General features: G+C 44.2%; 611 protein-coding genes, 18 tRNA genes, 2 other RNA genes, 3 pseudogenes and 1 riboswitch (1 of these 635 only partly in view). Of the genes and pseudogenes, 246 read left to right on the top strand and 388 right to left on the bottom strand.

Translation table 11 applies throughout. The features are described from left to right. Nucleotides 1-16: 16 nt before the first annotated feature. The 3 genes from E5672_RS04065 to gltX all read right to left on the bottom strand — a co-directional run bounded on the left by E5672_RS04065 (nucleotide 17) and on the right by gltX (nucleotide 1756). Nucleotides 17-92, bottom strand: a tRNA-Glu gene (locus E5672_RS04065). Nucleotides 93-185: 93 nt separating this feature from the next. Then, nucleotides 186-261, bottom strand: a tRNA-Ala gene (locus E5672_RS04060). An 85-nt stretch (nucleotides 262-346) separates the two neighbouring features. After that, nucleotides 347-1756: a glutamate--tRNA ligase gene (gene gltX / locus E5672_RS04055; protein WP_136781012.1), complete on the bottom strand. Its 1410-nt coding sequence runs from the start codon at nucleotides 1754-1756 to the stop codon at nucleotides 347-349. A gap of 806 nt (nucleotides 1757-2562) precedes the next feature. Between gltX and E5672_RS04050 the strand changes: the two genes are divergently transcribed. From E5672_RS04050 to E5672_RS04030, 5 genes are all read left to right on the top strand, one after another. Continuing rightward, a tRNA-Val gene (locus E5672_RS04050) sits at nucleotides 2563-2638 on the top strand. Nucleotides 2639-2675: 37 nt separating this feature from the next. Then, nucleotides 2676-2751 (top strand) — tRNA-Val (locus E5672_RS04045). 37 nt (nucleotides 2752-2788) lie between these two features. After that, nucleotides 2789-2864: transfer RNA gene (locus tag E5672_RS04040), tRNA-Val, on the top strand. 37 nt (nucleotides 2865-2901) lie between these two features. Continuing rightward, nucleotides 2902-2977: transfer RNA gene (locus E5672_RS04035), tRNA-Val, on the top strand. A gap of 244 nt (nucleotides 2978-3221) precedes the next feature. Next, nucleotides 3222-4844 carry a response regulator gene (locus E5672_RS04030; RefSeq protein WP_136781011.1) on the top strand — a complete coding sequence of 541 codons (1623 nt, stop codon included), beginning with the start codon at nucleotides 3222-3224 and terminating at the stop codon, nucleotides 4842-4844. Nucleotides 4845-4882: 38 nt separating this feature from the next. Here the strand turns inward: E5672_RS04030 and E5672_RS04025 are convergent, their stop codons facing one another. Together E5672_RS04025 and moaA are read right to left on the bottom strand one after the other, a co-directional pair. Continuing rightward, entirely contained in the window at nucleotides 4883-5410 is a 528-nt protein-coding gene (locus E5672_RS04025) for a GNAT family N-acetyltransferase (protein WP_136781010.1), read from the bottom strand. A 127-nt stretch (nucleotides 5411-5537) separates the two neighbouring features. Then, nucleotides 5538-6506 (bottom strand): GTP 3',8-cyclase MoaA, encoded by a 969-nt coding sequence (gene moaA / locus E5672_RS04020; protein ID WP_136781009.1) that lies wholly within the window; start codon nucleotides 6504-6506, stop codon nucleotides 5538-5540. Between the two features lie 323 nt (nucleotides 6507-6829). Here moaA and E5672_RS04015 point away from each other — a divergent pair, with 323 nt between their 5' ends. The 3 genes from E5672_RS04015 to E5672_RS04005 all read left to right on the top strand — a co-directional run bounded on the left by E5672_RS04015 (nucleotide 6830) and on the right by E5672_RS04005 (nucleotide 9364). Beyond that, nucleotides 6830-8626, top strand: coding sequence for an ABCB family ABC transporter ATP-binding protein/permease (locus E5672_RS04015; protein WP_136781008.1), 1797 nt, complete (start codon nucleotides 6830-6832; stop codon nucleotides 8624-8626). A 20-nt stretch (nucleotides 8627-8646) separates the two neighbouring features. Further along, nucleotides 8647-8862 carry a DUF3820 family protein gene (locus E5672_RS04010; RefSeq protein ID WP_136781007.1) on the top strand — a complete coding sequence of 72 codons (216 nt, stop codon included), beginning with the start codon at nucleotides 8647-8649 and terminating at the stop codon, nucleotides 8860-8862. A 184-nt stretch (nucleotides 8863-9046) separates the two neighbouring features. After that, nucleotides 9047-9364, top strand: a complete 318-nt coding sequence (locus tag E5672_RS04005; RefSeq protein WP_136781006.1) for a hypothetical protein — start codon at nucleotides 9047-9049, stop codon at nucleotides 9362-9364. A gap of 104 nt (nucleotides 9365-9468) precedes the next feature. Here E5672_RS04005 and E5672_RS04000 read toward each other — a convergent pair whose 3' ends face one another. The 4 genes from E5672_RS04000 to E5672_RS03985 all read right to left on the bottom strand — a co-directional run bounded on the left by E5672_RS04000 (nucleotide 9469) and on the right by E5672_RS03985 (nucleotide 13489). Further along, entirely contained in the window at nucleotides 9469-10812 is a 1344-nt protein-coding gene (locus E5672_RS04000; RefSeq protein WP_136781005.1) for a class II 3-deoxy-7-phosphoheptulonate synthase, read from the bottom strand. 179 nt (nucleotides 10813-10991) lie between these two features. Next, the gene (locus E5672_RS03995; protein ID WP_136781004.1) at nucleotides 10992-11963 is read right to left on the bottom strand and encodes an ABC transporter ATP-binding protein; all 972 of its coding nucleotides are present in this window, start codon (nucleotides 11961-11963) and stop codon (nucleotides 10992-10994) included. A 14-nt stretch (nucleotides 11964-11977) separates the two neighbouring features. Further along, the gene (locus E5672_RS03990; protein WP_136781003.1) at nucleotides 11978-12955 is read right to left on the bottom strand and encodes a FecCD family ABC transporter permease; all 978 of its coding nucleotides are present in this window, start codon (nucleotides 12953-12955) and stop codon (nucleotides 11978-11980) included. 57 nt (nucleotides 12956-13012) lie between these two features. Next, nucleotides 13013-13489 carry a low molecular weight protein-tyrosine-phosphatase gene (locus E5672_RS03985; RefSeq protein ID WP_014948910.1) on the bottom strand — a complete coding sequence of 159 codons (477 nt, stop codon included), beginning with the start codon at nucleotides 13487-13489 and terminating at the stop codon, nucleotides 13013-13015. 93 nt (nucleotides 13490-13582) lie between these two features. Here E5672_RS03985 and pepE point away from each other — a divergent pair, with 93 nt between their 5' ends. After that, nucleotides 13583-14305 carry a dipeptidase PepE gene (gene pepE, locus E5672_RS03980; protein ID WP_136781002.1) on the top strand — a complete coding sequence of 241 codons (723 nt, stop codon included), beginning with the start codon at nucleotides 13583-13585 and terminating at the stop codon, nucleotides 14303-14305. On the opposite strand, the gene bioD is transcribed toward pepE, so the two are convergent. Genes bioD through bioB form a run of 4 tightly spaced genes read right to left on the bottom strand, consistent with a single transcriptional unit; the run spans nucleotide 14276 to nucleotide 18547 of the window. Continuing rightward, complete coding sequence (gene bioD / locus E5672_RS03975) at nucleotides 14276-15046, bottom strand: dethiobiotin synthase (RefSeq protein ID WP_136781001.1); 771 nt, start codon at nucleotides 15044-15046, stop codon at nucleotides 14276-14278. The two genes, pepE and bioD, sit on opposite strands and share 30 nt — an antisense overlap. After that, nucleotides 15043-16059: a methyltransferase domain-containing protein gene (locus tag E5672_RS03970; RefSeq protein WP_136781000.1), complete on the bottom strand. Its 1017-nt coding sequence runs from the start codon at nucleotides 16057-16059 to the stop codon at nucleotides 15043-15045. The genes bioD and E5672_RS03970 overlap by 4 nt, the downstream gene beginning before the upstream one ends. 2 nt (nucleotides 16060-16061) lie before the next feature. Next, a complete protein-coding gene (locus E5672_RS03965; protein ID WP_136780999.1) occupies nucleotides 16062-17423 on the bottom strand; it encodes an aminotransferase class I/II-fold pyridoxal phosphate-dependent enzyme in 1362 nt (453 codons plus the stop codon). After that, nucleotides 17423-18547, bottom strand: a complete 1125-nt coding sequence (bioB, locus tag E5672_RS03960) for a biotin synthase BioB (protein ID WP_049585902.1) — start codon at nucleotides 18545-18547, stop codon at nucleotides 17423-17425. The genes E5672_RS03965 and bioB overlap by 1 nt, the downstream gene beginning before the upstream one ends. 98 nt (nucleotides 18548-18645) lie before the next feature. Between bioB and bioA the strand changes: the two genes are divergently transcribed. From bioA to E5672_RS19980, 4 genes are all read left to right on the top strand, one after another. Then, nucleotides 18646-19911, top strand: a complete 1266-nt coding sequence (gene bioA, locus E5672_RS03955; RefSeq protein WP_136780998.1) for an adenosylmethionine--8-amino-7-oxononanoate transaminase — start codon at nucleotides 18646-18648, stop codon at nucleotides 19909-19911. A gap of 171 nt (nucleotides 19912-20082) precedes the next feature. Beyond that, nucleotides 20083-20604 carry a DUF2937 family protein gene (locus tag E5672_RS03950; RefSeq protein WP_136780997.1) on the top strand — a complete coding sequence of 174 codons (522 nt, stop codon included), beginning with the start codon at nucleotides 20083-20085 and terminating at the stop codon, nucleotides 20602-20604. A 143-nt stretch (nucleotides 20605-20747) separates the two neighbouring features. Further along, on the top strand, nucleotides 20748-21977 hold the full coding sequence (locus E5672_RS03945) for an ABC transporter substrate-binding protein (RefSeq protein WP_136780996.1): 1230 nt from the start codon (nucleotides 20748-20750) through the stop codon (nucleotides 21975-21977). Nucleotides 21978-22123: 146 nt separating this feature from the next. Next, nucleotides 22124-22561 (top strand): hypothetical protein, encoded by a 438-nt coding sequence (locus tag E5672_RS19980; RefSeq protein ID WP_240692152.1) that lies wholly within the window; start codon nucleotides 22124-22126, stop codon nucleotides 22559-22561. Between the two features lie 122 nt (nucleotides 22562-22683). On the opposite strand, the gene E5672_RS03935 is transcribed toward E5672_RS19980, so the two are convergent. Both E5672_RS03935 and E5672_RS03930 read right to left on the bottom strand, forming a co-directional pair. Then, nucleotides 22684-23958: a GNAT family N-acetyltransferase/peptidase C39 family protein gene (locus tag E5672_RS03935; protein WP_136780995.1), complete on the bottom strand. Its 1275-nt coding sequence runs from the start codon at nucleotides 23956-23958 to the stop codon at nucleotides 22684-22686. Continuing rightward, nucleotides 23955-25442, bottom strand: coding sequence for a RimK family protein (locus E5672_RS03930; protein WP_136780994.1), 1488 nt, complete (start codon nucleotides 25440-25442; stop codon nucleotides 23955-23957). Before E5672_RS03930 ends, E5672_RS03935 begins: the two co-directional genes overlap by 4 nt. 252 nt (nucleotides 25443-25694) lie before the next feature. On the opposite strand from E5672_RS03930, the gene E5672_RS03925 reads away from it, so the two are divergent. After that, complete coding sequence (locus E5672_RS03925) at nucleotides 25695-26663, top strand: calcium/sodium antiporter (RefSeq protein WP_136780993.1); 969 nt, start codon at nucleotides 25695-25697, stop codon at nucleotides 26661-26663. A gap of 108 nt (nucleotides 26664-26771) precedes the next feature. On the opposite strand, the gene E5672_RS03920 is transcribed toward E5672_RS03925, so the two are convergent. Continuing rightward, entirely contained in the window at nucleotides 26772-27260 is a 489-nt protein-coding gene (locus E5672_RS03920) for a hypothetical protein (protein ID WP_136780992.1), read from the bottom strand. Between the two features lie 324 nt (nucleotides 27261-27584). On the opposite strand from E5672_RS03920, the gene asnS reads away from it, so the two are divergent. Next, complete coding sequence (gene asnS / locus E5672_RS03915) at nucleotides 27585-28982, top strand: asparagine--tRNA ligase (protein WP_014948897.1); 1398 nt, start codon at nucleotides 27585-27587, stop codon at nucleotides 28980-28982. A 108-nt stretch (nucleotides 28983-29090) separates the two neighbouring features. On the opposite strand, the gene E5672_RS03910 is transcribed toward asnS, so the two are convergent. Beyond that, the gene (locus E5672_RS03910) at nucleotides 29091-29990 is read right to left on the bottom strand and encodes an AraC family transcriptional regulator (RefSeq protein WP_136780991.1); all 900 of its coding nucleotides are present in this window, start codon (nucleotides 29988-29990) and stop codon (nucleotides 29091-29093) included. 201 nt (nucleotides 29991-30191) lie between these two features. Here E5672_RS03910 and E5672_RS03905 point away from each other — a divergent pair, with 201 nt between their 5' ends. Both E5672_RS03905 and E5672_RS03900 read left to right on the top strand, forming a co-directional pair. Further along, nucleotides 30192-31142: an SDR family oxidoreductase gene (locus E5672_RS03905; protein ID WP_136780990.1), complete on the top strand. Its 951-nt coding sequence runs from the start codon at nucleotides 30192-30194 to the stop codon at nucleotides 31140-31142. Between the two features lie 89 nt (nucleotides 31143-31231). Then, on the top strand, nucleotides 31232-31876 hold the full coding sequence (locus E5672_RS03900) for a fibrobacter succinogenes major paralogous domain-containing protein (RefSeq protein WP_240692157.1): 645 nt from the start codon (nucleotides 31232-31234) through the stop codon (nucleotides 31874-31876). A gap of 126 nt (nucleotides 31877-32002) precedes the next feature. Here the strand turns inward: E5672_RS03900 and E5672_RS03895 are convergent, their stop codons facing one another. Further along, on the bottom strand, nucleotides 32003-33016 hold the full coding sequence (locus E5672_RS03895; RefSeq protein WP_136780988.1) for a hypothetical protein: 1014 nt from the start codon (nucleotides 33014-33016) through the stop codon (nucleotides 32003-32005). A 164-nt stretch (nucleotides 33017-33180) separates the two neighbouring features. Here E5672_RS03895 and E5672_RS03890 point away from each other — a divergent pair, with 164 nt between their 5' ends. The 7 genes from E5672_RS03890 to E5672_RS03860 all read left to right on the top strand — a co-directional run bounded on the left by E5672_RS03890 (nucleotide 33181) and on the right by E5672_RS03860 (nucleotide 42993). Beyond that, nucleotides 33181-34323 carry a paraquat-inducible protein A gene (locus E5672_RS03890; protein WP_136780987.1) on the top strand — a complete coding sequence of 381 codons (1143 nt, stop codon included), beginning with the start codon at nucleotides 33181-33183 and terminating at the stop codon, nucleotides 34321-34323. Further along, nucleotides 34320-35972, top strand: coding sequence for an intermembrane transport protein PqiB (pqiB, locus tag E5672_RS03885; protein WP_136780986.1), 1653 nt, complete (start codon nucleotides 34320-34322; stop codon nucleotides 35970-35972). The genes E5672_RS03890 and pqiB overlap by 4 nt, the downstream gene beginning before the upstream one ends. A gap of 216 nt (nucleotides 35973-36188) precedes the next feature. Next, nucleotides 36189-36800, top strand: a complete 612-nt coding sequence (locus tag E5672_RS03880; protein ID WP_136780985.1) for a PqiC family protein — start codon at nucleotides 36189-36191, stop codon at nucleotides 36798-36800. Between the two features lie 2 nt (nucleotides 36801-36802). Then, complete coding sequence (locus tag E5672_RS03875; RefSeq protein ID WP_136780984.1) at nucleotides 36803-37933, top strand: sensor domain-containing diguanylate cyclase; 1131 nt, start codon at nucleotides 36803-36805, stop codon at nucleotides 37931-37933. Nucleotides 37934-38055: 122 nt separating this feature from the next. Then, nucleotides 38056-39204, top strand: a complete 1149-nt coding sequence (locus E5672_RS03870) for an efflux RND transporter periplasmic adaptor subunit (protein ID WP_136780983.1) — start codon at nucleotides 38056-38058, stop codon at nucleotides 39202-39204. 9 nt (nucleotides 39205-39213) lie between these two features. Continuing rightward, a complete protein-coding gene (locus E5672_RS03865; protein WP_240692151.1) occupies nucleotides 39214-42393 on the top strand; it encodes an efflux RND transporter permease subunit in 3180 nt (1059 codons plus the stop codon). A gap of 111 nt (nucleotides 42394-42504) precedes the next feature. Further along, on the top strand, nucleotides 42505-42993 hold the full coding sequence (locus E5672_RS03860) for a GNAT family N-acetyltransferase (RefSeq protein ID WP_136780982.1): 489 nt from the start codon (nucleotides 42505-42507) through the stop codon (nucleotides 42991-42993). A 239-nt stretch (nucleotides 42994-43232) separates the two neighbouring features. Here the strand turns inward: E5672_RS03860 and E5672_RS03855 are convergent, their stop codons facing one another. Together E5672_RS03855 and E5672_RS03850 are read right to left on the bottom strand one after the other, a co-directional pair. After that, the gene (locus tag E5672_RS03855) at nucleotides 43233-45308 is read right to left on the bottom strand and encodes a TonB-dependent receptor (RefSeq protein ID WP_136780981.1); all 2076 of its coding nucleotides are present in this window, start codon (nucleotides 45306-45308) and stop codon (nucleotides 43233-43235) included. Between the two features lie 847 nt (nucleotides 45309-46155). Next, entirely contained in the window at nucleotides 46156-47607 is a 1452-nt protein-coding gene (locus E5672_RS03850) for an undecaprenyl-phosphate glucose phosphotransferase (RefSeq protein ID WP_136780980.1), read from the bottom strand. 442 nt (nucleotides 47608-48049) lie between these two features. Between E5672_RS03850 and E5672_RS03845 the strand changes: the two genes are divergently transcribed. From E5672_RS03845 to E5672_RS03825, 5 genes are read left to right on the top strand one after another with little or no spacing between them, the layout of a single operon-like run. Next, complete coding sequence (locus tag E5672_RS03845) at nucleotides 48050-49246, top strand: outer membrane beta-barrel protein (RefSeq protein WP_136780979.1); 1197 nt, start codon at nucleotides 48050-48052, stop codon at nucleotides 49244-49246. Nucleotides 49247-49261: 15 nt separating this feature from the next. Further along, nucleotides 49262-49798, top strand: coding sequence for a polysaccharide biosynthesis/export family protein (locus tag E5672_RS03840; RefSeq protein ID WP_136780978.1), 537 nt, complete (start codon nucleotides 49262-49264; stop codon nucleotides 49796-49798). Nucleotides 49799-49819: 21 nt separating this feature from the next. Continuing rightward, nucleotides 49820-52060 carry a GumC family protein gene (locus tag E5672_RS03835; protein ID WP_136780977.1) on the top strand — a complete coding sequence of 747 codons (2241 nt, stop codon included), beginning with the start codon at nucleotides 49820-49822 and terminating at the stop codon, nucleotides 52058-52060. Then, complete coding sequence (locus E5672_RS03830; protein ID WP_136780976.1) at nucleotides 52057-52782, top strand: tyrosine-protein phosphatase; 726 nt, start codon at nucleotides 52057-52059, stop codon at nucleotides 52780-52782. Before E5672_RS03835 ends, E5672_RS03830 begins: the two co-directional genes overlap by 4 nt. Next, the gene (locus E5672_RS03825; protein WP_136780975.1) at nucleotides 52770-53477 is read left to right on the top strand and encodes a VpsP family polysaccharide biosynthesis protein; all 708 of its coding nucleotides are present in this window, start codon (nucleotides 52770-52772) and stop codon (nucleotides 53475-53477) included. Before E5672_RS03830 ends, E5672_RS03825 begins: the two co-directional genes overlap by 13 nt. Here E5672_RS03825 and E5672_RS03820 read toward each other — a convergent pair. From E5672_RS03820 to E5672_RS03800, 5 genes are all read right to left on the bottom strand, one after another. Then, a complete protein-coding gene (locus E5672_RS03820) occupies nucleotides 53467-53871 on the bottom strand; it encodes a 3-phosphoshikimate 1-carboxyvinyltransferase (protein ID WP_110287814.1) in 405 nt (134 codons plus the stop codon). The genes E5672_RS03825 and E5672_RS03820 overlap by 11 nt on opposite strands. After that, nucleotides 53862-55178, bottom strand: coding sequence for an O-antigen ligase family protein (locus tag E5672_RS03815; protein ID WP_136780974.1), 1317 nt, complete (start codon nucleotides 55176-55178; stop codon nucleotides 53862-53864). The genes E5672_RS03820 and E5672_RS03815 overlap by 10 nt, the downstream gene beginning before the upstream one ends. 226 nt (nucleotides 55179-55404) lie before the next feature. Then, complete coding sequence (locus E5672_RS03810) at nucleotides 55405-56028, bottom strand: hypothetical protein (protein ID WP_136780973.1); 624 nt, start codon at nucleotides 56026-56028, stop codon at nucleotides 55405-55407. Nucleotides 56029-56131: 103 nt separating this feature from the next. Continuing rightward, nucleotides 56132-58072 (bottom strand): bifunctional diguanylate cyclase/phosphodiesterase, encoded by a 1941-nt coding sequence (locus tag E5672_RS03805; RefSeq protein WP_136780972.1) that lies wholly within the window; start codon nucleotides 58070-58072, stop codon nucleotides 56132-56134. Between the two features lie 15 nt (nucleotides 58073-58087). Then, a complete protein-coding gene (locus tag E5672_RS03800; RefSeq protein WP_240692150.1) occupies nucleotides 58088-58660 on the bottom strand; it encodes a transglutaminase-like cysteine peptidase in 573 nt (190 codons plus the stop codon). Between the two features lie 416 nt (nucleotides 58661-59076). On the opposite strand from E5672_RS03800, the gene E5672_RS03795 reads away from it, so the two are divergent. The 4 genes from E5672_RS03795 to E5672_RS03780 all read left to right on the top strand — a co-directional run bounded on the left by E5672_RS03795 (nucleotide 59077) and on the right by E5672_RS03780 (nucleotide 64327). Then, nucleotides 59077-59853 (top strand): WecB/TagA/CpsF family glycosyltransferase, encoded by a 777-nt coding sequence (locus E5672_RS03795; protein WP_136780971.1) that lies wholly within the window; start codon nucleotides 59077-59079, stop codon nucleotides 59851-59853. A gap of 8 nt (nucleotides 59854-59861) precedes the next feature. Further along, nucleotides 59862-60950 carry a glycosyltransferase gene (locus E5672_RS03790; RefSeq protein ID WP_136780970.1) on the top strand — a complete coding sequence of 363 codons (1089 nt, stop codon included), beginning with the start codon at nucleotides 59862-59864 and terminating at the stop codon, nucleotides 60948-60950. A gap of 3 nt (nucleotides 60951-60953) precedes the next feature. Continuing rightward, nucleotides 60954-62060, top strand: a complete 1107-nt coding sequence (locus tag E5672_RS03785; RefSeq protein WP_136780969.1) for a glycosyltransferase — start codon at nucleotides 60954-60956, stop codon at nucleotides 62058-62060. Between the two features lie 374 nt (nucleotides 62061-62434). Then, entirely contained in the window at nucleotides 62435-64327 is a 1893-nt protein-coding gene (locus tag E5672_RS03780) for a hypothetical protein (RefSeq protein ID WP_136780968.1), read from the top strand. A 38-nt stretch (nucleotides 64328-64365) separates the two neighbouring features. Here the strand turns inward: E5672_RS03780 and E5672_RS03775 are convergent, their stop codons facing one another. Together E5672_RS03775 and E5672_RS03770 are read right to left on the bottom strand one after the other, a co-directional pair. Continuing rightward, nucleotides 64366-65787, bottom strand: a complete 1422-nt coding sequence (locus E5672_RS03775) for an oligosaccharide flippase family protein (protein ID WP_136780967.1) — start codon at nucleotides 65785-65787, stop codon at nucleotides 64366-64368. Nucleotides 65788-65794: 7 nt separating this feature from the next. After that, nucleotides 65795-66700 carry a glycosyltransferase family 2 protein gene (locus tag E5672_RS03770; RefSeq protein WP_136780966.1) on the bottom strand — a complete coding sequence of 302 codons (906 nt, stop codon included), beginning with the start codon at nucleotides 66698-66700 and terminating at the stop codon, nucleotides 65795-65797. Between the two features lie 288 nt (nucleotides 66701-66988). On the opposite strand from E5672_RS03770, the gene E5672_RS03765 reads away from it, so the two are divergent. Continuing rightward, nucleotides 66989-67978 (top strand): glycosyltransferase family 2 protein, encoded by a 990-nt coding sequence (locus E5672_RS03765; RefSeq protein ID WP_161569373.1) that lies wholly within the window; start codon nucleotides 66989-66991, stop codon nucleotides 67976-67978. A 42-nt stretch (nucleotides 67979-68020) separates the two neighbouring features. Here E5672_RS03765 and E5672_RS03760 read toward each other — a convergent pair whose 3' ends face one another. From E5672_RS03760 to E5672_RS03750, 3 genes are read right to left on the bottom strand one after another with little or no spacing between them, the layout of a single operon-like run. Beyond that, complete coding sequence (locus tag E5672_RS03760; protein WP_136780964.1) at nucleotides 68021-69268, bottom strand: O-antigen ligase family protein; 1248 nt, start codon at nucleotides 69266-69268, stop codon at nucleotides 68021-68023. Between the two features lie 56 nt (nucleotides 69269-69324). Beyond that, nucleotides 69325-70320 (bottom strand): UDP-N-acetylmuramate dehydrogenase, encoded by a 996-nt coding sequence (gene murB, locus E5672_RS03755; RefSeq protein ID WP_136780963.1) that lies wholly within the window; start codon nucleotides 70318-70320, stop codon nucleotides 69325-69327. Continuing rightward, a complete protein-coding gene (locus tag E5672_RS03750) occupies nucleotides 70320-71597 on the bottom strand; it encodes a UDP-N-acetylglucosamine 1-carboxyvinyltransferase (RefSeq protein ID WP_136780962.1) in 1278 nt (425 codons plus the stop codon). Before E5672_RS03750 ends, murB begins: the two co-directional genes overlap by 1 nt. A 701-nt stretch (nucleotides 71598-72298) precedes the next feature. Between E5672_RS03750 and E5672_RS03745 the strand changes: the two genes are divergently transcribed. Beyond that, nucleotides 72299-72925: a hypothetical protein gene (locus E5672_RS03745; RefSeq protein WP_136780961.1), complete on the top strand. Its 627-nt coding sequence runs from the start codon at nucleotides 72299-72301 to the stop codon at nucleotides 72923-72925. 123 nt (nucleotides 72926-73048) lie between these two features. Here E5672_RS03745 and E5672_RS03740 read toward each other — a convergent pair. The 4 genes and pseudogenes from E5672_RS03740 to E5672_RS03725 form a co-directional block, all read right to left on the bottom strand. Beyond that, a pseudogene (locus E5672_RS03740) lies at nucleotides 73049-73318 on the bottom strand (IS30 family transposase); the annotation flags it as partial. A gap of 328 nt (nucleotides 73319-73646) precedes the next feature. Beyond that, nucleotides 73647-73949: pseudogene (locus tag E5672_RS20115) on the bottom strand (IS30 family transposase); the annotation flags it as partial. A gap of 180 nt (nucleotides 73950-74129) precedes the next feature. Further along, nucleotides 74130-74804, bottom strand: a complete 675-nt coding sequence (locus E5672_RS03730) for a sulfotransferase family 2 domain-containing protein (protein WP_136780960.1) — start codon at nucleotides 74802-74804, stop codon at nucleotides 74130-74132. Between the two features lie 380 nt (nucleotides 74805-75184). Beyond that, entirely contained in the window at nucleotides 75185-76585 is a 1401-nt protein-coding gene (locus E5672_RS03725; RefSeq protein WP_136780959.1) for an undecaprenyl-phosphate glucose phosphotransferase, read from the bottom strand. 686 nt (nucleotides 76586-77271) lie between these two features. Between E5672_RS03725 and rfbF the strand changes: the two genes are divergently transcribed. The 5 genes from rfbF to E5672_RS03700 are packed head-to-tail and all read left to right on the top strand — an operon-like array spanning nucleotide 77272 to nucleotide 81231. Further along, nucleotides 77272-78051, top strand: a complete 780-nt coding sequence (rfbF, locus tag E5672_RS03720; RefSeq protein ID WP_136780958.1) for a glucose-1-phosphate cytidylyltransferase — start codon at nucleotides 77272-77274, stop codon at nucleotides 78049-78051. Beyond that, nucleotides 78052-79164, top strand: a complete 1113-nt coding sequence (gene rfbG, locus E5672_RS03715; RefSeq protein WP_136780957.1) for a CDP-glucose 4,6-dehydratase — start codon at nucleotides 78052-78054, stop codon at nucleotides 79162-79164. Then, nucleotides 79149-79613: a dTDP-4-dehydrorhamnose 3,5-epimerase gene (locus tag E5672_RS03710; protein ID WP_205676468.1), complete on the top strand. Its 465-nt coding sequence runs from the start codon at nucleotides 79149-79151 to the stop codon at nucleotides 79611-79613. The genes rfbG and E5672_RS03710 overlap by 16 nt, the downstream gene beginning before the upstream one ends. Then, on the top strand, nucleotides 79610-80485 hold the full coding sequence (locus E5672_RS03705; protein ID WP_136780956.1) for an SDR family oxidoreductase: 876 nt from the start codon (nucleotides 79610-79612) through the stop codon (nucleotides 80483-80485). The genes E5672_RS03710 and E5672_RS03705 overlap by 4 nt, the downstream gene beginning before the upstream one ends. After that, nucleotides 80470-81231: a WecB/TagA/CpsF family glycosyltransferase gene (locus E5672_RS03700; RefSeq protein WP_136780955.1), complete on the top strand. Its 762-nt coding sequence runs from the start codon at nucleotides 80470-80472 to the stop codon at nucleotides 81229-81231. The genes E5672_RS03705 and E5672_RS03700 overlap by 16 nt, the downstream gene beginning before the upstream one ends. A 394-nt stretch (nucleotides 81232-81625) precedes the next feature. Here E5672_RS03700 and E5672_RS03695 read toward each other — a convergent pair whose 3' ends face one another. Next, nucleotides 81626-82240, bottom strand: coding sequence for a TetR/AcrR family transcriptional regulator (locus tag E5672_RS03695; protein WP_136780954.1), 615 nt, complete (start codon nucleotides 82238-82240; stop codon nucleotides 81626-81628). 206 nt (nucleotides 82241-82446) lie between these two features. Between E5672_RS03695 and E5672_RS03690 the strand changes: the two genes are divergently transcribed. Together E5672_RS03690 and E5672_RS03685 are read left to right on the top strand one after the other, a co-directional pair. Then, nucleotides 82447-83529, top strand: a complete 1083-nt coding sequence (locus E5672_RS03690; RefSeq protein WP_136781052.1) for an efflux RND transporter periplasmic adaptor subunit — start codon at nucleotides 82447-82449, stop codon at nucleotides 83527-83529. Between the two features lie 3 nt (nucleotides 83530-83532). Then, complete coding sequence (locus E5672_RS03685; protein WP_136780953.1) at nucleotides 83533-86574, top strand: efflux RND transporter permease subunit; 3042 nt, start codon at nucleotides 83533-83535, stop codon at nucleotides 86572-86574. Between the two features lie 124 nt (nucleotides 86575-86698). Here E5672_RS03685 and E5672_RS03680 read toward each other — a convergent pair whose 3' ends face one another. From E5672_RS03680 to E5672_RS03670, 3 genes are all read right to left on the bottom strand, one after another. After that, complete coding sequence (locus E5672_RS03680; protein ID WP_136780952.1) at nucleotides 86699-87118, bottom strand: CBS domain-containing protein; 420 nt, start codon at nucleotides 87116-87118, stop codon at nucleotides 86699-86701. Between the two features lie 136 nt (nucleotides 87119-87254). Next, nucleotides 87255-87752 carry a M48 metallopeptidase family protein gene (locus tag E5672_RS03675; RefSeq protein ID WP_136780951.1) on the bottom strand — a complete coding sequence of 166 codons (498 nt, stop codon included), beginning with the start codon at nucleotides 87750-87752 and terminating at the stop codon, nucleotides 87255-87257. 190 nt (nucleotides 87753-87942) lie between these two features. Next, a complete protein-coding gene (locus E5672_RS03670) occupies nucleotides 87943-88140 on the bottom strand; it encodes a zinc-binding dehydrogenase (protein ID WP_136780950.1) in 198 nt (65 codons plus the stop codon). A gap of 70 nt (nucleotides 88141-88210) precedes the next feature. On the opposite strand from E5672_RS03670, the gene E5672_RS03665 reads away from it, so the two are divergent. The 4 genes from E5672_RS03665 to E5672_RS03650 all read left to right on the top strand — a co-directional run bounded on the left by E5672_RS03665 (nucleotide 88211) and on the right by E5672_RS03650 (nucleotide 92593). Next, nucleotides 88211-89125 (top strand): LysR family transcriptional regulator, encoded by a 915-nt coding sequence (locus tag E5672_RS03665; protein ID WP_136780949.1) that lies wholly within the window; start codon nucleotides 88211-88213, stop codon nucleotides 89123-89125. A 171-nt stretch (nucleotides 89126-89296) separates the two neighbouring features. Further along, nucleotides 89297-90541, top strand: a complete 1245-nt coding sequence (locus E5672_RS03660; protein ID WP_136780948.1) for a porin — start codon at nucleotides 89297-89299, stop codon at nucleotides 90539-90541. An 11-nt stretch (nucleotides 90542-90552) separates the two neighbouring features. After that, complete coding sequence (locus E5672_RS03655; protein ID WP_136780947.1) at nucleotides 90553-90996, top strand: hypothetical protein; 444 nt, start codon at nucleotides 90553-90555, stop codon at nucleotides 90994-90996. Next, the gene (locus tag E5672_RS03650; protein ID WP_136780946.1) at nucleotides 90989-92593 is read left to right on the top strand and encodes a GGDEF domain-containing protein; all 1605 of its coding nucleotides are present in this window, start codon (nucleotides 90989-90991) and stop codon (nucleotides 92591-92593) included. Before E5672_RS03655 ends, E5672_RS03650 begins: the two co-directional genes overlap by 8 nt. Nucleotides 92594-92609: 16 nt before the next feature. On the opposite strand, the gene E5672_RS03645 is transcribed toward E5672_RS03650, so the two are convergent. Next, on the bottom strand, nucleotides 92610-93380 hold the full coding sequence (locus E5672_RS03645; protein WP_136780945.1) for a CmcJ/NvfI family oxidoreductase: 771 nt from the start codon (nucleotides 93378-93380) through the stop codon (nucleotides 92610-92612). 299 nt (nucleotides 93381-93679) lie between these two features. On the opposite strand from E5672_RS03645, the gene E5672_RS03640 reads away from it, so the two are divergent. Continuing rightward, a complete protein-coding gene (locus tag E5672_RS03640) occupies nucleotides 93680-94636 on the top strand; it encodes a 2OG-Fe(II) oxygenase family protein (protein WP_136780944.1) in 957 nt (318 codons plus the stop codon). A 128-nt stretch (nucleotides 94637-94764) separates the two neighbouring features. On the opposite strand, the gene E5672_RS03635 is transcribed toward E5672_RS03640, so the two are convergent. Together E5672_RS03635 and E5672_RS03630 are read right to left on the bottom strand one after the other, a co-directional pair. After that, nucleotides 94765-95331, bottom strand: a complete 567-nt coding sequence (locus tag E5672_RS03635) for a cytochrome b (RefSeq protein WP_136780943.1) — start codon at nucleotides 95329-95331, stop codon at nucleotides 94765-94767. Nucleotides 95332-95552: 221 nt separating this feature from the next. Further along, nucleotides 95553-96356, bottom strand: a complete 804-nt coding sequence (locus E5672_RS03630) for an SDR family NAD(P)-dependent oxidoreductase (RefSeq protein ID WP_136780942.1) — start codon at nucleotides 96354-96356, stop codon at nucleotides 95553-95555. 415 nt (nucleotides 96357-96771) lie between these two features. Here E5672_RS03630 and asd point away from each other — a divergent pair, with 415 nt between their 5' ends. Further along, nucleotides 96772-97896 carry an aspartate-semialdehyde dehydrogenase gene (gene asd / locus E5672_RS03625; protein ID WP_136780941.1) on the top strand — a complete coding sequence of 375 codons (1125 nt, stop codon included), beginning with the start codon at nucleotides 96772-96774 and terminating at the stop codon, nucleotides 97894-97896. Nucleotides 97897-98020: 124 nt separating this feature from the next. Here the strand turns inward: asd and E5672_RS03620 are convergent, their stop codons facing one another. After that, the gene (locus E5672_RS03620; RefSeq protein ID WP_136780940.1) at nucleotides 98021-98380 is read right to left on the bottom strand and encodes a VOC family protein; all 360 of its coding nucleotides are present in this window, start codon (nucleotides 98378-98380) and stop codon (nucleotides 98021-98023) included. Between the two features lie 122 nt (nucleotides 98381-98502). On the opposite strand from E5672_RS03620, the gene E5672_RS03615 reads away from it, so the two are divergent. Further along, a complete protein-coding gene (locus E5672_RS03615) occupies nucleotides 98503-101028 on the top strand; it encodes a response regulator (RefSeq protein WP_240692146.1) in 2526 nt (841 codons plus the stop codon). Nucleotides 101029-101032: 4 nt separating this feature from the next. On the opposite strand, the gene E5672_RS03610 is transcribed toward E5672_RS03615, so the two are convergent. Next, nucleotides 101033-102193, bottom strand: coding sequence for a porin (locus E5672_RS03610; RefSeq protein ID WP_240692145.1), 1161 nt, complete (start codon nucleotides 102191-102193; stop codon nucleotides 101033-101035). 193 nt (nucleotides 102194-102386) lie between these two features. After that, entirely contained in the window at nucleotides 102387-103403 is a 1017-nt protein-coding gene (locus E5672_RS03605; protein WP_136780938.1) for a 2-dehydropantoate 2-reductase, read from the bottom strand. 219 nt (nucleotides 103404-103622) lie between these two features. Here E5672_RS03605 and E5672_RS03600 point away from each other — a divergent pair, with 219 nt between their 5' ends. Continuing rightward, nucleotides 103623-104798: a patatin-like phospholipase family protein gene (locus E5672_RS03600; RefSeq protein ID WP_136780937.1), complete on the top strand. Its 1176-nt coding sequence runs from the start codon at nucleotides 103623-103625 to the stop codon at nucleotides 104796-104798. Nucleotides 104799-104818: 20 nt separating this feature from the next. Here E5672_RS03600 and E5672_RS03595 read toward each other — a convergent pair whose 3' ends face one another. Continuing rightward, nucleotides 104819-105463, bottom strand: a complete 645-nt coding sequence (locus tag E5672_RS03595; RefSeq protein WP_161569372.1) for an HAD family hydrolase — start codon at nucleotides 105461-105463, stop codon at nucleotides 104819-104821. A 192-nt stretch (nucleotides 105464-105655) separates the two neighbouring features. Between E5672_RS03595 and E5672_RS03590 the strand changes: the two genes are divergently transcribed. Continuing rightward, entirely contained in the window at nucleotides 105656-106090 is a 435-nt protein-coding gene (locus tag E5672_RS03590; RefSeq protein WP_136780935.1) for a hypothetical protein, read from the top strand. Between the two features lie 122 nt (nucleotides 106091-106212). On the opposite strand, the gene E5672_RS03585 is transcribed toward E5672_RS03590, so the two are convergent. The 19 genes from E5672_RS03585 to aspS form a co-directional block, all read right to left on the bottom strand. Further along, the gene (locus tag E5672_RS03585; RefSeq protein ID WP_136780934.1) at nucleotides 106213-106950 is read right to left on the bottom strand and encodes an SDR family oxidoreductase; all 738 of its coding nucleotides are present in this window, start codon (nucleotides 106948-106950) and stop codon (nucleotides 106213-106215) included. Between the two features lie 181 nt (nucleotides 106951-107131). Further along, nucleotides 107132-108301, bottom strand: coding sequence for an aldo/keto reductase (locus E5672_RS03580; RefSeq protein ID WP_136780933.1), 1170 nt, complete (start codon nucleotides 108299-108301; stop codon nucleotides 107132-107134). A 188-nt stretch (nucleotides 108302-108489) separates the two neighbouring features. Further along, nucleotides 108490-108580, bottom strand: a tRNA-Ser gene (locus E5672_RS03575). A gap of 122 nt (nucleotides 108581-108702) precedes the next feature. Next, nucleotides 108703-109758 carry a quinolinate synthase NadA gene (nadA, locus tag E5672_RS03570; protein ID WP_136780932.1) on the bottom strand — a complete coding sequence of 352 codons (1056 nt, stop codon included), beginning with the start codon at nucleotides 109756-109758 and terminating at the stop codon, nucleotides 108703-108705. Between the two features lie 243 nt (nucleotides 109759-110001). Continuing rightward, a tRNA-Lys gene (locus tag E5672_RS03565) sits at nucleotides 110002-110077 on the bottom strand. 38 nt (nucleotides 110078-110115) lie between these two features. Further along, nucleotides 110116-110191, bottom strand: a tRNA-Lys gene (locus E5672_RS03560). 24 nt (nucleotides 110192-110215) lie between these two features. Next, nucleotides 110216-110291, bottom strand: a tRNA-Lys gene (locus E5672_RS03555). A 292-nt stretch (nucleotides 110292-110583) separates the two neighbouring features. Continuing rightward, on the bottom strand, nucleotides 110584-111378 hold the full coding sequence (gene ybgF / locus E5672_RS03550) for a tol-pal system protein YbgF (RefSeq protein WP_136780931.1): 795 nt from the start codon (nucleotides 111376-111378) through the stop codon (nucleotides 110584-110586). Continuing rightward, nucleotides 111378-111944, bottom strand: coding sequence for a peptidoglycan-associated lipoprotein Pal (gene pal / locus E5672_RS03545; protein ID WP_014948870.1), 567 nt, complete (start codon nucleotides 111942-111944; stop codon nucleotides 111378-111380). The genes ybgF and pal overlap by 1 nt, the downstream gene beginning before the upstream one ends. A 40-nt stretch (nucleotides 111945-111984) precedes the next feature. Further along, the gene (gene tolB, locus E5672_RS03540) at nucleotides 111985-113340 is read right to left on the bottom strand and encodes a Tol-Pal system beta propeller repeat protein TolB (protein WP_136780930.1); all 1356 of its coding nucleotides are present in this window, start codon (nucleotides 113338-113340) and stop codon (nucleotides 111985-111987) included. Nucleotides 113341-113344: 4 nt separating this feature from the next. Further along, entirely contained in the window at nucleotides 113345-114238 is an 894-nt protein-coding gene (tolA, locus tag E5672_RS03535; RefSeq protein WP_136780929.1) for a cell envelope integrity protein TolA, read from the bottom strand. 7 nt (nucleotides 114239-114245) lie between these two features. After that, entirely contained in the window at nucleotides 114246-114665 is a 420-nt protein-coding gene (tolR, locus tag E5672_RS03530; protein WP_061485248.1) for a protein TolR, read from the bottom strand. Nucleotides 114666-114694: 29 nt separating this feature from the next. Continuing rightward, a complete protein-coding gene (gene tolQ / locus E5672_RS03525; RefSeq protein ID WP_014948866.1) occupies nucleotides 114695-115384 on the bottom strand; it encodes a protein TolQ in 690 nt (229 codons plus the stop codon). Next, a complete protein-coding gene (gene ybgC, locus E5672_RS03520) occupies nucleotides 115374-115772 on the bottom strand; it encodes a tol-pal system-associated acyl-CoA thioesterase (RefSeq protein ID WP_014948865.1) in 399 nt (132 codons plus the stop codon). The genes tolQ and ybgC overlap by 11 nt, the downstream gene beginning before the upstream one ends. A 585-nt stretch (nucleotides 115773-116357) precedes the next feature. Continuing rightward, nucleotides 116358-117362, bottom strand: coding sequence for a Holliday junction branch migration DNA helicase RuvB (ruvB, locus tag E5672_RS03515; protein ID WP_136780928.1), 1005 nt, complete (start codon nucleotides 117360-117362; stop codon nucleotides 116358-116360). 68 nt (nucleotides 117363-117430) lie between these two features. After that, complete coding sequence (gene ruvA, locus E5672_RS03510) at nucleotides 117431-118051, bottom strand: Holliday junction branch migration protein RuvA (protein WP_014948863.1); 621 nt, start codon at nucleotides 118049-118051, stop codon at nucleotides 117431-117433. A 36-nt stretch (nucleotides 118052-118087) separates the two neighbouring features. Beyond that, nucleotides 118088-118606 (bottom strand): crossover junction endodeoxyribonuclease RuvC, encoded by a 519-nt coding sequence (gene ruvC, locus E5672_RS03505; RefSeq protein ID WP_061485246.1) that lies wholly within the window; start codon nucleotides 118604-118606, stop codon nucleotides 118088-118090. Further along, entirely contained in the window at nucleotides 118606-119046 is a 441-nt protein-coding gene (gene nudB, locus E5672_RS03500; protein WP_136780927.1) for a dihydroneopterin triphosphate diphosphatase, read from the bottom strand. The genes ruvC and nudB overlap by 1 nt, the downstream gene beginning before the upstream one ends. 3 nt (nucleotides 119047-119049) lie before the next feature. Continuing rightward, entirely contained in the window at nucleotides 119050-120810 is a 1761-nt protein-coding gene (gene aspS / locus E5672_RS03495; RefSeq protein WP_136780926.1) for an aspartate--tRNA ligase, read from the bottom strand. A 247-nt stretch (nucleotides 120811-121057) separates the two neighbouring features. Here aspS and E5672_RS03490 point away from each other — a divergent pair, with 247 nt between their 5' ends. Continuing rightward, nucleotides 121058-121909, top strand: coding sequence for a DUF72 domain-containing protein (locus E5672_RS03490; protein ID WP_136780925.1), 852 nt, complete (start codon nucleotides 121058-121060; stop codon nucleotides 121907-121909). A 128-nt stretch (nucleotides 121910-122037) separates the two neighbouring features. Then, nucleotides 122038-122514, top strand: a complete 477-nt coding sequence (locus tag E5672_RS03485) for a GAF domain-containing protein (protein ID WP_136780924.1) — start codon at nucleotides 122038-122040, stop codon at nucleotides 122512-122514. Between the two features lie 36 nt (nucleotides 122515-122550). On the opposite strand, the gene E5672_RS03480 is transcribed toward E5672_RS03485, so the two are convergent. The 9 genes from E5672_RS03480 to E5672_RS03440 form a co-directional block, all read right to left on the bottom strand. Continuing rightward, on the bottom strand, nucleotides 122551-123738 hold the full coding sequence (locus E5672_RS03480) for a flagellin N-terminal helical domain-containing protein (RefSeq protein ID WP_136780923.1): 1188 nt from the start codon (nucleotides 123736-123738) through the stop codon (nucleotides 122551-122553). A 151-nt stretch (nucleotides 123739-123889) separates the two neighbouring features. Beyond that, nucleotides 123890-125230: a sigma 54-interacting transcriptional regulator gene (locus E5672_RS03475; protein ID WP_136780922.1), complete on the bottom strand. Its 1341-nt coding sequence runs from the start codon at nucleotides 125228-125230 to the stop codon at nucleotides 123890-123892. Beyond that, entirely contained in the window at nucleotides 125227-125811 is a 585-nt protein-coding gene (locus tag E5672_RS03470) for a hypothetical protein (RefSeq protein ID WP_136780921.1), read from the bottom strand. The genes E5672_RS03475 and E5672_RS03470 overlap by 4 nt, the downstream gene beginning before the upstream one ends. A gap of 1 nt (nucleotide 125812) precedes the next feature. Then, nucleotides 125813-127210, bottom strand: coding sequence for a sensor histidine kinase (locus tag E5672_RS03465; protein WP_136780920.1), 1398 nt, complete (start codon nucleotides 127208-127210; stop codon nucleotides 125813-125815). A 62-nt stretch (nucleotides 127211-127272) separates the two neighbouring features. Next, on the bottom strand, nucleotides 127273-127554 hold the full coding sequence (locus E5672_RS03460) for an EF-hand domain-containing protein (RefSeq protein WP_240692144.1): 282 nt from the start codon (nucleotides 127552-127554) through the stop codon (nucleotides 127273-127275). 301 nt (nucleotides 127555-127855) lie between these two features. Then, a complete protein-coding gene (locus tag E5672_RS03455; protein WP_136780919.1) occupies nucleotides 127856-129925 on the bottom strand; it encodes a putative bifunctional diguanylate cyclase/phosphodiesterase in 2070 nt (689 codons plus the stop codon). A 176-nt stretch (nucleotides 129926-130101) separates the two neighbouring features. Next, complete coding sequence (locus tag E5672_RS03450) at nucleotides 130102-130545, bottom strand: tellurite resistance TerB family protein (protein WP_136780918.1); 444 nt, start codon at nucleotides 130543-130545, stop codon at nucleotides 130102-130104. Between the two features lie 162 nt (nucleotides 130546-130707). Further along, a complete protein-coding gene (locus E5672_RS03445; protein ID WP_136780917.1) occupies nucleotides 130708-132387 on the bottom strand; it encodes an ATP-binding SpoIIE family protein phosphatase in 1680 nt (559 codons plus the stop codon). A 20-nt stretch (nucleotides 132388-132407) separates the two neighbouring features. Continuing rightward, nucleotides 132408-132713 (bottom strand): STAS domain-containing protein, encoded by a 306-nt coding sequence (locus tag E5672_RS03440; RefSeq protein ID WP_136780916.1) that lies wholly within the window; start codon nucleotides 132711-132713, stop codon nucleotides 132408-132410. 170 nt (nucleotides 132714-132883) lie between these two features. On the opposite strand from E5672_RS03440, the gene yciH reads away from it, so the two are divergent. The 3 genes from yciH to pheA all read left to right on the top strand — a co-directional run bounded on the left by yciH (nucleotide 132884) and on the right by pheA (nucleotide 135568). Then, nucleotides 132884-133216, top strand: a complete 333-nt coding sequence (yciH, locus tag E5672_RS03435; RefSeq protein WP_136780915.1) for a stress response translation initiation inhibitor YciH — start codon at nucleotides 132884-132886, stop codon at nucleotides 133214-133216. A 61-nt stretch (nucleotides 133217-133277) separates the two neighbouring features. After that, complete coding sequence (locus E5672_RS03430) at nucleotides 133278-134078, top strand: response regulator (RefSeq protein ID WP_136780914.1); 801 nt, start codon at nucleotides 133278-133280, stop codon at nucleotides 134076-134078. A 308-nt stretch (nucleotides 134079-134386) separates the two neighbouring features. Further along, nucleotides 134387-135568 (top strand): prephenate dehydratase, encoded by a 1182-nt coding sequence (gene pheA, locus E5672_RS03425; protein ID WP_039216761.1) that lies wholly within the window; start codon nucleotides 134387-134389, stop codon nucleotides 135566-135568. 59 nt (nucleotides 135569-135627) lie between these two features. Here the strand turns inward: pheA and tyrA are convergent, their stop codons facing one another. The 3 genes from tyrA to E5672_RS03410 form a co-directional block, all read right to left on the bottom strand. Beyond that, nucleotides 135628-136782, bottom strand: a complete 1155-nt coding sequence (tyrA, locus tag E5672_RS03420; RefSeq protein WP_136780913.1) for a bifunctional chorismate mutase/prephenate dehydrogenase — start codon at nucleotides 136780-136782, stop codon at nucleotides 135628-135630. Nucleotides 136783-136858: 76 nt separating this feature from the next. Continuing rightward, nucleotides 136859-137947, bottom strand: coding sequence for a 3-deoxy-7-phosphoheptulonate synthase (locus E5672_RS03415; protein WP_136780912.1), 1089 nt, complete (start codon nucleotides 137945-137947; stop codon nucleotides 136859-136861). A 259-nt stretch (nucleotides 137948-138206) separates the two neighbouring features. After that, nucleotides 138207-138404, bottom strand: coding sequence for a hypothetical protein (locus tag E5672_RS03410; protein ID WP_136780911.1), 198 nt, complete (start codon nucleotides 138402-138404; stop codon nucleotides 138207-138209). Between the two features lie 179 nt (nucleotides 138405-138583). Between E5672_RS03410 and E5672_RS03405 the strand changes: the two genes are divergently transcribed. Next, the gene (locus E5672_RS03405; RefSeq protein ID WP_136780910.1) at nucleotides 138584-139300 is read left to right on the top strand and encodes an enoyl-CoA hydratase/isomerase family protein; all 717 of its coding nucleotides are present in this window, start codon (nucleotides 138584-138586) and stop codon (nucleotides 139298-139300) included. Nucleotides 139301-139369: 69 nt separating this feature from the next. Here the strand turns inward: E5672_RS03405 and E5672_RS03400 are convergent, their stop codons facing one another. From E5672_RS03400 to rpsP, 5 genes are all read right to left on the bottom strand, one after another. Continuing rightward, nucleotides 139370-140020 carry a trimeric intracellular cation channel family protein gene (locus E5672_RS03400; protein WP_136780909.1) on the bottom strand — a complete coding sequence of 217 codons (651 nt, stop codon included), beginning with the start codon at nucleotides 140018-140020 and terminating at the stop codon, nucleotides 139370-139372. 128 nt (nucleotides 140021-140148) lie between these two features. After that, nucleotides 140149-140508: a 50S ribosomal protein L19 gene (gene rplS / locus E5672_RS03395; protein ID WP_024015986.1), complete on the bottom strand. Its 360-nt coding sequence runs from the start codon at nucleotides 140506-140508 to the stop codon at nucleotides 140149-140151. Nucleotides 140509-140526: 18 nt separating this feature from the next. Continuing rightward, nucleotides 140527-141288, bottom strand: a complete 762-nt coding sequence (trmD, locus tag E5672_RS03390; RefSeq protein WP_014948834.1) for a tRNA (guanosine(37)-N1)-methyltransferase TrmD — start codon at nucleotides 141286-141288, stop codon at nucleotides 140527-140529. Beyond that, nucleotides 141289-141810: a ribosome maturation factor RimM gene (gene rimM / locus E5672_RS03385; RefSeq protein WP_014948833.1), complete on the bottom strand. Its 522-nt coding sequence runs from the start codon at nucleotides 141808-141810 to the stop codon at nucleotides 141289-141291. Between the two features lie 23 nt (nucleotides 141811-141833). Next, a complete protein-coding gene (gene rpsP / locus E5672_RS03380; RefSeq protein ID WP_105931878.1) occupies nucleotides 141834-142085 on the bottom strand; it encodes a 30S ribosomal protein S16 in 252 nt (83 codons plus the stop codon). A gap of 349 nt (nucleotides 142086-142434) precedes the next feature. On the opposite strand from rpsP, the gene E5672_RS03375 reads away from it, so the two are divergent. Continuing rightward, on the top strand, nucleotides 142435-142860 hold the full coding sequence (locus tag E5672_RS03375; protein ID WP_161569371.1) for a hypothetical protein: 426 nt from the start codon (nucleotides 142435-142437) through the stop codon (nucleotides 142858-142860). A gap of 25 nt (nucleotides 142861-142885) precedes the next feature. Here E5672_RS03375 and E5672_RS03370 read toward each other — a convergent pair whose 3' ends face one another. After that, nucleotides 142886-143560, bottom strand: a complete 675-nt coding sequence (locus tag E5672_RS03370) for a DsbA family protein (protein WP_136780907.1) — start codon at nucleotides 143558-143560, stop codon at nucleotides 142886-142888. 228 nt (nucleotides 143561-143788) lie between these two features. On the opposite strand from E5672_RS03370, the gene E5672_RS03365 reads away from it, so the two are divergent. The 3 genes from E5672_RS03365 (at nucleotide 143789) to E5672_RS03355 (ending at nucleotide 149933) form a co-directional block, all read left to right on the top strand. Continuing rightward, nucleotides 143789-145597: an ABC transporter transmembrane domain-containing protein gene (locus E5672_RS03365; protein ID WP_136780906.1), complete on the top strand. Its 1809-nt coding sequence runs from the start codon at nucleotides 143789-143791 to the stop codon at nucleotides 145595-145597. Nucleotides 145598-145765: 168 nt separating this feature from the next. Next, on the top strand, nucleotides 145766-146824 hold the full coding sequence (locus E5672_RS03360; protein ID WP_136780905.1) for an efflux RND transporter periplasmic adaptor subunit: 1059 nt from the start codon (nucleotides 145766-145768) through the stop codon (nucleotides 146822-146824). Then, nucleotides 146817-149933 carry an efflux RND transporter permease subunit gene (locus tag E5672_RS03355; RefSeq protein ID WP_136780904.1) on the top strand — a complete coding sequence of 1039 codons (3117 nt, stop codon included), beginning with the start codon at nucleotides 146817-146819 and terminating at the stop codon, nucleotides 149931-149933. The genes E5672_RS03360 and E5672_RS03355 overlap by 8 nt, the downstream gene beginning before the upstream one ends. Before the next feature lie 232 nt (nucleotides 149934-150165). Here the strand turns inward: E5672_RS03355 and E5672_RS03350 are convergent, their stop codons facing one another. The 5 genes from E5672_RS03350 to E5672_RS03330 all read right to left on the bottom strand — a co-directional run bounded on the left by E5672_RS03350 (nucleotide 150166) and on the right by E5672_RS03330 (nucleotide 157880). Further along, nucleotides 150166-151203 (bottom strand): alpha/beta hydrolase, encoded by a 1038-nt coding sequence (locus tag E5672_RS03350; RefSeq protein WP_240692143.1) that lies wholly within the window; start codon nucleotides 151201-151203, stop codon nucleotides 150166-150168. Between the two features lie 253 nt (nucleotides 151204-151456). Beyond that, nucleotides 151457-151849, bottom strand: coding sequence for a TerB family tellurite resistance protein (locus E5672_RS03345; RefSeq protein WP_014948825.1), 393 nt, complete (start codon nucleotides 151847-151849; stop codon nucleotides 151457-151459). Between the two features lie 462 nt (nucleotides 151850-152311). Beyond that, nucleotides 152312-153529, bottom strand: a complete 1218-nt coding sequence (locus E5672_RS03340; RefSeq protein WP_136780902.1) for a phosphoenolpyruvate carboxylase — start codon at nucleotides 153527-153529, stop codon at nucleotides 152312-152314. Beyond that, on the bottom strand, nucleotides 153526-154161 hold the full coding sequence (locus E5672_RS03335; protein WP_014978725.1) for a condensin complex protein MksE: 636 nt from the start codon (nucleotides 154159-154161) through the stop codon (nucleotides 153526-153528). Before E5672_RS03335 ends, E5672_RS03340 begins: the two co-directional genes overlap by 4 nt. Further along, nucleotides 154158-157880 carry an ATP-binding protein gene (locus tag E5672_RS03330; protein ID WP_136780901.1) on the bottom strand — a complete coding sequence of 1241 codons (3723 nt, stop codon included), beginning with the start codon at nucleotides 157878-157880 and terminating at the stop codon, nucleotides 154158-154160. The genes E5672_RS03335 and E5672_RS03330 overlap by 4 nt, the downstream gene beginning before the upstream one ends. A 350-nt stretch (nucleotides 157881-158230) precedes the next feature. Here E5672_RS03330 and E5672_RS03325 point away from each other — a divergent pair, with 350 nt between their 5' ends. After that, entirely contained in the window at nucleotides 158231-159256 is a 1026-nt protein-coding gene (locus tag E5672_RS03325) for a hypothetical protein (RefSeq protein WP_240692142.1), read from the top strand. A gap of 26 nt (nucleotides 159257-159282) precedes the next feature. Here E5672_RS03325 and E5672_RS03320 read toward each other — a convergent pair whose 3' ends face one another. Beyond that, entirely contained in the window at nucleotides 159283-161340 is a 2058-nt protein-coding gene (locus tag E5672_RS03320; protein WP_136780900.1) for a YncE family protein, read from the bottom strand. A gap of 187 nt (nucleotides 161341-161527) precedes the next feature. Next, the gene (gene ffh, locus E5672_RS03315) at nucleotides 161528-162967 is read right to left on the bottom strand and encodes a signal recognition particle protein (RefSeq protein WP_014948819.1); all 1440 of its coding nucleotides are present in this window, start codon (nucleotides 162965-162967) and stop codon (nucleotides 161528-161530) included. A gap of 298 nt (nucleotides 162968-163265) precedes the next feature. Between ffh and E5672_RS03310 the strand changes: the two genes are divergently transcribed. Together E5672_RS03310 and E5672_RS03305 are read left to right on the top strand one after the other, a co-directional pair. After that, nucleotides 163266-164057 (top strand): cytochrome C assembly family protein, encoded by a 792-nt coding sequence (locus E5672_RS03310; protein ID WP_136780899.1) that lies wholly within the window; start codon nucleotides 163266-163268, stop codon nucleotides 164055-164057. A 164-nt stretch (nucleotides 164058-164221) separates the two neighbouring features. Continuing rightward, nucleotides 164222-165517: an HlyC/CorC family transporter gene (locus E5672_RS03305; RefSeq protein WP_136780898.1), complete on the top strand. Its 1296-nt coding sequence runs from the start codon at nucleotides 164222-164224 to the stop codon at nucleotides 165515-165517. 37 nt (nucleotides 165518-165554) lie between these two features. Here E5672_RS03305 and E5672_RS03300 read toward each other — a convergent pair whose 3' ends face one another. Next, a complete protein-coding gene (locus E5672_RS03300; RefSeq protein ID WP_136780897.1) occupies nucleotides 165555-165749 on the bottom strand; it encodes a hypothetical protein in 195 nt (64 codons plus the stop codon). A 120-nt stretch (nucleotides 165750-165869) separates the two neighbouring features. Continuing rightward, entirely contained in the window at nucleotides 165870-166385 is a 516-nt protein-coding gene (gene sixA, locus E5672_RS03295) for a phosphohistidine phosphatase SixA (RefSeq protein ID WP_240692141.1), read from the bottom strand. A 170-nt stretch (nucleotides 166386-166555) separates the two neighbouring features. Here sixA and E5672_RS03290 point away from each other — a divergent pair, with 170 nt between their 5' ends. The 3 genes from E5672_RS03290 (at nucleotide 166556) to E5672_RS19850 (ending at nucleotide 174705) form a co-directional block, all read left to right on the top strand. Then, nucleotides 166556-169303 carry an insulinase family protein gene (locus tag E5672_RS03290; RefSeq protein WP_136780895.1) on the top strand — a complete coding sequence of 916 codons (2748 nt, stop codon included), beginning with the start codon at nucleotides 166556-166558 and terminating at the stop codon, nucleotides 169301-169303. A 375-nt stretch (nucleotides 169304-169678) separates the two neighbouring features. Beyond that, the gene (locus tag E5672_RS03285; protein ID WP_136780894.1) at nucleotides 169679-174235 is read left to right on the top strand and encodes an EAL domain-containing protein; all 4557 of its coding nucleotides are present in this window, start codon (nucleotides 169679-169681) and stop codon (nucleotides 174233-174235) included. Between the two features lie 302 nt (nucleotides 174236-174537). Further along, complete coding sequence (locus E5672_RS19850; protein WP_167483121.1) at nucleotides 174538-174705, top strand: hypothetical protein; 168 nt, start codon at nucleotides 174538-174540, stop codon at nucleotides 174703-174705. Between the two features lie 100 nt (nucleotides 174706-174805). Here the strand turns inward: E5672_RS19850 and E5672_RS03280 are convergent, their stop codons facing one another. The 3 genes from E5672_RS03280 to fadI form a co-directional block, all read right to left on the bottom strand. Beyond that, nucleotides 174806-175003: a hypothetical protein gene (locus tag E5672_RS03280; protein WP_136780893.1), complete on the bottom strand. Its 198-nt coding sequence runs from the start codon at nucleotides 175001-175003 to the stop codon at nucleotides 174806-174808. 208 nt (nucleotides 175004-175211) lie between these two features. Next, nucleotides 175212-177353, bottom strand: a complete 2142-nt coding sequence (gene fadJ / locus E5672_RS03275; RefSeq protein ID WP_136781048.1) for a fatty acid oxidation complex subunit alpha FadJ — start codon at nucleotides 177351-177353, stop codon at nucleotides 175212-175214. 19 nt (nucleotides 177354-177372) lie between these two features. Next, nucleotides 177373-178683: an acetyl-CoA C-acyltransferase FadI gene (gene fadI, locus E5672_RS03270; protein WP_014948809.1), complete on the bottom strand. Its 1311-nt coding sequence runs from the start codon at nucleotides 178681-178683 to the stop codon at nucleotides 177373-177375. A gap of 441 nt (nucleotides 178684-179124) precedes the next feature. On the opposite strand from fadI, the gene E5672_RS03265 reads away from it, so the two are divergent. From E5672_RS03265 to E5672_RS03185, 17 genes are all read left to right on the top strand, one after another. Further along, nucleotides 179125-180081, top strand: coding sequence for an AAA family ATPase (locus E5672_RS03265; RefSeq protein WP_014948808.1), 957 nt, complete (start codon nucleotides 179125-179127; stop codon nucleotides 180079-180081). Between the two features lie 3 nt (nucleotides 180082-180084). Beyond that, entirely contained in the window at nucleotides 180085-181059 is a 975-nt protein-coding gene (locus tag E5672_RS03260) for a DUF58 domain-containing protein (protein WP_136780892.1), read from the top strand. After that, a complete protein-coding gene (locus tag E5672_RS03255; protein WP_136780891.1) occupies nucleotides 181059-181694 on the top strand; it encodes a DUF4381 domain-containing protein in 636 nt (211 codons plus the stop codon). Before E5672_RS03260 ends, E5672_RS03255 begins: the two co-directional genes overlap by 1 nt. Further along, nucleotides 181687-182772, top strand: coding sequence for a vWA domain-containing protein (locus E5672_RS03250; protein WP_136780890.1), 1086 nt, complete (start codon nucleotides 181687-181689; stop codon nucleotides 182770-182772). The genes E5672_RS03255 and E5672_RS03250 overlap by 8 nt, the downstream gene beginning before the upstream one ends. Further along, a complete protein-coding gene (locus E5672_RS03245; RefSeq protein WP_136780889.1) occupies nucleotides 182772-184826 on the top strand; it encodes a vWA domain-containing protein in 2055 nt (684 codons plus the stop codon). The genes E5672_RS03250 and E5672_RS03245 overlap by 1 nt, the downstream gene beginning before the upstream one ends. Beyond that, on the top strand, nucleotides 184827-186653 hold the full coding sequence (locus E5672_RS03240) for a BatD family protein (RefSeq protein ID WP_136780888.1): 1827 nt from the start codon (nucleotides 184827-184829) through the stop codon (nucleotides 186651-186653). A gap of 203 nt (nucleotides 186654-186856) precedes the next feature. Beyond that, on the top strand, nucleotides 186857-188710 hold the full coding sequence (locus E5672_RS03235; protein WP_136780887.1) for a DUF885 domain-containing protein: 1854 nt from the start codon (nucleotides 186857-186859) through the stop codon (nucleotides 188708-188710). 115 nt (nucleotides 188711-188825) lie between these two features. Next, nucleotides 188826-189383 carry a sigma-70 family RNA polymerase sigma factor gene (locus tag E5672_RS03230; RefSeq protein WP_136780886.1) on the top strand — a complete coding sequence of 186 codons (558 nt, stop codon included), beginning with the start codon at nucleotides 188826-188828 and terminating at the stop codon, nucleotides 189381-189383. Continuing rightward, entirely contained in the window at nucleotides 189376-190080 is a 705-nt protein-coding gene (locus E5672_RS03225; RefSeq protein ID WP_136780885.1) for a DUF3379 family protein, read from the top strand. The genes E5672_RS03230 and E5672_RS03225 overlap by 8 nt, the downstream gene beginning before the upstream one ends. A 191-nt stretch (nucleotides 190081-190271) precedes the next feature. Continuing rightward, nucleotides 190272-192233 (top strand): GGDEF domain-containing protein, encoded by a 1962-nt coding sequence (locus E5672_RS03220; protein WP_136780884.1) that lies wholly within the window; start codon nucleotides 190272-190274, stop codon nucleotides 192231-192233. A 116-nt stretch (nucleotides 192234-192349) separates the two neighbouring features. Further along, nucleotides 192350-193855, top strand: coding sequence for a sodium/proline symporter PutP (gene putP, locus E5672_RS03215; protein ID WP_136780883.1), 1506 nt, complete (start codon nucleotides 192350-192352; stop codon nucleotides 193853-193855). A gap of 270 nt (nucleotides 193856-194125) precedes the next feature. Then, entirely contained in the window at nucleotides 194126-195040 is a 915-nt protein-coding gene (gene cysD, locus E5672_RS03210) for a sulfate adenylyltransferase subunit CysD (protein ID WP_014976001.1), read from the top strand. Beyond that, complete coding sequence (gene cysC / locus E5672_RS03205) at nucleotides 195040-195636, top strand: adenylyl-sulfate kinase (protein WP_136780882.1); 597 nt, start codon at nucleotides 195040-195042, stop codon at nucleotides 195634-195636. The genes cysD and cysC overlap by 1 nt, the downstream gene beginning before the upstream one ends. After that, nucleotides 195636-196427: a 3'(2'),5'-bisphosphate nucleotidase CysQ gene (cysQ, locus tag E5672_RS03200; RefSeq protein ID WP_136780881.1), complete on the top strand. Its 792-nt coding sequence runs from the start codon at nucleotides 195636-195638 to the stop codon at nucleotides 196425-196427. The genes cysC and cysQ overlap by 1 nt, the downstream gene beginning before the upstream one ends. 1 nt (nucleotide 196428) lies before the next feature. After that, nucleotides 196429-197844, top strand: coding sequence for a sulfate adenylyltransferase subunit CysN (gene cysN, locus E5672_RS03195; RefSeq protein ID WP_131137039.1), 1416 nt, complete (start codon nucleotides 196429-196431; stop codon nucleotides 197842-197844). A gap of 16 nt (nucleotides 197845-197860) precedes the next feature. Then, nucleotides 197861-199585 carry an SLC13 family permease gene (locus E5672_RS03190; protein ID WP_136780880.1) on the top strand — a complete coding sequence of 575 codons (1725 nt, stop codon included), beginning with the start codon at nucleotides 197861-197863 and terminating at the stop codon, nucleotides 199583-199585. Nucleotides 199586-199865: 280 nt separating this feature from the next. Next, nucleotides 199866-200570, top strand: coding sequence for a YIP1 family protein (locus E5672_RS03185; protein ID WP_136780879.1), 705 nt, complete (start codon nucleotides 199866-199868; stop codon nucleotides 200568-200570). A 149-nt stretch (nucleotides 200571-200719) separates the two neighbouring features. On the opposite strand, the gene E5672_RS03180 is transcribed toward E5672_RS03185, so the two are convergent. Continuing rightward, a complete protein-coding gene (locus E5672_RS03180; RefSeq protein WP_136780878.1) occupies nucleotides 200720-201664 on the bottom strand; it encodes a DUF3025 domain-containing protein in 945 nt (314 codons plus the stop codon). A gap of 70 nt (nucleotides 201665-201734) precedes the next feature. Between E5672_RS03180 and E5672_RS03175 the strand changes: the two genes are divergently transcribed. Both E5672_RS03175 and asnB read left to right on the top strand, forming a co-directional pair. Next, nucleotides 201735-203402: a M28 family metallopeptidase gene (locus E5672_RS03175; protein WP_136780877.1), complete on the top strand. Its 1668-nt coding sequence runs from the start codon at nucleotides 201735-201737 to the stop codon at nucleotides 203400-203402. Between the two features lie 390 nt (nucleotides 203403-203792). Beyond that, nucleotides 203793-205463 carry an asparagine synthase B gene (gene asnB / locus E5672_RS03170; protein ID WP_136780876.1) on the top strand — a complete coding sequence of 557 codons (1671 nt, stop codon included), beginning with the start codon at nucleotides 203793-203795 and terminating at the stop codon, nucleotides 205461-205463. Nucleotides 205464-205525: 62 nt separating this feature from the next. Here asnB and E5672_RS03165 read toward each other — a convergent pair whose 3' ends face one another. Both E5672_RS03165 and queE read right to left on the bottom strand, forming a co-directional pair. Beyond that, nucleotides 205526-206422 carry a type 2 periplasmic-binding domain-containing protein gene (locus tag E5672_RS03165; RefSeq protein WP_136781047.1) on the bottom strand — a complete coding sequence of 299 codons (897 nt, stop codon included), beginning with the start codon at nucleotides 206420-206422 and terminating at the stop codon, nucleotides 205526-205528. A gap of 90 nt (nucleotides 206423-206512) precedes the next feature. Further along, nucleotides 206513-207187 carry a 7-carboxy-7-deazaguanine synthase QueE gene (gene queE / locus E5672_RS03160; RefSeq protein WP_136781046.1) on the bottom strand — a complete coding sequence of 225 codons (675 nt, stop codon included), beginning with the start codon at nucleotides 207185-207187 and terminating at the stop codon, nucleotides 206513-206515. A gap of 95 nt (nucleotides 207188-207282) precedes the next feature. Between queE and queC the strand changes: the two genes are divergently transcribed. Continuing rightward, nucleotides 207283-207939 carry a 7-cyano-7-deazaguanine synthase QueC gene (gene queC / locus E5672_RS03155; protein WP_071814131.1) on the top strand — a complete coding sequence of 219 codons (657 nt, stop codon included), beginning with the start codon at nucleotides 207283-207285 and terminating at the stop codon, nucleotides 207937-207939. A gap of 111 nt (nucleotides 207940-208050) precedes the next feature. On the opposite strand, the gene E5672_RS03150 is transcribed toward queC, so the two are convergent. The 3 genes from E5672_RS03150 to E5672_RS03140 form a co-directional block, all read right to left on the bottom strand. Beyond that, on the bottom strand, nucleotides 208051-208977 hold the full coding sequence (locus tag E5672_RS03150) for a LysR family transcriptional regulator (RefSeq protein WP_136780875.1): 927 nt from the start codon (nucleotides 208975-208977) through the stop codon (nucleotides 208051-208053). A gap of 327 nt (nucleotides 208978-209304) precedes the next feature. Next, the gene (gene uvrB, locus E5672_RS03145) at nucleotides 209305-211320 is read right to left on the bottom strand and encodes an excinuclease ABC subunit UvrB (protein WP_136780874.1); all 2016 of its coding nucleotides are present in this window, start codon (nucleotides 211318-211320) and stop codon (nucleotides 209305-209307) included. A 97-nt stretch (nucleotides 211321-211417) separates the two neighbouring features. Further along, nucleotides 211418-212800, bottom strand: a complete 1383-nt coding sequence (locus tag E5672_RS03140; protein WP_167483120.1) for an MATE family efflux transporter — start codon at nucleotides 212798-212800, stop codon at nucleotides 211418-211420. A 999-nt stretch (nucleotides 212801-213799) separates the two neighbouring features. On the opposite strand from E5672_RS03140, the gene E5672_RS03135 reads away from it, so the two are divergent. From E5672_RS03135 to E5672_RS03090, 10 genes are all read left to right on the top strand, one after another. Beyond that, a tRNA-Asn gene (locus E5672_RS03135) sits at nucleotides 213800-213876 on the top strand. Between the two features lie 27 nt (nucleotides 213877-213903). Continuing rightward, a tRNA-Asn gene (locus E5672_RS03130) sits at nucleotides 213904-213980 on the top strand. A 193-nt stretch (nucleotides 213981-214173) separates the two neighbouring features. Beyond that, entirely contained in the window at nucleotides 214174-214755 is a 582-nt protein-coding gene (gene rsxA / locus E5672_RS03125) for an electron transport complex subunit RsxA (RefSeq protein ID WP_014975993.1), read from the top strand. Next, nucleotides 214755-215336, top strand: a complete 582-nt coding sequence (rsxB, locus tag E5672_RS03120) for an electron transport complex subunit RsxB (protein ID WP_136780873.1) — start codon at nucleotides 214755-214757, stop codon at nucleotides 215334-215336. The genes rsxA and rsxB overlap by 1 nt, the downstream gene beginning before the upstream one ends. 5 nt (nucleotides 215337-215341) lie before the next feature. Next, complete coding sequence (rsxC, locus tag E5672_RS03115; RefSeq protein WP_136781044.1) at nucleotides 215342-218239, top strand: electron transport complex subunit RsxC; 2898 nt, start codon at nucleotides 215342-215344, stop codon at nucleotides 218237-218239. Beyond that, nucleotides 218236-219324: an electron transport complex subunit RsxD gene (rsxD, locus tag E5672_RS03110; RefSeq protein ID WP_136780872.1), complete on the top strand. Its 1089-nt coding sequence runs from the start codon at nucleotides 218236-218238 to the stop codon at nucleotides 219322-219324. Before rsxC ends, rsxD begins: the two co-directional genes overlap by 4 nt. Beyond that, nucleotides 219321-220178 carry an RnfABCDGE type electron transport complex subunit G gene (locus E5672_RS03105; protein ID WP_136780871.1) on the top strand — a complete coding sequence of 286 codons (858 nt, stop codon included), beginning with the start codon at nucleotides 219321-219323 and terminating at the stop codon, nucleotides 220176-220178. Before rsxD ends, E5672_RS03105 begins: the two co-directional genes overlap by 4 nt. Nucleotide 220179: 1 nt before the next feature. Then, nucleotides 220180-220872: an electron transport complex subunit E gene (locus tag E5672_RS03100; RefSeq protein ID WP_136780870.1), complete on the top strand. Its 693-nt coding sequence runs from the start codon at nucleotides 220180-220182 to the stop codon at nucleotides 220870-220872. Nucleotides 220873-220908: 36 nt separating this feature from the next. Then, nucleotides 220909-221631 (top strand): endonuclease III domain-containing protein, encoded by a 723-nt coding sequence (locus E5672_RS03095; protein WP_071814123.1) that lies wholly within the window; start codon nucleotides 220909-220911, stop codon nucleotides 221629-221631. Between the two features lie 198 nt (nucleotides 221632-221829). Then, nucleotides 221830-223248: a M20/M25/M40 family metallo-hydrolase gene (locus E5672_RS03090; protein WP_136780869.1), complete on the top strand. Its 1419-nt coding sequence runs from the start codon at nucleotides 221830-221832 to the stop codon at nucleotides 223246-223248. A 209-nt stretch (nucleotides 223249-223457) separates the two neighbouring features. Here E5672_RS03090 and E5672_RS03085 read toward each other — a convergent pair whose 3' ends face one another. Next, a complete protein-coding gene (locus E5672_RS03085; protein ID WP_136780868.1) occupies nucleotides 223458-223637 on the bottom strand; it encodes a hypothetical protein in 180 nt (59 codons plus the stop codon). 169 nt (nucleotides 223638-223806) lie between these two features. Continuing rightward, nucleotides 223807-224019: a transcription antiterminator/RNA stability regulator CspE gene (cspE, locus tag E5672_RS03080; protein ID WP_014948776.1), complete on the bottom strand. Its 213-nt coding sequence runs from the start codon at nucleotides 224017-224019 to the stop codon at nucleotides 223807-223809. A 334-nt stretch (nucleotides 224020-224353) separates the two neighbouring features. Between cspE and E5672_RS19970 the strand changes: the two genes are divergently transcribed. From E5672_RS19970 to glpQ, 3 genes are all read left to right on the top strand, one after another. After that, entirely contained in the window at nucleotides 224354-224524 is a 171-nt protein-coding gene (locus E5672_RS19970; RefSeq protein WP_240692140.1) for an SDR family NAD(P)-dependent oxidoreductase, read from the top strand. 269 nt (nucleotides 224525-224793) lie between these two features. Beyond that, nucleotides 224794-225189, top strand: coding sequence for a lactoylglutathione lyase (gene gloA, locus E5672_RS03070; RefSeq protein WP_136780867.1), 396 nt, complete (start codon nucleotides 224794-224796; stop codon nucleotides 225187-225189). A 133-nt stretch (nucleotides 225190-225322) separates the two neighbouring features. Further along, nucleotides 225323-226519, top strand: coding sequence for a glycerophosphodiester phosphodiesterase (gene glpQ, locus E5672_RS03065; protein WP_136780866.1), 1197 nt, complete (start codon nucleotides 225323-225325; stop codon nucleotides 226517-226519). A 38-nt stretch (nucleotides 226520-226557) separates the two neighbouring features. On the opposite strand, the gene E5672_RS03060 is transcribed toward glpQ, so the two are convergent. Beyond that, nucleotides 226558-227430, bottom strand: a complete 873-nt coding sequence (locus tag E5672_RS03060; RefSeq protein ID WP_136780865.1) for a flagellar protein MotY — start codon at nucleotides 227428-227430, stop codon at nucleotides 226558-226560. Between the two features lie 337 nt (nucleotides 227431-227767). On the opposite strand from E5672_RS03060, the gene rnt reads away from it, so the two are divergent. After that, the gene (rnt, locus tag E5672_RS03055; RefSeq protein ID WP_136780864.1) at nucleotides 227768-228403 is read left to right on the top strand and encodes a ribonuclease T; all 636 of its coding nucleotides are present in this window, start codon (nucleotides 227768-227770) and stop codon (nucleotides 228401-228403) included. 73 nt (nucleotides 228404-228476) lie between these two features. Here the strand turns inward: rnt and E5672_RS03050 are convergent, their stop codons facing one another. After that, nucleotides 228477-229082 carry a peroxiredoxin gene (locus tag E5672_RS03050; RefSeq protein ID WP_136780863.1) on the bottom strand — a complete coding sequence of 202 codons (606 nt, stop codon included), beginning with the start codon at nucleotides 229080-229082 and terminating at the stop codon, nucleotides 228477-228479. Nucleotides 229083-229356: 274 nt separating this feature from the next. Between E5672_RS03050 and E5672_RS03045 the strand changes: the two genes are divergently transcribed. Beyond that, nucleotides 229357-229551 (top strand): bacterioferritin-associated ferredoxin, encoded by a 195-nt coding sequence (locus E5672_RS03045; protein WP_136780862.1) that lies wholly within the window; start codon nucleotides 229357-229359, stop codon nucleotides 229549-229551. 112 nt (nucleotides 229552-229663) lie between these two features. Here the strand turns inward: E5672_RS03045 and E5672_RS03040 are convergent, their stop codons facing one another. The 5 genes from E5672_RS03040 to E5672_RS03020 all read right to left on the bottom strand — a co-directional run bounded on the left by E5672_RS03040 (nucleotide 229664) and on the right by E5672_RS03020 (nucleotide 237853). Next, a complete protein-coding gene (locus tag E5672_RS03040) occupies nucleotides 229664-232483 on the bottom strand; it encodes a TonB-dependent receptor domain-containing protein (protein ID WP_420809567.1) in 2820 nt (939 codons plus the stop codon). A gap of 333 nt (nucleotides 232484-232816) precedes the next feature. Further along, nucleotides 232817-233872, bottom strand: a complete 1056-nt coding sequence (locus E5672_RS03035; RefSeq protein ID WP_136780860.1) for a FecR family protein — start codon at nucleotides 233870-233872, stop codon at nucleotides 232817-232819. A 1-nt stretch (nucleotide 233873) separates the two neighbouring features. Beyond that, nucleotides 233874-234434 (bottom strand): RNA polymerase sigma factor, encoded by a 561-nt coding sequence (locus E5672_RS03030; RefSeq protein WP_240692138.1) that lies wholly within the window; start codon nucleotides 234432-234434, stop codon nucleotides 233874-233876. A 165-nt stretch (nucleotides 234435-234599) separates the two neighbouring features. After that, a complete protein-coding gene (locus tag E5672_RS03025; RefSeq protein ID WP_136780858.1) occupies nucleotides 234600-237170 on the bottom strand; it encodes a TonB-dependent receptor plug domain-containing protein in 2571 nt (856 codons plus the stop codon). Nucleotides 237171-237502: 332 nt separating this feature from the next. Further along, nucleotides 237503-237853 (bottom strand): Grx4 family monothiol glutaredoxin, encoded by a 351-nt coding sequence (locus E5672_RS03020; RefSeq protein WP_136780857.1) that lies wholly within the window; start codon nucleotides 237851-237853, stop codon nucleotides 237503-237505. Between the two features lie 349 nt (nucleotides 237854-238202). Between E5672_RS03020 and sodB the strand changes: the two genes are divergently transcribed. The 4 genes from sodB to E5672_RS03000 all read left to right on the top strand — a co-directional run bounded on the left by sodB (nucleotide 238203) and on the right by E5672_RS03000 (nucleotide 243867). Continuing rightward, nucleotides 238203-238784, top strand: coding sequence for a superoxide dismutase [Fe] (gene sodB / locus E5672_RS03015; RefSeq protein WP_136780856.1), 582 nt, complete (start codon nucleotides 238203-238205; stop codon nucleotides 238782-238784). Nucleotides 238785-239027: 243 nt separating this feature from the next. Further along, nucleotides 239028-240950, top strand: coding sequence for a PrkA family serine protein kinase (locus tag E5672_RS03010; protein ID WP_136780855.1), 1923 nt, complete (start codon nucleotides 239028-239030; stop codon nucleotides 240948-240950). Between the two features lie 81 nt (nucleotides 240951-241031). Beyond that, nucleotides 241032-242318: a YeaH/YhbH family protein gene (locus tag E5672_RS03005; protein WP_136780854.1), complete on the top strand. Its 1287-nt coding sequence runs from the start codon at nucleotides 241032-241034 to the stop codon at nucleotides 242316-242318. Between the two features lies 1 nt (nucleotide 242319). Continuing rightward, the gene (locus E5672_RS03000; protein WP_136780853.1) at nucleotides 242320-243867 is read left to right on the top strand and encodes a SpoVR family protein; all 1548 of its coding nucleotides are present in this window, start codon (nucleotides 242320-242322) and stop codon (nucleotides 243865-243867) included. 27 nt (nucleotides 243868-243894) lie between these two features. On the opposite strand, the gene E5672_RS02995 is transcribed toward E5672_RS03000, so the two are convergent. The 3 genes from E5672_RS02995 to prmB all read right to left on the bottom strand — a co-directional run bounded on the left by E5672_RS02995 (nucleotide 243895) and on the right by prmB (nucleotide 247292). Then, nucleotides 243895-245112 (bottom strand): MFS transporter, encoded by a 1218-nt coding sequence (locus E5672_RS02995; protein ID WP_136780852.1) that lies wholly within the window; start codon nucleotides 245110-245112, stop codon nucleotides 243895-243897. 137 nt (nucleotides 245113-245249) lie between these two features. Next, on the bottom strand, nucleotides 245250-246347 hold the full coding sequence (aroC, locus tag E5672_RS02990) for a chorismate synthase (RefSeq protein WP_136780851.1): 1098 nt from the start codon (nucleotides 246345-246347) through the stop codon (nucleotides 245250-245252). 9 nt (nucleotides 246348-246356) lie between these two features. After that, nucleotides 246357-247292: a 50S ribosomal protein L3 N(5)-glutamine methyltransferase gene (gene prmB, locus E5672_RS02985; protein ID WP_136781043.1), complete on the bottom strand. Its 936-nt coding sequence runs from the start codon at nucleotides 247290-247292 to the stop codon at nucleotides 246357-246359. A 152-nt stretch (nucleotides 247293-247444) separates the two neighbouring features. Between prmB and smrB the strand changes: the two genes are divergently transcribed. Then, nucleotides 247445-248095, top strand: a complete 651-nt coding sequence (gene smrB / locus E5672_RS02980; protein WP_136780850.1) for an endonuclease SmrB — start codon at nucleotides 247445-247447, stop codon at nucleotides 248093-248095. 21 nt (nucleotides 248096-248116) lie between these two features. Here the strand turns inward: smrB and E5672_RS02975 are convergent, their stop codons facing one another. From E5672_RS02975 to E5672_RS02950, 6 genes are all read right to left on the bottom strand, one after another. Beyond that, the gene (locus E5672_RS02975; protein ID WP_136780849.1) at nucleotides 248117-248242 is read right to left on the bottom strand and encodes a DUF3149 domain-containing protein; all 126 of its coding nucleotides are present in this window, start codon (nucleotides 248240-248242) and stop codon (nucleotides 248117-248119) included. A 192-nt stretch (nucleotides 248243-248434) separates the two neighbouring features. Beyond that, nucleotides 248435-248848 (bottom strand): hypothetical protein, encoded by a 414-nt coding sequence (locus E5672_RS02970; RefSeq protein ID WP_136780848.1) that lies wholly within the window; start codon nucleotides 248846-248848, stop codon nucleotides 248435-248437. Between the two features lie 104 nt (nucleotides 248849-248952). Further along, entirely contained in the window at nucleotides 248953-249411 is a 459-nt protein-coding gene (locus E5672_RS02965; protein ID WP_136780847.1) for a hypothetical protein, read from the bottom strand. Between the two features lie 353 nt (nucleotides 249412-249764). After that, on the bottom strand, nucleotides 249765-250403 hold the full coding sequence (locus E5672_RS02960) for a transglycosylase SLT domain-containing protein (RefSeq protein WP_014948754.1): 639 nt from the start codon (nucleotides 250401-250403) through the stop codon (nucleotides 249765-249767). Between the two features lie 67 nt (nucleotides 250404-250470). Then, nucleotides 250471-252069 carry a glutamate--cysteine ligase gene (gene gshA / locus E5672_RS02955; RefSeq protein ID WP_136780846.1) on the bottom strand — a complete coding sequence of 533 codons (1599 nt, stop codon included), beginning with the start codon at nucleotides 252067-252069 and terminating at the stop codon, nucleotides 250471-250473. Between the two features lie 74 nt (nucleotides 252070-252143). Continuing rightward, the gene (locus tag E5672_RS02950; protein ID WP_136780845.1) at nucleotides 252144-255026 is read right to left on the bottom strand and encodes a M16 family metallopeptidase; all 2883 of its coding nucleotides are present in this window, start codon (nucleotides 255024-255026) and stop codon (nucleotides 252144-252146) included. Between the two features lie 337 nt (nucleotides 255027-255363). On the opposite strand from E5672_RS02950, the gene E5672_RS02945 reads away from it, so the two are divergent. The 3 genes from E5672_RS02945 to E5672_RS02935 all read left to right on the top strand — a co-directional run bounded on the left by E5672_RS02945 (nucleotide 255364) and on the right by E5672_RS02935 (nucleotide 257691). Continuing rightward, nucleotides 255364-255924 carry an Hpt domain-containing protein gene (locus E5672_RS02945; protein ID WP_136780844.1) on the top strand — a complete coding sequence of 187 codons (561 nt, stop codon included), beginning with the start codon at nucleotides 255364-255366 and terminating at the stop codon, nucleotides 255922-255924. Further along, the gene (locus E5672_RS02940) at nucleotides 255924-256676 is read left to right on the top strand and encodes a pseudouridine synthase (protein WP_136780843.1); all 753 of its coding nucleotides are present in this window, start codon (nucleotides 255924-255926) and stop codon (nucleotides 256674-256676) included. Before E5672_RS02945 ends, E5672_RS02940 begins: the two co-directional genes overlap by 1 nt. 76 nt (nucleotides 256677-256752) lie before the next feature. After that, nucleotides 256753-257691, top strand: a complete 939-nt coding sequence (locus E5672_RS02935) for a ketopantoate reductase family protein (protein ID WP_136780842.1) — start codon at nucleotides 256753-256755, stop codon at nucleotides 257689-257691. 40 nt (nucleotides 257692-257731) lie between these two features. Here the strand turns inward: E5672_RS02935 and lysS are convergent, their stop codons facing one another. After that, the gene (gene lysS / locus E5672_RS02930) at nucleotides 257732-259300 is read right to left on the bottom strand and encodes a lysine--tRNA ligase (protein ID WP_136780841.1); all 1569 of its coding nucleotides are present in this window, start codon (nucleotides 259298-259300) and stop codon (nucleotides 257732-257734) included. Between the two features lie 23 nt (nucleotides 259301-259323). Next, a protein-coding gene (prfB, locus tag E5672_RS02925) for a peptide chain release factor 2 (RefSeq protein ID WP_136780840.1) occupies nucleotides 259324-260422 on the bottom strand; the annotation gives its coding sequence in 2 pieces (ribosomal slippage) (nucleotides 259324-260346 and nucleotides 260348-260422; 1098 coding nt in all). 337 nt (nucleotides 260423-260759) lie between these two features. Between prfB and E5672_RS02920 the strand changes: the two genes are divergently transcribed. Next, nucleotides 260760-260978: a hypothetical protein gene (locus E5672_RS02920; RefSeq protein WP_110287736.1), complete on the top strand. Its 219-nt coding sequence runs from the start codon at nucleotides 260760-260762 to the stop codon at nucleotides 260976-260978. A 129-nt stretch (nucleotides 260979-261107) separates the two neighbouring features. On the opposite strand, the gene E5672_RS02915 is transcribed toward E5672_RS02920, so the two are convergent. Further along, a complete protein-coding gene (locus E5672_RS02915; RefSeq protein ID WP_136780839.1) occupies nucleotides 261108-262193 on the bottom strand; it encodes an alkene reductase in 1086 nt (361 codons plus the stop codon). 365 nt (nucleotides 262194-262558) lie between these two features. Here E5672_RS02915 and E5672_RS02910 point away from each other — a divergent pair, with 365 nt between their 5' ends. Together E5672_RS02910 and E5672_RS02905 are read left to right on the top strand one after the other, a co-directional pair. Continuing rightward, nucleotides 262559-263542 carry a flavin reductase family protein gene (locus tag E5672_RS02910; protein WP_136780838.1) on the top strand — a complete coding sequence of 328 codons (984 nt, stop codon included), beginning with the start codon at nucleotides 262559-262561 and terminating at the stop codon, nucleotides 263540-263542. Next, nucleotides 263539-264693, top strand: coding sequence for a fatty acid desaturase family protein (locus tag E5672_RS02905; protein ID WP_136780837.1), 1155 nt, complete (start codon nucleotides 263539-263541; stop codon nucleotides 264691-264693). Before E5672_RS02910 ends, E5672_RS02905 begins: the two co-directional genes overlap by 4 nt. Here the strand turns inward: E5672_RS02905 and E5672_RS02900 are convergent. Then, nucleotides 264671-265108 (bottom strand): DUF2177 family protein, encoded by a 438-nt coding sequence (locus tag E5672_RS02900; protein WP_071814097.1) that lies wholly within the window; start codon nucleotides 265106-265108, stop codon nucleotides 264671-264673. The genes E5672_RS02905 and E5672_RS02900 overlap by 23 nt on opposite strands. 202 nt (nucleotides 265109-265310) lie before the next feature. Here E5672_RS02900 and E5672_RS02895 point away from each other — a divergent pair, with 202 nt between their 5' ends. Then, on the top strand, nucleotides 265311-265769 hold the full coding sequence (locus E5672_RS02895; protein ID WP_240692137.1) for a hypothetical protein: 459 nt from the start codon (nucleotides 265311-265313) through the stop codon (nucleotides 265767-265769). A gap of 53 nt (nucleotides 265770-265822) precedes the next feature. Here E5672_RS02895 and E5672_RS02890 read toward each other — a convergent pair whose 3' ends face one another. Next, a complete protein-coding gene (locus E5672_RS02890; RefSeq protein WP_136780836.1) occupies nucleotides 265823-266281 on the bottom strand; it encodes a hypothetical protein in 459 nt (152 codons plus the stop codon). A 231-nt stretch (nucleotides 266282-266512) separates the two neighbouring features. Between E5672_RS02890 and E5672_RS02885 the strand changes: the two genes are divergently transcribed. Continuing rightward, nucleotides 266513-267379, top strand: coding sequence for a DUF417 family protein (locus E5672_RS02885; protein ID WP_136780835.1), 867 nt, complete (start codon nucleotides 266513-266515; stop codon nucleotides 267377-267379). An 89-nt stretch (nucleotides 267380-267468) separates the two neighbouring features. On the opposite strand, the gene E5672_RS02880 is transcribed toward E5672_RS02885, so the two are convergent. Then, nucleotides 267469-268680, bottom strand: a complete 1212-nt coding sequence (locus E5672_RS02880; protein ID WP_136780834.1) for an endonuclease/exonuclease/phosphatase family protein — start codon at nucleotides 268678-268680, stop codon at nucleotides 267469-267471. An 855-nt stretch (nucleotides 268681-269535) separates the two neighbouring features. Between E5672_RS02880 and E5672_RS02875 the strand changes: the two genes are divergently transcribed. Together E5672_RS02875 and E5672_RS02870 are read left to right on the top strand one after the other, a co-directional pair. Continuing rightward, nucleotides 269536-270585: a PLP-dependent cysteine synthase family protein gene (locus E5672_RS02875; protein ID WP_136780833.1), complete on the top strand. Its 1050-nt coding sequence runs from the start codon at nucleotides 269536-269538 to the stop codon at nucleotides 270583-270585. Nucleotides 270586-270710: 125 nt separating this feature from the next. Further along, nucleotides 270711-271886: a DUF2891 domain-containing protein gene (locus tag E5672_RS02870; RefSeq protein ID WP_205676467.1), complete on the top strand. Its 1176-nt coding sequence runs from the start codon at nucleotides 270711-270713 to the stop codon at nucleotides 271884-271886. A gap of 78 nt (nucleotides 271887-271964) precedes the next feature. On the opposite strand, the gene E5672_RS02865 is transcribed toward E5672_RS02870, so the two are convergent. The 3 genes from E5672_RS02865 to prfC all read right to left on the bottom strand — a co-directional run bounded on the left by E5672_RS02865 (nucleotide 271965) and on the right by prfC (nucleotide 276093). Then, nucleotides 271965-272534: an NADPH-dependent FMN reductase gene (locus tag E5672_RS02865; RefSeq protein WP_136780832.1), complete on the bottom strand. Its 570-nt coding sequence runs from the start codon at nucleotides 272532-272534 to the stop codon at nucleotides 271965-271967. Between the two features lie 205 nt (nucleotides 272535-272739). Then, nucleotides 272740-274470: an arginine--tRNA ligase gene (gene argS / locus E5672_RS02860; RefSeq protein ID WP_136780831.1), complete on the bottom strand. Its 1731-nt coding sequence runs from the start codon at nucleotides 274468-274470 to the stop codon at nucleotides 272740-272742. 33 nt (nucleotides 274471-274503) lie between these two features. Continuing rightward, the gene (prfC, locus tag E5672_RS02855; RefSeq protein ID WP_014948726.1) at nucleotides 274504-276093 is read right to left on the bottom strand and encodes a peptide chain release factor 3; all 1590 of its coding nucleotides are present in this window, start codon (nucleotides 276091-276093) and stop codon (nucleotides 274504-274506) included. A 346-nt stretch (nucleotides 276094-276439) separates the two neighbouring features. On the opposite strand from prfC, the gene E5672_RS02850 reads away from it, so the two are divergent. The 8 genes from E5672_RS02850 to E5672_RS02815 all read left to right on the top strand — a co-directional run bounded on the left by E5672_RS02850 (nucleotide 276440) and on the right by E5672_RS02815 (nucleotide 288850). After that, nucleotides 276440-277933 carry a carbon starvation CstA family protein gene (locus E5672_RS02850; protein ID WP_136780830.1) on the top strand — a complete coding sequence of 498 codons (1494 nt, stop codon included), beginning with the start codon at nucleotides 276440-276442 and terminating at the stop codon, nucleotides 277931-277933. Nucleotides 277934-278055: 122 nt separating this feature from the next. Next, the gene (locus E5672_RS02845) at nucleotides 278056-279741 is read left to right on the top strand and encodes a sensor histidine kinase (protein WP_136780829.1); all 1686 of its coding nucleotides are present in this window, start codon (nucleotides 278056-278058) and stop codon (nucleotides 279739-279741) included. Between the two features lie 2 nt (nucleotides 279742-279743). Beyond that, on the top strand, nucleotides 279744-280472 hold the full coding sequence (gene btsR, locus E5672_RS02840; RefSeq protein ID WP_136780828.1) for a two-component system response regulator BtsR: 729 nt from the start codon (nucleotides 279744-279746) through the stop codon (nucleotides 280470-280472). A gap of 600 nt (nucleotides 280473-281072) precedes the next feature. Further along, entirely contained in the window at nucleotides 281073-284057 is a 2985-nt protein-coding gene (locus E5672_RS02835) for a TonB-dependent receptor plug domain-containing protein (protein ID WP_136780827.1), read from the top strand. Nucleotides 284058-284342: 285 nt separating this feature from the next. After that, on the top strand, nucleotides 284343-284798 hold the full coding sequence (locus E5672_RS02830) for a MarR family transcriptional regulator (RefSeq protein ID WP_136780826.1): 456 nt from the start codon (nucleotides 284343-284345) through the stop codon (nucleotides 284796-284798). Then, nucleotides 284795-285868: an HlyD family secretion protein gene (locus E5672_RS02825; protein ID WP_136780825.1), complete on the top strand. Its 1074-nt coding sequence runs from the start codon at nucleotides 284795-284797 to the stop codon at nucleotides 285866-285868. Before E5672_RS02830 ends, E5672_RS02825 begins: the two co-directional genes overlap by 4 nt. Before the next feature lie 30 nt (nucleotides 285869-285898). Further along, nucleotides 285899-286930, top strand: coding sequence for a DUF2955 domain-containing protein (locus E5672_RS02820; protein ID WP_136780824.1), 1032 nt, complete (start codon nucleotides 285899-285901; stop codon nucleotides 286928-286930). Between the two features lie 162 nt (nucleotides 286931-287092). Continuing rightward, the gene (locus E5672_RS02815) at nucleotides 287093-288850 is read left to right on the top strand and encodes a diguanylate cyclase (protein ID WP_136780823.1); all 1758 of its coding nucleotides are present in this window, start codon (nucleotides 287093-287095) and stop codon (nucleotides 288848-288850) included. Here the strand turns inward: E5672_RS02815 and E5672_RS02810 are convergent. Genes E5672_RS02810 through E5672_RS02795 form a run of 4 tightly spaced genes read right to left on the bottom strand, consistent with a single transcriptional unit; the run spans nucleotide 288845 to nucleotide 292787 of the window. Beyond that, entirely contained in the window at nucleotides 288845-289780 is a 936-nt protein-coding gene (locus E5672_RS02810) for an alcohol dehydrogenase catalytic domain-containing protein (protein ID WP_136780822.1), read from the bottom strand. The two genes, E5672_RS02815 and E5672_RS02810, sit on opposite strands and share 6 nt — an antisense overlap. Nucleotides 289781-289810: 30 nt before the next feature. Next, the gene (gene dkgB, locus E5672_RS02805) at nucleotides 289811-290647 is read right to left on the bottom strand and encodes a 2,5-didehydrogluconate reductase DkgB (RefSeq protein ID WP_136780821.1); all 837 of its coding nucleotides are present in this window, start codon (nucleotides 290645-290647) and stop codon (nucleotides 289811-289813) included. A 21-nt stretch (nucleotides 290648-290668) separates the two neighbouring features. Further along, a complete protein-coding gene (locus tag E5672_RS02800; protein ID WP_136780820.1) occupies nucleotides 290669-291577 on the bottom strand; it encodes a TIGR03571 family LLM class oxidoreductase in 909 nt (302 codons plus the stop codon). A 10-nt stretch (nucleotides 291578-291587) separates the two neighbouring features. Further along, nucleotides 291588-292787, bottom strand: coding sequence for an MFS transporter (locus E5672_RS02795; protein WP_136780819.1), 1200 nt, complete (start codon nucleotides 292785-292787; stop codon nucleotides 291588-291590). 192 nt (nucleotides 292788-292979) lie between these two features. On the opposite strand from E5672_RS02795, the gene E5672_RS02790 reads away from it, so the two are divergent. Then, a complete protein-coding gene (locus E5672_RS02790) occupies nucleotides 292980-293876 on the top strand; it encodes a LysR family transcriptional regulator (protein ID WP_136780818.1) in 897 nt (298 codons plus the stop codon). A gap of 11 nt (nucleotides 293877-293887) precedes the next feature. Here the strand turns inward: E5672_RS02790 and E5672_RS02785 are convergent, their stop codons facing one another. From E5672_RS02785 to E5672_RS02740, 10 genes are all read right to left on the bottom strand, one after another. Continuing rightward, nucleotides 293888-294808 carry a DMT family transporter gene (locus tag E5672_RS02785; protein ID WP_136780817.1) on the bottom strand — a complete coding sequence of 307 codons (921 nt, stop codon included), beginning with the start codon at nucleotides 294806-294808 and terminating at the stop codon, nucleotides 293888-293890. 226 nt (nucleotides 294809-295034) lie between these two features. After that, complete coding sequence (locus tag E5672_RS19965) at nucleotides 295035-295331, bottom strand: 2OG-Fe(II) oxygenase (protein ID WP_136780816.1); 297 nt, start codon at nucleotides 295329-295331, stop codon at nucleotides 295035-295037. Nucleotides 295332-295460: 129 nt separating this feature from the next. Next, nucleotides 295461-295961 (bottom strand): ribosomal protein S18-alanine N-acetyltransferase, encoded by a 501-nt coding sequence (rimI, locus tag E5672_RS02775; protein WP_136780815.1) that lies wholly within the window; start codon nucleotides 295959-295961, stop codon nucleotides 295461-295463. 8 nt (nucleotides 295962-295969) lie between these two features. Further along, nucleotides 295970-296698 carry an alanine acetyltransferase gene (locus E5672_RS02770; protein ID WP_136780814.1) on the bottom strand — a complete coding sequence of 243 codons (729 nt, stop codon included), beginning with the start codon at nucleotides 296696-296698 and terminating at the stop codon, nucleotides 295970-295972. Between the two features lie 279 nt (nucleotides 296699-296977). Further along, nucleotides 296978-297054, bottom strand: a tRNA-Trp gene (locus tag E5672_RS02765). 211 nt (nucleotides 297055-297265) lie between these two features. Next, a complete protein-coding gene (locus tag E5672_RS02760) occupies nucleotides 297266-298117 on the bottom strand; it encodes a phosphotransferase (RefSeq protein WP_240692136.1) in 852 nt (283 codons plus the stop codon). Beyond that, nucleotides 298074-298718, bottom strand: a complete 645-nt coding sequence (pnuC, locus tag E5672_RS02755; protein WP_136780812.1) for a nicotinamide riboside transporter PnuC — start codon at nucleotides 298716-298718, stop codon at nucleotides 298074-298076. Before pnuC ends, E5672_RS02760 begins: the two co-directional genes overlap by 44 nt. Next, a complete protein-coding gene (locus E5672_RS02750) occupies nucleotides 298718-298981 on the bottom strand; it encodes a hypothetical protein (protein ID WP_014975943.1) in 264 nt (87 codons plus the stop codon). The genes pnuC and E5672_RS02750 overlap by 1 nt, the downstream gene beginning before the upstream one ends. Nucleotides 298982-298998: 17 nt before the next feature. Then, nucleotides 298999-301089 (bottom strand): TonB-dependent receptor, encoded by a 2091-nt coding sequence (locus E5672_RS02745; protein WP_136780811.1) that lies wholly within the window; start codon nucleotides 301087-301089, stop codon nucleotides 298999-299001. Between the two features lie 55 nt (nucleotides 301090-301144). After that, nucleotides 301145-301248, bottom strand: a riboswitch (TPP riboswitch). 130 nt (nucleotides 301249-301378) lie between these two features. Further along, on the bottom strand, nucleotides 301379-301804 hold the full coding sequence (locus E5672_RS02740; protein WP_039222944.1) for an acyl-CoA thioesterase: 426 nt from the start codon (nucleotides 301802-301804) through the stop codon (nucleotides 301379-301381). Between the two features lie 59 nt (nucleotides 301805-301863). Between E5672_RS02740 and E5672_RS02735 the strand changes: the two genes are divergently transcribed. Further along, on the top strand, nucleotides 301864-304158 hold the full coding sequence (locus E5672_RS02735) for a tRNA(Met) cytidine acetyltransferase TmcA domain-containing protein (protein WP_136780810.1): 2295 nt from the start codon (nucleotides 301864-301866) through the stop codon (nucleotides 304156-304158). Between the two features lie 142 nt (nucleotides 304159-304300). Here E5672_RS02735 and E5672_RS02730 read toward each other — a convergent pair whose 3' ends face one another. The 9 genes from E5672_RS02730 to E5672_RS02690 form a co-directional block, all read right to left on the bottom strand. Further along, on the bottom strand, nucleotides 304301-305566 hold the full coding sequence (locus E5672_RS02730; protein WP_136780809.1) for a tetratricopeptide repeat protein: 1266 nt from the start codon (nucleotides 305564-305566) through the stop codon (nucleotides 304301-304303). Nucleotides 305567-305568: 2 nt separating this feature from the next. Beyond that, on the bottom strand, nucleotides 305569-306180 hold the full coding sequence (locus E5672_RS02725) for an energy transducer TonB (protein WP_012517738.1): 612 nt from the start codon (nucleotides 306178-306180) through the stop codon (nucleotides 305569-305571). A gap of 1 nt (nucleotide 306181) precedes the next feature. Then, on the bottom strand, nucleotides 306182-306580 hold the full coding sequence (locus E5672_RS02720; protein ID WP_039222950.1) for an ExbD/TolR family protein: 399 nt from the start codon (nucleotides 306578-306580) through the stop codon (nucleotides 306182-306184). Between the two features lie 11 nt (nucleotides 306581-306591). After that, nucleotides 306592-307116, bottom strand: coding sequence for a MotA/TolQ/ExbB proton channel family protein (locus E5672_RS02715; protein ID WP_012517736.1), 525 nt, complete (start codon nucleotides 307114-307116; stop codon nucleotides 306592-306594). A gap of 1 nt (nucleotide 307117) precedes the next feature. Beyond that, nucleotides 307118-308476, bottom strand: a complete 1359-nt coding sequence (locus E5672_RS02710; protein WP_136780808.1) for a MotA/TolQ/ExbB proton channel family protein — start codon at nucleotides 308474-308476, stop codon at nucleotides 307118-307120. 6 nt (nucleotides 308477-308482) lie between these two features. Beyond that, nucleotides 308483-309244: a DUF3450 domain-containing protein gene (locus E5672_RS02705; RefSeq protein WP_136780807.1), complete on the bottom strand. Its 762-nt coding sequence runs from the start codon at nucleotides 309242-309244 to the stop codon at nucleotides 308483-308485. A gap of 322 nt (nucleotides 309245-309566) precedes the next feature. After that, nucleotides 309567-310481: a class I SAM-dependent methyltransferase gene (locus E5672_RS02700; protein ID WP_136780806.1), complete on the bottom strand. Its 915-nt coding sequence runs from the start codon at nucleotides 310479-310481 to the stop codon at nucleotides 309567-309569. Nucleotides 310482-310584: 103 nt separating this feature from the next. Then, nucleotides 310585-313227 (bottom strand): TonB-dependent receptor plug domain-containing protein, encoded by a 2643-nt coding sequence (locus E5672_RS02695; protein WP_136780805.1) that lies wholly within the window; start codon nucleotides 313225-313227, stop codon nucleotides 310585-310587. A gap of 502 nt (nucleotides 313228-313729) precedes the next feature. Next, entirely contained in the window at nucleotides 313730-314818 is a 1089-nt protein-coding gene (locus tag E5672_RS02690) for a tryptophan 2,3-dioxygenase family protein (protein WP_136780804.1), read from the bottom strand. A gap of 316 nt (nucleotides 314819-315134) precedes the next feature. On the opposite strand from E5672_RS02690, the gene E5672_RS02685 reads away from it, so the two are divergent. Further along, complete coding sequence (locus E5672_RS02685) at nucleotides 315135-315431, top strand: late competence development ComFB family protein (RefSeq protein ID WP_136780803.1); 297 nt, start codon at nucleotides 315135-315137, stop codon at nucleotides 315429-315431. A gap of 14 nt (nucleotides 315432-315445) precedes the next feature. Here the strand turns inward: E5672_RS02685 and ffs are convergent. Together ffs and E5672_RS02675 are read right to left on the bottom strand one after the other, a co-directional pair. Beyond that, an RNA gene (gene ffs, locus E5672_RS02680) (signal recognition particle sRNA small type) lies at nucleotides 315446-315542 on the bottom strand. Between the two features lie 86 nt (nucleotides 315543-315628). After that, nucleotides 315629-316687, bottom strand: a complete 1059-nt coding sequence (locus E5672_RS02675) for a Glu/Leu/Phe/Val dehydrogenase dimerization domain-containing protein (protein WP_136780802.1) — start codon at nucleotides 316685-316687, stop codon at nucleotides 315629-315631. Nucleotides 316688-317006: 319 nt separating this feature from the next. Here E5672_RS02675 and E5672_RS02670 point away from each other — a divergent pair, with 319 nt between their 5' ends. Continuing rightward, nucleotides 317007-317474, top strand: a complete 468-nt coding sequence (locus tag E5672_RS02670; RefSeq protein WP_014948689.1) for an Lrp/AsnC family transcriptional regulator — start codon at nucleotides 317007-317009, stop codon at nucleotides 317472-317474. Between the two features lie 45 nt (nucleotides 317475-317519). Here E5672_RS02670 and maiA read toward each other — a convergent pair whose 3' ends face one another. The 7 genes from maiA to pspA all read right to left on the bottom strand — a co-directional run bounded on the left by maiA (nucleotide 317520) and on the right by pspA (nucleotide 323952). Beyond that, entirely contained in the window at nucleotides 317520-318173 is a 654-nt protein-coding gene (gene maiA, locus E5672_RS02665) for a maleylacetoacetate isomerase (protein WP_136780801.1), read from the bottom strand. A gap of 167 nt (nucleotides 318174-318340) precedes the next feature. After that, complete coding sequence (locus E5672_RS02660) at nucleotides 318341-319351, bottom strand: fumarylacetoacetate hydrolase family protein (protein WP_136780800.1); 1011 nt, start codon at nucleotides 319349-319351, stop codon at nucleotides 318341-318343. A gap of 383 nt (nucleotides 319352-319734) precedes the next feature. Then, entirely contained in the window at nucleotides 319735-321291 is a 1557-nt protein-coding gene (tyrR, locus tag E5672_RS02655) for a transcriptional regulator TyrR (RefSeq protein WP_136780799.1), read from the bottom strand. Between the two features lie 215 nt (nucleotides 321292-321506). Further along, the gene (phhA, locus tag E5672_RS02650; RefSeq protein WP_136780798.1) at nucleotides 321507-322307 is read right to left on the bottom strand and encodes a phenylalanine 4-monooxygenase; all 801 of its coding nucleotides are present in this window, start codon (nucleotides 322305-322307) and stop codon (nucleotides 321507-321509) included. A 203-nt stretch (nucleotides 322308-322510) separates the two neighbouring features. Next, nucleotides 322511-322957, bottom strand: coding sequence for an envelope stress response membrane protein PspC (gene pspC, locus E5672_RS02645; protein WP_136780797.1), 447 nt, complete (start codon nucleotides 322955-322957; stop codon nucleotides 322511-322513). Next, complete coding sequence (gene pspB / locus E5672_RS02640; protein ID WP_136780796.1) at nucleotides 322954-323193, bottom strand: envelope stress response membrane protein PspB; 240 nt, start codon at nucleotides 323191-323193, stop codon at nucleotides 322954-322956. Before pspB ends, pspC begins: the two co-directional genes overlap by 4 nt. Nucleotides 323194-323268: 75 nt before the next feature. Further along, nucleotides 323269-323952 carry a phage shock protein PspA gene (pspA, locus tag E5672_RS02635; RefSeq protein ID WP_136780795.1) on the bottom strand — a complete coding sequence of 228 codons (684 nt, stop codon included), beginning with the start codon at nucleotides 323950-323952 and terminating at the stop codon, nucleotides 323269-323271. A gap of 221 nt (nucleotides 323953-324173) precedes the next feature. Between pspA and pspF the strand changes: the two genes are divergently transcribed. Genes pspF through E5672_RS02605 form a run of 6 tightly spaced genes read left to right on the top strand, consistent with a single transcriptional unit; the run spans nucleotide 324174 to nucleotide 330713 of the window. Beyond that, nucleotides 324174-325295: a phage shock protein operon transcriptional activator gene (pspF, locus tag E5672_RS02630; protein WP_136780794.1), complete on the top strand. Its 1122-nt coding sequence runs from the start codon at nucleotides 324174-324176 to the stop codon at nucleotides 325293-325295. Between the two features lie 3 nt (nucleotides 325296-325298). Next, the gene (locus E5672_RS02625; RefSeq protein ID WP_136780793.1) at nucleotides 325299-327002 is read left to right on the top strand and encodes an ABC transporter substrate-binding protein; all 1704 of its coding nucleotides are present in this window, start codon (nucleotides 325299-325301) and stop codon (nucleotides 327000-327002) included. Next, nucleotides 326999-328030: an ABC transporter permease gene (locus E5672_RS02620; protein ID WP_167483119.1), complete on the top strand. Its 1032-nt coding sequence runs from the start codon at nucleotides 326999-327001 to the stop codon at nucleotides 328028-328030. Before E5672_RS02625 ends, E5672_RS02620 begins: the two co-directional genes overlap by 4 nt. After that, nucleotides 328017-328910 (top strand): ABC transporter permease subunit, encoded by an 894-nt coding sequence (locus tag E5672_RS02615; RefSeq protein WP_136780792.1) that lies wholly within the window; start codon nucleotides 328017-328019, stop codon nucleotides 328908-328910. Before E5672_RS02620 ends, E5672_RS02615 begins: the two co-directional genes overlap by 14 nt. Before the next feature lies 1 nt (nucleotide 328911). Next, on the top strand, nucleotides 328912-329907 hold the full coding sequence (locus E5672_RS02610; RefSeq protein WP_136780791.1) for a peptide ABC transporter ATP-binding protein: 996 nt from the start codon (nucleotides 328912-328914) through the stop codon (nucleotides 329905-329907). Continuing rightward, nucleotides 329907-330713 carry an ATP-binding cassette domain-containing protein gene (locus E5672_RS02605; RefSeq protein WP_136780790.1) on the top strand — a complete coding sequence of 269 codons (807 nt, stop codon included), beginning with the start codon at nucleotides 329907-329909 and terminating at the stop codon, nucleotides 330711-330713. Before E5672_RS02610 ends, E5672_RS02605 begins: the two co-directional genes overlap by 1 nt. Nucleotides 330714-330877: 164 nt before the next feature. Here the strand turns inward: E5672_RS02605 and E5672_RS02600 are convergent, their stop codons facing one another. The 10 genes from E5672_RS02600 to E5672_RS02555 form a co-directional block, all read right to left on the bottom strand. Next, entirely contained in the window at nucleotides 330878-332008 is a 1131-nt protein-coding gene (locus tag E5672_RS02600; RefSeq protein WP_136780789.1) for a sodium ion-translocating decarboxylase subunit beta, read from the bottom strand. 3 nt (nucleotides 332009-332011) lie between these two features. Then, nucleotides 332012-333832: a sodium-extruding oxaloacetate decarboxylase subunit alpha gene (oadA, locus tag E5672_RS02595; RefSeq protein WP_136780788.1), complete on the bottom strand. Its 1821-nt coding sequence runs from the start codon at nucleotides 333830-333832 to the stop codon at nucleotides 332012-332014. Nucleotides 333833-333851: 19 nt separating this feature from the next. Then, a complete protein-coding gene (locus tag E5672_RS02590; protein ID WP_136780787.1) occupies nucleotides 333852-334139 on the bottom strand; it encodes an OadG family protein in 288 nt (95 codons plus the stop codon). Between the two features lie 219 nt (nucleotides 334140-334358). Continuing rightward, the gene (locus E5672_RS02585) at nucleotides 334359-334835 is read right to left on the bottom strand and encodes an acyl-CoA thioesterase (protein WP_136780786.1); all 477 of its coding nucleotides are present in this window, start codon (nucleotides 334833-334835) and stop codon (nucleotides 334359-334361) included. Between the two features lie 141 nt (nucleotides 334836-334976). Then, nucleotides 334977-335053 (bottom strand) — tRNA-Arg (locus E5672_RS02580). Between the two features lie 53 nt (nucleotides 335054-335106). Then, nucleotides 335107-335183: transfer RNA gene (locus E5672_RS02575), tRNA-Arg, on the bottom strand. Between the two features lie 37 nt (nucleotides 335184-335220). Next, nucleotides 335221-335312: transfer RNA gene (locus tag E5672_RS02570), tRNA-Ser, on the bottom strand. Nucleotides 335313-335866: 554 nt separating this feature from the next. Next, entirely contained in the window at nucleotides 335867-336058 is a 192-nt protein-coding gene (gene csrA, locus E5672_RS02565) for a carbon storage regulator CsrA (RefSeq protein ID WP_012517705.1), read from the bottom strand. Between the two features lie 134 nt (nucleotides 336059-336192). Then, nucleotides 336193-338790 (bottom strand): alanine--tRNA ligase, encoded by a 2598-nt coding sequence (gene alaS, locus E5672_RS02560; RefSeq protein ID WP_136780785.1) that lies wholly within the window; start codon nucleotides 338788-338790, stop codon nucleotides 336193-336195. Nucleotides 338791-339104: 314 nt separating this feature from the next. After that, nucleotides 339105-339563, bottom strand: a complete 459-nt coding sequence (locus E5672_RS02555; protein ID WP_136780784.1) for a regulatory protein RecX — start codon at nucleotides 339561-339563, stop codon at nucleotides 339105-339107. Nucleotides 339564-339681: 118 nt separating this feature from the next. On the opposite strand from E5672_RS02555, the gene E5672_RS02550 reads away from it, so the two are divergent. Both E5672_RS02550 and E5672_RS02545 read left to right on the top strand, forming a co-directional pair. Then, on the top strand, nucleotides 339682-341007 hold the full coding sequence (locus E5672_RS02550; protein WP_136780783.1) for a GNAT family N-acetyltransferase: 1326 nt from the start codon (nucleotides 339682-339684) through the stop codon (nucleotides 341005-341007). Then, nucleotides 340997-343072, top strand: coding sequence for a M13 family metallopeptidase (locus E5672_RS02545; protein ID WP_136780782.1), 2076 nt, complete (start codon nucleotides 340997-340999; stop codon nucleotides 343070-343072). Before E5672_RS02550 ends, E5672_RS02545 begins: the two co-directional genes overlap by 11 nt. Before the next feature lie 257 nt (nucleotides 343073-343329). Here the strand turns inward: E5672_RS02545 and betI are convergent, their stop codons facing one another. The 4 genes from betI to E5672_RS02525 all read right to left on the bottom strand — a co-directional run bounded on the left by betI (nucleotide 343330) and on the right by E5672_RS02525 (nucleotide 348966). Further along, nucleotides 343330-343905: a transcriptional regulator BetI gene (betI, locus tag E5672_RS02540; RefSeq protein WP_276606281.1), complete on the bottom strand. Its 576-nt coding sequence runs from the start codon at nucleotides 343903-343905 to the stop codon at nucleotides 343330-343332. A 74-nt stretch (nucleotides 343906-343979) separates the two neighbouring features. Next, nucleotides 343980-346412, bottom strand: coding sequence for a TonB-dependent receptor domain-containing protein (locus tag E5672_RS02535; protein ID WP_136780781.1), 2433 nt, complete (start codon nucleotides 346410-346412; stop codon nucleotides 343980-343982). Nucleotides 346413-346663: 251 nt separating this feature from the next. Beyond that, nucleotides 346664-348301, bottom strand: a complete 1638-nt coding sequence (locus tag E5672_RS02530; protein ID WP_136780780.1) for a SulP family inorganic anion transporter — start codon at nucleotides 348299-348301, stop codon at nucleotides 346664-346666. Between the two features lie 11 nt (nucleotides 348302-348312). After that, complete coding sequence (locus E5672_RS02525) at nucleotides 348313-348966, bottom strand: carbonic anhydrase (RefSeq protein WP_136780779.1); 654 nt, start codon at nucleotides 348964-348966, stop codon at nucleotides 348313-348315. A 158-nt stretch (nucleotides 348967-349124) separates the two neighbouring features. On the opposite strand from E5672_RS02525, the gene E5672_RS02520 reads away from it, so the two are divergent. Both E5672_RS02520 and E5672_RS02515 read left to right on the top strand, forming a co-directional pair. Continuing rightward, complete coding sequence (locus tag E5672_RS02520; RefSeq protein ID WP_136780778.1) at nucleotides 349125-350093, top strand: hydrogen peroxide-inducible genes activator; 969 nt, start codon at nucleotides 349125-349127, stop codon at nucleotides 350091-350093. 17 nt (nucleotides 350094-350110) lie between these two features. Beyond that, nucleotides 350111-350998, top strand: a complete 888-nt coding sequence (locus tag E5672_RS02515; protein ID WP_136780777.1) for a LysR family transcriptional regulator — start codon at nucleotides 350111-350113, stop codon at nucleotides 350996-350998. A gap of 135 nt (nucleotides 350999-351133) precedes the next feature. Here the strand turns inward: E5672_RS02515 and E5672_RS02510 are convergent, their stop codons facing one another. The 18 genes from E5672_RS02510 to flhA all read right to left on the bottom strand — a co-directional run bounded on the left by E5672_RS02510 (nucleotide 351134) and on the right by flhA (nucleotide 371745). Continuing rightward, nucleotides 351134-353155, bottom strand: a complete 2022-nt coding sequence (locus E5672_RS02510) for a methyl-accepting chemotaxis protein (RefSeq protein ID WP_136780776.1) — start codon at nucleotides 353153-353155, stop codon at nucleotides 351134-351136. Between the two features lie 487 nt (nucleotides 353156-353642). Further along, the gene (ppnP, locus tag E5672_RS02505) at nucleotides 353643-353927 is read right to left on the bottom strand and encodes a pyrimidine/purine nucleoside phosphorylase (RefSeq protein WP_014948660.1); all 285 of its coding nucleotides are present in this window, start codon (nucleotides 353925-353927) and stop codon (nucleotides 353643-353645) included. A 79-nt stretch (nucleotides 353928-354006) separates the two neighbouring features. After that, a complete protein-coding gene (locus E5672_RS02500) occupies nucleotides 354007-354597 on the bottom strand; it encodes a DUF938 domain-containing protein (RefSeq protein WP_136780775.1) in 591 nt (196 codons plus the stop codon). A 23-nt stretch (nucleotides 354598-354620) separates the two neighbouring features. Next, entirely contained in the window at nucleotides 354621-357245 is a 2625-nt protein-coding gene (metH, locus tag E5672_RS02495; RefSeq protein ID WP_136780774.1) for a methionine synthase, read from the bottom strand. Between the two features lie 9 nt (nucleotides 357246-357254). Beyond that, nucleotides 357255-358322, bottom strand: coding sequence for a homocysteine S-methyltransferase family protein (locus E5672_RS02490; RefSeq protein WP_136780773.1), 1068 nt, complete (start codon nucleotides 358320-358322; stop codon nucleotides 357255-357257). Between the two features lie 3 nt (nucleotides 358323-358325). Beyond that, nucleotides 358326-359264 (bottom strand): homoserine O-acetyltransferase MetA, encoded by a 939-nt coding sequence (metA, locus tag E5672_RS02485; protein ID WP_136780772.1) that lies wholly within the window; start codon nucleotides 359262-359264, stop codon nucleotides 358326-358328. A gap of 110 nt (nucleotides 359265-359374) precedes the next feature. Then, nucleotides 359375-359809 carry a DUF2802 domain-containing protein gene (locus E5672_RS02480; protein WP_136780771.1) on the bottom strand — a complete coding sequence of 145 codons (435 nt, stop codon included), beginning with the start codon at nucleotides 359807-359809 and terminating at the stop codon, nucleotides 359375-359377. A 59-nt stretch (nucleotides 359810-359868) separates the two neighbouring features. Then, a complete protein-coding gene (locus E5672_RS02475) occupies nucleotides 359869-360360 on the bottom strand; it encodes a chemotaxis protein CheW (protein WP_136780770.1) in 492 nt (163 codons plus the stop codon). A 17-nt stretch (nucleotides 360361-360377) separates the two neighbouring features. Further along, nucleotides 360378-361184, bottom strand: a complete 807-nt coding sequence (locus E5672_RS02470) for a chemotaxis protein CheW (RefSeq protein WP_136780769.1) — start codon at nucleotides 361182-361184, stop codon at nucleotides 360378-360380. 7 nt (nucleotides 361185-361191) lie between these two features. Continuing rightward, nucleotides 361192-361956 carry a ParA family protein gene (locus E5672_RS02465; protein ID WP_136780768.1) on the bottom strand — a complete coding sequence of 255 codons (765 nt, stop codon included), beginning with the start codon at nucleotides 361954-361956 and terminating at the stop codon, nucleotides 361192-361194. A gap of 28 nt (nucleotides 361957-361984) precedes the next feature. After that, a complete protein-coding gene (locus tag E5672_RS02460) occupies nucleotides 361985-363115 on the bottom strand; it encodes a protein-glutamate methylesterase/protein-glutamine glutaminase (protein ID WP_136780767.1) in 1131 nt (376 codons plus the stop codon). Between the two features lie 28 nt (nucleotides 363116-363143). Then, the gene (locus E5672_RS02455; RefSeq protein WP_136780766.1) at nucleotides 363144-365384 is read right to left on the bottom strand and encodes a chemotaxis protein CheA; all 2241 of its coding nucleotides are present in this window, start codon (nucleotides 365382-365384) and stop codon (nucleotides 363144-363146) included. Between the two features lie 12 nt (nucleotides 365385-365396). Further along, nucleotides 365397-366152 carry a protein phosphatase CheZ gene (locus E5672_RS02450; protein WP_136780765.1) on the bottom strand — a complete coding sequence of 252 codons (756 nt, stop codon included), beginning with the start codon at nucleotides 366150-366152 and terminating at the stop codon, nucleotides 365397-365399. 34 nt (nucleotides 366153-366186) lie between these two features. Then, nucleotides 366187-366570: a chemotaxis response regulator CheY gene (cheY, locus tag E5672_RS02445; protein ID WP_025254383.1), complete on the bottom strand. Its 384-nt coding sequence runs from the start codon at nucleotides 366568-366570 to the stop codon at nucleotides 366187-366189. A 36-nt stretch (nucleotides 366571-366606) separates the two neighbouring features. After that, nucleotides 366607-367338 (bottom strand): RNA polymerase sigma factor FliA, encoded by a 732-nt coding sequence (locus E5672_RS02440; RefSeq protein ID WP_039223050.1) that lies wholly within the window; start codon nucleotides 367336-367338, stop codon nucleotides 366607-366609. Then, a complete protein-coding gene (locus tag E5672_RS02435) occupies nucleotides 367335-368201 on the bottom strand; it encodes a MinD/ParA family protein (protein WP_039223052.1) in 867 nt (288 codons plus the stop codon). Before E5672_RS02435 ends, E5672_RS02440 begins: the two co-directional genes overlap by 4 nt. Before the next feature lie 5 nt (nucleotides 368202-368206). Beyond that, on the bottom strand, nucleotides 368207-369616 hold the full coding sequence (gene flhF / locus E5672_RS02430) for a flagellar biosynthesis GTPase FlhF (RefSeq protein ID WP_136780764.1): 1410 nt from the start codon (nucleotides 369614-369616) through the stop codon (nucleotides 368207-368209). Nucleotides 369617-369645: 29 nt separating this feature from the next. Beyond that, nucleotides 369646-371745, bottom strand: a complete 2100-nt coding sequence (gene flhA, locus E5672_RS02425; RefSeq protein ID WP_136780763.1) for a flagellar biosynthesis protein FlhA — start codon at nucleotides 371743-371745, stop codon at nucleotides 369646-369648. A gap of 268 nt (nucleotides 371746-372013) precedes the next feature. Between flhA and E5672_RS02420 the strand changes: the two genes are divergently transcribed. After that, nucleotides 372014-373621, top strand: coding sequence for a L,D-transpeptidase family protein (locus tag E5672_RS02420; protein WP_136780762.1), 1608 nt, complete (start codon nucleotides 372014-372016; stop codon nucleotides 373619-373621). After that, complete coding sequence (locus E5672_RS02415; protein ID WP_136780761.1) at nucleotides 373614-374588, top strand: D-Ala-D-Ala carboxypeptidase family metallohydrolase; 975 nt, start codon at nucleotides 373614-373616, stop codon at nucleotides 374586-374588. Before E5672_RS02420 ends, E5672_RS02415 begins: the two co-directional genes overlap by 8 nt. A gap of 86 nt (nucleotides 374589-374674) precedes the next feature. Here the strand turns inward: E5672_RS02415 and flhB are convergent, their stop codons facing one another. From flhB to E5672_RS02320, 19 genes are all read right to left on the bottom strand, one after another. Further along, nucleotides 374675-375799, bottom strand: coding sequence for a flagellar biosynthesis protein FlhB (gene flhB, locus E5672_RS02410; RefSeq protein ID WP_136780760.1), 1125 nt, complete (start codon nucleotides 375797-375799; stop codon nucleotides 374675-374677). 6 nt (nucleotides 375800-375805) lie between these two features. Then, on the bottom strand, nucleotides 375806-376585 hold the full coding sequence (fliR, locus tag E5672_RS02405; RefSeq protein WP_014978604.1) for a flagellar biosynthetic protein FliR: 780 nt from the start codon (nucleotides 376583-376585) through the stop codon (nucleotides 375806-375808). Nucleotides 376586-376597: 12 nt separating this feature from the next. Next, the gene (gene fliQ / locus E5672_RS02400) at nucleotides 376598-376867 is read right to left on the bottom strand and encodes a flagellar biosynthesis protein FliQ (RefSeq protein WP_012517675.1); all 270 of its coding nucleotides are present in this window, start codon (nucleotides 376865-376867) and stop codon (nucleotides 376598-376600) included. Nucleotides 376868-376875: 8 nt separating this feature from the next. Further along, nucleotides 376876-377631, bottom strand: a complete 756-nt coding sequence (gene fliP / locus E5672_RS02395; protein WP_136780759.1) for a flagellar type III secretion system pore protein FliP — start codon at nucleotides 377629-377631, stop codon at nucleotides 376876-376878. Beyond that, nucleotides 377624-378076, bottom strand: a complete 453-nt coding sequence (gene fliO, locus E5672_RS02390) for a flagellar biosynthetic protein FliO (RefSeq protein WP_136780758.1) — start codon at nucleotides 378074-378076, stop codon at nucleotides 377624-377626. Before fliO ends, fliP begins: the two co-directional genes overlap by 8 nt. Nucleotides 378077-378104: 28 nt before the next feature. Beyond that, nucleotides 378105-378512, bottom strand: coding sequence for a flagellar motor switch protein FliN (gene fliN / locus E5672_RS02385; protein ID WP_014948639.1), 408 nt, complete (start codon nucleotides 378510-378512; stop codon nucleotides 378105-378107). 17 nt (nucleotides 378513-378529) lie between these two features. Continuing rightward, nucleotides 378530-379588, bottom strand: coding sequence for a flagellar motor switch protein FliM (fliM, locus tag E5672_RS02380; protein ID WP_014948638.1), 1059 nt, complete (start codon nucleotides 379586-379588; stop codon nucleotides 378530-378532). A gap of 27 nt (nucleotides 379589-379615) precedes the next feature. After that, nucleotides 379616-380155: a flagellar basal body-associated protein FliL gene (gene fliL, locus E5672_RS02375; RefSeq protein ID WP_136780757.1), complete on the bottom strand. Its 540-nt coding sequence runs from the start codon at nucleotides 380153-380155 to the stop codon at nucleotides 379616-379618. Between the two features lie 231 nt (nucleotides 380156-380386). Then, entirely contained in the window at nucleotides 380387-382663 is a 2277-nt protein-coding gene (locus tag E5672_RS02370; protein WP_136780756.1) for a flagellar hook-length control protein FliK, read from the bottom strand. A 348-nt stretch (nucleotides 382664-383011) separates the two neighbouring features. Next, the gene (gene fliJ, locus E5672_RS02365) at nucleotides 383012-383458 is read right to left on the bottom strand and encodes a flagellar export protein FliJ (RefSeq protein ID WP_136780755.1); all 447 of its coding nucleotides are present in this window, start codon (nucleotides 383456-383458) and stop codon (nucleotides 383012-383014) included. 69 nt (nucleotides 383459-383527) lie between these two features. Continuing rightward, on the bottom strand, nucleotides 383528-384862 hold the full coding sequence (gene fliI, locus E5672_RS02360; RefSeq protein WP_136780754.1) for a flagellar protein export ATPase FliI: 1335 nt from the start codon (nucleotides 384860-384862) through the stop codon (nucleotides 383528-383530). After that, nucleotides 384855-385637: a flagellar assembly protein FliH gene (fliH, locus tag E5672_RS02355; RefSeq protein ID WP_136780753.1), complete on the bottom strand. Its 783-nt coding sequence runs from the start codon at nucleotides 385635-385637 to the stop codon at nucleotides 384855-384857. The genes fliI and fliH overlap by 8 nt, the downstream gene beginning before the upstream one ends. 39 nt (nucleotides 385638-385676) lie before the next feature. Beyond that, the gene (gene fliG, locus E5672_RS02350; protein ID WP_136780752.1) at nucleotides 385677-386717 is read right to left on the bottom strand and encodes a flagellar motor switch protein FliG; all 1041 of its coding nucleotides are present in this window, start codon (nucleotides 386715-386717) and stop codon (nucleotides 385677-385679) included. 12 nt (nucleotides 386718-386729) lie between these two features. Further along, nucleotides 386730-388424, bottom strand: coding sequence for a flagellar basal-body MS-ring/collar protein FliF (fliF, locus tag E5672_RS02345; RefSeq protein ID WP_136780751.1), 1695 nt, complete (start codon nucleotides 388422-388424; stop codon nucleotides 386730-386732). 12 nt (nucleotides 388425-388436) lie between these two features. Further along, nucleotides 388437-388772, bottom strand: coding sequence for a flagellar hook-basal body complex protein FliE (gene fliE, locus E5672_RS02340; RefSeq protein ID WP_014997639.1), 336 nt, complete (start codon nucleotides 388770-388772; stop codon nucleotides 388437-388439). 263 nt (nucleotides 388773-389035) lie between these two features. Further along, on the bottom strand, nucleotides 389036-390373 hold the full coding sequence (locus E5672_RS02335; RefSeq protein WP_136780750.1) for a sigma-54-dependent transcriptional regulator: 1338 nt from the start codon (nucleotides 390371-390373) through the stop codon (nucleotides 389036-389038). Between the two features lie 16 nt (nucleotides 390374-390389). Continuing rightward, complete coding sequence (locus E5672_RS02330) at nucleotides 390390-391532, bottom strand: sensor histidine kinase (RefSeq protein ID WP_136780749.1); 1143 nt, start codon at nucleotides 391530-391532, stop codon at nucleotides 390390-390392. Between the two features lie 136 nt (nucleotides 391533-391668). Then, a complete protein-coding gene (locus E5672_RS02325; RefSeq protein ID WP_136780748.1) occupies nucleotides 391669-393132 on the bottom strand; it encodes a sigma-54 dependent transcriptional regulator in 1464 nt (487 codons plus the stop codon). Between the two features lie 163 nt (nucleotides 393133-393295). Further along, complete coding sequence (locus E5672_RS02320; RefSeq protein WP_136780747.1) at nucleotides 393296-394093, bottom strand: flagellin; 798 nt, start codon at nucleotides 394091-394093, stop codon at nucleotides 393296-393298. 373 nt (nucleotides 394094-394466) lie between these two features. Here E5672_RS02320 and pseB point away from each other — a divergent pair, with 373 nt between their 5' ends. Beyond that, a complete protein-coding gene (gene pseB / locus E5672_RS02315; RefSeq protein WP_136780746.1) occupies nucleotides 394467-395468 on the top strand; it encodes a UDP-N-acetylglucosamine 4,6-dehydratase (inverting) in 1002 nt (333 codons plus the stop codon). Beyond that, nucleotides 395465-396634, top strand: coding sequence for a UDP-4-amino-4,6-dideoxy-N-acetyl-beta-L-altrosamine transaminase (pseC, locus tag E5672_RS02310; protein ID WP_136780745.1), 1170 nt, complete (start codon nucleotides 395465-395467; stop codon nucleotides 396632-396634). Before pseB ends, pseC begins: the two co-directional genes overlap by 4 nt. Here the strand turns inward: pseC and pseI are convergent. From pseI to E5672_RS02235, 15 genes are all read right to left on the bottom strand, one after another. Continuing rightward, on the bottom strand, nucleotides 396627-397640 hold the full coding sequence (pseI, locus tag E5672_RS02305) for a pseudaminic acid synthase (RefSeq protein ID WP_136780744.1): 1014 nt from the start codon (nucleotides 397638-397640) through the stop codon (nucleotides 396627-396629). The genes pseC and pseI overlap by 8 nt on opposite strands. 3 nt (nucleotides 397641-397643) lie before the next feature. Continuing rightward, nucleotides 397644-397871: an acyl carrier protein gene (locus E5672_RS02300; RefSeq protein WP_161569370.1), complete on the bottom strand. Its 228-nt coding sequence runs from the start codon at nucleotides 397869-397871 to the stop codon at nucleotides 397644-397646. Continuing rightward, the gene (locus E5672_RS02295; protein WP_136780742.1) at nucleotides 397861-398799 is read right to left on the bottom strand and encodes a ketoacyl-ACP synthase III; all 939 of its coding nucleotides are present in this window, start codon (nucleotides 398797-398799) and stop codon (nucleotides 397861-397863) included. The genes E5672_RS02300 and E5672_RS02295 overlap by 11 nt, the downstream gene beginning before the upstream one ends. Nucleotide 398800: 1 nt before the next feature. After that, a complete protein-coding gene (locus tag E5672_RS02290) occupies nucleotides 398801-399391 on the bottom strand; it encodes a hypothetical protein (RefSeq protein WP_136780741.1) in 591 nt (196 codons plus the stop codon). Continuing rightward, complete coding sequence (locus E5672_RS02285; RefSeq protein ID WP_136780740.1) at nucleotides 399391-400032, bottom strand: acetyltransferase; 642 nt, start codon at nucleotides 400030-400032, stop codon at nucleotides 399391-399393. Before E5672_RS02285 ends, E5672_RS02290 begins: the two co-directional genes overlap by 1 nt. Nucleotides 400033-400044: 12 nt before the next feature. After that, on the bottom strand, nucleotides 400045-401166 hold the full coding sequence (gene pseG, locus E5672_RS02280) for a UDP-2,4-diacetamido-2,4,6-trideoxy-beta-L-altropyranose hydrolase (RefSeq protein ID WP_136780739.1): 1122 nt from the start codon (nucleotides 401164-401166) through the stop codon (nucleotides 400045-400047). A gap of 2 nt (nucleotides 401167-401168) precedes the next feature. Beyond that, entirely contained in the window at nucleotides 401169-401864 is a 696-nt protein-coding gene (gene pseF / locus E5672_RS02275) for a pseudaminic acid cytidylyltransferase (protein WP_136780738.1), read from the bottom strand. 78 nt (nucleotides 401865-401942) lie between these two features. Beyond that, on the bottom strand, nucleotides 401943-405305 hold the full coding sequence (locus E5672_RS02270) for a motility associated factor glycosyltransferase family protein (protein WP_136780737.1): 3363 nt from the start codon (nucleotides 405303-405305) through the stop codon (nucleotides 401943-401945). After that, nucleotides 405305-405622 (bottom strand): hypothetical protein, encoded by a 318-nt coding sequence (locus E5672_RS02265; RefSeq protein WP_136780736.1) that lies wholly within the window; start codon nucleotides 405620-405622, stop codon nucleotides 405305-405307. Before E5672_RS02265 ends, E5672_RS02270 begins: the two co-directional genes overlap by 1 nt. Further along, the gene (fliS, locus tag E5672_RS02260) at nucleotides 405619-406047 is read right to left on the bottom strand and encodes a flagellar export chaperone FliS (RefSeq protein WP_136780735.1); all 429 of its coding nucleotides are present in this window, start codon (nucleotides 406045-406047) and stop codon (nucleotides 405619-405621) included. The genes E5672_RS02265 and fliS overlap by 4 nt, the downstream gene beginning before the upstream one ends. A 21-nt stretch (nucleotides 406048-406068) precedes the next feature. Then, nucleotides 406069-407499: a flagellar filament capping protein FliD gene (gene fliD / locus E5672_RS02255; protein WP_136780734.1), complete on the bottom strand. Its 1431-nt coding sequence runs from the start codon at nucleotides 407497-407499 to the stop codon at nucleotides 406069-406071. A gap of 11 nt (nucleotides 407500-407510) precedes the next feature. Then, complete coding sequence (locus tag E5672_RS02250; protein ID WP_136780733.1) at nucleotides 407511-408014, bottom strand: flagellar protein FlaG; 504 nt, start codon at nucleotides 408012-408014, stop codon at nucleotides 407511-407513. Nucleotides 408015-408102: 88 nt separating this feature from the next. Beyond that, nucleotides 408103-408942, bottom strand: coding sequence for a flagellin N-terminal helical domain-containing protein (locus E5672_RS02245; RefSeq protein ID WP_136780732.1), 840 nt, complete (start codon nucleotides 408940-408942; stop codon nucleotides 408103-408105). Nucleotides 408943-409692: 750 nt separating this feature from the next. Continuing rightward, complete coding sequence (locus E5672_RS02240) at nucleotides 409693-410541, bottom strand: flagellin N-terminal helical domain-containing protein (RefSeq protein ID WP_136780731.1); 849 nt, start codon at nucleotides 410539-410541, stop codon at nucleotides 409693-409695. 704 nt (nucleotides 410542-411245) lie between these two features. Further along, nucleotides 411246-412091 (bottom strand): flagellin N-terminal helical domain-containing protein, encoded by an 846-nt coding sequence (locus E5672_RS02235; protein WP_136780730.1) that lies wholly within the window; start codon nucleotides 412089-412091, stop codon nucleotides 411246-411248. 239 nt (nucleotides 412092-412330) lie between these two features. Between E5672_RS02235 and E5672_RS02230 the strand changes: the two genes are divergently transcribed. Beyond that, nucleotides 412331-413305, top strand: a complete 975-nt coding sequence (locus E5672_RS02230; protein WP_136780729.1) for a hypothetical protein — start codon at nucleotides 412331-412333, stop codon at nucleotides 413303-413305. 6 nt (nucleotides 413306-413311) lie between these two features. Here E5672_RS02230 and flgL read toward each other — a convergent pair whose 3' ends face one another. From flgL to E5672_RS02165, 13 genes are all read right to left on the bottom strand, one after another. Then, complete coding sequence (flgL, locus tag E5672_RS02225; RefSeq protein ID WP_136780728.1) at nucleotides 413312-414535, bottom strand: flagellar hook-associated protein FlgL; 1224 nt, start codon at nucleotides 414533-414535, stop codon at nucleotides 413312-413314. A 7-nt stretch (nucleotides 414536-414542) separates the two neighbouring features. After that, nucleotides 414543-416585, bottom strand: coding sequence for a flagellar hook-associated protein FlgK (gene flgK, locus E5672_RS02220; protein WP_136780727.1), 2043 nt, complete (start codon nucleotides 416583-416585; stop codon nucleotides 414543-414545). A 28-nt stretch (nucleotides 416586-416613) separates the two neighbouring features. Continuing rightward, entirely contained in the window at nucleotides 416614-417564 is a 951-nt protein-coding gene (gene flgJ / locus E5672_RS02215) for a flagellar assembly peptidoglycan hydrolase FlgJ (protein ID WP_136780726.1), read from the bottom strand. A gap of 60 nt (nucleotides 417565-417624) precedes the next feature. Further along, nucleotides 417625-418737 carry a flagellar basal body P-ring protein FlgI gene (locus E5672_RS02210; RefSeq protein ID WP_136780725.1) on the bottom strand — a complete coding sequence of 371 codons (1113 nt, stop codon included), beginning with the start codon at nucleotides 418735-418737 and terminating at the stop codon, nucleotides 417625-417627. A 21-nt stretch (nucleotides 418738-418758) separates the two neighbouring features. Beyond that, a complete protein-coding gene (gene flgH, locus E5672_RS02205) occupies nucleotides 418759-419439 on the bottom strand; it encodes a flagellar basal body L-ring protein FlgH (RefSeq protein ID WP_136780724.1) in 681 nt (226 codons plus the stop codon). Nucleotides 419440-419450: 11 nt separating this feature from the next. Then, nucleotides 419451-420239 (bottom strand): flagellar basal-body rod protein FlgG, encoded by a 789-nt coding sequence (gene flgG, locus E5672_RS02200; RefSeq protein WP_014997599.1) that lies wholly within the window; start codon nucleotides 420237-420239, stop codon nucleotides 419451-419453. 46 nt (nucleotides 420240-420285) lie between these two features. After that, nucleotides 420286-421029, bottom strand: coding sequence for a flagellar basal body rod protein FlgF (locus E5672_RS02195; RefSeq protein WP_014997598.1), 744 nt, complete (start codon nucleotides 421027-421029; stop codon nucleotides 420286-420288). Nucleotides 421030-421254: 225 nt separating this feature from the next. Beyond that, complete coding sequence (flgE, locus tag E5672_RS02190) at nucleotides 421255-422640, bottom strand: flagellar hook protein FlgE (RefSeq protein WP_136780723.1); 1386 nt, start codon at nucleotides 422638-422640, stop codon at nucleotides 421255-421257. A gap of 14 nt (nucleotides 422641-422654) precedes the next feature. Next, entirely contained in the window at nucleotides 422655-423341 is a 687-nt protein-coding gene (gene flgD / locus E5672_RS02185; RefSeq protein WP_136780722.1) for a flagellar hook assembly protein FlgD, read from the bottom strand. A 31-nt stretch (nucleotides 423342-423372) separates the two neighbouring features. Continuing rightward, the gene (gene flgC, locus E5672_RS02180) at nucleotides 423373-423795 is read right to left on the bottom strand and encodes a flagellar basal body rod protein FlgC (RefSeq protein ID WP_025254327.1); all 423 of its coding nucleotides are present in this window, start codon (nucleotides 423793-423795) and stop codon (nucleotides 423373-423375) included. A 2-nt stretch (nucleotides 423796-423797) separates the two neighbouring features. Beyond that, a complete protein-coding gene (flgB, locus tag E5672_RS02175; RefSeq protein WP_136780721.1) occupies nucleotides 423798-424229 on the bottom strand; it encodes a flagellar basal body rod protein FlgB in 432 nt (143 codons plus the stop codon). Between the two features lie 199 nt (nucleotides 424230-424428). Then, nucleotides 424429-425259, bottom strand: a complete 831-nt coding sequence (locus E5672_RS02170) for a CheR family methyltransferase (RefSeq protein ID WP_136780720.1) — start codon at nucleotides 425257-425259, stop codon at nucleotides 424429-424431. A 15-nt stretch (nucleotides 425260-425274) separates the two neighbouring features. Further along, nucleotides 425275-426204, bottom strand: coding sequence for a chemotaxis protein CheV (locus E5672_RS02165; RefSeq protein ID WP_136780719.1), 930 nt, complete (start codon nucleotides 426202-426204; stop codon nucleotides 425275-425277). A 269-nt stretch (nucleotides 426205-426473) separates the two neighbouring features. Between E5672_RS02165 and flgA the strand changes: the two genes are divergently transcribed. The 3 genes from flgA to flgN all read left to right on the top strand — a co-directional run bounded on the left by flgA (nucleotide 426474) and on the right by flgN (nucleotide 428099). Then, nucleotides 426474-427193 (top strand): flagellar basal body P-ring formation chaperone FlgA, encoded by a 720-nt coding sequence (gene flgA / locus E5672_RS02160; RefSeq protein WP_240692135.1) that lies wholly within the window; start codon nucleotides 426474-426476, stop codon nucleotides 427191-427193. A 103-nt stretch (nucleotides 427194-427296) separates the two neighbouring features. Beyond that, nucleotides 427297-427626 (top strand): flagellar biosynthesis anti-sigma factor FlgM, encoded by a 330-nt coding sequence (flgM, locus tag E5672_RS02155; RefSeq protein WP_136780718.1) that lies wholly within the window; start codon nucleotides 427297-427299, stop codon nucleotides 427624-427626. A gap of 41 nt (nucleotides 427627-427667) precedes the next feature. Next, the gene (flgN, locus tag E5672_RS02150) at nucleotides 427668-428099 is read left to right on the top strand and encodes a flagellar export chaperone FlgN (protein WP_136780717.1); all 432 of its coding nucleotides are present in this window, start codon (nucleotides 427668-427670) and stop codon (nucleotides 428097-428099) included. A gap of 31 nt (nucleotides 428100-428130) precedes the next feature. On the opposite strand, the gene E5672_RS02145 is transcribed toward flgN, so the two are convergent. Next, a complete protein-coding gene (locus E5672_RS02145; RefSeq protein WP_136780716.1) occupies nucleotides 428131-428616 on the bottom strand; it encodes an LPP20 family lipoprotein in 486 nt (161 codons plus the stop codon). A gap of 285 nt (nucleotides 428617-428901) precedes the next feature. Between E5672_RS02145 and E5672_RS02140 the strand changes: the two genes are divergently transcribed. The 3 genes from E5672_RS02140 (at nucleotide 428902) to E5672_RS02130 (ending at nucleotide 432858) form a co-directional block, all read left to right on the top strand. Then, nucleotides 428902-430083, top strand: a complete 1182-nt coding sequence (locus E5672_RS02140; RefSeq protein WP_136780715.1) for a flagellar assembly protein T N-terminal domain-containing protein — start codon at nucleotides 428902-428904, stop codon at nucleotides 430081-430083. 153 nt (nucleotides 430084-430236) lie between these two features. Then, entirely contained in the window at nucleotides 430237-430917 is a 681-nt protein-coding gene (locus tag E5672_RS02135) for a transglutaminase-like cysteine peptidase (RefSeq protein ID WP_136780714.1), read from the top strand. Between the two features lie 6 nt (nucleotides 430918-430923). Then, nucleotides 430924-432858, top strand: a complete 1935-nt coding sequence (locus tag E5672_RS02130) for a bifunctional diguanylate cyclase/phosphodiesterase (protein ID WP_136780713.1) — start codon at nucleotides 430924-430926, stop codon at nucleotides 432856-432858. Here the strand turns inward: E5672_RS02130 and E5672_RS02125 are convergent. From E5672_RS02125 to E5672_RS02110, 4 genes are all read right to left on the bottom strand, one after another. Beyond that, nucleotides 432833-433429 carry a response regulator transcription factor gene (locus E5672_RS02125; RefSeq protein WP_136780712.1) on the bottom strand — a complete coding sequence of 199 codons (597 nt, stop codon included), beginning with the start codon at nucleotides 433427-433429 and terminating at the stop codon, nucleotides 432833-432835. The genes E5672_RS02130 and E5672_RS02125 overlap by 26 nt on opposite strands. Then, entirely contained in the window at nucleotides 433429-434796 is a 1368-nt protein-coding gene (locus tag E5672_RS02120; protein ID WP_136780711.1) for an HlyD family type I secretion periplasmic adaptor subunit, read from the bottom strand. The genes E5672_RS02125 and E5672_RS02120 overlap by 1 nt, the downstream gene beginning before the upstream one ends. After that, complete coding sequence (locus E5672_RS02115) at nucleotides 434793-436892, bottom strand: type I secretion system permease/ATPase (protein WP_136780710.1); 2100 nt, start codon at nucleotides 436890-436892, stop codon at nucleotides 434793-434795. Before E5672_RS02115 ends, E5672_RS02120 begins: the two co-directional genes overlap by 4 nt. Before the next feature lie 76 nt (nucleotides 436893-436968). Beyond that, nucleotides 436969-438915, bottom strand: coding sequence for a TolC family outer membrane protein (locus tag E5672_RS02110; protein ID WP_136780709.1), 1947 nt, complete (start codon nucleotides 438913-438915; stop codon nucleotides 436969-436971). 247 nt (nucleotides 438916-439162) lie between these two features. Here E5672_RS02110 and E5672_RS02105 point away from each other — a divergent pair, with 247 nt between their 5' ends. Beyond that, nucleotides 439163-458035 (top strand): BapA/Bap/LapF family large adhesin, encoded by an 18873-nt coding sequence (locus E5672_RS02105; RefSeq protein WP_136780708.1) that lies wholly within the window; start codon nucleotides 439163-439165, stop codon nucleotides 458033-458035. Between the two features lie 407 nt (nucleotides 458036-458442). Then, nucleotides 458443-458519: transfer RNA gene (locus E5672_RS02100), tRNA-Arg, on the top strand. A gap of 33 nt (nucleotides 458520-458552) precedes the next feature. On the opposite strand, the gene E5672_RS02095 is transcribed toward E5672_RS02100, so the two are convergent. Genes E5672_RS02095 through E5672_RS02075 form a run of 5 tightly spaced genes read right to left on the bottom strand, consistent with a single transcriptional unit; the run spans nucleotide 458553 to nucleotide 466609 of the window. Then, nucleotides 458553-460589, bottom strand: a complete 2037-nt coding sequence (locus tag E5672_RS02095) for an ATP-dependent DNA helicase (protein ID WP_136780707.1) — start codon at nucleotides 460587-460589, stop codon at nucleotides 458553-458555. Then, nucleotides 460586-461095 carry a hypothetical protein gene (locus E5672_RS02090; RefSeq protein WP_136780706.1) on the bottom strand — a complete coding sequence of 170 codons (510 nt, stop codon included), beginning with the start codon at nucleotides 461093-461095 and terminating at the stop codon, nucleotides 460586-460588. Before E5672_RS02090 ends, E5672_RS02095 begins: the two co-directional genes overlap by 4 nt. Next, a complete protein-coding gene (locus tag E5672_RS02085; protein ID WP_136780705.1) occupies nucleotides 461082-461777 on the bottom strand; it encodes a hypothetical protein in 696 nt (231 codons plus the stop codon). The genes E5672_RS02090 and E5672_RS02085 overlap by 14 nt, the downstream gene beginning before the upstream one ends. After that, entirely contained in the window at nucleotides 461767-465138 is a 3372-nt protein-coding gene (locus E5672_RS02080; RefSeq protein WP_136780704.1) for a hypothetical protein, read from the bottom strand. Before E5672_RS02080 ends, E5672_RS02085 begins: the two co-directional genes overlap by 11 nt. 55 nt (nucleotides 465139-465193) lie before the next feature. Beyond that, entirely contained in the window at nucleotides 465194-466609 is a 1416-nt protein-coding gene (locus E5672_RS02075) for a tyrosine-type recombinase/integrase (RefSeq protein ID WP_136780703.1), read from the bottom strand. 190 nt (nucleotides 466610-466799) lie between these two features. Here E5672_RS02075 and E5672_RS02070 point away from each other — a divergent pair, with 190 nt between their 5' ends. The 7 genes from E5672_RS02070 to E5672_RS02040 are packed head-to-tail and all read left to right on the top strand — an operon-like array spanning nucleotide 466800 to nucleotide 477571. Continuing rightward, a complete protein-coding gene (locus E5672_RS02070) occupies nucleotides 466800-467408 on the top strand; it encodes a restriction endonuclease subunit S (protein ID WP_136780702.1) in 609 nt (202 codons plus the stop codon). Between the two features lie 8 nt (nucleotides 467409-467416). After that, complete coding sequence (locus E5672_RS02065) at nucleotides 467417-468970, top strand: type I restriction-modification system subunit M (protein WP_136780701.1); 1554 nt, start codon at nucleotides 467417-467419, stop codon at nucleotides 468968-468970. Then, complete coding sequence (locus tag E5672_RS02060) at nucleotides 468963-470192, top strand: restriction endonuclease subunit S (protein WP_205676465.1); 1230 nt, start codon at nucleotides 468963-468965, stop codon at nucleotides 470190-470192. The genes E5672_RS02065 and E5672_RS02060 overlap by 8 nt, the downstream gene beginning before the upstream one ends. A 14-nt stretch (nucleotides 470193-470206) precedes the next feature. Then, complete coding sequence (locus tag E5672_RS02055; RefSeq protein ID WP_136780699.1) at nucleotides 470207-471481, top strand: SIR2 family protein; 1275 nt, start codon at nucleotides 470207-470209, stop codon at nucleotides 471479-471481. Beyond that, nucleotides 471478-473484, top strand: a complete 2007-nt coding sequence (locus tag E5672_RS02050; RefSeq protein WP_136780698.1) for an ATP-binding protein — start codon at nucleotides 471478-471480, stop codon at nucleotides 473482-473484. The genes E5672_RS02055 and E5672_RS02050 overlap by 4 nt, the downstream gene beginning before the upstream one ends. Continuing rightward, the gene (locus E5672_RS02045) at nucleotides 473474-476767 is read left to right on the top strand and encodes a type I restriction endonuclease subunit R (protein WP_136780697.1); all 3294 of its coding nucleotides are present in this window, start codon (nucleotides 473474-473476) and stop codon (nucleotides 476765-476767) included. The genes E5672_RS02050 and E5672_RS02045 overlap by 11 nt, the downstream gene beginning before the upstream one ends. 12 nt (nucleotides 476768-476779) lie before the next feature. Beyond that, nucleotides 476780-477571 carry a M48 family metallopeptidase gene (locus E5672_RS02040; protein ID WP_136780696.1) on the top strand — a complete coding sequence of 264 codons (792 nt, stop codon included), beginning with the start codon at nucleotides 476780-476782 and terminating at the stop codon, nucleotides 477569-477571. A gap of 353 nt (nucleotides 477572-477924) precedes the next feature. Here E5672_RS02040 and E5672_RS02035 read toward each other — a convergent pair whose 3' ends face one another. From E5672_RS02035 to E5672_RS02015, 6 genes are all read right to left on the bottom strand, one after another. Continuing rightward, nucleotides 477925-478953, bottom strand: coding sequence for a CHAT domain-containing protein (locus tag E5672_RS02035; protein ID WP_136780695.1), 1029 nt, complete (start codon nucleotides 478951-478953; stop codon nucleotides 477925-477927). Nucleotides 478954-479089: 136 nt separating this feature from the next. Continuing rightward, nucleotides 479090-479251: a hypothetical protein gene (locus E5672_RS19775; protein WP_161569369.1), complete on the bottom strand. Its 162-nt coding sequence runs from the start codon at nucleotides 479249-479251 to the stop codon at nucleotides 479090-479092. Nucleotides 479252-479253: 2 nt separating this feature from the next. Then, the gene (locus tag E5672_RS02030; RefSeq protein WP_136780694.1) at nucleotides 479254-479838 is read right to left on the bottom strand and encodes a DUF6338 family protein; all 585 of its coding nucleotides are present in this window, start codon (nucleotides 479836-479838) and stop codon (nucleotides 479254-479256) included. Between the two features lie 507 nt (nucleotides 479839-480345). Further along, entirely contained in the window at nucleotides 480346-480549 is a 204-nt protein-coding gene (locus E5672_RS02025; protein ID WP_136780693.1) for a hypothetical protein, read from the bottom strand. Nucleotides 480550-480591: 42 nt separating this feature from the next. Further along, complete coding sequence (locus tag E5672_RS02020) at nucleotides 480592-481965, bottom strand: HipA domain-containing protein (protein WP_136780692.1); 1374 nt, start codon at nucleotides 481963-481965, stop codon at nucleotides 480592-480594. A 19-nt stretch (nucleotides 481966-481984) separates the two neighbouring features. Further along, on the bottom strand, nucleotides 481985-482410 hold the full coding sequence (locus E5672_RS02015; protein ID WP_136780691.1) for a hypothetical protein: 426 nt from the start codon (nucleotides 482408-482410) through the stop codon (nucleotides 481985-481987). An 87-nt stretch (nucleotides 482411-482497) separates the two neighbouring features. On the opposite strand from E5672_RS02015, the gene E5672_RS02010 reads away from it, so the two are divergent. The 3 genes from E5672_RS02010 (at nucleotide 482498) to smrA (ending at nucleotide 484083) form a co-directional block, all read left to right on the top strand. Beyond that, nucleotides 482498-482737 carry a helix-turn-helix domain-containing protein gene (locus E5672_RS02010; protein ID WP_136780690.1) on the top strand — a complete coding sequence of 80 codons (240 nt, stop codon included), beginning with the start codon at nucleotides 482498-482500 and terminating at the stop codon, nucleotides 482735-482737. A 481-nt stretch (nucleotides 482738-483218) separates the two neighbouring features. Then, a complete protein-coding gene (locus E5672_RS20070; RefSeq protein WP_258312595.1) occupies nucleotides 483219-483344 on the top strand; it encodes a hypothetical protein in 126 nt (41 codons plus the stop codon). A gap of 151 nt (nucleotides 483345-483495) precedes the next feature. After that, a complete protein-coding gene (gene smrA, locus E5672_RS02005; RefSeq protein WP_136780689.1) occupies nucleotides 483496-484083 on the top strand; it encodes a DNA endonuclease SmrA in 588 nt (195 codons plus the stop codon). 157 nt (nucleotides 484084-484240) lie between these two features. On the opposite strand, the gene E5672_RS19845 is transcribed toward smrA, so the two are convergent. Together E5672_RS19845 and purL are read right to left on the bottom strand one after the other, a co-directional pair. After that, nucleotides 484241-484381, bottom strand: a complete 141-nt coding sequence (locus E5672_RS19845) for a hypothetical protein (protein WP_012517588.1) — start codon at nucleotides 484379-484381, stop codon at nucleotides 484241-484243. A 260-nt stretch (nucleotides 484382-484641) separates the two neighbouring features. After that, complete coding sequence (gene purL / locus E5672_RS02000; RefSeq protein ID WP_136780688.1) at nucleotides 484642-488529, bottom strand: phosphoribosylformylglycinamidine synthase; 3888 nt, start codon at nucleotides 488527-488529, stop codon at nucleotides 484642-484644. A 176-nt stretch (nucleotides 488530-488705) separates the two neighbouring features. On the opposite strand from purL, the gene mltF reads away from it, so the two are divergent. Continuing rightward, the gene (gene mltF / locus E5672_RS01995; protein WP_136780687.1) at nucleotides 488706-490109 is read left to right on the top strand and encodes a membrane-bound lytic murein transglycosylase MltF; all 1404 of its coding nucleotides are present in this window, start codon (nucleotides 488706-488708) and stop codon (nucleotides 490107-490109) included. A 279-nt stretch (nucleotides 490110-490388) separates the two neighbouring features. Then, complete coding sequence (locus tag E5672_RS19840; protein ID WP_014997583.1) at nucleotides 490389-490544, top strand: hypothetical protein; 156 nt, start codon at nucleotides 490389-490391, stop codon at nucleotides 490542-490544. A gap of 100 nt (nucleotides 490545-490644) precedes the next feature. On the opposite strand, the gene tadA is transcribed toward E5672_RS19840, so the two are convergent. Further along, complete coding sequence (gene tadA, locus E5672_RS01990) at nucleotides 490645-491268, bottom strand: tRNA adenosine(34) deaminase TadA (protein ID WP_136780686.1); 624 nt, start codon at nucleotides 491266-491268, stop codon at nucleotides 490645-490647. A gap of 324 nt (nucleotides 491269-491592) precedes the next feature. Here tadA and E5672_RS01985 point away from each other — a divergent pair, with 324 nt between their 5' ends. After that, complete coding sequence (locus tag E5672_RS01985) at nucleotides 491593-491820, top strand: hypothetical protein (protein ID WP_136781038.1); 228 nt, start codon at nucleotides 491593-491595, stop codon at nucleotides 491818-491820. A 47-nt stretch (nucleotides 491821-491867) separates the two neighbouring features. Here the strand turns inward: E5672_RS01985 and E5672_RS01980 are convergent, their stop codons facing one another. Further along, entirely contained in the window at nucleotides 491868-493835 is a 1968-nt protein-coding gene (locus E5672_RS01980; protein ID WP_136780685.1) for a monovalent cation:proton antiporter family protein, read from the bottom strand. Between the two features lie 263 nt (nucleotides 493836-494098). Between E5672_RS01980 and E5672_RS01975 the strand changes: the two genes are divergently transcribed. Continuing rightward, entirely contained in the window at nucleotides 494099-494998 is a 900-nt protein-coding gene (locus E5672_RS01975; RefSeq protein ID WP_136780684.1) for a GGDEF domain-containing protein, read from the top strand. Between the two features lie 119 nt (nucleotides 494999-495117). Here E5672_RS01975 and tilS read toward each other — a convergent pair whose 3' ends face one another. The 17 genes from tilS to rpsB form a co-directional block, all read right to left on the bottom strand. Then, a complete protein-coding gene (gene tilS, locus E5672_RS01970) occupies nucleotides 495118-496443 on the bottom strand; it encodes a tRNA lysidine(34) synthetase TilS (protein WP_136780683.1) in 1326 nt (441 codons plus the stop codon). 262 nt (nucleotides 496444-496705) lie between these two features. Continuing rightward, complete coding sequence (accA, locus tag E5672_RS01965; RefSeq protein ID WP_014948567.1) at nucleotides 496706-497662, bottom strand: acetyl-CoA carboxylase carboxyl transferase subunit alpha; 957 nt, start codon at nucleotides 497660-497662, stop codon at nucleotides 496706-496708. A gap of 68 nt (nucleotides 497663-497730) precedes the next feature. Next, on the bottom strand, nucleotides 497731-501195 hold the full coding sequence (gene dnaE / locus E5672_RS01960) for a DNA polymerase III subunit alpha (RefSeq protein WP_136780682.1): 3465 nt from the start codon (nucleotides 501193-501195) through the stop codon (nucleotides 497731-497733). 4 nt (nucleotides 501196-501199) lie between these two features. Beyond that, the gene (gene rnhB, locus E5672_RS01955; RefSeq protein WP_014997575.1) at nucleotides 501200-501772 is read right to left on the bottom strand and encodes a ribonuclease HII; all 573 of its coding nucleotides are present in this window, start codon (nucleotides 501770-501772) and stop codon (nucleotides 501200-501202) included. Further along, a complete protein-coding gene (gene lpxB, locus E5672_RS01950) occupies nucleotides 501765-502913 on the bottom strand; it encodes a lipid-A-disaccharide synthase (protein WP_136780681.1) in 1149 nt (382 codons plus the stop codon). Before lpxB ends, rnhB begins: the two co-directional genes overlap by 8 nt. A 2-nt stretch (nucleotides 502914-502915) precedes the next feature. Beyond that, nucleotides 502916-503686 (bottom strand): acyl-ACP--UDP-N-acetylglucosamine O-acyltransferase, encoded by a 771-nt coding sequence (gene lpxA, locus E5672_RS01945; RefSeq protein ID WP_136780680.1) that lies wholly within the window; start codon nucleotides 503684-503686, stop codon nucleotides 502916-502918. A 1-nt stretch (nucleotide 503687) separates the two neighbouring features. Continuing rightward, the gene (gene fabZ, locus E5672_RS01940; RefSeq protein WP_118490056.1) at nucleotides 503688-504137 is read right to left on the bottom strand and encodes a 3-hydroxyacyl-ACP dehydratase FabZ; all 450 of its coding nucleotides are present in this window, start codon (nucleotides 504135-504137) and stop codon (nucleotides 503688-503690) included. Between the two features lie 235 nt (nucleotides 504138-504372). Further along, nucleotides 504373-504888 (bottom strand): OmpH family outer membrane protein, encoded by a 516-nt coding sequence (locus E5672_RS01935; protein WP_136780679.1) that lies wholly within the window; start codon nucleotides 504886-504888, stop codon nucleotides 504373-504375. Nucleotides 504889-504949: 61 nt separating this feature from the next. After that, entirely contained in the window at nucleotides 504950-507427 is a 2478-nt protein-coding gene (gene bamA, locus E5672_RS01930; RefSeq protein WP_136780678.1) for an outer membrane protein assembly factor BamA, read from the bottom strand. A 58-nt stretch (nucleotides 507428-507485) separates the two neighbouring features. Continuing rightward, nucleotides 507486-508838, bottom strand: a complete 1353-nt coding sequence (gene rseP, locus E5672_RS01925; protein ID WP_136780677.1) for a sigma E protease regulator RseP — start codon at nucleotides 508836-508838, stop codon at nucleotides 507486-507488. Next, complete coding sequence (gene ispC, locus E5672_RS01920) at nucleotides 508832-510019, bottom strand: 1-deoxy-D-xylulose-5-phosphate reductoisomerase (protein WP_136780676.1); 1188 nt, start codon at nucleotides 510017-510019, stop codon at nucleotides 508832-508834. The genes rseP and ispC overlap by 7 nt, the downstream gene beginning before the upstream one ends. Further along, nucleotides 510019-510882 (bottom strand): phosphatidate cytidylyltransferase, encoded by an 864-nt coding sequence (locus tag E5672_RS01915; RefSeq protein WP_136780675.1) that lies wholly within the window; start codon nucleotides 510880-510882, stop codon nucleotides 510019-510021. Before E5672_RS01915 ends, ispC begins: the two co-directional genes overlap by 1 nt. A gap of 54 nt (nucleotides 510883-510936) precedes the next feature. Then, entirely contained in the window at nucleotides 510937-511719 is a 783-nt protein-coding gene (uppS, locus tag E5672_RS01910; RefSeq protein ID WP_136780674.1) for a polyprenyl diphosphate synthase, read from the bottom strand. Between the two features lie 9 nt (nucleotides 511720-511728). Continuing rightward, nucleotides 511729-512286: a ribosome recycling factor gene (gene frr / locus E5672_RS01905; protein WP_136780673.1), complete on the bottom strand. Its 558-nt coding sequence runs from the start codon at nucleotides 512284-512286 to the stop codon at nucleotides 511729-511731. A 23-nt stretch (nucleotides 512287-512309) separates the two neighbouring features. Then, the gene (gene pyrH / locus E5672_RS01900) at nucleotides 512310-513047 is read right to left on the bottom strand and encodes a UMP kinase (protein WP_105932280.1); all 738 of its coding nucleotides are present in this window, start codon (nucleotides 513045-513047) and stop codon (nucleotides 512310-512312) included. 236 nt (nucleotides 513048-513283) lie between these two features. After that, nucleotides 513284-514156 (bottom strand): translation elongation factor Ts, encoded by an 873-nt coding sequence (gene tsf / locus E5672_RS01895; protein ID WP_014948553.1) that lies wholly within the window; start codon nucleotides 514154-514156, stop codon nucleotides 513284-513286. A 121-nt stretch (nucleotides 514157-514277) separates the two neighbouring features. Further along, entirely contained in the window at nucleotides 514278-515009 is a 732-nt protein-coding gene (rpsB, locus tag E5672_RS01890) for a 30S ribosomal protein S2 (RefSeq protein ID WP_039223249.1), read from the bottom strand. A 410-nt stretch (nucleotides 515010-515419) separates the two neighbouring features. On the opposite strand from rpsB, the gene map reads away from it, so the two are divergent. From map to dapD, 3 genes are all read left to right on the top strand, one after another. Further along, the gene (map, locus tag E5672_RS01885; protein WP_136780672.1) at nucleotides 515420-516214 is read left to right on the top strand and encodes a type I methionyl aminopeptidase; all 795 of its coding nucleotides are present in this window, start codon (nucleotides 515420-515422) and stop codon (nucleotides 516212-516214) included. A gap of 367 nt (nucleotides 516215-516581) precedes the next feature. After that, on the top strand, nucleotides 516582-519233 hold the full coding sequence (glnD, locus tag E5672_RS01880; protein ID WP_136780671.1) for a [protein-PII] uridylyltransferase: 2652 nt from the start codon (nucleotides 516582-516584) through the stop codon (nucleotides 519231-519233). Continuing rightward, nucleotides 519230-520054: a 2,3,4,5-tetrahydropyridine-2,6-dicarboxylate N-succinyltransferase gene (dapD, locus tag E5672_RS01875; protein ID WP_014948549.1), complete on the top strand. Its 825-nt coding sequence runs from the start codon at nucleotides 519230-519232 to the stop codon at nucleotides 520052-520054. Before glnD ends, dapD begins: the two co-directional genes overlap by 4 nt. 130 nt (nucleotides 520055-520184) lie before the next feature. On the opposite strand, the gene E5672_RS01870 is transcribed toward dapD, so the two are convergent. The 3 genes from E5672_RS01870 to E5672_RS01860 all read right to left on the bottom strand — a co-directional run bounded on the left by E5672_RS01870 (nucleotide 520185) and on the right by E5672_RS01860 (nucleotide 521877). Continuing rightward, nucleotides 520185-520634, bottom strand: coding sequence for a flavodoxin (locus E5672_RS01870; protein ID WP_061484989.1), 450 nt, complete (start codon nucleotides 520632-520634; stop codon nucleotides 520185-520187). A gap of 66 nt (nucleotides 520635-520700) precedes the next feature. Continuing rightward, entirely contained in the window at nucleotides 520701-521540 is an 840-nt protein-coding gene (truC, locus tag E5672_RS01865) for a tRNA pseudouridine(65) synthase TruC (RefSeq protein WP_136781036.1), read from the bottom strand. Continuing rightward, complete coding sequence (locus tag E5672_RS01860; protein WP_240692134.1) at nucleotides 521533-521877, bottom strand: YqcC family protein; 345 nt, start codon at nucleotides 521875-521877, stop codon at nucleotides 521533-521535. Before E5672_RS01860 ends, truC begins: the two co-directional genes overlap by 8 nt. 207 nt (nucleotides 521878-522084) lie before the next feature. On the opposite strand from E5672_RS01860, the gene E5672_RS01855 reads away from it, so the two are divergent. Beyond that, nucleotides 522085-523134: a DUF3549 family protein gene (locus E5672_RS01855; protein ID WP_136780670.1), complete on the top strand. Its 1050-nt coding sequence runs from the start codon at nucleotides 522085-522087 to the stop codon at nucleotides 523132-523134. Beyond that, nucleotides 523135-523437, top strand: coding sequence for a DUF3301 domain-containing protein (locus E5672_RS01850; protein WP_136780669.1), 303 nt, complete (start codon nucleotides 523135-523137; stop codon nucleotides 523435-523437). A 951-nt stretch (nucleotides 523438-524388) separates the two neighbouring features. On the opposite strand, the gene E5672_RS01845 is transcribed toward E5672_RS01850, so the two are convergent. Together E5672_RS01845 and E5672_RS01840 are read right to left on the bottom strand one after the other, a co-directional pair. Next, nucleotides 524389-525036 (bottom strand): GNAT family N-acetyltransferase, encoded by a 648-nt coding sequence (locus tag E5672_RS01845; protein WP_136780668.1) that lies wholly within the window; start codon nucleotides 525034-525036, stop codon nucleotides 524389-524391. A gap of 221 nt (nucleotides 525037-525257) precedes the next feature. Then, nucleotides 525258-525623, bottom strand: coding sequence for a DUF3192 domain-containing protein (locus tag E5672_RS01840; protein ID WP_136780667.1), 366 nt, complete (start codon nucleotides 525621-525623; stop codon nucleotides 525258-525260). A gap of 298 nt (nucleotides 525624-525921) precedes the next feature. On the opposite strand from E5672_RS01840, the gene E5672_RS01835 reads away from it, so the two are divergent. Beyond that, nucleotides 525922-526233 carry a hypothetical protein gene (locus tag E5672_RS01835; protein ID WP_136780666.1) on the top strand — a complete coding sequence of 104 codons (312 nt, stop codon included), beginning with the start codon at nucleotides 525922-525924 and terminating at the stop codon, nucleotides 526231-526233. A gap of 60 nt (nucleotides 526234-526293) precedes the next feature. Here E5672_RS01835 and syd read toward each other — a convergent pair whose 3' ends face one another. Then, complete coding sequence (gene syd, locus E5672_RS01830) at nucleotides 526294-526836, bottom strand: SecY-interacting protein (protein WP_136780665.1); 543 nt, start codon at nucleotides 526834-526836, stop codon at nucleotides 526294-526296. A gap of 144 nt (nucleotides 526837-526980) precedes the next feature. Between syd and queF the strand changes: the two genes are divergently transcribed. The 7 genes from queF (at nucleotide 526981) to E5672_RS01795 (ending at nucleotide 534940) form a co-directional block, all read left to right on the top strand. After that, a complete protein-coding gene (queF, locus tag E5672_RS01825) occupies nucleotides 526981-527841 on the top strand; it encodes an NADPH-dependent 7-cyano-7-deazaguanine reductase QueF (RefSeq protein WP_136780664.1) in 861 nt (286 codons plus the stop codon). Between the two features lie 74 nt (nucleotides 527842-527915). Further along, nucleotides 527916-529472, top strand: a complete 1557-nt coding sequence (locus E5672_RS01820; protein ID WP_136780663.1) for a diguanylate cyclase — start codon at nucleotides 527916-527918, stop codon at nucleotides 529470-529472. 11 nt (nucleotides 529473-529483) lie between these two features. Further along, on the top strand, nucleotides 529484-530845 hold the full coding sequence (ppnN, locus tag E5672_RS01815) for a nucleotide 5'-monophosphate nucleosidase PpnN (RefSeq protein ID WP_136780662.1): 1362 nt from the start codon (nucleotides 529484-529486) through the stop codon (nucleotides 530843-530845). Between the two features lie 196 nt (nucleotides 530846-531041). After that, on the top strand, nucleotides 531042-531416 hold the full coding sequence (locus E5672_RS01810; protein WP_118490079.1) for a DUF3192 domain-containing protein: 375 nt from the start codon (nucleotides 531042-531044) through the stop codon (nucleotides 531414-531416). Between the two features lie 11 nt (nucleotides 531417-531427). Further along, nucleotides 531428-533038: a histidine kinase gene (locus tag E5672_RS01805; RefSeq protein WP_136780661.1), complete on the top strand. Its 1611-nt coding sequence runs from the start codon at nucleotides 531428-531430 to the stop codon at nucleotides 533036-533038. A 252-nt stretch (nucleotides 533039-533290) separates the two neighbouring features. Continuing rightward, on the top strand, nucleotides 533291-534298 hold the full coding sequence (locus E5672_RS01800; protein WP_136780660.1) for an isocitrate dehydrogenase: 1008 nt from the start codon (nucleotides 533291-533293) through the stop codon (nucleotides 534296-534298). A 327-nt stretch (nucleotides 534299-534625) separates the two neighbouring features. Then, nucleotides 534626-534940, top strand: a complete 315-nt coding sequence (locus E5672_RS01795; RefSeq protein WP_136780659.1) for a ComEA family DNA-binding protein — start codon at nucleotides 534626-534628, stop codon at nucleotides 534938-534940. 140 nt (nucleotides 534941-535080) lie between these two features. Here the strand turns inward: E5672_RS01795 and galU are convergent, their stop codons facing one another. The 4 genes from galU to wecA all read right to left on the bottom strand — a co-directional run bounded on the left by galU (nucleotide 535081) and on the right by wecA (nucleotide 539211). Then, complete coding sequence (gene galU / locus E5672_RS01790) at nucleotides 535081-535974, bottom strand: UTP--glucose-1-phosphate uridylyltransferase GalU (protein ID WP_136780658.1); 894 nt, start codon at nucleotides 535972-535974, stop codon at nucleotides 535081-535083. A 292-nt stretch (nucleotides 535975-536266) separates the two neighbouring features. After that, entirely contained in the window at nucleotides 536267-537151 is an 885-nt protein-coding gene (locus E5672_RS01785) for a glycosyltransferase family 2 protein (protein ID WP_136780657.1), read from the bottom strand. Next, nucleotides 537148-538035, bottom strand: coding sequence for a glycosyltransferase (locus tag E5672_RS01780; protein WP_136780656.1), 888 nt, complete (start codon nucleotides 538033-538035; stop codon nucleotides 537148-537150). The genes E5672_RS01785 and E5672_RS01780 overlap by 4 nt, the downstream gene beginning before the upstream one ends. Nucleotides 538036-538149: 114 nt before the next feature. After that, nucleotides 538150-539211, bottom strand: coding sequence for a UDP-N-acetylglucosamine--undecaprenyl-phosphate N-acetylglucosaminephosphotransferase (gene wecA, locus E5672_RS01775; RefSeq protein ID WP_136780655.1), 1062 nt, complete (start codon nucleotides 539209-539211; stop codon nucleotides 538150-538152). 493 nt (nucleotides 539212-539704) lie between these two features. Between wecA and E5672_RS01770 the strand changes: the two genes are divergently transcribed. The 8 genes from E5672_RS01770 to galE all read left to right on the top strand — a co-directional run bounded on the left by E5672_RS01770 (nucleotide 539705) and on the right by galE (nucleotide 547679). Beyond that, nucleotides 539705-540103, top strand: coding sequence for a hypothetical protein (locus tag E5672_RS01770; protein ID WP_136780654.1), 399 nt, complete (start codon nucleotides 539705-539707; stop codon nucleotides 540101-540103). Between the two features lie 4 nt (nucleotides 540104-540107). Continuing rightward, on the top strand, nucleotides 540108-541937 hold the full coding sequence (locus E5672_RS01765) for a polysaccharide biosynthesis/export family protein (protein WP_136780653.1): 1830 nt from the start codon (nucleotides 540108-540110) through the stop codon (nucleotides 541935-541937). A 2-nt stretch (nucleotides 541938-541939) separates the two neighbouring features. After that, complete coding sequence (locus tag E5672_RS01760) at nucleotides 541940-542719, top strand: ABC transporter permease (protein WP_136780652.1); 780 nt, start codon at nucleotides 541940-541942, stop codon at nucleotides 542717-542719. Beyond that, nucleotides 542716-543390, top strand: a complete 675-nt coding sequence (locus E5672_RS01755; protein WP_131135918.1) for an ABC transporter ATP-binding protein — start codon at nucleotides 542716-542718, stop codon at nucleotides 543388-543390. The genes E5672_RS01760 and E5672_RS01755 overlap by 4 nt, the downstream gene beginning before the upstream one ends. Nucleotides 543391-543402: 12 nt before the next feature. Continuing rightward, the gene (locus tag E5672_RS01750; protein ID WP_014948524.1) at nucleotides 543403-544521 is read left to right on the top strand and encodes a KpsE/RkpR family capsule polysaccharide export protein; all 1119 of its coding nucleotides are present in this window, start codon (nucleotides 543403-543405) and stop codon (nucleotides 544519-544521) included. Nucleotides 544522-544737: 216 nt separating this feature from the next. Beyond that, nucleotides 544738-546258, top strand: coding sequence for a peptide MFS transporter (locus E5672_RS01745; protein WP_136780651.1), 1521 nt, complete (start codon nucleotides 544738-544740; stop codon nucleotides 546256-546258). A gap of 99 nt (nucleotides 546259-546357) precedes the next feature. Then, nucleotides 546358-546660, top strand: coding sequence for a DUF6170 family protein (locus E5672_RS01740; RefSeq protein WP_014978531.1), 303 nt, complete (start codon nucleotides 546358-546360; stop codon nucleotides 546658-546660). Next, nucleotides 546657-547679: a UDP-glucose 4-epimerase GalE gene (gene galE / locus E5672_RS01735; protein ID WP_136780650.1), complete on the top strand. Its 1023-nt coding sequence runs from the start codon at nucleotides 546657-546659 to the stop codon at nucleotides 547677-547679. Before E5672_RS01740 ends, galE begins: the two co-directional genes overlap by 4 nt. Before the next feature lie 184 nt (nucleotides 547680-547863). Here galE and E5672_RS01730 read toward each other — a convergent pair whose 3' ends face one another. The 10 genes from E5672_RS01730 to ccmA all read right to left on the bottom strand — a co-directional run bounded on the left by E5672_RS01730 (nucleotide 547864) and on the right by ccmA (nucleotide 556251). Beyond that, complete coding sequence (locus E5672_RS01730; RefSeq protein ID WP_136780649.1) at nucleotides 547864-548808, bottom strand: MlaA family lipoprotein; 945 nt, start codon at nucleotides 548806-548808, stop codon at nucleotides 547864-547866. A 2-nt stretch (nucleotides 548809-548810) separates the two neighbouring features. Then, complete coding sequence (gene ccmI / locus E5672_RS01725; RefSeq protein WP_136780648.1) at nucleotides 548811-550142, bottom strand: c-type cytochrome biogenesis protein CcmI; 1332 nt, start codon at nucleotides 550140-550142, stop codon at nucleotides 548811-548813. Then, nucleotides 550139-550630: a cytochrome c-type biogenesis protein gene (locus E5672_RS01720; RefSeq protein WP_136780647.1), complete on the bottom strand. Its 492-nt coding sequence runs from the start codon at nucleotides 550628-550630 to the stop codon at nucleotides 550139-550141. Before E5672_RS01720 ends, ccmI begins: the two co-directional genes overlap by 4 nt. Before the next feature lie 2 nt (nucleotides 550631-550632). Then, nucleotides 550633-551334 (bottom strand): redoxin family protein, encoded by a 702-nt coding sequence (locus tag E5672_RS01715; protein WP_136780646.1) that lies wholly within the window; start codon nucleotides 551332-551334, stop codon nucleotides 550633-550635. Next, the gene (locus tag E5672_RS01710; RefSeq protein WP_136780645.1) at nucleotides 551334-553391 is read right to left on the bottom strand and encodes a heme lyase CcmF/NrfE family subunit; all 2058 of its coding nucleotides are present in this window, start codon (nucleotides 553389-553391) and stop codon (nucleotides 551334-551336) included. Before E5672_RS01710 ends, E5672_RS01715 begins: the two co-directional genes overlap by 1 nt. A gap of 3 nt (nucleotides 553392-553394) precedes the next feature. Next, on the bottom strand, nucleotides 553395-553889 hold the full coding sequence (gene ccmE / locus E5672_RS01705) for a cytochrome c maturation protein CcmE (RefSeq protein ID WP_014975831.1): 495 nt from the start codon (nucleotides 553887-553889) through the stop codon (nucleotides 553395-553397). Nucleotides 553890-553963: 74 nt separating this feature from the next. Further along, nucleotides 553964-554173 carry a heme exporter protein CcmD gene (ccmD, locus tag E5672_RS01700; RefSeq protein ID WP_014975830.1) on the bottom strand — a complete coding sequence of 70 codons (210 nt, stop codon included), beginning with the start codon at nucleotides 554171-554173 and terminating at the stop codon, nucleotides 553964-553966. A gap of 1 nt (nucleotide 554174) precedes the next feature. Beyond that, nucleotides 554175-554963 carry a heme ABC transporter permease gene (locus tag E5672_RS01695; protein ID WP_136780644.1) on the bottom strand — a complete coding sequence of 263 codons (789 nt, stop codon included), beginning with the start codon at nucleotides 554961-554963 and terminating at the stop codon, nucleotides 554175-554177. Continuing rightward, complete coding sequence (gene ccmB, locus E5672_RS01690; RefSeq protein WP_136780643.1) at nucleotides 554963-555628, bottom strand: heme exporter protein CcmB; 666 nt, start codon at nucleotides 555626-555628, stop codon at nucleotides 554963-554965. Before ccmB ends, E5672_RS01695 begins: the two co-directional genes overlap by 1 nt. After that, nucleotides 555628-556251, bottom strand: a complete 624-nt coding sequence (ccmA, locus tag E5672_RS01685; protein ID WP_136781035.1) for a cytochrome c biogenesis heme-transporting ATPase CcmA — start codon at nucleotides 556249-556251, stop codon at nucleotides 555628-555630. The genes ccmB and ccmA overlap by 1 nt, the downstream gene beginning before the upstream one ends. Before the next feature lie 323 nt (nucleotides 556252-556574). Here ccmA and E5672_RS01680 point away from each other — a divergent pair, with 323 nt between their 5' ends. Then, nucleotides 556575-559160, top strand: a complete 2586-nt coding sequence (locus tag E5672_RS01680; protein ID WP_136780642.1) for a flagellar hook-length control protein FliK — start codon at nucleotides 556575-556577, stop codon at nucleotides 559158-559160. 11 nt (nucleotides 559161-559171) lie between these two features. Further along, complete coding sequence (locus tag E5672_RS01675; RefSeq protein WP_014948509.1) at nucleotides 559172-559489, top strand: EscU/YscU/HrcU family type III secretion system export apparatus switch protein; 318 nt, start codon at nucleotides 559172-559174, stop codon at nucleotides 559487-559489. Between the two features lie 153 nt (nucleotides 559490-559642). On the opposite strand, the gene E5672_RS01670 is transcribed toward E5672_RS01675, so the two are convergent. The 4 genes from E5672_RS01670 to E5672_RS01655 all read right to left on the bottom strand — a co-directional run bounded on the left by E5672_RS01670 (nucleotide 559643) and on the right by E5672_RS01655 (nucleotide 563668). Beyond that, a complete protein-coding gene (locus E5672_RS01670) occupies nucleotides 559643-560839 on the bottom strand; it encodes an ABC transporter permease (protein ID WP_136780641.1) in 1197 nt (398 codons plus the stop codon). Next, complete coding sequence (locus E5672_RS01665; protein WP_136780640.1) at nucleotides 560823-561644, bottom strand: ABC transporter ATP-binding protein; 822 nt, start codon at nucleotides 561642-561644, stop codon at nucleotides 560823-560825. The genes E5672_RS01670 and E5672_RS01665 overlap by 17 nt, the downstream gene beginning before the upstream one ends. 317 nt (nucleotides 561645-561961) lie before the next feature. Beyond that, nucleotides 561962-563008: a recombinase RecA gene (gene recA / locus E5672_RS01660; protein ID WP_039223325.1), complete on the bottom strand. Its 1047-nt coding sequence runs from the start codon at nucleotides 563006-563008 to the stop codon at nucleotides 561962-561964. A 120-nt stretch (nucleotides 563009-563128) separates the two neighbouring features. Continuing rightward, on the bottom strand, nucleotides 563129-563668 hold the full coding sequence (locus E5672_RS01655; protein WP_136780639.1) for a CinA family protein: 540 nt from the start codon (nucleotides 563666-563668) through the stop codon (nucleotides 563129-563131). Between the two features lie 143 nt (nucleotides 563669-563811). Between E5672_RS01655 and mutS the strand changes: the two genes are divergently transcribed. The 3 genes from mutS to eno all read left to right on the top strand — a co-directional run bounded on the left by mutS (nucleotide 563812) and on the right by eno (nucleotide 569572). After that, nucleotides 563812-566433, top strand: a complete 2622-nt coding sequence (mutS, locus tag E5672_RS01650; protein WP_136781034.1) for a DNA mismatch repair protein MutS — start codon at nucleotides 563812-563814, stop codon at nucleotides 566431-566433. Between the two features lie 156 nt (nucleotides 566434-566589). Further along, nucleotides 566590-568221, top strand: coding sequence for a CTP synthase (locus E5672_RS01645; RefSeq protein WP_136780638.1), 1632 nt, complete (start codon nucleotides 566590-566592; stop codon nucleotides 568219-568221). A 58-nt stretch (nucleotides 568222-568279) separates the two neighbouring features. Then, nucleotides 568280-569572, top strand: a complete 1293-nt coding sequence (eno, locus tag E5672_RS01640; RefSeq protein ID WP_136780637.1) for a phosphopyruvate hydratase — start codon at nucleotides 568280-568282, stop codon at nucleotides 569570-569572. Between the two features lie 499 nt (nucleotides 569573-570071). Here the strand turns inward: eno and E5672_RS01630 are convergent, their stop codons facing one another. Further along, a complete protein-coding gene (locus E5672_RS01630; protein ID WP_136780636.1) occupies nucleotides 570072-573029 on the bottom strand; it encodes a TonB-dependent receptor in 2958 nt (985 codons plus the stop codon). Between the two features lie 523 nt (nucleotides 573030-573552). Between E5672_RS01630 and E5672_RS01625 the strand changes: the two genes are divergently transcribed. The 6 genes from E5672_RS01625 (at nucleotide 573553) to E5672_RS01600 (ending at nucleotide 580935) form a co-directional block, all read left to right on the top strand. Then, entirely contained in the window at nucleotides 573553-574305 is a 753-nt protein-coding gene (locus tag E5672_RS01625; RefSeq protein ID WP_136780635.1) for a hypothetical protein, read from the top strand. Nucleotides 574306-574738: 433 nt separating this feature from the next. Continuing rightward, nucleotides 574739-576298, top strand: coding sequence for a 2-isopropylmalate synthase (leuA, locus tag E5672_RS01620; protein WP_136780634.1), 1560 nt, complete (start codon nucleotides 574739-574741; stop codon nucleotides 576296-576298). Then, on the top strand, nucleotides 576299-577396 hold the full coding sequence (gene leuB / locus E5672_RS01615) for a 3-isopropylmalate dehydrogenase (RefSeq protein ID WP_049585949.1): 1098 nt from the start codon (nucleotides 576299-576301) through the stop codon (nucleotides 577394-577396). 9 nt (nucleotides 577397-577405) lie between these two features. Further along, complete coding sequence (leuC, locus tag E5672_RS01610; RefSeq protein WP_014975820.1) at nucleotides 577406-578806, top strand: 3-isopropylmalate dehydratase large subunit; 1401 nt, start codon at nucleotides 577406-577408, stop codon at nucleotides 578804-578806. A gap of 3 nt (nucleotides 578807-578809) precedes the next feature. After that, nucleotides 578810-579415: a 3-isopropylmalate dehydratase small subunit gene (leuD, locus tag E5672_RS01605; protein WP_136780633.1), complete on the top strand. Its 606-nt coding sequence runs from the start codon at nucleotides 578810-578812 to the stop codon at nucleotides 579413-579415. A gap of 323 nt (nucleotides 579416-579738) precedes the next feature. Further along, nucleotides 579739-580935, top strand: coding sequence for a cyclic di-GMP phosphodiesterase (locus E5672_RS01600; protein WP_136780632.1), 1197 nt, complete (start codon nucleotides 579739-579741; stop codon nucleotides 580933-580935). A gap of 116 nt (nucleotides 580936-581051) precedes the next feature. Here the strand turns inward: E5672_RS01600 and E5672_RS01595 are convergent, their stop codons facing one another. After that, entirely contained in the window at nucleotides 581052-582347 is a 1296-nt protein-coding gene (locus E5672_RS01595; protein ID WP_136780631.1) for a general secretion pathway protein GspB, read from the bottom strand. After that, nucleotides 582340-583251, bottom strand: coding sequence for an ExeA family protein (locus E5672_RS01590; protein ID WP_014997508.1), 912 nt, complete (start codon nucleotides 583249-583251; stop codon nucleotides 582340-582342). The genes E5672_RS01595 and E5672_RS01590 overlap by 8 nt, the downstream gene beginning before the upstream one ends. Before the next feature lie 219 nt (nucleotides 583252-583470). Between E5672_RS01590 and E5672_RS01585 the strand changes: the two genes are divergently transcribed. The 4 genes from E5672_RS01585 (at nucleotide 583471) to hemW (ending at nucleotide 587971) form a co-directional block, all read left to right on the top strand. Then, complete coding sequence (locus E5672_RS01585; RefSeq protein WP_136780630.1) at nucleotides 583471-584649, top strand: tRNA nucleotidyltransferase/poly(A) polymerase-related protein; 1179 nt, start codon at nucleotides 583471-583473, stop codon at nucleotides 584647-584649. Between the two features lie 150 nt (nucleotides 584650-584799). Continuing rightward, nucleotides 584800-586026: an ATP-dependent RNA helicase SrmB gene (gene srmB, locus E5672_RS01580; RefSeq protein ID WP_136780629.1), complete on the top strand. Its 1227-nt coding sequence runs from the start codon at nucleotides 584800-584802 to the stop codon at nucleotides 586024-586026. 210 nt (nucleotides 586027-586236) lie between these two features. Beyond that, nucleotides 586237-586839: an XTP/dITP diphosphatase gene (locus E5672_RS01575; RefSeq protein ID WP_014948475.1), complete on the top strand. Its 603-nt coding sequence runs from the start codon at nucleotides 586237-586239 to the stop codon at nucleotides 586837-586839. Continuing rightward, nucleotides 586832-587971, top strand: a complete 1140-nt coding sequence (gene hemW / locus E5672_RS01570) for a radical SAM family heme chaperone HemW (RefSeq protein ID WP_136780628.1) — start codon at nucleotides 586832-586834, stop codon at nucleotides 587969-587971. Before E5672_RS01575 ends, hemW begins: the two co-directional genes overlap by 8 nt. Before the next feature lie 111 nt (nucleotides 587972-588082). Here hemW and E5672_RS01565 read toward each other — a convergent pair whose 3' ends face one another. The 9 genes from E5672_RS01565 to E5672_RS01525 form a co-directional block, all read right to left on the bottom strand. Beyond that, the gene (locus E5672_RS01565; protein ID WP_136780627.1) at nucleotides 588083-588877 is read right to left on the bottom strand and encodes a YggN family protein; all 795 of its coding nucleotides are present in this window, start codon (nucleotides 588875-588877) and stop codon (nucleotides 588083-588085) included. Nucleotides 588878-589209: 332 nt separating this feature from the next. After that, nucleotides 589210-589782, bottom strand: a complete 573-nt coding sequence (locus tag E5672_RS01560) for an Lcl C-terminal domain-containing protein (protein ID WP_136780626.1) — start codon at nucleotides 589780-589782, stop codon at nucleotides 589210-589212. Between the two features lie 2 nt (nucleotides 589783-589784). Beyond that, nucleotides 589785-591560: an Lcl C-terminal domain-containing protein gene (locus tag E5672_RS01555; protein ID WP_136780625.1), complete on the bottom strand. Its 1776-nt coding sequence runs from the start codon at nucleotides 591558-591560 to the stop codon at nucleotides 589785-589787. Between the two features lie 112 nt (nucleotides 591561-591672). Continuing rightward, complete coding sequence (locus E5672_RS01550) at nucleotides 591673-592182, bottom strand: PAS domain-containing protein (RefSeq protein WP_136780624.1); 510 nt, start codon at nucleotides 592180-592182, stop codon at nucleotides 591673-591675. Beyond that, nucleotides 592182-593177 (bottom strand): response regulator, encoded by a 996-nt coding sequence (locus E5672_RS01545; protein WP_136780623.1) that lies wholly within the window; start codon nucleotides 593175-593177, stop codon nucleotides 592182-592184. The genes E5672_RS01550 and E5672_RS01545 overlap by 1 nt, the downstream gene beginning before the upstream one ends. Before the next feature lie 279 nt (nucleotides 593178-593456). Further along, complete coding sequence (locus E5672_RS01540) at nucleotides 593457-594167, bottom strand: LrgB family protein (RefSeq protein ID WP_136780622.1); 711 nt, start codon at nucleotides 594165-594167, stop codon at nucleotides 593457-593459. Continuing rightward, a complete protein-coding gene (locus tag E5672_RS01535) occupies nucleotides 594164-594565 on the bottom strand; it encodes a CidA/LrgA family protein (protein WP_136780621.1) in 402 nt (133 codons plus the stop codon). Before E5672_RS01535 ends, E5672_RS01540 begins: the two co-directional genes overlap by 4 nt. A 115-nt stretch (nucleotides 594566-594680) precedes the next feature. Further along, complete coding sequence (locus E5672_RS01530; RefSeq protein WP_136780620.1) at nucleotides 594681-595448, bottom strand: LytR/AlgR family response regulator transcription factor; 768 nt, start codon at nucleotides 595446-595448, stop codon at nucleotides 594681-594683. Between the two features lie 137 nt (nucleotides 595449-595585). Further along, nucleotides 595586-595912 (bottom strand): DUF3718 domain-containing protein, encoded by a 327-nt coding sequence (locus E5672_RS01525; protein ID WP_136780619.1) that lies wholly within the window; start codon nucleotides 595910-595912, stop codon nucleotides 595586-595588. Nucleotides 595913-596228: 316 nt separating this feature from the next. Here E5672_RS01525 and E5672_RS01520 point away from each other — a divergent pair, with 316 nt between their 5' ends. Further along, nucleotides 596229-596888, top strand: coding sequence for a hypothetical protein (locus E5672_RS01520; protein WP_136780618.1), 660 nt, complete (start codon nucleotides 596229-596231; stop codon nucleotides 596886-596888). Nucleotides 596889-596929: 41 nt separating this feature from the next. On the opposite strand, the gene E5672_RS01515 is transcribed toward E5672_RS01520, so the two are convergent. The 3 genes from E5672_RS01515 to E5672_RS01505 all read right to left on the bottom strand — a co-directional run bounded on the left by E5672_RS01515 (nucleotide 596930) and on the right by E5672_RS01505 (nucleotide 599343). Next, nucleotides 596930-597259, bottom strand: coding sequence for a hypothetical protein (locus E5672_RS01515; protein ID WP_039223377.1), 330 nt, complete (start codon nucleotides 597257-597259; stop codon nucleotides 596930-596932). Between the two features lie 153 nt (nucleotides 597260-597412). Beyond that, on the bottom strand, nucleotides 597413-598468 hold the full coding sequence (locus tag E5672_RS01510) for an MbnH family di-heme enzyme (RefSeq protein WP_136781033.1): 1056 nt from the start codon (nucleotides 598466-598468) through the stop codon (nucleotides 597413-597415). A gap of 65 nt (nucleotides 598469-598533) precedes the next feature. Further along, nucleotides 598534-599343 carry an MbnP family copper-binding protein gene (locus E5672_RS01505; RefSeq protein WP_136780617.1) on the bottom strand — a complete coding sequence of 270 codons (810 nt, stop codon included), beginning with the start codon at nucleotides 599341-599343 and terminating at the stop codon, nucleotides 598534-598536. 78 nt (nucleotides 599344-599421) lie between these two features. Between E5672_RS01505 and E5672_RS01500 the strand changes: the two genes are divergently transcribed. The 4 genes from E5672_RS01500 (at nucleotide 599422) to E5672_RS01485 (ending at nucleotide 604471) form a co-directional block, all read left to right on the top strand. Continuing rightward, nucleotides 599422-602157, top strand: coding sequence for a choice-of-anchor B family protein (locus E5672_RS01500; RefSeq protein WP_136780616.1), 2736 nt, complete (start codon nucleotides 599422-599424; stop codon nucleotides 602155-602157). Nucleotides 602158-602299: 142 nt separating this feature from the next. Continuing rightward, a tRNA-Ile gene (locus tag E5672_RS01495) sits at nucleotides 602300-602376 on the top strand. A 155-nt stretch (nucleotides 602377-602531) separates the two neighbouring features. Beyond that, a complete protein-coding gene (locus E5672_RS01490) occupies nucleotides 602532-603719 on the top strand; it encodes an MFS transporter (protein ID WP_136780615.1) in 1188 nt (395 codons plus the stop codon). A 173-nt stretch (nucleotides 603720-603892) separates the two neighbouring features. Then, nucleotides 603893-604471 carry a porin family protein gene (locus E5672_RS01485; protein WP_136780614.1) on the top strand — a complete coding sequence of 193 codons (579 nt, stop codon included), beginning with the start codon at nucleotides 603893-603895 and terminating at the stop codon, nucleotides 604469-604471. A 155-nt stretch (nucleotides 604472-604626) separates the two neighbouring features. On the opposite strand, the gene E5672_RS01480 is transcribed toward E5672_RS01485, so the two are convergent. The 5 genes from E5672_RS01480 to E5672_RS01460 all read right to left on the bottom strand — a co-directional run bounded on the left by E5672_RS01480 (nucleotide 604627) and on the right by E5672_RS01460 (nucleotide 611418). Further along, a complete protein-coding gene (locus E5672_RS01480; protein ID WP_136780613.1) occupies nucleotides 604627-605727 on the bottom strand; it encodes a mechanosensitive ion channel family protein in 1101 nt (366 codons plus the stop codon). Between the two features lie 265 nt (nucleotides 605728-605992). After that, entirely contained in the window at nucleotides 605993-609421 is a 3429-nt protein-coding gene (locus tag E5672_RS01475) for a M36 family metallopeptidase (RefSeq protein WP_136780612.1), read from the bottom strand. 192 nt (nucleotides 609422-609613) lie between these two features. Next, complete coding sequence (locus E5672_RS01470) at nucleotides 609614-610024, bottom strand: hypothetical protein (RefSeq protein WP_136780611.1); 411 nt, start codon at nucleotides 610022-610024, stop codon at nucleotides 609614-609616. A gap of 79 nt (nucleotides 610025-610103) precedes the next feature. After that, a complete protein-coding gene (locus tag E5672_RS01465) occupies nucleotides 610104-611033 on the bottom strand; it encodes a PA2778 family cysteine peptidase (RefSeq protein WP_136780610.1) in 930 nt (309 codons plus the stop codon). 4 nt (nucleotides 611034-611037) lie between these two features. Then, nucleotides 611038-611418 carry a PA2779 family protein gene (locus E5672_RS01460; protein ID WP_136780609.1) on the bottom strand — a complete coding sequence of 127 codons (381 nt, stop codon included), beginning with the start codon at nucleotides 611416-611418 and terminating at the stop codon, nucleotides 611038-611040. A gap of 547 nt (nucleotides 611419-611965) precedes the next feature. Here E5672_RS01460 and E5672_RS01455 point away from each other — a divergent pair. Then, nucleotides 611966-613558, top strand: coding sequence for an ABC-F family ATPase (locus E5672_RS01455; RefSeq protein WP_136780608.1), 1593 nt, complete (start codon nucleotides 611966-611968; stop codon nucleotides 613556-613558). Between the two features lie 87 nt (nucleotides 613559-613645). Here the strand turns inward: E5672_RS01455 and E5672_RS01450 are convergent, their stop codons facing one another. Together E5672_RS01450 and E5672_RS01445 are read right to left on the bottom strand one after the other, a co-directional pair. After that, nucleotides 613646-614425, bottom strand: coding sequence for a hypothetical protein (locus tag E5672_RS01450; protein WP_136780607.1), 780 nt, complete (start codon nucleotides 614423-614425; stop codon nucleotides 613646-613648). Between the two features lie 396 nt (nucleotides 614426-614821). After that, nucleotides 614822-615754 carry a hypothetical protein gene (locus E5672_RS01445; protein ID WP_136780606.1) on the bottom strand — a complete coding sequence of 311 codons (933 nt, stop codon included), beginning with the start codon at nucleotides 615752-615754 and terminating at the stop codon, nucleotides 614822-614824. 406 nt (nucleotides 615755-616160) lie between these two features. Here E5672_RS01445 and E5672_RS01440 point away from each other — a divergent pair, with 406 nt between their 5' ends. Next, entirely contained in the window at nucleotides 616161-616928 is a 768-nt protein-coding gene (locus E5672_RS01440; protein ID WP_136780605.1) for a MipA/OmpV family protein, read from the top strand. A 158-nt stretch (nucleotides 616929-617086) separates the two neighbouring features. Here the strand turns inward: E5672_RS01440 and E5672_RS01435 are convergent, their stop codons facing one another. From E5672_RS01435 to E5672_RS01420, 4 genes are all read right to left on the bottom strand, one after another. Further along, entirely contained in the window at nucleotides 617087-617515 is a 429-nt protein-coding gene (locus E5672_RS01435) for a CreA family protein (protein ID WP_205676471.1), read from the bottom strand. Between the two features lie 180 nt (nucleotides 617516-617695). Beyond that, entirely contained in the window at nucleotides 617696-619279 is a 1584-nt protein-coding gene (gene hutH, locus E5672_RS01430) for a histidine ammonia-lyase (protein ID WP_136780604.1), read from the bottom strand. 2 nt (nucleotides 619280-619281) lie between these two features. Beyond that, nucleotides 619282-621021: a urocanate hydratase gene (gene hutU, locus E5672_RS01425; RefSeq protein WP_136780603.1), complete on the bottom strand. Its 1740-nt coding sequence runs from the start codon at nucleotides 621019-621021 to the stop codon at nucleotides 619282-619284. A gap of 100 nt (nucleotides 621022-621121) precedes the next feature. Continuing rightward, nucleotides 621122-621808, bottom strand: coding sequence for a UTRA domain-containing protein (locus E5672_RS01420; RefSeq protein WP_240692131.1), 687 nt, complete (start codon nucleotides 621806-621808; stop codon nucleotides 621122-621124). A 201-nt stretch (nucleotides 621809-622009) separates the two neighbouring features. On the opposite strand from E5672_RS01420, the gene hutI reads away from it, so the two are divergent. Together hutI and hutG are read left to right on the top strand one after the other, a co-directional pair. Then, nucleotides 622010-623275, top strand: a complete 1266-nt coding sequence (hutI, locus tag E5672_RS01415; protein ID WP_167483126.1) for an imidazolonepropionase — start codon at nucleotides 622010-622012, stop codon at nucleotides 623273-623275. Next, nucleotides 623268-624236 (top strand): formimidoylglutamase, encoded by a 969-nt coding sequence (hutG, locus tag E5672_RS01410; protein ID WP_136780600.1) that lies wholly within the window; start codon nucleotides 623268-623270, stop codon nucleotides 624234-624236. Before hutI ends, hutG begins: the two co-directional genes overlap by 8 nt. Nucleotides 624237-624256: 20 nt before the next feature. On the opposite strand, the gene sstT is transcribed toward hutG, so the two are convergent. After that, entirely contained in the window at nucleotides 624257-625477 is a 1221-nt protein-coding gene (gene sstT, locus E5672_RS01405) for a serine/threonine transporter SstT (RefSeq protein ID WP_136780599.1), read from the bottom strand. A 254-nt stretch (nucleotides 625478-625731) separates the two neighbouring features. On the opposite strand from sstT, the gene E5672_RS01400 reads away from it, so the two are divergent. Beyond that, complete coding sequence (locus E5672_RS01400; protein WP_136780598.1) at nucleotides 625732-626490, top strand: DNA/RNA non-specific endonuclease; 759 nt, start codon at nucleotides 625732-625734, stop codon at nucleotides 626488-626490. A gap of 99 nt (nucleotides 626491-626589) precedes the next feature. Here E5672_RS01400 and E5672_RS01395 read toward each other — a convergent pair whose 3' ends face one another. The 4 genes from E5672_RS01395 to E5672_RS01380 form a co-directional block, all read right to left on the bottom strand. Further along, nucleotides 626590-628011 (bottom strand): S41 family peptidase, encoded by a 1422-nt coding sequence (locus E5672_RS01395; protein ID WP_136780597.1) that lies wholly within the window; start codon nucleotides 628009-628011, stop codon nucleotides 626590-626592. A gap of 124 nt (nucleotides 628012-628135) precedes the next feature. After that, nucleotides 628136-631885 (bottom strand): AAA family ATPase, encoded by a 3750-nt coding sequence (locus E5672_RS01390; RefSeq protein ID WP_136780596.1) that lies wholly within the window; start codon nucleotides 631883-631885, stop codon nucleotides 628136-628138. 4 nt (nucleotides 631886-631889) lie between these two features. Continuing rightward, complete coding sequence (gene sbcD / locus E5672_RS01385) at nucleotides 631890-633467, bottom strand: exonuclease subunit SbcD (protein ID WP_136780595.1); 1578 nt, start codon at nucleotides 633465-633467, stop codon at nucleotides 631890-631892. A gap of 260 nt (nucleotides 633468-633727) precedes the next feature. Beyond that, nucleotides 633728-635023 carry a TMEM143 family protein gene (locus E5672_RS01380; protein WP_136780594.1) on the bottom strand — a complete coding sequence of 432 codons (1296 nt, stop codon included), beginning with the start codon at nucleotides 635021-635023 and terminating at the stop codon, nucleotides 633728-633730. Between the two features lie 208 nt (nucleotides 635024-635231). Here E5672_RS01380 and E5672_RS20110 point away from each other — a divergent pair. Both E5672_RS20110 and E5672_RS20105 read left to right on the top strand, forming a co-directional pair. After that, nucleotides 635232-635996 (top strand): annotated as a pseudogene (locus E5672_RS20110) (PAS domain-containing protein); the annotation flags it as partial. After that, nucleotides 635997-636530, top strand: coding sequence for a methyl-accepting chemotaxis protein (locus E5672_RS20105; protein WP_420809566.1), 534 nt, complete (start codon nucleotides 635997-635999; stop codon nucleotides 636528-636530). A 170-nt stretch (nucleotides 636531-636700) separates the two neighbouring features. Here E5672_RS20105 and E5672_RS01370 read toward each other — a convergent pair whose 3' ends face one another. Continuing rightward, nucleotides 636701-637018 (bottom strand): DUF3718 domain-containing protein, encoded by a 318-nt coding sequence (locus E5672_RS01370; protein WP_136780592.1) that lies wholly within the window; start codon nucleotides 637016-637018, stop codon nucleotides 636701-636703. Nucleotides 637019-637345: 327 nt separating this feature from the next. On the opposite strand from E5672_RS01370, the gene E5672_RS01365 reads away from it, so the two are divergent. Next, a complete protein-coding gene (locus E5672_RS01365) occupies nucleotides 637346-637948 on the top strand; it encodes a YigZ family protein (RefSeq protein ID WP_136781031.1) in 603 nt (200 codons plus the stop codon). Between the two features lie 131 nt (nucleotides 637949-638079). Here the strand turns inward: E5672_RS01365 and E5672_RS01360 are convergent, their stop codons facing one another. From E5672_RS01360 to E5672_RS01350, 3 genes are all read right to left on the bottom strand, one after another. Further along, nucleotides 638080-638616, bottom strand: coding sequence for a redoxin domain-containing protein (locus E5672_RS01360; protein WP_136780591.1), 537 nt, complete (start codon nucleotides 638614-638616; stop codon nucleotides 638080-638082). 226 nt (nucleotides 638617-638842) lie between these two features. Next, the gene (locus E5672_RS01355; protein WP_136780590.1) at nucleotides 638843-640789 is read right to left on the bottom strand and encodes a M1 family metallopeptidase; all 1947 of its coding nucleotides are present in this window, start codon (nucleotides 640787-640789) and stop codon (nucleotides 638843-638845) included. Between the two features lie 273 nt (nucleotides 640790-641062). Next, nucleotides 641063-641491, bottom strand: coding sequence for an organic hydroperoxide resistance protein (locus E5672_RS01350; protein ID WP_136780589.1), 429 nt, complete (start codon nucleotides 641489-641491; stop codon nucleotides 641063-641065). A 140-nt stretch (nucleotides 641492-641631) separates the two neighbouring features. On the opposite strand from E5672_RS01350, the gene E5672_RS01345 reads away from it, so the two are divergent. The 3 genes from E5672_RS01345 to E5672_RS01335 all read left to right on the top strand — a co-directional run bounded on the left by E5672_RS01345 (nucleotide 641632) and on the right by E5672_RS01335 (nucleotide 643611). Continuing rightward, entirely contained in the window at nucleotides 641632-642072 is a 441-nt protein-coding gene (locus tag E5672_RS01345; RefSeq protein ID WP_136780588.1) for a MarR family winged helix-turn-helix transcriptional regulator, read from the top strand. Between the two features lie 339 nt (nucleotides 642073-642411). Next, nucleotides 642412-643068: a PAQR family membrane homeostasis protein TrhA gene (gene trhA, locus E5672_RS01340; RefSeq protein WP_136780587.1), complete on the top strand. Its 657-nt coding sequence runs from the start codon at nucleotides 642412-642414 to the stop codon at nucleotides 643066-643068. 24 nt (nucleotides 643069-643092) lie between these two features. After that, nucleotides 643093-643611, top strand: coding sequence for a hypothetical protein (locus E5672_RS01335; protein WP_136780586.1), 519 nt, complete (start codon nucleotides 643093-643095; stop codon nucleotides 643609-643611). A gap of 119 nt (nucleotides 643612-643730) precedes the next feature. On the opposite strand, the gene E5672_RS01330 is transcribed toward E5672_RS01335, so the two are convergent. Together E5672_RS01330 and E5672_RS01325 are read right to left on the bottom strand one after the other, a co-directional pair. Next, nucleotides 643731-644048 (bottom strand): hypothetical protein, encoded by a 318-nt coding sequence (locus E5672_RS01330; RefSeq protein WP_240692130.1) that lies wholly within the window; start codon nucleotides 644046-644048, stop codon nucleotides 643731-643733. An 86-nt stretch (nucleotides 644049-644134) separates the two neighbouring features. Continuing rightward, nucleotides 644135-645043 (bottom strand): hydrogen peroxide-inducible genes activator, encoded by a 909-nt coding sequence (locus E5672_RS01325; protein ID WP_136780585.1) that lies wholly within the window; start codon nucleotides 645041-645043, stop codon nucleotides 644135-644137. A 332-nt stretch (nucleotides 645044-645375) separates the two neighbouring features. On the opposite strand from E5672_RS01325, the gene E5672_RS01320 reads away from it, so the two are divergent. After that, nucleotides 645376-646353, top strand: a complete 978-nt coding sequence (locus tag E5672_RS01320) for a universal stress protein (RefSeq protein WP_136780584.1) — start codon at nucleotides 645376-645378, stop codon at nucleotides 646351-646353. 96 nt (nucleotides 646354-646449) lie between these two features. On the opposite strand, the gene E5672_RS01315 is transcribed toward E5672_RS01320, so the two are convergent. From E5672_RS01315 to E5672_RS01295, 5 genes are all read right to left on the bottom strand, one after another. Continuing rightward, a complete protein-coding gene (locus E5672_RS01315; protein WP_136780583.1) occupies nucleotides 646450-647721 on the bottom strand; it encodes an inorganic phosphate transporter in 1272 nt (423 codons plus the stop codon). Nucleotides 647722-648061: 340 nt separating this feature from the next. Continuing rightward, a complete protein-coding gene (gene phoU, locus E5672_RS01310) occupies nucleotides 648062-648778 on the bottom strand; it encodes a phosphate signaling complex protein PhoU (protein WP_014948403.1) in 717 nt (238 codons plus the stop codon). A 54-nt stretch (nucleotides 648779-648832) separates the two neighbouring features. After that, complete coding sequence (pstB, locus tag E5672_RS01305; protein WP_131135997.1) at nucleotides 648833-649639, bottom strand: phosphate ABC transporter ATP-binding protein PstB; 807 nt, start codon at nucleotides 649637-649639, stop codon at nucleotides 648833-648835. Nucleotides 649640-649654: 15 nt separating this feature from the next. Further along, nucleotides 649655-651214 (bottom strand): phosphate ABC transporter permease PstA, encoded by a 1560-nt coding sequence (pstA, locus tag E5672_RS01300; protein ID WP_136780582.1) that lies wholly within the window; start codon nucleotides 651212-651214, stop codon nucleotides 649655-649657. Continuing rightward, a complete protein-coding gene (locus tag E5672_RS01295) occupies nucleotides 651207-653384 on the bottom strand; it encodes an ABC transporter permease subunit (RefSeq protein ID WP_136780581.1) in 2178 nt (725 codons plus the stop codon). Before E5672_RS01295 ends, pstA begins: the two co-directional genes overlap by 8 nt. Nucleotides 653385-653593: 209 nt before the next feature. Between E5672_RS01295 and E5672_RS01290 the strand changes: the two genes are divergently transcribed. From E5672_RS01290 to ppx, 3 genes are all read left to right on the top strand, one after another. Then, nucleotides 653594-654100 (top strand): glycine cleavage system transcriptional repressor, encoded by a 507-nt coding sequence (locus E5672_RS01290; protein WP_136780580.1) that lies wholly within the window; start codon nucleotides 653594-653596, stop codon nucleotides 654098-654100. A 188-nt stretch (nucleotides 654101-654288) separates the two neighbouring features. Further along, nucleotides 654289-656361 carry a polyphosphate kinase 1 gene (gene ppk1 / locus E5672_RS01285; RefSeq protein WP_136780579.1) on the top strand — a complete coding sequence of 691 codons (2073 nt, stop codon included), beginning with the start codon at nucleotides 654289-654291 and terminating at the stop codon, nucleotides 656359-656361. 16 nt (nucleotides 656362-656377) lie between these two features. Beyond that, the gene (gene ppx, locus E5672_RS01280; protein WP_136780578.1) at nucleotides 656378-657940 is read left to right on the top strand and encodes an exopolyphosphatase; all 1563 of its coding nucleotides are present in this window, start codon (nucleotides 656378-656380) and stop codon (nucleotides 657938-657940) included. 112 nt (nucleotides 657941-658052) lie between these two features. Here ppx and E5672_RS01275 read toward each other — a convergent pair whose 3' ends face one another. From E5672_RS01275 to tkt, 9 genes are all read right to left on the bottom strand, one after another. Further along, entirely contained in the window at nucleotides 658053-660179 is a 2127-nt protein-coding gene (locus E5672_RS01275) for a prolyl oligopeptidase family serine peptidase (RefSeq protein WP_420809565.1), read from the bottom strand. A 182-nt stretch (nucleotides 660180-660361) separates the two neighbouring features. Then, nucleotides 660362-661867 (bottom strand): TolC family protein, encoded by a 1506-nt coding sequence (locus E5672_RS01270; protein WP_136780577.1) that lies wholly within the window; start codon nucleotides 661865-661867, stop codon nucleotides 660362-660364. Continuing rightward, nucleotides 661857-665042 (bottom strand): efflux RND transporter permease subunit, encoded by a 3186-nt coding sequence (locus E5672_RS01265; protein WP_136780576.1) that lies wholly within the window; start codon nucleotides 665040-665042, stop codon nucleotides 661857-661859. Before E5672_RS01265 ends, E5672_RS01270 begins: the two co-directional genes overlap by 11 nt. A 10-nt stretch (nucleotides 665043-665052) precedes the next feature. Further along, complete coding sequence (locus E5672_RS01260) at nucleotides 665053-666141, bottom strand: efflux RND transporter periplasmic adaptor subunit (protein WP_136780575.1); 1089 nt, start codon at nucleotides 666139-666141, stop codon at nucleotides 665053-665055. A 233-nt stretch (nucleotides 666142-666374) separates the two neighbouring features. Continuing rightward, the gene (locus E5672_RS01255) at nucleotides 666375-666689 is read right to left on the bottom strand and encodes a hypothetical protein (protein ID WP_136780574.1); all 315 of its coding nucleotides are present in this window, start codon (nucleotides 666687-666689) and stop codon (nucleotides 666375-666377) included. A gap of 165 nt (nucleotides 666690-666854) precedes the next feature. Then, nucleotides 666855-667754, bottom strand: coding sequence for a fructose bisphosphate aldolase (locus E5672_RS01250; RefSeq protein ID WP_136780573.1), 900 nt, complete (start codon nucleotides 667752-667754; stop codon nucleotides 666855-666857). Between the two features lie 321 nt (nucleotides 667755-668075). Next, complete coding sequence (locus E5672_RS01245) at nucleotides 668076-669251, bottom strand: phosphoglycerate kinase (RefSeq protein WP_136780572.1); 1176 nt, start codon at nucleotides 669249-669251, stop codon at nucleotides 668076-668078. Nucleotides 669252-669365: 114 nt separating this feature from the next. After that, nucleotides 669366-670376 (bottom strand): erythrose-4-phosphate dehydrogenase, encoded by a 1011-nt coding sequence (gene epd / locus E5672_RS01240; RefSeq protein WP_136780571.1) that lies wholly within the window; start codon nucleotides 670374-670376, stop codon nucleotides 669366-669368. A gap of 18 nt (nucleotides 670377-670394) precedes the next feature. Then, nucleotides 670395-672386, bottom strand: coding sequence for a transketolase (gene tkt, locus E5672_RS01235; protein WP_136780570.1), 1992 nt, complete (start codon nucleotides 672384-672386; stop codon nucleotides 670395-670397). Nucleotides 672387-672813: 427 nt separating this feature from the next. On the opposite strand from tkt, the gene metK reads away from it, so the two are divergent. Both metK and E5672_RS01225 read left to right on the top strand, forming a co-directional pair. Further along, nucleotides 672814-673959 carry a methionine adenosyltransferase gene (gene metK, locus E5672_RS01230; RefSeq protein WP_049586187.1) on the top strand — a complete coding sequence of 382 codons (1146 nt, stop codon included), beginning with the start codon at nucleotides 672814-672816 and terminating at the stop codon, nucleotides 673957-673959. Nucleotides 673960-674209: 250 nt separating this feature from the next. Beyond that, a complete protein-coding gene (locus tag E5672_RS01225; protein WP_136780569.1) occupies nucleotides 674210-674680 on the top strand; it encodes a hypothetical protein in 471 nt (156 codons plus the stop codon). A 77-nt stretch (nucleotides 674681-674757) separates the two neighbouring features. On the opposite strand, the gene E5672_RS01220 is transcribed toward E5672_RS01225, so the two are convergent. Then, the gene (locus E5672_RS01220) at nucleotides 674758-675261 is read right to left on the bottom strand and encodes a 3'-5' exonuclease (RefSeq protein WP_136780568.1); all 504 of its coding nucleotides are present in this window, start codon (nucleotides 675259-675261) and stop codon (nucleotides 674758-674760) included. A 321-nt stretch (nucleotides 675262-675582) separates the two neighbouring features. Here E5672_RS01220 and E5672_RS01215 point away from each other — a divergent pair, with 321 nt between their 5' ends. The 3 genes from E5672_RS01215 (at nucleotide 675583) to E5672_RS01205 (ending at nucleotide 680428) form a co-directional block, all read left to right on the top strand. Further along, nucleotides 675583-676761 (top strand): ABC transporter substrate-binding protein, encoded by a 1179-nt coding sequence (locus E5672_RS01215; protein ID WP_136780567.1) that lies wholly within the window; start codon nucleotides 675583-675585, stop codon nucleotides 676759-676761. Then, nucleotides 676761-679640, top strand: coding sequence for an ATP-binding protein (locus E5672_RS01210; RefSeq protein WP_136780566.1), 2880 nt, complete (start codon nucleotides 676761-676763; stop codon nucleotides 679638-679640). The genes E5672_RS01215 and E5672_RS01210 overlap by 1 nt, the downstream gene beginning before the upstream one ends. Nucleotides 679641-679720: 80 nt before the next feature. Next, a complete protein-coding gene (locus E5672_RS01205; protein ID WP_240692129.1) occupies nucleotides 679721-680428 on the top strand; it encodes a substrate-binding periplasmic protein in 708 nt (235 codons plus the stop codon). A gap of 27 nt (nucleotides 680429-680455) precedes the next feature. Here the strand turns inward: E5672_RS01205 and E5672_RS01200 are convergent, their stop codons facing one another. The 6 genes from E5672_RS01200 to E5672_RS01175 all read right to left on the bottom strand — a co-directional run bounded on the left by E5672_RS01200 (nucleotide 680456) and on the right by E5672_RS01175 (nucleotide 687640). Continuing rightward, complete coding sequence (locus tag E5672_RS01200) at nucleotides 680456-681400, bottom strand: DMT family transporter (RefSeq protein WP_136780564.1); 945 nt, start codon at nucleotides 681398-681400, stop codon at nucleotides 680456-680458. Between the two features lie 333 nt (nucleotides 681401-681733). Further along, nucleotides 681734-682084, bottom strand: an RNA gene (rnpB, locus tag E5672_RS01195) — RNase P RNA component class A. Between the two features lie 37 nt (nucleotides 682085-682121). Next, nucleotides 682122-683585, bottom strand: coding sequence for a potassium/proton antiporter (locus tag E5672_RS01190; RefSeq protein ID WP_136780563.1), 1464 nt, complete (start codon nucleotides 683583-683585; stop codon nucleotides 682122-682124). A 176-nt stretch (nucleotides 683586-683761) separates the two neighbouring features. Then, nucleotides 683762-686338 (bottom strand): protein translocase subunit SecD, encoded by a 2577-nt coding sequence (gene secD / locus E5672_RS01185; protein WP_136780562.1) that lies wholly within the window; start codon nucleotides 686336-686338, stop codon nucleotides 683762-683764. 85 nt (nucleotides 686339-686423) lie between these two features. Beyond that, a complete protein-coding gene (locus E5672_RS01180) occupies nucleotides 686424-686801 on the bottom strand; it encodes a hypothetical protein (protein WP_240692128.1) in 378 nt (125 codons plus the stop codon). Between the two features lie 182 nt (nucleotides 686802-686983). Then, nucleotides 686984-687640 (bottom strand): NAD(P)H-dependent oxidoreductase, encoded by a 657-nt coding sequence (locus E5672_RS01175; RefSeq protein WP_136780561.1) that lies wholly within the window; start codon nucleotides 687638-687640, stop codon nucleotides 686984-686986. 418 nt (nucleotides 687641-688058) lie between these two features. Between E5672_RS01175 and E5672_RS01170 the strand changes: the two genes are divergently transcribed. Beyond that, on the top strand, nucleotides 688059-689948 hold the full coding sequence (locus E5672_RS01170; protein WP_136780560.1) for a putative bifunctional diguanylate cyclase/phosphodiesterase: 1890 nt from the start codon (nucleotides 688059-688061) through the stop codon (nucleotides 689946-689948). Nucleotides 689949-690035: 87 nt separating this feature from the next. On the opposite strand, the gene E5672_RS01165 is transcribed toward E5672_RS01170, so the two are convergent. Then, complete coding sequence (locus tag E5672_RS01165) at nucleotides 690036-690758, bottom strand: YebC/PmpR family DNA-binding transcriptional regulator (protein ID WP_069943781.1); 723 nt, start codon at nucleotides 690756-690758, stop codon at nucleotides 690036-690038. 330 nt (nucleotides 690759-691088) lie between these two features. Next, entirely contained in the window at nucleotides 691089-692186 is a 1098-nt protein-coding gene (zapE, locus tag E5672_RS01160) for a cell division protein ZapE (RefSeq protein WP_136780559.1), read from the bottom strand. Nucleotides 692187-692441: 255 nt separating this feature from the next. Here zapE and E5672_RS01155 point away from each other — a divergent pair, with 255 nt between their 5' ends. The 3 genes from E5672_RS01155 (at nucleotide 692442) to E5672_RS01145 (ending at nucleotide 695700) form a co-directional block, all read left to right on the top strand. After that, nucleotides 692442-692876, top strand: coding sequence for a ZapG family protein (locus E5672_RS01155; protein WP_136780558.1), 435 nt, complete (start codon nucleotides 692442-692444; stop codon nucleotides 692874-692876). Between the two features lie 88 nt (nucleotides 692877-692964). Then, nucleotides 692965-694326, top strand: coding sequence for a DegQ family serine endoprotease (locus E5672_RS01150; protein WP_136781028.1), 1362 nt, complete (start codon nucleotides 692965-692967; stop codon nucleotides 694324-694326). Between the two features lie 303 nt (nucleotides 694327-694629). Next, the gene (locus E5672_RS01145; RefSeq protein ID WP_136780557.1) at nucleotides 694630-695700 is read left to right on the top strand and encodes a trypsin-like peptidase domain-containing protein; all 1071 of its coding nucleotides are present in this window, start codon (nucleotides 694630-694632) and stop codon (nucleotides 695698-695700) included. A 146-nt stretch (nucleotides 695701-695846) separates the two neighbouring features. On the opposite strand, the gene murA is transcribed toward E5672_RS01145, so the two are convergent. The 7 genes from murA to mlaF form a co-directional block, all read right to left on the bottom strand. Continuing rightward, nucleotides 695847-697109 (bottom strand): UDP-N-acetylglucosamine 1-carboxyvinyltransferase, encoded by a 1263-nt coding sequence (murA, locus tag E5672_RS01140; RefSeq protein ID WP_136780556.1) that lies wholly within the window; start codon nucleotides 697107-697109, stop codon nucleotides 695847-695849. Nucleotides 697110-697121: 12 nt separating this feature from the next. Continuing rightward, the gene (locus E5672_RS01135) at nucleotides 697122-697379 is read right to left on the bottom strand and encodes a BolA family protein (RefSeq protein ID WP_012517351.1); all 258 of its coding nucleotides are present in this window, start codon (nucleotides 697377-697379) and stop codon (nucleotides 697122-697124) included. Nucleotides 697380-697408: 29 nt separating this feature from the next. Further along, nucleotides 697409-697717 (bottom strand): STAS domain-containing protein, encoded by a 309-nt coding sequence (locus tag E5672_RS01130; RefSeq protein ID WP_136780555.1) that lies wholly within the window; start codon nucleotides 697715-697717, stop codon nucleotides 697409-697411. Then, nucleotides 697714-698379 (bottom strand): MlaC/ttg2D family ABC transporter substrate-binding protein, encoded by a 666-nt coding sequence (locus tag E5672_RS01125; RefSeq protein WP_136780554.1) that lies wholly within the window; start codon nucleotides 698377-698379, stop codon nucleotides 697714-697716. Before E5672_RS01125 ends, E5672_RS01130 begins: the two co-directional genes overlap by 4 nt. Nucleotides 698380-698498: 119 nt before the next feature. Next, nucleotides 698499-698972 (bottom strand): outer membrane lipid asymmetry maintenance protein MlaD, encoded by a 474-nt coding sequence (gene mlaD / locus E5672_RS01120; RefSeq protein WP_136780553.1) that lies wholly within the window; start codon nucleotides 698970-698972, stop codon nucleotides 698499-698501. Nucleotides 698973-698981: 9 nt separating this feature from the next. Then, the gene (mlaE, locus tag E5672_RS01115; protein WP_136780552.1) at nucleotides 698982-699758 is read right to left on the bottom strand and encodes a lipid asymmetry maintenance ABC transporter permease subunit MlaE; all 777 of its coding nucleotides are present in this window, start codon (nucleotides 699756-699758) and stop codon (nucleotides 698982-698984) included. Then, nucleotides 699755-700555, bottom strand: a complete 801-nt coding sequence (gene mlaF, locus E5672_RS01110) for a phospholipid ABC transporter ATP-binding protein MlaF (RefSeq protein WP_136780551.1) — start codon at nucleotides 700553-700555, stop codon at nucleotides 699755-699757. The genes mlaE and mlaF overlap by 4 nt, the downstream gene beginning before the upstream one ends. A gap of 584 nt (nucleotides 700556-701139) precedes the next feature. Here mlaF and E5672_RS01105 point away from each other — a divergent pair. From E5672_RS01105 to mgtE, 12 genes are all read left to right on the top strand, one after another. After that, nucleotides 701140-702096, top strand: a complete 957-nt coding sequence (locus E5672_RS01105; RefSeq protein WP_136780550.1) for a calcium/sodium antiporter — start codon at nucleotides 701140-701142, stop codon at nucleotides 702094-702096. A 2-nt stretch (nucleotides 702097-702098) separates the two neighbouring features. Beyond that, on the top strand, nucleotides 702099-703079 hold the full coding sequence (locus E5672_RS01100; RefSeq protein WP_136780549.1) for a KpsF/GutQ family sugar-phosphate isomerase: 981 nt from the start codon (nucleotides 702099-702101) through the stop codon (nucleotides 703077-703079). Beyond that, nucleotides 703080-703628, top strand: a complete 549-nt coding sequence (gene kdsC / locus E5672_RS01095; protein WP_136780548.1) for a 3-deoxy-manno-octulosonate-8-phosphatase KdsC — start codon at nucleotides 703080-703082, stop codon at nucleotides 703626-703628. Next, nucleotides 703625-704203 (top strand): LPS export ABC transporter periplasmic protein LptC, encoded by a 579-nt coding sequence (gene lptC / locus E5672_RS01090; protein ID WP_136780547.1) that lies wholly within the window; start codon nucleotides 703625-703627, stop codon nucleotides 704201-704203. The genes kdsC and lptC overlap by 4 nt, the downstream gene beginning before the upstream one ends. Then, a complete protein-coding gene (gene lptA, locus E5672_RS01085) occupies nucleotides 704172-704717 on the top strand; it encodes a lipopolysaccharide transport periplasmic protein LptA (RefSeq protein WP_136780546.1) in 546 nt (181 codons plus the stop codon). Before lptC ends, lptA begins: the two co-directional genes overlap by 32 nt. A gap of 2 nt (nucleotides 704718-704719) precedes the next feature. Beyond that, on the top strand, nucleotides 704720-705445 hold the full coding sequence (gene lptB / locus E5672_RS01080) for an LPS export ABC transporter ATP-binding protein (protein ID WP_014948343.1): 726 nt from the start codon (nucleotides 704720-704722) through the stop codon (nucleotides 705443-705445). A 74-nt stretch (nucleotides 705446-705519) separates the two neighbouring features. Further along, nucleotides 705520-707001, top strand: a complete 1482-nt coding sequence (locus E5672_RS01075; RefSeq protein ID WP_136780545.1) for an RNA polymerase factor sigma-54 — start codon at nucleotides 705520-705522, stop codon at nucleotides 706999-707001. 30 nt (nucleotides 707002-707031) lie between these two features. Continuing rightward, nucleotides 707032-707319: a ribosome hibernation promoting factor gene (hpf, locus tag E5672_RS01070; protein WP_012517338.1), complete on the top strand. Its 288-nt coding sequence runs from the start codon at nucleotides 707032-707034 to the stop codon at nucleotides 707317-707319. Nucleotides 707320-707332: 13 nt separating this feature from the next. Then, complete coding sequence (gene ptsN, locus E5672_RS01065) at nucleotides 707333-707776, top strand: PTS IIA-like nitrogen regulatory protein PtsN (RefSeq protein WP_136780544.1); 444 nt, start codon at nucleotides 707333-707335, stop codon at nucleotides 707774-707776. 84 nt (nucleotides 707777-707860) lie between these two features. Continuing rightward, nucleotides 707861-708706 (top strand): RNase adapter RapZ, encoded by an 846-nt coding sequence (rapZ, locus tag E5672_RS01060; RefSeq protein WP_039219650.1) that lies wholly within the window; start codon nucleotides 707861-707863, stop codon nucleotides 708704-708706. Next, a complete protein-coding gene (locus E5672_RS01055) occupies nucleotides 708706-708978 on the top strand; it encodes an HPr family phosphocarrier protein (RefSeq protein ID WP_014948339.1) in 273 nt (90 codons plus the stop codon). Before rapZ ends, E5672_RS01055 begins: the two co-directional genes overlap by 1 nt. Nucleotides 708979-709152: 174 nt before the next feature. Then, entirely contained in the window at nucleotides 709153-710511 is a 1359-nt protein-coding gene (mgtE, locus tag E5672_RS01050) for a magnesium transporter (protein ID WP_136780543.1), read from the top strand. Between the two features lie 27 nt (nucleotides 710512-710538). Here mgtE and E5672_RS01045 read toward each other — a convergent pair whose 3' ends face one another. The 10 genes from E5672_RS01045 to rplM form a co-directional block, all read right to left on the bottom strand. Further along, on the bottom strand, nucleotides 710539-711252 hold the full coding sequence (locus E5672_RS01045) for a response regulator transcription factor (RefSeq protein WP_136780542.1): 714 nt from the start codon (nucleotides 711250-711252) through the stop codon (nucleotides 710539-710541). A 49-nt stretch (nucleotides 711253-711301) separates the two neighbouring features. Then, on the bottom strand, nucleotides 711302-712024 hold the full coding sequence (locus E5672_RS01040; RefSeq protein ID WP_136780541.1) for a spondin domain-containing protein: 723 nt from the start codon (nucleotides 712022-712024) through the stop codon (nucleotides 711302-711304). Between the two features lie 11 nt (nucleotides 712025-712035). Beyond that, complete coding sequence (locus E5672_RS01035; RefSeq protein WP_205676464.1) at nucleotides 712036-712755, bottom strand: spondin domain-containing protein; 720 nt, start codon at nucleotides 712753-712755, stop codon at nucleotides 712036-712038. 124 nt (nucleotides 712756-712879) lie between these two features. Then, a complete protein-coding gene (locus tag E5672_RS01030; RefSeq protein ID WP_136780540.1) occupies nucleotides 712880-713353 on the bottom strand; it encodes a ClpXP protease specificity-enhancing factor in 474 nt (157 codons plus the stop codon). Next, entirely contained in the window at nucleotides 713350-713982 is a 633-nt protein-coding gene (gene sspA / locus E5672_RS01025) for a stringent starvation protein SspA (protein WP_012517332.1), read from the bottom strand. The genes E5672_RS01030 and sspA overlap by 4 nt, the downstream gene beginning before the upstream one ends. Nucleotides 713983-714149: 167 nt before the next feature. Beyond that, nucleotides 714150-714884: a cytochrome c1 gene (locus E5672_RS01020; RefSeq protein WP_014948333.1), complete on the bottom strand. Its 735-nt coding sequence runs from the start codon at nucleotides 714882-714884 to the stop codon at nucleotides 714150-714152. After that, on the bottom strand, nucleotides 714881-716146 hold the full coding sequence (locus E5672_RS01015; protein ID WP_136780539.1) for a cytochrome b: 1266 nt from the start codon (nucleotides 716144-716146) through the stop codon (nucleotides 714881-714883). The genes E5672_RS01020 and E5672_RS01015 overlap by 4 nt, the downstream gene beginning before the upstream one ends. Before the next feature lies 1 nt (nucleotide 716147). Next, nucleotides 716148-716780 (bottom strand): ubiquinol-cytochrome c reductase iron-sulfur subunit, encoded by a 633-nt coding sequence (gene petA, locus E5672_RS01010; protein ID WP_049586157.1) that lies wholly within the window; start codon nucleotides 716778-716780, stop codon nucleotides 716148-716150. Nucleotides 716781-717216: 436 nt separating this feature from the next. Beyond that, on the bottom strand, nucleotides 717217-717609 hold the full coding sequence (rpsI, locus tag E5672_RS01005) for a 30S ribosomal protein S9 (protein ID WP_014948330.1): 393 nt from the start codon (nucleotides 717607-717609) through the stop codon (nucleotides 717217-717219). 12 nt (nucleotides 717610-717621) lie between these two features. After that, nucleotides 717622-718050 carry a 50S ribosomal protein L13 gene (gene rplM, locus E5672_RS01000; protein WP_014948329.1) on the bottom strand — a complete coding sequence of 143 codons (429 nt, stop codon included), beginning with the start codon at nucleotides 718048-718050 and terminating at the stop codon, nucleotides 717622-717624. Nucleotides 718051-718544: 494 nt separating this feature from the next. Here rplM and E5672_RS00995 point away from each other — a divergent pair, with 494 nt between their 5' ends. After that, complete coding sequence (locus tag E5672_RS00995) at nucleotides 718545-719195, top strand: tetratricopeptide repeat protein (protein ID WP_136780538.1); 651 nt, start codon at nucleotides 718545-718547, stop codon at nucleotides 719193-719195. Between the two features lie 164 nt (nucleotides 719196-719359). Here E5672_RS00995 and E5672_RS00990 read toward each other — a convergent pair whose 3' ends face one another. Together E5672_RS00990 and E5672_RS00985 are read right to left on the bottom strand one after the other, a co-directional pair. Further along, nucleotides 719360-721372, bottom strand: coding sequence for a TonB-dependent receptor plug domain-containing protein (locus E5672_RS00990; RefSeq protein WP_136780537.1), 2013 nt, complete (start codon nucleotides 721370-721372; stop codon nucleotides 719360-719362). Between the two features lie 355 nt (nucleotides 721373-721727). Continuing rightward, complete coding sequence (locus tag E5672_RS00985) at nucleotides 721728-722096, bottom strand: YbaN family protein (RefSeq protein ID WP_136780536.1); 369 nt, start codon at nucleotides 722094-722096, stop codon at nucleotides 721728-721730. A 385-nt stretch (nucleotides 722097-722481) separates the two neighbouring features. Here E5672_RS00985 and E5672_RS00980 point away from each other — a divergent pair, with 385 nt between their 5' ends. Together E5672_RS00980 and E5672_RS00975 are read left to right on the top strand one after the other, a co-directional pair. Continuing rightward, nucleotides 722482-724638, top strand: coding sequence for a TonB-dependent siderophore receptor (locus E5672_RS00980; protein ID WP_136780535.1), 2157 nt, complete (start codon nucleotides 722482-722484; stop codon nucleotides 724636-724638). A gap of 181 nt (nucleotides 724639-724819) precedes the next feature. Beyond that, complete coding sequence (locus E5672_RS00975) at nucleotides 724820-726028, top strand: PepSY-associated TM helix domain-containing protein (RefSeq protein ID WP_136780534.1); 1209 nt, start codon at nucleotides 724820-724822, stop codon at nucleotides 726026-726028. A 91-nt stretch (nucleotides 726029-726119) separates the two neighbouring features. On the opposite strand, the gene mazG is transcribed toward E5672_RS00975, so the two are convergent. The 10 genes from mazG to xerD all read right to left on the bottom strand — a co-directional run. Then, entirely contained in the window at nucleotides 726120-727070 is a 951-nt protein-coding gene (gene mazG / locus E5672_RS00970; protein WP_136780533.1) for a nucleoside triphosphate pyrophosphohydrolase, read from the bottom strand. Then, complete coding sequence (gene relA, locus E5672_RS00965; RefSeq protein ID WP_136780532.1) at nucleotides 727048-729231, bottom strand: GTP diphosphokinase; 2184 nt, start codon at nucleotides 729229-729231, stop codon at nucleotides 727048-727050. The genes mazG and relA overlap by 23 nt, the downstream gene beginning before the upstream one ends. Before the next feature lie 12 nt (nucleotides 729232-729243). Further along, the gene (gene rlmD / locus E5672_RS00960) at nucleotides 729244-730704 is read right to left on the bottom strand and encodes a 23S rRNA (uracil(1939)-C(5))-methyltransferase RlmD (RefSeq protein WP_136780531.1); all 1461 of its coding nucleotides are present in this window, start codon (nucleotides 730702-730704) and stop codon (nucleotides 729244-729246) included. Between the two features lie 102 nt (nucleotides 730705-730806). Then, nucleotides 730807-731187 (bottom strand): holo-ACP synthase, encoded by a 381-nt coding sequence (acpS, locus tag E5672_RS00955; RefSeq protein ID WP_136780530.1) that lies wholly within the window; start codon nucleotides 731185-731187, stop codon nucleotides 730807-730809. A gap of 27 nt (nucleotides 731188-731214) precedes the next feature. Next, the gene (pdxJ, locus tag E5672_RS00950) at nucleotides 731215-731952 is read right to left on the bottom strand and encodes a pyridoxine 5'-phosphate synthase (protein WP_061439574.1); all 738 of its coding nucleotides are present in this window, start codon (nucleotides 731950-731952) and stop codon (nucleotides 731215-731217) included. A 165-nt stretch (nucleotides 731953-732117) separates the two neighbouring features. Next, complete coding sequence (recO, locus tag E5672_RS00945) at nucleotides 732118-732831, bottom strand: DNA repair protein RecO (RefSeq protein WP_136780529.1); 714 nt, start codon at nucleotides 732829-732831, stop codon at nucleotides 732118-732120. A gap of 55 nt (nucleotides 732832-732886) precedes the next feature. Beyond that, nucleotides 732887-733168 (bottom strand): hypothetical protein, encoded by a 282-nt coding sequence (locus tag E5672_RS00940; RefSeq protein WP_014997360.1) that lies wholly within the window; start codon nucleotides 733166-733168, stop codon nucleotides 732887-732889. A 78-nt stretch (nucleotides 733169-733246) separates the two neighbouring features. Beyond that, nucleotides 733247-734968 (bottom strand): single-stranded-DNA-specific exonuclease RecJ, encoded by a 1722-nt coding sequence (gene recJ / locus E5672_RS00935; RefSeq protein ID WP_136780528.1) that lies wholly within the window; start codon nucleotides 734966-734968, stop codon nucleotides 733247-733249. Nucleotides 734969-735211: 243 nt separating this feature from the next. Next, nucleotides 735212-735934 (bottom strand): bifunctional protein-disulfide isomerase/oxidoreductase DsbC, encoded by a 723-nt coding sequence (dsbC, locus tag E5672_RS00930; protein WP_205676463.1) that lies wholly within the window; start codon nucleotides 735932-735934, stop codon nucleotides 735212-735214. Nucleotides 735935-736339: 405 nt separating this feature from the next. Beyond that, nucleotides 736340-736451, bottom strand: the final stretch of a protein-coding gene (xerD, locus tag E5672_RS00925) for a site-specific tyrosine recombinase XerD (protein WP_136780526.1). The gene runs 815 nt beyond the window's last position; only the last 112 of its 927 coding nucleotides appear in the window; its start codon lies off the right edge, out of view; the stop codon is at nucleotides 736340-736342.

The raw sequence follows: 736451 nt of genomic DNA, 5'->3' as shown, positions 1-736451 counted from the left end.
CTGTGACGCGATAAAATGGCGTCCCCTAGGGGATTCGAACCCCTGTTACCGCCGTGAAAGGGCGGTGTCCTAGGCCTCTAGACGAAGGGGACTGAATTCTTTCTTCGAAACTAAATTTTCGAATTTTTCAGTCCGAAGCTGCGTTAACAACTTCAGCCTATATCAAACCACATCTCAATGTGACTTGGTGGAGCCAGGCGGGATCGAACCGCCGACCTCCTGCATGCCATGCAGGCGCTCTCCCAGCTGAGCTATGGCCCCATCATGGTACCAGTCATTTTGTGTGACTGTTCCGTGACAGCGGGGCGCATTCTAGGCATCCCCCCCTGTCATGTCAACGCTTTTTTTATGAATTTTCTCTGTTTGCTATAAAAGTAAGCGCTTTGTCGATTCTCTCGCCAATTTTCTCTTTTGAGATAAGATTCAACGTGATATCTAATGACGGTGAATTACCACCACCTGTCACAGCTACACGCAGCGGCATACCTACTTTCCCCATGCCTACTTCCAATTCTTCGGCTGTACTGTTTATAGCAGCCTGAATATTTTCCGGGTTCCACTCTTCAATTGCCATTAATTTATCTTTAGCAAGCTCTAACGGGCCGCGAGCGACTGGGCGAAGGTGTTTTTTCGCTGCGTTCGCATCAAAATCTTCATAGTCTTGATAAAAGTACGTAGAAATCTCAGCTAGTTCTTTAAGCGTTTTTACTCTATCGGCCTGAATAGCGATAATAGATTCAAGCGCTGGGCCTGTCGTTAAATCAACATTCAACTCTTCAAAGTGCCATTTAGCGTGTGACGCAACTTCACTTGCTGGTAATGTCTTAATGTAGTGTTGATTCAACCAGATGAGCTTTTCTGTGTTAAATGCAGATGCAGATTGCCCAATGGCATCTAAACTGAATTTCTCAATCATTTCATCAATTGAGAAAATTTCTTGGTCACCGTGAGACCACCCCAACCTTACAAGGTAATTAAGCACAGCTTGCGGTAAGAAACCGTCATCGCGATATTGCATTACACTTACTGCACCGTGGCGCTTTGATAACTTCTTGCCGTCATCACCCAAAATCATAGAAACGTGAGCATACTCTGGAACAGGTGCGCCAAGCGCTTCAAGAATATTGATTTGACGTGGCGTGTTATTAATATGGTCTTCACCACGAACTACGTGAGTAATACCCATATCCCAATCATCAACAACTACACAGAAGTTATACGTAGGGGTACCGTCAGAGCGCTGAATAATAAGATCGTCTAGCTCAGTATTGCTAATCTCGATTTTTCCGCGAACGTGATCATTAATTACCACTTTGCCTTCTAGAGGGTTTTTGAAGCGGATAACAAAAGGCTGACCTTCTGGGTGATCCGTTCGGTCTCTCCACGTACCTGGGTAACGAGGCTTCTCACCACGTTCTTTTTGCGCTTCACGAATCGCATCCAACTCTTCAGAGCTCATAAAGCATTTATACGCTTTACCTTCATCCAAAAGCTGCTGGATAAGTTCTTTATATCTATCGAAACGCTCAGTCTGATAAATCGGACCCGTATCCCACGTTAAACCTAACCATTGCATTCCGTCTAGAATGGCCTGCTTAGCTTCTTCAGTTGAACGCTCGATATCTGTATCTTCAATGCGAAGAACAAACTCGCCGCCTTTGCTTTTAGCAAGAAGCCAAGAATAAAGCGCAGTTCGTGCGCCGCCGACGTGAAGGTAGCCTGTTGGGCTGGGTGCAAATCGTGTAACAACCGACATGGTCACTCTCTATTGTTAATGTATTTCTAAAGTTGGGCGCATTCTACCAGTGTAAGCGCTACTTCAAAAGTAGGATAAGAATAGAAGGAAAAAGAAAGTGGACAGACACATTTTGTTGAAACTCACTTTTTAGATATTTTTTTGCTGAAGTGGACACACACTCAGGCGGATTACATAACAGTCCCTCGTTCAAAGATTGCCGGAACGAGCTATTGCTGGAAAAGTAAGTGGGTGTCCAAAAAGAACCGGTGGTTTGAATAAGAAAGATTCTTCACGAACACTATCTGGCTGACATGAGCGCCAGTCCTTTCTTCTTCTCTATCCTTTGTTTTTTCATTGTGTTTTTTAATTGACAACCCACTTGGTAATAGAAGTATAAATATAAGAACCGCTTTTATTTGATTAGCTTTACTAGCGCTCAACTGGAAAAACTGAGCGGGTGTCCACTTTGCGCTTCCACCTAGCTTGCCACTTCTTCTTTAAAATGAATGAGTGTGTGTCCACTATGCACTTCCGCGTTCACTTATTTCGGTCGAGCTGAATAAGTGTCTGTCCACTAAAATATTAGGAAGAAGTAAGTGTCTGTCCAATTCCAACCGACTCGAAAAAAACACGTTGTAGTTTTTGGATATAAGAATTCAAAACGACATTAAAAAACGCTGTTCTTTTCATCAATTTAGTTAAGATGCAGTCAGAGTGTCTAAAATTCGGGCACACAGTCATTTTTCTTTAATTTTATTGTTGACACTAACGGAACCGACTCTATAATACCGCCCCACTTGCTTAGGCAAGCTTTAAAGAAATATGGACGCTTAGCTCAGTTGGGAGAGCATCGCCCTTACAAGGCGAGGGTCACTGGTTCAAGCCCAGTAGCGTCCACCACTTCTTCACAGTGGTTAAACAGTGAAATCAACAATGCGGACGCTTAGCTCAGTTGGGAGAGCATCGCCCTTACAAGGCGAGGGTCACTGGTTCAAGCCCAGTAGCGTCCACCACTTCCTCACAGTGGATAAACAGTGAAATCAATAATATGGACGCTTAGCTCAGTTGGGAGAGCATCGCCCTTACAAGGCGAGGGTCACTGGTTCAAGCCCAGTAGCGTCCACCACTTCCTCACAGTGGATAAACAGTGAAATCAACAATATGGACGCTTAGCTCAGTTGGGAGAGCATCGCCCTTACAAGGCGAGGGTCACTGGTTCAAGCCCAGTAGCGTCCACCACTCTTTCAAAAAATTAATTTCCAGAAAAACAATAAGCTAACGTTGCTTAGACTCTTATCGTGTAAGTTTAGTCCACTAGTCCCTCGATAAAACCTTCATTTTGTTCTTATAACCTGTACCAGTATTCAGCTACAAGCTGCCGCCATTATGCGATAGTCTTCAGAAAGGGCTATACTTAAGAAGTAAATACCGTGGTATGGTAAAGAAAAGGCGAAAACGTTAATGTCCTGAAGGCTAATATTTAATGAAACTACACTTAGCTAGAAATACTAAGTTGTTAATTGCTGAAGATCAGGTGCTGGCTAAAAGTCACATGCACTACGCGCTTGAGCAGTTAGGTTTCAAGAATATGGACTATGTCGATAGACCCTCTCATGCCCTTTCAGCTCTGCAAGAACACAATTATGATGCCGTTATTTGCTCTTATAATTTACGCTCTGAGCAAGGTGGTTATTTTTTACTTGAGCAACTAAACGATTCTCACTCGTTGCCCCTTACCAGCGCGTTTATCTTTACCAGCGCAGATACGTCAGCAGATGTCGTCCATGCCATTATCGAATTACAGCCCGACGAATTTATTGCCAAGCCCTTTTCGGTGAACGAATTAGACCGTCGACTTTCCAGAGTTTTAGCCAGAAAGAAAGCGCTTAAGAATATTTACGCGTTTATGGACAGACAGGACTACGAAAAAGCCCTGGCCGAAGTTGAGTTTTTTTTGTTACAGCCTGAGCATGCTGAGCACTTTCCGCTGGCAATGAAGATTAAAGGCGATTTATTTATCATCACCGAAAGGTATCAAGAAGCAGTAGCCTTCTTTGAATCGATAATTAACGTTCAAGATTTTAGCTGGGCAAAAATGGGGATCGCGAAAAGTTTGTTAGCCCTTAATGAGTTTGATGATGCAGAAAGGGAAATCATCCAATTAGCCATGAGACCCGACTCTGCGCTTGAAGCTTACGATTTACTCGCCAAATTGCAAATTAAGCAATCGGCTTTTGACGATGCGCTAGAGTGTACCTCGTTGGCATGTAGCATTTCTCCTCAGAACATCACTCGACATCAACTCGCTATAAATTTAGCACGTATCACACATGACTATGAGAGCCAGTTTAACAGTGCAAAAAAGGTGGTGCGCTACGCAAAGCATAGTATCCACGATAAACCTGATATTTATCTCACTGCAGCCCGCGCAGGTGTTGATTTTGCGATGACATCTGAGCCCGAGCACGTAAACAACATCGTTAAACAAACCAAAGAGTATTTACGACAGTTGAAAAAGGCTCACCCTAAAGCGGTGCTAAACGATGAACTGACCGTTATTGACGCTCGTCTTCACTATTTGAAAGACGATACAGCAAAAGCACAGATGCTGTTATCCGATTTTCACACCGACCATGCCCAACATCACTCAACAGAAGCACTGCTTGATAGAGCGAAAGCCCTTCACGAAGTGGGGATGAAGAAAGAGTCTGTTACAATTTTGGACGCCATATCATCCAGGCAGGATAAGGGGGGCGATGAATTGGACCTTATGACTACTTACTTAAAACAAGAGAAAGCAGAAAAAGAAGCGATTTCACTCAGCCCCAAAGTACTCAACAACACAGCTGTAGCTCAGTATAAACGAGGTAATTTAGAACAATCCTATACCACATTTTCTCAGGCTTTCCGCGTTATGCCTAAAAACCCCTCTATTGCGCTCAACTATCTTCAAGCTATTGTTAGAGCAAGAAAGGCGAACGCTCCTATGCTTCCCGATACCCTATCAGCCATCAAAAAGTGTAGAGAGACACTAGAGTCAGCAGCCTTGTCTGAAGAGCAATATTCTCGCTACGAGAACGTAAAAACCATTCTTAATAACGAGTGATAGCGCCAGTTATACCCCACGTAGCTTTGCTTGCTTGATTAGTTAGAATAAACCACAACGGTTTCGTGATAGAGTTTGTCTTTATATTCAAGCTCATGACTAAACGTCATGCCCAGCTTTTTCATAATATTGATAGACGCGCTGTTTTGCGGATTGGCAATAGCAGAAAACTTATCAACACCGATATCGTACAAAGCTTCTTTCACGGCTTGTGCGGCTTCTGTTGCATAGCCTTGGCCCCACGTATGGCGCTTAAAACGCCACCCTAGTTCCATATTGTCACTTTCGGGGTGTTGAGTAAAAAAACCAAAGGGACGAACTAAAATCCAACCAATGCTTTCTTTTTCAGCTAACGTTTCTACGCGCCAGAGCCCCCACCCTAGAGCTGGGTTAGAGTAGGCTTGAAAACGAGGAACAAAGATTTCCCGAATATCTTCTTTTGAAGATTTCTTGCCACCGTTAATAAACTTCATAACAAGCTCGTCTTGGTCGAGCTCCCATAAAAAGTCGGCGTCTTGTTCGGTGATATAGTGGTAGGAAAGACGCGCACTGTCCTTGATATGCATATACTTCCTTTATCATTATTATTTTTAATATACTTACACCGCTGAATATAGCTCATTTTTACAACAAACCAAACTTATTCGATGTATTTATTTTACCCTACATTTTCCTTTACGCAGAGCCAATTAACTAGCCTCCCAGCATGGCAAGGTGCTTGGTTGCCCCTGTTTTACCCTCATGTAAATAGTGCGTTTCGTGTTTTTGACCCAGCACCTCTTGTAAAAAAGCGACCACTTCATCCACATTTCCGGTAGCGAGAAGATGTCTCATGTCTATCCCGTTTTCGCTAAACAAGCATAGGTGCAGCCTTCCTGGGGCAGAAACACGAAGTCGATTACAGGTTTTACAAAAATCTTTGCTGTAAGGCATGATTAAGCCTATTTTGCCAGCGTAGTCGGGGTGGTAAAACTCTTGCGCTGGTCCGGCATCTTTTCTGCGCAACAGTGGCTGCCAGCCCATGTCTAACAGCGAACTTTTTAGGGGTGTACCGCTTTGATGCTGCTTATTAAAAAACTGATTTAAGTCGCCAGTTTCCATTAGCTCTATAAATCGGAGCGTTACCGGCATATCTTTTAGCCAAGCAAGGAATCTATGTAAACGGCTATCGGAGAAATCATTAAGTAAAACAGAGTTTACTTTTACGTCTAAGCCGGCATTAATTGCTGCGTCTAGTCCTCGTAGCACAGCCTTAAGCTTGTCTTGCCCTGTTATAGCAGCAAATTGACGAGGATCTAAGCTATCGATGCTTACATTAACTTGGTCTAGTCCTGCCTCTTTCCACTGGTGCGCAAATTTTTCCATTCGCGCTCCATGTGTCGTCATCGCTACACGCTCAATACCGGGCGTGTTACTGGTTAGCTGTAAAATTTCAAGAAAGTCTCGTCGCAGCGTTGGTTCGCCGCCTGTTAGGCGCACTTTCGACGTACCTAGCTTAGCGAACGCTTTCAGCAAGGTATCAATTTCGCTTAACGTCATAAACTGATCGCTCGTCGGGCCTTCATATCCGTCAGGCAAACAGTATTGACAGCGAAAGTTACACGCTTCGGTCACTGACAAACGCAAATAGTGAAACTGTCTACCGAAACTATCTTCTAACAAACTAACTCCTTAATTCTGTGCTGCTTTGTAACTCGATGCACGGCCTTCTCAGACTAACAAAAACCAGTGAATCATTCAGTAAATAACAAGGTAACTAAATTAAACTACCCCTAGTGTACGCGCGGTGAAACTAAAATTAAACACATTCGTCGCTATAAATAAGACCATTTTAATCTCTAACCTATTTCAAAACGTATTTTAAAAGGTGAGAATGAGCATTGGTAAGCCAACTTGCTTATTTCCTACTAAAGGGTTTTCGCCAAACTTTTTCCGAACCTTCGCGCTCTTGGTACTATAAATCAAACAATAAAGCACACAGTAAAATGAGAAAAAACCGTTTTCCTACCAATGTCGATGAACCTGTTAAATGGCACGTTCTTTCACAGCTTTGGCCTTATCTTCTAGAATTCAAACATCGTGTATTTCTCGCTTTACTGTGCCTGGTAGCAGCAAAGCTTGCCAGTATCGGTCTACCTTATGTATTAAAATACACCGTCGATAGTTTAAATGGCGATGTAACCACGCTTGCGTTAGCGGTTCCCATTAGCCTGATCGTCGCCTATGGAACACTGCGCTTACTGAATGTTTTACTTGGCGAAGTGCGCGATACGCTTTTTGGTCGGGTTACAGAACGAGCTATGCGCCGCCTTGGGCTAAAAGTCTTCAAACATTTGCACAACTTAGACTTAGGTTTTCATTTAAATCGACGTACAGGTGGATTGTCACGCGATATAGAGCGCGGGACCAACGGCGTTAGTTTTCTAATGCGGTTTATGGTGTTCAATATTGTCCCTACCCTACTAGAAATTGCCCTTGTTGTAGGCTTACTCCTATTTCAGTTCGGCGTATCTTTCGCGTTAATTATTGTGCTTAGCGTAGTGGGCTATATTGGCTTTTCGATGAAAGCAACAGATTGGCGTACCCGCTTTGTTACTCAGATGAATGAAGCAGACTCGACCACCAACTCTAGGGCGGTAGACAGCCTGCTAAATTTTGAAACAGTAAAATACTTTAACAACGAATCCTTTGAAGCCAATCGCTACGATAAAGATTTAGCCACATGGGAAAAAGCCCGAAGAAAAAACCGCTTGTCGCTATTTGCGCTAAATGGTGGCCAAGCGGCCATCATTGCCATCGCCATGACATCAATGATGGCAAATGCTGCTTTCGGTGTTATTAATGGCGAGATGACCATAGGCGATTTTGTATTGATAAACGCCTTCACCATGCAGATTTTTATGCCTTTAAATTTTTTGGGGTTTGTATACCGTGAAATTCGTGGCAGCCTTGCTAATATCGACAAGCTTTTTGATCTCCTCTCGCAAACTCCAGCCATTAAAGACGCCGAAGACGCTACAGAGTTAACCTGCGCTAACCCAACGCTACGCTTCAATAATGTGCACTTCGCTTATAACAAAAATAGGCAAATTTTAAACGGATTGAGCTTCGACGTACCGCCAGGCTCCAAGGTAGCCGTGGTAGGTGAGAGCGGCGCAGGTAAGTCGACGTTAATGAAGCTGCTCTTTCGGTTTTATGAGCCTCAACAGGGCAACATCACCGTTGATGGAAAAGATATCGCATCGCTTACCCAGCAAAGCCTGCGCTCACACATCGGTATTGTGCCTCAGGATACGGTGCTGTTTAACACTACCTTGCTAGAGAATATTCGCTACGGTAACCCTGATGCCAGCGATGAAGATATTAGACATGTCATTAAACTCGCGCATCTTGAAGCATTTGTTGAAAGTCTGCCTGAAAAGCTGGACACAACGGTGGGAGAGCGGGGGCTAAAGCTGTCTGGTGGCGAAAAACAGCGTGTTTCTATCGCAAGGGCCTTACTTAAGGGCGCGCCCATCATGATTTTTGATGAAGCCACTAGCTCGTTAGACAGTTCGTCAGAACGTGCGATTTTAGCGGCTCTTCGCGACGCGGCTAAGGGACATACCAGTTTAGTTATTGCACATAGACTGTCCACAATTGTTGATGCCGACAAGATCCTTGTTCTCAAAAGCGGTACTATAGTAGAAGAAGGGACACACACTTACTTGCTAGAGCAAGGCGGTGAGTACGCAACGCTATGGCAAGCGCAACAACGTGAAGATGAAGCTTCCCCCCTATAAATGTAAGAGGCAGTCTATATATGGACCCAACACTTATAAAAGCCGCTATTAACCAAGTGATGCCTTTTGGCAAGTACGCCGGCAGACGCCTATTTCATTTACCCGAACCCTATTTAGTCTGGTTTCACAAACAAGGCTTTCCAGAAAACAAGCTGGGTGAACAGCTTGCTTTAATGTATGAAATAAAACTAAATGGCTTGGAGTCTGTTGTAGAGCCCCTACTTAACGAAGATTGATTGTGTTGATTCAACTTTCACGAACAAACCCGTGATTTCGTTGGTTACACATTCATATACTACTCCCATCTAATAGTATTTGTGAGAAGTGTGAAATGGCTACTATAAAACGAAGGTTCGCCGACGCTCTTTTCCTATACAACTACGCACACCTTATTTGAATAGTTAAAACACACGAAGATTTATGTTTGCAAGACCCAGAAAACAACGTCGAAGTGACGTAAATGAACGCATTAAAAAAATCCACAGCGCCATAGCTGACAAATTACTATCTCACCCCGAGCTTTTTGAACAAGCCGAAAACACCCTAGAAAGCCGCTATCAAAACAAAATGATGCGTTATGGCAGCTACCTACTTTGGAAAGGAATAATTGAGGCTCGTGATCAGCCCGATGTATTTAAAGCGTTATTATTAGCTGACGATGAGCGCACCGCCAATTTGAGAAGGGAAACTATTTTCACCGGGATATTGAGTGAGGATGAGAGAGAAAAGCTGCTATAAAAAAACGGGCAGTGATTATGTCGCTGCCCGTTTTTTTATATTAACGCGATTTACGTAAGGCTGTACGCATTACGCATTACGCATTACGCATTACGCATTACGCATTACGCATTACGCAAATGATCAGCCACCAAGAATGCCATTTCAAGCACTTGGTCTGCATTCAAGCGCGGATCGCACTGGGTCTTGTAAGCCTGGGCTAAATCATCATCGCTAATTTGATAAGCACCGCCCGTACACTCAGTTACGTGCTGGCCAGTCATTTCAAGGTGAATACCACCAGCGTGAGTACCTTCTGCTTCGTGAGCTTGGAAGAACTGCTTAATTTCTTTCAAAATTGCATCGAAATTACGGGTTTTATAACCGCTAGATGCCGAGAATGTGTTGCCGTGCATCGGGTCAGAGCTCCACACTACATGTCTGCCTTCAGCTTTCACTTTACGCAATAAGCGTGGCAAGTTGTCAGCTAAATTATCGGCGCCCATACGCGTAATAAGCGTCAAGCGACCCGGGTCGTTTAGCGGGTTAAGTGCATCAATTAAACGAACAAGCTCGTCTTCCTGCATGCTTGGACCCACTTTCACACCAATTGGGTTATGAATGCCTCGGAAAAACTCAACGTGCGCATGGTCTAGTTGACGGGTACGCTCGCCAATCCACACCATGTGAGCCGAACAATCGTAAGGCTTACCGGTAAGGGTATCGATGCGTGTTAGCGCCTGCTCATAGTTCAATAGCAATGCTTCGTGCGATGTAAACAACGAGGTTTCATGCAGGGTAGAACTGGTTTGCGCGTTAATGCCAATAACATCCATAAACTCAAGGGTGTCTTGAATACGGTTGGCCATATCCGAATAACGCTCTTTAAGCGGGCTGTTTTCAACAAACGCCATATTCCAGCGGTTAACTTCATGAAGGTCGGCCAAACCGCCTTGCGCAAATGCGCGAAGAAGGTTCAACGTTGATGCACTGCGATGGTACGCTTCTAACAAGCGATCAGGGTCTGGTCGACGGGCCGCTTCAGTAAATTCAAAGTTATTGATGATATCGCCACGATAGCTTGGCAAAGTCACGCCATCGCGGGTTTCAAAATCTGATGAACGTGGCTTGGCGTACTGGCCTGCCATACGAGCAACCTTAGTTACCGGGCAACGACCAGCAAAGGTAAGCACAATGGCCATTTGAAGAATAACTTTAAAAGTATCGCGAATTTTAGGTGCGTTAAATTCATCAAACGACTCGGCGCAGTCACCACCCTGTAAAAGAAACCCCTTACCCAAGCTGACTTCGCCTAGTTGGCGTCTAAGCTCGCGGGCTTCAGCAGCAAATACAAGTGGAGGGTAAGAACTCAGTGTTTGCTCTACTTCTTTTAAACGTACTTTGTCATCGTACTCTGGTTGCTGAAGAATAGGTTTATTTCTCCAACTGTCTACTTGCCAATTACTCAACGGTGTTCTCCTGAATAAAAAACGTAGGGCAAACGTTTTACTGAAAATATCTATTTTGAAGCTTTACGCTTCGAATAAAAAGACTGTAGCGCGCTTTACGATGTGTCCGTAACGCTTTTTTCTAATCAGCCTAATGTGAAAATATGAATCTAAAAAATGCTGGGGGCACTTTACCACATTTATTCTAAGGAAATAGGTGCGCAAACTTGAATTTCTAGAAAGTTATCGTGCTTGCTTATAGCAAAATGGCATTCAAACACTTTCTCAAGGTTTGCCTGAGTTGCTACATCTCTCGGCTCACCCATTGCGACCATACGACCTTTTTGCAATAACCATAGACTATCGCAGTAGTTAGCGCTAAGTGCGATGTCATGAGAGGTCATAAGAATGGTATTCCCTTTTTCGCAAAGGAATTTTACCAAACTAGCCAGTGCATACTGATGTCTTATATCAAGTCCTTGCAACGGCTCATCTAATAGGGCTATACCCTCTCCGCGCTCTAATTGTGGCCAAATTTGTAAAAGCGAACGACAAATTTCTACTCGCTGACGTTCGCCGCCAGAAAGCTGAGTGAGAATTTTGTTCAAGAAACCCGACACCTCAAGGGCTTTTTCCAAAACCGCAGGAATAAGCACATCTCGCTCGGCTGCTGCATAAAAGCTTAAGTATTCTTTTACCGACAAGTGAAAACTACTTTCGCTTTGTTGCGCTAATAAGGTGCGCACGCTCGCAAGTGTTGCCAACGACCAATTGCTCATTGGTTTACCTAGCAGCATGACGGTGCCTTCATCAGTTTCAATAAGGCCCGCAAGGGTAAGCAATAGCGTGGATTTCCCTGCACCATTTGGCCCTATGATGTGAATGCACTCGCCTTTTTTTGCATGTAAATCTTCCACCCAAAGTCGCGATGCCACTTTTACATGCTGCAAGCTTAAAACGGTATGGCTATCTGCTAAGCTATTGCTATCTGCTGGGCCATTGCTATCCGCTTCGCTTGGGCCATCAGCTGCGCTCAGGCTTTCTGCTACACCATTTTTACTGCTGATGTTTTGCTTTGGGTTCACACCAAGAGCGGCATGGTCACTTGTATTTATTTTTACATCGCTGGTCGAAACCGGGCGTTGGTGGGTAGTACTATTTTTTGTCGTCATTTTATTACCCTCCACTACCCTTTTATTTGACCTTTTGCTAATGCCCAAATTAATAATGGACCGCCTAACGTAGCCGTTACCATAGACACCGGAAGCGTAATGACACGGGTCACTTCAGAGCTTAACGCAACCAGCATTAATAGACTTGCACCACTTAGCGCACTTAGCGGCAACAAATAGCGATTATTATGCCCTATGATCAAACGTAAGATATGCGGTACTAATAAACCCACAAAAGCAATTGAACCAGCCATAGACACCGCAGCGCCTACAGCAATTGCACAAACAATGAGTGAGCGTTCAGTGAGTTTATCCACATCCACACCGCTACTCTTCGCTGCAAGTTCGCCAGCATAAAGCTTGTTTAAATCGCCAGCGAAATAAAGCTGTAATGCGACAGCAACAGCGATTAACGGGCCGCCTACTGACAAAATTAACCAGTTAGTTTGGTACAAGCTACCCATTAACCAGAAAGTAAGATTGCGAAGGGCATTAGCGTCGCTGAACATGTAAAGCCAAGCGATAATAGCGCCGCTAAGGGTAGAGATGGCAATACCAGCAAGGATAACAGCCGTAGAGGAGCCCAGCAGTTTTCTGGCTAGGCGATAAATGATAAATGTAGATAACAACGCACCGATAAAACAACCCAAAGGCAGCAAATAGTGTAGGTATGCTGTAGCCCATTGTGGGGTTAGCAGCAGCAAAAGCGCAGCAACCAAGCTTGCGCCACTCGTAATGCCAATGATTCCCGGGTCTGCCAAGGGATTTCGCAGCACTACTTGCAAGGTAGCGCCACTTGTAGACAGTGCCGCCCCTACTAAAAACGCAGTAAGAAGAAGCGGAATTTGAAGCTGAACAATAATATGCTGTTTTAGTTCAGCCGCCGTATCGGACAGCCCTGTCACGCCAACAATACCTACCACACCTATAACGAGTGACAAAAGTACTGTAATTACAACCAAAGTGACGGCGGTGCGTTTAGTTCCTGTCATTGTCAATATGGATTCTCAACGTGGGCTCTCGAGATGATTTATGAATATGACTTGCGTTTATTGTTGTTGGGTTTGCTTAATATGCGCAATCAAACCGTCCGACGCTTCTTCAATAAGATCTAACACCAGCTCAAAGCCGCGCTTGCCGCCATAATATGGATCAGGTACTTCTTTATCGTCTGCATTTGCAAAATCAAGAAACAGCTTAATTTTATCGTGGTACTGGCTAGGCGACATACCGTGCAAATTAGCAAGGTTGCTGTTGTCCATGGCAAGAATGAAATCAAATCGTTCAAAGTCGCTTTCATCCACGCGTCGGCATTTTAGCCCTTTGAAACTGTAACCTCGCTCTACGCCTGCGGCTTGCGAACGCTTGTCGGGCGGGTTGCCAATGTGATAGCCGTGGGTTCCTGCTGAATCGATTTCTATATTTAATCCGGCTTGTGCAGCCTTGTGTTTGAACACGGCTTCTGCGGTTGGAGAGCGACAAATGTTACCCAAACACACGAACAATACCGATGTAGATTGTTTCATTCAAAATCCTATTTCAACGCAGTGACGGAGCGCGACTAAACTTTATGCCTAGTTTCGCGTATGATACGCCGTCAGAAAAATTGTGGAGTTAGTATGACCGCACATGTACTTATGCTGAGTAGCTCACGCCAAGGCGACGAAGCTTACTTAGAGCACGCTAGGGCGCTTATTTTTGCACACTTAGGCGAAATTCGCGACCTTCTATTTATCCCTTACGCCGCCGTCACTCAAACGTACGATAGCTATGTAGATGCCGTTGCAACCGCCCTGCCAGAGTGCAAGGTTACGGGCCTACATACCGTTGAAGATCCAGTAGCCGCAGTCAATAACGCAAAGAAAAATGGCCAAGCTATTGTTGTAGGCGGTGGAAACACCTTTCACCTACTTTCAACCCTTTATGCAAACGCGCTTATTGTGCCAATAAAGCACGCCATCGCCGATTGTACGCCTTATATTGGCTGGAGCGCGGGTTCGAATATTTGTGGTCAATCAATTAGAACCACTAACGACATGCCCATTATCGAGCCGCCGAGTTTTGATGCACTAGATATCGTGCCGTTTCAGTTGAATCCGCACTACACCGATTATCAGCCGCCGGGTCACAATGGTGAAACCCGTGATCAACGTTTGGCAGAGTTCACCACGCTAAACCCAACCACACCAGTAGTTGCTATTCGCGAGGGCACAGCGCTGCGCCTTACTAATAACCAACTTACCCTAGTGGGTGAAAAAGACGGCTTTATTTTTCTAGGTGAAGAAAAAACGCCAATTAATTCAGGTGATGATTTAACTTATTTGCTTGATAGCGGCGAATAGCATTTCATCGTTAGGCGCTACCTGGTAGGGAATTTCTGCCAGTAGCGGCTCGGGTAACATGGCTTTAAGAGAATGCAGATTCTCTTGGTATCGCGCCATGTTACCCGTGATGTCGTTCGCAACCCATCCTTTAATGGTAAGTCCATCGGCGCGAATTGCTTCTGCAGTTAATAACGCATGATTTAAGCAACCCAAACGCATGCCTACAACTAAAATCACATCCATTTTGAGTGTTTTCACGACATCAGAAAGATAGTAAGCGGGCGTATACTCATCACCTACCGTTAGCGGTAAACGCCACCCACCTGCACCTTCCATTAACAGAAGATCTGGTTGATAGGCTTGCAGTTCGTCAAGCCCTTTTGCAATCTCGTCAAACGTTAACGCAACACCTTCTTCAAGGGCAGCAATATGTGGTGCAATAGCCGGCTTTAGTGCAATTGGGTTTATTTGATGCAAAGGAAGTGTCTGTCCACTTTCTTCGTTGTTTTCATTTACGCTTTTTAGCTCGTTATTGTCTGTAATTTTAATGGCTATATTTGCGCGTATTTTGGAGCACGCTTTCTGAATATTTAGCGCATCTTCGTTAACCCACTCGCCGTTTATCTGTTCGCATCCGGCTGCAATAGGCTTGTAGCCGATGGCGCTTAACGAGGATTTTTGCGCAGCTTGTAGTAGTTGGCAGGTAACATAGGTTTTACCTACTTCGGTGTCGGTACCGGTAATGAAATACTGCTTCATCGTTTTTCCAATCTAAAATGACTCACGCGGTAGGTAAGCGGTAACTTACTTTCTACACCGCTCATATTGCTGTAAGCCATGGCTAATTTTTTAATATCTCGACGGGTGAGCGGCGGTTGTTTTCGGCCGGTCTCACCTGCCCCCACCCCTTTCACAGAGCGCAGTAGCGACATAATATCGCAGTGAGTATCGACATAGTCCTTAGTAATCACCCGTTGCAAAGAAAGGCCCGACTGCTTAAAGCCATTTACCCATTGTGCGGTTGTCGGCATATAAGTTTCGGCTTGCGGAAGCTGCGCTACTTTGCGCGCCGTTTTAAGCTCACTAAATGAACCCGCCACCATAATCGCCAGCTCGGCAATACCACTATTTTCAAGCACTCGCGCTATCTCATTAGCAACAAGCCCAGTATCGCTAACCCACTGAAGCGCCATAGATGAAAATACGGTTGAAAATTGGCTATCACAGAAAGGCAAATCAACAGCACTACCTTCTACGAAAATGGGGTCAGAGTACATTTTTCCGGCCTGCGCCAACATGCCCTCGGCAATGTCTACGCCAGTTGCAGCTGCACCTTTATTTGCAAGGGTTTGGGTATGAATGCCAGTACCACAGCCGATATCAAGAGCCGTACCCTGTAGGTCTATCGGTAAGTTCGCTAATGCCTGCTTAGCAATAATGCGCTGAACACCCGCAATACTGTTGTACTGCACAGCCGCTTTTGAAAAACGATGTGCCACGTCCTGCTCATTAATTGCTGAAGCAGTATCATCGCGTTCAGCTTTTGCAGAGCCTTCAACTGAAATATAGCCCTCAGCTTTAACATCGCCTTCAGCTGTAACATAGCTCTCAGTCTTAGCGTTGGTCGCCCTCTCAGGTTCAAAAGATGTCTCGGACGAAAAAGCCCCGTTTGCCTTAAAAGCACGCTGAGCTAAATCATGTGACAACTTATCTTCGAACGTACTTACCTGCTCTGGCGTTGGGAAAGCTTTTACAGCGGGACTTAGTGACATGGTTACATCTCTTGTTTACTTACAGAGTCAGAAGCACAGATAGCGCTTTCTGGTCCTCTTTTTTCTGAAGTCTCACTTAGCACCAAGTTATTAAGTGAAAGCTCTAGGGCATCAAGCAATACGTCAATGTCTTGTGATGAATGATTTGATGTAAGCGTTATGCGCAGCCTGTCTTGGTTTTTCGGTACAGTAGGCTGCCTGATAGCCGTTGCCCAGATACCGCGCTGCTTTAGCCCCTCACTTAGTGCAACTGCACGTTCTGGGCTACCAACAATAATGGGCTGAATTGCGCTTTGCGATTGCCCCAAAGTGATTTCAATTGGTGCTTTGTCTTTCTCGCTTGTATTAAGTGTCTGTCCAAAACGTTTTTGAAACGAGTCTCTGAAATAGGCAATATTGGTTTGTAGCGTTTCGCGGCGGGCAGTATCACTGGCGATATGAGTGAGGGAGTACAAAGTAGCCACCGCTTGTGCTGGTGGCATGGCAGTGGAATACACGTAGTGTTTAGAAAAATTCACCAGATAATCAATTAGGGTTTGGCTTCCCGCAATAAAGGCGCCGGCTGTGCCCACTGCTTTGCCAAATGTTCCCATAACAATAGGCGCTTGTTGCTGGCTTAAGTTTAGTGCTTCTGCTGTGCCAAAACCGTTTTCACCCAATACACCCATTCCGTGTGCATCGTCTAACATGAACCATGCATTATATTTAGCGGCCAGTTCAGCGATACCTTCGCAAGGCGCTACGTCACCGTCCATACTAAACACACCTTCACTGGCAATCAGAATGTCTTGCTGGTTTGCATCAGAATTACCAACCGCATCGGATAGCTGGCTGTGACAAACCTTTGATAGCATGCTCTCTAAATGACTTAGATCGTTATGCTTAAAACGGCGAAGCTTGGCGCTATCAAATACACACTGTGCCCCCTCTAAAAACGAAGCGTGCATGAGCTTATCAGCAATAATGTGCCCTGCTCTCGCGCTTTTATTGGGGTGAGACATGTGAGGAAAAAGTGCCATGCACAGTGCCTGATTGGCGGCAAAACCAGAGTTAAACAACAGCGCAGCTTCTCGGTTTAAACCATCGGCAATGTAGGCTTCTAGCGCCAAATGAGCCTGTGTGTGCCCAGTTACCAAAGGCGATGCTCCACTGCCACCACCAAATTGCGCTAGCCCCTCAACCCAACTTTGCAATACACCCTCATGTTGGCGCATGCCTAAGTAGTCATTGCTTGAAAAGTTAAGATAGTGCTCACCGTTAATACAAATAATGCTGTCTTTTTCGTATTGTTGGCAGTGGCGCTGGCGCAGCAAACCTTGCTCGGCACGCGCGCTCAGCGAATCGTCTAACCAGTGAAAGGCCATTACGCCTCCGTTAAATGCTGTTTCTTTGGCGCTACCTTAGGCTTGGTTGCATCAATAAACAAGTCGTTACTGTCGTCGCCTTGTTCTTGTTGCTGGGCAATTTCTTCTTCTAACACTTGTTGATGTGCTTCGTCTGAGTAATCCCTTGTGCGTTCGGTGTTAATACCAAGCTTTTTGAACAACATTACGTCTTCATGGGTATCTGGATTTGACGTGGTTAACAGCTTGCAGCCATAGAAAATGGAATTCGCGCCTGCCATAAAACAAAGGGCCTGCATTTGTTCGTTCATGGCTTCGCGACCTGCCGACAAGCGCACATGTGACTTAGGCATCATAATACGAGCAACGGCAATAGTGCGGATAAACTCAAAATAGTCCAGGTCTTCTACACTATCGAGTGGAGTACCTTTTACTTTAACCAACATGTTAATAGGCACACTTTGAGGCTGCTCAGGAAGGTTAGCTAATTGCACCAACATACTAGCCCGATCGCTCACCGTTTCTCCCATGCCAACGATTCCCCCAGAGCAAACGTTCATGCCTGCAGCACGCACGTTCTCTAACGTATTCAATCGGTCTTGGTAAGTACGGGTCGTGATAATATCGCCGTAGTATTCCGGTGAGGTATCTAGGTTGTGATTATAATAATCGAGGCCCGCTTGCTTTAAGGCCACAGCTTGATCGCGGGTTAACATCCCCAGCGTCATGCAGGTTTCTAAGCCTAAGCTTTTCACCTCTTCAACCATTTTCAAAATGTAAGGCATGTCTCTGTCGCGCGGGTTTCGCCAAGCGGCACCCATACAAAAACGGGTAGAACCCACTTGCTTTGCCTCTTTCGCACGCTGGATAACCTTTTCAATTTCTAGCAGGCGCTCTTTCTCAAGGCCCGTATCATAGCGGGCACTTTGTGGGCAGTACTTACAGTCTTCAGGGCATGCACCGGTTTTAATCGACAAAAGCGTGCTAACCTGCACTTCATTCGGATTAAAATGCTGTCTATGCACTACTTGGGCATTAAACAGTAAATCGTTAAATGGCATGGCAAACAAAGCTTCGACTTCGGCTTTGGTCCAATCGTTTCGAATAGTTGTCGTTTGCGCAGAAGGCGCACTAGCCAGCGTCATTGACTGTCCTTTACTAATTATTATTGCTGGCTTAGTCTATGCCCCAATATCGAGTTGTCAACTCTGACCAATTCAAAACATTTACTAACGGTTAATTTGTGAGCAATATAGAATTTGATAAACAACACATTTGGCACCCCTATACCTCGGCGGTTAATCCCCTTCCCTGCTATGAAGTAGTTGGTGCAAAAGGTGCCGAACTTACCTTGGCCACCGGTGAAGTGCTAGTAGACGGCATGTCTAGCTGGTGGGCAGCAATTCACGGCTACAACCACCCTGTACTCAACGATGCTGCGCACAAGCAAATTGACGCATTTTCTCACGTTATGTTTGGCGGTATTACCCACCAGCCGGCGGTGGATTTGTGTAAATCGTTACTTAACATGGTGCCGGCAGGTTTAGAGCGTGTATTTTTGGCAGACTCTGGCTCAGTATCTGTTGAAGTAGCGATAAAAATGGCGATTCAGTATTGGGCATGCCAAGGGCGCTCAGAGAAGTCGCGCATTGTCGCGCCGCGCAATGGCTACCACGGCGACACCTTTGCCGCAATGAGCGTGTGCGATCCCGTTAACGGTATGCATAGTTTATTTGAGGGTGTACTAAGCAAGCAGATTTTTGCGCCTGCCCCTCAAACTCGCTTTGGCCAAACGTTTAGCGAAGATGACATTCTTCCGCTTGAAGAGATTTTTGAAAAGCATCACCACACCATGGCCGCTCTCATCCTAGAACCCGTTGTTCAAGGCGCAGGCGGCATGCGTATTTATCACCCTGAGTACTTAAAGCGCTGCCGACAGCTTTGCGATACCTACGACGTACTTTTAATTTGCGATGAAATTGCTACTGGCTTCGGCCGCACAGGTAAGCTCTTCGCTTGCGAGCATGCAGGTGTTTCACCTGACATTATGTGTTTGGGTAAAGCGATCACCGGTGGTTACATGACCCTTGCCGCAACATTGTGTACCGAAGATGTGGCTTTAGGAGTTTGCCAAGGGGAGCCTGGCGTCTTTATGCATGGTCCGACCTACATGGGCAACCCGTTAGCCTGTGCAGTGGCCAATGCTAGTCTATCGCTAATTAATGAAAATCATTGGCAGCAACAAGTTCCGGCCATTGAGAAACAATTACAAACCGAATTGGCAAAATGTGCAGACTTGCCTCGTGTTAATGACGTAAGAGTGTTAGGTGCGATAGGTGTGGTTGAAACGGTAAATCCCGTCAATGTAGCCGAAATTCAGCGCCATTTTGTAGAACAAGGCGTGTGGATACGGCCATTTGGGAAACTGGTATACATTATGCCTCCGTACATTATATCTTCCGAACAGTTAAGTAAGCTAACCCACGCGATTTACACGGCCTTGAAATAGTGCGAGAGGCTGTTACGCTTAGCACTTTCTTTTAGGGGGAGCGGTGACTTTTGGAAAAAAATGACTGTTTAAAAAAACGGCCAGCAGATTGAAGCAAGTTTACCCCAAAGTGAATATTCAAGCGGGTCACCAATCGGGTTATTAGTACAGAGTGTTTATAGCGAGATTTGAATGATAGTACGTGTTTTAGATAAAGTTGTGTTTGCAGTTTTGTTTATCATTACACTACAAGTTCCTATTTTGGCAGACCACTATCGTCAATACCTCAACGGCTATTACGATGCACTAAGAGATGAGGTGTCTAGCTCATCAGCGCTTGCCAAGCAGCACGGCTTTTCATCAGTTGAAGCAATGCTAGAAAGTCTACAGAAAAACAGCGAGCCAGTTGTACGCGAGAACGCGTCAATGAAAGCTTCGCGTTTTGCGCAGATCACTACATTAGAACAAGGTATGAGAAAGCTAGAACACGGTCATTATTTCGAAAAGCTCGTGTTTATGGCCTCGCCTTCTCAATATGGTACGCTAAAGCGCGTGTTAGATAATTTCAGTCCCTCCGTCCCACTCACGCCCTCATCAATTGTGTTCAGCCTTGTTACCGCTATATTGCTGAACCTGTTAATTTGGACGCCGCACTTTTGCTATTGTCAGGTCAAGAAAATTAAACATAAACCCAAGCGCTACGCGTATAAATAATGTGCTGCTTTCAAACGGGCTTGCGATGTAGAGACCAAAGTTTAATAGGCACAAGAATAAACTACGTATAGGGTTTAAGCTTTATCTGCCGTTAAACCTCGTAAAAGGCGAATCGAGTTCGTTGATGTAGAGTAAGGACTGCTATGACTAACCGCCTATTGTATTTGCTGACTTGCTTAGGGTTAACTACAGTAAGTTTCGCTGAGCAACTCAATATTGGGGTCTCTGTATCCACAAGTGCACAGCGAGAAGCCTTCTATTCCTTAGCGCACGATTTTGAGTTGCGTTACCCAACTGCTGAAGTGAAATTTACTGCTTTAAGCAGCGAAGAGTATAAACGCGCTTTTCCTAGTATGCTGTTAGATGACAAGGGCTTTGATGTTTTATACTGGCATGCTGGTCAACGCCTGTTCAAGTTTATCAAAGATGACTTAGTATTACCCATTGATGATGTGTGGCTAGAAAGTAATTTAGACGCTGCATTTGACAAAAACATAAGGCAAAACCTCAGTTATAATGGCCGCCTCTTTGCAGTGCCTATTTCCTATTATCAAATTGGCTTTTATTATTCAAAAAGCGTGTTCGAACGCCTATCACTAGCTGAGCCGACTACGTGGCAGGAATTTATAAACACTTGCGAAATCATAAAGGCGAATGGCCTCCCTCCCATTTTCGTCGGCACTAAAAGCAATTGGCCCGCCACGGCGTGGTTTGACTATTTGAACCTGCGATTGCACGGTCTTGATTTTCAACAGAAGCTAACAAAAGGAGAGATAGCGTTTAGTGATGAACGCATTAGAACCACTCTTAGCTTTTTGGATGATTTAAGAAAAAATGGATATTTTATTGAAGACCACGAAAATCTAGAGTGGAGAGAAAGTTTACCCCTGTTATCAAGAGGCCTTGTGGGCATGTCGCTTGTTGGAAATTATGTCATTCAAGAAATAAGGTCTGATATGCTCTCGCGCATCGGCTTTTTTCCTTTCCCTGAAATAAATAAAAATATCGCCAATTACGAAGAAGCCCCAACAGACGTGCTGATTATTCCCAAGCGCGTGAAGAACGTTTCATTAGCCAGAAAGTTTCTAGCCTTTGTGGCAAACCACGAAGTTCAAACCAAGCTCAATGCAAAACTAGGTGTTATATCGCCACATAAATTAGCGCAAGAACAGACTACTCCACTCACCCAAGAGGCCCATGCAGCACTTTCTTCTGCTGACGGATTTTCACAGTTCTTCGATCGTGACGCTGACGAGGCGTTTGCCGCCGCGGTAATGCCTATTATTGATGAGTTCACAGTTAATGGCGATATGCACAACACTATTTTAGCGTTAGAGAAGGCTCGCAAAGAGACTACGCTCTCTGCTCAGTAAAAACATAAACCTCGTACCGTCTCTTTCGCTATGACATGTAGTTTCGTCAACGCGTGCCGTCGTTGCCTTTTCGACCTGCTCTTTAATTACTGTCACTCATTTATTTGAGCTTTTTACTTCCGCTCTTAGTAATCAATGTCCTAAACATGCTCTCAATTTTTATTGAACGTGGCATCAATAATGCAACTCCTATAGTGAAGTTAAGTGATAAAAATTCGTTTGTTGCACTTTTTAGAAAAAAGGAAATCAATAAACCAATTATATCAGCAACTTATAAAATAATGTTCAACGGAGATATTACAATGCCAACAGATGCACAATTATTAATCGGGAAAGTGTTGCAAATAAAAGACAAAATTATTGCAAAACGCCACTGTATTCCAAGCGACTTAAAAGCGGAATGGAACGCGTTAAATGAGCAAACCGCATGTTTCGAAAGTGAAGCGTTATATAGAAGTGCAGTAAAGGGCCAAGCCATGAATAAGCATATTGATTATTCAGGTTCGGTGAAAGAACTGTCTCAATTAGTAAAGCAGCTTAAAACGTTAAATAAAAAGGTAAATATTACGCAAGTACATCACTAATACCTAGGTAAGCACGCCACGGTTACGACTAACTTAAGTTTCGCTGAGTGGGTATTTATCTATGCGGATTGGTATAAGGCCTCAAGCATTCTCCGTGCCTCAGGCCTAAGCAAAAATTCGTGTTACTTTTTATTTTTAAGAAGCACCAATGTTCTTACTTTACGTGTGCCATAACTGGCAAGCCTTAGAAAGTCTTCGCGAGCAACTGGAATATGTTGATACTCGACAGGCTGACCCTCGCTTGCATCTGGGTCGTGCAGATAGTAGCAGTGAGGATCGCAGCTAGTCACCGCTACCCAATGGGGAACCTTTTTCTTATCGAACGCGTACGTGCTGATTAAGCACAATACTGCCCCGCCAGCTCTAAGGGTTTGGTCGATAACATCAATACGCCAGTCAGAGATTTCAACAGAAATGCCTTTTCTACGTGCTTCTGCTACAAACTGTGATTCAACATTTTCGACTATCATTTTCTTGTTAGTGTCTCTAACACCATCAACAAAAAGCGGCACATCCTGATTAATGACCACTTTCGCTGCATAACCTTCATTTACCGCAGCAAGGGCTAACCCTACAGGGTGACAACCACCATGGCCTGACATCATGAATATAGTGGTGGCAGTACGCCACAACGATAATTCTTTTTCTTGTGTCATTTCATAGCGATTGTTCAATGCACACATTGCCATCATCAATGCTGACGGACCGCAGGTAAAGTCTGTCGTTTGCTGGTACCACGGATAAACCTCTGGCTTAACTGACTTACTCGGCACCAACACTTTTTGCATACGCAGAGCGTCGGTGTGATCGTCGTAGTAATCGGTATACATACCGAACTGACTAAATCCTAACTTTTTATATAAAGCAATGGCGCCAGCATTACCTACTGCCACTTCCAGGCGCATAAATCGCTTTCCCCGCAAAAGCGCCCGCTCCCCCAAGCTGTTTATAAGCTTTTCAGCAACACCAAGCCCACGCGCTTCTGGCAATACCGCAATAGAATACAGCCTAGTAAGCTGCGTTCCACGACGCAGCAGCAACAGTCCGTAGCCTATTATGCTATTTACACTTTGCTTGTTCTTGTCGTGCTTCGAATGGGCACTCACAGGCTCACGCTCGGCCACAATAAGTTCTGCGTGCTGGGCATCAATGTAAAATTTAAAACGGCTTTTACTGAGCCTGTCAGTAGTAAAACAGGTTTGCTCGATGTGCTGAAGCGAAGCAAGGTCGTGTAATGTCGCCACACGCAGCATTACATTCGATTGCGTTGAAGCCCCACTGACATCTTTTGTCGGTTCAGTCATCAACGCATTCTCTGTATGTTCAGGTGCGCTATTAACGCTTTTCAATGGACTTTCACTATTTACTTCAGTTACTCGCTCAGCCGATGTGATCATCGCCCTCTTTGCTCCAACCTGTCAGCAAATTCCTGCATAATTAATTCGTACAGTTCTTTGCCTAAATATTTATCTTCGACACCCGAGTCGATACTTGGGTTGTCGTTCACTTCAATAACATAAACCGCATTGCCGGTTTGCTTAATATCTACACCATACAAGCCGTCACCCACTGCTTTAGCGGCCTTGATAGCGGCTTGTAGTACCGGTTTAGGTACTTCAAACGTTGGCATTGTGGCAAATCCACCCGAAGAGAATCGGTCTCCCTGATGGTTGTATATCTGCCAATGGTTGCGCACCATAAAGTATTGGCAAGCGTAAATAGGTTTGCCACCTAGTACACCAATTCGCCAGTCGAATTCAGTGAATATATATTCCTGCACCAAAACAAGTGCCGATTCAGCCAGCATTTGTTCTAAGCGCGTTTTTAACGCTTCTTTATTTTCAGCCTTGTGCACACCGCGAGAAAACGAGCTTTCTGGCAGCTTTAACACTAACGGCAAACCAAAGTCAGCAATGAGCTTTTCGCATACTTCATCGGTAGCACTCGATACAAAGGTCGCTTTTGGCGCTGGCACTTTCTGATAAGCAAACGCATCCTGCAGGTACACTTTGTTACAGCAGCGCAGAATTGACTGCGTGTCGTCCATAACCACAATGCCTTCTCGCTCTGCGGCACGGGCTAAGCGGTAAGTATGATGGTCAATCGCTGTCGTTTCACGAATGAACAATGCATCATAGTGGCCCAATTCTTCTTGCGACAGGCGACTCACCACATCTGCGCGAAAGCCCACTTTTTCAGCTGCTTTCACAAAGTTTTTAATGGCGCGTTCGTCACTAGGCGGCGTGCTCTCTTCTGGGTTAACCAAAATGGCCATATCCCAACGAGTACGTTTGTTCGTTTTACCGGCTTTCCACTGTATTTTGGTATGTGCTTCTAATTGCTCAATGAAACGCGCTTGTTGCTTGGCATTTAAATCCTTAAACGCTATTGCCTGCACGCTTGCAAAGCCTTCAATCTGCACTTTACCCGTGGCTTTAGGCGATACTTTTGTATCGGTAACCGTTGGGCTTAACACCAATACTGGGTATGGGTATTTTTCAAACGCCTGGCGGGCCAAACGCTTAAAGCGCTGATCTTTCACTTCGCCGAAAAGTACTAATATTGGTTCATCAGTAATTTCCGTATTGTCTTGAGATACCGACAAAGAGAAAACGATACGATCAATACTTTTCTCTTCAGCCATACGCAAATCGTTAATGGTATTTACTGAAGGCAATACAGAGTGATTACGTGCTTGAGCCAAAAGTGAACAATAGTATCCTTCACTTAAATAACGCGTGGTATCACATATATTGATAACGCGTGTTTTGGGCTCGTTCAACTTTGGGAACTCAGCAAGGTAATCTTGAAAAGTCAGCACGGTTAAAGCTGTGTTACAAAAAGGAGTAACATCATCAGTAACAATCAGTGTATTGTGCATGTAATTCGCTTCTAAATAGTGTGTTGTCAGGTACAATTAAGGTTGTGTTTGTTCAATTAACAAACACGATTAAAGTAGCGCTGAGTTTACGCTTTACTTGCCATTTGCATAGCATTATCAGCACGGCTTTTTTTCATCGTTAAGACAACAAAAACTTATGTGCATTTGAATAGGTTGAAGCTACTTTTATTTATTGGGTTTGCCTATACATTGAGGTAACCACGCAAGACACGAAGGGTTTAAGGAGTACGTATGCTATTGGCCAGCTTGGCTATTTTAATTGGGTTGCCGGTTCTATTATGGAGCGCAGGGAAGTTTGTTGGCGGAGCCGCATCGGTAGCTAATCATTTTGGTGTATCCCCACTGCTCATCGGTATGCTCATTATTGGGTTTGGTACCTCTGCCCCCGAAATTATTGTGTCTATATTTGCTGCATTCCAGGGCAACTCTGGCATTGCGCTGGGAAATGCCTATGGCTCTAACATTGCCAATATCCTATTAATTCTTGGTCTTACCGCAATAATTAGCCCTATTGCCGTTAAATCAGAAATTATCAAAAAAGAACTGCCTGTTCTGCTTGGTATTACGTTCTTTGCTGCATGGCAGGTATGGGACTTGAGCGTTTCTAAAGATGACGCATTTTCTTTACTAGGGCTTTTTGTTCTTCTGCTTTCCTGGAGCATTTATCACGGCATGAAGGGCGACAAAGACGCCCTCGCCGACGAATACGATGAAGAAATTAATAGCAATGAAGGCACAGTGAAAACCCACGTAATGTGGTTGATAGCGGGGCTTTTATTGCTAGTTGCAAGCTCGCGTATGCTGGTATGGGGCGCGGTAGAAGTCGCCACCTTCTTTGGTGTTAGCGATACGATTATTGGGTTGACGGTTATCGCAATTGGTACATCGTTACCAGAACTTGCATCATCGCTAATGGCGGTGAAGAAAGGCGAACACGATTTAGCTATCGGTAATGTAATAGGATCTAACATGTTCAACACCTTGGCGGTAGTGGGCATTGCAGGTACCATTCAGCCAATGACTGTGGGTTCGGAGTTCTTATACCGTGACGTTATGGTGATGTTCGCATCAACCATTGCGCTGTTCATTTTCTGTATTGGCATTAAGCGCCAGGGTCGCTTAAACCGTCTGGAAGGCGGAGCGTTTGTGCTTGCTTATGCGGCCTATACTTACTGGCTTATCCAGTCAGCTTTCATTTAACGCAGAATATAGCCTGTAACCCTTTATACTGGTAGCGTGTTGTTGCTCACTTGATAGACTCCCTTTGGCTGAACTATCAAGTGAGACGCGGGCTATACTTACCCCGACTTACAGGCCTAGCGTTGTGGCTAACGTGATTAAACTTACAGCCGCGATGGCGAACAGAATAATCAGATTAACACCAAAATTATCAGAACGACGGCGATTTCTCCGTGCCCGCATAATAATGCTTACCAAGGTTACAACTAGACATACCTGTAGCATGATGGTCATCGCCGATAAGTGACTTTCAGACCAACTGGTATCACCTTTTATTCCCCAGTACTGCTGCACGCCGCTGATAAAATCTGGGCGCGCATAGTGAAACAGTATGAGTACAACAATCATGCCTACCCAGCCAACAATGTTTAGTGCCAGCATGACCTTATAGAAGGGCGTTTGAGAACGAGGCGTTGAACGTCGCTCGGCAAGTTCTTCATATGTCATAGTACGTCTCTTATTTTCTGCTTCGCTAGACTGATCAGCATTGCTTTGCGTAGCGTGTGGTTCTTGTGCTTGCTGGGGCACTGATGTGCTTGAATCATTTTTATTTCCCATTTGTCACTCTGTTCTCTGGCATCCCGCTTTATGTTGGGTATACTAGCGTGCTATTGGATTGTATTTCATTGGTTATTTTTACAACACCAAGCCATGTTTCGATCTGTATTTTGCTTACATTTGGCGTCAAGCGAATTGCGAAAAGCCTTTTGAAAAGCGAAAAGCTATTACAGATGCTAGTTAGTTATCGGCATGACAATCCAAAAACATTGACCATAAAGCAAATTTTAGTGCATTTTTTCATTCACAGTTTAATGCACTGTGTTGTTGAAAATGACTCAATAGTAAGCAACAACATAAAATTAGTAAGACGGAGAAATTAACATGACGCATGCGCCCGTAGTTGACGTACTTAAAGGTAAGTACGCCGTTGGCGAATCGGTAACCGTAAAGGGTTGGGTAAGAACACGCCGCGACTCTAAAGCGGGGTTATCATTTATTGCACTACACGACGGTAGTTGCTTCGATCCTGTACAAGTTATTGCGCTAAATTCTCTGTCAAATTATGCCGATATCCAGCGCTTAACAGCAGGCTGCTCGTTATCGGTTACCGGTACAGTGAAAGAGTCTCAGGGCCAAGGCCAAGCCGTTGAAATTGACGCGACTGACGTTGAGGTTTTAGGTTGGGTAGAAAACCCTGATACCTACCCAATGGCCGCTAAACGCCACAGCATTGAGTACCTTCGCGAATATGCGCACCTTCGCCCACGCACGAACGTTATCGGCGCGGTAACACGCGTGCGCAACTGTTTGTCGCAGGCTATTCACCGCTTCTTCCACGAAAAAGGTTACTTCTGGATCTCTACGCCAATTCTAACGGCCAGCGATACAGAAGGTGCAGGTGAAATGTTCCGCGTATCAACCCTTGATATGATGAACCTTCCACGCGACGACAAAGGCAATGTTGACTACTCAGAAGATTTCTTCGGCAAAGAAACCTACCTTACGGTATCAGGACAGCTTAACGTTGAAACTTACTGTACAGCTATGTCTAAGGTGTACACGTTCGGCCCTACGTTCCGTGCAGAGAACTCAAACACATCTCGCCACCTTGCCGAATTTTGGATGATTGAGCCTGAAGTGGCGTTTGCTGAATTGAAAGACGTAGCACAGCTTGCTGAAGACATGCTGAAATATGTATGTAAGGCCGTGCTTGAAGAACTGCCTGACGACATGGCGTTCTTTGCTCAGCGTATTAAGAAAGACGCCATTGAGCGTTTAGAAAAGTTAGTAAGCTCTGACTTTGTTCGCATGGACTACACAGACGCTATCGAAATTCTGCAAAACTGCGGCAAAGAATTCGAATTCCCTGTTGAATGGGGTATCGATTTATCTTCTGAGCATGAGCGCTATCTTGCAGAAGAGCACGTTGGTGCGCCAATTATCATGCAGAACTACCCGAAAGATATTAAAGCCTTCTACATGCGCATTAACGACGACGGTAAGACAGTTGCAGCAATGGACGTACTTGCGCCAGGCATCGGTGAAATCATCGGTGGTTCACAACGTGAAGAACGACTAGACGTTTTCGATGCACGCCTTGACGAAATGGGCCTATCGAAAGAAGATTACGCATGGTATCGCGACCTTCGCCGCTACGGCACCGTACCTCACTCAGGTTTCGGTCTTGGTTTCGAGCGTCTTGTAGCATACGTAACCGGCATGCAAAACGTACGTGACGTGATCCCATTCCCACGTACACCGGGCAACGCTAGCTTCTAAGCAGTTGCTGTATTAATAAATAAAAAGCTCGCCACAGTTTGCTGTCGCGAGCTTTTTTAATATCTCTATCGCTAATATTTTTTAAGTCATAGCCTCATGTTGACCAAACTATTGCAGCATGCTCGCGGCTTTTGTTTTATTTTCTTTTTCCCATTGTTTCGGCGATAAGCCATACATTCGCTTAAAATCTCGGCTAAATTGCGACGAACTTATATAGCCAACATCCATTGCTGCAACACTTACGTTTGTGCCTTCAGCTATACGTTTGGCTGCGTTATTCAACCGCATCGATTTAACAAACTGAATAGGCGACATAGTAGTGGCTTGTTTAAATTTACGATGAAATACGGCCTTACTCATACCTATCTTACTGGCCATATCGTCAATAGTGACGTTTTCATTTACATGGGAGGCCAGGTATTCAATAGCCCGCCCTATGGCATTGCCTACGCCAAAACTGCCTCTTACTATGCTACCCGCTTCCCCTTTTAATACCGAGTAATACAGTTCGCGCAAACGCGTACTGGCTAACATAGCAATATCGGTAGCATTATCAGTGAGAAGAAGTAAGCGATATAGGGCATCGGTAAAATCAGCATCCCACCGGGCTGAAGCAATGCCCGAGGGTGCAGACGAAGCTGACGATTGACTGAAATTACCGCCTACACTTTCAAACTCAATAGCTAAATCGGTCATCAATCTGCTATTTAAAGAAATATAAACCCCCAGTAGTGGGCTTTCCTCAGAAGCATCGGGAATGCCCGCCTCTACAGGCATAGACATGGTGCAGCAAGTATATTTGCTGGTGTTAAAGGTATGCTTATCCCCATTCAAAATGGCTTCTTTACCACCGTGAACAATGGCAGTTAGTGACGGTTCGTATACTACAGGAGCACACTCGATGGGCTGTGTTATTTTAAAAAGTTGAACACCATCGATCCCGGTATCGTATAAGCCGCTGTTATCCACTTTCTCTTCAATTAACTGCTTTATTAGTGCTTTGCTCATAGCGCTTTAAACCACTACCTCATCTTTTATTTACATCGTGTTCTTTGATTTTTTGCGTTATGCAATCTAGCAGCAAACTTCACCCTAAACAACAAGGTGATACGATTAGGCAAGTTTTCAAGAGTTTTTCGCCTACTTTACCCAACCGTTAGTCATTATATTACAAGTATACAAAATTTAGTGACAAAAGGTTTGAAGCAGATGACAAAGAGTAATCTATTTGGAAAAGGCGGTTGGACGCCATCTCGTATTGAAAACGCAAACGGTAAGACGTTTTTAATAACAGGCGCAAATACGGGCGCTGGGTTTGAGGCTACACGTATTCTACTTTCCAAAGGTGCGAAAGTCGTTATGTTGAACCGAAGCCCGAGCAAATCCCATGACGCTATCGCTACGTTAAAGCAAGAGTTTGGTAACGATGCCAATGTCAGCTATATACGCCTTGACCTAAGCAGCCTTAATGCTGTGAGACAGTCAGCAAAAGAAATCTTAGCTCAAGTTCCTACTATCAACGCGCTAATTTGTAATGCTGCTATTGCACAAATATCAACGCAAGAATTAACCGAGGATGGTTTTGAGAGCCAATTAGGCGTTAACCATTACGGTCACTTTTTACTGTGTGGTTTGTTATTCGATCGTATCAATGAGTCGAAAGGACGCATTGTAGTCGTTGCTAGTGAAGGGCACAAAATGGGCCTAAGAACCATGCAGTTTAATGACATGAACTGGGACAAAAATTACAACCCCAACAAGGTATACAGCCAAAGTAAACTGGCGCAAATGATGTTTGCGTACGAATTACAAGACAAAGTAAAAGCACATAACAAACACGTGAAGGTGTTTGTGTGTCACCCCGGAGCGTCGAACACCACCCTTATACGAGAAAGTGCTAACTGGGTAACCCGTATTTCTTGGTCCTTTATGGTGAAAATAGGGCTGGCGCAGTCTGCCGAGAAAGGCGCCTACCCTGAAGTGATGTGTGCCACCGAAGATAACCTTAAACAGCGTGCCTATTATGGACCAACAGGGTTAATGAATTTTGGCGGCCCTGTTGGAGAGTGTAAATTAGAGGATTTTGCTGTAGACAAAAAAGTGCTGACAAAACTTTGGGCCGTATCAGAAAAAGCGACAGACTTTACCTGGTCGTTTTAATTGCTAAATTGAATGTTGATGAAATGAGAAAAGCCGTTTTTATTTTAGGATTTTTTATGATGACCTCTTCGCCCTCAGTTCCAGCTTCTATGAACACTTCAAATCTAGAGTTTGATGGCAGCCAGAATACTTTTCAAGACGTGGAAGGTAATCGCTATAAAACCGTAAAATTAGGGAAACTTGAGTGGTTTGCAGAAAACCTACGCGCTACTCAGTTTCAAGATGGAAGCCCTGTTGATTCTGGGTTTATTCCAAAAGACGACGAGAAGAACCTACTTAAATACGGACGGCTTTATCACTGGCAAGACGTAGATGACGAGCGAAAGCTGTGTCCTGCTGGATGGCGCATTGCGACCGACGCCGATTGGCAGGAAATGGAGCGCACTATTGGTATAGCACAAAGCGAGCTGGCACAAGAAGGCTGGCGCGGAAGCAACGACATTGCTATTACGCTAAAAGCGGAGCAGCCTAATACCCTGTTTAAAAAATTCGATCAGGCCAAAGTTAATCAATTTCAATTTGGCGCAACGGCAGCGGGCGTAAAAATAGGCAACTGGTATATAACGCAGGGAATGTACACTGAGTTTTGGACAAGTACGAGCGCCACTGATAAAGAGGCGTACGCTCGCACCCTCGCCTATTCCTGGTGGAACTCACATAAAGGCGAAATTAGAAGGGCTAAGCTAAACAAAGACTATATGTTTAGCGTTAGATGTGTGCGAGATGCCAAATAGCGACCTAAGCATGGCTGATACTCTCAGAACGCTCTCAACGAGTGGCCATGAGTACATTTAATTTGAAACTGTAATGGCCTTACTAACTAAGAGCAGAAAAAGCGGAGCGCTTTAATCTAATTCACTTTAATCGAGCCCAATGGCAGCTGAACGACATGGGACTACAGTGTAAGCATAGCCAATCTCATCTTCCTGTGTTGGCACTATTTGCAAAATTTCGTAGTCGTTAAGCTCAATAACACGCGTCCCCTCAGGATGCGCACAGCGAGAGCGAGAGTCTGCTTCAAACTCATAAATAAAACTAGCCAGTGCCTGGCGCTGTGTTTTTTTATAACGAATACTTTTTTGTTTTGCATCGGTTAAAAGCGCGGTTAAATCTGCTTCTAACTCTGAAACCTCTTCTGTTTGCCCCTCGATGGGTTTCTCTTCACTATCGTCAGGCTGGGCTTCAATCTCATTTTCTATTGTTATTAACGCATTGGCGCTTTCATTACTGAATTCAGAAAGTAGCCCCACCTGTCCTGCTAAAACCCCTAGCTGCAGGGCCACGCCAAGGGTCCACACAAACCTTGCTACAGCGGTGGATAATACATAACGGTAGCCGGGTTGATGCCAAAGCCTTTGTACACCAAAGGGCTTTAGTAATAATAAGAAGAACACATAAACAAAGATAACTAGCATTCCGCCTACGAGCGCCATTAGCGTGGTGACGAAGAACCAGCTTGGCACCATAAGTATAAGCGCGAAATTGTGACTGTAGGGCAGCGCGCCAGCAGAAACGCCGGTTATGCTATTCACGAGCCCACTAGCCGACGCTAATGCGAAATTCGCGATAATTGCGTATACAAATAAAATTATCGCTTTCCCTGGTAAGCTGTTCCACAGCGCCATGAACCTAGGCCATGTCTCGCTGACAATGCCAGCAAGTGCTAAACCAAACATGATTGCTTCAAACAAGCCACTTTCGATATCGAAAAATAGTTGCAACAAGAGCATGCTCGTTGCCAAGAAATAACAACGCTGAGCGAAGGTAATACTTACCCAAAAACGTAAAAAGCCAATACGCCTTTTTAGAAGTAAACGGTTTAATTGCTTCTTTACTTTTCCATACACGCTGCGAATTTCGTTTGCTGTTTCCATCACTTAGTCGTCAATTATTGTTGTTATACTTTTAAATAAGGCTAGCTATACTTCCCGACATGCTCGCAATAAGCTATGCTGTTGATGCTAAAAATCAACGGGTTATACCTCTAGGCTACTATTTATCTTACAACGAGCATACAAAAAGTGTCGTACAAAAGCATATGGCTGAATCAAATACGTTATCTATAGTTTGTGAGCAGTGCCATACTCAGGTACACATACCCGTTCTCGCGCATAGGCAACGGGCCGTATGTCCGGTATGCAATCACACGCTACTGTCTCATCGCAATGGAGCAAGCGAAAAGTTACTCGCTTACGCGTTCAGTGCTTTGATTTTTTTATTGCTCTCACTGCCTTTTAACTTCCTGACATTTAAAGCGAGCGGGCAAAAACACAGTATCGACTTGCCAACGGGAATAACCGTACTTATCGAACACGACTACTTGTCGCTGGCGATAATAACCAGTTTAGCCACACTATTACTACCCGGCATGGTATTAGCTGGCCTGTTGCTTTTATCTTTAGCCCAATTACAAAACCGTCGCCCTTTTTATTTGCCTCGGCTCTACAAACTTGTAAAAGCGCTTTTGCCCTGGAGCATGGCAGAAATTTTTCTGGTGGGTACGTTGGTCAGCCTTATAAAAATCACTGAGTTGGCCGATGTTTCTATCGGCCTGTCGTTTTACGCATTTGTTGGCTTTTCAGCGTTTACTGCGCTTTGCATATCCCAATTCGATACCACACGTTATGCAATGTGGATGTCATGCGGGCAACCTCCGCAACCTAAGCCACTCTGTGAGAACCAAGCGAAGGCTAGTATTCAGCGAACTTGGGCACTGTTATTAACTGCTTGTATTTTATATATTCCTGCTAATATATTGCCAATTATGTATACTGAATTTTTTGGCCAAGAAACACCAAATACGATTATTGGTGGCGTTATTTCGCTGTGGGAATCAGGTTCCTATCCTGTTGCATTGATCATTTTAGTTGCCAGTGTGGTGGTGCCGGTTGCGAAAATAATCATTCTTGCTTGGCTCAATTTTTCTGTACAACGAGAGAAAACCACATCAAAACAATTACGTATACGTTATTACCGCGTTACCGAAGCAATAGGACGCTGGTCGATGATAGACGTTTTTGTTGTAGCAGTGTTGGTGTCTCTTATTCAAATGGGCAACACCATGTCTATTTACCCGGGCCAAGCGGCACTTGCCTTTTGTGCCGTAGTATTTGTAACAATGATAGCCGCGATGACGTTTGACTCTAGGCTTATTTGGCAGCAGTGGAAGCAATTACCATGACCACAAACGATCCGAACATTAACGAGGCAAAGGTAAAACCCACCTCATCCATTTCTCGCATTTGGATTATTCCGATCCTCGTTATCGTTATTGGCGGATGGATGGTCTATTACCAATGGAAAAACCAAGGCCCACTGATAACGATAGAGATTCAGTCAGCTACAGGTATTGAAGTAAATAAAACCCCGATTAAAGTGCGCGACTTGGATATTGGTCAGGTCAAAAAAATAACCCTAAAACCTGATCTAAACGGTGTACTGGTTACGGCAAGAATTGACGCTAGCGCAGCTCATTTGCTTAACGAAAACGCCAAGTTTTGGGTGGTGGCCCCTCGAATAAGCTTCTCTGAGGTATCGGGCCTTAATACCCTTTTGTCTGGCAGTTACATTGCAATGTCGGCAAACGACAAAGGTAAAGAACAGCTTCACTTTACCGCGCTTGAACGTCCGCCTGTTACGCCGCATGGCACGCCTGGTCTACATGTCATGCTAAAAAGTGATGACGAATTTGCCTATAAACCTGGCGACCCTATCATTTACAAAGGTTTTAAAGTAGGCGAATTTGAAGACGCTACCTTTAATATTGACGAGCGCGTGGTGTATTACGATGCATTCATAGAAGCGCCTTACCATAAACTAATAACCAACACGACGCGGTTCTGGGATGTGAGTGGCGTTAAATTATTACTGGAATCGAACGGTGTTAGTGTTGAAACAGGAAGTCTAGAAACACTGCTGGCTAACGGCATTACCTTTGGCATTCCCGAAGGCGTACCAAAGGGTGAGCAAGTCCTCGATAATGCCTTCTTTACTATTTATGGCGACAGCACAGCCGCCTCAGACGCACGTTACAAAGTTGCAGCCGAATATTTGTTGCTTATAGATGAAAGTGTACGAGGGCTTACCGTTGGCGCTCCAGTTGAATACCGAGGGATTGAAATAGGTAACGTCACTGCAATTAACTCCTTCCCTGCCGTTGAAGGCAACATTTTAGAAAGGGATTACCCGATCCCAGTACTTATTAATATATACCCCGGCAAGGCTAGACAGCCAGATACCAAAGAAGGTTTAAATGCCATTAAGCAGACCATCAGAAACTGGCTACAGAGAGATCTTCGTGCGTCACTTCGTATGGGTAACGTGTTAACGGGGGGGCTGTATGTTGACCTACAGCACGTACCAGATGCCGATAGTGACAGCGAGATAGCAGTGATAAACGGCTACGAAGTGATCCCCACGGTTAGTAACGAATTCACGCAGCTAACGCAAAAAGCCGACGCTATCTTAGATAAGATAAATCAGCTGCCGCTTAAAGAAATGGTAGAAAATGTTCAGTTTGCGGTTGAAGACATGCGTTTAGCGGCCGAGTCGGTAGAAACAGCAAGCAGTGACTTTGATTTACTTATTGCGGATATTGATGCCAAGGCACTTAACAGTAACCTCAATCAAGTACTAGTGAGTCTTGATGGCCTGCTAAAAAATTACAGCGAAGGGGGTTTTAATCAATCTGAGATAAAAGAAACCGTTGATGCCCTTCAAGAAACAATGCGAAATATACAGCCTTTGTTATTGAAACTTAATCAGTCTCCGAACAGTTTGATATTTTCAAAAGATGACGAAGCAGATATTCAACCAAAGGCAAGAAATTAACGTTATTGATTAGCGAGTCGATACCTAGATTAACAATGGGCAAAAATTGTACAGCCTGGCGCGAATAATGAATGTTTTAACCAAAGTCACTGCGCAACGAGATGTTGCCAACCGCGACTCGCTTTGAAAATACGCTATATTTTTTTAGAAAAATAACAAACTCACCAAACGCTAAAGGTGGGCCATCCATAAACAGGGATGAAAGGATTAAATGATATGATAATGCAGGTAAAGACTTTTTCTTTTCTTAAAAGAAGCTCGGCGCTTCACATCAGTATGCTAGCTGTGTTTCTTTGCTTTCTATCTGCATGCAGTAGCGCCCCCAATTCGTTAACCTATTATTTGCTTCACACAACGAACGATGCGTCGTTTACGAACCACGATGTGAAGCAGACCGTCGTTTTAGACAAAGTCACATTACCAGAGTATTTAAAACACAGGGGGCTGGTGTATCAAACGAGTGACACTAACCTTCACATTTCTACCAGTCATTTATGGGCGGAGCCTGTAGATGAGGGGCTAACTAAAGCGCTCACTAGTGCATTGGTGTCAAAAGATATAGCGCTTATTCGCCCTGATCACTTTAAAAGCGAAGAGACGCATCACATGTCTTTGCATGTTAACGATCTGGTAAGCACGTACGAAGGTGAAGTAGTATTTTCTGGGCAATATCGCATTACTCAAGCCTCAGGAGAGGCCCGTGTTCACTCTTTCATATTTAAGTCGCCGCTTAACAATGATGGCTTTGCCTCTAGCATTAAAGCGATGAGGTCAGCTATCAAAAAACTAGCTGAAGACGTTGACTCCAGTCTAAACCAGCCAAATTAGTTATGCTCGGTAGACTAAAGCAATACGTATTTAGTGGCGTAAAGAGCCACTATAAAGACGAAACTAACAGGCGCATTATTGTGGTTAACCTGTTTGCAGCCGTCGGCACGTCCATTACGTTTTTGCTTGGAATTCGCGCTTTTATCGACGCAGAATATTCCCTGTCTACAACGCTGTTCATTGCAAGTATTGTCTTTGCCATATCACAGCGATTACAAGTCCGCTTCTCTTCAGCTACCGCTCGCACGTGGTCTATTACACTGCTAATTAGCTGTTTGATGGTACTAACGCTGCTATTAATCATTACTGGTGGCAAGGACAACACTGGCCCACTTTGGATGTACCTGGTACCACCGGTTACTATGTTTTTCGCTGGTTTTGTTCGTGGGTTACTGGCACTTATCGCTTTTACGGTGACGTGCGCAATCATCCTTTTTGGGTTTAACGATGCCTCATATGTGGCTGACTATACTTATGCTTTCAAAACTCGCCTACTCTACTCATTTTTGACCGTGTCTTTTTTATCTGCTTTTTACGAGTATAGCCGACAGAAAAGTTACGATACCGCACTCTATCTAAGTGAACAGTTTGAGAGGCAGGCAAAGCACGACCATCTAACGAATTTGCTAAATCGACGGGGTGCACAGCAGTGTTTAGATAGAGAATACGCGAGAATGCTTCGCAGCAAACGTCCTTTTTCGGTTGCCATCGCCGATGTAGATAGATTTAAAAGCATAAACGATACCCTCGGTCACGAACAAGGTGACGAAGTCCTTAGGCAGATCTCAGTGAAATTTAATGCTCGCCTTCGCGGACAGGATATCCTCGGGCGATGGGGAGGTGAAGAATTCATATTTATCTTTACCGATACCGATGAAGCCGGAGCGGTGCAAGCATTAGAGAGTATAAAAGAATTACTCAGTAAAGCCCCGTTATCTGTATATGGTAAAGAAATTCATGTAACTAGTAGCTTTGGCGTAAGTGAAGTCAGTGCTGAGACAGATATTTCGAGTGCCATACGTCGTGCAGACCAAGCGCTTTATTATGCAAAAGATAATGGTCGCAATCGTGTATGCGCCATTTCGTCAATAAACTCATCCCCTTTTTCCAGCTCAACCTCTCAACAAGTTTAGTCACTCGCACTTTTGTGCCCTTTACATAAAATTGACTCACGTTTAGTTACATTTGCACTGTATTCCTGAAACACTTTAGCGCTACACTATGTAAAGTATTCGCTATAAAAGTAGATTTAGCCATGAAATGGATGAAAGTTGCGTTACCTGTTGGTGTCTTACTAGTAGGCTATTTAGGTATGAAGGGAATCGAAGCTTCTGCTTCCGACAGCGCTATAACCGAAGAAGTTGATACGCGTCCAACCGTTACTATCGAGGCATTATCGCCAGAGGACGTGCGCGTGCAGCTAACTTCCTACGGCGAAGTCTTACCGCTTGAGACCACCAATCTCGCAGCGCAAGTCTCGGGGGAAGTTGAACGATGGAATCCTAAATTTGTAAGCGGTGGTCTAGTTAGGCGTGGTGAAACCCTTTTTGAAATAGAAGCTGATGCGTATGAAGCCGCACTTCTATTAGCAGAAGCAAACCTGGCAAGTGCACAAGCACAATTGATTCAAGAAGAAGCACAGGCAGAAGTAGCCGCTAAAGAAGCGAAAACGATGCCGAATGCACGGGTAACCGACCTGTACCTTCGCAAGCCTCAAGTAATGAGCGCTAAAGCCGGCGTAAAATCAGCCGAAGCTCAATTAAAAATTGCGAAACGCGATTTAGAAAACTGCAAAGTAAAAGCCCCGTATGATGCTCTTATTGTATCAAGAGACATCAGCACTGGTGACTATGTGACTCAGGGTTCGCCTGTTGCGGTTATTAACAATATCGAATTTGCAGAAGTCACTTTCCCTATTGCAGGTTTCGACCGTGTTTTTCTTTCAGATACCACAATAGGAAGCGAAATTGCTATTGAAATCGACGATATTCAGGGCGCTACCGTAAAGGGCACTATTCACAGAGATACAGGCGTTGTAGATAACACCACGCGCATGAGTTATTTCGTTGCACGCATTGAAGACCCCTATGCAATCAACTCGTCCAAACCTATTGTTAAATTTGGTTCGTACAGCACAATAGCATTCACTGGAAAAACGTTAAGTGACGTGTACCGCGTACCGCAAGAATTGGTGACCAATCGCCTGCTGTGGACCCTTGACGATGAAGACAGATTAAAATCGCAGAAAGTTAAGGTGGTACGGGAAGAAAATGGCGACTTCCTTATTCAAGGTGATTTCAATGCAGAAAAAGTGGTAATGAGTTTGCCTGAATACCCTCAGAACGGCATGGCGGTGAAGGTTATTGAGACGACCACTGAAATTGTAACGGCACAAGCGAACTAAGGAGCCGTTATGGAAAATCACAAGGATACACAAAGCGGCATTATTTCTTGGTTTGCAAGAAACTCTGTAGCGGCTAACCTGTTGATGTTTTTTATCATTGTTATGGGTATAGCCAGCTACTTTACTATTCAGCGTCAGATGTTTCCCAACATCGAGATAAACTACATTACCGTTGAAGCAAACTACCCCGGCGCATCTCCACAAGAGATAGAAGAGAGTATCTTCATTAAAGTAGAGGAAGCGGTAAAAGATATCACTGAAATTAAGCGCACTGTTTCTCGGGCATTTCGCGGCGGTGGTGCAGTCACCTTGGAAATTGATACTAAAGCTGAACTGACTGATGTTCTAGATAAGGTCAAACTTCGCGTAGACAGCATTGCAACCTTCCCCGCCGGAATGGAGCCAGTAAATGTTTCGCAAGTAGAGTTCCAGCAGCAAGTGATAGAAATGCCCATTGTTGGCGACTTACCACTGTCTGAGCTTAAAGTGCTGGCAAAAGAAGTTGAAGATGAACTACTTCAACTTGGCTCTATTTCTTTGGTGGAAGCCAATACGCCCGATGATGAAATTGCCATCGAAATAAAGCCCGATACGCTTAGAAAGTACGGTTTAACCATTTCCGATGTTACACAGGCAATTAATAGCTATTCAGCGAATATTTCGGCCGGCCAGTTAAGGACCAATTCTGGCATAGTATCAGTACGAGTTGAGAACCAGTATTACAGTGGCGACGAGTTCAAGCAGATTCCAATTAAAATTGGTGCAGGAGGCGCTAAAGTCACGCTAGGTGATGTGGCCTACATTAACGACGGTTTTGTTGAAGGTGAGCGTTACTTTAAGTACAACGGTATGAACGCCATCTACATTGCCGTTAAAGCCACTAAAACTCAAAACACTATTCCTGTGGCTGAAACCGTAAAAGCCTACATAGACCAGAAAAACGAGACTCTTCCTCAGGGCGTCAGTTTAGAAGTTCTGGTGGATATGACCTACTACCTTAACGCACGTTTAGACATGATGTTATCGAACCTTGTTCAAGGGTCTGTTCTTGTTGCGTTAATGCTTACCCTCTTCTTGCGCTTTCGATTGGCGCTGTGGGTTATGGTTGGTCTACCTGTGTGTTTCTTAGGTGCAATGATGCTTATGCCGGTTTTCGGAGTGAGCATTAATATTCTTTCGCTCTTTGCGTTCATCATGGTTCTGGGGATCGTGGTCGATGACGCCATAGTTATTGGGGAAAGCGCCTACACCGAAATTGAAGCCAAAGGCGGCGGCGTCGACAACGTGATCCGCGGAGCTAAACGCGTAGCGACACCGGCAACATTTGGTGTACTCACTACTATCGCCGTGTTTGCTCCGTTTACGCTAAGCAGTGGCCCTGAAGGCGCATTTTTCTATAACATCGCTGTGGTGGTTATTCTGTGTTTGGCTTTTAGTTTAATTGAGTCAAAACTAATTTTACCTGCGCATTTAGCTCATACGAAATTCTCACCCGTACGGCAAGATAGCTGGCGTGCACGCTTTAACCGAGGCTTCTTTGCGTTCGTAAATGGCCCATACAAGCGTACGGTTACAAAAGCGATTGAATGGCGCTGGGCAGTATTTATGATGTTCGTTGCTATGCTAATGCTTAGCATGGGACTGATTGGGGCAAACTATGTACGTATGGTGCCAAACCCTAAAGTGCCTCACGACTTCCCAAGCGTAAAAATAGAGATGAACGAAAACGTCTCTGATCTAGCCACTATCAATGCACTTAAAATTGTTGAGCAAACCATTCTGGATGTTGAAGAGCAAATTATTGATGAATTCGGTCAAGGCATGATTCGCGATCGACTTGCCTTTAACGAAGACAGTAATGAAGGGCGCATACTTACGCCACTGGTTAATGAAGAAGACCGCCCTATCGACACATTCGAACTTGCCCGACGTTGGCGCGAAGCCATTCCTGAAATTACCGGTATGAAGTCTTTTACCGTAATTGATGATGTGAACGGTGATGGTGATGACGGTGAATTTGGGTATCTACTATTTGGGCCAGACATCAACACGTTAAACGCTGCGGGTCTTAAGTTTATTGAAATGCTGCAGCAGCAAGAAGGCCTATTTGACGTAAGCTCAACTATCGATCCACCAAGCAAAGAAGTACAAATGACATTGCTTCCGGTTGCTTACGACTTGGGACTGACTCTCTCTAACATTGCCTCTCAAGTTGGCGCAGGTTTCTACGGTGGCGAAGCGCAGCGCGTCATTCGCAACGGCGAAGAAGTTAAAGTCATGGTTCGCTACCCTGAACTTACCCGCGAACGCTTTGCAGATCTAAAATACTCTTTGATCACCACCCCTAGTGGCCAGGAAGTCATGCTAGGTGACGTGGTTGCGTTAGAAGAAAAGCCAGGCATTAGCTACATTCGTCGTGAAGGTGGTTATCGCAGCGTTTATATATGGGGCAATATTGATGAGGAAAAAGTTGAACCTAATGAAGTCGTCACTGAAATTCAGGACAAACTGTTACCTCAGCTAAAAGAATCGTTCCCGTCGGTTATGACTGAACTTGGCGGTGACATTGAAGAGCAACAAGCGCAACAGAATGAGCAAATACTGTTCTTCCTTGCGGCCATGATCATGGTGTATATCCTTCTTGCTGTACCGCTTAAAAGCTATGGGCAACCGCTTATCATTATGTCGGTTATTCCATTTAGTTTTACAGGTGCAGTGTTCGGCCACTTCGTACTAGGCTTAGACCTATCTATGATGTCTAACTTTGGCCTTATTGCAGCCGCTGGGGTGGTAATCAATGACTCGCTAGTTATGACTGACTTTGTGAATCAGCGCCGTGCCCAGGGCTACAGTATCAAAGAAGCCGTTACTGATGCTGGTACCGCACGCTTTAGGGCAATTACGTTAACTTCAATCACCACATTTGTGGGCGTACTGCCCATTATGTTTGAAACTAGCCTGCAGGCAGCATTTGTAGTGCCTATGGCTGCAGCACTTGGCTTTGCAGTGCTTTATGCTACTTTGGTAACACTCATTTTAGTACCGTGTTTGTATTTAATCCTGCTTGATTTACATGGCCCTTTTTCGTACATGAAACGATTGATTTTACGTAGAAAATCGAGCGCTGGGGTTGTAATTAGTGGTGCAGGTGAAATATACACGACTGAGCCTTCGGGTTCAGCTGAATAGCGGCTAGTACTTACTATGTAGATGTTCACTAGTACGTGTTACAAACGCATTTAACTTTAAAAATGAGCCTTCAAGGCTCATTTTTTTCGTGCCTATTGAAGAGAAAACACTATGAATAACGCAATTTCAATAAGACCAGCAACACCTGACGATATTTCACAGATTCGCCAATTCATTCTAGAACTCGCCATTTATGAAAAGGCTGAGCATGAAGTAGAAGCTTCAGAGGAAGCACTTTTAAAAACACTATTTGGCGAAGGCTCCACCGCACATTGTGTTATTTGCGAAAATAACAGCGTTCCTATTGGCTTTGCTGTGTACTTCTTCAACTACTCAACTTGGCAAGGTCGCAACGGGCTTTATCTTGAAGACCTTTATGTTTCACCTAAATCCCGAGGCTTAGGGGCTGGTAAAGCTTTGCTTCAACATTTAGCGAGAACAGCTGTAGAGAACGACTGCGGCCGTTTTGAGTGGAGTGTTTTAGATTGGAATAAGCCAGCTATCGATTTCTATGAATCGTTAGGCGCAAAACCTAAGAGTGAATGGTTAGGCTATCGCATGGATGGACAGACACTTATCGACTTCGCAAAACAGGGTTAACGCTGACTTGCTGACTTGCTGACTTGCTGACTTGCTGACTTGCTGACTTGCTGACTTGCTGACTTGCTGACTTGCTGACTTGCTGACTTGCTGACTTAGTCAGTATGAAGGTAAAACAGTATGAGCTGCAAATACGTTTATAACACCAAGGGCGCTTGGAACGACTTTTCTGCAAAATAAAAAAGCCATTCGCTTTCACGAATGGCTTTTAAGTTCTATAGGTAATCTTTCAGTTTTACTTAGAAAGAACCAATCAGAGATAAACGCGCGTTGATTGGTGCGCCAACTGTAACCTGATGCGTAGAGTGTGCATTAGGGAAGTAAAGCGTATCAGTTAGGTTTTCAACGTTTAGCTGAAGACGTGTCTTGTCACTAAGTGTGTAGTACGCCGATGCATCAACACGGGTATAGCTTGGCAGTACAGGTGACGTAGCGCTTGTCGATACCTTGCTTTCGTCTTGGTATGTTGCGCCAATGCCGAAGCCAAATACTTCATTTACTTCATAAGTTGTCCATACCGACATGGTATTTTCAGGTAGCTCACGAAGCTCCACGCCACTTGCATTCTCGCCGTCTAGGTTGCTGTAGTTAGCAGTAACGTACCACTTATCAGTGATATAACCTTGAAGCTGAAGCTCAAAACCTGATACATCTGAATCTACTTCCACGAAGCTTTCTGCATCGTTAGGGTCGTTATCAAGAGACGTTTGCTCATTTTCAAAGATAGCAGCCGTAAAGCTCATGCTCTCACTGAAGTCCCACTTAATACCAATTTCTTGGTTAGTGAAAGTATCTGGGTCAAGTGCGTCTGCATCACCGTTGATATTCGCATACTGCTCGCCACTGCGTGGTAAGAATGACTCGCTGTAGCTTGCATAAATTGAAATATTTTCTTGTGGCTTGTAAACAAGGCCCGCACGTGGCGAAACTTCTTCGTCTTTTCTGCTGCGCGTTTCTGCTGCAACAACATTAAACACTTCAATGTCGAAGCTATCAAAGCGTGCGCCTAGCACTAGGTCGAAGTTTTCTGATAGTGCAATTTCGTCTTGCACGTAGAAAGAGTAAACATCAAGGTCTACGTGTGTATCGTCGTTAATATCAGAGAATGTCGCCGTTACTGTTTCGCCAACTGAGTTGGTACCAGTTAGGCCTCTGAAACTAAGTGGGCGAGATACATTAAACGCTTCTCTATCGCCATCTGTAGAATCAAAAACAGGGTTATAACGGTCTTGATTTGACTTGGTATTGATAACCTCACCACCAAAGATAACCGTATGCTCAATGCTGCCCGTAGCGAACTCGCCTACTAAGTTTGAAGACAAGATAAGGTTTTCACGCTGTGTAGTATCTATATAACCATCAAGGGTTACTACTTCAGTGTCAGCGTCATAAGCCGCTGCGTAAAAGTTTGAGTAAACTTTGTCGTAGTCACCGTAAAAGGCGTTGAAGTTACCTTTTAGGTTGTCAGAGAAACGGTGTTCAACGTTTGCACGAAATACGTCGGCACCAAGCGTCTGGTAGTTATTTTCCGAGTCGCCAAATACGATTTCTTCAAATGCTTCTACAGGTTCGCCGTTTGCCGTTGGCACACCACGGTCAATGAAGCGCTCATGATCGATATATTCGTATGACACATCAACAATGGTATCGTCGCTCACTTCAAAACGTGCAGTCGGGTTAAAGCCGTAGCGATCGCCATAGTAGAAGTCACGATGATTATCTAAGCTTTCGTACATAGCATTGATACGAAGCGCAGATTTCTCACCTGTATCAACGTTTGTGTCTAATTGAAGATTGTAAGCACCAAAGGTATTAGCAGAAACGTTATAGTTTACGAATTTTTCGCCTGTTTTCGCCTTTTTAGATACACGATTTAAAATACCGCCTGTACCGCCTCGGCCGAATAGCAATGCATTCGGTCCACGAAGAATTTCTACTTGTTCAACGTTGTAAAGCGCACGGTAGTATTGAACGTCATCGCGATTACCATCTAAGTAGAAGTCGGCTGTTGAACGTACGCCACGAAATACCACCGCATCACGGTGACCTTCACCTTGAGAAGTATTAACACCTGGCGTGTAATCAATAATTTGACCAACGCTAGTAATACCGCGAGCCGTAATTTCTTCAGCGGTAATAATTGACAAGCTTTGCGGCACGTCAAGGATAGGCGTTGGGCTCTTAATAGAGTTAGACTGGTTAACAGAAAGGTACTTACCTTCTACCGTCAGTCTTTCAATGTCTTCCATATCAGCAGCAAGTACAGCTGGGCTTAACATTATCGCAGTGGCAATACTCGTAAGTTTGAATTTCAAAATTACTCTCCAAGTGTTCTTCAAAGTGTTGTGTGTTTATTGGCAACCAAGAACCTTATTATTCGGCAATACTTTTTTAAGTCGCTGGCTCTTTCAAGCCGCTTAACTTTTCATTCGTTTTGCAATTGCAAATAATAATAGTTGCTATTTGTGGTCTGGATAATATAGAAAAAATGACAAAATGACGAGAGCAAATACACCAAAATTTAAAAACTCTTTATAAATTTTCTTAATCTTTAGTCTAAAAAAACGCTAAACAGTACGCTTTTTGAACGAAAAAGTTCGAAGGCTATCGATTTTGTCTCAGAAAGATTAAGAAAAGGTTAATTAAGAAACATGTTGAGAACCGCTTTATGGGTTCGACACTTTGACATTGTCAGCTGCAACTTGAGCTTCGCTAATTTGCAGCACTTAAATTGAAGAGCAACTGCTGTTTTGCGAAAACAGGTTGGTGTTTCAGTTCTGTTTGATTTGTCTACTAAATACAGACTCAATATCTGTCGAGCACAATGACTTTTAATGCCGTGGAAGTATAAAGCGATTAAGTGATGAGTTACTGCCTATTCGCACGCAAAGAAATGACGATATCAGCTTTTTTCATGCACAGCCTGATCGGCTATTACCCTGTAAGAGGGTTAGGTTGTGAAGGTATTAAATTGTAAGGATATTAGGTTGGAGGCAAACTACGGTGATGCATTAAGTACATATTCATAACCCCTGCTAGGCTTTAAAGCACTTAAATAAACTAGCCGCTACGCGGTAGCATAACGGCTTAAAATGAGCAAAGGGTTAAATTTAGAGTCGCTCTCTAATTATCTCACGCAGTTTCTAAATATTCTTATATGCACTAGTAAGCATTTTTATTTACAAATCCGTTGAATATGGTCATTACGATGATCTTAAAGTCCAGCCAAACAGACCATCGGTGAATATATTCAAGATCGTATTCAACACGTTGAGCCATCTTACTGACGGTCTCGGTTTCACCTCTCAAACCATTAACCTGAGCCCACCCTGTGATCCCCGGCCTTACCTTATGCCGCAGCATATAGCCCTTGATGAGCTTTCTGTATTCTTCATTATGAGCAACTGCATGAGGTCTAGGGCCAACGATCGACATTCGGCCTTGCAGTACGTTTATGAACTGCGGTAATTCATCTAGAGATGTTCGGCGCAAAAAACCTCCCACTTTCGTGATTCTGGGGTCGTTTTTTGTAGCTTGCTTCACTTTTGAGCCATTGTCTTGAGTTGTCATTGAGCGAAACTTGTAGACAGTAATTTGTTTTCCATCTAAACCATATCGCTTTTGTTTAAATATTACTGGCCCTTTAGAGGTCAGCTTTACAATACATGCAATAATACACATCGGTACTAAAAGCAAAGATAAGATTACCGCTCCCAGAACTAAATCTTCAATGCGCTTGAGAACATTACTTGCACCCTGAAATGGAGTGTCATACACACTTAATGCTTGAACTGAACCAACGCTCTGCCAGCGAGCATTCAGTAAGTTGTACATAAAGAAGTTTGGAATAATATAAACGTTTGCAGTTGTGTCACTGCACTTTTCTAAAATATGCCTTATTCGCTTTTCTGCATTCATGGGCAAAGCTATATAAATGTAATCAACTTCGTTTCGCTTAGCCAATTCTATAGCATCTTCAATTTTTCCTTTGATTTGACTTTGAAATTCATGTGCTAACCTGGACTCAGTGCGATCGTCGAACAATCCGCTAAATCGAATCCCAAGCTGGTCATTTTCAATAATTTGTTGGACTACATTATATCCCAGTGTAGTTGCTCCAATAACGATTGCGTTGCGTGAATTCATTCCGACTTTTCGCAGCCTGAACAAAAGTTTTCTCATCACGTATCGCCACAAAAGCAAGCTAAGAAAAGAACTAGCAAACCATAGTAAAATTGCAGGTGAGGGATTGTCTATATAGCCCGTAAAGAAAAAACCCACAGTCAACGTTACAGCAGCACTTATCACAAAAGTTATTGCAGCAGCTCTCAGCATTTCGATTGTTCTTTCACCCCGCCAAGAGCGATAAAGCTCTATAGCCTCCGCTGAAAGCTGAAAGAAAATTACGTACACCAATGGAAGTAAAACACTCAAATTTCCAAAGGGCACGTTATAATAAGAAGATGAAAGGTAATAAAAAAAGACAATAATAGTAAGATCGATCAATCGGTAAATAGTTGAAAAGCCACTTTGATTCCGGACTAAAAGCCCCCCTTTTACCACCTTGTTTGAATCCTTTGGCAAAGGCTTGTCAGAAGAATTTTTGTTTTCCATATACATCTCGGGTTTGATATACCGCTATAGCCACGATATAAACACAATCTAACGAATCAGTTTAGACCGATCTTTAATTTCTGCAGATCTTGCGGCATTTTATACTAAAAAGAAAGGTCAAGACCAAATATTACCTTTTGAGTGTTTCTCTATAAAGGCGATGGTATATATAGTACTATTTATATATACATATAGAAGCGACTTAGAAACTATTCTGTTCGTTGTTAATTTCTTTGACTTAGGTGTTGTCATAATGACATCATATTTATCTACTATTCTGGCATACTAATGGCATACATAGAACGCATGCCTCTTTTGCACTGTAGTGCTATTACAGTGATGAAGTTTATATCACTGAATTTACGACTTGTTTTTCGGTTTAAGCTAAAGAGTAACTTTTATCCGAACACTACAGCATTATTAACTCAGTAAGGAAAACTGAATGCGTAAAACGTATCTAGCTCTTATGCTGCCTACAATGTTGGCAGCGACCAACGCTGTAGCCCAAGAAGCCGCAAGTGTTGAGTTGGGGTCATTTGACTTAGTTCCCTCTCTCCAATATAAATTTGGACACGATGATAACGTAACACGTTCTAGCTCAAATGAGATTAACAGTTGGTTCCATACAATTTCACCAGAAGCTATTTTACTGAACAATTATGGTGCAAATCAGGTACAGATTGGATATAGATTAGAAAGTAAGGATTATTTTTCGAGTCAGATAGACAACTACACCGACCATTTTTTGAATGCCAGAATTGACCATGAATTCAATTCAAGAAATCGTTTACAGGCCGAAGCTAATTGGGAAGATGGTCACGATGACCGAGGAACACGTTTTTCTATCGGTAACGGGAGTACACTTGACGAACCTGACCAATATAAAAGTTCCGGGCTTGAGGCCATATATTCGTATGGGGCACTAACTTCCCAATTCGGCCTAGACTTTATTTTTGATTATCAAACACTAGATTATGATATCGAAAGCGATGTGTATCGTGCTAGGGATAGAGATACAACCACGTTCGGAGGAACGCTTAGATACGAAGTTGCCCCGTTAACGGAAGTAACTTTAGATTATACGCACAAAAATGTGGATTATGACTTTGCTTTAAACCCAGAAAACCCGCTAGATAGTACTGAAGATTTATTGTTACTAGGTGTGAATTGGGAGTCTACTGCTCAAACTTCAGGCTACGCTAAATTGGGTTATCGTGCTAAAGACTTTGATGCTCCGGGTAGAGATACTTTTAACGGTGTCGATTGGCAAGTCGGTGTTGTGTGGCAGCCTGTTTCGTATACTAAGCTAGATTTAACAACGTTTAGTAATACCAACGAAACCAACGGTGAAGGCAACTTCATTAAAAGTAGAACCTATCGTGCTACTTGGTCTCATGATTGGTTAGAAAGGCTTACCACCCGCTTAACGACCTCTTTTGATCAAGACCGCTATGAGGGTGAAGAAGGCGTAACTACAAGAAGTGACGATACAATTAGAATTGGCGCAGGCCTCTCCTATCAATTTCGTCGTTGGATGCAGTTAAATCTTGACTACGTGAAAGACACGCGTAGCAGTAACCGTGATATCATTGACTACGATAGAGACTTAGTAAGCTTTACCGTCAAAGTAACTCTTTAATTCGGACACAAAAAGATGCAACGATTTGTAGTATTGTGCGCTTTGTTTATAAGCTTTTTTGCGGCCTCTGTGTTAGCGCAATCAAATAGTTTAGATCAATATCGACTAGGTTCAGGTGATGTAGTGAAAATTACCGTTTATGGTCAGGATGATCTTTCGTTAGAAACTCGATTATCGGATGTGGGAATCATAAACTACCCATACCTTGGTGAGATAAAGCTAGTTGGCCTAACCCTACCTGAATTAGAGTCCTACATATACAATGGCCTTAAAGGCGACTATTTAGTAGAACCCTCTGTTTCGGTCTCAATTACGGATTATCGACCGTTTTTTATAAATGGCGAAGTCAAAAAGCCTGGCGGTTACCCTTACCAGCCTGGCTTGACTATAGATAAGGCAGCGGCGCTTGCAGGCGGTTACACTGAACGCGCGTCAAAAACTAAAATATTTATCGTTCGAGATACAGAAGGATCCTCAACCACTATTTCAGTAGACCGGTCTGGTATCGTATTACCAGGCGACATTGTAACTATTGAACAAAGCTTCTTTTAATTTACCACTTCGGAAGTACCCATGGCACCCAAAGGAACTGAACAACTAGAAGCTTCTCTGTTTGGGGAAGATACTATTGATTTTGGCCAATACTGGCAGACGATTAGACGTTATCAATGGCGGATAATCAGCTTAGCCTTTATCGTGACGATATTGGTAGCTATGGTCGTTATGTCTATGACCCCGGTTTACCGTGCTTCGTCTTCTTTGCTAATAGAAGCAGAAGAAGCAAAAGTCGTGTCGATAGAAGAAATCTACGGCTTAAACTCGAACCGTAAAGAGTATTTTGAAACACAGTACGAAATACTTAAGTCACGACAAATAGCTGAAAAGGTAGTCGACAAGTTAAACCTCGTCGAGCACCCTCTTTACAACCAGGAAGAGTCAAACGGCATCTCATCTTTTATTAAAGATATAAAATCTACTATCAAAGAAGCTCTACCCTTTTTGCCTCAGACACCTAAAGTTGATCGCACAGAAGAAGAACTTTTATTTGCAAAGCGCAAAGCAGTTACTGACAAAGTGGTTATGGCTTTAACTATTTCGCCAGTAAAAAACACGCAAGTAGTAAAAATTACTTTTGAAAGTGAATCTCCGAAACTGGCTGCAACGATTGCAAACGCTTTTGCGGAGACATATATAGAAAATTATCTTGAATCTAAGTTTGCAATGACATCGAAAGCTACGACGTGGCTAAACGATAGCTTACTGGGACTTCGCGAAAAGCTCGTTGCTTCAGAAAGTGCTTTGACTAACTTTTATGAAGAAAATCAAGTTGTAGATTTAGATGGCGTTGTAGGCTTGGCCAGTGAAGAGCTTCAAGACCTTAACAGCGAGCTTGTGGCAGCAGAAAGCAGATTAAAGCAAAGCGCTATTATCTACGAACAAGTTAGACGTTACCAAGGCGATGTAGAAGAGCTGGCAAAACTACCTGAAGTATTGAACCACCCTTCTATCCAATCCGTAAAACGCGCTGAGCTTGAAGCTGAAAGTAAAGTTTCAGAGTTGAGTAAAGTCTACGGACCAAAGCACCAGCGTATGATTTCTGCTACAGCTGAACTAAATTCTGTTCAAAAGAGCTTAAACAAACAAATTCAAGCTCTTATTTCGGGAATAACCAGCGAATACCAACAGCTACAGTCGCGAGTTGAGGGCCTTCGCCAAACAGTAAATTCGTCGAAGCAAGATTATAGAAGATTAACAACTCTTGAATCAGAGCGCCGAAAACTGCAACGTGAAGTTGATATTAATCAGCAACTATATAACTCATTCTTCACTCGTTTAAAGGAAACTAGCGAGGTAGGTGGTTTTGAAACTGCGAATGCTAGAATATTGGATGAAGCACTAGCCCCGACGATTCCAGCCAAACCTAAAAAAGGCTTAATCATAGCAGCTGCATTCGTTGTTAGTCTTGGAATGGGAGTTTTCTTGGCACTAGCTCTTGAAGCATTGAATCGCGGCATTCGCTCTGTAGAAGATGTAGAGAAAAAGCTAGGTCAACGCATGCTAGGCTTAATTCCTTGGCAGAAGCACAAACGTAAAGAAGATCTTCCTCTTCGACAGTTTTTTGACAACAAGCATCACTCGTTTAGTGAGGCAATAAGGACTTTAAGAACAAGTTTACAACTGCTTCATTTAGATAGCTCTCAAAAAGTGTTCATGGTTACGTCTAGTGAACCAAAAGAAGGTAAAACTACCGTTTCTATAAATCTAGCTTTTGCTATGGGGCAGTTAGGTAAAGTTCTTTTAATTGAAGCAGACCTTCGCCGTCCCACAATTGCGAAGCAATTTGGGTTCCCTGGTTTTCAACCAGGCCTAGCCAACCTTATTTCGGGTACACATACGCTAGACGAATGTTTGGTTAATGACGTTAACTCTGGAATAGATATTATTTGTTCGGGTACCATTCCCCCTACCCCTCAAGAGCTGCTTGCTTCGCACCGCTTCAGGGACCTTATATCTGAGTTTAGAGCTACCTACGATCATATTATTATTGATACTGCGCCTACACAGGCTGTAAGTGACGCAATGGTTGTCTCTAACTGTTGTGATACACTTCTTTATGTTGTGAAAGCCGATAGCACAAGCGATAAACTCATAAACAGTGGTTTAACGCGGTTCATGCAAGCTGGTAAAAGAGTTGATGGCGTCGTACTGAACCAAGTTGATATGAAAAAAGCGTCGAAGTCTTATGATTATGTAGGGTTTTACGACCGTTACGGCTATCAATCCGATACCCCTGAGGAGCAATCAAAAACTTGATCGATTTACACTGTCATTTACTTCCAGGTATTGATGATGGAGCCGCCGATATGGCGGCTTCAATCGCTCTAGCTGAAGATGCCGTAGACAAGGGTGTAACCCATATTGTGTGTACACCACATATACATAGTGGTTATTTCGACAACGACTTGAGCACCATCGCAAACGTGCACGCAGACTTCTCCGCCGCACTTATTGAGCATAACATTCCGCTTAAATCTCACTACGCTGCAGAATGTCGTATATCACCAGAACTTCTACCAATGTTTGCAAATAAAACCCTTCCTTATATAGGCGAATGGAACGGCAAAGACGTTGTTCTTTTAGAACTTCCGCACAGTCATATCCCAGCCGGGACTGATCGCCTTATCGGTTGGTTTCTACGCAACAACGTTCAACCTATGATTGCTCACCCTGAACGTAACAGAGACATCATTGCAGATTACAACAAAGCATTATGGCTAAAAGGTAAAGGGGTTCTTTTCCAATTAACTGCAGGTGTACTAACAGGAACCTTTTCAGATGCAGCAATGCAGACGGGGTTTAAAATGCTTGAGGACAACTTGGTAGATATCATAGCATCTGACGCTCACAGTTTAAAACGCCGCCCAGTGGAAATGGATAAAGCCTATAACGTGGTATCGCAGAGCTTTGGTGAGCAGCTATCTAAAACCTTATTTGTTACCACACCTTGGAGAATCGCTAGCAAATGGTTTCAATGAACCAAAAAGCTAAAGTAACTAAATACTTAGTTATTGCTATGGTAACTCTAGTCTTATTTTCATACATTAACGCGTCATTCAACCAATTGCGTGCAGCGTTGCACTACTACAAAGCAAACAATCTGTTAACGCAGTGGAGAGAAAGTGAGAAGATCAATAGTCAAGGTGACTATATTCTTGCAAAAGAAACTGCACAAAAAGCAGTTGAGCTTTCTAATAACAACCCGCTGTACCTAGACGTATTGGCCGATATTTACCAGTGGGGATTGTACCAAAAGCTAGAATCAGACCCCGTTAACGTTACTAAAAAGGCCATGCAGCTTTACAAGCTATCTATACAAAATCGACCAAGTTGGCCAGTTACGTGGGCCAATATGGCTGTTTTAAAGTGGAGAAATGGTGAGTTCGACGAAAACTTTAAGTTTTATTTATCACAAGCTGATAAGTTCGGAAAAAGCCAGCCAGAGGTGCATTTGCTGTTTACAGAATTAGGGCTTGCTGCATATCAAGCACGACACCCTTTATACACTCAATATAAGCAAACTATAAAACATCGAATTTACAATGCAATACTTTCACCGCAATCACGAGATAAAGCACTATCTCTCATTGAGAAATATGAACAGAGACGAATAATCTGTAGATGGCTTACTAAAGAAAACAATGGATATGTGCTTAGACTAGCTAAGTGTTGATCCAATCCCACAACCCCAGAGAGAAACCTTCAAACAAGTTGATGCCTAGCGCTGATTTAAGTACATATAAAACCAAAAGCCCTATCAGCACAGACAGCGTTAAAAATAACGATAAAATTCCTGCCTGCACCAACTGTGACATTCTTTCTTCTCTTCTACTAAGCTCTCGCTTGTTCTTTCCCGCCAAGAATACATAATAGTAACGGTGTTTTAAGCCCTTCACCGTTCCTCGTAAATCTACTGGGTGACTTCCCCATTGTCGTGAAGCAACGGCTGTTTTTAAGTAAGTCAGTTGCTTTTCTGTAAAAGATTTTTTTACGTCATCGGGCATTGCATTTAGCAAGTTCCTTATTACTGGATCGTCCTCTATTCGCCCTTTGAATTTTAAAGCCATAGATGTCCCTCGGCATTGTGACGTTTAGACCTTCGTCTTCGACTTTCTCTTTTTACCTTAGTACAAAGCAATGACAGTGCTAATATCGTAGTAAAGTAAGTCGCATTTGCTGGCGCCTGAAGTGGAAAATCCACGGTCATATGAATTGCTGCGCTCAAAATAGCCATAGTGCACCCAAAAGCGACGCCCCTCATTATCGAATCTGCGCGCACCCGCATGGCTCGTATTGCAAAATATAGGCACATAGCGACAAGGGCAAATAACAGTGCAGAAGCAGGTATCCCTGCCTCTATCGCAAATTGCAAATAGTCGTTGTGGGCATGGTCGTAAAAAAGCCGAATATTCTCGCTTTGGTAACTGGGAAATATGCCGTAAAAACTGCCCATACCTGAGCCCGTTACAGCAAAGTCACCGAGTAATGGCAATGCATCTCTCACTACTTCGTCACGGCTTTCCTGCTCTAAACTGGTAGCCACTAACCTTTCTTGAACTTTATCCAAACCAAACCAGGCGCTTAATATAAAAATATCGATAACAAACATACTGATAATTAAAAACGTTAGGCCTCTGGTCTTGTTTTTAATTAAATAAAGTCCAAGCAAACCAGTGATCGTCATAGCAATGAAAAAAGAGCTATTTCCCATACGAGAACGAGACATAACCAAAGCTATAACCATAATAGCAAGGCATACCCTCACTAATGCTTTACCATTTAAAAGTGTAGTCAAAATACTGCGAAGCCTGGCTCTGTTCGTTGGCAGGCTTCGCGTTTCCAAAGTACTAACTAGATAACCCACACTCATCGACAAGCAAAGCACTAAAAAATTTGCGTAATGATTGCGATAGACAAATGTCCCAGTGGCGATGTTCTTCACTGGCAAGTCAAATACCAAGCTTCTAGATAAACCTGACAATGCTTCAAAGCTGCCATAGGTAGCCTGCCAAACTCCAGCCAGTAAAAAACACAGCATGACTTGTTTCGCTCTACTGGGCGTTGTTATTAATAACAAACAGCTAATAAAAACGCATAGGTAACTGGCAGACTTCAGTAAACTGGTTTTAGTTTGTGTTGAATCCACTGATATGGTCATGCCATAACCAACTTCTGCAGACTTAAATAGTGCATAACTATTGGGTGACACTAGTTCTATTACTGATACGGGAAGTGCTAGTTGCTGTACCCATACCCATACTACGAAAATACTAAACAGTATTATTGGTATTCTAAAAGGCTTTAACCGCTCTAAAACAGTTTCTTTATGAATCCAAATCAAACTAACGAGCATAAAGAAACTATAAATTTCCATTAAAGACCACGCCCAAGGGCGATTGGACCCAAGTGGCAATGGAAGCCAAAACAGAAAAACTAAGAAACTATAGAAGATTATTCGCTCCGCTGCGACGAAGTGATGATGTGTACTCAAGTTAAGTTCCAATAGTGCGAGTATAGAGGAGAAATACTAATAAAATTGAGTAATAATGCCAGATGAACTCGATAAAAAACAAACCCCGCATGCGCGGGGTGTTTTACTATTAGTTAGTAGAGGCCGTAGTATCACCACCACCAGCGCCACCAGCGCCAACACCAGCGCCTAGTGGAGCAGGAACGGCTGTAATGTCTCCGCCTGCCGCAGTTTCAGTACTTACGTCTTCAGGGTTAGCTCCGGCAAGCAAGGCTAGCGCAATGGCATCTTCCTGCGTAATCTCACCTGTTAAAACAGCTGCAGCTAAAATTTCATTGGCTTGCTCTGGAAAGAAGGTAACCGCAACTGTAACAACATCACCAGCATTCGCTGGTAGTTCTTCGATTGAAGCGAAAGTAGCTTCGAATATTTCAGAACCGCCAATCAAAGCATTAAAAAAAGCATAACTGGCTTCCGTGTAAGTCGAAAGCATCTCTTTTTGCGAAGTAGTTAGCGTCTCACTTTCACTTGCAGCAAGTGCGGCTAACGAAGTCTTTGTGGCTTCGCTTCCCTCGACGCCCCCGTCCATTAACTTTTCGATTTCTTGAATAACTTTGTATCCCGGTGAGCTCGCGGCATCAATTAATACTACCGATGCTCTTAAATCTTGCTGTCCGGTTTCCTGAGATTGAGCCATGCTTGCGAACATCAATGAAGAACAAACAAGAGAACAAACCCAAATAATTCTGCGCATGGCAACTCCAAAATTTATGACATAATACTAATACAATCAGTTTACGCTGTTAACAGGTTAAAATATAGTGTCTTAAAGGCTAACTGTGCCTAAACCTCTCGATTCAAGACCACACTTCAGGCTTTCCAAAATAGTACCCTTGAACATAATCCACGAATAAACCATGCAAGCATCGCGCCTCATCTTTATCTTCCACTAACTCAGCTATCACTTCAATATTGAGACCATGAGCAATACTCACTAAGCTACTGACAAAGAACTGATTTTCTTCCACTGAATTGATATGACGAGTGAAACTTCCATCTAATTTTATATAATCTGGTCGAATCTGTCTTATGTGAGCAAAGGCTGATATCGAACTACCAAAGCGCTCTATCGTTATTTTACAATCTATCTCTCGCAGTTTATTTGCAAAAAATACACAATTTTTAAAGCATCGGTGAAGTGAGTGCTCGTGAATCTCTACTATCACATTTTTAGATTTGCCTCTTACCTGTTTCAAGATATCAACAAGCTCATCTACATTGTCCAGACTACTAAGTGAAGCCGTTGATATATTTATAGAAATACTCTTATACTCGCTACTCTCTGGTGATTTACTTAACAGAGAAACAATTTTTCTTAGTATTGCCTTATCGAGCTCTCCTGATACTAATAGCTTTTCAGATTCTGGTATTAACTGAGCCATTGGCAGGTAATTCTCACCAGTACTATCTATAAATCGGGCTAAACATTCGGACACAAGAGTATCATTGTCAAAATTCTTTACAGGTTGAAGAAGAATATCAATCGCGTCTTCGTTAATGATACGTTTAAGTTGCTCACGCCAGCTTTGGTGGCTTTGTTGAACTGTAATATTACTCGCTAACTGCCACCCATTGGGAAAAGTAGAAGCAGAGGTTAATGCAGAATCAGCTTGTTCCAGCAACAGGGCCTTTTGAGTATCAGCGCCAAAATGTGCTACTCCCATGTGGGCATATCCGTTTTTAAACATGTCTGAGTTATTTGCCTTAAATTGCTCCGATAAGCCTTCGAGTACACTCAGACAATCTTCATCACTCATATCTTCCAACAAAATTGCGAAGTCGGCACCGCGAGATCTAAACAACTCACCTTTCCGCTGAGTAGCAGTGAGCAAAATTTTGCTCACATTTTTAATGTACTCGTCAGCAATAGCTGCCCCTTCCAACTCGTTAACATGCGCTAAACTTGAAAGCCTAACAAGAACTAAAAAGCCCGCTGCTGGCTCGTCTTCTGTTTTAGTGAAAATGCGTGCCAACTTATTATCTAAGGCTTGTTTATTTCCTAATTGAGTCAGCGGGTCAAGATAGGCCTTCTTGTAATAGGCTTGCGCCTGGGCCGTCAACTCATTGTATTGCTTTGAAAGAACACCCGCCATTTTGTTAAATGCCTTAACCAGTAAGCCTAGTTCTTTCGTTTTCGGCTCATACTCAATAGGATTAAAGTCGCGATTAGCTATACGTTCGGCAGCTCTTATCACAACCTTTAATGGGTTTGTGATAAGTTTAAGTAAAATGGCGAGCAACAAAGTTCCTATTACGAAAAGCACCAGTGTTAGTACAAAAGTGCGTTTCGCATTGCTCCATAACTGTGCATAGCCAAGACCAGGATGGCTCTTAACTGTTAATTCGCCAGCCATTACCCAGCCCGAATTAATCTCTGTTTTAGTTATTGGTGGAGAAATAGGAAATAGTTGCATAAACCATTCAGGAACCACCTCAGGCTTCGGAGGATTAACCTTTTTAAGCAATGAATTGCCATCTAAATCTTGGAGTTCGATACTCTCATAATAACCACGGTCGAAAATAGCATTAACCATGGTATCAACTACCGGCAGCCCACCCTCCATACCAACGTACGGTGAGATAGACAAACCTAAAGATGTCGCCGTGTCTTGAGCATGAGATGACAATTGATCGCTTATATACGAGCGCGTGCTATTTACATTTATCCAAACTGTACCTAAAAACACCAATACTAGTACTGATAAAAAACCTAAACCAAATTGTCGACTTAAAGACATTCTCAATCCTAAATTTTAAAAGCCCGTTTCCATTCGAGTGGTCAGGTCTTCCCATAAACTATGGTTTGGGCTATTTTTTATTTGTTTTCCTCGTCCTTGAGCTTTAGCAAGCCAAAGACCATCACCGTTGAAGCTGTAAATGGGTACAAGATCGCGCCGTTGGGAGGCTGGTAATATACGCGGGTTAATGTTGTCTAATACAATAGGCACAGCATTGGGTTTAGGAAAGTAAGCCAAAACCATGTGCGCTTGATTTAACCTAAGCGCATTTACATACATAAACCGCATTTTTTCTTCGGGTACTCCTAGTGCCCTTAAGCTAAAATATTTAGCAATGGTGAAATCTTCACAATCGCCACCGTTAGACGCTAAAAATTCAACCGGTGTTGCCCAGTAATCAGATTTGTTCCAATGCTGACTATCGTCAACGAAGGGGAGTTCGTTAAAAAAGCGATTTATTTCATAAAGCTTTTCATCTTCATCCAGCTGTTTTGCGCTGTTTAATACTCTTTGCCAGCTTGCAACTCGTTCTTTCGCTTTGCTGCCGTAAACCTCATCAATTCGCTGATACAGCAACTCGGAAAACACAAGCTCACCGTCTGCTAAAATTCTAGAGCAAACTATGGCTAGCACAGAGACAACTATAATCCGTACCCAAACATTAATACTTCGCCGAAACTTATTCACTTACCAGCCATTAGATGAATTTGCCTAGCCATTATAAATAAAAACACACTGAAAGAGCAGGAAACTTCCTAACTTATAATTTAACAGCCTTTTCCAAAAGATACATCATTGCATCACTAGGCTTATACATTTATTGTTGGAGGAAGAAATATAATAAGACCTACCTCCCGTGCAAGGCAGTGTTTGTTAAAGCAAGTGTCTTTTGCATGGCACGATAAATGTATAAAACCAGAGTAATCTGATAAAATCACAAAATTGTCATTCTTAGCGAATAACATCCCAAAAACGGAAAATAAGTACAGCAGGTGCCGAAAGCAATGAAAATGGAAGAAGTTGTTTTTACGAACGTGGGCGGACTAAAAACGGCTTGCCTAAGCAGAAAACAGTTAGTTGATTTAATCGTAGAGCGTGTTAAAAGCGATACACTTGGCGACGAAAAGCCATCACCGTTAACAATATTTGACTCAAATGGCCAAGGTATTTCAATTGCTAATAGCGATCCTGTATTTATGCGGTTACTGGAAAGCGCCGACATTATTCATGCCGATGGACAAAGTGTTGTAGCGTTTTCAAAGTGGTTTACTGACAAACCAATTCCAGAACGCACGGCGACGACAGATACAATACACGATATTCCTCAACTCTCATCAGAAAATATAAGACATTACCTTTTAGGTGGCCAGCAAAGCATTGTTGAAAAGTGCGCAGGTATTCTAAAACAGCGTTATTCAAACTTTCACATTGCTGGCACCCACCATGGCTATTTCGACAAAAGTAACGAAGCAGATGTTATTGCAGCAATTAACGCTGCAAACGTAGATGTACTGTGGGTTGGTTTAGGCAAACCCAAAGAGCAGGAGTTTGTGGTAAGAAACAAGAATAAACTGAACGTTGCAGTTATTATTACTTGTGGCGGTTGCTACAACTATATTACCGGCGACTATAAACGAGCCCCTGAATTTATGCAGCGAATAGGGTTTGAGTGGTTACATCGTGCTTTAACCGAGCCTCGCAAGTTTTTGTGGCGCTATATCACAACCAATCCCCATTCTATTTATTGTGCTTGGAAGCACAGAATGAAACAACAGGCATAGCTGTAGCCATGGAAAAATACAAAGTACTGTTTATCCATAAGTTCTTTACCACTGGAGGTGGTGTAGAGCGAGTACATAAGAACCTATCTCAAGCATTGGGTGATGAGGGTGTTACCTCTATTTTTTACGTACACGATGTAACTGGAGAGAGCAAAGAAGGCTTTAGTCAACTACAAGATTCTTTTACAGCATTCGCGGCAGACAGCAATAACGGTTTTAAACAGAAACTGAGCTACCTTTACAGCTTAATAAAGCGAAAGGAAATCAACGTCATTATTGCTGCAACAGAAACGGCTAATATTTTAGCATTCTTATGTAAATTGCGTTTTCCAAAGTTAAAAGTTATCTATACCAGGCACTGTGCATTTGACGTTAGTGACCAAAAACTAGCTCCATGGGCCATTAAGGCGCTGTATTCTTTGTACGGCCTTTCTAATGGAAAAATTATCGCCGTATCAGAAAGTCTTAAACAGCAAATTAAAGACGCTGTTGTTTTTGGTAAGAATAAAGTGAGCTTTATTCCTAATGCCGTACTTCAACCGAGCATCGCGGAATTATCTAATGAAAGCCCACAAAGCCCCCTGCCCGAAAGGTATTTTTGTGGCGTAGGGCGGCTGGTAGAACAAAAAGGTTTTGACCTTCTTTTAGAAGCCTATTCTAAAGCACACTTGAAAGATGCCACGTTGCCGGAATTGGTAATAGTGGGAGCAGGTGAAGACCTTGACGCATTGAAGAAACAAGCTGCTAGTTTAGGTATTAACGAGGTAGTTCACTTTACGGGTTTTACAACCAACCCTTATTCCATAATAAAGCGCGCCGAAGCCTTTGTATTATCTTCAAGGCATGAAGGCATGCCCACCGTGTTAGTTGAGGCGATGTCTTTAAATACCCCAGTAATTGCTTTTGACTGCCCAACAGGCCCTAGCGAACTTATTACGTCTGACGAAACTGGCGTTTTAGTAAAAGCGTTAGACACAGATGCTCTAGCGCATGCGCTATGCAATTATAGTTCGCTTAAATCGAAACAAATTAGCGACAGAGTAAAACACTTTTCATATAAAAACGTTGCAAACGCTTACATTGCACAATTTGGATAAGTCATGGCAAAAATATGTATAGTTCTTCATGACCTTAGAGGCGGTGGTGCAGAAAAAATGATGGTTAGGTTAGCTAACCAAATGATAGAAGACGGTGACCATGTAGATATGATACTGATCACTGAGGGCGGAAGTAATAAGCCATACCTTAGCGAAGAGGTTAACTTAATTGAATTGCGTTGTGAAAGAACGCTAAATGCATTTGGCCCGCTTCGTTCTGCGTTAAAGCGCTGCCAGCCAGATGGTATATTAGCGGCGTTAACACACATAAATGTTATTACCGCTATAACATGTGCTTCATTAGGCTGGCTTAAAAAATTAAGCGTAAGCGAAAGAAATGCTTTTTCATTGGATAAAAAAGTAAACTCTGACAAGGTAATGAAGGCAACATATTTCCTAGCGCCCTATATTTATCGCCTGTTGCCTAACCCAGTGATTGCGGTTTCAAAAGGTGTAGCACAAGACTTAATAGATACCACTGTGGTTCGTGCAAAAGACGTTGTGACGGCCCCAAACCCTGTAATAACGAAAGAGACCGAATTGGCCGCACAGCAACCTCCAAAGCACCCGTGGTTAATCGATAAAAGCATACCCACGGTTATAGCGGTAGGAAGGCTAAGCTATCAGAAAGGTTTTGATATGCTGCTAAATGCGTTTTCCGACGTTCAAAATAATATACCTAGTCGACTGATAATATTTGGCGAAGGTGAGTTACGCGAAGAATTAGAACAACAAGTGAACGACTTGGGTTTAACCGATAACGTCTCTTTGCCTGGGTATTCAGACAATATTATAGCCGAAATGAAAGCTGCCGACCTGTATGTACTGTCTTCAAGATTTGAAGGTAGCCCCAATGCGATTGTAGAGGCGATGTCGGTGGGTACACAGGTTGTTGCTTTTGATTGCCCTCATGGAGCGCGTGAGATTTTGCAAGATGGTCAGGTTGCGCCTTTGATTGAGTATGAAAATGTCAAAGTACTTTCTACCGCTATAGAAAACGAATTAATCAAAAATGAAACTAAGGTAGGTAACATTGAATTGATAGAGAGCGTAAAGCGATTCACCGCTTCAGTATCAGCGGAAAAATATAAAAGTTTTATCGTTTCATAAACCGTAAAAAAAGTGACAGCGCAGCGACAAAAAGCAGATATAAAAACCTTTAAGTATCAATTCTAAATTATAGTAAGATTAGGTCTCGCATTAGATTGATTTTTTTGTAGATTTTTAAAACAAGGTAAGTCAATAGCTTAAGCACATGTGCGATTTTCCCAGTACAACCAAGTAGGCATGTAAGCTTTTTTTGAGCTAAAGTTAAATAACTATCTCATCACAAGAGAAAGGGTTTTCTCATGCGCATGTTCCCAAATAGCTTTTACCTATTTTCAGTTACTTTATTCTTAACAATGTCCTTAACCGCTTGCTCTATTAACGGAGCAAAAAGCCATTCAAACACTTACAGTAACAATCCAGAAGTTAATAAAATAATGCGAAACACTAACAACTTGGATGAGACTGTTAGCTCAATCGGTCTATTGGTGAAAAATGACGTCCTGTCAGCCCCTTTGTTCAAAGAAAATATTTTTGAAACAGCTCGTATACTATACGAAGCGAAAAAATCGACGGTTGTCGAAGCTGTATCCTCTTTAAGCGCAGAGCAACCACAGAAAGCAGCTGACTTTATAGAGTTAGCGCTACGACTTTTCCCCAAAAAAAGAATGCAAATAGTAGAGAATTTAAAGCTTGATGATTCAATTGACGAAGACGCTGTAACACTTGCAGCAATCCGCTCTGGCATATCACCTTCCGACATAGTGCCACCCACTGCATCGGGAGAAACACATAGAATCGTCCCGTTGATTCATTCTGCAAGCATTACACTGTTTGACCAAGATAAAGAAAATACAACTAAAGTGCGTTTCAAAAAAGTTGAAGATAACCAGTGGAAAGAAGGCCTGCACCTCTATTGGGAACCAGTCAGACAAGCGCTATCTGGAAGTTTGGTTCACCTAGAAGCTAACACACAATACGATGTTGAAATTACTGTGACGTCGTCAGGCTTGCCCTCAAAGATTTTAACTTTTGAATTTGCTACACGTGCAGAAACTCCACCCGTAGACCCAAATTTGGTTTACAGATTAAGTGATATTTATAATGGTGGAATGCTAGATATCACCTCCCTCGACATACAAGGTAAAGAGGGTGGATGGGCGAAAATTATTGGTGATGAAAATACGCCCATAGTCGCTGGTGAATACGACGATTATGCAATTAATATTGGGAATAATAGTTACATCATGTTCGAAAATATTGTTGTTAAAGGTGGGCGCCGACATGGAATATTTAGCAGAGATGCAAGCCATTTATGGTTTAAAGGGTGTAACGTATCGCAGTGGGGGCGAGGCGAAAGCTATTATAAAAACGGCATTGCTTATGAAGTCGGCACAAACACACCTATCAACTATGACGGCGGCATGACATTAGTCAGAACAGGTATTGTTGTTGTAGAGGAATGCACAATTCATTCGCCAGCCCCCAAAGCAAACCATTGGGGTTTCGGGCATCCTAAAGGTCCAGCTGCAATGCTTATATTAGCCAATAGTTACGATGAAAGTCTGCAAGGTCAATACATTATAAGAAACAATCGGTTTTACGGGACGGATGAACATAGGTTCAATGATGTTATTGAGAGTCGATTAAATGGCAGATCATGGGGAGGGTTTATAAGAGATTCAGCAATTTATAATAACTACCTAGCGTATGCGAATGACGACATAATTGAGTTAGATGGAGGTCAAAGCAATGTACTGTTTTACAACAACGAAATAGAACAAGCATACTGTGGTGTAAGCGCTACTCCTAATATGCTAGGACCAAGCTATATTTTTAACAACTACATACATAATCTGGGTGATCAGCGTCAGAAATCATGGGCTGCTTTCAAATTGGGCGGGCTTTTTAGTAGGCCAGCAGGAATAGTTAATATCTTTAACAACTTTGTACTGACTAACTCAAATGGTATCGCCCACGCGAGCTTCGCGGGTGATTCAAGCTTTTGGGTACATGCACAAAATAACGTTCTAATCCATAATAAACACTGGCACAACATGGGGTTTAGTATAAATGACCCCGGTAAATACGGAGAGTCAGTGTATCTATACAATTTAATGTATAATACGATTGTAGAAGACTCGGTATACAACGCGAACATAACCGACTTTTTTGCCCCCCAAGAAGAAAGTAAAATGCTTGAAGAAATTACAAGCAGCGTTACAACAGAGCCTTTTATATCAATAGCTGTTCCATATAATTACCATGTCTTAAACTTTTCAGAGTTTGACAATGATGGAAACCTTATTATAGGCAAATCACAAGATTAACTTCAAAAGGATCATATTGAGCAATATTTAATCTAGCTTTATGAATTAAGGAAAATTTTAAACTCTTTGACAACTTTTTTATTCATTAAAAAAACTGAAAGCAAGTAGGCCAACATACCTATGATAACTTCAATTGTAGTTTCTAAAAGAAGAGAGTGCACAACTAAAATTTCTCGAGAGATAGCTATTGACACGACTATTGAGATTGCACCGGTTATTGGAGTTGTAAAGCATTTAATAAATTCAAAGAAAGTGATATCTAAAACTTTCTTCAGAACATAAAAGTTTACGATATTACTAGAAATCGTCCGTACTATTAAGCCAAATATAATCGCAATTAACCCGTATTCATAAACGGTAAGAGCAGTAAAAAGCAATCCTATAGCACTTGAAAATATTTGTCCCTTTAAGCCTAGCTTAGTTTTCCCTAACGCCACTAATGTGCTAGGTAAAAAAAGAAAAAAAAGATTTAAAGAAGTAACAGCCGCTATGCCTTGCAACAGTAATGAAGAAGGAGCCCATTTATCTGAAAATAAAAGCTCAATTATTGACTCTGACATTACACTCATCCCAACAAAAAAGGGCATGATTAGTAATATACTGAAGCGTGTTGAGTCTATGAATAGAGTATTTATAGACTTTCCTTCATTTCTCCTTTTTGAGAAAACAGGGTTAGCGTATCCCATCAAAGCAGACGTCAGGGCAGTTCTCGGCAGTTCGACTAGTCGAGATGCAAAGTTATAAAACCCGACAGCAGCAGTTCCTAATGTCGTCTCAATTAATACGACTAAACCTTTCATAAATAACGTGACATTTATCGCTTTAATAGAAGAAGGGACCCCTACTAACAATTGCTCGTAAATAAACTTTTTATCAAAATCAAAAGGTAACCTTCTTGGCTCAAGTACAAAAATCATAAGCGCAGAACTTATTGCCATAACTAATGTTTGGACAACAATTGAAAAATCACCGTAACCACCAACAGCTAAATAAATTCCCGCTAACATCCCCAGAATTTTTCCAAAAATTGTACGCTGTGCTAGCTTTTTAAATTGTCGTTTAAGTCTCATATGAACAATATGCAATCGAACTGAAATTTGAAACGGCAGTGAACAAACTGCCAAGAAACCTACTAACAGAATTCGGTTATCATTGAAGTAAAGTAAATAACCTAAATAGATGAGAGAAGATATGATAAGGCTAACTAACAAAAGTCCCCAGAAGATACAACCGTCTTGTTGAGTAGTAATTTTATTTAGTCTAATTATAGAGTTATCTACTAGAGCTATTACAAACATTGCAAAGAATTCTACTGCAGCCAACAAAAGTATTCCGATTCCCATTTGTTCAGGTGAGAGAAACTTTGCGTAAATTAAAAATGAAAAAACCGAAAGAAGTACAAGCCCGAATTTTTCAAAAAAGACCCAAAATAAGTGAAGTATCCGATTATTAGCAGTCATTATATTTCTATTTATTAGTAAATACAGAAAGGACTAAAGAGGGAAGCCAAAATAAAAAGTACTTTGACATTATAAATTTACTCCCTGACTTTTTTAAAGTACTCGACGCTATCAGGTTGTATAAATTGAAGCACCCACTTTTAAGAGCCTTCTTCAAAAATTCTTCGAAGTTTAAGAGCCAAATAGTTTTAGTTTCTTTCTTAGAGAAAACTTTCAAGTTCAATAATTCTTCAACTAACATCTCCCTATATTTTAAGTTTCTCATACCATTAGAGGTTAAGTTAGCATCGTGGTTTTCTTTAAAAACGCACAACTTTTCGACGGTTCGAAATCTTCCTTGCAGAGCAAGTTTTGCCCAGAGTAACCTGTCTTCACCGAATTTTATTTCAGTGTTAAAGCCTCCAGCAAGCCTAACCGAATCAGCCCTTGACAAAACGGAAGAGGTCGCATTGATTATGTTCTTAGTAAGTAGTAACTCAAACGCATTATCATTTTTTACAGTGTCATTAATATTTGTTTTGGTGTCGTTCCAGTAAACTTCTGAAAATGTATCGACTAAAACCGTATCTGGATATTTCTCTACCAATCTGCTTTGAAGTAACAGTTTGTCACTATTATTCCAAATATCGTCAGCGTCTAAAAAAGCCAGCCAATTACCTTTGGCCCTTCCAATAGCAATATTTCTAGCTTTCGAGGGGCCTCCATTCTTAGTCTCAATTAAAATAATATTGAGTGCAGTAGACTTTATATAGTTTTGTATAACGGCAGAAGTATTGTCTGAAGATCCATCATTAACAATTATTACTTCACTAGGCTGAAGAGTCTGAGCCTTGACGGAGTCTAAAGCTCTAGTAATTGTGGCCGACGCGTTATAAGCAGGTATTATAACCGATACCATGAATTGATCGTTCAAAGCTATTCCCTCTTAATGAATCTTACAACACTAGTAACAACTAATATTACTTTTATGACAATTTAAATATTAACAACATTTCTAACTGACAGTTAACCGTATCACAATTTAATACTATTTATTGCTAATTATTTTATACAGCCCGATATTTTCACAAAATAAACACAAAGGCTTTACACATCGCAATGAATTATCCTCATTTACTTCTGTAACTATCTTGTTTACTTGAAATTGGTCAAAAACTAAAACAGAATAGTTATATTATTTTTTGGCTAAAGGAAAATAGTCTTGGGTAGTTCAATAAAAGTTTCAATATGTGTTGCACAATACAATCGAGCAGATAGGATTTCTGAATCAATTGGTTCTTTATTAGCTCAAGACTTTAGTGATTTTGAAGTCATTGTAGTAAATGATGGAAGCCCAGATAATAAAGTTAGAGAAGAGCTAGAGAAATTAAAGTGCGAAAAGCTAACAATTATTCACCAAGATAACACAGGGTTTGTCGGAGCTATGAGAAAAGCTATCGATAATGCTCGCGGAGATTACATAGCTATTCACGGTGCAGGTGATATATCTTTACCTAACCGAATTCGCACACAATCGGAATTTTTAGATAAAAACCAAGATTATAGTTTAGTCTCATGTCATTACACCGATGTCGAAATAGATAACAAAGGAGAAGGTAAGCGAAAGCTATTTGCACTTACTACCGGAGATGTACCAGAGTCGGATCTAACCTATAAACCTACGCCTATTGGGCACGGTGAGGTTATGTATAGAAAATCAGCCTATAGCAATGTTGGTGGATACAGACACTTTTTCAAATTTGCTCAAGACAAAGACCTCTGGTTAAGACTAATAAAAACAGGTAAATTTTTCGTCATTCCAGAAAATTTGTATGAAAGAGGTTTGTTTAAAAATGATGGTATAGCAACCAATCATGAAAAGCTCTATCTACAAAAGGTTTTAATGGCATTTGCAGTCCAGTGCTATGAAATGAGAGAAGCAGGCGGAAAAGATTTGTTAGACGTTTATGGAATACAAGCCGGCCTTTTAAGAAAGCCAAGTAGAAAGGTATCCGACTTTTGTTTCCTTACGTCACTTCGCCTATATATGAACGACAATCTAGAAGATGCGAATACGTTTATTAAGCGCTCACTGATGGAAAACAAAAACTTAAAGAATTTGCTTTTGAATATAATAATAAAGCTTTCTACTGTTCATGCGATCAAGACTCCTTTGATATATACCTTGAAAAAAATTAGACAACTGAAGTAAAGCAGTGACAATAAAAGTTCGTAGTCAATTTTATAGATAGTGTTATTTCTTGATAGTACTTCTCAGACCATGGTATTCATTTATTGCAATAAAATATGCTAGGGTGAATATAACCATATCCATACTGTTGTGATTAAAAATTACAAATCCCGCATAATTAGATATCGCCTGAATTATTACGACAGATAAAGTAAAGAGAGCAAATTTACCTCCTCTCACATAATTTGAAATTGATATAGCTATATAGTTCATTAGAAAAATAATCTTTAAACACAGTCCTGCTTGGCCTAGATTTAACAACGCTTCGAAATAACCACTGTGCGCATTTCCTATGAATCCCCACCTTTCAGAAAACGCGACAGCCTCTGAACTCGCCCAAAATGCGCCAAAGCCATAACCCAAGAGCGATCTCTTTTCACTAAAAGGCAGTAGTAATTCCCATATAATTGTTCTGTTGGTCAATCCTGGGTCTCTTCCCATTAGACTAAGCGCGTATTCGTAAGAAAAATAAAGAACAGTTGAAGCGATTGATGTTATAAATAAAAAAATAACAAACCGCGAAAGTGACTGACTAGGATTTCGACCTTTAAATAATTGGAGTCCTATCACCAAACTCGAACCAATAACTGTCATTGCAAAGGCAGAAGCAGACTGAGAAAGCAATATGGCTAACGTTAAAGTGCATAGTATGAAGATATCATTTTTTTTTCTATATCTAGAAAGAGCTAGTTGCAACACAATACCATAACCGTAAAATCGGGCCGCAGCATTTTTATCAAGAAAGATGCCAGACAATCCGTAACCTCTAGATGAGAAACCGAATGAAAAGCCCTTCCCATTAACTATGGTATAAACAATTCCAAGTAACGTGATCCAAAATATTGTATTTAATAGGAAGTTTAGTAATGATTCAGCTGTAAACGATTTCACCAACACGTAGCTTGCCAATATTAGTGTTACAAAGGCAATAAACCTTCTAAATGAAACGAACGGCGCAACAGACCAAAAAACAGACAAAATGCAAAAGGCTAAAAAGCATACTAGCAATTTGTTTCTATTATAAAATTCAAAAACATTAACCCGTGGTAGATACAAGAAGCAAATGCCACAAGTTCCCAAAACTATAACGCCAAGTAACTGTTTAACTAAATTTCCAGAAGCAGCTTGTTCTAAAGTATTTTTACCTCCCTGCCCCGTTAAAAAATCAATTATGCTGAAATAATACGAAAAATAGAGTAACAAAAAACAATATAACAGCTTAGCTACTGGTAGTTTCAAAAATTGGGACACTAAACAACCTACTTAAATTTGCTTTAAAAGCTTCCGAAGAAAAGAATTATGAATTGTCAACTGCAATACTTATCTGAAGAATAAGAACTATCAGCCTTAAGATGCGCCTGCACTAAGCCGCCATTTGGGTAGACGTATCTAACTTCACAATCCATTAAGAAATTCGTGCTTTGATAAACTTCTCGTCGCGCTAAGGCTATCAAATAAAGTACATCATCACTGCTAGCCCCCCCGTTATTCACAATAAAGTTTGCGTGTATAGGCGATATTTGTGCGTTTCCTCGCACTCTGCCCTTTAACCCTACTTTTTCTATCGCAAAGCCTGGTGGACCGATAATATCGTACATCGCTGGATCTGATAAAAACACAGAGCCGCAGTTTGGTAGTTTGCGAGGAAATTTTTTTCTTCGGGAAGAAAGAATTGTTTTTATTTGTTTTCGGACTAGCTTGCGCTCACTTTTCTTAAGTTTTAACTCTACTCGCGCAACTATGCGATCGTCATTGGCTTCTTGAAAAGGCGAGGTACGGTAAGCAAACTCTAGATCTTCTATGAACACTTTTTCAATTTCGCCACGCTTGTTAATAAGCTCAATTGAGACAGTGTTTTCTAAAATTGAGCGCCTATTGCTGCCTCCGTTCATGTATATCAATCCGCCAAGGCGTCCTGGAATGCCGCATATATGCTCTATTCCCGAAAGGCCATAGGATGATAACCTATAAGTAAGCTCTGGTACCCAAATGCCAGCTTCACAAACTACGCTAGTACCGTCAATTTTTAAACTAGAAAGGTTATTTCCAATTTTTATAACTACCCCATCGAAACCAGAAGAATCGAAAAGAAGATTCGAACCATCTCCGACTACCAAAAATGGAACATCAGACTGTGCATTGCACAGCTTTATAGCAAGCGCCAGCTCATGTATGTCATTCGGTTCAACAAATAATTTAACTGGCCCCCCTATTTTCCAGTAACTGAACTCGCTTGCAGGCAAATTTTGCCTGCAAGCAAGGGGAATAGTTTCAAGAAGCCTTTCTACTAACCCCTTCAGCATTATTCATCAACCACTTCAATGTTTATGCCTAAACCAGCTAACTTTTTATCAAGCTTGTTGTAACCTCGCAGCGCCATTTCCACGTCGTGAACTACTGTCTTGCCTTCAGCACATAGCGCAGCCATAACCAATGCCATACTGCCACGTAGGTCAGTTGAAGTAACCTCTCCCGCCTTAAATTTACCAGGGCCGCGAGTAGTTATTTTGCCTTCTTCAGCTTCGACTACGGGCGTACTTATTAACTTCTGCAACTCGTTAGCATAAGCAATGCGTTTGGGATACCTGTAATCAAAAATGCGCGAATCGCCTTTTGCAATAATCCCCAGTAGCGTATAAAAAGACTGCATATCCGAGATTATTCCCGGGTGTGCACCACAAGCGAGCTCAAATGGCTGCACTTGCCCGTTTATCAAGCAATCAGGTGAATAGTATATACTGCTACTGTTACTTAAAAAGTCGATTCCCGCTTCTTTTAAGTGCAACAGCGGAACTTGCATCGAATCGAATGGCACATTTTTTATATGTAAAGTACCGCCACTCATTACCGCATAAACTAACCAAGTCAATGCTTCAATTCGATCGTACATTACTGACTTGATAACACCTTTTAATCTTCCAGATGCCCCCACAACTGTAATGTGACTATTACCGGTCACCTCAATGTGAGCGCCCATTCGGGTGAGAAAGTCTATCAAATCTTCAATTTCAGGGGTTATATAGGCATTAACTATTTCAGTTTTCCCTTCTGCGATACATGCGCAAATCAATGCGTTCTCTGTACCACCCACGGTTGAAATAGGAAATTTAATAGTTCCACCTTTAAATTTACTCGCTTTAACTCGAATAAAATCTGGCTCCTCAGTAACTTCAGCACCTAAATCGCGCCACACCATCATGTGTAAGTCGTAACCTCGGCTACCTATTTTACAACCACCTGGATAAGGGATGAGTGCCTCACCACTATTTTTTATCTGACTTGCGACAAGCAAGTATGTGGTTCGAATGGGGTAGTCGTATGTATCTAATTCGGTACAACGGATACTTGAAGAATTGATAGTCAACGACTCTTTTACTTCGTCAACAACTATGTCGGCACCAACGTTTTCTAAAAATCGAATTTTATGTCTAGCATCAACAAGTTCAGTAGGGAAATTATTTAAAACAACTTCTCCATCCGAAATACAGGCTGCAGCTAATAAACGGGTTGCAGAGTTCTTCGCCCCACTTACCACCACTGTCCCAACAGGTGTTTTACCACCTTCAATAATTGCTTTCATCCTTAATCCTTAATGCTATTTTTTGACAACGCACGCTGTCGATTTAACGCACAAAACTCATTCGTATTCATGTGACTATGACTTTTAAAGTAGCTAATTTCTTTGTGTAATCATTCGCACAATCAGATAGAACAGTTTCAAGCAAAATCCGCGCCCGTTAGAGCGGCATCAACAATAAAAACTATTTAAAAACCTTATTGCAAACATGGTTATTAAAAGTTTTTTATCAATATCAATTAAAAACTTGCTTGCTCTGTAGACCTACAACCTTTATCAATTATAAATATAAATTTTGGAGTCATTTTACTCATTAGATGAGTATTATTCGCCCTAAGAAGATATCTAAACGTATTATTATTACAACCAAATGATACCTGTGCATTGAACAAATTGAAAAGTTTCAATGGCCAGACTGTGGTTGTGACATCATTTTTCAATTGCAACGTCTATTTGATTTAGAATAGCGTTTTTTAGCGCTAAGTTCTTCGCAGGTATGCAAAAAGTCGCGACAATTTGTAAAACAAAAAGGTAGCTTCAGACTAACATTGACGTTGTCGGTTTTTTTTACAATCAATATGCAACGAAAAAAATAACCACATAAAATCAACAGCATATCTATTGGCATGATTTGTGAATAAAAGATAGTAATCAATAACATTAATTTATAGCAACGCAAGTTTTAGGCTTAAGAGAGGATTTTAATGAAAACGATGTATAGGTCATTAGCTTTTTTGATGATGGTGTTACCATTTTCATCTTTTGCTTCGTTCATAAACTTTGATGATTACTCGCCCCAAGGGTTTAGTAATCAGATGGTAAGCGGTTCTTTTGTAACTAATGGTAATGAACTCGCATTAGCAGGGAACTTGTGGGTTTCCATTTCTGATTCATTTGAAATTGCTGCCGATACTATTCTTCACTTCTCAATAGAAGGTACTGGCTTAAATCCTGAATTTTTTGGTATTGGGCTTGATAACGACAATTTTGTTACAGCACAAACTTTGTTTCAATTGGGTGGAAGCGACACTACAGGCGCTAACCAGATCGGTGGTTACACTGCAGGTGATGGTGTAGTAGATTACGCAATTGCCGTTGGTGATTATTTCACCGGCACGTTTTCGAAGTTTGTCTTTATCCTTGATAACGACGCAATGCCATCGGGTTCTGAAGTAGTTTTTAGCAATGTAGAATTATGTGACTCTAATTCCGTTTGTTTATCAACTTCAAGCGGCAACTTGAACTCGGCAAACGCGGTAAATGCACCATCAGTCGCACTGCTGTCACTATTCGCTCTTTTCTTCACTATTAGAAAAAGAATAATGGCGTAAAACACCAGAAACGTTTTCGAAAAATATTACGAGGCTCTTGTTAAGAGCCTTTTTTCTGTTTTTCTGAAAGAAAGATTGATTTACTTTACACGAAATAAACTCCGAATTGCACTACTCCCTAAATCAAGCAACCTTACGTAATTCGTTGAACACTGCAATGGATTGCTTAAAACCGAGACACTTTCTCGGTCGTGCATTCAATGCCTTTTCAACCTCAGCAATCTGCTTATCTGTTATTGTCTGCAAATTGGTGCCTTTTCGTATGTATTGACGCAGCAGGCCATTGAAGTTTTCATTTAATCCACGTGCCCACGATGAATAAGGGGTTGCGGAGTAAATATCTATTTTCAACTTCTCGGCTACCATTTTAATGTCATAGAATTCGTTGCCGTTGAGGCGCATTGAGCGACCTAGTAGATAATGCTCTACGCCCTCGAATTTTAACAATGCTACGTTTAGTCCGTTAGTGCCTTCGATGAAGGACACCTGTATATCATGGTAAGCAATATTTTTATTTGAGCAAGGTAGCAAACATCAGTTAAAAAGTAGCAGCATTCACGCGCAGTTAGCAGAACTTTTTGTTTGAAAATGGTTGACTTCGATAAGTAGTCAGTTATCCGCTGTGATTGTAAAAAATGGCTTCGGTATTTCCACAACACACCAACTCTAGCCTTTGCGACGTTAGCTGCGCTTTTCGTATCAGATACAACCTACTTTTTCACTCAACAAGGCTGTCAATCGCGCCTGTTCCTTGCTTACCTAAAACGGTATCGTCTTCCCAATCGCCAAACCGATTCTTGTTGTTCACGATGGCGGTGCGGCACTCTATACCAACGCGATTTGGAATAATTGCACACTCGCCTTGATCTGCGCGACTTCAGGCAGGTAATGATTACCCATGACTCTGTTCCGGCTGGCTTCGCGACTGGTAGTCGCTATGACTCTTTTTTTAGCGTTTTCCAATTTCTCAGTAACTGAAACCCTCGCGTAAGTAGGCCTCTATCTGGTATCTTTGACCTTCGATCTACTGCTTGTATCTCATGGTAATACTTCTATTAGTTTGGCGACTTGAGAATACCATCAACAGACAGCCGATCGTCTCATCACCGTTTAACCTTGAGTGGTGTACTTATCATCTGAATTTGCGGCTTACCTTAACCTTGGTGTTGTAATTAGCAATTTAACCGATATTGACTATCATTATTTATCCAAAACGATAGCCAAAACGTTCAAAATCTTCTGCATAAAACCGGTTAATAAACTCTATTGTTTTGTCTTCAATTTTTTTCTCTTTCGAAGTCTGACCTTCAATTTTATGAGGTAAATGAAAATCTTTAATCCCCAATTCTCTACAGATAATTTCATAATCTTTGGAAAGATTTTCGAACTTTCCGATGAAGTCCATTGGAATTGCACCGCTATAATCTTTTAACCAATACGTTTGAGGTCTTAAAAACCCTTTTCCAGCAAATTTTCGCATAAATTGATCAAATGAGTCGTTAGGGTCGATTCCATAGTTCTTTTGATGAATAGGATCTCTCAATGCATTTTTATACCAAGAATAAGCTCTTTCAACCGGATTTCGTACAATTGTAAATTTGTAGTAAGAGTTATATTCGTCCTCGGAAGGCATAACACCATTTTCAGGATTTGCATGTTTCCTATACTGCTCTCTAATGCGGCGAATGAAATCTTTTAAATTCTCCTGCTGAAAAATTTCTGAGACTTTTGGCCCTGGTTGACAAACCATGCGAATACTTCTGTGGTCTTGACCTGCTCGACCTTTATGCCCCTCGAAGTGCCCAAGAGCGTGTTCTATGCTAGTTCCAGCACATTTTGGGATATGTATAAAAATACAACGATACTCATGGGAAATCACTGAATTACTCCTAGCCTACTTCTCTGGCTTTACTATTCGAAACATTAACTAAAACGTTAGTTCTATTTTTTAAATGGTGAATTTACTAAGATCTGAATTCAAGCTTTCCACGACGCGAAGCTAGCTTCCAAAAAACTTTCCAGACCACTAATGTTTTCATTAAGATAAATTCGTCACTGTAGATTGATAGATGCACGAAGGTATCAACGCCTAAGTGAAGGCGACATACTTAAAGTAAACTTCTTTGAGTATGTTCGACCAGCTTCAATTCCCCATCGCTTAATATCTTTCTCAAAATTATAAGGACTGCGCTCTCCCGCGACCTAAGTGTAACTTAGAACAGTGAAAAAGCTTACATGCCCTAATGTTTCCGAAAGACATCAATAAGCGTTTTTGCCTACGAACCCTTTAAATACCGTCATTAAAACAATCTTAAAATCAAGCCATAACGACCAATTTTTAATGTATTCGAGGTCGTACTGAACGCGCATTTTCATTTTGTCTACAGTATCTGTTTCCCCGCGCCAACCGTTGATTTGTGCCCACCCTGTAATACCAGGCTTAATGCGGTGGCGTAGCATATAATATTCTACTTTCTTCCGATACATCTCATTATGTGCGACGGCATGTGGTCTTGGCCCTACTACTGACATACTGCCCTGAAGCACGTTTATAAACTGTGGTAACTCATCCAACGATGTTCTGCGTAAAAACGCTCCTACAGGTGTTATACGAGCGTCGTTTTTGCTGGCCTGAGTCACTTTATCTCCGTCCTCTGTAACCGTCATGCTTCTAAACTTCCACACTTTTATTTTCTTGCCGTCCATACCATAGCGGTTTTGCTTAAATATAATAGGGCCTTTAGAAGTTAGTTTAACGGCCGCTGCTATAACAAGCATGGGCAGTGCAATGATGGTAAGAATAATACTTGCTAAGATGATGTCTTCTACGCGTTTGAGAAAGTTCATTGCGCCTTTCATTGGCGAGTCGAACACACTTACGGTTTGCAACTCACCTACGTTACAGATTCTTGAATGAAGAAGATTGTACACAAAGAAATTTGGTACAAGGTGAACTTGCGCTTGCGTATCGCCAAGAATCTGCAGAATCTTTTCAATGCGTTTGTTTGCTGTCATAGGAAGAGTTATAAAAATTGTATCGACTTTACCCGTTAGCACATCGTGATAAACCTGATCGATTGCTCCCAGTGACTGAAGACCTTCAGGTATTACTGTTCTATCGGCGTCTCTATCATCATACACTCCAACAACGTTATAGCCAGCTTCTGGCGTTCTTCTAATTTCATTTGTTAACTCTAAGCCCGTTTCATTTGCGCCTATAATGCCAACATACCTTGTATTCCTGCCATTTCGACGTACAGCGAATAAAAAGTATCGAAAGGCGACACGCCACGTACAAGACACTAACCAACTTGACACAAACCACAAAGCTATAACTAATCTGGAATAATCTTCTGATGATTTTGAAATAAACATCCAGCACATGACCGCTGCCATCATCAACAAGTGGCTTATACTGGCTACGAATAAAATTTCTTTCATAGAGCCCGCGCGCCATGAACGGTAAAGCCACAGCATCTCGGCACTAAATAAATATGCTAAGCATGCAATAAGACTAATAAAGTAGTATTGCTGCGATACAACAACACCGTACACTTCTGCGGAAATAAGTAAGCATAGTTGAACGGCTAACAGATCAAAAAACCTATAGAGAACTGCGAACTGATTCACATTATTTCGAACAAAGCCTTTCTTACCCATTAGAGAATCCTTGATAGCAAAACGAGACAAAAGTGAAATTAAAAACAAAGCTAAAGCAATGTATGCAAATTACGCGCCTTATACTAAAGGCCAAGTGACTTTATTACATCTAAATGACTAGAAGCCGCAGAAGTTGTTACAGCGCGGATACATTTAACTTACATTCATTTTGTCAATAATTTTGCGATGCAGTGAATTTGACGAGACCAGTTTGTAGAAGAAAATTATTACCGTTCGATTACGCAGCTCTTAAAGCTTCAAAATCATAGTTTTTGACTGAGACTGTTTTTTCAAAATCTAAAACTCTTTGTCAAAAAATATTGTCGGCAAGTAAAAATTACATAGAAATCGAATAAGTCGAATTGCAAAACAATATGCAGAAAAAACATTCAAAATAAACACCTGCGTTACAAAGAATTTACAATAACGATTGCACGTTGTTTTCTTCTGAAGTTTGTAAAAGCTTCTAAATATGACAATGCAAAATTTATTGACACTTTTACCCGAAACTTTCGAATTACAAAAGGGTTATTAAAGGGCAAAGGGGCTAACTTGGTGCAATCGATTTTTGTGGTGCACTGTTGCATAAGAAGTTTATTAAATGTTTTTGTTGACGATTAGCTTTAGTCTAGCGATTCTAAAAAAGATATATAAAAATGGCCTTATTGACAGAAAGAAGGAAGCGTATGAAAGCAATAATATTGGCAGGAGGTCGCGGCACAAGAATAAGTGAACAATCGGATATCAAGCCCAAGCCAATGATTGATATTGGTGGGATGCCCATTCTATGGCACATTCTAAAGATGTACTCAGCCCATGGAATAAATGAATTCATAATCTGCTGCGGATACAAGAGTTATGTTATTAAAGAATATTTTGCAAACTACTTTTTGCATATGTCTGATGTAACATTTGATATTGCTAGCAACTCGATGGAAGTACATCGAGGGTGCGCAGAGGACTGGAAAGTTACTCTTGTCGATACAGGTGAAAATTCAATGACAGGAGGTCGACTAAAGCGAGTTCAAAAATATATCAACAATGATGAAGCTTTTTGTTTTACTTATGGTGACGGGGTTTCTGACCTAAATATCACAGAGACGATAAATTTTCATAAAGCGCATGGTAAATTGGCAACGGTTACAGCAGTGCAACCCCCGGGACGTTTCGGTGCAATTGATGTAACTTGCTCAAACAACGTTACTCAATTTCAAGAAAAACCCGTTGGGGATGGCTCGTTCATCAATGGTGGATTTTTTGTGTTGCACCCTGACGTTATTGACCTGATCGATGGGGACGATTGTGTATGGGAGAAAAATCCCCTTCAGTCCTTAGCACAATCTAATCAATTAATGGCATTTCAGCACAATGGTTTTTGGCACCCAATGGATACAATGCGAGATAATATCAAGCTAAATGAACTTTGGGATTCCGGAGATGCACCGTGGAAGACTTGGAGAGACTAGATGGGTATCGAAGTATTTAGCGGTAAAAGAGTATTAATTACCGGCCACACTGGATTTAAAGGCACTTGGCTAACCGCTTGGTTGCATTCAGTCGGAGCGAAAATATGTGGAATTTCCAAAGACATCCCTACCTCACCTTCAATGTTTGAAATACTTAACTTAGAGAAAGACATTGAACATCACCTATTCGATATATGTGAGTCTAAACGCTTAAATGAGGTTGTTAGAACGTTCAATCCCGATTTTATATTTCACTTAGCTGCTCAAGCATTGGTCTCCGTATCATATGAAGATCCTATAGACACGATAAAAACTAACGTCGTAGGAACTGCAAGCATTTTACAATGCTTAACTGAATTTCAAGGCAATTGCACGGCTATTATCATTACATCAGACAAGTGCTATGAAAACGTAGAGTGGGAGTGGGGCTATAAAGAAACAGATAGGCTTGGTGGAAAAGACATTTATAGCGGCTCTAAAGGGGCCGCAGAGATTATATTACACGCCTACATTGAATCATTCTTGAAGAATAAGACAAATATAAAAATAGCCAGTGCCAGGGCAGGCAATGTTATAGGCGGTGGGGATTGGGCAAAAGACAGAATCGTACCTGATTGCATTAAAAGTTGGCTAAACAATGTGCCAGTTACAATCCGATGCCCAGATGCCACCCGACCGTGGCAACATGTGTTAGAACCTTTGAGCGGCTACTTGGCATTAGCAATTGCTTTATCAGAAGACACACAAAGCCCATCTAAGTTGAATCATCAAGCTTTTAATTTCGGTCCTAGAAATGAACAAAACAAAACTGTGCTTGAACTCATCAGCGAACTCGCAAATCGATGGGGTATTGAGGACCAAAGCGATGCCTTTTCAATAGTTGATAGAACTCCATTTCATGAGGCAGGGTTACTTAAACTGAACTGCGACAAAGCTATGTTTCACCTTAGCTGGCAACCCAATTTAGAGTATGAAGAATGTATAGACTTTGTAAGCGATTGGTACGTAGAGCATTATCAAAAAGAAAGTAACATGAGAGATTTTACATTGCTGCAAATTATGCGATATCAAGAGTATGCAAATAAAAGAGCTATAGCATGGGCGCAAAAATAAAAGAATTAGGTTACCAAGAACTTAATCACCCACTTAAAGAATGGGTTTTTATTTCCTCAGAAAAAATTATTGATAATGAAAAAGGAAATATTAGGCACATTGTAAAAGCCTCAAGTACCGCTTTTACAACATTTGGTGAAGCGTATTTTACAGAGATTAACTTCAACGAACGCAAAGGGTGGAAAAAACATCTTAAGATGACTCTTAATCTCATTACTTGTTACGGTGAAGTTTTATTTTACTTTGTTCATCCACAGAGTGGTGAAATATTCAAAATAATGATTTCATCAAAAAATAACATAAGGCTGACGGTAAGGCCGGGAATTTGGTTTTGTTTTGAGGGAGTCGGCATTAGCTCCAACTTAGTGCTTAACATCGCCTCAATTGCCCACGACCCATCTGAATCAGAAAACCGACCATTAGACTTCTATTTTGGAGAACAAGAATGAACGTGTATCTCTCAGGGGCAAACGGTCTTTTAGGCAGTTCGTTCTGCCAAAATGCTTATAAATACGGGCATGAAGTCTGTGCCTTGAAACAAGAAGAATACAACTATAACGCATCTTTAAGTGACCTAAAATCGAGGTTGAGCAACTACACTGATGCTGTATTCATACATTGCGCAGCGAATACTAACATGGATGAATGTGAGAGCTTTCCTGATATTTGCCATAGAGACAATGTTTTAAATACCACTCGTTTAGCTCATACATGTCGACTATTGAATATTCCCTTTATTTTCATAAGCAGTACAGGTGTATATGGCGAGCATGGTAATAGCCCCTACTACGAAAACGACTTAACGATGCCAACGAATGTGCATCATATGAGTAAATTGTCGGGAGAAAAAGAAGCTCTAGCCAACAATGACAACGCACTTATTTTAAGGACTGGTTGGCTTTTCGGCGGAAGTATATCTGCCAATAGAAACTTTGTAGCTAAAAGAATCCAAGAAGCTAACAATCTAAAAGATAAGGTAATGTATAGTGATCCCTTCCAAAAGGGTAATCCAACATATGTAGATGACTTGGTAGTAATGGCCTTTGAACTCATCAGAGAAAAGGCAAAAGGTATTTTCAACGCAGTTAACTCGGGAACTGCAACTAGATTCGAGTACGTAAAAGAAATCATGCGGATTTATGACGAAACGATAACTGTACTGCCTACCGAGAAGAAATTTGATAGAAAAGTAAAGGTTTCTCATAACGAAGCAGCAGTGAATGACAAAATTCAAATGTTTACTACCTCACCTATCCCCCACTGGAAAGTAAGCTTGTTTAATTACATTAATGACAATAGAGAAGCATGGACAGAGATATAAACACCACGATAGTTGCAGGGCTTCCTATTGTTACTGCATCAAGACAAGAGTTTGTCGAAATTATTGAAGAAGTATGTACGGGAACAAATAAACCTACCTCACCTTTTATCGTATTCGAAGCGAATGGTCATGGGATTAGTATGAGCATTCTAGATAAAAATTTTCTATTTTTGTTGAGCCAAGCATCCGCAATAGTTGCTGATGGACAAAGTGTTGTAATTGGTTCAAAACTTTTTTCTCCTTCGACAATATCAGAGCGTATAGCAATAACAGATTTAATTACCGACATCCCCACTCTAAGCGATAAACCATTGAAACACTTTTTGCTAGGAGGCGGCGACCGCATTGCAGCCGACTGTGGCGACATTTTACAGAAACGACATGCTAACTTTTTACTTAGTGGCTCACACAAGGGTCACTTCACAGCAGCGGATAGTAAGCGAATAATTTCTTATATAAACGACAATAACCCTGATATTTTATGGGTTGGATTGGGCAAACCAACTGAACAGCAGTGGGTAATTGAAAATAGACATGAGATACATGCCAAGGTAATCATAACATGTGGTGGTTGCTTCAATTACGTCACAGGAGCTTATGGTAGAGCTCCAAAATGGATGCAAAGTCTCGGTCTAGAATGGCTTTTCAGGCTAGCTGAGAATCCTAAAAAATTGTTTTGGCGGTACATGACAACAAACCCACTTGCACTATATGCTATGATCTTTTTCAGGCGATCTCGTTTTTAATGAAACAAGTCGCCTCCTGCTTAAATTGTTCAAATACAGAAGTTCTCGCAAAACTCGATAGTCTATAACTACAGCGCAATAATAAATTTATAATTTTTAGAGCATGGTGTTTCACAGCATGCTTATTCTCATCCAACCAGACTGCTTACCCCACTTTGAGCGATCACTAAAAACAATTGGCATAGCTTCAAATGCTCGGCAATGAGAAGAGGCATTGTCCACTTCCATTCAACAACCCAGTCATTCCGCATGAACCATTAATGCTAGGTAGTCAGGATTTCCAAAGGCTTTCCAGCTACAATCATAAGAATAACGTTTTCTTGCACAAAGGGCGGGCTTTTAATCGGTAATCTACATAGCCACCGCTTAGCATGTCGCCCTTACTCTAAAAAGACTAGACTTTCGTATAGCGGCTCAGGATGAGCGCGACGGTATTCTTCGCTACATTTTTTTTATCATTATCGCTCAGGGTATCTTCTATTTTAAAAAGCTGAGGCCAGAAGCACTTCCCTTTCACTAAGCTGTCAATTTCCTCAACAACCCTGTCTAAATCATCAAAAACGAGTCTGTTATCTGCTTTTGCATCTTTTAAGAAGCGATGCATCGCCGTTTCTTGGGCTTTTAGCTGCGCGACTTCATCTTTTAGTTTCTCGGGCTCGTAAAAGAAATGCCCAATAGCCACCCGCGCTAGGTCAAGATGCGACTCGCTCACCATAAACTCGATGTCTTGTAAAATAAGGTCTTCTAGCTGCTCGTCTATCGGAAGCGTGCTATCGTACTCTTTATTTATATTGAGAATTGCTGATTGCCACTGTTGCGTAACCAAATGCATTACCAACTCTTCCTTGGTAGAAAAATGGTTATATACTGTACGCTTTGACACATTCGCCAACTCAGCAAGCTTGTCCATACTGGTGCCATTAACACCGAACTCTTGGAACGCCTGTGTTGCAGCTTGAATAATGGCTTCGCGTTTAATATCGCTGCGCGTTCTTGTGTTGCCTACCATATCGAAATTCTCAAAATTACTTAAACCTTATCATACCCTAATCATTTTACACCGAACAGTTTACTTTTCAATGTAACCGCACTAAAATGCACTCAGCAGTTTACTTTAGATGGCAACCTCACAATGCTACTAAACGCATTCGCTACCTAAAGTTCACACATTCATACTTTATTTACCCTGACAATGGATTACACACACCTATGTCCGTGATGCGATTTTCTCACTTTCTATTTCTAAGCGTTTTTTTAGCTTCAACTTTGAGTGCTTGCTCTTCAGAAGAGCCTGTGGAACAACAGTCAAAATCTGCGCCTCGTTACGTTAAATTGGCTACCGTTAGCAACATTCCAGATTTTGATGAGTTTACCTTCCCTGCCGTTGTGTCAGCGGTAAAAACGGTAGATTTAAGCTTTGAAGTGTCAGGTCGCCTTATTCAAACCGACTTGGTCACGGGGAGCGACATCAACAAAGGAAAGTTGCTAGCCACTATCGATCGTACACCGTTTGAACGTCGCGTTGATGAATCCAAAACACGCTTAGATCAAGCAAAACGCGAACTCGACCGAATTGAGAAAATGTTCGACCAGAAATTAGTCGCACAAAGCTCGCTTGATACTGCAAAAACATCCTACGAGCTCGCCGTCATCGACCTAAAAAATGCAGAGCAAGATTTAAGCTACACAAGGCTATATGCCCCCTTTGACGCAAAAGTGTCTCAACGCCTGGTTGAAAACAATAGTTTTGTAGCTGCTGGTACTCCCATAGCCAGACTGCAGGACGTATCTAAAATTTACTTCAATATCAATGTACCCGAGCGTTTGCTCACCGCTAATATTGGCCGCGGCATAAAACAGGCGAGCGCCACATTAGCCACCAACCGCAGCCAGTGGTACCCGGTGAACTACGTAGAGCACTCTACTCAACCCGACCCTGTGTCGCAAACTTATGAAGTGGTGTTTGCCATGGAGCCTCGCGAAGAACTACCGTTAACGCCAGGCGCCCGCGCAGTGGTAAAAGTCAGCCTACAAGGTAGTCTGTATCCAGAGGGCTTTGTTGTGCCTGTAAGATCACTTGTGGGTAACAAGGACTCTGGCTTTGCGGTATGGGTATACAACGAAGAAACTAATGCAGTAACAAAGCAAGCTGTAAATGTTAAGCATATTGAAAATGAACTAGCAATTATCGAAGGTAAAAGCCAAGGTGAAATCACTCTTGGCCAGCAAGTGGTTGCTGCTGGAGCAACACAAATGCGTGCAGACATGAAAGTACTTCCTTACCAAGGAGAGAAGTAGTTTATGGATATTGCACGCTACTCAATTGATAAGCCCGTCAACATTTGGTTGATGGTAGTCATCCTGCTTTTAGGCGGCATTTTGGCTATGAGCAAAATTGGCCGATTAGAAGACCCTGCGTTCACTATTAAACAGGTAAAGGTATACACCAACTATCCTGGAGCCAGCGCTGAGAAAGTAGAGCGTGAAGTTACCGAACGCTTGGAAATAGCTATTCAGCAAATGCCACAATTAAAAGAAGTAACGTCGATTTCATCGCCGGGCCTTTCAGAAATTACGGTTGAAGTTAAGAGCACTTACGGCAGTAATCTCTTGCCACAAATTTGGGATGAGTTGAGAAAGCGACTTCGCGACACAGCAAGCTCGTTACCTACGGGTGCACAAGACCCAGTGGTATTTGATGATTTCGGTGATGTTTACGGGCTTTATTATGCGTTAAGTGCCCCCGACTTTGATACCCGAGAGCTTCGAGAGTTTGCGCGTATTATTCGACGCGACCTGCTTACTACAGAAGGCGTTGCCAAAGTAAATGTAACTGGCGTTCAAAAAGAACAGATAGTGGCCTACATCAACCCCTATCAACTTGCTGGTTTAGGCATCTCATTTCCAGACCTTGCCACGCTTTTTGAAGACAACCTTCGCCCGTTCAATGGCGGTCGGATTAAAGTAGACGAAAAGAACGTACGTTTAATTGTAGAGCGCGCGCCAGACAGGCTTGAAGAGATTTCTAACCTGACTGTGGTAGTGCCAGGCACTAACCGTTCCCTTAGGGTTGCCGATATTGCAACGTTAAAGCTAGAACCTGCCGACATACAGCCCGTTCGTGTTCGCTATAACGGTGAAGAAGCATTAACGCTTTCTGTATCAGCGCTGACCGATGTAAACATTGTTGATGTGGGCGAGCGTGTTAACGCAAAAGTGGAAAAGCTGCTTCAAGAGCTACCTGTAGGTATTACGCTAACGCCTATTTACGATCAAGCCTCGGTGGTAGACGAGTCGGTAACCGGCTTTATTAATAATCTCGTTATGTCGGTAGCGGTGGTTACCATAACGCTATGTTTATTTATGGGTTGGCGCTCAGGTGTAGTGGTAGGTTCTGTTCTGCTTGTCACCGTGCTAGGCACTATTTTAATCATGTGGCTTATGGATATTCAGCTTCAGAGAATATCACTAGGGGCAATGGTTATCGCTATGGGTATGCTAGTAGATAACGCTATTGTAGTTGCCGAGGGTATGATGCTGCGCATGGCCACCGGCTCTACAGCTAAAGAATCAGCCAGCTTTATTGTAAAGCGTACGCAGTGGCCTCTGCTTGGCGCAACCGTTATCGGTATTGCTGCATTTTCAGGCATAGGCCTTTCGAACGACGCTACGGGCGAGTTTCTTTACTCTTTGTTCGCTGTGGTGTTGGTTTCACTAATGATAAGTTGGGTGCTTGCCGTCACCTTGGTACCAGTGCTAGGCGCGTATTTCTACCGCAAAGGTATAGGGAAAACCGCAGGTAACGAACTCTCTGCATCACAGCGCTGGTTTAAGCGTGCACTTTTAGGCGCACTTAAGCTTCGTTGGGTTACCATTGGTGCACTGTTTGTTATTACTATCGTGGCTTATGGAAGTTTTGGCATGGTAAAACAAGGCTTCTTCCCTCCTTCAAATGCGCCGCTGTTCTTTGTGCACTACTGGGGCCCGCAAGATAGAGATATACGTGCCACTGAAGTGATAGCAAAAGAAGCAGAAGCACGTATTTTGGAAATGGATAACGTGACTGCAGTAACCACTTTTATTGGTCAAGGTGCAGATCGCTTTACCCTCACTTATGCGCCTAAAAGTGCAAACGAAAACTATGCCTTTTTCATGGTTCGCGCGAATGAACTTGACAATATTCCGGCTATTCAAAACGCGCTTGCCAGTAAGCTAACCGACTTGGACTTTGACGCTAGCTTTTATATGGAGCGCATGCAGTTTGGCCCCGGTTCTGGTGCAAAACTTGAAGCCCGTTTTTCTGGCCCAGACACAGAAGTGCTTCGCGAACTGGCGGATGAAGCCAAAGCACTGCTTTTTGCTGACGGACAAGTGAAAGACGTTCGACATAACTGGCGTGAAAAAGGCTTTGCCATTAATACGCAGTTTGACAACTACAACGCAGGTATTGCTGGCGTTTCGCATAGTGACTTTAGCCAAACCATACAGTATGCAAGTAGCGGCGTTCAGCTAGGTACGGTGCAAGACGGTGATTACGCCTACAACATTATTGCAAAGATGGGCAAGGCAGAAGATACCGAGCTTCAATCGATACGAGAGTCGCAAGTTTGGTCTACACAACAGCGCCAGTACGTGCCTTTCACACAGGTATCTCAGGGCTTAGAGTTAATGACCGAAGAAATGCGTATTCACCGTCGCGACCGCGTTCGTACCATTACGGTAGAAGCTGAGCCGGGTGACGATGAAACTGCGGCTAAAGCTTTGGCTAGAATTCGCCCTCTTATTGAAGACATTGAGCTTCCTGCCGGTTATTCATTAGAATGGGGCGGCGAATTTGAAAGCTCTAGCGATGCACAAAAAGCTTTGGGCGCAGGCTTACCTGCAGGCTTTTTAGTCATGTTCATTATTTCAGTATTGCTATTCGGTCATGCCCGCCAGCCATTAATTATCTGGCTTGTGGTACCTATGGCTATTGTTGGCGTAGTCACTGGTTTATTAAGTACCGATATGCCGTTTGGCTTTATGTCGCTTCTCGGCTTTTTAAGCTTATTCGGTATGCTTATTAAGAACGCTATTGTACTTATTGAAGAAATAGACCTTCAGATAGAAGAAGGGCTAGCCATTCGACAAGCCATAGTCGAGGCCACTATCAGTCGTGTACGCCCCGTTTCACTTGCGGCAGTCACGACTATTTTAGGCATGGCGCCGCTGCTGTTCGACGCCTTCTTTGCTGATATGGCAGTGACCATTATGGGTGGCCTGGCCTTTGCGACGGTACTTACACTTATCGCTGTGCCCGTACTCTACAGCTTGCTGTTTAAAGTAAGCTACCGCAAAAGCTAACGTTTAAATTAAAACGGTCTCTCTACCGCAATATGTATAAACGCAGGTAGAGAGGCCACCGCCTCTTTTTAGCGATATTCACTGCTATTAACTAGCATTCCGATATTAAGAAAAACGCGCTGGGCTAGCGCTTCGCCTCTACTCGACTTTGCATAAACTTCATCACATCGCGCCACGACACCATTCCTACTGGGTGCCTATTCGTGTCGATAATAGGAATGCAGGAAATTTTGTGAGTATTAAAAAGCTCAATGGCCGAATACACTGAGTCACTTGGGTTAAGTGTAATGACCTCACGGGTCATGATTTGGTGCGCTTTTCTATCCAATGTAGCGCGATCAAGCTTTCGTTCGCTTAGGGTATCAACAAAAGGGCTAATCGATTTCAATAAGTCTCTGTCAGATATAATGCCTTGCAGTTTGTTGTCGTGAACTACAACTAAGTGATGAAAGCCGGTGGCAGCAAAGAGCTCGCGTAATGACTGAAGGCTGTCATCCATGTGCACGCTAACCACCCGCGTAGACATAACTTTCGCAATACTCATCAATACTCCTTATTCACTCAATATTTATCGCTTTAGCCACTATGTGACAGTATTGGTTTAACTACTATAGAAGACGCCATGAACTTTAGACATTAGCTCAGTATTATTTAAACTCGTTAGCAGTCGTGCATTATTACTAAACGTATGGATTCTCTCCCATAGCAACGGCTACACAAAACAACCGTAAATCTAATTCAAGCTGATGGTAATCAGGCTCCATATAACAGCACAGTTTATAAAAGGCTTTGTTGTGCTCTTTTTCTTTAAAGTGTGCTAATTCATGTACTACCAGCGCTTTGAACAAAGGCTCCGGCGCATAGAGTAAATCGTTATTAATGGATAAATCGTGTTTACGGGTTTTACCCTGCATACGGTAAGTATGTGTACCTAACGCGTTGGTTATCATATCTCCTTGCTTTCTAAACGCAGCCCGCCCAAATGGTGGCGCATTTTTTAGATATTGCTTTTTTAACTCGGTCGCATACTGATACAACAATTTGTCGTTGGTAACTTCATGGGCGTCTGGGTATTTTTTTAACAAGTAGCTTTTTAGCCGGTTATTCGAGATGAGCTGAAGGGCTTGTTCTACAATGGTTGAGGGGTAGCCATTAAAATATCGAGCATATTCATTCACGTTTATTTCTCCTCTGCGCGAAGAATTATAAAGCATTTGAATGATGTAAACAGCGCTGGCTTTTCTAAATCATCATTTCCAGATAATGACTATCAAACAAAAAAGCCGCAATAACGAAAGTTACTACGGCAAAGATGTGCTAAGGGAAGCACTACGGGAGGTTTGTTTACCTAAACGTCAAAAGTTAAAACTATTCTACCGTTACAACGACCTTGCCTACAGCTTTACCACTTGCCAAACGGTCATGTGCCTGTGCGATTTGCTCAAATGTAAAGTCTTCCCTATCGATGATAGGTTTAAGCGCTCCAGCATCTACAATGCTAGCCAGCTGTTTAAGTATGTCACCATGGGCTTCTCGACCCACATTGTGGATTATAGGAAGTAACATAAACACTGGAAAATAAGATGATAATTAGGGTATAAAGGTATACAGTTTTTAGATTTCGTTGATAATCCAAATGAACATAGAACACCTTAAACTTTTTGTGCGTATTGCCAGCACAGCGAACATTAGTTTAGCTGGGCGTGAACTCAACATCTCGCCCGCTGTTGCCAGCGCACATATTGGTAAACTTGAAGAGACACTTGGTGTTCGGTTAATTCACAGAACCACCCGAAAAGTATCGCTTACCGATGATGGAAAGCTTTTTCTTCCCCATGCTCAAGAAGTATTGGACAGCATCGAAACGGCACAAGCTGCTGTTGGCAGCGGTGCTCAAACGCCGCAGGGTACACTGCGAGTGACCGCACCAGCTTCATTTGGTCGAATGCATTTAATCCCTGCGATCCCTGTATTTTTAGAGCAATACCCAAAGCTAAATATCGACTTCCGGTTCAGCGACAGTATTTTAGATATGGTAGAAGGTGGCTTTGATGTCGCCATTCGCGATGCAGAATTAAAAGACAGTAATTTACACGCGAAAAAACTCGCTGATGACAAACGCATTATCGTTGCTGCTAAAAGTTATATCGATAAATATGGCGCGCCAGAAACACCATCCGACTTAAAAAATCACAAAATAGTTAACCTAACCGGGTTAGAGGTATGGGACTTTAAGGGAGCCCATGGAGTTACATCGGTGAAAACGCCTAATTATTTGCGTATGGACAATGGTGAAGCGGTACGCGATGCCTGTATTCAAGGCTGCGGTATAACCCTTACTGCTACTTGGTGTAGCTACCCTCAGTTAGAAAGTGGCGAGCTAGTTCAAATACTGCAAGATTTTCCTTTAGCCACAGACTGTGCATTATGGGCGGTGTACCCCAGCAATCGTTTACTGGCCCCCAAGGTTCGCGCTTTCATCGATTTCTTAGCTGAACGCTTTAGCGGCACACCTTATTGGGATGAAAAGCTAAGCGGACTAGTCGTTTAAATCTACTGAAATTTTAAAGGACTGGCTTTCTCGCACTTTTTGACACTTAAAACAAAAATACCAAATTTTCAGTAGCTTCTTCGTTTCTCTACTATGCTTGTACTAAAGTAAAGTTGTCAAAACAATAGGCTTTGGGCAACATTTAACACAGACTTCAAATTAGGTATAAAAATGATGGAAAAGCCGTATTCTTTCTTCGCGGCCATCTTTAGTCTGCTGATAGCAAGCACCGCTTCAGCAGAGCAAAACGAACTAAACATTAGTGGCTTTGGTACGCTTGCCACCGCCACTGCAGATACGCGAAATTATCAGTTTCGCACCGACCGCTCACAAGCAGAATTTGCAAAAAAAGACGGCTTTGCATTTAAGCCCTTAAGCTTGATTGGCGTACAACTTGATTACACGTTATCAGACAACCTCGATTTCGTAGGACAGTTTGTTTATCGAGAGCAAGACGAACAAAATATTGGCTCCATCACTCAAATGGCCTTCTTGCGTTACGACATTTCGCCGAAGTGGCAAGTGAGAGCAGGTAGATTAGCCGCGGATATTTTCCACTTCAGTGATACCAGAGATGTCTCTATTGCGTATCCATGGGTAAAGGTACCTACCGAAGTTTACGGCATCGTACCCGCTAGAAGCTTCGATGGTGGCGACATAAGCTACACCACGCCCTTTAGCGACTTCAATTTATCCGTTAAAGGCTTTTGGGGCAGTGGCGAAAGCGACTTTTCAAGTAACGAAAACAGCCCAATTAGGTTTAACGACTTGCGCTCTATTGGCTTAGAGTTCACCGCATTTGACTGGAGCGTTGCCTTAAAGCACACCGAAACAAAAGCCGAGAACGACAACGCTGATGTTGCAGTAGTGGCTGCGGCAGTGGCACAGCTGCAGCCCTTTTGGATAGGCGCCACCAAATTTTCAGAAGAAGTAAGTTTGCGCAATGCGTCAATTCATTATACCTCTTTATATTTTAATCGCTTTATAGGTGACTGGGAGCTATCCGGCGAATTTTCTCACATAGACTCAAACTCTATAGCGCTAAGACCCTCTTTTAATGGCTTTTTAAATTTAAGCTATTTGTACGGCGCCCATACCTTCTATGCACTCTATTCATTCGCCAGAACGGATACTTATTTTCTAAATGAAGAACAGCCAGCTTTTCCTATCAACGAAAACACAGCGGAAATTGTTCTTTTTGTAGAAGAGGTGGCAAGCACGCTCGCTCACCGTCAGCAATCATATTCAGTTGGCTGGCGTTGGGATCTGAAAGAAAACCTTGCATTTAAAGCACAAGTTGAACGAACTGACGTAAAAGCGAGAGGTACTGGGCTTCGAGCTCGAGACGGTTTAGTCGTTGACGATGAAGACGGTGTAGCACATACCCTATTCCTCGCGTTAAGCTTTAGCTTTTAAGGGGAATGAACATGAATTTGTTTAAACGCTTCCCCTTAATTCTAGCCCTAGCGCTGTTCATGCATGGCATGGCTTCTGCTGCACAAGCACAAGAGAAAATTGTTGTAGTGACCAACCTTAACAATGATGTGCAGGTACTGGACAAAAAAGGCCTAATCGATCTTTTTATGGGGAAATACGCCGCCTTTCCTAACGGAAAAGTCGCCACCCCTATCGATATAGAGATGGATGCCGAACTGAAAAGCCAGTTCTACAAATCTTTAGTGGGCCTTCCTCTTGCAAGGGTCAATGCTTATTGGTCGCGGCTTAAATTCTCCGGCCGCGTTAAACCTCCTGCGGTAGAGCAAACTCTTGATGATATCAAGCTACGGCTTGAAGAAGACGAGTCGGCGCTAGCTTATGTATACGAGTCGACTGTGACTGACAATATGAAGGTAGTATATCGTTTTGATTAACGTTCAAGGTCTGGGGTTTCGTTTTTCACTGTTCTTAGTAGTTGCAGCAATGTTAGTGGTGCTTACCACCGCTGAGTTCTTTTATCGTGCAACTTATGAAAACGAAATAAACGAAGCCAATAATGATATTGAAGAGCTTTTTCAAACGGTGGGTGCAACCGCGTCTATTGCAGCATTTTTAGAAGATGAGGACTTAGCCAAAGAAGCGATAAATGGTTTAGTAAAAACCAACAAAATACTTGCTGCCTCTATAAAAAGCGAAACACTTTATTATCAAGCGAATGTTACTGAAGCTATTAATAAAAATACCGAACCTCGGGTATTCGTGGTTAGACATCCATTTATGCCAGAGGAGTCACTTGCTGAAGTTAATGTATATCCAAACTTTGAATACATTATCAGTCAGGCAGAAAAAATAAGTACCGACAATAGTTACTCCTTGTACGCTGAAGCGCTGGTTGTGGGCATAGTGGCTTTGTTCATCACCTACTACATTATTATCTCACCGATGCTACGTGTAGGCCGCTCCCTGCATAAAATTACACCAGGAACAAACGAAAGAATTGATATGCCCGATTATCACGCTAAAAGTGAAATCGGCGCTCTGGTAAAAGATACCAACCAACTGCTAAGCAAAGTTGAAGAGCAATTTACCCAAGAGCGCCAACTTAGGGAAGAAATCGAGTTTCTTGAAAAACGCTTCAGGATGCTGTTTGAAAATGCCAAAACAGCAACCGTGTTAATGGCTGAAAACGGCATTATAGAGCTTCGTAATAAAGCGTTTAATGACTTAGTGGAAAAGACCGGGCTTGGAATAAAGCAAGACTATGGTGAATTGTTAGATGAGCTATTCGACACCCCTGAGGCAATGAAGTCTGCACTTCAAGAAGCGTTTGCCAGAAACGAGTTTGCGACAGGTGAATACAAATTAAAAAGCAGTGCAGATGAAAGCGCCATTTGGGTTCAACTTATCGCTAGCCCCTTAATTACTGAGGAAGGCGAACGGTATTTCCAGCTAGCGTTAAATGATATATCGAGTCGTAGACAAGAGTTACAAAAGCTTGCGCTTCAAGCAGACTTTGACGCGTTAACGGGCATTTATAATCGTAATGGTGGTGAAAAGCTTATTGCCAAACTGATGAGAAAAGATCACCAGTTTGCTTTAGCGCTTATCGATCTCAACGGGTTTAAAGCGGTAAACGATATTTACGGACACGACGCTGGCGACGAAGTTCTGATTTTTGTTGCTGAGCAATTGAAAGAGAAAATACGCAAAAACGATGTCGCTATACGTTGGGGCGGCGACGAATTTATGTTGTTATTGCAAGCCGATGACGAAGACTCGGTTCAGAAAGTAGTAGATAAAGTAAATAGTGGTGTTAAACAGCCCTTCTATTTCAACAACGAGACAAAGCCGACGGTGGTATCCATGAGTGTCGGCGTGGCTTTTTACCCCGAAACAAGTCGCAATTTGCACGCACTGATCAAACTGGCCGATATTGCTATGTATAAAGCGAAACAAAATAAAGTATCGGCACCAGACGACTATCTTATCTTTGCTAACCAATACAGGTTAGATGATGAAGATATGAGTTAGCGAGTAGCAAGCCGCCCTAATATTTCACTAACACCCTGCTTTCAATACTCTTACGAATCGTTTTTTTAGCGCCAGCTTCACTCATGTCTAATGCACTGTGAGCTAAGTGGGGCACGCCACTGTTATCATAGATATTAAAGATGATACCTTCATCCACGCGCATTTTAGATTTATAAAACCAGCGGTGTTCAGCGTTAGGTATTACACCCAGAATCTCCCCTTTGCGATCTGGATACCAAAGCTCGATATTGATCCAATCCTCGACATTCATTGAATCAGGGCAGATAAAGCCCAAGGGAGAAGACATAATTGTGTTTTCAACGGGTCTCCACAGGTTTACAAACCCAAAATGCCCGTTGCGATATTCAGCGGCTTTGTCGTTTCCGACTAAATCAATAAGACGCTTATGGATACCTTTTTCACTGTAATCATTGTGCACGTTTCTCGCAGGTCGCCGCGACGCATTTTCATCATCTACTCGCACCGTATGGTCAAAAACTAAGACTTCTTTCGCGCCAATTTGTGTTTTAAGCACTTCCTCAATTTTACGATTATACAGGGCTACTTCATCTTCATTGAATGGATAGGGAACCGCATTGAGCCCCTCTAAAAAAATAATGCCGTGGGTTTTAAATCCAATATTCGCATCGCTATTTCGTATGTCGGTAACGTTCACATGAGTAGTGACAAGTTCAGGCGATACCAAATTGCCATCAATACCATCTACATCAAATTCAAATGCCTGTGTAAAAGGCTTTCTTACGTGATAATTAACCGAAGCATTCATATTATCTCCCCAACTTAACCAGAGTTGTACGCAATTCATTTTTATGACGAAGCATTAAATAGGTGACGGACTATACCTATAGAAATTTGGACGAAAAACCCTTTAAATACTGAAGCAGTATTTAGTTTATATTGATAATTACTTACACCAATCTATTTTCAACAAAATCTAAATTCTGACTCTATAAATTACGCATTTTTAAACTTTATAAAGTGCAATATTCTTTCTCCATCGACGCGCTGTCATCAATGCTACTCAATAACCTGCGCGGATACAGTGCATTTAAATGGAGAATATTTATGAGCCTTTCAAAAACACAAATAGCAACTTCCGATAAGGTTGTAGCGAACAATAGCGCACTGCAACAAGCACGTGCACTGGCGCTTCCAAGTCGCAATGAAATGTTGAAACGTGCACCAACTGTCCAGCGCTTTTGGGACAGTAACCGCGTATTACTTGAAAACGCTTGGCAAGAATGGGACGAGCTAAACAAGCAATTAGCTGAATGGGTAACAGAAAGCTTGATAAGTGAGCCACTTCGTAATGCTGTTGCGTTAGCATGGGAAGACCCAGCTAGAGAACAAGCAGTGGCAAACTTGTGGGAGGAAGTTTTGCCTGGCGTGTATCAAGCTCAGCTATTTGATGTTGAAAAACTTCACTTACTTCGGGCTTATTTAGACGGTGTGGCCGATGCCGGTATTCCGCTTCGGCCTCCATACGGCATTGCGTTAAATCGCAATGGCGGTATGTTGGATGCACGTTCTGAAGGCTATTTAGCGGCACCTGCATTCCAAGAGTTTTATAACCTGATCATGGATAAGTACATGCGCCCTATTTCACGTATGTTGTTTCCGGAAATAATGGGCTTTGATACCCAAACTTTCGGGTTTTCAATTCAATACCAAGAAGGCATGGACACTTCGCTACGCCCACATACTGATGCGTCTGCTGCAACGATGAACGTAAATTTAAACCTGCCTGGAGAAGCTTTTAAAGGATCGGAAGTAGATTTCTTTAATCAGGAAACGGGCAAGGTCACACGTACGGTATTCGCCCCCGGTGTTGCTATGCTTCACAGGGGCAGCGTGCCTCACGCCGCACAGCCTATTACTGGCGGCAGCAGAACCAATATGGTGCTATGGCTATATGGCGATCGTATGCAGATACCACGAGGCGTTTCACTAACGTCAATGGCTGATGCCAAATCGAGGTGGACGGTTCCAAGCAATCCAAAAGATAGTTTTGCGCCTTTCTAATAGAAAAAAGCCGAGTTATTAAACAACTCGGCTTTCTTTCATCGTCATGTTATTACCACTTTGGTGGCACGCAATATTATTACCACCTTAGCGGCACGCAAAAAAACATGAATTTGAGCGTAGAAGGTTTATTCGCCAATTGATTTGCCCAGCATACGCTTTAAGGTGCCGTCTTTATCAACAATATGGTGCTTAAGCGCGCCAGCTATATGTAGCAATAAAGCAACAATTACAGTGTAACCAAGGTAAAAGTGTATAGTGCCTCCCAACTTCGACAACTCGTAATTAATGGGTAAGGTTTTTTCTGGGTCTTCTACACTAAAGTTTTGGGCAAACACTTCTAACCCGAAAACCGATAAGCCATGACCACCAAGAACAGATGTCATTAGCCCAGAAATAGGCATTAATAGCGTTGCGATGATCAACACCCAATGAACAATTGATGCGAGCTTGTGCTCTATAGGTTTGTAGTTAGCCGCCGCGCTTGGCCAGCCATTCTTCATGCGCCAGATAACGCGTACTATCGCGACGATTAATACAAGAAAGCCAAATGCCTTATGCCAACTAAATAGCGCATAGACATTGTTCTCTGTCATGTAAATACCTGTGGCAAGTAACCCTATTATGGTCAAACCTACCAGCCAATGTAGAATTACCGTAGTGGTAGCAAATTTATTATGACTATCGTACTGCATGCTTTCCTCACTCTATTTGTTCATACCAAGAACTACGTTTTCCATAAAGCGTATCTCAGTATTTCAAAATCCCTCACACATTGTGAGGGATTATGCTAGAGAAACAAGCAAGTTTAAGACCGTTTATAAAAAAATGACAAATCTTTCGTAAATGACAAAAAGCGTTAAAGGTATGTAGGAAGCATTGCAACATTGAGCGCTAAACAACCACTAAGCCGCCATTAATGAGCAGAAATGATTTCTTCCATTTCTGCCACCAACGCTTTTTTATTAGTGGAATAGCCTGCAAATGGGTGAGGAGCAGCAAACGTGTTGTGGTCGTTGTCAAAATAGTCTCCCGCCACACTATTAAAACGGTCAGAGAACGCAGCTTCAGCTAAGATCTTAGCGCCTTCTTTTAAATCACCACCAGCAACGCCGTAGGCATCTTTAACCATTTTGCTACCTAAAAACGATTTGGGGTTAACCGACACCATCTTAGGTCCTTTTGTCTGGTACTTCTCTCCAAGATACGTTGTCCACATAGTAATGCCCAGTTTACTTTGCGCATAAGCAGCACCATCTGAAAGCTGAACTTCACCTCTGAGCGCAGCAAAATTTATCGGCGCTTGAGCAGCAGAAGACACATTTATTATGCGACTTGTCTCATCCATAACATCAATAAGCGATAGCGTTAACATGTAAGGCGCTATGGTGTTAACCATAAAACGTGCGTCTAGCCCAGAGAGCGTAATAGGGTTTTCCATGGCAAATACACCGGCATTATTGATAAGCACATCTAATCGCTCGGTTTTTGCTTTGATCTCTACTGGCAGCCTTTTAACATCTTCAAATAACGATAGATCAGCCTGTAAAATAGTAATGTTGCTTTTGGGGAATTGCGCTTCAAGTGCCCCTTTAATATTATCTAGCTTCCCTTGGCTTCTTCCATGCAAAAAAAGTGTATGGCCTTCTTTTGCCAACATTTTCGCCGTTTCCAGGCCAATGCCGTCAGTTGCTCCGGTTATCAATATCGTCTTCATCACACTCTCTCTGCAGTAAATAATACTAATGTTAAGGACACGTCGTATATTCGAACCAACGCATACTGAGACAGGTTACCAGTGATAAAGAAACTCGATAACACAGCCTTTAGTAAAAGCAGTTTCAAAGAAATCTATATAATAGGCTGCATATATATCTAGCGTTTTTAAAATGCTTATATCTGCGATAGATAATTTATAAAAACCATCTAGCCAGCGCGATAAATAACACTTAGACTGCGAGGACAAAAATAAAAACGACAGGTATTGCGCCGACATCTACATAAGCGGCGCTCGACATCACTTTTATGTTTTTTAATACACGCGCCAAATATCGAAAGGGACTGCGTATTGAATAATTTTGATAAACATAGGTGATAACGTACTTTTCATTTTAGTAACAAGGGTTCTCAGTTTAATGTCACAACAAAAAGTAGGTTTAGTGGGCTGGCGCGGTATGGTTGGCTCAGTATTAATGCAGCGCATGCAAGAAGAGCAAGATTTCGCGCACATTGAGCCCACCTTTTTCACTACCTCGCAAAAAGGTAGTGCAGCACCAGATTTTGCTGGTAAAGATGCTGGTGTTCTAGAAGATGCGCACGACATCGAAGCGCTATCTAAACAAGATATTATTATTACCTGTCAGGGCGGCGACTACACAAAAGCAGTGTACAATGACTTAAGAGCCACTGGCTGGAAAGGTTATTGGATTGATGCTGCGTCTGCGCTTCGTATGAAAGACGACGCTGTAATTATTCTAGATCCTGTAAACCGTAAAGAAATTGATAGTGGCATTGAGAAAGGCATTCGCACTTACGTGGGTGGAAACTGCACGGTTTCACTGATGTTGCTAGCGTTAGGTGGTCTGTTCGAGAAAGATCTTGTTGAATGGGCATCTCCGATGACTTATCAAGCCGCTTCAGGGTCAGGTGCGAAGCACATGCGTGAGCTTATTAGTCAAATGGGCGCTATTCACAGCAATGTGAAAGAAAAGGTTGAAGACCCAGCTACCGCAATTTTAGAAATTGATCAGCAAGTGTCAGAGTTTATTAGAAGCTCAGACTACCCTAGCGAACAGTTTGGTGTACCGCTTGCGGGCAGCCTAATTCCGTATATTGATTCACAACTACCTTCAGGTCAAAGCCGTGAAGAGTGGAAAGCACAAGCCGAAGCAAATAAAATTCTTGGCATAAAAGATAGCGAAGTACCTATTGACGGTATTTGTGTGCGCGTTGGCGCAATGCGCTGCCACAGCCAAGCCATTACGCTAAAACTTAAGAAAGATTTGCCGCTTACTGAAATTGAAGACATTCTTGCTAAGCACAACGATTGGGTAAAAGTTATTCCAAACGATCGCGACGCAACCATGCAAGAACTTACGCCTGCAAAAGTTACCGGTACGCTATCTATACCCGTTGGCCGTATTCGCAAGCTAAGCATGGGCCCAGAATATATTTCGGCTTTCACAGTTGGCGATCAACTCTTGTGGGGTGCCGCAGAGCCGCTTCGCAGAATGTTGCGTATTGTGTTAGAACAAAACTAACGGATAGTTTTTAGCTAATTAAATTAAACGTTAAAACGCCTTGCGGGGATACTTTCGCAAGGCGTTTTTGTTTGCTGAGCGACCAACAGCGACACTGCCGAGTGGTAAAATTCGTACTTAACCGTTATTTTACCGACTCAGACCAAACTGCAAGCTCATTTCCGCCAGGCTCAACAAAATGAAATCGACAACCACCAGGAAAATCAAATAGCGGCTTAGTAATTGTTCCACCAGCATTTTCTACACGACGTTGAGCTTCAGAAATATTAGAGGCATAAAGTACCAACAAAGGTGCGCCAGTTTCTGTCTTTAACACCCGTTCAGACGCAAATATACCACCGTCCAAGCCAGCATTGCTAAACGCACTGTATTCGCTGCCATAGTCGGTAAAACGCCAGCCAAACGCGCTTTCAAAAAAAACTTTTGAGAGACCAAGATCTAAAGATGCAAATTCGACATAGTTGAGTTTTATACTTTCTTGCATGCCTACCTCTTATTAAACGTTACACATTGCATACTATACTTAACTTTAGACTTATTGCTTAAATTACAAACGGGCTTAATCGTTTAATATAAGAGACATATGATTTATTCAGGTCACTTAGTTTGCAGTATTTTATTAGTTTGACACTCTTGCTAACCCTTATTTGGTGCGTTGGAACAGTTCATGCCAATGCGTCTATTGCAGAGGATGTCAGCAAAATAAAGATAGACGTAGAAACCTCTGTTCCTATGCCAATAGGTGCTGCAATAGAAAAGTTAGAAGCTTGGTTGTTATCTGAAGATTTAACGCTAGACGAAAAAAGAAAAGTGGGTGCACTTTATGTTCAGTACCAACTTGCCATCCATCAACGACCTTCCGACCAAATCATTAATACGCTGACAAAGTTGCAAGACAATACGAGCGACGGCCTTACCATTGCAACTGGTGTGGCTAGGATGCACGGTATTTCTGCTGAATATAAGAAAGCCTACGCGTACTTTGATAAAGTTATATCTACGCCAAATATACCACCGAGTATCAAAGCCTACGCCCTTATTTACCAGGTATTGACCTATAGCGAAGGACAGGTTTTCGCGCCTAACGCTGAACTTATCAATTCGGTTAACGATATACTCACCAAACACAAGCTTACTGAACTTAGACCCCTGTACTACGCCATAGTGGCAGACTATTATCAATCAGTGAGCGCTTATGATATTGCACTTACCTATTATGATAAGTCTTTAGAGGGTGCACAGGCCGAATACCAGCGAATATTGGTCAGTGACAACCTTTATGCCATCGGTATTTTGTATCGAAACTTAAAAGAATATAGTAAGGCTATCGATTATTTTGAACGTGCCATCGAGTATGATTCGCAAATAGATATTAATTATTCTGAATTCCTTGCTACTTACGGCATCGCCACTACCTATTATCGTTCAGGTAACCTTAAGAAAGCGCTGACACTGTCTGATAATGTTCTTGCTCATCCTCTTTCTTCTTCTTTTTACAATAGCGAAATTTACCGATTAAAAGCGGAAGCCCACCTTAGTTTAGGTGAATTAAATGAAGCGACGGATGCGCTCAATAATGCCCGCAAACTTTATGATCTTAATCGCGAAGATGAGCAAACAACGTGGCGTGCTCAACTCGACAAAACAGAAGCTTACATTACCGCTGCGAAAGGCGATCACGCACTGGCGTTCAAGCAATTTGAGGTTTTCCACCAAGCCTACTTAAATGCAAAAAAATACGAAGACCTAGAGCTCATAAAAAGCGCGAACTTGGTTGATCAAATAACCCAAGAAAAAGACAGAGCTAATCAACTAGAGAATGAAAACAAAGCCTTCGAAGAAGCGCTTTTGATAAAAACCGAGGCTCAGCGCACCCAGTCACTTTTTTCCACTCTCCTCATTGTACTTGTGACTCTTACACTTCTAACAATTATTATCATTTTGATATTACTGAGTAAATCACGACAGGCTAATGCGCTCTACTTAACAGCGAAAGAAAAAGCAGAATTAAATAATCGGTTAAAGTCTGAGTTTATTTCTAATATTAGCCATGAGATTCGTACACCTTTAAATGCCATTATTGGCTTTGGACAATCGTTAGCGAGCCGTGCAGAAGACGTGCAGGCAAAAGATCTTACCAAGAAAATCGTCAACGCTTCTGAAATGCTGCTTCAACTTATTAACGACCTACTCGACTTCTCGAAAATTGAAGCGGGCAAGCTAACATTGGCTATCAGACCCCACAATATCAATGAAAGCCTACTCACACTGGTCGACATTTTTTCAGACCAAGCAGAACGTAAAGGACTATTGCTCCAGCTTCGTATCGACAAGAGCCTCAACATCGATTTAATGTTTGATGAACTAAGGTTCAAGCAGATATTGGCCAATCTATTAAGTAATGCCATCAAATTTTCTGATAAAGGGGTTATCGAAATCGGGTTATCCGTGGCTGAAGTCAACGAACGTCAATGCACCCTACACTGCTGGGTAAAAGATAACGGAATTGGTATTTCGAAAGAGAACCAAGTGAAGCTGTTTACACCTTTCACACAGGCAGAAAGCTCCATAGCACGCAAGTATGGAGGTACAGGTCTTGGGCTTAACATCAGCAACAATTTGCTTAAGCTAATGGGTTCTTCACTGACGCTTGAAAGTGAATTGGCGCATGGTTCTACTTTTTCATTTGATGTGACATTTGCTATTGCAGAAGATATTGATGAACCATTACCAGAGAAAGATAAGCAACCGTGCTTACTTAAAGGCGCTCGTATTCTCCTTGCTGAAGACAATGACATTAACGTTGAAGTCATAAAGGCACTTCTTGATGAATACCACTTAGATTTTACGCACGTATCGAACGGACAAAAGGCTATTGATGCACTAAAAGCGAACACCTATGATTTAGTGCTTATGGATATTCAAATGCCAGAAGTAGACGGGCTGAGTGCCACGCGACATATTAGAGATGCGCTTAAGTTAAAGACCCCCATAGTTGCACTAACCGCCAATGCCATGCAGCAGGACATCGAAGACTGTCTAGCTGCAGGAATGGATGCTCACGTGGGCAAGCCCATTGACAAGACTCGTCTCGTCGCCATTTTAAATGACTTTCTTACTCGCAGGGCGTAAGCATTTAAAAACTCACATCCCACTGCAAAGCATAAATGGTTTCGTCCCCTACTTCAGTATCAAACTGGTCAAGTGAAACGCGACTTATTTCTGCGGTGAGTTTGTTTTCATGGCCATTAAAAAAATAATTGAATGCTAGGGTCTTTTCAAAAAAGTGGTCATCGTGTTCATTATTGTTTGACGAGTAAGTTCCGTAGCGCGCAGCTATTTCAAGGGGTTCAGGCCACCCTTCAATTGATTCACTTAAGAAATACCCCGCCTGCACATAATAACCGCGCAGTGTAGACTGGGTGTTGTCGTTTGCTAGGTCGACAATTTCTTTTTCGTGATATTCCGCTTGTGCATTTAAGCCCTTGTAAAAATATGCGCCGTCTATAACGAATTGCGCAATATCGTACTGGCCTTCCACCTCACCTTCATCGAAGTTGGTCAAGTTACCTGCACCCGAGGATGAAAAACGCGTGAACTGGCTTTTGAACTTCGCCCCAGCTACTGCCAAAGCAGCTTTAGGTTTAGCTGAACGTTCAATATCGCTGTTGTTAAAATCAACCTTTTCTCCTAACACATTCCACTGAAAACGCCCGGCATACATGGCTTCTCCGTCATGATTACTGTATTCACCTCGACCAGACCCATTAAATACGCCTATCCAATAATTAAAATTAGAAGCCCCACCCTTATCGACATGACCGTATAGCGATGCGCCCATTTGTCTGTCTAGGGTGAAAATTCTATTGATAATTGATCGGTCCATCATTTGTTGGCCGCCGCTGCTAACACTGCGCTCTCTGGAATATTCGACTTTCCACTGACCCAGTTTAAACCGAAGCGCGTCATATTTTTCAAAAGATAAAGTGGCGCTCAGCGTACGCTGGTCAACCGCATCATATTCCACATCATATGTAATCCAAGGTACACCAATGTGACCATCTAACTTCACTCGCGCCCTGTTAATACCAAATTGATTCCCGGCATTATGTGTAAAATCAGCAAGCTCGGTAGGTTGGCCTATACCAGGGTTGGCATAACGAAACTGAAGGCGACCGCGCACGCGTAGCGACAAGGTGTCGTTGTCGCTTTGAAATGTTAGGCCATTGCCATTGTATGTAGAAGACGTGGAGCTAGACTCACGCTCAGTATTAGTGTCTGAGGCTACAACAGACAAGGGTGAAAATGATACTGCTGAAGCGCTCAGCAAAAGACAAGCAGAAAAGACGTTTTGAAAAAGCAAAGCACACTAAATATAACGGAAATTTGCGCGCAGGATATATACTTTAGTATAAGAATCAAGGGCTGTGACACAAAAATGACATAAAACTGTAATAATTAGCGTCGAAATACGTCAGTAGGCTGGGTCACTATGTTATTAGCATTGCACTTGCAGGTAAGTGAGGACTTCCTTTTCGAGCAACTTCATGCAGCTTTACCAGACCAACAATATGCTTGTTCACTGGCGTTGGGATATCATTTTTCTCGCCTAGCCTGACTATTTCACCATTCAAGTAATCTATTTCAGTTTGTCGCCCCAGCATCAAATCTTCATACATTGATGAACGAGCTTCGGGATCTATTTTAAGCGTAGAAGAAGCGACCACATTAAATAAAAAATTGGGCAAATTCATAATGTGTGGCATCAGTTTGGGAATAACCTTACCGGTTCTAGCTGGTGTGATGCCTTCTGCTTTTAACACTGCCAAGGCTTCGGACAATACCTTAGCCGTCACCAACCTGTATTGACGGTCTTCCAACTGTGATTTTAACGGTATGCCTGATAATGCATTAACCGCGTTATTCAAGTTCATAATGAGTTTGCCATACTGTATAGCCTTCATATCGTCATAGACTGTTACCGGCAAGGACGCGTTTCTAAACGCCTTTATGATGTTAGAGCAATGGTTGTTGGGGTCTTCAAGGGCAATATTACCTTCAGTGCCGCAGTGAAAATGGCCTTTACCTTTATAAAAAACATTGAATGGCACCATACCTGCAATTACGCGCTGCTTTACATGTTGGCGAAGCAAGTGAGCATTTCCCACTCCGTTTTGAAGACTAATTATGACTGCAGATTGCTTTGCATAGCGGTTGAGGATAGCAGCAGCCTGCTCGGTATCTTGACTTTTAACACACAGCAAAATGACGTCAGCGTCAGGCAAACTTTCGTTTCTTATTGAGAAAGTGATTTTTGCAGGGTTAATTAGCTGCTCCCGGCCTTGCCAATCGGATACTTTTATACCGTTTACTGTGATGTCATCACACAAACGCTGCCGGCCAATGAGCGTAATTACATTAGAAGCAACTAATATGAAGTCAGACGCTAATAAGCAGCCCGCAACATAACACCCGATACTTCCCGCACCTAACACGGCAATTTTCATGAATGACTCCCGATGAATATTCAGCGTTTTACATCTTTAAGACTGCGATTAAACGATCAAAATGTAAACACAAAAATTACACACAGATAACAAAAAGTGTTGCAGTATCAGCTATTTCCTATCAATACGATTCATTCTTTCAATTTTCACCTGGTCTGTGATCTCTCTACAATTAGACCAAGTAGTCAATTTGTATACAAGGTCAAATAGAGGATCGTCATGTTGGGTCAAAAATCTGCACCTTCTTTAGCTTATTCTAAAGCTCGCAATGCTGATATGCCGAATAGAGGCAAAGTTGCCCTAGTTGCGGAAGGTGGTGGGCAACGTGGCATCTTTACAGCAGGCGTACTGGATACATGGCTAGACGCGGGTCACGACCCTTTCGATATTCTTATTGGTACATCAGCAGGTTCACAGAACCTAACGAGCTTTGTTGCGCGTCAAAAAGGCTATGCAAAACGTCTTATTCGCGGCTTAACCCGGCACAAACGTTTCTTTCAAATGGGAAGAGGCTTAATGGGTAAGCATATAGTCGATTTAGATTGGTATTTTGACAAAACCAAAGAAGCGAACCGACTACTTGATCTTGATACGGCTAAGGCAAACGTGGCGGACAGAGAAATTTTGTTTACCGCTACCAATTCAAGAGATAGACAAGCGTACTTTTTGGACCCTATGAAAAGCACTCACAACTGGGTAGACCTTATCAAGGCGTCAAGTGCACTTCCTTTGCTATACAAACAAGGCGTACCGCTTCACATTGATGTTGAAACTAAACCAGCAGCCAATACGGATTTTTATCTAGACGGTGGTTTAGCAGCGCCGTTACCCGTTACTGAGGCATACAAACGCGGAGCGACGAAGATTGTGGTTATTCGCACTGTAGATAAAGGCTTTCAAGCACAGTCGCCTTGGTTGCAGAAATTAAGTGCTGTGATGTGTGCAACAGGTACGTGTCCGAAGACTATCGACTATTTGCTACAGCACGAACAAGCGTATCAAAAAGAGTTGGCGTTTATTGAAAACCCGCCAGAGGGTGTAGAAGTTATACAAATTTTTGCATCTGATAAACTGCAAAGTAAGTTACTTGGTAGCTCAGATGCACAACTTCGTCATGATTATAAGCTTGGGAAACTTGCGGGCATCAGATTCTTAGACGAAGACGCGCAAGATGTAGGTGTAAGTGTAGGTGAAGATGTAGATGTAGGTGTCAAATTACTAGACAGAGTAGACATAGCCCAGCACAGCGATAAGATTAGTATTACGGCGGACACCAATCAATTAGCGGGTAATAAAAGCGATAACGTGCAACGTTCTTCATTTACAATGCCTTTCCCCGTTCGCTCAAAACAGCAGATAAATGGGCGTAAACAGGAAAAGCGAATGTCAGCGTAGTTCGTTTGCTATCTCTTTTCCTATTGGGGTAATGTCGCTACCCAGCTCTCAAGGTTTTCAAATACCCCAAGGGCCGCCGAAAAGTCGTGACTTGCCGATAAGGGTGTGGGGATTGCAGCCGTTTTAATTCCTGCACTAACGGCGGCTTGCAACCCAAACTCTGTGTCTTCAACAGCCACTACTTCATGTGCAGCCAACTTCATTTGAGATAGGGCAGCTAAATAACAATCGGGCGAAGGTTTACCTTCAACTACGTCATCAGATGAAACGATACACTCGACAATATCCTCAAAACCATAGAAAGAGAGTGTCTTTTCAACCGCCAACCGAGCGCCCCCCGTCACTATGGCTACGCGCAAGCCACGAGTTTTACAAAACATAAGGGCTTCTTTAGCCCCTCGCATTAAGGGAAACGCCTGTTGTTCTAAAAACTGAAGAGTAAGTGCCCTTCTCTGCTTAAAAAGCGCGTGTGGCGACAAGGAAAGTGAAAAATCCCGAATGATATCGCTAGCATTATTCATTACTGAGATACCAGCCATACGGGTGTGGTAATACTCAAATGTTAACTCTTTACCCATTCCAGCCAGCATGGTTTTCCATAACTCAAAATGCGTCATTTCTGAGTCGATAAGCGTACCGTCGTGGTCGAAGAAAATGGCTTTCACGGTAAGCACCGTAAAACTAAGTTAGATGGCATAGAAAATAACCTTGTGCATTACTGTTAACGGCTTTTACCGCACGGAAAAGTGTAAGAAATTGATATATAAAGAAAATAAATGAAGCTAAAAACCAGCTACCTTGACAGCAAATAGAAAAGTATTTATAAAACGCTTTTTCACTATTTCATCAAGTAAATCATGTCAGAATTATCAACACCTGTAAAACAAACCGAAGCACACAAACTTATTGAAGGCCTATTGAAATCTAGCGATCCAACTGCCGAGCTAGATAAAATTTCTGAAGAGTACAACATTGCAAACTGGGGGCAAACTAACGCTGTTTCTGCCGACCTTTACGATGCAGTACGCGACTTACTTGGCAAAGGTGTAGCTACAGGAAACGACCTAGTAGCGGGCAAAGACACCATGGACCCAATTGTACATAAAGTGCAAGAAGAAACAGAAAAGCTTATCGCTAACCCAAGCGAAGCAGACGCTGATCGCGTTCAAACTTTTGTACTTGGCTTCCTACGCACTTTCGTAAGCCAACTACTTCACCCAGGTACAAAGAAAGCAATTTACGCGAAAAAGCTACCTGATCTGATCAAGCTTCACCAGCAGGTGGCTAAGTAAGAAAAATTGAGCGAATACGTCTGCGCAGGCAGAAAACGTTAGTTTAGTATTGCTTCATATATTGATTGAAACCCGCTTAATCGCGGGTTTCTTTTTGATTAAACCAATATGCTTCATAGACCTTAAACAATGCCACCGTTTGCTCTGATAACTTGACCATTTATCCAGATACCGTCTTCGCTACATAAGAATGCAACAACATTAGCAATATCCTTTGGCGTACCTAAACGCTCCAATGGCGCCATATTTTTTAACTTCTCAACAAAGTCTTCCGACTTGCCTTTCATAAACAGTTCGGTGTCAGTGGGGCCGGGTGCAACAGCATTTACTGTAATGTCTTTTCCCCATAACTCTTTAGACGTAATGGCAGTTAACGTTTCAACGCCAGCTTTTGTTGCCGCGTAAATGCCATATTTTTCTAATTTAAGACCTACTATAGAGGTGGATATATTTACGATTCGGCCACCTTGGTTTAGCCGATTAACTGCTTGCTGCGTGGTGAACATGACGCCTTTAAGATTGATATCCACATGTTGATGAATGGTATCTTCACTCACATCTGCTAATGCATCCATAGAAAGAACGCCCGCATTGTTAACGAGTATATCGACCGGACCAAATTGCTTTTCAGTCTCATCAAAAAGATGTTTTACACTTGTAATATCAGACACGTCCGCTTGAATGGCACAAGCAACGCCCCCTTTCTTCTTTATATCATCAACCACGCTTTGCGCTTGCTCTTCACTTCCCGAGTAATTTACAACAACCTGGGTGTTTTCTTGGCTCAATCGTTTAGCGATTTCAGCACCAATACCTCGCGATGATCCTGTGACAATAGCTGTGCGCACGTTGTTTTTCATAACATTCTCCATTGAAGTGGTAAATTCCTTTCATAATTGTGTTTACGCGCTCACTGCGAGAACGTTTTCAAATAGCGATGATTGGCTGATGTAGTTAGGTAAAGTGCAATAACAATCGAGCGCTTTAAGATGAACAGCTAAATAATAAAAGGGCCATTATTTCATGACCCTAAGTGCTGCGTTAAGCATTGGGAACTGGCGCTGCTTGGACAATAAGCCCTTCGCTCTTAAGCTCACTCCAAAAGTCGTTGGGTACTTTAACCTTCATTGCAGCTACATTTTCGTGTATTTGCTCTGCCGTTCTAGCACCAGGAATTATTGCTGAGACAACTTCTGGCGCTTCAGCGAACTGTAATGCCGCTGTCTTCATATCGATACCATACTTGTAGGCAATATTGCTGATTGCAGCATATTTTTGCTTCATTTTTTCAGGAATTGTGCTGTCGTAATTAAATCTATCGCGTCCAGCCAAGTAGCCACCATTAAGCGGTGCGCCCACTACCACTGACATATCTCGCCTTTCGATCATAGGAAAGGTTTTCTGTAACGCAACTTCGTGGTCGAGCAATGAATACTGCAGTGCGAGTAAAAATATGTCAGGGTCTGAATCTTCTAGTGATTTATAAACAACCTCAGGCGTATTTATACCAAACCCCCAAGCTTTTATGATGCCTTCGTCACGCATTTTTGAAAGCTCTGGCATTGCGCCTTTAACAGCTTCATCGTAATACTTTACCCAGTCCTCGCCCATATCGCTGTTTTGCGGAGAGAGATCATGGATATAGACTATATCTAAAGACGACACGCCAATACGATGCAAGGTGTCTTCTACTGAGCGTCGCGTACCTGACGCTGTATAGTCATATTTATAATGAAAAGGTGAATGATTCGCCCAATGCCACTTTTTCTCAAGAGGCTCTGAAGAAGGTGTAAGTAGTCGACCAACCTTAGATGATAAGACATAGTCGTCGCGACTTTTGTTACGTAATAAGTCACCAAACCTGCGTTCACTTAGGCTTAAGCCATAAAACGGTGAGGTATCGAAGTAACGTATTCCTGAATCCCAAGCTGCGTGAAGCATACTCAGTATTTCCTCATCTGGCGATATGGTATTGAAACCATTGCCAGCGGCCAAGCCTCCCAGCCCCATACGCGATAGAGGGCGGTACCTTTTACTGTCCCCTGGCCTGTTTACGGGTAACATTTCGTGACTATTGTAGAGCCCTCTGGTCGGCATAACCTCACCAGATGACGCTTTGACTTTGAGTTTGTCCGCGAGTGCGGTAGAACTTACTGCTGATGTGAGGCCTAGCGCAGCCCCAGCTTTGATGAAACTCCTTCGAGATACCATGGAAATGTGCTCCGTAGAAAACAATAAAAAATTGCGAATACTACGTAGTAGAGATACCTAAACCTGTACGTGGAAGATCAAGAGTAGGTGGATATGGGTGACGACTTATTTTAAAAGCTTTATTTATAATTGCTTAAGTCCATTTCTTTAGGCACAAAAAAAACGGCATAAAGCCGGTTCTCAGTATTTGGCGGAGAGAGAGGGATTCGAACCCTCGATACGCTATAAACGTATACACACTTTCCAGGCGTGCGCCTTCAGCCACTCAGCCATCTCTCCAAATTTTGTATCAAGAAGTTTTTAACTACGAAAACCTTTGAGCGCGCGTATAGTAGGTAAAGCCGCGCGCTTAATCAAGAACTTGCTGGAAAATATTCAGCAAGTGCTTATAAAACGTGCGCTTATAGCCCGCCTTTCGCTTTTAGCTCGGCTGAGAAGTTAAGCATGCGATCAAGTGGAATAAGTGCACCTTTACGCAACTCATCATCAACAAAGATTTCATGACCATCAGTTTCGCCCGTTAAAGACGCCTTAATCGCTTCTAAGCCGTTCATTGCCATCCAAGGGCAGTGAGCACAACTTTTACAGGTAGCGCCGTTACCGCCCGTTGGAGCCTCTATAAACGTCTTCTCTGGAGTAAGTTGTTGCATCTTGTAAAAAATGCCTTTATCGGTAGCAACAATAAAGGTGTCGTTATCCATGGTTTGCGAAGCTTTTATTAGCTGACTGGTTGAGCCTACTGCATCTGCCATTTCAACCACGCTCGCGGGTGATTCAGGGTGAACCAGAACCGCTGCGTTTGGATATAGCGCCTTCATATCTGCAAGCTTCTGCGCAGAGAATTCATCGTGAACGATACACTCCCCCTGCCACATTAGCATGTCGGCACCGGTTTGCTTAGCAATGTAAGAGCCTAGGTGTCTGTCAGGGCCCCAAATGATTTTCTTGCCCTGGCTGTCTAGGTGCTCAACGATCTCAAGGGCAATGCTTGACGTTACTACCCAATCAGCCCGCGCTTTCACCGCTGCTGATGTATTCGCGTAAACCACCACGGTGTGGTCAGGATGTTGGTCACAAAACTCGCTGAACTCTTTTACCGGGCAACCGATATCAAGGGAACAGGTCGCTTCAAGGGTAGGCATTAGCACGGTTTTTTCCGGGCTAAGAATTTTCGCCGTTTCGCCCATAAAACGAACGCCAGCAACAATTAACGTTTGCTCTTCTACATCTCTACCAAATCGCGCCATTTCTAACGAGTCAGCTACACAACCGCCAGTTTCTTCAGCAAGCGCCTGAATTTCGTGGTCGGTGTAATAGTGTGCGACAAGCACAGCGTTACGAGCCTTAAGCAAGGCTTTAATCTCTGCCTTTAACTCAGCTTTACGTGCTTCTGATAATGGCTGTGGTTTTGCTGGGAACGGGTACTCTACCTGATCCACTCGAAATGCTACTGACATTAACCTACATCTCTGTTGCGACAAGGGTGCGGATTATACCCAACTGTCATAAAAATTACACACTACCTATTCAACATAAGCGTAATTAAATAGTCGTATTTGTGCTTACCTGTTCCACTACATGGGGTTAGGTAAACCAGATCAAAGTAAAAATGAGATGAGTAGCGTTTTAAACGCAATAAACATTAGCGTTTTGTACTGAGGAGATTATTTAAAAAAGGAATACTTAAGTTTGAGGCTTGATGGTGGGTCGTGCTGGATTCGAACCAGCGACCAATTGATTAAAAGTCAACTGCTCTACCAACTGAGCTAACGACCCATCAAGTGACACACAGATAAGTTTAGCAATTCAAATGATGGTGGGTCGTGCTGGATTCGAACCAGCGACCAATTGATTAAAAGTCAACTGCTCTACCAACTGAGCTAACGACCCATCATTTGATGCTAGGAGAGAAAGTGGTGGGTCGTGCTGGATTCGAACCAGCGACCAATTGATTAAAAGTCAACTGCTCTACCAACTGAGCTAACGACCCTTTCTTTCCTGTTGTTGCCTGTGTCTTGGCAACGGCGGCATATAATACTCAGATTTTTATTCGACGCAACCCATAACGTCCTTTTATTTTCATTTTTCTGTCAAATTACGACTAAACGGTCAAAATGAAAACAAATCGCTGGGTATTTATACCAGTGCTAAATGAGTTTAGTCGTTTTTCTACGAAACACAGTAAGATTTGGTGCAGAAGTTTTATGCAGTCTGAATGGAAATTTTCGAAAAAAAATTTTCTTTAACTCATAAAAAAGCCTCTTTATTAGAGGCTTTGTTCATTACAAGTTATTTAACCGAGATTCAGCAAGGCGTTTTGCCGATGAATCAGGGTAATCATTTACAACTTGCTGGAACAGCTGTCGCGCTGCTGAACTGTCTCCCGTTCGCTCAGCAATGACACCTAATTTTAATAAGGCGTCTGGACGCTTAGCAGAATCGGTAAAGCGATTAGCTACAATATTAAATTGCTCACTTGCTTCGCTCCACTGCTGCTTGTTAAACAACAGTTGCCCTAACCAGTAGTGCGCGTTTGGTGCGTAACCACTGTTAGGAAAGCGAGATATGAACGATTGAAACGCAGGAATGGCTTTATCGTACTCACGAGACTTAAGGATTAGATTCACCGCATTTTCATAGGCTTCGTCTTCACCTGCTTGCGGTGCTTGCGTAGGCGTAGATGCTGCTGGAGAGCTTACAGAGCCCGAATCAACACCTGCACTAGGCATAGCACTACCTTGAAGCGCGCCACTTTGCTTAAGTGCTTCTACGCGTTTATCTATTTCAAGGTAAAGCTCACGCTGACGCTCAAGTACTTTTTGAAGTTCATTGGTATTAACTTCAACCGCACCGCGCAGCTGGTCGACTTCCATTTGCATGTTATCTAACTGCGTTTGCAGCCTGTGCTGCATTTCAGTTCGACTTTTAACAATACGCTCAAGCACAACAATGCGCTGTTCTAATTCACTGCCGCCATTAGCGTCTACCACGGGCGCTTGCGCAAATGCGGTAGAAACAGCAAGGGCGCCACATAACGTGACGCCCATTTTTAATGTCTTATTCGTTAGAATAGTCATTAGCGGTAAACAACCACTCCGCGACGGTTTTGAGCAAACGCATACTCAGTAGAACCCATCACTGCTGGTTTTTCTTCACCGTATGAAACCACGGTTACTTGGCTGCTGCTTACGCCAGCATTAAGTAGGTAAGTTTCAACAGACTGTGCACGACGCTCGCCTAGTGCAATGTTGTACTCTGGCGTACCACGGCTGTCTGTATGACCTTCAATAGTCACTTTAGTGCTTGGGTTTTTCACCAAGAATGCCGCGTGCTTGTCTAGAATACGCTGGAACTCTGGCTTGATGCTTGAGCGGTCAAAGTCAAAGTAAACGGTTTGTTCGTTTTTCAGCGCTTCCATTTCTTGCTGAACCATTTCTTCTTGACGCTTCATACGCTGTGCAGCTTCTGCTTTAACACGTTGTGCTTCTGCTTCACGTGCCTCTGCTTCTGCAGCCGCTTGTTCTTGGGCAAGACGGTTACGTTCTGCTGCCAATTCTTCTTCGCTAGGGCCTGAAGAACATGCCATCATTGTCACTACTGGCAATGCGATAATGAAGCTCTTCATCACTTTATTCATTTGCATCCTACTAATCCTTAAATTTTATTGTTTAGTCGTTAAATTGTTAGAACAAAAATGGTGACCAACTTGGCGATTTAACTTGCCCATTGGCTGCTGGTAACCTAGCTTTAAAACGCCCATCTAGAGAAACCAGTGACAACACTTGGGTCCCCTCGTGAAGGGTGCTGTATATAATCATGCTTCCGTTCGGCGCTACACTTGGTGATTCATCTAAGTACGTCCGTGTCAGTACTTGAGGTGACCCACCATCCAAAGACTGTTTAGCAATGTGATAGTTCCCATTAGTTTGGTTAACCATGATCATTTGCTTACCGTCTGGGGAAATTGTACCGCCAAGGTTCTGTTCACCTACAAAGGTAACTCGCCTTACTTTCCCAGAATTTAAATTTACGCTATATATCTGGGGTTTACCACCCCGTTCCGAGCTAAATATTAAACCACTGCCATCTGGTAGCCATGAAGGCTCCGTATCAATCGCTCTATTGCGTGTAACTCGGCGAAGATTTTTTGTCGCCAAGTCCATTACATAGAGTTCAGGGTTTCCATCTTTCGATAAAACCATTGCAAGTTGCTTGCCATCTGGTGAGAACACAGGGCTACTATTTATTCCCGGGAAATCAGTAATGCGCGTACGCTCGCTGGTGTAGATATTTTGAATGAATATTTGCGGCCTACGGTTTTCAAAGCTTACGTAAGCAAGCTTCTCGCCATCAGGCGACCACACTGGCGACATTAGCGGTTCTGGTGAAGACAGCAGGCGTGTTTCGTTCTCGCCGTCGTAGTCTGCAATCACTAATTGATAAGGTTTTTCAACCGTATCGCGGTCGCGAACAATAACGTAAGCAATTTTAGTTAAAAATGCGCCGCGAACGCCGGTCAATTTTTCATAAACTATGTCGCTAATTCGATGCGCATACTGGCGAAAATCTCGACCGTTTATCACTGCCTGACGGGCAGCAAGTACATGATCGTTACTCGATACTAAATTACCGTCTTTAAGTACTTTAGCCTGGCCTTTGTCGACCTGCCCCTTAAGTACATCAATCAATTCATAGGATACAAGGTAGCGTTCGCCTCCTTGTGGCTCAATGCTTCCCACCAAAACAGTGTCTACACCTAAGGTCGCCCATGCAGTGAAAGACACTTGTTCTGCTGTTTCAGGGTACTGTGGCATTTTGTCGACAGATACCGGGTTAAACTTACCACTACGCATCAAATCGGCCATTACCACTTTAGAAATATCACCAGGCATGCTGCCCTGACCTTTCCATTTAAATGGCACAACCCCGATTGGACGTGCACTATCTACGCCTTCGGTTATCACAATTTCTAAGGATGCAAACACTTTGGCACTGAATGCCATCGTAATAAGCGCTATCCATAAACCTAGTTTTTTCATACCACTATAATTCCACTTTTAAAGTAATGTCTTTTAACTGCTCGTAAACGTCTGGCGCGTCAGATACCGGTAACTTTTCGGCTCTGCGAACCGCGCTTTCAGCTGCCCTACACAGCGCATCATTGCCACCAAGTACGCGAATACTCGTCACAAACCCTGTTGTTGCTAACCGAATATTCAATCGACAGGTTTTGCCTTGATAACTGTCGTCTGAATACAGGTTGCGCTTAATGGTTTGCTGAATAAGTGCGGTATAGCGCTCGACTTCAGTAAGTACCTGTTTTCGTCTACGTTCTTGCTGAGCGGCCTGTTCTTTCGCAAGCTGCTCTTGCATGATCCTTTCCATTTCAGCGCGTTCAGCCGCTTCTTTTTTCTTCCGTTCAGCCTCAGCTTTCGCTTTTGCTTCACGTTCTTTACGCTCTTGTTCCTTTTGCGCCGCTAAACGTTCCAAGTCTTTTTGGCGTTTCGCTTCAGCAGCTTCTGCTTCACGCTTTTCTTTCGCGCGCTTAGCTGCTAGCTGTTGCTGACGTTTTTTCTCTGCTGCCGCCTCTGCTTTTCTTTGCCTTTCTTGCTCTTCGGCTCTTGCTTGTGCTTCAGCTTGTGCCTGCTCCCTTTTTTGATCTGCAATTGCTTGCGCATCAATAAACGTCGCTTCTATCACAGGCGCATTTGACGGCATACTCGGCAGAGGTTCAGGAGAAAAACTGACGCTAATTAGCAACAGTGCAGCAATAAAAAGATGCAAACCTATAGATTTGTAAAGCCCGACTTGTTCTGGGCTTATCCCACTGGCTTGCTTGGCACTTTTGCCGTTCTTTTTATCACCACTTACACCGTTACTCGCGTTGTTTGAGTGGCTGGCGGTTGACGTGCTTTTCGACACTTCGGGTTTCGACATATCTTTATTACTCAACCGGATCCGTCATTAACCCTACTGAAGGCACACCCGCCTGCTGTAATAACACCATTAGCTGTATCACTTCGTTATACGCTACTTGTCCATCGCCTTTTACCACTACGGGCGTATTAGGCTCTTTGGTCAACTGTGCTTTTACAATAGCGCCAAGCTCATCTTCGCTAATTGGCGATTCCTGGTCTTCGCCTACATTAAGAAAATAGCGACCCTTAACATCCACTGACGCAATGATTGGTGGTGTATCTTCTTGCTCTATCGGGTTGGCACTTGCTTTAGGCAAATCCACCTTTACCCCCTGAGAAATAAGCGGCGCCGTTACCATAAAGATAATAAGCAACACCAACATCACGTCGATGTAAGGCACTACGTTTATCTCTGATACCGGCCTGCGGCGTTTTCTTACATACATAACAAGTCCTCCGTTTGGAATGTAAACGCTTAGGCTTGTTGTTGTGCTTGCGCAGCAACGGCTTGGCGGTGAAGGATTGCAGAGAATTCTTCCATAAAGTTACCGTAGCTATTTTCAAGCTTCTCAACCTGATGGCTGAAACGGTTGTAGGCAATAACCGCAGGAATAGCAGCAAACAGGCCGATAGCAGTTGCAATAAGTGCTTCTGCAATACCCGGCGCTACCATAGCAAGGGTAGCTTGCTGCACTTCACCTAGTGCGATGAAGGCATTCATGATCCCCCACACAGTTCCAAATAGACCGATGTAAGGACTAATTGAGCCCGCCGTGGCTAAAAAGGGTAAACGACTTTCTAGTTCTTCGACTTGACGAGACATAGAAACGCGCATGGCACGGTATGTACCATCAACTATGCCGTTGGTAGCGGTGTTAGACTTGCGCAGGCGAACAAACTCTTTAAAGCCTGAGCAAAAGATGCTGCCCATGCCTGTTAGGTTAGTTCTGGCAGAAAGCTCTTGATAAAGACGGTTAAGGTCAGCGCCTGACCAGAACTTATCTTCAAACTGACGCATTTCGTTGCGTGCCGCCGACAACGCTTTGCTGCGTTGGAAGATAAACGTCCACGACGCTATCGACACGCTTAGCAACAAAAGCATAACTAGTTGAACAATAAAACTCGCTTGTAAGAACAAGCCAATAAAAGTGAGATCAGATGACACGCGAAATTTCCCCTAACAAAGTACGTGGTAATCTTTTTGGCTTCATAACGGCCAAATCGACGCAGGCAACCTTGATATCTCCGGATACCAATGTAACGCCTTGTTCATTTTTAATAATTTGTTGAAACGTCATACTAGCGCCTTTCAATTCTACAACGCGAGTTTCAATACTCAACAGTTGATTAAACCGTGCAGGCGCATAGTTATGCATTTCAACGTGTTTGACGACGAAAGCGATGGATTGTTCCATCAGCGTGTCTTGTTCAAAACCTAGCTCGCGAAGCCACTCCGTACGGGCTCGCTCCATAAACTTAAGGTAATTCGCATAATAGACGATACCGCCTGCGTCGGTATCTTCGTAATACACTCTTACCTGATGTAAATGCATAACTATTCCTTCACCCAAAAATTTAATAATCCAAAACGGAGTTAAAATAACTAATTAGCGCGACAAAATGCAGAACAAAACCTCCCCACAGACCCTATCAAAGCTAACATTTAATTAAAAATAAACCAATATGAAACACCCAGTTAACACATTAGTTTTTCTAATTCAAAACAACAATTTTACTCAATTGTAGTTTTTTCTGCTCTCCCTATAATGCACAGCATCAGTCGTACAGAGCGTGATGGTGCTTAGCACGGTCATGCAAGAGTTATTCTCCTGTTAGACATGAGTTCCCTGGATTTATTTCCTTCAACACTTGTTGTTTTAGCCCGCTCAATGAGCGGGCTTTTTTTTGCCTGTAATTTAGCATCGGTACAACACAAAATATTAGCGGCCCATGCTTAACTTGCGCTATGCGATAATTCGCTATCCACTTTCAATGCTCTGAACTGACAGCTCCCCCATACGAGCATTTTCTTGTAGCGTTTGAAACGGCTTCTATATTTTCCGTGTTGCCAAAAAAAGCCCAGCAATCCTGCTAGGCTTTTAAAACGAATCTAAACCTTCTTACAAAGGGACGGTAAATTATTCTGACGGAGCGAAATCAAAATGAAGATAAGCACGCTGCGACACAATTCGGCCTCGAGGCGTGCGCTGTAAAAAGCCCTGTTGAATAAGAAACGGTTCAATCACGTCTTCTATGGTTTCTTTCTCTTCACCAATGGCTGCTGCCAAATTGTCTAAGCCTACTGGCCCACCATCAAACTTTTCGATAATAGCAGTAAGCAATTTACGGTCCATGTAGTCAAAGCCTTCTTTGTCTACATCAAGCATATCTAAAGCTTTGGCAGCAACGTCGGCGCCCACAGTACCGTCAGATTTGATTTCGGCATAATCCCGAACACGGCGTAACAAACGATTAGCAATACGCGGTGTGCCACGCGAGCGACGTGCCACTTCTTGCGCACCTTCCTCGTTCATGTCTAAATTCAGATAGCTCGCGCTTCTTGCCACAATACTGGTAAGGTCTTTTACGTTGTAAAACTCAAGGCGTTGAACAATACCGAAACGGTCGCGTAATGGCGACGTTAGCGAGCCTGCGCGGGTGGTAGCGCCTACCAGCGTAAAAGGAGGAAGGTCTAGCTTAATTGAACGGGCGGCCGGCCCCTCGCCTATCATAATATCAAGTTGATAGTCTTCCATGGCAGGATAAAGAATTTCTTCTACTACTGGGCTTAGGCGATGTATTTCGTCTATGAACAATACATCATTGCGCTCAAGGTTGGTAAGCAGTGCAGCCAAGTCGCCAGCTTTTTCTAGCACAGGGCCTGACGTGGTTTTAATGTTCACGCCCATTTCATTTGCCACAATATTCGCAAGCGTGGTTTTACCTAGCCCTGGCGGACCAAAAATAAGTAGATGGTCTAGCGCATCGTCGCGATTACGCGCAGCTTGAATAAAAATTTCCATTTGCTCACACACGTGAGGCTGCCCCGTATAGTCTTCCAACATTTTAGGGCGAATGGCGCGGTCGATGACCTCGTCTTCGGTGCTTGCTTCAGGCGTAATCAGTCTGTCGGCTTCAATCATGATAGTTCTACTTTAAACGGTAACGTGAAGACAGGCAGACTAAGAACTGCTGTCTTCGTTGAGTGCCATTATATGGCCGCTTTTAATGATTCGCGAATAAGGGCTTCGCTTTCCATGCCCTCTTTATATACGCTGTCGACTAGCTTGCTCGCTTGAGCAGGTTTATAGCCCAGTGCAATAAGCGCGCTTTGCGCTTCTTCCCGAGCGTCGTTTACAGCAACAATAGTGTTGGTGGATAACAAGTCGCCACTTGGGGGCGGTACAGCAATACTCTGCGCCTTGCCAAATTTTGCTAAGCGGTCTTTAAGCTCTACCACTAAACGCTCTGCGGTTTTCTTACCTATACCCGGTAAGCTGACGAGCGCAGAAACATCTTCATTTTGTACGCTTGCCAAAAACTGGCTTGCCGACATACCAGATAAAATAGCAAGGCCTAACTTCGGGCCTACACCATTGGCTTTGATCAATTCTCTAAAAAGCCCTCTTTCCATTTTATCAGCAAAACCAAACAGTAACTGGGCGTCTTCACGAACCACAAAGTGTGTGTACACCACTACTTCTTCACCCACCGCGGGAAGCTGGTAGAAACTGGTCATAGGCATGTGAATTTCGTAGCCAACGCCGGCTACATCTACAAGAATTTCTGGAGGCTGTTTCTCAGCCAACGTACCGCGAATTCGTCCAATCATGAATTATCTCTGTAAAAGCGTGAGCTTCGAGCAGTATTAGCGCAAACGACCACGAACGGTTTTTCGGGCTTGCCCTGCCATGTTTATCAGGCTCTGTTCAGTGTGTGCATGACACAAGGCAACGGCTAACGCATCGGCAGCATCGGCCTGTGGCGTGCCGCTTAAGCTAAGCAGGTGTTTTACCATGTGCTGAACTTGCGTTTTATCTGCGCCACCTTTTCCAACTACCGACTGCTTAATTTGCCTTGCGCTGTATTCAGCAACAGGAAGTTGCGCTTGGGTGGCTGCCACAATGGCGGCCCCTCTGGCCTGACCAAGCTTTAACGCTGAATCAGGGTTTTTCGCCATAAATACTTGCTCAATCGCAAACTGGTCGGGTTTATATTGACGAATAATATCGCCAACTCCGGTGAAGATATTAGCAAGACGAGAAGGCAAATCTGCCGTTCCAACGCGAATGCACCCGCTTGCTACATACACCAGTTTACCTTGCTTGCGTGCAATTAAACCGTAGCCTGTGATCCGAGAACCTGGATCTATACCCAGTATAACCATTAAGGCACACTCGGTACAAACAAAGATACCGCTTCTTTATTAGAGGGAGACCATAAACGCGCGAGCGCTTCGTCTTTCGACACCCATTCGTACTGCAAGTGCTCTGTTAAGGCAAGGGGTAAATCGCTGTTTATTTGAAGGGAAAATACGTGTTCTGTGTTGTGCACAGTACCAGGAGGATAACGATGTAGCCAGCGGCTACGAATTTCATATTGGTTTTGCTTATCGTGGTCGTTAACCACAAAGCCGTGTGCTTTGGCATCGATACCAATTTCTTCACACACTTCACGATATGCCGTTTCTAAGGGTAACTCTCCCTCTTCTAACGCGCCGGTTACCGACTGCCAAAAGGTGGGGTCGTCTTGTCGTTGCAAAAGCAGCACTCGGTAGTGTTGGTCGTACAACACTACCAGTGCAGATTCAGGCTTCTTATACGCCATAAATTACGATTGCTTTTTCACCGTTGCAATAGCGAGCTCTTCAAGCTGCTGTGGGTTTGCAGGGCTAGGCGCCGATGTTAACGGACATGCCGCTGTGGTCGTTTTAGGGAACGCCATCACATCACGAATAGACGTCGCGCCAGTCATAAGCATTACAAGACGGTCTAGACCAAACGCAAGACCTGCATGCGGCGGCGCACCAAAGCGCAGCGCGTCAAGCAAGAAGCCAAACTTGTTCTTCGCTTCTTCATCGTCAATGCCAAGAATGTTGAATACCGTAGACTGCATGTCTTCATTGTGAATACGTACAGAACCACCGCCTAATTCAACACCGTTCAATACCATATCGTAAGCATCAGATAAGGCTTCAGCTGGGTTAGCTTTAAGTTCTTCTGGCGTTAAACCACGTGGCGCGGTAAACGGGTGGTGAATAGCGTGAAGCTGACCGTCAAACTCTTCGAACATTGGGAAGTCAACAACCCAAAGTGGTTTCCACTCGCCTTCAAGAAGCTCAAAGTCTTCACCAAGCTTAAGACGAAGTGCGCCCATCGCTTCGGTAACCACAGTGTAGCTGTCTGCACCGAACAATAGAATATCGCCACTTTGTGCGCCAGTGCGCTCAATGATTGCGTTAGTAATGTCTTCCGTTAGGAATTTAAGGATTGGCGACTGTAGTCCTTCAAGACCTGCGCCAGCATCGTTAACTTTAATCCATGCTAGGCCTTTCGCGCCGTAAATACCTACGAACTTGGTGTATTCGTCAATTTGCTTGCGCGAAAGTGACGCACCGCCAGGTACGCGAATAGCCGCAACGCGACCTTTCGGGTCGTTGGCTGGGCCGCTGAATACTTTAAAGTCAACGTTAGCAAGCAAGTCTGCAACGTCTGTTAACTCTAGCGGGTTGCGCAAGTCGGGCTTGTCGCTACCAAAGCGCTTCATTGCTTCTGCATAAGTCATACGCGGGAAGTCACCAAGGTCAACGTTTAGCATTTTGTTGAACAAGTCGCGGATCATACGCTCGGTAATAGACATTACGCCATCGGCATCTAAGAACGTGGTCTCAATATCGATTTGGGTAAATTCTGGCTGACGGTCGGCACGTAAGTCTTCATCGCGGAAGCACTTAACGATTTGATAGTAACGGTCCATGCCCGACATCATCAGAAGCTGTTTGAAAAGCTGTGGCGACTGCGGAAGTGCAAAGAACTCACCTTTGTGGGTGCGGCTTGGCACTAGGTAGTCACGTGCACCTTCTGGCGTTGCCTTAGTAAGAATAGGGGTTTCAATATCAAGGAAACCTTCTTCTTCTAGGAAGCGACGTACAGCACCGGTTACTTTTGCACGGAATTGTAAACGTTGGCTCATTACAGGACGGCGAAGATCTAGATAACGATAACGAAGGCGCTGTTCTTCTGAGTTTTCTTGGTTCCAGTCTAGTGGAAGTACGTCAGACTTGTTGATCACTTCAAGGCCTGTGCCTAGGATCTCAATCTCACCTGTGCGCATGTCTTTGTTAACTTGACCTTCAGGGCGCGCACGCACTTTACCCGTTAGCTTTACGCAGAATTCGCTACGCAATGTGTTAGCTACCGATAGCACGTCTGGTAAATCTGGGTCGAACACCACTTGTACGATACCTTCGCGGTCGCGTAAGTCGATGAAAATTACACCGCCCAAATCGCGACGCTTATTAACCCACCCGCAAAGGGTAACTTCTTGTCCAATGTATGATGAATCGATATTCCCACAGTAATCTGTGCGCATGGTCCTTGACCCCTGATGTTTTTTCTTGCTTCGTATGCAGTGAATTGGCGTTCAAAACCGCTTACTTTTGGGCTTAAGACTTTGCCAAAAATCGCGTAAACTTGCTGGCCAATTAACTGGCCCACCCACAACATGCATAATGTAATGATTTAAAGGCCGCATAGTATAAACAAATGCTTGATAAAGCCCAATGACAAATATGCACAAATCAGCCATATCACAAGGAAATCTCTATATTGGATTGCCAATGTGGCAACACAGCCATTGGCCAAGCACGTGGTTTGCTAATTATCCCAAGTCTGATAATGGATTGTCGTTGTATGCCAAGGAGTGTAATACGGTTGAAGGGAATACCACATTTTACTCTCTTCCCCACCAAGACGCTGTAGCGAGATGGTGCGATTCAACACCCGACCACTTCAGATTTACTTTCAAGTTTCACCAAAACATTACGCATGTACATCAATTACAGCATTGTGAAGAAGAGGTTACCCAACAGCTTGCTTTATTAAGTCCGCTAAAAGAAAAGCTAGGAGTAATGATGCTGCAACTGCCCGCTTCTTTTGGGCCAGAAAAGCTATCCATTTTAGATACTTTTTTAGCGGCGTTACCCCAGGAATTAAACGTAGCGGTTGAAGTGCGCCACCTGGCATTTTTTGCAAAGGGGGATGAGGAAAAGGCGCTTAACCAACTTTTGATCCGCCACGGTGCGAATAGAATCATTATGGACACCCGAGCTTTATTTAGCGGGCCTTTAGATGCAGGCGGAGCAGATAAGCGTGCTATGCTAGAAGAAGTCCGGCAGAAAAAACCGCGGGTTCCCGTTAACGTTATCGCTACAGGCCATACTCCCATTGTCCGTTTTGTCGGTAACGATATAGACGATGATAACCAGCGCTGTTTATTGCCTTGGGTGAAAAAAGTGAAGATTTGGCAAAGTGAAGGAAAAGACGTGTACTTTTTTTGTCACCGCCCCGACAACAAAGACGCCCCTTGGTTAGCTCAGCAGTTTATCGATTTGTATAACAACGATAATCCATCACTTGTGCTAAATAACCTGTCTATTAAAAGCCAGCCCGAACAGAATGCCCTGTTTTAATGATAAGCCACTGACATTGCGCCGATTGATATTTCGTTTTTAATAGATAGCGTTTTTCTAATTCAACGGTAAACTATCCTCCTTATCTTTTTTGGTACTACACCATTATTTACTGTGAAATAACCTCAATGAACCATGAATATGAGAAAGCGCGTATTGCTGCGCTGGAGTCGTTAGATATTTTAGATACTTCGCCAAGCGAACAACTTGACGAACTTACCAAAACCGTACAGGAAGAATTTAATGCTAAAACCTGCTTGGTGAGCCTTGTTGCAGAAGATCGCCAATGGTTTAAGTCTCGCCAGTGTATGGATGCTACCGAAACACCGCGTAATATCTCGTTTTGCACCTACGCGATAGCCGAAGAAGAGTACTTGATTGTCCCCGACGCTAAAGCCGACAAGCTATTTGCTAATAACCCGCTAGTCACTGGAAACCCTTTTATTAGAGCGTATGCAGGTGCTATTTTGCGCAATAAAGACGGTTATGAGTTGGGAACGTTATGCCTTCTGTTTGATGAACCACGTAGCTTTACAGCGCCTGAAATAGAAAGTTTAAAACAGCATGCTCGTAGCGCCGAGGCCATTATTTTTTCTGATTTTTGAGCGCTTGAACCCTAGAGCTTCGATTAGTCAGTAACACTAATTCAATAGGAATAGGACATTTTGTGGCATTTGGTTAGCCATGGCCAAAACACTCACATTGGCTTTCTGTAAAATGGAAAAACGCGTCTCTTCGGCAGTAACACTAGTAAAGTCCGATTGAGTGATTTGAGCATTGGCGCGCTGAATATTTACGCTTGTGCTCGACAAACTCTTTAATGCCGAAGAAAAACGGTTCGATGTCGCTCCCATGTCTGTGCGCAAATTTCCTATAATTTCTAAAGCGTTATCGATAATACTAAGCGCGCTCTCACTTTGCTGTGCACTCTGGGCATTATATTGCCCTACTTTGCTGTTTAAACTCGACGATATTTGTAGTTCACCTGTAGGGGTAGCCACCCGAAGTTCGGCACTTGCTTGGTCTAGAGTTACGTCGCCGGTTAGAAGATTTGCACTTGTTGCATTAAGCCCGAGTATTTCATTCGCGGTATTACTAATAAGCGCAGCATTGACACCCTGATTTTCAATCAGTTGTACTGCCCGCTCAATAAACGTTAACCCGCTATCTGTTGAAATACTGATTCTTTTTTCTCCGGGGGAATCGTCAGCGTTAAGAATGACTTCACCAGCGCTAAATGCGCTTGCCCCAGACACGTCATCTCCACCTATGGCATTAGATTGCTGGCCTGATTCAGATACGGAAAAACCAGATAAACCTAATGCAGAAAGGCCTATTCCATCTCCTTCGAGTGATAAATCGACACGAATGCTTTGGCCACCATTAGCGCTTACCGTAAAATCGCGGACAAAACTTCCGTCAAAGAGCTTTTCTCCTGCAAAAGAAGTCGTTCCCGCAATACGCGATATTTCTTGAAGGTGACCTTGAACCTCTTGGTTAATAGATGCTAAATCGCTTTTACTGTAAATCCCGTTTTGCGAGGCTATTGATAAGGTGCGTATGCTGTTTAAGTGACGGGTAACTTCACCTAGGCTTCCGTCGACAACTTGAGTAAGTGCCTGTCCACTATTGGCATTAGCCACTGCTTGATTGAGGCCAAGCGCTTGACTGCTAAGACGATTGGAAATTTGAAGCCCTGCCGCATCATCACTCGATTTGTTGATACGAAGCCCTGAACTGAGTTGTTCAAACGACCGGCTAAGGCCTTTATTTACACCAAATAAGGTGTTTGTGGCTTCTTGTGCTGCCACATTGGTATGTAAAAACATAGTGTATCACCATATACATAACACCTTATATAACAGTAGTAGAATGTAGACGGATGACACGGCTATCGTTTAAAAAATAAACTAAAGAATAATATAGAAAAACTAACGGCGGTTTTAGCCCCCGTTAGTTCACATAATAGACAGTATTTACCTATCTAAAATCGGCTGCATCTAACTCATGCTTTTTCATAAGTTTATGCATGTCTGTACGGTTTCTTCCTGCAAGCTCTGCCGCGCGCGTTACATTACCGTCTGTCATCTTAAGTAGCTTGTGAAGGTATTGCTGCTCAAAGGCATCGCGCGCTTCTGTAAGCGTGGGCCAGCTTTGCTTGGTTGCTGAAAGAGCCTGCTCGACCAAATGAAGCGGTATAACCGGCGTTTGCGTTAGTGCCACACACTGTTCAACGACGTTCACGAGCTGGCGTACGTTGCCAGGCCAAGACGACGTCACTAACTGCTGCATTGCGTCATCTGAGAACTGACTTACATTTACGCCATGACGCTGCGCGCTTTGCTGTAGCAATGATCGCGCAAGTAACGGGATGTCCTCGCTACGCGATTTCAGCGAAGGAAGCTTTAGATTGACTACATTTAGTCGGTAATACAAGTCTTCGCGGAAGGTGCCTTCTTCCATTTCTTTGTGCAAATCTTTGTGCGTCGCAGAAATGATACGTACATCAATGTCTACGTGCTTGCTGCTTCCTACAGGGCGAATTTGTCTCTCTTGTAGGGCACGCAATAGCTTCACTTGAAGCGTCATTGGCATATCGCCAATTTCATCTAAAAATAGCGTACCACCGTCAGCTTCTCTAAATAAACCGGGGTGTGCCGCTACTGCGCCAGTGAAGGCACCTTTTGCATGGCCGAATAACTCTGACTCAAGCAAGTTTTCAGGCAATGCTCCACAGTTAATCGCCACAAATGGCTTGTCGCTGCGGTTGCTGGCTTTATGAATTGCATTAGCGAGCAACTCTTTACCGGTTCCACTTGCGCCGCTAATAAGTACAGATACTTCTCTCTGCGCAATACGAAACGCTTGGTCTAACACGTTTAGCATTTCCGGCGAACGAGTAATGATGTCTTTCGCCCAATCTCCCGGCTGTGCAGCCTGAGATTGACTTAACGCTTTTTGCAGGAGCGCACGTAGCTCATCGTGCTCCACTGGTTTAGGCAAAAACCCAAATACGCCGCGCTGGGTGGCAGCTACAGCATCGGCAATGGTCCCGTGAGCAGTCATCAAAATAACAGGAATATCTTTTCTAATTCCCATAATTTCTTCAAATAAGCTCAATCCGTCTAAGCCGGGCATGCGAAGATCACTAAGTACAACGTCATAGTTGTCATTTTGAAGCTTTCTTAACGCCGACTGACCGTCTTCCACTGCGGTCACGTGATATCCCTCACCTTCCAGACGGATGGTTAGCAAACGCAATAAGCTTTTATCATCATCAACCAACAATAAGTTAGGGTTACTACTCGCCTTTTCGCTCACTGTTGTGTACTCCTGTTTTTATCCATTAATGTTGCTTCAATTTGCAACAGTTCTTCTAATTTTTTGCGCAAGTTTACGGCTTCTTTTTCAAGGGCTTTTAGTTTCTCTCCACGCAAGGTGTTTTCTTGCTCTAATACCACCATGGCAGACTCTAGCTGCATTATTTGATTGTTATGCGATGCGGCAATGACATTAATCACTTCCTGAGCAGTCGGGGTAAAGGTGCCTGCAATATCATCCAGCGCGAGCTGAGCGCGCAGCCTATCTTGATAGGGGGTGTCAGTAGGTAGTGTTAATAAATAGGCATGAAGCGTATCGAAAGCTGAGTCTGAGAGCGCTTTCAAAACTTGCTTGCGCTCTAACCATGGTTGGTTAGCCGCTGCAATCCACGTATTAAGCCAATACGTCGTATCACAATTGTGCTCAAAGCCTTCTGGCGGTTCATCAAATAAACAAAAGCCACGTTCTATCTTTGCTACAGGTGTTACCTTTTCAGGCTCTCCTGCTTTGTCGTTGTTTCTGGTTAAACTCTGACATCCTGTCAGTACCAGTAAGGCGACAATTAAACCACTTTTTCTCATTTTATTTTTCCTGTCGCGGAATGGTCACTCTAAAGCAAACATCGGCATAGTCTACATCTACAACTTTTACATCACCATGCATTAGTCGAGCGCAATCGGCAACAATTGATAACCCTAACCCCGTTCCAATAACGTTGTCGTTTCTTGGCTCGGTTCCTCGAATAAAAGGTTCAAATAGGGTGTGTACCGACTCTGGCGCAATTCGTTTCCCACGGTTTGCTACGTCCAGTACAAGGTTATCATTTTCGTTATAAAGGCTAATATTAATCGGTCTTCCAATCGCACCGTGCGCAACGGCATTGGACACTAAATTATCGAGTATTCTTCTAAACAACTCTTCGTCTACATGTACTGTAGGTGCGGAAATATTTACATCCACCTCTCTTTCTTGAATGGCAAGGGCATAATCGTCTAAACAGGCGGTGACCAGCTTTCCAGCATCGCTTTCAACTATTTTGGGTTGCGCCTGTTGTAACAGCAAATTGTAGTCGAGCAATTTTTCAACCAAGGTATTAAGGCGCTGTGTGCTGCCAGTAAGCAATGACAGCACTTCTCGTTGACTGTTATTTAACTCGCCGACCACGTTTTCTGACAATAAACTACAGCCTTCTTTAATACTCGCTAGCGGTGTTTTAAGTTCGTGTGCAGCATGTCGTAGTAAAGCGGTCCTGATATGTTCTAATTGCTGAAGGCGGTCGTAGAGCCAATGCAAATCCTTTTCTACGTCAATAAGCTCTTTGGGAGCCTGTCTGGACAACGGAGGAAGTTGACCGTCACTGTGCGCCATTATCCGAATTATTTTTTTGAGGTTATTAACAGGGTTTACAATCAGTTGGCTGCCCATCAATATAAGCAGTAACGACACGCTTACCAACATGGCTGTGGACCACGCTTGCTTTGCCTGCATGGCGTTTAAGTCGTCTTGCTGAACTTTAACCCGCTCTGTTATCGCCGCTTCTACATCATCGCGTAATTGATCTACGCTACCTCCTACCGAAGCTAAATATGCGTTAAGCAATAGTTGGTCTTCTATAGCTCGGTATTCAGCGAGTTGGTTGAGTTGTTCGGACAGTCGCGAACATGTTGCTGGAACGGAAAGCGCCTGACATAGGTTATCAGCCGCTACGGCAAACTGGTCTATAGCATTATCAGAAAGCTGCGCAACACGCTCGTTACGTAGAACCGCAAACTGTCTAATACTGCGCTCTACATCAACCACAGCATTATCTAAACGCTGCATGTCGCTAACGACATCCACCACAAAACGCGTTTCCAGCGTAGTCATTTGACCGACTTTAGCTAAATCACTTTGACTTTGCCATAACAGTGCTATGAGCGGGATGAGGGCCAGTACAAAACTACCTAACGTTAACTGCCTTAGTGAACCAAGTTGTACCAAGCGTTCACCAAACGATACCTTGTTTATCAGAACCTTACCCTCATCGATGTTGATATTCTTATCTACTCACCTGCTGTGAGCTTTTCATTACCTGGTGTAAGCTTGCTCTTTGCCAATTCGGCTTCAGAAAGCTTACCGTCTTCGTTGTCGTCAATCAGACCAAAGTTACGCAGTAATCCTGTGTGTCTTACCGCTTCCTTAAGAGAAATTAAGCCGTCTTTGTCTGTATCTAACTGCTGCATAAGCGAACGCGCTGGTGTGGCATGCGCATCTGCTACCGAAATGGCTTGCACTGCCGCAACAGCACAAAGTGCTAAGAAAACTTTTTCGAGACGTTTCATCATGAATCCTCCGCTAAACGCTTGTTAAAATCCTTCTCAATTCGCCAATTTTTATCCTATGGCTTCTGCCACCAATGAATAATTAAGGCATATGGATATTACCATTAGTCTTCAATTAACCACATCATTAATGCATGTAAACTCGCTATGCGATTTTCAGACCATAATAAATATAGTCTTTAAAAACAGAAAGATAAGAAAATAACGATGTTTTAATATGGGTAAACCATGGACGGGTGTTGCAATAAAGAAACACTGGTAGTGAGTGCATGTCGGCAACAATACCGACATGCATATTTTGGTATCAGGTAAATTGTTCAGCTTTGTAATGGCAAGGAGAAGCAACGAGCTCGTTTATAGGCACTGGCTTGCTAAACATGAAACCCTGAACATTGTCACAACCGTGCGCTTTGAGATATTGCCACTGCTCAAGATTTTCTATTCCCTCTGCGCACACAGAAAGGGATAGTCGTTTTGCCAAATCAATTATAGCGCCTGTTACTAAGCGACTGCGTTCAGATGATTGAATTTCTGTCACAAACTGCCTATCAACTTTAAGCGTATCAATATTGATTTGAGTGAGGTAACTCAATGAGGAGTACCCGGTTCCAAAATCGTCAAGGGCAATAGCGCACCCCATATTACCAATGCGCCTGAAAAACTTATTTGAGAGTGCAAAGTTTTCAAGGTACGCGCTTTCAGTCACCTCGAATTCAATGTTTTCGGGGTTCACGTCATAAAGCGTAAACGTATTATAGATATGATCGAAAAGCTGATTACTTCTCAAGTCGTGGCCAGATAAATTGATTGAAGCCCTAAACGCGCCCGCGGCCCAGTGCTTGAGATCCGGCATATCAATGCACACTCGATTTATCACCCATCGAGTAATAGCAGTAATCTTACCGCCTTGTTCAGCGATAGGAATAAACTCGTTTGGCATAACCAGTCCAAACTCAGGGTGTTGCCAGCGTATTAATGCCTCAACGCCAATAACATCTCCGTCGTTATTGACTTTAACTTGGTAATAAACAACAAACTCGTCATTCGCTATTCCTTGCTCTATTCCGTTAGCCAAATGCAGCTTGCGCTTGTGAGATTCCACCATATCAGGTGTAAATAAAGTATAGCTTCCTCTTCCCCTCGCCTTCGAACGATACATGGCGAGGTCGGCATTACTCATGAGCTCACTTAAATCATAACCGGCATCAGACGCAGTCGCTACGCCCACACTCAAACCTACAGTGAGTGACAGCCCTCTAAGCTCAAAGGGTTCATCAAACGCTGTAATTAGTCTCATCGCTAGACTCTTTGCTTGATCAGTCGTTGCGTCTCGATCTGGAAGTACTAAGAATTCATCACCACCTAAACGAGCAAACAGATCACCGTCTCTCAGTAAGCACTGCACTCTATCTGCAACTTCGATCAAAATTAAATCGCCTGTTTCATGCCCTAATGAATCATTTATGCCTTTAAAACCGTCAAGGTCGAAAAATAGCAGCAGTAAATCTTCATCGTTTCTCTTTGCCCTTGCTAACTCCAACCTAAGGTTATCAAGAACAAATTGCCGATTGGGTAAGCCTGTTAGACTATCGAAATTAGCAAGGCGAGACATGGTTTCTTGCTGATCAACCAATGTTTGTTTCTGTTCAAAGTTAACCAGTAACTCAACTTCGATTGCATCTAGTAAACTATTAATATTGCTTGCTATTCTGCCTATTTCATTAGATGAATTGATTGAGCTTCTAAGCGCGTAATCTTTTGTTTCAAAGACCTCTTGAGTGAATCGGCCTAAAGAGGCTAAGGGTGATATCAATCGATATAAAATGAAAATACAAACCCCTGTACACAGCAACCAAAGTGCCAGCACGATGGGGACTTGTTCTAAAAATTGTCGAGCGCTATTCGCTGTCTGTATATTGTTGGTGTCGATATAAATAACGACGTGTCCCATGGGATAGAGACTACTTCCAACAATTTGGTGGGCGACAATGACACCCTCGTATTGAGATATACCAAATGGAACATTTTCTGGTGACTTAGGTACAGAGGAGTCGCTTATATCAACCACTCTTTCTGGCTGAACAGCGGTGATAACGTTAAAGTGATTGTCGTAAAGCGCCGCAGAAAGAAGATGCTTATGCTCTTTGATTGGCTGGAAAAGCGAAGAAAGCAAAGCTTCGTTACCAGGGTTTCTTTCCATCATTACTGACAACTGTAGAGCAAGAGAATTACTCAACGCAGCGGTGTCATCCCTCACTACTTCGATAACTGATTGGTGATGATCTAACTTGTTGACCAGTGCGATTGAGATGACCAAGACAGACATGGAAAGGGCAATAGCGAGCCCAATCGGAATTTTTAACGTTCTAAACACTTGTGTGTCCTTGATTTACTGCCGTTTTTAAAGCGGAGTATGCAAGGTATTGACTTCCTTAACACTGCCGCTTTTTTATTATTCTGGGAGTAATAGTAAGTCACGTGGTTAGAAATTAACAATGGAATTTTAGAGGAGTAGACTGCGCTGCTTGGGAAGTGCGTTACTTAGTACCTTCAATTAGTACCTTCAATGACCTCAAGCTTAGTTTTGATATATTGACTGTGGGGCACATACAACAAGTCTGCAATTTGCCTAATAGTGCTTTCTTCTAATGGCGCTAAGGACTCATCGGCATAGGCTATTGCCCAAAGGCTTTTAATAACGCTTACCTTTTCCTCTGCAGAATAATGTTTATTGAGTACCTGAGTAAAATGCACAAGGTCGACCGCTTCATCAGCCGTTTCCCGCCCTTTATCTAATAGCAACGCCATTGCTTCGTCATCAACATTCACTAGGCGCTTGAGCTGTTTTTGATATTCATCTTTCTCAGTTTCAGTTACTTGATTATCCGCATTTACCAGTTCGCTAAGTAAAGCCGCTGTGGCAAGTTCAAGCGTGTAGGCAGGTTTTGCTTTCTTGTGCGACTCTTCAAATAGTTTTAAAAAAGATTTCAGCATAAGGCCTCTTGTTAATAGGTGTAGTAGCGCAGCAGATATTTAAAGTTAAATGAGTATTGAGATATTTGTTACTGAGGGAAAGAAGATTTCGATTAGTTGTTTAAAACTGTGGATGATTTAGAAAGCATAACGCTTCGCGTTGTGCAGACCTGCCGCATTTTCTCAATGATGGCGAACATTGAGCAAGCAGATGACTTTACTACCGTTGTTTTCAAACCATACTCGATCACACAATGTGTTAATTAGAGAAAGGCCCCGACCATAGCATTCATTGTTAGATGGATGGGTTCCTGCTAAATGCGTTTTATTTTCCCATTCAAATCCATTCCCGCTATCTGCCACTGAAACCAATACCTGTCCTCTGTCTGGTAACGATTCGATTCTAATGATGATTCGACCACGGCGTAATGCATTTAGTGACACTTCTCGATTTTCGTAATACTGTTGAAACCCCGCGCTGTCTTGTTTAAGTTTCGAGTCCAGCTTTAAAATACCGTGTTCAAGTGCATTATTAAAAAGTTCTGACAACACGGTAAACATAATTGAACGAATGCTCTGTATACCCTCGCACTGTCCTGCTAATTGAAGCACTCGTGGCAGAGCATCGGGTTGCTTTAGGTGCTCGGCATCAAGCGTAACTTCATGTACTGATGGAAAACCACATTCGACTTGGTTGCTCAAAGGCATTTTTATTGGCCTTGAGGTAAATACTACTAACGTGACATCATCTTGAAATGTAGACGTTGCGCAGTGGGCCTTAGCGCGGCTAAATAGTGAATTAGCATCGACAATGCCTTCTTCTATCATTTGATCTTTTACTATCTCTGCTAACCCTTCTTCCAACAACATATCGCCATCATCGTTCGCAATTTCGATAAGTCCGTCACTGCAAATAATTAACTGCTCGTTGTGCCCTAAATTAACAATATCGATGTCAGTGTTAAGCTCATGCTCTTCCAATACGCCCAGAGCCATGTGACGAGAAGATATTTTACGCAACGTTCTGTTTGACTTGGCTGGGATAATCACCGCAGGCATCCCGCCCTGCCATAAATTTATTCGGTTTCCTGCTGCGTTAATCTCTCCGACTACAGCGGCCATGAACATATCACTGGGCAAAAACTTAGTGAGGATTTGGTTTAATTCACTAACAATTTCAGATACCGATACGCCTTGTTGACTTAGCTCTTGGAATGCACGGGTAACAGGTAGTGCGCCAATAGCTGAAGCAAGCCCGTGGCCAGTAAAATCACCTACAATGAAATAAATGCCCCCACTAGGACTTGCTTCGCACAGAAACAAATCGCCGTTAAAGGTTTCAGCAGGTTGGAGAAAGCAGTCGAAATGCGCCTGCACTTCTGGGCGATTAACAATTGCATGGCTGAAGATATGCTCTACGATGGCGTGTTCCCGTGCCACCCTTTGGTTGAAAAGCCGTAACGCTTTGTTCTGTTGTTCCACATGTTCGCTTAGCGCACGTATTTTTAAGTGTGCTCTAATTTTCGCGATTAAGATGTGTCGGTCAAAAGGTTTAGTGGCAAAGTCATTCCCTCCTACTTCCAAACAGCGGACTAAACTATCTTTGTCCTCTAAAGCAGTGATAAAAAGAATGGGAAGATAGGTTCCTTTTGCGAGCTTGCGAATTTTTGGTGCAACATCGAAACCAGATAAGCCAGGCATGACAACGTCAAGCAAAACCAAATCTGGCTGCTCTTCAGTAAACTTCTCAATCGCCTCTACACCATCCACTGCTTCAACGCAGTTTTTATAACCAGCGTTATAGAGCATGTTGGTTAACAGAGTACGGTTGATAGCCTCGTCATCAACAATGAGGATTTTCAACAGAAGGGGTCCTACACAGACTATTTAATATCGAACTTTTTATCGAACCGAGATATTTTGAGAATTTTTGCCACCTGAGGCCTGGCATTCTCTATGCTGTAAGAGAGTTCTTTATCTGCTAATGTTTTTTGCATATTCAGTAACATGCCCAATGCCGAGCTATCCATATATTCGGTGCGAGACAAGTCAACGGTAATATGATTTGCACCGTCATTCAATTCGCTGTAAGCATTCCTAAACTCTTCTACTTTACTGAAATCAAACTTTGCTCCTACATCGATAACCAGTACTTTCCCCTGATTCTGGTAGCTTGATGTTATTTCCATATGCTTTCCTTAAAATGTCAGTAGAAATGCTTCAATACATGCTTTTAACTTTGCTATCCTTATCTTAGTTGAACTTTTCTACATCGCCATCACGAACGGCTTAAACTTTCGTATGATTAAGTTTTAATTAGCTCATTAAAGATGGTTTTACGGATTTGATTGAGGTATCTATGCAAGACTGGCAAGACGCTCTTTTGGTTTACAGTACAGAGAGCGGTAAAATAAAGCCTGAGCAAAAAGCAGAGCAGCGTTCAGTTTCTTCAGACGGCGTAGTCCGTATTCATAGAGAAACAAAAGGTCGCAAAGGTAAAGGTGTGTCGTTAATTAAAGGACTAGATCTTCCTTCTGACGAGCTAAAGAAACTGGGCTCAGAATTAAAAAAGAAATGTGGGTGTGGTGGAGCAGTTAAAGATGGCGTCATTGAAGTACAAACAGATGACAGAGAAAAACTGCGATCGCTACTTACCGACAAAGGTTACAAAGTTAAGCTTGCTGGTGGTTAGCAATACATAGCCACCTGTACGCTCTCACTTTTTCATCAACATATAACAAAAAGAGTCTGAAATGGAAAAGCTGTCAATTTCTGATTTACACATAATTTTGGTTGAACCTTCTGACACGCAACGAAAAATTATTACCACGTTGCTGTTAAAAGAGAACGTTAAGGAAATTGACCCCGTCAGTACCCTTTCCGAAGCCCGTTCAGCGGTTAAAGCTCATGGCGCCGATTTAATAGTAAGTGCCATGTATTATGAAGATGGGACTGCACTGGAGCTTCTAAAATTTATCAAAGAGGATGACGCATTTAAGAGCATTCCATTTATGCTCGTATCCAGTGAAAATCGATTGAGCAAACTGGAAGAATTTAAACAAGCAGGCGTTGCAGCCATTCTTCCAAAGCCATTTGAACCACTTCACTTATCACGTGCGCTCAATGCGAGCCTAGACCTTATCAATCACGACGAGTTAGAGCTGGACTTATTTGACGTACACGACGTTCGCGTTCTGCTTGTCGATGACAGTAAACTTGCTCGAAATCATATTAGACGAGTACTTGAAGGTATGGGACTACAGCGTATTCAGGAGGCTGAAAATGGCGCGGCTGCGCTTACCTTGATAAAAGACCAATCTTTCGATTTAGTAGTTACTGACTACAACATGCCTGAAATGGATGGTCGAGAGTTATCTGAATTTATTCGTTTTAACCCAGAAACTACTCATATTCCCATTATTATGGTGACATCTGAATCTGCAGACAGTGCCCATATGGCCAATATTCAGCAAACCGGTGTAAATGCATTGTGCGACAAGCCCTTTGAGCCAAATGAAGTGCGTCAAATGCTGTCAGCGTTGTTAGGCAATTAGCCTTCTCCACCCATTTTTACATAAGTGCCGCATATCGCGTATCCATGCGACGTGTGGCAAACTTATTTTTAGTTCTTTTTCAAGCCTCTCATATCAAAAACAACTATACATTTTGTAAAAATGAGTTGACACACATAGGGGTTCAACATACATTCAACCTCATGAAACAGATAATAAAGCACGTAGCATTTTTCTTTTTTGCGTTTACATCCTTTTATTAGGGAGGCGCAGCTACATGCATGAAAACCTCCCACTTGGGAGGTTTTTTTTTTAGCAACATTTATTTATACGATACGCACGGGAATGATATGTCAGACAATGCATTAGATACTGTTAGAGAGCGCATTACCGCGTTAGACAGTGAATTACTTACACTACTCTCAGAACGCAGAAAGTTAACCAATGAAGTGGCTGAGACGAAAATAAAGCATCACATTCCTGTGAGAGATCAAAAACGTGAAGAACAACTTTTAGTTCGCCTTATAAAAGAGGGCCAAAGCATTGGATTAGACCCTCATTACGTAACACAAATTTTTCATGTAATTATTGAAGACTCCGTGTTGAACCAACAGGCGATGCTTGCTGAACGTGCAAACCCTGGCAGCACGCTACCGTTAAACCGAGTCGCGTTTCTGGGCGACAAAGGTTCTTACTCCTACCTTGCGACACAGAAGTATTTTTCACGTAGACCTGGAGAGTTGTTGGAAATTGGTTGCCAAAGCTTTGCTGAAATTATTCACAAAGTTGAGAGCACAGAAGCCGATTACGCAGTGTTGCCCATTGAGAATACGACCTCAGGCAGTATTAACGAAGTGTACGACCAGCTGCAACATACACAACTAAGTATTATTGGCGAGCTTACCCACCCTATACGCCATACTTTGTTAGTGGGAACCAACACCAGTATCGATAAAATTAAAACGCTTTATGCACACCCTCAGGTGTTCACTCAATGTAGCCATTTCCTAGCCGAGCTAGGAAATGTTGAAGTAAAGACAATGGACAGCACAAGCTCTGCCATGTTAACCGTTAGTGAGCTTCAGCGCGACGACGTAGCGGCTATTGGAAGTGAAGCAGGCGGCAACCTTTATGGACTGATGGCAATAAAGAGCAACTTGGCAAACCAAAAAGAAAACCATAGCCGCTTTATTGTTGTTGCTCGCAATCCTGTGGTTGTCCCTTTGCAAGTACCAGCTAAAACAACCCTCGTTATGTCTACTATTCAAAAGCCAGGTGCACTTGTAGAGGCCTTATTGGTGCTTCGAGAGAACAGCATCAATATGACCAAGCTTGAATCCCGCCCTATTCCAGGCAACCCTTGGGAAGAAATGTTCTATATTGATGTGGAAGGCAATGTAGAAGATGGCCCTGTGCAAAATGCCCTTGATGCATTGCGTGGAATTACACGCTATATCAAGGTACTAGGATGCTATCCGAGTGAAGAAATTAGCCCAACCAAAGTTGCGGCGGCGAGCGCGCTGGCCGATTAACACGAAAAAAGGTGAGCTTCGAAGCTCACCTTTTTACCAATTAACCGCTTTATTGAAAACTACTTGTCTCTTAAAAGCTGTCCGTCATCAGCCTTTAGCAACATCTGTTTACTATCGACTAAACACTTCTTCGCATAGTCTCCAAACCATGCCCCGACTCTCATAAACTGCTCGACAAAGCCTTTTTTATCCCCATTCTCAAGCAATGACAATGCAATTCCAAAACGTTCGTAAAAGCGACGTAAAAGTGCAAAGTTGTCGGGGTTATTGAAGATAATATCGGCATAAAGCTGTGGTGACTGAGCGAATAACCGGCCTACCATTGCGAGTTCTAACCGATAAATAGGTGAGCTAAACATGGTGAGTGACTCTAGATTTGGATCTTCACCTTTTAGGTGTTGGCCGTATACAAAGGTGTTGAAATGGCGCATAACCTGAATGTAAGCCATGGCTTGGTCGTGTTCTTGCGCACTAGAGTCGTGAATTGTGGCCCCCCAAATTCGCATTTGTTCAATAAGCCAACTGTACTTGTCACTATCACGCCCATCACAAACCACCACTACTTGCTTAATCATGCCTGGCGCATCAGGGCCAAACATAGGGTGTAATCCAACGACAGGGCCGCTGTGTACGGCAAGCATTGCTTCAAGTGGCTTAGCTTTAATACTGGTTATATCGGCAAGCACACAGCCTTTGGGTAGCATAGTAAGCTTACTAATCACGTCTTCCGTTAAATTAATGGGAACCGCAACAACCACTAAGGATGCACAACTCAAGAGCGATGATGCTCTGCCACTTTCCCAGTCGTCTTTTTCCACAACTGAAACGTTGTAATTACTTCGTTCGAACAAGCTCACAAACACACGGCCAAGCGCTCCTGCTCCACCAATGACAACCACGTTGTCGACATCTGGTTTTACACAGCGGTACTTGTTGTTTTGCGTATGGTAAGACTCTCGCATTACACGACGTAACAAGTCTTCGGTGAGTTCTGGAGAGACCCCAAGCGCTTCAGCCTGAGCACGGCGAGAAGCGATCAACGCTTTTTCGCGCTCTGGCACATATATGGGCATGCCAGCTTCGGCCTTAATTTGACCGACTTGGGTGGTAATTTGATTACGTTTTGCGAGTAACTCGACAAGCTGGGTATCCAGCTCGTCGATACCTTCACGCAGCGTATCTAATTTTTTTAAGTGCTGCGAAAAATCGGCCATTCTGTCTTATCCTTGAATCAAATGGCACGGGGCTTGTGGCCAACAGCTATCTGGCCACATTTGGCGTTACTTAGATTTAAGCCACCGTGCGCTTATTTTGGCGTAAGGGTAACACAGTTATTAACTTATCTCTGGTCTGAGAGATTAAGTTTTCTGTTGTTTCCCAGTCGATACATCCATCTGTAATTGAAACACCGTACTCAAGTTCTTCAGGTTTTTTGCCTTCAGCTTTTTGATTGCCGGGCTTCAAGTGGCTTTCCAACATAACACCAATGATAGACTGATTGCCTTCTAGAATTTGATTAACCACATTCTGTGCAACCAAAGGCTGGCGGCGATAGTCTTTCGATGAATTTGCATGGCTGCAGTCAACAACTAAGCCTGCCGTCAATCCCGCATCTTGCAATTCAATTTCGCATTCAGACACACATACTGAATCATAGTTAGGCTGCTTTCCACCGCGCAAAATAATGTGACCATCGGGGTTGCCACTCGTGCCTATAATGCTTACCTGACCTTGCTTGTTAATTCCCATAAAACGGTGGCCCGATGCCGCAGATTTAAGTGCGTTAATAGCAATATCTAAGCTGCCATCTGTACCATTTTTAAAACCTACTGGCATAGATAGACCGCTGGCCATTTCACGGTGAGTTTGAGATTCAGAGGTACGTGCACCGATAGCTGCCCAGCTAAATAGCTCTGCAAGGTATTGCGGGCTAATTGGATCTAACGCTTCTGTTGCAACAGGCAGCTCTAATTCAGCAAGCCAAATTAACAGTTCTCTTGCTTTACGAAGACCAGTTTCGATGTCAAATGTACCGTCGATATGGGGGTCGTTAATTAAACCTTTCCAACCTGTTGTAGTACGTGGCTTTTCGAAGTACACACGCATGACGATGAATAGCGTATCTTTGCACGACTCATGAAGCTCTTTAAGCTTAAGCGCGTATTCTTTCGCTGCATCAACATCGTGTATAGAACATGGTCCACACACAACAAGTAATCTATGGTCGCGGCGGTGAATGATATCTGAAACAATTTGTCTAGACTCTGAAATAGCCGCTAACGCTTTGTCTGACACAGGCAATTCAGCACTCAGCGCTTCTGGGGTAATAAGTACATCTTCAGTACTTACGTGAACATTATTTACGGTGTCCTTGATCATGGGAGCTCTCTTACTCTCTTAACTACAAATAAAAAAAGGAAAACTAAACGCCAAAAGAGTGTGCAATCTGCATGTAAACTTTATTGTACAACCAGCTTTTTCTATATTTCTTTAACGTCATTGACTTTTTAACAACTAAAGCGTAATAGCGCAAGTAATAACGAATAATACTTTAATCTAGGGTAGATTCGTAGCGAATGAGCATGACTAAATGGCAATGCCCCATATTTAAAGCTCAAATTTTAATCGGCAGTGAGGTTTAATCGTTTTTACTTAGCTTCCCCAATTTGTAAGCGTCTCCCATAAGTACATCGCCAGCCATCGCACTCGATAAGACTGCTATTACAAATAACATCTCTCTCGCATTGTCGATACCACTAACAAGGCTCCAAACAGCAAACATCACCACCGATAATCCCAATTGAGTGGCAATGAATTTAATATATATTTTCTTCACTTTTGATCTCCGAAGAAGCTAAGCAAGCTTGCGTTAATGATGCACATCTCCGTGCACCTTAAATTTATGTATCTTGAATCTATGTATCTCAAGTTATTAACGGGCATAAATAAGCTAAATTTCTCATTTATTGTCTAGGTTTTGTATGATTGCCACAAAGGAATAATAACGAGAACACAATGAAAAGTTTAACCATCTCCTATACTGGCGACGTAGCTACCTTAACTATGCAAAATGGTGAAAATCGTCACAATCCTGTTTTTGCAAAAGAGATGCTGTCAGCTTTAGATTCCATTAAAAGTAATGAAAGCTGTAAAGCGCTGGTGATCACCTCAAACGACGAGAAATGTTTTAGTTTGGGTATCGATACCGATTGGCTAATGCCAGCCATGAAAGCAGGACGTACTGAAGAAATTAAGCAGTTCATGCATGATATGGACGAGGTGTTTAAAACTCTTCTTCTTTATCCTCTCCCTGTTATTGCTGCTATTAACGGTCACGCTTTCGGCAATGGTGCAATTTTAGCTTGCGCTTGCGACTTCAGATTCATGCGCTCAGACAAGGGGTTCTTCTGTTTTCCTGAAGTGGATTTGTCCATTCCCTTTTTACCCGGAATGATAGAGTTTGTGAAAAAGGCAATGCCGTATTATAGGTTCAACGAAATGAAGCTTTCAGGTAGACGTGTATCAGGTAAAGAGTTAGAGCAAGATCACGTGGTAGAAAAGGCGTATGGCTCACAAGAAAGCTTAGTGGAGGGTGCACTCAATTACGCGAAAACATTTGATAAGAAGCGAGGTATTTTTGGCGAACACAAAAAACGACTGCACAAACATATTATCGATACTATCGATAACGAGAATAAACCGTTAATAGAAGCACTCTCACTTATGGCTTAGCCATTAAACTTGATTGGGTGAGGTGATTTATGCAGAACTTCACCCTGCCCTGAGTCTAGAACATGCGTATCACTGTTTCGCCTTTGAGGTGTTGTTGGGTTTGGGCGTTCTTTTTCTGAACAAGTCTATTTTCACGCCCCAGTGAAGTGATGCAATCCTTAGTAAAACCGTAACGAAAATCGAGCCTAAAATACACCATAGATATGAAACATCTAACGTAAACAAAGCGGCATAGGTAAGCCCTCCCGCAAAACATGCACTTGCATAAACATCACCTCGCATTACGTAAGGTACTTCTCTGCACACCACATCTCGCATCAGGCCGCCGAAAATCCCTGTTGTCATGCCCATGGTCAAGGCCACAATCATTCCGGTGCCGCTCATCAAAGCCTTTTCAATACCCATTACATTAAAGACAGCCAGCCCTATGGTATCAATAAGAATAAAGTAAAAATTGGAAGGCGAAGGCATATAGCGAACGAATAACACAGTTGCAAAAATGGCCGAATAAGTAGCCAAAAGATATTCAGATGTTTCCACCCAAAAAATAGGTTTTCCTAATAGTAAGTCTCGTAATGTGCCACCACCGAGCGCCGTCATTACGCCTACAACCACAATACCGAAACCATTGATGCTTTTATCGTGCCCAAGCAACGCGCCAGATACAGCGAAAAAGGCAACACCTATAATACCTAGCACAATAAAATAATCTGAACTCATCCTTCACTCTATTAAGAAACGTTAATATTTGTATGAATGAAGAAGAAAAAAGATCGAATTTCAGGCACAAAAAAGCCCGCATAAAGCGGGCTTTTTCGAAGTTAACAATAACGCAAGGATTAGTAATCTTAGTTAAGCTTCTCTTTGATACGTGCAGATTTACCTGAACGCTCACGTAGATAGTAAAGCTTAGCACGACGAACCGCACCGCGACGTTTCACTTCAATTGAAGAAACTGCCGGGCTGTGTGTTTGGAACACACGCTCAACGCCTTCGCCGCTAGAAATTTTACGCACGGTAAAAGACGAGTGCAGACCACGGTTACGTTTAGCGATAACAACACCTTCATAAGCCTGAAGACGCTCTTTGTCACCTTCGGTAACGCGAACTTTAACAACTACTGTGTCACCTGGACCAAACGCAGGAACATCAGTCTTTAGCTGTGCTTCTTCGATTTTTTTGATGATATCTTGACTGACTTTGCTCATCATATCCTCTCGTCCTAGTTAACTGTCATCTTGCTGCAGTTGCGCTTGGAATAATTCAAGCAAACGCTGCTGCTCCTCAGTCAGAGCTAGGTGATTTAACAATTCAGGGCGACGCTGCCAGGTTCTACCTAATGATTGCATCAATCGCCACTGCCTAATTTTTTCATGGTCCCCACTTAACAACACATCAGGTACCTTTTGACCATCGAGTATTTCGGGCCGCGTATAGTGCGGACAATCCAAAAGACCGTCAGTGAAAGAATCTTCAACTGCTGAAGCTTTATGCCCCAACACGCCAGGAACTAATCGAGCAACCGCGTCCATAAGGACCATTGCTGGCAGTTCACCGCCGCTTAGCACGTAATCACCAATAGAGACTTCTTCATCTACATGGCTTTCGATTACTCGCTCGTCGATGCCTTCATATCGGCCGCAAATTAAAATTGTGCGGTCAATGTTAGCAAGGCGCTGTACGCCTGCTTGGTCAAGGGGTTTCCCTTGTGGTGATAAGTAGATCACCTTACTTTTTTCGCCGCCAACTTTCTTGGCAGCTTGTATTGCGTCGGTTAGCGGTTTTACCATCATTAGCATACCGGGTCCGCCTCCGTAGGGGCGATCGTCTACTGTACGATGGCGATCATGTGTAAAGTCACGGGGGTTGAAGGTGTCAACCGATAACGTTCCAGATTTAACTGCTCGACCTATAACACCCTGTTGGGTAAAAGGGGCGAACATATCTGGAAACAGGCTAACAACGCCAAACCACTTTTCCGGTGTCACTTAAAACCCCGGGTCCCAGTCAACTTTAATGACCTTCGCTTCCTTATCCACCTCTTGTACGACTTCGTCGAACACAAAAGGCAATAGTCTTTCTTTTTGACCAAAAGCGTCGCCTACATTTGCTTTAACGTGGATCACGTCGTTAGCCCCTGTATTAAACACTTCTTTCACCACACCTAAGTCGTAACCTTGCGTTGTTACTACTTTCATGCCGGTGAGCTCACGCCAATAAACCCCTTCGTCACCTAAATCAGGCAGCTGTGAAGCATTTATGTTGATATCCAAGTTTTTGATGCGTTCGGCATCATCTCGACTATCAACGCCCACAATTTTTGCAACGAGGCTTTTACCGTGCGGTCGCCACTGGTCAATTTGGTATTCTTTTTCATCGCCAAGAAACCATGGCGCGTAATCAAAAATACCTTCTGGCGTTTCTGTATAGCTGTTGATTTTGACCCAACCTTTAACACCGTACGGTGCGCCAATTTTGCCAACAATCACTTTGTCAGACGCTAGACTCATCTATACCACCAGTTAATAACAGCTTACGCTGCAGATTTTTTCGCTTCTTTTACCAAGCTAGAAACGCGATCTGATAAGCTCGCGCCTACACCAACCCAGTAATCTACACGCTCTAGATCTACGCGAAGACGTTCCGCTTGACCTTGTGCAGTTGGGTTGAAGAAACCGATGTTTTCAATGAAACGACCGTTTCTTGCACGACGGCTATCAGCCACCACTAGTTGATAAAATGGACGCTTTTTCGCGCCACCACGCTGTAAACGAATAGTAACCATAAATGCCTCAAACTCGTTGTAGCGTTACCGTTAACTTAAGCCTTCAAACTACGACTAAAAATTAGACGCCAATTAGAAGGCCGCCGAATTATACGGATATCACCACTCAATGCAAGTAAAAGTCTTGCTTAACTTATAATTAGCGCCTACTCGGTGGTATTGCTTTAATCATCATCGAAAGCAGCACAACAACCAAACAAGCTCAACAAACGTACAATTATCAATAGCATTATCGCCGTATTGGTACTATGGTAAGACTTCATTCGGTAAAAAATGAAGGATCATGATTATGAAATGTAACGCGCTTCTACCTGCTCTTTTTTTTACACAGCTTGCTGGGTGTAGTGTTATGTCGGAACTACCTATACCTCAAGCGTCTATTTCGCCAGACGAAGCCCGCGTAGATTTTTACGTACAGCAATGGAAGAATGAGGAGGAGTTAGTTCGACTTATGTGTTGGAATCAACGTCCTTCTAAAGAATTTCGTGTACGTGACTTATCAGCTGGCGAGCACGCATTGTTCGTTGTCGCGGCCGTCAAGAATTCAGGAGTAAGACAAATTAATCGTAAAGAAGCCGTGGTTCGACTGGATGTAAATCTTGAAGGAGGCAAACGCTATTCTCTTGCCCAATCCAGAGATGGTGAGAACATGAAAATATGGCTTCAAGAATCTGAAACAGGGTATATTGCTTCTCAAATTGTAGATGTGGATGTTGGTGTGCCTCCTTTTGTTGGTAATTCGCGGTTAGAACAATGCCAAGAGGGCACAGTTTAAAAGCCCCCTAGCCCATCAATTACAACTATAGGCGACGCAGGGTTACACTTGCGTCGTTGTAGTCGTAAGGAACGTTTTGCCACTGTACATTTTTAAGCTTTTGTGACTGTGAATCTTCTGCCTCGTCAAGTCTGTTCGAGTTGAGTATTAAGCTGGGAAAGCCTTGTGCACCGATGCTGCGTGATAACTGAATTTCTTCATTTAATTTCTCAATCGTACTTTCACTATTAAGCTCTAACCCAAAACGCTTAGCATCAAGCCCTATTTCTTTAGCAAATGCTATCAAGGTATCAAAATCCGAAGGGTTTCTTGCATTCAAGTAATACCCTTCTTGAATTGCCTTTATCATTGCTTGCTCCAATACTTTTGCTTCATCACTATCTTTAGCCTGCGCTTTTGCTGCCAGAACAGCTCGACAAGAAGGATAAGTTGAACGACGAGGCTGACATTGCGTCCAAAAGTCGTAGTTGAATTGTGTTCCAGGCACGCGTTCTTGAATGGTTTGCCAGTACCCTGCAATGGTAAGCTTCATTTGTTCAGGCATGGGCAAGTCACTGTCTGGCGCAAGCCCGCCCAAAAGGTAAACAACGTTTATATCGTCCGGTAGTTCACGCTGTATTTGCTTCCACGTGGGTTCGAATGCCCAGCACCAACTGCACATTGGGTCGTGCACATAATATAGCGTCCGTATCTTATTCATCACTTCTCACTTTCCTTGGTACTTCACAAACAAATTTATTCAATACTGCGCATCTTTAAATAATATACTCAAATAGCGTACTCAAATCTCATCCTAGCGTAAATACTGACGCCGTAATCGCATTGGTTACGTCTAATGTACAAGCTTTGCCGTATAATCCATGAAACTATATTAGGTTGCGTTGTATTTTCAACGCCGCGAAGAAGTAATGTGCACAACGAGGTAATTTTGACAACACAGCTAACAACCGTATCAACGAAGCATGTCTTACAGTGGATTGGCTCACATTTACTTCATTATAAAACCCGGGTTGTTGGTGCAGTGATTGCTCTTTTTACCGCAGCCATCGCTTGGCTTTTACTTGGACAAGGCATTAAGTACGCTATCGACAGCGGTTTTATTGAGAATGCGGCAGAAACTTTAAACAAAGCTACTGTAATGGTTTTAGCTATTACCATTGTGGCCTGTTTGGCAACTTACGCGCGCTTTTACTTAATGACATGGCTTGGCGAGCGCGTTAGTGCTGATATTAGAAACCAAGTATATGCACACTTGCTGTCTCTCCCACCTTCCTTTTTTGCAGAATTGAGAACAGGCGAAGTCATTTCTCGATTTACCAGCGATACGACAATCATTCAGACGGTTGTAGGAATGAGCTTATCAATGACTCTTCGCTCGGTTGTGACTTTTGTCGGCGCATTAGCGCTTATGACCTTTTCTAGTCCTCTTCTTACATTTTGTGTGATTGTCGCCGTACCCGCGGTACTGGTGCCTATAAAGGTACTCGCGCCTCAGGTGCGCCGTTACGCTAAAGAAAGCCAAGATAAAGTGGCAGACTTGGGTGCACGAATTGATGAAAGTCTTCATGAAATTATGACGGTACAAGCCTATACCGCTGAAAATGCTGAAAGACTGCAATTTTCTAAAAAAGTAGAGCTTGCTATGGACGTTGCCAAAAAGCGTATTCACTATCGTTCTTTGTTGATTGGCAGCATCATGTGTATCAGTATGACCGCCATCATCTTTATCGCTTGGGTAGGTGCAAGGCAGGTATTAGACGGCACTATGACTGTGGGAGAGTTATCGGCTTTTCTTTTTTATGCCGTGATGGCTGGTGGCAGCGTGGCTACTATTAGCGAAGTTATTGGTGAAGTGCAGCGAGGTGTTGGCGCAAGTGAGCGTTTGTATGAGCTATTTACTACCGAGCCTACCATTCGAACTTTAAGTGCTGCAGCACCCGAAGCTTCTATTTCTTCAAATTACGCCGTCTTAAAAGAAGAAAATGACAAGCAGATAGTTTCCAAAGCGGCTCCGAAAATAGAATTGGAAAATGTTAGCTTTGCTTACCCCAATAGCAAACCTTTGTTTAATAATCTGAATATACATATTCGAGCGGGAGAACGCCTTGCTTTAGTAGGTGCAAGTGGCGCAGGCAAAACAACGCTATTTCAATTATTAATGCGCTTCTACGACCCTAGCGCGGGGCAAATACTCTTCAACGGTGCGCCAATCAACAAAATGCCCGTAGATGTTCTTCGTCAACATATCGCCATAGTAACTCAGGAGCCCGTGGTCTTTGCTGATACCGTGCTAGAAAATATTCGCTACGGCAGCCCGCATGCAAGCGACGACGCCGTGATGAATGCGGCGAAGCAGGCATTCGCGCACGAGTTTATTGATAACCTTGATGAGCGCTACCACACACAACTAGGTGAACGAGGCGTAAAACTCTCTGGCGGCCAAAAACAACGTATTGCTATTGCTCGCGCTATTTTGGCCGACCGCCCAATTTTACTGCTCGATGAAGCGACGAGCGCGCTTGACGCTATGAGTGAACGTATGGTTCAGCAAGCGATAGATAGACTTATGATAGGCAAAACCAGCATCGTCATAGCCCACCGACTTGCAACAGTGCAGCATGCTGACCGTATTTTGGTTATGGATAAAGGCCAGGTAGTTGGAAGTGGCAACCACGCCTCTTTGATGAAAAGCGATACCTTGTACAGGGAATACGCTGAACTGCAATTGCTTAGCTAAACCGCCTGTGGTGCTATACGGTACAAACAACAAGGTTAACCAATTGGCGATAAAACGCTCATTTTGGTAAAACAAAAAATAAAAAGCTTGCTGAACTTTGATGTGCTGGGCGCTGCTTAGCCGCACTGTGTTAGTTGTTGCAGGTTTAACTAATATTACGGGTTTAAAATGAAATATTCAGTCTATGGTGCATTGAAGACATGGACACGTCTTTGTGCTCTTTTTTTAGTAATGATGCCAGTTGCTAACGCGCAGTTCATGGGAGACAGGCAGGCGAAGCTTGTTGTTACCAAGCCCATTGAATTTATGAACGAAACGCGGAAAGTAGAGGCCGTTGGCAGTGCCGAAGCTGTGCGTTCCATAGTGCTGTATCCTGCTGTTTCCGACGAGGTAACAGAAATCAACTTTGTGCCTGGTCAATCGGTAGAAAAAGGCAAAGTGTTGGTTCGCCTTGACGACAGACGCCAGCAGACCGCATTAAAACGCGCCAAACTTACTTTGGAAGATGCACAGCGTACAGTAGAGCGATTAGCGTCAAGCTATAAGCAAGGTGCAGTACCTGTGAGCGAATTAGACTTAGCTCGCACTCAGCGCGACCTTGCAGAAGTTGCCTTGGAAGAGGCGCAAGCAGATTTAGAAGACAGACATATTGTCGCACCTTTTGACGGTGTTGTTGGCATTACTGATGTAGAAGTGGGCGACCGTATTAACGAACAAACGGTTATTACTACCTTAGATAACCGAAGCAAACTTTTTATCAATTTTAAAGCACCAGAAGCGGCCCTCCCAGTTTTACTAAATGCGCCTAACGTCACGCTAGAACCCTGGAGCGATAAAGAACAACGGGTAAAAGCTGAAATAGCCCAAGTTGATTCTCGCATAAATGAAGCGGACCGCACCCTTCGTGCGCGCGCAATATTGGATAACTCGTCTGATAAGTTTCGCCCAGGTATGAGCTTTAGGGTCAATCTCAGTATCGAAGGTGATCGCTACGCAGCCGTACCTGAAGCGGCATTGTTATGGGGAGCCACTGGTGCCTACATCTGGCTTGCACAAGACGGAAAAGCGAAACGTGTAGATGTAAGCGTTCACCAAAGGCTGAGAGGAACCATTTTAGTTTCAGGCGATATTAAAGAAGGCGACAAACTGATTTCCGAGGGTGTTCAGCGCTTACGTACCGGACAAGAAATTACTACCGAACTGGCCGGAGGGCCTAAAGGTGAGTGATCAAAATTTATCGTCTTCAGTGAGCGACCTACCTTCACTTTCCATACGACGCCCTGTTTTAATTGTCGTTTTAAACTTACTTATTGCTATAGCAGGTCTTGCGGCCCTAAGTGGCCTTGAAGTGCGTGAACTTCCCGATGTTGATACGCCCCGTGTAACGGTTACCGCCGAATTTCCTGGCGCGTCACCTGAAACTGTAGACGCTGAGGTAACCGGACGTCTCGAGGGCGCAGTAGCCCGAGTGAGTGGTGTAAAAAATATTTCAGCACAAAGTGAAGAAAACTCTTCGCGTGTTCGGGTGGAGTTTCGCCCTGGCGTCAATTTAGAAGACGCCGCTAACGAAGTCCGTGAGTCGGTAAGTCGAATTCAGAGACAACTTCCAGACGATGTAGAGCAAGTATCAATTATCCGTGCCGACAGCGACGCCCAGGCGGTGGTTAGCTTGGCTATATCTAGTGACACATTAGATATGGAAACGCTCACCGAACGCGTTGAGACTGATGTAGCTCCACTGTTTCTTAGTATTCCCGGCGTTGCTGATGTAACGTTAGATGGTGACAGAGAGCGAGTTTTACGCGTATCAGTTGACCCCTTGCGGTTGACCAGTTTTAGCCTATCTATGAGCGACGTAGCAGACGCTCTCGCATTGGCCCCTTTCGATGTGCCTGCAGGTAGTATTCAATCGGCTGACCAGGCGCTTATTGTGCGTGCTGATGCAACATCAATATCAGCAGAAGATGTAGGCAATATTGTGGTTAGCGGCGACATTCGTATTAATGATGTCGCAAGTGTTTATTTTGGTCCGGCCGATACCACCAGCGTAGTTCGCTTAGATGGAACTCCCGTAATCGGTGTAGGCGTCATCCGCCAGGCAAGCTCTAATACCATAGAGATTTCCGATGAAGTGCTTGCCATGGTTCAAGATCTCGACAAACGCTTTACCGATATGAACATCACGGTAACGGCAGATGACGCGGAATTTATCCGTGACTCTGTAAAAGAAGTCGTCGTCTCTTTAAGCCTTACTATAGCGCTGGTTGTAGTCACGCTGTTGGTATTCATTGGTTCGTGGCGGGCAACCATTGTTCCCGCACTTTCTATCCCGGTTTCACTAGCAGGTGCTTTAGCAATTATTTGGGGGATGGGGTTTTCAGTTAATATTTTAACCCTACTGGCCCTCGTTCTTGCCACAGGTATGATAGTTGATGACGCAATTGTTGTATCAGAAAACATTCAGCGCCGCAGAAGCATGGGCTTAGGTGCTCGTGCAGCCGCCGTTGTTGGCACCCGGGAAGTCTTTTTCGCCGTAGTCGCGACCACTGCAGTACTGGCATCTGTATTTATACCCATTGCATTTCTTCCATCCACCGCAGGTCGGTTGTTTAGAGAATTTGGCGGCGTGTTAGCTGGTGCTGTAGTTATCTCTTCTTTTGTTGCACTTTCGCTGGTCCCCGCGCTTACCGCACGCCTTAAGCTAAAAGAAACAAAAGAGAACGGTTTGTTTAGCAGGACCTTTGGCCGTTTTGGTAATGCCTGCTTGCGCCTGTATCAGGCCTCATTATTAAAGGCCCTTAAATATGGCTGGGTAGTAGGTGTGTTAAGCCTAGCTGCAGGTGGTGGGGCTTATATTTTGTCGCAGAACATCGATAATGAACTTTTGCCAAGCGAAGATAGAGGGACAATACGCATATTTGCCCGCGGCCCTGATGGTGCCGGCCTAAACTTTATGGACAGACAAGCGGAAAAAATGGAAGAGCTGCTGCTTCCCTATGTGGATAACGGCACCATAGATTCCATTTACACGATCGTCGGTTCTTGGGACCCCAATATTGTGTTTATTACTGCTCCCTTAAAACACTGGGATGACAGAGATAAATCTCTGCAAGAAGTCGTTAATGAAATACGCCCTAAACTTCAGCAAATACCTGGCGCACCTGGTAATGCTTTTGGCGGCAACAGTCTTAATTTACGCGGCCAAGGAGGCGGTTTAGAGATTGCCCTTACCGGTGATACCTATGAAAACATTTTTCTAGCAGCGCAAAACTTTTCCCGTCAGCTTGAAGAAAAATTACCCGAGCTTGGCAGACCTAGAATTAGCTACGACCCAACTCAACCACAAATGCGCGTGAATATAGACCGACGTCGCGCAGAAGAGTTAGGCGTACCGCTAACGGATATTGCCAGCACGCTGCGCGCTGCTGTTAACGGCGATGATATCGCTGACTTAAACGTAGGGGATCAGGCTATTCCAATTATGCTGCAAACTAATAATCGCAGTACTTTAGATCCTTCAGACCTTACCAGTCTTTATGTTAAGAGCGACGATGGAAACTTAGTGCCTCTTTCAAGCGTGGCCTTTATCAGTGAAGAAGGTGTTGCAGCAGAATTAGAGCGTCAAGCACAGCGACGAGCGATAAAAGTGGAAATGGAGTTACCAGAAGATGTGGCGCTTAGCGATGTGGTGGATGAAATTCGCACTTTAGCACTCGATACTCTGCCTGATGGCATTGGGTTAGTATTCTTAGGCGAAGCTCAGACTTTTGAAGAGACGTCAAAGCAAGTTGCTCTTACTTACATCTTAGCGTTTGTTATCGTCCTACTGGTATTAGCTGCGCAGTTTGAAAGTGTGAACAGTGCAGTTGTGGTAATGCTTACCGTTCCTTTTGGTATTGCAGCCGCGGTCTATGCTTTGTTTTTAACCGGCACCAGCATCAATATTTACTCGCAAATTGGCTTGGTAATGTTGATAGGCCTTCTAGCTAAAAACGCTATCCTACTCATTGAATTTGCCGACCAGCTTCGCGATAAGGGTTATGATATTTACGATGCTATTGTCGAGGCCGGTAAGGTGCGTTTACGCCCTATTATGATGACGCTGGTTTCAACAATTTTAGGCGGCCTGCCACTCATTCTATCTACAGGCGCGGGGGCAGAAGCTCGCAATGCTATTGGTTGGGTGGTTTTTGGTGGTTTAGGTATCGCAGTAGTATTTACTCTTTACCTCACGCCAGTGTTGTATCTTGCACTTGCACGCTTCACCAAGCCTCGTGCCGATGAAAGCGCTAAGCTTGAAAGAGAAATGGAAGAAGCCAATGCACAGCAATTGTAAAGCGGCCCTGCTTCGGTAGGTGCCATGCCTTTTTAAGCGTCATCTGATCGGTTTTTTATGGTGCGGCTTAATTTGGTTAGAGAAATCTTAGAGACGCCCAAGCTAGATGTAATGTAACAACAAAAGGTGTTACATCCCGCGTTAAAGCTTGGGCGTTTTTTATAAAAACACGGCTGACGTTCAAGCTTTCAAGTAGACAAAATTACAATACCAATCCGCATAGATAATTGCCCTAGTAGGTTTTACAGAACGCTTTGACTTTGGCTTTACCAGTAAAGGCCAGCAGTTGATCGACCATCCTATCAAAGTAAGGGTTGTAGGTTAGCCTTGCGTACACGCGGTCTTGCTCACTGTTTGCTAAATTTTCTTCAGCGTTACCAGGCTTAAATCCCCACGGTCCGTACCACACTTCCTCTCCCGCTTTGCAGCGCGCTTCAGCGTCACTACCTTGCCCGTTATCACATATGCGGAAGTCACTCGCAGTACCATATAGCGGGTTCTTATCTGAAAAAAGTGTACTCATGTGAGAGGCTGCGCTAATCCGCTGCTCTGGGATCGTCATGGTTTGCATAATGAGTGTATTTTCAGGTACATCGGGTTCATCCTGGCCCTGCCACAATAAACACTTGTGTGGATGAGTAAAATTGTCTCTAAATTGTTCAGCTATAATGGCAGTATCTACCACGCTGTCTTTTTCTGCCACCACCATAAGTACAGGTAGATTCAATGTTCGTTCTTCTTTATCAGAGCGCGTAAACAAATCTTGAAGCACATTTACGCTTTCTTGATAAGCTGCGAAGCCCGGCATTGCAGTGGAGTTATAGCGGCTTGGGTTATCTTCTTCTTCGACATTGGGCCAAGGAAATAATGAATCGATATAGGGCGCTAAACGGGACACAAAGAAGCGTGACTTAAAGGCTGGTGAAAAATGCATGAGCCCTTTAATATCGAGCTCTTCAGCCATTGAAAAGCTTGCTATTGTGGTCAAATTAGCGCCCGTAGAAAAGCCACCAATGTAGAGATTATCTACTTCCTTAGAAAATAGCCGTATGTGATGATTCGTTTCTGTCTGCCACTGCTGATAAGTAACGTTTAGCATGTCTCCGGGTTTTGAGCCATGGCCCGGCAACAAAATGGTTCTTACGTGAATACCTTCATTGCACATGGCGTTCGCAACATCACGGAAAAAGTAAGGTGAATCGCCTAATCCATGAACTAGCAAAACGCCAATATCACGGTATTGCGTGCCGCATTCAAACGGCATATTCATGAATATTTCTTGAGTTTTGTTGTTAGAAATAAACGCTCTATGTTCCTGCAGGTAACTTTCAACTTCATTTAAGTAATTATCGAAAGGCTGCACTCCCACCGGAAAAGCCTGTGCACTAGCACTGAACTGCGAGCTGTGCGACGAATGACAGCCGCTTAACAAGAACAGCGCGAGGGAAGCAGCACATGCATGCGCTGCTTTAAAGGTAAAATTTGGCATTGTTAACGTGTAGGCTTATGGAAATTAAAAGCAATTATTGAAGTGTATCTTTACCCGAAACTAATGCCTTGGCGAGTAGTTTATGGGTAAGTAATGATAGAAGCTCGGTTTCTTCCTCGCTACGCTCGCCATCAACGCCTGTGATCGCCATCGCCACTTCTAGTGTTTTCTCAGCATCAAACGACAAGTCATGTTTTAAGCTGCGTAAAAACGTAATAGCATCACCGGTGTCGATGGCCTTTCGGGTTTGGTAGATAGTATCGTTAAGAAATGCTTCGCGGCAGATTGGACTTTGCCAGTCTAAAGACTCGACCATTGCATTCAGGTAGTCTTGTTCAGACAGCGTGACCATTCCATCGACTTGATAAAGTAAAACTGAAAGCTTGATAAGGGCTTGGTTAAAACTTTGTTGTTCTGATAATTGCATAACACTCTTCCTCTTCGTACTGTACGCGGCAGTACCACAACATGCTCTGCATCCTAGCAGTAGCGATAATTTTCAGTGTCTACATTGCGCTATTAAACATCGAAAACACTTTAGCCGCTGATTAACTGCAATAGGACCTGTAAACCTTTACTTTGGTTCCAAGGCTTCACAGGACCAACAATGTAGACCACAGAATTGACGGTAACATTACGCAGCGATGAAGATTTTAGTTCACTATGTTAAATAAGTGTAAACACCTATTGTATTATAGGTGTTTTTTGACAGGTTCCAAGTGTCATACATCTCAAAATCTAGTGTGACTATGATGTAAACATGGATTAAAAAAGGCAGTAGCTTTTGTTTAGATTTGAACAACTAGCGATGTAAGAAAGTCTGGCACACCCTTAATAAACGTGGGCCAGACTTACCTTGATAAGCAATGGGTAAGATTAAGAAGTTACGTTAACGCAAGCCCAAGGTGATATCGTTAATATAGAAATTGCCCGTATAGACTTTATCGTTATTACCATGGGATTCTAATGCAAAAAACTGCTTATCTTCATCGTTTAGGGCTTGATATCCACCAATTACCTGATAAATCCACACTTCAGGGTCAAAGTCTAAAGCCTGTTCTTCAAAGTAATCCAGCGCCGTTTTAGGCTGGCCCGAATCGATGACTTCACAGAAATACGCTTCTACCGCTTGCTGCAAAGGATCTTTTTCAAGCGACAAGGTTGATTGCTCAGCCACATCAATATCGACTGGCTTCGTGTCTTCGTGCTTAGTCTGACGTTTGTGTACGTGGGTTAACGACGCCACAATATTTTGATAATCGGCTTCATGCTCAACGTTGTTCACGTCTGGTGCTGCGTTAGCAATAATCGTGTCCGATTGATTAAACAACACAGGTACGTTAGTCAGGTTGGCGTAGTTACCCGGCGCAAAATCCGGCTGCTGCTCCATGTGTAGCAAGAAGCCTTTAAGCAAGCGAGTTCGACCTTGGAACTCTCTAAACCGACCCAACAAGTCTAATAAGCGTGCTTGTACTACTGATAACTCCTGTGCGGCCTTGGCAAAGCGCTGTTGCAGGGACACTACCAGCAAGTGACGAAGTTCACGGTTAGAACCCGCCAGTTCACTTAACTCATCGAAGCGGAAACACTCAAGCTGGGCAAGTAAATCGGTTACCTGTCCTTGCGCTAGCTCATTTTCGCGAATTTTAGCGTCAACCGAAGACACGTAGCCAAACTCATTGTTAATACGGCCAAACATGACACGTACGCTATTACTCAATGATTCTGAAAGTTGATAGACATGCTCGGTTAAATCGCCCATGTGGGCTGCCGCTTCATTGTACTTGTTGTAATGAAGGGCTTCTTTATAGTGCTCGGTTAGGGTTTTAAGGCTTGCCAGCGACGCACCAATATTGGCGTTGATAGTTCGGTTGCGCTCGTCTTGTAAGCTCCCCTCTAAAAGGGTTCTCACCGCGCTTTTCAAACGCAGTTCGCTTTGCGCTTCCGGACGCCATAAGACGCCTAGTTGAACAAGCTGTTCCAACACCTTAGGGCTGTGATCCCGCTCTTTTACTGAACCATTAATGTACGCCTGCATAATCAGGTCGCTGTGACGACCCAATGCGTTTAATAGTTTAGTTCCTGCCTGAATTAACACCTGGCTCATATCAAGCTACCTTGCGAAATAGCGGCCTCCGCCTGCTCAGATAAACTCAGCGCTTCAGTTTCATCAATGAAACGTAGCATTTCGTAAAGGTGTTCAATTTTGCCAGTGCCCAAATAAATCTGTTTATCTGGGTTTGGCTTAATCAGATAACCCATTTCAGTTAAGCGTTTAAACACCTGCTTTAGCTGACCATCCAAATTCACACTGGTAGAACCAAACATGCGATAGCGCGATATTTTCTCTAACTGCTCAGCATAGGCGGGCGTATCTTCAATGGTAGTTTGCAGCTCGTTTAATCGAATAGCGCTGCCCATGGTAATGGGCATATCAGATTCATTAGCTTGCTGAACTAGCAACAACCACTCTACCAGAGGCACTAGGTTAGATGCTGTATCTTGGAACTGCTGTGTAAGCACTTTGCGCTCGTTCTCACCAATCGTGAGGAAGCTGGCAAAGAATACGTCACCCTCAGCGGTGGTCGATAATGTACGATTCAATAACGCTAAATGAGGTTCTAACTGCGCAGCGTTGTCTCTTGATTTAAGAAAACGCCACGCTTCTTCATCGGTCACCTGACAAATAAACGCGCCTTGTAAAAGTGCACTCAGTACACGGCCTTGTTCTGTCATCATGCTGATGTCTCCTTGCCTACTACTTCACCGTTCTTTTCTGCTTCTTTTTTCTGTTTAATGCGCGCCCCTATAGAACTTGCTTTGGGCTGAACCACCTGCAGTTGGCGGGTTACCTTATCTATCAAGTAGCGGTTTTCAAACAGCGTCAATACTTCTGACTCTGGGTTAGGGAATGCGCCGACTACACTAATGTTATTGTTTTGACACGCTTCAAAGATTTTCTTCACGTTGTTTTGGTGAAGTGTACCTAGTTCATCGATAGGCCAATGCACTGTGGCGTCAGCATCGCCGCGCAGCAGACGGGTGAAAGCGAGTAAGAATTTACACAAAATTAGGTAGGCCATACCGTGGCTTGATGACTCGTTAAGCTGACGGTCGGTACGAATAACAAGGTCACTTTTACCCTCACGAAGGTGTAGCTCGATATCAAGTAGCTTGCTAATGCCGCCCGTGAGCGCTGCACGGCCAAGAATATCAAGAACCCGGCGCATACTTTGACCGTACTCTTCCTCTGGTAACTCGTTAGCCCCCTCTTCCATCCAGTGCTCATAGAGCTTTCTGAATTGCTCAAGTTCGGGCCAGAATTCAAGTTCACTAATACGTGAGCGAATTTTAACAGCCGAGTCTGATACACCATCAAGAGAAAGGTCGCCGTCGACCTCTTGGGTAATACGGCGGCTTTGCGACACAATGCGTTTGTCGATATCGGCAAGTACAAAGTAGTATTGCGAAAGATCGGCACCAAAGATACGGCCTTGCTCACGCAAGCCCTGTAGCTTCTGCGGAACAATCACGTTTAGAAGCTGTGCTAAATGCGACACCATACGTCGATGATCAAAGCTCTTCACGCCGTGGGCGTTCAGCGTTGCACACTCTTCACGGGCGCGCTCCCACGTATCAGATAGCCCTGTACCCGCTTGCGCGGCAATAAGCTGGTCGAATCTTTCTACATAGGCGCGAATATCGCTTAATAAATTTTCGCGCTCTTGAAGCTGGCTTTGCACTTCTGAGATACGCTGACCAATACTTACATCGTCATGCTTAATTTCAGCCGTTTCATCACCCGCTTGAAGCGTAAGCTTGGCAAGAGATTTACTTAAGGTTTTAACCTGTTCTAGGTGCTCACTGGCAGTTTTAAGCGTAGTTTCAAGCTGCCCGTGCTGCTCTTGAAGCTGTTCGCGATTAGCTTTATAGGTTGCTTGTTTGCTGGCTAAGTTACGCTCAGATTCGCCCAATAACTTACGCGACTTAGACAAGCCTTCCTGCCATACCACTTTTTGCTTGGTGAACACGTTAGTGTACCAACGCTCGTAGTCGGCTACTTTATGACGGTGGGTTTCAGTGCGCGTAATGTCTTCTTTAAGCTTATTGATTTGCTTTTTAAGCTGACCTATTTCATCAACATCCACGCCGCGATTACTTAATTCGCTTTCCAGCCAACTCTGCATATCTTTGCGGTCTTGTGCAGCGTTGTCTTTCGCCTTACGCATGTCGCTATCAAGCTGAGATATACGTGCTTCACTGTCAGCGATAAGCTGCTGCCAATGGAACTTGTGTTCGGTTTCCGCTTCGCGCTGCTGATCTTTGATTTCGTCACGACTAAGTTCAAATTGTGCCTTCGCTTGCTTTTGCGACTGCTGATTCGCTTCAAGCTTAGTTTTGGCTTTTTGCTTACGTGCAGAAAGCGCCTGCTGATATTCGCTAAGTACCGTATCGCGGTCTTGCTGTGCACGTTTACGGCTGGCTTCGGCACTTTTAACGGCGTTGTCTTTTTGAGTAACCACAAGCTCGGCGTTGCGCACATCTTCGTTCGCTTTCGCTAGGCGCTGTTCGCATTCGTTCTGCGCAGCAAGGGCAGCGGCTTGACGAATTTCAGCTTCTTGCAGCTGCTGCTTAAGCGCTTGCTCGGTAAAAGCGTAATCTGGGGTATCAAGTTCAGTAAGCGCTAACTTAACGCCCATAAAGGTATCGCTGTCGCCTTGTGCTTCCTTTCCCATAGCAGGTGCTAAATCAGTGCGCTCTAGTAGCTCAGGGCGAACAACTTTACCTAAGGATAACTCCCAGTCATCGACGTTGGCGCGCAAGAACTCAAGTAGCGAGCCTTCGCCTGGGTAAAGAAGCGCATTAATTTTGTTAACCGCTTTTTCTTCTTGTTGAAAGGCGTTGCGTGCCTTATCTAAGGCATTTGAACATTCTTTGCGAAACTCAACTGATTTACTGTGCGCCTGCTGCGCTTGTCGCAGCTCACCCCGCGCTGTATCTTCATTGATAGATGCTTCCTTAATGGCCGCATCAAGAATATCTAGCTGAGATTGTTCAAACTCGTTGTAGCCTGCGTTACTTAGTGAAGCTTTTAGTTCAGCTTCAGCAACTTTTAGCTCATTCAAACTATTTTGATAATCGTTCTGAAGCGCGTTTAGCTGGCTATTGTAGTCGCTCTGAATGCGACTTAATGCTTCACGCTCGCTCTGCTGCTGCTCAGCTTTATTCTCTGCGGCTTCTTGGCGTGCGGCTGACATTTCTTCCAGGGTAATTGACAGCTTTTCACCTAGCTCAGCCAAGCGCTTATTGTAGGCCGACTCAATATCTTGGTGTTTTTCAGTAAGCAGTACATAGCGACTATCGGCCATGGCCTTTTCATTTTGCCACTGCGCTAGATTTGCCACATCTTCTTTAAGCTGCTCAATATTTTGGTCTTGCCACTTTTCGAATTCACGCTCTACCGTATCAAGTTCACTGGTGAACTTCTCAACATCAGCGCGAGCAGATGAAATTACCTGGTTTAGGTGATCTCGGGTATCACCCCACTCGCTGTCCGTTTGTTTGCGCTGGAAGCTATTCTCATCCAGTTCATTCTTTGTTGTTTCAACGCGCGCAGCCAAGTAGGTCTTATCAAGCTCGAAGCTATGCTTAAGGTTAGCAAGCACTTGCTCTGTTGTGGTTAGCGCCATGTCAGCTTGTTCGAGTTTAGAAAACTCAGGGCGAATTTTGTCGAATTGTTTAATTAAATGACATTCTTTAATCCAGTCATCGACGCGGTGGCGGCTTAGGCCTGAAGTAGGTGGCGTAACGCCATCCTCTTCTAAAATGGCGGCAATCATGGCCTTGATGGTTTCCATCTTGCCTTCTTTAGAGTGAACCGCTTTAGCCAGTTTCTCGATGTGGCGCATGTGTTTCGACGGTTCGCAGAGGCTAAAGATTTTGGCGTAGCCTAATAGCTCACGGGCATTGTTACTCTGGTTAAGCACACCGTGGTCGTTTTGGATGATTGCGCGGAAGTCTTTCGTATTAAGTAAGCTCGTAACCAATATGTTGTTACGCTTCATGGCACGTGCAAGCTCGGCGCTGCTTACACTGGCGTGTTTGCCGTTCTTTTGCTCTATCAAGTAGTCACTGATTTCAAATGGCTTGCCGATTAAACGGTAATTTACGCCCGTACCATTTGAGCTTAACACTGCTTGGCACAGGTCACCTTCAGCACGCGTGTATTCATAAATAATAAAGCTAGACAAACGAGGCAAATACCAGCGTTCAAAGCTGTCACGGGTTGCCGGTACCACGCGACTTGGGTACTCGCCGTAAAACACGGGAATAAGTCGTTGAAGCGTGGTTTTACCCGACGCATTGGTACCACAAATATTGGTGTGTCCATCAAGCTTTAGCTCGACTACGCCTGGTAAATGCGTGTCGATAAGAATAATACGTTTTAAGCCTGCCATAGTGTTCCTGTATCAATAACTCTGCCGCGTGAACGCTCACACAGCACAAAACTGTACCTGCTTTGATAGGTAAAAGTTGCCTACCTGAAAGAAAGCGAGCACATGCGCACGATGTAGCCCGTCAGTGTATTATGAATTCACGAATTTGCACAGATGCGCGGTGATTTGTTGGTTATAAAGCGTGCTGTTGAGGTCAAAATATCTATCGTTTATTCAAGATAGAATTTGATACGCATCACATCGATAAAACGATACGTCGAAATTATTTTGCAACAAGTCATATTTTACACTTGCTGGTTAACCAATTTTAAAACATCTTATTAACCAATTTAAAACAATTGGCATAAACCGTGTCTACAAAAAATAATAGCGAAAACATCCTACATGAAACCCTAAAAGTGCTTTTGTACTTCTTCTTAATTGCGTTGGTGATTACAGCCATATCTGCATGTGGAGGCAGCACTCAGAGCCCTACGCCGCCTGAAGCGGTTTCACTACCTGATTCGCAAGGTGATGGAGATACAAATGAAGACCCCGCTGAGCAAGAAGCATTTACCGTTACTTCTGAAGTAACGCTTATTGCTACAGGAACAGACAGCGCTAGCGAAACCTATGCGTCAATAGAACGTGTGTTCGGCGAAGGGAGTATAGAAGCCCCAGACTTATTTGAAGGGGATCACACTGACACAGCCCACATTTTAGAAGAAACAGATAGTACCGTGGGACCACATTTTGTGTTTTTGGCCCATCGCGATGAAGACTTCAATAAAGGCGTTAAATCCGACCGTCAGCGCAACGAAATTAAAACGTATGACAAGAGCGATAATGAAGTGCTTGGCTTTGAGGGTGAGACCATGCAATTTGAGTGGTATTTCCACATTTCAAGCGAGATGTCGTTAACCAGCAAATTTAGTCATTTCTTTCAACTTAAAGCGCGAAACGATACTGAAGACAATACTAACGGCAACGATGATCAGCCAGTCATTACACTTTCCGCTGTTGAAAAAGATAGTTCAGGTAAAGAACTTCAAGTAAGGCACAGTGTGGGCTTTAATGCTGACGGTTCTAGTACGAGCGACGTTTATTTGATACGAACAAACTTCAATGACATTGCCGATGAGTGGGTGAAAGTATTTGTACAAGCCACATTCGCCGAAGAAGGCAGCTTCGTGATGCAAATAACGCGTCTTCGCGACAGCGCAATTATCGTCGACATTAATGAGACAAACATAGACATGTGGCGTGGGGTGTCTAGCGATGATTTTGTGCGCCCTAAGTGGGGAATTTACCGCTCTACCGCTGAAATCGACAAGTTACGCCAACAAGAAGAACGGGTTAAATTTGCGGATTTCGCGATTAGGAAAGGGACGCTTTAAAAGCGTCCCAATTACAAATAGCTTTCTTAGTCTACAGTTAACACGTTTACCGACTCTGGAGCGGGATACATCATGCTGAAAGTGGGTGCGATATCGCCCGAGGTTACATTTAAGATATTATCAAAGCGTAGGATCATGCCATTTGATTTTTCAGCAACATATACATGACCATTGCTAAGCATCAAGTCAACCGGGTTACCCAACATCGAGTTCGGTCCTGCAATATTCACGGATACATCAGTTATGCCATTAGCATTGCCTGCGCCAGGGATTACATATAGTTTTCCGTCGGTAGCGTCTGCTGCGCTACCTACATCAGATATGACCAAGCTATCGCTTTGGCTATCATAGTCTATGCCGTGAATATTGGTTGGCGCGGCAAATGCTGTCCCACCACTTGCAGGAACAATCAGCCTGTCTTCACCCGTAATTACGGTTTCACCGCTTTCCATTTTGCGCATCACCTCTTCAAACACGGCAACCGAACCGTTAGTTAACGCCAGATACGCACTATCAGTTGATGGGTCGTAATCCACATCCCAAGGGCGCGCCCCGTTGGCCGCTTCAAGTGTTAATAGAGGCGCAACATTGCCTGACGCACAAGGCGAAAATACGCGAACGGCAGGTGTAGCTTCGTTAACATCAGCCACAAATACCACACCGGCTTCAGAGGCGATGTCTAGCCCTTTCGGTGCAATCAGTCCGGTATCGCTCCCCATAATCATGTGGTCGTAGCTATCGCTGTACGTCATTCCATCGCGCATAGTTTTCAAGCGGTTGATTACTAGTAAGCCACCTGTTGAGCTATCCACATCATCAAAGGTGATGACACCATCGCCACTTGCCGTGAAAGCGGCACTCTCAATACTAATACCTGCATCAAAAGTGCTTAGCTCACTGGAAAGTACAGCGCTATATTGCGCTACTTGCCCCGTGGTTGCACCTTCGCTTGCAGGATTACTTGATACCGAAAGGCCCATAATAGGCATGGTAGTTATGCCATCGTCCGATGCGTCTTTCATCTCGTTCAGCTGAGTTAACTCGGCCAACGACTCTGGTTTTACTGAAGGCGTTGATAGCGTTGGTGCAACGTCGCCACTAGCGCCGTTGAATATGTTTGAAAACACTAAAATAGCGTCATTGGACTTTTCCGCCACACGAAGATCAGAACCCGTTAGAACAATGTCTACCGGATTACCAAGCTGGGTCGATGCGCCGCCAATCACTCTGCTTGGTACCACAGCACCATCAGCTGATGAAATATTTTCCAAAACAAAAATTTGACCATCATCAGCAATAGCAGCGTCACCTACGTCAGATAACAACATACGATTAGACATAGGCTCATAGACAATACCGTGCAGATTAATCGATATTTGGTTTCCGTCTGCATCTGAAGGCACCACTGAACGCATAACTGTGGGCGCAAAATCAGAACCAGCGACATTATCGTAAAGCGCGAGTGTCCCATCGGTCAGTGCAACAAACAACCTATCGCTTTGTTCGTCATAGGCCACATCCCATGGTTTTGCTGAGGTCATTATTTCTGCAATGGGTGCAACATTGCCTGCTGCTTGACCACCGAATACACTAACTTTTTGACCATTAAAGTCAGCCACCATAACTAAGCCAGCATTTTCAGCAAATGCTATACCTTTCGGGTTAACAAGGCCCGTAGTTGCGCCCGTTATCTCGTGCCCTGCATTCATCATGTAGTCGGCTTGTGCTTCAAAATTACAAAGCGTTCTTAATAACGGTAAATCACTGTCGCCGGCTTGTACCAGACTTCCGCTTTGCGTGAATACAATTCCCTCATTGGCTCCTGTAGTTACCGTAGATAAAACATTTGCGTTTTGGTCAATCGAAGTAACCGTATTGCGGTTGTCATCGCCATTATTTGCGACCAAGAATGTCGCAGACGCAAAGCCTGGGGATCCATCTTGACCCGGTGCGCCATCTGTTCCATCAACACCATTTAGGCCGTCTGTCCCATCGTCACCATCGCAGGCACTTAGCGCGAGAACCATTGCCGTCGCCAACAGTGACAATTTTAATTTTTGCTGTGATGTTTTATTGAATTCCATCTTCATCTCCGTACTTGTTGATTCGCGAAGAGACGTTTCTTAAACGCACAATGCGATAAGTACTGCTCACGTCCTGTTCAACAAGCCAAACGACTGATGAGTGATACTGGATGCAAAAAAATAAAAAAACCTCAATGCATTGCTGCAATTGAGGTTTTTAAGCATTGTTAAGTAATGCGACAGTCTTTTAACGTGGTGGGAAGCCACCGCCTCCACCAAATCCGCCAGGGCCGCCGAATCCACCCGGGCCGCCTGGACCACCTGGGCCTCCAAAACCGCCACCCGGAGGCATCATGCCTTTCATCTGACGCATCATCTTCTTCATGCCGCCGCCAGACATCTTCTTCATCATTTTCTGCATTTGCGTAAACTGCTTAAGTAAACGGTTTACGTCTTGAATTTGCGTACCTGAGCCGGCTGCTATACGGCGCTTACGCGACCCTTTAATCATATCTGGGCGCGCACGTTCAGCTGGTGTCATCGAATTAATGATGGCTTCCATTTGGTTAAACTGCTTGTCGTTTGCCTGATCTTTGATTTTATCAGACATACCGCCCATGCCAGGAAGCTTATCAAGCATTCCCATCATGCCGCCCATGTTCTTCATTTGCTCAAGCTGATCTTTAAAGTCTTGCAGGTCGAAGCCTTTTCCTTTCTGTACCTTCTTGGCCAGCTTTTCCGCTTTCGACTTATCGACTTTACGCTCAACCTCTTCGATAAGGCTAAGTACGTCGCCCATGCCCAAGATACGAGACGCAATACGCTCAGGGTGGAAAGGCTCAAGTGCATCAACCTTTTCGCCCATACCGATAAACTTGATAGGTTTACCCGTGATGTGACGAACCGACAGTGCAGCACCACCTCGTGCATCACCATCTGCTTTGGTCAGTATTACACCGGTTAGCGGTAGCGCGTCGTTAAACGCCTTTGCCGTATTCGCAGCGTCCTGACCGGTCATGGCATCAACCACGAACAGGGTTTCAATTGGCTTAACTGCAGCGTGAAGCTCTTTAATTTCGTCCATCATGTCGTTATCGACATGCAAACGACCCGCGGTATCTACTAGTAGAACGTCGAAGAAATTTTTCTTCGCTTCAACAATAGCGTCGTTAACGATATCAATGGGCTTTTGTAAAATCGTTGACGGATGGAAAGCTACGTTCACTTCACCGGCGAGTGTTTCAAGCTGCTTGATAGCGGCCGGACGGTATACGTCGGCACTCACTACCATCACTTTCTTTTTCTCGCGCTCGGTTAAGTATTTGGCAAGTTTACCTACAGACGTGGTTTTACCCGCACCTTGTAAGCCCGCCATAAGCACAACAGCTGGAGGTTGAGTTGCAAGGTTCAGCTTTTCATTCGCCTCCCCCATCACAGACTCTAATTCAGACTGAACTATTTTAATAAATACTTGGCCAGGCTTTAGGCTCTTGGTAACTTCGGTACCAACTGCACGCTCTTTTACCTGCGCAACGAACGCTTTTACGACAGGCAGCGCTACGTCGGCTTCAAGCAGCGCCATGCGCACTTCGCGTAGCGTTTCTTTAATATTGTCTTCAGTAAGACGCCCTTTACCGCTGACATTTCGTAATGTCTGGCCTAAGCGTTCTGATAAATTCTCAAACATAGTATGAAACTTCTTTTTATTTCAGACGTAATGCCCGCATTGTAACGTAAAAGCGAACGGTAACGTACCCACAATTGCGGTTAAATTTTTAAACTTTTTCGCTAAGGGCTGTCGAACTTTGATGTATAAATTTCGAATTAAACATAAAGTAAAAATTAACTATCCATGACTCTATACCCCCACTAAAAGTGGGTGTGAAACAAACAAAATCAAGGAGATGGTTGAATTTACTTGCAAGTTGCAGTATCAATACCGACTCAGTCGGTGAAGACATCACCTACCTATTACAGGACGCATCATGAACACCCTTTTCGCCATATCTGCTGCTTTACTCTACGCTTTAGCTGCGGCAGTACTTATTGGCAAATTCGTACACCAAGATGGCCCGAATAAGCGATTAGGGCTATCTATCGCTAGTCTTGGGGCAATTGCACATATCGCTTTTCTCACCAAGGTTATTATTGTCGCGCCTGGGCAAGACATGAGTGTAACCAACGTGCTGTCATTAGTGTCGTGGATAATCACCGTTTCCATGCTTATTTTTGCCCGTGCCATCCCCAATCTTATTCTACTTCCTGTAGTGTTTGGTTTTGCAAGCCTTACGGTACTTGCATCACAGTTTATTCCTGTGTCGTACATTATGCATATTGAGCTACAGCCAGGCTTGGTTATCCATATCAGTTTATCATTATTTGCCTACTGTACTTTGGTCATCGCCTTCCTCTACGCGCTTCAAATGTCGTACATTACGTACCGATTAAAACAAAAAGGTGCAGCGTTACTGCATTCATCGTTACCGCCTTTAATGCTTGTAGAAAATATTTTGTTTAAGCTATTGCTTGCTGGCACTTGTCTACTAATTGTCTCACTTATTAGCGGGTTTGTTTTTCTAGAAGATATGTTTAACAAAACTTACGCGCATAAAACGGTGCTATCAGCGGCCGCACTCGTGGTTTTTCTTATTCTTTTAATAGGCCAGAAACTTCGAGGTTGGCGCGGACGTCAGGTTATTGTGATGACGGTACTGGGTGTTACGCTATTGTCTCTCGCCTATTTTGGTAGCAAGTTAGTTCGCGAATTTCTTCTTTAAAATGCAATTTATCCTCTGCTACGTTGGCCGCCGAGCATTGCTCTGCGGCGCTGATCACATGTTAGTATTTTCTAATTAATTAGAAGGACATTGGCAATTTTCCCTTGAAACTCGGACCTCAAATCAATACATTTGAAGCCTAAGTTAAGACAGGAACCCATTAATTGGACGACATATCAACGAGTACGCTGTTTATCGCGCTCGGCGTACTCATATTACTATCTGCGTATTTCTCTAGTTCAGAAACCGGCATGATGTCGATAAACCGTTATCGACTTAAGCACTTGCAAGGAGAAGGCAACCGCTCAGCTATACGTGTTGCTAAACTTTTAGAACGCCCCGATCGCCTTATCGGCCTTATCCTTATAGGAAACAACTTAGTTAATATTGCAGCGTCCTCGCTTGCAACCATACTTTGTATTCGTTTATTCGGCGACTATTGGGGGCTGTTTGCTGCTACGTTTGGCTTAACGCTGGTCTTACTTATTTTTGCAGAAGTAACGCCGAAAACACTGGCGGCTCTCTATCCAGAAAAAGTGGCATTCCCAAGCTCCATCATTCTGCTTCCACTACTTACCTTGTTGTACCCTTTTGTGGCAGCGATTAACGGTATTACAAACGGCATTCTCGCTTTGCTAAGAATTAGTCCTGCAAGTGGAAGTGACGACTCGTTAAGTCGAGAAGAGTTAAGAACCGTGGTTTTCGAAGCTGGGGCGATGATCCCTAAGCGACACCAAGATATGCTAGTTAGCATTTTGGACTTAGAAAGCGTAACGGCCGAAGATATCATGGTGCCGCGCGCCGAAATTTTTGCCATCGACATAAACGACGACTGGAAAAAAATTCAAAAAGCATTGACCCATGCTCAGCACACCCGCGTTTTATTGTACCGCGACAGTGTTGATGATGCGGTGGGCTTCGTGCACGTGCGCGACGCACTGCGCCTTTTATCAAAAGATCAGTTTACTAAGTCGAGCTTGCTTCGCGCAGTTCGAGAAATTTACTACACTCCCGAATCTACGCCGCTGCATACCTTGATGTACAAGTTCCAAGCGGAAAAAGAGCGCATTGCTTTGGTTGTTGATGAGTATGGCGACATCATGGGTCTAGTGACGTTAGAAGATATTCTTGAAGAGATTATCGGTGACTTTACAACCAGTATGGTTCCAGATCACAGTAAAGAAGCACACGTCCAGCAAGACGGTTCGGTATTGGTTGATGGTAGTGCCAACGTCCGTGAATTAAACCGAGAAATGGATTGGAACTTGCCCACAGAGGGCCCTAAAACCCTTAATGGTTTATTGCTTGAGTATCTCGAAGATATTCCTGAGAACAAAGTAAGCGTGCGCTTAGCGGGTTATCCGTTGGAAATTGTAGACATTTCTGAAAGCATGATAAAGACCGTCAGGATCATGCCTGAATACTATGTTGCACCTAGAGAGTCTAATAACGACCACTAAGCATTTTGTTGGTTGACTCACCTGTCGGCTAAATCAACTAACCTTTTGCGTCATCAGCTAGACGCTGCGCTCGATTTGCCAGCGCTCTAGCTTTCGCAGCAGCGACCTTATCCGACAATTCAGATAGTTTGGCAATAATATCCTGCGTCTCCTCATCTTCACGTAAATCAGCCTCCGCCATATGCGATTGCAATGAACGCTTAAGGAGCTCAGGAATAGATTTGCTATCCATTTCCCAACCCTTCAATAGAATAAACTTTGACACTCTCAAAGAGTCTATCGACTGAAAAGAAATATACTTAACTATTAATTGTTCAGTTTTTATTGAATAGCGTAAGAACAAGTTACAAGATTAAAGGCCTTGATAGTGCGTAACTAGCGTGCCTTTGTGTTCTTTTAATGAATACTTGATAACTGCAATTGATGCTGTAGAAAACAAACTTGTAGTGTATGACTGGCATAGTTCATCAACAAGATAGCTAACTAAGGGCATATGACTAACTACAAGAAGCTTCTTGATAGGCTTTTTAGAATTGATGGCAGCGTGGAGAAGTCCGTCGATATAGTCACTCACCAATCGTGGTGAGCCTTCTGGAACGATGTCTTCATTACTTTCCACTTTGTTTGCTACGATGTCTAGCGATACCATGTCGTGGGTTTGTTTAGCCCGACGGTAAGGGCTAACAAGTGCTAAATCGACAATACCCTGGGCGCAATACTGCTCTTTCAACCACAGTGCCGCTGACTTAGATTGCTCTCGCCCTAGTGACGTAAGCTGCCTACTTTTGTCATCGAGTCGAGGTGCTTCTGCTTCACCGTGACGCATAATGAAAAGATAAATGTCGTCGTTGCTACTTTGACCTGACATAACATTGCGCATAGTATTAATGAAAGTACGCTAACGATATCAGAGAGCTGATTCTACGCCTAGCGCTAAACCGTGAATAATTAGAATTTTCGACCATTATTTAATGTTTTGTGAAGATTATCTTAATAGATGCTCCAGCAGTAAGGTGCCTTTGACTAATATGAGACAATGTGAATAACACCATAAACTTAGAAAACGCACATCACGTTACTTTACCCAATGGGTTGCGTGCCATGTTATGTCACACGCCAGAAGCGAGTGAATCGTTTGTTTCAATGGCGGTAAGAGCCGGACATTTTTATGACCCGAACGATTGCCAAGGGTTAGCACATCTTCTAGAACATATGCTGTTTATGGGCAGCCGTCATTTACCTAAACCTAATGCTATCAACGGTTTTGTTGAGCAGCATGGGGGGACGATAAACGCTTGGACGGGCACCGAATATGCAAACTACCATTTTAACTGTAGTGGCGACGCCATTGCGCAAACCTTGCCCGCATTTGCAGATATGCTCAGGCAGCCTTTATTTGACGACGAAGCGCTGACTAACGAAATTAAAAATATTCACGCCGAATTTGAATTTAAAAAGAAAGACGACCTTCGTCGCCTTTATCAAATTCACAAAGAAACCTGCAATCCGCAGCATCCCTTCGCTAAATTTTCAGTAGGCAATAGCGATACCTTTTCTCAACATGATTGCACAGCGCTTAAACAGCGCCTTAAAACACTTCATCAAACTTATTATTGTGCCAAAAATATGTGTTTGTGCATTGCGAGCGCTATGCCTTTAGCTCAACTTGAAGCATTGGTGATGCAATGTTTCGGCAGCATGCCACAAGGAGTGTTGGCTGCTGATGACTGGCCAGCGCTTTACACTGACGATGAACTAGGAATACAAATAAACATTCACCCGTTACAGTCAGCTAAGCGGATGATAGTGACATTTGCCCTACCCGCTTTACAAAATGACTACAAAACAAAACCGCTAAATTACATCAGCCATTTAATTGGGGATGAGGGTGAAGGCAGTTTACTTGCTTATCTTAAAGAAAAAGACTGGGCTTTAAACCTGATTGCCGGTTCAGGTATAGAGGGAGACAAGTTCAAAGACTTCAATGTAAGCTTTCAGCTGACTCAAAACGGACTTGATAATAAAAATCGCGTATTAGAGGCGCTATTTAGCTATATTTCATTAATCAGAGATGCATCTCACGAAGATTGGCGTTTTCACGAAAAGTCGAAGTTAAATACGCTAGCCCTTGAATATGAAGAGAATATAAAACCATTAAGCTTGGTCGCTGAATATGCACAACACCAGTTTGTATTTGCTCAGGACGAATTAAGCAAACTACGCTCTACTATTGGAAGCTATAACAAAGAAGTCATTGAGCATGCCCTATCGTTTTTTACACCAGATAATATTCGTCTTAAAGTAATCTCCAAAGACGTAAAAACTACGCAAGTCTGTGCGTTCTACGAAGCGGAATATAGCGTAGAAAAAATTGATACTGCACTACTTAGTGAACTTGCATCACCTTCAGAAATTGCTGAACTAAGTCTTCCTCCGCCTAACCCCTATCTCGCAAGTGAATTCAGCCTTATATTGCCTGAAACTGGGTTTAATATTCCCAACAAATTAGTGGATACAGGCGGATATCGGTTCTGGTTTGCACAAGACCAGCAGTTCCATAGCCCTAAAGGCGATATCTATATCTCTTTTGACGTTGCGAAATTTTCTGACTCCTTACTGTCTGTTGCCGCCAAACGCATCTGGCTTGGTGCACTAAACGATTACCTGCAGGCGAAATATTATCGCGCTGAAATAGCTGGGCTACACTATCGCATTTACGGCCATCAAGCTGGTTTTACGCTTCATACCCGAGGCTTTACTAACCAGCAAACCTTGCTGGCAAACCAGCTACTCGATGCCGTACTTGAATTTGTGCCAGACGAAAGGGCGTTTGAACATCACAAAGCACTTCAGCTTCAAAGTCTTCAAAACTCTCTTTTAAACAAGCCAACTAACCGGTTATTTTCTCGATTAAGCGTGCTAATTCAACGTAATACCCAAGCGCCGGTAGAACTTTTAGATGTGATAGACAATATCTCTTACGAGCAAATGCTTAACTTTAGAACCCGTGCTTTTGAACACTATTTCATTGAAGCATTTATGCACGGAAACTGGGCTAGTGAAGATGCAAAAGCCTTCTCTTCTGCGCTACAAAAGCAGTGTGACAATGCAGGTGGTGGCCCGCTTTCACGTGCTGTATCTAAACTTCCGGTGGGCGGAACGCTTTATCACGAAGTACTATGTAATCACGACGATTCAGCGGTAGTGCTTTATCTTCAAGCTCCCTCCCCAGGCTTAACCGATACCGCGCTGTGCATGGTTTTAGAGCAAATGCTTGCCGCACCTTTTTTCAATTCATTGCGGACAGAGCAGCAACTGGGTTATATCGTCGGAACTGGCTACGTTCCCCATAACCAGCACCCTGGTATGGCTTTTTACATCCAAAGTCCGCAGTGCAGTCCCAAACATTTGCTAGATGCTATGACTGACTTTTTGTTCCAGCAATTAAATGAAATTGAATTCTATCGCTTCTACTGGCCAACTATTCAACAAAACCTCATAAAGCAATTAGAAGAGCGAGACCTAACGCTTTCTATGAAGTCTCAGCGACTATGGGTAAGTTTAGGTACTCAGGATTTAGGGTTTAACAGAAATGTAAAGCTAGCTGAGAGAGTAAAAGAGCTGAGTTTTGAAGAAATTCAAGATTTTGCGCATCAACTCGCTAAACGTGAACGTTGCGGCGAACTGGTTCTGTTTTCAAGAGGAAAGTTCGAACCAATCTCGACACATGGAAAACGAACAATAAACAGTATTTCTCACTTCAAACAGGAAATCCCTTATTACTAGCTACTTACTCTGGTAGTTCGCGGCGACTTACTTGCGGCAGCTTAATGTTCTGTTCACAGACAATAAATTATTCAGTTCACCTCGCGGGCTTCAATATTTTTCATATAACTTTCAACACCTTGCTAATACCCTATATAAAATAGCCTTTAAACAGCATCTTGGCTCTCACAAAAACGTCAAGTTTTTGACCAAGGTGTCGATAAATAGACGCTGAATAAAACTGAAGTTGCCTAATAAGTAACCCATCATCCCTACTATTTCTAAAAAGTCCTTGTAGAGGCTCGGTTAATTCGGCATATTTATTATTCTGGTTGTTAGGGATGCTGCCAGTAAAAAATAGAAAAATAATAAATGGCGTATGCCAAAGGTGTATAGGTGCGCTCAACCCTAATTTACTCAATGATGCTTCTTTCGTTGGCTTTGTCAGAAATTTTATTTTCTTCCGCAAAGGCGATAGAAGTTTCCGATCTTCATTTTAAAGAATTAAACCGTCGCCATGGTCTATCAGATAATTCTGTTCTTGATATCGTCGAGGATGATAAGGGTTACATTTGGTTAGCAACTACAGCAGGGCTAAATCGTTACTCTGGAGACACAATAAAAAAATACTATCCATCAGATTCAGACGACTCGTCAATCCCACCAGGCTTTATTCAAGATTTATTTTTAGATTCAAATGGGCAATTATGGATAGGAACACATGAAGGTTTAGCAAAATATATTCCGAAAACGGATAACTTCGTGGTTTTTAATAGTGAAAATTCTGCGATAAAAACCAATCATATAACTGCAATAGGTGAGTCAACCGAAGGCGATATATTATTTACTGACCGAAAATTTCTCTACAGAATTCCCAAGGGAACATCCTCAATACGAGTTGTTTCACAAATCTTTGAAAGTGAAACTCTTATAAAGGTTATTTTTGACGAGACAAACAGAACATGGATAGGGTCCAAGAATCTAGGTGCTAGATTCATTGACAAAGAAGATAACCAAGTTTTCGATATATCTAAAGTGAACCCTTTTGGAATTTCAATAGATCTGGTAGCGCTCCACGATTTGAAAGTTATAAATGGGAATTATTGGCTTGCCACCGAAAACGGAGTCAAAGTAATTGGTGCCAATGGAAAAGTCATTAAGGAAATTGATGGCTCATCACTAGATTCGAGTGGAGATATCAATACTCTATCGATAGAACTAATTGATGATAACCTTTGGATGAGTACCACTTCGGGTCTCTATATACTTGAAGACGTGACTCAAAGCTCATTCTTACATAATGACACACTCAACTACTTACATCTTAATTCTGACACCTATGATTCAACAGGTCTTCCATCCGCTATTATTTTAAAAACAGTAGAAGATCGGACAGGTTCTGTGTGGGCTGCAACTTTTAAACAGGGCGCGTTTAGATATCACCCTGAATATGCGAGTGTTTACTTTAAACCGACATATAATTCTGAGCGAATATCGATAGACAATCATACTGCTGTTTGGGCGCTCGCTGAATCTGAAAGCAAAGATATATTTCTAGTTTCCCAGACAAGAGGGTTGGGAAAAATTCAAGATGGACTCAGAGATGTAGAATTTTATGACCTGCATAAAGGTTTTGATTATCCCATAAGCTTTTGGGATTTAAAAATAGATTCAAATCAGTTGTTTTGGATCGCTTCATCAAACGGTCTTCTAGTATTTAAGTTTTATGACGGTGAGCCTCAACTCGTTACTCATTTGTTCGAGGGTAAATTTATTGATCGTGTTCATATTGATAGTGATACTGCTTGGGTTTGGGTTGACTCAGAGGGTACCCTGTCAATTGATATTAATTCTGTAGCCAGTGAGGATGGAATTAAAATAGCCTCACTTTCTGATGAACAATTAGGAGAAAGGTTAATACCTATATTTACTGACTCCGAACAGAGGCTCTGGTTGAGAAACAACCATAAGGTAGTCATTTACTCGAGAAAAAACGACAAAATTTTCAAAACAATAGAATTATCAGACGGTATATTTTCTACCGTATATGGAGTGTACGAAACCAGCGATTTTTATTGGTTAACGACGAGATCAAACGGCATTATTTCTCTAGATAAAATTAACTTTTCCATTAATAACAAACAGCCCAGAAATGATAACCAGAATGGAATAATAACTTCCACACTCGGAGATGGGAACAGCATTTGGTACTCTGATGAGATTGGTGTACACCAAATTCACTTACCATCTATGAGAGAAGAGACCACTATTCCTAACTTTGAACTTGAATATAATTCAATGGGAGAAGGCGCTGTTTTAGCAGCTTCCAATAATTCGATTTATTTTGGAGGAAATAAAGGCTTCAATAGAATAACCAAATCAAGTTCTGAGGGAGATGAAAGTCCATTAACCACACTCCCCCCTCAATTATCTGAGTTTAGTATTTTTGGCATTCGTAAGAATAAGGACCAAAAGAGAGATGTTGAGGATCTTAATAGTTTTCTGCTTACAGAAAATATCAACCATGCAACTGATAAAGTTCTTGCTTACGACGAGTCAAGATTTAGCCTCTCATTCGAGTTAGTAAATCCAATTTATCCAAATCAAGTTTTTTATCGCTATAGATTAAATGGATATGATGATGACTGGATTTACGTCGGTCAAGATTCATCAAAAACCGCTCAATTTAATAACGTAGGTTTTGGTAAATATTTATTTGAAGTTCAAGCTAAAGAGCCTAGAAAAGATTGGTCACAAAGCAGAGGACTCTCTATTGAAGTAACACGACCACCATGGCTTCACACAGTCGCCCTTGTTTTTTACTGTTTAATTGCCTTGGCTATTTTTGCCTTTATTTTACGCCAGTACCAAATAAGAAAAGCAAATCAACTTGCCATTAAAGAATCAGAAGAAAGGTTAAAACTTACGCTTTGGAGTTCAGGTGATGAACTGTGGGACTGGGATGTCTATCGAGGCCAGGTATACCGAGCGAACACTTGGGGTACGTTAGATTTCCCTCAAGACGATATACGCACTACAGGCGCTTATGATGCCAACATTCACCCTAACGACATTACTCGTGTTAAATCAGCACTAAGAGAGCATTTAGAAGGCAACAGTGATTTCTATGAGCTTGCTTACCGTGCTAAAACCTTTAAAAACCAGTGGATATGGATCCTTGACCGCGGAAAAGTAGTAGAGCGCGACCATAATGATCAGCCGGTGCGAATGACTGGTACGCTTAAAAATATTCATCATTTAAAAGAAGCTGAAGAACAGCTGAACCTGTTTAAGCGTTCAATAGAAAACATTTCAGAAGGGGTATTTATAACCAATACCCAATTCAAATTTATAAGCGTTAATAATGCATACTGCAGCTATACCGGCGAAACTCGTGACCAGGCCCTTGCCAGCTATATGCATTTTCACCTGTACCCAGATGCATTCACAGAAGAAATTAAGAAAACCCTTAAGTCTAAGGGAAACTGGTCAGGTGAAGTAGAGAGCGTACGTGTGAACGGTGAACGCTACGAAATGGAGCTTAATATTGATGCCGTGCATGATGAAGACGGTAAGATCAGTCATTTTGTTGGCGTTTTCAGCGATATTACATCTCGTAAGAGCACAGAAAAAGAGCTACTAAAGCTCGCGAACATAGATCCATTAACCGAACTCCCCAATCGTTCTTTCTTTCAGGCAAGCCACCAGAACTTAGTGCGTAAATCCAGCGCCCATTCTTTGCTGTGCTTGGATATGGATAACTTCAAGAAGATAAACGACTCACTTGGCCACCAAACCGGTGATATTTTAATTAAACAAATTGCCAAGCGGCTGCAGAGAATTACAGGTCGCAATGCAACCTGTTACCGCCTAGGTGGCGATGAGTTCAGTATTTTAATGGAAGATAACGCCGATATTCATACGGTTACCCATTATGCACAAAGCTTGTTAGACACCTTATCGCGCCCCTTTATCATCAACAAACAGGAGTTTGTGCTAGGCGCAAGTATTGGCATTGCTTTTTATCCTGACGATGGTGAATCCCCACAAGAAATGCTTAAAAATGCCGATACAGCCATGTATTTTGCTAAGAATAACGGCGGCAATAGCTATCAGTTTTTCAGTGGTGAAATGAATCAAAATGCGGTTAGGCAACTGCAAATTGAAAACCTGATCCGCCAAGGCATTAAAGATGATCTGTTTACTGTGTACTATCAACCCAAAGTGGACATTGCTTCTGGAAAATTAGTTAGCATGGAAGCATTGGTACGTTTCGAACACCCACAAAAAGGCATTGTAAGCCCGGGGCAATTTATTCCGTTGGCAGAGCAAACCGGTCAGATTATTGAAATTGGTGAGCAGGTACTTCGCAAAGCCTGTGCTGATACCAAACGCTGGGTAAATCAAGGCTTGTTTAGCGGCCGTGTTGCCGTGAATATATCGGCCAAGCAATTCGAATTGCCAGATTTAGATGACAGAATAAATAAAATATTAAGTGATGTAGGTCTTTCGCCGCTTCATCTTGAATGTGAAATTACCGAAGGCACGCTGATGGAGAGCCCAGAAAACGGCCTTCAAATGATGACGCGCTTGCGTGAGCGCGGCATTCATTTAGCCTTGGATGACTTTGGTACCGGCTATTCATCGCTGGCGTATTTAAAACGCTTCCCTCTAAACACGCTGAAAATTGATAAAGCATTCATTGATGACATTGCAAAAAGTAATGTAGACAGACACATGGCCGCGGCAATTATCAATATCGCCCACAATCTGGGTCTTAAAGTTGTAGCAGAGGGTGTAGAAGAAGAGTCTCAGTTAGACATACTACGCCGCTACGACTGTGAAATGCTGCAAGGCTTTCTATACAGCCGACCGTTAAATGCAGAACGCTTTGAAAAGCTGCTGGCTGAAAATCAAAAGCTACACACGCTTTTAGGCAATACACAGTTCTAAAAGTTACCGCCATGCTTTAAGAGGAGTTAATTGTCCCTTTAGTTCCTCTTAAACGGCAAGCTGAGGCAAAACCCTTCCCTTTCAACCTTCGTATATTAGACTTTAGTGCCATTATTATGACGCTAACAGTTTACCCCTATCTTTTTACAGCCAAAAAAAAACCATAAACCATTGATTTAATTGAAATAAAAAAACAATCGTTAAAGTTGGCACGCAACTCGCTTTAATTAAAGTGCCGGTAAACAATATTAAAAATATCGGCTTTGTTTGTTCGTTCAAAATAATAATCAGAGGAAATCAACATGTTAAAAGAGTACGCAGTTGCACTAGTACTTTCTACCGCTACCCCTGTTGCTGCCGACAATCAAGAGGGCGCTAAGCAAGCTCCTGAGTCGCAAAAAGAAACGATTACACAGCCAAAAGCTGTTAAGCCACAAACAGGCGGAAACGGTTGGGGCGTAGGCTTCTAATTTGAAGTTAAAACGATTTTCAAAAAAAGAGAGTGCTTACTCTCTTTTTTTATACCTGAAAGTCGGAGCACGCCGTTTGTAGGTAACGTAATCGGTAGGTCTACGCCGCAATATAAAGATTATTAAACCCCACCGCATTGCGCCAATGTATATGACGAGAGATAGAAAACATGGGTAGCAAAATTGGTCCTAATACAAAACCCGCTATCGCCCACTTTTTCGCGCTCATTCCCCATTTAAACGCTTCTACATAAAAATATAGAGAAAAGATAACGCTTAATACTACGAGTGAAATCACACTGCCTCCGCCTGTTTAACATAATTACGTGGAGTTACTTGTTCTCATCAATTATTCAATTTAACTTACTGATAATTGACGCCAACAATTTGACACGTTCATTTTTTGAACGCAGGAATTTTACCCAAAATAGAACAATAAACCAGAAGAAATACCCATTAGACATAAAAAAACCGGGCAAAGCCCGGCTTTTTAACATTTTGTAAACTTAGTTATAAAACTTTTGATCGTTTTCCGCCATTTTTACTAACACATCAGCAGGTGCGAATTTGTCACCTACAGCAGTAGCATAATGATTTAAACGAGCAACAAGGTGTTTGATACCCAGTGTATCCATATAGCGGAATGGGCCGCCTAAGAATGGAGGGAAGCCTATACCGAAGATAGCGCCAATATCACCGTCGCGAGCATTGCGGATAACGCCTTCGTCTAAACAGCGTGCCGCTTCGTTAAGCATCATTAATACGCAGCGTTCAGCAACTTCTTTTTCGCTTAGCTTGGCAGAAGGTGAAAGGCTCAGTAGTTCGTAGATTGACTCATCCACTTCTTTACCTGGCTTTTTGCCTTCGTAAGAATAAAACCCTTTCTGGTTCTTCTTACCTTTTCTGCCGTCTGCAAGTACCTTGTCAAAAGCGCTTGGCGCGGTGAAACGCTCGCCGAACGCCTCTACAAGAAATGGAATGATCTTAGTGCCAACATCAATGCCCACTTCATCAAGAAGCTTCACAGGGCCTACCGGGAAGCCAAATTTAACCAGTGACTTATCGATGTGGTCAATAGGCTCACCGTCAAGAATTAGGTTTGCCGCTTCGTTCATGTAAGGCGCTAAGATACGGTTTACGTAGAAACCCGCACCATCTTTAACAACTACCGGCGTTTTACCTTGCTTCTTAGCAAACTCTACCGTAGATGAAATGACTTGATCAGACGTTTTGTCGTGAGCAATAACTTCAGCCAATGGCATCTTGTCTACTGGCGAGAAGTAATGCAGACCAATCACGTTTTCAGGACGTGCTGCTTTAGCTGCAATTTGGGTAATAGGAATAGACGAGGTGTTAGACGCGAAAATCGTGCTTTCTTTGCAGTTTTCTTCAATATCCGCCACCATTTTTTGCTTAAGATCTAAATCTTCAAAAACCGCTTCAACAACGATATCAGCATCCTGGTAGCCGCTGTAATCAAGCGTACCGGTCAGAAGCGCTAACTGCTTCTGCATTTCGCTGTTACGCATGAAACGCTTCTTCACTTTTTTGTTTAAGATGTCATAGCTATATTTCATCGCGTTGGCGATGCCTTCAGCACGCACGTCTTTAATACGTACGGGTACACCTGCTTTGGTAGACGTTACATAGGCAATACCACCGCCCATTAAACCGCCACCAAGCACACCGACTTTCTTCATTTTTTCAGGTTTCACACCTTCAACGCCGTTTTCTTTCTTCATTTCTGTGGTAGCGAAGAAAATCTGACGTAACTGGAAGGATTCCGGCGTCATAACAAGCTTACCAAAGGCTTCAGCTTCGGCTTTAAGCCCCGCTTTCACCCCTTCGTTCATGCCGGTTTCTATGACATCAATAATGTACCCAGGCGCTGGATAATTACCCTTGGTTTTTGCAAACGTCGCTTCCCGCGCTTTTTTGAACATCATGTTTCGGCCTGGGCCGGTCTTCTCTAACATTTTGTCCATTACGCTCTTTTGCGGCGCTTCACGTTCTGGTTTGCGTTTAAGCGCAAACTGTTCAGCAACCTTCAAAAGCACGCTGTGTGGCACCACTTCATCAACAATGCCGTACTTTTTAGCTTGTTTCGCACGTGCTGGTGAGCCAGTAAGCATCATTTTCATTGCTTGCTGAATGCCAATTAAGCGTGGAAGGCGCTGTGTACCACCACTGCCTGGCAACAAGCCAAGCTGCACTTCCGGTAGACCTACCTGAGTACTAGGTGAATCGGTACATACGCGATAGTGACATGCAAGCGCAAGCTCTAAACCACCACCTAACGCTGGGCCATGGATAGCCGCAACGAAAGTAGCCTTCATGTTCTCGATTCTATCGAAAATAGCTTGGCCGCCAGCGGCGATAGTCGTAGCGTCTTCAGCGGTTTTGCAAGCTGCTAGCATGGTGATATCGGCACCCGCTACAAATGAGCTTGGCTTACCGCTCGTTAACACTACACCTTTAATGCTGCTGTCGCGCTCAATGTCGTCAAGCATGGCAGATATTTCATCGCCAAATTCAGCTTTAAGCGTATTCATGCTCTCGCCAGGTACGTCCATGCTAAGAATAGCAACGCCATTATCTTGCTTGGTTAACGTAAATGCACCTGATGTTGGCTGGACTTCATTTGTCATATCTTGTTCCTGACTCATATTATTCTGTCTCCACAATCATTGCGGCACCAAGACCACCCGCAGCACATGCAGTCAATAGACCTGTACCACCGCCACGACGATTTAGTTCGTTAAGCATTTGCGTGATCATACGTGTACCGGTTGCAGCAAACGGGTGACCATAAGCAATTGAACTACCCATTACGTTGAATTTGTCCATATCAATTTCGCCCGTCGCTTTGTCGCGGCCAAGTTTCTCTTTAGCGAACTTGTCACTTGCGAACATTTTAACGTTTGCCAAGGTTTGCGCTGCGAACGCTTCGTGCATTTCAATCAAGGTTAGGTCGTTTAGCGTCATACCCGCGCGGTCTAGCGCGATAGGTGTGGCGTACGACGGCCCCATTAGCATGTCTTCCCACACATCAATTGCCGAAAACGCGTAGCTCTTTATATAACCTAGCGGCGTGTAGCCTAGCTCTTTCGCTCGGCTCTCAGTCATCATAAGCACTGCAGAAGCACCGTCAGTAAGCGGTGTAGCGTTTGCCGCAGTTACCGAGCCGTACTTTTTATCGAATACCGGGCGAAGTTTCGCGTAGCCTTCAAGCTTAGAATCGAAACGTACGTTGTTATCGCGCTCAAGAGCACCTTTATAAGGTTCAGCATAAGCGGTCATCACTTCGCTAGAGAGCTTGCCTGCTTCCCAGCTTTCAGCGGCTAGGCTGTGCGAGCGATGTGCAAGCTTGTCTTGCTCTTCACGAGAAATTTGATGCGTTTTCGCCATTTGTTCTGCCGTTTGCCCCATCGACAAACCTGTAGAGTACTCAGCTACAGCAGGAGGTACTGGCGCTAAGTCTTTTAGGCTCAAACGCTTAAAGATGTTTAGCTTTTGACCAAGAGTCTTGGTTTTCTGTAAATCTACCAGCGCACGTGCAAGATTCTTAGATACACCGATAGGCGATACTGATGTTGAATCTGCACCACCTGCAATCCCCACCTGAACCGTACCGGCCATCATGCTTTCAGCGATGTTAACCGTAGATTGAAAACTCGTCGCACAAGCGCGAGATACGCTATAAGCATCGGTGTGAATATTCATGCCTGTACCAAGCACGATTTCGCGCGCAATGTTTGGCGCTTCAGGCATTTGCACTACTTGACCGTAGACAACTTGGTCAACCCACTCTTTTTGAACACCATGGCGAACGAGAAGTTCGTTTACGACCATTTTACCTAGATCAACAGCCGGAACACCGTGGAAATATGTAGCCATCTTCGCAAACGGAGTACGCAACCCCGCGACAATGGCGATGCGATCACCCTCTCGGGTAGTAACTGATTGTTTTGTTGCCATAATGCACCTAAATTTATGACCAGCTTCACCTTTTGCTCATTGCTAGCGAAGTGGTCTGACCTGTAATAAACCCGATTTTTACAAACAATGAACAAAATAGCAAATAATGCAGGGGTAAGCGCAATATAAATGAAACTAAAGTTTGCACCGTTCGTGGAGTTCGCCTGCAAATTTGCCTGCTGAAATTTTTTCAAATTAAAGAAAGCACGTTTTGCCTCACACCACATATCGCATTTTTATTACTGTTTGACGACTTGAAGAAAGATAGAATGAACCTTATATGGAAATGAAAGTCTGTTTTGTGTCATTGTGACGGGCTAAAGCTATCTAATTAATATGTAATTTACTTTTTAGCTAAGCGATCACTTTATAAGAGATTTATAAATCTATCGGTCCGGTGACACTTCCTGATAACGAGAACTCAAACGGAAATTTTGCATTATGGCAGCAGCGCAATTTCAACAGTTACACGCTTATTTAGACCAGCAGATTATTGGTCAGCACGCGTTAACCAAAAGCCTTCTTATCGCTCTTTTGGCCGACGGCCACCTTTTGGTAGAAGGTCCTCCTGGGCTTGCAAAAACACGCGCAATCAATGCACTTGCTAATGGTATTGACGGCGACTTTCATCGCGTACAATTTACCCCTGACCTTTTGCCTGCCGACTTAACCGGTACAGACATATACCGCCCCGAAACCGGCGAGTTTGTTTTTCAGAAAGGGCCGCTTTTTCACAATTTAGTGCTAGCCGACGAAATCAACCGTGCTCCCGCAAAAGTACAGTCGGCCCTGCTAGAAGCTATGGCCGAACGTCAGATTACTGTGGGCAGTAAAACCTATCCTCTTCCTCCGCTATTTTTAGTAATGGCAACGCAAAACCCGCTAGAGCAAGAAGGAACGTATCCACTACCTGAAGCACAGCTAGACCGATTCTTAATGCACGTGGACATCGACTATCCAGGTGCCGAGACAGAGCTGGAAATATTGCGTTTAACCCGAGGTGAAGCTCTTTCAGAACCGCCTGTTACGCCACCTACGCTTACACAAGACGATATTTTTACGTCGCGTAAAGAAGCGTTGTCTTTGTATATGGCGCCTGAGTTAGAACAGTATTTAGTTCAATTGATTATGGCCACACGTCAGCCTGCAAATTTCGACGCTGAATTAGGCCAGTGGATAGCGATGGGAACAAGCCCCCGAGCAACCATAAGCTTAGATCGCTGTGCGCGCGCTCACGCATGGCTTAGCGGCAGAGACTTTGTTGGTCCTGATGATATTCAAGCTGTGGTTCACAACGTCCTTCGCCACCGCATTATTCTGTCATATCAAGCCGAGGCTGAAGGCGTAACGATTAACGACGTACTTGATAAGATTGTTGCAACTGTCGCAGTTCCTTAAGTTATGGTGAATGTACAAGCGCAGCTAGACAAGCTGCAAAGTAACGGGGTGTCACTGTCTACCGCGGAGCTACTTCGCTATCAACAGTTGGCTAAGCTTTTTAGCTTAGCGCCTAAACGTATGCCACAAGCTAAACTTGCAGGGAGTTATCTCACCAAGCACAAAGGCCGAGGCATGGAGTTTGATGAGGCCCGTCATTATCAGCCTGGTGATGATATTCGCGCTATTGATTGGCGCGTTACTGCGCGCACGGGTAAAACTCACACTAAAGTGTATCGGGAAGAGCGAGAGCGCCCGGTTTTTCTATTCTGTGACTACCTACCGTCAATGGCATTTGGCACGCAACTGCTTACTAAAGCGGTGCAGGCAGCGCATGTATCTTCATTAATTAGCTGGTCAGCTGCCGCTCGCGGCGATAAAGTTGGCGCGCTAGTATTTAATCAGCAACAGCACAAAGAAATTAAACCACTAACACGCAAAAAAGCCGTGTTGCACGTGTGTCATGAACTTATGGCATTGCACGAACAGAGCGCGCAATCTGAGCCGGACAAAGACAAAGACGAACAAGCTTTTGCCGATGCGTGCGCTAGGGCAAGACGTTTAGCAAGACCTGGGAGCTTGGTTTATCTGGTATCAGACTTTCAGCATTTAAGTACCCAAGCTATTCAACACTTAAGTCACTTAACTCGACACTGTGAAGTGAGGGCTATCGTGATTAACGATCCAATAGAACACGCTTTGCCGCAAACCAGTTCATTACAAACCGTCAGCGTTTCTGATGGTCGAAATCAACAACGTTGGGTGTTAGGCGACAATACAGAGCAGCAGCACTATCAAAAATGGCGCAGCGAACACAATAGCGCGATTTATAGCACCTTGCGCAAAAACAATATCGCTCGATTCAGTGTTTCAGCGGGTCTTCCCCTAGACGAACAGCTTCAAAGTATGCAGCAAGAACAACGGTTGGAGCTTAATTAATGCAGAGCAACAATCTTTTATCAAGCCTTTTATCCAGTTCAGCTCAAACGACATCGGCTAATCAAATGTCAGTGCCACCTCAGCAGCAAGACCCACTTGCTCAGCTGCGCGATATACACGTACCTACAGAGGTCAACATTTGGCCATTAGACTGGGGTTGGTGGGTCGCTATCGCAGTGTTTTTACTTGCCCTATTTTGCCTATATAAAACTATCACTGCTCACATACGTCACAACAAGGCGCGCAAGCAAGCTTTAGCCTTACTTGAATCGATTTCAGCACAACAAAGCAATTGGCCCGTGGCGTTAAACTCAATTCTAAAACGCACGGCTATGAGCTATTACCCAACTCAGCAAGTAGCCGGGTTATACGGTAAACAGTGGCAAGCGTTCTTAACCTCTGCATTGAAAAGTAGTGATAGTAAACTTGAAAGTGATTTAGGTTTGTTAGTAAGTAATGTTTATCAAGCTACCCCCAACCCTAGTGATTTTGAAACCTGCAAAGGGGCAGTAAAAAACTGGCTTTTAAAAGCCAAACTGCCAAAAAACAAGGGGGCTTACGGCGGTGTGAATGATGGCGGTCTAAACGATGGTAGCGCTCATGATAAGCAAACCAAGGAGCCGCATCATGCTTAACTTTGCTTGGTGGTGGGTCTTTTTCGTACTCCCCTTGCCTATTATCGTACGCCTGCTTTCTAAAAAAGCACAAGACATGCCCATGGCTGCATTGCGGGTTCCTAGTTTGCGACCTGGCGATGTGTCAGAGCAAATTCAGTTGAAACAAACCAAAATACCGCTGTTGATAAGTAGCTTGATATGGCTGCTGCTAGTAACGGCTGCCGCGCGCCCTCAATGGTTAGGGGAGCCTGTTAGCATACCAAACGAAGGTCGAGAAATGATGTTAGCAGTAGACTTATCGGGCAGTATGAAGATAGATGATATGCAGCTAAATGGCCGACAAGTTAACCGTTTAACCATGACTAAGTCGGTGGTTTATGACTTTATTCAGCGTCGCGTGGGCGACAGAATTGGCCTTATCTTATTTGCCGATACCGCGTACGTTCAAGCGCCGCTTACCTATGACAGAGATACGGTTTCTACACTTCTGAGTGAAGCTGTCATTGGGTTGGTTGGCGAACAGACGGCCATTGGCGATGCGATAGGTTTAGCGGTGAAGCGCTTTGACGAACGGGAAGAGTCTAATAACGTGTTAATTCTTCTTACCGATGGGCAAAATACTGCAGGGAATATTACACCCGAACAGGCGAAAGAGTTGGCGATTAGTAAGGGTGTGAAGGTATACACTATAGGTGTGGGCGCAGATAAAATGCTGATCCAGAGCTTTTTCGGCAGCCGACAAATAAACCCGTCGCAAGAACTTGATGAAGGCATGTTAACCGACATTGCAACTAGCACTGGCGGCCAATATTTTAGGGCTCGAAATGCCCAGGAACTTCAAGCTATTTATCAACAACTTGATGCACTTGAGCCTATTGAAGGTGAAACACGTAAGATGCGTCCATTGAGCGCACTGTTTTACTATCCCCTTGGTGCAGCAATAATACTGTCAGCACTATGGGCTTTTGTGACGATACTTGTATCAACATTTCGTTGGTTTGCACAAAGACGCATTAATTTGTCCGCGCAACACTCGAACACCGCTGATGCAATACAAGCAACTCAAGCAGCGCAAACAAATAGGGAGACGAAGTAATGGAATTCGACTTCTTAAACCAATTTCATTTTTTACGTCCCGAATGGTTTATCGCGCTCGCCCCCTTGATGCTGCTTGTGTTTTTAATTAGAAAAACCACGGCTAAGCAATCTGGCTGGCAATCTGTGATCCCTTCTCACCTATATCAATACATGGTGATTGGAAAAAACGAAATGGGCGCAAAACCTCCAATGTGGATGCTTGCTCTTGTGTGGATTATAAGTGTGATAGCACTCGCTGGCCCAACATGGGAGCGCCTGCCGCAGCCGGTTTACCAGTTGAAAATGGGACACGTTATAGTCATAGATATGTCGCTTTCAATGCGCGCTACCGATATGACGCCAGACAGGCTAACTCGCGCTAAATATAAAGCGATAGACCTAGTCAACGCTATTGGTGAAGGTGAAATGGGCTTGGTTGCTTACGCTGGCGATGCGTTTGTCATTAGCCCCTTAACCGAAGACGCAGGAAATATCACAACCCTAATCCCAAGCCTGTCACCGGAAATTATGCCCGTGCCGGGCAGCGACCCACTCCTAGGTATAGAAAGTGCATCAGAGCTTCTCTCGAATGCCGGATATAACTCAGGCATGATCTACTGGATTACTGACGGTATAGAGTTAGAACAACAACAAGAGCTTCAAGAGTATGTGGCTTCTATTCCTTTTACAGTAAATGCACTTACCGTTGGGACATCTGAAGGCGCGCCTATTCGCCAGCAAAGCGGCGAGCTCTTGAAAGACTTCACCGGCAGCATCGTTATTCCCAAGTTAAATGAAGGCGCAGTGAAAGGTGTGGTTAAAACGAGCGGCGGACGCTTTGAATCCTTTACATCAAACGACACCGACATTGATGCCCTCGCCTCGGTATCTCTACTAGATAAAAGCGACAGCGAAGAGAACGAAGAAGAGAGTAATTTACAAGGAGACCAGTGGAAAGAAGTTGGCCCTTACTTGCTACTTATACTTCTTCCATTTGCCGCCTTTGCATTCAAACGCGGGTTAGTTTTCATCGTGTTGGTGGGTTTACTTAGCCCCTCTATGATTAAAAACGCCCATGCTTTGCAACGTGCCCAACCCTCAGAAATTGCTGGCACGTCACAAGGCATAGGCGCACCAGAAGATACTCTAGAGATGGCAAATAAACCTGATTCACTCTCATGGTGGCAAACGCCATTTATGAATGACAACCAAGAAGCATTAAACAGCTATCAAAGAGGCAAGTACAAAGACGCCGTTAATCAGTTTAATGACGACACTTGGAAAGCATCATCACTTTATAAATCAGGTGACTACGAAGGTGCATTAAATGCCTTCAAAAGCATTCCTGGCCCCGAGAGTCTTTACAATCAAGGCAATGCACTGGCAAAACTCGGTAAACTTGAAGACGCTATTAAGAAATATGAGCAGGCGTTGAGCGAAGCACCGGATTTCGACGATGCAAAAACCAACAAAAAGATTGTCGAGGATTTGCTGAAACAGCAGCAACAGCAGAATCAGGAGCAAAACCAGAACGAAAATGGCGATGACGGCGAACAGAGTGACTCGCAGGATAATGGCCAAGATAACTCCGATAATTCTGATAACTCTGATAGCCCTAATAGCAAACAGCAATCAGGGGACCAGAACAATCAGGAAGGTTCAAACGAGCAGAATGGTCAGCAAGATGATAATGAGGGTCAACAGTCTGATCAAAGCCAAGCTAATGATGAACAGCAAAATGGCGGAGATAACTCACAACAGCCTGATGATTCCGAGATGAACAGTCAGAACGAGTCATCAGACTCTCAGCAGCAAAATGCAGAACAGGAAGAGTCTGATCAAGGTGACAGCGCGCAAGCACAAGAAAACGAACAACAAGCAGAGCAGGAAGCACAGGCTATGCAAGGTCAAGAAACCGATCTTACCGACGCAGAAAAAGAAGAGTTGCAGCGAATGGAGAGTTTAATGCGCCGCGTGCCAGACGATCCTGCATTCTTACTAAAACGAAAAATGCAATTAGAAGCACAAAAACGTCAGCGTCAACGTATGCCTTCAAACCGGAGTGATTGGTAGATGAGAGCCTTATTACAATCTACACGTATAGTTTTTTTATTTACCCTACTTGTAAATGCGGTGGCTTATGCCGATGTAAACTCGCTGGAAGCCACCATTGATAGAAACCCTGTCATGTTGGATGAAGCGATTCGCTTAACGGTTACCGCAGACGGTAGCGCGGACAGAGATGCATTCGACAGCTCTCCCCTGCTTAAAGATTTTGTTGTCGGCAGAACATCGGTAAGTAGCCAAACCTCAATCGTCAATTTCGACACCAAGCGTACCACCGTTTGGACCACTACCTTATTTCCCCGAAAGGAAGGCACGTTCACCATTCCTCCATTAACCATTGAAGGAAAATCAACCAAGCCTATTCAAGTTAAAGTAATACCAGTTCAAGAACAAAGTAACGTGGCAAGAGACTATTTTGTTACCACTGACATCGACTTGAAAGAGGCCTATTTAAATCAGCAGCTGCTTTACACGGTTAAGCTGTTTCTTTCTAGCAATATTGAGCGCGGCAGCCTACAAGCGCCAGAAATGCAAAATGCGGAAATTACCCAGTTAGGTGAAGACAAACAGTATACCGATATAGTAAACGGTAAACGGTATCAAATTATTGAGCGTCAATTTGCCGTTGTACCTCAAGCATCCGGTGAATTCACACTAAGAGGCCCTATCTTCACTGGCGAAGTAATGGCAGCCAATACTAACCAACGTTTTGGCTTCTTTAACCGTACCCAGCAAATCAATCGGGTTGGGCCCGACATTACGGTAAACATTAAGCCCATTCCTCAGGGGATAGATTACCCTTGGTTGCCTTCTGAAATGGTGCGAGTGGATGAAGAATGGCCACAAGGTGATAGTTTTGTAGCAGGTGAACCAGTCACCCGTATTGTAACGCTGACCGCATTGGGCGTAGTAGAAGAGCAGCTTCCTGATATTCCTGAGTTTTATCAGCCAAACTTTAAGCTGTATCCAGATCAATCAAACACAACGACAGTTGAAAAAGACCAGAGCTTAATTTCACAGCGCCAAACGTCGCTGGCAATTATTCCTACGCAGCCGGGTAACTTTGTCTTACCTGAAATTACTATCCCTTGGTTTAATACGCTTACTCAGCAAACTGAGTATGCCACTATACCCGCTCGTTCAATTAAGGTAGCGCCAGCGTCTGGCGCAAATAATGCCAATACTCCGAATATGCTAAACACTCCATCAGCCAGTAGTGCAACCAATGAAGATATTAAAAATGATATACCGTCAGCTGCAACACAGCCTAACGCTAGTGCTAGTGCTAGCAACGGGGATAAACCATTGGACAGCGCTTCAGGTGAAGTCGATACTGACGAAAATGCGCAGTTTAATTGGATGGTAATTGGTGTACTACTTGCGCTGTTTGTTATTGCGCTTGCGGGATGGGTATTTACTTACAGAAAGCTTAAGCAGTTTCAGATGACGGGGCCTGGGACCACTAACAAAACCGGCTCTGCACAGCGCTTCCACTCTTATGCTCAGTGGGATGAAAAAGCACAATTCCAAAACCTAATGTCAGTAATAAAGGCAAAAGACACAAGCTCACTTACGCCCGTGCTTAAACAGTGGATAACCGCATTAACTTCGGGTAAAGCGCAACTTTCGCAGTTTGAAGGAATCAACGGCAGTGTTAATGAGCTCTATGCACTGCGGTTCTCAGCCAGAAAAACTGATGCGAACCACCAATCTAAGCAAATGACGGAGGCTTTAGAAAAACTTTCATCGGAAATAAAGCTTGCTCGCAACGAATGGAAGCAGAAAAGCACTGAAAGCAAACACACGTTATCTAACTTATATCCTGCTTCATAAAACTCATTTCATTTGCTAATACAACGAAATTTACGTAATGAAAGCCCTTGCACTTACTTAATAAAGGTGGCGAGGGTTTCTTTACAACAATGTTTGTATCCAATAAACAGTCGAGACTACGGGCCTTATCGTCCTCTTAAAGGTTTAGCAACCTTGAAGACTTTAGCTTATAAAAAAACCAACTAAACGCGACAGGGAATAATATGAAGAAAACACTTTTGAAGCTAACGCCGATAGCGTTGGCCATTACAACGTTAACCGCTTGCTCGCCAGCAAGTGAAACATCTAACACAGCGCCAGAACCTATTAAAACGGAACAGCCTGCTGGGCAGTCTGAATCTGAGCGCCTGAATGCGTTTTTTGAACGTACTTTTGAAGAGGATCTTAAGCGCTCTCCCCTGTTCCAAAGTTACCTCGGTAAAAAGTGGGACTATGATAAATGGGATGACATCAGTGATGAAGAAGCCGATGCCCGCGTTGCCATTGCTAAAAATCGTCTTGAAAAGCTTAATAGTTTCGACACCACAAAGTTAAGTGAACAAGAAAAGTTAAGCTTACGCCTTTATAAACTGGGCATTGAGCGCGATCTGGCTAACGATGAATTTAGGCACCACCGCTATATTGTGCATCAGTTCCGTGCCGCACATACGCAAGTGCCTAGTTTCCTTATCAACATTCACAGTGTAAAGAGTAAAGAAGATGCTCAGGCCTACATTGGACGACTAGACAATGTACGTACGTACTTTGATCAAGTTATCGAACAAATGAAAGTTCGCGAAAAAGCCGGCGTATTCCCACCCGCATGGGCTTATGATCAAATGATTGATGCGTCAAAAAATGTGATAACTGGCGCGCCGTTTGATTCTAGCGAAACACCGTCTACTATCTGGGAAGATTTTCAAAACAAAGTAAACAACCTTGATATTACAGAGGCTGAAAAAACCACGCTATTAGGTGAGGCAAAAGCCGCGTTAGTTACTTCAGTCATGCCATCTTACGAGAAGTTCATCGAAGAATTAGCTCATCAAAGAGAAGTAACGCCTGAGGGCGACGGCGTGTGGCGCTTGCCCAATGGAGATATGTGGTATCAAAATCGCCTGAACTGGTTTACCACCACTGACCTTTCCGCTGATGAAGTTCACCAGATTGGCGTAGAGAACGTAGAACGCATACACAACGCAATGCGCGATATTATGAAACAGGTGAAATTTGAAGGTACCCTTCAAGAGTTTTTTGTTTTTATGCGTGAAGATGATCAATTCTATCTGCCCTCAACTGATGAAGGTAGACAGCAATATCTTGATATGGCGAAAACAGCCATAGACGACATGCGAGACGCGATTCCTGAATACTTTGGTATTCTTCCAGAAGCGCCAATGATCGTTAAACGTGTTGAAGCGTTCCGCGAACAGTCCGCGGGCAAGGCGTTTTACCAAAGTCCTGCGCAAGACGGCAGCCGCCCAGGAATCTATTACGCCAACCTTTATGATATGAAAGCGATGCCGACTTATCAGCTGGAGGCGCTGGCGTATCACGAGGGCATTCCAGGTCACCACATGCAGCGCGCAATTGCACAAGAACTAGAGGGAGTGCCTCAGTTTCAGAAGTTCTTGAGCTTTACCGCATACACGGAAGGCTGGGGCCTTTATACCGAAGAACTCGCAAAGGACATGGGCTTTTATGAAGACCCGTATTCTGATTTCGGTCGCCTAGCTATGGAACTTTGGCGCGCTTGCAGACTTGTTGTTGATACGGGTATTCACGCGAAGAAATGGTCCCGTGAAGAAGCGGTAAACTATCTAATAGAGAACACTCCAAACCCTGAATATGACGCGCAAAAAGCCATTGAGCGCTATATTGCCATGCCCGGTCAGGCCACAGCCTATATGATTGGCAAACTTAAAATTATGGAGCTTAGAGAACATGCCCAAACTGAACTTGGCGACAAGTTTGATTGGAAAGGTTTCCATGATGAAGTGCTTAAATATGGTCCTTTACCACTTTCTATATTAGAAGAAAACATCAACACTTGGATTGCTGCTCAAAAAAGTGCCTAGTGTTTCAGACCTGGTGTTATGGTCATAGGAAAAAAGATAAAACGCGCCTTTCGGCTAACGAAATGGCGCGTTTTTTGTGCCATAGTGAAAAAAGTTTACGTTTTCGGATTTTTTTATGTTTGGGCGAAATAAATCTGACAGTGGTCAGGTCTTATCGAATATGAAAGCAAAACACCAAAGATATGAAGCACTGGTAAAGGCATTCCACGCCGACATTTACCGCTATGCATTCTGGCTTATAAAAGACCAGAGCATTGCTGAGGATGTCGTACAGGAAACGTTTCTTCGTGCTTGGCGCTCTTTAGACGCCCTAAATGATGAAAAGGCAGCAAAGTCTTGGTTAATAACCATTCTTCGTCGTGAGAATGCCCGTCGGTTTGAGCGTAAGCAATTCGACACGGTAGATATTGACGATTGCCATATACAAGACGACACTCAGCATGCAGACGGAGACTTGAAAGACAGAGAACTTCAGCGACTATTGGGTGGGTTGAGCGTGGAATACCGTGAACCATTAATCCTTCAATTGATTTTTGGGTTTAGCGGCGAAGAAATCGCCGACCAGTTGGGTCTTAATAAGAACACGGTAATGACGCGTTTGTTTAGGGCGAGAAATCAGCTAAAAGAGGCATTAGAGAAACAGAATGAACAGAGAGGTCGTGTAAATGGATGAGTTAGAATTTAGGCGTCGAATCTACGCCGATCCAGAAACGGCTGACAGTGATGTTGTAGAAGCAGCGAAGGCGGATGAAAGCAAACGCAGTTTCTGGAATGAACAAAAGCAGTTTGATAAACAGTTAAAGCAAGCCCTCAAAGTTGATGTGCCAGAAGACTTAGCTAGCAAGCTTATTTGGCAGCAATCAACGGACGAGTTTAACCGCTACAAACGAAGAAGTCGTTGGTATTTAGCGATGGCTGCATCGGTTGCTTTCACTGTAGGTATCGGACTTACCATGTGGTATCACCAACCGCTTAGTATCGGTGGTCAAGCACTTGCGCACATGCAGTATGCCGAAATGGAAACTGCTCACTCTCTACTTCCTGCAGACTTAGATATGGTTAACGCAAAGTTGGCGAGTTTTGGCGGTAGCTTTAGCGAAATGCTCGAAGGTGTTGAAGTGGTGAATTATTGTCACTTAAGTACGGTTAGAAGCCTACATCTTATTGTCGACACGCCACAAGGGAAAATGTCGGTATTCGTTGTACCTGAGCGCGGTGACGTTACCGTACCTAACGCATTTTCTGACGATCATTATCACGGCGAAAGCATCAAAATGAAACACGCCAATGTGATGATTGTGGGCGACAAAGACGCTGACTTGAGCGAAATGAAAAAAGCAGTCTCTGAAAGGATCCAATTTTCAGCCTAGCCGAAAAGCATATCCCCTGTCTGAAAGTGCTTGTTTTACGCACTTCCCTTCGTCGGCCCAAAGCGGCCGACTTTTTTTACCTAAATTTAAGGTGAAAACATGCGCAATAAAACTTATACTTTAGAATTAAACAGTTGTTTAATTATCAATAAATATTAAAGCTAATCCGCAGTATAGAGGTAGCAAATTCAATGACCGCTTGGTGTCGTTTTACAAGGGTGAAGTTTTGTCTACTTTTCATCATCTTCGTGAGTCATTCTCTTCATGCACAGTTAGACAAAAGCTCTGAGAAATTGAGGCTTAAAAAGTTAGATGCTTATAGTCACCTAGCAGCAACAACTATTTATAACTGGAACAACCAAACTGATATCGACAATGATCAGATAAAGACTAAAATTGAAAATTTACAAATTCAAACTGATGACACTAGTGAAGGTGTTATCTTTAGGCACTTACTAGCCACAGGAACAGCTAACGAAACGGAAAGCCCGCGAGTTCCCATTTACGTCAGGTCACCTTTGCTTGAAAGTCACTGGAATGAGCTGAAATCCTTGAATCCAGACTTATACGCTGCCGCTAGAGCCTACTACATTTATGCCAGAGCAGTTAATGACTTTAAGGGGTCATCTCAGCGAATAAATGAAACGGTGCCGGCGCTTAGACGGTTGAAACGGGAAGTTTTAGAAACAGAAAATAAAACGGCAACCGCAATAGCTAGCATATGGCTGGCGATGGAACTCACCTTAGCTAACCCCATTCAGGCCATTAATGAAATAGAATACGCACTTCCCCATTTGCCCGCCCGCTCTTCTAGACTTACTTTAGAAAATGCGTTAGATAACGATACGGCACACGAATGGCTTCGCATTGCTTTTACTGAGCTATCGGTACCAAGTAGAGCCTACTTTCATTCAATGAAGATCGTAGAAGGGAGTACTCAAAACGACGATGTCGTAACGTGGGCATACTACACTGCGATTGATTCATTGCTACTTCAGGCTAAATACGAGGAAGCTTTATTCATTTCGGAAAAAGCTATTGAGCTTGTAAAAAATAGAAATTCAAAAGCTAATGTATTTTTAATTTTTTATCAAAAATTAAGAGTGCTGATAATGGGGTTTCGGGTAACTCATGATAGTCAGATACGCTCTATTGTAAGTGAGATGGAGGCTATAGGCGCTTCTCAATTTGAAACCGTTCCAGAAGAACTTGTTTACCTCTACCAGTCTTATAAAGCCATTGTTGAAAATAATGAACAGCAACTCTCTTTGGCAGTGAAAAAGTACGAAAACTCCGTACTTAATAGCGCGTCATCAAGCGAATTTAAGAGCCAATATCTTCTACGTAAAGAGCTCGAACTTACAAGAATTTATGATATCGCTGGCGATTACGAAAAAGCCTATGCGCATTCTAAAGCATACAATCAGCTTCTTTTTAAAAAGAACACAGAGCAGTTTAAGTTTTCCGCATCTAATTTCAGTGATGGTATCGCAAAAGATGTCGAATTAGCCCATTACCGCCAAAAAGAATTGAACGTGTTGCGCGACGAAAAAGAAGGATTATCGACTGATAAAGAGGCGATGAAAACTATCATCTTTGCCTTGGTGGTTACCATTCTTGCTATTCTCGCTTTATGGCTGTGGATTTCAAAAAGACAAAGCGATTTACTTGCCGAGCGTGATTCACTTACCGGTGCACTAACTCGTCGAGCCATGTTAAATAGCCTTAAAAAATCCCTTAACGACAATAAGACTTCGTGTATTGCCCTTCTAGACGTTGATAATTTTAAAAAAATTAATGACAGGTACGGTCACACCGTGGGTGATGAAGTGTTAACTACATTTACCCAAATTATTCAAAATAGAATTCGCAAGTCAGACAAGCTTTGCCGATATGGCGGTGAAGAGTTTTTGATCTACTTTTCTGATTCTGACCAGCAGTCGGCAAAGCGTATACTTGATGAATTAAACATGACGCTTTCTCGTCAAAAACATTGGCGCCATACCAATGAAAAGTTCTCCGTCAGTTTCTCTTCCGGGCTTCTTAATGTAAACGGAGAAACCAATCTGGATACCATTATAAAGGCGTGTGATGAACTTCTTTATAAAGCCAAAAGAACCGGTCGTGCTCGCGTCGAAGCCTATGCATTTTAATTCGTCGCCAAACTTTATTTACGTATAGCCGTATAGAAAACAAGCAAGGTCGCCGACTGACATAGAGACTCTATGTCATAGGTGTTAGCATGAAGAAAAAAGCATAGGGAATTTATATGGCTACTGGCACGATAATCTCGTTAGGTTTGTATTTTATTGTAATGTTGGGAATAGGCCTTTTCGCTTATCGGCAAACAGACACCAACGTAGAGGGCTACATGCTTGGCGGCCGCCAATTAGGCCCGGCAGTAACCGCACTTTCAGCTGGGGCATCGGACATGAGTGGTTGGATGCTCATGGGTTTACCTGGCGCTATGTATGTATCTGGCTTATCTGCAGGGTGGATTGCTGTAGGGTTAGTTCTAGGTGCACTCGCAAATTATATGTTAGTTGCTCCACGACTTCGCGTTTACACTGAAGTTGCTAATAACTCTATCACCCTCCCTGACTATTTTGAAAATCGCTTTGCCGATAACTCTCGCCTATTAAGAGTAATCGCGTCTGTGGTCATCGTTGTTTTCTTTACGCTTTACACGTCGTCTGGCGTAGTTGCCGGCGGAAAGCTTTTTGAAACATCGTTTGGATTAACTTACGAGACAGGTTTGTATGTTACCGCTGGTGTCGTTGTAGCCTATACCCTTGTTGGCGGCTTCATGGCAGTGAGCATGACCGACTTTGTGCAAGGCTGCATTATGTTCGTATCATTGATTATGGTACCTGCAGTTGTCATCAGCGAACTCGGCGGAATTGGAGCCTCAATTGACGCTTTAGATACAATTAACCCTGCATTATTTGATGCGTTCATGGATGCTTCTACCAACGAAGCCCTGAGTGTGATCGGCATTGTTTCACTAATGTCTTGGGGGCTAGGCTACTTTGGACAGCCTCATATTATTGTGCGTTTTATGGCTATACGTTCTGTGAAAGATATTCCAACAGCGCGCAACATTGGTATGGGCTGGATGATTGTATCGATTATCGGTGCATTGATGACAGGCCTTTTCGGCCTGGCGTTTGTGACAGGTAATGGTAACGAGATTGACCCAGAAACCATCTTCATTTATTTGTCTCAAATTCTATTTCACCCACTTGTTGGTGGCTTCTTACTTGCGGCGATTTTAGCGGCGATCATGAGTACTATTTCGTCTCAGCTTTTGGTGACTTCAAGTTCACTGACCAGTGACTTTTATCAAGCATTCCTTCGTCGCGATGCGTCAGATGGCGAACTCGTTATTGCCGGTCGCGTGAGTGTAGTGGTTGTCGCACTTGTTGCCATTTATTTAGCTTATGACAGAGACAGCACTATATTGACGCTAGTAAGTAACGCATGGGCTGGCTTTGGTGCGGCATTCGGACCGCTTGTACTATTTAGTCTGTTTAAGCGTGAAATGACACGTCGCGCAGCGCTAGGTGGCATGGTTGTGGGAGCGGTGACAGTGTTACTGTGGATTTATCTTCCAGTTGAAATCGGCGGCCAAAAGCTTGGCGAATGGATGTACGAGATTGTACCTGGGTTTATTTTATCTAGCTTAACCATCATGATTTTAAGTAAATCAGGTTCACCAAGAGAAGGTGTGGTTGATACATTCGATGCTTTCCAAACCAAACTGAGCGAAAAATAAGCGCACAACAAAAAATTTAGTTTGCAACAATACTGAGCGATGAACAAATAGCCCTGTTTAGGTTACTTAACAGGGCTTTTTTCTTTTTATAGCCCTTGAAAAAAGTGGCTTATGCTTCAATTGCATGACAGTTTTATTTAATGGAATAAGATAGCTATTTTAAATAGCAAAATCGCATACTACTTTTGAATTTAAATATGTTATCGTTCTATGCAGAAAAATAACCCATATATAACTTTTTTGTATATAACATAAAATTCGGACTTCAAAATGACTGCTAGTATCCCGTCTGTAACGCATTTGAAACAACTCGAAGCCGAGAGTATCCAGATTTTCCGTGAGGTTGCTGCTGAGTTTGAAAACCCAGTTATGCTTTACTCTGTAGGAAAAGACTCTTCTGTACTGCTTCACCTTGCCCGTAAAGCGTTCGCGCCCGGCAAAATTCCTTTCCCACTATTACACGTAGATACCACGTGGAAGTTTGGTGAAATGATCAAGTTCCGTGATGAGCAAGCTAAGAAACACGGTTTCGATTTGCTTGTTCACATCAATGAAGAAGGTGTTGAAGCTGGCGTTGGCCCATTTAGCCACGGTTCAGCAAAACATACTGACATCATGAAAACCCAAGCACTTAAGCAAGCGCTGAACAAATATAAGTTCGATGCTGCATTTGGTGGCGCTCGACGCGACGAGGAAAAATCACGTGCCAAAGAACGTGTTTACTCATTCCGCGACAGCAACCACCGCTGGGACCCAAAAAACCAGCGTCCAGAGCTTTGGAATATTTATAACTCTCAGGTTAATAAAGGCGAAAGCATTCGTGTATTCCCAATGTCTAACTGGACTGAGCTAGATATCTGGCAATACATCTACCTAGAAAACATCGATATTCCACAACTTTACCTTTCTAAGCCTCGCCCTGTCGTTGAGCGCGACGGCATTCTTATTATGGTTGACGACGACCGTATGCCGCTAGAAGAAGGTGAAGTACCAGAGATGCGCTCTGTGCGTTTCCGTACCCTTGGCTGTTACCCACTGACCGGTGCGGTAGAGTCAGAAGCAGCAACCCTACCTGAAGTTATTCAAGAAATGCTGCTTACCAAGACGTCTGAACGTCAGGGCCGAGTAATCGACCATGACAGCGCAGGCTCTATGGAGAAGAAGAAAATGGAAGGGTACTTCTAATGGCCACCGACAACGTTGTTTGGCATAAACACGAAGTAAACAAGACCACCCGTTCTGAAAAGCTTTGTCAAACGCCTCGTGTATTCTGGCTAACGGGTTTAAGCGGCTCTGGTAAATCGACATTAGCCAACCTGCTTGAGAAAAAGCTTCACGAGCAGAACAAGCACACCTATCTACTTGACGGCGACAACGTGCGCCACGGTCTGTGTGGCGATTTAGGTTTCAGCGATAAAGATCGCGTTGAAAACATTCGCCGCATTAGCGAAGTCGCTAAACTGTTTGTCGATGCCGGTACCATTGTGCTTACCGCTTTTATCTCGCCTTTCAAAGCCGACCGCGATTACTGCCGTAGCTTGATGGAAGGCGGAGAGTTTGTAGAAGTGTTTGTCGATACACCTATTGAAGTGTGTGAAAAACGCGACCCGAAAGGGCTGTACAAAAAAGCGCGTAGCGGTGAAATTAAGGACTTCACAGGAATTGATTCAGCCTATGAAGCACCTGAAGCGCCAGAAGTACACTTAACCTATCAGGATGAACCCGCAGAGCAAACCGCTGAGCGATTGTATGCTTTGCTTCAAGAAAAGGGATTAGTGTAATGACACAGCCTTTAAATAGTCTTGCACAAAAAGTGCTAGCTATCGCCAAAGAAGCCGGCGATAAGATAATGGCCATTTACGAGAAAGACTTCGCCATTTATGAAAAGCAGGATACCAGCCCACTAACAGAAGCTGACCTTGCCGCACATAACGTAATCGTTAACGCCCTTGAAGCTGAATCTGATCTGCCGATTCTTTCTGAAGAGTCAGCAGATATTTCATGGGAAGAACGCAAAACGTGGTCGTCATACTGGCTGGTAGACCCGCTAGACGGCACTAAAGAGTTTATTAAGAAAAACGGTGAGTTTACGGTAAATATTGCACTTATCGAAAACGGTAAACCGACCATGGGTGTGGTTTACGCGCCAGCACTAAACAAAAGCTATGTAGGTATTGTTGGTGAAGGTGCATGGACTGAAGTGAATGACGAATTTACCGCTATTTCTGCGCGCAAGCACGATGGTGCCGAAGTGTGGAAAGTGGTAGGTAGTCGTTCTCACCAAAGCCCTGAAATTCAGAATTTATTGGCGCAGCTTAAAGGTGAAACTGAGCTTGTGGCGATGGGCAGCTCACTAAAGCTTTGCTTGGTGGCTGAGGGCGAAGCACATCTTTACCCTCGATTAGGCCCAACATCTGAATGGGATACAGGTGCAGCGCACGCCGTCGCATTAGCGGCAGGTGCAAACGTAACCGTACTTGACCCTGAAAATCCATTAGATGACAACGCTGATGCTCTTACGTACAACCAAAAAGAGTCTGTGTTAAACCCCTTTTTCCTTGTGAGCGCATAACATGAACAATGAAAACGAATTATTAAGACAGGACATTCTGTCTTACTTAGAACAACACGAAAAGAAAGATATGCTACGTTTCCTTACCTGCGGTAGCGTAGACGACGGTAAAAGTACCCTAATTGGTCGCCTGCTTCACGACTCTAAAATGATTTATGAAGACCAACTTGCTGCTATCACTAAAGACAGCAAAAAAGTGGGCACTACCGGCGAGAAAGTTGACCTTGCCCTTCTTGTAGACGGTCTTCAGTCTGAGCGTGAGCAAGGGATTACAATCGACGTAGCATACCGCTACTTCTCTACTGACAAGCGTAAGTTTATTATCGCTGATACTCCGGGGCACGAGCAGTACACTCGTAACATGGTAACCGGTGCGTCAACGTGCGACCTTGCTATTATTCTTGTTGATGCTCGCGGCGGCGTTAAGGTTCAAACGAAACGTCACTCGTTCCTGGTTTCTCTTCTAGGTATCAAACACGTTATTGTTGCTATCAACAAAATGGACTTGATGGACTATTCAGAAGAAGTGTACAAGCAAATTCAGGAAGACTACCTGAAGTTTGCTGAGCAGCTTGATATTCCTGACATTCAGTTCGTACCTATTTCAGCACTTGAAGGCGACAACGTAGTAGGCAAGAGCGAAAAGACCCCTTGGTTTGACGGCACGCCACTTATGGAAATGTTGGAAAACATTGAAATTGGTGAAGACGACAACCTAGAAGATTTTCGCTTCCCTGTACAATACGTTAACCGCCCTAACCTAGATTTCCGTGGCTTTGCGGGTACCGTGGTATCTGGCCAAGTTGCACCAGGTGATGAAGTAACGGCACTTCCTTCTGGTAAGAAATCAAAGGTGAAGCAAGTTGTTACGTTTGAAGGCGACCAAGAGCGCGCTTATGTACCTCAAGCGGTAACGCTTACGCTAGAAGATGAAATTGACATCTCTCGTGGCGATATGATTGTAAAATCAGATAACTTGCCGTTGCTAAGCACACAATTTAAAACTCACCTTGTGTGGATGTCTGAAGAGCCGCTAATGCCAAACAAGCAATACTTGTTTAAGTTCGCGACTAAATCAACGCCAGGGGTAGTTGCTCATATCGATAATCAAATTGATGTGAACACGCTAGAAGAAACAGATGCTATGCACTTAAATCTTAACGAGATTGGTGTTGTAGACGTTAAGTTTACTCAGCCTGTTGCTTGCGACCCGTATAAGCGCAATCGCCCTACCGGCTCATTTATCGTTATTGATCGCCTTACCAATGGTACGGTTGGTGCAGGTATGATTATTGATGAAATTGCAGGTGACGCACAGCATGCATCGCCTAACTTCTCTGAGTTCGAGCTTGAATTCAATGCACTAGTACGCAAGCACTTCCCGCATTGGAACTCTGTGGATATCAGTAAACTTTAAGCAGGACTGGAGCAATATGGATGTGACCCAGTTCATCGTACTGGCAGTATTTGCCGGTACGATATGTGCGCTGATCTTTACCAATCAGCGCCCTTCCACTGTGTTTTCTGGTGCAGTGTTAGCTTTACTGGTTACCCAGCAGTTATCTCTTGATGACATCTTGCTAAATTTAACAAACAAGGGTCTTATTACCCTTGTTTTGTTGCTTTTAGTAAGCAGTGCAATTGATAAAACAGCGCTAATAAAACGCCTAGGAAGGAAGTTGGTAAGTGCTAACTTTACTCAATCCTACTGGCGCTTGTTTTCACTGACCTTTTTATCGTCTGCGCTATTAAACAATACAGCTATTGTGGCGAGCCTTATTGGTCCAATTAAGCAAAACCAATATCACCCTGCCTCCCGATTGCTAATTCCCCTCTCGTATGCTGCTATTTTAGGTGGTACGGTCACCTTAATCGGTACGTCTACCAACCTGATCGTAGACAGCTTTTTGCAAGAGCATGGGCATCCGGGCTTTAACTTTTTCGACTTCACACTTTATGGCACCGTAGCGGGCCTGAGCTGTGGTCTACTCATGTTTTTGTTACTTCCTTTGCTACCTCATATTGGCAATAAGAGTAATAACTATCACGAGTATATGGTTGAAGCCGAAGTGGAGTCTGGTTCAGAACTCATAGGCAAAACCGTAGAACAAAACCATTTACGTAACTTACCAGAACTCTTTTTGGTAGAAGTGGTACGCAATGGGAATCTGATATCTCCTGTAGGGCCTGACCTAGTCATTTTGGAAAACGACAAGCTTATATTCTCTGGCAACGTTCAAAAACTTGATAATCTTAGCCATATAAAAGGGCTAAGCATGTTTGCCGAGACCGATGGAGTTTTACGTGAAAGCTTAACTGAGGTGGTGGTTGCTAATCGCGCTCAAGTTATCGGGCAAACCATTAAGAAACTAGGCTTTAGAGCCCTGTTCGATGCGGCAGTTGTTGCCATTCGTCGCGATGGAGAGCAATTATCAGGTAAGTTAGGCGAAATAAAGCTTCAGGCAGGTGACTTCTTGCTTTTGGCTACGGGCCCAGACTTTGCGACTCGTCAAAATCTAAATAAAAACTTTTTTATTTTGTCAGAGCAAAAAATCGCCCGCCCGTTAACCAACAAGCAAGAATGGATTACCCTTGGCGGCTTCCTTTCCACGGTGTTATTGGCTGCAACTAATGTCATTTCACTGGCTATCGGTTTGCTGTTCTTAGCCGCTGTACTCATTGGCGTTAAAGTGACGTCAAACGGGGAAATGAAGCGAAATTTACCGTTGAATTTGATTGTTGTTATTGTGGGCGCTTTAAGTTTGGCTACCGCACTAGAAAATTCAGGCGTGATAAGTACAACCACTGAAGCACTTATGCCGGTATTATCGGACACCGACTGGTTTATAGCTTTGTTAGTCATTTATTTGCTAACTTTGGTTTTGACCGAGTTCGTTACTAACAACGCAGCTGCGGCGTTAATGTTCCCATTTGCCTACGGTTTAGTTCAAATCATTGGGGCCCCTCTTATGCCATTTGCACTCGCAGTGGCATTTGCTGCAAGTGCCAGTTTTATTTCGCCATTTGGCTATCAAACTAACTTGCTTGTTTATAATGCAGCGAACTATAAGTTTTCTCACTTTATAAAAATAGGCCTGCCAATTTCGGTACTGTATAGCACCATCGTTTTAACATTGCTAAAAGTAACGTATTTGTAATCAGTGTTATGGCTTAGTCAGAATTAGAGAAGATTTAAAGGGAAGCATCGCTTCCCTTTTCTCTATCGCGTTAAAATTCATCATGCTTTCACACTCACTCTATACACCTTCGTTTACAAAAAATATTCCTTTATCAGGATCTTGTGCTGTACATCATCTTTAGCCACCAGTAATCTGTAGGTGCAGTAGTTATGACGTGTTTAACAACAATGACTTACGCTCAGTCATTGGTTTACACACAAACCAAACAGTAAATAAAAATGAAAAAAAGGAGCAAGGGATGCACAGTGTGACCAACCCTTTCCAAGCGTGTAATGATATCTTTTTTAAACCGAACGGCGTGTTTAAAGCAGTAGGTGAAAACAACAACTGGAGTTGGATGCCATTTATTCTAGTCATGGCTATCACACTAGTCTCGCAGTACCTCTATGTGAATTTCGTAGACATTGAGTGGTTTGCAGAAATGAACATTGCCACGCAAGGAGACATGAGCCCAGCGGAAGAGGAGCAAATGAAGGCCTTTTTCACTAGAGATGCCTTGCTCTGGTCATCAATGATCGGCGCTTTTTTTGTTCCTATTATTGTTAACGCAGTTTATGCCGTTTATGTGAATCTAATGACACGTTCAGACGACAGCCACGTTTACGGCTTTACTGACTGGTACGGCTTTGCATGGTGGCTTTCCATGCCTTATGTACTGACTGGTTTAGTAGGTGTTGGTCTACTGTTGGTCGCCGGTGATCATCAAGTGGCGCCATCAATCTTATCACCAACCTCATTAGGCTTTATTGCAGGTATCCCCATGGACTCGCCGTGGTACGCCTTTGGTCAGGCGCTAAGATTAGAGCTTTTCTGGGGTATTTATTTGGCTACGGTAGGCATCTCACAGTGGACGTCTTTTCCTCTTAAAAAGGCGGCTTTAATTGCAAGCGCACCTTATATCGTTATCTATGGTATTTGGTTGGTCGCCTTGACCTTATTTTAAAAGCGTCTGGTCGAATAAGCTCTCTTCTCTATTAAGTACTCATTAGCGCTGCTCCAAGATAAATAATGGATGCAGCGCTAATTTTTTAAAAGGTACTTTGTCCCCACCATCACTTGGTGTTCATGCCAAAACACTTGTCCCCAAAACGCTTAAGGCCACAGAGGGAGCTGTATGGTCGGCTTACTTCCCATGCGAAGCGGCCTAAAATACTCTGTATTTTGATAAAATATTGCACTCTGGTCACTGTGCCACAAAGGTACACCAAGTAAGGGCAAGGGCTTTAAAAGCGGGGTAGATTCGAAGTAATTTAATGCTTGGATACGCGCAATCAAGGCATCGTCAACTATCGAGCGCTGCTGCCACTTACCAAGGTTACTAAAGCCGTGGGGGACAGACACTGCTAACCACTTTCCGGTAAGTCCTATAAAAGGGTTTAGCATCATTTCTAAATTTGCGTGGCCAAAGATAAAGGGGCTTACTGTTGTGTGCCACAGCATTCGCTTTTCGACAAAGACCCTTTGCCATTCATGGGCAGCTAGTTCAGCTAAGAATGTTTCCAACTCATCCGCTTCATACACCCCGTTTCCACTATTGTTATTCTGTAAGCCAACATCAATGTGAGCATGTTCTTTTCTTGAGCTGTGGTTCATTACCGCAGGCGCTTCTACAGCGAGCACCACACCGCACTCATCGAAATGAGTGATGCGATTTCGGCGGGGCGTCCTGGGGTTTACACCATGGGTTTGAATATCATTGATATGTAGCTCGTTTAATAATGACTTTGTTTTTGGAAATTGAAGCCAAATTAGCGCATTAAATAAATCATGCCAGCTCTGTTCACGAGTAGGCACAACCCTATCCTCGCTAATAATGGTTTCGTAATAACGCTGCTCTTCTTCTGAAAACTGACTTTGCCCCTTAAATGACGGCCCTTGCCACGGCATGTGGTATTGCGCGGTGAGTTTGTTTAACACGTCAGGTGTAGGAAATTCATTCTTACTTAGTAAGCCAACCTCTTCTAACAGGTCCGTAACTGGTTTACTGGCGTTTTTTAGTAAGTAGTCGTTACAGAAGGGGATCAAGTGTGATTGCATATCAACTATTGGTTCGCTCTGGCGTTTTCTCTATACTGGTTGCGTATTGTAGAGCAAACAGAGACTAACAATGAAAAAAATGTTTTTGCCATTGCTTGTACCTACCCTTTTAGGCGTAAGTGCTTGCACTCCTAGTAACGACAGCACCTCAACAAACGAGTCTGCCCAGAAAGCAATGCCTGTGGCGTCTAACTTTGACAGTGTTTACAACAGTATTTCAGATGCAGATATTCGCGAGCCATTAAAGATATTGTCTTCAGATGAGTTTGAGGGTCGTTTACCGACCACTGAAGGTGAAAAGAAAACTATTGATTATCTGGTTAGTGAATTTACTAAAGCTGGGCTTAAACCGGGTAACGGCGATAGCTTTTTACAAAAAGTAGCCCTTATGGAAATTACAGCTGACCCAGATATGACCATGACTATCGGTGACAATAGCTTCGCATACAAAGAGCAAATGGTTGCCTCTTCCAAGCGTGAGCAAAGCTCGGTCTCCCTGGAAGATTCTGAACTGGTGTTCGTAGGGTATGGTGTAAATGCGCCGGAATACGACTGGAACGACTACGAAGGACTAGACGTTAAAGGCAAAACGGTAGTAATGCTAATTAACGACCCTGGTTTTGAAAACCCAGAAAGCGGCAAGTTTCAGGGCACGACGATGACATATTATGGTCGTTGGAGCTACAAGTATGAAGAAGCGAGTCGTCAAGGTGCAGCAGGCGCTATCATTGTTCATGAAACCGCACCTGCCTCTTACGGCTGGTCAGTTGTTGCCAACAGCTGGAGTGGTCCGCAATATGGTTTGGTAAGTGCCGACAAAGGTGCAAGCCGAGTTGCAGTTGAAGGCTGGCTCACACTTGATGCAGCTAAGAAAGTATTTGCAGATGCAGGTCTCGATTTTGATACTGAAAAAGCAAACGCCATGCAGGGACCATATAGCAAAGCGATGGATATCAAAGCGTCAGTTACGGTTAATAACACATTTAAAAAGTCTGAAAGCAACAACGTGATAGCCACATTGCCCGGTTCGGCGTTTCCAGACGAGCATATTATTTACACGGCGCACTGGGATCACTTGGGTAAAGATGAAACTAAAGAAGGCGATCAGATTTACAACGGTGCGCACGATAACGCCACAGGCACCGCAGCAATTCTAGCCATGGCAAAAGCCTACTCTGAACTTACACCTGCACCAAAACGCTCAGTCTCATTTTTAGTGGTAACCGCTGAAGAACAAGGGCTGTTAGGCAGTAAATTCTATGCAAGCAACCCGGTTATTCCTATCGAAAACACGGTTGCTAACATCAACATGGACGCAATGAACGTTTTAGGTAAAACCAAGAACGTGGCGGTTGTGGGCATGGGTAAATCGGAAATGGAAGACTATCTGGAAACCGCTGCGGCAAAACAAGGCCGGACGCTAACACAAGAAGACAGACCTGAAGCCGGTTACTATTATCGCTCAGATCACTTCAGCTTTGCCAAACAAGGTGTTCCAGCACTTTATGCAGAAGGGGGTAACGAGCCCGCTGATGAAGAGACGGCTAAGTACAGAAAACGTATGAACGTTATTGTTACTGGCTGCTACCACCAAGTGTGCGACCAGTATCGCGACGATTGGGATTTAAGCGGTATTGTGCAAGATACGCAAATGCTGTTTGATGTAGGTGTAGGCGTTGCAAATGCTGACGCTTGGCCCAAATGGAATGAAACAAGCGAATTCCAACGCCAAAACTAAAAAACGCAGACATAAACACGAATAACGCTGTTTTTATGCGCAACAAACGAATACAGGGTCTCTTGACGAGGCCCTTTTTGTTTCTTTTACAGACCTAGTCGCTAGAGAATTATTCATCAAAATCCCACCTCAATAAATACTTATACTACCGAGTAGACATAAGGATTATGCGCCTAGATTAGGATAAAAATGTTAATAAACGGCTATTTTGAGATAAATGGAATAAGAATTTCCATTTTCTCATCATAATATGCTTGCAATTTCCTGTCAGACTGGCACATTCAGGGGCACGCGAATAAGAATAACAACAAACCTTCGCTCACTCGTACGCGAGTACCGACAGAAAAAACTTCTATTTTTTTCAACAAGTGAACAGAGAGAATCCGTTATATGTGTGGTATTTTCGGTATCCTTGATATCAAAACCGATGTGTCTGAACTCAGAACCCAAGCCCTCGATTTATCAAAACTTTTGCGCCACCGTGGCCCTGACTGGTCGGGTATCTGGAATAATGACAATACCATTCTTTGTCACGAAAGATTGGCGATTGTCGACGTAGATACAGGGGCACAGCCTCTTATCAGCCAAAACGATAAGCAGATTCTTGCCGTAAACGGTGAGATTTATAACCATAAACAACTAGCTGCTGACTTAGCTGAACCATATCCGTTCAAAACCCGTTCTGATTGTGAAGTTATCCTTCCGCTTTTCCAGCAAAAAGGCATCGACTTTATTGATGAACTAGAGGGTATGTTTGCGTTTATTCTTTACGATGAAGAACAAGACGCTTACCTAATTGCCCGTGACCACATTGGCATCATTCCGCTTTACACAGGTTATGATGAACACGGTAACTTCTATGTTTCATCTGAAATGAAAGCGTTAGCAGGCGTATGTAAAACAATTAGTGAGTTTCCTCCTGGCCACTACCTGTGGAGCAAAGAAGGTAAAATCACTAAGTACTACAAACGCGACTGGATGGAATACGACAACGTAAAAGATAACTCAAGTGACCTAGACGAACTTCGCGTGGCTTTTGAAAAAGCGGTTAAGTCGCACATGATGTCTGATGTACCTTACGCTGTACTTCTATCAGGTGGCTTAGACTCATCGCTGGTTTCTGCTGTGGCTGCGCAATATGTCGCAAAGCGCGTTGAAGACGAAGACAAAACAGATGCGTGGTGGCCTCGTCTGCACAGCTTCGCTGTTGGCCTTGAAGGTGCTCCGGACCTTAAAGCTGCGAAGAAAGTAGCGGACATGATCGGTACCGTGCACCATGAGATTCACTTCACTATTCAAGAAGGTTTAGACGCCATCCGTGATGTTATCTATCACTTGGAAACCTACGACACGACCACAATTCGCGCCGCTACTCCAATGTACTTAATGACCCGCAAAATTAAAGCGATGGGTATTAAAATGGTACTATCGGGTGAAGGTTCTGATGAAATTTTTGGTGGTTACCTGTATTTCCACAAAGCACCAAACGCCAAGGAATTCCATGAAGAAACGGTTCGTAAGCTAGATCGCCTTCATATGTTTGACTGTGCGCGTGCTAACAAGGCCACGTCAGCATGGGGTGTAGAGGCCCGTGTTCCTTTCTTAGATAAGAACTTTATTGACGTAGCCATGCGCTTAAACCCTCAAGACAAAATGTGTCTAGATGGAAAAATGGAGAAGTGGATCCTTCGTAAAGCATTTGATAACGGCGAAACCCTTCCAGCAGAAGTATTATGGCGTCAGAAAGAGCAGTTTGGTGACGGCGTAGGTTATTCGTGGATCGACTCAATTCGCGATTTCGTTGAAAACGAAGTCTCGGACCAGCAACTTGCGACAGCTGAGTTCCGCTTCCCAGTTAACACGCCAGATACCAAAGAAGGCTACTACTACCGCACTATCTTTGAGAGCTATTTCCCTCAAGAAAGTGCAGCTCGCTGTGTGCCTGGCGGTAAGTCAATTGCATGTAGTACAGCTGAAGCCCTTGAATGGGACGAAAGCTTTAAAAATAACGCTGACCCATCAGGTCGTTCGATGAAAGGTGTTCACGCTGGTGAGTCTTAATAGACTTAAGCCCTAGCAAAAAACTTAAAAACGCGGCATAAGCCGCGTTTTTTATTGTCTATTTATTCCTTTGAAGCATCTGTAGTTGGCTTGAACCAAAGCGCGGAATTTGTGAGAGGGGTTTCAATAGGCAGTAAGGGGTTCTCTAATGTGAATATTTTTCTCTCATTGACCCCCAAGGATTCTAAGATAGGAGAGTAAGTAGATTCAAATAGGGCATCGAAAGAGCCATCATCTATAGCCCTGTTAAGGCCTGTTTCAATAAGGTTAGCTAAGGTTTTGTTGCTTGAACTGACAAAGTAATACATAGCGGTGGGATAATACAGCGCCATCGAAGGCTCAAGGTAAAGACTATTTCGTCTACCCTCTACCTCTAGTTCTGCATTAACTTCCATGACCGAGCGAGGAAAGAAGTCACCTTTACCCTGCTTAATCATGTTATAGGCTTCACGAAATTCAGGTACTGTAAATACATTAAACCCATTGGCTTGAAGAATTTTGGTGTCAGGCCACTCTTCCCCCTGAATCGGCACAAGTTTACGCATGTCCGTCAGCGATAGCACATCGTTAAACTTCGCTTTCTTATTTTGGTTTATAACAAAAACACGAAGCCCGATAAGGCCTTTTGCAATGGGAATGCGGATAGGGGTGAGCTCTTTTTCTCGCTGGCTGTCCGTCATACTCCACACCACGTTAACTTCTCTATTTTCTCGAAGCTGTCGCAACGCCTTACTGGTCAATAATATGCGGTCAGAGGGACGAAGTTCATAGTTTACCCCCGTTTTATCAAGAGCAAGCTTTAATAAGGCAATAGGATATTGCGCACGTGCATCTGTGTCGTCAATGGGACGTGGGTAATTAATAGTCCAGGTAGCGGCGTTGACGGTTGGCAAAATAATAAAAGAACATAAAGCTAAGGCTACTAATACGGCTTTTTTGAGCGGATTGACGCTATACATTTTCTTTATGTCCCAAATTAAGTAAAGTAAGTAAAGTGAAGTATTCATTCTCTTTACTGCTTTGCTGTGAGGCCTGTAAGTACTGAACACTTACTCTATGCCAATGTATTTATGTGTTTGTAAAGATAGTCGCCAGTTGCGCTCAATACAAGTACGCACAGCCAACTCTGTCGCCCTCTTTTGTTGGCTAATTGGTTGTAAACAAACCTGTTTTCCTTCTAGCGAGGAGACATTGGCTAGCAGCGTATCTAGCTCGTCTATATGCTTTTGCATGGCAATGGGATGCTTAATTTCATTTGCTCTTTCAAGCGCACTCACTAAGACATCATATCCGCCTTTCATATTTATTTTAGGAGATACTGTCACGTAAGTACGCACATCACAAAGCACTTCAAAAGTACCACTGGTCTCTATCTGAGTTGAGTATCCGTTGTCGTGAAGTAAGGTTGTCAACGGGCGTAAGTCATACATACATGGCTCACCACCAGTAATTACCACATGCTTTGCTACATAACCTTGTTGTTTGAACTCGCTCAGCAGCGCCTCTTCACTTGAAATGAAGTAAGTTTCAGATTCTTCACTTTTGGTTATCACAGCTTGGGGCGACACACTGAGGTCTGGTTTGATTTCCCACGTATGTTTGGTATCACACCACGGACAACCCACAGGACAGCCTTGCAGACGAACAAAGATAGAGGGAATACCTGTGTGAGCACCTTCCCCTTGAATAGTTTCAAACATCTCATTGATGTTTAATGTGGACATTACAGACAATTTGACACCCTTTAACGATTGTATGTTGGGATTTTACCAAGGATCACATAAAATTCGGGCATAATTTCTTAAATCTTCGAAAAACTATGTCAGAAAACGTTGTTGTTATCTATTCAGGAGGCATGGACTCCTTCACTGTTCTGCATAAAGCACTAAAAGCAGGCAAAAAGGTCCACGCTTTAAGCTTTAACTACGGTCAGCGCCACAAGAAAGAGCTCGATTATGCGGCGAACGTGTGTAAATCCCTTAATGTGCCCCACAAAATTGTTGATATTAGCGCTATAAATACCCTTATAGGCGGCTCTGCCCTTACGTCAGATATCGACGTACCAGAAGGCCACTACGAAGAGCCTAGCATGAAGCAAACCGTGGTCCCTAATCGCAACATGATTTTGTTATCGCTGGCTGTCGGCTACGCAGTTAGTTTAGACGCAAATGAAGTGTACTATGGCGCTCACTCTGGCGATCACGCCATTTATCCAGACTGCCGCCCCGAATTTGTACATAAAATGAATGATGTTTGCGGCATTGCGAATTACACACCTGTTACCATCATGACGCCTTATATTGATGACAGTAAAACGGCTATATTAACCGATGGCTTGTCTATGGGGTTGGATTATGGTCAAACATGGACCTGTTACAACGGTAGAGAAAAAGCATGCGGAAAATGCGGTGCATGCGAAGAGCGCTTAGAAGCGTTTAAAGAAAATGGTGCTACCGACCCGCTTGAGTACGAATAAGCGTTGCGCTAACCGGCATACGTTACTCTATAAAAAACACCCCTTGTTTCACGCTCCTCTATAAAGGCGTTAGAAATAAGGGGTGTTTATATATTGCTAGCCTTAATTAAATTACTTCTGGCTTTCAGAAATAAAGTAGCTCAGCTCTTTTATGCAGTGACGCAATACAGGATTCAAACGTGTATTTTTGCCATTCATGACAAACAACTCGTGACTAAAGTTAAATAAACTTCCCTGTGCGATTGGCACAAGTCCTAAAGCTGCCCCCTGCTCTTTTGCTATATAGTCTGGCAATAAGCCTATATATTCGCCCGTCATTATCGCCGACATTGCCGCATCAAACGAGTCAGAGAAGGTCTGGATAGATAGCCTGGTTTCATCTTCAATGTAGTTAGCTGAAGATAACCCTGAGATACCAATGGCAGGGTAGTCACCAATTTTAACGCCCTCAGGCAATTCAGTATCGCGATACTTCGCCAGTGGATGAGTTGGCGCACAGTACAACCGCCCCTCGGTTTTAATTCCTACGGGGTGGAAGGTTACAGATTCGGGCTTAACCATGTCGTAAGTTGAAACAACGAGGTGACATTCACCAGATAGCGCCACATGCTCAACTTCATTGTAAAGACGTGTTTGAATATTCACATGAATATCGTCAAATTTCTTCATCGTACTCTTAACCGCTTTACTCACGGCTAAGTGCATTGAAAGTGGAAGACCTGCCATTAGCACTAGCGTGATGTGGCCTGAATAATCATCGTGTAACGATTTCAGATTAAACACAAAGTTATCAAAGGCATTGAAGATGCGTTTGGTTTCTTGAAAAACCACCTCACCTTCTTTTGTCATTTGAAAGCCGCCACGGCCACGGTGACAAAGCACCAAATCTAAACGCTCTTCTAGCTTTTTGATTGCGGCACTGATGTTAGGTCGTTGCATACGCAACACGGGTTCTGCCGCAGTAAATCCGTTGCAGCTTGCTACCGCGTAAAACACTCGCAGTAGCTTGATATCTGACTCCTGAAGACGATTAAGCATATTAGCACCTGTTTATAGGTATAGTTATCGATACTCAAACTAGAACTATATGTAACTAATTGTGCTATTACAACGACATTTTACGGCTTTTCGTCTCATTTTGTGATGCAAATTGCAGTTTTGTGCTACCGAAGTAGACTTTTGATTAAAAATATCTACAAGAATATAAAGGAAATAAAAGAAAGTAGGCGTTATGACTTATGGAGAGTTATTTGGTTTTATACGAAAGCGCTACGCATTAAAACGAACCTTTAAGCCTTTGATAGAGCGCAAAAGAGAGAAGGGTAATTTTTACCCTTCAATAAGTTTTGACCATAACAGTGTTGATTACGACAGTGTAACTACCTGCTTTCTCAGTGCTTCTATGTCGTCACGTAACGACGCCGCTTTTTCAAATTCAAGCTCGCGAGCATATTCAAACATCTGTTTTTCAAGCTCGGTAATTTGATCCATCAACTCAGTTGCACTAGCAGTTTTCTGTTGTTTTTTCTTTTCTTCAACTTTGCGCAGTCTGACTTTACCTGACGCAGGGTGCGCGCTGTCGCCTAAGTCCATAATGTCGGTAATAGGCTTATTAAGTCGCATTGGCGTTATACCGTTTGCCTCGTTATGTGCCATTTGCTTCTCACGACGGCGTTCGGTCTCATCCATCGCCTTTCTCATCGACTTAGTAATACTGTCAGCGTACAAGATAGCTTTACCATTCACGTGACGCGCCGCTCTACCAATAGTTTGAATTAAAGAGCGCTCGGCTCGCAAGAAGCCTTCTTTGTCTGCATCTAAAATCGCTACCAGCGAGACTTCGGGCATATCTAAACCTTCACGCAACAGGTTAATACCAACTAACACGTCGAATTTACCTAATCGTAAATCACGGATAATTTCAATTCGCTCTACGGTATCGATATCCGAATGCAGATAACGCACCTTAACCCCGTGCTCATTTAAATACTCGCTTAAATCTTCTGCCATACGCTTAGTTAAGGTAGTGATAAGCACGCGTTCGTCTAGTTCTACCCGCTTTTGTATTTCAGACAGGACATCATCAACCTGAGTTGCAACCGGTCGCACTTCGATGACAGGGTCTAGCAAACCTGTTGGACGCACAACCTGCTCAACTATCTCACCGTCAGTTTTCTTTAACTCATAGTCACCGGGTGTTGCAGAAACATAGATGGTTTGCGGACAAATTTGTTCAAACTCTTCGAATTTAAGCGGTCGATTATCTAAAGCCGATGGCAGCCTAAAACCAAATTCCACCAAGGTTTCTTTTCTAGAGCGATCACCGCGATACATAGCGCCTACCTGAGAGACGGTAACGTGAGACTCATCAATAAACATCAACCCATCTGCAGGGAAATAATCTAAGAGTGTTGGAGGTGGTTCGCCCGGCGCTCTTCCTGAAAGATAGCGAGAGTAATTCTCGATCCCAGAACAATAGCCAAGCTCCATCATCATTTCGATATCGAACTGGGTGCGCTGTGAAATACGCTGCTCTTCAATCAGCTTATTCGCCTCTTGAAGCTGCTTTTTGCGATCGCCTAGCTCTTCCTTAATATGCTCAATAGCATTGAGGATTTTTTCTCGAGGGGTTACATAGTGCGTTTTAGGAAAAACCGTCGCACGAATAACTGACTTATCGACAGCGCCAGTTAGCGGATCGAACAAACTAATTTTATCTATCTCATCGTCAAACAGCTCTACTCTTACCGCTTGCTTTTCAGAGTCCGCAGGGAAAATATCTATAACATCGCCACGTACACGGAACGTACCCCGTTCAAACGCTAAATCGTTACGCTTGTACTGAAGTTCTGCAAGGCGACGTAAAATGTCACGTTGGTCCATGGTGTCGCCCTGGCGAAGGTGCAATAGCATCTTCATGTAGGATTCCGGATCGCCCAAACCATAAATAGCCGACACACTCGCTACAATAACTACGTCTCTGCGTTCCATTAACGCCTTGGTGGCGGACAGTCGCATTTGCTCAATGTGGTCATTGATTGACGCGTCTTTCTCGATAAAGGTATCTGTACTAGGAACGTACGCTTCTGGCTGGTAGTAATCGTAATATGAAACGAAGTACTCTACGGCATTATTAGGGAAGAACTCTTTCATCTCACCGTAAAGCTGAGCCGCTAATGTTTTGTTGTGTGCAAGAATAAGCGTTGGTCTCTGCACTTCTTTAATGACATTAGCCATAGTGAAGGTTTTACCCGAACCTGTAACACCTAATAGTGTTTGGCCGGCCAAGCCGCTTTCTAGACCATCCACCAAAGCTTCTATTGCCTTTGGCTGATCGCCTGCCGGCTTGTATTTAGAATGAAGCTCAAACCCTCTACTCATTTACTTAACCTTTTATTTAGCTTACTGCTGAACATGTTACTTGCACTCTGCTCGTGCAGATATATGCAGCACACAACCGTGATTTGCTACTCTGGTACTAGCTATGCTCAGGCGTTTCTTTATCCAATTCAAACTGAGTGGTTGCACGCTTAAAAACAACCAATGAAACACACGCCATAGCAATATTGGCAATAACTGTTCCTGCAAATAACCCCTTCAGTTCAAAAAGAAAACTCCCCGCAACGCTGATAGGTACGAAGAAAACAAACAAGCGGATGACACTCAAAGTTAACGCTGTCATTGGTCGGTGCATGGCATTTAACGATGAATTAGTCAGTATGATTATGCCCTGCATGCCATAGCCTAGTGGCACAATCATCAAAAACAGCTGTATTAATACGCTTACCTCAACTTCATTGGCGAAGGCAACGGCTATCCAACTAGACAGTGCCCACATAACAAGAAAAATAGCGAATTGCCAAACGAGAACAAACTTCAATGTAAGCGAGTAAGCTTTTTTTACCCGCTCTACCTGCCCTGCTCCCACGTTTTGGCTAATAAATGGAGGTAGTGTCATAGAAAGTGCTAGCACAACAATACTTGCAATAGACTCCATTCTGTTACCCACTCCCCACGCTGCAACCGCTTCAGCGCCGTAACCAGCAACTACGGCAGTCATCACCCCACCGGCAACAGGTGTCAGCATATTCGCCCCCGCCGCAGGCAGCCCTATTTTGAGAATGTCACGGCTGCTATCACGCAGCTCGGCAAGCGTTAGTAATCGAGGCAACATAAGCTTTCGACGAACGGCTAGAATATAGAGTATCCATACCGCGCCAACGATCCACGCTATAAAGGTAGCCAGCGCCGCACCTTTTATTCCCATCGCTGGGATGGGCCCAAGGCCGAAAATAAATATAGGGTCAAGCAACGCGTTTAATCCGCCCCCTGCCGCCATAACTATACTGGGTGTGCGGGTGTCGCCACACGCACGCAGTACGCTATTCCCTACCATTGGCATGGCAAGAAAAATACTCGATAAATACCACAGGCCCATATAATCAGAAATGTATGGCATTAGGTTGTCTGTTGCGTTAAGCAATTTAAACACAGGCTCTATGGTGAAAAAGCCGATAATTGCTAATCCTCCCACAAGCAAAACAGACAGCATTAAAGAGCCTGTTGCGTAGTGTTGAGACTTAGTTATTTCTTTGCTGCCTTGCAGCTTACCTATAATTGCAGACGTACCTATACCTAAACCAATATTCAAGCTTATTACGGTGAAGGTAACGGGAAAGGTAAAACTTATAGCAGCTAAAGGGTCGGTACCCAACAAGCTCACAAAAAAAGTATCGATAAGCCCAAAGCTCATCATCATTACCATTCCCAATATCATAGGAATAGTCATACGCTTTAACGTAGTACCTATATCTCCTTCCAATAAGTCGGAAGTACGTTGTTTAGCGTTTCTTTTTATCACTTGAGCTCCGGCAAACTTAAAATCCCCTCTTTAACTGGGCGTTAGTGTAAAAGAGTGAACGCCATTTCGCTATGCGTATTCGACAAACAAAACAAAGCATAAGAGGGTTGTAAAAAACGCGAGGTTTTTGGCAAAAGTACCTGCGATGAATCAATTCGGTGGCAACGCGACAAAACCACGAGTTTTTTAAACAAACAATGTAAAACGTGTGTGTATACCTTCATGACAGTTTAATTTCTATCCTGTTTCACTTTTAATATGCTGGTGAAACTTCTCAGGTGTATAAAACTAGCCAAAGAGAGCGTTTAAAAGACACACTAAGATGTTAATAAAATGTAAGACATTGAGAATTAAGCTGGATTTCTTTGAATAGCATTTAGACATTCGTTGAATTAACACACAAGCTACTTTTTGTTCAACCGATCTATTTCGATCGGGATTCGAGATCACAAAAACCACCTTAACCCTCTGTATTAAAAAGAATATATCCTCAATAACGTTACAACCTAATTAGATCAACACATATGTGATCTAGCAAATAAGTACAGCGAATCTAAGCTATCAACATAGTTATCCACAGATTTAGTGGATAACTAACGCCAGACCATATTCGGCGGGATTTCGTGCTCGATTAATTTCTCAACACGTAAGTAGTGACTAACCTTTTAATCCGTAGGTACAGGTTACAGATTTATTAAATACTGTACATAATAACAGTATGGAAGCGATTTTTTATTCTTTTTTGTTATACAACTTTACTTTAAAGAGATATATGACTTAATGATAAGAATTAAAACAATCACGAATGAAACCCCCTCTTATATATTAGCCATTAGGCAATTATGTGCAGTTATTAACCACCAGTTTCGATGCATTGACGACAAAATGAACATAAAAGCCTTAAAAAGCTATTTTTTGCGCAGTCAGTACAAATATTTCATTTATGTTGTTGACAGTTCCCAAGTACGTCTTTAATATTCGCCTCCGTTGAAGCACAGGTCCCCCTTAGCTCAGTTGGTTAGAGCGACGGACTGTTAATCCGCAGGTCCCCCGTTCGAGTCGGGGAGGGGGAGCCAACTTCAGCAAACAACTTAGGTGTCGATTCCCCCTTAGCTCAGTTGGTTAGAGCGACGGACTGTTAATCCGCAGGTCCCCCGTTCGAGTCGGGGAGGGGGAGCCACTTAGTTGGCTCTTAATCGCCTCACCCATTTCATTCTATTTTAATTCCTAAAACAACGCGTTTAGACATTAAATAACCCTAATTCAATCAAGTTGTTAAACCCGTTCTAAAAAGGGATAATAGACCTAATCTGTTTTTCTTTTTAATTCGCGGGCATTGTCCGTCAAGATTCCTCGAAGGAATTGCGTTATTCATGACTGAATTTTTACTGCTATTGATTGGTACAGTACTGGTTAACAACTTTGTGTTGGTTAAATTTCTCGGCTTATGTCCGTTTATGGGCGTTTCTGGAAAATTAGAAACCGCCATGGGTATGTCTATGGCTACCACATTCGTACTGACTCTTGCATCAGCATCAAGTTACTTGGTTGAAACCTATTTACTTGCTCCACTGGGCATCGGCTACCTTAGAACACTAGCCTTTATTCTGGTCATCGCGGTAGTGGTTCAGTTCACAGAAATGGTTGTGCACAAAACAAGCCCTACCTTATATAGATTGTTAGGTATATTCCTCCCTCTTATCACAACCAACTGCGCAGTACTTGGTGTAGCACTATTAAACCTTACCGAACAGCATAATTTCATGCAGAGCCTTATCTATGGTTTCGGCGCTGCGGTGGGATTCTCATTAGTGCTGGTGTTGTTTGCGGCTATGCGTGAGCGTTTAGCTGCTGCTGATGTACCTGTATCTTTTAAAGGTGCCTCGATTGCAATGATAACCGCTGGTCTCATGTCTCTCGCATTTATGGGCTTCAGTGGACTGGTGAAAGTGTAATGACGATATCTACCGCTATTATATTCGCCCTCATTGCCATTGGCGCCCTTGCGCTTATTTTTGGTTTAGTTTTAGGCTACGCAAGCATCCGCTTTAAAGTTGAAGGCGACCCGCTTGTTGAGCAAATTGATGCCGTACTGCCGCAAACTCAGTGTGGCCAGTGTGGATATCCGGGGTGCAAACCTTATGCTGAGGCAATTGCAGAAGGTGATGATATTAATAAGTGCCCACCTGGTGGCGAGGCAACGATTAAAAAGCTCGCAGACTTGATGGGGGTCGAACCAAAACCTCTTGACGCAGCACACGGCGAAGAAGACGTAAAAAAAGTTGCCTTCATTCGCGAAGACGAATGTATCGGCTGTACCAAATGTATTCAGGCCTGCCCTGTCGACGCTATTTTAGGTGCCGCCAAACATATGCATACAGTTATTACTGATGAATGTACAGGGTGCGACTTATGTGTAGATCCCTGCCCTGTCGACTGTATCGACATGGTGCCGATTGCCCAAACCACTTCTACATGGAAATGGGATTTTGAATCATCACCAAAAGGTGATATCCCCATCAAAATGGTGTCGTAATTGTGATGTATCCAAGTTTTGATTCAATTATAGAAACCCTTGAAGCGGGAAAGATGTACTCATTTCCTGGTGGCGTACATCCTGACGATAAAAAAACGCTTTCTAACACATCAGTAATAAAGAAGCCGTCGTTACCCGAATTACTGATTGTCCCGTTAAGGCAGCACATTGGCTCAGACGGTATTTGCTGTGTGGAAGTTGGTGATTTCGTATTGAAAGGCCAAATACTTTCGCAAAGCTCTTCACCCTTTTCAGTACCGGTTCACGCGCCGACTTCGGGTGAGGTTGTTGCGATTGCGCCACATGTTGTGGCACACCCCAGCGGCCTAACAGAAATGTGTATTTCAATACGCCCAGACGGTAAAGACACATGGTGCGACCTGTCACCCATCGCTAACTACAGCGAGCTTGATAAAAACAAACTTATTGAAGCCATTTGCCAAGCTGGTATTTCTGGAATGGGTGGAGCGGGTTTTCCTACCCATATAAAAACATCTACGTCTAAACCCGTCGAATTCCTTATCCTCAACGGCATTGAGTGCGAACCCTATATCACGTCTGATGATCGATTGATGCGTGAGCACGCCTGGCAAATACGCCAAGGTCTAGACATTCTTACTCACCTTATCGGGCCAAAAGCAATTGTGGTGGCCGTTGAAGACAATAAGCCCGAAGCTTTCGAGGCACTCAATATTGCCTGTCAGGATAAGAAAGATTACCGCGTTGTTAGCGTTGAAACTAAATACCCTGCCGGCGGCGAAAAACAGCTGATTCAGGTACTGACTGGCCGAGAAGTTCCAAGAAATGGATTGCCTGCCGACGTAGGCGTGATGATGTTCAACGTGGGTACCTGCTACGCTATTGCAGATGCCATATTACATGGTAAGCCACTCATAGAACGCATTGTTACCGTAACTGGTGAAGCCGTTGAATCACCTAGCAATTTCAGAGCGTTGTTGGGTACGCCTGTTTCTCATCTGTTAGACGAAGCAAACTACAACCCGAAAAAACAAAAAGCGCCTAAAGTGATTATGGGTGGACCTATGATGGGCTTCACTTTATCAGACGCTACAATCCCCGTGGTAAAAACCACAAACTGTTTGCTGGTTCCAGCAAAAAAAGAGCTGGTAGACGATAATGCAGAACGCCCCTGTATTCGCTGTAGTGCATGCGCCGACGCATGCCCTGCGTCATTGCTCCCCCAACAAATGTTTTGGCACGCCAAAGCAAAAGAGTACGATAAAGCCGAAGAATACGACCTTTTCGACTGTATAGAGTGCGGTGCATGTGCCTACGTTTGCCCCAGTGAGATCCCACTGGTGCATTACTATCGACAAGCTAAATCTGAAATACGCATTCAGCGCGATGAAAAGAACAAAGCTGAGAAGGCCAAACAGCGTTTTGAGGCACGTAAAGAACGTTTAGAACGCGAAAAACTTGAGCGCGAAGCAAAACATAGAAAGGCAAAAGAAGCACGTTTAGCCGCAAACAAGGCCAAAGAGCAAAATGCTGTGGCAGCTGAAAATGCGAATAACGCTGTTGATGCTGGCGCAACTGAAGCCAAGGACAAAGTAGCGGCGGCGCTTGCGCGTGCGAAAGCGAAGAAAGCGGCCATGCAGGCTAATGCGAATGCTGAAAGCAATCCAGCTAATGCCGGCGAACCAAATAATGCTACCGATGATAAAAAAGCACAGGTAGCCGCCGCAATTGCAAGAGCAAAAGCCAAGAAAGCCGCACAAGCCCAGAATGAAGTTCAACTTGATAGCGCGGATAAGCAAGTTGAACCGGCGTCATCGCCAGAAGATGACAAAAAGGCAAAGGTTGCTGCAGCAATCGCCAGAGCAAAAGCAAAAAAAGCCGCACAAGCTCAAAACGAAACGCAAGATGAAAGCGCTGTCGAACCATCAACCACAGACCAGCCAAGTAATGAGTCATCATCACCAGAAGATGAGAAAAAAGCTAAAGTTGCTGCCGCTATAGCAAGAGCAAAAGCGAAGAAAGCCGCACAAGCCAGCCAGTCTGAGGCATCTTCAGCAGAAAAACCTGCGGGCTCTCAAGGCGAAAAGCAAACTGAACTTTCCGATACTGAAACTAATTCAGAGCTAAACGCTGAAGCGCAGAAAAAAGCGCGTATTGCCGCGGCAATCGCTAAAGCTAAAGCGCAAAAAGCTGCTAAAAATAGCGAAGACGGTCAGCCTGATAAGTCAGTTTCAGGGCAAGGTGCGCCAACTCAATTAGATGAGCAGCCAGACAGTCACTCCAATGAACAGCTAGATGAAAAGCAGGCTAGGATCGCAGCGGCGGTAGCGAAAGCGAAAGCTAAAAAGGCCGCTTCGCAAAAAACGCAAGCATCTAGCCCTGATGGCGAGGCTGGTATTGAGAATCAAGATGTTAACTCGCCAGAAGAAGCCAGTTTTCAAAGCGTCAGCGAACAAAACAATAGTGCTCAGAGTGATAGCTCATCAGATCCTGTTAACAACTTGAGCGAAGCGGATGAAAAAAAAGCGCGCATTGCTGCTGCGGTGGCGAAAGCGAAAGCCAAAAAAGCGGCTAAGCAGGAAGAACATCAAGGAAGCGAGCAAACTGATGCTAACGACGCTGCCTCGACAAATGAAGCTGACGAGAAAAAAGCACGCATTGCCGCTGCCGTGGCAAAGGCAAAAGCAAAGAAACTTGCTCAAAAAGGTAATGGTGATTTAGCGACCACAACAGATACTGATGAACAGGAAAGCAGTAAATCATCTGAGCAGAGTGAATCGTCTACCAATGCAGCGCAAGCCACAAGCGCGCAAACCTCTTCTCAACCTACCGAGCAAGATGAAAAGAAAGCGCGCATAGCGGCTGCAGTAGCTAAGGCTAAAGCAAAGAAAGCGGCAGCTGAACAAGAGAAAGAATCAGAATGAAGTTAAGTTTATCGAGTTCACCACACCAACGGGTTAAACGCGATACCGGACAGGTCATGCGCATGGTCATTTACGCCATGATCCCAGGCATGATAGCTCAATCTTTTTTCTTTGGCTGGGGCATGCTTATTCAAGCAGTTATTGCGGTAGTAAGTGCACTAGTTATTGAAGGGGTTATTTTATATTTAAGAAAGCGCCCTATCGAACGCACCCTTACCGATTACAGCGCGGTTTTAACGGGCTTATTAATCGCTATTAGTATTCCACCTACCCTGCCGTGGTGGATGACGGTGACAGGCGTTTTCTTCGCCATTGCGGTAGCTAAACAGATTTACGGTGGGCTTGGCTTTAATATTTTCAACCCAGCCATGATTGCTTACGTGGTGCTGCTTATTTCATTTCCTGCAGCGATGAGCCTATGGTTGCCTCCCGCGACTCACGCTGGCATCACGCCAAGCTTTTTAGATTCGGTTTCACTCATCTTTACTGGTTTTACTACCAGTGGATACGATGTCACTCAACTCAAAACCATTGCCGATGGTGTAACCATGGCAACACCGTTAGATACATTGAAAACCGACCTCACGCAAGGCGTAACCTACTCAGAGTCATTAGCCAAACCTATCTTCAATGGCGGTTTATTCGAAGCCGCCGGTGCAGGATGGGGCATAGTAAGTCTTGCTTATTTACTCGGTGGTCTCTATCTATGGAAAACCCGCGTTATTAGCTGGCACATCCCAGGCGGCATGCTGCTGAGCGTATTCGTTTGTGCGGCATTGCTTCATCTGGTAAATGCAGATTACTATGCTTCACCGCTATTTCATCTATTTAACGGTGCAGTAATGGTAGGTGCCTTTTTTATCGCAACCGACCCAGTTTCAGCGTCAACAACACCAAAAGGCCGCATTATTTTCGGTGCTGCAATTGGCTTTTGGGTGGTAATCATCCGTACCTTTGGTGGGTACCCTGATGCTGTAGCGTTTGCGGTTATCATTATGAACATGGCGGTACCCTTGATTGATTATTATACCCGTCCTCGCGTATACGGCAAAAACGTGAGCAAAGGTCGAGGTAAACAGCAATGATGAAAGAAAGCCTAGCCAAAAACGGCCTAATGTTAGGTGCGTTTGCCGTTGTTACCACAGCATTAATCGCACTTACGTTTTTTGGTACCCAAGACAAAATTGAGCAACAAAAGCAGCAAAAATTGCTAAGCGTGCTTAATGAAGTCGTGCCTAGCGAATTCCACGACAATGCGCTTTACGCCAACTGCACAGAAGTCAATGCACCTGAACTTGGAAACAAAAAATCCCACAAAATATATCGTGCGACGTTAGACGGCCAACCTAGCGCATTAGTATTAGAAGCCACTGCGCCAGACGGATACAGCGGCGATATCGATATTGTAGTGGGTGTAAACGTCAGCGCTGCTATTAGTGCCGGTATGCCCCAAAATACAAACACTGATTTGCTCAATAGTGACAGTGAAAATGTTAATGTTACCGCGTTAGCACTCTCGGATACGCCAACGCCTATTAATCCATCTGATCTAGACGAGAATGAGACCCAAGCTAAACCAATCAGTATGAAAGTACTTGGCGTACGCGTTATTGAACACAAAGAAACCCCTGGGTTGGGCGACAAAATAGAGCTAGCTGTTAGTAACTGGATAACAACATTTAGTGGAAAGTCTTTTTCACCCGACAATTTGGCGCCTTGGCAGGTCAAAAAAGACGGCGGAGAGTTTGATCAGTTTACTGGCGCTACCATCACGCCAAGGGCGGTAGTAAGTGCAGTACGCAACGCTTTACTCTATGCACAGGCCAACCAGTCTATGCTTTTCGATGCACCTAACACCTGCGCAAATACAGAGTCTGTTGAAACGATTGATGCCGTTAATGTAAATGAGGCTCAACCTCATAGTGTAGAGGAGCTATAGTGTGACTGACTTTCGCGACCTGTCTTTACAAGGGCTTTGGAAGAACAATCCAGCACTGGTCCAACTGTTAGGTTTATGCCCGCTATTGGCTGTTACCGCAACCTTTATCAATGGTCTTGGGTTAGGCCTCGCTACTATGTTGGTATTAATCGGCAGTAACGTTACCGTTTCACTCGTTCGAAATGTGGTTAGAAACGAAATCCGCATTCCCGTTTTTGTTATGATCATCGCGGCATTCGTTACCATTGTTCAACTATTAATGAATGCTTACACCTACGACCTTTATTTAGCACTAGGTATTTTCATTCCGCTGATTGTAACTAACTGTGCCATTATAGGCCGCGCAGAGGCCTTTGCGTCGAAAAATGGGCCGCTCGCCTCAGCTTACGATGGGCTTATGATGGGACTAGGCTTTACCGCGGTGCTGGTTATTTTAGGTGGTATGCGTGAAATATTGGGTGCAGGTACGTTGTTAGCAGGGGCTGATAGGCTGTTCGGTCCAATTGCCGCAAACTGGACTATTACGCTATTTAACACTGAAACCCCGTTTTTGCTTGCGATCTTACCACCGGGTGCCTTTTTAGGCATGGGTCTTCTCATTGCCATCAAAAACAGTATAGATGCGAAGTTAGCCGCTAAGCAGACGTCGCCTGCGGTGAAGGCTGAACGGGTTCGCGTTACAGCTGAAAGCTAAACGCTAAAACATGCAAAACAAAAAAAGTATTGAGAAATGAATGATGTAGTTAAGCCGGCCAAGCCGCTTTCTAAGCAGGAAAAAGTTAAAGAAATAATGCGGATATTGGATGACCTTTATCCAGAAATTCCTATCTTTTTAGATCACAAAGACCCCTATACCTTACTCATTGCGGTTCTATTGTCGGCTCAATGTACCGATGAGCGCGTTAATCAGATTACGCCAAAGCTATTCGCTCGTGCAGATAACCCTTACGACATGGTATTGATGAGTATTGAAGAAATTCAAGACATTATCCGCCCTTGTGGTTTATCCCCCATGAAGTCAAAAGGCATTTGGCATTTGTCTGACATGATCATTAAACAACACAACGGTGAAGTGCCTGCAAACTTTGAAGCGCTGGAAGCCATGCCTGCCGTTGGTCACAAGACTGCCGCTGTGGTTATGTCTCAAGGCTTTGGCATTCCTGCTTTCCCGGTAGATACTCATATTCACCGTTTAATGTACCGCTGGGGTTTGTCGAACGGAAAGAGTGTTGAGCAGACAGAGCGTGACGCAAAACGCTTGTTCCCTAGAGAAAGATGGAACGACCTACATCTACAGATTATCTTGTACGGTAGAGAATACTGCCCTGCCCGCGGTTTCGACTTAAACAAGTGTGTTATCACACGTGAGTTCGGCAGAAAGAGTTTTATTAACGAAGTGCTGAAAGAACAAGAGAAAAAGCAAAAGTTGGCGCTTAAGAAGAAGCGCAAATAGAACATTTTTAAAGAGGAGCCATTAGGCTCCTCTTTTTTTAATTCCATTCACTTACTCACACAAACGATTTTGCGATTAACATACGACTTAGCCTTGTGGTTTGCCTCGAAAGGGGCAATCAAATTGGCTATGATGGTGGAGTTAGAGTTTTGCTCGCGCAAATCAAATAGAAATATAAAAATAATCCATGGAGAACACATGTCTCGATTGAATACTATCGCTAGGAAGCTAGCGTTTGGTGCATTAGTAAGTGCATGCAGTTTTGGTGTTTTTGCTGAAACTTCCCCCATCACTGACGAGCAAAAGAAAAATGCGGAAGCATTAATTCAAAAAGCCCTGAAAAGCGATTTAGGCTATAGCATTGTTGAATCACTGACTACCGAGATTGGCCCTCGCTTAGGCGGCTCTGAAGCTGAAAAGCGAGCCAGAGATTGGGGCGTGGTGGTAGGCGAGCGTCTAGGTTTTGATAAAGTCAGCATAGAAGAATTCACTATGCCATTTTGGGATAGAGGCCACCTGCATATTTCACTGACTGCGCCTTATGCCCAACCGCTTTATGGCACAGCACTAGGTGGCGCGGCGCCTTCTGAAAGCGAGATCAACGCAGACATCGTTTATTTCAGAGACATTCACGCGCTAACCGCAGTAAAAGACGGTGCCCTTAAAGGCAAAATTGCATTTGTCGATGGCGACGCCATGGTTAAAAGCCAAACAGGTGCAGGCTATGGTCAAGCAAATCAACGTCGCCGTATTGGTTGGCAACATGCGCAACGCGGTGGCGCTGAAGCGCTGGTAGTGCGCTCAGTAGGTTCTGACTCTCATCGTTTTCCTCACTCAGGCATGATGAGTTCAGACGGCGATAATTGGGCAGATATTCCCGTAGTCGCTATCTCAAACCCTGACGCAGACCATTTACGACGTCTACATAACTTAGGTAAACCGCTGTCATTGTCGCTTCACTCTGAATCGAAATGGAAAGGCGAAGTAAACAGCGGCAACGTAATACTGGATTTAGTGGGCAGTGAGAAGCCCGAAGAGATTATCCTTATTGGCGGCCACCTAGACAGCTGGGATTTAGGTACTGGTGCAGTTGATGACGGCGCTGGCGTTGCTATTACCACAGCAGCTGCGGCGTTAATTGCTTCACTGCCAGAACGCCCAAAACGCACCATTCGTGTGGTTATGTTTGGCGCTGAAGAAGTGGGCTTATTAGGCGCCTTCGCTTACGCTAAACAACACGAAAAGAACCTTGAAAACCACGTTCTGGCCACAGAGTCAGACTTTGGCGCGCAAACTATCTGGCAGCTTGTGTCAAACGTAAACCCCAAAGCGACTGTGCTAGTCGACGAAATCGCGAAGATTTTATCACCGCTAGGTATAGTGCGTGGCGGTTCAGACATTGCTGGCGGCGGCCCTGATATTATTCCGCTGGCAGCGAAAGGCGTACCAACGATTAGATTAAACCAAAACGGTAGAGATTATTTTGATCTTCACCACACGCCAGATGATACCTTAGATAAAATTGACCCCGATGAGCTTGCGCAAAATATTGCAGCCTACGCAGCAAGTATATACTTGTTAGCCGATTCGGACGTTGACTTAAAAGCTAAACAGTAGTTTCACGTTAGTAATCTCAAGCATTGGTCAGTGCATCTCGTGCTGGCCAATGCTTACCAGTACTCTGCTTACGAGTGCTCTGCTTACCCTCGCCTCTGCTAATACCCATTCTGCATTCCCACGCTCCGCTAGCAAACTTGCCAGCGCCTTCTGAGTAGGCAATGGTCTATGTGGATTGGTAAATATACCTCGTCCGAAATACTCAGGCTTTATTGCGCTTGAATAAGCTGGGCAACAAATCGCTTTGCTTCTTGCCTTGATGGCAATTCTACATGCTTATACGTATTCGCATGTTTAAAGGCAACGGTTGTTTTATTTATGGAGATATTTGAAATTAATGCACCTGGCATGGCGCTATTGAGGGTAGAAATAGAATCTTGAAATTGCATAGTAGATACTTCTTTATTGATGTTGTTTGTTTTGAATTCCTCGCAGGTTGGGTAAAGAAATCGAAAAACGAAAATCAGGCTCTAGCGTGAACATATTGTTTCAAAAAGAGCCCGTATTTTTTGAGGTCACTTCAGATAAGAGAAATGACCTTAGATAAGCATAGAGGTCTTATCGAACTACTACGTTAGCAGCTTGTGGACCTTTTTGGCCTTGCTCAACTTCGAAGCTAACTTCTTGGCCTTCTTTCAACGTTTTGAAACCATCAGAAGCAATTGAACGGAAGTGTACGAAAACGTCTTTGCCGCCAGCTTCTGGAGTGATGAAACCAAAACCTTTTTCTTCGTTGAACCACTTAACTGTACCGTTTACAGAATTAGACATAATAAAAACCTTTTAAAAAAATTGATGTAATGGTGGAAACCACCGAATAGCTATAGACATCTCCAAGCTAGTAAAGCAGTTGTATATCTATATAAAACTTCAATTTGAAAGATTTAAAAAAGAGGTACAGCGCAGTAATAGGTAAAGCAAATAACATATCTAGAGCGAAGCGAAAGGTACAGGTTATTGTGAGTAATGTCTACTAGTTTTCAGTTTATTTTTTAACCAAAACGCTACTTTTTTACAAAACTTTTTTTGAGAAGCTGAATACCTATGTTTGTTCAAGGCTGTTGAAAGCTAAGTTAACCTTATTTTTTTCATTAAGGTTTAAATTATGACAGACGCTTATCCATCAGCAGGTAAAACAGCCATCGTTACCGGAGGCGGAAAAGGGCCAGGTAAAACTATCGCTCACTTTCTGCTTGAAGCAGGGATGAACGTGGCCATATGCGGGCGCACTGGAAATACTATCAAGCAGAAACAGAGAAAGTGGACGATGGCCTGATTCAAAATGAAGACTTAGCCAACATGGTGGTGTACCTGTTGAGCCAACCTCACCGTCTTAAAATTGATCATATCGGCCTAATAGGTTTAACTAGAATTGTAAATCTGTCTTAAAGCGTTAACATTTCCTTATTATCATAAGCGCGTGTCGTTTGCGTTTACTTATGAAAGTACTTTATGAATTTAGAAGTACAGAAAAGTAACGGCCAACACGCAATCACAACGCAGTGAGCCATCAAGTTTTTTCGATGGCTCGAAAAGGAATCTGTTATGCGAATGCTTCACACTATGCTTCGAGTTGAAAACTTAGAGGCTTCACTTCATTTTTATACTTCACTGATGGGCATGCGCCTTCTTCGCCAGTCTGAAAACAAAGAGTATGAATACACGCTTGCTTTCGTGGGATATGGCGATGAAACCGAGACTACCGTTTTAGAGCTTACCTATAACTGGGGCGACAACACCTACGATAAAGGTAACGCGTATGGTCATATCGCTATTGAAGTCGACGACATCTATCAGTTTTGTGAAAACTTAGAAACAAACGGCGCTGATGTTTATCGTAAACCGGGGCCAGTAAAAGGCGGTTCCACAGTTATTGCTTTTGTTCGCGATCCCGATGGGTATGCAATAGAACTCATACAAAACAAATCCATCTCATTATGAGATGGGTTAAAAGCAAGAACTGAAATTGCAGCCAAGATAGTCAAAGCGATTTGAATGTTTAAGTCGCCAAACTATCACCTTAAAAAGATACGGCACTGAAAAAACCGATAAAAAACACATGGAGTGACACGACATGCTACGTAATCGCTTATTATTTTTACAGAATGATAAAAACAAAAAACAAGCTATAACAGCGATAAGCCGGAAGTCTCAAGCAGCACACAATACAAACTTGTGCGCCAAACCAAAAGCAAGACTAGCAGCTATTCTGCCTGCGTTGGTTGTCACTTTTACCGGTGCAGCTGCCATTGGCAGTGCGTTTTCAGCCATTGCTGCAAATAACGAGAGTGCGCAAACCCGTACTTATACAAAAGAAGGTGTTGAAACGCACTTTACTGTAATAGCCCATCGCGGTGCATCGGGCTATTTACCTGAGCATACTCTCGAAGCGGCTACCCTCGCCTTTTCCCTGCGCCCAGACTTTATTGAGCAAGATGTTGTTATCACCAAAGACGACATCCCGGTGGTGCTACACGACATTCACTTAGAAACCGTTACCAACGTAGAAGATGTGTTTCCTGCTCGCCACCGAGATGATGGACGTTTTTACGCCCGAGACTTTACCCTTGAAGAACTGCGACAACTGCGAGTACACGAGCGCGCTAACAGTGACGGGAAGCAAGTTTTTAAAGATAGGTACCGCGGCACGCATGCTAATTTTAAAGTGGCCACGTTAAATGAACACTTTGAGCTAATCAGCGAGCTAAATCGCCAATTTGGTACGTCAGTGGGGGTTTACCCTGAAGTAAAGTCGCCTGCCTTTCATATTAAAGAAGGCATTGATGCCAGTAAAATCGTTGTAGATGCTTTAAATGCTTACGGGTTTGGTGGCGAGAGCGGCAATAGCTATCTGCAATGCTTCGATTTTAACGAAGTTAAGCGCATTCGTGAAACCCTGGGCTATAAAGGCAAAATTGTGATGCTGATTGGCGAAAACGACTGGGGCGAAAGCGACACTGATTATGACTGGCTGCGCACTCAGGAAGGTATGCAGCAGGTTGCGTTGTATGCCGATGGCATAGGCCCTTGGTTAGGCCACTTACTCGATAATGAAGCGATGGCGCAAGGAAAAATAGAAGCCGCCACATGGATTAATTACGCCCACGAAAATAACCTGACAATCCACCCTTACACTTATCGTCATGATGCGTTACCGGCGGGTATGAGTTCACAACAAGTCTTGGACGTATTACACAACGTCGTCGATGCTGACGGGGTTTTCACCGACCATTTAGTGCCTGTGCTAACGTGGCGAGACAAACAAAACTAAGATAAGTAGTAACGGGGTTGAGGCGCTTTAATGAGCGCCTAAGATTTTGACAGTCGTACCACCACGCGTCTATTTTGGGCGCGGCTTTCTCGCGTATCGTTTGGCGCAATATGGCGTTTCTCACCGTGACCTGTTAACTGAATTCTATCTTCAGGTACACCTAGCGTAGTCAAATAACTTTTTACCTCGTTGGCCCGCCGAATAGACAACTGTTCGTTATTGTAACGGCCGCCGTAACTATCGGTGTAACCATCCAGAAGCACAAGTTCAAGCTCGCTGTCTTCTTTCAAGTATTCACCAATCATGGTTAAACGCTTCTGTGAGTATTTTGTCAGTTCTGTGCTGTTGTTCTGATAAGACAATACCGTATAGGCAATGTCATCAAAACTAAACGGCAATAAATTCGATACACACTTCACAAATTCACGATACACACCAGAGAAGTTGCTAGCATTTAATGCCACACTCACTTGGTCATATTTGTTATACCAGTCTTGATAGTAGATTGTAGGCCAAAACCCTTTCTCTAATTCAGACAGCATGGTCCAAGCAGCATCTTGTGGTAAGTCGCCGTTGTACTGTTTGCGAATAGACATGTCCGCTATCGTTTTTGGCGCAACCCCTGGCATCCATTTAGGCGGTACAGAATAAACGGCGGCCACATCAAACTTGTTAGGCAGCAAATGCATATCCAGCTCAAATTCCATATTTAGCTGCTTCGATGCTGTGCTTGTGAACATAGCTTCGCCATAACCGGGCAATTCGTGATTAAGAGTACACTGAAGACGGGTGTCGCTATCAATACGCCAGTTGGAACTTTCTATGGTTGCAGAATATTGCCGCATGGCAGCATGGGAAGACAATGACCCCACCATCCCCAATAAAGCGATATATTTTAATTTCGATACCATTTCGACACCATAACGAAAGACAAACTAATACGGATAAAGGCTATGAATACGCAGTAAATCTATGTGCTTGATAAATCAAGTTTACACGCAGGACCACAAAGTGCATGCCCTAATTTATTCACGCTTATTAAGAATATCGTCCAAATTGTAGAAAAGTTTAGCGTTTAATACCACTCGCGTTCTGTACCATTGCTATGTATCTGATTTATCGATTACAAATTGAAACTGGCAACTCAGAGGTATCCTTGCGATAATTCTTGTACGCAATATGTTTCGTAGGTTGGTAAGCGTCAACGCTGCCAGCTATTTTACGCAATCCAGTATTACAAGAGTGTTTATGTCTGCCAACCCGCCCCTTCTTTCCCAGCGCTTTCGAGGTTACTTTCCCGTTGTTATCGACGTTGAAACAGCCGGATTTAATGCAGGCACTGACGCCCTGTTAGAATTAGCAGCGGTAACAGTTAAGATGGATGAAGACGGTATACTTCATCCTGATCAAACCTTTCACTATCACATCGACCCGTTTGAGGGCTCAAATTTAGAGCCCGCTGCGCTTGAATTTAACGGTATCGATCCTAATTGCGCACTGCGTGGAGCGATTGAAGAAAGTGATGCCATGAAAGATTTATGTAAAGGCATTCGCAAGGCGCAAAAAAATGCAGACTGTCAACGTTCAGTTATTGTTGCTCACAATGCAACGTTCGATCAGAGTTTCGTCAATGCCGCGATAGAACGCTGCAATATAAAGCGTACGCCATTCCACCCGTTCGTTTCATTTGATACCACCAGTCTTGCGGGCCTAGCCCTTGGCCAGACCGTTTTGGTGAAGGCATGTCGTGCTGCAGGGATTGCATTTGATCAAAATGAGGCGCACAGTGCGCTGTATGACGCGCAGAAAACGACTGAGCTATTTTGCTATATGGTAAATCGTTATAAAGCCTTGGGAGGCTGGCCTGTTGAGAATCAAGAATAGCTATTGCGAAATCGAATCATAAACAAGAACAGCGCCAAAGGGCGCTGTTTTTTTAATCTTCGAACAGGTTAGCTTATAGCTTGTCTGCTTCTTCAGATAGGTACTTAGCAACACCTTCAGGTGATGCATCCATGCCCGCTTTACCTTCAGTCCAACCCGCTGGGCAAACTTCGCCATGGTCTTGGTGGAACGCTAGCGCGTCTACCATGCGAAGCATTTCATCAACGTTACGGCCAAGTGGAAGGTCGTTAATTACCTGGTGACGCACCATGCCTTCTTCGTCGATTAGGAATGAACCGCGGAATGCTACGCCATCTTCTGGGTGCTCTACATCGTATGCTTGGCAGATGTCGTGCTTAACGTCAGCCACAAGAGTGTATTTAACCGGACCGATACCGCCTTGATTTACTGGCGTATTTCTCCACGCATTGTGTGAGAACTGAGAGTCGATAGACACACCAATTACTTCAACGCCACGCTTTTTGAACTCGTCAAAACGCTTATCAAAAGCAATAAGCTCTGACGGGCATACAAAAGTAAAATCTAGTGGATAAAAGAAAACTACGGCTTTTTTGCCTTTGATTGCTTCGCTTAGCGTGAATGAATCTACAATTTCACCGCTACCAAGTACCGCAGCTGCAGTAAAATCAGGCGCTGGACGGCCAACTAATACACTCATGAGTCTCTCCATTTATATTTGGATTGTAATAATAGAAGCGATTACGTTGCGTAACCACTTTGGTAAGAAATTTCTTTCGAACAAAATAGGTACGAATGTAAAAATAACAATATTAAACAACGCGTTTTTTTACTCATCCTACCATCACTGATTTAGCATCACTCACTTTGCTCATTCTTTCCTCTAATACCTTGTATTAAATTTGTCATTATCCGCTTGCCAAAGTAAAGAATAACAATTATTATCATTTACAGATTCATTTGGAGTACGTTTAATGTTTGTTTGTATGTGCTATGGGGTAACTGATAAAAGCATTCGTGCTGCCGTTGAAAAAAACGGCGTGGGGAATATGCGAGAGTTACGTCAACATTTAGAGCTTGGCTCACAATGCGGTAAGTGCATAAACATGGCGCAACAAATCATTGACCAAACCATCATCGACGAATCACTATTTAAAGATGTAGGCTAGTTATCACTATACTGCTTTTTCTTACTAGTCAGTTACATATCTTTTAACCTGCTTGCAATACCTATCGTACTACTCTGCTTCACTTCTAAGTTAATGTCTTCATAGCGGTTCGTTATTTAAAAGTATATTCAATGCCCGCGTAATAAAATGCGCCATTGATACCACCAGGTGACGTTGGCGGGTAGAGTGCCCCAACCTCCCCCATATATGGGTTTTCATCTGGTAACGCATCAAACAAATTCTGTGCTCCCAATGTAAGCTGGACGTCAGGTAATAGTTTCCAAGCCAATTGAGCGTCGAACGTCGTCAGTGCACTACCATAGATATCAAGGCCTGCAGATGCATCTAAATGGTCTTCGTAAAACTTTCCGTAGTAATTCAATCGCCAAGTAAATGCCCACGCGTCTTTTGACTGCTCAAGCGTAACGCTACCTCGGTGAGCAGGCAGGTTATCCTCTAACATGCGTATTCGAGCCGAAGTAAGATTAGGTTGATACTGTATCTCGCCATCGACTAAAGCCGGATAAAGAGTAACCCGTTCAACTTGCGTGTCTGTCCAGTTATAGGCCACAAGCAAAGCATTTGACCAATCATTTAAAGCAAAATTGTAATTAACAACGAAATCGACACCCTGAGTTTTTGTGTCAAAGTCATTCGTAAAGTATTTAGCTGAATTGTATCTCGCTGCATCGGGGCGGCCTTGAGCAATTAGCGCGTTTACGTCGTCATCGGTTAAAGGAATAGCAGACGTTGTACTAATGCGATCGGAAAGACGGATATTAAAGTAATCAAGGGTGGCAAAGAAATTCTCACTAACTTGCATGACCACACCTAAACTAAAGTTAGCAGATTCTTCAGGAGTCAGTGGCGTGGCACCTAACTGCAGCGATATGAGGTCTGTGGGTGGCAAGGTTGCTTGATCTTCCAAGCCGTTAAGGCCGTAAGCAGTGGTCACATTGATAACGTTGCTTTGCCCGACGGTCGGTGCTTTAAAGCCTGAGTTCACCGAGCCTCGCAATGCAAACGTGTCATTAATTTTGTAACGGGTACTTAGCTTTCCATCAAATGTTGACCCAAAATCACTAAAATGCTCTACCCGTGCCGCTACACCAAATTGCCATGAATCGGAAACGTAAAATTCCAGATCTGCATACATTGCCCAATTACTGCGACTCCAGTGCCCGGCAGATTGCGGCTGATAACCAGGAAAGCCATTTGAGCCAATTGAAAAGCCCTGGCTTAAACCTATCGGCGGCTCTAAAGCAAAAGGCCCGGCAATGTACGAAGCTTCATCTCCAGCTTTTTGAAAATACGTTTCCTTTCGCCACTCTACACCAACTGCAATGCTAACAGGGTCGTCGAAGATGGTTTGAATGAGTTTCGTAAAATCCAGATTAAGTGTTCGCTCTACTTGCGATACCCCACCCGGTGAAAAGGTCGTTGGCGATTGCGGCCCCAGAGAAGGATTAACCGTATTTGAGATGACGTACTCTATATCGCTGTAACCCAGGGCTGCACTGATGTCCATTGCCCAACCACCAGAAAGTTCTTGTTTTACGCCCATGGCTATAGAGGCATCAGTTATTGTGCCACCAAATCGAGGCGTAAAGCCGCCTGGGAACCACTCATTAAAAGCAAAGCAATTTGCGCCAAGCTCTGTCGAATTATCAGCGATAAGTTGGTAGTTTGCATTGTCTAATACATTGTCATTCGATAGCGTAATTGAAGGGCACGCTATGCCGTTATCTAATCCGTCTAAATCGGCAACGATAAGACGGCGTTCCCCCGTATTTGGGTTCGTTCGGCTAAATACCCCTTCGCGGGTTTGAGGATTTCGAAAGTAAAACCCCCCGTTTATTTCCCTTCTCGCGGCAGTTGCAAAGCTATAAAACTGTGACGTTGACGAAAGGTCTGCCCCGGTATTAAGCGCCAGCTTAATATCTTCGTTAACATCAAGTGCTCCCCAAACCTGAGAAGGGGAAGCTATAAAACTATTTCCTTGGTCAATCAACGCTTGGGCATCATTACGCTGCACAGAGCGCGACGTGCCATTTTGCTGCCGATACTCTGCCGTCGCATTTAAAAAACCATGTTCGCCTAACGCAAAGCCCTTATTTAGTTGTATTTGAAACAGTTCACCATCACCTTCGCTGAACCCACCAACTTTTAACGCTGCGCTGCCACCTTCACGGGCATCATTAAGTACAAAGTTGATAACGCCCGCAATAGCGTCTGAGCCATATTGCGCTGAAGCACCATCTCGAAGCACCTCAACTTGCTTCAAAGCATACGCAGGAATTACCGAGATGTCGGGGCCTTGTGCACCGTCAGATAAACCGCCCCCCAAGAACGTAATAACGGCTGAACGATGGCGTCGCTTTCCATTTAACAGTAGCAACGTGTGATCTGAAGACATGCCCCTTAGATTTGCAGGCCTTACCAAGCTGCTAGCGTCATTAATGGGCTGGTCGTTCACATTGAGTGAAGGAACCATAGCACTCAACATAGACAGCACATCACTATTACCTTGTGAACTCAGCGCTTGTGCATCTATGACATCAAGGGGAACCGGCGAATCGACGGCGCTTCGTGGCGCATTACGAGTACCCACTACAGCAATTTTTTCAAGTCCATTAGCTTGCTCTTCTACCGGCTGCTCTTCATTTTCGTACTTGTCGTTCTTTGCTGTTAACGACGCGCGCGAACGAATACTCAACGCCCCACTTTCGTCGGTTACTACCGCTAATTCCGTTCCTTCTAGAAGTTGCGCCAATGCTTCATTCAACGTAAAGGTGCCGCTGACTGCATTAGTGGTGACTTTTTTCGCGAGGTCAAATGGAAACAGTAACGTGGTGTTAGCTTGCTTTGCCAGTTCCGTTAGCGCTTCGTTAGCGTTTTGGGCTGGAATTGAAAAACTAAACGCATTGGGCACAGTTGCCGATGTTTTTTCAGAGGGTAAACGGTTTTCGTCTTGCGCAGAGAGTGACGGGGTTGCTGACAGACATAAGCATACACCGGAAGCTATATGCAAAGGTGAACCAATCGAAAAGATTGAAGGTTTCCAGATTTTTTTTTGCGAACGACAACCAGCCAAACACGCAAGGGCATGCAGCTTCTCTATTGCCTTTTTCGTTTGCCTGCTTATCGCAAAATTGCTGTAGTGCAAGATAAAAAATCGATGTGCTTATTATTTTAATTATAGTGTCACATTAAATAAATTGATGCCAACAGGGAATAACCAATAACATCTAACTTTCAGAAATATTTAACTTTTCGCCAGCTTAAGCTCAATGCTGGTTTCAGTGACCTTCTCGTATTTAATATTAAAACTGCTTTCCAGTGCCGATAGCAAACCGTTTATATCGCCCACTTTAAAATAGCCAGCCACTCTTCGCTTTCGCAAACTATCGTCAGAGATATGGAAGCGTACGGGTGTGTATCGCCCAATTTCAGCAAGCACCGATTCCAAAGGTTCACCTTTGAAAACAATCATACCTTGCTGCCATGCTAGATCATCATCAATTTCATTTTGTGACATGCTCTCACGGGCTTCTACTTTACCCAGAACGGTGGCTTTCTCCCCAGCAAACATCAATAGCCCCTCTTCAGCAACGGGGCGCTTTCCAAACAGGGAGTCATTAGAAGACGATGCTTTGAAGCGGTCTTTAACTAACACTTTGCCATCGGTAACAACAAGTTCGAATGCGTTGTCATCAACATACTGCATATTGAACGCTGTACCCACCGCGGTAACCGTATTATTTCCCGCAGTAACAGAGAAGGGCCGCGTTTTATCGTGAGCGACTTCAAAGTGAGCTTCGCCTTTCAAAAGAACAATGTTACGCGCCGTCGATGTAAAGTCTATGGTTACCGTAGAGTTAGTATTCAAGTGAAGCTTTGAACCATCCGCAAGCGTTACATTTTTCTGTTCACCCACGCCGGTTTGTACTTTTTGGCTTACAGCGGCAAATTCAGGTGTATTGTCTAGCCATGTACGCTGAACAATAACCCCAACAGCAATTGCCATCACTAAAAATGTAGCAGCGATGCTCCATACTGCAGCCTTCGGCAGGCTTTGCTTTTTAGCCGTATTGCGAGCTGTCGGTTGCGGAAACAAGCCGCTTAGTTCATTTAGCACCGACATATCGTCCCACAAGCTGGCAACATCAAGTAATGCTTGGCGATGCGCATTGCTCTCTGACAACCACCCGTCTAGCTCTACTTTTTCGTCACTTTTTAAACCGCGGTCGAGACGGCTTATCCAAAGGCATGCTTGCTCTTGGATATCTTCTTTGCTTGAAAACTGGCGAATATTGTTCATGTTAACTACTGCTTATGTCCTGAGTCGCGGTAGCAGTGCCACGGGGGGATGCACTGTCTTTTGAAAGCTCAGCTAAATATCTAGAGCACATCATTAAACCTTTGGCGACATGCTTTTCTACGGTGCTTTCGCTTAGCCCCACAAGCTCTGCAATCTCTCTTTGTCGCATGCCATATACTTTTTTAAGTAAAAATACGCGTTTAACATCAGCAGACAGTGTGTCTGTCGCTCGGCAAAAATGAATAAAGCGTTCTTTACTCTCTACATTCTTTTCTAAACTGTGCCCGACAAGTTCGTAAGGCAAAATATCCATGTCATCCAGCTGCTGCTTGTTTTTATTTTCTGCTTTTGCAACATGGTTTAGCGCTAAATTACGCGCTGTTTTGAGCATGTACGTACGCTCGTATTGTATTTCTTGTTTTAGTTCTGCTTCGTAGCTCTTTATAAAGGCTTCTTGCACAATATCTTCAATGTCGTCGGCGCCAACAATAGAACCTACCGCACGCATTAACTTGGCGCGGTATTTTAAGAAGGTTTCAGCTACTGTCGACTTTCTTGTCATAATAATAAGAGTTGTGTGTTTCGAATTGCTTACAATGGCATCAATAATGCCTGTTTATTCCTAACTTTTCACGCAAATGATGTTCAATATTCAAAATAAAAGGGGAGCTAACGCTCCCCTCCACGTTGAAACATTTGTGAAAGTTGTTTTCGCTAAGCTTAGCGATTAAAAAGTGTAAACACCTCTTAGATAATAGAAGCCACCGTTAATGCCGATAGGCGAGGTAGTTGGGTACAACGAACCTGCGATACCTGCATACTGTGTATTCTCATCTGGGTATTCATCAAAGGCGTTTTTCGCGCCTACCGTTACAGTAAACTCCTCAGTGAAGTTATAAGCCACTTCTAAGTCCACAGTAAATTCTGAACCCACTTTTTCAATAGGTAGTGCAGAATCTAAGTGATCTTCAAAGATGCTACCGTAATAGTTCAAACGTGCAAGGAAGCGCCAGTCACCGTTAGTGTGATTTGCTGTTGCACTGTAGCGCACTGCCGGAAGGTTATCTTCTAGCATGCGAATACGGAACTCAGAAATATTATCTGAAGCGCGATCTACCTCTGTAGATGTCCAGTTGTAGGCTAGTGAGAATTTAGTTTCACCACCCATCATCTCCATCGAGTAGTTAGCAACTACATCAAGACCTTCAGTAGTCGTATCAAAGTCATTCGTGAAGAAACTAATTTCAGAGAAACTAGATGCATCATTAATGCCTTGCGCTAGTAACGTCGCAATATCTTCTTCTGTTAACGCAATACCAGACGCTGTACTGATACGGTCTGTCAATTCAATGTTGTAGTAGTCGGCAGTAATGAATAGACCATTTTCAAAGTCTGCTACCACACCAAATGTGATGCTCTCTGACTCTTCTGGCGTTAACTGCTCACCGCCTTTAAGTTGAGATACAGGATCTGTTGGAGGTAGCGTTGCACGGTCAATTAGCTCACCGCCCGTACCAAACGCAGTTGTTACGTTACGTACATTACTTTGACCCAGCGTAGGTGCTTTAAAGCCCGTTGAGAACGCACCACGGAACGCAATGTTCTCTAGCGCTTGCCAACGGAAAGCAATCTTACCTTTGGTTGTATTACCGAAATCAGAGAAATCTTCGTAACGTAGCGCACCGGCTAGCATAAAGTTTTCAGTGATGTAGGCTTCTGCGTCGATGTAAAGCGCGATGTTGTTGCGGGACACACGACCTTGGCTATTGGCCGCCAAGCCAGGGAAACCATTTGAGCCAATGCCAAAGCCTTGTGTCGCCAGCGGACCTATTTCATAAGAGGCAGTATCACCTGCAAAGCTCTCATAACTTTCGTTGCGGTATTGGAAGCCAGTCGCTACAAATAGCGGCTCATACAAACCAACATCGAAAGGTTTTGTAAAATCAATATCAAGAGTTTGCTCAGATTGGGTATAACGACCTGGGCTAAACTCGAACGGCGTTTCTGGGCCTAAAGATGGGTTAATTGTATTGCTAATAGAAAAATCAACTTCGTTTTGGCCAAGGTTTAAACTTACGTCATAGGTAATATCATTGGCTAATTCGCCTTTGGTACCAAAAACAAGAGACATGTCGGTTACCGTACCGCCAAAGCGAGGTGTGAAACCGCCCGGAAGAATCTCGTTAAACGCGAAGCAATCAGGATTGTTTAACACCTGATTGATATAGGTAGGGTTTTCAAGAACGTTGTCACCAACCACTATATCTGTTGGGCAGTTACCTGACATGTCGCCTGTTAAATCACCAACCAGAAGTAGCTGCTCACCGTCTTCATTTGTACCACCGTCGTTTACACCACCACGATTGTGCGGATTACGGAAGTAGAAGCCACCTTCAACTTCACGCTCGGCAAAGTTACCAAATATATAAGCTTCTGACGTTGCAGAAAGCTCAAGACCTGCGTTAGCGAAAAGCTTGATGTCATGCTTAATTTCAGGCGAACCCCAAATTTGTGCAGGATCTGCCACAAAGGTATTACCTGCCGCAATAAGCGCCGCTGCATCGTCACGCTGAACGCTGCGAGAAGTATCATCAGCAGTACGGTATTCGGCTGAAAGGTTGATGAACCCCTTATCAGAAAGTGGTAGGCCTACATTACCCGACAGCTGAATCATGTCGCCATCGCCTTCGTAATAAGAGCCGTAACGGGCTTCGAATGAACCGCCTTCCGACGCATCATTAAGTACGAAGTTAATAACCCCTGCAATGGCATCAGAACCGTATTGCGCTGCTGCACCATCACGAAGTACTTCCACCTGCTTAAGTGCCGCTGCTGGGATAACCGAAATATCAGGACCTTGCGCACCGTCTGATAGACCGCCACCTAGGAAAGTGATTACCGCAGAACGGTGGCGACGCTTACCGTTTACAAGTACTAGAGTATGGTCAGATGCCATACCGCGAAGGTTGGCAGGACGCACAAGCGTTGAAGCATCGTTGATGGGCTGGTCGTTTACGTTAAAAGACGGAACAACGGTTTGCATCATAGATACCATATCAGTGGCACCCTGCTGCTTAAACTCTTCGTCAGAGATAATATCAATTGGAACTGCTGAGTCAGCCACCGAGCGAGGTGCTGCACGCGAACCAACTACCGCAATTTGTTCATAATCTTCAGCTTTTGCACTTTCTTCAGCTTCTTGTGCGTAGACAGGTGCTGTAGCCATTACTGAAAACGCGGCTGATGCAGCTAATACGCCACGCACGTTTTTAGTCAATAAAGACAAGGTTGTATTCATGGTGATTTCCCGGAGTTTCTCTAGAACACTTCTAGCGTTTTTTACACATAAAAAAGTGAACTGAGAGGTTGTTATTTTGTACCTTCAACACTGACTCATCTGCGGTCAGATGATGTTTTTATAGAACGCAAGATATTAAAAAACAAACCTTTTTCGATAAAATAAAAATATTTTTTCAAGCCATAGAGGATTTTAATTTCTGACCTGTCTATATAACTTTTACGGGAAAATAAGTGTGGGAATTTTGGCAGCTTTTAATAAAAAAAGCTGACTTAAAGCCAGCTTTTTAATCGATATTTAAAATATCAGCAAGAGTAGAAAAATTTAAAGATTTACTCTTCTTCTTTGTACTTTTCAGCAGTTTCTTTGATAAGCGGCTGAAGTTCGTTTTGTTGGAACATTTCAATAATAATATCGCAACCGCCAACAAGTTCGCCTTCCACCCATAGCTGTGGGAATGTTGGCCAATTCGCGTACTTAGGCAGTTCAGCACGAATATCAGGGTTTTGAAGAATATCTACATAAGCAAATGGTTCGCCACATGACATCAACGCTTGTGATGCTTGTGAAGAAAAGCCACAGCTAGGTAGTTTAGGAGAACCTTTCATGTACAACAAAATTGGGTTTTCTTCGATTTGTTGCTTGATTCTGTCTAGCGTTGATTGATTTTCAGTATTATCCATTTGATTCCTCTGAGCACAAAAGTGTATTCCCAGTAAGATGGGAATGCATGAATGATTTATCAAGGCAAAGAGTACCATAAAATTGCCTTTAATAACTCATCACTGAATTGATCTTTTCATTCGCTATATCGCTATGTACCTGTATAACAACATGCTTTATATTTTCACAAAATAGTTTTTGAAAAAAAATTCACAATTTTGTCATTGAGTTATAGGACTTTATCCCCATATCTGGGATATGCTTTAGCGTCTAAAGTGATATAGTCAGGTAAGCGTTGACTGGCACTTATTGAACAGGCGAAGATAAGTGTGCTTTAGACTACAATACTAAACCAACATGGAGACCGTCATGGCTTTTGAACTACCAGCATTACCATACGAACAAAATGCACTAGAACCACATATTTCTGCTGAAACGCTTGAATACCACTATGGCAAGCACCACGCTACTTATGTAACTAAGCTTAACGGCCTAGTTGAAGGTACTGACATGGAAAACAAAAGCCTAGAAGAAATTATCAAATCTTCTGAAGGCGGTGTTTTCAATAACGCAGCACAAGTTTGGAACCACACGTTCTACTGGCACTGCCTAAGTCCAAACGGCGGCGGTGAGCCAACTGGCGCACTAGCTGACGCGATTAACGCAAAATGGGGCTCATTCGCAGACTTCCAAGCTGCGTTTAACGACAAAGCAGTTAACAACTTTGGCTCTAGCTGGACATGGTTAGTTAAAACTGCTGATGGCAGCCTAGACATTGTTAACACTAGCAATGCTGAAACACCTATATCTGGCGACGACTTAACGCCAGTACTTACTGTTGACCTTTGGGAGCACGCTTACTACATCGATTATCGTAACGCGCGTCCTAAGTACCTAGAAAACTTCTGGGCATTAGTTAACTGGGAATTCGCAAGCAGCAATTTTGCATAAGCGAACCCCTTAAAAGCTGTGTGCCTATTGTGCACGACAGTTTTTGCCTTTGTGATTTAAAAAGCCCCGCTTTCGAGCGGGGCTTTTGTTTGTGCGAAAATGTTCATCTAGAGACACTAAATTCTTATAAAAGTTGCATTTTTTATTAGACGAAAAGATTAAAAACTATACACAATAATTACTATCCTTTTCCAAAATACCGACTAAGCTGAAAATACGGGGTTCCGTATTTAAGGGGTATTCATGGGTATTTTTGAACACTATCAAAGTCGCTATGAAGAGCGAAAACAGGAAGAGTTCACCATTGGGGAGTTCCTTGAAATTTGTAAAGAGGATCAAACCGCTTATGCAAATGCAGCAGAACGTTTGCTACAAGCTATTGGTGAGCCTGAATTAATCGACACTGCTAACGACCCGGCGCTTAGCCGCATTTTTTCAAACCGCGTTATTTCTCGTTATCCAGCTTTTTCAGAATTCTATGGCATGGAAGAGGCCATAGAGCAAATCGTTTCTTACCTTAAACACGCCGCACAAGGTCTTGAAGAGAAGAAACAAATTCTCTATTTACTCGGCCCGGTAGGTGGCGGTAAATCTTCTCTGGCGGAAAGGCTTAAAGAGCTGATGCAGCATGTACCGATTTACATGCTAAAAGGCTCACCGGTTAACGACCATCCGTTCTGTCTGTTTGACGTTAAAGAAGACGGTGATATTTTACAAAAAGAGTATGGCATTCCTAAGCGCTACTTAAAAACTATCATGTCTCCTTGGGCGCGCAAGCGTCTGCATGAATTCAATGGCGATATTACCCAATTTAAGGTGGTTCGGGTTTATCCTTCGGTGCTTGATCAAATGGGCATTGCGAAAACCGAACCCGGTGATGAGAACAACCAAGATATTTCATCGCTTGTGGGTAAAGTAGATATTCGCCGCTTAGAGCAGTATGCACAAAACGACCCTGACGCTTACAGCTATTCAGGCTCACTGTGTAAGGCCAATCAGGGCTTAATGGAATTTGTAGAGATGTTTAAAGCACCGATTAAAGTGCTGCATCCACTACTAACCGCTACACAAGAGGGCAACTACAACCCAACAGAAGGCTTCTCTGCCCTTCCCTTCGATGGACTTATACTTGCACACTCAAACGAATCTGAGTGGCAATCGTTTAGGAACAACAAAAATAACGAAGCCTTTCTAGACCGCGTGTATATTGTAAAAGTACCGTATTGTTTGCGTGTTCGTGAAGAAATCAAAATCTACAAAAAGCTGCTGGACAGCAGCGAGCTTAACGGCGCGCCTTGTGCACCTGACACGCTGGAATGTTTAGCGCAGTTTACTGTGTTATCGCGCTTAAAAGAGCCGGAGAACTCCAGTCTGTTTTCTAAAATGCGAGTGTATGATGGCGAAAGCCTAAAGGACACCGACCCTAAAGCCAAGTCGTATCAAGAATACCGAGACTACGCCGGTGTTGACGAAGGCATGGAAGGGTTATCCACCCGGTTCGCATTTAAGATTCTCTCTAGGGTTTTCAATTTCGATCATCAAGAAGTGGCGGCAAATCCGGTTCACTTGTTTTATGTACTGGAGCGTCAAATTGAACGGGAGCAATTCCCACAAGAAACTGCTGATAAGTATTTGGAATTCTTGAAGGGCTACCTTATCCCTCGCTATGTTGAGTTCATTGGTAAAGAAATTCAAACGGCTTATCTAGAATCGTATTCAGAGTATGGGCAGAACCTGTTTGACCGCTATGTGACCTATGCTGATTTCTGGATCCAAGACCAAGAGTATCGCGACCCAGAAACCGGACAGCTGTTCGACAGAGCGTCACTGAATGCTGAGTTAGAAAAGACAGAGAAGCCTGCTGGAATAAGCAACCCGAAAGACTTCCGTAACGAAATCGTTAACTTTGTCTTGAGAGCCCGTGCGAATAACGGCGGTAAAAACCCAGCATGGACCAGTTACGAAAAACTTCGCACCGTGATTGAGAAGAAAATGTTTTCCAACACGGAAGACTTATTGCCGGTTATTTCGTTTAACACCAAAGGCTCTGCAGAAGAACAGAAAAAGCACGACGACTTTGTAAACCGTATGACCGAGAAAGGCTATACGCAAAAGCAAGTTCGGTTGCTTTGTGAATGGTACCTGCGCGTACGTAAAGCGTCCTAACGCCTTTACGCAGTTTTAAGGCGTGCATTTGCACGCTTTAAAACGGGTATTTGAAGTTCGCAACAAAACAAGCAGGTGTGTATGGCGCATTTTATTGACCGAAGGTTAAACAGCAAAGGTAAGAGTACGGTAAACCGCCAACGCTTTATCAAGCGTTACAAACAGCAGATAAAGCGCGCTGTTTCTGATGCAGTGGGTAAACGCTCTGTTACCGATTTAGATTCTGGCGAGCAAATTAGCATTCCAGCCAGAGATATCTCTGAACCAATTTTTCATACCGGCCGCGGCGGCAGTAGAGATATTGTCCACCCAGGCAACGACCAATTCACTGCGGGTGATAAAATTGACAGACCGCCAGGTGGCGGTGGCAAGGGCGCAGGCGAAGGCGACGCTAGCAATGAAGGCGAAGGCCAGGATGAGTTCGTATTTTCTATATCCAAAGACGAATATTTAGACCTACTTTTTGAAGATTTAGCGCTTCCCAATTTAAAGAAAAATCAATTTGATAAAGTCACTCAATTTGAAACCTACCGCGCAGGTTATCAGACCGATGGTGTGCCAAGTAATTTAGATATTGTTCGCTCGCTTAAAGGCTCTGTAGCAAGGCGTATTGCCCTAAGCGGAAGTGATAGAAAGAAACTAAGAGAGCTTGAAGAAAAACTTGCACTGCTTATAGAAGACAAGCACGACAATACGTTAGCCATAAATGCATTAAAAGAAGAAATTGAAGCACTTAAAGCCAAAATAGCCCGAGTGCCTTTTATTGATACTTTTGATTTGCGCTTTAAGAACTATGACAAGCGCCCGCTTCCCTCAAGTAAAGCCGTAATGTTTTGTTTAATGGATGTGTCTGGCTCTATGGATCAAGCCACTAAAGACATGGCGAAACGGTTTTATATCTTGCTGTATTTATTTCTAACTCGCACCTATGAAAACGTGGATGTGGTGTACATTCGCCACCATACACAGGCAAAAGAAGTCGACGAGCAGGAGTTTTTCTATTCTCAAGAAACCGGTGGCACTATTGTTTCCAGTGCATTGAAGCTTATGGACGAAGTGGTGCGCGAGCGCTATAGCGATGGAAACTGGAATATTTATGCGGCGCAGGCATCAGATGGCGATAACTGGGCTGATGACTCACCGCAATGCCGAGACTTACTTGCCGCTAAGTTGTTACCAGCAACCCGTTACTATGCCTATATCGAAATAACTGAGAGGCAGCACCAAAGTTTGTGGCGTGAATACGAGAAAGTGGCCGCCACACACGACAATTTCGTATGTAAGCACATACAAACCCAGGCCGACATCTACCCTGTGTTCAGAGAGCTATTCAAACGCTCTGAACAAGATGCGCAGCAAGGAGCCTAATATGACAACCGACACAATGGCAAAAGAAAGCAGCAAGGCTAAATCATCAAGACGTCATTTATTAAGCGATGGGCCCGACTGGACATTTCCCCTTATCGAAGAGTACGAGCAACATATCGATCGCATCGCCAAAAAATTTAAGCTAGACACCTACCCTAATCAAATTGAGGTTATTACCGCCGAGCAAATGATGGATGCCTACGCCAGCATAGGTATGCCGCTTAATTACACACACTGGAGCTTTGGCAAAAAGTTTATTCAAACTGAGCAGCAGTACCGTCGTGGGCAAATGGGACTGGCATACGAAATCGTCATTAACTCTGACCCCTGCATTGCGTATTTAATGGAAGAAAACACCATTACAATGCAAGCGCTAGTGATGGCTCACGCATGCTATGGCCACAATTCATTTTTCAAAGGCAACTACTTATTTAAAACCTGGACTGATGCCAGTTCTATTATCGATTATCTTGTGTTTGCAAAAAACTATATTGCGAAGTGCGAACAAAAGTACGGCTATGACGAGGTCGAAAATATGCTCGACTCGTGCCACGCGCTTATGAATTATGGTGTTGACCGATATAAGCGCCCGCAGAAGATTTCCCTACAAGAAGAGAAAAACAGGCAGGAAGAGCGCGAAGCCTACCTGCAATCGCAAGTGAATGAGCTTTGGCGCACATTGCCCGATAGCCCGCATAGCAAACACAAAGAAAAAATTCGCTTTCCACAAGAACCGCAAGAAAACCTGCTTTATTTTATCGAAAAAAACGCTCCTTTACTTGAGCCTTGGCAGCGAGAGATTGTGCGTATTGTACGCAAAGTTTCACAGTATTTTTATCCGCAAAAACAAACCCAAGTGATGAATGAGGGATGGGCCTGTTTTTGGCATTACCATATTCTCAATGAGATGTATGACGAGGGGTTGGTCAGCGATCGTTTCATGATGGAGTTTTTGCACAGTCATTCAAGCGTTGTCATGCAGCCAGAGTACAACAGTCCTTATTACTCTGGCATTAATCCATACGCACTAGGCTTTTCCATGTTTATGGATATTAAACGGGTATGTCAGTCACCCACTGAAGAAGATTATAAGTATTTACCGAGTATTGCGGGTAAAGATTGGCTGGAAACCTTGCATTTCGCCATGGAAAACTTTAAAGACGAAAGTTTTATCAGTCAGTTTTTATCGCCAAAAGTTATTCGCGACTTTAAATTATTCGCCCTTGAAGATGACACCGCTAAACCCTTTATAGCGGTGAGTGCTATTCATGATGAAATGGGTTATCAAATTATTAAGGAAAAGCTTTCCGCGCAATACAATTTGAGTAATTTAGAGCCCAACATTCAGGTACATAACGTTGACGTGCGAGGCGACCGTTCGCTTACTCTTCGCTATATTCCTCAACGAGGTATTCCGCTAGGCGATTCGAAAGATGAAGTTATGCGCCACCTGCACAGGCTGTGGAAATTCGATGTACGCTTAGAGCAAGACAATGGTGAAGATGGCGTTGAAGTGATATCCGAGTGTAAACGTACACCGCAGGCATAAGCCTGCGGTCAACTCTTAGACCGAGTTTTAAGACGCCTTTGCACTTTCCATTTCTTTTTTTGAACACAATAACAATGACAGTGCGCCTATTGCTGCAAAAACGGCTGCGGTAACGAATGTCTCATAGGCGTTAGTGCCTTGCTGCCATTGTTGCCCCGCCATGTAGTTGCCAAATGCGCCACCTAATCCAAATGCTATACTGATGTATACCGCTTGCCCTCGGCTTTGATACGCCTTCGGCAGAAACTGGTGGATAAAATGCACCGATACCGCATGGGTTAAACCAAAGCTTAACGCATGAATAAGCTGGCTCAACACAATCACCATAAAGGTATCAGCAAACGCCGCCATGACATACCAGCGAAGCCCTGTCAGCGCGATGCTCACGAACAATAAATTCCACACGCCAAACTGACTAATAAGCCTACGGGCAATTAGAAATATCCCCACTTCGGCAAGTACCCCAAGCGCGATAAAGATGCCAGTTTGTTGACCGCTGTAATCAAGGTCCCGCATGTAAAGTGCGAAAAAACCGTAATACGCACCAAAGCTAATTTGCAAACACGCGGAAGCGAAAATAAAGATAGCAAAAGGTTTTTGTTTGGCATATTTCCAAATACTGCCCGCGGTAGACGATTCAGGTGCAGCTTCATTCGGCGCGCGTATAAACAAGGTACTTATAAACAAAAGTGCAAGTACGCCAATACTGGCGTGCACAGGGGTATCGGTAGAAAAAATATCAAGGGCTTTGCCCACCCCTACTGTCAAACAAATGAAGCCAACACTCCCCCAGAGCCTTATTTGCCCATAGGTAGCCTTAGTTTTCGCCACTGTATTCATGGTAATAACTTCAAGCTGAGGCAATACCGCTGTCCAGAACATCATCATTAATCCGAAAGCCAGCGTAAGTCCCCAAAAACTGGTGAAGTAAAATACCGAACTGAAAGACAGTACGGTAAGCAAGCACCCCAAACGCATTACGCCGATGGCGTTACCGGTTTTATCGGACACGCCAGCCCACAAGCCAGGGCCTAAAATACGCGCTAACGTTATAACCGCAAAGAGTTCACCAATCTCGGCAGAGGAAAACCCCCGCCCATCAAGAAAAATGCCTAAATAAGGCACAAGTACGCCAAGCTGACCAAAGTAAAGCCAGTAGGTAATAGCAAGAATAAAAAGACCGGTCTTGCCGCTTGTTGGGCTCGCCGAAGTGCTTTTGGCGTCGTTTAGGCCATTTGGTGACAATTCACATCTCCATATGCAAAAACGCCACTAGCGCAAAACTGGTAGTGGCGAATAGTAAAATTAGTTAGCGCAGCATGCGCTCATGCTGCGCGTATTTTTTAACCCGCAAGAATGTCACGGTATTGGGGTTAAAAATGTTATGCCTGACCCGCAATGGGCTTGGTGGTCGATAGCACACCAGCATTTTGCGCGCGGTGGCGCAGCAGATGATCCATCAATACCAACGCAAGCATGGCTTCGGCAATAGGAACAGCACGAATACCTACACACGGGTCGTGGCGACCTTTGGTGACGATATCAATTTCTTCATTGTCTTTATTGATAGTTTTACCCGGCACCGAAATACTCGAGGTGGGCTTAAGTGCCATGTGCACTTCAATATCTTGGCCGGTAGAGATGCCGCCGAGCACGCCACCTGCATGATTAGAGGTGAAGCCGTAAGGAGTCAATGTATCGCGGTGTTCACTGCCTTTTTGGTTGATTACATCAAAACCGTCACCAATTTCTACGCCCTTTACAGCATTAATACCCATCATGGCGTGGGCAATTTCAGCATCTAGCCTATCAAAAACCGGCTCGCCAAGGCCTACAGGCACGTTCTTCGCTACCACCGATACTTTTGCGCCAATGCTGTCACCAGATTTTTTAAGGTCACGCATGTACTCGTCCAGCGCATCTAACTTAGACTCATCTGGGCAGAAGAACGGGTTAGTGTTAGTCACACTATGATCAACTTTATCTACCGTTACCGGGCCAAGCTGAGACAAATAACCTAACACTTCAATGCCGTGCACTTCTTTGAGGTACTTTTTCGCAATACCACCTGCAGCTACGCGAATAGCTGTTTCACGGGCTGATGAACGTCCGCCACCGCGATAGTCGCGGCTACCGTATTTTTGATCGTAAGTATAGTCGGCATGACCAGGGCGAAAGCGGTCTTTGATATTGCCGTAATCTTGGCTTCGCTGGTCTTTATTTTTAATCAACAGCCCAATGCTAGTGCCGGTTGTTTTGCCTTCAAATACACCAGATAAAATCTGTACTTCATCGTCCTCTCTTCGCGCTGTGGTATAGCGCGAAGTGCCTGGTTTGCGTCTGTCTAAATCAACCTGAAGATCTTCTTCTGTGATCTCAAGTCCTGGAGGGCAACCGTCTACCACACCGCCAATTGCAATGCCGTGGCTTTCACCAAACGTGGTTACAGTGAAAAGTTTTCCGAAGCTGTTACCTGACATAATTAATTGTTAATCCTTACTACTAAAATACTGTACTAATGTGTCTTTTTGAACGGCGAAAATACCTGAGCCGCCATTTTCAAACTCAAGCCAAATGACTTCTAAGCCAGGGAACCTTTCGCTCATATGCACTTCACTATTCCCTACTTCTACGAATAACCAACCGCCATCATTAAGGTAAGTTGGCGCCTCTTTAAGCATGATATCAACCAGTTCCAAACCATCTTCACCTGCGGCAAGGGCTAACTCAGGCTCGTGGTGATATTCTTCTGGCAGGTCAGCCATGTCTTCCGCGTCAACATAAGGCGGATTGGAAACGATAAGATCGTACTTCTGCCCTTCTAAACTTGAAAACAGATCTGACTGGATTGGATACACACGGTGGCTTAGACCATGCTCCTGAATATTAATGTCAGCCACTTCCAAGGCATCTGTGCTGATATCTACCGCGTCCACCTGTGCTTCTGGATACGCATGAGCAAGTGCAATAGCGATACACGCACCGCCTGTGCACATGTCGAGAATAGTGTTTGGCGTCGATTCTACAAAAGGCGCAAATTCGTTTTGAATGAGTTCAGCAAACGGTGAACGTGGAATAAGCACTCGCTCGTCTACGTAGAACGGCATACCGCAAAACCATGCTTCATTAGTGATGTAAGGCAATGGCATGCGCGTTTGTACGCGTTTTAAAACAAGCTCTGCAATCTTCTCTCGCTCGCTTTTCGTTAAGCGAGACGCCATAACACTATCGCCCACTTGCTCTAGTATAGGGTGAGGCAAATGTAAGGCTTGCATAACTAGGCTTGTCGCTTCGTCCCACGCGTTGTCAGTACCATGACCAAAATACAAAGCCGCATCATTAAAACGGCTGGTTGCCCATCGTGTCATATCTAACAGGGTATGCAGATCTTCAATGGCTTCTTCAAGGTAAAACTTATCGGTCATGGCGTTTGGGTACATCAAAAATTTCAAAGCTGGTATCATACCCAAACTTCATACCGATTCACATAATTAACTACGTACCGAATCTTTCTATTCGTTATAATTTAGGCGTTTTGAATCGTTAAATTCGAGTGTAATAACCCAAGCTATCGTTGATGAAAACCTTTAAAAAAGAGCTCAAAGCATTAAAGAAGCAACTTTCTGAACCCAATCGCTATACAAACAAGGCGATACAGGAAGGTTCGCGCAATGGAACCACGTCGACGAATGCTGAGGAAGACACCTTCTCATTTGCCGATGCAATGCAGGGAGTGACGCCTTTATCACAAGATAAAGTTGAGCCTGATAAGCAAGTTGAATTATTTAAAAAGTCGCAGCAGGTTAAAGGTAAACACCTAAAACACAGCAAGCAATTGGCAGCTAGCTTCGACTTTTCTGATATGTATCAGGCAGCGCTGCCGCAAGAAGGGCCTATGCGCTTTTGCCAAGATGGTGAGTCTACGCATATTTTGAAACAGTTACGCCGCGGTGACTACTCGCCAGAAATGACTTTAGATTTACATGGCCTCACCCGCGAGATGGCAAAAGCCGAGCTTGCCGCACTTATTCACACGGCAAGAAAAGAGCTGATTGACTGTGTTTGTGTAATGCATGGCTTTGGTCAGGGCGTGTTAAAAGCCGCTCTGCCCCACTACTTAGTTCAGCATCCACATGTACGTGCGTTTCATCAAGCGCCTCTAGAATACGGCGGTCAAGCAGCATTGCTGGTGCTTATCGATATACCACTTCAAAACAATAAGCGTTAGGGCAATCCTGCGAAGTGCGATCTATTTATCTTCGTTAGCACTGTTGTGCATGAACAGGTAAGTATAATACATCATCATCGCTACAATAATGCCTATACCAAGTAGTGAGCCCCATACCACAGGGTCTTTCATCATAGTCCACAACATAATTAATCTCCTCTTCAACTACGTAAATAGTAAAAGAGGCGTTAGATAGAGGATGTGATCCAGATCAAATTCGATTCCTAGTACTCAGCTGGCAAATGAATTATTTGATCCAGGTCAACTATTGTTTGGTGTCACCACTAAGCTAAAAAAGCGAATATTCCTCGCGACATCATATTAAGGCCTGTCCCACATTTAATTGTAACGATTGAATATGTTTAGACTCCCTTCGTAACCAAGCAAGGCTTCTGCGTTTCGGCAGAGTTGCTCCATCGATTCACTGACTTGAATATCAAAATTAGGAGGAGTTGCTTGAAGACTGTGTTGAAAAATTTTGGCGTTTACATGGTTCGCTAGCAAAAGAAAACCTAAGCATCCGTACGTCCTCAGAAAGGGAAGCCGAGAACAAAGTTGAGATGCGGCTGTATATGTAATCGTTAAACTTTTATCGGGTATAGAGAAAATAACCCACTTATCGAGTTTCTGGCCCTCTCTGGCAATATTCCTAAACCATCCGTCGACAACGCTATCGTCATACACATTACTAGGTATATCAAATAGCACATTGTTAACGTTGAAAAATCGGTATTGGTGCTGACTACCTACCATGGCTACCTCCTGTTATGCCTTCATTAAGTTGGTAAGTAGCGCCGCAGTGCTTAGATCATTTAAACGGTAAGAAATATAAAAAGCTAAGTGACTTGTAAACGGGTTTACCTCATTACATTCTTACTTTGATAAACGCCTTTCGCACGCATCTCAGATACTATTTTCTCGCCCAACCAGTCACAAGCCTCTGAAGAACGATTAAAGAATTGGAATGGCAGTGTAGACCCGTCATAAATTTTAGACCAAAACTTCTGCTGTAACGCAAGCCCTTCTGGTTCATGAAGAACAACGGCAGTGGCAACAAGCCCTGAATCAACGGCTTCATCCACTATTAATTGTGCATCTAAGGTAGCTTCCATCGGCGCTAAAGCTAAACCGTGAACGTTAACTAAGCTTGCCCAACAAGGAACATTAATTTTTTTTCTTTCAGCGCCCACTACACGTTGATATTTTAAAATAAACTCTAAATTAAAAGGGCCGCTAAGATCGATTACTAGAATACGCCTTTCTTGAAGAAAGTGAGCTTGAACATCACCATGTGCACTAAACTTTTCTCTTTCCATATACTTACTGCCACTACTATCCTTTAACAAATTTCACATCGTAGACTTAGCAGAAAGTATAAGACAGTAATTAAGATTCCGCCTGCAAACCAACAGGAAAAGCGCAAAATTAATATACCGTAAACGCTACTATTGGGAGTGACAAAAAAACCCAAAAAAGATATTGCAAATCATTCTCATTTGCACTATCTTATAAATGCCTGTTCGACGTTGGGTAAAAAACGGTCTTGGCTTAGCGTCGCTGAGGGATAGACGCCCGTCTATCCCTCAATTTTTTCTTCATAAACATCTATCTATTTTCATAGGCGCATAAAAAAAGCGACAATAATGTCGCTTTTTCTGGTTTCTTAAGCTTAGCTAAACAGCTTCATAAACCAACCTTTTTGAAGATCTTCTTCGCAGGTCTTTAGTTGCGTCGCATAACGTAATGAACGGGCTTTTACCTTTGACGCGACCTTCTTTAGCCACGGCTTACGATCATAGCTTCTGCGCTTATATCCGCCCCAACCTTCGTGATAGTTTAGATATTGTGCGTAAGCGTCCCATTTGGAAATACCGTTCACTTTTTGCGACTTGTAAATAAACCAACCCATGAAGTCGATAGCGTCCTCGAAGTCATCGCGATCTGCGCCACTGTTATCTGTTTCTCTCATATAGTCAGACCACGTCGGTGTTTTAGCTTGTGAATACCCATAAGCTGAACTCACACGTCCCCAAGGAATAAGCCCAAAGAAGACGTAATCTCGTGGTGGAAGTGCATCGTGACGGAAAGAGCTTTCTTGATACATCATGGCCATTGGAACATGTATAGGCACACCCCATTTATCCCGGGCATCAGCAGCTGCATCATACCAATCGTCCTTTTCGTAGAATATTTCGCACAAATTACTGATGTCTTTAGGCGGCGTAGTTGCACACCCAGCGATAAACAGTGGAAAAAGAACGATGAGAGTTGATAAAAAAACAACCAGTTTTTTGAACTTTTGGTTCATAGCTTGTCTTAACTAATGTTCTAGTAAAATGTGTGTTTCCCTGGAACCTTTTAATGCCTGACCTATGTCAGGCATTTTTTTTTGCCGGGGCTTCAGCGAAATAATCACGAATGAATGTATCAAAGTCTTTCACGTCAGCAGCTTCTATTTCTTTTTGAGCAGCAAACGACGCGTCAGCTTGGGCGGCAAAACCGGCAGCATCGGTATCCGTATATTCAAAAGACTTCATCTCAGCTTGATAAGCCTGTGCCAGCTCTAAGCCTAACACGCCATTATCTTTATCACTTTCCAAAAGGGTCGCAAGTAATTTACCCGACGGTGTCAGCGCTGGGTCTGCTACTTTTTCAGCCTCGACGTTCACCGCTTGCGTATAACGGGACGTATCATTGGCCAAGTCGAGTAGTTCGGCTGCTTGCTCGAAAGACTTAAATAGCGAGGCACACCAGTTTGGTAATGAAATATCTTCACCACCATTTTGCAGCAGCAAATCAGGATTTCTTCCCTCTAATACCACTTTGTTCATGTTTTCTTTAGCTTCTTTAAGCTGGGCTTCATCAAGCTCTGCACTTGGCATTAGCAAGCATGCAACTAGGAATACATCTAAGAAATCGAACTGGGTCTGTGAAATACCGATTGCCGAAAATGGATTTACATCAAGGGCGCGCACTTCTATGTAGCTAATTCCCCGTCTAACCAAAGCGTCCGTTGGCTTTTCCATTGATTGAGTAGGCTGCTTAGGGCGTATAGGAGAGTAAAGTTCATTTTCAATTTGAATGATGTTACGACTTAACTGTTGATAATTACCTTCTTCGCCCGCAGCAAACTGACTAAAACGGGAGGATGGCGTATTCATCGCTTCGCGCAACAAGGTGACATAGTTGTCTAGCTTGTTGTAACAAATCTTAAGCGACGATTGCTCTGCACTTGTGTAGCCTAAATCGCTCATACGCAGTGACGTGGCATATGGCATATACGCCGTGCCCTTGCCTACTTTTTTAAAAGGTAACGCATGCTGCTTTCCTTTTAAAAACGAACCGCACAATGCCGGTGATGCACCATATAAATAAGGAATAAGCCAACACAATCTGCGGTAGTTGCGGATCAATCCAAAGTAATCAGCCGAAGTCTGCTCTTGAGAATGCTCTTTTCCGTTTAACTCGGACCACAGCTTCCAAAATGACTCGGGAAAAGAGAAATTGAAATGCACCCCAGCAATCGCCTGCATCATGCTGCCGTAGCGGTTTTTCAGGCCAATACGATATACTCGCTTCATCTTGCCCACATTTGACTCACCAAAATAGGCAATGGGGATATCCGCTTCATCGTTTATAAAGCAGGGCATACTAAGCGGCCAAATTTGCTCGTTATCAATATTTTCAATAGCGAACTTATGGATATCTTTTAACTGAGAAATCGTCTTAGCGGCACTATTCTCTGGCGGCGTAATAAATTCAAGCAAAGACTCAGAAAAATCTGTAGTGATTGAATCATGAGTTAGCGCAGATCCCAGCGGTTTAGGATGGGGTGTTTGTGCCAACGTTCCGTTCGGGTTTATACGAAGGGCTTCGCGCTCAACACCGCGCTTAATATCTTTTAGCGCAGCGAGAAATTCGGGTGACTTAAGCGCAGCAATGCGCGCTTCAAAACGGGATGAGTCTACAGTCAAAATGGTGGTCCGTTATGTCAATATAGCCCCCTGTTATGGGGGGCAATAATGTAAATTCAACAAAAATCAATCTATCAGTTTAACGTTTCTCGGGTGTTGTTCTCTACTGATAACTCGATAATTGGCATCGATAGCGCGTTTAACTGAGGCAAAATTTTAGCTTTATCGCCTACTACAATAATTTGCATCTTATCAAGATTCAAATATTGCTTTGCCAAGGCATCCATCGTTTCCTTATCAATATTATTGATAATAGCAAGCTGCTCTTCACGATAGCCTTTATCAAGACCATAGCTAAGCAGCTGCCTTAAAAAGCGCGCTTTACTGGTAGGTGTTTCAAATTCAAGTGCATCGCTTAGCGTAAAGGCATTGCGCATGAACGCAATTTCTTCCTCGGTGACACCTTCAGTGCGGTAGCGATTAATCTCTTTTAAAATTTCGGCGATACCTTCACCTGTATTGGCCGCAGTGAGGTCGGTACTTGCTTCAAACCAGCCAAGGGTTTTGCCACCAACGAAACCACTATTTGCTCCATAGGTAAAGCCTTTATCTTCTCGAAGATTAAGATTTATGCGGCTATTAAATGCTCCCCCTAATGGGAAGTTCATAAGGCGAGACTTAAAGTGATCGCCTGTCGCATCAAAGGGTAAGCTTCTATCAACAATAAATACTACCGACTGAACCGCTTCTGGGCTATCCACTAGGAAGATTTGGTTTTCTTCGTACTTGGGAAAGTCGCTGTAATCAGCAAATTCATAGGTATTCCCCTTCCACTGACCAATAAAGTCTAGTGTATTCACCATGTCTTTTTTCGGTAAGTTACCAACAACGACGATACTCGCTTTATCTGGCGAATAGTAATTGGCATAAAACGTTTTAACGTCCTCCAACGTGATATTTTGCACGGTCTGAAGCGTGCCTTCGTCAGGCAGACTGACGCGATTATCCTCACCAAATAAAATGAGGTCGCGCGCGCGGCGGGCTAAACTAGACGGTGTTTTCGCTTGTTGCTGCAAGCCTTGTACAACGCGCTCTTTCATGCGGTCGAAGTCTTCTTGAGTGAACGCGGGGTTAAACAGTTTCTCTTTTAACAGCGCTAAGGTTTCGTCCATATGCTTGGTTAAGGTAGACACGTAAACTTGTGAATACCTACCTGCAGTACTAAATCGGATAGCGCTACCCAGTTTGGCAAGTTCGCTGGCCAACGCTTCGTTACTATAATTCTTCGTACTTTCATTCATAAGTAACGCCGTTAAGTAAGCAGTTCCCGCTTTACCTTCCGGGTCTAGCAACATGCCACCATCCATGCCTAGTGTTAGCGTTACCGTTGGTGTTTCGGTGCTGGTTACGCCAAGTACTTCAATACCGTTGGCAAGTTCAGCTTCCCAATAATCTGGAACTTCAACAACTGGTGCTTCACCGGCTTTCGGCATTACGCTTCTATCAAAGCCTGGAACTGTATTAGTAGATAGGGCACTGGTAAAGGCTTCATCCGTCCCGTCTACTGTGTCGATCTCAATATTTCTTACCGGACGTTCAAAGGTCTGCTCGGCCGCGGCCAGCTGAACCTGACCTTTTGGCACCACGCTTAATACAACGCTGTTGGCGTCTTTAATATATTTGTTGTAAACACGCATGACGTCTTCAGCAGTTACGGCGTTGTAGCGCTCAATATCTTCAGCAATCAAATCTGGCGTTTGGTAAAAGGTTTCGTTAGCAGCGAGGGCTGACACTTTGCCAGATACACTTTGTAAACCAAATACCGTACGCGCTTCAATTTGCCCTTTTGTACGCGCTAAATCATCTGCCGTTACACCACGTGTTTCAAACTCTTTAAGGGTTTCATTCAGTACGTTCTGGAGAGTAGAAAGCGAGGTGACTTTTGCTGGATTAGCCAAAGCGAGTAGCTGAAATTCACAGGCAAGTTCGCGGCAAGGGTGGGACACCACAGCTTGTACAGCCATGCCCTCTTTCACTAGGTTTTTGTAAAACAGTGAGGTTTTTCCACCGCCTAAGATATCGGCCAGCACGTCAAGCGGCGCTTCGTCTTCATGGCGACCATACACTGTAGGATAAGTTATTTGCAGAAGCGGAAGATGGACTTTATCTTCTAACGTTACATAACGGGTTTCGTCTAGCGTTACTGGCTGAGGCTCAGGCTCTTCTACTTTAGGACCTGTTGGGATTTCGCCAAAGTACTTATTAACCCAGGCTTTGGTTTTAGCCACGTCGATATCGCCGCCAATAGTAAGGACCGCATTGTTCGGGCCATACCAGCGTTTAAAAAAGGCTTTTAGGTCATCGACGTCAACTCTATCTAAATCTTCTACATAGCCGATAGTCATCCACGAGTACGGATGCCCTTCTGGGTATAGCGCCTCACCGTTCAACTCGAAACGCAATCCATAGGGCTGATTGTCCACACGTTGGGCGCGTTCGTTTTTAACCGTTTCTCTTTGGTTTTCAAACTTAGTTTGGTCTACGGCTTCTAACAGGTAGCCCATTCTGTCAGATTCTAGCCAAAGGACTTTTTCTAATTGGTTGGCAGGCACTGTTTCAAAGTAGTTAGTGCGATCGGTATTGGTTGTGCCGTTTAAATTACCGCCCGCTTCTGTAATAACCTTAAAATGCTGCTCATCGGCAACATGCTTTGAGCCTTGAAACATCATGTGTTCAAAAAAGTGAGCAAAACCCGATTTGCCTACGTCTTCTCGCGCAGAGCCAACGTGATAGGTAACATCGACGTGAACCAGCGGATCAGAATGGTCTTCATGCAGAATGACCGTGAGCCCGTTATCTAATGTGTATTTTTCGTAAGGGATCGACACGGTGTTTAACGCGCCAGCTTCAGTGTCTAATTGACTATTTGTTTTCTCTTCCTGTACGTGCTGACACGCTGTTACTGCGATGACGCTTATGGTCATAAAGAGGGTACGTAGGGTCAGTTTTCCTGACATGATGATTCCTTTTAAATTACTACATTCTTTCACTCGACTTCACTCTGACTATACTTTGCCGTAATTCATCACCACAGCTGACGATTAAGTATAAAATTGCGACTAAAAAGCGCGAGCGAACACCGAAGATTACCAGACTTTTTAGCGCTTTACTTGCTTCGACTTTGCTATGATTGTATTAATTTGTGTATTTCTGAAATACACTTACACTTCATAGTCTTTGGTAAAGAAGCTGTTAGCTAGTTGAATTCGTTAAGTGGTACGAATGAACTGACAAATAGTTTCTGCCTGGATAAGAAATTTCCCATTAGAAGTTGCGAAATAAAAGGATAGATGTATGGAACAGTCAACAACAGTGCTCGATATCGACTTCGGAATGTCACAGTTAAGTGGTAATAAAAAACTGTTGTTCACCCTTCTTGGTAAATTTACGGATGAATACCGTTCTCTTGATGCTGACTTACAAGCGCATGTGGCTAAAGGTGACTTTAATGAGGCCTATTCTCTTGTTCACACTCTGAAAGGAGTGACAGGAAACCTTGGGCTTTTTGCTTTGCATAATGCGAGCAAACCGATTGAAAGCAGTTTTAGAAATGACAAACGCGTGGCTGAAGAATACCCTGCGTTTGTCGCAGTACTTAATGAAACCATAGCGACGGTAGACACACTGATTAACGAGCCAGAAGCTACCACACCTGCACCAGCGAACGGCGCGGCAGCTGAGCAGGCTCGCAAACAGTTATTGTCGGCGCTGAAAGCGAGCGAGTTTATTGCGCAGGACAAGCTAGATGAATGGTTAGATGCTCTTGCGTTACCTCAAGACAAACGGGCGGCAATTATTGATGCAGTCGACGAGCTTGATTATGAAGAAGCCATTTCTGAGTTAGAAAATAGCTAGTGCAGCCGATCCCTATTCTTTTTGAAAACGCTGACCTCGTCATCGTTAATAAGCCAATTGGCATTGCTATGCACGATGCCACTAATGAGGCTGACTTTGGTGACAGTACTGCCGAAAACGGTAAATCAGAGAGAGTAGAAGGCATTGTTACCCGGTTAAAAAAGCAGTTGAGTTTGACAGAACTGCATCTTTGCCACCGTCTAGATACCGGCACGTCGGGTTGTTTGTGCCTTGCTAAAAATGCAGCTGTTGCCAGTGAAATTGGCGAGTTATTCTCAACACGGCGTGTCAGCAAATATTACCTTGCCCTTAGTAATCACAAGCCGAAAAAGAAACAAGGCACGTTAATGGGCGATATGAAAAATCGTCGAGGCGGTCAGCGGATTTTGCTTAAAACTTTAGAAAATCCGGCTATCACTCAGTTTTTCAGTAACGCGGCTAAGCCCGGTACCCGAGGGTTTATCGTTAAGCCTCACTCGGGGAAAACCCATCAAATTCGTGTTGCGCTTAAAAGCATTGGCGCACCTATTTTGGGTGATACACTTTATGGGGGTGAGGCATCAGACAGGCTGTATCTTCATGCATGGCATTTACAGCTTCCTTTATCTTCTGGTGAATTAGCGGTTACTGCACCTTTCGAGAAAGGTGAAGTCATAAACGAAGACGACGTGCAGGCTTGGTACAACGGACTTAACGCACCAGAGACTTATCCATGGCCTTCCCTGCCTGCACGCTATATACCGGCGCAATAAGGAAAAGTGCGATAGGCCAGATAAGTGTCGATGACCATAATAAAATAGAACGACATTGAGTGTTTAATAGATGCTAATGGGTAAACTACATATAGTCGGCGGCGGTGCCATAGGAAGCCTAGTTGCTGCGAGCGCCCAGAAAAACGGCGTGCCGTATGACTGCTACCCCAGAGATATGAAAACCATGCCGTCTTGCGCACATTGGCAAAACGGCCAAACCACTGCGCTAAAACCAGCCACCCCCTCACCTATTGTGTTACCTAAAAGTGATGTGCTGATATTCCCCTTAAAAGTATATCAACTTAAAGCAGCCCTATTGCAGTGGCTTCCCTATCTCACGCAACAACCTACCGTAGTGCTGCTTCACAACGGTATGGGCGGGCTTGAGGTCGCAAGAGATTTACTTGGCGGCGATTATCCTTTGCTTCTTGCTACAACCAGTCATGGCGCGTTAAAGGTAAGCACATCAAGTGGTTTTCATGTTAAGTATACTGGCGTTGGCGCAACGCAAATTGGCGCGCCAAATATAAATAAACCATCACCTCAAACTTTGGCCGATCTTTCACAAATAGCGCCACAGCTAGCCAGCGCAATTGCCACGTTAGATAAGGCTCTTCCTCCGGTGCAATACCAAAATAATATTCTAAAAGCACTGTGGACGAAGCTTTCCGTTAATGCCGTGATTAACCCACTAACGGCGCTTCACAATATCCAAAATAAGCACATTGCTAAGCCTGAATTTGAACAAAGCCGTATTTCAATTTGCAATGAGTTTACTCAGGTAGCGGATGCTTACGGGCTAGATTTTGATGCACTGTCAGTTCATGAAAATGTGCTGTCTGTCGCCAAGGCGACCGGAGAAAACTACTCAAGTATGCATCAGGATGTTGCTCACGGTAGACAAACAGAAATAGACGCCATCAACGGTTACATTGTAGATATGGCAACAAAAAAGGGTATTCCCGTTCCCGAGAATACCCTTTTAGTAGAGCGTGTTAAGGCGCTGAAGCTTTAACGGCGCCGAACACCTAAATCACGCTATTTAAGGATCAAGATTATTCTTGTTCACCCGCTTCTTGCGCGTCTTTTGGCGCCTGAGGCTTCATGTGTGGAAACAAGATAACATCTTTAATGGTAGAGCTATCAGTAAATAGCATAGCTAGACGGTCAATACCGATACCTTCACCCGCCGTTGGCGGCAAGCCATATTCAAGGGCGCGGATGTAGTCATCGTCAAAGTGCATGGCTTCATCGTCGCCAGCGTCTTTCTCTTCAACCTGCTTCGCAAAACGTTCCGCCTGATCTTCTGGGTCGTTAAGCTCGCTAAAGCCATTCGCTAATTCACGTCCACCTACAAAGAACTCGAAGCGGTCTGTAATGAATGGGTTGTTGTCGTTACGGCGCGCAAGCGGCGATACTTCCCACGGATATTCTGTAATAAACGTAGGTTGGATAAGCTTCTCTTCTGCTGTTGCTTCGAAGATTTCGCAAAGGTACTTACCCGCACCCCAAATGCCATCAACTTCAGGCTCTTTAATGTGAAGCTGTTTTGCCATTGCTTTAAGCGCGTCAAGGTTCGCCTCTGGGTCGCGAATAGCTTCTTCGTTAGCTTCTGGCCAGTACTTAAGAATAGCTTCGCCCATGCTTAAGCGGTCAAACGGCTTACCAAAATCGTATTCAACTTCAGACGTTACGTTACCTTCAGCGTCTTTAGTTGTGTTTTTGATAATGCTTGTGCCAAGAATATCTTCTGCCAGCGTGCGCAGCATATCTTCGGTAAGGTTCATCAGGTCATTGTAGTCAGCATACGCTTGGTAGAACTCAAGCATAGTAAACTCTGGGTTGTGACGAGTTGATAAGCCTTCGTTACGGAAGTTACGGTTAATTTCGAACACACGCTCAAAACCACCAACCACTAGGCGCTTAAGGTAAAGCTCTGGCGCAATACGTAAGTACATATCAATATCTAGCGCATTGTGGTGAGTCACAAACGGCTTCGCTGTCGCGCCACCAGGAATAACCTGTAGCATTGGCGTTTCTACTTCTAAATAGTCACGCTTAGTCAGATAGTTACGAATTCCGTTTACGATCTTGCTACGGATCATGAACGTTTTGCGCGTTTGTTCACTTGTGATCAAATCTACGTAGCGCTGGCGATATTTCGTTTCTTGGTCGCTCAAGCCGTGGAATTTTTCTGGCAATGGACGAAGTGCTTTGGTTAGCAACTCGTATTGCTCCATGTTCACGTAAAGGTCGCCTTTACCTGACTTATGCAGGTCACCCGCCACGCCAATAATGTCACCAATATCCAGTGCACCATATTTTGCTTTAAGCGCTTTTTGCGTGTCTTTATCTGTATATGCCTGAATACGGCCAGTCATATCTTGAAGCAGCATGAAAGGGCCACGCTTTGCCATAATACGGCCAGCGATGCTTACTTTATTACCCTGCTCTTGTAGCGTTTCTTTGTCGAATTCACCGAACTTAGCTTGAAGCTCATCCGCATAGTTTTCGCGACGGAAGCTGTTTGGGAAACCGTTTGCACGGCACTGCTCGCGAATAGCGCTTAGCTTAGCACGGCGCTCTGCAATCAATTTGTTATCGTCTGTTTGTTGGTCAGTCATAACCTTTCACTTCGTTGTTCGGTTTACAGCCCAGATTTCAGGCTGGCTTCAATAAATTTGTCCAAGTCGCCATCTAGCACGGCTTGAGTGTTGCGTGTTTCCACGCCAGTGCGCAAATCTTTAATGCGAGAGTCGTCCAAAACGTAAGAGCGTATTTGGCTTCCCCAGCCGATATCAGACTTGCTGTCTTCCATCGCTTGTTTTTCGGCGTTTTGTTTTTGCAGTTCAAACTCATAAAGTTTGGCTTTTAACTGCTTCATCGCCTGATCTTTGTTTTTGTGCTGCGAGCGGTCGTTCTGACACTGCACCACAATGCCCGTCGGCTCATGTGTAATACGTACCGCAGAGTCTGTTCTGTTTACGTGCTGACCACCCGCGCCCGATGCGCGATAGGTGTCTATACGTAAATCAGACGGGTTAATTTCAATATCGATGTCGTCATCAATTTCAGGATATACGAACGCAGATGAGAACGACGTGTGGCGACGGTTGCCCGAGTCAAACGGCGATTTACGTACTAAGCGGTGCACGCCTGTTTCTGTGCGCAGCCAGCCAAACGCATATTCGCCCTGAACGCGCAGTGTAGCACTCTTAATGCCCGCGACTTCGCCTTCCGACACTTCAATAAGTTCCGTTTTAAAACCATGCGCTTCGCCCCAACGCAAATACATGCGCAGCAGCATATTGGCCCAATCTTGCGCTTCTGTACCACCAGAGCCCGACTGAATATCAATATAGCAGTCGTTTTCATCATTAGGACCAGAAAACATGCGGCGAAACTCAAGAACTTCTAGCTGCTCAATTAAGCCATCAAGTTCACTTTGGGCCTCAACGAAGGTATCTTCATCTTCGGCTTCAACGGCCAATTCAACGAGACCTTCAACGTCTTCAGTTCCCTGATCGAGCTTGTGGATCGTTTCTACGATTTGCTCCAGGGCCACTTTTTCTTTGCCAAGGGCCTGCGCTCTGTCTGGCTCGTTCCAAACGTCAGGACTTTCTAACTCTCGGCTAACTTCTTCTAAACGCTCTGACTTTGCATCAAAGTCAAAGATACCCCCTAAGCGCTTCAGTGCGCTCGCGGATATCTTTTATCGCATTCATAACGGGGTTTATTTCAAACATAGTCCGCTTATTTCGTTAAAAATTTAAGACCGCGGATAGTACCGAATTTGAAGGAATTTTGATAGGGGTTGGCGCAAATATTGCGAAGCTCAATTTGCTTGGCACAACGTGTGCTTTTCAACCATTAAAGACGAAATAAACATTTTTGCAGTTCAACTGCTTACCCCAAGCATTGGTTATGGTGTCAAAGGCCATAAGAATAAACTTATACAAGGTTGCATGCGTGCGGTGCTAATAATCACTGCACTGTTCTAACGCAATCACGCTTTCCATGAGTGTGCATTAGGGCACTGTAGAAGCCTTGTAAACGTCAAATGGAAAAACTAAAGGGAAAAGTATGTCATTTAATAATTTGTCTTATGCTGTTATCGGTGTATTGCTGGGCTTGCTAGTACTCGCATTGGGACAACTATTTGACTGTCAAAATCTAGCCGGCGCAACCATGGCCCTACAATGCCCAGACGGAGCCCCCATTTCAAAACTATGGCTGGCAACCTCAATGCTTATTGCGGGAAGTGGTATAGGTGCTTGGCTATATAGAAACCGTCACTTCTAAGCGCGCTTAGAAACGCCTTAAACATTTATATTTTACCGCAAATCTTATCAGTAATAATCATAACGCAATAAAGAGGCCGTGCCCCTTTATTGCTCAACATGACTTCATCATATTAACTCAAATATAAATTTATTTGAGAAAGGAATAATCGGTATAACCTTTTTCATCACCGCCAAATAAAGTATCCGGGTTATGTTCATTTAGGGGCAAACTATTCGCTAACCTGTACGGTAAATCTGGGTTTGCCACAAAAGGTCGACCAAAACCAATCATATCTGCCCACCCTTCTGACAGCGCTTTTTCCGCACGCGCTGCATCGTACTTTCCGGCATAAATGAGCAGACCGCTAAAGGCTTCACGAATCGCCTGTTTAAATGATATTGGCATTTGCGGCGCGTCATCCCAGTCAGCTTCGGCGATGTGTATATAGCCAATAGTGAAGCTGTTTAGCATGGAAGCAATAGCAAGATAGGTCTCTTCGGGATTGTCGTCGACGGTCCCGTTTAATGTTGTAAGGGGCGCTACACGCACACCTACTTTATCAGCGCCGATTTCTTCAGATACGGCCTGCACCACTTCTTTCAAGAATCGAATACGGTTCTGTACACTTCCGCCGTATTCATCAGTTCTTGCATTACTCTGAGAATCAATAAACTGGTTAAGCAAGTAACCATTAGCCGAATGCAGCTCAATGCCATCGAATCCGGCATCTACGGCATTGCGCGCCGCAACGCGATACTCTTCCACCACAGCTTTTATATCTTCAATGCTCATTTCTCGGGGCATGACCGACTCAACAAAACCAGGGTCGCCGCCTTCATCAACGAACACCTTTACGCCTTTTGCTTGGATCGCCGATGCGCTAATTGGCTGCTGCCCTTCGGTATTTGAAGGGTGGGATACGCGGCCCACGTGCCAAAGTTGCGCAAACATCGTACCACCCGCTTCATGCACTTTATCTGTTACCAACTTCCAGCCTTCAATTTGCGCCTTGGTATAAATACCCGGTGTCCACGCATACCCCTTACCTAGTGCCGATATTTGCGTGCCTTCACTCACAATAAGCCCTGCACTTGCGCGCTGAGCGTAGTATTCAGCCATTAATGCGTTGGGCACATCTCCTGGCTGTGTTGAGCGAGAGCGAGTCATTGGCGGCATAACAATTCGATTGTTCAGCGTTTTTCCAGCCAGCGATATGCTTTCAAATAGTTTCATAATACAGTCCTTTAAACTTTACTCTTAAAATTTACACGTTTAGATAACGGTAAATATAAGGTCCATAAGCAAGGTTAGAACCCGTACTTTTAACAAAGCACTTTTGCATTTTTCACAAAAGTAGCGGTGCATTTCGACGACGTTATCCCAAATTTCCCGCCTCCCCCTCTTGACGCAGAAAAAATTAAGCTTACACTTGTTCGCTGAATTAGCGTACAAGTGTAAGCTAAAACATTTTCATCCTTTTTGTATTTAAGATATTCCGACGAAATACAGGTGTGATTTCTACATTGAAACTATTACTCGATAAATTCACTGATCGCATATTCCACCACTGCTCTTGGAAGGGCTACTGGGAGGTATTGATGCAGCAAATTAAACCCGCGTGGCGCGATGGGTATTTCAGAGCCAAGGTTGTGGCAGTAAAAAAACTAAGTGCAGATATGCTGGAGGTTTTACTTAGACCGGAGAGCTCTTGGCCTGCGCATATCGCAGGGCAGCATATTGCATTAACCTTAGAAATAAATGGCAGACTCACCACCCGCGTATTTACTATTGCAAGTGGCAGTGACACCTACCAAAAAGAAAAGCAGATTCGCCTTGTAACCAAGGTTAAAGCTCAGGGCGCATTAACACCCTATCTTCTCTCTTGTATGCCTAATCAATGGGTAAATATCTCAGCCCCTATGGGGGAATTTATATGGCCGAAAGTGGAAAAGCCCCTACTTATGATAGCGGGCGGCTCGGGTATAACTCCTTTCATAGCCATGCTTGACGATGCGATTAACAACGGGCAGCTAAAACATACACCGGTGCACTTACTTTATTTTGCTAAGCCAGACGAGCATGTATTACTCAACGAATTATCAGCGTTTAGCAAAGGCTGTGAGCACTTCACCTATGATGTTTTGAGCAAGCAAAAAGATGGAGACGTAGAAGCGCATTTGTGTAATTTTGCCAATGCACACTGGTTAGTATGTGGTCCACATGCCATGTTCGAGCAAGTTGAAAGCTATGCAAAAACGATCAATGCGCCCGTTTCGAGCGAGCACTTCGCTGCGCTTCCTGTCCTAAGCAGTGCTAGCCTTAGCCAAAGTGAAACTTTTTCCCTGGTACACAACGGCCAATCTTTAACTGTCGACAATCAGCAAACCCTACTTATACAACTTCAGCAAGCAGAACAACCTGTGACTTATGGCTGTGGCATGGGAATTTGTCATCAATGCCAATGTGTTAAAAAGCGGGGCGTAGTGAGAGATACCCGCACCGGAGAGCTTTCAGATAGCGCAGAGCAACTTATACAGCTGTGTGTATCACAAGCCGTTACTGATTTGGAGATTCAACTATGAACACCAGCGTTGTAATAGACAACCAAAACCGTGAAGAAGCCATCGAACAAGCGCATGCTCCGATAAGTGGAACCAAAGCAATTCGGTCAACCAGCACCAAAGAGAAACCGAACTACGAGTTACTTGCTACTCAGCTTGATGAAATTAAAGCCGACATTAAACGAAAAGTGGGTGCTGAAGATGCGGCCTATATACGACGTATCATTCTTATACAGCGAGTTTGCGAGTGGAGCGGACGGGTACTTTTGATGTTGGGATTCATTCAACCGCTGCTCTGGGTTGCCGGTGTATTGAGTTTAGCTACAGCTAAAATTCTCGATAACATGGAAATAGGCCACAACGTGATGCACGGCCAGTACGATTGGATGAACGACAAACATATCAATTCGAAAGGCTATGAGTGGGATATTGCCTGTGATGGTGCGAGTTGGAATCGCGTTCACAATTACGAGCATCACACATATACCAATATTATTGGCAAAGACAGAGACTTTGGCTACGGCTTGCTTCGCCTGTCTAACGATTTCAGATGGCGTGTAAAAAACCTATGGCAGTTCGCCACTTACATCGTACTTAGCGTTTTATTTCAGTGGGGTGTGTCGTATCACGAAATGGCCGCTGAGCGGGTCTTTTTTGGGAAGAAGAAAGACAACCGAAAGAATCAGGTTACTCATAGTGAACTAAAGAAGCGCTTTTTTAGCAAGGGCGCACGTCAATTAGTAAAAGATTATGTGCTATTTCCTTTGCTAGCTGGGCCGTTATTTTTATGGGTATTTACCGGTAACCTTATCGCCAATTTGTTACGCAATTTATGGACATCTACCATTATCTTTTGCGGCCATTTCACTGGTGATGTGGAAACGTTTAAAGAAGAAGATTGTATTAATGAAACCCGAGGGCAATGGTACTACCGACAAGCGCTGGGCTCATCGAACATAAAGGGCGGAAATCTGTTTCACGTGCTTACCGGGCATTTAAGCTTTCAGATTGAGCATCACCTGTTCCCGGATATCCCTGCCAGACGCTATAGAGAAATGGCCCCAAAGGTAGAGGCCGTATTCAAAGAACACGGCATGCACTACAACACTGGAGGCTTTTTAAAACAGTACGGTAGCGTGTTAAAGCGAATTATTCGCTACTCTTTCCCTTAACCAGTTGAAACCCTAACCAGCCGGCCATGGCGCTAGCGCTGGTTAGGCAAGTACCCCACGCCCAATCAATCAGCATAATAAACAAAGTAAAACCCTCAATGATGCTGTATGCCGTTAAGTTGTAGGCGCCATAACTGGCTAACCCTAAAAGCGCGCCATCTATTCCAGCATAAAGTAGCGACTTCTCTCTGTTCGCTACCACGGCAAGTACAAACACTACGCATCCATACATTAAATAAAACACTACCCAAGGCCACGTAATAAATTGACTTCTAAGCAGAGGAGCCATTTCACTTTGATACCAGCCATCCGCAATAACACCAAGCCACAAGAAATCGAGCACGCCAAAACACACAAAGATTGCAATTAACGACACGACGATGTTTTTCGCAAAACGAATGATGTTGGAAAGCATGAAACCTATCCCTGTAAATAAAAAAATTGCTGATATAAGTTATCTAAAATATAAATACGCGAGCGTTGCACAATAAGCGCAAAGGAAAAACGGTAAACCTTTTTGAACATATCCCTACTTTACCTAAAACTTACACTGGATACTGCAACTAAAGAAACCTTTGTAGCTCAAAGTGACGTGGTTCAAATAAGATTTAAATAAAATGAATAAAACACTATTAGTCATAACGTCTTCGTTAATTGTCAGTGCGTGCGCTCATAGGCCACCACCTTTAGACATGGATGAGATATTTTTTGAAACTAAGATCAAGCAAGACGGTACCAAGCTCTTCGCGTTTAGCATCCCATTAATGCAACAGCGTGAAGGTGGTAAAGGGGGTGGCAGAGGCGGCCGTGGTCAAGGTGGCGAAGGTGGTGGACGCGGCGGTCGTGGTGGTCAAGACAGTCGTGGAGACTCATCACAAAAATCGTCAGATAATAGCGATAGAATGGCAGAGCAACTCTACGCATCTCTTGATAAAAAACTGGAAGAGACCGGTTACTGCCAAACTGGCTATATCGAGATAGATACGCATCAAACCGAAGATAGACTGCATCTATTAGGTGAATGTAATGAGACGGCGAGCGAATTAGACAGGCTCGACTTCCCAAACATTAATTAACTAGTGATTTATGAAGCGCATTGCCAATGGCGAGCGCTTCATTCAAGGCTTCCTCAATCAACACACAGAGTATGTTCCACAACGCCCTTTGAAACATAGGCTCGGCAACCAAATAAGTCTGTGCTCTCTAAACACACCCCACTCGTCTTTAACCCTGCTTTCATCTGATTATTTTCAGTAACACAGGCCACTTCGCATTCACTGCTGTCATTGCATTTATTGCCAGCATCCCTCGCGGGCAGCACACAAGCGTACGCCTGCTGCCGGCCTACTTTCTTCCAGTTCCCCCCCTGTTTATCGCACACTTTTTCAGACTCAATGGAATAAGCTTGCTGCACTAGGGGCAACGAGGTATCAACAACTTGCTCTAATTTTTCAACTTCTTCAACGCTTGATATTGGCATATCAATAGGTTCAGGAGTCTGCGCACCACAAGCAGACAAAGCGACACTCACGCCTACGCCTAACCATATTCCAAAATGTTTCTGCGCTGTACTGCTTACTTGTTTCATTTTTTTCTCTCAGCATATTTTACTTTTAGGAAGCGACGGCTTAAAGCTGCACTGTTTCAAACCTTCGCTACTTAAGACCATTATTATTAGATAAGTTCTTATTCTGTTAATAAATGGGCGCTCAGAGTTGTACGCTTAGCCTGAAAAATTATTAAAACTTTGAAATTTTATATATGCCATGGCGGGTCTTTACCTACACTTCGCAAAACTTGCAGTATTTACGGACGCTCTATGACACTTAACCAAACCGAAAACGCAGTAACCGCGTTGCTAAATTTTAGCCTGGCCATTCTTGGCTTAACATTTCTGTTAGGTGCGAATCCTAATGCTGTATTAGCGATCTTCAATTTCTATTCTTTAGGCGCATCGGTTAGTGAAGATGCACTTGGAGCAATCGCAGGTATTACATTATTACTGCTAGCTCTCATGATCTTTGCAGCACGCTTTAAGCTTGTTTCAACAAAAACGGTTACGCTATTCGCTGCATTAGTTACCGCAATCCCCTTACTCACTTTATTTTCACCTACACGATGGATGACAGATTTTGGGGGGTTCCCGATTATTGGCAGTGGTCAAGGCATCATCAAGTATTTCGCGATAATGCCGCTCTGTTTATTTCTCTTTTATCGCGACAGGTTTTCGTATTCGCAGATAACCTATCTTAATTTTGCACCTGTAGCCATGGTCTTACTCTGGATAGGAGGTATGAAGTTTTTCGAGTTTGAAGCGAAAGGCATTGTTGGGCTGGTTGAAACATCGCCCTTTATGTCGTGGTTATACGATGTGTTCAGTGTACAGGGTGCGTCAAACGTAATTGGTGGTTTTGATGTCTTCTTTGCGCTGCTATTAGGCGCTGGTATTTATGCTAGGAACAAACCAACTATCATCGTAGGCGGACTGGCTTGTTTATCCGTTTTTCTGATGACACAAACCTTTTTGTTTACCGTTCCAAACACATTTAACAGTACAACAATCGTAAATCGTTTAGGTCAGTTTGTTATCAAGGACCTTTGGTTTGTCGCCAATTTAGCCATAGTCGCCTACTACACACTGTTTAACGCGGGCTCTTGTGAAAATGAAAGAACTCAGCGCGGCTAAACATAGCCGCATATCGCGACCATGTTTAACCGACCCTGTTTAACATTCAAGGGCACTAGGTAAATGAAGCGAAGAGCAATTGCTTTCTATCAATCTTGTGTTATCGATAGGTTTACCCACACCAACCTGTGATCTGAGCTGGCTTCGCGGTCTTTAACTAATCGATATAGATCACTTGTTTTAGCGGGCCAGAAAACGCCAGCACCGTTTACATCGAATCCATAGCGAGATGGTAAGACATAGTCTGCTCTGGCTCCCCAGTAGGCAGTAAAGCGGTTACTAAATTCAGCGCCTGACGCGCTAGCACCACCTGCACTGATTGGAATGGTGTCGTTATTAACTAACGGATGCTCGGTCAACTGTTCAATAACCCCCTCGCGATGCTTGTCCCCAATATCTGCGGCGTTAAAGTCACCTACGAGTACAAAGCGTGCGTTCTCTGACAGAGTTACTTTCTCTTTATTGTCTGCGTAGATGTATGCACCTTTATCAGGAGAAAGGTAATCTGCCATAAGTCTAATTTCATCGAAGTTACGCTTGCCGTTGCGGTCCTCGCTTCCGTCGAAATTAGGTGGTGTTGGATGCATTGCAAGTATGTGAACGGTTTTACCGCCCACTTTCACCGGCACATCCCAGTGAGACTTGGAGCTTAGCCTTAGTGCGGCCCACTCTTCCACATCATACCAAGGCTCGCCATTATCAGTACTTCCACTCTCATCGGGAATAATAGGGACCTGCGGGTGAGGCATGTGGTGCCATTTAAACGTCTGGAAAGTACGAATACCCTCAACATCAATTGGGTATTTTGACAGTAGCGCCATACCGTATTGTCCTGGATATAATCCAAACCCATAGGCATCGCCACCAAAACCTTCGGCTTTACCGTTGTTGTCCAGATCAAATTGCGTTGGCTCGCCCGTATTAACTGTCGCCACATAGGTATAAGGGTAATCCACTGGCTTGAGGCCACGCTGTGAAACATTTAGGTAATTCTTAATAAACGCTCCCACCCCTTTACGCTTATCTGCAATGTAGTCAAATTCATTCAGCATCAGAATATCAGGGTTCACACGTTGAATGATCTCTGCAATATTTTTAACTTGCGGGTGCTCGCCCGTAGACAAAACGTGTTGAAGTACTTTGTCGCTCGGCTTCATGCCCAACGCTTTATAGTTAGTGGCTTCCATACTTACGTTAAATGTAGCAACTTTTAGCATTTGCTCTTCTTTCGAATAAGCAAACGTGGATACGCATAGCGCGGGTAAAAGAGCTGTGGCAAAGAAAAGCGCCCTAATTTTCATGTTGTTACCTTTTAATAAATTCGTTTGCTAACGATACCAATATAGATGAGGATTCTGAACTTTTTTGTACTGAAGAATAGCTAGGCTCTGTTTAGCATTAGGTGCAATGAACCTTGCCTAAAGTTACCTTCCTCTCGGCTCTTTTTTTATCCTTGTCTTCACAGCCCCGGGTTAGTTTTAATCCCTCAAACTCTCGCGCACGATCATTTTAAAAAATAACTGCACCATTAAAGTATTCAATGCAAATAAAAATGGTGGGACTCCCTCAGACTCAGCCCCCGCTTTCTATTCCCTTCCCATGTATTACGGATACCTTTTTCGACTTACCAGCAAAAATGTTGTCACACTTTTCTCGTGGCGTGTTTCTTAGTTATATGTCCAGCAAATAATTTGCTGTCCATTTTTATAAACGAGAGGAATACGAATATGAAACGGGTCTTAAATGTGAGCAAATGGTCATTACAGGGTCTAAAGAGGACGACTTTGGTTCAGTCCACTGGGTTTTGGCAGCGGCTTTGCTGGGGTTATTTGGGGGCTTATTTCTAACGGAAGGCTACCGCTTTAGGCTTTGTTGGTTGTGGGAGGGAAGGTTTAGTGCTACCTCTGTTGCTCGACTTTTGCGTACATGTTAGTGAGCTCGCTGTGTAACATGCGATATATTTCTTTTTAAAATTCACATGGTAGAAATATTTTTCACGTTAATCCTCTATTATTAAAATAATAGAATCAAATACTCCATCTTCACTGGTATTCTAATTCTTGCCTTATACAGCCAACGTCAAGCGAACTACGCTTTATGTTTCATTTTAAATAAGGTGCTCAACGTATTGCATTTCGGGTAAAAGAGAGAGGGTTATGAAGAGCTGGGTTTCAAAAGCGATAAATATTATCAATGCAGATTATCAACGCTCGGCTGATACGCACTTAATCAAGTTAGAGCAAATCGCCTTTAAAGATGTTGATATCTATCTGAAAGATGAAAGCACTCATCCGACAGGCAGCCTAAAGCACCGTCTAGCCCGGTCTCTTTTTCTATACGCCCTTTGTAATGGAAAAATTGTAGAAGGGACCACGGTCGTTGAAGCCTCCTCAGGCAGTACAGCGGTGTCTGAAGCTTACTTCGCTAAAATGATTGGCGTTCCATTTGTTGCCGTCATGCCTAAATCTACCGCCCGAAGTAAAATAGCGCTTATTGAACGCTACGGTGGACAGTGTCATTTCGTTGACTGCCCTACACAAATGCACAGCGAAGCCTCCAAGGTAGCGACAGAACTTAACGGCTACTTTATGGACCAGTTCCTTTACGCTGAGCGCGCTACAGACTGGCGCGGAAATAACAATATTGCTGAGAGTATCTTTGAGCAAATGAAAGCCGAGCCCCACCCTGTTCCACACACTGTGGTTATGAGTGCTGGTACTGGCGGAACATCAGCAACCATAGGCCGCTACATTCGCTACAAAGGTCTTTCTTCTCAGCTAGTGGTAGTAGATCCTGAATTCAGCGTATTCTTTGATAGCTTTAAATACAAGGATCATACACTTACGGCTACCCGAGGAAGCCGCATAGAAGGGATAGGACGTCCTAAAGTTGAAGCCTCTTTTCAGCATGATGTTATAGACGACATGATTGCTGTTCCCGATACGGCTAGTATTGCAACCATGCATTGGCTAAACAACACCATGGGAATTAAAGCCGGCCCTTCTACTGGCACAAACTTATGGGGTGCACTAAGTATTGCTGAACAAATGAAGCAGCGAGGTGAAGCGGGCTCAATTGTAACGCTTATGTGCGACAGCGGAGAGCGATATAGTGAAACCTATTACAATGCTGGCTGGGTAGAAAGGACCATTGGTTCTTTCGATGAATACACCGCCAAACTAGAAGCCATCGGAGCTAGTGCGTAGGGTTCAAAAAAGCCTGTTGCTGCTGTTTAAAGTGCTGGGGCGTTATGTATCGCGCAGCACTTTATTCAAAGCATTTATCACTATACATTGGCGATATACTTCTCATTGATTAAGTGCGCAACACTATGTTCAAAATAAAAAAACTTGTTCGCTGTACCCTTGCATTTGCCACAGCGTTTGCCACCCACAACGCCTTTGCTAGTAGTTCACCGACAATTGAAGCCAACAACAAGGGCAGTGCCGGTGTCAATCAAACTTTAGTAGCAAATGCTCCCACAGGCGTCTCTAACAGCAATTACGAAAGCGTTTTTGCTAACCTCGCGCTCCATTGTATTCATCAAGAGTTTCCCAATGTTGTAAAACACATGATGAATGATGGCGATGACGTAAAGGCACCAAGTCAACTCTACCCCGCATTTTACGGATGTTTAGACTGGCACTCATCAGTTCATGGCCATTGGCTCCTAGTAAGAATGCTAAATACTGCTCAAGACGGGGTGAATAAAGATGAGATTATTGAAAAGCTAAATATCAGCTTTACGGCAGCGAATATTCAAGGTGAATTGGTAAGCCTCAACCGTGAAAATAATGCGTCGTTTGAACGTCCCTATGGTCTTGCTTGGTTCTTACAGTTAACCGCTGAACTGCGTCAATCGACTGTTCCAGAAGCAAAGGTATGGCTAAGCACACTACTTCCGCTTGAGAAAGAAATTGTGTCGAGAGTAAGCGCGTGGTTACCAAAACTGGCTTACCCAATCCGAACCGGTGAACACAGCCAAACCGCATTTGCTTTTGGCCTGATGTTAGATTGGGCGAAAACGTCAGGCAATAAGGAGTTTGAAGCACAGCTAACGGCTAGGGTGAAAGACTACTATCAGGCTGACAAGCAGTGCCCACTAGCCTACGAGCCTTCAGGGCAGGATTTCCTATCACCTTGTTTGGCCGAAGCCGACCTAATGCGCCGAGTAATGGCTAAAAAAGACTACAGCCAATGGCTTTCAGCATTCTTTCCAGACCTAACCGCTAAAACATCAAGTTGGCTAGCGCCTGCGACTGTGACTGACAAAACGGATGGGAAGCTCGCTCACCTAGACGGGTTGAACATTAGCCGAGCGTGGATGATTGAAGGCATAATGAGCGCTTTACCAGACAATGACGCACGCTTACCGGTATTGGAAAAAACGCTAAAAGCACACCGTGAGGCGGGGTTAAACGCGGTGTTTGGTGATATGCACTACATGGGAAGCCACTGGCTTGGCAGTTTTGCTAGCTACTTAGAAACACAGCGCGGAATAAACTAAATTAAAGCTCGGCTGTGACAATTTGCAGCCGAGCTTTATCACAAACTTTATATCTAAAAGATGTTTTACCAATAACTTTTATTTCGCTATCTTACCAGCCAACTCAGCAGTTTCTTTACCTAAATTCTTTAGCTGCTTAATGGTTTTTTCATCCGTAATTACGCCCTCTTCCATAAGCGTATTTACTTTTGCTATAGCTTTTTGATTTGGCAGCACCATAGTACCCAGGTTCTCAAGTAACATTCTCAGTACCACCAGCACACGCATACCGCCCAGCCCGCCAGCCGATGCGGCCATAATACCAGCTACTTTACCGCGATACGCTTGCAGTGGCTTTTCGCCTTCGCTCATACGTGATGCCCAGTCAATGGCGTTTTTGAGCAGTGCTGGGTAGCTTGAGTTGTATTCTGGTGAGGCAATAAGAAAACCATCATGACTCATTAGCAATTCTTTGAACGCCTGTGCTTTTTCAGGCATGCCAAACTCGGCTTCCTCATCTTCATTAAACAGTGGCATTTGAAAATCGGCCAGGTCTATAACGGTAACCTCTGCGCCAGCCTCGCGGGCGCCTTCAGCAGCGACGTTAATAATAGCTTGGTTAAACGAACCTTTGCGGGTACTACCTGCAAATGCAAGGATCTTAGTCATTGGATTTTCCTGTCTTTACTTTGAGTTATATTTTTGTAGTTTCCGACTTTTAAGCACTCATCGCCTTTTCCGGTTCTAAACAACCGATAAAAGTAAACATTTGCACCGATGAACTGTTGCTTTAGTCGTTTGCGTTAAGCATAAAAAAAGGCTGACAATCAATGTCAGCCTTCTCAATATCAATATCTATGTTGTACCGCGAACACTACATTTTTTCTAGTGTCTCAATGCCCAGTAGGGTTAACCCTTGCTCTAAGGTTTTGGCAACTAAAGCTGACAGTGCTAAACGGCTGTCGCGTATAGCTGGCTCGATACCGTCTTTCAACATTGGGCAAGCTTCGTAGAACGTCATGAACGCTGAAGCCACATCGTATAGATACGTACATAACACGTGAGGCGTGGCTTCACGAGATACCATGCCAATCACTTCTTCAAACTGCATCAGCAGCACAGCTAGTGCATGCTCTTGTTTCTCAGCAATATTGATATCTACCGGCATGGTGGCCATCTCTACACCCGCTTTTCTGAACAAGCTTTTCACACGGGTATAAGCATATTGAAGATAAGGCGCGGTGTTACCTTCAAAACTTAGCATTGAGTCCCAGTTGAACATGTAGTCGGTTGTGCGGTTTTTAGATAGGTCAGCGTATTTCACGGCACCAATACCTACCTTGCGAGCAACTTCTTTAAGCTCGTCTTCACTTAAATCGTTGTCGCGTTCTGCGATAAGCTTACCCGCACGTTCAACGGCTTCATCAAGTAACTCAACCAATTTAACTGTACCGCCTGTACGGGTTTTAAATGGCTTACCGTCACTGCCTAGCATCATACCAAACGGGCAATGTTCGTAAGTTTGCTCTTCTTTCATAAAGCCTGCTTTGCGGCCTACAATTTCAGTTTGCTTGAAGTGCAATGCTTGGCGAGCATCGGTAAGAATAAGCGTACGGTCAGCATTTAGCTTGCCGCTGCGATAGCGCATGGCTGCAAGGTCAGTAGTTGCGTAAAGATAGCCACCACCCGACTTCTGAACGATATAAACCGCAGGGTTGCCTTCTTTATCAGCAAGCTCAGGAATAAACACCACCTGCGCGCCTTGGTCTTCAACAGCGATACCTTTTTCTCTGAGGTCGCTGATTACGTTGGCTAAATCTTCATTGTAAGCTGACTCACCCATAATATCTTTACGGGTCAGGCTTACGTTTAGTTTGTCGTACACTTCTTCAGAATGAGCGATAGACACGTCAATGAACTTTTCCCACAGCGCCAAACACTGAGCGTCGCCGCCCTGCAGTTTAACTACGTATTCACGGGCGCGGTCGGCAAAACCTTCTTCTTCGTCAAAGCGTACTTTGGCTTCGCGGTAAAAGTCTTCAAGATCAGAGAGCGCTGTTTCAGCTACTTCGTCTTGAAGCTTGTCTGAAAGGTGCGCAAGCAACATACCGAACTGAGTGCCCCAGTCGCCCATGTGGTTTTGACGAATAACGTTGTGGCCCAAGAACTCCAGTACTTTAACCACAGCGTCGCCGATGATGGTAGTACGCAGGTGTCCCACGTGCATCTCTTTGGCTAGGTTTGGAGAAGAGTAATCAACAACAATGTTCTGTTCTTTTGACTTAGCAATGCCTAAACGCGGGTCGGTCAGTGACAGCTCACACTGGTTAGACAGCCATTCGTCATTTAAATGAACGTTGATAAAACCAGGGCCCGCCACTTCTAGCTTGCTGGCAATATCGTCGAGCTTTACAGTCTCAACAATTTTCTCTGCAATATCGCGCGGCTTTTGCTTAAGCTGTTTGGCTAGCGCCATCGCGCCGTTAAACTGATATTCACCAAATTCAGGTCGAGCGCTGCGCGAAACTGGCACTGGTGCATTTTCTACACCCATTTCTTGTAGAGCTTCAGTGAAACGGTTAACTAATAGTGCATGTATATTCATAATATATAGTGTCTTTGTTTAATCTTTATTAGCTTAATTTTCGCGCGTGTTCTTGAACTGAATATCAGGGTAGCGCTCTTGCGCTAGCTGTAAATTCACCATAGTAGGTGCGATGTACGTCAGGTTATCGCCGCCATCTAGTGCAAGGTTTTGCTCACCTTTACGGCGGAATTCATCAAGCTTCTTCTCATTATCAGAGTAAACCCAGCGGGCCGTGCTCACGTTGATATGCTCGTAAAGTGCGTCTACGTTGTATTCGGCTTTCAAGCGAGCGACAACTACGTCAAACTGAAGCACACCTACTGCGCCCACAATCAAATCGTTGTTGGCAAGGGGTCTAAACACCTGTACTGCCCCTTCCTCAGAAAGCTGGATCAGCCCTTTAAGCAGCTGCTTTTGCTTAAGCGGATCTTTCAAGCGGATGCGTTTAAATAGCTCAGGCGCAAAGTTTGGAATACCCGTAAAGCGGTAGTTATCGCCTGACGTGAAGGTGTCCCCTATGCGAATGGTACCGTGGTTGTGCAAGCCGATGATATCGCCGGCATAGGCTTCTTCCAGCAATGAACGGTCACCAGCCAAGAAGGTTAACGCATCAGAAATACGCACATCTTTACCTAAACGGCTGTTGCGCATTTTCATGCCTTTTTCGTACTTGCCCGACACAATACGACAAAACGCGATGCGGTCACGGTGTTTCGGGTCCATGTTGGCCTGAATCTTAAATACAAAGCCACTGAACTTACCGTCAGTACTTTCGATAGTCCCTTCTTCGGTTTCACGACCAAGTGGTGCAGGTGCCCACTCAACCAATCCGTCAAGCATGTGGTCAACACCAAAGTTACCTAATGCTGTACCGAAAAATACTGGCGTTAACTGGCCTTCCAAGAAAAGCTCTTGTTCGAATTCGTTAGATGCACCGCGCACAAGCTCTAGCTCGTCGCGCAAGGTTTCAGCTAAGTCACTTCCTACTGCCGTATCTAACTCAGGATTATCTAACCCTTTAATGATACGCACGTCTTGAATAGTGTGACCCTGGCCGCTTTGATACAAAATAGTTTCGTCGCGGTGAAGGTGATATACACCTTTAAAGCTCTTACCACAGCCAATCGGCCACGTGATTGGTGCACACAAGATATCAAGCTCGGTTTCTACTTCATCGAGCAGTTCCATAGGGTCGCGAATATCCCGGTCTAGCTTGTTCATGAAAGTTACAATCGGCGTATCTCGCAAACGGGTGACTTCCATAAGTTTACGGGTTCTGTCTTCTACACCTTTTGCAGCATCGATAACCATAAGGCATGAGTCAACGGCCGTCAGTGTACGATAGGTATCTTCAGAAAAGTCTTCGTGCCCGGGAGTATCAAGCAGGTTTACTAAGTGATCGCTATATGGAAACTGCATGACCGAGGTGGTTACCGAGATACCACGCTCTTTTTCCATTTCCATCCAGTCAGACTTAGCATGCTGACCTGACTTTTTACCTTTTACGGTACCGGCAGTTTGTAGGGCGCGACCGAATAACAATACTTTTTCAGTAATCGTGGTTTTACCCGCATCCGGGTGCGATATGATTGCGAACGTGCGTCGCTTTTTAATCTCTTCTAGAAGCTTCTTATCTGACATCAATACTTATCTTCGTTATCTATTATCCCTGTAAACCAATTACTTACAGGCGCGTTTTATAACGGATAAGCAATGCTTCTCCGCGCAAATTTAGTATTGCGGTAAAACGCTTGATACGGCTTGGTAATTAATTGCGCGGATTTTAGCATTTTACTGCACGTAACAGTAGAGCGAAATTACATACTCCCTACCGCTTAATTTGCTATGCGACCACTCACTGCTTTTTTTCATGCATACATACTTTCATATCGTTAACCTATTTCAAACATTGTTGTACACAACATTTACAACATAAGTAACAGACCCTTTTTATAAACCTAATTTATAAAAATAAGGACAACGCCCTGTGATATTGTTTTTAATTTGCGTAGCCGCACTTATTGCTGGCTACTTTATATATGGAGCCTTTGTTGAGAAGGTTTTTGGCGTAACGCCAGCGCGCCCCACTCCTGCATATAGTCAAAAAGACGGTGTAGATTTTGTCCCTATGTCCACGCCAAAGGTGTACCTCGTTCAGCTTCTAAATATAGCTGGCGTAGGACCTATTTTTGGCCCTATTATGGGTGCGCTATATGGCCCAGCTGCCATGCTTTGGATTGTATTAGGGTGCATTTTTGCCGGCGCTGTTCACGACTATTTCTCAGGCATGCTGTCAGTTCGCAACAATGGTGAATCTGTGCCTAGCTTATCTGGCCGTTATCTGGGCCGAGGCGCTAAGCACTTTATGAACTTGTTCGCTATTGTGCTACTTCTACTGGTAGGTGTAGTTTTTGTCTCAGCGCCCGCTGGCATGATCACAAACCTCGTTAATGATCAGACATCATGGCACGTTGAAGTTGGCACCATGGTCGCCATTATTTTTGCCTATTATATTTTGGCTACCATTGTTCCTGTAGATAAAATTATTGGTCGCTTCTATCCGTTTTTCGGAGCCCTTCTTATTTTCATGTCGGTGGGATTATTGGCCGCTGCCAGCTATTCTGACCAGCACTCGATACTTAGCCAATTCACGGCAAGCGATATGCTGACGAATTTAAATCCTAACGATATGCCTCTTTGGCCGGCGCTCTTTATCACTATCGCTTGTGGCGCTATCTCTGGATTTCATGCCACCCAGTCCCCGCTTATGGCTCGCTGTATGGAAAACGAAAAGAACGGACGTTTTGTGTTTTTTGGTGCGATGATAGGTGAAGGTGTGATTGCCCTTATCTGGTGTGCCATTGCCCTTTCTTACTTCGACAATTTAGAAGGGCTCTCGGCAGCTATTACCAATGGTGGCCCTGGAAACGTTGTCTATGCCTCATCATTCGGTCTTTTAGGCGTTGTAGGTGGCGTACTGGCTTTTCTAGGCGTGGTTATTCTTCCTATTACGTCTGGCGATACCGCGTTTCGCTCAAGTCGTCTTATCATGGCTGAGTACTTTAACGTTGAACAAAAAGGTATACGTAACCGCTTGTTCATGGCCGCCCCTTTGTTTGTGCTTGGCGGTATTCTCACCCAAGTCGATTTCGGCGTTATTTGGCGCTACTTCGGATTTGCCAACCAAGCAACAGCCGTCATGATGCTGTGGACCGCGTCTGCCTACTTACTAAGACATAATAAACTGCACTGGATAACTACGGTACCAGCAATATTTATGACGGCCGTTTGCGTTACCTTTATTCTAAACAACGACACCTTGGGTTTCGGTATGGCGATGAATGTATCGACAATTATCGGGCTTATCGCATCGCTAATCACCACGTTTTACGTCATTCGAATTTCCAAGGGGAAAGGTGAAGCGCCGCTTGAGCCATCATCTGTGAATGTTGAAAATCCCTCCCAACCGGTGGATGCATAACTACCTAAACTAAACACGTGTAATATGATGAGCCGCCCGTTATATAGGGCGGCCTTTTATTTTGTACTTTTAACATGGGTTATAATGGGGCTCATTTTTAACCGGCGGTAATATCAGCAAGCATGGAACTCATACTTTCGCTACTTCAACAAATGTGTGTGTATTTAGTACTCGCATATATGCTAAGTAAAACACCGCTTTTTCTTCCTATTCTCAGCATTTCTTCTCATCGCAAACACCGTTACTTGGTGTACGTTGTTTTTTCTTCCTTTTGTATTCTGGGCACGTATTTTGGACTGCAAATAGACGACGCCATTGCCAATACCAGAGCCATTGGGGCAGTTATAGGAGGGTTACTCGGAGGTCCAGTAGTTGGGTTTGCCGTAGGATTGACCGGCGGCCTCCATCGTTATTCGTTGGGTGGTTTTACTGATGTTGCCTGCGCTATTTCCACCACGCTAGAAGGTCTTATCGGCGGCCTCATGCACGTTTACTATGTTCGCAAGAACAAGAGTCTAGATATTTTCAACCCATGGAAAGTTGGTGTCATTACCTTCATAGCAGAGTTGTTTCAGATGGCAATACTGCTTACCGTTGCTGAGCCTTTCGAAAAATCTTACGCACTGGTCAGCGCTATAGCCGCACCTATGGTCATTGCAAATTCTGTGGGGGCCGCACTTTTTATCAGTATCTTATCTGACAAAAAAACGATTTTTGAAAAGTACTCTGCCACTTTTTCACGACGTGCACTAACCATAGCAGATCGCTCAGTGGGCGTGCTCACATCTGGATTCACCCCAGTTAATGCAGAAAAAGTAGCACGTATTATCTATGAAGAAACGAATGTTGGTGCGGTAGCGATTACTGATAAAGAGAAGATTTTGGCATTTATCGGAACGGGTGCCGATCATCACCTACCAAACACACCTATATCTTCATCAAGTACAATGGAGTCACTGAACAATAACAAAATAGTGCATTTAGATGGTGCTGAACGCCCTTACCAATGCACATTAAACAAGAATTGCCCGCTAGGCTCGGTGTTGATTATTCCACTTCACTCTGGCTCTGAGGTGGTAGGCACTATTAAGCTTTACGAACCCAAACGGAAGTTTATGTCGACGGTTACCCTGTCAATGGCAGAAGGCATCGCTCAATTACTGTCTAGTCAGATTGTTTACGGCGCTTATCAGCAGCAAAAAGATCTGCTCTCACAGTCTGAAATCAAACTGCTACATGCACAGGTCAATCCTCATTTTCTATTTAACGCGCTCAACACGATTAGCGCCATTATTCGTCGCGACCCCAAAAGGGCCAGAGAGCTTGTGCTTAGCCTGTCACGCTTTTTTAGAATAAACCTAAAGCAAAACACCGCGGTGGTAACGCTAAAAGAAGAGATTAACCACGTTAATGCTTATTTGGCTATCGAAAAGGCGCGTTTTGCCGAACGCCTCCAGGTTGCCATCAAGTGTGACGATGCTGCTATGTCCGCACTTCTACCAAGTTTTACGTTGCAGCCACTGGTTGAGAACGCGGTTAAGCACGGTATCTCTCAACGAATAGAGGGTGGGCTTTTAACTTTGAATGTACGATGTACACCAGATAACCACATTCACATTCTCGTTGAAGATGATGCAGGCTTGTATAAGCCCCAAAAAGAGCAACACGCAGGTTTAGGGATGGATATTGTAGATAAGCGGCTTGTTCATCAGTTTGGTCAACAATCTGGCCTGGTGATCGAATATCGAACCAACCAGTTCACTCGTATGTCCTTTTCTATTCCCCACACTTACCATCATGAGGGCTAACAATGACGAAGAACTCAGCCTTTCGCGCACTTGTGATTGACGACGAACCCCTCGCCAGAGAGGAGCTTTGCCAGTTACTAAACGAAACCAATGAGGTACAAGTTTTAGCCGAAGCCGCGAACGCAATCGAAGGACTGACATTAGTAAAACAACACTGCCCGGATGTAATTTTTTTAGATATAGAAATGCCCCAGCTTTCTGGACTAGATATGCTGGCAATGCTCGATTTAGACACCATGCCTTATGTTGTTTTGGTCACTGCATTTGAACAGTATGCCCTTCAAGCATTTGAAGATAACGCGTTTGATTATTTACTCAAACCCGTGGAACCAGAGCGGCTTAATAAAACACTTACCAGGCTTAAAAAGAGAACACAGCCCCAAACTGACATTGACGCTATTGCCCCAACCACATTGCTGCACATTCCTTGTGTGGGTCATCAGCGCATATTGCTGCTTCCCGAATCAGATATTCATTTTGCTTATAGTGATGTGGCGGGCGTACATGTTAAAACGTTAGAACAACAAGCAGACACGCAGCTCACATTGAAAACCTTAGAAGAGAGAACCGCGCTTGTTCGATGTCACCGGCAATACTTGGTGAGGTTATCATGCGTTGCGGAAGTTAAACTCTTGGATAATGGCCTTGCTACGCTTCTTATGAAGACGGGAGATTCAGTTCCCGTGAGCCGTCGATATCTCAAAAAGTTAAAGGCGTTATTGGAGCTATGACTTTTTTACAGCACCTCATAAATAATAGTCGAGCCACTGTAAACTTTTCTGTACGCGTTAGGCTACTCCATAACCTACGGTACTAACACATTTTCCTAGGTTGCCCTCATCACCGCATCGTGCGGGACGTCTATATTTATCACCTAGCTGTTTTACCGCAACACGACGTAGCAATACGATGAGCTACTTTCGGCGAAGTTGCACCACACAATTTTTATCCATCCATAATTGCAGCCGTGTAAATACATCTATTGTTAGGTGCACAACAGTCAAAAATTTTTGCTACAGACAAGATGCTACATACAGCGCAAAACCACTACGAAAGTATAAGAACATAATTTTCTTTTACATTTTGCTGTACAAAATTCGACACAAATAGCGTATTCGCGCAATTTATATAGCCTACGCGCCGTACAATAAACGCACAGACACTTAAACTTTTTCTAAAATATTAATAAAAAATTGTTAAAAAGAAGCGCCTCTCAAATTTTACGCATATATCTTGTTGATAATATACAAAACTTGTGCAATACATAATAAGTGTTTAAAAAACACACTAAAAATAATTAAAGCAAGAAATTAAAGTCTAGGGAGACTACAATGTTTACAAACCACAAACTGGCAAAGTCGGTCAGACTTGCCTGCGCCTTTGGCGCTGCCGCATCGTTGGCATTTTCTGGTAGTGTCTACGCCCAAGAAGACGTTGAGTCAGAGGAAGAACCAGTTGAGAAAATTGAAGTCACTGGTTCGCGTCTACTTTCTAATCCAAACGTTGCAGCTGCCACTCCTGTACTGAGCGTTTCAGGTGCTGAAGCGGCCGCTCGCGGTAACTTGCGTGTAGAAGATTTCGTTAACGTGCTTCCGCAAGTATTTGCGGGTCAAGCTTCAGAAGTTTCAAACGGTTCAACAGGTACTGCAACACTTAACCTTCGTGGTCTAGGTGCAAACAGAACGTTGGTATTGATTGACGGCAAACGTCTTCCATACGGCTCTTCTGGAACCAGTGCTGCTAACGTTGACTTAGTTCCAACGCAAATGCTAGAACGTGTTGACATCCTAACCGGTGGTGCATCGGCGGTATACGGCTCTGATGCTGTTGGTGGTGTTGCAAACTTCATTCTTCGCGATGATTTTGAAGGTGTGGAATTTGGTGGTCAGTTCAGCACAAACTACGCCGACAACGACAATGGTTTGTATGAAGGCGTGCTAAACGCCGCGCAGCAACCTGTTCCTGGCTCTACCATGGACGGCGACGAAACGCTTATTTATACAATGTTTGGCGCATCTTCTGCCGACGGTAAAGGCAACGTAACCATTTATGCTTCCTATGAAGACCGCGAAGAGATTGTTCAATCTGATAGAATTTTCTCAGCGTGTACATTGGGTCAAAGCAACGGCTCAGCAAGTTTTGAAGGATTTGGTTGTGTTGGTTCAGCTAACTTCCGCTTGTTTGGTGGCCCTGGCGGCTTCGCATTCCAAGAAGAAGATGGAAATATTATTTCTTACGCAGGCGGCCCAACTCAAACCTACAACTTCGGAGCAACTAACTTCTTCCAACGTCCTTCTGAGCGTTATCACTTCTATGCGAAAGGTAACTATGAGCTTGCAGAAGATTTAGAAGCCTACGCAGATTTTTCATACATCAACAACACCAGTGATGCTCAGATTGCTCCAAGTGCCTCGTTTGGTATCGGCGCATACGACATCAACTGTGGAAACCCACTAATTCAAGGTAACAGCGGTATAGCATTCACTGATATTTTTGGTTGCTCGGCTGACGATATTGCAAACGATGTAATTGTTAGCGGTATCACAGCATCTCACCGTAACGTTGAAGGTGGTTCGCGTAACTCACGTCTTGAAAACAGCGCATGGCGCTTCGTAGGTGGCCTAAATGGTTTCATAGATGATATTTGGGCGTGGAACATTTTTGGTCAAATTTCAGAGACTCGCGATCAAAGCTCAGCAACGAATGACTTCGTTGTCGCTAACCTTCAGCAAGCGCTATTAGCAACCACTGACGAAGATGGTAACGTTGTGTGTATTGACCAGTCTGGTGGCTGTGTACCTTACAACATCTTCCAACGCCCTGGCGGTGAAAGCTCTGTAACGCAAGAGCAATTAGATTTCATCCAAGGTATTGGTATTGTAAACGGTGAAACTTCACAGAAAGTATTCGGCGCAGACATCCAAGCTAACTTGGGTGATTACGGCATTAAGGTCCCTACTGCTGATGATGGTGTTGGCGTGCTGTTTGGTATTGAATACCGTAAAGACGAACTTGCTTCATCACCAGATGAAATTAGCCAAATTCAAGGTGGTGGTTTCACCGGTGTAGGCGGAGCAACGCTAGCGGTAGCAGGTAAAATTGAAGTTCGTGAATTCTTCACCGAAGTTCAAATACCTCTTATTTCTGGCGCAGAGTTAGCTGAAGAGTTAGTGCTAAGTGCACAGTATCGTTTCTCTGATTATGACGCAGAGGGCAACGGCACAACAAATAGCTTTGACACAAATGCTTACGGTTATCAACTAGCGTGGACGCCGGTAGATGACGTTAAACTACGTGCCCAATACCAGCGCGCCGTTCGAGCGCCAAACGTAATCGACTTATTTACAGGTCAAAACACAGGTCTACCTAACTTAAGCCCAGCGGGAACTGACTCTAGCGGCGAGCAGTTGTATGACCCATGTGCAGGTGCAAACCCAATTGCTTCACTTGAAACTTGTGCACGCACCGGTGTAACAGCAGCGCAATACGGTAACATTCTTGACGTTATCTCAGGTCAAACCCAATCGCTAACAGGTGGTAACCCACAACTATCTCCTGAGACTGCAGATACGGTAACCTTTGGTGTTGTTATTACACCAGCAAGTATCGAAGGTCTTTCGATTACTGTGGATTACTTTGACATTGAGGTAGAAGATGCGATTTCTGCTGGTATTCCAGCTCAAACTATCTTCGACAACTGTCTTGATTCAGGTGACCCAACTTTCTGTAACCTAATTACCCGTTCTTCTGCAGGTTCACTTGCAGCAGGTACGTTTGGTGTTGGTTTCCAACAAACAAACCTAAACATTGCTACGCTTAAAACTTCGGGTGTGGATGTTCAGGTAGGCTATAACTTCGACACTGAGCTTGGCGATGTTAGATTCGACTACGCAGCTACGCTACTAGATGAACTAAGCACCGTACCATTCCCTGGTGGTGACACTGTTGAGTGTGCTGGCTTCTTCGGTAACGCGTGTGGCGCACCTAACCCTGAGTATCGTCATAGATTTATGGCAACGTGGAATACTAACCTAGACGTTGATATTACTGCGACTTGGAGACACTTTGGTACAACTGATAACGATGATGAAGGTGATGAACTTGAGACCGGATTCAAAGCTATCAATTATCTTGATATCTCTGCTACTTATTTCATGAACGATAACTTAGAGTTCACGCTAGGTGTTCTTAACCTTCTTGGCGAGCAACCTCCAGTTTACTCTGGTGCAGGTCCAGCTCTTGGTAACGGTAACACGTATCCAACAGTTTACGACACTAGCACAAACTGGTTTGCTTCGTTTAGAGGTAAATTCTAAATCCAAATCTCCCTTTGGACCTAAGCCAAAAGCCGTTTATTTTTAATAAACGGCTTTTTTATTTTTTTATGAATATTCCACTTCACCCCGTACTTGCTCACTGCTCAACAGCGCTTAGTTAAAGCCTATCTATCTGTTACAAACACGGCTTTATATAAGTAACCATTTATACTTTTCCTAATAAGCGCTCAGCTTACAAAATATCATCCTCATCTCAATATTATTTACTTAGCATGCTAAACAATTAAACTAGTTAGCATGCTAAGTAAAATCAAGGATGCCTATATGTCATTTTCAGAACCCATGCCACTTCATCTTATTGCGCTTTTCGCCCGTACAGCGCAAAAGTGCAGAAGAGCTGTCACTGATTCTGTCGCACACCTCGACCTTACAGAGTCTAGATGGCGCGTAATGATTCATATGTCATTACTTGGTGAAGGCTGTACACAGCAGATGGTGGCAGAAAGCTTGGAAATAGAAATGCCTAGTTTAACGCGCACCATCAAGCAGCTTGAAACTACGGGTTTAATCAAACGCGTTACAGATGATAACGACAAACGAAGTCGCTTGCTTTATTTCACAGATATGGGCAAAGGCCGAATGAATGATATCGAAAGTACGTTAATGGCACTTCGAGATGAAGTGTACGCAGGAGTATCGGACGAGGAATTACACACTATGGCTAAATGTGTTCAGAAAATTGAAGCCAATGCAGCAAAATTGTTGGAGTCATTTAAGTGAGTCAACGAACACCAGATCAGGAGTTTGCTAGGTATATAAAACTGTCTTTGGTCGGTTTCGCCATCTGTTTTGTCTACTTCATTATTGCAGATATACGCATGCCTATGACGCCACAGGCGAGGGTTTATCATCAGGTCACACAAATCTCACCCCAGATAAATGGGCCAATAAATGAGGTGCTTGTCAAAAATAATCAAACCGTAAAAGAAGGACAGGTTTTGTTCACTATTGACGAAACACCTTACCTAATTGCGCTTGAAAAGGCGCAGATTGCTTTGGCAAATGTGGAACTAGAAAATGCTCAAATTGATGCCAAAGCAGAAGCGATAAAAGCCAAATTAGAGGCAGCATCCGCAGTTTACGACGAGCGTAACAGTGAATTTCAACGGCTGCGTTCCCTAAAGCAGACCAAAGTGGTATCTCAACAAAACGTAGATAAAGCCTACGCTCAGCTAAAAAGCGCCGAAGCTGAAATTAGTGCGCTTAAAGCCGAACTAAACCAGCAAGTTGTTGCTAGAGGTAAGCAAGGTGACAAAAACCTGAAATATTTAGACGCGGTAAATGCGGTCAAACGGGCAGAATTAAACTTAGCCTATACAAAAATTAAAGCACCGCATAACGGCGTCATGGCAAACATGCAGGTAACTCAGGGTACTTATGCTAAACAAAGTACGCCGCTTGCCTCGGTAGTTGATAACACGTTAGATGTGGTTGCAGACTTTCGAGAGAAATCGCTAACCAATGTAAAGAAAGGCATTCAAGCTAACGTGGTTTTCGATGCGCTACCTGGCAAAGTGTTCAAAGCGAAAGTGGCTGAGTTTGAAGCTGGTGTAAGTGACGGTCAACTCGCTGCCAACGGCACCCTTGCAAGCGTTGAGAAGTCGAACCGATGGGTACGCGATGCGCAGCGTCAACGTGTCCATATTAAGCTTGATGAACAAAAAATATCGTTAAAACATCTCACCAGTGGTGCTCGCGCTACCGTACAAATTGTGCCAGACAATCCTGTTGAAAGGGCGGCAGCGAATATTCAAATCCACTTTATAAGCCTGCTGCACTTTATTTATTAAACTTAAATTATGGTTTATCAGACATAAAATATGGAATCACAGCTAAGTAAAAATGATGTTCAGCAGATGCTTCGGATTGCGTCAGGTGCCACGTTAGGGTTTGCTATATCGAAAGCGTTGGATTGGCCTAATCCGATATTTTTCACTTTGTATCCCATTCTATTGCTTGGACTGGTGGCCGTTTTAAACGGTCACATTGTTCGACAATTTCTTGCCGCAACCATCTTTCCTGCGGCTACTGTTTTAGTGATCTACGGCTTGTTCGGCAGCCACCCATTGCTGATCACACCGCTAATTGCCGCCACTTTTGCTTTTTTGTTTTGGCAGATGAGTAAAGGTACGCTGTATTTATTCGGGGCCTTTTCCCTTGTAGGACTATCGCTACAACTTCATTTTGCCAGCTACAGTAGTGATGGAATAGATATCTATGCATTGGTCATATCCAATATAGGTGCAATTCTGTTGGCATTGATAATTGCATTCGCCTTACATATTGTTTTTCCCGATGAAGCGCCGCGCACGCCTATGCCCAAAGCGACAAAAGATAAAGCGAGTATTCGTCACGAAGTTATCTTATGTACGACAGTCGCCACATTATCCTTTGCTGCGTTTCAAACCTTTGACTTAGTAGATTCGATATCAGCACAAGCTGCGAGCATCTTGATACTATTTCCACTTTGTTGGAAAGGCGCAACGATGAGTGGATGGCAACGGGCACTGGGTACACTCATTGGTTGTAATCTTGCCCTGCTCGCCCAGCTCATTTTGCTCAATTACAGTGATACGTTATTTTTTGCTAGCTTTAGCTTGTGGATATTGGTGTTTTTCATCAGCCGCCAACATGTCTTAGGCGGAGGTGGTGCTGGTACTGGCTTCGGTGTGCTAACGACCTTTGGCATTTTGTACGGCCAGTCACTCTCACCTCAGCAGGATATTATTTATAGTGCGCTGTATCGCTTTTCATCGGTAGTGGTTGCCATTGCACTTAGCCTGTGTGTTATTTACGTTGTACATCGCGCGCTCAATGCCTATCAAGCGACACGACATCACACATTTTATTAGCTTCGTGTTCTCTCACGACCTTAGTTAGTTATCCACGCTAAAAACGCTACAAGAAATAGGCGATTTATCTATACTTATGTTTTATTTAATGCGTACTAAATTTTTGAAACTATGTGCTATATTGAGTTGTAGATAAAAAAACCAATAAAACAAGGACGATGAATGCTGCGAATATTGCTCGCATGGCTTGTAATAGCATGCTGTTGCCAAACGGCCAACGCAGCTAATTTCAATAATTCACAAACTATGTTGTCTTTAGATAACGATGTAGTTTTTGCGGTAAGTAACTCAGCAACTATAACCGGCGAAGAAGAATGGTTTTATAGCGCTGATGTTATTGATAGGTCGCCGTCACAGTATTTGCATTTCAAAGTTCGTATTTATAATCAGTTAGATACGCAAGTTCCCGTCTGGTTTTCAATAAGTTTCCCTGCAATGAAAACGTTAGTTGTCACCGATGGCAATTATCAATGGGAAACCGGCGACAGTGCACCTTACAGTACTCGAGCGGTGAATACGCCCAACTATCATTTCCCCTCTGTATTGCAGCCGTCTTCTTACACTGAGTTTACCGGCACTATGTCTGGTGAGATTTTAAGATACAGTTTCTCGGTCGCCACACCTGAGTATTACAGTAACTTGTATATGAAAACCTTGCAGCGGGATATGGCATTTTTCGGCGCAATGGGGCTGCTTACCCTACTTTGTGTATTAGGCTATATTGCCAGCCGTAACTTAGTTTTTTTGAGTTTTGCATCATTTATTTTTGCGACAACATTTTGGTTTTTCCGCGTGTTCGGTTACGCATTTGAACTATTGTGGCCAAATACGCCGGGTTTGAACGATATTAGCTACGCCATAAGCATTTATTCCGTATTGATTACTGCATTTTGGGTATTGTTTCAGACACTCGCGCGAGACAACCATGAGGTTTACGGGGCAAAAACAATTAAAGCTTTTTGCATAGTGCTTCCGCTGCTGGGTATTTTACTGTGGCAAACAGTGGGGTTAGATATTGCCTTAAAACTGCCTGTACTCCTCTTTTTCCCTTATATACTGATAGCGGGTATCGTTATCTTTGTAGAGCATAGACGGGGCTCTGATAGAGCCAAATGGCTTGCCGCCGCTATGCTTCCTGTAACCTTTAGCACGCTAATTCTTACCATTATTGCACTTTTTGAAGTAGACCTTTACCTCGAACCCGTTGCCACCTTTATGACTGGGCTAGTTATGACATGCCTATTTATGGTTGCACTTACCGCAAGCTATATGGTGAAAGTTGTCCAAAGGGAAAGAGACGCCCAAAAAGAAGCTGCTAAGTTAAAAAGTGAGCAGGCATCAAAATTAGAAGCGCTGGTAAGAGAGCGCACCCTTGCACTTGAACAAACGAATAGCACGTTGGCCGAACTAGCTTCCAAAGATAGTTTAACCGAATTGCCCAATCGACGTACGCTGGATATGTTCGTAGACAATACGTTTGATAAAACCTTACACGATCATGATGCGCTAGCCATTGCGCTAATCGACTTAGATCACTTCAAAAGTATCAACGATACATTTGGTCACGATGTCGGTGATGAAGTACTAAAGGGCATTGCTAAGATTCTTGCGCCGCTTAATGATGAGTGGCAAGTAGCAGCGCGCTATGGTGGAGAAGAATTTGCCATTGCAAAGCGCGTAAAAGCGCTCAATACAAGCAAGACCACCCAAGCCGACGAGTTTGCAAAGCAACTGGAAACTGTCCACAGTGCAATCAACCAGTTAGCCATTGCATCGATTGACGATAGAAAGTTAGGGGCATGTATAGGTTGGACTTTATGTAAAGGCTCCGACGATATTGTCGAAGCCTTCAGACGAGCTGATAAAGCCCTTTACGTAGCCAAAGATAAGGGAAGAAACTTAATCATTCCGGCTTTATGACACCGTAACCACCGCCTTTCGCTTGTCTTCTTTTGAAAATTGTAGGGCCTCGTTCAAATTATTGAAGTCAAACACGTTAGGTATTTCGACAACCAACGTTTGCGCAGCAACTTGCTCAAGTAAAGCCTCACCGTCTTTCACCAAGCGCTGCCACTGTGATAAATCGCCATAATCATGCAGCGCGCCTAAGGCTATCTCATGATAAGAAATAGTACGTGTAAAAGGTGCGTCTACAGGTACTTCAATACGACCTAGAATACTCACTACGTGGCCGTTAGCTTCAAGAAGCGGCACCAGTGACGCCGCATAGTCTGGACCATTCGCGTCAAAAAGCGCGTAAAAGGTTTGCCCTTCAGGTTTACCGCGATGGATGGTTTTTACGCCCATCTCATCGGCTTGCTCTTGCGTAAAGCTTCCTGAGATAACATGTACGTTAAAACCAGCCTGTGAAAGTATTTGCGCCAGCAATTTGTTAACGGCGCCCATACCGCTAACTAACACGTTAGCCCCCTCTCGAACCGGCACTTTACTGAACGCTTGCCAGGCAGTAAGCATTGGGCATGGCAACGCAGCAGCTAGCGCAAAATCAACGCTTTCTGGTACAACCATTACGCGGCTTGCGTACACTTCACTATGATCGGCAAAGCTTCCGTTATCACCTAGGCTATGATGGTAAGCCACACGCTTACCCAATAGACTGTTATCAACGCCCTCACCTACAGCGACAACAACACCTGCACCGTCCACACCGGGAATATGCCCTTTTTCCCAGTCGCGCGGGTTATCATCGATAAACTTCCAGTCAACTGGGTTAATGCCAATAGCATAGTTGCGCACGACAATACGCCCTGCCTCCGGCTCAGAAAACTCTCGTACGTTTTGTATCAGTGCTGCGCCAGCTTGTTCAAATTGCCAAACGTTAGCTTGCATAAAAGCTCCTTAACACAGTGATTTTTCCGATTAGTCCCACGCAGGTGAAAAATCTGGGTTAGCTTGACGGTCGCCACAATCTAGCGCGTCAATCTTTGCGATATCGTCAGCGTCTAAGGTAAGTTCAAGGGCTTTGAAATTGGTTTCCAGATTTTTGCGCTTGGTCGACGATGGAATAGTGACTAAACCATGAGCCAGCTCCCAGGCTACAACTACCTCAGCAGTGCTCACACCATGCTTATCTGCAATCGCAATGATGGTCTCGTCTTTTAGCACTTTACCAACAGCAAACGGCATATATCCTGTCACTGTGATACCGTGTTTCTCGCACGCTGCACGCACTTTTTCATTAGTAAGATAAGGGTGTACCTCTACTTGATTCGTGGAAATAACGCCCTCGCCCAAGATACTCACCGCTTCTTCAATTTGTGCCACGGTAAAGTTAGAAATACCAATTTCTTTTGTCAGGCCCAGTTCCTTAACGCGCAGCAATTCACCTAGGTACTCTTCCATGCTTTCACCGTTTTCCGGTGACGGCCAATGAATAAGTAGTAGGTCAACGTACGACAGTTGAAGCTTTTCCAAACTCTCTTTTACGCTATCCACAAAGCTTGCTTTATTCAGCTTGTCATTCCACACCTTGGTGGTGACGTAAAGGTCTTCGCGTGCAACAAGATTGTTTGCAATAGCGTCTTTAACAGCGCGACCTACCGCTTCTTCATTGCCGTAAATTTGCGCCGTATCAATATGGCGGAAACCCACTTCAAGTGCCATTGTCACGCTGTTATAGGCTTCGTCATCTTTTAAGCGAAACGTGCCTACACCTAGCGAAGGAATTTTAGATTGTGACTGATTTACATTCGGCATGATGCCTCCTTGTTGGTTCCGTTATTTATGAAAGTTAGGTAATACGTAGTCAGCAATGCGCTGCATCGCGACTTCTACTGGTTGCGTATTACGTCTGAAGTGCAGGCCAATATGATCAACCCCCGCTTCTTTCATTGCATTGAGTTCTTTGATAAGCCCATTTACACCAGTTTCAACCCCGAATCGGTGGCGTTTTATGGGCGCTTCATCGTCTTCAACCAAATTAAGATGAATAAAACTAACGTAAGGCTTGTTGCCCGCGACATTTCGCCATAGTTCTACGCGCTTTGCATGGTCGTTCGGTGTACCTGGATACGCCAGCCAACCGTCCATATTTTCTCCAACCCACTGAGGGCTTTGCTGAGCGAGCCCTGCAACGTACAAAGGCGGCGTGGTTGAGCGCGGTAACAGGGACATACCAGGCTTAAGGGAACTCTCACCGTGCTTTACAATTTCCAGTGACTGCCTGAATTGCTCGCCGCGACTGTCAAAATCGACATCGAACAACGGGTACTCAACCGGTCTATCCCCACTGGCTACACCGAGTATAAGGCGGTCGTTACTTAGCTGCTGCACCGTTGCTGCCGCCTTTTTAACAAGCCATGGCTGCCTAAGAGGCAAAACAACAGCGGCTGTGCCTAATAGAATATTGTCTGTGATACCCGCTAAATAGCCCAGGTAAGTGAAGGTTTCGAAAACCTGAGCTGCATCACCAAAGCTAGGGTCGTAAACCGGTACATCTCGTACCCACGCTGCTTTAAACCCTAGTTTGTCGGCTAATTGAATACGGCTGTGATGCTCGGTCATATCAGGTACGCCGAATGGCGTACCTTTTGTGGCGTCGAAATGCGCCCAGTCGTTATCTAGCGGAAGCTCTACACCTACTGAGAACGTATGTTGTGCAAGCTTATCAAAGGTATTTGTCGTCATTGTGACCTCCCTACGCGCTCGTTGCATTATTCGCCGTATTCGCAGTACTGAGTGCGCGCTTGTCTAAATAGCCGCTGTAACGTGTAACAAGTAACGCTGCAACAGAAATAATTGCACCAATCCACGCGGTATCAGATAACTGCATACCGTCTACAATTGCACCGCCTAGAATTGAGCCCACAGCTATTCCAATGTTAAATGCCGCGATATTTAAACCTGAAGCGACATCAACAGCATTAGGGGTAAACTTCTCTGCTAATTGAACAACGTACACCTGAAGTCCTGGAACATTGCCAAAGGCAAAGGCGCCCCACACTAAAACGGTGATCACTGCGGCAACTTTACTGCCCATGGTAAACGTCAGGGCAAACAAGATGACTGAAAGGGCTGAAAAGATGATAGTTAACGCGCGGATTGGGCCTTTTTTGTCAGCAAGCTTGCCGCCATAAATATTGCCTACCGCGACAGATACACCGTAAACCAGCATAATTAAGCTGATGGCTGAGGGCGCAAACCCCGCCTCTTCCTGCAATATAGGCGCTAGATAGGTGAATGCCGTAAATGTGCCGCCATAGCCCAATATCGTCATTAAATACACTAATACCAGACGAGGCTGAACCAACACCTTCATTTGTTCACTCAAGGTGGCCGGTTTACTTTGTTTAAGATTGTTCGGTACCAGCAACGCACTACCTATTAGCGCAAGTGTGCCAAGCGCGGAAACCACAAGGAAGGTTGCTTTCCAACCGAAGTTTTGACCAATCCAGGTACCTAAAGGTACGCCAGTAACCAAGGCTACGGTTAAGCCTGTAAACATAATGGCAATCGCACTGGCTTCTTTTTCTTTCGCCACTAGCCCTGTAGCAATAGTTGACCCTATGGAAAAGAACACACCATGCGCTAAGCCTGTCAAAATGCGAGCTAAAATTAAGCTCTCGTAGCTAGGCGCTTGCCAGGCAAGAATATTACCAGCCACAAATAGCGCCATTAAGCTAAGCAGAACATGCTTTCTATTCCACTTTCCCGTAAGGGCGGTAAGAACCGGTGCGCCAACGGCAACACCAACGGCGTACAAACTTACCAGTAAGCCTGCGCTTGGTAACGTAACGCCAAGATCGTTAGCAATGGTGGGGACAAGCCCCACTATCACGAACTCTGTTGTGCCAATAGCAAACGCACTTAACGTTAACGCAAATAATGCAATAGGCATTTCAATTATCCTCAAAAAGTAATTAACGAGATGGCTTGATTAACAACGCCACCTTTGGCTTCTAGAACGAACAACTACACCGTTTTTTGAAAGCCATTAATAAAGTGCGTACAGTTTGACGATAAATTTATTTGCAAAATACAGCACTAATGACAAAATACTTTTGCGATATTTGAAAATATAAGGTGTGCGATGCCAGTCTCATCAAAAACTGAAGATTTAGAAGCGTTCCTAACCGTTGTGGATACAGGTAGTTTTTCCAGTGCTGCCAATCTACTCAATCAGCAGGTTGCAAAAGTGAGCAGAGCGGTTACCCGTCTGGAAGATGGCTTAGATGTAACCCTATTGAATCGCACTACCAGACGGCTGGAATTAACAGAAGAAGGTGAGCTTTTCCTGCAATATGCGAGAGACGGGCTAAATATATTAGAAAAAGGTGAAGAAGCATTACGGCTATTAAAGCGCGCCCCTTCTGGAAAACTTCGGGTCGATGCTGCGAGCCCGTTTGTATTCCATCAGCTAGCGCCGTTAGTGGGTGAATTTCGAGAAGCATTTCCTGACATAACGCTCGATATCACCAGTCACGACAGCATTATCGACCTGTTAGAACACAAAACCGATATCGCAATACGTATTGGTGATTTAAGCGACTCTAACTTACATGCCAGACGTTTAGGAAAAAGTAAGCTGCATATTGTGGCAAGCCCACAGTATCTTGAAAAATATCCCATCTCTGAAGACGAAGGTGGAATTAGCAGGCTAAACGAACACAAACTGATTGGCTTTAGCGACTCACCAAGTCTAAATAAATGGCCGCTCAAGCAAGATATTAATTTGCAGTACAGTCTTCGTGCGTCAAGCGGCGAAACTATTCGCCAGCTGTGTTTGGCAGGTCAAGGTATCGCGTTACTTTCTCACTTTATGGTACACAAGGATATCAGCGCTGGCACGCTGGTAGAGCTATTTCGTGACGACATCGTCAGCCCAAACCGCAGAGAGTCGGTACAAGCGGTGTACTACAAAAATAGTGCAGTATCGTCTCGTATCTCTGCGTTTTTGGATTTTATACAGCCGCGACTAACCCTTTAACTCACCTTTGTTTAGCGTTGCCCTAGTATCTTTTTAAGCGCGCTTTTTGGAAGACCATTAACGATAAGCGCTGCTATCATTAATATTGCGCCGGCCATCACCATAGGCAGTAGCGTTTCTTTAAGCAATATCACAGAGCTTACATAGCCCACTATCGGCGTAAGTGTACTAATAAGTACGATTTTATCTGGTGGCAATTTAGGCCCCGCCGCTACCATAAGGCCAAAACCGAGACCTGTTGCCACTGGGCCAATATACGTCAGTAACAACCAATCGCTTATATCGTAAGCCCCAAAATTAGGTGTAGGCTCAAGCATCAGTGCAATGGCAAGCATGGCGAAACCCGCGATGGTAAACTGCCAGAACACAGCTTCAATGACGCTTCCTTTCCACTTGTGAAAAGACACTCTTCGAATAGCGACCGCCCACAATGCAGATGCCAGCAACATACCAAAGAGCGGTAGCCATGCGCCCGGTTGTCCCGAAGCAAATAAAATCATTGCACAGCCAATGGTAGATATACCGGTAAGGAATAATCGCTTAGAAGGCGGGCGTTGTCGATACCATAGGGTGTCGATAAGCAGCATCCAAAGCGGTGTGGTGTAAATAAGAATACTGGCCGTGCCCGCAGGGATAAACTGCAGCGAGACAGTAATAAGCCCCATTGATAAGATAAACTGGAAAAACGCAACGACAAACACCACCGAGCGATCTTTACGGTTGAGCACCGGTAAACGGTTTTTGGTGATTAGTACAAACAGCGCAAGTACAGGAAGACTTAACAAAAAGCGCAGACACACCATCCATACAGGGCCAACTATCTCTAGTCCTAATTTCATACCTGGCCAGTTAAGCCCTAAGCACAACACCGCAACCAAAAGCATTTTTATACCTTTTGATTGCTCTTTTTCCGCCAAAGATAATGAAGACATGCGTTTTAAAAAATCCAATTGCACAAATTGCGTTAAGAGATATTTCCTCACCGAGAGAGGTGAATGTAGGTGAGGAATTTTAAGGGCGCAAATATAAGTGAATTGGCAGAAGATTGGAACCTGCCAGACCATGTTACAACACAATTTATAGACCAAATGGTCAACTTTTTAGATTGGGGTGGAAACTTTGCTGTACATGTCACGCACTGCCCTTAAGAAATATGACTTACACGTACAACGCTACGGACAAAAGCTTCCTCTCGCCCTTTTCTATTTTGCTAACGCTATGCATGTATTTATCTGGCCTGAAAAAGTAAATGCGGTTGAAGAGACTAAAGATGACTTTCTCCGCCCAGAATTGGCCGCCCCGCTCCGGCTTTTTAAGCACCACATTAAACTTAAAGTAACGGCCGCTGCCCATAGGGTCATTATGTTCTAAAACTCTATGACCCTCTTTGTAGGTAACCACATTAATAGCAAATCGCTTTGATGAGACTATCGCTTTGTTGAGCACTTTAGCCATGCTGATTCTACCTTAGGTGAAGAGAACGTGATGCGATTTAAACACGCGCTGCTATAAGCTGGGAAGCGCATGCTGAGTTCAGATAGTGCTTTGATATACGCGAAACGTATATGCCTAGGGATACAAAAACTAAGCTAAGGTGGGGTTTGTCCACTTCATGATTTTAGCGTTTTCTTTTTGTGCGCTGTTTCCATTACTCTTGTCATTCCCGTCATCATTACTTTTTACGGTGTAATAGTTTTTGCGGGTTTCAATATGCTCAAACCCGGAGCTCTCATACAGCGCAATAGCAGTATCATTACTTTCACGCACTTCTAGCCAGATTTCACGCATTGCATTTTTCACCGATGTCTCAATGACAAAATCGACTAAAGCGCGACCTATACCCTTGCCTCTAGCGCCACTGTCTACCGCAATATCCATCAGCGTAGCTTCATCAACAACTTCAAGCATAATGGCATAGCCAACAATCTTGTCATTTTCAAAGGCGAATACCCCGTAATAGGGTTTGGTGAAACAGTCTGCGAAGGTACTTAGTTTCCAAGGCGACACTTGTGCCTCTTGATGGATAGCATGCGCTTGTTCTATGTGCTCGTCGAAGCCTTGGGGCGGTACGATGGTCAATTTCATCGACAAGACTACTGGCCGTTAGCGGAATGGTTTAATGCGCCTGCTGCGCTGATAAGCTGCGCCCACAGCTCCCGTTTTTGCACAGTTGTGAGTTTAAGCGGTGTGGCTGGCAATATAATGGCTGTTTCGGTTACTGATAGCGTACGGCCAATCATTATGGTGCTAGTCCACTGTGACGGTATACCCAACTGAACACAGGCTAGCTGCAAATCTTTTAGCCATTGCTGTGATTTCGTTTTCTGTTCGGCACTTAACGGGATACCTTCTGGCGATACCGGCCCTTTTGCTCCAGTAGACTTTGTAAAAGACTCTTGCGAGGCAACCGCATTGTCGTAAGACGGTGAAACGTTGTGTGACTGTGAAGCGCCTGTTTCGGTTTGCCCTGCTTTCCCGTCATTGTGCGACCCGCCAGGTGTGGAAAGTTTTGCTGCCCCGCCGTCTTTAGGCTTAGCCTTATCTTTCGTGCTACTGCCAACATTTGCCCGCAACTGAGCAAGCCGTGATTGCTTTTCTTCTTGAGATATTGGCTTTGAAGGCGGCTTATTGGTTTGAGCGTTTTGGCTGTAGGGTAACTGTGTCGATGAACTATTTGTACTGCCGACGTTGCGTTGTGCTGCATTGGCGTTGTTTTGTTTCGCTTGGTCTTCCTGCTTTAGCTCAGTGTAGGCGTCTTTGGTGATCCAAACAGGGATCCCCATTTCCTGTAAAACCGCCTGCTGATATGAAGTAAGAGACATTGCGTAAAAACACCTAACGTGAATAGTTCATTATATTTGTTTAGTTTACTAAAGTTGCAGGCTTGGTTGAATAACTATCGCGTTCTTTTGCTTGGATTGTACTTGCTCTTTAATGCTCAAGCGTTATTCGCGAATTTAGAATACCTAGCTCTTGGTATAAGAAGAAATGAAACAGCTGCAGCAAATTGAGCACTAGCAACAGAAAACAAGACAATTGAAGAAGAATTTAACAAAGAAACAATTTAGGATTTGAACGTAAACGTTCACAAGAAGAGAAAGTGGCAGGGGTGGAGGGACTCGAACCCCCAACCATCGGTTTTGGAGACCGCTGTTCTACCAATTCGAACTACACCCCTAGCGCGCTGTGCATTATACGGATGACATTAAAAAGGTAAAGCCTTTTTATCACTACCATGCACTGCATGCTTAATTAACACGCAATGCGCTGTTTTTTCAATCGAATAACACCAAATAGGCTTTATCCATCACCTGTGTTTTGTCTTATTGCTCGCTTTTTAACCGATTCCTATGCAGCGTCACTTTTAAATGCGGAGCAGTTTATGACAATTAGACCTTATTGGCGTTAAGCGCAGCAAACCACAGGTCATTAGTGATAGCGACAATCTCGGTGTGCAGATCAAATTTCGCTATTGCGTCGTGCTCATCGATATTCAAAATCGTGGTGTAATGCCTAACCAGCTCTCTACTTTCATTATGTTCAAGTTTATTGATGAGGCAGCAACTTGCTAAATCGAAGTAGCGGTTTCCCATGGCGGCATATTCCCAATCAATAATTTTGAGTGAGTTATCTGCGCTCAGTAATACGTGATTAGTTAGCAAGTCATTATGACATAGCACATAGTCGTCATCGTCTTGTTCACTTTTTATTACTTGTTTCTGCAATGATTGGGCTTTTGAATAAAGCTCACTGCTTATATCGAGCTGTGCAACATCAATATAGTGCTGCCACCTTGATGCTAAATCTAATGGCCTAGCGGTAATGGGCAAAGAATGAATACGAGCAAGAGTGTTGGCCAGCTCAAGCATTGAAAGCGTCGCACTGTCACTGTGCTCTAGCCACTGCTCAACCCAGATGGTTTCATCATCGCTTAGCCATATGGGTTGCGGCGCTACTCCAAACTTATGAAGTTGTTGCTGCAATGCAAACTGATGAGCACGATTTACACCGCTAAAGTCATCATTACCCATCCATTTAACGGCCAAATCGACAGGGGTGTCAATAAGATACTGAGAACGACTTTGAAGGTTATCTTCACTAATTACATGTAATAGATTGTTCAACGGGTCTTGAACACGGTAAACATGGTTTACCGCACCAGCAGGATGTACCGACATTTTCGCACTATCGCTGAGATTAAGCGCCTTTTGCAGCGTGGCGATGATATCCAACCTGTTCACCTTGTCTTTTATATTGCACCAGCCACTGATAGTAGCCGAAGACTGCAAAGCCTACGTAGCCTAGGAACAAGCAAGCAGATAATGCATAACCCACTTGCAGATATAAATATGCCGAGGCTAAATTAATGAAAAACCAGTAAACCCAGTTTTGTAGAATTTTATGCGCCACCATAAATGTTGTGACTACACTCAATAAATTGATGCTCGCATCTAGTAGTAGGTACTCACTATTGAACTGTGAGCCTGCCACTTCAGACAGAACCCAAGCAAGCAGTAACATACTCGGCACAATGAGCAAATGTGCCCAAAGCGGCCAATGCAGCACAGGCTTAACATCGCCGTCTTCCGCGCCTTTTGACCACTGATAATAACCGTATCCCGCCATTATCATGTAAAAGAAATTAAGCGCAGACTGAAATGGCAAGGTTACCTGCCAAAATAGCCAAGTGTAAATTGCGGTACTTACAAAGGCGCACAGCCAACACCAGCTATTTTGTTTTGCAGCCAATAATACGTAGGCAATCGCGAGGACAACCGCTACCCACTCTAAAAGCGAAGTAGCGGCAATTTGTGAGGTAAACTCAGAAAAGAAGCTAGCCATTACGAAGATTTTCGTGATTGCATGGCATCGAAGTTCAGGAACTTGGCCACGAAAATAGCCTGCCCCACTTCTTCATGGGTCCTTTGCATTTCTTCACCAAGTACCTTCATAACCACACCGTAATCACCCGTAACCTGCGTGCTGGTTGAACTTGTTGAAACCGTGATATCACTATAGCTATTTAACCTATCGATAAAATCTTGAATAGGTGGAATATATTCGTTAACCAAAGGGTACAACGACAGTTCAACCATAACTTGCATGTCTGTTTCCTTTTATTTTAAAACGCGTACTTAACAGTAACGCCAAACTGACGACCGTTACCTATTTGGTAATACGGCTCTTCAAAGGCGTATTCATCGCGAGGGTCGTTGCTGAAACCACCAAATCCACGGGTGTAGTATTCGCGGTCAAATGCATTTTGAACCCAAAGTGATGTTTGCCAATCACCGTGTAACACTACTATTTCAGAATTAACGAGTGTTGTACTTGGCGCGGTTACGTCATGTCCGTCAGAAAAACGGTATTCACTTTTATAGTCTACATCTACGCGCCACAGCATGGTGTCTGTAAGTACGTACTCACTGTAAAGGTTTGCTGTCCATTTTGGTGATTGAGCCTGTCTTTGCTCAGTCACTTCAGTACCGTCTGCAAGCGTATACCCTTCAAAGGTAGCGCTTAGGTAACCAACGCTTGCATCTAGCTGCCATGCATCACTAGCAAACCAAGTAAGCTCAAGTTCCGCACCTTTGTTTGTGCCTAAGTCAGCATTGTCAATGATGTCTACAAACCCTGCCGTGCCGTCATCACGGGTGATAACGTCAAAATCACTTACCTGCGTATCAGTCCTGTCCATGTAGAAAATTGCAGCACGAGCTATAAGCTCAGGCGTAAGCAGCGGGCCTTTTACACCTACCTCATAGTTCCAGTTGTATTCTTCGTCGAAGAATCGCTGATTATCGTTTACTCGGCTGTCGGGGTTGAAACCTGCACCTTTAAAACCGCGCGAAATGCTGCCGTAATAGAAGTGATCGCCCTGTGTATACTGAAGCGCCACTTTCCCGCCTACCATGGTGGTATCGAATGCGCGTGTAAGCTGGTTATTATCAGCATAATCAAAGTCATAGTTTTCTACTCTTAACCCTGCTACAAGCACTAGGTTTTCATTCAACCGGCTCTCAGTCTGAGCATAGATAGCAGTAGTCGTTGGCGTATATTCGCTGGCAAAGTCACTGTCCAAATACGTGTACTGACGCAGTAACTTTTCTTCTGTATTTTTATAAAATACACCTATTGTCCAATCTGTCATACCATCGAAAAGTGCAGCACTGTCAGACGACACAAAACGCAACTCACCGGTTTGAGTTTCAACATCGCGGTAGTACGCATCAAACGATGTGTAACCCCATGGGTGAAAACCGGTAAATGTCCAATCTTCATCGTAACCATAGGCAATATTATGAGAAGCATGGGTGGCTATAAGAATAAGGTCACCCGCTGCAGTACTTGTTGTTGAGCGTGCGCTTACAGCGTGGGTTTGATGCTCGTCAAATCCAGGTTCGTCAGATAGTGTTTTGTTGTCGTTATCAAGTGAGAACGCATCGTAACCATTATCAATGTCATACCAGCGATAAGTAAGTGCAAGTGTGGTTCTTTCATCTACGCTGCCTTCTACAGCAAAGCGCAACGCGGTCTCATCAATATTATTGGTATCGCTTCTATCTAAAAAGGTGTTTTCTACAAAGCCATCGCTACGGTTATGCACAAGTGCAACGCGATATCCCCAATCGGAATTAATTTCATCACCCGTTGCCCCTTCAATACGATAGCTCTCTTTGTTACCAATACGAGCTTCAACGTAGTCCGGCGCGTCGCTGCCTACGTTATTGCTGGAAAGCTTCACCGCACCGGCCAATGCACCTGTGCCATATAACGTAGCCTGAGGTCCGCGATAAACCTCTAGCTGCTTGGTATCGAAGATGAGGCCTGCTGCAGCAAGACCTGAAAAATCGAACTCATCGACGATAAAGCTTACCGAAGGGTTGATTGGCTCGGCGAATTGGCTACGCTCTCCAATACCGCGAATTTGAACGAAGCGGCCACGGGACGCACCAGCGGCAAAGTTCACGTTTGGAATGCTGTTTAGCACGCTGTCGATATGAGAAGGCTGTCTGCTGCGAAGACGTTCTTGGTCTAAAATCGTCGCGCTAGCACTTAACTGATCCAAAGTGGTTTGACGAAAATCACCTGATACGACGACGCGTTCGATGTCAGAAGGAGCGCTATTTGTAGCATCACTCGCTGAAGTTTCTTGCGCATAAGCCGCCACAGAACTAGCGAGCAGTGAAAGTGTGAAAAGTGTTTTATACATGGGATCTCTTGTTCTTATTTAAGAAAAAAGATCCGGGTCTAACGGCAGGTGATAAGGCTATGTCGTGAACCATCCCTACGCCGGTATTATCCGGATCAGGTTTAAGGGTTCCCACGAATGTGGATCTCAGACCGAAAACGGACACCCCTTGGTATAGCGTTGACCAACTAAAGCTAGCAATGTCAACATCTGCGACGGAGTCTACCAGTTCGAGATACTCCGTCAAGCAGATAACACGTTAAGCTAACGTCATAATTTTTATATGATATAAAGCATTGAGGTTTATAGTCTATTCAGCTTCAGTATTCATATTTAGACGACGTACTTCGTCATCTGTCTGGGCCTTTAACCCTTCTAGCGTTTTGCCGTGTGCTGTTGGTTGGCGAGTATCTGGGTCAACCTTGACGAAAACGATGTCATCTGCAAAACAAATGGTTTTCTTGGTGGCCTTGTTGCGTACCAGGCAGCTTACGGTAATTGAAGAACGACCCACAGCCTTAGTTTCCAAGCCAAACTCTACAATATCACCCTGCATTGCAGGTGATTCAAAGCTAATTTCACCAATATGCTTCGTAACCAAACAATTTGTTTCTAACTGACAAATAGCCCAAATGGCAGCTTCTTCGTCTATCCATTCTAACGCGCGGCCACCGAACAAAGAATTGGCGTAATTAAGGTCGTTTGGCATAACTAAACGCCGAGAAAGAAAGCGCATTCGAATTCCTCATAATAAATCGCTACTATAGCGTGAGATTATACCGAAAAAACTGATTCATGGCGCTAACTCAATTACGTGAATGGCTACTGGCCCCTTATTGTGAAAATAGCTCAAATGCTACTTTCCCACTTCACCGAAGAATGCTGGTTATTTCTGGTAACGATGATTTCTGTGAGGCCGAATTATGCCACATTCATTCTTTCGCGAATGAAGTTTCATCTATAAGCGTTGCCAATTTCAGTGGCAGTACACTAAAAGGAAAAAAGCGTCAGCAGGTGCTTGGCAGCGAGTGCGACCTTGCTATTTTAGACTGTCGTGATTTCTTCAAGCCTGGGGACGTAATGGCTGTAGCAGGTATTGTTAAACGCAGTGGCTGTCTAATACTTGTTTGCCCTAACTTTAATGACTGGATTAAGAGTGTTTCCGTGTCGTTTATTTCAGAGGGGTTTACGCTTAGCCATAGCCGATATCTTTCACGCTTTATAGAAGGTCTTCGTAAGAACGCTTACGTCGCCTTTCACACAGAAACAAACACAGTCTTACCTGATTTAGCAACGTACCGTATAGACAAAGTAGAGACCCAACACACATTTGAAGGTGGGAAATTTAAAACCGCTGAACAACAAGATGCATACAAGCGCATGTATCAGGCCTTTTCGAAGAATCAATTGAACGCCTTGATCACGGCTCCAAGAGGAAGAGGCAAATCATCTTTATTAGGTATATTTATAGATAGCTTAATTAGCGAAGGGAAAAACGTACTGCTTACCAGCGAGCAAGTAAGCAACGTGACCAACATAATGGCGCGCCTGAGCCAAAACAAGGATGTGGTGACGCCAATACCTTCCTTGATCGAAAGTGCTGTTGATAAGCAAAAACAAGCGCCAGCAGCACATCAAGTAACTTCTTTAGGTTCGGTTAAATGGGTCCCGCCAGATAGCGAACTACTGTATTGCAACAAAAAAACCTACGATCTTACTGTGGTTGATGAAGCCGCTTCACTACCGCTACCTGTTGTAAGTCGCATTATGGCCAATAATTCACAATGGGTGTTAAGCACTACGCTACTGGGCTACGAAGGCTCAGGGAGTGGTTTTATCCATAAACTCATTCCAAGTTTACCTGACACTATAGAACAACTTGCGCTGACCACACCTTTGCGCTGGTTTGAAAACGACCCAATTGAAATTTTCCTAAATAAAACGTGTTTGTTTAACGATGATTTCGTGAATAACATACTTGGTGTCTCACCTACAGGAAAAAGTGAGGCGTGTAGCATCGCAAGTATGGCCTTAGAAGACAGTAATAAATTAATAAAGACAGCGAGCTTTGAGATCGGTTCGTTTGAACGCATAAACGAGCGCTCCCTTCAATGTGTTATGTCTCTTCTTTCACTTGCACATTATCAAACGACACCTGACGACTTCATGCGTTTGTTAGATAGCCCTGACGTGCTTGTTTCTACACTAAAAATAAACGATATAGCGATAGCTGCAGCAATAATAAATGTTGAAGGGGGCAAGAACTTAAGTCCTTTATCGTGCGACATTGCATCTGGGCAACGCCGTCCTAAAGGTCACTTAGGTGCACAGCGGTTAACACTGCTTTCCGCCGACCCTACAGCAGCAACTCATAGCTACTGGCGAATTAATCGTATTGCTGTACATCCACAGCTGCAAGCAAAAGGGATGGGTAGTTATCTTATTCAAAAAATAAAAGAGGTAACACATGAGCACGCCATCGATGCGTTGTGCACGTCATATGGTACTACGGTAAAGCTCGACAAATTCTGGTCTAGCAACGGATTTAAAATTGTTGATTACGGGAGAAAGCCCAACAAAGCCAGTGGAGAAACCAGTGCGTTAGCTGTATTGCCACTTACTCGTAGTACAAGCGAACTAGTATCAAACCTCATCGCATTGAACACTAGTTTTGGTGACACGACTAAATTGAATGAACTGCCCCATTATGTTCTTTCAAACTATGTAAATAAGCTTTTTCACTTTACCCAAGGTACGCGACCGCTAGACGACGTTTGGCACATTTTGAATAAGTTAGCGCGCGAAGTTCAAACTGTTTCCAACACCAGTCACCACAATAATGGTAAAGAAAACTACAGCCACTTAAATTCAAAGCAAGGTGAGGCCGCTTCTATAGTCAATAGGCTCGTAAAAGTTATTGAAGAGCAAGCTTATCTAGGGGCGATCTTTAAGCACTCAGAATTGGATATGAAGTGTGTTAAAGCGATATTGAAAGATTACGGTTTTAGAGTAACAGGGTTAAAAGAAACAACGGCTTTGATTAGAACAAGGTTACAGCCCGCTTTAGACGCTTTGACGAAACCTATATAGCTTTTGAAGTAGGCAAAGAGTGCTTTAAGGTAGAATAAAAATAAGCGTAAAAAATCTGATGTCCCGTTTCTTATTCAAGCATGCCTAGGCTGGAAGCAAAAAAAAGCCTCCCGAAGGAGGCTTTTATAGCTAATACCGTTTATTAGATACTAATGCCACGGTTTTTCGCTTTTTCCTTAATGTAAGGTTCCCACGCAGCAGCGTTGCGGCGTAGTGAGCGATCTTTCTTAGCTTCTTGTACGTGCATGTATGCAGACTTGAAGTTACCAGCATAGAAGTTCGCTTCCATAAGTGTGAAGTGAATCTTCTCAGGGTCTTCAGCGCCACGCTCTAGAGCATTCTCTAGTGCTTTAATAGCGCCTTTGTAATCTTCAGCTACAAGTAAAAGCGTACCTTGCTTACGATAGTGCTCAGGGTCTGAACTCTTAGCTGCAGCTTGTGCGTACAAGTTTGCTGCTGTTTTAAAGTTCTTAGCCTGGTGATACGCATTAGCGATGTTAGCTAGCATATCAGCATCGTCTTTCAGCAAGCCTTCTTTCATGTGCTTCTCAAGTAACTTAGCAGCTTTGTAAGGCATACCGTTACTTTGATAAAGCTGAGCAAGCGTTTTGATTTCTGAATCTTTTTCTAGATAACCCTGCATATATGCAAGCTCTAGTGTTGAAAGACCTTTTTTATAATCTTCAACCAAGATGTAGAAAAAGCCTAGACGCGACCACCAAGTTTTCTCTTCAGGAAAAGTCTTAACTAACTCTTCCGCAACAGAAACCGTCTCAGGGTACATCTTACGCTCGTAATAAGAAGTCAGCTTTAGAACATAAGGGTTCTTGTTTGGCTCTTCATACAAAGCAATAGCCTTGTCTGCTGGCTCAACCATCTTAGCTAACTGCTTAGACTCAAAATAAGCTTGCGCAAGGCGAGTGTACACGTCTGCATCTTCTTTACAGGTAAATTCCATCCACTTGTTATACCATTTGATGGCATCAGTGTATTTCTCTTCCTGCATACTCAAATCACCTATTAGTTTAAGTGTTTGAGAGTGCTCAGTGTCGTTAAGTACTTTTGGTTCAACAGAGCCAACCAAATAGTTTAACGCCTTGCCGCCTTGACCTTCTTGTGAAGCCAACAGGTTACCAATGAAACGATTAACGTAGGCTTTATCGAAATCGTCAGACGCGTCGATTTCATAAAGTACATTTAACGCTTCGGTAAGCTGGTCTTCATTATAGAATTCAAAAGCTTTTTGAACTTTTTTACCGGTACGCTCACCTACTAGCGTTGTTTTTCCCTTCTCATATCCAGGACAAACAACAGGTGATGACTGCGCTAGAGCAGCGGGTGCTGAAAGCACCGCGCCTGCGCCTAGCACTAAAGCAACGGCTGACATTTTGAATGTACGTTTCATCATGATCATTGCTCCAGTTTAAAGTCTAGCTGTACGAACATGCCAGGTTGTTTAACCGGCTTGCCATCAACGATCTTAGGCTTGTATTTCCACTTACGTAGAGCACGACGTGCTTCACGGTCGAATACGCGCTTAGGTTCAGCTTCGATAACTTCGATATCTTCAACACCACCAACTTCGTTGATAGTGAAAGACAATCTTACCCAACCTTCACGGCCGTCACGGGCTGCATCAGGTGGATATTTCGGGTCGATACGTACGATAGGTGTAGCTTCACCGTCACGTTGCATTGCACCAACACCACCGATGTTTACACCAACACCACCTGTGTCGATAGCTGGTATAGCTAAGCTAAAGCCATCTGCATCAGGTTCCGCTGTTTCCGGCTCAACTTGCTCCATTTTAGGAGGCTGTGGAGGCGGAGGCGGCGGTGGTGGTGGAACACGAGTACGCGTTTGCGTCTGGTCGTCTGGTTCCTGCATTACAATATCGATAACCGGTGCAGGCGGTACTTCGTCTGCTGGTCTAGATGAATTTTCAATCAACTTGGCCATTAGAACGAACAGGGCAAATGCGACCGCAGCACCTAATACAATAGATACAAGTATACGTAACATCTTATCCCCTTGCCGCTACCGAGACTCGGTTAACGCCAGCGGCTTTAACCTGATCCATAATTTCAACTACTAAACCATGCTTCGCTTTAATATCAGCTTGAATGATTACGTAGTCAGTAGGCTGCTCGGTAAGCAGTCTTTCAATATTCGCTCTTACGCTGTCCGGCGCTACTTCACGCTTGTCTAGCCATACATTTCCGTCTTCCGTTACGGCGATGAAAATGTTTGCATTTTTGTGAAGAATCGCCTGGCTCGCATCTGGCTTGTTGACTTCGATCCCTGCTTCTTTAACGAAAACAGTGGTAACGATAAAGAAGATCAGCATGATAAACACGATATCCAACATGGGTGTCATGTCGATCTGTGCATCTTCTTCCTCGGTTCTGACTTTTCGAGCCATAATCTCTCTCTCTAATGATGTGGCAGGCTATCAACTAGCCCTTCTCTTGCCAGCTTCACTTTCGCTTCAAGACGTGAACTGATGAACAGCCCAGATAGCGCGGCTACCATTCCCGCCATAGTCGGGATAGTTGCCATAGAGATACCAGCTGCCATTAGACGTGCGTTGCTGGTGCCCTGTGTTGCCATTGTCTCGAAAACACTGATCATACCGGTTACTGTTCCAAGTAGACCGATTAATGGACACATTGCAATAATGGTTCTGATAATCAGCATTCTAGCGTTTAGATCGTCTGACGCTTGAGAAATCCACGCGTCACGGATTCTATGCGCATACCATGATGTGGTATCTGCTCGGGCATCCCAATTCGCGATGATGTTTTTCTTCACCTTTGGGAAGACCGAAGTTAAATACCAGTAACGCTCAATCATTAAAACCCACATGAGAAAGAGCGCGGCAGCAACGAAATAAAGTACGTCACCGCCGGTAGCGATAAAGTCCCTGACCGATTCGAATAATCCAATCAGGTAATTCATATTACGCTTTCTCCGACTCTGAGTGAGCAGCTACGATACCCGCAGTTTGCTCATCTAGAATGTGGATGATTGACTTGCTACGAGAAGCTACGATGCTGTGAGTAAGGATTAGAGGCAGAGCCGCGATAATACCTTGAGCAGTAGTTACAAGAGCCATTGAGATACTTCCTGCCATCATACGTGGGTCACCAGTACCGAATAGTGTGATGGTTTGGAAAGTCTCGATCATACCTAGTACTGTACCTAGTAGACCTAGTAGAGGAGCAATCGCTGCGAAAATCTTGATTACGTTGATGCCGCTTTCAATTTTTGGAAGCTCGCGAAGAATCGCTTCATCAAGTTTAAGTTCAAGGTTTTCTGCATCAGCAGTTTTGTTCTCTTGATAAACTTTAAGGATACGACCTAGAGGGTTACCTTCAGATGGGCTGTTTACGTTCTTAAGCTGTGAACGCATTTTACCACCAGTGATGGTAAGCGTGATCATCTTGTAAACACCAATTAGTAGTCCAATCGCTAGCATTAGCGTAATTGTATAACCAACTGGGCCACCTGCGTGATAGCGCTCAGCCATTGTCGCTTTCTGCTTCAACAGTCCAAGGATTGCACCTTGAGACGGGTCAGCGTAGAAAGGAACTAAGCCAGAGGTTGCTTCGATTAGATCGTCAGCAGAAGCTACGAAGTGACCATCAGGTTGACGACCAAGAGGCTGAACAACTTCAGCTTCAGCGTCATACGCTAGGTAACCTGCTTCACCAACAAGGTTAAATGTACCAACACGAACAACTTCTTGCTGTGAAGAACCGCCGTCTAGGTTAACTACTTCAGTGGTAAACTTAACTACTTCACCACCTTCAGTCATTTCTTTTTGAAGTGCAAACCATAGGTCTTCTAGTTCTTTAATGTTAGGAAGACCTTTAGAATCTTCTGACATCTCTGCTAGGAATTGACCACGGCCAGGGAATTGTGCACTTACGATTGAAGTAGAGATACGACCGTATGCTTCAGAAGAAGCTTGACGTACCACACCGAACATCTCACCAAGCGTACCAGTTGCTTGGTCTAGCTCAGCCGCTTTCTCGTTTAGTGTTACTTCGTTGTCTGAGAATTGCTTCTGTAGACGGTCACCACGAGCCTGTTCAGCTTGTAGGTCTGATTGTGCTTTGCGAAGTAGTGCTTGCTTGTCTGCACGTGCTGATTGGAACTCAGCTTCGCGTTGCTTGTCTAGACGCGCTTCAGAAACACGGTTCTGTTGAACCTGGTCTAAAAGGTCTTTTAGGCTCTTTGCTTCCTGAGCCTGCGCTCCGGTTGCCGCAACTGCAACTGTCGCAGCGGCTAAAAGAGATTTGAATACTGGTTTCATTAACAATTACTCCGCTGCGCTAATTGGTAGTTTAATCAGATCCGCAGGAATGACGTTGTTAGCCATTTTAACTGCGTCAACAACTGAAGACAGATACTCGTCACCCAGTTTTTCCCATACGCGGCTTTCGTTGTTCCATACCCATGCGTGAGTTTGGTCAAGAGAAAGTGCTACTAGCGCTGCACGACCTAGGTTGAAGAAGTCTACAGTAACTTCCGTACCTGCGTCGTCAATAGTACCTTGGTAAGAGTTGATCTTAGTACCGTACTCAACTTCTACTAGGTACGCTTCTAGTACCTGACGGAACTGCTCAGAAACAGTCACGTTAGAGTTAGCCATTAGATCACGAAGACGCTCTACGCGTTGTAAACGTTCTTCCAAGTGAATTGGACGGTCTAGCTTGATGAACTGCTCAAGGCTATCGATCATGCGGAACATAAGAGGAACGATGCCCTGCTTAGTTTCTTCGATGCTGTCGATTTGACGCTGTAGAGAGTCGATTCCACGCTGCTGGTCTGCAACAAGGCTAGCGATGTAATCGTTGTAGATTTTAAGGTTTTCTGTCTCATCTACTGTTTGACGATACTCAACAAGTAGTTCTTGAGACTGTTCAAACAACGTGTTGATTTTTTCTTGAGATTTCGCTGCAGCCGCGTGGATTTTCGCTTCTTCTTTATGAAGATCTTCAAGCGTATCTGCAGAGACTGCGCTACCTGTTAGTGCGAATGCACCCATAACAGTAGAAGCAATAAGAGTTCTCTTGCTCATTTTGGACATAGTTCCCAACCAAATTTCTTATTTGAATCCTCGCCGATAAGGAAAATATTCGGGCAAGGGGCGTATAAAACTTTCACAATTTTGTTTCAGGAATGTAGCACAGACATCAATAGTCAGTACTACGAACGTAGTATATTCACATGGATTGCTCGGTAGAGTCAAGCTAGCAAAGTACTTGCACACTAGAAGTGGAGGTTAATTGTTCACTCATCGTCCAATTAATCACCTTTTATGCTATCTGTTTGTTAATAATTTAACTTGAACGATACCTTACGAATCGATATTCACCGTTATTGATTACTAACACAACAGATTACTTGCTTTTTGTAGCACTAATCGTCGTACCTATTAAACCTTTTTTATCAGCAACGTCTGAGACACAAATATCAATAAAGTCATTACACTTTAATTTACTTTCGAGTAACGTAATCTCTTCTGCATCTCTTGCCGCATTGATTAGGTCTGATAGTCTAACACCATGAGATTCTAGCTCTTTATCGAACTCTTCGAAGATAACGTTTTTTTGTGAAAACGAAACTTTCGGATTTAAGACCGTTTTCAAAAGCGTAGGGAAGTTTGTATCGTACAATGCTTGTTTATGTTCATTGACGAGTTTTCCTACTTTTTCATTCAGCTCCAATCGAATTGCTTCTTTACTCTGACTAGGCTTAGAAGATTCGTTTAACGCGGTCACCAAGCGTTTCAAGACTTCTAAAGGGCTACCTTTCTCCTGAAGCCTTTGTACAACTGTAAGTATTTGAAAGTTCGGCTCAACAATAACACTTTCCTTTCGATGAACCACCACTCTAAACTTTCCACCAGGCCGTAAAACCCGGCTAACTTCATTTAATGTAAGATTTAGGTCGCTATATTCGATACCAAACTGAGAGACAACAGCGGTCACTTCATTGTCTGAAAATGGAAGCGACTCAATATTCTGTTCTTGCAAGAAGGTTATATTAGGGTGATTGAGATTATCGCCTATATTCAAAGTTGCGTAATCCACACCTATATATTCAGGCTTACGATAATTACCAACATTTACTGCCAGGTCGATAAGCGCGCCATTACCTGTTGCAAGGTCAATAACTTTTCCACCGTGGACGTTTGTCTCAGTGAAAAACGTCAACCATTGCTCTGCAAGCTCGCCTTCATAATTACGACTTGTTGAATCGGCAAAAGAGTTAACGTGGCCCTGCTGCCAGTATTCACTCCAATAACTATTCATGAAACGTTCTCTTTACTGGTGCTCTGTACTTTAAAAGGTAAATTTGTTTATCCACAAATAAAAAAAGGCCGATTGCTCGGCCTTTTTTATCTAGATTCTAAAATTAGAAGCTAATTTGGTAGTTAAGACGGTAGTCACGACCAAAGTTGTTGTATAGGTCTTGGTTGTCCCACGTACCATTAGATGAGAACACTGGATCTTCATCAGTTACGTTGTTAACCGCTAGCGTGATTGAACCGTAGTCAGCCATGTCGAACGTATAAGTTACGTTGTGAATTAACCAGCTATCAAGCTTACCGTTGATGTCGTATGGACCAACGATAGTTTCGCCGTCTGCATCTACAGGCGCTGTTTCAAACTCAGACGTGCTGTCTGTGTAAGTCATGTTCCAAGCAAGTGTATGCTCTTCAAAGCTCCAAACTGCAGTAGCTACTGATTTGAATTCTGGGCTACCAGACCAACCAGCGATATCCTGAACGATGCCACCAACTTCAGTGTCGTAAGATAGTACGAACGAGTTAACGTTCTGGAAGCGGAAGTTACCGAATTCAGTTTCTAGGTTAGCGTTAACAGTAAAGTCAATACCTTCAATTTCGAAACCGGCACCGTTGAAGTATGAAGTACCAGCTTCAACTAGAACACCAGAATCTGCACGCTTCAGGTAGAAAGTTTCGTCTGAAGTGTCAGTATCTACCGAAACCGCAGTGATTAGGCCAGCAGCTTCGTCAGATAGAAGGTTTTGAAGAGACTTAGCTTGGATTACGTTATCAATCGAAAGATTGAAGTAATCAAGTTTAACGCTTAGGTTGTCGTTCACATCGTACGCTACACCAAGGTTGATGTAATCAGATGTTTCAGCATCTAGTTCAGCGTTAGCAGTGTAGTAAGTATCGTACTGACGAGAAACAGTAGAACCGTTATTGTAGTCAATTGCGCTTTCTGCAGAGAAAGTACGTGCAGCGTTCAGTAGGTCAAGACCTGGCGCACGGAAAGACTCAGAGTAAGAACCACGAAGTACAAGACCGTCAGCTAGTTCCCAACGAGCAGATACTGCTGGTGACAACTTGCTACCGAAATCAGAGTAGTCATCGTAACGAGCTTTAATGTTCACTTCTACAGTGTCAGAGAATGGAAGTACAGATTCGAAGAAGAATGCTGTTACGTCACGTTCACCTTGCGAAGAGTTACCCGCAGAACCACCGATTAGACCAGCTTCAGACTGACCGTCATAGATGTCAGCGTAAGTTTGTTCAAAGAACTCAGCGCCGAAGTAGTGAGCAACCATACCACCAGGTAGTTCGAACATGTCGAAACCGATACCTGCGTAGTACTGGTGGAAGCGTGAGCTAGACTCTTGAAGTGTTGTTGCTTTCATGTTCGCAACACCTTCATCAGAACCTAGGTCAATGTCGTTTGCTTCGTTGTAAGCAAGACCAGAGTAAGATAGGTAATACTGACCAACAGACTTGTTATCAGCCATGTTGAAGTGGTAGTAAACTTCCCACTCAGCATTGTTCCAATCTAGCATACCGCGAAGACCAGTAGTGTAGTCTTGGTTGTAGTCGTCTACGTTACCGTCACGAGTACCGATACCAACCCAGCGGAATAGACCGTATGCACCGTCTTCGCCATATGGGTTATGTGGGTTATCAGCAGACATGTTAGTCCATGCAGCAGCTGGAGGAGCGTAACGACCAAATGAAGAGTTTTGAACAACCATTGCTTGACCAAACCACTCAACATCTTCCATTACTTCGTAATCAGCACTTACATATAGTGTATTACGGTCGATTGATGCAGTGTTGTAAGATACGTTAGCAAACGCATACATACAGTACTCAGAACCTTCGCCCCAATCTTCGTCAGCGTCTACGCGACGGAATGTGTCTTCGCCGTATTCAGCGATAAGGCTGTCACAAAGAAGTGAAGGCTGTGCTTCTGAGAAGTCAGGAGACAATACAGTAGCACCGAAGTAAGACCAACCTACAGTGTCTGCAGTGTAAGCTTGGATATCGCCGTCGCCGTCAAAGTCACCAATTTTTGCTTTTGTGTAATCACGGTCTGCGTCAGAAATACCTTCACGACGCTGGTGATCGAATGAGAAAGTTACGTTACCTTTGTCGTTAGAAATACCACCAACAACTGAGAATTCAGCAGAAGTTGTACCTTCGTCCTGCTCACGCATACCAGCACCAACGTTGAAAGTTAGACCTTCAAAGTTGTCTTTAAGAATGATGTTTACAACACCAGCCATCGCGTCAGAACCATAGATTGAAGAAGCACCTTCAGTCATGATGTCGATACGCTCAACCGCAGCCATTGGAATAGCGTTAAGGTTTGCAGAAGCACCACCTAGTGTAGGTGAACCTGGGAAACGACGACCGTTAAGAAGTACTAGAGTACGACGAGAACCAGCACCACGAAGGTTGATAGTAGCTTGTGACTGTGCAGAACTACCTGAACGCTCTGAGAATGAACCGAAAGAGTTTAGTGAGCTTGAGCGAAGTGCGTCAGCAACAGTGAAGTCACCTTCAAGTTTGATGTCAGCAGCGGTAATAGAAACTACCGGAGCAGCGCCTTCTAGGTCAGTACGCTTGATACGTGAACCCGTTACTTCGATTTTTTCGACAGCAACAGCTTCTTGCTCTTCTTGTGCTTGAACAGCACCTGAGAATGAAAAAGCGGACGCAGCACCAAACGCGCACGCTAGCTTGACTGATTTAGCCAGCTTAGAATTTGTAAACATGTATTGTCTCCCTGGACTTGAAAATACGTTTTAGCATTTCAGCATCGTCTTTATAACGATTTATTATTAGTAAGGTTTGGACCTCATAATGATAATAAACACAAGCTCAATTCAGGGTCAACAAGGATCAGATAAACGGTCTTGAAAAGTTCAATTTTTTTTTCAGTATATTAAGAAAAGTTGTAACAAAATAACTACAAAATCAGAATAAACCCTTTCATAACATATAGATAACATGTCAAAAAAACACTAAATTTATTTTTGATTATTTTTTACACGGCGCTTTACGACCGGTCATTATTCAACCTTTATCAGTCTAATTTTTATACTAACAATTAAAAATCAAATTAACTGAAATAACTTTTTATCTTTACTTAAAGGTGCTCAATACTGTTTTAACAAGGCGAATGAATGTATGCACTTCCTTTAATTTAATCTCAGCACCTTATATAAAAGAACATTAAAACAACTATAGATTAACTTAATTTACAATATTGGTTCACTATTGCAGATAAAATCCCAATCGCCTACGCACAATTTCTGGTAACTCAGGCAGTGCACTTTTAGGGAGTAAAAAGGTCGCCATGTTGAAAAAGTCTAAATAAATGCGATTAGACTCAGTGGTCTTCTTAAGATAGTGGTGACCGGAAGAGCCCCCGGTCCCTATTTTGGTGCCTAACATGCGCTGCACCATCATTGCATGACGGTAGCGCCATATAGTGAGCTGCTCGTCTATTTCAGTTAGTGCGGTGATAAGTTGAAATGGAAGATTAAAGATAGGCTCTTCTGAATACTGCTTTATAAACAGCGCCGAAAGTAATGCCTTATGACTTAACCGGAATTTACTTTCGTTTCTAAGATTTTCGAATTTGGCTTCGTCGAATAAAGCGTCAAAGTTCTCCTTAGTAGCTTGAAGCTCTTTAAGTTCCTGACGCATTTCGTTTTCCGACAACATATCATTAGAAGAGATAGTTTGATGATCATCATCCAACATTTCGTCTGCCGCTTTTTTATAGTATTGCCAGAAGTCAAACTCTTCGGTTTTTAACAGCGGCATTCTAGATAGCCAGTTATCGACCAGTTCAAACAGGCTTGGCTTGCTTTCTAGGTTCTCCAGTAGCGCCCTGTCTTTATCTGTGAGTCGGTTATAAAAACTTTGCTTGTCGAAATCGATCCTAAAATCTCGCTTTAAGCCAAGGGCAATCTCTAAACGTTTAAACTGGATACTTTGAAAACCAGAAGCGGGTACTAGATAGTCTCTAAATGACAAAAATTGCTGCGGCGTCATGGTTTCCATAATAGCAATTTGATCATTCATTAATTTTTGAATTTGTATAACTCGCTGAAGCCTATGCACAACTGAAGTTAATTGCTGGTCTTTTACCGTTTCTTGATTAAATGTATCAATGACGGCATTGAGTTCGTGAAGAACCTGCTTGAACCATAGTTCATAAACTTGATGTACAATAATAAACAGCATTTCTTCGTGCGCCGCATCACCGTATTTCTCACTCTGCAATTCCTGCGCGCCCAATACTTTGTCTAAATGCAAGTAATCACCGTAATAGCAGGGCTCGATATTCTTTTTCATTTTATTGCCGCCTTTATACTGATTTGAACCATTTAATTCTATCACCGTCGATTCGACAACCACAGAATACAAGCTATACATTATAGGGTTACATAGCTAAGGATAATGTCGTATCGCGCTGAGCGTAAATGAATGTGTCCATATGAAGCAGAGGGTACTTATCAAGCTAAGGGCTTTTTTAAGCTAAAGGCTTCTTGGACTGCGAGCTTTTTTAAGTTAAACGTGTCTTTTAAGCTTAGGGCTTCTTGTGTAGCTTATTACACGCGGACTGTTCAAAGCGCGACAGCACGGCAAAAAAATTATAAGGGGAATAAACATGAAACTAGATGACGATATCCATAATTATTATGAACACCTTGTATTAGAAAGGATCAGCAAGCTTGGACTAGATAAGGCTAAAAGCCCTGATTACTTAGCCGACTTGTGCTGTCTTGCACTAAATCAGGTTCCGCCACGCTATATTCGATACGAAGTGGACATGGCTTTTTACCTACCGCAAAGCGAGCGTAATCAAATGGAAATGAATGTTGAACACGCTATAAGCAAAGCATTGAAATATCTAGATGAAACAGAGAAAAGCAAAAAAGGAAACACTGAAGAGGATACAGAATAGATATTTGGGTGGCGGGCCTCCAGCCACATCCCGGCACATGAGTCGTCTGCTGCGGCTGCTCCCTTCCAGGCCTGACCGGGTTCACAGAGTATCATTGCGGGAGGACCAAAAGCCCACCATAGAAAATCGCATTCAAAGCAAAGTCGTTCGCCCCTGCCTGAGTGCGGGGCGCATTATGACTATTTGGCTTTGAGTTTTCAACCCTTTATAGAAAATCTCTCTTCGGCAATAAGGTTTGCTACACGGTTTGTGGCCGCCCCCTCTCGCTCTGCGCGGATATAAATTTCTTTTAGCGTCTCACCGATTTGTTCAATATGTGCGCGCAGCGCATCGTTAGAACTCGATTCCATACGCTGATGGAAGATGTCGATAACCCCACCCGCATTGATAACGTAGTCAGGCGCGTACAAGATGCCCCTTTGCTGAAGCAACTCACCAATATCCTCGCGAGCCAATTGATTGTTTGCAGCACCTGCAATCACTTTTGCTTTAATTGCCGGTAGTGTTTGATCGTTTATTGCCGCACCTAAGGCACAAGGCGCTAACACATCTACGTCTAAACTTAATATTTCCTCTGGTGCCACTGCGGTTGCACCGAACTCTGCTACTGCTTTTTCCACACCTTCTGGATAGATATCAGCAACATAAAGTGTAGCGCCATGTTCGTGAAGGTGTTTGGCAAGTCGGTAACCAACGTGTCCCATTCCCTGTATGGCTACACTCACCCCCTCTAAGCTACGCTTTAGACCGTACTCAACAGTCGCTTTCAAACCAACAAATACACCGTATGCTGTCGACGGTGCTGGGTTTCCGTCAGGCACTTCACCTGCATAATGATATTGAGCTTTAACCCCTGCAATATAATCAGACTCAGTTGCCATGGTTTGCAAATCTGTTACTGAAATACCAGAGTCTTCAGCGGTGAAGTATTTTCCACCTAATGACTCTACAAACTTGCCCATCGCTTTCATCATTTCTGGCGACTTCGCTTTTCGAGGGTCGCCGATGATCACAGATTTTCCGCCGCCTAACTCCAAATTAGCCATAGCCGCTTTGTAAGTCATTCCCTTTGATAACCTCAGCACGTCGGTCAAGGCTTCACCACTGTTCACGTAAGGCCACATTCGACAACCACCAAGCGCAGGTCCAAGATTAGTATTGTGTACAGCAATAATGGCACTCAGGCCCGCCTTCTCGTCGTGATAAAACGCAACATGTTCATGATTATCGAACTCTGGGTGATCAAAAACTGACATATTTTCCCTATTGATACTGTAATGAGTTAACGCTTACCCAAGATTAAGCTGTCACGAATTCGAAACAGTGCTTGTTTGGGTTGGTGTGAGAGTCTGAATACAATTTGCGATACACTTAGTGGCCTTGCGTCGGCCTCGCAAACATCAGCAATATTGTACCAAGTGTATCTGATTGTTCTGAGGACAGGCCTTGCAAAGTTTGTTAATGAAATTTACAAACTGAAACGCAACAGAATTGAATACTATTTTTCTAGGACAGCTATCCTAGAATTTTTTTTGATATATAATAGCCATCATAAAAACGACGGAAACAGTGTTAATGAAATTGGATAAGTTTGACCGTGAAATTTTACGCGTTCTTCAGCAGGACGCCACGGTATCTATGGCAGATTTAAGTCAACGTGTCGGATTGTCACACACACCATGTTGGCGACGGGTCAAGCGAATGGAAGCTGACGGTATAATTCTTGGTAAAGTCACTTTGCTAAATAGCAAAAAACTTAACTTAGGCGTATCGGTCTTTATTTATGTCACGCTTAAGAATCATGACGGGGATTCACTGACCGATTTTGAAAATGCCGTACAAAACATCGATGAAATAGTAGAGTGCCATACTACTAGCGGTGAGAAAGATTATTTGCTTAAAGTGATAGTGGAAAGTATAGAAGAGTATGAATTCTTGCTTAAAACTAAACTCACTCACCTACCTCTTGTTGATCATTTAAGCTCTACATTCGCATTGAAGCAGGTGAAAAACACCACCGAGCTACCAATAAAACGTCAGTAGCACAAAAAATGGGGTCAGAGTACATTTATACCCTGACTCCTTAGCTTAAATAGCGTCTTTTTGGTTCTCTGGTTTAGCCAACTCAAATGCACTTAGCTCGTTACAATTTTTCGCTATTTTACTGATTAGCGGGTAGCGACTCATATCCACGTTAAAACGCTGCGCATTGTATACTTGCGGTACTAAGCATATGTCCGCTAGCGTCACGTCAAAATCGAAACAATATTTACCCGCTTGGGTTTGTAAGCGTTTTTCAATTCCATCAAAACCGAGTGCAATCCAATGAGCGGCCCATTTAGCTACATCATCTTGAGAAGCTTCAAAGTGCCCCTTTAATGCATTTAATACGCGTAGGTTGCCAATAGGCTGAATATCACAAGCGATATCTTGTGCTAATGCTCTCACTCTCGCCCGTTCTGTTAAGTGCTCAGGTACAAGTCTGTGCTCACTTTCGTACCTCTCGTCAAGATATTCAATAATGGCAAGTGACTGATTAAGAATAATGTCTTCGTCTTCGTCAACGAACGTTGGAACGAGGTGTGCGGGGTTCAGTCGTGAATACTCACTACTGTGCTGTTCACCACCATCGTTAACTAGATTAACCGGCACATACTCGTACTCAACCCCTTTTAAGTTCAGCGCAATGCGTGCGCGATACGAAGCCGTAGAACGCCAATAACCGTAAAGTTTTATGCTCATGTACTCACCACTTATTAAACGATTTCCGAGGAGCGCTTTTGCTTATTTGTTATAAGCACTCAGCTCCATTAATTAACAATAGTACGGAAAATAACAATGTGTCTGGCTTGTAATACCTATCTATCGAGTCATTTGCTATTTTCCGCCTAATGCACATGGCTAAAATATTAGCTAAGCGGTTTCACCTGCTGTTCAATGGCACCAAATACTGAGTGGCCTTCTGTATCGAGCATTTCAATGCGAATGCGGTCGCCAAACTGCATAAATGGGGTCGCGGGTTTACCGTCTCGAATCGTTTCAATCATGCGAACTTCCGCAATGCACGAATAACCTACCCCGCCTTCACTAATGGCAGAGCCGTGATCAGTACCTTGCTTATTTGACACAGTACCCGAGCCAATGATAGCGCCGGCGCCTAAGTTTCTACTCTTCGCAGCGTGCGCAACTAATTGGCCAAAATCAAATGTCATGTCTTGTCCTGCTTCAGGCTTGCCAAACAGTTCACCGTTATAGGTAGAACGCAACGGCAGATGCACTTTATTGTCTTTCCATGCATCACCTAATTCATCTGGTGTCACTGCCACAGGAGAGAAGCTTGAAGCTGGTTTAGATTGGAAGAACCCAAATCCTTTCGCCAGCTCGCCAGGAATTAGACCTCTAAGCGAAACATCGTTAACCAGCATAATGAGACGAATACGCTCTGAAGCCTGCTCAGGTGTGCACGCCATTGGAACATCGTCAGTAACAACGGCAACCTCACCCTCGAAGTCTATTCCCCAGTCATCGCTAGGTAATATGATGTCATCAAGAGGTCCGATAAAATCATCAGAACCACCCTGATACATTAGCGGGTCAGACCAAAAGCTCTCCGGCATTTCTGCGTTTCGAGCTTTTCTTACTAGCTCTACGTGATTCACATATGCACTTCCGTCTGCCCATTGATACGCTCTAGGCAGCGGTGACTCGCAGCGAGATGCGTCAAATGGCACACTGTCGCACGTATTATTATTAAGTTCTTGGTACTTCATTTGAAGCTGAGGTGCCATTTCTTTCCAGTTGTCCAGAGCTTGCTGCATAGTTTTCGCAATGTCTTGTGCACTGCACGCGCGAGAAAGATCCTTCGACACTACCATCAAGCAGCCATCACGGGTTTCATCTTTATAAGTCGCTAGTTTCATTGTTCTTTCCTCGACGGATATTTTACTTGCTGCGCTTGTAGCTCAGGCCTCACCGAATTTTGCGTTAACAACGCATGTGACGCTAAAGCGCTCGCAGTGTATAAAGGCTTAGTAGTTAAGCTTATAACGGTAATTCTATGACTATAGTTATGCCACTAGTTGGTACAGCTTGAGAAGTGTTGTAACTACGAAGTTTTATTTCCCTGTAAGAAAGGATGTACGCACGACAGGGTCAGTCGCATAGGTATTGCACGGCCTACTTGCTTTGTAGGCGATGTAAATTTTTCGTAACAGCCAATGAGACGCGGCGTTCAGGTAGAAAAGTGTAATATTTAAGGCAGTGCCGACCTTCGCCATTTAGCAAAGGTCGACACTCTTGTCAGTTAAAGTTTAACCGTAGCTTTATTAATGCCATACTCTCTAAGCTTATTGGCAATAGCTGTGTGGCTTAACCCCAGCTTTTTTGCTAATTGGCGTGTACTTGGATAAGACGGATATAACCGCTTCAGCAGGTCCTTTTCAAATTTCTTCACTTCTTCGTCCAAAGTGCCTTCAAAGTTTTCATCTATATAAGTAACGCTCGGAGCACAACTCGGAAGCTGAATGTCTTCTTTGGTGATTTCCTTTCCATCAAGAAGTGACAATGCGCGATACAATGCATTTTGCAGTTGCCTAACGTTGCCGGGCCACGGATACTGCTGAAGAAAGTCTACGCAAGATTTGCTGAGTTTCGCTGGACGTCGGCCTAGTTTAGTGCTGTGTTGCACGATAAAAGACTCGGCAAGAGGTACAATATCTTGTCTTCTGTCTTTTAATGATGGCATCACCAAGCTGAGTACGTTTAAGCGATAATATAACTCTTTTCTGAATCGGCCTTCTTCTACGAGCTGCCCTAAATCACGACATGTTGTGCAAATAAAGCGCACATCCACTTTGACCGGCTCTGAATCCCCTACTCTTCTAAATTCACCATCTTCAAGAACACGCAGTAATTTGGCCTGAAGCTGTGAAGACATATCAGCAATTTCGTCGAGTAATAAAGTACCGCCTTTCGCCTGTTCGAGAAGCCCTACTTTAGCGTTTGGTTGGTTAAACGCGCCTGCAGCATAACCAAACAACTCAGTTTCAGCCACACTGTCGGGCAAGGACGCACAGTTCAGCGCTAAGAAAGCACCTTCACTGCGGCGACTGGATTGATGACACGCTCTGGCAATCATCTCTTTACCTGTGCCTGTCTCGCCAAATATTAGAATAGGGGCGTCGAGGTCAGCTATTCGCTTCGCTTCATGAACAACGCGTTTCATAAATGGAGATTGCGTTATAAAGCGATCGAAGCTGTCAGTGGGCGACTGGTGAAACGCTGTAAATTGTTGACCAAGGCGCATTTCTGATTTCAATATAACCACACCACCCGCCATGATCATATTCTGCTCGCCGTCAGGTACAGTAATAGGCAGCATATCGGCGAGATAATCCTGTTGAATAAACTTAACTTTCGACGATTGTGGGCCAGGTGACTTACCATCCATCCACTTCGTAAAATTAAAGCCCTTCACAACTTCGCTAATTTCAGTACCTTCAATATCGGAACTGGGAATTTCCAAGCCAGCAGATACCGCCTCGTTGCACAACAAAATATGACCTTTAGCATCTATTGAGAACACGGGGTCTGGCAGGGTTCTTAAGATTGCAGAAAGCTGATTTTTTTCACGCTCTCCTGGCATGAAAAGCGTCGTTTTCACATCATCAATCCCATCAATGCGGCGAATTTGAGGCATGAGGTGCTGAAAATCGGCAAATTCGATATTGGGAAAATTAAGGAAAATTTTACCTGCGGGATCAATCTCAATACCGCGTAGGTCAATTTCTTTCGTAACGAGAATATCTAAAACATCTTGGGTAATACCAAGACGGTCCTGACAACTTATTTCTAGGCGCATAGGGTGTTATAGCTTTATTGTAAACATATTTGTACAGAATATCATACTTTTACAAAAAGATAACAATATAAATGTTACAGATGATTAAATTTGCGATGAATCACACGTCTAGGAACGTCTAAAGTAAGTTGTGAAAGGCGAGGCCGTGAATATAAATCAAAATGCCGCTTCAACGGGCGGCATCCTATATAAAACACATTTAATTAACAATAGTGTCAGCTGGCTTTTTTCTCTTTTGGAGGGAAAAGTGGGGAAAACAACCCTAATGATTTGGCTTTTTCCACAAGTGCCATGATATCCATTTCAGCTAATTCAAACAGATGGTCGAATTCCGGTAAGATATAATAAAGCGGCTGCATAATGTCTATGCGATAAGGTGTACGCAGCGCATCAATCACGGTAAGCGGGTTACGTAGTGGTGTGTCGCTGTCTAATGCATAAATAGTCTCGCCTGGTGAAGATAATATGCCGCCACCGTATATCTTCAGCTCATCCTTAGCACGCACCAATCCAAACTCTACCGTGAACCAATAAAGGCGAGCCAAATAAACTCTGTCTTCCTTGCTGGCAGCTAAGCCCAGTTTGCCATACGTGTGGGTGAAATGGGCAAATGCTGGATTGGTTAATAACGGGCAATGGCCAAACACTTCATGGAAAATGTCGGGCTCTTGCAGGTAATCAAACTCTTCTCGGGTACGAATGAAGGTAGCCACTGGGAATTGCTTGTTAGCTAACAACCTAAAGAATTCACCGAAATTTATTAATGCTGGTACTTCGGCAGTTTGCCACCCAGTTTTCTCCATCAATACTTTGTTGATATCTGGCAGCTGGGGAATTGCTTTCTCATTGAGTTTCAACAAGTCGAGACCATCCAAGTATTCTTGGCATGCGCGTTCTTTTACCAGGGGGATCTGTCGCTCATAAAGTTCCGACCAAATCTGATTCTCTTCGTCCGACCAATCAATGACGCCATTTTCGTCAGATTCTTTTGACTGGTATTGCGTGGATTTTGGCATAACTTCTGTAACCAATAGGTATTGAAAAACATGTCCATTAGTCTAATGAAATTCGTGAAGTCGAAAAGTGGAGGCACTCAGGAGGCTTCTGACTTTGCTGTAACAATTGTTTTACAAAAAGCTTAAACACTTTGATTTAATTAAATAAAAACCGCCCAATATGAGCGGTTTTTAGTTGAAACGTTTGTGAAGTTTTAAACCAGTTAAAGACGGCTAATTTCTTTATTAAGCTGATACTCGCGAGACGTTACGTAGGTTTCCATTTTGCGAAGACGTGCTTCAGCTTTTTCAAAGCGATTTCGAATATCATGAAACGCCTGCTTGGGTGGCTCGCCCGCCTGCCAAACTTTCGTTTTCACTTCTACTTTTGGACTTTTTACTTGTCCACCATTTGGGTTTGTCCAACCTTTACCTTTTGAAAACATGGGTTGTGTTGGCGCATTTTTCAATCCGATAGGCTTTTTATCGAGAATAAACCAAGCCGCGATATAAGCAACAAAGATGAAAGGCCCAGCTAATAAAAAGAACCCTGTTACAACCAAAATTCGAACTAACCAGGTTTCAAGACCAAAATACTCTGCTATGCCTGAACAGACACCTGCGATCCTTGCATTTTCTGGGTTGCGATAGAGCTGTTTACCATTTCTCATGCTCTATTCCTCCACTCGGGTGCCTCACTATCCAAAATGGCCTCTAGTGTCTCGATGCGCTCACTCATCTTCTCGGCTTTTTCAGCAAGATCTTGTAAAGAAGCATGTTCTTCTGAACTTAACCCCTGATTGACCTGCTTTTTGCTGCGGTAATGTAAAATTAGCCATATGGGAGCCACGAATATTGAGAACACCACAAGGGGCATAACCAACACTGCAATTGTACCTTCATCCATCTCAATCTCTCCTACAAACTCTGATGTAATTACCCTCTTCACGATCCCTTATCAAGAGGGTACACCTCACTCTTATTATTCTGATTTTTCAGTGCTTTTATTTGCACCTTTCACTTTCGCTTTCAGCGCAGCTAGCTCGTCTTCCACTTTATCGCTAGCCTCTAATTCTGCAAACTCGTCTTGCAGAGTCTTTTTACCTAAATCATAGGCTTCAACTTGTGACTCTAGGTCATCAATTTTACGCTCGTACTGCTCAAAGCGTCCCATTGCATTGTCAACTTTAGTGCTATCTAGCGTCTTTTTCACTTCAAGACGAGAACTAGCAGTTTTCTGACGCATAATAATCGCTTTTTGACGACTCTTGGCATCTGCAAGCTTTTCTTGAAGTTGGCCAATTTCGTCCTGAAGCTTGGTGATTTGCTCATCAACAATGGCCAATTCTTTACTAAGCGCGTCAGCAGCTTCTGCAGACTTTTTCTTTTCCTGCAGTGCAGCGCGTGCTAAGTCTTCTCTATCCTTACTCAAGGCAAGTTCAGCCTTTGCTTCCCAATCGCTTGCATCGCTTTCATACTTTGCAATTTGGTTCACAATTTCTTTTTTATTGGCCAAGGTTTTGGCAGATGCAGAGCGCACCTCCACCAATGTGTCTTCCATTTCCTGAATGATTAATCTAACCATTTTCTCAGGATCTTCCGCCTTATCTAAAAGCGCATTAATATTCGAATTCACAATATCTGTAAAACGCGAGAAGATACCCATAATAATTACCTCTTGCTAAAAATGGTAAGTGTTAAAAAACACCACACTTGATAAATAGGTTACTCTTGGTAAGTGTTGTATTCAATATGCTTGCCAACTTTCTAGATAAGCTAAACCTCTATTTTTTATATGTTTTTTATTCGACCAAATAATACTCGTTTATCTATTTATTTTGTTCTACACTACTAATTGGTCGAAATGACTAATTTTTGAGGGATTTAATGAGTAGGTATCGACAGCAAGACAATTTACTTGGCCAAGCGAATAGTTTTCTAGAAGTTTTAGAGCAAATTTCACAGATTGCGCCGCTAGACAAACCAGTCCTTGTTATAGGTGAGCGAGGCACGGGTAAAGAGCTGATCGCAGCCCGACTTCATTTCCTCTCAAAGCGCTGGGATCAAAACTACATCAAACTAAACTGCGCAGCGTTAAGCGAAAGCTTGTTAGAAAGTGAGCTTTTCGGCTACGAAGCTGGCGCGTTTACCGGTGCCTCAAAACGTCGTGAAGGTCGCTTTGAAGTGGCCCACAACGGCACTTTATTTCTTGATGAACTGGCTAATACTTCTGGCCTTATCCAGGAAAAGCTACTGCGCGTTGTCGAATATGGCGAATTTGAGCGCGTTGGCGGAAGCAAGTCAGTGAAAACTGATGTGCGCCTTATCGCAGCGACAAACGAAGACTTACCCGCACTTGCCGATGCAGGTGAATTTCGTGCAGACTTACTCGACAGACTTGCCTTTGACGTAATTACCATTCCTCCACTTCGCGAACGTCGTGAAGACATCATGATGTTAGCTGAAAACTTTGCCATTAATATGGCCCGTGAAATGGAAATGGAATTATTTAGCGGATTTACCGAGAAAGCCAAACGCACCCTGCTCGACTATGATTGGCCCGGTAATATCCGAGAGCTCAAAAATGTGGTCGAGCGCGCGGTATATCGAACAAACAACCCTCACTTGCCTGTACATGAAATCATTCTAGACCCCTTTGAGTCAGCTTATCGTCCTAAAGGTAGGGTGAAGACCAATGACAGAGTAAATGCATCAGACTCGCCCGCTATTCACTCCCCTTCAGAAGCTTCTCCCATTACGGAACGCATTGAAAGCGCTGACGTTACGCCTCTTGCACCAGTGAAAAAGCAGGAAATTGTAGAATATCCCATAGATTTGAAAGAACGCTCTCAACAACATGAGATAGATATGATAAAACAGGCACTTGCTGATAGTCAGTTTAATCAAAAGAAAACCGCAGAAAAATTGAGCCTAACTTATCATCAGCTGCGAGGCTATCTCAAAAAATATAATTTATTAGATTCATCCGCTGAAAGCGTCGAGGCGTAAAGCATGTCCCATGGTTTGGTAAAGCGTTTGTCATTATGTATATGTACGGCGCTTCTTGTTGCATCCTGTGCTAAACAGAATAAACAAGCATTTTACAACACGGGCATCATTTACTGCTCTGAAAGCAATCCAGTTACCTTCAACCCCCAGCTCGACACGTCAAGTACAACATCGGACGCAACCTCTCACCAGCTATACGACAGACTACTCGATTTCGATCCGAACTCGGGTCGTATTGTGCCAAGCTTAGCGAGTAGCTGGTTGGTGAGCGATGACGGACTTACCTATGCTTTCCAGCTTCGCAAGGATGTTTGGTTTCATACAACAAACTATTTCAAGCCAACACGAAATTTCAACGCCGATGATGTTATTTTCAGTATCAACCGGTGGCGTTTACGCTCGCATCCTTACCATTATGTGTCAGGTGGGCGTTATCCGTATTTTGAAAGTATTGGTCTTGCTCAGAATATCGCGTCAGTTGAACGGGTAAACGGCTATCGTGTTGAAATTACGCTTAAACGTCGTGACAGCTCATTTTTGTCTAATTTAGCCACAGACTTCGCCGTTATTTTGTCTGAAGAATATGCCGCGCAGCTTGCCGAAGCTGGAACACCTAGCAAAATTGATGAGCTTCCCGTTGGCACAGGGCCATTCAAATTCAACAGCTATCGCAAAGACCATTTTATTAAGTATTTACGCCATGATAACTACTGGCGTACACAAGCACTTGAAGAAGATGACAACAGCGATAGCAACTTAACATCAGAGCTACAAAGTTTAAGCCAGCAACAAAAGTTAGAAGCACCCTTAGTTGACCAGCTCATTTTTGACATCACCCCAAGAAGCTCATTACGACTAGCGAAGCTTATGACTGGGGAATGTGACGCTACGGCGTTTCCCGCGCAAACCGAGCTTGAAGTTATTCGCACCGAAGACGACCTGACATTAGCTGAAAAACCGGGGTTGAACATTGGCTTTTGGGCCTTTAATACCCAACGTCCACCATTTGATAACCCTGATGTAAGACGGGCGCTTGCTGCCGCTATAGACAAGAATACCTTATTAGAAGCCGTGTATTTCGATAGTGCTACACGGGCGAAAACCTTGCTGCCAGCAGCAAGCTGGGCATTTCAAAATGATGCAGATGACACGGCCTACAACCCGGTATTGGCCCGCAAATTACTGGCTGATGCAGGTGTAGCACCAGGATTCTCTATGACTATATGGGCAATGCCTGTTGAACGCGCTTACAATCCTAATGCAACAAAAATGGCCGAGCTTATTCAGCGTTATCTTCGCGATGTGGGTGTTGAAGCCACCATTGTAAGTTACGACTGGACAACATTTAGGCGCCACCTTCAAGAAGGCCTGCACGACTCTGTGCTTATTGGCTGGTCTGCTGATAACGGTGACCCCGATAACTTTTACCGCCCCCTACTGAGCTGCGGCGCCATCCCCTCAGGAACAAACCGCGCTATGTGGTGTAATGACGATTACGATAAGCTACTTAACCAAGCCCTTCAAACCGATGATATTGAAGAACGTACTGCTATTTATAGGCAAGTTAATCGGCTATTATACGAACGTCTTCCGTTAGTACCCATTGCCCATGCCTATCGCTATCAAGCATACAGAAACGAATTAGAAGGCATGACTATAAATCCCTTTGGTGGTGTTCGCTTTGGCGGGGTAGAAAAAACACTGTGATCCAGATTCTCGTAAGATATTGCACCTTATTCGTATTAACCCTCTTAGTGCTTACGATCATTTCGTTTTCACTCGCGTACCTTTTCCCGGGTGATACCCTAGAAAACTTGACCGGGCTTGTGCCTCAAAACGAGATTCAGCGTGCCGCACTAGAGAAACAGTTCAAGCTAGACCAATCCTATGTTATTCAGTTTATCTACTATGTGGGTAATTTACTTACGGGAGATTGGGGATATAGCTTTACCTCTGGCCTGCCACTTAGGGAAGAAGTAGGTATTGCCATGCCCGCTACTATTGAATTGGCAACCTATGCGATGTTAATGGCTTTATTTATAGGAATACCTTTAGGGTATTATGCTGGTATTCGCTGTTACTCAACCTCTGATCATCTAATAAATAGTACAAGCATTACTACCTATTCATTTCCCGTTTTCTGGTTTGCATTGCTGCTTATTCTAATATTTAGTTTGCAGTTAGACGTGGCTCCACTGTCTGGTCGAATAAGCTTAATTTACGACATAGAACCGGTTACCGGTTTTATTTTGTTTGACGTGTTACTGTCAGATATCGAAAACAAATCTTTGGCTTTCAAAGATGCGTTGTCTCACCTAGCGCTGCCCACATTTGCTATCGGTGCCATTACTACGGCCTCAATGATTCGCATAACGAGGCGCTCTGTTATAGACGTGAAGCATCGTCCTTACATTGCGGCTGCCCTGTCACGCGGGCTTTCTAGTTGGCAAATATTTTTCCGTCATATTCTTCGTAATGCGCTGCTTCCCATTTTACCGTTAATGGCAATTCAAATTACTACGCTTATAACGAATGCTATGATTGTTGAAACCTTATTTTCATGGCCGGGCATTGGCAACTGGTTGATTCAGGCTATTTATCAACGAGATTACCCTGCTCTTCGTATAGGCATGATGGCGGTATCTACAGTGGTGATCACACTAACAATTCTTGTTGATTTATTTAACCGTATGATTGACCCAAGCAGAGAGAAATACGAGCGTGCCACAGTTTAGTTTGTACGAAGAAGAGTTCCACCCATCACCGTGGCAACGGACCTGGGCGTCGTTCAAGGCCAGCCACATTTCGATGCTTGGCCTAATCATGCTAGCTCTATTTGTTGTATGTGCATTGTTTGCTCCTCTCATCACACCTTATGATGCGGTAGAACAAAACATTGATGGGCTGTTAATACCGCCAAGCTGGTTAGCCAATGGATCGATTTCTCATCTATTCGGTACAGATGCGTTAGGACGCGACTTATTTACGCGTATTATTTATGGGTGCAGAACTACGTTGGGTTCGGCATTTATTACGGTTGTACTCGCTCTGTTAGTGGGTGTGAGCTTAGGCACACTCGCTGGCATGCTAAGGGGGGTTCGGTCAAGTGTGGTAAACCACTTACTCGATGCTCTCATGGCTATTCCTACCCTTCTAATTGCCATCATTATTGTTGCAATACTGGGTACGGGCTTGGTCAATAGTATGTGGGCAATCACGTTGGCCTTAATTCCTCAGTTTGTGCACCATACGCGCAGCTTTGTGCGTGCAGAAATGAAGAAAGACTATATTGTTGCATCAACACTCGATGGGGCAAGCAAATGGCAGCTCTTTGTTCATTCTATCTTACCCAATATGACGGAAATGCTTGTGGTTCAGGGTACGCTAGCGCTTTCAATCGCGGTTATCGATATTTCAGCACTGGGCTTCTTAAATTTAGGTGCCCAATCTCCGTTACCTGAGCTAGGAGTTATTTTAGCTGACGGATTAGATGTAGCTTACTTGGCACCATGGAACGTAGCGGTACCCGGCATGACGATATTTTTTATTGTACTGTCTATTAACATTGTAGGTGATGGCCTGCGTTCTTCGCTTAGAAAAAGGGTGAGTCACTAATATGCCAATGCTTGATATTAAAAACCTCACTTTAGAAATGCAGAACGGCGACGGCACAATAAAAGCATTGGACAAGGTGAATTTGTCGGTGAGTTCGGGAGAGATCCGCGCTCTGGTGGGCGAGTCAGGTTCAGGAAAGAGTCTGATTGTTTCTGCAATCTGCGGAGCACTGCCCAATCAATGGAACTTAACTGCCGATCGCATGAGCTGGAATGGTGAAAACCTCTTAGGCATGTCGGTGCAACAGCGTCGCGAAGTAATGCGCCGTGAAATCGCGGTGGTTTTCCAAAACCCGCAGGCTAGTTTGGACCCGTCAGCCCCCCTTGGCGAGCAACTCGAAGAGAGTATTCCTGATGAATTCGTGGAAGGCAGATGGTTTTGGCAACGGGCTCAGCATAGAAAGAAGATAGCTATTAGTACCGTGCATAAGGTGGGCATAAAGCATCATAAGCATTATTTGAGCGCATTCCCCCACCAAATTCCGGCTGACATTGGGCAAAAATTCATGATTGCGATGGCATTGGTGTCACAGCCAAAACTTCTTATCGCTGATGACCCCACACGCGGCATGGAGCCTACAACAAAAACACAAATTCTTAAGCTCTTCACGCGTTTGAATCAAACCCGCTCACTCTCAATTTTGTTTGTTAGCCACGACCTTCTAGCTATAGCGAGTATGTCTCACTCTATGACGGTGCTTTACGCCGGGCAGACCGTTGAATCAGGTAGAATGAAACATATTAAAAAGCGTCCGCTGCACCCTTACACTAAGGCGCTGCTAGATAGTGCTCCCAGTTTCAGAAAGGATTTGCCGCCGAAGTCGTTACTCCCTACGCTAAGCGGCTCGATTCCAACACTTCAACATTTACCTATTGGGTGCCGATTGGGGCCACGCTGCCCACGTGCGCAACGCGCTTGTGTTCAAACCCCAGCGGTGCGTAAGATCCATGATCACAGCTACAGTTGCCATTACCCGCTTCATATGGAGAAACTGTGATGGATATCTTGCAGGTAAAAGATCTCACGTTTATACACAACGAAAAAAAGCGCTGGTTAAAACGGCCCGAAGTATTTCAACTTGGCCCAGTTAGCCTAAGTGTAAAGCGGGGAGAAACCATCGCCATCATTGGTGAAAACCGTTCAGGTAAATCCTTGCTGGCAAAACTTTTAGTAGGCGCACTGCCTGCCGATGCAGGTGAAATCGAAATAAACACCCATAAATATTTAGCCAAATATCAGTCGAAAGACGGGCAGCGCAAACGTACCCATGATATTCGCATGATTCTGCAGCACAGTTCAGAGTCGATGAATCCCTCCGTACCCGTTGGTAAAATTCTAGACGAACCTTTGCGTTTAAATACGGGGCTAAGCGAAGCCGAGCGCAAACCAATTATTGAAGATATGTTGGTAAAAGTTGGGCTTTTACGCGAACACTATTACTTTTACCGGCATATGCTTTCTGATGGACAACAGCAGCGCGTAGCCCTAGCCAGAGCCATTGTGTTAAAACCCAAGGTATTAGTGGCTGATGAACCCTTTGCTGCGCTAGATCCCACTATTCGCTCACAAACCGTGAACCTTATTTTGCAACTTCAACAAGAGCTAGGATTAGCCTTTATTTTTATCAGCCACAACTTAGGTATTGTACGCCACATTGCTGATAGAATTATTGTAATGGAAAGCGGTGAAATTGTAGAGGAAGGGAAGGCCGAAACCATCTTTAGATGGCCGCAGCATACTCGTACTAAAAAGCTTGTTACCGCGTACCAGTCGTTGGTACCGCAAAATACTATTCGTGAATAACCTAACCAGTATGTAGGTACCTGTTATTCTTGAAAAGTACATTTACACAAAGTGTCTTGCTTGGTTCAACCTAATAGCCTCCTAAATTACGGCTGCAAAGGTAAATTGAAGCCATAAAAAAGGGGCATTTAATGCCCCTTTTACAGAAATGCTATTTGTACTTTTTAACCCACTAGTGCCAACAAAATACCTGCGGCAACTGCGCTACCTAGTACGCCCGCCACGTTAGGCCCCATTGCGTGCATAAGTAAGAAGTTATGAGGGTTTGCTTCCAGTCCAACCTTGTTCACGACCCTCGCTGCCATTGGTACAGCAGAAACGCCAGCAGCGCCAATCAGCGGATTTATACTTCCACCCGACATCTTGCTCATTAGCTTTGCCATAAGTACACCCGCAGCTGTGCCTATACCAAAAGCGATAGCGCCAAGCCCCAAAATACCAAGGGTTTCAACCGTAAGAAAGGCTTCGGCTGACAACTTAGAGCCTACGGCTAAACCTAGGAAAATAGTAACCGTATTGATGAGTTCGTTTTGGGCTGTTTTGCTTAATCTATCTACAACACCACACTCTTTCATTAGGTTTCCAAAGCAGAACATACCTACAAGTGGCGTAGCTGCTGGTAAAAACAAGATGGTCATAAACAAAACTGCGAGTGGAAAGATAATCTTCTCTCTCTTTGACACAGGTCGAAGCTGCCCCATTTTTATCTCGCGTTCTTCTTTAGTGGTCAACGCTTTCATGATTGGCGGCTGGATAATAGGCACCAATGCCATGTAAGAGTATGCAGCGACTGCAATCGCACCAAGTAAGTCAGGTGCAAGCCGCGACGCGAGGAAAATAGCCGTTGGCCCATCTGCGCCACCAATAATAGCAATGGCGCTTGCATCCTTTAGCGTAAACTCAAAACCAGGTATGAGATTTAACGCTATAGCGCCAAATAAGGTAGCAAAAATGCCGAACTGCGCAGCTGCGCCAAGTAACAACATTTTGGGGTTAGCAATGAGCGCACTAAAGTCAGTCATTGCGCCAACGCCCATAAAGATGAGTAAAGGAAATACCCCTGTATCTATACCAATTTTGTAGATGTAGTAAAGTAACCCACCTACTTCTGAAAACCCAGCTATAGGGATGTTAGTAAGCAGTGCTCCAAACCCAATAGGCAGTAAAAGCAATGGCTCAAACTTCTTAACAATGGCTAAGTACAGCAAGCCAAAACCTACCGCCATCATAATCAGCTGGCCGGCTTCAAAGTGCGCAAGTGCGGTACTATCCCAAAGCACCATTAACTTATCCATGTATTACCCCAATAAGATTAACGGTTGGCCACTGGTCACGGCATCGCCTTCACCAACGGTAATGTCGGTAACAGTACCAGTAAATGCAGAGCGAATTTCTGTCTCCATTTTCATGGCTTCAAGGATCATTACCACATCGCCTTCTGACACGCTGTCGCCGTTTCTCACCAACACTTTAAACACGTTACCTGCAAGCGGTGCATCAATAGATTGAGTCGAAGCCGTAGCCGAGGTCACCGCGCTACTGGTTTGGGTCTGTGCCTGAGAAACAGAACCGCTGGCAGGCGTAACGCTTGTTAGCGTACCTGAAGGCGCTACCTCTACGCGGTACACTTTTCCATCTACGTTTACATCGTAAGTTTCAGCTGTAGCTGTCTCTTGTGAGTTCGACTTTGCTTGTGCAGGTGAAGATGTATTGGGGCTTTGTGGCTCTTGCACGTTTGGTGCAGGTTCAAACGCATCAGGGTTACCACGGTTTTCGATAAACTTAAGACCTATCTGCGGGAATAAGGCATAGGTTAACACGTCATCAATTTTATCGTCTGACAGTGATAACTGCTTTTTCTCAGCAAGTTCATCAAGCTCTTTACTCAGCGCATCTAGCTCTGGAGCAATATTGTCGGCGGGCCGGCACGTCACAGGCTCAGCACCGTCAAGCACACGTGCCTGAAGTTCTTTATTTACTGGCGCGGCGGTAGCGCCGTATTCACCTTTTAGAACGCCTGCAGTTTCTTTGGTTATGCTTTTGTAACGCTCGCCAGTAAGTACGTTAAGCACTGACTGCGTGCCCACGATTTGTGAGGTTGGCGTAACAAGAGGGATAAAACCAAGATCTTCCCGTACCCGTGGAATTTCTTTTAATACTTCTTCGAATTTATCTTCAGCACCCTGCTCTTTAAGCTGGCTTTCCATGTTGGTTAGCATACCGCCTGGCACTTGCGCCAAAAGAATACGCGCATCGACACCCTTGAGACTGCCCTCGAACTTACTGTACTTCTTTCTTACTTCCCTGAAGTAACTGGCAATTTCTTCTAGTTCTGGCAGTGCAATACCCGTATCGCGCTCTGTACCTTCTACAATAGAAACCATGGTCTCTGTTGCACTATGGCCGTAAGTCATGCTCATTGAAGAAATAGCCGTGTCCAGCATATCAATACCGGCATCGATAGCCTTTTGATATGTCGCCGTGCTCAAGCCTGTAGTGGCGTGGCACTGCATGGCAATAGGGACATCAACCGTTTCTTTTAACCCCGTAATCAATGCCTCGCACTCGTACGGTTTTAAAAGCCCAGCCATATCCTTTACACAAATAGAATGAACGCCTAAGTCTTCTAACTGCTTTGCCATTTCGAGCCAAAGCTTAAGATTGTGCACAGGGCTTACTGTGTAAGAAATCGTCCCTTGCGCGTGAGCGCCACTGTCTATGGTCGCTTTTATTGCGGTTTTCAAATTTCTAATGTCATTCATGGCATCAAAAATTCTAAAAACATCTACCCCGCTTTCATGAGCACGCTCAACAAAGCGAGTAACAACATCGTCAGCATAGTGGCGGTAGCCCAAAAGGTTTTGACCACGTAACAACATTTGCTGCTTAGTATTTGGCATGGCTGCCTTTAACTTTCGAATGCGCTCCCAAGGATCTTCACCTAAATAACGAATACATGCGTCAAAGGTAGCACCGCCCCAAGACTCGACAGACCAGAAGCCTGCTTTATCTAACTTTTCTGCAATGGGAAGCATATCCTCAATACGCATACGCGTAGCAAGAAGCGACTGGTGTGCATCTCGCAGGACCAGCTCGGTAAGGGCCAGAGGCTTAGACATGATAACTCCTGATTAGGCTTTATTTTTTTGAATTTTGACGATGGGTATGAATGGCGGCAGAAATAGCGGCGACAACGCTTCCATCTATTCCTGGTTGTACCGCTTGATTATTTCGGCCTAAATTAGCTGAAGGCCCTTTTAAATTAGCGGAAGGCTCTGGTGTTTCACCGGGAAACGCTTCACAAAAACGGGCAATGAGATGAATACCCACAATAAGAAGCCCTAAGAATGAGAACACAAATACCATTCCTATAAGCATAAGAGAACCTGCTTCAATAAGCAGGCTAGCGACGGATTCTGAATTCATATTCAATCCTGTTGTTATTTTGTACCTGAATAAGTATCACGTGGTTTTTCAAAACACAACAAAGCAGCATAAAAAACCACTAAAAATTCAACAAAACCCGCAAAAATGAAACTAAATGCATTATTCTTTCATAAATTTGCAACAAAAGTATCTTTTAAAAAGTAACTCTAGCGTTGCAGATGTTAGTAACGGGCGTTTACTGTCATTGACGCTCATGCCTTAATGAAAGCCTATATTTTCTGTAAAGTCACTGTCTAACTGTTTAGCGAAGTCTTTGGCGTGCATCGCCACTAACTCAAGCTGCATATGCCGTTCATCCTCAGGAACGTAAGCAGTCACATTAACTGGATTACCCTCGCAGTCCACCGCCATAAAGGTTATGAAACAGCGATTTGCTACCGACATTGTGTCTGCTGTAGTGTCGCCGGATTTAACGACAACGTAAATATGCATGCTTGAAGCACCAGTGTGTACTAAGGATGCGGTTATTTCTACGAGTTGACCTACCTTTATTGGCTTTATAAAGCGAATGCCGTTCGCTGAAACTGTAACGCAATAGCATTTCGACCACTGTGCGGCACAAGCATAAGCGGCTTGATCAATCCATTTCATTACAATGCCGCCGTGCACATTACCACCAAAGTTCACATCGGTGGGCTCTGCTAAAAATCGGAAAGTGGTGGTTGGATGTGCCATAGCGTACCTCGCGCTTTACTGCTGTTAGACACATTAAGTTTAGCTTAATTTTTAGACAGCGCGCTTAGACGAAAGTGGAGTTAACCAAAATTAGAAGTGTAGAAATGAAAAAGCCCACCTAAAAAGGTGGGCTTATCAATATGGCGCGTGTGGAAGGATTCGAACCTCCGACCGCCTGGTTCGTAGCCAGGTACTCTATCCAGCTGAGCTACACACGCGTAAACTTTTGTACTTTTGAATATTACCTCAAAAGGTGACGCTTTAAAATAAGTGGCGCGTGTGGAAGGATTCGAACCTCCGACCGCCTGGTTCGTAGCCAGGTACTCTATCCAGCTGAGCTACACACGCGCAAAACTTGTTGTTGGCCGTCACTGCCAACGAATAATGGCGGAGAGGGAGGGATTCGAACCCTCGATACGCGTATATGCGTATGGTTCCTTAGCAGGGAACTGGTTTCAGCCACTCACCCACCTCTCCTTGACTGCGGGGTGCATTTTACGGATTCATTGGCCTGAGTCAAACCTTTTTTATAAAGAAATTGTTCACCCGCTGCCATTTTAAACGATTCGAGCAAAAAACCAGTAATTTGTTCGCAATACAAGCAATTAAATCAGATTTCATTTGTCACTATTAACCAATTTGTATTTGAAACTACACGGTCCCTTTACCTTTATTGGCACTTTTTCTTTGTTAATGCGCTCAAACTTTCAAAAATAATGTCAGTAATTTTTAAATTTTCTCGCCTCAATTCAGCTGCACTGCTGTGTATTGCTCGCTAGAGTGCTACCTACACACTAAGGCTGCTGATAAAACGCCTATTTCAGGTTTTCTGAATCGCTTATGGAAAAGGTATAGGTTAAATAGCAGGCCATGCTAAGTAAACTGTATTTAACAGCTTCCTTGATGTCTAAAACACTTTCTTGTTGATTTTATGTTTTTCAATCGCTTCAAAGTTTTTGTTAGCGGGCATTGCTAGAAAAACAAAAAAGGCCAGCAATAGCTGACCTTTTCCTATGAAGCGTATTATGCAATTATTCTGCAGAGCCTGGCTGACCGCCTTTTTCTGCTTGAATGCGCATATATATCTCTTCACGGTGCACAGAAACTTCTTTTGGTGCATTCACACCTATACGTACCTGATTCCCTTTTACGCCTAGTACGGTAACGGTCACATCGTCACCTACCATAAGCGTTTCACCAACTCGACGAGTCAAAATAAGCATTCTCTTGCTCCTGTTCCTTAATACTGAACATCATCCATTAAGATTTGCCAACCCATCGGCACGACCCGATGGAAGCGACAGTGATTCCATGTTTCTGCGTCACTTCAAAAACTCACTGTTATACACAAAAATAATTATAGCTTATCTTGTAACCAAGCGTTAACCGAATCTAGCGCTTGTCCCAAGTTTTCAGGCTGATCACCACCTGCCTGTGCCATATCAGGGCGACCGCCCCCTTTGCCACCTACTTGTGATGCGACAAAGTTAACTAGCTCGCCCGCTTTAACTTTACTAGTGAGGTTTTTAGTAACGCCAGCAATAAGATTCACTTTCGCGTCATTAGCCACACCTAATACTACGATCCCTTCGCCAATTCGGTTTTTAATGTCATCCATCATTGAACGCAATGACTTCGCTTCAACACCTTCCAAATTAGCAATAAGAACTTTAACGCCATTTATCTCTACTGCATTACTAAGCATATCAGCACCTTGCTGACTCGCCAGTTTTTGTTTCGCAGAATTGAGCGCTTTTTCTAGTTCTTTAGTCTGATTTTGTAGAGAAACTACACGATCAAGTACATTTTGGCTGTCTGTTTTCAATAAAGCAGACAATGAAGACAGTGTCGCTTGCTGTGTTTGCACAACTTCAAGTGCATGTTCGCCAGTGACCGCTTCGATACGTCGAACACCCGATGCAATACCCGCTTCACTGGTAATTTTAAACAAACCAATGTCACCAGTACGCGTAACGTGAGTACCGCCACATAACTCAACAGAGAAAGGCCCCATGGTTACCACGCGAACTTTTTCGTCGTACTTTTCACCAAACAACGCCATAGCACCTGATGCTTTGGCTTCATCCAAATCCATTAGTTCAGTTGCCAACGTGTGGTTTGCACGTATTTCTTGGTTTACCCGTCTTTCAATCTCAGCTAGCTGCTCAGCCGTTACTGCCTCGAAGTGCGAGAAGTCAAAACGCATGCGAGGCGCTTCAACCAATGAACCTTTCTGGGTTACGTGCTCACCTAGAATTTCACGCAGGGCTGCATGGAGTAAGTGCGTAGCACTGTGATTCTTTTTAATGGCTTCACGATTTGCTGCATCAATCGCTGCGGTTGCCGTATCACCTTTAGATACCGAGCCTTTAGCAATACCTTTGTGTGCAAACGCATTACCCATTTTTTGGGTGTCAGTAACAATGAATTCACCGTTTGCCACGCGAAGCACACCTTTATCACCTGCCTGACCACCGCTTTCAGCGTAGAACGGTGTGCTGTCTAACACCACAACGCCTTCTTGACCGTCTTCAAGCTTCTCAACAAACGCATTGTCGGCAATCAGTTCAACCACATTCGCCTGGCCTTCTACATCGGTGTACCCGGTAAATGAGGTTGTGTGGTCAATGGCGAGTTTACTGTTGTAGTCTGCGCCAAAGTTACTTGCCTGCTGTGCACGTGCACGCTGCGCCTGCATAGCAGCTTCAAAACCTTCTTCATCAATTTTAAGGTCGTGCTCACGCGCTACGTCATTTGTTAAGTCAGTAGGGAAACCATAGGTGTCGTAAAGCTTAAACACTACGTCACCTGGAACTGTATCGCCTTCTAGGGTTTCTAGGGTATCGTTTAGAATAGCCATACCACGGGCTAGCGTTTTGCTAAACTGCTCTTCTTCAACACGCAGTACTTTTTCAATTACCGGTAGCTGGTCTACAAGTTCTGGATACGCCTCACCCATTTCTTTAGCAAGTGATGCAACCAGTTTATAGAAGAAAATATCGTTTGCGCCAAGCTGATAGCCGTGGCGAACAGCGCGTCGGATGATACGGCGTAATACGTATCCGCGCCCTTCATTCGATGGCATAACGCCATCGCAAATTAAGAAGCTGCATGAACGAATGTGATCGGCGATAACCCGTAGCGATTTATTTTCTAAATCTTCGCTACCCACAATTGATGCTGCCGACTTAATTAAGTTTTGGAAAAGGTCGATCTCGTAGTTGCTATGCACATTCTGCAAAATAGCTGAAATGCGCTCTAGGCCCATACCGGTATCGATTGAAGGCTTAGGAAGTGGCTCCATAGTACCGTCAGCTTGTTTGTTAAACTGCATAAATACCAGGTTCCAAATTTCGATGAAACGGTCGCCGTCTTCTTCTGGTGTTCCCGGAGGACCACCCCAAATGTGCGCACCGTGATCGTAGAAAATTTCAGAACAAGGTCCACATGGACCTGTGTCACCCATAGACCAGAAGTTATCTGACGTGCTAATGCGAATAATCTTTTCCTTCGGTACACCAATTTGGTTTTCCCATATATCGAAAGCTTCGTCATCTTCAGAATAAACGGTAACTAGCAGCTTTTCTTTTGGCAAACCAATTTCTTTGGTAAGGAAATTCCACGCAAATTCTATCGCTTCTTTCTTAAAATAGTCGCCAAAACTGAAGTTGCCCAGCATTTCAAAAAAGGTATGGTGACGAGCAGTGTAACCTACGTTTTCTAGGTCATTATGCTTCCCACCTGCCCGTACACAGCGCTGTGACGATACCGCACGAGTATAGCTGCGCTTTTCTGCACCTAAGAAGCAGTCTTTAAACTGGTTCATGCCCGCGTTGGTAAAAAGAAGTGTGGGATCATCTGCCGGTACCAGTGACGAGCTCGCCACCGCTTGGTGGCCATGGCTTTTAAAATAATCGATAAACTTGTTACGTAAGTCAGCAGTTGATAATGTCATTGAAAACCTAACTTCCTTTATTCTATTCTTGAAACGTGCGATTTGCCTGTTCTGATGAGCTTTATAATCGGGGCAATTTGCGAATACGCAATACGCCAGTCCTCGCTATAACTCTCTGGATAATTAAAATGCACACAAATTTGCGCAACAATACCACGGATGACGCAATTTTGTTAAGTGTAACGGGGGGAAAGATGGGCTCAAATTCCACTTTTAGTAGTCGAAAATAGCCACTATTCATTAGACGAATCGCCAACAGTACCTATTTTCAAAGAAACTGGGGCCTTAACCCAATCGTTTGCGCCAAATCCGTTTTAGCTAGATTCGTTCGCGCTGACTGCATATTCAATATGTTCCTGGTAAAAACCGCGATACTGAAGAAACTGTTTCTGCTTCTGTCTTAACGCAAATTCGGTCTCGTAGAACTCGCCAAATTTTTTCTGTTTTACTTTTTTAGCGCTTTCAAACCAGTCCGCGTCGATTTCTCTCATCGCATGTTCAGCAGTACTTTCATCCACACCGTATTGCAGTAAGTCTAGCTTAATTGCGCGGGGCCCCTTCCCTTTTAAATACAAAGCACGCGCTCTGCTTTCGGCAAATCGATCATCGCTTTGGATATCAGCGTCTCGGAATTCCTCCAGAATAGGCATAAATGCGTCACTCGCTATTCCCTTCTGCTGTAACTTTCGCACTACCTCGCTAAAGCTATGTTCTCGTCGTGCCAGCATGCGAGTAATCGCGTCGGTAATGATTTTTCGATCGAACTCTGACATTTTTGTAAACTTACTCTTCTGTATTAAACGTAGAAACCGCGTTATTTTAGCGTTAAATACTCGTATATTGCGACTATCTGGCGTTTTACGCACTAAACCTCTACATGATGTAAACTGCATGACAGCATCTAACTATCGCATAACAATAATAGATTCGATTGAACAGTTCTCGAAAGAGCGCTGGCAACATCTCGCCAAAGAGGCTGGTCCCTTCCTTTCTTATGAATTCTTGCATGCGCTAGAACGCAGCGGCTCGTGTAGTAATGAATCGGGGTGGCAACCTTGCCATATTGCTATTGGGCAAGAACAGCAAGAGGCTGTTGGGATTGTTATTCCTGGTTATCTAAAAACCCACAGCTATGGTGAGTACGTGTTTGATCACGCATGGGCTAATGCTTATGCACAGCATGGTATCGACTACTATCCGAAATGGATATCAGCTATCCCCTTCACCCCCGTAACAGGTGCTAGACTACTTTCTGATGGGCACATTGCGCTTACTCCAGCGCTTTTAAGTGAATTGGAAAATACATTAAAAACCTATGTAGAATCCGTATTTGGTGAGACTTTATCCTCATTTCACTGGCTATTTCCAAATGAAAGCACATCCGCTCAACTTACAAATTGCAGCAAACCTAAAACCAGTGATTTAGCCAATGAGTTGTCCAGCGACCAATTTAAAACTCAGACTAGTGTGCCCAACTGCTATCTGACCCGATACGCGGTTCAATTTCAGTGGCATAATTATGGATATGGAGACTTTGATGATTTTCTTAACGCGCTCACATCCCGCAAAAGAAAAGATATCAAAAAAAGTCGACGCAAACTGAACGAGCAAGGCGTACAGTTCGTTCACCATACGGGAAGTGAAATTAGTCCAGAAACGCTACAGTTTTTCACAAAGTGTTACAAAGCAACCTATTTAAAACGAAGCGGTCACGTGGGATATTTAAATGATGCCTTCTTTGAGCAGCTTGTGGAGAGCATAAGCGATAATATGCTTATTGTGACTGCCCTAAAGAATGAAATAGCGGTAGCCAGCGCTTTGTTTTTCTACGATGAAACGGGACTGTATGGCAGATACTGGGGGGCGCTGGAAGAAATAGACGGGCTGCACTTTGCCTGTTGTTATTTTGAAGGCATTGAATTTGCCATCAAGAAAAAACTTCCTCTGTTTAACCCTGGAACCCAAGGTGAACATAAAATACTTCGTGGCTTCGAGCCCATTTATTGCCGTTCACATCACAAATTACAACATGTGTCGTTTCACACTGCTGTAGCAGACTTTTTACAGCGAGAAACGCCGCATATCGCAAGCTATTTTAATCAGGCACGGAATGCTTTACCGTTTAACAAGGAATTTGTGCCTACTTTAAAAACAACGAGTGTCACAGCACCTAACGACGACACTTATAATCACAACGAGAAAAATGATGAAATATAAACTTCTTGCCGTAGCAATTGCGGCATCTTTAGGCCTTGCAGGTTGTGGCCAGCCTGAGCAAGCAAAAGACCAAACCAGCAAAGTTGAAGCACCAGAGATGAAAGGTGAAGCAGAGCTAGGTTCTTTCGGCGTAGACTTGACCGCTCGCAACGAAGCCGTGAAGCCTGGTGACGATTTCTTCATGTACGCTAGCGGTACTTGGTACGACAACTATGAACTGCCCGCTGATAAAACTCGCTACGGCGCGTTTACGGGTCTTGCAGAGCGCAGTGAAGAGCAGGTTAAAAACATCATTGATGGGCTTATGGAGAAAACGTCTTTAAATGAAGAAGAGCAGCTTGTTCATGACTTCTTTGTTGCCTATATGGACACCGATACCATTAATGAAAAAGGTATTGAGCCAATTCAGGACGTACTTACGTCTATCGATAGTATTGAAAATAGAACTGACCTAACCAAAGCGTTTGGCAATAGCTGGTTGGTAGGTTCAAGCACACCTATTTACGGTGGAATGTGGTACAACCGCCTTGACCCGAACGAATACCAGTTAAGTGTTGGCGTAGGTGGTTTAGGCCTTCCTGATCGCGACTATTACCTGAGCGATAGCGAACGTTTTGTTAAAATTCGTGAGGCTTATGTAGCGCACATCGAGCAAATGCTTAATTTTGCAGGCGAAGAAAATGCAGCTGAAAAAGCGGCGAACATTCTTGCCCTAGAAACACAGATTGCAGACATTCAGTGGCCCCGCGAAAAGCGCCGTGACCGCGACCTTACGCTGAATCAAATTGAGCGCAGCAAACTGTCTGACGCATACCCGGGCTTTGATTGGGATACGTATTTTGCTCAAACCGGTTATAAGGTGCCTGAGCTGAATATTTCACAGCCTGACCCTGTAAAAGACGTTATTAAAATTATTAACGAAGCTGACTTAGCCGATTGGAAGTCGTACTTGAAGTATCACACTATTTCAAACAATGCGGGCTTCCTTTCTGAAGATATCTACCTAGCTAATTTTGACTTCTTTGGTCGTACACTTAGCGGCCAGCAAGAGCCACGCCCTCGCTGGAAACGCGCAGTTAGCCAGATGTCTGGCACCGAGTCACTGGGCTTTGCTATCGGTAAGATTTACGTTAACGAATACTTCCCAGAAAGTTCAAAAGAACAAATGGCGGAATTGGTTGAGAACTTACGTACAGCACTAGGCGAGCGTATTGAGAACCTAGACTGGATGAGCGAAGAAACCAAGGTTAACGCGAAAGAAAAGCTAATGGCGTTTAACCCCAAAATTGGTTACCCAGATGAATGGCAGTCTTTCGATGGCGTAACCATCAGCGACAAAGACCTAGTGGGTAATATTCGCAACTTACGCACATTCTTCCAAGACCAGTCGGTAGAACGTGAGCTAGAGAAAACGGATCGCAATCGCTGGGGTATGACACCACAGCGCGTTAACGCCTACTACAATAGCTCGTTCAATGAGATTGTATTCCCAGCGGCTATTTTACAACCGCCATTCTTTGACCCAAATGCCGATGCAGCTGTGAACTACGGTGCAATTGGTGCGGTTATTGGGCACGAGATGGGTCACGGTTTTGACGACCAAGGCTCGAAGTCAGATGCAAACGGCATTCAGCGCAACTGGTGGACCGATGCAGACCGCGCAGCATTTGAAGAAAAAGCAGATATGCTAGCCGAGCAATACAGCCAGTACGAGCCTATTGAAGGTAACTTCGTAAACGGTCGCAACAGCTTGGGTGAAAACATTGGCGACGTGGGTGGTCTAGCCATGGCTTACCATGCCTATAAACTTAGCCTTAACGGCAAGGAAGCGCCGGTAATTGACGGTCTGACAGGCGATCAACGTTTCTTCCTTGCTTGGGCACAAGTGTGGAAAGAAAAGCGCACCGAAGAAAGCATGCTGAACCAACTTCGCGCAGGTACACACGCACCAGGTCGTTATCGTGCACAAGCGCCAAGAAACCATGATGCATGGTATGAAGCGTTTGATGTGAAACCAGGTGATGCACTTTATCTTGCACCAGAAGAGCGTGTAAGAATTTGGTAACTTGTTGAGTTAATCACTTAGTGAGCACATGCTAGCATCTCGCGCCGGATAGCGACTTGTATCTGGCGCCAGTTAATACCAGTCCGCATAGCTCATGTAGCCCATTTAGAAAGTGTAGATAATTAAAAAGGGCGGTTCGATTTATTTCGAACCGCCCTTTTTTAGATTTTCTACACAGTATTCGCTCAGTGTTTTTTCTAAAGTAACAGCAAGTGTTTATGTATCTTACGGTTACTTTTTATTTTCCCTATACGTGTTTATCTTCCATATTGGGCAATTAAATCACGAACGTACTGCTTACAGCGTGCTACAGCCTCTGAAAAGTCGCCATTCCCTACGCTTCCCATTGAATAACGCAGCCAATACCCATCAATTAATGCAGCAGTAGACGCTGCGGCGTTTTTGACCTGCTCAGGCTGGAGTAGCTTGCGGTAGCTAAACGCTAAATTACGCTCTAAACGTTTGTGGTTAATACACTGCAAACGATGTAAGCCTTCGTTGTGGAGTGACAGCGCCCAGAAATTAAACCAGGTATTAGTGGCTGAGCTTGCGCCTTGTGTTTGTGAAAAGTTATTTTCGATAATGAAATCAATTCGCTCTAGCGGATCGTCAATTCGCTGTGTAATTTTGAGCGCATCGAGAAGGTGGCGCATGGTCGCTTCAATTAAGCCTTGTTTGTCGCCAAAATAGTGACTGATTATCCCTGAAGAAAGCCCAGCTTTTTTACTAATTAAGCTAATCGTTGTTCCGTGATAACCCACTTCTGCCATCACGTCTAACGTTGCTTCAATTAATTGTTTCTTACGAACTGGCTCCATTCCCACCTTGGGCATGCTACAACTCCAAACCTTAAATCTAAAAAAATAACCCGCGACAGCGCTATGCTGCCGCAGGCATGATATCACGATTAAAAGGTTAAGCGTGCGTTGACTGCAACAGCGCGAGGCGCGCCAATCCAAAATGCACCTGGGGCAATAGTAGACGCATAGTCTTCATCAAACAGGTTGTTTACTGTTAAGCGCACTTCCAGCTCTTCAACACCTGGGCCAATGTTTTCGATAAAACCGCCAATATAGAAGTCGCTAACTATATAGTCATCAACTTGTGCAGCGTTATCAATATCCAGGTAGCGACTATCAACGTATTTGGTAGACAAACCAGCAAAGTAGTTATCGCGAGCCCAGTCAAGGCTCACAACCGCCATAGTGTCAGGTGTACCAATAACCGTATTACCTTCAATGGCTACCAGGGATACCTCAGGGTTTTCAGCGTCTGCAATGGCCGCTTGGGCATCGGCAAGGGTATCGTATTGCGTACCTGAACTACCTACCGTCGCAACGTACTCAGAATCGCTTAAGGTAATCGAAGTAAACAACGAGAACTCTTCAGTTAACATGACGTCTGCTGAAATTTCAAAACCACTGGACTCTATACCGCCCACGTTTTTGTAACCACCAGCGGCCGCTTCCAGAAAGTCTATACCCTCTGAAGTTTCGTTACTGGTAAATTGAATACGGTCGTTAAACTCAATATTGTAGTAAGTCACGCTGGCGTTAAAGCCCGGTGATGCGTAGCGCAAACCCACGTCTATGTTGTCAGCAGTTTCTGGCTTTATAAAGCGAAGGTCAGTATCGTTACGTTCTAGTTGCGCATCTTTAATTGCCGCAAAGTTTTCACCGTAACCTGCAAAGACCTCTAGCCCTTCAAATGGCAATGGTGCAACAATACCCGCTGAGAATAGCGTATCTGAATCAGTATTTACCGCTAAGTTGTTGGCTGAATCAAAGTTGTCCGTTTTTTCAATATCGACATTAAATTTCTTCGCACCAGCACGAATTCGGGCAAAGCCTAGATCAAGCTCATCTTCAACATAATACATTAAGGTATCAACTGGGAAGGTTCTATCGTACTGCACCCAGTAAGGCACGTTGTCATAATCGACGCTAATAGACGAATTAGTAATTTTGTGCCAATCACGAGACTCGCCTCGCTCATAGTCTTCCCACCAAATACCAAATCGGACCGTATTATCAAAATCACCAACTTTGGTGTACCAGACTGCATCAGCATTAATACCAATACGCTCTTTATCATAATGAGTATGACGATATGAGCCCACAGGAATTGCGCCTTGCTCGTGACACCCCGGATCATACTCAGCGCCTGCGCCACCATAAGGGAAAGTCAATGAGCTTTGACATCCTTCAATAGGGCTTAGCTGATTGCCTTGTCTATCCACAAAGTAAATTTGTCCGAGCTGTTGCCCGCCGTAAACCGTATTACCGACCACAAGCTCTGAATGGCCTTCTGCGCCGTCATCAGTAACATCAACGATATATGGAGGCACCCACTCACCACGGCCTTCATTGTCGTGATAATACACGTTGGTCATAAAATCGACCTGACCAATCGTAAATTCTGCCTGTAAATAGGCGAATAAATTTTCACGTAGCGTAGACCAGCCACGGCGATATGCCTGATCTTGATAAGGCACGCCTGTCCACTCGTCGGTTAACTGATCCCAATCTGGGTTTTGTTCATATTGCGCCAGCCCATAAATGCGCTGATAGTTATCTTCGTGAGTATCGTCGTAAGACAGGTAACCCGTAAGCGACACGTCGTTAACCGTAGAGATAAACTTCATGGCTAAGTGGTCTCGGGTGTTCTCTGCTGCTTGCTGCATAAAGTCAGAGCTTTCTTGGCTCGAAAGACTTATCCACGCGTAGGTATCTTTAAAAATTTCGCCCGTTTCATAACGCACGTAATATTTTGACGCGTCAAATGAACCCGCTGTCACACTAGTAACCAGTCCTTGCTCCATAGATGGGTCTATGGTGGTGAAATTCAGTGTTCCGCCTAGCGCTTCATGTGAACGGGAAGCGATATCCGCCGTTCCTTGAGAAACTTCAACGCCTTTTACGTTTTCAGTGTCGATATAGCGATTCGCTTTTGCACCACCACCGTAATTTGAATTACCGTTGGCAATGCCGTCTACCGTCATACCAATTTGCTGTTCGTTTAAGTTAACTTGAAAGCCACGAATAACAATAGACGTTGACCAATCATCGGCCCCAAAGGTATCACCTTCGTTAATAAGTACACCCGGTAGGTTATCAACCGCAGCTAACACGCTGCTAAGATTAGCCTGTTGTTTAAACATGTCGTCACTCGTTGCATTGTTCGCGTAAGAAACGCTTCGCCCTACAACGGTGATTTCTTCTATGCGCTCTTCGTCAGTACGTTCCGCTTCTTCGGCAAGAACCGGTAAAGGTGCTGTTACCGCTGCCATAGATGATAGAGCTGCAAGTATCGCTACAGATAGTTTATTGCGTGATTTCATGTGTTTCCCAAAGTAGTTGTGTATAGTTTGCGCACCACTTTAGAAGCGAATTGTTACACTTGCGTTAAGTTTAATTGAACAATCAATTAATTTAAAAGCGATTCATTTAATAACTAACGTTCAACGGAAGCTCAGGCCAGCTTGTTGATTTAGATTGCGGTTGCGTAATTAAAGTTAATAAGTGAAAGAAACAAAAAAGCCCTCACTACGGAGGGCCAAAAGGGAAAGGTTTATCTTACCTTGATATTAGCTTACGACTGCGTTGCGGCTTGAAAGCTGGTGTTCTTGCTTTCAGTCCCGGCTACTTGCTTTTCTGCATAAAGCAAAGCGTCGTGCAACGTTTCAAAGTTAGGTATGCCTGGATGTGCTTCATTTACGCCCTCAAGCACCTTATTGACCTCGGCGTTAGCACCACAGATAACTAACTGACGACCTGCTGCTAGTGCATCTGAAGTTACCGTATCAACAGCCATAGCTGCCGATACATCCATAAGTGGAACACGCGAGAAGTCTAGAATGGTAACTTTAGAACCCGGCTTCACACGCTCACGAACGTGGTGGCCCAAATCGGCAGCCGCGCCAAAGCTTAGTGGGCCGCCAAAGCTAAAGATGGATACTTTGTCTTTAAGAGACTCCAGTAGCTCATTTTCTTTAGGGTCGTTTAGCGACTCAGGGATCTTCTTAAGCTCTTCAATTTGAAGTTGAGCAATTTGCTTAACGTAAGCTAATGCTGCGAATACCACGCCTACACCCACTGCCGTAATCAAGTCTACAAATACCGTCAGTGCTAGCACCATGATCATAAGGCCAAAGTCCCAGCGCGGTCCTTTGTGTGCACGCTTTAAGTAGCTCCAGTCAATGATGTCTAAACCAACTTTAACCAAGATACCAGCAAGAACAGCGTGAGGAATTTGCGCCGCTAGCGGGCTAAGTCCTAACACTATGGCTAGAAGCACCAGCGCATGAACCATACCTGAAATGTTATATTTACCGCCGCTACGGATGTTTACAACCGTACGCATGGTAGCGCCCGCACCAGCAATACCGCCGATAAGGCCAGCAAATGTATTACCGATACCTTGACCAATTAGCTCTTTATTACTGTCATGACGAGTACGTGTCATGTTATCAGCAACAAGTGACGTCAATAAGCTATCGATAGCCCCCAATACCGCTAAGATGAACGCTGCTTCAAGAATTAGCAGAGCCTTACTTTGCTCAAAAACAGGAAGATGTAAACTTGGTAGACCCGTTGGAATGTCGCCCAGTACAGGTACCGAAAGCGCAAGGCTTACTAGCGTACCAATTATTAGCGCAGCCAGTGCGCCTGGAACATATTTACCCAACTGTGGTGGCCATTTATAGGCAATAACCAGAGTTCCAAGACCTAGCGCCAACGTTGCAAAATCAATGTCTGCAAGTGCGGTTGGCAGATAGGACAACGCGCCAATGGTGCCGCCTGGAGGCTCGTGCCCCAATAACCTACCCAACTGCAGGATAATAATGATGGCACCAATGCCCGACATAAAGCCAGAAATAACCGGATATGGCACTAAGCGTATATACTGACCTACGCCTAAAAAGCCGAACACTATCTGAAAGATACCGGCTAATATCACGGCGGTGAAAATAAGGCTGGCGTCACCGGATAGGCTCGCAAACAAACCCGCAAGTACAACAACCATCGGCCCTGTAGGACCTGATATCTGAGCTGGTGTACCGCCGAAAAGGGCAGCGAAAAAGCCCACCGCGATAGCACCGTAAAGACCCGCCATAGGGCCTAGGCCTGACGCAACACCGAGTGCAAGCGCTAATGGCAAAGCAACGATACCGGCGGTTAAACCACCGGTAAAATCGCCTCGTAAATTTGAAAGATTAATTTTTACCATAATGTTAGACCTTATTCGCCACGCGTAAGCTGTGCTTCAGCTGCGCTTTGGTCCATGGCTTCAAATTCACCGCTTTCAGCGTTGTAGCAAAGTACATCACCTTCGCCGATGTTATAAACCCAGCCGTGCAGCTTAACTTGGCCTGTAGCGATTTTCGCAGCAACAGACGGGTGAGTGCGAAGATGCTGAATTTGTTGAACAACGTTTTCTTTCGTTACCGCTTCCAAGTCTTCTAGCGACAAGTCAGCATGCCCACAGCGTTCTTTAACAACTTCTGTCGCTACTCGGCAGTGGCCCAACCATTCTTTGACGTGTGGTAACGCGCTTAAGCCTTCTGGGTTAATGGCACCTTTCATAGCACCACAATCAGTGTGGCCACAAATAACAATGTGAGAAACACCTAGTGCCGCAACAGCAAACTCAATAGAGGCTGTCATACCGCCCGTTTGATTACTGTGAGGAGGAACAATGTTACCGGCATTACGGCATATGAAAAGCTCACCCGGATCAGTCTGAGTTACTAAGTTAGGGTCGATACGCGAGTCTGAACACGTGATGAAAAGCACCTCTGGATTTTGTCCATTTGCCAGTTTCTGAAATGTTGCTTTTTTGTTCGGGTAAACTTCCTTCTGGAACTTTGCAACACCTGAGATAACGTGATCCATATATAACTCCCATTTTTTTAATAATTGTAATGATTATGTAATTACGCCAGTTTCACCTGATAGATTAATAGTTTAATATACTAACTCGCGATAGCTAAATGCTATCACGTGTTAAACACCAACAACTATGAGTCTAGTAACAGAAGGCAACTTTCACCATGCAATTTAACGGAAAGACCCCGTCAATTAACCAAATCCGCTATTTTGTAGCCGTGGCGAAGTACCTAAGTTTCAGACAGGCTGCGGGAATTTTGGGAATTAGCCAACCAACTCTGACCAGTCAAATCAGTGCTCTGGAAAATTTATTAGGTTTAACACTATTTGAGCGCTCTCGTACCGGCACGCTTTTATCCCCTCAAGGAAAAGCGCTGCTAGATGCTGCCGAAGAAGTATTACAGGCTTCACAAAGATTCGGCGAAATAGCGCGTGATCTTTCAGAAGGTGAGATGGTTACCTTTAGATTAGGTATCCCTCCTACACTCGGGCCTTATTTGCTTCCTTTTGTACTTCCTGATTTGCATAAACGAAAGCCTGGCTTGCGTTTTTATGTACGGGAAGGTGCTCCCAATGCACTTCAGCACGGTCTACTGCGTGGTGAATATGACTTAATTCTTTCTCCTCTTTCAGGAGAAAACTCTCAATTGATCACGCAACCTCTTTTCAAAGAGCCATTAAAATTCGTTACCCCTTCAGACCACAAGTTGTCGGGAAAAGCCTTTGTGAAGCCCGAAGAAATTAGTGGTGAGAAGGTGTTAACACTGGAAGACCGACATCACTTTCATCATCAAGTGCAGCGTATTTGTGATGAGATTGGTGCAGATTTACAACGTGATTACGAAGGCACCAGCCTAGACACCTTACGTCAAATGGTAGTAATGGGCATGGGCGTCGCCTTTTTGCCTGGGCTTTATATCCATTCTGAGTTACACAAACCAGAAGCACTTCATGTGTGTGAGATTGCCGATATGCCTATAGAGCGTCAGCATTCGTTAGCGTGGAGAAACACTGCGCCTGGACGAAAGACCTTTAGAGAAATATCAATTATCATAAAAGAGATAATTGAAACTCGCCTGTCGAACGCGGTGACTATTGTCAACCCAGCCTCCAGCCCTATTCAAAAACGTTAAACTGGTTGTAATTTATTATGATTGATAGACAACACTTGCGAATAGTAAGAGCGATTGATGCCGAAGGCACTATGACCGAAGCAGCAAAATCACTTTTTCTTACCCAGTCAGCGTTGAGCCACGCAATGAAAAAACTGGAAGCACATTTTGACGTACCGCTTTGGAAAAAAGACGGCAGAAGACTTACTCTGACTCAGGCAGGTCAGAGTGTATTGGGTTTAGCCCACCGAGTGTTACCTCAATTTGAGCATACTGAAGCTCAATTGCTCAGATTTGCTGATGGTAAACAGGGCATATTACGTATTGGCATGGAGTGCTATCCCTGCTTTGAATGGTTGTTAAAAGTGGTAGCGCCTTTTTTAAAAGCCTTTCCAGATGTTGATGTAGATGTTCGCCGCGCTTTTTCTTTCGGCGGATTGCAGGCGCTTCACGGCTACGATATTGATATTTTGCTCACGCCAGATCCACTTTCACTTGATACCATTACCTACACGCCAGTGTTCGAATATGAACAAGTGTTGGTAATGGATAAACACCATCCTTTGGCAGAGAAACCATATATTGCACCACAAGATTTAAGTAATGAGACCCTTATCACCTACCCCGTAGAACTCAGTCGACTGGACGTTTTTACGCATTTCCTTACACCTGCCAATTGCACAGTGAAGCAACATAAAACGATTGAAACCACGGAGATTATCTTACAAATGGTAGCAGCGGGACGTGGTGTTACTGCGCTACCTAAATGGTTAATTGATGAATCAAAAGAAAGCGATCTCCTGACTTGTCGGTCGCTTGGTGAACAAGGCGTATCAAAAACGCTGTACTTGGGTCATAGAAAAGCGCAGGACGTATTGGGGTTTGTAGATGATTTCATTGCCCTTTCGCAAACGCACAAGCCATAGGTTTTCCAAACTTTATTTCGGAAACTTATGTCAAACTAGGGAATAAAACAACTCGCTTGCCAACAATGTTGGCAAGCGAAAACGCTCTAATTAAAGACTATCGCGCATTATGCGCGGTTAACGGTATGAATGGCGCTAAATTTTAAACTGCCCCACCAATTCTTTTAAGTCACCAGAAACGGCACTTAACTGCGTCGCTTCCACAGCTAGCTCTTCTGCATGCTGACTGGTTTTATCACTCAAACCTGTAATTGCTACAAGCGACTTATTGATGTCTTGCGCGACTTCTGTTTGCTGTTCGGTAGCAAGTGCTATATGAGTACTTTGCTCGTGAACCAAACCTATAGACTGAGTAATGTCTTTAAGTGTCTCGACCACTTTTTCCGTTTTCTCAACGCCAGATTGAGAGCGGGCCTGCCCTTCCTGCATAACACTGTTGGTTTGCTCAGACATTGCTTGCAATCGCTCTACCATTTTTCGTATATCTGTTGTCGATTCTTGTGTACGGCTTGCCAGCGAGCGAACTTCATCTGCAACAACAGCAAATCCTCGCCCCTGCTCTCCGGCTCTCGCCGCTTCAATGGCTGCGTTTAATGCCAGTAAATTAGTTTGTTCAGCTATGCTGTTAATTACATCGACTACAGCACCGATGCTATCTGACTCTTTGCTCAATCCGCCCACAACTTCAACACCCTGACTGATGGCGTCAGCCAGCGCGCGAATTTCCCTCATGGCATCTTGCACTTGCTCACTGCCGGCTTGTACTAGCTCGTCAGCTTTAGTCGCAGCGTCACTGGACTGTGCCGCATTTTTTGAAATTTCAACAACTGTGGCGGCCATTTGCGTAACCGCTGTAGACACGTTGTCGACTTGGCTGCGCTCTTGATTTATTTCTTTGCTGGTGGAGTGACTCACATCTCGAAGATGATCCGCTGCATCAGAAACAGCCTTGGTGTTAGCGGCAGTATCTTTAAGAAGCGATCTTAATTTATCGGTAAAGGTATTAAACTCTATGGCAAGCGCCCCGATCTCGTCGTTACTCTTAACTTCCAGACGTTTGGTTAAGTCGCCGTCGCCATGCGCTATTTCCGACATTGCGTTGCGCATTTCTACCAAAGGCTGAGTGACTTTAGCACTCGCAAAATAAGTAATAAGCGCAATTAATCCAATAATCACAAAGGCGACGATAATTGCCGTAGTAATTGCATTATTTATAGGGCTATCTATGATGCTTGCGGGGATAAGAATGCCCAGCGACCAATTCATTTGTGGGTTAATTAACTTAGCGTGCTCAAAAACAGCAACATAGTCTTCCCCCTTCCAGGTGACGTGCACAATACCAGATTCGTTAGTCGCGATATTACCAGCCAATTTGCCAAATCCTTCGGTGCTATCAAACACGCTGTCAAAGTTGCGAATAGAGGAGCTAAGTGGCAACGCCTTGCTCTGTTTTGGAAAGTAAACAATGTTTTGGTTTTCATCGAGTAAAAACGCCGTGCCTTGTTCTTCATAACGAATAGCATCTATGACTTTACCCACGGTGCTAATAAGAATATCGACACCGCCAACGCCTAGTAAGGTTCCATTTTTGTAAATCGGGGTTTGTACTACTGCAGATACGCTTCCATCTTGGGAATCGACAGCAGGAGGCGTTACATACAGCTTTCCTTTTTCAACGGCAGTAGTAAACCAAGGGCGCTTAGTTGCAAAGTAGCCAGCGTTAGGATTTCCAGCATCAGGGCCCGAGGTGTCGACGCCGACTCGCCCTTCCTCATAAAAATACTCACCTGTTTTGGCAGAACCAAAGAAAGCAGATTTAATAATAGGATCTTGACCGCTGATGTTCTCAAAAGTGGCATAGATATCTTTGGATTGAGCCAATTGGCTCTCGGGGGCTCCTCGCGTGTTATGGCGCGCGAAAAAATCTTGTAAAAAAGGACTGCTCAAAAATGCGCTAGCGACGCCGCCATAGGTTGCGAAGAAGCCTTCAACGTCATTTGCTTCACGCGCAACTAGGGATTTAACTTCTTTTTCAACCCGGCTTCGGGTGTTGTCTGCAACGGTATTGACTAGGAAAACGGCCGTGATAAGTAACATCAAAGCTATGCTACCACCAACGATAAGCATAAACTTCTTTTGGAGTGATATGGATTTCATTTGTACTTCTCATTGTTTACTAAACGCCACAACGTGTGAAAAGTGTATTCCAGCACTAGGGCCTGCTGACCTTTGTTGTACATTTTTGCAGCGGTCTTTGTGCCATCTAGACAAGGCAGATGTTTGACGGTTTAGTGGTTCTAAGTCGAAAACATTCAACGCAGTATAGATGGCACAAAGGCGCTGCCCGAAGGGGTCGTTATGGAAGCCTTTTACTCTTTGTCACAGCTCTTTAACTTAGCCCACTAGGCTTGCAGGACTGTTTCGCGATTAAAAGGCTTCCGTTTAGACCAAAATTCGTACATCAAAGGTCAACAGGCCCTGATAATTCGCACACATTTCAGGTTTAGTTTTATTAGTATAAAAGCGCAAGTGAGCGAGCTCGCTTGCACTTCTAATACTCTGAGATATACAGAGAAATTTTACAACCTCTGAAAGTCAATTCTACGAAAGTTTAAATACAGAGTGAATTGAACGGTTTTAAAAATTAGCTGTAAAAGCAAAGATAAGCGGTAGGCGTAGACACTTTTACGTCAAAAGATGCATCGGCAGGCACATTAAAACTGGTACCCGTTGCGAAAGATTGCCATTCGTCACTTCCCGGTAGCTTTACCACTAACTCACCTTCAACCACTTTCATCAGCTCTTTTTGAGAGGTAGAAAATGTGTATTCACCCGGCGACATTACGCCCGAGGTACAAGGGCCGTTTGCAGATTCAAACCCAATTGAGCTCACTTTGTTGTCGAAATAATGGTTTACTTTAAAGCTCATAGATACTCCTTTGATGTGAGTGCTGACTTTCTTTGCTTTAACTGTTTTTAAAGCAAAGTGCTGCAGCCTTGATACTTCTTTAGCGTTTTTGCCAAATAAGCATATGGTTATTGGCGGGCATGTCGATTATGTCTTGCAAGCTTAACTCGCCTGCCCAAGCAGTAAGCTCATTGATATCGCGGTAGCCACCATAACCACGCGCTAAAAGCGAAGTATGGAAGGCTTGGTTACTTTCAGAAGTAAACTTACCGCTGTGTGTAAAAGGGCCATACTGACAGAATATGCCCCCTTTAGGTAAGTGCAACGCTACTGATTCCATGAGTAGCTTCGCCTCTTCTTTCTGCATGATATGTGCGGTGTTTGCCGTAAAAATGCCGTCTACGTCGAGATTGGGAAAGTCATCTTGCCCAACGGTAAATGCTATGGGAGGTTTTATATTCCCCGAATTTGAATCACTCAGCCACGCGGCAATGCCTTCGTGATAGTGTGGTTGGTCGCTTGTGTGCCAAATAAGGTGGGGTAAGTGTTCAGCCAAAAATACGGCATGTTGACCTGTCCCGCTTCCTATCTCTAATACCTGTCGGCAGTTAGCAAATGTACGTTCAAGCACGCTCAAAATAGCGCGCTTGTTGTTCTCACAGGCCTGACTAAAAGGCTTTTCGATTTGCATATACCTTCCCTGCCTTACCAGCATTAATCACTTAGGTTAGGACCCAACCACTTTTCAGCTTCTTCCAAGGTCCAGCCTTTACGTGTAGCGTAATCTTCTACCTGGTCGGCTTGAATTTTGGCAACCGCAAAGTATTTCGAATCAGGATGAGCGAAATACCAACCCGATACCGATGCTCCCGGCCACATGGCGTAACTTTCCGTAAGCTTCATACCTGTGTGCTGCTCTGCTGACAATAAGTCCCAAATAAGCTGCTTTTCGGTGTGTTCTGGACACGCGGCGTAGCCTGGTGCCGGTCTAATGCCCTGATATTTTTCGCGGATAAGTTCTTCGTTACTCAGTGATTCGTTAGCGGCGTAGCCCCAATAGTGCTTACGCACCTGCTCGTGAAGATATTCCGCAAACGCTTCGGCAAGTCTGTCTGCCACCGCTTTAACCATAATACCGTTGTAGTCATCGCCTGCTTGAATATAGCTATCAGCAAGCTCGTCTTCCCCTATACCACCGGTAACGGCAAAAGCGCCCACATAATCATTTATGCCACTCGACTTTTCAGCCACAAAGTCTGCTAAACAATAATTAGCGAATTTGTCTTTTAGGGTTTGCTGACGCAAGTGATGGGCAACACCTTGAACTTGGTTTCTCGACTCATCGGTATAAATTTCAACATCGTCATTAACGCGGTTGGCAGGAAACAAACCGATAACGCCTTTCGCCTGAAGGCTGTTCTCTTCGATAATTTTATCCAGCATGGCGTTGGCGTCGTTAAACAGTGATTGTGCCTGCTCCCCCACTACTTCATCTTCGAGTATACGCGGGTACTTGCCTGCTAACGACCAAGTTAAGAAAAACGGCGTCCAATCAATGTAGTTACGCAGGGTAGCTAAATCGGCGGTTACCGGTGTTACACCCAAGCTCGCAGGTTTTACTGGCAAAGTCGTAAAATCTGGCTTAAAAGCGTTTTCTCTGGCCTGTTCTAAAGTCACCGGCTTGCTGCGCGGCTTCTTACGGGCGTGCTGTTCGCGTACCGTATCGTATTCTTTTGCCAGTTCCTGCGCGTAAATATCGCGAGACGCTTTGTTTAAAAGACGCTGGCACACGCCTACTGCTCTACTTGCGTTTGGAACATAAGCCACAGGTGCATGATAATTTTGTTCTATTTTTACTGCGGTATGCGCTTTTGATGTAGTCGCCCCGCCAATAAGAAGCGGAATATCAAAACCCTGACGCTCCATTTCTTTGGCTACGTGAACCATCTCATCAAGTGATGGTGTAATTAGACCCGACAAACCAATCATGTCGACGTTTTCATCTTTGGCGGTTTGTAAGATTGTTGCCGCTGGCACCATTACGCCAAGATCAATCACTTCAAAGTTATTGCACTGAAGTACCACGCCTACGATATTTTTACCAATATCGTGAACGTCACCTTTTACCGTAGCGAGAAGAATTTTACCGTTGCTTTTCGCATCGTCTGACTTTTCTTCTTCAATGTATGGCTGTAAATGGGCTACCGCCTTTTTCATTACACGGGCCGACTTTACTACCTGAGGAAGAAACATTTTTCCTTCGCCGAACAAATCCCCTACTACGTTCATACCGTCCATTAACGGCCCTTCGATAACGTGTAACGGACGCTCAGCTTGTTGACGCGCTTCTTCAGTATCTTCAATGATGTAATCGGTAATACCTTTAACAAGCGCATGCTCTAAGCGCTTATTCACTTCTTGCTCGCGCCAGGATAAATCTTCCTTTGCGGCCGCTTTACCGTCGCCTTGATAGTTCGGTGCAATATCGAGTAAGCGTTCAGTAGCATCACTTCTGCGGTTTAAAATCACGTCTTCAACCGCATCGCGCAATTCAGCGGGTATTTCGTCGTATACTTCTAGCTGACCTGCATTCACAATAGCCATATCCATACCGGCGCGAATAGCGTGATACAGAAACACGGAGTGCATGGCCTCACGTACTGGATTGTTCCCCCTGAACGAAAATGAAATATTAGAAAGGCCGCCGGAAATATGTGAGTACGGACAGGTTTTACGTATCTCGCGGGTCGCTTCAATAAAATCAACCGCGTAGTTATCGTGCTCTTCAATACCTGTCGCTACAGCAAAAATATTGGGGTCAAAGATAATATCTTCAGGAGGAAAGCCGACTTCTTCTGTCAGCAGCTTGTAGCTACGCTGACAAATCTCAACTTTGCGGGCTTGTGTATCGGCCTGGCCGGTCTCGTCAAAGGCCATAACTACGGTTGCAGCACCATAGCGCTTTATTAGCTTGGCTTGGTTCAAGAAGATCTCTTCCCCTTCTTTTAAGCTAATAGAGTTAACAATCGCTTTGCCCTGCACACACTTAAGCCCTGCTTCGATAATCTCCCATTTAGACGAGTCGATCATAATGGGAACTCGGCTAATATCTGGCTCAGAGGCAATCAGGTTTAAAAAGGTGATCATGGCCTGCTTTGAATCAAGCATGGCCTCATCCATATTGATATCAATAATTTGAGCACCGTTTTCTACCTGCTGTCTTGCGACATCAAGTGCGGTTTCATAATCACCTTCAAGAATAAGACGTTTAAAGCGAGCAGAGCCTGTAACGTTGGTGCGCTCACCGATATTAATAAATGTAGAAAATTCTGCGCTCATTATGCCCTCCTAGTGTACAAACGGCTCTAGGCCTGACAAACGCATTTTAGGTTCAAATTCGGGAAGCTGGCGTGGCGCGATACCTTTAACCGCATTAGCAATATCGCGAATATGCTCTGGGGTACTGCCACAACAGCCCCCAACGATGTTCACTAGCCCTGACTGAGCCCATTCTTTGATGTGCTCGGCCATTTCTGGCCCTTCCATATCGTATTCACCAAATTCGTTAGGTAAGCCAGCGTTAGGGTGTGCAGATATGAAGCACTCACTCACATTAGCTACTTCATCGACGTATTGGCGCAAAAGATCCGGCCCAAGTGCGCAGTTTAAGCCGAAGGAAAACGGGTTAATATGTCGCATTGAGTAGTAAAATGCTTCCGCTGTTTGCCCAGATAGCGTACGCCCAGATGCATCGGTGATAGTGCCTGATACCATTACTGGCAAAAACCTACCCAGTTTTTCAAATACCGACTCTACGGCAAACGCTGCTGCCTTGGCATTTAACGTATCGAAAATAGTTTCAAGCATGATTAGGTCAACGCCGCCTTCAATGAGGGCTTCGGTAGACTCACTGTAGGCCTCTACTAATTCATCAAAAGTGACATTGCGCTTACCTGGGTCATTAACATCAGGTGAAATAGAGGCAGTGCGGTTTGTTGGCCCTAATACACCGGCCACAAAGCGGGGTTTCTCAGGTGTTTTTGCTGTGAATTCGTCTGCTGCTTTACGCGCTAATTTAGCCGCAGCTAAATTGATATCACGTGATTGGGCCTGCATATCATAATCGGCCATAGCGATAGTGGTAGCATTAAACGTATTCGTTTCAATAATGTCCGCACCAGCTTCAAAGTAATCACAGTGAATTTGGTAAATAATATCGGGCTGGGTAAGCACTAATAGGTCGTTATTACCCTTTACGTCACAGTGCCAGTCGGCAAACTGTGTTCCGCGATAATCTTCTTCTTCTAACTTATGGCGCTGGATCATGGTGCCCATGGCACCGTCTAAAATAAGAATGCGTTTTTGAGCGGCTTCTGTAAGCGATGCCTGCGCGCTAGAAATTGGTCTTTGGCTCACGTGCTACCTCTTTGGCTGTGACTTTTCAGCAAGCTGACTTAAATCGTAAGGCGTGGTCTGATAGACATAATAATTCAGCCAGTTCGTAAACAATAGGCTGCCGTGCGAGCGCCACTGTACTATAGGAGACTTGGCTGGATCATCCCCTTCAAAATAGTTTTTCGGCATTGCCGGCGTTTGTCCCGCGGCAATATCCCGTAAATATTCGTCTTTGAGCGTATCAGGGTCATATTCTGGATGGCCCGTTACAAACACCATTCGCTTGTCTTCTGACGCCACAATATACGCACCCACGTCGTCAGATTCTGCCACAACACTCAATCCATCAACACTGTTATATAAAGAGGTATTGATGTGCCCATATCGAGAGTGGGGGGCGTAAAACGTGGGGTCAAAACCTCTCAATAGTTCATTGTGAGGATCGTTCACTTTATGCTTGAAAACACCGGAAAACTTTTCGTCTCTGATCTCTCGGGTTATACCATAGAAGTGATACATAGCCGCATGTGCAGCCCAACATAAATACAGAGTAGAGTTAACGTGTCGCTGCGCCCACTCCAGTATTGTCGTCATAGTGTCCCAGTACTTCACCTCTTCATAATCGATAAGCGCAAGAGGCGCACCGGTTACTATAAGCCCATCGTATTTTTTGTTCGCGACCGCTGAAAAGTCGTGATAGAAGGCATCCATGTGTGACTGTGGAGTATTTTTGGGTGCTTGATTATCAATTCTAATCAAGTCGACATTTATTTGTAGCGGCGTATTCGATAGCAGGCGAAGTAACTGTACTTCTGTTTCTATCTTGTTCGGCATCAAATTAAGGATGCCGACTTCAAGAGGACGAATATCCTGATTGGCAGCCCTGTCCATGTCCATGGTAAAAATGTTTTCACCTTGTAGTACATTCTGCGCGGGTAACTGCTCAGGAATACGAATTGGCATAGAGGACTCCAGTGATAAATTACAATATCTGTATTGTGTCTATAACTGGCAATATGTCAACATCTTTACGTCTAGACGTCTAAACGTTTTATTATCTGGTGGAAAAAATATTAGCTATTTTGCTTATGCACCATCATTAACATCTCAGCTTCAGCGCGAGGAATGTCGCAGGCCTCAATGATTTCTTCAATGCTGGCACCTTGCTTAACTAAGTCTGCAGCACGTTGATATAAACGTAGAGAAGGGTCTTGCAGTTTAAGTTCACGAAGCTGATTTTCTATATCAGTTTGCTTTTCGTCTAGCTCTTGAAGGTGGCGAGTAATGACCAGAGTGCGTGCTTGCGCCTCGGTTTGTTGATTGTTGGCATTTTTTGCAAGGGCTTCAGTTCGCGCAATAGCAGAGGCGTTATTTTGCTCACTATCGCTTAAAGCTGTACGTAACTGCTTAACGTGCGAATACAAAATACTTACCGCAACAGCAAGTACAATGATAAAACCGCACAAGATAAGTTCAATTAAGGTAGGTGCAGCAAGCTGCCATTCCATGGACATAACCCTTGGGGAAATGTAGGCGACATAGACAATACATGTCGCCTGTTCATTATTTAGATATTGCTAAGCTCATCCCACTCTTCATCGCTTAGCAATTTATTCAAATCAACAAGAATAAGCAGTTCGCCATCGCGGTTACTTACACCCTGTATAAACTTAGCGCTTTCTTCAGTACCAACGTTAGGCGCACTGTCAATTTCTGAAGATTTTAAGTAAACCACTTCAGCTACGCTATCCACCAAGATACCGACAACCTGTTCGTCAGATTCAATAATAACAATACGTGTATTGTCTGTGATTTCCGTCGGTGGCAACCCAAAACGCGCACGGGTATCAATGACGGTTACCACGTTACCGCGCAAGTTTATAATACCAAGCACATAGTCTGGCGCACCGGGTACAGGGGCTATTTCAGTATAACGCAAGACCTCTTGTACCTGCATCACGTTAATACCGTAAGTTTCTTCACCTAAGCGATACGTCACCCATTGAAGGACTTCGTCGTTACTGTCGCTAGCGTTATTATTCATTCTTTCGTCGCTCATGAACCTGGCTCCCAATACTATGGCGTCTGGTCGTTACTGCCTAAGCCTTTGTTAAGCATAGATATTAATTCTTCAACGTCAATTAACGCACACATTTTTTCTTTAACCATCCCTGCTAACCAGGGACGCTTACCTGTGGACTCGCGCCATTTAACATCATCGGTAGTCAAATTGACTGTGTTTACAAGCTTTTCGCTTGCTAATCCCCACACACTCTCCCCTAACATTATAAGATATCGGTAGTTAAGTGATTGTGCGAGGTTTTCATCATATTTTTCTGGCATTACCCATTTTGCAGAGTCAACAACACTAAGTTTAGACTCTCTGTGCAACATTACACCCATAAACCAGTCGGGTTTTCCAAATAAGGGGCCTACTTTTTCAATTTGGTGGATGCCACCTAGCGATGTTAAAGGCACCGCAAGGGTTAACCCCGCAACCTCAAAGAATAGCGCCTGAAAGCGAAAACCGAGAGTATCCTTTAGTGGAACTTTTGTTTTTGGAGTTCGGCCTAATACCTCGTCTTGTCTTTGCTCTATTGAAGTTTCGGCATCAAGATGTTGCTGTTCATCCTCAATCGTCTCTACTTTTTGCGTCTCAATTAAAGATGTAACCTTTTCAGCTATCGCCTCTTGTTCATTCGATAGTGGCTCACTTTCATTTGCCGTTGAAGCGAGCGCTGTTTCAGCCATCTGCTGAGAAGCCTGTTCGAGCAATTTTGCCGTGCGCGCAGTCACATCTTCCGGTGCTTCTGGCTCTTTGAGAAGGCTGTCTAAGTATGCCTCCATCACTTCTTCACGGGCAAATGGCGATTGCTTGCTCATGGTTTTGTTATTTCTCCAATACGGCTAACAGTTTATCGTAGGCATTTACACCTCTCGTCTTCGGGTACGCAGCAGAGATAGGTAGTTGAACCAAGCTCGCATCTCTGAAATGCGTATCAACGGGAATGACGCCTTCCCAGACTCGCTCGCCGTAATCGCTCATTAATCGCTTTCTCGACGCCAGCGCTGCGTTAGTGCGCTTATCAAACATAGTTGGAATAATCAGGGTGTCAAAGGACTTGTTTAACGAACGCCCCATTATTTCCATAGTACGGATCATCCGATCCAAGCCTTTAAGCGCTAAATATTCTGTCTGGGTCGGTACAATAACTTTATCGCATGCCGCTAATGCATTGACCATCAACACGCCCAAAACAGGTGGGCAGTCGATAATGGCAAAATCAAACTCATCGGCTATTTTTGCTAGTGCTTTTTTCAACACTAAGCCCATGCCTTGTTCGCTTCCCATGGTTCTGTCTAACGTTGCCAATGCCATAGTCGCTGGCAGCACGTATAAGTTATCGAGCTTCGTAGGACATAGACAGTCCATTACATTATCGGCAGTAATCTCATTAGACTTAATAAAAATGTCGTAAACTGAATGACTTGTCGCTTCTGCGTCTATGCCGAAGTAATAGCTAAGCGAAGCATGTGGATCAGTATCAATCATGAGAACTCGCTTGCCCTTCTGAGCCAGCAAGCCGCCAAGGCTAACGGTTGTAGTTGTCTTACCTACCCCACCTTTTTGATTTGCTACCGTCCACACTTTCATAATTGCTGTTCCATTACTATTCAAACTGCTATCGCATTTCGGTTTGAACGCAACTGCTCATATCATCGATATTAATATTCTTACTCGATATGTTGGCCGCGGCGACAGCCTGAGGCATACCATAAACCACGCAGGAATCTTGGTCTTGTGCCCAAATAGTCGCACCTTTATCTTTAAGTAGTCGACAGCCTTCCCTACCGTCAGCCCCCATACCCGTTAATATAACCCCCAATACATCTCCACCATAGGCTCTAGCTAACGAGCTAAACGTCAGGTCTACACTTGGCTTATAGTTCACTTTATCTGCCTGGCTTGCATCGACAATCGATATCCGCTTGTTGCTTCCGATAGACTCAATAAGCATTTGCTTGCCTCCGGGTGCGAGGTAAGCATGTCCAGGCTTCAAAATATCGCCTTGCTCAGCTTCCTTCACTCTAATTTTGCAGTTGCTGTCTAATCGCTGTGCAAATGCGGTAGTAAAGGTTCCAGGCATGTGTTGCACAAGTAAAATAGGGTAAGGAAAGTCCCCAGGTAAGGGAGAAAGCACTTTTTGGAGTGCAACAGGCCCACCTGTGGATGCCCCAATAGCCAAACATTTATACTGCTTCCCTGTTGCTCTTACAGACGAAACGGTAGGCTGCTTTGCTGCGTCTTTATGACCAGAAAGTAAACCCGACGTTTTGAAAAACGCCTGTTTCGGCGCGTTATCAGGAAGTTTTCTGGTTTCAACAGAACGAAAGGAAGGACGCTTCAAGCCCAACCCTCTTCGCGCTATCAACCTAACTTTAGTACAAAGTAGTCGCGAAGCATCTTTTCTATCTTGGGCAATGTCTTCGAATTTTTTGGGTAAAAAATCTAGTGCGCCGGCTTCTAACGCGTCAAGCGTTGCCTGAGCGCCGTGATGCGTCAATGAAGAAAACATCAAAATAGGCGTAGGACGTTTATCCATAATAGCCTTCACAGCCGAAATACCGTCCATGACAGGCATTTCTACGTCCATGGTTATTACATCGGGTTTAAGTGCTTCTGCTTTGTCCAGTGCATCACGCCCGTTTCTCGCTTCCCCAACAACTTCAAGTTCTCTATCACCATCGAGTATTTCTCTTACTCGACGGCGATAAAAGGTCGAGTCGTCCACGACAAGGACTTTAAAGACCATGGATTATCATTCCTGTTAATTCATCGCCTTACTTGATAGGTTTACGCGCGTACCGTTTTAGCAGGCTCGGAATATCTAAAATTAGTGCAATTCCACCGTCTGACGTAATTGTAGCACCCGCCATACCAGGCGTTCCTTGCAACAATGCATCCAGCGGTTTGATAACCACTTCTTCCTGGCCTATTAGCGCGTCTACGACAAACCCGACTTGCTGTGTACCAATTTGTACTACAACAACATGCCCCTTTTCTTTATCGATATTTTTGGGGCCTCGGATTAGCCATTCGCCAAGGAAAAACAAAGGAATTGCTTTTGAACGAACTATCATTGTTAATTGGCCATCAACCGTATTGGTCTTCTTGATGTCCATATTTATTATTTCGTTCACCGCACCTAATGGTAACGCAAAGGTTTGTTTTCCTACAACAATCATTAATGTGGGTAGAATGGCTAGCGTTAGCGGAACTTTAATGTCCAGTCGCGTGCCTTTTCCTAACTGCGAATCAATATTAACCGTACCGTTAAGCTGGTTAATTTTGGTCTTAACCACGTCCATACCCACACCACGACCAGAAATATCGCTAATTTCAGTCTTAGTGGAAAAGCCTGGTGCAAATATAAGGTTAAACGCCTCAACATCAGACATACGCGCTGCTGCATCCGCATCTAATACGCCACGACTAATAGCGATTTCCTTAAGCTTTTCTGGGTCCATCCCCTTACCATCATCTTCGATAGTAAGAAGAATGTGATCGCCTTCTTGAGACGCCGATAGCTGAACCGTCCCCATGCGAGGCTTACCCGCTGCAGCACGGTCATCCGGCATCTCAATACCATGGTCGACGGAGTTTCTCACCAAATGCACCAGAGGATCAGCCAGTGCTTCAACCAAGTTTTTATCTAAATCGGTTTCCTCACCCACAAGTTCTAAGGTAATTTCTTTCTTTAAACTTCTGGCGAGGTCACGTACCACCCGAGGGAATCGGCCAAAAACCTTTTTAATTGGCTGCATGCGGGTTTTCATTACCGCACCCTGCAAATCGCCCGTCACCACATCTAAGTTGGCGATAGCTTTTGACATGCTCTCGTCGTTACTATTGATACCTAAGCTAATGAGTCTGTTTCTAACCAAAACTAGCTCACCGACCATATTCATTATTTGGTCTAGGCGCTTAGTATCTACACGTACAGTGGTCTCTGCAGGAGGTGCTGCAGGGGTCGCTTTCTTATCATCTTTTTTGGGTGCTGCTTTAGATGCAGCGGGTGCACTGGCTTTTGCTGGACTAGGTGCAGGCGTTGGCTTGGGCGCCGCCGCTGAAGCAGAGGCAGCCGGAGCTGATTGCTTTGCTTTCTGCACCGCTTCTGTTGCAGCCTTATCTACCGGCGGTTCTGGGGCCTTTGAAGGCGAGCTTTGTTTTGTTGGACCTTGACCAGAGCCGTGCAGCTGATCAAGTAGCGCTTCGAATTCATCGTCAGTGATTTCTTCGTCACCAGCACTACTTGGTGGTGCAGATGCTGGGGCAGGCTCGGCTGCGCTCTTTTCTTCACCGCCAAACTTACCTTTACCATGAAGGTCATCAAGCAGCGCTTCGAACTCTTCGTCGGTAATATCATCGCTATCTGAGCTTACAGCCGGCGCTGACGCCTTAGCAGGTTCGCTTTTAGCCGGTGATGACTGCCCTGGCGCACCAGAGCCATGAAGTTCGTCGAGAAGCGCCTCAAACTCATCTTCAGTTATTTCGTCAATACCACCGCTACTGTCACCCGCGTCTGTCGTTGAAGGCGCAGGCTCTTCTATGACTAATTCGGGCTCTTCAACAGCCACCTCCGGCTCAGCCGCAGGTGCACTGGCGTTATCAAATATGTTTTCATCTGGAGATTCTGGGCGACTTAGTTTGTGCAATACGTCGACTAGATGTGCATCTGCTGGTTCTAATGGATCCCGTGCTTTTACTCGCTCGAACATTTCAACCACCACGTCCGTGGCTTGTAAAATAATATCCATTAATTCAGGTGTTAGCGTTCTTTGACCATTGCGCATTACGTCAAAAACGTTTTCTGCACCATGACAAATTTCAACTAACTCAGTAAGAGAAAGGAAACCCGCTCCCCCTTTTACTGTGTGATAGCCGCGGAAAATTGCGTTAAGCAAATCCGCGTCTTCAGGATTGTTCTCAAGATCAACGAGCTGTTCTTGTAATTGTTCAAGTATCTCTCCAGCCTCAACCAGAAAGTCCTGTAATATATCCTCGTCAACATCAAACGACATGCGCCCGCTCCCCTAAAAACCTAAGCTAGACAGAAGATCATCTACATCATCTTGACCTGAAACGACATCGTCCCGTTTGTCAGCATCAATGATTGGTCCTTCCGCCTCTACACCATCAACCTTATCGGCCTTAACGCTAGATGGTTTAGTTTGTTCTGCACCGTCACGCTCACCAAACATAGTAAGCATGTTTACAAGACTATCTTCGACCTCTTTAACAAGGTCGATAACGCGGCGAATAACCTGCCCCGTCAAGTCTTGATAGCCTTGTGCCATTAACACTTCGGTAAGTAACTGTGTAAGTTTAGCTGACTGAGCCGAACCTTCTTCCAACAATTCGTCTAAGTCTGCGCATAATACCTTGAATTCGCCTAATTCGATTTGGCGATTCATAAGCTTCTTCCACTCAGGCATGACCTTTTCGATCCGCTCCGATAGCATTTCTGCAATCGGCATGCTCGCCTCGACGGCGTCCATAGTAGTATTAGCAGCTTTTTCAGTTTCTTCAATTACGTAGGTAAGGCGGGACTGCGCATCAGGAATATCGTCAGTAGCTAAGTTTTTGATGCGGTCATCTATTTGAAAGTTATTTAACGCGTCGTGTAGTTGACGCGTTAATTTTCCTACTTCAGCAAACAACTCAACGTTTTCTTTCATTGAGACGGCTTCAAGCAGTGCGTTAGCTGAAGTCTTGTCGCCTTCTTCAAGAAACGCGACAAGTTGTTTTGCTTCCTCTAGCGATATTGGAACGTTTACATTCGTTGACATCCAGTAAACCTCATTTATCTGGTGAGCGTCTGGATCAACCTAAACGTTCGAATATTTTATCTAGTTTTTCTTTTAGTGTTGCAGCTGTGAACGGCTTTACAACATACCCATTTACACCCGCTTGTGCGGCGGCAACAATTTGCTCTTTCTTCGCTTCTGCAGTAACCATAAGCACAGGTAGGTGCTTAAGCTTATCGTCTGCTCTTATCGCGCGAAGCAAATCTATACCCTGCATGCCAGGCATATTCCAATCGGTCACAACAAAGTCGAAATCGCCCTGTTGTAACATAGGTAATGCAGTGCTTCCGTCATCCGCTTCCTGGATGTTGGCAAAACCCAAATCTTTAAGCAGGTTTTTGATGATTCGTCTCATGGTAGAAAAGTCATCGACCACGAGAATTTTCATGCTTTTGTCCAAAATAGCCTCCAGTGAGGGGTTAATTGTTATTAATCTCTATTCTTCGTCAGCTTGCCACGACTTCATTCGTGATTTGAGTTTTAACATGGCTTGACTATGAATTTGACTGACTCTCGACTCACTTACATCAAGAACTTCACCTATTTCTCTTAAGTTTAGTTCTTCGTCGTAATAAAGTGAAAGTACAATCGCTTCTCGCTCAGGTAATGTCGTAATTGCATGGGCAAGCGCTTTTTGAAAAGCGCCCTGCATCAAATCTTCTAACGGTGCGTCACTACCTCTACTTTGCTCAGTAGTAATAACATCTTCCGACACACCTAAGTCTTCAATACCCACCAGCTTTCCGGCATTTACTTCATTAAGCATCTGGTGATAATCCTGCAAGCTTACGTTCAGCTTATCAGCAATATCAGAATCTCTTGCATCACGCCCCGTTTCGCTCTCTACTTGAGATATCGCTTCGGTTATCGCGCGACCGTTGCGGTGAACGGAACGCGGGGTCCAGTCACCTTTTCGTATTTCATCAAGCATGGCACCGCGGATGCGAATACCTGCAAAGGTTTCGAAACTTGCGCCTTTAGAACCGTCAAAATTTCGTGCGGCTTCAAGCAATCCAATCATGCCTGATTGAATAAGGTCATCAACAAGTACGCTGGCAGGCAGTCGCGCAATCAAATGATGCGCAATTCGCTTTACCAGAGGCGCATGTCTTTCGACTAACTGCGATTTATCTGTTTGTTGTTGATAAGCGGCTGCCTTGCTGTTCAACGCTGACTTCCTACGGCTTTTTCTGCAACTAACTGTTCAATAAAAAATTCTAAATGGCCACCAGGCTGTGCTGGAATTGGCCATGTAAGGGCCTTACTTGCCAGCTTAGTTATTGCTACAGCTGCTGGAGAGCCCGGAAAAGCATCAACAATGGCTGTTTGTTTGCGCACTGCTTTGCGAATATTTTCGTCAAATGGCACTGTCGCCACTAATTCTAGTGCAACATCAAGAAAACGCCCTGTCACTTTGCTTAATTTGCTAAATAATTCCTGACCTTCTCGCACATCGCGAACCATGTTGGCTACGACTTTAAAACGAAAAACACCATGCTCGCGGTTAAGAATTTTTATTAACGCGTAAGCATCCGTTAAAGACGTTGGCTCATCACACACCACAACCATGATATCTTGTGAGGCTTTTGAAAAGCTCAATACCATATCCGAAATGCCTGCCGCAGTGTCGACGATAAGCACATCTATTTGAGAGCGCAATTCACTAAACGCTCTGATCAAGCCAGCGTGTTGCGTTGGTGAAAGCTCTGCCATTGACTGCGTACCTGATGTTGCAGGCGCTATCTTAATGCCATGGGGGCCGGTCACTAAAACTTCATCTAACGTGCATTCTCCAGAGAGCACGTGAGATAAGTTTTTCTCAACCCTTAAACCTAACATCACATCTACGTTGGCAAGACCTAGGTCTGCGTCGAGAACCATTACACGTTTACCCTGCTTCGCCATAGCGATAGCGGTATTAAGTGTAATGTTCGTTTTACCTACGCCACCTTTACCACCAGTGACGGCGATTACTTTGATTAACCGTGATTGCTTCATTTTTCTTAAGCTACTCGCTTGATCGTCAATCATACTGCTTATGCTGTTTTAATTGCGTTGTTACCACTAGTATGATTCAAACCGTACTTTTTATAAAGCTTTGCAGCAGCGGAAACCAAAGATTTCGCTTCTGCAATCTTAATGTCTTCAGGTACTTTTTGACCATCGGTGACATAACTAACCGGTAGTTGGTATTCAACCGCTGCACTAAGTACCTCTCCCAAAGAGTAGCACTCATCTAACTTTGTGAAAATACAGCCACTTAGTTCAATATCATCGTACGCTTGAATGATTCTTTGCAAAGCAGGATATTGCGTATTCGCCTGGGCTACCAAATATTTTTTCACTTTTGGCATTTGACCGTTATCGAACTGCTTAATTTGCTTAATTAATCGACTATCCCGTTGACTAAAACCTGCTGTATCAATCAATACTAGTCGCTTATGACGAAGTTGAAACAATAAATCTGCAAGTTCTTCACTCGTTTGCGCTTTTCGCACGGTACAGCCAATAATTTTTCCATATGTCGCCAGCTGTTCATAAGCTGCAATTCTATAAGTATCTATGGTTATCATAGCCACAGATTCTGCACCGTACTTTTGTGCATAGCGCGCAGCCAGCTTAGCCACAGTGGTTGTTTTACCGGTGCCGGTAGGCCCTACTAATGCAACAGCTCCTTGTGCGCTAAGTATATCGTTTCCAGTCACATTTATGCGATTAGCCAATAGGTTAAGAAGATAAACCCATGCATCGCGCTCGTTGTAATGTGACGGTGTATAGCTAATAAGCTGCTGTGCTAATGCGCTACTTAACCCCATATCTGTTAAGCGCGTAACCAAATATTGGTGAACAGGTTTTTGACGTTTGTTTTTTGCTTCCATCAAGTCGGCCACTTGATACTGTAATACGTCGCGAAGGGAGGCCAGTTCTTGTTTAATTTGCGCTAGTTCAGACGACTGAGATGCAGGTGTTTCGCCCATGCTTGAAGCTTGATGCTCGGGGAAAGCGTGTTGATTTACACTATCTTCAACAGGTGATTGCGTCTCTATATCGTCAATGAAGGCTTCTGAAAAATCTAAGTGTGATGCTATTTCATTGGCGTGCTTAGCGTTAGCTGACATAGGTTGGTCTGGCTGAACAGTATTCGTTGCCTGCGCTTTTCCACCGTGCTGCTTTTCTAACAGTGCTTTAAGGCTGTCAGGGCCGTCGTCACCGATAATCTCGCTTAAGCTAGGCACAGCTTTTTGACCAGGTGTTTTAGCAGCAGCTTGTGGAGACGCTTTAGGCGTAAAAAGCTTAGCTTCAGGCTCTTTATCATAAGCGGCTACAAGCTCAATACCATCAGCCACTTTGCGGTTTGACATGATCACAGCATCACTGCCTAACTCAGCTTTAACCTGGCTTAACGCCTCACGCATATCTTTGCCGAAGAAACGTCTAATTTTCATTGCAACCTCTCCAATCACCCAGTGTCAGATTATTGACCGACCGAACTGACTATTTTTATTTGTTTGTCGTCAGGCACTTCTTGGTATGAAAGAACATGCAGCCCAACAACAGAATATTTTAAGAAGCGAGACAGAACGGGTCGTAGCATGCCTGAGGTAAGGAGTACTGCAGGCTCTCCTTCTAACTCTTGCTGCTGACTGGCTTGCTGCAATGATTTTTGCAGCTTGTCTGCCAGACCTGGTTCTATGCCAGCGCCATCTTCGCCACCTGCTTGAAGTGACTGGTGCAACATCTGTTCCAACTCTGGCGCCAAGGTTATGACAGGTATCTCTTTCGCACCTTGAGTAATTTCTTGGACGATTAAACGCTTAAGGGCAATACGCACTGCAGACACCAGTACATCTGGGTCTTGACTGCGCGTACCATACTCACTGAGGGTTTGCACAATTGTACGCATGTCGCGAATAGGCACGCCTTCAAACAATAAGGTTTGCAGTACTTTCACTACAGTGCTTAGCGGAAGAATGTCAGGTACTAATCCTTCAACCAGTTTTGGATGCTGCTTAGCTAGCATATCAAGAAGCTGCTGGGCTTCTTCATGCCCTAGTAATTGATAAGCATTATTAGAAAGCAACTGGCTTAAATGAGTTGCCACAACCGTAGCGGCGTCAACAACCGTGTACCCAAGGGTTTGTGCATGCTCCCGTTTATTCGGCTTAATCCATACTGCATCCAATCCGAACGCGGGGTCTTTAGTGGCACGCCCTTCTAATTTACCGAACACTTGCCCTGGATTAATCGCAAGTTCTTCATCGTGACTAATAACAGAATCGCCAATCGTTACGCCTAGCATAGCGATGGTGTAAGTGTTTGGCTCTAAATCCAAGTTATCGCGGATATGGACAGGCGGAATAAGGAAACCCAGCTCTTGCGAAAGTTTCTTACGCACACCTTTAATGCGCGTCAACAACTCGCCACCTTGGGATTTATCAACAAGTGGAATTAAGCGATAGCCCACTTCTAAACCAATAGTATCTACCTGCTGAACATCATCCCAGCCAAGCTCTTTAACCTCAGGAGCGACTGTTTCATCTTTCATTACATTATCAGGTACTTTAGGCTCAGCAGCTTTCTTCTTCGCCTGAACTGACTGCCAGTAAGCAAAACCTGCAATCAAGAAAGAAAAGCCTAAGAAAGCGATGTGAGGCATACCAGGAATGATACCCATTACAAATAGAACGCCCGAGGCGATATACAGGGCTTGATTATTACCAAGTTGACCGCGGATCTCTTTGCCCATTTCTTGGGTTTCATTTTCTCGGGTAACGATAATAGCAGTCGCAACCGACAATAACAGTGAAGGTATTTGCGCCACCAAACCATCACCTATGGTCAAGATAGTATAAATTTCTATCGCGTTACCGAATGAAAGGCCGTGTTGAATCATGCCAATAAAAAGGCCACCGACAATATTAATTAGCATGATAAAAAGGCCAGCGACTGCATCACCCTTCACGAACTTTGACGCACCATCCATCGACCCGTAAAAATCCGCTTCTGCGGTGATCTCTTCGCGGCGTTTACGTGCTTGGTCCTGGTCAATATATCCAGCGTTTAAGTCAGCATCTATGGCCATTTGTTTACCGGGCATAGCATCTAACGTAAAGCGTGCGCTTACTTCTGAAATACGGCCAGCACCTGCGGTCACAACTTTGAAGTTGATGATAAGAAGAATGGCAAAGACAACAATACCTACGGCGTAGTTACCGCCAATTACAACCTCACCGAAGGCTTCGATTACTTTACCTGCTGCATCGCCGCCTTCATGTCCGTAAAGCAAAACAACCCGAGTAGAAGCCACGTTTAGCGCCAGTCGTAAAACAGTAGCGATAAGTAAAACCAAGGGAAAAATGCCAAAATCTACTGGACGTTGGGTAAGTACAGCCACCAAAATAATCACTAGTGACAACGCAATATTAAAGCTAAACAACACGTCCAGTAAGAACGGTGGCATTGGCAATATAACCATGCCCATAATTGCCAAAAGGACGATGGGTGCGCCTAAACCACTGGTAAAATTTTGCAGCTGATTTTTATCGAATCGCTGAAGATAACCGGATAACTGCATGGCTTGGTGTCTCTCTATCAGAAAATTGACGCTTTGTGTGAATCTTCTGGGGAGTTTTCAACTAACGTGCCAGCTTTATGTTTTACACAAAAGTTATCACAGTCTGAGGTTTAATCATGGGGAATTATTACTTACAGTGACTTGCATCAAAGCAATTAAGATTTTGTATCCGAGGGACATATGAACAGTTTATAATTACGTCACTGTTCTTAGGGCCTATTGACCTAGTTTCCCTCCATTTCTGCTCTACGTTTTTAAAGGATTATTCATGGTAGTACTACAAAACCGTGTTGCGACGCTGTATTGGATCAGCTTTTTTATCATGCTGACTATTAGCGACGTAGCGCAAGCGTCTAAACAACCCAACTTACGACAGCGTGTAGAGAACTTACTTGTTGATTCAGTGGAGATATACGGTTCCCAAAATAGTAACCCATCTCGTGTACAAAATAGAGTTTTGGTAAGCGAAGTCTATACCCAGAATGGCTATCAATTTATATGGTTTGGTACTACTGAAGCTGAAAATCGCCTTCAAGAACTCACACATGAAATTGCTGATTCAGAGTTGCATGGGTTTTCGCCTGAATATTACCACGCATCAATACTCGAAAGTCGCGACGCCAATACGGCGCTCTTAGATGTGTTAGCAACCGATGCCTTTATCAGCCAAACTCTGCATCGATTAAATGGGCTTGTTAGTCCTGCTAATGCCGATGCGCAGTGGTTTCTTAAACAAAGAGAAGCGGATCCAGTGGCATCGCTAAATCGTGCATTAACCATTGGGGTATCGGCAACGTTGCAAGCGATGTGGCCATCACACCATGAGTATAAATTACTGTTAGAGAAAAAGCGTAGTCTTCTCAGCGAAGTTTCTACCGTTACAACCCCTATTCCTGCAGGGCCAACATTAAAGCTGAACACCACTGGCGACAGGGTTGTCTTGTTGAAGTCTCGCCTTCTAGGACCAGGAACCTACTCAGAGCAATTTGACCAAGAACTGCTAGATGCAGTGAAGCAGTTTCAAATGTCAGCAGGCCTAGAACCAGATGGAGTTGTGGGAAGCGCCACCTTTGAAGCATTAAATGCGACTACGTTTTCTTGGCTAGAAAGGATTGATGCAAACTTAGAGCGATGGCGCTGGCTTCCTCATCAAACTTGGTCGACATATTTACGCGTTAACATTGCGTCGTTTCAGTTGAGAGGATTTACTGAAGGTAAAGAAACATTGGGTATGCCGGTTATTGTCGGCACACCAGTGAGGCAAACGCCAGTGTTTGCTGAATCAATGAAATATATTGTGTTTAATCCCTACTGGACCGTACCTTTTAGTATTGCCACTAAAGATAAGCTGGCGAAATTGAAAACCAACCCTTCTTTATTGGTTGAGCAAGGTTATGAAGCCCAGCCCGCAGGCGTCAGCGGCTTCAGCCCTGTCGATGAATTTGATTGGACAAATGTTACCCGAGGAACATTTCACTACACGCTTAGGCAAAAGCCAGGGCCACACAACGCCCTTGGTAAAGTAAAGTTCATGCTCCCTAACAAGCATGCCATTTATCTTCACGACACCCCGGATCACAGCCTTTTTTCGAAGTTAGAAAGAAACTTCAGCTCTGGCTGTATCAGAGTATCTAATCCCTTGAAGCTCTCTCAATGGGTACTCACAAATTCAGGCCAAATTGAGGCAATACCACAAGCTGAGCAATTACTTCAAAGTGATGAGAACAGCACTATGTATTTAAAGAAACCTATTCCTGTTCTTATTGTGTACTTCACTGCGTTTGCAGATGAAACAGGAAGCATTGTTTTTCGCCGCGATGCTTACAATCGCGACAGCCATATTATTGAAAAATTGAAGGAGTTTAAACGTGCATAAGTGTTTGTTATTACTGGCTGCTCTTTTAACTGCAGCGCACGCCAGTGAAGCGTTCTCCTTTGACAATAGCATGCTCAATTCGAAGCTTGTTATTAATGGAAATACGGTTCCCTACCCAATTTTTTCCATTTTCGTCATGCCAAACAAAACGTTTACCGTAGAGTATGAGAATAAGAGCCATAGTGGGAGCTTTCAATTTCACTACGCGAACGGTGAAGCATTTAAAACAAACTCAAACCTACCATTAACTAGGGGAAATTTGGGAAAAGCGCCAATTATGGCGCCCAAGGAGCCGGGGTACTATTTGCTCAAGGCCACCAACAAACAAACCGATGAAATTGCGACACTCAATGTATTTGTTATGACGTCTATGGAAAAGGTTGATAAGACAGGTAAGTTAAACGGCTATACGATAGGAAAATACCCTGAAAAGCCCTTAAAAGACAACCCAATCTATTTACCTCCACCAGGGCTGATAGAGGTGTTACCAGAGCAAGCAAGCATCAGACTGTCTCCTAATTTTACTTTAGGGCAATTTCTTTCTAAGCAACAACAAGGGTTTCCAAAATACGTACATTTGCGCGCCGGCCTGTTATTGAAACTTGAAAAAATACTCTACACCTTAAACGAAGAGGGGCACGCGGTCGAAGGATTGACCATAATGAGTGGATATCGCACCCCATATTACAACAAAGCCATTGGCAACGTTCAGTACAGTCGTCATGTCTGGGGAGGAGCGGCAGATTTCTATATAGATCAGTCTCCGAAGGATGGCATTATGGATGACCTCAATAAAGACGGGGTTGTAAACCGTGATGACGCTGTTTGGCTAGCCGACTTTATCTCGAACATGTCAAAACAAGGCGCTTTCGGCCCAAGGGTCGGCGGACTTGGTATTTACGGTTCTAATGCTGCACACGGGCCCTTTGTGCATGTGGATGTGAGAGGAACTTTAGCACGCTGGTAACGCTGCACTTAACGTAAACATTGGGCAGTACCGAATGAAACTGCCCACTTTAGTTACGCTAAAACTTTTCCATCTTTACTGCGCAATTAACGTCGATATTCTGGTGGTATTGGCAAATCTCGTTTGAGCGGCTTAGGTCGTTTGCCCTTACCTGCTTTGTGCGCTTTTAACTGATAAACGTGCGCCAGCACCTGCGCTACCGCCATAAATAAGGCGTTCGGAATTTCATCGTCCACTTCTGTGGAGTAGAAAATGGCTCGCGCTAACATGGGTGAAGGAATTAGCGGCACATCGTTGGCGGTAGCAATTTTTCTGATGTGCATGGCTAGTTCGTCAGCACCTTTAGCGACCACAACCGGCGCTCTTACCCCTTTTTCGTCATATTTAATGACAACAGAAAAGTGAGTTGGGTTGGTCACTACAACGTCTGCTTGCGGTACTTCCTGCATCATGCGCTTGGTTGCAGCCTGATATTGCAAACGGCGAATTCGGCCTTTAACCATGGGGTCGCCTTCCGCATTTTTCCGTTCGTCTTTAACCTCTTGCTTGGTCATCTTCATTTCTTTGTTGTGCTTATACATTTGATAAGGCACATCGATGAGCGCGATGGGGATCATGCCGCACACCAAAATAAGAAACGCCCACTTGAGCATGTCGAGTGCGTGAAAGATGTTTCCCGGATAAAGCTCCATATCAAGGTGGAGCGCTTCATCTTCAAAGAACAGTAACGCCCCAATAGCCATGCCAATTATGACCACCACTTTTGCTATGGATTTTAGCAACTCAACCAAGCCGTTCATGCCGAACATGCGTTTGAAGCCTTGAATAGGGCTCATTTTTGAACCCTTAGGTTTTGCCCCTTCCCAGGTAAAGTTAAAACCACCAAGAGCAATAGAGCCATAAATGCCCGCTATCATAGCAACGACCATGTATAGCAGTACGGCAGGACCTACCGCCGAAAAAGCTTCACCCCATGCGCCAAACATGTGGGTTATGTCATAGGTTTCGTCACGAGAGAGAATGAACATTCTCTGGGTAAGTTTAAAAACAGATTCAGCAATCCACCCGCCCACAAACAAAAACATAAATGCACTTATGATAAGTACTAGGGTCGTAGAGAGTTCACGGGAACGGGCTAGCTGCCCTTTTTTTCGGGCATCTTCGAGTTTTTTCCCCGTGGGGTCTTCTGTTTTTTCGCTTGAATCTGCCATGTTTTCCTACGAACAAATATTCAATAGTTCACACATAAACTGTTCGGCTCTAAACCATTGGGTTTCGAAGTGTGCAGTAAAGTTATCAAGTGTTATCCAAATAATCAGTAATCCCATTACCTGAGCAATGGAAAAACCAATACTAAAAATGTTTAGCTGTGGTGCAGCTTTAGTCATTACGCCAAACGCCAAGTTCACGATAAGCAGCGAGACGATTGGCGCAAGAGAGAGGGTCACGGCCGATATAAACATCCAGCCTGCCCAATGGGCAATATCGCGGAACTGTTCACCGGTCCACCATGCTTCGCCTATAGGAAACGCCTCAAAGCTCATTACTATCATTTGGATCATGGACAAATGCCCATCTAAGGTCCAAAACAATAAGGTTGCTAGAATTAGATAAAACTGGCCGACTGCGGGCACGTTAATACCGTTTACCGGGTCAACGATTGACGCAAACCCCAAACCGGTTTGCATTGCTATAATTTGACCTGCAAGCACGAAGGTATTGAGCACCATCATTGATATAAAACCAATAGCAATGCCTATTAGCAACTGCTGAATAACGATTAAAAATGTGCCCACATCCACCAAATTTTCTATGGGTGACGGGGGCACTACCGGCATGATGATAAGCGTGAGCATTATACCCAACAAGGCTCTTACCTGCGGGGGAATTGATTTAGCACTCAAGCCAATCATGGCCACGAACAAGCCGCTAATGCGCATAAACGGCAGCAGCATGTCTGCTAGGAATTGATTGATGGTCGCTAGTTCGACTTCCACAACGTCAGCCTTCTAGCCCACAACCTGCGGGATCATATCAACCATTCTGAAAGTAAAGTCCATAAGCTGTTGCACCAACCAGTTACCTCCCCAGCTAAGCGCGAGAAGCGTAACAAGTAAGCGAGGTAAGAAGCTCATGGTTTGCTCGTTGATACTGGTCGCTGCCTGGAACACAGCAACCACTAGGCCTACGATCAAGCTTGGAACAATCACCGCAGATACCAACACAATAACCATGAACATGGCTTCTCGCAGTATTTCTACAAAGACTTCTGGTGACATAAGCCCTCCTAGACGCCCATGCCGAAGCTGGTCGCCAACGTGCCGAAAATCAAGTTCCAACCATCAACCAACACGAACAACATCAGCTTAAACGGTAAGGATACAATCATAGGTGAAAGCATCATCATACCCATAGCCATCAATATAGACGCCACCACCAAGTCAATAATAAGAAAGGGAATAAATAGCATAAAACCAATTTGAAACGCGGTTTTAAGTTCACTGGTTACAAATGCGGGGATGAGGATGGTTAGCGGTACTTCATTGGTATCAGCGTATTTTCCTTCGTCTCCGGCTATTCGTACAAACGTTTCTAAGTCTTTTACCCGTGTTTGAGAAAGCATAAACGCGCGCATAGGGCCTTTGGCTTGCTCAAGAGCGTCTAAACTGGTGAGCTGCTCGTTAAGATAGGGCTGTAAAGCTCGCTCGTTCACCTCTTCAAATACCGGCGCCATAATAAACATGGATAGAAACAAACTAACGCCAATGAGTATCTGGTTTGACGGTGATTGCTGTAAGCCAATCGCCTGACGCAGAATCGACAACACCACAATAATACGCGTGAAAGAAGTCATCATCATGATAAACGCAGGAATAAGGCTTAGCGCCGTCATGATAAACAGCGCTTGAAGTGTCATGGTATAGTCTTGAGAGCCATCTTGATTGGTTGTCACCGTGACGGCTGAAATTCCCTGCTGAGCATAAGCAGGCTCAACGAGAGACAATAAAGGTAGTATTAAAAGTAGCCAGGCAAACTTACGCATCTCTCGACTCTTCCTGTGTTTTGTTTTTATCTATGTTCGGTTTGAGCTTTCCTGCCATGGCAGCAACAAGCTTTTGTTTAAATGCATCTGCGCCATTTTGTTGCTCGCCTGTGGTTTTGTTTACACCTTTCACAGGCACATCGAGATTCTTATCTAATTTGCTTAAATGAGAGATGTTGTGACTGGTCACGCCAATAAGGTGCTGCTCTTCGCCTACCTGAATCACCATGATTTTTTCTTTTGTGCCAACAACCATGCTGGCCGCGACTTTCATTTGATTGCCACCCATCGCAGTGACATTAAATCGACGCATCACATAAGCAAGGGCGAAAATGACGCCAACAACGACAAGTAAAGAAAGGAAAATTGACATTACCGACGTGGGATTAGTGATTGACTGGGTTGACTGCGCAAAGGCCAATTCACAGAATAAAAGGGGCAGCATTGCGCAACCCCTTAGTTTATAAGAAGTTTTATCTGAGCTTCTTGATTCTCTCAATTTGACTAATAACATCCGTTAATCGAATACCGAATTTGTCGTTGACCACTACTACTTCACCATGAGCAATCAACGTGCCATTAACTAATACATCTAGTGGCTCACCGGCAACACGATCCAGCTCCACCACAGAACCCTGGTTCAACTGTAGCAGATTTCGGATACTTATTTGACTACGACCGACTTCCATCGAAATAGTCACTGGAATATCTAGAATAGTATCTAGCTTTTTCTTTTCTTCTTGCGTGATAGGCGCGTCGTCAGTTAATTCGTCAAGTTCGGCAACTTGTACGTCTTCGTTATCGCCAGCCTCTTGTTCCGCTTCAGATTCGGCTTGCTCGGCCATTGCCGCTGCCCAATCGTCCATACCGTCTTCACTCATGGGAACTCCCCTCTACCTTACAGGTCTTCTTCGAGTACTTGCAGTTCTGCGTCATTATCAATAATGCGCCCACCGCGGGTTAATAACTGTAGCTCAGACTTCACTGAAGTCGGTCTTGCAATCTTTTCTACAATTTTCAGCGCCAAATTGTCGCGACTGCGACCTAACTTAGCCCTGAACGTGGGTAAATCTTCAATTAATACTGTGATGGTTTCTGGCATCTCCACAGGGATGATATCGCCAGGTTTAAACTCCATCACATCGCGAAGTGGAACATCGACGTCTAGCATATGCGTAGTTAACGCCACTTTAACGTCCATAATTTCATCGCGAAGGGCCTTACTCCAGCGTAAATCTGTATCTTCTTTGTCGCTTTGAACACCCGCATCAAGCAGTTCGCGAATTGGCTCTAGCATTGAGTATGGTAAAGACACGTGGAAGTCGCCACCGCCTCCGTCCAGCTCGATATGAAACGAGCTAATAACTACAACCTCGGTTGGACTCACAATGTTCGCCATCGCAGGGTTTACTTCTGAGTCCAAATATTCAAACGACACATCCATGACCGGTGCCCAGGCTTCTTTATAATCTTCAAAGATTATTTTAAGCAGCATCTGGATAATACGGCGCTCGGTAGGCGTAAACTCTCGGCCCTCAATCTTCGCATGATAACGTCCATCACCGCCAAAGAAGTTGTCTACCAGAATAAATACCAAGCGGGCTTCCATGGTGATAAGTCCCGTGCCTTTAAGCGGACGGAAACGCACCATGTTCAAACTCGTTGGAACAAATAACGTATGAATGTATTCGCCAAACTTGATCATCTGAATACCGTTAATCGATACTTCAGCTGATCGTCGCATCATGTTAAACAAACTCACACGCATGTGACGTGCGAAACGTTCATTAACGATTTCAAGCGTAGGCATACGCCCACGCACAATTCTGTCTTGCGAGGAGAAGTCGTACTCGAGCGTAGAAGCATCAGAGTCGCTACCGCCAACCTCTTCTTCTTCTACATCATCTACCCCGTGTAATAGGGCATCGATTTCATCTTGAGATAATAAATCACTCACCGTCTTCTACCTTACTTGGTCAATGCATTACTGCATGACGAACCCAGTAAACAATACGCGCTCAACTACATCGCTGCCCGTAATGTCTTTTAATGCTTTCTGCACTTCGGTTACCGCCTGCTCGCGAAGCTCAATTTTACCCGCTTCTGTCACTAGGTCGTCCGCATTTGACGTACTAAAAGCCTGAAGTAATGTCCCTTCGATTAGCGGAATATGTGTTTTGGCCAGTTCTTCGTTGTCTGAACCACGCACAAGCAGCTGCACTTTAATCTGAACCAATCGGTCTCTTCCCGAACCCGGCACGTTAAAAACGAAAGGTCTCGGCATAGCAACGTAAAGTGCAGTGCCAATTTCAGCGTTACCTGTACTCGCTGCCGGCGCACTCGCAGCGGCTGCAGCAGCATCAGCTTCTGCCAGTTGTTCAGCCGCAGGCTCATCACCACCAGCAAACAGTAGAAAGTAAGCGGCCGCACCACCACCTACCAAAACAACAGCGATAATGATGATTAACATCATTTTGCCTTTCTTTTTACCGCCTTCTTCTACCTGTAATTCTTCATCAGCCATGTGTAACTCATCAGTAATATTAAGAAAAAACGTATTATCAATGTTCCATCGCAAATGGCAATGCCATAATTCGTATCTACGTCTTATCGATGCAGTACCGCCAGTCAGTTATTTTCTGGTATAAAGCGACGCTCCATTAGCCTGTTTAATCAAAGTTAAACGAATACATCAAACATAGCAGTGTTAAAACAATCTCACCATGCTACCTATTGATAATAGTTTCTATCTATCTTAAGCGTAGAAATCAATTCCACCTTTGGCTTCGCGTGTTACTGATTGCTCAATAATTCGAGTTTCGTCCATGTCGTCTAAACCGTCATTTTCTCCACGGTTTCCGGCTCCATTTCCTCTGCTATTATCGTTTGCAAGTTGCTGGCCATTATCGTTACCCGACGAATTATCTTTTCTCACTTGGGCATCACCTAACTCAATGCCTTGTTCAGAGAGCATATCTCGTAATTTAGGCATGGCATCGGCTAACGCCTCTTTTGCTTGTTGAGATTGGACAACGAAGCTTACGCTTGCTGCATCACCTGCGACGTTTACCCGCACTTGCATGCTACCCATTTCCGGCGGATCGAGTCGAATCTCAGCCATGGTGTTGCGCGCATTCACCATCCAGCGAATTTTTTCGTTTAGCTGTTGCTGTCCTTCAGGCTTATGAATATTGACCGCTTTATCGAAGCCTTCAAACTGCTGCTGAGATTTTGACGCTTCAGCACGAAGCTGACTATTTTCCTGTATTACCGTGTCAGCTTGTCCAGCCATGCTCGCAAACGCTTGTTGTGCGCTGGCTTGCGTTTGCGTCATTAAGTTAAGGAATTGACTAGCTTGGCTATCAAGGCGTGTTGTCATTGATGCAATAACTTCGGTGCTAACTGCGGCCTCTTTTGCGGCATCTGCCACAATTGATGAAAGATCAATGCCAGGCTCTCTGCCTTGCTGCACTTGCTGCTGAAATTCATTGATGCCGGCGATAATGTTTGTTTTCACAGCCTGTTGCTGCGGGCCACTTGGCATGGCAGCCACCACGCGCTCTGCAAACGCTTCTGTCGCTTTTTGAGCGCTTTGGGGCGATAGTTCGCTTATAGCGGTTAGCAGATCAACTGGCCTATCGCCTGCTGCCTCAGCACTAACACTTTGAGCAAGAGACGCTTGGCTACTTGTTTTGAGGTCCGAATCAGATGGCGCTATTTTATCAGTGGTTGTGTTCGCACTTATTTCACCACTACCAGCAGCAATCATTTCGGCTTGCATGGCCTCAGCGTGTAAAGACGCGTCAGTTGGTGATACCCCTTGAAGATCGTTTAGCGCATCAGATAGCAAGTTTAAAACAAGAGATTCATCAGCCGAACTCTCTGTACCTGTAAGTACCCCATCAAGAACGTCTGCGTCTTCAATATCTGCGCTATTAGTTTTCGTGTTATCTCCAGCGCTTTCTGTTTGCTGCATAAGCTGAGCAATTAGCGAAGAAAGTTCACTACTGTTTTCAGCATTTGAGTTTGCGTTGGCACTGGCTGTGACATCAAAAAGTTCAGTGTTAGCTTGACTATCGCCGTCACCTTGGTTGCTGTCAGCGTTAAGTAGAAGCGCTGTTAAAGCACTAAGAGTTTCTTTTGCTTCAGTAGATAGTGATTCGATAGCAAGATCACCTTCACTCTTGTCACTATTTAACTGAGAAACCAAATGCGCCAATACTGAGGAAGCGTCACTGGCGTTAACATCATCAGGAAGGCTCCAAAGCTTTCCGCTTTCTTTTATAGAAATAACGTTAATTGCCTCATCTTCAACTGCAGAAATACCATTATTGATTTTTGTATCAGCTCCACCTGCGGCTTTCTCTTCCTTGCCCAAACGAGCAGCTACAGTATCAACATAAGCGACCCAGTCTGGTTCGCCCTCATCTTTGATTGGCTTTTCGTCTGGCGAACCTGGTGTGGTAATAACACCAGCTTCGGCGTCTTTTTTGCCGCCATCTCCAATGATGAACTGTGTATCGGTTATCGCTATCTGTTTAATGTTTCCTTCAGCGTTTTCAACTGCTAGGTGTGTATCTTCTTCGTCATCCGTTGTGGGCTGCGCTGATGCATTCGGATCTTCCGCAATTTCTTGAGTACCCATCGTCGGGTTATCTTTCTGACTTGCATGTTGAACTTCAGCGTCTGACTCAGCGGGCTTGTCAGTCACCGTGTCACGACTAGGCAAGTCTGTATGACCTGCTTCACGATCCTTTCCGCTTTTCAATGAATCATTAGATGCAGAAGCACTAGCAGGCGTTTCACTGGCACTTTTGGGCTCAGATGATTGAGGACGTACAGCGTCTTTTTCATTTAAGACAAAGTCTGACTTACTCGATTTAGCTTCTTGGTAAAGTCGATTAAATGCTTGGTTGTTCCCACTGCTTGTTTCTTGATGTGTTCCAATACCGGTTTCAACCGCTTTAGCCGTGCTAGAAGTCGAAAAAGGTAATGCGGCAATGTCTGTTTTATGTGCGGCAACTTGTTGCATATTGTCCTACCGTCCTACATTTATATCGTCTTTCACAAAGAAGACGTACTATGATGCGATTTACTTACCAGGCGTTAACCCAAAAACAAATAGCCCAGTTAATCGCAACCCCACCAACGCTTTATAAAATACAACCACTTAGCGCTATCTCGGTCCCCTTAGTCGCTACTATTTAACGTTAAGAGTTATGCTCGCTTTGGTGAAACTTCTTACTTTATTAAATGTACTGAAATTCCCAGAAACACTGTTAAAGCGTGATAACCGTTACACTGTAATTGCGGCGCGTTGTGCTAATTTACATTGGTTTTGCAAGGGTTGAGCCAAAGTGGCTTAAGAAGGTACTAATTATTAGAAAGGTGAGCGCTTAGCTCTGAAAAATCGTTGGGTAGCAAACTCATCCATCATGGCCTGTTCTGCCTTGGCTTCTTTTTTCTGCTCTGCCAACTTCTTTTTATCTAGTAGCAAGGAAACGGCTTTCACTTTTTGCTGTTGCTTTAGCCAAAGTTGTTTTCGCTGATCTGCAGCCATTTGCGCCCGAGCAATGACTTGCATCTGCTGCTCACACGCTTTGTCTAGTTTTCCAACAAAAGATAAATGTTGCTGATAATACGTGGCGGTAACGCCCGCTTGACCAGTTTGTTGAATGCCCTTTATGTAGTCAATACGGTACTGCTCTAAACTAGTCAGCTTTTGCTTTTGCTGATTAACATTCTGTTGAGCTTGCTGATAATACCGAGCCTCTCGTTGCTCTTTTTCTCGCTCAAAGTCAGCTAAACGTTCAAGTTGTTTAGACATAGCGTACTGCCCCTACATTAGATAGCGTTATAGATACTACTCGCTCTACCTTATTTGCGCTTGCACGCATTAGCCTTGCCCCAGTCCTTTAGCTAACGCAGCCATACCCTCTAAACTTTCGTCATAGGGTATAACTTGTTTCATTCCTTGCTGCAATAAAGCATTGATTGCTGGTTCTGCGCGAATAGCCAGATCAATACGCGGGTCTGACCCTTTCGCATAAGCACCAATAGAAATGAGGTCTTGGTTTTGTTTGTAGTTTGAATAAACTTGTCGAATACGACGCGCCATTAATTGATGTTCTTCGCTTACGACCATAGGCATTACACGGCTTATTGACGCTTCAATATCAATAGCAGGGTAATGACCGCTATCGGCGAGGGTTCGCGACAACACTACGTGACCATCCAAAATCGCGCGAGCAGCGTCAGCAATGGGGTCTTGCAAATCGTCACCTTCGGTAAGTACCGTATAAAAGGCCGTGATAGAGCCTTGGCGCTCGCTACCATTACCTGCACGCTCAACCAAAGCGGGAAGCCGAGCAAATACCGAAGGTGGATAACCTTTTGTGGCTGGTGGCTCACCCACAGCCAACGCAATCTCACGCTGCGCCATGGCATAGCGTGTTAACGAATCAATCAGCAGCAGTACTTTCATGCCTTTATCGCGAAAATATTCAGCAATGGTTACCGCCGTCTCGCAGCCTTTTAAACGCATAAGCGGTGAAGTATCAGCTGGCGCTGCCACTACTACTGCCCGTTGGCGTTCTTCTTCTGTAAGTATTTCGTGAATAAACTCTTTCACTTCTCGGCCACGCTCACCAACTAGCCCAACCACGACCACATCGGCTTCACAGCCTCGGGTCATCATGCCAAGTAGCACACTTTTACCCACGCCACTTCCTGCAAAAAGCCCCATACGCTGACCTACGCCAACCGTATTTAACGCATTAATGGCACGTACGCCAACGTCCATAGGGGTGTTGATTGGACGGCGAATGAGCGGGTTCATAGGAGGGCGAGTGGTTGGCGCTCGGGCTTCGGCATTAATTTCGCCCAGACCGTCAAGGGGCTGACCATTGCCGTCTACTACACGCCCTAATAATCCCATGCCTACTGGTAACCCACTTTGTCGGTTTAACGGCATTACGCGACTTCCCGGTACAATACCGCGAACTGCTTCTGTGGGCATTAAATAGGTAATATCGTCACCAAAACCAACCACTTCGGCTTCTATTTCGCCTTCAATGGTTTGTACTAAACATTGACTCCCCACCGGCAGCTGGCAACCTACCGCTTCAAGGGTTAATCCGATGCCTCGCACTAGCTTTCCGGCAGCGACAACAGGTGGCGATGTCACCTGTTTAGAAAGAGATTCGAAATGGGTATGCCAAGGGCTAGTCATCAGACAAACCTTGGTTTAATAAAAACTTATCAATAACGTCTCGACATCGACGTTCAATTGACACATCTACAGCGTTTTGCACAGTCGTAATATCGCAACCACCGCGCTCCATCGAAGGGGCCTCAAGAAGATTCCAGCCTTTTTTGGTAATTTCCTCTTCACCAAAATGCGCTTTTACCAATTCAATATCCTCTGGATTCATATGAATTTGGTACTCCGCTTGATTGATTGGCAGCGCCTTAATACCTTCGCTCAACGCTTGCAATATAACCTCTTGGTTAGTGCTTACCTCTGTTTTAATAACTGCTTTAGCAAGAGTTACGGCAAGTTTTACCAATTGGTCGCGGGTTTCATCGTTGGCTTGCGAAAGTGGGTCGTGACATTTTTCAGCAAGCATTTGCCACACTTCGGCTTGTGCCGTCATTTGCTGGCGACCTTCCTCTAATCCTTGCTCTAAACCTTCGCTATGACCTTGCTCTTTACCTTCAATTAGACCAGCTTCAAGACCTTCTGCCTTGCCTTCATCAAAACCTTTTTGTTTGCCTTCCTGATAGCCTTCATCATAGGCAGCCTGACGTATGGCTTCTATTTCTTCAGCTGTAGGGGGCTTAATCTCTTCTTCAACTTCAGGAGGTTCATACTTCCAGTCTGAGCGCTTGTTCAACGCATTGGTCGTTTCGTTGTCTCTTGATGCAGTAGGGTCGTCAACGAAGGGTAAGTCCCACTTTTTAGCTTCACTCAGTTCTTTTTCACTGAAACTTTTTTTGGCAGTCATAAATGTACCTAGGCTAAATAAATGTCGGTGTTAAAGTCCTTATAAGAACTCTTCACCACCGCCACCACCAAGCATAATTTCACCAGAGTCAGAAAGTCGACGAGCAACAGAAAGGATCTCTTTCTGGGCGGTTTCCACTTCACTAATACGCACCGGACCAAGTGCTTCCAAGTCGTCGTTGAGCATTTCTGCAGCACGCTTAGACATGTTGCGCATAATTTTTTCTTTGAGCTCTTCGTCAGCACCTTTAATAGCCTTAAGCAGCGCGTCTTGCTGTACTTCGCGCAGTATGGCCTGAATGCCCTTGTCGTCTACATCGACTAAATTGTCGAAGACAAACATCAGGTCTTGGATTTGCTGACTCATCTCTTCGTCTTGCTCGCGGATAGCGTCCATCAACTGACCTTCTATCGCGGTATCCAGGTAGTTCATAATGTTCGCAGCAGACTTCAAGCCGCCCATTTTGGCTGCTTGTGTACCCGCTTGGCCTGCGAACTGTTTCTCCATAATTTCGTTTAGCTCTTGTAGTGCAGCTGGCTGAACTTCTTCTAGATTCGCAATACGCATCAACAGATCAAGACGTACTTTTTCTGGGAATTGCGCCAAAATTTCAGCGCTTTGCTCAGGTTCTAGATAAGACAGCACAATGGTTTGGATCTGCGGGTGTTCGTTGCGAATAATGCTCGCCACCTGCTTAGAATCCATCCATTTAAGTGAATCGAGGCCCTTAGCGCCACTTCCCATAAGTATTTGATCGATAAGGTTTGCTGCCTTATCTTCACCTAGTGCAGCGGTAAGCGCACGTTTCACAAAGTCTTGGCTTTGGAAGCCGATAGTGCTGTAGTTTTGAATCTCTTCGATAAAATGCTTATGAACCGACGTAATTTTAGACTGCGTCATATCATCCACTTTGGCCATTTCAGTACCCAGTTTTTGTACTTGCTTTGGCTCTAAGTGTTTTAATATCTGCGCCGCATCTTCTTCTGACAAGCTCAACAATAAGATGGCCGCTTTTTCTACGCCTTCTAATTTACTGACGTCGTATGACGGTTCTTCAACATTGGCAAGTTCTTCAGCCATAATCTTATCTCACTACTCGTCTTGCATTAACCAGCCCTTCACTACTTGGGCTGATAATTCAGGTTCATTAGCCACAAGGGCACGTACAGCTTTAAGTACATCTTCGTCTTTGTGTAGGTCAGGCAACATGAGTGAACCATCTGGCGCGAATCCTACTTGGCCTTCGTCAAAGTCAGACGTTAGCATACTAATAGTGTCATCGCCCAAATCTAAGCCTTCGTCAGCATCAAATTCATCGGCGTCGTTCGACTCATCTGGGTTGATAAGACGACGCAGCATAGGTCGAATTACAAAGATAATAAGTACTATTATAACCAAGCCACCCACAACTAGCTTAAGAATTGGCAGAAATCCAGGCTGCTCCCACAAAGGCGCATCTTCAATTTCACCAGCATCCATGCGAGTAAAGGGAACGCTAACAACCTCTAATGAATCACCGCGGGTAACGTCAAAACCAATACCGCCCTGCAATAGTCTGCGAATATTTAAAATTTCTTCTTGTTTGCGCGGCGTTGGCGTCTTGGCGCCGTCTTCACCCGCAACTTGGGTGTAGTCTACGGCAACCGACACACTTAATCTGCGGATAACCCCTGTCTGTTTCTTGGTATGACTGATAGTGGTATCAAGTTCGTAGTTGCGTGTTGATTCTTTCGCTGTGCGGCCAGGCATAGTTTGCTGACTACCGCCCACGGCATTTTCTGGAATATTAGAATCTAACGGAGGCTGATTTGATAATGCACCGGGAATACCGCCAACGCCGCCACCTACGCTATTTTCTTCCATGATCATTTCACTGCGAACCGCAGGCAAGTCTGGGTTATAGCTACGCTGGGTTTGCTCCATTGCAGTAAAGTCCATCGTAACGTCAGCTTGCGCCGTGTAGTTACCTATGCCCAAAACTGGAATCAATATAGCGTCAATTTTTTCTAGATACTCTTGCTCGCGCTGACGTTCAATTTCGTACTCTTTTCTTGCACGAGCACTCATAGAATCTTGCGAGCCTGAGTTAAGCAGACGACCGTTGCTGTCAGTTACCGTTACTTTAGACGGCTCCATGTTTTGAACTGCTGATGCCACAATATCGACAACCGCATCAACCTCTTCACCTGCAATAACAGCACCGCGCTTAGCCGTTAGCACAACGGTTGCCGACGCTTTTTTCTCTCTTCGCGCAAACACGTTCTCTTTAGGCATAGCTAACAAAACACGGGCTTTTTGAATACTGGCGATATCTTCAATAGTAGCCGCGATTTGTTGCTCGCGGGCATGCTTTAGACGTTCCATCTCAACACGCTGGCTCACACCAAAACCCATATCTTGCATAATGATATCGGTACCGGCATCAGAGGCCTTGGTTAACCCTTGGCGGGTCATGCCTAAACGGATGTTTTGGAATTCGTCGCTTCTTACGTAAACAATATTGCCTTCAAGCTTATAATCGATTTGGTTTGCATCCATATAATCGAGGGTTTCAATAAGCTCTTGAGTTTCCATTTTTGCAAGCGGACGGTAATCAGGCTCTTGCGACCAAATAAGAATAAAGATTGCGATGGCTACGCAGATTACCAAAACAACCACAAGGGCCATTTGGCGCATCATATCTGCGCTACCTAAAGTGTCCATAAAACCAGATTTGTTTTCTGGTTCATTGTCCATTGATTGGTTTTGATCAGGAACCGTAAGGTTTGTACCTGTAGCTTCAGCCATAACCTACTCCACCTACACCGGCATGTTCATTATTGTTTTATAGGCTTCAAGTACTTTGTTACGTACTTGAACAGTGGCTTCAAAAGCTATGCCCGCCTTTTCTTTTGTCAGCATAACTTGCGCTAAACTTAAACTTGGATCGCCCATTTCAAAACGTTGCTGCGCATCTTTTGATTCGAGCTGCATGCCATTTACACCATCTACCGCATTCTTAAGCATGGTCGAGAAATCACTTGCCGAGCTATTAACTTCGCTAAGCGGCTGCTGTTGAGGCTCGTTAACTTGAAGACGAGTTTGCCCAATCATGTTCTGCATTTCTTGATACAAACTATTGGCTTTAACGTCCATAACCACTCCTAGTGTTTCTTTAAAAACCGCCTGAACACCGGCGAATACATAATCTATAGGAGTGATTTAGCAAAGGGCTTGCCAACTTTAAAAACCCTTTAATATCATAATGATATGTGAAAAATGAGAGGGTAAGCCAAATTTATGGCGTTTGATTTAATGTGAGTAACAAAAAACCGCCGCCTTTTTCACTACAGAGGCGACGGAATATGAGGATACATTTTATTAAGGTTCAGGTAGATAATATTGAGGTCATCGATACCTTAGGCTGGCACTTCAATACCGTCTTCACGCATGCGCGCCAGTTTATAACGAAGGGTTCGAGGGCTTATTCCTAGCTTCTCTGCAACATCCTTTCGCTTTCCATTACACGATACCAATGTATCAAGAATAATTTGGTGTTCTTGATAACGAAGCTCTGAGCCGAGTTTGTTATCCTCAACCTGTTCTTGCACAACCTCAAGGGGTGCTGACATGTCTTCATCAATCATTAGATCGCTGGCATCTATTTCATTATTTTCGCAAAGAATTAGCGCGCGTTGAACCACATTTTCCAGCTCACGGACATTACCGGGCCAACTGTACTGGGATAACTTATTGCGCGCTGCAGCACTTAACCTGATGGTACCTAGCCCTTGTGAACTGGCGTGACGCTGCACAAGATGCTCCGCAAGCGGAACAATATCTCCTGGACGTTGAGCCAAAGGACGCCATTCAATAGGGAAAACATTTAAACGGTAGTACAAATCTTCTCTAAATTCACCTGCATCTACTGCTTTTCTTAAATCTCGGTTACTAGTGGCAATGACACGCACATTGAGTTTGACGGTTTTCCGTCCGCCAAGGCGTTCTACTTCACGCTCTTGTAACACGCGCAGTAATTTAGCCTGCAGTGCCAAATCCATCTCAGTTATTTCATCAAGTAACAGGGTGCCGTCTTGAGCTTGTTCAAATTTACCCGGGCAAGCTTGGATTGCGCCAGTAAAGGCTCCTTTTTCGTAACCAAATAAAGTTGCTTCCAACATATTTTCTGGAATAGCAGCACAGTTGATGGCAACAAAAGGTGCGTCACTTCGTGGTGACTGATCATGAATATATCGAGACAGTACCTCTTTACCCGATCCGCTTGGCCCCATGACCATAACGGTAGCTTCAGACTTAGCGACTTTGCGTGAAAGCTCAAGTAATTTTAAGCTTGAAGGATCGGCTACTATTGGTGTGCGTGACTCAATCTTTTGCGCTGGCGCATAGCGGCCCACTAGATTCAACAATACTTCGGGAGCGAAAGGCTTTGATAGATAGTCGGTTGCGCCATCGCGCATTGCTTGAACGGCATCATCAATGGTGGCGTAAGCTGTCATCAATAACACTGGCACATTGGGATATTTAGACTTAATACTTTTAAGCAAAGTTAAGCCACTCATTTCTCCCATTTGAATATCGCTAACCACCAGATCCACATTCTGTGACGATAGCATCATCAATGCTTGTTCCGCGCAATCGGCAGCAACCACGCTATAGTTACCTAGCAAAAGGGTGTCTAGGAGCGCTTCGCGTAAACCTGCGTCATCTTCAACAATTAAAATGGTAGTTTTAGACATTATTCTCTCCTATGACTTACGCAACATGAGTCAATGTTTGTGAGGATTTAGCATTTGCCGAGCAAGGTAGCGACACGCTAAAGCAAGCGCCACCATCTGGAACGTCAGTGATGTTAAGTGAACCGCTGTGCGCATTTACCACTGACTTCACTACGGCAAGGCCTAAACCTGTACCGTGAGTTTTGGTTGTAAAAAACGGTTCAAATATTTTATTTTTAAGACTATCTGGAACCCCTGGTCCTTTATCGACCACAGATACATGTAAACGCTGATCACTTACTGTTGCCTGAACGTGCACACATTCGCCTTTGGATGTAACTTGGCTTGCATTGTGGATAAGGTTTAACACCGCACCTTGAAGCGCTGTAAGATTGCCCGTGATAGAAACATCTTGCTCAAACCCTGAAAACGTTAACGTCTGCTGCGCTTGAGTTGTCATGCTATGAGCACTCCCCTCTATCGATGTGAACAACTCTTCCAAACTGATTTGGCTGACCACCTGCTCTTCTCCAGATTTAGCGAAAAGCAGCATGTCGTTAACTTGGCTTTCTAACTCTTTAAGTCTGTCAGTTAGTTTGTTGGCAAACTGGGTCTGCGCCTCTTCGCCTAAACCTTTGCGCGTTAAATTCGACGCATAAAGCATAGCGGCAGAAAGTGGGGTACGAATTTGGTGAGCAAGTGATGCCACCATTTTTCCAAGGGAAGATAAACGCTGCATGTGGCTTACTCGCGCCTGCAGCTGACGAGTTTCAGTCAAATCAGTAATAACAATTAGCTGACCTGGCTCGTTTTCCAGTGGTGTAATAGAAAGTTTTACTCTTCTACCATCAACGAGCGAGACTTCATGGCCGTCATCAGCGCGAGGCTTGAACGATCGTGTAATAATGCTTCGCCACACTTCTTCTTCAAGCGGTTCACCTAGCAGAGCCTTTGCTTGCTCGTTAGCTTGTCGAACGATGCCTTTGCCATCTATTACAATAACGCCAGCGGGCATTACTTGAAGTAAATGTTCCAGTCTACTCGCCTGCAATCGCAGAGATTCAATATCTTCACCGCGCGAGGTTTGATAATCATCACGAGTCAATGCTGAGCCGCCACCATTAAGTGCATAGGCAGACGCGAAATACTCTGTAGATTGTGGTGTGCTTTCAAAAGCCATATTATCCTCGTCAAATTGCAGACGCTGTTAAACTATGGCTTGGATAAAGCAGAAGGTGTGCCAACTTATAATTGGCTTAACTATCAGGAGGTTATAAGCAGAATTAGGGAAAGAACGTAACGTCAATTACCTGACATTACGCTTCTTCAGTGCGCTGAATATCGTATTTTCTCATTTTCTCAACAAGCGTAGTTCTTCGCATTCCAAGTTTATCGGCGGCACGTGCCACTACCCAATCTTGGTTCTCTAGGGCTTGTTTTATTAGATTCACTTCCAGCTCAGAAAGGTATTCTTTAAGATTAACCCCTTCCTCGGGTAAAGATGAAGACACCATACCGTTCAAACTTTCGTGGCTTTGCTCATTAAGGTCTTCATCTGGCTCTTGTGCTGCCGCTTCAGCAAATAACGCATTAAACGCTTCCCGTTCAAGAATTTCTTCTGGATAGTCAGGCTCGTAAGCCTGTACGTCGCCGTACTGATATTTTTCAGGTAAATCAGCGATATCGACAATTTGACCAGGGTAAAGGATCGTTAATCGCTCAACTAAATTGGAAAGCTCACGGACGTTACCTGCCCATTCATGCTCCATCAATGAAGCAATGGCTTGCTCGGTAAAGCGTACGCCTTCTACCCCATCGCCTTGTATACGGCTATTTAGCTCTTGAAGTAGTAAGGGAATATCGTCTTTTCTCTGTCTAAGTGCAGGGCTATCAATTGGGAACACATTGAGTCGGTAGTACAAGTCTTCGCGGAACTTATCTTCACTGATCATGGTTTCCAAATTGCGATGCGTAGCAGCAATAATGCGTACGTTGCATTGAAGAGGCTTGTTGCCGCCTACGCGCTCGAAGGTACGCTCTTGCAACACGCGCAATAATTTAACCTGCATCTGAAGCGGCATATCGCCGATTTCATCCAAGAACAAGGTACCGCCTTCAGCTAATTCAAAACGGCCTTTACGCGCGCTAATTGCACCAGTAAACGCCCCTTTTTCATGACCAAATAGCTCGCTTTCCAACAGTTCGCCTGGAATCGCTCCACAGTTTACTGGAATAAATGGCCCATCTTTACGTTCAGACAAGAAGTGAACATTACGCGCAACTACCTCTTTACCCGTACCTGACTCACCTAATATCAGTACAGTAGCGTCGGTAGGAGCTACTTGCTCTACTAAACGCCTTACAATTTGAATTTGCTCACTCTTACCAATGAGGCTTCTGAATAATCGGGTTTTTGTCCCCGAAGCACGAGATAAGCTGGGTTTGCGTCTAGAGTATTCTTGGCAGCGATGTATAGCCTGCGTTAGTACAGGATAAGTTAGTGGTGTAGCAATAACACTAACAAGGTTACAACTCGCTGATGCTTGCGTGTTGCTTTCAACTAATGCAACGAACGGTATGTGTGGAAACTTTTCTACCAGATTACTTACAAGCGTGGACGAGCGGTGCTCAATAAGCACAGCATCAGCGCCACTTTCATGGAGGTATCTTTCACAGTCACTGAAGCCTCGTGATTGACACGACTCTCCCATGAAGGTAACGATAGTTTCCAAGTTTTGAATAAGTTCCTGATTATCACTAATCAGCAAAATGTTCTTCATCAATTCCCCGAGAACGCTTTGTTATTATTTACAGTTTAGCGCATTTCTAAATTGTAACGACAAAAGATCGGAGCGCAACCGCTGTTTTGGGAAATATATCAATAAAAAAAGCAGGTTACCCTGCTTCTTTCGATTAAATTTAGCGTGTTCTGTATAAATGAGACTAGCTCAGCAACGATAAAACCTGACTTTGCTGCTGGTTCGCTTGCACTTGTACGCTAAGCGCCGCTTGGCCAAGCACATCGTTTGATGCCTGTTGTGACACGGCTTGTGCAAAATCTAAATCTTGTATTCTACTTCGAGCTTCAGCAGTGTTTACATTTGTCTGCGTAAGAGAACGTGCTGCGCTTTCGAAACGATTTTGCGTCGCACCTAAATCACCCCGAGCACTACCGAGTGTTTCAATTGCTGCATCTGTTGCACCTAACGCATCTTCAATACTGGTTCCTGACGTAATATCGATAGATAGCACATCGTTAAGCTGCGCCGCAACATCCTGCGTATTAACGCTAATCGATTGACCAGGGCTAGAACCTGACTGAAATTCTAGTGAGCCATTTTCAGATAATAATGGTTTTCCGGCGAAATTCGTCTGCTCTATGGTTTGCGAGATATTTTCTTGTAATTGAGTTATTTCAGATTGAATAGCGCGGCGATCACCACTACTCAAAACACCGCTTCCAGATTGCAAGGTCAATTCACGAATACGGTTTACATCATCGTTAATACTGCCTAAACCACCTTCTGCGACCTGCGCAACCGAGATGCCATCATATACGTTGTTGATAGCCTGTCGGTTACCTTCAACTTCAGACGTTAATCGGTCGATGATCTGCTGGGCCGATGCATCATCCAAGGCACTATTAACCTTTTTACCTGATGCCAGCTTCTCAAATAGATTGTTTTGCTTTTCTTGGATTTGACCAATTAGCGACGTTGAGTTGCTGCTGTTAATTTGCATGGTTGCGACCCTTTATTGACTCTCCTGTTAAATATAGCACATGGCTGTACAACTTCTAACCAAAGCAGAGTATAAAAATTCATACTTCCAAAGCTAATACAATAAACATTAGAGAGGCTAGAAAGCCTGTGAATGTATTCATTAAGAAGTTCTCACTAAATTTTAGTGGTCGTTATCGTCGTAAGCCTATTGGCAACCTTTACCTTGCGCGCCAATTAGATTTAATTTTTTGCTTTAAGCAGAATAGATCGCCATATGATTTGTATAATTTCACATTATTTTTAATGAATAATCGTTGTGGCCTAATGGTTTATGGCATTGTTGCCGACACATGATATATTTAAATGATAATCATAAAAATCGTGGGCGTTCTATGTTTGACGGTAAGTCTATATTGATAACTGGTGGTACAGGTTCATTCGGTCATAAATACACTGAGAATTTGTTATCACGCTATAACCCCAAGCGCTTAATTATCTATTCGCGCGACGAGCTAAAGCAGTTCGAAATGCAGCAGAAATTTAACGCTCCATGTATGCGCTACTTTATAGGCGATGTGCGAGACAAAGACCGTCTTACTCGCGCAATGCAGGGTGTGGATTACGTTATTCATGCAGCCGCCATGAAACAAGTTCCCGCTGCTGAATATAACCCCACTGAGTGTATCCGAACTAATATCGATGGTGCCGAAAATGTTATTAACGCCGCTATCGATAATTCGGTAAGTAAAGTCATTGCCTTGTCGACGGATAAAGCGGCTAACCCTGTAAACCTTTACGGTGCTACTAAGCTTGCCTCCGATAAGCTATTTGTTGCCGCAAATAATATGGTGGGTTCAGACAGACCTCGATTTTCAGTAGTGAGGTATGGAAACGTAGTAGGCTCTCGAGGCTCAGTTGTTCCTTTTTTCCAGAAACTCATTGAAGAAGGTACAGACCATATTCCTGTCACACACAAGGATATGACCCGTTTTTGGATAACTCTTCAACAGGGCGTAGACTTTGTACTGAAAAATTTCGAGCGTATGCTTGGCGGCGAAATATTCGTACCTAAGATACCGTCGATTAGAATTACCGATTTGGCCGAAGCTATGGCCCCGGGTGTGCCAATAAAAATTGTGGGTATTCGACCGGGCGAAAAGCTTCACGAAATGATGTGCCCTGGCGACATGGCCTTTCACACTTTTGAGTATGACGATCACTTTGTCATTGCGCCATCTATCAAATTCTTCCACAGAAGTAACAACTTCACTTCGAACGGGTTGGAAGAACAGGGTAAACCGGTATCAGATGGTTTCGAGTATGTCTCTGACACAAACCCACATTTTCTTACAGTGGATGAAATCGTTTCTTGTAATAAGGATGCCGATAAGTGATCCCCTATGGACGTCAGTCAATTGATGAAAATGACATTAACGCGGTTGTTAATACACTGAAATCAAGCTGGCTAACGCAGGGGCCTGCTGTCCCTACTTTTGAAGCTGCTCTGACCCAGTATTGTGACGTAAAGCACGCCGTTGCAGTAAATAGTGCTACGTCGGCGCTGCACCTTGCTTGCCTCGCACTCGGCGTACAAAAAAACGACATTGTATGGACAAGTCCTAACTCTTTCGTTGCCTCGGCGAACTGTGCCATTTATTGTGGCGCGACAATCGACTTTGTCGACATAGATCCTAACACTGGAAACTTATCTGTTCATGCATTAGACGCCAAATTAGCTAAAGCAAAAGAGCTAGGTACACTACCCAAAGTTGTAATTCCAGTCCATTTCGCAGGTCAGTCATGCGATATGAAAGCGATTGCCTCCCTTGCTAAGAAATATAATTTTTATGTCATTGAAGATGCTTCTCATGCAATTGGAGGGAAATACTGCGAACAACCCGTAGGTAGCTGTCAATATTCAGATATTACGGTTTTCAGTTTCCATCCTGTTAAAATAATAACGACCATGGAAGGGGGCGCAGCCTTAACTAATAGCAGCGAATTAGCCCGGCAAATTCAGCTGATGCGAAGCCATGGCGTTACCGCTAATCAAGACGAAATGACTGAAGAATCGCACGGACCTTGGTATTACCAGCAAGTTCAGCTAGGGTTTAACTACCGCATGAACGATGTAGAAGCGGCCTTAGGTGCAAGCCAATTAACTAAACTAACTCAGTTCGTAGAGCAAAGAAACGAGCTCGCGTCTTTTTACAACGACGCATTCAGAAAACAAGATAAGATCACGCCGCTTGACGTAATGACAGACTGCTACAGCAGCTATCATTTGTACGTTATAAAATGTACAAGCTTGAACTCAGATTCCCACAGAGCGGCAATCGAAACCTTAAGAGATAAAGGAATTTTTGCTCACGTTCACTACATTCCCATTCACCTTCAGCCGTTTTACCAAAATTTAGGCTTTAAAAACGGTGACTACCCAAACGCTGAGCAATATTACAAACAAGCAATTACGCTACCTCTTTACCCTTCTCTGAGTGAAGAAGAAGCGCAATACGTAGTAGACACGACAGTTGAGGTTGTTAGTCAATTGTCTAACTAATTTCCTCAGGTGATATAGGGTCGCCTATACTGTACCCCCTAGACGCATTACGACTAACAAGTGCATCTAGGTATTGCGGTGCCAAGCCAAAACCTGTTCTAAGCGACTTAACGTTGTTACGGGTGAAGGGCTGCCCTTTTTGAATGGGTGCACTAGCGTAAAGTGAGCGGCGTCTTAACTTATCTTTTTCGCTCACCTTATAGGTAACGTTACCTAAGGTTAGTTCTACTTGACGGACACTTTCTACCATACCAGCAAACTCGTCCGGCTCCATTGAAAACGCGGAATCCGGACCACCTAATGCTCTGTCTAAAATAAAGTGCTTTTCTATGACTCTGGCTCCCATCGCTGTAGCCGTTATGGGTACCACAGAGCCCATAGTATGGTCAGAAACACCTACAGTAGAATTGAACCTGTCACGCATGTCTACCATGGTTTTAAGATTGGCATCAGCAAGAGTAGAAGGGTAATTCGACGTGCACTTCAATAGCGTTATTTGATGATTATTCTCTTTGTGACAGGTTTCTAACGCTAAGGCGATGTCCGCTTCTTCCGCTACCCCTGTTGAAATAATAATAGGTTTGCCTGTTTTCGCTACCGCTCTAATCAAGGGAATATCAGTAATTTCGAAGGACGCGATTTTATAGAGGGGGACGTTAAGCTCTTCTAAAAGTGCCACACCATCCAAATCAAACGGGCTGGAAAAAAACACTAGCCCTAGTTCTTGAGCTACTTTTTGAAGAGGCTCATGCCATTCATATGGCATGGAGGCTTCTTTATATAGATCCCATAAAGTACGGCCTTTCCATAGGCCATCTTTGCGTTTTCCAAAAATGTCATTGTCAATATTTATGGCCAGCGAATCAGCGGTGTAAGTTTGTACTTTAACCGCGTTAGCTCCCGCTTTTGCCATTGCTTTTATCGTATTAACCGCCAAACCAAAATCGTTATTGTGATTGGCAGACAACTCGGCAATGATGAATACTTGGTCGGTAAATGGGTACATCTATTAAGACTTATTAAAGTATACAAGTACGTCATCAATAGACTTTAACTTATCGAGGTCTTCATCTGGTACAGTGACGCCTGTCTTGCCTTCAAGCTCTACAAACAAATTGAATAAATCTAAGCTATCTAATCCATACTCAGAAAATGCCTGTTCGCTACCTAGGTTGCTCACATCTGCTGTCACACCAGAGTCTGTCATTGCTTGTTTTACGTCTGCTTCAGTTAACATGTTCTTCATTCCTCTTTAATAGGCAGGTGGCCCACGAAAACCCTACGCCAAACCCGCTTAAAACAAGTCGCGTTGAGTTGCCACTATTCAAATAGTTTTTCAATATGAGCGGGATGGATGAAGAGACAGTGTTCCCCGTCTCTTCTAAAGCTTTAATAAACTTATCTTCGCTGCCTTTGAAACGCCTTGCTATTGCGTCAACGATAGCCAAACTTCCCTGGTGCAAAATGAACGCATCTACACTGTCTTCGGACCAATCATTCTTTTCTAATAATGATTTTATAGCAGGGGCAACATTCAACGAAGCAAAATTAAAAACTTGTCTTCCATTCATGTAAAGCTCGCCTTGCTCTACTTTTAAGTGCTCAGCGCCTTTTCCATCCGTACCAAATGTGCAGTCTGAAACCAAATACTGGGGATTTTCTCCCATCCATGTTGCAGAAGCAGCGTCGCCGAACAGCATAGAGGTTGTTCTATTAGGCGTTGTGATCACTTTTGAATACGGATCAGCGGTAACCAAGACGCCATTTTTTTTACCAGATGCAGCCAAGAAGCCTTGTAGAATTGATAAACCATAAACATATCCTGAGCACCCCAATGAAACGTCAAAGGCCGCCACGTGGGTAGGTAACGCTAGTTTTTGGTGAACAAGGGCGGCGCAGTGTGGCAAACCGTGACCGTCTGGGTTTTGAGTTACAACAATTAGTGCATCTATATCTTCTTTAGCGAGGTCCGATTCAGAAAGTAAAGTTTCCACCGCCTTTACTGCCATATCAGAGGTATCATCACCCTCTTCTAATCTCGGCAAAAACCGAGCACCGAGTTTGGTCTCAACAAATGATGCTGTTTCCTCAAAAGCTTCCGCTTGCTTGAAGTTGTCTACACCGTCTTTAGGTATGTAGCTTGAAATAGCCTTAATGCCTATCATGCTATTCTCCAACAATAAACTGCACGGTTCCAAAACGTTTACCATCGATTATAACGTCGTTAATCGAAAACTTGTTTTGCATCATTCGCGTAGTTTTAATAGAAAGACTTTCATAAACTATCGGCAGCTCATCGCAAAAGTTAAGCTGTCCCACCAACCACTTTCCCTTATTTAGACTAAAGAGTGTGTTATGAAGCTTTTTCGTTAATGCCACTACAAGCTCAACGGTTGTGCAGTCATTGCGATAAAAAGCAGTGGCCTGTTGCTGCGAGGAAATTATCTCGGCGTCTTTTACCAGCTTATCCTCATCAAATGGGTAGGACTCATCTACTGATGTATTGGTCTCGACAATCAACCCTCGAGTTTTTTCTTGAGTGTTTTTATCGAAAAGCTCAACGGTACCAACAATGTCTTTTTCAGCCACATCCTGGACCTGCCCTAACAAAACCTGACATTGGCGATGAATCAATTGCTTAAACACCAGTTTGGTAACAATTTGATTCGTATTACATACTGCAGTGATAAACCAGGTGTAGAAGTCCGTACTGTGTAAGTACTTTCGCGAGCCTTTAAACTTAAGTTCTGTTTTCATTATCGAATCCTTTTAGCCGGATTTCCTAACATAGTGGCGCCAGGGGCAACATCTTTGAAAATAGCAGCGCCAGCAGCCACCGTGCTGTACGCTCCTACACGCACGCTGTCTCTAACCACTGAGTTGGGTGCTATTTGAACCCCCTCTTCAACGTGTGCATAACCGCAAAGCGTTGAATTAGGGCCTATATCAACTAAGTCATCAAGCGCTACATCGTGCCCAAGATTAGCATTCGCGCGAATAAAACAGTTATCTCCTACCTTTGCGCCAGGTTGAAGTACAGCGTTGGCAGCAACGACGACACCACTACCCAGTTTTACATTAAAACCAATGCTCGCAGATGGGTGAACCACTGTTGCCATTCGGCTTTGCGGAATATTGAGCTGTTTAAACTTTTCAGCGCGAACTTTCATTTTTCCAACAGACAGAAGTGCGTAAACGAAAGAGATATTGCCGTCTAGCCTGTCCCATTCATGGGGCGCTCCTAATACTGGCCAGCATTCTATGTGCTCACCTACAGGAATATTGTCATTTAAAAAACCTACAAGCTCGATAGGCTCGCCTGTCTTAATTAAATCAAGCACAATTTGCGCGACAACTAAGCCATTCCCGCCACCACCTATGATCACTACCTTTTTCAATACACTCTGCCTTTAACTGATAATTTCATCTACCCACAATTGACTGTGGCTGTATGCATCCATAACTGATAGCGCCCTCGCGGACATCACATTTAATTTACTCGAAGAGCCCTTAAAGTCCTCAAGCACGTTGATAACGCGTTGCTTAATCTCTTTTAATCTTTCGCAGTCTTTACTGAAGTCGCCAACATAAACCGCCGCCCCCTTTGCTTCTAATGCAATTGCCTGTGCAACCTGATTTTGAGCAATGGTGAGGATAACTGTTGGTAAGGCCATCATACAGCGCTCCCAAGATATGGTCCCCCCTCCGCCAATAGCTAAATCAGCTTGTGACATTAAGGATGAAATATTCGATGCCTGTACATGTAATTCGATGCCATGTTGTTCACAGAACGTTATTATTTCTTGCTTATGTGGATGATGCCTGCCTATAACAACATCAACACTAACGGGCTCATCTAACGTTTCATTCCATTTAGCGAGCAGTTCGCATACAAACAAGGTGGCATTATCTTTGTCCATACCACCAAAGCAAACAAAAAGGCGCTTAATTGATTGGCGCAATGTTGAAGAGACACAGGAAAACTCTTCTCGCAATGGAAAGTACTGAGGCCCAATCATAAGCCTAGTATCGTTGTGTATTTTCCCGCCCCATTTTTCTTGAGGATTGAGCACGAGATTAGGATCAATTAATACATCACATTGCAGGAGCCGATCGGCTAAACCATCAATTACGACGATTTTGGCATCAAGGGCTTCTTTTACCGTAGTGTGCCACTTAGACGTAAGCGAAAAATGGTCGACTATAACAATTACATGCTCTGTTAACGTCACATTTTGTAACGACACCAAAGTTTGCTCTGCGTCGAACGATTCTGTGCCGCCTAACCAACTAGCATGAGGGCACCAACTCCCTTCATATTTGGCAGACTCAGCTACAGGTAGCTCTATAACCTTAAAACCTGCTCGCCTCACTTCATCTAAGCAATGCCCTTTATGCGGCTTTGAAATAAAGATTATCGATACGCCCCGCTCTCTCAATAGCGTAGCTAGCGTCAGGCAACGCATGACGTGGCCCGTTCCTATGTGCTGTGCACTATCTACTCGAAATAGTGCTGTAACTGTGTTGTTCACCCTTACAGCCCTCGCGACTGTATCGCGCTAAACAAGAGTTCTGCGGTTTCCCAATCTTCTTCGGTATCAATATCTTGTACGCGATATCTTGGCATCAAAAACGCGCTGGCGTGCTGAGAGTACATAGGCAAATTTTGTAGAAAAGCGTCAGCTTTTCCCCAGTAAAATTGCCCCGCATCATGGTAGGCTTCTTGTAGATCTTGAGAACGTGTTTTCATTTGCTTTTTGTCGAACATTTCAATGTCGCCTTGCGGCGTAAAATAAAAAGCACGCTGAATCGGGAAAGGAAAACTGGTAGCTGCAAAGCAAAAGTCTCTCTTTGAACTTTTTAACTGTGCAAAGGCGCTAGCCAAATCATTAGATGTGACAAAAGGGGCCGTAGCATATAACACACAACAGTATTCTGCCGGTTGCTCGTTCTCAGCTAACCATGTGAGTGCGTGATTAACTACATCGCGGGTTATCGCGTGATCATCAGATAACTCGGCCGGACGAACAAAGGGAACATCTGCCCCTTTTTCAATAGCAAACTGAGCAATTTCATCGTCATCTGTACTTACAATAACTTTATCAAATTGCGCAGAGTTTAAAGCCGCTTCAATAGACCAGGCAATAATAGGTTTATTGCAAAAAGAACGAAGGTTTTTTCGCAAAATACGTTTGCTTCCACCTCGCGCTGGAATTATTGCTACATTCATATATGTCTCTGCTGTTAGCGTATTCTAGTTTAATAACGTTTGACGCTAATGGCACGATGACTCATCAATTTGATCACGCTAAGACGACTTCTTTTTACTGAAAATGAGCTTTGTCTCACAAAGTGATGTTTCTAACGGTCTTGGACACAACCAAAATCTATCACCGCCTTCATTCGTCATTTCTTTATCGGCCAGAGGTTCAGAAGCTAAAGCAAACATATTATAGGTTTCAAATGATGTCATACCGCAGGATAGAACAGGGAAGTAATTCTCAAAGAAGCTTCCCCAATCTTCTTGCTCAAGCTTAGGAAACACCAATTGCAATTTATCACTCGAGGTTAGCGCTAGTACCGCGGTAAAAACGGCTTTTTCGAGCCTTTTATCATCAAAACCTTCGAATGGACAAAATACAAGAATATTGCTTTCAGCGGGTTTGAATTGTTTATGTAATGCCACTAGAAGTTCTGGGTCATTAACAATATACGCCATTCGGCTTACATCAGCCTTTCGCTCTTTCAAACCAGAAACACTCGAAATAACTTCAATCTGATAATGGCACTGGGTATCTTCAGTATTTTGGTTAATTTCTAGTGCACTTAGTACGTTGCTCACAGAATCACTAACGAAAGCTACGCGTTCTCTTTCTGTAAACTCTTGAAGGGTGATCTCTTGCCTTTCTCTTGTAAAACTTGAGACAGTGTCAAAGGCATCCGGGTACATCGAAATACTCGTAAGTGCGTCATCTAGAAAGCTATGCCAACACTCTCTTATTGCCTCAAACTTTTCCATAACAAGTTCGTCGTTCTTGAAATGCGTTAATTTACTAAAAATACTGTTTATATAGTTCGAGGTACCATTAAAGTAGAAAAACAGAATAGAGCATTTACGCAGATACGCTTCGACCAGAAATTTTCGCTGGTCGAACACGAGCTTATCGATATCTTCGCGCCCGTTAAATTCTCGCTCAGATAATGCCTTGAAACTAGTGATGTCCTCAATTAACGCTTCATGGTTAAAACGTTTAGCAAATCGTTGTTGGAATTCATCGGCTGGAATAGGAACATGAGCCTGAGTTTGAATCCAGTTCATCGCCGCCTGTTTGTCTTCCAATGAATTAGTGATAATTAACGCGTCTTGCTCTAATGGAGGGCTGCCGACGATTTTTGCGCCATCATTTAAGTTATACACGTCGGCATCACTAAAGGCTGCAAGGTTTTTTTCAATCACGGATTTAGACATATTGAATTCAAATTTGGTATTTACATAGGGTCTTAAATTACCCGGCACTACCAATGAAGTGTCTATCCGTTCGGCGTGATTGAACAATTCGCCACCATCTTTTTTATAATAGCCTGAAGACTTAGAATGATGATGGTTAACATCAACCATACCTAGGTCCACACCAAACAAGTAAACTTGTTTGAAGCCCAGTTCTAACACGTAATTAATGACGAAATTAGACACGGTGGGATAAGAAAAATGAAGGAAAGGCAAATCTAACTCAGGAAAGAGTTCTTTCATGAATACTGTTGATGACTCCCCCTCTTTGAAAGCGAGGTAAGTATTTTTATAAAGCTCAGCCGTATCAGGATGCACACCATTGCAGCTGATAAAATTAATTTGCTTTAAATATGCCTTGTCACCAATTCGCGATGCCCAGTCAAAAGATGCTCGGTTCGATTCCACTTCCGCATGAAAATCGGGAACAATCCCATTGCTATACATTGCTTGAAGGGCTGTTCCGCACGAGATAACGATAGCATTTTCTCTTTCTTCTTTTAAAAGCGGCATTAGACTGTCAAGAGAGGGGCCGTTTCCTACAATAAACACGGCAACATCACTTAGGTCTTTACCCATGCGCTGCACACCGGCTTTGCGATAAAACCCTATATTGTTTTCTACCGCCCATTTGGTGTGTGTTGTCCCAAAGCGAGCATGTTCGAAATATTCACCCATAGCAACTATCAAACGCAGGTCTTCTCTAAGTTTATCGACAGCAGGCAGTAGCACCTCGTTATCGTAACCAAGGGAGAGGTAGGTATTTGCAATAATATGGGTACCAATGGAATGGAACTGACTTAACAGGTCGCGAACTAAGTTGCTACCATCATCGCCTATGTTGAGATAAATGCGGTGTCGTTTTTCTTCAACCTTGCTAAGTATTGCTGCCCAATCTATCGCATACAGGGAAGCAAAAAAGTAATCTCGATTAGGCTCACAAACAAAGAGCTTTTCGATATCTCGAGATTCACTTAAAGCTTCAAGTTGATAGCCCGCTCCCATTCCAAAAAGAAGCATCGACTTAACAGTTTCTGGCAGCTCACCTTCTTCCTCTTCCATTCCCGCTAAATGTTCTTGGATTCTTTTGACCATTTTATGGTGCGAGTAATGAATCAGCTTCCCACCTGCGTAACCTAAAATTAAGTTATCTCTGTTTGGTTGCCTAACAAACGCCTCATAAGCCAATTCAGATTCGTGTTTTGGACTCTCGCCATGAAGTGGCGTACTGGTCTCTATGTGAAAGAGGTTTACTTCTCCTCGTTTATTCCCTCGAGGTTCCCACTTGAGCGGAACATAATCTTTAAATTCGTTAGCTATGTCTGGATAGTACTTAGAAAACGCCGCTATATTTTTATCAAAGGTGTCGCGACTGAGATGACTTTTATCCCAATTATTTCTTGTGACTATTGGGCTCCATGGGACTAAATAATCGTCAAATGGTTGTAATGAAGGAAAAGAAAATAAACGCCTTTGTATGTTATCGATGGATAGCTCTGACAGGCTTCTCATCACTGAGTCAAAGCTCACGCTGTGATAATGCTGATAGAAATAGACAGTAGTAAACGGGCTAACTTGCTTTAGTTCACTTAAGTCTTCTAAGACTGAACTTCCGTCACGCTGGCTTTGGAAATATATCGCTGTCCCTTTTCCGGCGGCAATTTTAAAAATTTCCGGCCACACACCTGTATACATAGAACAGTGTGTGTATTCAAAATTAGGTTCGTAAAGAATAATACTTTTAAAGTTAGTTTCTCTCACTAGCTTTAAAAGATGAATGCCTAGAGCCAATCCCAACACTACCAATACGTCAGCGTTATCATCTAGGGGAACGGCTTGCTGCGAAAAGCCGTCTTTGTTTAGAACAGAAGGAGAACGTAAAAAAGCATCCACATGCTTGTGAATACTTGCTGTTACCTGTTCGCCATACAATACCTTGCCGCTGTTAAAATCGACAATATCGAGCTCTTTATCTTTATTGACGAACACAGATGTAGACGTGCTTCGCGATTGCATTAACTGAGCACAGATAACAGGCATCACACGTTTGAAGGCTATCAGGCTTTTTTCTTTGTTCTTTTTAATCGCATATGCAGATTCAACTTCTAGTGATGACTGTTGCTCTTCATCATCTAAAAGGTAAAATTTAATGGCTTTAAGCATTATTTTTTATATCTCTTTACCGCTTTTTGCGCTCTCGAAAAGCCAACTATCTCCTCTTTTGCTGCTAACTTCAACTCAAGGGCTAGCGCTTCGAGTTCTCGGTTAATAGTTAATTCTTTTTCAGCAAAAGCCGAACGGGCATCTTCTGAAAGCCGGCGCAACTCGCGCAGCACTAAGGAATGTCGAAGGGTAATAAGGTGATGGAACCGTTCAGTCGAGAGCGCGGCAGGCTCTGCCGCCGCGCAAACCGCAATTGCTGCGTTAATTTTACTTAGAAAAAGTGGTGTTAAAGAGTGATTTAATTTATCAACGTTCAAATGGCTTGCTTACTTTCACGTTGCGCTCGAAATGCTTCTTCCTTCGCTTCTTGAGGAATTTGCACCCATGCATCTCTAATTGGCGTTAAAAGCGAAGACACTTCGTCTAACAATTTGACATCATTGTTTACATGAGCCTCGTTTAACTTTTCGATCATAAATTCATAAAGGGCGAACATGTTTTCTGCAACTTCCCCACCCACTTTGACGTCTAGCGTGTCACGCAGGTGAATAATGATAGCCGTTGCTTTTGAAATAAACGTCGCCTTTTCTTGCAGCTCTTTTCTTTCCATCGCGCCTTTTGCGTAGGCAATTCTATCTAACGCGCCCTGAAGCAACATCAAGGTTAATTTATGCGGGTCTGCGTTGGCAACATCTTGCTTCAAATTGCCTTTTTTGTAGGCGTTAATACCTTTGAGGGACATACTTTCTCCGAAACTCGTACGTTATAGTGCGGCTAATAATGCCGAGCTTGTCTGATTCAATTGTGCCACGGTCTGGTCTAAGTTTAGGTATTTATCTCGCAAAATTTGCTCATAGCTAAACATACGAAGTTCCAAGGTTTCCCTATCAGAATAGACGTCTTCCCTATTCTCTTTTGCTGTTTTTTCACGCAGAGAAATAAGGCCTCCAGATGACGTGAATTCATCAACAAAATCGTAGAGACGAACGGCTATACCTTCGTTTTCATCAGTAAACAATGTGGCGATGTCGTCGAAATTATCTTCCAACGCATCTTTTAGCCTATCTTCACCAGACCCAATTCCAAAGTCTGAAGAGCTAATTTCCAATTTACCATCTTGATCTAGCTCTATACCAAGTCTAAATAAACCGCCAAGTTGTGAAGTAGACACGTTATCGCCGATGATAGATGATAATCCAGACTGAATTCCTCTTAGCAATGAGTCTCCAGCAAGCGCACCATCCTCTTCTAACTCGGATTCACCATAGCGCGTTAATGTACCTATCTCGTCAATTATTGCATTGTAATTATCAACGAAATCTCTAATTTTCTGCTCTAACCCTTCTTTGTCAAAACCAATTTTCAGAGTGGTTGACAAAAAATTGCCTGCGTTATCTTTTGGTGAAATCTCGTTCACATCAAACGTAACGTTTTGGATGGTGTTTTCAAACTTGTTAGATTGACTTTGAACTTCAATTCCGTCCACAAATGCAATTGCGTTTTTAGCCGACTCTATATTAGCAGCACTAATATTGTTGGTGCCGCCCGCAGTCGAAAGCCTGTCTAATTCTGCTGCACCCGTATCATTATTGATAACCAAATCATTGCCATCGCCAGTTTCCTCAGAAAGAAAAACTAGACGTGGCCCTTCGGCGGTGCCTGTATCTATGATATTCGCAGTTACACCAAAATTATCATCTGCACTATTTATCGCCTCTCTAAGATCCACCAGAGACGTGCCAGAATCAACGTTGATAGTAAATGAATCGCCGCCAGGAATACTGAAGGTCAACGAGCCTGTTCCAGAAGTTAAAACAGGATCTGTACTGGAAGTAAATGCACCGGCGTCAGTTGTTATACGACTCCCTGACGCAAGCTGTTGTACGGTAATATCGTAACTTCCGCGCAAGGCAGAGCTCGACGCATCAGCCGATAACACGTCGTCATCTTCTGAAGGGTTAACAATTGTAGGCTCTCGACCATTAATATCAGTATCGCTACGTAAATCGTCTACTGCATCCTTAAAATCTGACAGCTTGGATTTGATTTGACCAAGACCAGATATTTCAGCTTCGATTTGCTCTTCTTTTGCGTTTAGCCTTTCTTCTTTCGGCAATCTCTCTGCATCTAAGAGCTGCTGAACAAGATCGTCAAGTGCTAAACCTGAACCTACACCTAGCGACTGAATAGTCATAACCTACCTCATTAAACCTGATTGTTGATGAACACCCCTACGCTATTCCCTACATCCTGCTGTAGTTCCTGGATTCTTTCGGCAAGCTTCAAAAGTTCCTCGGAAGGAATTTGCCGAATAACGTCTCCAGATTGACCGTCTTTAACTGTAACTACCGAACGATTGGTATTTTCGTCGATTGAAAAAGTTAAGTCCCTGTTTTGAACAGTTAGAAATGATTCAACTTTTGCCACTGCCTCTTCGAGACTAGCAGCATTCCTCTCTCCACCTTGGTTATCGGCGTCTTGAGATAAACCTTGAGACGAATTTTCGTTCTCTAATTCAGCTTCAACTTGCTGACTTAATGACGTCTTATTACGCTCGTCTATATTATTAGTAGCGCCGCTCTGCGCTTCCTTAGGTGAACTTAGATTATCCCTTACCGGCGGTACAGTACTGGCAGCATTATCTGTCGTTACACCTATTCCTGTTTTTGATGCAAAAGGCTGACCATTTTGAATATTCGGTATTTCCACGTTTCTACCCCCTTCTGAAACGACAAAACGGGAACCTGCCTAAGCAAGCACCCGTTACATCTCAACTAAGGCTAAATTGTATTATAGCTTATCCAAGCAACGATAGCGCAGTTTGTGGACGCTGGTTGGCCTGGCTCAGAACTGAAACAGATGCTTGCTGAATAATCTGGTTACGCGTTAGTTCAGCCGTTTCCGCAGCAAAGTCTGTATCTCTGATTTGAGAGCGTGCCGCAGACAAGTTCTCACTGATGTTACTCAGGTTACGAATAGTCGACTGGAATCTGTTTTGAAGCGCACCTAAATCAGCACGAACGCCCCCGATACCAGAAATTGCAGCATCTACAGCGCTAAGTAGTGCAGATGCACCAGCCGCCGTAGAAACACTGTTGCTATCGATACCAAGACCAGCAGTACTAAAGCCAGTGATTGAACCTAGATTACCGGTTGAAAGATTTACTGAAATCGTTTGACCTGCGTTAGCACCTACTAGGAATGAAGCAGAAAAATTACCATCTAAGATGTTAACGTTACCAAACTGAGTATCAGTCGCGATACGAGAAATTTCAGTTCTTAATGCTGATACTTCTTTTTGTAGCGCCAAACGGTCGGCAGATGAGTTGATACCATTTTGCGATTGAATAGATAACTGGCGAATACGCTGTAGGCTCGTAGTAATCTCGCTAATCGCACCTTCTGCTGTTTGCGCTAGAGAAATAGCGTCGTTTGCGTTACGTACGGCTTGGTTCAGACCCTGAACTTGCGACGTAAGTCTGTCAGAAATTTGAAGACCTGCAGCGTCATCTGCGGCACTGTTGATTCTAAAACCTGAAGACAATCTTTCGAACGACGTGTTAAGACGATCATTTACGTCAAAAAGCTGACGTTGTGCGTTGATCGAAGACACATTTGTGTTAACGAATAAACTCATTGGAATACCTCCTAGGGACTCGTCGACCAATGTGGTACGATCAAATCCTTCCAGTTCAAATTAGCTTGGTCACTACTCCGAGCTAACGCCTCTGTTAAAAGTAAAGTAAATTACCCCTCAACCATTGGTATCGGCCAACCCTTTAGGTTCTTTAGTTTTTTTTTCGTTTTTTTTATTATTTTTCATCAAAAACCTGTAAACCATTGAATAAATAGAAAAAATAACCACGTGAGAATTCAGGAAATTAGGTTTATTTATCAGGCAATAGTTGAAGTGTTCTTGAAGATTTGTAGCTAAGCAGCACCAAATGCTTATGCGGATGGCTGGGAAAAGAACCGGTTTGTAAATTTAACGGGTAAAGAATTGGAATAAAGGGTAACTGCACGTGTTATCGATAAAACAGGCAGAGAATTTTTTATCCTAAATAAAAAGTTGGCATTGAAGCTGCTAATAAATATTTGAACAGATTGTCTTGCTCAGCAATTTGTTTGAAATTGGCGGGATGTTTCGGTAATACTAAAAAAAAGGCCGAGACAATTTAATCTCGGCCAATTTGCTCACGTTAGGAGATTGAGCAAATTCAGTTTCTGTCGGCTGGCAGGTATTTAGTAGGATAAACTGGCCTCTCAACCAACACTTCTACACTCTCAGTCCTGTTAGTCGACGCTTTCTTAAAGGAGCGGCCTTTATGGCCGCTTACCTTCTTGGGGATGGCCTCTCAACTCCTTCCCAAATCAAGCGCCTTATCTATTAACCACCTAGCAGTGAAAGTGCAGCCTGTGGACGCTGGTTTGCCTGCGCCAGGATAGTTGTACTTGCCTGCTGTAAAATCTGGTTGCGGCTTAGTTCTGCCGTCTCGGTGGCAAAGTCCGCATCTTTGATTCGCGATCTTGCCGCTGATACGTTCTCTGAGATGTTACTTAAGTTTCTAATTGTAGACTGGAATCTATTTTGAATAGCACCCAAATCTGCACGAAGGCCACCAATTGCCGATATAGCTGTATCAACATCATCAAGCAAAGCCGATGCGCCAGCCGCGGTTAAAACGTCGGCTGAAATAATTCCTAAACCAGTAGCACTGAAACCAGTTACACCCGCTGCGGTTAACGCTGGCGTCGATAAATTCACTGAAATCGTCTGGCCTGAGTTTGCGCCAACCAAGAAAGATGCTGAAAATACACCAGAAAGGATACTTACACCGGCAAACTCGGTAGTAGTCGCAATTCTTGAGATTTCCGTTCTTAGTGCAGACACTTCTTTTTGTAGTGCTGCTCGGTCAGCTGAACTGTTAATACCGTTTTGAGATTGAATCGCTAACGTACGAATACGTTGCAAAGCTGTGGTTGTTTCGGCCATTGCGCCTTCTGCTGTTTGCGCTAATGAAATACCATCGTTAGCGTTACGAACGGCTTGATCTAAACCTTGAATTTGCGAAGTCATACGGTCGGTAATTTGCAGTCCTGCCGCGTCATCTGCCGCGCTGTTGATTCTGAAGCCTGATGAAAGGCGCTCAAAAGCAGTGCTCAGATTATTACCTGTAGTAAACAATTGGCGTTGTGCATTTAATGATGACACATTGGTATTAACAAATAGACTCATGGGTCTCTCCTAACAGTTTCGAGTATGGCGCTATTGGTTTTATTATTTGCGCAATTAAATTAAATTTTTGGCATAACCTGTGCTTCATGAACATTGTCAGTTTATTCTGACGTTTCATTGGCACACTACCAATGGAACTTGCTAAGTAGAGAAGTTACTTCTCTTTGCTGGTCGGTGGGTTTGGTGTTCCAGAACCTCAAACCTCTCACTACCTCCTGGCTCTATTCTCGCCGGTCAGCAGCTCTTACCATCCCTCAGCAAACTCCATCTTTTATCGACCTTAACTTGAAATTTCTTTAATGTTTTTTTCAAACATTTTTATCAATATAAAGCACTGTTTTTCCTAACTTTTAAATTCAGGATTTCAAATTAAATCTGAATTAAAACTGTGCTTATAACGCTTTTAAACATAAACTTTAGAAGCGTAGAGGATAAAAACACTGTTTATCTCCCCTTTGTATTAGTTATCGTCAAAGATCGATTTTTACTTTAGATATTTTTTGAGAATTTTAGAGAAAAAAAGAAATTAATTAAAAAAGCATTTAATTTCAGAGCTTTATAAACTCAAATTAACGACAACTTCAGGGTAAGGAAGGGTTTTAAAACGTTTAAATGGTAGGAATATAAAAAAGCTGGCCTTTAGAAGACCAGCTTTAAACGCACGTGAACTAGAGCACTACCTCCTGGCTTCACGTTAATGGCGATTAACCTAGAAGCTGTAATGCAGCCTGCGGACGCTGGTTAGCCTGTGATAATACAGTAGTACTTGCCTGCTGAATGATCTGGTTACGGGTTAGGTTAGCTGTTTCAGTCGCGAAATCGGTATCCTTAATCTGTGAACGTGCAGCCGATACGTTCTCAGAGATGTTGCTTAAGTTACGGATAGTTGACTGGAAGCGGTTCTGTAAGGCACCTAAATCGGCACGTAAGCTACCAATCGCAGAAATTGCGCTATCTACATTATCAAGAATTGTTGAAGCATTTTCTGCAGTAAGAACATCGCCTGAACCAATTCCTAGGCCTGACGGTCCAAAACCTGAAACACCCGCAGCAGTTAGCGTAGGTGAAGACAAGTTAACTGAAATTGTCTGACCTGAGTTCGCACCTACTAGGAACGAAGCAGAGAACGCACCAGATAGAATACTTACACCGGCAAATTCAGTGGTGGTAGCAATACGTGAAATTTCTGTACGTAATGCAGAAACTTCTTTTTGAAGCGCAGCACGGTCAGCAGAACTGTTGATACCGTTTTGTGATTGGATTGCTAGAGTACGAATACGTTGAAGTGCTGTAGTTGTCTCAGACAACGCACCTTCAGCAGTCTGCGAAAGTGAAATTGCATCGTTGGCGTTACGTACAGCTTGGTTTAGACCTTCAATTTGTGAGGTCATACGATCGGTAATCTGAAGACCTGCGGCATCATCAGCAGCGCTGTTGATACGGAAGCCTGAAGATAGACGCTCAAAAGAGGTGCTCAAAGAATTGCTTACATCAAATAGCTGACGCTGGGCATTCAATGAGGACACATTGGTATTAACGAACATAGACATAAAGTCTCTCCTACACTCTCAGTCCAGCGTGCGCTGGCTGTCGGAATTTCCGACGTTTTGTTTTAGTAGTCATCAAGACCTGAGGGGTAATTGATGAACTGGCTCTCTCAGAAACTGTATCGACAACATATAAATTCTCTTTAGAAAAAATTACGATATTTGCCGATTAGCGGTAATATATTGCCGCTCAAAGAGCCAAAAACTTTTCCTAAACATCAGATTTATAAAGGAGATTTCAATTGAATAAAAAAATTAAGTTAGTTGAAATTTGTCGTATTTCACCACCCGCTATTCATGCAGCCTTTACTGATTTGATAGATAACCCTTTCGACAAAAGTAGTAATTCACTGTTGTGCTGTTATCGTCAGGCAACTAATCATGTGAGCAGAGATGGGGTAATAGTCATTCTTACTGTTAGTAAAAAAACATTTGAGGTTGTCAGTAAGGTTTTGGTCAACGAGCCTGGTACAGACTTAAGAGATCCTAAACTGATGTTCGATGGGCATAGGATTATACTAACGGCCTTTGCAAAGACTATTGATGAAAATGATCAAGCCCACACAAAAATGCTCAGTATTTTCACCACCACTGGAAAATCTTGGTCAAGTAAACATTGGTTTGGAGATAATGGTTGGTGGATATGGAAACCGCAATGGACGAACAACAAAGCCTTTGGTTTTGCTTATCATCGCCCCGCTGATTACATTTCGTTGTATGAAGGCGATCCAACGCGAGCGATGCGAATCCATAAGGCAAACGTTTTTGGCCTTGCTAAAAACAACAAAGGCTTTCCAAATGAAAGCGCACTTTTGTTTGACGCTGAAGGACAAGCTACAGCTTTTGTAAGGCGTGATTCTGATACGTTTTCAGCCCAATTTGGCACATCTAGGCCCCCTTATACAAAGTGGAATTGGCATGATTTGGGGATTTATATTGGTGGGCCTTGTGCCGTTGCATTAACTGCTACAACTTACTTGGTTGCCGGCAGACATGTGGATTGGGAAAAAAGAGCGTTTTCAACGTGCGTTTGGCATTTCGATGCCACGAAAAAAGAACTAACCTGTCTATTAACAATGCCCAGCAGTGGTGATACTAGTTATCCGGGGTTGGTATTAGATAATGATCTTCTTTATATATCCTACTATTCGAGTCATGTTGACAATCAAGCCAGAGTTTATCTGGGCAAAATTGAAGGAATTAAAACGCTCTTTTAACACTGACTAGATATAATTAAATAGCGACAAGTTAGATACCTGTGGAAATGTAGCTAGTGCAGCGCTTAAGGCCGTTTCCTGTTTAGCAAATTCAGTTGACGCCTCAGCGTAATCAACATCTTGAATAGAAGAGCGCTGAGCTTTGGCCGCAATTTCCATATCCAAATTACTTTCATAGGTACTTTCAGCAATATTGAGTCGACTACCTATAGACGCGCGCTCAAGCGATATCTTTTCTAACCCGTTATCTAAACCCACTAAAGCATCTGCAATGGCATCTTGCAGTGCTCCATGATTAATAGTGCTATCGGATAGCAGTGTTTGAACCTCGTGAATAGTCTGTGCCATGCTCTTTTTCTCGGGTTGGTCTAGAGAAAAATCGATACTGGTACCCGGCGCGGCGACAGCATCAAACTGCATTCCTTTTATCGTGAACGGTTCGCCAGACGTATAGCCCACTGTGTCAATAACTGCACCGCTGTTTTGATTAACAAGTTGTGCCTGACCTGTGCCCAAAAAGTCTATGCGAAAATCGTTATTCGAGCTATTCACCGCGTCGTAGTTATTGTTAAAAAAGGTATCAAAGGTGCCTTGTTCTGAAATGGTGGCTCCGTCTAACGATCCCACCGTACTCCCCGTCACTGAAAAATTAAAACGAGACAGTACATTTTCAAAAACTTCATAACCGTTGCTGGTCGATTGAATTTTCGAACTATTAGAGAGTTGGATAAAATTAACACCAGCATCTCCAGAGAAAGTAATGGCATTTCCACCTGACGCAGGATTGTAAGTGAACGCCTGATTTCCAGATTGAAAACCGGCATAAAGATAATTCCCGTCTGCATCTTGTGTATTCATCAAGTCAAATATCTCTAGCTTTATTTGCTCTAGCTCAGAGCCAATAGCGCGCTTGTCGGGATCGTCTAAAATCCCATTTCCCGCTTGGACTATAAGGGTACGCGCACGGTTAATTGAGTTAGTGATATTTGTAAGAACAGCTTCTTGCTGCTCGAGCGAACCGGTTACCAGATCATTATTGCGTTGAAATTGAGTTAGCTCATCAATTTCTTCGGTAAGACGAAGTACCTTTGCAGCGCCAACAGGGTCATCACTGGGCGTGATAATGCGCTTGCCAGTGGATAGTTGCTCTTGAGTCTTTGCCAAATCGCCCTGATTTTGCATGATCGAGCGCATGTTTTGATCATAAATTTGATTCGTTGATATACGCATAGCTCACCTACCTTACTGACTGCAAAATAGTATTGAATAGTTCTTGTGCCGTAGACAAAATTCGCGCCGCAGCCGCATAGCTTTGTTGATACTTAATTAAGTTTGCCGCCTCTTCGTCCAAACTTACGCCCGACACAGACTCAAACCAATTTTGTGATTGCACTTTCATTGCTTCCGCTGAAGCCAATGAGACACTTGCCATAGATGCTTCCTCGCCGATACGCCCTACCATAGACGCATAGGCATCTTGGAACGTTCTCGGCGTATTGGTGGCTTCGCTACTTACCTGAACTTTGTTTTCATTTTGAATAGCGGCTAAGTTAAGCGCGTTACTATTGTCGTTAAAGCCATCTGTATTATAGCTTATTGAAAAGCTATCCCCAGCTTTAGGCACGCCATCTAAGCTAAGGTCAAAGCCGGGATCTGGGCTTATACCCGCCTGACTAATCAGATTATTTAAATTTGTTGTGCCAGTGACAGTCGCTAACACCGTACCGTTTCCATCTAACACTTCATAGGTATCTGCAGCCGTAAAGCTAATTTGAGCTGGTGCTGAACTTAAAAGCCCCCCCGCTCCGTCAAAGGCAGACGTTCCCACTTCCGTATTTGAAACGGTTACGTCAATAACGTTAGCGCTACCCAAGTTTGCGTTATCGGCACCGGCTCTTACCGGATTGGCGAAGGCTAAATCTTCAGGGCGATTGGTGGCTAGGCTTATATTTGAAGCCACATCTTTAGTTGGCTGAATCAGAAACTCGTTACCAACGGTGTAAGGGTCACTTCCTGAAAAATCTACTTCAATTCCGCCAGGGAGTTCATTAAAACCAGAGGTTACCGCAAAGTTTGAATAAATAATGTCATTACCTGAAGCATCTTTTTTAGGTGTGCCATCTGGGTTTAAAAATGTAATTTCTATTTCACTGGGCACGCCTGCAGCAACTGCGGTTACTTCGATTTTATAATCGGCATCAGTTAATTCAGCACCCTTACCTTCAGTGATTTGTGCTGTAACTACGTAGTCACCATTGGTGTCTTCATAGGCTAGGCCTCTAAATGAAGGTATGTCGAAAATGTTCCCGCCGATTTGACCATCTAAATCCATACCGAGTTTGTTCTGCGTATTCATCGCATCTGCAAACGCAATAGACAGCTGACCGACGTCACGCATTGTCGGCCCTAACACGTCGTTGCGATACTCAAAAAGTCCGCCCAATGCGCCGCCAAGGTCACTTTCTAAGATGCGTAACGAGGCGTTATTTTTCGTTTGTGAACCAAAGTCAGTTTCTAATTTAATCTCTTTAGTAGTTAAATCGGCACTAGAGCTTAACTCAAAAAGGTTAAATGCGCCGTTTTCAAGAACAAGCGACTCGCCTGAGGTCAGATTAATTGTTACAGCACCATTTTGCGTAGTGCTCTCTTTAACCGTAATTCCCATGATAGAGGCAAGCTCGTCGATAGCTTGATCTCGTTCGTTAAGCAGAGCGCTTGGTTGATCGCTCGTATTATTACCATTTGCAATAACAATATTGCGGTTTAAATCACCAATATTGCCAATCAGCGTATTCGCCCTGTTTACCATTGAAGTGAACTCCAAATTGAGTTCTTCTTCTTTTTCTAACATGTAATCCGACAAGGTTCTCATTCGGTTGTACAAGGACTCGGATTTGCTAAGTACTTGTTCACGAGACGCAAGATTTGTTGGATCGTCAGCGGCGGTTTGTAGGGCTGAAAAGTATTCACTCAGGCCTTGAGAAATTGAGTTCGCTTCACTAGCTAGTAGGTTATCAATGGCTGTAGTTTTACTAGAAAAGGCTTCAAGTTCCCCCACTGCGGTGATGTCGCGGCGCAGCTGATTTTGTGCAAATACGTTGATAATACGTTCAGTATTGCCAATCTCCACACCAAAAACTTGACTGTTTTGAAGCTCAGTGCGCTCGCGAACATAGCCAGGCGTATTGACGTTTGCAATATTGTTACTCGTAGTTTGAAGTAGCTTGCTGCTAGCGTTTACGCCGCTTGTGGCTAATGAATATAAATCAACAGAACTCACTGTATTCTCCTCACCTATGGCCCCTACACTATGGCATCAGCGCGCTAAGACGTTCGCTGTTATACACGGCCATTATCTTGCTTGCGTATTCAGGGTCGGTAGCATAGCCCGCCTCTTGAAGCGCATTAGTGTAACGCGCAGCATCAGAAGCATTTTCCACAGCATGGCTATAGCGAGGCTGTGATGTGATAAAGCGTCCGTAGTCTTCCATCGCTTCTTCTACCGATGAGTAAGACCTAAACGCAGCTTTTTGTTTCTGAGGCAGTCCGTTGTTAAATTCCAATGTATCCACTACCGCTTGCTCACCTTGCCAACCTTTGTTGGCCTTTATGCCGAAGAGGTTGTGCGAACTACTGCCGTCGGATTTGTGAATGACAAACTTTCCCCACCCAGTTTCTACGGCCGCTTGAGAAACGATTGCTTTCGGGTCCATGCCATATTTTTCCGCAACTTTTTCCGCTATAGGCATAAGACTTTCAACAAACTGTTCTGGGCTTTCAAACATGGCATCTTTTTGTGCCGACTGTGTTTTAATCGAGTTAGAAGAAAGCGCAATATCTTGTGCTTGGGCAACCTTGTATTCACGATTTCTATTTAGCGATGAAAGATCACCGTCGCTTCTAATAACACTTGCTGGTGTATAGCTGTTTTCCGTTTGCCCGAGCTGTTTAACTATTACATCAGCCAGCCCCAAGCCTCCGCCTGATGTAAGGTCGGTTGCAAGCTGCTGGTCGTGCATATCGCGATAAAACTTTACTTGTTGTGAATTAAAAGGACTGTCTTCATCAGCAAGGGCATCTTGCGCTTTACGCATGGATTTCAGCATCATTTGCACGAATATTGCCTCAAACTGCTGCGCAGCCTCTTGCAATACTGTCTCGTCACCTGACGCAATGGCTTCACGCATTTTATTAATGCTGCCCATATCGTGGACGTTGCGTGCCATATCAAGCTGACTTTTTGTGCTAAGTGATTCCATTGTGCTTATTCCGCTATAACCCTATCTTTTTCGCCGACTACTTTTGTGCTTCTCGTTTGTTTAAATAATAACGAGCTCACCGCGCAACGCGCCTGCTTGACGAAGTGCTTCTAGAATTGCCATTAAGTCGCCTGGTGCCGCGCCAACTTCGTTAACCGCACGCACTAACTGATCGAGGGTAACGCCAGGCTCAAACTTAAACATTCTGCTATCTGCCAAGTCCACATCGACGATTGACTGAGTGGTAACTACGGTTTGACCTTCAGCAAAAGCATTAGGTTGAGCAACCTGCTGATTTTCAGAAATTGTCACAGTTAGGCCACCATGAGTAATGGCAGCAGGTAATAGACGAACATCGCTGCCTATCACAATGGTGCCTGTACGGCTATTTATCACAACGCGCGCTGGCGCATCTGCGGGCGTAAATTCAAAGTTTTCTAACGTTGCCAAAAAGCCCACGCGCTGACCCACATCACGAGGGGCTGTTACGCGCACAGACGCAGCATCTATAGGTTTGGCAATAACATATCCGTTCTCTGGCTGTGCGCCTAAGCGCTCGTTTATGGTGTCGGCTAATGCTTTCGCCGTTGAAAAGTCTGGATAATGCAGGTTGAGCGTTAACGTGTCGCCATTGGCAAAACCACTGGGAACAGATTGCTCTACCATAGCGCCATTTGGAATTCTGCCAACCGTAGGCGTATTTACGACAATACGAGATCCGTCGCCGCCCTGTGCACCAAAGCCACTTACCACTAAGCTACCTTGTGCTACCGCATAAACTTTGCCATCGACACCACGTAGAAACGTTTGGAGAAGTGTTCCACCTTGAAGGCTCGACGCCTCACCTACGGAAGAAACCGTAATATCTATGGTTTGACCCGGTTTTGCGAAAGCAGGCAATTCAGCATGAACAGCCACCGCTGCAACATTTTTGATTTTGGGCTTAGTGTTAGCATCCAAACTAATACCAAAATTGCTTAGCATGGTTCTAAAACTCTGCTCGGTGAATGGGCTTTGCTCGCCGGTACCAGGTAAACCAACGACAAGACCATACCCTACTAATTGGTTGCTACGCACGCCCTGTATGCTTGCTAAATCTTTAATACGCTGCGCCGCTGCTTGTGAAGATAAAAGCAGTGTTAATACGGCTAATACGACTGAAAATAAACGCATGTCCACTCTCCTACCAAAAGCCTAAAGAGGCCACCAAGTTGAATCGAAAAACTTAGTTAACCAACCCTTTTCTTGCGCTCTCGCAAATGTACCTGTGCCCGAGTATTGAATGCGAGCATTGGCTACCTTCGTTGACACTATCTCATTCTCTGGACTGATATCTGCGGGGCGAATAATGCCGGTTAAACGGATGTACTCATCACCATGGTTTAACGTTAACCACTTCTCACCGCGAATAACCAAATTATTGTTCGGCAATACATCTACAACCGTTACGGAAATAGCGCCGTCTAAACTGTTGCTTTGGTTAGCTGCAGCATCACCGGTAAAGTCGCGAGAAGATCCGATCCCTAACTGAATAGATTGGCCACCAATATTTACCGCCTGACCACCTAGGCCGGTTATCGTATCTAGGTTTACGTTTGTGTCTTTGGCCGTAGTGGTGTCAGCAGACTTACTGGCTGACGTACTTTCGTTTAACGTAACCGTAATAATGTCGCCCACTCGTCTAGCGGTGACATCTGAGTACAAACTATTTGCCATGTAGGAACGAAATAGCGAACCGTCTTCAACCACCGTTTCACGCGGGTAATCTGGCACTACTGGCGCAAATGACGGATCATTTGCTTGAACAGGAGGCTCGTTTGTACTGGCGCAGCCGCCAAGTAAAAGTAGAGCAACAGATAAACCTAAAATACGCATGATGTTACCTATTAAAGTTGCTGGATAACCTGACCAAGCATTTGGTCAACTGACGAGATAACTTTAGAGTTCATCTCATACAAGCGTTGGCTCTCGATAAGGTTAACTAATTCTTCGGTGACGTTTACATTAGAGGTTTCTAACGTACCTTGAGAGATATACCCTAGTCCTTGAAGGCCTGGGACGCCCTGAATTGGCGCTCCGCTAGATGCAGTTTCCACAAACAAGTTTTGCCCAATTGGTTGAAGACCCGTTGGGTTAACAAAATCTGAAATATTCATCTGCCCCAATACCTGGGGTTCAGCTTGACCGCGAATACTCACGCTAATTTCGCCATCTTGAGAAATAGTGATCTGCTGTGCATCTTCTGGGACGGCTACCTCAGGCTGAAGCAAGAAGCCAGCACCAGAGGTAACGATTTGCCCTTGGTCGTTTAATGAAAATTGACCATTTCTTGAGTAAGCAATAGTGCCGTCAGGCTGCAATATTTCGAAATAGCCTCGGCCTTGAATCGACATATCTAAGGCGTTCTCAGTGGTTAATAAATTGCCTTGCGTATGTGCTTTTTGCGTAGCGACTACTTTTGAACCTGAGCCAAGCATAAGTCCAGAAGGCAGTTCTGTGTCAGCAGATGAACGCCCCCCTGGCTGGTTAATATTCTGATAAAGCAAATCTTCAAACACCGCGCGGTCTTTTTTGAAGCCAACCGTTGATGCGTTTGCTAGGTTGTTAGACACCACTGCCACATCTGTTTGTGCGGCGTCTAGTCCGGTTTTACTTATCCATAGTGCTGGATGCATGTTAACCTCCGACGTTGCTCATAGGGCAACGGTGATAAAAATTCGTTTACAGTATGCGTAGTAATGCGTTACCACTTTGATCTAGTTTCTCGGCTTGCTTCATCATTTTGACCTGTAGCTCGTAATGACGCTGCAGGCTTATCATGTCCACCATCTCTTCAACGGCATTCACGTTAGAGCCTTCAAGCATGCCAGACATTACTTTGACGTTTGCATTAGCAGGCGCAATTGAGCCATCTTCCATTCTAAATAAGCCGTCGTTGCCACGTTCCATATCAGCGTAGTTAGGACTAACCAATTTAAGGCGGCCGACTTCTTCGATCACATTGGCTGGGGCACCTAGCTGCCTCATCGACAAGGTACCGTCGGCGGCAATATTTAGGTTATCAAGAGGTACAGGTAAAAAAATTGGCCCGTTGTCACCTAGTACCACGCGGTCGTGAATGTCTGTCAAAATTCCGTCATCGCCTAATTTAAAGTTACCATCACGGGAATAGGCTTCTTGACCATTTTGATCTTGTACCGCGAACCAACCATCCCCTTGAATAGCCACATCTAAGTCGCGGTCCGTTTTAATCATTGGGCCCGACTCATAGTTATTTGACGGGCTTTCAGTCATAGAGAACACGCGGGTTGGCAAACCTTCGCCGTAGGCCGGCATGGACCTAGCTTGCTCTAGCTGGGCTCTAAATCCGGTGGTCTGTGCGTTAGCTAAGTTATTGGCTCTAATCCCGGTACCTAATAGGTCTTGAGATGCGCCACTCGCTGAAATATAGAGAAGTTTGTCCATGACTGACTTTTGACTCTGATTAAACCTTAAACAAGATTTTGCAAAGGCGATGCCAACCTGTGGATTTTTACGTCAGATAGAAAATATAGAAGCTAAAGAATTGATAATATGAGGAAAATAAAAGAACCGCTGTGACGCGGCTCTATTAAATAACGGCAACGATAGAGGATTTTTCCGCCTATTCATTGCCGCTTTTTTGTTTCGTCGAACGAGTCTAAACGTTAACTATCGAATGTTCAGAATAGTCTGGTTTAGTGAATTGTTTACTTCCAGAGCTCGTGAGTTAGCCTGGAAGTTACGCTGAGCAATAATCATATCGATAAGCTCGGTAGTCAGGTTAACGTTAGCTTGTTCTAGCGCAGAAGAATTTATTTCTCCAAACGTACCGGTTGTAGCTTCACCCGCTAGTGCCTCACCTGAAAGAATACTTTCTTTCCATTGAGTACTGCTTTCTTGAGTTAGGCCTTGTTCGTTAGAAAAACGTACCAGTGCAACACGAACAATAGGCTCTGATGTACCGTTAGAGAAGGTAGCGCGAACCAAACCGTCAGGGCCGATATCGATACCCGTCAGTCGACCAACTGGCAAACCGTCTTGTTCTAATGACGTTACTTCAAACGCTGAAGCAAACTGAGTTGGCTCATTAGGCGTAGCGTTATTCACATCTAGATTGAAATCAATGCTTATCTGTTGTGTCGGATCTGAACCATTTGCAAGAATACCCGCACCTAGTGCTTCAGTTTGCATTTTAAAGTCTAGCGTAGGTAAGCCATCTGGTGTTTCCATACCAGAGAAATCACCGCCCTGAGAGAAAATAAGTTTAGATGCTGTTACGGCGTTACCCGTGTTACCGCCAACTGAATTGACGGCGGTAGCTGGGTCAGTATCAGCGCCTGTTGAATCTGTCATATCGACGAGGGTATCGTCTATTGCAGTCGCAACGTACCACTCGTTATCAACCCCTGCCGTGTTGTCTTTAATGAAGTAATACGTCATTACGTGACTATCACCCAACGAATCATATACCGTCACCGATGTTGCGGCGTTGTAGGTAAGTGGATCTTCAGGGTCAAAGTCCTGAGGATCTAACGCAGCATCCCCTGCAGGTAAGTTCATACGAATATCAACTTCTGTGGTTTGTGCTGGCGACCCCGATGAATCAGGAATACGTACTGGTTCCGTTGTACTTAATGCAACTGATGCACTTGTACCGTCTGAGTTTACAGGGAAGCCCAGCAGGTTGTCGCCGTTACTGTTAACTACAAAGTTGTCGCTATCGAGCTTAAACTGGCCAGCGCGAGTGAATGAGAAATCGCGAGACGTAATTTCAGGTACTGTCGCAAAGAAACCGTTACCTGTAATCGCTAAATCGAGCGACGTGTTGGTAAACTGAAGGCTGCCCTGAGAAAATTGCTGAGCAACTTCTTGAGTAAGTACACCGTCACCCACTTTCGTTTTGCCGCCTGAAAGCAGTGATGCTGCATAAACATCACCAAATTCTGCTCGAGATTCTTTAAAGCCAACCGTATTTACGTTTGCGATGTTGTTGGCGGTTACATCCAAATCTTTTTGTGCGGCCGATACGCCACTCAGTGCAATATTAAAAGACATTATTGATTCTCCTACTAACTGCCGATTTGAATGACGTCATCAAGGTTGATACTGACATCACCATCCAAATTCAAAATTACGCCCTGACCACTACCGGCCAAGCTTACGCTTCCAACATGACGATTAACGGCAGTATTCAGCTGCACACCTTCACCGTTAAGCTCGCCAGTAGCACTGATAACATATTCACCGGGTGCCATCTGGTTACCATGCTTATCTTTGCCGTCCCATTCAAACTCAATGTTGCCTGCACTTTGTGTACCTGCATCAATAGTTTTAATCACTTCACCGAATTGGTTCTCAATGTTAATTGTCATATTTTGAACCGTACTCTCGTTTACGATAACGCCTGAAATCCCATCGCCTTCATTTGCCATATAGCCAATATTACCTTGGACTAGCACGTTTTGACCGATAAGGCTTGACGCCTGCAGCGCTTGGTTCGATGTCATAGAAGCAGCAAAGGATTCAAACTTTTCGTTTAGCTGAGAGATACCGTCTGCCATCGTAAATGACGTCATTTGCGCCACCATCTGATCATTATCAACCGGTGCCGTAGGGTCCTGATTTGCAAGCTGTTCAGTTAACATTGAAAAGAAATCTTCTTGTGTTAACTGCTGCTCAGTACCATCGGCAATTTTGACGGTTTCTTCCTGCCAATACAGATCGGTATTTAAGCCGGTGTTGTTTATGGTGTTCACTAATTAATCCTCACATTATTCAAGCGGCAAATTACTGCCCTTGACCTAACTGCAGTACGCGGCGGAAGATTCGTTTAGTGGTATCCGCTACTTGTACATTTGTTTCATATGCTTTTGACGCTGACATCATATTTGCCATTTCTTCGACAATGTTGACGTTTGGCTTGTAGATATATCCATTTTCATCTGCCATTGGATTATTAGGCGAATATTCCACATTAAGCGGTGCGTCGCTTTCCACAATACCTTTAACTTGAACACCTGCCCCCTTAGACTGGTCACGCATGGCATCCTGTAGTGCGGTTGCGAAAACAGGGTGGCGGGCTCGGTAGGTTTCGTCATAACTGCTGCTTACAGAGTTTGCATTGGCGATGTTACTTGCCGTGGTATTTAGGCGCACATTTTCTGCCTCCATACCGGTGCTCGAAATTTGCATTACATTAAATAAACTCATGACTATTGACCTCCTGAGCCAAGCGCTTTTTTCATGCCTTTGATCTTTCCGTTCAAAAATTCAAGGCTGGCTTGGTAGCGCAAACCATTATCTAAAAATCGGTTTCTTTCCGCTTGAACTTCTACCGTATTACCGTCGCCGGTATCTGGCTGAGTGGGGATGCGGTACTGCATGTCAAAGTTTGCCGCTACCGACGTAGAATTGCCGCTTAAGTGGCGTTCATTGGTCCGCACCATTTTTGATGAGTGTCCCGTTGAATTACCTGACGCCTCTTGCATTGCAGACTGCATAGCTTTATTAAAATCAATGTCTCGTGCTTTATAACCAGGCGTATTAGCGTTGGCTAGATTACCTGCAATCACTTCCATACGCTCAGTACGTATATTGAGCGCTGATTCGTGAAAGCCCACCAACTTATCTAGGTTAATAGCCATAACATGACCTCTGACATACTTAAAACATTTTCTATGACAAGCTAAACGAACGTACATAAAGAAAGACATTGCCGTTTTACTGTCGTTTGTAGAATAGTTAGCAAGGCAGATGCCAAAATGAGATTTTGACGGGAAATAGAAAGGTAATAATTCTGACCTGATTTATAAAAACCTTTATTAATCAGGCCAGTAAATTAGATTATTTTTTTTGGTAGTAAAGGCCAGGGTGGCACTTAACCATGCTGTATATATCGCTTGCAGCACTGATAGATTCCGATGCGCCAAGGAATAACACGCCCTGAGGCTGCAGTTGTCCGGCAATTTGTTGCAGGATCCGCTGTTTTACTTCTGATGAGAAGTAAATCAATACGTTGCGGCAAAACACGATGTCAAAGCGGCCAAGTGCTGCATAACTTGTAAGCAGGTTCAAACTTCTAAAGCTTACCATTCTGCGAACTTCAGGCTTTACCTGCATTAGACCTTCTTCGTTTTGTTGAAAAAATGCTTGTCTTCGCTGAGGAGATAACCCTCTTGCCAGCGACAGTTCGTCATAAATGCCTAGCTCGCATTTTTGTAACATTTCAGATGATAAGTCAGTTGCCACAATTTCGACGCCAGCTCTCAATGCTCCTGGGCGTTGACGCTGAAATTCAAGCACCGACATCGCAATAGAATAAGGTTCTTGACCTGAAGAACAAGCAGCACTCCAAATACGGATCTTTTGGTTCTTTGCAGATAAGGTCGGCAGCAGATCCTTTATAAGAAGGTCGAACGGATAATTATCGCGAAACCACAAGGTTTCATTCGTTGTCATCGCGTCGATTACACTTTGTAATAACGCTCTATCGAACCCTCGCACAACAACATCAATCAGTTCGTCAGCTGATTCATATTTGTGCTTAAACAGCAATGAAGCCAGCCGGCTACGCACTAAGTACTGCTTATTTTCTCCTAACACTATGCCGCATTGCTTTTCAAGAAACTCTCTGAACTTTAGATAACTTGCAGGCGAAACGTCTTTATTAGCCAATCCGTTTTTGCTCCGTTACTCGCACTCAGTCATCAGCCATTTCTGAACTGCTGTCGCTAATTCGTCTGGATGGAATTTCGCAATGAAGTCATCCGCCCCAACCTTCTGTACCATAGCTTGGTTGAAAACACCGCTTAACGAAGTGTGAAGTACCACATGCAGTTTCTGAAGTTCTGGAATATTTTTGATCTCTGCGGTAAGCGTATAACCGTCCATTTCCGGCATTTCGATATCCGAAACTAGTACACCAACGCGGTTTGTTACGTCACCGTACTCTTCGGCAATTTCTTTAAGTCGGTTGAGTGCTTCAAGGCCATTTTTAGCAAGCTCAATTTCAAGACCTAGCGACGTAAGTGCCTTTTTCACCTGATTTCTCGCTACTGCCGAGTCATCAGCAATAAAGATAATTTTGTTTTCTTGCCCTTCGGTAGTCAGTCCTTCAGCAACATCCGCACTCACCTCGGCATTTAGTGGAGAAATCTCGTTTAGAATTTTCTCTACATCTAAAATTTCGATAAGTTCGTTTTCAACTTCCGTTACTGCCGTCAAGTAGCTCGCTCGCCCTGTACCTTGTGGCGGTGGCATAATGGCATCCCAGTTAGTATTGATAATACGCTCGACAGCGCCTACCAAAAAGCCTTGAACAGAACGGTTGTATTCGGCAATTACAATAAAGGCATTGGAAAGGTCTTCAATCTTTCGACCGCGGGTTGCCATACTTAAATCAATGACCGAAATAGTTTGACCACGGATATGGGCAACACCTCGAACCAATGGGTTCAATTTCGGCATTGATGTAAGTGGAGGACACTGAAGCACCTCACGCACTTTAAACACGTTAATACCAAACCGTTGACGACCGTTCAGTCTAAACAGCAACAACTCTAAGCGATTCTGCCCAACAAGCTGTGTTCGCTGGTTTACCGAATCTAAAATCCCCGACATAGGTCACCTCTAAGTAATACTGGGCATGATCATTGCCTCTTATGTTAAAGATAGACAATATCACTAAATTTTTGCAGGTCAAACGACAGAAAAATGACGCACAAGGTTTGATTAAGCTTCACAAGCATTTCAACGTTGCCCACGAGGTGAGCCGTTGTTGAAGCTGTCTACCCCAACCTTTGAACTTAATTTTGCCGCCAAACCTGTTATTCATAAACATGGGTTTTGTTAAGCATAGTCAATAACTCGTAAACTGAACACGAAAAGTCATGATGAAAAAGATAAACGAAAAAATGCGTATCACATTCTATCGCTCATTCGCCAGCTTAGTACTCGGTTTGCTCAGTGCATATTGCTATGGGGCAGCGACCAACCATGAGCAAGTTGAGGAAGGTGCCAAGCAGTACTTGATAAATCAACTTACTGATAATGCGCAGGATACTAACATCGATGTCGCTATTGTGAAGATAGACGATAGGATAAATATCCCCGATTGCCCAACGGGCTTTCAATACAATGCATCACCGGAAGCACTTAGCCAGTCATATATATCGGTGCGAGTTAGCTGTAAGAATAATGAATGGTATTTATTTACCAGCGGACAAGTAACGCGCACCAAAGAAATCGTAGTCACCCAAGGCGCAATAAGCCCAGGAACTGTTTTAACAACGTCCAATTTAACAATGGCAGAAGTTGACGTACGTCGTTTACGTTATACTGCATTCACTGACTTAGCTTCGTTGATTGGTGCAAGAATGAAACGTCGCATTACCGATGGTCAAGCTATACAATCAAATATGCTATGCTTTGTTTGTAAGGGCGATAGAATAACGATTACCGCAGAGGTTGCGGGAATGGAAGTTAAGACGGCAGGAATAGCGCAGCAGGATGGTGTAGTTGGCGACAACATTAAAGTGATTAATGCCAGTAGTCAGAAGGCCGTCATCGCCAGAGTCGCAAGCCCTGAAGAAGTCGTGATACACTTGTAAAAGTGAGTGTGAAATATCTACTATTTTGTTCTCAATTTAGCTAAAGATATTAGCCAAAAGGTCGATATATATCACAGAGGCAAAATAGTAGTGAGGACTAGATATGGCAATTAATAATATAAACAATGGGTTACCTAAAACACCCGTTGATAATGGGAAAGTTGCGCAACAAAACCAGACGCAACAATCTCAACAACAGGCTTCAGCGCAATCGGCACAAACAGCCCCAGCGCCAAGACAAGACTCGGTTTCATTGACGCAATCTGCACAGCAGCTGAATCAAGTTCAAAAGAAAGGGACTGAAGCACCTGTGAACCAAGAAAAAGTAGATCGCTTAAAGAAAGCGATTCAAAGCGGTGATTACAAAGTAAATCCAGAAGTCTTGGCGACTAAAATAGCGAAATTAGAGTCTGAGATATTTGGCGCTAAGTAATCAGCGAATAAGAATTAACCTCGTTTCATGAGATAGGTACAGTGGCAGAACAAGTAAGTGAATTAACACAAGCATTATCACGCCAAGTAGAGCAGATGTCTTCACTGGCCGCTTTACTTGAAAAAGAGTTGCAGCTTATTAGTTCACGTGACGCTGAATCTTTAATGAAGTTATTAGACGAAAAAACGTCGCTGTTAACGTCTATTCAAACTCTTGACGCGAGTATAGAAGGTTCTATCGATAGTCATGAATCATTGTCAGAAGAAGATGAAGCCTTAATGGCTAACGCTAAAAAGCTTCTTGACGACTGTAAATACCGTACTCAAGTTAATCAAAAAGCCGTTGAGCAAGGACAGCTACGCCTCACCCACTTACGGAATTTGATGATGGAAGTTAGAGCGAAAGAGTCGCTAACTTATGACAAGAAAGGCAAGCCCAAAGGTGGCTCTTTGGGTTCTGGCGTTAGCGCCTAGCCCCCATGTTCTGCTCTTACGCGACCAACACTCAATAGTATTTCACATCCTTAACTCGTCGTGGCTTTGTGGTAGATAAATAAATATCGTAGACCTGCTGCATATCTAACGAAAGCTCTGTTACGTAAGTATCCTCTCCCACAGGATAGGTTTTAACGACTTCAGCACCTCTTATCACGCCTTCAACAGAAGCGCGCAGCGTTTCGCTATCAACAACAAGGCGAGACACAGACTGGCTACCCTCAATTTTTTGTCCGTAAACCTGCTCGGTTAACTCTCGATATGCATCTAATTTTGACGCTTTCATTGCCATTATTAGCTTCATACTGTCGGATTCACCTTTTTGCGATGAAATAGGTGCATAACCCACAGCCTTTAAAACAGGATAAGTTTCAGGCTCGACGGTTTCCCATTCGACGTGTTTATCAATGATGCCACAACCACTCAAAGAAATTGCCAGGCCAAACATGGAAGACCGCAAAAGTAACTTTGAATTTTTAAGTCCATTCAACCACATAATTTAAAACCTCTGTGTGCATCAATAACGAATTAGTGACGTCTAAATGTTTACCTTTATCACCTGTATAGACTAATAGTATTTCAGTGTATCGTTTCGAATCACATCAACTTTCACAACGACATTTTGTAGTCATATACCTTAGCAAGAAGGAGTTAAGCAATATATGCGCCCGTTTTCTTTAGAAGATAGCTCCCACCTTTAATTGGCACTTTTTTCGCATAGTTCCCGCAAAGGTTACGACATTATTTAATCGCAATAACAAAACAACCACAGGGGTGTCACGTGCGACAAGCAAGTAGATTAACGCTAATGGCATGGTTAAGCAGAGCAATGGCCGCGGTTTGCCTACTTGGCCTGGTAGTGGGGCAAGCCAATGCCGTTTGGTATGAAGCCACAGGACAAGCGGTGGTAATGAACGGCAACAAAGAAGCCGCTAAGCGAGCTGCAACGCAAGACGCCCTTAAACAAGCCATGCTGTTTGCGGGGGCATCAGTTCAAAGCGTAGCAAAATTGACAAATGGACTGCTTAAAAACGAAGAAATGACGATCCGCTCGACGGGCGAAGTAGAACAGCTTGAACTCGTCAGCGAGACGTATAATGGGGACGTGGTAACGGTCAGCGTGCGTGCTGACATCTTTCCTAAAGGTGAAATATGCTCAGCGCAGCACGATGAAAAACATTTTTCTACCACTCATTTTAGAATAAGAAACAGAGCACAATTAACCCAAGGAAATATTCCAAACTTTGATAAAGCATTCACACAGCGTTTAGCTAAAGCAATGCAAGACCAGTCAGATAATCTCAGCATTTCTTACGTGGCCCCCCACACTGCAAAGTTCGATAGTCGTTATACAGACAAAAACGTACGCACCTTGTCAGATCAAAGTAACACGCAGTTCGTCATTATTGGGGTTATTGATGATTTAAGCGTTACGCAAAAAGAAGCATCGATATTCACTCCATGGAAAGCCAATACTTCATATCGCGCTTTTGCAATGACTGTACAAGTTTATGACGGAATAAACGGCGGACTATTATTTACTTCCTCTTACGATACTAATGAAGAGTGGACGTTTGATAGGTTTGAAGACGTAGATGAATTTTCGTCGACCTTTTGGCAATCACGCTACGGTCAAGCAATTGACACGTCAATCAGTCAATTAATAGAGGATATTAAAGAAGCAACAGCCTGCCAACCCGTTACTGGGCGAGTCATCAATATTGCGAACAATAAAATTTCGGTATCTCTCGGGCGAGACAATGGCATTTCTGAAAAAGATGAACTATACCTTTATCAGGCCAAAGAGGTGGTCGACAATCGCGGTAGAAAATATCTTCAATATACGCTCTACCCCGGTACATTTATTGTGGATAGTGCATTTGGCAATTCGTCTGTGGTAGTCAACGCCACGACGGGAATTACGGCGAATATTCAGGAAAACGATTTTGTAGTTAAGAAGTAAGTCAGCTTTCTCATTATCAATTACATATCGCTATGGTTGGAATATCAACAAGGCCGTGTTATACCTATAACAACGTATTATATTCGATACTTAAAATTTAGATAGAGACAAGTACTCTACCTTATACTTTAGTATGACCTACACAAATAAAATATGACCCTTTCTCTGTTTGCGTCGCATTGCTTAGCATTAGTAGCCTTGCTACTGGCTGGACAACAACTGAGGGATCACTACGTAATCGAGTTCCCAAAGCTTGAACAGGAAGTTAAAAATAATTTTGGAGCTGACAAAGCATTACATGTCAGCGCGCTAGAAATAAAACTTCACGATCTTGAAAATAAGGCCGTTAAAGAGCAGCTTATCGGTGTAAACGCTTTCTTTGACGAGCATATCCAATACGCCACAGACGATGTCGTTTTTAAAGAAAAGGACTATTGGGCAACACCTTCTGAACTTTTTGGCCATTCTCGCGGAGATTGTGAGGATTATGCCATTGCAAAATACGTAGCTCTGCTACACTTAGGTATCGATAGTTCTAAACTTCGCTTAATTTATGTTAAAGCAAAGATTGGTAGAAGCCGGGTAACCCAAGCACACATGGTTTTAGGATACTATGACACCCCTTCATCGGATCCTCTGGTGCTCGACAGCTTAGTGTCTAATGTGTTGCCAGGCTCTCAACGGACAGACTTAATTCCTGTTTTCAGTTTTAATGATTCAGGAATTTGGCAGCCTGGGAAAACGGCGCAAGTCTCGACTTCTACAAGCAGACTATCACGGTGGCGTGACGTTATTGAACGCATGAAGCAAGAGGGGATTAGCAGAAGGTCTTAGGAGTTTATGTCAATAACAAGAGAATTATGGCTTGCCATAGCAGTTGTCGTCCTTGTTGCAATTGCGGGTAGTGTCACAATTCATGGGTTTACTACTAAACAATACGTAGAAGAACAACTCTATTCAAAAAACTTAGACAATGCGAGTATGCTTGCTCTAACGTTAAGTGGCCTTGAAAAAGACCCTGTTTCTCTAGACCTCTTTATCATGTCCCAATTTGATATTGGTCATTATGCCTCTATCGTACTTCAAAAATCTGATGGCGAAATTGTCTCTGCGCATACACATGAGGTGCAATTAGATAAGGATACGCCGCAGTGGTTCTCAGACAACTTTTCCCCCAACGTCAAGCCAGGCATTGCTCAGGTTAGTGAAGGCTGGGGTCAGTACGGCACAGTTTATGTTGAAACCGACACTAGCTTTGCTGTCGCCTCTATGTGGCGCGCCACTCAACGTCTTATCATAGGTTTATCGCTTGTCGGTGTATTCTCGGGCTTATTAGGGGGCTGGGCGCTGCGCTTTATTATTAGACCTCTAGACGGTGTTGTCCGCCAAGCAGAGTCGTTTCAAGAGATGCGCTTTATCCAGCTCAAAGAACCTCGTACGTTAGAGCTTAAGCGCGTGGTGCGCGCTATGAATTTTCTTGCTACTAACTCTAAAAAGATCATGGAGGAAGAGAATACTCGCCTTGACCTTATGCGCTACAAAACACAATTTGATGACGAGTCTGGTGTAGCAAATAGGGATTATTTCATCTCTATTCTAAAAGGGCAGCTGGCTTTTAGAGACACGGAAGGTGTGAACTGCCTGTTCTTTGTGAGATTCACTGAAGGTGAAGGCTTTTTGCGCTCACCTGCTGCAACCAGAAAAAAGCGTATTCGCGATTTCGTCGAGGAAATTAACGACTGCTTATCACTACATCATCATCAGTTTACCGACAGTCGAATTGCAAGAATGCAGAAAAACGAGTTTGCTATTCTGCTTACAGAAACTCATGACGCTATGGCTATTTCAGAAGCGGTCCATGGCGCTTGCTTGAGTGCATTTAGTGAAGCCGGCGATCCAAAGGTGTTCCAATCTGTTGTTAAACTTCGCCCCGACGACAGTTTTTCTGCCTTATTAATGCGGGCAGATGCGATGATTGACGAAGCAGAATTGTTAGATATGGACGAACCCTTCATAGAGTCAACGCTCAAAGAGTTTATTAGCTTAGTAGAGCAAAAGCGCTGGGAAAAAGAACTACAAAATACTATTGACGAATGTGGCGTAGAAACCTTTAACTTTCCCGTATTAGATATTGATCGCAATTTGGTTCATTACCAAAGTTGGGCGGGAGTAACGATAGATGGCGAACTAAGAAAAAGTGGTTATTATACCCACTGGGCTCGCTATCTGGGGCTTTTACCTCAGCTTGAGCTAACTACCATTACCAGCTTAATTAACTACATAAACCGCACCAATACAAACTCGAAGTTTGCCTTTTTGTGTTCTGAGCAATTTATGCTCAACCCGGAAATTCTTGCTCAACTTTATTATCAAATTGGAACCAATGAAAAAGCTGCAAAGCAATTATGTATTGAGGTGCGAGAATCTACCGCTACGCGCTTCCCTGATGAGTTTAGAGACTTTTGTACAACGCTTAAAGCCAAAGAATGCGAAGTGGGTTTAAAGCGAGTTGGAGAATCCTTCTCGCAATTGTTGAACGTTCAAGAGATGGGATTGGATTATGTGAAAATCGATTCAGCGTTTATGGCAGATATCGATTTCAATCCAGCCAATCACGCATTTATACGTGGTTTCTGCTCTCTCGCTCACACTTTTGGTATAAAGGTCTATGCAGATGGCGTTAAACGCTCAGATCACCAAGAACTATTCATTGAATTAGGGATAGATGGTGTGGTTTCACATATTGAAGTTATAGAGCATCTTTTAAATGACTAAACTCACCTAAGCGAAGCAATAAGCTTATCCGGTCTTTCGCTTCAAACTTGTGAAGGAGCGTACCAACGTACTCTTTAACGGTACGCTCAGTAATACCATGCTCTCTTGCTATCTCTTTATTGCTTAACCCTTCCAAAATACCATTCAACACATCTTTTTCTCGGTTTGTAAGCCCTTGTAATGAGGGGAGAACCCGCTTCGTTTGCATGTTAGCGGCTATGTTTGATGTGGTCTGTGTTAACAATTCATTGGGCAACCACATGCCTCCCGCCTCAATAACACGTGCTACCGAAGAAAGTAGAGATTGAGTACCCAGAGCATGGCAGTACGCTCTAGCGCCTAACATTAACGCCGTTTGCATCTCTGTCCGGTCATATTTGTAAGTTAGCAGCACAAGGTTATTAACTTTTTGTTTGGCTTCTACCAATTGTTGACGCCAGCTCTCATCGGTAGTCAAAACCCAAACGCAATCGCTCTCATCACACTCCAACTGAGTGACACTACTATAACTGGACCAAGTGTAGTGAGTCAGTGCACCTTGTAAGTCTTTTTCAGCAATGAAATGTCTCATTAACGCTCCCTCAGCGCAGATGCTGTCACATTAAACAAGGGCGATAAAATATAGTTAAGTACCGTTTTCTTACCTGTCAAAATGTCTACTTGCACAATCATACCTGGCAAAATATCTAGAGACTCATCGGCAATACTGCGCTTAGTTTCTAGTCTTACAAGGTAGTAGGTTTCATCTTTTTCATTGGTGATAGCATCTGCACTTATGTGCTGAACTTCGGCCGACATTCCGCCATAAATGGTAAAGTCGTATGCACTAAATTTCAGAATGGCCGGCTGCCCTTCTCTTATAAATGCGATATCTTTTGGCGAAACTTTTGCCTCGACGATAAGTTGGTCATCTTGAGGAACAAGCTCTACAACCGCGCTTCCAGGCGTGATCACACCGCCCACCGTGTTGATAAGCAGCCGTTGAACCGTACCATTAATCGGTGAACGTATGTCAGCTTGCGATACCACGTCTTCTAAACTCGTTTGAGACTGTTGCAAGGTTGCCATTTCAGCAGTGGCATCGGTCAATTCTTGATTCCAGCGATTAACAAGCTTTAAACGCGCTTCTTCTTTCTTGATAATTTCTTCTTCGATGGCATTAAGGCCTCGCTCAATGGCGACTTTAGACTTAGTGATATTGCCTTCAAGTTCTACGATTTGTCGCTCCAATCGAAGGATCTCTATTTCTGAAACTGCACCTGACGCAAGTAGAGGTTTAGTTACCGCTAGCTCTTTTTTAGAAAGGGATAATACGCTCTGATATTGGGAAAGATTTGCCCTTTCCTCTTCAACATCCTGTCGACGCTGCATAATACGAGAATCAGAACCCGCGGCTACTTCATCAAGTTCAGCTAAATTAGAGTTGTAAAGCTTTCGCTCGTTATCAACAATTGTAGGGGCCCGTTCGCGAAGGTTTCGATTAAATCGCAACACTTCGCCTTGGGTAAGTGCAGACAAGCGCTGAACCTTCGCAGCAAGTGCCGCAAATTGCGTGGTATTCTCTTCCAAACTGGACAAAAAACGTGTCGGGTCTACTTTCAACAGCACCTGCCCCGCTTTTACCGTTTGTCCTTCGCGTACTAAAATCTCCTGTACTATCCCGCCATCGTATGACTGAAGCACCTGCAGTTGTTGTGAAGGAATAACTTTGCCATCACCTTTGGCGACTTCGTCAATTTCTGCGAAGTAAGACCACACCACCAACAGAAACAACACTATTATAACCACATAGAGTAGACCACGAGCTTTCACTGGCGTTTGCATAATACGCGACCATTCAGCTTCCAGTACCCAATCTTGGCCTGGTGGTGGCGCAAGCCAGCCTCGCATAAGCCGCTGTAACCAGTCTTTTTTCTCACCATCACTTTTCAAAATCATGGTGCCCTCTTCAATACTTGACTGGGTTGTCTAAACTGCACTAGCACCTCTTCCTTCTTACCGTCGGCAATAACTTTTCCGTTTTCTACAACAATTACCCGCTCTACCAAATCGAGCAATGTGGTTCTGTGCGTATTAATGATAAGAGTCTTACCCGCTGTCGCCGCCTTGATCGTTTCCTTCATTTGCGCTTCATTAGTTGAGTCCATCGCTGAAGTTGGCTCATCCATGATATAGATCGCTGGGTTTCGCACTATGGCTCTTGCCATAGCCACAGCTTGACGTTGTCCGCCGGATAACAAGCAGCCGCGCTCTCCTACATTCTGCTCTATACCACTCGCGCTACCATTAACAAGCTTTGCCAAACCACACTGGGTAATGACCTCCCAAAACTCAGCGTCGTCGATATGTGTGTCATCTGGCAAAATATTGTCTTTTAGTGAGCCATGAAAAAGGCTCACGTCTTGCGGTACATAGCCTATTTGTTTACGTAGTAGCGTAGGGTCATATTGCTGTAGGTCTATTCCGTCCAACAAAAGTTGCCCGGATTCAGGACGGTAAAAAGCCATGAGGAGCTTGTTTAAGGTTGATTTTCCACATCCGTTTTTGCCTAAGATGGCAACGTGTTCACCTTGCTTGATAGAGAAACTCATGTCCTTTAGCGCAAGAACGGTTTCGTCGGGATACTTAAAGCAGAGCTGGCTAGCATCAATATTGCCTTTAAGTACAACGTTGTTTTTTATTTGTTTATTTCTACCTGTTTCACTTGGCAGCGACATAATGTCATCAAGGGCATTCTTTGCCGTTTCAGCGTGATGAAATTGTGCAAGCAATGCAGCAGCCTGAGAAACCGGTCCCATTGCTCGGCTTGATAGTAAATAAGCAGCAATCAACCCACCTTGGGTAATTACCCCCTCAATAATAAGGTACACGCCAGTGAGGATGATAACCACACCCACCGATTGCTGGATCCAAAGCGCTGCGTTATTTACCGACATTGATACCAAACGGAGTTTAGCGTTCACTTTAGCTAGAAATATCGTCTGCTTTTCCCACGCACTTTGGTTTCTACTTTGGTAACCGAACGCTTTGACGTCCTCTAAAGACGTTACGCTTTCAGTCACAAGCGAACTTTTACGAGAGCTAATTTCCATCGATTCTTCAGAAAGTGAACGCATTACCCGTTGCGCCTTCATTGCATAAAGGAAAAGCGCAGTAGCCCCAATGAGTATTGGAATGATCAGATAAAAATCGATCATGGCGATAATGACTACAAACAGTAGCCCAAAGGGTAAATCAACCAGCGCCACTAAAGTGACAGAACCAAAGAACTGACGGATACTTTCAAAAGACTGTAGGCTATTTATAAATGATCCACTTTTGGCCGGTTTACTAGCCAAGTTTATAGACAGCACTTTTTCCATTATTTTTGCCGATAGCGTGACGTCCAAACGACTTGCCGCTAACTCAACAAAGTATTGTCTGAGCATGCGCAATAGAAAATCAGCGGCTAGCACAAGCAAAACGCCAATAGCTAATGCCCACATGGTCTCTAAAGCAGCATTGGGCACTACCCTATCGTAAACATTCATCACGAACAGGGGTAATGCAATAGAAAGTAAACTGATAAAAACGGACGCTAAAAGGACATCGCGATACAAACCTTTTGCCGTTCTAATGGATGACCACAACCAGTGCCCCACTGATGACTTATCAATTTGAGCATTGGTTTCTTGTGCGTTCATTTCGGGCCGAGCAAAAATGACGTACCCCGTATAGCAGGCGCTTAGTTCATCTCTAGGTACTTCCACTACAGCATCGTCGAGTTCTGGATAAGAAACTCTGGCATGGGTATTATCGAGACCATGCAGTACACAGGCCTGCTTCTCATTAAGCACTAAAACGGCGGGTAAAATCGCAGTGTTGATATGGTCTAGTTCGCGCTTGACCGTCCTGCTGGCGAGTCCCGCGCGTTTTGCTGCGCGCTCAAATCCGGTAGGCGATAGTTCACCATGATCTAAAGGCAGTCCGCTAAGCAAGCTAACTCGAGATACATCTAAATGATGGGCGTGACAGATTGTTATTAAACAATCCATCAACACTCCCCCTTGTCTCTCCAAATAAGATATGTCGTCTACGACCTTCTTTTCCTTCATATAGGCCTACACATCGCTATTCGTTAGTAGGAAGCTGGATAATAGCCGCTTCAATTCTGCGATTTCGAGCATTCGCTTCATCTGATTCTTCATCAACCAGTGGACGACTCTCTCCATAACCAACCGCAGTAATTCTTCTTGCTTCTATATTGGCTTTGGTCATCAGCAACGACGCAACTGCCTTTGCTCTGCGTTCAGACAAGCGCTGGTTGTATGCCGCATCACCATCTAAAGAAGCATGGCCGTGAATGATGACACCAGAATTGGGGTCGCTATTAAGTGCATTAATCACGTCTTGCAGCGAATTTTCGTACTTAGGCAAAACCTCCGTCGAATTAGATGCAAATTCAATATTGACGTTAAAAGACTCTATTATATTCGCATTGTCTAACGTGAAGTCTGCGGCACTTGGCTCTGGCACCATCTCAGGTTCTTTGGCTTCACAGCCGAAATCATCTACCGCAGCGCCCGGCGTTGAATCAACACAGTCGTCCCATAAGTCGACAATACCGTCCCCATCAGTGTCCCGTTTGAGTATATTTAACTCATCTTCAAAGTTGGTGCGAACGGCTGGGCAGACGTAGTTGGGATCATAAGTAATTTTTTCTTCTGCTTTATCTAATACATCAGGCACGCCTTCTTTTGTGATCCCTAATGTATTCGCCAAGCTTCCAGAAGCTGCAAGCAGTCTTACGCGAGCTTTTTCCAAAGTATATTGCGCCTCTAAATACGCGCGACTTGATTCGTAGTACTCATTTTCTGAATCAAGTAAATCCAGTAGTGAGCGTTCGCCTATGGTGAATTGGTCCATATACGCAGACTTAACTCGGTCTGAAGATAAGCGATGAGCATTAAGTGAAGGTAGCTGCTCGGATATATTAATAATGTCGTTGTAAGCAATTTGTACCGTTTGTCTCATATCGATACAGGCTTTGTCCCGCAAGTCTTTTGCTAAATCAACCTGCGACAATGCTTGTCGAATCGCTGCGCGGTCCGAACCGCCGTTATACAAGTTATAAGAAAAATTAACGCCAACGCTCGCCTCGGTAATGGTGTTATTTAATGCAGCTTGATCCCGTGTTTGCGCACCATAACTTGCGGTCAGGTTCACCTGAGGGTGGTAAAGACTTCTTGCGCTATCAACCGCATAACGTTGTGCATCTATATTGTAAATAGCAGCGTTGAACTGAGGATTTGTGCCGTATGCACTGGTAAGCAACGATTGAATATCCGTTACATTTGCATCAACGAACGCGGAATTTATCGTTACTGATTGAAGATTTTGAGCAGGTTTTTCGCCCACTAATCGCAAAAAGCGTGCAGTTACATCGTGTAAGTTAGATAGCTCAGTCAAAACATTAGATTCGGCTAGAGACAGACGACCACTGATTTGTTCTAAGTCAGCTCTGCGACCGACACCTGCCTCAACACTCTCTTCAATTTGTTTGAATACATCTACGTGAGTAATCAAATTTTCTTCAGCGAGCTTTAAAAGTTCCCGGAACAACTGCACATCCATATAAGCTAGAGATGTATCTAGAGACTTCTGCTCTATTTCGCCCATTAGTTCGAAAAAGCGTACCACTTGTGCTTGCTTAAAACGCTTAACCTCACTGCTAGTTAAGAATCCATCATATAGCATTTGGGTTAACGTAATTTGCCCAGTATGCCCCATGTATTCGCGATCTAACCCATAGTTTCTGTCGGTATAAGCACTAGAGGCCAATACATCTACCTGAGGGCGAAAGCCGCCACGCGCAATGTCGACATCTGACATTGCTACTTGAAGTTGTCGCCAACTGGCTTGCACTTCTGGATTTTCATTTACTACCTTGCGTACATAGTCTTCCAAGCTGACAGACGAGTTACCAACAACATTACTTTGAGCAATAGTAGCATGAGCTAGCACAGCGCCAGTTGCCCCAATAACAACTCTGGTAAGCACTGATTTCATGAACTTCATATATACGTCTCACTATACAAAAACGAGGCGACATTTGTGTCGTTTCTTACTTTTAAAAAGTAGACGCTATGTGTATTTCTGCAAACTCAACTCATAATTATTAGACTAAAAATTAATAAATTAGGGGTAACTACCTAGGTTTTATACCAAAGGATATGTGCCACCCGTACTACGGTCCGGTAACGAGTTGGAAAAGCCCTGCTACGCTTTTTGTATAGCGTGAAAATTTATTGATTGAGAGGGAAACATGGCTGAAGTAATCATTGCGGAAGTAAACGGCGAGGCTTCTTTAATTCGCGGAGAAACCGGTGAGCAGGTCAATGTTAGTGTTGGTATGGTGGTGGCCGAAGGCGACGTATTGAATATATCACCTAATGGGTATGTTACCGTCAGCGTAGATGGAGAACTGCGCACACTTCCAGCAGGACAAAGCATTACTTTCCCGTTGCAATTAGACTTTACCGAAAGCAACTCCGACGATGAATTTGCCGTTTTTGACGAGAGTGTGGATGAGCTAACAGCATTACTTGACGGTGTTGAAGGCATTGACAGTAACAATCAAGATGGTGACGCTGACTTCCTTGACGTGCTTGCTGGGGAAGGCGATATTTTGGAGTCGTTAGAGGCTACAGCGGCCGGTCTTGACGGCGGTGCTGGTACTGATGGTGGTAGTAACTTTGTGCGCGTTGACCGCATAAATGAAGAAGTCGACCCAGTGGGATTCCAGTTCGACCAAAATGCTAATGGCAACGACGATGTTGCGCCCGTTGAGTTTTCTGAATCAGGTGAACAAGCACAAGACATTTCTCTGACCCTAGATGCGATTGGCTTAACAAGCGATACTACGCCAACACTATCAGGCATTACTTCAGCAATTGCGGGTAGTACAGTCACACTAACCGTTACCGATAGTGAGGGAAACACTCAGGTTGTTACCGCTATTGTGCAAGGTGACGGTACGTTCAGCGTAGACGTACCAAATGCGCTGGCTGACGGTAACTTCACCGTAGACGCCACCGTATTAGAACCTACAGGTAATACTGCAGATAGTTCTACCACCGGTGAAATTGACGCCACCTCCCCAACGATTACCATTAATGCGCCTGGTTCGGATAACGACACCACGCCTACCCTTTCAGGTACTACTGATGCCACTCCTGGCAGCACAGTTACGCTAACCATTACCGACAGTGCAGGCAATACGCAAACCGTGACGGCTATTGTGCAAGCAGACGGCACCTATAGCGTTGATGTACCTGCAGAATTAGCCGAAGGCGAATTTACCGTTAATGCCAGCGTTACCGATGAGGCAGGCAATACAGCAACCGCTGATACCACAGGGGAAATTGATACCACCGCCCCAACCATTACCATTAATGCGCCAGGTTCTGATAACGACACCACGCCAACCCTTTCAGGTACCACTGATGCCACACCGGGTAGCACAGTTACACTAACCATTACCGACAGCGCAGGCGTTACTCAAACCGTGACGGCTATTGTGCAAGCAGACGGCACCTATAGCGTTGATGTACCTGCAGAATTAGCCGAAGGCGAATTTACCGTTAATGCCAGCGTTACCGATGAGGCTGGCAATACAGCAACCGCTGATACTATAGGTGAAATTGATACCACCGCCCCAACCATTACCATTAATGCGCCAGGTTCAGATAACGACACCACGCCAACCCTTTCAGGTACAACCGATGCCACTCCTGGCAGCACAGTTACGCTAACCATTACCGACAGTGCAGGCAATACGCAAACCGTAAGTGCCATTGTGCAAGCAGACGGCACCTATAGCGTTGATGTACCTGCAGAATTGACCGAAGGCGAATTTACCGTTAACGCCAGTGTTACTGATGAGGCAGGCAATACAGCAACTGCTGATACTACAGGTGAAATTGATACCACCGCCCCAACGATTACCATTAATGCGCCGGGTTCAGATAACGACACCACACCTACCCTGTCAGGTACCACTGATGCCGCGCCGGGTAGCACGGTTACATTAACCATTACCGACAGTGCAGGCAACACGCAAACTGTAACTGCCACTGTGCAAGCAGACGGCACCTATAGCGTTGATGTACTGGCTGAATTGGCTGAAGGCGAATTTACTGTCAATGCTAGCGTAACGGATGAGGCTGGCAATACAGCAACCACAGACACCACAGGCGTAATTGATACCACTGCACCGTCGATCACAATCGACACCATAGCTACAGGTAACGACACCACGCCTACTCTTTCAGGTACCACCGATGCCGCGCCTGGTAGTACAGTTACATTAACCATTACCGATAGTGCAGGCAACACGCAAACTGTAACTGCCACTGTGCAAGCCGACGGCACCTATAGCGTTGATGTACCTGCAGAATTGGCCGAAGGCGAATTTACCGTCAATGCTAGCGTAACGGATGAGGCTGGCAATACAGCAACCACAGACACCACAGGCGTAATTGATACCACTGCACCGTCGATCACAATCGACACCATAGCTACAGGTAACGACACCACGCCTACTCTTTCAGGTACCACCGATGCCGCGCCTGGTAGTACAGTTACATTAACCATTACCGATAGTGCAGGCGTTACGCAAACCGTGACTGCCATTGTGCAAGCAGACGGCACGTATAGCGTTGACGTACCAGCCGAATTAGCCGAAGGTGAATTTACCGTTAACGCCAGCGTGACCGACGAAGCGGGCAACACAGCAACTGCTGATACCGCAGGCGTAATTGACACCACTGCACCGTCGATCACTATCGACACCATAGCGACAGGTAACGACACCACGCCTACTCTTTCAGGTACCACTGATGCCACACCGGGTAGTACAGTTACATTAACCATTACCGATAGCGCGGGCGTTACGCAAACCGTGACTGCCATTGTGCAAGCGGACGGCACGTATAGCGTTGACGTACCTGCCGAATTAGCCGAAGGCGAATTTACCGTTAACGCCAGCGTGACTGATGAAGCAGGCAATACGGCCAATGCTGACGCTCAGGGCGCAATTGACGTGACGGCGCCAACCATCTCATTAAACGACCCAGGAATAAATGGCGATGCTACACCCACACTTTCGGGGTTAACAGACGCCGTGCCCGGTAGCACGATAACCCTTACCGTTACCGATAGTGCTGGCGTTACTCAAACCTTTACCACCACTGTGCTTGCCGATGGTACCTTTACCGTTGAAGTTCCAAATGCGGTGGCTGAGGGTACATACAGCGTAACTGCCGAGGTGACAGATGGTGCGGGTAACACCGCACAAGCAACAGCAAGCGGCGATTACGATTCTACGAGTCCTTCGACGACCGTAAATCAACCTGCGCCAACGAACGATACTACGCCAAACGTTTCTGGTGAAACCGATGCCCCTCCTGGTAGTGAAGTTGTGATTGTTGTTACAGATAGCGAGGGTAACGAACAAACAATCGTTACTACAGTGGGCGCTGACGGCACATTCAACGAAGATGTGCCAGCGGAGCTTAGCGAAGGCGAGTACACGGTAGATGTTACTGTGACGACACCAGCAGGAAACAGCTCGACTACTGCAGTAACAGGCGAAATTGACACCACGGCGCCGATAATCAGCCTTGATCCTATTGGCTCAACCAATGATGACACGCCAGTGATAAATGGCGACACCGACGCAGAACCGGGTGCGATAGTAACACTAGATATCGTGCATTCAGATGGCACTACGCAAACCATAACTGCGACAGTGCAAGAAGACGGTAGCTTCAGCGCTGAAGTCCCGCAAGCACTCGCAAATGGCGACTTCACGGTAACTGCTACTGTGTCTGATGTGGCGGGCAATACCGCTTCAACCTCCATCGATGCGGTTATTAATACCCAAGGCCCTAATGTTGTCATTGAAACCGGCTCTCCTACCAACGGTAGTGAAGGCATAGGGGGGTCGTCAGACGCCCCTAATTCAGAGGTTGTGGTTGTTATCACCGATAGCGACGGCAACAGCCAGACAATAACGGGGACGACCGATGAGAATGGCAACTTCAATGTAGCGTTCCCTCCTGGCTCTGAAGAGGGCGAATACGAGATTGAAGTAACGGTGACAGACGAAAATGGCAATAGCTCTACCGCCACGGCCACTACTGTACTTGATACCACCCCACCAATTGTGAACATCGACCCGCAAACGGATACTAACGACACAACACCGATTATCTCAGGTAATACAGATTTGCCCGCGGGTAGCGAGGTCGTTATTACCGTCACTGATAGTCAGGGTAATACGCAGACCGTTACCGCCCTTGTTGATGAAAATGGTAATTTCAGCACCGATGTCGAAGAAGCGCTAGCACAAGGCAACTATGAGGTTTCTGTCGAAGCAACTGATGCAGCGGGTAATACAACTACCGTTGTCGACAACAGTGGCAATATAGACACTGCCGCACCAGCGCTTTCTCTAGACCCACAAACTGACGGCAGCGACACCACGCCAACAATTTCTGGCTCTACCGATTTACCACCTGGTTCAACAGTATCCATTGTAGTCACCGACAGTGCGGGCAACACACAAACTATCGATGCCATCGTTGATGAAAACGGTGATTTTAGCGTAGACGTGCAAACGCCGCTTACTGAGGGTGAATATACCGTAGAGGCCAGTGCTACAGACGAGGCAGGCAATACAACGACTGTCACTGAAAATGGCGGCAACATTGATACGCAAGCCCCCGTCATTTCACTAGAGCCACTTGGCACAGGGAATGACACGACACCTTCAATTAGCGGCTCTACAAACTTGGAAGCAGGCAGCACGGTTACACTTACCGTTACCGATAGTGCTGGAAACAGCCAAACCTTTACTGCCACAGTAGACGCGAATGGCGAATTTAGCGCAGACGTGCCTGCTGAACTCGCTGATGGTGATTACACTGTTGAAGCAACAGCCACCGATGCTGCGGGAAATAGTGCTTCAACGTCACAAACTGGTACAGTGGACAGCAATGCGCCAAGCTTAACCCTTGACCCACTGGGTGATGATAACGACACCACGCCTACTATCTCAGGCACTACCGATTTACCCGCTGGCAGCACTGTTACACTATCTGTTACCGATGCGCTTGGCAATACGCAAACATTTACGGCAACGGTAGACGGTTCTGGTAATTTCAGTGCCGATGTGCCCAATCCTTTAGCAGAAGGTGAATATAGCGTAACGGCTACAGCGACCGACGCGAACGGCAATACTGCAACGGCAACGGAAACTGGCGGTAATATCGATATTACATCGCCGCTGGTTAATCTAAATGCTCAAGGCAGTACTAATGATACTACGCCAACCATCTCAGGTAACACAGACCAGGCACCGGGTAGCAGTGTATCAATCACCGTTACAGACAGTGCAGGAAATACACAAACCTTTGATGCTATAGTCGAAAATGACGGTACCTTCTCTGTTGACGTGCCGGCAGAACTGGCCGACGGCAACTTTACTGTTACCGCGACGGTCACTGACGATGCGGGCAATCAAGATTCTGCAACAACACAGGGCAATATTGATACCGCAGCTCCAACGCTATCGCTTGACCCACAAGACATTGGCAACGACACCACGCCACTTATTAGTGGCACAACAGATTTACCACAAGGTAGCACGGTAACACTGGTCGTCACCGATAGCTTAGGTAATCAGCAAACTATTGAAGCCGTTGTTGATGAAAACGGAGGCTTTAGCGCTGAAGTACCTAGCGCATTGGCAGAAGGTAACTACTCCGTTACAGCAACCGCTGTCGATGGAAATGGCAATACCGCTAGCGTGACAGAAAACGGCGGCATTATAGATACGACTGCGCCATTGCTAACTCTAAATCCAGTGGGTTCTGGCAACGATCCCACACCAACTTTATCGGGCAGCACCGATCTGCCTGAAGGGAGTGTTGTCTCGCTAACGGTCGTAGATAGCGCAGGTAACATTCAAACTATCAACACCTTAGTCGATGCTAACGGTAATTTCTCTGTCGACGTACCCCAAGAACTGGCTGATGGAGACTTTACCGTTACTGCCACGGCAGAAGACGAGGCAGGCAATGAAGTTACAGACAACGCAACGGGTAACATTAATACTAGTGCTCCTACGTTAGTGCTAGATGGACAAGGCGAAACGAATGACAGTACGCCCGCTATTTCAGGCACTACCAACTTGCCTGAAGGAAGCACGGTTACTTTAACCGTGACGGATAGCACAGGTAACACGCAAACGATTACCGCGACAGTAGGTGCAGACGGAACATTTAGTGCGGATGTTACCACTCCACTCGCTGATGGCGCTTACACCGTTACCGCTAGCGCAACTGACGGCGATGGCAATACGACAACAGTAACCGACAATGGCGGCCTTGTAGATACCACCGCGCCTACGCTTACCCTAGAAAATCCTGGCAGCACGGGTGACACCACACCAACACTTTCAGGCACCACTGACCTTCCTGAAGGAAGCACGGTTACGCTTGTCGTTACAGATAGCGCTGGAAACACGCAAACTATCAATGCCTTGGTCGATGCAAATGGTAGCTTCAGTGTAGATGTGCCAAACGCACTAGCTGACGGCGACTTTACTGTGACTGCCACTGCAACCGACAGTGCAGGCAATACCGCGAATGCCAATACAACAGGTAATGTAGATAGCGAAGCGCCGCTGTTAACCCTTGATACGCAAGGCGCTACCAGCGATGTTACCCCTACTATCACAGGTACTACCGACGTGGCACCTGGCACACTGGTTACCATTACTGTGGTAGATGCCAATGGTAACTCCCAAAGTTTCCAAGCAGCCGTGCAAGCAGACGGCACATTCAGTGCCGATGTGCCTAGCGCTCTAGCTGAAGGCGACTTTACCGTTACGGCAACAGTAAGCGATGCACAAGGCAACACCGCGACGGCAAACGAAACAAATGGAAGTATTGATACACAAGCGCCTATTGTTAACGTTAACCCGTTAGATTCAGGTAATGACACTACGCCGGTTATTTCAGGTAACACAGATTTACCTGAAGGCGCTGTTGTTTTGATCACCGTGACTGACAGCAATGGCGACACGCAAACCATTAACGCATTGGTTGATGCAGACGGCAACTTCGCAACAGAGGTATTGTCTCCACTACCTGAAGGCGACTACAGCGTCGAAGTTACTGCAACAGATGATGCAGGTAATTCAACAACCGCAACTGAAGACGGTGGCAATATTGACACCACCGCCCCTGTACTTACGCTAAATCCGCAGGGCACAGACAACGATGAAACGCCTAACATATCGGGCAGCACTGATTTAGCACCGGGAAGCACGGTAACGTTAACCGTCACAGATAGCGCAGGCAATACACAAACCTTTGACGCCATTGTGGACGCAAACGGTGACTTCAGCGCGGATGTTCCAAACGCTATACCAGACGGCAGCTACACAGTAACAGCAAGTGCCTCAGACGATGCAGGTAATACAACCACCACTTCTGATACCGGTACGTTAGATACCAGCGCCCCTGCACTGACACTAGATGCGCAAGTTACGGTGAGCGATACTACACCAACCATTTCAGGTACGACTGACCTACCCGCGGGTTCAACAGTGACGCTTTTTGTCACTGACAGTGCAGGCAATACCCAAACCTTTACTGCACTTGTTGATGCAAGCGGTAACTTTAGTGCTGATGTCCCCGCGCCTCTTGCCGAAGGTGATTACTCAGTAACCGCCACCGCTACTGACAGCAACGGAGATAGTGCCTCTGTCACCGACAATAACGGTATCGTCGATACCGTCGCCCCCGTTATTTCACTAGATGCGCTGGGTTCAAATAACGATACTACGCCTACCATTTCAGGCACTACGGACTTAGCAGCAGGTGAGAGCGTAACACTGACGATCACCGACAACGTTGGCAATACACAAACTGTCACCGCAACGGTTGATGCAAACGGCAACTTTACTGTGGATGTGCCAGCCGCACTGGCCGAAGGTGACTATACGGTTACTGCAACGGCCACCGACGATGCTGGCAACAGTGCGTCAGTCAATGCAACAGGCACCATTGACACCACAGCACCTACTCTAACCTTAGATCCTCAAGGATTAGGCAATGATACAACGCCAACCATTTCGGGAAGTACAGATCTAGCGGAAGGTAGCGTGGTCTCCTTGGTTATCACAGACAGTGCTGGCAACATTCAAACGGTTACAGCAACAGTTGATGCTGCAGGAAACTTTACGGTTGATGTGCCCGGGGCACTTGCTGAAGGCTCGTACAGTGTTGAAGCTACCGCCACTGATGAAGCAGGCAACAGCACGTCGGTTCTTGATAATTCAGGCGTTATCGACATCACGCCACCTGAGCTAAACCTTGACGAATTAACGCCAGAGAATAACGCTACGCCAACCATTTCTGGCACCACAAACCTTCCAGCTGGCGCCATTGTCACACTAACGGTGGTCGACAGTGCGGGTAACACGCAAACCTTTGCCGCAACGGTACAAACCGACGGCAGTTTTGCCGCCAACGTACCTTCGCCACTAGCTGAAGGTGACTATACGGTTACCGCAACCGCTCAAGACGCGGCAGGCAACCAAGGTTCTGATTCTGAAACGGGTGGCAGCGTAGATACCACAGCACCTGTTATCACTTTGGATCCGCTTGGTACAGGTAACGATAACACGCCTACCATTAGCGGAAGTACCGACCTAGCCGCAGGAAGCACAGTAACCATTACAGTAACTGACAGCGTTGGCACTGAGCAGACGTTTACTGCAACTGTTGATGCTAACGGCGACTTCAGTGCAGATGTGCCCAATCCTATGGCTGACGGAAACTTCGACGTTACTGCAACGGCCACTGATGCTGCAGGCAATACTGCTACAGATACAGTGAGCGGCGACATAAACTCTGCCGCGCCTACCCTATCCCTTGATCCTCTTGGTTCGGGCAACGACACGACGCCGACTATTTCAGGTAATACCGACTTAGCGCCAGGTAGTACTGTAACGCTAACTGTGACTGACAGTGCTGGAAACACACAGACATTCAGTGCCATAGTGCAAGGTGATGGAAGCTTTACGGCTGATGTTCCTGCGAGCCTACCTGAAGGTGACTATTCTGTTACTGCCACCGCCACAGATGGCGCTGGCAACAGTGCATCGGTAACCGAAAATGGCGGTAATATCGATACCACAGCCCCATCGATAACCATCGATACACAAGGGCTTGGCAATGATGCAACGCCGTCTATCTCTGGCACCACAGACCTCAATGCTGGCGACACGGTTAGCATAAGCGTGACAGACAACGCTGGAAATACCCAAACATTCACAGCAACTGTTCAAAACGATGGCACTTACAGTGCTGATGTTCCTGCCGATTTAGCTGAAGGCAGTTTCAGCGTGACCGTCACTGCGACTGACGATGCGGGTAATTCAGCAACGGCAATAGATAATAGCGGTGTCATAGATACAGCAGCCCCCACCATAACGTTAGACGCACAAGGCCTGACCAACGACGCTACACCGACTATATCGGGAACCACCGACTTGGCTGCGGGCAACACTGTAAGCATTAGCGTGACTGACAACCAGGGCAATACGCAAACTTTCACTGCTACCGTTCAAGGGAATGGTAGCTTTAGCGCTGATGTGCCCCTTGACCTTGCTGAAGGCGATTACACAGTAGAAGTGACGGCAACTGATGATGCAGGTAATCAAAACACAGCGGTTGATAACAACGGTACAGTTGACACCACTCCACCTGTTATCAACTTAGATCCAGTGGCCAGCGGCAATGACGCAACGCCAGTATTAAGCGGTACTACCGACTTGCCTGAGGGAGCAACAATTACACTGGTCGTCACCGATGCAGGCGGTAATGTACAGAACCTTACCGCTACGGTAAACGCGGATGGCACTTTCTCAGTTGAAGTACCCAGCGCGCTTGTTGATGGCGATTACGATGTAATAGCCAGTGCGAGCGATGCTGCGGGCAATAGCACGACTGTGTCGGATAGCGGCAATATTAATGCAGGCGCCCCGGACATTACCCTAGATGCCCTTGGCCAGACAAACGATGCTACACCTCTTATTTCAGGCACAACTAACGCGCCAGTTGGTGCTACCGTCACTTTAACAGTGACAGATAGTGCTGGATCAGTTCAAACCTTTACTGCAACAGTCCAAGGAGATGGCACCTTCAGCGCAAGCGTACCGTCAGACTTGGCTGAGGGTAGTTACACAGTTGTCGCAGAAGTGACTGACGGCGCCGGAAATACAGGTTCTGACTCAGAAACTGGCGGTGTGGTAGATACCACATCACCGGCTATTGATGTGGCAGATCCGGGTGTTGGCAATGATGCAACACCAACCATTAGCGGCACGACAGACCAGCCAGCCGGAAGCACAGTTTCAATTACCGTCACCGATAACGCTGGCAATATACAAACCTTATCAGCAACCGTGCAAAGCGACGGCTCTTTCAGCGTAGACGTTCCGACCACTTTGGCTGAGGGTAACTTCACAGTTCAGGCAACAGTCGTTGATGAAGCAGGCAATACAGCGTCCGACGCTGAAACCGGCGTAATCGACACAATTTCACCTGTTATTACGCTGGACGAGCCAGGTACAGTTAGCGACTCAACCCCAACCATAAGCGGTACTGTAGATTTACCGCAAGGTTCTACAGTGCAAATAACTGTTGTTGATAGTGCGGGTAATAGCCAGGTGTTCTCTGCATTGGTTGCCGCAGGCGGCGTATTCTCTGCCGATGTACCAGCGGCGATGGCTGAAGGAAACTTCACTGTTTCAGCAACCGCCACCGATGAAGCAGGCAACAGTACAACCGATAACGAAGCAGGCGTAGTTGATACTCTAGTACCTACACTTACTATAGATGTTGCCGATACCACTAACGACGCGACGCCACTCATTACCGGTACAACCGATGAACCTGCGGGCTCTGTGGTCACTATTTTGGTAACGGATAGCGCTGGTGCAACCCAGACCTTAAGTGCAGTGGTACAGGCCGATGGTTCTTTCTCTATCTCCCCAGGTACGGATTTAGCTGAAGGCAACTTCACGGTAAGCGCTACCATCAGTGATGAGGCAGGTAATACAGCGACAGCCAGTGATGCTGGAAGCATAGACACTACAGCACCATCATTAACCTTAACGCCACTTGAGGAAGGCAATGACACAACGCCTACCCTATCTGGTAGCACAAACCTTGCGCAGGGTAGTGAAGTTACGCTTGTGGTAACTGACAGCGCAGGAAATGTTCAAACCCTCACAGCTACAGTTGATGTAAATGGAAACTTTACAGTGGATGTGCCTGCGCCTTTGGCAGAAGGTGCATACAGTGTTGAAGCCACGGCAAGTGATGAAGCGGGTAATAGCACTACCGTCGTAGACAATACAGGCGTTATTGATACGACAGCCCCTACTCTATCGTTAGATACACTAGCCCCAGACAGTGACACAACGCCTACAATATCAGGGAATACTGACCTGCCTGCAGGTGCTACGGTAACGATTACTGTGACGGATAACGCAGGTGTAAGCCAAACCTTCGATGCAACCGTTCAGGGAGACGGCAGTTTCTCGGCCGATGTGCCAAGCCCTATGGCTGAAGGAGGGTATACTGTCACCGCCGTGGCCCAAGACTCAGCAGGTAATGAGACGACTGCCACTGAAACAAACGGTAGCGTAGACACTACCGCGCCGACTATCAACTTAGATGCACAAGGCACAGGTAACGATACTACGCCAACGATCACGGGTAGCACCGATTTAAGCCCAGGTAGTTCAGTGACCATAACCGTCACCGACAGCGCGGGAGCAGAACAAACATTTACGGCTATTGTCGATAGCCTTGGTAATTTCAGCGCCGACGTGCCCAATGCAATGGCAGACGGAAACTTCGATGTTACTGCTACCGCCACTGATGCTGCTGGAAACTCGGCGTCTGATACTACCAGCGGCAATATCAATACAGCCGTGCCAAACCTAACCTTGGACGCGCTTGGTACTGGAAACGACACAACACCGACCATTTCCGGTACTACAGATATTGCGCCAGGCAGCACCGTATCCATTAGCGTTACCGATAGTGCAGGAAACACCCAAACATTTGACGCCATTGTTCAAGCTAATGGCACCTTCTCTGTAGATGTGCCAGCAGCCTTATCTGAAGGTAATTATTCGGTCACCGCAAGTGCAACAGATGGCGCGGGTAATACGGCAACCGCAAACGAAAATGGCGGTGTTATCGATACTACTGCGCCAGCTGCGCCAACTGTTGACGCAGGCAACGGTACCGAAATTACCGGCACCGCCGAAGCAGGCGCTGTCGTAAACGTAGACGTTGACGGTGATGGCACACCTGATTTCACGGTTGTTGCTGATGGCGATGGTAACTGGTCAGTAACACCCACAACACCGCTAGCCGATGGCGTGGTTGTCACGGCAACCGCAACCGATGAAGCTGGCAATACGAGTAGCCCGGCGTCTGACACCGTAGACGCTGTCGCGCCAGTCGTTGCCTTTGACGACCTAACGACTAACGACACCACGCCTGCACTTACCGGTTCGGTGGACGACCCAACCGCCATTGTAGTCGTTACCATTAACGGTACAGACTATACTGCTACAAACAATGGTGATGGCAGCTGGACACTGGCTGACGATATCGTTGCCGCGCTGGCTGAAGGTAGCTATACCGCTACGGTTACTGCTACTGATGCCGATGGTAACACCGGAACTAACTCTGGTACTGTGGTGATTGACACCACTGCTCCAGCAGCGCCTACCGTCGATGCAGGTAACGGCACTGAAATTACGGGTACTGCGGAAGCCGGCGCAACTGTAAATGTGGACGTGGATGGCGACGGCACGCCAGACTTCACCGTCATCGCTGATGGCGATGGCAATTGGTCAATAACACCCACTACACCGCTGGCCGATGGCGTGGTTGTTACGGCAACAGCGGTTGATGAAGCTGGCAATGTCAGTGCACCAGCGTCAGATACAGTAGATGCTGTTGCGCCAGTCGTCACGATTGATGACTTAACCACTAATGACGCTACACCAGAGCTAACCGGAACGGTTGACGATCCAAGCGCTATCGTAGTAGTGACCATTGATGGTGTGAACTACACCGCAACTAACAATGGGGATGGAAGCTGGACGCTGGCTGACGATGCAGTGGCTACACTTGCAGATGGTAGCTATACCGCTACCGTTACTGCCACGGATGCCGATGGCAATGTGGGTTCAAATTCAGGAACGGTAGTGATTGATACTACACCACCTGCCATACCTACTGTGGATGCGGGCAACGGTACCGAAATTACCGGTACCGCTGAAGCCGGTGCAACCGTAAGTGTGGACGTGGATGGCGACGGCACGCCTGATTTCACCGTCATCGCTGATGGCGACGGTAATTGGAGCATTACGCCTGATACACCGCTTGCCGATGGCGTAATTGTGACCGTAACGGCAACTGACGCAGCGGGTAACATTAGCAACCCAGCCTCAGACACGGTTGACGCGGCTGAACCAGTAGTTGCCTTCAACGATTTAACAACAAACGACACAACGCCGGCACTTACTGGTTCGGTCGACGACCCAACAGCCACTGTGATTGTGAACATCAATGGAGCCGACTATACCGCCACCAATAACGGTGATGGCACGTGGACACTGGCTGACGATGCGGTGGCGGCACTTGCTGAAGGTAGCTATACCGCAACGGTTACTGCAACCGACCCAGTAGGTAATGTGGGTACGAATACTGGTACAGTGGTTATTGATACCACAGCACCAACGGCGCCTACCGTTGAAGCGGGCAACGGCACTGAAATTACCGGCACAGCCGAAGCGGGCGCAACGGTAAATGTGGATGTAGACGGAGACGGCACGCCAGATTTCACCGTGATCGCTGATGGCGACGGCAATTGGAGCGTAACGCCAGATACACCATTGGCAGATGGAGTTGTAGTAACGGCAACGGCTACTGATGAAGCGGGTAACACCAGTGGGCCTGCATCTGACACGGTAGACGCCGTGGCACCTGTCGTAACCATCAATGATGTAACGACCAATGACACTGCGCCTGCACTAACTGGTACGGTTGATGACCCAACGGCTACTGTAGTAGTCACCATTGACGGCAATGACTATACCGCTACCAACAATGGTGATGGCACCTGGACGTTGGCTGATAACGTAGTCGCTACGCTCGCTGAAGGCAGCTACCCCACTTCTGTTACTGCAACAGACGCCGCGGGCAACACGATAACCAATACTGGTACAGTGGTTATTGATACCACCGCGCCTACCGTTGCAATAAACGATTTAACCACCAACGATACCACGCCTGAGCTAACTGGTACGGTGAACGACCCCAATGCGGTTGTGGTGGTGACCATTGACGGCAACGATTACACCGCTACCAATAACGGTGACGGCACATGGACACTGGCTGATAACGTAGTCGCCACACTCGCTGAAGGCAGCTACCCAACATCGGTAAGCGCGACAGACGCCGCAGGTAATACGGTGACCAACACAGGTACAGTGGTAATTGATACCACCGCGCCTACCGTTGCAATAAACGATCTCACCACCAACGACACCACGCCAGAGCTTACCGGTGCGGTGAACGACCCGAATGCAGTTGTGGTGGTGACCATTGACGGCAATGATTACACCGCTACCAACAATGGTGATGGCACGTGGACGTTAGCTGACAATGTAGTCGCCACGCTTGCAGAAGGCAGCTACCCAACATCGGTAAGTGCAACAGACGCCGCAGGTAATACGGTGACCAACACAGGTACAGTGGTAATTGATACCACCGCGCCTACCGTTGCAATAAACGATCTAACCACCAACGACACCACGCCAGAGCTAAGCGGTACGGTGAACGACCCGAATGCGGTTGTGGTGGTGACCATTGACGGCAATGATTACACCGCTACCAACAATGGTGACGGAACGTGGACGCTGGCTGATAATATCGTCGCACTGCTTGCTGAAGGAAATTATACGGCTGTGGTTACCGCCACAGATGCGGTAGGCAATGTTGCAACTGATACAGGTACCGTTGTTATCGATATCAGTATCGATGAAAACAATAATGGTCAGACAGTAACGTTCGACAGTATCTCAAACGACTCTGGTGTGGCTGGAGACTTTATTACTAGCGATAGTACGCTTATCTTTAATGGCACGGTTGACCTTGGTGACAATACTACCCTAACCGTTACCGTTGATGGCACATCCTATACCTTTGGCACTGACCCTGAACTTACCATTGATGGCAGCGGCAACTGGAGCCTGGATTTGACTGGAACACCGCTACCAGCAGGTACCTACGCGGTGGTGGCAACCGTCACCGACGAAGCAGGTAACTCGGCGAGCACAGCGAGCCAAAATGTTATCGTACAGGCTCTCGATGCTATAAACGACGGCAACACCGTTGATATGGGCGAGCCTGTAGTTACTGTAAATCCACCGGAAACCACCAGCGACGTGCAGGTGATAGGCTTAGCAGAGTCTACAGGTGGCGTGGATGCAAGCGCCTCATTTACCGTTTCTCCTAACCATGTAGGTGAAGTGCTAGTAGAAGTTGACCAAATAGCACTGGTTGCTGTTGCCGATGCCTACATTGTTGAGGTGTATGACGAGAGCGGCCAACTCGTTTACAAAGGAGTAAGCGCAGACTCACAAGTTGCCGATGTCGGTGGCCTAGACATCTTTAATGTGACCGGCGATGAGACTATTTCGTTCTCGTTAGCAGGCCTTGACGCTGGCAACTACAGCGTGGTGGTCCGAAATGATGAAAATATACTGGAAGATTTATTAGACAATGACAACAGTAACGACGTTGACCTTGATGAACTGGGGACAGCAGGTGTCGTGCTTGGGCCCGATAACCAAACGGAAATTCTTAATTTCGTAGAAACAACGTTAAACGGTGGAATTTTAAATGTCGTCTTGCCCGGAACCGTTGGCACGCAAGTTAGAGGGATCCTTGAAGGTCTGCTTGATACAACTACAGTAATTGGCGCAGGTCAGCTGGTTGGTCTACTAACTACGCCAATAAACGCGCTTGGTATCACAGGCCTCCTCGACGCTGTGGCCGATGTTCTTGCAGATGCATTGCTCAGCAATACATTAACCTTATTGCAAGACACTGATATCACCACCACATTAACCGAATACACTTATACGGGTGATTTAGTAGCCCAAGGCAACCTAATAGACGGTGACTTAAGTGGTGTGGGCACTGACACCATTTTAGACGGTGCCCAAGTAACGCTTGTTACCAATACCTCTGGTGACAGTGTTGCTGTTCCTGCTACTGGTACGGTTACTATTCAAGGTGACTATGGCGTACTGGAAATTGCTGCAGACGGCACTTACACCTATACCGCTGATGGCGATCGTAGTGCAATTGGCCAAGACGAAGTGTTTAACTACACCTTATCAGATGGTGAAACTTCTGATATTGCGGCGCTTACCATCAACATATCTGGCAGCGACTTCCCGCCAGTAGTAGCTCAAACCGATAACAATGACATGGAGTTGGGCGCACAAACGGCCATTGTTAATACTCCAGTTACTGATAGCGACTTGCAGGTGATTGACGTAGCAGCGGGTTCACCTGCCGCAGGCTCTCCTACCGCTAGTACAACATTTACTGTTGGAGCCGACTACTTCGGAGAAGTGGTTGTAGAGGTTAGCCAAACTGCGCTAGTTGCAGTGGCCAATGGGTATAGAGTTGATATTGTTGATGCAGATGGCAATGTAGTTGCCTCTGCAACAACACCAGACAGCCCTCTTGTTGGTGACGCTGTAGGGTTAAATGTCTTGGGCTTGTTAGGTGATGACACCTTGGTGGCAAAGTTCTCTGGGCTCCCTGCTGGAGACTATGCGGTTGTTGTTCGTAACAGTCAAAGCTCCCTCGAAAACTTGTTTGACCAAGATGGAGACGGCTCGATTACACTTACTGAACTAGGCGATGGAGGGGTTGTTCTTGGAGAGGAAAACCAAGAGGTAGTGCTAGATGCAATTGAAACTGCGCTAAATGGGGAAACAGGTTTAGGCGTTATACCTTTAGGAACTTTAGTAAGAGAATTTATTCTTGAGCCAATCCTAGCTACCACAGACACGATTGGAGCTGGCGACTTGGTCGGTACTATTAACTCAGGTCTTACAACGCTAGGAGTAGCACAGTTGTCTGATGCTCTCATTGACGACATTGCCGCAATCTTGCTTAGCAATACGATATCCTTATTAGAACAAACGGATGTGACTACAACACTAACGGAATATCAGTTTGAAGGTAGCACAGCGACTTCTGGGAATGTTATTGATGCCGCTAATACTGGCGATGTAGCCGATAGCATTGCCGAGGGCGGCGTAGTGACGCAAGTAACCCATACCAATGGTGAGTCGGTGACCGTATTGGGTACGGGGCTGTCTGGCATTACCATTGAAGGTGATTATGGTGATTTAACTATATTTGAAGACGGTAGCTACACCTATGTAGCCAATGGCGTTCGCGACGGCTTAGGCAATACAGATAGCTTTAGCTACACCATTTCAGATGGCACGAATACCTCTACCGCCAATCTTAACTTTAACTTGTCAGGACAAGGTGTATCGGCAGACTCGGCACGTGCTGAATTGACCTATGATTTTGTTACGGACACCGGCCTTAACGAGCTTGATGCGCTGTCGCACACTTATGTTCTAGGGTTATTCCGCAGTTTTAGCGATACCAGCAATACTTTTGATGTCGCGGCAAACACGACTCAGGACATCACGTTAAACGTAGATGGAGGGAGCATACTAACCCTGGTTTCAAGCGTTACTGTTACAGTAGAAAAGTTTGAAAACGGAGCGTGGGAAGCGTACAGAGTTTTTCCAAACGATGAGCTTATCAGCTTGTTAGGTGTTGATGGCGATACCGTTCTTACCGTCAACGGATTAACTGAGGGTCTATACAGGCTCACAATGGACGGCACTATTGGCGCTGGCGTAGCCGGCAGCATTAGTGTAGACCTATCCTCTACCATCAACTACCTTGACCAATTTGAAGTTAGCGGCGTACAAACCGCCACAGGCAACCTGTTCGAAAACGATATACTGTTTGGCCCAACATACGACGTGACGGTATCTACCGATGGAATTAACTTCCAAGACGCTACGGGCGGCATTACGTTACTGGGCGAGTATGGCACGCTGCAAATTGACGAAACTGGCGCGTACACTTATACCCCAGACAACACGCTAGCCGTATTTGGTGGCACCTTAACGGATACCTTTACTTATCGTATAGAGTATCCAGACGGTACTGTCGAGCAGGCAGAGTTTAACGTGTTTGTGACGGCATCTGGTGAAGGTGTACCTGAGGTCGTGACAACCACTTCATCTGAGTCTGTAAGCGCGTCAGACAGCAGCGGCACCGTTGTTACTGATGAGCCTACAGCACTTGACATCATTGACTTAACAGGGCAAACACTTCAAACGGTTGACCTGAACGCAGAAGCCAGACTGGCAACACCCGAAAGCGAGCCGACGGCCCCGCTCATGAGCACTGAGCCAGTAGAAAGCATAGCTCCTGTAGAGGATACACCTGAAACTATTACGCTACCTGAAGAGGAAGTGAGTACGCTCGGTACCACCGTAGGTGATGGTTTTGGTGGTGGTGACACTATCGACTTATCAGGCACTACATTAGACACGGTTGATATCGGCAGCCCTATTTCAACTGCTCCAGAAGAAACGAGCCCGCTTACACCAGAAAGCACCTTGCCTGACGACACAATCACGCTACCAGAGGAAGGCGATATTGTCTCAGCTGGCCCGGTGACAGAGGTAACGGAGGATTTTGTAGATATCGGTCTTCCACCTGAAGATTTGATTCTGCCTTCAACAGAACCTACGCCTACAGATTCGGGAAGCGAAAGCGTGACGTCTGGTACAGGTGGCGAAGTAGTGGGCGAAACTTCTACGGAAAACAGTGGTGATGTGACAACAGCTTCTCCGACGGAGTCTGAAGTGCTGAAAACAGCAATAGATAAACTTCCACCAACGGATATCTAGTCTGGTCACGAAGTTAGCCTTAAGCCCTCGCATTTAACGAGGGCTTTTTTATTTGGGTGCCTAGTATCACTAGGTATTTAATACCAATCCGCATAGATAAGCCATTTTAGCCGCATAAGCGCGTTGTTATAAAACACTGCACCTTGTTGATTAATCAAAGGGTTTCGTATTTTTTGGAACTACGTATAATAAAGCTTCCTACGCATTAGGTCCCCATAGTTTAATGGATAAAACAAGGCCCTCCTAAGGCTTAGATGTTGGTTCTTAAGTGGGGTATGGGGCTGTGCGTATTTAAATCACTGACGTACATAGGCAGGTCAATAGATATAAATACGCAATGGCTTATTTTGGCAGGCAAACGCTAATATAATGCTGAAGATGATCTAATAGTCAGTATTTTCTACTACCGGGACGTAGCTCAATTGGATAGAGCATCCCCCTCCTAAGGGGAAGGTTGTGGATTCGAACTCCACCGTTCCGGCCATTTCTCGAAAAATAAGAAGTGTTTTTCGATTTGTCACTCTACAAGTGGCACTAGACGCTGAGTCATTCTAGGTTTGTCTGGTTTATTTAAAGCGAACTGAATATCACCAAGTTCTGCAAATGCGATTTTCTTTTTGGCTCGAGTGAACGCAGTATATAGCCAACGTTTTGTGCATACCGATGACTTTTCGCATACTACAACCACTGTATCAAAACCTGCCCCTTGGCTTTTATGTCCTGTTACCGCATATCCCAGTTGAGGTCCTGAATTTACGAAATCGTCATAAGACAGAGTGATCGAACCAATTCTCTCCATGTTCAAATGGATACCTTCAGCATCATGTTTTACGAAAATGCCGAAGTGGCCATTTAAAATACCCAGTTTGTGGTTATTTTTAGTAAACAGTAGCCGGTCATTCGAGTAAATTTGATTACCCAAGAATGTGAATATACTGAATCCACTTTTTACTCGCAGCCTTTGTATACGGCGATTTATTTTTGACGCCGTTACATTAGTCGGGCATAAAACCATAGCTCCATGAATTAATGCATAGGCTGCAATATCGTCTAGGTTTGGTTTAATTATATCGACATGTCTATTTGGAGAAGGTTTAAAGCCAGCCAATATAGCATTCGCGGCGTTAGCAATTTCATCGGATTCCGCCCGGAAAACCTTTGTCAATTTGGCGGTTGGAAAGTATGAAATGGCTTGTTCAAAAAACCTTCCATAACCAACAGCTGAAAGTTGATTGCGATCCCCTACAAAAACTAGTTTCAGCTTATCCAACCTAAGCTTGGAAATATAATACAACTCTTGAACACCAAGCATACTCGATTCATCTACAACAAGCAGAGTATCGGGAAGTACTTTAATATCGCCATTTGAAACACCGTAACGCAATTTAGCTAAAGTGTACGCTTCAGAATTGCCTGTGGCTTCGATGATTCTATCGACAGCGATACCGCTCAATGCGGTCCCAATTACGTTGAATCCAGTAAGACTCTTATAAATCCAACTTATTGCATTTATCACTTCCGTCTTACCAACGCCTGCGCCTCCTGTTATACAACTAACATTATTGTTAAGCGCCAAATGAACGGCAATATCTTGCTCCTGAGTTAAAGCTATTCGATTTATCGTTTTGAATAGTTCCAGCTTTCTCGTTATCTCATAGTCATGAAATCTTATTGATCGATTAGCAGTTATTTTCGTCAGAAATTGTCGAATCGAAATTTCCATTTCATAAAAAGCAGGATTTGTAATATAACCACTGTCGAAAATGATGGCTTTTGTCTCGATACCGATTGATAAAGCCAGTTCTCCATCTACTTGATAATACTCGGCTTGCTCAACAAATTTATCTCGATGCATCAGGCTGCTAGCAGTTTGCTCTTGGTAATTCAGCAGGATTTCATTGCTCAACGCACTGATTCGACGTCGGTCGTTCATTGGGAGTTTTAAACTTTTGGCAATCTCATCGGATGCATCAAACCCAACAATTGGCACCAGCTCGAATGGGTCATCTTCTATACGCTTGACAGAAGATTCCCCAAATACAGTCAACGCAGAGTGAGCACTCTTAAACGACAAGCCAAGTTGCATCAGTGCTAAAATCAGCTCATTCTCAGTCTTGTAAGACTGCCAGAACTCTATAAGCCTATCGGCTAGCGACATTCCAATGATACCTTCAAGTTCAGTTGAGTCAGAACAAACTAAGGCATCCAGAAATCGGTGAGGCTCACGATTAAAATGCATTTCTAATTTATTAAGTTTCTGACTCCCCAATCCCTGTATTTGGTTTGTTCTCTGTTTTCGTAGGAACTGAAAGATGTCATGCTCATCTACACAACATAGTTTCCAATTTGTCGCATCAAGGATAAGACCGTATTCACCTTTTCTAACAACTCCCCTAACTTCAATTAAATCACCAAGTCCAGGGGCGTCAATTTCGGCTGGAACGTGTACCTCTCGACGTTTGCTATTGAAGCTTCCGTTTATCCTAAGCTTTTTGTAGCCTGGAGAAACGGAAGTAACAACCAAGCGGATTGTTACCCATCGATTAGCACTCAACTTAATTCCTCAAAATCATCAAACAAGACTATTTTATAACCCGAAGAGATATAAGCATCAGCTTCATTTTTTTGACTAAGAGTCCTTTCTAGCTTTTTTATTTCATAGACCAACGAGTTGTTTTTTGCTTCTGCACGAAGTAGTAACGACTCTAACCTGTGAATTTCTCGGTCCTGCTTATCTAAGATTTTCTTGAGCGCTTTCAAATCAGGGCTATCACTCTGTCGAACAAAACTCTCATGCACCAAGCCAGAGTCAAGTCCTATATGCTTAATGGCCCAATTCAGTATATTAATTGTATCTTTAGCACCACGCTCCTCGTCGAGAGCTTGTCGGTCAAATCCCGCCAGTTCTGCCAAAAGTGACTTATTGACATCCAATGTGTTCTTTCGAGCTGGAAGCTTATGCCCGTTCTCTATAGCTGACTTAAGAAAAGCGACTAACTTCATCGCATTATTGCTCTTTGCAGTTTGAAGCGTTAGTTGAGTCAGCTTATTTTGATCCATACTTCGCACCCGATTTATTCAGATACCTAACGAAGTCTGCAAGATATTTACTATCAGCAATTTTTTTCGGTATAGCTCCCAGCCCATCATCAGCAAGAATGAATTTTGAACTACTGTTTTCATTTCTCAAGCCAATACCAAATCGCTGATCTTCCAGGTATTGCAGCAATAGATTTAACGCATGAGCAGTATATTCAAATTCCTTCTGAAAATTACTTTCCTGCTTTTTCTCAGTTATTCGAACTGAATTTTCAGGTTTATTAAAAACAAATCCCGATTCTTTGTAATCGTCACTCAGATAATAAGTAATTTGAGTTTTTGCGTCTCTTAACGCTGCCGAAGTTCTGTCTATCTCGCCCTTTAAGCTGCTAATTTCTGCATCCTTTGCTTCGATTAGCTGTTCAAGCTGACTAGTCGAATAGTTGCCCATTGCATCAGAAGATAAAAACAAGCTTCTTTGCTGAAATTCGTCTTTCAACTTTTCAACGTAAACTTGTTGACGAGTAATTGTTGTTCTATGACACCCTAAATACTCGCAACAGTCAGCTAACAGATCTTCAAAGCGATCAAATTTCATTCGCTTGGGCAGAGAATTAATAAAGTCCTCAATTGCATCTAGTTTTGCTTGTATACGATTTTGTTGAAATGACTTGAAGTTATTCGTACCTTTTTTAGCTCCCATTTGTAAGCCCCTTCAACTGAGGGAGTATGTCCGACCTACTCAACTCATCAAAAGTCAGTTTATTTTTACGCATAATTGCAGCTATATGACCGGCAACAACGTCAATCTCGCTGAACCTATCTTCACCAAATTGAACACGACCATGTACAAATCTTCTCGCTGCTATTTCAACTTTTGCTAAAAAGTCTCCCGATGTGAATTGCGGGTAAGCTTTGGCGTCAACAAGGCGAGATAGAAAACTCTGAATTTCATCTTCGCAATCTAGAGAAATTTTAAATGCATTTCTGAGTAAATCTGGATCTCTACAAACATACTCTCCCTGCGCTTGATCTTTTTTAGCATGCTGCTCAAGTGTATTAATGATAAAAACACAAGCCGATATTTCTAACCTATCATTTGTAAGACGGTCATCTATGTTTTCTAGCGTTTGTGAAGAAACATTCCGATGCATTGCATTTTTCAAAACTCTTTGCTTACTTTTTGACTCAAATTCTAGACTACGAGCCTTGGCTTTTAGACCCGGAATGTGGTCAAGACCAAACATTGCAATGGGGCATATAGCACATCGTCGTTCTTCTTTGATTATGTTCAAAACTTCAATTGGACACATCCCCCCAACTGGACAAACACAATCATCAAAAACAGCTATATCTGCTTTATTCTGAGATTTTCTAAAAATTTCAATACCATCTTTGCCACCATACTCCCCCAAGTCTGGAATTTTAATTGAGATTAAGTGCTGCGACTTTATTGCACCTTCAACCGAAGTGTTAAGGGCGTCTCTCATCGCAGAGTGTTTAGCGCTTGGCTTAATCGCATTGTCACCATTTAATAATTTAGTCTGTTCTTTCAGCTCTCTGAAAGTAAGCCCGTTTCTTATTGCTTTGTCTGCGGCTTCTAATCTTTCAAGTCGGTCTTGTTCGTACTCTCCCTTAGCATAATGATCAACCATTTGAGAACTGGACCAGCCTTGCTGTGCCATAAGAATTCCATCACGTACATAAAATCGCCGCATCACAGTGTAGGTGTTTCGCACAGCATGAGGGGTATGAACAGGTCGATAGATTAGCTCACTTGCAACTGTTTCATACTCACGTCCCTTTGCATCAATATATTTTGTACGAATTATTTTAGGATCTCTGATATTGTCTTTTTTACCTTTCTTTCTGCGACAATCAGTGTAGTAAAATCTATGACAATCCTCTGGTCTTCCGGCAGAGCGGCAATACTTGTTGTATTCCAAATCTACAAACATGATAAACCTCAACCAACGTTCTTTGTACGCACTGTCACTAAAAGGCTTATTAACACTAGGATTATTGAAAAGAGGGGTAATCCCTTTTGGATAGGTTCCATCATGCTCATTATCTTCATAAAAAGTGGATACTGGCTTTGACGGAATTTGTTCAAGTTGAAACTTTTTTTCGAGCAACAGTGATTTAAATACGTGAGATGGTATAGCTACCTCTCGATGCGGATTTGTTTTATCTACAGTAATATGTAAATTTGAAAAGTATTGTTCTATTGAAGTATTGAATTGATCGAACAACGTTATATCTAACCATTGGGTATTTTGTATCCTACTACCAATATGGATAGCTGTTCTTAACATTCTAAATGCACTGTTAAATGCATAAACTCTCATCTCTCCGTTTTCTTCTAGTTCAACAAGACTGAGCAGTGATGGGATTTCGTCAACCTCAATTATATTACCGTCAATTTTTAACTTAAAGCTTAACCCCAAGTCAGAAAGTATTATTTTTCCTTGATTTTTTATCAGATCACTTTGAAATCTTTTCCCATCGATCTTACCATTTAGTATCGACTGCTGAATTCGGTAGTTTATATATTCGAACTCGTCAAATGCAGCAAGTACAAATGGCATGACTTTTCGAGGAAAAGAGACTTTATCGGTTGAAATCCGTTTACCTGAACCTTCTTTGTCGTAGTTTTTTTTTACAGGATTATCAAATGTATTATCGATAAGTAATTCATTGTAGCTTTCTTTGTCAGAGTGCTCAGAAATGACATAGTCAAAAAAATCGCTGCATGTGTTTATAAATGACGATAATGTAGCTTTAGATCTTCTTAACTTGTAGAATTCTATCGCTGTCAGTGGCGGAGCTGGTCTATTCTTAGCCTTTTTTAAGGGTTCATTAGACCAAAAAGCCCATCGTTTGAAATCTGATATTTTGTATGGAACTTGTATATCCGGATGATTATTTAATTCTTGATACCAGGGTAAATATAGAAAAACATAGTCAACTAGAACCAAAATATTTCCACGTCTAATTTTATTTGTCGTAGACGCTATTCCACTCGAAACTTGATACAAATCGAAATATTCGATTGCACTAATCCAATTAGAGAACATATCTGATTGTCTTATTTTTTCTCGCCCTGGATAAAGATCTATATTATTTAGAAATCCCCACCAATTCCCGGTTCCATTTACGTGCTGAACAGAAAACTTCTTTTTCTTCTGTGGTACAAGTTCCGAGTATTCCAATACTTTGTTTTCTGATGCCAATTTTTTTAATTTTTGGACAATTGGATTTCTGACGAATGTTCCGTAGTGCTTACGCTTCTGATCCTTTCCGTAAGCTTTAAAATCTGAGTGATATTCAGTGAGCTGCTCTATATTCAGTGTTGCTATATGTCCACTTTTATCTAAATGCATAGCGGAGGAAAGTGCCTCGAAAGCCTTGAGACTTTTTTCTGAAAACTGACATTTTTCGTGATGCAAAACAGCTGTAAGTATTCCCCTAAAGTTAGTGTTAGTTTGTGTAGCTTTAAACCCTGTTCGCACAGCGTCCCAAACCTCGCTGAGAGATATATCTTCTACCGAATTCCAATCTGACATTAAGATTAATCTCTTAGTGTTGCCTTTAAACTTTTTATCAGAATTTGTAAACGACCAGAGTTTATTTGGGATTAAAGCTGTATGGTCAAAGTTCACTAAACGCAAGAAGCTCTGATTGAACTTCCATGACAGAACTAAATCGCTATGCCCCCACAGAAATAAATAAAGGAGTCCGCATCCTTCTCGAAAGCTTTTAAAATGCCGATCTGTAGGAAACGAAACATCGAGAATTTTTTCAAGCTCTTCTTTTTCCAATGGTTCTACATACAAAGCGATATATAACTCTCGCAACATTTCTTCATTAAAGCGAATCTGCGTAGCATAAAATTGAAAAGCGTTGCGACCGATATCATCTGCCCTAGAAAGAGCTGCATAATTGTCTGGCACTTTGCCCCTGACACTTTCTAATGCTGAGAGTATTTCCTTTAGTCGAAGAGAGAAATCATCAGGAAATAAATTAGCATTGGTAACAATCAATTCATCAGCAGTATTAATCACTGGTAAAGTCCTTAAATATAATTAGGTGGAGTAACACGAAAGGCTTTCTATTCACTCAAACTGCAAAGTGGCGCGTAGGCAAACAGGAATTAAGTTCAACTGATTCAGTCAGTTGCATTGCTTTGTCCAAATGCCATTTTGCGACCATTTGATTTAAGTTTTCTGGCTGTTCTCCACGTAACTCTCGGTCCAAGATTTCCATTTTCATCAGAATCTTGTCTTGTCTTTGACGTGCATATATCGCAGTTGAAAATGGTGATGCGTGTCCCATCATTAGCTGTACTTCGGAATCTGAAAGGCCTATTTGCCCTCGTTCGAAGTCGGGAAAGTCATTTTTAAGAAATACGCCATATAAATGGCGAAGCGAGTGAAGCGTAAGCTCTAGATCTAACCCAATACGATTTTGAGCGGCTCTGAATGCTTCATTTAGCGTTTTGTTTTGCGCCTCAAAAAGTGGTTGCCCATATTCATCGTCAGTTTCTTTCAGAAAAACTAAGCCATCAGACGAAAATGGTGGTTGGTATTTTAGCTTGAGGAGTGCATCAAAAAGGATATCTTTCAAAATCGGAAGCAGGTATACATTCGCAGTCTCTCTTCCCTTCCAAGCTAACTTATGCGAACTATGATAATCATGCGATCCTCTTAAGTTATTGGGGTCCTCAATTCGAATGCGTTTATTTTCGAAGTCTACTAAGTCCCATTTTAAGACGAGTGCTTCGCTTTGTCTGAGGCCTCCCCCAGCCATTAACGCCCAAAACGCTCTGTCACGAATGTTTTCGGTGCGTAACAGCAACTCTTCGATGTGCTCGATCGGAAAATCTTTCGCAGAGCCTTTTCGTTTGTTTTGAGATTTGCCAACTTGCTGTAAACGAGAACCTCTTCGAAACTTTTTAATTTTTCTAAGATTTGCGCCGAGAATTGAATTCTGCTGTATTCTCCTAATTTCATGCATAGAAACCGACTTTTCGTGCTTTAGTGCTGCAAAAAGCTCAACATTACCATCAGGCTTTTCACCTAGAACTTCGGCGACATAACTCTTAGTATTTTCAGCAAGATCAACAACGAATTCTAAAAAGTAATTTATCGCTGCCAGTGCTTCACTTGTTGATTTCAGAGGCTTACGACCAAGCGACTTGGCAGCTTGCTGTAAGTACAACTTACTACTTTTTTCTGCTTTCTCTAAAAGCTCTGGATAATCATGGACAACCTCGTTCAAGACACTTTCTTCGGGAACAAGCTCAGACAGTAGTACTCCACACTCAATTAAGTAATCTATGAAGCGAGCTACATGGCCTCTGTACGCAACTCGAGTTTGTTGCGAGGGGTATCTCTCAAAAAGTTTGTCCTGGTATTGTGTAAAAACATCTATGGGCATTGAATCCGATGGCTTTCTCACATCAATCAGTCTTGATTTTCCGTTTGGCATTGGCACTAAAAGACAATTTTTCATTACGTTAAAAATCTGCTCCATTAAAATACTGCAAAAATATAGTTAGCAAAAACTTAAACGTCAATAGTGTTTGCAGCATTTAAATACTGCACTTTCACTTGACTCAGTGACAAACGCCATACAATATAAAAAGTGGTATATTAAGTGTGGAAAATCTTCGAGCGGACACGCTCTTAGGTTTTTCTTTCCTATTGATTAAAAAGGTAAATTTATGGGTTTCAAACTCAAAGATATTGCCGATATACGCCTTGGCCACCCTTTTAGAGGCTCAATAAAGGGCGACGAGGATGGCGATGTCCATGTGGTTCAAGTACGTGATACCAATGACTCAGGCGAAGTGAATGGTTCGAACTTGGTGAGAACATTTCTAGCCGGGCGTAAAAAGCCGGATTGGTTGCAAAAAGACGACATTTTGTTCGTCGCTAAAGGTGCAAAGCACTATGCCGCGTTCGTTGAAGAAGGTGCGTTACCCGGACAATCAGTGTGCTCCCCTCACTTTTTTTTAGTAAGGGTAAAACCTAAGAAACACATCATTGCTTTACCGGCCTTTATTGCCTGGCAGCTTAACCAAATACCAGCGCAACGGTATTTTTTTAATAGTGCTGAGGGATCGCTGTACGTCAGTATTCGAAAGCAGGTTCTTGAAGATACTCCCTTAGTGTTGCCCAATATAGAAAGGCAGCGCCAATTAATCTCAATGCAACTATGTGCATTGAACGAGAAAAAGACATTGCAAAGATTGATTGAGAATCGACAACAACAAATCAATGCCATCGCGAAAAATGAATTAGAGCCGCACAGCGGCACAGGCCGAGTTTAGGAAAATATATGACAGATTCAGCAAACAACTCAAATGAACTGATTGATCAACTGGACACCATTGTTCAACCTGAAGTAAACAAAGCTGTATGGGCCGCCTGTGACACGTTCAGAGGCGTTATCAGTGCCGATACATACAAAGACTTCGTGCTTACCATGTTGTTTCTCAAATACATCTCTGACGTATATCGCGATGAGTACAACAAGCTAACCGAACAGTATGGCGATAACCCAGACCTCATCAATGCAATGATGGGTAAACAGCGCTTTGTGTTGCCAACTGGAACTAGCTTTTGGGATTTACATGAGCAACGTCACCAGGCTGGCAATGGCCAACGCATAGATCAGGCCCTTCACGCGATTGAAGAAGCCAACGGTGGCAAGCTAAAGAATGTGTTTCAGGACATTATGTTCAACACAGATAAGCTAGGTCCAGAAAAACAAAAGAACGAACTGCTACGTCATCTGTTAGAAGATTTTGCGAAAGATTCGTTAGACTTTCGCCCAAGTCGAGTAGGCGGATTAGACTTAATTGGTAACGCTTATGAATACCTGATTAAGCACTTTGCCGCTGGTAGCGGCCGCTCCGCAGGAGAATTCTATACACCACCAGAAGTATCCGACTTACTGGCAGCAGTGCTAGACCCGCAAGAAGGTGACCAAATATGTGACCCGGCTTGCGGCTCAGGTTCTTTGCTAATGAAGTGTGGTGCAATCGTGCGCAAGAATTCAGGCTCAAAGAAATACGCCCTCTTCGGGCAGGAAGCCATCGGTTCGACCTGGGCCCTGGCAAAAATGAATATGTTTCTTCACGGAGAGGACAACCATCGCATTGAATGGGGAGACACAATCCGTAATCCACTATTAAAAGAAAAAGACGGTTCAGGCTTAATTCATTTTGATGTGGTAACCGCAAACCCTCCGTTTAGTCTGGACAAATGGGGATTTGAAGACGCGAGCAATGATCATTTTGGCCGATTCAGAAGGGGGATTCCTCCGAAGACCAAGGGAGACTATGCCTTTATCAGCCACATGGTCGAAACCCTCAAACCTGAGACTGGCAGAATGGGCGTGGTTGTGCCACACGGCGTACTTTTCCGCGCATCATCTGAAGGAAAGATTCGTCAGCAATTGATTGAAGAAAACCTGCTGGATACCGTGATTGGCCTGCCAGAGAAATTATTCTTTGGAACTGGCATTCCTGCTGCCATCCTGATTTTCAAGAAGCACAAAACCGATAACAACGTGCTGTTTATCGATGCCAGCCGCGAGTTCAAATCAGGCAAAAACCAAAACCAATTAACACCAGACAATATCCGGAAGATCATCAACACCTACAAAGCCCGTGAAAGCATTGACAAGTACGCCTATCTAGCCAGTTTCGAAGATATCAAAGAGAACGATTTTAACCTCAACATCCCTCGCTATGTGGATACCTTTGAAGAAGAAGCCGAAATTGATTTGGTTGCGGTGCGTAACGAACGTGTTCAACTGAAAAACGAACTACAAGCCCTTGAAACAGAAATGGAAGGTTATTTAAAGGAGTTGGGTTATGGTGCCTAATGGATGGCGAAAAACAGACCTATCTACTTTTATTAGCATCAAACATGGGTTTGCCTTTAAAAGTGAATACTTTAGTGAGTCTGGTGACTATATCCTTTTGACTCCCGGCAGTTTTTACGAAGTTGGTGGCTACAGAGACCAAGGAGCGAAGACTAAGTACTATGTTGGCGAGATCCCTGACTTATATTTGCTATCGAAAGGTGAGTTATTAGTTGCTATGACTGAACAAGCAGCAGGGTTGCTAGGAAGCACCTTGTTTGTGCCAAAAAGTAATGTTTATTTGCACAACCAACGTTTGGGAAAAATCGTCATTGAGGCTCATGAACAAATAACTAAAGAGTTTCTTTATCTCACGTTTAATGCTCCTTATGCTCGCAAACAGATTTCTTCGCAATCTACAGGAACAAAAGTTAAGCATACGTCTCCAGATAAACTAAAATCTGTGGTCTGCCTATTACCTCCCATCGATGAACAACGCAAAATCGCCGAAATCATATCTACCTGGGATAAAGCGATTAGCACCACCGAGTGCCTAATCGACAACAGCAAGCAGCAGAAAAAAGCCCTGATGCAACAACTGCTCACAGGCAAAAAACGCCTACTAGATGATTCTGGCAAGCCGTTTGAGGGTGAGTTTATGCGGCTTAGTATGGGCGAACTCGCAAATATAGATAAAAACTCATTGGGTAAAAAAACGCCCAATGACTATGAATTTAATTACATTTCCTTGTCTGATGTCGAAACGGGAAAAATTTCTCAAACGCTGGAAAAACATCAGTTTTCATCATCACCATCAAGAGCAAGAAGAGTAATTAGTGACGGTGATATTTTATTAGCGACAGTACGGCCAAACCTACAAGGCTTTGCAAAGGTTAAAAAAGAACACGACGGCATGATTGCCTCTACAGGTTTTTCCGTTTTAACCCCAAAGAAGCAAGTATCAGGTGACTACCTTTACCACTACATATTTAGCTGTCATATCACAGGACAAATAAATGCCCTCGTCGTTGGTTCTAATTACCCAGCTATCAACTCTTCTGATGTTTCTGGACTAAAAGTCTACATTCCCTCATATGAAGAGCAGGTCAAAATTGCAAATGTTCTAAACAACGCAGATGAATCTTTGAGAATGTTAGAAAGACAACTTACCGACCTAAAACAAGAGAAAAAAGCGCTAATGCAGCAGTTGCTAACGGGTAAGCGCAGAGTGAAAGTTAATTAAAAGGAGTTGATGTCATGAGTGAAGATAAAAAATTAGCAAAAGACTACCTTATATTTAGACAAGGACAGGAGAGCTTATTTGGTGAGAACGATAGTGTTCAAGACGGTATCGAGAAAATCAGGAGCAAACTCTCTGATCTTACCAACATTAAAAATCTTCACTTTTTGTTGGGCGCTGGCGCAAGTTCTGACGCCATACCAGCAATGGCCCCCCTCATTAAAAATGTGACTGAACGGGTAGAAGCTCAGCAAACTATGACGCAGTTAGCTTTTCATCAAGACGAGCTGTCACATGATGATTTAAAAAACCTTTTCAAATCTGCTAAAGATGTTTCTCCAAACAACCTTGAAAACATACTTGGCACGCTGTACTCAAAGCGTGAATACCAAAAAGGTGTAGGTCAAAAAGATAGTCTCAATGATTTCCTAATCAACCTTATTGAGTCTGAGATCTACTCATCTATAAATATTGATTGTACTTCCGCGCAGGCCGAGCTTTCGCTCGACTTGTATAAAAAACTCTACCAGAAATTGGCTCTCAGAAACAAAGATTTGGCCAGAGTTAACGTATTTACTACTAACAATGATTTGCTGAGTGAGACAGCGTTGGGATTTCTCAACATCAACTACAATAATGGGTTTAGCAGCGGCCTCTCTCGCACATTTAACCCTGCAAGATTCTCTTATACCTTTTCCAGAAAGGTTGATCCTAGTGTTGAGAAGTATGAACCATTGGAAAACATGGTTTATCTGTTCAAACTTCACGGTTCGATTAGCTGGATAGAGTCTGATGACAATTCATTTTTCAACATTAAAGAAATCGATGTCACGCCAAATGAACAACCAAGCGACAAGAACGTACTGATTTATCCAACACCATTGAAACAAAACAAGAGCCTAGGCTCACCCTATGCCGATTTAATCAGAGAGTTTCAGAATAAGCTGTTGCTGCAACATGGTGTGTTAATCGTCATCGGATACAGCTTTAGCGATGAACATATTAACAATGCCATCTACTCAGCGCTGGCGTCTAATTCCAGCCTTAGCGTGATCATTTTTGGCAATTATCACCCAACAGAAAACCTCACCAGACTAACCGACCGGCGAATCTATCAGATATCAGGAGAGATAGAAGTCCCTGTTGACGGCGGGGCGGCTCCACAAAAGGAAAAAATACATTATTTCAATTATATCGTAAATAATTTCATCCCCGATTTAGATCGCAGTAAGGATAGCGAAATACTTGAAGAATTTATCAAGTCTATGAAGTCAGTCGGGGATAAAAAATGAAGATTGGGAAGATCACTTCAGTTAACTTCAATCAGTTTCGGGTTAAGATTTCTTCTGACATCAGGGGGAATTCCGTAAATCTTGCAGGTGTGGTCTATTACTTTGGCAACATTGGTAGTTATCTAAAAACCACAAACTCAGTAGGTGAACAGTTAATCTGCGAAGTTGTGTCAATCTTCGACAGCGATATGAAATTAGATTCAGCCGCTTACGACATAGATAGCAACCGCGAGCTGTTATTGAAACCAGTTGGCACTATCACCAGAGCTGGAAAATTTAATCTTGGGGTCGGAATTTTCCCTGGAATTTATAGTGAGGTAACTGTTGTTACGTTTGAAGATATGGAGCTTATTCTTCATACCAGTAAAGATAAGGCACTGGAAAACTCTGTTCATCAAAGTTTTTATCTCGGCGAGAGTAAAAACTTAATTAACTATCCAATTGATATTTCGATTAACTCATTTTTCAACATCCACTCGGCAGTCCTTGGAAACTCTGGAAGCGGTAAATCAAATACAATCGCTCACATTATCCAAGACATCCACAAGAAGAAAGATAACTCTGCCATTGGCTCGCGGATTTTGATTTTCGATGTAAACGGCGAATACAAGAATGCTTTTACAGGACATGAAACAGGCCCGAATTTAAAGGTAAGGCTGCTAAAACCCAACATTGATGCAGCAGAAGATGGCTTTGAACCATTTTATCTACCTCACTTCCTCATGAATATTGATGAGTGGAGTGCATTCCTGATGGCGACTGATGCGACCCAACGTCCATTCTGGGACAAGGTGCTTCAGGAAAGCTATAAGTTTTATATGATCTCAACTCGCGATGGGGAGCAGCGGCAGAAGCTAATTAACTATCTTAGATTTAAGATATGTAACCTACTCCATACACTGCATGCTCAGGGGGATAGTGAAACAGCCATCATTACTGCTGCAAAAAGTATCATTTATGGAATTGTTAACCTCATCAAACTTGATGAAAACCTAAACAGAGCATGTACAGGTGAAGGGATTCTAACTGACTTAGAGAACCTGTATTCCAGTTGTACAATCAACTTTGGTGAAAATAAAGACAAGCTGAAGAATGCCTTGCAGCTAGTCAGAAACAAAGTTAACGATGCGACTCTTCGAGAAGTGATGGATTTCAGAGCGTCTGGTGAAGAGTACTTTGATTATCGCTTTTTAAAACAGGCTGCAAATTTAACCTTGCTGGAAGAAGATGCCAGAGGCAATGGGCGCGTAAGGGAATACACATCTACGATGATGACAAGATTAGACTTTTTCTTGGACAATCCAGATTGTGCTTTTATGCGGCAAGCACCAATTGGGACAACCAATATCAATAATTATCTTGATTGGTTGTGGCAATCAAATTTGACCGTCCCAGCTCAAACAAATATGGTGATTATCGATACCAGCGAGCTTTCCAAAGATGCTCTAGAGACATTAACCTCGGTAACTTCAAGAATAAACTTTTCTTCAAGAAGAAAGCTAAAAGGTAACGCGAGACGTGAGAAACCAATACATCTTGTTCTAGATGAGGCTCACCGTTACATTAAAAAAGATTCGAAGTATCTTCTGCGTGAGAATATTTTCGAGCAAATTGCCCGTGAAGGCAGGAAATACGCATTATATTTGCTGATATCATCTCAACGCCCCTCAGAATTATCTGAGACAGTTCTATCACAATGCTCCAACTTTATTATCCACCGAATACAGAATGAAATAGATATGAAGTACGTCTATGCCATCCTCCCGTATTTTTCAGATGACTTCGCAAATAAAATTAAGCAATCGGTTCCAGGAGAAGCTTTAATATTTGGCAACTGTGTATCGATGCCCCTGCATGTCAGAATAAAACAGGCATTCCCAGAACCTAACAGTGAAAACTGCAAAGTTCATGAGGAATGGTTTAAACCCTATACACCGCCACCGCCACCGCCACCGCCACCGCCAAAACTATCCGCTATTGCTGGAGGTGACAATGCAAAATAGTACAGTAAACTTCCAAGAAGAATTCAGTTCAAAAATCCCTGCACTAGCGCTGCTTAGTAACCTTGGGTACGACTTTATATCCCCAGCTGAATGCGAGCTGTTGCGCGGTAATCAGCTATCAAAATCAGGAAAAAGCTCATCGCAAGTCATTTTGCAGTCCGTGATGAGAAGCTTTCTTGCCAGACAGCATTTTTCTTTTGCCAGTAAATTACACCTGTTATCTGAAGATGCCATTGACAAAGTAATGCATGAGCTAAGCCCTGCAATGAATTTAGGGTTACAGGGTGCGAATGAAAAACTCTATAACGCATTGATGTATGGGATAAGCGTGACAGAGTTCATTGACGGTAAAAAGGCGTCGATGACGGTTCAGCTAATTGATTGGAAAGAACCGAAAAACAATAGCTTTCACTTTACCGAAGAGATGGTTGTACAAAATGCTGAGGGCACAGGAAATCGCATTCCCGACATCGTATGCTTTGTAAATGGCCTTCCCTTTGTTGTGATTGAGGCAAAGCGACCAGACTCCAAGAAAGAAGGCAAATCCACCTGTTTTGAAGCGGTATCTCAACATATTCGTAATCAGAAACAAGGTGAGATACCTCACCTTTATGCTTTCAGCCAACTGCTATTAGCGGTTAATGGTTATGATGGGTTGTATGCCACGTGTGGGACACCTGAAAAGTTTTGGGCTAAGTGGAAGGAAGAAACGATTCCTAAAGCTGAATTTATTCGTTTAAAAAATAAAAAGCTGGAATCTGACAAACTTGATAGTCTTTTTGCACACCGACCCCGATCGGCAAAAGATGACTACTTATCACTTGTTCACACAGGAGATTTAACGGTAACAGACCAGGATAGATTGATTGTCAGTTTACTTTCTCCTGAGCGTTTATTAGAGATGGTCCGGTTATTTGTTTTGTTCGACAAGAAAGCCGGAAAAATTGTTGCTCGCTACCAACAAGTCTTTGGCATTAAAGCCATGCTTGAACGTATTAACACCTTTGATGAAAAAGGGGCTCGAGAAGGCGGTGTAATCTGGCACACCACTGGTAGCGGTAAGTCATTCACCATGGTGTTCTTATCAAAGGCGCTGATTTGGCTGGAGTCGTTAGCCAATTGCCGTGTCATTGTCGTCACCGACCGGGTAGATTTAGAAGATCAGCTTAGTCGCACCTTTTCCTCTGGGGGTGTACTCACTGACAGAGACAAGAAGTCTGCTATGGCGACTTCAGGCCGTCGTCTTGCTGAACAAATTGGTACAGGGAATGAACGGGTTATATTCTCTATTATCAATAAGTTTGGCTCAGCGATTAAACACAAAATTTGTTTTAACGACAGCCCGAATATACTTGTTCTGATAGACGAAGGCCATCGGAGCCAAAACGGTGAAAATAATATCCGCATGCAGCAGATGCTTCCCAAAGCGTCCTTCATCGCCTTTACCGGTACACCATTACTGAAAGACGATAAAACCGAAAATAAATTCGGCAAAATCATCCATTCATACACAATGCAGCAAGCTGTTGAAGACAAAACAGTAACCCCTTTGCTTTATGAAGAACGCATTCCTGAGCTAAATGTGAATGACAAAGCGATAGATGCCTGGTTTGACAGAAGTACAAGCAAACTGACCGACGAGCAAAGAGCAGATCTCAAGCGAAAGTTTTCACAGAAAGGCCAGATATATCAAACCGAAGGGCGTATTGACCTGATTGCTTACGATATCTCTGACCATTTCCAGAACTTCAAGCGTCAAGGATTGAAGGGCCAACTGGCTTGCGATTCTAAGGCCTCTGCAATTCGTTACAAAGAAGCTTTAGATAAAATAGGCAAACTAACATCTGTTGTTGCGATGTCTTCTCCTGATACCCGTGAAGGCCATGATGCCGTAGATAAGGAAAGTAAAGACATTGTTCAAAACTGGTGGAAAAGTAATGTGGGTTCGAATGACGAAAAAGCCTACACAAAAGCCATCATTGAAGAATACGGGCGTGATGACGGCCCCGATTTAATGATTGTTGTGGATAAGCTGCTTACTGGATTTGATGAACCTAAGAATACGGTGCTTTATATTGATAAACCGTTGAAGGAACATAACCTCATTCAAGCAATTGCCCGAGTTAACCGATTACATAGTAAAAAGCAATTTGGCTATCTCATCGACTACCGAGGCATCTTAAAAGAGCTCGATACAACAATCGAAAAATACCAGGACCTCGCAGAACGCACTCAGGGCGGGTTTGATATTGACGACCTTAAAGGTCTGTATAATCGAATGGACACCGAGTATAAAAAGCTTCCGGGCCTGCACAGTGATTTGTGGCAGATATTTAGTGCAGTTAAAAACAAACAAGATGGTCCGGCTTTACGTCAGGTTCTTGCCCCTAAAATTGAAGATGTCGAAGGTCAGTTAGTTGATAGTAAGCTGAAAAAACGAGACGACTTTTACTCTGCTCTGACAGCATTTTCGAACTGTATGAAAGTAGCTTTACAATCAGCGACTTACTTTGAAGATAAATCATTCGAAAGTAAGCGAGAGCTATTTAAAAATGACTTAAAAATGTTCGTCGCTCTTAGAAAGCAAGTACGTGAGGACGCGAACGAAACCATCGATTACGATGAGTATGCCGAAGATATTAAGAGCCTGTTGGATAAGCATATCGCTGGTATTGAGATTAAGGAGCCTGACGGCGCATATTTGGTCGGTAATCTTGGGAAAAATGTAAAGCCCACTGATATGACGGATGATGAAGCCCGAAACCAGACGGATAAAATCACAGGTCGCATTACTAAAATGATCGAGCAAGATTTAGCCGATGATCCTTACGCACAAGAGTATTTCTCAAAGCTTTTGAAAAAGGCAATTGAAGACGCAAAAGCGATGTTTGATGCCCCGGTTAAACAATACATCTTATTCGCTGATTTCGAACAGGATGTAAAAGATCGCAAAGTTCCGGATATGCCGGAGGCCTTCCATGATGAAAATGGCAAACTCAATAAACACGCTCAAGCCTATTATGGGCTATTTCAACACCTATTCGGTAAAGATTACTTTAGCGATAAAGGAATTAGTGATGAACAACTAACCCAATATGCATTCAGTATTGATGAAGTGGTTAACAATGCTGTTGCGGAGTATTCAATTAATCCTTCTGAAATCGACAATGCGATTAGTATGAAATTGTTGCCAATGTTGTTTGCAGATTTAGGGGTTCAGGATGCCCAGAGCTACATCGAGGAAGTACTAAAAATTACTCGCCTTGGGATTTCGCGCAGTTAAGCCGTTGTAGAAATGATGAAGAAAGCTTTCTCAGCCGAGATTCAAAAGAGTACGTGTGAAACCGGTGTGTTCACCTATGGTGGTGAGATTATTCATTACGACATTATCCGCAGAGCCATATCGAGCACTTCTCGAGCCAGAAAAGTTGTGATCAAAGTTCACCCAGATCAGCGCGTAGTTGCTACTGTTCCTGACGATGCCACTACTGAGTCCATCAATAATGCCGTATTGAAACGCGCCAGATGGATTTGGGATAGCATTCGAGAGTTCGCTTCTCAAAAGGACTATGTGTTTGAGAAACAGTACATAAGTGGCGAACCTATGTTTTATCTAGGTAAGAGATATATGCTCAAGGTTATCGAAGACAGTGAACTGGTCCCGAGTGTAAAGTTATCCAGAGGAAAACTGAACGTAACGCTGAAGGCAAATATGCCCAATAAACAGCAAACCGTTAAGGGACTTTTGAATACCTGGTACAAACATAAAGCAAAAGTAACCTTTCATGAGCGTTTAAATGAGATGTTACTTAAAGCCACCTGGGTAGAAGGTCTGCCACGATTCCGAATAATGGCCATGAAAACTCAATGGGGTAGTTGCTCAACCCAGGGTAATTTGATGTTAAACCCTCACCTGGTAAAAGCGCCTAAAGAGTGCATTGACTATGTAATTTTACATGAGCTTTGCCATATCGCCGAACATAACCACAGTGAGAAGTTTTGGCGTTTGCTGACCCAAGTAATGCCTAACTGGAAAGAAGTAAAAGCCAAGTTAGATGATATGGCAGAGTTCTATTTGAATGAGTAAGATTGGCCAGCGAATTATTGAAGGAGTTGTAAAAATGGAAAATTCTGTAGTACTTTCAAATTAGAGCATTGATGTGATGTGACCCTCTACAACTTATACCCTCAGTATCCCTTAGTAATCACACTAGTACATCTTAGTGTGCATATTCCGGCCGGATCTGAACAGCGATTCCGGAAACACTTGAACGCCTATTCCGGATTTATTTAGTACAGTTTTGAGCCGATTTCTGGAATCGGTGCTCAAGTACACCGGAATCATTTCAACGCATTGATATCACTATTAATTTGATAAGTTAGCTTCTGTAATTCTCTCTCGGAGAGAGTCGGAGTCTGCGTCATTTTCGCTCGCCTCCACTACTCAGCAACGATAAAGATCTCAGACGCGTTACAACCAGACTTGACGAACAAAGCAGGTGTATTTTCCTCAGGAATTCCTTCTAACATTAATGCAGCTTTGGCTTGATTAAACGACTTTTCTACCGATAAGCCAAACCCCAAAGAAGAATAAAATTGTGCCGAAAATATTTGAGCAGCAAAGTCAGTAATTGAAGTATTCATCCCGATCGCGCACTCAATGTATTTAGTGACATTGCTTGCCTGATTCTTAGAATGGCAAGTATTGAAAAAAACCAGCCTTAGATCCTCGTTGGCAACACTCATTGCTTGGACGATTGACTCCATAGAAACTAGTTTTGTATTTGAGTTATTATCCATAAGTACAAGTTCATCATTGGAACTTCCATGTCCACTAAAATGAACAATTGTGGGTTGATACTCGTTAATATACTGAAGTATGTCTCCAGGTCTTACTGCCCAGCAAGATTCAAGTTTAACTGCATCACGGTGACGTGATTTAGTAATCATTTCTTTAATAGATCTTACTTCTTCATCTAAACCCAACTGCCCCTGATCTCTAGGGTTTGAGGCGAGGAAAAGTACACTGACCTCATCAGGGAGTTCATTGAGTAAGCTAATGGCATCTGAATGCTCAGTTAGAGTTTGATTTACTGTACTCAAAGCCTTTTTTTGCTCACGTTGGTACTTTATCTGTTGCTGTTGTTGCTTTTTCGTTTCTTTTAGACCTTCGTTGTCCAACTTACGTTGTTCAGCTTGAAGCTCTCTATTTTTCCTAGCAATTTTAGTTTCTAACTCTGCGATTTTCTTTTCAACCTTAGCTATATCATTCTGATTTTTATAAATTTCCTTACGCCGACTATTGATGGTTGTCGCTGATTTAGAAGAGTTCATCTGACGAGTAGCAGTTTGAATTTTATTGTTAAAGCCAGTAATTTTTGCTAACTCTTTTGCTTTTTGCTCGGTTAAACGAGCAATTTCATCTTTTTTGCGAGCAACACTCTTCATATATGTATCGATCAACGCCATATGTGTGCCTTGCTATTTACTGTTTCTAGTTGATAGGTTATTGCCCAAAACAGAAGCAATACCACATCGTCTAAAATATGGAACAAAGGCCGGGTGCTTACGTTTTTTCTGTCCCGTAGCCTTAGTTTGGATGACGCTACTCTTTGCCTGGAGGTGTAGGGTTATTTGCTGGGCTGTCGCCGCTGCTAGCCGGAGTGTATCCCCCTGTTGCCGGAGGACGGTTTGAAGTTCCTGTTGGTTGATAACCTCTTTTTTCTGGTTGATAACCATTGTTTTGTATTTTTTTATTATCTGACATGACTAGTTTAAATCCCTTAATTCAATGTGTGAAATCTCACTACTTAAAATAATTACGCCTTTAGTTCGGTTTTTTCTTCGAATAAAAGCCCCGTCTTCATCTAATAACCAAGTTTCTTCAAGATAAATCTGCTCAGGCGAGGGAGCGCTAGATGAAAATGACTTATTTGAATACAAGCCGCCTATAATAGTACCGTCTTTTAGAATTACTTTAACCCAGTACGACTCACGTTGCTCAAAAACCCAGTCCCATGGCTTAGATGTTGGATGTGGAGCATTTTTCTGGAAGAAATCTCGCGTTCTAATATATTTCCATATTAGAGGCCAAATTACAGGAAATAGGAATAGTACGCAAAAATAGAACAAAGCAGTATAGCCAAGAGAGCTAACCTCACTTTTGCTGAAAAAGTAAATCGGAGCGAAAAGAATTGAGTAATTAATACAGCTGTAGGCAATAGCATCAACCAGCATAGATGACGCAGGGCGTTCTGTTCCAGGGAATATCAGTTGATAAACCTTAATACTAAGGAAACCTGGAACCACGAAGCCGATGAAAAGTAATAATTTATCTGTATCCCAAATACTCAAAAATCCTCCTTGTACTCAAGCTTATTACAGAAAGAATCATAATAGCATTCGTTTGCAATGAAACGATCAATTCTTCATTTACAATTTATATTGGGAAAAATTAATCTTTCCATTGTGCGGTGAGCTCTTATGGAAAGTCATCTCAAATCCTTAGCTTCACTCGTAGATTGAGCCTACATCTAATCTGCGTTACGCGTTTGATCCATTTCTTTAGCTAAACTCTGAAAGGCTTTGGCAAGAAGTTTCTTGTGAGCGAGTGAAGTGCTGTTTGTCCGCTTCACTAACCCAGCCTTTAATTGTTTTTGTTCTTCAACGTCGCATCTTTTAGTCGAAATACAGGAGGACGCGTCAGCAATAGATGTTTGTTTTACAAATTTTTTTATATTCATCATCTTTATTTTTGTTCATCGAACTTTCTAAATTGATTAGTCTGGGTTCTACGTAAAACGGGTTAGTTCAAAGCATCCTTAGTAGACGCTAAATACTTACTACGCTATTCGAAAACTGCTAACAACTTCGTTCTTCTTGCCGCTTTATGAGTTGAGCAATAAGCTTAATTATATCGGCAGCGTCTTCCGCGTTAGCAGTAACAACACCATCAGTGCCATAAAAATAACTCACAGAGCCATTTGTCGCGACAACACAGCCTGCTAGAGGATTATCCAATAGGGTTTTGCACATAACAGCACAATGGTTCAGGGTATCTGCCATTACCTATTCCTTTATAAAATAGAAATAACTTTTTGAATAAATTCATAAAAGTGCTTTGTGGACCTCATCAAACAGGGATGCTTGACGAAGAAAATGCGCCGCTCGTTCATTAATCAGTAATATTAATTGATCTAAGTTTTCCAATTCAGCTTTTGACATTGATTGATCTGAACAAAGCTCCGATGTTGCAAAAAGTTGGCAGTCGAGAGCAACTTGTTCAACAGCTTTTTGTAGCTGTGTTGGGGTTACATTCACCTCTTCAGCAAATGAGAGCAGATGAAATGCAGTAATACTGCCCGAATCAAACTCATCACCAATTGCCATGGCTAAATCAGTATCTAGATTCTTGTTTCGTCTAGATTCAAACATAATCGATAAAATATCGTAGAATGGGGCCAGACTAATACCGGTTGTATCTATGAAAAAACTGATGTTCTTACCGTGAGCATCACTATTTCCGACTATGAGATTAAAAAGAACCCAGGAAAGAATCTGCATTACATTTTGATGAGAAAAATTTTGCTGGCGTGCAAAAGCAAAAAGCGCCTTCAAACTTGCGCCATCACGGCAATGGGCTACATCAGGGTGGCGACCAAAAATTTGTTCGTATTTATGTTCAGGCGGCAAGTTCAAAGCTTGGCAAGCATCGATAATGTGGCATTTGTGTACATTACCATTGGACAATGCCTCTCTATCGAATCTCTCAATTAAAATAGCGCTGTGCTTGGACTTTCCGTGTGAATCAAAAAAACGAAGTAACTCAACAGTAGCTACTTCAAGGCCTATGGCCTTGGCCAAACGCATACACAAGAGCTCGTTCAATATAATTGTGGAGTGCTCTTCTTCTGCAAATTTGATGATATGAGTAGATGGAAACTCTTTGTTTGCCAACCTAAATGATCCGTCGCCCTTATGGTGTACGTTTAGTTTTTTTTGAACCCCTGCCACATTTAATCTGAACTGATTGCCCCAGATGACCACATTTGAGAATGTATCTAGTCGTCCGCATAGCTTTTGATTAGTCACTTGGCGGCTTGGTACTGAATGTATTTCACGACCTTCAAAATGTAGAATGCCAGCGCTCTCTACCTGAACATGATTTAGTATTTCTAAAATAGATAAGCGCGATACATTAAATGTATTGATGAGACATCGTAATCCAGTGCCTTCGGGGAGGAGATTCCGGATAAAACGGTTAACGTCACGATCTTCGATAGGACCGTCAACTCTAATGTAAGGCGAGATATCGAACCCGCATCTAATCCAGTTCTCGTCATAGCTAAATGAACACTCCGTCGACGAACTAAATGTTAAAACACCTACTTTCTGCTTTTCAGCGTAGACATCAAACGTATATGGCTCATTGGCTAGTGCCTGTCCCTCTGCGATCTCTTGTCTTAATTTAGGATTGGTCATCAATTACTTTGCGACCTTGTTATGCTAATGCATCTAATTCATCTTTCAATCGAACTTTTTCGACTTTAGACCATTGCTCTTGCATCTTTTCTAAAGTCCTGCATAAGTCAACTTCCTGAAGTTTTTTTATATTACCTTCCTTTAATTTCTCTAGTTTAGAAGCGACTACTGATTCGTTTTTCCAAATGAAGAAATTATTTAGCTCTTGTATGTCATTTTGAATGTCGATCCTCTTAGACCAAAGACTCTTGCCATTGATAAAACTGAAAATATGGTAATGCACAGCACCATGGCTACTCGTGAGTTTATAAGCCGACCAGCCATCCGGAGTTATATCACAATCTGAGTTGAGTCTTTTCAACATTAAATCAATCCCTCGTTCACTGGGTAAACCAATCTCTATTACTAAAAACCTTCCTGTGATTGGGAATTCGCCAGATAGCAACGCTTCTCGTATATTAAGTCGATTTTTAGTTCGCGGACCCATTGTCCCCAAATTGGGGACAAAAGGCAATAGCCTCATAATGCAGCTATGATTACGCATATAAACCAGTCGCGTTATGAGGCTTTGATAAAATGGCTCATAAATGCAAGAAAAGAGCGAGGATTGACGGTTCGTCAGTTCGCTGCACTTATTAATGAATCCCATCAATTTGTAAACAAGGTTGAGACACAACAACGTGCGCTAAAAATCACCGAGTATGTAGATTACTGCGAAGCTTTAGGGGTAAGTCCTGAAGAGGGACTCAAGTTGCTAAAATCTCAAAAGTAGTCATCTAAAGTTTTATGGCCCCACTATGAGCTAGTGCAACTCAGCAAAGCTTGGAGTTTGTGGTTTTCTAAATTATCTACTAGTTACTTTTGAATTCGTTAAATCCCCGACCACAAAACCAATCACTATTCAGCACTAGCCCTCATAATAAGCAGCAACTTCCAAAGAAAATTGAAAGTTAATTTTTGAGAATATATTTAAAACTGTCTCTATGAGATAATAAATACGCAACTTCATGCATATTTAATTGAGATGCAAAATGAAGCGTGTCTAAGAAGATGATATACACACATACACAGTAATGAGAAAATCAGCCCATATTAACGGTTCGATTCCAGCTGGGGACGCCATTCTGGCTAGCTGAAACTCAAAATTAAGTAAAACTTCTTATACACTTGTTCCCCTGTCGTCATTTTTATTTCTTCTACTTTGGTTGTAATTTAATCGAATTAGGCAATACTCTTTAAAACAGGAGAGCAGTATGACTTTCGATTTCCCCCCAACTGAAGAAACCGGCGACGATGCTGAAACACCTAATGACTCAGTATTCACGGAAGAAGAATGGGTTGCCATTGAGGCATTGTCTGAGCCCGGCGCTATTTTCTAAACGATGAAATTTTAAAAATAGTCCCCATCTCAATTACAATTGCCGATGCGAAGCCTAGCGTTACTGCCCCGCAGTATGAATGCTTTACAATAGACCATCAGGTACAAAATAACGTATAAAGAGCAATATAGAAGTTAGTGTGGGGGTTAACATGAGCCAATTTGAACACGACGATATCGATTCGTTTTTTGCAGAGATGCAAGATGTAAAACCTATCGCTTCAGATGATAAGGCTGTTTTACACGACCCTGAGAAGGCGCTCGCCGAAAAACAAAAAAGAGCAGCTATAAAGTTAAGCGTTCGCGAGAAACTCGCTAATCCACTGAGCATGGAAGGTGTAAAGCCAGTACCTCCTGATGACTTTATACATTTCCAGCAGCCAGGTATACAAGATGGTGTGTTTAAAAAACTGCGTCTTGGTAAATACCCTTTGGAAACCAATTTAACGCTATCAGGAAAGACTCTAGAGCAAAGCCGCGACCTAATTTATAGCACCATTAAGTCAAGCCACGAACGTGGGGTTCGTGCCCTGCTCATAAAACATGGAACGGGTGAAAATAGTAAGCCATTTCCAGCATTAAAGAAAAGCTATGTAAATCATTGGCTACGTGAACTTGATGAAGTGATTGCCTATCATACTGCGCAACCCATGCACGGCGGGTTTGGTGCTACATATGTGCTTTTGAAAAAGCATCCGCAGCAGAAATTGATTAACAGAGAAAAAAATAAGAAAGGATAAAATAATAAACAAGTTTTGCAGGCTTCGGCTGTGCATTTGGTTCGTCTCGTTTTAAGTTTTTCTTTAAAACGTAACACGCCAAAAACTTTTTCATAGCCCCAATGATTAACGCCCGTATCAAGTAACTTGATACGGGCGTTAGAATTTTTCTTTCAGACTACTTAACTGAAGACAGCACACTTAGCGTTGTTGGAGCTTCGGCAGACTTCGCAGATGTGCTAAAAACAGCAGTTACGAACATCAGCACTACAGCTACAGCCACTCCGGTTAAGCCAAACCCTTTTGAAGAACGATTCATTGGTCGTCTCTTATTATTAAAACCAGTTGGCAGATGCCATTCACTGGTACAACCCTAACTCAACTCCTGTAACCTAATCGCATTCCCTGCTTGCACTACAATAGATCAGTGACAAACTGATGACAAGGGCAAAAATCAGATTTTTGACACTTTGCCAAAGCTTTGACGCCTATTTATGGTATGTGCATTTATTAAACAGTATTTTTCTACTGACTAAAACAGGGGTTTCCCCCTGTTTTAGTAAAAATAAGCGTGTTTTATTACCCAACAAATTTACGGGCATTTCTGAAGATACGCATCCACGCGCCATCTTCTTGCCAATCGTCTGGACGCCAAGAGTTTGCTACCGCTCTAAATACACGTTCAGGGTGCGGCATCATAATAGTGCTTCGCCCGTCTAGTGAAGTTAGACCCGTGATCCCCTGCGGTGAACCATTAGGGTTCGCCGGGTATTGCATGGTTGGCTTGCCGTAGTTGTCTACGTAACGCATCGCCACCTGCGCGCCTACTTGTGATAGCGCGTTGTCATTAGCAAATTCAGCCTGACCTTCACCGTGCGACACCGCAATAGGCATACGCGAACCTGCCATGCCATCAAGCAGCACAGAGTTAGACTCCATAACCTCAACCATAGCAACACGAGCTTCAAATCGCGCCGACTGATTGGTCACGAAATGTGGCCAATGCTCAGTACCTGGAATCAGTGATTTAAGGTTCGATAGCATCTGACAGCCGTTACACACACCTAAGCTGAACGTATCGTTACGGTTAAAGAAGCCTTCGAATTGATCGCGAGCCATGCTGTTGAACAATATAGATTTCGCCCAACCTTCACCTGCGCCCAGCACGTCACCGTAAGAGAAACCGCCACAAGCCGCAAGACCGGCAAACTGTTCAAGGGTAATGCGACCCGCCAACACGTCACTCATGTGTACATCGATAGCATCAAAGCCTGCACGGGTAAATGCAGCCGCCATTTCTAGATGTGAATTAACACCCTGCTCTCTTAATATCGCCACTTTTGGCTTAACGCCTTTAGCAATATAGGGCGCTGCTACGTCATCGTTTACATCATAAGACAACGCAGCATGCAAACCTGGGTCAGCAGCATCTTGCTTTGCAGCGTGTTCTTGTTCAGCACACTCAGGGTTATCGCGAAGTTTCTGCATTTCATAGGTAGTTTGTGCCCACGTCGTACGCATTGATACGCGGCTGTCAGCAAGTACAGCAACGCCATCACGACTAAACTCAATCATGTCTGTGCTATTAAGCGTACCGATATCGTGCGTCAATTCAGTTAAACCGAATTCAGTCAGTACTGCCTTAACGGCATCCATATCGCTTTCAAGCACTTGGATTACGCCACCTAGTTCTTCATTGAACAATACGGCAATGTCGTTTCCAACTAGGCTATCAAGATTAATGCTTACACCTGTTTTACCAGCAAAGGCCATTTCAGCAACGGTGGTAAACAGGCCACCGTCTGAACGGTCGTGATAAGCACACACCAAGCCTTTTTCGATTAGCGTCTGCATGGCATCAAAGAAGGCTTTAAGACGGGTAGCAGAAACCACATCTGCAGGGCTATCACCAAGCTGAGTATAGACTTGTGCCAAGCAGCTAGCGCCCAAGCGATTTTTACCTTCGCCCAAATCTAGCAGCAACAAGCGGCTTGCGCCTTTATCAGTACGTAGCTGAGGCGTTAGGGTTTTGCGAATATCTTTTACGGCACCAAAGGCTGAAATAACGAGTGACAGCGGAGAAGTCACCGCTTTATCTTCATCGTTTTCATTCCATGCGGTTTTCATCGACATAGAGTCTTTACCCACAGGAATGGTTAGACCTAGCTCTGGGCAAAGCTCCTCACCCACGGCTTTAACCGCTTCATAAAGACCAGCATCTTCACCTGGGTGTCCAGCTGCTGCCATCCAGTTTGCAGACAGTTTAATGCGCTTAATATCGCCGATGTTTGCTGCTGCAATATTGGTTAACGCTTCACCCACAGCAAGACGCGCTGACGCGCCGTGCGATAGTAATGCAACAGGCGTACGTTCGCCCATCGACATAGCTTCACCGTGATAGGTATCAAACGCTGTTGCGGTTACCGCCACATCTGCCACAGGCACCTGCCATGGTCCAACCATTTGGTCGCGACTTACAAGGCCGGTCACCGAGCGATCGCCAATGGTGATAAGGAAGGTTTTCTCTGCCACGGTAGGCAAAGACAAAATGCGATTTGCTGCATCACTTAGTGTAATGCCAGCCTCATCTAGTGCTGGAGAGCTTACCTTGGTCGAGCTTACATCGCGATGCATTTTAGGCGGTTTACCTAAAAGTACATCAAGAGGCATATCGATAGGTTTGTTGTCAAACTGGCTGTCGTTCAGGTTGAGGTGCTGCTCGGCAGTGGCTTCACCAACCACAGCAAACGGCGCGCGTTCGCGGGCACAAATTGCTTCGAACACTGGCATATTTTCAGGCGCGACAGATAAAACATAGCGCTCTTGAGATTCGTTACACCATAGCTCTAAAGGTGTCATACCTGGCTCATCTGACAATACTTTTCTAAGTTCAAAGTTACCGCCGCGGCCACCGTCATTAACCAGCTCAGGCAGTGCATTTGAAAGACCACCTGCGCCCACATCGTGGATAAACTGAATAGGGTTGTTATCCCCTAGCTGCCAACATGCATCAATCACTTCCTGACAGCGACGCTCCATTTCAGGGTTGTCTCGCTGTACTGAAGCGAAGTCTAAATCTTCGTTTGACTGGCCAGATGCCATTGATGAGGCTGCACCGCCGCCAAGACCAATGTTCATTGCGGGGCCGCCAAGCACAATAAGCTTAGCGCCTACCGTGATTTCGCCTTTTTCAATATGCTCGCGACGAATATTACCTAAACCACCAGCTAACATAATCGGTTTGTGATAGCCGCGCACTTCAACACCGTTAAAGCTATTGACTTCTTGCTCAAAGGTACGGAAATAACCCAGTAGCGCAGGGCGACCAAATTCGTTGTTAAACGCAGCGCCACCTAGTGGACCTTCAAGCATAATATCAAGAGCGCTTACAATACGCTGTGGCTTGCCGTATTCGAATTCCCACGGTTGCTCAGCACCAGGAATACGCAAGTTAGATACGGTAAAACCAACCAAGCCCGCTTTAGGTTTTGAACCACGACCGGTTGCACCTTCATCACGGATTTCACCACCAGAGCCGGTTGCCGCACCTGGGAAAGGTGAAATTGCCGTTGGGTGGTTATGGGTTTCTACCTTCATCAAAATATCAATATTTTCATGATGGTATTCGTATTGGTGTGACTGCGGGTTCGGGAAGAAGCGACCTGCTTGCCATCCTTCCATTACCGCTGCGTTATCTTTGTAAGCTGAATACACGTGATCAGGCAACAACTCGTAGGTGTTTTTAATCATTTTAAACAGCGACTTCTCTTGGTCCTCGCCATCAATGGTCCAGCTAGCGTTAAAAATTTTGTGGCGGCAGTGTTCAGAGTTTGCTTGCGCAAACATATAAAGTTCAACGTCAGTCGGATTTCTGCCTAGCTTAGTAAAGCTATCAAACAGGTAGTCAATCTCATCATCAGCCAATGCAAGGCCTAACGACACATTTGCATTAACTAGCGCGTCTTTGCCTTCGCCTAACACATCTACACTGGTAAAAGTGTTCGCTTCGGTGTGCGCGAATAATACCGCCGCCTGTTCAGTATTAATAAACACTGACTCAGTCATTCTGTCGTGTAAGAAACTAGCGATAAGCGCAAAGTCGTCTTCGCTCACAGCGTTTTCTGTCTCGATATAAAACGCACAACCACGTTCTATGCGGTTGATATTTTTTAGACTGCAGTTGTGAGCGATGTCGGTGGCTTTAGAAGACCAGGGAGAGATAGTGCCGGGGCGAGGAGTAATGAGGAAGAAGGTTCCAGAAGGGGTTTGTGCTTGCCTCGCGGGGCCGTAAGTGAGCAGCTTTTCAAGTATCTCTATTTGCTGCTTAGACAAGTCACCTTGGGAATCGACTAGGTGAACATATTCGCTATATAAGTTTTTAACCCTAACGCCGGATTGACCCAGCTTTGCAATCAGTTTAGTTTGGTTAAACTCTGATAGTGCAGGAGCGCCTCGAAGGACCAACATATTGATTTACCTGGTTTGTTAGAAACAACGACCACCAATGCGACGCGTTGCCTCTTGGATTGATGAGTATTTCGGCGCGGATTATAGAGTAATTATGCACAGTAAGTAACCTCATAACGCGCTTACATGAACTTTTTTTTAAACTTAGATGGTTTAATGACAACAAGTAAAGGTCTATGCAGTCACAAGACTATAAAAAACGATTAAAACTACAATTAATAATCATATTATCTATTGCTGTTATGAGCTGTGGCGTTCCTTCCGTTCCCACTGCCCTTTCTTCATTGTTGGAACGGGAATCGATCCGCGTGGGAACCGTTTATGGTGCAGGGACATTTTATAACGGCGCGGAAGGCCCACAAGGTTTTGAATATGAATTGCTGGCGGGTTTTGCCGATTACCTTGGCGTAACACTCGACCTGTACCCGTTTTACAGCTATGAAGTCATGCTGGAACAATTAGAAGAAGGTAACCTAGACATTGTCGCAACTGGCGATGCAGTGACGCCATCGCTTAAAAGCCGCTTCGCTTACGGGCCGGCTTATCAACACGTTCAGCAAGAACTCGTATTTCAGGCTGGCACATCAAGGCCCAGAGACTTACTAGAGCTCGATGCACCTATTATTGCAGTTGCAGGTAGCAGCCAAGCACACCTTCTTTCAGATTTACTGAGAGGTTTTGGCGATAAGGAAACAGATAATGAAAATGTCTCAGTAAAAACCGACATCATTACTACTGAAGATTCAGACTCTGAAGAACTGTTGCAACAGGTTGCTAATGGTGACATTGCTTATACGGTGGCCGACAGCAACCGTTTAGCATTGCAACGTAGACGCTACCCTAACCTCGCCGTAGCCAAAACACTTGATGAAGACATGCCGATGGCATGGGCCCTTCCGTTAAATCAAGACGACTCGGTGAAAGCAGCGCTAATTGAGTACTTTGGTACGGTACATCAATCAGGCTGGTTTACGGTATTAGAGGACAAGTATTTTGGCCATATTCGCCAATTTGACTATGTGGACAGTCGCGCATTCAACTACGCCGCTGAAACCGCCTTATTGCAATATAAAGCGTTGTTTCAACAATATGCCGGTGATTTAGACTGGCGATTACTCGCTGCCATGAGTTATCAAGAAAGTCATTGGGATAGTGACGCCATTTCAAGAACTGGGGTTCGGGGCCTAATGATGTTAACACTCGATACCGCAAGTGACTGGGATGTTGATGACAGGACCGACCCCGAACAAAGTATTCGCGGCGGATCTCGTTATTTTGCTAGTTTGCTCAATCGCATACCCGCACGAATAAGCGAGCCTGATAGAACCTGGATGGCCATGGCATCGTATAACATCGGTATGGGGCACCTAGAAGACGCCCGGGTGCTTACCGAACAACAAGGGGGCAACCCGGACTTGTGGGTGGACGTAAAGCGCCGCTTGCCACAATTAAGGCAAAAGAAATATTACCGCACTACGCGCTATGGTTATGCTAGAGGCGATGAAGCGTTGCAATACGTTGAAAACATTCGTCGTTACTACGACAGCTTAGTATGGCTAGACGAACAGGGAAAAATTTGATGCTGTTCGTCTAGCTTTTCTCTTGAAAACTGTCATTTCGATGTCATCTTTATAATGTACCCTTAAAAAAAGTTAGTCAGACACTGACTTACTTTCTCAGAACAATTATTTTTCTCAATAATGGCTAGCTCTCGAAGCACTTATGCATTTTAAAGACGCTCGCTTTTGAAAGCATTCTTGCAAAAATCAGGAGTATTACTTCAAAAGAAGAAGCTTTGCATGACAGAAATAAGTGGTCGCAAAAATCAATGATGCCCACAATACGAGAAAGGAAAATAAATGAAAAAAAATCGATTTATGAAAAAAGGAATAAAATTGAAAAACAACAATAGACGCAGACTTATGCTTAAGCGTTGTCACCAAAAAGTACTTCAACGCCGTAAGCTATTTGTTACCAGCGATATGTTCACTCAGTTAACCCGCACACCAAGCTAAAACTTTCTACAGCAACTGGTTTCACTGGCTGAAACTAAAGCGACAAACCAAATAGGCGAATTACTCTATTAAGCACTTCTTCAGGCGGTAACGTAAAACATTAGTTTGAAGCATCACCCTCTAGCAGTCTTTTCGCCTTTTTGGCAGCCTTTATTTCTTTCCTGCGCTTGCGAAAAAAGTCAGACAATTTATTAGCACACTCTTCAGCTAACACACCAGATACAACCTCAACTTGATGATTAAGCGCAGGATGTTGTAAAAGGTTCATGACCGACCCTGCAGCGCCTGTCTTCGCATCCTTTGCGCCAAACACCACCCGCTTTACCCGCGCATGTACTAACATACCTGCACACATTGAGCAGGGCTCCAAGGTAACATACAAAGTAGCATCAATAAGGCGGTAGTTTTGCACAGCAGACGCCGCTGCCTTAACAGCCCGAAGCTCAGCATGGGCGGAGGGATCATTATCCGTTATCGGCGTATTAAAGCCTTCGCCAATTAGTTCACCGTTTAAAACCACGCAGGCGCCGACTGGTACCTCCCCAATAGATTCAGCCTTATCGGCAAGCGTTAACGCATGTTTCATCCACTTTACGTCTTCTTCTGCCGCCTTGTCTTCTATTGCGATTTCAGTCAACGGCTCTCGCGCGGCGTCTTTTTCTTGCATGTACTCAGCGTCGAGGTCAGATTTTAATGTTGGACAGTTGCTATTTTGGTCACTCATTCGTCAATTTTGCTACTTTACTTGGTGAAATTCGTTAACATTTATTTTGTATTAGCTTAGGTAAACATTCTAACTTATTAGAAAGTAATGACTTTTGTCACTTGGCAACCTACTTGCAATCTCTCATTATAACACTGCTGGTGTGAAGGACTTAACTGGTTACATTTTTTACTAAAAACCATATTAGATAACCGCTATAGTACTTGAAGCAATGCAGTAATTATTACCAATACGTATTTGACAAAATACTGGGTGAATTAGGCAACAAACCAAATTTTCACCTACACTCTTTTAAAGCCATTTGTGAGGGATACCACCATGGACATGACAGCGATTGCAATAGTAGCCATTTGTGCTTGGGCGTTAGTTACCATTGTCGAAAGTGCAAAAGACAAAAGTAAAAAGAAACTTAGCAACAAAGAAACCGAAGCCTACAAAGCCGAAATTGCAGAACTTAAAGAGCGTGTGTCTGTGCTTGAGAAGATAGTGACAGACGAGCGCTACGACTTAAAAAAGCAATTTGCAGATTTGGAAAGCGACCGCGTAGCATAAGTCACTTCACACTTATTACTCGATAAGCGCGCAAATATAACTGCGCGCTAGCTTCCTTCTAATAACTTGCGCTCAGCCCGTTCTACCCGTCTCGGCTTACCCGCAATCACCAGTACGTCATGAGCTTGCAAAATAGCGTCTTCGTCAGGGTCTTTAACTTCATTTCCATCTCGCCTTAACCCTTTAATCGCCACTCGCATTCTCGAAAAATCAATATCTTTTATGGCTTTGCCAATACAGGACGCATGTTCGGACAACACCACAGCATGGATAAATTCTAACTTGTCTTCTGTACCGTAGGTGATTTCTGTGGTTTCTCCCGGGTAAAAGCCGTGCATGTGATCGTAGCGACCTTTTCTCTCAGCCCGAACCCGCTTCAAAATACGAGACATCGGTACGCCTGCATAATGCAGCACCTGCGATACCAACATTAAGCTGCCTTCTTGTAATTCGGGTACTACTTGGTTAGCGCCTGCGTTGTACAAGCTTTCTAATTGATAATCTCGCTTAGTACGCACCATAACATCAGTAGTGTTCGTTATAGTGCGTGTCTGCGTTATCACTTGCTTGGCCTTTTCTACCTGATCAAAGGTCACAAGTACGAGCTTTGCACTTTCTACATTGGCATTAAGCAATATATCTTTTTGACTCGCATCACCGAAAATAACGGGTTCTCCTGCATTTCGACTCTCGTGTACTCTAACAGGGTCCATATCTATGGCGACAAAATGAATGCCCTCCATTTTAAGCATACGAGCTACCGACTGGCCAACGCGCCCAAACCCACAAATAATGACATGATTAGACAAGGGCTCGGCATCGCCGAAGGTCGCGCCGTCATCAAAAGAAATATCTTTGTTAACAATGCGCTTAGCTATGGTGACGCTGTTATTCATAAGCCAAGGCGTTAACGCCATACTGATTACACCCATGCATACAATCAGCGATGATTGCTCTGAAGTTAATACACCGTGGGTTGTCGCAAGTGCGGCAATAACAAAGCTGAACTCTCCAATCTGGCAAAGTTTAACCCCAGCAGACCAGCCATCTATTGCATCGGTTTTCACTAGCAAAGATGCAGCTCTCACTAAGATGACTTTAACTATCATTAGCGCAAAAACGCCAAAGATAATCTCAAACAAGCTGTTCCATAGTACGGTGAGCTCTAACTGCATACCCACGGTAACGAAAAATAAGCCCATCAAAATATCTCGAAACGGGCGAATGTCGGCTTCAAGTTGATATTTGTATTGGCTCTCCCCCAACATCATTCCCGCCAAAAAGGCACCTAACGCCATGGACAGCCCGAAGTAATAAGTGAGCCCGCCCGCCAAGAGGGCAATTAAAATTGTGGTTAGAACAAACAACTCATCAGTCCTTGTTCTTGCGATTTCTCTAAACACCCAAGGTAGTAACCACTTACCTACTGACATTAGAAATGCAATGACAAACACACCCTTTAGCAATGCTTCGCCTAAAGCCAGCGCGATACTTACCTCGCCAGTCTGGGCTAAAAGAGGAATAGCGATAAGAAATGGAACTACCGCTAAGTCTTGGAAAAGCAAAATACTTACCGCTAGCTGAGTACGCCTGTTATTCAGAATGCCCATTTCGGTTGCTTGCTTAATTACAATTGCAGTAGAACTTAGCGCAAGCGTTCCCCCTATTATGATGGACGCACTCATTGAGATCCCTAAAAACAGAGGAACACTGGTAAACACTGCCGTGGTAAACACCATTTGCCCGAGTCCTACACCGAACACTAGTGAGCGCATTGCTAACAACTTAGGTAGTGAAAACTCAAGACCAAGTGAAAAGAGTAGAAATACTATGCCCACTTCAGCAAGCAGGTGCATTTCTTCGGGGTGAGCGAACACGGACAGCAGCTGCGGTCCCGCTATTACGCCGGCAAAGAGATAAGCAAGAATAGGTGGAAGATGTATACGTTTAAATAAGGCCACCGCGCATACCGATATAAACATCAATATCACGATATTTAAAAAACTCGTTCCCACTCTACCTCCTAAAGCAACGTAAACTTCTGCCTGTAAATAAAGCGCAAAACATCACGCTTCTTTGCGCTTTAAACTAAAGGCTAGTGCCACAAACACGTTGTTGGCATCTAGTTTGCAAAATCCCCTCTATAAATGCAGATCCGGCAAGTTTTGCCGCTGTGATCGTCATAAATTTCGCGAAAATGCGTTTAGGGCCACAGAAACGTCAGGGCTTTGACACTTGTTTCTTTGCATATCAACGCATTTTGTATAGGGGCACTACTGTGGATTTTTCTACGTCAGTCTACGATAGCACACAACATAACAATTTTTACCCTGCTGAGAGCACAGGTAAATCACTCTCTTTCAGTGAATTATCAGGCTTCGTAACACAGCTCCTTTCTACGCTTGAACTTCAAGAGTTGGGTGGCGTGTATTTTCAGCAGTTAAATACGTTACTGCCGGTTGTTGGTTTCAGCTTATCTGACTTTGACACCCGTTGGGTGTACGGTAATGCAAAAATATCGTCGACACTGATTGATTTACCCCTTCAAGGTGCCCATAACGTTAATGGCGAACAGGCCCACGTTTACTATTACATTAGTTCACCCTTATCGTTATCGCAAAGGGAAAGCTTATTCCAACTGCATGATTTATTTGGAAAACAGGTAAAGCATGCACTATCGTTAATGCGTGTTCAGCAAATGGCAACTAAAGATGTGTTAACAGGTTTAGGTAACCGTGCAGGCTTTGAACAATCTATGACCAGACAGCTAGGGTGGGCACAACGACACGACGACCCTTTCGCACTTTTGGTTATCGACTTAGACAACTTTAAATACGTGAATGACAATTTTGGTCACGGTGAAGGTGATAAAGTGCTTGTGCATGTTGCTTCACATTTAGAAAACGTGCTGCGGGATGAAGATGAAGCATTTCGCTATGGCGGCGATGAATTTTGTTGCTTACTAGATTGCCAGACACAGCAGCAACTGGCTTGCGCCGCCCAGCGTATTCAAATGAGTATAAATAGTTCGAGCTACTTATCTCGATTAGGCGTATCAACTAGTCTTGGTGGCGCAATTTACCGCGATGGCGACACAATGAGTAGCCTTTTTGACCGTGCGGACAATGCACTTTATCGCGTAAAAAACTCTGGTAAGAATAGCTACCACGCGGCATAACTCTGCTACGGGCAAGTTTTTAAGAGCGGCAAAGAAATGCCGCTTTTATGCTTTTGTCGTCGACATTCCACCGAGCGACCTAGTTCGCTGTTTATAGCAAATTCGCGGAAACTCTTCGCTTAATCTTGTTCAAACGTTATTTCTATATTAGGTGTTTTGGGCTGCAGATAAACACAGCGTCCTTCAACAATAAGTGCAACAGGTTGCTCATTTAGAAAAATAACCGGCACGCTATTACGCTCCCATCGCGGTACACGCCAAACTTTAAACCACTCTTTCAACAGCTTAGACACGCTCGCATTTTCGGGCTTTACTTTTAGGTTGCGAGCATTGGTTTGCAAAGAAGCCTTATCGCCATTTTTCTGGTCTGATAATGTGACCCTAATATTGCCGTGTAACCAAGAAAGAGGGATATCTTGACCTAACGCCAGTTCAAGGCTTTGCGGAATATCATGGGTGGCGTTTACCACCCAATAAAGGTCGTGGTCAAAACGAATCACCCTGCCCCATTTAAAATTAACTTCAGGGGTTGCATCGTGCTTTGCTTTTAGCATAGCAAGCACTTGGTCTGTTTGTGCTTTTGAGGGCGACAGCCGGCCTTGTGACTTAAACCAAGCACGAATCACCATGGCCTGCCACGGTAACGACAATGCAGCGAGCTTTGGTCCGTTTAGCCTTAAATCTGAATGTTTACAATCTTCAAAATATTGCTGTGCAGAATCGCTGACTAGTGCACTTTGCTCAGCACAAAGCTCGGCGCTGCGCCCCACGGTTTTGGTTAACTTAGGCCACCTCTCAAGCAAATGAGGTATTATTTCGTTTCTTAAGAAATTCCTGTCAAAGCTGTTTTGCTGGTTAGATTCATCCTCTACCCACTGCAACATTTCCTCTTCGGCATAAGCAATAATGTCGGCTTTCTCTAGGGATAGCATGGGTCGCATGATCAATGTATCACCTCGGTACTGCACTTCTCCCATACCAGCCAATCCCTGTGGGCCAGCACCACGTTTAAGCTGAAGTAATACGGTTTCAAGCTGATCTTCGGCATGTTGCCCTAATAACAGCACACCGCCAATTTGCTCACACACTTCTAAGAGTGCGTTGTATCGAACTTTACGCGCTTCAGCTTCCAGACTTTTTCGTGAACTGGTATCAACAGCGACCCTATACTGATGAAATTCAACATCGTCTAGTCTGCACTGCAGTTCACAGTGCCGAGCCCAGTCGTCGGCATTATCACTTAAACCGTGATGTACATGTACAGCATGAATTGGGCTATCAAACTGTTCCCTATACGCAATAACGGCTTGGAGCAGAACGGTGGAATCCACACCACCGCTGTAAGCAACGACGAGTGGCGTTTGAAGTGGTAGCTTTACATCAGTGAGAGATGTCGCTATGCGGTTGACGATATGTTCGATTGTTGGGGATTGTAGAGGGGTCACAGACCGGTAATACCTTATTCTTTCAACTTAATTTCTATTAGGGGTACTTGGCTTAGCACTGACTTTCTAATAACACACTTTCTAATAACACAAAGGGGTTGGTTACCTATGGTAAACAACCCCCATGTTCTTATGCGACACTACATGAACCAACATGAATTAAGCCGCCGCTCGCTAGTTTTTATAGCAAGCGTTTAAACTGATAGAACGCAGCTGTAAATAACGGCTAAATGCACCTTTCATGCTAGTTTTCTTAATGAGCTTAGCAATAACCGAACGACATTAAACGTTGGTAACGCTCTTCCATTAACTTAGTCTTATCTAGCTCTTTAAGCTGGTTAAGCTGCTGCTTAATCACGGCCTTCAAATTAGCCGCCATGCCATTGTGGTCGCGATGGGCGCCACCTAGAGGCTCTTCAACAATACTGTTAATCAGGCCTAGCTCTTTAATTTGTGGCGCACTTACGCCCATCGCTTCAGCAGCGAGTGGTGCTTTTTCTGCGCTTTTCCACAAAATAGACGCACAACCTTCTGGTGAAATAACCGAGTACGTAGAATATTGAAGCATATTAACGCGATCGCCAACACCAATCGCTAGTGCACCACCTGAACCACCTTCACCGATTACGGTACACACGATTGGAACAGTAAGCTCAGCCATCTCAAATAGGTTTTTCGCGATGGCTTCACTTTGGCCGCGCTCTTCAGCACCAACACCTGGATACGCTCCCGGCGTATCGATAAAAGTGATGATAGGCATGTTAAAACGCTCGGCCATCTTCATAAGACGCAGGGCTTTACGGTAGCCTTCAGGTTTAGGCATACCGAAGTTACGTTTAATTTTTTCGTTGGTATCACGACCTTTCTGATGACCAATAATCATCACAGGCTGATCATCTAGCATTGCTGGACCACCAACAATCGCTTTATCGTCAGCAAACGCGCGGTCGCCAGCAAGCTCGTCGAATTCAGTAAAAATACGAGGAATGTAATCTAACGTGTATGGACGCATTGGGTGACGAGCAAGTTGAGAAACTTGCCATGCACCAAGATCAGAAAAGATCTTTTTGGTCAGCTCTGCGCTTTTACCGCGAAGCTTATTGATTTCTTCTTCAATACCAACGTCAAACTCGCCACCTTGATTCACCAACCTAAGCTCTTCAATTTTTGCTTCTAGTTCGGCTATTGGCTGTTCAAAGTCCAAAAACTGTATACTCATTTCATGTCCTATTCGTACTACGCTCGTCTATGCAAACGCGAGATGTCCAATCTATCGAACTCTTACCCTTAATGGTAGAGAATTGAAACGGCTTTGTCTCCCAAACATTGTTTGAGATCGTGCAAAAGTTGGTCTTCAGGGGTAACGTACCATCTTGCACCACACGCTAGGGTTACTTCAGCGTCTGGATGGGTTACCGCTAACTGAACAGGACAACTTCCGCCGTTAAATGCCTGCAGGATAGATTGCATCTGACTCATTTTCTTCGGTTCAAGCAACTGGGTATCAATATTTAGTGCCAGCGCTCTCGCGTTTTTCTCTCGTGCCTGAACAATGTCCATTACATCACGGGCGGTGATTGTATTGCCCCCAGAGAAATCATCAAAGCTGACCTGTCCCTTTATAAGCAATATTCTGTCAGTTTCTAACACACTTTCGAACTGCTCGTACATATCGGGGAAGAAACGTACGTCTATTCTGGCACTCTTATCATCCAGTGTCACTATGGCCCAGCGACGCCCCCGCTTGTTCGTCATTACACGCACGCCAAGCACCAATCCTACTGCACTGGCCATTTGATCTTTATTGGTTGGTTTTAAATCAACTAATCGACCGTCGGTGTAATAACGCAGTTCTTCCGCGTACTGATTGATGGGGTGACCGGTTAAGTACAAGCCCAAGGTATCTTTCTCACCTTCTAGCCATACTTTCTCAGGCCACTCAGGGACGTCGGCAAACGCTTGCTTCACGTCTTCTGGCTCGGTAGTCAGTAGTCCAAACATGTCTGACTGACCAAAAGACTCGGCTTTTGCGTGCTGTCCAGCGGCGGCAAGGGCCTCGGGTAAACTCGCCATAAGGCTTGCGCGATGGGGGCCTAAGTTGTCCATTGCTCCCGCTAATACAAGCTTTTCTAGCACTCGCTTGTTTACCCGTTTAATATCTATCTTGGCGCAGAAATCAAAAAGATCCTTAAATGCCCCTTGGGTCTCCCGCGCTTCAATAATCGCTTCAATCGGGCCTTCACCTACCCCTTTAATCGCACCGATACCGTAAACAATGCGACCTTCGCTATCGACGGTAAATTTGTATTTACCCGCATTTAAATCTGGCGGCAGTATTTCGATGCCCATGCGCTCACATTCATCGACAAGCGTCACGATTTTATCGGTGTTATCCATATCTGCCGACATTACCGCAGCCATGAATTCCGCTGGATAATGCACTTTCAGCCACAAAGTTTGGTAAGACACCAAGGCATAAGCGGCAGAGTGAGATTTGTTAAACCCGTAACCCGCGAACTTTTCTACCAAGTCGAAGATTTTCATCGCAAGGTCCGGGTCAATATTATTGCCCTTGGCACCTTCGGCGAACGTGCCGCGCTGCTTGGCCATTTCTTCAGGCTTTTTCTTACCCATAGCACGACGAAGCAAGTCAGCGCCGCCCAGTGAGTAGCCCGCCATTTCCTGGGCTATCTGCATTACCTGTTCCTGATACAAGATAATGCCATAGGTAGGCTCTAGAATTTCTTTCAAGCACTCGTGCTGATATTCTGCATCGGGGTAGGAAATTTCTTCACGTCCGTGCTTTCGGTCAATAAAGTTATCTACCATGCCTGATTGCAGCGGGCCCGGACGGAACAGGGCCACCAGTGCGATAATATCTTCGAAGCAGTCAGGTTTAAGGCGCTTAATTAGTTCTTTCATACCGCGAGATTCCAGCTGGAATACCGCAGTTGTCTCGGCGTTTTGAAGGGTTCTGAAACTCTTAGGATCTTCAAGCGGAATGGCGCTGATATCTACATCAACGTTTTTCCCTTCTTTGATCATATCTATCGCCCACTGAATAATAGTCAGCGTACGAAGACCTAAGAAGTCGAATTTTACCAAGCCCGCCGTTTCAACGTCGTTTTTGTCGAACTGGGTTACGGGGTTTTTACCTTCGTCATCACAATACAAAGGCGAGAAATCAGTAATTGTGGTTGGCGCAATAACAACACCACCGGCGTGTTTACCAGCGTTTCTGGTAACCCCTTCAAGTATTCGCGCCATATCGATAAGGTCTTTCACTTCCTCATCGCTTTCATAAACTTCTGGCAGCTGTGGCTCTGCTTTAAACGCCTTTTCAAGCGTCATGCCTGGATCAGGCGGAATAAGCTTTGAGATCCTGTCTACAAAGCCGTATGGGTGACCAAGCACGCGGCCAACATCGCGTACTACCGCTTTTGCCGCCATGGTACCAAACGTAATGATCTGCGATACCGCCTGACGTCCGTAAAGCTCAGCAACGTGGTCGATTACCTCATCTCGTCTGTCCATACAGAAGTCGACGTCGAAGTCGGGCATTGATACACGTTCTGGGTTCAGGAAACGTTCGAATAGCAAGTCGAATTCAAGCGGATCTAGGTCGGTAATTTTTAAGGCATAGGCCACCAGTGAGCCCGCACCTGAACCACGCCCTGGCCCTACCGGAATTCCGTTATCTTTACTCCACTGGATAAACTCCATAACGATAAGGAAATAGCCCGGGAACCCCATTTGGTTGATAACTTCAAGCTCAATGCGAAGTCGGTCATCGTACTCTGGGCGTTTGGCTTTGCGCACTTCCTCATCGGGGAATAGAAATTCTAGACGTTCTTCCAAGCCTTCCTCAGACACCTTAACCAAGAAGTCTTCGGTGGTCATACCGCCGGTTGGAAACTGTGGCAAGAAATATTCATTTAGCCGAACAGTAACGTTACAGCGCTTGGCAATTTCAACCGTATTTTCTATGGCTTCTGGAATATCGCTAAATAGCTCAACCATTTCCTCTGCTGTGCGCAGATATTGCTGGTCGCTATAGCGCTTAGGGCGACGGTTATCATCTAACGTATAGCCATCGTGGATACACACTCGAATTTCGTGCGCGTCGAAACCCTCTTGGTCAATAAAGCATACTTCATTAGTGGCAACCACGGGTAAACCGCGCTGCTCAGCAAGCTCTACCGCATGGTGTAAATAATCTTCTTCGCCTTGTCTACCAGTTCTAATAAGCTCTAAATAAAACCGGTCGGGAAAATGGGTTTGATAAAACTCAAGCGCATCTTCAAGAAGCTTGGCGTTATTTTTCATTAAACCTACGCCGATATCGCCGTGCTGTGCGCCCGATAAAACAATAACGCCTTCGCTATGCTCTGCTAACCATGCTTGATCGATAACCGCACGGTGTGCCAAATGTCCACGAAGGTAGGCCTTGGAGATAAGAATAGTAATATTCTTATACCCTTCGTTGTTCATCGCAATGAGGGTAAGTCTGAAAGGTTCATCGCCAAAAGCTTCATTAGTCACCCAAAAATCGGTGCCAATTATGGGCTTGATACCTAAATTATGTGCCTCGGAATAGAATTTTACCAAGCCACACATATTCATTTGGTCGGTGATCGCCACGGCAGGCATGCCAAGCGCGGCCACTTTACCTAGAATAGGCTTAACCTTATTCAGGCCGTCCATCATCGAAAAGTCGCTGTGAACACGTAAATGAATAAATGGCGATGACATGATGTTATTTCTCTTCGAGTAGCGCTTTTACGGGTTTAAAACTTTTGCGATAGCAATCTAAGATGCCATATTCGGCGATAGCTTCAAAATGTGCTTTTGTAGGGTAACCTTTGTGCCCGGCAAAGTTATATTGCGGGTAAGCCTCGTGAAGCGAAATCATATCGTTGTCTCGCTCTACTTTGGCAATAATGGAAGCCGCTGAAATTTCAGCGTGTAGGCTGTCACCTTTCACTACCGCTTCAGACTCAAAATTCCAAGCTGGGACGCGGTTGCCGTCTACACGCACAAAATCTGGTTTTACTGGCAGGCCTTCTACCGCTCGGATCATGGCGAGCATGGTAGCGTGCAGTATATTAAGCTTGTCTATTTCTTCAGGGCTTGCTCTACCGATATTCCAGTAAAGCGCCTTCTCACGAATCTCTTGAGCAAGGGCTACACGTTTCTTTTCACTCAACTTTTTAGAGTCGGTTAGCCCTTCAATGGGGTTTTCTGGGTCTAGTATAACCGCAGCAGTAACCACATCTCCAACTAAAGGGCCACGCCCTACTTCATCAACACCGGCAATTAACTTATGCAAACAATTCCTCCACGACAGCTTTTGCTGCTGTTTTATCAGCATTGCATTTTAGCGTATGGTGGAGATCGGTGAAACGGGAAATAAGCGCAGAATTATCACTTTCGAAGAAGTTAAGTAACTGATTGCTCATATTCTCTGCGTTTACTTCATCTTGAAGTAATTCAGGAATAATTGCCTCATCAGCCAATAAGTTTGGCAAAGTGAAGAACGGCGCTTTATACAAGCGCTGCATAATTTTATATGTAAGCGGTGCAAGTAAATAAGCGGCTACCATTGGGCGCTTACACAACATAGCTTCTAACGTGGCTGTCCCGGATGCAAGTAAGATAACATCGCTCGCTATCATGGCATCTCGAGAAGTGCCTTGGGTTACCTGAATGGGTAAGCGTGCTTCAGCATTATCAGCTTCAAGCAATAGTGCTTTAATTTGCGAAAGACGATGCTCGTTTGCCGCAGGGATAAGAAATTGAATGTCACTGCGTTTAGCATGAATAGCTTCGATGGTTTTCAGAAACACGGGAAGCAACGTATCTACTTCCCCCCTTCGTGAACCGGGTAGAACAGCCAATACATTAGCTTGACTATCTACCCCTAATGCCTGTCTTGCCGCATTTTGGTCGGGCTCAATGGCTATAGCGTCAGCCATGGTATGCCCCACAAAGGTATAGGGAACGTTGTATTTGTCGTATACCTGTTGTTCGAAAGGGAACAACCCCAATACGCGATTAGCCGCTTTCGCTATCTTGTGAATGCGTTTCTCACGCCATGCCCACACGGTAGGGCTTACATAGTGCATGGTTTTGATACCGCGTGCTTTAAGCGCTTTTTCTACTCTTAGATTAAAATCAGGCGCATCAATACCCACAAAAATATCAGGCGGATTTTGCTCGAAGTGAGCAAGAAGCTGCTTTTTAACTTTCAAGATGGCAGGTAGATGGGAGAGAACTTCAACAAGCCCCATAACCGACAAGGTTTCCATATCGAATAGACTATGGAAACCCGCCTCTATCATATTTGAACCGCCAATACCTTCAATAATAGCATCTGGGTATTGGCGTTTTAACTCGGCAACCATTCCTGCGGCAAGGATGTCACCAGAGGGCTCTCCGGCAACCAAGCCGATACGAATTGGTTTAGACATAATTAGCGAATAATGCCTCGCTTCGAGTCTTGTAAGAACTTCACCATAAGTGCTACACCATTGAATTCATCCGCTGGTTTCGCTAACTTTTCTAACGCTTCATCGATGGTATTGCCTTCGCGATAAATTGCTTTATATGCACGCTTTATCTCTAGCACTTCCTCTTTTGAGAAACCACGGCGCTTTAAGCCTTCAGAGTTGATTCCCTGAGGAATATTCTTCTGGCCACTTACCATAACAAATGGAGGCACATCTCTTAGGATAATACCACCAGCGCCTAAAAAGGCGTGCGCCCCAATTTTGCAAAACTGATGAATACCTGTAGCGCCACCAACAATAACGAAATCGTCAATATGGACATGACCTGCAACAGCAACGTTATTTGCAATAATTATATCGTCACCAAGTACACAGTCATGGGCAATATGCGCATTAGCCATAAATAAACCACGAGAGCCGATAATGGTAATACTGTTGTCCTGAATGGTGCCTCGGTGAACAGTTACCCCTTCTCTAAACTCGTTGTCATCGCCAATAACAAGCTCAGTTGGTTCGCCAGCATATTTTTTATCTTGGCAGTCTTCACCGATAGAAGAAAACTGATAAAACTTATTGTTTTTACCGATACGCGTTGGGCCGCGTACCACCACATGTGATTTCAGAATACAGCCATCGCCAATGGTGACGTTATCGTCTACCACACAAAATGGACCTATAGTGACATTTTCACCAATTTTTGCACTTTCTGAAATTACCGCAGTAGGATGGATCACGTTACGCTATCTCTCTCATCGCACACATAAACTCTGCACTACAAGCTATGTCGCCGTCGACACTTGCAGTACCTTTAAATTTCCAAATCCCTCTGCGCTCCTTTACCAGAGCAACATCAAACTCAAGCTTATCACCCGGAACTACTGGACGTTTAAAGCGTGCGTTATCAATTCCTGCATACAAGTATAACTTATCATTGTTGCCCATGGTCTTAAAACCTAAAACACCTGCCGCTTGTGCCATCGCTTCAAGAATTAACACGCCTGGGAAAATTGGCTGACCGGGGAAGTGCCCCATGAAACACGGCTCATTGATTGTGATATTTTTATAAGCCTTTACAGACTCACCCAGAACATAGTCTGTAACACGATCAACAAGTAGGAATGGGTACCGGTGTGGTAGTAATTCCAATATTTCCTGAATTTCAATGGTATTAAGTGAATTGGCCAAAAACTTTCTCCTGTAAACAAGCATGACCTACAACAATATTAAACCAACTCAAATGGTAGATTGGTTTTAGGGTCAAACTCGCCGTAAAAATAAAAACGGCGCCAACCATACGCTGTAAAGCGCAAAAAACAAATCAGACCAACACCTTTAAAGGGGTTGGTCTGACAAATTTTAACTGACTAAAGCCTGCTGACCTTCGATATAAAGCAAAGACCATTAAGCCACAGAGCAGTTATTAGTTAGTTTTGCTTACTTGCTGAAGTACTTGTTCAGATAAGTCGTGCTCTTCTTTAGCGAACGCTACTGCACCTGCGTTAAGCACTAAATCATAGCCTTGCTTCGCTGCAACAGAGTCGATAGCTTGCTTAATAAGACCAAGAAGCTTGTTACGCTCTTCGTTGCTACGACGTTGAATGTTTTGTTGCAAAGGCTGACCTTTTTTAGATAGCTCTTCGCGTACTGACAAGATTTTTTGTTCTAGTTCTTTTTTCTCTGCATCACTCATTGTCGCTGCATCACGCTGAAGACGCTCTGCGTAGAACTGACCGTCACGCTGTAGCTGATTCACTTCTTCAAGCTGATCTTTAAACTCAGCTTGAATAGCATTTTGAATCTCAGCCGCTTGAGGCATCGCTTGAAAAATACCTTGCACATCAACAACAGCCACTTTCTGTTCAGCCATTACAGATGTACTTACTAAAGCGCTACCCAACATTGCTCCTGCAACGATATGTTTTACCAACTGTTTCAAAGGGAACTCCTTTTGTGAATCTTATTATAGAGCGCGACTCAAACGCGCTCGCTTTAATGTCTTAGAAAGTTTGACCAATATTGAAAGTGAAGAATCTTGCATCATCACCATCACGCTGCTGTATCGCTTTCGAGAAGCTGAATACCATCGGTCCCATTGGCGATATCCACTGAACCGATATACCTGCCGAGCTACGATACAGACTCCAGTCAGAATAGTCCAATAGCTCACCGTCTTGAGTGGATGCTATGTCAAACTGACGATAATAGTCATAGTCAAACTCAGTATCCCACACGTTACCCACATCCACAAACAAACTTGTGCGAACAGAGTTATCCATTTCTTCTTCTACAAATGGCGTGGGAACAATAAGCTCGACACCACCAAGCACCATGGCATTACCACCTAGACTACGTGTTGACCACGACAGGGTCGCGTCAGCTGGGTCTGCAGGGAATAGTTCACCATCAGGGCCTGTAATAGTGCCAGAGTTACCAAGGAAAATACCTCGTGGACCTACCGTGTTGTTTTCAAAACCGCGTAATGAGTCTGAACCACCGGCAGTGAAGTTTTCCGTAAACGGTAGTATTTGCTCATTGCCGTTGATATCGCCATAACCATTACCGTAGCCAAGACGCACACGAGTTAGGAAAGACCAGCGCTGGTTACGAGATAATGGGAAATACCACTTACCGTCAAATACCGTTTTAAAATAGTTTACGTCTGAGTTTGGTGTAGTAATGCTAAATGATGCGCGTTGAGACGAGCCCGCCGTTGGGAATAGACCACGGTTAAGTGTACTTCTACTCCAGCTTACGCTAGCTAGATAACTATCGTATTTGATAGCTGCATCCGGGTCTTCACCGTCTGTAAACTGATTATAGAATTGCTCAGTTTGCTCGTAGTAACCACGGTTAAATAGCTCAACATTACTGTAGGTCAAACCAAAATTAATTCGGTTAAACTCATTAATCGGATAACCAATATTGGCACCAATTGACCAACGCTTTGAGTTGTACTGAATAACGTTGAAGTCGGAGCCGTCGAACTCGCTATAACCTAAACTACCACCAAGGCTAATACCGTCAATGGTAAAGTAAGGATCGTTATAAGTAATCTGCGCACTGCGTTGATATGAAACCGTGCTTAGGTTAAGACCCACACGCTTACCTGTACCCAAGAAGTTATCTTGCTGAATACCCGCCTGCAGGCTTAACTTAGTTCTGTCACCATAACCGATACCCGCGTTAAATGAACCTGAAGGCTGCTCTTTAACGTTATAATTAACGTCGACTTTATCTTCAGAGCCAGGGATACGAACAGTTTCAAACTCAACTTCTTCCATATAGGTAAGACGAGAAAGCTGGTTCTTAGAAGACTCTAGCAAATTATTTGAAAGCCACGTGCCTTCCATCTGACTGACGTTTTGACGAAGCACGCTATCTGCCGTTACAACGTTACCGTTAAACTTAATGCGATTTACGTAAATACGCTTACCTGGGTCAACTGATAGCGTCAACTTAACCGTTTTATCCTCGTCGTTTATCTCAGGAACGGTGGTTACCGTTGGATAGGCATATCCGAATCGGCCAAGATATTTACTGATAAACTCTTCTGTATAGGTCACTTCGGCTTGGTTATAAAGCTCGCCTTCTGTAAGTGGGAGTACCCGTTCAATATATTCTTCGTGTCCAAGTACATCACCCACCAATTCTACTTCAGAAATAGTGTACTGCTCGCCCTCTGTCACATTCATGGCAATGTAGATGCCCGACTTTTCAGGGGTCATTGAAACTTGGGTAGAGTCAACATTAAAGCGAAGATAACCACGGTTAAGATAGTGGTTACGTAAAGTCTCCATGTCGCCTTGCAAGGTCTGTTGCTGGTAGCGTGTTTCTGATAAGAAATCCCACCAAGGCGTGTCATACTGTAGTTCAAACGCATCCATCAACTCTTCGTCTGAGAAGATTTCATTGCCTACAATATTAATTTGTTCAATTTCAGCCGCGTCGCCTTCTTCAAAAAGCAGTTTCAAATCGACACGATTACGCGGTAACGGCGTGATGATAGCCGTTACGTCAGCATTGTATTTACCTATGCTGTAAAAGAAGTCTTTAAGGCCATTCTCAATAGAGGTTAGTACGGTTTTATCGAGTGGCTCACCAATGCGAACACCGTTTCCGTCCAAGCTTTCCTGAAGCTGCTCATCTTTAATATCATCGTTACCGTCAAAAATAATATTACTGATAGTAGGACGTTCAGACACGCGCACCACAAGCGTATTGCCGTCGCGAAGAATTTCTACATTTTCAAAGTGAGTTGAAGAGTATAACGAGCGAATAAGCTGCGTTACCCTGAATGTATTAAGCTCGTCGCCAACTTGAACGGGCAAGTAGGTTAAGGCTGCACCAAGTGCAACTCGTTGCAAACCTTCAACGCGAATGTCTTCAACGACAAATTCACTGTCTTGCGCCGCAGCGTTGGCAAAGCTAGCACTGGAAAGAATGGCTCCGGCTGCTACTAACTGTTTTAACTTCATCTATTTTTCTTTTCCTGGCCGCGTTTTGTATTAGCTGTTTTGTACTTCCTGATTTGTATCAGGTTATGCGAGCGATATCGTTAAAAATTGCGATACCCATGATCATAAACAGAAGCACGCCACCTATTCTGTAACCCCATTCCTGCACCGCTTCAGGCACAGGCTTGCCTGTGATCCACTCCACGATAAAAAACATGAGGTGACCACCGTCAAGCATGGGCAAGGGTAATAAATTTATTATGCCTAAATTTACGCTTATTAAGGCAAGAAAACTCAAGAAGTACGCAAGTCCATACCCAGCACTTGTTCCCGCACCTTGAGCAATTGAGATAGGGCCGCTCAAATTTTTCACCGACACGTCGCCTGTGATGAGCTTTCCTATCATTTCGACACTGAGTGTCATAAGACGCCACGTTTTATCTAGCGCCTTCCCAATAGCCTCTATAATGCCATATTGATGCGTAAACACATACCCTTCAGGCCAAGGCTCGAACGTTGGGCTCACACCTAAATACCCACTTTGCCCTTGTGGCGTATCGCGGCGCGCTATCGTGGCATCTAATGTAAGTTGCTGTCCATCCCTTTGTATATCGAGCGAAATGCGCTCACCGGGACTTTCAACAATAACGTCAACTAGACGTTCCCACGATGACAACTTAGTGCCATTTAACGCAATTAGTTCATCACCGGGTTTTAACCCCGCTTCCTGCGCTGCACTTTCCTCTCCAACAAATCCAACGGTTAGCGTTGCATCTGGTCGATAAGGGGTTAACCCTAAGCTGCTTAAGGGAGACTCACTATCTGGGTCAAAGTTCCAAGAACCTAATGTAAAAGTCAGTTCTTTTTCGACATTCGATGAATTTTTAACCGTAACAGCCGCTTTTTCAGCACCAATATTAGAGACGATTTCTAAATTAACGGCTTCCCAATCAGGCGTAACCCTGTCGCCTACTTTGATGATTTCATCACCCGCTTGCACGCCAGCAAGTGCAGCGATGCTCTCTGGTTCAACGCTTTTCACCACAGGTTTCACGGTTTCTAAGCCAACCAAGTACATCAACCACAATGCGAAAAACGCAAAAATGAAGTTAACGCCAGGACCTGCCGCAATAACCGCCATGCGCTGCAATACGGGTTTATTGTTGAAGGCTTTATCTTCTAACTCCGGCGGTACGTCGTCAATTCGTCCATCGAGCATGCGCACGTAGCCACCCAATGGGATCATAGCGATGACATATTCTGTACCTGACTTACTTGTTTTACGCCATATAGGCTTTCCAAAACCAATTGAGAAGCGCTCTACCTGTACACCGCATTTACGAGCCACATAAAAGTGTCCCCATTCATGTACGGCAACCAAAATACCTAGGGCTACAATGAATGCACCAAGGCTCCATAAAAATGCTAGCACTGGAATTTACCTCGAATAATCTCGTTAGCCTTTGTTCTTGCAAGGCTGTCTTGCTCTAGTATTTGTTGAATAGAACTTACCGATACGTGTGGCATAGCATTTAACGTGGCATCATTAACTTTGGCAATATCGCAAAACTGAATCTTACCTTCTAAAAAGGCCTCGACTGCCACTTCGTTTGACGCGTTCACTCGTGTTGTTGCACACTGCCCTTCCTTACACGCATCAATAGCCAGTTTCAAATTAGGATAACGTTCAAAGCAAGGGGTTTGAAAACTGAAATTGGCAATGTCAGAAAAATCTAGTGGCGTTACGCCCGCTTCAATTCGCTCTGGATGAGCTAAGCCATAAGCAATAGGGGTGCGCATGTCAGGGTTGCCCATTTGTGCGATCACCGACCCATCAACATATTGCACCATAGAATGAATAATACTTTGCGGGTGAATTACCACATCGATATCATCAGCGCCGGCACCGAACAGCCAGCAGGCTTCAATAAACTCCAGCCCCTTGTTCATCATAGTCGCAGAGTCGATTGTTATTTTTCTGCCCATCGACCAGTTAGGGTGTGTACTGGCTTCATCAATAGTAATTGACGAGAAGCTATCTAAAGGCCTTTCTCTAAACGGCCCACCTGAGCCCGTTAATAAAATTTTACGAATGCCTGATGCCGTGAAGTTACCGTATTCATAGTCGTGTGGAAGACACTGGAATATGGCATTATGTTCGCTGTCGATAGGAAGGATTTCAGCGCCGCTTTGGTTCGCAGCCTCAATAAATAAAGCACCAGACATGACTAACGCTTCTTTATTGGCAAGCAAAACACGTTTGCCCGCTTTCACTGCTGCTAGTGTGGGTAAAAGCCCTGCTGCACCCACAATAGCTGCCATTACAGCATCAACTTCAGGCGCGCTTGATACTTCTTCCAGCGCCTTAGCGCCAGCCAGAATCTCTGCATCAACACCGTACTGAGATGCTAACTCACAGGCCAGTTTGTAGTGAGCGTCATCTGCAATTACTACATAGCGCGGCGCGCACTTTCGAGCCTGCTCCATAAGCAATTCAAGCTGGGAGTTACCAGTAATGGCAAATACGCGGTATTTATCTGGGTGGCGGTTTATTACGTCAAGTGTATTACAACCAATGGAGCCTGTGGCCCCTAACACTGTTACTGTTTGCATTACGCCATCCAGGTTACATAACAGAATGCAAAAACAGGGAATGCAGCAGTTAAGCTGTCGATTCTATCAAGCACACCACCGTGCCCTGGGAGAATTTTGCCGCTGTCTTTAATACCCGCACAGCGCTTAAGCATGCTCTCGTTCAAATCGCCAAGGGCTGAAACAGCAACAGTAATACCGCCAATAGCAAGGTGAAGCCAAATACGTGAAGGCTCTACCTGATAGTGAAGAGCCGCAAAAGCGATAATAGCGAACGAGGCTGCAATACCGCCTAATAAGCCTTCTAAACTTTTACCTGGCGATACATTAGGGCGCAGCTTGTGGCGCCCAAATTTTACGCCAACAAAGAATGCACCTATATCTGCCGCCCAAACGATCCCCAGCACATAGAAGATAAGTGAAGCACCGTAAAACGGGTCTACATCGTGCAGGCTCGTGCGAAGTGCAACAACTGCTACCCATGTTGGAATAAGCGTAAGCGCTCCAAACAGTGTTCTAACACTGCGGCTGTCCTTCCAGAATTTTGAGTATTTGGGATAAGCAAGCACCATAAATAAAGATGCTATCCACCATAGAACGGCGACACTTAATATTGCGCGATACAAGCCATGCAACTGTCCCTGATACCAAATGGTGCTGGCATCTACAATAAGGGATAAGGCAATACATATAGCAAATGCACCTCCCATGTAGATAAGCTTTTTAGGACGCTCGCACACACCGGACATATTTGCCCACTCGTAGGCACCGATGCCTACCACACCGGCAATGGCTATTTCGAACCAAAATATTGGGAGGAACAAAATAGCGTAAAGCGCCAGTGGCGCTAGGATTAATGCAGTTATTATTCGTTGTTTTAGCATAATTTGCCCTTGGCTTTTGTTACCAGGGCTAGCCTGATAATTGCCTGCATGGTGTTAACCATCGGCTGTGACTACCTGTTCACCGGTTAAACCGAAACGACGTTGGCGAACATTAAAATCGTCTACGGCTAATTGAAACACGTCTTCATTGAAGTCGGGCCATAGTACGTCGGTAAAGTACAACTCTGCGTAGGCACATTGCCAAAGCAAGAAGTTGCTAATACGGTGTTCGCCACCTGTGCGAATAAGAAGGTCTAACTCAGGAAGGTTAGCCGTTGAAATGTGCGCATTCAGTGCGTCTTCAGTGATGTCTTCCACATCCAAATCGCTGCTTTTTACTTGCGTAGCAAGCTGTTTCGCCGCGTTTACAATATCCCATCTACCGCCATAGTTTGCGGCAATATTTAAAACCAAATCTTTGTTGTCTTTGGTCATGTCTTCAGCTTTTCGAATTTTTTCAACTAGCTTGGCATCGAATGCTTCAACATCACCAATAACCTGTAAACGTACACCATTTTTGTGTAATCGTTTTGCTTCGCTATTGAGAACAAGATTAAAGAGTTCCATCAAAACGCTGACTTCTTCCTCGGGGCGCTTCCAATTTTCACTGGAAAACGCGAATAGCGTCAGTGATTCAATACCGTTTTGACGTGCAAAGCGCACTACAGAACGTACAGACTCTACCCCGGCTTTGTGGCCGAAAGTACGAATTTTCCCTTTCTTTTGCGCCCATCGACCATTGCCATCCATAATAATAGCAACGTGCTTCGGGCCAGCAGTGACTGCTGGCACCTCTGCTTTCGTCGATTTGGCTGCGCTTAAACGCTTTCCAATCATAATGCTTACTTATACTTCCATTAGTTCTTTTTCTTTGTCAGCAAGCATGCTGTCAACTTTCTTAATGAACTCATTAGTAATAGATTGAATATTTTCTTCCGCTGCACGGCTCTCATCTTCACTGATTTCTTTTTCTTTAAGAAGATCTTTGATGTCACCGTTAGCGTCACGACGAATATTGCGGATAGCAACACGACCACCTTCCGCTTCGTTACGAACAACGCGAATTAGGTCTTTACGACGCTCTTCAGTAAGTGGCGGAAGTGGAATGCGGATTGAACCACCTGCACTCATTGGGTTTAAGCCCAAGTCAGACTGCATAATCGCTTTCTCTACCGCTTGAATAGCGCTTTTATCAAATACAGTTAACGCTAGCGTACGGCTGTCTTCTGCAACTACGTTAGCCACTTGCTTTAGCGGCGTGTCTACGCCGTAATAAGGTACCATGATGCCATCTAGAAGGCTTGGATGCGCACGACCAGTGCGGATTTTGCTGAATTGGCCCTTTAGAGACACTAGGCTTTTTTCCATGCGCTCTTGCGCATCTAATTCAATTTCATCAATCACGATTTGTATCCTATTGTTCTTAATTAATCGTTGTCAGCGTGGCGAATAACAGTACCTTCTTTCTCGCCCATCACAACACGTTTTAGGCAACCAGGCTTATTCATGTTAAATACGCGAATTGGCAAGCTGTGATCGCGCGCCAAAGTAAACGCTGACAAGTCCATCACTTTAAGTTCTTTTTCTAGTACTTCTTGGTACGTCAGTTCATCATAAAGCGTTGCTTCTGGGTTTTTCACCGGGTCATCGCTATATACACCATCAACTTTGGTTGCTTTTAATACCGCATCGGCTTCAATTTCGATGCCGCGTAAGCAAGCTGCTGAGTCTGTAGTGAAGAAAGGATTGCCCGTGCCCGCAGAGAAGATAACAACACGGCCTGACTTAAGAAGGCTAATGGCTTCTGCCCAGTTGTATGCATCGCATACACCATTTAGCGGAATAGCTGACATCATACGGGCATTTACAAATGCACGATGAAGCGCATCGCGCATAGCTAAGCCGTTCATAACGGTAGCTAACATTCCCATGTGATCGCCAACAACGCGGTTCATGCCCGCCTTTGCTAGGCCTTCGCCACGGAACAAGTTACCACCACCGATAACAAGACCAACTTGAACACCAAGTTCAACCAGCTCTTTAATTTCTTGTGCCATTCTATCTAGCACTTTAGGGTCTATGCCAAAGCCTTCTGCCCCCATTAGGGCTTCACCACTAAGCTTTAACAAAATGCGTCGGTATGCTGATTTTGGTGTGATACTCATAGTTTGAATTGTCCTCGTAAACCCGTTTTGTCCTATGTCTTTCATTACATTACTGATACAAAAAACATAGGACAAAGCGCTTTCGTTTGTCAGGCAGGCGCGTACATACTTCGCCTAGCTTCACACTTACGTAGTGCATAAGCAATACCAAAAATGTTCAGCTATAAAAAAGCACCTCCTAAGAGGTGCTTTGTAGTTTATCTAACTATTGCTTAATGCAAAAGATAAACACTCAATTATTTCTTAGCAGCAGCCATTTGAGCAGCTACTTCAGCAGCGAAGTCTTCAGTCTTCTTCTCGATACCTTCACCAACTTCGAAACGTACGAAGTTGATCACGTCTGCGCTGTTGTTCTTAAGAAGCTCAGCAACAGAGATTGAAGGATCTTTAACGAAAGGCTGACCAGTCAAGCTCACTTCACCAGTGAACTTCTTCATGCGGCCTGCAACCATTTTCTCAGCGATATCAGCTGGCTTACCAGACTGGATAGCGATTTCGATTTGGATTTCTTTCTCTTTCTCAACAACTTCAGCCGGAACGTTTTCAGGCTTAACGAACTGCGGGCTAGCAGCTGCAACGTGCATTGCAACGTCTTTCGCTAGCTCTTCATCACCGCCAGTAAGGATAGAGATAACACCAATGCGGCCGCCGTGTACGTAAGCGCCTAGTGTATCGCCTTCAACGTTGATAACGCGACGTGGAGAGATGTTTTCGCCGATTTTAGCAACAAGTGCGTCACGAACTTCGCTTACTTTAGAACCGTTAAGTTCTGCATCGTTAAGCGCTTCGATGTCGTTGATGTTATTAGCTGCTGCTACTTCTAGAAGCTCGTTACCGAACTTAAGGAAACCTTCGTCACGTGCTACGAAATCAGTTTCACAGTTTAGTTCAAGCATAGTCGCACGACCCGCTTCAACCTTAGTAAGGATAACACCTTCAGCTGCGATACGGCCTGCTTTCTTAGCCGCTTTCGCTTGACCTGATTTACGCATGTTTTCAATGGCTAACTCAATGTCACCATCCGTCTCAACCAGGGCTTTTTTACAATCCAGCATACCTGCGCCAGTACGTTCGCGCAGTTCTTTAACTAGTGCTGCAGTCACTGCCATTTTTCAATTCCTCAGCATTAAATTTTAAATTCGTTAGGTAAAAGGGGCGATACCGCCCCCTCAATACGTTTCGTATTATAGCGCTGCCATATTATCTTGATATGACAGCAAGCAGTCAGAATTACTCTGCAGCTTCTACGAAGTCGTCTTGCTCAGCTTGTACTTCAAGGTTGCTTTCACGACCTGAGTTGATAGCGTTTGCAGCAGCATCCAAGTAAAGTTGGATAGCACGGATAGCATCGTCGTTACCAGGGATGATGTAATCAACACCGTCTGGGTTAGAGTTAGTATCTACAACACCAACAACAGGGATACCTAGGTTACGCGCTTCAGTGATAGCAATGTGCTCGTGATCTGCGTCGATAACAAAGATTGCGTCTGGAAGACCGCCCATATCTTTGATACCGCCAAGGCTGTTTTCAAGCTTGTCCATTTCGCGCTGAAGCATAAGTGCTTCTTTCTTAGTTAGCTTCTCAAACGTACCGTCTTGGCTTTGCTGCTCAAGATCTTTAAGGCGTTTGATTGACTGACGTACTGTTTTCCAGTTAGTCAGCATACCACCTAACCAACGCTTGTTTACGTAGTACTGGTCGCACTTAAGAGCAGCGTCTTTAACTGCTTCGCCAGCGGCGCGCTTAGTACCAACAAAAAGGATTTTACCTTTCTTAGACGCAACACCTGAAAGGTAGTTAAGTGCGTTGTTGAAAAGTGGAACCGTTTTTTCAAGGTTGATGATATGAACTTTATTACGAGCGCCGAAGATGAAAGGCTTCATCTTTGGGTTCCAGTAACGAGTTTGGTGACCGAAATGCACACCGGCTTTCAGCATGTCACGCATAGAAACATTAGCCATTTTATTTTCCTCTTGGGGTTAGGCCTCCATATACCCCTTGTATCGATTCAGACCAACCTAAGCAGAACTGAACACCCCGATACGAAGTGACGGTATATGTGTGTTTTAATAAAATAAATTTACCCTCTAAAACGGTGCCAATTACACAGAGCAATATGAGCTTTCCGTCAGGGCGCGCGCTTTATATCACAATACCACCACAGCCTCAAGTTTTGAGCGTAAAAAGTCATTATAAGAATCGTTTTTGTAAATAAGCGACAGGGACCGCGAATTCGCCGTTTCCTCATCTATAATCGAAGCGTAAAATTAAGCATTATCATAACCTTACTAAGAATGACCTGAATAGTGTTATACTGCGTAAGTAAACAACATTCTTCATCAAACTAGTTTCAAACGATTTGAGAGGCGCTGTGACAGCTATTATCAAAACCCCAGAAGAAATCGAAAAAATGCGCGTAGCCGGTAAACTGGCTGCCGAAGTACTTACAATGATAGGGCCTTACGTAAAAAAAGGCGTTACCACTGATGAGCTTAATACTATTTGCCACGACTACATCGTCAACGACCAAAAAGCGGTACCCGCACCGTTAAATTATGGCCACCCGCCTTTTCCAAAGTCTATTTGCACATCAGTGAACCACTGCATTTGTCACGGTATTCCTTCTGATAAGAAACTGAAAGACGGTGACATCATTAATATCGATGTTACAGTTATAAAAGATGGCTACCATGGCGATACATCAAAAATGTTCGTGGTAGGTAAGCCTTCGATCCTTGCCGAACGCTTAATTCGCGTTACACAAGAATGCTTGTACAAAGCAATTGAGCAGGTGAAACCGGGCATGCGCCTTGGGGATATCGGTCACATTTGCCAAACCCACGCGGAAGCGCATAACTATTCAATTGTTCGTGAATACTGCGGTCACGGTATTGGCGCAAGTTTTCACGAAGAACCACAAATTGTGCACTACGGTAAGCCTGGAACTGGCGATGTATTAGAGCCGGGAATGTGCTTCACTATTGAGCCTATGGTTAATGCAGGCAAGCGCTACTCAAAAGTACTGCCTGACCAGTGGACTGTTGTGACAAAAGACAGAAGTTTAAGTGCTCAGTGGGAACACACCCTTTTGGTTACAGAAAACGGGGTTGAAATCCTTACACTACGCGAAGAAGAAACCTTAGATCGCGTGATTTCACACGGATAATACAAGCTCAACACCATTAGTAGCGGTTCATAGTACAATACTATGAGCCGCAGCTTTCAAAGCATCTACTTTCCCCTTTATTGACAAAACCCAAGCCCGCAGGTTTGAAGGTTAGGAACGTCAACACAGCGGCTTTGGAGAAGAGAGCCGTTTTATCAGTCCACTCTGCGTATCTAAAACTGTAGGCTAGAACTTTGTGTTGCCCTCCCTTCTAACCTACTAATTTAGTACACTACACAGCTATAACAAAAAACCATAAATATTCACAATTCAACCTAACTTATGCATGAATTTGATACTGCGAACTACTATCATTTCATGCTATTGTTCCTAGCGTCTAAAAAGAAGTCTATTTCAAAGGTGCATTTTGACGCTGCAATCACTGATAAAGAATATCGACAACATAAGTTCTGTTGATGAGATCCCCGTCATCAAATCCTGTGTGGAAGCCAGTTATACTTGGATAACGGAGTCCTTCGACGCTACGCCAGTTAACCAACTTGTTACGGGTCGCGCACAATTCGTCGATGCGTTACTTTGTCACCTATGGCAGCTATATGGCCTTGATACTGTAGATGAATTATCGCTATGCGCCGTTGGCGGTTATGGCCGTGGTCATTTGCAACCTCATTCCGACATCGATTTACTTATCGTCAGTAAGAAAAAACTTAAGCCTGACGTACAAGAAAAAATTGGCATGTTTATCACCCTTTTATGGGACATAAAATTGGATGTTGGCCAATCGGTTCGAACCATCAAAGAAACCGTTAAGCTAGCAAAAGACGACATTACGATAGCGACCAATTTAGTTGAAAGCCGACTACTTTGCGGCAGCGAAACCACCTTCGATAAACTGTGGGATGAAGTTAACGGTCGAAACTCATGGTCGAGCAAAGCGTTTTTCTCAGCCAAATATGACGAGCAGAAAAAGCGCCACGCCAAATTTAACGGCACCGCTTACAACCTTGAACCTAACATCAAAGAAAACCCTGGATGTCTGCGTGATATTCAATCTATTGGTTGGGTGGCAAAAAAGCACTTTAAAGAGTACGACGGCTGGAACTTAGTGGGTCACGGTTACTTTACCGAGCAAGAACACAGTGAGTTAATTGCCTGTCGCATGCACCTATGGAAGATGCGTTGTGCACTGCACTTAATTGCCGGTAGAAGCGAAAACCGACTGCTGTTTGATTACCAACCTGACGTTGCCAAAATGATGGGGTATGGTGAAGAAGGTAAATCGTCTGTCGAGAAGATGATGCGTGACTTTTTCCGCACCGTGGCGCGGGTGTCTGAACTGAGTCAAATGCTGCTTCAGCGCTTCAAGTACGACATGCTGAACCAAAGCGTTCAGAAAAGCGTGATCATAAACGAAGATTTCGAGCTGCTCGACAATATGATTTCGCCACGACACGAAACCGTATTTTCCTCGCCCGAAGCTATTTTAGATTTTCTGCATTTGGTGGCAAACACGCCAGAAGTACAAGGTCTTAGCACGATTTGTATTCGCCAACTGCGTAATGCTCACCGTGCTTTCGAAGCAGAATACTTTGTAGAGCGTCCGCTTTGCCGCGAAAAGTTCATGCGCTTAATGAAACAGCCTGAGTTCTTCGATTTTGCATGGGATATCATGCATCAGTACGGTATTTTACAAGCTTATCTTCCTGAGTGGGACGCGATTGTTGGCATGATGCAATTTGACTTGTTTCACGCCTACACCGTGGACGAGCACACTCACCGTTTAGTGAAACATGTAAATTACTTTTTCTCAAAGGCAAATAAAGACTTCCCCCGCTGCGGCAGAATTTGTAGGAATCTCGATAAACCAGAAGTGCTTTATATCGCAGCCATTTTCCACGACATCGCAAAAGGAAGAAATGGCGATCATTCCACGCTAGGTGCCCAAGATGTGGCAAAATTTTGTCAGCAACACGATGTTCCTAGTGACGACGCTGAAATGATTGCATGGCTTGTAGAAAACCACTTATTAATGTCAGTCGTGGCTCAACGCCGTGACATTTATGATCCTGACGTTATAAGCGAGTTTGCGAGTGCGGTAAGAAGCCACAACCACCTTAACTTGCTTTATACGCTGACACTTGCCGATATTCGCGCTACCAATGACAATCTTTGGAACGACTGGAAAGCATCTTTGCTTCGCGAATTATATTTGATGACCCAAAAGGCATTAGACAATGGTCTCCAATGCCAAGTCACGCTTAACGAGCGTGTAACCACTCACAAGCACCAGGCAAGGCAAATTTTGCAAGAACGTGCTATTGAATCCGTTGCTATTGATGCCTTGTGGGCTCGTCTGGACGACGATTACTTTGTCCGCTTTAAGCCCACGCAAATTGCATGGCATACCGATGAAATTATTAAAGCTCAGAATGAATGGCTAACACCTGAGCACGATGGTTTGTTAGTTAAGGCCAATGATAACAGCGCCAAAGGTGGAACCGAGGTGTTTGTTTACGGCAAAGATAGAAAGGCCTTGTTTGCGCAAGTCGCTTCAGTGCTGGACAGTCGCAACTGTTCTATACATGACGCCCACGTTACCGTAACCAGAGACGGCTATGTATTTGATAGCATGCTTATTCTTGAAAATGACGGCAGTCGTATAAGCTCAGAGTCTCGCATTGCGTCCATTGAAAATGCTATTTCTGCCCAACTTGAAAAGCCGGGGCGTTCGCACGAAAATAAACGTAAATTGCCTCGGCAAATGAAACAACTGGACGTACCTACTAAGGTACGCTTTTTCAGTATCAACGATGAAGCCACACTTATTGAGTTAGAAGCCCTGGACGCTCCGGGCATTTTAGCTAAAATTGGTCACGCATTCGTTGATACCAATATGACCCTTAAGCTTGCGAAAATTGCCACTATTGGCGAGCGAGCCGAAGATATTTTTATCGTCAGCAATGAGGCTGGCAAAGCATTAACCCAAGAACAACAGGTGAACCTTAAAAAGCGTATCCTGTTTAAACTCGATCAACTTGAAGATATCACAATACCATGAATGAATTGAAAGCCATCATTGAAGACGCCTTCGAAAATCGCGATAGCATTAGCCCTTCATCTGCACCTGATGAAGTAAGAGATGCAGTAGCACAAGCTATTGACCTTTTGAACACAGGCAAAGCGCGCGTTGCAGAAAAAATTGCTGGCGAATGGGTAGTCCATCAATGGCTTAAAAAAGCAGTTTTACTTTTCTTCCGCCTTCACAATAACGACGTGATTGAAGGCGCTGAAAGTAAGTTTTATGACAAAGTACCGCTTAAGTATACAAACTACACTGCAGAGCAATTTGCGGCTGATGGCGCACGTATTGTTCCACCAGCTGCGGTACGTACGGGTACATTCGTAGGCAAGAATGCGGTTGTTATGCCTTCTTACGTAAACATTGGTGCGTTTGTAGACGAAGGCACCATGGTTGATACATGGGCGACAGTAGGCTCGTGTGCGCAAATTGGTAAGAATGTTCACCTTTCAGGTGGCGTGGGCATTGGCGGCGTATTAGAACCGCTTCAAGCAAACCCTACCATCATTGAAGACAACTGCTTTATCGGCGCACGTTCTGAAATTGTAGAAGGCGTGATTGTTGAAGAAGGCTCTGTTATTTCAATGGGCGTTTACATCGGTCAGAGCACTCGTATTTATGACCGCGAAACCGGTGAAGTTCACTATGGCCGCGTACCAGCAGGTTCAGTAGTCGTGGCGGGCAACCTGCCAAGCGCAGATGGCAAATACAGCCTTTACGCCGCTATCATCGTGAAGAAAGTAGATGCTAAGACCCGCGCGAAAGTTGGTATCAACGCGCTACTTCGCGGCGTGGAATAAACAGTATTTCAGGTGTATCGCTAACGGTTCAGCTTAATTTCAATTAGCCGAGCCACATGCTAAAAGAATCACAAACTAAAAGAGGCGCTTATGCGCCTCTTTCTTTTGCTAACCACAACATTTTTAAGACTTAAGCCAACAGCTTATCTTTAATGGTGTTAACCCACTCTACTACGTCTTTTTCGGGCTCTAGGGTTTCAATCGCGTCAACTTCTAACATATCGGCAACTGCGTTACCTTGTAGCTCGGTCAGTAACGCTTGAAACTGTTTACCCGCACCACAGAAACTATCGCCATAGCTGCTATCGCCTAGCGCTGCTACCGCGAATGGCTTGCCGGTTAGCATAGGCGATTCGTCTTTCAGATCTGAAAACACAAACTCAAGGTTTGGTGGTACATCGCCCTGCCCTGTTGTAGAGGTAATGATCAAAAGTGCGTCAGCATCAGTAAAATCAGCAACCGACGGGTCGCTTTCTAGTGAGCAATCCACGCCCTGTTCAGCTAAGTTCTCTTCCACCTGCTCAGCTACGTGTTGCGCATTGCCGTAAACTGTACCCGCAATAATTTTCAATGTTGCCATTTTTACCTCTTAAACCAATGATCGTCGCCTTTGTCGACAGGCGGAAATTCTTACTATTTTATCAACCTAAACGCAAAACGGCGCTAATTTTTCGAGCCATAGTCGCATTTCACTGTGCATCTGTGAATTAATCGTTACCCACTTTCCAGTGACAGGATGAGAAAAGCCCATATGAGTACAACTTAAGGCCAAATTATTAAAATTAAAGTGCTGCTTGGCGAATTTGTTTTGTTTACCGTCCCCGTGTGTTGTGTCGCCGATAATAGGGTGACGAATGTGAACCATGTGTCTACGAAGCTGATGTTTTCGTCCGGTACTAGGAAAAAGCTTTACTAGCGAATATCGTGCACTTTGGTATTTGCCCACTGGCTCAGGCACTTCAAATTTTGCTACAGACTGATACATGGTTGACGCGGGTTGTGGCGGTTGTTGCGGGCGCTTATGCTTGTCGGCAATTTTGTCGTAGCGGTATTTTAGGGCGTAATCGATATAACCGGTGTGGTGCACAAAACCTCGAACAATAGCGTGATATGCCTTAACCACCTGCTTGTCCATCATCTGCTGCCCAAGCTTTGCTGCAATTTCTGAGCTAAAGCTAAACACCAGCACGCCTGATGTGGGTCGGTCTAATCGGTGAGCTGGGTAAACGTGCTGACCTATTTGATCTCGAAGTGTCTGCACCGCAAACACAGTTTCGTGTCTATCAATCGGGCTTCTATGCACTAATAGGCCTGGCGGCTTCTCAATCGCAATGATGTGTTCATCTTGGTACAACACAGGTAAATGAAGAGCGTTAACACGACCTTCCTCACCAACGCTCGTCTTTCCTATTATTTGCTCATCTGAATGCACAGTTAATTGGCCTTTTAAATCGTTCTTCATAGTGCGTTGTGTTTGCTCAACCAATGTTTCCATTGGCAATGTTATCAATTCTTTGTAGCTGAGACAGGGTGCGCTGATTCGCTGATGATAGGTATATTTCTGCTGCAGGCGTAATTTGCATAGGCGGTAGAGGCTGTTCATGTGTCAACAAAACGCGCATTTTTGGAATAAAAATAAAAGCCAACCAACTCTCAAACGCTAAACAGTCGACCGCAAAAGGAACCGCACTTTCCATAGCATTTTTTAGGTCGTGTTCCGCAGGCTCTTCATTTGGCCAAATGCCATCCTGATACATGCCTGTTTCTAATTGTATCAATGCTTTACTTAATGCTATGCGATGAGTGCTATTCGTTTTAATCACATCCTCTTCCCAATTCACAAACGCTTTAATTTTGAAGCGCGCAGTATATCAGGGGCTTAAGGTCAACATAAGTCTGCGTGTCTTATCGTTGAAATTCATCTGCTGTGATACCATTACTTGTATTTGTTGGCGGTCACTCATAGAAGTCCCCATACATAGATTTGCCCACTGACAAATTTTGATTAAAGCAGTATTTTGGAACGAGTTATGAGCGCTAACAGTATTAATTCTATCAGCGAGTTTTTGTTACATGCAGGCACTGAATACCAGGTATTTGATCTAGGTCGTCGCCTTGAACCCACCGATAGTCAGACTTTTCTAGAAATAGAAAACGGCAGTGCTTACGCGCCCTTCCCACGTCAGCAGCACGCGTGGTTTGGCATCGTTTTCTGGAACAAGAACGCATCTACGCAACACTATATTTGGTTTGTGAAACTGCCGCTTGATGAGCAAGGCTTAGTGGTTGCCGCAGCAAGAAATCATTTTCTAGAGATTATTGTTGATGCACTAGGGCAGTCTGTTGCTGAAGATACTGAAAACGCGCAAACTCTGCCTGATAATCCTTATTCGTTTGTTCCCAATCAATCGCAGCTCGCTCAATTTAACGCACTAGTTAAACGCACCCTAAACCAACCTTTAAGTGAAGAGGCGCAGAAAGTTGAGGCCTACATTCAAGCCCCACAACTGGTTGACTGGCAGCAAATATCCATGCAAAGCGTGGCTGACTTTGTACATAGTCTTGGTGCTCATCACAAACGAGACGTGTTAGCACGTGCAATTGAAACCAATGCATCACTCTACTCAGCGGTTTTTCTCAACACCTTGATGGAAATGAGCGAAAGTGTTTCTCTGCCTGAAAATTTATTGGCGGCGTATTTAATTGAGATAGACAAAGATGATGAGATCAATTTAGCGGCACTGCGCGGCTCGTCAGAAGGAACCTTTAACCCAGACATCAATAACAAACTGCTTAGCCTATTAAAAAGCGAAAAGTCGCAGAGACTTGATATTTTAAGCGTTATTGCAGCACGTCATTTCGAGCAAATGGAACCGCTATTGCTTAGTGCCTTCTTAGAGCAGGCGGCAACCGTTGATGAAAAAGAGGGACATAAAGGGGCCTTATTCGCGGGGTTCTTTTCAGACTTAGTACAAGTCCCTAAATTGCGTAGACAAGTGTTAACACTTCTGCATTCCAATGCTAACTCACAGATCCTCAGTAATGCATTTCAACAATTATTTGCACAAGCGAGAAAGTAAATGACGTTACTCGAGTTAGTAGTGTGGCTAGTTATTGGGTTTACTGGCTATCAGTTTTGGCGCATACGGGCTATTTCTGAACGAACAAACGCTTACCTAAAACAATACTGCGATAAACATGGTTTGCAGTTGTTGAGCGTGGCAAGAGCAAAAACTCGGTTCTCGTTTAAATATGGTAAACCAGACTGGCACAGCTTATTCAATTTTGAATTTTCAAGTAATGGCGAGGACAGATATGCCGGAGAAGTAGAGTTAATAGGTGTAAGTGTTATGCGAACAGAGGTGCCACCGCATAGGGTATGAGCTAATATATCCGAATGCACTTAGGCTTTTAAACCACTCCAAAAATTCAAAAAAAAGGGGAACCTAACGGCTCCCCTTTTTCCTGGAATTTTGAGTATCCTTCTCCGCGATCCTTTGCGACTAAAATCTTCCCGATTAAAATCCGTATACGCCCCTTTCCATCTACTCTCGCGCCTTCCTGTGCGAGCTACACTTCCATGCGTAGGTCCCTTTCCCTTTTTCCTAAATTACTGCACATCCTACATGCAGTGTTCCTCATCCTGAGGCTGTCCTTGTCAGGCTCCGCTGACGATCCCTTCCTTCGTTCCATTTTTCGCTGCACATCCTGCTACAGCTTTGCTAATCCGTTAGCATGTCCTTCTTTCATCCTTGGTTTGCTCGTCCATGCAAACTAGAAATTCCTTGATGGCGCTCCTGCCGTTGGCTCCTTGCCTCTAGCTCCGTGCTAGCTCTTGTCCGTTTTTCCCTGCTACGTCCTGTATGTGATTTCCTATCACCTACTTCGTCCCTGAATTTCCTTGAATCCTTAAAATCCGTTTCTAACGTCCTGTTAATGCAGTGTCCTATCTGCGTTCCTTTCCCTTTACTCACCGCCTTGTGAGAGTCTCATCCTTAAGTTGTCCTAACTTATTCCATTGATGAACCGTGACTCAATCCGTGACTCGTCGTGTTTCCTTGTGACATGTTCATAGTATCCCTTCCAATTATTACCGCCATATTGAATTACAGAGATTTAAGAAAGATTTTAGTACGACTTTTGACTAATCCTTAGAAAACCTTTAAAAATCAATCGCTTTATACTTTTGTATAATTCTATCTTGCAAAAATTAGGTAAGATCACTCACAGCATTTGTAAGAAATGTCTTACAAACGCTGTAGTAAATTTGGTGTAAAGATTGGGAATGCTACTAGTGGAGTTTCGGTGAATAAGTTAATTAGAATAAAAAAGCATCATTTCTGCCTGAACATTACCTCGCCTTTTACGTGAGAAAGGCCAAGTTGACCAACAGTCTGATAATTGTCATCGTTAAAAAAAGCGCGATGTTTATCTATGGTCACGAAAACCGAAACACCTTCGCTTTTTTCATCTTCTTCTACCACACTATCAATAGCACCTAGCAAAATATGTCCTAGCCCATGATGTTGATAGTCAGGGTGTACTGCAATGAAACTCAACATGTGAAAATTGTCGGCTGGTACAAGTGCACGCACTTTCTCTTCTTTCTCTAACATCTGTTTAGTGCCAAACAACCCTGCCGTTAAGAGCATTCGCAATCTCCAGTGCCAATAACGTCCTGAACCAAATGCTGCATCAGGGGCGGTTAAGCAAGCAACTGCAATAAGCCTGTCATCTTCAAACAGGCCAATCATAGGCTGCTCTGCAACCCAAAATGCGTTAAGTTCTTCACGAATAGCTGACCGAAGGCGACTTTCATACCCTTCTTTTTCAGCTTGAAAAATATCAATGAACAATGGGTCGTCTACGTACGCATTGTAAAGGATAGAGGCAGCAACTTTGAGATCATCTACAGACAGATAAATCGCTTTGACTGTATCTTGCAAGGGGACTATTGCATTATTAATAGCATCAGTATTCATCAGGGGCTCCTTGTACGCAAAGTTATATAGTTGCATTTTCCCATTTGAACAAAATGGGAGAAGTGGACACTAACGCACAGCTGTCAACCATTGCGCCAACCACCCACTAAAACTGATTAAACTTTAGCCTACGCGAAAAACCCCTTCATGTTAACTTATTATTAACATTTTAAGTTTAAGTAATCTTTACTTCTGTAATTGAGTACCTAATAAACTCTTTGTTAGTGCATCAAACTATAAGCACTGTCACCCCAACCGACTAAATTGCCGTTTCTAAAAACCAGCGGTGTGCATTCATCTTTTGTGGTGATACCATCGCCCATTGTTTTTTGTGTGCGGTAGTAAAGTACGCGGTATGTACCGTCTTGCTTTTCGAACAGTTCGTTGAAATCCGCAACGCCCATTTTTCTTAGTACACTTTCGTAACTTGTCCCTGTTTCAAGATTCGCTATATGTTTGCGATTGTTGAACTCTCTGTCTTCCCAATCAGCACCATAGTGACTGTCTGAACCGCCACCTACTGATACGACACAGCCTGAAAGCAAAACTGAAGATGCCAAAGCTACTGAAAGAAGAACCGTTTTCATGTGAATTCCTTAATTGTGTGTGTTGTTTTTATTGGATACTACGCCTACTGTGTGAACCGACACTGAATAGACGTAAATACAAAAACGTAAGAACCACGGCGTTTATGCGTGATAACGTAATTATGACTGAATAAACAAGATTAAGGCCAAAAGTTAACTAATTGATTTTTATATTTATTTTGATGACACCATTCTACGAAGACTTTAAAAAATAGTGAAATCAGTAACTTATTAGTGAAATTGACTACGTAGACAGGCTACACTGCTACTATTCACGACTTTGAACCATTTTAGTATTATGAACAACACTAACCTGCAGCAACTTCACGTGTTATGCCTACAAATGCATCAAGAAGGAAAAACACCGTCCGTAGGCATTTTACGTGCAAAAGCTCCCTTTAAAGTATCGGTAACCGAAGCTATTGAAGCGATCAAACGCTTTAACGCACAAAAACCAGCGTTAGATGTACCTAGTGAAGGAAACGTATCGCAACAAAACCCTATCCCCACAACAGATAAGTCAGTCAATTTGCATGCACGGGTAGAGGCGTTAGAAAAAGAAGTGGCGGAGTTGAAGCGAGCGCTACATCAAATTAGTAACGCTCAATAGCTTTTAATCTTACAGGCCGGTTATTTTTGGGTCTGATTAACATCGCTCAAAGCGTGAACGTTATATATCAGGCGTAAGCTGGTCAAGAAACACCGCCAGCGATGGCGCAAGAATTTTGGCAGGCTCTCTGCCTACTTGTTCGAGTGCCACTTCGCCACTTTCATTGACAACGGTTAATATAAAATCTTCTTCGTCGGTTAAGCCAAAAAACAACGTAGGCGCTTGATTAAGTCTTTGCTTCATCAGCAAGTGTCCAATCAAGTTTTGCTGCAATCTTTCAAAATCTTCGGTATTAAAAACTTGAAGTAACTCACAACGACCTTGCGGGGCATTAGCTTTTAAATTATCGCTGTAGTAACGAGTAAAATACTCGCAGTAGTCTGGATTCAGCTTTAGCGATAATGCCTCTTCAACATTACTGAAAGACTGCGAAGGCGATTGAAGCCTAGGAGACCATCTAACAAGCTCACCGTTTTGCGCCGTCGTCTCATAGCACGGCGAGGGCCACTCACTATCAAAAGCTATCGTAAGCCCCTCACTCTCGGCTTGTTCGACATAAGATGATACAAATTTATCTAATTGTACTGAAATTGTTAGAGCCATTTTGACATTACCTGCGTATTTTTGAGGTACACTATACAACTAAACAGTTAAGTCAATACTGGGGTTGTTTCTACTGTGCGGTGCGATTGTTGTCGCTGTTGCCGTTCACCAATTTAAACCCCTAGTAGATGGATAAAGGTTCTTATGTCGACAGACAACTCACCTCAAAAAATTACTATCTCTGCACCTGATGACCTCTCTTTGGGTAAACAGGTTGACTATGAATTTGAATATAATCCTGGCCTGTTACAAGGCGTTCCACGCAGTTTAAGTCGTGATACGTTAAACTTGGCGGGATCAGGTTTACCTTTTGATGGCATAGATACCTGGACGGGATACGAGCTATCTTGGCTTAATCTCAAGGGTAAACCTAATGTGGCAATTTTAGAGTGCCATGTCCCCATTACTTCGAAGAATCTAATTGAATCAAAGTCGTTCAAACTGTATTTGAATAGCTTCAATCAAACAAAGTTTGCTTCGGCAGAGGACGTACTGCAAGTACTACAAGCCGACTTATCAGCCTGCGCTGGAGAGCCTGTTGAGGTAAAGCTAATCCTTCCAGAGCAATTTTCCTCGCTCCAGTTCCAAGAATTTACCGGGACCTTGTTAGATAACCTTGATGTAGAGATCGATCAATACTCTCCAAACACTCAATATTTGACTGTTTCGAAAAATGAAGCAGCAGTTGAAGAAACACTTGTATCACATTTGCTTAAATCTAATTGTTTAATCACAAGTCAGCCAGATTGGGCTAGTATTCAAATAAGGTACAAGGGAAATGCGATTGAACACGAAGGGCTTTTGAGATATCTGATTAGCTTTAGGCAACACAACGAGTTCCATGAGCAATGCGTTGAGCGTATCTACAACGACATCATGCAGCACTGCCAGCCAGAAAAGCTAACAGTATGCGCGCGTTACACGCGACGAGGCGGTTTAGATATCAACCCTTTCCGCTCAAATTTTGAAGCGCCTTATGCAAATCATCGTCAAGCACGTCAGTAATATCACGGTGAAGTATAGATACCAATGCTAACTAAGCCGCGGCGGTGATAGCGAATTTGAATAAAGACGAGGTTATGGAAGCAAAACAATTACAAACCCTAAAACAAAATAACGCGCTTCTTTGTCAGTTTATTGTGAAGCTCTCTGCTTTTTATGAGGGTTTCTCGGATAAGATCGATTCTGAACTTAAGGTGTTGCGGGGTCACCTCTCCGGCACACCTAATTTTAGTCTTGCCGCTGTCAGCATAGAGAAACTCAACAAATCACTTCAGCATCAAGAAATAACCCTCAGAAAATACAGTGTTGATACCGTGTCATCGTTAGAAGATGCAATGAAACAACTACAGAAAATTGTATTTGAAGATACTGAATTAAAAGGGTTAACCACACAGGAACTGATAAAGTTAAATCAACCTGTAAGTGATATTTTCAGTATTTATAAACTCTACGCTAAAGCCATAGCACTTCACCGCATCGCGCTTAACAAAGAAATGGTTGGTCTAGAGCCCCCCGAAACCACAAAAACTGAGCTTGATGGCAAAGAGGGTACTTCGCCCCGCTCAATTAAAGATGATAACCCTCATTACCGATCTATTTTGGTTGAGCTAAATCACCTTATTGCTTCTTATGCGCAAAAAAAACCTAATGATCAGCAGCTCAATGATATAAAGCAACGACTAGATGAAGGCATGGATGAAGACCAGCTGCTTAAAAGCTGCGTGGTAATTTTACGCATGATCGTTCAAGACGCGATGTCAGAGGCGAGCTTAACTGGAAAAGTAATTCAGAGCCTGCACCGTTCATTGGGTGAAGTGAGTAGCGACGTCAGCAATACGATCCAAGGTAGCCAAGCCCAATTCGAGCAGCGCCAAGCGGGTAATGAGCAGCTTAAACGTGACATCATCCATATAGAAGAAGCCGTATCGGAAAGCAGTTCCCTAGAAGCACTTAAAGAGCAGACACAGTTTCGTGTAGAGAAACTCGTAAGCACGTTAAGCGAGCAACAAAGTAATGATCAGCAGGGTCAAGAAGCATTAATGGCGTTACTTTCCTCTATGCAATCGCGAATAGATACACTTCAGCAACAAACCAGCGTTTATAAAAAGAAACTGGCTGAACAAGCGATGCAAAGCCGTACCGACCCACTCACTCGGCTGCCTAACAGACAAGCCTATAATGAGAGACTAGAAGCCGCTTTCACCAAGTTTAAAGAAAATGGTGACTTGCTTGCGGTTGCCGTTGTGGATATTGATCATTTTAAGTCAATCAACGATAGATTCGGGCACGCAGCAGGCGATAAAACCCTTCAGGTAGTGAGTAAATTCTTAAAACAAAGTTTGTCCGAAAATGATTTTATTGCTAGATGGGGAGGAGAAGAGTTTGTAATGCTACTGCCTCAGGCGCAGATGGCAGATATAGATGAAAAGCTTAATGAAGTTAGAACTAAACTTGCTGCAATGCCGTTTAAATTCAAGCAAGAAAAAGTAAGAATCACCGCATCTTTTGGCGCAACCTGTTTCAATGACAATGACACTACCGAAACGGTTTTCGAACGCGCCGATGAGTATCTCTATAAAGCAAAACGGAACGGCCGCAACCTCGTAGTCACTGATTTAAGCACTGACTTATAGGAAGTAAAAATATGAAGAAAGTGCAGCTTAACCCTGTTGGCTGGATGAGCCAGCTATCACAAGTAGAAGTTTCTCGCCTTCAAGACGCCACTAACAGCGAGCTCTTTGCTATGTTCAGAAACTGTTGCCTTGCAGTATTGAACAGCGGCGTTGACGAAGACAATTTCGAAGCACTTTTTGCTCCTTATGAAAATTTTGAAATAAAACTCATTCGTCGTGAACGAGGCGTAAAAATCGAACTGGTGAACCCTCCTGAAGTGGCTTTCGTTGACGAAAAACTCGTTCGTGGAGTGCACGAACATCTATTTGCGGTCCTACGCGATTTGCTTTACATGGGTAATAAGTACGCATTTCTTCATCAAACCGCACCGGCTGAAGGTAACGACATCACTGACATGGTGTTTGATATGCTACGCCACGCTAAAGCGCTCGAGGGCAACGATGGCGTAAACACAATTGTCTGCTGGGGCGGCCATTCCATCAATCAAGTTGAGTATAAATACACAAAAGAAGTGGGTTATCAGCTCGGTCTGCGCGATATGAATATTTGCACGGGCTGTGGACCCGGTGCAATGAAAGGCCCAATGAAAGGCGCCACCATTGGCCACGCCAAGCAGCGCCACAAGACAGGTCGTTACATTGGCATTTCTGAACCTAGTATTATTGCTGCAGAACCGCCCAATGCTATTGTAAACGAACTCATTATTATGCCTGATATTGAAAAACGATTAGAAGCCTTCGTTAGACTCGGGCATGGAATTATCGTATTCCCAGGTGGTGTAGGCACTGCCGAAGAGTTACTTTATCTGCTCGGCATTTTAATGAATGAACGCAACGCACAGCAACCTTTCCCCTTCATTTTAACCGGGCCAGCAGGCAGCGAAGAATATTTTGAAGCCATTGACGCTTTTGTTGGGGCTACGTTAGGTCCTGAAGCTCAAGCAAAATACCAAATCATCGTGAATGACCCTGAAGAAGTCGCACGTACCATGAGTAAACAGCTTGAAAAAGTAAAGAAATTCAGAGGTGCAATGGGTGATGCATTTAGCTTTAATTGGTCATTAAAGATTGAGCAGGATTTCCAACAGCCCTTTATTCCTACCCATGAAAGTATGGCTGCGCTTCAGCTGCACTCAGACCAGAGCAAAAGTGATCTTGCTGCTAATCTACGCAAAGCATTTTCTGGCATTGTGGCTGGAAACGTAAAAGCTGAGGGTATTGCTCAAATTAAAAAGCACGGCCCTTTTGAGCTTACGGGCGATAGTGCCCTCATGGAAAAAGTTGACACATTACTAGAGTCATTTGTAAAACAACATCGAATGAAGCTTCCAGGTAGTGCTTATGAACCTTGCTATGTCGTGAAAAATAGCTAAAAAAAGCCGAATTATTGGCGACGCATTTGCTTACGTTTACTACTTATGTTTAATAGGCATTTTAAGGTACACTTACCTAGAGTGTATTAAAACGAAAAAATGTTACGTGCTGCGAGCTTCCTTTGTCAATTGCTCATGCTTTTGAAACCAATATTCCTCACTAACATTTGAGTATAGAAAACGAGAAGTAACGGTCATGAATACCAAGGTTATTCGTCTAATTTTAGCTGGCGTCGCTTTATATGCGGTGTTTGTTTTTATGGTTATCGCTTTTTATCCCGATAAGCCTGAAAATATGGATTGGAAAGACCGTGAAGAATACAACCGCGTTCAAATCACTAAATTAAAATTGGGCAGTACCCGAGAAGAAGTGCTTGCTTTGCTAGGCTCACCCGATATCACAGAAGCTAAACGGCAAGGTACTACAGCAATTCAGGTTATGTTTTTTAGAACTCAACATGTGCGCGCTGATGGATTAACGACACAAGATGAATGCACGCCTTTATTATTTGAGAATGACAAACTCATTGCATGGGGTGAAGGGGCTTACTCCAGCTACCAGAAAAGTTAAAGGGATGGGGAGTGACCGACATCATTTCCACGCTTAAACGCCTCATACACTTAGGCGAGACTGAGCTATCGGTCGAACAGCGTATCAATCATTGGTTAAAAAACGCAAAACGAATTCTGACGTTGGTTAACGCCAATCCCGCGCTCGCTGCCGCGACGTTACACATCGATAATGACTTACCTAAAGGTACACAACAACTTCTACTGCTCGCGTTGTTCGGTAAGCTATGCCGGTTCAACGACCATTATTTACAGCACGTTCTCGCATCTATGCTCGCCACCCTATGGATATCGAACAGCAATACCCCTCGCGACAATATTCCAGACGTGCTTCGCTTTTTACGTAAGCACAATCTGGCAATTTGGTTAGATACAATAAAGTTGTTAAAAGCGTTTCAGACTGAAAAGCAAGCTAACTATGTGACAGATAATCGGCTCAATTTAGCACAGAGACTTTGTCTTCTAGCAGGTATTTTCGCCAAAGAAGCAAAAAAGGCTGACTACAAAACCGTGTTTTCGCTAGTGACTTGTCGCCTACCCGCGCATCATAGGCACCACTTTTCAGCGCTTATCCCCCTTTTCGAAGAATTACTTCCCGGCGCAAAAGTCTATGCTGAGGGCGTACCCGGTGCGTTGGTGGACATTCAGCAACACCATGGCTTTGTTTTCATGCTTAGTAACGGCGATGAAGATGGCAAATGGCTTCCTTTATCGTCTATTCGCGCTCCCGTTCCTCTCTCACTCCCGTTTGAACACTTTGTTGCGCTATACACAGATACCGCCCAAGCAAGAGTGAATCAAGGTGGAACACCGTTTCTACCGCACACATTTGCAATACAACACCCTCCAAAAGCACTTATTACGATTATCGATGAGTTACAGAAGCGGGATGTCGTTATTGAACAGCTGTGTGAAAAAATTGAAAAAGTGCCCACCTTTAATCACTTCTTAATTCACACTGCGAGTCAGGACAACAGACTGCAGTTGCCAGTAAAGAGCATTAAGCAGGCGGTACTAACTTACGGTATAGAGCGCGTGGGTGATATGCTTATTCAGTTTGCTTTGATAGAACGGCTAACACAACACCAATTTCCTCTAATAGGAATGTGTAAGCAAATGACGCTGCTTGCTTGCTCATTTGCAAGCCATTTTGCTCAAATTATAGAGTCCAAATTTACGCCACAATCGGCAGCTCTAACAATGACCTTTATTTGCACTCCGCTGTTCACTCTTCCCGGTTTCAAAGTGTCTCAATCCTTGCCTGTCGACCTTACCAAAACAGTTTCAATTAACAACGCATTTAAGGTAAAAACTGACACGCAATGGCTTGCGATAGCTAGCGAACTTGCCGGTAGCTGGCATCAAAGTTCCACATGGAGAGCGGTTATACATCAATGTGGGAAATTAACCTCAGAGGTTCCAAAATCAATTCAAAAAGAGCAGGCGATTATGGTGTTAAGCTTTGCGCTGGCAAAAGCCTGTTTATTTAATCAAGATGTGTATTCGCTGCTTCAAGATATCAAGATAAAGACGCTTTTAACTATTCTTGGTATTCAACGGGAAGAAATTACTGTTGCACTTGAATCCAATGGACACTTACTTTTTTGCCCCCTGCCCGTATAACGCCTGTAAGCCTTTTATAGTTATATTGCTTCAGATATCAGAATTTATCGCCTTCCCTCTTCAATTAATCTTTACGAATGGCTATAACTTGTGCCGGCTATCGTATAAAATACTGAGACTTTTGCAGAGCTTTATCTTTTTTCCCTACATTTCCATTATAATAAGCATGCAGAATTTGGCACTTCGCGCGCCAAACTATAAATGAATAAACCTAACGATTTTGACAACAGAATTACCAGAGGATCCCTCCACATGACTCAGCAACGTATTACAGTCATTCGCGGTGACGGCATTGGCCCGGACATTATCGATGCAACCACAAAAATTCTAGATAAGGTTGGCTGTGACTTTGCCTATGACTATGCCGATGCTGGCTTAGTTGCACTGGAAGAACATGGCGAGCTTCTACCTCAAGAAACATTGGACCTGATCGCAAAAAACAAGGTTGCGCTTAAAGGCCCACTAACCACACCCGTTGGTGAAGGCTTTACTTCTATTAACGTTAGTCTTCGCAAGCAGTTCAAGCTGTATGCTAACCTTCGTCCAGTAATGTCTTTTAAAGGTACCAAAGCACGTTACGAAGATATCGATATCATTACCGTTCGCGAAAATACACAGGGTATGTACTCAGGTCTTGGACAGGTTGTGTCTGAAGACGGTAATGAAGCCGAAGCGATGAGTAAGATCACCCGTGATGGCGCTGAAAAAATCGTAACGTTTGCTTACGAACTTGCCCGTCGCGAAGGCCGTAAGAAAGTGACTGCGGTTCATAAAGCTAACATTCTTAAGTCGACTTCAGGTTTATTCCTAAAAGTTGCGCGTGAAGTTGGTGAACGTTACCCTGATATCGAATCAACGGAAATGATTGTTGATAACTGCTGTATGCAGCTTGTTATGAATCCGCACCAGTTTGACGTTATTGTAACGACTAACCTTTTTGGTGACATCTTATCTGACCTATGTGCGGGTCTTGTTGGTGGTCTTGGTATGGCACCAGGTGCAAACATTGGTGAAGATTGTGCGATTTTTGAAGCCGTTCACGGCAGCGCACCAGACATCGCTGGTAAAAACTTAGCGAACCCAACATCAGTTATTCTTGCTGCTGCGCAAATGCTTGAGTACCTAAACATGGGTGATAAAGCAGAGAAAATTCGTGCCGCACTGAAAGACGTTATCGAGTCTGGCGATCGCACTACCCGCGACCTTGGTGGTGAAGCAGGTACAACCGAGTTCACACAAGCGCTTCTTGACCGCCTATAAACACTTTCTTTACTGCAAGTACTAATTTAAAACGGGCTTATTAGCCCGTTTTTTTGTGCCCCACTCCCTAAAGTCCATGTTAAAAACTGTACTAAAACTGGACTACCGTTTTATTAGCTCACGTTTATTATCTTTCATGTTCACGCTGGAGTGTGCTGAATTTTGTCACACACAACCTAGCCGAGAAAATCTCACCAATACCGTGAGGTAATTCTGGATAGTTTTGAGAGTTCAGTGTCTTCAGGTGCACCAATTCAAAAACAATAAGCTAAATCACAGTGCTATCAGCATTGATTGCGTGTTTAGCTACACATACAAGGAAAGATGATGAAAAAATTAATCTCTGGCTTACTCGTGCTATCGGCTTTAGCTATTAACGTGCCCACTGTTTCTGCTAACGCAGAAAACAGTGAGAGTATGCAAGGTAGCGAGACAACACATATTCAGCAACGTATTGATTTAAACTCTGCCACGGTAGAACAATTGATTTCATTGCCCGGTGTTGGTCAATCTAAAGCTAAAGCTATTGTTAAATACCGCGAAGAAGTGGGTCCGTTTCTTGAAGTCGCTCAACTAACCCAAGTAAAAGGCATTGGCGAAAAAATGCTGAGTAAAATAGAACGCTATGTGAGTGTTAAATAACCGCATTACAACTTAGCTTTTCGTCTTTAGGGCGAGTGTAGCTAATTTGGATAGTGACATTTAAGTTATTTACATAAACAAAAAATGCGCCAGTAACAGGCGCATTTTTTTATCGTAGCAAGGTTAGCTAAATACGATATTTATTTAACAACAGAAGCTAAATATTCTTTAAACTCGTCACCTAAAGAAGGGTGGCGTAATGCGTATTCTACATTCGCCTTCATATAGCCTAGTTTACTTCCACAATCATGGCTCTTCCCCTTCATGTAGTAAGCGTCAACTTGTTCAAGCTTCATCAATGCATCAATGGCATCAGTAAGTTGAACCTCACCACCTGCACCTGGTGGCGTGAACTCTAGAAGGTCCCAAATTTTTTCAGAAAGCACATAACGGCCTACTACAGCTAAATCAGATGGCGCTTCATCACGAGGTGGCTTTTCTACCATTGCATGAATTTTTGCCGAGTCGCCAGGAGCAATAGCTGCTCCATCAAGATCAGCAATACCAAATTTAGAAATATCTTCATCAGGCACTTGCTCAACCATAACTTGGCTTACACGGCTTGTATTGAATTTCGCAACCATGTCAGCCAGGTTATCTTTCTTAGGATTACTTGCAACATCGTCAATAATTACATCAGGAAGAACCACAGCAAATGGCGCATCGCCAATTAGCGGACGAGCACACAACACAGCGTGACCTAACCCGTTAGCAACACCCTGACGAATGTGCATAATAGTAACGTCTTTAGGACAAATTGACTGAACTTCTTCTAAAAGCTGGCGCTTAACACGCTTTTCTAACGTTGCTTCAAGCTCGAATGAAGTATCAAAGTGGTTTTCGATACTATTCTTACTAGCGTGCGTAACTAGAATAATTTCCTTAAGACCAGCTGCAACACACTCGCTTACCACATATTGAATTAGCGGTTTATCAACCACTGGTAGCATTTCTTTAGGGATAGCTTTTGTTGCTGGTAGCATTCTGGTCCCTAGGCCTGCTACAGGGATTACCGCTTTTTTAACCTGACTCATTAGTTAATATCCTTCTTAAAATTCTAATTACACGCTCAAGTCGACATCTCGTCGTCAATTCATCCTTGAGCTGATTATATTCGATGCTGTTAGCAAGAGTAATGCAATCGATGTTCCAATTACCTTTTTAGAGCATTAATGTCTTGAAAATGGGCATTTCAGCTTTTTATCACTATTAAACGCACAAAAATTGGGACAAATAATATCTAATGCACCAAATTAGTGAAAGTGTAAGGCGTAAATTTTTCACTTTGTGTGCACGCTAATTACAATACGTTACTAAATACCAACACTATTTAACGTCTTTATCAGATCGAATAGGGCCGCTGAAATGCTTTAGGCCATCTTTAAGCCCTGCGCGCATGTAAAGGCCTCTTTCCTTTCCCTGACTAAAACAAAGTCGATTGACAATATACCGCACAGGTATTGCACAAACATGACGAAGCTTCCAATAAAGCGGAACGTAACCACGCCGTGCGAGGATCAGAACATTGCGAAACTGATAATATAGTCTTATTGGAGCACCTTGCTTGAATGTTATCCCCAACACCTTAACCCTGTCGTCACCTTGTCGGTGAGGCATACAAGCGCTGAGTGACTGGTAAATAGTCATACCCTTGGCTCGCGCACGCCAGCACCATTCGTGATCCACACCATCAATAAACAGTCCATTTTCCTTTTCTCCCACGCGCTGAAATGCACGGCGAGAGAGGAGCATGCCTGACGCTATAATTTGTTTTACTTCTTTTAAACTATCAGAGACTTTTTTGCCTTTCTGTAAAACACCTTGGTCGACACAATCCGAAAATTGGCAGTAAATAGATGGGCCTATGGCAGCAATTGAAGAGGTTTTTTCTAAGGTTTTGAATTGCTGTAATAATTCAGCGGCTATGGTGGGCGTAAATAGACTATCTTGGTCAAGTAAAAAGGCGTATTCAACACCTTTGTCAAAAAGCTTTTTTAAGCCAATGTTTTGGGCCTTAGCAATACCCACGTTGGTCCCACAATGAATATAGGTGCAATCGGATGCAATAAAACGCTCATCGGCATTGGCATTGGCATTAACAGTATTATCAACGAAAACTAAATCCCACTCAGCCGTACTAAAGGCCCTCTTAATTTCAGTAACGTGACTGAAATCAGGATTATAGAGTATGACGACAACTCCTGTTTTCAATGCTTACCAAACCTCTCTAACAAATGACGGTCGAGTTTGTAGGCAAGCTTAACCACTTTGCCTGGCATTAGGCGAAGTGACAATACACCGCAAGCATACAAAAAATTATAAGGTGAGTACTGCTTTAGCTTGGTTATTGCGTATATCCGTGCTTTGAACTCGTTTAGTGACTTGCTTAAACCGCGGCGCTTATAGAAATTGTTCACTCTTCTAAACTTTAACAACCGGTCTTTCAGGTTTCTGAAAATATACCCCTTTGAAGCAAGCGTAATCCAGAAAAAATAATCTTGAGTGTTAAGTAAGTCGCCGTCGTATCTGTGGCCATCGTGAAACACATTGTATCGAATAACCACGGTAGGATGATTAAGCGAGCAACGCCTTGGTAATATTCGTGTGATTTGCCTGTGTGACGAAGGCATTACGCGGGCGCCTACTTTCATACCACTTTCGTTTATTTCAGTGAGCGCTGAGCCTAATACGGAAATGTTGCTGTGCTTTTTAAGGTAAGTGATTTGACGCAAAAGGCGGTGCTGTTCAGAGATATCGTCAGCGTCCATCCTAACAAAAAAAGACGGTTCAAACGCTAAACCGAAATCGATGGCTGAATTCATACTGCTTGCAAGTCCGATATTGTGACTATTTTGCGCTAGAACAATCCTATCATCACTTTTGGTTGCAGCGTTAAGCACTTGGGTTATTGAATCTGGTACAGGCCCATCAATAACTACAATAAAAAGGAAGTCGGTATAACTTTGGCTGGTTATACTCTCAATAGACTCTTCGAGCCACTTAGCATTGTCTGCCTGATAAACCGCCATTGCGACAATCGATTCAACATGCTTTTTTTTATAGTCGTTGTGAAGAATAGAGAATTGATTTATCAAGGATACGTTTACCAGCCTAAGAGAAACAGAGAAAATAAAAGCGCTATCATGCGCTTTTATTTAATAAGATATGTTACAGATATTTCACGCAATCTGCTATGGCTTTCTGGGAATCTACGACGTGAATCGCTTAATAAAACGAAGAACACTCCATATATGCTGAATCACGAGACTGTAAACAATTAATAGTCCAATAAAGCCATAGAACATGGCTGCTTCTGGCACTTTATAAACTTCTCCCAAAATACCAATTAGGCAATAACACGCCCCTAGGCACAGTATCGCCACCAATGACTTTCTGCTGCTCAATCCCGCTCGCATAAATATATTGTGAAGGTGCTGTCTGTCCGGTTTTAGCATTGACTGACCTTTACGAGCACGGCGATACATAATTGCTGCCATATCCATTAGTGGCAACCCTACCAACCACACCGCCGTTATAGGCCTGAACGCAGCAGTGTCACCCTGGGTATGATCAACAAGCAGCCAAACTATGGTTAGACCCACAAACATGCTACCCGCGTCACCCATGAATATTTTATTGCCTTTGAATCCTTTCCAACTCAAATTAAACGCCAAGAAAGGAACAATTGCGGCAACAATAATAAGCGGCTCCATAATTGATGCGCCATTACCGGTAAAAATCAAAAAACCTGCCACAGTTAGCAATATGACCAGACTCATTCCCCCAGCTAGTCCATCAATACCGTCAATCATATTGAATGCGTTAATAACGCCCACAACACAAATTATGGTAAAGAAATACCCGCCTAGGTCGAGCAGCACCTCACCGGTACCAAAAATGTTACCCAACGAAGTGATGTAGTTTTGCGCGCTCCAAGCCATGATTGCAGCTACGCCAAATTGACACATTAAACGGCCTTTTGCGCTCAAATCGAAGCGGTCGTCAAGCATACCTAGTAAAACGACAAATGCAGATGCGGTAAAGAAAAGAGGGTCATTTTTCATCCAAACATCAGTAGCAACACTAGCCACAAGTACGGCCATGAATATAGCCACGCCTCCCGTCAGAGGAACTATTCCTGCATGGCGTTTGCGTGCAGTAGGTTGGTCAACTAAACCGAACTGATGGGCTAAAGGCGTCATCACCACTAAAAGGATTAGGGCTACGAAAAATGCAGTGAATAGCGGGACGAACTGCAAGTACGCTAACATAAAACACACAACCTCTCGTCATCGGCATGCGAAACATTTGGACTTTCGAGCATAACCAATAGACTTTCAAATTTGTTTATAAAACTCAATGTCGATTCCATTTTTTTACAACTTCCATTTCTTCCAACGCGGTGAGGGCTTTTTGTTATATATAACTGTGCGGGCAGAAAACCACCATATGATATAAGACATTTGTTTAAGTAACCACCCCAATCCAAAAAATAACGTTTCAAAACGTTTCTTAAAATGCGATTAAAAGATATCTCAACCAATAGCGCTGCTTTAGCATCTGACATTCATTGTTGTTAAACTTAAACGAACGACACATGCCTTTATTCCGGCAAACAATTAAATTTATCAGCACTTTTGAACTTGCTAATAAAAAAACGGTCCTTTTGAAGTCTTAGACCCTAGTGCTAGTGCGATAGCAAACATGCTTTTTTTTAAACTTATGTTATCCTAGCGCGAAATTGCTATATGGATATGAAAGCTAATGTTCAAACAATTCACACGTCTAATTTTGCCGTTCGCACTAGTAGTGGGAGCAGCCGGGTGCACAAATTCACCTACAGTTACTAAAGCTGACATACCCCTAGTGCACTCATCTCTTGCATACTCCTTAACGCCGGACAAAGAGCTTGCAATAAACATTCCAAAAGCCAATGTTTATTTTGATACAAAGGAACCTTTTACGATACGTTTCGATGGTTACAATTACGAAGCATCAAAACACTATATTTCTGCGACTGGCAATAAATGTATCCGTTTTTCTTTACAAGACGGTGACGTCACTCTCGCTAAAGTGCAGCGCAAAGTAACCACTTGCCAACGAGATGGTCAATGGAGAGTAGTTTCCCCGCTTGTTGTTTCCACAACTGCGCAAGGTGAATAAGTAAATGAAGTTTATGGACATGAAAAAAACGTTAAAAGCGCTGTCATTAGCAGCGTGTACCGCAGTTATTGGCAGCATGCTGCTACAGCCGGTTTTCGCACAAAGCATGGAGCAATTACAGCAGCTCAGAGAAAGAGCTCAGCAATCTCAAAGCGGCACTTCGGCGCAGTCTGTATCTCCGTTGAGCCTATCAACTCAGCGAACTTTACCTGGTGCATCAAGCTCTGCAAATGCAATGGGCCAATTTTCAACCCAACCAAGAAATGGTGTTAACCTCCCGGGCGAGCCTACCATTGATACCGTTTTTCCAGCGCAAGCGCCTATGGAAAACCCTCCGTTTGCAGCCAATTTATTTATTGGTGGTTTTGAATCAGAACGTAGTTCGGGCTTAAATGACAACTACTTAGTTGCTCCTGGCGACAAAATAAATATTTGGCTTTGGGGAGCGGTAAATTTTTCAGACGTAGTAACCGTTGACAATCAAGGCAATATTTTTATTCCTAATATCGGCCCTATCCGCGTTGCGAATACACCGGCTGGCAGTGTAAACCAGACGGTTACGACAAAAATTAGGCAAGTCTACACAAATGATGTGAATGTTTACGTGAACCTTCTTACATCGACGCCAGTGTCTATTTATGTGTCAGGTCCCGTATTGCGTCCAGGACAATACGCTGGCCTTGCTTCAGATAGCGTGCTTTATTATCTAAAACGTGCAGGCGGCATCGACTTCCAGCGCGGCAGTTTTAGGCAAATAGATGTCGTTCGCAACGGTAAAATTGTAGCAACCGCAGACTTGTATGCCTTTTTCAGAAGCGGAAAGCTTCCAGAGGTATCTTTTAAAGACGGCGACACTATTTTAGTGCACCCAATTGGCAACACTATCGTTGTTGAAACCGGAGCCCGTAATAGCTTTACCTTTGAATTTTTAAATGAAGAACTTAACGGTGGTGTGGTTAACTACTTTGCGCGTCCCGGTGAATTCGCTTCTCATGCCTCCGTATCAGGTGTTCGCAATAATAAACAGTTCGCACGTTACTTAGATTTGAAAGAGTTCGCGTCTTTAGAACTAAGTGCGGGCGACACCGTAGAGTACATCGCAGACCACGAACCTCAGATATACCGAATAAATGTTGCTGGCGCTTTTGCTGGTGCATCTCAAATTATGGTCGATAAAGGTGCGCGCTTGCTTGACGTGCTTGATCATATTGAAGCAGACACCACACTTTCTGATACCCAAAACATTTATTTACTAAGAGAAAGTGTTGCTATAAAGCAAAAGGAAATTATTGAAGAGGGTTTACAGCGTCTTGAAAGAAGCATGTATACCGCCCCAATAAGCTCAACAGGTGAAGGGGCAATTCGTGCACAAGAGGCGCAGCTTGTCGCAGACTTTATCGCCCGTGCACGCCAAATTGAACCTCAAGGCCGTGTTGTTGTATCTGAAAATGGCGACATAGCTAATATTTTGCTTGAACCGAACGACACCATTGTCATTCCTGAAGTAACTGATTTGATCCATGTAGGTGGTGAAGTACTGCTACCTCAATCCGTGGTGTTTAACCCAGATGCAACAACTGAAGATTACGTAGCTTGGGCTGGCGGCTTTACTGAGCGCGCAGAAGATGAGCGTATACTTATTGTTCGCAAAAACGGTAACGTTACTTTTTCAAGTGTAAACGACTCGTTTCTTTCTAGCGATGACAGTAAGCTTGAGCCAGGGGATCAAATTATTGTTCTGCCTGCGATTGATACCAAGCTACTGCAAGCAGTTAAAGACATTACTCAAATTGTTTATCAAATTGCTATTGCAGCCAACGTAGCTACTAATTAAACATGGTAACGTTTAAAGACCAGCTCTACGCATGGAGAGGCGTGATATTTGCGCTTTTCCTGCGTGAGCTTCAAAGTAAATTTAACGATAAATTTGGCTTAGGCTGGGCATTTTTAGAGCCCTTTGCGTTTATTTTCGCGCTGTCATACCTGCGCGGACTGATCAGTGGCGATGATATCCATTCTATTCCTCTATTTTTGTTTATGATGATAGGAATGGTCGGCCTGCAGTCTTTGACTACATGCCTACAGTCAGTCTCAACATCTGTGCGAAGAAATAAGCCGCTCTATGCGTTCAGACAGGTTCAGCCTATTTCAGCAATACTCACCGCCGGCTTCCTCGAGTTTTCAGTGAAGGTTGTGGTTGTCGCATTACTATCTCTCGCACTTTATCTAATGGGTGAGACCTTCACGGTAAACGACCCATTGCTTTTGATATCATTATTTCTACTTTTATGGGTATTTTCGATATCCATTGGGATGATTTTTGCTATTGCTGCCGCATTTGTACCAGAAGTAGATAAAATTAAATCAATGCTAACTCGCCCTTTAATGTTTATCTCGTGCGTATTTTTCAGTCTTCAGGACTTGCCCGAAGAGTATTGGCCGTATCTCACGTGGAACCCGCTTGTACATTTCAATGAACTCGCTCGCTATGCATGCTTCGAGTCTTACGGTACAAAAGGGGTTTCATTCAGCTTTGTCGTTGAAATTACTATTGCGTTCTTGTTTCTCAGCCTTGCGATGTACCACATTACGTGGAAAAAGGTGTTGTCACGATGATAAGAATTGAGAATCTAACAAAGAGTTACCCCAGTAAAATGGGTCCTCAATATATATTCAAAAATTTAAATTTTGATTTTCCTACGGAAAATAATGTCGCGATCTTAGGTAAAAATGGGGCGGGTAAGTCCACACTATTTCGGATGCTAGCCAAAAGCGAATACCCTGACAGAGGTCGTGTTTTAACCAACAAATCTATGTCTTGGCCAGTTGCTTTGCAAACAGGTGTGCACCCGCAAATGACGGGGCGTGAAAATACGCGTTTCGTTGGCCGAATAAATAACGTCAAGTCGCTCCCAGAGTACGAAGAAAAAGTGCAAGAGTTTGCCGAGTTAGGTAAACGCTTCGATCTTCCCGTGCGCACTTACTCCTCAGGTATGCGCGCCAAACTGGTGTTTGCGTGCTGCATGAATATTAATTTCGATATTTACCTAATCGATGAAGCAACTTCAGTAGGCGATCCGCTATTCAGAAAAAAAGCGCGTTTGTCGCTAAAAGAAAAAAGTGAGCAGGCCGGCGTTATTATGGTTAGTCACGAACTCGACCAAATCCGCGAATTCTGTACTTCTGCCGTAATCATTGATGAAGGCAAGCTTACTTACTATCACGATCTCGAAGAAGGCATCGATGTTTATACGCAGGATGCAGACAATAAGAAATCACTTAAATAGGTTCAAATCACAGTGGAAAAATCTCTTACACAGCTCAATGCCCTTCTCAGCAAACACAAAATGCTGTTGCTTGTTCTTCCATGGGTGCTTTACGCCCTATACCTTGTTTTATGGGCTGCGCCACAATATGAAAGTAAAAGCCAGCTTATTGTAAAATCAAGCGATGGAGGCAGCAGCTTCGACCCCTCATCTCTATTAATGGCAGCTGGTGTATCAGGTGCATCAGGCGGCACGGAAAGTCAGCTTGTAGAAGCTTATATTCAATCTGCCGATATGATTAAGTATCTGGATGAAACTATTGGCCTTCGAGACCATTACATGTCAGACAAAGCCGATATGTTTAGCGGTTTGTCGTCTTCACATAAGCAAGAGGACTTTTATCAGTTTTACCTCAACCATATTGAAGTTAGCGTTGACTCTGCGTCTTCTGTAATTAGTTTGAGAACCCGTGCATTCGACGCTGAATATGCCCAAATAATCAACCAAGCTATTGTTGATAAAGCGGAAGAGTTTATTAATAACATCAACAATAACTTAGCAAAGTCTAAGCTTACTTTTGCTAAGGGCGAACACGAGATTGTTGAACAAAAGCTGCAACAAGCAAAGACTGAAATTTTAGGCTTCCAATCTAAATACAATGTGCTCGACCCTACGGCTGAAGGTGCAGCGTTTCAACAGATTGCTTTTTCATTAGAGGCAACCCTTGCCCAGAAAAAAGCTGAGCTAAGCACCATGTCGACCATGATGTCTAACGTCGCACCAGAAGTGATAAACATCAAGCGTGAAATAGCTGCACTACAGAAAGAAGTAGAAAAGCAGAAGGAGCGCATTAGTACTGCTGAAGGAGAAAGTGAGGCCCTGTCAGTGAGTGAACTTATGGCGCAATACAGTAACCTTCAGGTACAGCTTCAATTGGCTATTCAAGCGTATTCTTCATCGCTTATCACACTAGAAAATGCACGTGTAGAGGCGTACCAAAAACTACAACATTTGGTCACCGTAGAATCGCCTACCCTTCCGGATGATAATGCTTACCCTACGGTTATCTACAACCTTGTTCTTTTCGGCGTTTCATTGCTTCTGATATACGGAATTGTAAGAATTGTAGTGGCAACCATCCGCGAACTTTAGTATTTCTCCTTTCAAGTAAACCATACCGTCAATTGGCTAAGTCGATTAAGACTTGGTCAATTGACACCGCTTTAATGAAGTTTGTCGCCCAAATCTTGTGTCTTTAAGCAAGCTCTAGTATAAGAAGCTATCCGCCTTACGGACTACTATCAAAGAGCCTATCCTATAAGTGCTCTACAATAACAACCATAAGCAATATGGAATTAAAATATAATTATGAAACCATCTAACGATACGAGCTTTTTCGGCCATCCAGGGGGCCTAAGAACGCTATTCTTTACAGAAATGTGGGAGCGCATGAGTTATTACGGAATGCGCGCGCTACTTGTTCTTTTCATGACGGCAAGTTTACAAACTCAAGGGTTGGGTTTTACTGTTGCAACCGCTGGCGCTATCTACGGCCTTTACACAGGTGCAGTATATTTTCTAGGCCTACCGGGTGGTTGGTTGGCTGACCGCCTAATTGGTGGTAAGAACGCCGTATGGTACGGCGGTATTATCATCTTCGCAGGCCACGTGGTACTCGCCATAGACCTGCAAAACCTCTTCTTTGTTGGCCTTATTCTTGTTGCTTCAGGTACTGGCTTACTTAAGCCTAACATTTCAGCAATGGTTGGCCAGCAATATGGTGACGACGATGGCCGTCGTGACAGTGGTTATGCTCTGTATTACATGGGCATTAACATCGGTTCACTTATCGCGTACCTCGTTACCGGTTACTTACAAGAAAACTGGGGCTGGCACTATGCATTTGGTGCAGCTGCCATTGGTATGGCAATCGGCCTAATTCAATATTACTTCAGCAACCGTTCGCTATCAGCCGATTCTGTTGCTCCTGCCAACCCATATCAAGGTGCCGCTAAGCAGCGAGCATGGATGGGTGTATGGGCAGTGGTTGCGCTTGCTGCTGTAGTAATTGTGCTTGCGCACATGGGCACCATTGTTATTGAGCCAGTAGCCCTTGCTCAGCAAGTTGCCGTTGTATTTACTGCCATCTTCTTTCTTTATTTCGGCTTTATTTACTTTAAAGGCCAACTAAGCGACAACGAAAAGAAACGTATGTGGGCGCTGTTCTTAGTGTGTGTTGCTTCAGCGTGTTTCTGGTCTGGCTTCGAACAGGCTGGTTCTTCACTAAACCTATTCGCACAGAACTATACCGACCGCGTACTTGAAAGCACCTCGCTACTAACCTCTTGGTTTGGAATGGATGCTATTCCAACCGTATGGTTCCAGCTTTCAAACTCGCTATTTATCATTATTTTGTCGCCTTTCTTCGCTGCCCTTTGGATAAACCTTGCTAAGCGAATGATTGACCCGTCGTACACGATTAAGTGTGCCATTGGTATCGTAATTATGGCGTCAGGCTTCTTGGTAATGTTTATGGCGTCGCAGTACGCTGCACAAGGCCTTAAAGTTGCGCCTATGTGGCTTGTTACTACTTACTTCTTACACACTGTTGGTGAACTTTGCCTAAGCCCTGTTGCACTAAGTGCGGTAAGTAAGCTATCGCCTAAGCGTTTCGCAGGGCAGATGATGGGGGTATTCGTACTGACCTACTCTATCGGTAACATCATTGCTGGCTTGCTTTCAGGTAACTTCGACCCTGAAAACGTAGAGCAAATGCCAGACCTGTATCTTCAAATTGCCCTATTTAGCATTGCCATTGCTATAGTGATTGGTTTAATGAGCTTTAAATCTCGTTTCTGGGAAAAAGCGGGTATTGAAGAAAAAGCGTAATTTATTGTTAGCATGTTTTAAGTGCTGAGCAATTACCCTACAATAACCGCCGCAACGTAACGTTTCGGCGGTTTTTTATTAAGGGCTTTTCATAAACCTATGAAGTTTTATTTTTCTACCAGAGACATTCCGGCCTTAAAAGGTCTTCCACTGACAGAGCGGGTTAAATTGCTAGATCAGGCCGCAAAACGGTTATCTGTCCCAGAGAAGACTTTACTGAATGTGCTAAAGTTACTCGTCATTGTCCCCGTATTCGCATTTATTCTTCAAACCGCGTCAAATTGGACCTCGTTACTGTGGGCTTTTGTGGTATTTTTAGTTTATCCATTGGTTGTAAAACCTATTCAATATTCCATCTGCGCTAAATACATTGCGCAACCGTCTAGCAAGGAGAATGCATGAAGACCATCTTAGTCACTGGTGGTGCAGGCTATATAGGTAGTCACACAGTTTTACAGTTACTTGAACAAAACTACGGTGTGGTAGTACTGGATAACCTTGCAAACGCAAGTGCGGAATCACTTCGTCGTGTAGAAGCGTTAACAGGCAAGTCGGTTACTTTTGTGCAGGGCGACATTCGAGATACCGCCGTGTTAGATGATATATTCAGCGAGCATAACATTTATGCCGTTATTCACTTTGCCGGTTTAAAAGCCGTAGGTGAGTCGGTGCAAAAGCCTCTTTCATACTATGAAAACAACGTGTACGGCACGCTGACGCTGTGTAAAGCTATGCAGAAGCACAACGTAAAGAATATTGTGTTTAGCTCATCTGCTACAGTTTACGGCGATCCTGCATCACTACCACTACGCGAAGATATGGCCACAGGGCAACCGACTAACCCTTACGGTATGTCGAAGCTAATGGTTGAACATATGCTTAGCGATCTTTACGTATCAGACAAAGAGTGGAACATTGTATTGCTTCGCTACTTCAATCCGGTTGGCGCCCATAAGTCTGGACAAATCGGTGAAGATCCTAATGGCATTCCGAACAACCTAATGCCTTATATTTCTCAGGTAGCTACCGGTAAACTGGAGCAACTAAGCGTGTTTGGTGACGACTACGATACCGTTGATGGAACAGGCGTTCGCGACTACATCCACGTTGTCGATCTAGCCAACGGTCACTTAAAGGCACTTGATCGTTTAAACCTTAACATGGGCTTAGACAAGTACAATCTGGGTACAGGTCAGGGCTATTCAGTTATTGAAATGATCAAAGCTTTCGAAAAAGGCTCGGGTAAAACCGTGCCTTATAAAATTGCTCCGCGTAGAAGCGGCGATGTGGCAGCCTGTTATGCCGACCCCACAAAAGCTGCTACAGAGCTCAGCTGGCATGCAGAAAAAGGCTTAGAAGACATGTGTGCAGACACATGGAATTGGCAGTCACAAAACCCAATGGGCTATCCAAAGGACTAGCTTTGCATTTGAACGCTGCCGATAGGCCTGTTCAAATTCGCAGAACTAAAAAGCCATGCTGTTGAGCATGGCTTTTTTTGTACGGGCATTTATAGCTAGAGTGACGTTGAAGTTGAGATTAGATAATAATAACTAAACCCTGCCCCAAACTTTATCCAACGTCGTTTTATTTATTACTCTTTTTCTATTTTCCGTCTTTCGACTTGGCGTCTTTTTCTTTTAGCTTAGCTTTCTCACTACCATCAGCTGACGTGTCTTCTGAATCTGTAGGCTCATCAACTGCTTCTTCCGATGATTCTTCATAGCTATCAAAGTCATTGCCTTCTAACATTGCTTCAAAATCAGCAAAGTCGTCTAGCTGCTCATCATTAATTGCTTTATCGCCGCTTTTACCGTCTGTAACGCGAAATTCTAGATTCTCAAAATAAGCATTTTTAACAAACGCATAATCGTCCACCGACTGCTCAAGCTGCGCTTCTTGATCAAGTAATTGCGCTCTTGTTTCAAGCACCGAAATACCGATACGCGCTAAGTTTACTGACCCTTCGAGCAAAGACATAGGAAAAGCAAAACCGTCAACATAGTCACCGGTAAAGCTTCGCGGGTCGCTTGGACCTAAAAATGGCAACATTAAGAAAGGCCCAGTATCTAAACCCCACACGGCCAGTGTCTCGCCAAACTGCTCACGCTTGCGCTCAATACCAATTTTTGACGCAACATCAAAAGTGCCAACTAATCCTACTGTGGTGTTAATTAAAAAACGAGCCAGGCTATCTAAGCCATCATCAACCTTGCCTTGAAACATATTATTTAAAAAGTTCGCAGGCTCTTGTAGGTTGTCCGTGATGTTCACCAAACCAGTTCGCGCAGGCTGAGGCATTACCGTCACGTAGGTAACCGTTATTGGGCGCAAGATATAGGCATCCAACACATCCCAGTTAAAATCCCAGATTTCACGGTTAACTGACTCTAATGGGTCACGGGGGTCTGAAGTATCCACTACAGCCTGGTTCGCCCCAGCGTCTTGAGAATACGCTTGAGCCTGATCTTGAGTATGGTTACTCGCACAGCCACCTAAAAGACTTGCGGCAATAATCAACCCGGTTGCGAGTGATTTAGACAGTTCCATACTTATAATTCCTTATTAATAATAACGCTTAGTGAAGATATTTCGTTGGCAGTAACGCTTGCACTCACACTACCTTGCCATTCGCCTTTTGAAACTGCCACATTACCATCTTTGGATAGTCTTGCGGTAACCATCACATCAGAAAGCGTGGCCAACGTGAATTGTGGCATCATTGCGTTCTCTGTGGTTAGAGTAACGGAAACGGGGAAGTCACCTATCGGCAATTTAACCACAGCAGCAGGCATTTTATTGTCAGAGTTCGCATCTTGAGCGAACACTATCAAGAAACCCTCTTTAGGCGCTTTTGTATAAGCGTCGTCAGATAAGTTTACCGTAATATTAAAGCCGGTTTGCGCTTCGCTGCTATCACTTTGAGCTTCGCTACTAGCATTTTTCGCTTCGCTACTGGCATCTTGCGCCGTTGAAGTATCAGTAATTTCAACATCTGTATTTTGTAGCGCTGCCATTTCACTGGTATTCCCTTGTAGCTCTTGTATACGCGCCACTAATCGCTGCGCCATATCGCTATCAGCTGGCAACTTACCTTCAACTTGCTTATAAAAACGCTGGGTATTTTCAAGATCGCCAAGCTGAGCAGAGACCACCGCCATCATCAACGCAAGATTATCATTTGCTGGATTGTCGTTTAGCAAGCCCAATAAGATAGATTGTGCACGTTCTAAGTTGTTTACATCCCCTGTGGTCATTAAGGCTTGAGCAAGCGTAATGCGATTAGCAGAGTTTGATGGCGCCAAACTCACCGCTTTATCAATAGCTTCAATGGCCTGTACTTCTTGGCCAATACTGAGCATTAGTCTGCCAAAATACATCCATCCCGTGTCATCTTCGGGCTCTTCTCTCAAACGCTGGCGTATAGCAAGAGCAAGGCTAGCAATGTCTTGTTGGGTCAGGTTGTTCGCATTACCACTGGCAAGCTGTTGACTCAATTCGGGCAACGCTTCAATGGCTTGGCTTGCCTGGGTAACACGACCCATTTGGTTTACCTCGGCATATACAATCACTCCACAAGCTATCGCAAGCACGGCGCCAATCGCGAGCGGAAGTTTTGCATTACCCGTTTTATGAGATTGGAACGCGCTTTCATCTACCAGTGCAAGCTTGAGTTCATCAACGGCTTGGCGCTTATCATGTTCGCTGATCAAACCTTCTTGCACTTCACGGTCGAGCTCTGCAAGACGCTGCTTAACAATTTGCGTATTGCTTAAACTGTCTTGTTTTGCGTGATTTTTATTACGCAGCCATGGGAAAGCGACAATTAATAGAACAAGCGTAATTAAGCCTGAAACAATGATATAAAACTCAGACCAACTCATTCTTTCTCTCGCCCCAACATTTCATCTGCTTTAGCTAACTTAGCGGCCATATCTTCTGGTGGTGCTACCGATTTGCGGCGAACCACCACAATCAGTGCAATGAAAATAAACAAGACTGGACCGGCCCAAAGCCACAAGGTCGCAGCCGTAACCGGCGGTTGATAATGTACAAAATCGCCATAGCGTGACTTCATAAAATCAATCACTTCTTGCTCTGTTTTGCCTTGCTTTAATAAAGCGTACACTTTTCGGCGCATGTCATGGGCAATCATAGCGTCGCTATCAGCAATATTCTGGTTTTGACACATAGGGCAACGTAATTCGGCGGTAAGCTTTAAAAAGCTTTCACGCTGAGCTGGTGTGTCGAAAGAAAACTTATCTTCAGCCGCACTTACTGAAAAAGCGCTAAGCACAAACAACAGCGTAAAAACGCTTAGCGCAATAGCTTTAAAGGACGCGAGACTGTGGGAGGAAGTGTCCGATAACATAATTAATCCCCTCCCTGTGTACTTGCGGTGCTCTGATTATTCTTTTCATCAAGCGTGTTCGACAATGTAGGCTCTGAGCCCATAACTGCATCCACATCTACCTTTTTGTTATTGCCTGTTTTGCCAGACGCTTCTGCCACTAGCTTGTTATATAGCGGGCCAACTTTGGAGTTCCAAACACGCTCGTTAATATCGCCTATGTGGTGCATACGAATAATGCCTTCAGCGTCGATAACAAAGTGTTCTGGCGCTCCTGTTACCCCAAGGTCGAGCGACGTATCGCGATAGACATCAAAAATATTATACGCGTAAGGGTTGCCGTAACGGCTGAGCATGTCGGTAACTTCTTGCTGAACACGGCTCAGTGTTTTTGTTCCAAAGTCTGGGTCTAAGTCCTGATCAAAATACAAACCCACAATGTGGACGTTTTGCTCATTTTTTAACTGAGTAAGGTACGGCATCTCAACAGCGCAGGTCACGCACCATACACCCCATACATTTAATATGGTTACCTTGCCCTTTAAATCTTCAGGCGTATAGGTCACCTCTGGCTTCATCAGGTCTGGCAGAGAGAACGCAGGTAACTTCTTATCCTGAACCTGAGAATCTAACTCTCTGGGGTCAGAAAAAAGCCCTTTAAACAGAAAAATGACCAGCAAAGAAAACAACACTAACGGAATAGCAACGAGTGGTGCTTTTTTCATTATGCGCCTCCTTTCACTGACGCATTTGATGGAGTGGATACATGACTATGAGATTGCTCAGCGTCGTTTTTACCTTTACCACCAAATACACGTTTGATCTTCTTAACTTTAGCCATACGGTAACGTTTGTCGCTAATAGAAAAGATACCGCCTATAGCCATAACCACTGCGCCCGCCCATAGCCAGATAACAAATGGCTTAATATAAATACGGATGGCCCATGCGCCATTGTCTAAGGGCTCGCCCATAGCGATAAACAAATCCCTTGCGAGATTTGAGTGAATAGCGGCTTCAGTCATCGGCATACGCTGTACGATATACAAACGCTTTTCCGGCTCTAAATGCGCGATTAATTCACCGTTTTGATAAACGTCGAATACGCCCTTGTCCGCCTCAAAGTTCGGGCCTTGTACTTTACGCACGTCTTTGAAGTTAAAATCATAACCACCTAGAGAAACGGTATCGCCAATGTCCATGCGCACATCTCGCTCCATTTCGTAGTTTGAAACAAGGGTAATACCGATAATGCAGATAGCAAAACCCACGTGACCCAGCACCATGCCCCAGTGGCTTGGTGTAAGTTTGCGAAGTTTAGATAGTACCGAAGCATTGTCACTGTTACCCGATGGCATTGCCGATAGACGCTGCATCACCTCTTGCACTGTAGTGACTAAAATCCAAAACACCAACACCATGCCTAAAACGCCCATATAGGTTGGTTCATCATAGGCAAAGTTAACTAGTACACCGGCACTTAGTGCAATACCGCCAGCGGTTAATAGCTGTTTTTGTAATTCACTGGCTTTTTGCTGTTTCCAGCGCGTAAGCGGCCCAAGACCTAGCATTAGTACGAATGGCACAATCAATAAGGTAAACATTTGATTGAAGAACGGAGCGCCTACCGAAATACTGCCTAGACCTAACTCTTTATGAACAAGTGGCAGTAGTGTACCCAACAATACAACCAGTGTTGCTGCGCACAAAAAGACGTTATTACCCATTAGCAACACTTCACGGGAAAATGCTTGATAGCGGCCAGGGCTTTTAAGTGAAGCAGCACGCATAGCGTAAAGCAGCAAGCCAAAGCCACTAAGTACAATCAATATTCCCAGTATAAATAAGCCTCGGGTAGGATCGCTTGCAAACGAGTGTACCGAAACAATCACTCCAGAACGTACTAAGAAGGTGCCAAGTAAACTCAAACTAAATGCGGCAATAGCAAGCAGTACGGTCCACGACTTAAACGCCTTTCGCTTTTCGGTCACGGCTAGCGAGTGCATTAGGGCAGTACCGACCAGCCAAGGCATGAAAGAGGCGTTTTCTACTGGATCCCAGAACCACCAGCCACCCCAGCCAAGTTCGTAATACGCCCACCAGCTGCCTAGCGCAATACCTACGGTAAGAAAAGCCCAGGCAGAAATAACCCAAGGCCTTGACCAGCGTGCCCAGGTTGAGTCTAGCTGGCCTGAAATTAATGCTGAAATTGCAAAAGCAAACGCGACAGAAAAGCCAACATAACCCATGTACAGCATAGGCGGGTGAATAATCATGCCAAAATCTTGCAGCAGCGGATTAAGATCTCGCCCATCAACCGGGAAAAATGGCAGCATGCTGTTAAACGGGTTTGAGGTAAGCAGCATGAATAAGTAGAAACCGATGCCCACCATTCCCAACACCGACAGCACTCTTGCAACCATAGCAAGAGGAATACCCTTGCTGAATATCGCCACTGCTACTGTCCATATGGAGAGCATCAACACCCACAGCAGAAATGAGCCTTCGTGGCCGCCCCACACGGCGGTAATTTTATAATAAATAGGAAGTCGACTATTTGAATGCTGGGCAACATACGCCACACTGAAATCGTCAGTCACAAAGGCGTAGGTTAAGCATACATAGGCAATAAGCGTGAAGATAAATAAGCCAATTGCCAGCGGCTTAGCCGTTGCCATCAACGCTTCGTGCTGACGGTGAGCGCCCCATAGCGGATAAACGGCCAATAATATAGAGAGCACTAGCGCAAGCGTCAGCGCAATATTTCCAATCTCTGGCACCATTATTTACTTGCCTCCGCTGCCGGTAGTCGACTCGTAGGATGGCATGTTTTCAGGTTTAACGTGCTTAATGCCCTTCATTTTTTCAGCTAGCTCAGGCGGCATGTATTCTTCATCGTGCTTCGCTAGCACTTCCTGCGCTTTAATGCTGCTTGCACCAGTGAGTACTCCCGTTGCCACAATGCCCTGACCTTCGCGGAACAAATCAGGCAGGATACCGGTATAAGTCACGGTAACCGTTGGGCCCGTATCGATAAGGTCAAAGCTCACCGCTAAGCTTTCTTGATCCCTTTTCACACTACCAGGTACCACCATACCGCCTATACGAAGACGCTGGCCAACCTGCGGTTTCTGACCATTTTTACCTTCAATGATCTCGCTCGGCGTATAAAAAAGGTCAATACTGTCGTTTAGGGCGTAAAGCATCAATCCAATTGCACTTACTATTAAAAAACCGATAATTCCCACTACGGCTAGTCGCTGCTTTCGTCTCGGGTTCATGCAACTCTCACTTCGAAAAAACTAATAAACGATAAAAACGCAAATGAATGCTAAGTTCACTTTTCACATTAACACTAGGTGTTGTCTTGCTGTTGCTGTCGCGCTTTTTTAATACGCGCTTTGCGTTCTTTTTCCACCACTACCTGCTTTAAAAGGTCGCGATGTTTACTAAAACTCTGAATAGCGATAATGCCCATTGCTAAGAAGGTAACGCCAAACGAAAGCCATACATAAAATGCATAGCCGCCCATATTTAAAAAATCGGCAAAGGATTCAAACTGCATCTTAACTGCCCTCTTTTAAATTACCGTTAGGTGAGCCACTGGTCTGTTTCGGCACATTATCTAATGCCAAGGCTTGCACCCAAGGTCTGTGCATTTCTCTAAGCACAATCTCATTACGTAAGCGCACTGTCGTTACTGCGCCGATAAAAAATGCGAAACCCAACAAGTTAATTAACAGTGGCCACAGCATTTCAGGAGCAATCGAAGGGTTGTCGAATTTACTGATAGTTGCCCCCTGATGTAACGTGTTCCACCATTCTACCGAGTAGTGAATAATGGGGATATTTACTACGCCTACAAGCGCCATCACCCCTGCGGCTTTACCCGCCTGCTGTTTATCTTCAAACGCACCGTAAAGCGCAATCACGCCCATATATAAAAAAAGTAGAATAAGCTCTGAAGTTAGGCGTGCATCCCACACCCACCAAGCGCCCCACATTGGCTTGCCCCAGGCGGCGCCCGTGAAAAGAGCGATAAACGTCATTACTGCGCCGATAGGCGCCATTGCAATCATGCTCATATAGGCAGTGCGCCACTGCCACACCATACCCACCAAGGCTGCAATTGCCATGGCGACATAAGTGCCCATAGACAAAATGGCGCTAGGTACATGGATATAGATAATTCTAAATGAATCACCTTGTTGATAATCTTGAGGCGCAAATGCCAGCCCCCATACAGTGCCAATGCTCAGACACACTAAAGCACCAACCCAAAACCAAGGCTGTAAAGTTAGGCAGAGCTGATACGCGCGCTCTGTCTTTGCGTAGGGGTGTAACCACTTCCACATTAGTTTTGACTCACTTTTAAAGAATACGCGATGGCAAACGGTGCCAATGCCGCAGCCAATAAAAGCATGGCGGCAATAATAGCAAGTTGCGCATGATAAGGTAATTGCAGTGCGGCAGAATCCACAGCCGACGTGGCAAATATCAGTAACGGAATAAAGACAGGGATAAGTAGCAATGCCAACAGCACCCCACCTTTTTGCAATCCAACGGTAAGCCCTACTGCGATAGCACCAATTAAAGAAAGTAATGGCGTTCCCAGCAACAATGTTAAAACGAGCGCGATATACATATCGACCGTTAAATTTAAAAACATCGCTAGCAGTGGAGAAAGCAATAATAAAGGCACGAAGCTAACCAGCCAATGGGCGGCTACTTTTACTGCGCTCACCGCCGGTAGCGCCATACCAGAAAGCATGTACTGCTCTAGCGAACCGTCTTGAAAGTCATCGCGAAACAGCCTTTCCATCGCCATGAGCGATGACAAAATCGCCGCAATCCAAATTACCCCTGGCCCAATGCGTTGAAGGGTGTCGGGAGACGGACTAACGCCTAAGGGAAATAAGGTCACCACCATCAGTAAAAACATCAGTGGCTGCACTAATTCCGCTTTTTGCTTGAACGCAATGTGCATATCGCGTTTAAAAATACCTTGATAAAGTGACATTAAAAGCGGTACTCCAAATCGAATACACGGTGTTCCCCAGCAGTTTCTGATAGATGTTGATGCGAAGTAGTAATGATGAGACCGCCGCGACTTACGTGCTCTTTCATACTTGTTTCAAGTAAGTGAACCCCTTTAACATCAAGCGCAGTAAACGGTTCGTCTAATATCCACACCTTTGCTGGCTTAAGCCATAGTCTTGATAGCGCCACACGACGCTGTTGACCTGCCGATAAATACCTAACAGGCACATCTTCAAGCCCAACTAACCCTACTTTTGCCAAGACGTCATACAGCGTATTTTCTTGCATCGATATACTGTGTTGGGCTAACCAAAACGATAAGTTATCCAAGGCTGAAAGGCTGCCGTTAGTACCGCTCTTATGTCCTAAATAGAAAAGATCGCGATAATAGCCGGTCTTGTCTTCGGAAATGTTTACACCGTTATATAAAACGGCGCCCGAATCAGGTTCACTCAACCCAGTTAATATGCGAAGTAAGCTGGTTTTCCCTGCACCGTTAGGGCCGCGCAAGTACAGCAACTCACCAGTATTAACAACCAGTGAAAGCCCCTCAAAAAGGGTTCTATCTCGTTTGCTGCACGTTAATCCGCACGCCTCTAACACTACTTGGCTACTCCAACCTAAAAAAGAGGTTTTAAAAAATGGCGCTAGTCTACCACATGAACGCTTTTTCGCAGTCGCGAATTCCAATTAAATATGATTTACTTCAAAGACAAAGGCATTTTTCCAAAGAGCCCGTAGAGCAAGGGTGGGTAGTCTTTCAGCGCAAAGATAAATTGTTCATCTGCCTTAAGAACGAATGGTTTCGCTTTAGTTTATTGATGAGCGCTTATTAATGGTGCAACAGCCTCAAAGCACTTTGCTATAGTCAAATTTGCTATACTCAAATAAGTAAGGAAAAGCGCGACTGTGCCGATATCTCAATTATGACAACACCATTATCATCACTATTGGCAGCGGCTCTGAATCAGTCAACGGGCTCGACTTCGCCAACATCTTTATCGTCACCAGGAAATGTTGATACCGCGACTCAAGGGACGAGCAGAAGTACTTCTCCTGCTATTGCCAACGCTGCGCTGTCGCAGGCTGCCACTTTAGATAATACCGCGAAAGTAATAGTTGAACGCTTGCCTGAACGAGTGCTATCGATAACGGTTACACCAAATAAGGTATCGTCAGCAGCTCAAGTACTTAACGTTGTTTTACCCGCAGAAGTAAGCGCTAAGCTTTCTAACCAAGCAATTAATAATGCACAGCTTGCACTTTTACCTGCCTCCCCCAGCCAATTCTCAGGCCCAGAAGCGAAAAATGCTCAGAATGCTTCGCAAAGTCAGTTAAGCGCTCAATCTGCAATACTCCTTTCTACAAGTTTATCTCAACAAGGCGTGGCATTGTCAGCGCCCGATAAAGCTGAATTACTGAAAGCTGTGACACAAGCTCTGGCTGCAAATAACGCCGCCGTTACGCTTAAAGGTCAGCTTTCTATTTCCACTAGGAGTGAAAACTTTGGGCAACTCATGCTCACCACGGCTAAAAACGAGGTTGTTCCCCTTACGGACATAAACACTGAAAAGCTGGATAGCACGGCTAAAGCAGCGCTTCAAAAGCTGGTCGGTCAGCAGGTCGTTATAGGGCTAAGCCGAGCTAGCAACGGTGGAATCGCGCTACAAATCTCTCAAGGTTTGTCCAATGAAAGCGCAGCCCTAGGAGCCAACCACAATAATTCCGCCGCTATAACCCATAAAAATGTAAGTACCAACTTACAGCAACAGCTTATTTCCAGCGCTCTTAAGCAGGGCGGCGTTGCTGTTGAGCGTAACTTGAGTAACCCGCCACAACTTAACGCGCTGTTAAAAGGTTCTGGTGCTGACACCAGCGCGTTAAAAGTGCTTTCTGCGTTGACCTTAACGGACAGCAAGCTTTCGATTCGCACTGTGCAACAAAGCGCGTTATTACAAATTGATGTACCTCAGAGCAAGGCCCTTTCCCTTTCGGCTCCAACTTTGACGCAGGAGCATGTAAGTAAACTTAACCTTTCACAATTACCAAAAGTAACGGCGAAAGGGCTCGATGCCGTCACGGGAAATAGCTCGCTCGAAGCCTCTTCATCCATTACAAACCTAAAAGCAGTGGCTCCCACATCGCTTAAAGGCACCGATGTTCACAATGCAATCACTGCACTTTCTAGAGTATTACTAAGCCAAACAGGCAATACCAACCTAGCATTAAGCCAACTCATCGCTATTGTGGAGAATGAAAAGTTATCTCCCAGCCAAGGTATATCTAAGGCACATGAAGCTCAGCATTTTGAAAAAATTTTGCAGCACCTAAAGGGCATTGATGCGCTCAACGCGAAGCCTTCTCAAATCAAGGTATCCAACGGGGAATTTATCGGACCGCCTAAGCCTTCCAGCGAACAACTGCTAGCAACAGCAAAAGCTATATTTACGGAAGGGAAAGATGCCGCTTCAGCAGAGAGTAATAGCATGCAAGGAAAAGACGGTGGGAGTAAATCCTCTCTTGTATCACTTGCCTCTCTCGCACAAACGTTAAGCTCAAAGGCAAAAGGCTTATCAAATAGCTTACTGAGTAATATTGCTGCGCAACTAGCGGCTACAAAAAGTAAAGGCGAAGAGATAGCGCCAGTGGTTTCAGATAGTCACACCACTATAGCGGGTTCAAAAACAAAGGAGAGCGTACCTGGAGAGAACGAAAGTGCTATTGAGGGTGTAAAAAGCGGAACTAAGAAACTAGCGCTCGATATGAACGAGCAAGGATTGTCCCAACGCTTGCAGCAGCTTATATCCTCACAGGCGCTGGTTACCACACCAATAAACTTAACCTCACCCGTAAACGCTTCCAGCTTCGTTCAAGGGCTGGTCGCCTTAGTTCAATTAGCACTAGCGGGGCGTGCCATGCAGCGTCAGCCAGGCTTAAAAACGCAAATAGATGCGCCTGACTCTATCGTTTCAAAAACGTTAGCGAATATGGGGGTAACGACTCAACCAAGTCGCGTTAGCCAAGACATGAACCAGCTAGACAGCCGACAACAGCTGCTTTCTCAACTTAAAACATTGTTAAGTAGCCACCAGCAAAACAAAATTGCTAATGTAGATAGCCGTATTCAAGGGCAAGATAGTTTCTATTATGTATTGCCATCACTTTCACAACATCAAAGTCCACCAGAACTCTTGATAAAACGAGAGCAGGGTGGCCAGAACAATAAGCACGCACAAGCAGGCCAACGTTCTCTTTGGAATATTACAATGAAACTGGATATTGGTGATAGCGGACAAGTGTTGGCAAAATCTAAAATTGATAAAAGCACCATTACTTTAGACTTATATGCATCCAACGATGAAGTACTTAGGCGTATTGGCGACACCCTACCGTATTTACATAAACGTCTTACTTCCCTCGGGCTAGTTGTTGAAAATACCAGCTACCAACGAGGCCACATACCGGACACATTAAATTCGCGCCCTCATCAAATCTTTGAAACTAGGGTTTAGGTAAAGCGTTTATGACTGATTCGCAAAAGACAAAACGCGCCATCGGCTTAAAATATGACGGCGGCGATAAGAAAAACGCACCTAAAGTAGTTGCGAAAGGCTACGGAGATTTGGCGGAAGCCATTATAGCCATGGCTGAAGAAACCGGGATATTAATTCATGAAGACCCTTACTTAAGTGAAGTCCTTGCTACCCTTGATGTGGGGCAAGATATCCCTGAATCGCTGTATTATGTGATTGCCGAGTTACTCGCCTATTCTTATGTCCTTCAAGGAAAAATCCCTCCCGGTTGGGAGGGAATTATCAAGCGTATCGACTTTGAGGTGTAGTAAACAGAAAAACTAAAGCGTACTGAACCAGCACTTCGAGTGTTAAATTGTCCACTCTATAAAAAACCTTGCTGCTATAAAGAATATGCCCGCTTTTAGCGGGCATATTACAAAGATACTAAACATCCACATGATGCTAGGTAAGCAGTTTTGTTATCTAAACAGAACTTTTTCTTTGTTAAACCAATGGATACAGAAGAAAATCAGCCCGGTTGCAATCACTGCGGTAGACGTAAATATGCCAAAGAGTGCAAAGTAGTCCATGGTGCCTTTGAACAGTTCTTTCATCGCCAAAGCAACGTTAGTCAGCGGTACCCAAACCCAGCCACCTTTAAGCTCTACTCCCGGCATCATGGCTATAATTACAGGGAAAATAACCACCATAATTAACGACCCCATGTAGCTTTGCGCTTCTTTAAACGAGCGAGCATAAATTGAAAGTGAAAGCAGAATAGCGGCGAACACTGCCACCACCGGCACCAACATTAGGAAGATCAGCAAGAAGTCTACAAGACCAATCATCGACATGATCTTAACCACGAACTCAACGGCCATGCCTTGCGATAACACCAGCCCCCATATAGCCATGGAAGAAACGGTAATAAGCGCAGTAATTATACCCGCAGTAGCGATAGTAAAGAATTTACCCAGTACCAGCTTATGACGGTCCATCGGCGATATAAGTAGCGTTTCTAATGTACCACGCTCTTTCTCACCGGCACCTAAGTCAGCCGCTGGGGCCATAGCGCCTTGAAGGCACAAGATGAAGATGAAATATGGCAGCATACCGCCTAAGCGTTCACCCCACACTTCGCGATCGTCGGCGACATTTTGCTTTTCTATCTTGATTGGCTTCAACAAGGCCTCTTGCTGAGTTTCGTCTAGATTAAGCTGCGCAAAAGCGGTTTGTTGGAATGCATCGGTATATTCATCAATGATGTCGGATACGCGACCCATCACCTTATTTAGACCAGCATCGTTGAGATAAAGCTCAATTTTATGCTGACCTGTACGCAAAACATCGCTATTAAAGGTTTCGGGAATAACCAAAACAAAATCTAATGTTTCGTTTTTGATGAGTTTGGCGTAGTCAGTCTCATCGCCAATCGCAACCGATTCGAACTTATCTGATGCGTCATTAAACGACTGTACAATTGCAGGCGCATACGCTTCACCAACTATCGCATATTTAAGCACTTTGTTTTCCGCTTTATCCGCCGCTGAACTCATGAAAAAGAACGCGACACCAAATATCGCTGGGAATAACAAAAGCGGTAAACCAATCATGAATATGATGGTTTTCTTATCCCGTAATAGCTCTTTGAATTCCTTTTTAAAGATTAACCACATTACCCATCTCCTCAGAATCCATTGATAGTGTTTTTAGGAAGCTCTTATGCATTTGCCCGACAGCCCCGTCATTACCAGACAAAGCACTAAAGGCAGCTAGCGAGTCGTTAAATACCGTTTCACCTTGGTTAATCACGGTCACCTTGTCACAAAGGGTTTGCACCTCATCAAGATGGTGAGTAGAGAAAATAACTGGTGTGCCTTTATCTTTAAGGCGTTGAATGAATTCCATCACAGTACTGGTTGCCATAATATCAAGGCCGGTTGTTGGTTCATCAAGTACCACTAGTTCAGGCTCGTGTATAACAGCACGAGCAATAGAGACTTTTTGTTTCATCCCTGACGAGAAATTCTCGGCTCGTCTATCAAGGAAGGTTTGCATATCAAGCAAGTCAGCTAACTCTTCAATACGCGCGTTAATCACATTTTTTGGAATACCGTGCAACTCACCGAAGTAGCTAATATTCTCTCGGCCACTCAAACGACCATAAAGGCCCGTTGAGCTAGATAAAAAGCCAATTTTTTTACGTGCAATATTAGGGTTAGAAAGCACATCCTCACCACCAATGATAACTTTTCCGCTGTCAGGCTTTAGTGCTGTTGAAAGCATGCGAAGTGTGGTTGTTTTGCCTGCTCCATTTGGCCCTAACAGCCCTAGAACCTGACCTTTTTCGCAAGTAAAAGACACATCCCTTACTGACTGAAAATAACGCCCTTTTAAACGCGGGTCCTTTTTTTCCTGTTCACTAAGCTTTTTCGGGTTCTCCACCTCGAAACGCTTAGCAAGGCCTGATATTTCAATCATTTCCCTTCCCTCTTCTCACGTGTGAACAGCAGCACTGTTCATTATTGTTGTAGGCTTGCTTTGCTGTAGCCGCAAATTATGCCGTTGTAATTGTTTAAAATTGTTTTAGCGTACTTAACCTGCTTTGGCTGTGATAGCCATTGCATCTTAGTAGTCTGTACTTATAAATATTTATTACAGCATTCCCTGTTTTTATTTGTTGTACAAGTTTTAGCCTTACATTAAGTGTTAGTAAATATTTCTTAATATACCCTTTCATTAAGCCATAAAAAAACCCACCTAGCGGTGGGTTCTTAATATGCGGTTAAACGCTAATTTTACTCAGGAAGCACATCGTCTTCTTGCTGAGGTATCGCTTCCTCTGCTTTCATTGTTTTAGAAAGCAGTAGCTCTTGGCGGATCTTGGTTTCAATCTCGTTTGCGATCTCAGGATTCTCTTTCAAGAACTTCATCACGTTCGCTTTACCTTGACCAATGCGGTCGCCCTTGTAGCTATACCAAGCACCCGCTTTATCAACTAGCTTTTGCTTAACACCAAGGTCGATAAGCTCAGCTTCTTTGCTGATACCTTCGCCGTAGCGGATCATAAATTCAGCTTGCTTAAACGGAGGTGCAACTTTATTTTTCACGACCTTAACGCGAGTTTCGTTACCAACTACCTCGTCGCCTTCTTTCACTGCACCGATACGGCGAATGTCTAGACGAACAGAAGAGTAGAACTTAAGCGCGTTACCACCGGTTGTTGTTTCTGGGTTACCAAACATAACACCAATCTTCATACGAATTTGGTTAATGAAGATACACAGAGTATTTGAACGCTTGATGTTTGCAGTAAGCTTACGCAACGCTTGCGACATTAGACGCGCCTGAAGACCAACGTGAGAATCACCCATGTCACCTTCAATTTCTGCTTTAGGTGTAAGCGCCGCTACCGAGTCAACAATAACAACATCTACCGCACCTGAACGTACAAGCATGTCGCAAATTTCTAGCGCTTGCTCACCAGTATCGGGCTGAGATACCAATAGTTCGTCGATGTTTACGCCTAGCTTTTCAGCATATACCGGGTCTAGGGCGTGTTCAGCATCAACGAAAGCACAGGTTTTACCCTTGCGCTGGGCTTCAGCAATAACTTGAAGTGTTAGCGTGGTTTTACCTGATGATTCTGGCCCGTAGATCTCTACAACACGTCCACATGGCAAACCGCCTATACCTAGAGCGATATCAATGGTAAGTGAGCCAGTAGAAATCGCTTCAATATCCATGGCTTGGTTATCGCCTAAGCGCATGATTGCGCCTTTACCAAATTGCTTTTCAATTTGGCCAACTGCGGCGGTTAAAGCTTTTGATTTGTTATCGTCCACGTATGTATCCTCTAGGATTTGCGGTTAAATTCTGTATTGGCGTTTTCTATATCTTGTATGAAACTACCAAATAATGATCATATTCTATACTGTACAAGCATACAGTTTCAACCAGTGTTTTTAATTTTCACTCAACATTTTAACTAAGTGAGTAATAGCAAAGCTAATAGCGTGTTGACGAACCTCGTCGCGATTGCCGCTGAAAACCTGTTTGATTTGCACTTCGTGCTCCTCACACAAAAAGCCAAACCACACAGTGCCCACTGGTTTTTCTTCGCTGCCACCGCCAGGGCCGGCAATGCCGCTAACCGTTACAACGAGTTGCGCACCGCTGTTACGGCGCACGCCTTCAGCCATTTCTTTAACCGTTAGCTTCGACACCGCGCCGTACTCTTTTAACGTCTGTTCTGTTACCCCCAGAACGCTTCGCTTTGCGTCATTAGAGTACGTCACCCAGGATTGGTTAAACCAATCAGAACTACCTGCCACACTGGTAAAAGCAAAAGCGACACCTCCGCCCGTACACGACTCGGCGCTCGATACGGTCCAACCTTTGCTCCTGAGAGCGTCCCCCAACACATGGACTTGAGCAGATAATGCGCTATCAAGTGTTAAAGGGGTGGCGTTTGCTGTCGAATCAGTTGAAAATGTTGTGCTCATTTGGATATACCTAATTACACCTGTTGTGCTTTATCAGATCTTCGCTTGATCTTAGTGGGCGTGAGTTTATCATTTATTCCCCTCAACAGGCATTAAACCCAGCAACAAATTCGCAGAGGCATTTTTTGGAATCACATACTCCTATGATGCGCCAATACCTGACTATTAAGGCGCAGCATCCGAATATTTTACTGTTCTATCGCATGGGCGACTTTTATGAGTTGTTTTACGACGATGCCAAAAAAGCTGCTGAATTACTGGATATATCATTAACAGCTAGAGGAAAATCTGGTGGTGAACCTATTCCTATGGCTGGTGTGCCTTATCACGCGGTAGAAAGTTATCTGTCACGCTTAGTGAAAATGGGCGAGTCAGTAGCCATTTGTGAACAGGTAGGCGACCCAGCCACCAGTAAAGGCCCTGTTGAACGCGCAGTACAACGCATTGTTACGCCCGGTACAGTCACCGACGAAGCGCTGTTAGAAGAACGTCGCGACAATATTCTGGCCGCCGTTTGTGGTCACAGTATGCACTATGGTCTGGCAACCCTAGATGTTACAAGCGGTCGTTTTGTTGTGTTTGAATGTGACAGCGATGAAAGCCTACTTGCTGAAATTCAGCGCATTAACCCAGCTGAACTGCTCTATCCTGAAGGATTTGAAAGCTTGTCTCTTGTTGAAAACCGCAAAGGACTTAGACGCCGTCCTGAATGGGAATTCGACATTGATACCGCCACAGAGCAATTAAACGCACAGTTTGAAACCAAAACATTAGATGGCTTTGGAATAAAAGGCGTCACAAAAGGCCTAGGCGCAGCGGGCTGCGTTTTACAATATGTAAAGGATACCCAGCGCACTGCTCTGCCTCACATTCGCCGCATCCAGACCGAACAGCAAGACAGCCGCGTGCAGCTGGATGCTGCCACCCGCAGAAACCTAGAACTTACCCATAATTTGTCGGGCGGACAGGAAAATACGCTGTTCAGCGTGATGGATACCACCACTACGGCCATGGGTAGTCGTATGCTACAGCGTGTTATTCACTCGCCTTTAACTGATCAGCATGAACTACACAGCCGCTTAGATGCTGTTGAAACTTTCATTAATGATGACCCTGAAGATATTCGCACCGCGTTAAAGCACATTGGTGACATTGAGCGTATTATGGCGCGCTTAGCCCTTCGTTCAGCGCGGCCACGGGACTTTGCTCGCCTAAAAAATGCCTTTAATGCGCTGCCTGACTTACAAGATGCCCTAGCTCGATTCGACACAGGCCAAATCAGAAGTATTAGCGAAACCATTGGCACTTACCCTGAGCTTCAAGCACTGTTAAATGATGCCATTATCGATAACCCGCCAGTGGTAATACGCGATGGCGGCGTGATTGCAGAGGGCTATAACGCCGAACTTGATGAATTGCGTAAGCTATCACAAGGTGCTACCGACTACTTAGACGCTATGGAGCAACGTGAGCGCGAGCGCACCGGCATTTCTACGCTAAAAGTGGGCTATAACAAAGTTCACGGGTTCTTTATTGAAATTAGCCGTGCAAACAGTGCATTAGCGCCCGCTGAGTATATTCGAAGACAAACCCTAAAAAACACTGAACGTTATATAACGCCAGAACTTAAAGAGCACGAAGATAAAGTGTTAAGAAGTCAGGGGGCTGCGCTTGCTCTTGAAAAGCAGCTTTACGAAGCCTTATTCGACAACTTTGCGCCACACTTAAACAACTTAATTGAAACCGCCGCAGCGCTTGCCAAGCTTGACGTGCTGTGCTGTTTTGCCGAACGGGCAGTCTCCCTTGATTGGTATCGACCACATTTGAGTCAAGAATGTGCGCTTACTTATGATGCTGGTCGCCACCCTGTTGTTGAGAATGTAATGAAAGACCCCTTCATTGCTAACCCGCTTCAGCTAGATACCGAGCGCCGTATGCTGATTATTACCGGCCCGAACATGGGCGGTAAGTCGACCTACATGCGCCAAACTGCGCTGATTGCCCTGTTGGCTTGCATAGGCAGTTTTGTGCCTGCAGAAAATGCACACATAGGGAAACTCGATCGTATTTTCACCCGTATAGGCGCATCAGATGACTTAGCCTCAGGTCGCTCTACCTTTATGGTTGAGATGACGGAAACGGCGAACATTCTAAACAATGCCACAGAAAACTCGTTAGTATTAATGGATGAAATAGGCCGTGGTACCAGTACCTATGACGGATTGTCACTGGCGTGGGCATGCGCAAGTTATTTAGCAAAGCAGCTGAATGCTTATACGCTTTTTGCCACGCATTACTTTGAACTAACTGAACTTCCAGAAACCCAAAGTGGCGTAGTAAATGTGCACTTAGATGCGATGGAGTTTGAAGATACTATACGCTTCATGCATACCGTATCAGAAGGCGCTGCGAGCAAAAGCTTTGGTTTACAGGTTGCCCAACTTGCAGGCGTACCGAAGGCGGTTATAAAAGCGGCGCAGCAAAAACTTGCGGTGTTGGAATCATCGCACCTTATGACCAGCACAGAAGACGGAACAGAGAAAGCCAAGGGCGAGTCTTTGGTATCGAAGACCTCAGCAAAAGGTGCAAATAAAACAAGCGCATCAGGTAAAGCTCCATCAAATACCAAAGGCCAAGCTGAAATGCTGTTCCCTGACAAGCCGCACCCGGTAGTAGAAGCCCTTGAAAACTTATCGCCCGACGAGCTATCACCGCGCCAAGCGCTAGACCTCATCTACACACTAAAGCGTCTAAGCCAGTCTTAAACCAAGCTTAAGTGCGTATAAATTGCGCATCATGTGGGCAAATTGATTGTCTGCCCACATGATTTTGCGTATACTATCGCCCCGTCCAAAGTGTAGCTGGTTTTGTTCTAAACTCAGCCTATATTTACCATACAACCCAAACGTTCTAGGTTTCGCATGACAAATTATATTTTCGTCACAGGTGGTGTAGTTTCATCGCTAGGTAAAGGTATTGCTGCAGCATCGTTGGCCGCAATTCTGGAAGCTCGCGGTCTCACCGTAACCATGTTAAAACTCGACCCTTACATCAATGTCGACCCGGGCACTATGAGCCCTATCCAGCATGGTGAAGTATTTGTTACTGATGACGGCGCTGAGACCGACCTTGACCTTGGTCACTACGAGCGTTTTATTCGCACCCGCATGACTAAGCGCAATAACTTTACTACTGGTCGCGTATATGAAGAAGTACTGAAGCGCGAACGTCGCGGTGATTACTTAGGTGCGACTATTCAGGTGATCCCTCACATCACAAACGAGATTAAGCGCCGTGTAATTGAAGGTGCTGAAGGTCACGATGTGGCTATTGTTGAAGTGGGTGGTACCGTAGGTGACATCGAGTCACAACCTTTCTTAGAAGCAATTCGCCAGCTTGGTACCGAAGTAGGCCGTGAGCGCGCGATGTTCATGCACCTAACGCTAGTGCCTTATATGCCAGCGTCAGGCGAAGTAAAAACTAAGCCTACGCAGCACTCGGTAAAAGAGCTTCGCTCGATTGGTATTCAACCAGACATTCTTGTATGCCGTTCAGTAGGTGCATTGCCTGCCAGCGAACGTTCTAAAATCGCGCTGTTCACCAACGTTGCAGATAAAGCAGTTATTTCACTAAAAGACGTAGACAGCATTTACCGTATTCCTGCTGCACTTAAAGCGCAAGGTATGGACCAGCTGGTTGTAGACCGCTTTGGTTTAGAGTGCGACGAAGCCGACTTATCTGAGTGGGAACAAGTACTTTACGCTGAGTCTAACCCGACGGCTGAAGTAAATATCGGAATGATTGGCAAGTACGTTGAATTGCCTGATGCCTATAAGTCAGTTAATGAAGCGCTTAAACACGCTGGTCTTAAAAACCGTCTTACCGTAAACATTCATCACATAGACTCACAAGATGTGGAAAGCAAAGGTACCCAAATTCTAGAACAGCTAGATGCTATTTTGGTCCCTGGCGGCTTTGGTGAGCGCGGTATCGAAGGAAAAATTGCGGCTGCCCGCTATGCTCGTGAAAACAAAGTGCCTTACTTAGGTATTTGTTTAGGTATGCAAGTCGCGCTTATCGAATACGCGCGAAACGTTGCAGGTATGGAAAACGCGAACAGTACTGAGTTTAACCCCGAAACACCTTATCCGGTTGTAGGCCTAATCACTGAGTGGTTAGATGCCGCTGGCACTACGGAAACTCGTACCGAAAATTCAGATCTTGGCGGTACTATGCGTCTAGGTAGCCAGCTTTGCCACCTTATTGAAGGCACCAAGGTTCACGAGATGTATGGCAATGCTGAGATTTACGAGCGTCACCGTCACCGTTACGAAGTAAATAACAACCTGCGCGACCAAATTGAAGCAGCAGGCCTGAAAGTAAGTGGTTTGTCCACTGACAAGCGACTTGTAGAAGTGGTGGAAATCCCTGATCATCCATGGTTCATTGCGGGTCAATTCCACCCTGAGTTCACATCAACTCCTCGGGATGGACACCCACTATTTACTGGTTTCGTTGCTGCGGCAGGAAAGTACCAGAAAGAAAATCACTAATTACTAATAAAGGGGCGCTCTCTCCCGTTGCGCCCCATTCAATTGTTGAGGAAAAAACATGGCGAAAATTAGTCGCATTATCGGGCGCGAAATCTTAGATTCACGCGGTAACCCTACTGTAGAAGCAGATGTATATTTAGAATCGGGCGTAATGGGCCGAGCTGCTGCACCATCTGGTGCCTCTACTGGTAGCCGCGAAGCACTAGAACTACGCGACGGCGACAAGTCTCGTTACCTAGGTAAAGGTGTAACAAAGGCAGTTGCAGCAGTTAACGATACCATCGCGCCTGCACTTATCGGCAAAGATGCGCTAGCACAAGCTGATATCGACGGCATCATGATTAACCTTGATGGCACAGAAAACAAAGAAACCCTTGGTGCGAACGCAATTCTTGCAGTTTCTCTTGCTGTAGCTAAAGCGGCTGCAGCGGAAAAAGGCGTAGCGCTTTACGAGCACATTGCAGACCTAAACGGTACTTCTGGTCAGTACTCAATGCCTGTACCTATGATGAACATCATCAACGGTGGTGAGCACGCTGACAACAACGTAGACATTCAAGAGTTCATGGTACAGCCTGTTGGCGCGAAGAGCTTCAAAGAAGCACTACGTATGGGTGCTGAAATCTTCCACGCACTTAAGAAAGTACTTTCGGCTAAAGGCCTTAACACAGCAGTTGGCGACGAAGGTGGTTTTGCGCCTAACCTTAGCTCAAACGCAGAAGCACTGGCGGTAATCGTTGAAGCCGTTGAAAATGCTGGCTACAAAATGAATGAAGACATCACGCTAGCACTAGACTGCGCGGCGTCTGAATTCTACAAAGAAGGTAAATACGTACTTTCTGGCGAAGACAAGAGCTTCGATTCAGAAGCGTTTGGCGACTATCTTGCAGACCTTTCTTCACAGTACCCAATCGTATCAATTGAAGACGGCCTAGACGAAAGCGACTGGGACGGCTGGGCAAGCCTAACTAAGAAGATTGGTGACAAAGTACAGCTAGTTGGCGACGACTTATTCGTTACTAACACTAAAATTCTTAAGCGCGGTATTGATAACGGTATTGGTAACTCAATCCTTATCAAGTTCAACCAAATCGGTTCACTAACTGAAACCCTTAACGCGATTAAAATGGCGAAAGACGCGGGCTTTACAGCGGTTATCTCTCACCGTTCTGGCGAAACTGAAGATGCGACCATTGCTGATCTTGCAGTAGGTACAGCAGCGGGCCAAATCAAGACTGGTTCACTATGTCGTTCTGACCGTGTTGCTAAGTACAACCAATTGCTTCGTATTGAAGAAGCACTTGGCGACGCAGCAACTTATAAAGGCCGCAGCGAAATTAAAGGTCAATAAGTTTAGCCCTAAAGTGGCTTAACTCACTTTTAAAAGGCACCAGCGTAATACGCGGTGCCTTTTTTGTATGCGTATCACTGATTCCGCGCTCTTTAAGTAATTGACGTTCCAGGCGCTCTGCACTGCACCCTCTGCTCTCTGCTCTCTGCTCTCTGCTCTCTGCTCTCTGCTCTCTGCTCTCTGCTCTCTGCTCTCTGCTCTCTGCTCTCTAAAAAAAGCTTTTAGCTCATGTCTGAGCTGTCAATCAATGACAGATATATGTAGTTAACGTTTAAACATGGTGACTTAATAACGATATGAAAGTTTCAAAACACTTTCTTCAAACAAATATTAAATAAGAGGAGCTAGTGTTTTAGAAGGGGTAAACAGCGGCGAAATAAGAACTAAAAAAAAATCAAAAAAAGCCCTAACTGGCGTTAGGGCTAATGCACACATCACAACCACACTTTGTGATCCAGGGTGTAGTTACTGCCGCGTGCCACGGCAGTTGTTTTACAAATTAAAAACGATAGTTTGCACCTACAGTAATTCTTCGGTCAGTAAGACCTTGGAAGCACAGAAGTGAGCCTTCGTTAACACAGTACTGCTCTACTTCAGACTCAGTAATGTTTACTGCCTCAACACCAATATTAAGGTTTTCGTTAACATCGTAAGTCACACTTGCATTTAACTGACCACGGTCAGCTTGTACCGCTGGGAAGCCCCATGGGAAGCTAGACGTACTACCGAAGTCATCGGTACGATACGCTTCACGCCATGTGTAGCGCATACGAGCAGACAAGCCAAACTTCTCGTAGTAAAGCGTTATGTTGTAAGCATTTTCCGACAGGTTTAGTAAGCCTTGAACTGCTTTTACGTCAATATCTTCGACACCCGTAGTCGCTGCGAAGACGGCGTCTGCACGACTTGTCGCAGAATTTTCTAATTCACCACCAGAGAATTCTTGTATTGTGTAGTTAGCAAGCACACCGAAACCTGATGCCCAGCCGAGTTCTTGTTCAAAGCTGGAAAGGTCATACTGAACAGCAATTTCAATACCCTTTTGTGTTGTTTCAGCAGGATCGTTCACTTTTGTCTCAGTACCAACACAAACACCTGTACCTAGGTCTGGGCCAAACACGTTAATATCAGCGATAGGGTTGAAGATACCACCGCCTTCACATGGGTCAGTGAGATCGCGGTAACCAGTTGTAGGATCCTCAAAGGCACTTACGATTTGGTCTACGTGTAACTCTTTACGCGTCTTGTGGAAAAAGCCAACACTCAACACGCTCGCCTCAGCGAAGTACCATTCAGCGGCTATGTCGTAAGAAATAACCTCTTCAGGTTTCAAGTTAGGATTACCGATAGCTACGTTCGGGTTAGGGCTAGTACTGAATGTTACCGATGTAGAAAGGTCATCAAAGTTAGGACGACGAATATCTTTACCCGCACCAAACCTCAACACAACATCATCCGCCACATCAGCAACTAAGTTAAAACGTGGTAAGAAGTAGTTATAATCAGATTCAGATACAATTGTAGAAACAATATCATTGCCAGCATCATCCTCTGTTACAGAGTTACCCGTAGAAGTTAGATCAGTTTGAACGTAACGAAAACCGAAGTTACCTCTAAACATTTCATACTCGAAGTTAGCTTGAGCATAAAGTGCGTGCGTATCTTCTTCGATATCAAAGAAACCTGACGAACTTGCCGTTGGTTGACCTAATGACCGTGAAGAGCCGTGTGCTTCAAGCGCACTTTGTAGCGTTGCTAATACACCGTCTGGGTCAGAAGAAACCAATTCAGGATCGATGAGGAGAAAATCTTTTACGTATAACTCTCTACCATCAGCTTCGTTAAAGTTGTCTGGGCCAGCCACTAGCAAATCAGCGAAGAGGTCACCACGCGGACTATCTTCCATTGAACGCAAACCTACGCTAGTGCTGATGTCCTGCATCATACTGCTAGACTTGTTGTAACGATAGCCAAAATCAACAGATGTGATAAGCGAGTCAACGTAATAGGTGAAATCGACTCTGAACGCATCCTCAGAATTTTCAACAACATCACGACCGATGTTAACGTCACGAAGTACTACGTTGTAAGGGTCTAATAATTGCTCTACAGTTGGGGCATATTCTGCCCCCTCAGCAATACCAAATGTTAGTGCGCCTCCGCTAAGATCGTACGCAAATGGTACTGAGTTATCGTTCGCACCACCGGCATCTAACGGCGCATTCGGGTTGATAAAGTTAAGCGTTGTATTAAAGCTTGGCGTAGTAGTATCAGACGATGAAGAGGCTACCTCTGCAAATACGCTCCACTTTTCACCCTGCCATTCACCACCTAAGCGGAAAATTTCGCTCTTCGTTACACGAGAATTTGTATCTGTTGATAAACGTAGATTCGGATCGTCGTCATCGTTTTCCAGGTTTACAGGTATAACGCCACGCAGTGCCGCTTGGATAGAACCTAGGTTTGTACCACCTAATGAACCAAAGTTGATAGTTTCAAACTCATCAGGAACAGAAATGTCATTTAGCGCACTTACACCCGATGCTTGAACACGAGAACTTTCTTGCAGACGTTCTTGATCATTAATAATGGCGTCAAAGAAAAACTTGGTATTGTCATTTGGCGCCCACTCAATGGTACCTACAAGGTTTTTAGTTTCGTACTCGAAGTTATCGTAATCTTGAACAAAGAACTGGATAGGTAAAAAATCAAAAGATTGCGCGCTTGCTACACCGCTGTCTGATGCAACTAAGTTATCTCTGTCTGCACGTGGGCGAAACGCCGTTACGTCTTGTTGTGCATAGCTACCGCTTATAACAACACCAATGGTACCGTGGTCGGTATCCCAGTTATCACCAAACGTACCTGAGATACGAGGCTGAAAGTTGCTATCAGTAGTTAAGCTACTGTTTTCGCCCTGAACACGAAACGCCGCTAGCTGTTCGTTCAGCTGTAAGGGGCGAATAGTTTTAAGGTTAATTGTACCACCCACTGAACCTTCAATGGTTTTTGCATCAGGTGACTTGGTAACCTCAAGGCCCGCTATAATCGCTGCTGAAACGTCCTCAAAGTCAATACCGCTTCGACCTGCACCTGAGCCAACTGTTGAAACACCGTTGATTTCAGTACGGTTGGCATCGGTACCACGAATTTGAACGCCTGTACCAACACCCGCTTCACGCGTAATCTGAATACCTGTGATGTTTTCAAGAACTTCCGCTAGGTTTTGGTCTGGTAGCTTACCAATATCTTCCGCTTCAATAACCTCTACAAGATTATTTTTGAAGCGCTTTTCATTCATTGCGCTAGCCAGTGAAGCTCGGATGCCCGATACCTCTATTACCTCTACATCTTCATTCTGTTCTTGCTGTGTTTCTTGTGCGTTTGCAGCTGCGGTAAGGCTTAGTGTCGTAGCCGAAAGTACCGCAAGTGTAATTTTAGATAATTTGTGTGCCATGTGTGTTTTCCTCTTAAGGATTGAGGAATGTCTAATCACTCATTCCTTACCGCTTAATTGATTTGCAACTTACCTGCCCTGCAAACTTGACTTACACCTACTTTACAAGACACTTACAAAAGTAAGACAAGTTTTTACATTGGTCAACACGAAATGTTAAAAAATAGTCAAAATGTTTAATATTTTTGGCATTACCAATAACATAAAAGAATAGAAATCTATCTTTATAACGCAAGAAAAAACACCGTAAAATCAATTAAATCAGCAAATTAAACAATTTAATCTTCAATACTATTGGTTTTTGGAGTGCTTAAGTAAACTTCATACCACTACACAAAATTGGTAATACAGGTTTATTGGTAATTAGTAGTGATCGATAACTGCTTAACGAGAACAACCCAAACTTCTTGCCGTTTATTGAACACCCTATTTGCACAATAAGGTTTTGAAACACCCATGTGGCGCTTAATGCAGTTTCTTGATACGGTTGTGCAATAATGAAAAGTAAATGTATAGATAAGCAATGACATCAGAGAACCCTTCTTCTCGATCTCAGACAGGTTTTTTTGGCGAATCGGGCGGACTAGGTGGTAGTCATGCGCAGTTCACCGAAATTTGTACCGCGCTTTATGAAAGAGAATTACTAGCACTGTCTCACTTGAGCACAAACAATGCGTCAATCTTAAAACGGCGAGTTGGAGGGTTGCCTTATCATGTGAGAAGCGTGGCACGCTTTATGGTCACTCAATCCCAATCGTTGTTTCCGTTGGAAGTCGATACACACAACGGAAGTTGGTATGGTAAACAACCCAATAAATGTCCGGGCTTGTCGCAAGATAATGAAAAATGTGTGCTTTGGTACATGAAAAATACTGACTATGGCTTAGTCGTACCTATACTGGTCCAAAGTATCGAAGGGCTAACCATTGAATTAGACTCTATCGACATGTTTCGCGACTCTCTCAGCGAAATCCATCTAAATAAGCATGGTTGGTTTAATATAGGCCAAAAACAGTTAACCAAAACCTTAGCATCTGATGATTCTCACAACGATCAAGTGACTGATGATCCGAAAAAAGAGGGTTACTCTTCTCCTCAACTCTCAAAAACCACTCTGACAATATTAAAGCCCACTAAACCCATAATGAGCAGCGCTTGCTGTGGGCATATGTGGAACTACAAAACAAAAGCCAGCCCACGCTCGCTTTCTATGAGAGAAATGCGCTTGTCAACGCAGATAAACTGGAAAAACTTCACCTTGACGCCGGCAAGCTAATAAATATTCACCCTAATTAAATAAACACCCAAAACAACTTCACATTAATTCACCACTCATTAGTACACTCATCCTAAAAAACCAATTTAAAAACGCAAAAACTGCCATTACCACAGCATAAACCTCACTATTCAAGCAACTCGCAGTGCTTGAATTAGGATATACATCCTAAATAATAAAAAGATAGCATTTATACACGAAAAATATACTCATTATCGTAAACAATGGTTGACCTCTCCCCGCCACATGGGTACATTGTCGCTATCAACTTGGTCAGCAAAGAAACAACAGCAAATGCGTATTCGTTTTCTTCTTCTATCTCTACTCCTTATGGCAGCCAGACTGCACGGGTAGATTGCGACCAGCGATTTAATTTCACAAAAACCCGTGCTTAGCACGGGTTTTTTTTTAACTATTCAACTGAGAGAGCGTCATGACAAATCAAGTGAAGATCTTTGATACCACATTGCGAGACGGCGAGCAGGCTTTACCTGCAAGCCTAAGTGCCAAAGAGAAACTACAGATCGCGCTGGCGCTCGAACGTTTAGGCGTAGACATTATCGAAGCGGGCTTTCCTGTCTCTTCTCCGGGCGACTTTCGCTCTGTACAAATGATTGCCAAAGAGGTTAAAAACTCGATTGTTTGCGGCCTGTCTCGCGCATTGCCGGGCGATATTGATGCATGTGGGCAAGCATTAAGCGTTGCCGAGCAGTTCCGAATTCACACATTCATCGCAACGTCGGAAATTCACGTAGGTGCCAAGCTACGTAAATCACAAGATGAAATTGTTGATATGGCAGTGGCTGCAGTGAAACATGCTCGTAAGTACACTGACGACGTTGAGTTTTCGTGCGAAGACGCCGGTCGTACTCACATCGACTATCTATGCCGCATGGTAGAAGCAGCAATTAATGCAGGTGCAACTACCGTTAATATCCCAGATACAGTGGGCTACACTACACCCACAGAGTTCGGCGGTATTATCCAGCAATTATTCAATCGCGTTCCCAACATCGACAAAGCGACAATCTCCGTTCACTGTCACAACGACTTGGGTTTAGCGGTAGCAAATTCATTGGCAGCCGTTGAGCAAGGCGCCAGACAGGTAGAATGTACGATTAACGGTATTGGCGAGCGTGCCGGTAATGCATCGCTTGAAGAAATTGCGATGATCTTACAAACCCGTAAGAGCATGTTAGGCATTGATACTAATATCAATTCAACCGAAATTTCACGTACCTCTAAATTGGTGAGCCAGCTTTGTAATATGCCGGTTCAGGCAAACAAAGCCATCGTCGGTGCTAATGCGTTTAGTCACTCATCAGGTATTCACCAAGATGGTGTCTTAAAAGCACAGAATACGTATGAGATTATGACCCCTGAAAGTGTGGGCATTAATAAGAATAACCTAAACCTAACGTCTCGCTCTGGCCGTCATGTAATCAAGCACCGATTGACTGAGCTTGGTTATAAAGCGGAAGACTACGATTTAGAAGCAGTGTACGACGCCTTCTTAAAGCTAGCCGATAAGAAAGGTCAAGTGTACGACTACGACCTTGAAGCTTTGTTGTTCTTTGATAAGCAGAAGCATGACCAGGCTCACTTCCAGCTACTTTATCTTCAAGCGAATTCTGGGCGTGAAATCATTCCGAGCGCCACCGTTAAAATGAAAGTAGGCGCTGAGGAAATTACCCAATCAAGCATAGGAAACGGACCAGTAGATGCGGCTTATAAGGCCATTATGTCTATACTTGGTCACGAAGATTTAGAAGTTGTCGACTTTAAACTAGATTCAAAAGGTGAAGGTGCAGACGCTTTAGCCCAAGTTAGCGTTATCGCCACATATAAAGGCCGCCGTTTCCATGGGATTGGCCTTGCTACTGATATTGTGGAAGCCGGCGTTAAAGCCCTTATCTTTGTATTAAATAACACATATTTGGCCGATCAAATTGATCAGCAAAAAAATCAACAAGAACGCGTTGCAGGAGTATAAATGAGCCAGTATTCAATTGCCGTATTAGCCGGAGACGGTATCGGCCCAGAAGTTATGCAGGAAGCCAATAAGGTTTTAGATGCTGTTGAAAAGAAGTTTAACGTCACCCTAAACCGTACTGCATATCCTGTGGGTGGCTACGCCATTGATACGGAAGGCGAAGCGCTTCCCTCGAAAACGCTATTAGGTTGCGAGCAAGCCGATGCAATTTTGTTTGGTAGTATTGGCGGCCCTAAATGGGACACCTTACCGCTTGAACAACGTCCAGAGCGTGCCGCACTACTTACCCTTCGCAGTCATTTTGACCTGTTCAGCAACTTGCGCCCAGCTCGCATTTATCCGGGCCTTGAAAGCCTGTCTCCCCTTCGTGAAGACATTGCTAAATCAGGCGTAGACGTTTTAGTTGTGCGTGAGCTAACCAGCGGTATTTACTTTGGTCAGCCGAAGGGCCGAGAAGGTGAAGGCGAAGAAGAATTCGCGTATGACACTATGCGCTACAGTAAACGTGAAATTCGCCGTATTGCTATTGCAGCGTTTGAAGCAGCACAGAAGCGTCGCGGCAAAGTGACTTCAGTAGACAAAGCTAACGTACTGGTAACCAGTCGTTTATGGCGTGAAATTGCTGAAGAAGTAGCAAAAGACTATCCAGATGTAGAACTTGACCATATCTACATCGACAATGCCACTATGCAGATTATGAAGAACCCAGCGCAGTTCGATGTAATGCTGTGTTCAAACCTTTTTGGCGACATCGTTTCTGATGAATGCGCCATGATGACCGGCTCTATGGGCTTGTTGCCTTCGGCAAGTATGAACGAAGATGGCTTTGGACTTTATGAGCCAGCAGGCGGTTCAGCCCCAGATATTGCTGGTCAGGGCATTGCTAACCCTATCGCACAAATTTTATCAGCCGCCATGATGCTGCGTTTCAGCATGAACTTGAATGATGCTGCCGACGCAATTGAAAAGGCAGTAGTGGCAACGCTAGAAGCAGGTGTACTTACAGGCGAGTTATTACCTGCAGATAAACGTAGCCAAGCGGCAAGCACGTCACAAGTGGGCGATGAAATCGTTAAACAATTAATGGCGCAGGAGTAAAAAAACCTCATGGCCAAGACCTTATATGACAAAGTGTGGCAGGCCCACATTATTGACCAAATCGGTGAAGACAGCTTAATTTATATCGACCGTCACTTAATTCACGAAGTAACGTCACCTCAGGCATTTGCTGGCCTTAATGAAAAAGGCCGTAAAGTACGACGTCCTGATCGCACGGTTGGCACAATGGATCACAGCATTTCGACTCGTTCACTGGCAATTGATGCCTGTGGACCAGCCAATGCGCTTCAGCTACAAACCTTGGCAAAAAACTGTGAAGAACACGGCATTCAGCTATTTCCAGTAGGTCACCAAAAGCAAGGTATTGTGCACGTAATGGGCCCGGAATTAGGTTTAATTCAGCCAGGCATGACGGTGGTGTGTGGTGACTCACACACTGCGACTCACGGTGCATTTGGTGCGCTGGCCTTTGGTATTGGTACCTCTCAGGTAGAGCACGTACTGGCCACACAAACGTTAAAACAAAGCCGCGCTAAGAGCATGCTTATCAATGTAAATGGTAAGCTTCCTGTAGGTATTACGGCAAAAGACATCATTCTTGCCATTATCGGCAAAATTGGTCACGCTGGCGCTACTGGTCATGTTATCGAGTACGCGGGTGAAGCTATCCGCGGTCTAAGCATGGAAGAGCGCATGACTGTGTGCAACATGAGTATTGAAGCTGGCGCGAAAGCTGGCCTTGTTGCGCCAGACGAAAAAACCTTTGCTTATCTTGAGGGCCGTGAATACGCACCTAAAGGGCAAGACTGGGAAGACGCTGTCGCTTACTGGAAAACCCTTTACACCGAAGAAGGCGCTACCTTTGACACTGTGGTTGAACTTGAAGCGGCGGATATCGCTCCTCAGGTTACTTGGGGTACCAACCCAGGTCAGGTTATTGGCGTAAACACGCCTGTACCTGCCCCAGAAGATTTTAGCGACCCGATTGAAAAAGAAAGCGCGGTAAAAGCACTAGAGTATATGGGCTTGAAACCTGGTGAAAAGCTTGCCGATATTGCAGTAAACCACGTGTTTATCGGCTCGTGTACCAACGGTCGAATTGAAGATATGCGTGCAGCAGCACAAATCGCCAAGCGCGGTAAAGTTGCCGATTCAGTGACAGCTATTGTTGTTCCGGGGTCTGGTAATGTTAAGCGCCAAGCAGAAGCTGAAGGCTTAGATAAAATCTTTATCGATGCAGGCTTTGAATGGCGTTTGCCAGGCTGCTCTATGTGCCTTGGAATGAATGACGACAAATTAGTAGCTGGCGATAGATGTGCCTCTACCAGTAACCGTAACTTTGAAGGCCGACAAGGCCGTGGGGCGCGTACTCACTTAGTAAGCCCAGCAATGGCTGCCGCTGCTGCAATCACCGGACGCTTTGCTGACGTTAGAGATTATCAGGAGTAATTTATGTCTGAACAAGGTTTTACACAACACACAGGCATTGCTGCGCCGCTTGATCAGGCGAATGTCGATACCGACCAAATTATTCCAAAGCAGTTTCTAACCGGCGTAACGCGTGCTGGCTACGGCAAGCATTTGTTTCACGACTGGCGTTATTTGGATTTAGAAGAGAAAGAGCCAAACCCAGCGTTCGCGCTAAATAAGCCTGAGCACAAAGGTGCGAGTCTGTTGCTAGCTCGCGAAAACTTTGGTTGTGGTTCAAGCCGTGAGCACGCGCCGTGGGCACTTGCCGACTTCGGTTTTAAAACGGTTATTGCCACCAGCTTTGCTGATATTTTTTACGGCAACTGCATTAATAATCAGCTAGTGCCTGTGGCATTATCAAGCGAACAAATGGACGCTTTGTTTGCTGCGGTGAAGACAGACCCAGCAACTAAGATCACCGTTGATCTTCCAGCGCAAACGGTAAGTTTTAACGATACAAGCTTCAGCTTCGATATTGCTGAGCATCACAAAAACAACCTTATTAAAGGCTTAGATGCTATCGGTCAAACCCTTGAACTTACAAGTGCTATAGAAGCCTTCGAAGATAAACAGCCTGCCTGGTTGTAAATATAAAGGGCTTCGCTCTTATACCAAGACTTAGTATGAACAAAGAGTGTTGTCGTGAGACAGCACTCTTTCTTCTTCTTCAACGCTCTACCCTAATCTCTCATCAAAATGTCTTAATATGAGTTCACCTTATTTAAAAGATGAGCATCTTCTCTAAACCTTTCCACGCCTAACATTTCCCAATAAGCTCATTAGCCCTACTCTCGCACTCTCTAGCTATACTAAAGACTAATAAACTCCTCACTTTTTTCACTGGAATATCGTACTATTCGTTCCTATTGTAGTAAAAGACGATGGCAACGTTGTGCCCCACAGGAGAGATAATGCTAGAGCAGGTACCCATTGATGATTTGCAGCCAGGGATGTATGTCAATCAAGTACTTGAACAAACGGGTTCACTAAAAATGCGCTCAAAAGGCATTGTGAAAACCCAAGCTATCATTGAGAACCTCAAGTCTAAAGGTATTCTTACTGTAGAAGTGGATCTTGTTAAATCTAAGCATCTCAAAGCGCCAGAGGCGCAAACCTTACCTAAAGAAACTAAGCCTGAGATTGCTAAACCAATAGTTAAGCCTGTTGGTCGTGACTCAATTAACGAAGCTAACGAGCTTTACAGCAGCGCAATTGCCATTCAAAGCAGCTTTTTGAAGTCACTTAAAAATGGGGCGGTAAAAGATTTGTCTCCCATGGAGTCGCTGTCGCAAAGCCTTATTGAAAGTGTATTTGATAACAAAGACGCACTAAGCTGCCTGACCATGATCAAGGATACCGACCAGTACCTTCTTGAGCACAGTATTAATTGCAGTGTACTAAGCGGCATTTTCTGTGAGTTTCTTGGCTATGACAGAGATACCACAGAACAAGTGAGTTTAGGTGCCCTATTGATGGATATCGGCATGTCTTCCCTTCCAGATGAAATTCGCAATAACACAGGCGAATTTTCTAGTGATGATTGGGAAGTGATGAAAACCCACGTTGAAATTGGTGCAGACCTAGTTGAACAGTGTGGAGATATTTCTGACCTTTCGTTACGTATTATCGAAGAGCACCACGAGCGCGTTGATGGAAGCGGCTACCCGAGAGGATTGGTTGGTGACGAAATCTCAGAGTTCGCGCGTATTGCTGCCATTGTGGATGCATACGATGCCATGACATCTAACCGTACTCATAAAAACAGTATCACGCCTACTCAGGCGCTAAAGCGACTAACTGCGACAGAAAATCTAGATCAAGAATTGGTAAAGCAATTCATCCAGTGTATCGGTGTGCACCCTGTAGGTTCTTTGGTTCGTTTGAAAAGCGGTAAGTTAGGCATTGTAAGTAAAATTAACCCCAAAGACCCTGTAAGCCCTCACGTTATGACTTTTTACAGCGTTACGTCGCAACATTTCAATGAAGTTAAGCGCATTGATTTAAGCCAGTACGACGACGAGATTGTGTCAGGTGTTCGCCCCGAAGAGTTTAGTTTGAACTTACCTAAATTCTTTAAAGACGTTTTCATAAATCAGATGCCAGCGTAGGTTTTGCCATCTTTATTAAAAAGGCCCTTCGTTTTAAAGGGCCTTTTCGTTTAACCGTGACTAAATTAACGTGGCCACATTTAGTCATTGCGCCCGTTAGCCTCTATTCATAGCTATTACCAGTCAGTCAGTGCCGCCATAGTAAAGAGCTCATCTTCAAAAGAAAGTACTACGCGCTGCGCTTCAATATTTACGATCTGCACTCTATCGGCAATCCAATCGCCCTCACCTATTTGACGGCCATTGACTCTCACCCATCTATCGGCAGGACGAGACGCATACATATGTGCGCTAAAGTTCATGGTAGGAAGTCGTGTTAATAAGCGAACGGGTAGCTGATCTACACGGGGTAGTTCGTCTTTAACCGTCACCCTTGTTTGCGCTTCGGCAGGTGTATCATCCTCCGCCTTTGAGTCTAGTGCTTCAACGGCAGCATTAAAACGGGCCATGAGCTCTGGCGACACGGATACGTCAGATGGAGACGCAGCTTCGTTTAATACTTTCCCTTCGTAGTCCGCTGATGCCTCAGTTTGTCTTGAATCTGTTGAAGAGCTAAGCTCATATCCATTACTTGGCTCGGCACCAGAACGTTGGGAGACGTCATTATTGTAGCGATTCTGCGTACCTGTAGTGTTTGTATTTGTGGTTGGGTTTGAATTTGGAACTGCACCTAAATCAGTATTTTGCGTTGCAGCTAAGTTGCCATCAGACTGGTTATTTACCATAGCGTTAGCTTGGGTGCCTTGCTGAGCTGCATCGCCGTTACTAACGTTGTTATTTACCGCCGCGTTAGCAGCTTCATTCAAACCCGCGCTTTGCCCACTTTCCTGAGTGTTAGAAGATACCTGTTCACTTTTGTTACTTGAAGTGTCTGGTGCTTCATTACTACTTTGCGTGGTCGTAAGCGCTGAAGCGCCTCCGCTTGTTTCAACCTGTGAAACTGAGCTTTCAGAGTCTGCCACCGGTACAGAAGCGGGTGCAGTTAACATTGGCCACCAACGTTTTGCCGTAGCGGCGGAAAAGCCAATGCATAAACCGCCAAGAATAACGACGGCAAAAAGCGCTACTTGCTTGGTGTAAAGCTTCCACGCTGACGGAAGCCCTTCTACTGTGGGTAAAAACAAGCTTCGATTAAACTGCTCATTGAGGGATTTATCAAATTTGGCGGTAGTGTCGTGCTCGCCCCGAAGCAAAGCTTGGGTCTGTGTTCTATGATGAACTGCCGGCGCTATTTCTACGGTTTGCTCCGGGTCTATTTCGACCTCTTGCACGCCCATTTCAGACAAGCCCTGCACCATAGCATCGCTTGTCACTAAACCCGACTTTCTAATTTTAACTGGCCCATTTTGCTTGGTAATTTGAACAATCACCATACCGGGTTTTAAATGGTCAATGGCAACGATATTAGACATACAAGCTCCCTAACCCGTAACCGAATATGATGGCCAAAACAAACGCCGATGCGAGATACCATTTACGCTGGCTTTGCACCCGCTGACTGACAACATCTTCACCTAGAATTTGCTCTGCCGCGGCCAAGAATATAGGCTTTTGCACAACAGCATGCTGCTTAGTAAAAGATAAGGTTAACGCTCTGTCGCACAGCAGATTAATTACCCTTGGGATCCCACCAGTAATTTGATGCACCGCGCGCAATGTAGACTTACTGAAAATGCTGATATCACCTTCAGCCACGCTTAAGCGGTGTGCTATGTAAGCACTTACTTCTGGCGCAGTTAAGGGCAGTAAGTGATACCTAGCAGTAATACGCTGGGCAAGCTGACGTAATTCGTTACGCTTTAACAACTGCTGTAATTCAGGCTGACCTATCAATACTACCTTTAACAGCTTTTCACGATTCGTTTCTAAGTTGGTCAATAAACGAAGTTGTTCTAGTACTTCGGGCAACAGATGCTGCGCTTCATCAACCATTAGTACCGTATTAATGCCTGACTGATGATTCTCTGCTAACTTAGACAAAATCAAATCGGTGAAATACTTAAGGCTTGCTTTTTCAGGTGTATAAGCCAAGCCTAACTCATCACATACCGTTGCTAATAGCTCAAGGGCGGATAAGGTAGGATTCAAAATCATGGCTACCTGTGTATTGTCTGGTAGCTGCTGCAACAGTTTTCTCGATACCGTTGTTTTCCCCGTGCCCACTTCTCCGGTGAGCATTACAAAACCACCGCTTTCTCTGAGGCCAAAGGTCAAATGGGCCAAAGCCTCTTTGTGCCTTGGGCTCATATACAAATAATCGGGGTTAGGCGCAATCGAAAAAGGATTGTCATTTAACCCGAAGTAGTTCAAATACATGGTTGCTGAAGCGCCTATCTGTTTTAATTTTTAACGACGATTAAACTACCAGACGCAACCTTGAAGTGAAAGCGCATAACGATGTGGCTACGAATTTTATTTGTAACATTGCTATACTGCGCCTCTGTTACCTTGGGAAGGTTGATTTTCGTTACACGTTAAAAGTCGATGCATTCCCAATCTAAAAAGTATTACTGACTAAAAAATCGTTGGAAGAGCATGCAAGTATATCTCGTTGGTGGCGCAGTACGTGACGCACTGTTAAACAGAAAAGTTGTTGAACGCGACTATGTCGTGGTGGGTGCCACGCCAGAAGAAATGCTCAGCCAGGGTTTTACCCAAGTAGGCAAGGACTTCCCTGTTTTTTTACACCCTAAAACACAGGAAGAATACGCACTTGCACGTACAGAACGTAAGTCAGGAAAAGGTTACACAGGCTTTGTGTGCGATGCATCAAGCTCGGTCACTTTGGAAGAAGATTTGTTACGTCGTGACCTTACCGTTAACGCGATAGCGCAAGATAAACTTGGAAACCTTATCGACCCCTATGGTGGTAAAAAAGATTTAGAAAACCGCCTACTTCGCCACGTATCTGAAGCCTTTAGTGAAGACCCTTTACGCGTATTTCGCGTTGCTCGGTTTGCAACCCGCTATGCTTATTTGGGGTTTACTATCGCCACTGAAACCATGGCTCTTATGCAGTCTATGGCGCAAAGCGGCGAGCTAAGCACGCTAAGTGCAGAGCGCGTATGGCAAGAAACAAAGCGCAGTCTTTTAGAGAAAACACCGCATGTTTTTTTCACTGTATTACACCAAGCCCATGGCCTCAATGACTGGTTTACTGAGCTTGAAAGAAACGTAGATACTGCTCTGGAAACGTTAAAAACGGCGGTAGACCTAGAAAAGGTTGAAAACGAGAGCCTTGTTAAAGATACGGGTTCAGAAGCCCCATTACCGGAAAGCAGCGATTCAGAAACCGCTAGGCTGATAACAAGGTTTACTGCCCTACTCACTCACCTTAATGAGGAAGAAGCGAAACTGTTATGTAGTCGGCTCAAAGTGCAAAACCAAGTTAGTGACATCGTCAGCCTTGCCTGTAAATTCAAAGGCTTTCTTTTGAGCGCGCAAAACTCGCCCGCCGATTTACTTGCCTTGTTCAATGGCTGTGATGCGTGGCGTAGAGAGGAACGTTTCACATTATTACTTAGCGCTTTTGCGCCTTATGCTCATAACAAGGGCGTAGATTGGCAACACCAACAAAAACGCATTGAAAATGCGTTAGCAGCCGCCAACCAAGTGAACGTGCAAGATATTATTGCCACGGGCGTTAAAGGCCCTGAAATAAAAGAGGCGCTTAACCGGGCAAAGCTATCCGCTATTGCCTCGATTACTGATTAAATTAGATGTCCTCTTTCCCTGATATTGTAGGTAACCTCAAACCACAATGTGTATTTACCTACGGTGTGCGAATTTAACGCCAGTTTTTCTCAATGTTTTGGTATAGCAATGCTACAATACGCCCCATTCATTTAGAGCGTTTTTTATACTATGACTTTCGAAGAACTCGAATTAGACGAAGCACTGTGTCACGCAGCTGCCGATATGGGGTTTGAAACTCCAACTAGCATTCAAGAACTGGTTATCCCGCATGCGTTGGATGGACGAGATATCTTGGCTTCTGCTCCTACAGGTACCGGTAAAACAGCCGCTTTCTTATTGCCTGCATGCCAGTTTTTACTTGATTATCCGCGCAGACAGCCTGGTGCTACACGTATTTTGATCCTAACGCCTACCCGCGAGTTAGCGCTACAGGTTTATGAACAAGCGGTTGCTATCACCAAACATACGCAAATTGTGTGCGGGGTAATAACCGGTGGTATTAACTACGGTACCGATAAAGAAACCTTAAGCAAAAACCTTGATATTCTTGTGGCCACGCCAGGTCGTTTGCTTGAGCATATCGAAAAAGAAGCCGCTGATTGCCGTGATATCGAGTGTTTGATCCTTGATGAAGCTGACCGCATGTTGGATATGGGTTTCTCAACGGTAGTTAACCAAATTGCTGCCGAAGCGCGCTGGCGCAAGCAAAATCTATTGTTCTCTGCCACGCTTGAAGGCAAAGGCGTTAAGACCTTCGCTCATGACATTCTTAACAATCCTGAAGTGATTGAAGCGAACCCGTCGCGTAAAGAAAAAAACAAAATTCATCAGTGGTATCACCTTGCTGACGACATGAATCACAAGCAAGCATTGCTGGTGAATATTTTGAAGCAAGAAACGACGACGTCAGCGGTTGTGTTTGTGAAAACCCGTGAACGCCTGCAAATGCTAAAGGACTTCTTAGCCTCGAAAGATATTCCAGTGTGCTGGCTACAGGGTGAAATGCCACAAGACAAACGTATTGCAGCGCTAGCCCGTTTCAAAAGTGGTGAAGTACCTATCTTGCTGGCAACGGATGTTGCTGCCCGCGGTATTGATGTTCCTAACGTGAGCCATGTTATTAACTTCGACATGCCGCGCAAAGCCGACGTTTATGTTCACCGCATTGGCAGAACCGGCCGCGCTGGCGCCAAAGGTACTGCAATATCTTTGGTTGAGGCCCACGATTTTGATATGGTAGCTAAAACCGCACGTTACATGGGCGAACCACTTAAAGCTCGCGTTATTGACGAGCTACGCCCTAAAAACAAAACGCCTAAGATTGGCCCCAAAAAGAAGAAAGTGAAGGCCAAAGACAAAGCCAAGGCAAAAGCTAAGCCTAAAAAGAAAAAGTAAAGAGTGCGAAAATAGTCGATCAGTAACATTCAAGTGAGTTAATGCAGTGGGCCAGGATGTAGGTGGAACATTGCCGACAAAAGCCCTCTGCCGCAGGGATGCGGCAGCGCAGCGCACATGGATGTGTTTACCGCGTGTTTGTGGAGGCAATGTTTCGCCCGCAGCCGCCGCCCACCGCTTTAGCTCACCGTCAGTTCAAAAGAGTACACAATGAAATTCCCAGAAAAAATTGTTTTAGCCACAGGTAATCAAGGCAAGGTGCGAGAGTTTGCATCCTTATTTGCAGATTACGGCGTAGACGTTGTGGCGCAAAAAGAATTAGGTGTATCTGATGTGCCTGAAACAGGTACAACATTCGTTGAAAATGCCATTATTAAAGCGCGTCATGCGGCACAAGTAACAGGCCTTCCTGCTATTGCTGACGACTCAGGCTTAGTGGTTGACGCCCTTGGCGGTGCACCCGGTATTTATTCAGCCCGCTATGCTGGCGCTGATGCAACTGACGATACCAATATCGACAAGCTATTAGCTGCCCTTGATGGCGAAACCCAGCGTAAAGCGCACTTCTTTTGTACCTTGGTGTTTATGCGTCATGCTGACGACCCAGTACCATTAGTTAGCCAAGGTAAATGGCAAGGCGAAATTTTAACTGCTCGCTCTGGTAACGACGGTTTTGGTTACGACCCGGTATTTCACGTTCCAACTCATGGCTGCACTGCGGCAGAATTGGAGAAAGCCGAAAAGAACCGTATTAGCCATCGCGGCAACGCCCTAGCGATTTTGCTTGATAATATGAGAGCGACTTTTGCGTAATCCACCGCTTAGCCTTTATATTCACATTCCTTGGTGTGTTCAAAAGTGTCCGTACTGTGATTTTAACTCTCACGGGCTTAAGTCTGATTTACCCGAAAAAGAATATGTGGCGCACCTGCTGGACGATTTAGCCATTGATGCCAAACGCATTGGCGACCGCCCTGTCGAGACAATCTTTATAGGCGGCGGCACGCCAAGTTTGTTTTCAAGCGAGGCCATGGCTGACATTTTAAACGGCGTTAAGCAGCGTGTTAATTTAAGTGACACAGCTGAAATAACCATGGAAGCCAACCCAGGTACCGTTGAGGCAGGTAAGTTTGCGGGGTTTTATCAGGCAGGCGTAAACCGGATATCGGTAGGCATTCAAAGCTTTCAACCGAAGCATTTAAAAGTGCTAGGCCGTATTCACAATGAAAGCCAAGCTAAAAATGCGGTAAAACAAGCACACAGCGCGGGACTACCCACGTTTAATTTAGATCTCATGCATGGTTTACCTGAGCAAAGCGTAGAGAATGCTATGGCAGATTTGAAGCAAGGTATTGAGCTAGCCCCTTACCATCTGTCGTGGTATCAGCTTACTATCGAGCCAAACACGCCTTTCTATTCCAAGCCGCCAGAGCTACCTGACGACGACATTCTGTGGGAAATACAGGAAAAAGGCCACAGCCTTTTAGAGCAGGCAGGCTATCACCAGTATGAGATTTCAGGCTACGCTAAAGCAGGGCATCAATGCCGCCATAACCTGAATTACTGGCGCTTTGGCGACTACTTAGGCATTGGCTGTGGTGCACACGGGAAGATTACCGATGCTGCGAACGGTACTATTCACCGTACCGTTAAAGTGAAGCATCCAAGAGGCTACATGGAAATGAGCCGACCGTATTTAGATACGCAAACGCTGGTTAGTGCAGACGACCTGCCGTTTGAGTTTTTTATGAATAGGTTTCGTTTAGTTGAGCCTTGCCCGATGAGTGATTTTAGTGACTTCACAGGTACTGAGTTAACGGATGACGTTAAACGCGCACTGTCTGATGCTCATCACCAGGGGCTACTTTCTACCTCAGATAGTCACTGGCAGGTAACTGCTAAAGGACGTAGATATCTCAACTCTCTACTGTCGTGCTTCGTATAATCTTGCCGTTTTGAGCCAACCAAAAAGCTAGATCAAAAAAGCCTGCTCACGCAGGCTTTTCTGTCTTAATCAGTCTTTAACCAGAATTAGTACACGTATTACTTATTTCAGCTAGTTATCACTCTTATCATGTCGCGTAATAATATTGTAAGGCTTGAAAGCAGGCACACTCGCTCGAAGGTTTTCTTCCGCTATATCTAGGCGCTTAAGCTTTTCACAAAACCACTCTGCCTTTTTACGCAATGTCGTAGCTTTATCACCTACATCCAAATGCTCGCCCACATTGTTAAGCTGACGAGTAATTTCAGCTACTTTCTCTTGATTTACTTCGCCACTTCCGGTGTTAATGCCACTGATTGCCGATAATATACCGCCTACTGAGGTAGAAATTGCTTCCTCAAGCTGCGCTTCAATTTCACTATCCACGAATTCATCAACGCTTTCCAGCGATCCGGGGCCGATAAAATAATGATTACTGGCATGCCTGAATTTATCTTTCACGCGGTTTTGAACACGCTTCATAGCAGCGTTCAAGCGCTCGTAGCTGTCGTGATCACTTCCCACTAAACCTAAGTAAACATGCTCAATGGTATCAATAGCTAAATCTACACCTTCGGTAGCCAAAATAATCATTTTGGGTACTACATAGTGCAGCCCTGAAGCATACTCTTCTAGCCACTGCCGCTCTTGCTCATTTAACGTCTGCCAGCGCCCACCGACAAACAGCTGGTTTTGATCATTAATCTGAACCACAGTGCGGGTTTTATCCATCACACGCAGCTGCTCGTTATTAACCGCAATACCGTAAGCAAAATCGATATTACAGGTATATTCAGCCTGTGCCGATGTGCTAAATCCAGCAAATAAACAGATTGTAAAAAGGGCAGCCTTAAGGCGCGATATCATTTTCATACCAACATTGTGGCTAGCTTATTGGGAAATAAAAAGCCATCATGAGTCTAACGTGCTAAAAATCAGGGTGAACATGTCGAGATTATCAATCTACGCAAAGCGCAGCTTGTTACTGGGGCCCGTTGACCTTTGCTGTACATTTTTGCAGCGGCCTGTGTGCCAAAGATAAACAGGCACTAAACAAGAGTGTCGATTTTCTTTAAAACTGATGTTCAACTCCAAAACAACAAAGCACGCATTATAGAGCGTGCTTTGTTGATAAAAAGTCTTAGTACCTGATACTAGACGAAAGACTAATACGAATCGGTGTAGCTCTTAATCTACACCTACTCGTCGGTATAGGTACGAACCAAACGTACATATATGAATCGGTCTTTTTCTTTAATGGAATGGCTAGCGTTAAAAAACGCAACAACCCATGCTCTGTCTGGATCGTCGGCTGAAGGGGTAGAAGTCCAAAAATCATCTGGCGGCGTTTCTGGAAAAAGTGAGCTATTAATTGCCGGGCGCACACAATCGCGTTCCGTTAACGTCGCCAGCTCTTTAACGTTAGGTAGGCGCCACCCCAAGAGATCTTCATTACTCGCTTGTTGTGCAAGTTGTAACGCTTGCTGCCAAGTGTATTTTACCGCTTCACCGCTACACGTAGAGCCGTCCCAAGTTTGCCCTTCTGAGCATCTTCTCCACACTAAATCCGTTGTAGTATCCAGTAAGGTACTGGTGGTCACTGCCTCAAAATTATCATCCGGTGTGGTTTCTAATCCGTCAGACAAACACTCTTGGCCGTAGACCGAAAGAGATGCACTTGCAAGCAGCGTTGAGGCTGTGAGCATTTTGAGTGAAGTGAACACTGCGTTTATCGATGCGTGTTGAGCAAGTTTATTAATTGTATTTTTCATGGCTATCTCCCTGCTCTAACTAGACGAACACGCGCCGCCGACGACTTATTGAGAAAATTATCGACCCCCGAATCGAAGTCTAACGCCCATGCATTTTGCGCATCGTCACTGTTTACCCCGTCGGCACTCGGTACCGATGTCCAATACCATAGTGGCTCGGTAGAAACTGCACCCGTGTTAGGGAAATAATCTTCGTCAATGGCTACATCATCGGCAATGCCTAAGTGCATTAAAGAAAATAGTTCATGATGAGTAGGTAAACGCCAGTCGTAAAAACCACACAAGCCTTGCGCATTTACAGCTTCAACATACGCAGATGTGTTGCAGTTAGTTAATAAACACGTCGCATTAGAACCAGTTTCATCACCTTCAAATCCACCATTCACCTCGTCGCTGTACCAAGAGTATGTATAGTCTTTGTCTTGAAATGCACCGTCGTCGGTCTTCACTTCCCAAACTAACCCAGTTACGTTATCGCGAACGCACGACCATGAATCTGCACTGGCGTCTTGTTCATCACCGTTGGCGTTTAAGCGCGTGAAGTCAAAGCCAGCCTTACCGCGACCCGCTTTTTCAATTAACCCGTTCTGTTCAATAATATCAGCACCCCGTTGTCCATCTTGGCCAGGAAAATCGTTTTGCTGTGCCTCTGTCAACGCGTTATTGGTAGCTTGCTGTAAAAAGCCTGTGTCGTTTAAAAGCGGTGTTGGCATTGGGCGTATATTCACATTAATCGTGTCTTCTACGCTGTTGCCATTGGCATCAGTAACGGTAAGGGTATACGCCACAACAGTAGAAGACGACACAGAAGGTGCTATGGCAAATGTAGACAATGCATCGCTGTCATCAACAGAGCTACTGGCCGCTTCAGCAGTAGACACACTGCTTGAAGAAACATTATTGCTGCGCTCCCACGAATAGGTAAGCGGTAACGCACTAGGAATACTAGTAGTGGCCTCGCCTTCCAAAATAACCACTTCGCCACTAAAAACGCCTTGTGAATACCCTGCATCAACAACTGGCAAGGTTTCAGTTTCCGATTGCACCGAGATTGTAACGGAATCTGTATCAGTAGCTCCCTCACTGTCGGTTACTTCCAACTGAAACGTAAGCTGCTGTGCGTCATTGGCAATGGGCGTTACGATAGTCAAAGTAGAAAGATTAGTTTCCTCACCGGTTATTACGTTGGTGCCGCTGGTTTGAGTCCACTTATAATCAGCTATTTCGCCATCTGTCGAAGTGGAATCAGCATCACTGCTTCCACTACCATCGAAAACAATTTCGACTCCCCCGGGGAATGTATTGGCCGGCAAATCGTCCCATTCAGGCACTTCTATACTCGCTTCCGGGGCAATATTTACGGGCGCTACTGTAATTACAGTTAAATCACTGGCCGTATTTCCGCTTTGGTCATTCACTGAAACAGTCAGCGTATATTCAGTCGCACTATCTACCACAGGCGCCACAAAACTTGCAGCAGAAGAGCTTGTGTCTTCATGAGTGATAGTCAAAGAAGGAGACGCACTCCAGTTATAAGTGTATGTCCCATCGCCTCCGCTCACTTCAGCGCTTAGTGAGTAGGTCACCCCTTCGGTCACTGTGGCATCAAGACCTGCATTAATGACCAAGTTACCGGTACCGGAACCACCATCACTACCGCCGTCATCGCCGCCACCACCACCGCAGGCTGCTAATATAAATGCACCACCTACAATAGCTAATCCGCGCACCACATTGCGTGAAAGGTAGCCTGAAAATGAAGACATACTTACTTGCATACATACTCCCATCACACTAGTGACTGCTATTTTAAACACCGTGCGAGAAAAACTTGATGTAGATAGAATCGCAAAGCGCCTTACAAAAAGGCGGCTTTACCTTTAGCGGTTGTTAGACGGTGCGTTTAGCGTTTTTAGCGACTAACCGCGCTTCTTGCTCTTCGGACATTGTTACTTGAAGTGCCTCAAGCTGCTTTTTACCAACCGCAACATCCGTCATGTCGTAAATCATCATGCTGATAAAATCTACCTTACCCGTTGCTGAAGTGAGAGGAGACAGCGTGATATTTTGATACATGAACGGCTCACTTCCTGTAATCGGCCGGTAGTTAGGAAACTTGAACAAATAGGGGCGCTGCTCCCAAGTCATAAAAGCGCGAGTCTTTAAGTCGAAGACGGGCTTAGCTTTTTTCATGAACCAGTCTTGTTTAATTGTAGGAAAAAGCGAGAATAAAGTTTTATCTCTGACTTCGCTTGGCAACAGGCCGCTGTGACTTTCCATGAAGCCGTTCCATACCTGCACGGTGAAGTTACGGTCCAGAACCACAATTCCCACATCTACCGTTTGTAGCATGTCCATCATCCAATGGAATTCTTGTAGCTCATCTAAATGTTGGCTCATTAGAAATCCTCCAACAAGTGGGCGAGCTTAGAATTCATCATTTTCATTGACTCTTCAGTAAACAACAAAACTAAATCACACTGAACATTGTAACCTTCAAGACCATAGCTAAGCTCTATCGCCAACGTACGCTTCCACTTGATTTGGTTCATGCTGATAATTTCAGTGATGGCACGGTGCTGACCAAGTACGATGGGATGCCCCTGACTAAAGTTAATATCCATTTGGTTAGCTAACCCAGTTAAACAGGTTCCAATCAGAATACTTGCTGCGTCCATAAGAAGTTCTAACTGCAACTGGTCGTCTACTTCGCCTTCCACATTGAGAATTTTGGCCACATCGTCAAAGCTTGAATCGCTTAAAATACATAGCGCTTCACCGCTAACCCCTGGCCCTAAAAAGCCTTGGCAAACGGCAGTGACCTGTTCGTGACTTTCAATGTCAGAAAGCATCATGTGAAGTTCAGACACTTCAATTAGGTTTACGTTAGGAATGGGGAGTTCTACAAAAACATCCATGGTGCGGGCAAGATGGTCGCCTGCTTGCCCCATGGCAATATTAGTAATCTCTTGGTAACAATCGCGAATATCTGGGTCAAGCGGTGTTACGTCTTCAGGCTCGTCTTCATCGGCATGAAGAATGTTATATTTATCGAGAACCTCAGCGAGTTTGGCTGGATCAACCGGCTTTCGGATAAAGTCTAACGCACCAAGAGAAGTCACTCTCTCATGCGCTTCAGGCTGGATATCCCCAGATACCACAATGACTTTGGTTTTGAGCCCTTGCTGTTGAATGGCCTCTAAAGTGCCGTACCCGTCAAGCACAGGCATATTCAAATCTAGAAGTAAAAGATCACCCTTGCCTTCGGCGAGTGCAGATAAAGCATCTTGACCGTTCTTTGCAAAGTGAACGGCCACGTCCCAGTCTTGTGGGAGGCATTTAGCCACTTGCTTGCGTGCAACTAACGAGTCGTCACATACGAGTACTGAAAACATTAAGTTCTTTTACCACCTAGCTTTTTGCAACCAGCCAACGCTGATATTTTCTAGCAATTTCAATTGTATCGGCACAACCGCAGTGAACTGAAGTATTGATTTTTCTTCGGGTATCACCAGCGGTATTGCTTTATCGACTTTTTAAACAGATAACCTGTATATGGTGATACGAAACACCTCACTAAGAAATAGCACTTTTGGGGAATATTGCCAGCGTGTTTGGCAATTAACTTATCGCTTATTTAGTGGTGATATGTGGATAGTGTGAAAGCACGAAGTTCAAACAAAAATACTGAAAACCACTGGTAGTGCTAGGGCTGTGAATATGCCGTTTACGCACAATCCAAGCGTAGCCATGGCAGCAACGTCCTCTCCCATGTGGATGGACTTAGCCGTTCCTACTGCATGTGCAACGGTTCCCAACGCAATGCCTTGTGCCTTTCGCTCCCACACATTAAATACCGAGAAAATGCCTGTGGCTACAATAGCCCCCACTATGCCAGTGCTTATAACAAAAACGGCTGCTAGCGCTGGAATTCCGCCAATGTGGGCACTCGCTTCCATTGCAAGAGGTGTGGTGATTGACTTGGCCAACATCGTCATTTGTAGTGCCATAGGTGCATCTAACACAAAAAGCGTAAACCACGCAGTGATAGGCGCAATGACTCCCCCAAAGCCGATACTGACGAATAACCTCCATCCATAGTGCTTCAATCTCTGCCATTGTCGATAAATCGGCCATGCTAGCGCCACCGTTACAGGCCCTAAAAGCCAATGTAATAACGATGCGGCTTGCTGATACTCAACAACACTGGTGTTAGAGAAATAAAGGCCTAAGGAAACAAAAGCAGCGGTAAAAACAATCGGGTGTGTAACTGGATGGCCATTACATTTTTTATTAACCCACAGCGCGACGACATAGCCCAAAATAGAAACGCAAAGCCACAATATTCCGCTGAAGGTAAGCGACTGATTTAGCGCGTTAATCATTCAAAGTCCCCGCCTTTTTGTGAAGCGTCGGAGCTGTTATCCAGTTTGCTAGAAAATAGCTTCTGGGCAAACCAAGCAGTAAAGCCTAAACTGAATGCTGTGGTAACAAAAATAGCAATGAAGATTGCTAAAGCATTAGCCTGAATGTCATTCCAATATATAGATACGCCCAGAACAGCAGGAACAAAAAACAAAGACATATGTTTTAAAGGAAAGGAAACAAATCGCGCTGTCGGAGCTTCAAGCTTTGGGAATTTAAGAAGCATACCAAGCAGCAGAAAAAGCCCCACTAGCGCGCCAGGTATAGGTAAGTCCATAGCGCTGACAGCGAAAAGCCCAAGATAATACGCAGCGAAAACTACTATAGCCCCCACTAATGCCTTGCTTACATCTCGCACTATCTGTCCTTATTACACGATATAAAACACCAAGTGTAGCGATTCACAAGTTCAACCACCAGCAGGACCATGGTCGTATAGAGCTGTAAATGAATATTCCTTGAGTTATTTGTGCTTAGCGTTGCTCGACTTGCCAGAACTGATAGTAATATTTGTGAGTAATTTTGAAAGACTCACCACCTTGAATGACGACCCTTTGCTGATTAAGTCTTTGCTCTAAATGTGTAACGTATTTCGCATTTACCGCCACTGAACGGTTACAGCGCTTAAAGTGCTGCTCTCCAAGTCGTCTCAATAGTTCACACAATGTTGTTCGAACCACATAGCTTTCAGACAGCGTATAGACACACATATAATCGCCGGCAGCTTCTATCCATTTAATGTCGGCGGGATTTAAACAGCACCACCCATTCTCAGTTCTAATACCAACCATATTAGGTTTAGTGGCTTTGCTTAACTGTTGACGTAGTGTCGCTAACAACGCGGGCTTAGATACACCGTATTGTTTGCATAGCCCTTCTACCATTGTGTTGAATTGAAAATCACGCTCAAAACAGTCGAATTGGCTTTTAACGTATCCGATAACTCGTATTAGCTGCTCTTCTTTAAAAGGCGGAGTGATAAAACCAGAGGCGTTGTACGAAAAAGCGAGAAGTGCCTCTTCATCCTTGTTGCCCACCGCCATCCAGTACTTTGAAGCGAGATTACGGCACGACTTTGAAACCGAGTAAAAACCGATGGCCTGAGGGTACTTTTCAGCTAAAGCTAGACAATGGCCGACCGACTCCGCTCCAAAAACATGGCTAAAAACGTTGAGCTGCTTCAGTATTTTGCAAAGTGATTCTTGCTTAGATGCAGAGTGTAAGAAAACCAATGAGATCATCTGCCCTACCTTGCATACGAATTGTGGCTAACGATTTCTAGTTCTTGATTGCACGGTAAATTCAAGAAAGTAAATCGTAGATAAAAGCGAAAAAGGGGCTATCGATTAATAGCCCAAATCCAGGGTGAATAACTTTATTAGCGTTTAGCAGTCAATACGTTCGGACCAGCATTGACACGACGAGCAATATGCTGAGCTGTTTTAGACGCATCATGAGTAACCGCAAAGGTCAACATATCTTGACCGTTACAAACTAGACCTTCGTGTAGCTCTTTTATATCTAAACCCGTTGCTTTTACAGCACGATGTAACTTTATACGGCTATCGCTTTTCACTGCTTTGCATACTGCAATTAAACTACCTTCTAGCTCTTTTGGATAAGAGCCAGCGTTTGCGTTAGTAGCGGTTAAAGAAAGGGTCATTCCTAGTAAAGCAAATTGGGTAACACGGCGTAACGTAAACATAACAATTTCCTCTGATAATATTAGGCAACGCGGTGACGACCTCTACATGCCGCCGCACCAATAAGCTAATTTAGGTTTATGATATTTACGCTACAGAAACGTTAAAGTACGGTTATTTGAGACGTTGCGATAAGTGCACAAAAGGCGAGGTTTAACTATCGGTCTAAACTGTTATTAATCGTGCTTAATACATACTTTGCAACATTCTTGAAAAGCAGGGGTGTTACACATTGCAAAGAGCCGCTAAAGTATAGGCTAGCCTAAATTAAAAACGTGACAACACGGTACTTTATTAACATCAATTCAAGGAAGAACTATGTTAGAGCAGCAACGGTATCACCTTGTAAGAGAGAATATGCAACCCGGCGATATCATTGCGTTTGGAGGAAACAGCTTATTCTCCCGCTGGACAAAACTGACTACTCGCTCTGCCGTTACCCATGTAGCAGTTGTCATGCAAACCAAAATGCAAGACAGTGAAACAGCTCTTTACTATAACCAAGTTATAGAAGCTACGTCTTATAAGGGCAAACGAGGCGTGATGACGAACCGCCTTAGTGAACGCGTGGCATCTTATGACGGGGATATTTGGTGGCTGCCACTGTCTAAAGCGTCGCGCGGTTTGTTTGAACAAAACAAACGTGAATTTTTTAGTTTTATGTTTGAGCAGGAAGGAAAGCCCTACGACGTGCTGCAACTTTTTGGCTCAGCGGTAGACGCTATTGATGAACACCCGCTTTTTGGCAGTATTAGTTACAACCAAGAAGACTTTAGTAGCTGGTTCTGTTCGGAGCTTATCGCAGAAGGACTAGAAACAGCAGGGATCATTAGAGGTGTGAACGCGTCCGAGGTAACCCCAGTTGACATCTGTCGGTTCAACATCTTTAAAAAACGTTATGTTCAGATTAAAGGTGAAGGACGATTAATTGGCGGCTTTAACTCGCTAAAACCAGATAATTGGGGCCAGATTGCCTAACCCCAATAACTAAAAAATCACCGTCTGTGGTAGGTGTATTCTTAGAAAATACTATCTTGGTGAATTTTGATAAACATACTCGTACCGATTTTTGAGTAGTCAATCTTATATTCTTTCCCATTTAGCGTTTGAATGAACACCAATGTTTTTTCGTCGCCGAAAACATCGCTAGTTGTTACATCAACCAGTTCCATGTCCATCATTTTGGCATCGCGTTTATTTTCAGGTACTTTGCCTTCGTACTGCTTAATGCCTTTATAGGTAACAATGATTGGCGGGTTGTCATCGCCATTAATAACCAATAAATCTAACTTTCTAATCTTATGAATGATGGTGTTTCGACCACTTGTAATAAAGGGTTTTTCAGTCATTCTCATCTCCGCGACCGCTTACCTGCTTTTTAATTTTTAATAAAGAATGTGATAGTTGAGTTTATCACGATGTTAATAATCAGCACATAAGCATTTGGTTGATATATGTGAGCAAAGTATAAACATAAAACACACAAAGTGAGCAATAAATCACTAATTTTTGTGTGAAACGTGTTTTTCAATAAATTCTTCGTCAGTCAAGCTTTGTAAAAATGCCACCAAAGCAGTTTTTTCTTCTTCAGAGAGAGTAAAACCTTTAATGAACGGGCTACGATAGGGGTTAGGGGTTTCAGCTTTGTTCCCGCCTCTGGCATAAAACTCAATCACGTCATTAAGAGTCGCTATACTCCCATCGTGCATATACGGCGCCGTAAGCGCAATGTTACGCAACGTAGGCGCTCTAAACTTGCCCATATCCTGCTTATTAAAAGTCACACTATATAGTCCCATGTCTGATACAGGATAACTTCCCGCACCATCTTCGTTGTACAAACCGGTATTATGAAATGGTTGCACGCCAAAAGCTTGAAAACTATGTTTAGAAGACTGCGTGAAGTTTACCCCTCCGTGGCAGTGAAAACACTCTGTCCGTTCAGAAAAAAAGAGGTTCAGGCCTTCTAGCTGCTGCGGTGTTAAAGCCCCGTCGTCTTGCCCGTAAGCATAGGCATCGAACGCACTATTAAAAGACACCAAGCTTCTCACATAGCTAGCCAGTGCTTTTACAATATTGTTCACATTAGGGGTTTCGTCACCATACGCAGCCTTAAAAAGCGCTGGGTAATCGCCTTGCTCAAGGCGCGTTAAAATAACGCCTTCATTGCCAGTTACGCCCATTTCCACTGGGTGTTCGTTAAAAAGCGGGATCAAGAGTTGTTTTTCTATACTATCTAAATTGTTGTGAGCCCATGTAAATGAAGCGTTGTAAGCGACATTTACTAGCGCTAACGCATTGCGGTTTAACTTGTCGCCACGAGCGCCTACCGACACCGGCTTAGGTTCCGCAAAGGCATTTTCAGGGTGATGACAGCTACTACAGGATATCGTGTTATCGGCACTTAGCGCCGTATCAAAAAACAGCGTTTCTCCTAGTTTAACGCTTTCCACTGTAATGGGGTTGTCTGCAGGAACCGTAGGCGCAGGAATATCATAAGGCAAATTCCACGCATAAGGTGTGGGAGCTTTCGAGCATGCACTCCCCCCTACAATTATAAAAAGTGAGCAAAAGATTACACGTGTATTAAGCATTTGCGTTTTTATACGTGTAATCACCACTTTTACTGCCACTTAATCCAAGGTCGATGCACAAGATTTTGGATCAACTTTTTACAGGGTTCTGTTTCCGGAGACTCAAACATACAGCTTGGTGCTTCGTTCAGGTCGACTTGCGCAACTATATTAGATACCGATACCTCTAAATCTAAATCCGTATCAAGCTGTGTCATCGGCAAAATAAACTCTACACGATTGGTAAAAGCACAGGATTTTTCTGGCGGCCTTACAGCTGATTCAGAATTACAGCCCACACTGCCTAAATGATAAGACCACTTTCGCGCAGCTTCGCCACTCTTGGACACATCCAGTCTTAAGAACTTATGACCATTTTGCCAGCTCCAAAACATTGTACTGTCATTTAATGGCGAAGGCTGTGTAAGTGGATTGGCGTGGTTGACATCAAAGGGAAGCCCCATGGTAAAACGCAAATTCGTCGATAGCTTCAATAGTTCTTCAGACACATCCAACACAATTTTGCTATTCGCGTCCTCAGGGTTACTGCACTTATTATGAAACTTTAACAGAGCTTCATTCGGCGTTTGCCATTGGGTTTGTTTAAACTTAACCCGCTGCCATTTTCCATCAATACGTATTTCAGGCTTACTCAGGTAAAAACCAAAATAATCAACATTCCAACGCTGCTGCCCGATACTCATGATCATTGGACAAGCACCAGTATCTACACCCACCAGCTTAAAAGGAATTTCTCCGGGCTGCCGTCCTTTGAGGTTTACTACATCACACCCGGTTATCGATACTAAAACCGCTAAGAGTAACGAAGGCATGACACTCATGCGAAAAGGCATTTTCATTTACTTATGTACTTCCTTTGATTATCTGGTAGCTTTTTAAACAAACCAGCAATTTTTAATACTTGCACGGACGACAAGATGAATGCATTACAAATAACGCTAATAGTGCTGCTTTTAACATTTATGAGTCAAGCTGCACTGGCTCACACTGACCACGACAAAGCACGCTTTGTTGCCGAAAACGGCATTGACACAGGAAAGTGTGACAACCGTTTCAGACCCTGTAAAACCCTGATATACGCGGCTAGGCAGGCCAATAAAGGCGATAAAATTTTAGTCGCTGAAGGCCAGTATTATTTCGACAACGCACAGCAAGCACAAGTTCTAAACGACAGTCTTCTTCCTGTGCTTGGCGGTTTTTCTCGTAAAGATCACTTCCAAGCGCAAAAGCCGGCGTTACACAAAACAACGCTTCTAAACGTGCCTGTGTATCTATCAGAAGCGCTTTACGATAAGGGGTTCGACACTATTGTTGATGGTAAAGCAACAGCAACTTTTCCATCACTAACCGCGCAACACATGGAAGTAAGTACTACCGTTAGCGCGAATGAAAGCTGTAGTGATGGGACGGCTGCTGGCTACCCGTGCAACAACATCGATTTACTTTCCCACGTCCCAGTTAGCACGCTGTCATCGGTGTCAAATGGCGCTAATGATATCTGGGGACATGTGGACCTAAACAACAGTAGAGAGTACGCCATTGTTGGTATGCAGGCCAGTATAGCGGTTGTAGATGTTACCGAACCGACCTCCCCCGTAGTTGTGGGAGAAATTACTGGGCAAAGTACATCCTGGCGCGACATTAAGGTATACCAGTATTTTGATAGCGCTGCGGAACGATTTAAAGCCTATGCCTATGCCAGTGCTGACAGTGTGACCGAAGGGTTTACCATAATCGATCTAAACGACTTGCCTGAGAGCATAAGCCTAGTTAGTCGCAATACCGATGACAATCGCGCACATAACATCTACATATCAAATGTAGACTACACGCTTAATACTCCACTGACAGGCGCAACGTCTCAGCTTCATTTGGTCGGCCAAGATAGTAATGGCGGCGCTTTTCGCTCCTATGCGCTAAACGCTCCACAAGCCCCCACCCCCTCTTATATTCCCAATGGACTTACCCGAGCAGACTACACGCATGACGCATCGTCAATGCACATCACTGATGCACGAGCTCAAACTGAATGCGTAAATGCCACCGCATCTGGATGTACCGTAATGCTCGACTTCAATGAAGGCTCAATGCGCCTTTGGGACCATACTAATACTAGTAGTACGTCCGAACTAAGTAATACTAGTTACAACGAAGTTGCCTATACTCACAGCGGCTGGTTTAGTGAAGATAAACAGTACGCGTTTGTCCACGATGAACTGGACGAGCGCAATTTTAGCCTAAATACACGGGTCATGATTTTTGATATTTCATCACTCACTGCGCCTGTTCTGGCGGGCGTTTGGAACAGTGACAACGGCACCATCGATCACAACGGCTACGTGAGAGGCAACCGCTATTACATGTCGAATTACGAACGTGGCTTAACCGTACTAGACATTTCAGATCCTACCGCACCAGAAGAAGTAGGTTTCTTCGACACCTACCCTGCTTTTAACAGCACTAACTTCAACGGTGCCTGGGGTGTTTATCCATTTTTACCTAGCGGTAATATTTTAGTCAGCGATATTCAGCGTGGCTTGTTTGTTTTAAAAGACAACACGCTTACCGCGACAACTGTTGCAGCATTTTCGCAAAGTAGTCATGAGACAGAAGCCGATACAACATTTAACCTTCCCGTTACTAAAAGCGGCGACAGTGCCATGTCGGTAGCCTACGAGGTATTAGCAGGCTCTGCCCTCAGCAATGATGTTTTGTTAACTTCTGGCGAGCTTACCTGGGGCGCAAATGATTCTGACGCCAAGAACATTACGTTAAGTGTTAGCGCTAATAATGATACAGAAAGTAACGAAGTATTCTTTGTAAGGCTATTTAACCCCCAGGGCGGCGGTATCGCTTCGGGCAAAGGCTATACGCAAGTAACAATACTTGGTACGGCGCAACAAGGAAAAGTTGAACTAAGTAAATCTGAACTCGCCATTCTAGAGACAGCCCCCGAACTTACCGTAAATATTGTTCGTCAAGGCGGAAGTGAAGGTGAAGTTAGCGTGAATTATTCACTAGAAAATAGCACAGCAGTAAGCGGTGAGGACTTTGTAAGTCAGTCTGGCATGCTGACTTGGAGTGATGGCGATACTGCCGATAAGACGGTGACAGTAACGCTTATTAACGACAGCGTGGAAGAAGAAAACGAACAGTTCCGTTTAGTACTTGCCGCACAAGATGCCAACTTATTAGGCGGCGTTGTCGAAACTCTCATTACAATAAAAGATGATGAGAGCAACCAAGCCCCCGTTGTGAACGCGGGAACAGATGTTGAAACCGATGTGAGAGCAAGCGTTGAGCTAACAGGTAGCGCGCAAGACCCTGAAGGTGCACTTACAAACCTAGAATGGACACAAACCGCAGGCGAAACGGTTACCATAAGAAATTCAGATACGCTAACTATGTCTTTCACAGCCCCAGCTACTGCAAGTAACTTAACGTTTGCATTGAGTGCAACCGACGAATTTGGCGTTAGCACCAGCGACACTGTTACGGTAAATGTAAATGAGAGCGTAGCAAATGTACCTGTTGGTGATAGTTCAAATAGTTCTGGCGGGGGTGGTTCAACTACTTTATTAAGCATGTTGGTGCTTGCTTTTGCAGTTCGGTTACGCCGTGTTCGACTGCAGAAAGTTAGACTCAACTCATAGGTGAGTGAACAAAAATAAAGCAAACAAATCACAAAGCCACAAGCGAGGCGTGACAAGGCAAATAAAACTGCTTATACTTGCGCTCGCTTGTGGTTGTTACGCAAAGCAATTTGCAATGAAAACCGCACAGCACATCTAATACGGCCCCATAGCTCAGTTGGTTAGAGCATCCGACTCATAATCGGCAGGTCCCCTGTTCAAGTCAGGGTGGGGCCACCATTTTCTTAAGCGTCATCGACTATTAAGCCCCCACTAGAAACCACTTTGTTGTGCACTTTTGCTCAAACTTGAAAAAGCGCCTTTATTAAAACTGTAATACCTCATCTGTAGCCTATCCTTATTATTAGTCTACTTTTTTACCGGTTTCTTATTAGATGAAGCACAACATGTCGCGCTATGCGTTTTACTCGCTAACGGTTACCTTCACTATTTTGTCTGTTCTTGGCCAAGTCTCTACCAGCATTTATAGCCCCTTCTTTTTTGACCTAGCGACTATGTATGACAGTCAGGTGAGCATAATCGAGCAAAGCGTAGCTGTGTTTTTAGTCGCCTTCTCACTTTCACAGTTAACGTCTGGCATAGTGTGCGACTACGTAAACAAGCAAAAATTTTTGTTCTACGGAATCATAGTATTTATTGCAGGTACACTTATGGTGGCGCTTGCCGATGAAGAGTCTACTTTTCTTATAGGTCGTGTGGTGCAAGGCTTAGGTGGGGGCGTTGGCGTATCAGTATCGCGAGGGCTGTCACGTCAAATATTTAGCGAAAAACAGCTAAATACTTCACTTTCACTTATCAATATTGCCTTCGCTATTGCCCCAGCAATAGCGCCTCTAGTAGGTACAATAATCGGCGAATCTTTGGGTATTTCCGCTATTTTTTATTTCGTGCTGGTAATGGGACTACTCGCCCTATTTTCGCTATTTTCAGTCTCTAGCATTCTTAGTTATTTTACGCCGCCGGTATCTGACAATGTTTATAGTAATACGCTGGTACTTATTAAAAGTACTATAGTGAAGCTTGTCTCGGTAGGCATGGCTAGCGGGCTTTTGTATGGCATTGTGTTTTGCTTTATTACCATTGCGCCATCTATGGTAATGCAGCAGTTCGGGCTTTCCAAAACCCTGTTCTCGATATACTCGCTGCTGGCCACCTTGTCGTTCGTTGCAGGCAGCGTACTCAATATTCGGCTGACGTCTTTGTCGCCTTTTCAAAAGTTCAGGGTCTCTAGTTTCTGTTTAGCCGCGCTTTCCGTGCTTTTTGCATTAACCGTCTTCTCGGGTTCCCAAAGTGGGTTAGTCAGTATTTTGGCCTACTGCTATATAGCGTTCTTTTTTATCGGCCTCGCTATGCCTTGTAGCGTAACTATTATGCTGGGCTATTCTGAAACATCTGCTGGTTTTTTAGCAGCACTCACTGGCTTTTTCCATCTGACAGGAGCCGCCATAGGCGCTTACGTAGTGACGCTACTAACGCTAGAGCCTACCGAGGCTTTTAGTTTAGCAACTTGCGCGCTAAGTATTGCCAGTATCGCTATTTGCTTTACATTGAAAAAGCACTAGTTGATCATTCTTTCGATAATGCAATTGCAATCACACGTTAAAAACCGCGCAGGCTATGGCCAATAAACAAGCTCATCTTGTACTCACCTATTTGGTTTTCAAAACTTATCCCCATAATGAAAAAGCTTCCAAAAGTGGTTGGAAGTTTTTTTGTTAAAAGGACATTAGAAACAATGAAACGTACTATTCTCGCCAGTATCTTTGGCGCACTCTCTTTAAATGCATTCGCAGCTTCGCCTTCATATGACTTCGTTAAAGCTGGGTATGTACAAGCAGATATTGAAGACGCAGGCGACTTCGAGCCAAATGGTTTTCAAATTCAAGGCTTTAAATCACTAAACGAAAACGTCTACCTTACAGGCCGTTATGGTCAGCTAAGCGAAGACGAAAGTGGTGTAGACGCTGATTTAGACTATGTGTCTGCGGGTATAGGCTACCGTTACGGTCTTACGCAAAATACCGACTTCTTTGGTGAAGTTACTTATGAGTATGTAGATATTGACCTAGATTCTAACTTTATTTCTGGTGAAGCTGACGACAACGGCTATGGCATTACTGCTGGCGTTCGCTCAATGCTTTCAGAACAGTTTGAACTGCGTGGTGCTATTCGCTACATCGATATCGAAGAAGATGATACTGCTTTTGAAATTGGTGCAGACTATTTCTTTACGCCGCAATTTTCATTCGGCGCGACTTATGTCATCGCTGATGATGTAGACTTGCTCGGAGTATCAGCACGCTACACTTTTTAATACGCTAACAGTAAGAAGGCGTAAACGTATTAAAGCCACGTTTTTAAACGTGGCTTTTTTATGCTTAGCGGTTATTAACCCTTATTGATGACATAAATCGGTACGAATCTGCAATTTAAAAAGCGCTGTGTTAACACTATCAATTTTTCTCAGTCTCATGGCCTTGTATGCTCTTGCGTTGACGACAATGCCGAAGCCGCCCCCTCTTGCTCCATATTAAGCGCAGTAATTGGGAATGGTATTACAATACCCTCTTCATCAAATCGCTTTTTCAGCATTTTGATAAAGGCGCTTTTAATAAAGAAGCGATTGAAATATTCGCGGGTTCTCAGCATCACGGTTAAGTTAATACTCGAATTGTCGAAGGTGTGGAACAACACAAAAGGTTGGTAGGTTTCAACACCATACTCATGTTTTTCTAGAATGGTATTGGCAACTTCTAAACAGACCTTTTCAACATGGTCTAAATCAGAGCTATAGTGCACGCCCACTTCAACGGGTACTGATAGTTCGCGTTCAGGATAGTAGTAGTTAATCAGTTTGGAATTAGAGAGCTTGCTGTTCGGCATAATAACAATGTTGTTCGGCAGCATTCTAACCCACGTAGAGCGCCACCCTATTTTCTCGACAAACCCTTGTTCCCCTGAATCCAGTTCAATGAAATCGCCTATACGAATAGGCTTGTCCATGACCAACTGAATACCAGAGAAGAAATTTTCAAGCGTTGGTTGTAGCGCTAATGCTACTGCAAGCGATGTAATACCTAATGAAGCAACGATGGGCGTTATCGATACTCCCATCGTGCTTAAAATGATTAAAATGGCGAGTACGGCAAACACTGCTCTTACTGCACCACCAGCAATCGCGCTGGTATTTTTCACTATAGTAGACTGATCGCGGTAGCGGCTTAAGGAATAGGTAACAAAGCGTTCAAAGAAGAGAAACAGTGTAATTATAAGGCCAGCTTCAATAACAATAGTTAACGCCTCAATAGCCCTTTCATCTTCTACCTGAAATACTGAAACAATGCTTTTCACCAATAACAGAAAGATAACCCAAATCAGTAAATTCAGAGGAGCATTTAGTGACAATACAAGTACACGATAAATATCGGACATACTGCTGTTTTCTGAACGCGCCTTGGCCTTTAAGCGCACCAAAATAAGACGTTTAATGATGAAAAGCACAATAACAACGCCTATTAATCCGGCTATCGCTATTGCCTGTTGATTTTCAAGAAGTTGGGTGCTGTCCACGGCTGACGATGCTCCTGCGTAACAAAGTATGGTGTTTTTTTATTAGCTAAACGTTAATACGGGAAAGAAGACGCAAAAGGTGCACCAATTGTTTTGTTTCTATGCAAAGTTCATTATGCAGGTCGTTTACCTAGAATATAAAAAAAGCCCTGTATTGTTTTCACAACATAGGGCTTTAATTTGTTTCATAAGCCTTTAGCAAGGCGCTTATGTGTAGATTACACTTCGCCTATTTGACCTAGTTTCTAGGCGCTTTTGCTGACGACTAATTAAGTAAGTTCAAGGGCAATACTTTCCCTGATACCGGGTTAAACTCAAACGTTACTGTTCCCGTTGTCGCATTACCATTTTGATCAACGTTTGCGTCGTTAATATCACTTACAAACTGATCAATAACAACCCGGTATGACGTCGGGCCGTTAGCCCAACCATTCACGCGAACCCGATAGGTTTCTCCGGGGACAATGCCACCGCCAACTTGCTCATTAGAGCCCAAGTTGCCGGAGCTCGCCATAATATTGCCTTCGGCATCGAGCAGTTCAAAGTCAAGATCTGGCACCGCTACTACCTCAACATCAGCGCTCAGCGTTGCAACTACACTTGACGCACTTGGCAGCGCTGTAAACGGGATATCAACATAGTCAACGCCATCAACCAATGCTTCATCTGCTGCGCCAATTAAAACAACCCCCGTGTGCTCCTCAATATTATGGTAAACCACAGACTGTTCTTTTGGTTCAGACATATCAAAGGTAGGTGTTTCTCCAGTGCCAGTTGATGAAGGGCCAGCTTCGTAACCGCTGATCCGCGCTTGGAACGTAAAGAGTTTTCCATTTGGGTTATCAAACTTTAGATAACGCAGTGCAGATGTTCTGTCTACATCTAGCGATTGATCGAAACGGAACCTTGCTATGTCGCCGTTTTGACCAGTGCCACCATTATCTGCATTCAATACGGTAATACTGCCATTGCTAATATGAGTAATATCGAAATCAACTGGACCGTAAATTCTCTCGTCGCCAGTATTTATCAACGCAATATCAAAGGCAAAGATACCGTTATTGTAGTTTACATTACCCACCTTGTAGTCAACTTGCTCACTCACATCCACCGTGTTTAAGCCGGTTGAAGCAATCCCTGACATATTAGAAAAACCAACTTGCTGATTAGGGTTAAGGCTGATTGCACGTACTACGTATTCATAGTCAAACGAGTCTATGCCTTGACCTGCACCGCGTCCTAAACCTTGCCCTTTGTCTATGTAGCGATTATCGCCCACTATAAATTCAACATGGGTGAAACCAGAGAATGTGAGGTCGCCGTCAAAGTATTCTCGGGTTGGTACACCCCCAAACAAACGCGCACTCGACCCTTTTTTGCGTTTTAGCAATTGATAAGCAAAAGCGTCAGGTAGGGTTTCCCACGTAATTTCAATCGCGTCATCAGAAATGATATGCGCGTCTATAGCGTCTGGTGTCGATGGCTTAGCCTGGGTAGCCGTAAACTCGCTCACTGCCGTTGATATAGTCTGTCGACCGCCTAACGGTGCTTTCGCATTCGCACCTAGCTCTCTGGCAGCAAAAACACGCTCAATTAATGCATGATGACGACCCGGTGAAGTTAAATCTAAAGGATCGGTAGGATATAAGGCGGCATCTGCAATTAACACTGCATCTCGTGCGCGCACAAAGGTATCTGGCGCAGATATCCCTAACACGTACATTGAACCTAGGAAGATACGTTCCCATGTTTCTTTGCCCAAGCTAGTTTCTTGGGTAGGATCGCCTGTAACTGGGTCGGGGCGCACGAAGTCTTGTCTAGGCTGCACTGCCACCATAAGTTCGCGTAGATCCCACATAGCTCCCGCGTAAATTTCCCCATCGCGATGCACTTCGAACGCGTTATCTCTTGTACCTAACTGCGAATAACGAATTTGACTCTGTGCAGAACGAATAAACTCAAATGAATCGGGATTAACACCCTGCTCTCTTAAGAATTTTCGTAAATCGCATGAATTAACGGGGTAAGTACCTAAATCTGGTGTTTCGCCTACTGTGTATGCCCACAGGTCAGCTTGCCCTTCGTTAAGCGCGCCACCTTCTGGCTCGCCTTCAAAACCTGCGATAGGCGTAATTGTCGCGTGTGTGCCTTCATGAATGGGAACCGAGAAATCCATTGCTAGGTTGTTGAACAAGTAACCATGGCCGTAAGCTGTCGGGTTAACCACGACCTCTTCACCTGCAATTTCCTGTGATAACGGCACCGCGAATGCGTTGTCCAACCCCAATAGCTTAGCCATAAACTCAGGATCTGCTGGATTATCTGGTGGGTCGAGCACATTCGGAATATGTACCACACCAGTTAACGGTACCGCTTCGTTAGGGTAGCTATTTGGAAACGAGCCATCGCCCACGCCACGACTATGCACAGCATCGCCGTCTTTATGAAGGTAATCTAGATATTCGAGTAATGTGGTGATGTAAATAAACTGGCTGATGCCGTCAATGTGATGTGCCGTAGAAGGCGTTACATGATCATCTTCGACAGGTCTTGCCTCTATGGCAGCATCTTCACTGAAGTGATACGTGCCGGTTGCTGCCTGTGGAAACGGTCCTTTTGTCAGCATCGCGCTTTCAATAAGCGCGTGCTTACCTGTAAGCAAACCTTCAACCCCCGTCACTAAGTTGGAATCGTCAAACTTACGTAAGTTAATGCGTTCCATCCCTTTCGGTTTGCCGGTGTAGCCACCTGCATCGTCCTCTATCAAACATTCGCTTTGCATCGACGGCGTAATGGGTGGAAATGTTGGGAAATAATCCGCAGTCTGCTGAACCAAGCCAATCTGCCCCGTTTGCGTAACTTCATTTTCACCTGTAGGAAGAATGGTTCTGACCCTGTCATTACGCGCCAGAATGTCTCCCGATTGGGCATCGATAACATACTCAAACACACCAAAGGGATTTGACGAGTAATAAAAGAACTTCCATGCCAGTTTAAGTTCATTGTTATCTTGTACAACCACTTTCTGTGGTACTGGCTTGGCAAATATGCCTAGGCTTTTTTCTATTTGAGAAAAAGCAGGGTTCAGTACATCAAGAGCTTCTATGGGCAATGCCCGCTTGTAAGACGCTAAATCGGCGGTTGCCACGCTGATAGCGCTATCCGCAGAAAGAACCTGTGTATTTGCAATAGGCGTATTTATAGCAGTGTCGGCGAACAGCGCTCTCACTACCTGAGACTCGTCAATTAAAAGCCCAACGCCTCTGTCTTTGATTTTTACACCATCTATGACTTGGTCAAATCTTACTAAATGTCCACCCAGTGCAGCTTTACTACGGTGAGGGTTAAAAACAAAATCCCCGTCACTTAGACCACCTAAAAGGGCAGAATGACGACTTATAAAGTCATATCCCATTTGTTCAGGTGACGCACCTGAAACGTCAATGGCAATACCAAAAACACTGTCTAAATGGCCATTAGCCGTTCTTAACGTAGATGATGGGAATGTGGTTTGCAGTTGGTCTAACGCCATTTGAAACAAGCTGTTTGCTGGCGGGTTAACAACATTGTCAGTTAGATTTATTTCGGCAATGCGGTGCGATGAAGTATCTAAGGGTGCGTGTACTTTGGAGGCGCTTGCTACGAAAGGTAAAGCAGCTGCTACCGCAGCATATATAAGGGTTCTTTTTTTCATTATTCAATCCTTAAAATTTGGAGCTACCAGTGCGTTCAGTGTTAATACTGAGCAACGGCTAGATAGCGTTAACCAAATTAGAATCGAGCAAAAAGAAACCAACCACCATAGGGGTTAACCACTAGAGTTAACTGCACCAACCAGATGTGAGAAACACTTAACTAGGTGTGTAATTAACTGATTCGTAGCTTGTTAAGAATCAAAGAGCAGAGATAACTTGCGTTTATATTCGCGAGATAGCCACAGAGAAGCTTCGTCAATGTCAGTGAAGAATAGATAATCCAAATTTTTTAATTCTGGAATTCTTTGAAACATAATTCCGCGTATAACAGGTCCTTTGTAGACATAAGCTTTTGCTATTAATCCCATTTCAGGAAGTCGCTTTATAATTCGCTTGAGTACGTCGAAAGCTTCAGGAGTTGCGCCTTCAACTAGACTGATATCTGCCAGCAGGGAAAAGGGCTGTCGATTCAGTCCGGTAACAAATTTAAACAGGCGCTCACGGTATTCTTCCGCACTTTTTTCGTTAAACACACCGCAGAGTCGAATGGTAACTATTCCATTATCATACGAAATTAATGATGAGCTCAGTTTTTTCGTCATAGCCTATTTTCATAATTACTTTCTATGTTAATAGTAGACGATAAGTTTTAGAAAAGGCGAACGCGCTCGAACTTTAGATTTATTTATCGACCAACGCTAATAGAGCTTGGTTATTGGGGAAACGTTCAAGCCCCTGTTTTAGAATTGTATTTGCTTTTTCGGGCATGTTGTTCTCGCGCAAAGCTAAAACATAGTTGTGAACATAAACATCTTGGTTTTGACCCACTTCATAGCCTTTCTTGAACCAAGTCAGCGCTTGGCTGTCGTTTTGTTCCAAGTGATAATTAGCAATCAGAAAATAGCTTAGCCAGTACGTAGGCCAAGTTTGCGTCGCGGTTTCCAAAAACGCCAATGAACGCGCTTTGTCTCCCACTTTAAGCATATCATAGGCTGCACTTACATAAGTAAAAGGCGTCATCTCAGAAGACGTCACCTTGGGAGGAACCGGAGCTAAATACCAGTAATTTCCCCTTCCCCACGTTCTTTCAAAAAGCTCAAGCGACATTTCGTGATTAGGCGTAAGGCCAGTATGTAAGGTAACCGTACCCTTTTTACTATCAAATCCGATAACAACAGCGTAGTGCCATTGGGGTAATAATTGGATGGATAAATTTTGAAAAACAATCACTGGAATATCGTCTTTCACTAACGACATAATCGACGTTAATGTCCCTCGCTCAGTATATGGCAAGAAACCAAATTGTCGGGTAGCGCTGACCATTTCGAGCTGCAGACTTCCTTCTTTGTTCGGAATGAACAACTTAGGCGCAATATCCTCTGGAGGGGTGCTTTCACCATAGTAACCAAACACTTCAGACAGTGTAGTTGGCCCGCAATAAAACTGTTCTTGGGGGAAAAATGGTACAGATTGAATAGTGTGTGATTCCGGCAAAGAGGCCAGACCCTCTTGCCTAAGTTTGTCAGCTTGTGGTGTGGATTGACAGCCAGAAAGCAAAAACAGAAACGAAAGGCCTGCTAACGCGCAGGCCTTTTTAAATGAATCGATCATCCAATTAGCTGTTCACTGGACGAATAAATGGGTATACGTCGGTTACACCAATTAGGTCTAAAATTGCGATGATGGCAAGTACAGTAAGCACTGCGCCCACTACACCACCCGCGGGGGCTTGGTTAATTTCATCATTTAATTGCGCAATTTCACTGTCGGTCATGCCGTTGATTCTAGCAATAGCTTGGTTGCTATCTACACCTAAGCTCACTAATTTACTCTGCACGTCAGCACGGTTAACCATGTCAATTAGCTGCTGCTTGTTGTAATGAGCTGCTTGAGTTTGCATTACGGAATCTGAGCTAATTGCTTCTGCGTGTATACTACCAGACATTAAAACCGTTGCTGAAAAGCAACCAATCGCAATTTTTTTCAAAAACTTCATGATGTTTCCCTCTATAAAATGCACAGTTTTATTCTTCTTTTGCATTACCTATCGCACGGTAAACAAGAGTGAAATAAAACTTCGCACTGATTCAGCAGACGCGTTTGCAGTCTGCGGTTTATTTTCAATAGGCAGACGCAGCAAGATTAAGACCAACTAACAAAGTCTTTTGTTTATGGTAGACAAGGTTTTACTTTTTTCATGCTGAAATAGTAGTTTAAGCGAACCCTTAGCACCAAAACGGAAGAAAAATTTCATTCATTCCCTCCTGAATTAAGCATTCACCATGCAGTCACTTTTATGTAATATTTTCTTTATGATGGAATAATTTGATGATGGAATAATTTGCTCAACGTTAATAGAGAGATTAGGTGGTAAACAAATACAATACCCCACTCTTTCTTATAAAACCCGAGCAAGAGCTGTTCAAAATTTCCTCGACATGAAGCGCTCAATTCCTTATAGTGCGCGCGCTTTTATATATTAGTGAAGCGATAAACGCTTTCACTACTATCTCTTCTCATCGTTTTACCCCTGGATACCTGTTTTGATTACCACCGCAAATATCACAATGCAGTTTGGCTCTAAGCCATTATTTGAAAATATTTCCGCAAAGTTCGGCAACGGCAACCGATACGGCCTAATAGGCGCTAACGGTTGTGGCAAGTCTACCTTTATGAAAATTCTTAGCGGTAAACTTACTCCATCGTCGGGCAACGTTTCTATGGCGCCAGGCACAAAGTTAGGTATCTTAAGTCAGGATCAGTTTGCCTTTGAAGAGTTTAGCGTTGTCGATACCGTGATCATGGGTGACCGTGAACTATGGGAAGTTAAACAAGAGCGCGACGCCATTTACAGCAAAGCCGAAATGAGCGAAGAAGATGGTATGCGCGTAGCAGACTTGGAAACCCAGTTTGCAGAGATGGATGGTTACACTGCCGAAGCTCGCGCGGGTGATATCTTAAATTCAGCTGGCATCGACGAAAGCTATCATTTTGGTTTAATGAAAGAAGTCGCACCGGGTAAAAAAGTACGTGTGCTTTTAGCGCAGGCGTTATTTGCAGAGCCTGACATTCTGCTTCTAGACGAGCCAACCAACAACTTGGATATTTACACCATTAGTTGGCTTGCTGAAGAGCTTAACAAGCGTAAATCGACCATGCTTATTATTTCGCACGACAGACACTTTCTAAACTCTGTGTGCACGCATATGGCAGATATCGACTATGGTGAACTGCGTGTTTACCCAGGTAACTACGACGACTACATTCAAGCCGCCATGCTTGTTCAAGAACAGCTTCATGCGGAGAATGCTAAGAAGTCAGCGGAAATTGAAGAACTGCAAAGCTTCGTAGCGCGATTCTCTGCCAACGCATCGAAAGCGAAACAAGCCACTTCACGTGCACGCCGTCTTGAGAAAATTGAATTAGCTGAGGTGAAAGCATCTAGCCGTCGTAAGCCTTATATTGTGTTTAAACAGCACAAGAAGCTTCACCGCCTTGCGATCACTCTTGAAGACTTAGGCCATAGCTACCCTGACCTTCCGTTATTCGACAATGCTAACTTACTGTTGGAAGCGGGACAGCGCTTAGCTATCATCGGTGAAAACGGCGCAGGTAAAACTACGCTTCTGAAATGCCTAGTGAATGATATAGAGCCCACGTCAGGCAGCTATAAATGGGCTGAAAATGCGGCAATAGGTTACATTCCACAGGACAATGCCAAATACTTTGCCGAAGACGTCACTATGTTTGAGTGGATGAGCCAATGGCGTAGCCCTAAACACGATGACCTACAAATTAAAGGCATGTTAGGACGTTTACTATTTACGTCCGACGACTTCAACAAACGTGTACAGGTATGTTCTGGTGGTGAGAAAAACCGTTTGCTGTTCGGAAAGCTTATGCTTGAAGACATTAACGTTTTGGTTATGGATGAGCCTACCAACCACATGGACATGGAATCCATTGAAGCGTTAAATAACGCACTGTACAAGTTTGACGGCACAGTAATTTTTGTAAGTCACGACCGCGAGTTTGTTTCATCGCTGGCTACACAAATTATCGAGATAAAAGACAAACAGCTGAACCACTTCGATGGTAACTATGAAGAATTTTTGTCTCATAAAGAAAATGCATAAGTAACGTAAAAAGGGGCGCTCACCGCCCCTTTTTGTTATTTTAATGCTTACAGTTTTTATCTCTTTAAGGTTAATACTCTATTGACCTTAAACCTCTTCACTCCCTACTAAAAACTGTCTAGTCATTCCCGCTAGGTTGTCGAAGTACTCGATAAGAGCAGCTTTCACTGGGGCTAGTTCTTCTTCGGTCATATTTTCAAAGTCAGCCGGATCGGCAAAATCTTCTAATGGCTTGTGTTTCGCCAAGTATGTTTGGGTTTCTTTTACATGTTCTAATCGGGTGATGTCTACTGGTTTATCAATGGTCTCTATGGAAATAGCAAAGCTAGCGGAGGCCATGTAGTTATCTAAACCCAGAAAGCTTCTAGTAAAAAGCCCATAACCTTGGCTGTAATGTTCAGAACAGCCATACATGCCGCATTCCATTGCTGCTAACGTAGGCGTTTCTTTAATGATAATAACCGCTGTTATGCCCTGAGCGACAAGCTTTTCTCGTGTGCTAGCGCTCTTCTCGTTAAATACCCATTCTTTGTTTACTACATCAACAAAGGTAAGCGTATCACTCTCAGAAACGAGGTTTGATATATCTACAACATCGTATGATGTTCCGCCCTCAATTTTCTCTTCGAAAATATTGAAAATGCGTTCTTTTAACTGCCAGTCATAGCCATATTCTTTACTGAAATTATTAAATATTGTCGTGCCAACATGGGTATGGCTAGGGTTATCTTTAGCGACAACCAGAACTCCAATTTTACTTTTTTCAGGCGCTTTATAACCTGTTGTGGGTGGTACATATGTAGACACACACCCGGTAACGACAATAGTCATAATGAATATTGAAAACAATTTAAACGGCAACTTCATTTTTATTCCTTAGCGCTTTTTGCACCTTTTAATTATATTTTTGAAACCTAGCTAACTCACTATCCCCAACTTTTGCCCTATTAGATTTGAACGTATGGAAGGATATCACGATAAAATCGCACAACTTTTCTACAAAAACAATGTGTTTTGTATTTCCATTTACATTACTTAACAATTAAAAATTAACGACTTATGACTCAATCATTTACCGCTAACCGAAGCCACGAAAAATACCGATATATAGCTTTTGAGAACTGATGAACTGAGCCTACCGCCCTTAACTACAAGCGGGCAGAAAACGCCAAAACCTCACCCTTGTACATGCGAGGTATTGTCGGCAAGCAGTAAACAAAACGGGCGCTTAATTAAGCGCCCGTTTTATCATTCGCTAACCCCTTATTGTTTAGATAAGTATTGAGCCACGGTTGCGGCTAGGCGGTCAAAGTAACTAACAACAAAACTTTTGACTGGCGCTAGTTCTTTATCTGAAATCTCATCGAAGTTTTTGGGTGGGATAAATTCTTCAATTCGCTCGTTTTTAAGCGCATCGTCCAGCAACTCTTTAAATAGTGGCTGTGCAGCAATATCTACCGGCCTATCTAAATTCTCAATGCTTATATCAAAACTTGCAGAAGCGATATAATGGTCGGTTCCCAAAAAGCTTCTAGTGAATAGACCAAAACCTTGGCTTTCGTGTTCTGAACAGCCATAGGTACCACATTCGGTAATTGCTACTGTGGGTGCTTCTTCAATCACTATGATTCTTGTGATCCCATCTGCTAGCAATGACTTTCTAAGTGCATTTTGATTCTCACTGAAAGTCCAGTTTTCATTTTGCTTTACTACGAAATCTAACTGCCATGCACCTTTAACTTTTGAGGTGACATCAACAACTTCAAAGCTGCTTGAATGCTCTATCGCAGTTTTCAATTTATTAAAAACCGTAGAAGTTAATTGCCAGTCATAACTGTATTCTTTGGTGAAATTATTAAACTTCGTTGTACCGACATGGGTGTGTGACGGAAACTTCTTAGCATTGATAAACACACCCACTTTCCGTTTAGGCTGTTCCTTCGGTTCGCTTACGGTTTCACCCTGTACCAATGCGTCCTGTTCCAATGCGCCTTGTGCCGGTATATCACCTTCCTCTACCAGCCCTTTTCCCTCTTGCTCCAGCGTACCATCTTCCACTTTATCTTCAGGCAAAGTTTGCTCTGTATTAGATTGAGGTGGAATACGTTCTTGCGAGTCTATACCTTTTTGAGTTACACACCCTGACGCAAGCATTGATATGGCGACCAGCACACTTAACTTTGTCACAAACTTCATAACACTTCCTTATTTCAAAGCCATTTAGCTTAATACTCTCTTAACACTATTCTGGTTTTGCGCATAATAGCGCACAGCGTATTACAGAATCACGCCTCCTGCCGCAAAAATTCTCGCTCTCATACATCATTGGCTGCTCTAGGTTACTAATATCGCCTACTTTTCCATTGGAAATTCGTTTTAAATGCCACTGTAACAAACACCCTCCATACTTTTTGTAGTCAAAGTAGCGGGTTATCTGGTGCGCCCTTTAAGTATTGCTTTTACGAGTGAGTTAATCATTCGGGTTGCGACGCACTTTGAGAGAGATACAGCACTTTTAAATAGGCATTTTGCGTAATGAACACACAGGTATTGATCGAACCTAAGGTTTAGGCTGTATTGTGATTAAAAAGGAAATTTAACAATGACTTTACTAAAAAGTAAGAGCACAGCAAGCCTATCAACATTGCTTGCATTTTCCGCAACTGTCTGTGCACAACAACCCGCTAGCTCACAGCAGCCTCAGGGCTGGATGTGGGGATTTGGCGTTGCTGCATCCCAAGACGTTTATACCGACTTTGATAACCGCATAGTGCCTATTCCTATTATCGGCTATACCGGTGAAAAATTGCGTGTTTACGGCCCCTTTATCGGTTACGAGCTGTTTCGAGAAAAGGGTTTAACTCTTGATGCTCAACTTGTACCAGTATTTGCAGGTTATGAAGAAGATGACAGCGCCGTATTTACCGGCATGGACGACAGAGACTTCAGCTACGCGGCAGGGTTGGGGCTTAACTACAGCACAGGTGGCTGGGTTTATTCGTTATCTACCAATGCTGATATTTTAGGTAAGTTCGACGGCTATCAAGCATCAGCCAGCATTGGTAAAAGGTTTAGAATAGATAACTTCATGATTGAGCCGTCTTTAGGTGTGAATTACCAAGATAGCAACTATGTCGACTATTATTACGGGGTACGCCCCGAAGAAGCGACAGCATTTCGAAACGCATATAATGGCGACAGCGCGGTTAATACAGAAGTTCGTGTTGCTGTCTCTACCCGACAGTTTCTAGGCGGCATGACCCGTTTAGAAATTGGCGCCACGTTTTTTGACAATAGTATAAGTGATAGCCCGCTGACAGACGATGATACCGCGCTTAGCGCTATGCTGGTTTATACGCGCTTTTTCTAATGGTTTAAATGGGCGATATGCTTAAGCACGCAAAAGCGAATCTTGCTGCTAAACATATTGAACGCTATTGGAATGGAAGTTATGCGTGGGCACCGCTGGCACACAGCACAAAAAGTGCCCTCGTATTCGAGGGCATTGTCGTTTACTTGTTTTAGCATCTACGCGGGATTTTTAAAGGCAAGCGTTTCCCATAGTGGCACCGTAGACAAGCTATGTTTATAGCTGCCTGATGTTTCTTTAGTGCTGTAAGACAGGTAAATCAGCGTTTTTGAATCGGCATCATAAATTCGACGAAGCTTCATGTTTTTGAAAAACACGCTTTTTGATTTTTTGAATATCACTTCCCCTGAATCCGACTTATCAATTGCCTCTAACATCTCGGCTGTGATTGGGCCGGTTTGCCTACACGCAATGGAGCTGTCTGATGGGTCAGACAAATCTAGGTTCGCTTCAATACTTGAAATATGACAGGTCACGCCAGTGACTACAGGGTCTTGAAGCGCATCTATTTTAATGTCTTTTGTGGTAAAGAGCCCAAGCGAAACGTCGCCAACTTCGCTGTCACTACAGCCCGATAAGGTAAACATCGTAGCAGCTAATAAACCTAACGCAGTGCTTTTCACAAAGATGCTGCTTTTTAACGTGCCTTTCATAGAAGTGCTAGCCTCTTTTGAACTAAACCAACGTCCATTTGTTTTCATATCATTCCACCTCTATTCTATTTTTGTTCTACACATGTTTACTCGAAATGCCGAGCCAATGATCATTTAGCCTATCAGGTTTAGTTGTGCTTTATCCATAAGGGCATGCTGTTTAATAAGCTGCTTTGCTTTTTCGATGTCTGGCGCGAAATAACGGTCTTTATCGTAAAATGGCACTTGCTCTCTTAAAAGCTGCATTAACGCCTGTAGCTTTTCGCTGGTGGTAAGAGGCTTTCTAAAATCCAAGCCTTGGCAAGCCGCTAACCACTCAATGGCCAATATACCTGCCACGTTATCGAAAATATCTCGTAAACGCCTCGCGGCGAAGGTAGCCATAGACACGTGGTCTTCTTGGTTAGCAGACGTAGGCAACGAATCGATAGATGCGGGGTGCGCCAAGGTTTTGTTTTCACTAGCAAGCGCCGCACAGGTAACCTGCGCAATCATAAAGCCCGAGTTTACCCCACCATTTTCAACAAGGAACGGTGGCAAACCACTTAAATGCGTATCAATCATTAGCGACATTCTGCGCTCCGATAGTGCGCCAATTTCAGATAGTGCAATAGCCAGCATATCTGCCGCCATTGCCACAGTTTCCGCATGAAAGTTTCCGCCAGATAGAATATCGCCAGTTGGCGTATCAGCGTCATCATTATTTTCAACAAAAACCAGCGGGTTGTCGCTTACACCATTGGCCTCTACCACTAAGATGTCCTTTGCATAGCGCATTTGCTGTAAACACGCTCCCATCACTTGAGGCTGACAGCGCAGAGAATACGGATCTTGTACTTTTTCACATCGTTGATGTGAGTTACCAATCTCTGACGTATCTAACAGTTTCCTGAAGGCCATCGCTACATCACATTGGCTTTTGTGGCCTCGGACTTCATGAATGCGTGCGTCGAACGGCACACGAGAACCTAACGCGGCTTCAACCGTGAGAGCGCCAATACCAATAGCACTATGAAGCGCATTTTCTGTATAGAACAACCCCTGAAGTGCAAACGCTGTCGAGGCTTGTGTACCGTTTAATAAGGCTAGCCCTTCTTTTGGAGCCAGCGAAATTGGTTGCAGGCCCGCGATTTCAAGAGCTTGAGCCGCACTTATCCTCTCTCCCCTATAAAAAGCTTCTCCTTCACCTAACAACACCACACTCATGTGGGCTAAAGGCGCTAGGTCACCACTGGCACCAACCGAGCCTTTTTCAGGTATGGCAGGGTAAACCTGTGCATTGAACAAGGTAATGAGCGCTTCTATTACGCTTAGGCGGATTCCAGAATAACCGCGAGCCAACGAGTTAATTTTCAATAACATAAGCAAGCGCACAGTATCTTCTTGCATAAATTCGCCCGTACCGGCCGCATGCGAGAGCACAATACTGCGCTGTAATAACTCTAACTCGTCAACGTTAATACGGGTATTTGCCAACAAACCAAAGCCGGTATTAATTCCGTAGACAGTACGGTTCTCTTTGATGACGTTCAGCACCACTTGTTCGGCGGCATTTATAGCGGGTGCAGCGCTTTCATCTAACAATAAATGAACGTGGCTTCGGTGCACTTCGCGCAACTGATTTAACGTTAATGTACCGGGCACGAGATTAAGCTGTTTAACGCCACTCTTTTCGGTGAAAAAAGACGAATGTGACATGACTATTTCTCCCCGCCTAAGCCCTTGTTCGAGCTTGACTGTGTGTTTGCTCCATGGGTGCTGTGATTATTAGCCCCGTTATTTATCATGGGGAGATCAAGGCTGTATTTGGCAGCACAGTCTTTCGCTATATCGTAACCGGCATCGGCATGACGCATTACGCCTGTTGCAGGGTCGTTATGAAGCACCCGAGCAATACGCTCAGCGGCTTCATCTGTACCGTCACAAACAATAACCACACCTGAATGCTGGCTAAAGCCCATACCAACTCCGCCTCCATGATGAAGGCTTACCCAGGTTGCACCACCCGCTGTGTTTAATAGTGCATTCAGCAGCGGCCAGTCCGAAACTGCATCTGAGCCGTCAAGCATGGCCTCGGTTTCTCTATTGGGTGAAGCTACCGAACCCGAGTCGAGATGATCCCGTCCAATCACAACTGGCGCGCTCAGCTCGCCACTGCGAACCATTTCATTAAAGGCAAGCCCCAGCTTTTGTCTTTCACCCAGCCCCACCCAGCAAATACGGGCGGGCAGGCCTTGGAACTGAATACGTTCTTTGGCCATATCAAGCCAGTTATGTAAATGTGGGTTGTCGGGAATAAGCTCTTTAACTTTAGCGTCCGTCTTATAGATATCTTCCGGATCGCCCGACAGCGCAGCCCACCTAAAAGGCCCTATGCCTTGACAGAAAAGTGGTCGAATATAGGCAGGAACAAAACCTGGGAAATCGAACGCATGCTCAATGCCTTCTTCCAGTGCCATTTGTCTAATGTTATTGCCATAATCAAGGGTGGCGGCCCCTGCTTGTTGAAAACCCAACATAGCTTTAACCTGCAATGCCATCGACTGTTTCGCTTTTTTAATTACGCAAGCTTCGTCTTTTGTTCGCTGTGCCTCGGCTTGGTCCAGCGTCCACCCCACCGGCAGATAGCCATTAAGCGGATCGTGTGCACTAGTTTGGTCGGTCACTACATCGGGAATGATCCCTTTATCTAGCATATCGGGAAATACCTCAGCAGCGTTCCCAAGTAAACCAATGGATACGGGTTTATTGCTTTGTTTGGCTTGTTCTAACAGCCGCATAGCTTCTTCAAGTGAATGGGCTTTTTTATCTAAATAGCCCGTGCGAATTCTGAAATCTATACGGGTTTCGTCAACCTCTACTGCCACCATTGAAAAGCCCACCATAGTAGCAGCAAGAGGCTGTGCGCCGCCCATACCGCCTAAACCGCCGGTTAAAATCCAACACCCTTCAGCACTGCCGTCAAAGTGAGTTTTGGCCACGCTAACAAAGGTTTCATAAGTGCCTTGTACTATGCCTTGCGAACCTATGTATATCCAAGACCCTGCCGTCATTTGCCCGTACATCATCAAGCCTTCTTTATCCAGGGCGTTAAAATGTTCCCAGTTAGCCCAATGTGGCACAAGATTAGAATTAGCAATCAGCACACGAGGTGCGTTTTCGTGGGTAGGAAATACGCCGACGGGTTTGCCTGACTGAATGAGCAAGGTTTCGTCGGTATTTAAGCGCTTAAGCACTTCAACAATTTTGTCGTACGATGTCCAGTCACGGGCCGCGCGCCCTATTCCGCCGTATACCACCAAATTTTGCGGATGCTCAGCAACGTCCGGGTCGAGGTTATTCATTAACATGCGAAGTGGCGCTTCAGTTTGCCAGCTCTTTGCATTTAGCGTACTGCCTCTTGGGGCGCGAATGTCTCTTTTAGGGTCAAGGCGTTTCATAAACTTCTCCTGGGCTTCTTGTTTCGCCAATATATTTTTATAAGAAACCGCATTTTTTATAACAGTACTTTGGTGGCTCTCACCTTCAGCGCGTATAAATTTAGAACTCCAAATGTCCTCCTAAGCGGTAACGACTGCCTGGGTGATAAAGCACTGCATGACTCACTACAACGCCTGCGCCTGTTGCCCCTCCCTGCCCCCGTGAAAACGTTCGTCGAGTAACTTTTAGGCAGGGCTCTTTAGGCTTTATCAGTAATGCCTGAGCAATATCTTTTTCAACAATTACTGCTTCTACGCTGTGGTCCGCCTGAGAAAGTGGCGCGACTTGGTTCAGATAAAAGTTTGCGGTTTGCGCTTTAAAATCTTTGTCTAAATAGTCGCTAATCCACGCAGGGTTAACCCATCGTTCTTCATACTGAACAGGTAAGTTGTTTTCACAATGCACAATAATGCTGTGAAATACAGGCACTCCTACATCAACAGCTAAGCGCTGAGAAATAGCATCACTGGCTGGCGAAGTTTCCAATACCAATATTTCATTGGTATACCTATGCCCCCGCTGCTCTATTTCATCGCGAATACTTTTGATCTCTAGCATTGAACTCATGGGGCGACTGTCTGACACAAAAGTGCCTATGCCCTGACTACGCATTAAAATACCTTCGTCCACCATTTCACTTAGTGCTCTACGCGCAGTCATTCGGCTTACACCGTGCTGCTGTGCAAGTTGGTTTTCAGAAGGCACTTGGCTACCGGGCTTCATTTCACCGCTTTCGATGGCATCCAAAATTGCTGTTTTAATTACCCTGTATCGAGGTTGCATATCGTGGGTTCACAACTAAATTGTTAATAATATGCTAACAGCATACTTGTATATACAAGTATGCACAAGTAAACTAATTTCAAAATTTGCACTAGGTTTCAATAAAAGCTCAGGACAGAGTTAGACAAAGAAGCAAACAAGAGGTGGCATAGAGTGGAACACGTTATGGGTTATCAGTACGACATGCTTATTTACAACGTTCGCATTGCGTCTATGCAAGACAACGAGTTGCCTTATGGCGAATTACCTCCACACGCCATTGCTATAAAAGACGGCAAAATTGCTGCGTTAATACCTTCCGATAACTCGCTGGACGAAGCAGTTAAGCATGCCAAAAACGTAATAGATGCCGCTTCCCTTGTTCCACTAAATGAAGATGACAATGCGAAAGCCAAGCTCCCATGGCTATTACCCGGCTTTATCGATTGCCACACACATTTAGTATACGGCGGCAATCGCGCCGAAGAATTTGAAATGCGATTGCAGGGCGCAAGTTATGTAGACATTGCGCAGCGCGGCGGTGGCATTAAAGGGACGGTTGAAAAAACTCGACGCTCTGACGAACTCCCCCTGCTCCACAGTGCCATAAAGCGAGCAAAGCGACTGTGCGAAGAAGGTGTTACCACTATTGAAGTCAAGTCAGGATACGGGCTGGATTTAGACACTGAAGTGCGTATGTTACGTGTGGCTAAATCCCTTGAGCAGCATCTTCCTGTGAGTATTAAAACTACCTATTTAGGCGCTCACGCCCTACCCGATGAATTTGCTGAGGACTCAGACGGGTATATTGATTTTATTTGTGACAAAGCACTTCCTCATATTGCTTCGCAAAACTTGGCTGACGCCGTTGATGTATTTTGTGAAACTATCGGTTTTTCAACTTCTCAAACAGAACGTGTTTTTAGCTGCGCACAGCAACACGGTTTACCCATTAAAGCTCATGTAGAGCAGCTTAGCGACAGTAAAGGTGCTGTTTTAGCGGCTAAATACGACGCACTGTCGGTAGACCACATCGAGTACTTAGCTGACAACGACATCCCCTTACTTGCCCAAAGTGGCACCGTTGCAGTGCTTTTACCAGGCGCATTTTATTACTTAAGTGAAGTTCAAAAGCCGCCGGTAAATGCACTTCGCACCCATAATATTCCTATGGCAATAGCGACAGACTTTAACCCCGGCAGTTCACCTTTAGCTTCTATACTTACTGCAATAAATATGAGCTGTGTGTTGTTTCAACTAACGCCAGAAGAAGCACTTCGCGGCGCTACACTACATGGGGCAAGTGCTCTTGGGTTGCAAGACCGAGGAGTTATTGAAGCAGGCAAACTTGCTGATTTAACGCTGTGGGATATCGAAACGCCGGCTGAGCTTGCCTATTGTATTAATGGACACCGCCCCATTGCGGTGTTTAAGGAAGGTAAACGTGTTTAAGTGGCAAGGTAGAATAGACAGTGAAGACGGCATTGAGGGCCAACGTTGGCATCAAAAAGTGAACAAACTCGCGGTTGGCGAAGATAATTCATTAGCCAACTCCGTTACCCTTGTCGGTTTTGAAAGTGATTTGGGCGTGGCATTTAATAAAGGCCGGGTAGGTGCAGTTACTGGTCCCAACGCTATTCGCCAAGCACTTGCAAACTTGCCTTGGCACTGGCCAAACGCATCATTAGCCGATTTAGGGAATGTTACCGCTAAAGAGAACTTAGCCCAGTCACAAACCCAATATGCTGACGCCATTTGCTATGCGCTCAAGCAAAATGATGGTTTGGTCATTGGTCTGGGAGGGGGACATGAAATTGCATGGGGTAGCTATCAAGGGGTTTTCAATGCTAAGCCCGAAAGCGCCCGCATTGGTATTATTAATTTCGACGCCCATTTCGATTTAAGAAAGCCTTCACCAAACACCAGTTCAGGTACGCCGTTCAGGCAAGTGTATGATCACTGCCAGCTACACGACACACCGTTTCATTACGCTTGTTTAGGCGTATCGAAAGCTGCTAATACACCAGCGCTGTTTACCTTTGCCAATATGTCAAACACGCGTTATTTAACCGATTTGGCGTTAAATGATGAATCGCTGTGCATGCAGCGAATAGATGAGCTGCTCTCTCCGATGCTAAAAGACATCGATGAGCTTTACGTCACTGTATGTTTAGATGCATTTCCAGCCGCACAAGCACCTGGCGTTAGCGCGCCCAGTGCATTGGGGATTTCCCCCACACTAGTTATCAACACGCTACACTTTTTAGCACAGCATCAAAGTACTTACGGGTATCAATGGAGATTGTGTGACGTTGCGGAAATGAACCCCAATTATGATATTGATAGCCGCACAGCAAAGCTGGCTGCACGGCTAATTTTTGAAGCGGTAGATGCAGTAAGTTCGCACACTTAAACTGTTTAACGCTTTTATGTTTACTGGCCGCCTGCCCTTTCACACGCAGCAGCTGTAAACAAAACATCAGTAGAGCTATTTAGCGCCGTTTCGGCAGAGTCTTGCAATACGCCCACAATAAAGCCCACCGCGACCACCTGCATAGCCACTTCATTAGGTATGTTGAACAGGCTACAGGCAAGCGGAATAAGCAGTAGCGAACCACCAGCAACACCTGAACTTCCGCATGCTGATACCGCAGCAATAACGCTTAATAGTACCGCGGTGGGAAAGTCTACAGAAATTCCCAAGGTATTAACCGCAGCTAGCGTCAACACGGTAATTGTAATTGCAGCCCCAGCCATATTTATAGTAGCGCCTAACGGAATAGATACCGAATAGGTATCCTCATCAAGCTTTAAGCGTTTACACAGCGCCATGTTTACCGGAATATTCGCCGCCGAACTACGGGTGAAAAATGCCGTAATACCACTTTCTTTTAAGCATTTAAATACCAGAGGATAAGGGTTCTTTTTCGTTGCCAAAAATACTAACAACGGATTGGCTACAAGTGCGATAAATAGCATAGCGCCAATCAGCACTGTTAGTAGATGTGAATAGCCAAGCAATGCTTCAAAGCCTGTAGTCGCTATGGTATTGGCTACCAAGCCGAAAATACCGAAAGGCGCGAGTCTGATAACAAACCCAACTACGGTTGTTACGCTATCAGCCATATTTTGAAGTAGCGCTTTCGTTGCCTCGCTAGCATGACGAAGGCCTAAACCTAGGCCTACAGCCCAGGTTAGAATACCAATATAGTTTCCGTTTACTAGCGCGTTCACCGGGTTATCCACCATGTTATAAAGCAATGTGGTGAGCACTTCCGATACCCCTTTCGGCGCAGCTTGACTAACTTCTGAAGTTACTAAACTCAGGCTTGTAGGAAAAGCGAAACTCGCCAACACCGCAGTGAGCGATGCCAGTAGCGTACCTACGAGGTACAGCACCAAAACGGGTTTGATAAAGGTTTGCTCATTTTGTTTGTGATTGGCAATTGACGCCATGACCAAAACAAACACTAACAGAGGCGCAATCGCTTTAAGGGCTTTTACGAATAAGCTCCCCAACAGCCCTGCAGATTGAGCAGCTGAAGGTGAAAAACTCGCTATCGCAATACCACATACAATACCGATGATAATTTGCAGTACCAAACTGCCATTCATGTAGCGCTGAAACAGGCTGGGGCGTGACGTTGAGTCCATAAATATTGGTCCATTATTATTTTGACGAAGCACCATAAAGGATAACGTTACACAAATGAACCAGTTTGGTCTTAGTTACTCGCAAATAACCGCATGCTTGCCGTTTACCAACATTTCCACTACACAACTGCAACCTTAGCTCTATCAAACTAAGTCACTGAGTAATGTCATATTTATTTCTATTTCCTGACATCTTATACCTGTACTTTGGTACAGCCTGCCCTAAAGCAGGAAACACTTACAAAGGAAATAAAATGAAAAAATACTTTATATCGATAATGGCTTTTGTAGCTTTTAGTGCAGCTGCAGACAACTGTGTTTACAACTGCCCGACGGGTGTGTCGGGCCAAACAATTACTCGCTCTATTTACACGCTTCACAATAACTCTCAAACTAAATTCGCCAACTGGGTTGCTTATCACGTTACCCCAAGTACTATTGACGGGCCATCTCGTAGTAGAAACTGGAAGGCTGATCCCTCAATAAACTCTGCAAATACTTTGGAGCCAAACGATTATACAAGTGCATGGGCAACTATTGGTACGGATCGTGGACACCAAGTTCCTCTTGCATCATTTAGTAATACTGCTGACTGGAGTACTTTGAACTACTTATCAAACATTACTCCCCAAGACTCAGATTTAAACCAAGGCCCATGGGTTGATTTAGAAAACGCTGTTCGTAACGTTGTGCGTTCTGGACAAGATGTATACGTGGTCTCAGGACCATTATATGAGTGGTATTTTGGGTCTCTGCCTGAAGCCGACGAATCTCATACTATCCCAAGCGGCTATTTTAAAGTGGTTATAACTGACGTTAACGGGTGGGTAGAAGCGTCAGCATTTATCATGGAGCAAAATGCGTCCCGTAGCGACAACTTTTGCTCTACTGAAGTAACCGTGAACGAAGTAGAAAGCCGCACGGGGTTAAATATCATGCCTTCATTACCAAGCTATAAAGAAAGCGCTGTCGAAGGTCAGTTAGGCGGCTTATCTAGCGACCTTGGTTGCTAAAAAGCGATGAGCACTTAGGCAGGGACGCCTACACTATCATGTTATGTTAGTTTGTAACTGGTTATTGAGTTTGCCATAAACTTTTTTAACCCTACTGCTCTAGAGCGTCTCCAAAACATTTCTAGTGAACGAGGTCCACTCGTAAAGAGGGAGCTCTTCGTCAATATAATAGTCTGGCTGAATGCCCACTCCATCAACGGCCATGTGGGGGATACGCAAACTTTTGGTGAGACTGTAATGTAAGGTAAAAACACCGCTCGGCGAATCAGTTTTATACATATTAGAGATATCGAGCACACCCGCAGTAGTTTGCCCAAACAACTTTACTTTCTTGCTTTGTTTAGCCGCCAGCAAAAACTGTTCTGCGGTACTACCATTACTTGAATCAACGAGTACGCCAATACTTTTTGGCAGAGGTTCGACTTTATCGAATGTCGCCACCGTTACATCTTCGCCAATATTGATGTAGCTGCCGATGTGTTGCTGAAGAATGTCGTACCCGTCTTTGGCCCACTGCTTTTCTTCTTCACTAAAATGAGGGTTTTGCAAAAAGCCGAGCATTCTAGAGTTGTTAAGCTCGGTAGATAGGTATTCCACGCCTACAGTGCGAATAGGGTTGGTGTATAAAATTGGTAGTAAAGAAGCATAGCTTGCATCACTACCACCACCGTTTCCCCGGATGTCGATAATGAGGTTTTCGGTTTTTAGAATTGTGTCCAGGTGCTCAGCGATAACGGCGTCGATATCTTTTTTGAGGGCATGGTCGAAAGACGGTATGCGAACTAATACTGTGTTCTCTGAAATTTTTTCGAATAGCGGAGCCTTTGTACTTAGTAGGCGAACATAGCGTGTTATTTCAGGCGACGATTCTTGTCGCGGTTCCTCTCGCGACATAACGATAAAGCTATTGCCCAACACCACTTCGTTGTTACCCAAGTACGTTATGGTCTCTATTTGTCGGGTGGAGTGATCGCCCATAAAAAACGTCACTTTCGCAGTATTGCTGTCTGCAGGGTCGTTAAGGATGAACTTTACTTGTCCCGCCTTCCATGACGGGTTGGTACTTTCAAGGATATAAGCTTTATGGACATTACCTTCTTTTTTTAACGCAACCGTATAGCTTGAGAATTGCCAAATCCCTTCAAGAGTTTCGTCACGCTTGCTTTTTAAATACTGTTTAAATGACGATAAGTCGAAGTCATGCACTTCCGATTCGCGAGTCGCTTCCACTGTACCATTCGTATTTAGCCCAAGACCAACATGCCCCTTGCGAAAAAATTTAAGCCAGTCGATAAGTACTGTGTGGCATTGCGCTTCGTTCTTCGCGCTTTGTACCCGAGCCAAGATGGCGTTGTTGTGGGCGGAATAAAGGTCCTGCCCTTTTTTCTCGACGCTATACTGAAAACCGGCATCGTTGTTTTCAAACGTGCTCTTTAGCCATTCAAACTCACTTTCACACTGAAAGGTACTACCAAACGAACAGAAAGAGGCAAAAAGAGGGAGTATCGCAAATCGTTTCACTGTTTATGATGTCCATATCTACTTTTAAGAACAATAAAGTATCATAAAACCATGATCTTGCGAGCATTTAACGCGCACATACTTGTAAGCAAACGTTTTAGCTACTAACTCCTAAGCGGTGAGTTCACCCCACCGCATAAGGTTTTTCTAGTGCACTTAACCCCACACCGTTGCGTTTAATCACTTTAAGCTGAGTAGGAATACGCTCTTTCATGGCTTCAATATGGCTTATCACACCAATCATTTTTCCGCTGGCATTTAAGTTGTCTAGTGCATCAAGGGCCACATCCAAAGTTTCAGCATCAAGAGTGCCAAAGCCTTCATCTAAAAACAGCGAGTCGATACTGGTCTTGTGACTGACCAAGTCAGATAAAGCTAATGCCAGTGCAAGGCTGACCAAAAAGCTTTCTCCGCCAGATAGGGTTTTGGTGTCTCGCACTACGTCACCTTGCCAGGTGTCTAGTACACTTAAACCTAATCCTTCGTTTTCTTTTCGCATTAGCTGATAGCGACCGTGTAATTTATCAAGCTGTTGATTAGCAAGCTGCACTAAGTTATCTAAAGTAAGTCCTTGTGCAAAACGTCTGAATTTGTCGCCGCTGGCCGAACCAATTAACGAGTGCAGGTAAGTAATATCATCATAATAGGCCTCAAACGCGGCCATCTCGTCCACAAGCTGCTGCTGCTTTTCACGGGCTTGATTGTTAGCGCTTAACTGCTGTTCAATTTGCCCTAAAGAAGATAACAGCGTGTCACGCTGCTGAGCTTGCTGATTAATTTTCGTATCGAGCCACTGTGCACCGTGCTCTTCTAACTCGCTCTGCCACTGTGCTGCGTTAGCATGGGCTTTTAGCGATTGTTCGGCAGCTAACGCGTTTTCTAGCTTTAAGTCCGCTTGTTGTTTTTGCTGAGTTAATCGCTTTTGCAGTTCAAGCAAGGTGTTGCGGGTATCTTCGTCTAAAAGTGCATTGCTAAACGCGTGCTCGTCGGCAAATGGGCTGCTCGCCAACTGGCGGTTAAAGTGCTCTGTTGCCTCTGCAAGTGCTTGCTCTTTTTCGCGCATTTGCTCATTAAGCTGGGCAATTTCGGCTTCTAAACGAGACAAAATAGTGTCCGTTTGTTGTAGGCGAGATTTGCATTCACTCACGTTTCGCTCAGCCATTTCTTGAGCGGCGTTTGCCTTATTCCTTGTTTCAGCAATATTGCCTTCAGGGAATACGGTTGTGCGCGAGTCTCGCAGCGCCTTTAAACTATTATCTAGCTGCTTAAGCTCTTCGGATACGCCCTTAAGCTGATTCTCAGCACTTTCGATATCCCGACTGAGCACAAGCAAGGTGCTGCCTACCTCTTGTAACTCATCTTTAAGTTTGGCGTGTAGCTGATAATTGAGTTTATAAGTTTGAAGCGCTTCGGCTTTTTCATTTAACCACGTGGCAATTCCATCAATAGACAGGTTGTGAATGTCAGCACCGTGAGCCGTCATAGTCTCGCTGAGCGCTAAAATACTATTATTAATCCCTTGGGTTTTGTTCTCTAGCTCTACATTGCGTTCGGTGAATTGTTTTTCCAAGGTTTCGCGCTGCTGCAGAGAAACTGCAAGCTCCGACTGTTTGGCTTGTAGCAACTGTTGCGCTTCATTTTTAGCCTGCAGTGCAGCATTTAAGGCTTGCTCGCACTCTTCTAAACGGGTTAATTGGGCACTAATGTCATCGAGACGAGTTTTAAACTGCTCGGTGAATTGAGCGACGCTTTGCGAAGTATTAATGTCGACCTTTTTAAAGCTCGATATATCAGCGCTAAGTACGCTTGAAATCTGCTGCCACTTTTCTAGCAGCGTATCTCGTTGCCCGCTTGCCTGTTCTAGCTGCTTATTAACCTGAGCAAGAGTGAATTCAGTGTGTGTAACGCTTTCTTTTGCTCGCGCCCCTTGCTGCTCAATATCATCTAACTGCAGCTTTAAGCTATCTCGCTTTTGAATAGTTTCAGGTACATCAATCGCCACGCTAGACGTGGTGTGTTCGTTAGCCCCACAAACAGGGCATGGCTCGCCACTTTTTAGCTGGGCGCGCAGGTGCGCCACTTCAGCATCTAAGGCAATAAGCGCCTCTATGTCTTTTAAATTACTGCGGGTTTGTCTGTAGGCGTCAACCAAGGCTTGGCGCTCAGATTGCTGCTGAGCTAGTTTCTTCGCTAAGTCTTCCTTTTGCGCACCCAGCGATACTTTCTCTTGTTCTAGTGTCAAATATTGCTGTTGAATATGCCCTATCTGCAACACGTTATCCCAATGATAAAGCTTGGTATCGCGCTCTTGCTGAAGGCTCGCTTTGCTAAAAGCACTGGCATTAGGGCTAGCGTTGTTAGTATCAGTTAATTTGTCAGATAGCGCGGCATGAAGCGCCTTCTCGCACTTGGCTACTTGCGCGTTTTTGTCATCGAAGATCTGCGTTAACCCGCTTAACGACTTACTTGTTTTTGCGATAGCGTCATCTAGGGATGAAAGCGCCTGACGATCATCATTTACGCTTTGTGTCAGTGTTTTTAACTGCTTTTTATCATGTTCAATATAGCGCGCCGTTTCACTCCAACCACTTATGAATTCCGCTATGCCGCTAAGTGTGTGGTGTTCACTCAAGTAAGCTTCCAGTTCACCTAGCTTTGTTTTGTTATCTGCCGAAGCGTTTTCGATGTCTGTGCGCTTTAGCGTTAACGCGTTTATTGACTGCCTTAAACGTGCCGCGTTTTCGTTTGCTTTTTGCTGTTCGGTAGTGAGCTGCGCTATTTGGTTATCTAGCGGAATCACCTGCTCATTTATGCGCTTTTCAAGCTCACTGCTTTGTTGCTTTGTAAGAACTAACGCTTGTTCAGCGTTGGTCACTTCCAAACTGAGCTGTGCCTTTTGCGTTTTTAACTCGGGCAGCTGAGCAGCCTTCTCTTCAAGCCTTTCTTTATAACGGGTTACGTCTTGCTGAAGCCCGTTTCTTTGCAAAAATGGTAGGCGAAGCTTCTCAGCCGGCTCACTTTGGGTTAGAAGGTCAAGTTCTTGTTTCGCCTCATCAATGGCGTTATTCGCGGTCTGCTGCGCTGCACTGGCTTCTTTAATGGCTAGCTCATTGGCGTTAAATGCATGCTGCCACTGCTGTTGCTTTTGCAGTTCAGCAAGTGTTTGGTTAAACGCTGAAACTTGGCTCTTGGTTTGTACTTGCTCTTCTTCAAGCTGGGTGGTTTGCTCGTCGCTAAGTAAGGTTACGCCTTCTAGCTTTATCGCAAACTCTTTTTTCTTTTGTTTAGCGTCACTAAATTGCTGATGTACTGCCTGTGATATCTGCCCGTAAATTTCAGTGCCAGTTAACTCTTCAAGCAGCTCGGCTCGGTCGGCCTCGTTAGCATTTAAAAACGCAGCAAAATCCCCTTGCGACAACATCATAGACTTAGTGAAACGGGCAAAATTAAGGCCTGTCAGCTTTTCAATCTCTTCACTTTTAGGCCGCACTTGGGTAGCCAATACCTTACCGCTTTCAACTTCGGCAAGCTCAACATCGGCACTTTGCAAGTTACCGTCTACTTTTCCTCTGGCCCGGCGCATACTCCAAAACGCACGGTATGCTTTACCCTTAATATCAAACTCAACCTCTGCCAAACACTCCGCCGTGCCGCGAGTCATGATGTCGTTGTTCGACGTTGAAATTGGCCCCAAACGAGGGGTTTGGTGATAAAGCGCTAAACAAATGGCATCAAGTAGGGTGGTTTTACCCGCGCCCGTTGGGCCTGTGATAGCAAACAGGCCGTTGTCGATAAACGGCGACTGGGTGAAATCTATCTTCCACTCCCCTTTTAGGGCGTTTAAGTTTTTAAGGCGTAAGGTCAATATTCTCATTGTATTACTCGCCTTTTTCTTCTGTCGTGTTTGCCAATGTTGCCTCTACTGATACTTCGGTATCTTCATCATTGGTATGCACTTGCTCTACTGCTTCATTAAACAGCTGCCTTATCCGGTTTATGCGAGAAGCGCTTTTCTCTGAACCTGCTTCTTTTGTTTCTCGGGGGCTTTGGTCGTCATCTAGCAGGGTTCTTTGTACCGACTCAGTTGGTGCCGACTCAGTTGGTGCCGACTCAGTTGGTGCCGACTCACTTGTTGGATTATCTTCTATGCTCTCCAATGCCAAACGCGCTTCAAATACATCGTTTACCGATAGTTCGCTAAGCTGGACGTTTTGCTTTTCTGTAAGGCTATTTACTGTGTGCTTACGCTTGCGTTTCAACTGTAAAATCTCAGCGTTTTTCCCTTCTAACAAGCCCTGAATACGCTGCTGTAGATCAGTCAGATAGTCTTCTGTTTCAACTTCAATGCATAACCACACAGGATCTCGAGGACTAATGCCGTTATCCGTTGCGCTGACGGTTTTATTCATTTCGCTAAGGGCTTTATCCACATCGCTAACGGCTTTCGGATTAGTCACAGGGGGCGAGTTCGTAATGCTGTCATCATGTGTTTGAGAAGCTAACGCGATGGCCTCGCTTTTATTAATGGCTGCCTCAATCGCTTTTAAATCGCCTCTTATTACTTCCATGGCCTGAAACCGCGGTACCGGAAGCGTTGAGATAGTTGGCGTTGTGCTTTCATTTTCAAACGTAACCAACACCACTTGCTTTTGCGTGTTTAGTTCATCAAAACTTAGCGGTATTGGCGAGCCTGAATAGCGTATGTGCTCTGTTTTAGCCACTTTCTGTGGCCTGTGAATATGCCCAAGTGCAATATAATCGGCGGGCGGAAACCCTTTGGCGTCAAAGCCTTCAAGGGTGCCAATGTAGATATCGCGTACACTTTCTGACTGACTCACGCCTAAAGCGGTTAAGTGCCCGGTAGCAATAATAGGAATGGCAGCACTATTTTTACTACCCTGCTCTGCTTGTTTTTCTTCAATTGAGGCGCGCAGTGACAGGGCTTCATTATAAAGCGCCCCGTAGTGCTGCTTTATCGCATCGCCCAGCGCTTGGCGCTTGTCAGTGGCGCTTTGCCCTGCCTCACTGACAAGCACATCACGTGGGCGAATAAAGGGTACGGCACACAGTACGGCACCGTTCTGCCCCTTGCGGTCGTTAAGCGTAATGACTTGTTCACTTAACTCGCCGTATGTACTGGCTATTACGTGGCTATTTAAGTATTTCAGCAACGCCTTACTTTCGTTTAAAACCGACACTGAATCGTGATTTCCCCCTAGCACCACCAATGTACACTGCATGCCCTGTAGTTCGCCGATAAACGCATGGTAGAGCTCTCTGGCATAGCTAGGCGGCGTGCCCGTGTCGAACACATCACCCGCGACAATAATCGCATCTATTTGATGCGCTTCTACTTGTTGAAGAAGCCATTTGAGGAAGGCGGCATGTTCGTTTTTGCGGCTTTTCGTAAAAAAACTCTGACCTAAGTGCCAGTCAGACGTATGCAATATTTTCATGTAGAAGTGAACCAGGCTTGTTGCGTTGGAGATAGAGATGCGCATTCAGTGCAATGCGGCTGTTGCCAAGATATGTATATAGTTCTACACACCTTAAGGCAACTATAGAGATTTTGTGCTTTTATGACAACGGTTTGATAGCGTGGCTGCTTGTCTGAAATAGTTATTCTTGCGTACTGCCCATCGAGAAAACTGATGCCATAAAGCGCGCATTGTAAAATATGCTAGCTTGCTCTAAATAAGGGCGAGGTAAGCGTAAATTAAACAGGCTGATAGATGTTATCCCAGTAATCATCGAGTGTTTTCACTGCATCGTTAAGCGCCCGCGCCACAAAAACATCGCCGTCTTGTTCAACTAGTTCCATGTCCACCAGCTTAGTAATAGCGTCAGTAACATCAAAGTCGAGAGCACAATTAAGCTCTTCTAAGAAGTAACTCTCTATCGCACTATCAAGGGTGGCTAATGTCATTCCGCCCGCTGCAATCTCGTTTTCTGAACGCGATGCACCATAGGCGGCGGAGTTTTCAGAGAAGGCTTCACTACATTTCAGCAAGAATGTGTACGCCAATAGTACTTCCTTGCAGTCTTCTTCCTCTGCTGCATCAATTAACGTATGAAACACGCCTGCGTTGTTGTCTAAATTTTTAAAATAAAGATTGTCAGACAAGGCTTTCATAAAACGTATTTTTCTGTTTTTAAACTTAGTCCATTCTTTAAAGACAAAGCTCCCGAACACGCCCATGCCAATGCCAAAAGTGATTAGACTTTGCTTAGTCAGCTCCACCTCATCGTCTTTGAAGCCAAGCCAAAAGGCGAGAAAAGACGCCATGAGGAGTAAAGACGCGCCCAGCTTAGTCACTAGCACCACAGTGCCGCCTATTGCAGCCGATGCACTGATAATCAACTTATCTAGCGGGCGCATTTTAACTTCACTGTTTGGAAACAGCATTTCCAAGTCTGCTTTAGGTACGTTTTGAAAAAGCTTTACTATGGTGGAGCCAGGTTTAAAGGTAGCCGGCATTTGCCCTTTCCCTTTAAAGTAACTTTCATCTTTAAAAGTAATGTACACCGCTACTTTATCGTAGTTAGTAAACGACACCTGCTTTTTTCTTAACCCGAAAAAAGTACGTATAGTTTCTGTTTTTACCGACTCTCCACGCCGGTAAAACACCACATCTTCGAAATCTTCAAAGCTAACTGCAAGACGCACTTTAAATAGCGACTCTTCATTAAGTGCTGCTTCTAAATCGTCATCAGTTACCTTTTCAAAATTTGCCGCATTAAGTAGGTGAGCAAATCCCTGAGAAAATGCTTTTTGGCTTTGCTTTCGCACTGCGTCATTTGAAAAAAGCTGTAAGTCGCGAGTATCTTTATTTGGGTCGAAATGACTGTAGCTATTTTTCAATGCTTCCAATTGCTCATGATACTTGTAGTGAATACGGCGCACTAACAAGGTTGAGAAAGTACGGAAGTCTGCACGCTCACGAGCCAGCAAATTCTCACACAGGGTGATGACATCGCATTTGCGATAAGGAATAAATCGTTCTAAAGGCATTAGCTGGTCTTATAAGTTTTATTTTTTATTGTTCAGTGTGAATAGTTACCGTAGTGTAAAAAAAACTCAACCACTCTTCGCGGAATTAAGCCCAATGGATAAGCCGCAATCCAAATTTCACCTAATGTCTAAACGACTAGAAAGTTAGCAACCTTTAAAATTAATAAACTTAGTTGATTAATCAACGATAATAAAATTTGGAGACCGTATGTTCGTATCAAATGCTCGATACAATAGCGACATTTCGGCTCTTAGGGATGAGAGTAGAGAATTAATTGGTACGCTGGATGCGTTAAAAAATAGCATGGCTTATGCCATTTACAGTACCGATGGACAGTGCACTTATGCCTCTTCCCTATTACTATCTATTTTAAGTTACCCAGATTCAACCGCGACATCCTTCTCTCACGCTGCGATGCGCGTTGAAGGTGTTGAACCTGAATCACAGTACAGATCCTTTTGGCAACACTTGGTAAATGGCGGCAGCTTTAGCGACACGGTTGCGAGAAAGTCAGCCCTTGGTGAAACCAAATGGCTTAAAGCTAGCTACGTTTCCGTAAATAAAAATGGTACTTCGGAAATACACGCTATTTATCATGATATTACTGAGCACGAAACAGCCTACTTTGCAGGTAAAGCAGTAACGGATGCCCTGAATAAGTCGATGGCGGTTATAGAGTTCGAACCAGACGGCACAATTATCACGGCGAATGAAAACTTCACTGCCACGGTTAAATATGGCTTATCAGATATCAAAGGTAAACATCACCGCATGTTTTGTCGCGATAAGTTCTATCAAGATAACCCCAATTTTTGGGATAACCTTGCTCGGGGCAATTTCTCTTCGGGCCAGTTTGAGCGCGTAGATTCAAGCGGTAATGCACTGTGGTTAGAAGCAACATACAACCCCGTTTTCGATGCATCTGGTCGCGTTATCAAAGTCATTAAATTTGCATCCAATATCACCGATGCAGTGAATGAGAAACACGCTATTGCCCAAGCAGCAGAGTTAGCGGTATCAACTGCTGAAGAAACGTCGCAAATTGCTGCCGATGGCGCTTCATCTTTGCAGCGCAGCGTGGAGATTTTCGATTCAGCCTTATTAGAAGTTGAGCAAACCAACCAGCTAATGCATCAGCTTAGTGAACAGTCGCTTAAGATTGAAACCATAGTCACGACCATTAGCGGTATTGCTGAGCAAACAAATTTATTAGCACTGAACGCTGCAATTGAAGCTGCTCGAGCGGGCGATCAAGGCAGGGGTTTTGCCGTTGTAGCAGATGAGGTAAGACAGCTAGCCCAGCGCACTAGTGACTCAACGGTGGAAATTGAAAGCGTTGTGGCTGAGAACAGAAAGCTTGCGGATAAGTCTACGAAGAAAATGGCCGGCGTTAAAGACAGTGTTGACCAAAACAGCCAGCAAATTGCGCAGGTTCAAAGCATCATTGATGAAATTCAAAAAGGCGCATTAAATGTATCAGAAACCGTTTCCGGTATATTGCGTTAAGAGACCTAGATAAAGATTAGAGAAGGCTGTCATTGTACACAGCCCTCTTTTCTTTAACCTGCTCTTCTAAATTTACTGTACTTCTCTAAATTTATTGTAGTTCTCTAAATTTACTATAATTTTAAGATATACAATCACTTAGAGCAATCTCATGAATAAGCGCTTTCGCGCTATTTGGTGTGAGCTACATTAGCAATGTGCTGCTGTTGAATATTCAGATATTTTTTAATGCTATCTCCATTTTTACCGTACTGGTCTACAAAAGCCGAGACCGTAAGACCATTACAAGTCATCTCTTCTGCTACGTATTTTTTATCTAACGCTGACGCTTTAATCTGGTTGTGAAACTTCCATTTATTTCCAGTCGCAGCCGTTACACAAAGGTTAGACGTTACTGAATCGTCAGTAGGGATGAATTCGACAGAAGCGAGAGCACTTCCAGTGAATAGTGATGCAAGAGCAACAATAGCAATAGTACGTGATTTCATAGCATGATTTCCTTATTGGGACGAAGTTACCTATTAGTGGCATTACGTCTTAGCCACATTCACAATTAATATTGCTATTACAATCACTACGCCAACTTTAAAAAAACCATTTAATTTAATAACTTAACGACAAACACAACAAAAATCACTTATCTGTAGCGCACGAGAAAAACCACCTTTCAAGATAATTAGCCAAATAGTAGCATTTTTGACCACCCTGTTTTATAGGTGCCTATTTCTATTGAAACTATCGGTTATTTAGCGATAGATTGCTTCACCTGACTGATTAAGCTTAAATAAAAAATGGTCTTGGCTTACAATGTGCCGATGACTTATCCCGTTCCCGCCAAACAGGTTGAAACCCTGTACGAAATTAAGAAAAGCAAATTCATTGCATGTGCTGGCTTTGCGAATTCTCGCGAAAGCGCAATGGCACTTTTAGAAAGCGTTAAACAACAGTATCCAGACGCACGTCATCACTGCTGGGCGTATGTTTTTGGAAACCCTAATGCGCCCAGTAGTGCAGCTATGGCCGACGACGGTGAGCCTAGTGGCACAGCCGGTAAACCCATATTAAACGTACTTCAGCACAAAGACATCGGCGACATTATGATTATTGTCACGCGATATTTTGGCGGGATTAAATTAGGAGCTGGTGGTTTGGTGAGGGCTTATTCAGCTGCTGCGCAACAGGCCATTGATGCTCTTGACGTGAGACAAGAAATAAAGCTAGAACCACTTAGTGTAGACATCGATTTCAAACACGAGCAGTTCGTACGTCACTTGGTGGAACAAGCCAAAGGTAAAATTGCGAATTGCAGATATAAAAGCAGCGTAATGATAGATATTGAGCTACCTTTAGATGCCTTGGATAACTTTAAGAAGCAGATGGCGCCCATTGCTTTTAAGGTATCTGCAAAAAACGAGTAAGCTACAGAAAATAAGAAGCTAACGATGAACTCAGAAGCGGCTATGTGTTTTTAGCTCGTATAAAAACTAAGGCCCTAGTTAACACTAGAGCCTCGCTTTTAACGAAATATCATCATTATTACCCGTTAACCTCAGCTTTTAAACGTGCCTCGAATAGGATAGTTATTCTCTGGGTTGCGAATAAATTCTAAGCCCGATACGAGTTGCTCTAAGTCTGGACGAACAAACGGCGCGTTGGCAATTTCGGCAATGTGAATTTCGTTATCACCGTTTAAAACAAACAACGCGGGCTCTGCGAAATTGTGATCGGTTTCTTTCTCTGAACGCGGCTCAGAAATATATAGACCTAGTTTTTCCATGTCGCTTTGCGACAATCCGTAAGCAATCGGGAAGTTGATAGACAAGTCGTTTAAATGTTCTTCAAGCTGCTCTTTACTATCGCCGCTTACCGCGACAACATCGATGTTGAGCTCCCGTAGTCGACCCGTGAAACCTTCAAGTTTGTTCAAGTATTTGGTACAAATTGGACAGTGTTTACCACGATAAACCACCACCATCTTCCAATCGCATCCTTCACTTTTATCAGATAACGATACTGTCTCTCCGCTCTGTAACGTCGCTTTAACTTCAGGGAAAGTAGTGGCTGGGTGCATCTTTTGTGTATACATAGTAACTCCTTACTGTTTAATTCAAATCCTTCAGCGTGCGCCTAGCTAATAAACTACACAGGCTCACTTGAATTACACTGAGTAAACTTTGATACGCTACAAATCACTTTAAGATCGCCAACTTGAACAATTGTTCAAAACTCCCTTATTCTTTTTGTCTTACCTCGAAATAAAAAAGCAGCGCCTAACACGCTGCTTTTATTCAAACTAATTTAACGGTCAACGTTTAATTCACGTAACCCTCGTTAGCTTTTACCGTAAGTGGGTGATAGCCCGGTTTCGCTTCTTCAAAAGCGCGCTTTGCAAATGCTTTGCCTTCTGGCGTTTTTGATAGCTCGCGATACAGCGGCTTAACGAGCTTATTGCGTCCTATCGACACCAAGTAGCTATACAAACGATCAAAAGCAGGCTGATAGTTATTCTCTACTGCAATCATCAACCAGCTGTGAGCAATTTCATTGTTTTTAGTCGAGGTAAGTGAAAATGCTGAATCTAGCTCAGCAAGCTGAGCTTTACTTAACGATTCGGGCATGTTGTTTAGAAAATATAGCCACTCGTGTACAGTCCACTGTGCTGTTTCAATATCTGCCGCTTTCACATCGCCAGATAGCCACGCGCTTCGTGTCTCATCGATTTTAGTGAAAGCATCAGATTCTGGCTGTGGTGCTCCTTCTGGAATGCCTGGTTCAAATATCCACGTTTGGATGCGATCCGCGTCTAGCTTATCTGGGTATTGCTTTAACAAGGTATCATCTAAATAAGCGATAAACGTGTCGGTGGTAATGCTCTTAAAAGCAAAGTCTTTAAAGTACTGCATTAAGAACGCATCAAAGTTTTCGCGACCAATTTTTTGTTCAATTTCACGCAAAAAGAGCGCCCCTTTTTCGTAAGGGATATTCGAGAAAACATCGTCTGGGTTGCGACCACGAAGATCGATGGCCAGGATCTCATCATTTTCCTCTAATGCAGCAACATCGTTCTCTAAGTCTTGATAGCCCAGCACCGCTTCTTTTTTGAAACGGTCATGCCCGTAGATCATTTCCATAATTCGGTAAGTTAAGTATGTTGTGAAGCCTTCGTTTAACCACAGGTCGCGCCATGTTGCGTTCGTTACAGTGTTACCAGACCAGCTGTGCGCCAGTTCATGAGCAATCAATGAAACCAAGCTTTTATCACCAGCAATGACCGTTGGGGTGATAAACGACAAACGAGGGTTCTCCATACCGCCAAACGGGAATGACGGTGGTAGAATTAGCAGATCGTAACGGTCCCATTGGTAAGGTCCATACGTTTCTTCTGTTACTTCTAACATCGCCTCGGTATCTTCAAATTCTTTCGCTGCACTTTCAAGTAGCGCAGGCTCAGCATACACGCCGGTACGCTCACCCATGGCTTTAAATTTTAAATCACCTATCGCCAACGCGATAAGATATGAAGGAATAGGCTGAGGCATGGTGAACTCATATTCACCGTCGCGCGCAGTGGTAGGATCGTTTGACGCACTCATCACCGCCAACAGCGCTTCAGGTGTCTTGATGGTCGCATCATAGGTTACGCGCACTTGCGGTGAATCTTGAAGTGGAATAAAGCTTCGCGCATGAACCGCTTGTGCCTGGGTAAACAGGAACGGGTGCTTTTTACCTGCAGTTTGCGCTGGCGTTAACCATTGTACGCCAGATGCCTCAGGTGATGTTGAGTACGCAACGGTAACTGCGTTTGCGGTGCTAGGTAGAGTAATTGAAAGCGGCGTGCCTAAATCAGGGTCAGTCTCTCCCATTTCAAAAGGCACATTCTCACCGTCTACGGTAACACTTTGAATATCTAATGCTCGCGTATCTAACACTAACGTATTGTTGTCGGGCTTTTCACGCTTTACATCAAGGGTTACATCGCCAATAAGCTGTTTGGTATCAAAGTTTGCAGTTAGGTTTAAACTTAGATGGGTTACCCGAACCTCATTAGGGTTCGCGAATGAGTGGTAATCTACGCCAGAAGCAATCGCTGCAGTGTCGTGATTTTCTACCGCTGTTTTTTGTGCTTCAGTTTCTGAAGTTGAGCCTACGCTGACAGCTTGATCGTTGTTTGTCTTGGCTGCGTCTACATTGCTGTTGTCGCTGCATGCAAATAATACAGGCGCACATACGAACGTAGCCAGTAATCCGTATTTTTTCATATAACTTCCTAAAGGATGATTGATACAAACCCAGTGTATCAATCTGCTATATAACTGGCGACTCTAATTCGAAGAGCTGCTATTTACGTGCGCTATAATTCAAAACCTTATGTTCCTATAACAGTACAGCGAAACTTGATGCATTATTTCAATATCAAATTGCTGTAGCCTAACTGCTGAAACTGACGCTTCGCTTTCAAAGGAAAAAAGCGTTGAGCACAAATAATTGCGCCCGCTAAGGCGGGAGCAATTACTGAAGCTGCTACCTTGTGATTACGCTAAGGTAATATCTACTTCGATGTTGCCGCGGGTCGCATTTGAATACGGGCATACTTGATGGGCAGCATTCACTAAACTTTGTGCTTGTGTCTTATCCATATCGCCTAAATCTACTGTCAGTTTCACTGCAATAGCAAAGCCTTGTTCAATAGGGCCAATTGCTACGTCGCCAGTTACGCTAATGTCATCGGACAGCTTAATTTTTTGCGATGCGGCTACATGCTTAAGTGCACCGATAAAACACGCCGAATAGCCCGCTGCGAACAATTGTTCTGGGTTTGTACCTTCTCCGCCAGCACCACCTAACTCTTTGGGTGTCGAAAGTTTAAGTTCTAGCTTGCCATCACTTGATTTCGCAGTGCCTTCGCGACCGCCTGTTGCTGTTGCACTTCCTGTATAGATGACTTGTTGAAGCTTATGCATGGTTACTTTCCTCATTGGTTTATTCAAACAAATACTTTGCATGCAAAATAAATTATCACCAAACGAACTTGCAGATCAAGTATTTTGTATGCAAAATATTAGTTAAAAACAAAAAGCAGTATCGATAAGGGGTAAGCGTTATGTCAGAATTATTGAAGTTGGAAAATCAGCTTTGCCACCGTTTTTATACACTGTCTAATGCATTTACTCGCGCATATCGCCCTCTTCTTAAAGCGCTAGATATCACCTACCCTCAATATGTAACTTTAATGGCGCTGTGGGAAAATGACGGTATTACCATTGCCGAACTTCTAGAGAGAACAGCGATAGACGGTGGCGCAATGTCACTCATTCTTAAAAAGCTTCAAGACAAAGACTTCCTAATTGTCGCCAAGGATAAAGCCGACAAACGCGTTAAGCGCGTTCAACTCACTGAAGCGGGCAAGGAAAAGAAAGCCATAGCAGAAGGCGTGCCTGCGCAGATGCTGTGTAAATTCAATGGTATGAGCGCAGAAGAAAGCCGTACGCTAAAGAATCTTTTGGACAAATTAGGCGGTTGTTTCGAAAATACAGGTGAATAAATAATCACCTACTCAGCGAGAGTTAAAATGTTCGGAATCGCGGCATATTACCGCAGGTATAATGGTTCTATATCAAGGTGACATAGCAAAGAGTACAGACACTTTAAACTTGCCCTTTGGGAAAGCTTGGCAAGCGTCTTAGTGCCTTCTGAGTGGGCAATTATCTATGCGGGTTGGTATTATGAGCTTTTTTTGTAACATTATTGTCATCAGCCTATTGACGTTTTCTGTTAATATTTTCATATTGAGCGAACAAGTGTGCGCTATAATTGTCATAGCTATGCAAATAGACAAATAAGAGGAGCGCATATCTCTACTGATTGCAAAACAGGAGACGTGATGACAGATGTAAAGGAACAGACAAAGGCTATTTCTGCCAAAGCTTACTCCGTTTTAGAAGAATGGCTAAACAGCATCACTCACGGTATAGGCTTTATTGCCGCTATCGTAGGTTTGATATTTATGCTGTACCGCGCTGAAGATACATTAACGGTTATCACGGCCGCTATTTACGGCTCTACCCTCATCCTCGTTTTTCTGAGTTCTACACTTTACCACGCTATATCTCATCACAAAGCAAAGGGCTGGCTTAAACTATTCGACCACAGTGCAATATATTTATTGATAGCGGGTACTTACACACCATTGTTACTGGTTTCGATTGGTGGCGTGTTGGGGATTGCCATGACCGCGATTATCTGGAGCTTGGCAATTGGTGGTGTGGCGTTTAAGCTCATAGCGCAGCACCGTTTCCCAAAAGTGTCCGTAATGACTTATTTACTAATGGGCTGGATTGCCCTAGGCCTTATTTACCCACTCTATGTTGCACTCCCAGGTGCTGGACTATGGTTATTGATAGCAGGTGGGCTATGTTTCAGCGTAGGCGTGTGTTTTTATGTAGCAAAAAAGGTAAAGTACACCCATGCAATTTGGCACTTGTTCGTTATTGGCGGATGTAGCTGCCATTACTTTTCTATTTATTATTTTGTCGTTTAACAAAAGGTCTTAGATAACGCATCTATGCAAAACGCTGAGAAAAAAGAAAATAGCGCACTCGCAACCTCGAAGAATATCGCGTGGTTTTCACTGCGCGCGGGGCAAATATGCTTGGGAAAAAAAACCGTCGAAAGTGACTTTGAACGCCTTAAGTTGCTGGATGTTACCCATATTGCAACGGTACAAACCAGCGAAGAACATGCACCTGTAATTCGCGACAATGCTGTAGCAACCGGGCTAGAATGGCTATGGGTTCCTTTTGTTCACCCGTCGTCAGAAACGCCCACCGAAGACGTGCATCTCCATCAATATCTGCATGAGTTATCTCAAATGTTGACGGAGGGAGCGAAGATTTATCTGCACTGTGATGGTTCTCAGCATCGTTGCAGCCTGTTGTTCTATGCACTTTGCCACTATTGCCGAATTCCATCGAATAGTGCCTATAACGCGCTACACAGCTTTGGCGCTAACGCAGCAAATAACCTTTTGCGATCAGAACTTACGTGGGCAGCTGAACTAGGGCATATTGCTCCAAAAATGTAGGCCAATGAAAACGCGCTTTTGTTAATAACGCTCATCAACAAAAGCGCGCGTTTATTTTAATGCCCAACGCATTTTTGAGTACCAGCGCTACCATGGCAAGTGGCGCCACGCATCTTTAGTTAAAACTGGTAGACGTTAGCGTTAGTGAGAAGTTTATTCGCGTCTATTTTTTCTTGAACACAGCGCACTATGTCAGCACGAGTAAATACATAAATTCGGTCTTTGCGCTCTCTGCTCTCGCTTATTTCAAAATCCTTAAGCACCATACTGATATGTTCATTCTCTGGCAGACCACGTAACCCTGAACCGACTCTGCATAAGGTCTCGCTCATGCCCGACTCAAAACCAGCCAGAAACGTTTTGTAAGCTTGCTGCTGCTGTGCTTTATACAAATCCGCATAGATGGAGGATGCAAAACTTCTCTTTGGGGAACGCACAAGATAATTACTTACGTCAGCAATAAAAAAGCGGCTGAACACAATAGTTCAACCGCTTTGGTTAAATGCCAAAGATAGCGCTAACGCTATTTTAATGTGGGAATGGGTAACAGTGGCGAGATAATTTCGCCGATACGGCGAAACAGCTGCATACGTGTTGTGCCTGAACGCCATACTAAGCCAATTTCACGAAATCCCTGTTCCTCAGCTGGAAAGCTTTTAAGGCCAGTGTGCTCAAGAATGGATTGATTAATAGCTAGTTCAGGTAAGAAGGTGTAGCCCATTTTGCTATTCGCCAACTGGACCAAAGTATACAAGCTGCTTGCCGCCACGCTGCTAATCTGGTCACTATGCTGAAGGTTACACGCGCTCACCGCATGCCCGGTCATACAATGTTCTTGCTGAAGTAAGAAAATACTCTTTTTAGGCAAGGTTGAAATGTCGACAGGATTAGGTAGCTGCTCAGCCATGTCTTCATGAGCAATAAGGTGAAACGGGTCGTGACCCAAAATCATTTGTTTACACCCTGGGGTTTCCATGGGCAGCGCTAAGATCAGTAAGTCTAATCTGCCGTCGGTCAACTGCTGAAGTAACTTTTCAGTCGTGTCTTCCTGCATTTCTAAATTGATCTCAGGCAAAAACGTAGAAAAAGCCCCAAGCATACCTTCAAACAAAAAAGGCGCGATGGTTGGAATAACGCCTAACTTTAACGTACCTCGTTGCCAGTTACCGGCGTTTTGCGCGTACTCTACTAGCTCGCCCGCCTCTTGAAGTAGCACCTTACTGCGCTCAACAATATCCAAACCTAATGAAGTAAACACAAAGGTTTTATGTTCACGTTCAAGAAGCTGGCTTCCGAAGTGCTCTTCTAGATTCTGAATGGCCGTACTCAATGTTGACTGACTTACATTACAGCGCTGGGCAGCACGATGAAAGTGTTGCTCTTGATGTAGCGTCACCAAATAGTGTAGATGCTTAAGATTAGGCCATTTCATGGGTATCTCACAATTGTTCAAAAAGGGATTAAAAAATATTGGATTAATCTAACATAAAGATTAAATAGCGCCTAGGGTTCATACCCATGGATATCTTGGACTTTCCTCTAATACCCACAGCCGCGCGTACCTAACCTCGAAGACAGAAGTAATAATTATCTTTATTTCATTATCTATAAGAAGCTTTTAAGAATTTATCATTTCCCGCTGGAAAGGCCCCTGAAGTAGCGTTAGGATTAAAATAAAGCGTTAGTTCCCGCATATCTTTACAGCGAAGTAAGACCCGCTCTTGTATCATTCAGTCAATAGAGCGACTAACTATTGAGGGCAGTATGAAAGGACATTATAAGAACATTTTATGTGTATTGAGCGACTCCCATCGTCAAGATGATACAGTGGCCCAAGCACTGCATATCGCCAAAGCACACCAAGCCTCGCTTACCATTATGCTTTCGCTAGAATCTTTGCCACCCAACGCCAGTATGGTCATGGAGTCTTTCTCTTACGTTGATTCTCAGCAAACCATGGAAACTCAAGCTAAGCATTGGTTAAAAGAACAAGCTGAGAGTTGGGGGAAACACTATCCGGTAGCTACCGCGGTAACGGTAGGTCAGCCCCTTATTGACGTTGTGCGTTATGTCAAAAAGAACAATATCGATTTAGTGATTAAACGGGCAGAAGAGAGCTTTCTAGATAAATTATTCGGAAGCTTAGATATGCGTTTATTCCGTAAGTGCCCTTGCCCGGTATGGATCATTAATCATAAGCCTCGCAGTCAGTACAAAAATGTAGTTGCGGCCTTGGACTTGAACTATCACTACCCACAGCACGAAGTGTCAATTAGACGCGACCTTAACCGCGACATTTTACGTCACGCAAGCCAAATAGCCTTGCTGGAGTTTGCACAGCTGCACATTGTTCACGTTTTCGATGCGGTTCCTGAGAACATAGCAAGAGACGGTTTTATATCGGTTGATAACGACAGAATGGAAACCGACCTTGCAAAAATTCATGCCGAGCGCGAAACGGAACTAGACAAACTACTTGAAGAACTAGGTAATGAATTGGATGACAATGTATTAGAGTATTTAAAACCTCAGAAGCACATTGTTCACGGTTACCCTAGAAGAGAAATTGCAGCCACTACCACGTCCCTTGATACCGACATTATTGTAATGGGCACAGTGGCGCGTTTAGGCGTTCCGGGCTATATCATGGGTGACACCGCAGAAGAAACAATCCATCAGCTCAAGTGTGCCGTTGTGGGTGTTAAACCCCGAGGCTTTGAAACGCCTATCTCTATTGATTAAAGAAAACATTCCACAAACAAAAAGGCCGTGCTTCACTTCAAGCACGGCCTTTTTTAATTCTCTTCGCCTTATGCAGACGTTTATTAACGCTATGTTCTACGCTACGCCAAACGACGCTTTAAGAATGTAGAAGAAAATAATCGACAGGATTGCGCCTGCAGGCAAAGTAACAATCCAAGATACAACGATATTTCTTACAATGCCTAGATTAAGCGCTGATACGCCACGCGCCAGACCTACACCTAATACTGCACCAACAAGTGTTTGGGTAGTCGAAATAGGCAAACCTGTACCCGATGCAATAACTACCGTACACGCTGCAGCGAGTTCTGCTGCAAAACCGCGGCTTGGCGTTAAGTGTGTAATACCTTGACCAATAGTCTTGATAACGCGATGTCCAAATAGCGCAAGACCCGCAACAATACCTAAACCACCAAGCGGAAGGATCCACGGTGCAAGCGTAGTGCTAGAGTTAATTTCGCCGCCACTACTTACTACGCTAACTACCGCAGCCAATGGCCCAATAGCGTTAGCTACATCATTTGAACCATGGGCAAACGCCATACAACAGGCTGTTACTACCATTAGCAGTGCGAATACTTTCTCAACGTTAGCCGCCTGTAGGTCTGCATCTTCTGAACCGCTGAACTTCATACGGCCGATAAACCATTTACCCAAGAAGCCCAACGCTACGGCAATACCAATAGCCAGTAGATATCCGTTGACGGCACTTAGCTCTAAACCAACGTGTTTAAGGCCCTTCTTAATAGTAACAAGCGACATCACAAAGCCCGCTAACGCCATATAAAACGGCACATAACGCTTGGCATTTGCAAACGGTGAGGCTGTTTGGAAGATGAGCTTGTGCGCGCTCATGAAAATAAGATAAGCAATGATGCCTGAAATAGCTGGGGTTACTACCCAACTACCAACAATACCACCCACTTTGTCCCAAGCTACCGCGTCCATGCTGACGCCAGTTGCCGTAAAGCCGATGATTGCACCGATAATTGAGTGAGTTGTAGATACAGGCCACCCCAACCACGACGCTACTGCTAGCCAAATTCCCGCTGCAAGTAGTGACGAGATCATGCCTAATACAAGGTATTCAGGTATGTCTATGAAATAGGTTGAGTCGATAATTCCTTTTCGAATGGTAGACGTTACTTCACCACCTGCAAGGTAGGCACCAGCAAACTCAAATATCATTGCAATGATAATAGCTTGTTTTATGGTTAAAGCTTTAGAACCTACTGACGTACCCATTGCGTTGGCAACGTCATTCGCTCCAATACCCCATGCCATGACGAAACCGACGCCAGCGGCAAGGATTATAAGAATTAGGCCATAACTTTCAAAAAATTCCACGGATAATCGCTCCCGATCTAAACGCGATTTAGGCTGGACGCTACTTGAGTAAGTAGCATGATCTCTTCACCCCAAAGGCTAGAGAAAGAAGTTAAAGACAAATTGTGTTTTATCATAAGGTTCGATTAAATTTTGCACGATCTGTTCTTGGCTGCGGCGCATGATAACGTAATCATCTTAGAAGCCATAGCGAAAATCACTGAAAAACGATAAAAGTATGCGGAATTATTTGAATACGATGATAAAACCACCAAATATTTCAGTTTTATGACAAATAAATTTCACAAACATCCATATTAGGTTATTGATACGCAAAATCGTGCTGACCATTTGGACAGGATCACGTCAAATCTTCCAATTTTTGCTGCATATTTTCCAGCGGCGTATGCCTTACATCTGTACCGCGAGTAAGATAAACCACATACTCACACACGTTTTTGCATCTGTCACCTATTCGCTCTAATGAGCGCATTGCCCACAACACATCTAGCCAATCCTGCATATCGTCGGTGCTTTTCTGCATTTCGGACGTGGTATATGACAGTAATCGTTTGTATTCACTGTCAATGCGATTGTCTTGGTCATACACTTCTAATGCAGCAGCTTCATCTTGACGAGCAAAAGCATCGAATGTGCCACGCATCATGGCGGCTACCCTTTCACCAATAAGCAACATACTGCTCTTGATGGTATCTGAGCTTGGCAACTTATTACGCGTTACTAGTTTGGCAATACGCTCGATTTCATCGCCCATTCGCTCAATATCCGTAATGGCTTTGGAAATGGTCATAATCAAACGCAGGTCGCTGGCGGTAGGATGACGTTTTGCAATAATGCGCAGGCATTCTTCGTCAATTTGAATTTCCATGGAGTTAATTTTTAAGTCGTTTAACACCACTTTTTCAGCTAGAGCGGCATGATTGTGCTTTACCGCTTTTAAGGTATCCACCAGCTGCTGTTCAACTTCGCCCCCCATGGTTAATACCGAGTTACGCAAGTTTTCCAACTCGATATTAAACGTACCAGAGATATGCGTATTTAAGGCTACCTGTCGCATGGTGAATTCTCCTCGCGGCGTAATTCCAAGTTAGGACGCTGGTCCACTGCTACCTTATCCATATCGCCCCGTTATATAATCTTCGGTTTGCTTTTTATCAGGCATGGTAAATAGCGTGTCGCTGTCTGCATATTCTATCAGCCTGCCCTGATGGAAAAAGGCGGTGTAATCGCTTACCCGAGCCGCTTGCTGCATGTTGTGCGTTACAATAATAATGGTGCATTGCTTTTTTAACGCATCCATCAATTCTTCGATAAAAAGCGTGGTCAATGGGTCAAGGGCCGAGGTGGGTTCATCAAGAAGTAGAATGTCTGGTTTTAATGCCAGCGCTCTTGCAATCACCAAACGCTGCTGCTGACCGCCAGATAAAACATGAGCTGATTCAAATAAACGATCTTTAACTTCATCCCATAGCGCCGCCTGTTTGAGTGCACCTTCCACTGCGTCGTCTAAGTGTCGGCGAACTTTTACTCCTTGAAGCTTAAGCCCATAACACACGTTTTCGTATATGCTCATAGGAAAGGGGTTGGGGCGTTGAAAAACCATGCCCACATTCGTTCTTAGGCGTGACACATTTACTTTGCGGCTATTGATGTTTTGCCCATCAATAATAATCTCACCATCGTATTTGCAGCCGTCATACAAATCATTAAGGCGATTGAAACAGCTAATGAGTGTAGATTTACCGCAACCACTTTGACCAATTAATGCTGTAATTTTGTTTTTTGGGATCCGCATGCTGATGTCATTTAACACATGCTTATTGCCAAACCACAGGTTGAGGTTTTTAACCTCTACCGCGGTTTGCTCTTCACTAATGTCGTTAACGTTTAGCGTATTGTGTTCAAACAACTTCAACATGTTACAAAACCTGTATTATCCTTTGAGATAGCGTTTGCGCAGACGCGTTCTTAGTACAACGGCCAAAATATTTAGTACGAACACCACGACAAGTAAAAGCAAGCAAGCGGCAAACATCATACTTGCGCTTTTCCCATCGGTTTGGCTATGAAACGCTCCGTCATAAATAAGCACGCCTAAATGCATAAACTGTCTATCAAGATGGAGATAAGGAAACTCTCCATCTATGGGCAGCGTGGGTGCAAACTTAACCGCACCAACTAACATGAGTGGCGCTACTTCACCTGCCGCCCTCGCAATCGCCAGAATTACGCCAGTCATAATACCAGGAGACGCGATTGGCAGTACGGTACGCACAATAGTTTCAATTTTGGTTGCCCCTAACGCGTAACTGCCTGCTTTTAACCCTTCCGGCACTCTGCGCAAGCCTTCTTCAGTCGCCACAATCACCACAGGTAAGGTTAATATTGCCATGGTTAAGGCCGCCCAAAATACACCAGGGCTTCCCATTGTGGGTGCTGGCAATGTTTCACTGAACAATAGCTCGTCAATGCTGCCGCCCAAGGTGTAAACAAAGAAACCAAGCCCGAATACGCCGTAAACAATAGAAGGTACACCTGCCATATTGCTTACACTGACACGGATAATGGTGGTAAGCGCTGTGTTAGGTGCATATTCGCTCAAGTAAATAGCAGCTAATACACCAAAGGGCGTTACGATGATGGTCATTAAGAATACCATGAGTACAGTGCCAAACAACGCGGGGAACACGCCACCTGAGGTATTCGCTTGTTTAGGGGAGTCGGTGAGAAACACACCAATTTCCGAAAACGCCACCTGCCACTTTTCCCATGTACTTAGACGACTGACAAAATCCACGTCTTGAATACTAGCAATGGGAATAACAAACGGCGTTCCATCTGCAAAACTCACCAATAAGGTATACTCAGCTCTTGTTGCTTCCAACGCCACCACACGCTTTTGGTATTCGCCAAATGATGCGACTAAACGCTCTCTTGCTGGCGCGTCGGCGACAACGTTGCGTTTATCAAACTGAGATAGTGCTTCGTGAATAGGTGCAAGGTGCTGCGTATTCAAATCTTCAATTTGAGCGCTAATTTGAGCCACTTCCTCTAGCACAGTATCAATATTGTTAAGAGGTTGAGCCGGTTTTGAGGGCACGACGATATGTTCAGGAATTGCCAACACACGCCTGCCGTCTAAAAGTTTTATTTCTGCGCTTTCGTTTGCAAGTCGCGGAGTATCTATTTCATCTCTAGATATCTGAACTTGAAAGCCATAAGGATGCTGGGCATCTGAATACTTAAGGGTGACATCCTCACTGGCTGTTTCATCAAATAGGTTCGCTAGTACCGAGAACCTTGTGCCGTCTTGATGTGTACCGGTGACCGTATAGATGGGTTCTGGCCAAAAATATGCGGTACCGCGAAAACTAATCAGTATAAGAATGCTAACTAGCGCAATAAGCAGTAGGCTGGTAAAAAAAGCCGTTAAGCTAATAACTAACGATTGCCGCTGTACCGCACTTAATCCAAACATGGTCCGATTAACCATAGTACGCCCTACTTCTAATACGCTGCCGCAATAGCTCTGCCATGGTGTTAACTAAGAAGGTAAACAGGAACAAAATACACGCGGTGAAAAATAGAATTTGATAATGCGCCGATGACACATCTGCTTCTGGAAGTTCGATTGCCAAGTTAGCAGTAAGTGCTCGCAAACCTTCTATCAAGCCCCAGCTGGAGATTGGCGTATTTCCCGTAACCATTAGTACTATCATAGTTTCACCAAACGCGCGGCCAAAACCTAGCATTATCGCGGCTACAATACCCGGTAGTGCAACATGAATAACAACATGAAGTAGGGTTTGTAGTCGTGTGGCGCCAAGAGCAAAAGAGGCATATTTGAGATCATTGGGTACGCCGTTTATGGCATCTTCCGCTAGGGAATAAATACTCGGTGAAATAGCCACACCTAACGCTAGAGCTACCACTATCGTGGTTTTTCCTATGGGGCTATCGGACTCGGCTGCTAGCATTGCAAACCCGTCTCCTCCCATTAGCGAGAAAATAAGCGAGGGCGCGTATTCCACGCTGATATAACCTAAAAGAAACACACCACTTATCGCAAAAAGTAATTCTGCGCCATGCCTTAACTTCTTTGGTAAGTATTCTGCAAAAGGACGCTGTACCAAGGCAACACCTATAAGCACAAAAGGTATAACGATTAGGAAAAAGGCAAAGGAAAATAAAAACTGCTCAGCTTTTGGCGACAACCAAATAGCCGCGATGAAGCCGATGAGCACACTAGGAATAGCTTCGAGTAATTCGATAGCCGGCTTAATGACGTTGCGAAGACGACTTTTAGCGAAAAACGCGGTGTAAATTGCAGCACCGATGGCAACCGGAATAGCAATAAGCAGCGCTAAAAGAGAGGCTTTAATACTGCCGATTAACAGCGGCGTTAAACTGAATTTAGCTTCTTGGAAATCTGAGGCACTGGTGGTTTGCCATACGGTCTCTTCTGTTTCATAGCCTTCATAGTGCTGCGGTTTAAACAAAGAAGCCCATGTAGTAATACCGCTTAAGTGCTTACCTTCCCATACTGATAGGCTACTATCTGAATAGCCATAAAGCTTATTGCCGTACCAAATGATATGCTCAGCTGAACCTTTTGTTTGTTGTGACGCCACTACATCACCAGACACACGGTTTACCAACAGTACTCTTGCTTTATCGGTCAATACAGCCACTAAGTTCATACTGGCATGTTCAGCTATATCCCTAACCTTCTCTTCTGGTAGCGCTATTTGGTAGGTTTGCTCGAAGGTGAGGCCTTTTTCACTCTTACTCAACACCCAGCGAGTAAGTGCCTGTGTTTTATTATTCATCAAGAAAAAGGTACGGTCTTTGGCAAGTGGAAATACAATCTTCTCATCTAATGACGCTGTGATGTCCCCTGCTATGGGCAATAGCGACGTCCCTTCATCTTTAAGCCTATTAAGATAAAGCGCATCATTTACCTGTAACATCACGCTCTCGCTGCCAGGTAACAGCACTATCCTATCTATATTGTGGAAACGTTTATCCAGCACCTGCGTAGGGCGAAGCCTATTTATCCAACGTATAAACACATTGCTGCCTTGGGTGATAGAAACCACTACCCATTTTGAAGACAATGCTATATTCCAACTACTGCGCTTCTCCCACTCATCTTTGGGAAGCGCGAACGTAATGCTGTTCGACAAGGCTGCTTGCGGTGTACTAGAGGCAATGTCCATTGTGGTGCCAGCAGCCACATTAAATGACCTAACCGGTAAAACCCTAACTTGAGCGTTGGGAGAGACATCTACAATATAGTTCTCGCCCATTACGCTGTAGGCCGACAGCCTGTGCTCACAAGGACGTATGTAATCGTGATTGCTCACCAGAGCATCGCCCTTAAGCAACTTTAACCCCAATCGACAATCAGACTTTCTCACCAGCATTGGCTGGCTGTTAATGATGTCGCCTGCGCTGATAATTTTTTCATTGTCTGACGTTTTCAAGCTCAACAGATGATTTAAGCTAGGGGTATATGCCAACGGCAGAGCTTGACTGATTAGATGGGTAATAAGAATAACGAGAGTTAACAAAACAAGGCCGCCAAAGCCTGTCACCACATAGCGTGACCACCTATCGCTTCGCTGGCGTTTTTTGTTTGTGCTGTTGCTGTCGAAAGTCATGCGGTTGTTTAGTAATTCTTATTTTCGAAATTCTTCATTTTTAAGAAGAATAACCCTAAATTGCACTGGTGAGCAGTGTAAGTTTTGTTATGCTAATAGCAAGTGAAAGTTTAAAGCATTACCTTCGCGCAACCTACTCTGCGCCTATGGTATTACCCAACAGGAAGACGATCAAAGTTTTTCTCTACACGCCCAATAAGGAGCATCGTATGCAGTCATTGGTTATAAGCATCATGGGTAAAGACAAGCCTGGTTTGGTAGACTCACTGGCTAAGTGTGTATACAAACACGAGGGCAACTGGCAGGGTTCGAGCTTTGCACATATGGCGGGAATGTTCACAGGTTTTGTAGAAGTGCATGTTGCCGATGAGAACAAACAGGGCTTAATCGATGCGCTCGACGCCATTAAAGATTTGTCGGTGCAGTCAGTAGCGGTTGCCAACAGTGAAAACAGCAACACTACCAAATTAACGGTTGATGTAATGGGCAATGACAAAACGGGTATCGTTCAAGAACTCACATCGGTCCTCAACCAATTCAACTTGAATATTCTCACCTTTGCTTCACATTGTGAAAGCGCGCCCAACTGGGGCAGCCTGATTTTCAAGGCAAAAGCAGAAATTGCGGTGCCAGAAGACTTTGACGACGGCGCCCTGCAAGACTCACTGGAGTCGTTGGCTAACGATTTGGTGGTGGATATTACAGCTAAGCGGTAAAAACAAGGGCGTATTTGTGGAGCTACTCACTACCCCACGCATCACAAATACAACCGCATAATATTGAAAGTTAATGGAATAACCGCAACACAATGGGTGTACATTGACACCAGAATATGTGTTGTCACAGTAGTGTCACTGACTGATGGCAGTCTTTGACCATTTTTATAAACGTGAATTGAGAAATTATGGATAACGACGTTTTATATTATCCCAAAGAATTAAGCTGGCTTGCGTTTAATGAGCGCGTGTTGCAAGAAGCCGCAGATAAAAACAACCCCGCCGTAGAGCGAATTCGTTTTCTTGGTATTTACTCAAATAACCTTGATGAATTTTATCGCGTACGCGCCGCGGACGTGAAGCGACAAATTACCATTGCGCAAAATGACGGCAATGAAGAAGAAGCTGAGCGCCAAACGGCCCTAATGGCACAAATTCAAAAGAAAGTTGTTCAGCTCTCTGAAAAGTTCGATCAAATTCATAAGGAAGTAGTTAGATCCCTAGCTCGCTACAATATCCATATCCTTCGAAAAGACGATTTAGACGATTATCAAAAGCAGTGGGTGCGCAACTTCTTCGTTAACAAAGCACTGCGTCACATTGCACCTATTCTGATAGATAAAAAAACCGACCTACTTAGCCGTTTAAACGGAACGTCGGTGTACTTATATGTTGCGCTTAGAAGAAAGGAGCGCAACCCTAAGTTCGCGGTTATTCAGGTTCCTACCTCTGAAATGTCGCGCTTTATGCTGATCCCGCCGCAGAAAAGCCGCAAGAAAAAGAGCATTATTATGCTCGACGACATGATTCAGCTGTGTATTGAAGACATTTTCCGCGGTTTCGTAAAATTCGACGAAATTGAAGCTTTCTCATTTAAGATGACCCGCGACGCAGAATACTCTATTAACGAAGAAATTGACGAAAGCTTCGTTGAAAAGATGTCTGAAAGTATGAAGCAGCGCCTTATTGCAGAGCCTGTGCGTGTTATTTACGACACGAACATGCCTGAAGACATGAAATCAGACTTGCGCAAGCGCCTTAAGATCACCAAGCTTGATACCATGCACGCTGCTGGGCACTACCGTAACTTTAAAGACTTTATTGGCTTCCCTAACGTAGGTCGAGAGTATTTAGAGCACGCGCCGCTGCCCGCTATCGACAGCAAAGCTTTCTCTAAGTACAACACTGTTTTCGATGCCATTACTGCACGAGACATACTACTGTACTACCCATACCACCGTTTCCTGCACTTCACCGAGTTTTTGCGTCAGGCGGCCTTCGACCCTAATGTTAAAACCATACGTATTAATATTTATCGCGTTGCCAGTAATTCACGTATTGTAAACTCGTTGATTGACGCAGTAGACAACGGTAAAAAAGTAACCGTTGTCGTAGAGCTTCGCGCCCGCTTTGACGAAGAAGCAAACATTGAATGGTCTAAGCGCATGACCGATGCAGGGATACGGGTTGTACTTGGCGTGCCTACCCTTAAAATTCACTCTAAGCTGTGTATTGTGACCCGTGAAGAACGAGGCAGTTTAGTGAACTATGCGCATTTCGGTACAGGTAACTTTAACGAAAAAACGGCAAAAATTTATACCGACTACAGCTTGTTTACTCGTAATCAAGAACTCGCTGATGAAGGGGTAGCGGTATTCGATCTTATTCAATACCCTTACCGACGCTACAAGTTCCAGCATCTTCAAATATCGCCGTTAAACGCCAGAACCAAAATTCAGTCGTTAATTCGTCAAGAAATTCAGCATTTAAACCAAGGTCAAAAGGCCCAAATCACTTTCAAAATTAACAACCTGGTTGATAAAGAACTTATTGACGATTTGTACCGAGCAAGCCAAGCTGGAGTTAAGATCCGCGGCATAGTGCGCGGTATGTGTTCGCTTAATCCTGGGATAAAAGGAATAAGCGAAAACATCGAAATAATTTCTATTGTTGACAGGTTCCTCGAACACCCTCGCGTAATGATTTTTGAAGGCGGCGGAGACAGAAAAGTGTATATCTCTTCTGCCGATTGGATGACCCGTAACATGGACAACCGCATTGAAGTAGGTTGCCCTGTGTATGATAAAGGTCTTCAACAGCGCATTGTTGATATAATGGAACTACAATTTAAAGACACCCTGAAGGCTCGAGTGATTGACAAGGATCAGAGCAACAAGTACGTTCGCAGGGGAAATCGTAAAAAACTTCGCTCACAAATAGAAATTTATGACTATTTGAAAAAGTTAGAAGACACTTTGTAGGATAGAAAGTTAGTACATGACCCAGCACGAATCAGTTTTTAATGACGTGGAAACCCGCGAAGTCAATAAAGTTGCAGCACTAGACATTGGCTCAAATAGTTTTCACTTAGTAGTAGCACGTATTGTTGCTGGGTCTGTGCAGATTCTGCATAGAGTTAAACAAAAAGTTCGCTTGGCCGAAGGTCTTAACGACGACAATATTTTGTCTGATGAAGCGATGGAGCGTGGGCTTGCTATGCTAAAAGTGGTAGCAGAGAGCCTGAAAGGTTTTGAGCCCGACTCGGTGAGAATTGTCGCTACCCACACGTTGCGCAGAGCCCGTAACGCCCGCGATTTCATCAGCGCAGCAAAAGACATCCTTCCCTACCCTATCGAAGTCATTTCGGGTGTAGAAGAAGCACGACTTATTTATTCAGGCGTTGCACATACAAACCACTCCGATGGCCAACAGCTAGTTATTGACATAGGCGGTGGCTCCACCGAGTTCGTTATTGGCGAAGGGTTTACGCCTTTACTTTGTCGTAGCCTTCAAATGGGCTGCGTGAGCTATACCAAACGGTTTTTCCCTGACGGTGAGCTAAAGCCAAAAGCCTTTGAACGTGCTATCACGGCTGCACAGCAGGAGCTTGAGTTAATTGACAATAAATATCGTAGATTGGGCTGGGTTCAGTGTATAGGTACGTCAGGTACCATTCGCTCTCTGTTCACCCTTTGTCAGCAAGATAGACCCAACGGCCACGATATTCCGGTAACGCTTAAGAGTTTGCGCAATTTAATGAAGCAATTCATAAGCGCAGGCCATATAGACAAATTAAGCTACCCAGATTTAAGTGAAGATCGTCGTGTTGTTATTGCCGGCGGCCTCGCTATTCTTATCGCCGTTTTCAGAGCGCTAGAGATTGAAGGCTTGGTCTACTCGCCTGCCGCCTTGCGCGAAGGCGTGCTTTATCAGATGGAAGATGAGCTTCATCACGCTGATATTCGCGGCAGAACGGCAAGTAGTTTGGCAACGCGTTACGATGTAGATACAACCCAAGCCACCATGGTGCTTAATACAACCCTTTCGCTTTTCAACGATGTTGAAAAAGCATGGAAACTTAAAGGCCGTGACTTTAAAAGCATGCTCGGCTGGGCTGCTTTACTTCATGAAGTCGGCATGCAAATTAACTCTCGAGGCATACAAAAACACAGCGCTTATATTCTCGGTAATGTTGACATGCCTGGGTTTACGCAGGAACAACAGCTACTGCTAGCTACACTCGTGCGATTTCATAGAAAGAAAATTCGAACCAATGAACTCCCTACGTTCAACCTTTTCGATGAGCAGTCGGTAAAGCACTTAATTGCGTTACTGCGTTTAGGTGTACTGCTTAATATTAAACGCCAAGAGGGTTTTGTCCCCGACCTTGCCGTCAATGTAGAAAAGAACGAATTAACCGTCACCTTCCCAGAAGGCTGGTTAGATGAAAAACCCATTATATCTGCTGACCTACTACGAGAAAGTCACTACTGGAAAGCGCTGAATCTAAAACTTACGGTTGTACCGGATATCTCGCAGTTACATCCCACTGTAGAGTAAGAAAAACGTTAGGCTCGAATTATAAAAAAGGGGCCTTGGACCGATTGAATCGGCGCAATAGCCCCATTTATCTCTAGCCTCGCGAAACTTAAGTTTCAGCGCGTTAAGTCAATTACTTGGCTTCGGCTTTGTTATTGACTGATTGCGCGCTGTCGTACTTTTTAAACCACGCCAAAATATTTTCAACTTTCCCAATCATTCGAGAAGGTTTGGAAGCAATCCCATGGGGCGAACCAGGTACTTTTACCAGTACACTATCAACCTTTTGAAGCTTTAACGCTTGATAGAACTGTTCAGTTTCAGACATGGGCGTACGCTTATCTTCTACCCCCGTAATCAACATGGTGGGTGTAGTAACATTACCTACAAGCGACAACGGGGAGCGCTTCCAGTAATGCTCTACGTTATCCCAAGGTTTACCCGGGAATTGAAAAGGTATCTGGTAAAGGCCCGAATCGGCGGTTAATACCTTCGACAGCCAGTTAATAACAGGTTTAGCAACCACGGCGGCTTTAAATCGATTTGTGAGGCCAATGGCATAGGCTGATGCAATACCGCCTGCTGAACCACCGGTAATAAACAAGCGCTCCGGATCAGCGATTCCTTTTTCAATCAGCGCGTCTACACCCGACATATGATCGGAAAAGTCGTATTCCGAACTGTATTTCCCTTGAAGTAGTAACGCAAAGCGTTCACCGTACCCTGTACTACCTCTGTGATTATCATAAAACACCACATAGCCTTCTGCTGCCATGCGCTGAAGTTCAGCCGTAAACACGGGGCCATAGGCGAGATTAGGTCCGCCGTGAATTTCTAAAATTAGCGGATAGGTTTTCGAGCTATCATAGTTTGGCGGCAGAATGTACCAACCTTGAATTTCTTCACCATCAATAGAAGACGGATAGACAATCTCCTTCACCTCACCAAGCTGCTTATGACCTAAAACGTCTTCGTTTAGTGCAGTAAGCTGTCGCTCGTTTCGGGTGGTGACATATAAATCGGCGGGTCTGTCTGTACGCCCTTTAGTATAAGCCACTACATCGTTAACAGCATGATAAGTACCAAATACGTAAGGACGCCCTAACGTGGTGCCGCCAAGCCCTCTAGCTACGGCTTTTACACCGCCAGAAAGCGATACCACATCAACCTGAGCTAAACCGCGAACCGACTGCTGAAAGTAAACGTGTTTATTATCTTTCCAGTAAAAGTTAGACACCGAGTTATCAATGTCTTTCGTTATGTTTTTAGCATCAGAGCCGTCGCTATTCATTACATACAAATAGCTATTTTTGTACATTACTTTTTCGTCGTCACGGTACGCATAAGCAATATGCTTTCCGTCCGGCGATACAACAGGTGACGACTCTCGTCCTTTATCCTGCGTCAACTGTTCAATATTTCCCTTCATATCAACAGAAAATATATCAGCCTCAACTGGTTCATACTCCCAGTTATCACTGCGATTAGCAGAGAAATAAATCTTCTTACCGTTCGGCGCAAAACTTAAACGCCCCTTATGATGATAATTACCCGAGGTTAACTGCCTTGCAGTGCCTCCGTCTGAAGGGACAATAAAGATATGAGTATAGGCCGGGTCGAGCACACCTTTGCCATCTGCTTGGTAACGCGCCTTAGTGATATATTCAAAGCTAGGAGACCACTTTGCACCGTCTGGCTTTTTAGGCATTTTAACGTCTAGCGGCTTTTCCTTGGCATCTACACTCATGGTGAAAGCAATGTATTTACCGTCAGGTGACCACGTAATGTTACTGGGACTTGAAGTAACATTGGTAACTAACGCTGTTTGCCCTGTATCCATCCAGCGTACATACAATTGCGGTTTACCTTCTTCATTAGAAAGGTAAGCCAATCGGCTGCCGTCTGGTGACCAGCGAATAGAATAGTAACTTTTTTTCGACGACAGTAAGGGGCGGTTTGACTTGCCATCAACCGACGCTAGCCAGACATTTGCCCGGCTACTGTCTGACATAATGTCGTTTGAACGGCGCACATAGGCGATATGTTTACCGTTTGGAGATACCTGAACTTCACTCACATATTCAAGGTTAAAAATATCTTCCGATTGGAAAAAGGCACTTTTCTCTGGGGTAGCGTCATCCGACTGAGAATTTGCAATCACTGGGGAAGACAGTACCAGTGTAGCAAGACTAAATAGCGTCAACGCCCCACAATGCCGCTTACTCATTTGCTGTAATCCTCGGATTTTAAAAAAAGACATAGTTCACCTTTAGATTATGGTTATTGTTTTGCCGGTTTTTTTGGCGGTGATCGCTCAATATTCATCTTACTTAAATATCACCGCCTATAAAATTTAAACGTTGAGATGCGTAAAGAAGACGATAAAACAAAAAAGGAGAGCAATTGCTCTCCTTAAATAGTTATTAACTTAGCCAATCTAGGTTAGGTCGACGAAGATTGCCAGCCTCCTCCGAGGGCCTGATATAAGTCAACAAGCGCAGCCAGTTGCTGCTGACGAGTTTCTATAAACTCACTGCGTGCTTCCAATGCTTCGCGCTGCGCCAATAGCACTTCTAAATACTCACCATGCGCTGACGTAAACAACCGATTTGCAATATCCACTGACGATTCCAAAGACGCAATTTGCGATTTTTTAGCGGCGGCACTTTTTTCGAGATTATCAAGCTTAGACAAACTATTAGATACTTCTGTCACCGCTTTTAGCAGCGTAAGCTCATACTCATAAGCGGCTTGTATTTGCTCCGCACTCGCATTTTTGTAAACGGCTTCAATAGCTCGTCGATTGATTAGCGGGGCAAAAATATCACCAGATAGCGAATAGGCCAGTGACTCCGGTACGTTAAACAAATACTGGCTATCAAACGCTGATAACCCTACCCCAGCCCTAAGCTCTAATGAGGGGTAAAAATTCGCTTTAGCTACCTCTATATTTAAGTTTGCAGCCTGCAGCGTAAGTTCGGCCTCTCGAATATCGGGTCGGTTTTCTAACAATGAAGCAGGTACTCCAATATTGGGCTTAACGATATCTTCGTTAAACAAGGCGTTACTATTTCTTTGTATTGGCTGAGGCATTCGCCCTAACAATATGTTGATTGTGTTCTCTTTCTCCACTATTTCCTGTTCAATAAGAAAGCGTTCACTTTCGTTCTTTTTCACCTCAGCGTTAAAGCGCGCTACGGGCAAGGAAGAAGCTCGACCATATTCTTTCAGTGCATTTATAGTTTGAATAACGTTGCGCTGTAGCTTTATGGTGGCATCAATATTAGCCAACTTGTTATCCAAAGCTAATAGTTCGTAGTAGCTACGAGTCACTTCAGAAACAAGTTGAGTGATAAAGAAATTCTTACTTTCGATAGAAGCTAAGAATTCAAGTGATGCCACCTTTGAGGCATCCCTTAGTTTATGCCAGACATCTACTTCCCATGAGGCGTTTAGACCAAGCTCTAAATTAGCTAAAGGGTCAGGGAAAGCTTTACCTTCCCTGATATCAAGCTGCTCTTCCACCGCGCCTTCTCGGGTATATTCACCCACTTTTTCGGTTTCAATAGCAGCACCTGCAGACACGCTTGGTAAGTATTCCCCTTCCCGTGCATACACCTCGTTAGACGCCATATTAATGCGCTGTACAAGTACGGCAACTTCCTTGTTATTAGTTACAGCGGTTTCAACTAACGCTGTCAAATACGGGTCGTTGAACCACGCCTCCCATTCAATTTTTGCTTCAGCATTACTGGCATCGTTGTTTTTGTCGGCGTTTAAGCCTGTACTGTTCTCAGTACCAAGCTCAGTGCTTACACTGAACTGATCCGGCATGGTTACATTTGGGTCCCGCGTTTCTATTGACGGGATTGCGCACGCTTGAACAAGCAGTGCGCTGCCAATTGCCACAAAAAGAGGCTTTTTCAAAAGACGCGTGTTATTTCTCATCGCTTAGCACCTCATCGTTGTAGTGGTAGGTTTCTGTAAGTGGGACGTGATCCTCGTTTTTAATTAGCGACTTACCCTCTTCTAGCTTAGCGAAAAGGTAGTACAAGCCTGGAATAACTATGATGCCGAAGACACTTCCGCAAAGTGTACCTCCCAGTGCTGAAGCACCAATAGTACGGTTTCCTACAGCGCCTGCACCTGTGGCGATGACCAGAGGGATAAGCCCCGCCACGAACGAAAATGAGGTCATTAATATAGGGCGGAATCGCTGTTTTGCTGCGTCGACGGCGGCTTCTGCGATAGATAAACCCTGCTGGTTTTTCTGTACCGCGTATTCAACAATCAGCACGGCGTTCTTGCCCAGTAATCCAACCAGCATTACAAGACCTAATTGCGCGTAGACATCGTTCGCTAAGCCCATTAAGTCAAGCAGAATAAAAGATCCGATTAGACCACTTGGTAACGACAAAATAACAGCAAGAGGAAGCAGAAAGCTTTCATATTGCGACGCCAATACGATATATACAAATAGTAGAACTACACCGAATATGACGATGGCTTCACTACCGCGTTTGGCCTCGTCAAACGATAACCCCTCCCAACCTATGTCATAGCCTTTAGGTAACGTTGCTGCAGCAACTTCTTCAACCGCTTTAATAGCTTCGGCAGAGGTATAGCCTTTTGCGGGCTCCGCACGAATGGCTGCAGAGGTGTAAAGATTGTATCGAGTGATTTCATTAGGCCCTTGCGTTTTAATCAGCTTCATAAACGCAGAGTAAGGCACCATTTCACCTTCCTCATTTTTAACGTAGTAGTCCATCAAGTCACTCGGATAACGACGATACTCTGGAGCACTTTGGGTATACACCTTGTAAAAGTTATTGAAACGGGTAAAGCCTTGCTCGTAGGTACTACCAATTAAGATATTAAGGTTTTCCATTGCCTTACCAATTGATACGCCTTTTTGCATCGCAGCTTGGTTGTCTATTTCAATTTTATATTGAGGGTAATTAGCCGCGTAGAAAGTAAATAGCCCTTTGAGTTCTTTACGTTTTGACAGCTCATCCATGAAAGCTTGATTTATTTCATCAAACTCTTGGTAATCCGTCGTGTTTGTTTTGTCTAGCAAACGGAACGACAGCCCAGATGACGCACCATAGCCAGGCACTACAGGGGGCTCAAAGTATTCAACCACAGCGCCAAGGTGATGGGTCTTAGCTTCAAGTTCTTCAATGATTTCCTCTACCGTCTGGTCTCTATTTGCCCAGTCTTTGAGGTTAATTAGACAAGTACCCGCATTAGAGCCACGACCTTCCGTTAAGATTTCATAACCTGCGAGTGAAGAAACTGATGACACCCCTTCGACATCTAGGGCAAGGGTTTGAAGCTCTCTTGCTACTTCATTTGTTACTTCAAGGGTACTTCCTGGAGGGGTTTGAATAATGGCGTAAATTTGCCCCTGATCTTCTCCGGGAATAAAACCAGTCGGAAGAATGTGATTGAAACCAATCGTGCCTGCGACAAACGCAAAAAGCGACAAAATAGTCACCACGCGACGGGTTACTAACGCTTTTATGATGCTGGTATAACGCCCGGTGAGCTTGTCGAACCAATAATTGAATACACCGATAAGCTTACTAATTGGCGTGGCTTTTTTGGTATGTGTGTGCGGATTTTTAAGTAGCATCGCGCACAACACTGGCGTTAGCGAAAGCGCTACAATACAAGAGATGATAATAGACGATGCCATGGTGATAGAGAATTGACGATAAAAGACGCCCACCGGCCCAGTCATAAACACTAAAGGCACAAATACCGCTGTCATCACAAGCGTGATAGCAATAATAGCGCCGCCCATTTCACCCAATACCTGCTGCGTAGCCATATAAGGCGTTAAGCTAGCGCTCTCTTCCATTTTTGCATGCACAGCTTCAACGATAACAATGGCGTTATCTACCACTATCCCTATAGCCAATACCAACGCGAAAAGGGTGATCAAGTTAATGTTTACACCCGTTGCTTGCATACAAAAAAAGGTACCGATTAAGGATACGGGGACGGCCAATAAGGGAATTAAGGTGGAACGCCAGTCTCCCAAAAAGATGAAAACCACCAGCGAGACTAAGATAAACGCTTCAAATAAGGTATGCAGTACCTGTTCTATTGATGCATCGAGAAACTTAGACACGTCATAGTTAATTTCGTATTTCATGCCTTCAGGGAAGGTTTCTTCAAGCTCTGCCATTTTAGCTTTTACTTGAGATATCACTTCATTAGCGCTACTGCCATAATTTTGCTTTAACACGATTGCCGCAGAAGGATACCCATCTTTGTTTGAATAGATATCGAAAAACTCACTGCTAAGCTCTACGTCTGCTATGTCACTTAACTTAAGCAGCTTGCCGTCACTATCCGCTCTGATAATGATATTTTTGTATTCATCAGGCTCGTCGTACCGTCCTTCATAAACAAGCACATATTCTTTAGACTGCGCACTTATTCCCGAGCTTCGTCCAAGTCGGCCTGGACGACCAATCAGGCTTTGCTCATCAATCGACTCCATCACTTCATCGACTGAAATATTATACGCTCGCATGCGATCTGGCTTTAACCAGATGCGCATAGCATACTGCCGACTACCCAATATTTTAGCGCTGGCAATACCGTTAACACGCTGTATTTCTGGTATGACGTTAATGTTCGAGTAGTTATAAAGAAACTTCTCATCGGCCTCTTCGTCTGTGCTGTAGACGTTGATATACATCAACATGCTTGGCTGCACCCTTTGAAGTACTACTCCCTCAAGTTGTACCAACTGCGGGAGCCGGTTCATTACCTGATCAAGCCGCGTTTTCACGTTTATTAGCGCTTGGTTAGGGTCTACATCCAAGTCAAAGATAACTTGAATAGTAGCTTCACCGGCACTTGTGGCATCAGACACAATGTACTTCATGCCCGGCACACCATTTATTGAACGCTCAATGGTTACCAAGGATGACTTTACAAGTACATCAGCACTTGAACCAGGGTATGCCAAAGAAATTAGAACCCTGGGAGGAGCGATATCTGGAAATTGAGAAGTAGGCAAGGTAAAAACTGAAAGCGCGCCTAAAAAGATAATCATAAGGGATAGCATGATCGCCATCACCGGACGTTTAATAAATACACCAAACATACTAAATCCCCTACTCTGCCTGAAGTGCTAGTTCAGCTAACGTATCGTCAGAAGAAATAAGGTTTGGCTTAATGTGATCGCCATTACTTACTCGTCTCAAACCCTCAAGAAGAATCGTGTCATCTTCTTTCAGCCCCTCTGATACCAAGAAGACATGAGGTAATTCAGCTGCAATCTCTATATGTCGTGTGGTAAGGGTATTGTCAGCATCTAGAACATATACATAGTTCTGATCCAATATTTGAAAAGTCGCCTTTTGGGGGATGACCAGCGCGTTTGGATAGTCGACGTCGACCAGTATATTACCAGTTTGTCCATGTCGTAACATTTCATCAGGATTAGGAAATGAAGCACGCATTTCGATTGTGCCAGTATGGTTATCAAAATCGGCTTCAATGGTATCTATCACCCCTTCGTAAGGATAAATTGTACCGTTTGCGAGCTTTAAGCGAACGCTCGTCCCTTCATTCGCTTTTCCGCTTTGTACATAATCTAGATACTCCGACTCTGGCACATTGAAGTAAACCCACATTTGGCTTAAATCAGACATGGTTGTAAGAAGCTCTCCCTCATCGAGCAGACTACCTGTTCTTGCTTCTAAATGGTCCATCTTCCCAGTAAAGGGGGCTTTAATATCAGTGAATGCCAAATGTGCTGCTGCTAGTTCAACTTCAGCCTGCGCTTTTTGATACTCGGCTTCCACAACAGCAAGCTCGTTAGGTGAGACTATATTTTGGTTAACTAGGGACTTGGTGTTTTTGAGCTCCATTTGCGCAGCTTTAGCCTCTGCCTGAGCTCGCTTAAGTTCTGCTTCGTAGATAGTAGGCACTATTTTAAACATAGGGCTTCCTTTCTCTACGGTCTGACCTTCATCAACGAACGTAGAGGCAAGGTACCCTCTTTCCATTGCTCTTAACTCAATATGTTGAATGGCGCGAATTTGACTGACGTACTCTTTAACAAGAACTGTATCTTTGTTTATTGGATGCGAGACATTGAATTCTAGCGGACCACTATGATGAGCTTCGTGCTCTTGATGACCACACCCAGTTAATATGACGGTAAGAATACTTGCTGCTAAAAGCGTTTTTTTGCTCATAATTTTAAAATCGTTCTTATAGGTATTGCCTATAGACAGGCAACAGCATTAGTACGGCATAGCGAGTAATTTACTGCTCGTTTTTGTTTACCGGTCAGTTTTATTGCCGCTCGGGCTTCTCAATCACTCAGCCATGCACGCACGAATATAACCAGCTCTGAAGAGAACTGACGTTTGTGAAAATTTTGAAATTGAAGGGCTTTTCTCTCGAAAATTAAAGCAAGAAGAAAAGCTTAAGCAGCAGGTGGCGCTCTTGTAAGTGGGGTGACGTAGCTCTTTTTAGTCCAAGAGACTAAATACGGGGGAGGGTTTTCACTAAGTGAACTAATAATCGCAGCGTTACCAAACGTATTGATAACGGACAAAAATAGGTCGTCTTGCCCATTTTCTTCTGCGCTACTTTCTATTGATAGGGTCGATACGGATGCATCAAGCTGATGCTTAAACGAGATGGGCTTAATATCTTGTTTAATGGTAAGCAAGCACGTAAACAATAACAGCGCTAAACCGTAGCAAAAGCGTTGAGTATTTATGTGTTGGAAATTCACCAGTTTACTTCCAATACTAGGCTTCAATGATATCAAGCAATGACAATGGCGCGAGATGCTACACAGTCCGCTTTTTTTTGACAACAGGCTTTGAATTGAATGCGTTAATCTAAACAAAAAGAGCGCTGAATAGCGCTCTTTGTAATAAACAAGTTAAGAGAAAGTCTAGGCTTTAGAAGCTTGGTAAATACCTTCAATCGCTTTATCTAGTGTTGCTTCAAACTCTTCTTGAGATTGCTGTGCAGATACACCTTCGGTTAATGCACGAGAGAAGCTCGCGATCATGCCTTGGTTTTCTGATAGTTTTGCGTTTGCGTCGTCACGGCTGTAGCCGCCAGAAAGTGCAACCACTTTAAGTACGCGAGGGTGATCAACAAGCTCTTTATAAAAGTTAGCTTCAGTTGGTAGCGTTAACTTAAGCATCACTTCTTCACCTTCGCTAAGAAGATTAAGCTGGGTTAGGATCTCTAACTTAAGTAGCGCTTCAGCTTCTGCTTTTTGCGGGCTGTGAATATCAACCTCTGGCTCGATAATTGGAACAAGGCCAGCAGCTAGAATTTGCTTACCTACTTCAAATTGCTGAGCAACGACATCTTTAATACCTTGATGATTCGCAAGCTTTACCACACTACGCATCTTAGTGCCAAATACGTCTTGCGCTACCGCTTTAGCAAGCAGAGCATCTAGACCTGGTATTGACTTCATGATCTGTACGCCGTTGCTTTCTTCAGCCAATCCTTTATCAACCTTTAAGAAAGGAATAACACGCTTTTTCTGCCACAAGAAGTGCGCAGTAGACATGCCTTCAATTTCTCTATCAAGGGTGTTTTCAAATAAGATTGCGCCAAGAACGCGCTCGCCGCTAAAAGGGGTGCTGGTGATAATGCGCGTACGCATTTCGTGAACTAGATTAAACATCTCTTCGTCTGAGCTGTATTCAGACTCTTCGATGCCATATAAGCGTAACGCTTTAGGTGTACTACCGCCGCTTTGATCTAACGCTGCAATAAAACCGGTTTGTGTTTTCAGTTTATCCAACATTGCCTGCTGAGCTTGTGATGCCATTGCAACACTCCTTTTGTATATTACTGCCTTAATAGACAGGTGTAGGGTTTATTGTTATACCAATTCTATTAAAGATCTGTTTGTCTCAGACACGGCACGCCGACACCTTAAGTAAACACATCTGTAATAAGATTGGTATTTATATCTGCGTACTTCACTGTTTCGCAGACGTAATCGTTTCCGATTAAATGGTCACGCTCAAAATGCTGTTACTGAGCGTGACACATAGTGGGGCAACATTTGCACTAGGCCTTAGCTTTTAGGAGCTTCTATGAGCTCTCTAGCGCTATAAAACGCTGCTTAAAAGTGCAGCGTTTAGGCTTATTTGTTTTTTTCTTCTAGTACTGCTACCGCTGGTAGTGTTTTACCTTCCAAGAATTCGAGGAACGCGCCACCACCTGTTGAAATATAAGAAACCTTATCGGCAATTCCGTATTTATCAACTGCTGCTAGTGTATCACCACCACCTGCAATTGAGAATGCGTCGCTTGCTGCAATTGCTTCTGAAAGCGCTTTCGTACCAGCACTGAACTGCTCAAATTCAAATACGCCTACCGGGCCATTCCATACGATAGTACCCGCGTTTTTAATAATGTCTTCTAACGCTTTTGAAGAGTCTGGGCCGATATCAAAAATCATATCGTCATCAGCAACATCACTGACTACTTTTAGCGTCGCTTCGGTATTTTCATCAAACGCTTTGCCTACGACTACGTCTGTTGGCACTGGAATATTACCGCCATTCGCTTGAGCTTCATTCATAAGCAGCGTGGCTTGCTCGGTTAAATCCATTTCCACCAAAGATTTACCGACATTGTGACCCTGTGCCGCAATAAAGGTATTAGCGATACCACCGCCAACAATTAGCTGGTCTACTTTTTCAGCCAGCGTTTTAAGTACAGTAAGCTTAGTTGAAACTTTAGAACCACCTACTATGGCCACCATCGGGCGCTTAGGATTATCTAACGCTTTGCCAAGTGCATCTAATTCTGCAGCAAGTAATGGGCCAGCACAGGCTTTTGGTGCGAATTTGGCAACGCCGTGGGTAGACGCTTGTGCGCGGTGAGCAGTACCGAACGCATCCATAACGAAAATATCGCAAAGGGCTGCATACTGTTTCGCTAGCGTCTCATCGTCTTTTTTCTCGCCGTTGTTAAAACGTACGTTTTCAAGAATAACCAATTCACCATCGGCAAGCTCAACGCCGTTTAGGTAGTCTTTTACAAGCTTAACCGGTACGTCTAAAGCATCGTTAAGATAATCAACCACAGGTTGAAGAGAGAACTCATCAGCAGGCTCGCCTTCAGTAGGACGGCCAAGGTGAGACATCACCATAACTGCCGCGCCAGCGTCTAGGGCTGCTTTAATCGTAGGGATTGATGCTTTGATACGCGCATCAGAAGTTACTTTGCCGTCTTTTACCGGCACGTTTAAATCTTGTCTAATTAATACGCGCTGACCTTTTAGGGCCATATCGCTCATGCTTGGAATTGCCATCGTCTTTCCTATGTTAATTCAAATTCAGTAGAGCGTGTTAAAGGTAAGACACGCTCAAATTAACGGTGAAAGCTGCGCGGGCTGGTGCTACCAACCCTTGGCAGCATCAATGCTTTATTTTGCGTCGAACATCACTTTAGCGGTATCGAGCATACGGTTTGCAAAACCCCATTCGTTGTCACACCACACCAGTGTTTTAACCAGCTGTTTGTGACTGACTCTTGTTTGTGTGCCATCTACAATACACGAGTGAGGGTCGTGATTGAAATCTACCGACACCAAAGGCTCTTCAGTGTAGTCCAAAATGCCCTGTAAACGCCCCGCTTTTGCATTGCGTAAGGCTTGGTTAACTTGCTCGATTGTCACTTTAGATTGAAGCGTTACGCTTAGGTCCATGGCAGTAACGTTGATCGTAGGTACTCGAACCGCAATAGCTTCGAACTTACCCGCAAACTTAGGCAAAATACGCTCTATACCGGCAGCAAGGCGTGTATCTACGGGAATAATCGACTGACTTGCAGCTCGGGTTCTGCGCAAATCTTCGTGATACGCGTCTATCACCTGCTGGTCGTGCATAGAGGCGTGAATGGTTGTGATCGTACCACTTTCAACACCGAACGCGGCGTCTAGTGCTTGAATTACAGGAACAATACAGTTTGTAGTGCAAGAGCCATTGGAGACTAATTTTTGTTCACTGGTCAACGTGTCTTCGTTGGTTCCAAAAATAACCGTATTGTCTAAATCAGGTGACCCAGGTGATGAGAACAGCACTTTACCAGCGCCCGCATCTATGTGGGCTTGCCCCGACGCTCTGTCATCAAACTTCCCCGTACACTCAAGCACAATATCAACGCCTAAGTCTTTCCACGGTAGGTCTTTTATATCGCTAATCGCAAGCAGCGTGATATCGTCGCCTGCCACGTTAAGCGTGTTGTTTTCTAAGGCCACATCAAAACGGAACCGCCCGTGGGCGGTATCGTATTTGAGTAAATGTGCAATGCCTTCGGGTTTAGCAATGTCGTTAATGGCCACCACGTTAAATTCGTTGTTGCGCCCGCTTTCATACAGCGCGCGCAACACGTTTCGACCAATACGACCAAACCCATTTATGGCAATATTTACCATAGGCTTATCTATTACCTCTTACAGAGACAGTGCAGCCTCTACTACAGCGTCAGTGGTAATGTTGAAGTGCTTGAACAGGTCGCCCGCAGGTGCAGACTCACCAAAGGTGTCCATGCCTACGATAGCGCCATTAAAGCCAACGTACTTGTACCAGCTGTCTTTAGACAAGGCTTCAACCGCTACGCGTTTAACTACGCTAGAAGGCAGTACGCTTTCACGGTAGTCAGCAGGCTGACGGTCAAATACGTCAGTTGATGGCATAGACACTACGCGAACCGCTTTGCCTTGCTCGGTTAGTTTTTCTGCTGCTTCAACGGCTAGCTGAACCTCAGAACCGGTACCAATAAGAATAAGCTCTGGCGTACCTTCACAATCTTTAAGTACGTAACCACCTTTCGCGATATCAGCAACTTGTTGGGCCGTTCTTTCTTGCTGGGCTAAGCCTTGACGAGTGAAGATTAGCGTTGTTGGGCCGTCAGTGCGCTCAATGGCAGACTTCCACGACACAGCAGACTCAACCTGATCACAAGGACGCCAGTTATCAAGATTAGGCGTCGCACGTAGCGCAACCACCTGCTCTACCGGTTGGTGCGTTGGGCCGTCTTCACCTAGACCAATTGAATCGTGAGTGTAAACGAAAATTGCAGGCTGCTTCATTAGGGCCGCCATACGTACCGCATTACGTGCATATTCCATAAACATTAGGAAGGTTGCACCGTATGCCTTGAAGCCACCGTGAAGGGCAATACCATTCATCATGGCCGACATACCAAACTCACGCACACCGTAATAAATGTAGTTACCTGATGCGTCGTTTGCTTCAACACCTTTACTGCCTTCCCAAATAGTAAGGTTAGAACCAGCAAGGTCGGCAGAGCCGCCTAATAGCTCAGGAAGTAACGGACCAAACGCGTTTAATGCATTTTGCGATGCTTTACGTGAAGCAATGTTTTGTGGGTTAGCTTGAAGCTCAGCAATAATTGCGTCTGCTTTGTCGCTGAAATCTGCTGGCAACTCGCCATTTACGCGGCGTTTGAACTCTGCCGCAAGCTCTGGGTAAGCGGCTTCGTATGCTGCGAAAGCGTCGTTCCACGCGCTTTCCGCTTTTGAGCCTTTCTCTTTGCCATCCCAGCCTGCGTAAATTTCGTCTGGAATTTCAAACGCACCGTGGCTCCAGCCAAGCTTCTCGCGAGTGGCTACAATCTCGTCATCACCTAGTGGTGCACCGTGACAAGACTCGGTACCTTCTTTATTAGGCGAGCCGAAGCCAATAGTGGTTTTACAACAAATAAGCGTAGGCTGCGCGGTGTTCGCTTGTGCCTTCTCAATGGCGGCTTTTACTTGCTCCGCATCGTGACCGTCAACGCCTTCAATTACTTCCCAACCGTAGCTCTTAAAGCGTGCTGGCGTATCGTCAGTGAACCAGCCTTCTACTTCACCATCAATTGAAATGCCGTTGTCATCCCAAAATGCGATGAGCTTACCAAGGCCTAGTGTGCCGGCTAGTGAACATGTCTCGTGTGAGATACCTTCCATCAAGCAGCCGTCACCTAAGAACGCGTAGGTGTGGTGATCAACAATAGTGTGACCGTCTTTGTTGAACTGTGCCGCTAGCACTTTCTCGGCAAGCGCCATACCCACTGCATTGCTAATACCTTGGCCTAGTGGGCCAGTAGTGGTTTCAACACCCGGCGCATAACCATACTCTGGGTGACCAGGCGTTTTAGAATGTAGCTGACGGAAGTTCTTTAACTCTTCAATTGGCAATTCATAGCCTGAAAGATGAAGTAGAGAGTACAACAGCATCGAGCCGTGACCATTTGAAAGTACAAAGCGATCGCGGTTGGCCCAAGACGGGTTCGCAGGGTTGTGTGATAAGAAATCACCCCATAATACCTGCGCGATATCAGCCATCCCCATAGGGGCGCCTGGGTGACCAGATTTAGCTTGTTGAACGGCATCCATGCTTAATGCACGGATAGCATTGGCGAGTTCACGACGAGAGGGCATGTTGTCTCCTGATTTATTTCGTATCTTTTGTTTCGTATTTTAGCGGGCTAGGCAAGCTAGACGAGCGTAGAGGTAAGGCGTTCGCTCTACTTCTTTATACGATTGAATGTGGCGTTATTCTTACCTATGCCACCTTTCAGTTCAATGGGTTTTGATTGCCAATAGTGAAAGTTATAGTAAAAAATGGTCTATAACCTGACCATTACGTACTCCCACTACAGCGAAAACGGTGATAACTAACACCTAGTTTTGTCTATACATCATTAACTTCGTCAATTACGACCTGAATAACCCTATAAGTGATCGGGTTGTGTCAACTATTCGTAACAAAGAGACTTTTAGACGTCTAGAAGTAAAGACTGGTATTTATAACTTGTTTTAGTACAATATACGACTATTTTGATAATTTAACGCTTACGGAGCATTTATGGCCACGCATTTATTCACATCCGAGTCAGTGTCTGAAGGACATCCGGACAAAATTGCTGATCAGATCTCAGATGCGGTTCTTGACGCTATTTTAGAACAAGATCCTCGCGCTCGGGTGGCCTGCGAAACGTATGTAAAAACCGGAATGGTTTTAGTAGGTGGTGAAGTGACCACTTCTGCATGGGTAGACATTGAAGAACTTACCCGAAAAACTGTTAAAGAAATTGGCTATACGCACTCAGATATGGGCTTCGACGCTGACTCATGTGCTGTATTAAACGCAATTGGTAAACAGTCTCCTGACATCAATCAAGGTGTTGACCGCGCAAGCCTAGAAGAACAAGGTGCGGGCGACCAAGGCCTAATGTTCGGTTACGCGAGCGACGAAACTGACGTACTTATGCCTGCGCCAATCACTTACTCTCACCGTCTTGTTCAAAAACAAGCCGAAGTACGTAAGTCTGGTAAGCTGGACTGGTTGCGTCCAGATGCGAAAAGCCAAATTACATTCAAGTATGAAAACGACAAGCCTGTAGGCATTGACGCGGTTGTACTTTCAACCCAGCACTGTGATTCAGTAAGCACTGAAACAGTACGTGAAGCGGTAATGGAAGAAATCATCAAGCCTGTGCTTCCAAGTGAGTGGATTGATGCCAACACGCGTTTCCACATCAACCCAACGGGTCGATTTGTTATCGGTGGTCCAATGGGCGACTGTGGTTTAACCGGGCGTAAAATCATTGTTGATACTTACGGTGGTATGGCTCGTCACGGTGGTGGCGCGTTTTCTGGTAAAGATCCATCTAAAGTAGACCGCAGTGCAGCATACGCGGGTCGTTACGTTGCTAAGAACATTGTTGCAGCAGGTCTTGCAAAGCGCTGTGAAATCCAAGTGTCTTATGCAATAGGTGTGGCAGAGCCAACGTCTATCAGCATCGACACTTTCGGTACTGGCGTAGTGGATGAGAAAACACTGGTTGCACTAGTGCGCGAACATTTCGACTTGCGTCCTTACGGCCTTATCCAAATGCTAGACCTTGAGCGCCCAATTTATCGCCCAACGGCTGCATACGGTCACTTTGGTCGTGACGAATTCCCATGGGAAGCTACAGATAAAGCAGAAGCGTTAAAAGCATCGATTTAATTCGACAGTCAAGCAGCGCTTTTATACACGCCGTTTTGTTTTTGTAACGCTTAGCTCTTAAGCGGTTACACAAACTAGCGGCGTTTTTTATTTAGGCTTTGCTAACTAGCTAAATTAACCGGGCAAATAAAAAACAGAAAAGAATATTTCCATCATTTATTGTTTACAGCTATGCTTAAATAATGAACACACTATCGCTTGTAGTTTCTTGTTGTTTACAAGCCAAGATAACAACAACTTGAGCTCGTTTATGAATGTGGTTACTGGTACTCTTATAGCGTTCACGCTGGCTGCCTCTTTGACAGCTTTGCCTGTTTGCGCGGGTATCAATGATAGCAACAACAGTCCAATCCAATTCAAAAGCAAAAAAATAGCTCGGTGGCAGCTAAATAGTATGTACCGTGTCCAATCTACAACCGAAACTTATCTTTACGACAACAGCTATACCTATCCAGCAGGTTCACAAGGTATGTTTAGCGCCAGCCGTCGCTTTGATACAAGGATCCCGCAAAAGGTCTATGCAACCTATAAAACCAACAATACCGCCTTTCAACATTATGCTGAATGGCTTTATTTACCTCACGATATAGGTACATTTACGCGTTTAGGCTGGCTACTGGGCAAAAACGAAGGGTTAAATATGGCTGTAGAAATAGAGCACAGGCAAGTTGGCGAAGAAGAAAATATGGCCTTTTCCTTGGGTGTGAATTACCTGTTCTAACGAATAACGTAAGCTATTCGACAACAAAGCGAATCATTCACCTGCCGTTCAAATTTATTGTATTACACCATAATGACTTACCCTTGTGTAAGGTCAATGGTTTTTGCGTATGTTTGTTGAATAATCATGGCATCTGAGCTTGCTCTGTGGCGCTTCACGTCAAGTTTGGCAGCAAGGCTATTTTTTACATCGTGCCATTTTTCCATTTGCGGTTCGCTTAAAATATATTCAAGTGCGCGGCAGGTAAAAGACATGTCAACGTTCGCGGCAGCGTAAAGCTTTATCAGCCAAGGGTTATCCACTACCCAACCGTCGCTGTACACAATCGTGTTTCCTAGAAAGTTATTCAGCTCAACACACACTTTATAAGGGTCTTCCCCCCGTGCTTGAAGCATTTGTTGAGAAATGCCGTGTAGTGACTCTGCTTTTGAGTCCCAATGCACCCAAGAGGCAAATGGTCTTAGCAATTTGCACCACTTTGCACCATCATAGCGCACAATGCCTATCTCTATCGGATAACTCGCTGCCCCAAACCCACTTGCTTCCACATCTATTATTGTCGGCAGTGTTGTATTTCGCACTTATACTCCAAACTACTGGTCTCCTTAATATGTGTTAGTAAAAGAGAATATCTTTTACAAAGGGCACAGAGACATTTTTTAAAATAACTGCGCCATACGCAATCGCAGAGCTGCTCGTTGAACACCCTTTCGATATTGCGCCTACGACGTAATAGCAGAATCGTGCCACATTGTTTAATACCCAATAGAACTGAAAATGGTGTAATAAAACCAAGATTGCTCACAAAACAAGCAAATTTATACTAAAGAATAAGGAGTAAACAAAAAAACGCTTAGCACATTGCTATACACTTTTAAGGTAATCAATCAGGTGTCTTGACCATGCGTGTAAAACTTATTCTTCCAACGCTCCTCTGCATTATTTCGCTCTTCAGTTCACATCAAGCTGAGAGTACCCAAGCGCCTCTAATCATAGGTATAGACGCAGACCTATCAGCGGTTGCAATTGAGGGGGGAATTGCTATTTCTCGAGGTGTAGAGCTAGCTGTTGAAGAGATTAACGCAAATGGAGGGATTCTTGGCCGAGAGCTGAAAGTGATTGCGAAAGACCATCGCGGCAATCCTGCTCGCGGCAAACACAATATTGAACAGTTCGCCCAACTGCCAAACCTACTTGCCGTAGTCGGTGGAGTACACACCCCCGTCGTACTCGCTGAAATTGATATTTTACATGCTAAGAATGTGCTTATGCTTGTGCCGTGGGCTGCAGGCACCCCCATTATAGACAACAATCACTCCCCTAATAACGTTTTTCGGGTTTCTGTTCGTGACGCCGAAGCTGCGTCTGTACTTATTGATTATGTTAAAGCCAGAGGGCTTTCTAATATTGCTTTAGTGCTAGAACGTACTGGCTGGGGTCGCTCCAATCATGAATCGTTAACGCTAGCCACCCAAGAGAAAGGGGTAAATATTAGTGCGATCCATTGGATAAATTGGCAGCAAAAAGACTTTTCCGAAGACGCCGAAGCCATTAAAAACGCCAAGGCGGATGGTGTCATACTAGTAACTAACGTACCTGAAGGAGCGGTTGTCGTAGACGCTCTAGCTGAACAAGGGCTGAGCTCGCTTCCGATAATTTCTCACTGGGGTATAGCTTCAGGTCAATTTGCATCTCGATTAGCTAACCCAATTAGCGAGCATGACATTTCTGTCCTTCAAACATTTCATTTTCAGCATCAAAAAAATGACAAGGCGAAACAGCTGTTAGAGGCCTACTATAATAAATATGGTTTAATCGATACGGCAGCTATTGAAGGTGTAACAGGGTTAGCGCATGCATATGATTTGATTCATTTAATTGCAATGGCTGCCGATAAAGCGGGTAGCACAGAAATAAGCGCATTGCGTAGCGCTCTAGAGTCACTTGAAAACATTCAAGGTGCAGTTAAGTACTACGACGCTCCATTTACACAAGAGCGGCATGACGCGCTTTGGTCAAAGGATTATTTTATGACAAAATTCAATGATAAAGGCCACCTGGTCACAGTAGGCGACAAATAATGCAGCAGGAACCTATGAGACTTCGTTCTCTATTGCTTTCAAGCATGATCCCTAGGCTTGCATTGTTAATAGCAGTACTCTCTATCACGCTGTTTGCTCTATCTTTTCATTTTATTGTTAAACAAACCAATAATCTTCAACAGCAATCCGTTAAGGGGTTAGAGCAAGACATTAACTTCATTGTAAATGACACTACACGCCAGCTAGCAGATTTAGCGGCAAACGACATTATCATTAATTCGCTGGTTGATGTTGAACAGCGGGATAACTACCTTCCTATGTTTTTCCGCTCGTTGAATCTTACTCAAGCAAAAAGTGTTGAGTTTGCTCTATTTGATTTTGCTGGAAATAAGGTTATCGATAAAAATTGGAATGCTGCGCTTCCTAAATCGCTTAGTGATGCATGGCGTCAACAAACCTTAGGTTCATCAAATACGTTTTCTTCTGTTTCCCAGTATGGCGTGGTCATTAGTGTTCCCGTTTTGCTTAACGGTGTATCTGAAGGCGCACTTGTGATGTATGTTGACAGCCTTCAATCGTTACTTGCTCCCTATCCACGCCTTACGAATCAATTAGTCACCGATTCAAATGGGAACGTACTGTTTAGCAGTGAGCCCTCTCTCATCGCGCCAAACTCAAATTTTTTAAACTTTTCTCAAAATGGCTATTCCATCAAGCAAACAAGCTGGAAGAATTTACAACTGTACAGTGTTAAACCAACAATTACGGCTTACAGAGAGATGGCTTGGACGGGCATCGTTTTAGTCGCAATGATTGTGGGGTTCATTTTCATTATATTGCATATGGTGAGTATGACTGGCACCTTGGCCGAACGAACGCTCTCGAAGCTTTACGACGACATCAAAAATCGACTAACTAGCGACAAAGCCGCGCCCCTTCAAAATGAGCAACAGATAGAGGCTAAAGAGTTAGAAGACATTCGTTCTGCTTTCGATAAGCTTATTTGGGACTTAACAGAAGTATCGCTGTCGAACGAACAATTTTCGAATGTACTGGAATCTATGGGCGATATGCTGGTTGTCGTCGATCAGAATCAAGAGATCTTAATTGCGAATAAACGCTTTGAAGGTTTTTGTAACGACCAATACGGTGAAAAGAACACGATTCTGAAATTAATAGTGCAGAAGCTAGCGGCGAAACAAAGCGACGAGCTAACGCATTTTTCGGTAAAGACTGGACAAGAGCGCTATATCAGCTGGACGAAAGCATCGTTAGCCGATGCAAACGGTAATATTCGCGGTGATATTTTTGTAGGCAGTGACGTTACCGAGCAACGAACGTTAGAAAGCCACGTTAACGTACTTACCCATGCGATGGACGAAGCGACAGTTTCAATTATTATTTCTGATGTAAAGCGTGTTGGTCAGCCAATTATTTATGTAAATAGCGCGTTTGAAGAATTAACCGGCTACACGCGTGGTGAAATGATTGGTCATAATTGTCGCACTATGCAAGGCGATGAAACCAATAAGCAAACAGTTGAACAAATACGAAAAGCCATAGCAACCCGCGAGCCTATAGAAACAACCCTCATCAACTATAAAAAAGACGGCAGTCTTTTCTACAATAGGCTAAATCTAACACCGGTTAAAACCAATGGCGAAGTAACTCACTATATCGGTTTTCAGCAGGATGTTACGCAGCAACGTCAAACTGAACAATACCTACAAGATGCTAGAGAGAAAGCCGAGGAATCTGCGCGCCTGAAATCGAGCTTTTTGGCGAGTATGAGCCATGAGATACGCACTCCAATCCACGGGATTTCTGGCGTTTTACAGCTACTAGCAAACTCTGATTTGGCTGAAGAGCAAAAACATTATCTTTCATTAGCCAAGTTTAGCATTCAAGGCCTATTGCATATCGTTAACGATATTTTGGATTTTTCAAAAATTGAAGCCGGCCAGCTACAAATTGAAGAAAACCCATTCGACATTCTAGAGTCACTTGAAAACCTTCAAAGTCAGTACGCCATTATGTGCCAAGAGAAAGGCCTTGAACTGCACTTCCACTTTGATTTGCAAGGTTTCCACGTAGTTCAGGGTGACGACGTACGCTTCAGACAGATTTTGTCGAACTTACTGGGTAACGCCGTGAAGTTCACCGATTCAGGCTACATTGAAGTAACCACAAGTATTAAGCAAAACGCAGATGATAGCCTTACTCTATTATGTAGCGTTAAAGATACCGGAATAGGTATTGCTGAAGATAAGCAAGGCACCATTTTCGAAGTTTTCACGCAAGAAGATCTGTCAACTACTCGCAAGTTTGGTGGCACTGGCCTTGGCTTATCAATAAGCAAACAGCTTTGCGAACTCATGGGGGGTGATATAAAGCTTGAAAGTGTCAAAGGTAACGGCAGTACCTTCTCATTCACCATATCCCTTGAACCTGCTGACGAGGCTTTGCTGAAGCCAGTTCACTACGCATCAGCGCTGACACGAGAAAAGGGTAAAAAACGCAAGGTTCTGATTGTCGAAGATAATGATATTAATCAGGTTATCGTAAAGCAGCACTTGAACAACCATACAACACTGAGTGCTAAATCTGGCTTAGAGGCGTTAGAAGCATTAAATAAAATGAAGGTAACTTTTGATGTCATTCTTATGGACTGCCAAATGCCAGAAATGGATGGCTTTGAAGCCACCAGGCGTATCAGAAATGGTGAAGCCGGAGAACGCTATTTAAATGTGCCGATCATCGCACTAACCGCCAATGCAATGAAAGGTGACAAAGAGCGCTGTGTAAACGCGGGAATGGACGACTACTTAAGCAAGCCTTTTGACGCTGTTGACCTTATTGATAAAGTCGAGCATTGGGCAAGTTTTGAAAGAAATAGTGAAGAAAACGCAGTTCATTAACCTATTGTAGCGGGACATCTTGAGTGTATGCTTTAGCAAGATTAACACCTCTAATACAAAGAGTTTTTTCAATAAGTTTATTGGTAAACGTTTCGCTTTTTAGTGATACCGCCACTGCCGATGAAATATTGCGGTACAACCTTGGAACATCGGGTAATTCTATTCCATACGAAAATGCTGTCGACGAAGACAGGGCCGGTATTTTAGTTGAAATACTTCCACTAATTATGGATAGGGCTGATATCAAGACAGAGAAAGTCATGCTGTCTACCAAACGCGCCATGCTTGCATTTAAAACAGGCGACCTTGATTTTGACTTCTTCAGTCCAAGTTGGCTGTCCAAAGATGAGCCTGCGGGTGACTTTACTTTTTCAGACCCCATTATAGATATCACAGAATATTTTATTACTCTGCCTGAAAATCATAGTCGATACCCTACTGTTACCTCTATCTATGGTGAAACCGTAGGAATGATTTCCGGCTATGTGTATTTTGATTCTGATAAGTTCGTCAGAATGGATTTTCAAGCCGAGAACAACCTTATTTCAGCCCTAGGCGCAAAACGGATAGATGTCATCATAATGGAGGAGGCATCGGCCCGTTACTGGTCTTCAATTCACGACATAAACATTGCCTTAGGGCCCATCCATACCGCAGGTAAAATGGCTTTGCGTCTTCACAATCGACATAAAGATAAGCTTCCCGCCATTAACCGCGCTATCGCTGAAATAAAACAAACAGGCCAAATAGAAAGAATACTTAACAAGTATTCCGACTTTTCTTTATAGAAGACACCCGTTTTAACCGAGTCTACATTACGCTGTTGCTTTTCGCCCAAAGCGCTTTAACGCAATAGGAAACGTGACTGATTGGCAAAAAAGACACAAGCATACTAGCGCCATACCCATCCACCCCACGGGTTTGAATACTTCACCAATTAGGAAGATAGCCAAAAGGGTTGCAACCAATGGTTCAATTAGTGTGATAAGCGTGGCTTTGCTGGCATCTGTACTACGAAGGCCATAGCCAAATAGCAAATAACCAAGAAACATAGGCACTACTGCCATGTACAGTGAAACACTAGTGTTAATAGCGTTGTCAAACAAGTTTTGACCGGTAAACCAAAGAGAAGGCAGTAGAACAACTGCAGCGCAACCGAAAAGTCCGGCCATGGCAGACTTTGAATGTGCACCAGCGTCAATGTGTTGCTTCGCAGCCCATGAGTATCCCGCATAAGTTAAACCTGCAATTAAACCCAATATAACGCCGAACACCTGATCGTCTTTAGACGCTGACAACGCTGATGCGTCCTGTGTCTTTCCCATGGCTAACAGAACAATCCCCAGAGTCCCAAATATAAAACTTATAAACCATTTCAAAGACACGGGCCTTTTACTCAAAAAGTACTCTAGAAGCGCAGCGAACAGTGGCGCACTGGCGATAGAGACCACAGTTCCTATGGCAACGCCTGACAGCCGCATAGAGCTATAAAAGGCCAGCGGATAAATTGCGACACATGCACTACCAAACAGAAAGGTCAGTGGCGTAGAAAAAAGAATAGGAACATCCTTTACCAATGATTTTCGGGCGCTAACACAGAGCAATACACCACCTATACCCATAGCAAAGGCACCGATGGCCAGTGGGCTGATCTGTGGCGCAAACTGAGCAGCAGTGCCTGTTGTTCCCCACAAAAAGCTTGCGATAACGATTGCCAGCATACCTTTTAATGTGTCGCTTGCACTCTCGGCTTTTTTCATTGTATTTCTCTCAGTTAGCTTTCACTTGTCTTGAAGTGATCATACTGTGATTAATAGTTTTGTAATTAGCCTGATAGGCGCTTCTTTTGACATTTTAGACGCACTTCTCACAAAGGCTTTCATAAAAGGTGCTCTCATAAAAAATCCTCATGCATTGAGTGTATAGATGTGAGTTCATCTCAAAATGCTGGCGATAATCTGTAGAAACCGCACCAAATATCGTATCCCAAGAATAGACGTTAAAATATTTTATCTTAAAGAATATGCCTTCAGACAGAGGTTTTACCTGAAAACTATAGATGACTAGCGCTTAATAAACGCTGTCGAGGAAAAGAGTGGAGTTGGCCGTAAGCCGGGTTCTGTCGTGGGCAACCATTCCTCTAGATCAGCAATCGCTCACTGATTCAAGCAACCTACCCGATCCCCATGCGGGCCACACGTTAAGGGATCCTATTTGGTCTTGCTCCGGGTGGAGTTTACCTTGCCACACTCTGTTACCAGAGGTGCGGTGCGCTCTTACCGCACCCTTTCACCCTTACCGGCATGTAAACATGCTTAGGCGGTCTTCTCTCTGCTGCACTTGTCGTCGGCTCACGCCGCCCAGACGTTATCTGGCACCCTGCCCTTTGGAGCCCGGACTTTCCTCCCCTTTCTTACGAAAGCGGCGATTGCCTGGCCAACTCCGCGGCGCATTCTACATGAAGTGCCCTTCAATAGCACCCTATTCCTGCTCGTTGTAAAAGCATTGCTCAACGCGGCTTTTATCGAGTAGTTTGGTGATAATAAATATTTGATCGCCCGTTTCTATCTTGGTGCTGCCCTTAGGTATAAGGGTTTCTTCACCACGGGCAATCATCGCCACTACCGTATTATCAGGAAGCGACAATTCACCGATGGTTTTATTTAACGCCGGCGATAACTTCGATACTTCTATTTCTATAAGCTCGCGCTTGCTCTTGGCGACTTTTACAATTTCTAGCGTGCTCGATTCCTTTACCTCATCGTCTAACACTAAGCCCAATTTACGCGCAGCAAAAGGTAAAGTGGAACCTTGCAAGAGGGCCGAAATAAGCACGATAAAGAACACCACATTAAAAATAAGTTCAGCGTAAGGCATGCCGAATATTAGCGGAAATATGGCCAAAATAATTGGCACTGAACCGCGTAATCCTACCCATGATATAAGTAGCGATGCTTTGACCGAGAATTTTGAAAGCAACAAAATAGGCATTACCACCAGCGGTCGGGCAATAAAAATAAGTACAAAAGCAATAAGCAACCCTTCTTTCCAATTAACGAAGAGTTCGGTGGGTGTTACCAATAAACCCAATATAACGAACATAGCGATTTGCCCTAACCAAGCCAGTCCGTCCAAAAACACAAATGTATTGCGCTGATAAGCAAAGCGGCTATTCCCCACGATAACGCCCGTAATGAAAGTAGCCAGGAAACCACTGCCATTTAAATTTGCAGCAAGACCAAAAGACAATACGCCAAACAACATCACAAAAACGGGATATAAGCCGATGGCCATTAGGGTGACGCGTCTGAAAAGCCATACTGCAATACCGCCAATGGCAAGGCCCACTATTGCCCCCACTCCCATTTGGCTGGCAAAGAGCGAGAGTAAGTCAACTGGCTTAGTGGTGCTGTCTTGGATAAGGGTTATAAGGCCAATGGTGAGGAATATGGCCATAGGATCGTTCGACGCACTTTCCAGCTCCAGTGTCGATTTAATCTTAGCGGGAATGCGTATACCTGCGTTGCGCAAAACCGAAAACACCGCAGCTGCGTCGGTTGACCCTACAATAGCGCCAAGTAATAATCCTTTATAAAGGGGGAGATCTAGAATAACCATGGCGGCAATACCAGTGAGTACAGCCGTACCAATCACTCCAAAGGTGGCGAGTAAAGCGGCGGGCTTCCACGCCTGAATGATAGATTTTCTTGACGTTTGCAGGCCGCCATCAAATAGAATGAGGATAAGAGCAAAAGTACCTATAGCGTGCGCAGCATCGGCATTATCAAAGAAGATTCGGCCGATACCATCTTCACCAGCCAACATACCTACACCCAAAAACAACACCAAAACAGGTACGCCAAAGCGCGGAGATAACTTGCTGGCCAGCACGCCCAAAATGGCAAGCACTGCACTAAGTAAAATAATGTGATCAACTGCAAACATTATACGTTCCTTATTGCCCTTGATGCTCACACGCAAAATATACGGATATGCGTGCACGCATCAAGGATTCCTGTTAATACTGCTACCTTATCGCGTTTTTGTTTCAAAGTATTGAGATACAAAGGGTATTGAGTGACAAAAAGCGGCAAGGCCTAAGGTTAAGGAACTTGTGTCGCCTAAGGGATGTGCGACAACGAAGCCTTAATTTCCTCTGCAGTGGGCTTTAACTGCGCTTTACCTTGCTTCTCTCGCCTACTTCCCAATAAATACAGCAAAGTGGAGGTAATAAACAAGGTTGAAGACGTGCCAATTACGACAGCAAAAACCATAGGCACCGCAAAACTTTCTACTGCATCACCACCAAAAATAGCCATAGGAAGCAGGGCTAGCAGCGTGGTAACAGAAGTAAATACAGTACGGCTTAACGTGCTGTTCACGGCTTCATTAATAGTATCAGCTAATGGCTTGTTCGAGTCTAACCGCAATAGTTCACGGATGCGATCAAGTACTACCACCTTATCATTTATAGAGTAACCGATTAGTGCCAACAGTGCCGCGACAGCCGTTAAGTTAAATTCAATGCCCGTTAGCGCGAAAAAGCCAATGGTTTTGGTTAAATCGAGTATTACGGTAAGTAGCGCAGCGGTGGCAAAGTGCGCTTCAAAACGCGCCCACAGGTACACGAGCATACCGCCACCGGCTATAAGCAATGCTAAAATTGATAGCTCAGCAAAGCCCCCACTTACTTTAGGTCCAACCATATCTATTTTATCAAAGCGTACCTCACTGTCGGCTTGCGAAATCGCACGTTTTAGTGCGTCAGTCTGCTTTGCGTTGCTATTTTCAAGCTCACCACCGCTATCTAAAACAGGGGCCCGCAATAAATAGTGATGCTCACTGCCATATTCTTGGATTGCTATCTGCTCAAAACCATTACTTTGAATGACATTGCGCAGCTCATCGGTAGAAAGGCTTGGCGCGGTCAGTTCAATCATAGTACCACCGGTAAAGTCTACGCCATAATGTAAGCCAGGCTTAGCAAATAGTCCGATTGAAAGCACCGTAAGCACGACAGAAACAGCGAGTGCAACTTTGCGTCTTGCCAGAAAATTAATACCGCTAAGCTTATCGGTTAACCGCAAAAAGGGGGATGAGAAGTGCAAAGGAAGGCGCTGCTGCGCGCGATCTTGCGTATTCTTTTGCTTCGACTTAACCACTCTAAGCATCAGCATTTTAGTTAAAGCGACTGCAGTAAATACCGAGGACACCAGGCCAAGAGCAATAGTAATAGCAAACCCTTTGATGGGGCCGCTGCCAAACATAAACAACAAGCTTACTGCAATTAATGTGGTGAAGTTTGAATCTACAATAGTTGCGAACGCTTTATCAAAACCTACTTGTATTGCACTGGCTGCCGGACGCCCTTTTTTACTTTCCTCACGAATACGTTCATTAATCAATATGTTGGCGTCTACCGCCATGCCCATGGTTAAGATCAAACCTGCAATGCCCGGTAACGTCAGGGTTGCACCAAACAGGGTTAATGCGCCAAACACCAGTGCCATGTTGATACACAAAGCAAAGCTTGCGATAGCACCCCACCTGCCGTAAATCGCCACCATAAACGCTAATACCAGTAACGCACCTGCCACGCCACTTTCAACACCGGTTTGAATTGCATCACTGCCTAAATCAGGCCCCACCGAGCGTTCTTCTATTATGGTAAGTGGTACAGGTAGCGCACCTGTGCGAAGCATCAATGCGGTGTTGCCTGCTTCGGGCAACGTAAAGTTACCGGTTATTTCACCACGACCACCTGGGATCACGCTATTTATAACGGGGGCAGTAACCACTTTGTCGTCAAGTACGATAGCAAGCACACGGCCAATATTGTCACGGGTCATAGTGGCAAACTGTTTGGCACCTGCGCTGTCTAAACGAAACGTCACCACTGGCTGGCCAGTCTCGCTGCTTAATACGCCTGCCGCATCGGTAATGTGTTCACCTTCTAGCGCTACTTTTTGTTCTAAGCGATAGGTATTCCCCGCCATATCTTGCTTATTCATCACCTGCTCAGACTGACTATTTGCCGCCCAGTGAAAGGTCATTTGTGCGGTAGTGCCCAGTAATTTTTTAACTTGAGTGGGGTCAGACATACCAGGCATCTGAACTAATATGGCGTCTTTACCTTGTAGCGTAACGCTAGGCTCAGTGAGGCCCGTTTCGTTCAAGCGCTTGCGAACTACCTCTACACTTCGACTTAACGTGTCTTTAATGAGTTGTTCGGTATATAGCTCGTTAAGCGTAAGAGTAACGGTATTTTGCTTTATCGTAACATCAAGTGCGCTTGAACCACTTGGCTGAGCAGAAATTTGATATGCCGTGTCTTTTACTTTTCTTACGTCGTCTGGATTACGCAACGTAAAGACAACGCTACCTGGACTACTGTGGCTTCCCGTTTTATGGGTAAGTGAGTGAGACGTTTTTGTATAGCGCACATTTTGACTACGCAATGCAGTAAACAAGTCGCTTGAAAAACTATTGAGCTGCTTTTCAAACAATGCGTTGGTGTCTGCGGCTAAAAGTAGGTGTGAGCCACCTTGTAAATCTAAGCCTAACGATAGTGTGGAAGAGGTGTACCATGTAGGTAACTGCTGTTTAATTGATTGTGGCAATATGTTGGGCGCAGCACTCAGTAAACCGAGCATAACGATGAGCACATACACTAAGCCACGAAATGAAAATCGTGCCATTTTGAAATCCTGAATAATAATGTTTGCAAGGTCGCCAAATTTGAGAACACGACAGGTGTGCTCCCATGTTGACGCATATGAGTTGTTAAATCAGGATAGAAGGTGGTGCGCGAGGGCTTGGTTTAACCCACTTTTGTGACTGAAAAGGGACGTCTGCTGAACGTGTACTGACAGCAAAAAGGCCGACATAAGCCAAGTGCAACGAAGCAGGTATTGGCCCAAAGAGATCGGCATCGGTAGGCTGCTCACTGTTGTTGTCCGTCAGCTTGCTGGCGTTAAACCGAAGAGAGTAGCTGTGCGGGTTATGAACAAACTTAGCAAGCGGTGACTGCGACGTTACCTCAGCACTATTCGCTACATCAAGTGGCTGAAACCCGGTACTCACAACCACATACGACAATACCCACGCCATGAGGAAAGGCGCAAATGTAGAGGGGTAAAAGCGTTTAAAGACTGTATTCACCAGAATTCCATCGCAGTTAGAGGTAACAGTTGTGAGTTGTCAATGGAGGGAAATGGGGGCTAAAAAAGCAAATTCAATCGCTATAATAAAAAGAGCCCAATTTAAGGACTCTTCTGACAATTCGCATTTTTCGTATTTACGGGTGACGTACATTTACTTTAGCGCCACCTTGCCAATACAAGTTACACGATTGCAATTATGTCTTCTTTCGCCAAGCGCGCTTTTGGAAGACCGTGATTCCAATCTTTCTCAGTATCAGGGTAACCCATGGCAAGTGCTACCTCGCAAATATGACCATCAAGTTCATCTTTAAACAACTCACCAAGTAATTCAGGATCAACCCCTTCCATAGGTGTGGAAGCGATCCCCAGGCGAGCTAAAGTATGTAGCACGTTACCTAGTGCCAGATAAACTTGAGCTTTAGTCCACGCCGCGTTATTACCCTTATCATCGGTGTTCGCTTCAGCAAATGCGTAAGCGCCCATGAAGTTCTCACGCATATCTTCTGGTAAGTGACCAGAAGATACTTCTGCATCAACACGCTTAACAAATTTCTCTTTAGTGAATTTAGGATCATAGGCAAACAAAATAGTATGCGACGCTTCTTTTGCGTGATGCTGATTAAACTGATGTTTATTGGCAAAACTATCATGTAGGCGCTGTTTAGCTTCGTCGCTTTCCACTACAACGAATTTCCACGGTTGTGAATTAATTGAAGACGCTGATAATCTCAATGCTTCAAGTATTGTGGTTAGCTCGTCGGCTGAAATACGCTTGTTAACATCGTACTGCTTTACGGTATAGCGCTTGTTTAAATCTTCAATAATTGGATGAGACACTACTAACTCCTCAATACATAGTCGGGATCAAATCAAAAGTTGAGCGTATGTTATCGATTCAGCTTTTCAATGATAAGCCCGATAAAAGGCGAATCAGTTTCAAATTATTTTTGACAATAGTTTCGAAATGTAGAGGTAAACGGAAGCATAGTTTAATAATATGCTTACTAATGGTGGGAGGTAATGTTAATAGCGCTCAAAATAGATTACTCTGGCGAAGCGTCAAATTTCAACACTCATTTAATTAGACAAAACTAATGTAAGAGCAAGTAATATCGACACTTTTTCACAATTTTCATCAACTAAAGGTTCATTGATAAGCTCCAATTACTCACCTATTATTAATAAAGTAATATATCGTCCTTACGACCAACGCTTCCAACTACTCCATACAAATATTTGATAATTTTACACTGATATGAGCCAAACCCACGAAACTACCACAGGGCAAAAAGAGATGATGCAGGTTCGGCATCGACGGCGGTTTGCGCTTTGTCAGATTTTAACTGTTATAGGTGTAATCTTTCTGTTCGCATTAGGAAGCCTAAGCCTATATAACCACGCCTTATTGCTTGGAACCATATTGGTAAGTAGCGCGATAGTTGGCTTGGTCAATCTTTATCTTTTAAAGCGCACAGGTAATGTTGAAAGAGCCGCCATTGTGTTAAGCGGTATATTGTTTGTTTTGTCCATGAGCCTGCTTATTACAGGGGGAAAGGACAACACCGGCATGTTGTGGATATATCCCATTGCGGCAATTAACTTATTTATTAATCGTTTTTGGCCTGCGGTTGTCGTCTTCTGCATTTTTAGTATTACCAGTATTCTTCTTTTATTTACGCCACTTTCTAGCTTACTAATGACGAGCTACACCCTAGTCGAAGCCATACGTTTTATTCTAACAACATTGGCTTTGAATCTAATTTGTCTTGCCGCATTACGTTCTGAAGAGCAGTCGTACGAGACGATCATTAAACTGCACGACGATGACATCAGGCAAATGGCGTTTTACGACACGTTAACCGGTCTTCCGAACAGGTGGAATTTCAAAACAAACTTACAACGAGTTATCGAAAGAGCCTTCAAAGATAAACAAAAAGTTGGGCTACTTTATATAGACCTAGATAACTTCAAACAGGTTAATGATCAGTATGGTCATGAAATGGGTGACAAACTCTTACTCAAGTTTAGTGAAAAGTTATGGAGCGAAATCCGTCCGTCAGACCAAGTACTGAAACCTCAAGAGGAGAGTATTGCCAGGCTTGCGGGTGACGAATTCGTGGTACTGCTACCAAATATTAAAGATACGTTCGACGCGGGTACAGTGGCAGCACGGATTTTAAACATTTTCGACGGTGGCTTCGAGGTGGATGGTATTACTCACCTAACTTACGCCAGTATTGGTATTGCTGTTTTCCCCGATGACACAGTAGAGCCCAGTGAACTACTTCATTACGCTGATACAGCAATGTATGACGCGAAACAAAACGGTCGAAATTGTTATAAATTTTTTACCCAAGAGATTGCGGAAACCATCAAACAACGCCAAAAAATAGAGAATGGATTAAGGTCGTCGCTGGAGAACCACCAATTCACTTTGGCATTCATGCCCATTTTCAATTGTGATAACGATGATATTGTTGCCATTGAAGCACTGCTTAGATGTAAAGCCCCTGAGCTAGAAGGTATAGGGCCTGATCAATTTATTCCGGTTGCCGAATCAACAGGGCTTATAAAAGAAATTGATTTATGGGTACTAGAGCACGCTTTGCAAAGACTTGTAGTATTGCAGCAGCAACACAACTTCACAGGAAAGATGTGCATCAATATATCTGGCGTTGAGTTACACAACGAAAACTTTCCACCTCTGGTTAAACGTTTACTTGAAACACACAAGGTAAATCCTTGTAGCGTAGAATTGGAAGTAACTGAAACCGCATTGGTTGCTGGAGATAAAACCTGCTTAGAAACCCTTAATGCGTTAAATGAGTTAGGCGTTTCCTTAGCACTCGACGACTTTGGAACCGGTTATACCGCATTCAGCCAACTTATCCACTACCCCGCCGACTGCCTTAAGATTGATCGCTCTTTTGTTAGTGATTTATTTTCTGAAAAAGAGCCACGAAGCAAAATGGTTTTGATTATACAAAACCTTGCGGAGCTTTACGGTTTACGGGTTATCGCGGAAGGAGTTGAAACTGAAGAGCAGTTAAACTACTTAAAGAGACATGGCTGTGACTGGGCACAGGGGTATTTCTTATCTCGCCCCTTACTTTGGGATGATTTAATTAAGCGTCTAGCTGAATAAAAGTAAAACTAAGATAACATCCTGTTTATAACGAAAAGCCCCTCTATTGAGGGGCTTTCACATTAAAAAACGAAATATATTCGCATTTTAATTAGGCGTAATCGCGTTGTGATAAACGTCTTGTACGTCGTCACAGTCGTTAAGCATGTCCATGAATTTTTCAAACATAGGCATGTCTTCTTCGCTAATCTCAGTTTCAGTCTGAGGCATCCAGCTCATTTCTTCGGCAATAAAGCTAATGTCTGGGTAGGCTTCAGTTAGCGCTGTCTTTACTTGATAGAATTCAGTGTGCGGCGCATAAACGGTCACTTTATTGTCTTCTACTTCAACGTCAGTTACGTCTACGTCAGCTTCCATCAGCACTTCTAGGATAGCGTCTTCGTCGTCACCTTCAAACTGGAATACTGCTTGGTGATCGAACATATGCGATACCGCACCCTGTGCACCAAGTTTCGCGTTAGTTTTAGTAAAGCAGTTACGTACTTCAGTGATGGTGCGGTTTGCATTGTCAGACAAGCAGTCAACAATTACCATGCAGTTACCTGGGCCAAAACCTTCGTAGCGCATAGGCTGGAAGTCTTCACCAGCGCCACCAGCGGCTTTATCAATCGCTTTTTCAATAACGTGGCTTGGTACTTGGTCTTTTTTCGCTTTTTCCATTAGGCGGCGAAGTGAAAGGTTGGTGTCCGGATCGGCACCACCATTTTTCGCACATACGTAAATTTCTTTACCGTATTTAGAATAAACTTTAGTTTTTTGGCCGGCAGTTTTTGCCATGGCGTTTTTACGAACTTCGAATGCTCTTCCCATCTTAAAATTCTCTTTCTCGCAATTTGAAATGCTGCGTTGGGTTTTATCGGGCTACCTGTTGCCTGACGGTTCATCAGGCGCATCGCTCTGCCTTACTTGGAAGCATTGCCGAACTCGACGTTTCTATAAATGGCCGAACGCGACGGTGCTTAACATTGCCAAGCGAAACACTGCCCAAAATAACGGTAGGCTAAGCGACACAAAAAATTTGGGCGAAATTCTACCTTAATTTTCATGTAATACCAACGTGAACGCCCCGAGAAAGGGTGTAGGTTGGTAGCTTTCACATTTTCGATGAGGTCAAAATGTACTCTGACCCCATATTTATGTTTACGGTAAGTGCTCGGTTGCTAGGTAGTCGTGGGACTGCATTTCCTTTAAGCGGCTAAGACAGCGTCTGAACTCAAAGTTAAGTAGCCCCTCGGTGTACAAGCTTTCCAGCGCGACTTCTGCAGATATGATCAGCTTTACATTTCGCTCGTAAAACTCGTCCACCATTGCAATAAAACGGCGTGCCACATCGTCATTATGCTGGCCCATTTCCTTAACATTCGCTAAAAGCACTGAGTGATAACAACGGCTTAGCTCAATGTAGTCGCTCTGGCTGCGGGGCCCGCCACACAGGGCTTTAAAATCAATCATCAATACCCCGTCAGCGTTTCTAAGCGTCGGTATTTTTCGGTTGTTCACCTCAATATCTTCGCCTTTAGAGCCTTCTTCCGGTGCTAACTGAGAAAAGTAGCTATGCAAGTTTTCAGTGGCTTCGTCATCAAGTGGGTAGTGATAAATTTCGGCTTGCTCTAAGGTCCTAAGACGATAATCAATACCGCTATCAACATTTACCACGCGGGTATTCTGATTGAGTAGATCGATAGCAGGTAAGAACCGCGCACGCTGCAATCCGTTTTTATACAAATCGTCAGGGACTATGTTCGACGTCGCCACCAGCACAATACCGTGACCAAACAGCTCTTCCATTAACGTGCCTAAAATCATGGCGTCGGTTATATCAGACACGAAAAACTCGTCAAAGCATATTACCCGCGCTTCTTTTGCTAACTTAGCCGCTACCAGCTTTAGCGGGTCTTGTGCGTTTTTAAGCTGCTTTAGTTCATCGTGCACACGGTACATAAAGCGGTGAAAATGCACGCGCATTTTCTTCTCGAACGGCAAACAGTCGTAGAAGGTGTCTACTAAATAGGTTTTGCCTCGCCCTACCCCGCCATAAAAGTAAATGCCCTGGATACCAGGCTTCGCATGGCCTTTCCCAAACGCTGCTTTTAACTTTACCCGCCACGTCGTTTTCCTTTCAGGTTGGGTAAGTTCATCAAACAAACGCTGAAGTTCTTTTACTGCATTTTCTTGCGCCGCGTCGTAATGAAAGTCAGACGACTGAAGATCTAGCTGATATTTTTCCCATGGCGTCATCGCCGAAACCACTCCGTACAAAAGTCAATAGTGGCGCTTGCTGCACCGACCTGCTTGAATTTCTCAATTATGACCTTAATTTTAATGGAAATCACGGTAGAATCTCACATTGAAATTCGACATACACCGAATAAATGCCTCGATGTATGCGCTTTTCGGGTTCGACCTTGCTATATTCAGCGTATGGTCGAAAGCAGCTTTTAGATCGTAGAAGTAAAGGTCGGCTGCAAGATGTAGATTGATTCGGAGAATATAATGGAATTGTTAGTATCTCTTGCTTTGTTAGTAGTTGGGTTAATTATTGGCTTTTTCGCAGGTCGCTTTTTTCAACAAAAGCAGGGCGCAGGCAATACTGCACAGACTGAGAAGCAAGTTAAAGAGATCCTTGCACAGCAGGCGCAACACCACATTCATCAAACTCGTCAAAGCTTAGAGAGCATTGAAAGCCAGTGCGAAACCCTAAAGCAACAAATTGAAGAGTATGAATTGCTGCTTGAACAAGGCGGCGATGATGACAGCAAAGTCCCTTTTTACGGGGAACAAGCAACCACATATTTACGTAATAACCTGAAAGGGTCTGACAAATCGAGAGTTAAGCGTGTTTCTGATACACAGCCTAGAGACTTCGCTAACTCGGGTTCTGGGCTGTTCGTCGGCGGTTCTGATAAGAATACCGCAGAAAAACAGTAACATCGGGAACTTTATCACGACCTCGGACTCTTCTAGTGAAACCATGCTATGTCGCATATAACATGAAGGAGTGTAAGCGAACATGAAAATGTCTTTCCGCCATTGTCTATTGGCGTCTGCCGTTGTTGTAAGTTCATTGGGCTTTACTGCTAGCACACAGGCGGCGTTACCGTTCTTTTCTGATAAAAAAGATGAAGTTCCCTCTTTAGCCCCTATGCTAGAAGAAGCTACTCCTGCGGTAGTAAGCATTGCGGTAGAGGGAACCCAAACCTCTACGCAGCGTGTACCCGAGATGTTTCGCTACTTCTTCGGTGCCCCGCAAGAGCAGGTTCAAGAACGTCCTTTCCGAGGTCTTGGTTCTGGTGTCATCATTGATGCCGATAAAGGTTATGTCGTTACCAACAACCACGTTGTTGATAATGCAGATGAAATCACCGTTAAGTTAACTGACGGTCGCGAGTTTAAGGCGAAAAAGCTAGGCTCCGACGAGCAAAGCGATATCGCGTTACTTAAAATAGAACCTGATGATTTAAAAGCGTTACCGCTTGCCGATTCTGACGCGCTGCGCGTAGGCGACTTTGTAGTAGCTATTGGTAATCCGTTTGGTCTTTCTCAAACAGTTACCTCTGGCATTGTGAGCGCCCTGGGCCGTTCTGGCTTGAACATTGGCGGTTATGAAGACTTTATTCAAACCGACGCCGCAATTAACCGCGGTAACTCAGGTGGCGCGCTGGTTAACCTTCATGGTGAACTGGTTGGTATCAACACTGCTATTTTTGGCCCTAACGGCGGCAACGTCGGTATTGGTTTTGCCATTCCTGCCAATATGATGAAAAGCCTAATTGATCAAATTGCTGAGTTTGGTGAAGTACGCCGTGGCCTGTTAGGCATTTTAGGTAGCGATATTGACGCGGGCCTTGCAGAAGCCATGAATGCGGAAGTGAATATTGGTGCGTTCGTGAGCGAAGTGCAGCCAGACTCGGCTGCTGAAAAAGGTGGTCTGCAAGCTGGTGATATTATTACCGCTATTAACGGTCGTAAACTTCATAGCTTCCAAGAACTACGCGCAAAAATCGCGAGTATGGGTGCGGGCGCTGAAGTTGAGCTCACCGTTATGCGAAAAGGTAAGAAAATGAATGTAGATGTTGTCTTAGATGACGCTACAGATACCACAGTAACGGCAGCTCAAATTCACCCAGCGCTAGAGGGTGCAACCCTGTCTAACGGCGCTGACAATGCTGGCAACGCAGGCGTTGTAGTTTCTGAAATAGAACGAGGCGCACCAGCTGCACGCATTGGCCTTCAATCTGAAGATGTAATAATTGGCGTTAACCGAGTCCGCACTTCTACAGTAGCTGAGTTCAGAAATGCGCTAGACGAAGCTAAAGGCGTTATCGCGCTTAATGTAAAACGCGGTAACTCAACGCTTTACTTGGTTATCAGGCAGTAACATTCGTGAAATATGCAATACCTGTAACGGTATAGATAAAAAACGGCGCATTTAGCGCCGTTTTTATTGAAACACAGATAATATATTTAGCGTTACTAAACCACCGAGCCTTGTGCACACCGCGATAAACGTAACGAGTTACACAAAATTTGCGTTTCGTTACGGTAGTTTATTGAATAAAGTGATATCCTTTACATTAAGAATGACAATTTAAGAACGTTGCGCTTTAAATTTGTGAAGTAGCGCCGCTTATGACGGTGCATATAGAGTAAGTGCGACAGACAACAATAATAAGTGTAACTTGTGACTGGCCGCTCGATAATAAACTTCTTACTAAAATCTGTAGTTCTTGGCGTAGCTGTTGCTGCACTTCTATTAGTGTTCCTTCCCGACCTTCGCAATGGAAAAGGCCTTGCTCAAGGTTTTTTTAATACACCCTCAGTAAGTGCTAGCCGCGAGAGCTATTTCACTGCATTAAGCCGTTCTGCGCCTGCAGTAGTTAATATTTACAGCGTAAGTATTGAAAACGGTTCAGGCTTATTTAGAAATCAATCTCGTGGACGAACCAACTTGGGTTCTGGCGTTATTATGACAGAAAATGGCTACCTGCTTACCTGTCACCACGTTGTTGCCGATGCAGATAGCATTTACGTGGCGGTTCAAGATGGGCGTATTTTAGAAGCGCAGATTGTAGGCACCGACCCTTTGACCGACCTTGCCGTATTAAAAGTGACAGCGGATAACCTGCACATAATTCCTCAAGTAGCTGAACCCGATACCCATGTGGGTGATGTAGTCATGGCGATAGGCAATCCTTTCGACCTGGGACAAACCATTACTCAAGGGATAGTAAGCAGAGCTGGCCGTAATGGCCTTTCAAACTATGTTGATTTTATTCAAACCGATGCCGTATTGAATCAAGGTAATTCTGGTGGTGCTTTGGTAGACAGTAACGGCATACTATTGGGTATCACTAATGCAAATTTTCAGGTGTTAGATTCTAATAACCGCGCCCGCAATGTTGACGGTATTAACTTTGCTGTACCCTACGAATTAGCCAAGCGAGTCATGGATGAAATTATCAGTAACGGGCGAGTTGTGCGCGGTCAGCTAGGCTTTGTTGGCGGTGAAAATCGCAATCGACCAGGCATAGATGTTTCTGCGGTAGCAAAAGGCAGCCCAGCCGATATTGCGGGAATTCGCCCTGGTGACATTATCGTCGCCATAGACGGCGTACGTTTAGAAAGCGCCTCAAAAACGCTGGATATGATTGCAGAAACAGAGCCTGGTACCGAGCTTGAGATTGAGCTTAGTCGTGATGGTCGCTCCATTACTATTACAGCAACTGTGGCTGAACTTCGCGCGGGCCAATAATTGCTATCAATATTCAGCGGCATGTAAACAAATAACAGTGGCTCAGCTGTCGTTTAACTACACGGGTAGTTAAGATAAATCAGACACAAAAAAAGCGCCGTAATGAACAGGCGCTTTTATCCAGGCTAAAAACTTACAAGATAACGTTACTCTTTAACTCGCTCTATGATGGCGCCTAAATTACCAAGTTTCTCTTCAATCGATTCATAACCGCGATCTAAATGATAAATACGGTTAACGTGAGTTTCACCTTCTGCAATAAGACCAGCGATCACTAAGCTTGCTGATGCACGAAGGTCAGTTGCCATCACCGGTGCCCCTTTCAAGCTTGAACTACCTTTAGACACGGCCGAATTCGCTTCTAACGCGATCTCTGCGCCCATGCGCTGTAGCTCTGGCACGTGCATAAAACGGTTCTCGAAAATAGTTTCAGTTATTACGCCTGTACCTTCGGCAACACAGTTAAGGGTAACAAACTGAGCCTGCATATCAGTTGGAAATGCTGGGTGCGGTGCGGTTTTAACGCGCACTGCCTTAGGCTTACGACCTTCCATATCTAGCTCAATCCAGTCTTCGCCTACGGTAATTTTCGCGCCAGCTTGCTCAAGCTTATCTAGTACCGCATCCAACGTGTCAGGTGCCGCATGGGTACAGCGAATTTTACCGCCCGTTACCGCAGCCGCTACCAAGAAAGTACCGGTTTCGATGCGATCAGGCAGAACTGCATAATCACAGCCATTTAAGGTTTCTACGCCTTCAATGGTTATTTTATCACTTCCTGCACCAGTGATTTTTGCGCCCATCTGGATAAGACAATTCGCCAAATCAACAATTTCAGGCTCGCGTGCCGCATTTTCTAAGATAGTCGTACCATCAGCCAATGCTGCAGCCATCAACAGGTTTTCAGTTGCCCCTACACTCACCATATCCATAAAGATACGGGCACCTTTTAGGCGTCCATCAACTTCAGCACGGATGTAGCCTTCATCAACTTCAATCTTTGCGCCCATCTTTTCAAGGCCCGTTAAATGAAGGTTTACTGGACGGGCACCAATGGCGCAACCACCAGGTAAAGACACGTTTGCTTTACCTTGCTTAGCTAGTAACGGCCCAAGCACCAAGATAGATGCACGCATAGTACGTACTAACTCATACGACGCTGTAACGCTTTGTAGCGTGCTGGCATCAATAACGATATCGTTAGGTGCGGGTAGAGCTACTTCTACGCCTAATTCACGCAGCAGTGCCGTGGTTGTGTTGATATCACGAAGACGAGGAACATTTGTGTAACGACAGGGTGCATCGGTCAGCAAGCTAGTCATCAATAATGGCAAGGCCGCATTTTTGGCACCCGAAATACGCACAGTGCCGTTGAGCGCAGGGCTCTTTTTAATTACGAGTTTATCCACGTGCTACGCCTATTATTGAGGAATATTAAACTGGCGCTCGCGCTCCCAGTCTTTAACTGAAAACGTCTTGATGGTAATTGCATGCATGCTACCGTCTGCAATTTTATCAGCTAAAGGCGCGTATACTGCCTGCTGACGCTTCACACGACTCATTTCGTTAAATGCATCGCTTACCGCAATGATATTAAAATGCGAACCTTCGCCCTTTACATGGACTTCGTGCAGGTCTAACGCATCTTTCAAGATTTTTTCAATTTCAGACAATTCCATAACTTACTTCTTAATTCGCTAACTGGTGTTTATTCTACGGGTAAAAAGCTATCTGCGTCGCTTATTTTCGCAAGCTTTTGCAGCTTTTCGGGCATTTTATAAAGGGTCATGCTAACACCATTTTGCTTTGCATCCCTAACAGCATTAATCAGCCATGCCAAACCTGCACTATCTGCACGCTCTACATCACTCAAATCAATCTGACATCTTTTGTTAGTAATCAAAGTGCTACGTTCGTCAGCGCTTAAACTTACCCAAAAGTTTTTCGACAGCGTTTCACGGTCTAAGTGACCGTGAACCACAATGTTGCCCTTGTCGTTTACCTCGAATAGGCTCACTCAGCCTCTCCTTCGATTTCAATAGGCTCGCCTTGGTTAAGCTCTACCGGCTTACCAATTTTATCGCGCATTAACGCAATTACAGCATCGATACCGTCTTGACGAAGTATTGATTCAAATTCGCTACGCTTACTGTTTAACATACTAATGCCTTCAGCAACCATATCGTAGGCTTTCCATTCATTCGTTTTAGTGTCTTTACGAACCTTAAATGCAATTTTAATTTCAGGACGATTTGGGTCTTGAACTACCGCGCGCACAGTTACTGACTTTTTATCATCAAAAGAGGATTCGGGCTCAAAGATAACTTCTTGGTTGTCATAGTAACCCATTGCAACCGCGTACGTTGTGACTAAGTATTGACGAAATACGCTGATGTACTCGCCCATTTTTTCCTGTGGCACAGATTTAAAGTGCTTGCCCAGTACCATAAAAGCAGCAAATTTATAATCAATGTGCGGAACAAGCTCTTCCTGCATAATAGTGCGCAGCATTTCTGGATCGGCTTTAATCGCTTCTTGATTCGCTTTAATACGCTCAAACGTGCGGTTGGCCACATCCTGAACTAGCTCGTAGGGGTTTTGCTCATTAACTTCTTGCGCATTTGCTATGCCCGCTACAGACATCATAAAGATGCCAATTGCTACCATAAACTTTTTCAAAATCACTCTCCTAACTTAAAACTCTATTTAGCAGACCTGACAAAGAAACATTTAGTTTCATCAGATCGCTGGAATTAAATGACGACTTCAACTGTATACGTGTGGCCGAAGTACCGCGATTAGTCTTCGTCGCTTCCGCGGTTAAATAAAAACTGTCCGATAAGGTCTTCTAACACCAATGCTGACTTAGTATCTTGAAGATAATCGCCGTTTTTCAAATTGGCGACACCGTCAAAAGAGAAGCCCGGTTGGAAACCAACATACTGCTCGCCTAATAAACCAGACGTCAAAATAGACACAGAACTCGTTTCAGGGAAGCCGTTGTACTCGTTTAAAATGGAAAGCTCTACCACAGGCGTAAAATCTTCTTGGTCCAGGGTAATTGACGACACACGGCCAACGGTTACGCCACCCACTTTCACCGCTGAACGAGGTTTTAGGCCACCAATATTGTCAAACTTCGCATATAAGGTGTAGGTATCGCCTTCAGTAGCAACGGTCTGGTTTGCAACCTTTAGAGCCAACAACATCAATGCACCGATAGTAAGCACGACAAACACACCAACCATCACTTCCGTTTTATACTTACTCATTCCAATCCCCTACTCGATACCAAACATAAGGGCGGTTAGCACGAAGTCCAGCCCTAATACTGCTAATGATGAATAGACCACCGTCTCGGTAGTCGCTTTGCTGATCCCTTCCGATGTTGGAATAGAATCGTAACCTTTAAATATGGCAATCCACGTCACAACCAAGGCAAACACGAGGCTTTTTATTACGCCGTTTATGACATCTTGGTTCCAATCTACTGTCGACTGCATAATTGACCAGTAGCTGCCTGCATCAACCCCTAGCCAGTCAACGCCCACTAAGTGGCCGCCTAAAATACCAATTGCGCTGAAAATAATGGCAAGCATTGGCATTGCTAACATCCCCGCCCAAAATCGCGGAGCAACAATTCGCCTTAGCGGGTCTACCGCCATCATCTCTAAACTACTTAACTGCTCAGTAGCTTTCATCAGGCCAATTTCAGCGGTCAACGCTGAACCTGCACGCCCTGCGAAAAGCAAGGCTGTAACCACAGGGCCAAGTTCACGTAATAGAGAAAGCGCCACCATGGGACCTAAGCTGCCTTCTGCACCGTAGTCCACTAAAATCGTGTAGCCTTGCAGCGCCATTACCATGCCAATAAACAGGCCAGAAACCATGATGATAAGTAACGACTGAACACCAACCACATAAAGCTGTTTAATAACCAGTGGAATGTTTTTTACTCGAGGAACAGCGATGAGTGCGCCAAACAGCATTAGCGCCGCTCTACCAATGGCAGAAATCTTCCCTATTGTTTTAGCACCTATCGATTGGAAGAACTTCATTTATCTGCCCCCAAAAAGCTTGTTTTCAAATCAGGTGCAGGGTAATGAAAGGGTACCGGGCCGTCTGCTTTTCCTTTCAAGAACTGCTGAACTAATTCAGAGTCACTTTCTTTAATTTGCTGTGCCGTTCCTTCACCGATAACCCGCTTATCTGCCAAAATGTAGATATAGTCAGCAATGGTCAACACTTCGGTTACATCGTGGGTTACCACTATGCTGGTAAGGCCTAGTGCGTCGTTTAGTTCACGAATTAGCTTCACCAACACGCCCATAGAAATAGGATCTTGTCCGGCAAAGGGTTCGTCGTACATGATTAAATCTGGATCAAGCGCTATTGCCCTAGCAAGAGCTGCCCTACGCGCCATCCCACCAGATAGCTCACTGGGCATTAACTGAGCAGCACCGCGTAACCCTACAGCCTGTAGCTTTAAAGCGACAATAGTCGCGATAACGTCTTCCGATAACTCGGTATGTTCGCGAAGCGGAAACGCCACGTTATCGAACACACTCATATCGGTAAATAACGCGCCACTTTGGAAAAGCATGCTCATTCTGCGACGGGTTTCGTACAAAGACTTTCTCGACATTGAGACAATTGAATCGCCGTCGAACCTAACGTCACCTTCATCTGGCGTTAACTGCCCGCCGATAAGGCGCAGCAGCGTGGTTTTACCTATACCACTTGGCCCCATTACCGCAGTAATTTTGCCTTTGGGCACCTTAAGCGAAATTCCATCATAAATAATGCGGTCAGCACGCTTAAAGGTTAGGTTATCTACTTCAACTAAATGATCCATAGTTACTTAAATGTCGACCCCTGACGCTGAATTGATGTCGTTTGTTAAAAGCGATATCAATCCACTTAGAAAATTATAAAAGCATATGAGTAATGGCATATTCAATTTCTGTGCCTTCGCACACATAACTCATAAAGTTTACTGAACAGTTTACTTTTAAGAGCATGGAAATTCAAAAAAGTTTACTCTCCAGTGTAGTTTTTTATTTTTACAGGCTGGCTTGTTTATCAGACATGCCCACTGGGCCGTGTAATTTGGAGCCATTGTACGCTTTTTCAAGACCCTCGCCAAAGTCAAAAAGTTACAAGTTATGTTCTATTAAGACGAATGATAGGTAACCCGCGCTGAAGTAATGCCAGTGCCCTAGCTAATTCTTACGTGTAGTTCCAGTCCCCATCCTATTTCTTTGTTTATTAACTGAAACTGAACGCCTGGGCCAGGCCAGTAAAGCCTCGTTTAACATTGACTATCGGCAGAAATTTACGGCAGTTGGCCTTATTTGATGAAAATAAAGCGTTGCGAGCATAGGCAAATGGCACTCTTTTTGCGACAATCTAGCGAAATACTTTTTATTACAGGTTGTTGTGCTTTTAAACATTGTCATTTTTCTGGTTGGGCTGATTGTTTTAAGTTGGAGTGCGGACCGTTTTGTTTATGGTGCTTCTGCGCTAGCAAAGAACATCGGTATCTCTCCTATGATGATCGGATTAACGATTGTCGCTATGGGCTCTTCGGCACCTGAAATTGTGGTTTCCGCTATTGCCTCTGCAAATGGCAATATGAATACTGCCGTAGGAAACGCGTTAGGCTCGAATATTACGAACATCGCGTTGGTGTTAGGTATAACTGCCCTTGTAAAACCTCTTCTGGTTTCATCTACAACACTAAAACGAGAACTCCCCGCACTTCTCATCATCTCACTTATCGCCATCGGCTTTATGTTTGATGGTGAACTGAAATCCTATGAGGGGATTATCCTGTTGGGCCTATTTATCTTTGTTCTAGCAATGATGGCATGGTTGTCACTTCAGGTAGATAAAGAAGATCCGCTTGTCGCAGAAACCGCAGATGAAATCCCTAAAGGTGTCTCTAATACTTCTGCCCTTATCTGGATCGGTGTTGGCCTCGTAGTGCTACCCTTGAGCGCCCACTTCCTCGTCAATTCAGCTGTTGAAATTGCAAGATATATGGGCATTTCTGATTTGGTTATCGGGTTAACTATTATTGCATTTGGTACAAGCCTGCCCGAACTCGCAGCAAGTGTTGCTGGCGTGCTTAAAGGTGAAGATGATTTAGCACTGGGTAATATTATCGGCTCTAACATATTCAATCTGCTCGCAGTGCTTGGTATGCCGGGGTTGATCGCTCCTGGTATTCTGGACCCAGACGTCTATAACCGAGATATGTACGTCATGCTCGGTTTAACTTTGTTATTGTTTTTGTTCAGCTTCGATTTAATTGGCAAGCGTACAATTTCAAGAACAAACGGATTTATACTTCTGGCTTGCTTTATCGGCTATCAATTCTGGCTGTTCGGATAACCATGAATACAAAAACTCAGATGCACTATATCGAATCGGCAAAGCGTGTGATAGACATTGAAACACAGGCTATTGCTAACCTTGCAGAGCGCTTAAACGGTGACTTTATTACCGCGTGTAACATTCTCTTTAATTGTAAGGGAAAAGTGGTTGTAAGCGGTATGGGCAAATCTGGGCATATCGGTAATAAAATTGCCGCTACGCTAGCTAGTACAGGTACTCCAGCTTTCTTCATGCATCCAGGTGAAGCCAACCATGGCGACTTGGGTATGCTAAGTAAAGGAGACGTCTTATTAGCTATCTCTAATTCTGGTGAAACTAACGAGCTAGTTAACCTGTTGCCCGTTGTTAAGCGTTTAGGAATACAAGTTGTGGCCATGACCAACAGTGCATCCAGTTCCTTGGGCCAACACGCAGACGTGGTACTTGATATCAGCGTTGAAAAAGAAGCCTGCTCATTGGGCCTTGCACCGACGTCAAGCACGACGGCCACATTGGTTATGGGCGACGCCCTTGCGGTGGCGCTACTCGACCAAAAAGGCTTTACATCGGATGATTTTGCGCTGTCACATCCTGGCGGTAGCTTGGGCAGAAAACTGCTGCTTAAAGTGAGTGATATTATGCTGAGTGGCAGTGACATCCCGCTAGTAAGTGCAAACGCATCTGTCGCTGATGCACTTCTGGAAATCTCTAAAAAGGGGCTAGGCATGACTGGTGTATTAGCCTCAGATGGCTCATTGACCGGTGTCTTTACCGACGGTGATTTACGACGAATACTCGATGCTCGCATTGATGTACACTGCGCAACCGTAGAAGATGTGATGACCAAAGGTGGTAAAACCACAACCGCAGATCAGTTGGCTGTCGAAGCGCTTAATTTAATGGAAAATCACAAAATAAGCGCGTTAATGGTTACCGATGACAAGCGCAAACCTGTTGGCGCTTTCAATATGCACATGCTATTGAAAGCAGGAGTACTTTAGATGACAACTACCTTATATACCGATTTAGACAACGTGCTTTTTGAAAAGCTAGCGCATATTAAGCTGTTGGTGTGTGACGTAGATGGTGTGTTTTCTGACGGCCGCATTTATCTAGGTAATGATGGTGAAGAGCTAAAAGCCTTTCACACCCGCGACGGATACGGCGTTAAAGCGCTGGTCAGCAATGGCGTAAATGTGGCGGTTATTACCGGGCGACGTTCAGCGATTGTAGAAAACAGGATGAAAGCCCTTAATGTTGCGCACATTATTCAAGGCGAAGAAAACAAAGCAGACGCGCTAAGCGAACTGATGCAATGCTTGAAGTTAGAACCTAATGAGGTAGCTGCAGTGGGTGATGACATGCCAGACACAGGTATGTATGAGCATGTTGCAGTGAAAATTGCGGTTGCCGATGCTCACCCTTACGTAGCCAAACAAGCCAATTGGATAACCACACTTCAAGGTGGGTTTGGCGCAGTTCGAGAAATTTCAGACACCATTTTGCAAGCCAAAGGGGTGGCGAACGAGATTTTTGGAGCGAGTGTATGAGCCTGTTTGGCTTTAATCGCTTAGGATTAAGTATATCTGCGCTATTTATCTTAGCGCTGCTTATGTATATCCCTACTTGGATGGAAGAGCAGCCTGAGACTCAAAGCAGCAGTGAAAATGACGCTTTAAAGCCAGCTTACAAGGCCAAAAACCTCACCACAACCTTATACAATCAAGATGGTGAGCTCAACCACAAAGTGTTTGCAGAGTCGATGGAGCACTACGACCAGTTAGGTTTTGTTTTATTTCAACAGCCCCGGTACACCCTTTACACCGAAAACGCTACATCGCCTTGGGTTGTCACGGCACAAGAAGGAACGCTTTATAACAACGAGCTGATCCAGCTTGAAAATAGCGTTGTGATTGAAAATCAAACCAGCGATGATTTTGTAAAAAGTTTATCAACCGAATACATCCAGATAAATTTAGACACGAAACAAATGACATCTGATCAACCCGTTGAGATACTGGGCACTCAATACCTTATCTTAAGTAATGGGTTTAACGCGAACTTACGCACACAAGAATACGAGCTTTTAGATCATGTACAAACGACTTATTCCCCTAGCAACTAGCCTTATACTTTCCATCGCTAGTGGAGCGGTGCTTGCAAGTGAAGAAGATTTTTCACAGCCTATTAAAATAGGCTCAAACACCCAGTTTATCGACGGTAAAAACAAAACGGCGCTTTACAAGGAAGACGTACTCATTACCCAGGGATCGCTTGTCATCAAAGCTGATGAAGTTGAAGTTATCGCTACAGATGGCAGCGGCAGAGAAATATTTATCGCTCGAGGTAAACCTGCCAGCTACTCTCAATCGCTCGAAGATGGTACGCCAGTGTCAGCTCAGGCCAATGAAATACGTTACGAAGTGGTCAATCGCACCATCTCTTTGGCAGGCAACGCTGAATTACAACAAGACACCAGTAAAGTACAAGGCGATAAAATCACATTCGATATGATTACCGAGCAATTATTGGCCACAGGCGGTGCGGGTAAGAATGGAGAAGGTCGCGTAACCACCGTATTTACGCCAGAGACTATTCGCAAAACATCGTCGAAAAAAGACAACAAGGACAATCAATAGCAATGGCTACTTTAAGCGCTAAAAACCTTGCTAAAGCCTATAAATCACGACAAGTGGTTCGCGATGTGAGTCTTTCGGTCTCAACAGGCCAAATTGTAGGCCTTCTTGGGCCTAATGGTGCTGGTAAGACCACCACATTTTATATGATTGTCGGCTTAGTAAATTTAGATAAAGGCAAGATTGAAATTGATGACAATGAGCTTACTCATCAGCCAATGCACGAGCGCGCACGCCGTGGTATAGGCTACCTTCCACAAGAAGCATCAATCTTTAGAAAGCTTACGGTGCATGAGAATATCATGGCCATTTTACAAACCCGTAAAGATTTAAATTCGCAGCAGCAAGAAGAAGAAGCGGACGCCCTACTTGATGAATTTAATATCAACCATATACGTAATAGTACGGGGATGAGTTTGTCAGGGGGCGAGCGCCGTCGTGTTGAAATTGCCCGCGCTTTGGCAGCAAAACCACAATTTATTTTGTTAGACGAACCATTTGCTGGTGTTGATCCAATATCAGTTAATGATATAAAGAAGATAATACAACATCTTCGCGATAGGGGTATTGGTATCCTTATCACGGACCATAACGTACGCGAAACATTGGATGTTTGTGAGAAAGCGTACATTGTGAGTCATGGCGAGCTTATTGCGCAAGGAACAGCGGAACAGGTTTTAAGTAATCAGAAAGTAAGGGATGTATACCTAGGCGAGCAATTCAGGCTATAGTTAATGTAACCGAATTGTCATTTTTCAGTTTTCGCTCTGGTATATTTAATTTAGAGCATTTAAATAAGACGTAGATGAAACCATCTTTACAGCTAAAATTTAGCCAACAACTTACAATGACACCTCAGCTTCAGCAGGCGATTAAACTGCTGCAGCTTTCTACGCTTGATCTCCAGCAAGAGATACAAGAAGCGCTCGACTCTAATCCGCTTTTGGAAGTGGAAGAAGGAAGTGACGAGCCCCAGTTAGAAAAGAACAACATCGACAACGACGATAGTGCATCTGAAGCCACGGCTTCTGCCTCAAGTGATACACTGGAAGCGGGCGATGCACTTGAGAAAAACGACCTTCCTGATGAGCTGCCGATCGACAGCACGTGGGACGAATATTACTCGGCATCTTCTGCACCTGCGCCGGGTCCGTCTAACGACGACGAACAAATATTTCAGGGCGAAACCACTGAAGACATTCAGGAACATCTTCTTTGGCAAATGCGCCTTACTCACTTTTCCGACACTGACCGCGCTATTGCCACGGCTATCATCGACTCAATCGACGAATCGGGCTACTTAACCGTTACCCTTGATGATATTTTAGAAGCAGTAAATAACGATGAAATGGAAGAGCCTATTGAAATGGACGAGATAGAGTGCGTACTTAAACGCATTCAGATGTTCGACCCCATAGGTTCAGGTTCTCGCTCGCCTCAAGAATGCCTCATGGTGCAATTACGCCAGTTTTCAGAAGACACGCCTTGGCTAGCTGAAGCGAAGCAACTTATTGAAGAATATTCTGATTTACTAAGCAGCAAAGACTACCGCACGTTAATGCGTAAAAGCCGCTTGAAAGAAGATCAGCTGCGAGAAGCCATGCGTTTACTTCAAACCTTGAATCCTCGCCCAGGTAGTGCTTTAGTTACTAAAGAGCCTGAGTACGTTATTCCTGATGTCTCAGTAACCAAAAAAAATGGCCGTTGGGTGGTTGAGCTGAACCCTGACAGTCTGCCTAAACTAAGCGTAAACCAGCAGTACGCTGCAATGAGTCGTCGTGCCAAAAACAGTAGCGACTCACAATTCATCCGCTCACATATGCAAGAGGCTAAGTGGTTCATTAAGAGCCTTGAATCTCGTAACGAAACCTTAATGAAGGTTGCAAATTGTATTGTGCAGCAACAAATGGGCTTTTTTGAGCACGGCCCGGAAATGATGAAACCAATGGTGCTAAATGATGTCGCAGAAATGGTAGATATGCACGAATCGACTATTTCGCGTGTGACAACGCAAAAGTATATGCATACGCCGCGTGGTATCTTCGAATTGAAGTATTTCTTCTCAAGCCACGTTGCAACCGAGTCAGGTGGTGAATGTTCATCTACAGCGATTCGTGCATTGATCAAGAAGTTAGTGGCTGCGGAAAACCCCAGTAAGCCGCTAAGTGATAGCAAGATTGCTTCATTGTTGGCCGAGCAAGGCATAAAAGTCGCAAGGCGAACAATAGCAAAGTACCGGGAATCGTTATCGATCCCGCCGTCGAACCAACGCAAAAGCCTTATTTAAACGGGCTTAATAATATAAGGAAGACGAAATATGCAAATCAACCTTACTGGTCATCATGTCGAAATCACCGACTCTTTGCGTAATTATGTCGATACGAAGTTCAGCAAACTTGAACGTCACTTTGATCACATTTCTAATGTGCATGTCATCCTGAACGTTGAAAAATTAAATCAAAAAGCCGAAGCGACCGTTCATTTAAGTGGCGCTGAAGTATTCGCATCCTCAGAAAATACCGACATGTATGCGGCGATTGACAGCATGGTTGATAAACTCGACCGGCAGGTAATCAAGCATAAGGAAAAACTGAAAAAACATTAGTAGTTAATTAAGCATGGATATACAAGCCATCGTAAGTCTGGACCGCACCGAGTGTGCGGTTCAGTGTAATAGTAAAAAGCGAATTCTTGAGATCATTGCAGATATCGCTGCCAAGCAAAACGATAACATCGACCAGGCAACGGTACTCAATAGCCTAATGGCTCGAGAACGAATGGGTAGTACAGGTATTGGCAACGGCATTGCTCTGCCGCACGGCCGTCTAGCTGGTCTTGAGAAAGTGATAGCAATCGTTGTTACAAGCACACCTGCTATCGACTTTGACGCCCTTGATGAAAAGCCCGTAGACATATTTTTTGCGCTTCTCGTTCCTGAAGAGCAAACTGAAGGACACCTTCAAACACTGGCCACTGTGGCTGGTAAACTAAGCGACAAAGAAACGATTAAAGCAATACGCCGCGCAACAACTAGCGACGATATACTATCTGCATTAAGTTAAATATTAAGCGCCTATTCATCGTCGAGTAGCCGCTTAATTCAACAACGCGAATGTGATTTAACCAGAGTGTTAGGGAGAAATTAGGTGAAGCTGATCATAATCAGTGGTCGTTCGGGGTCTGGTAAATCTGTCGCACTTCGCGCATTGGAAGATTTAGGTTATTACTGTGTTGATAATATCCCAGTAAACTTGCTGCCCACCCTAACCCATACGGTTGTGGACGAGTACGATCAGGTTGCAGTGAGTATTGATGTAAGAAACTTACCCAAAAACCCTGACGACTTAGTAGAAATTCTAGACTACCTGCCTTCTTCATGGTCAATGACCATAGTGTATATAGATGCAAGCGATGATGTGCTGGTTAAGCGCTTCAGTGAAACCCGCCGCCTTCATCCTCTTGCCAAGCTCAATAAATCACTATCAGAAGCCATTAAAGCCGAGTCTGCCCTACTTGCTCCCATTGCAGAGCGTGCAGATTTATATCTAGACACCGACAAGCTCACCATTCACCAGCTTGCAGAATTAATTCGTGAACGCATTCTAGGCAAGAAAAGCTCACGCCTAGTGCTTGTTTTCGAATCGTTTGGCTTTAAACACGGTATACCTAAAGATGCGGATTACGTTTTTGATGCGCGCTTTTTACCTAACCCTCACTGGGAGCCAGACCTTAAACACCTGACAGGATTAGACGCTCCGGTGGAGGTGTTTTTAGGCTCGCAGCCCGTGGTTACAAAATTTATTTGGCAAATTCAAAACCTAATGACCACATGGCTTCCCCATTTAGAACGCAATAACAGAAGTTACGTAACCGTGGCCATAGGCTGTACAGGCGGACAGCACCGCTCGGTTTATATTGCACAGACGCTGTCGAAAACCTTCAGTGAAATACATCCTGATGTACAAATTCGCCATAGAGAGCTGAATCAGTAATGACTATTCAAAAAACCCTAACTATCGTCAACAAATTAGGCTTACATGCTAGAGCGGCGACCCAACTGGTTAAACTGGCTAATCAATTCGACGCTAAGATCATATTGAAAAAAGGCGATAAGGAAGCTGACGCAAGTAGTGTATTGGGGTTAATGATGCTTGAAAGCCATCAAGGCGAACAGGTTGATGTAATTGTAGACGGCAGTGATGCTGTTGATGCACTTGCAGCTATTGAGGAACTTATCGAGGGTAGATTTAACGAAGACGAATAGTCTTACTTACCCAATGCATTGACCAATTAATCAACACTTAGCGAAGATAACTTGAAATCCTGCATAAAACCTATGCATTTACCATGACAGACTCATTATAATTGCGATATTCTACGCACACTTAGGCTTCAGTAGCCTACACTTGTCACTCATTGTTTGTAGGAATAACGCCTTATGGCAGAAGCGCTTGTTTCTAAATACGTGCAAACCCAGCTTCGCGCACTCAATGCTGCATTAATTAATGGGCAGTTTGTATCTGTACGTAAACTTCTGCTTGAATTGCCGCCTTCAGACGTCGCCCACATTCTTGAGTCTAGCCCCAGCAGAACCCGTGACGAGTTATGGGAGCTTATTGATAGCGATTTTCACGGCGACATTTTAGAAGAACTCTCTGACGATGTTCGAAACGGTATCATCACAAAGATGCTCCCCGCCAATGTGGTTGATGCACTTGAAGAGATGGATACCGATGACTTAGCAGAAACGCTAAGCAGTCTTCCCGAGCCAGTATTGGCCGACATTCTAGATTCGATGGACGCACAAGACCGCGTGCGCGCAGAGCAAGCGCTGTCTTACGGTGAAGAAACCGCTGGTTTCATTATGAACACCGACACCATCACGCTGCGTCCTGATGTGACCATTGACGTAGTTCTGCGCTATATCCGTTTAAAAGGCGAGCTACCAGAGAATACTGATACGTTTTACGTGGTAAACCGAACTGACAACCTTGTTGGTATAGTTCCGGTTACCCGTTTACTCACCGCAGATACCGACGACAAAGTATCTGACGTCATGGATGAAGAATCAGAAGCTATTCCGGTGCATATGCCTGACGATGAAGTGGCTAGCCTTTTCGAACGTTATAACTGGCTTTCCGCACCTGTTGTTGATGAAAAGCACCGTCTTGTGGGCCGAATTACCATTGATGACGTTGTTGATATTATTCGTGAAGACGCCGAACACTCCATGATGAGTATGGCGGGTCTTGATGATGACGAAGATACCTTTGCCCCTGTTATGCAAAGTACTAAACGGCGTTCTGTGTGGCTGGCGGTAAACTTAGTTACGGCGCTTATGGCTGCCATGGTTAGCGATTTATTTGAAGCGACCTTAAGCCAGATGGCTGTTCTGGCCATCTTAAATACCATTGTCCCTAGTATGGGCGGTGTAGCGGGCAACCAAACGTTAACCCTTGTTATTCGGGGTATGGCACTAGGCCATGTTAACGCCAGTAACTCTCGATGGCTTATTAGCAAGGAAATGTCCATCGGCTTTTTAAATGGAGCCATTTGGGCGGTACTTATTGCTTCTGTTATTGCACTATGGAAGCAAGACTACATGCTGGGGATTATTATTGCCTTTGCAATGATGGTAAACATGATTGCAGCGGCACTCGCCGGTGCCACTTTACCTATGATCATGAAACGCCTAAAAATAGACCCTGCCCTTGCTGGAAGCGTAATACTCACCACTATTACAGATGTGGTTGGTATCTTTGCCTTCTTAGGCACGGCGACTCTGTTTTTGATTTAAAAATTCTGCCAGCGCCTGAATACGTGATCAGGCGCTCAATGCTTTAGTAGTGAATGCTTCTACATTAAGTTTGTAACCTACGCCCCACACTGTTTTAAGTAACTGCCCACCGTTGTCGATACTTGTAACGCTTTCTAATTTTGTTCTTAGTCGGTTGATGTGGGTGTTTACAGTGTGTTCATAGCCCTCATGATTGTAGCCCCATACTGCGCTTAGCAACTGGTTTCTAGAAAAAACCTGGTTGGGGTGACGACAGAAATACTCAAGTAAAGAAAACTCCCTTGCGGTGAGATCTATACGCTCTCCATTTACAGCAATAGTATGGTATGAAATGTTTATTGAAAGCGGGCCAATTTCTATGTGCTTATCTTTCTTAATTTCTTGGGGTATACACCTGCGCATGTGCGCTCTAACACGGGAAATAAATAGGCGCTCGTTGAAATCTCTAGGCAGAAAGTCGTCAGCACCGGCATCTAATAAATCTGCGCCCACTCTGTCCTGAATATTTTGACCTACAGTCATGATCCAGATATCAGGAAAATTTTCAGAAATCGTTTGTAGGTTTTCTATGTCCGTGGCTGTACCAAGGCACTCTATGATAAGTAAGGAATAGCTGTGAGAAGATAAAAGCGAAATGGCAGAGTTGAAATTTGAAACTGCGTCGTAAAGATAGCAGTGCTCGTTCAAGCACTGCGTTATCGAACTTTCGTATTGATTTGTGCTGTGAAAAATGAGAATCATGATCCGCTCCTTTAGGGTCTATTAACACCAGACCGGAGCGGTATCAAAATTATTCCATTCTTGTTACAGAAATTTTCAATACTGGGTTATCAAAGCGCTGATCGTTAGTTAGCACTGACGATGATAAACCACCTTCGAGGGTTACAACACCAGGGTGAAGAGTAACAAAGTCGTGAGCTTCACGACCTTCACTTGGTCCTTCACCGCCCGCTGCTGGACCAGGTACATCCTCCGCTGACTCTGTATTCGCTTCTGTGCCAGCATCATATGCATGGGTATAGTGCGTTACAGAATCGCCCACTTCTAATGTTGACAAGTCCATGCCAGTAAAGCCGGTAAATGCATCATTAGTATTGCCTAGCATAGATGCAACCGTCATAGCACTCATATCGTTATCTTCAATAGAAATAGATACGACAACACTTTCACCCGGAGGCGTTGGGCCTTCTGCCGACGCGGTTACTAACAAGTTTTCATTAGCTAAAAATTCAGTGTTATCACCAGATTCTGCAAGAAGCGCTAGACCATCAGACGAAGACTCACCCACTGACCATAAAGCCACGTCACTGCCGTGTAATGCAACTGCAATTGGTGAAGCAGGCTGACCCGCTGTTAGGTTAACTACACTTACTTCATAGGTTGACACCACAGGCACTGGCTCGACTTCAACAATTTCTTCAACGGGATCGTTGTCGTTATCAGAACATGCAGTAAGTGAAATTGCCACAGCTGCTAATGCTATTGAATAGACTGATTTATTAAATCGTTTCATAAAACCCCCAATTATTCAGTAACTACAATTGTCACTTTAGCTACAGGGTTTAACCAGCGAAATACTGCATTGTCGAGATCGCTCACGCCGCCTTCTAAATCGTCATCTCCTAATGAGCCAGGGTGGACATGAATATAGTTATTTGAAAGTGTAGATGTAACGCCTGTTGCGTTGAAGCCTACTTTGTCTTCTAAGAAAGGAGGTACACCAAGACCTGGTTCACCAGGCATGCCGCTGCCTCGCACTTCGTCGTTAACTTCAGTACCAGCGTCATAGCCATTCAAGTAGAGTGTGTATGTTCCAGGTTCTTCAGGGATAGTCCAATTATCTAGGCCAATAAAACCATCATTACTAGGTACAATCATACCGACTATGCTTAGCACTGTGTTGCCTTCATCAGGGTAAACCATTGCGGTAGTGCTTTCAGCAGGACCTAATGGGCCCTCATTGGGATTCGCAGAAGTGTTAGCAGATATTGCGTCAGCAATCGCTTCTAGCCCTGAAATATCCCCACCTTCTGCCATAGCTTGAATTTCAGCTGAAGCTTCTTCACCCAGCTCAAATAAGCTCTGGTCTGGGCTATGGGCCGTCACAAGTAGTGGTGCGAAATAAATACCTTGAGTAAGGTTTTGAACTGAGACTTCTAAATCAACAGCTTGAGAGTATCCTGACACACCCATTACAGCAGCGCCAAGTGCAAGTTTAGTTAATTTTGATTTTACATTAAGCATTGGTTTTCCTTCTTGTTGATAAACCTCGAAGGAAATACTGGATTAAATTTATCCGGAAAGTATAACGAGAATGTAACGATAAACTGACTTTAAATTAAAAAAATCTAAAGCCAGTATATTGTGACTACTTAATGACCTTTAAGCTAGGCTTGCCCTTTTTAGGAGGCACAGGAGCATCTTTTACATCGCTAGCATCTGCATCTTCAAGCGACGTTGGACCGCTAGGTTGAGGTGCATTATCAGATGTGTCCGCACTGTCTTGCTGCGCACGAGCCATATCTTCTTCAGTAGCGAATACCGTACCGGCACCATTCTCTCTTGCATAAATCGCCATTATCGCTTCACAAGGCATACTTAATCTTCTAGGTTGCCCAGAGAAACGCGCTTGAAACGATAAGCCATCTAAATCAAGAGAAAAGTTAACACACGCGCTCGGCGATACGTTTAAAACGATCTGACCATCTTTAACGAATTCCTGCGGCACTTCAACCAACTCGTTGGTTGCATCTACCACAATGTATGGCGTTAAGTCGTTATCAACAATCCACTCATAAAAAGCCCTAAGCAAATAGGGCTGGTTTGACGTCATAGATGTCATAGCGGATTGTGGATCTCACGCTCTTGGTCGGTCAAAGACGCTTTAAATGAACTACGAGAGAAAATGCGGTTCATGTAAGCGTTAATTTCTTTGCTGCCAGCACCGTTTAGTTCAATACCTAATGCAGGTAAACGCCATAATAGCGGAGCAAGGTAGCAATCAACTAAGCTGAACTCTTCGCTCATAAAGTAAGGCATTTCACCAAATACAGGCGCAAGTGATAGCAAAGCTTCACGCAGCTCATTACGTGCTGCTTCTACGTCACCTTCGCCACGGAAAATACGGGCAGCAAGCGAGTACCAGTCTTGCTCGATGCGGTGCATCATAAGACGACTTTGACCACGTGATACTGGGTAAACCGGCATAAGTGGTGGATGAGGGAAGCGCTCATCAAGGTATTCCATGATGATGTGCGACTTGTAAAGTACAAGTTCGCGATCAACTAGAGTTGGAACAGTACCGTAAGGGTTAAGCTCCAACAGATCTTCAGACAAGTTGCTAGGATCTGTGTAGCTGATTTCAACACCCACACCTTTTTCTGCCAACACAATGCGCACCTGGTGGCTATAAATATCAATTGTGTCAGAGAACAACGTCATAATAGAACGTTTATTCGCGGCTACGGCCATTCAATTTCCTCCGTCGAGAAACAAGTTTACGCTTACAAACGGTAAGCTTATTACGTTAACTCGTGCCACCTGAAGACCCTATTTTAAGGATTTTCAGGTAGCACGAGTAAATACCAAAAAAAGGGGGCGAGAAGCCCCCTTTTCATATTATACATAAATCTGTGCGATTAGTGCACTTCTCGCCAGTATTCTTTCTTCAGTAAGTAAACAAATACAAACAATACTGCGATAAAGATAAGTACCCACTTACCGATTTTGTGAGATTCAAGCTTTGAAGGCTCACCTGTGTACTCTAGGAAGTTCACGATATCGGCAACAGCTTGGTCGTACTCGTCAGGAGACATTGCGCCAGTACCATCTGACTTAATGCCTACATAACGCTTAACCATTTCGCCATCAACCATTTGCTCTTCATAGGTACGCGTTGGCGTACCTTGAAGTGGTTGAAGTACGTGTGGCATACCTACTTCTGGGAATACTGTATTGTTCACACCAAACGGGCGGCTTTCGTCAACATAGAAAGAGCGCAGGTAAGTGTAAATCCAGTCTTCGCCACGAACACGCGCCACTAGCGTTAAATCTGGTGGAGCAGCACCAAACCAGCCAGCAGCGGCTTCTTCAGGCATTGCACGGGTGATGTAGTCAGACACTTTTTCACCCGTAAACTGCAGGTATTCTTGACCTAGTTCGTCAGGAATACCCAAGTCTTGGAATGAACGCTGATAGCGCTGATACTTCATTGAGTGACAGCCTAAGCAGTAGTTCATGAACAACTGTGCACCGCGCTGTAAAGACGCCTTATCGGTTAAATCGATAGGCGCTTTATCTAGGTGTACATTTCCGCCTGCCGCAAGCGCTACGCCAGGTAGGAAGAAGGCTAAAAAGCACATCATTTTTTTCATTTAGAAATCCTCTCTGGCACAGGTTTAGTGTTTTCGTTTTTGCTGTACAAGAACAGTGCTACGAAGAAACCGAAGTACATTACCGTTGCAACTTGCGACGCAATAATTTTCCAGTTTTCTTGTGGTGTACCACCTAGGTAACCTAGGAAGATAAACACAATTGCAAACACGATAAGGTTTACTTTGTGTAGGCCACAACGATAGCGCCATGACTTAACGCGACCACGGTCTAACCAAGGCAGCGCAAATAGCGCAGCAATTGCACCAAACATCGCTAGTACACCGAATAGCTTATCAGGAACCGCTTTTAGTACTGCGTAGAACGGTGTGAAGTACCAAACAGGGAAGATATGCTCAGGTGTTTTAAGAGGGTTAGCAATTTCAAAGTTAGGGTGCTCTAGGAATTTACCGCCCATTTCCGGGGCAAAGAACAACACATAAGTAAATAGTGCTAAGAATATACAGAATGCCACAAGGTCTTTAAGTACGATGTGTGGGAAGAACGGCAATACGTCATCAGCAATGTCGTACTTGCTTGTGTAGTATTCATGAATTTCATACTTCGTCTTTTCAGACTCAGGTAGTGAACCTTTCTTGTGCTTAATCGCAATACCATCTGGGTTGTTAGAACCCACTTCGTGAAGTGCGATGATATGAAGAAATACAAGAATAACAATAACCAACGGCAACGCAATAACGTGTAATGCGAAGAAACGGTTTAGCGTTGCGCCAGAGATAACGTAGTCACCCTGTAGCCAGATAACAAGGTCAGGACCAACAACAGGAATAGCACCAAATAGTGATACAATTACCTGCGCACCCCAGTAAGACATTTGTCCCCAAGGTAGAACGTAACCCATGAAAGCTTCTGCCATAAGCGCTAGGTAAATAAACATACCAAACACCCATAGAAGCTCACGAGGCTTCTGGTAAGAGCCGTAGATCATGCCACGGAACATGTGTAGATATACCACAATAAAGAACGCTGATGCGCCAGTACTGTGCATGTAACGAATGATCCAACCGTAGTCGATCTCACGCATGATGTATTCAACAGAAGCAAATGCGCCTTCTGAAGATGGAACGAAGTTCATGGTCAACCAAATACCAGTAACAATTTGGTTTACCAAAACAATAGTTGCTAGAAAACCGAACACATACCAGAAGTTCATGTTCTTTGGAGCAGGATATTGAAGAGCGTGCATATTCGCAACGCGCATCATTGGGATGCGTTCTTCAATCCAACCTAGGAAAGCATTCATATTACACGGCCTCCGCTTCTGAACCGATGATGATGTTATTGTCATCAACGAATTGATATGGCGGTACAACCAGGTTCAAAGGTGCAGGAACGTTTTGGAATACACGTCCAGCCATGTCGAATTTCGAACCGTGGCACGGGCAGAAGAATCCATCTGGAACGCCTTCAACCACTTCTTCAAATGCACCGTCTTTAAGATGCTGTGGAGAGCAACCTAGGTGCGTACAGATACCCACTAGAATCAGGTATTCTTCTTTCATCGAACGGAAACGGTTTTGAGCAAAGGCAGGCTGCTGCTCAGCTTCAGAGTTAGGATCTTTCAGCTTATCTTCGTGCGTGCCTAATTCTTCAAGAATTTCAGGCGTACGACGTACAATCCACACAGGCTTGCTTCGCCACATCACACGTACTAACTGTCCAGGCTCAATCCCGCTGATATCTACTTCAACGTCAGCACCGGCTGCTTTCGCTTTGGCGCTTGGATTCCAGGACGCAATAAAAGGCACAGCAGCACCAACGACACCTACACCACCAACTACCGACGTGGCAACGGTCAAGAACCGACGACGAGTGTTGTTTTCTGGCTGGTTTTCATTGTGTGCAGACTCTGTTGCATCTACAGATACATTGCTCATCCACATTTCTCCAGGTTTGGATAATTATGATGTGTAACCCAAGCTTATACTGGTTTTATCACGCTTGTGTCATGCATCATATGGCTTGTCATGACAGCAACGTAACAGTAAAAATTTACTGGTTTACGAGGTCACGAAAGTTTTCAAAATTTTCGACCGCAAATGATAAAAGAAAAGCCCTTATAAACACAAGGTTTTACTGATATTTAAGCGATAATTTAATTCAATTAGTGTGTTTAGGTTTAGTGAGGGAAAGGCCTAAAATCAAGGTTTTGAAGAATATTTGGTAAGATAACCCGCACAAATTAAACCTTTGTTATGAATTATAGAGGCTCGAAGACTTTACTGAATGTGGGACGCAGACAACTTGTAATAGAGAAAAAGCAATAAAAAACCCGGCATAAGCCGGGTTTTTGCAATACAAAAAACGTAAAAATTAACGCTTTGAGAATTGTGGACGCTTACGCGCTTTGTGTAGACCAACTTTCTTACGTTCAACGCGACGTGCGTCACGAGTAACGAAGCCAGCTTTACGAAGTGCTGGACGTAGTGCTTCATCATACTCCATAAGAGCACGAGTAAGACCGTGACGGATTGCACCCGCTTGACCGTTAGAACCACCACCTTTAACAGTGATGTATACGTCAAACTTTTCAGTCATTTCAACAAGTTCAAGTGGCTGACGAACAACCATGCACTCTGTTTCACGACCAAAGTACTCGTCAAGAGCGCGTTGGTTTACTTTAATGCTACCTGTGCCTGGACGTAGGAACACACGAGCAGTAGAACTTTTGCGGCGGCCTGTGCCGTAGTATTGAGTATCTGCCATGTTAATAGCTCCTTAAATGTCCAAAACTTGTGGTTGCTGTGCGGTGTGCTTGTGCTCTGCACCTGCGTAAACTTTCATTTTACGGAACATTGCGCGACCTAGAGGGCCTTTTGGCAACATGCCTTTAACTGCTTTTTCAATAACCATTTCTGGTTTGTGAGCAATTAGTTTTTCAAAGTTTGTCTCTTTAAGACCACCTGGGTAACCAGAGTGCGCATAGTACATTTTGTCTTGCGCTTTACGGCCTGTTACCGCAACTTTCTCAGCATTGATTACTACGATGTAATCACCAGTGTCCACGTGAGGTGTGTACTCTGGCTTGTGCTTACCACGAAGGCGTAGTGCGATTTCAGAAGCCAAACGGCCTAGAGTTTTGTCTGTGGCGTCTACCACATACCAGTCACGTTGTACCGTTTCTGGCTTAGCAACAAAAGTTTTCATTTTCAAATTCACCCGAATAATATCGTCGTTACTGATTTCTGAACACCAGAAATCACCTTAAAATCAACACAATGACCCCTTCGAGCCGGCTGATTCTTCCACCTTCCCAAAGGTGGGCGTAACTGGGCAGGGCGCGAATTATACAGGAATTGAAGGAAATGCGAACCCCTAAGAACAAAAAATATGGATAAAATTCCATCATCTGCCGATGACATAGAAACTGAGTTAAGGTACTGTACCTCCGCTTCATTCAATTCTTCTAATAACTCAAATGAAAAGAACTCACTTTTTAGCTTCGATTTTTATGCAGCTCGCACTAACGGACATGCCAATCAGTAATGCCCTTCCCTCTAAGAAACGGTGCAAGCAAATCGGGGCTGGCCTCAATGAGTTGAATTAACGTCAGTATTAAATGCAGCCTTTCTTTACATGTAGTGGCCACGCTCAAATGGTCATACTCTTTATTTAATTAAACTCTTTTATCTGGGATTTTCATGACAATAAAAAAACAACTTTCCTCCCTTATTATCGCAGGATTAGCATCAGCGGCACTTATCGCTCCAGTAGCGGCCTCACCCGACGAACTACTTAAGCTTCAACAACAGTGGGCGACCGTCAACTATCAATTAGAGGGCGACGCGCAACTTAATGCGTTCTCAGAACTTATTGAGCAAGCAAAAACGCTAGCTAATCAGACAGATAATAGTGCTGAGGCTTTGACCTGGCTGGCTATCTCTCAATCCAGCACCGCTAGTGCAAAAGGTGGTTTAGGTGCCCTAGACTTTGCTGAAAGTGCGAAGGAAAATTTAGAACGCGCCATTGAAAAAGAAGAAACGGTGCTAGACGGCACGGCGTTAACCGTTTTAGCTGCGCTCTATCATAAAGTGCCTGGCTGGCCTGTCAGCTTCGGTAGTGACAAGAAAGCTGAAAAACTGTTTAAGCGCGCACTAGAAATCAGTCCGCATGGTATGGACCAGAACTTTTTCTATGCAGAGTACCTTTTCGATGAAGGTGAATACAAAGAAGCACAAGCCTTTTTAACTCGCGCTCAAAACGCGCCTGAAAAAGCCAATCGCCCACTAGCAGATAAAAAACGCAGAGAAGAGATTGCTGCGCTTCAAGAAAAGCTAGACTCTAAAGCTTAGTTTACATAGCAGCTTGATAAGTTAAGGTGGACGTTGTCATTAACTTTCCACCTTCACTTAACCCAAGCCATTTAATTAATGCTGCTTAATCAATGCCGCTTTAGAGGCTTGGCTTTGTCGCTTTTTCTGCAATCTTTACCGACTGCCAGCGTCTTGTTTACTTCCTATCCACCAAATTTAATGCGCACACCTGCATTGGCAATAAAGCCATCGTTGCGTGACCAAATGTCGGTTGTCCAACGTCCACTTGGTGCCTGTGACTGTAATAATAATGGATGCTCGTCGGTTTGTTGAACATCAAGAAGGTTTTCTAAATTTAAAAACCAGCTGTAGCGGCCCCTCGTTATTTGCCCTAGCAAGCCTAAATGCCAATAAGGCTTGGTATGGGTAATGTATGGATTGTCGTCTACTCGCTGAACGCCAGTATAGTACGCCTCAAAACCTAGCATAAACTTGCCGTGCTGCTCCCACATTGCGACAAAGCCAGCAGAATGCTGTGGGGTTAGTGCGAGCTCTCGCCTACCGCTAGCATTGGGAACTTCTTCTGTGGCGTCTAAGTATAGGTAGCTCGCTGTGAGCTTCAGGTCTTCCCAATAATAGCGAAGTAAAACTTCAGAACCTCTAATTTTCGATTCACCTTCTGCGTTTACTAAGCGTACGTTTGTAGGCGGTGTCCCGTCGCTCGTTTCTACAGTTTCTAAGCGAGTCACGTTATCAACGTTAGAGCCGAATAGGGTAAGACTGGTTTCAATATCATCAAAACGATAAGTAATATCTAAAGATGCGGTTTGCGCCTGCTCTTCTTTTAGCCCTTCTACAGGAAGTAAGCGTGATAACCCTGCCGCCTCAATTTCCTCAACAAACGGCGTAGGGGCGAAATAGCCCTCTCCATAAGAACCTCTTATGGTGACATCACCAGGGCGATATAAAAACGATACTCGTGGGCTAAATTGAGTACCGTATTCACTGTGATCGTCTAGCCTCGCACTCGCTGATGTTGTGAATTCATCGCTTATTTGATAATCCACCTGGGTGAAGATACCCGGAACCTCGTAGCTGTAATCAAAAGACGCAAACGTATCCGACTCGTAAATATTAGATTGATAGGCAACTCCCACCAACCAATCACTCTTTTCCGTGTACCCAGCCAAACTAGTTTCAGCGAGGTAACTTTCGTGTTGATCACTTTCTAAGCCTGATAACTCATTGCCGAACTGATGCGTATGTTCTTGCGACATTGCTGAAAAGCGTGAATTAAGGGTAAGTGTATCGCCAAGGGGCTTTTCGAACACAAGACCACTGTCAATGCGCTCTGACTCTAGCCCACGAATAAAAGAGACGGCATTTTCTCCGGCTCCTACAGTTGCGTCGCTTACGGTGCCACCTTGGCGGTTTTCCGTCATATAACCAGTTGTGAAATAAAGGCGCTCGCCCTCATCTCCTTCCCAGAAAATACGCGGTCTCACCGTGTAGCGCTCATAACCCGCTAAATCGGCCCAGCCGTCGTCATCGAGATCTTTCTCACTTTGATGATGCGCGCCTGCTGTTACTGAGCCGCTTACGCTGTCGCTAAAAGGCGTGGCCATATAGGTTGTGAAATCTTGCCCGTCACGAGTAGTGAAATTCACCAACGCTTCGCCTTCAAACTCATCTTTCGGGCGACGAGAGACAAGGTTGATAACACCACCAAGCGCTGAGCCACCGTAAAGTGATGATGCAGAACCTTTGATAATTTCAACCCGACCTAAATCTGTAGGGGGAATTTGAAGTAAGCCTATTGATGCGGACTGGTTACCGTAAAGAGGTAACCCATCAGAAAGAAGCTGAGTATAACGACCATAGAGGCCTTGAAGGCGAATGTTGGCACTGCCTAAGGCAGGTGATGTGGTTTGCATTCTGACACCGCCAGTCTCGGCAACCAGCATTGAAATGTTACCTGGTCGCATCGCGGCTTTTTCTTGAATTTCTTCTCTGTTAATCAACTCAACGCGAACAGGTTGGTCGTCTGCAATACGGCCTGAACGGGTAGCCTGAACTACTATCTTTTCGACGCTTTTTTCCTCGTGAGCATCGTGTTCGCTATGTTTGTCTTCATGGGCGTGTAACACAGAAGAGGAAGAATAAAATGCAGTTAACGCTAAGAGGTAAAGCGAGGGTCTGAAAAATGTCGCTGGCATGACCGTCCATAAAATCCATTGTATGTAGGACGTCCATTACATCATAGTCTGCCATTAAGCTCACACAAATTCGCCTTGTGAAATCATACGTTCAAAGAATCCCCCTTTATATTCGCTGGTATTCTTTTACTGGCGTATACCCTTTTTAATTCCAAAGTTCTTTTTATAGGCTTCGTTTATCCGCATGTATAAATTGCAAACATTTTGAGCGCGAAACCGGCACTCAGCTAAACCACTTAGGACACTTTTCTATACCGCCCGAAATCTTGTCGGGAAACATAGAAAACTTCGCAGGCGTTGCAGTTTGAATAAGCTGTGCGCTACTGCCGAAGGTAAGTAAATTAACATAGAGAAATTATACGGCAGGAATACTGGGGCGCGTAACAACAAAGTATGCGCCTATTCCCATAAATAGACCTATGCCTAAGTAAGCGGGAATGGGCATTGACGCAAAAAGGCAAACAAGAATAAAGCTTACTAACATGCTGCAGCACGCTATGCATTTCACCTTTTTCGATATTGCACCGTGTTTGCGCCACGCAACAAGACTAGGACCGTATTTGGGATGGTGAAGTAACCAGTTCTCAAGGCGCGGTGAAGATTTGGTAAAACAAAAAAGCGCTCCTATCAAAAATACCGTGGTTGGCATTACAGGTAAAAACGCGCCTATGATACCAAGAAGCGTTAAAAACAGCCCCAGTGTTGAATACAGTACTTTTTTCATAAAACGGTTACGCCCAATTCAGTCCAACTCCTTGGTAAGTGTCATGATTTACCACCAGCGACACACCTTTCCAATCTGTTAATTTTATACTCAGATCTCAGGCAGAATGGATCTACATTGCTTTGTCGTAAATCAAACCTACTCTATAACCATACGCCAAAATAATGAAGTTTCCATCTACATTGGTCTAATTTACTACCTTGCGAATTGACACCTATCTATCTGCGTTGCTGCACACCATAACTCTCGCTTACTGATATTGATTACAACACGACAAATGGCATACAGCTATAGATGAACGATAATAAAAACTGTTATCATTTATACTAAAGTATTGGCTTTTTTATCACGCTCCTTTTTTCACACAACACTTGGATTTTTTGCAATGAAATATTTAGCCGCGTTAATAGCTGCTTCGTTGACCTCCCCTGCTTTATCACAAGACATTGAAACTCCTTCGGATACACGTGAAATATCACCCGCGAAATCTGACCAAGTAGAGCGTGTAGTAGTGACTAGTAGAGCAATCAATCTATATCGCAATGGTAATTCATCTACAGGTAAGTTAAGTGTTGACCCACTTAATTCGACCCAACAAATCACTACAATCAACGAAAGCTTGATACGCGATCAGGGTGCACGCAATGCAAAAGATATTTATCGTAACATTGCTGGCGTTAGCCAATTTAGCTATGCCGGTGTAACCGCCAGGGGTTTCAGGCAAGAGGAAATCTTCTTCGATGGCTTACGCGGAGACCCTTATGTAGGATTTAACGTACCTCAACTATTTAATATTGAGCGCGTCGACTTTTTAAAGGGCCCTGCCGGCATGCTCTATGGGCCGGGAGCGCCAGGTGGCTTGTTCAACTACGTCACAAAAAAACCTACGTCAGAATTCGACGCCAACGCTAGAATAATTGCTGGTTCGCATGCTCGCTTTGGAGGCTCAGCAGAAATAAATGGGGCAATTAATGACGACCAAAACGCCCGTGCAGGTGTTTTTTATGAGCAGCAAGATACTTATCGAGACAACAGCGACAGTGAAGTATTTATCTTCGATTCTGGCTATACATACGACCTTCAAGGCCACCTACTAACGCTTCAATACACCCATTACTCACAAGATTTAGGCGCTAACCGACTGCGCGGCGTGCCCGTTGACGACAGTGGTAACTTTCTCACAGATATAGATTGGAACCATAATGAAGCCAGTGATTTTCTAAACTTGCGTTCTGACTCTGTTCAACTTTCTCTAGAGGGACAGCTGAGTGATTCAATCAGCTACGATACACGTTTGCGCTACATAGATAATGAACAAGAGCAGAACTACCATGAGCCACGTGCTCTTATTGATAGCGATGGAGATGGGAGCATAGACCTTGTTGGCCGTGAATTTAGGGATCAACTACGCGAACAGGAGCAACTTAGCTTTGGCGCCAACTTTGTATATTCAGGTGAGTGGTTGGGTGCAGACCATAGAACGGCATTCGGCATTGACCTTTATAAAGGAAAAGAGGACGCACTTTTAGGTGCTGCGGCTTTTCAGCAAGATTTCGTTCTTCGTTATCTAAGCGGGACTTCACTTGAATCAGATATCATTCCACTAACGCTTACTAACCCTAACTACGGTATAACGCAGCCTGAAAACTACAATGTGCAATTCAGTCCATTGAGCACAACCAAGCAGACGCGAAACGGTGCCTATATACTGAATGAACTTGCTTGGGAGCAGTTTACCTTTGTTGCTGGTTTACGCTACGACCAGTTTGAAGATGAAACGTCTAGTGCCATTTTCGACGATTCAAACGTAAGCTTCAGGGTTGGTGGTATTTATAAAATTAACGCTAATATTTCACTTTATGGTCAATGGGCTGATTCATACGAACCACAGTCGGTAAGTAATCAGCAAATTGAGGCGGGCGGACCATTTGAACCAACTACCGGAGATATTATTGAAGGTGGTGTGAATGCAGAGTTGTTCGATGAAACCACCTTACTGCGATTGGCTGTGTATCAAATCACTAGGCAAAATCTCCTTCAGTCTACCGGCGAAGATCCTGAAGGCGACGGCATTGATAATGTCGCGCCCGTGGGTGAGGTGACCAGTGACGGATTCGAAGTTGAGGTTATCACTGACATAACACCAAATTGGATCTTGAGCGTAGCTTATGGCTACAACGACGCAAGAATCACTGCAGATAATGGCGGTGGCGGTATTAGCAATAGTGTTGGCGACCGCTTCGCTAATGCGCCTCAGAATCAGTTTGGTTTCTGGACGCGTTACCAAATACCTGAGTGGGATCTTGCCTTTGCCTTTGGTGGAAACTATGTTGACGACCAACTGAGCCTGTCAGGTCAGAAGGTGAAGTCATATTTCATTGCAGATGCGTCGATAACTTGGGAAGTAGACAACTACAACGTACTATTTAGAATAGATAACCTATTTGATAAAGAGTATGCAGAATCAGGCTTTATTGAGCGCACAGGTCACTTCCCCGGAAACCCAAGAAACGGTTTTGTAGAATTCACCTACAAGTGGTAACCACTGCGTTTTTTAAAATTCGGGATTGGCTATGCGCATAAATTCTGCTTAGAGTTCTGCTCATAAGTAGCACTTTTGAGTTAAATGCTTGCGCTTAGCCTTTCTTTCAATCATAAGCCGAGCTTTTTACAATGTTCCCTGCACCATGCAGGGCTTGTCTTTTACCTTACACAAGTATTTCATGACCAACGATAAAACCGCGCAAAGAAAGTACCTAAAGAAGTTATATAACTTGCACGCGTGGGTAGGTTTTCAGCTCTCACTGGTGCTTTTTATTATTGTTGCAACGGGCACTATTGCTACGGTATCCAATGAAATTGATTGGCTTGTATTTGAGGAAATGCGCACGTTTAATACGCCTTCTAGCAGCCTAGACAACGCCGATGATGAAATTGTTAAGTGGAACAGTATCTATGAGGCTACGCTTAACTATGCAGAACAAGCAAAGGTAAAATCCATCTCGACCATGGGGCATGATAATTTCACCTACCGTGTCAGAGCAGAATTTCCCGATGGTCATGACCGTTTTATCCACGTGGATCAGTACACCTATGAAGTGACAGGTGATATTCCTATTTTGACGATTCAGCGGTTCTTTCGAGACTTTCACCGCTATCTTTTTATGCCTAATTATCTTGGCTTACCAACCGTTACCTTTTTTGCATTCATTCTTGCTATCTCGCTGTATACGGGCCTAAAAACAACTCGAAACTGGAAGACCGCCATTACTCGGCTTCGCCTAAACCAAGGCCCAAGAATACTACTGAGCGACCTTCATAAACTACTTGGGTTGTGGAGCATCTGGTTTTTCGTTGTCATAGTTATAACCAGTTGGTGGTATTTATTTGAATTCGGTGCCGCTGTTACAGGCAATCGATTTGAACCTCGCGCACCTAAGGCCACTGTCATTTCAAATTATGAGCAAGTTAACCCTGTATCAACCACGCAGTTTTCCAGTGCGTTTCAGAAGGCATTGCAAGCCATTGAGGACTGGCAGATCACCGGTGTACTATTTCCTAACTCAGACACAGCAACACTGCGATTCACAGGTATAAGCAATAACCCTTTGCTGCGTGAACGCGCGCATAAAGTAGATATTGATATAACCAATCAGCGTATTGTTGGCGTACAAGAGCCCAAAAATATGGCCTGGACTAACTACCTGAATGAATACGCAGACCCGCTGCACTTTGGATACTTCGGTGGGCTTTTGACTAAGTTAATTTGGTTTGTATTTGGTGTTGGTTTAACAACGCTTTCTGCAACAGGGGTGATGATGACATGGAAGCGTACGAAATCATCTGCTCTAACCAAAACACAAAAGCGAACGCTGCCCATCTTACTTCTGGCACTAGTCTATTTTGTCTTTTGGCTGCAGCGGTATTTGTAATTCGTTCTAACTGAAGACTCACATACCTCTGCACCAGCGCGGCATTCACGTTATCAGTCTAAGCAGACTTTTAATATGCTGTGACGTACAATTACTGAGTGTTAGACGACTGCTTGACCTGCTGCCACAGCGCTTCCATTTCATCAAGCGTCAATGCGTCGAGCTTGTCGCCCTGTTCAGCCGCCAAGCGCTCTACGCCTTTAAAACGGTTAGCAAACTTGTTACTGGCGTTTCTAAGTGCGGTATCAGCATCTACTTTGCAATGCCTTGCCAGATTAACCATGGCAAAAAGTGCATCGCCAATTTCTTCTTCAATCGCTTGTTGGTTGTCATGCATATCATTGCTTGAAGGCTTTTCGTCAGCACTGCTTGCAGATAGTAGGCGTTGCTTCGTATCCAGCTCTTGCTGAATCTCTTCCACTTCCTCACGCACTTTATCTATGACAGGTGCGGCATCAGGCCAATCAAACCCTACCTTTGCGCAGGCTTTCTGCAGCTTTTGCGCATACATGAGTGCCGGCATACCTTTGGGTACGCTATGTAAAATACTGGTTTCTATTGCTTCATCGTCTTGCTTTAAACGCTGATTTTTAAGCCGCTTTTCTTGGGCTTTGATAGCATCCCACTGCGCGTTTAAAGCACTGTCGTTCAATTGGGTACGTTCGACCGTGACGTTTTTATTTGTATCGCTGACACCTTCAGATGCAAGCGCGTTCGCAAACACATGAGGGTGCCGGCGCACCAGCTTATCACTAATGCTTTGCGCCACATCGTCAAAAGAAAATGCCTTCGATTCACTGGCTATCTGCGCGTAAAACACTACTTGAAACAGCAAATCACCCAACTCATCTTTGATATCGTGCATATCACCCGTGGCAATAGCATCAGCCACTTCGTAGGCTTCTTCTATGGTGTAGCGAGTTAGGCTTTCCATGGTTTGTTTCACATCCCACGGGCACCCAGATTGCGGGTCGCGCAGCTGCGTCATAATGTCTAGCAGCCGCTGCATTTCGCTAAGCTTAGCTTTGTTTGCGTTTTGCATCTGTCACGCCTTTAAGCTGTCGCAATCGGGTTAACACTTTAGACACCGTATCGAGGTCCTGAACCTCTATCGAAATAGTGATAAGCGCCGTCTGCCTATTTTTATCACTTAGGCTGTTCACGCCTAAAAGCGGCACGTTTTCATTCGCCAATACCGTAGTAATATCGCGCAACAGGCCAGTTCTATCGTGACAAAATATATCAATACCCGTCTCAAAACCTACTTTAAGCTCTTGTGACCAATTCACTTCTATTTGACGTTCTGGGTGTTGTGACAACAAGTGTTGCAGCTGGTCGCAGCTTTCTTTGTGAACGCTTACGCCACGGCCTTGTGTGATATAGCCTAAAATTGCTTCGCCTGGTACTGGCTTACAGCAATTCGCCAGCTGGCTCATTAAGTGGCCCACGCCCTGCACCACCACTGCATCTTTTTTGCCCGTCCCGGCCGCAGTTTTGCGCGTTTTAACCTTAGGACTAATTTCGGGTTCTGGGGCTGGCGGCTCCTGCAAGTGATGAATAAAGTTAATCACCTGCATAACGCGCACATCACCGGCACCTACCGCAGTGTACAAGTCATCGAGGGTTTGTAAGTTAAACTTCTCAAATGCTTCATTAGGTACTTTAGCGGGCAAGTGGGCACGCTGAAGTTCGCGTTCTAGCAGCTCTTTACCGGCAGCAAGATTTTTGTCTCTGTCCTGCTTTTTAAAGAAGGAATGGATAGTGGCACGGGCCCGCGATGAATGCACATAGCCAAGGCCTGGGTGCATCCAATCGCGACTTGGATTTGGCTCTTTTCCGGTGAGCACTTCTATCTGATCGCCACTTTGCAGTAAATAAGTGAAAGGCACTATTCGCCCATTCACTTTTGCGCCAATACAGCGATGTCCCACGTTACTGTGAATGTAGTAAGCAAAATCAAGCGGCGTAGCGCCTTGGGGAAGGTCAATAACATCGCCTTTGGGGGTGAACACGTACACCCTATCGTCAAACACCTGGCTGCGAAGTTCTTCAACTAAATCGCCAGACTCAGCCACTTCCTCTTGCCACGCTAATATGCGACGAAGCCAGTTTATACGCTCGTCATAGCCTGACTGCTTGCCCGTACTGCCCTCTTTATATTTCCAGTGAGCAGCCACACCCAGCTCTGCATCCTGATGCATTTTCTGCGTGCGAATTTGAATCTCTACCGACTTCCCTTCTGGCCCCACAATAACCGTGTGAATAGACTGGTAACCGTTAGGTTTGGGAGTTGCAATGTAGTCGTCGAATTCATTCGGTAGGTGCTTGTAACTGGCGTGAACCGTACCAAGCGCGGCGTAACAATCTTGCAGTCGCTCGGCAATAATACGCACCGCACGAATATCAAAAAGCTGCTCAAACGTAAGGCGCTTTTTCTGCATTTTTTTCCAAATGCTGAATATATGCTTAGGGCGGCCGTATACGTCAGCGCGGATTTGTTCGCTATCAAGTAAGCCTTGCAAGTCGCCTACTATGGTTTCTATGTACTCGGCGCGCTCTCTGCGCTTGCCATCTAACTGCTTAGCGATTTGTTTATAGGTAATGGGGTGTAGGTAGCGAAACGCGAGATCTTCAAGTTCCCACTTTAACTGACCAATGCCCAAGCGGTTTGCCAAAGGCGCATAGATGCTGGCACACTCTCGAGCCACCATAACGCGGGTTTCTTCATCGGCTTTCTTAACCTGTTGCAATGCACAAATACGTTCTGCCATTTTGATCACAACGGCACGCACGTCTTCCACCATCGCTAACAGCATGCGGCGAATACTGTCGATATGCTGTTCGTCTGACCTTTCGGCAAAGCCAGAGCCATTCACTTTACGCGCATGTAACGACTTAATGGCATCCATTCGGCGCACGCCAACGATTAGGTCGCGTATTTCTCCGCCAAACTCTTCATGTATATCTTCTTCACTTAAAGCGTGCTGTTCGCAATAAGGAAAAACAAGGGCAGCCTGAAGCGTTGCATCATCCATATTAAGCTGACACAAAATCTCAACCATTTCCTGTCCAACCAACAGTCGCTCAGGGATAGTTGACACTGCACTTAGCTTATCTTTTGTTTCTGCACTCAGCTCAAGGCTATCTAACCAGGCTTCAAAAGGAGGCCGGTCGGCTTCGTGGACCTTTCTTGTTGATACCATATCCTTTACTCGTTACTGCTGCTTTCGCGTAAACAAGGCCATCATTTCCATGTGATGGGTGAAGGGGAACATTTCTGCTACGCCCGCTTTTTCCATTTCATAACCTCCGTCTATCAACACCTTTGCGTCTCTAGAAAACGTACTTGGGTTGCAAGAAACATACACTATCGTTTTTGGTAGTGCTTTTACAAGCGCATGACAAACGGTCAACGCCCCTTCTCTTGAAGGGTCGAGTAATACTTTATCAAAGCCTTGCTGTAATGAAGCCTCAACGTTGGTCTTATCGGCCAAATCTAAATGCAGCCACTCAACAGTTTCAATGCCCTGTTGCTGTGCATTGTCTTTGGCGCGGCGCACCATCTCTGCCACACCTTCTACCGCCTGAACCTTTGCACCTAACTTAGCAATAGGCAAAGTAAAATTGCCCAGACCGCTGAACCAGTCGGCTATAAGCTCGTTAGGCTTCGGATTTAGCCAGCCTGTAGCCTGGGTAATCATTTTTTCGTTTACCACTTTATTAATTTGGATAAAGTCGTTGGCACTTGGGGAAATTGAGCAGCCATTTACTGTGTTCATAATTATGTCAGTGTCATGGCCTACACCGCGAATTTGCCCCTGCTTATTTTCAAGCTTTAATTCAATACCGAAGCCGCTAGCCGATGTACTCTTGTTCACCAATTCGCTTACTGTATCAATAAGCTCAGCCTCGAGGGCTTTGGTGTGTTTAATCACAAGGTGCGAGATGTTGTCGCCCGCAATAAGGCTGATATGTCCAATATGGCGTGCTGACTCAAACCCTGTAAGCGCATCACGTAAAGGGCCAATGAGTTTAGATATCGGGTCAACCAATATTGGGCATGTTTCTACATTGATAACTTTGTTGCTATTTGGTTCACGGAAGCCCAACTTAATGTGGTTAGGGTTGCGAGCATCTATAGCCAATCTTGCTTTCCTGCGATATTGAGGGCGCGGCCCCACTAGCGGTGCTTGCCAAACATTTGGCTTCATTGAAAGCTGGCGTTCCATCATCACTTTAAGGGCATTGTCTCTTTGCTCAAGGGCAGCGTCAGGCTTTATATACTGTAGCTGACACCCGCCACATGCATCAAACACAGGGCAAAAAGGCGCTTGTCTTTCATCACTTGGCGAATGAATGTTTGTTGCCTTGGCGTTAATGACTTTCTTTTTGCTAGATAGCACCTCTATGTCGCAGGTTTCTCCCACAAGGGCACCTTCAACAAATACCATAGGATTGCCGCGCACCACACCATGACCCATCCAGTCTAAATCTTCAATGGTGACCGTGTTAGGCTTTTGAGTTTCACTGCTATCCGCAGCTTTTTTGCTTTTCCCAAATCGAAGTCCAGCGACCTGTGCGTTGGCTCTAGCATTCCCTTTTTTTGAAGCGCCACGTTCAGTAAGCGACGTTTTGCCTTTTTGCTTGCTGCGAGATTGTTTGAAAAGGTTTGCCAAGTGTGACTCCGATTACTTGCTTTACGTGGTTTGATGTTAGTAGAGGTTTCTGCACGCGCTTACTAAATAGAAGCCGCCTAATTAGGTTTGGGGCCTGTTGTTCTATTCAGACTCTAGTATAACGGTGGCGACAGCATAATTCTGCTCATCTGAAATACTGATCACGCTTCGCGTGATACCTCGGTTTTTGCATATTGCAGCAAACTCACCGGAAAAATGGAGCTCTGGCGCGCCTAAATCATTATTGCGCACTTCTACATGCTGCCAGCTGATCCCGTTTCCAATTCCAGTACCAAGGGCTTTTACTGCAGCTTCCTTGGCGGCAAAACGCTTGGCCAAGAAGCGAACCGGCGTACCGTGCTCACTAAACTGCTGCCACTCGGCAGGTGTAAGTACTCGCTTGGCTAAGCGTTCATTCGCACCGTCACCTTTACCAAGACGCGCTATCTCTACAATGTCAGTACCTAACCCCGCAATCGCCACGTTATCTACACCCTATTGAATCTGTCGTTAAATGCCCGCTCGCGCTTCAAGCATTAGCTTGCGCATATCAGCAACAGCCGTGTGAAGGCCGTCAAACGCGGCACGAGCAATGATAGCGTGGCCAATATTAAGTTCGATTAACTGAGGGATAGCCGCAATAGGCTTAACATTGTGGTAGTGCAAGCCGTGACCTGCATTCACTTTAAGTCCTAAGCTATCGGCGTATTCAATGCCTTCAACTAAACGCGCTAGCTCTTTATGCTGCTCTTCCTCGCTGGTGGCTTCTGCATATTGGCCTGTATGAATTTCGATGTAAGGAGCGTTACATGCTGCTGCCGCGTCAATTTGCGCTTTGTCGGCATCAATAAATAACGACACCAAAATGTTCGCGTTAGCAAGTCGCTCGCACGCCGCTTTGATATTGTCAAAATTCCCTGCCACATCAAGACCACCTTCGGTAGTCAGCTCTTCGCGCTTTTCTGGTACTAAGCAACAAAAAACAGGCTTTACTTCTTCTGCAATTGCCAGCATTTCATCAGTTACTGCCATTTCCAGATTGAGTCGAGTATTGATCGTCTGCGCTAAAATGCGCACATCGCGGTCTTTAATATGACGGCGGTCTTCACGTAAATGAACCGTTATGCCGTCTGCACCTGCGCGCTCTGCAATATCCGCTGCATGTACTGGATCTGGATAATGTGTACCGCGCGCATTGCGTAGCGTTGCGATATGGTCGATGTTAACGCCTAATAAAATCGTGCTCATTTCACCACCTAGCCTGTAAGTGCGACAGAAGAGACCCGCTCTTCATGTTCAAAACGTTATTTTAAGGGCACAACGACCCTTTTAAAGAAAGACGCAATTGTAGCAAACTTTTTTATAGAGCGTGCTGTTTAAGCATTTGAGTTAAGAGAAAATAATTTAATGCTATTACCGCGGTTTAGGCATAAAAAGTTCGCGGCTTTTAAGTGGCCTGTCGCCAATCAGAGGTTTGAGTAGGTCACGGCAAAGCACCTTAGCCACCTTTTTACTAAGCGGCGTAAACTCCCCCTGTGACAAGCTAAGCAGCGCTTGCCCGGGAAAGCCTCGCATACCGCGGGTCCCCGCCATATCGTCAGGCAGGCGCACAAAGCCCGCGTCTATCTGAAAGTGGTAGCTACCACTTTCTTCTATAGGCATTTCGTATTCGACGTCGGTAGTAAAATCGGGCAACAGCCCCATTTCATCAAGTAGTGCAAATTCGAACTGGCGTAAGGTCACTTCTATGTCGCACTCATCGCGAAGAGATAGCAACGCATTTTCATAAGCGTTGTGAACGCCATCGCTGGCAAGCCCCGCCGGCATAACGCGATTAGTTAGCTCGTTAACGTACATGGCGCAAAATAAAGCCGTCCCCACAAGATTGATGGAGGGTGAGACACTTTCAACGTGACGTAAATTTTTTAACTCCGACTTTCCGCTTAACTGTAAGCGAAGATGCTGAAAAGGTTGAAGCAGGCTTTTCTTATCTGATTTGCTGTTTTTTACCCCTTTCGCCACGGCACTAACACGCCCTTCTTCCAGGGTAAAAAAGTCAACAATATAGCTGGTCTCCCTGTAAGGGCGTCTATGCAGTACATAGGCATTTAACCATTCATTATTCATTGTTGTTCACTGTGTTTTGATTGTGGCCAAAGTGTTACCGCTGGTAACGTTAATATTAGCTGCGTTTTATTCTCACCACTTTCATGGTTTCAAACTCAATGCCAGCCACCTCTTCAACGTGGCGATAATAGGTTACGTTTACCCGCGCGCCTTTTAAACTTTGGTATTGCTGTTTACGTCGGTAGATAAAAGGGACATCAATGCCTTCCAGCATAATGGTGTGGCGCACCCAGTCGCTGTCTTTCTCTTCCCGCTGAACGTGGGAAATCACTTTAGCATTGTCGGTTTGATTCAGCTGACTGTGCTTTTCCACCAGCTTCTGTCTTTCGCTTTTCACCCTTGCCTCTTCTTTCCTACTTTGCGCTTATCGTTTGTTAGGTTTATTGGCTTTATTCTGCGTGTGAGCTTACTTCTGCTAACGCGCTTCTATTTGCTCCACAATAAGCTGCACGGTTTCCTGACCGCGAAATACATTGATATCAAGTCGATAGGCAATATGCACACGTTTAACCATGGCATTCGGCCATGATTTTAAATCAACGTTAAACGCAATAGCATCGACCTCGTTAGCGCCGTCACTTTTTAACACCATTTTCAGGTGCTTTTGGCCAACTAAGCGTTGGTCAAGTAGTGCAAATTCACCATCGAATAGTGGTGATTCAAAGCCCTGTCCAAACGGACCTGCTTGACGCAATAAATGCGCAAAGGGTAAACACAGCTCTTTCGACGACAAGTCACCGTCGGAAAGTAAAGCATGATTCCCATCAAGCTTTGCCATGTGGGCACGTGCAGTATCAACAAAAGCACGCTCGAAGTCTTGAAGCTTAGCTACGGGCAAGCTCAATCCAGCAGCCATGGCATGCCCGCCAAATTTTTCGATAACACCCGGGTAGCGTGTATTGACTTCATCAAGTACGTCGCGGATGTGTACGCCAGGAATAGAGCGCGCCGAACCTTTAATGATTTCGTCGTCTTGATGGGCAAAAGCGATAACAGGCTTTAGATACTTCTCTTTCAAACGCCCTGCCACAATACCAATAACACCCTGGTGGAAGTCTTCGCGATAAACCACTAGTGCGCTTGGCATATCGCCTTCATCCAGCGCCATTTGCTCTAGCACGCTTTCCGCTTGCGCTTTCATGCCGGTCTCAATTTCACGGCGTTCCTTGTTAAGCGCATCGAGTTCCGCAGCGATCATTCGCGCTTGAATCGTTTCATCTTCTAACAAGCACGCAATGCCTTGCGACATGTCGTCTAATCTACCTGCAGCATTGAGCCTTGGCCCAACCACAAAGCCCAAGTCAGTTGAGGTTAAGTGAGCGCAATCGCGGTTTGCCACTTCAACTAAGGCTTTAATGCCAGGTCGACACTTACCCGCCCGAATGCGCTGAAGGCCTTGATGAACCAAAATTCGGTTATTTTTATCTAGCACTACTACATCGGCCACAGTACCAACAGCTACAATATCAAGCAGCGACGCTAGATTTGGTGGCGCCAACCCCGATTTTTCAAAATGCCCTTGCTGCTGTAGCTCGGCTTTAAGCGCAAGCATGATATAGAAGGCAACGCCTACCCCAGCTAAATTTTTAGAAGGGAATTCACAGCCAGGTTGGTTAGGGTTCACTATCGCATCAGCTGGAGGTAGCACGTCACCTGGCAAATGGTGATCGGTAACAACAACCTGCATTCCCAACGACTTTGCATGGGTTACACCGTCAATACAAGATATACCATTGTCCACCGTAACAATAACTTCTGCCCCTTGCTTCGCAGCTTCATCCACGATGGGTACGCTAAGCCCATAACCAAAGTCAAAGCGGTTAGGAACAAGAAAATCAACGTTGTGATAGCCCATGGCTCGAAGCGCTAATATGCATACCGATGTACTGGTTGCCCCATCAGCGTCGAAATCGCCAACAATAATAATCCGTTTATTTTGCACAACAGCATGGGCAAGAATTTGTGCGGCTTGCGGCATCCCCTTCAAAACATTGAAGTGAGTTAGCCCTTTTAGACCATTTTCCAAATCATCCATATTCGCAATATTACGACCGCGATAAATTCTATCGATAACAGGGTGTAAATCTGAACTTAACGAGGGGCCGGACACTTCGCGGCGAACAATAGGCAAAATCATGAAATACCACTAACCAATACTGTAAATGTAGTTGTCGATGCCAGTTCAAATAGACTTTAAATAAAAGAATTGGAGTTAAGACACTTGTTAATTAGTGCAGATTCCAAGTAAAAGCCCGTGAGAACAGCAAAGTAAAACTGAACGAAAAAACGTGAGAAAATATGAGAACGAATCATACCGCAGAAAACAAAAAAACGCACAAAGCGTGCGTTTTTCTCATATTCAACGTTAAGAACTGAAAGGCTATTCAGCTTCCTCTAATGCTTTAGCTAGTAACGCGGCGGGCTGGTAACCAGGCACAAGTGAACCGTCTGGCAATACAATGTTTGGCGTACCGTTTACCCCTAACTTTTGACCTAGCATATATTGCTCGGCTACTTTGTTTTTGCAGCTTGCGCTTACCACGTCATTACCTGCTTTGGCACTGGTTAGTGCTTTTTGCGGGTTTTTGGCACACCACACCGACACCATATCATTGTAGTTTTCGCTGTTTAGCCCAGAACGCGGAAATGCAAGATAATGCACGGTAATACCCGCGTCGTTGAGATCATCAATTTCGTTATGAAACTTACGGCAGTAACCACAGGTAATATCTGTAAATACGCTAATTTCGTGTTTTTCATTTTTAGCTTTAAACGTAATCGATGACGATTCCATTGAAGCCACGCCTTCTTTGCGCAGTCCAGAAAGGGCTAGCTCTGTTTCGTTTCGCATTTCTTCGTCGATATTAAACACACGGGCCTGGAGCAAATACTGCCCGTCTTCACTTACGTAAAACAAACCGCGGTTTGTAGAAACCTGAACTAATCCAGATACGGGAGAGTCTGCAATAGTTTCGACATCTAACCCTAGCATCGATGTTAATTTATCACGGATAGCCGCTTCATCAGCCGCCTGTGCGCTAAGCCCTAGCAGTGAACCTGCTGCGACTACACTGGCTAATAATACTTTCTTTACTGCTTTCACTAAATACTCTCCAATTTGCCTAATAAGCTTGGTTGTTCTTACAGGCCTGATGTGCGGTTGCTTGTATAGGTATCTTTCGACTTAAAGCAATCGCTAAAAATTTTTACACTTATTACTTTTAGACCGTAAAACTTAGCAAAAAATTGCACTACTGACGCTAACTTTTACTGCTCTGCGTACTTATTACGTCACAAATAATAGCTAAATGAATATGAGTAAACGATTTGGCCAATATACTTCACCGTTAATTTAACGCGTTAAACCAATGCGTTTACCCTCAAAGATTTTCTTAAAAGAGCTCTTGTTTGAGTATCCTATCACACACCTTTTCATTTACGACATGTCTTAGCCGAGTCTCGTCGTGTCCAAAGACCCATTTGTAGCATTCTTTTTTCAGTTCTTATATTAGCCACGAGGGTGATGACTATGAATAAGCGTTTGTAGACGCTCTGTAGCTACATGAGTATAAATTTGGGTAGTTGATAAATCGCTGTGCCCCAACAGCATTTGAACCACG

Source organism: Alteromonas portus (genome assembly GCF_005117025.1).
GTDB lineage: Bacteria > Pseudomonadota > Gammaproteobacteria > Enterobacterales > Alteromonadaceae > Alteromonas > Alteromonas portus.
The sequence above is the reverse complement of the archived record's forward strand: the minus strand, read 5'-3'. Positions and strand labels throughout refer to the sequence as shown.

Excerpts from the sequence above, each read along its gene's own strand:
- E5672_RS02115 (WP_136780710.1), bottom strand. The coding sequence starts at position 436,892 with ATGGATTGTTTAATAACAATCTGTCACGCCCATCATTTAGATGTATCT.
- E5672_RS02325 (WP_136780748.1), bottom strand. The coding sequence starts at position 393,132 with ATGAAGAACATTTTGCTGATTAGTGATAATCAGGAACTTATTCAAAAC.
- E5672_RS01755 (WP_131135918.1), top strand. The coding sequence starts at position 542,716 with ATGATAAGAATTGAGAATCTAACAAAGAGTTACCCCAGTAAAATGGGT.
- E5672_RS02035 (WP_136780695.1), bottom strand. The coding sequence starts at position 478,953 with ATGGCGTTGATCGATACATATATGAAGAGTGTTGCTCGCAAAAAAGAT.
- E5672_RS01730 (WP_136780649.1), bottom strand. The coding sequence starts at position 548,808 with ATGGAACTGTCTAAATCACTCGCAACCGGGTTGATTATTGCCGCAAGT.
- E5672_RS01245 (WP_136780572.1), bottom strand. The coding sequence starts at position 669,251 with ATGGCAATTCCAAGCATGAGCGATATGGCCCTAAAAGGTCAGCGCGTA.
- ruvA (WP_014948863.1), bottom strand. The coding sequence starts at position 118,051 with ATGATTGGACGAATTCGCGGTACGTTGGCTGAGAAACAGCCTCCAGAA.
- E5672_RS02330 (WP_136780749.1), bottom strand. The coding sequence starts at position 391,532 with ATGGCTTTTGAAAGCACACCACAATCTACAGAGTATTTCGCGTCTGCC.
- E5672_RS02530 (WP_136780780.1), bottom strand. The coding sequence starts at position 348,301 with ATGGTAAAAATTAATCTTTCAAATTTACGAGGCGATTTTACCGGTGGT.
- E5672_RS03460 (WP_240692144.1), bottom strand. The coding sequence starts at position 127,554 with ATGATGAAACGTCTCGAAAAAGTTTTCTTAGCACTTTGTGCTGTTGCG.
- pspB (WP_136780796.1), bottom strand. The coding sequence starts at position 323,193 with ATGGATGAAGGTACAATTGCAGTGTTGGTTATGCCCCTTGTGGTGTTC.
- aroC (WP_136780851.1), bottom strand. The coding sequence starts at position 246,347 with ATGTCAGGTAACAGCTTCGGAAAACTTTTCACTGTAACCACGTTTGGT.
- E5672_RS01045 (WP_136780542.1), bottom strand. The coding sequence starts at position 711,252 with ATGATTCTCATTTTTCACAGCACAAATCAATACGAAAGTTCGATAACG.
- E5672_RS02910 (WP_136780838.1), top strand. The coding sequence starts at position 262,559 with ATGCAGCAAATTAAACCCGCGTGGCGCGATGGGTATTTCAGAGCCAAG.
- E5672_RS01595 (WP_136780631.1), bottom strand. The coding sequence starts at position 582,347 with ATGTCTAATATCGTTGCCATTGACCATTTAAAACCCGGTATGGTGATT.
- E5672_RS00995 (WP_136780538.1), top strand. The coding sequence starts at position 718,545 with ATGACAATAAAAAAACAACTTTCCTCCCTTATTATCGCAGGATTAGCA.
- E5672_RS03025 (WP_136780858.1), bottom strand. The coding sequence starts at position 237,170 with ATGAATACAACCTTGTCTTTATTGACTAAAAACGTGCGTGGCGTATTA.
- E5672_RS02890 (WP_136780836.1), bottom strand. The coding sequence starts at position 266,281 with ATGAAACAAGTAAGCAGTACAGCGCAGAAACATTTTGGAATATGGTTA.
- E5672_RS03265 (WP_014948808.1), top strand. The coding sequence starts at position 179,125 with ATGGCAGCAGCGCAATTTCAACAGTTACACGCTTATTTAGACCAGCAG.
- E5672_RS02480 (WP_136780771.1), bottom strand. The coding sequence starts at position 359,809 with ATGGAATGGCAGCTTGCTGCACCTACCTTAATTGAACTTATCTTGTGC.
- E5672_RS01720 (WP_136780647.1), bottom strand. The coding sequence starts at position 550,630 with ATGTTATCGGACACTTCCTCCCACAGTCTCGCGTCCTTTAAAGCTATT.
- E5672_RS03725 (WP_136780959.1), bottom strand. The coding sequence starts at position 76,585 with ATGGGTAAGAAAGGCTTTGTTCGAAATAATGTGAATCAGTTCGCAGTT.
- E5672_RS03060 (WP_136780865.1), bottom strand. The coding sequence starts at position 227,430 with ATGGTATCGAAATTAAAATATATCGCTTTATTGGGGATGGTGGGGTCA.
- E5672_RS02835 (WP_136780827.1), top strand. The coding sequence starts at position 281,073 with ATGTTTACAAACCACAAACTGGCAAAGTCGGTCAGACTTGCCTGCGCC.
- ruvC (WP_061485246.1), bottom strand. The coding sequence starts at position 118,606 with ATGGTTATACTGGGTATAGATCCAGGTTCTCGGATCACAGGCTACGGT.
- sspA (WP_012517332.1), bottom strand. The coding sequence starts at position 713,982 with ATGGCCGTAGCCGCGAATAAACGTTCTATTATGACGTTGTTCTCTGAC.
- flgC (WP_025254327.1), bottom strand. The coding sequence starts at position 423,795 with ATGAGTTTATTTAATGTAATGCAAATTTCGAGCACCGGTATGGAGGCA.
- dkgB (WP_136780821.1), bottom strand. The coding sequence starts at position 290,647 with ATGCCGAATGTAAATCAGTCACAATCTAAAATTCCTTCGCTAGGTGTA.
- betI (WP_276606281.1), bottom strand. The coding sequence starts at position 343,905 with ATGCCCAAGGTGGGAATGGAGCCAGTTCGTAAGAAACAATTAATTGAA.
- yciH (WP_136780915.1), top strand. The coding sequence starts at position 132,884 with ATGCAAGACTGGCAAGACGCTCTTTTGGTTTACAGTACAGAGAGCGGT.
- leuA (WP_136780634.1), top strand. The coding sequence starts at position 574,739 with ATGACAAATCAAGTGAAGATCTTTGATACCACATTGCGAGACGGCGAG.
- E5672_RS01390 (WP_136780596.1), bottom strand. The coding sequence starts at position 631,885 with ATGAGAATATTGACCTTACGCCTTAAAAACTTAAACGCCCTAAAAGGG.
- E5672_RS02370 (WP_136780756.1), bottom strand. The coding sequence starts at position 382,663 with ATGCAACAAGTTGCCGCACATAAAACAGACATTGCCGCATTACCTTTT.
- E5672_RS03045 (WP_136780862.1), top strand. The coding sequence starts at position 229,357 with ATGTTTGTTTGTATGTGCTATGGGGTAACTGATAAAAGCATTCGTGCT.
- secD (WP_136780562.1), bottom strand. The coding sequence starts at position 686,338 with ATGGCACGATTTTCATTTCGTGGCTTAGTGTATGTGCTCATCGTTATG.
- flgJ (WP_136780726.1), bottom strand. The coding sequence starts at position 417,564 with ATGGAATCACTTAGCACAAAAAGTCAGCTTGATATGGCACGCAACGTC.
- E5672_RS01500 (WP_136780616.1), top strand. The coding sequence starts at position 599,422 with ATGAATGCATTACAAATAACGCTAATAGTGCTGCTTTTAACATTTATG.
- E5672_RS01740 (WP_014978531.1), top strand. The coding sequence starts at position 546,358 with ATGAAGTTTTATTTTTCTACCAGAGACATTCCGGCCTTAAAAGGTCTT.
- E5672_RS02815 (WP_136780823.1), top strand. The coding sequence starts at position 287,093 with ATGCTGCGAATATTGCTCGCATGGCTTGTAATAGCATGCTGTTGCCAA.
- E5672_RS02750 (WP_014975943.1), bottom strand. The coding sequence starts at position 298,981 with ATGCAAGTTATGGTTGAACTGTCGTTGTACCCTTTGGTTAACGAATAT.
- rfbG (WP_136780957.1), top strand. The coding sequence starts at position 78,052 with ATGGGTATCGAAGTATTTAGCGGTAAAAGAGTATTAATTACCGGCCAC.
- flhA (WP_136780763.1), bottom strand. The coding sequence starts at position 371,745 with ATGCAGTTATCCGGTTATCTTCAGCGATTCGATAAAAATCAGCTGCAA.
- E5672_RS01710 (WP_136780645.1), bottom strand. The coding sequence starts at position 553,391 with ATGGTGCCAGAGATTGGAAATATTGCGCTGACGCTTGCGCTAGTGCTC.
- asnS (WP_014948897.1), top strand. The coding sequence starts at position 27,585 with ATGACGCATGCGCCCGTAGTTGACGTACTTAAAGGTAAGTACGCCGTT.
- E5672_RS02510 (WP_136780776.1), bottom strand. The coding sequence starts at position 353,155 with ATGAAATCCATATCACTCCAAAAGAAGTTTATGCTTATCGTTGGTGGT.
- E5672_RS03490 (WP_136780925.1), top strand. The coding sequence starts at position 121,058 with ATGTGGCAACACAGCCATTGGCCAAGCACGTGGTTTGCTAATTATCCC.
- E5672_RS01555 (WP_136780625.1), bottom strand. The coding sequence starts at position 591,560 with ATGCAAGTAAGTATGTCTTCATTTTCAGGCTACCTTTCACGCAATGTG.
- mlaF (WP_136780551.1), bottom strand. The coding sequence starts at position 700,555 with ATGGATCATTTAGTTGAAGTAGATAACCTAACCTTTAAGCGTGCTGAC.
- E5672_RS03840 (WP_136780978.1), top strand. The coding sequence starts at position 49,262 with ATGCAACGATTTGTAGTATTGTGCGCTTTGTTTATAAGCTTTTTTGCG.
- E5672_RS19775 (WP_161569369.1), bottom strand. The coding sequence starts at position 479,251 with ATGTCAGATAATAAAAAAATACAAAACAATGGTTATCAACCAGAAAAA.
- leuC (WP_014975820.1), top strand. The coding sequence starts at position 577,406 with ATGGCCAAGACCTTATATGACAAAGTGTGGCAGGCCCACATTATTGAC.
- E5672_RS03430 (WP_136780914.1), top strand. The coding sequence starts at position 133,278 with ATGGAAAAGCTGTCAATTTCTGATTTACACATAATTTTGGTTGAACCT.
- E5672_RS03990 (WP_136781003.1), bottom strand. The coding sequence starts at position 12,955 with ATGACAGGAACTAAACGCACCGCCGTCACTTTGGTTGTAATTACAGTA.
- E5672_RS03920 (WP_136780992.1), bottom strand. The coding sequence starts at position 27,260 with ATGGGAAATAAAAATGATTCAAGCACATCAGTGCCCCAGCAAGCACAA.
- E5672_RS01505 (WP_136780617.1), bottom strand. The coding sequence starts at position 599,343 with ATGAAAATGCCTTTTCGCATGAGTGTCATGCCTTCGTTACTCTTAGCG.
- E5672_RS01715 (WP_136780646.1), bottom strand. The coding sequence starts at position 551,334 with ATGAAAAAAGCACCACTCGTTGCTATTCCGTTAGTGTTGTTTTCTTTG.
- E5672_RS01985 (WP_136781038.1), top strand. The coding sequence starts at position 491,593 with ATGACAGCGATTGCAATAGTAGCCATTTGTGCTTGGGCGTTAGTTACC.
- phoU (WP_014948403.1), bottom strand. The coding sequence starts at position 648,778 with ATGCGACAGGTAGCCTTAAATACGCATATCTCTGGTACGTTTAATATC.
- E5672_RS01100 (WP_136780549.1), top strand. The coding sequence starts at position 702,099 with ATGAATACAAAAACTCAGATGCACTATATCGAATCGGCAAAGCGTGTG.
- E5672_RS01190 (WP_136780563.1), bottom strand. The coding sequence starts at position 683,585 with ATGTTTGCAGTTGATCACATTATTTTACTTAGTGCAGTGCTTGCCATT.
- E5672_RS01810 (WP_118490079.1), top strand. The coding sequence starts at position 531,042 with ATGAATACCAAGGTTATTCGTCTAATTTTAGCTGGCGTCGCTTTATAT.
- murB (WP_136780963.1), bottom strand. The coding sequence starts at position 70,320 with ATGCTGAAGGGGTTAGTAGAAAGGCTTCTTGAAACTATTCCCCTTGCT.
- pseI (WP_136780744.1), bottom strand. The coding sequence starts at position 397,640 with ATGTACCCATTTACCGACCAAGTATTCATCATTGCCGAGTTGTCTGCC.
- glpQ (WP_136780866.1), top strand. The coding sequence starts at position 225,323 with ATGCTACGTAATCGCTTATTATTTTTACAGAATGATAAAAACAAAAAA.
- E5672_RS19840 (WP_014997583.1), top strand. The coding sequence starts at position 490,389 with ATGAAAAAAAATCGATTTATGAAAAAAGGAATAAAATTGAAAAACAAC.
- E5672_RS02550 (WP_136780783.1), top strand. The coding sequence starts at position 339,682 with ATGACAGCATCTAACTATCGCATAACAATAATAGATTCGATTGAACAG.
- fliL (WP_136780757.1), bottom strand. The coding sequence starts at position 380,155 with ATGGCTGATGAAGAATTACAGGTAGAAGAAGGCGGTAAAAAGAAAGGC.
- E5672_RS03780 (WP_136780968.1), top strand. The coding sequence starts at position 62,435 with ATGCGAAACACTAACAACTTGGATGAGACTGTTAGCTCAATCGGTCTA.
- E5672_RS01855 (WP_136780670.1), top strand. The coding sequence starts at position 522,085 with ATGAGCGCTAACAGTATTAATTCTATCAGCGAGTTTTTGTTACATGCA.
- rsxC (WP_136781044.1), top strand. The coding sequence starts at position 215,342 with ATGTATCCAAGTTTTGATTCAATTATAGAAACCCTTGAAGCGGGAAAG.
- E5672_RS03600 (WP_136780937.1), top strand. The coding sequence starts at position 103,623 with ATGTTGGGTCAAAAATCTGCACCTTCTTTAGCTTATTCTAAAGCTCGC.
- lptB (WP_014948343.1), top strand. The coding sequence starts at position 704,720 with ATGGCTACTTTAAGCGCTAAAAACCTTGCTAAAGCCTATAAATCACGA.
- uppS (WP_136780674.1), bottom strand. The coding sequence starts at position 511,719 with ATGATTGGAAAGCGTTTAAGCGCAGCCAAATCGACGAAAGCAGAGGTG.
- E5672_RS02075 (WP_136780703.1), bottom strand. The coding sequence starts at position 466,609 with ATGGAGCAGATTTTTAACGTAATGAAAAATTGTCTTTTAGTGCCAATG.
- E5672_RS03620 (WP_136780940.1), bottom strand. The coding sequence starts at position 98,380 with ATGCAAGAAAGTATAAAACTCAACTATGTCGAATTTGCATCTTTAGAT.
- tyrA (WP_136780913.1), bottom strand. The coding sequence starts at position 136,782 with ATGGCCGATTTTTCGCAGCACTTAAAAAAATTAGATACGCTGCGTGAA.
- E5672_RS01550 (WP_136780624.1), bottom strand. The coding sequence starts at position 592,182 with ATGAGCCAACATTTAGATGAGCTACAAGAATTCCATTGGATGATGGAC.
- mazG (WP_136780533.1), bottom strand. The coding sequence starts at position 727,070 with ATGCAAAACGCAAACAAAGCTAAGCTTAGCGAAATGCAGCGGCTGCTA.
- fliE (WP_014997639.1), bottom strand. The coding sequence starts at position 388,772 with ATGGACGTTAAAGCCAATAGTTTGTATCAAGAAATGCAGAACATGATT.
- E5672_RS01370 (WP_136780592.1), bottom strand. The coding sequence starts at position 637,018 with ATGAAATCACGTACTATTGCTATTGTTGCTCTTGCATCACTATTCACT.
- E5672_RS02670 (WP_014948689.1), top strand. The coding sequence starts at position 317,007 with ATGAAATTGGATAAGTTTGACCGTGAAATTTTACGCGTTCTTCAGCAG.
- E5672_RS03415 (WP_136780912.1), bottom strand. The coding sequence starts at position 137,947 with ATGATCAAGGACACCGTAAATAATGTTCACGTAAGTACTGAAGATGTA.
- E5672_RS01445 (WP_136780606.1), bottom strand. The coding sequence starts at position 615,754 with ATGAAGTTTGTGACAAAGTTAAGTGTGCTGGTCGCCATATCAATGCTT.
- E5672_RS02870 (WP_205676467.1), top strand. The coding sequence starts at position 270,711 with ATGTTCAAAATAAAAAAACTTGTTCGCTGTACCCTTGCATTTGCCACA.
- E5672_RS02690 (WP_136780804.1), bottom strand. The coding sequence starts at position 314,818 with ATGAAAAAGAATATCGAGCCCTGCTATTACGGTGATTACTTGCATTTA.
- E5672_RS02880 (WP_136780834.1), bottom strand. The coding sequence starts at position 268,680 with ATGAAAATTAGGGCGCTTTTCTTTGCCACAGCTCTTTTACCCGCGCTA.
- E5672_RS02210 (WP_136780725.1), bottom strand. The coding sequence starts at position 418,737 with ATGCGTTTATTTTCAGTCGTATTAGCCGTATTAACACTGCTTTTATCT.
- E5672_RS02705 (WP_136780807.1), bottom strand. The coding sequence starts at position 309,244 with ATGAGCAAGAGAACTCTTATTGCTTCTACTGTTATGGGTGCATTCGCA.
- gloA (WP_136780867.1), top strand. The coding sequence starts at position 224,794 with ATGCGAATGCTTCACACTATGCTTCGAGTTGAAAACTTAGAGGCTTCA.
- E5672_RS03935 (WP_136780995.1), bottom strand. The coding sequence starts at position 23,958 with ATGATCACATCGGCTGAGCGAGTAACTGAAGTAAATAGTGAAAGTCCA.
- prmB (WP_136781043.1), bottom strand. The coding sequence starts at position 247,292 with ATGACCGATAAGTTTTACCTTGAAGAAGCCATTGAAGATCTGCATACC.
- E5672_RS02820 (WP_136780824.1), top strand. The coding sequence starts at position 285,899 with ATGGAATCACAGCTAAGTAAAAATGATGTTCAGCAGATGCTTCGGATT.
- E5672_RS02145 (WP_136780716.1), bottom strand. The coding sequence starts at position 428,616 with ATGTGGTTGAATGGACTTAAAAATTCAAAGTTACTTTTGCGGTCTTCC.
- mutS (WP_136781034.1), top strand. The coding sequence starts at position 563,812 with ATGATGCGCCAATACCTGACTATTAAGGCGCAGCATCCGAATATTTTA.
- queE (WP_136781046.1), bottom strand. The coding sequence starts at position 207,187 with ATGTCCACATTAAACATCAATGAGATGTTTGAAACTATTCAAGGGGAA.
- E5672_RS03635 (WP_136780943.1), bottom strand. The coding sequence starts at position 95,331 with ATGCAGTACGATAGTCATAATAAATTTGCTACCACTACGGTAATTCTA.
- E5672_RS03030 (WP_240692138.1), bottom strand. The coding sequence starts at position 234,434 with ATGACAAGAAAGTCGACAGTAGCTGAAACCTTCTTAAAATACCGCGCC.
- E5672_RS19970 (WP_240692140.1), top strand. The coding sequence starts at position 224,354 with ATGACAGACGCTTATCCATCAGCAGGTAAAACAGCCATCGTTACCGGA.
- E5672_RS02790 (WP_136780818.1), top strand. The coding sequence starts at position 292,980 with ATGCCAGTCTCATCAAAAACTGAAGATTTAGAAGCGTTCCTAACCGTT.
- ffh (WP_014948819.1), bottom strand. The coding sequence starts at position 162,967 with ATGTTTGAGAATTTATCAGAACGCTTAGGCCAGACATTACGAAATGTC.
- E5672_RS02710 (WP_136780808.1), bottom strand. The coding sequence starts at position 308,476 with ATGAAACCAGTATTCAAATCTCTTTTAGCCGCTGCGACAGTTGCAGTT.
- E5672_RS01035 (WP_205676464.1), bottom strand. The coding sequence starts at position 712,755 with ATGCTTAATGTAAAATCAAAATTAACTAAACTTGCACTTGGCGCTGCT.
- E5672_RS03805 (WP_136780972.1), bottom strand. The coding sequence starts at position 58,072 with ATGTCTTTAAGTCGACAATTTGGTTTAGGTTTTTTATCAGTACTAGTA.
- E5672_RS02040 (WP_136780696.1), top strand. The coding sequence starts at position 476,780 with ATGATGAAGAAAGCTTTCTCAGCCGAGATTCAAAAGAGTACGTGTGAA.
- E5672_RS02700 (WP_136780806.1), bottom strand. The coding sequence starts at position 310,481 with ATGAATAGTTATTGGAGTGAATACTGGCAGCAGGGCCACGTTAACTCT.
- E5672_RS02535 (WP_136780781.1), bottom strand. The coding sequence starts at position 346,412 with ATGAAATCACGCAATAAACTATCTGTAGCGATACTTGCAGCTCTATCA.
- ppx (WP_136780578.1), top strand. The coding sequence starts at position 656,378 with ATGACCCAGCACGAATCAGTTTTTAATGACGTGGAAACCCGCGAAGTC.
- E5672_RS01575 (WP_014948475.1), top strand. The coding sequence starts at position 586,237 with ATGAAATTCCCAGAAAAAATTGTTTTAGCCACAGGTAATCAAGGCAAG.
- recJ (WP_136780528.1), bottom strand. The coding sequence starts at position 734,968 with ATGATTTTGCCTATTGTTCGCCGCGAAGTGTCCGGCCCCTCGTTAAGT.
- flgB (WP_136780721.1), bottom strand. The coding sequence starts at position 424,229 with ATGGCTATTAACCTAGATAAGTTGGTGGGCTTTCACGAATCAGCGCTC.
- cysN (WP_131137039.1), top strand. The coding sequence starts at position 196,429 with ATGAACAATGAAAACGAATTATTAAGACAGGACATTCTGTCTTACTTA.
- E5672_RS03245 (WP_136780889.1), top strand. The coding sequence starts at position 182,772 with ATGGAATTCGACTTCTTAAACCAATTTCATTTTTTACGTCCCGAATGG.
- E5672_RS02950 (WP_136780845.1), bottom strand. The coding sequence starts at position 255,026 with ATGTCAGGAAAACTGACCCTACGTACCCTCTTTATGACCATAAGCGTC.
- E5672_RS03105 (WP_136780871.1), top strand. The coding sequence starts at position 219,321 with ATGATGAAAGAAAGCCTAGCCAAAAACGGCCTAATGTTAGGTGCGTTT.
- E5672_RS02610 (WP_136780791.1), top strand. The coding sequence starts at position 328,912 with ATGCCAATGCTTGATATTAAAAACCTCACTTTAGAAATGCAGAACGGC.
- hpf (WP_012517338.1), top strand. The coding sequence starts at position 707,032 with ATGCAAATCAACCTTACTGGTCATCATGTCGAAATCACCGACTCTTTG.
- E5672_RS02900 (WP_071814097.1), bottom strand. The coding sequence starts at position 265,108 with ATGCTTTCCAACATCATTCGTTTTGCGAAAAACATCGTCGTGTCGTTA.
- E5672_RS02105 (WP_136780708.1), top strand. The coding sequence starts at position 439,163 with ATGGCTGAAGTAATCATTGCGGAAGTAAACGGCGAGGCTTCTTTAATT.
- rimI (WP_136780815.1), bottom strand. The coding sequence starts at position 295,961 with ATGAAATTGACCATCGTACCGCCCCAAGGCTTCGACGAGCACATAGAA.
- E5672_RS02470 (WP_136780769.1), bottom strand. The coding sequence starts at position 361,184 with ATGAGCAAGCAATCGCCATTTGCCCGTGAAGAAGTGATGGAGGCATAC.
- E5672_RS03005 (WP_136780854.1), top strand. The coding sequence starts at position 241,032 with ATGGCGCATTTTATTGACCGAAGGTTAAACAGCAAAGGTAAGAGTACG.
- E5672_RS01485 (WP_136780614.1), top strand. The coding sequence starts at position 603,893 with ATGAAACGTACTATTCTCGCCAGTATCTTTGGCGCACTCTCTTTAAAT.
- hutU (WP_136780603.1), bottom strand. The coding sequence starts at position 621,021 with ATGAAACGCCTTGACCCTAAAAGAGACATTCGCGCCCCAAGAGGCAGT.
- E5672_RS04030 (WP_136781011.1), top strand. The coding sequence starts at position 3,222 with ATGAAACTACACTTAGCTAGAAATACTAAGTTGTTAATTGCTGAAGAT.
- E5672_RS02025 (WP_136780693.1), bottom strand. The coding sequence starts at position 480,549 with ATGGCAGATACCCTGAACCATTGTGCTGTTATGTGCAAAACCCTATTG.
- E5672_RS04010 (WP_136781007.1), top strand. The coding sequence starts at position 8,647 with ATGGACCCAACACTTATAAAAGCCGCTATTAACCAAGTGATGCCTTTT.
- E5672_RS02435 (WP_039223052.1), bottom strand. The coding sequence starts at position 368,201 with ATGATTGACGATCAAGCGAGTAGCTTAAGAAAAATGAAGCAATCACGG.
- E5672_RS01265 (WP_136780576.1), bottom strand. The coding sequence starts at position 665,042 with ATGTTTGGTGTATTTATTAAACGTCCGGTGATGGCGATCATGCTATCC.
- fliH (WP_136780753.1), bottom strand. The coding sequence starts at position 385,637 with ATGACTGCCAAAAAAAGTTTCAGTGAAAAAGAACTGAGTGAAGCTAAA.
- E5672_RS01630 (WP_136780636.1), bottom strand. The coding sequence starts at position 573,029 with ATGGCACACAAATTATCTAAAATTACACTTGCGGTACTTTCGGCTACG.
- E5672_RS03340 (WP_136780902.1), bottom strand. The coding sequence starts at position 153,529 with ATGAGCCAGGTGTTAATTCAGGCAGGAACTAAACTATTAAACGCATTG.
- fliI (WP_136780754.1), bottom strand. The coding sequence starts at position 384,862 with ATGACTAGCCCTTGGCATACCCATTTCGAATCTCTTTCTAAACAGGTG.
- E5672_RS01670 (WP_136780641.1), bottom strand. The coding sequence starts at position 560,839 with ATGTGGTTAATCTTTAAAAAGGAATTCAAAGAGCTATTACGGGATAAG.
- E5672_RS02625 (WP_136780793.1), top strand. The coding sequence starts at position 325,299 with ATGTCCCATGGTTTGGTAAAGCGTTTGTCATTATGTATATGTACGGCG.
- hutH (WP_136780604.1), bottom strand. The coding sequence starts at position 619,279 with ATGTCACATTCGTCTTTTTTCACCGAAAAGAGTGGCGTTAAACAGCTT.
- E5672_RS02970 (WP_136780848.1), bottom strand. The coding sequence starts at position 248,848 with ATGGTAGGTAGTCAGCACCAATACCGATTTTTCAACGTTAACAATGTG.
- flgA (WP_240692135.1), top strand. The coding sequence starts at position 426,474 with ATGATGAAAAAGATAAACGAAAAAATGCGTATCACATTCTATCGCTCA.
- fliJ (WP_136780755.1), bottom strand. The coding sequence starts at position 383,458 with ATGTCTAAACAACTTGAACGTTTAGCTGACTTTGAGCGAGAAAAAGAG.
- pspA (WP_136780795.1), bottom strand. The coding sequence starts at position 323,952 with ATGGGTATCTTCTCGCGTTTTACAGATATTGTGAATTCGAATATTAAT.
- E5672_RS03260 (WP_136780892.1), top strand. The coding sequence starts at position 180,085 with ATGGTGAATGTACAAGCGCAGCTAGACAAGCTGCAAAGTAACGGGGTG.
- flgH (WP_136780724.1), bottom strand. The coding sequence starts at position 419,439 with ATGCGTATTTTAGGTTTATCTGTTGCTCTACTTTTACTTGGCGGCTGC.
- E5672_RS01210 (WP_136780566.1), top strand. The coding sequence starts at position 676,761 with ATGCAGCAGGAACCTATGAGACTTCGTTCTCTATTGCTTTCAAGCATG.
- E5672_RS02235 (WP_136780730.1), bottom strand. The coding sequence starts at position 412,091 with ATGTCTATGTTCGTTAATACCAATGTGTCCTCATTGAATGCCCAGCGT.
- E5672_RS03745 (WP_136780961.1), top strand. The coding sequence starts at position 72,299 with ATGAAAACGATGTATAGGTCATTAGCTTTTTTGATGATGGTGTTACCA.
- E5672_RS01450 (WP_136780607.1), bottom strand. The coding sequence starts at position 614,425 with ATGAAGTTGCCGTTTAAATTGTTTTCAATATTCATTATGACTATTGTC.
- E5672_RS02590 (WP_136780787.1), bottom strand. The coding sequence starts at position 334,139 with ATGAATTCAGAATCCGTCGCTAGCCTGCTTATTGAAGCAGGTTCTCTT.
- cysC (WP_136780882.1), top strand. The coding sequence starts at position 195,040 with ATGGCCACCGACAACGTTGTTTGGCATAAACACGAAGTAAACAAGACC.
- ptsN (WP_136780544.1), top strand. The coding sequence starts at position 707,333 with ATGGATATACAAGCCATCGTAAGTCTGGACCGCACCGAGTGTGCGGTT.
- E5672_RS03470 (WP_136780921.1), bottom strand. The coding sequence starts at position 125,811 with ATGAGAAAAAGTGGTTTAATTGTCGCCTTACTGGTACTGACAGGATGT.
- E5672_RS03000 (WP_136780853.1), top strand. The coding sequence starts at position 242,320 with ATGACAACCGACACAATGGCAAAAGAAAGCAGCAAGGCTAAATCATCA.
- E5672_RS03710 (WP_205676468.1), top strand. The coding sequence starts at position 79,149 with ATGGGCGCAAAAATAAAAGAATTAGGTTACCAAGAACTTAATCACCCA.
- E5672_RS01655 (WP_136780639.1), bottom strand. The coding sequence starts at position 563,668 with ATGAGCACAACATTTTCAACTGATTCGACAGCAAACGCCACCCCTTTA.
- E5672_RS02020 (WP_136780692.1), bottom strand. The coding sequence starts at position 481,965 with ATGACCAATCCTAAATTAAGACAAGAGATCGCAGAGGGACAGGCACTA.
- E5672_RS03985 (WP_014948910.1), bottom strand. The coding sequence starts at position 13,489 with ATGAAACAATCTACATCGGTATTGTTCGTGTGTTTGGGTAACATTTGT.
- E5672_RS02045 (WP_136780697.1), top strand. The coding sequence starts at position 473,474 with ATGCAAAATAGTACAGTAAACTTCCAAGAAGAATTCAGTTCAAAAATC.
- fliF (WP_136780751.1), bottom strand. The coding sequence starts at position 388,424 with ATGGCTGAAGCTACAGGTACAAACCTTACGGTTCCTGATCAAAACCAA.
- E5672_RS03050 (WP_136780863.1), bottom strand. The coding sequence starts at position 229,082 with ATGAGTGTATTAGTTGGCCGTCCAGCGCCTGATTTTACTGCAGCTGCG.
- E5672_RS02745 (WP_136780811.1), bottom strand. The coding sequence starts at position 301,089 with ATGTATAAAACACTTTTCACACTTTCACTGCTCGCTAGTTCTGTGGCG.
- flgM (WP_136780718.1), top strand. The coding sequence starts at position 427,297 with ATGGCAATTAATAATATAAACAATGGGTTACCTAAAACACCCGTTGAT.
- mlaD (WP_136780553.1), bottom strand. The coding sequence starts at position 698,972 with ATGAGTAAGTATAAAACGGAAGTGATGGTTGGTGTGTTTGTCGTGCTT.
- btsR (WP_136780828.1), top strand. The coding sequence starts at position 279,744 with ATGACGAAGAACTCAGCCTTTCGCGCACTTGTGATTGACGACGAACCC.
- E5672_RS01530 (WP_136780620.1), bottom strand. The coding sequence starts at position 595,448 with ATGATCTCATTGGTTTTCTTACACTCTGCATCTAAGCAAGAATCACTT.
- E5672_RS01915 (WP_136780675.1), bottom strand. The coding sequence starts at position 510,882 with ATGCTAAAACAACGAATAATAACTGCATTAATCCTAGCGCCACTGGCG.
- E5672_RS01270 (WP_136780577.1), bottom strand. The coding sequence starts at position 661,867 with ATGAGAAATAACACGCGTCTTTTGAAAAAGCCTCTTTTTGTGGCAATT.
- E5672_RS03795 (WP_136780971.1), top strand. The coding sequence starts at position 59,077 with ATGAAAATGGAAGAAGTTGTTTTTACGAACGTGGGCGGACTAAAAACG.
- fliN (WP_014948639.1), bottom strand. The coding sequence starts at position 378,512 with ATGAGTGAAGACGGTATGGACGATTGGGCAGCGGCAATGGCCGAGCAA.
- E5672_RS02885 (WP_136780835.1), top strand. The coding sequence starts at position 266,513 with ATGACACTTAACCAAACCGAAAACGCAGTAACCGCGTTGCTAAATTTT.
- E5672_RS02720 (WP_039222950.1), bottom strand. The coding sequence starts at position 306,580 with ATGGCTCGAAAAGTCAGAACCGAGGAAGAAGATGCACAGATCGACATG.
- E5672_RS01295 (WP_136780581.1), bottom strand. The coding sequence starts at position 653,384 with ATGACTTTCGACAGCAACAGCACAAACAAAAAACGCCAGCGAAGCGAT.
- smrA (WP_136780689.1), top strand. The coding sequence starts at position 483,496 with ATGAGCCAATTTGAACACGACGATATCGATTCGTTTTTTGCAGAGATG.
- cysQ (WP_136780881.1), top strand. The coding sequence starts at position 195,636 with ATGACACAGCCTTTAAATAGTCTTGCACAAAAAGTGCTAGCTATCGCC.
- E5672_RS02730 (WP_136780809.1), bottom strand. The coding sequence starts at position 305,566 with ATGATGAAACGTACATTCAAAATGTCAGCCGTTGCTTTAGTGCTAGGC.
- E5672_RS03240 (WP_136780888.1), top strand. The coding sequence starts at position 184,827 with ATGAGAGCCTTATTACAATCTACACGTATAGTTTTTTTATTTACCCTA.
- E5672_RS02515 (WP_136780777.1), top strand. The coding sequence starts at position 350,111 with ATGATTGATAGACAACACTTGCGAATAGTAAGAGCGATTGATGCCGAA.
- srmB (WP_136780629.1), top strand. The coding sequence starts at position 584,800 with ATGACTTTCGAAGAACTCGAATTAGACGAAGCACTGTGTCACGCAGCT.
- E5672_RS04015 (WP_136781008.1), top strand. The coding sequence starts at position 6,830 with ATGAGAAAAAACCGTTTTCCTACCAATGTCGATGAACCTGTTAAATGG.
- E5672_RS01820 (WP_136780663.1), top strand. The coding sequence starts at position 527,916 with ATGGAAGCAAAACAATTACAAACCCTAAAACAAAATAACGCGCTTCTT.
- E5672_RS02525 (WP_136780779.1), bottom strand. The coding sequence starts at position 348,966 with ATGGATCACGTTATCTCAGGTGTTGCAAAGTTCCAGAAGGAAGTTTAC.
- E5672_RS02010 (WP_136780690.1), top strand. The coding sequence starts at position 482,498 with ATGATTACGCATATAAACCAGTCGCGTTATGAGGCTTTGATAAAATGG.
- E5672_RS02895 (WP_240692137.1), top strand. The coding sequence starts at position 265,311 with ATGAATAAAACACTATTAGTCATAACGTCTTCGTTAATTGTCAGTGCG.
- E5672_RS01765 (WP_136780653.1), top strand. The coding sequence starts at position 540,108 with ATGAAGTTTATGGACATGAAAAAAACGTTAAAAGCGCTGTCATTAGCA.
- E5672_RS03810 (WP_136780973.1), bottom strand. The coding sequence starts at position 56,028 with ATGCGCAGAATTATTTGGGTTTGTTCTCTTGTTTGTTCTTCATTGATG.
- E5672_RS02905 (WP_136780837.1), top strand. The coding sequence starts at position 263,539 with ATGAACACCAGCGTTGTAATAGACAACCAAAACCGTGAAGAAGCCATC.
- tkt (WP_136780570.1), bottom strand. The coding sequence starts at position 672,386 with ATGCCCTCTCGTCGTGAACTCGCCAATGCTATCCGTGCATTAAGCATG.
- trhA (WP_136780587.1), top strand. The coding sequence starts at position 642,412 with ATGACAGATGTAAAGGAACAGACAAAGGCTATTTCTGCCAAAGCTTAC.
- E5672_RS19980 (WP_240692152.1), top strand. The coding sequence starts at position 22,124 with ATGCTCTCAATTTTTATTGAACGTGGCATCAATAATGCAACTCCTATA.
- E5672_RS01135 (WP_012517351.1), bottom strand. The coding sequence starts at position 697,379 with ATGGAATTGTCTGAAATTGAAAAAATCTTGAAAGATGCGTTAGACCTG.
- E5672_RS03190 (WP_136780880.1), top strand. The coding sequence starts at position 197,861 with ATGGATGTGACCCAGTTCATCGTACTGGCAGTATTTGCCGGTACGATA.
- pyrH (WP_105932280.1), bottom strand. The coding sequence starts at position 513,047 with ATGAGTATCACACCAAAATCAGCATACCGACGCATTTTGTTAAAGCTT.
- E5672_RS01225 (WP_136780569.1), top strand. The coding sequence starts at position 674,210 with ATGAATGTGGTTACTGGTACTCTTATAGCGTTCACGCTGGCTGCCTCT.
- ybgC (WP_014948865.1), bottom strand. The coding sequence starts at position 115,772 with ATGCATTTACATCAGGTAAGAGTGTATTACGAAGATACCGACGCAGGC.
- E5672_RS01215 (WP_136780567.1), top strand. The coding sequence starts at position 675,583 with ATGCGTGTAAAACTTATTCTTCCAACGCTCCTCTGCATTATTTCGCTC.
- E5672_RS03660 (WP_136780948.1), top strand. The coding sequence starts at position 89,297 with ATGATGGAAAAGCCGTATTCTTTCTTCGCGGCCATCTTTAGTCTGCTG.
- E5672_RS03995 (WP_136781004.1), bottom strand. The coding sequence starts at position 11,963 with ATGACGACAAAAAATAGTACTACCCACCAACGCCCGGTTTCGACCAGC.
- E5672_RS02240 (WP_136780731.1), bottom strand. The coding sequence starts at position 410,541 with ATGAGTCTATTTGTTAATACCAATGTGTCATCATTAAATGCACAACGC.
- E5672_RS01845 (WP_136780668.1), bottom strand. The coding sequence starts at position 525,036 with ATGAATACTGATGCTATTAATAATGCAATAGTCCCCTTGCAAGATACA.
- recO (WP_136780529.1), bottom strand. The coding sequence starts at position 732,831 with ATGAATAATGAATGGTTAAATGCCTATGTACTGCATAGACGCCCTTAC.
- flhF (WP_136780764.1), bottom strand. The coding sequence starts at position 369,616 with ATGAAAATTAGACGTTTCTTCGGCAAAGATATGCGTGAGGCGTTAAGC.
- E5672_RS03775 (WP_136780967.1), bottom strand. The coding sequence starts at position 65,787 with ATGACTGCTAATAATCGGATACTTCACTTATTTTGGGTCTTTTTTGAA.
- lptC (WP_136780547.1), top strand. The coding sequence starts at position 703,625 with ATGAGCCTGTTTGGCTTTAATCGCTTAGGATTAAGTATATCTGCGCTA.
- flgG (WP_014997599.1), bottom strand. The coding sequence starts at position 420,239 with ATGCATCCAGCACTATGGATAAGTAAAACCGGACTAGACGCCGCACAA.
- E5672_RS02875 (WP_136780833.1), top strand. The coding sequence starts at position 269,536 with ATGAAGAGCTGGGTTTCAAAAGCGATAAATATTATCAATGCAGATTAT.
- ppnN (WP_136780662.1), top strand. The coding sequence starts at position 529,484 with ATGAAGAAAGTGCAGCTTAACCCTGTTGGCTGGATGAGCCAGCTATCA.
- E5672_RS02270 (WP_136780737.1), bottom strand. The coding sequence starts at position 405,305 with ATGCTTAAAGCCATTAAATTTTACCTTTTAGATGATGAAGAGCAACAG.
- E5672_RS02685 (WP_136780803.1), top strand. The coding sequence starts at position 315,135 with ATGAAACTAGATGACGATATCCATAATTATTATGAACACCTTGTATTA.
- bioB (WP_049585902.1), bottom strand. The coding sequence starts at position 18,547 with ATGACGCTGGCTAGTGCGCCTTCTGCGCAAACGACAACTATTCGAAAC.
- flhB (WP_136780760.1), bottom strand. The coding sequence starts at position 375,799 with ATGGCAGATTCAAGCGAAAAAACAGAAGACCCCACGGGGAAAAAACTC.
- nudB (WP_136780927.1), bottom strand. The coding sequence starts at position 119,046 with ATGGCGTATAAGAAGCCTGAATCTGCACTGGTAGTGTTGTACGACCAA.
- E5672_RS02085 (WP_136780705.1), bottom strand. The coding sequence starts at position 461,777 with ATGGGAGCTAAAAAAGGTACGAATAACTTCAAGTCATTTCAACAAAAT.
- E5672_RS02130 (WP_136780713.1), top strand. The coding sequence starts at position 430,924 with ATGTCAATAACAAGAGAATTATGGCTTGCCATAGCAGTTGTCGTCCTT.
- ppk1 (WP_136780579.1), top strand. The coding sequence starts at position 654,289 with ATGGATAACGACGTTTTATATTATCCCAAAGAATTAAGCTGGCTTGCG.
- E5672_RS02785 (WP_136780817.1), bottom strand. The coding sequence starts at position 294,808 with ATGTCTTCATTATCTTTGGCGGAAAAAGAGCAATCAAAAGGTATAAAA.
- maiA (WP_136780801.1), bottom strand. The coding sequence starts at position 318,173 with ATGAGCATAAAACTTTACGGTTATTGGCGTTCTACGGCTTCGTATCGC.
- E5672_RS20070 (WP_258312595.1), top strand. The coding sequence starts at position 483,219 with ATGACTTTCGATTTCCCCCCAACTGAAGAAACCGGCGACGATGCTGAA.
- E5672_RS19850 (WP_167483121.1), top strand. The coding sequence starts at position 174,538 with ATGTTAAAAGAGTACGCAGTTGCACTAGTACTTTCTACCGCTACCCCT.
- E5672_RS03485 (WP_136780924.1), top strand. The coding sequence starts at position 122,038 with ATGAACCATGAATATGAGAAAGCGCGTATTGCTGCGCTGGAGTCGTTA.
- queF (WP_136780664.1), top strand. The coding sequence starts at position 526,981 with ATGTCGACAGACAACTCACCTCAAAAAATTACTATCTCTGCACCTGAT.
- E5672_RS19965 (WP_136780816.1), bottom strand. The coding sequence starts at position 295,331 with ATGGCTAAAGTGCTCAACAAAGCGATAGTCTCATCAAAGCGATTTGCT.
- E5672_RS02600 (WP_136780789.1), bottom strand. The coding sequence starts at position 332,008 with ATGGATAAGTTAATGGTGCTTTGGGATAGTACCGCACTTGCGCACTTT.
- E5672_RS02465 (WP_136780768.1), bottom strand. The coding sequence starts at position 361,956 with ATGAAAGTGTGGACGGTAGCAAATCAAAAAGGTGGGGTAGGTAAGACA.
- E5672_RS02065 (WP_136780701.1), top strand. The coding sequence starts at position 467,417 with ATGACAGATTCAGCAAACAACTCAAATGAACTGATTGATCAACTGGAC.
- E5672_RS03850 (WP_136780980.1), bottom strand. The coding sequence starts at position 47,607 with ATGGAAAACAAAAATTCTTCTGACAAGCCTTTGCCAAAGGATTCAAAC.
- E5672_RS03020 (WP_136780857.1), bottom strand. The coding sequence starts at position 237,853 with ATGGATAATACTGAAAATCAATCAACGCTAGACAGAATCAAGCAACAA.
- ppnP (WP_014948660.1), bottom strand. The coding sequence starts at position 353,927 with ATGAGCTTTAAAGTAAACCATTATTTCGACAACAAAGTGAGCTCAATT.
- accA (WP_014948567.1), bottom strand. The coding sequence starts at position 497,662 with ATGAGTATACAGTTTTTGGACTTTGAACAGCCAATAGCCGAACTAGAA.
- E5672_RS03180 (WP_136780878.1), bottom strand. The coding sequence starts at position 201,664 with ATGCAATCACACTTGATCCCCTTCTGTAACGACTACTTACTAAAAAAC.
- E5672_RS03010 (WP_136780855.1), top strand. The coding sequence starts at position 239,028 with ATGGGTATTTTTGAACACTATCAAAGTCGCTATGAAGAGCGAAAACAG.
- E5672_RS03605 (WP_136780938.1), bottom strand. The coding sequence starts at position 103,403 with ATGAAAATTGCCGTGTTAGGTGCGGGAAGTATCGGGTGTTATGTTGCG.
- E5672_RS03230 (WP_136780886.1), top strand. The coding sequence starts at position 188,826 with ATGTTTGGGCGAAATAAATCTGACAGTGGTCAGGTCTTATCGAATATG.
- E5672_RS03590 (WP_136780935.1), top strand. The coding sequence starts at position 105,656 with ATGTCAGAATTATCAACACCTGTAAAACAAACCGAAGCACACAAACTT.
- rfbF (WP_136780958.1), top strand. The coding sequence starts at position 77,272 with ATGAAAGCAATAATATTGGCAGGAGGTCGCGGCACAAGAATAAGTGAA.
- rpsB (WP_039223249.1), bottom strand. The coding sequence starts at position 515,009 with ATGGCTAATGTTTCTATGCGTGACATGCTGAAAGCCGGTGTGCATTTC.
- E5672_RS03330 (WP_136780901.1), bottom strand. The coding sequence starts at position 157,880 with ATGGCAGGCTTAAAACGTATTATTCTTATCGACACGCATTTACCAGGC.
- pspC (WP_136780797.1), bottom strand. The coding sequence starts at position 322,957 with ATGAGAAATGGTAAACAGCTCTATCGCAACCCAGAAAATGCAAGGATC.
- E5672_RS04005 (WP_136781006.1), top strand. The coding sequence starts at position 9,047 with ATGTTTGCAAGACCCAGAAAACAACGTCGAAGTGACGTAAATGAACGC.
- E5672_RS02585 (WP_136780786.1), bottom strand. The coding sequence starts at position 334,835 with ATGGCACATCCAACCACCACTTTCCGATTTTTAGCAGAGCCCACCGAT.
- E5672_RS02945 (WP_136780844.1), top strand. The coding sequence starts at position 255,364 with ATGGAACAGTCAACAACAGTGCTCGATATCGACTTCGGAATGTCACAG.
- E5672_RS03580 (WP_136780933.1), bottom strand. The coding sequence starts at position 108,301 with ATGGTATCTCGAAGGAGTTTCATCAAAGCTGGGGCTGCGCTAGGCCTC.
- E5672_RS04025 (WP_136781010.1), bottom strand. The coding sequence starts at position 5,410 with ATGCATATCAAGGACAGTGCGCGTCTTTCCTACCACTATATCACCGAA.
- E5672_RS02715 (WP_012517736.1), bottom strand. The coding sequence starts at position 307,116 with ATGAATTACCTGATTGGATTATTCGAATCGGTCAGGGACTTTATCGCT.
- E5672_RS01590 (WP_014997508.1), bottom strand. The coding sequence starts at position 583,251 with ATGTATTTGAACTACTTCGGGTTAAATGACAATCCTTTTTCGATTGCG.
- galE (WP_136780650.1), top strand. The coding sequence starts at position 546,657 with ATGAAGACCATCTTAGTCACTGGTGGTGCAGGCTATATAGGTAGTCAC.
- E5672_RS02335 (WP_136780750.1), bottom strand. The coding sequence starts at position 390,373 with ATGTCTAAAACTACCATTTTAATTGTTGAAGATGACGCAGGTTTACGC.
- E5672_RS01150 (WP_136781028.1), top strand. The coding sequence starts at position 692,965 with ATGTCTTTCCGCCATTGTCTATTGGCGTCTGCCGTTGTTGTAAGTTCA.
- sstT (WP_136780599.1), bottom strand. The coding sequence starts at position 625,477 with ATGGACTCAACGTCACGCCCCAGCCTGTTTCAGCGCTACATGAATGGC.
- pstA (WP_136780582.1), bottom strand. The coding sequence starts at position 651,214 with ATGGTTAATCGGACCATGTTTGGATTAAGTGCGGTACAGCGGCAATCG.
- E5672_RS02110 (WP_136780709.1), bottom strand. The coding sequence starts at position 438,915 with ATGAAGTTCATGAAATCAGTGCTTACCAGAGTTGTTATTGGGGCAACT.
- E5672_RS03665 (WP_136780949.1), top strand. The coding sequence starts at position 88,211 with ATGAACATAGAACACCTTAAACTTTTTGTGCGTATTGCCAGCACAGCG.
- tyrR (WP_136780799.1), bottom strand. The coding sequence starts at position 321,291 with ATGCGCCTAGAAATAAGTTGTCAGGACCGTCTTGGTATTACCCAAGAT.
- E5672_RS03405 (WP_136780910.1), top strand. The coding sequence starts at position 138,584 with ATGAAAAGTTTAACCATCTCCTATACTGGCGACGTAGCTACCTTAACT.
- E5672_RS02055 (WP_136780699.1), top strand. The coding sequence starts at position 470,207 with ATGAGTGAAGATAAAAAATTAGCAAAAGACTACCTTATATTTAGACAA.
- E5672_RS01515 (WP_039223377.1), bottom strand. The coding sequence starts at position 597,259 with ATGACTGAAAAACCCTTTATTACAAGTGGTCGAAACACCATCATTCAT.
- metA (WP_136780772.1), bottom strand. The coding sequence starts at position 359,264 with ATGCCAATTCGTATTCCTGAGCAGTTACCCGCGCAGAATGTACTACAA.
- E5672_RS03095 (WP_071814123.1), top strand. The coding sequence starts at position 220,909 with ATGAATGATGTAGTTAAGCCGGCCAAGCCGCTTTCTAAGCAGGAAAAA.
- pseB (WP_136780746.1), top strand. The coding sequence starts at position 394,467 with ATGTTTGACGGTAAGTCTATATTGATAACTGGTGGTACAGGTTCATTC.
- E5672_RS02830 (WP_136780826.1), top strand. The coding sequence starts at position 284,343 with ATGTCATTTTCAGAACCCATGCCACTTCATCTTATTGCGCTTTTCGCC.
- cspE (WP_014948776.1), bottom strand. The coding sequence starts at position 224,019 with ATGTCTAATTCTGTAAACGGTACAGTTAAGTGGTTCAACGAAGAAAAA.
- epd (WP_136780571.1), bottom strand. The coding sequence starts at position 670,376 with ATGGTAAATATTGCCATAAATGGGTTTGGTCGTATTGGTCGAAACGTG.
- E5672_RS02455 (WP_136780766.1), bottom strand. The coding sequence starts at position 365,384 with ATGTCGTTTGATGTTGACGAGGATATATTACAGGACTTTCTGGTTGAG.
- E5672_RS03695 (WP_136780954.1), bottom strand. The coding sequence starts at position 82,240 with ATGGTAGGCAACACAAGAACGCGCAGCGATATTAAACGCGAAGCCATT.
- E5672_RS01020 (WP_014948333.1), bottom strand. The coding sequence starts at position 714,884 with ATGAAAAAAATGATGTGCTTTTTAGCCTTCTTCCTACCTGGCGTAGCG.
- E5672_RS01645 (WP_136780638.1), top strand. The coding sequence starts at position 566,590 with ATGACAAATTATATTTTCGTCACAGGTGGTGTAGTTTCATCGCTAGGT.
- E5672_RS01545 (WP_136780623.1), bottom strand. The coding sequence starts at position 593,177 with ATGTTTTCAGTACTCGTATGTGACGACTCGTTAGTTGCACGCAAGCAA.
- E5672_RS01540 (WP_136780622.1), bottom strand. The coding sequence starts at position 594,167 with ATGATTAACGCGCTAAATCAGTCGCTTACCTTCAGCGGAATATTGTGG.
- fliG (WP_136780752.1), bottom strand. The coding sequence starts at position 386,717 with ATGGCTGAAGAACTTGCCAATGTTGAAGAACCGTCATACGACGTCAGT.
- E5672_RS01275 (WP_420809565.1), bottom strand. The coding sequence starts at position 660,179 with ATGTCTTTTTTTAAAATCCGAGGATTACAGCAAATGAGTAAGCGGCAT.
- E5672_RS03655 (WP_136780947.1), top strand. The coding sequence starts at position 90,553 with ATGAATTTGTTTAAACGCTTCCCCTTAATTCTAGCCCTAGCGCTGTTC.
- E5672_RS01350 (WP_136780589.1), bottom strand. The coding sequence starts at position 641,491 with ATGCATAAGCTTCAACAAGTCATCTATACAGGAAGTGCAACAGCAACA.
- E5672_RS03865 (WP_240692151.1), top strand. The coding sequence starts at position 39,214 with ATGGAAAATCACAAGGATACACAAAGCGGCATTATTTCTTGGTTTGCA.
- lpxB (WP_136780681.1), bottom strand. The coding sequence starts at position 502,913 with ATGTCTAAACCAATTCGTATCGGCTTGGTTGCCGGAGAGCCCTCTGGT.
- E5672_RS02125 (WP_136780712.1), bottom strand. The coding sequence starts at position 433,429 with ATGAGACATTTCATTGCTGAAAAAGACTTACAAGGTGCACTGACTCAC.
- E5672_RS03905 (WP_136780990.1), top strand. The coding sequence starts at position 30,192 with ATGACAAAGAGTAATCTATTTGGAAAAGGCGGTTGGACGCCATCTCGT.
- rpsI (WP_014948330.1), bottom strand. The coding sequence starts at position 717,609 with ATGGCAGATACTCAATACTACGGCACAGGCCGCCGCAAAAGTTCTACT.
- E5672_RS03150 (WP_136780875.1), bottom strand. The coding sequence starts at position 208,977 with ATGCTTAATCGTCTTCAGGAGTCAGATATCAAGCTACTGCGAGTGTTT.
- E5672_RS03185 (WP_136780879.1), top strand. The coding sequence starts at position 199,866 with ATGCACAGTGTGACCAACCCTTTCCAAGCGTGTAATGATATCTTTTTT.
- E5672_RS03440 (WP_136780916.1), bottom strand. The coding sequence starts at position 132,713 with ATGGAAATAACATCAAGCTACCAGAATCAGGGGAAAGTACTGGTTATC.
- rsxB (WP_136780873.1), top strand. The coding sequence starts at position 214,755 with ATGACGATATCTACCGCTATTATATTCGCCCTCATTGCCATTGGCGCC.
- E5672_RS03450 (WP_136780918.1), bottom strand. The coding sequence starts at position 130,545 with ATGCTGAAATCTTTTTTAAAACTATTTGAAGAGTCGCACAAGAAAGCA.
- prfC (WP_014948726.1), bottom strand. The coding sequence starts at position 276,093 with ATGTCAGATAAGAAGCTTCTAGAAGAGATTAAAAAGCGACGCACGTTC.
- E5672_RS03375 (WP_161569371.1), top strand. The coding sequence starts at position 142,435 with ATGTCGGAACTACCTATACCTCAAGCGTCTATTTCGCCAGACGAAGCC.
- ccmB (WP_136780643.1), bottom strand. The coding sequence starts at position 555,628 with ATGTCACTTTATCAAGGTATTTTTAAACGCGATATGCACATTGCGTTC.
- E5672_RS03225 (WP_136780885.1), top strand. The coding sequence starts at position 189,376 with ATGGATGAGTTAGAATTTAGGCGTCGAATCTACGCCGATCCAGAAACG.
- E5672_RS01490 (WP_136780615.1), top strand. The coding sequence starts at position 602,532 with ATGAAGCACAACATGTCGCGCTATGCGTTTTACTCGCTAACGGTTACC.
- phhA (WP_136780798.1), bottom strand. The coding sequence starts at position 322,307 with ATGCCAAAATCCACGCAATACCAGTCAAAAGAATCTGACGAAAATGGC.
- E5672_RS01695 (WP_136780644.1), bottom strand. The coding sequence starts at position 554,963 with ATGTGGAAGTGGTTACACCCCTACGCAAAGACAGAGCGCGCGTATCAG.
- bioD (WP_136781001.1), bottom strand. The coding sequence starts at position 15,046 with ATGAAGCAGTATTTCATTACCGGTACCGACACCGAAGTAGGTAAAACC.
- argS (WP_136780831.1), bottom strand. The coding sequence starts at position 274,470 with ATGAATATACATGCACTATTAGTTAACCGTTTCACTGAAGCTCTACAA.
- E5672_RS03880 (WP_136780985.1), top strand. The coding sequence starts at position 36,189 with ATGATAATGCAGGTAAAGACTTTTTCTTTTCTTAAAAGAAGCTCGGCG.
- nadA (WP_136780932.1), bottom strand. The coding sequence starts at position 109,758 with ATGTCAGTAGCATTTCGAGTGGATCAGGTAGAGTACCCGTTCCCAGCA.
- E5672_RS00990 (WP_136780537.1), bottom strand. The coding sequence starts at position 721,372 with ATGCCAGCGACATTTTTCAGACCCTCGCTTTACCTCTTAGCGTTAACT.
- E5672_RS03310 (WP_136780899.1), top strand. The coding sequence starts at position 163,266 with ATGAACACCCTTTTCGCCATATCTGCTGCTTTACTCTACGCTTTAGCT.
- E5672_RS02555 (WP_136780784.1), bottom strand. The coding sequence starts at position 339,563 with ATGTCAGAGTTCGATCGAAAAATCATTACCGACGCGATTACTCGCATG.
- oadA (WP_136780788.1), bottom strand. The coding sequence starts at position 333,832 with ATGTCTAAGCCTCTGGCCCTTACCGAGCTGGTCCTGCGAGATGCACAC.
- E5672_RS01560 (WP_136780626.1), bottom strand. The coding sequence starts at position 589,782 with ATGAAAAATACAATTAATAAACTTGCTCAACACGCATCGATAAACGCA.
- E5672_RS03640 (WP_136780944.1), top strand. The coding sequence starts at position 93,680 with ATGAGCCTTTCAAAAACACAAATAGCAACTTCCGATAAGGTTGTAGCG.
- E5672_RS01335 (WP_136780586.1), top strand. The coding sequence starts at position 643,093 with ATGCAAAACGCTGAGAAAAAAGAAAATAGCGCACTCGCAACCTCGAAG.
- E5672_RS03585 (WP_136780934.1), bottom strand. The coding sequence starts at position 106,950 with ATGAAAAACAACGTGCGCACAGCTATTGTCACAGGATCATCGCGAGGT.
- pal (WP_014948870.1), bottom strand. The coding sequence starts at position 111,944 with ATGCAAATGAATAAAGTGATGAAGAGCTTCATTATCGCATTGCCAGTA.
- leuD (WP_136780633.1), top strand. The coding sequence starts at position 578,810 with ATGTCTGAACAAGGTTTTACACAACACACAGGCATTGCTGCGCCGCTT.
- sodB (WP_136780856.1), top strand. The coding sequence starts at position 238,203 with ATGGCTTTTGAACTACCAGCATTACCATACGAACAAAATGCACTAGAA.
- E5672_RS03680 (WP_136780952.1), bottom strand. The coding sequence starts at position 87,118 with ATGAGTATTGCGAAAGTTATGTCTACGCGGGTGGTTAGCGTGCACATG.
- pheA (WP_039216761.1), top strand. The coding sequence starts at position 134,387 with ATGTCAGACAATGCATTAGATACTGTTAGAGAGCGCATTACCGCGTTA.
- E5672_RS03400 (WP_136780909.1), bottom strand. The coding sequence starts at position 140,020 with ATGAGTTCAGATTATTTTATTGTGCTAGGTATTATAGGTGTTGCCTTT.
- E5672_RS03825 (WP_136780975.1), top strand. The coding sequence starts at position 52,770 with ATGGTTTCAATGAACCAAAAAGCTAAAGTAACTAAATACTTAGTTATT.
- E5672_RS01770 (WP_136780654.1), top strand. The coding sequence starts at position 539,705 with ATGTTCAAACAATTCACACGTCTAATTTTGCCGTTCGCACTAGTAGTG.
- eno (WP_136780637.1), top strand. The coding sequence starts at position 568,280 with ATGGCGAAAATTAGTCGCATTATCGGGCGCGAAATCTTAGATTCACGC.
- E5672_RS03895 (WP_136780988.1), bottom strand. The coding sequence starts at position 33,016 with ATGGAAACAGCAAACGAAATTCGCAGCGTGTATGGAAAAGTAAAGAAG.
- syd (WP_136780665.1), bottom strand. The coding sequence starts at position 526,836 with ATGGCTCTAACAATTTCAGTACAATTAGATAAATTTGTATCATCTTAT.
- fliP (WP_136780759.1), bottom strand. The coding sequence starts at position 377,631 with ATGCGTAAGTTTGCCTGGCTACTTTTAATACTACCTTTATTGTCTCTC.
- rsxA (WP_014975993.1), top strand. The coding sequence starts at position 214,174 with ATGACTGAATTTTTACTGCTATTGATTGGTACAGTACTGGTTAACAAC.
- fliS (WP_136780735.1), bottom strand. The coding sequence starts at position 406,047 with ATGTCCCTCAAAGGTATTAACGCCTACAAAAAAGGCAATTTGAAGCAA.
- E5672_RS01795 (WP_136780659.1), top strand. The coding sequence starts at position 534,626 with ATGAAAAAATTAATCTCTGGCTTACTCGTGCTATCGGCTTTAGCTATT.
- ccmD (WP_014975830.1), bottom strand. The coding sequence starts at position 554,173 with ATGCAGTTTGAATCCTTTGCCGATTTTTTAAATATGGGCGGCTATGCA.
- E5672_RS01835 (WP_136780666.1), top strand. The coding sequence starts at position 525,922 with ATGAACAACACTAACCTGCAGCAACTTCACGTGTTATGCCTACAAATG.
- E5672_RS01290 (WP_136780580.1), top strand. The coding sequence starts at position 653,594 with ATGCAGTCATTGGTTATAAGCATCATGGGTAAAGACAAGCCTGGTTTG.
- E5672_RS01365 (WP_136781031.1), top strand. The coding sequence starts at position 637,346 with ATGACTTATCCCGTTCCCGCCAAACAGGTTGAAACCCTGTACGAAATT.
- rpsP (WP_105931878.1), bottom strand. The coding sequence starts at position 142,085 with ATGGTTACTATTCGTTTACAGCGTGGTGGCGCGAAAAAGCGTCCATTT.
- E5672_RS02675 (WP_136780802.1), bottom strand. The coding sequence starts at position 316,687 with ATGTCAGTTTTTGATCACCCAGAGTTCGATAATCATGAACATGTTGCG.
- pqiB (WP_136780986.1), top strand. The coding sequence starts at position 34,320 with ATGACCACAAACGATCCGAACATTAACGAGGCAAAGGTAAAACCCACC.
- E5672_RS01850 (WP_136780669.1), top strand. The coding sequence starts at position 523,135 with ATGACGTTACTCGAGTTAGTAGTGTGGCTAGTTATTGGGTTTACTGGC.
- aspS (WP_136780926.1), bottom strand. The coding sequence starts at position 120,810 with ATGCGCACAGATTACTGTGGGAATATCGATTCATCATACATTGGACAA.
- E5672_RS01745 (WP_136780651.1), top strand. The coding sequence starts at position 544,738 with ATGAAACCATCTAACGATACGAGCTTTTTCGGCCATCCAGGGGGCCTA.
- metH (WP_136780774.1), bottom strand. The coding sequence starts at position 357,245 with ATGAGCGCAGAATTTTCTACATTTATTAATATCGGTGAGCGCACCAAC.
- E5672_RS00980 (WP_136780535.1), top strand. The coding sequence starts at position 722,482 with ATGAAATATTTAGCCGCGTTAATAGCTGCTTCGTTGACCTCCCCTGCT.
- galU (WP_136780658.1), bottom strand. The coding sequence starts at position 535,974 with ATGAGTCAGGTTAAAAAAGCGGTAATCCCTGTAGCAGGCCTAGGGACC.
- alaS (WP_136780785.1), bottom strand. The coding sequence starts at position 338,790 with ATGACATTATCAACTGCTGACTTACGTAACAAGTTTATCGATTATTTT.
- E5672_RS01460 (WP_136780609.1), bottom strand. The coding sequence starts at position 611,418 with ATGAAGTTTTTGAAAAAAATTGCGATTGGTTGCTTTTCAGCAACGGTT.
- E5672_RS03370 (WP_136780907.1), bottom strand. The coding sequence starts at position 143,560 with ATGAATAAGATACGGACGCTATATTATGTGCACGACCCAATGTGCAGT.
- pepE (WP_136781002.1), top strand. The coding sequence starts at position 13,583 with ATGACCGCACATGTACTTATGCTGAGTAGCTCACGCCAAGGCGACGAA.
- E5672_RS01040 (WP_136780541.1), bottom strand. The coding sequence starts at position 712,024 with ATGAAACGATTTAATAAATCAGTCTATTCAATAGCATTAGCAGCTGTG.
- E5672_RS03255 (WP_136780891.1), top strand. The coding sequence starts at position 181,059 with ATGCAGAGCAACAATCTTTTATCAAGCCTTTTATCCAGTTCAGCTCAA.
- E5672_RS01665 (WP_136780640.1), bottom strand. The coding sequence starts at position 561,644 with ATGATTGAAATATCAGGCCTTGCTAAGCGTTTCGAGGTGGAGAACCCG.
- E5672_RS02420 (WP_136780762.1), top strand. The coding sequence starts at position 372,014 with ATGGTAGTACTACAAAACCGTGTTGCGACGCTGTATTGGATCAGCTTT.
- E5672_RS03930 (WP_136780994.1), bottom strand. The coding sequence starts at position 25,442 with ATGCACAATACACTGATTGTTACTGATGATGTTACTCCTTTTTGTAAC.
- E5672_RS03820 (WP_110287814.1), bottom strand. The coding sequence starts at position 53,871 with ATGGCTTTAAAATTCAAAGGGCGAATAGAGGACGATCCAGTAATAAGG.
- E5672_RS02290 (WP_136780741.1), bottom strand. The coding sequence starts at position 399,391 with ATGAAAACAGAACTTAAGTTTAAAGGCTCGCGAAAGTACTTACACAGT.
- petA (WP_049586157.1), bottom strand. The coding sequence starts at position 716,780 with ATGAGCAATGTATCTGTAGATGCAACAGAGTCTGCACACAATGAAAAC.
- E5672_RS01680 (WP_136780642.1), top strand. The coding sequence starts at position 556,575 with ATGACAACACCATTATCATCACTATTGGCAGCGGCTCTGAATCAGTCA.
- E5672_RS03685 (WP_136780953.1), top strand. The coding sequence starts at position 83,533 with ATGGATATTGCACGCTACTCAATTGATAAGCCCGTCAACATTTGGTTG.
- ybgF (WP_136780931.1), bottom strand. The coding sequence starts at position 111,378 with ATGACTATTCTAACGAATAAGACATTAAAAATGGGCGTCACGTTATGT.
- tadA (WP_136780686.1), bottom strand. The coding sequence starts at position 491,268 with ATGAGTGACCAAAATAGCAACTGTCCAACATTAAAATCTGACCTCGAC.
- E5672_RS02915 (WP_136780839.1), bottom strand. The coding sequence starts at position 262,193 with ATGAAACTATTTGAAAGCATATCGCTGGCTGGAAAAACGCTGAACAAT.
- E5672_RS03750 (WP_136780962.1), bottom strand. The coding sequence starts at position 71,597 with ATGAAAGCAATTATTGAAGGTGGTAAAACACCTGTTGGGACAGTGGTG.
- E5672_RS02735 (WP_136780810.1), top strand. The coding sequence starts at position 301,864 with ATGGCGCTAACTCAATTACGTGAATGGCTACTGGCCCCTTATTGTGAA.
- rnt (WP_136780864.1), top strand. The coding sequence starts at position 227,768 with ATGTCTGCCAACCCGCCCCTTCTTTCCCAGCGCTTTCGAGGTTACTTT.
- E5672_RS03220 (WP_136780884.1), top strand. The coding sequence starts at position 190,272 with ATGACCGCTTGGTGTCGTTTTACAAGGGTGAAGTTTTGTCTACTTTTC.
- E5672_RS02460 (WP_136780767.1), bottom strand. The coding sequence starts at position 363,115 with ATGGTCTTTAAAGTCCTTGTCGTGGACGACTCGACCTTTTATCGCCGT.
- E5672_RS01355 (WP_136780590.1), bottom strand. The coding sequence starts at position 640,789 with ATGAAAAAATACGGATTACTGGCTACGTTCGTATGTGCGCCTGTATTA.
- E5672_RS03175 (WP_136780877.1), top strand. The coding sequence starts at position 201,735 with ATGAAAAAAATGTTTTTGCCATTGCTTGTACCTACCCTTTTAGGCGTA.
- E5672_RS02450 (WP_136780765.1), bottom strand. The coding sequence starts at position 366,152 with ATGTCAACGAATGTAAACGTTCCAATATCGCTAGAGGAAGCAAAACAA.
- pnuC (WP_136780812.1), bottom strand. The coding sequence starts at position 298,718 with ATGGCTAGCTTCTTTTCTGAGTTTACCTCACAAATTGCCGCTACTTCG.
- rimM (WP_014948833.1), bottom strand. The coding sequence starts at position 141,810 with ATGAGTCTAGCGTCTGACAAAGTGATTGTTGGCAAAATTGGCGCACCG.
- E5672_RS01380 (WP_136780594.1), bottom strand. The coding sequence starts at position 635,023 with ATGCCTTTAGAACGATTTATTCCTTATCGCAAATGCGATGTCATCACC.
- E5672_RS03705 (WP_136780956.1), top strand. The coding sequence starts at position 79,610 with ATGAACGTGTATCTCTCAGGGGCAAACGGTCTTTTAGGCAGTTCGTTC.
- E5672_RS02500 (WP_136780775.1), bottom strand. The coding sequence starts at position 354,597 with ATGCAAATCGAAAAGCCTTTTAGTCAGGCCTGTGAGAACAACAAGCGC.
- flgL (WP_136780728.1), bottom strand. The coding sequence starts at position 414,535 with ATGCGTATATCAACGAATCAAATTTATGATCAAAACATGCGCTCGATC.
- fliQ (WP_012517675.1), bottom strand. The coding sequence starts at position 376,867 with ATGTCACCAGAAGTCTTTGTAGAAATACTGCGAGAAGCCATGTTCATG.
- E5672_RS01345 (WP_136780588.1), top strand. The coding sequence starts at position 641,632 with ATGTCAGAATTATTGAAGTTGGAAAATCAGCTTTGCCACCGTTTTTAT.
- ispC (WP_136780676.1), bottom strand. The coding sequence starts at position 510,019 with ATGCAAACAGTAACAGTGTTAGGGGCCACAGGCTCCATTGGTTGTAAT.
- E5672_RS03085 (WP_136780868.1), bottom strand. The coding sequence starts at position 223,637 with ATGCAATTTCAAGATTCTATTTCTACCCTCAATAGCGCCATGCCAGGT.
- relA (WP_136780532.1), bottom strand. The coding sequence starts at position 729,231 with ATGGTATCAACAAGAAAGGTCCACGAAGCCGACCGGCCTCCTTTTGAA.
- ruvB (WP_136780928.1), bottom strand. The coding sequence starts at position 117,362 with ATGATTGAAGCCGACAGACTGATTACGCCTGAAGCAAGCACCGAAGAC.
- E5672_RS03815 (WP_136780974.1), bottom strand. The coding sequence starts at position 55,178 with ATGGAAATTTATAGTTTCTTTATGCTCGTTAGTTTGATTTGGATTCAT.
- E5672_RS03890 (WP_136780987.1), top strand. The coding sequence starts at position 33,181 with ATGGCTGAATCAAATACGTTATCTATAGTTTGTGAGCAGTGCCATACT.
- E5672_RS02800 (WP_136780820.1), bottom strand. The coding sequence starts at position 291,577 with ATGACGACAAATACCTTTGATAAGCTTGCACAACATACGTTCTCAGTA.
- E5672_RS01520 (WP_136780618.1), top strand. The coding sequence starts at position 596,229 with ATGTTAGAGCAGCAACGGTATCACCTTGTAAGAGAGAATATGCAACCC.
- metK (WP_049586187.1), top strand. The coding sequence starts at position 672,814 with ATGGCCACGCATTTATTCACATCCGAGTCAGTGTCTGAAGGACATCCG.
- E5672_RS02975 (WP_136780849.1), bottom strand. The coding sequence starts at position 248,242 with ATGTTGTGGACTATGATGAAAGACCCTGTGGTATGGGGCTCACTACTT.
- tsf (WP_014948553.1), bottom strand. The coding sequence starts at position 514,156 with ATGGCAGTGACTGCAGCACTAGTTAAAGAACTGCGCGAACGTACTGGC.
- E5672_RS02195 (WP_014997598.1), bottom strand. The coding sequence starts at position 421,029 with ATGGACAAACTTCTCTATATTTCAGCGAGTGGCGCATCTCAAGACCTA.
- E5672_RS02520 (WP_136780778.1), top strand. The coding sequence starts at position 349,125 with ATGCAATTTAACGGAAAGACCCCGTCAATTAACCAAATCCGCTATTTT.
- E5672_RS02845 (WP_136780829.1), top strand. The coding sequence starts at position 278,056 with ATGGAACTCATACTTTCGCTACTTCAACAAATGTGTGTGTATTTAGTA.
- pseF (WP_136780738.1), bottom strand. The coding sequence starts at position 401,864 with ATGAATGTAGCAATAATTCCAGCGCGAGGTGGAAGCAAACGTATTTTG.
- sixA (WP_240692141.1), bottom strand. The coding sequence starts at position 166,385 with ATGTCAGGTCAAAGTAGCAACGACGACATTTATCTTTTCATTATGCGT.
- flgE (WP_136780723.1), bottom strand. The coding sequence starts at position 422,640 with ATGTCTTTTAATATTGCACTGAGTGGCGTATCGGCCGCACAAAAAGAT.
- E5672_RS01870 (WP_061484989.1), bottom strand. The coding sequence starts at position 520,634 with ATGGCAACATTGAAAATTATTGCGGGTACAGTTTACGGCAATGCGCAA.
- E5672_RS03320 (WP_136780900.1), bottom strand. The coding sequence starts at position 161,340 with ATGGAATTCAATAAAACATCACAGCAAAAATTAAAATTGTCACTGTTG.
- E5672_RS02135 (WP_136780714.1), top strand. The coding sequence starts at position 430,237 with ATGACCCTTTCTCTGTTTGCGTCGCATTGCTTAGCATTAGTAGCCTTG.
- E5672_RS01565 (WP_136780627.1), bottom strand. The coding sequence starts at position 588,877 with ATGATATCGCGCCTTAAGGCTGCCCTTTTTACAATCTGTTTATTTGCT.
- E5672_RS02245 (WP_136780732.1), bottom strand. The coding sequence starts at position 408,942 with ATGAGTTTATTCGTTAACACAAATGTGTCTTCGATCAACGCACAACGT.
- mlaE (WP_136780552.1), bottom strand. The coding sequence starts at position 699,758 with ATGAAGTTCTTCCAATCGATAGGTGCTAAAACAATAGGGAAGATTTCT.
- E5672_RS01625 (WP_136780635.1), top strand. The coding sequence starts at position 573,553 with ATGACATCAGAGAACCCTTCTTCTCGATCTCAGACAGGTTTTTTTGGC.
- E5672_RS03970 (WP_136781000.1), bottom strand. The coding sequence starts at position 16,059 with ATGTCACTAAGTCCCGCTGTAAAAGCTTTCCCAACGCCAGAGCAGGTA.
- E5672_RS01600 (WP_136780632.1), top strand. The coding sequence starts at position 579,739 with ATGCTAGAGCAGGTACCCATTGATGATTTGCAGCCAGGGATGTATGTC.
- E5672_RS03300 (WP_136780897.1), bottom strand. The coding sequence starts at position 165,749 with ATGGATAGCAAATCTATTCCTGAGCTCCTTAAGCGTTCATTGCAATCG.
- E5672_RS03950 (WP_136780997.1), top strand. The coding sequence starts at position 20,083 with ATGATAGTACGTGTTTTAGATAAAGTTGTGTTTGCAGTTTTGTTTATC.
- E5672_RS03335 (WP_014978725.1), bottom strand. The coding sequence starts at position 154,161 with ATGATGACAGAACAAGGCCGTGTACTGAGTGCACTTTTACAAGGCGCG.
- E5672_RS02810 (WP_136780822.1), bottom strand. The coding sequence starts at position 289,780 with ATGCAAGCTAACGTTTGGCAATTTGAACAAGCTGGCGCAGCACTGATA.
- E5672_RS03360 (WP_136780905.1), top strand. The coding sequence starts at position 145,766 with ATGAAATATTCAGTCTATGGTGCATTGAAGACATGGACACGTCTTTGT.
- E5672_RS03700 (WP_136780955.1), top strand. The coding sequence starts at position 80,470 with ATGGACAGAGATATAAACACCACGATAGTTGCAGGGCTTCCTATTGTT.
- dnaE (WP_136780682.1), bottom strand. The coding sequence starts at position 501,195 with ATGTCATCGCCATTTATTCATTTACGTGTTCACAGCGACTTTTCGATG.
- E5672_RS02605 (WP_136780790.1), top strand. The coding sequence starts at position 329,907 with ATGGATATCTTGCAGGTAAAAGATCTCACGTTTATACACAACGAAAAA.
- E5672_RS01760 (WP_136780652.1), top strand. The coding sequence starts at position 541,940 with ATGGTAACGTTTAAAGACCAGCTCTACGCATGGAGAGGCGTGATATTT.
- tolB (WP_136780930.1), bottom strand. The coding sequence starts at position 113,340 with ATGAAAAAACTAGGTTTATGGATAGCGCTTATTACGATGGCATTCAGT.
- E5672_RS01585 (WP_136780630.1), top strand. The coding sequence starts at position 583,471 with ATGCAAGTATATCTCGTTGGTGGCGCAGTACGTGACGCACTGTTAAAC.
- E5672_RS01260 (WP_136780575.1), bottom strand. The coding sequence starts at position 666,141 with ATGAGCAAAAAAACGCTTTTAGCAGCAAGTATTCTTACCGTCATATTA.
- E5672_RS02795 (WP_136780819.1), bottom strand. The coding sequence starts at position 292,787 with ATGCCTATTGCATTATTTGCGTTAACGTTAAGTGCGTTTGCTATTGGC.
- rsxD (WP_136780872.1), top strand. The coding sequence starts at position 218,236 with ATGAAGTTAAGTTTATCGAGTTCACCACACCAACGGGTTAAACGCGAT.
- E5672_RS01165 (WP_069943781.1), bottom strand. The coding sequence starts at position 690,758 with ATGGGAAGAGCATTCGAAGTTCGTAAAAACGCCATGGCAAAAACTGCC.
- E5672_RS02740 (WP_039222944.1), bottom strand. The coding sequence starts at position 301,804 with ATGCGCTTTCTTTCTCGGCGTTTAGTTATGCCAAACGACCTTAATTAC.
- dapD (WP_014948549.1), top strand. The coding sequence starts at position 519,230 with ATGAATGAATTGAAAGCCATCATTGAAGACGCCTTCGAAAATCGCGAT.
- E5672_RS03670 (WP_136780950.1), bottom strand. The coding sequence starts at position 88,140 with ATGTTACTTCCTATAATCCACAATGTGGGTCGAGAAGCCCATGGTGAC.
- E5672_RS02770 (WP_136780814.1), bottom strand. The coding sequence starts at position 296,698 with ATGTCTCTTACTTCATATCAGCAGGCGGTTTTACAGGAAATGGGGATC.
- smrB (WP_136780850.1), top strand. The coding sequence starts at position 247,445 with ATGAAAACCTTTAAAAAAGAGCTCAAAGCATTAAAGAAGCAACTTTCT.
- E5672_RS01320 (WP_136780584.1), top strand. The coding sequence starts at position 645,376 with ATGAAAGGACATTATAAGAACATTTTATGTGTATTGAGCGACTCCCAT.
- E5672_RS19845 (WP_012517588.1), bottom strand. The coding sequence starts at position 484,381 with ATGAATCGTTCTTCAAAAGGGTTTGGCTTAACCGGAGTGGCTGTAGCT.
- wecA (WP_136780655.1), bottom strand. The coding sequence starts at position 539,211 with ATGTTAGCGTACTTGCAGTTCGTCCCGCTATTCACTGCATTTTTCGTA.
- pspF (WP_136780794.1), top strand. The coding sequence starts at position 324,174 with ATGAGTAGGTATCGACAGCAAGACAATTTACTTGGCCAAGCGAATAGT.
- E5672_RS01475 (WP_136780612.1), bottom strand. The coding sequence starts at position 609,421 with ATGAAAAAAAGAACCCTTATATATGCTGCGGTAGCAGCTGCTTTACCT.
- E5672_RS02320 (WP_136780747.1), bottom strand. The coding sequence starts at position 394,093 with ATGCAAATTAACAGCAGCAACTCAACGTCGCTAATTGGTCAAATCCAA.
- E5672_RS01400 (WP_136780598.1), top strand. The coding sequence starts at position 625,732 with ATGAAAAAATACTTTATATCGATAATGGCTTTTGTAGCTTTTAGTGCA.
- E5672_RS03835 (WP_136780977.1), top strand. The coding sequence starts at position 49,820 with ATGGCACCCAAAGGAACTGAACAACTAGAAGCTTCTCTGTTTGGGGAA.
- E5672_RS01840 (WP_136780667.1), bottom strand. The coding sequence starts at position 525,623 with ATGAAAACGGTTCTTCTTTCAGTAGCTTTGGCATCTTCAGTTTTGCTT.
- E5672_RS02295 (WP_136780742.1), bottom strand. The coding sequence starts at position 398,799 with ATGATAGGCATTAAGGCTATTTCAAGCTACATACCTAAAGACGGTGTA.
- E5672_RS02545 (WP_136780782.1), top strand. The coding sequence starts at position 340,997 with ATGAAATATAAACTTCTTGCCGTAGCAATTGCGGCATCTTTAGGCCTT.
- E5672_RS03645 (WP_136780945.1), bottom strand. The coding sequence starts at position 93,380 with ATGAATGCTTCGGTTAATTATCACGTAAGAAAGCCTTTTACACAGGCA.
- uvrB (WP_136780874.1), bottom strand. The coding sequence starts at position 211,320 with ATGAGTAGAGGGTTTGAGCTTCATTCTAAATACAAGCCGGCAGGCGAT.
- E5672_RS03235 (WP_136780887.1), top strand. The coding sequence starts at position 186,857 with ATGAAGAAAACACTTTTGAAGCTAACGCCGATAGCGTTGGCCATTACA.
- gltX (WP_136781012.1), bottom strand. The coding sequence starts at position 1,756 with ATGTCGGTTGTTACACGATTTGCACCCAGCCCAACAGGCTACCTTCAC.
- E5672_RS03785 (WP_136780969.1), top strand. The coding sequence starts at position 60,954 with ATGGCAAAAATATGTATAGTTCTTCATGACCTTAGAGGCGGTGGTGCA.
- csrA (WP_012517705.1), bottom strand. The coding sequence starts at position 336,058 with ATGCTTATTTTGACTCGTCGAGTTGGTGAAACGCTTATGGTAGGTGAC.
- fadJ (WP_136781048.1), bottom strand. The coding sequence starts at position 177,353 with ATGACAAATGAAGTCCAGCCAACATCAGGTGCATTTACGTTAACCAAG.
- tolR (WP_061485248.1), bottom strand. The coding sequence starts at position 114,665 with ATGTATGTAAGAAAACGCCGCAGGCCGGTATCAGAGATAAACGTAGTG.
- asd (WP_136780941.1), top strand. The coding sequence starts at position 96,772 with ATGTCACAACAAAAAGTAGGTTTAGTGGGCTGGCGCGGTATGGTTGGC.
- tolA (WP_136780929.1), bottom strand. The coding sequence starts at position 114,238 with ATGTCGAAACCCGAAGTGTCGAAAAGCACGTCAACCGCCAGCCACTCA.
- E5672_RS03945 (WP_136780996.1), top strand. The coding sequence starts at position 20,748 with ATGACTAACCGCCTATTGTATTTGCTGACTTGCTTAGGGTTAACTACA.
- E5672_RS02660 (WP_136780800.1), bottom strand. The coding sequence starts at position 319,351 with ATGAAACTAGCGACTTATAAAGATGAAACCCGTGATGGCTGCTTGATG.
- lysS (WP_136780841.1), bottom strand. The coding sequence starts at position 259,300 with ATGACTGACCAACAAACAGACGATAACAAATTGATTGCAGAGCGCCGT.
- leuB (WP_049585949.1), top strand. The coding sequence starts at position 576,299 with ATGAGCCAGTATTCAATTGCCGTATTAGCCGGAGACGGTATCGGCCCA.
- E5672_RS01675 (WP_014948509.1), top strand. The coding sequence starts at position 559,172 with ATGACTGATTCGCAAAAGACAAAACGCGCCATCGGCTTAAAATATGAC.
- E5672_RS02695 (WP_136780805.1), bottom strand. The coding sequence starts at position 313,227 with ATGTTTACAAATTCTAAGCTGGCTAAATCAGTCAAGCTAGCGTGCGCG.
- E5672_RS01440 (WP_136780605.1), top strand. The coding sequence starts at position 616,161 with ATGACTTTACTAAAAAGTAAGAGCACAGCAAGCCTATCAACATTGCTT.
- E5672_RS02120 (WP_136780711.1), bottom strand. The coding sequence starts at position 434,796 with ATGATTTTGAAAAGTGATGGTGAGAAAAAAGACTGGTTACAGCGGCTT.
- fliD (WP_136780734.1), bottom strand. The coding sequence starts at position 407,499 with ATGACTATTCAGTCGCTAGGTGTAGGTTCAGGTTTAGCACTTGACGAT.
- E5672_RS03910 (WP_136780991.1), bottom strand. The coding sequence starts at position 29,990 with ATGAGCAAAGCACTAATAAAGCAGTTAATTGAAGAGAAAGTGGATAAC.
- E5672_RS01075 (WP_136780545.1), top strand. The coding sequence starts at position 705,520 with ATGAAACCATCTTTACAGCTAAAATTTAGCCAACAACTTACAATGACA.
- E5672_RS03860 (WP_136780982.1), top strand. The coding sequence starts at position 42,505 with ATGAATAACGCAATTTCAATAAGACCAGCAACACCTGACGATATTTCA.
- zapE (WP_136780559.1), bottom strand. The coding sequence starts at position 692,186 with ATGACGCCATGGGAAAAATATCAGCTAGATCTTCAGTCGTCTGACTTT.
- E5672_RS02050 (WP_136780698.1), top strand. The coding sequence starts at position 471,478 with ATGAAGATTGGGAAGATCACTTCAGTTAACTTCAATCAGTTTCGGGTT.
- E5672_RS03845 (WP_136780979.1), top strand. The coding sequence starts at position 48,050 with ATGCGTAAAACGTATCTAGCTCTTATGCTGCCTACAATGTTGGCAGCG.
- lptA (WP_136780546.1), top strand. The coding sequence starts at position 704,172 with ATGTACAAACGACTTATTCCCCTAGCAACTAGCCTTATACTTTCCATC.
- E5672_RS02475 (WP_136780770.1), bottom strand. The coding sequence starts at position 360,360 with ATGAGCGACGAAAGAATGAATAATAACGCTAGCGACAGTAACGACGAA.
- E5672_RS03345 (WP_014948825.1), bottom strand. The coding sequence starts at position 151,849 with ATGCAATTATCAGAACAACAAAGTTTTAACCAAGCCCTTATCAAGCTT.
- E5672_RS01325 (WP_136780585.1), bottom strand. The coding sequence starts at position 645,043 with ATGAAATGGCCTAATCTTAAGCATCTACACTATTTGGTGACGCTACAT.
- E5672_RS01200 (WP_136780564.1), bottom strand. The coding sequence starts at position 681,400 with ATGAAAAAAGCCGAGAGTGCAAGCGACACATTAAAAGGTATGCTGGCA.
- E5672_RS02960 (WP_014948754.1), bottom strand. The coding sequence starts at position 250,403 with ATGAACCAAAAGTTCAAAAAACTGGTTGTTTTTTTATCAACTCTCATC.
- pstB (WP_131135997.1), bottom strand. The coding sequence starts at position 649,639 with ATGTTGAAGTTGTTTGAACACAATACGCTAAACGTTAACGACATTAGT.
- pdxJ (WP_061439574.1), bottom strand. The coding sequence starts at position 731,952 with ATGAGCACGATTTTATTAGGCGTTAACATCGACCATATCGCAACGCTA.
- E5672_RS02865 (WP_136780832.1), bottom strand. The coding sequence starts at position 272,534 with ATGACTAAGATCCTTGCATTTGCAGGTAGTACCCGCAAAGGTTCGTTT.
- sbcD (WP_136780595.1), bottom strand. The coding sequence starts at position 633,467 with ATGAAAATATTGCATACGTCTGACTGGCACTTAGGTCAGAGTTTTTTT.
- fliO (WP_136780758.1), bottom strand. The coding sequence starts at position 378,076 with ATGCTGCCCCTTTTATTCTGTGAATTGGCCTTTGCGCAGTCAACCCAG.
- E5672_RS02935 (WP_136780842.1), top strand. The coding sequence starts at position 256,753 with ATGGGTAAACTACATATAGTCGGCGGCGGTGCCATAGGAAGCCTAGTT.
- E5672_RS03925 (WP_136780993.1), top strand. The coding sequence starts at position 25,695 with ATGCTATTGGCCAGCTTGGCTATTTTAATTGGGTTGCCGGTTCTATTA.
- purL (WP_136780688.1), bottom strand. The coding sequence starts at position 488,529 with ATGTTGGTCCTTCGAGGCGCTCCTGCACTATCAGAGTTTAACCAAACT.
- E5672_RS01360 (WP_136780591.1), bottom strand. The coding sequence starts at position 638,616 with ATGTATACACAAAAGATGCACCCAGCCACTACTTTCCCTGAAGTTAAA.
- E5672_RS01030 (WP_136780540.1), bottom strand. The coding sequence starts at position 713,353 with ATGACATCTATGACGTCAAACCAGCCCTATTTGCTTAGGGCTTTTTAT.
- E5672_RS03165 (WP_136781047.1), bottom strand. The coding sequence starts at position 206,422 with ATGTATAGCGTCAATCCGCTCAAAAAAGCCGTATTAGTAGCCTTAGCT.
- E5672_RS03790 (WP_136780970.1), top strand. The coding sequence starts at position 59,862 with ATGGAAAAATACAAAGTACTGTTTATCCATAAGTTCTTTACCACTGGA.
- queC (WP_071814131.1), top strand. The coding sequence starts at position 207,283 with ATGTCAGAAAACGTTGTTGTTATCTATTCAGGAGGCATGGACTCCTTC.
- E5672_RS01250 (WP_136780573.1), bottom strand. The coding sequence starts at position 667,754 with ATGGCATCACAAGCTCAGCAGGCAATGTTGGATAAACTGAAAACACAA.
- asnB (WP_136780876.1), top strand. The coding sequence starts at position 203,793 with ATGTGTGGTATTTTCGGTATCCTTGATATCAAAACCGATGTGTCTGAA.
- E5672_RS03250 (WP_136780890.1), top strand. The coding sequence starts at position 181,687 with ATGCTTAACTTTGCTTGGTGGTGGGTCTTTTTCGTACTCCCCTTGCCT.
- E5672_RS01525 (WP_136780619.1), bottom strand. The coding sequence starts at position 595,912 with ATGTTTACGTTACGCCGTGTTACCCAATTTGCTTTACTAGGAATGACC.
- ccmE (WP_014975831.1), bottom strand. The coding sequence starts at position 553,889 with ATGAACCCGAGACGAAAGCAGCGACTAGCCGTAGTGGGAATTATCGGT.
- E5672_RS02070 (WP_136780702.1), top strand. The coding sequence starts at position 466,800 with ATGGGTTTCAAACTCAAAGATATTGCCGATATACGCCTTGGCCACCCT.
- E5672_RS01155 (WP_136780558.1), top strand. The coding sequence starts at position 692,442 with ATGGAATTGTTAGTATCTCTTGCTTTGTTAGTAGTTGGGTTAATTATT.
- fadI (WP_014948809.1), bottom strand. The coding sequence starts at position 178,683 with ATGGCAACAAAACAATCAGTTACTACCCGAGAGGGTGATCGCATCGCC.
- E5672_RS03090 (WP_136780869.1), top strand. The coding sequence starts at position 221,830 with ATGTCTCGATTGAATACTATCGCTAGGAAGCTAGCGTTTGGTGCATTA.
- E5672_RS01015 (WP_136780539.1), bottom strand. The coding sequence starts at position 716,146 with ATGAATGCTTTCCTAGGTTGGATTGAAGAACGCATCCCAATGATGCGC.
- E5672_RS03480 (WP_136780923.1), bottom strand. The coding sequence starts at position 123,738 with ATGTTTTTACATACCAATGTGGCAGCACAAGAAGCCACAAACACCTTA.
- E5672_RS01055 (WP_014948339.1), top strand. The coding sequence starts at position 708,706 with ATGACTATTCAAAAAACCCTAACTATCGTCAACAAATTAGGCTTACAT.
- kdsC (WP_136780548.1), top strand. The coding sequence starts at position 703,080 with ATGACAACTACCTTATATACCGATTTAGACAACGTGCTTTTTGAAAAG.
- hutI (WP_167483126.1), top strand. The coding sequence starts at position 622,010 with ATGGGTTATCAGTACGACATGCTTATTTACAACGTTCGCATTGCGTCT.
- E5672_RS02300 (WP_161569370.1), bottom strand. The coding sequence starts at position 397,871 with ATGTTAACTGAAGCAGACGTAAAACAAGCAATGACAGACTCTGGTGTG.
- mgtE (WP_136780543.1), top strand. The coding sequence starts at position 709,153 with ATGGCAGAAGCGCTTGTTTCTAAATACGTGCAAACCCAGCTTCGCGCA.
- E5672_RS01435 (WP_205676471.1), bottom strand. The coding sequence starts at position 617,515 with ATGTTTACCTTATCGGGCTGTAGTGACAGCGAAGTTGGCGACGTTTCG.
- E5672_RS01800 (WP_136780660.1), top strand. The coding sequence starts at position 533,291 with ATGACTCAGCAACGTATTACAGTCATTCGCGGTGACGGCATTGGCCCG.
- E5672_RS03965 (WP_136780999.1), bottom strand. The coding sequence starts at position 17,423 with ATGGCCTTTCACTGGTTAGACGATTCGCTGAGCGCGCGTGCCGAGCAA.
- E5672_RS03870 (WP_136780983.1), top strand. The coding sequence starts at position 38,056 with ATGAAATGGATGAAAGTTGCGTTACCTGTTGGTGTCTTACTAGTAGGC.
- putP (WP_136780883.1), top strand. The coding sequence starts at position 192,350 with ATGGCTACTGGCACGATAATCTCGTTAGGTTTGTATTTTATTGTAATG.
- mltF (WP_136780687.1), top strand. The coding sequence starts at position 488,706 with ATGCAGTCACAAGACTATAAAAAACGATTAAAACTACAATTAATAATC.
- E5672_RS03875 (WP_136780984.1), top strand. The coding sequence starts at position 36,803 with ATGCTCGGTAGACTAAAGCAATACGTATTTAGTGGCGTAAAGAGCCAC.
- E5672_RS01170 (WP_136780560.1), top strand. The coding sequence starts at position 688,059 with ATGAGCCAAACCCACGAAACTACCACAGGGCAAAAAGAGATGATGCAG.
- E5672_RS03350 (WP_240692143.1), bottom strand. The coding sequence starts at position 151,203 with ATGAATATGCCGTTTGAATGCGGCACGCAATACCGTGATATTGGCGTT.
- rplM (WP_014948329.1), bottom strand. The coding sequence starts at position 718,050 with ATGAAAACTTTTGTTGCTAAGCCAGAAACGGTACAACGTGACTGGTAT.
- cysD (WP_014976001.1), top strand. The coding sequence starts at position 194,126 with ATGACTGCTAGTATCCCGTCTGTAACGCATTTGAAACAACTCGAAGCC.
- E5672_RS00975 (WP_136780534.1), top strand. The coding sequence starts at position 724,820 with ATGACCAACGATAAAACCGCGCAAAGAAAGTACCTAAAGAAGTTATAT.
- E5672_RS02965 (WP_136780847.1), bottom strand. The coding sequence starts at position 249,411 with ATGGAAAGAGAAAAGTTTAGTGCACATGGTGATGTTCAAGCTCACTTT.
- E5672_RS02725 (WP_012517738.1), bottom strand. The coding sequence starts at position 306,180 with ATGTTACGTATACTTGTATCTATTGTATTAGGTGCTGCGGTCGCATTT.
- E5672_RS02090 (WP_136780706.1), bottom strand. The coding sequence starts at position 461,095 with ATGGATCAAAATAAGCTGACTCAACTAACGCTTCAAACTGCAAAGAGC.
- rplS (WP_024015986.1), bottom strand. The coding sequence starts at position 140,508 with ATGAGCAAAGTCAGTCAAGATATCATCAAAAAAATCGAAGAAGCACAG.
- bamA (WP_136780678.1), bottom strand. The coding sequence starts at position 507,427 with ATGAAGTTAAAACAGTTAGTAGCAGCCGGAGCCATTCTTTCCAGTGCT.
- E5672_RS02165 (WP_136780719.1), bottom strand. The coding sequence starts at position 426,204 with ATGTCGGGGATTTTAGATTCGGTAAACCAGCGAACACAGCTTGTTGGG.
- E5672_RS03900 (WP_240692157.1), top strand. The coding sequence starts at position 31,232 with ATGAACACTTCAAATCTAGAGTTTGATGGCAGCCAGAATACTTTTCAA.
- E5672_RS02920 (WP_110287736.1), top strand. The coding sequence starts at position 260,760 with ATGTCATTTAATAATTTGTCTTATGCTGTTATCGGTGTATTGCTGGGC.
- E5672_RS00985 (WP_136780536.1), bottom strand. The coding sequence starts at position 722,096 with ATGAAAAAAGTACTGTATTCAACACTGGGGCTGTTTTTAACGCTTCTT.
- E5672_RS03035 (WP_136780860.1), bottom strand. The coding sequence starts at position 233,872 with ATGAACAATATTCGCCAGTTTTCAAGCAAAGAAGATATCCAAGAGCAA.
- ccmI (WP_136780648.1), bottom strand. The coding sequence starts at position 550,142 with ATGAGTTGGTCTGAGTTTTATATCATTGTTTCAGGCTTAATTACGCTT.
- E5672_RS01465 (WP_136780610.1), bottom strand. The coding sequence starts at position 611,033 with ATGATCGATTCATTTAAAAAGGCCTGCGCGTTAGCAGGCCTTTCGTTT.
- E5672_RS01470 (WP_136780611.1), bottom strand. The coding sequence starts at position 610,024 with ATGACGAAAAAACTGAGCTCATCATTAATTTCGTATGATAATGGAATA.